The organism is Methanoculleus oceani, assembly GCF_023702065.1.
In the GTDB taxonomy this organism is placed as follows: domain Archaea; phylum Halobacteriota; class Methanomicrobia; order Methanomicrobiales; family Methanoculleaceae; genus Methanoculleus; species Methanoculleus oceani.
Window position 1 is genome coordinate 112,252 of record NZ_QFDM01000002.1, and the last position, 809,321, is coordinate 921,572.

Here is an 809,321-nt window from a genome sequence, read left to right on the forward strand (position 1 = left end):
CCTCCATATGCTGGAGTTGCTCGGTATACGCCTCCAGGCTCTCATTATACTGTTCGATGCCCTCATAGATGCTGATCGTCGATATCACGAGAAGCAGGCCGAGGATGATGATGAACCGCCTGCTGGTGATGTGGTCGGAGAACTCCTTTCGTGCTACGTTGAGTAATCGATCGAGTGCCATCGTGTCACCTCCGGTAGGCCGCCATGAAGACGTCCTCGATCTCCGGCTCTTCGACCCGCATCTCCCGTACGTGCAGCCCCTGCTCGAAGAGGGTCGCGGCAAGCCGGTCCCGGATATCGGTCTTCGCCCGGACGACCGCCCGGTTCCCGTTCCCTTCGACGGAGATGATCGCCGGGTCCTCGATCGGCGGCAGGCGTTCCCGGGTCTCGACCACGATACGGACGGCGTCGCCGTCGGATGGTGCGAGCGCCCGGGCGACCTCCTCGAGCGTCCCCTGCGCGACAAGTTTTCCGTTTGCGAGCAGCCCGACGGTCCGGCAGACCTCCCGGACCTCGGAGAGGATATGAGAGGAGACAAAGACCGTCTTTCCTTCACCGGCGAGGTGCGTGACGAGTTCCCGGTACTCCCGGACGCCCTCGGGGTCGAGGTTTGCCGTCGGTTCGTCGAGGAAAAGCACCTTTGGATCGTTGATCAGCGCCTGAGCGAGCCCGAGCCGCTGTTTCATCCCGCGGGAGTACTCTCCGGCCTTCTGGGTGACGCCGTCGAGGTGGACGAGTTCGAGCAGTTCGGCTATCCGCTCCCTTCTCTCTTTCACGTCCATCCCGTAGAACCGGGCGAAGTAGTCCAGGTTCTGCTCGCCGGTCATGTTCCCGTAGAACCCGACGTCTTCAGGGAGGTAGCCGATGATCTCCTTCACGTTCAGGGGGTCTCTGGCGACCTCGATCCCGTCGACGAAGCACCGTCCGCCGGTGGGCTCGATCATGCCGGTGAGCATCAGGATCGTCGTGCTCTTCCCCGCTCCGTTCGGGCCGAGGAAGCCGAATATCTCGCCTTCCCCGACCTCGAGGTCCAGGCCGTCGACGGCCGCTTTTCCGTTGTATACTTTCGTGAGGTTCTCTGTCCGTATCATTTCACACCCCGCCCGGGTCGCTCCGGCGGCGTTCTACTGCAGACTTAGATATCCTCTTATTAACGTTTTCTGTGACAAACGTCTACACGTCGAGGGGGAATTATGATTTCTGGAATTGCCAAGCCATGATTCTCCCTAAGGAGCCCGGTGATCCGCCGTATCTACGGCGATTGCCCGCGTACCGCTCCCCGCGCGGCATGAGTCCCGGGACCGGGATACTCTGCAGTGACGCCCCAATGAGGATGCAGCCCTGCTCGCTCATCCATCAGGCAGTCTACGCCAGAGTATGGGCGGGAACGGGAGATAAGGCGATGGTTAACTACGAAAAAAATCGGACCTATAAGAAGGGCCGCAATGCAAAAACCTTTTCTCCCGCCGGCCTGATGGTTCTCCTGATTGGTATGAGAGGGTTATTCGGTGCAGCAGCGGTCACCGTGCTCCTGTCCCTGGTGCTTGCGGCCGGGTGCATGTCGTCCCAGCCCCAGGCGGGGTACGTGACCATCCGGGGCGTGGACATCAGCATCCCGGACGGCCAGCCGCCGTCAAACGTCACCCGGGTCACGGCAGTCCCGTACCTCGACGCGGTCTATGACGACGTCGACGATATCGACCTGCAGGTCAGCGTGAAGGAGGCCGGGACGGATATCGTCGTCGAGGAGACGGTTCTCTCCATCGGCACCCTGGCGTCGGGGAAGACCGAAAAAGAGGAGGTTACGCTCGCGCTCGAGAACGGCAGGCGGTACGACATCTGGGTGACGGTGTGGCAGGACGGGCGCATGCGGGAGTCGGGTTCGGTGAACGTCTTCCTCCCGGACAGGACGACTGCCGGACAGCGGCTGGCCTACTCGCTCCTCTCCGTCTCCGCGATAGACGTCATGACCCCGGACCTCGACGCCGACCCGATCACGCTCGATATTATCACCGCCATCAAAAACGGCGGCGGCGCCTCCTCCGGGGACCTGACGATGGAGATCCGGGTCGTGAACCTCCAGACCGGGATCACGGCCGTCCGCGAATCCCGGCCGCTCGGGGCGGTTCCCGGGAACTCGGCCACGAAGCAGGTAAGCGTCACGGTGCCGAACGGCTACGACTACGAGATCAGCATCCGGCTCATCGAGGGCGGGGCGGCCTTTGCGACCAGCACCGGCCGGATCACCCTGGCCCCGCCGCCGCAGGTGGTCTTCGCCGACGGTACGGTGTTCAGCCCCGCGAGGAGCACGTCGCCGGTCGCTCTCACGTTTCCGACCCCGGTCCCCACCCCGGGAAAGCCGTCCTCCGCAGAGGTCGGGCAGTTCAGGGTCCAGAGCAGCGGTGCGCCGATGCCGACGTATTCTCCGGGGTTCGAGGCCGCGCTCGCCGCCGCCGGGCTCTTCGGCGCCGGAATCGCGGTGCTTGCGGGAAGGAGGAGGTAGGTAGCGTGCCGGAGGAGGGCCTCACCGCGTGGAAAGCCTACCTCTACACCGTCTCGTTCATCGCGCTCATCGTCGCGATAGCCGGAGCGGTGAACCTCATCGCCGTCGCAATCGAGGTCTTCGTCTACCCGCCGCCCCAGCCCTACCCGGCGCCGCAGTATTACCCCGATCTCCCGGGGAGCGTGGCGCAGGTCGTGGTGGGGCTCGTCGTCTGGGGGTATCACTGGATGCGGCTGCAGAAGGAGCACTGAAGGTTGTTTTAGGTCCAGATGTCCTGAGGATCACCCGGAACACTCCTCCTCTCTTTTCGTCGGCGCTGGTGTGCTCGATCTGTGTCGAGGCTCCGATCCCGAGGACAGCGAGCAGGCTGCGGACCCGGCAGGCGACCATGGTGCAGCACTTCGGGAAGGTCGACCGAACCGCCCCTCCTCCGCCATTGCGCCCTGACAGGCCCGGCCGGAAAGAATCTATTACTCCCAAAATGCGATCCCGGGGCATTAGAATCTCTGTTTTCGTGAGGTTTCCTCTGCCTGCTCATCGATTCCCTGAAACGAAACAATTTTTCTTGAATGGGGCAGCATTTTTAAATGTTATTCAAAACGTAACAATTACAGGAAAATATTACTCCGATATGATTTAATACAAGGAGTTTCGGTTCTTTCGAAAAAACCTCCTCTTCCCGGGAATCGACAATGCCTTTCTTACGCGAGGTTACATACCCTTTTGACGAATATCTGCGCTTTCCTCGTTCATTGTCGCATTGACCTCTTGAATCGATCAGTGGAAAATTATATATATTATAACAAACTCAAGTAGCCCCATGCTCAGGTGCCGAACTTCATCCCCCATTTGGCCGCTCCGGTCCGGAGGATGGCCGCCCCCCTCCTTCCGGCGGGCAGTGACGCGGATGGGTGAAGAGCAGCGTATGGATGTGTTTCTGTGAAATCGGAGTGGATACCGTTCTATGCAGAGTGCGTGACCCTCCCGGGGCATGATGCAGTCAATAGCAGCGTCTTGGCCGCCAGCGTGAGTGATAAGCCCTGCTGTTGTGGGATACACCAGAAGCAGGAAACGTTCTCAACCCTGGTTCCCGTGCCCGCACCCCAGGAGGAGCTGCGATGAACGCCTGCGCGACCGGACAGAACGCCAGGCACGGCGGTAACGGGGGAGAAGTAACCCATCTCGTCAAGGATCCGGCAACCTGCAATCCTGAAGAGCGGGCGAGGCAGCAGGTCGGCACCGTGCGGACCCTCGTCGCCATGCCCGCCTACAATGAAGAGGCATACATCGCAAAGACCATTGTCGGTGCGCAGCAGCACGCCGACGCCGTCCTCGTTGTCGACGATGGCTCAAAGGACGACACCGTCCGGATTGCCGAGGCGCTCGGGGCGATCATCGTCCGGCACGAGACCAATAAAGGCTACGGCGGTGCTCTGCAGACCATCTTTGCCACCGCCCGGGAGATGGGTGCGGAGGAGCTCGTCATCATCGACTCCGACGGCCAGCACAACCCCGGGGATATCCCCCTGCTCCTTGCCGAGCTCCGGCGCGGCAAGGATGTCGTCATCGGTTCCCGGTTTATTGACGGCTCGACCGCCGAGATCCCAGCCTACCGCAAGGTCGGGATGAAGGTCCTCGATACCGTGACCACGATAGCGGGAACCAACCTTGCGATCACCGACTCCCAGAGCGGTTTTAGAGCCTACGGGAGAAAGGCGATCGAGGCCATCTGTATCAGCGACGAGGGGATGAGTGCTGGCTCCGAGATCCTGATCCAGGCGAGCGACCTTCAGCTGAAGGTCGCCGAGGTGCCTATCCGGGTGCGCTACGACATCGAGGGAACTTCGAACGAGAACCCGGTTTCCCACGGGATCGGGGTGCTCATGAACATTGTCAGGCTCATCAGTCTCCGCCGGCCCCTCGTTTTCTTCGGCATTCCGGGTCTGTTCTGCACCCTCTTTGGCCTCGGTGCGGAGCTCCATACTTTCTCCGAATACTATCGCACCAGCGAGTTCCACTACATCCTCTTCACCGGCGGCTTCTCCATGCTCATCCTCGGGCTCCTGCTTGTCGCGGTGGGGATGATCCTGTATCCGCTCGTGCAGATCATTCTGCAGGGACAGAGGGGAGGGAGGGAGGCGGTCTCCGCTTCCGGCCCCGCAGTTACCTTCCTGCCCGCAGAGGGGGCCGGGATGGCCGAAGAGAGGACATCCTATCCTCTCGAGAGGGTCCCGGAATGATTGCGATTGTTCTCGGCACCCGGCCGGAGATCGTCAAGATGTCCCCGAACATCCAAGAGTATGAAGCGAGAAATCTCGACTGCTCCATCCTTCATTCCGGGCAGACCGTCAGGATCCTGACCGGCGTCGAGAAGATCCTTGTCCGGGCGGAGCCTGATGTAGACTTGTCCTGGGCGACACCCGGTTCAGCGAAGTCACAGCCTTTCGTACGATCGATTAAAGTGCTAAATCGGGTGTAAAATGAACGAACACTTTATTTCAGTGATTGTGGCGGTAAAAAACGAAGAGGAACATATTGAAAGATGTTTATTGTCTTTAATAAACCAAAACTACCCAAAAGACTCCTACTGCATCGTTGTTGTCGATGGACTGTCCGTAGATCGGACAACAAATATTGTAAACGAGTATCGATCGAGATACAGTAACTTTATTCGTCTGTATCATAACCCAAAGGGGTGGCAGGCAGCAGGCAGGAACCTAGCGATCGAAAATGAGGAACAGAGCGATCTGGTTGCCTATATCGACGGCCACTGTATCGCAGAGAAAAACTGGCTGAAGAATTTGTCTGACGTTCTGCTACACTCGGATGTGGATGTAGCTGGTGTTGGATCGATTATCAAAAGTCCTTCAGACGAATCCGGTTTGGGAAGGGCGATAGATAGAGTATTTTCGACGACTCTTGGTGCGGCGGGAACGTCTTATATCCCCAAAAAAGAATTAACAGTCGTTGATACGGTTCCTTTTGTGCTGTATCGCAAGGAGGCACTCTTTAAGGTCGGTTTATACGACGAAGAGATGAGATACGGCGAGGACTATTCGCTCAATTTCAAGTTGCGGAGAGCAGGCTACCGGTTACTGGTAAATCCAGATGCTAAGGTTTATTATTACAAAAGAAAAAATGTGGCCGAATTCTATAATCAGATGTACAATTATGGAGTTACCAAGGCTATTCTCGGAAAGAAGTACCCGGCCTCGTTAAAGTCAATTCACTATCTACCGAGTTTCTCGTTAGCAGTGCTCTTGTCATTCGGTTTTCTTGGAATTGTTGTTAGTGAGGCATTATATGTCCTTGGATTTATCATTGCTGCATATTTATGCCTCATATGCCTGACTTCCATCTACTTTTCAGTAAAGGAAGGGAACTGGGATTACATCATTTCGATTCCTACTGCGTATCTCGTTGAACATATAGGCTACAGTGTTGGTTTCATAGTTGGATTTAGAAAGCAAGGATGGATACAATGAAGATCTGTTTCTTGACAGTTACCGAATTCCAGAAACCAGCATACATTGTCGCGTTACAGTGAGGGAGCACTTATGAAGGTCTTACTGATGCAACTCAACGGCAAGGGGGGCACACAGTTGTATCTCTCGCAACTGGCGGCTGCCCTTTCCGAGACGGATAATGAAGTTGTTGTTTTAACAAGTCGGTATCTCTATGAGGAGGCACACTATCCGGATAATAATGTCAAACTCATCCTGTTTGATTTTCATCCGACATACGGAAGAGCGTTACTGAGTACTATCAATCCGCTAACCTACTTTAGACTATTAAGAGTAATCGGCTCTGAAAAACCCGATGTTATTCATTTATTGTTTGAAGATGCACTGGCTGCAATAACCCTTTATCTTATCCGGCGTAGGTTTGCCATCATCCTAACCGAGCACGACCCTGCTCCCCATGCAGGCGAACATATTCTGGTAAAATTAAATTGGTCTTTCGCTCGCTCACTCTTGGAACCGATCAGCAGCAGGATAATTGTCCATGGCAAGAATTTGAAGGATGTACTGTTGTCAAGAGGCATTCCCGAGGCAAAAATAGCCGTAATTCCTCACGGCGATTACTCCTACTATACGAAATGGCGTGACGAGAGCATAGAATCTAATGGCGAAACAATACTCTTTTTCGGATCGATAAAAGAGTATAAAGGTTTACGGTACTTGATTAAAGCGGTTCCAGCCGTTTGTTCTCATCATCCGAAGGCGAATGTGATCATTGCGGGAGGAGGGGATTTTTCGAAGTACGAAACTATGGAAGAGTATCGGAAATATAAATCTGTTTTTGAAGTGCACAATGACTACATTCCGGATGAGGACATCGCGCCCCTCTTTCAGAGAGCCACTGTAGTTGTACTTCCCTATATCGATGCTTCACAGTCGGGGATCATCCCTATCGCATACGCGTTTCGAAAACCGGTTATTGTGACCGATGTAGGCAGCATTGCAGAGGTGGTTGAGCAGGGCAAGACAGGGATAATAATACCTCCAAAAGATGAAAAAGCCCTTGCCGATGCAATTATCGCGGTTTTGAACGACAAACAAGCGTGTGATGAGATGGCGCAGAATGCTTACGCATTTATGAAAGAAAACCTCTCCTGGGCGACGATCGCAAAAAGAATGCACGCCGTCTATCACGAGGTGGCTTCTCGTGAAAGAAAACCTTCCGGGGTGCAATTTCAGACAAGTTCCGGCAGCAAGTCTGAGTAAGTGACCGTTTCCAAGTCATCAGGGGTTGCGTGCAATTGAACGACAGATATCCAGTTGCTAAACTATCGATTAGACGGAAGGAAAAGGGTACCCATATGGATAAGCATAATATCGGCGTAGTTACCTTTCCCATGTATAAATCCGGCAACCAGCCTCTCTCAAACCTGATGGATATCATAGTTCTTTGGTCAGAAGAGACCTCTCTGGTTACCGGAAATGATGGATACACTCTCTTCAGGGCAGATTCCCGGTTTAACGTTAGTGGAACCGATCATACACCGGGAAAATTCCTTGTCTCCAGGATTTTCAGGTATCTATGCACCCAGGTCAGGGTCTCCTATCTGGTGCTTCAAAGAACTCCATACGTCGATAAATGGATATTTTTCTTTGGTGGGACCGGCTTACTCCTGCCTCTCCTCATCACAAAGATGTATTGTAAGCGTACTGCGTTGCTCCGTGCCGACGGTGGGGTTAGACTTGCCGAGGCTTCCCAGGATCCCCTCTCCTTCGTCCTAAAGGCAGTCTTCCGCCTGACCCATACTCTGTCAGATAAGGTTATTCTTTATTCTCCGGGTCTTATCAACGAATGGGACCTCGAGAATTATCGCCACAAAGTCCTCATTGCGCACGAGCATTTCCTGAATTTCGACGCCTTCAACGTCATCACCCCTCTGTCCAACCGGCCCCCCCTCATCGGCTATATCGGCCGGTTGAGCAGGGAGAAAGGCGTCGGGGATTTTGCCCGGGCACTTCCTGCTATCCTCGGCGACCGGCAGGATCTCCGCGTGCTCATCGGTGGTGACGGGGAGTTAAAAGAGATGATTGAGGCCACCCTGCAGGAAGAGGGAGTCGCCGCCCGCGCCAATCTCCCGGGCTGGATATCTCACGAAGACCTCCCCAACTATCTGAATCAGCTGCGCCTCCTCGTTCTCCCTTCTTACACTGAAGGGCTCCCGAACATCATGCTCGAGGCGATGGCCTGCGGGACCCCGGTGCTCGCGACGCCGGTCGGGGCGATACCGGACATTATCGTAGATGGGATAACTGGATTTATTATGGAGAATAACGCCCCGGAGTGCATTGCAGAGAACGTGATGCGGGCGCTGAACTCTCCGGAGCTGGAGCAGATCGCGGAGAATGGGAGGCGGTTCGTGGGGGAGAATTTCTCTTTTGAATCCACAGCTGCCCGGTGGAAAGCAGTGCTCGAAGAGATCTAATATGGGGTTTAAAAACTCGTTTCTCCTGCGGGACCCGGATAAGACGCTCGCCATTGCAGGAGTTATTCTCTCATTGATCCTGATTGCCTACCTCTGCAGGGAGTTCGGCCGGGTGGTTTATCTGCTTACCGGGGTTCTGGCCCTCGTCTCTTGCCTCTTATGGTTGGCGATCCGGAAAAGCCATACCTTCGAGTTTCATATCCCGGAGTCCCGAACCCTGACCATTTTATGTGCGACCTGTTTTTTCGGGCTCTACACCCTGAGCGTTCTCTCGGTCCATTTCCGACCGGAACTCTATGAGCGTCCCCTCATTTACCTTATCCTGACAGCGCTCATGGCGGGCATAACTGCCTGTGAGATCTTCACCTCAGGCAGGCAACATGCCGGCCTCATCCTCATCCAGATCCTGCTGCTGGGCGTGAGCATCGCGTGGTCTCAACTGCTGATCTTCCCAAGTCTCCTCGGAGTGGATCCCTGGTATCACTCTGCTTTCACCGGCCGGATTGTCAATGAAGGCTTTATCTCTGAGGGTTATGAATACTCGAAACTACCGTTTTTCCATCTCATCATAGCTGCGACCTCGCTCATTGCCGGCCTTCCCTACAAGTTTGCAGCGATGGTATCGGTGAGTCTCGGGCAGATCGGCTGCAACGCTGTGTTTGTATTCCTTATTGCCAATTATTTATTCAAGAGTCACCGGATAGGATTGCTCGCTGCTCTCATGGTGATGATCGCAAACCATCACATCTTCATGTCCTACTGGTCCATCCCAAACGCTTTCGCCGCCGTATTTATCCCGGTTGCCCTTTATCTGCTTCTGCCCAGATTTAAAGAGGGATCTCGCTTGGCATCCGCCATACTCTGTACGATGGCGTTAGCACCTATCATTCTGACACACACCATTACGGCTATATGCATGGCCATACTTCTTTTCGTCACCTGGGGTGCGCTAGTCTTTTATCGGTCCTTTTATGGGAAGGCAGAGAATTACGTTCCGCTATCGGTCCCGATAATCTTTACAACAGCGATGCTTGCCTGGTGGACATATGCCTCGGACTGCATAGGAACATTAATTGACCTTATCAAATCAGGATTCAGCATAGATTTTTTTGTGAAGACTCCCGAAGAACTTCGGAGTTATGCAGCAGTTGTCCCGCTTGGAGAGCAGCTGTTCGAAAACCTCGGGATGTTCCTGTTTTTTGCCGTCTCGTTCATCGGTATCTTCTACATGATCTCACGAAAGAGGAGTAACTCAACATTTGCTATGGCATGGGTAGGAATGACCCCCCTTGCAATCGGGTTCTTCTCACTCATCTCCGGGCACACTGTGATTGAACATCGGTGGTGGTACTTTGCTCAGATTCTCCTGAGTATCCCGCTGGCGGTCGCGATTTGCCTGGTGGGGACATGGAAATTTAAAAAGCCTCTTTACACCTACGGCTTTGTTTTCAGTTCTATTGTGGTCTTGAGCATCTTGCTGATCATGAGCACGCCGGCGAACATTGACAACCACATTCTTTCTCCCACCATCGGCTCCACTTTTGCCTATACCCAGTCGGAGATAGCAGCCAGTGAATTTTTCGCTGTAAACGCAGTAAATGGGCTTTCCTCGGATTTCTATTATTGTACGAATCCAAGCAGCAGTATATATATCCATGCTTACTCAATTGATCCGGAACGGTTACTCACTCTGGACGATTCACTGGTTTCCGGTAAATTCGATCATGACGGATCGATAAAGATTTTACGATCCAAATGGCGTCGTGAGACTCTTAAGAGAGGGGAAGTTGCACTTTACATACATCTCGGCATAAACGCTTACATATCGAACTCAGGCTTTAGCAAGATATATGATAGCCCTGCTATGACTGGCTATACCGGATAAGTGGCCTGAAGTCCGATCTACGGCTGGAAGGTCTTATCAGCCTCATCCCAAAAGAGTCTGAAGTTCGAGGATAAATCTGCACTCGGACAGCCTAATCTGCCCTTTCACCGATTTATTCCGGATATCGATCCATCACTCATCTAAAAAATCCCCGCTCTCACCCTTCGGGGAAGAATCGGGAGGAGTATACCCGGTCATATGAATTTTAGGAGGACCGTTAATTCAATCTGCATTTCATAAATGGTCCGAATATAGGTTACCGGATCCTCGTTATCAGGCCAAATAGTCCTATGGATTGTTTCCATCCTTGCGGCAAATATGATTCAAACAATTGTTTTTCAAAAGGAGTAAGGCCAAAACCCAGTAATATGACCCCATATAAAAGCATAATCCCAGTTCCTGCGACCGCCAGCATAATAGGCGAGTACAGGGAAGTTGTGGCAGCAATGCCTGCCGCCGCTCCCCCTATGAGCATCACTGCAAGGGCTCCGGGGACTACGGATCTGATATACGTAGTCATTCGAACATTTAGTACTCTGCCTGCATACCAGGGAACAAAGAGTATATGCCGGAAGGTGAGGATGAGCACCCCCGCCACAGCGACGCCGTAATACCCCCATCCGGTCACGAGAGGTACTGCTATCGCCAGTATCAGGTTTGCGGTTCCAAGCAGTATCGTCATGACGCCCGGAATCCTGACTCTGTTGTAAGCGACGTTGACCGAAAATAACGGTTGAACACTCATGTTTACTGCAAGATGGGCGGTGAGGAGCACCATCAGGGGTGCAAGATTCGCATGCTCGGCCCCGACCCAGAGGGTGAGCAATTGGGGGGCGAAGCCACAGATCAGGCCTGTCGGGAGGGCCAGAGCAAGCCCCATCAGTTTGACGGCGCTTCGGGTGATCTTAATCAGGGCCTCAGTTTGTTTCAGGGCATAATAGGCCAGTATCGTTGGTGTGAGAACGCTGGCAAGTATCCCTACAATCGCCTGCAAAAGGATGACCCATTGCAGAGCGATGGCGTATTCACCCGCCATAAGAGCCCCGAAGAGCAGGTTCACGACGATGAGGTCTACCTGGGAGAGGAGCAGATAACCAGTCTGATCTACGACCACCCACCCCCCCATCCCGCTGATCTCCTTCAACTTTGTGCGGTCAAAAGCGCTGATCGAGATCCGGAGGTACGGGCAGACCCGTCGGGCAAGAACGATCGAGACCACAGAAGCCACGACCGCCCCGGCCAGGTACGCTCCGCCAATGAGGGACAGGTCCGGGCCGAAGAGGGTGAAGAGGAGGACGATCAGCCCGACCTGGACGGTGAGGTTTGTGAGGTTGACGAGGTTCTGGAGGTCGAGGCGGTTGTAGGCAAAGAGTTGGACCGTAAAGTTCCCACTCCAGAACCGGATCAGCAGGGCGGCAGAGACCCCAAGGAAGAGGAGGACCGCACCGGCCTCCTGCCCGGCCGGAACGTTGAAGATCGACGGGGCAAAGTACGCGACCGCGAGGACGACCGGGACCATCAGTAGAAGAACCGCGGAAAGTCCAAAGAGAGCAGTGTTGAAGGTCCGGTTCGCTGCGGTATAGTCCTCTCTCTGGAGGTCGACGGTAAGAAACCTGGTGACGGCGGTGTTGAGCGACTGGACGACGATCGCCACGTACCCGGTGATCGAAGTCGCGAGGGGAATGAGCCCGTAGGCCGCGACCCCGAGTGTGTCGATGAAGTACGGGACCAGGAGGACGCCGATGACGATGTTGACCAGGAAGTAGGCAATGTTCGCCGCGAGGTTGCGGGGGAACTGAGCGGCAAAACGCTGGTTGGTTTCGGTCTGCATGGTCTGTCCCCGGGTTGAAGAGCTAACGGACTGGCGGAGAAACGGAGTAACAGTCCTTCAGTGCGTGTTCGTCCGCAACTCCTGCCCACCTTTCCCCTGCAGGATTCCTTCTTTTCCGGAAGGATCCATTCACCGTATTTCCGGCAGCTGGCAGCATCGAACCGGTGAACCTGGCAGACCCTGCCTCAGGCACGGCGAGACCCGGGAACCGGGTGCGACCGGCCGGGGCAGAGAGTGCTGAAAGACTGCCGCCGGCCCTGCTCACGGGAGAGGGGACGGCTATCGGTATGGGCATACCATGCACATACCGGCAGCAGATATAAAACTTCGTTCTGCGGTCCTGCAGGGAAGGCGGCACCCCTGAGAACTAGAGATAGACCGTTATCACAGCATTCTCAGGGCCGTCCGCCGGCAGACATCCGGGAGGGTTTTCTCCACGGGAAACAAACACTTGTCTCTTATCAAGTTATCCGGCCGTCAGCCTCCAAAACCGCCCGATGTCCCCGCTCCTTATCTACCTCGTCCCCGAACCGCCACCCCCCATTCAACACCCTCACCTCAAACCGGGCCCCCTCCCCGAAGATCCCCGTCTCCCTGATAATCATCCCCGTGATCCCGAGAATCCCCGCGACCAGGAACAGCCCGTGGCCGTGCCGCCGCTTATAGGTCTCGCGGAAGATTGCCTCCTTCTCGCCGTCCGGAATGCCGTTGCCGTCGTCCTCGCAGAGGAGCACCAGGTCCTGCCCGGTTCTCTCGTACGAGAACCGGACCTCCGTCACCTTCCCGCCGTGGCGGGCGGCGTTGTCGATGAGGTTGTAGAAGACCTTCTTCACCATCGGGTCCGCGTAGACCTCCAGACCCGCAAGATCAACCCGGACCCTGACCCCTTCCGGGAGGGCGAGCTCCGAGACGCTCTCCCCGATGAGGTCCGCCGGCCTCTGCCAGCCGGGTTCGTTCACCCCCATGTCCTGGTAGTCCCGGCTGAACTCGATCTGCTTCTGGATCTCGTCCACGGCGGCCCGGGAACGCGCCAGGCAGGCCTGGACCCCGGGATTCTCGCTGTCTTCCCCGGCGAAGTCGATGTAGGCGCGTGCGACGGTGACCTGGTTGAGGATGTCGTGGCGCGTGATCCCCGCAAGAAGGTTCAGTTTGGCGTTCGCCTGCCGGAGCGCCTCCTCGGCATGCTGCCGCTCGGTGATGTCCTCACCGGAACTGAGCGTCCCGCAGACGACGCCGTTTCTGTCCCGGAGCACGGTGGTGTGCCACGCGATGATCCGCTCGCCGCCGCCGGCGGTGAGGACCGGTGCACTCGCATACTCCGCAGGCCCGATATCCCCCTGCATCAACCCGAGAAAGAGCGCACGATAACGCTCCCGCACCGCCGGGGGGACGAACCGCTCGACCCAGGGCTCGCCCACGACCGCATCCGCCGGATAGCCGAGGACCTCGGACGCACGACGGTTGATGAGGGCGACGCGCCCGTCCTTATCGAGGACGACGAAGAGAGCGCCGGCGATATCCAGGTACTGCCCGAGCCGGTCCTTCTCCCGCCGGAGCCGCTCCTCGCTCGCCACGAGACCGGTGAAGAGCACCGCGTAGGGCTGCCGGATCCCGGTCTCGACGAACGCGATATAGATCAGCCCGAAGGAGAGCACCATCAGGAGGTGGCCGATCATGTTCGAGAGCCCGTAGACGCTGATATACAGCGTGAAGACGAGTTCGGACGCGATCATCACCATGACCGCCGCGACCAGGTGGCTCGCCACCCGGGGCGAAAAGTGATCCCGCAGCCGGTAGACGGCGACGGCCCCGAGGGCGAGCATGACCGCTATGGCGTACTCGCTCCAGACCTTGAACGCCGTCAGTCCGACGCCCTCGACGTAGCAGTCGGGGAAGACCGGGACGACGAAGATCGAGAGGAGGAGGAGCACGGTAACTCCTGAAAACACGGTAAAGACCCAGCGGGGGCCCGGGTTTCTCCGGAGCACGAGCGGTGCGGCGAGAAGGGTCCCGGCGAGGAGGTAGCGGGAGGCGATCCAGAGCTGCGTCGGGAGGTTTGCGTCGTAGCCGGCGAAAATCCCCATCCCGTCGTACGCAAGGGTGTGAACCAGTTCGATGCCGGCCACGAAGAGGAGCCCGGTGCCGGCGACCAGCAGGTACCCGTTCTCCCGCATCGTCCGGGCGTTCCAGGCCACGATGAAGACCGCTGTTGCTATCGCGATGGCGACGAGTTCGGCGATCGTGTGGAAGAGGAGGTAGTTGTACAGGCCGGTCGCTGCGAGAGCGGCGAGAAGCACCGTAAAGCCGATCAACGGGCTCCGGACGCCGGGTTCCGTGATGCCCGGCCCCGTGCGATCCTCTGCGCTGCTCCAGATAGCATGGGTGATCGGTTCTGCCTGTGGAGGGTCGTTCTGCATGGTTCGGGGTCCGGTTCTTTCGAATACACGACGGGGAGCGCCGGGCCGCTTCCGGTACCTCTTCCGGGACTCAACACCGCCGCACGGCCCGGTTCGCCGGCCCACTTTTATTCGCCGTATATTATATCTCTGACAACATAAATTTACCGGACAGAAAAAACCGTTTATAGTGCATTATTCAGATAAAAGAGAGCAATAAAGGGATATTAAGAGGGAATGGTTCGATCGGGATCGTGCCGAAACGATCTACACCAGTTCGTTCCTCCGCAGGAACTCCCGGATGTCACGGGATTCGACCCAACCCTCGTCAAGCTGTTTGACGATCGCGTTGATCCGCTCTACCTGCTCCCGGATCTTCTCCGACGTCTGCGCGTCGTCGGCCAGGTCGGCCATGCCGAGGATCACCTGCAGGGGCAGGCGGATGTGATCCGCGAGGATTGCAAACTGCTCGATGTTCTGCTCGATCTGGTAGAAGGCCTGCAGCCGCATATCTTCGTAGTGCTTCCGGTCCGAGACGTCCCGGCCGACGATCTGGACGCCCACCACGCGGCCGCCCTCCGTGATCGGGGATTCGTTCATCTCGACGGCGGCGGCCGTCCCGTCCTTCCGGCGGAGCTCCACCACCAGCCCCTCGACAGGCTCCCCCCGGGCAATCCGGGCCCTGGCCTCCTGCCATTCTGGACGGGTGCTGTCGAGGACGTAGTCACTGCACCGTTCGCCGATCATCTCTTCCGGGGTATACCCGAGGATCCTCTCGACGGCCGGGGAGATGTAGGTGATCCCCCGGTCGTAGTAGCAGGTGTAGAGCATATCGAAACTCCGCTGCGCGATCTCGCGGAACCGCTCCTCGCTCTCCGCGAGGGCGTTCTGCATCTTCCGCCAGTCGGTGATATCCTCCACCATCGCGATGACGAGCCCTCTCTCCCCGGAGTCGCGGAGCAGGGACGTGGTCAGCCGCCCCCAGAGGATCCTGCCGTCCTTCGTTACGTAGCGCTTCTCCCGGCGGGTGCTCTCCCCCAGGGCCACCCTCCGGTGGAGAGCCCCGGCCTCCTCCCGATCAGGCGGATAGATCAGGTCCCGGGACTGCATGCCAGACAGTTCGTCCTCGTCGTAGCCGAACATACGCACGAACGCCGGGTTGGCTCCCATGATCCTCCCCTCCGGGTCGATGAGCGCGATCCCGGTCCCTGCCTGCTCGAAGATTCCCCGGAACCTCTCCTCACTCTCCCGGAGGGCGAGTTCCGCCTTCTTCTGCTCGGTGATATCCTGTCCCGTGACGGCCAGCCGCCCGGCCTGCGGCCGGTAGATCTGCAGGTCGTACCACCGCCCTGTCCTGGGCTCCTGCAGCCGCCGCTGCATTGGAACACCGGTCTCTGCGACCTCCCCGTAGAGGACGCGGGCTCCCTTCGTGATCGCCGGGAAGATATCGAAGAGCCGTTGCCCGACCAGTTCCTCCCGGCTGCGGCCGAAGACGTCCGCTGCTTTCTCGTTCAACTCGACGATAAGGTAGTCGACGGGATTCCCATCGCCGTCCCGGACAACCTCGTAGAGGGTGTAACTCTCGAGCATCTGTTCGAAGAGATGGCGGTACTTCTCCTCGCTCTTCCCGAGTGCTTCGGTCGCCCGCATCCGCTCGACGATCCGGCCGAGCCTCCCGGCAACGGCATCGATCAGGCGGCGCTCATCGGTCATGAACGGCGCATCGCCATCAGCGGGCAGCCCGTGACGATAGCAGACCTCCACCTTCCCGGTGATGCGGCCATGGACAGTGATCGGGCTCTCCTGCCTCAAGGGAGTTTCGAAGAACCCGGGCGACCGGTATTCCCGGCCGTCGACCGTGATCCGGGCGGCAGCATCTTCCGGGTGGAGCCAGCCGCCGGGGAGGATGGAGGCAACCTCCTGCAGGACCTCCTCGACCGATATCCCCGGCCGTTCGACGATGCCGCTTACGGCATAGAGCGTCGCAAGTTCCCTCACCCGGGTATCCAGAGCGACCTGCTGCTTCTGGAGCAGCTCTTCCGCCCTGCGCCGGTCCGTGACGTTCTCTGCAATGGCAACAAGCCGATCGTACTGTGGCCGGTATGCTTTCAGTTCGTAGCAGGCGCCGGTCGCCGGACTTGAGACATCGCGATGCACCGGCGTCCCGGTTCTCGCCACCCGGTAGAGGAGGTCGAGCGCTGCAGGGGTGATCGACGGAACGGCCGTGACGAGGTCTTCTCCGACAACCTCTTCCCGGCGGCGCCCGAGGCTTTCGGCGGCCTTGCGGTTGATCCGGACGACCCGGAAGCCGGCGGGGTCCCCGGAGCCGTCGCGGAGTATCTCAAGGAGAAGCCCGGCGTCCGGCATCTGGTCAAAGAGGAGGCGGTACTGCCGCTCGTGAGTTGCGGTCTCTGTGCGTCCCGGCGCGATGGCCGCCCCGAGCATCGCGGCGACAACGCGGACGAGATCGCGCTCCTGCGGCAGGAAGGGGTCTTCTGTCCCCCGAGGGTTCTCCCGGTTCCCTACGGCTTCCTTCGGAACCCTCCGGCACTCGACCACGAGGTGCCCGGCCGGGATCCCGGCGACGATCTTTCCGGGCCCCGGAGCAGCGGTTCCGGGCACGACCCGCGCCGATACCTCCCCCGGGTTCCGAAACCCGCGGGGCAGGAGGTCGACCGTCTCCCGGAAGACCTTTTCGGGATCAGCACCGTATCTCTCGATCGCCCGGGCGATTGCGGAGAGGGTCGCGAGTTCCCTCACCTGCCCGCAGGGTTCGTCCAGGCCGGTGACGTCGAGGCTGACACCGGCCCAGAGGACGACCCGGCCTCCAGCGTCCCTGACCGGGACACCGCTGCTCGCGACGGTGCGGTAATCCCCTTCGGCACCCCGGATGCGGTAACTGCACCTCCACGGTGTGCCGGCGGCGGCACAGCGCTCCCATAGGGCAAGCACAGCATCAGCCTCCTCCGGGTGGAGGGAGCGCGCCCACCCGGAGTCCCGGAACTCTTCGAGCGTCGTCCCCAGAAGGTCGAGATACGGGTCCGGGAGGTAAGGTGCCACACCGTCGGACCGGCAGATCCAGATACTGCAGGAAACCGTCTCGTCGGCGATTCGGTCGGGATTGTCCGGGGGGATCGTGGTAAAGTCTGGCGGAGGCATCGTCAAGGTCCTCCAGAGGGGCAGGGGGGTGTCGGGTATGCCGGCTGGCCGGCACCCGGGCATGATGTGGAAAGGGTAATCTTTTCGATCATTTGGGGCGATCTCTTCATAACATTTCTGCTCGGTGAAAGGGTGACTCCCTGGTCGGATTGATCGCGTCTGAGGTGGGCCCGGGGGTGCGCCCGGACCATCCTTTAAGTGGGACGTAGCCAAGATCGAATACCATGATGGAGACCTGCGCCCGAAAGACTCCGGCCGGAGGCGAACCGTGACGGAGCATGAGGAGTGCCCGTCCTGCCCCCGCTGCCGGGCCGGGATCTGCGAGATTCACAGGCCGGTCGTCGGCCGCCGGGAGGTCGCGGTCTTTCTGGTCGCGGGCGTCCTCCTCCTCGCGGGGGTACTCGCCGGATACTTCACCCCGTACCCCCTCGCCGGAACGGCCCTGCTGCTCGCCGCCGCGTTCATATCCGGTTACGGAGTCCTGAAGGCCGGGTTCCTCGCCCTCATCCGGCTCCGGTTCAGCATCGCCGTGCTCATATCCATCGCGGCGGCGGGCGCGTTCCTGACCGGGAACCCCGCAGAGGGGGCTACCGTGCTCTACCTCTACGCCATCGCCGAGTTCCTGGAGGAGTACGCCGCCGGGAGGGCGGAGCGCTCCATAGCGTCGCTTCTCGATATCGCGCCGCAGACGGCCCGGGTCCGGCGGGACGGCGGGGAGGTGACCGTCCCGGTCGAAGACGTCGGCGTCGGGGAGACCGTGATCGCGAGACCGGGCGACACCGTCCCGCTCGACGGCATCGTCACTGCCGGCGCATCTTCGGTCGATCAGGCGGCGATCACGGGAGAGAGTGTCCCGGTGGCAAAGGGTGTCGGGGACGGCGTCTACGCCGGGACCCGGAACATGGAGGGCTACCTCGAGGTCCGGGTGACGAAGCCCGAAGAGGAGAGCACCATAGCCCGGGTGGTGGCGCTGGTCGCGGAGGCCCAGGCCCACACTTCCCCCACCGAGGCGTTCATCGAGCGGTTCTCGCGCTACTACACGCCGGCGGTCATCCTCGTCGCCGCCCTCCTCATCGTGGTCCCGCCGCTCGCCTTCGGCGTCCCGTTCCTCGAGGCGTTCTACCGGGCGCTGATCCTGCTCGTCATCGCCTGCCCCTGTGCGCTCGCCATCTCCACCCCGGTCTCGATGGTCTCGGGTATCACGACCGCGGCGCATAACGGCGTGCTCATCAAGGGCCGGGACTCCCTTGAGGCCGTGGGGCTTGCCCGGGTCGTCGTCTTCGACAAGACCGGGACGCTCACGGCCGGAAGGCTCGAGGTGGATGACGTGATCTCCTTCGGGGTGCCGGAGGCGGAGGTGCTGGCCGTCGCCGCATCGCTCGATTCCCGTTCCGGCCACCCGATCGCGGAGGCGATCCGGCTGCGGGCGGAGGCGGAGGGGACCGTCCTCCAGGATGTGGAGGAGTTCGCCTCGATCACCGGCAGGGGTGTCCGGGGGAAGATCGACGGTGCGACCTATCTCCTCGGGAACGCCGCGCTCTTCCCGGAACTCCCCGGCGGAGCATGGTGGGTGGAGTACGACCGTCTTCTCCGGGAGGGAAAAACCGTCGTCCTCGCCGGCACCGATTCAGCGGTCATCGGGCTGGTTGCCCTCTCCGACGTCATCAGGGGGGATGTCCCGGAGACGGTTGCCGACCTTCGGTCGCGGGGTATCAGGACGGTGATGCTCACCGGGGACAACGAGCGCGTCGGAGAGGCGGTGGCCCGCCGCATCGGGATCGACGAGTGCCACGCCGGCCTCCTCCCGGAGGAGAAGGTGGCGATGGTCGAGCGGCTGATGGACCGCTACGGGCTCGTGGTGATGGTCGGCGACGGCGTGAACGACGCGCCGGCGCTGGCCCGGGCGAACGTCGGGGTCGCGATGGGGGCCATCGGGTCGGACGTCGCGATCGAGGCTGCCGATATCGTCGTGATGGAGGACGACATCTCCCGGGTCGCCTACCTCGTCGCCCTCTCGGAGAAGACGGTCTCGGTCGTCCGGCAGAACGTCGTCGCGGCCATCATCGTGAAACTCGGCATTGCGGGGCTTGCCGTCCTCGGCCTGGTCTCCCTCTGGATGGCGGTGGCGTTCGGGGATATGGGACTCTCGCTTGCGGTCATCGCAAACGCCCTCAGGATAGGCCGGCCGGATGCCGGCAGTTAAGAAGCCTGGCAAAAAAAGAGAAGAAAACTCTCATTCAAAGAGAACGGTCTTCTCCGGCGTCCACGCCGGGTCGATGAACGAGAGGATCTTCGTTGCGGAGTCAGCGGCGTTCCGGGTCTCCTTCACCAGGTCGGGCGGGACGTAAGCGGCACTCCCGGCAGGAACCAGTACAGCGTCCCCGTCGGGCGTGGTTACCTCGATCTCACCCTCGATCACGTAAATCAGGTCGGACGAGCCGCGGATTCCGTCGTACCCGAGGTACCCGCCCGGCAGGAGCTCCGCATACGCGAGACTGTAGTCGATCGGGATCTCCGTCTCGTTCATCAGCACCGGATTTATAAGGGTATAGACCGCCACGCCGGACTCAAGGTCCCACTCGATCCCTTTCCGTGGATCGGCGACGACGATCGGCGCGGCATCCGTCATCACGCTGACCACGTCAAGCCCGTCCCCCGAGATCTCGATTGCGGCTGCAAACGGCGGCTGGATCACGGTGAGGTAGCGGAGATCGGTATCCCCGACCGAGGCTATCGACTGCAGCACCCCTTCCGGCAGGAGGACGGTCTCCCCTCCGCAGGCGGTCACCGTCTCGCTGTCGCAACGGATCTCCGCCGCTCCTCCGAGCACGTAAACGAGCTCCGTCGTCCCGATCAACCGGTGCGGGGACGTCGCGCTACCCGGCGGGATGACGACGTAACCCATGCTGTAGTTCGTCCGGATCTGCGGGGTCTCCTCGCCGACGAGCCCGGCATACGTCGCCCGGCCGTCGAATATGGGGACCGGGTCCGCCGGGGCGATCAGTACGACACCCCCCTCTGCCGGAGACTCGCTCGCGGTGAGGCATCCGGCGGAGAGGAGCATGCAGGTGAAGAGAAGAGGAACAATCCTGTGCATGGCTATTGATCTCTGCGACGGGAGGAATAAATCCGATCATCTGCGTCTGATATGCGCCTGGAACGATCCCGGCACCTTACGGGCCCCTGTCGCCCCCGGCCTTCCGGAGGGTGAACCGGAACGCCGCACCCTCCTCCGGGTGGCCCGGGACGCGGTCCTCGACCCAGATTCTGCCGCCGTAGCGTGCGGTGAGCATCCGGCAGATCGAGAGGCCGAGACCATGGCTTCCTCGCCTGCCGCCCTCCCGCTCGAACCGGAAGAAGATGGTCTCCTTCGCGTCCTCCGGGATACCGGGGCCGTTGTCGGCGACCGTGACGATGACGGTCCCCTCATCCAGGCTCTCGACCGTAACCGTGACCTCGACACACTTTCCCCCGTACTTTGCGGCGTTACCGATGAGGTTCGTGAAGACCTCGGGGAGGAGGTCGTCGGCGAGGACCATCACGTCCGGCCCGCCGTAGGTGATACGGGCGTCGGGGAAGTGGGCGATCTCCTCACGGATCACGTCGTGGAGGCCAAGAGGCGTAAGTCCTGCCCGACTCTCGTGGATCTTCCGGATAGTGGCGACGTTCGCGGTGATCTCGATACTCTTCTTGATCCCGGCCTTCAATTTCCGGGCATGCCGGGCCGGCTCTCCCTCGAGTTCGTCGATGAGAATGTCGGCATAAATGTTTGCGACGTTGTCGGCGTTCCGGATATCGTGCGTAAGGATATCGAGGTAGAGGTTTGCCTCCCGGTTTGCCACCTCAAGCCTCCGGTAGAGCATCCCCCGCATGATGCCGGCCCCGATCTCCCGGCCGACCGCCTCGAGGAGCGCGCGCTCGTCATGGGAGAACGATCCCCGGTCCCTGCTCCCGATGAGGAGCGCCCCGACGACATCGGACTCGACGACGAGCGGGATGCAGGCGAGTGCGGCAAGCCCGAGTTCCCGGAGGAGGCGGGACCCGGAGGTGTTCGGCGCCCGGTCCTGTTCAAGGTAGCAGGGATGGCCGGTGGCGAGGGTGTCGGCGAACGACACTCCCAGGATGTTCCCTGCCGGATCCAGGTACGCATCCGGCATGTTCCGCCGGCACTGGAGGGTGGCCTCGCCCCGTCCGGCATCGAGACGGTAGATAGCGCCGCCGTCGTAGCCGAGGAGGTCGAGCGTCTGGTTGAGTGCCGTCTCCAGCAGTTCTCCCGGCAGATGGGCCGATGCGGATGTGGCGATGATCCGATTCAGCAGCAGGAGGTGGCGGTTCCGTGCCTGCAGCTGCTCCTCCGCCAGTTTCCGGTGGGTGACGTCCCGTATAACGACCTGGACCGCGGGCCGGCCCTCAAAGAACGTCCGTGTGCCCCTCCCCTCGATGGGGACCGTCGTCCCGTCAACCCTGACAACCAGCAGTTCGATGAGCGGCGTCTGCTCCCCCTGCAGGTCCCGTGCGGTGAAGGCCTCGACGGTGCTCCGGGTGTCGGGGTGGACGATATCGAGGATCGCTTTCCCGAGGACCTCCTCCGGGCATGAAGCGCCGAGCAGCCTCACGCCGGCGGGGTTGATGAATATGATCTTCCCGTCGCGGTGGATCATGGTCGCCTCGGCGGAGAGTTCGACAAGCGATCGATACTTCTCCTCGCTCTCCCGGAGTTGCGCCTCCATCCGTTTCATGGGGGTGATGTCCTGAACCCCCACAAGGAACCCCCGGCAGGTGCCGTCGGCGTTGACGATCGGGGTGGTCGCCATCAGCGTATGGACACGGGCGCCGTCTTTACGGATCAGATCGATCTCAAAGACTTCGTGCATGTTCCGGCCCAGGTTCTGCAGATACTCTCCAAGGCATCCGGCGCCCGTCTCATCGACGAGCGCGGAGACCGGCAATCCTATGATCTCAGTGACCGGGTAGCCGACGATATCGGCCATTCTCTGGTTGGCAAAGACCGCGACACCCTCTCTGTCGATCAGCCCGATGCCTTCGTTGAGGTTCTCGACGAGGAACCGGTACCTGTCCTCGCTCTCCCGCAGGATCTCCTCTATCCGCCTCTGTTTGGGGGTATCCGCAGGCCTTCCGGGCACCGGTCCCGGGAGGATCGGGGCGTCAGCAACAGAACCGCCCCGGAGGTCGGATGATTCGAAAGAGAGACGAACGATCCGATTTCCGCGAAGCGGACCTTCATGCACAGCCCGGCACAAGCAGCGGACGCGTTTCTCCCCGCTCCCGGGCGACCGCAGCGTGCACAGGACATCGGCAGCCCGGGAGCGGCCGGAGAGGAACGAAAAGATCTCGGCCCTGCCCGACTCCTCGCAGATACGGGTTACCAGGGCCCGGCGGACGAACAGATCCGCATCGGTCTCACATAGTGCGTCCCGGTCGATGTCGAGGAGGTGCCGGAGATGCTTGTTGATGCAGGCCACCCGGTTGTCGGGGTTGATGATGAGCAGCCCCTCGTCGAACGCGTCCAGGATGCCGGAGAGGGCGAGGTTATCGCCGTGTGCGGGTGTGCATTCATGCATTGGCCGGAATCACCTTCCTCTATTCTCGGAAGAGTATCATCATCAGGGACAGATAAAATGTTCCTGCACACGCCAAATGAATCCAGCCAAAATTCAGAGGAATTTTGAGGATCCTATCTACCTTGGGGGCAGGTTCATTTGAGCACGGGCAGTATGCTCTTTCCCTGAAGTTATAAATCTGTCCATTTACTCCGGCAGGCAATCGCCATCTGCGAGGCAACGGATGCATGCCCCCGGCGTTACCGGGGGTGCGCGCGGACGGCCGTCTCGCACCCGCCGGTGGGCAGCCGGTATATTTACGTCCTGTGAGACCGGCATCACCTCCATGGACGGATACATACACCCGTGCCGGAACGGCTGTCGCCGTCGGGCGCCGGGCGCGCTCCGGCAGCGCTGCATACAGAGCGAGACCGACGAAGACGACCTTTTGGGCCCCGGAGAGGGACCGGCGGGGACGGGATGAGATGGACCACGATCACGAGCACGCCGGGCGAGAGCCTGATACGCATCCAGCTGAGGCGGGCCGAAAGACGCCGCCGGAGGGGAGTCGGCCCCCGGGCTCAGGACGTCCCGTCCATCGCACACACCGCCACGCCCTCGAGGACTTCCGGCGGCGGTTCATCGTCTCGACGATACTGACGGTCCCGATCCTCCTCCTTTCTCCGCCGGTCCAGGCGCTCCTCGGGATCGTCATCGTGTTCCCGGGCTCGGATTACCTCCTCCTTGTTCTTGCGACCGCCGTCTACCTCTACGGCGGCTGGCCGTTTCTCACCGGCATCGTGCGCGAGATCCGGGACCGGATGCCCGGGATGATGACGCTCATCGCCGTCGCGATCACCGTCGCCTACGTCTACAGTTCGGCGGTCGTCCTCGGTATCGTCGGCGGGGAAGGGTTCTTCTGGGAACTCGCCACCCTGATCGACATCATGCTCCTCGGGCACTGGGTGGAGATGCGCTCGGTCCTCGGGGCGTCGAGGGCGCTCGAGGAGCTGGTCCGGATCATGCCCTCAGAGGCGCACCGCGTCCGGGACGCCGGCACCGAGGACGTGCCCGTGGACCGGCTCGCACCGGGCGACCGGGTCCTCGTCCGGCCCGGGGAGAAGGTCCCGGTGGACGGCGTGGTTGTCGAGGGTGCGACGAGCGTCAACGAAGCGATGCTCACCGGGGAGTCGAAACCGGTGGAGAAGCGCCCGGGTGACGGGGTCATAGGCGGGGCGATCAACGGCGAAGGCTCGATCGTCGTCGAGGTCAGAAAGACGGGTGCGGAGACCTACCTCGCCCAGGTGATCGACCTTGTGCACAGGGCGCAGGAGAGCCGGTCCCGGACCCAGGACCTCGCAGACCGGGCGGCGTTCCTCCTGGTGGCGATCGCCCTCTCGGTCGGTGCGGTGACGTTTGCGGTATGGTTCGCCGTCGGAGAGAGTACCGGATTTGCGGTGGAGCGGGCCGCGACCGTGATGGTCATCGCCTGCCCCCACGCGCTCGGCCTTGCCGTCCCGCTCGTGGTCGCGGTCTCGACGGCGCTTGCCGCCCGGTCCGGGTTCCTGATCCGCGATCGGAGCGCGTTTGAGCGGGCAAAAGACCTCACAGCAGTCGTCTTCGACAAGACCGGCACCCTGACGACGGGGAGATTCGGGGTCACGGATGTCCTCGCCTTCGGCGGCGCCGCGGAAGACGACGTGGTCCGGGCGACGGCATCGGTGGAGGCACATTCCGAGCACCCGATCGCCCGGGGCGTGGTCCGGAGCGCGGAAGAACGGGGCATTTCCCTGCTCCCGCTCGAAAACTTCCGGGCGATCCCGGGAGTCGGCGTCGAGGGAAAGGCAGGCGGCCGGACCGTCCGGGTGGTCGGTCCTGGCTATCTCGCAGAGCAGGGCATAGCGGCCGGGGACGAGCGGGTCGGAACGCTCCAGCGGCAGGGCAAGACCGTCGTCTTCCTGCTCGAGGACGATCGGCTCACCGGCGCGATCGCGCTCGCCGACATCATCCGGCCGGAGTCGCGGGAGGGGGTCGGCCGGCTCAAAGCGATGGGCATCCGGTGCATGATGCTGACCGGGGACAACCGTGACGTCGCCGCGTGGGTGGCGGGGGAACTGGGTCTCGACGAGTTCTTCGCCGGGGTCCTGCCTCACGAGAAGGCAGCAAAGATCCGGGAGGTGCAGCGCCGCTACCGGGTGGCGATGGTGGGTGACGGGATCAACGACGCCCCGGCGCTCGTCCAGGCCGATGTGGGCATCGCCATCGGGGCCGGGACCGATGTTGCTGTCGAGAGCGCCGACATCGTCCTCGTGAAGAGCGATCCGCGGGACGCGGCGGCGGTCATCGACCTTGCAAGGAAGACCTACCGGAAGATGTTTCAGAACCTTCTCTGGGCGACCGGCTACAATGCCGTCGCCATCCCGCTCGCCGCCGGCGTGCTGATCGGTGCCGGTATCGTCCTCACTCCGGCCGTTGGGGCGGTGCTGATGAGCGCAAGCACCGTGATCGTCGCGATCAACGCCCGGCTGCTCCGGGTATAGGGGCGGTCCCCGCACCACTTCCCGGGTGATCGATTGAACCGGGAAGCTCAATGCGGTCAAATAGGGGAGCAGGGCCAGTAGGTATCGGAGGTACGTTACTCATGAAACGCGACACTACAATCCGAATCTTCTCCCTGCTGATCGCCCTCGCCGTGGTGGTTCCTGCCGTGCAGGCCGCCCTCACGGTCGATGCAGGGAGCGACCGCACCGTGCTTGCCGGGGAGCCGGTCACTATTCTCGCGACCTGCAACGACACCGATGTCTTCGATGCGATGAACCTCTCCGCTTCCATCGACTGGAGCACAGGAGCGACGGATGCCGGGATCGTGCAGGACGACGAGCATAACGGCACCATACAGGCCACCCACACCTACCTCGCCGCCGGCACCTACGCCGTCACGGTGAAGGTCGCAAACAACGCCACTGGCGCCGTCGCCTGCGATACCCTGAACGTGACCGTGAGCCCGCAGCAGGCGGAGGTGAAGGTCGTCCCGAAGACGCTGAACCAGAAGAGCAACGGTGTCATGACCGTCTTTGTCAGCCTTGCGGAATGGCTCGGGTTTGCCGGCGCCGACCGCACGAACGTGACGGTGTCGGACCCCTCGGAGTTCGCAATCGGGAACGCAACGCCGGAGAAGGTCAACTTCTGCATGAAGGACGGCGGCACGCTCATCCTGAAGTACCGGCGGCAGGACCTCGACCTCGCCACCGGCGACGGCAACCTGACCGTGACCGGCAGCGCCGTGACGGAGGAAGGGAACGTCTCGGTGGCCGGCACCGGTGCCGTCTCCGTGATCAACCCGGGTAACGGCAAAAAAGGGGAGAACGATGACGGCTACGCCTGGGCCGCCATGGTGAAGGAGAACGCGAAAGAGAAGGTGAAGAACCAGAAAGAGTTCCGTGAAGAGCAGCAGAAAGGCAACGGAAAAGCTAAAGGACAGGCGCTGTAACGGCGCACCGGAGGGTCCGGGGGGCACCCTCCTTCCTCCTGTTGCTATAAAGGCCCGAGCAGGACCCCAGGCCCGGGATCAATTCTCTTATCGCTTATCGAGTCAACCTGTATGCACATGGGACGCTACGCCAGCGGCGACGTAGTTTTAGCCTCCGTCCGCATCGGGGGTATCGGCGAACGGAAGGTGCGGCCGGTGGTCGTCGTTACGGCAGAAGAGAGCAGAGACCTGCTCATCTGCCCGGTATCGAGCAGCCCCTCCACCGACGGAATTTCCGTCCCGCTCTCGCTCGACGACTTCGCCCGCGGCGGGCTCGACCTCTTTGCAGAGAGCTACGCTCTCGCCGCACACGCCGCCACCATCAGGACGAAGGACGTCGTCGGAAAGAAAGGCTCTCTCCTGCCGGAGACGCTCGCCGCCATCCGGGAGGCCATGCCGGGGATGCACGATAAGAGGGGCCGGAGAAGGTGAAGGCGTGGCAGGCGTTTGCCCGCCCACTCAGAGTTCGTACCGCTTCAAAAACTCCCGGATCTTCCGGGACTCCATCCATTCCCGGTCCAGCAGGTTGATCTGCATATTGATCCTCCGGACCTGCTCCCGGAGCTTCTCTGCGGTCACATCGTCGTCGAGCAGGTCCGCGACCCCCATGACCACCTGGAGTGGGTGGCGGACATGGTCGGCGAGGACGGCGAACTGCGCGATGTTTCGCTCGGTCATATCGAACGCCTGTTCCCGTAGCCGCTCGTACAGGATCCGCTCGGAGATGTCCCTGCCGATTGCCTGGAACCCCACGATCGCCCTCTTCTCGACGATCGGCGACTCGTTCAGTTCCAGTATGACGGTCTCCCCGTCCTTCCGCCTGACCCCGACCTGAAGCGCTTCGACCTGCTCGCCCCGGAGCACCTTCCGGCGCCCCTCCTCCCAGACAGGAAGGCTTGACGGGAGGATGTAATCCTCCCATTCGGTTCCTACCATCTCCTCGGGAGAGTACCCGAGTATTCGCTCCATCGCCGGCGAGACGTAGTTCAGCCCGTCGGCCAGATACGACGTGACGATGAGATCGAAACTCCGCTGGGCGATCCCACGGAACTTCTCCTCGCTCTCCTCGAGCGCCGCTTCTACCTGCAACCGCTCGATAATCCGGCCGAGCCGCTTCGTGACGGCGTCAAGCAGCATCTGCTCTTCCTGCAGGAACGGCCCTTCAACCGCCTCCGGTTTCTCGCAGTTGTATCCGACCTCAACCTCGCCGACCTGGACGCCGCGGACGACGATCGGGCTGCTCTGCCTCCAGTGGGTCTCACCCGGGTTGCCCCGGCTGTACTCCCGGCCGTCGACGGTGATCCGTACCGCGGTACCGTCGGGGTATTGCCAGCCGGGGGGGAGAGTATCGACAACCGCCTGCAGGAGCGTTTCAAGCGTTATCCCCGGAACCTCGACGAGGTGCGTGATGGTGTAGAGGCACCGGAGTTCGTTCATCCGTTTCTTCAGCTCGAACGTCTTCTCCCGGAGCTCCTCCTCTGTCCGGTTGCGTTCGGTCACATCGAAGGCCGTTCCGGTGACGCCGACAATCCTGCCGTCTGCATCCCGGAGCGGCTTTAATGTCAGATCCCGGACACGAGGATCGCCTGCGACGGTGAACGTCACCGCCGCCCGCACGGTCTCTCCCGTCTCAAGAACCCGGCGCTTGAGTGCAGTGAGGAGCGCGGCATTGTCGGGAAAGACCTCCTCGTCCCGCATGCCGATGATGGACAGATCCGTGGGTCCCAGCTGCTGGTTATACGACCAGGTGTAGCGGAGGTCCTTATCCTGCGCAAAGACGACCATCGGTGATTGGTCGAGCGCGGCCCTGAAGTGGTGTGCATTCAGATCCGCCGTGGCATCCCGGACCCTGATGAACCGCTGCCCGTCGGAGATCGGCATGCCCGAGATCGAGAGCCAGCGCCGGGTGCCGTCGGGTGTCCGGGCACGGCAGAGGAAGGCGGGCAGGTCTGCGCCATTCTCCAGAGCCTCCCGGAGCAGCCGTGCGGAGTTCTCATCCTCGAGGATCGGCAGAAGGTACGTGCCGAAGAGAGAGCGCACGTCCATCCCGACGGCGTCTTCCTCCCGGATGGCAAGAGTCCGCGCGAGAGCCGGGTTGTGCCAGCGGACCCTCCGGTCGTCGCTTACCACAAGAAGACCGTCGTCGAGAGTATCGAGCACCGCACGATCGCAGGGTGCCCGGTCAGGATGCGAGTCTGTCATTTCCCACCGGCGCTGGAATGCAGTCGCTGTAGTGGATGTGCTCCAGGGGGATAAAAAAGATTACTATCCGGTTCCCGGACGAAAATAATGTTTCCTAGACCCCCTGCGAGTTTCGGCGGCATTCCGGCTCTTCAGAAGAGCCGGATCATGTTGCAGCACTCCGGGTAAGAGACACTGCGGGGAGATGCCTGCAGATCGGGAAGCGTCTCCGGCGATACGCACCGGATCCGGCACGGCCGACCAGCGTTGATAGGTTCTCCCATCGCTGATCTCCGACATCAGGTAGTGCAAACGCGCGTATCGGCCGGCAGGCGCGTGCAGGGTGGGTGTCGGGTTCCGGTGGGACGTGGAGGACGGAGCAGGTTCACTCAAGGTATAAATATCATCGGCGAGCCGTTGGGGTTCTATGGTGACGGCTACAGAGTCCATTGGGATCCTTTCCGTGATCCGCGAACGCCGGAGCATCAGGAACTACATCGACCGGGATGTCCCGGACGAGGCTATCAGGGCGATCATCGCTGCGGGCATCCAGGCCCCGACCGCTCTTGGGCTTCAGCCCTGGCAGTTCGTGGTCGTGAGAGACAGGGACCTGATGCAGCGGGCGTCCGATTACTGCAAACCGATCCTCTTAGAGAAGATCGGAGAGGAGGCACGCCCGGGGACGGAAGAGTTCCTTGCGGCGCTCAGGGGCCCGGAGTTCAACATCTTCTACAATGCCCCGGTGCTGATCCTGGTCCTCGGCGCACGGGAGGTCGTATCGAGCGTCCTCGACTGCGCGCTCTGTGCGGAAAACATGATGCTTGCCGCCTGGGCCCTCGGCATCGGCAGCTGCTGGATCGGTTCCGCAGCCCTCATCGAGCAGAACCCCGACCTCCTCGCGGCGCTGAAGGTCCCCGACGACCACCAGGTCGTGGCACCGCTGATCTTCGGCTATCCTGCCCCCCTGTTGCCGAAACCGGTGCGGCGGGAACCCCGGATAACGTGGATCCCGTAGTCGCATCACGGGAGACGTGGTGAGGGGAGGGGACCCGCTCACCCGGTGGCGGGACACGCGACCGCTTCCGCCGGGATGATCGGGAGCGTGATCCGCCGCTGTTCCCGCACGAGCGATAGGGTTGCCGGCTCCGCGATGGGCCAGGTGGCGAGGAACCGGTGCAGGTCGTCCACGCACGCAACGTCGGTCTCGTTGATCCCGATGATCAGGTCTCCCGGCCGGAGCCCTGCCCGACCGGCGGGGCTTGCCCTGTTCACCGAGACGACCTCGACCGCCTGATTCACGGTAAGCCCGAGCGCCGCAACAAGCGGCTGCGGGAGCGGCTGTGACTGGCCGGCAATACCGAGGTATCCGCGACGCACCCTGCCGTCGGCGACCAGCTGCGGGAGGACCCAGGCGGCGGTGTTCGAGGGGATTGAGAAGCAGATACCCTGGGCCATCGGGATGATGGCTGTGTTGATGCCGATGACCCGGCCGCGCGAGTCCACCAGCGGACCGCCGGAGTTGCCGGGGTTTAAGGGAGCGGTGTGCTGGATGATGTTCTCGATCAGGCGGCCGTCCCGGCTCCGGAACGCCCGCCCGAGAGCGCTCAGGACTCCCGTCGAGACGGTCGAGTCGAAGCCGAGCGGGTTGCCGATGGCTATCGCGAGCTGGCCGACCGAGAGCGCCCCGGAGTCGCCGAACGGCGCGTAGGAGAGACCCCCGGTATCGGTACGAAGCACGGCGAGATCGGTCGCCGGATCGGCCCCGGCCAGGCGCGCAGGAAGAGCGGTCCCGTCAGCCGTACGGACCTCGAGCCTCCCCGCTCCCTGCACCACATGGTTGTTGGTCAGGATGTAGCCTTCCGGTGCCACGACCACGCCCGAGCCTGCCCCCATCTGCTCGCCGCGCCGGCCCTGGAGGTTCTTCCCCGCGACCACGCTCACGACCGCGGGTCCCACCGACTCGACGACCCTGACGACGGCCCGGGAGTAGGCGTCGAGGAGGTCGGCATCGGACTCCCCGGTATCGGGAGATGTACCGTGGCCTTTCTGGGCGGATACCGGAGGAGAGCCGCCAGCATGCTGGAAGAGTTTGTGGCTGATTTTATCCATTATAATTTATAATTTTGTAACCAATAGTAATGTACTTTCCGCACCGGTTTGTTGAGTAACGCTCCTTGCGGCACGCGAGATCGCGCCGGTCTCAGGCGCGCAACAACATCCGCCCCCCATGGACTGCACCGGGTCCCTGCCGATCCTGCAGTAGCCGCAACAGACAAATAGACCCGATCTCTATTGCCCTCCATGCTCGAGACGGCTGCAATTCAAGTGGATGTAGGTGCAACGAGGGTCGAGGTGCACCCCACGAACGTCAGGAGGATGCCGCAGGCCGGCGAGGCCTACGAGATCGTGGAGATCGAGACCGACCGCGGGACGACCACCTGCCGCTACTACGAGGCGCAGGGGGCCAGAAACGGCGTCGTCATGGTAGGCGGGACCGGCGGCGGGTTTGATACCCCCGCCCGGGAACTCTACCCGCAACTGGCGACGGATCTCCAGAACGACAGGATCAGCACGCTCCGGGTGCAGTACCGGCACCCGACCGACCTCGTGGAATCGACCGTCGACACGATCCTCGGCATGCGCTACCTTGAGAGCCGGGAGGTCTCGGCCGTCGGGCTGGTCGGGCACTCGCTCGGGGGAGCGGTGGTGATCCAGGCGGCGGCGAGCGATCCGGCGGTCAGGGTCGTCGTCGCCATCTCCACCCAGACCGACGGGACCGAACCGGTCGCCGGCCTCGCCGGCCGTGCGGCAATCCTCCTCCTTCACGGGGATCACGACCCGGTCCTCCCCCATAGCGCATCTGAGGAGGTCTACCGGCGTGCCCACGAGCCCAAACGGCTGGTCGTCTATGAAGGAGCGGGCCACACCCTCGATGAGGTGGCGGAGAGCCTCTCCGTCGAGGTGAAGGCGTGGCTCCTCAAACACCTCCCGGGGACGCTCGTCTGACCGGTCCTTCACCTCGCCGGCGACGTGGCTCCGCCCTGCAGGTATCGGCGTGCGGCGCAGGGGTCGTCGCTCGCGAATCCGTCGACGCCGAGCCGCACCGCTTCTTCGATATCGTCCTCCCCATTCAGCACCCAGGGAACGACGAGCAGCCCGGCGTCGTGCGCCCGCTCCACCACCTCGTGCGAGACCCGGTCCCACCGCGGGAGGATGATCTCCGCCTGCACCGAGAGGGCGAGCCCGACGGGGTCATCAGCCTCCCCCGAGTAGATGAGGCCCGCCTGTGCTCCGGGGAGGAGCCTCTTTGCCATCGCAACGCTTTCCGGGTGGAACGAGACTAAAAAGAGCCGTTCCGGCATCCGGCCCATGAGCATCGAGACGATGATCGCTTCGGTCCCGGGCTCTTTGATCTCCACGACAAGCCCCGACTCGTTGTGGACGAGGTCGAGAACCGCCTGGAGCGTCGGGATCGTCTCGCCCTCTCCCGCATCAAGCGCCGTCAGGTCCTCGAGGGTATAGCCTTTGACCGGCCCGGTCCCGTCGGTCGTCCGGTCGACGGTCGCGTCGTGGATTGCGACCGGGATACCGTCTCTTGTGAGGCGCAGGTCGACCTCGACGAGATCGGCGCACGCCATACCTCTTCGCAGGGCCCGCAGGGTGTTCTCCGGTCCGAGAGCCCTTGCCCCCCGGTGTCCGATGATGAGCATGCCCCGCCATGCACCGGGGACCAGATATAGGTGGCGGGTCGCGGGCTTTTCCGGCAGAGCGGTCCATACATTGATACACTTTGCGGGAGTTACGGCGCGGTCCCGCTCCTGCATCCTGGCGTGGTGTGCCGCCCTGCAAAACGGTTCCGCCAGGGGCCGGCAGGCGTCGCCTCCGGCACCCGTATGCGGCTGAAAAAGGGTTACTTCTGCTGGACTTTCTGCAACTCTGATTTAATGTCTTCCTGGCTGTTGTACTGCTTATCCTCAAACTGGTTCAACATGTCGAGGATGCCCTGGGGTGCTCCGCTATCCTTCGCCTGGGAGATAAGATTGTCTTTCGACGCGGGAAAATTGATCCTCGAAGTGATCTGCTCGATGATCCGCGGATCGAGTTCCTGCAGGGACCCGGCGGCTTTTGACATCCCGCCCATGGCGGATTCCTTCATACCTTTCATGATCCTCACCATCACATTTGCGCTCCCCGTGCCGGGGAGGGTGCTCCCGATAGGTAAACTATGATATATACCTGCCCCTCCCGTACCGCTCTCGACCGGTGAGGGGCCTGAGGCGCGTCGGGTGTTCCGGGACCCCTCCTGTGGTGATCACCGCCCTTGAGTTGAGGGCATACCGGACTGGAATGGTGGGGCGCTGCCTTCAAAAGCATGGTATCATTCCCGGCCGCCGGCTGAACCGGACCTTCAGGAAAGCCAAATCAAAAGGTTAATTTTACTTATCTAGCTAATTTCTCTTTCATGAGAACGCATGGCATTCTTACGTTGCTCGCCTGTCTTGTCGCAGTGCTGGCCGTCGCAGGTGCGGGGTGCACCGGCACGACCGAGCAGACCGGCGGAGCGGAACTGAAAGACTCATACATCGTCGGCATCGACGGCGCGTATCCTCCCTTTAGCTACATCGATAAGGACGGGAACGCCCAGGGATTCGATGTCGACTCCATGAAGTGGATCGCCGAGAAGAAGGGCATCGAGGTGACGTTCATGGCGGTCGACTGGGACGCGATCATCCCGACCCTCCAGGCGGGGAAGATCGATATGGTCTATGCCGGGATGTCGATCACCCCCGAGCGGCAGGAGAAGGTCAGCTTCACCAACCCCTACTGGTCAATCAATCAGGACGTCGCGGCCCGCGAGGACTCGAACGTGACGCTTGATGACGTCCTTGCCGGAAAGGTAATCCTCGGAGCGCAGCGGGGATGCACCGCCGCCATCTGGATCGAGGAGAACCTGATCGAGACCGGGAAGATGCCCAAAGACAACCTGAAATACTATCCCGACACACCGGCTGCCGTCAGCGACCTCGAGATCGGTAGGATCGACGCAGTTATGTACGACGACGTCTCCCTGCAGGACATCATCAGCGGCAAGCCGCTGAAGACCATCGGGTCCGTCGAGACGCAGGAGCAGGAACAGTTCGGCGTCGCCATCAGAAAGGAGGATACCGCGCTCCTCGAGCTCATGAACGAGGGGATTGCGGAACTCCAGGCCGATCCCTACTGGGAAGAGCTCAAAGAGAAGCACAACCTGAAGTAATCGGGGACGACTCGTCCCCCATTTTTCACTATCTTCAACTCACCCGGAGGCAACTCTCCTGTACCCGCGCAAACCCGCCGCCATAGAGAACGGATCCACCCTGGCGCATTACCGGGCGCCCGTCCTCTGTGCGCTGGCGACGGCGGTTCTCATCGGGGGGAGCGCCCCGTTCACGAAACTTCTCCTCGACGGCACCGGACCGCTCGTTCTCGCCGCACTGGTCTCGCTCGGGAGCGGCTCCGGCGCACTGCTCTTCTCCCTCACCGGAACGGCGGCGGGTAACAAACGGAGCCACATGGAGGCGCCGCCCGGGAGGAGCGAGATCCCCTGGCTCATCGGCGTGACGCTCTTTGGAGGGCTTCTCGCACCGGTCACCCTGGTATACAGTCTCCCCGAAACGCCGGCGGCGACGGCGGCCCTCCTCCTGAACTTCGAGGCCGTTGCAACGACACTGATTGCCGCGACGCTCTTTGGCGAGTGGGTGAGCCGCCGCGTCTGGGTTGCGCTCGGGTGCATCACCGCGTCGTGCCTCCTCCTCACCTGGAACCCGGCCGCCGGACTCGGGTTATCCCTCCCGGCGATCGGCATCCTGCTCACCTGCCTCTTCTGGGCGGTCGACAACAACCTGGGGCAGCGGCTCTCGGCAAAGGACCCCCTCCTCGTCATCTCCGTAAAGGGGATCGGGGCCGGCACCGTCACGCTCCTCGTCGCGCTCGCCGCAGGCGAACATCTCCCGGGCCCGGCCACGGCCGCTGCCGCCATGGTGGTCGGGTTCCTCTGTTACGGGGGGTTGACGAGCATCCTTTTCCTCCTCGCCCTCCGTGGTATCGGCGCCGCCCGGGCGGGTTCGCTCCTTGCCGTCTCCCCGTTCTTCGGTGTCCTCTTCTCGCTCCTGCTCTTCGCCGAACTGCCGGCGGGCGCGTTCTACGTCGCGCTGCCCGTCATGGCGCTCGGGGCCTGGCTGATGATCTCCGAGGAGCACTCTCACCCTCACCGGCACCCGGCGACCGTCCACGAGCACCGTCACCGCCACGACGACCTACACCACGACCACGACCACGAGGCCGGCGACCCGCCGCTCTCGGCGGCCGGCGAGCATTCCCATGTGCACGCCCATGCCGAACTCGCCCACGAGCACCCGCACCAGCCTGATATTCATCACCGGCACCTGCACAGGCGGTAGGGTGGGGATGGAGGGGCGGGGCTGCTGCATCTTTTTTACGAGCCACATTGGTGGGTTGGCGAGAGTCAGCACCACTCGAAGTATGATGGGCTTTCACGGTTTGCAAACGTGTTTTCGCATGCTTTTCGAATACTCTGCTTCATTCCATTGAATAAACCCGTGCACGGATTTCCAGTGGATTGCGCACCTGCGGTGCTCGCGCTCCCGCCCTTCAGCCGGTCGCGTATCGCAACCGGGGGTGGGGTTGCAGGGGAGGACGACGTTCTGCAGGAACGGAGTTCGACCACCGCTAGGTGGGGAGGGGGGAGTATCCCCCCTCCCATGTCCCCTCCCCCCTAATTGCGATATTCCCACGGTCCAGTGTACGGGGTTTTTCACAGTTCCAGCCTTTCCACCAGTCACAACTCCCACAGTTGAAAGACAGGAGCACAAACACCGAAGATGTGAGTGACAATAGACGGGATGCCCGGGGCAGGACCCCCCGCTCATTCCCGCATCGGGCTGCCTAAGACCCTCCCGGAACCCCAAAAGGAACCTTTTGAAAAAACTCACAACTGAGCCGCAGTGGCGGCCCGGGTCGTTCCGGGGACGGCCACCCGTTTTTCCAGGATACTGACGGCGACGGTCGTGATAGTCACCAGCACGAGGTAGACGACGCCGACGACCGCAAACGACTCCGTATAAGTGAAGTACTTCGTCGCCACCAGTTTCCCAGCCCCGGAGAGCTCGATCACCGTGAGCATGTACGCGAGCGACGAATACTTGATCAGGTAGATGAACTCGTTCGAAAGCCCCGGTATCGCCCGGCGGAGCGCCTGCGGCAGGATAACGTTCCGGATCGCCTGCCACCGGGTCATCCCGAGCGCCTGGGCGGCAACCATCTGGCCTTCCTTGATCGATATGAGGGCGCCCCGGATGTACTCGGCGTTATACGCCCCGTTGCAGAGGATAAACCCGACCACCGATGCCACGAATGCGGTGAAAGTGATCCCGATCGCCGGAAGGCCGAAGTAGAGGATGAAGAGGAGAAGGAGGAGCGGCGTGCCCTTGATGAGAAAGACGAACATCTTGCAGGCAGAGGATACGGCACGGCCGCCGTACTGTCTCCCCACCGCAACGGCGATCCCGAGCGCGAGGCCGAACGGGGCGGAGCACGCGATCAGCTGCAGGGTTACGACCAGCCCCTGCATCAGCGCCGGGAGGAGGATATCGAAGACGAAGACTGCCTGGTCCATGCCGCTCCTCAGTCCTCCATCCGGGAATCGATCCGGCCGATGAAGTCCTTCATCCGGGTGAACCGCGGATCATGCAGGAGCAGGTCCGGCGACCCCTGCTCGGCAACCACGCCGTTCTCCATGAAGAGGACCTCGTTTGCAACCGAACAGGCAAACCCCATCTCATGGGTGACGACGAGCATCGTCATCCCCTCCCGGGCCAGTTTCTTCATGACCTCGAGCACCTCCCTCGTCAGTTCGGGATCGAGCGCGGACGTCGGTTCGTCAAAGAGGATGACGTCCGGGTCCATGGCAAGCGCCCGGGCGATGGATACCCTCTGGGCCTGGCCGCCGGAGAGTTCGGCCGGGTAGTGGTCGGCCCAGTCCTCCATCCCCACCTGCCGGAGTTCGGTGAGGGCTTTCTCGCGTGCCTCCGCCTTCCCCATGCCCCTGACCTTCAAGAGCGCCAGTTCGACGTTCCTGAGCGCGGTGAGGTGGTCGAAGAGGAAGAAATTCTGGAAAACCATTCCGATCTTCTGCCGGAAGTAGTTGATCCGCGCCCCCGAGTTCGTGACCTCCTCTCCGTCAAGCCAGACCGTCCCGCGGTCGGGCGGCGTCAGCTGGTTGATGCACCGGAGAAGCGTGCTCTTCCCCGTCCCCGAGGGACCGATGAATACCTTCGTCTCGCCCCGCCGGACATCGAACGAGACTCCCCGCAACACCTCGTTCCCCCCGAAGGACTTGTGTATGTCCTCGACTCTCAACACAATGTCGTTGTTGTTCATGCTCTACATCGCTCCGGTTCCGAATCCCGGGATTGCTACCCTCCTCTCCAGCCTGTGCAGGACTTTGAGGCCCCCGTAGTTTAAGATGATGAATATCCCCGCCGTGGTAAGGTAGACAGGCATGGTTATGTGGGTCTGCGTGACCATCCGCGACGTAATGGTGAGCAGTTCGACGACCCCGATCGCGTAGCAGACCGCCGAGTCGGTCAGGATATTGGGATACTCGTTCGACCACCCGGGGAGAGCGATGCGCATCGCCTGGGGGAGGATAACGGAGCGGATGGCGGTGAGCCTGCTCATCCCAAGGGATCGCGCCGCGATCATCTGCCCTTCCCCGACTGACTGGATGGCTCCCCGGAAGATCTGGGACTGGTATGCCGCCCCCCGGAAACCCAGCACGATCGCTCCGACGACGAACGCCGAAAGATCGCCGAGCCCGAGCCCCGGAAATATGCCGAACCAGAAGAGGAAGAGCAGGACGAGGATGGGGAGTCCCCTGAAGAACCAGACGTAGACCCCGATGACCCAGCGCACCGGCCGGGAGCCGTACACCTGGCCGAGCGCCATGGGCAGCCCGAGAAGAAGGCCGAGGGCGAGGGCAACCAGGACAAGACCGAGGGTAGAGGCAACGCCGGAAAGGAGATATGGAAACCACTCGATAAGGATTGGCAGAACGTCCATTTGGCTATCCCTGAATTATTGTGCGGCACCGTCTCCGGCCGGAAGAACAGTGTCGGATACTCTAGGAATGATTCTGACGGAGAGCAAAATAAACGTTGTTAAATCCTCTTCAATTGAGGACGATTGACCGGCGGCGACATACTTGCGCCTCTCCACGAAGGATCCCGCCACGTCCCGGCATGGAACGTAAGCCGGATACCCCGTCCCCCGGACATCCGATTCCTTCCTCCACGCCATGCTCTCCGGGATTCCAGCAACACTTAAGTATGTGGGGATGGGGAGGATGGGGTATGCCACCTGCACCCGATATCAGGATCCCTCTCGATGTGCCCTCCGAGGAGCAGGAGAGGTACCGGGAGAATTACAGTGCGATCACGCACGGCACCGGGAGGCTGATGCTCTTTGCCGGAGACCAGAAGATCGAGCACCTTAACGACGACTTCTTCGGCGAAGGCATTCATCCCGAAGATGCCGATCCCGAACATCTCTTCCGGATCGCAAGCCGGGCGAGGATCGGGGTTTTTGCGACGCAACTCGGGATGATCGCCCGGTACGGCGGGGATTACCGGGACGTGCCGTACCTCGTCAAACTCAACTCCAAGACCAACCTGGTCGGGACCTCCCAGCGGGACCCGCTCAGTTCGGAACTCCACCTTGTCCGGCAGGTCGTCGACCTCCGGGACCGGACAGGGCTCTCGATCCTCGGCGTCGGCTACACGGTCTACCTCGGGAGCGAGTACGAGGCGATGATGCTCTACCAGGCTGCCCAGATCGTCAACAACGCGCACCAGAACGGTCTTATCACCGTGCTCTGGATGTATCCCCGCGGCAAAGCGGTCAAGGACGAGCGGGACCCGCACCTGGTCGCGGGTGCGGCGGGTGTCGCAGCGACTCTCGGGAGCGACTTTGCGAAGGTGAACCCGCCAAAGGCGGGCAAGTCGGTCGACGCTGCGCTGCTCCGGGAGGCCGTGGCGGCCGCAGGCAGGACGGGCGTGGTCTGTGCCGGCGGGTCGCATGCCGACATGCAGGAGTTCCTGCAGCAGCTCCACGACCAGATCCACATCGGCGGCACGGTAGGGAACGCGACCGGCAGGAACATCCACCAGCGGTCGCTTGATGAGGCCGTCCGGTTCTGCAACGCGATATCGGCGATCACCCTCGATGATGCGAGCGTGGAGGAGGCAAACAGGATCTGCACGGGAGGCAGGTGTTAGGATGACGACGGTCGGCATACTGACGGGAGGAGGCGACTGCCCGGGCCTGAACGCGGTTATCCGGGCGGTCGTGCGGACGGGAGCGAAGCACGGGTTCGATGCGATCGGGATCCGGGACGGATGGCTCGGGCTGGTCGCCGGGAACGTCGAACCGCTCACAGATTACTCGGTGACCGGGATCCTCCCGAAAGGCGGGACGATCCTCGGGACGTCGCGGACGAACCCCTTCAAGAACGAGGCCGACGTCCAGCGGCTGCGCGACAACATCAGGAAGTTCGGGATCGACGCGATCGTCGCGATCGGCGGCGAGGATACCCTGGGTGTCGCGAACAAACTCTCGAAGATGGGTATCCCGGTCGTGGGGGTCCCAAAGACCATCGACAACGACGTCGGCGCGACCGATTACACCTTCGGGTTCGACACCGCCGTCTCTATCGTCACTGAGGCGATCGACCGCCTCCACACGACGGCGGAGTCGCACCACCGGGTCATGGTCGTGGAGGTGATGGGCCGGCACGCCGGGTGGATCGCGACCGTTGCCGGGATCGCGGGCGGGGCCGACGAGATCCTCATCCCGGAGATCCCGTTCGATCTCGACGAGGTCACCCACCACCTCCGGGCGCGCTACGAGCGGGGAAAGAAGTTCAGCATCGTCGTGGTCGCCGAGGGCGCCCAGCCGAAGGGGATGGCGGAGGCGATCGCACAGTCCGCACGGACGGACGAGTTCGGCCACGTGACGCTCGGCGGCGTCGGGAACTACCTGCGCGACGAACTCGAAAAGCGGCTCGATATGGAGGTGCGGGTGACGGTGCTCGGGCACATCCAGCGCGGCGGCTCCCCGACGGCGCACGACCGGGTGCTCGCGACCCGGTTCGGGGTGGCGGCGGCGGACCTCATCAAGGAGAAGGACTTCGGGAAGATGGTCGCCCTCCGGGGGGACGATATCGTCGCGGTCCCGCTCGAGGAGGCGGTGGCGAACCTCAAGACGGTGGATATGGACCTTTACAAGATCGCGACCATCTTTTATGGGGGGTGATGGGGGCCTCCCCCAATCGCTTTTAGTCCAGGAAATGCGGGTTATGGCGTGCGGATGGCCCTGCACATCCGGCATTGCAGGCGGGGCCGGGGTCTGATATCGGGAGGTTGATGGATAACAACTGGCGGCGATGCAAAAGCCCGGTACAGTGGACCGTGGGAGACTCGCACCTTTGGTGCTCGAACTCCGCCTGCCCTTCGGGCACGCGTCGTTTATCGCCATTGGGGGAGGGGCTGACGGGGAGTGCGATGTTCCGACAGGAACGGAGCACGAGAAGGCCGAAGGCCTTGGAGGTGCGAGCGAAGCGAGCGGCAGGGTTACCCATGGTCGCTCAGGAAAGGCCTCTCCAGTAGCCCTTCAATCCCCCACACCATCACCCGCACCCTTCCCAAAACTCTGTCGCACAACCGCCCCGGCAACCCCGGCGGCGGTCCCGAGGAGAGGGAAGAGCAGTCCCAGGGCGATCGCGGCCATCCCCGCGAGCCCGGCGACGAACCCCTCAGCATGCGACGCGGTCCAGAGGAACGGGGGCAGAAAAAGGCCGGTACCGAAGAGCGCCGCGACAAGCCCGGCCTCAAGGCCGTCTCGTGCCCCTCCCTTCGTAGAATAACCTGCGATGAACCCCCCGACGAGCGGAGGAGCCATAAGCAGCGGGCCGAGAAAGGCAACGAGGAGAGACGAACCGGCGATGACGGCCGTGCCGATGCCGATCCCGAGCCATCGTGCTCGCTCGGCGGCACCGGCGGTACCCCTCCGGATACCGTTTCGCACCGCCGTCCCGGCCGCCCCGCCGACGGCGTTGTAGGGGAGGAGGATTGCCGTGAGGACCAGGGCGTAGAAGCCGAAGGTCATCCAGAACGGGGGATACTGTGGACTGCTCTCCACCAGGCTCATGAGAGTTATCAAGGAGGCTGCAAGCAGGGCCGTAAGCATCCCGCATGCGGCCCCGGTGACGGCGCCGTCCCTGATTGTTCCCGGGGTGAGAAGCCCGGCGACGAGTCCCCCGCCGAAGAGGAACGCCACCGTCATCACCGGACCCGGGAGGAACTCCAGCCGACCGAGGAGCGAGACCGCACCGATCACCAGCGCTCCCACAACCGCCCCGAAAAGGCGGCCGACGGCGGTACGCGATACCATGCGGGGATCTCGCCCCGTCACCCTTTATCCGTTCTGGTTTGTCCCGGCCGCCGGAGCGCAGGTATTATACGGCAGAGGAGGCATGGAACTGCAACAGAGGCGTGGCGGGAGAGCGGAGAGCGACCCCTCCGGGGTCCGGCCTCAGGCTCGCTGCTCCTCAACCGGACCTGTAGACCATGAACATCACGGACCACTGCCGGCGCACCATCGCCTTCACCCGGGAGATCATGCGGCAGCCGGTGACGGCGAGGGGGGACCTCCGGTTCTCCGACCTCGCCTTCTTCCTCCGGTTCGCCCGGCCGATCTGGAGAGTGGGCGTGCTGGCGCTCGCGGCGACGGCCCTTGTCTCTGCCGCGAAGACCGTGCTCCCGCTCAGCATCAAGTTCTTCATCGACAACGTCCTCCTCGGCGAGACATCGGCCTCCGATGCCCTCATCGCAGGGGCCGGCGGGATCCTCTCGTCGCTCGACGCCCTCATCGTCGCCCTCCTGGTGCTCGGGTTCTTCACCGGCGGCATGGATCTCCTCCGGAACTACTGGACCGCCCGGTTCCGGGAAGGCTACGCCTTCAATATCCAGACCACCCTCGTCGAGCACGTCTTAAGCTTCCCGCTCTCGTACTTCAAGTCGCAGCAGACCGGCTACATCATGTCCCGCCTCTCCGACGACGTCCAGATCCTGCAGTACACCGTCTCCCAGTACCTCCCCCAGATCGTCGCAAACGCCCTTTACGTCACCTTTACCTTCGCCATCCTCTGCGTCCTGAACCTCAGGCTGACCCTCGTCGTCGTCGCCTTCATTCCCCTCTACCTGCTGGTCAACGCCGTCTTCATCCGGCGGATCCGTGCCGCCACCCACCGGGAGCGTGAGCGGCAGGCCTACGTCTCGCGGGACCTCCAGGAGGTGATCTCCGGCATCGACACCGTAAAGTCGCACGCCGCGGAGGATCGGGAGATGCACCGGGTCTCAGGGACGCTCCGGAACATGATCGATGCCCGGATCAAGAACACGATGCTCTCGGCATTCTCGGAGTATTTCAGGATCGGCACGATGTCGCTCATGCTGATCGCCGTCTTCTGGTTCGGCGGAAACGAGGTGCTCGCCGGTGCCATGAGCGTGGGGGACTTCGTCGCGTTCGCGGTCTACATCGTGACGTTCGCTCCCACCGTCAACACGTTCTTCGCCTTCCCCGTCGTCATGCAGCCCGCACTCACGTCCGCCGCCCGCCTGCGCGAACTCTTCCGGATACACGGTGAAGCGGGCGCCGCCCCCGGCACCGGCGGGATTGTGCCCGCCACCGTGCAGGGCCGGATCGAGTTCTCCGGTGTCCGGTTCGGTTACACAGCGTCCGAACCGGTCCTCCTGGACGCAAACTTCGTCGCCCGTCCGGGCGAGGTGATCGCTGTCATCGGGCGGACCGGCGCCGGAAAGACGACGCTGATCAACCTGATCCTCCGGGCCTTTGCACCGCAGGAAGGCACGATCACGCTTGATAACTGCGACCTTGCATCGCTCGATCCCCGGTGGCTGCGACGGCAGATATCGCTCGTCTCGCAGGACCTCTTCCTCTTCCACACCACCATCGAGGAGAACATCCGTTACAGCAGGCCCGACGCCGCCTTCGAGGACGTCATAGAAGCCGCCCGGAAAGCACGGATCCACGACGATATCGTACGGTTTCCCGAAGGTTACGGAACAATCGTCGGGGAGCGCGGGACCCAGCTCTCCGTCGGCCAGCGCCAGCGTGTCGCCATCGCCCGGGCGTTCCTGAAGGATGCGCCCATCCTCATCCTCGACGAGCCCACGTCGGCGCTGGATATGCAGACCGAGGACCAGATCCGCCGGACGCTCCGGGACCTGGTGCGGGACCGGACGACCATCCTCGTCTCTCACCGCCCGTCGCTCCTGGAACTCGCCGACCGCGTCCTCATGATCGAAGGCGGACGGGTGCGGGAGTGCATGGGGGCGGAGCCCGCCCGACAGGTCGATCCCGACCGCACCCCTCTCTCTGGCCAATCCACCGCCCCCTGACCCTGCCGATAAGGAAGGAGGCGAAGACGATGAGGATCACCTTCCTGTCCAGCGTAGCCATGATCGTCTCCTGCCCGGGGATGGAGAACTATCGGCATTCTCCAGCCATATCGTTCGCGCACATCTCGAACCGCAGGATTATTAAGCCGGCCGGTACCCTTCATCGAAGGATGTACATCGCCTGCCACCTGTTTCTCGGCCTCATTCTGGGCCTCGCGATCGCCGGACGCCTGGGCGACCGGCGGCTCATCGGCTTCTGTGCTCTCGGGGCCGTCCTCCCCGACCTGCTCGATAAACCGGTAGGCCACCTCCTTCTTGCAGGGTCTCTCGACTCCGGGCGGATCTTCGGGCACGGACTGCTCTTCCTCGCGCTCCTGCTCGTTGCAGGCATCGCCCTCGAGCGGCGGCGGCGATCGCTCGCGCTCCTCGCCGTCGCGGTCGGCGCACTCTCCCACCAGGTCCTCGACGCGATGTGGGCGATGCCCGTCACCTGGTACTTCCCGCTTCTCGGCCCGTATGAACCCTACGAGGTTGCCGACTACTTCGGCAACGCCATCCTGGCGGAGGTCTCTTCGCTCTCTGAGTGGATATTCCTCGCCGCATCGACCGGAATAGCCCTCGCCGCCTGCCGGGGTTTCTGCCCCGATCTCTCCGGGGTTGCCGCGACAATCGTCCGGGTCTCCGTCCTGCTCCTCGGAATCCTCGTTCTCGCCTCCCTCTTCGCCTGGGCAGCCGGCTTTCCGGAGAGCATCCTGATGGCCGGGGCAGGGCCGGAAGATTACCTGGTGCTTGCAGCGGTGGGGGCCGTCGGGGCGATCGGGGCGATCGGACACCGGGAGTTCCTGAATACCGGATAATCCGTCATTCCAGGCGGGTCAACCTGTTGATGCTGCCCGGGACGGTCCTCTCCACCCGGAGCGCCGCCATTCCCGCCGGTTTGATCTCGACGGCAAACGACCTGTACGGCTTGCAATCGGTTCTGACCTCCGGGGAAATATTCAGTATATACTGCTCCCCGGCCTCGAGAAGGAAGTCTGAGTCGCTGTTCACCCGTTCCTGGACGCTCCAGCGCCTGTGGCCTGGAAAGACGTCGATAAGAGGCACGTTTTGAGCAACTATCTCGCTATGCGTAGAACCGATAAAACGGACGGATACCGTGGTGATATCGATCGGCTCGCCGCCGGCGGTGAGCCCGACCGGGACGATAACGGAGTCTATCATTCCGGGAGTGTTGCTGAAGCCGTAGATGGCACCGGTCACGGTGAGGCCCGACCCTGCCTCCCGGATACCCTGGTGAACGGTGGAGCGGCTTTCCTCGGAGAAGAGGATACCCGCCGTCAGGACGACATAGGCAAAGACCGATGCGACGACGACGAATGCGATGAGTACGATCGCCGCCTCGAGTCCGGTAAATCCGGCATCAGAAGAGTTCGACGTAGACATTCTTTCCAGCGCCTGCGGGAATTGTTCTGGTCAGCGAAGCGGTCGCCCCTTCTGCGGCGATTATCTCGAGGGTGAACGTATCTCCCTGCCGGATGCCCACGCTTCCCACCATCAGTTTCACCGTGACGACCTCTCCTGTTTCCAGGAGGTCCCCGGCATTTCTCTTCTGCCGCCAGGTTTCGGTTACGCGGGGGTCGCCGGGAGGGAACGTGACAAGGGTCTCCTTCGTGGCGACGATATAGGTCATGCTCCCCATATCGATCACGGCGAGGTCGGTCGCGGTCTCAAGGTCAAGTTCAATAAAGTCGAGCAGGCCCGTGGCGTCCAGTTTGGCGATGATCGTGTATCCCGGGCGGAGGGCGGACCCGGCTTCGCCAAGGGCGGCATGCATCGTTTCCTGGCTCTTCTGCGACGTGGTCATGCCCACCCCGAGAACGACGTATGCGAAGACCGATGCAACGACAATGAAGGCGATGAAGACGATGGACGCCTCAAGTCCCGTGAAAGCCTCTTCGTCCCTGTCTTCCCGGGGCATATGATTGCGGGTTTGTCGCGCTTCGATTAAAAGATGCTGATCTTTCCCGGAGCATACGGGCAAATGCGTCGCTCACGAACCCCGGCGGAGGCGGACCCGAAGTGGAACCCTTCCCGGGACTCCCGCCTGTTGCCGCGGCATGAGTCTCCTGTCAGAGAACATATTTATACCATGCGTTTTTATGGGGGTAACAGAATGACATCCGAAACCACCACAGGTCTTCTCATCGGCTCCCTTGACCCCCGCACCATCCCGCTGGACCTAAAAAGCATCTACCTATGGATCTTCCTCGCCCTTGCCGGCATGTACGCGCCGGTCATCAGCGAGAGTCCCCTTCGCGTGGTTTTCGTCCTGCCGTTCATCCTCTTTATCCCCGGCTATCTCCTGGTCGCGGCCCTCTTCCCCGCAAGGGGGGACCTTGACGGGATAGAGCGCGTTGCCCTCTCGTTTGGGCTTTCCATCGCGATCGTGCCGCTTTTTGGCCTCGCGCTCAATTATACACCCTGGGGCATCCGGCTCGACCCTATTGTCATCGCTCTCGCGGCATTCAGTCTCGCCGTCGGTCTCATCACCCAGTTCCGACGCCGCGAACTGCCCGAAGAGAGCCGCTTTACGGTCCCGGTCAGCTCGTACCTCGCCGCAGCAAAAGAGGAGGTCTCGGGTAGTAGTTCCACGTCCGGGGCCGACCGGGTCTTGAGCATCGTCCTCGTTGCTGCCGTCCTCGTGGCTGCCGCGACAACGGTCTTCATCGTTGCGGTCCCCAAAGAGGGCGAGAAGTTCACTGAGTTCTATATACTCGGGCCGAAGGGGAAGGCAGCCGATTATCCGACCGAGTTCATGGCCGGAACACCGCAGACGGTCATCATCGGGATCGGGAACCACGAGTACCGCGATATCACCTACACAGTGGAGACGTTTGCCGTAGAGAGCAGGTTCGACAATGCGACGAACCAATCGACGGTCGTCTCGGCGACCCTCCTCGACCGGTTCTCCATCACGGTGCCGCATAACCAGACCGTAGAGCAGCCTTACTCCTTCCGGATCATGGATTCGGATACAAACAGGCTCGAGTTCCTCCTCTTCACGGAGACACCTCCCGAAGACATCCCCGAAGTCAACCTCACGAGCGCCGGTTATCGCGACCTGCACCTCTGGCTGCGGGTGCATTGACAGAAGAAGAAGTTACCTTCAAGGATCTCCTGATGCGGGATCACTCGCAAGCCTGGAGAGGGGATAGCTGGAAAATCTCTTAAACCAGGCCATTCGAGACGCAGGAGATTCCGCCAGATATTTATCCATTAACGCAGCATATGGTTGTTCGAGGTACACAGATGAAACACGGAATTCTGATCGCCTCCCTTCTGGTCCTGACGCTTATCGTGGCCCCTGCCGGAGCTTTCAGCGCAGACAGTCTTCTGATAACCGTGGACGAGGACGGGAGCGCAAGCATCACCTTTAAGTATACCATCTCGTGGATCGAGAGGATCGCCGTCTTCTTCAAGATCACCGAGCCGGACCAGGAACTGAAATTCGCGCTCGAGGAGGCGTTGGGGGTTCCCGTAACGGTGACCTCGGCAGAGAGCGACAACGCTTCATTCCTGGTCCAGGACTTTGCAAAGGTCAAGAGCACCGATGAGGGGAGCGTCTACACGACACCGGGACTCGACTTCACCGGGGCACAGGAGATACTCGACCGTTACTGGTTTGCGCCGCTGGTCGAGGCCGACTTCTCCCCGGAGCTGACGGTTGTCAGGTTCCCGGACGGCTACGAGGAGACCTTCGCGAACCAGAGCGCCATTCCGGCACTCTCTCACGCTACTGCGTGAGCAGAAATCTCTCTCTTTTCTGACTGATCCAGGGTTCGCGACGAAAGCATCCGGGTTAGCCTGCCGCAGGCGTGGCCCTCGAGCGATGGGAGCCCCTATAGTCGCTGACCGGAGAAGAAGGCGGCATCCGCCGGGCCGTAATCTATCAAAAAAGGGAGAGAGATCTTCCTTACTCGAAGATGTTGAAGATCTGGTCGCTGCCGGTCGCGGAGAGACGCTTGCGTTCTGTCTGTTCCTCGACGAGCGCGAGCACCGGGAGTTCCATGTCCACACCCGGGGTGTGGCCGAACATCTCCTGGAGGTCGACCTGCAGGGCGTGCATGAAGAGCGCGTTCGGGATATCCATCGCGCAGTTCTCCTCGCACTGGCCGCAGTTGATACACGAGTCCGAGATGTGGGCGTACCGGATCAGGTGGAACATGAACGGCGGCGGGACCTGACCGGGCGTGACCAGGTAGGATTTCTTCGTGCTGCACTCGACGCAGTAGCAGATCGGACAGTTCTCGATGCAGGCGTAGCACTTGATGCACCTGCTCGTCGCGTCCATGATCTTCTTCAGGCGGTCCTTGCCCTCGCCGAGCTCCTCGAAGTAGCGTGCCCGCCACTTGTCGCCGAGTTTCAGCATCGCGCCCTCGACCTTGCCGCGGATCTCGATACCCTTCGGGTTCGCGGCACCGGTCTTGAGGACTCCGGCACTCACGGCACCGTCGAGGAGGTTTGCACCCTTCTCGGAGCAGACCTCGACGAAGGTGGCCTTGCCGGCCTGGTCGCCGATGACGCCCCAGTTGCCGCAGGCGAGGTCCGCCTGGCGCGGGACTTTCATCTTGCACCGGCGGCAGTTGCTGCGGCGGCCGAAGCCTTCCTCTTCGAGCTCGTCCATCGAGATGCCCTTGTGCTGGCCGTCCTTCGTGACGATGATGAACTGGCCCTTGTCGATCTCTTCCTTGACGACGTCGTCGGGGTTAACGCCGAACTTCTCGGCGATCATCTTCCGGGCCAGGACCGGGCTGACGGACCCCCCGCAGTTGAGGCCGATCATCAGGACGTTGTCCAGGTTGACCTGGTTGCGCTTCGCGAGCTCGTACAGGCCCATCGTGTCGCAGCCTTTCACCGGGACGGCGATCCGCATGTTTTCGGCGCCGTCCAGGTACTTCTTGACCAGCTTCGAGAGCAGGAGCGTCCCGCAGTGGAGCGAGCCTGCCGTCTGTGCGATCTCGGCGGGGTCGGTGATGAGTGTGGGGACGGCGTCGTAGATGTCCTGTCCCTTCTTGACGGCAAGGACAGCGTCCACCATGCCGGACTTGAGCGCGTGCGTCAGCAGAGCGGTGACCGCTCCGCCGCACTCGCCCTTCTCCTGGCAGGCGGCGTCGGCTGCCCATGCGTAGAACATATCTCCTTTTGCTGCCATCTTCAGGCCTCCGTAATCTTCTCGACCTTCACAGCACAGGCCTTGAACTCAGGGATCTTTGCTATCGGGTCGAGTGCGTTGTTGGTCAGTATGTTCGCTGCGCATTCGGCAAAGTGGAACGGCATGAACATGACGCCCTTCTTGATGTCTTCGGTCACTTTCGCAGGGGCGTCGATGGACCCGCGGCGGGAGGTCACACGGACCATCTCCTTGTCCTGGATGCCGAGCGCCTTTGCGTCCTCGGGGTTAATCTCGATCCAGCCGGTCGGAACCTCGGCATCGAGGGTCTCGGAGCGGCGGGTCATGGATCCGGTGTGCCAGTGCCAGATGCAGCGGCCGGTGGTGAAGATATAGGGGTACTCTGCGTCGGTAACTTCCGCCGGGGGTTTCCACTCGATGGGGTGCATCACGCCCATTCCGTCGGGGTGCGAGCACTTGCCGATGTGCAGGATGGGCGTGCCGGGGTGTTCCTCCGTGGGGCAGGGCCAGTGGAGTGCTTCGGGCCTGTTGAGCCGCTCGTAGTTCATGCCGTGGTAGGACGGGGTGACGGCGGCGATCTCAGCGAAGATCTCCTCGGCACTCTGGTAGGGGAACTGCTTGGCGTAGCCCATAGCGGCTGCCACTTCGCAGATGATCTTCCAGTCGACCTTCGCCTCTCCGGGCGGGTCCTGGGCCTTGCGCCACATCTGGACGCGGCGCTCGGTGGAGGTCTGGGTGCCGTCCTTCTCTGCGTAGCAGGTTGCGGGCAGCACGACGTCGGCGAGCTGGGCGGTCTCGGTCAGGAAGATATCCTGGACGACCAGGAACTCGAGGTTCTCGATGGCATGCTTGACGTGGGTCAGGTCCGGGTCGGAGAGCATCGGGTTCTCACCCATGATGTACATCGCCTTGAGTTCGCCGGGCTTGTCGGTCAGGACGTCCATCATGACGGTGACCTCGTAGCCGTTCTTGGGCTCGCAGATGCCGTCGGGGAAGCCCCAGGCGTCGGCGAACTTCTTGTGGGCGGCCTCGTCGATGACCTTCTGGTAGCCGGTGAAGACAACCGGGAGCGCTCCCATGTCGCAGGCGCCCTGCACGTTGTTCTGGCCACGGAGTGCGTTCACGCCGCCACCGCGCTTACCGATGTTTCCGGTCAGCATCTGCAGGTTTGCGGTCGACTTGACGTTGTCGACACCGACGGTGTGCTGGGTGATGCCCATCGAGTAGAGAAGTGCGGAGGATTCTGCGGTACCGATCCATTCGGCTGCCTTTTTGAGATCCGCAGCGGCAATACCGGAGATCTTCTCGACGTTCTCGGGGAGATAGGTGTCGCTGAGCACGACCGCCTTGAGTTCCTCATATCCCTTTGCACGGGTCGAAACCCATTCCTTGTCCTCCCAGCCGTTCCGGATGATCTCGCCCATCAGGCAGTTGAGGATGGCCACATCGGTGCCGGAGTAGAAGGATGCGTAGAGATCCGCCTGCTTTGCAGTCGGCGTCATGCGCGGGTCGAATACGATGAGTTTTCCGCCGTTCAGCTTCGCCTGCATGACCCTGCGGCCGATGAGGGGGTGCTGCTCGAAGGTGTTGGACCCGATGATGAAGACGCACTTCGACTCGGCGATGTCGCCGATGGAGTTGGTCATCGCGCCGGAGCCGAAGGATGCGGCAAGGCCGGCGACGGTGGACGCGTGGCAGAGCCGGGCGCAGTGGTCGATGTGGCGTGTCTTGAAGACACCGCGTGCCAGTTTCATCAGCGCGTAGTTTTCCTCGTTTGAGGTACGTGCTGACGAAAGCACGGCGATTTCATCGGGCTTGTACGACTTGAACTTCGATGCGATCAGGCCGTATGCCTCGTCCCAGGTCGCCTCGACGAATTTGCCGTCCTTCTTGATGAGCGGCTTCGTCAGGCGGTCCGGGCTGTTCACGAACTCGTGAGCGTAGGTCCCCTTGGGGCAGACCTTTCCCTCGTTGACCGGAGAACGGTTGTAAGGTTGTGTGCCGACAACCTTCCCGTCCTTCACGACGAGGTTGAAACTGCATCCCGTACCACAGTACGGGCATGTTGTCTGTACATACTTGAGATCCATGGTTAAAACCTCGGATACATAAAATTTCGAGGTTAGGCATATTTAATTGTAGTGATTAACTTGCCCATTTTTGGCGAATAAGTGTGGGCTGCGGCAGGTCTTTCACAGGGAGATCCGGGCTATACCGTAAATTCTTTCCGGAATGTGCAATCAAACACCTAAAAAGGGTCAGATATCAGATGCGCACCAGAATAGCGAAGAATGCGAAAAAAGGTTAGTTGGAATAGGGTGCCTTCCCGAGTTTGGGCTCGAATGCACTGTCGCCCTCGGTCCTGACGGCGTGGGAGAAGAGTGCAAGCGGGATGTCCATCGGGCAGAGCTCTTCACACTGGCCGCAGTTGATGCAGGAGTCGGAGATGTGCGCAAACCTTCTCAGGTGGAACATCGGGTTCGGCGGAACCTCTCCCGAGGTGACCATCCTGGAGTTTCCTTTGAGTTCCTCCGCTACCGGGAAGCAGACCGGGCAGTTCTCGATGCAGGAGTAGCACTTGATGCACCGGCCCGTCTCGCGGCCGATGGTGCCCCAGAGGTCGGATGCAAGCGCTTCGAAGTTCTTCTTCCGCCACTTGTTGCCGAGACCGAGCATTGCGCCCTCGACCTTGCCGCGGATCTCGATACCCTTCGGGTTCGCGGCGTCGGTCTTGAGGGCCCCGGCTTTCACGGCCGCATCGAGAAGTTTTGCGCCCTTCTCGGAACAGACCTCGACGAAGGTGGCATTGCCGGCTTTTTCCCCAATAACGCCCCAGTTGCCGCAGGCGAGGTCCGCCTGGCGCGGAACCTTGTAGAGGCACCGGCGGCAGTTGCTGCGGCGGCCGTAGCCCTCGTCCTCGAGATCGTCGATCTTGATCCCCTTGTGGCCGCCTTCATACTCGATGATGAACTGGCCCTTGTCGATCTCCTCTTTGTGGACCGAGTCGGGGTCGACCTCGAACTTCTCGGCGATCATCTTCCGGGCCAGGATCGGGCTGACGGAACCGCCACAGTTCACGCCGAGCAGGAGGAGCCGGTCCATATCGACCGCATTCCGCTTCGCGAGCTCGATAAGGCCCATCGTGTCGCAGCCTTTGACGGTGACACCGAGCCGTGCGGTCTTGTTGCTGTCAAGGTAGTCCTTCACCAGTTTCGAGAGTAGAAGCGTCCCGCAGTGGAGGGAGCCCGCCGTCTGTGGGATCTCGGCAGGATCGGTGATGACCGTGGGAACCGCATCGTAGAGGTCCGCACCCTTCCTGACGGCAAGGACGGCGTCCACCATGCCCGACTTCAGGGCATACTGCTGCAGGGCGGTGATCGCTCCGCCGCACTCTCCCTTCTTCAGCACGTCGGCGTCTGCCGCCCATGCGTAGAACATATCTCCAATTGCTGCCATGTTCAGGCCTCCGTAATCTTCTCGACCTTCACAGCACAGGCCTTGAACTCAGGGATCTTCGCGATCGGGTCGAGGGCATTGTTCGTCAGGACGTTTGCCGCGCATTCCTTGAAGTGGAACGGCATGAACATGATGCCCTTCATGATGTCTTTGGTCACTCTCGCGGGGACGTCGACGGACCCGCGGCGGGTGATCGCACGAACCTTCTCCTTGTCCTTGATGCCGAGCGCCTTCGCATCCTCGGGGTTGATCTCGATCCAGCCGGTCGGAACCTCGGCATCGAGGGTCGCGGAGCGACGGGTCATGGTGCCGGTGTGCCAGTGCCAGAGGACACGGCCGGTCGTGAGCACGAACGGATACTCCGCGTCGGGGACTTCCGCCGGCGGTTTCCACTCGATCGGGGTGAAGACGCCCAGACCGTCGGGGTGGGCGAACTTCGCCGTGTGCAGGATCGGGGTTCCCGGGTGGTCTGCGGACGGGCAGGGCCAGTGGAGCGCTTCGGGCTTGCTGAGCCGCTCGTAGTTCATGCCGTGGTAGGACGGGGTGACTGCGGCGACCTCGTTGAAGATCTCCTCGGCGCTCTGGTAGGGGAACTGCTTCGCGTAGCCCATCTTTGCGGCGAGTTCGCTGATGATCTGCCAGTCTTCCTTCGCCTCTCCGGGCGGGTCCTGGGCCTTGCGCCACATCTGGACACGGCGCTCGGTAGAGGTCTGGGTGCCGTTCCGCTCCGCGTAGCAGGCGGCGGGGAGGACAACATCGGCCATCTCAGCGGTCTCGGTCAGGAAGATATCCTGGACGACCAGGAACTCGAGGTTCTCGATGGCGTGCTTGACGTGGGTCAGGTCGGGGTCGGAGAGCATCGGGTTCTCGCCCATGATGTACATGCACTTGAGTTCGCCGGGCTTGTCGGTCAGGACATCCATCATGACGGTGACCTCGTAGCCGTTCTTGGGCTCGCAGATGCCGTCGGGGAAGCCCCAGGCGTCGGCGAACTTCTTGTGGGCGGCCTCGTCGATGACCTTCTGGTAGCCGGTGAAGACGACCGGGAGCGCTCCCATGTCGCAGGCGCCCTGCACGTTGTTCTGGCCACGGAGCGCGTTCACGCCGGCGCCGGGCTTGCCCAGGTTGCCGGTGAGCATCTGGATGTTCGCGACCGACTTGACGTTGTCGACGCCGACGGTGTGCTGGGTGATGCCCATCGAGTAGAGGATCGCGCCGGGCTTTGTCGTGCCGAACCACTCTGCAGCGGTCTTGAGGCTCTCGACGGGGATGCCGGAGATCTTCGAGACGTTCTCAAGGCTGTAGGCGTCCTTCATGACGACCTCCTTGAGTTTCTCGTAGTCCTTCGTGCGGTTCGCGACGAACTCCTTGTCCTCCCAGCCGTTCTTGATGATCTGCTGCATCATGCAGTTGAGGATGGCGACATCACTGCCGGACACAAACGGCATGTAAAGGTCGGCCTGCCGGGCGGTCGCGGTGTAGCGCGGGTCGGCGTAGATGACCTTCGCGCCCTTCTGCTTCGCCTGGACGATCTTGCGGCCGATGAGCGGGTGCTGCTCGAAGGTGTTGGACCCGAGGACGAAGACGCACTTCGAGTCGGCGATGTCGAGGATGGAGTTGGTCATCGCACCGGAGCCGAAGGCGGCGGCAAGGCCGGCGACGGTGGATGCGTGGCAGAGCCGGGCGCAGTGGTCGATGTGCCGGGACTTCATGACGCCGCGGGCGAACTTCATCAGCAGGTAGTTCTCTTCGTTCGAGACCCGGGCGGATGAAAGCGCCGCGAACTCGTCGGGCTTGTACGACTTGAACTTCTGTGCGATCAGGTTGTAGGCTTCGTCCCAGGTCGCCTCGACGAATTTGCCGTCTTTCTTGATGAGCGGCTTGGTCAGGCGGTCCGGGCTGTTCACGAACTCATGAGCATAGGTTCCCTTGGGGCAGACCTTCCCCTCGTTCACGGGCGAACGGCGGTAGGGTGCGGTTCCAACTACCTTGCCGTCCTTCACGACGAGGTTGAAACTGCAGCCTGTTCCGCAGTAGGGACATGTTGTAGCTACGTACTCCAACGTCATATTTTTATCACCTCTATGGCGAACCGAATATCTGATGTTAAGCTACTTAAATTATATTAGTTAACGGGATCTGTCCACTCTGTCGCCGGCAGCACTGGCTGGCGAATAACAATCCGCGTCCTTTGTTTGGGTTTTTACGTGAGTGGGAATCATCTGAACACAGACATCGATGCCGATCGAGGCCAGACACAAGTGTTAAACCAATGCCCGGGCGGCGTCCTGGTGAGCCGTTCGCAGGAAGGGTGATCGCCCGGGACCGGCGTGAGAACGGCAGGGCAGGCAAAAAAGCGGGTGCTCTCCGGGGCACCCCTCCTGTGGGTTGAAATGACCTCTGGGCCGCCCATTCCCATTTGAGGGGAGATGTTATTATTGGTGGAAACCTACACATTTCGCACAGTTGCACAGGGAGAGAGGCGCCATCATGAAGAAGACACTCATTGTTCCGCCGATGCTCGTCGACCTGGTGGCGAACGCCCTGGCGTCGATGGACGGCGTAAAGTTCACCGATCTCGATGCCTGCCCGTCGTGCGGCGGTCCGGTGACCGGGCACGACCTGCGGGCGAAACGGTTTGCCGTCATGCTCCAGAAAGGAGAGGAACGCCTGATCCGGGTCTACGTGAAGCGTTTTTACTGCCAGCGGTGCGGCACCCTCTGCTACGCAGACGCACCGTTCTATCCCGACACCCGCCTCGCATCGCCCGTCGTCGACCTCTGTCTCCTTCTCGCGCAGCAGATGCCCTTCAACCAGGTGGCACAACACCTCCGGGCGATGGGGATCGTCGTCGATCGGGGAACGATCCGGAATTACGCCTCTCGCGACTTCGGCACGATTCCGGCAACCGAACTCTTCGGCTTCCTTCTACCGCTCTCTCTGCTGAACCTCGCCACCTTCACCCTCGGGCGTGAGCGCCGTCCCATCGCGGGGGCAGAAGCGCTCGCCGCCTGCGGTTTCCCATCCGCAGGCCGGGCAGCGCCTCACGACGGGGGAGCGCCCGAAGAGCGGGATCAGCGGAATGAACAGGAAGAGAAAGAAGAACGGAAAGCCGAGCGCCAGCGATAGGGCCGTGACGGCAACCGATACCGCAAGCAAAAGAAGAGTCAGTTTCCGTCGGCTCGCCGTAGCGCCACCTCCCTGACCGCGTATGCCGGCAGTGCATCAGAGACCTCCCCGATCTCCCCCTCAAGCGTGACGCCGCCCAGTTCACGGGAAAAGAGGTCCGATCCTATCCCGGCCGTGATCACCCGTCCGGCACCGCTCTGGATGAGTGCGCGCTCCACTGCGCGGGCGATCAGCGTTCGCTGGGTCTCCCAGAACTGCCGGGCGATCTCCAGGGCCCCTTCCCTCCCGATCTCCTCGAGATCGGCGCAGACAACCCGGGCGAGTCTCCGGAGCGCCGCTTCCGCGGTCTTCTCGCCGTTATCCGGTGCGGGGGAGGTGTAGTCTTCCGGAGCGATGTGGCCGAGCACGAGGTGCGCGTCGGCGCTTGCGGCGAAGTACTCGGTGCTCACCGGGGTTACCGTTCCGTCCAGCGTCACCGACGACAGGAGCGTTGCAACGTTCGTCCTGAGCATCCCGGTGTAGACGAGGTACTGTTTCTGCAGCCGCCGGGTGTCGGTCAGTCCTTTGAGGTTCTCGAAGCAGTTTAAAGGGATGATGTCGGCGGTGGTGCTCCCCACGTCGAGGAGCACCGCGTCGGCGTACTCCTCCCGGAGGTAGTCGGCCGATGCCAGCCAGTTTGCGGCGGCAAGTGCCGGGACCGGCCGGGTGTGGAACGCCGCGTCGGTGCCGTAGAAGGCGGCGCCGGGGATGACCCCCTGTACGGCCCCGACAATCCACCGGATACCTTCGATCTTGCTCGCAAAGCAGTCCGCGAGCTCTCCGCTCATCACCACGGCAGCAGGACCCGCATACTGTTCGAGGAGCTCGGCGAGCGGCGCGCCCTGCCAGAGCGGACAGTAATGAATATGCACGCCGGCGTCGTCGACGACCTTGAGATTCGCACCGCCGATATCGATGCCGATCATACCCGGCTGATCCTCCCGTCCTTATCGAACCGTACCTTCCCGGAGAGGTGCACCTCTGCCGGCGCTTCGCCGTGCGACGCTTTAACAAGGATGTCGGCGATCTCCTCCCCCATGACCGCCGCGATGCCGACCAGGCTGGTCGTGGGTCTCGGGTTGACGTCCACCACGTAGATGCGGTCGCCGGCGATGATGTCGATCCCGGCGTACCCCTGGCACCCGAGGACGTTCATCGCCCGGACGGCAGTGGCGACGATCTCTTCCTCGCGATCGGGGTGGACGGGCGTCTCGCCCCCGAGGTACCGGAACCTCCCGTCGTCTGCTATGGTGACCTCCTGCCGGTTGACGGCGAGCAGGAGCGGAGGGGTGCCCGTGTAGTACTCGCAGACGTTGCCGGTCACCCGGCTCCCCACGAGGCTCACGCTCAGTGCCTCCCCCTCGACGTACGCCTGTGCGAACTCGCCGGGGCCCGGCTCCTCGTCCGTCAGCCTGACTCCCTGGGCGCCGCAGCCCATGATCGGTTTGACGACCCTCTTCCCCTCGCCGGCATCGGGGGGAACCTCTATCCCGTTCCGGGAGAGGATCGCTGCAGTCCGCTGTTTGTTGGCGCAGACGGCCGCATTCATGCTCCCGCACCCGACGTTGTGGGTGAGCCCTTCGAGGATCTGCGTGTACCGGAAGAGGAGGTGGTCGGGTGCGATGACCAGTCCCACATCGCACCCCGGCGCGAGCCTCCGGATCTCGCCCTCGAAGTCGGCCCCCTCCGGGGTCACTACGTCGTAGCCGCACCTCTCGAAACTCTCGCTTATCGCGGCGAGCATGGCGGCACCCTCGGGCGCAAGCTCGGGGTCGTTGCATACGGAGTATTCGGCGAGAATTGCCTTCATCGTAATAGAGGTTGGCTACAAACGACTTGACCCTGACGATCGGGCAAGTATTTGATGCGCGGGAACCATCCCTATAGACAAGGATGAAGCCGAAGATACTGCTCACCAACGATGATGGGATCACGTCCACGGGACTCTGGGCGGCCTATGAGGCGCTCGCGCCGATCGCGGACGTCACCGTGGTCGCGCCGGCCACCCAGCAGAGCGCCGTAGGGCGGTCGATCTCCATCTTCGAACCTATTCGTGCGAACCGGGTAACGATGAACGGGGTGCCGGCATACTCGGTCGGCGGGAAACCGACCGATTCCGTGATCATCGGGCTGTTCGCGCTGCGCCTGAACCCGGACCTCGTGGTCAGCGGGATCAACATCGGTGAGAACCTCTCCTATGAGTCCATCATGACCTCGGGCACCGTCGGGGCCGCGCTCGAAGCGTCCAACCAGGGAGTGCCGTCCCTCGCCTTCTCTCTGCAGGTGGAGGACCAGGGCGACAAGTTCGACGACCCCTCAAGGATCACGGACCGGTTCTTCGATGCGAAGCGGGTGGTCCGCGAGGTCTGCGAGAGGATTCTTGCAAACGGGTTTCCCGGAAACGCTCACGTCGTCAACGTGAATATTCCCACGCCGGTGCGCGGCGGATACGAGATCACCCGCCTTGCCGAGAAACTCTTCTATACCGGCGTCGAGGAACGCCTCGACCCTCGCGGGCGCCCCTACTACTGGATCGACGGGCCCCTGCACGAGGATGCGGAGGAGGGAACCGACGTGCATGCGGTGCAGAAGGGCAACATCTCCATCACGCCCATCACGCTCGACTGCACTGCGTTTCGTGCCACTGATGAACTCAGGGGCATCTTTGACGGCATGAATATCTGAATGGAAGGAGAAGAATACGTCATGAATGCAGCAGAGCAGGCAGCGTCGAAGCAAAACGCAGGTTACCTGGCGGCCGGTATGGTCGAAGACGGGATGGTCGTCGGCCTCGGCACCGGATCGACCGTCTTCTTTGCGATGGAACGACTGGGCGAGCGGATCGCTACGGACGGCCTTTCCATCGCCGGCGTCCCGACATCCTATCAGGCGGCCATCAGGGCACGCCAGTACGGCATCCCGCTCACGAGCCTCGACGAGCATCCCGAGCTCGATATCGCCATCGACGGGGCCGACCAGGTCGACCCTGCTCTCCGCCTGATCAAGGGGCGCGGAGCGGCGCTCCTCCGTGAGAAGTGCGTCTGCGACGCGGCTAAAAAAGTGCTCATCGTCGTCGACCCGACGAAGATGGTCGATACCCTGGATGCTCCCGTACCGGTCGAGGTGCTCCCGTTTGCCTCTGCAGGAGTCTTCCGGCGCCTCACTCTTCTCGGTGCCGTCCCGGTCGTCCGGGAAGGGGTGAAGAAAGACGGTCCGGTCGTCACCGATAACGGCAACTTCATCCTCGACTGCGACTTTAAGGCGATCGCCGACCCCGGACGCCTGGAAGCGGAGATAGCCTCGATACCCGGTGCGCTGGAGTGCGGCCTGTTTTGCACTTACGGAGAAAAGATAACGGTTATTGTCGGTGAGGGGAAGGGTTGCCGCGTCGTATCACTGCAATGATATGCATTCCCGCATCTTCTGGATAAGGTCCAGCTGGTGCCGGGCTTCTCTCTTCTTTTCCTTCTCGATCGTATCCATGATCTCGGTTATCGAACGGGAAAGCGTATAGATCTTCACCGGCCTCCCTTTGCTCTCCGATTTGCTCTCGCGGGTGTCGATCCAGTCACATTCCTTGAGGTAGCGCATGGCGATGCTGACTTCAGGCTGGCGGAGATCGGTGCCCCGCTCGATGTCCCGGGATGTTGCTTCCTCGGCGTTCGCAAGATATACGAGCACTTTGGAGACGTTTCTCTTGATCCCGATACCTATGAGGAGCTCGGCGAGTTCTTCATCGCGTGGCGTAAAATACCGTACCTTGTCTGACCTCATCCATCCACCAACAGATAGTATCTATTGTTTTAAATCTGACTATAAAAATATTATTATTTCAATGGGAGATCCGGCGATTGTGATAGTTTTTAGAGAATGGATGAAGCATCGAACTGATAAGATCGAACTTTTTTTCACCGGACGGCGATTCCCCCGGCAGTGAGGAGTGCTCTCCGGGGGAAGGGCGGCAGTCCGGGTGGTGCGGCCCCGTTCCCGTCCACGGTGTGGTCGCGAGACCGGAAGATGGCGGTCACGGCATCCCGCCGGGGAACCATGCGTGTCCGGATAGGGTTCCTGGCGGCCCTTACGGGATCGACGGCCCTACGGCCCTTACGGGATCGACGGCCCTACGGCCCTTACGGGATCGACGGCCCTACGGCCCTTACGGGATCGACGGCCCTACGGCCCTTACGAATTCCAAAAAAAGAAGGGGATATTAACTGAGTTCAGATGAGACCGAGATTGGAGAGTTCGGATAGGATACGCTGTACCGCCCGCCTGGCATCCTCGGGCTGCTTGCCGCCCGTGATGATCAGTTTGCCGGACCCGAAGAGGAGGACGACCACCTTCGGATCGTCGAGCCGGTAGACCAGCCCGGGAAACTGTTCGGGCTCGTACTCGATCTTGTCCAGGTTGAAGCCCACGGCAATCTTATTTAAGTTGATCGGCGTCCCGAGGTCTGCGGACGTGACGATATTCTGGATCTTGTAGGTCAGGTTTTCGGGGATATCGATGTTGAGTGCCCGCAACTGGTCGCCAAGGATCTGCAGACCGCGTGAGAGGCTGTCGATGCTCTTTGCACCGGTCAGGACGACCTTGCCGGAACCGAAGACGAGCGCAGCGATCTTCGGATCCTGCATCCGGAGAACGACGCCGGGAAACCGTTTTTTATTGTATTCCGCGTCCTTCAGCTGGGAGGCAAGGGAGTGAAGATCAAGAGAATCGGTCACTTTCGCTGAAGCAACGATGTTTTCTATCTTGAGGGACTCCTCGGGTTTGTGATCATTCATATTTATAACATATATAAAAAGAGTATATAAAGGTTGGTTGTCTATTCTTCCAGGGTCGAGATGTCCCCGGGGTCCATACCCAGTTCCTGCGCTTTTAAGACCCGTCTCATGATCTTGCCGCTGCGGGTTTTGGGGAGCGACTCAACGAATTCAATCTCGGACGGTATGGCGATGGGGCCGAGCGTCATCCGGACGTGGTAGACGAGGTCGTTTCTGAGTTTCTCACCCGGCTCGCGGCCGTTCTTGAGAATGACGAAGGCCTTGATCGAGTTCCCCTTCAGGGCGTCGGGTTTTCCGATGACGGCAGCCTCCGCCACCGCATCGTGGGAGACGAGTGCGCTCTCGACCTCCGCGGTCCCGATGTTGTGCCCGGCGACGACGATCAGGTCGTCGGACCGCCCGATGACCATGATGTAGCCGTCCTCGCCCTTCACCGCAAGGTCGGCCGCCGTGTAGCATCCCGGAACGGTGTGCCAGTACTTGCGGTAGCGATCGTCGTCATTCCATATCGTCCGCATCATCGACGGCCAGGGCTCCCTGATGACCAGGAGGCCGCCGGTGCCCGGGGCGACCGGGTTGCCTGCCATGTCGACGACGTCCGCGACGACGCCCGGGATCGGTTTTCCGGCAAACCCGGGGCGCATGGGTTCGCCGATCATCGTGGTCACCATGTGCATCCCGGTCTCGGTCTGCCACCAGGTGTCCACGATCGGGCACCGGTCTTCTCCGATGATCCGATAGAACCACTCGAACGCCTCAGGGTTGAGCGGTTCGCCGACCGACCCGAGGATACGGAGCGACGAGAGGTTGTAGCGGTTCGGCCACTCTTCACCCACCCGCATGAACATCCGGATGGCGGTCGGGGCGGTGTAGAAGACGGTGACGCCGTACTCCTCGATGAGATTCCAGTAAGTGCCCGGGTCCGGGTAGTCGGGCGTGGCCTCCGCGATGAGGCAGGTGGCGCCGTTCAGGAGCGGGCCGTAGACACCGTAGCTGTGGCCGGTGATCCACCCGGGGTCGGCGGTGCACCAGTAGATGTCATTGTCCTTGATATCGAAGACGTGCTTCGTCGTATAGTAGGTCCCGACCATGTAGCCGCCGCAGGCATGCACGATACCCTTCGGGGACCCGGTGGTGCCGCTCGTATACAGGATGAAGAGCGGATCCTCGGCGTCCATCGCCTCAGCCGGGCACTCCCGCTCCACGCCCTTCATCAGGTCGTAGTAGTCCACCTCCATCTCGGGGTGGAGTTCCACGGGCTTGTCGGCATCGCGCCGGAGAATAACGATCCGCTCGACGCTCGGGGCGTTGACGACCGCCTCCTCAACGATGTTCTTGAGCGGGATTGCCTTGCCGCGCCGGTAGGTGACGTCGGCGGTGACGACCACCTTCGCTTCGATGCCCGTGATACGCTGGTTGAGCGCGCTGACGCCGAACCCGCCGAAGACGACCGAGTGGATCGCCCCGATACGGGCGCAGGCGAGCATCGCGATGATCTGCTCGGGCACAACCGGCATGTAGATGCAGACCCGGTCCCCCTTCCCGACGCCGAGGCGTTTCAAGCCGTTTGCGAACCGGCAGACCGCCTGGAAGAGCTGGCGGTAGGTGAAGATCCGCTCCTCCTCCTCGGTCTCTCCCCGCCACATGATCGCGACCTTGTTCCGCCGCTGGTTGTGGACGTGGCGGTCCAGGCAGTTGTGGGTGATGTTGAGTTTGGCGTTGACGAACCACTTAGCGTACGGGAACTCCCACTCCTTCACCCTGTCCCAGGGCTGGTACCACTCAAGCTCCCCGGCAACGCTGCCCCAGAACCCGTCAGGGTCCGCCAGGAACTCCCGGTAGGCCCGGTTGTAGTCGCCGATCCATGAGTGCTCTTTAAAGCTGGCCTCGGGGGTATAGTACTTCGCCTCCTCGAGTTTGACGTTAAAATCTTCAGCCATGCGATTGCCCCTTATTATACATTATTAATAATGTATTTTATATCAACATTCTGGTTCAGGGTCCGGATGCGCCGGGAAAGGATCGTCGGGAACTGGTTGCCGGAGCCGCACCGGGAGGGGGTCCGGCTGAGCAGAATTGTGCAACTCTTGAGAGGTTTTTGGCAAATTACAGGCCACAGAGAACGATTTTCGGGCGGGCGCCGGGATGGCTCCGGGGTTCTGCCCGGGGCGGATCGTTGCGCAATGGGGAAATTCGGCCTTCGCCCGGGATCGATAGTATACATAGACTTCCGTCCGGGACAAAAAAGGCAGATAAAAGTAATTCAGGGTGCGCTTAGCGTGGGCGCGACAGATTGGAAACAGGCCCCCACGGGGTGAAAAATAACCTCACAAAATCCAACAGAAAGAAAAAACCCCGGGAGGGGCAACAAATCAATAAAATGGCTCCAGCCTAATCGTACTCGCGCCAGGTTTTGCCGCAGGCGGTGCACCGGAAGAACCTGACTTCGCTCTCATCTGCCGCACGCAGCTGCCGCAGCCACCAGTATGCCGTCGTGCAGTCGCACTCCGGGCACTTCATGGTCGCGGTCGGAAGGGTCGCTATCTTGTCCTCTTCGTCGACGATGGTGATCTCTTTCTCCACGCGTTTGTCTGTCTTCTTTAACCGGTCCGAGTCATCGATCTCCCGGATATAGCCACATTTTTTGCATTTCAGCTGACCACCGGACGATATCATCAGGCCTTTGCACTGCGGACAGAACATCATTGTAATAAATGTGGTGCCGATCGAAATTAACCCTTGGTCGCACGGGGTGCCGGGTCCGCACGGCCGGTGACCCGGGCGGAACGGGCGCACAAATGATTTATTGCCGGATACGCCGAAGGGTAAAGGATGAAGGATTACCTGGTGCTGATCTCCTGCATCTGCTTTCTCGCCTTCCTTATCCCGAGCAGGTTCCGGAAGTACTTTGCCCTCGGCGGGTGGGCAAGCATCGTCGGATACCTCTTCCTCGAGCTCCCCTACTACTTCTCCCTCAACAACTTCATGTACCCGGCGATAGCCCTCCTCTCGGTACCCTTCCTCTATATCACTGCAAAATACCTGCTCCGCGACGATCCCCGGGTGATGCAGATCTCGACGATAGCGGCCGTGGCGTTCCTGATCTATGCCCCTTTCGGCTACATACCGGCACTCGGGAACTGGCTGATTGCAGTCGTCGCCGACCAGACATCCGCGGCGCTCGCGGCGGTCGGCTACCCCGTGACCTTCCAGGCCTGGAACCTGATGGAGCGCAACGGGTTCCAGACCGAGATCATCCTTGCCTGCACCGGAATCCAGAGCATCGCGATCATGCTCGGGGTAGCCTGGGGCGTGCAGTCGACGGCGAGGCAGAAGATCGCCGGCTTCCTCCTCGTCTTCCCGACGATCTATATCCTGAATATCGTCCGAAACGTCTTCGTGATCACGGCCTACACCGAGCAGTGGTTCCCCTACCTCCCCGAGATCGCCGGCAACGGCGAACTCGGTTACGAGAGTTTCTTCTGGGCGCACAACGTCATGGCAGAACTCGGGGCACTGGTATTTCTCGTGGTCCTCGCCTATGCCCTCTTCATGATCATCCCCGGGCTCGGCACCCTCGCCGACAGTCTTTACCGGCTCTATCGCGGTGAGGTTGAGCAGATCGTCCGGCCGAACGCCGGGGGACCCGAGCCCTGAACCCCGATCGGGTTTCGCGGTTCCTGCCCGGAGCGGGCCGATGAGATGCCTGCCGCAGGGCGCACGGGAAGGTCTCTACCCGGTTCACCCTGTACCTGCCGGTCTGCTGTTCTTCCGGGGAGGGGTGCTGCCGCGCGGAGAGCGATCCAAAAGAAAAGGGAAGGGCAGGCGGACGGCCCTCCCATCAGGAGTACTGCCGGTAGAGGTAGAAGATCCGCTGGACCGCAGAGAGGTTCGTGCAGACCGCGATGAGGAGCACCGCAACCCAGAGGTAGCCGGTCACGCCGCCGAGCACCAGCGCGAGGATCGTCTCGGGCCTGCCGAAGAAGCCGACTCCCTCGAGGGGGTCCTCGATCTTTCCGGCGATCCGCTCACTGTAGCCGATCTCCGCATACGTGACCGGCTTGATGAAGGTGTTGATCAGGGATCCTGCGAGCGCCAGCCCCACGACACCGAAATCGGCGATCGGCGGGACGTCTAGGAGGTGGCTGACGATAGGGATGCCGGAGAACCCAACGCCGAGGATGATCGCCGCGTCGACATATTTGTCGGCGACCCAGTCGAAGACGGCCCCGAATTTGCTCTCTGTATGGTTCTTCCGGGCGACATTGCCGTCCACCAGGTCAAGGATCGCAGAGACGACCAGAAGCAGGCTGCCTGCGAGGAAGTAGCGCCCGGAAAAGGCAAATGCGCACGAAAAGCCGAAGAACACGGAGAGCACCGACACCTGATTCGGCGTAACGCCCAGGCGTATGAAAAACGACGCGATAGGCTCCGTATATTTGATGAATTTCGGCCGCAGGGAGGTTATATTCATCGCATAATTTATCAGCCCGGAAGGGGTTTAACCTTTGCTCTGGCGGACGGGGCCGCAACACCTCACCCGGAAGAGTGCATACGCTCCAGAATCACCAGATTCATAAACGCTCCCACCAGATAGATCACCGGGAACGAAGACCAATGCCAGATCACGACAGGCCGCACGTGCTCATGATGTCAGAGATCACCGTCGACGGGAAGCTTACCCTGAAGCGCGGGGCCTCCAGCAAGATCCTCATGAAGTATATGGCCCCCGAGACCGAACTCCTCCTTCACCAGACCCGGGCGGAATACGACGCCATCATGGTCGGAGCAAACACCATCAGGATCGACAATTCTTTCCTGACGGTCCGGCTGGTAGAGGGGAAAAGCCCGATCCGTGTCATTCCGAACAGCCGGGGGGATATCCCGCCGGATTCAAACGTCCTTGGATCGGACGCCCGGACGATCATCGCCGTCAGCGAGGCTGCACCGCCGGAGAAGGTTGCGCGGCTCCGGGCAGGCGGCGTCGATGTCGTTGTCGCGGGAGCGAGCCAGGTCGACCTGCCGGAACTGATGCGGGTTCTCAAAAGAGATTACGGCGTCTGCCGGATGATGATCGAGGGTGGACCGACGCTGAACTGGTCCATGTTAAACCACCGCCTCGTAGATGAGATACGCCTGATCCACCTGCCGTTTATCGTCGGCGGTGCCGATACCCCGTCTCTCGTCGGGGGCATGCATATCGAGACAGAAGAAGAGATGTTCCGGCTCTCCTTGAAACGCCATTTCATGTGCGGGAGCAACCTGGTCACGGAGTGGGACGTGCTCTACAGTCCCGCTCCCGGAAATTAATTTTTTGGGCTAGATCATCATATAGGGGTCCGCCTTCATGTATTCCCGGCAGACCGTCGTCGCGTAGTGGCCGGGAGGGAGCGTAAACCTGAGCCTGACGCTCAAATCGACCACATCCGCCTCCACGTCGGTGGAGAGGCTGATCGGCCGGAGGGCCCCGGCGAACTTTGTCGAGACGAACCGGGAGACGCGCTCGAAATTCCCGGTATCGATCCCTGATTTTTGCATCAAGTCCTGCAGGATCTCATCCATCGGCCCGTGCGACACGATCGGTTCCGAGCCCGGGATGAAGAGAGCGATCCGGCACCGGCCGCGACGGATCTGCAGCAGGGCCGCCTGCCGGTTCCGCGCGGAGACGATGTCTTCGCGCCCGTTTGCAAAGAGCAGCCGGTCGCCGACCTCCGGTTCGGTCAGCGAAAGGCCGGCTTCTATACGGGAGGAGAGCGCGCTGTTGAAGAGATACGACTGGAACGCGCTCACGAGAAGCGAGAGGAGCTTTGGCGGGAGCGCCTGAAGCGCACCGGCATAGTCGCCGGGGTTCGCAACGAGGTGGTTCAACATCGCCCGCTCGTAGGTCATCTGGACGGGGAGGGCGGCGAGGGCCGCCCTTGCGTCCCGGGTCTTTGCGAAGTGAGTCCGGGCCTGTTGCGCAACCTCCGATTCGCGGGGGTATGACCGGCCGACATACGTGGCCACGGCGCCTTCGTAATCACCTTTGAGGATGCTCTCGCCGACGACGTGGGTGACCGGCCGGACGACGCCGAACCGCTGCAGCCCGTAGTAGTTCGGTACCCCGGCGGACGCGACCTCCGTCGCCGCCTGCACCCGCGCCGGGAGGTCCTCTGCGATGCAGTCCCGGATGGTGATATCGAACCGGTTGCCTGCGAGGCCCCCGAGGACGAGCGAGTGCTGCGACCGTCCGACGACCTCGAGCGTGATATCGGCAAGATGCACCTGCCCGACCGCTTCGGGCGAGACGTCATAGAGAGATATGAACTGGGTGGTCACCGCGTTCTTGTCCTTGGTCCCCGCCCAGGCGATCCGCCGGTGGCTGATGCCGAGCCGCTTTGCGATCTCCTTGACCGCCCGCTGGAGTTCCCAGTTCTTCTTGGTGAGCCGGCAGATCAGGTACGGGCCGTCGGGATCGCTGATCGGGAGCGGCAGCTCTTCGACGACAAAGTCTTCCGGGCTCGAGCGGAGCCGCCCGCCGATGCCGGGAGCGTCGGACGCGTAGTAGCGCATCCCCAGTTCCTCTTCGAGGGGATAGGGTGAGGGCATCATAGCAGGGAGAGGTCGCCGGTGATCCGGTCGAGGTCTTCGGCACGGGCGGGCCCGAGACCGAGCGCGGTCACGGTCCCCGGCGGGATCTCGGTCATCCCGGCGTCCTGGATGATCGATGCGGGGATGCCCGCCCGCTCTGCAATCGTCTTGAGTTCAAAGAGCTGCCGCTCGGTCGATGCCTTCAGCACCACCTTCTTCTGTCCCTCGTCAAGCCAGGCCTTCCTCGCAAGCTTGTCGGCCTTCTCGTAGGCCCCGATGGCGGCGTGGGCGATCTGTGCGCACTTCTTGCCGCAACTCATCTTGACGTCGGCGCGCACGACCAGGCATTGCTTCCACTTGAACTCCCGTAGATCAGGCATTTCGTACTAGTTGGGGGATGATCCGTCAAATACGCAGCTATGGGGACGGGGGGCGGCACGCGGCCGGCGTCGTGGAGGGGTGGAGAGGGGGGTCGCAAGAGCGGGGAGGCAACCAGCCGCTCATCATAACCTCACGAACCATTACACGGATTTCCAGTGGATATCGCGTCTGGGGGAGGGGCTGACGGGGAGTGCGAGCGCAGCGAGCTTGAGCACCGTTAGGTGCGAGGGGGGAACATCCCCCCTCCCCGCAAGGGGACACCTGTAAAACCCCTCATTGCAACCCCCACCCCACCCGGCCTCCGGCCTCCTCCTCCGCACCTTCGGTGCTCATGCTCCGGCCCTATGGCCCATCGCAACTCGCACCTGCGGTGCTTAAACTCCTGCCGTTCCGGCAGTCGTTCCCCGCCCCGAGGGTCGGGGGCAGTGCGTGGCGATATCCCTCAAAATCCGTGCCAGGGCTTGCGAGGTCTCGAAGAATGCCGGGGGTTCTACCTGGATTTCAACCACCATCTGGCAGTCTGAGAGTGCAAGCGAAGTGAGCATGAGAAGACCAAAGATCTTCGAGAGGGACATGCTCGCTCACGACTCGACCCCCCATCCCCCACCCGCTCCCTTTTAAATCACCGAACGTCCACTTTACTCAGGAACCCGGTCGCCGGCCTGCAGCACAGGGGCAGGCAACCGGCACCGGAAATGCACGTGTGCGGGGCATGGTAATCTGGTCTGGGATGTTGTTGTTGTGGGCGCGGGCCCCGCCGGGAGTGCCGCGGCGCGGGCGTGTGCGGAGAAGGGGCTTTCGACGCTCTGTATCGAGGAGCACGGGACGATCGGCTACCCCGTGCAGTGCGCAGGACTGCTCTCCGCGTCCGCGTTTGCCGAGTGCGGCGTCTCAGAGCGATCGGTCCAGAACGAGGTGAGCGGCGCCCGCATGGTCTCGGATCTTGGTGGCGAACTCCTCTTCGATGCCCGGGCCACAAAGGCCTATGTCGTCGACCGGGGCCTCTTCGACCGGGAGATGGCAAAGAATGCGGCGGATGCTGGCGCGGAGTTCCTCTTAAAGACCAGTGTATCGGGCATCAGCGGCTCCTCTCTCCAGACCCGGGGGGCCCGCGGGCGCGAGGAGATCCCCTTCCGCCTCATCATCGCTGCGGACGGGCCGCGGAGTTCCGTCGCCCGCATGCTCGATCTGCAGCGGCCTGAGCTCTACCTCGCCGGGGTTCAGGCGGAGGTTCCCTACGAGATGAATCCGCGCTACGTGGAGCTGCACCCCAACGCCTCGCCCGACTTCTTCGGGTGGGTGATCCCGGTCTCGGGGACCCGGGCCCGCGTCGGCCTCTGTGCCCGGGAGCACGCAAAGGATCACTTCGACCGGTTCATCTCCCGCTACGGGGGGAACTCGCTCCACCTCGCAAGCGGGGTCATCCCGCTCGGGGTTATGCCGCAGACCTACGGCCGCCGGGCACTCATCGTCGGCGACGCGGCAGGGTTCGCCAAGCCCACGTCGGGGGGGGGAGTCTACACCGGCATCCGGTCCGCAAAACATGCGGCCGCGACCGCGGCGGCGTGCGTGGCGCGCAGGACATTCGATGACGGGAGCCTCCGGGATTACGAACGGCGCTGGAAGGAAGACTTCGGGAAAGAACTCGATATCGGAATGAAAGCACTCAGGATGCGGCAGAGAATGACGCCCGAGGAGATCGATCGTCTCTGCCGGGCCTTAAATGACCCGGACCTCATCGAGACGATCGTGGAGCACGGCGACATGGACCGGCCGGGCACCCTGCTTCGAAGGCTCGCCCTGAAACCCGCATTGGTCAGGGCAATGGGCATACTTTTCGCGTCGGGAGTACGTCAGGTTCTTACCGGTTGATACAACTCTCGCGCTTAGTAATACATTTATACCTAAACGTAATACAACTCGTCAGGTGTGCCATGCATATACCTGATGCATTTATACCGATGGGACAGGCCCTGGTCTACTGGGTCATCGCCCTCGTCTTCATCGCTCTTGCCCTCCGGTGGGCGCGGCGCTCGATGGGAGAGGAGAAGATACCGCTGGTCGCCGTGCTTGCGGCAGGCATCTTCGCCATCCAGGCGTTGAACATCCCCATTCCCTGGGGAACGAGCGGCCACATGGTCGGTGCGGCGCTCGCGGCAATCGTCCTCGGGTCGCCGTATGCGGGGGTCTTCGTCCTGACGCTGGTGCTCCTCGTGCAGGGCGTCATCTTCGGTGACGGCGGCATCACCGTCATGGGCGCCAACATCGTCAACATGGGCGTCGTCGGCGGGTTCGTCGGTTACTATGGCTATACCGGCATCAAAGGCGTGATAGGGAATGCATATGCCGCTGCGTTCATCGCCGGCTGGGCGTCGCTTTTTGTCTCCGCAATCCTCTGTGCGGTCGAACTCGCAATCGCCGGCACGTTCCCGCTCAGTCTCGGACTCACCTTCATGGGGACCTACCACGCGGTCATCGGTCTCATCGAGGGAGGCATCACCGCGGTCGCTCTCTACCTGATAGCCTCGGCACGGCCCGACATCCTTGAACACCCGAGAGGGGTGAGCGCGTAATGGAGACGAAACAGTTTGTCATCATCGGTGTGGTGATTGCCCTCGTGATCGCCGTTGCCGCGCCGTTCCTTGCGTCCGGTGACCCCGACGGCCTCGAGAGCGCGTTCTTCAGCATCTACGAGGCAAAGCCGTTCATGGGGAGCGAACTCGACGAAGATGCCGCAGGCACCGCAGAGGAGCAGGTGATCGCCGCGACCGGGAACGACTTCTCATACGAGGCGCTCATGCCCGATTACAGCATCCCTGGCCTCGATAAGACAGGAGAGGTGTTTGCGGTCGTGATCGGCACGCTTCTTATGCTGGTACTGGTATTCGCCGTTGCGAAGATTTCCGCACGGCCCGATAATTAGATACCTGAAAAACTCCCACTTTTTGCTATTATGCACCTGCTCGAGACCCGCGATCTCACACACATCTATCGCGGCAACGTCCACGCTCTCGAGGGCGTGAACTTCGTCGCAGAGAGAAGGTCCCGCATCGCCGTCATCGGGCCGAACGGTGCCGGCAAGAGTACCCTCTTCAAGCACTTCAACGGCATCCTCAGACCCACGTCCGGCGAGGTGCTGGTCAGGGGCGAGCCTATCACGAAGGAGAACATCCGCGAGGTCAGGAAGTTCGTCGGGATCGTCTTCCAGAACCCCGACGACCAGATCTTCTCCCCCACCGTGGAGCAGGACATTGCGTTCGGCCCGACGAACCTCGGCCTCGACGAGGAGACAGTCGCCCACCGTGTCGAGGAAGCCCTGCACCTCCTCGGGATCGAGGAACTGCGCGAGCGCGTGCCGCACCACCTCTCGGGCGGTGAAAAGAAACGGGTCGCCATCGCAGGCATCCTCGCGATGGAGCCGCAGGTGCTGGTGCTCGACGAGCCGACTGCGGGGCTCGATCCCCAGGGTGTCGCCGACCTCGTGGCGTTCGTCAACCGGCTGCCCGAGGAGTACGGCATGACGGTGATCTTCTCGACCCACCATCTCGACCTCGTGGCGGAGATGGCGGACTTCATCTATGTGATGGACCGGGGAAGCGTGGTGGGCTCCGGGACGGTCGAGGAGGTCTTCACCCGGCCGGAGCTGCTCACCAGGACACGGCTCGACGTGCCGCCCATACCGAAGCTGATCCGGTCGCTGCAGGAGAGCGGTATCGCCATCGATATGGCCTACACTTACGAAGATGCGAAGAAGTCGTTCCTCGACGCCTACGCGAGACGAGAATGATCGACGATCTCTACTTCATCGAGAAGTCCGCTTACCAGACGAGTGTCGTCCACCGACTGGACGCAAGGATTAAACTCCTCGTAGCCCTCGCTGCCATCGTGGCCGTCGTAGCCCTGCCGTACTCGACGAGGGTCTACGAGCTTGGCGCCGTCCTTTTCGCTCTCGTTGTCGTCCTCTGGGCCGCATCGCGCCTCTCGCCAGCCGTCTACCTCCAAAGGCTCGCCCTCATCCTGCCGTTCGGGATCTTCCTGGTCGGGTTTCAGGTATTCGTAAAAAACCCTTATTACGAGGTTTTCCACCCGATTGCGACCCTGCCCTTCGGGATAGAGGTCTACGCGGAGTCGGTGGAGTTCGCGTCGATCCTCCTCGTGAAGTTCATCGTCAGCATATCGTTCATCGTCCTGCTCTCGTCGACGACGAAGATGCAGGACCTAATCGAGGCGGCAGGGAGGCTCGGTCTGCCCAGGGAGTTCACCCTCACGCTCGGGATGATGGTCCGCTACATCTTTGTCTTCGCCGAGATGTTTAACAGGATACGAACCGCGATGGAGACCCGGTGCTTCGATCCCCTCGACCGCACCCTCCCCTACCGCTACCGGCTGCACGAGATCGGCTACACGGTCGGGACGATCTTCATCCGGTCCTACGAGCAGGGCGAGCGCACCTACACGAGCATGCTCTGCCGGGGATACGGGGCGAACGCCGGCCTCTACATCCGACGAAAACCCCTCCGTGCCGGGGAGATTGTATTCTTTGCCGCGACGCTTGCCTTCATCGCGACCTCCACGGTCCTGATCTACCTGCACCCGTAGGTCAGATTGCGTAAGGCGCGCCGGGTCGTGCTCCTGCCCGTCCCCTCGAAACTCTTCGGCCCGTCGTCACTCGAAACCCTTCGGGTTTCTCATGCTCCTGCCGTTCCGCCAGTCGCAACTCGCATCTGCGGTGCTCATGCTCCTGCCGTTCCGCCAGTCGCAACTCGCATCTGCGGTGCTCATGCTCCTGCCGTTCCGCCAGTCGCACACGGAAAAAACGGATCGTTCATATAAACCGGCGGTGCATAGGGAAAGTATGCCCCAAAAGAGCGAATTCGGCAGAGGGTTCGTCGTCAGCCTGATGCTGCTTTCACGGCACTTCGGCCTGCCCCCCGAGAAAGCCTTCTTCGGCGCCGCGGATCACCTCAACGACCTCACGGTGCCGGAGCAGTTCCGGGGAACGGAGATCGAGGAGCTCATCGAGCGCCTCCGCAAGATGGTGATCTGGCACCAGCCGGGCACCCTGGACAAGGAGGACGCGACGGACATCAAGAGGCTTCTCAACCGGATAGCGGTCGCAGTCGATACGCACCTCGGCATACCCGATCCGGATACCGGGAAGTACGACTGACAGGCGCGCTCTCTTCCCTCCCGGAACCTGCCCCGCAGGAGACAATACGGGAGGGATAGGTCGGGGTGCCGGGCCTCTCCGGGTGCGCTCGCGTGGAGGCCTCCTCGCACCGTGGACCGGCAGGGTAACCTCCAAACCAGGAATTTTCCGGAGCCATACAGTATAAGTGGTTATAAAACCAATATATACTGTGAGTTTTGCTGCGATTCAGGACGCCGCTCGTTCAGCGGAGGTCACAGATGACTGATACCTACGATGCTTCCCACATCACGGTACTGGAAGGCTTGAGGCCTGTGCGGGAACGTCCCGCCATGTACATCGGCAGCACGGAGACCCGGGGGTTGCACCACCTGGTCTACGAGGTTGTGGACAACGCCGTAGACGAGGCTCTCGCCGGGTTCTGCGATCTGATCCAGGTGACCATCAACCGGGACGGCTCGGTCACGGTCGATGATAACGGACGTGGCATTCCGGTCGATCTCATGCCCCAGTACGGCAAGAGCGCTCTTGAGATCGTCCTCACCGTGCTGCACGCCGGCGGAAAGTTCGATAAGAATACCTACCAGGTATCCGGTGGCCTGCACGGCGTCGGTGTCTCGGTCGTCAACGCCCTTGCAAGCTGGCTCGATGCGACGGTCTTCCGGGACGGCAGCGTCTACGCGATGCAGTTCCGGCAGGGCCAGGTAGCAAAGCCGCTCGCAAGCCGCCCGGAGACCGAGCACGAGATGGAGGCGCGGTACGAGGAACGTTACGGCGCCCGGTCCGGGCAACGGCTCGACTACGAGCGGCTCCGGGGCACCCGGATCACGTTCCAGCCCGACCGGTCGATATTCGAGACCGTCGAGTTCGATTACGACGTGCTGGACCACCGGCTCCGCGAGCTCGCCTACTTAAACAGCGGCCTTACGATCAGCCTCCGGGACGAGCGCACCGGGGACTCGGCCACCTACTGTTTCGAGGACGGCATCAGGCAGTTCGTCGCCCACCTCGGCGAGGGGAAGGAGAGCCTCCACGACGACATCATCTACTTCCAGAAGCGTGACCCCGAGAGCATGGTCGAGGTCGAGGTGGCCCTGCAGTACAACGACTCATACGCAGAGACGATCCACACCTACGTCAACAGCGTGAATACCCGGGAGGGCGGCACCCACCTCGAGGGGTTCCGGAGCGCCCTCACCCGGGCGATCAACAGCGCCGCCCACAGAAACAACCTCCTCAAGAACAACGATGCCCAGATCAAGGGTGAAGACGTCAGGGAGGGACTCGCCTCCGTCATCAGCACCCGGGTGGCGAACCCCCAGTTCGAGGGGCAGACCAAGATGCGCCTTGGAAACAGCAACGTCCGGGGCATCGTGGACTCGCTTGTCTACTCGTCGCTCACCGAGTACTTCGAGGAACATCCGAAAACCCTCCAGGCGATCGTGGACAAAGCAATGGCGGCGGCCAGGGCCAGGGAGGCCGCCCGGAACGCGCGCGAACTCGCCCGGCGAAAGAGCACGCTTGAGTCGACCGGCCTTCCCGGGAAACTCGCCGACTGTCAGGAGCGGGACCCGGCGAAGAGTGAGATCTACATCGTGGAAGGAGACTCTGCAGGCGGTTCCGCGAAACAGGGACGGGACAGGAAGTTCCAGGCGATCCTCCCTCTGCGAGGAAAGATCCTGAACGTCGAGAAGGCATCGGAGCACAAGATCCTGAAGAACGCCGAGATCCAGGCACTCATATCCGCTATCGGGACCGGAGTCGGCGACAGTTTCGACGCGGAGCGAGCCCGGTACCACCGGATCATCCTGATGACCGATGCGGATGTGGACGGTGCGCACATCCGGACGCTCCTCCTCACGTTCTTCTACCGCTACATGACGGGGCTCGTCGAGCACGGCTACATCTACATCGCCCAGCCGCCTCTCTTCCGGGTCGCCAGGGGCAAACAGGAGCAGTACGTCTACCGCGAGGAGGAGATGCGCGAGATCACCGCCGAGTGGGGCGAGAAGGGCGTCTCGATCCAGCGCTACAAGGGTCTCGGCGAGATGAACGCCGGCCAGCTCTGGAGCACCACGATGGATCCTGCGAACAGGGTCCTCAAACAGGTCAAGATCGAGGATGCCGTCTACGCGAACGATATATTCGAGAAACTTATGGGAGAGAATGTGGACGCCCGGAAAGACTTCATCCGCCGGCACGCAAAGGAGGTGAACAACCTTGACGTCTGATCAGGTTGTCCCGATCAATATAGAAGAGGAGATGAAATCATGCTACATCGACTACGCGATGAGCGTGATCATCGGCCGTGCCATCCCCGACGCGAGAGACGGCTTAAAGCCGGTCCACCGCCGCACCCTCTACGCCATGTGGGAGATGGGCAACACGAGCGACAAGCCCTACAAGAAGAGCGCCCGTGTTGTCGGAGACGTGATGGGTAAGTACCACCCTCACGGCGATTCAGCCATCTACGATACGCTGGTGAAGATGGCGCAGCCCTTCTCCTACCGTCACATGCTGGTGGACGGCCAGGGGAACTTCGGGTCGGTCGACGGGGACGCTGCTGCCGCCATGCGATACACGGAGGCCAGGCTCACGAAGATCTCCGAGGAGCTCCTGGCCGACATCGATAAGAAGACCGTCGACTTCGTCCCCAACTTCGACGAGTCGCTCGAGGAGCCCAGCGTCCTCCCGTCACGGGCTCCAAACCTCCTCGTCAACGGGTCGAGCGGGATTGCGGTCGGCATGGCGACGAACATGCCGCCCCATAACCTCCGGGAGGTCTGCGAGGCGACCTGCCGCGTCATCGACGAACCCGGCGTATCTACGGAGGAGTTGATGCGGGTCATGCCCGGCCCGGACTTCCCGACCGGCGGGATCATCATGGGCACCGAAGGGGTCCGGGATGCGTACCTGACCGGGCGCGGGAAGTGCGTGGTCAGGGGAGTCGCGGAGATCGAGGAAGAAGGCCGGACTCCGCAGATCATCGTCACCGAGATCCCCTTCCAGGTGAACAAGGCACGCCTGATAGAGCATATCGCAAGCCTCGTCCGTGACAAGAGGATCGAGGGGATCGGCGATATCCGCGACGAGTCGGACCGGGACGGCATGCGGATCGTGATCGATCTGAAGAAGGGTGTCGCACCCCAGGTGGTGCTGAACTTCCTCTACAAGCACACGGCGCTTGAGTCCTCCTTCGGCATCAATAACCTCGCGATCGTCGACCGCCAGCCCCGCACCTTAAACCTCAAGGAACTTGTCCACGAGTTCCTCAAGCACCGGGTGGACGTGGTCCGGCGGCGGAGCGAGTTCGATCTCGCGAAGACGGAGGAGCGGAGGCACATCCTCAGCGGTCTCCTTGTCGCGCTCGACAACATCGACGCCGTCATCGCAACCATCCGGGCATCCGGGACGACCGAGGAGGCGCAGAAGGCCCTGGTGGCGAAGTTTGCACTGGACGATGTGCAGACGGATGCGATCTTGAAGATGCAACTCCGGAGGCTTGCGGCGCTCGAGCACCAGAAGATCCAGGACGAGCGCGATGCCCTCGCAAAGGAGGTTGAGCGGTTGACCGGTATCCTCGCTAGCGAAGCGAGCATCCTCGCCGAGATCAGAAAAGAACTCGTCGATATCAGTGCCCGCTACGGCGATGAGCGGAGGACCCGGATCGAGCAGGCGGCCGAGGCCTTCGATAGGGAGGACCTCATTGAGGACAAACCGATGCTGGTCTCGCTCACCTCCTCGAACTACATCAAGAGGATCGACCTCGACACCTACCGGAACCAGCGGCGCGGAGGTCGCGGCGTCATCGGCATGGCCACCAAGGACGACGACGGCGTCGAGAGCGTCTTCGTCGCGAATATGCACGACAACCTCCTCTGTTTCACCGATAGAGGGAGGATGTACTGGCTGAAGGTCTACGACCTCCCCGAAGGGCAGCGGGCGAGCAAGGGCAAGGCCCTCGTCAACCTCTTAAACCTCGCCGGCGAAGAACGGGTGACCGCGGTGATCCCGGTCCGGGAGTTCCGGGCCGACCACTTCCTCTTCTTCGCGACGAGGGGAGGAACGGTTGCGAAGATGGCGCTCGACGAGTTCTCGCGGCCCCGGCAGACCGGAATCAACGCCATCAACCTCCGCGACGGCGATGCGCTGGTGGACGTGAAGGCGACCGAAGGCAGCAAGGAACTGATCCTGACGACGAAGTTCGGACAGAGCCTCAGGTTCCACGAGGAGGCCGTCCGCCCCGTCCACCGGGGCGCAATGGGGGTGCGGGGAATCAAACTCCGCCACGGCGATGCCCTGCAGGCGGTATCCGTAGTCGAGGAGGATCATCTCCTTACCATCACGGAGCAGGGCTTCGGGAAGCGGACGGAGTTCGACGAGTTCCGCGGTCACGGCAGAGGCACGCTCGGGGTCAGAAACATCGTCGTCGACGCCCGGGGCGGCGGTGTCGTCGGGTCGAGGGCAGTCTCCTCCGACGACGAGATCATCGTGATGAGCGCGTCCGGTATCGTGATCCGGACGAAAGTTTCCGAAATCTCGATCCAGAAACGGGGCACCCGCGGTGTCCGGATCATGAGGCTCGACGACGGCGACCGCGTCATCGGGTTCACGATCCTCGACTCCGAAGACGGGGAAGTGGAGTGAAACCTCCGCGCACCGACCTTTTTTTCAATCGAACCACATCAGAGAATCGCTTTTGTTCGCCCGACATGGGCACGAACCCGCTCCACTGCCCCCACGGAGCATGTACCGGGCCTAAAAAGGGGGTTAAAATACCGGTTTCTTGAAGTACCTCAGCGCCTCGGGCTGGTGCTGCTCAAGTTCGCTGAAGAAGTACTGCGAGAGTTGCGGGTCGGAGCCGTTGATCGCCTCCTGCAGGGTGCGCAACAGCCAGCCCCGGATCTCCTGACCCCGGTCGAACGTATTCATCACGACGACGACCGCCTCGTCCACATCCTGTCTGTCGTTCCATCGATAGGGCATAAACACTATCTCCGGAGAGGGAATACCCGCCCCACCTATAAAGCGTTTACGGCGAACACGCCCGGGAACACCTCTCCGCACCGAGAACCGTCCCCATAACGTGCCGGTTCCGGCACCCCGTACCACCGTCACTTTCCGCGGGTTTTATCCGGATGAGAGACAACAGGGCGCCTGAATGAGGTGTCCGTAGCATGTTCCGTACAACGATCAAGGTAGAGACGCATGGAGAAGGGGAGATCGTCAACCTCACGTCCGGAGTAGCGCAGGCGATCACCGAGAGCGGCGTACGGGAAGGCCTTGCCTGTGTCTTCGTCGCAGGCTCGACCGCCGCCGTCACCACCATCGAGTATGAGCCCGGCGTGCTCTCCGACCTCCGTCGGGCGCTCTCGGTCATCGCCCCGGCCGATATCCCCTACGCACACGATGCGGCATGGGGCGACGGCAACGGACGGTCCCACGTCAGGGCGGCGATTGTCGGCCCGTCGCTCTCGGTCCCGGTGATCGAGGGCAGGCTCGCGTGCGGCACCTGGCAGCAGATCGTCCTCCTGGAACTCGACGTGCGGTCGCACCGCGAGCGGACGGTCTACGTCACCGTCCAGGACTGAACGCCGGGAAGGAAAGAGGCTCAAGACCCCGGCTGCCGCAGGATATATGAAGGGCAGAGCGATACGGTCGCCGGGCCGGCAACCCAGAGATGGTATCGCCCTGCTCCTGATCTTCGCCGGAATCGTTTGGGAAGAATGAGTGATTTAATCGAGAGGTACCGTTTCCAGCTGCGACACCAGTTCCCAGATGCGGGTCCGTGCGTGGACCGGCATGTTCGGGTCATTGCTGATCTCGTCGATCATGGAGATTGCGGTTGCGGCGCGGAGACCGATACTCCGGGATTCGTCCTGGAGAACCGCTTTGGTCGCGTCTGCGACGCGACGGATATTGCGTGGAATTGTGGAATCCTCGCTGATATTCTGCAGCATCTGGATGCAGATCCGTATTGTTTCGTCTGGACTTGCCATTAGAATTACCCCTCTATTATTAATGGCATCCAGACATATATAAGTTCATTAAGGGAGTTCGACGAAATGACGGCTGATCAGGCTGACGAAGTCATGGCCGGGTATCTCCTGAAGGGAGGAAAGATGCTCGCTAAATCATGTAAGGTCTGCGGGTATCCCCTGTTTGAATACAAGGGAGAGACACAGTGCGTGATCTGTCCGCTCGCCGCACCAAAAGAGGATCTTCCCGAACCGGAGCCGCCCGGCGAGGTCCGGGAACCCGTGCAGTCTCCTGCACCGGCGGCGGCCGCCCGGGAACCGCAGGGCCGGGTGGCCGCGGAACTCGAGCGGACGATCGTCCATCTCTGCGAGCGGATCCGGGGCGAGCAGAGGGCCGGCGAATGCCTGACCCTGATGAAGGCGGTCGAGCGGGGCGCTAGAGCCCTCGCAACACTGGATCAGCGGTAAGGCCTTCGGGCAAGATCCCATATCGCACGGGCCGTCTTTTCACCGATCCCGTGCACGGATGCCAGTTCCTTCTCTTCGGCATCGATGATCGCCTTGAGCGACCCGAAATGCTCGAGGAGGAGCCGTGCACTTTTCATACCGATGCCCGGGAACGCAGCGAGCGCATACTCCTGTTCTTCACGGACCGAGCGGTAGGACTTCTTCGGATGCACCTTGTGCTCTCCCCGCTCGCTCCCCTCCCGTTGTGCAAGGATGTAGAGCATCTCGGCGGTGTCGTCCGCATCCCTCGTGCGCATCAGCGTGACCCCCATATCCACCGTGATGGCCGCAAGCGTGCCCCGGACGGCGTTTTGGTGGATGTTGCGCACTTCGTAGAGGTCTTCCTCGCCCTCGATGATCAGGACGGGACGCGGCACCGCACCGGCCATGGCCTTGATCTGCCCGAAGAGGTCCCGCTCGACCAGGGTGTTCATGAAGTCATGGACGGTCTTGCGCTCGACAAGGATTCGATCGCCGATGGCGTAGTCGCCGAACTCGAGGCGCTCGAGCGTGATCGATGCCCCGAGTTCGTGCAGGCGCTCGGCGACCCGTGACGACGTCTCCCGGTCGTCGACGGTGATCGCCGGTCCCGGGGGAGCGAACGCGAGGAAGTCTATCTGCCTGGTGGCGGCAGGGATAGGCGGGACGGCCGGGGTGGGGGCGGGCGCAGTGCTCATGCCCCTGATCCCGGTCACCATCGCCCGCTCCCGGGTCTGGCTCACGTACCGGAACGTCTCGTCTGAGGTGCCTTTCGTCACCAGCACGACGATCGTGCCGCTGCCGCTCCTCCCGGTCCGCCCCTTCCGCTGGATGCTCCTGATCTCCGAGGGGACGGCCTCGTAGAAGATGACCATGTCCGTCGAGGGGACATCGAGCCCTTCCTCGCCTACGGAGGTCGCGACCAGACACCTGAACTCACCCTCCCGGAACCGGGCAAGGCTCGCGATCTGCTCTTTCTGCGAGAGCCCCCGCTCCGCATCCCGGGAGGCCTGGCCGACGAACCGCTCGCATGCGATGCCGCTTTCGGAGAGCGCGTCGACGAGCGTCTGGACGGTGTCGCGGTAGGTGGCAAAGACGATGATCCGGCTCTGTGGGTGCGCTGCAAGCTGCGCCCGCACGAGTTCCCGGACGATGGCGACCTTGGGATGGAGTTCCTCCTTCCAGCCGCCGGAGACCTCGACGAGACTCTGGTAGGCAGGGTCGCCGACAAGGCGCTTGCTCGCCTTGCTCCCTGCGCTCGAGGCTCCTTCCGCGCCGAGCCGGGCGAGATACAGTTTGAGCGCAACGCTGCCCTGCGTCTCGACGAGCGAGATGGCGTGACGGAGTTTCATGCACTCCGCGTGCAGGGAGGCCGCGATGAACGCGGAGGGGTCCCGCGTCCGTATACGCTGCTGGATCTGGGCGTTCAAGGCGTTAAGCGCCTTCATGGAGAGTTTGTCAGGTGCAGGAACCCGGAAATTGAGTTTCGCGAGCCGGGCAAGACGGGACTCCACGAGCCCCCGGAGAACGACGAGCGCCGCCTGCAGTTCTTCGGGCAGGTAGACGTCGACGTACTGGATGTCGCGCTCGTGGATGTAGGGGCGGACATCCTCGTCGGTCTCCACCCGTGTCTCGACCGCCTCGACACGAAGGTTGTCGCAGACCTCCTGCACCTTCACCTGGTCGCCCCCGGGAGAAGCGGTCATCGCGAGCAGCAGGGGCTTTTTTGCCGTGGTGCAGTAGTGCTGCGCAAGAAAGACGTAGGCGTAGTTGCCCACCGCACGGTGGCACTCGTCCACGACCAGCAGCACGACGTCGGCAAGGCTGTATCTTCCCGCCAGGCAGTCGTTCTTGATCACCTGCGGGGTGGCGAAACAGACCCGGCACGCCTTCCAGGCACTGGTCCGCTCCTCCGGGGGAGTGTCGCCGGTGAACATGACAAAATCGGACTCTTCCGGCTCGGAACCTTCCCGGGAGAGCAGGAACTGCTTGAAAAAGCGGAGGTGCTGCTCGACCAGGGGTTTTGTAGGCGCAAGCATCAGCACCTTGCCCGGGTGGGAGTAGAGGCGGGACGCCGCGACGATGAGCGCGACGGCCGTCTTCCCGAGGCCGGTCGGGAGGACGACCATCGTGTTCGCGTCAAGCGCCCGGAGCGCAATGGTGAACTGGTACCGCCGCTCCTCGATGCTCTGGGGTCGGATCAGCGGGTGGGAGATATGGTTCATGCCCTGAGTTCATGGAATGTGGTGACACCGGAGATGAGTGCGGAGAGGGTCTCCGGCAGCCGCTCGACCGGTATGCGGACCTGCTCCATGCTGTCACGATCCCTCACGGTCACGGTATTGTCCTCGAGCGTATCGTAGTCGACGGTGACGGCAAAGGGTGTCCCGACCTCGTCCTGTCTCCGGTAACGCCTGCCGATGGCGCCGGAGTCGTCGTACTGGGCGAGGATGCGGCATCCCGCGAGCCTTTCCGTGATCGTCTGCGCGATTTCATCGAGGCCGTCCCGGTTCATCAGCGGGAAGACGGCGACCTGGATCGGTGCGACCGCCGGCGGGAGCCGGAGCACCTTTCTTATCTCGCCCTCGACCTCCTCCTCGGCGTAGCTGTGCTCCAGCGCGACGTAGATCATCCGGTCGATGCCGTATGACGGCTCGATGACATGGGGCATCACCTCTTCGCCGCGGACCTCCACCTCTTCCTCGTGAACCTGGTAGAGGTCGGCGGTGATGAAGAACTCCTCGCCGTCGACGGTAACCCGCGCGCCGTCCTCTCCAGGCTCCGAAACGGCCAGCGCGTCTGCAATAGCCTTCGCCTTGCCGCGGAACCGGGGTCCGAGCACGCCCATATCGGCAACGATCCGCCGCTTTACGACCTTTTTGGGCTCGTCGTAGGGTATGAAGACCGTCATCGAGGTGCCGGACTGCCCGGCATGCGAGCGCAGGTCGTAGTTGGTGCGGTCGGCGATGCCGACGATCTCAACCCAGCCGAAGCGGCCGGAGTATACCTCGGCGTCCCAGCAGTCGGCAGCGTAGTGCGCCCGCTCGTCGGTCAGGTGCTGGCGGAACCGGAGTTTCGCCGGGTCAACGCCGATTGCGGTCAGGATCCTGTGGGTGAGCGCGATGTAGTAGGCGACGTACTCGTTTGCGATCAGCCCCTCGTCCACGGCGGCACGCATCGTGATCCCGGCCGGCTCCTGGCCATCGAGCTGACGGTCGATGGTGAGGAGGGGCGCTGGATACTCCGCGTAGCGGTGGAAGGCGGGATGGTCCTTCCGGTCGGGGTGGACGAAGATCTCGGCCTCAGCCTGGGAGAACTCCCGCAGCCGGATCATGCCCTGGCGGGGAGAGATCTCGTTGCGGTAGGACTTCCCGATCTGGACCGCGCCGAAGGGAAGCTTGTCCCGGTAGAAGCGCAGGAGCCTGGAAAAGTCGGTGAAGATGCCCTGGGCGGTCTCGGGGCGCAGGTAGCCCTTCCGCTGCGACCCGGGGCCGATGGTCGTCTCGAACATCAGGTTGAAGGCAAAGACGCCCGCTTCGCCCAGGGGTTCCTTGCATGCAGGGCAGGGAAGGTTACAGAGCGCTGCCTGGAGCGCCTCAGCCGGGAGCGTGCCTGCATTCCCGATGCCGTTCTCCTCTGCGATGTGATCGGCGCGGAGATACTCGCCGCAGTGCGGACACTGCACCATCTTGTCGGCAAACTCTTTCACATGACCGGATGCGACGAAGATTGCTTCATTCCCAACGGTGGGGCATTCGATCTCGTAGTAGCCCTCCTGGAAGACGTAGAACGATCGCCAGAGGTTCTCTACGTTGCGCTTCATCATCGCTCCGAGCGGGCCGTAGTCGATGAACCCGGCGATCGACCCGTATATCTCGGCTGAGGGCCAGACGAAACCCCGTCTTCTGGCTACTTCCATGACTTTTTCGTAAATATCGCTCGTCTCGGCCATAGTCCTGCAGTACAGTTGAGCGCCGGTGCTAATAAAGAATGGTCCTCCCCTCGCGCGAGATCACAATTCTTCGAAAAAGGGGCCGAACGAGGAGGGTTTTTTTCCACGGTCGGCAGTATCCCGGAAGATATGGTTACATCCACAAAAATGATCTTTCTATCTCGGTGGATTATATGGTAAGCTTTAAATGTTAGCGGTTGTAATGTAGGGAACGTTACGCCCCGGTTGGGGGATAAACTATATATCCAGGGTCATCAAGGGTGACCCACGGAACCAGACGGTGGAATACAGAACAGAGAGACACGGACATGGCAGAAGATACCCGCAAGCAGCAGCTCCTTGAGCTGTTCACGACCATCACGAACAAGAAGACGATCGTTGAGCCGATGAGAAAGGTTCACGGTACGCTTCGGGATCGCGACGCTGTTGAGCGCGAGATTGCCCTGATCATGCGCGAAGTCCTCGATCAAGGGTATTTCAAGACCAAACTCGCCCCGCGGCAACTTGCAAAACTCGTGGTCGCGTATTACGACGGCAAGAACGACACCGAGATTGCGAGGGCGCTCGGCGACGAGAAGCTGAGCAAGACCGTGGCACGCGCCCGGGTCCGCCTCAAACTCTTCAGGGAACTCGACTTCAAGATGCCGTTCGACCAGGGAACGATGTCGGACCTTCTTGATTCGGGGAAGACCATGAAGGAGATCAGCGAGGAACTCGACGTGAGCCCCTCCACGCTTCGTGAGTACCGCCATGTGATCGAGCAGCAGAGAGACACCACTCTCGACCCATACCTGGAACGGATCCGGGATGTGATGGAAGACCGCGATCTCTCCGAGCTGATGACGCGCGGTGTCGCCAACGACGGTCTCGCCGAGGCGATCGACATCACCGAAGCGATCGATATGGGGGAGTTCTGAACCCCGGGTCCACCCTCTGTAACCCCACTGAACATTTTTTAGTCTCGAAAATCGATCTCTTCTCCATGAGGTTGACCTGGCTTGGCCACGCTTGTTTCTCGCTTGCTGGATCGCGGACGATCCTCATCGATCCCTTCATCCCGGAGGACTCGCTCCCAACGAAACCCGATATCGTTGCCGTGACGCACGCGCACGCGGACCACCTGGGCATTACCGCACGGTTGAAGACGAAGACGGTCGCTATCAACGAGGTGGCGAAGTACCTCAAAGCGAAGGGCGTTCCTGCCGAACCGATGAACATCGGCGGCAGCATCACCGTCGACGGCGTCCGGTTCACGATGACGCCCGCGCTCCACTCGTCGTGGCTGGAGGACGAGGGCATGGGCTTCTACGGCGGTGTGGCCGCCGGGTTCGTCATCGCGATGGACGGCATCAGCGTCTACCACGCGGGGGATACGGCGCTCTTCTCCGACATGCAGCTCATCCGCGACCTCTACCGGCCGGACGTGGCGCTCCTCCCCGTCGGCGGGTGCTTCACGATGGGGCCCGAGGAGGCGATGATCGCGGCCCGGTACATCGGCGCGCCACTGGTGATCCCGATGCACTACGACACCTTCCCCGCCATCCGGCAGAACGTGGAGGACTTCAAGCAGGCCATCGAGCGGACGACGTCGATCCGGGTCGCGGTACTCTCGCCGGGGGAGAGCATCGAGGTTGGTCCGGAGGGTTCCGGGGAGTGCGACGGTTCGGAGCGCGATGGTTCGTAAGAACCGGAGCGTGAGCACCGAAGGTGCGAAGAACCGGAGCTTGAGAAGACCGAAGGTCTTCGAGTGCGACGTTCCGACAGGAACGTCGTTCCCTCAGACGCCATATTACGTCCACCCTGCCAGTTCCCGGGGCTTCTCCTTGCAGGGAGGGCGCTCCCGTCGCAACTCGAAAACGCTTCGCGTTTTCTCAAGCTCCGGTCCTTTGGACCATCGCACCCTTCGGCCGTCGCACACCCCATGCCCCCACCCCCACCCTCCACCTGATCCTGCACAAGGTATATGTGGTCTCAAGCCCGCAATGGGGCCAGGCTCACCGATCGTTCGGTGAGAATACGCAGTACGAGGTGATGGAAAATGGAAGAGAAGATGTTCACCCGAGGCGGCATGGACCGCCTCCAGGCGCGGACCGACCGGGAAAACTTCCCGTATCCCCGCGGCGACGGGAAGGTCAAACTTGTGAATGCAGCCTGGCTGGCCAACCACCTGCACGATGACAACCTGACGATCGTCGACGTCCAGCCGAACATTCACGACTACATCCAGGAACATATCCCGGGTGCCGTTTACCTGACCGAGGGGGTCCTGCGGGTATCCAACCGCGGCTTCCCGGGGTCTTACAGCCCGAACGCCTGCCTGCAGGAGTCGTTCCGGCGTGCGGGTATCGAGGCCGACTCCCCGGTCGTCGTCTACACCGGAAAAGGCACGTTTTCCAGCGCGGGCGACGGGCTCGGGCAGACGATGATGGCCTACACCCTGGCGAAATACGGCCACAATCGCGTATACCTCCTCGACGGCGGGATAGACACGTGGAAGAGCGAGGGAGGCGAACTCTCGCAGGACTACCCCGCCGTCGAGCCGTCCAGCTTCACCGCCGAGGTTCGCGATGACTATCCCATCGGGTACGAGGAGTTCCGGCAGATCAAGGACAACGACGATGTGGTCGTGCTCGATGCACGCCCGGCAAAGGTGTACGAAGGAAAAGGACCCTGGAGGAAGGCCGGGCATATCCCGGGTGCCGTCAATCTGCCCTGGAAGAGCCTGATGGACGAGGGCAACCCGGCGCTGCTCAAATCGAACGACGAACTCGACATGATCCTGGAAGAGCACGGCGTCGACCGGAGCAAGACCGTCATCTGCTCGTGCGGGACCGGCCGGGAGGCCACGAACGAGTTTGTCCTCTTGAAGTGGTTCTACCTCTACCCCAACGTTCGGATCTACGAGGGATCGTTCACCGAATGGGTTACGCATCCTGATAACCCGGTCGTAGAAGGGCCCGAGCCCCGAGAAGCGAGAGCTGAGGCGGCTCCTGCACGGTAATCCGTAAATGCCCGGGCAACCGGCCAAAACCTTTATTTCCTACTTTTTCAAAACAGAAATTATTAAATATCACTGTGAACTAAATAGCCCTAGAGAGATTTGGATCCGCACAAGACACTTCCCCCCTTGACGTCGTCTTTTCGTGCATCCTCTTCTCTCTAAATGCGATGGTCCGAAGGACCGGAGCACGAGAAAACGCGAAGCGTTTTCGACGTGCGAGCTCAAGCATCGCAGGTGCAGAACCACATTTCTTCCGCAACTCCTGACGACAGGTATGTCCCCGTGATACAGGGTCACGCTCACCCCGTTCCCTGCTGTCCGGCAACATGACGGTCCTCCCCTGCCCCCGATCGGGAGGAACGGCACCGGATCGTCTTTCCTGCGTATCCGGGAAAAGTTAAATTCATCTGCCGCCATGACATTGCCTGTGGACAGCATTGTTGTCGGGGTCACGCCCGCGGGCGGTGAACATACCATCGATAGCGGGATGCGACCTGCCGTGCGGATCATCTCCATCACGGACTGCCCGCACTGCCGCGCAAACGAGCCCCGCTTCCATGCTCGTCGAATACGGGATCGACCGGTAGACCGGAGAGTATCCGGCCGGAGATCCCCTCTCTCCGGAAGTATGCTGAACGGCGGAGCCGTCATCGGCCAGGCGGACTCATGAAGAAGATCGTTGTACACGTGCGGGAAGACGGGCATCAACAAATAGAGGGCGCTCTCGAAGGCCTCCATTACACGATATCACTCGTGCAGGACGTCTACGAGATCATCGTATATACGCCGGACGAGAACCTCGACGACCTGATCGAGAAGATCCAGGGCGTGCTGGACCTGCGGTACAACGAGAACATGATCGAGGTATCGACACCGGAGTTCGTCATCTCGTCGCTCCTGAAACGTGCCGAGAAGAAGGTCGAGAAAAAGGAAGAGAAGACGCCGGTCGAGAAACTGCTTGACACTGTTAAGGATTATGGGACCCTGGATCTCGAAAAACTGTCGTTGACGTCCATCGCCGGACTGGTGGCCCTCTCCGGCCTGCTCCTCGACAACCAGACGATCATCATCGGGGCGATGCTCCTCTCCCCGATCATGGGCCCGATCTACGGGTTCGCCGTCTATGCCGCTCTCGGCAGGATCGAGAACGCCCTGCGTTGCCTCGGCGTGCTGGCGGCACTGCTCCTGGGCGTCTTCTTCCTCTCCGCAATCGCCACCTTCCTCATCAATATCGCCATACCGCTCACATTGACCGAGGAGATCACCACGCGCCTCGTGGTGAACCCCATCTACACGATAATGGCGGTGCTCCTCGGATTCGCGGCGGTGGTGGCGTTCAACCGGGGCACTTCGGAGGTGATCGCCGGCGTCGCCATCGCTGCCGCCATCATCCCGCCGACGGTGGTGACCGGCCTTGTTCTGGTGCTCCAGCCCATGAGCCTGATCACCACTACGCTGCTCGTGGCCGGGCAGGTCGTCGGGCTGATAGCGGGGGCGCTCGTCGCCGTGACCGTGCTGAAGGTCAAGCCCCGGGATACCCGCGACCAGAATATCGCAAAGCGATACGTGACATGGTCGGTCGCACTGATCGTGCTGCTGATCGCCCTGCTTCTCTGGATCTCGTGGCTCATGTGGAGTTAGCGGTCTGTGCCGTATCACTTCACTTCTACCCGCTCACCGGTGACCATGTAGCAGACCTGCCCGGCGATATCGCAGGCGTGATCGGCACAGCGTTCCAGGTAGCGTGCGATCATCACGTAGTCGATGCACCGGGGGATGTTGCGCGGGTCCTCCATCATGTACGTAAGGCCCTCACGGAAGATGGTGTACCTGAGGTTGTCCACGACATCGTCCCGGTGCGACATACCCGCAATAGGCTCGATCTCCTCGATCCGGTAGGCTTTGAGGGCGTCGTCGATCATGGCGCAGACCAGGTCGGCCATGTGCGGCAGGCTCACCAGGTTTCCGGCATGCGGTTCCCCGGAGAGCTCTTCCGCAAGTTGCGCGATGTCCTTCCCGTACCGGCCGATGCGGTAGAGCGCGAAGTTCATCCGGAGCGCGCAGACGATGGAACGGAGATCGCGTGCCATGGGCTGGTAGAGCGCGATGAGGCGGAGCGCCGCCTCTTCGATAGCATGGCTCCGGTCGGCGAGCTCCGTCCTCCGGGCATACACCTGCCCGGCAAGCCGGGGATCCCGGTTCTGGAGGGCGATCATCGAGTCGGAGAGCATGCCGGAGGCGAACGCCCCCTGCTCCCGGACCAGGTCCTTGAGGCCTTTGAGTTCCTGGTGAAATTTGTCCGTCATGGATATCCTACCCGAAACGTCCCGTCACGTAGTTGTTGGTCAACTCTTCCTGCGGGTTCTCGAAGATCCGGGCGGTCGGCCCGAACTCGACCAGCCGCCCGAGGTACATGAACCCCGTGTAGTCGCTGACCCGGGCTGCCTGCTGCATGTTGTGGGTCACGATGACGACCGTGTAACCCTCTTTGAGGTCGTCGATGAGGTTCTCGATCTTCGAGGTGGCGATGGGGTCGAGCGCGGAGCAGGGTTCGTCCATGAGGATGACCTCGGGCTCGACCGCAAGCGTCCTTGCGATGCAGAGGCGTTGCTGCTGCCCTCCCGAAAGCCCCATCGCGGAGTCGTCGAGCCGGTCCGCCACCTCGTCCCAGAGCGCCGCCTTCTTCAGGCTCTCCTGCACGATCGCGTCCAGCCTCTCACGGCTGCGGACTCCATGAACGCGGGGGCCGTAGGCGACGTTGTCGTAGATGGACGAGGGGAACGGGTTCGGCTTCTGGAAGACCATCCCGATTCGTTTCCGCAAGGCCACGATATCGCAGTCCGGGCCGCGAATATCCCCGTCCTCAAAGAGGATTCTGCCCTCGATCCTGACGTCCTCGACGAGGTCGTTGAGCCGGTTGAAACAGCGCAGAAGGGTCGATTTCCCGCACCCGGAGGGTCCGATCAGTGCGGTGACCCTGTTAGGCGGGATAGAGATCGATACGTCGGAAAGGGCCTGTTTGTCGCCGTAGTAGAGGTTCAGGTGTTCTGCTGTAAGGATACTGCCGTTCTTCTGCATGATGGGTCACCACTGGATTGATCTCTGGTAACGTGTCCGGATGACGATCGCGACCAGGTAGATGGCCGCCACCAGCGCAAGGAGCACCAGCGCCGTCCCGTACTGGTTCTCCCGTGCCCCGGGGACGTTGGTCGCCAGGATGAAGAGGTGGTAGGGGAGCGCCATCACCGGTTCGGTCACCGATGTGGGGAGGAACCGCCGGGAGAATACGACCGCGGTGAAGAGGATCGGCGCAGTCTCCCCGGCGGCCCGCCCGATGCCGAGGATCGTGCCGGTCAGGATTCCCGGCACCGCCGGCGGGAGCACGACCCGCCGTATGGTCTGCCAGGGCGTCGCACCGAGAGCGAGGCTTCCCTCCCTGACGCTGTCCGGCACGCTCTTCAACGCCTCTTCGGTCGTCCTGATGATGGTGGGGAGGATCATCAGCCCCAGCGTGATCTGGCCGGCAAGGAGAGACACCCCGAAATTAAGGTAGAGCACCAGGAACGCAAACCCGAAGAGGCCGAAGACGATGGACGGCGTGCCGCCCAGGAGGTCGACGCCGGCCCTGATGATCCCGGTGATGCGCCCTTCCCGGGTGTACTCGTGGAGGTAGATGGCGGCGCCGACGCCGATTGGGAGGGCGAAGAGGATGGCACCCCCGACCAGGTAGAGGGTCCCGAGGATGGCCGGGCCGATGCCTCCCGCCCGGCCGAGGTTGCTCGGCGAAGCGGTCAGGAACTCCCAGGAGAGCGCCGGTGCACCGTTGTAGACGATATCGAAGAGTATGACCCCGAGGACGAAGAGCACGATGCCGGCGGCCGCATACATGAACCCGAACGCGATCTTCTCTTCGGTCTTTGCAGAGATCCTGCGCCGGACGTATACCGCCCCGAGCAGGGCAACGGCGACGGCGGCGGCAACCAGGATGTCCGTGGCCACCGTAAGGGTCCCGAGCGCGCCGATGCCGAGAACTGCGTAGGCGTAAGGCTTTATGGTGCCGCACCCCCTCTTCCGGGCCGCTGTCGCCGTGTGCCGCTCGCTGACCCGCGCGAGGATGCCCCGCGCAAAAAGGTTGACCGCGAGGGTGATCACGAGAAGTACGACCGCGACCCCGAAGAGCGCGTGGTAGTGGGCGCTGCCGACGGCGACCTCGCCCATCTCGATGCCCAGCGTCCCGGTGAGCGTCCTGACTGGAGAGAGGACGTTCCAGAGCGGTTCGGGCACGACTCCCGCGTTGCCGGCGACCATGATCACCGCCATCGTCTCGCCGATCGCCCGCCCCATCCCGAGGATGATCGCGGCGGTGATGCCGGAGAGGGCTCCCGGGACCACGACCCCGGCGATCGTCTGCCAGTGCGTCGCCCCGAGCGCAAGGGATCCCTCCCGGTATCCGCGGGGCACGGCGCCGATCGCATCCTCCGAGACGCTGACGATCGTAGGGAGGGCCATGATGCCGAGCAGGATGGAGGCGGCAAGCCAGGATTCCCCGGACGCGACGTCGAAGGAGACGCGGATCCAGTCGGTCAGGATGACGAGACCGAAGAACCCGTAGACCACCGAAGGTATTCCCGCCAGGAGCTCGACGGCGGGTTTCATGACCGCGCGAACCCCGGGCGGCGCAAGTTCGGCGATGAAGACGGCAACGGCGATCCCGAGCGGGACGGCAAGCGCCATCGCACCGAGCGTAACAAGGAGCGTGCCGGCGATCAGCGGGAAGATGCCGTATGCCGGAGACGCTCCCGTAGGGTTCCAGACGTCGCCGGCAAGGAAGTTTAAGACCCCGACCTGCTCGAAGATCGGGTAGCCGTTCCGGACCAGGAAGAAGAGGATGAAAAAGAGGGCAACGACGGCGAAGATGGCCGTGCAGAACCAGAGTGCCCGCATAGACTCCTCGCGAAGCTGCCGGGCCCTCTTCCAGAGACGGAAAAAGCCGTCCAGGACCGGCTCCCCGGGCACCTGCGCGGTCCCCGGCCGGGTATGAGCGACAGGGCGGTCGGATCCCATCTCTCCGGTGAGCGGCGTGCTTCCGCCCGGCAGAGGAGGCATGGTGCCTGCCCGGGCTCCAGCGTCTTCCTGGTGCGACCGTCCCCCGGGTGCTCTGCCGATCCGGGTCATATGCTTATTGCGTGAGTATACCGGACAGATAGGCGTTCCCGAAGGAGACTATATGAGTATATTTATCCACCATAAACTCCAGTAGCGTATATACTGCGCAGAATGCATATATCCTAACGGCACCAACACGTACCTATCCATGGAGATCAGAAAAGTTCAGATCACCGGGGGCTCGTCATACATCGTATCCCTGCCGAAACAGTGGATAAAGTCCGCGAACATCCAGAAGAACGACCCCGTAGGGCTGGTTGTGCAGCCCGACGGTTCGCTCCTGATCACCCCGAAGATCGGCGGGGAGTCGGTCCAGCGGATCAGGGTCTTCGAGGTCGGTGCCGCGACGGACCGCACCTACCTGCTTCGCCTCCTCGTCGGAGCGTACATCTCCGGGTTCACGGCCATCCGCCTTGAGTCGAAAGGAAGGCTGCCGCCGTTCGTCCTGCAACTGGTCCGGGAGTTCACGCAGATGGCCATCGGGCAGGAAGTGGTCGGCGAGACGGACTCCTCGATAACGATCAAGGATCTCCTCAACCCCGTGGAGATGCCGTTTGATAACACCATCAAACGGATGCATCTCCTGGCACGGAGCATGCAGCAGGACGCGATGGCCGCGATAAGGGGACACGATGCGGCTCTTGCCGGGGACATCATCGTGCGGGACACGGAAGTGGACCGGCTGCACTGGCTGGTTGCGCGGCAGGATAACCTCATCATGAGCGACGCCACGCTCTCGCGTCGGATGGGCATCCCGGTAAACCAGGCGGCGTACTACCTCCAGGTCAGCAGGATCATCGAGCGGATAGCCGACCACGCCACCCGGGTGGCGCATAACGCCCTCGCCCTGATCGACCGCGAGGTCGAGGCGGCGACGCTCGACCTCATGGACGAGGCGAGCGTGCTTGCCCTGCAGATCTTCTCGTGGAGCATGGAAGCGTTCCATACGGGAGACACCAGGAAGGCAAACGCGACGCTTCAGAAGGTGCGCGACCTTGAGGAGAAGACCCAGAAGATCGATACCCGGGTGCTCCGGTTCGAGGCGGTGACGGCGATCCCGATGAGGCAGGTCGCAGACAGTATCCGGCGGATCGGGGAATATTCCGGCGACATCTCCGAGAGCGTCATCAACTATACCGTCGGGCAGGAAGCCTGAGGTCTCTCCGGTCCCGGGAGATCCCTTTTTTCACAAAGAGAACAAACCAATTGATAAGCGCATCTCTCCTGCCGGCGATACCATGGGTACACTCATCCCGCTCGTCGTTCTCGTCATCGTCTTCCTCCTGATCGCGGTCCGCAAGATCGGGAACGTCAACTTCCGCATCTGGCAGGTGATGCTCCTCGGCGCGCTCGTGGTCCTCGCGACGGGATCGATCACGCCGCTTGATGCGCTCGCGTCCATCAACCTCGACGTGATGCTCTTCCTCTTCTTCATGTTCGTGATCGGGGAGGCGCTCGCGGCGAGCGGCTACCTTTACCACCTCTCCTTTCGCCTCTTTTCGCGGGCGGAGTCGGTCCGGCACCTGATCTTTCGCATCCTCGTCGGCGCAGGCGTCCTCTCGGCGCTCCTGATGAACGACACGCTCGCTGTCGTCGGCACCCCGCTGATGCTCTATTTCGGCCGGCGGCACGGCATCTCCCCAAAACTCCTGCTCCTGGCGCTTGCATTCGCCGTCACGACGGGAAGCGTCGCAAGCCCCATCGGGAACCCGCAGAACCTTCTCATCGCGCTCTCGGGCGGGATCGAGAACCCGTTCATCACGTTCCCGCTCTACCTCGCCGTCCCGACGGCGATCTCGCTTCTGCTCGCCTATGTCTTCCTCTGCCGGGCGTTTCCGGGCGAACTCCACCCGGCCCCGCTGGTCCACCGCAAGGAGGAGATCTGTGATCCTGCCCTCGCGGCGCTCGCGCGCCTCTCGCTCATCCTGCTTGTCTTCCTGATCGGGGCCAGGGTCGCCGCGGTCATGCTCGTCCCGGATCTCGATATCCGGCTGACCTGGATCGCGGTCATCGCGGCCATACCCGTCCTCGTCGGGAGCAGGCGGCGGTTCGAGATCCTCCGCCGGATCGACTGGCCGACACTGATCTTCTTCGCCGGGCTCTTCGTCCTTATGGCGAGCGTCTGGCAGTCCGGGTTCTTCCAGCCGCTCATCGAAGAGAGTTCGCTCGATCTCGCCGCCGTCCCGGTCATCGTCGTGATGGGCGTCGTCGTCTCCCAGTTCGTCTCGAACGTCCCCTTCGTCGCCCTCTCCCTCCCCGTCCTCTCGCACCTCGGGACGTCCACCGTCGGCATGATGGCGCTTGCGGCCGGCAGCACCATCGCCGGGAACATGCTGATCCTCGGGGCGGCAAGCAACGTCATCATCATCCAGTGCGCGGAGAGGGACGGCGAGACGCTGACGTTTGGCGAGTTCGCGCGGGTCGGCATCCCGCTCACCGTCGCCCAGACGGCGGTGTACGTAATCTTCCTCTCGCTCATCCCGGCATGATCAGGGCCGGCATGACTCCATCGACCCTGGAGCCGCCGCGAGGTCCAGGTAGATCGAGCCGAACCTGACCGACGCGATGGCCCCCGGGTCGAAGGGCGGCGCGAAGACCCCGAGCCGGCGCCCTCCGGGATGCAGTTCTTCGACGATGCCGAGGGCGACGACGAAGTTGTCGGGGTCGTTGAAGGAGACCAGCCTTCCGGCGACCCCGCGGGGGTACCTCATGTCGGGGACCCGGCCCTGGAGCCCGAGCCCCCGGAGCAGGATCTCCTGCGATCGCGCGTCGGCAAAATAGGATGCAAAACGCTCTTCGCGGTAGCGCCGCCGCCCGGTTGCGGTCCGGGCGACGGCCGCGGGGGATACGGGGATCCGGTGGACCGCAACCCCCGGGTGCCGGGCGAAGTTAGCGAGCAGCCGCTCCAGTTCCCGTCCGCGCTGGAGGGCGGCGATCCGGGTGGGGCGCAGAAGGTCGATCATCTGGAGCTGGAACTCAGTGCCCACCCCGCCGGTGACGAGCCCGGGCGAGTCGATGACGGTGGCGCCCGCCCCGAGTTCGGCAGCCTTTTCGACGAGGCGCTTTGCCCCCGTGAGCGTCTGGATGAAGTGGCCCCCGGGGGAGGTCGAGCCGACGAACCGGAGGCAGGGCTCCGTCGTGCCGGGGCAGAGGACCATCCCCTCGGTCGTCGGCGGACCAAGCCGGGACTGTCCGGTGTCGCAGTCGACATACGCCGTCTTCATGCGCGCTGCCGTCTCGTCAACGAGGTAGCGGCAGAGCGTCGTCTTCCCGCTGTCCGTGGATCCGACGACGTAGACGCGCTCCGGGGCATCCGCCCCGGAGAGCGCCGCGACGAGATCGTCCCAGCCCTCTCCGATGCTGATCAAGTCCGATAAGCCTCCTTGAGAGAACTGTTGCATTCCAAGGTTATAGTACTTGGCGCAATGCTCCTCTGCGGCCATACCTCCGGGGATTCCGGGGATCGGGAGAGGCTTTATCTGGAGTGCATCCCACCGGCAGAGCATGAATAAAACGACAGCACTCACCGGGCCGGTGCCTGCAGCCATAGGCAGGACGTTTCCCACCCTCATGGCCACGTCGATCACCGGCAGGGTCGTCACGCTTCCCGACGACGCGGGAGGCGACGTCTCGCTCATCGTCCTCGTCTTCCTGGAATCCGTCGGTCCGATGACGGATTCCTGGAGCGGTCCCTTCGCCGGGGCGTTCACCGAGAATCCCCGGGTGACGACCTATCTCGTTACGGTCGTCGGCGACAGCCTCATCGGCAGGTCCCTTGCCGACCGCATCAGCCAGGGGCTCGCGGGCGGCGTCCCTCCCGAGCAGCACGACCTGATGCTGACCATCCCGGGGGATATCGAGCGGTGCCGGCGGGCCTACGGGATCGACGACCCGTCGCTCGCCTACATCTACCTCCTGGACGGGCGCGGCATCATCCGCTGGATGGAGAAAGGGACCGCGACACCCGAGGGGCTCGGCACCCTGCTGAACACGGCCCGCACGATGCTCGAACCGCTCCTTGAATGACTCACGGCAACGCACGGCGGCGTGCCGGCAGGATGGCGGCGACGAAGGCGAGCAGGGGGCCGATCACGAGCCCCGCCCAGGTGACGAGGCCCAGAACGCCGAGCACCGCCATCGCAATCCGTTCCCCGGCTCCAACCGGTTTCCGGAAGGCCACCAGGAGCGCCCAGACCCCGAGAAGAACGGAGATGAACGCGAAGAGAAGGGTCAGGAGGAGAGCGGCTCCAGCGTCCGTTCCCACGGCCGCAATGGCCGTCTGCATCAGGGTCATGGCGCCGCTCCCGATGTAGAGGAGACCGGCAATCGCTCCGGAGAGCGCGAAGAGGGAGAGGGATCGGCGCCGCCGGAGCAGCAGGCCGGCGCCTATCACGAGGACGGCGATCATCGGTGCGAAGATCAGGAGGAGGGGCTGTCCCTCGTGGCGGTGAATGGCGACGACGTCGACCGGAACCCGGATCCATTCTCCGGCGGTGTAGGACTCGACGTAGCCGAGCGCGAGAGCGTAGTTTCCTCCCTCTCCGGAGGTGTAGACCGCGAGGGTGTAGTCGCCGGCCTCAGGCGCCGCAGTATCGATCCGGGCGAGTCTGTAGAGTTTCGACGGCGTGAACGGTTCGTATTCCGGCTCTTCTGGAAGACTTCCCGGCACCGTTATCGCGCCGGTGCCCTCCGGGACCCCGACGTATGGCGGGACCGTGCCCGAACTCTCGATACCCGGCCCCGCGAGCACCATACCGGGCACGAATCCCCCTGCACGCGGGACCTGGAGCGTTGCGTATATCCGCTCCCCTTCCTCCATCCGGAACCGGTAGTACCGGGCGGCGGGCCCCTCGGGCAGGGTGTCGTAGACCACCCACGACTTTGCAGGGTCTTCGATGACGAATGCCGAGCCCGGCGAGGAACCGTCCCGGGCAAAGAGGGGGACATGAGCGAGGGCGGGTGTCATGGCGAGAAGCACGGCAAGAAGAGCGGCGAGCATCAGGCGGGGTCCGGGGGCCATAGCCGTCCCATGCCCTCCCGGTCCATAATGGTTCCGCACCCGGGCAGGGCCGGACAGCCCGCGAAAAAGGGTCAGAGGTTTTTCAGGGCAACGATATCGGTCACGCCAGTGAGTTTCCAGATGTTTGAACGCTCCTCGGAGGCGATCGACTCGAGCGGCTCTTCGGGCTTGTGGCCGAGCGCCGCAAGGATGTTCTGCGAGAGGTTGTGCGCTTTTATCATATCCACGAACTTCTCTCTGATGATCTTCTTCTCGATCGCATCCTCGAGTTGCACCAGGTACCCCTGCATCGTCACGAAGGTGTAGCAGGAGAGGTCGCTGGAATACTTCTCGACCTCGACGGAGACGTACGGGTGCTGCCGGAAGAGGTCGTTCTTCCTGCCGTACTTGGTCGCCAGGAAGTAGAGAAATTTCCCGTCGAAGACGTACAGGAACGGGGCGATATACGGGTACTTACCTCCCTGGAATGCGATACGGCTGACAAAACCCTCTTCGATGAGTTTATCGTACTCTGCTTTATCCATACTCGGAATTTTTACGATCTCCATCGGGCATCCTCTATTCCCGGTAACCTGTAAGAGTACATATAAGTTTCCAAGGGACGGCGTAGCCTCTCCAACGAAAGAGGAAATACCCCGCCATTACGGTTTTTACAGCAGAAATCCCCCATTTAGCGGCCGAACCTCCGGGCAACCCTTCCCCCGCAGGACTCTGGCGCATCGGTGGAGGTTAGCAGGGTTTCTCTGCCGGCTGTTCCTGACCCCGGCCCCACCGAAGGGTATTCGTGCTGCCTGATGTACCGGCCCGCAGATGGCGGATATCCGTCGGCGCCGGAAACGGTTTCGCCGGAGAGCCATTTTTTCCAAACAGACAATATAATAATATTTATATTTAACAATTGAAAGAAAAATGCACATGAACAAGCACCATGAGAACGCTCTCATTCTCTTCGGAATTGCCGTCTGTGCGGGATTCCTTCTCTCCGTTCCACCCGTTGCCGGCTCCGGCCAGGGGCTCATGGCGCTGGGGTCGGGAGAACTGTTACCGTTCTCACTCGCCAATCTTTCGGTGGCGGAGAACGGCTCGGAGCCATCCGGCACTCCGATACTCCCGGACATGAGAAGTATCTCCGATGCGGTCCCGGCACTCACGGACGGGGAAAATATCTCTATTGCATTCCCGGTACTCCTGGACGACAGGGATACCTCCGGTGCTGTTCCGGAACTCGCGGACGAGGGGAACACCTCCGACACGGTTCCGGAACTCGCGGACGAGGGGAACGCTTCCGATGCATTCCCGGTACTCCCGGACGACAGGGATACTCCTGACGCATTCCCCGCTCCCACCGACCCCGGGGTTCCCGGCGCCGACACCGAGCCGGTGATGCCTGCCGGTCCGGAGAACGCCGGCCAGCCCGTCATTCCTATCCCTGCAGTCGACGCATCTTCCAATGAAACCGGCAGCTACAACGACGAACGGCTGGCAGGGCTGATCAACACGGCCAGCATTCGCCTGATGAGGCTCTCTATGGAGCACGCCTATGCTCTCTACCTGCAGGATGCAGATGTCGCCGCCGTAGCGGCGGACGACCTGCATGCGTTCTCCGTCAGGGTGCTCCGTGAGGTGCAGCCTCTCCAGGTCTCTCCGGGACAGCAGCCTGTCAAGGACGAGTTCATCAGGTCGCTTGAGGCATACTCCACGGCAAGCGAGACGCTTCTCGGCCCGACGGATGCCGGCGGGGATTCCGTTCCGACGGCCTTCAGGGACCTGGCCACTGCGTCGGAAGGCCTTGAAACGGTTACCCGGCAGGCCGGCGAGCTGCAGTCGACCGGTGCACGCACACCTCCGGTGAGCACCGCCGCGACCACCCTCGCGACCGGGGCACCCGGCGTTTCTGCCGGGACCGGGCCGGTCGTGGTCGCACCGCCGAACGAAGTGCTTCCTCTCCTCTATCGCTACACCTACGACGACCCTTCAGGCGAGAACATGGTCTCGCTGCTCGCGGAGTCCACCCGGACCGCAACGGTATACTATGACGTCCCCGTCAATGCGTCGACGGCGAGAGTCGAGGCCGGCGAAGGGCGTATGTTCCTCCTCGTCGTCGTCAAGTCGACAAACCTCGGGCACAGGGGCGACTCGGAACTCTACGCCATCGAGACTCCGGGACGGGATGCGTTCGTCCTCGAATACCAGGGATCGACGTTTGAGCCTCTGGATGTCCCGCCCTTCACCTCGCTCGGGGAGTCGTTCGACAGAAAGACGCTCGAGCGGTACGAATCGTTGAAAGGCTATCTTTACTTCGATGTCCCTGCCACGCTCGAGATCTCCGGGGCGACTCTCAGGGCGGATCTCGGGGATGCCGGGATGCCTGCCTGGGAACTCGGAAAGGAACTCGGGGAAGAGCTCGATGATGCGGCTGCGGTATAACCCGCACCGTGCTTTTTTCCATCTCCAGTCGGATCAGAGGGGGAGCAGTTCCACGTCCCGGGTCACCGTATCCAGCACGGCGACGGTCGGCCTGCCGGTCAGGTAACCGCAGGTCTCCCCGGGGTTGACGACCAGCGTCGACCCGAGTTTCCGGACCTCCGCCTGGTGGGTGTGGCCGTGAACCACGACATCGAAGGCCTTCCGTCCGATGAGTGCCTGCAGGAGTTCGCGGTCGTCGCCGTGGAGCAGCCCGATCGTCATGCCGCTCGCAGTGACGGCGGCAAAGCCTCCCCGCAGGCTGAGCCGGTCATGCTCGGCAAACCGTGCCGAAAGGAGACGGTGATCGCCGTCGTTGTTCCCGAGAACGCCGATCATGGGTGATTGCAGGTTCGCAAGCCGGGGGATGACGAACGGCGAGACGTAATCCCCGGCATGGAGTACCAGGTCTACCCGTTCCCTGTTCAGTTGCTCTACGGCCGCATCCACCATCCGGATGTTGTCGTGTGTGTCGGAGAGGATCCCGATGCGCATGTATGCACTCCTGACCGCCGTCACGATATATATGGCTGTGCATCGTCCCGGCGATCGAAACGATGGGGGCGGCGCCGGGAGCTCCGGACGGCACATCCCTCCCGGTCATCCGATACGCGCTTCCATGCATAACATCCGGGAAATTCCAAATATTCAGGTATTCTCAGGCTTTTTAAACAGGAAAATCTTTATTTAACCATTACCTGATACTGGAATAGGAGCATGCTCCCGGGGGTGCGCCGGGTCCGGGACCCTGCCCGGGCCGGGTGCGTCGGGGGCGCTGAAACAATGGACTCGTGGAGGTACAGCATGTGGGCATACATCAAACGTTCTGACGGTAGAACAGAGGAGCGAGAGTTTCCTGCAGGGGTATACATCGAGATCGGCGACATCCTCGAAGACGGATCGGTCGTCATCGATGTCCCGTACCCGGACGACATCGACGACGATATGGAAGCTCTTGAACTCTACGACGACTGAACCGGGCAGATCTTCGCGTTGCTGAAGTCCGGCGGGCGGCAGGGCACGAGGGACTCTGCCGCGCCCGGGTTATTGCCGGAACGAACCTGCAGCACGGCGCATCGGCTGGACGTTCGCCCCTTCCATCTCGCCGAGAGCAAACGCGAACCTCGCCCGGATGGTCGGCGGGAGGTCGCTCTCCGGTATCGATATGAACCCGTATGCCCCGTAGAAATCGACGAGTTCCCGGACCGCGTGCATGTACAGGGTGTCGTGCTGGCACGCCTCGACGAGTGCGTCCATCGCCCTCCGGGCATACCCTCTGCCCCGGAACCGGACCGGAGTGAAGACGCCGTCCACCTCGTAGCCGTCCGGGTGCCGGCGGCACCGGGCCACGGAGACGAGGGTGCCGTCCGCGAAGACACCGAATATCCGGTCTGTCTTCGGGTCCGCCTTCAACCCATGGTAGTCGATCCAGATCTCCTCGGCGAGCGCGAACTCCTCGCTTCGCAGTTCCCGGGTCTCGACCGCGAGGTGAATCCGGACCGCCAGCACCAGCACCGCCGGTTTTACGCACTCGAGGACAGCGCTCGTGACGCTCCCGAGCGGGGCGTTTCCCGGGGCGTCACGCTTCCCGATGCGCGGGATGACGACCGCGGAGGCGTTGATCTCGTCTGCTACGGCACAAATGGTCCGTGCCGGGCTTCCGTCCCGCATCAGCACCGCGATCTCGCGTCCTGCGGGTGATAGGACGTTTCGGAGAGCAGCCAGCCGGTCGCCTGCCTCCTGCCCGGCCTCTGCATGTCCGGGTTCGACGACGTGCAGGAGCACCGCCGTCCCGTCCCCGGCAGGACTCTCCAGGACCGAACGGACTTCGGGCGCAAGAGCCGCGAGATCGGTCGGCACCAGCAGCCGCGCAAAGAGCGGCCGGCTCCCTCCTGACTGCGGGACGATCAGGACGTGTATCCGGGCATCCCGGAGCACGACGGCCGCAACGTTCCCGGAGAAGAGGTTCCGGAGCAGACCCTGGTCCCTGAGCCCCATTGCAATCAGGTCGACGTTCCTCTCGGCGGCGACCCTGAGTATCCTCTCCGCGACAGGCGTCCCGTCGTCCTCCGCCACCACCACCTCGACGGGGTATCCCTGCCGCTGCACCAGCTCCTGCATCCGGCGGAGCGCCTCATCGGCGGGCGGGGACCCGGCCGATGTCCGGGCGTGGAAGAGGACGACCTCGCGGACGCCCGGAACCTCACCGACCCGCTCCGCCATGGCGACGGAGGGTTCAGAAAAGTCTGTAGGTATGAGCACCTCTGGAAACATGGTTCTACCTCAAATTATCCGGTACCCGCCCGGGGGCACGTGTATCACGAACCTCGCCCCTTTACCGGGTTTCCCGGTCTCCCGGATCGTCATCTCCGTGATGGCAAGGATCTCCCGGACGAGGAAGAGCCCGAGTCCGCCGTCGATGCCGATCCCGTACTCGAAGATCTTCTCCTTCTCTCCTTCGGGAACGCCGACACCGTCGTCCTCGACGCAGATCGAGAGCCCGTCGTCCCGGATCCGGTAGGTGACGACGACCGACGATACGGTCTTCCCGTGGCGAGCAGCGTTCTCGATCAGGTTCGAAAAGACCCGGTCGAGCATCGGGTCGGCGAAGACCTCGAGCCGCTCCACCCAGGGACGGACCGCTATCCCGGGGAGCGCCAGGGACGAGGTCACCTCCAGTATCACCTTCTGCAGCGGCTGCCAGTCCGGCGGCCGGAGGCCGAGGTCCTGGTAGTCCCGGGTGATCTCCGCACGGCGCTGCACGAGCCGTGCATCCTCTGAGAGGGTCTCCAGGTGCCGGCGGACGGCGGGGTCGTCAAACTGCCGCGTTCCCTCGGCGATCCGCCCGAGAAGTCCCGATACCGCCGCCATCAGGTCGTCCCGGGTGAGCCGTCCCAGCATGTTCAGTTTGGCGTTCGTCCGGCGGAGCGCATCCTCGGCGTTCTTCCGGGCGGTGATATCGACGAGCGTGACGATGATCCGCCCGTCGGGAAGCCGGCCGCCCGATGCGAGCACCTGGACGGCTGCCCCGTCGGTGCGGCGAAGGGTCGTCTCATACTCGTAGACGGTATTATTCCGGTTGATCTCCGCCTCGAACTCTTCCCAGGCACCGGGGTCGTCGAGGAATCCGGTGACGGGTTCTCCGGTCAGGTTCTTCGTCGTGGAGCCGAGGAGGGTGGCACCCACGTAGTTGGCCTCCTCGATCTGCGGCCCGGCCTCCCCCGGTGCGACAATGAACGTTCCTGCCTCCGAGTAATCGAAGATACCCCGGTACCGCTCTTCCTGCTCCCGCAGCCGGAGAGAGAGGAGCGATACGACGACGCCGATGGCGACGAAGACCACCCCCCGCGAGACTGCCGAGACGACCGGTCCGGCATCTCCCCCGGCGAAGGGCAGGGTCATCACCAGGTACCCGAGGGCGAGAGCGAGCGAGAAGACGATGCCGCGACGGGGGAACCAGTAGGAGCCAAGCACGATCGGCAGGTAGAGCAGGTGCGGGAGGACGATGGTGATGCCGGCAAAAAGCCCGGCGGCGTTTGCGGCGAAGGCGATGAGGGTTGATGCCGCAAGCACGAGGAGCCGGGTATCTCCTCCAGCAGACCGGCGCTGCCCGGAGATCAGGCTGCTCGCCCCCGAACATCGGTACGGAACGCAACCGGCTCTCCGGAGCTCCGGACAGGGGATACCGCTCCACGACATGCTCTCTGCATGATCTCCACAAGGCGCTTTGGTTTTAGGCCTTTAAAAGGGATCTGATCGGCGGGGCGCGGCGTGCCCGGTTTCGCGGTGAACTCCTGTGGGCTCCCGTCCCGGAGAACGCGGGGTCGTGCAAAGGCATATGCCATCCGTTCTGCCATTACTGATCGGAATAACCGGGAGCAATCATGAAGATCTCACTCCTCCAGGTGAACACGGTCGTCGGCGACCTCGCCGGTAACGCCGACCGGATAGCGGCGGGCGTCGGCGAAGCGTCCCGTCACCGGCCGGACCTGATCGTCGCTCCGGAACTCTCTCTGCCCGGCTGCCCTTCCCGGGACCTTCTGCTTGATACGGGGTTTATCACCCGGAATCTCACCGTCCTGGAAGACCTGGCCGCCGAACTTTCGGATGCCCCGCCGGTGCTCGTCGGTTTCGCCGCGCCGAACCCCGCCGGAACCGGCCGGCCGCTCTTCAACGCCGCCGCCCTCCTCCGGGACGGTGCGGTAGGGGAGACGTTTCGGAAAACCCGCCTCTCGCCCGGTCCACTCGACGAAGACCGCTACTTTGAGCCGGCGGCCCCGGACCCCCGGGTCCTCCGCCTCGGCGGGAGGACGGTCGGGGTCTCCATCGGCGAGGAGGTCTGGTGCGGGGAACCGGTGCCGGAGGTGATCGTGAACCTCTCCGCATCGCCGTTTGCCGCAGGCGTACAGGGCCTGCGCGAGGAGACGCTCTCCCGGATCGCGAGGGAGCACGGGGTCGCAATCGTCTCGGCAAACCTCGTCGGCGGAAACGACGACCTGGTCTTCGACGGCCGGAGTTCAGCCTTTTCCGCCGACGGAACCCTTATCGCCCGCGGTGCGGCCTTTGCCGAGGATGTCGTGACCGTCGATCTCGCCCGCCCCGTCCCCCGGGCGATCGCTCCCGACGATCCGGCACCCGAGTCCGAGATCTGGCGGGCGCTGGTGCTCGGCACCCGCGACTACGTCCACAAGTGCGGCTTTTCATCTGTCCACCTCGGTCTCTCCGGCGGGATCGACTCGTCGCTCGTGACCGCCGTCGCCGCCCGGGCGCTCGGGCCGGAGAACGTCCTCGGGGTGCTCCTCCCGTCCCCCTACACCTCCGCCGAGAGCATCGAGGATGCCAGAAAACTTGCGGAGAATCTCGGTATCCAGGTGGAGTGCATCCCGATCGCTCCGATGATGGAGACATTCGACGGCGCCCTCGCGGGAGTCTTCGCCGGCAGGCCCCGCGACATCACCGAGGAGAACCTGCAGGCCAGGATCCGCGCGACGGTCCTGATGGCCCTCGCGAACAAGTTCGGCTCGATGCTCCTCTCGACCGGGAACAAGTCGGAGGCCGCGGTCGGCTATTGCACCCTCTACGGGGACACGGCAGGAGGGCTCTCGGTGATCGCCGACGTCCCGAAGGGGATGGTCTACCGGATTGCCCGGTGGCTGAACGCGAAGGATCCCGTCATCCCCGAGAGGGTGCTAAAAAAGCCTCCCTCCGCGGAGCTCCGGCCCGGCCAGACCGACCAGGAGATCCTCCCCCCTTACGACCTCCTCGACGCTATCCTCCACCGTCACATCGACTGCTTCGAGTCGGTCGACGAGATAATCGCCGCCGGGTATCCCGAAGAGACCGTCCGGGCGGTCCTCCGGATGGTCGGGCAGGCCGAGTTCAAGCGCCGGCAGGCCGCACCCGGTATCAGGGTGACCGATCGGGCGTTTTCCACCGACTGGCACATGCCGATCGCCGCAAAGCCCTGGTGGCGTCGATGATGGCGCCTCTCGCCGGCGACCTCTCTCTCATCTACGGCGCCCTCTCTACGGCGTTCGGCCACCAGCACTGGTGGCCCGCAAAGACGCCCTTCGAGACGATGGTCGGCGCCATCCTCACCCAGAACATCTCCTGGACGAACGCGGCCCGGGCCGTCGCGAGCCTGGAAGACGCCGGGATGCTCGATCCGCACCTGCTCGCCGCGGCCGATGCCGGCGATATCGCCCGCCTGATCGTCCCGTCCCGGTTCTACAACCAGAAAGCGGAACGTATCCGGACATTCGCCGGGGTCTACGTCGGGGAGTTCCGGGCGGACCCGGCGGTGATGGCGGCCATGGAGACCGACGCCCTGCGCGAACGCCTGCTCGCTCTCCGGGGTCTCGGGAAGGAGACGGTGGATACCATCCTCCTGTACGCCTGCAGAAAGCCGGTCTTCGTCGTCGACGCCTACACCCGGCGGATATTCTCGCGCTACGGCCTCCTCCCCGAAGGGGCGTCGTACGACCGGACACAGCGCCTCTTCGCCGACAACCTCGCCCCGGACGTGGAACTCTTCAACGACTACCACGCCCAGATCGTTCGCCTGGGCAAGACCGTCTGCAAAAAGTCGCCGCTCTGCGACCGCTGTCCCGTCCGGGTGATCCACGGCTCGCTCCGGTGCGCCGGCGCCCCGGAGTGACCGCCCGCTCACTTCTTCCGGTAGATGTTTAAGCCGATCTTGATATCCTCGTGCCCCGGCACCGCGACGTTGCCCTCGGTGGAGGCGATCGTGATCGACTTCCCGCTCTTCGATGCGCCGAACTCTTTTTCGAGATCCACGCGTATGGTGAGGATGTTCTTCTCAACCGTCATGTCGACGTTCTTCATCAGGTTTAGTACGTGCACTTCCCTCGGATATGCGCATCGGTGCAGGTACGGCAGGAACTGCGAGCGCGGAAGTTCGCACATCTGCCGCTCCCGGGGAGCCCGGCCATGATACACCCGGGAGGATCCGGCAGATACCGGCCCAGAACAACAAACACTATCCCGGCCCCGGGCCAACGTTACCAGCACATCGGGTTCCGTGGCGCAATGGATACAAAACACACCGTTCTTGAGAAATACTTCGGCTATACGTCGTTCCTCCCCTACCAGGAAGAGATCGTCGACGCCGTCATCGCCGGGCGGGACGTCCTCGCCGTCATGGCGACCGGGGGCGGCAAGTCCCTCTGCTACCAGCTCCCGGCCCTCGTCTTCGGGGGGCTTACGGTCGTCGTCTCACCCCTCATCGCCCTGATGAAGGACCAGGTCGATGCCCTCCGGGCAAACGGCATCCCCGCGGCGACGATCAACAGTTCGCTCGGCCTTGGGGAGCGGAGGATCATCGAGCGGGTGATCCTCGAAGGCCGCATCCGGATCCTCTACATCTCGCCGGAACGGGCCGTGCAGCCGTCTTTCCTCTCGCTTCTGTCACAGGCGGACGTCAGGCTCATCGCCATCGATGAGGCGCACTGCATCTCCATGTGGGGGCACAACTTCCGGCCGGAATACCGCCGGCTCCGGGCGCTCAAAGAGCGGTTCCCCGCGGCTCCCGTCATCGCCCTGACGGCGACCGCCATTCCGGCCGTCCAGGACGACATCGCGGTGCAGCTCGCCCTGAAGGAACCGGCCCGGTTCGTCGGGAGTTTCAACCGCAAAAACCTCACCTACCGGGTGGTGCCGAAGGCCCGCTACTTCCCGCGGCTCGTCGCCTACCTGAGCGAGCACCGGGACGACGCCGGCATCGTCTACTGCTTCTCCCAGAAGGCGACGGAAGACCTCGCCGAGAAACTCCACAACAAGGGTTTCCTGGCGCTCCCGTACCATGCCGGCCTTCCCGACGCCGTCCGCGCAGAGCACCAGGAGGCCTTCTCCCACGGCGACGCCGCGATCATCTGCGCCACCGTCGCTTTCGGCATGGGCATCGACAAACCCGACGTGCGGTTCGTCATCCACACCGACCTCCCGAAGGATATCGAGTCCTACTACCAGGAGACCGGCCGGGCGGGCAGGGACGGGGAGGCGAGCGACTGCATCCTCTTCTATTCCCGGGGCGACTACGGCACGATCCGCTACCTCATCGAGAAGGAGGGCGGCGATGCAACGCAGAAGGACGTCGCCTACCGGAAAGCCGGCGCGATGCTCGACTACTGCGAGACCGCCGGGTGCCGGAGGAAGTTTCTGCTCGACTACTTCGGCGAGACCTACCCGGAAGAGCCGTGCGGCGGGTGCGACCGGTGCGAGGCGCCGGTGAAGGTCTTCGATGGGACGGAGGTGGCGTCGGCGGTCATCGCCTGCATCCGGCAGGTCGGGGAGCGGTTCGGGGCGTCCTACATCGCGGACATCCTGACCGGGTCGAAGAGCGCGAGAATCCGCGAGAACGGGCACGAAACCCTCCCCGCCTACGACTCCGGCAGATACACCCGCGACCAGTGGCTGCTCTTCATCCAGGAGCTGGTCGGGAAGGGGTTCGTCACGTCGACCGGCGGCCGTTACCCGGTTCTGGTACTGAACGAGCGGAGCCGGGCGGTGCTCGCGGGCGATCTCGTGGTGCCGCTCACGGAGCCGCGTCCGGAGGGCGTCGTCGCGCCGGAGGCCGACGACTACGACGAGGTCCTCTTCCTCCGGCTCCGCCGGCTCCGGAAAGTCGTTGCCGACCTCGATCGCGTGCCGCCGTTCGTCGTCTTCCACGACCGGAGCCTCAAGGAGATGGCGAAGTTCTACCCGGGCACCGGCGTTGCGCTCCTCCGGATCTACGGGGTCAGCGAGGGGAAACTGCAGCGCTACGGCAGGAAGTTCCTCGACGCTATCGATAAGCACTGCGCCGAGCAGGGAATCGGGCCGGAGCGCCGGAGCGGGTGATCCCCTCGCTCCGGCGGCAACGACCATCCCCTCTTTCCGGGAAGACGAACAGGTCCGGGTAGCGCAGTGCGGGATTGATGTCGTGCATGGTCACGACCGCCGAAACCCCATCTTCGCGCACTGCCTCACGTGGGTCCGCCTCCCGGTTCCGCACATTTTTCCCGCACCCCCGCCAACGCTTCTTCCGGAAGTGATGGAAGAATGAAGATTGCTGCCGTTGTGGGAAGCCCGCGGGGGATGCGGAGCAGGACGAGGAGGCTTGCAGGTTTCGTGCTTGCCGGGGCTAAAGAAGCCGGTGCCGAGGTCGACCTCATCGACCTCGCCGATCTGCAGATCGTCCCCTGCACCGCCTGCGAGAGTTGCAGCCTGGACGGGACGTGCGTCTTTGCCGACGATTTCTCCGCCGCGTACGACCGGACGCTGGATGCCGACGGGCTGATGCTTGCCTCGCCGGTCTACGTCGACAACGTCAGCGGACAGATGAAGGTCTTCATCGACCGGCTTGCAGACGCCATGCACTACCAGAACTTCGCCGGGAGATACGGCTGCAGTGTCGCGACCACGCAGGTCTCGGGAGGCGATGCGGTCATCGGCTACCTGAACCACGTGCTCAACTACCTCGGGGCGACAACGGTCGGGGGGATGAGCGTCGCACTCGGTGACGACCCGGGGGCAATCGACCGGGCGGAACCGGCGGCACGCGATCTCGGGCGGCGGCTCGTCCTTGCCGTCAGGGACCGGCCGCGATATCCGGATCAGGAGGTTGAGATGGCAGAAAACCGGGAATACTTTGCCGGTATAGTGCGGGCGAACCGGGACTGGCGGCCGGAGGAGTACGAGCGGTGGGTGCGGGAGGGCTGGATCGGGGAGGAATGAGACGGCGGCTGGAACGATCTCGAACACAATCCGCTCTGCCGGGCTCGTGCAGGCGGGAATGCGGCCGTCGCTTAAGTATGTGCCGACGCGCCCCCAAAAATAGCGGCAGAGGGAGGCTCACCATAATTCCGACGGCATTCTTCATCTTTCGAATACAGCTTCGTCAAGGAAATAAACCGGTTGAGGGCGGCGCTGATAAATCAATCGAGCGGTGGACATAACGGTCTTCAACAAAGTACGCGATTTGCTGCGCTCTACTTCCAGTTCTTCCGGCGTCACAAACAGGAGATCGAAATCGATGGCAAAATCTGCAAGAACCGCATCCATATCGCGTCCTCTGATTTTGCGCGGCAGATTTGATCGTTTTACAATAATAAGGTCGAGATCGCTCCTTTTTGTCATTTCCCTCTTCGCATAAGATCCAAAAAGGTAGATTCGTTCGGGATCATATGCCGCGACAATGCGATGGGTGATAGCCTTCAGATCACTCTGGTCGATCATAGTGATTGCCTTTCATTCCTCAACCCTGTACTGGACGACACATATGAGATCGTCGATATCAGACACCGAAAGCGAACGGAAATCTGCAGCACCGGCTTTTTGAAGCCTGTGTACCCAGAACGGGTTCTGTTTGAGCGACAGGGTACTCCCGAGGTCGATATTCGGGGAAACGTCGATGTGTGCAACATGACATGATCCTGGATGTTGATCCACAGTCATGGTTATTTGCCGGGCACTTCCCCCGGGAGGCGTAATCTCAAGGATATAATCCCCGGCATCGGAAAGTTTGGCTATATAATCGATTCCCGTAATCTTGATGTTCAAGCCGTGGGTGAAATACGGGAACCGATCGGGGACGATATCGAATGCGAGCATCTGATCCCCCGACAATGGATTGAGGAACTTCTGCCAGCTGGAACCAAATTCATGTCGGGCGCTGATCATGAGATATAAGCCTGTACGGCTCTCTGCAAGTGCAATCTCCTCGAGGTTATCTTTGACTGACTGCGAAGCCGCGTTTCTGAGAATATCCCCGCCATCTCTGGCCGTGTATTGCATGTGTATGACAACATCGCTGATTGTACTGTAATCAAACTGAGGATATACAGGATTCAGCCGGATCTTCCAGGAGCTGACCGCACCACCGTACTCGAACGGCAGATAGCGCTCATCGTCAAGTCTCAACTCGAACATACCCCTGTCGTTCTGCGCATTGCTGGTGACGATAGCACTGATCCCTCCTTGATCATCGAAAAATCTCAGATCTTCTCCAGGACTTCGGACATACTGGGGTGAGATCTCCTGCCCTGTCCTGACGTGGTTATCGAGCAGTGTCAGTGTCATGGAAACGCCGGTATATGGTCCAGTCACGCAAGGGACGGTGATCCCGACGCTCTTGATTCTCCGCATAAAGTGACCCGGATTATCCAGGTCGAAGAGGAGTTCCGGTAGACTGACAACACATTCTCCCCTGGTGCGCAGCTCGACGAGGGCGTACGGATCGAACGATAGCAGGGAGATATGTTTGGTCAGCTCAAGCTCACGTGCGTTATGTGCATGATACGCAGATTTCATGCGCTGCAGATCGTAGAGCAGCTTATCGCCGGATAGCAAACCCTTCTTCAGGCTGTCCCAGTACCCGAACTGGATGAAGGAGGAATCGCTCAGACCGAGTTCTTGCCGGTAGCATTTCTCCGCCTGTTTGGCAAGGCTGTATGCCATCTGGTACGTCTGGAAGTACGTGGCGCTGGTCTGTGAAATCATCCATTCGTAGAGGTCCTTATTCGAGTATTTTGCATGCAGGAATTCATCGACTTTAGTGGCCAGCTCCACGCTGGTCGCGTGATTGTCAAGTTCTTTCTGTGCGATATCGTGAGCGATGGCTGCAACCAACGATTGCGAATCATTTACCCCCAGTTCATCGGTTGCGAGGCTGTACTGCAGCCCCCAGTCTTCCTTGCGCCGATGATACGAGCCCAGCGTCTGGCTCGTGCCTGCCATATTCTGTAAAATTGCCGAGGCGATTCGAGTTGCGCTCGAAGAGGCCGATGATGCTGATGCGATATTACTGCCTCCGAACACCATTGTGGCGTGCGGCGAACCACCGGCTCCCGATCCCCCGAACTGGAAGTTGGGAATAAACGCCCCGACGATAGCGCCGACTTCGAGACTCATTGCCACAGCATCGCAGGATAGGCTGGCTCCCTGCAGCACGAGCGCTGCTGCCTCCCAGGTATTGGCAAGATCGTTCTTGCGCTGGTTGTAGAACGATTTACGATCCTCGATACTGAGGCGTTGTTTTTCCAGTACATCAAGCTGCTGGCCGGTTTCCTCGACCTTCATCGTCAGCACGCCGCCGATCTGATCCTGCACTTTGCGTTCATATCCGGATCGGAGCAAAGCCAGCGCCTCGGCATCCTTTTTCTCCAGCACGCTGAGAAGTTCATTTCCAAAACTGCGTACTATTTCGCAGAGTTCAATCGCTTCGTGCACAATCACCCGGAATCGGTACGGCGGGAGTGCAGCCATGTTATCGCTGATGATACTCCCGAGGTCGAGTCCTGCAGCCGCTGCCCTGACCAGCAGGCCGGGATCGATCGGCGGAGCAAACAGTGCCAGCTCGCGTTTGACTCCGCCGATGTTCATGCAATGGCGTATCTTGAAGAGGCGATCGGCGACGGTGTCCCAGTGTCGCAGCAGCTGTTCGTTGGGCGGCACGGTAAAATAAAGGGTAGGAAACAGCGGGAATTTCGGGGTGCCCGGATCGCCGGTGCTGCTCTGCGCCGAGTCCGGCATGTAGACTTCGGGAGTGTCATACTCGATCGAATCACCGTATTGCACCGGACCGAGAAGATTTTCAGCTGCGAGGACTTTTGCGTTGGCAAATGCATCAAGCCCTGCTCTCTCGAGGTCCTCGTACGTCATGTCGGATGCTGCAACCAGTGGCTTCACCTTTTCAGGTTGTGGCCCGAGGAGCTCCGCCGCGAGGACGTACATCTGAATCGCTTCATTGATCGACTCCATCGTGTCCTGGTTGAAGAGCTGGTCTCCCCAGGCGATCAGGTTGTCGATATACTTCATGACGATTGTCCGCTGATATGCCACCCGACGCAGCCCGGCGATGACATGGGGGTCGAACGGATTCTCTCGCCATTCTTTTATCTGTTGGTCGAATTGTAGTCGGTAATTGTCTTTCTTCATCAGATTTTGAATGACGCCTGCCTGATAATCCATCATGTTGTAGAATTCTTTCGTGATCCAGTACCGCTTCGGCACCTCCTCCTTCGTACTGCTCGTTGGATTGAAGATGTACTCATACCAGTGTTTTGCATCCTCAAAACGCTGGTTGCGGCTCAAGGATTCACCGATATGAAACGGAGCATGGAAGAAGAGTTCCCAGTTATAAATCGAATAACCTGCTTGCTGTCCGAAATCGACTCCTTCGGCCGTATACGTGGTTGTAACATTGCTCTGTGGTGAGTAGTACTCTGAAAACGCCGCACTGTCAAACGCCGGTTTGTCTTTGAAGAACTGTGTGGGGTTGACCTGGAGTTCGCGAGAGTACAGAGAGTCGATACCGCCCCGGTTTAGTTCCCGGATGAAGAGCGGGACGAATGCGTGATAGAACGGTACGAACGTATAGGTACTTGCACTGGAATTCGGAATGACGAAGTACGATCGGAGGCCGTCTTCATAGAAGAATGGCAGAGTGGAATCGAAATTGCGGGTCTGGTGCGGGACCAGCAGGTGATGGAAATCAGCTTTTTGTAAGAGCGGCGCGTTCCCGTATTTTCCAAGAACATCACAATTGTAAACGCGCTGGCGGGCAGGTAAGTCGTCTTTTACATCGGATTGCTTCGGAAATATAGCCATCCCTTCGTAATTGCTTGAACCGGGTAAGAGAAGATTGGGCAATCGTATGCCGGTAAGCAAACCTATGTTACGGGTTTCAGATCCGACCTCGGTCGGATCGAGATTCGCTTTGTCCAGAACAAAGGCTTCCACCGCATTCCCGACTCCCCCGAGCACGAATTCTGCGTAATGAGAACCGTCGACAAAAAGAGCGATGTGAAGCAGGGGATCGCTGATTGTCGATTTCAGCGTTACCTGATGCGGCTCGATATCGTCTCTGATAACGATCGTCTGCGGGGCGATCTGTTTTGCGAGCCATCTCTTGCCTTTGAACTCGCTCCAGGCCAGCTGAACCTCAAGATGTGATCTCGCAGGCTCCGGTACGGCACCCGTAGCTGCTAAAGGAGGTTTTGCCTGTTTCTTGTCCGGTTTTCGATTTATGATTGCCCAGAATATGTAGAACCTGCGGTTCCAGACGATCGGCAGGATGTGGTCGCTGACGATATCGAGATCGATCTTCGTCCAGGCCGTCCAGCGGGAACGGCCGATCCACCGGCGATAATAATATGCCGGGGGATTGCCCTGCTTTCGTGCAACAACGTGCAATACTGAACCGGTTCCATCCAGGCCCGGTATCGTTCCATCATTTCCCATGTTTCACCTCACCGTGTAGACTCCATACATCCAAACCTAAAGGTAAACCCACAAATATCCCCCGTAGTCGCTGAAGCCGCTGTGATTGTATGCGCGGACCCTGTACTGGATTTTGGCGGGTATATTTCGCGGCCAGAAATCCTGGATATTGGTGCCCCCACTGACGGGCAGATGCGGAGGAATTGCCCTTAATAATCCCCAGCCGGATTCGGCCCCATTGTAGTAAAATACCCTGCGCTCAACCTCATACAGCATCGTGTCCGGATTTTCATCTCCCCAGTACATAGTAATCAACCAGATGGAACTCACTGGTTCAACCTTGGCCGAAAAGGAATACGGAGTCCTGCAGCCAAAGACGGTTCCCGTCGCCTGTGCGTATTTGCCTTGATCTGCCGCGCTGGTCGCCGTCACCAAAAAGTTGCCCGCTCGCTCCGCAGTAAACAGCCCGTTCTGGTTAATCGTTCCTCCGCTCGCGGTCCAGGTCACACGCTTATCCACGGCGCCGCTGACTGCTGCAGAAAATTGCAGCCGGTCGCCCACGATGCACGTAGCCCGGGCGGGGTCGATCAGTACGGATACAGGAAGAACGTTCACTATTGCTGTTGAGGACTTGGTTTTGTCCTCTTTGCTCGTCGCCGTTACTCTATAAGTGCCGCCTGTATTGCCCGACGGCACAAACAAGCCGTTCGCATCAACCGTTCCACCGCTTGCGGTCCAGGTGACGCCTTTATCGGCTGCATTGAAGACAGTTGCCGTAAATTGTCGGGTTTCTCCTATCAGGATCGTCGCTGCCGACGGATGTACGATCACGTCGACAACCGCGGGAAGCGGGGTCACTTCCGAGTCGTCGTACATTCCGACTACCTGGAGCCGTGCCACACCGTCGAGCTTCTCGAGGTAGCCGAGCAATGCGTTTTGAGCAGTGTCGGCGGTTACTTCGTTCTGAAGAAGATCGTTTTCCAGGTCTTCCATGAACGGCGACTTATCTCGCCGCAGCTCTGGTTCGATCCAGTTCTCCGGGAAGAGGAAGACCTTCCGGTTTGCCTCCCAGAGCCGGTACCGGTTCATCCACTGCCACTGCAGCCAGTCGTTATCGGCGTTTGCATTGACGCTGACCCCTGGCTCAAGGTTGAGAATGCATCGAAGAACAAAGAGCTGGATGGCCGCATTGGCCTGGACAATGCGCGATGTCCCCTGGCAGGCGCTCATCTCAACGTCGATCAAGAAATGCGAGTAGACATCGCCGGCATCTCTCCATGGCATTGCCCCTTCCGGAGGATGGACGAGGAGATACGCTACGAGGGCGTCACGCTGCTGCTCGCGCAAGGGATCGCGCAGCTGTTTTGCGATCTGCAGCCATTGTCGGGTGGAATATTTCGCTTTGACGCTCTTTTTGATCGAATTCGCCTGATCCAGGGTGATTGTCGGCCCGATCCAGCCGCCGACATCGGCGGAGATCCCCGACCGGCGGAGCATGGTAAAGGCGGGTATCAGCCTTGCAAGAGCTCGTTCCGATTGGTAATCGTCGGGATATTTCAGCGAGAGTAAGCCGGTGTCGGAGGTGTCATACGAGGATTTGAGGGGATCGTCGCAGAGCACTTTGAGGCTGTCCAATGGCCATTGGGTACGGTCTGCAAGGACCGACATGTACGCTGCTTTCTCCGTATCGTTGCCTGCAAGGTCCATCAACGAGGTAAACGGCGTTCCGACCGAAGGCAGGGACTTCTTGATCACGGCCGCGTCAGCGAGGCGACTCCATCGTACGAACAGTCCGCCCGCGGTTTCCTGCGGGGTCAGCGGTAACGTTGTCGGGTCAAGCCAACCCTGCTCCGCTCCTCTGCTCAGTATCCATTCCGTCTCATCGCTTTTGAAATCGAAACCGTTGATGATCCGTGCCGCCTTATCAAGCGCTGTATAGTGGGTGAAGAACGTGCTGAAGGATACCGGCTTTTTACTGATTAGATCCGTCCCCGATTCTTCGGGACTGAGGGTTACCGGATTATTGTTCATGGACGGATCCCGTTCGATATAAAGAAGCGTCAGGAAATCTTCCAGCAACGTCTTTTCGGGATCAATCTGCGATGCAAACCCTTCTGCTGCGAGGATTTTCACGGTTGAGACCGGGAGTGCAAGCGCATTTCCGAGCTGCTGTACGACGAACCCCGCCCCCTGAGTCTGTCTGAGATAAGCAAGCACGCAATTTAAGACAAATTCATAACGCGCCTGTTTTGGGGGCAGAGATTTTTTTCCTACGAGTTTGCGTTTCGCAGTCGACTCAACCATGCACGGGCTCAGCAGCCCGGATAACCTGGTGATGCATTTTATCTGCTCTGTATTGCTCAATGAGGATTCCCCGCTCAAAATCCCCATGATCGAATCGAGAGTTACGGGATCGAGCACCGATGAGAGCCGTCTCCGGGTCTCTGCACCCGTAGGATCGGAACTGAATGTATTTTCTTCTGCAATCTTCTTCAGGCCGTCCAGGATCGATTTCATGAGTGTTCCGACGACCACATTGTCCGGTGCAGTACCCGTGGCGCTGTCAAATCTATGTCGCAAGAGATAATCGAGTGCGGAGATGGTGAACGGGGTGCTGCGTATCCTGTCGACGGCATCGCAGAACTCTGCAAGGAGTTCCGGACGCGATGGATCAAACGGATCGTACGACTGATCGGATATCCGTTCTGTCTCGAACAGCGCCTTTAAGGATACCAGTTCTCTCATCGAGATCCCAAGACCCCTCGAAAGCACGACATGACGATAGAGCGCCGAGAGGTTCTGCAGCGTCAGTATGCCGTCAGTGAAGGAACTTATTGCGAGAGTGAGATCGGCATCGGAGATCTCAAAGGCACCCTGTAGAGTCGCTTTGTGATCGATGAGCCCGGGAGGGGGATTGTCAGAAGCTGCCCGGACCTCCGTGCCTGCATCATCGAGTGCGAAGATCGGGTCGACCGGATTGAGTACGGCTGCATTCTGGAACAGGTCGTGGTAGAGGGAGTACCGCCGGTCCCCCGCATTCGGGAAATTGGAGACATCCCTCGTTTCGATATTCCCGAACAACGCGACCGCCACGTTTGCAGGTATCCTGAAACGCTTCATTGCAGTCCTGACCGCATACACCTGGCGGAGGAATGTCGTTGCATCGGCACCGTTCATAGTGCCGGCGTGGAGAAGGGAGAGGGCAGAATCCAGGGTGTAGGCATCCCAATCAAGTCGCCGCATGAGCCTCACAAAACGGTGCAGCCGGTCGAGTGCATCGGGATCGTCGGTAAAACCTGCTATGTTCATGGTGTCGAGACTGCAGGAGTCCGGGACTTCGTTCCAGAGCTGGATGGCCTTGGCAGGATTTACAAAAACCGTGTCTAACAGTTGTGCGAGCGTCTGGTATGTCAGTCCGGACCGGGAGAGCAAAATCCTCACGTTTGCAAGGATGTCAATCCATGAACCTGTAACCCAGATTTTATGGTCGGCAGGGTTTTGGATTCGGTTGAATGATGGGTTTAATCCCCAGTATGTCCACAGACTATCATTTCCCGGCCCAATACCGGTGATAATATCTGCTTCTGCCCTGGAAAGCCCCAGACCTTCGACAGCGATCTCGATCACCTGCCGGGACGGGATAGCGGGCGGCTTCTGGAATAAGTGCATCAGCTGCACCCGGTCTATACCAAGCTGGCTCAGATACGTACGCGCTTCATGCAATGGCAGATTAAAGGGAAGACACCAGGGAAAATAGGTTCCTGCGTCTGCAAGTATCTCATACGCATATCTATTGACATACTGGGGATTGGCGTTCAGCTCTTCGGTGTTCAGGGTTGTCTGCCGCTGGAGAGCGGTAGGTGCATCCGTATTAGCGGGGTAATTCGGGTAACCAGAAGGTGGAGCGATGGCTTCTTCAAGCAATTCATTGACCAGATCGATATAGGGCAGGACCGTGGAAGTGTTCTGTGTATTCAGCTTGATCCGGGCGATATCGGGGCGCCTTTTCAGAAGGACGTCCTTGACGTACACAGAGTTCACATCTCCCGCATTTGCTCTTCTCTTTGAAAGGAAGTACAGCATGTCTACAAGATAAGCCGCCGGACTCAGTACTGTTCTGCCCGGATCACCGGCGCAGAAGTCGAACGAACCAAATAATGTCTCAAGATTGGGAAAATCCTTAACCTCTTCCTGCAACTGTGCGGTATCGATATTCCCTATTGCTGCCGGGTTTAGGTGTTGAGCAATCGAGCTCAGGTCCGTGGCGAGCATGAGGGCCTGGCCATATGTGTGTGATGCTTTGAAATATATCGTAGAAGCCTCGGTTTCGCCGATATTCGGATCACCCGCATATTTGTTGACGAAATGAGATTCCCCCATGGCATAGATCTGCTGTGACGAGCGGATCCCATCTGCCAATAAGGGTTTTACGGCTGCATAACGCGACGCCAGCTTTATGAGACGCTTACTTTGATGGAGGGCATCCCTCAAAGCCCCGAGGTCGGCATTTCCTGCGGCTTGTGGATTCTCCTTCAGGTATCGGTCGACATTGGTCGTGAACAGATTGAAATCCGGATTGGTATCAAGAAATGCTGTGAGAGTACTCTTTTCTCGTATCGGGCTGTCCTCATCTTCGGCAAGCCGTGCCGAGAATGCTGTCGTAGGAAAGGCGCGTTCGGCGTTTCGTTCGAGAAGGTACGCAAATGTATCGACGGCTTCCTCCGGGGTTTCTGCAGTGAAGTTGGCCGGGATTCCTATTTGCTCACCCTTAAACGTGTCGTTCAGCAATTCTTTCCAATCCTTCGCGCTGAGCCGTGCAAGATCCCTGGATTCGTTGATGGTTCCTTTCTGTCGCATCTCCATGAGCTTCTGCACGAGAGGCATGTGGCCTTTGACGAATTTCCCTGCATCGACGGAGAAACTGAGCGTTTCCACGTCGTCTCGCGTGAAGTCGGGATTGTTGCCGAGATTTTTCCAGAAGGTGCTTGCCGGATCCGTTTTCGCCGTGTACAGCGTGATGAATTTCTGCTGTTTGTCTTTCGGGATCCCCGCTGCATCGAGTACATCTCTGATCGGTGTCTTGCCCATGCTGAAAGAAGCGGAAAGCGCAGCATTGGTTCTCAAGGGCGCGAGATCTTCCAGAGCCTTCTTTGCCTTCGATTGGAAACCAGCAGGAATGACATTTTTAGCGATAGCTGCGTTAATTGCTTCAGCCAGAACCGTATCGGAGGTGGACAGGATAGCATCCAGGAGCTTCTGTGCATTGAAGTCGAAATCGACACCGCCGCTTGAGGTGGCCAGAGCGACGACGGAAGCATTCGGCGGAATATTCTGAGAGAAGAGCCCGTAAAAGAGCTCAGATGGAAGCCCGGTGGAACATGCGAGGCGTGACGCTACCGAATAGAACGCAATCCGCGTTTTATCCAGGTTGGTCTTGCCGGCGAGGAATGAGATGTCACGGAAATTCTGGTTCTCGACAAATTCTTCCGGCTTGAGAGTGCCGAGATGGGGCTTTAGAGCGATGTGAATGCCGGTGAAATCGGACGGCGAACGATGGGACGCTCCACCGAGCGCAATCGGAATCGTGGTTCCTTTTGCGGCATGATAGATAATATCCGATGTGTAAAGGGGTTTTCCACCCCTGGCAAGAACCCGTACCTGAAGATTCGGCAAGCCGGTTTTTTCGTCCACGACAAGGGTCTGCGTCTTATCACTTCGAGCTGCAGATCGAATCTGGTAATAGCCATCTTTATCGGTAACGGCCCGCCCGATCTCGGATGCATCCCTCAGATTCCGGTGTTCTGCAACAACCGTTGCCCCCCAAAGCGGCATTCCGTCCGGATCTGTCACCGTGCCTTCGATATAATACGCATCTGGTGGGACTTTTTCCTGCGCATCGGCTGTGATTGGGGTTACCTGAAGCCGCTCGAGGGCGCCACCCAGTAATGCCGCCATAGGCAGATCGACTTCGCCGGTCGGATCCTGTCCCGTCAGGATCTGGAACCGCCGGACTGCTTCCCGCGTGTCTGCCCCGAACCGCGATTCTTCGACCTCATTTTCGTCGATCTCGAATCCGAGTGCAGCAATCAATCGATGGAGAACGGCGACCTCCTCCCCCCTCGTCCCGAACGACAGTTGATTCCCGCTTGTCTGTGCCGGGGACAGCATTGTCTCCTTCTTTTTCTTACTATCTGCCGTATTCTTGTTCAGATCGTCAGCAACACGTTTTTTCTCTGCCATCTTCGAACCTTCGTTCACTCGACTCTGTTTCCGTCATCCCGTTCCGGCCTGCTCCTCTGCCCTCGTCAGGCGTCATCGAAACTCCGGTATAATCAAAAATTTAAAAGAGATCCCGTTCACCCGCCTTTTGTCGAATCGATGTGGAGCATTTGCAACAACAACTTGCTGCAATCGTCAAGGGCAGATCCGGCTCATATTTGATGGACGGATAGGGCATGTACAAGAGGCTATACTCGGTCATAATTCATTACCTGCCTTGATATCCCTGCCCCGCAGCGATTAGCGCTGCGAACGAACCTCCGACATATCCACCGGCCTTCATGAAGAAACCCTTCACTCCCCCTTGCTCTTCACCTTTCTCGACAAGATCAACGTAGAAATCTACAGCTTCAGCAGCCGCGGTCTTCTCGCCTCTCATCGCGCGTTGGGTTTCATCAACTGCAAGCATTACCGACCCGAAGGCGAGCGAAGCCATGCCTCCTGTTGCAGCAATAGTAGTGCCCATTGCCATTGTTGAAGCTGAACCCGCTGCCCATCCAGAGGCGTAAAGTGCTGCACCGGTCAACTGCGTACTTGCTGTCGCAGCGTGGAAGGCTGTTCCAGCCGCATCCTGCCGCTCTGCTGCACAGGTTGCCGCATAGACATCACCGGCACCTCCGGCTACCATTCCAAGACCCGATGCAGCACTGCTAACAACAGGCACTGCTCCTTTGAGTAAACCAGTCGTTGATAATGGCGATGTGGCCGTTGGAGCCGACGGCTCAGCCAATGTCGCCTTGCCGAACGGAAGCGATAGTTGTTCGGGTGGTGGTGATGTATGTGGTGGGGTAGAAGAGGCAGGAGGCGTAGTTGCCGCGGGAGGTACACCAGGCTTCGGGGCCGGTTTGATGGTTTTAGCATAAGCTGCCATTCTTTTCTCGAATGGTTCAGGCGGAGGTTGCTTAAAGTGAGTACCCGGCTTGACATCTGGATCATAACCCTTGGCGTCCCTCGTTGGTTTTCCCTGTGCAGCTGCCTGTTGCTTTGTCAGCTTATCCTGATACGAAGAGCGATTCTCAGAACTTGGTTGCGGTCGCAACGGAGGACTTTGTCCTGCCATTGTGATACCATGCGTCTGCCCGGGAGGATGGCCCCAGTCCATACCTGTACCCGGGCCCCAGCAGTAATCTATTGCCTTGAGCGCCTCATGCTGTAATTTTGTTATTCCTCGACTGGTCCGGGTAGCTACAGGCGCTATCTCAAAACACGCCTGCTCTGCAAGCCACAGCTGCCTTCCTTCCATACCGTTACTATCAACTAAGGAAAGGGGATTGCCGCCCACGTACTGATAGAGGTTCATTCCATCCACCATCCCCGCCGGATCGCAGCTCACCCACCTCCCCAGCCACGGCGCGTAATACCTCGCTCCGTGGTAGTACAGCCCCGTCTCCTCGTCCCGCTCCTTGCCGGTATACCGGTATCGCCTGGGGCTCACTTCCGGGCTGCCCGGCCGTCTGTTGCGCACCGACTGGTACGAGGTGCTGCCGTAGGGATAGTACTCCTCGTACGAGATGATATCGGCATTTTCATCGAGTTCGAGGACTGCGGAACCGAGGTGGTTGCCGAACTGGTACCTGATCAGGGTCTCGGAACCAGGCCCGGGAGTAGACGTATCGATCGTTTTAGTATCGACAATTGCAATACGCTGCCTGTCGTCCATCACATGGAGCGACTCGCGTTCGAGCTTCGGGCCGGCATTGCCGTTGTATTTGCGGAAGATCTCGAAGCCGCCGATATAAATGCGTTCATGGAATCTCTTCCCGTCCTGTTCCATGACCTTGCGCACCCGCTGGCCGCCTGCATCGTAGGTGAAGTAGACGATGCACCCGGATCTGCATCCCGTGCAATCTTCGGGATCGTCGCTCCTGCCGGCCGACCGGAGCTGATCCTTGAAATCCCACTTCACGCAGGGAAGGTGAGGCATATTCAGCATGTTGCCGTGGGCATCGTACCGGAACGATTCAGATGGGGCAGTAGCGGGATTCCTCCCCACCGAGGATGCGGTGAGACGGTTGTTCGTCTGGCTGTTATCGATGAGGCTTGGTTCGGCATAGTCGAAGTTCCGGATCCATATGTTCTGGTTCGTCCCTCTGCCGTTCATTGCAGAATGACGGATCCGGGTAATGTTCCCTGCCAGATCGTATGAGTATTCTTCGGTATAGTTCCGCATCTGCGAGTTGTTGCCGGGTTGCGGGAGATTCATCCGATATCGATCATCCGACGTCGGCCACGGCGTAGCTGCCGAACCGATGTGCTCGCGCCCGCTTGCGGAGATTAGCCGATAGACGGCATCGTATACATAATCGGATTCCGGCTGCACGATGGAACCGCTGAAGAAAACCGTCTGCTGGGCGTCGTCGCGGATGTGGACGATGTTCCCTGCAGGATCGTAGGCGTAATGGACGTTCTGGACACTGCCGGACTCCCTGGTGGTATGGAGATCGGTGAGCCGGAACGTCAGCGGATCGTAGCCGTAGCACGTCTTCACCCCGTTGCCGTACTCGACGAACTTCCGCCGGCCCTTCGCATCATAATCGATGTTTATCACCATATGCCGGGTGGCTGTGTCGGACCCAAGCAGCCCGGCCGGCTCGGCGGCCTCCCCCAGCCAGAGATCAACACACTCGAGCAGATTTGCGTCATTGTATACCTGCTGGACCACGTTCAGCTGTGTCCCGGCATTGCTGCTGTGCGGGGCAATACTCTGTATCGGCCGATTGAGGGCATCGTATCTGGTACTGCCGGAGAATTCTTCTGATTCCAGGGGAGAACTGGGTCCGGGCAGCAGAAGTCCGGATCGTTCAAGGAGTTCCGCCGGGGAATCTGAATTAAGTTGTTCGATCGCTGATTTCAGCCTGTCCTCGAAGTCTTTCCAGTCGGGAGTCTGCGTGCAGTCCGATGCTAATTGCCGGGTGCTGCGAAGCAGGTTCCCCTTGAAGTCGTACGACTCAAAACCGCCGACCGACGGATCCGAATCGTGGTGCGGGTTCTTCGCACAGTTGACGACTATGCCGGCCCCGTCGAGCATAAGCAAGATCCTTCCCCTGAGATTCAGGTGCCGTTGCCCCGCAGATGCTCCTGAAGGGTTCGAGTCCGGGTGCATCTCGCCGTAGATCGCAAGTTCGGCGAGATACTCTCTTTCCGTCCCACTCAGCTGCTCTCTCACCCAGAGGTGCGTCTGCCTTCTGAGTTCATCGTACTGGTGACGGACAGTGCGGCCGAGGCTGTCCCAGCCATAGATCGGGTTTCCGGCCACATCGTTCAGCATCCACCGGGTGCCGGCGTCCATGCTCTGCTGCTTGACCGGGTTGCCGAGCATGTCGTAGTCGCACTTCATCACCGAACGGTCGTATGCATCCCTGACCTCCCGCTGATTGCCTTCGATATCGAGAACGACACGGGTCATCATCGCGCCGCCAGTCACGTCGGCACGAGCAACCGTCAGGAATGTCCGGCCGAGCGTATCGAAGTAGGCTGTTGTCGGGGTATCGGCATGGGCCAACGCGCGTACGGCAGCTTTCTTCTCGGGTTCGAGGCCCGGGGAATCCGTGGGAAGGGAGGAAGGATCGATGCGCTGCCGGAGCCATGGCATCCAATCTTCGCGATCCGGTGCGATCTGTTCGAAGTATGCCGACACATATCCGGATACATCAGGATCGTCCCGCAGGTCCAGGGCGACCGTATCATTGACATCGTATGCCCTCTGCCGCCAGGGATCAAAGACAACTTTCTCGTAAGTATGGTCGGGGTGCAGGGTGGCAACGACCCGCCCGACCGGGTCGTAGAAGACGATCGGGCTTACTCCGACTTTCACCTCGAACTCGAATTCATGCGTATCGGAGAAGAACGGCTCGTACTGCCGGACCGGTTGTCCCTTGTTGTTGAAGATCGTCCAGCCGCTCCCGACCCAGCGGGGAGAGACAGCATGGCCGGTCATCCTCACCTTGCCGTCAACGACCAGAATACTGCCGTCCACACCTCGTTCCGGTACGGGGCCCGGTTCGGCCTGAACCTTCCTCTGGATCTCCCGCCCGAAACCGTCTGAATAAGAGACACTGTGCTGGATCCGGGTCTTTATCCCGGTTTTGTGTTCTTCCCGGCAGTGAGTCTCGCGAGCCATCGTGTAGACGACATTCGGCCGGGGTTCCGGAATAGACGGGTCCTGAAGGCATCGATAGTAAGCGAAGTCATAGACCAGACGGGCGGTTGCACCCTGCAGAAGAGCATGCTGATCGATAGGAGGCTGTGAGTGTGAGTCGCCTCTCGGGTTCGCAAGGTACTTTTCCAGTACCGCCACATAATCAGGGTCCGGATCGAAATCATCAAGCGAGTCACCCGCTTGCTCCCCTGCTTTTCCCATCACCGCAGTCCCGACGACCATGCCGAGCGCATCGAATGCGACTGCCGATCGGTTGCCGTTCGGGTCGGTGATAAGAGACGGCTGCATGACCCGGTAATCGAGGTTGGCGGTTATTCTGTTGTTCAGAGAGTCGCATGTTTCCCTGAGCTGGAGTGAGTGATCGTCGTATGAAACCAGCATGCTGTTTCCGAACTGATCCTGGAACCGGAACGGCAGGAAAAAATGACTTTTGGCAAAAGCCAGCTCCTCTGCCGGATCATCCGTTGTATTCGGACAATAATGGATTTTACCGGATGGGATCCACCAGCAGTCGTCAGGATCCTCAACCGGAAACAGGTTGAGAATTTTATAGTCCTGGCTTCTGATATAGCCTCCGTCTCTCCCCAGCATCCCGGCAGGGTCCGGCAGCAGGTCCTCTGCCGGATCCGAGGCACGTTTATAGATCTCAGAGAGCAATCCGGGATTGAATGCCAGTTTGCAGGCCTCTCCGGGAAGCGCGAGCGATTCGACCGATCCAAGCGGCAGCAGCCCGTCCAGATTATTTCTGCGATATATCGTGCGGATATGTTCGATCAGTCGCCGCTCCCATTTTCCGGATGGGTTCGGTGCTTCGCGATAAACGGCCTGTTTCTCATACTCCGTGCAGGTATCGGAGCGTAACCGCATCCGGTCTCCGGCGGGGGCATCGATGAAATCCTCGAACCGATACCACGTTTGCATATCTGGTTTCGGGAATCCGGTCAACTCGAATGTTCGCATCTCGCCTGGAAGCGGAGTTCGGTAGTCATCGGGATACCGGACGGGATCGTCAATAGAATTTGTGAAGCGGTTCTCCGTATAGGCAACAAGATGTACGCTTTGCTTATTCTGATCGTCAGTTGTAAGATCGGAATCCGCGTTGAGGCGCCCGTACCCGATCGCGGCCGACTTCAGCACATTGCCATAGTCATCGACCTCGAACGTCATCGCGTGGCTGATACGCGGATCAGAAATATTCCGCTCGTATCGGCAGTCCAGTGTTTCGCGGGGATAAACAAAGAAGACCGCATGCCTGTTGTCGCCGCGTCGCTGAAGACACCGGACCGCGTAATTCCTCTCGGACACACTGTATGGAAGATGTTCCTTTGAAGTACCGTCCTCTGCGTATATCTCCCGCCGAAGCACAGAGCCTCTCAGTGCCCGGCAGGCCTCGCGCTCCTCGTCGGCGGTCAGGTTCTCCGGCAAAACGGTGTCCGGAAGGAGTGTCTTTAGATAGGAGTCGAATGCTGCCTGGTCTTCCGGATCAGGCGCCCCGTAGTATTCGTGAGCCATATTGATCCCGATCGCATCTTCCTGCAGGTACGCTCCGGTATGATACCACGTTTTTGTCAGGACCGGCGGGACATGGGAGGATGCATCGACATTCGAGGCGTCCGGGAACATGTCGCTTCTGCTCAAGGCTGCATACTCCTCCGTGTCACGCTGCTCCACCATCCCGAAACCCCGGAATTCCCGCTCGATCCCGTCGAAGAATCCGTGGTGGTACGTATATCGCGTGACGAACCTGTTGCGGCTTATCCGGTCATGCATCTCCACCCGTGAAACCACATGGACCGGGAACGGGAGCCGGGTAACCCACGGTGTCCCTGCAGCCTTATCTGCAAGATAAAATTCGGTCGAGGATGCATACGTGACGACCGTTTCGGCACCCATGTTGTTCCTCATCGAGATGAGCAGATGCGGTTTCTGTTCCCCCATAAGCCGGATATACGACATCTGCCGGGAGGGCGTGCCCGGCAGGGGCGACGACCAGACAAGGCACCCCGTCCCGCTCCCGAACAGGTCGACCGCCATCACGGACGAGAGGTCATCGATTGGCGGAAGCTGCGTGATCGGTTGCGGTTCGCTCCATCGGTTGCCGGACTGGTTCAGGTATACATCGACACGGTCGTACCGCATGTAGAGAATATCGGTTGTCCCCGATCCGTCTGTGTCGACAAGGCGGATCCGCTTCTGGTCGAAGAGGTCGGGCGCATCGAAGACCGGAGAGTTATCCATCGTCACCTTTGCACCGAACTTCCCGTACCCGAGATTAGGCCAATAGCAGATCTCCCCGTTTCGAATCCTGACCAGGTCGCTCAGCCCGTCACCGCTCAGATCGGCAAGATGGATCGACTGCGTTCCATCGGCAAAGATCAGCCGCGGACCTCTGTCTTCATCACCGGGCAGGTATACCTTTTCCGATCGCCCGAACCCGGATTCGGCAAGCGATGGATACCAGGTGAAGGTCTCACCATCTGCAACCAGGATGTCCGCATGCCCGTCGCCATTGAGATCTGCGTACATCAGGTTGGGGTCATACCACGGGATATTCGGGAGTGAGACGAAGGACCTGAACGGACGCCAGTCCCCGTCCAACGTCCGCTCGTAAAAACCGCTCACCGAACCGCTGAACTCCACGAGATCCAGCTGACCGTCACCGGCAAGATCCATAAGCTGCTGCCGTCCGCCCTCAAGGTCTGCGGTCGCAGGCATAGAGGCCACCGCCTGCATCTCGCCAAACCTGCCTCCACCGAGGTTCGATTTGTAATACCACGCATCGCCCCGGCCGCAGAGAATGCCGGAGATTCCCTCGCCATCCAGGTCCGCCCATTGGTATTGCAAACCATCCAGGCCGATCGGAAGGTTCCTCAGGCTCTCCGGATCGATTATCCCGATGGCATCATGCAGCTCGGCTCTGCTGTACTCGAACTCAAGAGGAGGGAGAGATTTTTTTAGGTATGTTCTCGTCTTCGTGACCGGATCTTCTTTCAAAACGTAGCCGGACTGGTGGATCTCTGTGATAAACGAGGCAACCGGGCCTTCATCGTACGTAAATTCCATCGAACGGACGAGGCAGTCCTGAACCCCGAGTTCGTCGGGAAAGTGATGAAACATGAGGATCCGCCTGCAGAGCCGGTACGTGCGTACCTCAAAACCGGGGCGATACGATGAGAACGGGTCTTCCCGCACATCCCATTGACCGTCATCTATGGTTACCGGAAAGGGAGTATCGAGAGGGAGATCGCGTTTGCAGTAATCAAAGACCAGCTCGAACATCCAGTCGGTGCGGGCGATGAGATCTTCACCGCGAGTATGAGGACTTCTGTTTCCATACCGGATGTACTGCAGGTATCTGTTCGTGGATCGAAGTCCGTCAGTTCGGTTTTTTTCATGAATCCGGGAAGCATCTACCCTGTCCGAGTCCTCTTCTTTATACGAATATGTGATTGCATCTCCTTTATCATCGTAACTTTCGCAGATAAGCCAGCTGAAAATCCTGGAACCGTCATCGGGATCGGCAATCCGGGAGTTGGAGGTTCTTCCATAGATCGTTGTGATATTGTCTTTCGAGATTGTCCTCCAGAACGTGTCCCCGGTCTCTGTGTCGGTCCAGCGTTCGATACGGGCGAATAGCCCTTCGGTGCGGGGGCGATATTTCATGACGGCATACTTACCCTGACCCGGAAGAGCCCCCGCAGGCACAAGGTCTTCCCCTCCCGATAGGATAAACACATCCGACTCTTCCCTGTCAAAATACCGGGGAATACCCCTGTCGGTCTTCCGTGTTATGGCTGGAAGGGCGAGCCTCCAGCCGAATCCGAATACACCATTCCCTGCTCCCGAGTCATAGGAAAGAGAAAGTTGCGGGCCGAATCCCGAACGTCCCGGAGTAGCAAAAATCGGAACGTTCATTGATCCGGTTCCTGTGACGGGATTCGTGGAAAACTTTTCACCCATCCCATGGATTGCACCACCTCCTCTGGGAAGGGACAGTGAGGGAACAACCAGGTTCTCTCCTGAAGCTTTTACATCTGTACTGCCAGCCTCCCCGGTACGCATTGATCCGGACAACGCCCCTTTCTGACCGAACCCTGCCCCGTTATCCATGCATATCCCGGTACCTGGTTACTGGTCGGCAGAAGACCCTGAATGACCCCAAAAAATGCCTTGAAATCACTATCGTTTCAAATCATTATTAAGTAATCTATTTCTCTTTAATCCATTCAAAGGGGTAAAAAGGAAATTAGACGAAATTTGAGGAATGCATGGGGAAATAACCGGTGAAATCGGGGAGTATCGTATCATTCTGATGGGAAAGAGGTTTCCATCGTTACACCACCTCCTGAAGTGCTCCAAAAAAGGCTGGCCGGCCACATCAGGTTACGTTTTCCCCCTGCGGACCAGCAGGTAGTCGGCGCTGGCGAGGACGACGACCGGCACGTTCATCAGGATAACCTCCCCGACCGCCGGGCCGAGTGCTTCCGGCGTATCCACCCGGATGCCCGCCGCCCCGCAGGCCTCCGCATACGCGACGAAATCGGGGTTGAGCAGATCCGTCCCGAAGTTCGGGTGCTTCCTCCATCTTCTTCTCCTCCGTGACGTGTTCTGGACACGGTGTATTCCGGCTCGATATTTAATGGACGTTTTGAGGGAGCGGGGTTCTGCGAGGGAGTTGATCGTTCACCGGGGTTTAATGGTGCACCGGGTAGGCCCTGCTCCTGTTCTGGAACAGAGCAGGTAATGTTAAGTAATCTTTGCCTCACTATGGACGCGAGGAAAGCCTATGGACAAGTTCGAGATGCTGATGCAGAAGATGCGGGAGATGCCGCCCGAAGAGCAGATGAAGATGACGGAGAGCAACCGTGCGGCATGCACCTGCCCCGGCTGCCCGACGTACACCTCCTGTGCGAAGAATGCAGACGAACGCCTCTTCTGCAATACCGGGAAGAGTTTCATGTGCATCTCCGAAGAGAAGACCTGCCTCTGTCCCACCTGCCCGGTACATGAAAAGATGGGCCTGAAATACCAGTTCTACTGCATCCGGGGAAGCGAGAAGGCCCAACGCTACGAGAGTACGCTCTGGGGTACAAAGATCATCTAACCCCTTTTACACCGCCCGGCGATATCGCCACGGTACGGGCCGCCATGCTCTTCGCCGCGAATCAGGCATGAATTGTGAGCGCCGGGAGGGAGATTTGAACTCCCGAGGTGCCAGGCACCAGTGGCTTTCAAGGCCACCGCCTTCCCGGACTAGACTATCCCGGCTCGCCTTAACCTATTGGTCACCGGACAAAAAAAGGTTGTTCATCCCCGGCGCGTGAGGACGACGACGAGAATGGCGAGGAGTGCCAGGGCCGCCGGGACCGGGGCAGCCTGAGCGGGGGTGGGGGTCGCGTCCCCGAAGAGACCGGGCGCGGTCTGGCTCACCCTGACCGAGTCTGCGTTCGAGGCCGAGACCTGCACCGTTCCTCTGTCGTTGTAACTCATGGGGTAGACCTTGACGTAGACGGGCCCTCCCCGCGCGACGAGTTCTGCGATCTCGGGTTCGAGCATGCCCTTATTATTCACTTTATGGAGTCCTCCATCCTCATCGACGTACTCGATCACCCAGTCAATCCCGGCCGAGGTTGCGATCGTCACGATGCCGCTTTTGGTGTCGACCTCGAAGTACGCCGGGGCGGATCGCTCGGCGGAGGCACTTGCGGATATCATCGCCTGAGTCGTCGTGGGAGCCGGCGTGCCCATCACCACGAACACGGCGTCGCCGATGTAGCCCTTGGTATCGGAGAAGGTGACCTCGTACGTGCCCCCGCCGGAGATGGGCACTTCCACGGAGAACGCCCCGTTCTTATCGGTACCGACATACTCCGGCCCGTAAACGATAAAGCCGTCCTGCTCGACCAGGACCCGCACGCCCGCGTCCCCGATCCCGCTGATAACTCCCCGGAGATCGAGGGTGCCGTCGAAGTCCTGGTTGAGCGGGGAGGATATCGTGAGACTCCCGGACCGGTCGACCAGGGTGACGGTTCGCTGTTTCGTCGAGCTGCTCCCGAAGGTGGAGAGCGTGGGATCGATGATCTCGATCGAGTACTGCCCCGGTTCAAGACCGGCGGTCTCGAACGTCGCGGAGAACGACCCGTCCTCCTGGACGACGATCGTCTGTCGGCCTACTTCATGCTTTGTGTACTGGGCACGGTACAGGATAACCTCCGTGCTGAACCCGGCGTCGAGCGAAGGTTTGGGAAGCCCCCCCACGATCGTGGTGCCCGTGACTTTGAGCTGGTCGCCGACGTATACCGTCTGTGGAGCACTGATTGCGACATACGCGGCCGATGCTGCACTGACGAGCATCATCGCGGCGATGAGCGTCAGCCATGCGATCCTTTTCATACCAGTACATCAACGAATATGAGGTATAATGCTATCCAAATTAACCGAGAAACCGCTGGCGTCCTGGCGGGGGAAAGACCTCTATGAAGGGCAGATCCTCGATACGCTGACGGTAATCTTTCGGAGCGGCGGGTGTTCCTGGAACCGGTGCCGTATGTGCGGCTACCGGCACGAGCGCTACCCGGACCTCCCGGGGGACGAACTCGCAAAACGGCTGATCCGCCAGGTCCGCTGGGTGAAAGAGAACTTCCGCGACGAGGACTACCAGGTGCTCAAGATCTTCACGTCGGGGAGTTTCTTCGACCCCGACGAGGTCCCTCCCGCCGTCCGGCGCGCCGTCGCGGAGGCGTTCCGGGGCAAGGTCGTGATCGCCGAGACACGGCCCGAGTACGTCGATCCCGACGCAATCCGGGAGTTCCGGGAGGGCATCGATACCGGCGCCTGGGCAAGACCGCTCTCTGTCGCGGTGGGCCTTGAGACCACGAACGACTTCATCCGGGAGAGGAGCATCGACAAGGGGTTCTCCTATGCCGATTTCCTCCGTGCTACAGAGGTCGCCCACACCGCCGGCGCGGGCATGAAGGCCTACCTGCTGATGAAACCGCCGTTCCTGACCGAACGCGAGGCACGCGACGATATGATACGCTCCATCAGGGACATCGCCTCCGTGGCGGACAGCATCTCCATGAACCTCTGCACCGTCCAGAGCAGGACCGAGGTCGAACGACTCTGGAAACAGCAGGCATACCGCCCGCCGTATCTCTGGAGCGTCCTTGACGTGCTGATCGCTTCACCGGTGCACATCCTCTGCGACCCCGTCGGCGGCGGGCAGATGCGGGGACCGCACAACTGCGGGACCTGCGACGGCCCGATCGTGAAGGGGATCGGCGACTACTCGCTGACCGGCGACGTCGGGCTCCTGCGTGCCCTTGCGGAGACGGAGTGCGGGTGCAAAGAAGAGTGGGAGTTCGTGCTGGACCGGGAAGAGCCGTTCTGTATGCCGCTCACCCGCTAGCACTCCCCCTTACCCTCGAGCTGCTTCTCGAGCAGCGGGAGGAACGTCCCCGCGTCGCTCACGACGCCGATCGCCTGCGTCGTCCCCCGGTCCATCAGCTTCGTCACCGATGCGGGGTTGATATCGACGCAGACGGTCTTGACGTACGAGGGGAGGCAGTTCCCGACGGCGATCGAGTGGAGGAGCGTTCCCACCATCACCACCATCCCGAGACCGGGGATATGGCGGCGCATGGCGTCCTGCGCCTCCACGACGTCCGTGATCACGTCTGGAAGGGGACCGTCGTCCCGGATGGAGCCGGCGAGCACGAACGGGATGCCCTTCTTCACGCACTCGTACATGATCCCCCCGGTGACGACCCCCCGGTCGACCGCGTTCTTGATGGACCCTGCCCGCATGATCTCGCTGATGGCACGGATGTGGTGCTTGTGCCCGCCGGTGACGAGCGTGCCCGTTTTGACGTCCATCCCGAGCGACGTCCCAAAGAGGTTTGACTCGATATCGTGGGTGGCGAGCGCGTTCCCCGCAAAGAGCACGTCGATGTAGCCTTCGCGGATCATCTTCGCAAGGGCGTCGGCCGCTCCCGTATGGACGATGGCGGGGCCGCCGACGAGCGCGATCTTCTCCCCCTGCGCCTTCATCTTCAGGATCTCGCGGGCGATCTTTGCGATGATCGCCTCGCTCGGCCGCTCCGACGAGACAGTCCCGTGCATGAACTCGAACGTGCTGACCTTCCTCGGCCGTTCGGGGTAGACCACCCGGACCCCGGTCTCGCTGACGACGACGGCATCCCCGGCCTTGATCTTCGATATCGGGGTGCAGAGCGCCCGACTCTCCTTCTCATCGACCACGATATGACAATCCATCTCGATACGCTCGACGGGCAGCCATTCGTCCCGGTATTTTACGAAGGTCGGGTGGTTGGTGGTCGAATAGAACCCCTTCGGGAGGATCCGGTCGCCCTCTGCCGGTACGAGGGTGACGTCGCTGATCTCGGGGGTGCGTGCGCCGAGCCGGTGCAGCTCGGAGAGGATGGCGTCGAGTTGCCGTTCGCCGGGTGCCGCCACGCGCAGCCGCGCATAACTCGTGTCCGTCTTCTGCTTCCCGACATTGAACGTGAGGATCTCGAATTCTCCCCCCATGTCCATGATCCTATCGAACACCAGGGTCATGACGCCCGAGTCGATGATATGACCCTCTAGTTCGATTTCCCGGCAGGATTCCATATATAAGGATTGGTGATAGTCCGATAATACAGTTTCTCTCAAGAAACGAAGTGCGGGAAGCGACATTCCACCGGAGCGGAGTTCGAGAAGACCGGAAAGGCTATGGGACCTCTCTCCGGCAGAGGTACCCCTGCACCAGCGCCAGTTCCTCGCGCGTGTTGATGTTGAAGACAAGTCTTTTTTCGTGCAGGAGGAGCCGCAGCTCTTCCTGGGGCCCGTCGAGATCGCCCGCCGTCAGGATGTTGATCCCGGCAGGGCAGGCCGGCGTGCCGTCGATTACTTCTGTATACTGCGTGCGGCAGCCGTGCTCTTCGCAGAGGTCGCGGGGCACCCACGTAGAGCATGCCGGCGCTCCCGCCCGGCGCCAGGCGTCCTCGACGGCGGCGACGATATCGGGCGCAAGGCAGGGGAGGTCGGATACGCAGGTGAAGAAGGATGTTCCTTCCTCACCGAGGTCTGCCGCCGCCGCCCGGATATCCTCGACGTAGCCGAGCCCTTCAGCTTCGTACAGGGTGACCCCCTGTGCCCGGCACCAGTTTTTGGTGAACGGTGTTTTCTGCGAGGCGACCACGACCACCTCGTGCCCTGCAGACGAGAAGGCGTCGATGACGTAGGAGAGCATCGGTCGTTCGCAGATGGTGACGAGCGGTTTTTCGCCCATCCGGAGCCGGGACCCCTGCCCCCCGGCCATGATCAGGGCAAGCATGCTTCGAGCGCCTCGATGAGTTGCGCGTTCTCCTCCCGGGTCCGTACGGCCACGCGGATGTGGCGGGGAAGCCCGAACGACCGGCAGTCCCGGACGAGGATGCCGCCGGAGAGGAGGCGCCCGACCAGAACCTCCGCCTCCATCGGGACTTCAATAAGAATGTAGTTCGCAGACGGAGGCGCATAGGCCAGATCGAGAGCGTCCAGGCGGCCGGCGAGCCAGGTCCGTTCCCGGGCAATCCGCTCCCGGGACTCGTCGAGCAGGTCATAGTGCCGGAAGGCCTCGATCGCGAACGACTCGGCGAACGCGTTCACGGTCCAGGGAAGGCGCATCGTCTCCACCTTCTCGATGAGTTCGGGCGTGCCGAACCCGTACCCGAACCGGATGCCCGGCACGGCGAAGCTCTTTGTCAGGGAGCGCAGCACGAAGAGGTTCTCGTGGGAGATGTCGGCGAGGCTCTGGCGCGGGTCGGAGAGTTCGATGAACGCTTCGTCAAGGAACAGGCACGCTCCCTGCCCGGCGACTGTATCGAGCAGACGGAGGACTTCCGGGCGGGAGCAGAGCTTCCCGGTCGGGTTGTTCGGGTTGCAGAGGAACCGGACGGCAGCACTGCCGTCATCGGCGGTGCACTGGGCGCCGGCAAGCCGGACCGCCATCTCGTACTCGGCAAACGTGGGCGAATCGATACGGGCGGTATCGCCGGCACCAAGCATGGTATGGCAGAACGCGCGGATCAACTCGACGGATCCGTTGCCTACGGCGACCTCCGCCGCATCTCGCCCGAATGTCCTGCCGATTTCCTCTTTGAGCGCCTCATAACGGTCGTCCGGGTAATCCTTCAGCGCCGAGAGGTCCGGAACCCAGGGGATCGCCGGAGGATACGGATTCACGTTAGCACTGAAATCAAGCAGCTCGCCCTTCTCCCGGGTGCGATGCCAGCGCACCCGGCCGCCATGTTCCGCCCTTTTCGGGAGATTATCTCTCATATTCGTGGCAACTCTTTGAGGATACGTTGTCGGCTGCTATCCATAAAACCGTTATGTCAGACATGAATCTATTTCGAAAAGTATATATATAATACAATTATTATTATGCCTTATCTGATGCAGTCAGACGAAAAGGTTACGATTGTCTGACAAATGGCGGACAAGAGGCTGCCAGATGTCAGATATGAGTGATTGAAATGATGGATCGGATAACTATCAGATTGCCCCGGCAGCAGGTTGAGATGCTCGAGAGGCTGGTGGAAGCCGGCGAGTTCCCCACGGTATCGGAGGCTGTGCGGTACTCTGTCAGGGCGCTTCTCGAGAGGCATGGAAACCGTGTTCTCCGCGAGGCCGACCAGATTTCATTCAAAGTTTAGGAGGTATATGATGCAGACGATCATCAACGAGGCGTTAAAACACGCGGAACGTGAGAAGTACCTGAAGACGGACTCGGTGGAGGAAGACGACATCCTCGGCCAGCCACGTATTGTCATCGTAGGATGCGGCGGTGCAGGGAACAACACCGTCAACCGCCTGTACCACATGCAGGTCAGCGGTGCGGAGACGATCGCGATCAACACGGACAAGCAGCACCTGGATATGATCCAGGCAGACAAGAGGGTGCTTGTCGGCAAGTCGCTCACCAAGGGCCTCGGGGCCGGCGGGTTCCCGGACGTCGGCAGGCGTGCAGCCGAGATGGCGCGGCCGACCCTCGAGAGCCTGCTCGCGGACGCGGACCTTGTCTTCATCACTGCCGGTATGGGTGGAGGTACCGGTACGGGAACCGCCCCGGTTGTCGCGCAGATCGCAAAGGAGCAGGGAGCGATCGTCGTCGGCATGGTCAGCTACCCCTTCCAGGTCGAGAAGGCCCGGCTCCTCCGTGCGGAAGAGGGGCTTGAACAGCTCTCGGCCTCCGCCGACTCGGTGATCGTGCTCGACAACAACCGTCTCATCAAGTACGTGCCGAACCTCCCGCTCGGCCAGGCGTTCTCGGTCATGGACCAGCTCATCGCGGAGACCGTCAAGGGTATCAGCGAGACGATCACGGAGCCTTCGCTCATCAACATCGACTACGCAGACGTCCGTGCCATCATGAGCAAGGGAGGGGTCGCCGTGATGCTCGTCGGCGAGAGCAAGCAGCAGAACAAAGCCGAGAGCGTCGTTCACGAGTGCTTGAACCACCCCCTGCTGGACATCGACTACCGCGGAGCAACCGGGAGCCTCATCCACATCACGGGCGGCAACGACCTGACCCTCCAGGATGCCGAGGAGATCGCAAGCTCCCTGACCTACGAACTCGATCCCCACGCGGACGTCATCTGGGGAGCGCGGGTGAACAGCGATTACGAAGGAAGAGTTCGCGTCATGGCAGTCATGACAGGCGTGAAAAGTGCACAGATCCTCGGAAGCCACCGGACCTACGAACCGGTAACGCAGCGGTCCGGCGCACCTGCCGGCAGGCGCCTGGCCGGGGACGCCCCGAGCGGGCATCTCATCGACTTCCTCTAAAACCCCATACCCTCTTTCCATACCTTTTTGGCCGGAATCGGTTGGTGGCGGCGTGTCCTTCGCCCCCCCTACGAAATACTTAATAGCCCGGATGACGTTTGAAATATAGACGTTCTTGTATAATCCCTCCAGCACGGGGTGTATTGTGCAGGGCGCAGAACCTGCGGGTCTGCGATTGCCAAGTACCGGGGTTGAACACATGAGCAGACAGATGAACGACGGTCTCGATTGCCGAGTCCGGAAACGTCTTTTCTTGTGGTGTAGCCGCTACATAAGCCTCCGGCATTCCTGCACGGGAGCGACCCCGCCGGTGGGGATATGAGACAGGTACCGAATGTCGAGGATTGGTAGAGAATGCTGAACGATCTGATTGAGAAGAGAAAAAAAGTCCTTGCGGAGTCTGAACAGCACAAAGACCGACGTAACGAGTTGAACGCGCTTGCCAGCAAAAATGCCCGCGAACGCAACACCTTAAACACGCAGACCCGCGAATTCGTCGAGGAGGCGCAGCAGCACAAGGAGCAGCGGGATAAGATCAACGAGGAAGTCCAGGCGTTAAAAGACCAGAGGAACGATTTCAACGACAAGGCAAACACGCTTTTCGAAGAGATCGAGTCCTTCAAGAAAGAGCACGGCAACCTCCAGAACCGCGGCATCAAGGAGTTGCAGAAGCAGATCGAGCACCTGGAGTTCAAGCAGCAGACCGAAGTCTACAGCACCGATAAAGAGCGCGAACTGATCGAGAAGATCAAGCAGCTCAAGGCGACGGCAAAGGACCAGGAAGCGGAACTCGAGCAGAACAAGGAGATGCGGACGAAACTCACCGATGCCCGTGAGTTTCGCAGGCTGGCCTCGGACATCCACAAGGAAGTCACCGAGAAGGCCGAGGCGGCACAGCAGCACCACGACCTGATGGTGGAGTCCTACCGGAAGGCCGACAAGTCCCGCGAAGAAGCCGATCTGGCCCACCAGCAGTTCGTTGAAGCCCAGGAGTCGGCGGACGAGGAGCACAAGCAGTTCATCGCCTGCCAGAAGGAGCTCCGGGATTATGACAAGGTGATCTCGGGTCTTAGGAAGAAGACCAAGAAGACCAAAGTCACCAAAGAGCAGAAAGCCGTCCGGAAAGAGGCGGAACGCGTCTTCCAGCAGTTCCGCGACGGTGAAAAGATCACGACCGACGACCTGCTCCTGCTTCAGCGTGCAAAACTCATTTAATACTTTTTTACTCCCCGCTGCAAATTATTTAATAGATTCGAGGAGATGTCTATTGAATGGCAAAAGAGCGGACGCTCGTCCTCTGTGTCGATCGCGACGATGATCTCGGGTTCAAAGCCCGGATCGATGGTCCCATCGTGGGCAGAGAGGCATGCCTCCATGCGGCGACTTCTCTCGCTCTGATCGACCCCGAGGACTCCGACGTCAACGCGATCTTCGAGACGATCAAACTCTACGACGAGCTTGCCGGGCGGGGGGAAGAGGTTGCCGTCGCCGTCATCTGCGGCAACCACATGAACCTGCTCGAGGGGGATCGACGGGTGGCGTCCGGTCTCGATGCGATCCTCTCCGCGACGGGCTCTACATCCTGCATCGTGGTGACGGACGGCGCGGAGGACGAGTACGTCCTGCCGATCATCCAGTCCCGGGTGCCGGTCAGCAGCGTGCGGAGGGTCGTGGTCAACCAGATGCCGAACCTCGAGGGAACGTACTACATCTTAAGACGCCTTCTCGACGATCCGAAGGTCTCGAAGATCGTGCTCGTACCGCTCGGTCTCGCCATGCTCCTCTATGCGGTGGGATACCTGCTGGGATACCCGGAGGGCGCAACCATCGTCGTCGTCGGTGTCGTCGGCACCTATCTGCTCTTCAAGGGCGTCGGGATCGACGAGGTCTTCGGGTACCTGATCAACTCGCTACGGGCGTCGCTGCACGGCGGCAGGTTCACGTTCGTCTCCTACATCGCCGCAATACTGCTGGGTATCGTCGGGGTCATCCTCGGGCTCATAAGCCTCCTCGAATACTATTCCTCGTTCGGCATCTTCTTCCAGATACTCGCGTTCATCTACGGTGCCATCGCCTGGTTCACTGCCGCCGGCCTGGTTGCATCGGTAGGAAAGATCATCGATGTCTTCTTAAACGAGCGGGAGACGATCCAGCGGGTGGTCGCCCTGCCGTTCTTCGTGCTGGCGATAGGAGCCATCGCGTACGGTGCAAGCATCTACATCCTCTCGATCAGCGACGTCGCCGGGTTCCCCATAACGAGTGCAGACGGCGTGAAGTACATCATCTTCGCCACAATCGGGGGCCTCATCTGCGCCTTCTTCGGCGTCTACCTCCAGTCGTTCCTCGGCCGGTGGGTGGACGAGCGTGAGCCGGTCCCGCTGAAGAGAGAGGCGTGAGCACAGGCAGCCCTTAGTTCTCGACGACGTAGCGGATGAAGCGCTTCGGCCTGATGCCGACCATATTGAGGAGCATCACCAGGATATAGACGGCGCTCAGGCGATACTTTCCTTTCCTGAGATACCGCCGCGGCGATACGACGATGGGGCGGTCGACCTGGACGAGCCTCCCGTGCCGGCGTGCCGCCCGGGAGAACTCCACATCCTCCAGGTAGGGGAGCGGCTCGTATCCGCCGATCTCAAAGAAGGCCTCTTTATCTATGAATATGCCGAAGTCCCCAAAGAAGGTCTGCGTCCTCGCCGCCAGGAGGTTCCCAAACCAGCTCGTCAGGGAAAGCAGGGAATCGCGGCTCGTGAACGCGTGACGAAATCCACCGCCGATCACCCCCTCCCGCTCCAGTGCCCGGCGGATCGCGTCCGGGGCATCCGGGGGTATCCTGCAGTCGACGTGGAGGAAGAGCAGAACGGTTCCCGTGGCGTGCCGGGCTCCGGCGTTCATCTGGACGCCCCTTCCTGCCGGGGAGGAGATTACGACGATTCTACGGGAGAACGATCCCGCTGCCGCTTCGAGTGCTCTGCACGTACCGTCCGTGCTCCCGCCGTCGACGACGATCACCTCGAGCGGGTCCGCGAGATCGTCGATATGGGCGAGAAACCCGGGGATGTTCTCCTCTTCATTGAGCACCGGCGTGATGATCGAGAGCATGGTGAAAAGCCCCCCTCCATCGTATCTCCGTCACCCACTTATATGATGATGCTCATGGTAGGGGTGTGTTCGGCGAGGCTGCTGCCAGGGACGCGGGAGAATGGGATCTCGATACGCTCGATACGGCCATCACCCGGGGCTGCCTTCATCCCGCTACGGGAGAGGCGGTGCGGTACTTCGAGGAAGAGCGGGTCTATTCCCTGCAGATCGAGTCGACCCTCGCCTGCCCGCAGGGATGCCGCTACTGTTACGCTCCGGCCGATGCCGCCACGGTCAGAGAGCTCGCTCCCGGCGATATCGCTGCCGTCCTCGCCTCGGCGGCGGCGATGGACATCAAAGCCGTCGACTGGCTGGGTGGCGACCCGCTGGTCCGCGAGGACTGGTACGATCTCGCACTCCACGCCCGGGACCTCGGTTTTGTCAACAACATCTGGTCGAGCGGCATCCCGTTCGCCGACCGGAAAGTCGCGGAGCAGGCCGTCGCCGTGACAGAAGGGGGTTTCATCTCCGTGCACCTGGACACCCTCGACCCGGTCGTCTATGCCCGGCTTCACGACGGGGATGCAGGGGAAAAGATCCGGGCTATCCGTCACGGCATCGAGAACCTCCTCGCCTGCGGCAAACCCGCGGGCGAGCTCGTCAACTGCATCACGTTCACGCGGCCGCTTGCCGGGGGCGACCTCGCGAGGACGATGCGGTATTTCTGCAAGGATGTCGGGATGACGATCTGCCTGACGCAGATCTGCATGGTCGGCAGGGCATGCCGCCACCCGGAATGGGTGCCGACGCCCGGGGAGATCCGGGATGCCTGCCGGGAACGGGACGCGATCTGTTATCCGGGTTCGTCGCAGTCGTTTTGGACGATGGACGTCAACAAATTCTACTGCGGCACCGTGGTCTGCGTGACGGTGGACGGCAACGTTACGCCCTGTTCGGTCATCCGGAAGGGATTTGGAAACATCCGGGATCGGCCGCTGCATACGATCATAAACGATCACAGGCGCGAGCTGCTCTTTTCCGGGATGCGGCAGCCGGGTCCGAACGCTTCCTCCTGCGCCCGGTGCGAGCAGAGCGCCGTCTGCTGGGGATGCCGGGCGATGGCGTACTACGAGACCGGAGACCTCTGTGGGTCCGACCCGAAATGCTGGCGGGCAGCGTCCGGGAGGTGAAGATGCTCGATATCAACATCGGCGACGTCACGGCCGCCTACGAGGGGGCCGTCGGCATCATCTGGGAGATGCTGATGGGCGAGCAGATCCATGTCGGCGGCAAAGAGGAGACCGATACTCTCGCGGAGATAGCGGGCGTGAACCCGGGCACGCGGGTGCTGGACGTACTCTGTGGCCTCGGGGGGCCTGCCCGGCACCTGGCACGCACCTGCGGCGCGACGGTGGTCGGCCTCGATGCAACGGGGCGGATGGTGAGCGAGGCGGTTGCACGCACCGCGGACGAAAGTCTCGGCGATCGCGTCGCCTTCCGGCTCGGAAATGCCCTCAATATGCCCTTTAAGTCGGGGACCTTCGATATCGTCTGGGGGCAGGACTCCTGGTGCTATGTGACCGACAAGGACCGGCTGATACGCGAGTGCCGCCGCGTGGCGGTACCCGGCGGCACGATCGCCTTCACCGACTGGATACAGACCGGACCCATGAGCGATGAAGAGTTGCACGACCTCAATGCCTTCATGCTCTTCCCGTACATGGAGACCCTTGACGGGTACGAGAACCTGCTCCGGCGGCACGGGTTTGCCGTGAGGGAGTGCGAGGACCTCAGCGAGGATTTCGCGTCGCAGATGCACCGCTACCGGGATGCCCTCACCGGAGACCTGAAGGATCGGATCGTCGAACTCTTCGGGACAGAAATCTTTCTGGATATGGAGCGCGGCATCGGCCTCTGGGCGAGAGCCGCCGACGAGGGGAAGGTCGGAAGGGGCCGGTTCATAGGCAGGAAACAGTGATGCGGGCGGCTGCCGTTATGGCCCGGATGCCGGTTCCCGGGCAGGTGAAGACGCGGCTCGTCCCGCCGCTCACGCCTCTTGCGGCGGCACGGCTGTACACCGGGTTTCTGCGGGACACGGTCGACCGGCTCGCCCGCATCAACGGCATCCGTCCGTTCGTGGCCTACACCCCTCCTGCTGCGGACGGCTTTTTTTCCGGGATCGTTCCCCCGGGTTTCTCCACCCTCCCCCAGGCCAGCGGAGACCTGGGCGAACGCCTGGCCGCCGTTTCAGGAGCACTCTTCTCCCGGGGGGCAACGGCGGTCGTGCTCTGCGACAGCGACAGCCCGACCCTTCCCGGCCGGTGTATAAGGGAAGCGTTCCGGAGACTCGATGAGAGCGATCTCGTCATCGGGCCGTGCGACGACGGCGGGTACTACCTGATCGGGATACGGAGATGCACCCCCCGCCTCTTCTCCGATATCCCCTGGAGTTCGCCGTACGTGACACAGCGGACGGTCGAAGCCGCCGAACGCCTGGACCTCTCGGTCTTCCTGCTCGAACCCTGGTACGACGTCGACACGGCGGCCGACCTGGACCGCCTCTGCCGTGAGGTTGCAGGATCACCGGAAGACGATACCTTCGCCCGCCACACCCGCCGTGCCCTGGCGGAGCTCGGGCTGCTGACGCAGGCACGAGCTGGCGGCAACGCTCCTCAGGACACCTGCAGGTAGCGGCGAACTATCCGGCCGTTATGCAAAATAGCCGAGTCCGTCAGGGAATTCACTGACATTCTCGTAATGTTTGACGTCCTGCGGGCTGATGACGGTGAGCGAGGGCACGACCACGCCGAACCTGTGCGCGGGGAACCAGTACGAGCCCTGCCCGTAATCGTCCGATGCGTTGTTCACGTGCACCTCGATGCGATCGAGGTCGAGGTGCTGAACGCTGGTGTCGTTGAAGTTCAGGATATCGAGTGCCTTCTGTTTCAGGTCGGATTTCCCCAGGAGGAGAACGAGAAATCCAATGCCGTCGTCTATCGTATAGTTCATGGTGACGACGGCATCGGATTTCTCCAGCCGGACGGTGACGTCTTTGACCGTGATGTAACCGTACCGCTCCTCACCCGCCGCCAGTGCGGGAAGAACGAGAGCAGATACCAGCATCAGCACCAGGCCGACCGTCACCCACTTCATTATAGAGTGTTTATAGTGTGCATCATAAAGCCTTTATGGTCGATCGGCGGGTAGAACGACTGTACAGCGGACTATCGGCCGGATGCTCCCGTAAGACCCGGTTTTTCGATGTTCCGGCGATCTGCAATGCAACCTGCATGAGCACCGGTACAACGAAGGCTCCCCGAACAGGACGGTTGCGTCATGCTCCCCGCCCGCTGCGCTCCTCAGCGGAATGTCAAAAAAAGTGCTTCGGGATCTCACTTCGCATGAGTAAGGACGATCTCGATGCTTGACACGTTGGTCTTCCCCGTATCCGTGTCGATCATCTCGGTCGACGTGAAGATCTCTTTCTTGTTCACGTTCGCCAGGAACCGGTTGAGCGCGATCTCCGCCGTATCGACTGCACGCGAAATGGCCTTCCCCCGGGCTTTAATCGCAACTTCCTCTGCTCCGTTGTTGAACTGGGTGACCACCGCGAGTACGTAATTCATGACCGGTTTGTTTCCGACGAATACTGTGTTGTCCTTTATCATTAGCCCACCTCGTCTAAAGGTACTTCCTCGAGTATATCAGTTCTGCGTTGAGGACGGATGCGCCTGCAGCCCCACGGATGGTGTTGTGGCCGAGCGCAACGAACCGTAATCCTTCCCGGATTCTCCCGACGGAGACCGTCATACCCCGCCCCCGGTTACGGTCGAGCCGTGGCTGCGGACGGTCGGACTGCTCGAGGAGCTCAACTGCCTTTGCCGGCTGTAAAGGTAGATTGCTGAAGGGGGACTTAAATGTTGCGTAAGCTTTTTTCACTTCGGCAACCGATTCTTTCACGTCGATCCAGACCGCAATGGTGTGTCCGTCGATGACGGGGACCCTGTTGCAGCTTGCGCTCACGCTGAACGGGGCCGGGATCACCTCGGAGCCGTTGAACGTCCCCATGATCTTCAACGTCTCGGTCTCGATCTTCTCCTCCTCAGAGCCGATGTAAGGGATGACGTTGTCATAGATGTCCATGGCGGAGACGCCGGCAAATCCGCCTCCCGAGATTGCCTGCATGGTCGCCGCACGCACGTCGTGGAACTCGAACGACCGCAGGGGTGCAAGGGCCAGCGTAAGGACGATCGTCGAGCAGTTCGGGTTGGTCACGATGAACCCCCCGCTTCCGCGGTCCCGCTGGACGTCGATCAGGCCCAGGTGATCCGGATTGACCTCCGGGATCACCAGCGGGACGTCGGGGTCCATGCGGTGCGACCGGGCGTTGCTGCAGACGGCGATGCCCGCACCGGCGATCTCCGTCTCAAGGGACGTCGCCACTTCGGCGGGCAGCGCCGAGAAGACGAGGTCGCAGTCCTTCAGGCTCTCGACGGTTGTGGGAGTGACGACGATATCGCTGACGTTGTCCGGGTACGGCGCATCAAGACGCCAGTTGACCACCTTACCATACGGTTTTCCTGCACTCCGTTCTGAAGCGGTGAGTGTCTGGAGATTAAACCAGGGATGATCCGCTAATAGCTGAACGAAGCGCTGTCCCACCGCTCCTGTGGCACCAAGCACTCCTACATTTATCATAGACAAAAATATCTGTAGTGTAGGTGGTATTAAAAGAGTATGTTTCTTTATTCCATCGATATTGCCTCGGACGGGCACTCGTCGACGCAGGTCTCGCAATCAACGCAGAGATCGACGTCGACTTTTGCTTTGCCGTCTTCCATGCTGATGGCTGAAGCCGGGCAGACATCCACGCAGGTCTCACAGGCGGTACACTTCTCAATATCAACAACTGCTGGCACTTTTGTTCCTCCGAACGTACATAGTTTATGAGTGTATCAAAATTAAATTTCGCTTCCTCCGGATGGATCGGAAGCGTCTTTCATAGCCCGAGGACTTCCTGCATGGTATAGATGCGCGGTTCCCTGCCGGAGACCCACCGTGCGGCCCGGACGGCGCCCTGCGCGAAGACCGCCCGGTCGTAGGCGCGGTGGGAGATCTCGATGCACTCGAAGTTCCCCGCGAAGAGGACGGAGTGATCGCCGACGATATCGCCGCCGCGGATGGCGTGAACGCCTATCTCGCCTTTCCGTTCCGTCTCACCGACGCGGCCGTAAACCTTCTCGCGGCCCCCGAGTTCCTGGTCGAGGATCTCGAGGATGGTCTTTGCCGTGCCGCTCGGGGCGTCCTTCTTGTAGCGGTGGTGGGCTTCCGTGACCTCGATATCGTAGTCGCCGAGCTCGCGGGCCGCTTCCCGCACGAGTTTCCAGAAGATGTTGACACCGACCGAGAAGTTGCTCGATATCACCGCGGGGACATGCCCCTCGACGGCGCCCCGGATCGTTTCCCTCTGCTCGGGGGAGAACCCGGTCGTCCCGACGACGAGCGCCACGTTGTTTCTGGCTGCCGCCCTGATGTTCTCGACCGCGGCGGCTGCAACGGTGAAGTCGATCAGGACGTCGGGCTTCTTTTCTTTCAGGAACGCATCGATCCTCGCCGCAGGGACGACCTCGGTCCCGAAGAGCGTTCCCTCCCGCACGTCGACGCCCCCGACCAGTTCCAGATCGGGAGCCTCGTCGACGATCCGGCCGATCATGGTGCCCATACGCCCCAGGGCCCCGGATACGACTACCTTAACCATGGTTCACCAGCACCTTCCTCAGCTGTTCCGTCTTCGCTTCGTCCAGTTCGTCGAGCGGCAGCCGGACCGGTCCCGCGGCCATCCCGATGAGCCCCACCGCCTTCTTCACGGGGATGGGGTTCGTGTCGATAAACATCGCCCGCATGAGCGGAGCAAGCTCGAAGTGCAGGTCCCGTGCGCGGGCAAGGTCGCCGGCACGGAAGGCTTCGTACATCCGCACCATCCGGCCGGGATCGACGTTTGCCGCCACCGATATCACGCCCGCGCCTCCCAGGGCGAGGACGGGAAGGGTCATCGCATCGTCCCCGGAGAGCACGACGAAGTCCTCGTCCCGCGTCCCCTCGATGATACGGGAGATCTGGGTGATGTCACCGCTTGCCTCCTTGACGGCGACGATGTTCGGGTGCCGGGCCAGTTCGATCACCAGGTCGGGCTGGAGGTTCTGCCCCGTCCGGCCGGGGACGTTGTAGAGGACGATCGGGAGATCGAGATCGGCAAGCTTCGTGAAATGCTTGACGAGCCCGGAGCGGTTCGGCTTGTTGTAGTACGGGCTGATGATAAGCGCCCCGTCCGCACCCGCATCCTGTGCCGACCGGGTCAGGCGAACAGCCTCTTCGGTGTTGTTCGATCCCGTCCCTGCGAGCACCGGCACCCGCCCGTTGACGACCTCGACGGTCCTGCCGATCACCTGATCGTGCTCCTCGAACGTGAGTGTCGCGGACTCACCGGTCGACCCGCAGGGCACGATACCGTGGATCCCGCGTTGGAGCAGTGATTCTATGTTGGACCGTAATCCTTCAATATCGAGACTCGCCCCGGAGTCCCGGTGAAAAGGGGTAATGATTGCCGGAAGGATTCCCTCAAACATATAGTGAGGTTTACCGCTTCCTTGTATTTATCTTTCTTGAGATGTACCCGGCAACCCTGTTCCGGACACCCTTACTGTCGATCACGGCAACTTCGCTGACGGCATGCTTGTTTTCATCAAAGTCTCCGCTGAATCTGTCGCGATGCTTGACGAGGAGTTCTTCGCCGAGGTTCTTGATATATGATGGCTTTATTCCCATGTGGACCTTCCCTTACAATTGTGCATACGTAATGCGATTCGACAGTTTAAGAATATTTTGTGCGACCATGACCGGATCCTCCGCGAGAACCCGGATCATCGGCTCTTTCCCCACGGCCCCCCGGTCGTAGATGATGTCGGGCACGCCCTCCCTGCAGCAGGAGGCGACGCCCCAGTCCATCGTCTGCACCCCCGGCGGTTCTCTTGCCCGGTCGAACGAGCAGACCTCGAAGAGGAGGTTCTCGAGCTCCGGAAGGATCGCTTCCGAAAAGCGGATGTTCGCCGCGCTCCGGATCTGCGGGTCGAAGTGCATGGCGGTGAGGACGATCCGGGCTACGTGGTCGCTTGCCCCAAATGCGATCTCCCCGACGGGGTGGACCTTCTTGCCGAGCCCGACGATCCGGCCGAGGACTCCCGCAACGTCGTCCCTGCTTCGCGCGTCGGGCAGGGCGTAGACGACGTTCATCCCGACCTCCGGGATGAGCCTCTCGTCCATCCGCTCGACGAGCAGCGTTACGGCCTCTTCCAGGCGGCCGATCACCTTCCCGCGGTCTTCCGATGTCATGTTGTATCCCTCGCCCCGGGTGCCATATATGTGTTTGCTCAGGCAAGGCCAATATCGCCGCGGACTTCCGTGAGTCCCTCGATCGCGAGACGGTAGAACGTCTCGAGATCCATGAGGGGCTCGATCATCCGGATCCTCTCGCGTTCGCAGCCGGCGGCAAACGACTTTTCCTTGAACTTCTTCTTCACCGTCCGCGGCGTGACCTCGCCGATCGCCCCGCCCTTCACCAGGGCGCAGGCGATGATCAGGCCTGATACGCTGTCTGCCGCCTGGAGCGCAACCTCGACCGGGCGCTCGTAGCCGGACGTGAGCAGGTGGTTGTGGCGCCTGACGATATCCGCAATCTCCTCTGAGACACCGTTCTCGATGAGGATCCGGCAGCCCTCGACGCCGTGCCGCTCCATATCCCCTCCGACGAGGTCGTAGTCGATGTCGTGCAGAAGGCCGATGACCTCCCACGTTCCTGCATCCTCGTCGAGGTGTTCCGCGACCTTCTTCATGATGGCCGCCGTGGCGTGGCTGTGTATGATATGGGACGGCGACGTCACGTAGCGCCGGAGCAGGGCCAGTGCCTCGTCTCTCTCCATGCGGGAGGGGTTGTCAACCGCCCCTGATAAGCATGTGGGTCTCCCGCTCTATGGATAGAGATATACCTGCACCTATCCCACTTCTGTACATGAATCTACGGGTTCTTGAGGTGCTGGTCGCATTCGGGTGCCTTGCACTGTTTGTCATGCTGCTGGTGATGCTGCCCGGTCTGATGGCGGGGATGGAGGGGGTTGCATACGTCGTCGCGCTGGTCGCCTTTATCGCCGCGCTCAGTATCGCAGGCTACATGATCGATAAAAAGGTCGCTTAACCCCGCTTTTTCTTTATGTTTTTCCTGAGCCGGTAGTAACTCAGGGGATGGTTGACCCGTTCGCAGTCCTTATCCCGGTTGGCACAGAGCCCGAAGGTGCGCATGGTGGCGCACGACGGCGGGGTATACTCGGTGCCGCCCCGGCCGGAGATGTGCTCCACCTGGTACATCGTCATGTCCGGGTCGAAGTCGGGAGCCCGGGCGAATACGTCCGCTATCTGCGCGATGTTCATCCCGATGGTATGGAGGAAGGACGTGATGGCGAACCGGCCCATATGCGTCAGGTTCGTTCCCGCGGTGATCGCCTGGATGAGCGCGCTGATGCAGGGCGGAAACGCCTCCTCCCTGACCTCGCCGAACTGCTCGAGAACCTGCTGCTGCTGCAGCGCCGAGATCTCTTTTGTAACGGGTTCGAAGCGTTCGCAGATCCCGGTCGGAATCCGGAGCGGGAGTTGATCGACGAGGATGACCCGGATCCGCTCCCGGATGAGTTCGTCGATCTCGCCCGGCCCAAGGTTCACGCCTCCCTGCCGGACGTCCCTGTTGACGAGCCGCCAGCGTTTATCGCGCAGGTGGGGCACCAGCTCCACGTAATCGGTGACCGGCAGGGTCGCGGTCCCGGTGCTGATCCCGATGCTCCAGGCAACGAACCGGCGGATCTCCGGGTCTTCGGTCGCAAGGAAGAACGATGCGCGTTCCGCTTCGTAGCGCGCAAGGCGGTCGATGAGCGATCGGTCGTTGATGCAGGAGACCAGCATCCGGGCAAGCGCATAGCTCGCGATCTCAAACTCGGGTTTGAGGTTCTGCGTAGTCTCTTCCCCAAACTCCTTCTTGAACGTCAGCGCAGCGATGACCCGCTCCTTTGCCCGCTCGAGCGCCGCGGCGCCCGGGCTGCTTGCGAGAAAATCTTCGAGCGACTCAACGTGCCGGCGGGCCAGCTGCTGCGATTCTTTCAAAAAGGGGTATTTGATGAGTTCTTTGCGGTCGAGTACAATATCCATCAATCGGCCTCGATCCGAGGGGCAAGGAGGTACTCCACGCGGCCTTTGCCGCCCGCAATGTCAAAGGCAAACCGTACCGGGTGATCGATGCCGAGGTAGACCTCCACCTCATTCGCGCGTGCCATGACCCGGCCCATGTCCTTCAAGTAATCGATCGAGAAGAGGGAGCGGGCCCGCACCGGGTTCAGGGCGACGAGTTCGTCTTCGCCGAGCGCGAGTTTAATGTGGTCGGTGTCTCCCTCCGCCTCCATGTAGAAGGTCATGGTATCGGGGTCGATCCCGAGCGCGATCTTATCAGAGATGACGGCAGCCGCTTTGATGGCATTGTTCAGCGCGTCGCCCGAGATGACCGCTTTGCCGGGGAGTTCGATCCCCGGGGGGTTCGGATCTTTCCGGATGGTGTTGACGTCAAGGAGCGTGATCGAGTAGCGGTACCCGCCGAAACTCAGTTCTAGTTTCCGTTCTTCGTCGAGCAGGCTCAAGGTCAGCGCGTCGCCTTTCCCCATCATCCCGATGATGTTCTTCATCTTTGCGATATCCAGGCCCAGTTCTCCGGTCGTCGCCGAGAAAGAGGTGAACGCCGTGCTCTGGAGTTCCAGGGAGACCATGGCTACGTTTGCGGTGTCGACGGAACGTGTCCGGATCTGGTCCTCGGCCGTGTGTAGGCGGCATTCCGTCACCAGTGCGGCGATCGCGTCGATGGATTCCCGAAATATATCTGCATCAATCGTTGCCTTTAACATTGTGACCCCTTTATTAAACTCTCGTTGAAAGTATATAATCACCTTTTTCATTATAGTGCTTTACGATCAAAACCGGCAGAAGGCCCGTGACGCTGGGTCGGGGGAGCGGTCGCGGCAGACGTGATCGCCCGCAACCCGGAACCGTATCATTCATGGTTAACCGCATCAAACACTATACATAATCTCCTTGATCGTGCCGGCGGTGCAGATAGCCGTCTGTCGGCCTTCAAGTGGAGGGTAATCTCGCGATGGGTTCTCAATGGACAAAAGACAGCGTCTACAGAAAGGCGATGAAGGCGGGATACCGGGCACGGGCCGCCTATAAACTGCTGGATATCCAGCAGAGGAACGAGATCATCAGGCCGAGCGACAACGTCGTCGACCTCGGGGCTGCGCCGGGGAGCTGGCTGCAGGTGCTCCGCGACCTGACCGGAGGGAAGGTCATCGGCGTGGATCTCAACCCGATTGCGCCGATGGAGGGCGTCACCACCATCGTCGGGGATTTCACCGATCCCCTCGTCCAGGAGCGCATCCGCGAGGAGGCAGGCGGGATCGTCAACGTCGTGGTCTCCGATGCCTCGCCGAAACTCTCCGGCCAGAAGAGTTACGACCAGGCTCGTGCGATCGGTCTCGGCGAGGACGCCCTGGCGTTTGCCTGCACGATCTTGAAGCCCGGCGGCAACATGGTGATAAAGTCGTTCCAGGGCGAGCTCTTCGGGGAGCTGATGGCCGAAGCCAGGAAGCACTTCTATTCCGTCCGGGGGTACAGGACGAAGGCGTCGCGGAGAGGAAGTGCCGAGACCTACATTATAGCAAAGAGTTTCAAGGGAAGATGCGATGGTGCTGAAGGACCCCTATAACCGGACCGTGACCAATCTCCGGATCAGCCTGACCTCCCGGTGCAACCTGCGGTGCATCTACTGCCACGCAGAGGGCGAGGTGAGCCCGAAGGAGCAGATGAGTGCCGAGGATATCGCCGAACTGATGCGGGTGGGCGTGCAGTTCGGCGTTAAAAGCATCAAGTTCACCGGCGGAGAGCCCCTGCTCCGCCGTGACCTCGTCGATATCGTCCGCTCGGTGCCGCCGGGCGTCGAGTCCTCCCTGACGACGAACGGGACGCTGCTTGCGGCAAAGGCTGCGGAACTCAAAGAGGCCGGGCTTGCCCGGGTGAACGTCAGCCTCGACACCCTCCGTCCCGAGCGCTATCGCCAGATCACGGGGAAGGACTGCCTCGCGGACGTTCTCGCCGGGATCGACGCGGCGATCGAGGTCGGACTGACCCCGGTCAAACTCAACATGGTGCTCCTCGACGGCATCAACGAGGACGAGCTGGACGACTTCATGGCGTTCGTCAGGAGCAAACAGGACCTCATCCTCCAGGTCATCGAGCTGATGGAGTTCAACGAGTGCAAGTTCCACGGGGACGTGGACAGCGTCGAGCAGGAACTGGACGAGCGGGCGACCCGGGTCGTCACCCGCAGGATGCATCACCGCAAAAAGTACTGCCTCGACGGCGCCGAGGTCGAGGTGGTCCGCCCCCTCCACAACACGGAGTTCTGCGCATTCTGCAACCGCCTGCGCGTGACCTCGGACGGCAAACTCAAGCCCTGCCTCCTTCGGAGCGACAACCTGGTCGATACCGCGGGCAAGCACGGCAAGGAACTCGAGGACGCGTTCCGCGAAGCCGTCAGCAGGCGTGAGCCGTTCTTTGTTTGAAGCGATGTTCAGCCCTTTGGGCTGAACGGAGCTTGAGAAAACGCGAAGCGTTTTCGAGCAGCGACGCGTGCCCTGCCAAGCAGGCGGAGCCCAACCCTCCCTCAGGCCCGGAACACCCAATCCCCTTCCTTACCGTCCTCACCGCCGCCAGCGCCCGCCATTTTGCACCTGGCAGTGCTCTTGCTCCGTTCGCACCTTGGGTGCTCGAGCTCCGGCCATTCGTCCCGTCGCATTCCGTTGGAACGTCCCACCCTTCGGCCCGTCGCAGCTCGCACCTGCGGTGCTCACGCTCTGGACGTCCCGTCCATCGCGACTCGAAAACGCTTCGCGTTTTCTCAAGCTCCGTTCGGCCCGTTGGGCCGAACATCGCTGCATCGAAGGAATATTATTTGAACCACTCTCCCCAATAGGAGAGAGTATGCTGGAAGTGAACGAGTATGCCCGCGTCATGCAGAAACTGTATGGCAAATCGCTGATCCTGGAGAGCCCTACCGAGTTTCATCCGGTGTTGCATTTCTACTTCACCGATGCCCTCGCCCACATCGACTTCACCCTCGGCATCCTGGCCTACAACTACATGTCGCCCCGGAATATCATGAGCATGGAGTATATGCGGTGGCGCCTGGACGAGGAGAAGGTCGGCGACCGGGTACACTTCCCCGGGTTCGTCAACTGGCTCAAGACCGAGCACCCGGAGAAGTTCGAGGAACTCCCGATGCTCTGGTCCGGCGTCTACGACAGCGACGACCCCGCCCAGTACCGGAGTTTCCGCATCGTGCTCAACCCCGACGACAAGAAGGCGATCCCGGCCGAGTACCTCTCGACGTTCATCGACGAGTTCTTTGATGCGAAATTCGTCAAACAACTCTACAATACCTCGGCGCTCGCCCGGCTCTTCGACGAGTTCGTGAGAAGCAGGTCTGCATAAGGAGACCACGTATGGATGTCGCCCGACTCACGTCATCGCTCATCCGGATCAGGAGCGAGAACCCGCCGGGGAGCACGGCCGACCTCGTTGCGTTCATCGGGGAGTTCCTCGACTCGCTCGGGGTGAAGAACCGCATCGTCTCGCACCCCGGGGGGAGGGACAACCTCATCACGACCGAACCCGGCTCCCGGCTCCTCCTCTGCGGCCACGTCGACGTGGTCCCCGCCATCCCCGACGACTGGACGCACGACCCCTGCAGCGGAGAGGTTGCCGACGGCTACGTCTGGGGAAGGGGCGCCACCGATATGAAAGGGGGATGCGCCGCCCTCCTCGCCGCCTACCGCGACGTCATCGAGAGCGGGGTGGAGCCGAAGGCCCAGTTCGCCTTCGTCTGCGACGAGGAGACCGGCGGGGAGCACGGCATCCGGGCGCTGCTTGCGCAGGACTTGTTCGAACCCCGCGACTGCCTGATCGCCGAACCGACGCCGGCGATGAGCCCGGCGGTCGGCCAGAAAGGCCTCTACCGGGTCGACCTCTCCTTCCGCGGCAGGCCGGGCCACAGTTCCCTCTATCCTCTCGTCGGGAAGAGCGCCGTCATGGCGGCGTTCGATCTCATCGACTACCTGCGGGAGGTCCACGCCCGCCCGTTCCCCCCCGGCGAAGACCTGCAGCCGCTCGTCGCCCAGTCGGCCCGCATCTTCCGCGAGATATTCGGGATCGAGGGAGGGGACAGCATCCTCACCCGGGTTATGTTCAACCCCGGGCGTATCGAGGGCGGCGAGAAGGCGAACATCGTGGCAGAGCAGTGCCGGATGGAACTCGACGTCCGGGTGCCGTGGGGGTGCTCCCTCGACGACCTCCGGAGAGGCATCGCCGAACACGCCCCGGATGCCGCGATACGCGAGACGGACGTCGCCGAACCGACCCTGACGCCCCCGGACGCCCGGATCGTCCGGACGGTCTGCACCGAGGTGGCACGGGTCTACGGGACGGCGGTGCCGTTCCTCCAGTGGGCGGCAAGCGACGCGAAGTACCTCCGGGATAAGGGCTTCGACGTCGTGGAGTACGGGCCGGGGGAGATCCCGACGCTGCACGCGGTGGACGAGCGGGTCAGCGTGGAGCAACTCGAGAAGGCGGTGGACGTCTACCGGGGCGTCATCCGGGCGTACTCCAGGTGAGACCTCCAAACCGTTTTTCCTGAAGGAGGCCTCCGGGTTATGCCCCCCTCCACGTGTAGTGCCTGTTCGCGGCATAGTTCCAGGCAAACGCGATGAATATTCCTGCAAGGTTCGCGACGAGGTAGTAGACCCCGGCAACGTCGGCAAGGAGGTAGAGGAGGCTCATATTGATGACGAGCCCGGCCATCGAGACCGCCTGGAACGACCAAAAGCGCTGGAGATTCCCCCCGAGATTTTTTGCAGATTTAAACGTCCAGACGTCGTTCCAGACGAAGTTGTTCACGATCGAGAGTTCGATCGCGATCGCGGCGGAGACGAGGTAGTAGAGACCGGCAATCTCGGTCAGGGCGTAGAGGAGCCCCATATTGACGAGTATCCCGGAGAGCCCGACGAGCCCGAACCGGACGACCTTCTCCCACTCCCGCGAGACCCGCCCGGACCGGCGCGTTATCGAGAAGCGGACGATGCCGGCGCACTGCCGGAGGTAGTCGATCACGGTGCCGGCCCGGAGCTTGCTCGCCCCCTCCTCGCGGTCCCTGAATACGAACGGTATCTCGACGACCGAACGCCACCGGCCCCTGCCGAGGACTTCCATCAGGATCTTGTAGCCCCGCGGCGCAAGGGGAGCGCCGGAGACGACCTCGCGGCGCACGGCAAAGAATCCGCTCACGGGGTCGGTGACCGCCGGGAAGAGGATGCGCCCGAACGCGGTGGCCGAAAGCGATATGAGCCTCCGCGCAAGCGGCCAGTCCTCGATATCCCCGCCCTCCATGTACCTGCTCCCGACGGCGATGTCCGCACCGTCCCGTATCGCTTCATAAAAGCGGGGGATGAGCTCCGGCGGATGCGAGAAGTCTGCGTCGATGACGAGCAGGATATCCGCGCTTGCCGCCCCGAACCCCTCGACGACCGATTGGGAGAGGCCGTGGTCCTCGCTGCGCACGATCAGCCGCACGTCGTCGGTTTTGCCGGCGATCTCCCCGACGATGGGGATCGTGCGGTCGCTCGAGCCGTCGTCCACCACCAGAATCTCGCCGCGGATGCCGCTCTTTGAGAAGGCTTCGCCGATCGCCTCGATGATCGCGGCGATATTCTCCTCCTCGTTGAAGGTCGGGACGATCACCGAGAGATCGTAGGCGTCAGCCATTGTGCTCTCCGTCTAGGCCGATACGAAGAGGTAGATCTCCGTATACTGCCCATAACACTGCGTGTTCTCTTCGACCCAGTCCATTGCATCCCCCGGGGGGTTCGCGGCGAAGAGATCGGGGGTCATCACGTAGAACGCACGCCGGCCGGGGTATCGGCCGCGGATCGCCGCGAGATCGTCCCCGGTCGTTGCCCCGATCTCGAGGGTCCGGTCGGTCGCGTTGCTGTAGTAGTAGTCGAGCGGCTGCGCCACGTAGGGCGGCAGCACGACGACGAGATCCTCATCCCCGGTCATCCCGTAGAGTTCTGCGGAGAACCCCCGCCAGTCGTTCTTCTGGGGTGTCGTGTAGTAGGTCGCAAGGAAGGGGGTGCTGATGAGGGCCGCCGCCGCGACGGCGAGGTAGACCGCCCTTCTGTCCCGGACGAGCGCGTAGAGCCCGGGATACGCCGATGCGATCCCGACGAAGTAGACCGGGAGGAGGTAGATGAGGTAGCGCGGGATCATCGGCATCCGCGAGGAGAGGGCGAGGCTTGCCGCCAGCGGGAGGATCAGCATGAGAAGGAGGAGGAGCGCCCCCTCCCGGTCCTCGCGCCGGGTGTAGGCGACGCCAAGCAGGAAGAGGAGGATGAAGGGCACCAGGACGAGGTCGCTCGACCCCGATGCCTGGAAGAGGGTCTGGTAGACGATCTCGATCCCCTGCATGCCGAACGTCGGGGCGGACGACGTCCTCGCCCGGAAGAGGCCGAACGTCACGATGAGGAGAGGAAGGCTTGCGGCGACGAACGCGACGGCCGAGAGGGCCGGGTTCCTCGCGCTCCGGATGGTGCCGGCGCGGGTGGCGAGGGCGTGGAGAATGAGGACGGCGACCGGCACGATGGCGTAGAAGTGCATCCAGAATGCGGCTGCGGAGAAGAGCCCGAAGAGAACCCAGGAGCGGACCTCATCCGACCGGCTCGCCCGCACGTAGAAGAGCAGCGCGAGGGAGAAGAAGAAGAGCATCGGGGCGTATGCCCGGGCCTCCTGGGAGTAGAAGATATGGAAGGGCGAGAACGCGAGGAGGGCGGCGGCGATGAGCCCGACGTCTCGGTCCCGGAACTCTTTTCCGATGAGATATACGACCGGGATCGTCAGGACGCCGAAGAGCGCGGGGAGCAGCCGGAGCACGAACTCGCTCTCCCCGAAGAAGAGCATCCCGTGCTCCAGCCAGTAGAAGAGCGGCGGGTTGAACTCTCCGGTGGCGGTGCTCTCCCAGATGCCGGCAAGCGTTTGCCGGGCGAACGTGAGTGTCGCGGCCTCGTCGAGCCACAGGGAGTTATATCCAAGGTTGTAGAGCCGTAGTAAGGCTCCGATACCCATGACGACCAGGAGACACCCGGTCCGGTCCGGGGGCGTTCGGTCGTTCTCGCGCCGGGTCGTTGCGCTCTCACGAGGGGTGCTGCCGCCACCCGGAATGGGCGTGTCGGGGCCTATGGATCGCTTCTTCTCTCTCTTCGCTGCTGTCATCGGCCGAGCGATAGAGGTACGAACGTCCGATAAATATGTTCCTGCACAGGGTTTCGCGAATGTACGACATCTCCCGGGGAGTCGCTCGTGAAGGCACTCTTTTTTGATCCGGCCGTGCACTTTCCGGGATCATGCCGTAAAACCACGCTGGCTGCCAATGATATTTCTATCGGTTAATATCTATTGCTAAAATATTTCTCCGGAAATTCGAGAGTAAAAACATAAATATCTCTCTGCATAATCCCTCTACGGTGAGCAGGGTGTATAAATCGTTCTTTGTAGCTGCAGTGATGGTCCTGATCCTTGTATCCGCCGGATGCGCGGAGTTGCCGCCCGGCGGCGAATCAGGCTGGTCCGGCGGCCTTTCGCCGGACAAACAGGGCGGATCGGGCGGAGAGGATGACGACCCGGGGTACCTGAAGCCGGCGACCCCGTACCCCACTGCAACGAGCAGTATGGCCGGCCCCACGCTCAGCAAGCCGGTGGAGACCGCGCCGACGCAGGACCCCTACGTGACGCTCTACAACCGGACGACGGAGTTCAGTCTCACTCATCCGACGGATGCCTACTCCTTTGACCTGACCGCGCCCCCGCTCATCATCGAGTTCGACGTGGAGCCGAAGATGATCACGCGGGAGAAGTATACGACAAGCGATTACGGCAGCAAAAAGGATATAGTCGTCAAGCAGTCCTACCCGAGCGAGGACTCGTGGTTTACGGTGACCGTGAGGGACCGGGAGTCCGGCGCGATCGTGGCCGAGGACGGTTTCGGGAAACGCTTCAGCACGGACACCGATAAACGGGTCTTCGTGGGCCGGCTCGGAGACTACCTGATCCAGTTCAGCGGAAACGATGTGAAGGTGCATATACTGGTGCGTGCAGGGGGCGTGTAGGCCCCCGGATACACCGGAGACCGGGGCTTACCCCGGGACCCGGCAGTCCTCTCGACAGCGCCTCGATCATCCCGTGAGCAATCCTTTTTAACCAGAACAACGTAGTTATTAGGGGAAAGGCACTCATTCTCGTGTCCCGGTAGGGTAGTGGATATCCTAGAAGCCTGCGGAGCTTTTGACCCGGGTTCAAATCCCGGCCGGGGCGTTTTGTTTTTCGATCAGGATTTTATTCTCGAGTAACTTTCCGATAGGCCGCCGCGGGTCCGGCATTCATGCCGATCCGGTCTGACCGGCCTTCATGGGTATGCCGTGTCCGCCCGCAGGCGGGATGGTTCCGTCCGACCATACTTTTATCAGCACCGCGGGGAGGGAGACCCGTATGACCGAGCAGAGTCGCCCTCCGTTGCCGCCGTTCACGTACGAAACAGCGGTGCAGAAAGTTCGTATGGCCGAGGATGCATGGAACACCCACGATCCCGTGAAGGTGTCGCTCGCATACAGCGTCGACAGCGTCTGGCGCAACAGAGCGGAGTTCATAAACGGCCGCGAGGAGATCGTCGAGTTCCTGCGGCGGAAGTGGGCGAAGGAACTCGACTACCGCCTGATCAAGGAGGTCTGGGCGTTTCACGAGGCGCGCATCGCCGTGCGGTTCGCGTACGAGTGGCACGACGACTCGGGGAACTGGTTCCGCTCCTACGGGAACGAGAACTGGGAGTTCGACCGGCAGGGGCTGATGCGCGTTCGCCACGCCAGCATCAACGACCTGCCGATCGCCGAGGGAGAGCGAAAGTATCGCTGGCCGCCGGGCCGACGCCCCGACGATCATCCCGGGCTCTCCGACCTGGGGCTGTAGTCTTCACGGAATCGTATCCGGTAGAGGCGGGAGCGGCATTACCGGCAGATCTCCTCGGACGTCCGCCTCGAAGACGTTCGGTTTTCGACTCCCGGGTCATGGCCGGCCCCGCTCGACGGTGACGGCGTACTGGTGGTTTCGCGTCCTTCTGACGTTGATCACGCGGACGGCCCGGCCGTGCCGCCGGATCTCGGCGGCGACCGCCTGCGGGACGAGGAAGAGCGGTACCGGGGGCACGCTTATCTCCTCCGGTGACGGAGCGGCGGCCTGGCGGCACTTCGGGTCCGGGCTGCCGCCGTCGGTCTCTCTATCGTCTGGTTTCTGCTGCATTGTCGTACCTCCACGCACCGGGATGTGCCCGGCGCATGCATCATCTTCGGAGAACGAGGGTTAAAGGAGTGAGCCAATGGCTCCGAACAAAACAACAGACTCCATATAAGCGTTGCTTTACCGGGGAGGAGGGAGACCGGAGGAGATGCCCGGAATCTTCCATCGGGGGGCGGAGCCGGGATGACGATTCATCCGGATCGGTCCGGGCGGGCGCAGACGGCGGCTACCTCGTCGGGATCGTACCGGAGGACGACCTCCCGCTCCCTCCCCCGACCGGTTCCGGGCACGAGGTCGACGATCCCGGCCTCCGCGAGCCTTTTGAGGTGCTCATGGTAGGTCGTCTTCCCGACCGGGAGGTACTCCTTCGCCGCCTCGAAGACCGCCCCCGACGTCATGTCGGCCCCTTCCCGTGATCGCTCCGCGATCCGGCAGGCGAGCGCCCGTTCGCCCTCCGAGAGCCCCGCGGCCCGGGTCCTGAGCACCGGTGCGACGATCGCCCGGACCGCGCCCGTCACGTCGACGGGATCGACCCGCCGGCGTCCGTCCTCCTCCGCCCGGAGGACCGCCAGCCGGACGAGATCGATCCCGACCCGGATATCCCGCTCTTCTGCGGCGATGCCGGCGATGCGGTCGAGGAGGGGCGGCGGCATCACCCCGGGATAGAGGCCCTGCCGGATGCGCTCGGCGAGGATCTCCCGGACCTCGGCCTTCGTGTAGGGCAGGAAGTTGACCTCCGTCGGGTGGAAGACCGAGCGGACCCGTTCGTCGACCTCCGCCGCGAGGTTCAGGGTGAGGTCGCTCGAGACCGCCAGAACCCCGGCCTTCCGGACGTCCCACTTCTCGTAGAGCCGGAGGATCTGGTAGAGGAGGGTGTTGAGCCTCCCCGCCGCGGCGAGGTAGTTCGCGTCGTCCAGGCAGACGACAAGGCCTGCGTCCTCGTTTCGGAGCCGGACGGCGATCCCCCGTTTGAGGTCGTCGAGGTGCCGCCCGGTCGACGGCGGCGCGTAGCCGGAGAGCCGCTCGAAGATGCACCGGTAGACCGCGAGCGGCGTGCGGTCGTACTGGCAGTTGACGTAGACCGGGACGAGTTTCTTCGTGGCGTCCTCGATGTCGGCGAAGAGCCGGCGGACCGTGGTGGTCTTCCCGGTCCCGGGCGGACCGCGGAGGACCGCGCTCCCCGGGCCGGCGCCCCGGAGGGCCGGCCGGAGGAGGCAGGCGAGTTCCCGGACCTGGGCGTCGCGGTGGTGGAGGAGCTCGGGGACGAACGTGAACTCAAAGACCTCGGGGTCCCTAAAGAGCGTCTGGTCGTAGCGGAGAAGGTTCCCGGGCCGCATGGGTACCCGATGGGAGAAGGGGATATTTATACGGGAATCCGCGGGGGCTGAAAGTGAACGAAAAGGCAGAGGGGGAAGAGGCCCCCCTCAGTTCAGCGTTGCGACGGCGTCGGCCCAGGTCTCGACCGCGTCGCGGATGGCGTCGTCCTGGTAGGACGAGATCCGGACGGTCTTCCTGGTGAAGGTGACGTAGTAGTCGTCGCCCGAGGGGTCGTGGCACCTGAGCTGGGCGTAGTAGGTCTCGCCGGGGCCGTTCCGGACGGCCTCGCCGCCCATCGCGGCCGCGAGAGCCGCGTTCGCGAGGACTTCACTGGCGTTCGCCTCGAACGCGGCGATCGTCGGGGACTGGAGCGAGACGGTCCCGACCCTCTTGCCCTCGCCGTCGAGGAAGTCCACCTTCGCGGTGTAGTGCTCGCGGTTGCGGACGACCGGAGCGACGGGCTCTCCATCGGAGCCGATATACCCGACGCACCCGAAGGGGTTGTCGGCGATGACGGTCCCGACGAGGTTGTCAAACGACGTTACATCGGCGATCGGGGCCGCGAGGTCCCGGACCGCCGTCTTGTTCACGGTCTTCTGCACGAAGTCTGCCATGGGGTTTCACACCTGTTGCCTGCATGCTCCCGGGAATATGACAGACGAATATAGGGTGGACCCTCCGGGGACATCAGCCTGACTTTATCGGGGGACGCTGATACGGCCCCGATTCTCAAATATAACCCTTACGGTATGCCTTTTTGCGTCCCGCACCCTATCATCCCCCGGAGGGTTACCAGGATGACCGACGAAAAGACCACCCGGGAGCTCGTCTACGAGACGAACCGGGACGTAAAATGGATCTGCCGGACGCTCGCGCGAATGGAGGCGCAGGACGAAGACTTCGAGGCCCGGCTCCGGGCGCTGGAGGGCTGGCGGGCGGAGAAGGCCGGGGAGGAGCGGAGGGTTTCGACGATCAGCGCCGGGGCGGGCGGGGTCGTCGGCGGGGTGGTGGCGGTGTTGGTGAAGGTGCTCGGCGGGGGGTGAGAGGGGCAGGGGGAGTAAGTCTGCTGGACGTAGTATCGGTGGGCACCGTCACCACTCCCGTCCGGGGTATCACCTTCCTCTTTCCAGACGTCTCCTTCCCTTTTCAGTCAGGCGGTATTTCTGTGTCGGGCTTTTGGGTGAATCCGGCTGTGTCATTTGAACAAAGCCCGCCTGAATCGCCGGCTTCAGATAATCATACAGGAATGTGGGCCGGTGACTGAGTCCCAGGCATTGCATGGCATCCCTCGCTCCCGATGGCTTCTCCTTCAAGCAGATTAGAAGGCGCTTTACTTGTTCGGTTACTTGTTCGGTTACATGTTCGGTTACTTGTTCGGTTACTTGTTCGGTTACTTGTTCGGTTACATGTTCCTCGGTCTCTTCTACGACTTCGTGCTTAATTGGTGAGATATTCTCCGCAAGAAAAACAGTAAACCTAACTTTCATCCCGATCTCTTCGAGCACAGGCTCAGGCAGGTTCTGCTTCTCTGCCTCGTCCAGAATGCGGCGAAACCCGCTGCGAATATCACCAGCTTGTTGTCCTCGATTGTCAGGATGCAGCGGTACCGGCCGACTTTGTGCGAGTAGAGGGGGACGGCAAACGATCCTTCGAGTTTCCTGACATGGCTGTAGGGATCCGCCTTGATGTTTTTGAGGGACGTATGGACTCTCACCGCCATGTCCCGGGGAAGTCCGGCAACGTCTTTTTGCGCACCGGGAGAGTAGATGAGGGCGTACATTACAGGCCCAGGGTTCTATCCATCTCTTCTTCGGTCACGAATCGCCCCGCCCGGAGATCCGCCACGGCCTCTTCGATTCGCCCAAGCGTCTCTTCGGAGAGCGGCTCCGTATCGATGGCCGTCTCGGTCAGGCGCCGGATTACATCGCTGTAGGTCTCGCGGGGATGCCGTTTGAGTGTATCGAGGCGGCGCTTGATCTGCGTATCGATCTTGATGGTGGTGCTCTGGGGCATACCAGGGTGTATGGCGGTATACCGAGATATAGGTGATGGAAGATTGAGGGGGGTAGAGAAGATCGAGTTTTCGACCGTGAGCGCCAGGGCCGACGGGGTGGTAGGTGGGGTGGTGGCGGTGATCGTGCGGGTGCTGGGCGGGGGATGATCCCATTACAAAATGGCAAATATTGGAGATTGTGGAGATTCGAGAATTTAAATCCGGTTAAAAATGGTTGGAACGGGCATTTTGATCCCATTATGATCCCATTCTGGGCCTACGTTGATCCCTTGCTACACATCCTTCTTCACGTATGTCAGTGAGTAACGCACGCCCGGCCCTGCTATTCCTTCTTTGCGGAGAATGCCGGTTTGAACCATTGCCTTAAGATCTCGCGTTGCGGTCGCCTTCTTCGCATTATTGAGTTGTTGGTACACCGGGTTTGAGATAGAACCCTCTTTCTTCAGGTAATATACGGCAGCAATCTGCCGCTCATTCAGCCCGAGCGAGTCGAGTCGCTCTCCATACGCGGAGGACGGTTCCCACACCCGTGGTTATAGAAATAGTTATCTTTCTCCCCGGCGACCGTAGAATCATTGAAATGAAATAGTACTCCGGTGGAGGCTACTTGAATGAATTTGCGGCTCACTGATGATGAGATCGATGCGTTACTCAGAGAGGCCAAGCCGCTGCCGGGAGATTTCTCCAGGAGATTTCGCCCTAAAGAGAAGGGCGGCCATAAGGAGTACGAGATCGGTATAGAGGGGGCGAATCAATCCCGGTTCAGGTTAATATTTCGGCAAAGTCTATTCAATTCGCTGGACTTCTCCGTGATCCTCGGCTATATCATTCCAAACACAAACCAGGTGTTCCGGCTACGCCGATATAACGGGAAAAGTCACGAACACACGAACAGGCTTGAGCAGGAGAAGTTTTATGATTTCCACATCCATACTGCAACAGAGCGCTACCAGACCGCGGGCTGGAACGAGGATGGGTATGCGGTTCCGACAGACCGGTACTCGGATCACCACGGCGCGCTGAAGAGCATGTTCAACGACTGCGGGTTTAAGGGTTCAGCGGTAACCACGAAGGATCTTACCGACTGGGGGATATAACCAATGGCAATCGAGGCAATCGAAGAGGAGTTTCGGAGGAAGGTCTGCAGCCAGATTTATCTCCGCCCGGAGGGTATCAACCGGTACCGGGTCTTCACACCGTTTGTCTTTGACGATGGGGATAACCTCGCGATCGTCCTGAAGGATGAGGACGGCGCCTGGACGCTGACGGATGAGGGGCATACCCTCATGCACCTGACCTACTCGATCGACGCAAGGGAGTTAGAGCGGGGAACCCGCCAGAAGGTGATCGCGAGTGTGCTGTCCCGGTTCGGGCTGGAGAACAACCGGGGCGAGCTCGCTATCCGCATCACGGGCGACCGGTTTGGGGATGCCCTCTGGAGTTTCATCCAGGCGCTGATCCGGATTTCGGATCTTACGTATCTGTCGAGATCGCGCGTTTACTCCACGTTCCTGGAGGATCTCCGTGCGCTCATCGAGGAGGCTGTCCCTGAGGGGCGCAGGGAGTTTGACTGGCACGATCCCGAGCACGATCCAGAAGGGAAATACACCGTTGACTGCAGGATCAACGGCATGCAGAGGCCGATCTACATCTTTGCGCTCGCGAACGACGACCGGGTCCGTGACGCGACGATAAACATCCTGCAGTTCGAGAAGTGGGGGCGGCCCTTCGTCTCGGTCGGCGTATTCGAGGATCAGGAGGAGGTCAACCGCAAGGCCCTCGCGAAGTTCAGCGATGTCTGCGATAAGCAGTTCTCAAACCTGCCGGGGAACAAAGACCGGATTATGCAGCACCTCCGGGATATGGCCGGGACGGCTTCCGGCTGAGGTTGCAGCGGCGTCCCGCTCTGCCCGGGGGAGGAATCCCCCTTTCATCACGTGATAAAAACCCCTGGCGGATTCAACCGACCCGGAACGTCAGGTCGCCCCCTCCACGATTGCGATCTCCTCCTCTGTGAGCCCGTAGAGTGGGTACGCCAGTCGGTCTTGAGCGGCGGGGGGGTGGCGGTGATTCTTGGGGTGCTCGGGGGGGTGGGTTACTTCAGCATCCCGTCCCGCCAGAAGAAGGTCTTGCCTGGATCCCGCTCGTATTTCTCAAAGACGCTCGGGAAGATCTCCGGATATTTTGCATCTTTGAGAGGAATGCAGAACATCGTTGCCGGCTTTTTCGGACTGCCGCCGACACCGACCACCACGAAGACAGGGATGCGGTTCGACCGGGAGTAGGCGTTATATCTCTTGATCTGGTCGGGGGCTGCCCACTGATCTTTGCGCTACTGTAAAACCTAGAGTGGTACTTGCATTGGGCTAAGAATCTAGGCAAGATACCCGTCAACTATAACTGAACTTGTATGATTCTCGCCTCAAGTTCATCCAGTTGCCACCTTTTCACGGGGTTCTGAATCTTTTCGCAGATCATGATACCCTCAGAGGGGCTATAATAGACATGGAAGATGAAATATCTGTCACCGGATTCTTTAGCTAGATCCCACTCATTCTTAGATATCATAAACGCTTCTCGTGGTTTAATTGATGATTTCACTTCGATATAGATCTCCTTACCACTTTCAACGACCTTGATATCGTGACCATATCCTCTATCATTACCTTTACGGGTCTTGTTGTGCCAAATAACTTCAGTCGCGATATCGCCATTTTGAGAGAGGACAAAACCATCTTCGGTGTCGCTCATAGATGCACCAGGATAGCGTTTTTGCATCTCCTGTTTTAGATCCTGGTATACAACTTCCTCACCCCAGTGACCAATCTCGAGTCGCTTATCCTCTTTATACCGCTCTGATTCGGGGATCTTTTCTTCAGACTCTGGCCTTTCAGGCAATTTATTCGTCTTCAAATCATTGGGGTTACCCTTTCTTTGGCGGGGAGAGAAGGCGACATGGACTAATCGGACTAATTCCGGGTTTTTGCTAGTTAATATATCTATATCCTCATTTTCCGGCTCAAAGGAGCGGTCTTCGACATTTCGATGTTTCGATGGCTCTTCGGGGTGCGATAGCGTTCTAGGTTGCCCCGATTGCGATCGGGAGGGGATCCCACCTAAACCACTATCATTATCTCTTGGGGGAGGTGTTGGTAGGATACTGGAACTTGGTGGAATAGGCAACGGTTCTACAGCATCTGAGTTTGAGGAGATTTCTTCAGGTAATAAGCAGTTTTTCGACGTAGTTCTGGAAATGGATGAAGTCTCAAGTTCGCTCTCCAAGGGTTTTTCTTTCGGTTTGAGCAACGTTGGGGTATCCTGCACCTGATCTATCGCATTTAATGAAGTAAACCATTCGACCTCACTATATGGCAACTGTGGGATCTTTACGGAGTCAAGGAACTTTTCAACGCTCTCTGAATTTGGATGTGTAAACAGATGACATATAAAAATATCAAGATCTTTAATAGGACCAAAGAATTTCGCGAACTCGATAGGGACTTGGGATTGATCGATTTTGCCGACGTAGAGGGTATTTCCATCAAGTAAAACATCTCTGGTAGTTTTTACGGCCCGATTTCTAAGAATGTACTCTACATCGATGCGATCAAGCAATACACACTGAATGTCTTTTAGATTAATCAGTTTATGACTGCTCTTTAAACGATCGTAATCCTCTGGATGTTTATTGTAAAGATATCGCAGAATATAGGGGGTTAAATCCTGTATACGCCGAGTCAATTCAGGTGCATTTTTGAGAGTCTGATGACGGCCGTCTGTAAGGACGCATTTCACTGACTCCGACAGTTTTGAGATCTTTGCGTACTTGACAAAATGTTCTAGATCCCGGAGGTCTGTAATATCTACTGCCAGGAATGCAATGTCTTCCCATTCGACAAACAGATCATAGAGCGCAGGATCATCATTAGCAAAAACGTCACCATCGTTACGCCAGAACTGCTTTTTGTTAACCCACAACAAGAACTTACCCGTGAAATCCTTCCACCATGAAACATTCGAATTTCCCGGGTATTGTTTTAAAAGTCTATTAAATTCTTTATAGATTGTGATAATCTTTCTCTCATCAACCTCCGATCGCTCCGCGTTTGCTGAAATTTGCTCAAGGGTTGTTACGAGATCCTGGGGGGCAGGCCTTTCCTTTACAACCAGACCGTCAATAAACAGGCCACGGCACTCCGAATACCAGGTTCTCAATGAGGGCAAGTGTTCTTTGAGGTTGTCAAATTGACAGTCCCAGAACACGTCATCCGCAGTGAAATACTTCTGATCAGTTTCAGGGATAAAGATCAAACGTCCTTCCCGAAATGCGTGCAGGGCTGGAAACGGACTCTGCTTCGGTGGAGGGTTTAAGTAACTTCCCGAATACGTTCGTTTAGGGATCAACTCTTGGAGAAGTGAATAGAGATATTTAAACTCTTCAACGTTCTCGGATCCAGATCGCACCTTACTATCAATCACTTCGATTATTTCGTTGATGTCTACGCTTGTCCGTATCTCTACATCGTTGATGAATTTAGTATGTTGCTTCGGATCTATATCAGAACCAATGTACTTTATGGAATTTTCAAGGATCCTCCTAATATCACTGCTATTCAAAAAAAGGCCTTTTAAGGGGGCAAAAGTTCCGTCCGTGGTAGTAACCCATGGGAACGTCTTCAGCTTAAGAAGGAAGGTTGTTTGTGTTTTATCGTACTTCCATCCATGCTCACCCAGATAACGGTAGTAATATCTGCATTCAAGGCACCCTCGATAGTCGTCCCAGTTATCCAAAAACAGCTTAAATAGCATAAAACTGATGTCTTTCTGCTGTGCTGGAGCGGACTTACAAAAACAGCCAAAAATACGATCTAAATCTGCGCTAATGTAATCGTCCTCGATAAAATATGCTGATTCCGTGTTCTTCCATCCGCTGGAACCCCAGAGCGTGTTTTTAAAATCATACCGATAAATTCTTTTCTTTGTCACCACATTATTGGCTCTCTCTCCACCCTCATAACGTTCTGTCTCAGGATCGAGTAAAACAAAGATGCCCTCACGAACACCAAGGGCCATTACAAATTCCTTCCAAGAGGATACAACCTCCATTTTTCTTTTTTGATAGGGCTCAACTTGTTTCTGGACCTGCGAACGCTTTTTTGTACGTTTTCCCTTCTTTGGCCTTGACTCCGCCAGAATTTGTTGAATTTCAGCGTCGATACTTTTCAAATCGCTCCTGATATAACAGGGATGGAGGGAATTCTCTAGGAAGAAGGTCTCTCCGGCAGCAGCCATAGTAGAAGAGAGGTGATACCTGCTTTCGTAGTCATCAGACAGATAGATTTGATCAGGATGTCTGTAGCCACTTTGGCCTTGTTTGCCGTTAACTTTAAGGTAAATCGTTTTTCCGATAGTTCCAATAAGCCCCTCAACTTTCTGTAATTTCTCAAAATGATCTTTGATGAAACGGATATGCCCCTGAAGGATTTCAGAAGGTTTCGTTCCCCAGGCTCCTGTAAGATATTGGGGCAAAATGTGCTGATTGATAATATTACTGGGATCAGGGTTAATCACATTTAACTTTTTAAGAAATTCGGTGAGATCTTTGACATCTTCCCCGGCCTTAACAGCATTTCTGATGCTAGCATCGAGTACCCTGAGTGTGCCTTCAAGATCTGATTCAAATCCATATTTCTTCCCGCTTCTTTCGAGTTCAAAAAAGACTTGACCGCTGTCTGCTGAGCAGTAATCACCATTTTCGAGTTTAATGATAGGCAATTGAATAATATTATCCAAAGTTAAGCTGTCCGGTTTTGCCTTTTTCAGTTGCTGTGCACAATACCGGTACAACTCAATAAGCCATTCATTGGGATGCTTCTTTACCCAATCAGGGTTTTCAAGGCATTCAACGAGGTGTTTAGATGTGAAATCCACGATTCCCAGCTGGGCGCGTAATTCTTTCTTTAGATAGAATGTATCAGCAACATACTCTTTTGCAAAGTTAGAACAAAGTTCATCGTTGGAAACAAGATTCTTAAGGTCATCCTCTGCATAATAGACATCGCAGGGTTTTTTCCACAAGCCTGATTCAGTAAGAATGCATTCGACATCAGCTAATGCCTCAAACGTTTGGCGTGTGAATGGGTTGAAAAACTCATCATTGATCTCTTCGGGGAGCGAAAGATATTTGAAGAAAGTCGTTTTCAGTTTTTCATCACGCTTAAACTCCTCAATGGCTTTAACCAGTACATCTAGTATGTTAGAGCGTAACCATTGATTCCACTGTGAATCCTGTAAAATGTCCTCCCGGTCTGAGGTGAGAAGAAAATCTGCCTGAATGATAAAACTAAAACCACACTTTTTGACGGGAAGAAATGCGAAAATATCAGGCTTTGGCTCATTTCGGATACTGATGGGAAGTCCGGTTTCACTTACCGGGAATGCTAGGACAATTTCGGTGTTCTTGACATCCTCTCTCCTAGGCTCCTGTTCGACTATCTCTTGTGGAACTCTGAATGTGGCACGGATTACCCGCCAGTACTGACTCTGGTCCTGGTAATCAATTGTAACAAGACCCTCACTTCCGGATTTAGTCACCGCCTTGGAGTTGCCACTGACGTTGTCGATAATTTCTATACGTTGCAATTTGCGCAGGAAGAGAATGAGTGTCGGATCAATCTCATCAAACAGGTTTAACCGTTCGCGAGCATCATCACGGAGCGGGAGGATGATATTAGTTACTTGCCTATCTGCATACTCCGGGATTGCAGGTAACCAGTATGGCACAATGTAGCCAAGGTTGCTGCCATATGACCGCCTGAACTCAAATTGGAATCCGTTTGAGATAACTTTCGGAAAATCACTAATTTTAAAAACAGATTTGAAGCCAATGCCCTTTTCGCCAATGTATCCTACATTCTTTTTTTTGGACTTTGTAGTCTGTCCAACACTGCAAATGCTTTCGACATCTTCAGGGGCGAAACCAATCTCATTATTGTAGACTATCAATGTGTCCGGCTTTATGGAAAATCTAATAAAAGGCTGAACAGTTGGATCGTAGGTGTTATCTTCAGCATTCTGAATGAGTTCCATGACAAAATGAGTCTTCTTTTTATAGAGGTCATCAGATAGTTTTTGCAGTGCACTATTTAGATCCAAGTTTTTCTTATTCCAGGCCTTCTTAGTTCTGGGGTCATTAAGGCCTTCTAATCCGTGACCCGTATTCTCGTTGTGAATTTCTTCGATAATTTTTTTAGCATCCGGAGAAGAGTACACGTCCGATCACTGAACGAGAGTGCACCGAACACCATATAAGGTTTTGCAAACCTATTCGAGTGCAATCGAATTTCAGTTGCTACTAACAACCTCGGCCCTTCACTTTCTCCAAGAATGGTATTACCGGCAATTCAGACTTCGGTACTCTACAACAAATTCCTTGAAGCAGGGTTACAGATGTAATCCATCTTCGGAGAACAACTTCAGAATCTTTGCAGATGGATATGTGGATAATGAGGCAATCCCGTTGGCGAGTTCTATGGGTAGGAGCGCTCCCTCATATCGATTGCTCAGAATCGTCGGGAGTGTGGCAAAAATCCTCTCCCACCCAATGAGATCTTCTGATCGGGGATTTTGAGTATACGATCCAAATGGAATGTTCAGAACCATCATGTGATAATTGTTCAGTTTAACAAAGACTTTCGCACCATAATTCGTATCCTTTCCATATGGGGCACCATTTTCTGGGCGGCACTGGATGTGTCTCTTGATGTAGAGATCCTGCAGGGTAAGAAAACTCATTGTTGGTGCATCTTTACCTATAAACTGCAGGTGATCGTAGAATGTCCCTGACTTTTCCTGTCCTATAATGTGTATGGGATGACCGCTCTCCTGGGCATAGTCAAGGAATAACCTGATTGGTTCAACTAGTTTTGAATACTGGGCACGAATTGAAAGAGGGCCATCCTTCAAGAAGAGGCACTCCGACAACAATTCGCGGTGGTTCTCCCAAAACAATCTGACCGCAGTGAATAGGAGAAGTGTTTCATGCAGGATCATATAGGTGGAGGCAATTGTCGGTGAAGCTGCTTCTTCTCCCATATCGAGATGGAAGCCAAGGAAGTCGGTGATGTACACCTCCTTTCCGCACACGGGACACCTACCACTTTCAGCGTTGTAAGGGAGAGTGGTCAGATGTTTACTTCCTTCATGTCCATGCGGGCATTCAAATTCGGGCAGACCCCTCTTAGTTTCCCCCCATTTCCTGTATGCAAGCCACTTGAGAGTCTCAAGGATTTGACCATTCATTCCAGGGGAGGCATCGCAGATGGACTTATAGATCGTTTGGCGGACCGTATCGTAGATAGTACTCCCTTCACTCCATGTGTTTCGTAGCGGGAGCAATGTTGCATGGAATATTACCGACTCTCGCAGGATGTCACGTAAAACAAATGGATGTGGATTTTCCTTATCCACCCTTGCGAGTGCATGAGTATCAAGTTTTATCATGGCTGTTTTGATGAATGCTATGGAGGAGTAAGGAACTGTATCATGGTCAATCCTCTGCAGAGATCCGTCCACTGCAAAGATGTACTTGAGTGGTTCTCCAGAGTTCGGCATCTCTTGCCATTCAACAGTTCGGCATTCATCAGGCACATACTGGCGTTTGAAACTCTCAAGTAACTCGTTAACCAGCGGGTAATCGAGTATATCCAGGTGGCCCAGTCGGCTGGCACGTTCCCCTGGAAGCCGCGATCCCTGCTGGTACGGCATTTATGCACCCCTGTGAAAAGAAGACTGAGGAGCAAATTTGTTTGCCTGGACAGGGATCACAAAGCGGTGTGACCGAGTGAGCATCCGCACATATCCTTGCGTTTTTGTCTGGAGTATATCTTCGATGAGATCTTCGTATGCTACATTCAGGTTTGCGAGTTTGGTGACCTCCGGCCGCGAGGAGATATGAGTGACAAAGAAATTCTCTGTTTGTGCAAGGAGATCCCGACTGATAGTTGACGGCGATTGGGTGGAATATACCATACCAAGGTGATATTTTGCACCCTCTTTTGCTATCCTGCTGTAGATATCGACGATTCTCTGCTCGTCAGCAGGGAACAGGTTATGGGCCTCCTCGAAGTACAGTTGGATATAGTGATCATTGAGCATGTTTGACGAGAACAAATCAACCTGATAAGCAAAGATCTCCTCTGAGAGCCATCGTGAGAAGTAACTCATAACCTCAGGATGCGCGTTGCTTAAATCGAGAATGACAGTCTGTCCCTGATCAACAAGTTGGATTATCTCGGTCACAAAGTTTGCAGCGTTCGGATCATGGTAAATCCGATACCTTTGGAGTTTCCTTGGGCCGCTTGCAGATCTCGATCGCGGGGCTAAGAATCCAAGCAGCGCCTCGTCGTCAGGGTCAAAAAGGTTACCCCCAGAGGTTGACTGAAGTCTTCGGTCACCGCGATCTCGTTGCGCGAAGAGTTCCAGTTCATGTGCGAGTTCTTCAAGTGTATTTATAGACTGGGGCATGGCTTCATTGGCTGACTGATACACATCAGTTCGTGTTTGTTGTGCAAACCTTGGATTTACACCCCCTAACTGCCGGATTGTATCCATGCTTGGGACATAGCCTGCCCTATGAAGAATAGCCCAGTACATCAAGATTTTCCTGCGAGCCCGGTTTTGATCTCCCCGCCCCTCCATCCTGTTGATCTCTTGGAAGGAAGGAATCTCTACCGAAAGGAAACTATTGGCGTAATCAGGGGGATGCCGCTCCTGCTCGCGGATGAATGTGGCGAGAATGTTATGAGAGATATCAGGATGCGCATAGAAATCCAGTCGAAGCGGGTGTGACGGTGTATTGGCCTTGGATGTGATGGCATAAACCTGACAGTCTTCAGCATGTGCAGTTGCCAGAGATGCACTATCATCTTGAGGATTATTGTTGGCGTACTCACCGTTGATGTCGAAGATGACCTGCCCTACAGTATGCGTCCGAGAATCTTCCTCTGTGGGTATCCTTCGGGTCGTTTGGATGACGCTCTCGGCAATGATCTTTACAATATTACTTTTACCCGTGCGTGTTTTCCCAAACATGGCAGTTCTAGTGCCCTTAAAGTCATTTGTGGATATCGCCACGGGGACTGTGTGAATTGTCTGCCCCGGCAATGGCAACCGACATTCGGTCAATCGTAATGTCCCAATATCGCACCTGTTTTCCAGTGGAACCGTGGCGTTTATGATGAGATCAAGGAGTTCATCACTGGGGGCATATACAAGGTACTTGTGAGCGCTCACGATGTTATTGAGGTCTCCGGAAAGTTCAACCGCATTCGGTCGGTCAGGGTGAGGGTAATACATCCCAAGGACTGCCGTCTTCAATGCACCCCACTGAAGCTCACTTTGCGTGAATACATCAAGTTCCGGCATGGACTTTTTGTGCAACTCGAAGTAGGTCTGCTGCTTCTCCTGTTTCAATGGTTCATCCGCTGTTTCCAGGACCCGTAGCAGAGAGAAATGAGGAGGATATTTTTCGTACTCGGCAGGGACCATGATGAGGAGCGAGTTCCGGGGGATGCCTCCAACAAGAACTTTGAATGCATCCGACGTGATGATGGTTGCCGTAGTGTAGCCGATTTCGAGTACGTATCCCACAAATCGAGAATTCTCATAATCCCCGCTCGTGACCTTTCGTTTTTCTTCCACCAGAAAGTCTGAAAGTTTCCGCAACGGATGCTCCTGCATCGCCGCATTGCTGCAGAATGCCTGCATATTCATCATGAGGACACCTCGTTTACGTGGTAGATCACCATTTCCCCAGGATCCGTTGTTATCTGTCCGGGGCTCGAACCGGTCCCTCTGTCGAGCCGGTACATAGAGTAGTCGTCGTATAGCGCAAGAATGTCCGGATGAGACGAGTTTGTCATGACCCACTGTACTCCACGCTCTGTAGCCTCACGAAGGCACGATGCAAGCCTCTTGTGGTCCTCGAAGTTGAACTCGCCGAACATGTAATGGGCATGCAGTTGTTCACGTTCACCCGGGCGGTATGGGGGGTCAAGGTAGAGAAAATCACCTTCACGACATGAGGCAATGGTTTCCTCAAAATCGCAGCAAAGTAGAACTGCGTGCTGGAGCCACTGTGCCGCCGTGTGGAGATCATCCGGTCCTATTACCCAGCGTCGTTCCTGACCTCCGTAGCCCACGTTGAATTCGCCGTTGTTGTTGTGGCGCCACATGCCTTTGAAGCAGGTTCGATTCAGGTAGAGAGTTCGTGCGGCTCGCTCCAGAAGATGAAGATCATCACGGTTCAGGCTCCTTATTTTGTAATATCCCGCCCTGTTTGCCGGATACCTGCTGTAGAGTTCCCAGACAATATCCGGGTTTTTCCTGATGCCCAGATACAGATCGATGAGTTCTCTGTTAATGTCAGAAAGGATCGACTTTTCGGGATTTACATGGAAAAAAACTGAACCACCCCCTAGAAAGGGTTCGACATACGTCCGGACGGATTGAGGTTCAAGAGGGAGGAGATGAGAGAAATAGCATACATACCTCCGTTTCCCCCCAGGATAGCGCAATAATGAGAGATTTTTCTCTATACTGGCAGTCTGGGACATCATAAATAAGGCTCCTCTTTATATAGCATATAGCAAATGTGCTAGGCTAATGGTGATTATGCAGAGTCGGCATAAAAAAGATTCGTAACGGCCCCGACAGATGAATGTTTCTAGGCTGGATGTCCGTTTGCACCGTTGCCTTGCGGATCAGGATTTTGCAGCATTCAGGATTGTCTGATAGTCCTCCTCCGGAATCACCCGCATGGCCTGCCGTATATGCCCGGTCCACATCGTTTTATTGGTAATAAATTTCAGCTTCGGGATGAGCGGTTTGAACTCTACTGGAGGGTCGAAAACCTTCACGGGCTTCAATTTTATCCGGTACGGGAAGACCTCGTCACCCATCTGCTCCGGTGCGACAAACACCTTCGTTCGCTCCTCAAAAGGCTCAGATACCACCTCGAACGCTCCGGTTACAGCCGATGGAAGCAGTGTATCATTCTCTTTCTGCTGCGACACATAAATGAGAACCGTATCTCCAGGTTTCACCCGTTCGATGATGCTTTTGTTGCGTTGAGGGACTCCCCAGATATTCTTCTTCCGGGTGATCTCCCAGTTTGTCCGGTTGGATATGGCAAGCCAACGAGTCATGCAGAGTGATTGCGAGAAAGAGACGTAAATGTTTGGTTTGATGGTTCTCATGAGAGAACGAATTCAAACAACTCACCAATAAAGTCTGATTGGTAAAGGGAAAGAACGTGATACTTTTTTCGCTGCTCCTTTGTCTTGTAAAGATACGGCTCTGCCACCGCGCCCGGCTGGCTCACGGAGATGATGAAGGAGTCGAGCGATACTCCACATTCAATGCCTTTATTCCGGTATGTTGCATTGATCTTCCGCTCGATCTCCTTGATGTCCTCTGCTAGTTGCACCTTTTCATCTTCAGGCCCGGAGCTGAACACCATCCCATGCGGCTCAATGAAGACGATATGCTGCTTGCTGTCGTCGACCACCCACATAATGAAATCCGGGTAGAACCACGAATTTTTGTAAAACCCTACACCGGTTTTCGGGATGTTGCGAAGCAGGTAGACCTTTTTCCCATCAAAGAGATCTGCGTGCTCATCAATGTAGTTCTTAATCCCCTGCACCAGTTTTTCTTCGCCGTCGTTGAGCCCCTCCGGGGAGATCGCGGCGATTTTACTCGAAGCCTTACTGGTTTTTGCGAGCAGAGGCTGATACAGGTGATTCCGGAAGAAGACATTGGTGACAAATTTTGTGTTCCCGTCCGCATAGATCCGGTCGACCTGCTGGACGAGTGCATCGATTGCCTCGATTACGTCCGTCTTGTTTTCGTGGACTTTCACGACGTACTTCTTGAACTCGAAGTTACCGTGTGACTCCGAGAGGTGCTCGATTCGGATGGTCTCCATCATCCATGCGTTCTTCTGCCGGCTGTACGCGACCTGGAGCGATTTTTTCAGGACAAGCACAATCACGTCCTGCAGTTTCTGCACATCCTCAAATGACTGCGGTCTGACAACGTGGTCGGCACAGTACAGGGTGTAGCACCCGGGGTCTTCTATGATCTCCCGTAGCAGGGTTTTGTCAAAGACCATGTTCTTCCAGCCCTTGCTGCCCTTGTGCTCAAGGAGGGTGAAATACACCACGTCCCAGTCAACGAGAACCAGGTAGCGCGGGTCGATTGAGACGGGGTCGGGGCGGGAGTCGGCTTCCAAACCCTCGTAATACACGCTGTCCTCACTCTCCACTTTGGCAAGGAGATCGACCTTTACCGGGACGATATGATCTCTGGCCAGGACGAACCGCCGTTTCCTCTCAAATCCGGTCTTCTCCCAGTGGGGGATGAGTAGGCCTTCGCGGAGGTGATTTTCGCAGACTTTGATTGCGATCTGGCGTTCAACGGTCTTGTAATCGTCAACACCTTCGATGGTGAGGAACTCGCGCAGGTAGCCGATGTACTTGGCGTCGACCCCGAAGATGTTGAGCGTCTCCAGAAGCGGGAGGTTCAAGGGTTGGTCGCCGGCATCGTTGGTGCTGCGTTTGAGAGAGTTGTTCCTGCCCTTGAGCCGGACCCCGCGCCCGAAGAGCTGGATGATCTCGGTCCCCTCGCTCTTCCCGATATTGATGAGCCCCATGCAGGAGACCCGGTAGCAGTCCCAGCCTTCGATGAACTTCTTCGCACCGATGAGCACGTTCACGGTGGAGTCCGGAGCGTCGATGGCGCGGAAGAGCGATGGATGATCGATCCTCTCGATATCGATCTGCGGCTCGTGCTCTTCGACGATCTTTATGAACTTCGTTGCGTCTCCGACGTAGATCTCCCCAAAGAAGTCGTTGTCGCCGCTTTTGAGGCCGATCTCCCCGTCGGTGTTCTTCAGGAGCACGAGGGTGAGACCGGCGGCTTCGGCGCACCGGAAGATGCGGCCGAGCATGTCGCCGTAGATCTCCTCCGCGTTCAGCCCCCGCTCCCTGAGGTAACGGAGGCGCTGCTCGGGGTAGGCCGGACTGAAGAGGTCGTGTTTGGTCTTTTCGTGGAGCAGGCCGGACTTCCCCTGGAGAAATTCATCTATGGTCCGGACCAACCAGTCTCGCTCGTTGAGAACCTTCTGCAGGAACCGGACGACCGTGAGCACGTCGGACTTGGTGCCGGAGACGTTGACCTTGCTCCCCACGAATATCCAGAGCGGGTCGGCGATGTTGTACTCGGCGGTGGCGACGTCCTTGATGTCCTCAAAGACCAGTTTCTGCTCGTAGTAGGTGAGGAGGTTTGCGAGGAGCACCCGGTCCGTTTCATACGTGGATTTGTTGACGTTAAGGATGCGGTACTCCTTGCCGTAGCCATCGTTGTAGAAGTGCGGGTAGGAGTAGTCGAAGAGGATGGTCTTGGCAAATTCGGTTAGGTTGTCGTTATCGCCTCCGGAAGCCGCCGCCTGCCCGAAGGTGGCGCTGTACTCAAAGGTAAATCCTTCCCGGGCGACTTCGCGCCGGAACATCTTCCATTTCTCGCCGCCGCTGCCCTTGTGAGCCTCGTCTACGAAGACGAGGTTCTTCCTGCCGAAACTCTCGATGTCCACCCGCTTGAGGCCGCCGTCCTGCTTGTCCTCAGTGAACCGCGTGATCTCGATAACGTTCACGGCCTCCTCGGACTGCCGCTGGAAGTAGCCGCCGAGCCCGGTGGCGTCGAACTCGGTGCACGGGATGCCGCTCTTCTTCATCTCCCGGAGGTGCTGGGCGGTGAGGTCACGATTAGGGGTGATGAGGAGAATGCGGTCGATGTCCAGGCGGTGAGGACCCCTGTTGTAGTGCTGGAACTGGAGGTAGGCGAGGTGGATGAGGAAGGTCTTGCCCGAGCCGGTAGCCATCCAGTAGGCGCACTTGCGGAGGTCGTCCATGCCGGGCATGTACCGCTCGTAATACTCATAGGGGTCCAGGACAGACGAAGATGTTTCTTTGATATATTCCTTCACCGATTCCTCGACCAGGGAGGCGAGTTTCCCGGGGCTCTGGAAGTAGCGATCCAGGTAGGCCTCGGTGAAAAGGGCGGCGAGCCACTGGTAGTACTTGAGGTTGATGGGAACGTCGCGATGGGCGTTGATGCGGTGCATGTGGCGCACGACGTTGTCGTCGTAGTTCCGCAACTCATCGAGCGTGACGCTGGCGTCTTTCCGGAACCGGGTGTCGCTCTTCAGGACGTGGTAGTAGTGGGTGTGCCCGTCCTCGCCCTCGCCCTCCTCGACGCCGGCGAGAGTCCCCTGGAAGTCCTGGAAGGACTTCATCCCGAAGAGGCGGTACGCAAAGGCGCATTTGACCAGCCACGGCCGGAGTTTCCCCTCCTTCGAGGATTGTCCTGGCGTTTGCCCTCTTTTTCGTCCCCGCTGTGCCGCCACGCCCTCATGCCCCCATGCGTTTCTTGAACTCGGGCTCGAGGGGCGTTGCCCGAGGTGCGAAGCAGTGGCCGTTGACGTAGAGAACACCGGTATCGGGGAACTCTCTGAGGATCTCGTCGGTGATGAACGCCGCATCCGCTTCTAGCACTTGCTCATGACCAACGGGGTTCTTCGGGGAGTTGCGCCAGACGATGGTGACGGCCTTGCCGTCGGGGAGGACACCGTGGACGATCCGATAGATGAGGCCGCCCTGGTGTCTGACCACCCGGCGCCGGACGTGCAGCCCGAGGAGGTAGTTGAAGGTCTCGACAAGGTCCACGGTTACCTCACGGAATCCGTCCTCGTCAACCGGGACATGGTCGAACCCCACATCGCGGCGGACCCGGAGGGTGTAGGCGAACGGCGTTGCCAGCCGGTCCACGTTCAGCCGGCACGGGCTCTCCCGGGTCTCGACGTCGAGGAAGTAGCGGAGCATGTAGTCGCTCATGCCGAAGATGGTGGCCTGCACGTGGCCGTCCCGGTCCAGGAACTCGATGTTGTTGAGCGTGTCCTCGTACTGCTCCAGTTCCATGTACTTGAAGATGTGGCTCTGGCCGTCGGTGTCCTGGGGTTTGCCGTCCTTCCAGTTGGAGGAGAACATGACTTTTTCTATTCGAGGTATGATCACCGAATCAAAATAATCTCCAATTTCGACGAGAATGTAAGGGCGATTACTATCATCTTCTTTTTGCAGGTTTAGCACCGCATGAGCTGTAGTACCCGAACCTGCAAAGTAGTCGAGGACTACTTCACCTTCTTTCGAAGATAGGGCAACACACTGCATTATTAGAGACGAAGGCTTGGGGAAACTGAACAATGTGCCTAACCCAATATTTCCAATCTCAATGGTTCCAGTTTCTGTCAAAAACTCATTTTCAGTCCAAATTGATTTTGGTTTGTACGTTGTTTTCCGATATTTTTCATAAATACCAAATTCTCCAGTTCGCTTTTGTTTTGCAACAATGTTAGAGCGAAGTGGATTTTCAGAGGTATTTCGGGATAATTTTTCTTTACCCCATCTCCAACAACTTTCCATGCCTTCAGAATTAAGCGGTAAAACTTCCACGCAATAGTCCTTCTCTTTGCTTAAATAGACAGGGTGAAAGCCATCATGATCGTAGATATTTGGATTCACATATACGGGATAGAATAGATTAGGACGATTATGCTTCCCGAACTTCGGGTTACGGTTTCTGAGTTCTCGGATATTAAAATTGCCTATCTCATCGGACATATTAAGATCGTCAGATACTCCGGATTTTTCCAATTCGAAAAATTCAGCCTCATCATCCTTTTTTGTGAATACGGAAACGTATTCATGGGTTTTTGCAATGGGCTTATATGTCTGACCACGGCTATTTGCCCTAACGATAATTTCAGAAAAAAAATTCTTCTCCCCAAAAACGCCGTATAATAAGTTTATGATCTCAAAATTTTCATTATCGTCATTGCTTATCCAAATTGTAGAACTATTATGCATCAAAGGTTTTGACAGTTGTAACCTATCCCCCATCATACTCAACCAGCTGCTGTGCTGGTAGTTATCCCGATAGATGAACTCATCATTCCCCGTATTATACGGCGGATCGATGTAGATGCACTTCACCTGCTCCCGGTACCGCTCCTGCAGGAGATTCAGCGCCTGCCAGTTCTCGCTCTTGATCATCAGCCCGCCGATGGCCTCATCGAGGTCCTCGACCGGCGTGCCATCCGGGTGTTGCAGATGTTCGAGCAGCCGGTCCGTGAAGTCTTTGTCGAAGAACGCCGTGTCGATGACGAGGTAGGGGTGGCTCTGCAGGAATGCCTCATCGACCCGGTCGCCTGCAAGCGTCTTCTGTCCACCCTTCGCCTCCCCGATACCATAGAGGCTCAGCCACTCGGCCAGCTGCCTCTCGTTCGCCAGGATCTCGGGGTAGAACTCCTCCGGCACGTGGTCGAGGGTCATGCAGTAGCCGGTCCGGATGACGAACTTCTTCTTCTCCCAGAGCGTCTTCTGGAAGTCCTCAAGTTGCGCTAGGAAGTCGATGATCCGGTGGGCGATGGACTTCAGCACCTTCGCCCGCTTCACGTAGCGCTCCACCGCCACCTCGTTCTCCGTCCCGAGGTCGTCCAGCCGGAAGACCTCGTTCTTGATGTAGAAGTCCAGTTCCTGCCGGAGGAACCCGCCGAGATCTTTGTGGATGAAGAAGTCGCTCGTGTTCTCCTTCGTAAAACTCATCACGTGCTTGTAGAGCCGCGGGTTCCTGTCGGTATCCCGTTCGTTCGTTTGCAGGGCGTCGATGAGCCCCTTCGGGATGCCATGACCCTGCAGGACCTCCGCCACCAGCCCGGCCACGATATCGTCTTGGTTCGGCTTCTGCCGTCCGGCCCCGGGCGGGAAGCGACTGAGGAGGTCGTCGTCTGAGAGGGGCACCTGGGCGAACCTGGCGGTGAGCAGCCGTTTTTCTTCGTCGTACGTCACCGCATCATCGCCCGCGAGCACGAAGTACCGGCCCTTGCCGTTCCCGTTCGACTGCCCTTCGACCTGCACCACCTCGAAGAGCACCCGATACGATCCGACGTCGAATCCATGGCCTTTCAGGAACCGATCGGTCTTGATGTAGTACTGGTCCTTGTTCGCCCAGTGGAGCAGCACCTCCTCGCCGTTGTAGGGCACCGCGTACTTCTCGTTCGCCGCATACCGCCTGAGCGAGAGGAAGTCACCGTCCTTGTAGTAGCGGGAGAAGAACTCCTCCAGGTGAGCAAAGATCTCTGCCTTCTGCAGATCGCTCATCGAGGCTTCTTCGGCATCGCGGCGGAGGTGCTGCCACTTTTCATGCAGTTCTTTGCCTTTTGCCGCCTTTCGATACTCCTCCTTCAGGCCATTTACATCAAGGGCATCATCCCCGTACGTGTTGCGGATGGTCTGCTCAAGTTCCTTGAGTTCGCTTGCGATCTGGGTGCGGCTCTCCTTGTCGTACTTCCCGAACTCAGCATCGACAGCCTCGATCAGGTCTTTGTCCATGAACCGCGTGATCTCGTCCCGCTTCTGGTTCATGATCCGGTAGACACCGAAATCAAGGTCCGGCGAGTCTATCTGGAATAGTTCGGCGAGTTTTTGCTTCAACTGCTGTTTATGTCGTTTCAACCGTTCTTCCTGGTGTTTTGCTGTCTTCGGATCCATATCAATCATGCTCGCCACCTGCAAATGCCCTGATAATCGCACCGCTCACAGACCGCTCCCGGACATGCCGTGAAGTCGCCCGAGAGAATCCGTCCGATATCCTCCTCTACACGTGCCATCGTCCCTGCAACGGCCTGCTCGGTCACATCCACAGTGTCCACAGCAGCCTCCTCGAGGAATGCCACCGAACCCCGGGAGACGGTTTCGCCGACCACGCAGAGGCCACGGGTGTAAAGCTGCACCTGGAGCGCCGAGTCCTCGGGAGTCGTCGCCGTGTCGGAGGTCTTGTAGTCGCGCACCTCCACAGCATCCCCATCATGGAGGATGACATCCACCTTCCCGGCCACAATGGCGTTCTGCACCGGGAATTCGACCCTCGTCTCCACTTCCCGGATCCGGAGCATATCGTCGCGGTACTTCTCCGCAAATCTCATTAGATGGTTCTTTGCTGCGTGCTTAATCTTCTCCATTCGTCCCTCGGTCATGAACGGCATGTAGAAGTTCCGGTCCACTGCCGTTGCCACCGCAATCATCGGAGACAGACCCTCGTTCTTCATCAGGTCCGCAGCTTCCCGGAGGCAGAAGTGCAAGGTCTGCCCGTACCCCAGATAGTCGGTGAGACCCGGCTGGTATCCCCAGAGATGCCGAAGCCTGTAGAAGTAGCCGCACTTCCCGTAGTCCACAATCTCACCGGCAGTAAATGTACGCAGTTCGTCCACAGCGCCGCCGATCGCATAGTCATGATCCGGCAATGTGTCTCTCTGTGAGAGAGGTTCGACGTGAGGCAGATCCTTGATGTCATTTACAAAAGCGCTCTGTCCCTTTCTTCGCCCGTTCATGGACGTGAAGTAACTCACCACAGCCGCGTCCTTCGCCCGGGTCAGCCCCACGTACATGAGTTTGCGTTCGCTCTCCAGATCTCCCTCGTATTTCGCCACATCGAAGAGCTCCGGGGATATGAGCCAGGTTCTCCCTCTGCCCACCATGCTTGACGGGAACCGTTGCCGGACCATGCAAGGCACAAATACCAGCGGCCACTCCAGACCTTTGCTCTGGTGAATTGTAACTAGCTGCACAGCGTCCACGCCGCCGATGTCGTCGCCGGTCTGCTCTTCGTACTTCGAGGACGCGTAGGTGTTCAGGTACCAGCACAGCCCTTTCAGGTCGGCCTCCCAGTTCCTGCGCCGCCCCCCAAGCATAATTGCCGTTTCGTAGTCGGTCAGGAGTGTATTGAACCGGCCCAGATTCGCCATGACAACCGCATGGCGTATATCATCAGGATCGAGCTCATGATGCCTGAGCAGAATGAGCAGTTCTCCGAAGACCTGAGAGAAGTTATCGTAGGTACTGTTCAGCACTGAATCCTTCCAGCGGCGAAGGTTTACTACATCGGAAGCCCCCAGCGCCAGATCTGGAACACCCTGATTCCAGTTCTCCACCGCCTCTTCAAGCAGATCCTCACCTCGGAGAGCAGGCAACCTTGACCACTTGCCCTGCTGCCAGAACCCATCTTCCCACAGCCATGCAAACAACTGTCCTATGCCCAGGATCTCTGGCCGGCGGAACAAGCCCACTTTTCCGCCAACGACAAAGGGTATATCACGGCGCCTGAACTCATCGATAAAGGGGGGAGCCGAGGTGCTTACACTCCGAAAGAGGAGCGCGATATCACTGTAGTTGCATTTCTCTTCTCTAACAAGCGCCTGAATCTGATCCGCAATCCAGTCTACCTCGGTTATATCGCTCTGCATCTCTGCCAGATACGCCCCGCCCTGCTCACGGCGAACCGGATCCATGTGGTCGTAGTGCTGGTCCTCAAACGTGTCCGAGAACCCGTTAGCCGTCTCGATCACTGCTACGGTCGAACGGCGGTTCTCGGTTATGTGGATGGTGACCGCCTCCGGGTACCGCGTAGTAAATTCCTCGAAATACAGTTCGTCGGAACCACGCCACTGGTAAATTGTTTGCCGTGGATCGCCGACAACGAAGATGCTCCCTCCCAGTCCAATCAGCCGGATGAGTTCGTCCTGTGCGCGGTTAATGTCTTGGTATTCGTCGACAATGAGGTATTTTACGTGTTCTGCCACTTCAGGACGGTGCTGCAGGTTCTCCACTGCAAGCTGCACCATGCGGTTGAAGGTAAGCCGCTTATGCTGATCCAGTGATGCCTCGTAACGGCGCAGTTTTTCAAGGAGCTCTCTATCTTTCTTTTTCCTCAAATTCCCCTCCGGAATCATCTCGCCGTAGTAGACATTCAGAGAGTTAACAAAATCCTCACAGTTGGTGGCATAATATCCGGATCGCCCGAGCCCCAGGGCCCACCCAACCCGCATAAGGTACGCCATCTCTTGCTTGTCATCAAGCACGCCCCAGTCCCCGTACCCGAAGTGCTCCTCCAGAAGACGATAGCAGTAGCCGTGAATGGTGCCAATGAACATCTCCCCGAGGCGGGCACAGATCTCATCTCCGCCAAGGTGCTTCACACGCTCGTACACACGGCTCTTCATACTCTGTGCTGCTTTTTCCGTGAACGTGAAAGCGACAATTGCAGACGGCTCCACCTGTTGTATGAGGAGGAGGTAGACAATCCGCCGGGTCAGAGTCTCTGTCTTTCCAGCCCCTGCGCCTGCAATGATACGGATGTGAGTGCGATCGCAGAGGACGGCACGCCGTTGTCGATCAGAAAGAGGCCTGGGTTCGTTGAGGATTTTTTCGGTGAGTTTGTCAGGGGAAAGGGACATAATACGTCGTATGAGGGATAGCCAATTACACTATTTATTCGTGCTGATTTTCATTTCTGAGGCCTACTATACCTTTACTGAGCGATTCGGCGGCTATTGGTTTTCAAAAGAATATGCGTTATATAGTGCGACCTCCTACACTGAATCATGAGTGAGATTGTCGGCGTCACCTTCCCCGTCCCGAAACACCTCATGCCCCGGTTCTTTCAGGACGGTAAAACCGTCTTCATCAAGCCCGCCACCGTCTTCAAAGAACTCCGGAGCGGCATGAAACTCGTCTTCTACCAGTCCCATGAGGATACCGGCTACGTCGGGGAGGCGACGATCAAGCGGATCGTTATCAACGAAGATCCGCTCGCGTTCTTCGAAACCTTCGGCGATGCGGTCTTCCTCACCCGGGAGGAGGCCAAAGCCTACGTCGAAAGCCAGGAACGGTGGCAGGGGGTTCGGGTCAGGAAGGAGGCGCCCCGGAAGCGGTCCTGGATGGCGCTCGAACTCGCGGATATCCGGGAGTACGACACGGTCAAGAAACCCGAGCGGTTCGTCCCGGTCGGGGGAAGGTATCTGCGAGAATAATTACCCCAATTTTCGAGGATGAAGATCATCAACATCGCCGCTTCCAGCGACATCCGCCAGCCAGTCCCTTTTGAGCAGCTGCCGGAACCCCCCGACACAACCTACAAATACGATCCCGAATTCCAGCCAGGAGGCCTCATACCGCCCGACCGATCACGGCGACCAACCGATCAACCGCACCCGTCGGCAGGGTGTTCGCTCTTGTCGTTATGTATTCGCAGAGCCTGTTAGGGGTGGTGATATCGATGTGGGGATCCAGCCTCTGGCCGGGACGGCAACCCTGCACCGAAACGATAACGTTACGGGTCTTCGGCACGTCATTTCGTGCATAGTTCTTCCGCAGGTAGTACCAGAGCGCCAGGCTTGATCGTCTCACCTGGTAGACCAGTTTGTCAGATTTCTTCTCAATGTCTGAGAACTTCCAGTTCTTCGTCTCCACGACGAAGAGACCCGTCGGCCCTACGACGATGTGATCGATCTGGCTCGACTTGATGTAGTCATTCATCTCTCTCCAGTGGATGGGAGGATGAAAACGCAGGTTCACATCGTTGAACAGATGGTACTCATCAGGCAGCCGGGAGAGGGCGGTGATGACCGCCTCCTCCCCGATGGCACCGATATAAAACGAGAGATTATCGGCAATAAACGCATGGTTCGCAATAATGTTGCCGCACTCTTTGTTGACAAGTTCCGCCCTCTTCAGGATCAGCATCGCTCTCTCGTTTTGAACGCCGCACAGTTCCGACTTCAGGGCATTGAAGGGGCGGGTTATATGCCTGGACCGTAGAGAGACCGCTATCCAGCACTTGACTGTATAGCCCCATCGTGCCAGGATGTTCGCCGCATTGTCGCTCTTCGTCCTGAGTTCGGCGATCTCTGTATCAACTTCTGCCGTACGCCGGGCAATGCCCTCCTGAATCCGGGTATCGAGCTGGACTTCAGTGTCGCTCAGGCCGGCTATCCTCTCGTCCAGTTGGGCATTTACCGCTGCTTCGGTCTCGGTCAGGATCCCGGTATAATTGCTGTAAAAGTGGTGGATATCTTCAAATGTCCCCAGACTTCTTCCATCGACAGGTTTCAGTCCATCCAGCAGGTACTGCGTACTCCCGGATATCCCATGAACTACGACCATAATCTCCTCGTTTCACCGCCCTCAGGGTATTGCCCAAATATCACCATGGACCCGTTGTGCTCTTCTCTTCCAGATTGACAATCTCTTCTCGGTCGTCAAATACTTTCTGCCGGTACTCAACTCCCCGTTAGGCCAGACATCTAGCATAACGGCTCCAGATCAGTTATCCGGAGCAACAGAGACATTTAAGAATCTTTTTCGACTCCTCACTGAATAGTATACCATCAGGAGCAACTTAATGGCAGATTTCCTCGACGCACCGGGGGTAAGTGCAGCATTCATCGAGATCATCAAAAACGCTGAGGAGCAAATCTTCATCGCCTCTCCCTACATCAGCCTGACCCCGCACAACAAGAAATACCTCCAGAGCATTGACGACAAAAAGGTCCCCATCGACATCGTCTACCGGAGCGACACAAACCCTAAGCAGGAAGATCTGGTATTTCTCAAACAGTTGCAGAGCGCTCAACTCTACAAGTGCAACGACCTCCACGCCAAATGCTACATCAACGAAAAGTTCGGCGTAATCACCTCGATGAACCTCTACGAGCACTCTCAGAGCAACAACTGGGAGATGGGTGTCCGATTCTTCCGGGAGACCGATCCCGACCTCTACACTCAGACCCTCGAAGAAGTTGAAAGGATCCTGCAGGCAAGCAGCCCGGAGAGCAACGACCAAACGGCTGCAGCAGTCACCGCGAGTCAACGGACCTATGAGCCGAGAAAACCCACCAGAACCATATCACCGAAGCTGAAAGCCCCTCCGAAGAAAGGATTGTTTGAGAAGGTCGTGGATTCAGTGCTGGGAGAGACCGCGTACTGCATTCGGTGCGGGAAGACAATCGATTATAACCCGGAGAAGCCGTACTGCCCAAAGTGCTTTGCTTCCTGGGCCCGCTTCAACAACCCGGACTACAAGGAGAAGGTATGCCACAAGTGCGGGGCCAAATATGCAACGACAAAAACACGCCCGGTCTGCAATGACTGCTACAAGACCTACTATCGGTGAGGGCACGGTCACGCTGTGGATTGCGCCGGCGAGGGCTGCAATGACTGCTACAAGACCTACTATCGGTGAGGGTAGACGATGAGGGAGAACTCTCCGCCAGCAGGTGACTGCTGCAACGGCCTCTTCGGTGCGTTTGAGTTCACGCGGTTTCAGGATGCAGAACCGCCGAAGCGAAAAAGAGTCTATGTCATCCGGATTCACCGGCGTGGAACTCCAGTCGAAGAAGTCCACGATAAGGCCATCGGTCTGGCCGGGTCAATCGGCCTGGGCAGTGTGGCGGGGCGGTTTCTTCGCAGCCGACTTGGCCGGCTCTCAAAGATCGGCGACTGCCCAACGATCTACATCGGGTCAGCAGGGACACCCATAACCCAGAGGAACAGCAAAAAGACGGTATACTAACAGAACTTCAGATAAATGAGGTTATTATAGTACCTCACCAACCGGCAACTCACTACTAAATTTAACCGTGATCCACTTCAACATCGCGAGATTGCGGATTGCAGAAGCGATCTTCCTGCACTTTTGAGGGTTATTCCATCCCTTTTTCCACGAGAAGATATAGTCAAACAATTCTTGCTCAGATATCGGCCTTCCGGATCTTTTCTCCATTAGTTCTTTGTATGCATAATAGACTGTAGTTACTTCTTCAGCTTGTTCTGTATTTCTTATTCTACTGAACAGATCGACAGTCTTCTCTATCTCCGGCTCAAGCTCAGCCAATTGCTTCGTATATTTTTGCCGTATTTTTGGATATTCGGGGCCTGTTGAAACGACTATCATGCGACCGTTCTGATTCTCAACGATCAGATTGCTATTTGCAAAATGATGGATTGTCTTTTTGACATCCTCTGGTGAAAACGGCCCGAAGTAACCTTTCTGAAATTTGAACTTTGTATCCAGCCCTGTTTCAGTAATAATAAAGCAAATCTTCTGAAAAATAACCCTCCCCACCGTTGCTGTATGTGTCTGGTTTTCAAGCCGGCTCAGCACCTCGAGGATTGCAAGCTTTTCCGGCGTTAGTTCATTTCGCCTGGGATTTATATGATTATAGTCTTCGAGGAGAACCTTTTGAGAGAGGAATTCCTTACTTAACTCAATAGGCGGTGTTCCAAATGGAGCATATATCTCAACCGGGATCTCAACCTCCGATAATTTTTGGTACATGATACGGCCGATAATACGCCAGTTCTGACCGCCGTTCCCGCACCCTAGCGGCGGAAATGCAACAGATTGTATACCCCAGTCTTTGTAATTAGCGACGAAATAGTCTAATCCCGTAACAATATCCTCGATGCGGGATGATGAGCGCCAGTGGTCTTTCGTTGGAAAGTTAATTATCGAATTGCCAAACACATCGCTGTAATGGTACGGGATCCCGGGTTTGACCTGGTTGTTCTTGCACCTTCTGACGTAATCACGATACATATCGGGATATCTTTGTTTGAAGAGTAGAGCAATCCCTTTCCCCATAACACCCACACAGTTCACGGTATTTACCAGTGTCTGTGCCTTGCTCTGGAAAATGTCTCCAACCAGGATATCCACCATGTTATCTCTCCCTCCTTCGAATCTGCATATTAAAGAACATGTCCGGGTAGACCAGGATCTCTCGATCAAAGCCCGCTCTTAGTAAACTCTCCTTTGAGTGTTCACTTGTCACATACGCTCCCACAATATGTTTTGCAGTTACAATATGCGGAACCAGGACTTCCGCACATATAATGCTTTTATGTTCCCATTCTTCAATCTGATCATCATGCTTCCAATATCTTGCATAGATTCTTTCCACATCAAGCTTTCCCACGGATTCCGAAAGTGTGTAGAATGTTACATAATCGCTCGAAGCATTTCTGTCCGTCAGCACAACACCAAGATGCTCGATCACACCCCTATCAATCCTTAAAATACAAAGATCCTCCGAGACATTTTTCATCAAACGAAATAGCATTGGATTCCTGGCATTTAAGTAGAGGTTCACATATCTGTGAAGAGGCAGACCCCCAGGGATTCTTTTTTTCGCCCTCCGCTCCTGCACCTCTCCCAATGCAACAGAAGTATGTGCTACAGTTGAAGCCATTTCATAGCACAAAATTCCGTTCTCTAGTATCGAAGGAATATTTGTGATAGCGACTATATATTGAAGCTCCTGGATGTATTCATGCATCTATTTGCTTTCTTAGACTCTCATTAGATTTAAACCAATATCAACTGTCAGGCAGTTCTTAAAGCCGATTTAAAACATTTGGGCCTGGGCGACGATGACGGCGAGAGCAAAAAAAGGGAACATAACAGCGCCCATGCAAATTTCCTTCGAATAAAACCAACACCCATATCTCCCCGACCCCCGATCTCTCCTGCAACAACAATGGACCTCGCCCAGTACCGCCGGATCAACACCATCATCGAACGCGACAGCGCCGACGCGACCTACAAGTACGCCCTCCTCCGGGGCGTCATCGAGATCTGCCAGCAGTCCTCGCACCTGCGGGAGGAGGACGGTGATGCGGTCTCGTTCCCCCTCGGGCTGCTCGTCGAGAAGTGGCTGCTCTACTACTATCCCATCTTTGCAGCCCCGGCGTTCATCCCGCAGAAGAATGGGGAGACGCCGGACCAGGAGACCGGCAAGGCCGTCTCGTTCCGGAAGCACTTCGTGCCGGTCATCGACTACTACCGGGACCGGGGCGGGATCTCGGTCTTCTACAACGACTATGCCCGCGGGACCATGCCGGCCGAGATCCGGCCCGCATTCCGGACGCTCGTGAAAGCGATCCGGAAGACCATCACGGAGATGCCGATGAAGCACCTCGGCTACTCGCAGTCAAAGGAGCACTACTCCGTCTTCGACTACGACCGGCAGTACCGCGTCTCCCGGGAGAGCCCGGTCGACCGGACCTCCCTGATCGAGAACTCCGGCCGGTTCTCCCTCTCCCGCGACCTCTGCACGGTATTCGAGCACTTCGGGGGCTTCATCTCCGGGGAGGAGTGCCTCTTGAAGAAGTGGGCCGAGTTCACCGCGGCCGCGGACAAGACCGGGACCGTCACCGAGGAGTGCATGCTCTCGCTGCTCACGAAGACCCCAACGACCGAGCGGGCGGTCGCGGATGCGAGGAACATCTACCAGTCAATCTTTGCGGAGGAGGGGGCGCTCGCCTGCGTCTGGTCGGGGAAGGCCATCCGCTCGCCGGAGGCGATGCACATCGACCACGTCCTCCCGTTCTCGGTCTGGAAGAACAACGACCTCTGGAACCTCCTCCCCACCCTCGATTCCGTCAACGCCCAGAAACGCGACCGCATCCCCGACCCTTCGCTCCTCAAGTCCCGCCGGGACTGCATCATCGGCTACTGGGACCTCCTCCACGACCACGCCCCCCGCCCGTTCGAGCGGGAGATCGCAGTCTCGCTCCTCGGCCTGGAGGCACCGGGGAGCGGCTGGCAGGACCGGGCGTTTGAGCACCTCGCCGAAAAATGCGCCTACCTCATCCACGTCCGGGGGTACGCAGCATGGGCCCCCTGACCTGCCCGTTCTGCAACCCTCCAAAAGAGGAGATCGTGCTTGCAAACGATCTTTGCTACGCCCGCTACGATAAATATCCAGCAAGCCCCGGCCACCTCCTCGTCATCCCCTCCCGCCACGTCGTCGGCTTCTTCGACGCGACGGACGAGGAGCATGCCGCCCTCCTCGCCCTCATCCGGGAGGCAAAAGACCTCCTCGACGGCCGGTTCCGCCCCGACGGCTACAACGTCGGCGTGAATGTAGGGGAAGCCGCCGGCCAGACGGTGATGCACCTCCACGTCCACGTCATCCCGCGATACGCCGGGGACGTGGAGGACCCGCGGGGCGGGGTAAGGGGGGCGATCCCGGAGAGGCGGGGATATTAAGGAAGATCTTCTCCGGCCTCCACTCACCACCAAATTTATCGGATCTCCCTCCCATCCATTATCTATCAGGTGAAGCGGCTATGACCGATGTTACCATCACTGTCCCCCAGGATATCGTCCAGGCGCTTCGGCTCCCTCCCGACGCCGTTGCCGCCGAACTGCAGCGGGAACTCGCCGTGGCGCTCTACCAGCGGGGCATTCTCTCCTCCGGGAAGGCGGCGGCTCTTGCAGGGATGACCCGGTGGGAGTGGGAGGAACTGCTCGGGGCACGGAAGATTCCCCGGCATTATGCCGACGAGGACCTTGATAGGGACATTGCCTATGCCACTCGCGGTCAGTAACTCCTCACAGATCGTCCGATGTCACCACCCCCGAGCTCCCGGCCATCACCCGCTCTCCGCCGGGTGTTCTCCTGTCTCCGGAGTCCGCCGCCCTACTCTTCACGGACCGGGATCTCGACCCCCTGCTCGGGAACCTTCTTCAGCCGCACCGCCAGCACGCCGTTTTCGAGGGCGGCCGTCGCACCTTCTTCCGTGACGTCTGCGGGAAGGTTCACAATCCGGGTCATCTCCCCGGACAGCCTCTCCCTGACGGCGTAGCCTTCCCGCTCTTCCACCTCCCTCTTTCGGACGGTGATCCGCAGCGTTTCCGGACCGGTGAGCCGTATCGCGACATCGCTGCTCTCCAGCCCCGGGAGGTCGGCGACGAGCACGACCTCATCCTCGATCTCCCGGACGTCGACCGGAATCCCTGCACCCCGGATCACGGGCATCATCCGCTGCACGGGCGCCGCCACCATCTCATGGAGCCGCCGGTGCATCTCGCACATCCCCGGGCCGAATGCCCTCTGAAACGGGCACGCTGATTCGTTCTCTTCCATACTCTCAACTCCTCCAGGTGTCGTGCAGCCTACACGCTCTCGCCCATATAAGTTCTTCCCGGGGTCGCCCCCGGAACCATCGAGAAGGGCCCTCATCTCCAGATTCCCCGGCACGTATCCACGAGCGCCACATGAACAACCTTTTTCCCAATCGCCCCCAACACTTCAGCATTCTGCCCGATCCGGCACCCGGAGAGCGGGCGGGGAGCTGCGAGAGCGTATGGAGGAGTTCACCGTCGAGGAAGTCATCGGCTACCAGGTCGAGATCATCCGGGCAAGCGGCGTCGAGGAAGACCGGGGTCTCGAGGGGCGGCTGCTCAACCCGGGAAACCTCGACTTCGTCATCGCCGTCGGCAACCGTATTCCCGATCCGTTCGAGAGGGCCGCGTTTATGCTCCACGGTATTGTAACAGGGCATCCGTTCGTTCAGGGAAATAAGCGGATCGCGTTTCTGCTCGCAGCTCTCATCCTGCTCAGGACCCCGGAACGGTATGTCATCGCAAGCTCCGATGCGGAGAACAATGCCTTTGTACGGGACGTTGCCGGGGGCGACAAGACCCGAAAAGACGTTCTTGACTGGCTGCACGTGGTCGTAAAAAGAGGTCGATGAATTATTCCGCAAGAAAGTCAAGAGTCTTCCTGTGCCGCTCGATGAGCATCCTGAAGTCTTCCTGCTTTGAGGGGCGGGGCGACTCTTCAGGGTGTTGCGGTGCGATACCGGATGGGCCGACGGAACACGGGGCGGTCGAATCCCACGGGATGGAGAGGCTGTACGAAGACCCGGGCTCCGCGACGTTTTCCTTCCTCCCGGTTGTTCTCCGATCTCCTGGCCCCATCTTCCACTCCTCCCGTATCGATCGCTTTCCAGCGTTGTGAATTTGGCGCTCCACCGGTATTAATGTTAGGTCCTGCATGCTCACGCCGGTAGTTCACATCGGCCCCGCAGGGCCGCATGTATATGGACAAATTGCGAATCGTATTTACAATTTGTCCAGTCCAGTACAGGGAGTGATCCGGCGGGAGGCGGAGGAGAAGAGGGGATGAGCACCCGGTCCCGGATCGGCAGAGAGCACGCCCGGCATCGCGGTCAAGGAACCCTAATCGTGATTAGTACTAATCTGGATTAGTACTGAAAACTTCGTGCAATCCGTATACAACCCCATACCCTGCCCGAACCGCCGCAGGAATTGCTGCTCCCCCAAAATGTCGAACGGGTCCGGTCCATAAAGATCAAGACTCGGCGACCCGAGAATCACCCAGCCGTATCGCCCGGCTCACATCCCCCTCTCGTGAAGGCATCAGCCGCCGGGTGTGCTTGACGACGGCACCCTCTACCTCATCCCGGACCATTGACGCCGGTCCACAGGTATATTTAAGTGGACAAATTATAAATCCCATTTATAATATGTCCACCGTGATGCAGGGGATGATCCGGCGGGATGCGGAGGCGCAGATCCGATCGCTCGCTCTCGGCTTTCCGGCAGTAGCCGTCATCGGCCCCCGCCAGTCAGGAAAGACGACGCTCGTCCGGTCGGTATTCCCGCAGCTGCCCTACATCTTGCTCGAGGATCCCGACACCCGCGCCTTCGCAGAGGAGGACCCCCGCAGCTTTCTCGCACAGTACGAGAAGACCGGGGCGGTCCTCGACGAGGTGCAGAGGGTCCCGGAGCTCTTCTCGTACCTCCAGGGGGTCCTTGATACGAATCAGAGGCCAGGACAGTTCATCCTCACCGGATCCCAGAACTTCCTGATGATGGAACGGATATCCCAGTCGCTTGCCGGCCGGGTCGGGATCGTCAAACTCCTCCCCCTCTCGATGGGGGAACTCGTCCGTGCCGGGATAGGGATTGAACGCTACGAGGATCTCCTTTACGCCGGCCTCTTTCCCCGCCCCTACAGCAGCAGCATTCACCCGCGAGACTTCTATTCGTCGTATGTCCAGACCTACATCGAGCGCGATCTCCGCCTTCTCAAGCAGGTGCAGAACCTCTCGGTGTTCCAGACGTTCATGAAGATGTGCGCCTACCGGTCCGGCCAGGTGGTGAACTACTCGTCCCTCGCCCATGACTGCGGTATCACCTACAACACGGCAAAAGAGTGGCTCTCCCTCCTGGAGACGTCGATGCTGGTCGTCCAGGTCAGGCCCCATCACAAGAACTTCAACAAGCGGCTTATCAAGATGCCCAAACTCTACTTCACGGACCCCGGCCTTGCCGCGCACCTGGCCGGGATACAGGGTGCCGACGACCTCGTTTACCACCCCCTGAAAGGAGGGCTCTTTGAATCGCTCATCATAACAGAGTTCCTGAAGTTCCGGTTTAACCGGGGCAAAGAGCCCAACATCTACTTCTGGCGGGACAAACTCGGGCATGAAATCGACTGCATCATCGAGTATCAGGGGTGGGATCCCGTCCCGGTCGAGATCAAGTCGGGCAGAACGGCAAGTGCCGACTTCTTTGACGAGATCACGTACTGGAACGGGCTCTCCGGCAACGCCCCGGATCGCTCGTTCGTGGTCTATGGGGGCGACCGGTCCCAGCATCGGGCGGCAGGGCACCTAGTCGGGTACCGGGACCTGGAGCCGATCCTGCAGTACCTGGAGTGATCGGCACCCTATCGGATCGCTCTTTACCCCACGGACCCATATCCTGATCATGCCCGACGACCGGGAGATCATCACGGCGGCCATCCGAAAGGCACGTGAACTCGGGGTGGACGCGGCGGGCGCCGTCCCTGCAGCGAGGCTCATCGGCTGCCCGTCGGCGGTCGCGGACGGACACCGGGGATCGCGGACCGACCGGGGGACCTACATCGTCCTCGGGCTCTCCCACGATGCTGAGCACCCCGAACTCGACCTCTGGGAAGCGGACCGGGGAACGCCCGGGGACCGGATCCTCGGGCATATCGGCAAGGAACTCGCCCGCTGGCTGCAGGAAACGCACGGAGTCCGGGCCCGGGTCATCCCCTACCGGCTCGAGGACGGCGGGATCTACCTCAAGGACGCGGCCTCTCTGGCAGGCATCGGGCGGATGGGGAGAAGCAACCTCGTCCTCGTCCCGGGCTTCGGACCGAAGATCCGGTTCCGGGCGGTATGGGCCGACCTGGACTGCCCCGGACAGGATCTCCCGGAACGAGACATCCCCTGTGCCGGCTGCGAGGGATACTGCACCCGTGCCTGCCCGATGGATGCCTTTTCTACCGGCAGGTACAGCCGGGAGCGGTGCCTGGCGCGGATGAACGCCGACAAAACCTCCGGGAGAGAACGGATCGACCACTGCCGTGCCTGCGAACTCGCCTGCCCTGCCGGGGACGAGGGATAGGCGGCGGGCAATGGAAAACTCACCGGGAACGGCCCTACCGCTTTGAAGCCCCCGGCCGCATCTACGCCGCCTCGTGCCGCCGCAGGAACTCCCGGATCTTCCGCGACTCGATCCAGCCCCGGTCGAGCTGTTTGACGATCGCGTTGATCCGCTCGACCTGCTCCCGGATCCTCTCCGTAGCCGTCCCTTCTTCGAGCAGTTCGGTCATGCCGAGGATCACCTGCAGCGGCTGGCGGACGTGATCCGCGAGGATCGCGAACTGCTCGATGTTCTGCTCGATCCGGTCGTATGCCTCCCGCCGGATCCTCTCGACCTGCTTCCGTTCGGTGACATCGGCGGAGATGACCGCGAGCCGCCTGACCTGCCCGTTTGCGCCCTGGATCGGGAAGAGGATATGATCGAAGATCCTCCCCTCATACTCGTCGGTCATCCGGATGGGCTTCGCCGAGGAGAAGGCCTCATCGGCCCACTTCTTTCGGGATGCGGCAAGATCGGGCGGGAAGAGGTCGTACACGCATGTTCCGCGAAGGTCTTCTATACTCCCCCCGGACCGTGAGGCCATCGCCTCGTTCAGGGCAAGGATGATACCCTCCCGGTCGATGAGCACCGTGGCGTCGGGCGTCGCGTCCAGGAGCGCACGGAACTGCTCTTCACTCTCCTGCAGGGCCAGCTCGGCCCGTTTCCGCTCGGTGATATCGATCGCGACCTCGAGCCGCACGTCCCGCCCGTCGGGCCACCGGATGATCCGGTCGACGATGTCTAAGTGGATATCGAGAACCGGGTTATAGAACTCCCACCGGTACGGTTCCGGCTTCCGGGCAAGGATCACATCGTTGGTGCAGAACGGGCACGGCGTCTCGCGACCCTGGAACTCGCGGTAGCATAGCCCGCCGATAACGTCCTTCCCGAGCGCTCGTGTAAAGTAGGGGTTTGCATACAGGATCTCGTTCGTCGCGGGATCCGTGACGTACACGATCTGCTCGAGGCCGTCGAAGATCGAGAGGAGCTGGTCGCGCTCGAACTGCAGGGTCTCTTCGGCCTGTTTGCGCTCGGTGATGTCCCGGAAAACGGCCATGATGGAAGGCCGGCCCCGGTAGAGTATGGGGGTCGCCGTGATGTCGACCCGGATCGTTCGGCCGTCGAGGGTCCTGAGTTCCTGTTCGGCCAGCGGAGTGGCCGTGCCTTCCTGCTGCATCCGGCGGATCTGCCCGGCAATAGCCTCACGATATTCGGGGGAGACGAAGAGATCCAGCGGTTTGCCCACGATCTCTTCAGGACTCCCGGCGCCCGCAATCCGGACGCAGGCAGGATTCACGTAAACGATGATGCCGTCCTGGTGTACGACCACGGCATCCGGCATGAGTTCGACGAGGGAACGGTACCGCTCCTCGCTCTCCCGGAGGGCGTCCTCTGCCCGCTTGCGGTCCGTGATGTTCTCGATCATGCCGATGAGGAACTCCGGACCGCCCTCCGCGTTCCGGACCAGGGAGCCTGTCAGCATGCCCCAGAGGATCCGGCCGTCCCTCCCTACATAGCGTTTCTCCAGCCGGTAACTCTCGATCTCTCCGGCGACGAGAGACGCCGCGAGCGCCGTATCTTCCGCCAGATCGTCGGGATGGGTAGTATCAGCAAAATGCATGCCACGAAGATCGTCCCGCTCATACCCGAGCATCTCCTGGAATGCCGGGTTGCTATCGATGATGCATCCGTCCAGCCCCACGAGAGCGATACCGATCCCGGCCCTCTCGTAGATGCCGCGGAACCACTCCTCGCTCTCCCGGAGCGCCCTCTCCGCCGCTTTCCGCTCGCGGATATCGATGCCGATGCCTACCCGGGTATCGTCGGAGAGGCGGATGTTTGCCCAGGAACTCTCGACGAACGAGCCGTCCTTTGCCCTCAGCACAAAGTCCCGCCACCCGGGCTCGAGCGACCGCATGAACCGGCCGACCATCTCCCGGTACCCGGCGTCGGGATAGCATAACGCCATGAGGCCGCCGCCGCGTGCGTCTTCCTCCGTCCATCCCAACGTCTCGCGCAGCGCGCGGTTGAACCGGAACGTCTTCAGGTTCGGGTCGTAGATCGTGATCATCACCGGGATCGCATCGATGATCGCCTGCAGCAGTTCGCGCTCGTGCGCCATCGTCCGCTCCGCCCGCTTCCGGCCGGTGATGTCGCGGGAGACCGTCAGGACCCGCTCGACTCTTCCCGAGGGACCGGGGATCGGGACCGAGATATACTCGCTGTACTCGACATCCTTTATTACGGCATGGCGGACCTCTCCCCGCACCTGCTTGCCGGTGGCAAAGACCTCCCTGACCTTCTCGAAGTACGGGCCCGCCCCCTCCGTCGTAAACCCGAGCTCCTCCCAGGTCTTCCCCACCATCTCGTGCGGCTCCCGGCCGAGTTTACGGGCGAACCCCCTGTCCACGTGGACATACCGGAGGTCACGGTCCAGGATGTTCACCGTCTCCGGCAGATAGGAAAGGATGGTTTCCAGCATCTCCTGCTCGCCGTCCGGCCGAAAGTCCTGCAGGCGGACGAGGTGCATGCCGTCCTCTCCGACCCTGCCGGAACACCGGATCCGCCGCTCTTCGCCGTCGGCGGTCCGGAGGGTGCAGGCAAGGGCCGGGAGATCGGCACGGTCCCGTAACGATGCCGATATCGCCCGCCTGCACTCCTCTTCGACGACCCGGGGCAGAAGAAACCGGTTCAGGAACTCCCCGGCGTCGCCGCCGAAAAGAGCGTCCCGGTCGACGCCGAGACAGTGCTGCAGCGCTCTGTTGATCCAGACGATACGGTTCTCCGGACCGACCAGAAGCACGCCCTCGTCAAGCAGGTCGAGGATATGCGGGGCCAGCGCGGGTTCGACAGAAGCGCCAGAGAACGGTGTCATCGGGGGGACTCCACTTGCACGAAATTATCCTGTCTTTATTATTTATTTATGATTGTGGAAACCTCTTAACCCGGAAAGATCTGTCTCCCCTATTGCCTTCCGGGCAATGGCGATGCGCGACCCGGGAGAGCACGGCGGTTTACCCTCCGCCCGTCCATGGCAATTCATACGGCTGCGGAGAGGACAATCACGATGGCTGCAGCGGTTCCGCCCTACCGGCGATAAGGATGTCGATACCGGCAGGGCGACGAAAGGGAAGAAGTATACCCGGCGGTGCTGCTGCCGGGCCCGATGCAGGCCCCGTCAGGGAAGACCTGCACCGTCGCGGGGCCGGCATACTCCGCAGAACGGGAAGGCTTTTATCCGGCCAGAGATCTCCGGCTGTTGCATATGGCCTTACGGCAGCATGCCTGTACGGGGAATTCCGATCGTGTTGGCTGCAGAACGGAGACAGCGCAATGAAGGTGCTCGTGAGGACCCCGGAGGGGGTTGAAGAGGTCAGGGAAGTCGATTCCGACTGGGTCATCCCCGGCGACGTCCTGGACGACGGCTCGGTCGTCCTCGAACTCTGGGACGAACTCTCGGACGACGACTACCTGGCGATAGGGCTGTACGACTGAAAGGTGAGGGCGGGAGAAACGGAGGGCATACGCAGAGGTGCCGCCGTGCGCGTGATGCGGCTCGTTTCAGGCAGGTATACCCTCGCGGGTGAGGACCATCGCCCAGCCTTTACTCCTCTTCTTCCCGGATCATCGTCTCTATCGCGTCCTCCAGGGGCCCAAGTTTGGTCTGGATGATATCCCAGAGAATCGTTGGTTTCACCGCATAATAGGAGTGAACACTGATATCACGGAGCCCGGCAATCTTTCGCCATTCGATCTCCGGGTGACGGGCGGTGACGCTCGTGGGAATCTGTTTTGTCGCTTCCCCGATGGTAACAAACCTGAGCACAACGGCGTCAAGGCGCATGCGATCGGCCACGAGTTCCTCAAACGTTCGGTACCTACATAAGAGCGGATTGAGGCGATGGCGTCGCGGATGTCCTCAAGATACAGCAGGAGATCTCTAGGCATAAACGACCTCATCAAGGACGGCATTCCGAATCCGGGGCTTTAAGGTGTCGGCGATGACGAGATCCGTCCTTCGCCCCAGGAGGTCTTCGAGGTAGAACTTGAGGTCCATAAAGTGATCGAACGTCTCCTCTCCCTCCCGGAACTCCACCAGGATGTCGATGTCGCTTGCCGGGGTGGCTTCGTTGCGTACAACCGATCCGAAGATGCCGATACGGGCCACGCCGTAGCGTTCCCGGAGGGTGCGCAGGTTCTGCCGGATCTGGGCGAGAGGATGCATCGTTATTCTTGAATAATACATCCGCCCACTTATACTCTCCGGCACCCGTTCATGCCACAACTTCTCTGCAATATCGTAGAGGTGTTTCCTGCCCTCACGCGACGGCATAGACATCCCTGCAGGTCTCTTCCACGGACTCACGGAAGATCGGGTTTCTGATCGCCGATAGTTCAACGAGATCGATCTCGCGGCCGAAGAGTTCGGCCAGGTCCCCGGCGAGACCGAAGTACGCCTCCGCATGCTCCACAGGGGTCATCGGTTCGAACTCGACGACAAAATCGATGTCGCTCGCCGCAGGGTCGAACCGGTCGCCCGTCGCCGAGCCGAAGACCGCGAGCCTTTTCACGCGGCGGCGTGCAGCGATGTGGGCGATCTCGGGGATTTTCTCGCGGATGATAGGATGCATCGGACTCCCTATGACGATATTACCATCCGGGAAGCATTATCCCTTTCGGATTAGAGAGGACGGAGCGCCGCCCCCGCATCACTCCCGCTCCGCCCGCCCGGGGCACTCCCCCGGCACCCCCGCCATCAAAAATCCCCTTCTTCAATCCCCCGGACCGCTCGTTCTATATCGGCAAAGACCCGCTCCTCGTCCACCGCGACCTCCACCCAGCGGTCGCCGTCGACGAAGTAGAGGTACGGGACGACCGGAGCCCCGAGGATCCGGGCGGCGGCGTGCCGGTAGACCGTCATCTGGAGCGCGTAGTCCCCGGCGCCCCCCGGCGTCCCGGTCTTGTAGTCGATGAGCACCCAGGCGCCGTCCGGCCGCTGCACCAGCCGGTCGATGGCTCCCCGGAACGCGAACCCGTTCACCCGCGCCAGAAACGGCACCTCACGGTGGTCCCGGACGACGCCCTGCATCAGGGGCGACGCGAGGAACCGTTCGTAGAGTTCCCGGTACTCTCCTGCCCGGCCGGGATCAACCCCGTACCGCCGCAGCACCGCGGCGGGGTCACGGCCGCGGAAGACCTCGTGGACGACGAGGCCGCGGGTCAGGGGATCCTCGCCGGCGGCGAACCCCGGCGGCCGGGACCCGGCCGGGGCCCGGAGATACCGCTCGAGTTCGCTCGCCGAATAGACACGCTCCTTCTCCCCGGCCGGGAGGATGCTCGCCGGGACTGGCACCGCGGGAACGTCGTCCGGAAGCGGGAGATAGACCGGAGCGGCCTCCTGCACGTCGACGGGGATCGCCGCGGAGTCGAGGGTGAGCGGGATGCGGAGCGTCTCGAGCACGGCCTCGCCACGGGCATAGACCTCCGGAGAGAGCCCGAGGCAGTGCGCGAGCCAGGCCATCCGGGTCTTACCGTCATGAAGGGTCTCAGGGACCTCGGCCGGCGTCTCCCCGCAGAGGACGAGGTGATCCTTCGCCCGGGTTGCCGCGACGTAGAAGAGCCGTTTGCGCTCGGCCTCCTCCTTCTGCCGGTGCTCGTCCCTGAGGATCGTCAGGACCGGCGTCCCCTCGCGCTCGTGGTCGTTTGCCGGGTTCGGGATCGAGACACCGAGCAGCAGCCCGTCCTCCACCATGATCGTGCCCCCGCCAGCCCGCGGCGTCTCCCCGAGGTCGGGGACGACGACGACCGGGAACTCGAGCCCCTTCGCGGCATGCACCGTCATGATCGAGACCGCGTCTGCCGCCGCGAAATCGAGGTGCGCATCCCCCTCCCGCTGTGCGTCGTCGATGCAACGCCCGAGTTCCCCGACGAGGTCGGCGAGCGTGGAGCAGTCGGCCTCCCTCGCGACGGCGATCAGCTTCTCGACGTTCGCGGCCGCCTGCTCGCCCCCGGCCATCCCGCCGTAGACGACGAATATCCCCGATTCGTCGACGATCCGACGGATGAGACGGGCGGGCGGGAGCCTGCGGGAGAGCAAGAGCCACCCCCGGAGGGTCGCCGACGCCGGGTCCTCCGTCGCCTGCAGCCGCTCCCAGAGGGAGGTCCCCGCCCGGGCGATGGAAAAGAGCCGGGCGTCGGAGAACCCGAAGTAAGGCGACCGCAGCAGGCCGTAGAGCGCCACGTCGTCCAGGTCGTTCGCGAGGAACCGGAGGATGTTGTAGAGGTCGTAGACCTCCTGCCGCTCGTAGAACCCGAGGCCGGCGTGGACGCGGTAGGGGACGCCGTAGCGCCCGAGCGCCCACTCGTAGTAGGCGAGGTTCGTCCGCCGCTCGAGCAGGACGGCCACGTCGCCGTAGCCCGCCGGCCGGACCTCCCCGTCCTGGTAGACCGGTTTCTCCCCCCGCTCGACGATGGCCCGGATCTTCCGGGCGACCAGCTCCGCTTCGGCACGGCGGCCGGCCGCCCGGTCCCTGGCCTTCGGACAGAGGAGGAGTTCGACCGAACCGGTGTCGCCATCCCGGTTCGCACGCAGCGGCTCGTACAGGAACTCCCAGGGCCGGGAGCCCTCCGCCATCAGGGCGCCGAAGACGGCGTTCGTGAACCCGACGACCCCGGGCGTGCTCCGGAAGTTGACGTCGAGCGGGACCGCCTCCCCGCCGAGGTCCCGCTCGATCAGGTCGCGGATCCGCCCAAACTGCGTGACGTCGGCCTCCCGGAAGAGGTAGATGGACTGTTTGGGGTCGCCGACGACGAAGAGTTTCGCCGACTCCCGGGTCAGATCGCCGAGGATGGCGCAGAGGATGGCGATCTGGACGGGATCGGTGTCCTGGAACTCGTCGACCAGGACGAACCGGAACCGGTCCCGGAAGTGCGCCGCCACGATATCCTCGTGGGCGGAGAAGAGCCGGTGGGTGCGGTCGATCAGGTCGTCGAAGTCGAGGGCGTTCTTCCGCCTCTTCTCCGCCTCCAGCGCTCCGGTAAAGGCGCCAAAGACCGTGCCGAGGTCCCGGAGGAAGTCGAGTGTCGCCCGGGTGAAGGGATCCGCCGGGTCGACATCGAGCGAGAGAGCCCATGCATGGGCTTTGATGCAGTCGTTAAGAACCCGGTAGGCCGCCCGGAGGCGTTCGAGGTCGTCCCCCGCCCAGTTCTTCTTTTGCCCCATGTTCGCCCGGAACCGCCGGTCTTTGTGGACTTCCACGAGCGCGGCGACCGCGATCCTGCCGGCAAGGCAGGGCTCGACGGCCCGGAGGTAACTCTCGCCCGGGTCGCGCTCACCGGGGTAGCGGGCGGCAAGGTCCCGCAGCGTCTCGATCGAATCCCCGGCACGCTCGAGGAAGGCCGCGAGCGCCTCCGCCCGGCGCCGTTCCACGGCCGTCCGCCAGGCGTCGAGCACCCCCTCCTCGCTCTCTGCGAGGGCGGCAAAAAACGCCTCCGAGGCCTCGCGGCGCGAATACAGCGCCTCAAGGTAGTTCTTCAACTCGTAGTCCCCGACCGCACGGAGAGCGCAGATCACCGCCTCCCGGCACTCCGCGGGCGGATCGCCGTGGATGAGGGCATCGGCCGCCTCCTCGCGGAGCAGGATCGCCTCCCGCTCGTCGAGGACGGCGAAGGCGGGCCCGACACCGGCTTCGAGCGGGAACTCCCGAAGAACGGAGGCGCAGAAGGAGTGGAAGGTCGATACCTTCGCCCACAAAAACTCGTCGCGGACCGCGTCCCACCGCTCGCCCTCCTTCTCCGCGAGAGCCTGGCGGACCCGGACCTTCATCTCGCCGGCCGCCTTCTCGGTGAAGGTCAGCGCGAGGATGTTCCCGACGCCGACGCCGGTTTCGAGCAGGCTGATGTACTTCTGCACCAGGACGTGCGTCTTTCCCGTCCCCGCCCCGGCGGTGACGCACTTGCTCCTCGTGTGGTCGAGCGCGGCCTGCCTCTGGCGTTCAGTCAGTTCCATCGGCGTTCACCTCCGCATTAAGCAGCCGCAGGGCGTCGAACCGGCAGACCGTCTTAAACCCGCAGTAGCCCGGGCAGGGGCCGGCGTCCGACCGGGGCGGGAAGCAGCCGCCGCGTATCCCGGCGAGGTAGTGCTTCGTCCAGAAGAGAGCGGTCTCGACCAGCTCCCGGACGTCCTCGACGCCGCCCTGCCGCGACCCCGGGAAGCAGGCAAAGCAGTCCTTCAGCCCTGCGTCCCAGAAGACCGGTCTGTTCCGGACCTCCCCGCGCCTCAAGGTGTAGTAGGTGCCGGCGACTCCTTCCATCCCGGTCAGCGTCTCGACCGCCCGGAGGTAGAGCGGCAGCTGGAGCGCTTTACCCGCTGCAATATCCTTGAGCCCGGGGTGGGAGGTCCCGGTCTTGTAGTCGGTGATCGTGAACCGCCCGTCGGGCAGCACATCGACCCGGTCGACCCTGCCCCGCAGGCGGATGGTCTCCCCGCCGAGCGGGATCGCGACCGCATCGGTCGTCGAGGCCGCGTCGACCTCCCCCGGTACCAGCGGGAGGCCGAACGAGACCTCGAAGGCCTGCGGGAGGAGGCCGGAGCCCGCAATCTCCGCCTCGTGCCGGAGGAACCGCTCAAGGAGGCCTCTTCCGGCGGCGGGCGACCCGAGGAGGTGCTCCTTATCCGCGACCCATGCCGGGCTTGTGAAGGCGAACCGGTCCGCCTCCTCCCGGCCGGTGCTGAGGATCAGCCGGAGGGCGTCCGGGTAACACGCTTCGGTGACCGCCCCGTTACCGTCGCGCTTCCAGCCGGAGTAGAACCGGCAGGCGATCCGGTGGACGAGGCTCCCCCGCTCCTGCGCCGTCAGGTCGGGATCGGCCGGAGGGAGCGGGGCAAGGCCGAGGGCCCGCTCCAGGTAGAACCGGAACGGGCAGTCCGCGTAGGTCTCGAGCGCCGTCGGGGAGAAGACGGCCATATCGCCGAACCGTTCGGCGAGCGCCGCGACGATCGCCGGATCGCCGGCGAGCAGGCCGTCGTAGGGGGAGTCGTAGCCGCCCTTCCGGTGGTAATTCTCGACGTTGAGCCTGCGGACGGCCTCGCGGATCGTAAGCCCCGGCGGCATCCCGGCAGGGGTCTCCCCCCGGGCGAGGAGGACGCCGGCCCGCCGGGCTGCTGCGAGCGCAGAGTCCGGGAAGTCGCCGCTCCCCCACGTCTCCGGGGAGAAGGCTTCCCGGACGGCGTCCACGAACCCGGAGCGGATCAGCGGTGTCGCGCCGTCGGCCGCGGGGTAACTCAGGTAGACCCGGGAGCGGGCGGCAAGGAGGGCTGCCATAAAGTGGTAGCGCTCCTCCCGGAGGATGTCCTCCTTCGACCGCGTCGCAAGGCGCCGGGTCTCGGCATCGGTGGTGAACGGCAGCCGGGTGGTGAGCCGCGGCATCGCGCCCTCGACGAGGTCGCCGATGAAGAGGTAGGGGACGGCGAGGTGCGCAATCTCCCGGACGCCGACCACCCGGACGGCGCCCGAGTTCCGTCGACGGCCGGTCCGGGTTCCGGCAGCGAAGAGCCCGAGCAGGGAGGAGAACTCCGAAAGCGGCACCTTCTCCTCCGGGAGTAGCCGGGCGAGGCGTTCGAGCGCCGCGAGGGTCTCCATGAATCCCCCCAGATCCCGCGCTTCGTCCTCCAGCAGGTCGGGATCGCCCTCCGCCGGCATCGCCGGAGCCTGCCAGCGGTCAAGGAGCGAGCGGTAGGCGGCGAGGTGCCCGGGGAGCGTCTTTTTCCCCTCGAGCGCCGCGAGGTCGGCGAAAAGTTCCCGGATTCCGTCCCGAACCGCCCCGATTGCCGCGATCTTCGCTGCGAGCCGGTCTCTCGCGGACTCCGGTGTGTCCGGTCTGGTCCGTTCTTCTTCGAGAGCAGAAGTCAGCGCCGCGAGCCGCTCGTACCAGGCGGCCGCTCCGCCGGTGATCCGGGCCTCCCGGGAGAGGATGTCGACCTCGCACCCCCGGGCGTTCGGCAGGTAGGGGGAGGACGTGAGGGCGACGACATCCTCCCGGCGGTAGCCGCGGGCCGGGACGGCGGGAACCAGAAGAAGTGCCTGGACAAGCGGCGATGCAGAGAGCGGCCGCCCGGCAGACGCGGAGTACGGGATCCCGAAGTCGGGGAAGACCTCTTCGACATACGGCACCGCCGATGCGAGGTCGGGGAACGCGACCGCGATCTCTCCCGGCCGGGCCCCGGCGACGATCAGGTCCCGGACCTCCTGCGCGATCGCCCTGACCTCGTCGAGTCGGTCCCGCCGTTCTGCGATGCGGATGAATCCTCCGCAATCCCCGGGCTCCCGCCGGGAGAAGAGGCCGGCGATCTTTGATGGGTGGTCTTCCGGAAGAACGACCTCATCCGGGTGCAGCCACTCGCCGTCGTCTGAAAAGACCGCCGGGTTTGCGGCATAGGGTATCGAATAGTGAAACTCCTCTGCGGACTCCCGCAGGGAAAGAAGCAGGTCGCGCTCGAGCGGCACCGGCTCGAAGAGACCGTAGACGAAGACCGTCCGGAACCCGCCGCCCGCGTCGGCGAGCAGCCGGACCGCCCGGGCAAAGAGCGTGCTCTCGTCGACGAGGTCGTGATCGTCGAGGAACCGGAGGTAGGCGTCGAAGAGGCGGGCGATCTCGGCGCTTTTGGTGCTCGCGAGGTCGCCGAGTGCGGCCGGGTAGTCGACCTTCCGCATGATGAGGACGTCAAAGAGCGTCGCGAGTTCGTCGACGGCCCCGGCGCCGGCAAGCAGCGGGTACCTGCCGGCGGCAAGCAGCCGGGCGAGGACGAGCCGGGACTCTGCGCTCGAGATCGGTGCCTCCGATGTCGCACGATCGTCGAAGACCTTTCGGGCGAACCCGGGGAGGGTCGTGACCGCATCGGCGACGAACGGGACACCCTCCTCCCCGAGGCGGCGGGCGACCTCCCGGGCGAGGTGGGACGTCGGGACGATGAAGACGGTCCCGAACGGGTCGCGGGCGGCGGCTTTCCGGAACCCTGCGATGAACGCGTCGAGACCCTCTCCGGGCAATTGGCGGTACAGAACGGCGGGGGACATCCGGCAATCTCTCCTGGTGAGAGGTTTGGGGAGGAGGAGGGATGAGGGTTGTTATTTGGGTCGGGGAGGAGCCCGGGATCGTCCATACCCTCCCGGATACCCGCACGGTTTAAGTGCGGGAGTAGAGACGTATTGAACGCTCATGGATCTGAACTTCTGCCGCCACTACACCGGCGACGGCACGCCGCCGTCGAACCGCTACTGCCGGGTCTGCCCGGAGGTCGCCTGCGACCGGCTGTGGCGGCGGGTTCTCGATCTTGCAGAGACAAACGGGGGAGACCCGGTCCCGCTCCCGGGAACGCGGGCCGTGCTCTTCCCGAACCCGAAGAACCCCGATTTCGTCAGGCTGCAGGTCAACTGCCGGTGGGGTCTCTCAAAGGAGGACTTCCTGCACTACATCGCCACCGGCCACGCGAAGATGGGGCGGCGGGGGCAGCGGAGCGATCCCCGCGCATCCCCAAGCTGCACCCGCCAGGAGCCGTACGTGCACGCGATCGTCGAGCTGCTCGGCGGGACGGATATACCTGAGATACGAGCGGTGCGAGAAGTGCAGGGCGGATGAGCCCCGGGATTATCGGGCCGCAGAGAACGCCGGCCGGAACGGCGCTCCCCATCCACGGCCAGGCCCGTACGCCAGCACGACGACCGGGGAGGCCATATGTGGTGCCGACCCGGTGGAAGAAGACGGACTCACCCTCGTAGTCCGGCCGGCAAAACCTATATCTCCCGGGCGGGAAAGGGTTTTTTATGCCGACCTGCAGCGACTGCGCCCTCTATACGAAGAAGACCGAGACCGACGGGGAATGCAGCATCAACGGCTCCGTTCCCGCCGACCGGGACGCCGGACGGTGCCCGTCCCGGACGTTTCGGCCACGCAGATGATGTCGTAAGGTTCAGAGACCCTGCCCGATCGAGCAGATGCTTTCCATGCGGCCTGAACGCCGCGACAATGAGATGCACGGTCGAGACAACCGTTCCCGTACACACCGGCGACTGCCGTTTTGATCGACCGGGCGGCATGCAGGGGATACGACAGATAACGAACGCTGCAATCGCAAACAATCAATGTTAATACTCTCTCGCACCACCGGATAATTATATGAAGGATCTCCGGCACATCGCCAGTGGTCTTACTCTCGGGGGATTCACGGCGGTCCGTGAGGGGGCAGAGACGGCATGACGGCTGCGCCTTACGTGCCGGAGCCGCTGCCTCCCGACGGGATCGACTGGGAGGCCCATATTCCACAAATAGCGTCGGCGAACCGCGCCCTCGCCCGGTACGACGGCATTCTCCAGGCGATCCCGAACCCCGAACTCCTGCTCTCCCCGCTCCTGACGCAGGAAGCGGTGCTGTCGTCCCGGATCGAGGGGACGCAGGCATCGCTCGAGGACGTCCTGCGGTTCGAGGCGAACCCGAAAGAGCGGATCAACGATGCCGCTCTTGCCGATATCCAGGAGATCATCAATTACCGGGAGGCCCTGCATGCTGCGGTGGACGCCCTCAGGACCCGGCGGCTGGATACGGCCCTGATCTGCGACCTGCACCGGATCCTCCTGACCGACAGCCGGGGCATGGACCGGGAGCCGGGGTGCATCCGGAATATCCAGAACTTCATCGGGCGGGATGCTTATGTCGAGCACGCGATCTTCGTCCCGCCGGCACCGGAGATGGTTCCCGGGGCGCTTGAGGACTGGGAGGCCTACCTGCACCGTGAAGAAAAAGACGTCCTCGTCCAGCTCTCCGTCTTAAAAGCGCAGTTCGAACTCATTCACCCGTTCTGCGACGGCAACGGCCGTATCGGGAGGATGCTCGTCCCGCTGATCATGTACGAGAAGGGGCTGATTCGAAGTCCGATGTTCTACATCAGCGCCTACCTCGAACGGCACCGGCCGGTCTACTACGAGCGGCTGCTCGCGGTCTCCCGGGAAAGAGACTGGAACGGCTGGATCGCGTTCTTCCTCCGTGCCATCGAGGAACAGGCGGAGGAGAACGGCAAAAAAGCAAAGGCGATCCTCGATCTCTACGACGAGATGAAACGGACGGTGCCGGAGGTGACCCGGTCGCAGTACGCCGTCGCCGCGATCGATGCCGTCTTCAGGACGCCGATCTTCAGTTCGTCCGAATTTTACGACCTGTCGGCGATTCCGAAAGAGAGCGGGGCAAAGATCCTCAGGGATCTGGAGGAGAGCGACATCATCCAGCTGGTGCAGAAAGGACGAGGAAGAAAAGCAAGCATTTACATCTTCCCGCGCCTGGTCGTCATCACCGAGGGAGACCGGTTGTGAGTGCTCTGGTACCTGCAAGCCCATTTGTGCGTATCAAAACCGCGATCCAATATACACAAAAGATCTTGCGAGTACCGGGATATACACAAACACGTCACGGAGGCGGTTGTGGGTCGTCTGCGATCCACAACACAATTTGTGGCCCGTAAAGTGCATAATATGACCCAAAAAAGTGTTTGTGGGACACCGGTGACGGACAACGATCGAACCCGGCCGGCCGCGGGGGTGGCGGCATGAGCATGGGAACGGGACGACCGAAAGCGAATCTTTTCGAGCCCGGAAGATAGAGATCTACCATGGATGAAGAGGCTACCGCGATGCTCAATTACGTCAGGACGGCGCTCCGGGGATCGGGGGCGCACGGGTTCGACCATACCGAGAGGGTCGTGCGCCTCTGCGAGATGATCGGCGCCCGCGAGGGTGCGGATATGCGGATCCTCATCCCTGCCGCCCTCTTCCACGACATCGCACGACCGCTCGAGGAGGAGACGGGCGTCCGCCATGAAGAAGCAGGAGCGGCGATGGCGGAGGCCTACCTCCGGTCGATCCGTTACCCCGAGGACCGCATCGTGGGCATCGTCCACGCCGTCCGCGCGCACCGGTATAGTTCGGGCATCGCCCCCGAAACCCTGGAAGCCCGGATCCTCTCGGACGCGGACAACCTGGACGCGATGGGCGCAGTCGGGATCGCGAGGACGTTTATGCAATCCGGAGAGCAGGGACGGGGCATCGCGGACGCAACAGGCCATTTTCATGAGAAACTGCTGAACCTCAAGGACCTCATGTACACGGAGAGCGCCCGGAACATCGCCGAAAAGAGGCACGCGTTCCTCGTTGCGTTCATCGAGGCCCTGGAGGGCGAGATGAAGGCACGCACTCCCCCGGAGTTGTCCCGGTGATCCGCCCGGGGAGGCTTCCGGTTCCCGCAGGCGGAACGCGTGCCTGCGTTCTCCTCTCTCCGTGCGATAAAGAAATGCTTAACGGCATACGGGAATGTCGGCATCGGTGGGGCGGGTTATCCCTGCCGTGCCCTTTTGGGGCGATGGAGAGACCACCCGTATCTTCCGCGACATTTTTCGGTGCAGATCACCGGTGAATGCATGTATCCGGAATTTTCAGAATGATGAGCAGGGGGATGCCGCCCGTCCCCGTTCAGCGGTTGCGCTTACCCCCGCCGCCATGTCCTGCAGCATCTGCGGCGGCAGCGTGGTGCGGACTGACCGTGCCGACGTATCCTGCGTGAGCGAGTGAAACGGCGGCGTTGATGATCCCGATGTGCGAGAACGACTGCGGGAAGTTGCCCATATGGGTTCCGGTCGTCGGCTGGAGTTCTTCGGCGTAGAGGCCGAGCGGACTGGCGCGTGCGAGGAGGTTTCGGAACATCCGGTGCGCCTCATTCTTGCGCCCGGCACGTATCAATGCGTTGACGAGCCAGGTCGTGCAGACGACAAAGGTCCCTTCCTTCCCGGCCACGCCTTCCGGGGCGTCGACGTAGCGGTAACAGAGGCCGTCGACGACAAGGTGTTTCAGCGTGGCGTCTATCGTCGAGAGCATCCGCGGATCGTCCCCCTCGATGAAATTGATGGTCGAGAGGCGCAGGTTTGCGGCATCGAGTTGCTCGTCTTCGTAAGACTGTTTGAATGCGCCCAATGCATCGCTCCATCCCTTATCGAGCACCTCCTCATGGATCGCGTCGCGTTCGCGGCGCCACCCTGCAAGATCGCCCGGGAGCCGCATCTCTTCCGCGATTCCGATTCCGCAGTCGAGGGCGAACCACATCATGGCCTTACTGTAGACGAAATGCCGCACCCCGCCCCGGACCTCCCAGAGCCCGCTGTCCCGGTCGTGCCAGTGACGGGTCACCCAGTCGAGCATCTGCCGCATTGTCCCCCAGATCGGCGTCGGGTCGTACTTCCCGATCCGCCAGGCGAACTGGATGGCGCCCATGACTTCGCCGTAGACATCGAGTTGTTCCTGGACCGCCGCCCGGTTCCCGATCCTCACCGGTCGGGAGTCCCGGTACCCCCGGAAATTGTCGAGTATCTCTTCGGTGGTGCTGCTCTCCGGAACGATCGGGTAGAGGATCGAGATGCCCGTTCCCTTCAGTTTGGCCGTGCGCACGAGCCAGTCGAAGAACGGCTGCTCGTCGTCGAGGTAGCCGGCAAGGAGGAGCGCGTACAGGGTGAACGACGCATCGCGGATCCAGGTGAAGCGGTAATCCCAGTTCCGCTCGCCGCCGAAGGTCTCGGGAAGCGACGTCGTCGGCGCCGCAACGATGGCCCCGGAAGGCTCGTAGGTCATCAACTTGAGGGCGAGAGCGCTGCGGATCACGATGTCACGATACGGCCCCTGATACGTGCAGGCGCCGCTCCATTTTTTCCAGTAGTCGGTCGTCACCTTCAGAGCATCTGCCGGGCTGAGCTGCGGCAGGGCGGCATCGTCCTCCGTTGCGAGCGTAAACGCTGCCGTCTCGCCCGCGTGAAGCACGTCCCGGCAGGCCAACGCTTCGTTCGCATCGTCCACCTGCCATGCTGCCGGTCCGGTGAGCGTATATCCCCCGAACACCGCCTGATTCTCCTGGAGTGCAAATTCCAGCTGCGTGCGGGCGTAATTCGGCCGGGGCAGGCAACTGCTGGCGATCCCGACCTTCCCGTCGGTGCATTCCGCGACGCGCACTATCCTGCCGGGGGCCGGGAGCCGGCGGAGCCGGGCAACACATGCGATATCCATGAAGTCCCGGAGGATCACGGTTCCGTCGGTGCACCGGAACGTCGTCTCAAGGATGTTCGTCCCCTCACGATACCGGCGAGAACTATCGGATGGTTCCTCCGGCTGTATGCTCCAGTAGCCGCCGCGGTCCGGATCGAGAATACGGGCAAAGAGCGACGGCGAATCGAACCGATGAAAGCAGAGCCAGTCGATTGAACCGCTGCTGCTGACGAGCGCCGCGGTGTGACCGTTCCCGATCACCCCGTAGTCTTCGATTGGCCGGTACTCATCATAGGACGCGCCTTCACGGCGAGGGGACTGCAGGGGAATTTTTGACCGGTTTCCCTGGATGGTATCCGACATAGCAATCCTAGTATTGTTTTGGTACGCCCTTCAGCTCGCGAGGATGCCGACCTGCTCTGAAATGTTCTTCGATCTCTTCAAGTGTGAGTCCTTTTGTCTCCGGCACCAGCCTGAGGACGAAGAACCATGCAACAATGCCCACGAGTGCGTAGAGCCAGAAGACGCCTGCTCGCCCTAATACCCCGGCCAGTGTCAGGAATGTCAGGGTGATGAGAAAGTTCGCAGTCCAGTTGGCGACGGTTGCGACGCTCATGGCACGCCCCCGCACGTTGAGCGGGTAAATCTCAGCTATCAGCAGCCAGAAGACCGGTCCAAGGCCGATGGCAAATGAGGCGACGTATGCCATCAGGCTGACCGCGGTTATCAGTCCCAGGAGATTGCCGCCCTGAACCGTTCCACCTAAAGCAAACCCCGCCCCGAGCACGGCGAGGCTCACAACCATGCCGCCGATTCCCACTAAGAGAAGGGGGCGGCGCCCTGCCCGGTCCACGAGGATAACGGCGGCGACGGTGGCGAGGACGTTCACGACGCCGACCCCCGCAGTCGCTGCGATCGAGGCCCCGGCAGAGTGCAGTCCTGCAAACTGGAAGATCGTCGGGGCGTAGTAGATGACGGTATTGATGCCGGTCAGCTGCTGCAGGATAGCCAGGCCGAGGCCGACGATCAGGGGCATCCAGATCGACGGCGCCAGCAGGTCCGACCAGCTCCCGGCTTTCTGCACGTTGATCGATTTCTGGATCTCGGTGAGCTCGCCCGATACGTCCCGGGTTCCGCGGACCCTCCGGAGAACGGCGGCTGCCCGGTCAGGCTGCTGCCGGGACATAAGCCACCGGGGACTGCCCGGGAGCAGGAACATCCCGACGATGAGGATGACGGCCGGCACGGCACCGAATGCGAACATGGCACGCCAGTTGCCGCTTGCGGAGAGGAGGTAATCGACCCCGTAGGAGACGAGGATTCCGAGAGTGATGAAGAGTTGATTGAGCGAGACCATGCCGCCGCGGAGCGCTGAAGGTGCGATCTCCGAGATATAGAGAGGAACGACGAATGATGCGACACCGATGGCAATACCGATCAGCACGCGGCCGACGAGGAAAACGGGCAGACCCGCTGCAACGACGACAAACCCCGTACCCGCAAGGAAGACGGCCGATGCAGCGATGATCGAGAGGCGCCGCCCGATCCTGTCGGCAAGGAGGCCGCCGGCGATAGCCCCCAGGATCGCGCCGACGAGCACCGAACTGGTCGCCACCTCTTCCAGGGTAGGGGAAAGACCGAACTCACCGGTGATGAAGAGGATCGCTCCGGAAATAACCCCTGTATCGTACCCGAAGAGGACCCCTCCGATGGCCGCCACTGCAACGGCAATGTAGACGAATAGGGTGAGACCGGATCTCTCTGGCTCTCCATCCTGTGGTTTCATTCTCCATCCCCTGTTTGATGTTCGAGCCGGTTTGTTCCGGAGCAGATAGCCCGGAAGAGACGAACATCCCGGGCGAGGCACGGAGCACGTATCGTGCATTCCATACCTCTCAGGACACAAATCGCGCGTTCAACAACTTTTCGTCAGGTGGCGGGATGCTTCATCCGCATCTACATAAACATAGTGATGAAATCACGCCCGGCAGGTCGGCGCTGTAGTGCGGAGGGGGCTCCACTCGCATCCCGCCAGAACCGCTCCATCCGGCTCTGCTGGTTGTTCGATTGCCTCTCTCCTCCTTACTCTTCCTTGCCGGGCGAGTTATACCGGGACAGGAGACCCTGTGTTCCCGTGCCCGTACGATAGATATTAAAGAGCGAAGGGGGATCACGAGCCGACGAGGCACAACAGGGATTAGAGGATCGTGAGGGATGATATGGGCTTGTATATCCCCGGCGGCAGAGCAGGCCGCGCCGGGGACTCCCCCGTAGGATGGTGCGTATGGGAACGATCTTCAAAGCATACGATATCCGGGGTGCATACCCGGACGAGCTTGATGAGGACATGGGCCGCCGGATCGGTGCCTGTTTCGTCAGGCTCCTGCACGCAGAGGCGATCGTCGTCGGGCGTGACATGCGGCTCTCCTCGCCGTCACTGACCGAAGCCTTCATCGAGGGGGCGCTCTCTGCCGGAGCGTCGGTGACCGATATCGGAATGGTGAGCACGCCGCTCCTCTACCATGCCATCATCGACGGCGGGTTCGACGGAGGGGCCATGGTGACGGCATCGCATCTGCCCGGTCGGATGAACGGGTTCAAACTCTGCCGCGAGAACGCGATTCCGCTCGGCGGGGATACGGCGCTGCCCGCACTGGAACGCCTGGTCCGGGAATCGCCGCCGGTCCCGCCGCGGCCTATAACCGGGCCGTACCGCAGGGACTCCGCAATGGAACGCTATATCGAGATGCTCCACTCGTTCGTCCGGCCGGGACGGCCGCTCAAGGTCGTCGTCGATGCCGGCAACGGCATGGCCGGGCCGGAAGTCCCCCGCATCGCGGCGAGGGTTCCGGAATGGACGTTTACCTTCAGGGACATCGAACCCGACGGCAGGTTCCCCGACCATATCGCAAACCCCCTGATCCCCTCGACGACCCTTGAATTGCAGGCCGAGGTGGTGCGGGAACAGGCCGATATCGGCGTCGCGTTCGACGGGGACGCCGACCGGTGCGGGTTCATCGACGAAGAGGGGAATCGTGTTCCGGAAGACCTGGTGACGGCGCTTATCGCCGAGGCGTTTTTACAGCGCCAGCCCGGGGGCACGATCCTCTACGATCTCCGATCAAGCCGCATCGTCCCGGAGACGATCGGGAAACACGGAGGGAAGGCTGTGCGATGCAGGGTGGGCCATGCGTTTATCAAGGCGCAGATGCGCCGGGAGGAGGCCCTGTTCGCCGGAGAACTCTCCGGGCACTACTATTACCGCGATACCGGCTACACCGACAACGCCGTGATGACGATGATCCGGATGCTCGACCTCCTCTCCGCAGAACAGGAACCGCTCTCCCGCCTGGTCGCACCGCTGAAGAAGTACGCGTCGACGGGCGAGATCAACATCCGGGTGACGGACAAAGACGCCGTCCTTGCCGGCCTTGAGGAACGCTACGGCGACGCTGGGATCGATCACCTCGACGGCCTGACGGTCGATTACCCGTCGTGGTGGTTCAATATCCGTCCTTCCCACACCGAACCCGTCCTCCGGCTCAACCTGGAGGCGGAAGACGCCGGTGCCGTCGCAGCAAAGCGGGAGGAGGTGTTTGCACGCATAACAGCGATCGATCCCGGGATGCGGCGCGCAGCCTCCTGATCGACTTTGGGGGGGTGAGAGCAAGATACTATATACGCCCGGGATCAGGAACCCTTCTCCGGCAAGGGGGATGCGGCATGAAAAAGGTTGCAATCAATGGATTTGGGCGTATCGGGCGGATGGCTCTCTTCAATTACCTGACCGACCCGCCGGGCAACATCGAGATCGTTGCGGTCAACGATCCGAAAACGCCTGAGGTACTCGCCTACCTGACGAAGTACGATTCGGTGCACGGAAGAGCGCCCTTCCCGGTCGAGGCAGGGCCGGATCACCTCCGGTTCGGGTCGCGGGAGGTTGCCGTGCTCGGCGAGCGGAACCCTGCCGCCCTTCCGTGGAACGATCTCGGCGTTGATCTGGTGCTCGAATGCACAGGAAGGTTCACCGACAGGAACGACGCTGCAAAACATCTGGAGGCAGGGGCGTCCCGGGTCGTCATCAGCGCACCATCGCATAACACCGACCTGACGGTCGTGCTGGGCGTCAACGAAGCAGCCTACGATCCGGAGAACCACACCGTTGTCTCAAACGCGTCCTGCACGACCAACGCTCTGGCGCCGGCGGCGAAGGTGCTCAACGACGCCTTCGGTGTCGACCACCTGATGGCGACGGCGATTCACGCCTATACCGCCACCCAGGCGCTGGTCGATAAGGCCGCAAAGAAGGTGCGCCGCGGGCGTGCCGCGGCGGTCTCGCTGATTCCGACGACGACCGGCGCCGCCGTCGCAACCACCCGTGTCCTGCCGGAACTTGCCGGGAAAATGGACGCGGTCGCGGTGCGGGCGCCCATCCCGGATGGATCGATCATCGATATCGTCGCAGAGCTGAAGCGGGAGGTAACCCGGGACGAGGTGAATGTGGCTCTGAGGCGGGCTGCCGAGGGACAGATGAAAGGCATCCTGTCGTACACGGAGGAGTACCTCGTCTCGGTGGATATCATCGGCGACCCGCATTCCGGCATCGTTGACGGACTGTCCACCGGCGTTGTCGACGGGCGGATGGCCCGGGTCATGGTCTGGTACGACAACGAGTTCGGGTATGCCCGGCGCATGGTCGACCTCGCTTCGTACATGGCGTCGCGGGAGGAGGGATGATGCGCAGGCCGCACCGGCGGCACGGTAGGGGAGTATAGCATGAAACAGGATGCGAAGTATATCCGCTGGTTCGAGGATATCAGAAACAAAGATGTTCCTCTGGTCGGCGGGAAAAACGCCTCAATCGGCGAGATGTACAGTGAACTGACTGCGAAAGGCGTGAAGGTTCCCGATGGGTTTGCTATCACCGCCGACGGATACTGGCATGTGCTGAAGTCCGGGGGAATCCTCGACGACATGAAATCCGCCATGGAAGGGCTGGACAGAAATGACGTCGCCGATCTTGCGAGGCGGGGAAAACGTGCACGCGACCTCATCCTCGGGGCAGGCGTTCCGGACGACCTCTGGGCCGAGGTAAAGACCGCGTACGATATGCTCTGCGATGAGTACGGTGCGGAGATCGATGTTGCGGTCAGGAGCTCGGCCACGGCGGAGGACCTCCCCACGGCATCGTTCGCCGGCCAGCAGGAGACGTACCTGAATATCCGCGGGTATCAGGCGTTGCGGGAAGCAGTGAACAAATGTCTTGCCTCCCTCTTCACCGATAGGGCGATCGCATACAGGATAGACAACCATTTCGACCACTTCAGGGTCGCCCTCTCGGTCGGGGTTATGAAGATGGTTCGCTCGGACCTCTCTTCGAGCGGGGTCATCTTCACGCTCGACACCGACACAGGATTCCGAGATGTGGTGCTCATAACCGGGTCATACGGGCTCGGTGAGAATATTGTCCAGGGCGCCGTCAACCCCGACGAGTTCTACGTCTTCAAACCGACCTTCCGGAAAGGCTCTCGGGCACTTGTGCGGAAGAATCTCGGCGATAAAAGGATAAAACTGATCTACGGCCGCGGCGGGGAAAAAGAGGTGACCCGGAACGTCGAGGTTCCCGAAACAGACCGCAGAAGGTTCTGTATCACGGACGACGACGTGCTGACGCTCGCCGGATACGCGCTCACCATCGAGGACCACTACTCAGAGAAATCTGGCAAACCGATGCCGATGGATATCGAATGGGCGAAAGACGGCGAAACCGGGGAACTGTTCATCGTACAGGCCCGTCCCGAGACGGTGCAGTCGCAGAAGACCGGGGATGTCCTGGAGACGTTCCATATGGACGAGCGAGGAGCTGTCCTGGTTACGGGGAAGAGCATCGGTGATGCGATCGCCACAGGAAAGGCTCGCGTCATCACCGATGTTTCCAAACTATCCACCTTCAATCCGGGCGAGATCCTGATATCGGACACGACCACGCCGGACTGGGAGCCTGTGATGAAGACGGCCGCCGCTCTCGTGACCAATCGCGGAGGGAGGACCTCCCATGCCGCTATCGTCAGCCGCGAGCTCGGCATTCCCGCCGTCGTCGGCACGGGCGACGCAACCGAGAAGGTCCCGACCGGCACCGACGTGACGGTCAGCTGCGCCGAGGGCGAGGAAGGTTTCGTCTACAGCGGGACCCTGCAGTTCCACGTGGAAAAGACCAGCCTGAAGGACCTCCGGCGGCCGAGGACCGAGATGATGATGAACCTCGGGAACCCGGACGAGGCGTTCGGGCTTGCGACGATTCCGAACGACGGCATCGGACTTGCCAGGATGGAATTCATCATCGCAAGTTATATCAAAGTCCATCCGATGGCGCTTGTTCATCCGGAAAAGGTTCAGGATGACGATGTCCGGCAGGCGATTGCGGATCTTACCTTCGGGTATGAGGATAAAAGCGAATATTTCGTCGAAAAACTTGCAGAGGGTGCCGGCACCATCGCAGCGGCGTTCTACCCGAACCCCGTCGTCGTTCGCATGAGCGACTTCAAGACCAACGAATACGCGAATCTGCTCGGCGGGAAGTACTTCGAGCCGGAAGAAGCCAACCCCATGCTCGGCTTCCGCGGTGCGGTCAGGTATTACGACGAGCGGTACCGGGAGGGCTTTGCGCTCGAGTGCCGGGCGATGAAACGTATCCGGGACGAGATGGGGCTCACGAACCTGATCATCATGATCCCCTTCTGCCGCCGGGTAGAGGAGGCGAGGAGAGTCCTTGAGGAACTGAAGAAGAACGGTCTTGTGCGGGGCGAAAACGGACTCCAGGTCTACCAGATGTGCGAAATTCCAAGCAATGTCGTATCGATCGACGAATTCAGTGAATTCTTCGACGGGTTTTCGATTGGGTCCAACGACCTGACCCAGCTGACGCTCGGCGTCGACCGTGATTCCGCGATCCTCGCGCAGGCGTTTGACGAGCGCGATCCGGGCGTCGAAAAGATGGTCGCCATGGCTGTCGAAGGATGCCGGAGAAATGGCCGGCACAGCGGGCTGTGCGGGCAGGCGCCGAGCGACTTCCCGGAGTTCGCCGACTTCCTGGTCGAGCAGGGGATCAACTCCATATCGGTCAACCCGGACGCCCTGCTGAAGATCACGCTCCGGGTGGTGGAGATGGAGGAGCGGATGACGGCAGAAAGAGAGGAGAGGAAGGTCGCAGCGGCACCCCGGTAGAGATGCACGCCTACCGGGAGAACCGTATCCCGCTATGGTCGATGATGCTGTACGTCCTGACCTTGATGAAATCCATGACCAGGAATCCGATGAGCGCATAAATCCAGACGAACCCTGCCAGGTACCAGCCGATCGGCGTGACGAAGATGCCGTATACCACGATAAGGGTTGCAATGATCTTTGTGACGATTGCCGACCAGAGCAGGGCCGATCCCGGCCTGATTGACCAGAAGGGGCCTCTCGTGCGGGTGACGAAGATGGTGAGGTGCCCCGCGACCGCCAGCTTCAGGAAGATGAGAGACTGAATGACCGGAAGGCTCAGGTTCAGCGGTCCCACTGCAATATAGAGAAGGGCGAATGAAAAGACGAGCCCCACAAACCCGAAGATCGTGGAGAGGGTGAGGATCTCCCGCATCTTCCACTTTTCAGGGGATTTTGAGTAGATGACGTTGTCGTAGGCGATGGTCATGATCGGAATATCGTTCAGGAGCGCCAGCAGCACGATCATGAGAGCGGTGATCGGGAAGAAGTTGAAGAGCAGAATGGAGAGGGTGACGAAGAAGAGCACGCGAATGGTCTCGGTAATACGGTAGATAACATAGTGATTCATCCGCTGGAAGATCTTCCGGCTCTCTTTTATCGCGTCGATGATGACCGAGAGTCCGGGCTTTGTGAAGACGATCGATGCCGCCGATTTCGCCGCATCCGTGGCGCCGGCAACTGCGATGCCGACGTCCGCCTTTTTGAGAGCGGGCGCATCGTTCACACCGTCGCCGGTCATGCCGACGATATGCCCCCGGCCCTCCAGGAGTGAGACGATACGGTACTTGTGTTCGGGAAACACTTCGGCAAAACCGTCCGCCTTTTCCACGGTCTCTCCCGCCTCGGCGTCGTGTTCTTTCAAGAAGGCGTCGGCGGTGACGATATCGGGCTTCAGGTTCACCTCCCGTGCAATCTCCCTCGCGATTGCCACATGGTCGCCGGTGACCATCTTGACCTCAAGCCCCATCTCCTGCGCCGTCTTGATGGTCGCCGCCGAATCGGCACGGGGAGGATCGTGGAGACCGAGCACCCCGGTATAGACCCAGGTGTCGTTGTCGCTGCTCTTTGCGACGCCAAGCATGCGAAAACCCTTCGTTGCGAAGTCGTTCGAGAGCTCGTCGATGCGCTCTTCGAGTTCCCTGCTCCCGCCCGTGAGCTGCAGGATCACCTGCGGCGCACCCTTTGCCACGGCAAAGTGGCCGCCGTCCGCATCCTCTACGGTGGCCTGCGTGCGTTTGATGACCGGATCGAAGGGTTTGAAGTTCAGCACCCTGTAGTTGGCGACTTGTCCCTGCTGGCTTTTGGCCTGCTCCGACGTGAGGATCGCCGTATCGATGGGGTCCTGATCCTCCTCCCTGGAGGCGAGTACGGCGTCCAGCAGTACATCCTCCTTCGAGGCGCCTTCGAACGGCACGATATCGGAGAGAGTGAGTCTGTTCTCCGTTATCGTACCGGTTTTATCGGAACAGAGGATGTCGACCCCGGCCATCTCCTCGATGGCAACGAGTTTGCTGACGATTGCCTCTTTCTTCGCGAGCGCCACCGCCCCGACCGCCATGGTGATGGACAGGACGGCCGGCATCGCCGCAGGAATCGCCGCCACGATCAGGACGAGGGCGAACTGGAGCGCCTCAAGCAGGTTTTCCTGGCGGACAATTGAGACGATGAAGGTGATGGAGACCAGTGCGATCGCGAGGATGATCAGGTAGTCCCCGATTTTAATAACGGCTTTCTGGAAATGGCTGACCGTCACCGCCTCTTCGGCGAGCCGGGCGGTTTTTCCGAAGAAGGTGTTCAAGCCTGTGGACACCACCAGTCCGGTCATTTCACCCTGTTTCACGACGGAGCCGGAATAGCCGACGTCTGAAAGATGTTTATCGACCGGCAGCGACTCCCCGGTCAGTGCGGACTCGTCCGCCGAGAGGTAATCCCCCTCGATGAGCTTGAGGTCCGCGGGGACGACATCGCCCAGCCGTACACGGACGATATCACCAGGAACCAGGTCGCGTGCAGGCAGTTTCTGCCACCTGCCGTCGCGCAGCACCCGTGCCTCGAGTGCAAGCCGCTCCCTGAGCATCTCGATGGCGTTTCCCGCCTGGCGTTCCTGCCAGAAACCGACGATCGCGTTGATGAGGAGCAGCGATAGGATTATCGCGAAGTCCTCCCAGCGCCGAATGACGGCCGAGATGATCAGTGCGGCTTCGATCATCCACGGGATAGGGCCCCAGAAGTATCTCAGGAACTTGATGATCGGGTTCTCTTTCTTCTCCGGAATCTCGTTGTGACCGTACCTCTGAACGCGGTTTTGAGCCTCGGATCGGGTCAGCCCTTCCCGCCGGGATGAGAGAGTCTCAAATAAATCATCAATGGATCTGTCCCTGGCTCCTTCCGTCGTAATCTCCTGCCCGGCCATGACGTCACGGGCACTCTCTTCGAACTGCCATATATAACTATAGTGATTCGCCAGGGGAACGCAGCTACAGGTCTATCACCTCCATTTCCGGGTAAACAGTCGGATGAATCGCATGGCTGTCAGTACCAGACCCCGGAGGGCTGATAGTGCATGGGTGAATGACCTGCGATCAGATTGCCGTACCATACACTCAGGCACTCCTGCACAAGTCCTGCCCCCCTCACCCCGGAGTGCGGGTGTGAAGGACAATCGTTAAGTACGACCCCCGGGAATCCGGGACCATGGTTATCAGGGACCCTGTCTGCGGGATGCCGCTGGAGCCGGAGAGTGCACCGTATACAGCTGAAGTTCGGGGAGGGATCTACTATTTTTCAAGTAAGCTGTGTAGGGATACGTTCCTTGAAGGGGCCAGGATCGCCTATTTTTCGATGGAGATTGGAATCGAAAGCGGCATCCCGACATACAGCGGCGGTCTCGGTGTTCTTGCGGGAGACGTCATCAAATCGAGTGCCGACCTGCTGCTCCCGATGGTCGCGGTAACCCTTGTCAACCGCAGAGGATACGTGCGGCAGCAGTTGACCCCCGCAGGCGAGCAGATCGATCTCCCTGACGAATGGAACCCTGCGGAGCACCTGCGGGAACTGCCCGAACGGGTGACGGTGCGCATCGAAGAGCGGGACGTTGCCGTCCGGGCGTGGCTGCATGACTACTGGAGTCCGGTTGGCGGGCTGGTACCGGTACTCTTTCTCGATACGGATCTCGAAGAGAACGCTCCCGAAGATAGGGGTATCACCGACTACCTTTACGGCGGGGATCAGGAGTACAAGCTGAAGCAGTCGATCGTCCTCGGGATCGGCGGAGTGCGGATGCTCGAAGCAGTTGGATTTCGGATCAGCAAGTACCATATCAATGAAAGCCATTCCAGCCTCCTTACCCTTGAGCTCCTGAAGCACCGTGACATGGATGAGGAAAAGGTGAGGACACGGTGCATTTTCACCACCCACACCCCGGTTCAGGTCGCGTTCGAGACGTTCCCCCGCGAGATGTCGGTCCCCCTGCTCAGAAGCGAGATTCCACCGGTCTTGATGGACCGCTACGTCGAGACAGACGGACTTTCTCTGACAACCCTTGCGTTCGACCTGAGCAAATTTGTGAATGGCGTGAGCCCGGCGCACAAGAACTACTCACAGCAGCTCTTCCCCGGTTTCCATATCCGGGCAGTTACAAACGGCGTGCATCCGCATACGTGGACTTCGAGGCCCTTTCGGTCTCTTTTTGACCAATACATCCCCGGCTGGGCGCACGAGCCCGAGCTGCTCGTCAGGGTGGACGAGATCCCGCATGAAGATATCCGGCATGCTCACCAGCGGGCAAAGCAGATCCTTATCGAGTATATCAGCCGGGTGACGAATGTTGAGATGGATGATGGGGTGCTCACGATAGGGTTTGCCCGGCGAGCGGCGGCATACAAACGAGCAACCCTGATCTTTTCGGATCTGGACAAGATCCGTGAGATCAACAGGCGGGGAGCCTTCCAGCTGGTTTTCGCCGGCAAGGCTCATCCGGCAGATCAGGTCGGCAAACAGGAGATCCGCCAGATTCATGAGTACATCCGCCAGCTGGACGGTGATGTGAAGGTCGTGTACCTGGAGAACTATTCGATGGACATGGCGGCCATCATGACCGCCGGGTCCGATGTCTGGTTGAATACGCCCCTGCCGCCGTACGAAGCCTCGGGAACGAGCGGGATGAAAGCGGCTCTCAACGGGGCAATAAATTTCTCCGTGCTCGACGGCTGGTGGATTGAGGGCTGGATTGAGGGCACGACGGGGTGGGCGATCGGTCCCGGTCCTGATGAACAGATTAGCGATGACGAACGCCGGAGACGCGAACTTCAAGACCTCTACAGCAAACTGCAGTACCTGATCATTCCGACATACTATCATAAGACGGACGAGTGGGCGACGATCATGAGGAGTTCGATCGCGAAGATCGCCTACTACTTCAATACTCACCGCATGATGCGGCGCTACGCATCCGAGGCCTATCTGTAGATGGGAAAACCAAATTTTGCGCCGCCGACCTCGCATTGCTTGGGGCTTACACTTCTCAGGTCGCCGCGGCTCTCCCGGTGCGGTTGATACGCCGGGAGCCCCGTCACAGTGAGCGGATCCTGACCAGGATCCGCTGGTAGGCGAGGTGCAGGAGCCTTATGAAGTTTCCGAGATAGCGATTTCGGATCTCTACCTGGCGGAGCAGCACTGTCTCTTCTGCGAGGAAAAGACGTTTGAGATGGTGGATATCCTCCTTCGGGGAGAAGTAGATGTAAAGCGGGATCCCCGCAAGAATCACGAGCGTTCCGGCGATCTTGTCGGAAAGCGTGGTCGAATAGAGCAGAAACGTGCAGATGGCGATCCCGATCAACGGAAGGATCCGCTGCCCGACGAGGTGTTGTTGCTGGTGCCGCACCAGGACGATCAGCGCAATGCAGGTGAGCAGGTAGGCGAAGGCAATGTTAAAGACGGAGAACGAGATCAGTTCGGAGAGGCTGCCGTAACCGGAGAGGAGGAAGGCGATCGCACCCTGCAGGATCAGGATGGCGTATGGCGTTCCGAACCGTGGATGAAGGCGGGCGAAGATCCTCGGGAGGAGCCCGTCGAGGGCCATTGCGTAGGCAAGACGGGAGGTGCCGAGCATGCCTGACTCGTCCGAGCCCGATACCGAGAAGAGGGCGCCGATGGTCATCACGGCAGCGCCGGCGGTGCCGAAGAGGATGGTGCCTGCGAGAACGAGCGGAGTCTTGCTTTCGGTAAGAACCGTCCAGTTGATGAGGCCGTAGAGAACAAAGTTTGTCAGTATATAAAAGAGCCCGACGATGGCCATCCCGTTGATGATCGCTCTGGGAATTGTACTGCGGGGTTTCTCGACTTCGGATGCGGGAAACGTGCCCATCTCAAAACCAACGTATGCCCAGAAGACGAGTACGACCGCATATGCAACATTCTGGAATCCAAGAGGGAGAAGGGGGCTATAATTTGCCGCTACTGCTTCCGGCTTTGTGAAGAACGCGAGTAATCCCGCCAGAATGAGCAGAATGAGCGGGAACAGTTTGACGACGGTCAGGACATCGTTGAAGCGCCCGGCTGCCTTCACACCGATGATATTCACCAGGGTAAGGGTCCCGATGAAGAGAGCCCGAACGACTATCTGTCCTTCCAGGTTGAGTGTGACGAAGGACTGGAGGTAGAGGACAAAAGCGATAGCGAAGACAGGCAAAGCCATCAGTTCTGCTATCCAGAGGCTCCAACCGGTCAGGAAACCATAAAATTGATCCAGCGCGGCAGAGACGTAGGCAAAGGGCCCGCCGACGTGTGGGACATAGAAGCTGCAGTATGCAAAGACCATAGCGATAATTCCGGCAAAAACGCCGGCGACCATCCAGACAACGATTGAGAACGGGCCGACCAGCCCCGCCGTGAGTGCGGATGCGATGTAGATATCGGCCCCGACAATGGCCCCCACGATGATATTGGTCAGGTCGAACTGCGTCAGCCGGTGTTTCGGTTCCATTGATCCCGTCAGCGGATGGGCTGGGGATAGGGCATAAGCGTTTCGTCCGATATCCGGTTGTAGCGATCTGACAGGAAACTTCTCCCGGTCATCTTTGGAACCTGATCCCGATCGAATACGGGGCGGAAGCAAAGGATGCCTCATCTGGGCGGCAGTGCATCCTGTCACTTTATTTTCGGAATTTTGGCGTGTGGGAGCGGGCGCTATGGTCGCACGCCGGGGATACTCTGGAGCACGGCTTTCCCCCGGGTATCGCCATGACTGCCCCCGCCCCCGGGGCGGGGGAGGAGGCCGGAGGCCGGGTGGGGTGGGGGTTACGGGTATCCCATTCTGCGGTAGAGACAGGGGAGGGGGAGACCCCCTCCCCGTCGGCCCCACCCCCGCGAGGCGATATCCCCACGGTCCACTTGCAGGGCATGCCCGGGGTGATTCCTCATCCCGGGCCTATGCTTCCATATTCATGCCCGATTCACCAGAACTGAAATTTCGTAGCTTCGCGTGAAGCAACCCATGGTGCAGATCGGAATAGGGTCCCACACAGAAGGCAGACCGTGAGGGATGCGAAGGGCGGGAAAGGGAATTCAGAGACGTAAATGACAACGAGTACTAGTTAGGAATTATCCAGAGATGACGAGAGGACCGGGTTGTACAGCCTCCTGACAAATCGGCGGCGTTGTGCCCGGCAACCGGCAGCCCCGCCGGGACCGCAGAGGTGCCCGCATCCGTCACATTTAACATGGAGGAGGGCCCCTCCCGAGACAAAACGGAGGTATGGAGTGTGATGAAAGTAACCATCGACAGGCCGGGATGCACCAGCTGCGAATCCTGCTGGACGCTCTGCCCGGACGTTTTCGAACAGGACCCAAACGACGACTTAAGCTCGATCAAGGAGCAGTACCGGGTCAACGGCAACCCCGCGGAGGGCGAGGTGCCCGACGAACTTGCCGACTGCGTCCTGGAGGCCGCCGACTCGTGCCCGGTGGCGGTCATCTTTGTGGAAGAGTGAGATCATCCTGAGGGAGGAGAACGCCCGTCTGGGCCATAGAACATAGGACAATTATTATTCGTGCTTTGAGATAAAACTATATACTTTTAGCGCCATGGGGGATCTTGCCTGAGAGTGGGGTCAACCAGAAGGCACACTATCACATGATGCAGCGGGTTCACAGGCCAGAACGGTTGCGGCCTGCGAACACAAAAAACACTGCATCATGAACCGAAATGTGCCCGGGCGTAAGGCCTTATCTCTCGGGCACCCTGTTTTCCACCATCCGTCACCGCCGGACCCCTGCCACATCGACGAGCGATCCCATGCCGTCGCTCTTGCTCTTCGTAAGCACCGAGAGGTTCCCATTCGTTTCGAGGACGATTGAGCGCACGCTCTCGAGGGAACCCGCCCCCTCCGATCGCAGCGCCTGCCGGATCTCGCTCTCGGCGATTCGCTCCCGCCGCATTGCGTCATGCAGGAACTCTCCCGCGTGAAAGAGGAGACGGGGCTCCGACTTCACCGCCTTCTGCACCCGCTCCGACCGGACGGAGAACCAGGAGACGACGTACTGCAGCCCGACCAGGAGACCGAGGGCGAGGACCCCCTCCGCGAGCGAGACGTCTCTTGAGGTGATCACCGATGCAAGGGTCGAGCCGAGAGCCACGGTCACGATGAAGTCGAAGGCGTTCATCGCCGAGAGCGTCCGCTTCCCCGAGAGGCGGAGGATGATCACGAGGGCAACATACGCGAGGATGCCGATGATCAGGACCCGTACCAGGTAGGTAGGGTTTCCAAGAAAGATCTCCTGCAAAAATCCGGACAGGCCGTCGGTCATACCGCACCGCTCTGCATGGAGGATACTTTAATCCTTCCTGTGCAGGGAAATGTCAAAAAAATTAGAGCGCGGGTTTGCCCTTCAGCGCCTCGACGAGGAGCCGGACCCCCGCCTCGAGATCGGCGGTGTCGATCACCTCGACCGGGGAGTGGATGTAACGGGCCGGGATCGAGAGCGGGATGCTCGGAATACCGCCCCGCTCCAGGTGGATGATCGTCGCGTCGGTGTTGCCGCCGGTGCCGACCTCGAGCTGGCAGGGGATACCGTTCTTCTCCGCGGTCTCCCGGAGCCACGCGGTCATCCGCGGGTCGGCCATGAGCCCGCGCCCGCTCGCGCTGACGAGGACGAGGACCGGGCCCTTGCCCATCTCGACGCTCGCGTCCTTCTTATCGATCCCGGGGTGGTCGCCGGGGATGGTGACGTCGGTCGCGATCGCGCAGTCGGGATTTAAGGAGTAGGCGCTGACGCGGGCCCCCTTCAGCCCCAGCTCCTCCTGGACCGTGAAGACGCCGTAGATCGTGTGGGGCGACTCCGCCTGCTGCAGGGCCCGGATGAGCATCGCGACGCCGACCCGGTTATCGAGCGCCTTCCCCGTGACGCGGTTGCCGGCAAGCTCCGTGAACTCGCGGTCGATGGTGATCGGGGTGCCGATCTCGATCCCGAGGTTCTTCACCTCCTCCTCGCTCGCCGCACCCACGTCGACGAACATATTCTCGATCTTGATCTCTTTTTTCCGCTCGTCCTCCTTCATGACGTGGGGGGGCTTTGCGCCGAGGACGCCCGGAACCGGGCCGTTCTTCCCGTGCAGGACCACCCGCTGGCAGTAGAGCACCGGCCCGTACCAGCCCCCGATGGGGACGACCCGGATGAACCCCTTCTCGTCGATGAACTGGACCATCAGGCCGATCTCGTCCATGTGGGCGGCGAGCATGATGGAGAAGTCGCCGCCGCGCTTCACGGCGATCAGGTTTCCCATCGCATCCTCGCGGAACTCGTCGACCGATCCCGCGAGTTCCGCCCTGACGATCTCCCTGATGCTCCCTTCGCTGCTTGAGACGCCGTGGGCGTCCGAGAGCTTCCTGAGTAACTCTTTCACCATTCTTCTCTCACCTCATCAGCGTCTCAAGCCTTCCGACCGCCCGGGAGAGATTCTCCCGGGACGTCGCGTAACTCAAGCGTGCATATTCGGGTGCCCGCGAGCCGAACGCCCCGCCGGGCACGATAATGAGACCGTTCTCGACGGCCTTCTCGATGAGGGCCCGTCCCATCGGGACGAAGGCGTAGAACGCACCCTCCGGCCGGGGGAAGTCGAACCCGAGACCGGTGAGCCCGTCGTAGAGGAGGTCCCGCCGTGCGCGGTACTCCTCCCGCATCCGGGCGACAGCGCTCTGGTCGCCGGTGTACGCGGCGAGCGCGGCATACTGCGATATCGACGTCGCGCACGCCTGGGCGTACTGGTGCACCTTGATGCACTCGGGGATGTAGTCCTCAGGTGCCGCGAGGTAGCCGACCCGCCACCCGGTCATGGCGTAGGTCTTGCTCGCGGCGTTGACGGTGATGACGTCCTCGCCGAAACGGGCCGCACTGACGTGCTTCTTCTCGTAGACAAAGTGCTCGTAGACCTCGTCGGAGACGACGGTGACGCCCCGGTCGCCCGCGTACTCCACGAGGGCGCGGATCGACTCCTCGCTCTCGACGGCGCCCGTCGGGTTCGCGGGGGAGTTCAGGACGAAGAGCCGTGCCCCGTCCATCTGCTCCTTCGCCCGCTCGACGTCGATATGCAGGGTCGCATCCAGCCCGACGCCCTCCGGGCGTCCGCCGGCAAAGGCTGCAAGGGCGGCGTAGGAGACGAACCCCGGGTCGGTGAAGAGGACGCGGTCGCCCGGGTCCACGAGCGCCTCCATGACGAGATGAAGCGCCTCGCTCCCCCCTGCCGTGACCAGGATCTGCTCCGGCCGGTAGGCAAGAGCGTTCTCCCGCTCGAACTTTTCGCAGATCGCCTCCCGGAGTTCCGGTATCCCGGCGTTCGGGGTGTAGCCGGTCTTACCCTCCCTGATGGCGGCGATCGCGGCCATCTTGATGTGGTCGGGCGTATCGAAGTCCGGCTGCCCGATGCCGAGGTTGATCGCATCCGGCCCTCCTGCTTCGAAGAGCTTCCGGATGCCCGACATCTCTACCGACCGGACCCGGCCGGCATACCTGTGTTCGTTCATGGTAACCTCACTCGATGTTCGCATGCCGGCACTGGAGGTCTTCGGGCCTGCACTGGGTGATCTCCATCAGCCGGGATATGATCGCGTCCGCAAAGACCATGGCGGTCGTCTCGAAGATGGTGCCGAGCGGTGCAAACGACTTGTGCTCGCCCATCATCTGCCTTATCTCGAACTCCGCCGACTCGTCGGCCACCCTGTCCCGCTGGCTCTCGATGATGACGATACAGTCGGCGATGCGGCCGATCCTTGAATCTCTCTTTGAGGAGATAAGGCAGATCCTCCCGCCGATCTCCTTTGCTGTCTCGGCGATATCCGCAACCGTCTTGGTCGCGCCGGACCCGGAGAAGACGATAATGACGTCTCCCGGCTTCATGGCCGGGGTCACGGTCTCCCCGACGACGAACGCGGCGAGCCCGAGGTGCATCAGGCGCATGGCAAACGATTTCGCTACCAGCCCGGAGCGTCCCGCGCCCATGGTGTAGATGCGGTTTGCGTTCAGGATCTCGCCTAAGAGCGCATCGATCTCGTCGTCGGACATCACGTCCGCGATGGTCCGGATCTTGGTCGCCATCAACCGCATCATGTTCTTAACCGGGTGATTTGTCATCGTAGTTCCTCTGTTACGTTTTACCAGATCATACATTAGAATATCTCAGATGCGCCGGGACACGGAGTAATTCCCCGGACCCCCGGACCCGCCGGAATCCGGCATGAGAGGGGAGCGGGAATTGCCGTAAAGTATCGGGAAGTCGACCCTCCGAGGGGGAGGAGTCACGGCTCGCGGCCGGGATCTCATATCGTTATATTCAGGCCCAAAATTCAAAACAGGCGCCAAATTTCCGGAAAATAGCATTCAACCACCTCGCTCGATCGCTCCAGGAGACGCAAAAGGCTATTCCGGATGACCGCAGAATATATACAAAATTCGGCGCGGCGTTCCGGTCGCAAAAGGGGATCGATTGTTGTTGAAATTCTTTTCTGCAGCAGTATTTCTTCCTTTAGCCACCCCTGCTCGCCGATGTGGGTAAATTCTCCTGCACGAAGGGCAGATCAGGGATAACGCGGGCCTGCAGTTCTCCGCATCGCTATGCGGGAGGGCGCACGGCAGGACACAAGGGACAACAGCAGGTGAAGAGATGGAGAAACGGGCGGCAGGGCATTCGGACGAGGAGATCCTCGATCTCCTCGACGAGAACGTACGGGAGTGGTGCATACGACGACTGGAGGGCCGGTTCACGCCGCCGCAGCGGATGGCGGTCCCGCTCATCCACGAGGGGAAGAACGTCCTCATCTGCTCGCCGACCGGGTCGGGGAAGACCCTCTCGGCGTTCCTTGCAATCATCGACGCCCTTTTTTCCCGGGCACGGACCGGAGGGCTCGAGGACAGCGTCTACTGCCTCTACATATCGCCGCTCAAGTCGCTCGCAAACGACATCCACAAGAACCTCAGCCAGCCCCTCGAGGGGGTCGGGGAGATCGCCCGCGGGCGGGGGATCGGGCATACCCCGATCCGGCACGCGATCCGGCACGGGGACGTCTCGCGGGCGGATAAAGCAAAGATGGCACGGAAACCCCCCCACATCCTCAACATCACCCCCGAGACCCTCGGGATCCTCTTAAACTCCCCGAAGTTCCGCGAGAGTCTCCGGACGGTCCGGTGGGTCGTCGTCGACGAGATCCACTCCCTTGCGGGTTCGAAGCGCGGCGTCCACCTCTCGGTGAGCCTCGAACGCCTCGAGAAGCTGGTTAAGGAAGCCGGCGGCGGCTTTACGCGGATCGGGTGCTCGGCGACGATCGAGCCCCTCGAAGAGGTCGGCCGGTTTCTGGTCGGCACCGGGCGCGAGGTGGAGATCGTCGATACCCGGTTCGCGCGGGAGTTCGACTTAGAGCTCCTCTGCCCGGTCCCCGACCTGATCGACACCACCCCCGAAGACCTCGCGCAGCACCTTTATTCGACGATCCACCGCCTCGTCCAGGAGCACAACAACACGCTCGTCTTCACGAACACCAGGAACGGCGCCGAGCGGATCCTCCACAACCTCAGGGTCCGCTACCCCGAGTGCTACACGGAGGAGAACACGGGGTGCCACCACGGCTCGATGGGGACGGAGGGGAGACTTCTGATCGAGGAGAAGCTCAAAGCCGGGAGGGTGAAAGTGGTGACGACCTCGACGTCGCTCGAACTCGGGGTCGATATGCCCCACGTCGACCTCGTCCTCCAGGTCGGGTCCCCGAAGTCCGTGGCCGCGCTCCTCCAGCGGATCGGGCGTGCCGGGCACCGCCTCGGCGAGGTGGTCAAGGGAAGGATCGTCGTCCTCGACCGCGACGAACTCGTCGAGTGCGCGGTGATGCTCCGGGAGGGGCAGAGCGGGTTCGTGGACCGGATCCACATACCGGAGAACTGCCTCGACGTCCTTTCGCAGCACGTCTTCGGGATGGCGCTCGAGGGGAGGACAGAGATCGATACGATGCTCGAGGTCGTCCGCCGGTCCCACTGCTACCAGAACCTCGAGGAGGACGACCTCATGAGCGTCGTCCGTTACCTCGCCGGGGAGTACGCGGGGCTCGAGGAGCGACGGATCTACGCGAAGATCTGGCACGACACGGAGGCCGGGACGATCGGGAAGCGGGGCAGGAACGCCCGGATGATCTACTTCTTAAACTCCGGGACCATCCCGGACGAGTTCTCCTGCGACGTCCTCACCCGGGACGGGGCCTTTGCCGGCAACCTGGACGAGAAGTACCTGGAGCGGATGAACAAGGGCGACGTCTTCGTCCTCGGGGGACGGCGCTACAAGTTCGCCTACCGCCGGGGCGGGAAACTTTACGTCGATCCGACGACCGACCGCCCGACGATACCGAGCTGGTTCTCGGAGAAGCTCCCCCTCTCGTTCGACCTCGGCCTGCACGTCCTCCGGTTCAAGGAGATGATGCTTCGTGCAATGCAGACGATGGGGACCGAGGACCTCGTCGACACGCTCCTTACCCGGTACCCGATCGACGAGAACAGCGCCCGGAGCATCTGTGCGATCTTCGAGCAGCAGGTGCGCTACATGGGTGAACTGGCCGTTCCCACGCCGGACCGGATCGTCGTCGAGGAGCAGGTCGACCGGGAGAACCACCGCCGCCTCTACTACTTCATGACCAACTACGGGCTGCGGTTCAACGACGGGTTCTCCCGGATCGTCGCCTTCACGATCGCGCGGGACGTGACGACGAACGTCTCGGTCGGGATCAGCGATACCGGGTTTCTGGTCTCGATCCCGCTCGAGAAAAAAGCCGACCCCGTGCGCATCCTCCGGGGCATCCGGGCCGAAGAGTGCTGCGACGTCCTCAAGGAGGCCGTCGGGGATACCCAGCTCTTAAAGCGGGTCTTCCGGATCAACGCAGCCCGGTCGTTCATGATCCTCCGGAATTACATGGGAAAGAGGAGGAGCGCCCGCCGCCAGCAGGTGAGCGCCGACATGCTGATTGCGTTTGCCAAACGGCTTGACGGGTTCGCCGTGATGCGAGAGACCTACCGCGAGGTGATCGAGGACCGGTTCGAGGTCGAGAACATCAAGAGGATCGTCGACGGGATCGACGCAGGCGTAATCGAGGTCGTCCTGACCCGCGCCGCGTCCCCGAGCCCGCTTGCGTTCGGGATCGCGACCCTCGGCGTCTCCGACGCGGTCTACGCACAGGACAGGCTCTCGATGCTCCGCGAGTTCCAGCGGCGGGTGATGAGCAGTATCGGAAGCGAGGCGGCGGCATGAACGCAGTCGGTGAGGCCGACCTCCTCCGCCGGTTCGGCTTCTACAAAGGAGCGCTCTACGTCCGGGACCTCGGCCTTTGCGTCGTCTCCGACGTCCATATCGGGCTTGCGGAGACCCTCTACCGGCAGGGCCTCCACTTCCCCCTCCACGAGGAGGAGACGCTGCTTGAGCGGTTCGAGGCCATCCTTGAGAGGTTCCGGCCGACGGTCTTCGTCCTCGATGGGGACATCTTCCACTCCTTCGACCGGGTGAGCCGGGCCGTAAAGGAGACGTTCGCGACGATCCTTGCTGCACTCAGGGCCGAATGCGAGGTCGTCCTCGTTCGGGGCTCGCACGACGCCATGCTTCCCTCGGTCACGGGAGGGGCGGTCGACCGCTACGACCGCGGCGGCTACACGGTGGTCCACGGCGACAGGGCGGTCGAGGACCACGGGACGCTGATCATCGGCCACGACCACCCGGCGATCGAGATCGATATGGCCCGGTTCCCCTGCTTCCTCTACGGGCAGGGCGTGGTGAGGGGCAAAGACATCATCGTGATGCCGGCCTTCAACCCGCTCTCCCCGGGCGTCATGATCAACTACGCGAGGGGGCGGGACTTCCTCTCGCCCATCCTCCGCCGCGTGGATGCGGGCGCCCTGCAGCCGGTGGTGGAGGTCGACGGCGAGGCGGTGGTCCTCCCGCCGCTTGCCGGCATCCGCCGGTTCGCGTGAGTAACCCCTATATATCCTCCCGGCCATCCGGAGTCCCGGAGATGACCCTCCATGACACGCCGGACTGTTATCATCCTTGCCGCTGTTGCGGTGATTGCCCTCCTCGGGATCGCCGTGGCCGTCGTGATGCCGCCGGGGGGCACCACAGGCACCCTGCCGCTCGATACGATCACCCTGCCGCCGGGGTTTGCGATCGACGTCTATGCCGGGAACGTCACCGGGGCGCGGTCCATGACCATGTCCCCGAACGGGACGCTCTTTGTCGGGAGCCGCGGCCCCGGGAACGTCTACGCCATACCCGACCGCGACGGCGACGGGAGGGGGGACGAGGTGATCACCATCGCAAGCGGTCTTGATTCCCCGAACGGCGTCGCGCTCCGGAACGGTTCCCTCTACGTTGCCGAGATCGGCCGCGTCCTGCGGTATGACGATATCGAGGCGAACCTTGCCGATCCGCCTGAGGCGGCGGTGGTGAGCGAAGACTTCCCGGGCGATGCGTCGCACGGGTGGAAGTTCATCGCGTTCGGGCCCGACGGAAAACTCTACGTCCCGGTGGGCGTGCCCTGCAACGTCTGCGACCCCGAAGACGAGCGGTTCGGCACCATCCTCCGGATGAACCCGGACGGGACCGATCTCGAGGTCTATGCCCGGGGCATCAGGAACACCGTGGGCTTCGACTGGCACCCCCGGACCGGCGACCTCTGGTTCACCGACAACGGCCGGGACTGGCTCGGCGACGACGTCCCGCCGGACGAGCTGAACCGGGCACCGGAAGCGGGGATGCACTTTGGGTTCCCCTACTGCCACGGGCGGTCGATCCCCGACCCGGAGTTCGGGGCGGGGCAGTCGTGCGGGAACTTCACGCCGCCGGAGCAGGAACTCGGGCCGCACGTCGCCGCGCTCGGGATGCAGTTCTATACCGGCGAGCAGTTCCCGGAGGAGTACCGGGAGAGGATCTTCATCGCCGAGCACGGTTCCTGGAACCGGCTGGAACCTATCGGCTACCGGGTGACGATGGTCGAACTCGAGAACGGCACGCCCGTCTCCTACGAGGCCTTCGCGGAGGGCTGGCTCCAGGGGCGCGATGCATGGGGACGGCCGGTTGACGTCGAGGTCGCGAACGACGGCTCGCTCCTGGTCTCGGACGACCGGGCGAACGCCGTCTATCGGATAACCTACCCCGGGGTCACTTCCCCTTCCGGATGACCCGTCCCAGGTGGAACGGGGCCGGGCCCGGCACAGTGACCGGGAACGTCCCCTCCGCCGCCCGCCGGACATCCTCGATCGAGTAGAACGCCTTCGGGTTGAACTCGTGGATGGCGTCCTCCACGTCGCGGATGTTCTTTCTCTTGACCACCGAGAAGAGAACCTTGCCGGGGCCCTGTTTCCCCTGGGCGTCGAGGACGGTCACCCCGTAGCCGGCGGCACGGAGGTAGTCGATGAGGTTGGTCGCGTCCCGCTGGGTGATGATCCGGACAAGAGCAAGCCCCATCGCCAGCCGTTCTTCGACGAGCATCCCGATGTAGTTCCCGGTGCCGAACCCGGCCGCGTAGGCGAAGTAGTTGAGCGGGTTCGTGAGGTTCTGAAAGATCTGCCCGACGGCGATGATCCAGATGAAGACCTCGACGAACCCGAGGACCGGGGCGACCATCTTCATCCCCCGGGACACAAAGATGATCCGCATCGTCCCGATGGTGACGTCACAGATCCGCGCAAAGAAGATGAATAACGGGACTATGACCAGCGAGAAGACCTCCGGGTCGATCTCCGGGACGATGCCGAGCATGGATCATGGTTGACGGGCGGGTATTATATTTTTATCCATATTGAAATATATGTCGGACACAAAAAATCCCGGAAACCCATTTTTAAGGGATACTGCACAAAAATGCACGGGAAACAGGTTGAAATGGTGCGCAGATCATGCGGATGATCGCGGCGTCCGACAGCGTTTCACCCCCACGCCCGGAGGGAGAAGACATTCTCCCGGAGAGGATCGACACCGGCTCTCCATGACCACGGGCCCGTCGGCATCGCGAAGATCGTCACCCGGGGGATGGCAGCCCGTAACCGGAGTTCCGACGGAACATCCCTGGCATAGCCTTATGACATTAGAGTCGGATGGGAATGTGTGGTGAGATACCATGCCGAAGTGTTACAGTTGCGGTGCAGAGATCAACCCGAAGAAGACGCGATGCCCCAAATGCGGGGCGAAGGTTGAGGCCGGAAGCGGAAAACAGCCACAAGCCGGAGTTGCCGGGAGGAGACCGTAAAAGACCCCGGAAACGCTCTCACCGGACCTCTTCTATCCGTTCCTGCTCTTTTTCCACCCGGTAGCGCGGGGAGGTGCGCCACCAGTAGAAGACCTCGTAGACCAGCAGCGCCAGCAGCACCGCGCAGGCGCCGAAGAAGAAGCCCATCACCAGGTCGTGGACCGGCGGCGCCCCGGCACCATCGAGGGTGGGGGCCTGGAGCGTCGAGAACTCTTTATCCTCTCCGACGCTCCTTGAGGCGGGTTCCACGTTCCAGGATGGCGGCAGCACCGCCGGGAGGATTGCCCAGAGTCCGAGGCTCGCGAGGACGACGACCCCGAAAAGCGTCGCGTACTTCTGCAGCACCGACCGCAGATCGCTTGCCGGCGACGCGATGATGAGGACCTGGTTCGCAAGGCCGTAGACCTTCACCTCGCGTCCTTTCTCGCTCCACCGGGTCTCCATAACCTCAAGGAGCCCGGCGTCGAGGAGGTTCTCGATGTGGTAAGAGGCGGTGGTGATGGGGATCTTCATCTGCCGGGCGACCTGCGACGACGTCAGCGGCCCGCCACCGAAGGCCTGGATGACCGCGTTCGCCGTCTGGCTCGCCATTGCCCGGGCGATCTTCTGTGCCCGCTCATCGCCCGGCTGAATAACTACGACATCGTCAACCATGGAGTGCTTCAAGAATCCGACTGCGCCCGTGTTCGAGCGCCTCTTCGAGCCGGGAGGCGTCCGAGCCTGCGCCCTGCGCAAGGTTCGGCTTGCCGCCGCCCTTCCCGCCGAGGACGCCGCAGGTCTCCCGCACGATATCGGCGGCGTTCACCGTCGGTACTCCCGACGCCGCCACCACCTTCACGTTTCCGTCCCCCGATGCAAAGAGTGCCACGCCGCCCCCGTCGGCGACGGTGGTGGCGAGTGCGACGAGTTCCTTATGGGTCGCGTCCAGTTCTCTGACGACGATCCTGACCCCGTCCACCATCTCGCCGTCGAGGTTCTGCATCTCGAGGTCCACCACCTTCTTCTGGAGGCGTTCGATCTCTTTCTTCTGTTCCTTCCACTCCCCAAAGAAGCGTGCTACCGTCGCCGGAAGGTTCTCGGGCTGGACGCTCACCACATCGGCAGACGTCTCGAGGAGTTCCGCCATGTGCTGTACTGCATGCACGGCAGCGATACCGGCCGCAAAGACCAGCCGCTCGACGCCGTCCTGGATGTGCTCGACGCCGAGGATCCTGATAGGCCCGATCTCGCCGGTTGTCCGGACGTGCGTTCCCGCACACGCCTGCACGTCGCTCCCCACCTGCACCGTCCTGATCTCCCGGCCCGGCGGGACGCCGCCCTGGTAGAGGCCGAACCCGTACTTCTGCTCGGCCTTCGTCCGCTCCTCGATATGGACGTAGACCGGCGTATCGGCCATGACCAGACGGTTCGCCTCAAGCTCGATCCTCCTGAGCTCTTCGGGCGTGATATGCGTGTAATGCCGGATATCCAGGCGGGAAGCCTCGCTCCCCTTCTGGGCGCCCGCCTGGTGCACGTGGACGCCGAGCACCTGCTGTGCGGCGTGCAGGAGGACGTGGGTCGCCGTGTGGTGGCGCATCAGCGACCACCGGCGTTCCTCGTCCACCATGCCCTTCACCCGGTCGCCACGCATCAGGGGGCCCCCCGTGACCCGGTGAAGGATCACCTCCCCGAGTTTCACGACCTCCTCCACCCGCACCATGCTATCGGACGTCACCAGGGTGCCGGTATCGGACGGCTGACCGCCTCCCTCGGGGTAGAAGAGCGTCTGGTCCAGCACCGCCATCCCGTCGAAGTAGTCGAGCACCATCGCCTCGAACTCGATCTCGTTCGGGAGCTCGTAGTAGAGTTTCTTTGTGGGAGGGAGAGCTTTCGCCCGCTCGCGGTATCGGGCAAGCGGGTCCTCCCCCTTCGCCTCCTTCTGTGCCTCCGAATGAGAGTCGGCAATCAGCGAGTAGAAGTTGTCGGGGATCTCCACGACGGCGCCCTCGGCGGCGGCGACCTCCTTTATCATCTCGGGCGGGATGCCGTGCGAGTCGTAGAGGGTGATGACCTCCTCGAGGGGGACACGGGAACTCTTTGCCTTGTAGTTCCGGGCGATCTTCTGGACGATCCGGGTCCCGCGCTCGAGGGTGCTTGCGTACCTCACCTCCTCGTTTGCCACGATCTCCCTGACCACACCCACGTCCTGCTCGAAGTTCTCGGTCCCCACGACCTGCATCTGTGCTTCGATCAGGTCTGAGAGGTCGTCGTCCATCGAGAGGTCGTTCATCATCCGGAGCGTCCGGCGAAGGACGAGCCGGGCGAGGTACCCCTCACGGATATTGGAGGGGACGATGCAGTCGCCGAGCATGTAGGCGAGACAGCGGGTGTGGTCGGCGATCGAGTAGACCTTCTCGATCGGGACGACGATCCGCTCGAGCCGTTCGACGGGTACGTCGATCGCTTCGGCGACCTTCCTCCTGAGGTTGTAGAGGTTCGTCCCGGAGATGTCCATCACCCCGGCGAACCGGGCGCTGAGCCCCATGATCTTCGTGAACTCGGGGTTGTCGAGGAGGTTCTCCAGGTGGGCCGAATGCATCAGGCGGCTCACCATCTCCGGGAAGACCGCGTCGTAGATCGTCGGCGAACCCTTCGAGGCCCAGACGAACCGCTCGAGGCCGTAGCCGGTATCCACGATCTTCAGCCGCATCGGGTAGTAGGGCACCCCGTTCACGTCGACGGGCGGCTGATCGGTCTTCTGCCGCCCGAGGTTCATGAAGACCAGCGTCGCGACCTCGAGACCGCCGATGAGCACCTCGACGGAGGCTCCGGCGTTCCCGCCGCCGTACCAGGGGTGCTCCTTGTAGCTGACCCGGTTGAGATCGCCCCCGATGGACTTGACGAACTCGTCGCAGAGGGCGACCGTCTGGTCCTTCCAGTAGATCTGCTCCTCCGGGGTGTTGAAGGCGTGGTGCGCCATCATCTCAAAAAGCGTCAGGTGGCGTCCGGATCTCCCAACGGAGTCGAGGTCGTTTAGGCGGATGCAGGGCTGGGAGATGGTCAGCGGGTTCGCCGGCGGGGGGACGACCCCGCTCGTGACGAACGGCTGGAAGTCGGCGATGGATGCGATGGTGAGGTAGATATCGTCTCTCCAGCGGGCGGCTACGGGGTATCGTTCGAGGCGTGTATGACCGTGCCGCTCAAAGAACGAGAGGAAGGCCTCCCGCATCTCATCAACGCTATGGGGCTTGAAGACCGGGTTGCCGATGAAGTTATACGTTACACACGGAGCGTCGCCGCAGAACTCTTGTTCGGGGTCCCGGGTCCAGAAGGCCGCCCCGCAACTCCTGCAGACCTTCCGCTCAAACCCTTCGGACCTGAAATAATCGAGCGTATATTCTTCCTCGAGCATTGAAAATCACGCAGCATAAATTGGTATGATTGTGACCGATATAGTTGTTTGTGCGGATTGTTCAAGGTTTCCAGGTGTCCTGGTACCAGAGGTCGTAGGATTCATATAATCCCGTCCTCTCGGCGATGCGTACTGCAAGGATGTGCCAGCATTCGCGTCCCCGGAAGAGAAAGTCGCTGCAGGTGCAGAAGTCGCCTTCAACGATATACTCGTCGCTGCGTCCGACCACGATGAAGAAGTCCCGGTAGCGCTTCACCTGCCCTGCATCGACGGCTTCAAGCGCTTTTCTCCCCCGCTCCCCGTAGACCCGCTCGATGCAGGTGCGGAACTCCGGTGTCAGCGCCCGGTCCCGCTCGATCCTCTGCCAGATGCTGCTCATGGAACTACCACTACGTGTGGCGGATCAGGGATATAATGCCACCCCATGCGGGATGCGAGAGCCTCCATGGCCGGGGCCTCGAGCGCGTAGTGGGTGGCCTCGAGGCAGGGTATGGGCGATGCACGGGCCACGCTGTGCTTCAGCTCCGCCGAGAGGAACGCCTCCGCCCCGAGGTCGACGGCCTCCCGGATCAGGTCGGGATCAAACCCGCTCCCCCCCACGACCGCCAGGCGCCGGATCGTCCCGACCTCCCCGTAGACCCGGATCCCTCCGCCGGGGAGGCGGCGGGCGATCTCGTTCGCGTCGAGGGAGCAGTCGCCGACGAGGCCGGCGGCCATCCGCTCCGTCCGTGATAGATCGAGCCGGGATGCCAGGACGTCGTTGACGCCTCCGGGGGCATGGTCGAAGTTCGTGTGCATGACATAGAGGTTCATGCCGGCGGCAAGGAGGGTCCGGAGCAGGCGCGACGTCGGGCCCCTGACCGCCGTGACCGGGCTCCAGAGGGGCGTATGGTGGACGACCAGCATATCCGCACCGGCGAGAACTGCGGCCTCCGCCACGCGCTCTGTGGCATCGAGCGCACAGCAGACGGTCCCGATCTCGTCCTTCCCCTCGACGACGAGACCGATCCTCCCGGCATCGTATTCCTCGGCCAGTTCGGGCGGAGCGACCTGCTCCAGTGCGGCGATGATCCTCCGGATATCCATGCAGTACCCCGTATGGATCTCACGGGATAAAAAGAGTGGATGAAGTTGCCGGGAACCCCCGCTCAGAGGAGGGCCGTTCGACCCCACCGCGTGAGAGTGGTTCGGGCCGGGCGAACCCCGGCATCCCATGATATTTTGCTGTCTTCCGGGAGAAAAAGAGCCGGTATCGTCGAAAAGCCGAGGAGATTCGATAGATCAAATAGAAATAGTTATCCCCAAAAAAACCGAAATTCGTTTGTCATCCATCGGAGATAGATCATGGTGAAAAAGTTTGTTATCGGAATGATGCTTCTCTTTCTCTGCGCCGGCATTCCTGCCGTATCCGCAATCGGAGGAGATGAGGGATGGTACCGCGTCCACTGCAACATCGACGGTGCCAATGTTTACTTTGACGGAAGCTACCAGGGTACCACGTACGGAGGATCGCTCGATGTCCCGGTCTACACCACCGGGGCGCCCTACAGTTCCTTCCGGGTAGAGAAGAGCGGTTACCAGGCATACTCCGGCAGCCTGCCCTCGAGCCCCGCGGCGGGCCAGACCGTGGACGTCTACGCGACGCTGCAGCCGATCGAGACCGCCGGTTCGATCCGCGTCTCGTCGAGCCCCTCCGGATCGGCGATCTACCTGAACGGGAACTACCGGGGAGTGGCGCCGCTCACGATCCAGAGCCTCTCCCCCGGCACCTACTCCCTTGAGGCAGACCACTCGGGCTACCAGTCCGACTATGCGACCGTCACGGTCAAAGCAGGGCAGCAGTCGAATGTCCAGTTCACCCTGACCCCGATCGAGCAGTACGGGTCGATCAAGGTCACTTCCTCCCCTTCCGGTGCGTACGTCTACATGGACGGGACCTACAAGGGCAAGACTCCCCTGACGCTCACGAGCGTCTCTACCGCGAAGCACAACATCGAGCTCGACCTTGCCAACTACTATGACTGGAGGTCGAGCGTGACCGTGAGCCCCGGCGTGACCAGTTACGTCAACGCCCAGTTGTCGGCCGTTCCCTCCGAGACTACCGGGGGTATCGACGTGGTCTCCTACCCGGCAGGAGCCGACGTCTTCCTTGACGACAAGTACCAGGGCAAGACTCCCTCGGCCGGAGTGTATACGATCTCGAACGTCCCGGTCGGCTCCCATACCGTCAGGGTAGCTCTCTCCGGCTACCAGGACTACACGACGGGGGTCGTCGTCAGCGGGGCAACCACGAGCCATGTCAGTGCGGCGCTCCAGCCCGGTCAGGCCAGCACGACGGGCTCCATTGCGGTCACCTCCTCTCCCTCCGGCGCCGAGGTCTACATCGACAACGCCTATAAGGGCATCACCCCGCTGACCGTCGACGGCGTTGCCGCCGGAACCCACGCGGTCAGGGTGGCGCTTGCAGGCTACGGCGACTGGTCGACCAGCGTCCAGGTCGGTGCCGGAAGCACCGCCTCGGCCTCGGCCTCGCTCTCGCCCGTGCCGACCCAGGCGCCCCACACAGGCACGGCGCCCTTCGCCGTGATAGGGGCGCTCGGCGTCCTCGGGCTCCTCGTTGTCCTGCACAGGCGGGACTGAACGTAGAGAACCCCACCTTTTTTTTGCCCGGGCACGGAGCGGCCGGGTCGTGAAGCGGGAGATGCATGCCTCCCGGGGGTTATTCCGGATCGACCGTGCCGGCAGGGCTCCATACCCGGACACAATATTACCTAAAGTAATAATCAACACCTATAAATATTCTAAAATGAATATACGTTCATGGAAAAGTCCCTGGACCTCATCAACGCCCGGATACGCGACGGTACTGCACGAGTCGTTACCGCCGAAGAGATGCCGGGCATTGTCGACGAGTTAGGAGAGGAAGGGGCACTGGAGGAGGTCGACGTCGTCACGACCGGGACGTTCGGGGCAATGTGCTCCTCCGGCGCATTCTTCAACTTCGGGCACGCCGACCCCCCCATCCGGATGGAGCGCGTCTGGCTCAACGACGTGGAAGCATACGCGGGAATAGCGGCGGTCGACGCCTACCTGGGCGCAACCCAGGAGGCCGACGCCAAGGACCGCCTCTACGGCGGCGCCCATGTCCTCGAAGAACTCGTGGCGGGGAGTACCGTCGAACTGCGGGCGACCTCCCGCGGGACCGACTGCTACCCGCGCCGGAGCATCGTCACGGAACTGCTGCTCGAGGATATGAACCAGGCGGTCATGGTGAACCCGAGAAACGCCTACCAGCGCTACAACGCGGCGGCGAACACCACCGACCGGACGCTCCACACCTACATGGGGACCCTCCTCCCGCGGTGCGGCAACGTCTCCTACTCCGGCGCAGGGACGCTCTCGCCGCTCGCAAACGACCCCGGATTCAGGGTCATCGGGAGCGGCATCCCGATCTTCCTTGCCGGTGCACAGGGCATGGTGGTCGGCGAGGGCACCCAGCACTCGGCGGGCGGCGGATTCGGGACGCTGATGGTGACCGGGGACATGAAACGGATGCGTCAGGAGTTCCTGCGGGCGGCGGTGATGAACGGCTACGGCGTGACGCTGTACGTCGGCATCGGCGTCCCGATACCGGTGCTCGATACCGGTATCGTCCGGAGCACGGCGGTGCGGGACGAGGATATCCTGACCGATATCATCGATTACGGCACCCCCCGGCGGGACCGGCCGTCGCTTGCGAAGGTCAGTTACGCCGACCTCAGGAGCGGGTCCGTCGAGGTCGGGGGGGAGACGATCAGGACGTCGTCGCTCTCCAGCTATCGGCGGGCACGGGCGGTGGCGCTGGAACTCAAAGACTGGATAGAGAGAGGAAAGATGGAACTTGCGCTCCCCACCCGGCTGCTTGACCCGACAAAACGCTCAAAACCCATGCGGGAGACGGCGGTCAGCCCCCGCGTCCGCGACATCATGAACCGGCAGGTGATCAGCATCACGGAAGACGAGGAGATCCGGGTGGCGGCAAAGCGGCTCTTGAAAGACGAGACGAATCACCTCCCGGTCCTTGACGGCAACGGCACGCTGGTCGGGATCATCACCACCTACGACGTCTCGAAGGCGGTGGTGACCGACGGGAAACTGCGGCAGGTGAAGGATATCATGACCCGGAAGGTGATCAAGACCACCCCCGACGAGCCGGTGGATGTCGCCGCCCGGAAACTGGAGCAGAACAACATCAGCGCACTCCCGGTAGTCGATACGACGAACCGGGTGGTCGGCATCCTCTCGGCGATCGATCTCGGAAAACTCTTCGGCGGGAGGCGGCGACGATGAAACTCCTGCTGACGTTCTCCCGGAAAGGGAAAGCCGACCCCGGGAGGGAACCGGTGATCGCCCGGGTGGTGAAGGAGACCGGCGTCCTCGTCAACGTCGAGAAGGCCAACATCGACTCGATGGCCGGCGAGGTGCTGATCGACATCCCTGACGCGGACGCGGACCTGGTCCGGCGGCGCCTCGAGGAGATGGGGGTCGCGGTACGCGTGATGGAGAACGCCGTCGCTCTCGACGAGGCGGAATGCGTCGACTGCGGCGCCTGCATCAGTGTCTGCCCCCAGGAGGTCTTCTCCTTCGACGAAGAGTGGCGCCTCCGCGTGAGATCCGAGCGGTGCGTCCTCTGCGGCAAGTGCATCCAGGCGTGCCCGCACGGGGCCCTCTCGCAACAGGGATGATCCGGGAGCACTTCGAGTTCCGGCAGACGATCGCGACGATCCTCGCCGACGACTCCCGGCACATCGCGGCGGCAAAATCCGGCATGCTGAACGCCCGGCGGGAGGTCGAGCGGCAGATCGCTCTCGACCCCTATTTTTCGGCAACGCTCGAGCCGTATCTCCCAAAGATCCCGGAGAGGACACCCGATCGCATGGCCCGGGCCGCGGCAGCTGCCGGGGTCGGGCCGATGGCTGCGGTGGCGGGTGCGATAGCCTGGGCCGGGGTGGAGGCGATGGTCGAGGAGGGCGCGACGTTTGCCCTCATCGACAACGGGGGGGATATCGCTCTTGTGAGCGACCGCGAGGTCAAAATAGGCATCTACGCGGGCACGTCTTCCTTAAGCGGGCGTATCGCGTTCCTGTTACCGCCGCAGAACGAGATCCTCGGCATCTGCACCTCATCGGCGACGGTGGGCCCCTCGATCAGTTTCGGCGTCGCCGATGCCGTGACGGTCTTTGCCCCCGACGTCGCCGCCGCGGACGCCTGGGCGACGGCGATCTGCAACCGGCTAACGGCAGACGACACCTCCGTCCTCGACGCCCTCCCGGGGACGGGCATACGGGGCGTGCTTGCCGTCGTCGGCGACGCGGTCGTCCGCTGGGGGGACCTCCCCACGGTCGTGCGGGCGAAGGTGGACGAACGGCTGATCACCGCCGGCCGATCGCCCGTCTAGAGGCACTCGTCCAGGTACCGGATCGTCTCCTCGTATGCGTGCTCCCCTTCAAACCGTGCCAGTGTATTCTCGCCGTCGGTGATCAGGAGGACGGGCTCTCCATCTTTCATGCCAAAGATCACCTCGTAGAGATCGATCTCGTCGATGACGACCCCCGGCGCGAGGTCGGATGCCGCGTGGAGCTGCAGCCGTTCCATCGTCAACTCGTCCGGCGTCTCCCGGAAAAAGTAGTAGAATACCTGGTAGGCGTTGAGGAGGTCGGAGGAGAGCAGCGCTCCCCGGGTCTCTCCGTCAAGCGTATCAAGCCTCTTCGCAAGAAGTTCGTCGTCGTCGCCGCTCGCCTCAAAGAGTCCGTCGGCAAGGTCCGCCAGTTCTGCATAATCGACCATACTCGGTTCCCACCATACCTTCCGCCGCCCTGCACCGGCCTGAGAACCGCCGATAGCGGCCCGCAGAGCCGGAACGGTGCGGGCAGTGCATGAATAACTATATCGGTCTGTCCGGAAAAAAGAATAGGTGTGCGTGAGGAAGATCTGGACTGGGCAATATATCACCTGATTCCCGAAACCGGCGGCATTGCGGTCGGAGACCTGGCAGCAGCCACCGGCTTTGAACCAGGTGTGGTCACGGCGTCGCTTGAGCGTCTCAAGCGCTATCTCCTGGTCCGGCAGGCCGGGGAGACGGTGCGCCTCCTCTCCATCCAGGAGTCGTTGATCGAGTGCCAGTGCCGGTACACGAATGATATGCCGTTCGTCATCGAGAACGGCGTTATCAGGGCGAAGAGGAGCGAGGAGTGAGCGATATGCCCGACGTAGCGGTGCTCCGGATAGGCCACCGGCCCGAACGCGACCAGCGGGTGACGACCCATGTCGGGCTCGCGGCGCGGGCGCTCGGGGCCCGGGGAATGTACCTCGCCGCAGACGACCACGGCGTGATCGCGAGCATCGAGGACGTGGCCTCACGGTGGGGAGGAGACTTCTTCGTGGAGAACGACGTGAAGTGGCGGCGGTGCATCCAGGACTGGAAAGCCGCCGGCGGCAAGGTCGCCCACCTCACGATGTACGGACTCCGGATGACCGACGTCATCGACGAGATCCGCGGAGAGGAGCGGGTGCTCGTCGTGGTGGGGGCGGAGAAGGTGCCGGGCGACATCTACGGCCTTTCCGACTACAACGTCTCGGTGACGACCCAGCCCCACTCCGAGATATCGAGCCTCGCCCTCTTCCTCGACCACCTCTTCGAGGGGAAGGAACTCAACCGTGAGTACCCGGACGCGAAGATCCGGATCGAGCCGACGAAAGTGGGGAAGAAGACGGTGGAGCAGTGAGAGGCCGGGTTCTGGTTGCGGGGTTCGCCACGCGGCACGTGGCGCAGTCGGCCCGCCGGGCCGGCTACACGGTCTACGCCGTCGACCATTTCTGCGACCAGGACCTCGGCTGGTACGCGGAGGACTGCCTCTCGTTCGACGAACTCGCCGAACTCCCGGAGAAGATAGCCGAACTTGCCGCCCGCCACCCGGTGGACGCGCTGGTCGTCGCCTCGGGCGCCGAGGCTGTCGGGACGACGATCCCGCTCTGCGGTACGCCGCCTGCGAAAGTGGAGCGGTTCCTCGACAAACTGGAGATCCAGCGGTTCTTCGAGGGGCTGGAGGTGCCGGTCCCGCCGCTCGCCGGGGGCGAAGACTTCCCGGTGATGGTCAAGCCGCGCCGGGGAGCGGGAGGATGGAGGAACGCGGTCGCGAGGACCGCAGAGGAACTCCGCCGGTGGGAGGAGGCCTGGCCGGACGTGCCCTACGTCGCCCAGCACCTCGTCGACGGGGTCCCGTCGAGCGTCTCCTGCGTCGCCGACGGCCGGCGCGCCCGGGCAATCGCGGTCAACCGGCAGATCCTGCGGGGCGAGGGCGAGAGTGCGCACGGGTTTGCCGGGTCGGTCACCCCGTTCTCTCATCCCCTCGCCGGGGAGATGGTAGCGTGCGCGGAGAGGATCGCGGCGGCGAGCGGATGCGTGGGCTCGGTCGGGATCGACTTCATGGCGGGGGAGAGACCCTGGGCGATCGAGATCAACCCCCGGTTCCAGGCAACCCTGGATACGGTCGAGATGGCGATCGGGGAGAGCGTCTTTGCCATGCACATGAACGCCTGCCGCGGGGTGATCCCGGCGGCCAGGCCTGCGGCACGGCAGGTCGCGGTCCGGCGGATCCTCTTTTCGGAGCGGGATATGCGGCTTGACGCGGACCTCTCGGCGCTTGCGCCCCGGATCGCCGACATCCCCTGGCCCGGAACCGAGTTCGAGGAGGGGCACGCCATCGTGAGCGTCTTCGGGTGCGGAAAGACGGAGGCAGCGGCGTATGCAGACCTGGAGAGGAATACCGGGGCTGTCCGGAGGCTGATCGGGGAATGAACCCCATGAAATCCTCATCTCTGCCGTGAGAGGCTGCCCGGCCCCACATACACGGGAAAGGGAATTAAGGATTGAGAGCAGAGTATGGTAAGCATCGATGCTGGAACATATACTATTATACGATTATCCATTATGGGAGAGATTTGAGCATGGTATCCGTCACTGAACTGTTAAACGATCCGGCAATCAACGCCTACATTCTGCGCATGATCGGAGAGGAGGGAATCGAACTTCTCAGGCGGTTCCCCGAAGGAGGGGAGCACAGTGACGAGGAACTTGCCGAGATGACCGGGGTCAACCTCAACACCGTCCGCCACACTCTCTACACGCTCTACGAGAGGCGCCTCGCCGAGTACCGGCGGCTGAAGAACACCGAGACCGGCTGGCTCACCTACCTCTGGCACCTCCGCCTGGACCGCGTCCACGACGTGCTTGAGGAGGAGATCCGGGATGTGCTCGAGCACCTTGACGCCCGGCTCACCTATGAGGAGAAGAACGACTTTTACATGTGCAAGAACTGCAGCGTCGTCTACACCTTCACGGATGCGGCGAACTGGAACTTCGAATGCCCGAACTGCGAGGAGATGCTCGAGCACTTCGACAACGAACTCATCGCCAGCGCCCTCAGGAGAAGGGTCGATAAGATCAAGGAGAGCCTCGGGAGTGCGTGAAGAGGACTGCATCGCCCTCCTCAGGCGCGCCGGATGCTCCGGGGGGGTCATCGCCCACTGCCGGGCGGTGCGCGACCTTGCGCTCACCTACGCGTCCGACTCGATAGTCGACCGCGACCAGGTCCAGGCCGGGGCCCTCCTCCACGATATCGGCAGGGGGGTGACGCACGATCTACGCCACGCCGAGGTCGGCGGCGCACTATGCCGGTCGTTCGGTCTCGACGAGGCGATCGCCGCCATCGTCGAGCGGCACATCGGCGCCGGGCTGACGGCCGACGAGTGTTCGCTCTTAAACCTCGTGCCGCGCGACTGCATGCCCCGGACGCTCGAGGAGAAGATCGTCGCCCACGCGGACAACCTGGTGAAGGGGACCCGCACCATCACGCTCGAAGAGCGGCTGCAGCGTTCAATTGCCCTCCCGCGGAGGCAGAGAGAGCGGATCCGCCGGCTCGGGCTTGAGATGGAGCTCTTCAGATAATCAACTGTTTTACCTGCGGGAGCGCACGCAGGCGTTCGTAGACCGATGCCGGGACCGGGGCCTCGTCCACGATCATCACGAGTTTGGGCTCTTGTGCGAGGTAGGGGTCGGTGACGAAGATCTGGCGGATGGTGAGGTCATGGTCGACGAGGACTTTGACCGCCGCGCCGACGATCCCCTTCTGGTGCGCGTCTTTAGGGAAGAGCGTGATGACCGAGAGGCCGAGGGCCTCGGCGACCCTGCTTAAGTCGGGCGCGGCGCGCATCCGGATAAAGACCTCCCGCAGTTCCGGGTTCTCGAGAATACGGCGGGCTGTGGCGTCGACGACCCTGCGGTCGGTCTCGATCGCCCTGCCGATATGCGTGGCCGGGATCTCGATGCCGTTGCAGACGATGCGCCCCTCTTCGTTGATGCCGAACCCATTCTCGAGCAGGAACCGGACGACGCGGCCCTGGGACGGTGAATCGGCGAACTCCCGTGAGATGTCAGCCCACATGCGGGATCGTTGGAACCGGGCGCATAAATACGCATCGAAGACGGTTCAGGGGCGCTGGAGCACGGGTCTGTGCACAACGGGAAGGTCACGCGGGGACGTGCGGCCATCTCGTCCACGAGAGGCCGGGTTCCGGCAGAGCAAGATATTTTATGTTGCAGCGCGTTGTATAGAGGGAACAGAGCGAGGGTTGCCAAGCCAGGTCAAAGGCGCCAGGTTGAGGGCCTGGTCTCGTAGGAGTTCGAGCGTTCGAATCGCTCCCCTCGCATTTCGATTTTCGGTTATAAGTATCTCCGACGAATCGGACTCTTGTTAACAGGTAAGCAACTTTCGTTTTCATCTCCCGGGCTGTTCTGGCGTGCGGAGCGCGGATAAGTAGAGTTTACATTAGAATCCCTGGAGAGCCGTATTCCACCTTTAAGCCGGTCGGAGGGTTGTGTGAGTGCGGGCATGTTAAGGATTGATCCGGTTCGAATTGTCACCCCTGCTCCCTGTATCGTGGGTATATAGAACGAAAACCCACCCCTGTCATCATGGGGGGTTTCAGGGCCAAAAAAGACTATTCATCGTTCGCAAGGAAGTATCAACTCCGGATTCGACTCGCCTATCACCGGCGAAATCTTTTTGTGATGAACAGTTATCATCGGGGGTCTGCCTGCCGGGAGGATCTTCGGTCTTATTTTGGGATAAGAAGGGTTTCCCATCGGAGGCGGACAGGAAATCTTCCAGTGCCACTGACTGCCCCGGCACTGGAACCAGATGAAATGGTGCAACCAGGACGGTGAGTACAATGCCTACTATCAGGACGAAAGATAACACCCAGATTTACTATAAGGATTGGGGAAGCGGACAGCCGGTGGTCTTCAGTCATGGCTGGCCGCTGAGTTCGGATGCCTGGGAAGACCAGATGATCTTCCTGGCCGACCATGGATATCGTTGCATTGCCCATGACCGTCGCGGTCATGGACGATCCGACCAGCCCTGGAACGGGAACGACATGGACACCTACGCGGATGACCTCGCGACCCTGGTCGAAGCGCTCGACATCAGGGATGCGATCCACATCGGCCATTCCACAGGAGGTGGCGAAGTCGCCCGCTACATCGGTCGCCACGGCACTGACCGTGTGGCGAAAACTGTGTTGATCGACGCGGTGCCGCCTCATATGCTCAAAACGGCTGCCAACCCCGGCGGGATCCCGATAGAGGCCTTCGATGAGGTCCGTGCTGCTGTCCTCGCCGACCGTTCGCAGTACTTCAAGGACTTTAGTTCCCCGTTCTATGGTGCCAATCGGCCGGGTTCCAGGGTCTCGCAGGGTCTTCGGGACACGTTCTGGCTTCAGAGTGTGACGGCCGGACATAAAGCCGTATACGACTGCATCAAGGCCTTCTCCGAGACTGATTTTACTGAAGACCTCAAGAAGTTCGATGTCCCGACCCTCATTATCCACGGCGACGACGATCAGATCGTGCCCATCGGAGTCTCCGCAATGCTTTCATCCAGGATAGTCAGAGGCGCCATTCTCAAAGTATATCCGGGCGCTCCGCACGGCATCTGTTCGACCCACAAGGACCAGATCAATGCGGATCTGCTCGCGTTCATCAAGGGTGAGAGGGTCCCCGATATATCCATGGAGTCCAGGATGGAGCCGGCCGCAGGGGCGAGATAGAATAATTCAATTTTTTGATTCCCTGCCGATTGATAAATGTCTATACTTCAACAAAAGACGGTGAAAATGTTAGATGCCTACCTGTGCCCGCTGATCCCCTCGCGACTCTGGATTTCCATGACAATTACGGCACGCCCCATTCTGCCAGCCGCTCCCGCACATGCTTATTCAGCGTAAACGATTTCCCGTTCTTCGTGTTCTGCTTCATGTAGTGGAGCGTTCCCTTCGAGAATCCCATCTTCTTCCATTCGGCATACGGCACATTCAGGATTTTTTGCCGAATCTCATCCGAATCCTGCCGCTCAACCGTATACATAGGAGTCACGAAAGCCGACATCGTCTTCTTGCCAATCAGATAGTGCGCCAGCTCTCGGGCCTTCAGGAGCATGACGTAGTGCCAGGGGTACTCCTTCCCCAGATACGGCACCGTTTTGTTGAACCAACGGTTCACCTCCCCGGTAACGTTGCGCGTGCCGGCAACCCGAAGGAAGGCGCTGCATTCAGATTTACGTTCAAAACCGGCCGGGCAAGAAAGCAGAGAAGGATTCATTTAACCTAACTCACAGTTATTTAATAACCGATAGTTATAATATGAATGAGAATGATGATCCTTTAGTGAAACTGCCTCCGGGCAGAATCCCGGAGATTGCACCTCCCTGTGGGAGAGGGATGAATCACATGGATTCTCGACGCAAAAGCGAGAATCCTGTAGAAACAGGGGTAGATCGGAAAGGCCCAGGCCAGAGTCCCGTGAGCGTGAAATCGAATGAAAGGCGTTGAATGTGGAATTCATCCACAATTGATGGAGTAAATGAAATGAAAACGGAATCCGTGAAACTGGTTTACTTTTCGCCTACTGGAACGACAAAAGCGGTTGTTTTGGGCATTGCACGCGGATTGAATCCCGCCAACGTGGAATTGCTGGATATTACCCGACCCGATGCGAGAAAACAGCCACTAAAAACATCGGAAAAAGAACTACTCATTATCGGCGTGCCGGTATATATGGGAAGGGTGCCGGCACTGGTAACCGAATGGCTGCACGCGATGAAAGCCCAAAATACGCCTGCAGTATGTGTCGTCGTCTATGGTAATCGTGCATATGAAGATGCACTCCTCGAGCTGAAAGATATCCTGGCTAAGTGCGGATGTAAACCGGTCGCCGGCGCAGCATTTATCGGGGAGCATTCGTTTTCCACCGACGAAACACCGACCGCCGTGGGTCGCCCGGATTCGGGGGACCTGGAACATGCAGAATTATTCGGGCAGAAGATATGGGAAAAACTTCAGTCTGTTTCATCAGCCGACCGGATTTCTGAAGTAATAATCCCCGGCTGTCATCCGTATCGGGTAGAGCCGTGCCATCCTTACCGGAGAGATTCGATATTCTGGAATGTTGATTTCATTGCGGTCAGCGATGCGTGCATACAGTGCGGGATTTGTGCAGAGAGATGCCCTGTCGGTGCCATCGATCCGGAAAACAGCAGGGCGATCGACACTGAAAACTGCATCACGTGCTGCGCCTGCATCAAACACTGTCCCGAGCATGCGAGAACGATGAAACCCGGTCTGGTCAGGGACGCTTCACTGCGCCTTTATACGCTTTATAACGAGCGAAAGGAGCCGGAATACTTCCTGTGATGAGCACCACACTTCGGGCACAAAGGAGAACTTCCACGGATACATACTGAGGATATCATATGGAGCACCGCCCATTCTACGCTGTCCATCCCCTCCTCCCGGTCTACCCCGAACCGGAGGACCCGTCGCCTGCACGGAAACGCTGGATCCTGGTCCGGGACGGTTCCGTGCTCTTCAAGAGCAACCCGGCATCCGGCACCGTTCTCATGCCGAACCCGCTCCCCGCCGGTCTGGCGTGCGGTGCGCCGGTGTATCTCGGCACCCGCGACGACATCATCTATTACGCAGCCGAGGTCCCTGCCGGTGCCACGCCGCCGGGCGGCTGGCAGCAGTCGCCGGTCCGGGAACTTTCCGGAAAGGTTTCGGACAGCGACATGGCCGTTGCCTCCTATGCCGTGCGGATCCTTGACTTCGACCGGTCGAATACCTTCTGCGGCAGGTGCGGTGCAAAAACCCGCCCGCTCACGACCGAGCGGGCACGGATCTGCACGGCCTGCAGCCGCATCGTCTACCCCCGGATCTCCCCCGCCATCATCGTGCTGATTAAAAAGGGGGAGGAGGTCCTGCTCGCCCGTTCCCCCCGCTCCCCGCCGGGGGTCTTCTCGGTCATCGCCGGCTTCAATGAACCCGGTGAGAACCTCGAGCAGACCGTCCACCGCGAAGTCGGCGAGGAAGTCGGCGTTGCGGTGCAAAATCTCCGGTACTTCGGGAGCGAGCCATGGCCGTTTCCCGATTCGCTCATGATCGGCTTTGTCGCAGACCATGCCGGAGGAGAGATCCGGATCGACAACCGGGAGATTGAAGCCGCCGGCTGGTTTACCCGCGGCACCCTGCCCCCCGTTCCCTCGAAGGCGAGCATCTCGCGGGCGCTCATCGAGGCCTGGATCCGGCGGGAGGTCTGACCCCGCCGGGTGTAACAAACGAAAGGAGCATGAATGTTTTCTCCTACCGAATTGAATTGACGGGAAAGATCAAAATCCGAATTGCATGGACAAAAAAGGTAACGAGGGATTCATCATGACGAAAGTGATCGCGATCAACGGCAGCCCCCGGAGAGATGGAAACACTTCCATTCTGATGAGACATATCATAGAAGAACTTGAAAAAGAAGGTATCACCACTGAAGAAGTGAATCTGGGCGGATGCGTGGCACGGGGATGTACTGCCTGCATGAAATGTCGGGAGAATCAGGACGGACATTGTGTTTTTGACGATGATACCGTCAACACCTGCATCGACAAAATGGTCGAAGCGGATGGGATTATTCTCGGTTCACCGGTGTACTTCCTGGACGTCACGGCCGAGATGAAGGGATTGATCGACCGGGCAGGGTTTGTAGCAATGGCCAATAGAGACCTTTTCCAGCGCAAGGTCGGCGTTGCAGTAACCGTAATGCGCAGGGCCGGAGCCACCGCCGCTCTGAATACGATGATCAACTTCATGGTATTTTCCGGCATGATCATCCCGGGCAAACCCGTTATCGGCCTTGGGAGAGAGATCGGAGCTGTTAATCGGGATGAGGAGGGAATCGGGCGTGCCCATGATACCGGAAAGAACATGGCGTGGCTGCTTAAAGCGCTTGAGGCCTCGCGTGAATCATAAACCAGAAGACCAGACAATAACTGGAGAATCGGGATGGGAATAGCCGATAGACGACAACGAGAAAAGGAACAGCGAAAGACCGAGATCATAGATGCAGCCGAGCGTCTCTTTTTTTCCCGGAGTTACGAAGATGTTTCCATGGATGATATCGCCCAAGAGGTCGAACTGAATAAGGCTACCATCTATCTGTATTTTAGAAATAAGGAGACACTTTACGCTACTATTGTTCTCCGTGGCGTCCAGATCCTCAAGGAAAAATATACGGAATGCATGGAGAAACAGGTTCCCGGAATCGTCAAGGTAGCCCTGATGGGCCAGGCCTATTATCAGTTCTCACAGGAATACCCCGACTATCTTCGAATGATCCATTTTTACGGTTCTGAGCGTTTTTCCAGAGAGAACCCGTGTACCGCAGAGATTGGAAAGGGATATGGTACCTGCCGTATGATCCTGGCGGATGCGATCCGGGAGGGTATCGATGACGGCACAATACGAGCCGATCTCGATCCGTTCCTGACTTCGATGTATCTTATGATCTCCTTCATGGGTATCCTCTCCATGGAAAACAAATGGAAACTGGTGATCGAGGCGGAAGGGTTCAGTTACGAACAGTTCACGAGTGAATTCTTCCGCTTCATTACTCCGGCAATTTCTTCCGGTGAGCAATCTCACAAAATGGATGTCAAGGATTTCCCAGCATCTGGATTCTTTTTAACCGGATCTGTGGCACCTGAGAAGAAAAAGGGAGAAAAATCTTAACCTTTTAGAATTTTGAAGTCGGATTTTTTTTACATCTGTTGCATTTTATATTCTTGATTCGTGCCTGTTCCATACGAGACAGGCGATCTCAGCCCGGGATCATAAAAACGCTGATTTCGGTCTACAAGAATCTGACCCATTTGGAGCGATCTGCCCGGCGACAAAATGCCTAACTTTGAAAAGTCAGGGGAATCGTGAATCGGCGGTTGACCTCCTCGGTAACTTTGCACGCGCCCGTGGGTCGGAGCCGGACGACGCCGGCCCCCTCGCTCTGCGTTGAGGGCTGTGCCCCTCCGTGCGGACTGTCGGTGGGCAGAGAATGCCCGAGCACCGCCTGCCGGGTGGGGAACAGTACTGTTGTGACGGAGCCCAGAGCTCCTGCCGTATCGAAAGCCCCCCGGCGCACAAACAGGGTGGGCGGGCTGCCCGGACGGGCCGGCAGACAGACTATTATACTTTCCGTGACGTTACCCCCGTGGAGAACCCTGCACGAGGATCTCCCTGCCGATGGCGATCCTGCCGGACGGGGCTGGCCGTATGCAGACCACTGAGCCGGACATGGAGGTGCGACCCGAGATACTGCAGGTACTGGATGCCATGGAGGATGCCGTCATCCTCGCCGATTCCGACATGAACGTCCGCACCATCACCCCTTCCATGGAGTGCCTCGCCGGGATCTCCGCCGATGACGCCCGCGGTGCGGATGCGGCCCGCCTCGTCGCCGACCGAATCCTCCCGGAAGCGGATGGAGACCAGAGGGAGCGGATCCTCTCGCTGCTGCAGAACCGCACCGGGTCCGGGGAGATCACGGTCAGGGTATCCTCGGCCGCCGGGGAGCGGTGGTACGTCTTCTCCTCCCGGCAGGTGTTGGCGACCGGGGACTGGCTCGTCCGCTTCCGCGACGTCACCCGCCGGGAGGCCGCAAAAGGAGAGGTGCGGCGGAGATCGGACGATCTGGCCTTCCTCTCCCGGGCGGCGACGGAACTTGCCGGGATGCCGGACGAGGCCGACGTCTTCTCCGCCATCGGGGCCTACCTCCATGAACTCGCGCCCGGTTCCGTCGTCATCGTGAGCGCCGCCGATATCCGGGCGGGCACCCTGAGCCCGCGGGCGTTCTTCGGCATCGAGCCGTTCCTGCCGGACATCACCGAGACCTTCGGGGAGGACCTCACCAGGCTCTCGCTCGAAATCCCCCCGCATATCCGGGCAATCATGACCCGCGGCGAGATCGAGGAGGTGAAAGGAGGGCTGCAGGAAGTCGCCCTCGGGCAGATCTCGCAGGAGATCTGCCGTAAATTCGAGGCTATTGCCGGCCTCGGCGCAATGTACTGCATTCCATTCACCTGGAAAGGCGAAATCTTCGGGTCGGCCGTGATCCTCACCCGGTGGGAGGGTGGAGAGGTCAATTTCCGGGTCGTCGAGGTCTTCCGGAGCCTTGCTTCGATCGCCCTCCAGCGGCACCGGGCGGAGGCCGACCTGCGAGGGAGCGAAAAGACGTTCCGGGCTCTCATCGAGAAGGGCTCCGAGTTCATCCTCGTCATCGACGAGCAGTTAACGATCCGGTTTGCGAGCCCGCCTATCGAGCGGTTGGACGGGTTTCCACCCGAGACGCTGATCGGGAGGCATGCGTTCGATATGATCCAGCCCGAGGATCTGCCGCGGGTGAAGGAGGTGGTATCGACCCTGGCAGAGAGGCCGGGAGGGAGCGTGCAGTTCGAGGTCCGCTTCAGGGGCCCGCGCGGCACGCACGTGATCGAGGCAAGCGTGACCAACCTCCTTGACGACCCCCACATCAGGGGCTTTGTCGTGAACGCATGGGACATCACGGAGCGAAAGCGGACCGAAGAGGCCCTGCGCCGGGCAGAACGGGAAAAAGCCCTTATTCTTGACTCGACTGTCGAGATGTTTACCTACTACGACACGGATCTCAGGGTGCTCTGGGTCAACCGCGCCGCCGCCGCATTCATCGGCAGGGAACCGGAGGACCTGGTCGGGCACCGGTGCTACGAGATATGGCACAACCGTACAGGTGTCTGCGATATATGCCCCGTCGTTATTGCCCGGGAGACCGGACAGCCTCAGGAGGCCGAGATCACCACTCCCGATGGAAGGATCTTTCTCCTCCGGGGGTATCCCGTCACCGACGAGACGGGGGAGATTGTCGGTCTGATCGAGTTCGCGCAGGATATCACCGACCGCAAGCAGGCCGAGGATGAACGGGCCCGGCTCCTCCACGCTCTGGAGGTCGCAAACCGTGAGGCGAACCTGTACCTGGACATCCTCACGCACGACATCAGGAACGCCAACTGCGTCGCCACCCTGTATACCGACCTGCTGATGCAGGTCCTGAAAGGAGAGCCCAAGATGTATGTCCGGAAGATGAAGGGGAGCATCGATAAAAGTACGGAGATTCTGGCGAATGTTGCAATGATCCGCAAAATTCATCTGGAACACGCGCCGTTGAAGCCGATCGACCTTCACGGCGTGATCGTCAGCGAACAAAAGAACTTCCCCGAAGCCGAGATCAGGTACGGGGGGGTCTCTCGCGTGGTCCGGGCGGACGATCTCCTTGCCGAAGTCTTCCACAACCTCATCGGGAATGCCGTCAAATTCGGCGGCCCCGACGTCGTTATTACCATCTCGGTCGAGACGCTCGACGGCAGCGTCGTCGTCACCGTGGCCGACACCGGCCCCGGCGTTCCCGACGAACTGAAGGAGTCGATCTTCCGTCGGTTCGAACGAGGGCGGACCCGGGCACGGGGGGAGGGGCTCGGCCTCTATATCTGCCGCACGCTCCTGGAGCGTTACGGTGGGCGCATCTGGGTCGAGGATCGGGTGACCGGTCACCCGGAAGCGGGCGCTGCGTTCCGGTTCACGCTCAAGGAGGTTGTGGAATGATCGGGGAGTCCTCGCCGGAAGCAGTCGGTCGGAGAGCAATGCAACTCGTGTGACAGAGGGAACAATGATGTCCGAGCAGCAGAACGAAGAACAGCGTCTTTTCACAGCCCTTGACGGAGAAGACGACGGCATCTTCGTGTTCGATGAGGACCGGACGGTGGTCTCCCTGCAGAGGGTCACTGTAGACCTGCAGAACAACAGGAGCATCCGCCGGGCGCAGCGGGAAATACGGGCACTGTTACCCTTTGACAGAATTGTGCAACACAGCACGCTATGAGCCTTTGGCTCATAGAGGGGACCAAAAACGATAATCTGATGAATTCTGGTTTTTAACGTAATGCTTCACAAGGGTATGAGATGCTTTTCATACCATCAGTTTCATTTCTGCTGTACGTTTCTCAAGCCTCAGTTCTTCACTAATTTTAGAAGGCGAAAATAGTCCACCATACCGGGAAACCATCACAAAAACGAAAGATCTATAAGGGTTGCAGGCGTCCCTTCATGCACTTTGGCCAAAAGAAGGGGGACTCCTGCGGGAAGAAGAGCCACCCTGAATCAATAGATTGACAATTAATCGTATTGGCTTGACGGATTATTGGAATGGAAAGGTATAACCGCACATTTTATAATATAAGCCCCGGTAATTGAATGTATGGAGCAACGCGATCCATATAGCCATATTATCAAATATCTAGGCCTTGAGGGGAATAATCAATTAATTGACAGCTTAAAATCAAAAATTTCGTCAATACAGGAGACCTATTATAAGAGCGATTTCAATTCTTACGATTATGATGATCCTCTCTTCCAAGCAGCATATCTGATGGCATACTATCCTCTATATATAGACCCTATTCAAGATGCGCTTTGGACTGCATCACACCCACAGGCCTTTTATATTGATGGGAGTATGAAAGATAAATTAGGTTGGGAGGGAAAAGTAAATCTAGACGTATCAATTTATGGTGGTGGAGCGGAACCTGAACTATTAGGATTGTTGAAATTCATTAATCAAAAGTATCCTTTGATAAGGGCAGTCAGATCCCATTACATCGACAATCATAACTGGGAAAATTTTAGAGCGCACGCATACACGAATATGGTTCCGGATTATTGGAGAGGAGATTTCATTCCAGGCAATACAGTGATATCAAACCTCGGAAGCATCTTTAATAATGATGATGCGATGAGTATTTTACAAAATTCTGATGTACATGTAATGCAAAATTGTGCAACAGATCTAATGCATTCCTTCCAAAGTGTGGACCGATATGTTAGTTTTATGCATCGTTGTTTTAACAGTATGAAGGAAGGATCAATTTTGATTGGAATTGATGTGCCCTTATTTGACATTCCTCTACCATCAAATCCATCAGAAGTTATTGATGTTCGAGGAAGCTTCAATAGGATCGCTAAGAATATAAGAGATAGTCCTAAAGGAACGATCATTAAAAGCCCATCCACCGGAGCACCTAAGGCGATTGCCCCAGACATATGTAGAGACCATCCATTAGTATCTAGTTTTAACTTGAAGCGAACAGTAAAATATCATTCATTTATTGCTAAAAGGGTGTGATAAATAAATGTCAAATAGCACTTGGCCAAAAAGCATAACTAAGGTTAGGATACGGGGTTCTGATAGAAGTGTTCCATCTATATCTCCTCCGATATTATCGGTAAGCAGATCGACTGATATTCCAGCATTCTATTCAGAATGGTTTATCGAACGGTTACACAAAGGTTACTCAGTCTGGCTCAACCCAATGAATCAGAAGCCTCAGGTTATCAACTTTGAAAATGCTAAATTCATTGTTTTTTGGACAAAAAATGCCTCTTCCATGCTGAAGCACTTATCAGACATTGACAATATGGATATCAGATATTATTTCCAATATGCGGTAAATAATTATGAGAGAGAAGGTTTCGAATCAAATCTCCCCCCACTATCTGAGAGAATTGCCTCATTTATCGAGTTATCAAAAGTTATTGGAAAAGAGAAAGTAATTTGGAGATTTGATCCCCTCATTCTATCAAATGATATTACTATTGATTCCTTACTTGAAAACGTAAAAACAGTCGGTGATGCTCTCCATCAATACACAGAAAAACTTGTAATAAGCTTTGTTGATATCAACCCCTATACAAGAGTAAGAAATAATTTGAATAATGCTAATTATGAAGATGTTCGTGAATTTACCGAGAATGAGATGAGGATGTTCAGTGAAAAGCTTGCTCAGATGAATGAAGAATGGGGATTACAGATTTCGACTTGTGGTGAAATTATCGATTTATCTGATTTTGACATCATGCATAACAGATGCATTGATCCTGAGTTGATAAGAAGAATATGTTCCGACATGCCCGCCTTTCTTACTTATATCAATGAGCATTCAAATAAGGACAAAGGTCAGCGTAATTCCTGTGGTTGTATTCCAAGTAAAGATATTGGTCAATATAATACTTGCATGCATCAATGTACATATTGCTATGCAAATCATTTCTCTAAAACTGTGGAAAATAACTACCAAAGCCATCTCAAGTCCATTGACTCTCCCACAATAAACGGATCTAACAGTTGGGAAAGATACTTCCTCAATGAGAAAACAGAACAGTTATCTTTCGACAGGTTTTAAGCGAAAAAGTATAAGAATAGACGGCAGATTCCAGGAATTTGTACTGCCGAAACGTCGAAAAGAGAGAGTATCATAAAAGAATCAACGCTCCGGGAGATTGTGTTCATGGAAAAGATAACTACCGTCATGATCGTGTTAGTTTCGCCTGCCTGTGCGTGCTCGCCGCCGGATGCGCAGGTGACTCAGGGAGTGTCAGCACACCACCAACCGCCCGGTGCTCAGGGAGGGGGCCACCATCGCCGGTAAGTGCTGCCGGTGCGGCAGCTGTTGCAGCCACATGCGGGACGTCCACAGGGTTATCGAAGAGCGTGGCAACAACACGTTTGTCGTGCACAACCACTACACCGGGGATGCAGAAGAGGTGCGGGTCGATCCGGACAAGATCGCCCTCTTCGAGGATGAGAGCAGCATCGAGGGACTGCCGAACGCATGCCCCTTTCTGAGATTCGATGCAAAGGCCGGAAAGGCATGGTGTACGGTCCACCTGACACGCCCCGACCTCTGCCGCGAATACTGCTGCCGCCTGCTCGTCCTTGATGCACAGGGGAAGCTGGCGGGACGTGTGACGTATCAGACAGCGCTGATTCCGGACACTGACGAGCTCGGCCGGCTCTGGGAGGAGGTGCAACCGACGTTGAACGGGCTCTCCGGCACGGAATGGGACGACGCCTTCATCGAGATCCTCACGGCAGCCGGATACAGGGTTCGCCGGTAGTTGCCGGGAGACTCCGAAAAAAAGGGGCGATATCCCCCGACCCGACCCCTTTATTTGCTCATTCCCATCTGATCGTCGAGCCAGTCGAACCTGGCGGCAAACGATTGCGCGAACGCCCCGAGCTGACAGTGCGACCCGGCACCGTAATCGTCGGAGAAGACCATAAGTTCACGCTCGCAGGTGAGGTGGTCGTAGAGTGCCTTTGCCTGCACCCCATCCGGGTCGAAGTGATCGGCCGCACCGGCACCGACCAGCGTGGGGCACCGAATCTCTTCGGCAACTCCGACGAGTGAGAAATCCATCCATTTCGCCCAGAACTGTGCCGGCGAGCCGGCATCGAAGACGAACATCCCGTTCTCGTTCAGCCAGCGGGTGCCGGTATCGCGTGCCATGGCATCGCGGATGGCGTCGTTGAACTCAACCGGATCCGTCTGCAGCCACTCCTGCAGCTCAATTTTTGTCATGTTCGCGGACGCTCCCCCGCCGTTCTGCAGGTTCGCGAGGAGAGTCTGTCCGACGTCGTAGGTACCTCCGTCCGCGATTAGCGCCGTGATCCGGGGCTCGTATGCGGCACCGCGGGGGGCGAGGTAGCCTCCGAGCGAGATCCCCCAGAGTGCAACCCGGTCTTCGTCGACGTCGGGCCGGCTCACCGCATAGTCCACGACCGGTCCGATCACGTTCTCCCAATCGTGGCGGAACGGGATGTTCTGGACCCGTATCACTTCGCCCTGGCCCGGCCCCTCGAATGTCAGGACGTTATATCCGCGTTTGATCCCCTCAATTGCATACGGATGGAGTTCCTCCTGGCAGCCGTCAAAGCCGGTCTGGACGATGAGCAGCGGCCGGGACGTACCGGAGTCATCGACCATATAGAAGTAACCCGGCAGCGTCGTATTCTCGTACGGGATGGCGACGATCTCGTAAGGAACGACGTCGAGTGAGAGCGCATCGCGAAATGATTCCCGGCTCTTTCCCCATGTCTCTACGATGCGGGGATCGGCGGGGTTACCATGCAGGAAGAACTCGGCCGTGCGGTAATACGTTGCGGCCCGGTAGTATGCTTCCATTGCGGTAACCCTGTGCCCGGCTGCGAGACTCCCGTCGCCCGCTGTCCTGAAGTTGTCCGCGGTCTTGTTCCATTCGCTGTACCAACTTTCGAAGTCTCCTTCCTTTATCCTGGACGCAGTGGCAAGGCACTCGCCGATATCGGCCTCGCCCGAATACGAGGCGCCAAGTGTCCGCTGGAGCTCGAAAGCAAATTCACGATCCGTAAATACGAGCGCCGGGCAGTCAGGGGCAGGTGCGGCAACCGCAGTGGGGAGAGGTGATGCCGGCGATTGCTGACCGGTCGCGGTACAGCCTGCAGAAACGACAGAAAAAATTGCGATGGAAAGAATGATCATGATGATTAAGGCTCTGTTGGGCTTCACGGTGGATCATAGGAGGATCACATAACCGGAGGGATAATGGTTACGAAGTTTGTGCGCCCAATGAAGCCTGTCACGGCACGACACGCCGACGGCAAAGCGGATTTGGGAAAAATTAACCTGCAACAGCCCGATACTGTACAGAACACATATGGATCTGCAGACCGAGAGAAGAGACGGGATTCTGACATTCGTTATACGCGGAAGGCTTGACGGCTACGGCGCGGGACAGGTAACGGACGCCGTACAGGCGTCTCTGCAGGACGACGACCGGTCGGTCGTCTTCGACCTTGCAGGGTTGAGTTACCTGAGCAGCGCAGGCATCAGGGTTCTCCTCGCCGTAAAAAAACAATTAAAAGAACGCAACGGCATCCTGGCCCTTGCCGGGATCCAGGAGTACCCGAAGAACGTTCTCGACATGGCCGGGGTGACACCGATATTCTCCCTCTATCCAGGGGTCGAGGAGGCCGTCGCCGCCTGCAGGAGGCCGCAGGACAGCCTTTCGGTCATCAACGAGCTTGCCCGGACCCCGGTCGTCAGGAACGGCGTTGCCTATACCGTCGAGCGGGTTTCCACAAAGCAATCGTCGCTCCGGGTCACCGGCAGCCTGGATAAGGTATTGCACGCCCGCCTGACCGAGGGGGACATCCGTGCGATACCTTTCTCGGCTCTCCGGTATTCGCTCGGCCTCGGCGCGCTCGGGGGGAGCGTGGCGGACGCCCTCCCGCTCCTCGGGGAGATGATCACGCTGCACGGCTCGATGGTCTGGCTGCCGACGGACGGGAACGAGACGCCGGACTTCTTCACGCCGGTGAAGGAGACCGGAGAACTCTACGTCTACTCCGGGTACAACGTCGCGCTTGAGGGACCGTTTCACGAGATCGTCACCGTCGATGCCGGAGACGACGGCAGCGTCACGCTCTCCGAATTATACAGTACAATCTTCGACGTTGCCCGGGAGCAGAGGCGCGACTTCTCCGGCATCGTCGCTCTTGCCATCTGGGCCGTCGTCGACGGGGTCTGCAGCACCGGGGTGAAAAAGTCCCCCATCGCCGCGTCCGCCCCGGCAAACGGCCTTCCCATCAACGCGGAAGAGAACGTCCGGGAATGGTTCGCAGAGGACGACGAGCCGAAGTACCGCGGCGACACGATGGTCGGCTTCGGGTTCGGGATCGACCGTTCCGCCTGCGGCGACGAGCGCATCGCAGCCCTCGTCGACCCGGGCCATACGGGAGGGGAGCCGGTGCAGCTCCACAACCACGGCGTCGTCTTCCGGGGGGTGCCGTGGGATGCAACCCTCGATCTCTCCCGGCAGATCGAGAAGATCGTGACCGAGGGCGAGTTCGTCGATATGCGCCATCTCAAGGAGAGCACCCGGATAAGGCGGGCGAAACTGGGCGTGGCGTATATTTCCGGAATTGACGTGGACGCATAGGCCGGGCCAGGATGCGCTCATAGCATCCCTTATCATTTTTAAGAGGCACCGCGTGTAAACAGGCCCTTACCCTGTCCGAGATGGCATGCCTCCATTTATCCGAAGATTTCCAGCCGAAGGTTCGCAGAAATAGAAGAGAACGCGGTGGAGACGGCCTACAGGTCTCCCGACCCTTCCCCGGCCCGCTCCCGGATTCGCTCCACCGCATTCTCGGCGGCCCTCCGGGCATACCAGTCCTCATCGTCGGAGATGCCCTCGAGGGCCTCGATTACCCGTGCATCCCCGATCTCGGCGAGCACATCCGCCGCACGCTTCCGGACATCGCCGTCAGGGTCGCCGAGTGCGGATGCGACCGGCCCCGTCGCCGGGGTCCCTATGGAGACGAGCGCCGCCGCAGCCTCCCGCCGGACGCTGTAGTAGTCGTCGTGAAGGAGAGGCATGAGTGCCGGGACCGTGCGCGGGTCGCCGATCTCGCCGAGGACCTTCGCCGCCCGCCGCCGGATGCTGTCGTCGCGGTCGTTCAAGACCGCGACCAGCGGCTCGACCGCAGGCGGGCCCACCCGGACAAGATCGCCCCATCGTTCCTTCGCGATCAGGTAGTGGACCGTCTCCGCCCCCGCCTCAGGCGACCAGCCCAGGCGGTCGAGGGCGTCCGCGGCCCCGGCACGGACGCGGAAATGCCCGTCGGTGAGCGCACCGAGGAGCAGGCGGCACGCCTGCTCCCCGATCAGCACAAGAGCCGTCACCGCACCCTTCCGGGCCGTATCGTTCCCTTCCCGCAGGACGCACAGGAGCGGTTTGACCGCCACCTCGCCCATCATGCCGAGCGCCCGCACCACGACACGCCCCTGGCGCCAGTCCTCCTGGAGGAGCGCAGCGGTAAGCGGCTCGATTGCTGCCGGGTTCCCGATCTTGCCGAGCGTTGCGGCCGCTCCCATCCGGATCGCCGGAGCGGCGGCGCGGAGAGCCAGGACCAGCGGCTCGACGGCGGGATCCCCGATGCCGACAAGCGCCCGTGCCGCTCCGAGGCGGATGTGCCAGTCCCGGTCCTGGAGAGCGTCGATGAGCGGTACGACCGCCGGCTCCCCGATCATCTTGAGCGCCTCGATCGCCTTTCTCTGCCCGCCGTCCTGCTCGGTGCGGAGTTCGTGGATCAGCCTGCTGACTGCAGGCGCCCCGATCATGCCGAGCGCCCGCGCCGCACCTATCTGGATCGCGCTGTCGGGATCGTTGAGCGTCCGGATCAGCGGCTCGACGGCCCCGGCCCCGATCTCGGCGACAGAGGCCCATTGCTCCTTTGCAATCAGGTAGCAGACGGTCTCGCTCTCGGTCCCCGGCACCCATCCGGCTCTTCCGAGGACCTCCGCCGCACCCAGCCGCACAAGGTAACGCTCGTCTGAAAGCGCCTCCGTGAGATCGGCGACGGCCGGTCTGCCGGCCCGGGTGAGCGTATCGATCGCCTCCAGGCGGACGACGTCGTTTTGGTGTCCCAGTACCCCGATGAGCGGGCCGACGGCCGCATCCCCAATGCCGATAAGCACTTCCCCGGCCCGCTGCCGGATCCGGGGATCGTCGTTCCCGAGCGCCTCGACCAGCGCATCGAGGGAAGACTCCCCCATCGCCCCAAGGATCTCGGCTGCAGTCTGCCCGATGTCGGGACGCCCGAGACCGGGGACGAGCGGACCGGCGGCAGGACGCCCGATCCTGACCAGCACCCCGGCGGCCGTTTTGCGGAGCCGGGTCTTGTCCAGTGCCTGGATCAGTGGTTCCACTGCCGCTTCCCCGATCCGCACCAGCGTCTCTTCCGCCGGCCCACGGAGGTTCTTTCTGCCGAGCAGGCGGATCAGGGGGGGAACCGCAGGAGCCCCGAGACAGGCCAGCGACTCTGCGGCCCCGGCCTGCACCCCGGTATCAGGATCGCCGAGCCGCGCCACCAGGAGGTCGGCGGCGGGGGCCCCGAGATCCACGATCTCCGACCACCGCTGCAACGCGATCAGGTAGACGGCCTGTTCCTCTACTCCCGTGGGAGCCCACCCGAGCCTCTCAAGGACCGTGGCAGCCCCCATGCGGGTCAGGAAGTTCTCATCGCCGAGTGCTTCGACAAGCGGCGGGAGTGCCGGGTCGCCGATCCCGGTGAGCGCCGCCGCCGCTCCCGCATGCCCGTCGCCGTCCTCACCGAGGAGGGGGATGAGCGAGCCTATCGCAGGCGCACCGATGCCGACCAGGGCATCGACGGCCTTCCGGTGAAGGCGGTCGCCGCCGCTCCTGACGAGTTCGATGACGGCCGGGACCGCCTCGGGCGCCTCGAGCCTGCCCAGGACCTCGACGGCGTTCTCCCGGGCGGCCCCGGCCTCCCCTTCGAGCAGTCCGAGGACAGGGGCCACGGCCGGTTTCCCGATGGCAACGAGCGCATCCGCCGCCACCGGGGCAACGGCATCATCGGCGAGGGCGTCCACGAGCGGCCTCACAGCCGCCGGATCGCCGATCTCGCCGAGTGTCGCCGCAGCCTCGCCGCGTATTCGGTCGTCGTCGCCGTTGAGCGTCCTGATCAGGGGAACGACTGCCGGCGCGCCCATCAGGGCAAGTTCCATCCACTCCTCCCGGGCAATCAGGTACCATGCCCGCTCGGCGTCGCTCCAGGGTTCCCAGCCCGTCTCGACCAGGATCGCGGCGACCTGGCCGCGTATCCGGGACCTGCCGGATGTCAGTGCCTGGATCAGGGACGGGACCGCCGCCTCCCCGAGCGCACCGAGAATCTCCCGGAGCGCCTCCCGCGCCTCCCCGTCCGTACTGTCCAGGGCACGGATGCATGCCTCCGCCGCCGGCTCCCCGATCTTGACCAGGGCCGCCGCCGCCGTGCCGCGGAGGTTCTTTCTGCCAAGCAGCCGGATGAGCGGATCGACCGCAGGGAGACCGATCTCCGCGAGCGCCATGGCCGCCATCGGCCGGACCTCGTCGTCTGCTTCGTGCAGGAGATCGACCAGGGGGCCGACTGCGGGCTCGCCGACTTCCCCGAGGGTCCGGGCGGCATTCCACCAGACCTCCTTATCCGGGGACTTCAGGATGCGGATCAGAGGGGCGACCGCGGCTTCACCGTAGTCCGCGACATCAAGCCACGCCTCGCCGGCAATGAGGTAGCGGATTGCCCCGGCGTCGTCGGGTGCTTTCCACCCGAGTTCCCGGAGAACGGAAGCGGCAGATCTCCGGATGCTCCCTTCGGGCGCGTCAAGGGCCTCGACAAGAGATTGGATCGCCGCATCACCGATCTCCCGGAGTGCGTAGAGAGCGCCGAACTGCACCTCGCCGTCATCGCCGGCGAGCGCTGCGATGAGGGGCGGCACGGCGGAACCCCCGATACGCACGAGCGTGGCAGCCGCCCCAATCTGCGTCGCATCGTCCCCGAGCGCCGCGATCAGCGGCGGGATTGAATCTGTGCCGATCAAAGCGAGGGCTTCGGCGATACACCACCGCCTCCCGTCGTCTGCACGACCGAGGGCCCGGATCAGGGGAGCGACGGCGTCGGCCCCGCGTTCTGCGACGGCATTTACGGCACGTCCGCGGACACCGGCATCGTCACTGCCGAGGTCGTCGATGAGCGACTCCAGCGGGCGCTCCTCGTCCACGGCAGCATCATACGCAGGAGCGGGGATGCAGGCTACAACCGCCGGTTCGTTCTCCGGCAGGCAGAGATCGAACTCGACGATCCCGGGAGTGGGTTTGACATCTCCATCATCGAATTCGAACATTTGCATGAATTCGTCGTCGGTGAGGAAACCGGAATGCGGAGCAGACAGATCGTCCGGAGGAAGTTCAGGAAGTTCGTCCGGACCGCGGGAGATACCGTCACCCGGGCTTTCCCGGAGAGAGAAGTCCGAAAAGGGGTCGACGTCTTCCGACCCGCCGGGGGGGAGGGCTGCGTTCGCCTCTTCCGGGGAGAGGAGATCGTCGAACCGCCGGAGGGCATCGGGAACCTTCTCGAATTTCTCGAAAAGAATCGTCTCATCGCCAGACGGGAGATGCCTGCTCAGGAGCGGCTCAACGGGCGCACGGGGCGAGGGGGCTCCCTGGTCCGGGACACGGCCTCCCTGGTCGCCCTCCCTGCCGCTCTCTTCGGCACGACTTCTCTTTATCCAGTGCCTGAGGAACGAAGATCCGTGCGGTCCAAAGAGCCCGGGAAAGCACACGATAGGACATACGGCTTCAATTGTCGGAATCTCCGGCATTCCCGGCACCCCTGCACTGAGCAGAAGGAGAAGAAGGCATGTGATTCCGAAGATCGCATATATCAGGCTACGGGATGTCCCGAAGGTCGCACAACCACCATCGGGCCCGGGCATGCACCCACCCCCACGATTCAACTGTTTTGCCGCCAAATCGTCAATTCTTGCTATGGAATCGGCGAAAAGACCATCCAGGAATGCTCGTGAGGCTTCGGCGCACATCATGAGAACTCTACATCTAAAAATTAAATATGTTTGTTTTCCGTGCCACATCAATAAGATAATATTTAAGTAGCACCTGTTCCAGGAGGTCAGCGTCCGCCCCCGGCCTTCCCCGCACCCGTGGCACCCAGGTAACGCTTGTACCGGACGAACCAGGGGGTATCGAGAACTCCGATGATGCCCTTGCTGACCATCTGACCGGCGATCAGGGGGAGCAGGGGAATTCCGGCGGTGAAGAAGGCGATGCTCACGAAGATGACGCTGTCGAGGGTCAGGAAGTTCGTCATGGCGATGAGGATGGCGAAAAGGATCTGCGAGAGGAGGGCAATGGCGACCCGGGTCATCGATCTCCCGTAGACCTCGTTGATCATATCGATCGCCTGCGCGACGAACGGGTAGATGAAGACGGAGGGGCGATGAATGTGGCGATACCGATATCGAACTCGATGAGCCGGGCAGCGATGATCTGTGAGGCGCCAGGGTAAATGATGTACAGGCCGGTGAGGGTGGCAAACCCGTACCCGGGATACCGCCTGACGACTGCGGCACCCGCATACGTCGCGATGGTGAGACTGATCACCCAGTACATCCAGACGGACGGTATCGGCACGGGCAGAACTCCATCGATAGGCAGAAGCCTTCAAAAAAGTGTTGCTCCGCCTACCGTATTAACCCTCATCTTCCGGCCGACCCGGAATAGCCGGTCAGAAGCCTTCGTTCATGATCCGGTCGAGCTCTGAGCGCTTGATTCGCCAGGATCCCCCGCACTTGACCGCCGGGATCCGCTCTTCCCGGATGAACTCCCGGATCCGACCGGGGGTGAAGTTCAGGGTCGAGGCAACGTCGTCGACGGTGAGCATCGCGTCGCCTGCGCTCTGGTGGTGGCCGCACCCGATCGTCTCCCAGTCCTCGTCCGGCAACATGATGGTGATGACCGGTTCGCCGTCGTCTCCCGGGGAGACCGCGGCCTTGAAGGTGAGGGTGGGAACGAGGCCGTTCTGGTAGAGGCTGACCTGGAACTCGAACTCCTCCTCGGTCGTCGTACGGGCTTTATCCCTGAACGCATGCAGGGTGTCCCATAAGTTCTCCGTGACGGTGTCCTGCGGGATGTTCGGGAACGGCACCATGCTCTGCGCGGCCCGTGCCGAGACCGCGAGGGGATAGGTGATGCCCATGTCCCTCCCCATCCGGGTGATCTCGATCAGATCCCCGTCGTCGATAGCGTCCTGGCGGGCCTTCCTCTGTTGCTCCGGGTCCGCCAGCCCCCAGGTGTCGGCCGGTGTCCTTAATCGTAATCTTCGCATCTCCATGGGTCATTCTCTCCGGGGTATTTTCGCGCTCTTCCATACCACTGTAGGGGTATCGATCATAAAAGATTTACCAAATATTTTGCGGTATTTTGCGATTTCTTTCGCGCTAAAGGCTTATTCTAAGAACCCCGGGAGCAAAATGCCGCCATAATTCGGCGAAATGCCGGACACAGTTGCCGGACGAGCGAATATCGGGCAAAAAATCCGGAAATAACGAAGGATACGGCCCGGAACGCCAACAGCGATCCCCGATCCAGGGGGGACGCCCCCGACAAAGCCTATATAGGAGCAGGGTGAGTCTTGAGCAGTGATTCCACCCGTGACGCCCGCCACCGGCGATGCCTACATAACACTTCTGGGACGCTCAACATGGGCGCTCGTCAACGCATATCATGCAGTCCTGCGGGAAAAGGGGTTGCGCCCCGAACGGGTCTCTATCGTCACCGAGGAACCCTACGCGCACGACGCATCGATCGCAGCCAGGGCGATCCGGATAGTCTCGGGGGGATACGGGTTCGCTCCGGAAGTCCAGGTGGAGGTCCTGCCCGAAGCGGACTTCGTACGAGCCGGGCAGACGATCCGCTCGCTTGCCCGGGACCTTATCCAACAGGGGTTCCGCGTGGCGATCGATATCACGTCGGGCAGGAAGGTCACGGTCGCCGGGGCGCTCATCGCGGTCTCGCTCGCGGGGCTTGACCTCCGGCACATCTATTACCTCGCCATGACGAGCACCGACGACGTCGCAAAACCGTATATGATGATCCCGCACCAGATCCAGAGGATCCGGGATATCATGGAGGATGCGGAGGCAAGATCATGAACGATGCGGTCATAAGGGAAGACGAGTTGCAGATACTCTTAAACAGCCTCGATACGATCCGCGTCTCGTACCCGCTCTACGAAGGGGACATCCTCGTCGCACGCCCCGAAGGGACCGGGTTTCGGCTCGAACTGCCTGCGTCCCGCGAGACCTTCAGGGACTGGCTCGCCGGGTATGAGCCGGTTGCCGGCGAACTCCCCTCCTACGCGGATCTCCAGGAGTGCATGTTTGCAAGCGGAATCGCACGTTACGTGAACCAGGCCACCTTTGATGCGATGCGCACATCCTATGGGCAGCTCAAGAAGGCCGTCTTCTTCGGCCTGGATACGAACCTCTTCTACCATGGGTTTGCATCGAACAACCCGGAGATCAATCATTCCTCCTACCTGATCGTCGATACCGTCCGGGACGAGATCACGTATGCCATCAACCGAAAGTACCCGGCAAAGATGATCGAGGAGATGACGGCGCATGCGCCCGACTGCCGGGAGTTCATCGGGGAACTCGAGAACAAGCGGATGAAGAGGTCCCGGAAAGCTGCATACCTCGCGCTGAAAGAGTACCGTTCCATCCGCGACCGGGCAACGGAGATCGCGTCGCCGGACCCGCACACGCATCTTTCCGAGGAGAACGACCGTAACATTGTGCGGGCGCTCCGGAAGTTCGAAGAAGAGCGGTATGCCCTTCCGGTTCTCCTGACCGCCGACATCTACATGGCGGACCTCTGCATGGCCGAGGGGCTCGAGTACTTCTACTTCGACCGCCCATACAGACTGGAGACGACAACCTGCACGGTGCCGGCATTCCGGCGGCTGCTCTTCAACCTCGCCGCCGTCTTCGGGTTCGTAGGCTGCAACGGTTTCACGATCTTCGGTGAGTACGGCGGGAAGGGCAACGATCTCGACGAACTGAAGGTGCGCTTCGAGGACGACGAGACCTACCGTGCATTCGGAAGGGAACTGGAGATATGCAGACAACTTGCGGCACTCGGCATAACAGGGTAGAAGCGGTCCTCTGCGACATGGACAACACCCTCTTCGACCTGGTGGGAGCGAAACGGGAGGCGTGCCGGTGCGTGGTCGACTACCTCGGGACCGGAGACCCGGAGACGCTCTTTTTGCAGTTTCTCCGCGGCGTTCACGGGTTTGAGGACCACAGAAACATACGCGACTATCTTGAAGAGCTCGGGGCATACCAGCCCGGTACGTTCGAGGTCTGCTGCCGCACCTACGAGGACGTGAAACTCGACCTGGTCGAGGCTTACCCGGGGGTCGAGGAGACGCTCCGGTGCCTCGCGGACGCCGGGATCGGGCTCGCGGTCGCCACCGACGCGGAGTCGTTCCAGGCACGCCGGCGGCTCGATAAGACCGGTCTCATCGATTACTTCGAGGTCGTGGTGACCCCCGAGGTATCGGGAAGACGAAAACCTGAGCCCGACTCCCTCCTCTACGCCCTCCGGCGGCTCGATACGGCTCCGGCGAAGGCGGTTATGGTCGGCGACAGCCTGGTCCGCGACATCGCCCCGGCGAGGCATCTCGGGATGGTGACCGCCTTTGCCGCCTACGGCGACTGGCGCCGGAACCGCGTAGCGGATGTAGAGGTCGATATCGTCCTTCGAGAGTTCTCCGAACTCCCTGGCCACGTGGGCATTACGGACCGGTGATCAGCAGAGCGGCGAGGGGGATTGCGAACCCTGCACCGGGAGCCGCGCCCCGTGGATGATGACCTGTTGATCGGTCTCCGCGATCTTGCCGAGAACGATCGCTTTTCCCGCCGGGGTCATCGCGAAGACCGGGATCGACGTCCCCGCCTGGAGGAGCGCGGTCTTCGCCGCCTCCTCCCGGATGTGCCGCGAAGCGCAGGCGGTGAGGAGGTCGGCCGCACCGGCCATCAGGGCCGCGTCCTCCCGCGAGATCCCGGTCGTATGGACTGCGACGATCACGGCGTCCGGGAACCGCTCCCGGATAGTCGCGGCCTCGGCGGCAACGGCGGTGGTCACGGCGATCCGCCGGTGACCGAGGGTTCTCGCCAGGGCGACACCGGCGGCCTGGTCGATGGCGGCGGTCGCTGGATCGAGGACGACGCCCCCGTTCTCCTCGATCCGTGCGATCACTTCCGGGATCGGGCTCGTCTTCACGAGCCCGGACATCCGGCCGCCGATCCCCTGGATGAGGGCGGGGTTCTCTGCAACCAGCGTCCCGGCCCCGTCGGAGGCGATCACCGCGGCGTCGAGATCTCCCCGCCGGACGGCGCTGCTCAGGAGTTCCGACGCCCCGAAGAGGACGAAGTCCGGTCCGGCAAGAACCTCGCGCTCCGGCGTGCACATCCCGAAGGACCGGATCCTTCCTTCGATGTTCTTGCGTATCGCTTCAGCCGTCATCTCCTCGACCGGGCAGGCAAACCGCCGTGCCAGCGGGCAGTCCTGTATCTGCGGCGTCCCGACCTCGACCACCCGGCCGTTCCGGATCACGACCCGGCACTTCCCGGCGGCCTCTATGATGTGTTCGTCACGGTCGCTCATGGAGAGAGTTGAGCGGGCACAGGAATAATGGTGACCCTCCCGGTCCCGGGTAAATGCTTATCAGATAGGCCTTCCTTGTGAGTGTAGAGAGTAGATGATACGCTTACAGCAGGAAGACGGGGTGAGGAGACACGGGCCGGATCTGTAGCCCGTTCGTCGTGCTCGAGTGCAGCCGGCAGTGCGGCTTCTCCCGGGTCTACAACGAGCCCACCGAAGAGCAGAGTGCCGAGATCGCCGATATGAAGACCTGCCCGGTCTGCGGCGCCCCCGTCCGGCGAAGGTTCTTTTGACGGCGGAACCCATGCCGGCGAAGCGCTACTGGGAGATCGATCTCGCCAGGGGCGTCGCCGTCGTGACGATGATCCTCTTTCACTCCGCCTTCGACCTCAACTTCTTCGGCGTCCTGCCGCTCGACGTCTCCGGCGGATTCCTCCGGATGCTCGCCTACCTGACCGCATCGATCTTCATCTTCCTCGTCGGGGTCTCCTTCACCATCAGTTACGCCAGAGCGGAGCGACAACTCGCCGGGCGGGACCTCGTGCTCAAGTACGTCCGGCGCGGCCTCTCGATCTTCGTTCTGGGCCTCGTCATCACCGCCGTCACCTGGCTCTTCCTGCCGTCCGTCTACGTCGTCTTCGGCATCCTGCATTTCATCGGTGTCGCGATCATCCTTGCGCCGCTGTTTGCGCGCTTTAGCACAACAAACCTCATCCTCGCGAGCATCGCCTGCGTCATCGCCGGCTACGCCGCAAACGCCGTCCCGGGCCCCTGGCCCCTTCTCTGGCTCGGCATCCACCCGGAATCCTTCGCGAGCCTCGATTACGTGCCGCTCCTCCCCTGGTTCGGCCTCGTCCTGGTCGGCATGGCCTGCGGGTCCCTCTTCTACCCGGACGGACGGCGGGGTTACACGCTCCCGGCGACGGGGCCGGCGTTTGCCCGGCCGCTCGAGTTCCTGGGCCGGCACTCGCTCGTCATCTACTTCCTGCACCAGCCGGTTATCCTGCTCCTGATCGCGATGCTCGCGCCGGGGGCGGTGCAGGGGTTCTGGTGAGGGGGTTGAGTCGTTGTGATGCAGGGATGTCCAGTAGATAGTGCACCTTGCACCTAACGATGCTCACGCTCCTGCCTCCGACCAGTCGCGCTCCGAACCGTCGCATCCTGCGGACAGTCGTTCCTTCGGAACATTGCTCACTCCCGTGCACGGCTTTCCAGTGGATATCGCACCTTCGGTGCTCCAGCTCCGTTCCTGCCGGAACGTCGCGTATCGCCACGCGGGGAGGGGCTGACGGGGAGTGCGAGTGAAGCGAGCTTGAGCACCGATAGGTGCGAAGGGGGGACACGCCCCCCTCCCCTGTCTCCCCCTCATAGGGCATATCTGTAAACCCCACCCCGCCCGGCCTCCGGCCTCCTCCTCTGCACCTCCGGTGCTCAAACTCCTGCCGTTCGCTACGCTCCCGGCAGTCGTTCCCCGCCCCCTGGGGCGGGGGCAGTGCGTGGCGATAGGCGATGTCCCCACGGGACATCGCTGGGGAAGACCGAAGGTCTTGGACTGGCGACTGGCCGAAGGGCAGGAGCAGGAAAAGACCAGAAGTCTTGGAGTGGCGGCGTTCTGGTAGAACAACTAGCCGTAGGACAAGATTTCAAGCCCCGGTGAGAGAGCCCGACCATGAGAACCAATCAAACTCCAAATCACAACCGAAAAAATCGGGGGAGATCACCCCCAATCACCCCCCTCACTCCCCAAACAGCGGAACGTCCGAAAACGCCCCGACGTCGAAGACCCCGCGCTCCGTGACACGGACCTCAGGGATGACCGTCAGGGCGAGGAACGAGAGGTACATGAAGGGGTTCGCGATCGCCCCGAGCCGCCTGGCGTGCTCCTCGAGAGCCGCGAGGCGCCGCACGACCTCGTCGTGGGGAAGCGCCGACATCAGCCCGGCGCACTCGAGGGGGAGCGCGGTCACGTCGTCTCCGGAGACAACTGCGAGCCCTCCTCCGAGCCGGACCACCTCGCCGATGGCCCGGACGATATCGGCGTCGCTGACCCCGACGGCGACGATGTTGTGGGAGTCGTGGGAGACCGACCCGGCGAGCGCCCCTTCCTGGAGACCGAAGCCGTGGACGAGCCCGACGCCGGAGCCGCCCGCCCGGTAACGGTCGGTGACGACCGCTTTGAGGATATCGCGGCCGAGATCGGGGATACCGGCGGCGTCCACCGGGAAGCGCAGGTCCCGGGTCGTGATCTGGCCGGGCACGATCCCGATCACCCGCGCCTCTCCCCGGCCGGTGAGGCGGATATCGCGGGGCTCCGGCACGCGGGCGTGCAGGGGGGCCGCGGGGCAGGCGGGCTCGCGGTAGCCGGGGTCGATTACCTCGACGCCGCGCTTGAACGTCCGCAGGACGCGGAAGCGGTCGGGATCGTCGACGACGCAGAAGTCGGCAAGTCTCCCCGGCGCAAGGGCACCCCGGTCGTGGAGCCCGAACCGTCCGGCGGCGGAGAGCGTCGCCATACGGAGCGCCAGTTCGACCTCGAGGCCGCACGCGACCGCAATTCTTACGCAGTCATCGATATGCCCCTCTCCGGCAAGCATATCGGCATGACGGTCGTCGGTGGCAAAGCAGCACCGCGGCGCCGTGCAGGCGTTCACAAGCGGCAGGAGGTCCCTGAGGTTGTGCTCCGTCGAGCCTTCCCGGATCATGACGTACATCCCCCGGAGGAGTTTCTCCCGGGCCTCCGAAAGCGTCGTGCACTCGTGGTCGCTCCGGACCCCGGCGTAGATATAGGCGTTCAGGTCCTTCCCGGCGAGGAACGGTGCATGGCCGTCGATCACCTCGAAGAGGTCCATCTTCGCCCGGAGGTCCTCGTCGCCGGCGAGGACGCCGGGGACGTTCATCACCTCGGCGAGCATGTACTCGATCCCCGGCACTCCGCAGACGTTCGCGATCTCGTGGGGGTCGGCGATCACGGTCGTCGTGCCGTGTCGAAGGACGAGCCGGGCATACTCCGCCGGCGCGAGGAGCGAACTCTCGATGTGGACGTGGGCGTCGATCAGCCCGGGCACCACGTAGGCCCCCGAAAAGTCGTACTCCCGCTTCCCCTGATAGTCCCCGAGACCGACGACGTAGCCGTCCTTCACCGCGAAGTCCACGCGCTCCCAGGCGCACGCGAACGGGTTGAAGACCTCGGCCCCGGAGAAGACGGCATCCGCCGGTTCAAGTCCCCGCGCCGCCGCGAGTCCGGCCGGGATCAGGCTGCTACCTCCAGGTCGCGGATGACGGACGTCCTCCGTTCGTCGCCGACGAATATGGTCAGGAAGACCTTGTATGAGCCGGGCTGCAGGTCTACCGGGATCGTGTATTCGTTCTCTCCCCGGTCGAGGTCGATATACCGCGCTTCGGAGAAGGCCTCGTGCTGTTCAAGCCCGACCACCTCCATGATCGTTACCTGGAGCACGGCGTTCTCAACGGGCTCGCCGGTTTGCTCCACATGGACCTGCAGGGCGTCGCCGCTGTAGGTCACCTCCCCAAATGCCGTGGAGAGGCAGCCGGCAGTCCCGACGAGGGCGGCAAGGACCAGTATCAGAAGACTCACGTATTTGCTGGACATTCGCTCGGAGAACCGGAGAACCGCATGCCATGCCGGCGCGAGCATGGGCCATGTGAACTCTCCGGTCCTGCAGATTCACCTCCACTCTATTCATTCACAATTTTGGTTGCTATTATTAATATATTGTGAAAAAAACGGGCATTGCAAAAGTTTCGGATTCCAGGCCACCGGAGGGGATGCGGAATTTTCGCGGGTCGTGCCGTACAGGTGCAGGTGCCCGTCCGGTTCGCTCCCGGGAGACGAACGTGGTGCGAGAACCGGCCGATCGGCAGGAGCGCGGGGCACCCGGGATACATCGGACGACGGTCGGGGCGCCCAAACCGTGAGGCCGTGCTGTAGCGGACCCCGCCGGTACTCCGCCCGGAGGAGCCCGCAGTCCCGGAGGAATATGAATAAAATCGGTAAAATGCGGAATAAGCAGCGTTTCGATCCCGGGTAATATTTAATATAATTGAATTATTATAATTTGGTTAGAATGCGTGAGGCAGACAGGGACACCCGCCTGTACCGGATATTTCATGAGCTTCAGGAGAAGGGGCTGATCGACCGCAAGAGAAGACTGGTGAGGTGTATCTTCACATGCTCCATGCGGGGATGCCCGGCGCTCAACTGCATCCGCTACCGGCGTTCGTTCTACGAAAGAAACCTCTCCCGGGCAAGTGACGACACGCTCCGGTTCGTGCTGCTCCACGAAGAGGGGCACGTGAGAAAGGGCTCTTCCCTTCTCTCCGCCCTCCCGGCACTCCCGGTTCTCCTGTGCCTCATGCTCTTTGGGCATCCGTCCCTGCAGGCGGCAGGCCTCCCCGCCGCAAAGTTAGCCTTCATCACCCTCCTCCTCCCGACCGTCTTCCTCGCCTACCGGATATACTATTGCCGCATGTATGACGAGGAGTTCACCGCCGACCGGTACGCGGCAGATGCGATGAGGTGCTGCTACCGGATCAGGGACCCCGGAGCCCTTCTCCAGAACCTCCTCTCCGGTCTACTGGCCGGGGCGTCGGCCCCGCACCGCAAGGGGTCCGGCTATCTCTCGCGGGTGATCGGTGGGCTCTTTCGTTCCGAACCCGACTACAGGCCATCCATATCCGAACGCGTACAGCGACTCCGGGATAAAGCGGGTCCCGGGGCGAGAGGGAAAGGTTGATAAGACCTTCGTATCCGCCCTCCCCGATCCCGGGGGACACAATGGCAAAAAAAAGCCGAATTTATCATCAAGGACGAAGGAATATTTCAAAATACGAGACGCGTTTGGAAAATACATAGCACAATAGAAATAGATTTAATAATCCCTGTTTCAAATAGAGGTACGAGGGGTGCTGGATATTACAATTGTAGCGTTCGCCCACCACAAAGGTGGCACAGGAAAGACGACATCGTGCCTCAATGTTGCAGGGTACCTCCAGAAAGACGGCAAAAGCGTTCTGGTAGTAGACTGCGACCCGCAGGCCAACGCCACCACGGGGCTCGGGATCAATCCTGAAACCCTTGAACTGAGCATGTATGACGTCTTCATGAACGTTTTTGAAGGGTTTCCCGATACTGAGATCAGTGATGTGATCGTCCCCACGGCATCAGGGATCGACCTGGCCCCGGCAACCCTCGATCTCGTGGGGGTTGAGCCTTATCTCTACAGTATCGAGGACCGGGCAGGGGTGCTCAAGGGGGCGCTCGCCGGGGTGACGGACGCCTACGACTTCATCCTTATCGATACGCCCCCGAGCATGGGCCAGTTCGTCATCAACGGCCTCGTCGCTGCGGACCACACCATCGTCACCCTCGACCCCGGCACCTTCGCCCTCAGGGGCATGGAAGCCCTGTCAACAGTCTTTGGCGACATCAGGGAGATGCTCGGGGAAGACGTCGCCGCAGATTTCGCCATCCTCACCCGCTGGAAGGGGTCGGGCGACCCGGTGGCGGGAACGGGCGGCCTTGCACTCTTCCTGAAACGGATCTTCTCACCCGTCTCCTCCGCAGAAGAGGAGAAGGAGAGGGAGCGGCTGAAAGCATTCGAATCCGAGGTAAGGAAAGCGTTCAAGCAGGTGTTCACAGTCCCATACTCACCTGCAATTTACGAAACACAGCAACAGGGGCTTCCAATCTCCCATTACGCACCCGAGAGCGACGCCGGCAGGGAATACCGGGCAATAGCAACTGCGCTTCTGGCACGGGACGAGAACCATGATGAGGATGTGTAATCAATGATCGACAAACCTGGAAGAAAAGCACTATTTACCGGGCCGATTGCACCGGGGACGACAGGACAGGCACAGAAACAGGGGGCGGTGGTACTGCCCGAGGCGATCGAGGCCGCACTCCATGCAGGAATCGGCGGCGACAACTCCGCGAAGATCGACCTTGCCGGCATTCCGGATGAGTTCCGCCCCCTGGCCGGCTCGATCAACGCGCTGCTCGAGAAGAAGCAGGAGGAGAAGCAGACCCTCAGGCGCCGGCTGGAGGAGGCAAAAGCGCTTCTGAGGAGCTCCGATATGGTCATCGAGCAGAACCCGATGCCCATTCTGGTCGTCGACCTGGAGTTCAAAATAACCGTAGCCAACGCCGCCTATGCCGAGATGAGCGGGATCCCGATGGATCAGGTGCTCGGCAGGAGCCTGAAAGACTTCAAGATAACGTCGCAGAAGGGATCCGGTCTCCGGCAGGCGATCCAGGAGAAAAAGCGTGCGTATGCGGAAGTCGTCGTCGAACTGCCCTCGGGCACCCATACGCTCGAGCAGTACGGCATCCCGCTTCTTGACAGGGAAAATGCGGTCGAGAGCGTCCTCATCGTCTATAACGATCTCACCAGACAGCGGGAGGGAGAGGAAGAGATCCAGGCCCAGATGGAGAATATCGCCGAACTGCAGCGGCAGTCCGAGACGATCGTCCAGAAGAACCCGATGCCCATCCTGGTCGTCGATACCGCACTGAAGATTCTCACGGCCAACGAGGCATACCTCAAGTTGACCGGCATCGACCGGTCGCGTATCACCACGATGACCCTGCGGGACTTCAAAGTTCTCGACCAGAAGGGAGACGGGATCAAGAAGGTGCTCACCGAGAAGGTGCGGGTTGACGGCGAGGTGACGGTTGAGTTCCCCACCGGCACCTACATACTGGAACAGTACGGGATTCCGCTCTTAAACGAGAAGAACGAACTGACAGGGATCCTGAACGTTTATAACGACGTCACCGAAAAACGCAAGGAAGAGGACGAGATCCTGCGGATGCAGCACCGCGTGGACACGATGATCCAGCAGAACCCGCTTGCGATCGCGACCCTCCGCCCGGACAAGAGCCGGATCGACATCAACGAAGAATATGCCCGGATGTGGCGGGGAACGCGGGAAGAGACCATCGCGAAGAAACTCTACGACTACGATATCACTGTCATCGGCGGCGAGCACTTCTACGCCTGTTACGAGACGAAGAAACTCGCACGGACCGACGTCATGGTCAAGTGGCCCGACGGCGTGAAAAAGTACCTCACCCTGAACGCCATCCCGATCCTGGATGCGAAGGGCGAGATCGAGATGGCTTTCTACGTCTGGAACGACTGGACAAACCTTCAGGAGGAGAAGGAGGAAGTCAAGAAGACCGAGCACCGGGTGGATGCGATGATCAAGCAGAACCCGCTTGCGATCGCGACCCTCCGTGCGGACAAGAGCCGGATCGATATCAACGACGAGTACGCCCGGATGTGGCGGGGAACGCGGGAAGAGACCATCGCAAAGAAACTCTACGACTACGATATCACCATCCTCAATGGCGACCACTTCTACGCCTGCTACGAGACGAAGAAACTTGCACGGACCGACGTCATGGTCAAGTGGCCCGACGGCGTGAAGAAGTACCTCACCCTGAACGCCATCCCGATCCTGGATGCGAAGGGCGAGATCGAGATGGCCTTCTACGTCTGGAACGACTGGACCGAGCAGCGGGAGAGAGAGGACCAGATCCGGGACCTGATGGAGACTGCAAAGCAGGAGAGCGAGAGACTCGCCCAGAGCGCCGAAGAACTCGGAACCGCACTCGCCGCCATGGCGAAGGGCGACCTGACGGCGTTCGTGGACGCAGGAGCCACCGATCCTCTCCAGAAGGTGAAGAGCGACTACAACGTCTCGTTGACCGCCATCCGCACGCTCCTCGCAGACGTGGCAAAAGCGGCCCACCAGGTAGATATGACGACCAAGGAGGTCAGCAAGAGCACCGACGAGATCATCCGGGCCACGGAGCAGGTCGCCGCCTCGACGCAGCAGTCGTCGGAGGATGCACGACGCCAGCTCGAGAAGATCGAGGAGATCGGGACGGATATCAACGACCTCTCGGCATCCATCGAGGAGATCGCCAGCACATCGCAGGAGGTCATGGAGCAGGCCTCGAAGGCTTCGAAGGAGGGGAACGATGCGGCCTCGCTCGGTGAGGTTGCAGCGAAGAAGATGCAGCTCGTCGAGGAGATCTCCAAACAGACCGTGGACGAGATCAGCACCCTCAACAACCAGATGCGTGAGATCAACAACATCGTCAAGTTGATCGCCGATATCGCCAACCAGACCAACCTCCTTGCACTGAACGCCGCAATCGAGGCCGCCCGCGCCGGGGAGCACGGCCGCGGGTTTGCCGTGGTCGCAGGCGAGATCAGAAACCTTGCCGGGGAGTCCAAGCGGGCGAGCCAGGATATCGAGGACCTGATCCGGACAATCCAGGCAAGCACCGAGAAGACCACAGGCTCGATGCAGGCGTCCCACCAGGAGATCCAGGCGGGCATCGAGAGCGTCAACAAGGTCATCGTGGGCTTGAACCGGATCGTCCACGGTGTGGAAGTGGTCGCCCACGGCATCACCGAGATCACAAAAGCCACCGAAGACCAGGCAGGCTCCACAAACAACGTCATGCAGAAGATGGACGAGTCCACCCACATGACCAAGGAGAGCCTGGACCGGACCGAGGATATGGCGGCACTCGCGGAAGAAGTCAGCGCATCGACCGAGGAGGTCGGGAGCGCGTCCCACGAACTGGCGGATATGGCCGAACAGCTCGGGTCGGTAATGAAGCAGTTTAAGATCAACTGACGGGAGGAGACGATGGCAGCATCCGTAGACGTGGTAGAGTTCCAGCTCGGGGAGGAGCACTACGCACTGGATATCCAGATAGCACGAGAGATCGTGGAGATGATGCCGATCACTCCCCTCCCTCGTGCTCCCGAATACCTTGCGGGCATCATCAACCTGCGAGGCGAGATCACGAACATCATCGACCTCAGAGACCTCCTCGGGCTCCCTGCATCTGCAGAGGCCGAGAACCGGAAGATCGTCGTGCTGATGCCGGATGTGGCAAGCGGGTCGAACGTAGGGATCATCGTCGATGACGTTCACAGCGTCATTTCAATCCATAACGAGCAGATCGAGCGTATCAATGACGGCATCACGTCGTCGATCAGCGGGTACGTCAAAGCGATCATCAAGATAGGGGACGAAGAAGACGAGAAGACGAAGACCCTTATCATCTGGCTCGACATCCAGAAAGTGATCAGCGACCTCGGATACTACCAGAACGCTCCGTAAACCAGCACCGGGCAGGAGTTCGAGTATCCCATGGATGCATTTATGTCGCTCCAGAAGAGCATCGAGAAACTGGTCCGGATCAAGTGCTCAAACTACAAGGAGGACTACATCAAACGGCGCATCCTCTCCCGGATGCGCCTGACGAACACCGAGGATTTCGAGGCCTATCATAAGTACCTCCTTGAAAATCCACAGGAACTCGACCTGCTCAGGAACGCTCTCACCATCAACGTCACTAAATTTTTCCGGGATCCGGAAGTCTTCGACGTGATACGACGGGAGATACTGCCGGATCTGGCCCGTCGCAGGGGATCGATCAGGATCTGGTGTGCCGGTTGCGCCACGGGCGAAGAATCTTACTCGATCGCAATCCTCGTGTACGAACTGTTGACGCTCCATAAAGACGTCAACGTAACGATATACGCGACCGATATCGACGCCGTGGCGCTGCAGAAAGCCATGACCGGGATCTACGACAGAAAAGCGCTCGATAATGTGGATGAGAAGAGAATCCGCAAGCATTTTATCAGCCACGATGACGGCACGTTCGAGGTCCGCCCCCACATCAAGGAGCTCGTCAAGTTCCGGCAGCACGACCTGATGTCGGGCATTCCCATTGCCCGGTACCTCGACGCCGTCACCTGCCGGAACGTCACCATCTATTTCACCGAGAAGCAGAAGAACCACCTTACGCACCTTTTTCATTCTGCACTTGCCGTCGACGGCTACTATATCATAGGCAAGACCGAGTACCTGGCAAGAGATGTGGAGCACCTCTTTAAGCCGTATAACGTCATGCAAAAGATTCTGCGGAAGGCCGCGTAGCACCGGGCGTCCCGATTGAATGTCACCAGCGGTGGCCGGAAGAGTCAGTATCCGTCCCGGCGTCGTCGAACTTCGACATTCGGTGCATGAAGGCCTTCCGGGCCTGGTAGCGCTTCAGCTCGGAGAAGAGCATAAAGAAGTTTACGCCGACGACGACGATGATGAGCATGAGACTGATCCAGAGCTGGCTGTCGTTCTGGGTTGTGATGAAGATCGCTACAAGGAGCACCACGAACGAAAGCAGATAAAATATCACCCACGTGCGCACCTCAGTGATTCCCATACTCTCATCAGGACGTAGTCCCGGCTTCATATTAACGGTTCCGCTTTAGAATCTCAACATAGAGGGGAAACCCGAAGAAACCGGGGGAACCCGGACCTCGAACGGCGATCCCGGACCATCTACGGGCGGGAATATAAACTCAAACCCGAAGGTCTTTTACCTTGTACATCCCTCTAAACTTGTGGATAAAGGCGACGTCTTCAGCATTCTTGCCGCCCTGATCATTGTCTCTGCAATAGCACTGGTATTTCGCCCGCCCGTAGCGGTTGCCGGGTCGGAGATTCCGGAAAGCATCATCCCGACACCTTCCGCCACCGCCGTCCCTGTACCGACAGCGTCCGTACCGCTCGAACCCGTCAGGCTCTCCTACGTGACCAGGATCTGGGATTACCCCTGCTGTCACCTCCCCGGCAACCTCACACTCTACGGGGGTTCCGACCCGCCCTGGAAGGGTCCTCAGGAGATCATCCCGTTCGCTTATATCGAGGAGGGACGAGGTGGCATCACCGAGGCATTCCACGTGCCGTACGCGGTGTGGAGACTTAACTGCAGTGTATCTGCAACGATTCGGCCCGAGGCGGCACACTTTCGGATGGCACTGGTGGAGCTCGAGAGCGGAACCATCGTAGAAGGAGCCGACCTGCACTACCCGGGAAGCATCGTCAAAAACGTCGAGAGGGGAGGAAAGGACTTCTACCTCATCGTCAGCGTGGATGAGGTCGATTCATACCGCATCACCATGGAGACGCTCCCCCGATACCTGTCAAATCCCCTCGACTGAAGTCGGGGGCATGATGTTGCCGCCGGTATCATGCTCCTGGCGGCATGCATTGCGGGGCGAACGTAGCTTGATATCACTCAGGTAGCTGATCCTCCCCGGCCGCACCGACCCGGAATTCAGATCTTTTCGACGGTGACCCTGACCCGATCTCCGGCCCGTACACCATGCCCTTTGGGGACATCGATGTTGAACCAGAGCACATCCGGATTCTCATGACTCTTGTCCTGGGACATGAGGCAGTCTTTGTGGTCGTTGATGGTGGCCACAAATTCGACGGGTGCTTCGAACTCAATGATCTTCATGCCGTAAAATAGAGCGTCACAGGATAAAATTATGATGCACGGGAGGTGACGCGCCACGTCGTACTGTTCGAGTAACTCCAGCGCCTGATATCCAGTTCGTCGCAGATTTCCGAGAGGATAGCAAGGTTAATGCCGACCTCTTTCGGGGAAAGGCCCAGATCGGTTGCGATATACTTGGATTTGAAGTAGGATTTGCCTGCTCTCAACCCCGACTTGAGGTGGTACAGGATCTTCCGCTGGGTATCGCTATATTTCTCTTTAATACGGTCCTTTGTCGACATCCACTGATTCCCTCGTGAGCAAGTGCTTTTTGTCCAGATCAATATTTATACCTACCCATTTGTGATTGTAGAATCTTACAATGAGTATACAAATCGTTGTATATTATTGGGCATCGTCGTGCCGATCGGTGGAGCGAGGAGCATAATCTGCAACCAGGATGGCATGAACGGCCATCACGGGCGCAGATGCAGGAGGATTCAGGAAGGATCACCCCCGACGCCGCTTCCGGCGAAGGGGGGCGTCGGGTCGTGGGTGACATCGATCGGGGTAGAGAACGGTCTCATGCTCCGGTTGCTGCTCTCCCCGCTCCTCTTGGGGTCGCCCGGCGTTCCGCCATCACCTCCGGTTCCTCCGGAGCACGACGAGGAGCCCGGCAACTGCAACGGCAAGAGTTACGCCGATGAGCGAGAGGGGGGCCGCCGGCGTCGGGCTTGCATTAACCTGAGCCGCCTGTATCGGCGTGAACGTCGGCAGATCAGCCGTCGTCGCCTCGGCCGTCACCTCCTCCGTCCCGATTACGACGGGAGGTCCGGTCTCGTTCGCCGTCTCGCTCGTTGTCCCGTTGATGGTCTCGTTCGCCGTTTCGTTGGCAGTTTCGTTGGTTGAATCGTTGATAGCCTCGTCAAGGGTCTCTATCGGGGTCTCCTCGTCCAGAGTCGTCTCCTCGTCCAGGGTCTCTACTGGAGTCTCCTCATCCAGGGTCGTCTCGTCGTCCAGAGTCTCTACAGGGGTCTCGTCGTCCAGAGTCTCTACAGGGGTCTCGTCGTCCAGAGTCTCTACAGGGGTCTCGTCGTCCAGAGTCTCTACAGGGGTCTCCTCATCCAGAGTCGTCTCCTCGTCCAGGGTCTCTATCGGGGTTTCCTCCTCAGGGGTCTCCGTCAGGGTCTCTTCAGGAGTCTCCTCCGGGGTCTCGTCGGGTGTCGGAGGGAGAGTCCAGGTCACAGGTTCAGCAAATGCTGTGCTCTGGGCCGCTACGGGGGACGCAGCGGCCGCTGCTGCCACAAGCAGCACGACCAGAAGGCCTCTCAGTTTCCATCGGTTACCTGCCATGAGAACTCCTGTTTGGCATAACCGTATTTTTATATTTCGGTCGTTGTCAAAATCGTACCATCGATTAATTAGCCGGTACTGCCTCGTAACGAGGCGGTCCCTACACTGTTGCACAACGGCAAACTTCCCTCGAGACCGGTGCAGTATGCCGCAGGGTGCAACGCCGACACCAGAAAGCCCCCTATCATGGCCGGTCCCGGCGCGAATATCCGCCTGTGGTCTCCAGACGGAGATCGGCCCTGCCCGACAGCAGCAGTACCATATGTCGGCGGGAATGCCCGCCAGACGGGAAAGAAAGAGGTAACGATCAGATTGGTGCTTCACCAATCTTTTTGATCAGGTTATCGAGCACCACATCGCGCATACCTTCCACGAACTTGATGCTCCCGACGACAAGATGGCCACCGCCGCTCACTCCTCCGCCGGAGATCTCGCCATGGAGTTCGCGCACCATCCGCGGAATGTTCATCATGACGCCCCGGGAACGCAGGACGGCAAAATCCGGCCCGAACCCGATCGTGACGACCGGTTCTCCCGGGTGCTCCCGGACCAGCCGGTCATGCACCTCCCCCGAGGTTTTACCGGGCGGCGGGAACGTGAACCTGTGAGCAAACAGTTCCACGTCGAGCATGAAGAGATGAGCACCGTTTGCGAGCATCCGGCTCTGGACGTGGGGCATGATGGCCTCGAGCTGCTCCTCGATCGCGTGATTTGCTTCTTCGACCAGCAGGTCGACGAACCTCTCATGGCGTTCGGAGTCGCCACCAAGGTTCAGGATGTTCTTGACGATCTCCCTCCCGTCGCTGAACCGGAGCCAGAACTGCTCGTAGTCGAGTGCCAGCGCGATAGCGCGGCAATCATCCTCCGAGTACTCGGGCGCGGCCACCGCGAGGTAACCGGCACGCTCCGGTGCTTCGCTCCGGTCGCCGACCCCCGCGATCGCCGGCAGGTGCCGGATCTGGTCCTCGACCGCCGGATTGACCATGCGGGCGACCTCCGTCCCCAGCATCCCGGCCGTGATCCCGTAATCGCCGCCCACGTGGTAGGGGTTGACATGCCCGATCAGGTAATCGTCCACGATCTCGTCGGGGTGGTGGTGGTCCACGACCATCACCGGGAGACCGAAGATCCGGGTCACCTTCAGCGACGGCATGTCTTCCTCGGTGGACCCGTTGTCCATCAGGAGGATCATCGGCATCTTCTGCCCGTAGCGGACGTTGTCCTTGAGGGCGAAGTCGAGATCCCGTGTGATATCCTCGATCTCGTAGAACGGCGCCTTGGACGGAGACCGCTTGAAGAGGAAATACTCCGCGTCGAAGTCCCCGCCGCTCTCCCGGAGCAGCGCGGTCACCGCCTGCTCGACGGCAACGGCGGCGCATATGCCGTCCGCATCCGCGTGGTGCCGGAGGATGATAGGCCGTGCGGTCAGAACCGCTTTCCGGATCTCCTTTGCTACCTTCCGCATCTGCGGCCTCAGGGCTTCGAGAACCTCGCTCTCCACGAGGAACGGGAGGTCGTCCGGTTCCGCACGCTCATCGAGCGCCGCATCGATACGCCCCCTGACCCGTGCCGCATCCTCCGGCTCCAGGACCGCCATGGACCGGGCCTCGATCTGGAGCTGGTTGTTGCGCTGCATCACCTCACCCGTGAGAGCGACGATATCCCCGAGTTTGACCTCGGGATATGCGCGGACGCCCGCCTCGATGAACGCAGCGGCGTTCGCGGTGCCGGACTCGTCCACGATCGTGAAGATCGTCGGTCCCGACGTCTGCTTGATCTGGGCGATCTCACCCTCGATAAGCACCGTCCTGCCGATCTTCTTCCCGATATCGGCAAGAAGCACGCTCGTCGTCTTCTTGATCACGTTCTCCGTCTGGTAGACGGTCGGCGTGACCTCCTCGAGGTCGATGTTGCCGTTGCTCCGGATCTGAAGGACGTGAACGATGATCGGATCGCGTTCGGTATGCTGCACCTTCACGTTGCTCTTATGCACGAGCCCCTTGACCCGGTCGTTTAACTGGACAAAGACGCCGAACGGGGCAAAACCCTGCACTCGCCCCAGATAGTTCTTTCCTTCCTCCACCTCGTCGATATCACAATTTGCGCCGAGGCGGTAAACAATCGTATCTTCCGTATCTCCCATAGTAATTCTCCCAGTCATTCTTCGGGCGCCTCGACGGCGTACCCGGCAAGTTCATACAGCCGGCATTCGCCGTCCCGCCTGCCCTTTGCTATGATAATATCGCCGCTCTCAAGCCGGACACCCTTCCCGGGACGGTAGATCCACCGGCTGCCGTGTTTGATGGCGAGCACGACCATCCCGGTCACCGTCGCGAGCGACACCTCCTTGAGGCTCCTCCCCACGAGCGGCGACGACTCCGCCACGGGTATCCGCGTGATGATCTCGTCCGACTCCCGGACGATCTTCTTGAAGACCGGCGGGATCTCGATGTCGCGTAAGAGGACATCGACGATGGAGTGGGCCGAATCGCTGATGGCCTGCGCGAACGAGGACATGTACAGAAGGCCCCGGAGGTAACGCACATCGTCGATCTTTCGTGCCGCCTCGAGGATCCAGAGGTCCAGGTCGTAGCGCATGTCATCGAGCGTGCTGTCGAGGGCGACCACCTCGTGCGCCACCTCCTTGTTGTTGAAGAGGAGGGAGGTGTACGCCAGCCCGACGGAGAGTTCCGAGAGGTTCTTCATCTCGATGATCAGCTGGACCGCCCGGTCAAGGTCGTCGACCTCGCCCGCACGCGAGGCCTCAACCCGGGGGCGCTCCGTCGTCCCCGCCATCAGGGAGAGGACATCCTCTCCGGCCTCCGGACCTCGCGATATCAGGATATCCCCGCTCTCCACCCGGGTGGTCTTGTCGGGGTCGTAGATCCAGCCCTTTCCACGCCGGATGGCAATCACCTGCATGCCGGTCGTGCTCTGGACTTTGAGGTCGCCGAGCGTGCGGCCGGCAACCTCGCTTCCCTGGCTGACGATGACCCGGGTGACGATCTCCTCGGCCTCCGGGAAGACGCGCTTGAGTTTTGCCGGGAACCGGATATCTTTTAAGATGAGTTTTGCTATATCCGAAGCCGAGTTCGCAATCCGTTCTGCGGCCTCGGCCACCTGGAGCATGCCGCTCATCGCTTCCGCCTCTTCGATCCTTCTCGCGGCAAGAACGCTCTGAATTCTGGCCTGGTAGACCAGTTTATTCATGCTCTCCTCGAGATTGATCACCTCGAGTGCTATCTCTTTACTGTCGAAGAGGATCGCGGAGTAAGAGAGATCAACCATCAGCTCCGAGACATCCTTCATCTCGATCAGGACGTCTTTGAAGCTGATTGGCTGGTATTCATGTTCCATCATGGTATGTTAACCGTCGTTCTCATGTTCTTTCACTACAACAGCAGGTCTATCACTGCCACGAGCGCAGCTGCACCGATCAGGTCGATCAGGCTTGTGACGACAGGGATTCCGAAGTTGTCGGGATCGAGACCATACCGGAATGAAAGGCTCGCAGTGATGTACGCCACGCCGTTCACCAGTGTCATGACAACCAGACCCGCCGTAAGGCTGATAATGACCAGCATCCCGAGGCCGGGGCTGTTCAATCCCATGAGCACCGCCGCACCATGCGCGATGAGCGCCAGCAGTGGAAGCAGTATCAACGTATAGAGATAGGAAATAATAAAATGATGCACGACGCCGCGCTCGGGGAGGAACGAGGGGTTGAGCTCGCCGGTGTGCATCCCCGTCGAGAGGCGCGACCCGAGAATGCCGCCGATCGACCCGAGACCGCCGGTGAACGGAGGGATCAGGATGAGGAGGGCCGCGATCGTCACCAGAGCATCGAGATTGAGCGAGTAGGTCAGGCCGGCCAGCGTGCCGAGGACGCTGAGCGGGATGAGAAGGAAGAGGTTCTCGCGGACGATCGTCCCGATTCCCTCCGGCCGGCGCCAGGTGTAGAGGACGGTGGCGACAGCGACCGCGACCGCGATGCCCCCGAGAACCAGGCGTATCCAGGGAGAGAGGAGCATGAGGAACGTCGCGGAGAGCACGAGGATCGGAAGCGTGACAATATCCCCGGAGGTGGTGACGGTCGGTGCGCCGATCATATCGAGGTCGAGGCCGTAGCGGTAGCTTGCAAGGGCGATGAGCAGGGTGATCCCCATCACCACGACCCCCGCGACAACGCCGGTGACGACCGAGATCAGCACGAGGTCGGTGACGCCCACCACGGGATACCCGAAGATGCGGCTCGCCGCGTAGGAGAAGATGCCGATGACGAACGCTATGAGAATGGTCACCACGAACGAGGCGCGGATGTTGTCGCCGAGAACGCTCCCCTCTTCAAAGTCGATGGAGAACTCCCCGAGGTGCATCGATGACGAGAGGCGGGAGGCAAAGACACCTGCGATGCTCCCCCGGATATGGATGATCGACGGCAGGAGCACCATCAGGCCGGGTATCAGCGTGAGAACTTCACGGACGGAACCGAGATAGATTCCCGCAATGCTCAGGACAGCGGCACTGACGAGCAGGGCGCCGAGACCGGTCAGGATCAGGCGGCTCTGGCTGGATAGGCCCTGCTCCATCACCATCACCGTCCATCTCGATCAACTCCGATACGGGATCTCCAGCACTGCCAGATCGGCCGGCAGAATCACGTCTCCCTCATAATGTCGCTTTGCATCGCGTATATGGTTTACTGTGCTCGTATACCGGGAACTTATGTGCACCAGGGCAAGCATACGGGCGCCTAATCCCGCTGCCGCCTCACCGGCCTCGCCGGCGGTGGAATGCAGGACCTCCCGGGCGCGGCCGCTCTCCTGGTCGTCGAACGTGGCGTCGTGGATCAGGAGATCCGCATCCCGGAGCATCGCCGCTATCCCGGGCTGGTTCTGGAGCGGCCGGGTGTCTCCGGTATAGACGATCTTCCTCCCGGGGCGAGGCTCGCCCATAACATCGGCAGGACGGACATCGGTCTCGGTGCCGTCGCGGACGACGCGAACCCCCTCCCCGCGCTGCAGCCGTCCGAAGAGCGGGCCCGGCGGGACGCCGAGCTCGATCGCCCGCTCGCGGTTGAACCTTCCCGGCCGCTCGTCCTCCTCCATCACGTAGCCGAGCCCGGGAATACCGTGGGACGTGGCAAACGCCCGGACCGTGTAGCCGTTGAAGGGCACGACCGAACCGTGCTCGAGGGCGTGAGCGGTGACGAAGAAGCCCCGGGTGTGGCGGCTTATCTTCTGCACGAGGTCGACGAACTCGCCAATCCAGGGCGGGCCGTAGATCGGGAGCGGCTCGGTCCGTCCCATGAACGCGAGCGTCTCGACGAGCCCGAAGACGCCGAGGAAGTGGTCGGCGTGCCAGTGGGTGATGAAGATGGCGTTCACGGTAAAACCGGTCCGGGCACGCATCATCTGCTGCTGGGTTCCCTCCCCGCAGTCGAAGAGCAGGGTGTCGGAGCCCCGCCGGATCAGGATGCAGGAGGGGCTCCGTTGCGGCGACGGGAGCGCTCCCGCCGTGCCGAGGAAGTGGACGTGCAGGGTTTCGCCGGCTATACGAACCACTTCCTGAATGCTGCAAGGCTCCGTTTTGCCTCCTCAAGCGATCTGCCCTCGATGACGACCGGGCCGGAGTAGTCGCGGGCGACGATCCGCCCGACCTTCTCCCAGACGATGGTGCCGTCGCCGAGCGCCAGGTGCTCGTCCGACTGCCCGTGGTTGTCGTGGACGTGCAGGTGGCTGATCTCTTTAACATGCGCAAGGAACGCATCGACCTGGCCGTTGGTGTTGGCATGCCCGATATCGAGCGTGACCCCGATCCCCGCTATCCCCTCCGTGAGACCGAGGATCTCCTCGGGGTAGCGGCAGAGGAAGTCCTTGATGCTGATCATGTTCTCGACGCATGCCAGGACGCCGTGCTCCTCCGCGTACCTCCCGATCTCGACGAGCGCGGTCTTCTGCATCTCCCAGACCTTCTCGGGGACGAGTTTCCCCACGGGGGAGACGAACCCGGGGTGGACCGTCACCCGGTCGGTCAGGGCGGCCGCGTGCTGGATGCAGCAGCACGTCTGGCGGATGGATTCGCGCCAGATGGGGTAGTTCAGCGACGCGAGGTTTAAGTCGCTGTAGGGAGCGTGAACGGTCGCGCGAAGGCCGGTGCTCTCGAGATTCTCCCGGACGGCGGCGAAGTTCTCGGGGTTATCCAGACGATACTTCCCGTCGGCGACGATCTCCCAGCCGGTATACCCGAGTTCCTCAAGCCCGTAGACCCAGTCCCGCGACTCCCAGACTTTCGATGAGGATGAAAAATACGGAGCAAGACTCATTCTATCCCTCCCAACCGGCAGAGCAGGGCACGGATCTCTGCGGCAAACTCTTCAAGCGTTCCTTCGTTCGTGACCCGGCAGTCCGCGAGGGAGAGAGCCCTGCCGAGTCCCCACCCGAGTTCCCGCTCGTCGCGGACCCGGAGTTCTTCGGCGGTGAGAGAGTCGTCGGATCGGCCCCGGCTCGCGAGCCGCCGGTAACGCGTCTCAAACGACGAGACGATCCCGATGAGCGTGAAGTCGGGGAAGTGCCCCCGAAACGTCGTCACCTCGTAGTCCCCCCGAATACCGTCCACCATAACCACCGGAGCGGACTCTGCCTCGATGGCCGGAATGGTGATCCGGGCGATGGCGTCCATGCCGAGGTCAGCGCGCAACTTTCCCGCAATCGCGCCGAGGTTCGCGTCCGTGGCCGGAAGCCCGGCTTCCTTCACCCGTTCCCGTATCGCATCCCCCATGATCACGACCGGGATCCCGAGGTCTCTGGCTATCCGTGACACCTCTCCCTTCCCGCTTGCTGGCATCCCGACGATTCCAATAACCTTCATCCGGTTCCTCCATGTTATGCTATCGTATCCAGAACAGCGGGCCGTGCCGGTGCGAGACCGGTTGCAGGGTCCCGGCGGTGCAGGCTGTGGCGGCCGCCACAAACATCTCAATAAACGTGCGTTCCCGTCGATATTATGCTTAACGTCACCGGAACAGTTACTGCTCCGGGTCGTAGGCGACCTCGCCGTCTTCCCGGGTCCGTACACGAACCCTGCGACCGAGCGGCGCCGCTGCCGCCTCGAGTTCCTGCCGGGTCAGGGGCACGAAACCCGCGGCCACCCCCTGCTGGAGCACGAGGTCGAGCCCGCGGGCAGCCTCCGCGATGGGCGGGAGATCTTCCTCGCGCCCCCGGAAGAGGGTGACCACGATCTCGCAGGTCTCGAGGCTGCCGTCGGCCTTCGCCCGTTTGCAGGCGGCGAGCGACTGCTTCACCGCATCGGCGGCAGTAAGTTCCAGGAGGTCGTCGTAGCGCTCCCACGTCGTCTTGATATCGAGCGCGATCATCTCCACCAGGTGCCGGCCGGTCAGCTCCTCGATCACCCGGGGAAAGATGCCGTTCGTATGCAGGCCCACAGAGAACCCCATCGTGCGGGCGGCGGCGGCCAGATGGACGAGCGCCGGCCCCTGCAGGGTCGGTTCTCCCCCGGAGAAGACCACGGCGCCTGCAACCGTGCGGGAACCCCGGATCATCGCGATGATCTCGTCCGCGTCGCGAAGGTCCTCCCCGCCCTGGATGGGGACGTTATGGCAGTAGAAGCAGCGCGCGGGGCACCCCCGGAGAAAGACGGTGCAGGCCGCCCGCCCCCGCCAGTCGACGGTGCTGATCGGGACAAAACCTCCGAAATTAACGTACAAATGATCACCAGACGATAAAGAGGTGCTTCGTTATTTCTTGTAAGTCTTGGCTTTCCGGCTATGAAACAAGATCTGAATAAGAGTAAGTCAAGTTTACTTGTCAAGAGAACAACCCGATTTTAGACAGGATTCTAAAAACAAGCCTTTATCAACTCTTTTCCTCAAATATAAGGCCATGGGTCTCATAGAAGACGCCCGGCGCGGCGTCGTCACCGAAGAGATGCGGATCGTCGCAGCAGCGGAAGGTGTAACCGAAGAGTTCGTCAGGCGCGGCGTGGCCGAGGGCCACATCGTCATTCCGGTCTCCCCCTACCGGAAGGTGAAGATCTGCGGTATCGGCGAAGGGCTCAGGACGAAGGTCAACGCGAGCATCGGGACGTCGTCGGATATGGTCGACGTCGATATGGAGATCGAGAAGGTCCGGCAGGCCGAGCGCGCCGGTGCAGACACGCTGATGGAGCTCTCCACCGGCGGCGACTTTGCGGAGATCCGGCGCCGGGTCGTCGAGGCGACCACCCTCTCGGTCGGGTCGGTCCCGCTCTACCAGGCGTTCATCGAGGCCGCCCGGAAGCACGGGGCGGTCGTCAACATGGAAGAGGACGACCTCTTCCGGATCACGGCGGAGCAGGCGAAGCTCGGGACTAACTTCATGGCGATCCACACCGGGATCAACTACGAGACGATGAAGCGCCTGCAGAACCAGGGACGGCACGGGGGGCTCGTTTCCCGGGGCGGGGCGTTCATGACCGCGTGGATGCTCCACAACGAGAAGGAGAACCCGCTTTATTCGGAGTTCGACTACCTAGTCGAGATCCTCAAGGAGCACGAGGTCACCCTCTCCTTCGGCAACGGGATGCGGGCGGGTGCAGTCCATGACGCGACCGACCGTGCCCAGATCCAGGAACTGCTCATCAACGCGGAACTCGCCGACAAGGCACATGCAGAGGGCGTGCAGGCGATCGTCGAGGGGCCGGGGCATATCCCGGTCGACGAGATCCAGACCAACGTCGTCCTGCAAAAGCGGGTCACGAACCGGAAACCGTTCTACATGCTCGGCCCGCTCGTCACCGATATCGCGCCCGGCTACGACGACCGGGTGGCCGCCATCGGGGCCGCGCTCTCCTCCTCCTACGGCGCCGATTTCATCTGCTACGTGACGCCGGCGGAGCACCTGGCGCTCCCCACCCCCGAGGAGGTCTACGAGGGCGTCATCAGCTCGAGGATCGCCGCTCACGTCGGGGATATGATCAAGCTCAAAACGCGCGATGCCGACCTCGAGATGGGACACGCCCGCCGGGACCTCGACTGGGAGCGGCAGTTTGCGGTCGCGATCAACCCCGAGCGCGCCCGGGCGATCAGGGCCGAGCGGATGCCGGCCGACGCCGACGCCTGCACGATGTGCGGGGACTACTGTGCGCTGAAGATCGTCGGGCGTCACTTTAACTTCTGATGGGGATGGGGGAGCGGGAGAGCGCTTCCTGAAACCCCCCACCGATTTTATTTGTATTCGCTGAAGAGCAAGGGCTGTTCGTTTCCAGCAGTCCCGGTACAGTGGACCGTGGGGATATCGCCACTGGGGGAGGGGCTGACGGGGAGGGGGGCACGCCCCCTCCCCTGTCTCCAACTCAAACTATTGTTGCTCAAGCTCGCTATGCTCACACCCCCATCACCCCCACCCCACCCGGCCTTCGGCCTCCTCCCCCGCCCCCCAGGGGCGGGGGCAGTGCGTGGCGATATCCCCACGAAATCCGTGGTTCGTTACGCGACAGGCCAGAAGGCAGGAGCGTGAGCACCGTCAGGTGCGAAGAACCGGAGCCTGAGAAACCATCAGACTCCAGAAACAACCACCCGGGGGACAGAATCCCATAGCAAGACCCGGGTCCTTGCATCCTCCCTCCGCCAGTTCCGGGAGGTCTGCCGCGAGGAGCAAACAGCAGAGAAGTAGACTGCCTGTGCCCCACCCCGGAGCATGCATACTTTATGGTCTGATTGAGCCAAACTCTCTTACAATGAGCCAGACAAAGGCGGCCCTCCGCGAGCAGGCAAAGGAAGCCCGGTCCCTTCTATCCCCTGCGGAGATCGCCACGTACAGCAGCAGCATCGAAGAAAGGCTTCTTGACCTCCTCAACGGATTTACGACCGTCATGGTCTACGCCTCCAAAGCCCCGGAGGTCGAGACCAAAGGCCTGATCGCGGACCTGAACCTCCGGGGCGTGCGGGTCGTCGTGCCCATCATCGAACGAGAGACCTGCAGCCTCCGCCTCTCCTACCTGCCGGACCCCGCGGTCCTTGTTCCCAGCACGTTCAACGTGCCCGAACCGATCGGCCACGAATTTCCGGCCCGGCCCGAGGACGTCGAGGTCGTCGTCATACCGATGCTCGCCTTCGACGCCGAAGGAAACCGCCTCGGCTACGGTGCCGGGTACTACGACCGCTTTCTCTGCCGGTACCCGCACCAAAAGAAGATCGGCATCGCCTTCTCCTGCCAGGAGGCACAGAGCATTCCTGCCGACGATAACGATGTGAAGATGGATTACATCGTTACAGAAAAGGGGATCATCCGGCACAACGGGAGGAAGGGCTTGGGAAAAATATAAATAATAGTCAGCACTTACCTATGGTAAATCCTACAGGAGGATGTTGTTCATATGGCTAACACCGAATCCGTTGAGGTTACCATCAAGGAGGCGGCTCACGAAGACGCCGGCCGGGGGATCGCCAGACTGAGCATCGACACCATGAAGGCTCTCGGCCTCGTCAGCGGCGACGTCGTCGAGATCGAGGGTCGCCAGAAGGCGGCGACGCTCATATGGCCCGGCTTTCCCCAGGACACCGGCAAGGCGATCCTGCGCATCGACGGCAACACCCGGAGCAACGTCGGAGCCGGGATCGACGACAACGTCAGGATCAGGAAGACCGAGGCAGGATACGCAAAGAAAGTGACCATCCAGCCGACCCAGCCCATCCGCCTGGTGGGCGGCGAGCAGTACCTCGGGAGGATCCTCCGCGGCCGGCCGGTCACCGAGGGACAACTCATCCGGGTCAGCATCCTCGGCAACCCGCTCACGTTCGCGATCGCCAAAGTGGCCCCGAAGGGCATCGCCATCGTCACAGACAGCACCGAGATCGAACTGAAAGAGACCCCGTACGAGCCTGAGGAAGGGCGGCGCGAGACTGCGGCCGACGTCCACTACGAGGATATCGGGGGTCTGGACCGCGAGCTGCAGCTCGTCCGGGAGATGATCGAGCTCCCGCTCCGGCACCCCGAACTCTTCGAACGCCTCGGCGTCGAGCCCCCGAAAGGTGTCCTGCTCTACGGCCCGCCCGGAACAGGGAAGACGCTGATCGCCAAAGCGGTGGCAAACGAGGTGGACGCCCACTTCATCACGCTCTCGGGCCCTGAGATCATGAGCAAGTACTACGGCGAGTCCGAAGAGCGCCTGCGGGAGGTCTTTGAGGAAGCGCAGGAGAACGCACCCTCGATCGTCTTCATCGACGAGATCGACTCGATCGCACCCAAGCGCGAAGAGGTGAAGGGCGAGGTCGAGCGCCGGATCGTCGCCCAACTCCTGGCCCTGATGGACGGGTTGAAGACCCGTGGCCAGGTGGTGGTGATCGCCGCAACGAATCTTCCGGATATGATCGATCCCGCCCTCCGCCGCGGCGGCCGGTTCGACCGCGAGATCGAGATCGGCATCCCGGACACCAAGGGGAGACAGCAGATCTTTCAGATCCACACGCGGGGCATGCCGCTTGCCGAGGACGTGAACCTCGACGACTACGCCCGCTCCACGCACGGCTTCGTCGGCGCCGACATCGCGCTGCTCGCAAAAGAGGCGGCGATGCACGCGCTCCGCCGGATCATACCGCAGATCAAGATAGAGGAGGAGATCCCCGCCGAGATCATCGACCAGCTCCGCGTGACGAACGAGGACTTCCTCGAAGCGCATAAGCACGTTGAGCCGAGCGCGATGCGAGAGGTGCTCGTAGAGATTCCCGATGTCAAATGGGAGGACGTCGGAGGCCTCGAAGACGTAAAGGCCGAACTGGCCGAGGCCGTTGAGTGGCCGCTCAAATATCCGGAGATATTCGCCTCCTTAGACACCGAGCCCCCCCGCGGCATCCTGCTCTTCGGGCCACCGGGAACGGGCAAGACGCTCCTTGCAAAGGCGGTCGCTAACGAGAGCGAAAGCAATTTCATCTCCGTAAAGGGTCCGGAACTTCTCTCGAAATGGGTCGGGGAGTCGGAACGCGGCGTTCGTCAGGTATTCAGGAAAGCCAGGCAAGCAGCACCGTCGATTATCTTTTTCGACGAAATTGACGCGCTCATGCCTAAACGCGGATCTTATATAGGATCGTCGCACGTAACTGAAAGTGTGGTAAGTCAGATCCTGACAGAGCTCGACGGCCTCGAGGAGCTCAACAATGTCGTGGTTCTCGGCGCTACCAACCGCCCGGACATGTTGGACGAGGCGCTGCTTCGCCCCGGCAGATTGGACCGGATCATCTACGTTCCGCCGCCTGACCGGGAAGGCAGGAAGAAGATCTTCGAGGTGTACCTCAAAAACAGGGAGATCCTCGCAAACGACGTGAACATCGAGGAACTGGTCGACAGGACAGAGGGGTACGTCGGAGCCGATATCGAGGCACTGGTCCGTGAAGCAAAGATCTCCGCCATGCGCGAGTTCATCGCTGCGATGGGAGGGAAGACCGAGGAAGAACGGCGCCAGGCAATCGGCAACGTGAGGATCACGAAAAAACACTTCGATGACGCCCTCTCCCGCGTGAGAGGCACGCTCGATATCGATCGGCTGGAAGAGAACGAACGCCACTCCTGGCAGATTCTCTACAACCAGGAGCAGCGGTCGGCACTCGAAGATGCCGTCTCGACCATCAACCGTGCCGGGATGCGGGAGACCGGGAAGGTCGAGCACGAAGTCAAGGATCTGACGCAGGCCCTGAAAGATGCGGTCTACCAGAGAAAGAAAGACTTCGGCGAGATCAAACGCCTCACAAAGGAGTTGAAGACCAGGATAGAACGTCCGCTGCCGCAGACGGCTATGGCGTTCTGAGGAGGGTGCCCCCCAGGGGGCGCTCCTCCCCGGGGGGTTATGCGACCCTCTCATCAGCAGAGACAGAAACAACGTGATGCACATGAGTGACAGCCCAGCAGACATCTTCGAGCAACTCAACGAACTGATGAAACGCCTCATGGAGCAGGGGCTCAAAGAGCAGGGAGACCAGAACAGGCCGTTCGCCTACGGATTCAAGATCGTCCTCCACGATGCCGGTAAACCGGAGACACCGGCGAAGGAAGCGGCTCCCATGACAGAGCCGGGAGAACCCTCCTCCGAGGGGACCATCGAGCCGATAGCAGAGATGTACACGACCGATGACGACGTGACGGTGGCGATCGATCTCCCGGGTGTCGATAAGGAGCATATTCACCTGTCACTCATCAACGGGACATTGACGATCATCGCAGGCGGCAACCAGTTGACCTCGGTGGAGGTGCCGGCCGTGGATGCCGACTCCATGCAGTCGAACTACAAGCACGGCGTCCTGGAGATCAAATTCTCCCGGGGCAAATCGATCAGGATCGACTGAAACGGCAAAGCGCCTGCCGGTCCGGGACCCGGCAAGGCCACAATACTTTTTGCCGGACATCCCATTTCCGCCCGGGAACCCGCAGACCGGCAGGCGCCGGGCGGGAGGCTGCAAGGAACATACACCTTCTTTTCGTACTCTCCACTTTCCAGCCCTCCTCTCGACCGCACCCGGAAGTTCTCTCCCGGAGATGACGCGCGGTCGTCACCCGGGCAACCGTATGCGAGCCTCTGAAATGCTGCTTTCGACGAGACTCCAATCGGCGGCAACCCCGAAAAAAAGTGACAAAAAGCATAAAAGGCAGTATAATAGTCTCATCGTCGCCGTCGGGAACATGTGCCGCGAAGGATCGCTGAGAAAGACGATCCCAAAAATTGGTTGCCACAGCCAACCATTTTTCAAGGCAGCAACACCTACATATACAGTAATACCTATCTACTAGTCGTAAGGGCTATGCCCGTCCAGGTAGTGGTGATTATATGGTTAAGACCACCGTGTCCGTAATTAAAGCAGATGTAGGCAGTTTCCCGGGGCACTCCCGCACCCACCCGAAGCTCCTCGAGATGGCCGCCCGGAGACTCAAGGAGGCAGAAGGCAGCATCCTCATCGACTCGTACGTCACCCACTGCGGTGACGACCTCGAGCTGATCATGACGCACACCAAAGGGGAGGATAACGAGGAGATCCACAAGCTGGCGTGGGATATCTTCATGGAATGCGCCGGGCTCGCCAAGGAGATGAAACTCTACGGCGCCGGCCAGGACCTGCTCGGAGATGCGTTCAGCGGCAACGTCAAGGGGATGGGACCCGGTGTTGCCGAGATGGAGTTTGAGGAGCGGGGTTCCGACCCGGTCCTGGTCTTCATGGCCGACAAGACCGAGCCCGGGGCGTGGAACTACTTCCTCTACAAGATCTTCGCCGACCCCTTCAGCACGTCCGGTCTCGTCATCGACCCGTCGCTGCACGAGGGATTCACCTTCGAGGTCCACGACGTCATAGAGAAGCGGAAGATCCTCTTCAACACACCCGAAGAGTCCTACAGTCTCCTTGCCTATATCGGAGCACCGAGCCGCTACGTCATCAAATACGTCTGGAAGAGGGACGGCACAATCGGGGCCTCCACAAGCACCCAGCGGCTGAACCTGATGGCCGGCCGGTATGTCGGCAAAGACGATCCGGTCATGATCATCCGGGCGCAGAGCGGATTCCCGGCGGTAGGCGAGGTCATCGACCCCTTCAGGACGCCCATCCTCGTGGCAGGCTGGATGCGCGGTTCGCACCACGGGCCGTTCATGCCGGTGGGCGTCTGCGATGCAAACTGCACGCAGTTCGACGGACCGCCCCGGGTCATCTGCCTCGGGTTCCAGGTTTGCAACGGGAAACTGATCGGGCCTGCAGACATGTTCGACGACCCGGCGTTCAACCGTGTCCGCGACCAGTGCTGCGAGCTCTCCAGCGTGCTCCGGGCCCACGGGCCGTTCGAACCGCACCGCCTCTCGCTCGAGGAGATGGAGTACACCACCCTCCCGGGCGTCGAGAAGCAGTTCAAGGACCGCTGGGAAGACCTTCCCGAATAACTCCCTCTTTTTGATCGGCCGGCCGTGGAACTGCTGTTTCTGCTGAGCGGTTGCTTATGACGCCTTATCGGTGGCCTGTGACACCTGACGGTTGCCATGATGGCTTACCCGGTCGGGAGTGGCACCTGGCGGTGCCGCGGCGTCCACCAGTCGGAAGCCAGGACCTGACGGTGCTGCGGCTCCCCGGGTCGCCCATAGGAAACCTTAATGCACGAAGATAACCATATAAGAACAGATGGTTAACGGCATTGTACTCCCCGTAAAGAAGGTTTTTTCACTCGTGGACTCTAAAATCGTCGTTGAGATCAAGGATGACGGCAGAAAACTCCAGGGACGGCTCGTGGCGGTGGATGAACACCTGAATCTGCACATGGACGAAACCACCGAGTACACCGGAGAGCAGCGGGGCCGCACCCTCGGGACCGTCGTCATACGCGGCAATAATATCCTGACCATTGCACCCCTCCTCTGATAGCCATGTCCGACCAGGAGGAAGAAGCACTCAAAGTTATCCAGTCCCACCGTCAGGGAGTCCTCCAGAGCGAGCTCTGGAAACTTCTTGATATCGACAGCAGGAAGTGCTCAAGGATTGTGAAGCGGCTGCTGGATGCCGGGTTGATCGAACGCATCGAGTTCCGCAGCGACGGCATCAAGACCTATCTTCTGCGGGCGAAGAAACGGGCGATCGATCCCTGTATCATCCTTGCGGGAGGAGAAGTTCTTCCGTGCATCGGCTGCGATCAGGAATGCACCCCGGAAGCGTGCGCGCTCCTCCTCGACTGGATGTACCAGCTTGCTCTTGAAGAGTATCAAGAGTAAGACCTCGCTTTTTTAGAGAGACAGCCTCCGGAAGCCCCGGTTCCGGAGAGAGACTTCCGGAACCCGCTACAAAAAGAGGGGAAGCCGGTTCAGGACCGGGCGACCTCGCCCGGAGCGCTCTTCTTCGGGCAGACCGCATCGATCACGCCGTGCTGCACCTTGTAGAAACTGTGGGGGACGTCAATCTCGCATTCGAGATCGATGACCGTCTCTTCGTCGCCCCCGGTGCAGAGGGTCACGGAATCCTCCTGGAACGTGACGTACGGGGCGCCGTCCGCCCGGGCATCCGCCAGTGCGGTGATGTAGATGCAGTCGTCACCCTCGACCACCTCAACATCGGATTCCCCATCCTCGTCCTCGGAGAGATCGAGGTAGGGCGCCCCCTCGGGCGAACCGCTGATGATGGTGAAGCCGATGATCTTCGGGTCCTGGAGGGGCATCTCGCTCAAGATCTTCTCCATCAGCCGCGCGATATCTCTAAACATTTCGTCATATGGGTTATTCGCCATGTGTACCACGTATCCTGTATCGGTCGTTGATTCGCTCGACAACCCCCATGTGCATGAGGTTGCCCAGTCTCTGTTTCAGCTCATCCGTGGACAGGCTGCTCACTTCTTCGAGTTCTGCGAAGACCAGGTCAGCGTGAGAGAGAGCGAGGATGATCTCCAGATCCCCGTCGTCGTTGACGAAGCCCCCTCTCATGCGCATGACCTCGCCGAACCTCGATTCGATCTCCCGCTCCAGTTGTTCGAGGTTATCCAGGAGTTCGTCGCGAGCCCTGACCATCCTCCTGAATACCTCGAGATGTCTTGTAAATCGTGTTCTCTGGTTCTCTTCTACGGAGGGAAGCGTAACCCCGTCCTGCTTCTGCAGGTTTACGATGACATTGATGTCATGCGAGAGGTAGTAATACTTTCGCCTGCGCTCGTCCTGGCACGAGATGAGGAGTTGCTCGCGCTCCATCAACTGCAGGTGCTCTATCACCGCTTTCGGACTGAGCACCAGGCGCTCGGAGATCTCGGTCACGAAGCACGGTTTCTGTCTCAGCAGTTGTATTATTCGCCGCCTGTTCCGGTTTCCCAGGATATCAAGGAGACGGGAAACCTCATCGCCCTCGAGCATGTTTACTAAACGTTAGTGTTTCAGATATAAAAAAAAGATCACTCGAAGAGGCGGTAGTTCGGCGCCTCATCGGTGATCATGATATTGTGCGGGTGGCTCTCGCCGTATCCCGCGGGCGTGATCCTGAGGAACCTGCCGTTCTTCTTCAGATCCGCTATCGTTTTCGACCCCGTGTAGCCCATCGCGGACTTCAGGCCGCCGACAAGCTGGTAGATGACATCCGAGACCCGGCCGACGTAGGGGGTGACGCCCTCGACGCCCTCGGGGACGAACTTGGTCCTCCCGATCTCCTTCTTCTGGAAGTAGCGGTCGCTCGACTCGCCGCTGCTCATGACGCCGAGCGACCCCATCCCGCGGTACTGCTTGTAGCGCCGGCCCTTGATCGTCGTAACCCTTCCCGGCGCCTCATCGGTGCCGGCGAAGAGGCTGCCCGCCATGATGCAGTCCGCACCTGCGGCGATCGCCTTCGCAATATCGCCGGAGTAACGGATGCCGCCGTCGGCGACCACCGGCACGCCGGCCTCGTGCGCCACCTCCGCGACGTTTGCTATCGCAGAGACCTGCGGCACGCCCACGCCCGCGACGATCCTGGTTGTACAGATGGAGCCCGGCCCGATGCCCACCTTCAGCCCGTCGACCGTCCCGGCGAGGGCCGAGGCCGCCTGCTTCGTGGCGATGTTCCCGGCCACCACGTCGACGGCGACGCTCGCTTTGATCTCCCTGACCGCTTTGACGACGTTCATGTTGTGGCCATGAGCGCAGTCCACGACCAGGGCGTCGACGCCCGACTCGACGAGCATCATAGCCCGGTTGAAGTCGAAGGGACCCACCGCGGCGGCGACCCGGAGCTTCCCGTTCGCATCGCGGTTCGCGCGGGGGTACTGCCTCTTTTCAAGGATATCCCGCATCGTGATGATACCGACCAGGCATCCTCTCGCGTCCACAACCGGAAGGCGCTCGACCTTGTTCGCATACATAGTCTCGAGCGCGTTCTCCGCCGTGATGTCTTCGGAGGCCGTGATCAGTTTCCGGGTCATGTATTCGGTGATCTTCGCCTCGCCGCGTTTGGGCAGGATCGCCCTGATATCCCTGCGGCTGACGATACCGATCACCCTGTCGTCCTCGATGACGGGCACGCCGCCGATACCGTACTGCCTCATGACCCGTTCCACATCGGTGACCGTGGCCATGGGACCGACCGCAACGACCTCGCGCTCGATCAGGTCCTCGGCCTGCTTGACGACCCTGACCTCGGCGACCTCGCGTTCCGGGGGCATATTCCGGTGGATGACGCCGATGCCGCCCTCCCTGGCCATCGTTATCGCCATCACCGATTCGGTCACCGTATCCATGGCGGCGCTTACCAGGGGGAGGTTCAGCGGAATGCTCCGCGAGAACCGCGACCTGACGTCGGCCTCGTCGGGCTCGACCCATGATTCGGCGGGCTCAAGCAGCACGTCGTCAAATGTAAACGTTGTTTCCATCTGCATCTTCTCGGTATACATACATCACCTGAGCATCATCATTGCTTTCTCAACCAGTTCGGCCCGGACCGTGGTCGACCGGTCGCCCCCGCAGACCATCCCCCGGACGCCGATGATCTCCGGGTTGATACGCTTTAAGGCATCGAGGTCCTCGAACTTCAGCGAACCGGCAAGGGCCGTCCGCAACCCGAGTTCCCGGTTCCGTTCGGTGAACCGGGTCAGTGCCTCCTCGTCCATGAACTCAAAGAGACTCTTCCCATCTTTAATACCGGTGTCGATCATGGCGAGATCGGCTCCGGCATCAGCAACCAGCGGACCGATGGCGAACGGAGAGATCGTACCCATTCTCTCAAAATCGGCATAGGCAGCGATAACGACGTACTTCTCGGGAAACTCCCGCTTCACCGCCGTGGTCACCGCTTCGATGACCTCACGGGCACGGTCGGCCCCGTCGAACATCAGGCCGACCTTGATGAAATCAGCGCCTGCGTGCGCGGCACCGTAGGCCGAAAGAGCCGCAGTTCCCGGCTTATACTCATTGTCCCCGATTGCAGCACTGACAGGCTTCTTGCCGGCGAGGTTCTTGATATCCCGGATGATCCAGGGAAAATTCGCACCCAGCGAGCCTTCAGAGGGTTTTTTAACGTCGATGATGTCAGCGAAAAGCGAGCTTCTTGCCTCCTCAATGCTGCTTGGACTGACGAGTAATTGCATAGAAATTAATGATCCTTCACCCTAATAGTGATTGCGTTGAGGACATGGAACTGATTCTTGCAGTCGATCTGGCAGGCGGTCTCGTGGTGCACGGGAAGTCCGGAGACCGCGCCGACTACCGGCCGCTGACATGGGGGATTGCTCCTTCGGCCGAACCGGAAGCCTATCTATCCGCTCTCGCGCCCCGGCATCTCTACATCGCGGATCTCGAGAGCATCCAGGGCAGAGTTCCGCAGGACGAACTCGTCCGGCGCTGCGCCGCGATGGTCGAGCGGTGCTACCTCGACCGGGGCTGCCGGTCGCCCGCCGAATGCACGGCGGTCGAGGGGGTGACGCCGGTCATCGGCACCGAGACGGCGGCGAGAGCGATCGAAGACCTTGCGGCGTACCGGGCCGGATACCTGAGCATAGACATCAAAGGCGGCCTGGTGCTCCCCTGGGGTATCCGGCCGGTGGAGATGCTGCGCCGTGCGTCAGCACTCTCGTTTGAGGGGTGTATCATCCTCAACATCGGCGCCGTGGGAACGGAGCGGGGCCTCGTCCGTGAGGACCTCGAAGAGATGCGGGCAGGCTATCCCGGCCGCCTCCTCTACGGGGGCGGCGTCGCCGGGGTCGACGACATCCGGCTCCTCGCCGACGCCGGGTTCGACGGGGCGATCGTCGCGACCGCCGTCCACCACGGCACGGTGCCGCTCGAATGGGTCCGGAGGGGACGCCCGTGCTGATCACCATCGAAGGCATCGACGGGAGCGGGAAGAGCACCCTTCTCGCCCGTCTCCCGGAACTGCTCGCCGACCTCGACCCCCTCTTCACCCGCGAGCCCGGCGCCACCTGGGTCGGCGACTCGGTGCGGCGTGCGATTGCCGAGCGGATGGACCCGATCACCGAGGCGCTGCTCTTCTGCGCCGACCACGCTGCGCATATCGAGACGGTGATCCGGCCCGCGCTCGATGCGGGACGGCTCGTCATCTCCGACCGCTACTCCGACTCCCGGTTCGCCTACCAGCCAGTCGTCCTCGACACCGTCCTCCCCGACCCGCTCCAGTGGCTTCGCCGGATCCACGAGGGGTGGTCGATCCGGCCCGACCGGACATTCCTCCTGGTCCTCCCCGTCGAAGACGCCGTCTCACGGCTCGACCCTGAGAAAAAGAGAGAATACTTCGAGAACGCCGGGATCCTCGCGCGGGTGCAGGAGAACTACCTGAACCTTGCGGCATCCGACCCGTCGCGGTTCGTCGTCGTCGATGCGCTGCTCGGAAAAGAAGAGGTCGCCCGGTTCATCGCCGACGAGATCAGGACGTGTGCCCGATCGTCACGACGACGTCCCCGAGCGTGAGGACGTCCACCTCTTCTCCCGCCACCCGGTAAGCGACCTTCGGCGTGAAGGAATCGGCCGGCACCGGGATCTCCTCGCCGTCGACCGTGACGGTTGCGGGCGGGCTTTTGAGCAGTTCCGGCGGGAGCGCCTCCACGGCCTGCATGAACCCGCGGGCCTGCTTCCGGAGCGCCGGCCCGATGACCGCCATGTTGAATTCCACGCCGCTCATGACCTCCTCGAGCCGGGGCGTGCCGGTGCTCCAACGGGCGTCGGCATTGAGGGCACGCCCGGCGTCGCCGGCGTCGTCGACCGGCTCAGGCGCGTAGATCATCACGTGGCCGAGCGGGGCGTTCAGCGCCATGCCCTTATCGTGCTTGTAGCGCCGGAGTTCGGCGACCGTCTTCACGAGGAGGTCGCCGTGGCGCCGCGCCTCGTCGTCGGCGTATGAAAAGTCCGGCCAGGCCTCCTTGTGCACGCTCCTCCCGGCGAGGTTATGGTAGCACTCTTCCGCGAAGTGCGGGATGATCGGGGCAAGCAGGCGGCAGAGGACGTCCATGGTCGTCCGGAGCGCGCTGCAAGCGCTCTCTCTGCTGCCGTCATCCGCATACAGCCGGCCTTTCGCGATCTCGATGTAGTCGTCGGCGAGCGTGTTCCAGGCAAACTCCCGGATCGCCCTGAGCGCCCGGTCGAACTGGTAACCCTCCATCGCGGCGGTGACCTCCGCGACGGTTTCGGAGAGCCGGACGAGCAGCCACCGGTCGGTGAGTTCCGTCACCGGCGCACCGGCATCGGCCCCCTTCTCCAGGTGCCCCATGACGAACCTGAAGATGTTCCAGAGTTTGGTCTGGAACCGGGACGCGGCGACGACGTCGTTCCAGTTGAACATGATGTCCGAACCGGTCGCCGCGCCTCCCGCACCCCACTGCCGGAGCGCGTCCGCACCGTACTGCCCGACGATCTCCTCGGGGGCGATGATGTTGCTCCTGCTCTTGCTCATCTTGAACCCGTCTTCCCCGAGAACCATGCCGTTGACCAGGATCTCGTCCCAGGGGTGGCCGCCGACCAGCGCCTTCGCCCGGAGGATCGTGTAGAACGCCCACGTCCGTATGATGTCGTGGCCCTGGGGGCGGATCTGCGCCGGGAAGAGCGGGGGCTTCCCGGTCCCGTCCCACCCGGTGACGTGAAGCACCGATATCGACGAGTCCATCCAGGTGTCGAGCACGTCTTTCTCGCCGGTGAAATCGGACCCGCCGCACCTCGGGCAGGGAGATTTTGGCTTATCGACGGTCGGGTCGATCGGGAGGTCTTCCTCTGCCGGGACGACCGCCTCGCCGCAGGCGGTACAGAACCAGACTGGAATCGGCGTTGCGAAGATCCGCTGCCGGGAGATGCACCAGTCCCACTCCATGGAGTTCGCCCAGTTCTCCATCCGGGAAAACATATGCTCCGGCGTCCAGGAGATCTTTCTGGCCGCATCCAGGATCTCGTCCTGGTGGACCCGGACAAACCACTGCCGCTCCGAGAGGATCTCGATCGGGGTCTTGCACCGCCAGCAGGTCCCCACACGCTGCTCGAGTTCCTCCTGCCGCCTCAGGATCCCCGCGTCTTCCATATCCCGGAGAATTGCTTCCCTGCAGGCCTCCGATGTCATCCCCGCGTAGGGGGCCGCGGTCGCGGTCATGATCCCCTGCCGGTCGATCGCCTTACGAAGTTCCAGGTCGTGCTGCTTCCACCAGTAAACGTCCGTCTTGTCCCCAAACGTACAGATCATCACCGCACCGCTGCCGAAGCCCGGGTCGACGGCGACGTCCTCGATGACCGGCACCCTGTGTCCGAAGAGGGGAACCGCGAGTTTCTTCCCCTTCATACCGCGGTACCGCTCGTCGTCGGGGTGAACCGCCACCGCAACACAGGCCGCGAGCAGTTCGGGTCGGGTGGTGGCGATCTCGATGCCGTCGAAGTCGAAGTAGTTGAGTTTGGTGGTGCGGGGGGCGTAGTTGACCTCGGCGAACGCGATGGCCGTCTCGCACCGGGTGCAGAAGTTCACCGGATGCTCGCTCTGGTAGATGTCGCCGGCTTTGAGCATCTGCAGGAACGATGCCTGGGTCTTTCTGTAATATTCCGGGAGCATGGTGATGTACTCGTGGCTCCAGTCGGTGGAGAACCCGAGCCGCCGCATGGTCGTCCGCATCTTCTCGATATTCCCGATCGTGAGGTCGCGGCACATCTCCCGGAACTTCTCTCTCGGCACGTCGTTTTTGGTGATCCCGTAAGTCTCCTCGACCTTCACCTCGGTGGGGAGGCCGTGGCAGTCCCACCCCTGCGGGAACATGACGTTGTAGCCGCGCATACGCCTGTACCGCGCGATAAAGTCGATGTAGCACCAGTTCAGTGCGTTCCCGATATGGAAGTTGCCGGTGGGGTACGGCGGCGGCGTATCGATGATGAACCGGGGTTTCGACGAGCCGGGATCAAAATAATTGTCCTCATCCCGCCAGGCACTCTGCCAGCGCCTCTCCACTTCTTCGATATCGTAGTTTTTAGGTAGTTGATGTGACGGCGACATTTTCAGCGTATAATCTCTCTCTTCCCAGTGAAATATATTGTTGGGGCTTTCGCCCTCCCGGGTATCCCGTGCCGTGCACGGGCTTGCCGTCATCGGGCCGGGGCCTCCCGGAACGTCCGCCGCCGGAACCTCTCGAGACGGGAGGCGTTCGACCCTAAAGGCTTTTTCCCTGCACAGCCAATGATGTATGAATGACAAAGCCGCAGGGGTTGGTCCTGGCATCGGCACTCACCCTCGCCTTCATAGGCCTTGCCCCCCTGCTCCAGCCGGCTTGGCTGCTCACGCTCTTCCTCATCCCGTTCTCGCTCGTCCTCTTCCTCATCAGGGATACCCGGCACGTATCGCTCTCGATCATCGCGCTTGCCGTCCTCTACGGGATCGGCTGGCTCTCGACGTTCGTCTTCACCTGCACGCTCGGCATCGTCGTGATCGGAGAACTGGCATTCCGCCTTACCGGGGGGAAGCAGGCATCGTATCTCTACCATCTGGTTGCCGCAATAGGCATATCGCTTGCGGTGATGCTCTATCTCCGGTATACAACCCCTCTCGTGGTCCTGATGGGCGTGGTCGCCGCGGTGCTGCTCCGTGCAGTTCTCCGGGGCCGGGACGATGTCCTGATGATCGAGGCGCTCGGTGTCGCGATGACCATGTTCCTCTTCGAGGAGCTCAACTTCGCGGTCGACCTGACCAGCCTCGTCGCAGCCGCCCTCATCGGGTTCGGGTTCGGCTACATCTCCTACCGGCTCCGGGTGGCCGATGTCAGCGGCCTCTTCTCGGGCGCCATGATCGGCATCATCCTCATCGTCTTTGCAGACATCCGGTGGTTCCTGATCATGCTCACCTTCTTCATCGTCGGCGCCGCGGCTACCCGCTACCGCTACACCGAGAAGGAGCGGCTCGGGGTCGCCCAGGAGCACGGGGGCGTGCGCGGCTACTTCAACGTCTTCGCGAACGGCCTGGTGGCGACCGCCGCCGCCATCCTCTACGGCATAACCGGGCACCCGATCTTCGTGGCGCTCTTCATGGGGAGCGTCGCCTCCGCCGCCGCCGATACTGCCGCAAGCGAGATCGGGGTCACGGGGAAGACGCCGTACCTTATCACGACGCTCAAGCCGGTGCCGCGGGGGACGAACGGCGGGGTGACTCTGCGGGGTGAGGCGGCAGCCGTCATCGCATCCGTCCTCGTCGCCGGCGCCGCCTGGGCGATGGGCGTCGCCGACCCCTGGATGGTCGTCGTCACGATCGTCGCCGGTTTCGTCGGCACCAACGTGGACAGCCTCGTGGGCGCAACGCTCGAGAACAGCGGCAGGATCGGAAATTCAGGCACAAACCTGGCTGCCACGTTCTTCGGCGGGGTCTCGGGGATGCTGATCTATCTCCTGAGATGAGGGGGCGCACGGGCTCCGCTACGTTTTTTGAGAGATCTATGCAGCCACGGGTGACTGCGACAGGCAGGCTCCATGAAACGGGCATGCCCGAAGGACGAATATAACCTCAAAAACAGTGTGATGCAAAAGGGCATCACAGTTCAGTACTTATACCACCGGCCCTTCTCGTCGTACTCGCCCTGCTCTACGCGCGGCGCGCCGGCGTGGTTCTTGAAGAAACTCGCCTTGTAGGCGTACAGGAACGCCGAGAAGAGCACCATCACGACCGCATAGACGACTGCGCTGATCCATATCCCCTCCGTCCCGATGAGGGCGAGGATATCCTCGGGCATCACCGTCTGAAGTTCGGCGGAGGTCATGCGGGTGAGCGGTTCGAGTCTGTCCACAAGCAGGGCGGTCCAGGCAAAGAGAGCCGCGAACCCGAGCACCGCGAAGACGACGATGTTGACCAGGTAGAAGACGAGGACGCTGCCGAGGTTGTTCATGACGAACTCGATACTCCGCCGGATCGACTCAAAGACATTCGTCTCCTCAAAAACCGCTACGGTGTCGTAGAAGAACGTGAAGAAAGCGATCGAGACGAGCACACCGAAGAGGAGCGGCGTCATACCTGCGGCGGCACCGGCGCCCAGGAGCGCGAGCGGGATCGCGAGCAGAAAGACCGTCAGGATAACCCCGAAGAGGATGACCAGCGCGGGCAGGAGTATCCGGAAGTAGTAGGTCTTGCCCGACCGCAAAAACTCCCCGGCGGAGAACGTCTCCGCCCGGACCGTGCCGTAGACCCCGCCGGCCAGAAAAGGCATCACGAGGGCCTGCAGGAGCGCCAGGGGCTCCGTGTAAAAGGCCCCGCCGTATACGGGGACGATGAGGTCGAGGACCGCGAGAGCGCCCATGACGAGGCCGACCGACCAGAGGACGGGGTGCCGCCGAAGGAGCGAGGCGGCACCGGTGACCGATTCGAGTGTCATGGTCACCGGTTCCTCGGCATGGCGACGATCTCGCGCACCTGCAGGTCGAAGAACGTTGCGGTATGCGCCGGGCGGATGACGCAGACGGTATCGGCACCGGTTGCGGTGCCCCCGACCGCGATCACTTCTTCGTCGACGGCGACCGCACCCTGGTCCGCCGCGATGAGGACGCACTCCACCGCGACCTTCAGGCCGACCGCAACGGTGCGGCGCAACGCCTCGGCTATCGCTTCCGTGCGGGAACTCCCGCCGAGTTTCGGCGAGCGGGAGATCGCGCGCTCGAGCCCGGAGAGCGCGTGCGTGCCGGTGACGATCTTCGCACCCTCCGCACGGAGGATCCCGGCCGTCTCCGCTGAAAACTCCCACTCACCGGGTTTCGAGAAACCGACCGCATGGGTGACGACGATCAGCTCGAGATCCGTCCCCGCCATGGCGTCCCGGAAGGCAAGCGCCGTCCGGCCGCTGGTGCTCGCGACCACGATCTTTTTGACGCCGAGTTCCCGCGCCCGCTCGACGGCGAACCGGGCGGCATCGGGAGTGTTCTGTGCGCCGGGAGCATCGAAATAGTAGGTATTCCGGGTTACGAAGCCCATGCAGTCATGTTGTTTTCGCTCCTAATTGAATCCCCCGTTCCGGCGGCAGGGAGATTTCCGGGGGAGGCGGAGGTGCAGAGAGTCGTGATCGCGAGAGCAGGCAGGCCCAACCCGGCAGGATTATCGGGCTCGAGCACTGCGACGGCCGGCATACCGGCGGCAACAGGTACAACAGCACGGCACGGGTCGCGCTGCCGGGGAAAGAAGGTGATAAATGGTGTATGGCCCAACACTACTCTCAACCGAACGGTGCGGTATAGGAGTTGCTCATGATCACGCTGGCCATTGCAGGGAAACCCAACTGTGGGAAATCGACGTTTTTCAGGGCAGCGACCCTGGCCCAGGTAGAGATCGCCAATTACCCGTTCACGACCATCGACGCCAACCACGGCGTCGCGTACGTCCGGACAACCTGCCCCTGTCAGGAGATGCACGTCCCGTGCGAAAACTGCCGGGACGGGGTCAGGTTCGTCCCGATCGGGCTGATCGACGTGGCGGGCCTCGTTCCCGAGGCACACCTGGGAAGGGGGCTTGGGAACCAGTTCCTCGACAACCTCCGGCAGGCGGATGCGATCCTCCAGGTCGTCGATGCCAGCGGGGCGACGGACGCCGAAGGGAACCCGGTCGACATCGGCTCGCGCGACCCGGTGAAGGATATCGAGTTCCTCCAGTACGAGATGTCGATGTGGATGTACGGCATCCTCTCGCGGAACTGGGCGAAGCTCGTGCGGCAGGCCCAGGGAAGAGACTTCTCCCTCGCGGCGGCGATCGCCGAAGTCTTTGCCGGTCTCGGCATAACGTTCGAGCATGTCCGCGACGCCGGCGAGGCTGTCGGGGTCGAACTGAGAACCGCCGGGGAGGAGGACCTGATCCGGTTCTGCCGGGAGTTGATGACGATCAGCAAGCCGATGCTGATCGTCGGGAACAAGGCCGACCAGGCGCCGAAAGAGTGCCTTGAGAGGCTTGCAAAGCACGACGTCGTCTTCGCGAGCGCGGCAGGCGAGCTTGCGCTCCGGATGGCCGCGGAGGGGAAGTTCATCCGCTACCTCCCCGGCGATAAGAGTTTCACCGAGAGCCCGGGGGCGAACCTCAACGCCGCGCAGCGTGCCGGGCTCGCGAAGGTGGCTGACTTCATGCAGACGTTCGGCGGCACCGGCGTTCAGAAAGCGCTGGATACCGCTATCTTCAACCTCCTCGACCGGATCGTCGTCTTCCCGGTCGAGGACGAGCACAAACTCACCGACGGCAAGGGCCGGGTGCTCCCCGATGCATTCCTCATGAAGCGCGGGTCGACCCCCCGCGACCTTGCCTACCAGGTTCATACCGATATCGGCGAGGGGTTCCTGTATGCCATCGATGCCAAGTCCGGGATGCGGGTCAAGGACAGTCTTGAATTGAAGAACGGCGACATCATAAAGATCGTCAGCGTCCGGAAGTGAGTCGCCGGCACGGAGAGGTGCCCCGCCTCTCCACCGTCCCCGGGGGGCGAACCGGCGGCCCACGCGGACGAACCTAAACCGGCAGACATTTATATGGAATTGAGAAATATTCGATCATCATGAGCGGCGAGGTCTATCAGGCGCAGGTCCTCCGGAACTTCTTCGATACCATCACCGGAACGGACAGGAACCTGACCCGGATCTACATGTGCGTGATGAGCCTCGCCAAGCTCCGCATGGAGTCTCCCGAGAGGATGACATTCCTCGTGGACCAGCTCCGCAAGTCCAAACAGAAGCGGGAACTCTCGGTCGATGTCATCGATTACATGTGCGACGTGGCGCGCGACCTCGAACTCGTCACGGTCCAGACCGCGTTCGGCGTGAAGGATCTCAACGCGGTCGCCGACGAGTTCAGCGGGATCAGCCTCGACTCGCTCTGATAATTTTTCCCGGAGAGGGGTCCGGGCTGCCTGACGATCTTCCCGGAGTTGCATCGCGGCCAGGCAAGGCAGAACCTCCGGGCTCTCGCAAGCCCCGCCCTTATATCACCGTCGTCTTCCAGGCCCCGCGCCGGTACATCGAGAAGAGTATGCCCGTCTGCAGGATGGCCCCGGAGACCACCGCCAGCCAGACCCCGCCGATCCCGATCCCGAGCAGGTCGGGGAGGATGCACGCGAGCGGGATCTGGAAGAGAGCCATGGAAACAAGCGTGGCATACATGGGCCGCCTCGTGTCGCCGGCCCCGTTGAGCGCGAACCCGAGGATGATCGCGACGGCGATAAAGACGTAGAATGGCGCGACTGTCTGCATGTACGAGACGCCGACCTCCGTGCTCGCGCCGCTCGGGTCGAAGACCTCGATGATCGCGGGTGCGGCGAAGAAAAAGATCGCCCCCACGAGCGCCATGAACCCCCCGTTCATGAGCGCGGAGAGCCGGACACCCTCTTCCGCCCGATCGGGCTTTTTGGCGCCGAGGTTCTGGCCGACGATCACGGCGGTGGCGGTCGCGATCCCGAACCCCGGCATGAGCGCGACCAGCTCGAGCCTGCCCACGATGCCGTAGGCGGAGAGGGCTGCCGTGCCGAAGACCGCCACGATCGCCATCATAGCAAGGAACGTCACGCTCCGGAGCCCGGACTGGACGGAGTTCGGGACGGCGACCCGGATCAGCCTCCAGGCAAGCGTTAACTCGAACTTCGTCCGGAGCGAGAAGGGAATCTGCGTCCGTCCCGAGAGGAGCAGGGCAAACGCTATGGCGAACGCCACGCTCCGTGATATGATGGTGGCGTATGCCGCCCCGGCAACGCCGCAGGCGGGGACTGCCCCGTAGCCGAAGATCAGGAGCGGGTCGAGGGCGATGTTGAGGAAATTGGCAAGGACCACGAGGAGCATGGGCGTCGTGGCGTCGCCGCAGCTCTGGAACGAGGAGTTGATCACCCAGAGCTCGACCAGCATCACGCTCCCGGCGAAGAGGACCGTCAGGTAGGATGCCCCGAGGGCCGCAACGTTCGGTTCGGCGCCGAGGAGAAGGAGCATGTCCTCGGCAAAGATAATGCCCGCGACACTGAGGACCATCGAGAACACGAGCCCGAGGACCAGGGTATGCGAGACCCCCTTCGCCACCATATCGTAGTTCTTTGCCCCGTAATGGCGCGAGACGAAGGCAGTGTTCGCGGTGACGATGCCGATGATGACGGTCATGAGCACCATGACGATCGAGGTGCTCATGGCGACACCGGCGATAGCCTCCGCTCCCAGCCGGCCGACGAAGAAGAGGTCGACCAGCTCGAGGCCGCTCTGCAGCACGTTCCCGGCCACGATCGGCGCCGCTACCGTTATGAGACCCCGGAAGAGGTCGCCTTCGGTCAGTTCGGTCATGCAGCCAGTTTTTCTTTATACGACTCCAGGATCTGGATGATAAAGCGCTGATGCTCTTCCAGCGCCTGCTCGTCGTCGGGGGAGGTCTCGATCCCGACGGCGTAGAGCAGGACCAGCGCGTTGTCGAGGTCGAGCGCTGCCGGGTCATCGATCTGGTCCGGGCGGAGACGGATGGCGAGATCGTCGTAGTCCGCCTCCGTGAATGTATGCTCGGGGTTAACCGTCACCCGGGACTCGGCGAAGCCGCCGGCACGCTCACGGAGGATCAGGAGGGCGCGCTCAAGCGCGCCGGGGTGCGGGGTGATCGCGTCGAGCCTGGCAAGTGCAGCCGTCATCTTCTCGGCCGCGCTCCCATAGAGCTCGAATTTATACGTCAGCAGGGACTGCGCGATCAGGTGCCCGGTCTCCCCGTCGATCGCGGCGAAGACCGGCTCGATCCGGTCGATGTATTCGTTGAGTATCTGCTTCATTGTTTTCTCCTCTGCTTTCGGCGCATTAAACAATTTTTCCACCCGAACCGCGAGGAAGACAATCGTCGCCGAGAAGATCGTCTGCACAAGCACCCCCGGGTCGAGATCGTTGGGCACGACAAAGATGAGAAACGCGAAGAGCGGCGTGAATAGCGAGACGAGATCCCGCCGCGGTTTGAGGTACGCCTGGTAGCAGAGGATGCACGAGGCGGCCACGCACCCTGCGATGCCTGCCCAGATGGCGTATGGGAAACCGACGGAGGCGAGCAGCAGCTCGATCCCGATTCCCCCGAACGAGACTGCAGGAACTGCTATCCAGAGGCGTGATTTCGACCCGGAAGTGGTGGTGTTTGTCTTCATGAACCGTTCTCAGGAAGTGTTTGTGCGCTGGGCTAAACAGGGTTTCCCTTCGCACTCTTCGAGTGCTCGTGCTCCGGCTCTGATGACCCGTCGCACTTCGCACCTACGGTGCTCATGCTCCTTCCTCTGTGCGGAAGTCGCACTTCGCACCTAACGGTGCTCATGCTCCTTCCTCTGTGCGGAAGTCGCACTTCGCACTCTTCGAGTGCGCGTGCTCCGGCTCTGATGACCCGTCGCACTTCGCACCTAACGGTGCTCAAACTCCGGTTCCGGCAAACCATCGCTTTCGATGCGAACCGCGAGTTCTCCCGGTCATGAGGACGGGGGCGGGAGGTCGGGCACGTCGACCTCCACATCCCGGCCGGCGAGAGCAGCCGCGCGGGATCGGAGTCTCTCGCATTCTCCGGCATATGCGGCCTGCGACATCTCACGCTGGTTCTCGGCCCGGGCCCGTGCGGCAGCCTTTGCCTCGCGCTCCCGCTTCAGTTCCGCGAGCGCGGTCGTGAGACGCTGCTCCTCGATCACGCCCGGGAGAGCGGCGCGGGTCTCCTGCAGTGCCGCCCGCTGCTCCCGGACCTCTCTTCGCCGGTGCAGGACCCGTCTCATCCCGGCGGGCAGGGTATCGGGGTCCGAGAAGAGGCGGACCTCGTCCTGGTTCTTGAGGGGAAGGTCGCCCTGCCGGATCATGGCGAGCGTTGCCGGCATCACCGCTTCGGTCAGGGCGACCGGATCCTCCCCGTCGTCCGGGAGGCTGCCCGTGTACGCGTCGAGAACCCGGCCGATTGCCGCCGCCACGCCATCTCCTGCCTTTTCGGCCACCTTCCCGGCCTTCCGGAAGACATGGATGGCAGGGGTTCGGAGAGATGCGAGCTCCCGCCCGGTCTCCTCGTCCATGGCGTCGAGTTCCCGGATCCTCTCCTCGATCTCCTGCTGTCGGGCGTGGTCCGGGCGCAGTTTGAGGGCGGCAAGGTCTTCTTCGGTCTTTCGGATCGCTCTTTCCGCCTCCGTAATCGTCGCGCCAAGGTTCCGCACCTGGCCGTCGGCTGCAGCATACTCCTCGCGGATCCGGGCGAGGGACGCATGCGACTCCCGGACGTCTTTTACCTGCTGCCGACCCGCCCGGGCCCGGGCGAGGGCCTCGGTCATCGTGTTGACCTCCCGCCCCAGATCTTTGACGGCTGCGCGCACCTCCTTCATCTCGTCCGGGTAGACGGAGGAGAGGTACTTCCCCTGCCCTTTCAGCGCCTTGAGCGAGCCTTTCAGGATCTCGGCGGCGGTTGCGTAGAAGGCCTCCGGGTCTCCGGAAGGCTCGCGGGAGAGGATCTGGGCCATGGACTTCGTGAACCCCGGAAGTGCCTTCTTTGATATATCCCGGAGCCGGGGGTGGACCTCCTCATCACCCTGGGCCGTCTCCATGCGGGCGGCCGCCTCCCTGAGGTGATCGAGGGTGCCGCTGATCGCCTCCCGGGACGGCCCCGTCGCATCGGAGAGGTCTGTCCCGATCTCCTCCTCGCGGGCATCGAGCCACACGGGAAGGCCGTCAAGCGAGAGTTTCAGGCTCTCTTCCACAGGTTCGGTTCGCCGGAAGAGGTCTCGCAGTTGCTTAAACATGGTCCATCCAGGTATACCCGATGTCGGCCGCACCTATCATGGTTCCGTCCTCAGTCGCTCCCTGCAATCCGCTGCAGCCGTTCCACGCCGTGAATCTCCCGGATGACGTCCACCACGGCGGGCGGAACCAGGTGCTCCCAGGGTTCGCCGTCGAGCATCCGCCGCCTGATGGCGGTGCCGGAGTGCGTCAGGCGCTCGTACATGTCGGGCGACTGGACGTCCACCCCCGCCTCGGCAAAGAGCTGCATGACCAGGGGGTTGCTTGAGTAGACCGTATCGAACGGCGGCGTCATCGACCGGACGTGGGCGACCCAGAGGGCGTTGCGCTGGACGTCCTCGATCGGGATGACGTAGAACGGGCACTCGAGGTCGGCGAGCGACCGGGTGAGCATCAGCACCCGTTCTCCTGCCGTGAAAGGGTTCGCCACGGTGTGGGAGAGCTGAGCGCTCCCCACCCCGATGACGATCTCGTCGACCCAGCGGGCTATCTGCTCCAGCACCGACTGGTGCCCGTTGTGGTAGGGCTGGAACCGCCCGACGTAGAACCCCCTGCTCATGCCCGCCCGCCCCCGAGTGCGATCTGCGCGGCAAACGCGCCTGCCGTGAACCCGGAGTCGATGTTCACGACCGCGAGCACCGAGCATGCCTGGAGCATGCTCGCCAGCGCCGCCTCGCCGGCCCCCATGTAGCCGTAGCCGGTGCTCACGGGAACCCCGATGACCGGGCGGTCGACCAGCCCCGCGACGATGGCAGGAAGCGTCCCCTCCCGCCCGGCGGCCACGACGAAGACGTCCGCCGGTATCAGGTCCCTGAGCGCCGAGAAGAGGCGGTGGATCCCCGCCACCCCCACGTCGTACGCGGTCCTGACCTCGCACCCCATCTCCTCGGCGATCAGCCTCGCCTCTTCGGCGACGGGGATATCGGACGTCCCTGCGGTGAGGATGGCAACGGTCCCGCCCCGGGGGGCCGGCCGTTTTCCCGTCGAGAGGATGACAGCCCGTGCCGCTTCCCGGTGCTCCATCCGGACCTCCGGCGGCAGCCGTGCCCGCAGGGCTTCGAGGTGCTCCGGCGAGACCCTCGTCGCGATGCACCGGCCCGCCGCCTTCACCTGCGCGAGCATGATGTTTGCAAAGGCCAGAGGATCTTTTCCCTCGGCGAGCACCACCTCGGGCATCCCGCAGCGCACGCTCCGCCCGGCGTCGATCCGGGCCATGCCGTCGATCACCTCGATGCGGAGCCCTTCGAGGGCGCCCGCCGCCTCGTCCTCAGATACCTCGCCGTTACGATACATCCGGAGGATGTCCCTGATGGTGGCATTCGGCAGCATAGTTCGATAACAAAAATAGGGGTGGAAGTATAATATTACTTCATCTCATGTCCTATCTTGCCTACGTCGCAGGGTTCGGCGTTGCCGTCACCGTTTTCCTGTGGCTGCGCGACCTGCGGATCTTTTACCGCACAGGCCTTTCCGGCTACCGGACGGCGGCTTATCGGGGAGTCCTCTACACGGCGCTCTCGCTGCTGGGTTTCTTCATCGCCGCGTATGCCGAAGCGTGGGAGTACCTCGGCCTCGGTCTGGTCCTGTTAGCCCTCTACCTCCAGGGCCGGGTCGACCGGGAGAACGTCTGGCACGGTGAAAGCGCCGGCGAGCGGTTCTTCGGCAGCGCGGAACGCACAAAAGATAAGGGTTCACGCAAGAGACTTTAGTTCAGGAGAATACCGAATGCTTCAAAAACCACGGGGAACACGGGACTTTTTACCCGACGAGATGGAACGGCGCCGGCTGATCGAGCGGCGGATGCGGGAAGCGGCCCGCAGGTGGGGATACCGCGAGGTCTGCACGCCCGACTTCGAGCACCTTGAACTCTTCACGATGAAATCCGGCGAGGGAATCATCCAGGAGATGTACGTCTTCGAGGACAAGGGCGGCAGACAGATGACGCTCCGGCCCGAGGTGACGGCGGCGGTGCTGCGGATGTACGTCAACGAGGGCAAGGTTCTCCCCAAACCAATCCGGTGGTGCTACTTCGCCGACTGTTTCCGCTACGAGCGCCCCCAGAAAGGCCGTTACCGGCAGTTCTGGCAGTTCGGCGTCGAGCTGATCGGCGCGGACACGGCGAGCGCAGACGCCGAAGCGATCATGCTCGCCGACGATACGCTCCGGTCGACCGGCGTCACCTTCGATCTCCATGTCGGCCACCTCGCGCCGATGAAGCATATCCTCTCCGACCTTGCCCCCGGCGACCAGCGGGCGATCATGGCCTGCCTCGACAAGCACGACCAGGAAGGGCTCACAGCAGCGCTCGCCGGGCGGAACCTCACCCACCTCACCGAACCCCTTGCCGCCCTCTCGGAGTGCCGCACCGTCCCGGAGGTCTTTGAGATCGCGGGCGACGTCCCGGAACGCGCGCGGATCGAGGAGACATTCGCGCTCCTCGACTCACTGAATATCGACTACCGGCCGGACTTCGGGATCGCCCGGGGCCTGGACTACTACACGGGGATGGTTTTTGAGGCGTTCGCGAAGAACCTCGGCGCAGAGAACCAGATCCTCGGCGGCGGGACCTACCGGCTCGCCCACCTCTTCGGCGGCGACGATGTTGCGTCCTGCGGGTTCGCCATCGGCTTTGACCGGGTCATGGTCTCGATCGGGAACTTCGAACTCGCGCACGAGCCCGTCGTCGGCGTCGTCTGCACGCCCGACGCACGGGCGCGGGCGCTCGAGGTTGCCCGTGCCTTCCGGGAGGCGGGAGTCCGGGCCGAAGCCGACCTGATGCAGCGGGGGATGGGCGCCCAGCTCTCCCACGCCGCCAAGACCGCTGACTTTGCCGTGGTCCTCGGGAAGCGCGAGGTCGAGGCAGGCACGGTGACCCTCAAGGACCTCCACTCCGGCGAGCAGAAGGAGAGGAGCCTCGAAGACGCCATCGCCGAGGTGGTACGGCATGGTGCTTGCTGAAGACCTCGCCAAACAGCAGCGGAGCATCAGCGTCGCGGAGTTCTTCGAGAAGAACAAGCATCTGCTCGGTTTCGACTCCCCGACGCGCGGGATCATCACCACCATCAAGGAGGCGGTGGACAACGCGCTGGACGCCTGCGAGGAGGCGGAGGTGCTCCCCGACATCTTCGTCGGCATCAGAAAGGTCGACGCCGAGGTCTACCGGATAACGGTCGAGGACAACGGCCCCGGTATCGTGCCGGAGAACGTCCCCCTGGTCTTCGGAAAGCTCCTCTATGGGTCGCGGTTCCACCAGATCCGGCAGAGCCGGGGTCAGCAGGGTATCGGGATATCGGCGGCGGTGCTGTATGCGCAGCTCACCACCGGCACCCCGGCGCGGGTCGTCTCCCGGACGGGGGCGAAGGCGTTGGCCCACCGGTTCGAGCTGATGATCAAAACCGAGACCAACGAGCCGGAGATCGTCAGCCACGAGGAGATCGACTGGGACCGGACGCACGGCACAAGGATCGAGATCCAGTTCAAGAGCACCCTTGCCGCAAAGAAGCGTCTGGTGGACTACCTCCGCCTCACCGCGATCGTCAACCCGCACGCCCGGATCACGGCCGATATCGACGGCGAGGTGACGACGTTCGAGCGGGTAACGAGCGAGGTCCCGCCGTGCCCGAAGTCCATCCTCCCCCACCCGCACGGGATCGAGTTCGGGGCCTTGAAACGGATCGCGGCCGCGAGCACCGGGACCGTCGATGAGTTCCTCGTCGGCAGTTTCTCCCGGGTCGGGAAGAAGACCGCGGACGAGATGATCGCTCTTGCCAAACTCAAGCCCTCCCGGAAGGTGAACAAACTCGAATCGGACGAACTCAAACGACTCCTCGACGCCATGCAGGCCGTGAAGGTCCCGGCCCCCCCGGCGCAGCAGTGCCTCTCCCCCATCGGGGAGGACCTGATCTGCAAGGGGCTCGAGAAGGAGATCCAGCTCGACTTCATCAAGGCCCGCACCCGCCCGAGCACGGTCTACGGCGGGCATTCGTTCATCATCGAGGCGGCGATCGGCTACGGCGGCAAGATCCCGCCCGAAGGGAACGCCCAGATCTTCCGGTTCGCGAACCGCGTCCCGCTCCTCTACCAGCAGGGCGCCTGCGCGATCACGAACTGTGTCTCCCAGGTGAACTGGAAGAGTTACGGCCTCTCGCAGCAGGGCCTCCCCACGGGCCCGGCGCTGATCATGGTCCACGTGGCGTCCACGAACGTTCCCTTCACGAGCGAGAGCAAGGACGCAGTCGCGTCCATCCCGGAGATCGAGCGGGAGGTCGTCCTCGTGCTCCAGGAGCTCGGCCGGGAACTCAAGAGTTACCTCTCCCGCCGGGATAAGAAGAAGCAGCAGGACGACCGCGCCCGGGCGATATGCTCGATCATCCCCGAGATCGCCGTGAAAGTGAGCGAGATCGTGGAACTCCCCCTGGTGGATACCTCCCCGATCGAGGGAAAGATCATGCGGAAGATCGTCGCGAAGAAGCGGACAAACAACGGGCAGGTCCATATCGACGTGAACAACTACACCGCGCGGGAGGTTACGTTCGTCCTCTACAACCTCTCCCGCGATGCGGCGGCGGATGCGGACCCCCGGCCCGACTTCGTTGACGATATCGACGGGGAGTACAACAAGGTCTGGCGGTGCACGCTTGGCGCCGGCGAGGCCTGGCAGGTTGTCTACACGGGAGCGGGCGACGGGTCGCTCGACCTCCGCGGCGTGGAGGACGGCATGAAAGTGGTGGTGGATCTCGATGTCTAGGGAAGAGATGGATGCGCTGGCGCGCGAACGGCTGGTGGGTATCGCCCGCGGGTGGTACGACCAGATGCGGGACGGCATCGTGCCGTTCATCCGGCTGCCGACGCGGACGAAGCGGAATATCGCGTATGACGATGCGAGCGAGGTCTGGAAATACGGTGAGAAGGAGAGCACCCGGGCGGCGGCGAACGAGAAAGGCGCGGTTCATCTCCTGAAGATGGCCTACCTCATCGGGTTTTTAAAGCAGCAACTCGTGGAGAACCGGTCGTCGACATTAAGAGAACTGTATTACATCTCCGAAGGCTGGAAGAAGGCGAAGTTCGCCGCCCAGGACGAGAGCAACCTCTTGATAGAAGACCTCGAGATCATCACCGAGGTGCAGCGGGAGGCGTTCCACCTCCGGCCGGAGGAGGACGGGGCCTCGATCTTCGGGTCGCTACGGATCAGAGAGACCACCCGGCGCGGCGTCAAGGAGATGCACTGCCAGGACGACGTCGGGGAGGCGGGTTACCCCATCCCGAACAACGTCGATAACCTCGAATTCGTCGATCACGACGCAAAGTTCGTCATCGCCATCGAGACCGGCGGTATGTACGCACGTCTGATGGAGAACGGGTTCGACGAGGAGTACGGGGCGATCCTGGTCCACCTCAAGGGGCAGCCGGCGCGCTCAACGCGGAGGGTCCTGCGGAAACTCAACGACTCGCTCGGTCTTCCGGTCGTGGTATTCACCGACGGCGACCCCTGGTCCTACCGGATCTACGCGAGCGTCGCCTACGGCTCAATCAAGAGCGCCCACATGTCGGAACTCCTGGCAACTCCCCAGGCGCAGTTCATCGGCGTGCAGCCCTCCGACATCTCCGACTACAACCTCCCCTCGGATCACCTCACCGAGCAGGATATCAGCGCCTTAAAGGCGGAACTGACCGATCCGAGGTTTGCGACCGACTACTGGCGAAACCAGATCAACCTGCAGCTTGAGATGAAGGTGAAGTCGGAACAGCAGGCGTTCGCGAGCCGGGGGCTCGACTTCGTGACGAAGGAGTACCTGCCGAAGAGGCTGTCGGAGATGGGGGTTATCTGAGGGATTCCCCGGCAATATTCCCACTTTTTTCAGCCCGGGTTGATCCCCGGCCTCACCCGAACTCCGCGAGCGCCACCACCGGCACCCCCTCCAGGTCGTCGAAGACCACCGGGTAGATCCGCAGGGTCCAGGGCTCCTCGAGCAGCCGGCCGTAGGAGAGGTCCACGTCCTCGAGCAGGAAGATATGCGGGGACCCGCAGAGAAACGCACGGTGGGCCTCCATGCCCTCCTCCGGCTCTGCGGGGATGGCGATGGAGATGGTATCGATCCCGAAGAGCCTGAGGGCCGGATTCTCCATGCGGAGGAAGCCCGGGACCTCGTGGTGCACCCAGGGGTGCCTCTGTGCGTAGGCATCCGGGTCGCTCTCCCGGAGCCGGCCGCTCCCGGTCCTGATGAAGAGCGCACGTGAGTTCCGGATCGCGTCGAGGTGGGGGAGGAGGTCGTAGATCCGGATCGGTTCCGCCCCCGTCTTCGGGACCGCGATGCACCGCGCGGGCTCAAAAACCGCCTCCGGCGCAAGGAGGCCCTGAACCGAACCCCCGCCCGGGCAGAAGTGCCGGGGGAGATCGATGTGCGTCCCGGCGTGGCTGGAAAAGGAGAGCAGGCTCTTCTCCTCCCCATCGTCCCCTTCAAAGGACTTCATGCGGGTGATCGTGAGCGGTTCCGTTCCGGGGTAGAGGGGGGTCCTCCGGTTCAGGGGGTATGAGATCGGGATGAGCATACGTTCTCTCGTAGGTACTCCCGGAGTTCATGAAGGTTCTCCACGATCCCCTCCACCCCCGGCCGACCGGCAAAGCGGTTCGGGTCGCCGGGCGGGATCCTCGCGACGAACCGGACGCCAGTCTCGTATGCCGCCTGCCAGTCATTCGGGGCATCGCCGACGAAGAGGGCCTCTTCGGGCGCGGCGCCGGTTTCGTCGAGGATCTCCCTGATGCACTCGACCTTCGTCTTCGGCGATCCGTAGATCCGGACGAAGTACCTGGTAAGGTCCCGGCGGCGGGCGATCTCGTGCATCTCACCCTCCGGGGTTGCGGAGACGATGTAGAGCGGGAGTAGCCGGGAGCAGTCTCTGAGGAGCTCCTCTGCGCCCTCGACGTACGGCACGGTGAGCATGGCGTCAAAGATCAGCGCGACATACTCGCCCGCAAGCCGCTCCTCCTGTTCGGGGGTGAGGGGCTCATGGATGATGTTTGCGTAGATGTGGCGAAACTTGTCGTACCGGGACATCCCGCCGTTCTCGAGGTGAAAGGCGATGATCTCGTCGAGGTGCCCGGGGGCGAAAGAGAAGATCTTTCTGAATGCAGCAGTCTTTAAGGGGAGGGATTCGACGACGACGCCGTCGAAGTCGAGGATGAGGGTGGCGGGCATACCTCAAACTTTTTCGTTTATTCATTTATGCGTTGCCAGAGTGCGGTTTAGGTGCAGATATCTCCCCCCTCACAGGCCCGTTCATCCGGAACATTTGGTAACCTGCCCGGTAAGAAGGCTTTGAGACATACTGATAGATAAACCCAAGGTATTTCAGATATTAATGTATAAGATATCTTACCTGAATATAACTGAACGAATTCCCTTCTGGTGCGAAAGTGCAATCCAATCAGGTCCAATAATTGAACGATGCTGAGGCAATATGAAGGTCTGTCTACTCACCACTGTTCACCAATACAACGATCAAAGGATATTTTTTAAAGAAGCTCGCAGTCTGGTCAAGCAATTCCCTGTTACTCTTATTGCACCAGACGAGTCCGGATGGTCAAAGACCGTTGATGATGTTTCTGTTGTAACTGTAAAAAGAGCAAGTAGCAAGCTGCTCCACTTTGTAACAGTCTGGCGGGTGTTTGTTGCTGGACTCAGAATAGACTGTTCTGTCGTACATTGCCATGAACCGAGTTCGCTTCTGGTCTCTGTTTTACTCAAAGCCCTGCAAGGTAAACAGGTGGTGTATGACTCCCATGAGCATTATGGCAGTCTCCTTGCGTCTGATCCTCTGTTTCCACAGCCGATTAAGGGATTTATAAGAACGGCGACGGACATCTTTGAACGTCTTCTTATCCCGTTTGTGGATGCCGTTATCACAGTAGATGAAGATCTTGCGGGAAAGTATCGACATTTTGGACATAAAAATGTCTCAATTGTAGCAAATTATCCTCAACTCGACATCTTTGATTCTATTCCGGCAAGTGATCATGGCTGGGACCTCGTGTATGTCGGTGGGATCTCGAATGAACGCGGGATCTTCCAGATGATTGAGGCAGCCGAACGGACGAATTGTAGCCTTGCATGCATTGGCCATTATGTTAACCTGCAGAACGAAGAGACGATAAAAAAATATATCCAGGAACGAGGGTGCAGCAACGTACACATTATTGGATGGCGACCACAGCCGGATGTGATCTCGGCTATAAAATCTTCGAAGATATGTTTCAGCCTCCTTCATCCGAGTCCAGTATGGGATACAGCTGTTCCCGTAAAACTCCTTGAGTATATGTCCTGTGGAAAACCGGTCATAGCAAGCGATCTGCCAGGCATTAGTAGTGTTGTTGAATCGGCTGAGTGCGGCCTGACGGTCAACCCCTCTGATGTCGATTCTATTGTAACTGCGGTTCAGTATCTGATGGAGAATCCACAAGCTGCGACAGCAATGGCAGAGAACGGAAGGCGGATTACTAAAATGAAGTATAACTGGAGCGTAGCAGAAGGTGTATTGTATGACGTGATGGGATCCCTTGCTCATTGATACTCCGTTAAGGCTTGTCCTGAATCATAATCCTCGTTTCCCAGCAGATTGTAGCACTTTGTGGTAAACTCGCAAACCAGTTTACCTCCTGCTTTGGAACAATGGAAATCAACGTCAATCTACAAAATCTGTGTTAAGATGACGTCCGGCGGAGATCAATTCCCTCAAGGGCGAGGGGATCACCTGGGCAATCTTCTGGTCGGGCGTCGGGGTCGACGGCCGTTGGCCTCATGAAGGGGCCTTCCGCCCAGAGGCTCTACAGGGTATTGGCTGCCGTCAGTTGTACCCGGATGGCTATTGCAGATGTGTAGATTGCTGTATTTTTGTGTATTGGAGAATCAGAAGGAGAAATAAAAAGGACACGAACTTATATCAACAGTATCAAAAATCATTTAGGGCAATCATGCAGGTCTACGATATCCTCCAGCAGGATCCAGAGTTATGGGACCTCTTTACCTGCGCGGAGGAGTACGAGGCAGCATTCAGGGACGGCTACGACCGATTCCCTCACTATATGAGCAACCACCGGGAGGCCTTTGAGCCCTGGGTGTCTCAGTATCTCATCGAGCAAGGCTACCACCCCGAGTATCCCGACAGTCAGCCGTTCGCCGTCTGCCTCACCCACGACATCGATACAATCCACAAGTCTGCTTTCTTTAAGGGGTATGATGCGTTGCGGTCCCTGAAAGCCGGTGATATCACAAAATCGCTCACGAACATCTGGCAACTTCGGTCAAGGAAACTTCCCTGGTTCAACTTCCATGAGATCATGGCGCTCGAGGAGAAGTATGATGCTCAATCGAGCTTCTACTTCCTCGCCCTCGCCCCTGGGGATCAGGACTACGCCTATGACATCAGGAGCCTCGAGGGAGAACTTGGGATGATCACCGACGCCGGGTGGGAGGTCGGCCTCCACGGGGGCCACCGGGCCTACTGCGACGCACGGGCCCTCGAAACCGAGAAGCAACGGCTTGAGGCTGTTCTCGGCCGGCCGGTCGTTGGTTACCGGAATCATTTCCTCCGGTTCCGGGTTCCGGAGACCTGGGAGATCCTCAGCCGCGCCGGGTTCCGCTACGACACAACCTTCGGGTATGCAGACTGCACCGGGTTCAGGAATGGAATGTGCCATCCCTTTAAGCCCTATGACCTTCAGACCGGCCGCGAGATCGATATCCTGGAGATCCCCCTCACGGTCATGGACTGCACGCTTGATGGATATATGCGGCTTGACGCCAAGAAGGCTTGGGTGGTCATCCGCCACCTAATCGATGCAACCGAGCGCTGCCACGGGGTCATCACCGTCCTCTGGCACAATGCCTACATGGAGGGGGAGCGGCTGAAGCTGTACGAGAAGGTGTTGCGATACTGCAGGGAAAAGGGGGCTTGGATGACGAGCGGGGCGGAAATCACACGAAATGTCCTGAAAAAAGAATGACGCTTGTTTAATAGTTAACTACAGGGATGCCGACATGAAAAAAGATAAATGTGTTTTAGTTCTGGGAGGATATATCAACAGTTATTCTATCATCCAAGAATTATACGAAAAACATGTTATAGAAATTATTCTCCTTGATACAACGCGAAGTGTCGCATCATATAGCAATAAAATTAAAAAATTCGTGTTAATTGAAAACTCACCTGATGCGTTACGTGATGAAATACAAAAATTGCATGAAGACTACGATTACATTGTGATATTTCCCACCAATGATTTACATTTAGAATATTTACATCAGGTATATGCAGACATTTCTTCATATTGTTTCATGCCATTTAATTACAATAACTTGCTACAATGCTTAGATAAGTATACCCAGTATGAACATTGCGAACAACTTAATGTCCCTTACCCAAAAACTATGTGCATAAATTCTATCGAAGATTTAGACAAAATGTCTACACTAAAATACCCGGTAATTATAAAGCCTAGGAAGCGTGACGACATATCAACGGATGTTTTTAGAAACCTACAGCTACAAACTAAGCTCGATTTGGAAGCGTACTCCGTATACATTGAAAAATATCTAGCCAAAGGAATTACGTTTTTAGCGTCTGAAATTATCCCAGGCGATGGCTCAAATATTTATGCATATGTAGGATACAGAAGCAAAGACGGAAAGATTCTAAATGAGTGGACCGGGAAGAAATTATCTCAGTACCCCGACGATTTCGGGGTTTTTGCAAGTGCATCAAATGAAGCACCTGAAGAAGTTCTTCATCAAGGTCGAACACTGCTAAACGGTATGGATCTCATTGGAATTGCCGAACCTGAGTTCAAATTTGATCCCCGAGATGGAAAATATAAGTTAATGGAAATTAACCTTCGTTCAATGATGTGGCACCGTGTGGGCAATCTTTCAGGTGTGAACATACAGTATTCGCAGTATTTGGATGCTATAGGAGAAAATGTTGAAAAGCAAATTCAGGAAAGAACACGAAAAATACACTTTGTCTACTTAAAACATGAGATCGTTAACTTGATAAAACGAAAAGGATACTATCGTACTGCATATTATAATCTCTTTAAATCAGATAAGACCTTTATTGCGTTCTTCGATCCCTGGGACCTTTGGCCATTTTTAAAAGACACAATCTTTGCTATCAAACGTATGGTGGAAATATGTCTAAAAGCATTAAGATGCATATAGTCATGGGTTTAAAGCGAATTTTACTGAGGCGAGAAGGGGTAATAATTAATAATAACTGCACATTCTCAGGGGTGAACTTTTTGGGTACCGCAGTAATTGAACCATATTGCAGACTTACTGGGGATCCAATCATTACAATTGGTGACCATTTCTATATGAATGCCAATTGCCATTTGCTAGGTGAAATAACTATTGGTAAACATGTACAAATAGGTCCTCAAACTGTGGTGTGGGGAAGGGATCACGGTTTAAAGAAAGACGTGCTCATACAAGCGCAACCGCACAATAAGAAGCCCATCCATATCGGTGACGACGCCTGGATTGGAGCTCATGTGACAATCCTAAAGGGTGTCCATATTGGAAAGGGGGCAGTTATTGGTGCAGGAAGCGTTGTCACAAAAGATATCCCAGAGCATGCAATTGCAGTCGGAAACCCTGCAAGGGTGATAAAATATCGGAGCTAAAATTACTATTATAGGAAAAGCTATCGAGTTATGATCTTATTTCAGAAATAAAAGATGTCCTTATACTTCCTAAATCATGGTGGACTGTACCAAGTGAATTAGTGATTACAACGCTTATGACCTAGGGATTGTCCTTTTTGACGATTTCCTGTTTACGATCGGGAAACGTATTCTTAACATTTGGTATAACAATACTACATTAATTGCAGACTTTGCTGTCCCGATAAAGAGCGCTCACATAAGCACCGCAGAATACGACCATACTTGCAGTGACATAAAACCGTAGCAAAGCGTCTCTTTGGCTTAGGTATTAACAATCAAGATACATATTTCCAGTTAAGGATGCAAAGATGCTCTTTCGATCTTCCTAGGGTCTGCTCAGGGTCCCCCCGGATATACTATTCCTCAACAGCAGTCCCCTACCGTCCTCCCCACCTTATCCAGGACCCATTCGACGGCTCCAGCGAGCACCCAATCGCCTCCGCGATCGCATCCGGAACCGCTAGCTCGCCCTGTCCCTTCCAACCGTTTACTTAAACAATGAGCACGTGAGTATACCCCTCGATCCAATGGTCCCTCACAGTCTCGTCAACGACATCCGATTGCTGGTCTACGATATTGCTACACTTGCTTTCTCAACCCTATCTCGGTTCGTGCCGAAAAACGATCATAAAATCCTGTTTTTTTCGGCACCCGACTTCTCCGATAATGCAAAATACGTCTACGACAGGATGCTCGAATCCGGCCTCGATAAAACCTACAGGCTTACTTGGTGCGTTTATTCACCCGTTCGTGCAAACCATGTCATCCGCCGGTCGCGCGAATACATCCACCATGCGCTGACGGCAAAATACATCGTCAGCACCCACGGCACGCCCGCCTGGAAGTCCAGAAATCAGGTCAGCCTCGAGTTATGGCACGGCCTTCCGCTAAAGACAATTGGACACTTTGCCGATATGGACCATCCAAACGCCGTTGCACGGCTCTCCGCGGCACAGAGGCTGCGGAGGTTTGCGAACTCCGTGGACTACCTTATCACAACCTCGGAATTCGAGCGGCTGATCTTCTCTTCCGCTTTCCTGATCGATCCCGGTAAGATTCTGGTCCTCGGGCAGCCCCGCTGCGACGCTCTTTACAGACCCAGAGATTCCGGGATAAACGTACTATGCCGTATCCTTGGTCGGAACGATATTGCTGGAAAGAGGATTCTCCTGTATCTTCCTACCTTCCGGGAATACGATGCCGATGCGAGCTGTAACATTCTCGAAGAGATCCTCGCAAGCGAGAAGTTTTGCCGGTTCGTGGGGGACGAGAACCTGCTGTTCATCTGCAAACCGCACTCGCACGACGAAAATGCGTTTCAGGCATACAACGGAGAGCACATCTACATACTCTTAAACGATGACCTGCGGAAAGCCGGTAATACCATCTACGACTTCCTGAACGCCGTCGATATTCTGGTTACCGATTACTCGTCGGTATACTTCGACTTCCTTCACCTGAACCGACCGATCGTCTTCCACGTGCCCGATATCGAGGAGTACCAGAAGCAGAGAGGATTTATTCTCGAACCGTTTCGCGACTGGGCGCCGGGGGAGACCTCTACTAATGTCGATGAGTTGATAGGGGCCCTTACGAATACCCTCGCCGATCCGGACAGATGGGAATCGGAGAGGATCAGGCTCCGGGGGTTATTGTTCAAATACATCGACAATCTCGCATCTGAAAGAGTCTGCAGATTGATCGGGCAGCATTAATCCAATCAGGTTGAAGCCGTTCCGAACCCCTCCGGCAGGGAGACACCGCTCACACCCCCGGTGCTCACGCTCACTATGTTCGCGGTCCGACGACCTCCGGCCCTCTCAAACTCCGGCCTTTTGGCCGTCACTGTTCGAAAATTGCGCAGCAATTTTCTCGAACTCCGCCTGCCCCCCTGGGGCACGCGTCGTTGCTCGCACCCCCCGGAGGTTATGCATCTCCCCACATTGCTGCCGGGTAAAAGCCGTGCCCATCCCGGACCACGATAGCTCGCACGGCAGAAATCCCACATAACCGTTCTGCACGAGGTCCGCCTACGGTCTGCAGACAGTTCCGGGAGACCTCGACTGCTTGAGAGGTTGAGACACGCAGTCAACAGCCAAATCTTCTTATAACCGGACGGTGTGTAACCCTCGACAAACCGGGTCGGTGTTTCACCTTGATCGGGGTAATCCTAGCAGCAGGTCGCGGGCAAAGACTGGGCAGAGACATCGATCTCGAGAAGATCGGCCCGAAATGCCTGCTTCCTATCGACGGTCGGACTCTGCTGGAGCGAACGGTCTCGGATCTGGTATCGTTCGGTGTGGACACGATCACTATCGTCGTCGGATACCGGGCGGAGATGGTACGGGAAGCATGCGCGGCACTGGGGAGGAAGTATGATGCCCGATTCGATTTGGTCCGTAATGACGCATACCTCTCGACGAATACAGCCTGCTCTCTCCAGATCGGGCTATCTGACATACATGACGACGTTGTCATCTTTAACGGCGACGTGCTGTACGATCGTGCCATCCTGGATGATCTATTAAAGATAAACCGGACTGCAATCTCGGTCGACAATACAAAGCCGCTCACGGAAGAGTCGTTTAAAGTGAGGATAGCAAACGGTCGGATCGAAGAGATGGGAAAAACCATCCCGATAGAAAGAGCGACCGGGGAGTTCATCGGCATCTCAACGATCGGCGGGGGGGATCTTTTGGAGGCAAAAAGGCTGCTGAAAAACCTGGTTTCGGATAATCCGAATAACTACTACGATTTCATATACCTGTCCCTGTCAGAGGGCGGGAACCTTGCATACTCGTTCACAAATGGGCTAAAATGGACGGAAATCGACGATATCCACGATTTAAAGTATGCCGAAAGCATTGCAGGTGTAGCCTGCGGCGCACGGGGGCGATTTTGATGATATCGAAAGTCGGGGTCATCGGTGCCGGAAGCATGGGCACCGCCGTCGCACAGAGCATCTCCAGGAGGGCCGGAGAAGTGTTCATATTTGGCAGGAAAAAGGAGATTGTCGATTCGATTAACACCGACAACCGTAATGCGAACTATTTCCCGGGCCTGCGCTTGAACCCCAATATCCGTGCGAGACTGATGGGCGATAGATTGGATGTCGCGGGCTGTGCGGCCGTAGTCATCGCCGTGCCCTCCAGCGAAGTTCGCTCTGTCGTTAAAGCCGCCGGTGACGATCTTTCAGATCAGATTCTTGTTACCGTCTCCAAAGGACTGGAGTATCCATCGCTCAAAACGATGAGCGAAATTATTCGCGACGAAACGGGCAACCCGGATATGGCCTGTTTCTCAGGACCGACCTTCGCAGATGAGATAGCCTACGGCCATATCGCCGGTGCTACGATAGGTGCCGGCGACGACCCGTCACTGAGAGCAACGATGTCGGATCTCTTCGGTGAATTCATCCTGGATTTTTCGGATGACCTCAGAGCGGTCGAGTTGTGCGGCGTGCTGAAGAACGTATACGCCATCGGAACAGGGATGTGGGATTCGGTTTACAGCAACCATAACGAGCACTACACCTTTTTGAACATGTGCTACAAGGAGATGTGCACCTTTTTAAAGGCGATTTCTCATGATAAGGATATATTCACGAAATTCTGCTGTTTTGGAGATTTCAACCTGACTGCCAACGTGGACAAAAGCCGCAACCGGACACTGGGGCTGATGGTCGGCAAGAAGATCGTAAAAACACCCTATTTAGAGTCCGGTGTGACGTTTGAGGGGTCCAGATCGGTCAAAGGGATAATTGAACTGGCAGACACCCATGATATCGATCTGCCCATCGCACGATTCGTCTACGATGTCCTGAGCGGGAACAATAACGTACGGGCGTCGGTCGATACGCTCGTCAGGAAGGCGCCCTGAAACACCGGGAGCAGGAACCGGATCCCCATACGGTCGAGTAACCGCCCTCCCCACCGTGGAGAACCGCTCCACCAGACCTCATCGAAACCCAGGATTATACGGATCTTTCCTCGATAATGCTCCGGATTTTTTGCATCCTCCCCTCAAGGGAGAACTCCCTCTCAATCCTGGCTCTTGCCGCCCTACCCCTATCGGACTGCAGCGCCTTTACTATCGCCGCCGCCGTCGCTTCCACATCCCCGTACGGCACCACGAATCCTGTGTCACCCACCACCTCCGGGAGGGCCCCCCTGTCCGTCACCACGGGGACGCACTCGCAGGACATCGCTTCGGCAAGCGCCACGCCGAACGATTCCCGATAGGAGAGCTGGCAGTAGACCTTTGCCCGGCGGTACCACTGCAGGAGTTCGGCCTGAGAAGGGGACGGGATAACCTCGACGTTCGGCGGGGCATCCCGTCTCAGGCTCTCGATGCTCCCGTCGAGATCACGGCCGATGATGGCGAACCGGAGGTCCGGGAGGCGTCCTGCAGTCTCAAGGAACGTATCAAGGCCCTTGAGCGTGATGTTGCTCCGGTTGATCTGGCATACAGTGATGACGAGGTCGCGTTTCTCCTCTCCCGGGGAAAACTGCGCGCAGTCGATCCCGTTATAGACGACCGCAACGTGGCGGCGATCACTCAGTTCCAGTATCTCCCGCCTGTTGAACTCCGATACCGCGAGGATGTGATCGGCGTTCTGGACGATGTAGTTCACCCTCTTTGCAAGTTTCTGGTCCAGCAGGGCGCCGTAGCCGATCTCCGGCTCCCTCGCGACCTCGTACCCGCCGATGACGACGATGGTTCTCTTCCCAAGGAGGTTTGCCAGCATCACGGCGAGATACGAATGATTGTGGGCGAACCAGGAGTAGGTGAGATCGGCCCAGAGGACTCCCCGGAATATCTCAAGCGCTATCAGGAGTGAACGCGTCAGGCCGATTTTCCCCTGGTAGTTGCTGATAACGGCTTCCCGGACCGGGTATTCCCGCCTGAGTGCCTCCAGATCGCGTTGTGTGAACGTGGATGGAGAAGGGGATATCAGGAATATTTTCTTTTGCTCCTTCACTTGAGTTCCCCCGGACTTTGCTAAACGGGCTCATACAACCCTGCTGCAGGCCGCATCCGTTTCAAGCGATACTGCCTCGACAGCGCCGGAAATTCGTAACGACGGCCGGGATAACCCGTATGGGGGGGAGGTGGAGTATCCAACGGGGCCGGAATTATCGCGCTCTGCGGCCACGGCTCCGATCGCCCCTTCCCGCCTCCTCAACCTGCCTGTATACACCGAGCAGCCTCTTTTCCATCTCCCCCCAGTTATACCGTTCAAGAACCGCCCTCAGTCCATTCTCCCCCATCCTCCGCGCCTCGTCCGGGTGCTCCAGCAGGTAGACGATCGCCTCCGCGATCGCATCCGGGTTTGTCGGGTCGACCAGCACCCCGCACCCGGTCTCGCCGACCACCTTCCGGATCTCCGGAAAGTCACTTGCAACGACAGGAAGACCGCAGAGCATGTAGTCGAAGAGCTTGTTCGGGAGGCCGATGTATGCGTTGTAGTAGTCGGGCTGGAAGACGAGGAGGCCGATGCTGCCTTCGCGCAGGGTCTCGTACATCTCCCGGTAAGGAAGGTAGCCAGTCAACGTGATCGCCGGTCTCGGGTCCGTTTTCGCCGCGATCGCACCAATATCCTCGCGGACGTTCCCGACGAGCGTCAGGGAGACATCGGGAATCGTTGCCGCCACCTTAGAGATCGCCTGGATGCATTCACGAATGCCGTGGAACAACTGCATGTTCCCGGCCATGTAGACCACGTTGAAGTTGTTCTTCGCCCGCGGCGCCGGCGGCACCGAGCCGGCGACCGAATAGTTGGATACGATCACAGGAAGTGTCCCATTCCGACCGAACCGCTCCGCAACGCTCTCGCTGACGGCAATCATTGCATCGGCGAATCTTGCAAGCAGGACCTCTCCCCAGGAAAGCATGGGCTCAAGGACCCTTGTGAGGACCGTCGCGTTCGGGAGGCCGAGATCGAACGGTATCTCGCTCGGCCAGTGCTCGTGGATATCATAAACAACCCGTTTCCCTTTGAAGAACTTCGTAAGGAGTCCGATGAGGAGAGCATCAGGCTCATGGCAGTGGATGACGTCGCACTCCTGGGTCAGGCACGCCCGAAACGTCCGCCAGAGGGTCAGGGGGTGGAGGAGGTTTGAAGAGGGTTTCCGGACGGTGACAATTTGCACGCCTCCGTTCTCATCGATGCTCCCATTCTCCGAAGGAGCGATGATCGTGACGTCATGCTCCTTTGCCAGGCTCTTCGCTTCTTTCTCGAATATCCGCCCGTCGTGGGGCAGGTGGGTCGTGGTGAGCATGCAGATACGCATAATCCGGAGTTCGCTTGCGCCTCCCTGCCCGGGACCATCCCCGATATCACCGAGCACAAATGAGGGGGTTGAGCGACACCAACTGTCTTTCGGAATACTTATATTTTATCGTGAAGGGCCGGCGCCGGGTAGCTAAGGAGCATACCGGATCGGAGGAGAACTCCAGACAACTGCAAAAATAGTGAATGCGCCGGAGAAGGATCAAATCTTACACAATGGTCGAAATTTCGAACGTGAGTTTACCAGCCTCAACGTTCACTCCGCGTCCCGGCACATGCCGGGCACCGTTATCCCGATCGGGCAGACTTGAACCGGGCGAGGATCTTCCCGATCAGGATACTGGCGTTTCCGTTCCCAAATATTTCGTTCTGCCTCGATCCGGGTGAAAAATGTCGAATAGCATCTGCAATCCTCCCCCGCTCCGCCCCCACGAGCACATTCCACCCGGCCTCGACCGTTTCGACCCACTCAGTGTTCTCCCGGAGGGTGATGCAGGGCACGCCGAGCATGTAGGCCTCCTTCTGGACGCCGCCGGAGTCGGTGAGGATCTTTTCTGTGTGCGCCATCAGGTGGAGCATGTCGAGATAGCCGAGCGGCTCGACGACCCGGACGTTCTCCGGCATCTCCGCAAGGAGGCCGTGTTCGCTGAGGTGCTTCCGCGTCCGGGGGTGGACCGGGAAGACAACCGGTCTTTCGGCCTCCCCGAGAGCACTGAGGATGGCACACATATTCTCCCGACTGTCGGTGTTCGACGGCCGGTGGACGGTGACGACGAAGTACTCCCCCGGCCTGACCCCGACCTCCTCAAGGATCCGGGAGCGTTCTTCAGCGACCGCGCGGTTGTAGTTCATCGCGTCGCACATCACGTCCCCGACGAGGAAGACGCCCTCCGAGATTCCCTCGGCCGCGAGGTTCCTGACAGCCGTCTCCGTCGGGCAGAAGAGGAGGTCCGATGCGTGATCGGTAAGCACCCGGTTCACCTCCTCGGGCATCCGCCGGTCGAAGCTCCGGAGCCCCGCCTCAACGTGCGCCACCGGCACATGGAGTTTCGCCGCCGCAAGCGCGCCTGCGAGGGTCGAGTTCGTGTCGCCGTAGACCAGAACGACGTCGGGCTTCTCCTTTTCAAGAACATCCTCGATCGCCCCGAGCATCGCCCCGGTCTGGTGACCGTGGCTCCCGGAGCCGATGCCGAGGTTGTAGTCGGGCTTCGGGATCGCGAGTTCCTCGAAGAAGACCTCCGACATGCCGTGATCGTAGTGCTGTCCGGTGTGGACGAGGATCTCCTCGTGCTCTTTCCTGAGCTCCCGGGAGACGGGAGCGCACTTGATGAACTGGGGTCGGGCGCCGATAATCGATGCGATTTTCATGGTTATTCCTGGATCGGATGGCTGTTTCTGTCGCCCCGGCCGATGCCTTTGTAAACGAAGCCCGCCCGGATGAACGCGTCCGGGTCGACGGCGTTCCTGCCGTCGACGATCACCGGGTGCTCCCGGCCCGAGAGTTCCTTTACCCGGGCGGGGTCGAGGGAGAGGTAATGGTGGTGGCCGGTGAAAATGGTGACGACGTCTGCTCCCGCGAGGGTCCCCTCGAGGTCGTGCGAGACCTCTATCCCCGGGTAGTCGTTCACGAACGGGTCATGGACCCTGACCACGGCGCCCGCCTCCTCCATCGCCGCGAGGTAGGGCTCAGCCGGCGTGTTCCTGGTGTCGTCCGAGTTCTGGATGAACGCCCACCCGAGGAGCGCGACCTTCGCGTCCTTTGGGGACATATCCGTCCGTTTCAGCCCCTCGAGGGTCAGGTGGACCATGTGCCGGGGCATGAACTCGTTGATCTTTCGTGCGATGCCGAAGATCGACTCGGCCCCGTGCGGGTACCAGAGGTCGCCATGCCCGAGAACCTGTGCGCCGCGCTCGAGGTGCCAGGAGTCCTTCGTGAGGCAGTGGCCGCCGACACCGGCGCCCGGCCAGAGGATTGCCCGGGTGATCCCCTCGCCCTTGAGGGAGTCGATCCCCGCCCGGACGTCGTAGACGTTGACGCCCATCGCCTCGCAGTGGAGGGCAAGCTGGTTTGCGGCGGCGATCTGGAGGTCGCGGAAGGCGTTCTCGGCGGTCTTCGTCACCTCGGCCGCGGTCGCGGTCATCGGGATGATCTTTCCGGTCGTGAGCACCGGCCGGTAGAGTTCGACCGCCCGCGCCGTGGAGACGTCGTCAATCCCGCCCACGATCCGGTCGTGCTCCCGGATGTTCCGAAGCAGCCGCCCGACCATCACCCGCTCGGGGGCATGGGCGAGGCAGAACTCCTCGCCGGCGACGAGCCCCGACTCTTCCTCAAGGATCTCCCGGGCCATTCCGGTGGTCGTGCCGGGAGTGACCGTCGACTCGAGCACCACGAGCGTGCCCTCCGAGAGGTGCCTTCCCACCTGCCCCAGCCCCTCGATCAGGGCCGAGAAGTCGGGGATCAGGTCCTTCGGATCTTTAAACGGTGTCTGGATGGCGAGGGTCACCGCGTCGCACTCCGCGATCTCGGAGAAATCCGAGGTGCACCGGAACTTCCCCGCACCGACGACCTTCCCGAGCAACTCCTCAAGCCCGGGCTCCTCGCCCTTGAGCGGGGACTCTCCCCGGTTGAGCATCGCGACCTTGTAGCCGGAGGACGGCGAATCCCGCTGGAACCCCCTGACGGACTCGAACCCGGGTGCGTCCGCAAAGAGCGCCGCGGCGGGGATGCCGACGTAGCCCATCCCGACCACACCGATCTTCCTGATCGGGCCTCTTCTGTCGATGATCGACTGTAACCTGCTGCTCATTGCAAAAACCATCCTACGCCGCAAAACATCGCGCGACATCCTCGCAGATCTCCATATTCAGCAGCGCCTGTGCAGGACTGACCGGGAACTCCCGTCCCCGGGCGGCGCAGTCGAGGAATGTCGAGAGTTCGAGTTTCAGCGGCTCCTGCTTGTTCACGAGCACCTTCTCGATGATGTTCTCCTGCACGTAGCGCTCGTCCTCGACCGCATACTGCCCGGGTTTGCGGTGAATGTAGATCTCCTGAGCCATGAAGTCCCCCTCGACGGTGAACTCCTCCTCCTCGATATAGATCATCCGGATCTTCTTCGAGGACTTCCTGCTTGCGGAGAGGTAGACCGGCGTTCCCCCAAAGGAGAAGAGAGCGCTGCAGACATCGGGGTTCCCGCTGCCCGAGAGTCGGTAGGCCCCGTCCGGGAGAAGGACGTTTCGCATGATGTCCACATCGTGGATCATCAGGTCCTCGACGACCGAGGAGCCGCTCACCCGCGAAGAGGCCGGATTATGCCGTTTCATCTCGATGTAAAGGGGGTCCCGGATGATCTTTTTGATCTCGGGGACGATCGGGTTGAACCGCTCGATGTGCCCGACACCGACAACGAGGCCGCCGGGGATCTTCCCGATGAGCCTTCTCGTCTCTTCCGCCGTCGCGCAGATGGGCTTCTCGATGAGCAGCGGCACCCCGGCGTCGAGCACCGTCTCCGCAACCCCGAAGTGATAGGGCGTCGGGACACAGACGCTCACCGCATCCACGCGTTCGAGCAGGCTCTCAACGGTCGGGGAGGCCGTTGCCCCGAAGGCTCCGGCAAGTTCGGCGGCTGCCTTCCTGTTGAGGTCGAACAGGTGGAGCGAGCCCACCGCCTTCAATTCCGAGTATACGCGGGCATGGTTCCTGCCCATCATTCCGACACCGATTACCCCTACATCCAAGATCTCACCGCCGATAGTATACGCGCTCTCCTGCGCGAGAGTAATAATATACATTGGCATCGCTCCGGTATGACGTTATCGTGACGCCCTTCGCGGGACAGTGACATCCACCCCCCCGGATCGTGGCCGATTCCCTGCTTCAGTTCAAAACCAATATGGTTCTTCACGGCGAAACCACTGCTTGTGTTCCGCCCCTCCAGGTATCTTGCCCGTGTCATGCGCATTGACCCCATCCAGCGCCAGAGTGTCATCAGCCTCGGCTCGACACTGGGTCTCACCGCGGTCGGGTTCCTCTCCACGATGTTCTTCGCCCATACCGTCGGTCCGTCGATACTGGGTGCATACTTTCTCTTTGTCGCTTATTTCAGCGTTTTCAACCTGATCGGGGACGGGGGGTTCGGGGGCGCTGCCGTAAAGCGGATCAGCGAGGGCGAGGACCAGAACGCATTCTTCACCGCATTTATCTTCCTCCGGGTGATGCTGGTGGCCGTCTCGGTGGGCTTTCTCTTTATTGCACAGCCGTACCTCACCGACCTCACCTCATCGGGAGTCTTCCCCTGGCTGGTCTTAGCACTGGTCGTCAGCGTCTTCACGACCATCACCTCAAATGCGGTCTACGGCACAGGGAAGGTCGGCGTCAACCAGATCAGCAGCTTGCTCAACAACGTTATCAGGGTAGCCGTCCAGGTTGTCGCGGTCGTCCTCGGCTACAGTGTTGCAGGCCTTGCCGGCGGGTTCGTCGCCGGACTCCTTGCAGGAGGGCTTTTCGCCTTCCGTTTCCTGGATCTCTCGCTCGCGTCGTTTGGCCGCTCCCACATCTCCAGCCTCTTTGCCTTTTCGTTCTGGACGTTCCTCGGTGCAGGCGGCTACCTCGTCTTCTCGTACGCCGACACCATCCTGATCGGTCACTTCCTGACCGATGCCGATGTCGGCATCTACCGCGTGGCGCTCCAGCTCACCTCAGTTGCGACGTTCATCACCGTAGCACTCCGCACCACCCTCTACCCGAAGGTCAGTTATCTGGGGAAGAAGAACGCCCTCTCTTCGGTGGAGAACGCGCTCGCCCGTGCCTTCACCTACTCGCTCCTGCTCGCCGTCCCTGTCCTCGCCGGGGGCTGGCTCCTCGGTGAACGGCTCCTCTACTTCTTTTACGGGGCGTCGTTCTCAGCGGGGGCATCGGCTCTCACGCTGCTCCTGATCGTCCAGGTGGCCCACGTCTTTATGTTCCTCCAGACGATGTGCTTAAACGCCCTCGACCGGCCGAAGGACTCGTTCCGGGTAACGGCAATCGCAGTTGCCGTCAACATCGGCCTGGACGTCCTTCTCATCCCGGCATACGGCATCGTCGGGGCGTCGGCGGCCACGCTCGTCACCATGGTGCTGAACGCGGCGCTCGCCCGTCGCGCCCTCTCCCGGAGCATCCGTGTCCGGATAGAGCCCCGGGCCGTGGGCAACATCGTCCTTGCCGCGCTCGTGATGGATGTTGTCGTCATGGCCTACTCGTACCTCATCCCGCTCTCGAACGTCGTTGTCGTCCTCGGGGCGGTCGCGCTCGGCGGGCTGGTCTATCTCCTGGTCCTCCTCAAGATCGACCGGGGCATCCACGACGAATTGAAGGAATTAACCCAAAAACTCGGCATCCCCTGGCCCGGGGTGCTCTGAACCCGACGATATGCACACCGGTTCATCTATCCTCTTCACCCGAACGCCGGGGATGCCCTGCCCGTCCGGTTGAAATACCAGGTGCTGCAATGTGTGTCTACACTCGAGGAAGACGATGAAGAAAGAAGTCCGCGAACTGGAGCATGAAGAGTTTCCGCTTGCAGAGAAGGTCTGGACGCACTACCGCGGTCAGAAGGCAGACCCGGCGCAGGAGAGGATCTTCGGCGTCTTTATCGACGGCGTCCTTGCCGCGACGGCCCGCTGTACCCGTCATTCGGGCGGCCTCGAGATGGACTGTGTCTTCACTCTGGACGAGTATCGTGGCGGCGGGTATGCAAAGGAGGCCGTGCAGAAGCTCCTTGAGGAATGCGGCTCCGAGACGATCTACATCCACTCAACCCTCCCCCTGATCGAGTTCTACGGGAAACTCGGGTTCGAACCCATCCCCGAGGCGAGACTGCCGACAAGTATCCGGGAGCGGTTCCTCTTCTGCTTCGGGGAGATGGCGGGGTGCAACGTCGCCCCCATGATGCGAAATCCCCGGGCTTGAGCACCGGTATTACGGAGAGACGAGAACAGGCTCTAGTGCTCGATCTTCTTGATGTGCTCGATGGCGTTCTCCCCCAGTCTCTCCCGCGCCTGCAGTTCGGCGACGTCCCGTATCGCCTCGAGCATGTGGACTGAGTCTTCGAGGAAACTCAGGATATCGGCGGGGTAGAGATCGATTCCGTATTCGTCGAGGAGGTGGGTGCTGATCTGGCGGTGATCGAGCCCCATCTCCCGGAACTCGATGATGGTGAGGGTGAACTTCCTTTCCGGGCACCCGCAGAAGGGTGCGTTCTTGCACTTGCAGTCCATGAAGTCGCGGAAAAAAGCCAGGAGCTGCTCGTGCATCCGGCGGTCGAGGTTCTCGAAGTTGATCGCCTTCCCGAGCGACTCGAGGAACGCGCCCGAGAAGACGTGTTCCGGGAGCCGGAACCCTGCAGCCCGCTCCAGCTTCCGTGCCGCCCGGAACCGGGCTTTATTCGCAATCACGAGGCCTCGCCGGGCTCCTCGTCGAACTTCGCGAGCGACTTCATGGCGTTGCTCATGGTCTCGATCTCGATGAGCCACTCATCGAAGAGACCGGGGTTCTCCGCGTCGTCCTTGATGTACTTCGCGCAGCAGGTGGCGCCGTCGACCACGGCGGCCCCGATGTTTGCCGCAACCTCGAGCGCCTCCTCGAGATTCTCCTCGTCGATACCCCGGCCCTTCTTCACGAGCGCCTTGATGTCCTTATCGAATTCGCCTTCGAGATACTTCCGGCAGGCGGTAAAGAGCACCAGCAGGGAGAGCTGGAGCGACCCGACGATATCCTCGAGGTCTCCATCGGGAAGCCCGGTCATGACGATCAGTTCCACGTCGTCGAGTTTTTCTATGGCCTCTTCTTTCGTGAACCGGCCGTTCTGGTAGAGGCGAATGATCTTCAAGACGGAGAGGGTGATATCCTCGGTGAAACTGTAGAGCATCTGTTCGCCTTCGGAGACCTCTTCGCCTTCGGCGGGCTCGAAGTTCGCATCCTCCAGTGTCTTGATCCAGTTGTCCCAGCGCTCCTGATTGTAAAAAATATAGAAGAGTTTCATGGGTTCTGCCTGTTTGGCACTCGCTTTCTTCGCCATATCAGTACACATTCAGAGTGCCTCTGTTAAAAATCATTTGCTCTTTCTAGAGAAGGCTTAAATTGGCGCGATTCGCGAACATTCATCTAGGACGAGCGAGCATATGAAGAGCAGATGGCGAGAGTTTGCGGGCTTGATACACTCCTGAAATCCTACGAACCCATTGCGGTCGCGCTCTCCGGGGGAACGGACAGTTCGGTCCTGCTGGCCTTCGCACGGCTTCACGGGATCCGGGCGATCGGTATCAGCGTCGATACCGGCCTTACTCCCCCGGGGGAACTCGCGGCGGCACAGAAACTCTCGGAGCGCCTGGGCGTCCCGCACGTCGTGATACCGCTCGATATGCTCGAGATCCCCGCAGTCCGGGAGAACCGGCCGGACCGGTGCTACGTCTGCAAGCGGGCGATGATGGAGGCGGTCGCCCGGGAGGCAGAGCAGCGGGGGTGCCGGACGGTGGTCGACGGGACCCACGCCGACGACCGGGCGGAGACCCGTCCGGGAATGCGGGCGCTCCGGGAGCTCGGGATCAGGAGCCCGTTCGCCGAGTGCGGCATGGGGAAGGAGGATATCGAGGCTCTCGCGGGGGAACTGGGAGTACCCGTTCGCCCGCCGTCCGCATGCCTCGCGACCCGCATCCCTACCGGCGAGCCGGTCACCCGGGAGTGTCTCGCGCTCGTTGCGGCCGCCGAAGCCTTCCTCGCACAGGAGATCCCGGGAACGATACGGGTCCGGTGCACTGGCGGCCACCGGGCCTCCATCGAGGCCGACCCGGCACACCGCCGGAGGCTGGAGGAGCTGCTCGGTGCGGTGAAGGAACTCGGCTTTGAGGATGTTGCGATTGCCCCGGGAGGCTACCGGGAGGGAGGTGCGGATTCATGGAAGCGGTGATGATCAGGTACGGCGAGATCTTCCTCAAGAGCGAGCCGGTGAAACGGCGGTTCATCTCGATAATGACCGGGAACATCGGTCTCGCGCTGGATGCGGAAGGGCTCTCCCACCGCATCGAGACACCGCGGGGACGGGTTCTGATCTTCGGTGACGAGCCCCGGCGCATCGCCGCGGTGGCCGCGAGGACTTTCGGGGTGGTGGGCGTCAGCGTCTGCACGGTGACCACCGCCGATATCGACGGGATCGCGGCCGCGGCTGTCGAGCACGCAGAGCGGCGCCTCCGAGCGGGGATGTCGTTTGCGGTCAGGGCTCGCCGGTCGGGCGTCGAGGGGTTCAACAGCCAGAAACTTGCGGCTGCGGTCGGCTCGGCCGTTCTCGACCGGATCCCGGAGGCTACGGTGGACCTGACGGCGCCCGATTACGAGGTCTTCGTGGAAGCCCGGGAGTTCGGCGGCCTCGTCTACGACGAGAAGATCGGCGGGCCGGGCGGGCTCCCCTACGGGACACAGGGAGAGGTGATGGGGCTGCTCTCGGAGGGGATCGACTCGCCGGTTGCGTCGTGGCTGATGATGCGCCGGGGATGTCTGATGGTGCACGTCAACATGCACGGCGGGCGATTCGGCGGAGCGGATTCGGAGAAGAACGTTCTGCAGAACCATGCCCGGCTCTCCCGCTGGGTTCCGGGGCACTCGCTCGAACTCCTCGTCGTGGATATGGAGCCGTTCTTTGAGACGATCACGGCGTTGAAGGAGCCGCGCTACCGGTGCATCCTCTGCAAGCGGTTCATGCTCCGGGTCGCAAGCCTCATTGCGGGAGAGCGCGGTGCCTATGCGCTCGTCAACGGCGACAACCTGGGGCAGGTGGCTTCGCAGACGCTCGCGAACATGACGGTGATCGCCCCGGCGGCCTCCGTCCCGGTGCTCCGGCCGCTGATCGGGTTCGACAAGGAGGAGGTCGTCGAGCGCGCCCGTGCCATCGGGACGTTCGAGGCGCATCCCGGGAGCGTCGGGTGCACCGTCGCTCCCCGCTACCCCTCGACGGCGGCACCCGCGGAGACGATCGCCGGTATCGAGGAGGAGATCGACGCGGAGGGGCTCGCGGCCCGGGCGGCGGGGACGGTGCGGCGGTTCCGGGCGAAGAACGGGGAGATTGAGGAGGGGTGGTAAGGGGACCGGCTACGACTGGTGTGGCTCCTTGAGCCTTAGAAACCTGCACAGGTAGGTGCTCAAATCCCCATTCCTCGCCAGTCACATTTTTCAGTGGTTCCCTCACACGTCCTTTGCTTGTTTAGGCCCATCGCACGGATTTCGAGGGGATATCGCCACGCGGGGAGGGGCTGACGGGGAGTGCGAGCGTAGCGAGCTTGAGCACCGTTAGGTGCGAGGGGGGAGCACCCCCCTCTCCTGTCTCTACCACACAAAGGGGATACCCGTAACCCCCACCCCGCCCGGCCTCCGGCCTCCTCACCCGCACCTGCGGTGCTCATGCTCCGGCCCTACGGCCCGTCGCACCCCACACCTCGGGGCGGGGGCAGTGCGTGGCGATAAGCGACGTTCCGGATGAGCGGAGCTCGAGCACCGAAGGTGCGCAGCCACTGCAATACACTGTACCGGGTTTTGCCCTGTTCTTGCCCTGATGGGTGTACGCAAGCGAAGGGTGCTTGCAAACTCCCCCAAAGAGTTCAGGTACATGATAGACCGGATAACACTCCGGCCCGCACGCACCCGCTCTAAAAAAGAAGTCCGAGGATCCCTCAGATAATATTCAGCCCGTTCTCTCGCGCAATCTCGACAAACGACTCCCCGACGTGCCGGATCTGTTTCTCGGTCAGCCCGAAGGTGTTGAACTTCCAGACCTTGGTGGAGCCGGGGATGACGCCGGTGATCCCGCGCTTCTTTAAGTCGCTCGAGAGGAAGAAACCGCGCTTCTTGTGCCGCTCCGCCACCGTGTCGAAGGACTCGCGGGTATCGATCCGGGTCAGGGTGTGCTCTCTGGGGTAGTCGGAGAGGACCTTCGTCCCCTCGATGGAGAGGAGGGCGTCGACGACCGCCTGCGAGTGCGCCACCTCGGTCTCCCAGTGCTGCACCCGCTCCGTGACATGGGGGAACGAGGCCATCATCCCGACGACGGTGACGCCCATCAGGGTGCAGCCCATCATCTCCACCTCTTTGATCCCGAACGTCCGGCCGGTCACGTCCCCCTTTGCCTGAGTCGTCCGAAAGACCCGCTTCGCGTGCTCGTTCGTCGTCGCGAGGACGCCCGAGGGTGCCGGGGCCGCCATGCTCTTGTGGCCCGACCCGACCACGAAGTCGGCACCGAGCGCTTTGCCGTCGACGGGCATGATCCCGACCGTGTAGGCGCCGTTGACGAGGACCGGGATGTCGTACTGGTGGGCGACCTTTATGATGCCCGCAACGTCGTGGACGTTCCCGAACTGGTAGTCGACGTGGTCGACGAAGAGCAGGGGCGGCGTCTTCGAGAACTTCCGGATCACCGCCTCGATCTTTTCTGCCGCGGCATCGGGGGTGATGTGGTTCGCTGCGTCCTTCGGGATTTCGAGCGGAATCCCGCCCGCTTCCTCGACCGCCACGAACTCGGTGTAGTGGGCGAGCGACGTGACGATGACCGGGTCGCCTTTCTCCACGAACGTGCTCGCGACCGCCTGGAACCCCCGGCGCGCTCCAGGAACCACCCGCGCCGTGTCCATATTCAGCCATGCGGCGAGGTCCGCGTGGAACTGCGCGATGGGGGGTTTCTGGATGTAATCGAGCCTGAAGGGGCTCCGGCAGTTGTCGCAGACCGAGTAGCCGTCGCCGAAAGAGATTGCCGCCTTCATGGCATCTGCTGTGAGCCGTCCGCCCGCCTGGATGGGGTCGATGTTGATGTACATCTCCTCGACATCACGGGATTCGATATCGACTGCGCACTTCACCGTACCAGCTCCTCTTCGAGGATTACGATCTGCCGCTTCACCTTCTCCAGAGTGGCTGCGGCGCGCGCTTTCTGCGCTTCATCGAGGTCATGCTCCGGAGCTGTCTCCCGCAGGAGGAACCGGAGGTCGGAGAGGAGGAAGAGCGCCTGAAAAACTGCATCTACGGCCCGTTTTGACACGAGATCACCATACAAATATCAGTGAGGATATATTAGTTTAAGCGTATTATGGGCGCCGGCCCGGTGCCGGACACTTTCGCACCGCAGAGATCAGGCATTTATGCACGAGGGACATGGAGACTAATTGGGCATGAAGATCGTTCACCTGGCAGACACGCATCTCGGATTATCGGCTTTTAACCGGATGGATCCGGAAACCGGGATGAACCTGCGCGAACAGCTCGTCTACGACAACTTCCTCGCCGCCGTCGACCGGATCGTTGCCTTACGGCCTGATGCGCTCGTCCACGCGGGCGACCTCTTTCACCAGGTCAAGCCGAAGACCCGCGCCTACACAACGGCGCTCGATGCCCTCTCCCGCCTGCACGATGCGGGGATCCCGGTGCTCGCGGTCGCGGGCAACCACAGCATGGCCAAGACCCGGTACACGGCATCGCCGTTCGAGGTGCTCGAGCGAGGAGGCTACCGCGCAAGCGACCTCTACGTCGCCCACCACAACCGCTACCGCCGGGTCGAACTGGGGGACACCGTCTTTCACCTGATACCGAATATGCTCGAGGCGGAAGGCTACCGGAGGGCGTTCGAGGGGCTTATATTCTCCAGCGGCACGAACGTGCTCGTCACCCACGGCCTTGCGAGCATCCTGAAGGACCGACGGCTGCACACCGTCGCCGAGCACGAACTGGACGCGACGATCCTCTCCGACCGGTTCGACTACATCGCGCTCGGCCACTTCCACGGCCAGGTGCAGGTCGCCGACAATGCCTGGTACAGCGGGTCGCTCGAACACTGCAACTACGGGGAGATCGCGGAGAAGAAGGGGGGCCTCGCCGTGGACCTCGCGTCCGGGGAGGTCGAGCATATCGATCTTCCGCACACGCCGATGTTCAGCCTCGGCCGGATCAACTGCGACGGGCTCTCGGCCCGGGAGGTCGTGGACTGCATCCTCGATGCGGCCGATGAAACCGGGAAGAGGATCCACCAGGCGATCTGCCAGATCACCCTCGACGGAATACGTCGCGAGACGCTCCGCGCACTCGACCAGAAGGCGCTCCAGGATGTCCGGAACCGTGCGCTCGACCTCAAACTGCAGGTGCTGGCCGCCGACGATCCGTCCCGGATCTTTTACGAAGACTCGCTTGTCGGGGTGGACTACATCGGCGAGTTCGAGCGTTTCGTGGAGAAAGAGCACCTCGCTCCCGGCGAGGAGGAGTTCGTGAAGAAGACCGGGACGGAGGTTCTCCGGTCGGTCATCGCACGCCATAAAGAGGGAGAGCGTGCTGCTGAATAAACTCCGGATGCGGAACTTCAAGCGGTTCCGCGACCAGGAGATCGCCTTCCAGGACGGGATCACGGGCATCGTCGGGAACAACGGGACCGGCAAGAGCAGCATCGTCGCCGCCATCCTATTCGCCCTCTACGGCCTCCAGGGGACCGGGCTCGACGGGAACTATATCGTCAGCTCCTTTGCAGGACCGCAGGACGTCTGCGAGGTCCGCCTGGACTTTTTAGTCGGCGGCAACGAGTACGCCGTCGTCCGGAAGTTCAAGCGCCGCTCCTCCTCGACGCTCCACGAAGCAAACCTCTACCTGAACCAGAAACTCCTCGCAAGCAGCGTCCAGAAGGTAGGGCAGGAAGTGCAGCGGATCGTCGGCATGGGCCCGGGCGACTTCCGCAACACCATCTACGCCGGGCAGAAAGAGCTCCTCGCCCTGATCGAGACCCGCGCCGGGTCCCGGAAGGACTGGTTCATGCAGGTGCTGGGCATCGATTACCTCAAGAAAGACAGCATGGAAGACCTCAAGCAGGTGATCGATGCCCGGGAAGGTGCCTTCCGGGAGTTATCGGGAAGGCTCCAGGAACTGGATGCCAACGGAGTTCGCGACCGCCTTGCGGCGCTCCGCACCGGGCTTGCCGGCGCGGAGGAAGAGTCGGAGCGGGCCGGTGCCGGAGAGCGGAGTGCCGCCGAGTTGCTCGAGCATGCCCGGAGGGAGCGCGACCGGCTGCTCTCCGTGCGCGACCGGTACCTGCACTTTACCCGTGAAGAGGAGGTGCTCGCGGGCGAGATCGCACGACTCCGTACCGAGTGCCTGGAGGCAGAGGGAGAGATTGAAAAACGGCGGCTGCTGCAGGACGAACTCGAAGGACTCTCTCTTCTCGCCGGCCGCTACGAGCCCCTGAAGGCGGAGGTTGCCGCGATGGCGGAGGAGAAGGCGCTCGCCGACCGCCTTGCTCTTGAGGCGAACTCCATCGAGGGGCAGGTCAGGGAATACGACGAACGCCGCGCGAAGACTGAAGCCGAACTCGTCGCACTTGCAGAAGACGAGAAGGCGGTTGCCGGCCTTGCACAGGAGGTCGGGGAGTGGCAGGCCCTCCGCGACCGCATCACGGCAATGAAGGCGCTCCAGCCGGAGTACGACGCCCTCCGCGAAGAACTCGCCCGCATGGACGAGCGGTTTTTCCAGACGGAGCGGCGCGTCCGCGAGAACCGGCTGGAGATCGAAGAGGTCGAGGAGAAGGCCCGGCGCCTCCGTGCGCTTGAGGCGGAGATCGGTGACTACGACAGTCTCCGTGCCCGTGAAGAGGTGCTTCTTTCGGTCATGGAGTTTGCCCGGCAGGAAGAGTGGTGCCTGCGGGAGGTCGACGCCGCTTCCGAAGAGATGAGCCTGCTCGAGAGCGAGATCGCCGGCCTTGCCCGGCAGCTCGCCGGGATGGGCACCATCGAGGAGGAGATCGAGTCGGCGGAGAGCCGGAAAGATTACCTGACCTCGCGGATCAGTGCCTGCGCCGAACGCCAGGAGGCGATCCGCGAAGAGATCAGGAGGCTGGCCGAGCACCGGGCAGAGATCCTCGCCGCGGGTCCGGAAGGGTCCTGCCCGACGTGCCACCAGGGCCTCGGCGAGCACTACGAGGAACTGGTCGCCGACCTTGCGGCCGCTACAGATTCGATGCAGAAGACGCTCGCCGGTCTTGAGGACGAGTACACGAGGGCGACCGCCGACCACCAGGGTCTCGTCGCCGGGCTGCAGGACCTTCACCGGCAGCGCACCTCCTCTCAGCGCTTAAAAGAGCAGCACGCGCTTTACTCGTCCCGGTACGAGCAGAGCGCGGGTGTCGTGCAGCGGTGGCGGGCCGAGGCGGAGGAGCACCGTGCCGCGATACGGATGCTCGGCGTGGAGGAGTACGACCCGGCGGCGCACGCCGCCCTCAAGGAGCGGATCCGCTCTCTCGCGGAGATGCGGGCGGCGGCCGATACCCTCCGGGGCGAGTGCAGCCGCCTCCCCACCCTCCAGGAGGAGCGGCAGCGGCTCATCGCCGACGTCGAGGTTTACCTCGCCCGCAAAGAAGCGACCGAGACGAAGATCTCGGGGCTCGGGTTCGACCCGGAGGCCCGGCAGCGCCTGGAGACAGAGGCGCAGGCGCTCGAGGCGTCCTACCGCGCATACGCGGAGACACAGGCCCGGCTTCTACGGCGGCCGGCGCTGGAGGAGGAGCAAAGGGCCGTTGCCGCCAGGATTGATGGGCTCCGGGAGAGGCTGCAGGCTATCGGGAGCGAACTCGCCCGCCTCTCGTTCGACCCGGAACGGTTCGCGAGCCTCGGGGAGGAGTGCAGCCGGGCTGATACGGCGCACCAAAAAGCGGTTGAACTCCGCGTCCGCCTCGAGGAGGTCCCGCGGCTGCTCGAGGGACTGGAGGCGAAACGGGCTCTCCTCGCGAACCGGGAGAGCGAACTGCTCCGGGTCAGGGAGGCCGTCGGTGATCTCGGTTTCGACGAAGAGATGGTCGCGGCAGCGCAGGAGGCGCTAGCCGGTTGCGAGCGTGGTCTTCTCGCGGCACGGGAGCAGGGGTATGCGGCCGCCGCCCGGATAAGCAGCCTGAAGGCGGAGATCGAGAGCGAAGCAGGGCGGCTCTCCCGGGCGGAGGACCTCATCAGGCAGCAGGAAACGCTACTTGAGGAGACCGGACGCCTGAAACTGACCAGGTCGCTCATCAAGGACTACACGGACTACCTCCTCCAGGTGGTCAGGGACCGGATCGAGGAGGAGGCGGGGAGGGTGCTTGCCGAGATCACCGACGGGCGGTACGGCACCGTGATGCTGGACGACGATTTCACCGTCCTCGTCCACGACATGGGAGACGACTACCCTGCCGACCGGTTCAGCGGCGGAGAACAGGATGATATCGCCATTGCTCTCCGGGTAGCCCTCTCCCGGTTCCTTGCCGAGGTGAACGAGGTGCACGACTCCACGTTCCTGATCTTCGACGAGATCTTCGGGAGCCAGGATGAAGGGCGGCGAAACAACCTCCTCCGGGCGCTCCGGACCCAGGAGGCCCATTTCCCCCAGATCCTCCTCATCTCTCACATCACCGAGGTCCAGGACGAGTTCTCGACGACACTCATGGTCGAGATGGGCGCCGATCAGGCAAGCAGGGTCCGGGAGTTCGAATGATGGACCAGAAAGATCTCTACCGGGACGCGATCCGGCGGGTCGCGGGGAGGATCCGGGAGGCCGCTCCGGAGGACCTTGCCGGTCAGTTCTCGGTCGCCGGCGGGTTCGACGCGGCATCCTACCGTCGCTGCCGGCCCGAGTTCGGGGGGGCCGTCTGCGCGGTGGACGGGAGCAACACCATCGTCCTTGATGCCGGCAGTTTCGCCATTGCCGCCGTCAGGGCGTCGGTCAGCGCGTATGCCGGCGGCACGCGCCTCTGCCACCGGAAGACGCCTCTCTACGTCGTCACGGTCAACCCCGGAGCCGGGAACGAGGACTTTGATTCGCTCTTTTACGACTGCTTCCACTGCTCCCCGAAGGTGCACCTCGACCACGACGACCCGATCCGGAACACCGCCGTCGTACGGGATACCCTTGAGTTCTGGGCGGCGACGGAGATGGCTGCAGAACTCGACGCCGGGGACCTCATCGTCCTCGACGGCACGCTCCAGGTCCGCCATGCAAGCCACGACGAGGTCGTCGAGAACCTCTTGAACCTCTGCAACCTCCGGGGGGTGCTCATCGCCGCGGTGACGAAACGGACATCGCTCACCTGGGGCGGGGGGCACCCGATCGTCCCGGCGGCGGAAGGGTTCGCCCGCGACCTCGGTGTCCCCGAGCCCTGGTACCTCTGCGTCTCCGCCGCCGAAGGCCTGATCGACCGCCGGGAGACGTACCTCTGGAAGCAGCGGGGCGAGCAGTATGTCGCGCGGCTGCACCCGCGGGCGCAGAGGGCGTTCAAGGTGGAGATCCCCAAATACTACAGCCCGGAGATGGTCGAAGAGGTCTTCTCCGCGCTCGCCTTCTTTGCCGACGACGGAAGGGTCACGGGCTACCCCTACCCGCTCCTCGACGCCCACCTCACCACGAAGATCGGGAGGGATGCGGTCGAGCAGGTCCGCCAGGACATCATCCGGAGCATGGACCTGCTCGGCATGAACCTTGCCGATTACACCGGCATCTTTGGAGACTATCACGATGAATTTGATCGATATTGACGGCGACGACGCCTCGAAATACCGCCTGATCGGGGACCGGGTGCTCGGTTACCGGTTTGCCGTCCCCCACGACGAGGAGCTCTACCTCGGGGACGTCTTAAAGATCACCGACAGCGTCAAGGGACTGACGTTCTTTGCCAAGGTGAGCGACCTTCTCCACGACTGCAACTTCTCCGACCCGAACTGGGACACCCGCCCCCATACCGAGCACTTCTACGGGATAGGGGAGGACGTCTTCATCCTCGTGGAGGCGATGCCGCTCGGGTACGTGACCGAAGACGGCACCTTCCGGAAACCCCGGACGATCCCGGCGAAGTTCTCCCGCGTGGAGCGGCCACAGGCCGGCGACTTCGCGTTCCTGCGGCAGGTGATGGGCGAGATCGAGGTCGGCGTGATGAAGACCGGCCAGGGCGTCTTAAAGGACGTGAGAGTGGCGCTTCATTCGGTGGTGATGCGCCAGCACATGGGGGTCTTTGCCACGACGGGCATGGGGAAGAGCAACTTCATGAAGGTCTTCTGCGCGTCCTGCATGCAGGCCCGGCAGTTCGGGCTCCTCATCGTGGACCCGCACGGCGAGTACGTGGCGGGAGGGCGGTCGTCGAGCGGAGAGGCTACCCGGGGGCTCCTGCACTACCAGGCCGGCCGGGACGGGCTCTCCGTCTTCTCCACCCGCCCGGAGCAGTTCCGGAAGAAGTACCGCCTGGACCAGCTTTACCTGGACTACGACGACTTCAGGGCGCCCGATCTTCTCCTGCTCTACGAGCACTCCCCGCCCCAGCGCGAGGTCGTGGAGATGCTCGAGAGCACGCCCGGTTCGGACGTGATCGACTTCTTCCAGAACACCGACTTCGCGACCTTCGATGCCGAGACCTACACCGGCCGGCACCCCCGGATTGCCCGGGACCTGAGGAACTTCTCGCCGAGCACGCTCTCGGTGATGCAGCGGCGCATCGCAGGCATGATGAACCGGAACCGGGGCTTCTTCCGGAGGCAGGGCTCCTCGATCCCCGACATCATGAAAGCGCTCCATGAGAACAAGGTCGTCCTGATCGATATCCCGGGGATGAGCGAGCAGAGCGAACTCTTCGTCCTCTCGATCATGACGCGCAGGATCATGCGCAGCCACCAGGGCGAAGATACCGGGGGCGAGGGGGAGCCCAGACAGGTGCTGATCACCATCGAGGAGGCCCAGCGGGTGCTGGGGTCGGGGCTCGGGAGCACCAGGACCTTCCGGGAAGCCGCGATGGAGGGGCGGAAATTCGGCGTGGGGCTCTGCGTCGTGACCCAGCAGCCCAAAAACATCGACGCCCGGGTCCTTGCGCAGTTGAACACCTTCGTGGTGATGGGACTCTCCGACCGGGGCGATCGCGACATCATCGCAAGCAGCGCAAAACAGGATCTCTCCCGCCTGGACACCGAGATTCAGACGCTTGAAGCAGGAGAAGCGGTCATCAGCACCATCGGGATCCCGTTCCCGGTGAGTACCAGGATCCATCTCTTCGAGGACTACATCCGGGACCTCAACGGAAGGCCGGGAAAAAAGCCGATAGATGACGGGCTCGATGCGACATTTTAACGGCAACGCACGAAGGTAATGTGGGCAGGAAACATCCTGTTTCCGCCGGTCCCTTCACTGAATTGCTTGGCGCTCCCCGGAGGGGCGTCAGGATTGCTGATTCTTCTCGACTTTACGTATGGAGACGCAGTTGACCACCGCTTCTCCGGTCATGATGTAGCGTTTGACGACGGTTCCGAGCACCTCGACCACGTCGCCTTTCTGCACGTCTTCTGCCGGCGAGGTGAACATCTTGACCGATATCTCACCTGTCCGGTCGGCGACGAGGTACTGCGGCCGGTTGAGGGACTGGAAGTAGACCCGCTCGACGACACCCTTTATGCGTACCGGTTCGCCGAGCTTGTTTAAGTTGATCTCCCGTATCCGGGCGTTCTTTGCTTCCGCTTCATACATCGGCACCAGCGATGCATACTGCTTCTGGCTCATGTAGTTGAGTGCCATGGGTATGAGAAGCAGCATGGCTGCCGCCGGAACCGCCCAAAACAGCGAGTATACATCCCCGGTTGTGAAGACATACACAGCGATCAGGACAATAAAAAAGAGGAAGACGGCCAGCGTAACGGCCGTCACCCTCACTTTGATATTTCCGATTTGCATCGTCAATCAGGTTTACTTAAGCGCTGCAATTTCCTTTCTGAACGCGATCCAGTAGAGAACACCGACGAAGAACAGACCGCCGACGATGTTACCGATTGTGACCACAATGATGTTGTTGGTCCACATTGTCACCCAGTTCAGGGTCTCGACTGCTTTTGTGGGGTCGATGCCTGTACAGAAGATGCCTGCGGGGATAAAGTACATGTTCGCAATGCTGTGCTCGAACCCGCTGGCAACGAAGGCGAAGATCGGGAACCAGATACCGACGATCTTGCCGATCGCGTCGTCGGCGCATATACCGAGCAGGACAGCAAGGTTGACGAGCCAGTTACAGGCGATTGCCTTGAGGAAAAGCGACCATAACGCCGCAGCGCCGACGTAGCTTGTCTTTGCGGTCGCTATGGCTACTGCTCTCGAACCAAACGCGGTGAGCGTTGCGACTCCGGCGGCATCAAAGCTGGCGTACGGGCCGTATGCCACGATATACGCGAAGAGAATCGACCCGACCAGGTTACCGACATATACCCAGACCCAGAGGTTGAGCACGCTTGCCCAGCTGACCTTGTGGACGAACGCTGCCATGGGGGCGAGCATCGCGTCGCCGGTGAAGAGCTCGGCACCGGTCATGATTGTGATGATAAGCCCAACAGGGAAGACAGCACCCAGAATGAGCTGGGAGACACCGGGACTTGCAGCACCGAACCGCATCGCAACGTCGGTTGCCTGGATACCGGTCGAACAGATCGTCGCCAGGGCTGCACCCATCGCGATGAACGCTCCGGACAGGATACCACGCAGGAACATGTTCCAGGCCGGCAGTCCGACCTTGTACTTCCCGGCATCACCTGCTTTTGCTACGATAGCAACTGGAGGATGGAATACCATTTTTCATACACCTCTCTAAACGTCCTACCTATACCATCAGGTAATCCGAATGTATAGGTCTAATTAATCAGTAATTTGAGAGTGCTATTGATAGGTTTCGAAATGATCGTTGTAGGCGGGAGATATAACCTGATTTCTGACGCTTATCAATGCTCTAAGTTAATTGCCATAGTTAAACATGAAGAATCGATAAACGATGCTTTTGCCTTTGCTTTTGAGACCACGCGGAATATAGGTGATTATGGGAGGATATTTGGGCAGGTATGCGAGAGCGTGCGCGCAGATCACCTCTTCTCCGTCCAGATCTATGCCGGGGCAGCGAATGCCCGGTAAAATCACCGTAGATCCCTGCGCGTCGGGATCCGCCTCGGGAACCGGTGCCAGGACTGAAGGAATGACGCCTTTTTGGAGAAACCGACTTATTTGCTCCAGTTTCCGCGGCCCACCCCCTCTCCCGGCCCGGCCCACTTTCCGGTGGTTTTAAGGGGTACCGTGGCACCTGCCTGCGGCCCCCGCCGCCGGGGGTGCGCTCCGTCTCCGGGTCCGGTCCCGGCAGGCACGAGAAGAGGCCGTCATCCGTTCCCCCGGGAGTAGGCCATCGCAGGGCGAGTCCCCGATTATGGCCGGGTGCGGACCGCACCCGGCGCCATCTCCCGGCGAGAGAGACATACCGGCCCTCTGGCGGTTGGGGATGCGTCCCTGCTGTCAAGGGTCACTCTCCCGGGATACCCCGGGTTATAGGGGCTTTGTCGGGCTTCTGAGGATGACCGGCACTCAGATGCCCATCCCGGGAACGGTCGCTGGAGCCGGGGAACGATCGCGATGAGGACTTGCGCCGCAATCGATGCAGTAGCAGATCGGGCGGTTGTCGATGCATAGGTAACACTTGATGCACCGGGAGGTCTGTTTTCCGGATCCGGTTTAAATGCTCCGTACCCTCTTTGAAGAAAATCGTCCCCTACGCAGTTATCGCCCGGCTCTCACGATATCGGAGGGGCGATAAAAGAAGAGGGCGCGCCGGGTCGTCCGGCGGCGGTGCGCAACCATTTATCATATACTGCTGCGAGAAATTAACCAAATTAAATATGTGTTAAGCAACCATACCTCATATATCCCATGCAGATCGAGGAAACCGTCACTCCCTACAGGAGGATCATACTTATCGCCGTCATTGTCGGGCTCATCTCCGGTATCGGCGCTCTGTTCTTTTTCGAAGGGCTGAAACTAGGGACTGCGTTTTTCATGGAGGGCATCATCGGGTTCCACCTCCCGAAGGAAGGGCAGACACTCCAGGATATCGGTCAGTGGGCCCCTCCCGATCATCTCTGGATGATCCTCCCCGTCATCTGTTTCGGAGGGCTCCTCTCCGGCCTCCTGGTCTACACCTTCGCTCCGGAGGCGGAAGGACACGGGACAGACGCGGCAATAAAGGCGTTTCATGGAGAGGGACGGGTACGCTGGCGCGTCCCCCTCGTCAAAGCAATCACTGCCGTCCTGACCATCTCGACAGGGGGGAGCGCCGGGCGTGAAGGGCCGACTGCACAGATGTCGGCCGGTTTCGGCTCGATCGCCGCCGATCTACTGGGCCTCTCCGCCCGTGAGCGGAGGCTTGCCATCGCCACCGGTGTCGGCGCCGGAATCGGCACGATCTTCATGGCGCCTCTCGGGGGGGCAATTCTCGCTGCGGAGATCCTCTACAAACAGGACTTCGAAGCGGAAGCAATCGTTCCCGCCTTCCTTGCCTCCGTCATCGGATACGCCATCTTCGGTCTGGTTGAGGGGTTCGAACCGGTCTTCGGCCCCGGAGTAGTCTTCTGGAACGTCACCCAGATTCCGTTCTTCATCCTCCTCGGCGTAGTCTCGACAGCAGTCGGCCTGCTGTACATCCACACATTCTACGGGGCAAACAAGGTATTCAAAGGAATATTCAGCCGATTCAACCTTCCAAATCACTTCAGACCCCTTGCCGGGGCATTCCTCACCGGCACGCTCGTTCTTGCTCTTGCGGCTCTCTCTCCCGAAGCGGCAATCGTCGGGCTCGGCAGTCTCGGCACCGGATACGGCTTTACCCAGCTCGCGCTCTATAACATGCTCCCGATCGGAGTGCTGCTCTTCCTCCCGTTTGCAAAGATCCTGACAACGTCGCTCACCATCGGCTCCGGAGGAAGCGGCGGCGTCTTCGCACCCGGACTGGTGATCGGCGGGGCGACGGGAGGCGCATTCGGATCCCTGCTGCACCTCGCCCTCCCCGGGATCGTGCCCGTCGAATCGGTGCCGGTCTTCGTTGTCGTCGGGATGATCGCTCTCTTCGGTGCGATCTCCCACGCGCCGATCGCGGTCATGATCATGGTCGTGGAGATGACCGGCGATTTCTCCCTGCTTGTGCCGGCAATGGGTGCCGTCTCCGTGGCGGTCCTTCTCATCGGTCAGTCTACCATCTTCCACGAGCAGGTGCTGAACCGATCCCGGTCGGCCGCTCACCGGGATGAGTATATGGTCGAAATTCTCCAGGATATTCACGTGGGCGACATTATGGTGCCCCGTGACCGGATCGTCGCCGTATCGCCCGATGACACCACCGGGCGGGTGCTCCACCTGATCGACGAGACACTGCATACCGGGTTTCCGGTGCTCGATGGGGAAGGGAAGCTCGTCGGCATCATCGCTCTCGATGATATCAGAGATCACCGGATAAACGGCGAGCACGCCGTACCGGTGGAGAATCTCATGAGTTCGCGGGTGTTCACCGTGCATCCTGCCTGTACGCTACGTGAGGCTCTGGATCTGATGACCGAACACGATATCCATCACCTGCCCGTCGTCCCGGCGGAGGACCCGAGGACACTCTCGGGATTTGTCGCACGAACGGACGTCATGAAGGCCTATGTCAGGAGAGCGTCGCAGTTAGAGGGAAAACGCCGCCTTACCGGGAACAGCACCCTGATCGAACCGGAAATGACGGCAGAAAACAGCCCTGACGGAAAAAAGGGATCGATGGTTGACAGTTGATCTCCGGTCACTTGAAGATATCGAAGATCTGGTCGCTCCCGGTGGCGATGAGCCGGTCGCGCTCCGATCGCTCCTCGACGAGCGCAAGCACCGGCGGGGTCATATCCTCGCCGGGGTGGAACCCGAAGAGCTTCTCGAGATCGGTCTGGATTGCGTGGAGGAAGACCGAGTTCGAGATCTCCACGGGGCAGAGCTCCTCGCACTGGCCGCAGTTGACGCAGGAGTCCGAGATGTGTGCGAACCGGATCAGGTGGAACATGAACGGCGGCGGGATGACGCCGGGTTCGACCAGGTAATCCTTCTTCGTGCTGCAGTCGATGCAGTAGCAGATCGGGCAGTTCTCGATGCAGGAGTAGCACTTGATGCACCGGCTCGTCTGCTCCCTGATCTTGTTCAGGCGCTCCGTGCCCTCGCCGAGCGCCCCGAAGTAGCGTTCCCGCCACCTGTCGCCGAGTTTCAGCATCGCGTTCTCGACCTTGCCGCGGATCTCGACACCCTTCGGGTTCGCGGGTTCGGTGGCGACCGCCCCGGTCTGCACGGCACCGTTGAGGAGGTTCGCTCCCTTCTCAGAGCAGACCTCGACGAAGGTGGCGTTTCCGGCCTTATCGCCAATGACCCCCCAGTTGCCGCAGGCCAGATCCGCCTGGCGCGGGATCTTGATCTTGCACCGGCGGCAGTTGGACCGGCGGCCGAGGCCTTCGCTCCCGAGGAGGTCCTCCGCTCCCTCTTCGAGTTCGTCGATCGAGACGGAGGCGTGCTGGCCGTCCTTCGTGATGACGATGAACTTTCCTTTGTCGATCTCCTCTTTGACCACGTCGTCGGGGTCGAGCCCGAGCTTCTCCCGGACGATGATCCGCGCCGTCTCCGGCCGGATGGTGCCGCCGCAGTTGAGGCCGATGACGATGATGTTGTCGAGATTGACCTGGCCGCGCTTGGCCATCTCGTAGATCGCCTTGACGTCGCAGCCTTTGAGGACGGTGGCGATCCGCATGTTCGGCTCGGTGGAAAGAAGGCACCGCCGCATCTGTTTGGGGAGGAGCAGGGTGCCGCAGTGAAGCGACCCCGCAATCCCCCCAATCTCGGCGGGGTCGGTGATCAGCGCCGGCAGCGCGTCGTAGACGTCCGCACCCTTCCTGACCGCAAAGACCGCGTCGACCATGCCGCTCTCGAGGGCGTGGCGCAGCAGCGCGGTGACCGCTCCGCCCGTCTCCGCCCTCTCCCGGAGTTCGTCGTCCGTCGTCCATGCATAGAGTAAATCGCCTTTTCCTGCCATATCTCACACCTCCGCAATTTTTTCGACCTTCACAGCACAGGCCTTGAACTCGGGGATCTTCGCTATCGGGTCGAGCGCGTTGTGGGTCAGTCTGTTCGCCGGATGCTCCTTGTAGTGGAACGGAATGAACATGACGCCCCTGATGATCTCCGGGGTGACCCGTGCGGGGATCTCGACGGATCCGCGGCGGGTGCTCGCCCGGACGACCTCGTCGTCCTTGATCCCGAGTTCTTTTGCATCCTCGGAGTTGATCTCGATCCAGCCGATGGGCGCCTCCTTCTCGAGGCTCCACGACCGGCGGGTCATGGTGCCGGTGTGCCACTGCCAGAGTGTCCGGCCGGTCGTGAGCACGTAGGGGTACTCGGCGTCCGGCACCTCGGCGGGCGGCTTCCACTCGATGGGGGAAAAGACGCCGAGTCCGTCGGGCATGGCGAACTTCTCCCGGTGGAGGATCGGCGTTCCCGGGTGCTCCTCGGTCGGGCAGGGCCAGTGCAGGCCGTCCGGGTCGAGGCGGGCATAGGATATGCCGTGGTAGGACGGCGTGACGGCGGCGACCTCCTCGAAGACCGCTTCGGGACTTTCGAACGCAAACTGCTTCTCATAGCCCAGCCTGCTCCCGAGTTCGCAGATGATCTGCCAGTCGGACTTCGCCTCGCCCGGCGGGTCCTGCGCCTTCTTCCAGCGCTGGACTCGACGTTCGGTGTTCGTCTGGGTGCCGTCCTTCTCGGCGTAGCATGCCGCAGGCAGAACGACGTCGGCAAGTTCGGCGGTCTCGGTCATGAAGATATCCTGCACGACCAGGAACTCGAGGTTCCTGAGCCCCTCCTCGACGTGGTGGAGGTCCGGGTCGGAGAGCATCGGGTTCTCACCCATGACGTACATCGCCTTGAGCTCGCCGGGTTTGTCGGCGAGGAGGTTGACCATCTCGGTGACGGTGTAACCGATCCTGCCCTCGGCGATATCGTCGACCCCCCACATCTCCATCATCTTCTTTCGGGTCGCCTCGTCGGTGACCTTCTGGTAGCCGGAGTAGACGTTCGGGAGGGCTCCCATGTCGCAGGCGCCCTGAACGTTGTTCTGGCCGCGGAGCGGGTTCACGCCGCTGCCGGGCTTGCCCAGGTTGCCGGTGAGCATCATCAGGTTGGCGGTCGATTTGACGTTGTCGACGCCGACGGTGTGCTGGGTGATGCCCATCGAGTAGATGAGCGCGGCGACGTCGGCCTGTGCGATCCACTCGGCGGCGGTCCTGAGGCTCTCGACGGGGATACCGGAGGTCTTCGAGACGTTTTCAAGGCTGTAGATATCCTTCATGACGACCTCCTTGAGTTTCTCGAAGTCCTTCGTTCTCTGTGCGATGAACTCCCTGTCCTCCCAGCCGTTTTTGATGATCTCCTGCATCAGGCCGTTTAAGATGGCGACGTCGGTCCCGGAGACGAACGGCATGTAGAGGTCGGCCTGCTTGGCGGTCGGGGTGTTGCGCGGGTCGGCCACGATCACCTTCGCGCCGCTCTCTCTCGCGCGAATGATGCTCCGCGCGATGAGCGGGTGCTGCTCGAAGGTGTTGGAACCGAGGACGAAGACGCACTTCGAGTCGGCGATGTCCTTGATCGAGTTGGTCATCGCACCGGACCCGAAGACCGCCGCGAGTCCCGCGACGGTGGATGCGTGGCAGAGCCGGGCGCAGTGGTCGACGTGCGGGGTCTTGAGCGCCACCCGGGCGAACTTCTGCATCAGGTAGTTCTCCTCGTTCGAGGTCCGGGCGGAGGAGAGGCAGGCTATCTCGTCGGGTTTGTAGGACCTGAACTTCTCCGCGATCAGGTCGTAGGCCTCGTCCCAGGTCGCCTCGACGAATTTGCCGTCCTTCTTGATGAGCGGCTTTGTCAGGCGGTCCGGGCTGTTGATGAATTCATGGGCGTAGCGTCCTTTGGGGCAGAGTTTGCCCCCGTTGACCGGGGCGCGCTGCCAGTGCGCCACGTCAAAGACCTTGCCGTCGCGGACGACGAGGTTGAACCCGCACCCGGTGCCACAGTACGGGCATGTCGTCGATACATACTTTATTTCCATCATTCTCCCTCTGGCAAGGGACTACATACCGCCCGAATTATATAATAGGCATGGTCCGGGCAGATTTTTTGATGAATATTGATGGATTGCGTCACGGCACGGCCTGGATCACCAGCGCCGCCGCGAGCGTGACGAGGCCCGCCGCCGAGAGCGGCAGGGTGTAGTTTTGCACGACCGCGGAGAAGTCGTCCCCGGTCGTCCGTTTGAGCAGCCAGAAGAAGGGATCGCTCACGTAGGAGAACATGAACGCCCCCGCGGAGACCATGAGCACCAGGGCGAGCGGGTCGATCACTGCAACGGCCGGGATCGTGGCGAGGATGCTGCCGGTGACGGCCGCGGTGACGACCCTCGAGCCCTGTGCCGCCTGCACCAGGGCGGCGATGACGAATGGGAGGATGGTTATGGGGAGATAGCCCATGACCAGCGCGGTCACATCTGCAGGGAACGTGCTTGCGGCGATGACGCCGCCGAGCGCCCCGGCACCGGCGAGGTCGAAGATGATGATCCCGGCGTTCTTCGTCCCCCGGGCAAGGGCCTTCTCCCGGACGTCGGCGGGAACGGTGGCAAGGGCGGCAAAGAGCCCGGCGAGGAGCGCCAGGTTGATGTTCGCAAGGGCTTGGAGCGGGGGGACCAGAGACCCGATCGCGAGCGCGAGGACGATGACGAGGAACGGCAGCCAGGCGCGCAGGTGCCGGCCGGCTGCCGGTTCCTCCGCCGGCGCCGCCGGCAGCGTGCGCCCCCGCAGGGCGAGGAGAAGCCCGGCGAGGAGAAGGAGGGAGACCGGGAGGGCGACGAGGTCGATAGTCCATGGCTCACCGGAGAAGAGGCCGAGGGTCGTTACGGTGGAGTAGACGACCGGGGCGGGGTACAGGAGCACGTAGGATATCATCCCGGCGACGCCGGCGCAGTAGAGGAGGGTTTTCGATGCCTGCGGGTCGGGGCGCAGGTGCGTGAGGATGGGAGCGAGGATGACGAACGAGGTGATGCCGCACATCAGGGGGACGGAGAGGAGGTAGCCGGCCGCTCCCGCCGTGGCGAGGGGGCGGCGCACCAGGCCCCGGATGTCGGCGACGATCTCTTCTACCCGGCCGCTCTCGCGGAGGACCTGGGCGATGCCGATCCCGCAGAAGATGACGATCCCGAGGATGGAGAAGATCCTGCCGGCACCGCCCGTGATCGCCGCAATAAGCGTCTCCGCCGGCATGCCGGCGAGGAAGCCGAAGAGAACGGATGTCCCGACCAGGGTGAGGAACGGGGGGAGGCGATACCTGAGCGACGCGACGGTGATCACCACGAGGGCGGCGGCGAAGGCGATGAGGGTCTCCATCAGTCTCTCGTTTGGGGTTCTGGGATATAATATCCGTCAGCTCTGTTCTTTCTCGCGGCGTGCTTCGGCGATCCGGATCCGTGCGATCTCCCGGTATTCCGGGTCGATCTCAAACCCGATGTAGTCCGCGCCGAGGGCGATCGCCGCAAGCGCCGTGCTCCCGATGCCCATGAAAGGGTCGAGAACCAGCGTCCCGGGCCGGCAGCCGTGGAGCCGGATGCACATCTCCGGGAGTTTCTCCGGGAAACTGGTCGGATGGGGCCGGGAGGAGCGGATGGTCCGGTAGGGGATGAACCAGGTGTTCCCCCGGTCGCGGAGGTCGCGCTCCGCCGCCTTCCACCGGCCGATGTTGCTCTTGTCCTGGTAGGGCACGCCGACGCCGAGTTTGTCGAGGGCCACGTCGCCCTTCTTCGTGAAGTGGAAGATGTGCTCGTGGCACTGGCTCAGGTAGCGGGCGCTGTTCACCGGCTGGTAGTGGCCGACGGCGATATCGCCGGCGATCTTCTCGTAATCTCCAACGTCCTCCTTTTCGATTGCGATCGACTTGACCCAGTGGATGACGTTCTGCAGCTCGAAGTGAGGGCGGAACCGCTGGACGACGTCGAAGGGTATCCAGGGGTCCCGGGGTTTGCCGCCGATGTTGAGGAAGAACGAACCGTCGTCGGCGAGGACCCGCGCCGCTCCGGCGGCGACCTCCCCGATCCAGTCGAGGTAGTCTTCCCGGGGCTTTTTGTCGTCGTAGGAGTTGTAATCCTTCCCGATGTTGTAGGGCGGCGACGTGACGATAACGTCGACAATGCCCGCCGGGAGGCGCTGCATGCCTGCTATGCAGTCCATGGTATGGATGGTGTTGACGGCAAGACCGTCCGCCGCTCTCTCCTCTTCTGCCACTTCCGATCATCTACAGGTTCGCGGTCCCGGGCAAAAAGGTGAACGAACCGGGAGGTCGGAGAGGGTGCGGGGTATCAGGGCGTGTTGTCGCTGCCCAGCAACCTCTGCCGCGTTCGTTCGAGCGAATCGATGAAGTCTTCGACCTCGTAGGGGTTGAGCCCCCCGCCCCCGGAACTTTCACGCTCGAGGTGCACGACCTGGAGGAGCGCGTCTTTGAGGACTTCGAGGCGGCTCTCCGGGGGGAGGACGATCTCGAACCGGTGGAAGATGCGGTCGGAGATACAGACGAAGTCGCCGTGAATGGAGGCGAACGTCAGGATCTCGTCTGCAGATGGGACGTCTCCCTGGTTCACCTCGACTTCCAGGACCGCCGGTGTATCGGCGCTCTCTTCTGCAAAACAGCGGGCGACCCTGATCTTCGTGGTGACTCCTCCGTTTGAGTGGTGTTCCGGCCGGGCTATTCTCCCGGGAGGATAATATAGTTGTTATGCCGTGTGCCGGGATATGAGAGTTGATAGAGCGGGTAAACTGCTCGCAACTTGAAAAACAGGCGCATACAACTTATTTCAGCAGATTTATCCATCCCGGCAAAGATGTTTCTTCGTGAAACTACTCTACCTCCTTATTGCACTGGCGCTCGTGGTTCCCGCGACGGCGGTCGTCCTCTCTTCGGAGAATGCGGGGGCTGCCGACACCGGACCCGCGCAGGTTGCTGTGTTTGGCAACGGCACGCGTTATGAAGCAGGATCGTATCACGTCGTGGTCCTCTCCGGCACCTATCGGGAGATGGGGCGGCAGTACGGCGCCCTGATGAAGGAAGAACTCCAGGCCGAGTACGCGATGCTCCGCTCCCACTTCACGGCATCGGGGTATACCGAGGAAGAAGTCGGCGAGTTCGCCCGGACGGCAACGGCGCTTCAGTCGAAGCGGATGAAGGAGATCCGGGCAGGCATCGCGGAGACGTCCGGTCTTTCCACAGAAGAGGTCGATGTCCTCTATGAGGGACCGATCGTCTACCTGGTGACCTACGGCGCGAAGGCAGGGTGCTCTTTTGTGGCGGTATGGGGCAACTACACTCCGGACGGCTCGGTGGTCCTCTCCCGCAACTACGACCTGCCTGACGTCTTCTCGGTCTTCTACCCCTACTACACCCTCGCGGTCTACAACCCGACCGACGGGAGCAACGGTGTCGCGACCTTCGGCCCGGCAGGAGCACGCCCCGAGACCCTGATGAACAGCGCGGGGCTCTTCATCGCCGACGATAACGCGGCGGACTCCGGCAGCACCCTCGAGATCGCCGGCAGGCCTGACCTGGTCGGGGAGTTCTTCCGGCTGATGCTCGACTACTCCGACATGGAAGGGCTCGATGCCGGGATCATGACCACTCGCACGAACTGCGCATGGATCGTGAACGCGGCCGGACCTGATCGGGCCTACTCCTACGAGGAGACCGTCTACGATATCAAGCGCCGCGAGGGCCCGGGCGTGATCGCCGCTGCGAACCACTTCGTGGACCCGGCGTGGCGGCTTGCGGCGCCCCCGGCGGAGCACTCGACCACGCGATATGACAACCTGCTCCGCCTCGCCGAAGAGAACCGGGGATCGATCGACGGGGAGCAGATGGTTGCAATCCGCGATGTGCTGCTGCAGGACGGGGGCGCGACCTTCCGGCACAGCACGCTCGAAGGTATGGCATACTCCTCGGATCACCAGGTGGTCTTTGTCCCGGAGACCCGTACGCTCTGGATGAAGGTCGTGGACCGCGACTGGCAGAAGGTGGAACTCGGGCAGTTGTTCTCGGTGTGAGGAGAGACCGGGACAGAGGAAGCGGGCTCCCGCTACGGTGGAGCCCACGATCGTTTAGAGGCTGCCGGTTCCCGGCACGCCTCCCCCTCTCGAAACGGGTGATCTCTTCTATAATGCTTCGATCGGGTTACTCCCCGAAGTACGCGACGATGTTGCGGAAGAACTGCATGTTCATCGACTCGGTGGGCAGCGGTCTTCCCTCGCGCCTCAAACGCTCTTTTCGGGTCGGCCAGTCGTAGAGGTTCACGAACTCCAGGGCCCGCTCGGGGTGCGGCATCAGCCCGAGAACCTTTCCGTCCGCCGACGTTATCCCGGCGATGTCCGCGAGCGATCCGTTCGGGTTGTACGGGTACTCCCCTCCCGCGGGGGAGAGGTCGTCGCGGCAGTACCGGAACGCGACCATCCCCTCCCGCTCGATCCGCTTTAAGGTCTCCTCCGAACAGGAGAAGTTCCCTTCGCCATGGGAGACAGGGCAGTAGAGGTGGGCGATGCCCTTCGTCCAGAGGTTCTCCGCCGCAGGCTTCAGCGTGACGAACCGGCACTCGAGCACGCCCTTAATGTTGGGCATCAGGGCGATGTCACGGGGATAGTCCCGGTCGAACGCAGGGATCAGGCCGAGGTTTGCGAGGATCTGGAACCCGTTGCAGATCCCGAGGACGAGGTTGTCTCCCGCGAGGAAGTCTTTTACGTCGCTCCAGAGGTTGTTCCGGACGCGGTTTGCGTAGGCGTTGCCGGCGCCGGTATCGTCGCCGTAGGAGAATCCGCCGGGGAAGACCATCAGCCGGTAGTCGGAGAGGGTTTTCTCCCCTGCGATGAGGTCGTTGATGTGGACGATATCGGATGCCATGCCGGCCCGCATCAGGGCTTCCTGCGTCTCCATCTCGGAGTTGATCCCGTAGCCGCTCATGATGAGGGCTCTGGCATTGTTTGCGCGAGCCATTCTCAGTACCCCCCGAAAGGCGCTTTGTATGCAGCTTCCATCGCCGTGACCTGCTGTTCGATGAGGGTTCTTCCTCCCGATACCCGGAACGCCGTGCCGCCGACGCGGCCGAGGAGGTGCGCGTCGCGGCCGAAGATCTCCTCGAACGCCTCGCGGTCGGCGGGAGCGACCGTGACGACGAACCGCCCGAGCGACTCCGAGAAGAGGTAACAGTCCGGGCGCATCCCGCCGGGTATGGCGATGTCCATGCCGACGCCCCCGGCGATCGCGACCTTTGCAAGGGCGACGAGGAGTCCCCCGTGGGTGACCGGGAAGGCGGAGGCGACGAGTTTTTTCTCGCTTGCATCGGCCATCCTGCCGTAGCGCACCTTTGCGGTCTCGATATCAAGGGCCGGGACCGTGCCGCCCGGGATGCCGAGGTGTGCCAGGTACTCCGACCCGCCGAGCTCCTCCCCGGTCTCCCCCACGACGTAGACGAGGTCGCCGTCGAACTTCGCGTCCATCGATACCGCGGTCGCGACATCGGGGTGGACGCCTATCGAGGAGATGAGGAGCGTCGGGGGTACGGATACTTTCACGGGGTTCGAATCGGCGTCGAACCCGGAGAAGTCGTTGAACATGCTGTCTTTGCCCGAGATATACGGTGTCCCGAACGCAACCGCACCGTCACGGCACCCGAACGCAGCGCGCTTGAGCTGCCAGAGCCTCTCCGGTTCGTCGGAGGAGCACCAGCAGAAGTTGTCGAGGAGCGCGATGGTATCCAGCGGAACGCCTGTCGCAACCAGACCCCGGATCGCCGTGTCGATCGCGGCAACCGCCATGCGGTAGGGATCGAGCTCCGAGTAGGACGGGAAGAGGCCCTGCGAGAGCCCCACGCCCTTCATCGACCCGGGGACGACCTTCGTCAGCGTGGCCGGGGCCTGGACCCGCCCGCTCCCCTGCACGGGCCCGAGGACGTGCCCTCCCTGGACGGTATGGTCGTACTGTGTCGAGATGAACTCTTTCGAGCAGATATTCTTCCGCTTAAGCATGGCAAGGAGGAGGTCGTCGAGCCGGTCGGGGCACTTGATGTCCGGCTCGGGGTAGGCCGTCTCCACGGGCTCTGTCCGGAGGTGCTTCTTCGGCAGGCCGTCGTGGAGGAAGTCGAGGTCGACGTCCATGACGTTCTCTCCGCCGTACTCCACGACGCACCTGCCGGTATCCGTGAACGTCCCGATGACGGTGGCCTCGACCTCCCTCCTCTTCATCAGGTCCATGAACGCCTCGATCTTCTCCTCCGGGACGGCAAGCGTCATCCGTTCCTGCGACTCGGAGATCCAGATCTCCCACGGCGCCATGCCGGGATACTTCAGCGGCACGCGGTCGAGGAGGACGTGGCACCCGCCCGACTCCTTCGCCATCTCCGCGACGGAGCAGGAGAGTCCTCCCGCCCCGTTGTCGGTGATGCTCCGGTAGAGGTCGAGGTCGCGGGCCTCCTTGACGATGACGTCGGAGAACTTCTTCTGCGTGATCGGGTCGCCGATCTGGACCGCCGTCACCGGGCTTGCCGGGTCGAGGGCCTCCGAGGAGAAGGTGGCCCCGTGGATGCCGTCCTTGCCGACCCGTCCTCCCACCATGACGACGAGGTCGCCGGGCAGGGCCTGCTTCTCGTGGAGGTTCTTCCCGTCACGGGCGCGCGGCATCACGCCGACCGTGCCTGCAAAGACGAGGGGTTTTCCCACGTAGCGGTCGTGGAAGTAGCACCACCCCTGCGGCGTCGGGATGCCCGAGCAGTTGCCGCCCACGCCCACGCCGCTGATGACGCCCTCGAAGATCCTCCGGGGAGGAAGGATGGGGTTTTCCCGGTTCTTCCCGCGGAAGAGGGCCGGATCGGTCCCGGGGTCGCCGACGCAGTAGCCGTAGACGTTGATGCAGGGCTTGGCCCCGAGGCCGAACCCGATCGTGTCGCGGTTCACCCCGACGATGCCGGTGAGGGCGCCGCCGAAGGGGTCGAGTGCCGAGGGGGAGTTGTGCGTCTCGACCTTGCAGGTCACGAGGTGCTCGTCGTCGAAGACGATTGCGCCGGAGTTGTCGGTGAAGACCGAGACGCATATGTCGTTATCTCCTTTCTCCTTCCGGATCGTGTTGGTGGCCGCCTGGATGCACGTCTTGTAGAGCCCTCGCGGGACGTCGTCGTCCATGGCCGACGCAAAGATCGTGTGCTTGCAGTGCTCGCTCCAGGTCTGGGCGAGCGACTCGATCTCGACGTCCGTCGGCTTCCGCCCGAGCCCCCGGAAGTAGTCCCTGATCGCGTGGAGCTGGGCGAGGTCGAGGGCGAGCGGCCCCCTCCGCTCCTCTGTCTCGGGGTCGATGATCCCCTCTTTTCCGAGGCGCGCGAGTTCCGCGTCGGGCAGGTCGAGGTCCACGGTCCCGGCAGCCTGCAGTTCATGGAGGTGAACGAAGGGCGCGATCGGGACCATTCCCCTCTCGCCGTACTCCTCCCGGCTCTTGACGTGCACGCGGTTGACGAGCGGGTTTGCGAGGGCGGCGGTGAGTTTCTGCAGGGATTCGGGAGTCAGGTCTCCGCTCGCGAGGTAGAGCTGCGACGAGAAGACCGCCTCCCCCTCGCCGAACCGGAACCCGAAGTAGTCCTCGATGGTCTGCTTCGCGGTCGTCCCGGCGTTGTCGGTGACCCCGGGCAGGAACCCTACCTCGATCGCATGATCGAAGTCGGCCTCGGTCGGCCGGTCTACGGAGTACTGCTGGACGACGGGGTTGCTGAGCTGCGCACCGATCTGCGAGAGTTCCTCGGGGGAGAAGTCTCTTCTGGAGGTCGCTATGGTATAGACGTCGACGAGATGCAGCTCGCGCAGGGGGAAGCCCAGCGAGCGGAACCTCTCGGTACGCGTCGGCAGCCGTGGATCGCGGGAGTATTGTACCTCTATCCGGTGGACGTACGAGGCCATGTATATATATGGGTTGGATCTGGTGAAAAGGGCTACGATGGGGTGGGGGGTTGGGTTTGAGATGACGTAACCAGACCCTCTCTTTTCAGCACGCCTGTGTCATCTGGGCGAGCCGAACCGTTTTTGTCCGTATTTCAAAAATTAAGTCCATAAATGGGCATCTATAAACTTTTTCTCGCCTTGATGATATGTAAAATATCAAAATAAAAAGGAATGGTATCCTTTGGCGGATCTTCTGGATTGACTAAAGCCCTTCGAAAATCTGATTTTTCATAGAATTCTACAGAGGTTGGCTTAGAGTCAACAGTTAGAATTCTACATCCGACATTTTCAGTGATGCCGCCCACTATAGAAAAGATTTCTATGAGCATATTGGTTCCGATACCGCGATGTCGGTAATTGTCGTGAACTGCCAGCCTTGCAATTTTTATTGCCGGGTAAAATCGATATTTATAACCCTTTATTCGATCTCCTCGTATCATTTCCTCTTTTTCGATGCAATCGGTTACGAGCGTAAAATATCCCACAAGAGTTTCCCCCCAAAAAACTACCCGGGTGACGGAGAAAAAACGGTTCTGGCACCGCAATGCATCTTCTTTTAGAAATTCCTCTAAATCAATTTCTTCGGGCTTACTGCAACACGAAAAAGAATTAACGTCAACTCCTTCATGGAGAGTGACGTACTCCAACTCTTCATCAGGAATTGGTTCTACCATTAAGATCGCTTTTGAGAACGCACCGCGGCTTCCTTGACTAAAAACTGACCGCGTGTGCTCAGAACGTTGTGCTCAAGGAATTTCTCGAACCTACGAGCATCCTCACCCTTTAATTTCAATCCTAACTCGATAGCCTTCGCCATTACACCCACCCCGCATATGTGGCGTGCGTATGTATTACATGTGCAATACAATGAGATATACGCATCTGAAGGACATATATATCTTTCCGTACCTCTGCCGGGAATATGTCTCTGCAGTGTTCATCCCCCGTCTGCCCATCAAATTATCGAAAATATGCCTCCGATTTTGGAAATGAGTTAGTAAATAGGATTTTAAGCCCCAGCCGAGATTTGAACTCGGGACCTGCTGATTACAAGTCAGCCGCTCTGCCAGCTAAGCCACTGGGGCATCCTCTATACATTAGCCCTCTCGATAAAAAAAGGTGGCGCTTATTCCTGGCAGCCTCCTCCCGTTACCTCCGCAGACAGCAGAGCGGTCCCACAGGATCCACAGAATAACTTCTTCTGATAGTTCCCGCACTCCTGGCATACCATAAGGCAATCCCGCCAATACCAACTTATTTACTCAAAAAAGATGGTATCGTATCTAACAGGGCACCCGGGTAAATGGAGCAGAAACCTCTCGCCAGATTAAGGTGTCAGTGGTTTCATCATAGTCGAGATCCATATGCGAAATTTTCGTAGGATCGTGAGGGTTCGCACAAGAAACGTAAATCACGTTTGTGGTTGGATCTTGAGACCAGTGGATGATCATCGGGTATCCTACAGTAAGCCGCCCGGTTCCTCCCGATTGTAATTCAAGGTGATATGTACCCGTGCTATTACCTTTGTATGTGTCCAATTCCCAGCATCCAACAACGGTTTTGGGCGGGATCGTGGTTGGCACGGGTGTGGGGATCGTGGTAGGAACGACAATAGGGGCAAGGGTTGCGTCAATATACGACGTATTGCCTGCCTGGACCTCAACATCCATGTCCCATGCTGTATGGTCATGGAGTCGAAGTTCAACCTGATAGGAACCATTCGGCAGATCCGGGATCCTTGAAGGAGTCGTCCCGCGATAGACGCCATCAAGATAAATCTCCGCCCCCTGAGGAGTTGATGAGAGTTCAAGCGATCCTGTTGCCTGTTGTATGGGCGATTGAGTATTGCTGGTGGTTGTGGTACTACAGCCAGAGGAAAGAATGAGAGCGGTAAGGGCGACCAGCACACATAATTGCTTATGCATATTCAATGAGGATTATTTCCTATTCGATATAGATTTCGAAACTGTGTTTTAATCATTGTTAAAATAAGGCAATAACAGCAATTAGTTATAGAATAACTCTTCAATTTAACCGTTGTTCAAAATAAGAAGCCCCAGTCGTGATTTGAACACGGGACCTGCTGATTACAAGTCAGCAGCTCTGCCAGTTAAGCCACTGGTGCATACCTTAATATCATGGGCTGTCTGCGGTAAAACAGATGGCGCCGGCTCTCCTCACTCCTCCCCGGCATCTCCCGGTTGATCGCCGTAACTCGCACCTAACGGTGCTCGCGCTCCGTTCCTGACGGAACGTCGTGACTCGCACCTAGTGGTGCTCGCGCTCCTGCCGCTCGCTACTCTCGCGCCAATCGCGCTCCCAAATAACTTCGCCATCATAGAGAATCCGCCGGACCCGGTGATACGGGATACAGGCAACATGCGTCCCGGCGTCCACCTCCAGGTACTGCGCATCGAGCGCGACGACCCGGTCGCCCCGCACCGTGGAGCGGTCGCCGGGCGCCCCCCGGTCGACGTACTCGACCTCGACCCGCGAGAAGTCGTAGCCGGGGTCATGATAGAACCGGAGCAGCAACCGGTGGCTCGTCCGCATACCACGGCCACCTCGCCCCGCCGGACCATAAAGGTGCAGGGTGCCGCCGTTGTCCCGGTTCACCGGGACGGCCGGCCGGCGAACCGGGCCGTGAGAAGACGGCAGAGACGGGCCTGCAACGTTCATAACAGAGAAGCACAGAAGTACCAGCAGGATGTCGCACCTCACCGTCGATCTCGGAGGCCGGCCCGGCCTCGACTGCCGGGGATTCTGTTCGTACTGCTACTTCAAACACGTCAAGGGGACGACCGCGTTCGGCTGCAGGTTCTGCCTCCCCTTCCAAATTGGCTGCGACTACTGCACCCGGGGCGTGCGCGAGGAGTACTCGGGGTTCAAGGACCTCCGGACCGTCGCCGACGAGACGCTCGCGAACCTCCAGGGGATCGGCGACGATATCGACCGGATCACCATCAGCGGCGGCGGTGACCCGAGCTGCTACCCCGAGTTCCGCGACCTCGTCGAACTGCTCGGCAGCATGGAGGCGCCGCTCCACATCGGCTACACCAGCGGCAAGGGATTCGACGACCCGGCCATAGCCGACTTCCTCATCGAGAACGGTCTCTCCGAGGTCTCCTACACCGTCTTCGCCGCCGACCCGGACCTCCGGCGGCAGTGGATGCACGACCCGACGCCGGAAGCCTCGCTCGCGGTCCTCGACCGGCTCTGCGGCGCAATCGACGTCTATGCCGCAGCAGTCGTTCTTCCCGGCGTCAACGACGGCGAAACCCTGGAACAGACCTGCGCGTGGCTGGAGGAGCGGGGTGCAAAAGGGCTGATCCTGATGCGGTTTGCCAACCGGACCGACCAGGGGCTCATCCTCGGCAACGCGCCCCTCATCGAGGGGCAGCAGGTCCATACCGTCGACGAGTTCCACGAGATCGTCACCGACTTGAACGAACGGTTCTCAATGAAGATCAGCGGGACCCCGCTCGGCGACCCCTCGATCGGGTCGCCGTTCGCGATCCTCCACGAGCCCGACCTCTTAAAGAAACTCCCCCGGGTCCGGAAGCGTGCGACGGTGATCACCGGAAGCGTCGCGGCCCCCTTCATCCAGCGGATCCTCTCGATCCGGGGCTCGATCTCGAGGGTTGTTGCGGTCAAGAAGGAGATCGCCTGCCTCATCACCGCCGACGACCTCGCCGGGGTGAACCTGGCGAAACTCGAGGACGTCGTGATCCTCCCCGGCCGGGCGTTCGTCCATGACGCCGAAGCCCAAAAGATCCTCTCCGCCGACGGCGTCGACCGCGAGGTGGTGCGCGGCCCCGAGATGCTGACGGCCGACGCGGAGATGAGCATGGGCATGACCCGGACGGAAGTGCTCGAAAAGGAGATGGAGGGGTTCGCAGCCCTGATCAACACGATCAACCGCTACGGCCGGTGACGGGCGGGCATGCCGGGAGCGTGAACCGGAACGCAGCGCCGCGTTCGGGATGCCCCGGCACCCGGTCCTCGACCCATACCCGGCCGCCGTAACGCTCGACCAGGGTGCGGGTGATATGGAGACCGAGCCCTTTGCCGCTCTTTCTCCCGCTTTTCCTGAATTTCTCAAAGACCCGGGTCTTCTCGGCGTCCGGTATCCCGGGACCGGTGTCCTCGACCGAGACCAGGGCAGTCCCGCCTTCCTCCCGGGAGGTGATCAGGACCGAGACGCCGGGGCCGCCGAACTTGACGGCGTTGCCGATGAGGTTTACGAAGACCGCCGACAGGAGGTCGTCGGCAGAGACCCACCGGTCCTCCGGCAGGTAGCGGATATCGACGTCCGGGAAGAAGCAGATGACGCTCCTCGCGATGTGGTCGAGGTTCACCGGCCCGGGCACGAGGGCCTCTTCCGCGATCCGCCGGATCGTCGAGACGTTCCCGATGATCTCGGCGCTCTGCCTGACGGCGGCCGCGAGCTTCCCGGCAAGGTCCTTCTCCGGCCCGGAGAGCGTCTCGGCAAGGAGCGTTGCGTAGCCGATGGCGACGGTGTTTGCGTTGTTGATGTCGTGGGTCATGAGATCCAGGTAGAAGTTCGCCTGCTCGTGGAGCCGCATCCGCTCGACGGCACTCCCGACCTCACGGCCGATGGAGGCGAGCAGGTCCCGCTCGTCGGGCGAGAAGACGTGCACCTTCCGGCTGACCAGGTTGACGGCGCCGACGACCCGCTCCCCGGCGATGATGGGGATGCTTGCAAACGCCTGGATTCCGGCGCCGGCATCCTGCGGGTAGGCGTGCAGGTAGTCCTCCACGAAGTGCGCCATACCCTGTCCGAGGACCGCATCGTACGGGGGAGCGTTCAGGTCGACGATCCGCCGCCGGAACGAGAACCCTTTCGGGAGCCCGATCTCGGCGACCAGTTCGGCCCTGGACCGACCGGGGTCGAGCAGGTATACGCTGCCCCCTTCGAAATCGAGGAGTTCCAGGGCCTTCTCGAGCACGCCTGCCAGCAGTTCGTCCATGCCCGCCGACGACGTGGCGGTCCTGACCACCTGGTTGATGACGTAGAGCTGGGCGTTCCTGCGCCGGCCCTTCTCCTCGGCGATCTTCTGTCCGGTGACATCCATGACACCGACGGCCACGCCCAGGTACCCGGGACTCCCGCCGGTGACCGGGGAGGCGGCGAGGAGGGCGTCGATCGTCGCTCCATCGGAACGCCGGAGCCGGAGTTCGGCCTCCGCCCGCCGCCACTCGCCCTGCTCGATCAGCGTCTTCGCCCGCGGGACGTCGCCCGGGTCGACGAAGGAGAGGAAAGAGGCGCCCTGTATCCGGCTGACCGCGTAACCGAGGATCTCCGCCATCCGGGCGCCGGCAAAGATCGTGGTGCCTCCCGGGTCGAGCACCAGGACCCCTTCGTGCAGGCTCCTGCCGATCTCGCGCCACAGGTGCTCCACTCTGCCGAGCGCCACCTCGGCACGTTTCAGCGCGAGGACGTGCCGGACGGTGCAGACCAGGAGTTCGGGGGAGATGGTCTCCCGGACCAGGTAGTCGTCCGCACCATGCCAGAGCGCCCCGACCGCCGCATCGAGGTCGTCGCGCGAGGCCAGGATGACGACCGGGGTACCGGGGGCTTCTTCGCTCACCCGCGCCGCCGCCCCGGGCTCCCGGCCGGGGTCGAGCAGGATAAGATCGAACGACTCTCGCCGGAGAGCGTCGAGGCCTTCGGCAACCAGCCGGTGCGAGATCGTCTCGGCCGGGAGCCCGGCCTTGCGAAGGGCCTCTCCGACCAGGGGGGCGTCGCCCGGGCTCCCGGTGATGACGAGCAGCCTGAGCGGGTCGGGCACTCCTTCACCCCCCCGCCGGCAGGGTCCGGGTGCTGGGTAACCTAGGCTTCATCCCCGTGCGAGGTGCGCCGGGGCGTATCCCGGAGCATCGCTACCCTTTACCCGGGGTCCGGGGATAAGTGTTACTGACCGGCCGTTACCGGCCCGAGGAACCGTTCGATGACCCACTCGTTCCTGACCTCCGGGTGGAAGAGGAGGCCGTAGAGAGGGAGCGAGCGGTGCCGGATCGCCTGGACGCACCGGTCCGAGGCGGCGAGAGGCAGGAACCCTTCGGGCACCTGCACGGCATATTCGTGCACCCCGTATGCGGGGAAATCCTCCCTCCCGGCAAAGAGGGGGTCGGGCGCGAGCACCCGGACGTCGGTCATGCCGATCTCGCAGCACGGCTCGATGCCGCCGCCGAAGGCCGCCGCGAGGGCCCGCATGCCGGAGGATATGCCGAGAACCGGGCGCTCGAACGCAGGAAGCCACCCGAACAGTTCAGGATGCTCCGCAAACCCGGTGTCTTTCAGTGCCGTCCCGCAGAGGATCACCGCATCCGCGGCCTCGATCTCCGGCGCCCCGACGGCGGTGTAGTGGCGGACGGTGAACGGCGCTCCGATCCTGTGGAGAAGCCGTTCGACCGGCCCGACGAACTCGTCCCGGGAGAGCGAACCGTCCCGGTAGCAGAGGTCGATAACGAGGATCATTTTGCCACCAGCCCCGCCCGCTCGATCCGGAGGACGCCGTTGTAGTTCCGGTAGACCTTGGATGCCTCCTCGATCGCGATCCTTTGAACGAAGAAGGGGGCGTCGACGACGAACGTCTCGAACTCCCCTCCTTCCCCGATCAGGGTGATCTGGTACTTCCGGGCGATCTCCCGGAGTTCGTCGAGGGCGCGGCGGTCGATCTCCCTCCCGAGCCAGGACGCGTCGAAGGGGCAGGAGAAGACGCCCGCGATGATGACCCGGAACCCTGCGTCGATGAGTTCCTCCATGTACGCCTCCTGGTCCGCGAGCCAGAGCGGGTTGAACGACCAGAGGCCCAGTTCGCGGCAGACCCGCTGGACCCGTGCCGCCTGGTAGACCGAGAGGACCGCCCCGGTGACGACTCCTTCGATCCCGAACCGCTCCCTGGCGGCGAGGAGGGCCCGCTTCAGGTCCTGGAGTTCCGTCTCCTTCTCGCCTGCCGTCTCCACCTCCACGAGGGGAAGCCCCGCCGCCCCGGCCTGCAGTGCGGCGAGGCGGATGTTCGGGGTGTGGAACATGTAACTCTCGGGATTCCTGGAGACGACCGTGATCAGGCAGACGACTTCTTCCTGCTGCATCGCCTTCCAGCAGGCGAATATGGAGTCTTTCCCGCCGGAGAAGAGCACACCGAGTTTCATGATTGTTCCCGTAGCTCTTCGGCCGGGAGCCAGATAAATCCCTGCGGCATACAGGCACGCGGCCCGGGAGCGGCCCGGCGGCAAAAGTCGGGCTGCTTCATCTCTTTTTTGGCAAACGCGAGACCGGCGGGGGCTGCCGCCGGAGGAGGATCAGGATTATATGCTGTCGAATCTTCACCCGGTATGAGCACCGGGGGCGCATCGCGGGAGGTATAGGGTATGATGGAGACCAATGAAAATCCGGAAGAACTGATCGAGGTTGTTGTTGACTGCATCCTGGTAAATTACCGGGGAGATCCCGAGTCGCGGGGCCGGATAGTCCATGCGCTCCAGGAGTGGGCGGAAGAGCACCCGGACGAGTGGGATGAACTGCAGGCACGCTGCCAGCAGCGTCACGAAGCCCTGGCGTAAGTCCTCCGGACAGGATAGAACATCTCTTCTTCCCATCTCCGAGGGTAAGACCGCGGGAAGTCGTCGGGTCCAGGGTGTCCGACGGTATGTTCAATACCCGGTGTTAATGTAGCACAAAAACAAGCTCATGATCGGGCAACTTGTATGGTTTCAGCGGACAGCAGCACCGGACTCGTGAGCCAGGGGCCCAACTGGCAGATGCTTGCCGCCGCACCCGTCCTTCTGCTGGCACTGGTCGTTGCGGCCCAGTCCTTCGTGAATATTCCGTTTGATTTCGTTGCTCCCTTCCAGGCGGCACTCAATGTCCTCCCGAACATGGGTTCCGTGCTCCTGGCCGTTCTGGTGGCATGGGGCACGATGAAGACCGGGCGGCTGCAGCTTGTCTGGATGGGATCCGGCATTCTCGTGCTGGGCCTGGCCATTCTGCTTGCGAACCTGGTCGGGACCCCGATCAGCCTGAACAACGGGGTGCAGATCCAGAATCTCGGTGCCGTTCTCGCCGGTGCCCTGCATCTCGTCGGCGCTCTGCTCGCCGTCTTCTCGATCGGACTCGCCAGGCCCGATCCGCGACAACGGGCGGTTGCACTCGCAGCGGGCTACGGCGGCAGCATAGCGGCGGTCACCCTGATCGTCATCGCGAGCACGGCCGGGGTGATTCCCGTATTCTTCATCCCGGGAGAGGGAGGGACCGCGATCCGACAGGTGGTCATCACCCTCGCTGCGGGTCTCTTTGCCGCTGCTGCGCTGGTGGTATTTATAAACTATATTCGTTCGCGTTCGTCGTTCCAGTACCTATACGGTCTGGCGCTGGCTCTTCTCGCCCTCGGCCAGATCGCGTACCTGCTCACCCTGTCCCGCGGCGACCTCATGGCCTGGGCAGGCAGGGCAGGGCAGTGGGGTGCCTCCCTGTACTTCCTGCTGGCCCTGCTCCTGATCCTCCGCCTTTCGGGCGGCCGCACGGCGGACGTTCATTACGTGCTGGACCACATCTTTCCTCCCTCCAGCAAAGGCTACAGGTTCCTGATCGAGTCGTCCCCCGACGCAATCATCGGCCTGGACGCGGGAGGAAACGTGCTGGTATGGAATGCTGCCGCCGAGAGCATACTCGGCTACAGCAGCAGGGAGGTCGTAGGGAGGCCTATCAGGGATCTGGAAAGCAACCCGGTCCCGGAAGGTTCCGGCACGCAGGAGCCAGGGGAGATATTTTTCCGGCGCCGGGACGGCAGAGAGATGTGGCTTGAGGTCTCGGTGGCGCATTACACCGTCCGCGGGAGTCCGATCACCACCGTCAATATCAGGGACGTCACCGATCGGAAGCAGGCGGAAGAGGAGCGAAGACAACTTTACGAGAAACTTGAGGATGCGCACCGTGAGGCGAACCTGTATCTCGACATCATGACCCATGACATCAGGAACGCCAACACCGTCACGACGATGTACGCAGATCTCATGGTCGAGATACTGGAGGGCGAGCCGGGTGCGTATGCAGAGAAATTGCGCGGCAGTGTCGAGAAGAGCAATGAAATTCTCCGGAATGTCGCCACCATCAGGCGGCTTCAGGAGGAGCCGTCCCTGCTTGTTCCGGTGAACCTCGATACCGTCGTCCGAAAGGAGATCGAGACCTTCCCCGGGGCATCGATCCGGTACGAGGGCGCGCCGGCCGAGGTGAGGGCGGACGGACTCCTCTCCGAGGTCTTTGCGAACCTCATCGGCAACGCTGTCAAGTTCGGTGGACCGGACGTCGAGGTAACCATCCGGGTCAGCGAGCTGGACGGGGAGGTCGAGGTCTCGGTCGAGGACACCGGTCCCGGTGTTCCGGACGACGTGAAGGAGAGACTCTTCCGCCGGCTGGAGCGCGGAAAAGCCAGAGGTCCGGGCAAGGGGCTTGGACTCTTCATCTCCCGGATGCTCATCGAGCGCTACGGCGGGGAGATCCGGGTCGAGGACCGGGTGCCCGGCCATCCGGAGGAGGGCGCTGCGTTCCGGTTCACGCTCAGGAAAAGCACGCAGGATGGGTGAGCGATCTTCTGCGGGCGAGCCGGTGTACACCCCGGGGCCCCAAAACGAGCAGTTATGCTTATGAGGCGACGGGATTCAGGTGTCTTCGTAGGATTGGGCGCACATGAACGTTATCGTTGTCTACAAAAGTAGATACGGGTCTACAAGGGAGATTGCAGAGTTCATCGCCGAAAAGCTGCGGGAGCACGGCGTGCAGGCGGATGCCCGGAGCGTCGACACGGCCCCGGACCTCGAAGGGTATAACGCCGTCGTGATCGGGAGTGCCGTGTACATGGAGCACTGGATGAAGGAGGCAGCGGAGTTCGTGCGGCGGAACCGGACAGTCCTTGCCGAACGGCCGGTGTGGCTGTTCAGCAGCGGCCCGCTCCAACTCGAACCGGGAGCGAGCCCGGACGACCCGGAACTGGAGCCCAAAGAGATCGGCGAGTTCCGGGAGATCATCCACCCCCGGGACCACCGTGTCTTCTTCGGGGCACTGGACCCGGGCAGGCTCGGACTCCAGCACCGGCTGATCCGGAAGCTGCCGGCCGCCCGTGCGCTCCTTCCCGAGGGCGATTTCCGCAACTGGGACGATATCGAGGCCTGGGCCGGCGACATTGCGCGGGCGCTGGGGACTCCTTAACGGCAATAGAGGACTAAATAAATTAATTCCGTAAAAACGAATGCGAGGGGAGCGATTCGAACGCTCGAACTCCTACGAGACCAGGCCCTCAACCTGGCGCCTTTGACCTGGCTTGGCAACCCTCGCCCGGATATGAGGTGATAACATGCTCAGTGCATGAACGGAGACGGAAGATGCATCGATTGCGGTTTCGCGCCCCGTTTACCTCATTTAATCTGTTGTCATACATAAAATACCTTTTGTGCGGGGCCGCGATGAGGGGGGGCGGGCGGTTGCACGGGGCGTCGTTTCTGCAGGACCGGCGGAGATCACGGGAGCGGCGGCTCTTCGTCGGTGTTGTTTCCGGGGTGGGAACCGTTACTCCTCGTCCTCCCGTAAGACCAGGAACGTGTTTACGGCCGTGTGACCGGGCACCTCCTCCAGAAGGCCGGCATCCAAGAGTTCCTCAAGCAGGCTCTCATACCTCTGCGCCGACTCCTCCCTCTTTCGTTCCTCATCCCCGGGGATCTCTGGATTGTACGCGTACATGGTTTCGAGGGTATCGAGTTGTTCGACGGTGCCGTCTTCCCATATCCGGGCATGCTCGTCTCCAAAACGATGAAAGCGGTAGAACTCCATGTATTCGTAACCGTCGGCCTCTCCGAAGACCCAGTTGAACTGAAAGGTTGCGATCCGCATCGTCCCGCTCTTCCTCTCCTGCAGGGCATCCTCGGGTAGTGCGAACGTCTCCCGGTACCTCTCCTCGAAGTGGCGGTTCATCTCCGCGAACGTCGCCCCTATTTTCTCTATCGAGCCTCTCTACATACAGGATAAGGCTCGGGCTCCTCATATATACGTAACCGTCCGGCTGCCATGTCTCATCCAAGAACGCCCTCTTCCCGGCAGCGGCAGAGGTTTGATTAATCGCCGGGTCCAATACGGCTCTATGAAGGCTCCGTCGCCGACCGCATGCCTCTGCTGTGCGTTGATACTTATTCTGTTTACCAGCGGCTGTATAACCAAAAACCAGGAATACTACGATAACCAGGTTGCAGCGGAGCCGGACAATGCCGAGGCGTGGTGCATCAGGGGAATGTACTACAACAATTACTACAACCAGTACGCCGAAGCAATGGAGAGCTGCAATAAGGCGCTTGAACTGGACCCGGAATACGGGCTGGCCTGGTTCCTGAAAGGAGTCATTCTGACGAATATGAATATGACCGACGAGGCAAGACTGTGTTTTGAGAACGCGACGAGATACGATCCCGCGCTGGCGAAGAATGTACAGTTCGTTGTCGGCAATATGTGATGATGCGGATTTTATAATGCATTCCCAAGAGTAATATGGATCTGCCCTGACCGGCGACAATTGCCGCCTCCCTACCGTCCCTCACGAGGGAGGCATCGCCGTGCCGGAGGAGAAGACCACCACCCGGGACCTCCTCGTTGCATGAGGGCAGGTACCTCCCATCTCCCGGGTTCTGCCGATGCAAGCGATCGATCTCCTGCTAACCGTTACTCAGACTCAGAACGCTTCAGAAGCTCACACTATTCCTATGGAAGAACGAGATTTGAAATCCCCGGTGAACCTTTCGCTCATCATTCCTGGTTTGATGCGTCAAGAGCGAGCAGGATTGCCTGAACCTTCGGTTCGAGAACCGGGATCTCGGTCTCCAGAATAGCCCAGACGATCCTCCAATCTACCTCGAAATATGCGTGAATCAGTTTATCCCGCGACCCGGCCATCAGCTTCCAGGGAATCTCCGGATGCTGCTCTTTTTGGTGCTCGGAGATGTTCTTCGTGGCCTCTCCGATGATCTCGATCGCCCGGACGATCGCATGCTGCCGCACCGGGTCACGAAGCAGGTCCTCGTATGTCAGATCTCTACCGATCTCGCGGAGAAGCACGATCTCATCAAGGATATGACGGAGGAAGAGTTCATCACGCATCACACCAGACAACCTCCTGTTCGACATAGGGCCGCAGGTATCGGCTGAGCCCCTGTTCGGTGACGAGGTCCACCCGGCGCCCGAAAAGTTCCTCCAGATAAAAGGCAAGTTCCATGAAGTTCCGAAACGTCGTCTGCCCCGGCGCAAACTCGACCAGCACATCCACATCGCTGTCAGGCCGCTCCTCTCCCCGGGCTGTAGACCCGAAGATGCCGATCTTCGCGACGCCGAACCGCTCCCGGAGCAGCGGGAGCACTTCTTCGAGCTTCGCGACGAACTCGTTCTTCTTTTCCCGGCGCACCTGAGCAGCCATATGGGTTCTCTCCTCTTCTTGATCGTAGCTGGGGGTGAGGAGATGATGAATGTTGTCGTTCCCGGGAGGGGGCTGCCTTCGGGTCGAAGGTAGACGACCATCCGAACACTTCGGTCAGTGTTATCACCCTGAAGGGAGATGCTGTTCTATCGATGAGATCATGAGGACGTTCACGGCCGTGCTCTACAGGGAAGAGAACATGTACGTAGCGGAGTGCCCGGAGGTCGGCACCGTCAGCCAGGGCAGGACGGTGGAGGAGGCGGTGGCCAACCTGAAGGAGGCTACGGAGCTGTACTTAGAGGAAGCCCCACCCCTCCGGCGTGAGGCTCGTGCACCCGTCACCGGATGCACAGATTTCCCGCTGGAAGACGGGAGAAGGCCGATCATCACGACGTTCGAGGTGGCCGAGGGTGCCCGGGCATAAACCCGTCTCGGGCGAGACGGTGATCAAGATACTCTTGAAAAGTATGGATTTGCTGTTTTAACAATACCTTGATGCTACACCAACAATGCCAAGTATTCCCAATACAATTCCGATGATAACACCGCTTCCAATGGCAATTTGACCTACCATCTGACTTACACCTGTTGCCGATAGGAAAATACCGGCAAGAATGAGAACGCCTACTATTCCTGATGCAGAAAATCCCATTCCTGCAATTCTTTGAGCCAAAGTATCTTCTCCTTTAGATCTTTTTTCCACGCTTGAAGAGCTTTACATCCGGGTGATATCGATCCCGGTATTCAACTGCAGGACCTGTGTAGCCCCCTTTGCTGTCGACTTCAGTGATCCTTTTTTGGTTCACCATTCGCTGTAACTCGGGCTTTGTTACAGGGGAACCCCGACACTTGACTTCCCCTCGAGCGGTTCCTCTCTCATAGTCGTGTTTGCCAGGGCCGCCAACATGGCGAGCCCCATGTGCAGCCGATTTCTGTTTTTCGTAGTCTATGCCACGCTTAGAAGGTGATCGAACCATTTTCACACCTGATATAATAGAAGGATTCTTATACGCAATATACACATTCTCCTTAACGTCGTTAGCATCGTTAACGTCATTAGCATATCGTGGATTCGTGAGGGGACTGCATGGCGGGGATGGAAAAAATCGTCCATATTATTCCGCTCGGTCATGAGTATGACCGGGCAGTGAAACCTTTTGAGGATAGTAGCGCAGATCGGGTGTATATCCTCACTCGATGGCACGATCCTTCTGCTGCAATGAAAATGGTTGATGACCAGCGCTACTACGCGAGCAAAGTGAAAGAGGCCCTAGAAAAAAGAGAAATTGACGTAAAATGCGAATCGGTAAATTTATTCGACTTCCTTGAAGTAACAAAGAGCATTTCGAAAATTATTGTTAAGGAAAAGGCCGAAGGGAACAGGATCCGAATGAATATGTCTGCAGCGGGCCGCTTGACTTCCGTAGCTGCAACGCTCGTTGGCATGCATCATGATGTGCAGGTTTACTACGTCCATGCTGATAATTACCCTGATGATCCAGATGAACGGCAAAAGCATGGTCTCAGCGTCTGTGATAGTAATAAGATCGCTTACTTGACCAACCTGAAATTCGACATGCCGGATCCCATTGGTATGAATATACTGGCTTTTCTTTGTGAAAAAGGAAAAAAGGTCAATACACGGGAGTTACTGGGCAGATTAAAAGAGTTGCAGGTAGAGGGATTTCAAGAATTGTTTTACGACGATATCGATCTGGTCGATGACGATAAACGTAAGAATAGCCAATATGGAGCAATCGTTGAAAAAAGAACTCGTCAAAGTCGTCAGTTAATGAAACTGAATAAAACAATCCTTGAAAAATTAGAGACGCGAGGATATATTAGACGCGAAAAGATTGGGAGAAATGTGTATATCTCGATTACTGACACTGGAACATATGTCGCTTATCTAAGTGGATTGGTGGACTGATTATTTTCAAAGTTTAAATCGCTCATCTGCAGATGATTCAAAAGGCTTCACCACACCCCTTCTTCGTGTTCCAGTCTCACATGAGCCAAGAGGATGTAAGGCTGACGTCCAGCGAGTCTTCCGGTCGACAAAGGAGCAGATGCAGCTGTCAGATTCAGTCTTCTTTGATCGGTTGTGTACGCTCGACGAGTTGCGGCTAATCGACACGCGGCACCGCGGCATGAGCGGGGGGAGAGCCCGGTATAATGTGCTGCAGTATGAGGCAGAGATATTGGTGGTGTGTGAATGAGTTCCTCAATCTCCACAAGTCATGAGGCTAAGCCACTCAGCTAACTCTAAATTTCATGAAACCAAATAAAATTACGCACAGAAAACTGACGGAGTAAATAATTTACGAGATTTCACCATGATTGAGACCAATGCAAGGCCTTTCCTCAAGTGGGCAGGCGGGAAGACCCAATTACTCAACGAATTCGCAAGACGAATTCCAAAGGAACTTAAAAATGGTGAAATATCCACATTTATAGAACCCTTTGTTGGTGGAGGAGCAGTATTCTTTCATTTTAACAGTGTATTCTCCTTTAAAGAATGCCATATCTTTGATATTAACGAAGAGCTGATTCTCGCATACAGTGTCGTCAAAAGAAACGTCGAGGATCTCATCGAATATCTCTGTGATCTCACAGAAGAATTCTTATCAAAAGACGATGAAGGGAGAAAAGAATACTTCTACTCCATCCGCGATGAATTCAATCAGACAAAGTCGAGTATTAACTTTAAAAATTATGGCAAAGCGTGGATTCCAAGAGCAGGTCAGCTAATTTTTTTGAATAAAACCTGTTTTAATGGCCTATTCAGAGTAAATTCTCAGGGCGAATTCAACGTCCCCTTTGGACAGCATAAAAACCCGAAAATTGTTTATCCAGATGTGTTGAGAGCAGATGCTCAAATTCTGCAAAACACGAAAATTCACCTCGGTGATTTCGCGAAGTCATCTCAATACATCAACAATAATTCATTTGTCTATTTTGATCCCCCTTATCGACCTCTAAGTAATACTGCTTCATTTACCCAGTATTCAAAGGATGGATTTGATGACGTGGAGCAGCAACGGCTCGCAGAATTTTTTGCAAAGTGTGACGCAAAGCGAGCAAAATTGATGCTAAGCAACTCAGATCCTAAAAATATCAATTCTAATGACAATTTCTTTGATACCCTCTATGGGAAGTTCAACATTCAACGCGTCCCTGCAAGGAGGATGATTAATTCAGACGCGAGTAAGCGGGGAGAAATCAATGAAATTATCGTCACAAACTACTAAACTCCGTTTATGACCACAAAGGGCGACGAGGCCTGGAATAAAGTTTTTCAATCCCTGAATCTCCTTAATACAATCGAATCCGAGGGATTCGTCCAGATTTCAGCAACCACTCTCAAGGAAATCGGGCAGAGGGAACCACGCCTGATGGCGAAGCAAGATACATTAAACTCCCGACCGGAAATTTTCAAACGGCAGCACCTATCCATCCTTCCAATCAAAAATGGTGAATATATTATTTACCGCGATAACAAAGGGCAATCCTATTTCAAATACGATTCCTCATTTTATGGCATCCCAATAGAGATTTATGATCCCTGTCCTGATTCTGAAATCCTTGAGAGCCTGAGTATAGGTTCGATCTCAAGCGAGTTTCAGGCCATTGATTATGCAAACCTTGTCTCATTACTGAAAACATTCACCAACGAATCTCAATTGTATCTCACGATAAGAGGAAAACTTCGTTCTGGAAATTTCAATCTCCACTTACCTGACAATGATAAGCAAATTGAAGTTGATGGTGTGCAAATTGAGGTCGATTCCGGATATGAGGGTAACAACGGAATATATCTAATCGAAGCAAAGATAGGAAAACGTGATGACTTCCACATTCGACAACTCTATTATCCTTGGAAAGACTGGTCCCAAAAAACAGACAAACCTATTATTCCCATTTTCTTCGTCTATTCAAATGGCATATTTTATCTTACGAAATTCAGATTCGGAAAAGATTTTGGAGATCTTCAGATTCTTGAGTCACGATCCTTCTCGATCGATGAAGATCCCGTGTTATCTGTCAATTTCGAGGAGTTGATGGATTCCATAGTAGTGGATACATCCGAATCGGAAAGTGTTCCCTTTCCGCAGGCAAATGACCTCGATAAAATAATCGATATCATCACATCATTTAGCGAAGATTTGAAAACAAAGGAACAGATATCAGAATACTTCGAGTTTGATGAGCGCCAAGGAGATTATTACGCGAATGCCGCAATATATCTTGGTCTCCTTAGCCGAGATACTGACAATTATGGATCCTTTGCATTAACAGATTTAGGAAAGGCCATGAAGCGTTGCTCAAACCGGAGATGCAGAAACCGTCAGCTTCTAACTCAATTGTTAAAACGCTCTTCCTTCCGTTCAACAATTCTCTTGGTGAAACGTCTTGGTTTTAATCCAACGAACATCGATTTGGATGACGTGGCACGAATAATAAGGGATAATAGTCCAAGATATAATCATACCACGAGCAGAAGAAGAGCCTCTACGGTGAAAAGTTGGATGAAATGGATTTGTGAAAACATTCGGTTTGAATGAGGAACAAGCCTCGTAATTAATTTACTAAAGATATTTTGTTTTTGAATCAGTGAACTCTACAGATAGACCCTGAGTCCACCATCCCGACCTACTAACTCAGAAACTCTCAAAATTCAGAACCAACTCAAAAATCAATGCTGCGGGTGGGATCCGAACCCACGATTTCCAGATGTCCCAGGCTTGGACGCACCGTTTTCTCGAAAACCCTATGAGTCTGGCGCCCTAACCGACTAGGCCACCGCAGCATACAAAGTGCAGTATAACAATGCTGTATTGGCAAATAAACCTTATGGCTTAGCGGAAAAATTGGATGGAGGGTTACTTCGAGTTTTTCCGGATATAGACGTCGACCGCCGCCGTGATCGCCGCCACGTGCTTTCCCTGGCGGAGCGAGTCGGCCAGCGTCTGCATACGCGCCTCCTCCTCGTGGAGATAGCGGCGCAGGCTCGTCGCGATGTGCTCCTCCTGCAGGAAGTGCGTGTGGGTGTCGCCGGCGATGAAGTGGGCGTTGTGCATGATCGCGTAGTGGAGCGGGAGCGTCGTCTTCACGCCCAGGATGACGTACTCGTAGATGGCCCGGCGCATCCGCTGGATCGCCTCCTCGCGGTTGGAGCCCCAGGCGCAGAGCTTCGAGATCATCGAGTCGTAGTGCGCCGGGATGGTGTAGCCCATGTGGATGCCGGAGTCGACCCGGATTCCCGGGCCGCCCGGGGAGCGGTAGCGGACGATCTTGCCCGGATCGGCGGCGAAGTTGTTCAGCGGATCCTCCGCGTTGATCCGGCACTCGATCGCGTGCCCCCGGATTCTGATATCGTCCTGGTCCATCGCGAGGTCCTCGCCGGCCGCGACGGCGATCTGCTGCTTCACGATATCGACCCCCGTGATGAACTCCGTGATGGTGTGCTCCACCTGCAGCCGGGTGTTCACCTCCATGAAGTAATAGTTGCCGTTCGCGTAGAGGAACTCTACCGTGCCGGCGTTCTTGTAGTTTGCCGCCTTTGCCGCGGCGACGGCCGACGCCGTCATCTGCTCCCGGAGAGCGGGCGTCATGATCGGGCAGGGCGCCTCCTCGAGGAGCTTCTGGTGCCGGCGCTGGATGGAGCACTCGCGGTCGTAGAGGTGGACGGTGTGCCCCTTCGCGTCGGCAAGGACCTGGATCTCGATGTGGCGCGGCTTCGTGAGGTACTTCTCGACGAAGATCGTCGGGTCCCCGAAAGCGGACTGGGCAATCCGCCTGCCCTTGTCGATCGCCTCCTCGAGCTCTCCCTCGTTCTCGGCGATATGCATCCCGATACCGCCGCCGCCCGCGCTCGCCTTCACGATCACCGGGTAGCCGATCTCCGCGGCGACCTTCTTCGCCGCATCGACGCTCGTGACACCCTCCGGCGTTCCGGGGAGGACCGGGACGCCCGCCTCGCGCATCATCCGCTTCGACCCGATCTTCGAGCCCAGCGCCTCGATCGTCTTCCACGACGGCCCGATGAACGTCAGGCCCTCGTCCTCGACCAGTTTCGCGAACCCGGCGTTCTCGGCGAGGAACCCGTAGCCCGGGTGGATCGCCTCGGCCCCGGTCTTCCTCGCCACATCGCAGATCCGCTCCTTGTTGAGGTAACTCCTGGACGGGTGCGCCTCCCCGACACAGAACGCCTCGTCGGCGTACTTGACGTGGAGCGCGTTGCTGTCCGGCTCTGAGTAGATCGCGACCGTGTCGATCCCCAGCTCCCGGCAGGCCCGCATGACCCGGATGGCGATCTCGCCACGGTTGGCAATCAGGATCTTGTCAAAGTATTTCATCGTCCTGGCAGCCTCACTCGATGACCATCAGCACGTCGCCGTTCTGCACGACGTCTCCGGCATCCACGAAGATCTCCGAGACCATGCCGTCGCGGGGGCTGGGGATGGGGTTCTCCATCTTCATCGCCTCGAGGACGATGAGCGTCTCCCCCTTCCTGACGGTGCTCCCGCGCTCGGCCATCACCTTCAGGACCATGCCCTGCATGTTGCTCTTGACGCCGCCGGCGACATCCCCGCGGGGCACCTCCCTGGCCGACGGGGCGGCGGCCGACGGGGCCGCGACGGAGCCTCCCTCCACCGTGATGATCCGGACGGAGAAGATCTCGCCGTCCACCTCCACCTCCATGGAGCGGGGGATCTCCGCAACCCCCACCGGTCCGGCGTGCACCTTCTCGGGGATCGCTTCGGCCTGGCGCTCGCCGCGGAGGAACGACGGGGCGACGCTCGGGTAGAGGATGTAGGTGAGAACGTCTTCCTCACGGGTAACCAGGCCCTGCTCCGTCGCCTCCTTCCTCATCTGCTCGTAAATGGGTTCGAGAAGATCTGCCGGGCGAACCGTGACCGGCTCCTCGTCGCCGATGATCGTCCTCCGGATCTCGGGGCTGATTGGGGCAGGAGAGCGACCGTAGAGGCCGCGGACGTAGTCCTTCACCTCTTTCGTCACGTTCCGGTAGCGCTCCCCGTCCATGAGGACGTTGAAGACCGCCTGGGTGCCCACGATCTGGCTCGTCGGCGTCACGAGCGGCGGGTAGCCGAGATCCTCCCTCACCCGGGGGATCTCGCGGAAGACCTCTTCCAGGCGGTCGAGCGCGTCCTGCTCTTTGAGCTGCGAGACGAGGTTCGAGATCATCCCGCCGGGGAGCTGATAGATCAGCACGTCCGAGTCGACCCGGTCCGCGATGGAGTTGAAGAGCGGCTCGTACTTACCCCGCATCTCCCGGCAGATGTTCCTGACTTTCCGGAGCGGGAGAAGGTCGATCCCGGTGTCGCGCGGCGTCCCGGCAACGCTTGCAACGACGCTCTCCGTCGGGGGCTGGGAGGTGCCGAGGGCGAACGGCGACATCGCCGTATCGAGGATGTCCACGCCCGCATCGATCGCCGCCTGGTAACTCAGGGGGGCGACGCCGCTTGTGCAGTGGGAGTGGAGGCAGACCCTGACATCCGCCATCTTCTTGATCCCCGTGATAAGGTCGCGGGCATCGTGCGGCATGATCAGACCGGCCATGTCCTTGATACAGATCGAGTCGCAGCCGAGCGCGTAGAGTTCCTCCGCCATCTCGATGAACGTCGCGACGGAGTGGACGGGGCTCGTCGTGTAGGATATCGCGCCCTGCAGGTGCGCCCCGACGTTCCCGACCTCCTCCATCGCTTTTTTCATGTTCCGGATATCGTTCAGCGCATCGAAGACCCGGAAGATATCGACCCCGTTTTGCGCCGACGCCTCTACGAACTTCTCCACGACGTCGTCGGGATAGTGCCGGTAGCCCACGAGGTTCTGGCCCCGCAGGAGCATCTGGATGGGAGTGCGTTTCAGTTCGGCCTTCAGCATGCGGAGGCGTTCCCAGGGATCGTCGTTGAGAAACCTGATGCAGCTGTCAAAGGTCGCCCCGCCCCAGGCCTCGACAGAGAAGAAACCTACTTCATCGATGGCACGGGCAAGAGGGAGCATATCCTCAGTCCGGAGCCGGGTGGCGATGAGCGACTGATGCGCGTCCCTAAGCGTGGTATCGGTGATATTGAGTGAATCAAATTTGGCAGCACACATCGAATTTTGCACCTCGAAGGGCTGAGAAGATATCGATAAAGCCTCTAAAAAATTCATCCTACTAATATAAAAACGTCGCGAAGAGGCAGACAGGATAAAAACCCGGGTATTCCGGCCGTTATGCAAGCCAGGACGTCCCGTGGATCCGCTTCAAATCGGGGGCATATCCGCCCCCCGATCGTGTATCCCCGTACCACGAGCAGCCGGGCAATCTCGTCGGCCCTCCTGATCTGGGTGACGATAAGGGTGACGGCGAGCGGCACGATCGAGCGCACACCGGGCCGGATTCCCTTCAGCGCCATTGCAATCCGCAGCTGGTCGATCTCCTGCCGGATCACGGCAAGACCCGTAAGTCCCATCTCGGCGATGAGCCCCACCTCGAACCCCACCCGGTTCCCGAGGGCCCAGACCGCCACGCCGAGCACCTCGCCTTCCTCCGTCGCGGTATACGCCCACGCGGCGAGGAGAAGGAGCACGGTCATCCTGATGAAGTAAGAGAGCCCCGGGCCGCCCCCCCACGCCGAGACGAGCGCCGTTACGGCGATCATCCCGACGAGGGGGAGAAACACCCCCGGCTGCGGGAGGGCCTTCGTGCGCGGGGTAAAGAGCAGCCACCAGACCAGGGCGGCGACGGCTCCCGCCGTGCTCGCAAACGCGGCCGCCGAGAGGAGCACGGTGGCGAGCAGCCTCAGCCGCGGATCCTGCATAGCGCCTCCCGGGCGTCGGAAAGCCTGATGTTCTCCGGGCGGGCACCCTCTCTCAGGGCATACGCGAGGTACGGCGGGGCGTGCCGCCAGGAGGGGATCGCGTCGGGCACGCTGCCGCGGGCAGTCAGGACTCCATCCTCCATTTCCCAGACGGCATTCACCCGGGGCAGGACCGCGCGCTCGTGCGAGAAGATGATGGTGATGCCCTCTTCCCTCTCCTCGATCATCCTGCAGGCCTCCCTCTTCGCGGTGCAGTCGAGAGAACTGAACGGTTCGTCCAGCATCAGCAGGTCCGGGTTTTGCATGACGGCGCAGGCCAGGGTCAGCCTCCGGAGTTCACCGCGGGAGAGGTGGAACGGGTCGTCGCCGGCGCGCGCCGGGAGGTCCGCCCGCGCGAGCACGTCCTCCGGGGAAAGCCCCCAGGAACGGACCTCCTCGGCCACGGTCGGGCAGGTGATCTGGTGTTCGGGGAACTGCAGCAGGAGCAGCGCCGATGCAACATTGTGCCGCCGGACGGCGCCGCTCGCGGGACGGAGCAGTTCGGCAAGCAGGAGAGCGAGCGTCGATTTCCCGCTTCCCACCGGCCCGCTGACCAGGTGCACGCCCTCTTCAAAGGTTCCGCTGCCCCGGAGGGTGAACGAACCGCGGGAGAAGCGGAGATCCTCGAGGTCGACCCTCACCGGCAAACCCTCCACATCGTGGGATAAAAGCACGTCTCCTCGAGCGCGGAGAAGACCTCTTCCGGCGTGCCGTGGTGCCGGACGAGACCGTTCTCCATGAAGATGACGTAGTCCGCCCCTGCCGCGGCATCCATCGACTGCGTGCACCAGAGCACGTGGGCTGCGGTGCTCTCCTGCACGACCCGCCGGACGCGCTCCGCCGTCACGGCATCCAGGTGCGAGTCGGCCTCGTCCAGGACGAGCACCTCGGGATCGCCGGCACAGGCCGCAGCCAGCGCGACGAGGGCCTTCTCGCCCCCGGAGATGGCCGAGACCTTCGCATCGAGGAGGTGCGAAATACCGACCCGGGCTGCGGCCGCCCTGACCCGCTCGTCCGTCTCGGGGCAGGGGTAGTGGCGGAACCGGGGAGTCGACGCGATCTCGTCGTAGACCCGGGAGAAGAGGAGCGTCCGGTCGGGGAACTCCCCCACCCACCCGACCTTCACGGCGGACGGCGGACGGCCGAGGAGCCGGACCGTTCCAGCGCCGGGCTCCTCGATGCCGGAGCAGACTGAAAGAAGCGTCGTCTTGCCGCTCCCGTTCGGCCCGATAACGGCGATGTGGCGCGCATCTACCGTAAGGTCGGGGATCTCGACGATTCGGTGCCGGAGGCAGGAGATGCGGATCATGCCACCCGCTTTCCTATGGCATAGGCAGCCGCGACCTTCACGACGGCACCGACGACGAACGGGGCGACGCCGACCAGGATTGCCTGGGGAAGCGAGAGCGACGCCGACCAGGCGAGCCATGCGACACCGAAGACATACGTTACACAGGTCGCCGCGATCAGACCCGCGACCCGGGACTTCGGCGATTCATGCTCGTAGGCGAGCCCGACGACGAGGGCGGAGGGGATAAAGCCGGCCAGAAACCCCCCCGTGGGGCCGAGGAGCACCCCGAGGCCGGCCGTACCGTTATGAAAGACCGGGAGGCCGGCCGCCCCGAGGAGGACGTAGAGGGCGACGGGGATCACCGCATACCGCTTCATGACAATCCCGGAGAGAAGCACGAAGAGGGTCTGGAGCGTAAGCGGGACCGGGGGCAGCGGGATGGATATCCAGCTCCCGGCGGCGATCAGCGCGATGAACGTACCACTGTAAGCGAGGATCCGGGCTCGGTGCATCATGTCAACCATCTTATTTTGGATGGTTGACAAGAAAAATCCTGTCGATGTTGAACGATGAATGATGGATAACTCTAACGAACTGCTTCGCATAACCCCCAGGTAGTTCCGTTACCGATGGGGGGTCTTCTCTCCCAATGATCCAAAAAGTGTACGGGTGTTGACAGGGACCAGGAAGTTAGAGCTGGAAACAGTCGCCCGCGATGACCCGCTCGATCTTCCCGTTGTCCTTGCGGATGATCAGGGCGCCGTGCTCATCGATATCGATGGCCTCTCCCGAAAAGGTCTTGTTGATGGTCTTGATGGCCACCCGGTGGTCGAGCGTCAGGGAGAGGCTCTTCCACTCGCGGATGATGGGATCGTACTCTCCGTCCTCGAGCTGCTGGTAGCGCAGTTCGAACTCCCGCAGGACCCGGGCGAGAAGCGCCACGCGGTCGACCTCGCGGCCGACCTCCGCCTGGAGCGAGGTCACCGTATCCCTCAGGTTCGGCGAGAGTTCGTCGAGAGAGATATTCGCATCGATCCCGATCCCGAGGAGGCCGTAGTGCACGGTATCCGCCTCGGCAGTGAGTTCCAGGAGCAACCCGGCAACCTTCTTATCCCCGACGAAGATGTCGTTGGGCCACTTGATCAGCGCACTGATGTCGTACTCCTTCCGGATGGCACGGGCAATCGCGACCGCCCCGGCCATGGTGATCATGAAGAGGTGGTCGAACGGGATCTTCGGTTTTAAGAGAATGGTGGCCCAGATACCCCCCGCAGGCGAGACCCAGGCGCGTCCGAGTCTGCCCACCCCGCCGGTCTGCTCTTCGGCGATGATCACCATGCCGTGCAGTCTTTCGGGATCGGTCTCTTCGGCGAGTTTCTTCCCGATCCAGCCCGTGGAGGCGGTGCGGTCGAAGTGGCGGATCTGTCTCCCGATAAAGCGGGTGCGGAGCTGCTTGTGGATCTCGTACGGAAGGAGCCTGTCGGTCTTCGTCTCGAGGCGGTAGCCTTCCGCCCGTGACGACGATATGCCGTATCCCAGCCTCCGGAGTTCGCGTATCTGTTTCCAGACGGCCGATCGGGTGACGCCCAGCTGCTCTGCAATCCGTTCGCCCGATACCGGGCCGGGCGATTCTTCGAGAATCTTCAGTACGTTGATTGCCGTATCCTTCATGTCCATTACCTTTTCGCTGCAGGCGACTCAGTCGGGAGCGGACACGGATCCTCGCCGCAGACCTGCTTCCGGATATCCGCGTGCTGCTCCATAAAACCCGCCAGATCAAAGATGCCGGTCACATCGACGATGCCGATTGCGCCGATGGGCCTGCCGTCGTCGCCCCTCACCGGCGCCACCACTACCGGGATGCCCTTGTAAGGCCCGTTCGGGGGCCTGACCCTCAACGTGGCATTCTCAGCCAGGACCTCCTCGAGGACGGGACCCGTATAGGCCTCGTCGATGACCTTCCCGCCCTCGATCCGGACTCCGGGATGGTCGCGGGATCGGGCCGTGACGGGCAGACGGCCAAGCAGATCATGGAGGCAGAGCATGACGGGAGCGAGATCGCGCGCGCTCGAAGAGACAGAGATGATGTATTGCTCCATGGTCGTATCCCTACTGTTCATCATGGTTTATCTAAAATAAGGTTTCCCTATCGCCGCAGGAGAACTCCTTCAAGAATTCGCGCGACGGGTATTCATGGATGCTCGAGACCAGGATCATGCCGTCGCCGAGCGCCTTCCCGACGAGAAGCGCCTCGCCGGTAGCCGAGGCGGCAAGCGTTTCGCCGCCGTGGGCCGGGAACGAGCCGTCGCACTCGACGGCGGTGAGGTCGTAGCCGGAGAAGAGGGAGGCATAGTTGCTCTCCCCGACAAAGCGGACTGCACGCGGCCCGTACGAGAACGCGTAGGTCACCGGGAACGGGAGCCAGTCGTAGGCGTCCTCCCGGCAGCATCCCGCGCCGAAGACCAGCAGCCGCCCTCCGTTCTCGACGAAACGCCGGATGCGCTCCTCTGCAGCCCGAAGAGCGGGGAGGAGGTTCGAGTAGTCCGGGTTCGCAAACCCCGTCGGCACGATGAGCGAGACGAATTTGCCGCGCCAGAAGGGTGATGCGAGCATGTAGGGGTTGACCGTCTCGCAGCAGGCCCCGCAGTCCTCGATGAGCCGCGAGAACATGAGGGGGCTGTCCCAGAGCAGCCCGGTCCTGCAGGTCACCCCTTGATCACCCCGAGCGGTTCCAGCCGGACGACGATATTCGAGAGGCCCGCTTCGTGCACGACGCGCACTACTTCCCGGCTCGGCTTGTAGACTTCGGGCGCCTCCTCCGCGAGGGCGGAGTCGCTGTGAGCGCGCACCAGGATGCCTTCTCCTGCGAGGTGCTCCCGGAGTTCCTTCCCGCGGACCTCTTTCTTCGCCTTCGACCGGCTGAGCACTCTCCCCGCTCCGTGGCAGGTGCTCCCCCAGGTCTTCTGCATCGCGGTCGTCGTGCCGTGGAGGAGGAAGGAGGACGTCCCCATGCTCCCGGGGATGATCACCGGCTGCCCGACCCCGGCATACTCCCGGGGAATGCCCGGGGCTCCGGGACCGAACGCCCGCGTCGCGCCTTTGCGGTGGACACAGACCTCCGTCGACGCGCCGTCGACGTCGTGGCGCTCGAACTTGGCGACGTTATGCGCGACGTCGTAGATGAGCCGCATCGCATCGTAGTCGATCCCGAAGAGCTCCGCGAACACTTTTTTGGCCTCGTGCATGATGACCTGCCGGTTTGCCCAGGCATAGTTTGCGGCGCAGACCATGCCGCCGTAGTAGGCGCGGCCTTCCGGGGAATCGATCGGGGCGCAGGCAAGCTGCCGGTCGGGGAGGTGTATCCGGTATCCGGCGAGCGCACTCTCGAGCGTCCGCAGGTGATCGGTGGCGACCTGGTGGCCGAGACCCCGTGAGCCGCAGTGGACCATGAAACAGACCTGCCCCTCGGCGATCCCAAAGACCTTCGCCGCTTCGGGATCGACGATCTCCCTCGCCACCTGGACCTCCAGGAAGTGGTTTCCCGCGCCGAGTGTCCCGATCTGCGGCACGCCCCGCTGGCGGGCTTTGGCACTGACCGCGTCGGGATCTGCGCCCGGCATCGCGCCTTCCGCCTCGCACCGGACGAGGTCCGCCCCGGTGCCGAACCCGCGTTCAACCGCCCACCGTGCGCCGTCGACCATGACCGCGGTCAGATCCTTGTTCGAGACCCGCAGGGCGCTTTTTGCACCGACACCGGTAGGCACGGCGCTAAAGAGCCTCTCGATCAGTTCGCGTTTCTTGCCGGCGAGATCGGCCTCGGTCAGGGGCGTCGCGATCAGCCGGACGCCGCAGTTGATGTCGAACCCGACCCCGCCGGGAGAGATGACCCCCTCGGTCATGTCGAATGCGGCGACACCGCCGATGGGGAACCCGTATCCCCAGTGGATATCGGGCATGGCAAGCGAATGCTTCACGATCCCGGGGAGCGTCGCGACGTTCGCGAGCTGGCGGACGGCCCCTTCCTCGAGGGTCTCCGCCAGCGCCCGGGAGAGGAAGAAACGTCCGGGCACCCGCATATCGGGGACGTATCCAATGGGAACCTCCCATTCGAGGTCTCCGATCATATTGATTCCTTCAAGCATAGGGATTCCCTCAGATATCGAAGATGATCTCCACCACATAGCCCTCTTCTTCTTTAACGATTTCGAGCCCGAAGTACGACACGCCCTTGACGAGCGATCCCGCGGAGTGCCGTGCAGGGTCGAAGGGCTCGCCCCTGAGAACGGCGGAGAGGCGGGTGCCCCGGATATCGACGTCGAAGGAGCAGAAGACGATGTTCTCGACATCGGTGATGAAGAGCAGTTCCGAGAGGTAATCGATGAGAAGGGATTCAAGGTTCTCCGCCTCAAGGGAGAACTGCCGTTCGATGCCCCGGTCCTCGCAGGGTCCGTACATCACGTGGAACATGGCCCGGCCTGCATCGGCAAAGATCTCGGCCAAGTCCGCGCCCCGCACCCGCATGAGGACGTCGGCGGTGTGTTCCAGCTCTTCAAAACTCATGGTCTAGAAGTCTTCGTAGAATATCGGAATCATTCCCCTGTGGATGGATTCGATGTAGCGGGCCTGGTACTTCGAGATGTAGACGGTATAATCGCCGACCGGGACCTGCAGGTCGGTCGTCTTCGGCGGTTTGACCGAGGTCGGCAGGAGGATCGGTCCGCTGCAGGATGTGCTCACCCTGAAGTCACGTTTCCTCTGGAGAACATACGATCGGACGTCTTCCGTGACATATATGCCCCGTGATGGTCCTGACTCTCCAACGTCGCTCTGCATGGTAGTCCTCCATATTGGTTCTGGGTGTAAAAAAAGAGGTATGGTTTTCGAGTGTTATGTTGTCCCGAGGATCTTCGCCACCACGTCCACGTACTGGTCTTTCAGCTCGTAGATGGAGTTCGTCCCCTCAGCGTTCCGCCTCACGTGCAGGATCCCTATCCGGGAAGCAATGATGCCGACCATGGATGCGATGGAGTGGTAACTGATTGAGAACTGCTTCTGCAGCTTCTCGTAGATCTGAGGTATGGTGAGGGATTTTACCTTTACGAACAGGTTGAGCAGCTCATGCCGGATTCCGTCCCGATCCCGTGAGAGATAACCTTTGAGTCGAGCTTCTATCTCTTTTTTGAGCTCATAGGGTGATCTCATATGTGCTTGTGATTCGGTATTTTATATATATCTTTTCTTTTCAATCATTTAATCGGAGATTATGCCCAGAGGACGACAATTGTCTGACGAAATGAGATCAGGGGGGATATAACAACGCGGTTTACCAGAAAACGTGACATACGTAGCCAGATGCGTTTTTATGCAAAAATAATCCCGACTCCATGACGCTCCCCTCCCCCCGCGACGGGCCTCTCTACGCGCAGCTGCAGCACCGCCCCATCTTGCACTCCGGGAACGGCGTTCGAGAAGGCCGAAGGCCTTCGCTGCGCGACTGTCGGAACGACAGGAGCGGGAGCACCGGGGGTGCGACTCGCGACGGAGGGCACACCCGGAGGAGGAGCACAGGAGGTGCGACTCGCGACTGTCGGAACGACAGGAGCGGGAGCACCGGGGGTGCGACTCGCGACGGAGGGCACACCCGGAGGAGGAGCACAGGAGGTGCGACTCGCGACTGTCGGAACGACAGGAGCGGGAGCACCGAAGGTGCGACGTGCGACGGAGGGTACGTCCGGAACCCGAGCACGATAAGGCGCTCCGGGGCCCCCTTCCTGCCGGGCAACTCCCGGGACATTCCGGCGCTATCCGGGTGAATTCCGATTCACGCCCTATATGCATGAGCAACCCTTTAACCTTTCACAATCGTACATTGATACAGCATGGAATTTGTCAGATACGACGTCAACAAATACTCTCCGCGGCAGATGGTAGCGCTGCCCCTCGTTCTTCTCCTCCTTGCCGGTGTCCTGCTTGGCTACACCATGCTCGCCACCGGCCTGCCCTTAACACCGGGCATCGACTTTGCGGGAGGAACGGCGGTCACCGTCTTCACATCCGACAGCAGGGAGACGATAGAGGCAAACCTCGCCGGATACCCGCTGTTATCGGTGGGTGAGGGGATCGGCGACGGGAAATACCTCCAGTTCGGTCCCATGGACGATGCCCGGTACCGGAGCCTTGTTACGCTCATCAACGAGAAGTACCCCGATGCGAAGATAGACCAGATCGGCGAGACGTTCGGAAAGACGCTCCAGGGCCAGGCCTTTCTTGCCCTGATCTTCTCGTTCATCGGGATGGCCGTCGTCGTCCTCATCGCGTTCCGGAACCTGGTGCCGGCGGGTGCGGTCGTCCTCTCCGCCTTCGCCGACATCGTCGTCACCGCCGGGATCATGCAGGTCATCGGCATCCCGCTCTCCCTCGGGACGACGGCGGCCCTGCTGATGCTGATCGGTTACTCCGTCGACAGCGACATCCTGCTGACCACGCGCCTCTTAAAGCGCAAGGGGAAACTCGACGAGAAACTCACCGGGGCCTTCAGGACCGGGATCATCATGACGACCACGACCCTCGCGGCCATCGCCGCCATGTGGGCCGTCTCCACGGCAGGACAGATCCAGATCATCAGCGAGATCGCAAGCGTCCTCCTCATCGGACTCGTCGTCGACATGATGAACACCTGGATGCTGAACGCCGGAATACTCAAAGAATACATTCTTCGGGGGGGTAAGAAATGAACCGCGAAGCCATCAAGACCCTCATCAAAGATTGGCGGATTGCCCTGCTGCTCCTGCTGGTCGTCGGCTCCCTCGTAAGCATCTACCTCGCTCCCCCGAGTCCGGAGAGAGGGCTTGAGGGGAACCTCCAGTTCGGCCTCGACCTTGAGGGCGGCTCGTGGCTGCAGATGGAGTTCCAGTCCGTGGTCGTTGCCTATTCGACCGACGGATCGGTCGACGACCTCATACAGGACCTGCGCACAGGCCTCGAGGCGGAGGTCATCCAGATCGACCAGAACCATCTCGAGATCCGAAAGAGCGTCTCGCGTGCCGACCTTGAACCGATCTTTGCGGAATCGGGCGCCTCGATCGTCACCTACCAGGAGGGCGTATCGCCGTTCACCGCAGACGATGTAAAAAGGATCCTCAACGAGAAGGTGAACGCCCTCGGGATGCAGGACGCGAGGATCAACCTGCTCACCCCGACGGGAAGCGAGTATCCGCAGTACGTGCGGATAGAACTTGCCGGCGTGGATATGGCGACGGCGCAGGAGATCGTCGGCAAACAGGGCATGTTCGAGATCCGGGTCCAGACGACCGGGAACGAGACCGAGCACGTCCTCTACGGGGACCAGATCACCAGCGTCGGCGTTCCGCAGAGGGAACCCGGGACCCAGCAATGGGGCGTCTCGTTCACGTTCTCCGAGACGGGTGCCCAGGCCTTCCGCGAGGCCGCCCTCGCATCCGGAGCGGTCGACAACCCTGAAGATCACCACCTCGTGATGATCCTCGATAACGAGACCGTCTACAGCGCCCCCCTCGCCGGGACCCTTGTGACGGAGCTCCGCTCGGGCCCGGTCAGGTCGCTCTCGGCAAGCACCGGGACCGGCGATGCCGGGCTCGAGGATGCGATGACGCTCGAGATCCACCTGCGGGCAGGTGCCCTGCCGGTGAAGGTGGATATCGTCGGGTCGGGTTCCGTCCCGGCGGCGCTCGGCGAACAGTTCAAGATGACGGTCGTCATTGCCGGGCTGCTCGCGCTGCTCACGGTAGGGGTCGTCGTCTACTACCGCTACCGCGAACCTGCGATTGTTCTCCCGATGGTCGCGATCAACCTTGCAGAGATCATCATCCTGCTCGGGATCGCTCGATTCATCATCCAGCTCGATCTCGCCACCATCGCCGGCCTGATAGCGGTGGTGGGTACCGGCATCGACCAGCTCGTCATCATCACGGACGAGGTTCTCCACGAAGGGCGTGTCCCGTCGCCGAACCTCTATATGAAGCGGTACGGGCGGGCGTTCGGCATCATCGCCGTGGCGGCGGCGACGGTCTTCATCGCCATGCTCCCGCTGGCGCTGATGGATCTCTCCACTCTTCGGGGCTTTGCCATCATCACCATACTCGGGGTCCTGATCGGCATCCTGGTCACGAGGCCCGCGTACGGAAAGATAATCATGGCGATCCTCTCAAAATAACAACCCTACAACAACCTTTATTGCCCCGTTCACACACAATGTTTGAACGGGGTATAGTCTTATGGAAAAACCGGTTTTAATGGACTTTTTTGCCGAGTGGTGCGGTCCGTGCCACCAGCAGACGCCAATCATCGACGAGCTCAAAGCAAAGATGGGCGACCGGGTCGATATCAGAAAGATCGATGTCGGTGTCGATTCCGAACAGACGCGGCAGTACGCCGCGAAGTACGACATCCAGTTCGTACCGACGCTCGTCATCGAGAAGGCGGACGGGACTCTCGTCCGGAAACTGGTAGGAGTCCAGGACCTCGGTACGCTTGAGGGCATCCTGAAGCCTCTGGTGGAACCGTGAAGATCGGTATCGTTGGCGGAACCGGCGATATCGGGGAGGGGATGGCGCTCCGGCTCTCTCCGAAGTACGACGTGATCGTGGGGTCCCGCGAGGAGGCAAAGGCTATCGCAACCTGCGAGACCTGCCGGGAGACCCTGCAGGAGCAGGGTCTGGCGTGCAGCCTGCTCGGCGTCTCCAACCAGCACGCGGTCGACGAGGCGGACGTCGTCGTCCTCGCGATACCGTTCAAGCACGCGGCTCCCACCCTGAAGACCCTGACCGGGTTTGAGGAGAAGATCGTCGTCAGCCCCATCAACCCGATCGAGCGGACGACCTACTTCTACTACGCCCCTCCGCCGGAGGGGTCGGCGGCGATGATGATCAAGGGGATGCTTCCTCCGAGCGCGACCGTCTGCGCCGCGTTCAACAACATCGCCGCAAACAGGTGGCAGATGCTCGATGAGGAACTCGACTACTCGGTCGCCGTCTGCTGCGACGACGACGGCGCGAAGCAGAAGGTGATGGATATCATCAACAACGTCTCAAGCCTCCGTGCCTACGATGCGGGGCCGCTTGCGGCCGCATCCATCGTCGAGAGCATCACACCCCTCCTCCTCAACATCGCCCGCTTCAATAAGATGAAGGACGTCGGCGTCAGGTTCGTATAACTTTTTTTTTGGCGGGGCGGAAAGACCGAGTTCCGTGGGGGTTGGTTTGTGACTCCGGGATCTCGGGGTCTATTCCGGTGGCCGAAGATCTTTGATGCCTGCACATACTCCGCTTGCTCTGCTTAAAATTCGGTAGTTGGATCTATTGCGCTCCCGAGCACGGCTTTCAGGTGGATATCGCCACGGGGGGTGGGGACAGGGGAGGGGGGAGACCCCCCTCCCCTGCAACCCCTCCCCCATGGTGATTCCCCCACGGTCCACTGTACCGGGACTTTTCCTCGCTTTGATCACAGGGGCGTGAACTAAAACCGAGTAAATGATCAAACACCCGTTTTTCCGACAGTTAGAGATCTTTCAAACCCCACACCCATCCATCACCAACACCCCGCCCCCATACCCCAAGCGGCATGCACATATCCCGGTGCACGCCAAACCATTCTGTATCAAAATCAGGGTGCTGTGAATGCTGGATCGGGAGTTCGAACGGATAGGAAAGCGGCTCTTCCAGGAAGGGCTGGTCGGAGCGAATTTCGGAAATATGAGCGTGCGGGGCGAGGACGGGTTCTTCATCACCCGGACCGGCGCGTACCTCGACGCGGGGGAGATGCCGGTCCATGTGCCGGATGCGGGCGACGCCCCGCGCGAGGCCTCGAGCGAGTACCGGGTCCACCGGGCGGTCTACCGGGAGACGCCCCATTCTGCGATCGTCCACGCCCACCCGGTCCACGCCGTCGCCGCCTCGCTTGATGCCGATCTCGTCCGGCCGGCCGACAGCGAGGGGGGGATGCTCTGTCCGGAGATCCCGGTCGTCACCGGGAGCCCGGGGACCGACGAGATCGCAGAGAACGTCGCCGGGGCGCTCCGCGACGGCCACATCGTCATCGTCCGGGGACACGGGACGTTTACAGCCGGAAAAACGCTCGACGAGGCGTATATCTACACCTCGATCGGCGAGTACGCCTGCCGGATCCTCTTTCTATCGGGGAGGCTTCGGGGGGTTCTGTAACTGCTCGATCTGGCGGGTGGTCTCGCGGTGAAACCCGAGCAGCATGTCGCTGATTACGCCGAACATGAAGATCTGAAAGCCCATGGTGATCAGGAGGACCGTGAGGATGGTGAGCGGCAGGTGTTCGATGTTCTTGAGCCACTCGAGGACGACGTAGACGCCGATGATGCCCCCGACAAGCGATATGAAGAGGCCGATGATCCCGAAGTAAAAGATCGGGTTGTTCATCTTCGCGAGCCGGTATATGGTCGAGAAGATTCTGAGGCCGTCCTGGAACGGGTTTAGTTTGGTGACGGTGCCGGGCCTCGCGAGGTACCGGACCGGGACGACCGTGACCCGCTGTCCGTTCCTCACTGCCTCGACCGCCATCTCCGTCTCGATCTCGAACCCCGCCTCCTTGAGGGTCATCTGCCGGACCGAGTGAAGAGTAAAGGCGCGGTAGCCGGAGAGGATGTCGCTGAGGTCTTTTCCGTGCGCTATCCGGAACATCACGTTGAGGATCTGGTTGCCGAGGAGGTTCAACCCCGTGAATGCTCCAGTCTCGGGGTTGACGAGGCGGTCACCGATGACGTGATCGAATCCCCGGCCGAGGGGTTCGAGCATCTTCTCCGCGTCTTCCGGCGAATAGGTGCCGTCGCCGTCGAGCATGAGCACGTAGGGCTCATCGATGATATCCATGGCCTCGATGATGGCGTTGCCCTTTCCCTTTCCTGCCTGTGTCCGGACGACCGCCCCTGCGGACCGTGCGATATCGGGTGTTCCGTCGGTGCTGTTCCCGTCCATGACGAAGATATGACGAAAACCGCGCTGCCTGAACCCATCGATCAGCCCGGCGATCGTCGGGGCCTCGTTTAACGTGGGGATGAAGATACAGACCTCATCTCGCTCGACGTTCATCGGTGTACTATATCCGATTGAGCAACATAAGGGCTTCGTATGCACGTAGCCAAATCGGGGCTCCGTGCTCTCGGTATCGCCGAGAGTTATTCGGGGCGGGAGCAGTCCACCCTTGCCGGCGTCGTCATCCGAAAGGACCTCCGGATCGACGGGGCGGCATTCGCCCGGGTGACCGTCGGCGGATCGGACGCCACCGATGCGGTCATCGGGATCTTCACCGGTCTTGCCCGCCGGGACATCAACCTCCTGATGATCAGCGGGAGCGTCATCGCCTGGTACAACATCATCGACCCGGCGGCGGTGCAGGACGCGACCGGTCTTCCCGTCATCATCGTCACCTACGAAGAGTCGGAGGGGCTCGAAGAGGAGATCCGCCGTCACTTCCCGGACGATGCCGGGAGACTCGCGGCATACCGGCGGCTCGGCGGCCGGATTCCGGTTCTGCTGCATTCCGGGTATACGCTCTTCATCCGCCCCTATGGCCTCTCCCCGAGGGATGCTGCAAGGCTCTGCAACGACTTCACGCGTGAAGGCAGAGTGCCCGAACCGGTCAGGGTGGCGCGGCTCATCGCCCGGGGCGTCGTGAGGTCGTCAGCCCCTGACGACCATGACCGTTGACGTCGCATGATCGACGACGTAGGAACTGACGCTTCCGAGGAAGAAACGGTCGAGTCGGCCCCTGCCGTGCGACCCGACCACGGTCAGGTCGGCGCCGAGTTCCTGTGCAAGCGCGGTGATCTCCGCTCCCGGGTGCCCCCAGCGCTTGTAGACGGTCATCCGGATACCGGCGGCGGCCGCCTCCCGTTCCGCATCGGCGAGGAACTCATTTGCCTCCCGGTCGAGTGCATCGAGGAGCGCCTGCTGGGCGATATCCGGCGGTTCAAGCTCGCTCAAGATCAGCGTGGGATACGTGCCGGTCTGGACGACGTGTATGGCATGCACGGAGGCATCCATGACGCGGGCGACGGCCAGGGCCTCTTCGAGCGCCCGGTGACCGATCTCCGACCCGTCGACCGCCACGAGTATCGATTTGAACATACCAGTCTCTAGGAGCGTTCCGGTACAAAAACATGGTTCTTTGCAGGCGGTCCGCCTCATGCCCTGACCGCATGTTTCGAGACCACCTTCCCGTCGCGTTTATCCACGATCTCCACCGTGACCTCGACTCCCGGGTAGAAGGTTCCGTCGGAGAGGTCCGCCGTCATCTCCTCGCCCGGGTTCCAGTAGGAGGTGCGGCAGCCGTCGCCCTCGAGGAACCTCACCCCGTAGTGGTGCGACGAGATGAGGAGGTGGCCGTTTAAGGTCTGGACGATGCAGACTTTCTGGCCGTTCTTGTAGAAGACTGCTCTCAGGCAGTCGTTCTCGTAGACCGTAGTGCCGTTGTTCTTGAGGGTGACCCTGCTTGCATAGGTCAGCTCCCCGGTATCCTCGCTCGTGTGCGCAATCCCGGTGATGACGATCGGGGGCTCTCCGGGCTCCGTCCACGACCAGGACGGGACCATCGCGAGCAGCAGCAGCAGGACGAGAGCGGCAAGGATGATGGTTACGGCAACCATCAGGAACGTGCCGTGCGTATCCGAGAGAGCGCTTTCGCCCGCTTTCGTCCGCCTTACGAGGGCTCCCCGTGAGCCGGAGGGGTGCGGCGCCCTCCGCGCGGCGCGGGGCGGCCTGGCCCTAATACTCCATCCCATACGACTGAGCCAGGTTCCGGTAACGGCCGTATGTGTACTGGTCCAGTTCGGGGCCCATGCCCCGTATCTTGTTCCACTCGGCGGCGTCGGCATGCTCCCGCCAGATCCCCTCGAAGGAGTCTCCGTCCGCCACGACGAAGACCTTCGGGTTCGATGTCAGCTTCTCTCCGGTCCCCCCGTATTCCCCTCCGGCATCGGTCGGGATGGACGGTATCGTGGTCTCGATGAACGCGTACCCGGTCTTCCCGTAGCAGTACCGGTCGGGCGCCTTGATGCCCACGGCCATATGCGATTCCTGCTCGAACTCAAAGACCGCGACGCCGTACCCCAGGTCACGGAGAAGGTAGGCGAGCAGGAGCGACTTCTCGTCGCAGTCCCCGTTCTCGTGATAGAGCACGTGGTACGGATACTTGGCTGCCGTATCGTACGAGTAATCGGCGTACTCGATCTTCTGCACCATGCTGATCGCGGCCCGCACCTGGTTCTCGCGGTCGGCCTCGGCAGCCCGGATGTTCTCGGCCAGCTGCTTCAGGTACCGGTCCTGGATGCTTTCATTGATAAACTGGATCCAGTAATCGCGTTCGATGCGGAACGGGGTAGGATACTTCGTGGACAGATAGTCGTTTACCCCCCGGTAGGCATCAAACCGGATCAGGCCCGTTTTGCCGCGGAGAACATACTGGTAGTTGATGGTCTTTGGTCCTTTCTCCAGGGTTTCGTTGGAGATCTCCGGTGAACTGAGGCCCGACGCTTCAAGCGTCCCGGTGACCGTCGTTCCTACCGACGAGACGATCTGCCCGCCCCAGATGGCGGCTATGCCGAGGACGACAAGAATGACGATCACCTTGCCGAGAGGGATTCTGTGCTGATGGTTCCGGTCGCCGGACATACGATGAGAAATTCATCACTAAATATATAAAGATTTTTAAAATAATCTCATGACCGAAAAGGAGGTTCTGAGATAGTATCCAGGGAGATCGACGTTTGGCCTTAATGGCCCCGCAGTCTGCAAGGGGCTGCCCGCCCGGAACTCTTCGTCAACGCTTCCGGCTCGAGTCGCCGGGGCCCATGCTTCCCGCCGGTACGGCCGGGCATATCTGCCCTCCACAGCAGGAAGAGGCCTGCAGGCAGGGGAGGGGTAAACCTTCTTCTCCTTCAGGGCGAGGAGGGATCATGGCAGAAGCAGAACGAACCCAGCTACCCGGGTACGTACGCCTGTCCCGGAGCGGCGAACTGGAGGAGCGGGCGCGGCGGGCGCACGAGGTGCTCCGCGACTGTGTCGTCTGCCCCCAGGAGTGCCACGTGAATCGTATCGAGGGCGAAGAGGGGTTCTGCCGGACCGGCCTCCTGCCGAAGGTCTCGAGTTACAGCCCGCATTTCGGTGAAGAGCCCCCGCTTGTGGGGAGGAACGGATCGGGGACGATATTCTTCTCCGGCTGCAACATGCGGTGCGAGTTCTGCCAGAACTTCGAGATCAGCCAGTGCGGGGTCGGCCACGCGGTCTCGTGCGAAGACCTCGCCGGGATCATGCTCCGCCTGCAGGAACGCCGGTGTCACAACATCAACCTCGTTTCCCCCTCGCACGTCGTCCCCCAGATCCTTCGTGCGGTCGCCCTCGCCGCCCCCCGGGGCCTCAACGTCCCCCTGGTCTATAACAGCGGGGGCTACGACGCCGTGGAGACCCTGCGGCTCCTCGACGGCGTCATCGACATCTACATGCCGGACGCGAAGTACGGGCGGGACGACGTGGCGCTGGAACTCTCCCATGCCCCCGGCTATACCGGTCGCATGCAGGCCGCCCTGAAAGAGATGCACCGGCAGGTCGGGGACCTGACGATCAGGGACGGTCTTGCGGTGCGGGGCATGATCATCAGGCACCTGGTGCTCCCAGGAAACCTCGCGAACAGCGAGATCGTGATGAAGTTCATCGCCGACGAACTGTCGCGGGACTCCTACGTGAACGTCATGGCGCAGTACCACCCGGCATGGAGGGCATCCGAAGGGGGGAGAAGCCCGGTGCTTGCGGCGCTGCAGCGCCCGATCACGGCGCGGGAGTACCGGTATGCCATCGACTGCGCAAAGGAGAACGGTCTCTCAAGGGGGTTCCCGTGAGAGACGGGCGGGCGCACTCCCGGGGAGAGGGGCCACCAAAAGAATATCCGCTCGAACGGAGAGAGAACTCTGGAGTGCAGGTGAGGAGAGAGTCGGGACCCCGGTACGCGGCGATGAGCGATACCGGGGGTCGGGAACGGAATGAGGACGCTTACTTTACCGGCCGGGTCAATGGGTATCACGTATTCGCCGTCGCGGACGGGCTCGGGGGGCATGCCTGCGGAGAGGTTGCAAGCAGGATGGCAGTCGAGATCCTTGAAGAGACCGCAGGCGAGGAGCTCCCGGCGACCGGGCCTGCCGAAGTGCTCGAACGCGCATTCGAGCGCATCAACGCCGCAATATTCGATTATAACAGGGAGAACAGCCTGAACGCAGGAACGACGCTCTCGGCGGTGATCGTCGGTGAGTCGGGCAGGTGCTGGATCGGCACGGTGGGCGACAGCAGGACGCATATCGTCACGCCGTCGTCGGTCTGGCATACGCGCGACCAGAGTTACGTCCAGGGCCTGGTGGCATCGGGAGTCATCTCCCCTGCCGAGGCGATGCTCCACCCGAGAAAGAACGTCCTGACACAGGCGCTCGGGCTCGCAGCCCGGGTGCAGGTCGACCTCGACGAACAGGAACTCGCCGGAGGAGTCCTCGTCATCAGTTCGGACGGGCTTCACGACTACGTCCCGGAGAGCGTCATCCGGGAGATCGTGACGGCAAACGACCCCGATACGGCATGCCGGAGACTGATCGCTGCCGCAAGGGACGCGGCAAGCACCGACAACACCACGGTGATCGTCGCTCGAGCCTAAACCCCGTCCGCGTTTCGCGGTGCTCATGCTCCGGCCCTTCCGCCAGTCGCACTACGCTCCCGCCAGTCGTTACTCGCACCTTCGGTGCTCGAACTCCGGCCCTTCGGCCCGTCGCATCCTACGGACCGTCGTTACTCGCACCTAACGGTGCTCGAACTCCGGCCCTTCGGCCCGTCGCATCCTACGGACCATCGTTACTCGCACCTGCGGTGCTCGAACTCCGGCCCTTCGGCCCGTCGCATCCTACGGACCATCGTTACTCGCACCTAACGGTGCTCGAACTCCTGCCGCTCGCTACGCTCCCGCCCGTCGTTTTCCGCATCGTGGAGCGCCTCGAGGATCGCCGCCCGGACGCCTTCCGTCGCCTCACCCTCCAGGGCGGCACGCAGCGCCAGAACCGCATCCTCGCCGCCGATCATGCCGAGGGATCGGGCAGCACTCCGCTGCACGAACTCGTTCTCATCGCGTTGCATGAGGCGAAGGCGTGCAACCGCCCGGGGATCGACGAGCAGCCCGAGCCCCTTCGCCGCCATGTAGCGGACATGGTCCTTTTCGTCGTCGAGGGCAGCGATGAGAGACGCATACGCCTCGCCGTCGCCGATCAGCCCGAGGACCTCCGCCGCACGATAGCGCACCTTCCAGTCGTCGTTCTGCAGCAGGGCAATACAGGCGGGTATGGCCGGTCGCCCGAGCGCCACGAGTCCGCGCATCGCTTCCACCCGCACCGCCTTGTCCGGGTCGGAGAGCCTTGAGATGAGAATCTGCAGGTCCCGGCTATTCAAACGATCGTCTTCCGGTTCAGGGGGTATACTCTGAGTCATGGTTCCGTCACATCCGCGGTGTACGCCGGGGCGTAGATAAACGTTGAAGCGGCTGCGTAATAAGTTCTCAGGAGCGCCGGAGCTCGTTGCAGGCACCGAATCCCGGCGGCAGCCCCTGCCGTCAGGTCAGAGACCCGATGCGTAGAGGACCATGCCTGCAAAGATAAGAACGAGGATACCGGTCCCGAAGATGAGCGTCCCCAGAATATCGAACACGGGATCGCTCGTGATCCATTTTCCCAGAACATGCATGAAAGCGCATACTTCATCAAGGTATATATATTTTACCTGAAGAATAAAAATAACATCTAACATATAATAATTTTCACTACCGATAATTCCAGAATTTCTGCCTCCCAGGATTATCGGCAAACTCAGGGGGCAGCACGGTTATTCCCGGCAGCCCGTGAGTTTATTACTCCCCGGCAGGGGGAACGGCTCCGCTGATACCTGGAAAATGAAAGAAAGTGACGCCCAGGACGGAATTCGAATCCGTGTCGACGGCGTGACAGGCCGTCATGATAGGCCACTACACTACCTGGGCACTCAATGTTCGAGGGGATCCCGCCTCCCGGATTCGAACCGGGGACATCGCGGTAGCCGCGCAGTTCGCCCGAGAGCGAAGACTATACTACAGCCGCGCACTCTACCAGTCTGAGTTAAGGCGGGTCTCTGCTCTAATAATGTTGTCGGGAGAGGTTATTATAGATTTCGTCGAATCCTCAAGGCATTGCACGACCCGGACGTTATTGTTTATATACGACCTCGGATAATGGGTAAGTATGAACCCTACAAACGCTGAAGCACCCAGGAACGCTGAAGCGTACTGTCTTCTTCACCGATAGCCGTGCGAAAAAGAACGTCACTGTTTTCGACACCACACTGCGCGACGGTGAACAAACGCCGGGCATCTCCTTCACGCTGGAAGAGAAACTCGGTATTGCTGAACAGCTCTCCGGAATAGGAGTCCACGCCATCGAAGCGGGCTTTCCCGCATCCTCCGATGCCGAACGCCAGATCGTCAAGGCCATAAAAGGTCTCGGCCTCCCCACGCAGGTCTGCGGCCTTGCGCGGTCGCTCCCGGCCGACGTGGATGCGTGCATCGACTGCGACGTCGATATGGTCCATGTCTTCATCCCGACGTCCGACGTCCAGCGCGAGTACACCATCAAAAAGACCCGCGAACAGGTCCTCGAAACCACCGGCGAGATCATCGCGTATACCCGCGACCATATCGGCCGGTGCATGTTCTCCGCGATGGACGCCACGAGGACCGACCCCGATTACCTGATAGAGGTATACCGCATTGCGGTGGACGCCGGGGCCACGATCATCAACGTGCCCGACACGGTCGGCGTGATCACCCCGACGGCCATGAAACGCCTCATCGAACGGATCGACCGGGAGGTGAACTGCCCGATCGACGTCCACTGCCACAACGACTTCGGGCTTGCGGTGGCGAACACCATCGCAGCGGTCGAGAGCGGCGCCTCCCAGGTGCAGGTGACGGTGAACGGCCTCGGCGAGCGGGCGGGAAACGCCGATCTCGCACAGACGGTGATGGCTCTATCCTCCATCTACGGGATCGACACCGGTATCCGGACGACGAGCCTTGTCGAGACCTCACGGCTTGTCTCGCGCTACGCGGGGATGAGCATCCCCGCCACGCAGCCGATCGTCGGCGAGAACGCTTTCGCCCACGAGAGCGGGATCCATTCCCACGGCGTCATCACCCGGTCGGATACGTTCGAGCCCGGGATCATGACGCCGGAGATGGTCGGCCACCGGCGCAGGCTGAAACTCGGCAAACACGCCGGCAGGCATGCGGTCAGGCAGATGCTCGCCGAGGTGCACATGGATCCCGCGGACGCCCAGTTAGACGAGATCGTCCTGCGGGTGAAGGCGATTGCCGGCAAGGGCAAGCGGGTGACGGACGCGGATCTCTATGAGATCGCCGAAAGCGTCATGCAGCTCGCGCCCGACGAAAAGACCCTGAAACTCCAGGATGTCGCCATCATGACCGGCAACCACGTGATCCCGACAGCCAGTGTCCGGGCAACGGTCGACGGAGTCGAGCATTCCTTCTCGAGCATCGGCAACGGCCCGGTGGACGCGGCCGTGCGGGCGATCCTCGGGATCATCCCGGCCCCGGTTCACCTGAAGGAGTTCAATATCGAGGCAATCTCCGGGGGCACCGATGCACTGGGGCACGTTACTATCGCCGTCGAGGACGAGCAGGGCCGGGTCTTCGATGCCAGCGCCTCAAGCGACGACATCATCCTCGCATCCGTCGAGGCAGTGATCAACGCGATCAACCTCGTCTGCCGGACGCGAAAAAATGACCGCGAGCGGGAGGAGTGAGCACCTCACTCCATTTTCGTTTAACAAAAAGGAGTTTCAGGCGGGGCCGGAAGGCTGCTGTTTTCCTTCCAGCGCTCCCCTGATCTGTGAGGATAATTGTTCGAACCTGCCCTGCAGGGCCTTCTCCTGTTTCTCGAGCGACTTAACCCGGAGTTCGAGCGTCTCGATGCGCTCGTTTAAGGAAGCAAGCACCTGCTCCTTGTTCTTCTGCATCATGACGCTGCCGACGTTCATGAAGACCGCCGCATCCTCGGAGACGTCGGCCAGATCCTCGACCGCCCGCCTGGCTTCGCGGATCGTCAGTTCGTACTGCGCTTTCTGTGAGACCACGGTCTGCAGCTGCTGCTGCATCTGCTGAAGCATCGCCAGCTGGTTCTGTACTTTCGGTGGGATGTTTTCCATATTCATCAACACTCCTCGAATGGGACGAAGATCGGTAACAATATTTCGGGTGGCGGACAGGGGGCCTTCCCGGCCCTCCGCCCTTTCTCTACATGGTAGGGGCGTGGAACCCATAAAATGTGAGGGTTCGCGGCAGAGAACTTCGTCGCGCCCGTTCTCAGGCCGCCCGGGGACAATCATCCCCCGGGGCGGCGATCTCCCGCATCTCGACTGCTATGGTGATCAGCCGCAGCCAGGTGTTGAGGGCCGCACGGAGCGCGGGTATATCGGTGGCGGTCACCTCGAGGACGAGCGTATCGTCGTCCGCGAGCCTTACACGGGCCGACGACCGGCCCCCCACGTCGCCCATCTCCTGACGGACGGAGTGGTAGAGGGCACGGGCATCGCCGGTGGTGAACCGGAAGACCGCCGTATGCATCATGGGACAACCTTTAAGGTGTAGCGCTTCCGCTGCGTCCCGTCAAAGACGATCCGGTGCTCCGGGAGGGTCTCACCGGCAAACGCGACGTCGATGTGATCCTTGAGCGCCTCGTATACGGCGCGGTCCGAGACGAAGAGCCCGCGGGCGATCGCTCCGGCCCGCTCCTGGACGGAAAACGACCTGACAGGGATCTCCGTCACCGGTTCTCCGCTTGAAAAAACCTGGATGAGAAAAAAAGGACCCGATCTGGAGACGATCAGAACCGGCTCGTCAAGGGAGAGGAGATCGCCCATGCCCGCCTTGCCACGGGTGATATACTCCCCGCCGATTGAGAACGCCAGATCCCGGGAGAGGGAGCGCACCTCCGGGACCGGTTTGCGTGACGTCGTGACGACCGTCATCGAGCCTTCAGGTCTTTTATTGCGGCGCCGCGTTCCTTGAAGAGGATGCGGTGTCCACAGTAGGGACAGCGTATATTGACGTCGATTTCGACTTTTTGTTTACAACGAGCGCACTTATAGGCAGCCACGACCGATTAACCCTCCTTCTGCAGCGAGCGCTCGATGCTCCGTGCAGCGACGCGCATCGCCGGCGTCTCCGGAACATAGCTGCCGCCTGCAAACTTAAACCCGCACTTGCGGCACGACCAGATACCCGTTCCCTCGCGCTTGACCGCGTCCTGGTCGCAACGCGGGCAGACGTGGCTCGCACGGGAGACCTTCTCGATCTGGTTCACTCTCTTCCGGATAAACCGGCCATACCTCGGACCGAAACGTCCGGAACTTCCGACTACCCTGCCCTTGGCTCTCTGTTTGCGATTTGCCATTTCGCGTACCTCTGATATGTCCTCTAATTTTTGTGCTGTCGATTAATATAGTTACTCACGACATGCGTTCGATGATCCGGGTCTCCGCATTTCCCCTGGAGATCTTGTTAACCAGGTCGTAGAACTCTTCCTGGATGCCTGCCGGAATCCTGACGACCCCAATCCAGGAACCATCCTTCTGCCACTCGTCCTGTTCGAGCGTCCCCGCGGTCTTGATCTCGTAGGCCCTCGCGGTATAATCCGCCGGAATCTTCACGGCGATGCGGACCTCCTCGAACCGGATGGGGAGAATGGGGCGGAGTGCTTTGACCACCTCTTTGACCTGCTCCTCGACGGATTTGAAGGGATCGATGCTCACCCTCGCCTCTTCCATGGCAAGCTCGATGCGCTGCGGCGGGTGAGGGAACCCGGACTGCGGATTGACGGCGTTCCTTGAGATGAACGTGACGACCCGGTTCCGCTTCTCTGCAATAAGGTGGCGGCGCTGTTCGGATGTGAGATGGATCTCTCCCTTCTTGATGATCCGGAGCGCGGCCGGTTCGAACTCGGTCGTCTTGAAGACCTTCAGGAGAGCCTCGTCGGAGGCCCGCTCGGCATGGGCGGCGTTCGAGAAGACGGAGTCGGCAGCAACAACCTCCTCCAGGTCGACGTCCTCCCCCTGCCGGATGCGCATGGCCTGATCGGGGTCGACAAGCACTTCAAACCGCTCTCCGTAGCTCTCAAGCCGCGCTACGACTGCCTGGTCCAGGGGTATCATACGGGTGGCTCACTCTTCGAACTGGTCGACGTAAATCTTCACTTCGTCCTTCTCCAGCTTCCGGAACTCCCGGGTCTCGATGGAGACGACGCCGATCTCGATGGCGCTCACGTCGAGCTTACCCTCTGTCGCGGCATGCAGGGCTTTGATACCGAGTTTGATGGCGCCGGCGAAGTCCGCATCTTCCTGGTACTCGTCCTCGAAGACCTTCATGACCGCAGGCCGGCCCGTGCCGATCCCCGTCGCCTTGTACTCGAGCAGCGTGCCGCTCGGATCGGTCTCGAACAACCGGGCCTCCCCGTCGCTGACCCCTGCGATCAGGAGAGCGGTCCCGTAAGGGCGCGCCCCGCCGAACTGGGTGTAGGTCTGCATGTGGTCGCAGAGTTTTTTGGCCAGGATCTCGACGTTGATCGGCTCGTTGTAGGAGACCCGGTTGATCTGGGACTCGACCCGGGCCCTGTCCACGAGGGACCGCGCATCGCCGACGAGGCCGGAGGACGCCACACCGATATGCGTGTCGATCTTGAAGATCTTCTCGATGGAGACCGGTTCGAGGAGACGGGACGTCACCCTTTTATCAACGATCAGCACGACGCCTTCGCTGCACTTGATTCCGACGGCTGTCGTGCCCCTTTTCACCGCTTCTCTGGCGTACTCGACCTGGTAAAGCCTTCCGTCCGGGCTGAACACCGTGATCGCCCGGTCGTATCCCATCTGATATTGTGGTTGCATTATCGTTCCTCCAAATCGGATTCGGTGAAAAACAATGACTTCTGATGCTTAATACCTTTTTCAACCAAATCAACCTTTTGACGGGGATAGCGGTACACCGCAAAATAAGTTTCCCCGAGCTTCACTTCTCCGGCCTCGGAAACGGGCAGGATCGGTTTCATCCGGCGTCTCAGTGCATGGATGGTCCCGGAGGTGGCGACCGTCCGGAGTGCGGCCCGCTCGTCGGCGATCGCGTTGACCGTTGCAAGAGCGGTGGCGATATCCTTCTCCGTTCCTCGCCGGCACCGGACGACAACGTACCCCCCGTCGCAGAAGACCACCGCCGGCTGTGCAAGACCAACGGCCGCATCGCCCCAGAGGGAGGTCGCGGCCTCGATGACCGAGAGGTACACCTGCTTCTGGTCCATTGTCACCCCGTACGGGAGGATCCGCGCCAGGATATAACGCCGCTTTGCCCGCATTGCCGGGGGTCTCGGCTTCATCGGACCACCCTCACGGGCCGGTGCGGTTCGACGATCCGGTCGACGGACGAGAGGGCTTCACTCACTTCCGCCCCCGTCATGCCGAAGAGCGCACAGAGGCCCCGGACCTCGCGGACCGATCGCTGCTCGAGGATCGAGCGTGCACCCGACGATATCGTCAGGGGAAAGCCGTAGCGCCGCTGCAGCGAGAGAATATCCGCGTACCGCTGCAGCGCCCTCTGGCGCTTCGTCCCGCGGAGGTGGATGATGGGAGCCATCGAGATATCCACCGCCACGCCGTGCTCCGCCGCCGACCGTGCGGCGACGTGATCGAAGGCGTTCCTCCGGGTGGCATGGATGTTCCTGACGACGTGCACCTCTTTGACCGCGACAACGGCCCGGTTGAAGGAGATCTCCCCTGCGTTGACGAAGACCACGTCGGCACGCCGGACGGCGGGGTCGCGCACCTGCCTGAGGACCTCCTTATGGGATGCAGCACCGATCACGGCACCCCGGAGAACCTCGACGCCGGGAGACTGACGCCCGACATCTCCGATAGCGACGACGCTGTCGAACCCGAGCCCTGCTGCCTCGACCGTCATCCGTGCAAGCGTCGAGTCACCGGCAGGATAGGGATGTATACTGGCGTCTGTGATCTTCATCGTGGGTAGGCCGTATAAAAAAAGAAATATTTATTTGCCGCGGTTCGCATGGGAACGAAGGCTCGGGCGTGTCTTCTCGGTTCCACGTCCGCGCGTCCGCATCCCGCGCCCCTTCATGCCGGCAGAGGTCTTGCCGCGCTCTGCCCGGCCCCGGTGAACCGGATCGGCCAGCCATGCGAGGTTGCGGTCGCTCCGGATCGACGGGTGGTGACCGTCGACCAGGATAACCTCAAACCACCTGGACCGTCCGTCCTCTCCGACCCAGTAGGAGTTCAGAGCCTCCATGTTCGGGAACTTGCGGGACGCACGCTCTTCGGCCATGCGCTGCAGGCTCTTTGCCGGGGTCATCCGGCGCATGCCCATGCGTGCGGACCTGCGCCCGCGGATGTAGCGGGGCTTCCTCCGGCCACCGCGGCGGATCTTGACCCGCACGACGACGATTCCCTGCTTGGCCTTGTACCCGAGCGAGCGGGCCCGGTCGATCCGGGTCGGGTGCTCCACGCGTACGATACTTCCCTCGCGCCGCCACGTCTGGAGACGCTCCCAGAGGAGGCCTTTCACCTCGGACCGATCAGGCCGCTTCCATGCCTCGCGAACGTAGGCATACATTGACTTTGCCATTTTTTAAATCACCTCAGGTTCAGCGTTTCCGCCACATTCCTTTCCGGGACGTATCCCGTGGTTCCTAACAGGTTGACGAGAGCGCTAATAAAGGATTCCTTTTGCCGGCCCCGGGGCCGCAGGAGGACCTAGACACCCTTGCGCTTCTCCACGACCCGGATGGCATCCATCCGGGTGACGGGATACTGTCCGTTCTCGTCCTTCTCTGCCGACTTGACCATGTCCCAGACGGTGAGAAGGGCAACGGAGACGCCGGTGAGCGCTTCCATCTCGACGCCCGTCTTGCCGTAGGACTTCACGCGGGCGGTCGCCTCGATGTAGCCGTCGCCCTCCTCGAAATCGACGGTGATCCCACCGAGGGGTATGGGGTGGCACATGGGGATGATGCGCGGCGTCTCTTTCACCGCGAGGGTTGCCGCCACCCGTGCCGTCGCGAGGACGTTGCCCTTGACCGCGGTTCCCTCCCGGATGGCCCGGAGGGTTTCGCTCCGGAGGTAGATCCTGCCGCTCGCAACCGCTTCCCGGACGACCTCGGGCTTTGCCGAGACGTCCACCATCTGCGCGCGATCATTCTCGATGTGGGTGAAGACCGGGGTCTTGCCGTGTTCGCCGGACTCGTTCATGTGTATCGCAGAAGATCTTCTGTTTCTGTCGGGATAAAAGAGGGCGTCTTCGGGCAGGTCACTCCGGCGCGGAGCGCCGGAAGAGTTCCTGCGGAATGTAGTCCGGCATATCGGTGGCGAGCATTCCGTTCCCCCGTTCCTCCGCGGCACGCATGCCGGCCCTGCCATTTACATACGCGGCGATGCAGGCGGCCTCGAACGCGGGGAGATGGCAGAAGAGCGCCCCCGTGACGCCGGCGAGCAGGTCGCCCGTCCCCCCGACGGTCATGGCGGGGGTTCCGGTCCGGTTGAACCTGACCCTTCTCCCATCGGATACGACGTCGACCGGGCCCTTGAGCAGGATGGTCCCCGCCGTTGCGGCGGCCTTCACGCACCGCCCGCGCGCCGCAAGATCCGCCGGGGGTTCCGCTCCGATCATCCGGGCGAACTCGCCCGCGTGCGGGGTGTAGATCGTCTCTTTCGCCACCGGCAGGGGGCGGGAGAGCGCATCGGCATCAAAGACCGCCCTCCTCGCCGCCTCCGCGACGGCAAGCACGACGCCGTGGCTCTCCTTCCCGAGGCCCATCCCGCAGACGACCACGTCCGCCCGGTCGACGAGCGAAAGAATCGTCTCCAGGTGGTCGGCCGTGATCGCGCCCCCCTCCAGGCGCTCGTAGATCAGGTCGGGCATGGGGATGTACGCGGGGGAGGCGATCCGCACGATATCGGCGCCGGCACGAAGCGCTCCCATCGCCGCGATGTAGGGGGCCCCCTGGTAGGGCCCGCCTCCGACGACGAGCACCTCGCCGCCGGCGCCCTTGTGGGCTCCGGATGCCCGGGCCGGGACGAGCGCAAGGTCGCCGGGGCCGGTGAATATCTCCGCTTCGAGCGGGATACCGATATCAACGACGTCCGCGCCCTCCACCTTGGGCCGGTGGAACGATATGACCCGGCTCGCCCGGATGCCGGGGGTGGGGATATCGACGGCGACGACCGGCGCGCCGCTTCCATTCGCCCGGGCGACGAGGGTCGCAAGCGGCTCCCGCACCGCGCCCGAGGCCCCGGTGCCGAGCATCGCATCGACGATGATGTCTGCTTCGCCAAACAGGCAGGAGAGCGCCTCGACGTCGGCGGCGCACCGGATCGGGTGGAGGGCGACGGAGCAGTGCCGGAGGAGGGAGGCCTGGGCGGCGGCCGAGGAGGTCGTCGAACCGCAGTCGGGGTAGACGACGTCGACCGAATCAAGGTGCCGGAGGTAGCGGGCCGCCACCATCCCGTCGCCGCCGTTGTTCCCCCTCCCGCAGAGGACGAGGACGCGGGAGACGCCGCGGGCGAGGACGGCATCCGCAACCGCCCGCCCGGCGCTCTCCATCATCGAAAGCGACGGGTGGCCGAGCGCGACGGCGTTCCCCTCGACCGCCCGCATCCGGCCGGCGTCGATCACGCCGGTCTCCAGAAACTCCCGCATATCGTTTGTCGTCATGTACCGCCCCTCCAGGGGTGTTGTATGATCGGTGCTTGGCGTTTCTTTCTTAGATAGTTTTTCGAATGCGACGGACGGTACGTCCGGAGCGTGAGAAAACGCTTCGCGTTTTCGAGTGCGACGGGCCGAAGGGTGCGACGGACAACGTCCGGGAGCTTGAGAAGCCATCAGGCTTCGAGCCGGAGCTTGAGATGCCGGACAATGATGTAGTTCCGTGCTCGCATGGATTTATTGACACTCACGACGCACTACTATGGAGATGAGCCTCGATAACGATGTGCGGAGAGCGGCAGATATCATCTGCAATGCGGAGTCGGTGACGATCATCTCCCACATCGACGCCGACGGCATCAGCACGGAGGCTATCCTCTCGCAGGCGCTCACCCGGGAGGGCATGGCCGTAGACTCGGTCTTCGTCCGCCAGCTCGAGCCGATGGCGATGCGCCACGTCCAAAAAGACGACTCGCTAAAACTCTTCACCGACCTCGGGGCCGGCCAGCAGAACCTCCTTGAGGATCACGGCCTCTGTGCGGACGAGGTCCTGATCCTCGATCACCACGTCGGCCAGCCCTGCGGCACGGCCTACCCCCAGGTGAACTGCCTGGACCACGGGTTCACCCGGATGAGCGCCGCCGGGCTCGCCTACCTGGTTGCAAAGGCGATCGACCCGACAGGCACCGATCTCGCCAAACTCGCCGTGGTCGGGAACGTCGGGGACATGATGGCCCGGGAGAACTGCGGGCTGGTCGGCCCGGCGCGCGAGATCGTCCAGGACGGCGTGGAGTACGGCAACATCGTCGTGCAGAAACCGGACTTGAACTGCTACGGCACGTCTACCCGCCCGGTCCACGTCTGCCTCGGCTACTGCGACGACCCCTACATCGACGGGATCTCGAACAGCACGAGCGGCGCGCTCAGGTTCCTCGAGCGGCTCGGTGTCGAGCTGAAGACGCCCCGGGGCGGCTGGCTCGTCTGGGAGGAACTCCCGTTCGAGGACCGGCGAAAGATCATCAGCGCCCTTGCCCAGCAGCTCATCGCACACGGGAGGGAGACCGACCGCCTGCTCGCCGAGACCTACACCTTCCCCGACGAGCCGGAGCGGACGCCGCTCCGGAACGCCTCCGAGTACGCCACCCTGCTCAATGCCTGCGGCCGGTGGGCGAAGCCCCGGATCGGGGGCAGCATCTGCCGCGGGGACCGCGGAGACGCCTACCGCGACGCGGAGCACATGCTCGCCCATCACCGGACGGTCATCCGCGACCTGCTCCAGTACATCCTTGAAGCCGGGGTGACCGAGTTATCCCACCTCCAGTACATCCACACCGGCGACCGGTTCCCCGACACCATCGTCGGGATCGGGGCGGGCATGGCGCTCTCCAAACTGAACTGGAAGAAACCGATGATGGTGCTGAGCGCGATGGTGGACGAACCGGAGGTCACCAAGGTCTCGATGCGGACGAACGAGTGGGCGCTCGCCCGGGGGGTCGACCTCCAGGAGGCGCTCGTCGAGGCGTCGGCAGAGGTGGGCGGCGCAGGCGGCGGGCACCGGATCGCGGCCGGGGCGTTTATCCCCCACGATAAAGAAGAGGAGTTTGTTGATAGTGTCAACCGAATACTCAAACGACAGTTCGCTTCGGCGGATCCGGACAATAGCTGACTTCCAGTTCGGCGCCGGGGCGGGAGTTGCGATATTTCCCGATGAATGCACCTTCCAGTTCTCGACGACGGGGCGTATCCGCCAGGTGCGCATCGGAAAGGAGAGGCTTGCGACCGTTCGCGCACAGGACGGCCGCCTGACCCTCGGGATCGTCGGAGCGGCACGCCTCGCCGCCCATCTTGCCCCCCCGGCCTACCGGGTGACGGTGCAGGAGGATGTGGCCCCGTTCGTTGCGGACGGGAAGAACGCGATGGCAAAACACGTCGTCGCCGCCGACGAGGGCATCCGTGCAGGGGATGAAGTGCTGGTGGTGACCGGCGACGACGTGCTCCTCGCCACCGGGGCGGCTTTGCTCTCCGGACGGGAGATGCTGGCATTTAATTACGGTGTAGCGGTAAAAGTACGGCAGGGGAGAGGATCCGAATGTTTCCAGGAAAAGTAAACCCGAAAAAGATGAAGCAGATGATGAAGCAGATGGGCATGGAGATGGAGGAGATCGAGGGCGTGGAGAAGGTTGTCATCTATACGCCCGCGGGGAACTACGTCTTTGACGATGCCCAGGTCGTCGCTACCACCATGCAGGGAGTCACCAGTTACCAGCTCACGGGAGAGGCCCGGTTCGAGGAGGCGGTCCCGGAGATCCCCGACGACGACGTCGCCCTCGTCGCATCGCAGGCCGGGGCAACCGAGGAGGCCGCGAGGGCGGCGCTCGTCGAGACCCGTGGCGACATCGCCGAAGCGATCCTGAAACTCGCGCAGCAATGATCGAGATTGGCGAACGCCTCCTGCTCGTCGGGGAGAAGCGCGAGTACTTCGTGAAGGCAGGCGAGGGGCAGTTCTCCACCGACCGGGGGATGATCGATCTTACGGCGCTCGCGGGCATGAAGTCCGGGGACGAGATCAGGACCCACCTCGACGTCCCGTTCACCGTCCTTCGCCCCCGGCCGACCGACTTCTTTGTCCACGCAAAAAGGAGCGGGGCGCCCATGCTCCCGAAAGACATCGGGATGGTGATCGCCTACACGGGCATGAACCGCGAGGACCGTGTCCTCGACGCCGGGACCGGGAGCGGCGTCGCCGCGATCTACTTCGGGAATATCGCCCGCGAGGTGAAGACCTACGAGGTGCGCCCGGAGTTCGCCAGACTTGCGGAGAAGAACATCAGAAACGCCCGCCTCGAGAACGTCGAGGTGGTCGCGGCCGATATGCTCGAGGCGACCGGCGAGTTCGACGTCGTCCACCTCGACCTGACGATAACGCCGGCGCACGTGGAGCACGCCTTCTCGCTCCTTTCTCCCGGCGGCTATCTCTCCTGCTACACGCCGTTCCTCGAGCATACGTTCGTCGCGCTCGATACCGCAGGGCCGCTCTTCCGCGACGTCCACTGCTACGAGTGCATGGAACGGGAACTGACGCGCTCCGCCCGGGGGACGCGCCCGTCAACCAGGGTCGGCCACAGCGGCTACGTCACGATCGCGCGAAAATAGAGAGTTAGTATTCCTTCAGCGGGCGCTCCCACCCGGTGTAACCGCAGTAGATGCAGCAGTCCCCGTCGCAGTGCCTGCACTTCTGCGAGGGCTGCGGTACCATCACGGTACCCTTTTTGTTGCAGTATAAACATCCAAGCCCCCCGCAGTGACAGCAGACTTCGGGAGCATACTCTTCTTTCTCCTCGGACATGATTCTCCTCCTGAAATAGTATGGGGCGGGCGGAGGTGACAAAGGTTGTCATGGGGGTAGGGCACGCACCCGGAAAAAAGGTATTTAGTGGGTGCGAGGTGAATCATTATTCAGGAGAGAAGAGGGGCGGAATGATCCGGGCGCCCGCACGCCTGATTAAAAACCCCGGAAGGTAGCCGCACGATGTACCACATTATCTCTATCCGCGATTTTGAAAGGAGCGATCTCGATTACCTGCTGGACCGGGCACGGGAGTTCGATACCGGCGAGTATCGGCCGGCGATGCTTGACGATAAACTCGTGGCCCTTCTCTTCTTTGAGCCCAGCACCAGAACAAGGATGTCGTTTGCGACGGCCATGGCACGGCTCGGCGGGCGGTCGATCGGCGTCGACTCCGTGGAGGCAAGCTCCATCGTCAAAGGAGAGACGCTCGCCGACACCATCCGGGTGGTGAGCGGCTACGCGGATGCCATCGTGCTCCGCCACCCAAAGGAGGGGGCGGCCCGGCTGGCGAGCGAATTCGCCTCGGTGCCGGTCATCAACGCCGGCGACGGCGCGGGGCAGCACCCGAGCCAGACGCTGCTCGACCTTTACACCATCAGGCAATCGATACCGATCGACGGGACCAACGTCGGGCTTCTCGGGGATCTCCGCTACGGCAGGACCGCGCATTCGCTGGCGCTCGCCCTCTCCCTCTACGGCGTCACCCTGCACACGATCGCGCCCGGGGGGCTCGAGATGCCGGCGAACATCGCCCTCGAACTCCGGGAGCGCGGCATGGAGGTCGTCGAGCACGCGAACGTCGAAGAGGCGATCCGGGAACTCGACGTCCTCTACGTGACGAGGATCCAGCGCGAACGGTTCCCGGACTCGGCGTCGTACTACAACGTCGCGTCAAGTTACCGGATCACGCCCGACCTGCTCGACGGCGTGAAAGAGCGCCTGATGATCCTCCACCCGCTCCCGCGCGCCGGGGAGATCGACCCGGCGGTGGACCGCACGCCGTATGCGCGCTACTTCGAGCAGGCGAGGAACGGCGTGCCCATCAGGATGGCGCTCCTCCACGAGGTGATGAAATGAGCACCAAAGACCCGTCACGAGGACTGCTCGTCAGCCCTATCAGGAACGGCACCGTCATCGACCATATCACGGCCGGCGAGGCCCTGAACGTCCTGCGGATACTCGGCATCACCGGATCGACCCCCGAGTGCCTGAGCATCGCGACGAACGTCGAGAGCAAACGGATGGGGAAGAAGGATATCGTCAAGATAGAGAACCGGGAACTCCGCACGGAGGAGGTCGACCGGATCGCCCTGCTTGCGCCGCAGGCAAAGATCAACATCATCCGGGAATACAAGGTCGTGGAGAAGAAAGGCGTGGAGATCCCGGAGGTCCTCAGGGGCGTGGTCAGGTGCCCGAACCCCGGCTGCATCACGAACACGAACGAGCCGGTGGAGAGCACGTTCGAGGTGCTTCCAAAAGGGCTGCACTGCCTCTACTGCGACTGGCTGATCAAGGACGATATCGCAAACCACATCATCTGATCAGGCGCCCCTGCCGGTCGATCTCCCCCCGGCAGATCCGGGTGCTCGAGATCCGCCGGCCGTCTTCGGCGAGGACGCACGAGATCTCGTGGAGGTCCACTTTTCTTCGCCCCCGTTCACGCCGGAGTTCGTTGATCTCCACGGCAACAGGGAAGGTCTCCTCGGAGACGACGAGGATATCGAAGTCCGCGTCAAGGGCGCTGCCGTAGCGGTCGGCGAGCGGCTCGACCCTCCATGCGGCGGCATAACCGCGCTCCCGGATAAAAGACGTGATGGTTTCCAGCCGTTCCCGGTAGGAGTGGACGGGGTGCACCTTTACGCCGGCAAACTCATCGGTCGTCAACCCGATGGTCACCTCCCCATCAGGCCCGGCAAGTTCGAAGGAACGGGCGAGGAGTTTCCGGTGCCCGGCATGCAGGGGATCGAACGTCCCCCCGACCATCACTTTCATTCGGAGGCGTTTGCCGCGAGGAGTTTTATGGGTAGCGATCGGTGTTTGGGGGGGTGAGGGGCCGAAGGATTTCAGGTGGAAGGACGGGGAACCACAGGAGACTGCACACCTCGCACCTCCGGTGCTCAAACTCCGTTCCTCGCACCTCCGGTGCTCACGTTCGCTTTCGCTCACGCCTCGAAACCCTTCGAGTTTCTCGAACTTCTGTCCTTCGGACAGTCGTTCCTACCGGAACGTCGTTCTCCGGTGCTCGTGCTCCTGCCCTTCAAATCTGCCAATTCCTTGTGGTTACACATAGCACGGCTTCCGTGGGGATATCGCGACTGGGGTGGGGCTGACGGGGAGTGCGAGCGTAGCGAGCTTGAGCACCGGAGGTGCGAAGGGGGGAGCATCCCCCCTCCCCTGTCTCCACCACATAAGCTGACGCCTACAACCCCCACCCCGCCCGGCCTTCGGCCTCCTCCTCCGCACCTTCGGCGCTCAAACTCCTGCTGTTCCAGCAGTCGTTCCCCGCCCCAGGGGGCGGGGGCAGTCATGGCGATACCCGGTGGAAAGCCGTGCACGGGTTGCACGATCTATGAGCAAGCCGCACCGGCGCCAACTTACTGCCTGAACCCCAGGTCCCACCCCCAAACCGCGCACCGTCGCCTCCCATCCCTCACCAACCCCCCCCGTCCCTTCCTCACCTTCGAGGGAGAACATTTTGTATCGCCGCCGCCAATAGTAGACGTACTATGGAGAGTGGATCGGTTGTGGGGGACCGTGTCTTTATTGCGGAGAACGCAACAGTCATCGGAGACGTGACGCTCGCCGACGACGTGAACATATGGTTCGGCGCCGTGGTCCGGGGGGACCGGGATACAATCACGGTGGGGGCCGGCTCGAACATCCAGGACAACGCCGTCGTCCACACCACGATCGGGTTCCCGGTCGGGATCGGGGCGGATGTCTCGGTCGGCCACGGCGCCATCCTGCACGGCTGCACCATCCGTGACCGGGTGCTCGTCGGGATGGGTGCCGTCGTCCTGAACGGCGCGGTGGTGGGAGAGGGGTCCATCATCGGCGCCGGTGCCGTGGTGACCGAAGGAAAGGAGATCCCGGCGCACTCGCTGGTCCTCGGCGTGCCCGGCAAAGCCGTCAGGGAGACGACGCCCGAGCAGCAGGAGGGTATCGTCCACAACGCGCGCGAATACGTCAAGCTCGCAGGGAGGTACCGAAATGGCTGACGTCGTGGTCATCGGCGCCGGGGTCGCGGGCATCCAGGCAGCGCTCGACCTTGCCGGCCATAACATCCACGTCCACCTCATCGAACGCGAACCGACCATCGGGGGGCACATGGCCCAGCTCGACAAGACGTTCCCCACCAACGACTGCTCGATGTGCATCCTCTCCCCGAAGACGGTGGAGGTGGCCCGGCACCCGAATATTACCATCCACACCTGCTCCGAGGTCGAGTCGGTCGAGGGAGAGGTGGGGAGCTTCCTCGTCCGGGTCAAAAAGCACCCCCGCTACATCATCGAGGACGAGTGCAACGGGTGCGGGGACTGCATCCGGATCTGCCCTGTGGAGGTCTACAACCGGTTCGACGCCGGCATCGGGGTGCGGAAGGCAATCTATAAACCCCATGCACAGGCGGTCCCCGATATCGTCGTCAAAGACCGGGAGCACTGCATCGAATGCGGCCTCTGCTACGACGTCTGCGGCAGGGAGGCGATCCTCCGCGAGGACGAGGAGCGCCTGCTTGAGATAGAGGCGGCGAGCATCGTCGTCGCTACCGGATACCGGACATTTGACGCCCGGAATAAGGCACAACTGCGCTATCTCGTCATCCCCGACGTGATCACGAGCCTCGAGTTCGAGCGGATGATCAACGCGAGCGGCCCGACGGGGGGCAAACTGAGGCGCCTCTCGAACGGCAAACCGCCCCGGAGCATAGCGTTCGTCCAGTGTGTCGGCTCCCGCGACCTCTCCGTCGACCGCCCCTACTGCTCCGGGGTCTGCTGCATGTACGCGATGAAGAACGCCATGCTCATCCGGGAGAAGAACCCCGATATCGAGGTCACCGTATTCTACAACGACATCCGGGCTTACGGCAAGGGTTACGAGGAATACTACGAGCGGGCGAGGAGCCTCGGGGTCAGGTTCGTCCGCGGGTTCCCGGGCGAAGTGCTCGAAGAGAACGACCACCTGATGATGGTCGCGGAGAACACCGAGACCCGTGAGGTGGAGACGTTCCACCCGGACCTGGTGGTGCTCTCCGTCGGGCTCGAACCGGCCGATGGAGCGGAGGATATCGGCCGGATGCTCGGTATCCCGAGAGACGAGTCCGGGTTCTTCGGCATTGCCGACCAGAAGACCGGGCCGGTGCTCACGGTGAAGCCCGGGATCTACGTGGCCGGGACGGCCACCGCGCCGAGGGATATCCCCGACTCCGTCGCCATGGGCGGGGCGGCGGCGATGCGGGCGTATCTCGACGCGATCAGGGTGGGATGAGCATGCCGGCGAGGGAAGAGCCCTACACCATCGCGTGGGATGCAGAGACCGACTGCATCGTCTACATCGACCAGACCCTCCTCCCGGACCGTTATGAGCAGATGCGGTGCGCAACCGTCGACGACCTCGCCCGGGCGATCGGGAGGCTTGAGATCCGGGGAGCACCGGCGCTCGGGATCGCCGGTGCGATGGGCGTGGCGCTCGCGGCCGTCCGGAGCACCGAGAAGGACCTCGGGCGGTTCCTCGACGATATCGGCCGGGCCGCCGCTCTGCTCAGGAGCACCCGCCCGACCGCGGTGAACCTTGCATGGGGGATCGACCGCGTGAAAAGAAAGGTGGCGATGGCCGCATCGGTTGCCGAGGCGAAAGCACTCGCGGTCGCGGAGGCGATCGCCGTCGCAGAAGAGGACGAACTGACCTGCCGGAGGCTCGGCGCGTTCGGGGAAGAACTCTTCCCGACCGATTGTACGGTGCTCACCCACTGCAACGCAGGAGCGCTCGCCTGCCGGTGCTGGGGAACGGCGCTCGGAGCGATCCGGTCGGCGGTCGCGGCCGGAAAGAGCGTGCGGGTGATCGCCTGCGAGACCCGGCCGCTGAACCAGGGGTCGAGGCTCACCTGCTGGGAACTTGCCCGGGATGGGATCGACGTGACCCTCATTCCCGATTCGTCGGCGGCATACCTGATGCGGAAGGGAAAGATCGATCTCGTCGTCGTCGGTGCGGATCGGATCACGAAAGATGCGGTCTTCAACAAGATCGGGACCTACATGCACGCCGTCGCCGCCCGTCACCACGGGATCCCGTTCTACGTCGCGGCACCGGTCTCCACGTTCGACCTTGGCCGGACTGAGAAGGATATCACCGTCGAGGAGCGGGACCGCTTCGAACTCGCATACTGCGGTGACCGGCAGCTCGTGCCCGACGACGTGAAGGTGCTCAACTACGCCTTCGACGCCACCCCGCTCGACCTCGTCGATGCGATCGTCACCGAGATCGGGGTGCTCCGACCTCCGTACGCCGAGTCGTTCCGGCTTGTCAAAGAGAGGGAGGCCTGACCATGAGTTTCTTCGATTCCGAGATCTGGATCCAGCTGATGACCATCATCGGGGAGATGACGTTCTTCCTCATCCTCGGGATGCTGCTTGCCGCGGTAGCCCTCGCAATCATCGCTGCCGCCTCGATCACCAATGGAAAGTTCTACCTACCGAGGATCCTGATACCCGGCATGGTCCTCCTGGAGGGGCTCGTGAAGGCGTTCTGCAAGCTCCTCGGGCTGGACGACAAGGATCTCATAACGTTCTTCATAACGCTCAGGAACACCATGAACACGAAGGCGTTCTCGGAGACTCCTGTGGAGCAGCGGGCGGTCTTCCTGCCCCAGTGCCTGCGGTCGGCCCAGTGTCCGGCACACCTGACCCCGGAAGGCCTGAAATGCCGGAACTGCGGCCGTTGTTCTGTCGGGGAGAACGCCGTGTGGCTGGAGCATCTCGGGTACCGCGTCTTCATCGTCCCGGGCTCGACGTTCATAAAGCGGATGGTCAAAAAGTATCGTCCGCGGGCGATCATCGGCGTCGGCTGCCTCATGGAGGTGAAGGACGGGATCGATATGTCCGATCGGATAGGGATCATCGCCATCGGCGTCGTGAACTTGAAAGACGGGTGCGTGGAGACGATAGCGGACTGGACCGGGGTGAGGGATGCCGCCCTGCTCGGCGTCGTGTCCCCGTCAGGTGCCGTAGACTTTCACGGCCCTGCCGAATAGGCGCTCGCTGGTGACCTTGCCGTAGACGAAGATCGTCTCGGCACTGTTCACGTCGCCGACCCTGACACCCGGCCGGAGGGTGATGTTGCCTCCCGCCTGGATAGAATGGAGACATGCGTTGTCGCAGACGGTGGCGGTCTCCAGGACCCGGAGCGGCCCTTTTACCCTGACGTCGTGGCCGATGACGATGCTCTCGGCCTCGATGAAACCACCGACCGTTGAGCCCGGCCCGAGTTCGAGGCGGCCGGCAACTATCACGTTGCCCCAGATGTGCGTCTCCGGAGGGGTGATGAAATTCCCATCTATCTTCACGTTTCCGTCAAAAAAGGAACCTTTCGGTGCTATGTATGTGTCCCCGTGCCGGTAAACTTTCATGAAGATCTCCTGGATAACAACTCGATCCGTAACCAGATAAAATTATCATTACTCATGTCGGGAGGCCGTGCCGGGTAGTTGCCCCGGTTGAAGGTAAACCCGGGCTCTCCGGGAGGGGGGCCGGAAGAGTTGCGCTTCCGGTCCGCCTCAAGAGGCACGGTTCGATCATATCACGGCGGCAACCGCAAAAACCGCGAGCGCGGCGAACATTCCTATCCGCAGGATCGATGTCGCCCCGGACTCCCGGACACAGTCCGATGTCGTGCATCTAAGACCCCGGGAGGCTCCGACGAGGATGACGATATCCACAACCGCGATGGCGGCGAGATAGAAGAGACCCCACCAGTCGCCGAAGGGGAGGATGCTCACGAGCACGGCGGCGCAGGCGCAGGCGAACGCGAGCATCCCCGTCCGCCGGATACCGATGATCATCGGAAGGGTGCGTGCGCCTCCCGCCGCATCTCCGTCCACGTCCTCCGCGTCCTTCAAGATCTCCCGCGCGATGGTCGCAAGGAACGTGATCGCCGCGAGCGAGAGGTTCTGGACGAGCCCCTCGATGCCCGCGAACGCTCCGCCGAAGAGGAACACACTGGCAGTCAGGTAGGCGACGGCCATGTTGCCGAGGAGCGGGGTCCGTTTCAGCCGGACGGCGTATGCGATGAGGACAACCGAGTTTGCGAGGGCAAACGCAAGGCAGAGCGGCGTCGTCAGGGTGGCGACGAGAAGCCCGCCGGCAAAGAGCGCCGCCGTGTACGCCTTTGCACCGGCAGGGCTGATCTCTCCTGCCGGTATGGGTCTTTTGGGCCGGTTGATCCGGTCGATCTCGACGTCATAGACGTCGTTGATCACGTTCCCGCCGGCGGTGATGAGCGCGACGACCACGGCAAGCAGGAGCGACGGCGGCGTGAGCGTCCCGGTGGCGATGAGGTACCCGACGAGCGCGGTAAGGCCGGCAACGACGGCGTTGTGCGGGCGGGTAATCCTGACGAAGGCGGAAGCGCTCATTCTCGAAGAGTTAGGTTCTCGGGCGGAAGATAAATAACCAGAGGTTCTCCGGGGCGGCATTTTGAAAAACGACGGGCTTGGGGGGATTCGAACCCCCGGTATTCAGCTTAGGAGGCTGACGCCATATCCTGGCTAGGCCACAAGCCCATACACTGGAATAGAAATATTATTCATGAGAAGGTATAAGGGTATCGAGCATCCACCTTTTCCGGAAGCATGGATGTTGTTGAGGTTACTGAAGGGAAAACCCGGTTTTTTGTGCCCAGGCAGGATCCTCACCTCCAGTTCCCGCCGGGAAGCGGCCCGGTCTTTTACAACTCTCGCATGGAGCTGAACCGCGATACCACCGTCCTCCTGCTCGCCGCGCTAAGGCCGGAGAGTTACCTCGACGCCATGGGGGCGTCCGGCGTGCGGGGGCTACGGGTGGCTCACGAAGTCGGGATACCGGTGACGATCAACGACCGGAACGCGAAGGCGGTCGATCTCGCCCGTCAGAACGTGGAGGCGCTGGGTCTCGCCGCCGAGGTGACCCACGGGGATGCGAACGCGCTGATGAGCGAGAGAAAGTTCGATGCCGTCGACCTCGACCCCTTCGGGACACCGGCGCCGTTCGTCGATTCCGCAGCCCGGAGCGCCGGGAACTACCTCTTCGTCACCGCCACCGACACCGCACCGCTCTGCGGAGCGCACCTGAAAGCCGGCATGCGCCGCTACTTCTCCCGTCCCCGGAACACCGAGTATCATGCCGAGGTCGGCCTCCGGACGCTGATGGGGTTTGTGGCGCGCGAGGTGATCAAGTACGACCGGGGCGTAGAACCCCTCTTCTGCTACGCGCACGAGCACTTCCACCGCCTGCACCTCAAACTCCGGTACGGGGCGGCGGCGGCCGACCGGACGCTTGCGCGGATCGGCTACGTGATGCAGTGTCCGCACTGCCTCTACCGCTCGGAGCAGGCCGGGATGCTCCCTGAACCGGAGGAGTGCCCGCTCTGCGGCGCGGACCTCGTGCCGGTCGGCCCCCTCTGGACGGGGAGGATCAACGACGATGGGACACTCTCTGCGATGCAGGAGGCATTGCCGTCGGTCACGGCCGGAACAGGGCCGCGAATCGCGCGGCTGCTCGAGACCTGCCGTCAGGAACTGGAGACCTCGAGCCACTACGACTACCACGTCATCGCGAAATCGTTGCGGGTCTCCCCCGGCGGCATCGGAACGGTCATCGGGCAGTTACAGGCCCTCGGTTACCGGGCAAGCCGCGCACACTACTCGGGAACGGCCATAAAGACCGATGCGCCTCTCCCGGTCCTGAAAAAAGCGATCAGCGGCGGGTGACGACGGTGAGGACGTCCCCGTCCGCGAGTTTGTGGGTGATCCCGACACGCTGCGCGTTGTGCTTGGCCGAGTTGCCCCAGACTTTCGCGTACCTGAACTTGTCCGCGAAGTCACGGTGGAGGCGGTTGCAGACGTCCTCGACCGTCGCCGGACTCCGGATGATCAACGGCTCGTCCATATCCGCAGGGCCGCCGACCGGCTTCAAGTAGACCCGCATGAATCCCAGGTTCTCGAATATGGCGTCTTTGAGGTCTTCGATACGGTAGCCGCTGTGCGCCGAGACCATGATGGGCGGCTCGCCGAACCGCCCGACCAGTTCTTTCTCTATCTCCGCCCCGGTCTTCTCGTCCACCAGGTCGACCTTGTTGACCGCGATGAACGCGGGGACGTAGACCCGGTTGCCGATCATGGCGTCGATGAAGTCGTCCTGGGTGACCCCGTCGCGGATGAGAACATCCGCGTTGACGATCTTATTCTCCGCGAGGATCGAGCGGATCTCCTCGATGTCGAGATCGACGGCGCCGACGGTGTTCAGCCTGATACCGCCGCATCCGGCCTTTTTAATGGTGATATCGGGTTTCGGCCTGTTGATCCGGATACCGGCGTCGTAGAGCTCGCGGAGAAGGACGTCCGTATGCTGTTCGTTGAAGACGTCGACTAAAACAAGGATCAGGTCGGCGCTCCGCACGACCGCGATGACCTCTTTCCCGCGGCCCTTGCCCATGGCGGCGCCGGCGATCAGGCCGGGGATATCCAGGATCTGGATCTTCGCGCCCCGGTGCTCCATCGAGCCCGGGATCACGGAGACGGTCGTGAAGGCATATGACGCCGTTTCGCTTATATCCGAGCCGGTGAGCCTGTTGAGCAGCGTACTCTTTCCAACGGACGGGAAGCCGACAAGAACGACGGTGGCGTCTCCCGACTTCTTCACGGAGTAGCCCTCGCCCCCTCCGGCGGAGGCCATGGCCCGGGCTACCGCTTCGTCACGAATTTTCGCGAGTTTCGCCTTGAGGCGGCCGATGTGCTTGGAGGTCGCCTTGTTGTACGGTGTATTCTTGAGTTCGTCCTCTATTTCCCGTATCTGCTCTTCGACACTGCTCATTGCTGCCGGTACACGTATGCTGGGAAGCTACTTATTGGTGTCTGTGATGAAAATCACGAAGCGAAGAGAAAATTCGGGCCCGTATAGGCCTCGGATTGTCCGGTTGCCGGCAGGGCCGGTGACGGGGGGGCTCAAGACAGATTTAAATAAAAGAAACTCCAATAATTTAGAGCACGTTGGTGCATGCGCTGCTATAGTGTAGACCGGCCAATCATGAGGGACTCTCACTCCCTCGACTGGGGTTCGAATCCCCATAGCAGCATCCTGTTCTTCAACATCCGATTCCGCAACGCAGTCGAGATGCTCCCATGGACCATTCCCCCGACCGAGCCCGAAAATCCCAGAAATATCTCGGTGATCGGGGCCTCATCGTCCTTATCGCGCTGCTCTCCGCCTTCGTCCCGCTCTCGACCGATCTCTACCTTCCCGCCCTTCCCGGCATGGGAGACTACTTCGGCGTCTCCGCCGGCCTCACCAACCTGACCCTGATCCTCTTCTTTCTCTTCTTCAGTCTCGGGCTGCTCTTCTGGGGGCCGCTCTCCGACAGGTACGGCCGCCGGCCCGTCCTGCTGGCGGGGCTTGCCATATACATCGCCGCAAGCGCAGGATGCGCCCTATCGTGGAATATCCGGCTCCTGATCGTCTTCCGCATCCTCCAGGCGGTCGGTGGCAGCGCCGCCTCCGCGGTCGCGATGGCGATGGTCAAGGATTTGTACGACGGGCGAAAGAGGGAGTCGGTGCTCGCGCTCGTCCAGTCCATGGTCGTCATCTCGCCCGCCGTCGCCCCGGTCCTCGGGGCGTTCATGCTCCCCTACACCTCGTGGCGGGGCCTCTTTGCGACGCTCGCATTCATCGGCGTCGTCTCGATGAGCGGCGGCCTCCTCCTCGAAGAGACCGTTCCCTCGCGGTATGCCGGCACCGTGACGCAGTCCGTCCGCAGGCTCGGGGCCGTGCTCAGGAACCCCGGTTTTGCCTCGCTCCTCGTCGTATTCTCGCTCGTGAGCACCGCTTCCTTAGCGTTCGTCTCCGCGTCGTCGTATATCTACCAGGGGGGATTCGGCCTCTCGGAGCAGTGGTACAGTTTCTACTTCGCCCTCAACGCCGTCGCCCTGATATCAGGCCCGTTCTTCTACCTCTGGCTCTCCCGTCACGTTGGCCGCAGGTCGATCATCGGAGCCGGATTTGCCGTCATGGTCGCTGCAGGCCTGCTCGTCTGTCTCTTCGGGAGCCTGGGGCCCCTCTTCTTTGCCTTTGCCCTCTTCCCGGCCTCCCTGATGGCGAGCTGTGTGCGGCCTCCCGGTGCGTTCCTGATGCTCGACCAGCAGAAGGAGGATACCGGGTCCGCATCCGCCCTGATCAACTGCTCGAGCCTCGTCTTCGGCAGCGCCGGGATGATCCTGGTCTTCCTCGACGGGAGCAACCTCGTCTTCAGCCTCGGGGCGATCAACGTGGCGGTCGGGGTTGCGTGCCTTCTGGGGTGGACGGCGATCGGAAGGCGGGGGCTGGTGAGGTTCTGAGAGGTCCTGCCGGCGATGAGAGGATCTAAATACATGCACATACACATACACAGGCATGGGAACCAGGACGATCAGCATCAGCGACGACGCATACGAGAGGCTTTCCCGGCTAAAAGGTCCCTCGAATATGAGCTTTTCCGAAGTGATCCTGAAGTACACCCCGCAAAAGAAGAAACTCTCGGAGATCCTCAAAGAATTCGGGCCGAACCCCGCGCTGGCCGCCTCAGTCGCGGAAGCCTCGCGCGAAATGAGAAAATCTTCGATGCGAAAGGTCGACTTCGATGCCGACACTTGATACGTCCCTGCTCATCGACCTGATCCGGCACGACCCGGAGGCGATGAGAACGCTCGAGGAGATGGAGCGGGAAGGGCTGCCGCTTGCAACCACGGCGATCAACGCCCTCGAACTCTACCGCGGTGCGTTCCTCTCGGCATCGGTGCAGGAGAATCGCCGGGAAGTCGAGGCGATCTTGCGGGCTCTGATCGAACTCCCGATCACCGACGAGACCTACAGGATCTTCGGCACCCTCGCTGCCGAACTCCAGGGAAGCGGCAGCCGGATAGGCGATTTCGATGAGGTGATCGCCGCGATCACGCTCGCAGGCGACGGCGAGATCGTCACCCGGGACAGTCACTTCACCCGGGTTCCGGGGCTGAAGGTCAGGACGTATTAGAGGATCTGCCGGACGGTTCCGCCGTTCGCGTAGAAACTGGAGTTCTGGAGAGGGGTGGAGTAGCACGTCGCCGGCCCTGTTTGGCCTGTGCTTGAACCGCCTTATTGCCCCCCTCAAGGAGGGCACGCTTGGCCTTGCGGTCGACAGATTCTCACGTGATGATTACGAATCCGGTCACTGCCGGCCGCGAGACGGGCCAGGAGAAGTCGCTCTTACAATCGCTCGTACACCCGCAGGAACTCTTCTCGTGGAATCCCTGCCTGCGTGCAGATGGTTCGCAGGGTAGAACCTTTGAGTTTTGGGTGATTCGGCATCGTAAGCGGTGTCGTTGTGCCGTCCGGATTGCGGCGGACAAGTGCGATGTGGTTGCCCGTCCTGACGATCGTAAACCCGAATGCCTCCAGTGTTTTCAGCACCTTCCTCTGAGGAGCATCGTGCGGGAATTTCATCTAGACGGCAACCTCGGCAACGAAGGTCTCCACGACATCGTTGTTCTCGAATGCGTCGTTCCCGAAGGTTTCTATATGGAATTGCACGGCCGATTTTACCTCGGCAAGAGCTTCTTCATAGGTGTCCCCTTCTGCGACGACAACTCCTTTCAAGCCCAGAGGATAGGCGACATAGCCGTCCGGGTGCTTCTCAACGATGATCTTTAACGTTCTCATGAGTATCTCCTCTTCCAGACCGTATGCGGTGAAGATGCCGGCAATTAGTCTGTCATTTAATTTCTTCATCAATATACTTTAGCCCGGAACGTTCGGACCCCCGGTTCACGTACTCGAAGGCTGCAACTTTCGCTCTGGCAGATCTCTACCAGATGTACGCGTATGCAGCGAAGACCAACGCCGGGAGGTGCATGCTCCTCTATCCGGAAGTGCTCCTCGAACAGGAGCGGGACTTCGTCCTCACAGTGCGCTCCCCGGAGGGGACGAACGCGGACGTTTTACTCATGATCCGGGCTGTCCGGCTCTCCCACGACCTCAACCGGCGGGAGGGATGGGAAGCGTTCTGTAGCGAGCTCCGGGAGATTGTCAGGCCGCTTATCGCAGAGCTGGACCTGCGGGCAGCAACGGAACCGGGCAGGGCTGAAGCAGAGGTATGACCGCTGGATGCCAGTGGACGGCAGAGATCATCCGCAACAGAAGGAAGGCGGCCTGCCGCTCCCACGAGCCTGAAACGGGGTTCATGTCCCATGGACCGTCGACCGAAACTTCCGGAGAAGATTTGATAACCCTTCGAACACCACGATGAATTACTATGTCCCGTTGCTTTTCTCTGTTCTCCGGAGATCTCCGGACGGGACCGGTCGTTACAACCGCACCTACAGAACGCATGCCAATCCGGGCGAGTTGCAGGGGTATGGATTCCCACGCGGACTTCCGGCGATGCCGGGAGAAGACCGTCCCGGAGGAACCCGCCGGCGGTTATAGCGCACGGCAAAGAGCGGGCCGCCTGCAGAGAGGAGATCGGGCATGAGAGACGGAGAAATGGACAATTCACAGGAAGAAGAGAACGGACGTGAAGAGACTTCCGCGGTCCCGGCCCCCGAGGCTCCCCGCGCCATCGTTGGGATAGGGGCATCCGCAGGAGGGCTTGATGCGCTCGAACAGTTCTTCACGCACATGCCGGCGGATACCGGGATGGCATTCGTGCTGGTCACGCACATGGACCCGAGCCAGAAAGGCATGCTCCCGGAACTCATCCAGCGGGTGACGGCGATGCCGGTGACGTGGGCCGAGGACGGCACGGCGGTCAGGCCGAACGCCGTCTACGTCAAACCGGCGAACGCCGACCTCGCCATCCTGCACGGCGCCCTCAACCTCCTGGAGCCGGTGGCGACACGGGTGAGCCGGACGCCCATCGACCTCTTCTTCCGTTATCTCGCCGACGACCAGAACGGCAAAGCAGTCGGCATCGTTCTCTCCGGGATGGGGCACGACGGAGCCCAGGGCATCCGGGCAATCAAAGAGCGGTCGGGGACGGTGCTGGTACAGGAACCCTCCTCCGCACCGTACAGCAGTATGCCGGAGAACGCCATCGGCACCGGGCTTGCCGACTACGTCGCTCCGGTGGCCGAGCTCCCGCACCTGCTCGTGACCTACATCCGCTCCGCAGATACCATCGCCCGGGAACCGGCAGTCCCGACGAGAACGGTGGTAGACGGGCTGAAGAAGGTCTTTATCCTCATCCGAACCCGGACCGGCCAGGACTTCTCGATGTACAAGCAGAGCACGATCCGGCGCCGTGTCGAACGCCGGATGGGGCTGCACCAGTTGACCCGGATCGAGGATTACGTCCGCTACCTCCAGGAGAACCCTCAGGAGATTAACATCCTGGCAAAAGAACTGCTCATCGGCGTGACCCGGTTCTTCCGCGACCCCGAAGCCTGGCAGGCCTTAGAGGAGAAGGCGATCCGCGATCTCGTCCGCAGCGCGCCGGAGGGGAGCGTGATCCGGGTCTGGGTGGCGGGGTGCTCCACCGGGGAGGAGGCCTACACCATGGCGATCGTGCTCCGGGAGTGCCTGAACAACCTGGACCGCTACGGAGAGATCCGCTACCAGATCTTCGCAACCGACCTTGACCCGGAGGCTATCGAGGTTGCACGGCACGGCCGGTACGTCGCCTCCATCGCAGCAGACGTCTCTTCGGAACGCCTGGAACGCTACTTCGTCAAAGAAGACGAGCACTACCGGATCCGCCAGGAGATCCGTGAGAGCATCGTCTTCGCCCAGCAGAACGTCATCACAGCTCCCCCGTTCATCCACCTCGACATCCTCTGCTGCCGGAACCTGCTCATCTACCTCTCCGGGGAACTGCAGGAGCAGCTCATCCCCGTCTTCCACTACGCGCTCAAACCCGGCGGGGTGCTCTTCCTCGGAACGGCAGAAACGATCGGCGGGTATGGCGAGCTCTTCAAGACCGTCGACGGCAGGCAGAAGATCTTCCGGCGCCGGGAGACGTCCGCCCCCGCCATCGACCGGATCAATATCCCCGTCGCCTTCACCCCGCAACCGGCCGGTACCGCCGGCACCCACAAGAGGCGCCCCACCGCTGTCGACGAACTCGCACCACGGGCGCTGCTCGAGCGGTTTGTCCCTCCCGCGGTGATCGTCAACGAGAACGGGGACATCCTGTACATCCACGGCAAGACAGGGAAGTACCTGGAGCCGTCTCCGGGCAGGGCGAACCTGAACATCCATGCAATGGTCCGGGAAGGACTCGGTTACCCGTTGATTGCGGCTCTCCGCTCCGCACGGCAGGAGAAGAAAGAAGCCGTAACGGAGCCCGTATCCGTGAAGACCAACGGCGATTTTCAGAAGATCCGCCTGACCGTCGCACCGCTCGAGCGGCCTTCCGGAGCGGAAGACCTCTTCCTGATCGCCTTTGAGGATCTCGAGGAGACGGAGACGAAGCAGGCCCGCGAGGCATCGGAGGGGGTGCGGGACGATGCCCGGTGCGCCGAACTCGAGCGGGACCTCACCGTAACCAGAGCACAGCTCCAGAGCACCATCGAAGAGATGCAGGCCTCGCAGGAGGAGGAGAAATCGATGAACGAGGAGCTTCAGTCGATGAACGAAGAGCTCCAGTCGACGAACGAGGAGATGACCACCTCCAAGGAAGAGCTCCAGTCGCTCAACGAGGAGCTTCTCACGGTGAACACCGAACTCCAGGCCAAGATCGACGAGCTCTCCATGACGACCGACGACCTGCAGAACCTCCTCCGGGGCACCGGGATCCCCATGCTCTTCCTGGACGGCAATCTCCGGGTGCGCCGGTTCACCAGGGCCGCCACGGAGATCATCAGCCTGCGATCGGCCGACCTCGACCGGCCGGTCACCGATCTCGCCGTCAGCCTCCGGGACGAGCCGCTCGTCGAGGATGTCAGGGAGGTGCTCGATACCCTGCTGCCCCTGGAGAAGCAGGTGCAGACGATAGACGGGCGGTGGTTCCAGATGCGGATCCTGCCCTACCGGACGGCGAGCAACCAGATCGACGGGGTGGTCGTCACGTTCGTCGAGATCACCCGGATCAAAGACCTCGAGCAGTCGCTCCGAAACGCCCGCACCTATGCGGAGAACATCATCGAGACGATCCGGGAGCCGCTTGTCGTCCTCGACGCCGATCTCCGGGTCATCTCAGCGAACCGGTCGTTCTACCAGACGTTCCGGGTCACGCCCGGCGAGACCGAAGGGGTACTCCTCTACGCGCTCGGGAGCGGGCAGTGGGATATCCCCGACCTGCGCAGGCTGCTCGAGGATATCCTCCCTGAGAAGGTGCAGTTTGAAGGGTTCGAGATGAAACACGACTTCCCGGAGATCGGGCAGAAGAAGATGCGTCTCAACGCACGGCGGATCGTTTCCGGGACAGGACCCGACCTGATCCTGCTCGCCATCGAAGACGTCACCGATCGTCCGGGATCAGAGACCCGCGTTGAGACCGCCCCCAAATAACGGTAACGATATCATGCAGACCCCTGACCCGGACCCGGACCTCCGACGGCGCGCCGAGGATGAAGCACGGAAGAGAGGGCACGCCGCACACCTCCCGGAGCAGGACTTGCGGAGACTCTGTCACGAGCTCGAGGTGCACCAGGTCGAGCTCGAGCTCCAGAACGAGGCGCTGCGGGAGCTGCAGCACAACCTGCAGATCTCCGAAGAGAAGTATCGCGACCTCTATGACTTCGCCCCCATCGGCTACATCACCCTGGATGCTGACGGGCGGATCATTGAAACGAACCTGATGACTGCTTCACTGCTCGGGGAGCCCCGGGCGTCCCTGACGAACCAGCGGTTCCAGTACTTCCTGGAACAGGAGAGCATCCGGGACTTCATTGCATTCCGTGACCGGGTGCTTGCAGCCGGGGGGAGAGAGACCGTCGTGGTGCGGCTCAGGGCGACACGGGAATCCGAGTCCGCCTGGGTTCTGATCGAGGGGAAAGCCGAAGAGGGGCAGACGTTCCGGGCCGCCCTGATCGACATTACCAGGCGAAAACAGGCGGAAGAAGCGCTTATGCGCCGGACCGACGACCTCGTCAGGAAGAGCGCGGAGGTCGAAGCGGCACGCGACGAGGCGCACCTGTACCTCGACATAATGGCCCACGATGTCCGGAACGCGAACAACGTCTCGGGCATGTACGCTGACCTCCTGATCGACCTGGCGCAAGGAGACCTGAAGGCATACGCAGAGAAGCTGCATGACAGCATCCAGCGGAGCACCGAGATCCTCAGAAACGTCGCCACCTTCCGGCGGACTCAGCAGGAAGCCGTCAGCCTTGTGCCGGTGAACCTCGATGCGGTCATCCGGGCTGAAATCGGCACCTTCACCCGGGCATCGATCCGGTACCGGGACGCTCCCGTCGAGGTCATAGCAGACAGTCTCCTCTCGACCATCTTCAACAACCTCATCGGGAACGCCGTCAAGTTCGGGGGCCCGGCGGTCGAGATCACCATCCGGGTCGAGGAGGACGGAGAGGAGGTACTCGTCTCGATCGAGGACACCGGCCCGGGTGTTTCGGACGAGGTGAAGAGAAAACTCTTCACCCGGTTCGAGCGGGGCATGGCCAGTGGGAGCGGCGAGGGACTCGGGCTCTTCATCGTCCGGACACTCGTCAAGCGCTACGGCGGTGCCATATGGGTGGAGGACCGGGTGCCGGATCGCCCCGAGCGCGGGACGGCGTTCCGGTTCACGCTGAAGAAGGCGTGAGATGCGGGTAAAGCCGGCTGTTTCCAGCAACCCGCGGCTACCGGAGATCGGGATACCGGACGGGGTCCCTTCCGCGAGCAACCGACAAGGCGTCCCTGCGATCAGGCGGCCCGGGGAATCAACAACGGCATTCTAACGGCAGAAAACTCTTTCTGGCGATTTATCATGTTAAATCGCTGCAAATTCTATAAAATGGGTATGAAACCCACACTGTAAGGTACTTTCCACTTATTGGTTTGAACTTCCAGGAGACGGTTCACCTGTCAGGGAACACAAACCGCAGAAACAGAGGGACGTTCGAAGAAGCGTCCACAGCATGAGGAGACAATCATGGCAAAGAGAATGCTGAGCGAATTCGAATCGTACAATCTCCTGAAACAGTACGGTGTACCGGTTCCCGATCACGCAATCGTCCAGACCGCTGCCGAGGCCGGCAAAGCGGCAGAGAAGATCGGTTTTCCGGTCGTCATGAAGATCCATTCGCCCCAGATTATCCATAAGAGCGACGCGGGCGGCGTCATCGTCAGCATCGGATCGAAGCAGGCCGCTGAGGAGGCGTTCGCTAAGATCGTCGGGAACGCCAAGGCGTACAACCCCGAAGCCGAGATCCGGGGCGTCATCGTCGAGCAGCAGGCGGCGCCGGGGCTCGAGCTGATCATCGGCGGGAAGACCGACCCGGCGTTCGGGAAGGTGCTCACCTTCGGTATGGGAGGCACCCTCGTCGAGTTGATGAAGGACGTCACCCTGCGGATCCTGCCGGTCTCCGAGGAGGCAATCCGGAAGATGGTCAGGGAGATCCACGGCTACCCGATCATCCAGGGCTACCGGGGCATGAAGCCGAGAGACGAGGAGACGCTCGTAAAAGTCATGTGGGCGATCAACCGCTTCTTTTCCGAGAACACCAGCGTCGTGGAGTTCGACATCAACCCGATCCGGCTCTACGAGTCCGGTGCCTGCATCGTCGACGCCCGGATCTTCGTCGACGACGAAGCGGTCGAAAAGACGGTGAAAGAGCGGCCGTTCGTGCCGATCGAGTACTTCACGCCCCGGTCGATAGCGGTCATCGGGGCCTCGTCCGAACCCAGGAAGATGGGCTACGCCGTGATGCACAACCTCCTCCACTTCCCGGGACAACTCTACCCGGTGAACAACAAGCGCTCCGAGATACAGGGACTCAAGGCATATCCTTCCATCCTTGATATCCCGAGCCCCGTCGATATGGCGGTCATCACCGTCCCGGCAAAACACGTGCCCGGCGTCATCGAGGAGTGCGGGCAGAAGGGAGTGGCGATGGCGGTCATCATCACCGCCGGCTTTCGGGAGACGGGAGAGGGAGGAAAGGCGCTCGAGGATCGAGTCCTCGAGATCGCAAAAGGCTACGGCACGCGGATCGTGGGCCCGAACTGCCTCGGGATGATCATTCCCCCGAAGGGCATCGATACCACCTACGTTCACGAGTCGCCCAAACCCGGCAACATCGCATTCATCTCCCAGAGCGGCGCCATCATCAACACGGTGGTCGACTGGAGCATCGCGCAGGATATCGGCTTTTCAGCCGTCGTCTCGGTGGGCAACCAGGCGGACCTCAACTTCATCGATTACCTCAGGTTCGTGGAGCGCGACCCCAGGACCAAGGGTATCATCCTCTACATCGAGGAAGTCCAGGACGGCAGGACCTTCATGAAGGTGGTCGGCGAGGTCTCGAAGACCAAACCCGTCGTGGCGATCAAGTCCGGTTCTTCGGCGAGAGGCCAGCAGGCGGCCTCGTCCCACACGGGTTCGCTCTCCGGGTCGTACGACGTCTACATGGAAGCATTCCGCGAGTCCGGCGTGATCCCCGTCCACACCCTGACCGGCGCGTTCCAGGTCGCAGAGATGCTGGCGCTCCCGAAAGGCTACCCCCGCGGCAAGCGGGCGGTCGTGATCACGAACGCCGGCGGGTTCTCCGTGCTCTCCTCCGACTACGCCGAACGTTACGGCATCGACCTGATCGGCCTGCCGCCGAAGGTCCTCAAGGAATTAAACGACCTCCTCCCCGATTTCTGGAACAAGGGCAATCCGATCGACCTCCTCGGCGATGCCGGTGAGAAGCGGTTCGAGCAGGTGTTCAGCGTCCTCGCCAATCACCAGGACTGCTGGGACATCGCCTTCGTCGTCGGGTTCCCGAACCTCGTCATCGGGTCGGATCAGCTTGCAAACCAGATCATCCGGTTCTCGGAGAAGACCGGGAACATGATCGTCGGGACGCTGCTCGGCGGCGACTCCATGGAGCGGGGCCGCAAGATCCTCAAGGAAAACGGCATCCCGATCTTCGAGGAGCTCGACTTCACCTTCCGGGTGGTGGGAAGAATCCTCTGGCAGAGATTCCGCTAAGGTTCTCTCCGAACGAACCTTTTTTCCCCTGGAGAGCCCGTTCGGCCCTTACCGGCGCCGGTCAGTCAGTACTGCCTCCGGGCACCCGTCCGGCATCCCACCGCCAGACTACCAGAAACGACGAGAGAACGGCGAGCGTATAGCAGGCCCAGAAGAGCGGGATTGCCGTGCCGGAATCCGGCCCCACGGAGACGAACCGCATGATGCCGACAGCCATCGATACCAGGACGGCCGCAATCACGAGGAGGACCGGCGCTATCCTGACGCGGGACCGGCCCGCGGGCCCCGCGGCCACTTTCGGCGTCACGACGAACGGCAGGTGTTTTCCGGAGACGGCATACCAGATCGCACGGGCATATACAAAGGCGAGCGTGTTGAAGATCGCCTGCGAGAACGCGAGGTCGCGCAGGGAGTACTGCCGCTCGCGGACGCTGATGACGACCTGGATCCCGATCACCACTGCGAGCACCACGGCAAAGACCGGAGGGAGCCATACGGGGAGGATCGGGATACCGAAGATCAGCGTGGCGACGGGGAGGAGGAAGAGCGCCACGTTCACCCCGCCAAGCAGGTAGATCGAGACGATCACAATGAACTCAAGCCAGTGCAGCGAGGTCATGCTTCCGGGGTGCGCTACGAGTTGCCTGAGGATGGTCCCGAGGAGCTGGGTGTTTCCGTATGCCCAGCGAAACTGCTGCGTGAAGTACGCAGCAAGGTTCGGCGGCGCGATTCCCTCCGCGTAGACGGTATCGAGAAAGATCCCCCGGCACCCCCGGAGATGGAACGTAAAGGAAGTGGCGATGTCTTCGGCGATGCACGTCTCGTCCATCCCTCCGATGGCAACGAGATGGTTCACCCGGAAGATGCAGTTCGAGCCGGTCAGCATGGCGGTGTGGTTGACGGAGAGCCCCCTGCAGACATGCTTGTTATAGATGTGCTGCTGGTAGGAGAACGTGACGCTGATCGGATCGTGGGGTTCCGAGCGGAAGAACTGGGGAGTCTGGATGAAGGATAACTCTGGATCGGCCTCAAGGACCGGGATGAGGTCGGCGATGATCGACGGTTTCACCTTCTGGTCGGCATCGATGACCAGGAGATACGGCGTATCGCCGTCGAGAAGGGAGAGGGCATGGTTGATCGCTCCCGCCTTGAACCCCCCCCGATGGTCGCGGTGGATATACCGGAGGTTGTACCGGCGGCATATATCCTGCATTGCCGTGCGTTTCCGCGCATCCGTGGAGTCATCGAGGATGAAGACACAGAGATCCGGGTAGGCGATCGCCGTGCATGCCCGGACACAGGACTCGACCACATCGGGCTCCTCGTTGTAGACGGGGATGAAGACCGCGACACGACAGGTGGATGCACCCCTCTCCCGCGGCGCAATGGGCTGTTCCCGGTAGGCATAGAGCGACCGCAGGAGGTGGTCGGCGTAACTCATGAACTGGATCACCCCGAATGCGGTGACAGCGACCAGGAAGAGAGAGAGGACCCTCGCAACAAGACTCCATCCGGCCCCGGTGAGTATGAGGTGCAGGTCACGGAAGAGGACGAACGCGAGCAGCATCATGAGCGTGGCGGTAAAGAGTGAGATACGTGCTGCAGTCTTCATGGTGAGTCCACCGTTGTCCGGATAGTATCGTACAGGGATGCCTCGTGGTTGTACGGACGCCCGTAAGCCCGGATACCGGAGTCGGCCCGGGTGCAACGGAACGTGCGAGGCGGTTCGGATACCATCCATCATACCGACTTATTTAAAGGTTACTGACATGGCTGCGCCGCAACCCCGTGAGTCCCGAAAAGGTCTATGCTGATGCTCCATCTGCTGAAAGTAACCGTCTTTAACCCTCCCGGGGAGCCCTGCGTCCGGAGATGACCGGATAGGCCCGCATCCGGACTGCACGCGGCGGCTGAAGGCGTAAAAGAGAAGTCTGCCGCACGACCGCCGGGAACCGACACTATGAAATAGATCGCATCCCTTCTGACGATTGATCATTATGGCTGTACAGAAGATGGCAACCGCACCGTTGAAGAAGTATGAACTGCCGCCCCTGCCTTACGCACCTGACGCCCTCGAGCCGCATATCTCGAAGGAACAACTCTCCCTCCACCACGATAAGCACCACCAGGCTTACGTAACCGGGGCGAACGCCGACCTCGAGAAACTGGAGAAGGCACGGCAGGAAGGCACCGAAGTCGATATGAAAGCGCTGTTGAAAGAACTCTCGTTCAACATCGGCGGCCACGTCCTGCACGACCTCTTCTGGCCGACCATGGCCCCGGCAGGGAAGGGCGGCGGCGGAACCCCGGGCGGCGCCCTCGCGGACCTGATCGACGGGGAATGGGGGTCCTTCGACCGGTTCAAGGCGGAGTTCACGAAGACGGCCGCGAGTGTCGAGGGATCCGGATGGGCGGCGCTGGCGTACTGCACCATGACGGACCGCCCCATGATCATGCAGATCGAGAAGCACAACAACCATGTCTACCCCACGTTCCGCATCCTGATGGTGCTCGACGTCTGGGAGCACGCCTATTACGTCGATCACAGGAACAACCGGGCAGGGTTCATCGAAGCGTTCTGGAACGTCGCCAACTGGGATACGGTGAACAAAAGACTGGAGAACCTGTAACCCTCTCTTTTTTACTCCACCGGAATCCCTGCAGGCCGCAGGGAATACGTGCGTTTACGGTCCCGGGGGAGAGGCACAGCTCCCCGTTGATTTACGGCCTTTCCGCATCCTCCTGGGGGCGGGAAGGGGGAAACAGCCGCTCCCGGTGAGATCCCGGTAGGATCCCGGTAGCCGTCAGGGTCCGTTGACCTCACCGGCGACGTTCGACTTCCCCCTATCCAAACTATTAAGTAGTCATCGCAAGAGGGGTATCCGACGACATTATCAGGAGGGGGGAAGGAATGGATCGATACCGCAGGTTGTATACCCTTAGTTCCGGCTGTGCTTACTCTCCGGAGGGAGAGCCGACCACCTGTTCTCACGTGCATGGAGCACTGGCCCGAGAGATGATCCCGGGGTTCATCCCTCCTGGACGGGCCTGCCCCCGGCCGTATCGCCCTCCGGACCAGCTGCACGTGTATCCGGCCGGCGCAGGGATCAGCCATGCTCGGTAGAGCCCTCCCTGAGCCGGACCTGGTAACTATCCGGGATGCGATCACGGAGGGGGTTATCGATCGTCTGCTGCACGAGGAAGACCCGCGATTCCGGAACTTCCAGCTCTGCAACGCCTGTGGTTCCTGCACGCCGTACTGCCCGGCACAGATCAACGATCCCGAGACGCCCGGAGACCGGGGGTACCTCGCACGGAAGGTGACCGCGGCCCTCCAGGCAGGCAGGCGCCCGGAGATCGACCTCTCCGACTGCGTCCAGTGCTACTCCTGCGAGACGGTCTGCCCGCGATCCGTCAGCATCGGCGGGATCATCAATGCCGTATACGAGATGGAACACTTGCAGCCGGTCTTCAGGAGGATGCTTCTCGACCGCGGCGGCCTCCCTCCTTACGCTTTTCTCCCGCTGTACACCGGCAGGGGCCAGTTCAGGAAGTTCGCCGCAAAGGCCATCCGGCACCCGTATCCGGTGGACGAAAGAGCGGTAGACGAAGTCCGGAGGCTGTTGCTCCACCCCCTCAAGGCGTCGGTCTTCTCCCCGCCCGGACACCCCGCACCGAAACGACCGCTCACACGTCCGGACCGGGTCTTTCATCTCAACTCCTGCTGCGCCTTCAATTATCCCGGAGCAGACCTCTCGCAGAAGAAGATCCTTGCCGCGCTCGGCGTCAGGTATGAGACCTCGAGGCTGCAGACCTGTTGCGGCGGTGCTCCTCACTACATGGGCGGCGCCGGCTTTGCGGACCGCCTGCTCCTCACCGCCCGGAACCTCAGCGTCATCCGGGACGCGTTCGAACCGGACGACAACGTCGCCATCACCGGGATCTGCCCGACCTGCAGCGACTCGTATGCGTCCACCCTGGAACTGCTCGCCGGGAGCGCCAACAGATCCGTGGTGAACGAAGCGCTGGGCCGGATCGGGCGGGAGGTGAGTGACCCGGAGACGTTTTCGGTGGCAAACGTCCTCGACCTCTACCCTCTCTACCTCGACGAACTCAGGCAGCTCGTCGAGACGCGGCTCTCGGGGCTGCGCGTCGGAATGCACGTCAGTTGCCATTACCGGAAGATGAACGGCACCCTCGCCATCCCGCCGGGGCTGCAGAACCTCACGGCGGTCACCGGGGCGAGGGTCGTCGGGAGCGTGATGGAGCACTACTGCTGCGGCGGGGTCAAGAACCTTTTCGACCGGCACCAGAAAGGCCGTCCTCTTGAACTCTCCCGGCTGAACCGGCTTGTCTACCAGGATTTTATGCACCACCGCCTGGACATGATGGTCGTCGACTGCCCGGGGTGCGAACTGGTGTACGACCACATGGGGGTGCCGGTGCTTCATATCACCGAGCTCCTGGCGCTCGCGATGGGCGCGGATCCCCATGAGACGGTCTACATTCGGGGCCACATGACATCGCTGAAACCGGCACTCGGCCGGATCGGCCTTCTTTAGGTGCTTACAGGAGGAAACCCTGCAGCGGGGTGGCCCGGGGGAGACGGAAGGGTGCGCGCTCCCCTCCCCGCGGAAGAGGGAGGCGGCTCCGCAGCAGGGGTGTCGGACGTGAGATGCAAAAACCCGGGTGCGGTCTCCGACACGTCCACAGACATATTTGTGCGGCCGGCGTTGTTGCAGGCAGTCCGGCTTCGCCCGGGTTGTCACCGCAAATCACTTATTACCCGGGATATGATTTGATTATATAATTTTTACAAGATAATAACCTCAAGGGGGCAAGATAATCAGATGAATAGAGTGGATTCGAGATCTATCCAACTACGAGAGACGTTCCGGATCCTTGACGAGCCCGGCGCAGGCATCATCGTAATCGACCGGGATCTGCAGGTGGTCTGGGCAAACACCTGCGCCACGGATATCCTCTCGACCACCGAGAAGGAGATCCTGGGATTCGATGTCGATCAGGTTCTCGATACACACCTGATGCCGCTCCTGCAGGGGGAAGAAGATACCCGGAGACTCCTCGCCGCGATGCGTGACGGGAACGAGGTATCCGGTCTCGACGTCTCGGTGCAGAGCTCCCGGGGAGAAGAACGGCGGTTCGTCTACTCCAGCCGGAAGGTACGGCATGAACCGTTCGCCGGGATGTGGGTGCTGTGCATGCGGGACGTCACCGAACGGAAACAGACGAACGAAGGGTTGCTCTCCTCGAACAGGCAACTTCTGGTCCTCAACCAGATCATGGGGGTATCTGCGTCGTCCCTCTCGCTCGACGAACTGCTCGAGGCATCGCTCTCAAAGACCCTGGACCTGCTTGGCTTCGATCTCGGACTGACGTATCTCTTAAATCCGGAACGGACAATGGCACTCACGCGTTACCACCACGCCGTCCCGGAGAACTACCTCGCCCGCAACAGGACCATCAAGGTCCATCACTGGCCCTGGAACTTTGTCTTCGTTGCCGGACAGCCGCGCTACCTTGAACTGCGGGGCGAGACGGGTACGGTCGAGGAAGAGATCCTCGCGTCGCTCGGGGTCTCCACGCTCGCCTGCATCCCGATTCTTGCAGAGTCGGTCGTGGTCGGCGCGCTCTTTCTCGGGAGCAGGAAGATGGAGGGGCTTGGCGACGAAGAGCGCCGTCTCCTCGAAGCGATCGGGCGGGAGATCGGTTCGGGTGTCCTCCGGAGCATGCTCCACAAACGGCTGGAGGCAGCTCACCGCGAGACGAACCTCTACCTGGACGTCATGACCCACGACATCAAGAACGCGGAGAACGTCGCGAACCTCTACTGCGATCTCTTACTCGATCTGCTGGAGGGAGACGCCGCGCAGTATGCGAGGAAACTCAAGGAAAGCGTCAGGAAGAGCACCGGCATCCTCCAGAACGTCTCGACCATCCGCCGCATTCACCAGGAGCCGCCCGACCTTAAACCGGTCCACCTCAGCCACGTGATCAGGACCGGGCTCGAACGGACTCCGGAAGCGGATATCTCTTTTGAAGGTACTTCTGCGGAGGTCTGGGCCGACGATCTGCTCCCCGAGATCTTCGCAAACCTCATCGGCAACGCCGTCAAGTTCGGCGGACCGGATGCCGGGATCGCGATCCGGGTGGAGGATTGTCCCGAAGAGGACCACACCGTGGTGGTGACCGTGGAGGATACCGGCCCCGGCATCCCTGACGGGATGAAGGAGTCAATCTTCCAGCGGTTCAGGCAGGGCAAGAACCAGGGGTGCGGGGAAGGACTCGGCCTCTACATCGTCGGGACGCTTATCGAGCGCTACGGCGGCCGGATCTGGGTCGAGGACCGCGTCTGCGGGAGGCCGGACCTCGGAGCATCGTTCAAGTTCACGCTGCGCGAAGTGGTGCATGCAGGGGCCGACGGGTATGAGGATTGAACTCCTCATACCCGGGGGTTTCACGCCGCCGTCGCCGCAGCCTGCCCGATGATGAGCCCTGCCGAATACCGGCGTGCCCAGACGTACCCGAGCACCGCGCCGATCGCGTTCCCTGCGGCAACCCCCCACCAGACGCCGGAGAGGCCGAGCCCGAGTTCGATCGCGAGTACCCAGACGAAGAAGATCGAGAGAACGACGTTCTGCAGGACCGTGATCGTGAGAGACCGTGCGCCGAGGCCGGTCCCCTGGAAGAACGACGACGAGAAGAGCCCGAACCCGACCATGGGGTAGACGAGACTCATAACCCGGAGGTACGTCGTCAACTCCGGCGCGATCCCCGATGCGTCGCCCGATGCCGTGAAGATTGCAGCAATCTGGGGGGCAAAGGCAAACGTGCCTGCGGCGAGACCGAGACCGATGCCGAGCCCGAGTCTCGCGGCGAAACGGAGTGCGGACTCCATCTTGGCATACGCCCGGGCGCCGTAGGTGGCGCCGGTGACCGCGACCACCGCCGACGATATGGCGAGGATCGGTGTTAAGCCGATGCTCACGACCCGCCACCCGACCGAGTAGACTGCGACGCCGTCGGTACTCGATATCAGGACGATGACGCCGTTCAAGACCAGGGCCATCAGCGCGAGCGCCAGCTGCTCGGCGGCGGCGGGGAGGCCGACCTGCAGGACGTCCCGTACGACCGCAGGGTCGGGGGAGAATTTCCGGAGGTGGAGGGAGACGTAGGTATCTCTCTTCACGAAGAGCCAGTAGACCATCGGGACGGCGGCGATGACCTCGGCGAGGATGGTCGCCCAGGCTGCGCCGGCAATCCCCATATGAAGCGTGTAGATCAGGATCGGGTCGAGGACGATGTTTGCCACCGCTCCTGCCGCCATCGCGTACATGGTCCGCTTTGCGTCTCCTTCCCCGTGCATGAGCGCGTAGGCGACCTCGCCGAAGAGCAGGGCGAACGTCCCCATAAAGAGGATCCGGGCATACTCGGCGGCGAGGCCGGCGGCGCTGCCCGCTCCCATGAGGACGAAGAGGTCCCCGGCGAAGAGAGAGAGCGGGACGGTGACGGCGACGGCAAGGACGGTCATCAGGAGGATCGTGTGCATGGCGACGCTGCTCGCGCCGGCCCTGTCGCGGGCGCCGATCATCCGCGAGAGTGCCGCTTCTCCGCCGGTGCCGAGCCCGCTCGCTAACCCGATGGTTATGATGAAGAGCGGGAATGAGAACCCGACGGCGGCAAGAGCGTCTGCACCGAGCCCCGAGACCCAGAACGCGTCGACGACGTTGTAGAGGGTCATGAGGGTCATCGCGACCATCATCGGCAGGGACAGCCTGAGGATCGCGGTCTTCGGATCGGCGAGGAGTATCTTTGTTCCTTCTGTTTCTTTCTGGTTACTATTTGAGGGTGTGTCGTCTTCTGATTCACTTGTCGGCATACATATCGCCTGCTGGCGTGCCCACGCCGCGGGCTCCCGGTGCAATCGGGGAGCGTTTAGAGATCGGGTGGGACGTCGTGCCAATCTGCTGATTCTGATTGCCGAATGTGTCCGGTATAGGTGGGCGAACTGAAAACGGCCGGTTAATGGTCGTTTCAATTCTCAGATTTCCGGGCAGTATAGGGCAATACAAGACAAATATGGGCGCTGATTGGTAGATATAGCTTCGCTCCGGGCGAGCGGAAGCGGGCGGTCGACCGTCCTGCTCCGGCGGCTACGCCCACAATCGAGGGGTATCCGGGCTCTCGACCGGCCGGCAGGGCGCCGCCTCATGCCGAATCGACGAAAGCCGCGGCATCGAATTCTGATCGAAAAAAGAGACGAGATCAGCGGGCGGGAATTCCGGCAGCCGCCTCCACCCCGCGTTTCTTCACGGCACGGTCGTACACGAGCCAGTTCTCCTCCCACTCAGGGTTCCGGGCGCGGAGCTGCTCGAGCACCTGCCGCCGGATCTCGCCGGAGGGCATCCCGTCGTAGGCGGCCCGTTCGACGGCTTCCCCGATCGCCCTGGCCTCTTCCGGCGGCGCTCCGGATTTAAGCGCACTCACGGTCACCTTCTCCCGCACGAACGGCTCTCTGCGGCCGTCCTGTTTGACAACATCGACCAGTTCACTCACCTCCCGGTGGGGTGACACCGGTTCGCCCGGAGTTATAAGGATTCCGGTTCGCATCCCCGTGGAGGCGTGCAACCCCGGGCACGGTCCGGCACCCGTCAGCGCCCCCGGAGGCCGCCGAAGACGATAACGTTTCGAATGCCGCGGCCGCCGAGCAGGTTCATGGCCCGCTCGAGCAGAAAGTCGGAGCCGAGAATCCGGTCGGCCATCCTCTTCGTTCTCGCGGCGGCGAGAAGTTCGCGGCCTATCGCCGAGCGCCACTCCCGCTCGTAGGCCGCGAGGGGCTCGCCGTGCAGCAGGTGCTTCGCCGCCGCAAGCCCGGCGAGCCTCCCGCAGATCATTGCAGGTGCAATCCCACCCCCGTTGGAGGCGACGACGTGGCCCGCAGCGTCGCCGACGGCAAGGACGTTCTCACGGACGGTCTCACCGATGGGGCCGGAGACGGGGACGAACCCCGCCTGGACGTCCCGGGCGGCAAAGCCGTATCCAGCGAGGAATGCTCTCAGGAGAACGGGAACCGGGGTGCCTCTTCCCTGCACCCCGAGCCCGACGTTTGCACACCCCTGTTTCGGGAAGAGCCATGCATACCCTCCCGGGGCAACACGGTTCCCGAAGGAGAACCGGAGACGGTCGCCGAACTCCCCCTCCACCCGGCAGGTGATGGCGGGGGCGAGGACGGCGCAACGCTCCATCCCGGCCGAGCGGCAGACCGGAGAGAGCGGGCCGTCCGCGGCGACCACGACACCCGCCTCGACCTCGCCCCTGCTGGTCGTGACCCGGCGGCCTTCCCGGCCGAGGAATTTCGTCTCCACCGAGAGCACGGCGCCCTCACGAACGGCCGCATCCGCGAGGTGCCGGTCGAACGCATCCCTATCAACGGTGTAACCGGCAAGATCGAACTCGTACTCCCGGCCGCCGGGGGAGACGGCGACGGCACCCCGGATCCCCCGCCGGACGAGCCCGGGATCGACGGGGAAGAGTTCGTCGAGCCCGGGGGCGTTCGGGAGCGCTTCGGCAAGCACCGCCGGATCGGCGTTGAACTCCCCGCAACAGACAGGAACGCCAACCTCTCTGCGCTTATCGATCAGGAGGACGTCCAGCCCCGCCTCCGCCGCGTAGCGTGCGGCGGTGCTGCCGGCGGGGCCCGCACCGACGACGACCACGTCATACCGGTTCCGCATCAGTGCTTCCGTAAGGAGGGGAAGGGTAAAAAGAGATGGGTGACGACGGCGGGCGGGGTTACTCCCCGCCCCGTCTCCGCAACCGCTCGATCCTCTCCGCCACCCGCTCTCTCGCCTCCGCCGTCGCCGCGACGTCCCGGCGGATCGCGACCTCCAGGATATCGCCCTCCCGGGCATCGGAGGGGAGGAGGGAGCGGGGGAGCGTAAAGCGGATCGACTCGTCCTCGCGGAGGAGGAGGACGGCGAGACCCTCCTCTACCCGGTCGAGGCTCGCCCGGAAGGCCGACTCATTCTGCATGGTCACCGCTCCAGGGTGCTGACGACCGTGCCGTTCGCGTCTGCGAGCGTGGCGAGGTCGCCGTCGTTGTTCCAGACCCCCGTTCCCCGGCCCCAGTAGAGGTCGGTCACGGTGTCGTTGCCCTCCCCGGAGTGAACGGTGACGTCTGCGCCCGGATCAAGGGTGAAGACCGGGAAGGTATAGGTGTTCCGCGTCCCCTCGTCGGTGACCGTCCAGCCGGTGAGGTTGACCGCTGTCGCATCCGCATTCGCGACGGTGATCCGCTCGTCCTGGACGTCAAGGTCGGCGATGTATACGCCGGAGGAGGGAGCGGTCGTGGGCGGCGGCGTGCTCAGGGTTGTTGCCGGCATGGTTGCCGGCGTCGTGGCCCCGGCCGTCACGGTGGCGGACGGTGCCCCGCCGGCCGCAACGGTAAGCGCCCGGCCGTCGGTGGCGACGATGACGGTCCCGTCAAGGTCGGTCCGGTAGATGCGCGAGCCGGTTGCCTCGATGCGTTCGACCGCCTCCTCGTGGGGATGGCCGTAGTCGTTCCCCTCACCGACCGGAATGACGCTGATCGCAGGGCTGACCGCGGCCAGGAAGTCCGCCGAGGATGCGTACCGGCTCGCGTGGTGGCCGACCTTCAGGACGTCGGCGTCGAGGTCGAGCCCGGCCTCTATCATACTCTCTTCCGCCGGGTTTCCGGCATCGCTCGTGAAGAGGTAGGAGATGTCCCCGTACGTCACCTTCAGGACGACCGAGTCCTCGTTTATGTCGCCGAGCGGCTGCGGGGTCGGGTTTAAGATCAGTATTTCGAGGTCGGGATCGAGGGCGATCGCCTGCCCGCGTTCCGCTGCCGTATACGGTATCCCCTGCTCCTCGACCAGGACGAGCAGGTTCTCGTAGGTCGCCGTGGGATGCGGCTGCGCGGCATCGACGAACCGGCCGACCGGGTAGGCGGATACGACGTCGTAAAGGCCGCCGATATGGTCGGAGTGCGCGTGGGTCGCGACAACCACGTCGAGTCTCTCGACGTTCCTCTCCTCGAGGTACGCGATGACGCGCTCTCCCATTCCACGCTCGCCGGCGTCGATGAGCATGGTCTTGTCGCGGAACTCGATCAGGATCGAATCGCCCTGCCCGACGTCGATGAAGTGGACGACAAGATCGCCGGATAGATCGGAGCCGATCTCCGGCTGCCCGGTGAAGGCAGAACAGCCTGCGGTGATGATGCAGGCGACGGTGCACGCACAGAGTGCGATGGTGATCAGGTATCCAGGTATGGACGACATGCTGTCTCTACACAGTATCGGGTGCCAGGCTATAAGTGCCCTGGGGTTGGGCGGAGAGACCTCACGGGCAGCGTGTCTGCCGTCCCGGGCACCCGGCCGATAGGTCGACAGAGGGGGAGAGTCCCTGGCAGAAGGAACGCGCAGGAATGGAAAGGGTGATATGCGTCGACCGGCACCTCTTTAATTGCAAGAACGATGAAAGAAATATCCCCCCTCGAGATCTACAACGAGTTCCACGATGACCTTCAGGCTATCTTCCGGTCGAGACTGTTGACGCAGGTACTGATTGCCCTCGGTAGCGGGACCAAACCTCTCTCGACACTTCGTGAGATCACGGGGAGTTCGTCGCAGGCGCTTATCCCGAAGATCCGGCAGCTTGAGGCCCTGCATTACGTTGAATCGGTGCGGGGCGATTATGCGCTCACCCCCGTGGGCAGGCTCGTCGAACCGGAGATTGAGCGGGTGGTAACGCTCATGGGAGTGCTCCAGCGTCATCGGGACTTCTGGATCGAACACGAGATCGAGGGCATACCCCCCGAATTCCTGAGTGAGATAAAGTACCTGTACAATGCGAAGGTGGTAAAAGATGTTGAGGAGGATATCTTCGCCGTGTATACAGCCTTTTCGACCATACTCAAGAAAGCATCGTGGATTCACGGCGTTTCGTCGATTATGAGCCCGATTCATGCAGATACGATTAAAGAAATAGTTATGGACGGCAAGCCAGTTGAACTCATCGTCTCCCGGGAACTCGCTCATCGGCTGGCCGCCGAACCGTATAATACAGTGCTGGAATCCCTAAAGGGGTATGCCAATTTCAGGATATACGTCTCCCCCTCGCCGATTCGCCTGGGAATGACGGTGACCGACGGGTACCTGTCGTTGGGCCTGTACAGGCGTAATACGGACATGTATGACGCCACTACAGATCTCGTCGGTGTCGACGCGGCGGCAGTCGCCTGGGGTGAACGGCTATTCCAGCACTATAAAACGGGCTCCAGAGGGCTGCAGATTCCCCCAGAATAACCTTTTTTTGAGATTCAATCATCCAGCGCCCGACAGAAACCATGTCCCGGCCGGTGCTGGAAGATCTTCCGGACTACGGCAACTCCCACTCAAGAACCGTTGATATCAGCTACATGCGGAGCCGGGCGGAGCATGATCGCTCCCGATAGCAGGAATATACCGCCCATACCCATGTAATTCCACCGGTCCACCTGAACGTGTTGCCCAGATTAATCGTACTGGTGAATCTTCTTCGACGCAATAAATGTTCACCACTCTTGTAATAACTATTTATGTTCGGATTCGCCTATCGAACCAACCCAGTTCAACCAACCTATCGGGTTATCGTCAACCTCATCGCGTACAGCTCCCTGTACCTCTCCGTCGCAGGAGCGGCAATGGTATACATCTCGTGCCTCCTGCAGGACCTCCCCTTCGACCCGGTTGCCGCAGTAATACTGATACTTGTCACGTTTGCCGTTTACAACCTCAACCGCAAGACCGACGAGAGCGAGGACGCCATAAATCACACAGAACGCTATGCATTTACAAAGGAATATGGATCCATCATCTTCTCTTCTGCAGTCTGCGCCTACATCATCGCCCTCTGTCTCTCTGCTCTCCAGGGATTCGGCAGCCTGCTCGTCGCAGTCATCCCCCTGATCGCCGGGATCGTTTACAGCGTACCACTCTTTCCCGCCCGGCTTGGGTTCCGACGGTTAAAGGAGGTACCTTTCATGAAAAGCCTTATCGTGGCATTCTCCTGGGCCGTTCCCCCGGCCCTCCTGCCGATCTGCCATGCAGGCCTTCCCATGGGTGCCGCCACCGGCATCGTCGGCGTCTTCTTCTTTTTCCTGGTCTTCACGAACACGGTGATCTTTGATCTGCGTGACGTGAAGGGTGACGCAGCGTCGGGTGTCAGGACGATCCCGACAATCCTCGGCACCCGAAAGACGCTCCTTCTTCTTACGGGAGTAAACGTAAGCATCGGAGCCGCGCTGGTGTTCGCCAGCGGAGCCCTGCCGGGTTCCTGCGTAGCACTGGTGCTGGCTGCAGGCATAGTCTACGCTCAGGGATACATCCTGTGCTTTCATCAGCTCATGAAGGAAAAACTCCTCTTCGACCTGCTTGCCGATGGACAATTCATCATGTTGGCCGTTGCTCTTTACCTGCTCACCCTCGCAGTGCCGTATCCCCTGATCTGATCCGGGAGGAGAACCAGACCAGGGATACTTTTTCGCACCGCTCCGGCGCCCTGACTCCGCCTGCTTCGAGTTCCGACACGAGGGGAGGCTTCCGAATGCCCGCCGTGCAGAGTACCACCCTCCAGACTCCCCGGGTTTCATCTCCCCGATGAATCTTCATCGACGTAATAAATGTCATCCATCCGGGGAGTATCTACGTGTACGACATGAATTTACAGGACAATATCAATCCGCTGAAGAGTAATACCAGCGCTCAGCACCTCGATGCACCTGACCGGGGCAGGTGTACCGCAGGCGATATTCCAACGAGCGGGTTGATACTACGAAAAGAGAGAAAACCGCGGCAGTGCGAATGCACTTCGTGCATGTATTATGACCCCGAGCGCACCTACTGCAACTACATCCATGCTCCCGTGGACATTCTGTTCGTCTGTCCGCAGGTCCTCGACAACCGCAGGTGACCCCGGGTCTGCACGTTACAATCGTCTTTTTTCAGGCGTATTCCCGGTGGCCTCACCTCTCCCGGCCCTTCGCTCCAAGAGAGTAAGAGCGGCATACACCGGCATGATCGCGGCGGAGAAGGCAAGATCGAAGACGATACCGCACCGGATCCGGTGGTCAGACAGGTGGAGGGATCGGAGACCCCAATGTTTTTGTACCCCTCCTGCCATGGCGTAGCCTGATTGCCATGCCAGGTGCAGACTACATCTACCCAAACGTCACGGAAGTAGCCCGGCGAGGCGGATTCCTCGAACGCTGGCACCTTGCAGAGCCGCTCGGGTGCGCATACATCGAGATCCCCGGCGACTTCGTCAAGAACGGTACGGAGGTGGAGCGAACCGGGCAGGAGATCGGGTCGATGCTCAACCGGTCGTCCGTCGAGCACCTTTACGAGCAGGATACAGCCCTTCCGGGCTCCCTCAGTTACGTCCTGCACACCGAACCGGCCATCCCCCGGAGGGATCGGCACGGCCGGCAGGTGACGGCGGAACTGCGGTGGCGCGACCCGGACTGGGTGACTGCTTTCGGGGATATGCTACTTGAGATCGAAGACTTTCTGGGCATCCCACCGGAGATCATCGAGATCCATCCCGGCGACCGGAGGAACGCCCATGCCGATATCGTCACGGCGATGCATACCCTGATCGCCGCTCACTGGAACGCCTTCGGGGTGGAACCCCTGGTGCTGCTCGAGCACCATAAAGACCAGAGCATCTCCACGGCGAGCCAGATGCAGGCGTTCTGGGCGACGCTCAAGAGAATTCATCCCGAGATCGCCGGACTTGCCGGGATAGCGCTCGACCCCTGGCACCTCCACGCCGCCGCGAAAGAGGACTTCCCCGGAGCGCTCGACGAGGTCCCGCTCGATGCCCTGCGGGCCTTTCACATCCACAACGACCTTGCCCCCCCGTCGGTGACCGACGAGATGCCCTGGCGGCAGGTTTTTGGGGTTATCGGCAGCCTTCCCGGGAGACCCCGAATCAAACCCGTAGTCTACCAGAAGAGCAGGGTCCCGGGGGCGATCGCCTTCTGCGAAGCGATGCTCGCCGCGCCGAGGGTGGAGTACGCAGGGCCGCCGGCGTGACAGGGGCGGCGAGGTCCCCGGGGGCCGGGCCCTCGCCAACATTCATAACCCTGAAACGCCAGAGGGTGCCGCATGAAACCGATGGCTGCGCCCGACTTCCCCCCGGGTCTCGAATGGCTCAACATCGACCGCCCCCTCTCCGTCCGCGACCTCTCCGGGAGGATAGTGCTGCTCTCCTTTTCGACGTTCGCCTGTTCAAACTGCACGCGGCTGGTGCCGGAGATCCGGCAACTTGAGGAGAAGTTTCCGGATCTGGTGATCCTCGAGATTCATTCGCCCGGACTCGAATCCGGCGCAGTCGCCGGGAACTTCCGGGAGGCGGTCCACCGTGCCGGAGTGGAACACCCCGTCGCCATCGACCGCGACCACCTGCTCTGGCAGGCCTTCGGGGTCCGGGACTGGCCGACCTTCGTCCTCATCGACCCGGCGGGGAACGTGGTCGGGAAGACCGCCGGGGAGGGGCTCTACGGGAGGCTCCACCCGAAGATCGAGCGGATCGCAGGGGAGTTCGGGGAGCGCGGTCTGCTTGAAAAAGGACGGCTGCAGTCCCGGACCGGCCCGGAGACGGCGCGGGAAGGAAGTCTGTATCGTCCCGGCAAGATCGCGGCGGACAACGCGGGTATGCGGCTGTTTATAAGCGATTCAGGCCACCACCGGATCGTCGTCGCCGACAGGGACGGAAAGATCCTGGAGACGATCGGGACCGGGACTGCCGGAAACACCGACGGGTCGTTCGCTGAGGCGGCGTTCTACCTGCCGGGGGGCCTCGCTTTCGACGAAGAGGCAGGCATCCTCTACGTTGCTGATACCGGGAACCACACCATCCGGATGGTCTCCTGGCCCGACCGGAGGGTTGCGACGGCCGCCGGGACGGGCCTCTCGGCACCCTCACCCGACGAGGGCGGACCGGGCACCGATGTGGCGCTGAACGCACCGCAGGATCTCGCGCTGCTGGACGGCTACCTCTACGTCGCGATGGCCGGGGCGAACCAGGTCTGGCGGATGGATCTCGCCACCCATGAGATAGAACCTTACGCCGGGTCGGGCCGGGAGGGCCTGGTCGACGGCCCGCTCGGAGAGGCCGCCTTCGCCGGGCCCGCCGGGATTGTCACCGACGGCGAGGCGCTCTACGTGGCCGACAGCGGGGCTTCGGCGATCCGCCGCATCAAGCGGGGAATGGTCGAGACCCGTATCGGGCATTCCCCGGACGACTTCGGCGATCTCGACACCATCGCCGGGATGGCGCGCATCCACCAGCCGATGGGCATCGCCTCCCGGGAGGGGTCGCTCTACATCGCCGACACCTACAACCATAAGATCAAGCAGTTCGACCCGGAGACCGGGTGGGTCCTCACCAGGGTCGGGAGCGGCGTTCGTGGCTACCGGGACGGGCTGTCGGGGGACGCAAAATTGAATGAGCCCAACGGCCTGGTCGACTTCGCAGGGCTCTGGTACATCGCCGACACCGGCAACCATGCCGTCAGGGTCTATGACCCGGTCCGCCACGTGGTCTCGACCCTGGCGCTCTGGAAGTAGGGGTGCCCGGAGCCCGGGCGCCGGAGACCAATACTTTATGTAGAGGCGGCGAGAGAGGAGGGGTGGAGTATACAGTCTCCAGGGGGACCATGCGAGCGAATTGCGCACTATTCATAACCGCTCTGGTTATCGGGGCGGCGGTTCTGATCTGCGGTTGCACGGCCCCGTCGGGGGATGAAACCCGGAACCAGACGGACGGCACGCCTGCCGGGACGCCGGTCGACGAGAGCCTGACGATCGGCGAGGTGCTGGCCAGGGACGGCAACTTTTCAACACTGATCCAGGCGTTCGAGGCCGCCGGACTGAAGGGGACGCTCGCCGGGCCGGGGCCCTACACACTCTTCGCACCCACGGATGAGGCGTTCGGCCGACTTCCGGATACCGTAATGGAAGAACTCTTCAATGATCCGAAGGGGAATCTCGCCGAGATCCTGCTCTACCACATGGCCCCGGGCACCTACATGGCATCCGGGATCGCCACGAACGATACCATCGCGACCGTACAGGGCAGCCCGATCGCCGTCGACGCTGCCGGCGAGACCGTGACGGTGAACGGTGCGGAGGTGGTCAGGGCCGATATGGTAGCGGCGAACGGCATCATTCATGCCATCGACGCGGTCATGCTCCCGCCCGACATCACCCTGACGGCGATGAACGATACCGCTGACATGACGACACAGACCGGCAATACGACGAACGTCACCGGCTGAGGCCTCTTCTCCTGACGGTGCGCCGTAGCGGATACGTTTTCTCCTCCGTTGAGGGGCTCCCATACGCCTCCCGAATCCGGACAGGCCGCCTGTGTGAACCCCGGTCGGGGGAGGTCATATTCCGTGCAGATCTCAAACGAAACCCTCAATAACAACAGTTTTCCCGCGGCCGCACAAACAGAGGAGTCACAACCGGGAGGACTCCCGAGTCCCCGAGATCGTCCATGCCCCGCTTCAACCTCAGTCCGTCGCTTATCGGCCGGTTCTTCTACCACGACTGCGAACGCTACCTCCGCTACCACGCGACCCCGGAGCAGGAGCGCGAGAAAGCCGGCATCCCGGCGGTCACGATCGCCCGGAGCCCGGTGACGCGAGCCCTCCTCGAAGCCGGCATCCGGTGGGAGGAGGAGGTTGTCAGGACAAAACTGGATGGGCGGGTGCGGCTCCCGGACGGGACGGGGCCCCTCTCCGGCCGTTCGTTCTCCATCGAGGAGAGTTTCAACCTCTTCCCCCGATTGTCCCCCGGCGAGGCGATCTACCAATCGACCATCCCGGTCTCGGTCCACTTCCTGAAGAGCTACGGCCTCGATCCCGAACAGCACCGATTCTCCCCCTGCCGCCCCGATCTCGTCAGGCTCGGTGAAGAGGGGTGCCTGCAGATCATCGACATCAAGGCGAGCGAGGACCTCAGCGTCAGCCACCGGATCCAGGCGACGCTGTATGCCCTGATCCTCGATCACGCTCTGGACCTGCTCGGTCTCGATCTTGGGGTCGACCGGAACCGGGCGGGGATCTGGCTCTACGGGGAGGACGAACCGGAACCCTTCGATCTGCACCTCAACATACGGGTGATCGAGAACTTCTTCCGCCACCGCCTCCCCGGTATCCTTGCCGGCCCGCCGGAGGACGTGCCCTGGCACCTCACCTCGCGGTGCGAGTCCTGCGAGTTTTACTCCCACTGCCGCGCCGAGGCGGAAGCCTCCTCCTCGGTATCGCAGATCCCGGGCCTCTCGTCCGCCGGGCGGCGCTACCTGCGTGAGGCCCCGTGGGACGGCGGGTTCTCGATCAACGCGCTCTCCGACCTCACCGGATTCCTCCGTGACCCGGAGAGCGACCGCTGCCTCGACAACTGCGGGTCGCTCGCCGGCCAGGGCGACCGCCTGCGGGCGACCGTCCGGGCGCTCTCCACGGGGGAAGTCGTTTTGCTCGCCGCGACCTCGCTCGCACTCCCCGTCTACGAGGATATCACCGTCACCCTGACGCTCCAGAAGGACCCCGTCTCCGGCCGGATATACGCCCTCGGGTTCCGGCGGAGCAGGGGCAAAGCCGTCTACGGGACGCCCTCGCACGAAGCAATCTTCGTCGCGGCGGACCCCGGCGACTGCGCAGGGGTGCGCCGGGAGTTCGCCCGGGCTCTCGCCGCGGAACTCGAGGGCGTCGACGGATACAACCGGGGCCGCGACTGGGCCGAGCAGGAGTCGGTGCAGACCTACGTCTACGACACCTACGAGGAGGAGCTCTTCACCCGGCTGCTCGAAGAGGCGATCGAGGACCCCGCGACGGCGGAGGATGCTCTCAGGCTGCGGTTCTACTACCAGGACCCCGGCATCGCTCTCGGGTCAAGCCACCCGAGCGCGTCCGTCCCCTTCCCGCTCGTCGTCCTGACACGGGAGATCCGGCGGCTGCTCGCGCTTCCCGTCCCGTTCACGCTCCGCCTGCCCGAGGTTCTCGCGGCAATCCCCTCCTCACGGTTCGCGTATCAACTCAGCCCAAACAGCCTCTTCTGGAGCGAGCACGGCAACGCCATGAAAAGCGACGCCGTCATCATGGTGTGGCACGGGGCAAGGCCGGAGGCTGCAGACTGGGTCCGGCAGGAGGTTTCGCGCCGCCTGCTCGCCACAGGGAGCGTCCTCGACGGGCTCCGCGAACGGACGAAGGAGAGACTCGTGCGGTGGGCGGAGAAGTTCCGGTTCCCGAGCTCCTGGGACGCCGCGACGCCTGAGATATCGCGTCTCCTCTTCATCGCGGAGTACGAGTCGACCATGGGCGCCCGGCGGGTGCAGGAACTGCGGAGCGGGCCGTGGGCGGTAAGGGTCCGGGACGGCGTCAGCATCCCTCTCAAGAAGAGCGAGGGTAACTTCTGGAAGGTGCTCGCACCCCTCGACCTCTCGCTCTTCGAGCAGTCGCAGGCGTTCAGTTACCTCCTCGTGCCGAACGGCGAGGCGGGCGAGGAGGCGGCGCGGGCGTTCGACGACCTCCGCTACCGGAGCAGCCCGAACCCCGGGAACAGCGGAGTCTGCTTTGCGAGGGTCCGCGACACCATCGTCGACCGGACGGCCGGGGAAGTCAGGGGGCTTGTGCTGGAGGTGACCTACCCCCGCGATCACGCACCTTTTGCCGAGGGCGACCTCGCGGTGCTGCACCCCCGGTTCACCGATTTCACCGCACCGCGCTACGTCGACCGCCTCCTCGCCCTGGACGAGCAGCCGGAGAACGCGTTCATCCGCCTTCTCCGGGACCCGCGGGGGTTCGCCGCCCCGGTCTGTGAGCCCGGGGAGGTCGTCGCCGATGCAGAACGGCTCGCCCGCGATGCCGGGTTCACTCAAAGTCAGGCACGGGCGTTTTCCCATGTGATGACGAACCGCCTGACCCTGGTCTGGGGGCCGCCCGGAACCGGGAAGACGCATTTTCTCGCGACAACCATCCTCTCGCTCGTCAAAGCCCGGCGGGCGCACGGGGAGCGAATCCGGGTGGGGGTCGCGGCGTTCACCCACGCGGCCGTCGAGAACCTGCTCGTCAAGGTGCAGGACTCCGTCGATGGGTTCGGCCTTACCGCCGGTCTCCCAATCTACAAACTGAGGGATATCCGGACACCCGGTGGGGAACGGAGCCTCGAGGCGCTGCCTCACGATCGGGCGGAGACCGTCGTCGGCTACCCCGCCCTCCTCCTCGGCGGGACGGTGCACGGTTTTGCGAGACTCGAGAAATCCCTCCCGTCCCTCGATATCCTGATCGTCGACGAAGCGTCGCAAATGCGGGCGGCGGAACTCGCGATGGTGCTCCCGATGCTCGGGCAGGGCGGACGGCTCGTCCTCGCGGGGGACGACCTTCAACTCCCGCCGGTCGTCCAGGGGGCGTATCCGGCACCGGTTGACGGCCTCCCCGGGCTTGAGGACTCCGTCTTCGCCTACCTCCGGCACCGCGACGACCCCGGTCGCCCCGTCTACACCTGCCAGATCCAGGAAAACTGGCGGATGAACCGCACCCTCTCGGGGTTCGCAGCGGAGACGCTCTACGGCACCGGGTATGCTCCCGCGACCGACGCGATCGCAGCGCAACGGATCGCCCTTGCGCCGGGTTTGCCGGATGAGGAGTGGATGGAGTGGATCCTCGATCCGGCATACCCGCTCGTGCTCTGTGTCCTTGATGGTGTCCGGACGACCGTGGAGAACCGGGTCGAGGCGGCGCTGGTCGCCCGATTGAGCGGAGCGCTCCGGGAGCGGCTCATCGACCCCGGCTCAGGGGAACGGTATCCGGCGACGGAGAACGGGGATTTCCGATTCTGGCGGCACGGGCTCTTCATCGTCAGCCCGCACCATGCCCAGATAGGCGCCATCAAAAACAGTCTCGCCGGCATGCGGGCCTGGGAATACCCGCCGTTCGTGGACACCGTCGATAAGATGCAGGGGCAGGAGGCGGAGGCGGTCATCGTCAGTTACGGCGTAAGCGACGCCGAGACCGCTCTTGCCGAGGCCGAGTTCATCTACAGCAGAAATCGCCTGAACGTATCGCTGACCCGGAGCCGGGCGAAGTGCGTGGTCTTTCTGCCCCGGCCGCTGCTGGAACCGCCGCTTGATCTGGTGCAGAACGAGAAGGCGGCGGCGGGGCTTGTACACATGCTCGACCTCCAGGAGTTCTGCCGAACCCACGGGGATGCGCGGACATTCGACCTCGACGACGAGGCAGGCGTCCGGCTCACGGTGATGCGGGCGCGGGGGGAGTGAGAGGTTAGGGGAGGCAGAGGTGCGCATGCTCCTGCCGCGGCCGGGCGCCATTGCGATCGCTTCCCAGACTAAAATTCAGCGCATATTCAAGTAACCGACATCGGGGACCAGCGCAGATATTTCTGGCACGATCTTTCCCTGCTATCCCGTTACACTGGACCGTGGGGATATCGCCATAGGGGGAAGGGGCTGACGGGGAGGGGGGAGCATCCCCCCTCCCCTGTCCCCACCCCCCTGCGTGGCGATACCAACTGGAAAGCCGTGCCCGAGTATGCGAAAACAGAACGCCGAGTATTTGATCCGATTTGGGCCAGAGACTATTGTGACTGCACCATTCTTGCTCAGGTTTAACGAACGCGTTTACATCCAGAATATTCCTTTGTCGCCCCCGGCCCAACCTATTTCCTCCTGTCAGACAAATGCTATACTGTGATCGGCAGCCTCGATCCCGACCAGAACGACCGCGAACGCCGGCTCCTTGACGAGATCAGGGAGCAGGGGGCAACCCCGGAGACCACCCGCCTCTTCCAGGACCTCATCCTCTCCTACTACCGGACCTACGGCCGGGACCTCCCCTGGCGGCACACCACCGACGCCTACCGGATCCTCGTCTCCGAGATCATGCTCCAGCAGACACAGGTGGAGCGGGCCGCCGCGAAATACCGTGAGTTTCTCGAACAGTTCCCGGACTTCGAGAGCCTTGCCCGTGCACCCAGGAGCGAGGTGCTCCTCGCCTGGCAGGGGATGGGCTACAACCGCCGGGCAATCGCGCTCCAGGAGACCGCACGGCGCGTCGTGGACGAGTTCGGCGGCGACCTCCCGGCCGACGTCGAGACGCTCGCGACCTTCCCCGGCATAGGGAAGGCGACCGCATCGGCGATCTGCGCATACGCGTTCAACATGCCGGTCGTCTACATCGAGACGAACATCCGGCGGATCTTCATCCACTTCTTCTTCCAGGACCGGGAGGACGTCCGGGACGACGAGATTCTCCCGCTCGTCGAACAGGCCCTTGAACGTGGAAACCCGCGGGAGTGGTACAGCGCGCTGATGGATTACGGTACGGTGTTAAAGAAGCGGACGGCGAACCCGAACCGGCGGAGCGCGTCCTATTCCCGGCAGAGCCGGTTCGAGGGGTCCGACCGGCAGGTCAGGGGACGGATACTCGCGCTCGTCCTCGAGGAGGGGACGGTCACGGAGGAGGAGGTGATCCTCCGGCTCTGCGAAGAACCCGGGCGGGTGAAGAGGATTCTCGGGGACCTCGCACGGGAAGGGTTCGTCGCCGAGAGCGAGGGTGCGTATACCTGTAGGTAAGGTTGATGCCCATACGGGATCACCCCGGAGAGGCATGAAGATCGGCTACCCGTGCATCAACCGGAGCATCGGCTGCTCCTCGGGCCGCACGTTTCGGCTCTCCTCCTACTCCGACGAACGGCTGGAGGAGACCGTCCGGGAGAACCTCCGCTGCCTTGAAGAGATCCTCCGCTATAACCTCAAAGAGTCCATCCTCTTCTTCCGGATCGGCTCCGGCCTCGTGCCGTTCGCATCGCACCCGGTCTGCACCGCCCCGTGGGAGGAGACCTTCGCGGAGCCGTTTCGCGAGATCGGCCGGTTCGCCCACGAGCACGGGATGCGAGTCTCCATGCACCCCGACCAGTTCGTCGTCATCAACGCGAAAGACCCCGGTATCGTTGAGAAGAGCGTCGCCGAACTCCGTTACCACGCCGCCGTCCTCGACGCCATGCACCTTGATGGAAGCGCGAAAGTCCAGATCCACGTCGGCGGGGTCTACGGGGATAAGAAGGCGAGTATGGAGCGGTTCGCGAGCGTGTACTCCCGCCTCGACGAGGGCATCCTCCGCCGACTGGTCGTCGAGAACGACGACTCGCGCTACACCCTGGCCGATTGTCTCCGCATCCACGAGGAGACCGGCATCCCGGTGCTCTTCGACGTATTCCACCACCAACTCAACCCTTCGGGCATTGCGGTGGCCGGGGCGGTCGAACAGTCCGGCGCGACCTGGCGGCCCGGAGACGGCATCCCGATGACCGATTACAGCACCCCGATGCCGGGCGGGCGAAGAGGGAGGCATGCAGAGAGCCTTGATGCTGCCGACTTCGAGCAGTTCCTCGCCGAGACCGCGCCGACGGATATCGACATCATGCTCGAGATCAAGGATAAAGAGAAGAGCGCTCTTGCGGCCGTCGGGATCGTCCGCCGGGACGGGCGGTTTCTCCTGCCGGCAGAGCGGTAGCCCCCTCAGGGTGTAACGACGTCTATCGCCGGAGGAACGAGCGCCGAGCTGATTGCATGGCAGATGCCGTTCGTACAGAACGCGTCGGCCTCGACGATGGGGACGCTGTTGACGGTGATGCCCCGATCGGACGACCGTATGACGAGATCCGTTCCGAGGCTCGACCTGACGGCGGCGATACTCCGGAGGTCCTCCGAGGTCAGCAGCTCCGGCACGACATGGTAACTCGTGATGAGAAGGAGCTTGTCGGGGTCCTGCCTGATCTCATCCATCCGCTCCTTCGGGACCCTCGCAAACGCCTCGTCCGTCGGGACGAAGACCGTGAACGGCCCCCTCTCGCGGAGCATCGGCTCCATGCCCGCTATCCGGATCAGTTCGAGAAATACGGCGAGGTTCTCGGAGTCTTCCAGGGTTTCGATGATGTTCTTCATACTGTTCTCTCCACTCGCCCTACTCGTGTGCCGGGTTATTTATACGTTCTCCCGGAGCCCCGGCCGGGCGGCTCCGACCCTGTATTCGCCTATACTGCAGCCGTCCTGGCAACCGGAGGCAGGAGCAGCGCGTAAACCGCATGGCAGAGGCCGTTGGTGCACCACGCATCGGACTCCACCACCGGCACGTCGTTGACCAGCACCCCCTCCGGCGCAACCTCCACCGTCAGGTCTTCCCCCTGGAGCGACCGCAGGGTCCGTATGCCCAGGAGGTCGATCATGGAATGCACCCCCGGGACGATATGGTAATTCAGGGTATCAGCAAGCCTGTCGACGTTCTCCCGGATCGCGTCCAGTTCCGACCGGGGCACCGCCCGGAACGCATCGTCGTCCGGGACGAAGAGGGTATAGGGCCCTTCGGCGCTCAACCGCTCCTCCATGCCGGCTGCCTGTACAAGGTCAAGAAACGTGGCAAACGAGCCCGATTCCCGCAAGGTCGCGAGGATACTCTTCATGCGAACCAACTCCGGCGGGAGATGGAGGGGCGAGAGTATATATAATTACGGGTGGGCCCTACCGGCTTTGGGAGGCGTGCAGAGGCCGGTTTCCGTCATTCGCCCAATCCTCGCCGCCGGACGCACCCGGTGCATACGCACCTCTCCGGCCTCAGACCAGTCTTCTCACCCGCGCCTCGACCGCCCGCGGCATGAGCACCCTGTCGATGACGTGATAGATGCCGTTCGTGCATTCGACGTCGGGCTGGAGGACGGCGGCGTCATTCAGCCGCATCGCCTCCGGAGGCCCCGAGATATCCAGGTGGTCCCCCTGCAGGGTCCTGATCGCCTCCATCCGTGCCAGTTCGTGCGTGGTGAGTTTGCCCTGGATCACATGGTACAGGATCATATCCGCGAGCCTCTCCCGGTCGTCCGTGATGACGTCCACCATCTCTCCGGAGAATCCGGAATACGCCTCATTCGTAGGGAACAGTGCCGTATACTCCCCCTCTCCCCGGAGGGTCTCCGCCACCCCTCCGACCTGTATCAGCCTGATGGAGGTGCTCAGCCGGTCGTCTTCCCGGGCTGTCTCAAAGATACTCTTCATGGGTAATCCTCCGGATGAAGACCGGGATCATTCAGCCAGATATATATAATTACGGACATGATATTCCGAGGCCCCGGGGGCAGCGATCGGGGGAGATAGGTGCCGAATCTGTGTACCCTCTCCGGCCAAACAAGGGAAAACACCCCGCACCCTGCGGAAAAGAAAGGGATCTTCGGCCGGACCGCAGTCCGCCCGGGCTTACTCGCTCGCTGCGTAGGCCTCGAAGGCCTGCGAGAGCGTCACGAAGGGGATGCTATCGAGGACATGGATGATGCCGTTCTCCGCCTCCATGTCCCCCTCGAGCACGACGGCCTCGTCCACCTGCGTACCGCGCTCGGTCTTCCTGACTGCGATGACGTTCCCTTCCACGGTCTGCACGACATTCCTCGCGAGCAGCGCATCGAGCGTGCACTTATGCCCGCCGATCGTGAAGAAGTCGATGAGATGCGAGAGCATCTGCCTGTCGTTCAAGATCATCGCCCGGTTCGGCTCGGGGATCGCATCCCACGCCGAGTCGACCGGGGCAAAGAACGTCATCGGCCCCTCGCCCTGCAGCGTCTTCTCCTCGCCGAGGGTCCGGATGATCTCGACGAGCCTGCCAAACCGCCCATCATTCTGTAACGCATCAAAGATCTTCGCCATACCAGGTACCTCTCTGTAGGGGCCCTTCGTGGTATGTCATCGTATATATGGATTATTATAAATCAAGAATTATGGAAAACCGGAGAGGGGGATACGCGCCTCCACCCCGTGCGGCGAGGTCCGGCCCCGCCGCACGGCCTCTTCGGGACCGGGAATGCAGGCCGGGAGGCAAGAAAAACCGTCACTCGCGGGTCAGGTCGCCGATATACCCTTCAAGGAGTTCGAGCGCCTCCCACTCCCGGGAGCCGCCGCATTTCCGGGCGAGGCCGGTATGATGCTCGATCAGCCGCTTAAGCCACGGGTCGCGGCTCCTGATATAGCGGGTGGCATGGACCGTAGCGTCCACGATGCTTGCAAAGCCCCGGTTCACCGGGTGCAGCCGCAGGTCGAGCACCTCCTCGTGGAAGGGGACGAGCCGGACGACGATCGCCTCGTCGCTCGACCGCTCCACGTCGGCGGCAAACGCGGCCCAGGCCTCCACGTCGCGGAGGCGGGAGACGACCATTCCGTCGATCTCTTCGGAGACGAAGGCCTCCTTGGGGAGGTCGTCGAAGGCGGTCCGGACGTAGATCACCGGGTCGAAGACGAAGTTCGCCACCACCCAGCGGTCCCGGGCGATGTTCCTCGCCGTATGGCTCCCCCGGAAGAGGACCATGTGCAGGGAGCCGCTCCGGTTGATGATCCCCATGGGGGCGGCGTTCTGGTCGGTGGTCGCGATCACCTCGTTGATCCCCTCGGTCAGCAGTCCCATTGCCATCCCTCCCCGAGCGCCACGTATATCCCGGCGATGGTGATGTCGGCGATCGAGCCCGGGTTGATGCCGGCGGAGACGCACTCGGCGTCGAAGGCACGGAGATCGCGCGCCCCGCCGAGCACCTCGCCCGCACACTGCATCGTCCTCTCCGCTACCGCTTCCCCGTGCTTCTTCGCGATGAAGGTGTCCGGCACCGAAGCGAGGAGGTCGAGGAACGATGCGCCGACCGCTTCACGCCCGCTCCCGTGCGAATGCAGCAGGTCCGCGCACCGTCGGGTCAGAGCAAACCCGTTCGTCCATTCCCTGGCGACCATATCCCGGGGTGCCGAGTAGGCCATGATGTCGGCAAGCGTCATCCCCCGCTCCCGGATCGCGGCCGTCGATGCCGGGTCGTTCACGTCCAGGTCGTCGCTCTCGGCCATCCGGACCCTCGTGAGGCCGAACGCCGCATAGAAATCGATCGCGTCCTCGACATCGGTGCCGGCGACGACTCTCCGTGCCCCGCCGATATCTCCCCCGAGGACGAGCGGGATGAGGAGGATGAACGCCCCGAAGTGGGTGTTCCCACCGGCATGGTCGTTCGTACGCAGGACCGCCTCCCGGATCAGGCTCCCGACCCGGCCGCCGGTCTTCTCGGCCGCATCGAAGACGGGTCCCGCGAGGATGGCCGAGGCGAGGAAATGCTCGAGGCGGGTGTCCGGATAGTCGTGGCACCGGTCCACGTTCCCGGGTTTAGGATAGGCGCAGACCTCGAGCATCATCGCCATCTGTGCACGTTCAGCTCGATTCATCGGCGGTTTCTTCTCCATCGAATACCCTGTGCAGGATCTTCTCGGAGAGGCGGTGCTTGCACCGCATGTACTCCCGCGCAGAGAGGCCTTTCTTCTCAAGCGTCATGTTCCGGAACATGCAGGGAGAACTCATCTTGCAGCACCAGGCGAGGCTCCCGAAACAGGTGTTCTTCCCGTCGTCGAGCGGAGTCCCCTTTACCGCCTCCTGCTTGGCTTTCAGGTAGTCGTTCCGCGAGAGCCCGATCTTCTCGAGGGTCGGAATGAGGGGGCAGGCCTTCACCGGCATGCAGCAGAAGGCGAGCGCCCGAATATCGCCGCCGCGGCAGAGCTGTTTCGGGGCGTTGTACCAGCCGCCTTCATCGGCGGACCGGGCGATGGCGGCATCGAGGCCGGCGAGCGTCCAGGAGTCAGACTGCCGGGCAAGCGAGACGAGGTCGGCGCCATGGGAGAAGGCGTCCATCGCCTTATCAAAGGTGTTGATGGAGTTGTTTGCGATCAGTATCAGGGGAGAGGCGTTGCGGATCTGGCGGACCTTGTTGTGCCCGAAGTCCATCAGGTCCACGTGGAGGATATCCGCCCCCGCCTTCCAGACGGTGCGGGCGAGATCGGCGTCGTTCGCGGCGACACCTGCCCGCATCTTCACCGAGACGGTCACGTCCGCCGCTTTTAAGGCCCGGACGATCTCCACGAGTTTTGCCGGATGTTTGAGGAGGTGCTCGCCGCAGCCTGCGTCAAGCATCGCGGGCTGCCGGCAGTGGGCGTCGATCTCGTAGACCACGCGGTTTTCAAACGCCCCGGCAACCTCGGCGTAGGCTGCAGGAGTGCTCCCGCGGAGGTTGATCCCCGCTACAACATCGCTCTGTTCCAGGGCATCGATCTCTTTTCCCAGTGCTTCCAGAGGATCGTCGTATAAAAACTCTTTCCGGCCCTCTCCCGCCATCCGCCGGCTCGCGTCGAGGGTGGGGCCGTCGATGGAGTAGCCGCCGATGAAGGCAGCCCCGATATGAGCCGCCCGCTCGAGGACGTAGGCAGCATCCACGATCCCGGCCATGGATGCGATTGCTACAGGTGTTTTCACGACCCGATCGTTTATGAGGAGTTCAAAACGATCATATGCTTCCATCATACTTCTCCATCTGTTGGTGGTGAGAGAGGATATTGATTTGTATCCAGGCCCGGGAGATCATACTCCTCACCGGAGCGGGAGAGCGTACAGCAGAGCCGGAAATCGTCGATAGAGATGCCGGGCACGTTCCCGTAATATCCAAGCACCGTATCCCAGGGCATGAGATATGCCTCCTTCGCCCTCCCCGCACCGAACCGGAACTCGACGGCGAGGAATCCGCGTCGGCCGGTCTTTTTGATGAAATCGGTGATCGCGTCTATCTGGTGGACGTTGTTCTTGTCGGAGTGGAAGTGCTGGGAGAAGTAGATCTTCTTGCCCGATATCGACTTGCACTCGATGGCCAGGTAGTAGCGGGGGTCGAGGGAGTCCACGAGGACATCGACATACTGGGTATTGAATTTACTCTGCTTGAGCCGGTAGGCGAACCCGTGAACCCGCCGGTGGGCGAAGAATCGGTTGATGCAGTAGGTGATCTCCCGTTCGAAGTTTGCCATCACATAAGTTTTGGATCGGGGCCTTAAAAACAATCGGTAATTATTTTAATATAGTATCGTAGTACCTTGTAACATATGGGTAGAAAAGGAATGTTACTGGTCGGGCACGGCAGCAAACTCCCTTACAATAAGGAACTGATCGAGACCACCGCAGGGATCATCGCCAAAAAGACAGACGAGTACCTCGTCAAACCCGGCTTCATGAGCCTCAACACCCCGACGGTAGAGGATCAACTCGAGGCGTTCCGGAAGGAGGATATCGAGATGCTGGTCGTCGTCCCGCTCTTCCTCGCGAAAGGCGTCCACATCAACAAGGACATCCCCGAACTCCTCGGCCTTCCCGAGGGGGGCCGGCACGGCACGTTCCAGCTGAACGGTAAGACGGTGCCGCTCGTCTACGCAAGCCCCATCGGCAGCGACCCGCTCCTTGCTGAACTGATGCTGAAGAACGCGTCCGACGCGATCGCCGAACTGAAATCCTGAAGGATATGCGAATCCTGGTGCTGGATACCATCCACGGCGGGGCTGAGCTCGCCGGGGCACTCCGTGGTGCCGGCCACGAGGCAGACGAGGTGGACGTCTACCGCGGGAAGGCCGGCACCTCCATCGAGGAGGCACTCGTCCGCACCTACGATCTCGTCACCGCACCGGTCCACCTCGACCCCGACCACCCCCTCCTCCGGCGGCACGGGCCCGCGGTCTCGCACCACGAGATGGTGCAGCGGGTCCTCGAGGAGCGGCTGCCTCATCCGTTCATCGAGATCACCGGGGCACGGGGAAAGACCACCACCGCCCATGCCCTCGCCTCGCTGCTCCCGGGCCCGGGCATCCTCCACACCTCGACCGGGACCTACCGCTACCCGGAGCGGGAACTGCTCTGGAAGAAGAGCATCACGCCCGCCTCCCTGATAGCGGCGGCGCACGAGGCGGAGCGGATCGGGGGCTGGCTGGTCGCCGAGGAGTCGCTCGGGGTCACCGGCGCCGGGGACGTGGCGGTGCTGACCTCGACGGAGGACTACCCGATCGCGGCAGGGAAGAAGCAGGCGATAGCAGAGAAGTGCCGGCTGCTCTCCCGGGCAAGGAGGATCGTGCTCCCGCCCGGGATCGATCTGCCGGGAGCGACGGCCGCCGACGGGATGGTATCCTTCGAGGGGCAGACCTGCCGGTTCTCCGGGAACGGGATCTCCGGCGCCTTCGCTAACCCGCTCTGCACCCTTGCCGGATACCGGACGCCGCTCATGCTCGCGGCCGCGACCGCCTGCGTGCTCGGGGTCGATCCATCTCCCCTCGGGCGGTTCGCCGCCCTCCCCGGCCGGATGGCGGCCAGGCGGGAAGGGGACCTCCTGATCCTCGACAACGCAAACAGCGGGACGAATATAGCGACCACCGTTGAAGCCGCCCGCTACGCGAGGGAACTCTCGGGCAACGGCCCCCTGACCATAGTCATCGGCGAGGAGGCACGGGCGGTCTGCGAGGGGTTCTCGGCAGAGGACGTCCGGCGGACGGTCGCGGCCATCGAACCGGCGGCGACCGTCTACGTCGGGGAGGGGCATCCGGCGGCGACCATCGACGCGGGGCTCGCTATCGCCCGGAGCATCACCCCGGCGGGCGCGATCGTCCTCGCAGTAAAGACGTGGAGATAACCATATGGACTACATTCAACCGAGACCGAGTTCCATCGTTGCGGCGCTCTATACCGCCCGCGACCTGGGGGTGGACCTGGCGATCCTCCACGGCCCGTCAGGCTGTTCTTTCAAGCACGCCCGTCTCCTCGAAGAGGACGGCATGCGGGTTCTGACGACATCGCTCGCCGACAACGAGTTCATCTTCGGCGGGCACGACCCCCTCATGCGGGTGCTCCGCTACGCGGAGGAGACATTTCTCCCCCGGCGGGTGGCGGTCGTCGGGACGTGCGTCTCGATGATCATCGGCGAAGACCTCCAGTCCGCGATCCAGGACGCAGGGATCGAGACGCCGGCGATCGCCGTGGACATCCACGCCGGGTTCCGGGAGAACATCGACGGTGTGATTGCGACGCTCGAGCCGGCGGCGGCCGCAGGCTGGATCAGCGCCGACGAACTGGAACGCCAGCGCTATCTTCTGGCGAAAGCAAACGAGGTGGAGCGGCTGCGGGGAGCGGCGTCCCGGAACTACATCGAGCCGTCCCGCGGCGATCTCAAGCACGTCGCGGCAGAACGCCTCGCGGAACTCGCGGACTCCGGCGCCACCGGGGTCGCGGTCATGAACGCGAAGAAAGAGACCGCCTATATGTTCGCCGACGAACTCCTCGCCCTCCACGATCTCTGTCCCGGGGGCAGGATCACCTACCTCGCGAACCTCGAAGACCGCGGCCTCCCGAAGGTGCGGGAGGACGCCGAGCGGATCCTCGCCGGGATGCGGGAGCGAGGGGTCGACCCCGGACTCCTCGGGGCGCTGGACGAGTACGGGGCAAACGGCCCCGCGATCGGGGAGCGGATCCGGGAGCTCGAACCGGACTTCGCCCTCCTCGTCGGGGTGCCGCACGCCGTCCCGCCGGAGTACACGGAAGGTATCGAGGTCTTCTCGGTCACGAACGGCCCCCGGCAGGTGGCGCCGCTCCGGGAGATGGGGCACCGGCACGTCATGGTCGAGATCGACCTGCACCCCAAGACCCTCGGCGTCCGGGATATCGTCGAGAGCGAGTTCGGGGCGGTCCTGCGGAGCATGCGATGAAGTCGCTCCTCGTCGGCGGCGACCGGTCCGGAAGCGGGAAGACGAGCATCACCCTCGCGCTCTCGGCCCTCCTCTCGGCCACCGGGACCGTCCAGACCTTCAAGGTGGGGATGGACTACATCGACCCCTCTTACCTCGCGGGGGTGACCGGGCGGCCCTGCCGGAACCTGGACGGCTACGTGATGAGCCAAGAAGAGGTCCGGGCGGTCTTTGCGCACGGCTGCCGGGGAGCGGATATCGCCGTCGTCGAGGGAGTCCGGGGGCTTTTCGAGGGCGCGGAGGCGCTCACGGACCTCGGGAGCACGGCTGCGATCGCGAAACAGCTCGACCTGCCGGTCGTTCTCGTCATCAACGCCCGGAGCATCACCCGGAGCGCAGCGGCGATCGTGAAGGGCTTCCAGGCCTTCGACCCCGACGTCGACATCCGGGGGGTCATCTTGAACAACGTCACCGGCACGCGCCACCGGGAGAAGGCGGTCCGTGCGATCGAGCACTACTGCGGCATCCCTGTCGTCGGCTCCATCCCCCGGACGGCGGAGATGGAACTCGCCATGCGCCACCTCGGCCTCGTCCCCTACCGGGAGGGGCAGGGGCACGGGGAGTTCCTCGCGCGGATCGCGACGGTGAAGCGGATGATCGCCGGGCACCTCGACCTCGACGCCCTGCTCGCGCTCGCGAAAGAGGGCGAGCCGCCAGCGGAGGAGAGCTCCCTCTACGCGGCAGTCGATCCGGACGTCCGGATCGGCGTCGCGCTGGACGAGGCCTTCAACTTCTACTACGCCGACCTCTTCGATGTCCTCGCGTCGTGCGGGGCGAAGGTGGTCCCGTTCTCCCCGGTCCACGATTCCCTGCCGGAGGCCGACGGCTACGTCATCGGCGGCGGCTACCCGGAGCTCTTCGGCCCCGAACTCGAGGCGAACACCGCGATGCGGGAGGGGCTCCGCGAGGTCTCCCGGAACGGCACCCCGATCTACGCGGAGTGCGGGGGGCTCATCTACCTCACCGACCGGATGGTCCTCGCCACGGGATTCATGGACGCGGATACGGAGAAGACCTACGAACTCGCCGGGGTGTTTTCGGGAGAGACCCGGATGCCGGCCCGCAGGATGCTCGGCTACGTGGTGGGGACGAGCGGGGCCAACAGCCCCATGGGCGAGGCGGCGTTCAAGGGGCACGAGTTCCACTACAGCAGCGTCCGCCTTGCCCCGGAGACCCGCTACGCCTACCGGCTGACCCGGGGGAGCGGGATCCGGGGGGGGTTCGACGGTGCGGTGCGGGACCGGACACTCGGGAGTTACACGCACCTCCACCCGGTGGCGAGCCGGGGGATGCTCGCCCACTTCGTGGACTGCTGCCGGGGCTGAGGGGATCCCGGCAACACTTTTCTTCGCAACCCGCAGAGCCCCGGGGCTCCGCCAGGGAGGCCGCGGGGGCGGGGACCGGCACCCCGGGGCCGGTGCCGGCCGGCGCACCGTTTCCGGTCGTCGCGGAGGGTTCGGGGCACGAAACGCAAAACATACAAACAAATCGAGACTACACTGACTACATGATCATTTACCTTGACGGCAGATACGTCCCCGAGGAGGAGGCGAAGGTCTCGGTCTTCGACCACGGTCTCCTCTACGGCGACGGCGTTTTCGAGGGAATACGGGCTTACAACGGAAGGGTCTTCCGTCTCGACGAGCATCTCGCACGGCTCTACGACTCGGCAAAGACGATCGACCTCGCCGTCCCGATCACGCGGGAGGAGTTTGCCGAGGCGATCAAGGAGACCCTGCGGCGGAACGACTTAAAGGACGCCTACATCCGCCCGATCGTGACGCGGGGCAAGGGCGACCTCGGCCTCGACCCCCGGAAGTGCGCGAAACCGACCGTCATCGTCATCGCCGTCACCTGGGGCGCGATGTACGGCGACCTCTACGAGAAGGGCCTCCGGGCGGTCTGCGTCTCGGTCAGGCGCACCCCGCCGGAGGCGATGCCGCCGAACGTCAAGAGCCTCAATTACCTGAACAACATCCTCGCGAAGATCGAGGCGAACTACCGCGGCGTGGACGAGGCGATCTTCTTCGACATCCACGGCAACATCTCCGAGGGCTCGGGCGACAACATCTTCGTCGTCAAGAACGGCGCCATCATCACCCCGCCGACCTTGAACAACCTGCGCGGCATCACCCGCCAGGTCGTGCTCGAGATCGCGCAGTCGATGGGGATCACCCTCCTCGAGCGGAACCTCGGCTACTACGACCTCTACGCGGCCGACGAGGTCTTCGTCACCGGGACCGCGGCCGAGGTCGGGCCGATCCGCGAGATCGACGGCCGGATCATCGGGAACGGCAAGCCCGGCCCCGTCACCCGGCAGCTGATGGCGGCTTTCAAGACCGCCACCCAGAGAGAGGGAAGCCCAATCTACAAGTGAGCAGGCCGGGTTCCCGGGCAGGAAGCCCCGGTCTCCGGGCGGTCGGCCGGGATTCCCGCGACATAACTTTTTTATCTCCCGGCATCGAAGTTGTATAGCACATTGCATGGGCTGCTATAGTGTAGGGGCCAATCATGTCGGCCTTTCACGCCGACGACAGGGGTTCGAATCCCCTTAGCAGCATATTGTTTTGAAGTTGAAACCCGATTCTTTACCGTCTTCGGTGACACAATCGGGGTTTGAACACTCCCCAGATTAGAGAGGAAAAACCTCATCTTCGTCAAAGTAATGGGATTTTATTTCTTTAGTCTTTTGTCACGGACAAACACGGCCTTTGCCGGGGAATTGGGTAACTCACGTTCATCAATCTTGAAAAGATCTGTTGCCTTAAAGAGATCCCCCAATTTCTTAAATCCATAATTCCTGGAGTCAAAATCCGGGACTTTATTCGTGATATTCTGGCCAACATTCGCCAGATTTGCCCAGCCATCTTCGCCAGACGAATCCTCAACCGCAGTTCTGAGAAGCTGAACGAACCGGGGATCTCCTTTCAGTTCATTTATATCTTTGATAGATTTTATTGAGGACGATGATTCGTCTGTCGGTTGAGCTGGGGATTCACTTTCACGGAGAATTTCGCTGTAAATAAATTTGTCACACGCTCTCATGAATGGTTCCGGCGTTTTCTGTTCACCAAAACCGAGCACAAAAAGACCCGCTTCACGAGCTCTTGAGGCTAAACGGGTGAAATCGCTATCACTGGACACTAAGCAAAAACCATCGAATTTTTGGGTATAGAGCAAATCCATTGCATCAATTATCATCGCGGAATCAGTGGAATTTTTCCCTTTTGTATATGCAAACTGATGTATGGGCTGGATTGCATACTCGAGGAGGACATCCTTCCACCCCGTAAGGTTCGATGTAGTCCAATCTCCATATACCCGCTTGACACTTGCTACCCCATATTTTGCGATTTCCTCAAGAAGCCCCTTGATGATGCTCGGCTGGGCATTATCAGCATCAATTAGAACTGCTAATTTCCTTTGGGGAGAGTATTGAGGGATACTATTTTCCATGTTTTTTACTTAAAAACAAAACAAGAAAAAGTAATTGATTTAACTTTTTGAGTAGTTTCCCAGATCCTCACTACCTAATGGCCGGAACTGCTGCTACTTGATGAGTATCCAGTGCAGAACAGCAGCCCGCATTCGCTTCGAGAGATTGGCCGGCAACTCTCCCCCCGTTGCCAACCCCTCACCACACCCCGGGCACCAGCCGGTAGCGCGTCTTCTGCCGGTACTCCGAGTACCCGGGCAGTTCCCTCACTAAAACCTCTTCTTCGTTCCGGATCCGGAGAACGATGAGTGCGGGCACGGGGAGAAATACGAAGAACGCCCAGAAGGACCCGAGGGCGAGCGGCGTTGCAAGAAACATCAGGATCGTTCCCAGGTACATGGGATGGCGGACGACGGCGTAGGGGCCGGTCTCGATCACCTTCTGCCCCGCATCGACCTCCACCACCCGGGCCGCGTAACTGTTCTCCCGGATTGTCAGGAAGAATATGAAATACCCGAGGAGAACCACTCCGTCGGCCGCGAGGACTACGGCGACCGGCAGGTCCGACCATCCGAACCGGTGATCGAGGCCCGGGATGACAAAGCCGACGATGATAATGATCGAAGAGAGCGCTATGATCGTCCTCTGCTCGCTCTCCTGCTCCCGCGTCTTCATGCGCCGTTCGAGGAGCTCCGGGTCGTGCTTCAGGAGATACAGGCCTACAAAGGCTATGGGTATGAAGAGAACGCCCAGATAAAGCCACCCCTCCCAGTAATGGATCGAACCGGCAGGAACGAAGAGGAGCAGGGCTACGACAATGAGCCCCGCGATGAACCTGGCCAGAACTGCTCCCGCCAACCGGGCAGCGCTCCCCTCCGTCATAGATACATTACCCTGCTCTGTTCCTTCCGTGTGTCCTGTTTCGGATCTCTCTCGTTGCTTCCCAAGGTCTGCATGCCTTTGAAGCATCCCTCGATGCTATTATCCTCGGTTGCCTTACGTGTTTCCACCTTATTCCCGGTTCTGCAGCACTTCCCGATGTCGTTATCTCCGGTTGCCCCATGCATCTCCCCCTGGTTTCCGTATCCCTTCTCGTCTCTGTGTCGACAGCCGGTACCGCCGCAACCCCGGCCCGCGACCCCCGAGGCGGCCGGGGCTCAAAGCACTACTCAACCATATACTCCAGATACGAGGGTATACCCGGCCACTCTGCCGCCCCGCCCACACCAACAACTTCAAATGGTCATAGTTCATAAAAATGAACATATGTTCAATGAGGCGAACGGTCTCTCCGGGACCTCATTCGTGCTCCTCCGGTTCCTGGGGAGGCACTATCGCGACGGATACTACGTCCGCGAGATCGCCCGGCTGCTCGGGCTCGGGGTGGGTTCGGTCAGTGAGACGCTTGTCAGCCTCGCGGATGCCGGTCTGGTGCACCGCGAGGAGCGGGGGCGCCTTGCGATCTACCGGGCGGCGATGGAGAGTCCGCTCCTCCGCGAGGTGAAGATCTGTGCCACGCTCATCGAACTCAACCCGCTGGTCCTCCGCCTGCGGGGGGATGCGACGAGGGTGATCCTCTTCGGGAGTTCGGCGACCGGCGACGACACCCACGAGAGCGATATCGACCTCCTCATTGAGACGAGCGATGCCGGGACCGCGGCGGAGAGCGTCGCCGCACTTGGGGCCGGGCTCGACCGCGAGATCTCGCCGCTCATCCTTACGCCCGGCGGGTTCCGGGCTCTGAAGACCGCCGACCCGGCTCTCTACGAGCGCATTCTTGCCGGAAAAGTTCTGATCGAGGAATCGGAATGAAATACCGGTTTGAACAGTGCCTGCAGCGGGGAAAGATTGTCGCATCCCTAACGACCCCGAGCTGGTTGCGAAAGAGTTGCGTGAGGCCGGGGAGGATCTGGTCGCTGCAGAGCGAACTCTTGCGGAGGGAAATGCAAAATGGGCGATCATCCAGGGGTACTATGCACAGTTCCACGCCCTTCGCGCCCTCGTCTTCTCCAGGGGGTACCGCGAGAAGAGCCACTCCTGCCTCCGGTATGCCGTCGAGGCTCTCTATGTCGATGAGGGCCTTCTCCCGGCATCGGTACTCGAAGACTTCAGCTTCGCCATGCGCACGCGTGAAGGTGCGGACTACGGATGCGTTTACTCAGGGAGCGATGCCGGTGATGTGGTGGCATCGGCAGGTGCGATAGTAGATCGGGTCCGGACGATGCTCGGCTGAGCGCGGGGGAGGGGGCCAACTCTACCGTATCCGCCCTTCCTCTTCCCGGATCATCGCTTCAACCGCCATCCTCCAGGGAACCAAGTTTGGTCCGGAGATTCGTCGGTTTCACCGCATAATAGGAATGGATACTGATACCACGGAGCCCGACAAAACCCCTCCCCACATATGATTGCCATACGCCACCACTCGAGTACATAATGCATTCAATTGACTACAATAAACACCCAATTGGATATATTTAGCAATCAAAAGAGCACCTTTTTATAATCAACAGGCCCATCCTCATACATGCTTGAAGTCCTCATCACCTCGGAGACGAGAGTGAGACTGCTCACGCTGTTCCTTATGAATCCCGGCAAGGAGTATTACATACGCCAGATCGAGAGGCTTGTCGGGAAGAACTACGCGCTTGTCCGGAAGGAACTCGCAAGACTCGAATCGTTCGGACTATTGATGTCGGAGGTGAAGGGGAACCAGACATACTATTCTGTCGACCGGGATTTCTTCCTCTACCCCGAGTTGCAGAGACTGGTACTCAAGACCGAAGGGGTCGCTCAGACCCTGAAGGAGCGGCTCGGCGACATCGGAGATGTCGATTGCATATTCATCTACGGCTCGTTCGCGAAAGGAAGCGCAGGTGCAAAGAGCGATATCGACCTCTTCATCGTCGGGGATGTCGATGAAAACCGGCTGATCCCCCTGCTCAACGAGAGTGAAAGGACTCTTCAAAGGGCGATCAATTACACGCTGGTAACAAAAGAAGAACTGCAGAGACGCGTCGCTGAGGCGGACCCGTTCATCACCAATGTCCTGAACGGGCCAAAGATTATGATCGAGGGCGAGGGATGCTATGGTAAAACGGCTGGAGATGGAAGGAAAGATTGAGAGGATACCCATCGATCGGAGAACGGTCAGGGAAGCGATCGATATCGCCGAACGAGACCTTCGTGCTGCCGAGATGAACCTTGCGATCAGCAATGAATGGGCATACAATATCGCCTACAACGCGGTTTAGTCGGCAGGCAGAGCACTGATGTTTGCCGGAGGCTACCGCCCGAAGGGCGGTGAAGGGCACGTTTCCGTGAAGGAATTCCTGGGGTATCACCTCAATCAGGATGAGGTTGCCGTCTTCGACCGGATGCGGAGAAAGCGGCATATGGCCACGTACGATGTCAGCTCCATCGTCACCCATACCGATGCAGAAAGCGCAATTGTTATGGCAAGAACCCTGGTGGACACGATAAAAGGGATTCTTGCAGATGATGGATTCTTATCGTAACGCGCTGTTGTGCGGGCAGGCACGGTGCGGAACGGCCGGTTCTACCGCCCCTCTTCTTCCCGGATCATCGTCTCGGCCGCCTCCTCTAGCGAACGTACGCTCGTCCACCCAAAGAATTTAACCTATTGACAGTAGTCGGAACACAGTTCGGAGGGGGACATGGTAAAAGACAAGGTGGAATTCTGGTCGAGAACGTCGCCTACCTACGACGCCTCGGTGGATACCACGCTCGGGGGGAACACCCGCCCGCTCATCAATGAACTGCTGAAGGAAGAGGAGAACCTCGGGGCAGTCGTCGAGTTCGGGTGCGGGACAGGCTACTTCACCAGGACGCTGGCGGAGAGAGCGCAGAGCGTGGTTGCGACGGATTTCTCCGACGACATGCTCCGGATAGCAGAAGAGCACGTGAAAGGGTGCAATAACGTCCGGTTCCGGAATGTCGACTGCCAGAACACCCCGTTTGCGGATGCGTCGTTCGATACGGTCTTCTCCGGATTCGTCATCCCCTGCGTGGACGACAAATCGCAGGCCCTGCGGGAGAGTTACCGGATCTTAAAGCCGGGTGGTAAATTGATCACCGCGAACCCCAACATACTGCTCCTGCCGCGAATCGGCCAGGCAACATTCCTCCTGCGAGCCCTGATCGCGTGGCGGGGGCATCTGCCCCCCGTGAGTTTCTGTTCCGTGCAGGATCTCATCGAAGGGACGGGTTTCACGCTGGAAGGCCTGCATGTGGTGCGGGACCCTGCCGTCGCGTCGAGTGCTCCCGTCGAGTACGCCATACTGGTAAAACCCTGATCGGTCCGGACGTAAAAGCGGCTCCAATAGGGGTCGGGGCAGGGCGACAAGCCCTGTCGAACGCAACCGGGATCCGAGGCAGCCACGCTGCAGTGCTCCCGGACATTCCAGAGATCCAGGCAGGGGGATGCGCCGGTACCCATGGATACGCCGCCCATCCTCCAGCACGCCCGGGGAGTGTCCCGTGCAATCCAGAGGGGCGAGCCCCACAGCAGCATACGCTCCCGGGGCCAGGAACCCCGGGTGAACTGGACGATCACCGGGAAATGCAGCCCGCTTCCATCAGACGGGCGGCATTTCTCAACCCATACGCATCCAGGACCGTAAACACACCTGCCATGAGCACGATCCCGGCGAGGAGGAAGATGAGGAGCTCGACCAGTTCCTCAGGCAGGGTAATGGCGAGAATCCCGAGAACCAGCGAACTTACGCCCAGCCCGAGTGTATACCAGAAGCCCTTCGTTAAATTCCTTCTCTCCCGAACCACCCGGAGCAGCGTGACAACCGCACTGGAAAAGAACCAGATCGCGAGGACCAGCAGAATGAGGAGGAGGTAGAGTTCCCAGAGGATGAAGAGAACGACTCCTGCACCCGCCATCATACTCCCCTGGATGACGTTCTTGGCTGCATCCTCTCTCCGGTCACTCTGCTGGATGCCCTTAATAATCGCGAGGAGACCGATGAGGAGAACCAGGGAGGGCAGGATTATGGTGAAAAAGATCACCGTTTCGTAAAATGCCAGGAGGAGGAGGACGGCGCCAATAGCCAGCAGGACCACTCCCAGGCCCATCCGGAGTTTCCAGCTCACGCGTTGGTCTTCAAGGCGCTGCAGAGGATCGCTTCGTGTTGCGTCTTTGCCCGTTACAAAGATGGTCTCCATGGTCTCATGAAGCATGAGAACCAGGGGGGCGTCATCGATCAGGTGCATGAGGGGGTTCTTCTCGGGGTCGTATCGGTCCATGTGGACTCGGTACTCCGACACCGTCTCATGGGCGTGGTACTGGCCCTTCCGGTAACTGGCAATCGTATCGGGGCTGGGCACATTGATGGCCGACCGTTTCCAGTCCGGCTCAAGCGGCTCGGTCACCACAGCCTTCGGGACGACTACCTGAAAGACCCCCTGGTGCAGCGCATCGAGAAACGACTCAAGCGTGCTCAACTTCTCTCCTCCCCATCATCCGGCCCCGTCTCAGGATCTGCCGGTACCGATTGGAGTTGTTCCCCTCCGGGATCGGCATTGCCACTACAGAGATCTGCAGATGCATCGATTTGCTGGCGACCGGGTTAATAACACTATCTCTGGACGTTGAGGATTATAGTTCTCGTCATGGAATCCTTGCGTTCAAGAGGCGGCGCACGGCCGGGGGCATTGAGGGATTAAGGGCTCAATGAAAGCGCGCCGGACTCATACCCGCCTTCAGGAACCCGGGCAGATGCAAGGATTCGTTGCATGCAGGCGACTTCATGCGATTACTCCCGGGATCACGAACCTCTGCAGCCCGGAAGATAGCGTGGCCCCGGTGGAGACGAAGATCGCAAGAATGCCCGACAGCAGACCTGCGGTTCCGGCGTCCCGCATGAGCAACAGAATCCGTTGGGAGATCTCTTTATATCCGGTTACAACGTCGAAGGGTCCATGCTCATGAAGGAATCTTTCGGAGACGATGATTGGAAAAACCTTGAAAGCCTGCCGTACGCAGTTTCCATAACGGTAATGGCCGCAGCACCATCTCTCCTGGGTGCATGGGGCGAGACCAGAGCCATGATAGAAGAACCGCCCCGGCTGGCAGCGGCGAGCGGAAGCGAACTGGTCGGCCTCGTCTCTGCCGGTATGCAACCCAGAGCCAGGGATCTGATCAAAGAGCAGCAGAATCTGATGAAACAGGATCAGATGGGCTATAGAAGCAGGACCATTGCGGCCTGCAAATCCGCCGCCACCGCTCTCGCTATGGTACCGCCGGACGAGGCCGAGGCCTATAAGAAGTGGTTATTGCAGATAGGCGAAAAGGTCGCTCAGGCAGCCAAAGAGCACGGTGTTGCTTTCAGCGATCCGGAAAAGGCCGCCCTCGGTGAGATCGCCGTTGCCCTTGGCCTCCAGGCATGAGATAAAATGAGAGCGAGCCGGTGCCGGCATCGCCTCAGCGTGCCGGGGCAACCATCGGCTTCTTTTCCTCCTTCGCTTCGACCGGTTCGACTGCTTTCCCCGGTTCCGCTCCCCCACCCGTACCAAAGAGGTAATTGTGCGCAAGCGAGAGCATCCCTCCGGATACGGTTTTAGCGTCGAACCCGTTCTGCACGAGGATCCGCGTTGCATAGTAGGCGCGCTGACTGGAACGGCAGAAGACATGGATCTCCCGGTCGCGGGGGAGTTCGTCGAGACGCTCGCGGAGTTGTCCCAGCGGGATGTTGAGCGCTCCCGGCACGCTCTCCACGGCGAGTTCCATCGGTTCGCGCACGTCCAGGAGGAATTCATTCCGGGCGGTATTCCAGTGGCTGAGCGGCATATCGCCCCTGAGAACGTCGGCTGCGACCATCCCCGCAAAGTTTACCGGATCTTTTGCGCTCCCGAACTGGGGCGCGTAGCAGAGCTCAGATTCCTCGAGATCGTAAACGGTCGCGCCCATCTGGATCATAGCCGCAAGGACGCTTACCCGCTTGTCCACTCCGTCCTGGCCGAGCGCCTGCACGCTCAGCAGACGTCCGTCGGATCTCCGGAAGATGACCTTCATCGCGATCGGCCGGGCTTGCGGATAGTAGCCTGCGTGCGAATTCGGGTAAATGTAGATCTTTTCGTAGTCGGTATCGCCAATTTCGTTCAGCGTCCTTTCGCTGGGACCCACCCATGCAACGGCGGCGCCGAAGAGCCCGATGATCGAGGTGCCCTGCGTGCCGCGGTATCGGGAGTCGCGCCCCGCGATGACATCGGCCGCGATGCGCCCCTGCCGGTTGGCCGGGCCCGCCAGCGGGATCAGGCTCCACTCGCCGGTGACGTAATCCTTCACCTCGACGGCGTCGCCGACGGCGAAGATATCGGGGTTGCTCGTCCGCATATGCTCGTCTACGCGGATCCCTCCAAGTTTGCCGATCGCAAGGCCGGCCATCTTTGCGAGAGTGGTCTCCGGGCGCACACCGATGGCGAGGATCACCACGTCGCCCACGTAGGTCTTGCCTGAATCGGTCTCCACGCTGATGGCGCCGTGCTCGGCCTGCTTGAACCCGACCACCCTGTCGCCGTGCATCACGTTGACCCCGTGGCTCCTCATAAAGGCCTCGACGACTCGGGCAAACTCCCGGTCGAGCGGCTTTAAGACCTGATCAGGCTTCTGCAGCAGGGTCACTTCAAAGCCGCGCTGGACCAGGTTCTCCGCCATCTCGATACCGATGAACCCCCCGCCGACCACCACAGCCCGGGTTTTTGGTCTGAGGGTCTGGAATCCCGAGTACCGGTCCATGCCGGAGAGAAATGCAGTGCCCTTCTCGAGCCACTCGTGGATCTCCCGGGCGTCCGGTACGGTCTTCACGTGGAAGATGCCCGGAAGGTCTATTCCCGGCAGCGGCGGGTGGACGGCAGCGGCTCCGGGCGACAACACCAGTTTGTCGTACGGATGCGTGGTGACCTCCCCGGTCACGAGATCCCGCAGGTCCACAGTCTTTTTGTCCGGCGAGACTGCGATGGCCTCGCAATTGGTGCGCACATCGACTGCGAAATGAGCACGGAAGAGCTCCTCGTTGGCCACGAGCAGGCTCGATTCTTTCTCGATCACGTCACCGACATGGTAGGGTAGCCCGCAGTTCGCGTACGAGACGTACGGCCCGCGTTCCACCATGAGGATCTCGGCGTTTTCATCCAGCCTGCGCAGGCGCGCTGCACACGACGCCCCGCCGGCCACCCCACCTACGATAATGACTTTCATTCAATCTCCTCCTTTTTGTGTCCTACCTCTCATCCGACACGACGTTTCCCATGCAGGGCCCTATCACAGCATCTCCCCGGCCGACCGATCCATAGGGCGCACGAGCACCCGGGCCGGAGCACCGTCGCCTCCGAGGATCTTCAGCGGCAGGCAGACCAGGTCCACCTGGCCCGGCGGCACCTGCTTCAGATTCAGCCCCTCGATGATCCAGATACCGGCATTGAGCAGGGTCCGGTGAATCTTCACCCCGTCCGCATGGAAGCCGCCGACGGAGAGGTAGTCCACGCCAATCAACCGCACCTGCCGCTCGGCGAGATATTCGGCCGCTGCTTCCGAGATGTACACGAAGTCCTCAACGAATGCGTCGGTATCCCAGCAGTGCTCCGAGTTGTGGGTCTTGAAGAGGACCCGCTCGCTGCGCTGGATGGAATGCTCCGCCAGTTCGTCGGGTTGTATGGACGTGCGGTCACGGATGGGGATGACCCGTGCCGGACCGATGCTTGCGTCCAGCGGGATGTCGCCGATCCCGGTGCCACCGCGGACAAAGTGTGCGGGGGCATCCATATGGGTGCCCGTATGTGCGCCCATCTCGAGGAGCGACACCGTGCTCGGGTCGCCCCGCTCCATGCTCAGGGCATGGCTGATTCTGACCGGCGGATCACCCGGCCAGGTGACCATGCCGGTTTTCAGCGTTACCGAAACGTCGATCCAGCCTGAAGCCATTATATCCTCCTCTCTAATGTGACGTGATGCAGAACTCCCCCGGGTCAGATCTCAGCGAACTGAACAATGACTTTGATGTCTCCGGGTTGTCGCACCAGGGCCTCCTTGAAATTCTCCGGTCTTTCCCGCCGTGTAATGAGGCGCGCCAGCCACGCTCGATCTGCACGGGCCAGTGCTCTGCTGGCCTTGTACCAGTGCCTCTTGTTGGCATTCACACTTCCAACGATGGCATTATTCTTCAGCACCGCCGCCGCCGCGGTGTCCGCCGTGACCGCCGCAGGTGCCGCGCCACCTCCACCGACGCCCGTGAGACAGATGACGCCGCCGGGTGCCACCTGGTGAATGGTCTGGGCGATGACCTGCCCGACACCGGTGCACTCGATGATGATGTCAGGTTCGAAGCCAACGTCCGAGACGGCTGTCGAGTGATACGTCGCACCGAGGGCCTTCACCAGATCGGGCTTGGGACCCGATGTATTGCGATCAAAAACATGGACATCCAACCCTTCCTGCATACCGATGAGGGCCGCGAGAAGGCCGACGGGCCCTGCGCCGGTTATGAGCGCATTCTCCGGTTCCCAGAACGAGCGCTGGCCTACCGCCCTGGCCATCTCCCAGGCTTTTGCGACAACCGTCGTCGGTTCAAGCAGCACGCCGAGGATCCCCAGCGTGGGATCCACTTTCATCGCGTACCCGGGTTCGATCCTCCACCGCTCGGACATGAAACCGTCGACCTCTTTGATGCCACGCTCGGTGTACAGGCCGTTGCGGCACATGTCCCACTCCCCAACCGCACAGTTGGCGCAGGGGACCGGGTCGGGGCGCCGGACAATTCCCACCACGAGATCCCCCACGTTAAACCCTGGCGCCGGTCCGGGATCGATCACGCGGCCGAGCGATTCGTGCCCGAGCACGAGCCGTAATTTCCCCGGAGGCGCCCAGCCGTATTTCCCTTCAACGATCTCGGCATCGGTTCCGCATACTCCGACGGCGATGGCTTCCACGAGCACCGAGCCGTTTCGGATATCCGGTTCGGGGATATCTTCCAATCGTGCGGTTCCTGCTTTCTTTGGTTCAACAGTGATTGCTTTCATCTTCCCACCTCAGTCACACACTCATTGGTCTGATCTCCTCCCTGGCCCGGCCCCGGTACGTCCTGGCGGCTGCCTCCCACTCTTCGAGATCGACTTCCCCGACGTTTGCGAAGTAGGCGAACGTCACCGCAGCGTGGATCACCCCGATATGCGAGAATGCCTGAGGGAAGTTGCCGATCTGCTCCCCCGTGGCCGGATCAATCTCCTCTGCGAACAGGCCCAGAGGACTGGCCTTCGCCAGCAGGTTCTCATATATCTCACGCGCCTCCTCGATCCGATCGGCGAGAATCAGAGCACTGACCAACCAGAAGGTGCAGAGGATGAATGTCGCTTCCTTCCCGCGGAGGCCCTCGGGAGCGTCGATGTAGCGGTAGCAGAGGCCATCGACGACCAGGTCTTTCATCGTCGCGTCGAGCGTCGAGAGCATGCGAGGATCTTTGCCATCGATGAAGCCGATGATGGGAAGCATGAGATTGGCCGCATCGAGAAGATCATCCTCGTAGGACTGTTTGAAGGCGTTCAGCCTGTTGCTCCAGCCTTTTGTCAGTATCTCCTCGCGGATGGCGTCCCGCTCTTCCCGCCAGCGCTCGACATCGCCTTCAAGCTTGAGGCCCTCAAAGATCTCGATTGCGGCATCGAGCGCGTACCAGATCATCGCTTTTCCGTACACAAAGTGCCGGAGCCCTCCTCGAACTTCCCATATCCCGCTGTCCGGTTCGTGCCGGCGTTCGATGAGCCATTCGAGAACGTCACGGATTCGTCTTCCTTCCTCGGGAGGCTTCCAGAGGCCCGCCCGCCACGCGAAGCGGGCCGCACCCAATGCCTCCCCGACCACATCGAGCTGCAGCTGGTCCGCCGCACCGTTTCCGATACGGACGGGCCGTGAGTTTCGATATCCGCTCAGGTGGTCCAGAATCTCTTCGGTCGTCTGGCCATCGGGTGTAATCGGATAGAGAATCTTGATATCGTCCGGGTTCACCGTGTTGTAGATCCAACTGGCATAACTCTCCACAAAGTCGTGATAGCCGGCAAGAAGCAACGAGAAGAGTGTAAGCGAGCCGTCGCGGACCCAGGTGAATCGATAGTCCCAGTTCCTCTCGCCTCCCACCTCCTCCGGCAGTGAGGTCGTCGGCGCCGCGACGATGGCTCCTGACGGCGCATAGGTCATCAGCTGCAGGACCAGAGCGCTTCGAACGACCATATCCCGATACGGTCCTCTGTAGGTGCACGTTTCTGCCCAATTCCTCCAGTAGTTCAGGGTCGACTGCAACGCGGCGGAGATGGAGGCCAGAGGACTCTTGTCCAGATCGTTTGCCAGGGTGAAGTAGAACTGCTCGCCCGGACGGACGACGAATGTCTGCGAGAGCGACATATCGGTCTCGTCCTTGAGCCACCCCTGAGGTCCGGTGATCACGAACGGACCTATCTCCGCTTCGTTCCCGTTCAGCTCGATCGCCGGGGCGTCGCGGGCATAGTTGGGCCGTGGCCGGCAGATGCTCGTCATCTCGACAGCGCCCTCGAGCCCCCTCACTATCCTGATCAGCTTCCCCGGCGGACCGCCTTCCACGTCCTGTTCGGACCAGGTCATGTCCATGAAGTCGAGCAGGGCAACCTTCCCCTGCGAACACTCGAAGATCGTCTCCAGTATGTTGGTGTCCTTCAAGTATCGATGGCGGCTCGAAAAATCGTAGGTTGGCCGGGTGACCCAATTCCCACCGCGACCAGGATCTAAGATTCCTGCAAATAACGACGGTGAGTCGAACCTGGGCCAACAGAGCCAATCGATCGAGCCAGCGCTGTTCACGAGCGCTGCCGCATGCCTGTTGCCAATCAGCCCATAGTCTTCGAGGGGCCAAAATCCGCCTTCCGGTTGTGACGCCACGCTAATTCCTTCCCCCTTCACGTGAAACATATCTCTTGCCATGTTTTCCAGGATGTACCCGACAGCAAACTCCACGCCCTGCGGTACCTTCCCGGCTCTCCGGCAATGAGGTTGCTCGGGCCGACTTGCGTAAGACCGCTGAAAGCATGTCCCATCAGTCCGGCATATGTATTGGAGACAGGATACCCCGATGAAAAAGAGAGCAGTCGGGACTGACCCACTCTCAGCGTGCCGGTGCCGCCATCGGCTTCTTCTCCGCCGTTTCAGCAGCCTCGACCGCTTCACGAAGCGCCGCTCCGGCCAGCACGAGGGCTTCCGGCGTGACTATACCATCGGCAATGAGGTGGCCGTTGGCATCCCGGAGCGCCTGCTTGAGGTCCTTTGCCCAGAGGTGCTCGATGAGGAAGATCGCGGCGGCGCTGTCGTTCGGGATGGTATCCGCAATTTTGCGGACATTCTCCTCGGTCATCCCGAAGGTCCGCTGGGCGGCCGCCATGGTGCCGGCCTCCCAGCCGGCCTGTACACCTTCCTCCCCGCCGGCTCCAAGGCCGATGAGCGCTCCGACAGCGGCGCCGAAGCGCTGCCGCTCAGTATCGTCGAGCTGCGTGGCCTCCATGGCGCTGACGTCGCCGTTCGCATCCTTCCACACGAACCGGAGATCGATCAGCCTGACGACACCCGCTTCCATCGCCGACCCGAGCGCCTGCCGGATCTGGCCGTGGAAGTCCGGGTTTTTGAATCCGATGACCAGGAGCTGCATCGGTCCATACATAACTTCAGCCATTTTCTATTCCCCCTTGACTAAATGCATAGGTTGCCTGCCCGCAGCCCGTGATTGCCCTCGTGCTGCAATACAATTGCATCGGTAGAACGCCTTTACCTGTACTCGTTGCGTCTCTCCGGAAGTGCGCAGACCGGCGGCGGGTCAGGAGCCTGATGGGCAACACAGTATAAAAATATGGGCATATATTTTGGGTGAGCCCGAATATCCGGACACTCTCCGGTATAAGAGCCGTTCCTCCCCAACCGGGCTCCGTGCCCTCCGGCACCCTGCTCTGCTACCGCGACGGGCCTGTTGATTGCCCTTCGCTCAGGTATTCTCCCCCGGCAGCCGGATCTCAATGCGCCATCTGGTCGATCGCCGCCGTAACGGCGAGAACGAGCGCGTCATCGTATCCCGGTTCCACCTCCACGCCGTAGGTGTCCCGGATCCGGAACCATTTTTTGGAGGCCTCCGCAACCCGCTCCCGCCGCCCGGCCTCGATATGGTACTCGTGGTCGAGGATATTCCCCTGCACCTCCCAGTCCCCCTGCCCCGGGACGGTTACCGTCCACCGGTCACGGAGCGGCGCGATCAGGGCCTTCTTGATGGTCGCCGCCGTACCGCCTGCGCCCTTCTCGATCTCCATGGTATCCTTGATACGGAGCATCCTCTCCTGGATCTTGTAGAGGTCCTGCCCCTCCTTGCTCTGGATGATCAGGGTGTTTCGCACGCGGAGCGCTTTTCCGTCCACCTTGAACGCCCGCTCTCCCGCTGCGTCCTCGATCCAGTAGTCATCCCCGATATCGATGAGCCGCTCTTTCATCTTGTACCTGTGCGTGCCGCCGGCCTCTTCACGAGCCCGCGGACCGCCTTCCGCTCTTCTTCGCATCATGGTATCACCCTTGAATATCTCAGGCTGCCGTCACCCCACCCGTATTCCGGATGCCTGTATGGCTCTCCAGCGAGATCACACGGTCCCGGTGATCGGATGAGAGTCACCGGAGCAAACGGCTGCCTGCGCCAATAATATTACAAGATTATTATAATTTCGCAGAAATACTGGCCCACGGTTCCGGGTGCCGGGACCGGCAGATCCCATCCGAACGAACAGGAAAGAACCATTCGATCTACAGCGTGCTCTTGATGTCACAGCAGACGACCGTATCGCTTTTGCTGCGGCCCTGCTTCCCGTGCCGGGAAACCCTCCTGCTCTCCCTCCAGTACAGGTGCGAATTGTGCACGAACGCCTCCTGGCAGGGCGGCGTTTCCCCTGTGGACAGTGCCCTCACCGCCCTTCCTTTTCCAGAGACCGCATGGGGGTTCTCAGGAAGAACAGAGGTTGGAGAATGAAGTAGATCGCCGCGGAGATGTATATTGCGATTGCCACCCGGGGCAGGAACAGTGCGAGCAGCACCCCGATTCCATCGAGCACGATGCCGTATCGCCGCCGGTGCTCCAGGCCCCGAAGATCCGTGTCTGCAAAGCCGTCGATGAGGAGGTCCGGACGCCGGATAAGGTAGTCCATGATCCGATCCAGCATGAGCGACGCGAGGAACAGGTCCAACCCATAGATGAACACCGCCAGACGGGAGCCTGGCCCGATGAGGTGCGTGGCCATCAGGCTCGTGGAGAACGGAAGCAGAGAGACGAAGAAGAGCATCACGAGCGTCATGCGGACTGTAACGCCGTCTTCGTGTGCTGTCATCCGGGTGATGGATGTGTGCGTGATCCAGAACCCGCCGATAAATGCGAAACTGATGATGTAGGCGAGGAAGTCGGGCCACGCTTCGAGAAGCGCCCACAGCAGGTCTTCGGTGGCTTCCGGCACGGGAATTTCGAGGACGAGCAGGGTGATGACGATCGCGAAGACTCCGTCGGCAAACGCACTCAGCCGGTCGGTAGGAAGAATGTCGGTCAGGCGATCTCGACGGGACGTCTTCGGAATCTCATCGCGGGCAGCCATCATTCCTCACCTTCACGCCGGCATGAATACACGAAGTCCTCTCCACACCATCGCCGTGAGGCCCGTCTCCCGTGAACGGTCTATGACGCATTTCACGTCGATCGAATGGAATCCCTTCATATCCACAAGTGGCGTTCACCGCTCCTTCAGGGCTCCTCCCAGTACCCCTCCCAGATAGCCGACGAAGCCCAGAACCGGGAAGAGCATCAGCGTGATGAGCAGCGTCGATCCGAGGAAGCGAAGAAGGGCGAGATCGCCCGGGGCGGCCTCGATGCCCAGCACTGCAATGACCGCTGCCAGGGCAAGTGCATCCAGGAGGCCCGTAAACACGCCTGCTTTTCCTCCAATTTGCCTGGATTTTCTTCCTCCTCCCCCGGCAACCCAGCCCGCAACAATACCTCCGACAAACGCACCGCCGATCGCTATCACGTACGTGATGACGAGCGCGACAATGAGTCCGACGATCACTCCGATCCAGAACGTCCGTGGATCTTCTTTACGCATGTATCGTTCCTCCATGTTCCCGCAACGGTATCCGGTTGGATGCCGCTACGGGGCAAGAACATGAACGTTCGCATTAGAAAGATGCGGTCATGCTATGTGCGTCCGGCGGGTATGGGAATCGACCGCCCCTTCCGATACCCGTCAGATCTCTCCTCACGTATCCTGCTGCAGCAGTCTTCGCGGCGCTCACTGCGCCGTGCAGTTCAGGTCATCGTAAAGGCTCTGCTGCTCGGCCCGGACGGCCTGTATCTGCGGACGGATGGTCTGTATGGCTTCAATGACGGTCACATCGTCGGGAAGGTCCTCTACAGCCTGATTGAGGTTTTCATAGGCCGCGTTGAGATCGTCGACCCGGACGTTGGCGAGCTGGCCTGCAGACTCCCTGACACCCTCCATGGCGGACTGGACCTGGTCTCGTCCATCCCGGATATCTCCTACAGAAGTCCTCAGACTGGTGTTCTCCATACTCTCAAGCGCTGCTCCGAGTTCTGTGAGGTCCTGGCAGAGCTGCGTCTCCGCCTCTTCCTCGGACGGCTGGACGCATCCGGCGCCGGCACAGGCCAGGATGAGGACCAGCAAGATCAAGAATACTCCCGTTTTCTTCATACCCATCTCCTGAGCAGAATAACTGCCCGGAGCCGAATGATAGCATGAATTATATATAATTACCTCAATGCATTGCGGCGAACAGGGTGTTACACAACGACGCTCTCATATCCCTTCATCCCGGAGAAAACAGCGGCAGGATACATTTTTACAGGCAAAGAGAAGGGGAGGTCGTGCCTGCACATCCGGAACACTGATCCGGCTCCTCCCCGGATCGCTTCCATCACCCCGGCATCCGAAGAGCAAGGATGATCGCCGCGATGCCGCCGACAATGGCGAGCCCCGCAAGGAGCAGCACCAGGCCGACAGCGGCGACGAGCGGGTTTGCGATCAGGATCAGCCCGAAGATGATGCTTAAGATGCCGAGGATCCCCGTACCCCACCCGGCACCGGAGAACCCCTGCACCATGTAGACCGCCCCGATGATGAGCCCCTCCACGCCGATGATGATGGCAAAGACGGTCGGGATGAGAATTGCGCTGTAGAGAGGATAGGCGAGCACGAGGATTCCTGCAACGATGCCGAGGATACTGACCAGCAGTTTCCAGCCCCGGCCGGTTTTGTCCGTAAACAGGCTGATGAACACGACGATACCGTTGAACAACCAGTAGAAGCCGAGGAGGATGATAAGGAACTCCAACGTCGGGATCGGGTAGATGAAGAAGAGAACGCCAAAGAGGACCGCAATAATGCCGAGCAGCAGCACGAGCCAGCGGGGCGGAGCCAGAGCAGCGCCGGTCTCGGGAGAGCCGGCACCGAACTGCATGTTAACCATAACAACACCGTGCGGAGGGCTCGCTACCACCTTATATAGGTATCTCCCCTCATCTGCCCGGCCCGGTCCGGCGGAGTACTGCCCGCATCCGCCGGGCCGGCCGTCTTTCCGGGCCGGTGCACCTGTTATCTGGCAGCAGGCCCCTCTACCGGTCGGGGAGGAGATCCCTCCTTCCGGTAGACGAGCCTCCGCGCTTCCTCCCCCAGTACCTGTTCAGGGCCCATATACCCGAACAACTGGATGATCCGGGCAACGAGCCCCGTCCACCCGGTCTGGTGGCTGGCACCGATCCCGGCCCCGTTATCCCCGTGGAAGTACTCGTAGAAGAGGAGGTGGTCGCGCCAGTGGGGGTCGTCCTGGAACTTCCGGGCGTAGCCGAAGACCGGGCGGCGGCCGCTCTCATCGCGGAGGAATACCCCGGTCAGGCGCCGTGCAATCTCCTCGCTCACCTGGTAGAGGTTCATCCGGTTCCCCGATCCGGTCGGGCATTCTACTGTAAAGTCGTTCCCGTAGTACGCGTACAGGTTTAACAGCGCCCGGATCAGCATGATGTTCATCGGGAACCATATCGGCCCCCGCCAGTTGGAGTTCCCCCCGAACATGCTCGAATCGGAGTCCGCCGGCAGGTACTGCACCCTGTGCTCCTGCCCATTCTGGATGAAGATATAGGGGTCGTGCAGGTGTGCACGGGAGAGGGACCGGATCCCGTAGTCGCTCAGGAACTCGTTCTCGTCCAGCATTCGCGAAAGAACCCTTCGCAGCCTCTCCTCGGTGAGCAGCGAAAGGTGGAGTCGTCCTCCGACGCCGGGCTGGCCGATGTTGGAGACGGTGGACGCCATACGCGTATGGTACTGGTTGAACCATCGTGCCCGCTCTATGAAGTCCGGCATCTGATCTATCATCTCCCGGGTGAAGACCGTGCTGGCAGCGAGAGGCAGCAGCCCCACCAGGGACCGCACCTTCAGCCGTGTCGCGCTCCCATCGGGCAGGCGAAGGAGGTCGTAGTAGAAACCGTCCTCCTCGTCCCACATCCCCTCCTGGTTCTCACCCAGGCTGTTCATCGCCGATGCGATCCAGACGAAATGCTCGTAGAATTTGGTCGCCATCTCTTCATAGACCGGATCGTGGACCGCGAGTTCGGCGGCAATATCCAGCATGGTCTGAGCGAAAAGGGCCATCCATGCCGTCCCGTCGGCCTGCTCCAGGTATCCCCCCGTGGGCAGGGGTGCACTGCGGTCGAAGACCCCGATGTTGTCGAGGCCGAGGAACCCCCCTTCAAAGACGTTCTGGCCGGTGCGGTCCTTGCGGTTCACCCACCAGGTGAAGTTCATCAGCAGTTTCTGAAACATCCTCCCCAGGAACTCCACGTCCCCCGCGCCGAGAAGTTCCTTCTCCGTGCGGTATATGAACAGGGCGGCCCAGGCATGCACGGGAGGGTTGACGTCGCTGAAGTTCCATTCATAGGCCGGGATCTGGCCGTTCGGGTGCAGGTAACGCTCGCGGAGCATCAGGTCGAGCTGGTTTTTGGCAAAGTCCGGGTCCACCATGGCAAGGGCAACGGTATGGAATGCCAGGTCCCATGCCGCATACCACGGGTACTCCCACTTGTCGGGCATGGATATGATGTCGGCGTTCACCATGTGGAACCACGAGTTATTCCGAATGGAGGACCGCTGGCCTGAACCGTGCCCCTCCAGCCAGCGGTCGACCTCATAGAGATAGTACTGCTTCGTCCAGAGCATGCCGGCAAGCGCCTGGCGCATCACGTTCGCCGCATCGGGGCCGACCGACGGAGGGGTGATGTTGTCGTAGAATGCGTCCGCCTCTTGCTTTCGCTGTGAGAGCAGATTCTCAAAGGGGCTCCCGAAGAGAGGGCTTTCCCCGGAGGGCGGGGTTTGGTTCAGCCGCAGCCGTACCGTTTGCACTTCTCCCGGACCGAGAGTTAACCGATAGTGCGCAGAAGCCTTGGTCCCGGAACCTTCCGGGTTCACGGCATCGGTGCGTCCCTCGACGATGGAGTTATTGATACCATCTTTCACGAACGGCGAGGAGTTCGGCGTCCCGAAGAGGCGCTCCGTGTTGGTCTCGTTCTCGGTGAAGAGAAGAGGGACCTCACCTTCGCAGTAGAGATACCGGTCACCCAGCGCCGGATGGCTGGCCGCGATCACGCCGGTCCCTGGCGGGCCCTCCGTCTTTTGAAGGGTTGGTTTCTCCACACCATTTCCCTGCCACCAGGTGTTGCGGAACCAGAGGGTGGGCAGCAGATGGAGGGACGCCTCCTGTGGGCCGCGATTATGCACGGTGATCTGCACCAGGATGTCCTCGGGAGACTCCTTGGCATATTCCACGAAGACGTCGAAATACCGGTCGTCGGCAAAGATGCCGGTGTCGATGAGCTCGTACTCCAGGTCGTACCGGTTCCGGTGCTGGTTTGTGGCAACGAGGTCGTTGTACGGGAATGCTGCCTGCGGATACTTGTAGAGGTACTTCATGTAGGAGTGCGACGGGGTGTTGTCGAGGTAGTAGTAGTACTCCTTCACGTCCTCGCCGTGGTTCCCCTCGGCATTGGTCAGACCAAAGAGCCGTTCTTTGAGGATGGGATCGGCACCGTTCCAGAGGGCAAGCGCAAAGCAGAGGAGCTGGGTATCGTCGGAGATGCCGGCAATCCCGTCTTCCCCCCACCGGTAGGCGCGGGACCGTGCCTGATCGTGCGTGAAGTAGGCCCAGGAATTGCCGTCCCCCCCATAGTCCTCCCTCACCGTTCCCCATTGCCGTTCGCTCAGGTAGGGCCCCCACCGGCGCCAGGGCACGCCGTTGTTACGGATCTCGAGCAGCCGCTGTCCCTCAGGTACATTGGCCACAAACGTCACAGGTGTCATGCGTGGGCCAGACCATCCGGTACATAATATATTTTTCGAAGAATCAAATTTCGAGTTGCCCCGATGGCACTATACAGCGTTGGATCTCCCGTTTTCGTGAGACCCGGCGGTTCCAGCTCATGACCCACGGCCCGTCCGGGAATGCCGGATGAGGAAGCAGGGCAGGAGGACACCTTAACCGGTACGGCAGGCGGACCGCAAGAAGCCTTTGCCGCTGCCGCCGGACCGGCCCCCTGTTTTCCCGTACGAAGGGTACACTACCCGGCAAAATGCCGGACGATTACATTTATATACACCGGGTCCGTCTGATGCACTCGATTCGAGGGCTGATAGAATGGAGAGTGAACCAGATCCGGCTCCCCGGACATCAACGGCAACCCCACAGGGCGTGCTCCTGCCGCTTGCGCTGGCCCAGTTCATCTGCAGTTACGCTGCTTCGAATATGAACGTGGCCATAACCAACATCGCCACCGACCTGGGGACGACGGTCAGCGGCGTCCAGACGACCATCGCCGTTTTTACGCTCACCATGGCAGCCCTCATGATCCCCGGCAGCAAGTTGACAGATATCCTGGGCCGCACGTACCTCTTCAGGCGAGGCCTCCTCGTCTACGGGGTGGGAGCACTGATAGCGGCAGCGGCGCCGGGGCTCGGGATCCTGATCCTCGGCTATTCGCTCCTCGAAGGCATCGGGACCGCGCTGCTGATCCCGCCCGTGTATATCCTCGCAACCGTCTTCTTTCCCGACCTCACCTCACGCGCCCGCGCCTTCGGTGCGATCAGTGCGGCGGGCGGCGTGGGGGCGGCAGCAGGTCCCCTGGTCGGCGGGATCATCACCACCGCGATCAGCTGGCGGGCAGCCTTTGTCGTGCAGGCTCTTGTTGTCGGAATAATCATCATCCAGAGCCGGAAGATCGTTGATCCGGGAGTGCAGGGCGAGAAACCCGCTTTCGACATCGTCGGAACTATCCTCTCGGCGGCGGGACTCTTCTTTGTGGTGGTCGGCATCCTGCAGGCCTCGACGTACGGCTGGTTTAAGGCCAGCCAGGATTTCGTCATCGGCAATACGGTCGTGATCCCGGAAGGCGGCATCTCGCCGGTATGGGTTTTCGTGCTTATCGGAGCGATTTTACTGATCTGGTTCTTCTGGCATATCCGATCCATGGAACGGGCAGGCAAGGAGCCTCTGTTGCACACCAGGATGTTTAAGAACCGCACATCAAACCTCGGCCTCATCACGCAGAACATCCAGTGGCTGGTCCTCTTAGGCCTCTCCTTTGTGGTCTCCGTCTATGTGCAGACCGTGCGGGGCTACAACGCGATCGAGACCGGTCTGATCCTTACGCCGGCCACGATCGGTATTTTGCTCTCCTCGATGGCCGCGGGCAGGCTGGCGCGGAAGTATTCCCAGGCAACGCTGATCCGGGCGGGGTTTATCGTGACGGTAGCCGGCGTCTTCCTCCTGCTGTTGCTGGTACGAGAAACATCCCCCGTCCTTACGTTCGTGCCGGGCCTCTTTCTGGTCGGTCTGGGCGTAGGGGTCATGCTGACATCCTCGGTCACCGTCGTGCAGTCCAGCTTTCCTGAAGAGGATCAGGGGGAGATCTCGGGCCTGTCACGCAGTGTCTCGAACCTGGGCTCCTCGCTCGGCGTGGCCATTGCAGGAACCGTCATCGTCTCCAGCCTGGTCATCGGGAATTTGGGCTACGCGCTCGCCCTGGTGGTTCTGGTGGTGTTTGCGGGTATAGGCCTCGTAGCCGCGTTCATGCTGCCCGCCACCCCGGTGCCCGAGGCCCCGGAGCCCTGACCCGACCTCGCCTGATTGGCTATCCGAGAGGGGCATGGCAGGGTGGGTTCGTCGGAGCCCTCCGTTTTTGCCGGCCGTAGCCCATTGTAGGGACTCGCAAAAATAAGGGCTCTTACAGTCAATCCCCGGGCGGACCTGCAGATAGTGCGGGAGATCATCAACCCTTCATCGGGCGCGATTACCGAGGGATCATCTCTTCAGTCCACTCCCTCCGCCCGGACGTCCGCGGGACCGGAAGTAGGCCTCGATCTGCTCGAGAGACAGCCCTTTCGTCTCCGGCACGAGCTTGAAGACGAAGAGCCACGCGAGGAGGGCTACCAGGGCGTAGAGGAGGAAGACCCCCGACTCCCCGATGAGATCCACCAGCGAGAGAAACGTCGCTGCAATGATGAAGTTCGCGGCCCAGTTCGTAACCGTCGCGAGGCTCATGGCCAGTCCCCGCACGCTGAGCGGGTAGATCTCGGCGATAAGCAGCCAGAAGATCGGCCCGAGGCCCAGCGCAAAGGAGGCGACATAGATGATGAGGCTCACCGCGGTGATCTGCCCCAGCGAGACGGCCGCCCCTCCGGCGCCGCTGTTCTCGAGGGCGAACCCGATCCCGAGGATCAGCATGGCGATGCCCATGCCGGCAAGGCTCCAGAGGAGGAGCGGGCGGCGTCCCGCCCGGTCGACGAGCCAGATGGCGATGAGGGTCACCAGGACGTTCACGATGCCGATCCCGACCGTCGCGGCGATCGAGGCGGTCGCCTCCGCGAGGCCGGCAAACTGGAAGATGGTCGGGGCGTAGTAGATGACGGTGTTGATCCCGGTTGCCTGCTGGAGGATCGCGAGGCCCACCCCCAGAAGCAGCGGGAGCCGAACAGCAGGCGCGATCAGGTCCGACCACGTGCCCGCCCCTTCCGTGCGCACGCCCCTCTCGATCTCATCGAGTTCTTCCGATACGTCGGCGGTGCCGCGGATCTTCTGCAGGACTTTTGCGGCGGCGTCGCGGCGGTTCACAAACATCAGCCACCGGGGGCTCCGGGGCATCAGGAACATGCCGATAAAGAGAACGGTGCCCGGTATCACTCCCGCGAGGAACATCGCCCGCCAGTCGCCGGCCGCCGCAAAGTAGTAGTTCACGCCGTAGGCGATCAGGATGCCGACCGTTATCAGGAGCTGGTTGAGCGAGACGAGTGCGCCCCGAATACTCTCAGGCGCAATCTCGGAGATGTAGAGAGGAGCGACGAACGAGGCCACCCCGATGGCGATCCCGATCAGGATCCTGCCGACGATGAATATGGAGAAGAGAGGGGAAAGGACGACCACGAACGTGCCCACGATGAAGATCAGCGATGCGGCCAGGATGGAACTGCGGCGCCCCACCCTGTCCGAGAGAGGCCCCCCGAAGAGCGCCCCGATGATCGCACCCATCAGCACGGCGCTCACCGCCACCTCGGTCGTGACGCTTGTAAGGCTGAACTCCTCGTTGATGAAGAGGATCGCCCCGGAGATGACGCCGGTATCAAACCCGAAGAGGATCCCGGCAACGGCGGCAATTGCGGCGACGACGAGGACGAGCCCTGTGATCCGGTCGGGTTCAGGCGCCATAGGGATCCTCCCCTCGGCTGTGGGTCCGCGACATACGGGGTTTCTGCTGAACCCGATATGTGGGGCCGGGATGAGAGGGGTTCAGCATCGGGTCGTCGAGAGGGATGAGGACGGACCCCGCCCCCGGGAGAAGCGGGGTTTCGTGAAACAACAGGGATGCTCCGTCATCGGAGACTGCCGGAGATTGCATCGCATCCAGTTGCAATTCAGGTACTTAAACCTGCGCCACCCCATAGGGGGCTGCGTTCCCGCAAAGCCGGAGACGGTGCATACGCTGCCCCGCGGTGCAGGGGGCGCCGTGCTCCCGGACACGTGCGGTGATGATACGCTCCGGAGCAAGGTTCATATACCGGAGTGCGCATCCTGTGGCATGCCGGAATTGCAAGAACTCCGGGGCTCGTCCCTCCCCCGGCGTCCGGGTGGAACAATGGATAGATCTAAGGCGATTGATGGAATCCGGAAAGGGTTTCGGGCAATCGCCATCGCGTTCGTTTTCGCCACCCTGATCCCCGTACTCCTCGGCCTTCTCTTCTCCGTCCCGACCGGGAGAGTCTTTTCTCTGATCGTCTCCACCCTCCTTCTCCAGGCAAATGCCGCCTTTGTCGGCCTGGGGCTCGGCCTGAATCCCGTGTTCATTCTGGTCGTCATGATATTCGTGGAGCTCGGGATCGTCCTCGCCATCTACGAGATCCTGGATGTATTTGCCGAGCAGTCGGAGAGAGTCCGGCGTTTCACGAAGAGCACGGAAGAGAAGATGGCCAGGTACCCTATTCTACATAAGTACGGCGCAGTCACGCTCATCGTCCTCCCCGCGCTCCCGGTGATCGGCCTTTACTCCAGCGTCGTCATCGGGTGGCTTCTGCGCTGGAACAAACTCCAGTCGCTCTTCTTCGTCACGCTGGGATGGATTCTCGTCACCGGCTTCCTCCTGCTCGTGGCGCTCGGGTTCGTCCGGGTGGTCTTCTGATGCGAGCGGGATAGCATGTCCGGGGTCGTCGGTATGGACTGGTCGTTTGTTGTGGGCATCATCTACCTCCTCAACACCATCTTTGCGGTCGTCGTCATCTTCTTTGAGCGGAGAAACCCTACTGCGACCCTGGCCTGGCTGATGGTGCTCTTCTTCCTGCCGCTGATCGGGTTCGTGCTGTACCTGTTCCTCGGCCAGAACTACACCAGGCAGCGATTGTTTACCCTCAAAGAGAAGGACGACGCCACCCTCGGGTCGATCTTCGAGGAGCAGCACCGGAGACTTCTCGAAGGGCAGTACTGGCTCTCCAATCCGGAAGCGGAACAGTACCGCGACGTAATTCTCGCACTTCTCCGGAGCAACCGTGCGCTCCTGACACAGGACAACCGGATCGAGATCTACACGGACGGAAAAGAGAAGTTCGAGGCCCTGTTCGCCGCAATCAGGAACGCAAGCCACCACATCCACCTGGAATACTTCATCGTCAACAACGACGAACTCGGGCGGGAGGTCGTGCACGCGCTCGCCGCGAAGGCAAAAGAAGGCCTTGAGGTCCGGCTGCTCTTCGACGCCCTGGGAGCCCGGGCCGGGGGCGGGTCGCGGGCGGCATTCCGGGAACTGACGGATGCAGGCGGTTATATAGGCGTCTTCTTCCCCTCGATCTATCGGGTCAACTACCGCAACCACAGAAAGATCGCGGTCATCGACGGCAGGATCGGCTTCATCGGCGGGTTCAACATCGGGGACGAGTACCTGGGCAAAGGCCCCCTCGGCTACTGGCGGGATACTGCCGTGAAGATCACGGGACAGGCAGTGAAGATGTTGCAACTCCGGTTCTTCCTCGACTGGAACTTCACGACCAACGAGTACCTGAGAGCCGACCCGGTCTACTTTCCCGAACAGGACGGCGGCGGCACCACTGCCGTCCAGATCGTCTCCGGCGGCCCGGACACCCGCCGTAGCCCGATAAAGGAGGGCTACATCAAGTTGATCAACGCCGCCCGGGAGTCCGTCTACCTCCAGACCCCCTACTTCATCCCCGACGACAGCATCTCGGATGCCCTGCGCCTCGCGGCCCTCTCCGGCGTCGATGTCCGCCTGATGATCCCCTGCAAGCCGGACCATCCCTTCGTCTACTGGGCGACCCTCTCCTTCGCCGCCGACCTGCTCGATAGCGGCGTACGGGTCTACACCTACGACAACGGCTTCATCCACGCCAAGACCATCGTTGTGGACGGGAAGGCGGGATCGGTCGGGAGCGCGAACTGGGACGTGCGGAGCTTCCGGCTGAACTTCGAGGCAAACGCCTTCTTCTACGATGCGGCCGTCGGGGCGGAGGTGAAGAAGCGCTTTCTACAGGATCTTGCCCTGAGCACCGAGATCACACAGGAGTGGTATCGCGAGCGGTCCCGCCGGATCCGGATCAAGGAGTCGATATCACGGCTCTTCTCGCCCCTCGGATGAGGGTGCGCGGATGCGATACACACAGATGTCATGCAGCAGGTTGAGTTATATAGTCGAACCGGCATCCTGCTCTCGAGGTGCGTTATGTCTCTTGGTCCGGTAGAATACATGGTCATCGAGTTTCCGGGAAACCAGTTCAAAGGTGAGATCATCCCGGCGTTGCGTGAAGTGATCGACGCGGGCGTCATCCGAATCATCGACCAGGTCTTCGTGAGGAAAGACGATCGGGGCAACGTCAGCGTGATGGAACTCAAGGATCTCCAGAAGGATGCGGCAGAAGCGTTCGCCCCGCTCGCACGGGATGCCAGCACGCTCTTCGCTGAAGAGGATATCGAGAAGGTCAGCGGGATCATGGAGAACAACAGTTCCGTGGCGCTGCTCCTCTTCGAGCACGTATGGGCGACGAGGTTCCGCGACGCCGTCCTGAACGCCAACGGACGGGTGATCGCGGGCGAACGTATCGAAAAAGAGAGGGTGGATGCCGCGCTGGCATGGAAGCCCGAAGAGCAGGAAGCACTGGAGGTGGCACCATGAGAGGCGGCCGCCCGGGCCTTATCGGCACCGTAGCCCGTACTGCAGTGGTCGCGGGAACGGCCACCGCTACTTCCCACGCTGTCAATAAGCGGATACAGCAGAAAGAGATGCAGAAAGCAACGCAAGCGCAGCAGGCGGCACCATACGAAGAGCAGGTGCAGGCGGCGTCATACGAGGAGCAGGTGCAGGCGCCTGCCGGAACAGGCATAACCCAGGAGGAGAAGATGGCTCAACTCAGGGAACTCGCCGAGTTGAAGCAGATGGGCGCCCTGACGGAGGAAGAGTTCCAGCAGGAGAAGCAGAAGATCCTTGCTCAGTAGGATTGCGAGGTTCACTTTTTTCGGGTACGGAGGCTGGCTCCCGGAATGCCCGGTGGAGTGCGAAGGGCCGTCTGTCGGCGGGACGGCCGGAACCAGCGCCGCGGTTGAGCCCACGGGGCGACTGCCAGAGAGTATGATGCCCATCGGGGATTCTCCAGGGCCACATCACCCGTACTCTCCAGCCCCTCCCCTGCATTCCTCCGTGTGCCGGGACGGGTGAGGCAGGTGCAGTCACCCTTATATATCCCTCCATCCATCACGCCGCGGCGTGGGACCAGCAATACCGTGGATAATTTCATCCGGCATCGCCTGCAGGACAGATCATCTCATTTAAAAACCGTCACGAGAGATGCGCATACCCGGCGCAGAGAAGATTCCCGGGAAACAGTGATCTCACCGTTCATCAATCGCTGAAGGCCGCACACGGGCTCGTGGTCGCATGCACAGGGCCCTCCTATCTTACAGGATAGGAACAGCGGGCAGCAATCGAATGAAGGTGAAGTGTATGAAACGTGTAGCACTGAGGGCGATGATCGCCGCCATCGTCGCCATTATTTTTGTGACGGGATTCGCTTCGGCACAGATACCTCCTGTGGATCCCATGCAACCGCCAGTGGTCGAACCTCCGCAACCGCCTACGCCAACGCCTACGCGACCGCCGGTAGGCGTACTTCCGGAGCCGCCGGTAGTCGAACCTCCGCAGGTGCCAACGGCCGGGCCCACGCAACCGCCTGCACCAACGCCGACAATTGAAACCACGCAGGTGCCAATGCCAACGCTTATGCCAACGACCGAACCAGCGCAACCGCAAACGCCGACGATCGTGCCTGTACAACCGCAACCACCGGCAATCGCACCTGTGCAAACGCCAGCGACGCTGCCTCAGGAGAACGCTTCGACAGGTGCCGGGGTGCAGGTTTCAAGCGGCCCGGGGGATAAGCTGTTCCCAGCGATATCAGGGAACTATATCGTCTGGGTTGACGACAGTTCGGCCTCGGTGCAGCTCTACGACAGCACATCGGGAAACACTTCAACCATATCCGATGCAGCGTCGATTCCTCTCGAGTTGCCGTACGAACTTGCCACCGACGGGAACAGCGTCGTGTGGACGGGCGAAAGTCCGCAGGCAGAAGGGGATATTCTGTTCATCTACGACATCGCCTCAGGAAATCTGCAACAGGTGACGGACGGTTCAGGGGCGCCCGGATTCCCGGGTGTCTCACAAAACTACGTTGTCTGGATAGATGGAGACGAATTGGGCGACGTATATATCTATGATATTACAAGCGGGAACATCTCGACCGTGACCGCCGATCCCTATCTGCAGCTCTGGGCCGACATTGGTGGAAACACGATAATCTGGGGGGATAATGAAACCGAGGAAGGAGACCTTGACATCGCGGTACTGACCCTTGAGCAGCCAAGAACAAGGCTTCTGGGCGATTCGGGTGACGATGGTTTTCCTGATGTCTCGAGTGACGGCAACTACGTCGCCTGGATCAACGCCCGCGGTAATCAGACCGCCGTGTACCTCTATGACGTACTGGCAGAGAACATGACGCAGATAACCAGTGAATCCGCAAATCCTGATGCGGTCGCGGTCGACGGGAACCACGTGGTCTACTCGGACTGGCGGAACGGAAACCTTGACATCTACCTGTACGACATCAGCACCGGAGTCGAAACGCCGGTCACCCAGGACCCGTATCAACAGACCTACCCGGACATCTCCGAAGGAACGATCGTCTGGATGGGCAACAACACCGGCCCGTGGGAGATCTATACCGCGGAGGTGCCTGGGGGTCCGTCGCCTGCTCCGGTACAGACTTCTCTAGTACAACTTAACCCGGTACCGGCAGGAGCAATATAGTAAATTCGATGATCTGTGCGTACCGAAAATCCCAAGAAAACCTCTTTTTCAGAGCAGTCCCAGGCATTACGTCTTTGTAATGCTATATTCCGAGAATCAGCACAGTTAGTCCAACTGCTCCCGGATCTGCAACCGATACCATTCGATGATCTTCTGGATGGTATCATAACCCGTCCCCCTCAGGCGATACGACACCGCAGACTGGCTGGTGCCGATCCGGTCCCCGATCTCCTTCTGCGTGAGCCCCTCGAGTGTCAGCATCACGGCTTCGGCCTGTCTCTTCGTATAGCCGTCGATCATCCTGTCCAGAACGTCGCAGAAGATCGACAGCGTCGTGTTGAAGTCCTCCCAGGGGGTTGTTACGATGATACCGCGCCCGGCTTTCTTCATGGCATCCAGTTCGAGGCCGGAGAGCCGGAATGCCTCGCCGTCCCCCTCTCCGGCCAAACCGTCCCCCGGCAGGTAGCGGACGGTTCCAATCCCGACCGCGATTCGTGCATCCAGCCGGAGAGCGCTGTTGTCGCGATCGAACCCGGCGATGAACTTGAGGCGCAGGAGGACCGCATCTTTGAGCGCCTCCCCGGGGTTTGAAGAGACGCCCTGAAAACTGTCTCCGCGGAATATCGAGAACGGCGCTACGTAGTCTTTCCCGATCTCCGCCAGCGTCTCCTTCAGGCGGCGCATGCACTCTTCACCGTATGCGTTTTTGATCTCCCGGGAACGGACCAGATCCCCCGTGAGGACCGCGTAAACTCTTCTCTCCGTCATGGCGCCATCGTCGCCTTCTCTGCATGGTTCCTTGTCGGCCATCAGATATGAAGATATCTACTCATAATAAGAAATTATCAGTATATTAACTCATACATTACCAGAATGAGCAATTATACTCATACAAGATCCGTATTCATAGTCCGGGCATGCACCCCCGGCAACCCCACGATTGAGATTGGAGCCGGAGGGTCCAGGTCTAAAGTTTTGACAGGTACTGGACGAACTGCTCGATCCCGCCCTGGCACACCAGGTAACCGACGGCCGCCCCGATAAGGACCGCGATCGCGAAGCTCACCATCGTTCCCACGATGATGTACTCGGATCGCTTCGCGTCGTTGATCCTGAAAAGCCCTTTTGCTGCTATGAGGAACCCGATAGCCGTGTACTCGTTCACCAGGATAAACGTCACGATCAGGACCCGCTCGACGTATCCGATCAAACGGCCGGCATGATCCAATCCATCCTCTTCCGAAGCGGCTATATCTTTCCGCCAGGACCGGGTTACGCTCCCGACCAGGATCCCGCCGGGCCGGAGGACCAGGAGATACGCGACGATGACGACCCAGATCCGGATAACCCCGCCCGGGCTGTCGGACGGATAGGGGACCGGAGTCTGTGAAAGCAGCGCCAGAACGATGAAGAGAACGGCCAGGTGGGCGATAAAAAGCCACCCTACAGGTTCAGGCATTGCGCCCTCATCATCCGGATCTCGCACGCGGGCCGTCCTCTTTCGAAGGCTCGCTATCAGGTCGGGCAGTACGCCGTCGATGACGAAATGCGCTGCCGTAACAAGGACAAAGGCGTACAGGAGGGTGCTCCGGAACTGAGGAAGGAACTCCGGGAGTGACGACGGATCTCTCAGAACAAACATGACGTTCCAGAGATTGACAAAGAGAAACGTCAGTAAACCGGCTGCGAAGGCATGGCAAACCAGGTGCCCGGAGCGCCAGCTGTTCCCGGACCGATCCTTTGCCGGAAATGCGGGCCGGAGAACGAACTCCACCAGCAAGTACGCGAGAAAGATGCGAAGGAACAGTTCGATGCCGTGGGAGATTTCCATTGGAGACAGGTAACTATTCTTCTGAACTCCTACATTACTTCTCCTATTTGCTCTGAAGGGAGACCGACTCATTTAAGAGATTATTGTGATTGAAACTCCCGGGAAATCCATTCATCCGGAATACTCATCCAGGGGAAGGCTACCCATCATGAGGGGCGCGCCGGAAAGGGCTCGTCACTCCCGGAGAGTGCCGGGGACCTTATGGGTTTGGCGCTACGCACATTGTGCCTGCCAATCGAAAACGCAACTGAATTTCCACGAGGCCCCCAGAACCGCCCGCAGCCCTTACATCCCCACCGATTCCGCCACCCGCATCAGTTCGTCCCGGCCGAGCATGCCGCACGTGATCCGGTACGAGTAACCGCCAGCACTCCAGCGGAGCTGATCCCTCCCGTCGGCAGAGACATACCCGGCCTCCCGGCCCCCAGAGAGGGGCACCGATTCAGGCGTGCCGGGAAGGACTGCCTCCGCCCGGTACGGGTCATAGAGCCGCTGCACGAACTCCAGTTCGTCGCTGCCGTTCGTGAACCGGAGTGTGGTGTAGGCGCCGGGGAGATGCGTCCCATCCGCGAAGACGTACCCCTCCGGGAGGTAGGACGGCATCGCCGCACCATAGCGCCGGACGTCGTCGGTGCTCCATAAAAAGAGCGGTGTGATCGCAGCCGTCGGCATCGGCCGGACCTCGACGCCTGTCGGTGGATCGAAGGCGAAGAGGTCGTCCGGGAGCCCGGTGTTCGCCGAGGGATCGGTGTATTCGGCAGAGAGGATCAGGTTCCCGTCTTTGCCATACATCTCCACGCTGAGAAGGAGCCAGGTTTCGGCGTCGATCCATGCCGTGAACCGGTGCACCGCCTCCCGGTAGCGGGTGGGCGCTTCAAAGAGTCTTGATCCGCCCGCAACCTCAAGGAGATAGGCGGTGCGCCCACAGACAGTCTCGGTGCCCAGGTACGAGGCATTCCGCTCCGCAAGCGACTCCGCGACCGTCTCCATATACCCCCGGACCCCCTCCGCCCAGCCGGGGTACTGCGGCTCGGAGAAGGCGGCTTTCATATACGGCCCCGCGACCGTCAGCGCCGTCCGGGTTACCGGGTCGTAGCGCCACTTCCGGGTGCCGTTCGAGACGACGATGGTTCCCGCGAGGTCCGCGGGTTCGAGGTATTCCAGCCGGTAGTTCTCGGGGCCTTTCCGGAGCAGCCTGACGGTGACGTTCTCGGAACCGGCCGTTATCGCTACGGTGGCGGAGAAGTCCGTCGCCTGCTCTTCCGCGGCGACGAACCGGGCGGCGATCTCGTCCGCCGGCGGCGGATCCGCGGCGGTGCCGAGGCACCCGGCGGTGCAGGCGAGGGCGAGGAGGAGCGCGATTGCTAAATACTTCATTTACAGGCCACCCCCGCCACGACGAGGAGCAGCCCGACGAGCGGCATGAGGAGGAGAGTATACAAGACCATGGCAATCGCCATGAAACCCGGCACAGGCGTCCCGGGAACAAGAGTGCAGAACGCGTTAGCGGCCAGGATGAGGGGCAGCACGCTGACAAGGGCGGAGACGGCGATCGGCATCCGCACCCCGTTCCGGCAGTCGTCCGGGAAAGAGTAGAAGAACAATGCTGCCGCCGGAGGAAGCAGGAATAGGAATACATGGTTCCCGATATCGGGAACCGTCACGACCCACCGGGTGATTCCCGTCCAGAGCGCAAGAGCGGTGCAGACGGCCGCGAACGGGATGCCCCAGAACCACCGGGGCGACTCCCGCCGCATCGCCCGCAGGAACTGAACCGACCCGGCGAGCGAGACGAGTGAGAGCAGGATAATCACACTCCCGGAACCGATGGCGCCGCGGGATGCGAGCGTCACCGGCATGACCGCCCAGAGGAAGAAGAAGACCGCGCTCGCGGCGATGAGCGGGCCGGTCTTCATCCCCGCTTCCCCCCGCGGCGCAGGAGCCCGATACCGCAGGCGGCCGTCGCCGCGAGCGCCCCGAATCCCGGGGCGTGGGCGGGCGCCGTCCACCCGTTCTCCCCGAACGACCGGGTCGTGCCGGCGAGGATATAGCCGCCGTCGGCCGTCGCAGCGAGGGCCGAGATGTCGTCGGTCGCATCACCGCCGAACGAACGGGCAGCGGTGACATTCCCCGTATGGTCCAGGAGCACCAGCCACCCGTCGTGCGGCCCGCCGGCGTAGACCGTGCCGGTAAAGGCATACCGGCCCGGAGACGGCGCGACCGCCGACGTGACCAGGAGGGGGCCGCCGGGAATCCCCGGCATCACGGTCCAGGCGACATTCCCGGTCCCGCCGATCATGATGAGGCAGAGGCCAGGGAGATCGCTTCCGGGGCGGAACGCCCCGCCGGCGACGAGGTAGCCGACGGCACCTCCGCCGGGCACTTCAAGAAGAATCGCGCCGGTGCCGCCGTCCATCCCGTCAAGCGTCTTCGTCCAGAGAACCTCCCCCGACGGATCGGTCTGGAATACCCGGACCGGCACGGTCCCGGAACGTGCCGCTTCCCAGGGTTTTCTCACCGCGACAAGGTAGCCGCCGTCGATCGGGGTCGATATGACGCTGTCCACGAGCCCGGAACCGTTGCCACCGATGATCCGGTTCCACTCCTCGAACCCATCGCGGTCGACCTTGACCAGCCAGGCGTTGTCGGTCCCGGACGTCCTCTTCCCGCCGAGGATGAACCCGCCGTCAGCGGTCAGGTCGACCGTCGAGAAGAGCCCGTCCCCCGGGAACGTCCGGCTCCAGACCTCCCGGCCGTCCGGCGCGACCTTGAAGAGCCAGGCGCTGCGCGTATCCTTCTCCGGCGTCCAGCCGGTGCTCCCGGCGACGACGTAGTTTCCATCATCGGTCGCGACCACGGCACGCGCGCTGTCCCAGTCAGGCCCGCCGTAGGTCTTCCTCCAGACCTCATTGCCGTCGGCGTCCGTCCTGAGCAGCAGGGCATCCCGGAACCCTGTGTTCGCGGCGATCAGGTATCCCCCGTCGTCCACCTGGAGCACTGACGCGACGTCCGCACTATCCCCGGCGGGGCAGGTCCGGTTCCAGACCTCGTTCCCCTGCCCGTCCGTCCTGATCAGCCAGATGGAGAGGTCATACCAGGTTGCCTGCGTGCCCGTGGGCGTGGCGGCAAACGCCTCCGCCATGGCCCCCGAGATCCCGGCGAGGACAGCGTTCTCCTCATTGGTCAGGGTCGGGCTCCGGCCCACCGCCGGGTCGAACGCGATCCGGGTAACCGCACTCTCGATCTCGCGCACCACCGGGTATTTCCGCCAGATCTCACGGAGGGACTCCTTCAGCGCCTCCTTCTCTTCAGCGGAGCGGGGGGAACAGTCGATGTAGTCGAGCAGGTTCTCCCGCTCGTCATCGGTCCCGACGAGCATGACGTAGTAGGGTGTCGCCTGTTTCACCGCGTCGTCGATCTCGATCCGGCCGACGGGCGCCTTCACCGGGCTCCCGGCCGGGCGGGGGGTTTCGGCAGCCGCCGCGGTGAGGACGAACAGGCCGGAGAGGAGGAGGATGCAGAGGATGGCTCGTAGATGTTTCATGGGATCGGCTTTCACCCCTTATGCCTCCTCCCCGCACGGACGGCCGAGAGCCCGCCCGAGAGCGCGAGGATGCCCATCCAGGCGGAGAACCCGGGCGCGGTTTGGGCCTGGGGCGGCTCCGGCTCCAGTTCCAGGTCGAGCCTGTTGGTGGTATTCTCAAAGGAGATTTCCCGGTGCAGGGGGAGGTAGCCGTCCTTTTCGACCGATACGTTCTGTCCGTAGCCGAACGCGTTCGCTATCAGGTAACCGCCGTCGCCGGCGGTCTCTGTCGTCACGGGGTACGGTGCGCCGAACAGCGGGAGGGTGGACTCGAACCTCACCGTTGCGCCCGGAACCGGGTGGCCGTCGGTGTCCCTCACCGTCCCGATCACATAGATCCGCGGCGGCGGGGGGATGTCGACGTTGACGTAGATCCGCAATGCCGCCTCGGTAGTCTTCCCCAGGTTGTCGATCAGGGTCACGGTGATCGTCTCGTTCCCCTCCGCGACCGGGACGGTGCAGGCGAAATTGGTCGCGTTCCCGCACGAGACCGTACCTGCGCTGCTCTCGACCACCACGTCCCGTATCCCGTTCGAGGCCTCGGCCCTGCCGGTGACCGTAACCTCGGGCGGGACGAGATCGCTCCATATCGTATCGTACTGCTTTGGGGAGGTGACGGAGAGGAACGTCGAGGTCTCGACCGGTTCCTCCCCGGCGCTCGCCGGGGCTGCGGCCGCAGAAAGCAGCACGAGGATGCAGAGGATCGTCAGAATATTTCGTGTCATAGTCCGGCTCCTTGAAAGAGCGATGGGGAGGGATCGTTTATACCCTTTCTGTGCCGTCCGTTTCCGCGTACACAACCCTCTCCGCCAGGGCGATCTCCCGGGGGGCAAAGACGACCAGCGCCCGGGGGTCCTCGTCGATGGCGGTCGGCGTCCGGTTTTCGTCCGGCGGGTCCCTCGGGTAGATCTCGATGGTGTTCCAGACCTCCGTCGTGGCAAAGGAGATGAACTCCAGCGGCCGGAGCGTCCCGTTCTCGATGGCGTAGATGTTTTTGTAGGTGTCGTCGTAGGTCCTGTTCTGCTCGTGGTAAAAGACCTTCAGGCTCATTCCCTTTTTGCCGTAGAAGATCTCGTCGAACGGGATGTCATCGGCAGCGGCGAGGCTCGCCAGCGGGTGCGCGTGAGGAGGGCGGTAATCGAGCCGCTGGGACGAGAGGTAGGCGCTCCCGTTTCTGAGGACGAAGGCGGAGTGGACCCAGGGTTCATCCTCCATATCGGCAAAGAAACTGAACTGGATGCAGGTAAACGAGCCGTTCGCGTCGAAATCCATGACGAGCAGCGGCGACCTCGCCGTCCGGTTGTCGAACGGGATCTGCTCTTCCATCGCCTCCCAGGTCTCGATGAGCGGGGGGTTGTATTGTTCCACCGGGAGGACCGGGACGGCCTCGTAGTGTATCGTCTCGTAGCCGGGTGGGACATAGGAGGCACGCCAGAGGACGAACACCACCACGATAACGATGCCGAGCGCGAGCCACCGGTCTCTCATGCGGCGACGCTCCCGGCAATGAGGCGGCCGCCGTCCGCCGTGCCGATCGAGACGGCGACGATTCGCCGCCGTCCTGTTACAGACGGTTGCTCCTCCACCATAGTGGGAGCTGGGACGCGAGATTATATACGATTTCTGTGCCGACCGTCTATTCTAAAGCCCTGGATTGTACCCGGGCAGGGAAGGCCGCCGACAAAACGCAAAGGTCAAGGTTCCGCACTCCGATTGCTGTAGTATGCGACGCCGGACGGCTGTTGTACTCCTGATCATTCTTCTCTCCGCCCTCCCTTCCTGCGCAGCCGCCGGGTACACGGTCATGCCGGCCGGCGACTACGTACCCGACCGTCCGCCACAGGATATGACACCTATCGAGTGGTGGCAGGTCCCGCCCCAGATCCTGATCTGCAGTCTTCTCATGGATACATCCCCTGAACTCCTGATCGTCGTCAACATCCTGTTCCTGTTGAACGTCTGGCTCTTCTTCGGCTACCGTCGTATTGCAAAACGCGCCGCACTCGAACACGAGACACGGACGGCGATCTACGACCACGTTCGCGCCCACCCGGGCATCCGCCTCGGCACCCTCGCTCAAGACCTCGGAATAAACCGGGGGACCCTGAGGTACCACCTCGGGAGGCTGCAGGAGTTCGGGATGATCGCCACCGCCGCCGTCGAAGGGCGGACGGGATACTTCGAGAACCGGCAGAAGTACTCGGTTCTCGAAGAGAAGGTGCTCATCCACCTCCGGAACCCCAACACCCGGGAGCTCCTCGCCATCCTGCTGGAGAGCCCGGAGGCGTCGCGGAGGGAACTTGCGGAACGGCTCGGGATCACCGCCTCGTCGGTCTCGTGGCATCTGCGAAGGCTGAGGGCCGACGGGATCGTGCTTCAGGAGAAGATAGGGGGAGACGTCCGGTATTCCCTGTCGGGGGAGGCGGCGGGGTTTGTCGGGGAGCGGGTGGGGGTGCGGAGGGGTGATCCGGGAGAAGGGGCTGTATTGAGAGGTGTTTAATCCGGCACCTCCCACAAACCAACCCACAACAGATAAGACCCACCCCATGAATAACCCTTAACCAGGCTGTGATTGTAATGAAAACCATCTACATCCGTACCGAACGCCTGGACCTGATCCCGGCAACGCTCGAGATCCTCGAGAGCGACCGGGACGACCGTCAAAAACTCGCCCGCCTCCTCTCCGCCGCCGTCCCGGGATCGTGGCCGCCGCCGCTCCTCGACGACGAAACGCTCGGGGCGTTCATCCAGATGGTCTCTGAGAAAGGCGATCCGCTCTTCGCCGCCTGGTACTGGGTGCGCGACGACCCGAGAGATGGGGAACGGGTCCTCGTCGGCAGCGGGGGGGTCGCCTCGTCGCCCGTCCCCGGCACGGTGCTCATCGGCTACTCGGTGCTCGAGGAGTTCCAGTGCCGCGGGTATGCAACCGAGGCGGTCCGCCACCTCATCCCCGCGATCTTCTCCCTCCCCGGCGTCCGGCGGATCGTCGCGACGACCTACCCGGACCTCTTCGGGTCCATCCGGGTGCTCGAGAAGAACGGGTTCGTCCATGCCGGCGAGGCTCCCGCCGGCGAGGGGTTCGAGGAGGGAACCGTCGTCTACGTGCGCGAAAAGCCCGAAGCCCCCTTCCGATCCTGAAGGCGGAACCATCCGCACCATCCGGACGGCGGCAGGGAGCAAAGGGTTGGTGGCTGCTCACCATATCCTGCCGGTAATGAGCACCGGCTACAGCGCCCTGCAATCGAAGAACCGCTTCTCAGCCCCCGGTCCCGTAGAGGTACCTCCCGCTGATATCGAGGATGTAATCGCCCCGGTAGAACGGGTACTTCCCGACCAGGTGCTGTTTTAAGGTCTCTACGTCGCTGCTTGCGGCGAGCGCCGACTTTGCGTCCTCGAGATACCCCGCCATATCCGCGAGGGCCTGCATGTTCGCCGGCAGCCCGTGGCCAGGAAGGACGACGTCGTACTCCTTCTCCTGGAACCGGCGGAGGTGGGCGAGCCAGGGGTCCATCTCCTTCTGCTGCAGGAAGACGTGGACCCGGTTGTAGACGAGGTCCTGGGCGATGAGCACGCGGTTCTCCGGGAGTTCGATGACGAGATTGACGCCGGCCTCGGCCCCGTCGGCCTTCTCGTAGGCAAGCGTCACGCCGTCGACGGTCTCGGTCCCGGGCCGGACGATATGCTCCGGCACCACCACCGTCTCCGTGATCGCGTCGCCGAAGGTCGGCGCGTATGCCTGGATCATGGCCTCCCCGCCCCCGCGGATCTGGTCTGTGACCTCGCTTAATGCGTAGATCGCGGCGTCCCTGAAGTATTCGCACCCGAACCAGTGGTCAGGGTGGCTGTGCGTGACGATGACGCGGTCGATCGGCTTGTCCAGGCTGTCGGCGTACCTGCGGAACTCCTCTGCGTGAGGACGGAGAAACTGCGTGTCGACGACGATCAATCTGTTCTCCGTCTCGAGGATATGGGAGTTTACGAAGACTGCCGCCTCGGGCGCCTCGTAGGTGTGTATCCTCAGGTTCTCCAGCGGGATAACGGTCATAACCCCGATCTCAGGCAGGGATCCTGAGCGTTTCCGGGGCACCATCTCTGCGGTCTGGGGGTTCATAGCACCGCCCACTGGAAACTCTCTCTATATGTAACCAGAGGGTGGCCGGGAGAGCGAGGAAGACTCGCGGGATTCTCCGGACCAACCCCTGAAATCCGCCGGACCTCACCTTCCGGGACCCGGACGGCGGCGCACCGGCCGGCACGATTCCGGCACGCGCTATCAGGCCCCATAACAAGGAATGAACCCCGGCACTCCGGTGCTCCGGCAGGACGGGGTCCTGCACAGGAACCTATATGAAGTGTTCATACCCTGTGAGCCTGCCGATACTGCAGAACAGTGAGGCAGGAGTAACCATGGCATGGAGAAGATCTTCGCGTGAACTCTGGAGCGAATTCGACGAGATGCTCGGGGATATGCAGAAACAATTTGGCGAGGTGATGGAGCGCCTCTCAGGAGCCACGCAGCAGGTACCCCTGATTGGCGGAACCGGAGCGGTGGTCGACGTCCTGGAACACGATGCGGATATCGTGGTCGTTGCCGACCTCCCGGGCGTGGAGAGGCAGGGTATATCGGTCCGGCTTCTCGACCCGAGAACGCTGCGGATCACCGCCCGGCGGGAGGAGGCAAAAGAGGAGGAACAGGCCGGATACCACATGCGAGAGCGGAGGATCGGCACGATCTCCCGGACGGTCTCCCTCCCCACCGACGTCAGGGGCGAGGAGGCACGCGCCACCTTCAAGAATGGTGTCCTCGAGATACGGTTGAAGAAGGTCGCCGAGGCTCGCGGCAGGGAGATCCCTGTGGGCGCAGAGGCCGAGCAGGCCGGCCAGTCAGTTGCAGAGATGCGCCGGCAACAGATCGAGGAGGAGTACCGGGAGGACAGGGAGAAGGTGAAGCCGTCCGGGTACCTGAGCCCCCGCGACCTACAGGAAGCGGCGCAGAAGATCCAGATCGAAGATAAGGGAAGCCCCGAAGAGCAAAAGACGGCCGAAGAGCTCCGCCGACAGAAGGAGATGATGTACGAGGAAGGAAAGAGGAAGCTGGCAGAGTAGACGGCGATACGAAAAAGCCATCGCGAGGAGGCCACGGAGCGGCGGTCGAACACGTCATCCCACGAGGTCCCTGAGGGTCTCGAACCCCGACTCGATCATATCCAGGTAGCGCCGGTTGCGCCCGCCAGGATACGGCAGACAGAGGAGGCGGCTCTCCTGAAAGAGGCTCTCCCGGAGACTCCCGTTGATCCCGGTGATCGTCCCGACGCCGGAAAGAGCGCTCGCGTACGGCTCGATCCCGGATAGACCGGTGAGTGCCGTATTCCCGAGGGCGACGACGTAATCCGGGGCAAGACCGGCGATCTCCGGGGCAAGGATCTCCCGGGCGCTCAGCCTGACGAGGTCCTTCGGGATGGCCGCCTTCCGGTTCTTACGGAAGACGCACTTGACCGTGTCGACGAGGAAGAAGTTCTCGGAGAAGAGTTCCAGGTTCTCCCGGCGCGACTCTCCGTCGAGTCCGAGCAGCGAAAAGAGGTTCTCCGCGAGCCCGCGGGAGAGCGGTGCGGTGCCCCGGCGATGCCGCACGTCGTAGCGGTCGTTCCAGAAGTAGGGGTAGTCGGGGCTGCAGCAGTCAGCGGGCCCGGCAACTTCGCGCCGGCCGGCGGTCCAGGGCGGAGACTCGGCGATGAAGAGGACCGCTACGCGGTCGGCCCTCCGGCATGCAGCCCCGCAGGCATCGTGGGGCAGGAGTCCGGGCAGGAGGACGCCGCGGAGCTCCGGGCGGCAGGCAGAATACCTCCGGTAGATCTCTCTGGCGCTCACCGGCAGGGAATGCCGAAGGTTCATCCCTGCAGGTTCGCCCGCAGGACGGATATGTGTTGCAGGTGAGCGGACCCCGGGGTATGCGATGCCGCATGCACCCCGGACGGCATCGTGATGCGACATATAAAGAGGGAGCAGCACCAAGAGATGAACGAATGGAGAACAATATCACCTTTAAGGAATTCAATATCTCGCAAAAGACGCTCCGTGCAATAGAAGATATGGGCTTTGAGGAGCCCACGCCCATCCAGGTCAGCACAATACCGGCGATACTCGAAGGACGCGACGTGACCGGCCAGGCCCAGACAGGGACCGGGAAGACGGCGGCGTTCGGCGTCCCGGCGATCGAGCGTGTCGACCCCGATAGCCGGGAGACACAGGTCCTCGTCCTCTCCCCCACCCGGGAACTTGCCATCCAGACAGCCGAGGAGTTTGCCCGCCTGGCGAAACACCACCGGGGCATCAACATCCTCCCGATCTACGGCGGCCAGGCGATCGATCGGCAGTTCAGGGCACTGCAACGCGGCGCTCAGGTCGTCGTCGGGACCCCGGGGAGGGTGCTCGACCATCTCGACCGTGGGACCCTCTCGTTTGCCGGGGTGAAATTCGTCGTCCTCGATGAGGCCGACCAGATGCTGGATATGGGCTTTCGCGAAGACATCGAGAAGATCCTCGACGAGACCCCGCGGAACCGCCAGACGGTCCTCTTCTCGGCCACGCTCCCAAGACCGATCCTCGAGATCTCAAAGAGGTTCCAGAAGGACCCCGAGTTCATCTCGGTCGCACGCAAGGAAGTGACCGTCCCGCAGATCGAACAACTCTACCTCGAGGTGCGGAGCAGGGACAGGCTCGAGATCCTCACCCGGCTGCTCGATATGTACGATCCGGAACTGACCCTGATCTTCTCGAACACCAAACGGGGTGTCGACGACCTGACCACCCACCTCCAGGCCCGCGGTTACTTCGCCGAAGGCCTCCACGGGGACATGAAGCAGGCCCTGCGGGACCGGGTGATGGCGAAGTTCCGCGCAGGAAACATCGATATGCTCGTCGCCACCGACGTCGCCGCACGGGGTATCGACGTCGAGGACGTCGACCTGGTCATAAACTACGATGTCCCGCAGGATATCGACTATTACATCCACCGGATCGGCCGGACGGCACGCGCCGGACGAGCCGGACGGGCCGTCACGTTCGTGGGCCCGAAGGAGTACTTCAAACTCAGGACGATCCAGGACTACACCAGGATCAAGATCGCCCGCATTCCGCTGCCGACACAGGGAGACGTCGAGGAGAGCCGGACGCGGAAACTCATCGACCGGGTGCAGCAGGTCATCAACGAGGGCAACCTCGAGCACTACGCGAATCTCATCGAGCGGATCATATCCGAAGATTACACCTCGCTTGAGGTCGCGGCTGCCCTCCTGAAACTGGAACTTGGCGGGGCCGGCCCGGCCGACAGGGGCCAGGGTCTGCCGCAGGATATCGGGCCGGCCCAGGGGTTGGCTCTCCTCAGGATCCCGCTCGGGAGAGAGCACCAGATCAGGCCGAAGGATATCGTCGGAGCACTCGCGGGCGAGACCGGGATTCCCGGCAGCGCCATCGGTGCGATCAACATCTACGATACCTACTCCACCGTCGACGTGCCCCTTGATGCCGCCGACCGGGTCATCGAAGGGATGAAAGGAAAGACCATCGCAAGGGTCAGGCTGACCCGGCCGATCGAGATCGTCGGAGCGCCGGGGGGCAACGCGTCTCCGGGCGGGCGGTAAGAGCACGCAGGCCGGCTGCGAGCACAGCCGGCTCCCGGGATCCATGTTATCGCGCCGGTTCAACGCACCGGAAGACTTGAGGCGCGCCTGAGGGGGCGCGGAGCAGAACAGTCGTGCATCCGGAACGTTTTTCCTGAAACCAGGACCTCCCCGGATGCGAACCGGTGGGAGTACCTCACGACAACCCGGGGGTGCGGGAGGATTCTCCGCGGTAGCGGCACCGGCCCCTGCCGGGAGAAACGACTATATACCTTGATGCGTATTCTTCACCGTCTGGGGGTGGTGGCGTCAACGGGTATGGATGCAATCTCTAAATCTTCCGGAGTCTCATCGCCATCGAAAAAATTGAGGATTATCTGCCCTACGACCCGCATATTCACAATAGTATATTCATAAGAAGGTGTGCTGCAAACCCCTGCCCGGGTTCCGCCGGCCATCTCTGCCACCTGCCCTGCATCGAGGGACGCGACGGGGCAACCCGACCCGAAACGTCTCACCGGATCTCCGGAATCCCGCACGATTCTGCCGGGAAGCGGGCGGCCGTGAAGCCGCCATGCACGGTATCGCCCGCCCGTGGATGTATTGAGGTCATATTCTATTTTTTGGGCCGTTTCCCTGCCGACCGGGCCCTGCCCTTCAGGTATTCTGGACAGCGAGCTCGGCGTTGAGCATGTCCAGGTAGTCGGTGAGGAGACGGGTGATCAGGAAGTGCTGCCGGACATGCTCTTTACCGGCCCGCCCGAGCCGCTCCCTGAGCTCCGGGTTCTCGAGGACCTGCCGGATCCTCCAGGCAAACCCGTCGGTATCGGTCGGTTCGAGGAGGAACCCGGTTTCGCCGTCCTCTATCTGGAGCGGTATGCCCCCGACACGGGATGCGATGACCGGCTGCCCCTTCCAGAGTCCCTCGGTGACGGTCAGGCCGAACCCCTCGCGGAGCGATTTCTGGAGGATGACGCACGAGGCGCGCTGCAGGGCGTTGACCAGCAGGTGATCCTCGGCGGTGATCAGGATGACGTCGCCGGACTCGATGAAGGCCCGGGCCTTCTCCTCGACCTGCCGGTAGATTGCCCAGCCTTCGGGGTCGTCGGGGGCCATGCTCCCGCAGAGGACCAGTCTGCAGTCGACGTGCTCGCGTACCCTGGCAAAGACGTCGACGACGCCTTCGGGGTCCTTCCACTTGTCGAACCGCGAGATCTGGGTGATCAGCGGTTTGTCGGTCGGTACGCCGTACTTCGCGAGAAGACCTGCGATCTCTGCGTCGGAGAGGTCGCGGTTCTTCTCCGAGAGCGGGTCGATCGCCGGCCGGCAGATCCACTGCTCCATCGCCATCCCCCTGCGCCGGTACTCTTCGTGTGAGATGACCATCCGGTCATAGTCCCGGACGAAGTCTTTGAGGAACTCCCAGAGATCCGCGTTCGGGTTCGAGAGGTCGACGTGGCACCGCCAGACCCAGGGCTGGGTCTTCTGGTAGAACCGGATCAGTGGCAGGGGCTGCGGGTCGTGGATGACCACCAGGTCGTGGTCGATCTTCATCTGCCCGGAGAAGAACTCGTTCGTCCTGAGATAGAGTCCCTTCTCTTCATCCGAGAACGCGATCGCCTGCCCCTGGAGCGCGTTATGGAAGTTCTTGGTGATGGCGAAGAAGTCGCCGTCGCCGTTTAAGATGTTCCACTGGGTCTTGATCCCGACGTCGTTCATGAGCGGAACCAGCGAGATGATCATCTCCGCTACACCACCGCTCTGGTAGGTCGAGTTCACGTGGAGGACACGCTTCCCCTGAAGGCTCGCCGCCTTGCGGTAGATCCCGGAGATGACATCGTCGCCGACGATGGGCCGGTGGTCCTCGAGCGTCCGGCCGTTGTCGCATATGCAGGTTATTCCGTCCATGTACGCCATTGCAGATCTCCCCTCGGTAGGTTTGTGGAAACTTACCAGGTACAGCATCGGCATGCCGAGATTATAAATATGTCGATCAAAAAATAATAATTTTCCTCGTTTATTTAGCCCATACGCCAATTTATAGAGGTATTAAATGGGAACACGCCATGCACATCGGGGAAGGACGATACAAAAAAGGTTAATAAGATGGCATGAATCGGAGCCTCCCGGACGGTCCCAGAGGGGAGAGCGCAGTGGCTCCGTTGAGGCGGAGCGCCGCCGCAACCCCGGGGAGGAACGCCCATATATTTCGGAATCCTAACGTTAACAGGTGCCATGTACCCAAAAGACGTTCCGGGCTCCCCGCCCCCGGTCACCACCCACGACGGCGTAACCTTCAGGAGGATGCCGCCGGGGGCCGACGCCGTCTACGTCGTCGGCGAGTACCGGTTCGACGACATCCGGCCGGAGGACGTCGTCCTGGATCTCGGGGCCAACGTGGGCGCTTTCTGCATCCGTGCCGCCCGGCGATCGCAGCGCGTGCTGGCCGTCGAACCCATCCTCACGGAGGCTCTCCGGGAGAATGTCAGGACAAACGGCGCCGGCGTCACGGTGGTGGACGGGGCGCTCGGCGACGGGAGCGTGGGGCGGATAACCTGGGGAGGCGAGACCGTCACCGTGACGACTCACACCCTCGGGGAGATCGCCGCCATGGCCGGAGGATGCGACTTCCTGAAGTGCGACTGCGAGGGGGCGGAATGGTCTATCCGGCCCGGAGATCTCGACGGAGTGCGGCGCATCGAGATGGAACTTCACGTGCCCCCGATCGGGGGGCCGATGAACAGGGCGCTCCTCGACTACATCGGAGAGCACTACGATTTCGAGATCGAACGGACACCCGGTTACGACGTGAAGGGCGTGATGGGAGTCCTGCACGCCGTCCGGAAGAACGGCAGGTGACGCCCGGGGACTCCCTCCCCCGCCCCCGGAAAATCCCTGGAATACCGGGAGATTCCGGCAACCCGGGCAGGGCCGGCACACATAAATAGGAACCCGGGATCACCACCCCGCCGGTGAAGCAGTATGGCACAGGCAAAGGAAGGCGATACCGTCAAGGTGCACTATACCGGAAAACTGGAAGACGGGACGGTTTTTGATACATCGGACGAACGAGACCCCCTGGAGTTCACCATCGGCGGGGGGCAGATCATCCGGGGGTTCGAACAGGCCGTGGTCGGCATGGAACCGGGCGATATAAAGACCACCACTATCCCGCCAGAAGAAGCGTACGGGCCACGCCGTGAGGACATGACGCTTACGGTGGAGCGGGAACAGTTCCCCGAGGAGATCAACCCCGAACCGGGCCAGCAACTTCAGGTCCAGCAGCCGGACGGCAGGGCGGCCGTCGTCACCGTCAGCGACGTCTCGGAATCGACCGTGACGCTGGACGCGAACCACCCCCTGGCCGGCCAGCCCCTGACATTCGATATCCGGCTCGTGGATATCGTCGCCGCTGCACGGGAACAGGTAACCGGGTAATTCCTAAGACCTCAGTAACCCCTTTAACTCCGGAAGCGGGCGGGTATTGACGATCTCGTCCGCCGAGAGCCATCCCCGCCGGGCTGTCGCGACGCCGAACTCCATATACCGGAGATTCTCCCGGCTGTGCGCGTCCGATCCGAGCGAGAACCGGACGCCCGCTTCGCGGGCCGAGAGGCAGTTGACGTCGGAGAGGTCCAGCCGGGACGGGAATGCGTTGATCTCCATCGAGACGCCGAGCGATGCCGCGGCATCAAAGATCGCGCCGAGATCGATCCGGTAGGGCTCCCGCGAGAGGAGGATCCGTCCCGTCGGGTGGCCGATGATGTCGACGTGCTCGTTCTGCATCGCCGTGAGCACCCGTTCGGTCATCTCCCCCTCGGACTGCTTGAACCCGGAGTGAACGCTCGCGACCACCACGTCGAGGTCGGCGAGGATGCTGTCCGGGAGGTCGACGCTGCCGTCCATGCCGATGTTGCACTCGGTACCGGAGAGAATGGTGAAGTCGCCGTCGCTCTCCCGGTTGATCCGCTCGATCTCGTGCACCTGGTCGGCCAGACGCCCGGGGGAGAGGCCGCGGGCGATATGGAGGCTCTCCGCATGGTCGCAGATGGCGATGTACTCGTAGCCGAGCGCCCTCGCCGCCTCCGCCATCTCCTCGATGGAATGGGCGCCCTCGCTCCAGCGCGTATGGACGTGGAGGTCTCCTTTGATCGAGTCGTAGCCGACGAGATCGGGCAGGTTTCCGATCCGGGCGGCCTCGATCTCGCCCCGGTCCTCCCGGAGTTCCGGCTCGATCCAGGCGAGACCGAGGGCCTGGTAGACCTCCGCCTCCGTCTCCCCTGCGACCGTCCTGCCGCTTGCGAGGTCGACAAGCCCGTACTCGTTCAATCGCCAGTTCCTCGCGATTGCGAGCTTCCGGAGGGCGATATTGTGCTCCTTCGACCCCGTGAAATACTGGAGGGCGGCCCCGAAGTGCCTGTCCTCCACCACCCGGAGGTCGACCTGGATCCCGGTCGCGAGCACCACCGAGGTCTTCGTCGTCCCCCGGACGAGAACCCGCTCGACCCCGGGGAGGGTGGCAAAGACCTCCATCACCTTCTCGGGACGCATTGAGGTCGCGAGGATGTCGACATCCCCGATCGTCTCCTTCCTGCGGCGTATCGAGCCGGCAAGGCTCACCTGCCCGACGGTGGAAAGCGACGAGAGGCGCCGTTCGATATCCCGGGCGACGGGCAGGATGTATCCGAGAAGGCGGCGCTCTTTTGCGGTCCTGCTCACCCGGATGCTCGCGAGGATGTTCTGCTCGGTCTTCTCCCCGAACCCCGGGAGGTCGCGGATCCGGCCGGCCAACGCCTTCGCCTCCAGGTCGTCGACGGTCCGGATGCCGAGTTCCCGGGAGAGGGCGATCGCCTTCTTCGGCCCGATCCCCTCCAGCCGGGTCAGGTGCTGCACGCCCTCCGGGAGTTCCTCGCGTAAGGAGGTGAGATACGCGAGGCTGCCGGTCTCGACGATCTCGCGGATCTTTCCGGCGATACCCCTGCCGACCCCCGGAACCTCGTCGAGGCGCTCCTCCCTTGCGACCATGCCGATATCTTCCGGCAGGGTCTCGACTGCCTGCGCCGCCCGCCGGTATGCCTGCGGTTTGAACCGGACGCCCTTGATCTCGAGCAGATCGGCGACCTCGTAGAGGATCGCCGCGACCTCGATGTTGGTCACCCGTGAAAGACTCTCCATTAACGTCACACCTCCCGCTGCCGTCGAAACATGGCCGCGACCTCGGCGGCCGTCGTCGCCTGCTCGGGGCTCTTCTCGTCCCGCCAGCGCACGAACCTCGGGAACCGCAGGGCCAGCCCCCGCCGCCGCTCCGGGTCCCAGTTGCAGGTATGGTCCGGGCTCTCGGTGATCTCGAGCCCCAGCACCTCGACGACATGACGCGGCGCAAACCAGAAGTCGGGCGCCGCCTGCGGGTTCACCATCAACCGCGCCGGCTGCCGGTCCACTCTCGCACCGGCAAGCCGGCGGGGAAGGTCCGAGAGGTCAACGTCTGAGAACCCCGTCCCCATGCCGCAGACCGTCTGAAAGAGATCATCCTCGTGGTTATAGGCGGCGCAGAGGACCGAACCGTAGGTCCCGGCCCGCTTCCCCCGACCTGCGCTGGCGCCGACGATGACCAGGTCGAGCGTATCGGATAGATCGGGGACGTAATCGCTCTTCCACTTGATCCACTGCCACTCCCGCGCCCCCGCCCGGTAAAACGAGTCCTCTGCGCACGACTTGCAGACGACTCCCTCAAGCCCCCGCTCGATGCAGGCGAGGTAGAACTCCGTGATCCCGTCGGTATCCCCCGTTACGATGCGGTCTGCGGGAGAGATGTGTTTATCCCGGCCGAGGATCTCCTCGAGCCTCGCCCGCCGGTCGGGGTAACTCCGGTAGAGATAGGAATCGCCGTTTACGTAGAGGAGGTCGAAGACCCGGTAGGTTGCGGGGATCTCGCCGGCGACCTCGCTGACCCGGTATTTCCGGCGCCGCCGCATCAGCGTCTGGAAAGGACGGTAGGTGCCGGTCTCGTGGTCGAACGCGACCGCCTCGCCGTCGAGGATCGCCGTATCGGCCGTAACATGCTGCCGGACGTGGCGGACGATATCGGGGTACTGGCCGGTGACGTCGGTCAGCCGCCGCGAGAACAGGGTGACGTCGTCGCCGTCCTTGTGCGCCTGGATCCGTTCGCCGTCGTACTTCTCCTCGACGGCGATGACGGGGGAGCCGATCCGCTCGAGGATCTCTGATATCCGGGCGACGCGCTGGGTGAGCATCGGCCGGATGGGCTTATGAAGGGTGACGGAGATCGCCCGGACCCCGGGAAGGCCCTCCTCCCGGAGCGTCCGGGCCACGTGGCCGATATCGGAGGATATGTTGTAGGCGTGCTCGAGGGACGGGCGCTGTGCTTTCGAACCCAGAAACGCCTCCGCCAGCGCATCGAGTATGGTCATATCCCCGACGCCGAGCCGCATCTCCCCGGCGGCGAGGCGCGAGAGGTAGCGCCGTTCCCGGGGCGTGGCGGCGGCGATCAGCCCCGCGAGAAGCCCCACCTTCCGGTCGGCCGAACCCGGACCGGACGCGCCGGCGATCCGGGAGAGGGTCCGGTGGACGTCGGCGACCGAGAGCGGTTCTCCGGCCGGGGCCGCGATCAGCCGGACGGCTACGTCGCCGTAATCGCCGAGTTCCCGCGCCGCCGCCTCGACCGACGCGGGATCGGTGCCGGCCGCAAGGGCGATCGCTGCCGCCGCGGTCCGTTCCCCGATGCCCAGGTTCACCTCGCTGTACCCGGGCCCGATCTCCCCGAGAACAAAGTAGCAGACGATCCCGATCTCGTCCGGCGGCACCCCGGCCAGCAGCCGGGCGAGAAGCGCGATCATCTCGTTCCGGGACGATGTCGCCTCGAGCCGCTCGAAACATGAGGCGAGGGTTGCGAATGTCACGATTACCTGGTTTGTTCACTGCCGGGCGCTACTTGAACGTTGCGGTATGCGTCCCCGGGGGTTGGATTTATCATCGGCGGCGATGTGGTAGGTGCATGGAACCCCTGATACGGGTCGAACCTCCGGGCGAGAAAGCCCGTGAAGTGCTCCGCCGGGACGCGGCGATCATCTCCCCGTCGACCATGCGGGAGTATCCCCTCGTGCTCCAGAAGGCGAGCGGCGTGAACCTCTGGGACGTCGATGGGAACCGCTACCTCGACTTTACGGCCGGGATCGCCGTGATGAACGTTGGCTGGAACCACCCGAAAGTCGTCTCCGCGATCAGAGAACAGGCGAAATACCTCTCGCACGGGGCGTTCCTGGACTTCTGCTCCGAAGTCCCCGTACAGTGCGCCGAAGAACTGGTCGGGTTCCTCCCGGAAGGGCTCGACCGGGTCTACTTCTCCAACTCCGGAGCGGAGAGCGTTGAAGCGGCGATGAAACTCGCCCGGCGCCACACCGGCCGGAACTACTTCATAGCGTTCCACCGAGGGTTCCATGGGCGGACCTACGGCGCTCTCAGTCTCACGGCCGGGAAGGTGATCCAGCGCCGTTCCTTCGGGCCGTTTCTGCCGGTGATCCACGCCCCCTACCCGGACCCCTACCATCCGTTCGGCGGCAATCCCGGGACCTGCGACGCCGCCGTCGTGGCTTACCTCGAGGATACGGTCTTTCGCACCGAGGTCGCGCCTGAGGAGGTCGCCGCGATCTTCGTCGAGCCCGTGCTGGGGGAAGGAGGATACGTCGTCCCGCCGCCGGGCTTTCTTCACCGGCTGCGGCGGCTCTGCGACGAGCACGGGATCCTCCTGGTGGCGGACGAGGTGCAGTCGGGGTGCTTCCGGACCGGGCGGTTCCTCGCCTCCACGCACGCCGGCGTCACCCCCGACATCGTCTGCCTGGGCAAAGCGATCGGCGGGGGGTTGCCGTTCGGCGTCACCGTCGCCTCCGATGAAGTCATGGACTGGCCGCCCGGGTCGCACGCGAGCACCTTCGGCGGCAACAACCTTGCCTGTGCCGCATCGCTCGCCGTGATGGATCTTCTCCGTGAAGAGGGGTTCGGGGACCGGGTGACAGCCAGGGGTGGGTACCTGCTGCAGCGCCTGCGCGAGCTCGCGGAACGGCACCCGATCGTCGGCGACGTCCGCGGCCTCGGGCTCATGATCGGGATAGAACTGGTCCGGGACCGGTCAACGAAGGAGCCGGCACGGGCCGAGCGGGAGACGATCCTCCGGCACGCGTTCGAGCACGGCCTTGTCCTCCTTCCCGCAGGGGAATCGGTGATCCGGTTCAGCCCTCCCCTGATCATGGACGAGGAGGATATCGATACGGGCGTCGATATCCTGGACCGGGTCATGGAGGGGTTCTGAGGAGGTTGATGGTATGCAGGAGTCAGGAAAAGTCACCTATGTTTCGCTTGAAACCGACGAGAGTTTTCACGGCGATTACGAAGCCGCCCTGATCGAGATCGAGCAGGAGTTCGGGAAGCGCCATCCGATGTACATCGGCGGACGGGAGGTCACCGCCCCCCGGGAGTTCGAGGCGAGATCCCCCATCGACCCGGGCATCCTGCTCGGGATTTTTCCCGAGGGGGGAGAGGACCATGCCCGGGAGGGTATCGCCGCGGCGAACGAGGCTTTCCTCGATTGGAGCCGGCGGGACTGGCGGGAGCGGATCGCGGTCGTCAGGAAGACGGCTGGTGCAATGGAGGACCGGCTCTTTTTGCTCGCGGCCCTGCTGACCTACGAGGCGGGGAAGACCCGCTACGAGGCGCTGGCGGAGGTCGGCGAGGCGGTCGATATGCTCCGGTATTACTGCAGGGTCTACGAGCAGAACAACGGCTACGTCTTCCCCATGCGCTCCCCGGCACCCGGCGAGGAGTGCCGGAGCGTCATGCGGCCCTACGGCGCCTGGGTGGTCATCTCCCCGTTCAACTTCCCCGTCGCGCTTGCCGCGGGCATGATCACCGGTGCGCTCCTCACCGGAAACACGGTTGTCTTCAAACCGACGAGCAAGACGCCGCTCTCCGGGATGAACCTCTACCGGCTCTTCGTGGAGGGCGGGGTCCCTCCCGGTGCGATCAACCTGGTGACCGGGCCCGGCGGCCCCTTCGGCGAGGCCGTGGTTGCCCACCCGGACGTTGCCGGGATCGCGTTCACCGGCTCAAAGGCCGTGGGGACGTGGCTGCAGCGGCAGATTGCCACGGTGCAGCCCTACCACAAGCCGGTGGTGGCGGAGCTGGGGAGCAAGAACCCGACGATCGTCACCGCGAGCGCCGATATAGCAAAAGCCGTCGAGGGCGTGGCCCGGGCGGCCTTCGGGTTTGCGGGACAGAAATGCAGCGCCACTTCCCGGGTCTACGTCCATTCGTCGGTTGCAGAAAGGTTCTTGCAGGCGCTCAGGGACCGGGCGGACCGGATGGAGATCGGCGACCCCCGGCGGCGGGAGGTCGCGTTCGGACCCCTGATCGACGACGATGCACGGCTGACATTCCAGAAGGCGGTCGAGGAGGCGCTCAGGGACGGCGGCAGGCTCGTTGCCGGCGGCGAGGTGCTCGAGGGCGGACTCTACGGCCGGGGCGTCTACGTCAGGCCCACGGTCATCGCCGATCTTGCGCACGGCCACCGCCTCTTTACAGAAGAACTCTTCGTCCCGATCCTCACCGTCGGCACTTTCGAGACCCTCGAAGAGGCACTCGCTCTTGCAAACGCAACGGATTACGGCCTGACGGCCGGGATATTTGCACAGGACCCGGCGGAGATCGGGTACTTCTTCGACCGGATCCGGTTCGGGGTCGTGTACGCCAACCGGCGCGGGGGGGCGACGACCGGGGCCTGGCCCGGCGCCCAGCCCTTCGGAGGCTGGAAAGCGAGCGGGTCGACGGGCAGGGGGGTAGGAGGGCCCCACTACCTCCTCTCGTTCGTCCGCGAGCAGGCGCAGACGCGGGTGACGGAACCGGCGGGCGGGGAATAAGGGCCTTAAAACCCTTCAAGACCCCTACAATTGGTTTCGATGGGAACCTGAGCCCCGCCGACAACTCCATAAGGATAGAATACCCTTCCTTCTTCAGAGGGATCGGATGGGTGAGCGCAGGAAGGAATCGGTCGTCGGCGTCCTCATCTCAAGGACCATCGGGATCGTCGTCTTCCTGATCGTGCTCGGCATACTGAATATCCTCTCGGGCGCCTACGTCCAGACACCGATCTTCCTCCAGATCGTCGAGTTCCTCAATGCCAATCTCGGGCTGCTCATCATGATCTCGGTCATCTTCCTCGTCGGGGACCTCTTCGGCGCCCTGGCATTTCCCCTGAACCTGCCGGGCCCGATCTTCGGCGCCGTCGGTGCCGTATTCCTGGTAATGTTCCTCTTCCGGCTCTTCTCGCTCGTGGGGGAGATCACCGGCGTCGAACTCTTTGCCCTCTTCGAGAGGCTGCCTGCGCTCCCGGTCTACCTGCTCGTCTTCATCGTCGCGCTCATCGGAGGATACATCGCACTCTTTGCAGATCCTCCGTCGGGCTGAGCGCGAGCCGGGACTACTCGAACCCTTCCGTCTCCTCGAACGTCTTCACCTCGCAGTCCCCCAACCGGCCGGTCCCCGGGTCCATATGGACCATCACGAAGAGTTCGTGCTCGCTGTTCTCCCAGAGGGCAAGGGCGGGTTTATCCTCCTTCGCCCGGAACCCGAGAGCCTCGAGACCCTCCCGGATCCCGTCGTAGGTAGTGTTTGCGACGATCATCTCCCGGACCCGGTTCTTCATGGCCTCCTGCTCCTCCCGGTCAATCTCTATCTGTTCACGCATGCGAAGACCATACCGCATACGCCCAGATAAACCTGACCCGGCAGGGACGGTTGAGAAGAGGAGGCATCACGGGCTACGGGGGAAAAACCGTTACCGGGCGTTGTAGCCGGCAAACTCCCCCTCACGGCCTTTCAGGTCATCGTAGGCGGCCACCCTGTACCCTGCATACCCGCCCCCGAGGTTCATCTGGAGCAGGACGAAGATCCTGAGGCCGGGATGCACCCAGATCGCGACATCGGGATCATCCTGCTCCGGTATGAAGTTTAACGAGCGGAGGGCCTCCCTGATGTCGGCATAGTCGGGCGTCGACTGGATCATCTCCTCGATCTCCACCATCACAGCCCGTTGCTGCATGGTCTCGATATCTCCGAGCATGGCCCCCACGATAGGTCCCCTCGTATAAAACATGATCCGGGGCCGGATCCTGAGACGAACCGCGCATTCTGCGATGCCGTCCCGACGTAACAGTCCGGGGATTGCAGCCCGTATGCTCATGCCGGCGAGGGGGGCCGCCCGGTGAAGTGCACAACCTTCATCAGAGACCTCGTGAAAACATACAGCAACGCAAGGCACGGCAGGAGAGACTATGACCGACGACAACTCCAGGACACTGATCCTCGATATAGACACCGACGATCTGCAGGAACTCTCCGAGTACCTGGACGTGCTGAGCAGCAGCACACGCTTGAAGATCCTGAAGGTCATCGAACGAAGGCCAAAAGACGTCCGCCAGATCTCCGCCGAGATCGAGACGAGTTACGAGAACACAAAAAAGCACCTCGACAAACTGCTGAGCATAGGAGTCGTCCGCAAAGAGGCCGGTCTCTCGCGCCCGACCGCAAAGGGGATCCATCCTGTCTGGAAATACTCGCTCGTGCCCGGCGGTCTCGAAGCGATCACGAGAAGCCTCGGACTCTTCTCGAACCTGAAACTGACGCTCACGGATGCCGTGCTCGCAAAGAAACTTGCCGGTGTCCGGGAGACATTCTCGGGAGAGTTCGCCGGGCAACCCCCGGTCGTCATCCTCCTCGGGGGAGCGGAGGACGGCAGGGTCTTCCCCCTCGGGCACGACAGCGTCGCCATAGGGCGGGCGGACCCGGGCACGCCCGGCCGGCCCGAGCGGGAGATCGTCCTCGGCGAGGAGTACGCGGCGGTCACCCGTGTCTCGAGACCGCACGCCCGGCTCACCCGCCGCCGGGACGGTGCCTGGCTCATCGAGGACTGCGGCAGCACGGGCGGCACCTTCGTGAACGGCATGCCGCTGGACCGGGGCATGCGGCGGGAGCTCCACGACGGTGACCTCATCGAACTCGCGAAGGGCGCGCCGGGGGCAACGCTTGTCTTCGTTGTTCCCGGGGGGGTGCCGGTGCCGGATGCCGCCTGAACGGGCCGGACGGGCGGCCGTCCTGCTCTTGATCTCTGCCCTGCTCCTCGCCGCCGTCTGTCCCGCCGTTTCGGGCGCGGGGGGACCGCCGGAGCACTCCAGCGCCTCCCCCCAGGGCATCGAGTCTGCCGTCAAGACGCCAACCGAGGATAAGAGCACCGCTCCCGGCCAGAACAGGGGCAGGGATACACCGGAAGAGACGCCCACCCCCCAGCCCTCGCCCGAAGAGACCGTCACGCCTGCCGATACCCCGGGAGAGGAGCGGACAGAAGCAACGGCGGAGGCGACGGCTACCGGGACGGCCGGTGAAACGCCCACGGAGAACAGCCGGACGGTCACGGACCCGTTCCCCTGGACCGGGGTTGTCCTGGCCCTCGTCCTGCTCGCCGGAGCCTTCGTGCTCGGTGCCCGGTACCTGAAGAGACCGGGGGGAGCGGATACCACCGGAACATCCCCGGGCACGACCATCCTGCCCGGCGCATACCGGACCGTGCTCTCCCATCCGCCCGGGTTCCCGCCGGAACTTGCAGAGCGGTACGGCCAGGTCGCCTTCGTCGGGAGAGGCGGGCTCGGGCAGGTCTTCTCGGCGGTCAGGCGCGATGACCGTCGAACCGTAGCGGTGAAGATCCCGGTCGCCTACGACGAAGCGACCGGGAAAACCTTCATGAAAGAGATGCGGTTCTGGGAAGACCTCACCCACGAAAACATCGTGGCGGTCCACTCGGTCAACATCCTCCCGGTGCCGTATGTCGAGATGGAGTATCTGCCCCGGACCCTCGAGCAACTGGAAAAACCCCTTCCGGTGGAGACCGCCGCCCGCATCGCTGCAGGCATCGCCGCCGGGCTTGCCTACGCCCACGGGAGGGGCGTGATCCACCGCGATATCAAGCCGAGAAACATCCTTCTTGCCGACGACCTGACGCCGAAGATCACCGACTGGGGCATGAGCACGACGCTGGCGGCGAGCCGGGATACCACCATTGCCGGGTTCACCCTCGCGTATGCAGCCCCGGAGCAGATCGCCCCGGAGCGGTTCGGCAGGACCGATGCACGGACCGACATCTACCAGCTCGGCGCCGTCTTCTACGAACTGGTGACGGGAAAGACCCCCAATGCCGGCGAGAGCCTCGCCGGGTTTGCCGAAGCAACTCTCGACGAGCAGCCGGTCCCCCCCGGAGAGATCAATCCGGACGCCGCAGGATTCGACCCGATCATCCTCCGGTGCCTCGCAAAAGACCCCGCCGATCGCTACCGGTCCGCCGGAGAGGTGCTCGATGCGATCGAGACCGCGATGGGCGACGCAGGGGATGAGCGAGCGTGAAGAGCCTTCTCGCCCGGTACCTCGCCCGCGCCAGGGCCATGCGGTTCCACTACCTGCTCGTATCGCTCATCCTCCTGCTCGCCGTCTACCCCTACGTAGGTGCAGGGCCGACCGGCCAGATCGTCCTGAAGGTGCTCTCGTCCCTCGTCCTGATCACCGGTGTCTACGCCGTGAGTAACCGGCGTCGTCAGGTCGTCATCGCCGTCCTCCTTGCGATTCCCGCCTTCGGCTTCGGCTGGCTCTACGTCATCACCGGAAATCCCGCACTCGGAGACGCCGAGAGCATATTCACGCTCCTCTTCTACGCCTTCACCGCGCTCATCGGCCTCCTGCAGGTGCTCGGAGAACGCCGGATCACCACCGACACCATCTCCGGAGCGGTATCCGTCTACCTCCTCATGGGCCTGACCTGGGCGACCGCCTACGGCCTCGTCGAGAGCCTCAGCCCCGGATCGTTCTCCAGCAGCCATCCGGGCGACGTTTTCACCTTCCCCACGTTCATCTACTATAGTTTCGTCACCCTCGCGACGCTCGGCTACGGCGACATCACGCCGGTCACCGACCAGGCCCGGTCGCTCGCCGTGCTCGAGACCGTGAGCGGAACACTCTACATCGCCGTCCTGATCGCCCGCCTGGTGGCGGCGGCCGGGTGGATGCCGAAGACCGGCGCCGAGTGACGGCGGCTGAAAAACGGGAGGGGAATGACCGGTTTTCCCATTCATCCGGTTAAAGTTACGAAAATTCTCGTTGTTAAAGCAAGATATTTATTTTCGCCAAATCAAGTGATGTCTGATATCTATGCGAGGAAAGACAGCACTTCTGGGGATCGCTCTGATGGTCCTCTGCGCCGCGGTGATCGGCAATGTCAGCGCACAACTGCCGGAGGAATCCAGGGATAAACTGATCTACGTCTCCGGTACGGGCAAAGTGACGACCACACCCGACCAGGCCGTCATCGTGTTCGCGGTCGAGACCGAGAACACCGACGTCAAGACAGCACAGCAGCAGAACGCCCAGCAAATGGATTCCGTGGTCAATGCCCTGAAAGGGGCCGGCATCCCGGAGAAGGACATCAGGACCGCCGGCTACAACATCATCCCGGTGACCGAGAGCGACAGCAGGGGCCTGACAACCGCCAGGGTCAAGTATTACCGCGTGATCAACACCCTCGAGGTCACGCTGAACGACGTGAACCGTGCCGGCGAGATCGTCGATCTCGCGGTCGAAAACGGCGCAAACCGGGTTAACCGGTTCTCGTTCACCTTAAGCGACGCAAAGCAGCAGGAGTTCCGCTCGCAGGCGCTGACCGCCGCGGTAGCGCAGGCACGGGGCGACGCAAACGCGGTTGCCGCAGCCATCGGCAAGACCATCGTCGACGTCAAAGAGGTCAACGTAGGGGGCAACTACGTGCCCATGGTCTACGACGGCCGCTACGCGGAGATGGACAAGGCAGCGGGCACCGCCGTCTCGACCCCGCTTGAGGTCGGTGAGATCGACGTGACCGCAAGCGTCTCGATCACCTACATCATCGGGTAATCCCTTCTACCACTCATCTTTTTCGTCTGCAGGTCCGGGTGCTCCGAACCCGGGCCGTTCCCCCGTCTTCCTGCCGCATCGGGAAGCATAATCTTCGGCGAAGAGAGACCGAATGATCGGAGTCTGTTTTGATGATCACGATAACCGAGGTCTACAACAACATCCCCTGCCGGCAGGGGCTCACGACGGACTGGGGGTTCTCCTGCCTGATCGAAGAGGCGGGCCTGCTCTTCGATACAGGAGAACGGGGCGACGTGCTGCTCGCGAACATGCAGGCGCTCGGCGTAGACCCCGCGCCCGTCAGGCAACTCGTCCTCTCCCACGACCACCACGACCACATCGGCGGCCTTGCGGCGGTTCTTGCCGAGAACCCATCGGTGGAGGTCTTCGTCCACGACGCCTTCTCGGCACGGACACTCGGGCTGATCCGGAAGTATACCGAACCGCGGATCGTCGGAGAATGGACGGAGATCGCGGACGGCATCGCCGTGACCGGCCCGCTCGGGACCGATATCCGTGAACAGTCGCTCGTGGTCGCCGTGCCGGACGGTTTTCTGGTCGTCACCGGGTGCGCGCACCCCCACATCGGTCGGATCATCGACCGGGTCTCCAGGGAGGGGCCGGTATGGGGCGTCATCGGCGGGTTTCATACCGTCACCGGCGAAGATATCGATGCGCTCGCCGGGGTCACGTATCTCTCGGCATCGCACTGCACCGATAAGATCAGGGAACTGCAAGAGCGGTACCCGGGCTCCTTTAGGGCCGGAGGGGTAGGCAAAGTGCACAGGATCTGAAAAAGAGGTTACTCTTTCTTTCCCGTATCTTCGGTAGGCCGGTTCTTCACTTCGAGTCCGTCCGCAAACCAGACCGTGCGCTGTGGGAAGGGTATCTCGATGCCGTTCTTTTCGAGTTCCTGCTTGATCTTCCAGAGGAGATCCGTCCTGACGTCCCACCAGTTCCGGGCCGGCGCCCAGATGTAGGCGGTCAGGTTGACACTATTGTCCCCCAGGTTATCGACGAAGACCGACGGTGCCGGGCTCTTCAGCGCGAACGGGTGGGTCGCGATGACCTCCTTCGCGATCCGTATCGCCTCGTTCGCGTCGTCCTGATACCGGATGCCGATCTGGTACTCGAACCTCCGGGCTGCGTTGTGGACGTAGTTGGTGATGTTCGAGGTGAAGACCTTCTCGTTCGGGAGCCTGACATAGATCCCGTCGTACGTCTTGACGACGGTCGAGAGGACGCGGATGTCCTCGACACTGCCGCTGACGTCCGCGACGTTGATGTTGTCGCCGATCTTGATCGGGTGTTCGAACATGAGGAAGAGGCCGGAGACCAGGTTGGAGACAACGCTCTGGCTCGCAAAACCGATGACGAGACCGGCGATCCCTCCGGCAACCAGGAGGCCGGAGAGGTCGAAGTTGAGCTGCGGGAGAGCGATGACGAACGCCCAGATTATGATGCCGTAATAGACCAGTTTCGTGAGCAACTCGCGCTCGTTTTTGGGCAGCCGCTCCGAAAGAACTCTCCGGACATTTATTGAGACAATTTTCGCGACGACAACGCCGAGCGTGAGGAGGATGACGAAATACAGGAGGTTCCCGACGGTGACATCACCGACGCCGACGGGTATCTCCAGGATCTGGGTCGCGTTGAATGTCATGAGAGCCCCCACTCCATCAGGTATCCGCGGTCGATAGCCGGGATCTTGCGGGCCGTGTACAGCTCGATGGACTTGACCATCCCCGGCCGGAGCGGCGCGTCGACGAAGTTCGTCTCCGCCATAGTCTTGGTGAGAATCTTCATCGTGGCGGTGGCCGCCACGAAGTCGCCGTAGTAGATCTTCATATCGGTACTCTCAAAGACAACCCGGGAAACCTCCACCCACTCGCGGTATGCGTTCAGGATGGAGAGCTCCATCACCCCCTCGCGGAAGGGCTCTACCCGGGGGATCTCCGGGTAGACCGCACTCTCGTAACACCGTGCGATGACCCCGTTCGTCGGCGAACCATAGAGCGTGTACTTCTGGCTGCCGGGAGCAAAGACGTCCACCACCTCGATATCCCGTGCAGACTCCACGAACACGCCGATCTCGATGGGAAACTTAAGGTAGACCGTCTGGGTGACGCCGGGTTCGATGACCATCGGGGAGAACTCTATCTGGAAGAAGTCCGTGATATCCTTGGGGAGATTGACCGGTTCAATCGGGTTGATGACGATCTCGCCCGTCTTTGAGACCAGGAGCCGCTCGAACGTCTGCCCTTCGCACCTCCGCCGGTAGGTCAGAAGACCGCCATTTTGTTCGGCCTCTACCAGAATATCGCCGTCGTCACGGTGAAAAGTGCCTCTGTAACGTCCGAACATCATCTATGATCTGCAAATACTCAAATATTAACTTACTCGAATGACGTGCATTGCCGGCTTTCGCGTTCGCGCACCCAATTCAGGAAAACTCTTTGACGTGCCCCTTTATCCATATACTCGAATCAAATGCATTTATTGAAGCAAACCACGCTGCCCTGACAGGGGACTATCTGAGAAGGTATAAATAATAAATCCATTCGGCAGTATATTATGCAGGAGATAAATGAACATCCTTTTAAGCGACGGTTCCAGACACTTTTCCAGCGCGTTTGTTCCAGGCAGTAATAAACAAGGGGCGCCGTACCTGCCGGCACGGAGGACTCGCCCGTAGATCCGGAGGAAGAGGCCTTCTCGTGGCTTTACGGGGACAGGAGTTGTTCCCGGGTGATGCGTGTGAAGATAAGTCAGGAAATAATCAGGGAGTCCATGAATCGCAGCCAGATACCCATGAGTCTATTCGACCACCTCCAGCAGCCGGCACTCGTTCTCGACTGTGAGGGACGGGTGGTCATCTGGAACAACAGCATGGAGCGATACACCGGGATTTCGGCAGAAGATATCGTAGGAAAAAGCGGTTACGTCCATGGAAATGCGTTGTTCGGCGAGATGTGTCCTACGCTCGCGAACTACATCCTGACTCCCGGCAATGCCGGGAGCGACCATTACCGCCTGCTACCGCACGAGGGCGAAGAGCTGGTCGCCGAGTCGCACATCCCCCCGGCCTCCGGCAGAAAGGTTGTCTGCATGGCTGCCCCCCTCTACGACACCACCGGCAGACAGATCGGTGCGGTTGAGACTATCCGGGATACTCCGGAAGAGAGGACGGTCGAAGAATCTCGTGGGACGCCGGAGGAGCAGGTGCAGATCCTGGCGAGAACTCTCCCCGACATCATCTTCACGCTCGACCGGGACGGCATCTTTACCCAGTTCTCCTGGACCGGGGCCCGGAGTCATGGCGTAGACACGGAAGGGGTCGTGGGCAAGACCCCCCATGCCCTGTTCCCGGCGGAGGAGGCAGACTTTCTGGTCGGGGCTGCGCACCGGGTCGTCGCGGCAGGCGAGGTGATATCTGAGGTCCGGTCGTTCTCGTGGCGCAACGACCAGCGGTCGTTTCAGGTCACCATTCACCCCCTGCACAACTCCTCCGGGAAGATCGTGGCCGCCACCGGGGTCAGCCGCGATATCACCAGGGATCTTCTCTGCGAACGGACCAGCCAGCTCTCCAGCCTCTACCTCGACCTGCTCGGCACCGACATCTACAACACCAGCATGGTTGCGGCGACGATCATCGAGATGCTTCGGGAACGACTCTCCGGTGAAGAGGCGGAACTCGCCCAACGGGTCAAGAACACGGTCGAGCAGGGGATCAACGTTATCAAGAACGTCGAACTCTTAACCACGCTTGACAAACACCATATCCGCCTGGGGCCGGTCGACCTGGACGGCATCATTCGCGGCCAGATACGGCGGTATGCAGGCATCGATATCAGGTACGAAGGAGGGACCTGCATGGTCTGGGCAAACCCCCTCCTCGAACACATCGTATCGAACCTGATCAGCAACAGCATCAAGTTCGGCGGCATGAAGGTGCGGATCGAGATATCCGTCATGGAGACCACGGAGATTGTGACGCTCTCCGTCGCCGATACCGGCATCGGCATACCGGACCACTTAAAGCCCAACATCTTCGATCGCTTCAGCCGCGAGGGGAGCAAAACCGCATCCGGGAGCAGAGGCCTTGGGCTTCATATCGTCAAGACCCTCGCAAACCAGTACGGGGGACGCGTCTGGGCGGCGGACCGGGTGCCCGGCAAACCGGAAGAGGGAGCGGCAATAAAGGTGATCCTCCAGAAGTGCTAGACCGTGATCTCCGAACGCCCGGGGGACTCAGATATATATCCCCCCAGCGACTATATCATACCGCATCATTCCCATTGGGGACCGCTTCAATGATACGAACCATATGCTTTAAAGAGCGACGATATATCGAAGAGTTGAGAATTCTTACCCGGGCGACCGCGCTGGACTGCATCATCGACGAGCGCTTCGACCGCATAGTATACCTCATAAAAGAAGGCGATATGGGACTTGCTATCGGCCGGAAAGGAAGCAATATCCGGAAGATGCAGAGAGTCCTCGGGAAACGCATCGAGATGGTCGAATATTCCCCCGAGATCGAGACATTCACGAGGAACGCATTTAAACCGGCAAATGTCCTCGGTGTCGGGAAAGCAGACGACGGGAGGCTCACGGTGTATATCGATAAGAGCGATCTCGGCATCGCTATAGGGAAAGGCGGATGCACCATCGAGAAGGCGCGGCTCCTCCTCTCCCGGTACTTCGATACCGACCTCGGCGAGGTGCTCGCGGGAGTTGATACCCATGCGGGAGTTGATACCCATGCCTGACTGGACGGTCCTCGACGAAGTCTGGCAGGTCATCCAGGACCGGGCGGAGCACCCGTCGGCCGAAAGTTACGTGAGTTCCCTCCTGACCCACCGGAAAGGGGTCGACAAATCCCTCGAAAAGGTCGGTGAAGAGGCGGTCGAGTTCATCCTGGCCGCCAAGAACCAGGTCCCCGAGAGGACGATCTCCGAAGCGGCCGACCTCCTCTTTCACTTCCTGGTGGCGCTCCGGGCATCGGGCACCGACGTGGCGGACGTGCTCGACGAGCTCGCCGAACGCCGGAAATAACATTCTTTTGTATCGAATACCCAAGGGCCGCTCAAAGATATTCCTTCAGGTCCACCATCCTCGGGAGATCGTCCTTCTTTACGGCCGCGGTCTCGACGACCGTATCCTCGATCATGATGGGAGCCCGGTAGCGCAGAGCGATGGCTATCCCGTCGCTCGGCCGGCAGTCCATGATCTCGGTGCGCGATCCCTGTCGAAGGAGGAGTTTTGCGTAGAAGACACCCTCCTCCAGGGAATCGATGTGCAGGGCATCGAGGACTATCTCGAAGTTCCGAAAGAGTTCAACGATGAGGTCGTGGGTGATGGGCCGGGGAAGCATCTCGCTATTGAGTGCGTTGCTGATCGAGATCGCTTCCCAGAGCCCGACATATATGGGTATTGTGCTGTCACTCCCGGCATCCAGGACGACGGTCGGCGCCGCTCCCATCTCGCTCACCGACATGAACACGCCCTGCACCCTGCAACTTTGAGCAGTCATGTGATCACCTGACATCAGCCTTATCGTGTTTAAACCTTGGGGTCAATCACCGCTGCTTTTTGGCGCGGGCGAGAAACTCGCGCCGCACAATGACGAGACCCGAGAGCAGGCCGAGGAGGATGTTGAGATAGTAGAGGATCAGCCGCCAGAGGAGGACGAAGACGCCCACGATCGACGACGGGACGAAGAGGCTGTAGAGCGACGTGGCGCCGATCTCCGCAACCCCCGAGCCCCCGGGCGTGAGCGGGATCATCATGACGATGGCGATGACGAGCTGGACGACGAACGACTCGATGAGATACGGCGGCTGCCCGAGACCCACAAGAAGCAGCGACGCGATGGCGAACTCAGAGAGCCAGAAGAGCATGGTGAAGACCATCCCCCATACGAGGCCGCTTTTGCCGTGGTTTACGAACTTGACAAGACCCGCGTTGAAGTTGTCCACTTCCCGGTCGATCGCTTCAAGCAGGCTCTCGAGCCTTTTCAAGTGCCAGCGCCGGTCGACCCATCGCGACATCCATTTGAGAGCCCGCTTGAGGTGGTCCGGGTTCTTCACCGAGTAGATGAAGACCAGCACGAAGGCGGTGACGAAGATCCAGGCGACGTACATCATGAGGCTCAGGCCGCTGAACCCCGAGGCGAGACTGCTCCAGTAACTGCCGAGGAAGAGCATGGCGAAGGCCCCGAGGGCCCCGAGGGCGATCCCGTCGAGGATCCGCTCCATCACGACGACGGCGGTGGCGTCCCCGACCGGAACGCCCGCCCGGTAGAGTTCGTGGACCCGGACCGGCTCGCCGCCCGCCTGTGACGGGGTGACCGCCGCGACGAGCATGTTCGCCAGCACCAGGTTCAGGCAGTGCCTGAACCGTACCCGGTACCCGAGCGACCCCGACATCTTCTGGATGCGGAGCGCCCAGAACCCGAGCGAGACGATGTGGAGGAGGGCAGCGAGGACCAGGTAGAATGGGTTTACCTGGCTGAGATACTCGATCGTCGTCTCATCGACGGTGAAGTACAGGACGCCTGCCATGACAAGAGTGCTGAAACTGATCGAGACGAGCAGCCACTTCCATTGAGACCTCTTCATTCTCTACGCCCTCCGGGTGGGGAGACCTGATCCCTCACCCCGATCTGCAGATCGTTTGCTGATGTTCGGGCAGCCTCAAGGCGGAAATACCCGAAATTTGACTAATAAGGTATTGTGTAGCTACTATTTAACGATGGTTTTATCACAAATCAATAAAAATTCGAGATCAGCAGAATACGGGGCCGCCGGGCCCGGGATATGCTTCCACGCCGGCCCTTATACGGTGAAGAGACCCCGCTCGCCGGTGATCCTGAAAAGCCCCGCACGGACACCGGCATCGAGCCAGGCATACCCGTAGCTGAACCGGGCGAGGGCGCAGGCAAGGTCCCCCGCATCAAGGAGTTCTACGCCCTCCGCATACCAGGAAGACGCCGCGGAACAAAACACCTCCGCCCCCGCAGAGAGCGGGCTTGCCTCGTCCGGGCCCGCGCGAACCGCGAGAAGAGCGGAGTGCAGCATCCGCCGGTAGCGGTGGGTCTTCTCGTCCAGATGGGCGCCATGTCGGTCCGGTATGACTGCATCCACCCCATCCGGCGGGTGGGCGGCGAGCGGCTCAAAGAGCCCGATTCGCGAGCCTGCGTCAAGCCACCCGAGCCCGTAGGCAAAGGAGGCGAGCGCGTTCACCGGGTCGCCCGTCCGGAGAAAGACCATCCCATCGCTCTGGTACGCCGCAGCCATCTCGACCACCTCTTCGGCCACCCGGTAAAGGAGGGTCCCCTCCGGGACGGCGATCCGGGTCCGGGAAAGAGCATCCAGAAAGAGAGCTCCGCACTCCTCGAGGGTCATAGGCCGGCAAAGATCTCCAGGTAATCGCGCTCCATCGGGTGGAGTTCTGCCGGTACGACGAGGATATGGAGCGGAGGCCCGAACTCCGTCTCTTTGAGTTTCGCACCGGTCCCGGCGCGAACCACCGGGTGCTCCGACCCCGCCCGGGCGATGCCCACGTAGAGCGCGGGCGGCTCGACCCCACGCTTCTCCGCCATCTCCTCGAGGATGGCGATCGCCTCCGGGACGCGCATGTAGCGGTCCTTCTGGATATCGAGGTAGACGAGCGTATGCAGGGAGAGGGCGAGGTTTGCCGTAACCGTCTCGACGGGGGCTGTCGGGAACCATCCCTTTGCGGGGAACGGCACGGAACAGGACTTCCCGAACCGGTAGTTCTGCAGACCCGAGAGGCCACAGACCGCGCTCGATATGGACGAAGCGTGGATGATGGACGTCTCGATGCCGGCGGCGGCCGCCCGCATCCGCAGGTCGGCGTGCGTCGTCGAGACCATCGGGTCTCCCCCGGTCAGGAACGCCACCCGGCCTTCGGCGGCACGATCGAGGATCTCATGAGGGTCCTCTTCGACATCCTCCCGCGCGAGCACCCGGATCTCCGCACCAAAGAACGCTTCCATCCCGGGAACGTCCGTTCCCATCAGCCGCGACGTATACGCCTCGAGAAAGACGGCATCGGCGTTTTTAACGTAATTCAGGCCTTTGACCGAGATATCCCCGAGGTCGTAGAGACCGAGACCCACGAACGTCAGCATGGCCGGCTCGCTCCGGAAGCGATCTCAGGGGCAGGGGGGCATTGCACCGGGGGCGCAACGCGGCCGGCGTACAATCGCAGAAGTTTCATCATCCCTCAACTGTCGGTGCTCCATCATCGTAGAAGTAACGGATCAGGGGAGTCGCCCGGCCGCGGATGCCGGCGGTGCGGGAACTCCGTTCCGTCGTGTACCTATGCAAGGATACGGAACATAAGGGCTCCGATAAGAAGCCCGAGGGCGACCGTGTAGAGCGTGATCGCGAGCGTGATCCTTGAGCCGACCTCACGCACGAGGACCGTGATGGTCGCAAGACAGGGGACGAAGAGGACGGTCACGACCGCAAAGACGTAGAGCTGGAGGGACGAGAGCACCGCCCCGAGGTCGGCGGTGCCCGCGAGGATGGCAAGGGTCTCGAACGCCATCTCCTTCCTGAGGATCCCGAAGATGAGCGCCGTAGCCGAGTAGCCGGGAAGGCCGAGGAGGGCCATGGTGTAAGGCTCCACGATCCCCTCAACGATCGCCATGATACCGAAGAACCCGAGCAGCCCGAGGACAATGCTCCCCACAAGGAGCAGGGGCATCGCGATGAAGAGGAACTCGGAGAGGCGCGACCAGGCCTTCTTCATCACCAGTTTCGGGTCCGGCCAGCGGAGCGGCACCATCTCCATGATCATGCCGAACCGCTCGCCGGGCGTCACGCGGGAGAGGACGAGGCCTGTCGCGAGGATAAGGACAAAGACGATGGCGTATACGCTGAATGCAGCCCCGATACCGACGAAACTGCCCACAATCCCGGCGATGATGACGGTCCGGGCCGAGCAGGGGACCATCGTGACCAGGAACGAGGCGATGATGCGCTCCCGCCGGGAATGCAGGAGCCGTATGCTCATGATGGCCGGCACGTTGCACCCGAACGCCAGGGTGAGAGGGATGACCGCCCCGCCGTGCATCCCGACCCTGTGCATCGCGTTGTCGGCGAGGAAGGCCGCCCGGGTCATGTAGCCGGAGTCTTCGAGGACGGAGATGATGATGTAGAAGAGCAAGACGTACGGGAACGCTATCCCGAGGCCTGCCTGGAGCGCGAGCAGGACGGATCTCCCCAGTTCTTCGATGAGGGGAGGGAGCCCAAGCGCGAGGAACGGCTGTATCGCAAAGACTTCGAAGAACTCCACGATCATTCCCTCGAGGAACGATCCCACCGTGAAGACCACGAGGAGCATCCCTACGAGGATACCGAGGAGGATCGGCATTCCGGGGATCAACCGCGTCAGGATGCTGTCGGGGTCGGTCTGGCGGAGGAGCGCCTCTTCCTTCACGGTGAGGTCGGCGATCCGGTGAGCAAAGTTGTGCCGGTTGGCCGCGATGATCTGGGCGACCGTCATCCGGTGCCGGGACTCGATCTCGTCGGCGATCGTCCTTGCCGCCTCGAGCAACTCCGGGTTGTCGCCGAACCCGAGGAGCGCCCTGACGCTCTCCTTCCGGTCTGCCTCAAACATCTTCCCGAGGCTCCGGACGGCTGCCTCTACGTGATGGTCGTACGGGATCTCGACCGTCGAGGGGCGGGAGGCGGCAAGAGCCGCCGGGATGATCCGCTCGATGTTCTTTCCCTGCGATGCCGCCGTCTGGATCACGTCGACGCAGAGGAGGTCGCGGATCGGGCCGGGGTCGATCTCAAGCCCCTGTTTTGCGGCTTCGTCGGCCATGTTCAGCACGACGATCATCGGGAGGCCGTACTCCGCCACCTGGAGGAGAAGGTAGAGATTGCGTTCCAGGCGCGTGACGTTCACCACCACGATGATCGCATCGGTGTCCTGCTGCTCCAGGAACCGGCGGACCAGGGCTTCCTCGTCCGAATTTCCTTCCAGCGAGTAGACGCCGGGAAGGTCCACGAGTTCGACCATCTCGCGCTGGAAACAGGTGTTGCCCCGCTGCAGCTCGACGGTGGTCCCGGGATAGTTGCTCACCTCCACCCCGAGGCCGGTGAGCTGGTTGAAGATCAGGGATTTGCCTACGCTGGGGTTCCCTATCAGCGCAAACCTCATGGACACGACTCCACGAGGATAGATTTCGCGATCTCGGGGCTGATGGCGATATCGCACCCTTTCACCCTGACCACGACCGACTGGTTCGGGAGTTTGCGCCGGATCTGCACGACCTCGCCCGGGAATATGCCGAGGTCGAGCAGCCTCCGGTGCCGCCGGGCCCCACGCATCATCGCCACCCGGACGGTATCCCCTTCCTTGCAGTCGAGCAGCGTGCAGGCGTCCCGCCCCCGGCAGCGTCCCATACACCCCGGCGGGGGTTGGGCGCCGTCCATGTAGGAGGAGAGCCGTTCTATCGTCTCGTCGGAGATGTCGTGTTCGAGCGTGCAGGCCTCCCTGCTCGCCGCGTCCGCATCGACGCCGAGCATCTCCGTCAAAAAGCACTGGAGGACGCGGTGTTTCCGCGCCACCCCTGACGCCACCGACGAGCCCTTCCCGGTCAGTCTGACGGCGTCGCCGGCTGCCCGCTCCAGGTATCCTTCCTCGACCAGGGAGGCGATGGTCGTCTCGGCGATCTCCCTCCCGGTACCGAGGGCCGCCGCTATCTCCTGCGACGTCGCCGGCTGCCCGCCGTCCCCCGTGATCGTGAAGATTGCTTCGAGGTAATCCTCAAACGTGGAAGGAAGCATGCTACAATTTCTTTGACTCCTATAACTTTATATTTGGGGGTGTAGGCAGCATAAGCGGGAAGACCCTCTGCGCAGGCGGAGGGATGAGAGCAGCACCCCTCCTCCAGGATCACTTTCACCACGCACGGCTCTTCTTTATGTCGAAAAACTGCAGATCACTCATGCGATAACCAGCAGGAGAGTTTCCGGTGCACATCACCGCAAAAATCAGGATTCAGGTCATGCCCGAGCAGGAGGACGTGCTCTGGCATCTCTCCGAGAAGTGCCGATTAGTCTACAATTTTGCGCTTGCCGAGCGGAACCGGAATTACCAGGAAAACAAAGACAGACCCGACAAACAGTACATCGGATATGTGCAGCAGGCGAACGCCCTCCCTAGGTTGAAGGAGAAGTATCCCGAGTACAAGTGGGTCTACTCAAAAGTGCTTCAGACGACATTGAAGTCCCTGGACGACGACTTTCGCTCATTCTTCGCCCTGCGACAGGATGGGGATAAGGGGGCAAATCCCCCGGGGTTCAAGGGAAAAGACCACTTCTGCACGCTGCGCTACAACCAGAGCGGGTTCAAGATCGAGGGGGACCGGATCCGGTTCTCCCACTTCTACAACACGATGCCACTGATCTTCGCCCTACCCGCTGGTTCTCAGTTCACCAACGTCAAACAGGTTGATCTCTTCTACGACGACATCAAGAGCGCGTACTATGTATCGATCGTTCATGAGGTCCAGCCGGCGCAGGAGTACCGTGACAACGGGCTCTACCAGGCGTTTGACCTCGGGGTGACCCGGCACGTCGGGGTGAACAGTCACGGGAAGTTCATTGAGTTTCCTGTGGCTCACCCGGACAAGTACTGGAAAACCCCGATCGCTGAGTTGCAGGCCCGGCGAGACCACTGTAAGAAGAAGAGCCGAAAGTGGCAGAAGCTGAACCGGCTCAAGCGGAAGTGTGAACGAAAACAGGGCAACCAGATCAAAGATTTCCAGCACAGATTGAGCAAGAAAATCGTTAAGAACACTCGGGCTAACACGATCCTCGTTGGGGATCTGAGCGTGAAGCAGATGCCCCGGTCCCGGCAGGCGACCCCGGGGCTCAACCGCGCCACCCAGAACACGGGGCACCTGTCGCGGTTCATCGGATTTTTGACCTACAAGGCAACCCTTGCAGGTAAGAGAGTAATAAAAATCGATGAACAGAACACGACAAAAGCCTGTTGTGTCTGCGGGACGCTTCACGACATGCCGCTCTGGAAACGAGTTCTAGAATGTGAGTGCGGGAACACCATGGATCGAGACCGGAACAGTGCGGTCAATATCATGGTACGGTTCCTATCACAGAATGCCCCGCGAACGGGCTACCGGCAGTTCGCCGGTAATCTGCGACAGACAGGTCTGGAAATTCCAGTACACTCGCAGGAAGCCCCCTGCGTAGGCGGGGGTAGTTCGCGGATTTGGGTAGTGCCATAGGAATTGTCAACGATCTACGGCCTGAGGAGGATGGGTGGGCCGGGTCGGCAGCGGAAGCGTGAAGCGATCTATGACCCCGGACGTTTTTCGGGATCTGAACTATTCGATCTGCATGCATCTTTCGGGCATGAATGATCATGAGCGGGACCAACGGTTAAGTAGTTACAGCGGGCTTAAGGAGACGTGATATCCATGCCGTCCGAAGAGAATAAGGCGATTGTTCGCAGGTTTATCGAAGCCTACAACAGCCGAAACCTGGATCTGTTCGACGATTTAGTGGCACCGGATTACGTCGACCACACTCATCAACAACAGGGCCGGGAAATCTTCAAACAACTCTTTAGTATGGCTTTCAACGCCTTCCCCGACTGGAATGAGAATATCGAAGATATCATTGCCGAAGAGGACAGGGTGTGGGTTTGTGTTAACGCTACGGGGACCCATACCGGCGAATGGAATCTTTCCGGAGTTCCGTTACCTCCTACCGGCAAGAAGGTGACAATGACGATGGTCTTCATCTGGCGTATCGAGAACGGCAAACTTGCAGAGGGATGGGAAGTCGATGAGGACCGGGATTTCCTCAAACAACTGGGCGTCATCGAATACACGGAAAAAGGAAGGAATCTCTTCCCGGAAGATGTTGGGTAGGGAACGTATCTCCCATGCACGCTTCCTGCCGGAGTCGGGGTCGCGAGCATCAACGCCTATATGGTTTCGCGGATGATCGATGATCATGGCGATCCCGGAGAGGCAGGTCACGAACAGGGACGTTGCCGAACGGCTCGCGTTCATGGGCCGTCTGCTCGAGATCGCGGGGGTTGATCGGTACCGGACCGGGGCCTACGAGCGGGCGGCGCGGCAGGTCGAGCGGCTCTCCCTCCCGGTCGCCGAACTCGATGAGGAGGAACTCACCCGCATCCCGGGCATAGGAGTCCGGATAGCCGGGCAGATCCGGGAGATCGCCGCTACCGGATCGTTTCGGGAACTAAAAGATCTGCAGGCAACCATCCCGGGATCAATCGTCGAACTGCTCGGCGTTGCCGGGGTGGGGCCCCGGACCCTGCACACCCTCTGGAAGAGACTCGGCATCCTGACCCTGGAGGATCTCGAGCGGGCAGTGCAGGGACACCGGATCAGGGCGCTCCCGGGGTTCGGCGCAAAGAAGGAGGAGACGATCAGGAGAGGTATCGGGCAGTTCCGCCACAGGTCGGACCGGATGACCCGGCCACAGGCCGACGCCGTGCTCGCGAACGTGGCGGCGCTGATCCCGGACGGGCAGTATCTGGTTGCGGGGAGTTACCGGCGGGGGTCGAGCACCGTCGGCAGGCTCGAGATCGTCGCTACCGGGAACCGGAGCGCCCTCGTAAACCACGCACCCGCCGGTGCAATCGCCCACGAGAGCGCCGAAGAGGTTTCGCTCTCGCTTGCCGGTGCCGGAGTGAACATCCGGTTCACCGAACCCGGCCGGTGCGGCACCGCGCTCCTCTGTGCCACCGGTTCACGTGGGTTCCTGGCCCGGCTCGGCGAGGTGGCGCTCGCACGGGGCTACCGTCTCGGCCCCGACGGTCTCCTGGACTCTGCGAGCGGGCGCCTGCAGACATTCGGGAGCGAGGAAGAGGTCTTTGCGTTCCTCGGGATGGCAGCCGTCCCGCCGGAGTTGCGCGAGGACCGGGGCGAGATCGAACTCGCCCTCCGGGGCGCCCTCCCCGCCCTCGTCGATCTATCCGACGTGCGGGGAGACCTCCACGCCCACACCACCTGGAGCGACGGCCGTCAGTCGCTCGAGGACGTAGCGACGGCAGGTGATGCCCGGAACTACGAGTACATCGTGGTAACCGACCACTCCTCGCGAGTGAGCCCGGATGCCCTCGCAAAGCAACGGGCCGAGATCGAACGGATCAACCGGCAGCACGCCTGCCAGCTCCTCGCCGGGAGCGAAGTGGATATCAAAAGCGACGGCACGCTCGGGTACCAGAACAGGGTTCTTGCCGACCTCGACCTGGTGATCGCATCGGTCCACTCGGGGTTTGCCCAGGACCAGGACGTCCTGACCCGGCGCGTCCTCACCGCTATGGAGAACGAGCACGTCGATATCATCGGCCATCCCACCGGACGCCTGCTCGGCCGCAGGCCGCCGTATGCGATCGACCTTCTCCGCGTCATGAAGCATGCGGCGGAGACCGGGACCGCCCTCGAGATCAACGCGTCGCCCCACCGTCTCGACCTTGAGGATATTTATATCAGGCACGCGAAGAAGGAAGGAGTGAAACTGGCTGCAGGAACCGATGCCCACCGAATTGGCGAATTTTCAAACATGCGCTACGGCATCGTGCTGGCACGCCGGGGCTGGTGCGCCCCGGACGATATCTTGAATACCCTCTCCCTATCCGGGCTGCTGGAGTGGAGGTCGTGATCTACCGGCTCTACGAGAAGATCCTCCTCCGGGACCTCCATACGCTCCCGGAACACATCTGCTTCATGATCACCGAGCAGGATATGCTCGACGCCCCGGACAACCTCTACCTTGCCGCCCAGTGGTGCCGCGACCTCGGGATCGCCAGTGCCATGTTCCACATCAGCACCGCCGATCCGGCCCGGCTGGAACGGTGCCTCCCTTTGATTCGCACGCTCTCGTCGATAGCACGCCTGACCCTGCACTACCGGGACGAAAAGGAGGTCAGCGGGGAAGGCATGGACGTGACGGTGGCGATCGGGAAGAGCGGCCGGGAGGAGATCGCCGGCTGCGTGAGACGGATGGCCGAAGACGGGGTGGACCCGGGCTCCGTCGACGAAGACCTGCTGGAGTCGTACCTCACCTTCAACTACGAGCCGGACCTCGTCATCAAGACAGGCGGCGATCACCTGACCGACTTCCTCATCTGGCAGTCGGTCTACTCCGAACTCTTCTTCCTCGACATCAACTGGGCACTGCTCAGAAAAGTGGACTTTCTCCGGGCACTCAGGGACTTCCAGTCCAGGGCGCGCCGGTTCGGCCGGTAACCGTCAGCCCCGCCGGTCTGCACGCTCCTTAAGCAGCATGCGCTGGTCGTAGACCCGCATCGCCCGCAAAAGGTCGATCTTCCTGAACGCCGGCCAGAACGGAGCGCAGAAGTAGACAGCCGACTCGTGGCCGTTCGCGAGCCAGGGGAGGAAGTTGGATGTCCGGTAGTCGTTGCCGGTGCGGATGATCAGGTCGACGGGGGGTATGGGCGCCCCGCGGTGCAGGTGGGCTTCAACGATCGCAGGATCGATGGCCGCGGGATCGACGGCGCCCCGCTTGACTTCTTCGAGGATCGACCGGGCGGCGTGCACGATCTCGTTCCGGCCGCCGTAGGCGAGCGCGATGTTGATGTAGTAGTCGGTGTAGTGCAGTGTCGCCTTCTCCGCCGCTTCGATGGTTGCAAGGAGGTCGTCGGGAAGAAGGGACCGGTCGCCGATCATCTGCACCCGGATGTGGTCCCGGTGCACCCGTTCGTCGGTCACGATCGCGGCGAACTTCTCCTGAAAGAGGAGAAAGAGCGACGCGAGCTCGGCGCTGTCCCTCCGGAAGTTCTCGGTGGAGAAGGTGTAGAGCGTGATGTACCGCACGCCGAGCTCGCACGCCCAGTCGAGAACCTGTTCCGTGGCATCGGCGCCGAGCCGGTGGCCTATCGCCGTATCGAGCCCCTGCTCCCGGGCAAACCGGCGGTTTCCGTCCTGGATCACCGCGACGTGCCGGGGGATGTGTTTCACCTGCCACCGCAGGTAACGCTCGTAGAGGGGTTCAATCCTCGATCGCAGCATCAGAGCGGCGTCACCTCGACCACCATGCCGCCGTTCGGGTAGCGCTCGACGACGTATTTCCCGCCCGGCAACCCGGCGCCGTGGTCGGCAAGCACCCACCACGCCATCTCGACCCTTCCTTCGCAAACCACGTAGTCATCCTCATCGAGGCTCTCCAGGAACTCGTCGACGGCACCCGCAGGTTCGAGCACTCCGTAGACGACAGTCCCGTCATCCGTCACCTCTTCGAACGGACGCGCAGTGTTTGCAGCGATCCGTTTTAAGCGTTCCCGTAGCTGGACCGAGTCCTTGAAGACCGACGAGCAGAAGTGGACTTTCGGGAGGAGAGAGAGTTTTTCAGCCCACCGGCGGGCGCCCAGCACGGCGTTATGCACCCCGTCCTCGGGCTCGAGCCCGCGCTCGCGCATGGCGGCGGCGCAGGTCTCGCCCCACTCCAGTTCGTTGATGTTGAGGAAATCAAGAAGCGGGAGAGCGGCAGCAAGGTCCTCGATTCCCGGGAGGGCCGGCACCTCGATACCGATCAAGAAGCCCATCCGGCGGGCGAGAAGGGCTGACCTGGCGAAATCGGTCTCGAGGATGCATGGCCAGGACTCGTGAGGCGGGTGCAGCCGGATCTCGTCGACCAGCCCCTGCAGGCGCCGGAGCACGGGTTCATCCGGCGCAAGGCCGGTGTAGAGGTGGATCTGGTGGTCCGGGCCGAAGTGCTCCTTCAGAGCCCTCGTATACTCCACCACCCGGTCGATCTCGAGCAGTGGTTCGCCGCCGGTGACGCCGGTCCCCAGAGCGCTCATGCTCTCCGCCACTTCGATGGCCTCGGACGGCGACGAGACTCTCCGTTCGTTTGCAAACACGACGTCCCGACCTTTGCGCTCGCGCGAGAGCGGACAGTACCAGCAGGTGCGACGACACCGGCCGGTCACGAAGAGGACCATCTTTGCTCCCTGGTGGCAGAGGACGCATCCCGGAGAGAGGAACCGCCCGCCGGGGGGTACTCCCGACTCCTGTGGCATACTCTAGTAGTTATGGGGGCGAAGAAGAAAAGGTTTGACGGTCATGGGAGGGGAAATACGGTGACGACAAAACCCGCGCGGCCGTACCGTCCCGTTCAGAGACGATTGCCTTCTTTCCGGTCGTCGATCTGCACACGCAACGTCACACCAGACCGTCCGGCCCCCTCACCCTCCCCTCGTCCACCAGTTCCGTATAGTCGTCGAACCAATAGGCATCCGGGTTGCTCTTATAGACCATGAATCGCCCGCGATCGTCCGGGTTTGCCGCCTGGTTGTACTTGAAATACGTGTATTTGTCCGTCTTTCCCAGAACCTCGATCTTGCCGGTGGCGTGCGAGATCACGAACCTGGCCCGTTTCGCAAGCCCCGAACAGATCGACCGGGCCTGCTCGAAGATCCGGTAGGACTCCTCAACCGGCACCGCAAACGGCCGGTTCCCGATCGTGGGACGGCACTGGAAGACGTAGTAGGGATTGGCACCGATGAACGAGAGTTTATCGAAGAGCGACGCAAGCACCTCCGGGTCGTCGTTGATACCGCGGATCAGGGGCGTCTGGTTCATGACGACCGCCCCGGCATCCTGCAGGAGAGCGACCGCCCGGCACGCTGCGTCGGTCAGTTCCCTCGGGTGGTTGAACTGCGCCATGATGTAAATGCGCTTCTCGTCCAGGCTGTAGTCACGGATCATATCCAGCAGCGCGAGGTCGTTCGTGATCCGGAAGGGATCGTATGCAGGCATCTTCGTGCCGATCCGGATGATCTCGACGTGGTCGATATCCCGGAGCTGCCGGATGATATCGAGCAGCCGACCGGTCTCGAGGATCAGGGGATCGCCCCCGGTGAGCAGGACGTTGTTGATCTCCGGATGATCACGGATGTAGGCAAGCCCCCGGGAAATGTCTTTATTCACTTCGCGCGCATCCTCGATGAAGAGGCGCTTGCGGAAACAGTAGCGGCAGAGGCCCCCGCAGAGGTCGCTGACCAGCAGGAGGGCGGTCTCACGGTACTTGTGCTGCAGCCCCGGAGCCCGGGTATACCGGTGTTCCGATGACGGATCGAGGTGCCCCCAGGGCACAAGCTCTTCAAGGGTCGGTATGACCAGTCGCCGGATGGGGTCGGCGGGGTCATTCCAGTCAATCAACGAGAGGTAATAATCGTTCGCACGGAACGCGAAGAGATCCGTCACCTGCGCGAGACGAGCACGCTCCTCTGGACTGATACCAGGAACCCTATCGAGCGATGAGAGGTAGATCGGGTTTGTGGTATCATTTATCGGGCTCACGATATCGTCGAGCGAATTTCGGATATCATATGTCGTGTTCATGGGAATGCCTCCGGATCGACACTCTCCAGTGCAGGATACAATCCGCAACAGTCGGGGACAGCTGCATGAGAGCGGAGATCGAGAACGAGACGATCTGCGCAAAGGATTCATGAGAGTTTCGCGCTCTCATACAGGAAACCGTCGCTCCGACATGCGTCATTGAGTGTCGGACTACGTGTCGTATCCAAAAGGGTCTTCAGGATATTTATATCTTCGGTTGGGGGCGTAGTGCTGCAGGAGAATAGCCCGCCGCCCCCATCAAATCCGGTAGACGCAGTATTACTTCTTCTTCTTGGCCATAGAGAGGATGTCCACCACGTATTTTCCTTCCTTTTCCAGTCCGACGACGACCTCGTCCGATCTGGCCAATTTCTCGATATTTAACTCGTACGAACCGGGACCGAGGATACGAATGCTCTCAATCCGCTCGAAGACCTCGATCTCTTCTTTCCGTCGATCCCGCTGGACCTCGAGCACGTCCTCGCCCGTATCCCGGGCAATCTCATCGATGGTCTTCTCCTTCAGCACGTCGTCGTGCCGTTCGGCCTCACGGATGTAGAGAAACTTCTTCCCGCCGCAGCTCGGACACCCCTTCAGTATCTTCGTCGAACCGTCCTCGAACTCCCTGCCGCATTGCGTACACTTGTGAGGCATATATCACCCGTAATACCCGTTCATCTCGAAGACGAGACCCATGCGCTGATGAGATCCTTCTCCTTCTTGAGCGTCTTGAGCTGGTTTGCAGGTCCGATCACCGTCAGGCGGGTCTCGGAGCGTTTTCCGCCGAAAAGTTTCGCCAGGAACCCGTTTCCGGCATCCCTGATGGGATAGGTCTCCATCTCGATTCCGGAAAACCCGTCCGGAGCGATCTCCCGCATCGTGATCTCGATGAGTTTGCTCTGCTCGTCCGGCGCGAGACCCTTCTCCAGAATGACGATGTTTCCTTCCATGACGTCATCGAGGATCAGGCGGATCTTCTCCATCGCAGTGAGACGATCAAGACGTTCCGCCGAAATCAGGTCGATCTGTACACCCTGTATCATCTCAATCACCCGAAATATGACGTCATGTGTTCGTATAACTCATCCACGTTGTTCCCTTCAAGACCGGATATGGAGATGACGGGGTGCTGGGGAAACGCACTCTTGATCCGTGCGGCGGAAGCATCAGGGAGATCGTTCTTGTTCGCGACGATCAGGACCGGGAGCTTCCGGCTCTCGATGATCCCGACAAGCATGATATTCACCTGCTGGAACGGGTCCAGCGTGGAGTCGAGCATGTAGATGACACCGTCGATATCCTCACGGAGCCAGTGCATCGCCTCAGCCACGCCCTCGGTCGCCTCCCGTGCCCGCTTGACCGCTTCCTCCTTCTCGAGGCCATACTCAACGAACTCGTTGTAGTCGATTTTGGTCGTCACGCCCGGCGTATCGACGATATCGATGGTGATCGAGTTGCCGTTCTGCCCCGTGATGGTTATATCCTCTTTGCGCCGCACGCGGCGGGTCTCGTGAGGCACCTCACTGACCGGCCCGACCGCATCGCCGACCCAATCACGCACAATTCTGTTTGCAAGCGTCGTCTTGCCGGCATTGGGGGGTCCATAGATCCCGATGCGGCAGGTCCGCTTCTTAAAGAATGCCTTCAAGAACCCCGAGATCTTTTTTTTCGTACGAACTAAGAACGTCATTAAGCTCCCTCAGGTAGGCCAATTTACCTATACTTAAGTGAGTTGTGGCACTCACAAATAAATATAATTATATGTTCCGTCCGGCGCATTCTCCCCATTTTAGAGACAAACAGCAATCCCGGGGTGTGAGAATTCTTTTATACTGTTGAAACCTAGATAGACTTGCACCTGGAGAATTGGCTCTAATAGCGGCCAGATTAGGAGAATCCCATGATGAATAATAGCGATACCATCCGCTTCGAGACACGCGTTCCAGTCAGGGAGGTCATGCAGAGCCATCCAACGACCATCGATGTGGGGGAGACTGTCGCCCGGGCGGCGCAGACCATGTGCCACGATGAGGTCGGCAGTTGTATCGTGCTGCAGAATAACCTGCCCGCCGGGATCGTCACGGAGGAGGATATTAACTGCAAAGTTGTAGCAAAAGACTCGAAACCGAGCAGCATTCGCGTCAGCGAGATCATGAGTACCCCGCTGATCACGATCGGTGCCGACAAACTGGTCGGTGATGCCGCGGCAATGATGGTGAAGCACCGGGTCCGCAGGCTTCCAGTCGTTGAGGACCAGCGAGTTATCGGGATCGTGACGGTCAGGGATATTCTCACCGTCGCGGCCGAAGTGAACGAACTGCTGGCGGACCTCATCGAGATCAACCGCGAGGAAGAGTACGCCATGGGGGTCTGCGACAGATGCGGGAACATGTCCGACGATCTCTCGCGGGTCGACAACCTTATGCTCTGCCCCGTCTGTCGGGAGGAGGAGCAGTTGCTATGAAAGTGGCCTCAAACCTGATGGTGGAGATTCCAACCCTGCACTACGACGACTACATCACGAAAGCACGCAGCGTTCTCCGGGACGACGTCTTTCGCGAACTCTATATCGTGGACGAAAGAAACCGTCTGGCAGGCTATCTCGACATATCCGACGTCCTGCGGGTTATGGACACCAAGTCGAACGTCACCATCAAAGGATTTGTCAGGGAGGCTGCCCGGGTCGCCCCGAATACGCCCCTTGCAGAGGTCGGCCTCGCTATACTGAATGCCCGTACAAACAGTGCTGCAGTCGTCAACGAAGACGGTACGTTCCAGGGAGGGGTGCTCTTCTCCGAACTCTTCCCCGTCCTGATCTCCCGTCGCGACATCCCCGGCAGGGTCGAGGCAGCCATGTCGCGGGAACCCGTCACCTGCGCACCGGATGACTCAATACACCGCATCTACAGCCTGATCGTTGCGAGCGGCTTTACCGCATTTCCGGTAGTGCAGAAGAAAGAGACCATCGGCATCATCTCCCGCCGGGATCTTCTGCGCGCCGGAAGTGTCCGCACATCGGTGAAGAATCAGGCCGACACCACCGTCGAGCGGGTGATGACGACACCCGTCATCACGGTGACGCCGGACGACACGATAGCAACGGCGAGCCGGCTGATGGTCGACCACGACATCAGCATCCTCCCGGTCGTCGACGAGAGAAAGAGGCTCGTCGGCGTTATCGACCGCCATGACGTCCTCGCTGGCCGCACCGCATAAGGACGTCTTCGGACGCTATAATTCCAGAGGAGTGAGACCATGCAACCGAATTCCAATAATTCAGATAAGAAACCGGCTGACAGACTCCTGAAGATGCCGGGCAAACGCGACCGCGGACCGGTCGACTTCAAGACGAGGATCGCCGGGTATGAAGGCGAGATTATGGCGATCGCTACCCGGGACGTTGTTATGGCACAGCGGACCACCACGATCATCCAGGCAGTCGAGATCATGACCCGCGCAGGGTTCCGCAGGCTGCCGGTCGTCGATGCCGGAACACACCGCCTCCGTGGAATCGTGACCGTCAGCGACATCATCGACTTCATGGGCGGCGGCGATAAGTTCAACCTCGTGCAGGTGAAGCACGCAGGGAACTTCCTCGCGGCCATCAACGAGGAACTTCGCGAGATCATGACCCCGCACCTGGTCACCATGCCCGTTACCGGGAGCATCGCCGATGCGGTCGACATCATCGTCAACAAAAACGTCGGCGGGATCCCCATCACCGACGCCGAAGGAGAACTGAAGGGTATCGTGACCGAGCGTGACGTGATGAAGGTGCTCACCACCGAGCACTCGCGCCGCAGGGCGGAAGACGTCATGAAGTCGTCGGTACGCGTCACCAGTCCCGACACCCCGATCGGCAAAGTATGCGAGGAGATGGTGAAGTGCAGGTTCAGGCGGCTTCCGGTCGTCGTCGACGAAGTTCTCTGCGGCATCGTCACCGCCACCGATGTCATGAGTTATCTCGGAAAAGGCAAAGCCTTCGAGCAGCTGACGACCGGGGACTCCGCCGAGGTTATGGGGGCGCCGGTGCGGTCGCTCCTCTCCGGGGAACTTTACACGACCACACCGGACCGGAACATCCACGACGTCGCCCTCGAGATGATCCAGCGGCGCGTCGGGGCGCTCCCCGTTATAGAAGATTCGCACCTTGTCGGACTCGTGACGGAATACGACCTTGTGAAGGCATTTGCAGAGGAGTGAAAAGAGAATGCGTGCCATTGATGTGATGTCGACGCCGGTGTACGTCGTTGCACCGACCGATAACGTTGCCTATGCGCGAAACCTTATGCTCAAGCACCGTGTGTCGAGACTCCCCGTTATGGAAGGGGACGATCTTCGGGGCATCCTTACCAAGAAGGATATCGCCTACCGGCTCAGGCAGACGGAACCTATGTGGCGACGACGCCCGATCGACCGGATCCCGGTCAGTATCCTGATGGCACCGGACCCGATCACCGTAAAGCCGGAGACCAGCATTCGCGATATTGCAGCCATAATGCTTGATCGGGACATATCCGGACTACCCGTGGCCGATAACGGCAAGATAACCGGCATCGTCACCAAACTGGACGTCATACGTTCGGCCCACGTACGCGGGCTCACCGCCCGGGTCGGCGAGATCATGGAGGATGCGGTCACGGTCAACCGGTATCATTCGCTGGACCATGTCATCGACACGATAAAAGGAAAAAACGATAAACTTATTGTCGTTAACGACAATGGAAGCCTTGCCGGCATAATTACGGAGAGTAACCTCGCATTTTATGAGTATCAGGACGAGCGGATGAACCTGCCCAGGAAAGACGTTACACACCTCCGAAAAGAGGAGCCGGCAGGGCAGAAACGCTTCAGATACGTCGTCGAGGTATCGGCAGTTGCAGAGGACATCATGAGCCGCCCGGTCATTACCGTCTCCCCCGATGCATCCCTCCAGGATGCTGTCGGGTTGATGCTGGAAAACCAGATCAACAGTCTCATTGTCGTGGTGGACGGGGATGTCCGGGGGATGCTCAAGAGAGATGATATCATCAAGGAAGTGGCAAAATGAGCGACAGATTTCAGGTACTCGTCAAAGACGTGATGGCAAAACCGATCACTATCGCGAAGTCCGCCTTTGTCAGCGAAGCGCTCGAGAAAATGCTCGGTGAAGGCGTCGATCCGCTCATCGTGACCAACAACGGCACGGTCATCGGCACGACATCCCGGGCGGCGATCGCAGAGACGCTCGGGAGCAGGAAGACCCAGGCGCTGAAGGCCACATCCATCCATGTCGCGAACACGGTCGAGGAGAACTTCACCTCCGCATACCCGGACCAGAGCCTCGACGTTCTGGTGCCGCTGCTCCAGCACTACAAGCTGGTCGTGGTTCTCGATGCCGAGCACCGCCTCATCGGACAGGTGACGGCAGGGGACCTCCTGAAGGTGCTCCGGCCGGCGGGCGGTATCACGGAGATCATGGAACCGGCACACACCATCCAGGGCGAGGAGCGGGCCGTCCACCTCCGCCGGAGGATGCTTGACGGCGAGATCGACCGCTTCATCGTCGAGGACGGCGATAGAGTCCTCGGTATCGTCACGGAGACCGATGTCGCAAAGGCGCTCCATGCGTTCAAGGATCTCGTGGAGGGTACCCACCAGGACTACCGGATCAGGAACCTCCTCGTGCGGGATATCATGAGCGCGCCCCTGATCTCAATGGACGCAGATACGGACGTCTCCGACGTCATCGACCTGATGCTCAAGAAGAACATCAGCTCCGTCCCGATCAAGCAAAACGGTAAGATCGCGGGTGTCGTGACCCGGAATTCACTCGTCCAGGCCCTGTGAGAGGGGTCTGATAATACTACCTCTTTTTGCGGGCGGGGGCTGACGCCCCGGGGTTTTTATCGGAAATTTTGGGTTTGAGAATATTATTTCCGGTATTTGTAACCCCACCCCGCCCGGCCTTCGGCCTCCTCCCCCGCCCCTTGGGGCGGGGGCAGTCATGGCGATAGCCGGTGGGAAGCCGTGCACGGTTCTTCTCCGGGATCTCCCCATGAAGTGGACCGTGGGGGTATCGCCATCGGGGGTGGGGCTGACGGGGAGGGGGGAGCATCCCCCCTCCCCTGTCCCCAACCCGGACTTTCGGTGCTCAGGCTCGCTACGGGCACACTCTGCACCCCCACCGCGCCTCTCCCCTCCGAACCCCACATAATGCTAGTGCCGAAATCTCCATCCGCCCCGCTCGCTCGCACCTGGCGGTGCTCGAACTCCGCTCCTAGCGGAGCGTCGTTCACCGAACCGGTGCCAATCATTAATACTCCTCAGCCAGAAACGGTATCAGGATATTTCCATGAAACCAACGCAGCCAGTCAAACCGAACAGGGATGTAACGGCCCTCCTTCTGTCCATGAGCAGGACCGGCTTCCAGGGGAGAAAACTCGGGGAGTCGCTCGGCGTCTGGACCAGGATGGTCGAAGATCCGGACTGCACGATATTCATGGGGCTGTCGGGCGCGATGATCCCGGCAGGCATGCAGAACATACTCATCGAACTCGTCAAACATCGCTACATCGACGTCATCGTCTCGACGGGTGCGAACATCTTCCACGACACCTGCGAGCACCTCGGCGTCCGGCACTACCTCGGCCACCACCACGCAGACGACGCGGCACTCTTCGAGGAGGGGATCGACCGCATCTACGACGTCTTCGCGTACGAAGAGGAGTTCCGGGGCATCGACGCGGAGATCTCGCGGTTTGCCGACGAAATCGCACCGTTCCGGGGTTCGTCGCGGGAGTTCATCCAGGTTTTAGGAGAGTGGCTCCGCGAGCACAGGCCGGAGGGGCGGTCGCTCATCGCCACCTGTGCCGAATACGGCGTCCCGATCTTCATTCCCGCCCTCGGCGACTCATCCATCGGCATCGGCCTCGTGATGGCGCGCCGGCGCGGGGTCGAGGTCGATATCGACCAGCTTGCCGACACCGACGAGATCACGCGGATGGTCGAGGAATCGAAGAAGACCGGCGTCATCTACGTCGGCGGCGGCGTGCCGAAGAACTTCATCCAGCAGACCCAGGTCATCGCCTCGATCCACGAACAGAACCTCGGCGGGCATGCCTACGCCGTCCAGTACACCACCGACGCGCCCCACTGGGGCGGCCTTTCCGGGTGCACGTTCGAGGAGGCGATCAGCTGGGGCAAGGAGGCGCCGGAGTCGCCTCGTGTCCAGTGCTTCTGCGACGCAACGATAGCGCTCCCCATCGTCGCGTCGGGGCTGATCGGGAGCGGGGTTCGGCGGGCTCGCCGCTCCCCCTGAGACACCACAATTATTATTAGGCTATCATACCAAAATTAATAGGCACAAGTCATAGAATGCTGTGTCTGGAGCAGCACCCTTGCGTGTTGCGAGTATCGAAAGATGCGAAGTTCTATGTTGAGGTAGCCAAGCCTGGTATGGCGCAGGTTTGCTAAACCTGTGTCCCCCTGGGACTCGAGGGTTCAAATCCCTCCCTCAGCGCTTTCACCGACAACGTCGATGATGAGGCGATCACATGGATGAAGAAGAGATAAAGTACTTTGTTCGAGTCAGAAACACTGATCTCGACGGCACCAAGGCAGTGCACATTGCACTGACCGGGATCAAGGGCATTGGTCCGCGCACGTCGCGCACCATCACCGCTCTTGCCGGCGTGGATCCTCATGCCGTGCTCGGCAAGCTGGACGACGGATCGGTCGAGCGGATCGCAAACGCCGTCGACACGTACACCGAACAGGTGCCCGACTGGATGGTAAACCGCCCGAAAGATGTCTACACCGGAGAGATCCGCCACCTCCTCGGAACCGATCTCACCATGATGAATGACGATGACGTCAACCGTATGCGCAAGATGCGCAGCTACCGGGGCATCAGGCACGAGACCGGACAGAAGGTCCGCGGTCAGCGCACCAAGTCCACCGGAAGAACGGGCACGACCGTCGGCGTCAAGAGAAAGAAGAATTGAGCGGTGATTGAATGGCATATCCAGGAAAAAACCACAAGCAGTACGCGACGCCCAAGCGGCGGTTCGAGAAGACCAGACTCGAGGACGAGAAACGGCTCATCATCGATTACGGCCTGAGGAACAAGCGTGAACTCTGGAAGGCCCAGAGTGTGCTGCGCAAGTACCGTGCTGCCGCCCGCGAGCTGGTGGCACTGCGCTCAGGCGGCCTCAGCACCGAGGACTACCAGAAGAAGAGAGACCAGCTCATCAACCACCTGTACCGTTACGGTCTCGTCGGTGAGAACGCCGATGTCGGTGACGCTCTCGCCCTGAAGGTCGAGCAGCAGCTCGACCGGCGCCTCCAGACTCTGGTCATCCGCAAGGGGCTCGCACGATCCCCGAAGCAGGCCCGCCAGTTCATCACCCACGGCCACATCGCGATCTCCGGTCGCCGCGTGACCATACCGAGCTACCGGGTCGCGAGAGCCGAAGAGATGGAGATCAGTTATTACGGCCCCTCCCCGTTCACGAACGACGTTCATCCCGAGAGAAGCCGCATCGCCCGCACAGGAATGAGGTAAAACCATGGCAGAAGAGAAATGGGGCATTGCACATATCTTTGCCTCCTTTAACAACACCATCATCACCGTCACCGATCTCTCCGGAGCCGAGACGGTCACCAAGAGCAGCGGCGGCATGGTCGTGAAGCAGGACAGGAACGAGAGCTCCCCGTATGCCGCCATGCAGATGGCAATCCAGGTCGCACAGAACGCACGCGACAAGGGGATCACCGGCGTCCACGTGAAGGTTCGCGCACCCGGCCGCGGCAAGCAGCGGAGCCCCGGGCCCGGCGCCCAGGCAGCGATCCGTGCCCTTGCCCGTGCAGGGATGAGGATCGGCCGCATCGAAGACGTCACCCCGGTGCCCCACGACAGCATCCGCGGTAAGGGCGGCCGGAGAGGAAGGAGAGTGTAATGGAGATAGCGTTTTCTCGACTGGATGAGAGAGTCGCCAAATTCACCCTGACCGGCGTTTCCACATCGTTTGCCAATATGTTCAGGCGGGCGATGATCAGCGAAGTGCCGACGCTCGCCATCGAAGATGTCCGTATCTACGATAACACAAGCGTACTCTTCGATGAGATGCTGACGCACCGGCTGGGGCTCATCCCCCTGCAGACCGACCTGAAACGCTACAAACCACGTAGCGAATGCACCTGCGAAGGCGCAGGGTGCCCGGTCTGCACCGCCACCTATACGCTCTCCGTCGAGGGGCCGAAGACCGTCTACTCAAGCGACCTGATACCCCAGGACCCCGACGCCGCACCGGCAGAGGAGAAGATCCCCATCATCGACCTCGGGCGAGATCAAAAGGTCGTTCTCGAAGCTTACGCCATCGTCAGCACCGGAAACGAGCATGCCAAGTGGCAGGCGACTACCGCCTGCGGGTACAAGAATTACCCCCAGATCACCATCGGTGAGTCGTGCGACGGGTGCGGCATGTGCGTCGACGAATGTCCGCGCAACGTGCTTGAGTCCGGACAGGGAAAGGTCCAGGTCGTCGAAGGGCGGCAGGAATTCTGTTCCCTCTGCAGACTCTGCGAGCGGGCGTGCCTTGCCGGCGGCATCGGTACCGAGGCGGCAATCCGTATCGGCGCCGATGCAGAGAGATTCATCTTCGTGGTGGAAGGCGACGGCTCAATGCCCGTCCGGGATATCATCGAGAGAGCGCTACAGTATATCCAGAAATCATCAGACGACCTGGTAGACGTGATGAACGAGATTACGGGAGAGGGGACTGAATGAAGAAGACAACCGAGAATAAATCGAACCCCCGGCTGACCGCCCTCATCGTGACGCTGAAAGATGCGTCCCGCATACATGAGGCGAACATCTGGCGCGAGATTGCAAAGAGGCTGGATGCACCCCGGAAGAACTACGCAGAGGTGAACCTCAGCAAGATCGACCGGTACGCGAATGAAGGCGAGACGATCCTGGTGCCGGGCAAGGTGCTCGGCAGCGGAGCGCTCAGCCTGCCGGTGAAGATCGCCGCGCTGGACTTCTCCGAGGCCGCGATGAGCAAGATCACCGGTGCCAACGGGACGTGCATGACTATCGAGGACCTTGTTCGGGATAACCCGAAAGGGAGCAGGGTACGGATCCTCAGGTGAGACGAATGGTTACAGTTATCGACGCAGACGGATTACTGCTCGGAAGAATGGCCAGCATCGTCGCGCAGCGCGCGCTCGCCGGCGAAGAGATTGCCATCGTGAACGTGGAGAAGGCAATCGTCTCCGGAAGCCGGGCACACGTGCTTGAGAACTACACCACGAAGCGCGAGCGGGGATCCCGTGAGGGCGGCCCGTTCTTCCCGCGCAGGCCGGACCATATCGTCAAGCGCACCATACGGGGCATGCTTCCGTACAAACGCGAGCGCGGTATCGCCGCATTCAAGCGGATCAAGACCTATGTCGGGGTTCCGGTGGAACTTGTCGGGATGGAGACCGAAACGCTCGAAGGAGCCCACATAGACCGGCTGAGCAGCCCAAGGTATATAACGATCGGGGCGATAAGCACCAACCTCGGAGCAAAATATTAGATGAGGTGATGGAATGGCAAAGATCATCAATACAAGCGGTAAGAGAAAGACGGCAATCGCCCGGGCGACCTTAAAACCCGGCAACGGCCGGGTCCGCATCAACTCCGTACCCCTGGAGATCTACGGGAACGAGCTGATTCGCATGAAGATCGCCGAGCCGCTGCTGCTGGCGCCGACCGCACTCGACGGTGTCGATGCGGCGATCGACGTCTCGGGCGGCGGTACGATGGGGCAGGCCGAGGCAGTCCGGACGGCGCTTGCGCGCGGCATCGTGGAGTGGCACAACGACCCACAGATCAAGGATGTTTTCCTCGCGTACGACCGGACTCTGCTCGTGAACGACTCGCGGCAGAAGGAAACGAAGAAGCCGCACGGCCCTGGCGCACGGGCACGGTTCCAGAAGTCCTACCGGTGAGCAAAAGAGATATAAGGGATGCAGGACCACGGTTATGATACCCGTACGATGTTTTACATGCGGTAAAGTCATCTCTACAGCCTGGAAGGAGTTCGAGGAGCGGCGGGATGCGGGCGAGGATCCAAAACGGATCCTCGACGATCTCGGCCTGGAACGTTACTGTTGCAGGCGGATGCTGCTGACGCACAAGGTAGTAGTGGAGGACCTGAATCCGTACCAATGAGGGGTCGTGGGGTAGCCTGGCCATCCTATGGCGTTCGGGATGCTGTGACCTGAGTTCAAATCTCAGCGACCCCATTTTATCATTAATGATTTTGAGGCTACACGATGGAATCGTATACCCGATATGAACGAGCGCGAATTATAGGGGCTCGTGCTCTTCAGATATCGATGGGTGCACCGGTTTTGGTTAAAACACCAAAAACAGAGCCGCTCGAGATCGCACTCGAAGAGTTCGATCGAGACATGATCCCTATAACGGTGAAGAGAAAGTAGTGATCTGATGACGACCATCGAACAGATTATCTTAAGAACAATCCTTGACAGCCGTGGAAACGAGACTGTCGAGGCTGAAATCTACACGGGTTGCGGCTTTGGACGGGCTGCGGCACCCAGCGGTGCCAGCACCGGAACCTATGAAGCCAGGGTGCGGCCGGCGCGCGAAGCTGTCGAGGACGCACAAAAAAACCTGATTCCATCGCTTATCGGTGAGGACACCCGCGACCAGATCACATTCGATGCATTACTCAGAGAGCACGACGGGACACCCGACTTCAGTTCGATCGGTGCAAACGTCGCCGTAGCACTCTCCCTTGCGTGTGCAAAGGCGGCCGCATCGTCTCTCGACCTGGAACTCTTCCGCTACCTGGGCGGTGCATTTGCCGCAGAGACGCCCCTGCCCCTGGGGAACGTTATCGGCGGAGGAGCGCATGCCCCGAATGCCACATCCATCCAGGAGTTCCTGGTGGTTCCCACCGGAGCTTCCGGCGCAACGGAGGGGGTCTTCGTAAACGCTGCCGTCCACGGGGCGACAAAGAAGATCCTGCAGAAGCAGGGCAGACTCTCCGGCAAAGGCGATGAAGGGGCCTGGGCTCCTGCCATAACCGATGCCGAGGCATTCGAGATCATCGGCGAAGCCATCAACACCGTCTCCGACGAGATGAACGTCGAGGTCAGGATGGGCATCGACGTGGCGGCAAGCGAACTCTGGGACGGCAAGGCGTACCGCTACAAGGATGCCGGGCGGACCCGGGAAGACCAGGTTGCCTACATGGCGGACCTGGTCGACCGCTACAACCTCATCTACATCGAGGACCCTCTCTTCGAGGAAGACTTCGAGGCATTCGCCGACCTGACCGAACAGGTCGGGGACCGCTGCCTGATCTGCGGAGACGACCTCTTCGTGACCAACGTCGAACGGATCACGAAGGGCACCGAGATGGGTGCGGCCAACTGCGTGCTGATCAAACCAAACCAGATCGGAACGCTCACCGATACCTTCGAGGCGATACACCTCGCCCGGGAGAACGGAATGGAGACCGTCATGAGCCACCGTTCCGGAGAGACCACCGACGCAACGATCGCGCATCTTGCAACCGCGTTTGAATGCATCTTCCTCAAGACCGGTGCGGTCGGCGGGGAACGGATAGCCAAACTGAACGAATTGATTCGCATAGAGGAGCTGATCTAACTTGACTGGAAACGAACTTGAAATCGAACTGAAAGAACCACTGGTGCCCGTTGAAGAGTACCTGGCGGCAGGCGTGCATATCGGCACCCAGCAGAAGAGCAAGGACATGATGAAGTTCATCTACCGCGTCCGCGGGGATGGGCTGTATATCCTGGACATCCAGGCAACCGACGAGCGGGTCAAGGTCGCTGCGGAGTTCCTCGCACGCTACGAACCCGCGAAGATCCTGGTGGTCACCTCCCGGCAGTACGGCCAGTACCCGGCCAAGAAGTTCGCCGATGCCATCGGCGGCATGGCGGTCATCGGACGCTTCATCCCCGGGATGCTCACCAACCAGCGCCTGAACAAGTACATCGAGCCTGACGTGATCGTGGTGACCGACCCCATCGGGGATTCCCAGGCGATCAACGAGGCGGTCCAGGCAGGCATCCCGATCGTCGCTCTCTGCGACACCAACAACATGACGAAGTACGTCGACGTGGTCATCCCCACCAACAACAAGGGCAGAAAGGCGCTCTCGGTGATCTACTTCCTCCTGACGAAGGAACTGCTCCGCCTGCGCGGTGTGGCCACATCGCTCACTCCCGAAGACTTTGAGACAGAGTTATAAGATCCGAAGCACAAGAGCTCAACCTTGATGGATATGCGCCCATGCAGTGTAGCGGGAATGTTCTATCCTGCCGAGCCCAGGCATCTGGAGCAACTGCTGGAAACATTCTTCCGGAACAGGGCCCCGGACATCGATGCCCGGGGCATTGTTTCTCCCCATGCCGGCTACGTCTATTCGGGGGAGACCGGAGCCTGTGCTTTCTCTACCATACCACCTGATTTTGACGGCACCTTCGTTGTCATCGGTCCGAGTCACCGGGGATACATGACCTGTGCCTCTGCCGTAGCCTGGGAGACGCCTCTCGGGATCGTCGACGTCGATAATGAGTTTGTCGACGCGCTGGATATCGAGATAGATGAGGTATCGCACCGGAGCGAGCACTCGATCGAGGTGCAGATGCCGTTCATCAAATACCGGTTCCCGAGAGCAAGGGTTGCGCCCGTCCTCATGGGAGAACAGAGTTACGAGGCGGCAATGAGCCTCGCGGAGCAGGTGCTCCGGGCGATACGGCACACGGGAAGGAACGTGCGGATCGTCGCCTCAAGCGACTTCTCCCATTATGTCCCGGACCAGATAGCCCGCCGACAGGACCTCTACGCGATCGATGCGCTCAAAACCCTGGACACACCGGAGTTCTACCGGCGGCTCCAGGAGACCGGTGCTACGGCGTGCGGCTACGGCCCGATCGCCGCCATGTGCATCGCCTGCCGGTCGCTCGGTGCAGAGAGAGGAGAACTCTTGCGGTATACGACCAGCGGCGATGTGACGGAGGACTTCGATCAGGTAGTGGGGTATGCGGCGATAGCGGTGGTGTAATTGGCAACGTGGAGCGCGCCGGGCAAGATATTCCTGTTCGGCGAGCATGCAGTGGTCTACGGGAAGCCGGGGGTCGCGATGGCGATCAAGCCCCGTGTATTCGTCACGGTGAGGAAATCCCGGAACCCGACACGTGCGAAGTCGCCCTACATCGACGAGTGTTTCAGGATGATGGGTGTCAGGGGCAGTGTCTACGTCCACTCACAACTCCAGAGCTCGTCGGGGCTCGGATCATCGGCCGCGGTGACGGTGGCGACGCTCTCTGCAATCAACGACGAGTTCGGTCTCGGGCGTACCCGCGAATATATCGCCGATGCCGCGTTCGCCATCGAAAAGAAGGTCCAGAAAGGGAGGGCAAGCCCCACCGACACCTACGTCTCGGCAAACGGGGGGATGGTGCTCATCACGGGGAACTCCAAGCGAAGACTCCCCCCCGAGGGGTTGCAGGTCGTTGTAGGCAATACCCTGGTGCCGCACAGCACCGCGAGAATGGTAGAACTGGTCGGGAACCTCCAGAAGAAGCATCCCGATGTCGCAAACCCGATACTGGACGCTATCGGGGCCGTGACGCTTGCCGCCCTCCATAACATCGGCAACCCGAAGGAACTCGGGCAGTACATGGACATGAACCACGCCCTCCTGGAGGCTCTCGGCGTGGGACACCCGGCAAGCAGCAAACTTGTCCTTGCGGCGAGGGCGAGCGGCGCTTATGGCGCGAAGATCACGGGGGCCGGAGGCGGCGGGTGTATCATCGCCCTCTGTCCCCGGCGCGCAAAGAGCCGGGTTGCCGGGGCCATCGAGGCCTGCGAAGGAAGGGCAATCATCACCACCATAGACACAGACGGCGCGAGAAAAGAGAAGCATGACTGAGACCGTGGTACTGAAACTGGGGGGGAGCGTGATCACCGACAAGTCGGGAGAATGCGCTATCGATCACGCCCGCCTGCACGAGGTTGCGGAAGAGCTCGCCGCACACAGGGAGACCGCGCTCGTGCTTGTCCATGGTGCAGGGTCATGCGGGCACCCGGAGGCCCGGCGCTACCACATCAACGACGGCCTCACCGGGGAGAACATCCCCGGCGTCTACGAGACGCACGCGGCCGTCTCAAGCCTGAACACCGCGGTCGTCGATGCCCTGCGGGATACAGGGGTCGAGGCGATCGGCATCCACCCCCTCGATCTGGCTCTCGCCGAAGACGGACGCCTGGTCTCGTTCGAGACCCGCCATATCGCCGAGATGACAGAACACGGCATTGTGCCCGTGCTGCACGGCGACGTGGTGATGGACCGTCTGCGGGGATCCTGCATCGTATCGGGCGACCAGCTGGTGACCCGCCTCGCCGTTGCTCTCGCGAGCCGGCGCGTGGGCCTCGCAACGGACGTCCCGGGCGTGCTGCAGAACGGCCTGGTCGTCCCGCGCATCGACCGGAGCGTCGCCGCGACGCTCGATGTCGGCGGGTCGGGAAACACCGACGTGACCGGAGGCATGCAGGGCAAGATTGCCGAACTCCTGGCACTGGCCGATGCCGGCATCGATTCGCACATCTTCCATGTCTCGAAGATCGGCCGGTTCCTGGACGGCACAGGGCATGGCGGAACGATAATCGGAAGGAGTATGCCATGACGAAAGAGACCGCCACGTCCTCACGGAAACGGGATCACCTGGTAATCTGTTGCGAACAGCCCATCGAGGCCGGCGATGCCGGGTTCGGAGACGTGCGGCTGGTCCACAACGCCCTTCCCGAGTGCGACATGGATGCGATCGAGACCGAGACCCGGTTCCTCGGTAGAGCACTCGGCTCTCCCCTCTTCATTGCAGCGATGACCGGAGGACACCCGGACACCCTCGAGGTAAACCGGCGGCTCGCACGTGCCGCCGAACGGTATAACCTCGGTATGGGTGTCGGTTCTCAGCGAGCGGCACTGGAAAAGCCCGAACTGGAGGAGAGTTTCACCGTCGTGCGGGAGGAAGCGCCGCGTGCCTTCCTCTGTGCGAACCTCGGAATCATCCAGCTCCGCGACCACGGCATCGAGTGGGCGGAACGGGCTGTCGAGATGATCGATGCACAGGCGATCGCCATCCACGTCAATTCGCTTCAGGAAGCGATTCAGCCGGAGGGCGATCATAACGCAGAGGGGAGCCTTGAAGCGCTCCGCAGCCTCTGTGAAGAGTTCTCCTATCCGGTCATCGTGAAGGAGACCGGTTCCGGTATATCGGCCGGGACTGCAAGGGTTATCCGGGGGGCAGGAGCAAGCGCCATCGATATCGGGGGCTATGGAGGCACGTCGTGGGCGAAGATCGAACGCCTGCGGGCGAACGACTCCGGGCTCGCCGATCTCGGGGAAGCATTCCTCTCCTGGGGCATACCGACCGTGGTGAGCCTCTGTGAGGTCCGGACGACAGGAGGCCCGATCATAGCGACGGGCGGACTGCGAACAGGTGTCGATATCGCGAAAGCCATTGCACTCGGGGCGGATCTCGGGGGCATGGCGCTCCCCCTCTTAAAACCGGCCATGAAGAGCGAGGAAACCCTCTTTGCAGCCGTCGAGGCGATGCACCGCGAACTCGAGGTGGCGATGTTCCTGACGGGATCCCGGTCGATACGGGATCTTTCCCACGCACGGACGTATATAACCGGTCTAACCCGGCAAATGATTGGAACCAGCGACTAACTACAAAAATCACGGAAAACATCTCTACAAGGAGGCTACATGGATATTGAGATTATAGCAGTGGGCGGATATAACGAAGTCGGCAGAAATATGACCGCCGTCCGCTGCGGAAAAGAGATTGTCATCTTTGATATGGGTCTGCGTCTGGACCAGGTGATGATCCACGAGGATGCTGATATCGAGAATATGCATTCCCTGGACCTGATCCAGATGAAAGCCATTCCTGATGATACCATCATGAATGGGGTAGAGGGGAGTGTCAAGGCGATCGTCTGTTCGCACGGACACCTGGACCATATCGGTGCGATACCGAAACTGGCACACCGGTATAACGCCCCGATCATCAGCACGCCCTATACCTCGGAACTGATCAGGCAGCAGATTGCAGGCGAACAGAAGTTCGGAGTGAACAATAAACTCTTCGCCCTGAAGGCCGGGCAGCGCTACACCATCTCCCCGCACCTCACGCTCGAGTTCGTGCGTGCCCAGCACTCCATCATCGATACGGTCTTTCCCGTCCTGCACACGCCGCGAGGCGCAGTCATCTACGCGAACGACTTCAAACTGGACAGGACGCCGGTGCTCGGGGAGCCGCCGGACTTCGCCCGGCTGCGGCAGATCGGGAAGGAGGGTGTTATCGCTCTTATCACGGAGAGCGTCAACATCGCCGACAACGGGCGCTGCCCGAGCGAGAAGATCGCGCGGGACCTGGTCAGGGACACCATCACCAGTTACGAGGACGACAAGAGCGCTCTCTTCGTCTCGACGTTCTCGTCGCATATCTCCCGTGTCAAGACCATCGCCGAATGCGCCCACGAGATCGGCAGAAAACCGGTCCTGCTCGGGCGGTCGATGGAGCGCTACAGCTCGGCGGCCGAACAGCTGAAACTGGTCGGGTTCCCCGAGTCCCTCTCCATGTTCGGCAACCGCCGGACCGTTGACAGGACGCTTCGGCGGATCATGAAGTCCGGGAAGGACAAGTTCCTCCCGATCGTCACCGGCCACCAGGGAGAGTCGGGTGCCATCCTGACGAGGATCGTGATGGGGGATACTCCCTACAAGCTGGAGAAGGGCGACAAGATCCTCTTCTCGGCAAAGGTTATCCCGAACCCGATGAACTACGGGCAGCGTTACCTGGTCGAGGCCCGCGCCAAGATGGCGGGCGTGCGGATCTTCGACGAGCTGCACGTCTCGGGGCACGCCTACAAAGAGGACCACTACGAGTTCCTGCATCTCTTAAACCCCCAGCACGTCATCCCGTCCCACGGCGACATCGGCATGACCGGCGGCTACGCGAAGTTCGCGGAGGAGATCGGGTATACGCTCGGAAACGACCTCCATATCCTCCGGAACGGGAAGAACGTCCTGATAAAATAGGAGAGAGTGCATGACGACGCTTGAAGACTACCTGGAGAAGAATGCCGAGCGGATCGACAAGGTGATCCACCGCTACTTCGGAGACGTCCACGGCGACCTATTCCGGGCGAGCGCCCACCTGCTGCTTGCGGGGGGCAAACGGCTCCGCCCGGCGGTCGTCATACTCGCCGCGGATGCGGTGAGGAAAGGAAGTTCGGACGACCTGATCCCGGCGGCGCTCGCGCTTGAACTGACCCATAACTTCACCCTCATTCATGACGATATCATGGACGGCGACGTCGTCCGGCGCGGTGTCCCGACGGTGCATACGGTCTGGGACGAGCCGACGGCAATTCTTGCAGGCGATGTACTCTACGCAAAGGCGTTCGAGTTCATCTGCCTCTCGGATGCCGAGAACCCCGCCAAAATCCGGGCAGTGAAGATGCTTGCCAGGACATGCACCGATATCTGCGAGGGGCAGAGCATGGATATGGCATTCGAGAAGAGGGACGACGTCTCGGAGCTCGATTACCTGGAGATGGTCAGCAAGAAGACCGGCGTGCTCTACGGCGCGTCCGCCGCCATCGGCGGGATCCTTGCCGGGGCAAACCCGGTCCAGGCCGATGCCCTCTACCAGTTCGGGGTGAACAGCGGCGTTGCCTTCCAGATCCAGGACGATCTCATCGACCTCCTTGCAAGCACCGAGAAGAGCGGCAAGGACCGCGCGTCGGATATCCGGGAAGGGAAGCAGACCCTGATAGCAATCAAGGCACGCGAGAAAGGGCTCGATCTCGCCCCGTACCGCAGAGAACTCTCGGGCGCCGAGATCGACGACCTGATCTCCCTCCTGCAGAATGCAGGCATCATCGAAGAAGTCCGGGCCGTTGCCGTCGAGCGGGCTGTCGTCGCAAAACAGGCGCTCTCGGTCCTCCAGGACTCCGAGGAGAAGCAGATTCTTGCAGAGATCGCCGATTACTTCATAGACCGGGGTTACTGATTCCATGGACGCGGATCTCGAGCATCTGCTCTTCATCTACGCGTTACAGAACGCGGTGAAGCACGACGCGGCCCCGAAGACCGGAACGGTCATCGGCACGGTGCTCGGCAAGCACCCCGAGTTCCGGAGTCGGGCGAGGGAGCTTGGCCCGCTCGCAGGGAAGGCGATCGCGGAGGTGGCGGCGATGAGCCAGTCCGACCGCAAAAGCCGCCTTGAAGCGATCGCTCCCGAGCTCCTCGCCGAACTCACCGAGACGCACGAACGCTCACGGGAACTCCCTGCCCTCGAGGGTGCCGAGAACGGCGTGGTGATGCGGTTCGCACCGAACCCGAGCGGGCCGCTGCACCTCGGGCATGCCCGGGCCTCCATCTTAAACGACTACTATGTCCGGCGCTACGGGGGGCGGTATGTCCTCCGTATCGAGGACACCGATCCGAGGAGGGTCGATCCCGAGGCATACGCGATGGTGCAGGAGGATATCGCGTGGCTGGGGCTCGGGATCACCGATATCGTCTACCAGAGCGACAGGCTCGATATCTACTACGACTGGTGCAGGAAACTCATCGAGCTTGGCGGTGCCTACGTCTGTGTCTGTGACGCAGAACGGTTCAGGGAACTCAAACTCAAGGGGAAGGCATGCCCCTGCCGGGAAGGGACGGTGGAGGAGAACCTGGAACTCTGGCAGCAGATGCTTGACGGAGAGTTCTACGAGGGCGACGCGACCGTCCGGGTGAAGACGGATCTCACCCACCCCGACCCGGCCATGCGCGACTACTCCGCGATGCGAATCGTGAACGCGCCCCTCCACCCGAGAGTGGACGCCACGGTCTTTCCGCTGATGAACTTCTCGGTCGCGGTGGACGACCACCTGCTCGGGATCACCCACGTGATCCGCGGGAAGGACCACATCGCGAACACGAGACGGCAGCGCTTCATCTTCGATTACTTCGGCTGGAAACCGCCGGTCTACCGCCACTACGGCAGGATGGGGATATCGGGCGTCGTCCTCTCGACGTCGGGGATGCGCGAGGGGATCAACAGCGGCATCTACACCGGCTGGGACGACATCCACCTGGGGACGATGCGGGCGATCGCACGCCGGGGTATCGAACCCGAAGCGGTCCGGAACGCCATGGTCGATATCGGCATCGGGGAGACCGACATCTCGTTCTCCTGGGAGAATCTTTACTCCCGGAACAAGGAACTCGTCGACCCGAAGGCGAACCGCTACTTCTTCGTGCCCGACCCGGTCGAGGTCGTCGTGGAGGGCGCTCCTCTCCACGAGGCCCACGCGGCCCTTCACCCGAACGACCCCTCCCGCGGGGTCCGCACCCTCGTCACCGCCGGAAGGGTGCTCCTCCCGAAGACGGATATCGAAGGGAAGAGCATGGTCCGCTTAAAAGACCTCTATAACGTCAGGATCGAGGGGGAGGGGGATACGCTGCAAGTATCCTACGCAGGCGACTCGCTCGAGGATGCCCGGCGCGAGAAGGCGCCGATCATCCAGTGGCTGCCGGCGGACGCGAAACTCCCCTGCACCCTTCTGCGGCAGGACGGGAACCTCGAGGGGTTCTGCGAACCGCTGGTCGCCGGAGAGATTGACCACGTCGTCCAGTTCGAGCGGATCGGGTTTGCCCGGATCGACTCGGCGGACGGCGGCCGGGTGAGCGCGTACTTCGCGCACAGGTGAGGAAGCGGAGGGACAGGCTCCCTCTTCGAACCGGTCCTGGGACGGCCGGCCGCTGAATGAGGGGCGACTCCCGGACCATCCGTTTTTCCAACCCAGGGGCGAGAGCCTGCCCGCCGTGCCGTTCGCCGGGGTTACACATTAATAACAAAATGTTCAAGATTGTATACAACGGCAGCAATATGAAGCGAAACACGTTCTATCTTCTGGCCGGTATCGTTGCGCTCGCCGAGGTCGGCATCTTCTGGCTCTCGGTGGATCTCGAGAGGCCGATCCTGATCCAGGTCGCGTTCGTCCTCGGTGTCCTTCTGCTGTATGCGGCGCGAAGGAGAGTCGAAGACAGGATAGAGGACGAACGGACGGCGATGATCACACAGAAGGCGGCGCTCCGGACGCTGGAGGTCTTCTGGGTGGTCTTCTTCGCGGTCAGCCTGGGGGGTGCGGTCGCTGCGTTTTCGAGGCCGCTCGGGTTGCGCCCGCCCCATCCTCCACTGGACCCTAACGCTACACATATGCTGGTGATACGGATAACGGATCCTGACGTCCTGCCTTTCGATCTCTTCGGCAGGTTTGCCGTCGGCCAGCTGGTACTCCTCTGCCTGATGATATTCCTGTACGTCGGGTTCAGGATGTACTACGCCCGCAAGTACGGAGAATGGGATACCGATGAAGAACAGGATTAAGGTCTACCGGGCGATGCACGATCTGACCCAGGAAGGGCTCGCAAACGAGCTCGGGGTCACCCGGCAGACCATCCTCGCCATCGAGAAGGGAAAGTACGACCCGTCGCTCGACCTCGCCTTCAAGATCGCCCGGTTCTTCGGCGTCGCTATCGAGGAGATCTTCCTCTACGGCGATACGGCAGAGCGGAAATAATCCCGGGGGAGCCCTCCCGGTGACCGGGGCCCGCTGCTGCGATCGTTTTTTAATGGCTCCGACGACGGAGCGGAGCACCGGGTTTGCCTCGTCTCTTACGCATCGACATATTCCGAAAGGCCGGACTGTTTTCTAAAAAATCCAGGGACGTCCGTCCGACATGCGCCTCGGTCGTCGATGGAGGCGCTCCGGTTCATGCACGGCAGGTTCCCCAACCCGGTTGCGAGTGAAAAGAACATGAAAACTGCCAGAACGATACCAGAGCAGCACCGATGCCATGCAGACAACACCATGAACTGGAGGCAGGGCCGATGAAGTATAAGTTGTGCGTCCTGATCCTCCTCCTCTCGGCAATCGTGGGGGCCGCTGCGGCGGCCGATACGTCGGCGGAGGAACAGATCGCGGTCACCGGGGTCACCGTCAATCCCGACGCGCTCATGCGCGGGGATACGGGCACGGTGACGGTCGAGATCAAGAACACCGGAGAGACAGGCGTTGCGAGCAGAATAGGAACAGGAAGAAGGGTGATTTCCATCCTTCTCCCCGGTGCGATCACGGCCTCTGAACCGCCGCCCTCTCCGCCTGCCCGGCGAGTTCCCGGAGCACCGCCCGTGCGAGATCGACGTTGCCGTAGTCCCGCTCGCGGGCGACGTCCCGGATGCAGGCCGGCACCTCGATGATCCGCTCCGCCTCCCGGATCTCGGATGCGAGCGCCTCAAGGTTCCTCCGCTCCCGCATCCGCTCCCGGTGCCAGGCCGCGGACCCCCGGTCGGGGTCGATTGCGAGGATCGCCTCGTAGCAGTCCATCGCCTCATCGTATCTGCACATGACCCCGAGCACCCAGCCCCTGCTCTGCCAGGCGACGATATGGTGGGGGTCCAGCGCGAGCGCCCGGTCACAGCAGGCGACGGCCTCGTTGTGCTCCCCGAGGTGCGCGAGAGCGTATCCCATTCTCTGCCAGGCCGTTGCATCCTCCGGATCGAGAGAGAGCGCCCGGTCAAAGCAGGCGGCAGCCTCGTCGTAGCGGCCGGCCTTGATGAGAGCAAACCCCTTCCGCCTCCATAGAACCGGTTCTTCGGGGGAGAGTTCAAGGGCCCTGTCGTAGCAGGCGATCGCCTTGCTGTAGTTTCTGGTGCTGCAGAGAGCCTGACCTCTGTGGTACCATGCTTCGGCACCCTCTTCTCTGGTCGCCATCGAACCTAGGGGGAGACCAACCCATAAGAACATTACCCGTATCCTCCGGGAACGTTTAAGACCGGTCGAGCGAGAGGTACCTGTAATATGACAGGTAAGATTCTTGTTGCCTATGCCACCCGCTACGGCTCGACCGCAGAGGTGGCGGAGGCGATCGGGGATGAACTCCGGAAGGCAGACGTTGCGGTCGATGTGCTGCCGGTGGGCGAAGTAGAGGATCTCTCGCCGTACCGGGCGGCCGTCATCGGGAGCCCGATCTACATGGGGAAATGGCTCCCGGAGTCGCAGGTCTTCATCGAGCGGCACCAGCAGCACCTGCGCACCATCCCGGTCGCCTACTTTGCCGTGGGGCTCACGGTCGCAGACGGGGGAGCAGAGATCCTCAGGAAAGCGGAAGCGTCGATGGACCAGGTCAGGATGCTCGTAACCCCCGTGGATGTCGGCGTCTTTCCGGGAAGGCTGGAGAGCGGCCGCCTATCCCTCACCGACCGGACCATCACCAAACTCATCAGGGCAAAGACAGGAGACTTCCGCAACTGGGAGGCCGTCCGCTCCTGGGCGGAGGCGGTGCGCCCGAGGCTTTCTCAGGACTGACAACAGCACCAAAATCCCTTATTTCTCATTCCAGCCCAGAGGAACGCAAGAAAAGGTGCTTATAGGACGACCACCCATCTCTAAAGACTATCAGGTGAACCGGGTGAACAAATATTCTTTTGTCGCGAGAATGCCCGACGAACCGGGCGCGCTGCACCGCGCGGCCGAGATCGTCAAGTCCTATTCGGGCAACATCATCCGCATCCAGTACGACCGCAGGATCGATCCCGCCACGGTCTTCTTCGAGGTGACCGCCACCCCGGAGACCTATCGCCGGATGAAGGAAGACCTCCACGCGATCGGCTACCTCCAGGAATCGCTGCCCACGCTCGGGTTTCTCAAGTTCTCAGTACACGTCCCCCACGAGCCCGGATCCCTCTTCGAGCTCCTCACCTACATCACCGGGGCGGGGGCAAACATCGCCTACATAGACTTCGACGACCGGCGGTGCGACCCGGGCAGGGTCACCATCAGCTTGAACGTCGAAGAGACCGCGATCGTGGAGAGCCTCCTCGACCGGTTGAAGTCGCAGTACCGCCTCGAGATCCTGGAGTACGACATGACCGGCGAGCAGCTCGACGACACCGTCTTCTACGTCAGGTTCGCCCAGGCGGTGCGGGGGCTGATCGGGACTGCCGAGGACGAGTTCCTGCTCTCTCTCCTGCAGGATGTCAACCACATCGTCCAGGAACTCAACAGCCTCGGCCAGGACCCGAAGGAGGTCTTCGAGTGCATCCTGCTCACCGGGAGGACGCTCCGGAACACAACAGGCGACCGGTTTTACGCGGACGTCCAACGCATCCGCTTGAGCGACGCCGTCGAGGTCTTCTGCTTCCAGATGCCGGGCGGCGGAAACATCTTCCTGCTCCGCGCTCCGGACGAGACCGTCATGATCGACACCGGATACGGGATCTACCACGAGGACGTCGTGCGGATGTTCCAGCACTACAACCTCGGGGATCTCAAAAAGATCAGGAGGATCTACCTCACCCATGCCGACGCGGACCACTGCGGGGCGGGCGGGCTCTTCGATGCGAACGCGTATATGCATGCCGGGTCCCGGGAGATCATCAGCCGGGCGAACCGGGCCTACGGCTCGCGCAGCGAGTCCTCGATCCTCGAAGAGGTCTACACGACCATCATCAACCTCTTCTCGCACTTCACTCCGCCGGAGAACCTGGAGGTCTTCCCGGCGGAGAGAATCGGCACACGCTCGATCTTTCCCGTCCTTGCCCGGATTAAGGTCCACGACCTCGAATTCGAGGTCCTCGAGTCCCTGGGCGGGCACATGCACGGCCAGGTCTACTTCTTCTGTCCCGGGCACGGGATCATCTTCACCGCCGATACGCTGATCAACTTCGGGAGCCTCGACGAAGACCGGAAACGCTACAACTCGCTGGCCGACTTCCTGGTGACGTCGGTCAACGTCGACAGCGACTGTGCACGCCGGGAGCGCAGGGCGTTGCTTGAACTGATCCGGAACCTGGACGAGGAACTCGCCCCGACCGGTCGCCGGTGCCTGATCGCGTGCGGTCACGGCGCCGTCTCCGTCCTCTCGGACGGGAAGATGGAAGCGGTCGCGCCGGTCGAGTGTTACCGGGCCAGGGAGTCAAAAGAGAGTTAGGCGGCAGCCCGGTTGCCGCTGGCGTACCGGACCCTCACCCCCGGGACGAGCTCAGTCGACCCGGACAAATCCCTCTTCCTCAACGATCGCCTGACCGTCGGGGCTGAGGATGAAGTCGATGTACGCCTTCGCAAGGCCGGCTGCTTCACCCTTCGTGAACATGAACACTTCGCGTGCGATCGGATAGGTTCCGGCCTTCACGTTCTCGATCGTGGGTAGAACGGCATCCCCGTTCACATCGACGGAGAGGCCCTTCACGGTGTTGTCGAGGTATCCGAGCCCGACGTACCCGACGGCACCCGGAGTCTGGGCGGTGGTCTGCGCCACAGCACCGTTCGAGTTCTTCTCAAGCTGGGTGTTGACGAAGTCCTCTTTCTGCATCACGGCTTCCTGGAAGTACTCGCGGGTTCCGGAAGCGCTGTCACGGCCGACGACGACGATCTGCTGATCCGACCCGCCGACCTGATTCCAGTTCGTGTAGGTGCCGTTGTAGATGCCCCGTATCTGATCCATCGTCAGGCTCTCAACGGTGTTTCCCGGGTTGACGATGATCGCGATGCCGTCGATGGCAACGGTGTGCCTGACGAGTTTTGGATACTTCTCCTTCTCGGCATCCTTCAGGTCGCGGGAAGCCATGCCGATATCGGCAGTGCCCTCGCCGACGGCCTGGACGCCGACGCTGGACCCGCCGCCGCTGACCCGGATATCGGCGCCGGCGTTTTCGGCCATGAACGTCTCGGCGGTCAGCTGCGCAATGGGGAGAACCGTCGTCGAGCCTGTGACCGAGAGGGTTCCGGAGAATTGGTCCGCCGGATCGGCATTTCCATCGGTACCTGCCGTACACCCGGTAAAGAGTGTGGCGGCAATGACGAGAGCGGCCAGGAGAGCAAGAAGCGCTCTGCCGTGCCGGACAGAAGATTGACCTGTCATGATAACTGGTGAGGGAGGGAGAAAATAGAGAGTTTATCGAAAGTAACCCTGGAGACACATAGTAAACCCATAAACTATTGAGATAGGGGCCATCTCCCCATCGTTACGCCGTCCCGCCGGATCGCTGCTCTCCGAGCAATGCAATCCCTGCACCGAGAACTACCAGGATCCCGCCGACCAGCAGCACCAGGGAGTCCAGCTGGACGAGGAGGAAGAGGCTTGAGATGATGCCGACGACCGGGATGACCGGCAGAGACCCTATGGCTCCCGGTATCCGGAAGGGGCGGGCCACATCCGGCGCACGATACCGGAGCAGAATCACGGATGCGTTGATGACGACGAATGTCACGAAAAGCGTGAAGTTGGTGATGTTCGCAACGAAATCGATCTCGCCGGCAAAGAGGAATACCATGGAGGCGAGTGCAACGGCAACGATGGCCGTCCAGGGCGTCCGCGTCCGGGGATGCACCCGGCCGAGGAACGCCGGAAGCGAGAAGGAGGAGGCCATGCCGTAGATGATCCGGGACGACGCCATCATCATCAGGAGGGCAGTGTTCGCCGTGGCGAAGAGGGCGATGACGGAGATGAGGGTGAACGCCGCAGGGCCGAGCGCGACGGACGCAACGTCGGCGAAGGGTGCCCGGGAGGCGGCGAGCTGCGCGGAGTCGACGACCGAGACGGCGGCGAGGGCTACCAGGATGTAGAGGAGGACGGAGACGGCAAGCGCGATCATCAGGGCAATCGGGACGGTCCGCTCCGGGTTTCTGGTCTCTTCCGAGAGTTTCACCATCTCCTCGAATCCCATATAGGCGAAGAAGACGAGTGCGGACGCCTGCAGGAGGCCCGGAACCCCATGGGGCATGTCGAGGTAGTCCACCTGCCCGAGGTGCGGGAGGCCGATCAGGATGACCATGACGATGCCCCCGACCTCGATAAGGGTCAGGGCGATGGCGACCCGGGCGGTCTCCTTGATGCCGTAGAGGAGGATCCCGGCAAGGAGGAGGATGATCAGGACCGCCGAGGGGATGACCGGAAACCCGACGAGGTCCGAGAAGTAGCCGGCAAACCCGAGCGAGACTGTTGCGGCGCCGAGGATGCCGGAGAAGATGATCAGCCACCCGACGACGAACGCAAGCCGCCTCCCGAAGGCGTTCGAGACGTACTCGAACTCGGCGCTTGCACGCGGATACATCGACGAGAGCTCGGCATAGGCGAGGGCGCTGAACGCGGCGATGGTGGCGGCGATGGCGAACGTCAGCCAGACAGCGTTGCCGGCCATGCCGGCCGCTTCCCCGAGCAGGGCATAGATACCGGCCCCGAGGATGATCCCCACGCCCGAGAGAGTGACTGCAGGCAGCCCGAGCTCCCGACGGAGCTTCGCGCCGGGATTCGAGGCATCCGGTCTTTCTTCGGCCATATGCTCTACCGTATGTGTCTGCACCATTTATGGGTATCCGGGAACGATCGGCAGGTCTGCACCCGGGGGAGAAACGGCGCAATCCATATATATGGGACCTGCCCATGCAGGCCTCCCTGCAGAGTAGGGGGAAGTGATCAGATGGCGCAGAATGTTATCGATATCCTGAAACAGGAGCACGAAATGGTGCTCTCGCAGCTCTCGGAACTCTCAAGCAAGGGCACGAGCAACCGGGAGCAGAAATACAACACCTTAAAAGAGAACCTTATGCCGCACATGATCGGTGAGGAGCAGGCCGTGTACCCGAAACTCATGGATTCGGGGATGCAGGAGATGGCTCTCGAGGCGATCGAGGAGCACAACGCGGTCAAGTCTCTGCTCGGCCAGCTCGACAGCGCATCCACATCGAAGGAGGATGTCTGGGTAGCGAAGATAAAGGTGATTCAGGAGAACGTGAAGCACCACATCAGCGAGGAGGAGGAGGAGATCTTCCCGCAGATGCAGGAGAAGATGAGCAGCGACGAACTCTCGAACCTCGGCAGCAGCTACGAAGAGGCAAAGAAGAGCGCGATGCCGGTTGCGACACGCTGAGCGCTCGGACGTTATCGATGCGGGCGGGTGCGCAAGCACCGATGCCCCTATTTTTTGGCCGGTTAGATCCGGCGAAATCGTTAAGTACCGCATCTCCTATTGTTCATTCAAAAGGAGGACATGTATGCCGCAGATTCTTGAATTCATCAGGGACGACCACGACCTTATCAGGGGTCTCTTCGACGAGCTCGAGAGCAATCCCGAGACCCGGGATGTTCGGTGCATTACGCTCCGTCGCGAGCTGCCGGGGCACATCTACGCGGAGGAGGCCACATTCTATGCGCGGCTCCGGGACGTTGTGCCGGAGGAGATCAGGCAATCGCTTCGGGAACACACCGATATTCGTGAAACGCTGGCCAGATTCGAGATGATCCCTCTCAGGGACGATACCTGGATGCCGGCGCTTGTCGGTCTCCGGGAACTGGTCGAGACACATTTCACCTTGGAAGAGAGGGAGGTCTTCAGCCGGGCAGAGCATCACCTCAGCCCGGCTGAACTATTCGGACTGGGGGAGATGTTCGAACAGGAAAAACAGAAAGCGGCACAATTCGCTGCAATATAACTGCCGGGATGGACGAGCGCCGGGTAAAAGTAAGGTTTATCCGACCCGGGTAAATAATAATATTTTACAATACTGTTTTGTAAATATATTTCCGTAAAAGATATTAGCACCGGAGACAGACTGGCCTTCAATGGGAGTTCTCATCACGAGCGGAAGGACGATCGCGCAGGGTAGAAAACTCTACTATAAAGACACGCCCGGATATTCCTACGAGACAGGGCGTTGTTTCGTCAACCCGTTCGATCTCCTGGAACTCGGGGCAGTGGCAGGGGACTCACTGCTCCTCTCGACCGGGACAGGAGAAGAAGTATTCATCGCCACGCCCTGCGAAGATCTCGTATCCGGAACCGTATTCATCCCCTGTGGGCCGCATGCAAATGCAATTCTGCACGCAAATACACGGGGAACCGGTGCCCCGGACTACAAATGGCTGGAGGGGACGCTGACACGGAGCAAGAAGCCTCCAAGGTCGGGCTGGGAGATCCTCATCGAAGAGGGCGGTGTCGCATGCCCTCCGGTGCCGGGGCCCCGCACCGGGGGAGACGGCGGCAGCGCCGCAACCATCCACGACGTTGCCTGCCCTCTCTGCGGGTGCCTCTGCGACGACCTCGTCGTGAAGGTCGAGGGCGGGGCCGTCACGTCCGTCGATAATGCATGTTCGCTGGGCTCGGAAAAGTTCCTGTCCGGGAGCCGCCTTAGATCACCAATCCTGAGGGACAACCAGTCATGGGGCCCAGTAGGGCTTGAGGAGGGTATCCGGTACACCGCAGAAGTGCTCGCCGGCGCCGAACGGCCGCTCCTCTTTGGGTGGAGCGGCACTTCCGCACGATCCCGGGGCTCACCTGCCGAGGAAGTGCAACGAGCACCTCGCGACGATCCCTACCATCGTCATCAATCCGTTCGTCTCGCTCAGCACCGCCTTTGCGGATCTCCATATCCCGGTTGCATGTGTGGGGATCGACTGCGAGGGAACGGGCTACCGGATGGATTCCGTCCCGATCCGGATGCGAAAGGTTCTCGACTCCGGCCTGCCGACCGACGAGGAGGTGCTGTCACGGATACTGCACCTCATACAGGAAGAACGACAGTCCCACTCCGCAAACGTCCTGGAAGCACAATCGCGGGAGGCACCGCCGGTATCATAGTGCGCCAGGTCTCCCGGGGCAGGTAAAGGTAATTAATTCGACAAATGTCAAAAGTTAAATAAACAATAACATCCACAGATAGGATAGTGCCCCTGCAACGGCGGCACATCCTTGAGATCCAATCATGGTTTGAAACCCTCTCTTCCATCGACGTAAAATCCCGGAACACCCGCGGCTCCGAGGACGGGGAGGAGTCGCACCGGGCATCGTGCCGGATGTCCCGGAAGGTGCTGCAAGAGAGTTTCATCGGGGACGGGGAGGCCGCTCCCCCTCTTCCTCAACCTGGTTTCTCTGTTTTGAGAGCGTCCTCTGGATATCTGCCGGAAAGGGAACACCAGGTCACAACCGGATCATTCTCGCTGACGCTCACGCCGAGAAACACTCAAAATGACGACAGAATCCGACGACGGGATGCTATTGTTGTAAAAACATGCGTTACGCAAAAGAGACAATCAAGAACAAACTACTGGCGTTCGCACAGTAAGATACTAGAAGAACAGTTTTCATTGTAAAGGGAGGTAATAGCAGCGAGCTGCACTTCCCGAGGGCTCTCGCACCTCAGTACAATACAGCACGTGAGAGGGCTTAACTTCTGGGTTCGGAATGGGTCCAGGTGTTTCCCCTCTGCTATGGCCGCTATTACCAGTGTCATCCGGACATGATGCGTCAATCGAGTCGAAAACCCCTGCGGGGTTTTCTCCCCCATCGACCGCTACGCGCCCGAATGGAAGCCAAGGCCCGGACTTGAACCGGGGTGTAGTTGATCTGCAGTCAACCGCGTGGCCGCTCCGCCACCTTGGCAAGCTGTGTTGCCTTACTATGTTGTCGCCCAATCTATTTAAGGGTTACACCCTTACCAGATCCGGCCATGAGGCGTTTATAGGTGCGTACTCCGGATTTCGTCTGAGTTCAGCGGAAGGCATCGGACGTTAGTACTTGCGGACTGAACACGTCGTTGCCTTCGTGCTTACATCCCAAGCCTATCAAACGGGTCTTTTACCCATGTCCTCAACGGAGTCTCTTTTTAGGTCAGGTTTCAAGCTTAGATGCTTTCAGCTTTTATCCCTTATCGCGTAGCTGCTCGGCATTGCCCTGTCGGACAACCGATCGACCAGAGGCGACGACGGAAAGTTCCTCTCGTACTATTTCCATCTTACCTTCAGACTCCTAACACTCCAGATAGATAGTAACCGACCTGTCTCACGACGGTCTAAACCCAGCTCACGATCCCCTTTAATAGGCGAACAACCTCACCCTTGGCCGCTGCTGCACGGCCAGGATGGAAAGAACCGACATCGAGGTAGCAAGCCGCCGGGTCGATATGTGCTCTTGCCGGCGACGACTCTGTTATCCCCGGGGTAGCTTTTCTGTCGTCAATGGCCCTCATCAATAAGGCTCATTGGTTCGTTAGACCCGAGTTTCCTCTCGCGATTTCTTGCTATGCGAAATCGCGTCAGGCCAACTTATGCTCTTGACACTCTCCTGTGAGTTTCTGACTCACATGAGTTGACCATAGGGCACCCTTGATATTTTTTCGAGGGTGTGGCGCCCCACCCAAACTGCCTACCTACCGTTGTCCTCTCCAAAGAGAGTTAGTGTTACAGTAAACCTAGGATGGTGTCTCATTGTTGGCTCCCCATCCCCCGGAAGGGATGGATCGACGCCTCCCATCTACACTGCGCAAGGAATACCGTAACACAGCGACAGGCTGCAGTAAAGCTCCACGGGGTCTTCACTTCCCATCTGGAGTCCCTAGTCTCTGCACTAGGATAAAATGTTCAACGGCTTCGTGTTAGGGACAGTAGGGCTCTCGTTAATCCATTCATGCAAGTCGCCAATTAAGCGACAAGGTACTACGCTACCTTAAGAGGGTCATAGTTACCCCCGCCGTTTACGAGTCCTTCGTCCGGTTGAACCCGGTGTTCAGATACTCGCACTGGGCAGGAATCAGTGACTATACTAATCGTTTCCGAGTTGCAGTCACCTATGTTGTTATTAGACAGTCAGAGCCCCCTGGTCACTGCGACCTGCCTGATCGCCAGGCAGGCACCCCTTATCCCAAAGTTACGGGGCCAATTTGCCGAGTTCCCTTAACACGATTAAACCGACACGCCTTAGCCTTTTCAGCTAGGGGCACCTGTGTCAGATCTCGGTACGGACATTCATCCCCCTTTTCACGGGCTCCAGGAATTTGCCGAGTTACCCCATCACGCCTTCACTCGCTTCTCACCATGGCGGTACTCCACGAGCTTGAACGCTTGGACAGGGCGACGACCCTGCCCGGCATATCCCGAAGCGTCAGGGCATAACGCTACGGATGAATGGTACAGGAATATTAACCTGTTTCCCTTTTGACGTGCTCGAATTACGACACATCTTAGGACCGACTAACCCTCGGCTGACGAACATTGCCGAGGAAACCTAGCCCCTCCGGCGGTTGGGATTCTCACCCAACTTTGCTTCTACTAATGCCAGAATTCTCAATACTACCCGGTCCACAGGAGCTTACGCCCCTGCTTCTGCCCAGGCAGCACGCCTCTCTACGCCATCACGCTTGCGCGTGGTCCGTGGTATCTGTAGTAGGCTTTAGCCCCGTCCATTTTCAGTGCCCCAAACCTCGACTGGTAAGCTGTTACGCACTTTTTAAAGGATAGCTGCTTCTGAGCTCACCTTCCAGTTGTCTTTGGCCTGGGACGCCTTTCAGTGTTGACACTTAGCCTACATTGAGGGACATTAACCACGGTCTGGGTTGTCTCCCTTACGCATTACAAGCTTACCCCGTAATGCGGACTGCCAGCCTTCTTCGACGACGGGGAATTTGGAGTTTGACAGGGGGGTGAGGGATTTCTCCCCCAGCTCCCCCAATCAGTGCTCTACCTCACCGTCTATCTCCAGCCAGGTCATGCTACGGCATGTTTCGAGAGGAACCAGCGGATGCCCAGCTCGATTAATCTTTCACTCCTATACGCAGGTCACGCGAATGATTTGCATATCAAAACCGCCTGCGGTCCTCCACGCGCCTTTCGGCACGCTTCAACCTGCCCACGCATAGATCGCTAGGCTTCGGGTCTTATCCTGCAGACTCCACGCACTTTTAATACGTCGTCCCATGCCCGAGGGCTACGGACCTGTTGGTTTCCCTTCGGCTCCCCTTTTGGGTTAACCTTCGCCTACAGAATAAACTCTCTGGCCCGTTCTTCAAAACGTACGTTACGACACTGGCAACCACGCCCGTACTACCGCCTCGCGACGGGTTCCTTCACGTGGAAGATCCTTTGGCGCCGTAACTCACCATCACCTATCAGTTTCAGGCGCTTTTAACCACCTTTCAAGGGTTACTTTTCAGCCTTCGCTCACGCTACTAATACGCTATCGGTTTCGAGTAGTATTTAGCTTTGGAGGTTGATGACCCCCAGATTCCCGCGAGAATTCCGACCCGCGGTACTCAAGACACTACCAGGATACCTTGGCTTACACGTACGGGACTATCACCCTCTTTGGTGCCACATTCCAGAGGACTTCCGTTTGACCTTGGTACCCAGACGGTAGGCTTACTACACCACATCTCCCTTGCGGGATTCGGTTTGAACTCTGTCGTGTTCGATCGCCTCTACTAACGACATCTCGGTTGATTTCTTTTCCTCCCCCTACTAAGATGTTTCAATTCGGGGGGTTCCCGATCCTTACGGATCAACACCGAAGTGTTGGGATGTCCCATTAGGGAATCTCCGGATCGTAGACTCCATGCGTCTTCCCGGAGCTTATCGCAGCTTGGCACGCCCTTCTTCGGCACTCGAACCGAGCCATCCACTGATAGGCATATCGCCATTCCGCTGAACTCATTTAACGTCCAGAGTACGCACCTATACACAGCTTCTTCAGGTCAAAGACCTTCAGCCCTTCCCCGGTGACTCTCATCTCCGGGTGCATTGAAGGCGGGACCGAATCCGTCCCGCCCAGTGGACTCAGGGGGATTTGAACCCCCGGCCTCCGCCTCGCAAAGGCGGCGCTCTTCCAACTGAGCTATGAGCCCGAGTCTCTCCGTTGACATCGGCAATTTTACGTTTTGTTCAGCAACCGCTTGCCCCAAGTAATTTCATTAGGAGGTGATCCAGCCGCAGATTCCCCTACGGCTACCTTGTTACGACTTAACCCCCCTTGCGGAACCTAGATTCGACTGCGGCAACAACCGCAGCCTCATCCAAACCCCACTCGGGTGGTTTGACGGGCGGTGTGTGCAAGGAGCAGGGACACATTCACCGCGTTATTTTGAAACGCGATTACTACAGATTCCAGCTTCATGTGGGCGAGTTACAGCCCACAATCCGAACTACGGACAGGTTTAAGAGATTGCCTTCACCTTTCGGTGTCGATACCCATTGTCCTGCCCATTGTAGCCCGCGTGTAGCCCGGATAATTCGGGGCATGCTGACCTACCGTTGCCCATTCCTTCCTCCTCTTTAGCAGAGGCGGTCCCAACAGTGTCCCCATCAGTCCGGAGACCATGCTGGCAACTGTTGGCGTGGGTCTCGCTCGTTGCCTGACTTAACAGGATGCTTCACAGTACGAACTGACGACGGCCATGCACCTCCTCTCAGCTAGTCATGCAGAGTCTTCAGCCCGGCAATCATTCCGCTGTCTTATCCGGTGAGATTTCCGGCGTTGAGTCCAATTAAACCGCAGGCTCCACCTGTTGTGGTGCTCCCCCGCCAATTCCTTTAAGTTTCAGCCTTGCGACCGTACTTCCCAGGCGGCACGTTTCACGGTTTCCCTTCGGCACCTCGACGACTCGTGGTCGTCGATACACCTAACGCGCATCGTTTACGGCTGGGACTACCCGGGTATCTAATCCGGTTTGCTCCCCCAGCTTTCGTCCCTCACTGTCGAAGCCGTTCTGGTGAGGCGCCTTCGCCACAGGTGGTCCCTCGAGGATTACAGGATTTCACTCCTACCCCCGAAGTACCCCTCACCTCTCCCGGTTCCAAGATTACCAGTATCTCTTAGACGCCCGACGGTTAAGCCGTCGGATTTCCCAAGAGACTTAGCAACCCAGCTACGAACGCTTTAAGCCCAATAAAAGTGGCCACCACTCGAGCCGCCGGTATTACCGCGGCGGCTGGCACCGGTCTTGCCCGGCCCTTTCTTCAGGTGTGTTTTAGACACCTGGACAGCCTGCATATACAGGCACTCGAGGTTCCCTTATCACGGTTGCCCGCATTGTAAAGTTTTCGCGCCTGCTGCGCCCCGTAGGGCCTGGATTCGTGTCTCAGAATCCAACTCCGGGCTCTTGCTCCCACAACCCGTACCGATTACTGGCTTGTTGGGCCATTACCCCAACAACAACCTAATCGGCCGCAGATCCATCCTAAGGCGTCGGAACTTTGGGTTACAAAGCATTCCAGCATCTGTAACCTATAGGGTATTATCCTCAGTTTCCCGAGGTTATCCCCTTCCTTAGGGCAGGTTATCCACGTGTTACTGAGCAGTACGCCGAGGGCCGAACCCTCTCGACTCGCATGGCTTAATCGAACCCCGATAGCAGTGACCTCTGGCAGGATCAACCAGAATTTGAAGTATGCACACTACTGTAAACTTGGGAGGAATTAGCGGTTACTGAACAAATTTCCGCATTGCCAATGCCAACGTCAGAATCAACCCGCTCTTGTGCGGTCGCGTTGATTCCCCATCAACAGGAAAACAATGTTTAGTTTATGAGTACTTAAACATATGTTTCCTGTATCGGATTCGAGTTTTTGATAACTCGGATCTTCATGTCCTTTTTTGAATACAGGGAAACTTGGCCCGAATCGAACCGGGACATTCCACCTGCGCAGGAATTAACGTTTGTATTTCATTCCATATAAACGTTCTCATCCTACTTCAGGAGTCATTCCGGAAATTCAGAATGAATCTCCGGCCCGATCACAGAACCGGGTCAGAACACAGCGTTCCGACCCCCCTGCTTCACCTGTGCGGGAATTAATGTTTGCGATTAATCACATATAAACATTACGTTCCTGCTTCAGGATTCGAACCGGGAATCCATCGTATATTCCCGGTCCGATCGTACCAGGCTGCCCGAATTGTGCGAGCGCCGATACATCTTGTGAGAATATACGTTGAATCTCCAGACATATAAACATTGTCAACCCGTATCAGTCCCGGGTCGACGCCCGGGACCTCACAACGGTTGAAGGGGCACCAGACCAGACCACCCGGAACGGGCTGCACGGTCTGACGCCCTGACAACACAGCCTTACAATGTTGTCGTCAATGCCATATATACATTTCCCTGCTTCGTCGGATCCAAGCACATGACTTGGACCCCCATATTCGTTGGGGACATCGGGCATTCTGCATTCGGATGCAGAATCGAGCACGAAATTTGCTCCCAACTTGACTATTACATGTTGATGGCGGAGGTATTTATACATTTACCCCGCACCCAGACAAAAACGGCATCCCGGCACAGAACTGCCCGGGGTTGCTGCTGTTTGGACTGCAATGAACACCCGGAGCGCAGGAGATGTTGCCACGCGCGCAGCGTCACCGATTCGGGATACAGCAGATTTCTCGACAAAATCGAAGGATCGGAGGCAGCAGACCGGTCTCTGCTCACCGCGCCGCGGATGCCGCGGCGGGGCCGTCCTCTTCGTCGCCACCCTCGGGGATGTGGTCGGCGACATAGATCTCACCGAAGAACTCATCCTGCCAGAGGGCAAGCCTACCCTCAAGCATCAGGAACAGGAGCGGGATGTAGACCTCGCGACGGGTCCGCCCCATTGCCCCGGACAGGTCGCCGAGCGTCAGGATATCCCCGTTCTGCGCAGCCCGCCGGAATTCCTCCATCACGATCGAGACCGCCTTCTGGTAGCCCTCATCGTGCGCTACCGCCACCACGTCTCCGGCACTGAGATCGAGATCCGGTTCCCGGGCGACAGTTGCCCTTCTGCGCTGTTTCCGGCGCTGCTCCTTCTCTGCCGTCTTCAACTGCTTGATCAGTTCGTAGAGCGTGACCGGCGGGCGTTTCCGCAGATTCTTTCGCCCCAGGCGACGCTGGATCTCCCGCTCCAGGCGGCCCATCGGCTCTAGCTCGCCGGCCGACTCGAAGTCGAAGCCGAGATCGGCAAAGGACTCCTCCTCCTCGTCCGCAAATGATTCCTCGTCCTCATCGCCGTCCCACCCGTCGAGATAGTCCGACTTCAGGCGCAACAGGCACGCGGCATAAAAGAGCGTCCTCCCCGAGACCCGCAGATCCAGTTCCTTACGGCGGTCGAGTTCGGCGAGAAACCGATCCGTCACATCCACGATATCGATGTTCCAGGGATCGACCTCTCCCCGCTCGGCCATGCCCGCCAGGATCTCGACAGGTTCTTCATCCATTGTTCTGCACACCGGTCACGTACGTGCTCTTGTCCGGGCGGATCGTCACTCCCACGATGCGGTCGGCGCGCTCGATCATCGGCTTCCTGAGCGATACGATGATCGACTGCGCGTTCCCTGAGAGTTCGTTCACCATGGCAGCAATCCGGCCGACGTTGTTCCCGTCAAGGAACATATCCACCTCGTCCAGCGCGTAGAACGGCGCGGGCATGTACTGCTGGATGGAGAAGATGAACGCGAGCGTGGTGAGCGACTTCTCGCCCCCGGAGAGTGAGGAGAGGAGATGGACCTTCTTGTCACGCGGCTGCACTGCAAACGTCATGCCGCCGGAGAAAGGATCGTCCTCATTATCGAGGATCAGTCTTCCGCTCCCTTCGGTCAAACGCGCGAAAATGTCCCGGAAATTCGTATCGATCGCGTTAAAGGCCGTCATGAAGGCATCGTACTTCATCTTCTCGTACTTCTCGATCCGCTCGAGAAGCATCATCCGCTCCCGCGAGAGCACCTCCTTCTTTTCGGTCCTCTCCTCGACGCGCGCCGCGACCCGGTCGCACTCCTCGATCGCGAGCATGTTCACCGCACCGATCTTCTTTAGCGCACGCTCGGCTTCCGCAATTCCGGCATCGATCGCAGCGAGGTCGAGGTCGGTCTCCACGTCGCCGGCCTGCTCCCGGAGCATCGAAAGTTCCGCCAAGAGCGAGCGTTCCCGTTCCGCGAGTGCATCGATCTGCATCCGGATGCGCTCCATCGCACCCGAGAGTTCGAGAGCACGCTGGTCCAGCACCCGGATCTCGTCGAGGATCCGGTCCCGCTCTTCGTGCAGGCCGGCAAGCTCGTCGGAGAACTCCTTCTGACGCGCCTCGAACTGGACGATCAGGCGGCGCTGGCTCTCGATCTGCTCCTCTGTAGCCGTGATCTCGCCGTCGATCTCCAGGTTCTTTGCCTCCAGGCGGCTCCGCTCCGCGGCGAGCTCCTCGATGCGGTTTGCGAAGTGCTGGCGCTCGCGTTTGGCGTCGGTGATGTCTGCATCCTTATTCCGGAGCCGGCGCTCGATATCCTCGACCGCCTTACGGAGCAGCTCGTACTGCTCGGTGAGAACGGGGATCTCGGTGTCGTTGAGTTTCTTCTTGAGGTCGTCGACCTCTGCAGAGATCCGCGCGATCTCGCCGGCAGTCCGCTCGAGATCGGTCTCGAGCCGCGCAAGCTCCTCGCCGCCGGTCTTCGCGCTCTCGAGCATCTCCTGCAGGGTCGCTTCAAGGGTCTGTTTTTCCCCCGCAAGCACCTCGGTGCGCTTCTGGAACTCCTCCACGAGCATGCGGTAGCGCGCAACCTGTTCGTCGACCGCACTCCGCTCCGCCCGCTTCGCCTCCGCAGCCACGGCAAGGCGGCCGATGGACGCCTCGATCTCCCCTGCCTCCGCCTCGAGGCCGGCAAGCGTCGCACGGACCCGCATGATCTCGTCGTCGACCGCCACCCCGAACCCGCGGACCTTCTTTGCCTGAGAGCCGCCTGTCATGGCGCCGCTCTTCTCGACGAAGTCCCCGTCCAGGGTGACCATCTTGTACCGGCCCATCAGCCGCCGCGCCCGTTCGAGGGTGTCCACCACCACCGTCGCGCCGAAGACGACCCGGAAGGCACGGTCGAACGCCGGGTCGAACTCCAGGAGGTCGACCGCGTAGCCGACGATACCCGGGTCCGCCTCGAGCGGCGAGAGGATCGGGGGCCGGAGCTTGTTGAGCGGCAGGAAGGTGACCCGCCCGAGACGGTTCTCCTTTAAGTAGCGGATCGCATCGGCCGCCACCGCATCGGTATCGACGACCGCCCAGCGGAGCCGGCCCATCGCCGCCACGTCGAGCGCGGTCGCGTACTCCGGTGGCGCCCGCCCGAGCTGCGCAACGGTGCCGTGGACGCCCTCCATCCCGAGGACGACGTCCATCGCCTTCCCGCCAGCATCGCCGTGCGCCTGCTGCTGCGCCTCAAAGCGCATCAGGCTCTGCTCGTTCTCCCGGATCTCCTTCTTCAGCCGGTCAAGCGCCGACCGCCGCGCAAAGAGCGTACTCTCGGCCTCGGAGAGGTCGCGCTCGATCTGGCGCTTCTGTGCCTCGCAGTCGGCCATGCAGGAAGAATAGTCCGTGACCTGCGCCTGCTTGTTCTCCAGTTCCTCCTCGACCTGGCGGATGCGCGCATCCAGGCGCTCCCGCTCCGACGTCCGCATCCGGCTCTTCTCGATGAAGAGGTCCTGTTCGCGGAGGATCTTCGCCCGGAGTTCCTTCCGGCTCTCGAGGTCCTGCAGCCGGGCGAAGAGCTGGTCCTTTACTCCCTCGACCTCCTTGCTCTCGCTTGCGATACGCGCCTCGACCGCCGTCATCTGGTCGCGCTGCGTCGAGAGTTCCATCGCGAGGTTCGCCCGGTCGATCGAGAGGTTGCGGATCTGCCCGGCGCATTCCTCGACTTTCGCCTCGGCGCGCCTGCTGTCCATGTAGACCCGCTGGACCGCTTCGAGGTTCTCTTCCCGGCTGACCTTCAGTCGTTCGACGGTCTTCTCGCCGAGCTTGATCCCGCCCCGCGCCTCTTCGAGCCTTCCGACGAGTTCGAGGTATTCGGGGCCGCTCTTGCGATTAATCTCCTCGTCGACGGCATGCTGGCGCCCGCGCGCCTCCTCGAGGCTTGTGCCGAGAGCCTCGACCTCGCCGGCGTTGCGCTCGAGCGCCGCCTGTTGGTCGTGCATCAGGCCATGAAGGGTGCCGATCTCCTGCTCTTTCTGCCGGACGAGCGCCGCACCCCGGCACTGCCCGAGGTGTTCCAGCTCTTCCTGCCACCGCCGGTACTCGACAGCCTGCTCGCGCTCGTGCTGAAGCGCATCCAGCCGCGCCACGAGCTCGTTTAGGAGGATCTCCTCGCGCTCGATCCGCTCCCGCACCACCTCGAGCTCCGAGAACGCCTGTTCGCGCTTGTGATCGAACTCGGCGACACCTGCGATCTCGTCGACGATCTTTCGCCGCTCCCCGTCGCTCATCTCCATGATGCGGGTGATATCCCCCTGCATCACGACGTTGTAGCCCTCCGGTTTGATCCCGATCTTCGCGAGGAACTCGATGACCTCGCCCTGCTTGCAGAGGCGGTTGTTCAAATAGTTGTAACTGTAGTATCCCGTCGGCGTCCGCTTGATCCGGCGACGGATCGTCGTGCCGTCCGAGAACGTGACCGTCACCTCGGCGGTGTTCTTCCCGGAGTTGACGTTGATCAGGTCGGTCAACTTCTCGGCCCGCAGCCCCCGCGCACCCGAGAGGGCCAGGACAAAGAGGATGCTGTCGATGATGTTGCTCTTTCCGGATCCATTCGGGCCTGAAACGACAGTGAATCCTTCAAAAAAAGGAATTTTCGTCTTTCTGGCGAAAGACTTGAAGTTGTCGATCTCAAGCTGCGTGATGTACAAGGACGAGACTCCCTTTACCTATCGATCGAGATCGACCGTGTCATCCTCTTCAGCATGGATGACGTCGTCAACTTCACGCGTCTTCTGCTCGACGAAAAGCTTCCGTTCCGATGACTTGCCGCCTTTCCCCCGGCCCTTCGCAGGGACGCTTCGGGTTCCGGTGCTGGCGACGATGTACTCCGAGGTTCTCCTCGGCTCCGGCTTCAGCGTCCCGTCGTTCTGCATGATGAGTTCGAGATCCCTCTCTTCTTCCGGAGCGGGGGCAGGCGGCCGCTTCTCTGCCGGACGCGCGGGGCTCCGGGGTTCGGCGGCACGCACGGGCCTGGATTCGGCGGCGGCTCGGGGCTCTGCCTGGAGCATGGCCCCGGCCTTCCTCTCTTCAGCCGCCGCAGGCTTTTTCCGGCGCTCCTCAACGTCGCGGGACAGTTTCATCGCCACGGACTTGACGTCCAGAACCTCTTCCGTCAGGCCTTTCACCAGGGCCTCGAGCTCCCGCACCTTCCGCTCCAGATCGCGCAGGCGCTCATCTCCCGCCTCCGGTATCGGCGGTTCCTTATATTCTTTCATCGTCTCCATCTCCTTCTCGCGCTCCGCGAGTTCTCGCTCAAGAAATCGTATCCTCGCATCTTTCTGCGCCATGACTCTCCCTCAAATTAATCCTTGATAATAATTACGTAATAATATTACTATAGATTCCTCAAAAGAAGAATTATTACATTTTATCCGGGATGCGGCAGAAGAATCACCGGCAGCACCGGGCAGGCGACCGTATGAACAACCACGTATAAAAGAAAGAATATTACCTCACTAAAGTAACCTTTTTTCTGCATGTCTAGTCTGGCAAACTTCGATCCAGAAGTCGCGGGCCTCATCGAGAAAGAGCGTCTGCGTCAGATCAATGGGTTGGAATTGATCGCCTCCGAGAACGTCGTCAGCAAGGCGGTTCTCGAGGCGATGGGTTCTATCATGACCAATAAGTATGCCGAAGGGTACCCCGGCAAGCGCTATTACGGAGGTTGCGAGTTCCATGACGTCGTGGAGAACCTGGCGCGCGACCGGATGTGTGAACTCTTCGGGGCGGAGCACGCAAACGTCCAGCCTCACTCGGGGAGTCAGGCAAACCAGGCGGTCTACTTCGCCTACCTCGCTTACAAAGACAAGATCATGAGCCAGAGCCTCACCCAGGGCGGCCACCTCTCCCACGGCTCGCCGGTCAACATCACCGGGCGCTGGTACTCCATCTTCCACTACGGCGTCGATGCCGAGTCCGAGACGCTCGACTACGCGGTCATCGAGGAGATGGCACGGATCGTCAAACCGCAGATGATCGTCTGCGGTGCGAGCGCCTACCCCCGCGAGATCGACTTCAAGGCGTTCCAGGAGGTCGCCGATGCCGTCGGCGCGCGGTGCATGGCCGACATCGCCCACATCGCCGGACTCTGCGCGACCGGATACCACAACTCCCCGGTCGGCGTCGTCGACATCGTGACGACGACGACGCACAAGACCCTGCGCGGCCCCCGCGGCGGGGCCATCATGTGCGGCAAGGAAGATGCCGCCGCCATCGACAAGTCCATCTTCCCGGGCATGCAGGGCGGCCCGCTGATGCACACCATCGCCGCTAAGGCGGTCTGCTTCAAGGAAGCGCTGACCCCCGCGTACAGGGACTACTGCGGACAGGTCGTCAGGAACGCACGCACGATGGCCGACGTTCTCGGCCAGGAAGGGCTCGACCTCGTCTCCGGCGGCACCGACAACCACCTCATCCTGCTCGACCTGACCGGGGTCTCCGCGAACGGCGAGCACCTCACGGGCCTTGCGGCCGAGGTCGCGCTCGGCGAGGCGGGCATCACCGTGAACAAGAACACCATCCCCCGCGAACAGCTCAGCCCCTTCGTGACGAGCGGCCTACGCATCGGCACGCCGGCCGTCACCTCCCGCGGTATGAAAGAGGAGGAGATGAAGCAGATCGGCCACTGGATCGCCCGGGTCGTAAAGGATATCGCGAGAGACAGGACCTCGAAGAAGGCGATCACCGAAGTGAGAGAAGAGGTTATTGCTCTCGCGAACAAGTATCCCCTTCACCCCGACGTAGCATGATACTCGACGGCAAAGCAGTCTCGGAGAAGAGGCTCGAGCTCCTCAAGGAGAAGATAGAGGAGTCCGGACTCTACCCACGCCTTGCGACCGTCATCGTGGGCGAAGACCCCGGGTCGAAACTCTACGTCAGGATGAAGCACCGGGCGTGCGAGCGTGTCGGGATCGGGTCGGTCGGGATCGAGCTCCCGGAGGACGCCTCCACCGAACGGGTGCTCGAAGCGGTCACGCGGCTCAACAACGACCCGGACATCAACGGCATCTTGGTCCAGCTACCGCTTCCCTCCCGGATAGACACCACCCGCATCATCGATGCGGTCGCGCCCGAAAAGGACGTGGACGGGTTCCACCCCTACAACCTCGGAAGGCTTCTTGCCGGAACCCCGGTCTTTGCGCCCTGCACCCCGCAGGGGATCATGACGATCTTCGGGGAGTACGGGATCCCGACCGAAGGGCGGCGGGCGGTCGTCGTCGGCCGGAGCATCGACGTGGGCAGGCCCATGGCCGTCCTTCTCCTGAACGCCGACGCGACCGTCACCGTCTGCCACTCGAAGACGAGGAACCTCGAGGCCGAGATGAGAAATGCCGATATCCTGGTCAGCGCGGTCGGAAGAGCGAAGTTTGTCGGACCGGAGATGGTGAAAGAGGGTGCGACGGTCATCGACGTCGGGATCAACTACGACGAGCAGGGCAAGCTCTGCGGCGATGTCGACTTCGAGGCGGTGCGCGGGCACGCAGGAGCGATAACCCCCGTCCCCGGGGGCGTCGGGCCCATGACGATCGCGACGTTGATGGAGAATACCTTCCGGGCGGCCAACCTAAGGACATGCTTCAACAATACTGTACGGTAAACCACCTCCGGATCGGCGGCGGTGCGCCGGTCCGTCTGATGGGAGTCATCAACTGCAGCCCCGAGTCGTTCTACAGGAGTTCCTACATCCCGGCCGGGAAGATATACGACCGGGCCGTTGCCATGTTTGAAGCGGGCGCCGATATGATCGACCTCGGGGCGCGGAGCACGGCGCCCGGCTCTCCCCCCATCACCGTCACCGAAGAAGCGGCACGGGTGGATGCGGCGCTCTCGGAACTCGACGGGACCGGGATCACCCTCTCGGTAGACACCCGGCACCCGGAGGTGCTCGAGGTCTGCCTCCGCCACGACATTCATGCGGTGAACGACATCTCCGGCCTTGCCGACGAGCGCTACGCACGGGCGGTCGCCGACTCCGGGCTGCCGGTATTCGCGATGGCGAGTTTCAGGGAGCCCGGCGACGCCGCCGGCCTTGCCGCAACGCGGGAAGCGCTCGGGATGGTCGTGACCCGGTGCGCGCTGCTCGGGATCGACGAGTACGTCCTCGATCCCGCGGTCGGGAGATGGGTCCCGGAGCGGACGAGCGAGGACGACTGGGAACTCTGCCGGAACTTTCAGTCGTTCTCGGCCTTCGGCCGCCCGGTGCTCGCCGCGGTCTCGCGGAAGACGTTCATCGGGGATCTGCTCGGCCGTCAGCCCGAAGACCGGCTCGCGGGCACCCTCGCGCTCACGACGATGCTTGTTGCGGCGGGAGCAGCCATCGTGCGGAGCCACGACGTCGCCGAGACTGCCGACCTCCTGCGGGTTTACGCAAAGATGAGGGAGACATGACACCACCATCGTTCTCGGTTTACGGGCTTGCGACCCCCCTGATCCACCCTGGCGACGACGTCGCGGAACACCTCATTTCGGCCGCAGAGCGCTCAGAGTGCCGGGGCTTTGAAGGCGGGGATGTCGTGGTCGTTGCGGAGTCCGCGGTGGCCACCGCCGAAGGGCGGGTCGTGAGACTGGCCGATCTCGAACCATCGGGAAAAGCTCTCCGGCTCGCCGACGAATACCATATGGATCCCCGCCATGTCGAGGTGGTGCTCCAGGAGAGCGACCGGGTCGTCGGGGGCATCCCGGGGTTCCTGCTCTGCATGAAGAACGGGACGCTCCTCCCGAACGCGGGGATCGACGCCTCGAACGCCCCTCACGGCTCCGTCGTCCTGCTGCCCGTCGACCCGGATGCGTCCGCTGCACGGCTACGCGCCGCGATAGGAGAGCGGTCGGGGGCCGACGTCGGGGTCATCGTCATCGATTCCCGGACGCACGCGATGCGGCTCGGGTGCTGCGGGGTCGCCATCGGGTGTTCGGGCATCCCCTCGGTGATCGACGAGCGCGGGAAGAAAGATCTCTTCGGCCGCGAACTCGAGGTGACGAAGCGGGCGGTGGCGGACTGCATCGCCTCGGCTGCCGAACTCGTGATGGGAGAGGCGGGCGAGTGCGTCCCCGCGGCCGTGGTGCGGGGGATCGGGCTTCCCGTCGGCGACTACGCCGGGGTCGCCACCATCGATGCTTCAGAGTGTCTCTTTATGGGGGTCGCGTTGCACGCCGACCCGTCCCTTCTCGTCGATGACGATAGAAAACCCTGAACTCTCCAGGAACTCCCGGCTCTTTCTCTTTTTTCCGTGGATGAGGATCTCGACCAAGTCTTCCTTCTCGTCGACATCGGTCGACATCCGGAACGAGTCGATCACATCGACGGAGAAGCCGCACTCCTCTGCGATCCGCAGGTGGTCGAGGAAACTTGCGCCGTAAAAGTCGGCATGGAAACATCTGGGCTTCTTTAAGAATATGACGTTCGTCCCGCCGCCCCGGCCCGGCACGATGGCCATGTCCTTCTCGGTACGGATCAGCCGCTGGATATCCCCGGCCGTCACCAGGGGGAGGTCGGCCATGATGATGAGCGCCGGGCAGTGAAACTGCCCGAGCGCCCAGTTGATCGCTTCGTTCAACGACTCCTTCCTGACGGCAATGAGCGCGTTCTCGTGTTTGAAGGGGTGGGTGCAGAGCAGGGTGGCGCTGCACCCGGACTTCAGCACGGAGGCGATCACGTCTTCAAGCATGGCCCGGGCGAACGCCTCCCGCTCCTCCTGGTTGAGGATGCAGGAGAGACGCGTCTTGGGGTTTGTGGGCTTAAAGGGGATGAGCGCGTGAAAGTACATTGTGAAACCGTTGTCAGGGCAGTATCAAAAAGGCATCGTTTCCAGTGTGTCGGGGAAAGGCAGGCCCGGGTCAAATCGAGAGCTGCTCATCCGGTCATATCGCATTCCCCGGCGGCAACCGGACATTTACGGGGGCATCGTAGAGAAGCCACCTATAGAACCGTCCTTCGCGTTCTTCGCACCTCGCACCTTCGGTGCTCGAACTCCGTTCCTGATGGAACATCGTTCTTCGGTGCTCATGCTCCGTTCCTCGCACCTCCGGTGCTCGAACTCCTGTCCTACGGGCAGTCGTTCCTGCCGAAACATCGCACTTCGCACCTCCGGTGCTCATGCTCCGTTCCTGCCGGAACATCGCACTTCGCACCTCCGGTGCTCATGCTCCGTTCCTGCCGGAACATCGCACTTTGCGCGAGGCCATCTCGCCCTCACGACCGAAACTTCATGTGGGGGGGTGCCGACATATACCCATGCACCGCCGCGTGATCACCTTTTCGAGGAACGCGTTTCTTCCCCTGACAACGGTCTGCATAAATCGTTGCGGCTACTGCTGTTTCCGCACATCGGTGCGGGAGGGGTGCATCATGCCTCCCGACGAGGCGATCCGGACCCTGGACGCGAGTGCCGGCCTCGGCTGCACGGAGGCGCTCTTCACCTTCGGGGAACGACCGGGCGCGGTGCCCGGCTTTGCCGAAATGCTCGGGCGGCTTGGCTACGCGGATATCCTCGACTACGTCTACGACCTATCTCTTGCGGCTATCGAACGGGATCTGCTGCCGCACACCAACGCCGGCATCCTCACCTACGAGGAACTCGACCGGCTCCGCGAGGTGAACGCGAGCATGGGGCTGATGCTCGAGACGACCGCGGACGTCGCCGCACATACGGATTCGCCCGGAAAAGATCCGGCGGTCCGGATCGAGATGATCGAGAACGCCGGAAGACTCTCGATCCCGTTCACGACCGGCATCCTGCTCGGGATCGGCGAGACGATGGAGGACCGCGAGGAGTCGCTCCGGGTCATCCGGGACCTCCACCGCCGTTACGGCCACATCCAGGAAGTGATCGTGCAGAACTTCTGCCCGAAGCCGGCGACACCGATGGCGGATGCGCCGGTGCCCGGCACGAGCGAGATCTGCGCGACGATAACCCTTGCCCGGGAGGTCCTCCCGGCGGACGTGGCGGTGCAGATACCCCCGAACCTCGCGGACGCAGAGCACCTCGTCGGGTGCGGCGTGGACGACCTCGGCGGGGTCTCCCCGCTCACCATCGACTACGTCAACCCGGAACACCCCTGGCCGCAGATCGATGAACTCCAGCGGGTGGCCGGGGACGCCGAACTTCGCGAACGGCTCTGCATTTACCCGCAGTACATCGAGAAAGGCTGGTATTCTCCCCAGCTCGAACCCCTGATCCGGCGGCTCGCGGAGAAGATTGCCGCACCCGGCCGGGGCGAGGGTGCATAACCTCATCATTTATCCCGACAACACATATCAGGAGATTTCGCCATGAAACAGGTTGACCTCCTCTACACAGGGAAAGCTAAGTCCGTCTACCGCACCGACGACCCGGAAGTATATATCATGAAGTTCCGGGACGACATCACGGCGTTCGACGGCGAGAAGAAGGATACCCTGGGCGGCAAGGGGAGATATAACTCGGAGGTCTCCTCCTTCCTCTTCAGGTACCTGGAAGAGAACGGGATCAGGACCCACTACCTCGAAAGCATCGAACCAGCCACTATTGCGGTGCGGGCCCTCAGGATGATCCCGCTCGAAGTGATCGTCAGGAACATCGCGGCCGGATCCATCGTGCGCCGGTACCCGTTCCAGGAAGGGGAACGGCTCGACCCGCCGGTGATCGTCATCGACTACAAGAGCGACGCTCACCACGACCCGATGTTAAACGACGACCTGATCTACGCTCTCGGGCTTGCAACGCCCGAGGAACTCGATCAGATCAAGGCCATGGCGCTCGCGACAAACGAGGTGCTCTCGGATTACCTTGACCTGCGCGGCATCTCCCTGGTCGATTTCAAACTCGAGTTCGGCCGTTACGACGGAGAGATCGTCGTCGGCGACGAGATCAGCATGGACTCGATGCGGCTCTGGGACAACGAGACCGGGGCGTCTCTCGACAAGGACGTTTACCGCTTCGGTAAGGGGGATGTCATGGAGACTTACGCCGGCGTCGCGAAACGAATACTCTCCCCGCCCTGGGGCGGGTCTGCATGAAGTACGGCGTAACCATCACCATCGGACTCAAAGAGGGAATGCTGGATCCCGAAGCGCGTGCCATTCAGCATGCCCTCGCGAACCCCGGGTTCCCGACCGAGGACCCGAGCACGGCTGAACCGCGGGGAACGGGTCGGCGGAGAACATCACCGACGTCCTCTCGGAGGCCGGAAACGTGCTCGCGATGATGCCGCACCCCGAGCGGGCGAGTGAGTCCGTGCCCGGATTGGAGGACGGTGTCAAAATCTTTAACTCGATGATAGCCTACATCGAAGAGTACGGGCCTAGAGGAGCTATATAACTGGAGTCTTGTTATGAGTGAAGAAGGGATTGAAGAGGCGCGGACCAAAGCAAAGGTGTACGCAAAGGAGAAAGACTTCGTACTGAATGTCGACGAGAAGCAACTCTCGGCCGTCCTTCGCGGGCTCGCCCGGAACAAGGAGCGGTTCGGGGAGGCATACTGCCCCTGCAGGCTCCGGAGCGGGGACCCCGAGAAGGACCGGATCATCGTCTGCCCCTGCATCTACCACGAGAAAGAGATCGAAGAAGAAGGAACCTGCCACTGCAGGCTGTTCTTCAAGAAGAAATCGGAATAATTTCTTTTTTGTGTTCCGGCAGTCGTACCGCACAGCTTGCATCTCCGGCCAGTCGCACTTCGGAACGTCGTTACTCGCACCTGCGGTGCTCGAACTCCGCTCCTGATGGAACGTCGTTACTCACACCTGCGGTGCTCGAACTCCGCTCCTGATGGAACGTCGTTACTCACACCTGCGGTGCTCGAACTCCGCTCCTGATGGAACGTCGTTACTCACACCTGCGGTGCTCGAACTCCGCTCCTGATGGAACGTCGTTACTCACACCTGCGGTGCTCGAACTCCGCTCCTGATGGAACGTCGTTACTCACACCTGCGGTGCTCGAACTCCGCTCCTGATGGAACGTCGTTACTCACACCTGCGGTGCTCGAACTCCGCTCCTGCGGACAGTCGTTTACCGTCTTAGCCCGCGGCTGTACCTGAGGACGCGGTAGACTGCATAAAACCCGACGAGCACCGCAACCACGTAGCCCGCGGTTGCGAGAACCGAGACGTACCCGGGTACGGGGAGATCCGCTACCCGGAGGATCAACGACGAGCCGACGACGACCGCAGCGACCACCAGCCCGACGATGATCTTGTCGCTCGTCCGGTCGATGACGCCGACGATCTCGTTGAGGTCGCGGGTCTCGAGCTCGATCGTGACGGTCCCCTCCGAGAGAGTCTTCAGAGTCTCGTTCACGTTTCCGGGGATGGCAAGCAGGCCCTCCGCGGCGTCAACCAGGGACCGTACCGCGCCCGTCACGTTATCCGGGGACAGCCGCTGCTGTGCGGCGATCTCTATCAGGTACGGCCGGATCTGCTGGTCGAAGTTGAACGACGGGTCGAGACGGGTGCCAATATCCATCACCATGACGATCACCTTCATCATCAGCATCAGGGCGGACGGGACCCGGATATGGTACCGGCGAAGGGTGTCGGTCAGGCCCCGGATCGCGACCGCAAAGTTCACCCGCTCGAGTTTCATCTCCCGGTAATCCAGCAGGACCACGTAGAGGTCGTCCTTCACGGCATCGAGGTCCGCCGGGCCGATGTGCACGTCGAGCTTCCCGAGCGCCGTGATCACCCCGGCGACGTCCGTCCGGGTCATGGCGAGGAGGAGATCGACGAAGACGCGCCTTCTTTCCGGGCGGATTACTCCGATAATGCCGTAGTCGAGGAAGGCGATCTCGCCCAGGTCAGTCACCAGGAGGTTGCCCGGGTGGGGGTCCCCGTGGAAGAATCCGTCGGAAAAGATCTGCTTAACGTAGGCGGAAAAGCCGATGTCGGCAACCTCTTCGGGGAAGAGGCCGAGGCTCCGGATGGCCTCCACGTCGTCGATCCGCACCCCCTCGATGTAGTCCATCGCGAGCAGGCAGGGGCCGGAGATCCGCCAGTGGATGGCCGGGATCTTCACGCATGGGACGTCCTGCAGGTTCCGCTTGAGGCGCTCCGCGTTCATTCCGTCCTGGGTGAAATCCAGTTCGCGCCGGATCTGGGCCGAGAACTCTTCCACCATGCCCCGCAGGTTGTACACCCGCAGGTCCGGGAAGATCGAATCCATCCGCGTCACGAGCGACTGCAGGATCAGGAGATCGGTCTCGATCAGGTCGACGATCCCGGGACGCTGCACTTTGAGGGCGACGATGTGCCCGTCTTTCGTCACCGCACGGTGCACCTGCGAGAGCGAGGCCGCCGCGACCGGCTCCTCTTCGATGATATCGAAACACTCCTCGAGATTCGGGCAGTATTTCATGATCACCGGCCGGATATCCGCGAACGGGACCGGAGCAACCCGGTCCTGCAGCACCTGCAGTTCCTCGATCAGTTCGGGCGGCAGAAGTTCGCGGCGGGTACTCATGATCTGGCCGAACTTGATGTATGTGGGCCCCAGTTCCTCGATAGCAAGCCGGATACGCTCGTATACCGACCGTTTCTCTTCGGGGGCCTTCCTGAACGCCCTGAGCCGTTCGCCCCCGGGAATGACCTCCTCGACGAGGATCCCGAAACCGTACTTGACCAGCACATCCGCGATCTGCCGGTAGCGCTGGAACCGGGTGACCATCGGGGATGAATCTGCACTCCCGGTACTTAAGGAGATGGGGCCGGATCATCCCCGCGAAAGCCGGCTCCGCACGAGGGTCTTCCAGGGATAGGGAACGATCAGGAAGAGCGGAACGGCGAGGACGATCGCGATCGGGATGGTCATGAGCCCGAGCGTCAGCGTAGTCAGGTCGGCGATCCACCCCGTGACCGCGACCCCCATCCCGCCCACGCCGACCGCGAGCCCGAGCATCAGGCCGGAGACCAGCCCGACGTTCCCCGGGGCTATCTCGTGGGCCATGGCAACGGTGACGGCGAAGGTCGACCAGAGGATGAACCCGAAGACAATCAGCGCGACCAGGGAGACGATGCCGCCGGCCGTGAGGAATATGACGAACGGCGGGATAGCGGCAACGAGCCCGATGAGTGTGTATTCTTTGCGACCGTAGCGGTCGGAGAGTATTCCGCCGACCACCTGCCCCACGACCCCGGCGACGAGCATGCCCGAGACCAGCAGGTTTGCGGTCACGAGGTCGATGCCCCGCAGGGTGAGGATGGTAGGGAGGTAGGCGACCGAGCCGAATATGGCCCATGCCCGGAGGCCCGAGGCCGCGACCAGGAGAACTATCGCCCGGTACGCGGGCCGTTCGGCCGGGGCGGGCATTTCCGGGACGGAGCGGCGATCGGGAGCGGGCAGGATACGCCGGAGCACCGCCGCCATCGCGATACCGGGGACGGCGAGGACGACGAGGCCGGGAAGGCCCATGAGGCCGACGGCGACGCCCGCGCAGATGGGGCCGATCGCGTAGCCCAGGTTGCCGCCGATGACGAAGTAGGAGGTGATCCGGCCCCGGCTCGCGTCCCGGGTCAGGCGGCTGACGGTCCCGAGCGCGCTCGGGTGGAAGAAGGCGTGCCCCAGCGCCGCGACGGCGACGGATGCGAGGACGAGGAAGTAGTTGTCGAGAAGGCCGATCACGGATATGAAGATCGCGCTGAGAGCCACGCTGACGCTGATGTGGACGGCAAGCCCACGGGTATCAAAGAGCCAGCCGACGAGCGGCTGCACGAACGACGACGTGAGGTTGTAGACCGTGACGATCAGCCCGGCAAGGAAGAACGAATAACCCTGCTCTGCGATGAGGAGCGGCAGGATTGCAGGGAGGACCGGAGAATAGAGGTCGGTCACCAGGTGGGCCGCGGAGAGTCCCCAGACCGGTTTTGTATCAACAGTCACACTTGTCAGATCCGTCTTAACCGTATGACTTCCACCGTGATATCCACTCGCTCTTTGCGGTGGTGGGCGAACGTCCGCCGCATGGGAAACGCGCACCGGATCACTTCTTCGATCGTCGCCCTGCCTTCGGTGTAGGAGGCCACGAACGGTGTCGAGCCCTCGTTGAAGATGCCGTAGACCTCGGCCGCGAGTTCGAGCGCCCGGTCGATGAACGGCCGGTCGGCGTGCGCCTTCTGCGCCCCGAACGGTGGGTTCATCACGACGGTGTCGCAGGCCAGGCCCGCCCAGTCGACGTCGGGGCTCCGGATATCGGCGGCGAGGAACTCGACCGAAACGCCGAGCATCCCCGCGTTCCGCCGGGCGACGTCGATCGCGGCCGGGTCGATGTCGAGCCCGGTCACGGCCGATGCCCCGAGGAGAGCTGCGCCGCAGGCGAGGATCCCCGTCCCGCACCCGAGGTCACAGACCGCCCGCCCCTCGATCGCCCCCTGCATCGCGGCGTGGTGGAGGAGGCGGGCCGCCACCGGCGCCGGGGTCTGGTACTGCTCGAGCCGGGCGGTCGGCCGCTCGAAGCCCTCCAGGCGTTCGAGCCGCATCTCAAGCTGCCGCAGGTTCATGGTGCGAGGTACTCGTCGATGGTGTAGTCGTCCCAGTCCCGGGCCCCGCAGAGGATCTCGAACTCCGGCGGGGTCAGCACCGGGACGGGGAACCGGATCTGGTCGTCGTAGGCGAGCCGGGGGCAGGCGGTGTTCACGTAGGCCCCAAAGCCGAGGTCGAGCATCTCAGCAGGCGAGACCTCGCGCATCGCGACGAGGAAAGCCCGATCCGAGAGGGCGACGAGCCGCCGGGCAAGGTCCATCCGCTGCTGCCCGCTCTTCGTGCTGACGATGATCCCGAAATTCGCGGCACCTTCCGCCTTCTCCATCACCGCGGCGCGGCGGCGGACCAGGCGGTCGGCGTCCACCTCCTGCGCCTCACGGGTGTATGGGTCGAGCGCCACCACCCTCGAGCGGGTCGCAAGCCGGATGCCGATGGGGTGGAAGACCCCGGTCCCGACGAAGAGGATCTCGTCCGCCCCCGTCGCCCGTGCGGCGGCGAAGTTGCACCCGAGCACCTGCCCTGGGATCGGCGTGCGCCCGTCGCCGGGGGCGACGACCGCCTCGATGCCGTGATCGCGGAGGAACGCCGTCATCGCACCGAGCAGGTGAACGTGCTGGACCGTGGTGACGAGGCCGATGCGGCGGGAGGTCAGGAGAGGAAGAGCCTTTTCAAGCGTGTTTACATCGAAATCGAACCGGACGGGCTCGTAGAGTACGTCCGGGCGCTCCTCGACCGGCGCGTGGCCGAAGTGGACCAGGACGTCCGCGAACGCGAGGGCATCGAGTGCGAGGTCACAGGCGCCGTAGCAGGGGTCGCCGCTGACGATCACCTCGAACCCCGCGTTGCGGAGGGCGACGGCCGTCCCCGGAGCCTGCCGCGCGAGCCCGGCGGGGAACTGGAGGGCGACCCTCCGCACCCCGCGCTCGCGGAGCCTCCCGATGAGATCAGAGACAGGTATCAACGACACGCACCTGCGTCTCGGAGACCTCGATCCGGACCAGGGTTTTGAGCGGCCGGCCGATATCCTCGTCACCGCGGGAGATGACCACGCAGATGTCGGCTATCTCGGCACCCACCTGCTCGATCGCGCTGATGAGGGCACGGAGCGTCCCCCCGGTGCTGCAGACATCGTCGATGATCACGACCCGGTCGCCCGCGCCGACGCCGTTCAGGTAAAGCTCTCCCTTCGAGTAGCCGGTGGTCTGGTGCACCGCGACCTCCCCGGGGAGATCGTAGGAGCGCTTCCGGACGACCACCAGCGGGATGTCAGTCATCATGGAGAAGGCGACACCGATGTGGATGCCCATCGCCTCGCAGACGACGATCTTGTCGACGTCTTTGAGGTCGAGAACCCGCACCATGGCACACCCGATCTCGCGGAGGAGCGCGGGCTCAAGGAGCGGCACCCCGTCGGTGATCGGGTTGATGAAGTAGTTGTACTCTCCCCGCTTCATGACCGGGGAGGTTTCCAGCGAATGAATCAACCGTTCAAGCATTCGTATCACTCATATCTTTGAGGAAGTTCTCGATCACGTCGCGGGTGACGTGAGGCATGCAGACGATCCGCATGTGCCCGTTCCGGGTCCTCGAGACCCGCCAGCCGGCAGGCACGCGGTCGCAGGAGAACGTCGCCACGTTGACGTCCGGGGTCACCGCCCGCGGGTAGCCGAGCGTCTCCATCCCGTCGATCAGCCTTCGAGCGTTCTCCATGCACCCGGCGACCACCGCCCGCATGCCGTCCATCCCCAGGTACTCGAGGACGGCGACGGCAGCGGCCACCGATGCACCGGGCCGGGTGCCGGCGAGGGTGCATTCCCTCTTCACCGTCAGGTACGGGGTATCGACGTTGAGGCACGAGAAGTGCTCCGGGTTCCGGACGAGGAGGCAGCCTGCCGGGATGGTGCTCATTCCCATCTTGTGGGGGTCGACGGAGACGGAGGCGACGCCGGGGAGCCGGAAGTCGAACGGGACCGGCCGGTCGAGGAACGGGACGACCATCCCGCCGAACGCTGCGTCGACGTGAAGGAAGACGTCCCGGTCTTCGGCAACGTCGGAGAGGCTGGCGATGGGATCGACCACCCCGTACTCCGTCGTCCCGACGACACCGACGATACAGACCGTGTTTTTGTCCACGAGACCGTCGAGCGCCTCCGTGTCCATCCGGAACTCACTATCAAGCGGAACTGTCCGCGCTTCAAGCCCCAGGATGTCGCAGGCTTTCTGGAACGAGAAGTGGCTCGACGCCGGGACCACGACGTTCGGGGACTTCACCGGCTTCTGTTTCTTTGCGATCCTGAACGCCTGGATGTTCGACTCGGTTCCCCCGCTTGTTGCGTACCCGCCGGCTTTCGGGAAGTGCATCAGCGTCCCCAGCCTCTCGACGAGGAGCTCCTCAAGCGCAGCCGTCCCGGGGAAGAGCCCGGGGTCGCCGAGGTTGGTCTCGAGGAACATGGCGTGCGCCCGTGCCGCGACCGGGTGGGGCGGCGTGCACATCGAACTTAAAATGTTGCGGTAGCCGAGGTCCTCCTGCCGTCTCGACAGGAGGAAGGAGAAAAGGTCTTCCTCAGGGCATCCAACTTCACGCATTTCTTCTCGCCGCATCAAGGAGAATCTGCCGCTCTTTCCGCGCTACGGCCTCACGGATGCGGGGGACCGCATCGATGTTTGCGGAGACGCTGGTGATCCCGTGCCCGACAAGCCACGCAACCATATCGGGGTCGGAGCCGGCCTGGCCGCAGATGGAGCACTCGACGTCGTGCTCCCGGCAGGCTTTGATCGCATAGTCGATCAGCCGGAGCACGGCAGGGTGCTTGGGCTGGTACATGTCGGCGACATGCTCGTTGTTCCGGTCGATGGCGAGCGTGTACTGGATGAGGTCGTTCGTCCCGAACGAGGCGAACCGGATCCCGGCCTTGATGAAGTCTTCGATGAGGATGGCGCTGCTCGGGATCTCGATCATGACGCCGAGGGTCGCTGTCTCCACGTCGACTCCCCAGTCCTGCATCATCGCCCGGGCCCTGACGAACTCGTCGGGGTGGTTGACCATGGGGAACATCACGCCGAGGTTGTCGTAGCCTGCGGCCCAGAGCCTCTTGAAGGCCTCCACCTGCATGCGGAACTGGTCGGGGCTCTGGAGGTCCCGGCGGATGCCGCGCCAGCCGAGCATCGGGTTGTGCTCGATCGGCTCGTCCTGCCCGCCCTCCATATTCCGGAACTCGTCGGTCGGGGCGTCCAGGGTCCGGACCCAGACGGGCCTCCCCGGAAACGCGTCGAGAACAGTCTTGATGCCGCCGTAGAGCTCGCCGATGAACTCTTCCTCCTCGCCGTGCTCGATGTACCAGCCGGGGGTCTTCGCGAGGCCGAGGATGAGGTGCTCGATCCGGAGGAGGCCGACGCCGTCCGCTCCGGTGGCGGCGGCCCGCTGTGCGGCTTCGGGGAGGGAGACGTTCACCTTGACGAGCGTGCCGGTGATGACCGGGGCGGGTGCTGCCGCCGCCGGTACGGCTGCGGGTGCCGCCGCTGCCGGCGCCTCGACCGCTCCCTCGTAGATGAGGCCTTTCTCGCCGTCGACGGTGATGATCTGTCCTTCTTTTAGTACCTTCGTTGCTTTCTTGGTCCCGACGACCGCGGGCGTCCCGAGCTCCCGGCTCACGATGGCCGCGTGGCAGGTCATGCCGCCTTCGTCGGTGACGATGGCGCTGACCCGCCGCATCGCCGGCACCATATCGGGGTTGGTCATCTTGGTGACAAGGATGTCGCCGTCCTTGACGGCGCTCGTGTCCTTGACGTCCCGGACGATGACGACCCGGCCGCTCGCGACGCCGGGAGAGGCGCCCTGGCCTTCCACCAGCACCACGCCGAGAACGCCTTTCGCCTTCTCCGCCGGTCCGGCTCCGGCACGGGGGATCTCCGGGCGCCGGATGGTCGTTATGGGCCGCGACTGGAGGATGAAGACATCGTCGCCGACGATCGCCCACTCGACGTCCTGCGGGATGCCGTAGTGGTCCTCGGCTATCTTGCCGAGCATGGCGAGGCGCGCCACTTCAGCGTCGGAGAGGACCGGGGCGGTGCGCTGTTTGCCGGAGAGCTCGACGATCTTCGTCCCGTGCTCGCCCTCCGGCACGATCATGATCTCCTTTTCGGCGATCAGGCGGTCGACCACCCGCTCGGAGCGCAGGTCAAAGACGTAGTTGTCGGGCGAGACGCTGCCCGAGACGACGGCTTCGCCGAGCCCCCAGGAGCCCTCGACGATTGTCAGGGGCTCGCCGGTGACGGGGTGGGAGGTGAACATGACGCCGGACTTCTCCGACCGGATGAGTTCCTGAACGACGACGGCGATGTTCACGCTCCGGTCATCGAAGCCCTGCTTCGCCCGGTAATAGATGGCCCGCGCGCCGTACAGCGAGGCCCAGCACCGCTGGACCGCGTCGAGGAGGGCTTCTTCCCCGAGAATATTGAGAAACGTCTCCTGCTGGCCGGCGAAACTGGCATCCGGCAGGTCTTCGGCGGTGGCGCTCGACCGGACGGCGACGACCGTCCCGTCTGCTCCCATCCGGGCGTATGCATCGACGACTTCCTCGCGGATCAGGTCGGGCATCTCGACGCTCAGGACGAGGTCCTGCACGTCCCTGGAGACCGATTCCAGCGCTCCGTTGTCATCGACATCAAGGCGCTCCAGCCTGCGGAAGAGTGCATCTTCGATCCCGGTCTCAACGAGGAACTTGCGAAATGCCTGGGCAGTCACCACAAACGCCTTCGGCACGGGAAGGCCGATGGCCGTCATTTCGCCAAGAGAAGCCCCCTTTCCACCTACGGAGATGATATCTTCCTTCTTTATTTCTTCGAGCCACAGAACGTTGGGCATTTCCTTCATGCTCGCACCACACATATACTTCTCACCATTACATAAAAGATTTCGGAGGAAAAAGCATCAATACATATGATGTCGAACTAGATAGGGGTTGAACTGTGAACTATAGAGTGCTGGTCAGCGACCCGCTGGCAGAGGAAGGGATTGACATCCTGAAGGAATTCTGCGATGTGGATGTCAATACCGGGCTAACCGAGGATCAACTCGTCGCTATTATCGGAGACTACGATGCCCTGCTGGTGCGCTCGGGAACCGAAGTGACGGCGCGGGTCATCGACGCGGGAACGAAACTCAAGTTCATCGGCCGTGCCGGTGCCGGGGTCGACAATATCGATACCGAGGCGGCGACGCGCAGGGGCATCGTCGTCGCGAACGCCCCGGAAGGAAACACTCTCGCGGCCACCGAACACACGATGGCAATGATGCTCTCGCTCGCGCGCAATATCCCCCAGGCAACCGCATCCTTGAAGAAGGGCGAGTGGAAGCGCTCCAAGTTCATGGGGGTCGAGTTGAACGACAAGGTGCTCGGTATCATGGGATTCGGGCGTATCGGACGTGAGGTGGCGAAGCGTGCACAGGCAATGCAGATGAAGTGCATCGCCTACGACCCCTTCATCACCAGGGAGCGGGCTGCAAGCCTCGGCGTGGAGATGGTGCCGCTCGACGAGCTCTTCCGGAGGGCCGACGTCATCACGGTTCACACGCCGCTGATCAAGGAGACGCGCCATGTGATCAACGATAAGACCATCGCCACCATGAGGGACGGCGTCCGGATGATCAACTGCGCCCGCGGCGGGATCATCGACGAGAAGGCTCTCGCAGACGCGATTGCAAGCGGCAAGGTCGCCGGTGCGGCGCTCGACGTCTTCGAGAACGAGCCGCCGACGGACTCCCCGCTTCTCAATCTGGATAGGGTTATCGTCACCCCGCACCTCGGGGCGAGCACGGTCGAGGCGCAGAAGAACGTCGCCGTCTCGGTGGCGAACCAGTGCATCAGCGTTCTATCGGGCGGTGCGGCGAAGTACGTGGTGAACGCGCCGATGATTCCCGCGGAGCAGCAGGCGCTGGTCGAGCCCTACGCGATGCTTGCACAGAAGATGGGCAGCCTCCTCATCCAGCTCATCGAAGGAAGGCTCGAATCGCTCGAGATCACCTACGGCGGCGAGGCCGCAACGCTGCCGAACACGAAGTTCGTCACCCGCGTCATCCTGAAAGGCCTGCTCGACCCGATCCTGCAGGTGCCGGTCAACATCGTGAACGCGGAGTTCGTGGCAAAAGAGCGCGGTATCCGGATGAGCGAGACGACGACGGAGGAAGCACAGGGATTCCGGAACATCATCAGCATCACCGCGAAGACCGACAAAATGACCGAGTCGGTGAGCGGCAGCGTCTCCGGCCCGAACCGCGCGCGGATCGTGAGCATCGGCGGCTACATGACCGACCTGACCCCGACCGGCCACGTGGTCATCTCCCGCCACACCGACAAGCCGGGCGTCATCGGCAAGGCGGCGACGATCCTCGGCCGGGTGAACGTGAACATCGCGGGGATGCAGGTGGGACGCCACAAGCCCGGCGAAGAGGCGCTGATGGTCCTCACGGTCGACTCCGCCGTGCCGGCCGACGCGATGGAAGAGATCAAGAAGATCGACGGCATCCACACCGCAAAGCACGCCGAGATCTGATCGGTCGGATCACCACCCCCTTTTTGCACCGCGTGCCGGCCCCCGATGCGGCGAAGCCGGGACGGGGCGGTTTTTGGCGCGTGGCAATAATTTTATACCCGGAGCACCAACCTTATTGATCGTCGGGCAGACACGGGCTCGTGGTCTAGCTGGTTATGACGTCGCCTTGACATGGCGGAGGTCCTGAGTTCGAATCTCAGCGAGCCCATCACCGTTTTTGAAACGATTGATTTTATAAAATTATCTCTGGAGAGAGATATCTCCCGCATGGGAGGCTAAATCCAGATAGTTCGTGCAGCCGCCGTAGAGAGGGATGTATTTTCTGAGGCGCTACGCCAGATAGATCCTTTCTTCACAGGCGGTCTGTGCTCACCGTTCAGATGTGTTTTCCCATCGTTTTTATACATCCACACCGTGTCCATTGCCCGGGGCCAGAGGAGATGCCGTCCGGACTTCGGGCGATAGACCGGCGGATCGGGGTACGCTCCGGCTCGCGCACAGACGAGGCCGGAGCCGGCACGCGACTCCGGATGGCCGTTCTTCCCTCACCCTCCGCCGAGCACCTTCACGATCACCGTCACCACCCCGCCGGCCCCGGCGCTGATCGTCGGAACTCTTCCGCAGAGGGTCAGGTACGAGGCGGGCGTGCTCTCCCTGTACCTCGACTATGCGGATACGCTCGACTGGTTCGACCGGGTTCTGCTCACGAGGGCCTGAAATGGTCAGGGATGAAGGGGTCCTCACTCACCTCCGGGAACTGGACGAGGCAGTTGAAGACCGGGAACGCTAGCGGTCCGTCACCCTTGAAGACTTGAGGACCGACCGCGATAAGAGAAATATGGTGTTGCATGCGCTCCTCGTCAGCATTCAGGCATCGATCGATGTCGCCAATCATCTGGTCGCGGCCTGCAGCCCTCGGCGACCCGAAACCTACCGGGAGAGTTTCACTATTCTCTGTGATGAGGGGCTTATCCCGGAAGACCTCGGGGCCCGGCTCTCAGACCTCGCGGGTTTTCGGAATGTTCTGGTCCACCTCTACTGCCGGCTGGACCTGGACGAGGTCTACGGGGTGCTCCAGGACGACCTTCCGGTCGTGAACCGGTATCGGGATCTGGTTCGGGCGATGCTCCGGGATCGCCTCCTCCCGGAGTGACGGCTGCGGGCTGGAGTGAACCGGGGAGAATCTCCTCGCCTCTTTCACCGGTTCAGTCCCGAAACCCCTCGGGAACGGGGGAAACCGCCGGCACGGTCCACGGTGTAGTTGGAGGGACTCTGCTTCGGTTTCGCACCGGAACCGGTGCTGCCGGATGCTGTCGCCGTCATCGAATCTCCCTTCTTTGCGGAAGCATTTATCATCAGTGTCGTCCCTCACCACAGCACGGTTCCCCGCCCGTTGGGCGGGGGAATTCCGGGAGGGGAAGAAGAGATGACCACCGCGCAAGTGCTTAAGCCCGGGCAAAAGACGGCCGATGCCCGGGCGGTCGAGACCGGGGCGGATGCGGCTTCTCGGATTCCAGCGCGTCCTGCTCGGGCCGGGTGAAAAACGGCAGGTGACGATCGAGGCCGACCCCCGCCTGCTTGCACGGTTCGACGGAGAGATCGGCAGGTGGCGCATTGCAGAAGGAACACACCGGGTGGCGGTCGGGGGATCTGCCACGGATCTGGTATTGACAGGCGATACCCGGTTATCCGGGAGGGTGTTCGGGAGCTGACCGATCCCGGCGGGAGAGGATGATATGGCACAAGAGATTGCAACACCGGAAAGATCGGCGGAAAAAGCCGTCTCGCTCACCCCGATGCAGCGCGCGGATGAGCTGCTCCAAAAGATGACCATCGAGGAGAAGGCGATGCAGCTCTCCGCCGCGACGGTCGGCCCGCCGGGGTGACCGGGAGCCGGGCTCATGAACGGGAGGGGGGATTCCCCCCTGTCGCCCCTACTTCTGCAGCCGCTCCAGGAGCTCGTCCAGCCGTGAGTAGGAGTCCTTCATACCTTCTTCCATACCGGACTGCATCATCCCGTCGCGGTCCTCCACCGAGAGGAAGACCGACCGGCCGGTGAACCGTGTCCGGTTGCCGGGCAGTTCGTCGAACTTCCCTTCCTCGAGGATGACATGGCCGGACTCCGGGAGCCCCTCGTACTCGAAGGTCTGGATGATCCGCTCGGGGGGCGTCACATCGTGGTTCACCCCGTGGAACCCGTACTCGTTGCCATCCTTGTCCATCTGGATATACCGCCAGCTGCCCCCGTTCCGGGAATCGAACGTCTCTATCTTCGTGGTGTAACCCCGCGGGCCGATCCACTGCTTATAGAGTTCCGGGTCGGTGTGGGCCCGGAAGACGAGTTCTCGCGGAGCGTCGAACTCCCGGACAACGATCAGCTCCTGTTTTCCGGGCTCTGCCGTGATCCGGGTGGGGTTCCTCTCTTTTAAGGCCTGCTCGCCACTTCTGTGTGATTGCTCTGCCATTCTATCCATCTCCTTTCGCCCCCTCTCACTGACGTCATCCATGTTATAGGTTATCGGCCGTGCTGCAGAACCGCCGCAGGAACGCTTCAGCAGGAAAACGGCGGCATAATTCCGGCAGAAATCACACGATGAACTCCAAATTGATGGGATATCCCGGATGCAATTCGCATATTATAAGAGGGAACAATGACCATTTCAAATAAAAGCGGGTTAACATCATGGCAAAGGCAAACATTCCTGCAAAGGGAGCGATCGTTCAGAGAGACCTTGAGACGTTCTCAATCTCGCCCCACATCCCCGGGGGCTTCGCCGATCCGGCGCTTCTACGGAAGATCGCGGACGTGGCGGAGAAGTACGGCGCCAAATACCTGAAGCTCACCGGAGCCCAGAGAATCGCCATCATCGGCGTCCGTGAAGAGGACCTTGATGCGGCATGGGCCGAGTTCACCGACAGTTCCAAGGCCATCGGCCTGACCATACGGAGCATCCAGATGTGCCCCGGCACCCGGGCCTGCAAACGTGCCAAACAGGACAGCCCGGGACTGGGATTTGCCCTTGATGCGGAGTTCTACGGCAAACCGGCGCCCGCCAAGTTCAAGATGGGCGTCTCAGGCTGCCCCAACTGCTGCAGCGATGCCTGGTTAAAAGACCTCGGGTTCTTCGGCACCGATGACGGGTTCAAGGCGGTCGTCGGCGGCAAGGGCGGTGGGACGGCAAAGGTGGGCCGGGAACTCGCCGATGGCCTGACCGCGGATCAGGCTGTGGCGCTGGCGCGGAAGGTGATCGCGTTCTACCGGGAGAACGGGCAGGCGCCCGAACGCCTGGGAGCAACGATCGAGCGGGTCGGCTTCGATAAGTTTAAAGAAGCGGTGTTGTGAGAGGGCGGTGCTCAAACTCCCGCCCTTCAGGCGGCTGCATCCCCCACCTCCCCTGTCTTTTTTGCACCCGCGACTGCCCCCTCTGGCCCGGGAAGAGCTCTCGCCGGTCCGTTCCTGTCCCTCAGAGCGGCATCGCCCGACGACCGACCCGGTTTCGCCGTGCTGCCCGAACATTGCGGGGGTCCGGGATCGTTGCTAGCCACAAATTGTATTTAAATTCACTAAATATTTAAATATTTAAAAAATATACGTAGAAACATGGGCACGATCACGTTGAGCATCGACGACCGGACAGAGGAAGACTTCCGGAGACTGGTCGAGAAGATCCTCGGGAGGCGAAAAGGAGCCCTCGGCGAAGCGGCGACCGAGGCGATGAGGATCTGGATCCGCGAAAAGACGCAGGAGGAGATCGCACGGGACGCTCTTGAGTTGACCGGGAAGGCATACCACTTCGGAGCAAGGAGGTATACGTCGAGGAAGGACCTGTATGATCGGTAACCCACCGCTTATTGACACGAACGTCCTCGTCTACCTCTTCGATGCGGACACGCCCGATAAGCAGCGCATCTCAAAGGACCTCGTTACGGCATGCTGGCGGTCGGAGACGCGTTACTCGGTCTCGGCGCAGAATCTCGCCGAGTTCTCAGTGGTCGTGACCGAGAAGGTCGCAAACCCGATGCCGGTGGAGGATGTGCAGCGCTTCATTCAGGCCATCCAGGACTTCGACGGCTGGAATGTCGTCGGATATGGCAGCGAGACCATCCTCTCCGCCCACGAGATCCGGGACCGCCACCATGTGCACTTCTGGGACGCCCTCCTTGCCGCAACGATGATCGAGCATTCTATCGACACGATCATCACCGAGGACGCCCACCTCCTGCGCATCCCCGGAATCACGGTCGTCAACCCGTACCGGGAAGGATGATCGGGGAGTCCCGGCCTACGGGGCTACCGTCACGGACGGAGAACCGGCCGCCCCGCTCTCGTAGACGAGGGTGTTGTAGCGGTACTGGAAGATGTAGACCACCAGAGATACCGCGAGCATAAGGACGGGGAGAAGGAAAATCCCGATAATGCCCGCGACGAGCCCGATGAGGCCTGTTACGAGGAAGACGAGAGATACCAGGACCATCATGAAGAGCATAAGAACGATCTGGAGGATTACCTGGGAGAAGATGTACGATCCCCAACCGATCCTCTGGATCTGAGCGAGGACGGCGGGGATGTTGAACGCTTCTCGTAACGATTCCATCTTCGCGAACCGCACCGCCGCCATCTGCGCCACAAGCCAGATGAGGATGAGGAGGACGAACGATACGAGAGCGACGATGCCGGCCACGAGGCCGTTCTGCCCGGCCAGGATGCCGGCGCCTCCCATCAGGCCCATCGCGACGAGGAGCATGAGCCCGATGTAGGCAAGGTATACGACCAGCAATTTCAGGCCGTCGACGAAGAGCCTGCCCCAGCCGCCGAGGTCCGGCGCCGGCACGTCCCCCCGCATGATGCGCACGAAGTAGCCGTAGATGAGCGGGAAGACGATGGTGAAGACGATGAGCCGGAGCCAGTGCATCCAGCCTCCCCTGAGGGCGTCCCCTGTGTAATCAAACGAGTCTTCGAGTAACCTCTGGTAGTTTATGGTCAATGTATCACCCTGGATCCTCTGTCTTCTGCGAACCAATCCCAGATAGTGGCACGTGCGGGCCGGACCGATCCGGAGCGAGCCCTCATAGTGGTTATATCAGGCAACTATCCTCTTGAACGCTTCGATCCGGCTGGAGGACCATTCGACGAGGTCACGGGTTACCCCCGTCGCACCCGCGACTCCCCCACCAGGTACCCCGCATACGGCACCCCCGACGCCCCTCGCACCGCGCCGTAGCTCGCCGCCGCTGCCGCGAGAAAGATCACCGGGTAGGTCGTCCGGTCTGCCCACGATAGCCCGGTGAGGGAGAACCAGGCAGCCGCGGCGGCGGCGATGACGAGCGGGTGGACGAGGTAGATCCCGTAGGAGTGCTCCCCGAAGGACCGGGAGGCGCCCGCAGTCCTCCCCCCTCCCCCATCCAGCCGCCAGGCCGCGAGGACGAGCGCGGCGATGACCGGGACGTAGTAGAAGGGTTCGAGGATCCGGTAGATGCAGAAGACGGCGAGAGAAGAGCCGGAGAAACTCCCGTAGTGGAGCACGCTCGCCGCCCACATGCCGCCGAGGAGGACGGCGCCCGCACCGGCCGCGGCGAGCACCCCCGCAGGGGAGAAGGACCGGAGCGCCGACCGGCACCGGTCCGTATGCCGGGCGACGTAGATCCCGAGGACGAAGTAGAAGAGGTGCGACGGAAAGAGGCGGATCAGCACCGTGTACCACTCCGGGCCCACAAACGCTCCCGTGAGATGGGCGCCCACGTTCCAGAGGATCTGGACGAAGAGGAGCGCGAGGAGGAGGAAGAGTGCCGCACCGCCCCGGTCGAACCGGTCGTAGCCTCTCGCGATCAGTGGAAAGAGGAGGTAGAGCTGGATGATCAGCACGAAGAACCAGAGGTGGTAGGCGGCGTTCCCGATGAGGAGGGCTTCCACCACCCTCTCAGGCGTTGGCACGCCGGCGAACCCTATCATCCCCTCCACCGTCACCAGGAGATAGAGAGCGGTGAAGAAGAGGTACGGGAGAAGGATCGTCCGGGCCCGGCGGCTGTAGAAGTCCGGGAGCGAATACGCGCCGGAATACCGCGCCGCGAGCACCCAGCCGGATATGAAGATGAAGACCGGCACGGCGAAGTGGGCGAGGACGTAGACGACCACGTTTACGAGGGCGAGCAGGTTCACGCCGGGGATCCGGGTGAAGTTCATGGAGACGTGGACGGCGATCACGGCGAGGGCAGCAAACCCCCGCAGGTACTCGACCTCAGAAAACCAGACCACCGCAGCCACACCTCTCGATCGCCCGCCGGGCACTACAGGATTGCAGGCAGGTATATATGAACCCCTGCCCGACGGCCGCCGGGGGTCACCCGGAAGGGACCGGTCAAGCACTATAATACCGGAAGACACCATCTATCAGGAGAGGGAGTCCCATGCAGTACTCGGAAGGACAGGTCGGCAGGGTCTTTACCGTCAGGATCGACGACGGGGAGGACTTCATCAGGGAGATCCAGCGTTTTGTAACGGCGATGAACATCCAGAGCGGCATGATCCACTTTCTCGGCGCTGTACGGTCCGCGAAAGTCGTGACGGGGCCAAAGGAGCCCGTCATCCCGCCGGTCCCCCGGCGCGAAGAGATCTTCGGGGGCTGGGAACTCCTCGGGTTCGCCACCATCTACCCGGGAGAGGAGGAGCCGTCCATCCATATCCACACGGTGGCAGGGAAAGGAATAAGGTCGCTTGCCGGGTGCCTCCGGGAGAAGGCGGAGGTCTACCTGGTGATCGAGGCGATCGTCACGGAGTTCGTCGGCATCTCCGCACGACGGCTCCCCGACGAGAAGACCGGCGTCAGCCTCCCGGTCTTCGACCGGACACTCCCATGACCGGCCAGCCGGAGTTCCTCCCCATGTCGATGGAGGAGGCGGAGCGGCTCGGCATCGACCGGTTCGACGTCGTCCTGGTCACCGGCGACGCCTACGTCGACCACCCCTCCTTCGGGACCGCACTGATCGGGCGGGTGCTCGTCGACGCCGGCTACGCGGTCGGCGTCATCGCCCAGCCCGAGTGGCGGGGTGACACCGACTTCCGGCGCCTCGGAGAGCCCCGGCTCTTCTTCTCGGTCTCGGCCGGGAACGTCGACTCGATGGTGAACGCCTTCACGCCGAACCTGAAGCGCCGGCACTCAGACGTCTACTCGCCCGGAGGGAGGCTGCTGCGGCCCGACCGGGCGACCCTGGTCTACACCGACCGGGTCCACGCCCTCTTCCCAAAGACTCCCGTCGTCATCGGCGGGATCGAGGCGAGCCTCCGGCGCTTCGCCCACTACGACTACTGGTCCGATTCGGTCCGGCAGGCCATCCTCGCCGACGCCCCGGCCGACCTCCTCGTCTTCGGCATGGGCGAGCGCCAGGTGGTCGCGATCGCGGACCGGCTCGCCGCCGGCGAAGCCGCAGGCACCCTCACCGATATCCCCGGCACAGCCTACCGGGTCGACCTGAAGACCTGGCGGAGCATGGATCATACGGGGTACGTCGTCCTCCCCGGCTACGCGGAGGTGAAAGAGGACCGCTACGCCTACGCCAGGGCGTTTGCGCTCCACTATACCGAGCAGGACCCGCTGCGGGGTAGGAGAGTGGCCCAGCCACACCCGAAGACCGTCGTCGTCCAGAACCCGCCGGCGATGCCGCTCTCGGGGGATGAACTCGACCGGATCTACGAACTCCCCTACGCACGGAGAGCCCACCCCTCCTACACCGAGCCGGTCCCGGCCCTCGAACCGGTCAGGTTCTCGGTCGTCAGCCACCGGGGGTGTTTTGGGTCCTGCTCGTTCTGCGCCCTCACCCACCACCAGGGACGGATCGTCCAGAGCCGGAGCATCGACTCGATCGTCCGGGAGGTGGAGCGGATGGCGGCGATGTCGGAGTTTGCGGGCGTCGTCCAGGACGTCGGTGGGCCGACGGCGAACATGTACGGCATCCACTGCGGCCGGTGGGAGACCGCCGGCACCTGCCCCGACCGGCGCTGCATCGACTGCCCCGCGCTCGACCGCAGCCACGAGGAGCAACTCCGCCTGCTCCGGCGCATCAGCGAGATTCCGGGCGTAAAACGGGTCTTCATCGCGTCCGGCATCCGCTACGACCTGATCCCTCCGGAGGACCGGGAGTATCTCGCCGGGGTCTGCGAGCGCCACGTCTCCGGGCACCTCAAGGTCGCCCCCGAACACGTCTCGAAACGGGTCTCTGCATGCATGGGAAAACCGCCCCGCGAGGCCTTCGATGCCTTCAGGGATCGGTTCGAGGCCCTCCAGGCAGGGAAGCAGAAGCGGCAGTACCTCGTCCCCTACTTTATGTCCGGCCACCCGGGCTGCACGATAGAAGATATGGTCGAACTCGCCGAGTACGTCCGGGACACCAATCTCTACACCGAACAGGTCCAGGACTTCACGCCGACACCGATGAGCATCTCGACGACCATCTACCACACCGGGCTCGACCCCTTCACCCTCGAGGAGGTCTACGTCCCGAAGGGGCGGGAGAAGCGGGTCCAGCGGGCCCTCATGCACTACCGGGACCCGGAGAACTACGCCCTGGTCTGCGAGGGGCTCCGCGCGGCCGGGAGGGAGGACCTCATCGGGAGTGCGTGGCGGTGCCTTGTCCCGGCGAAAAGAGGCGCTGCGAAGAGAAAGGGGCGGACGAAATAGAGATTATCTCCCCAGGATAGAGCCCGCGGCAAACCCGGCAGCCACCGCGATGGCCCGGCTCGGGATCCGGGGGATCACGAACATCGTCACCGCCAGGGAGACCGCGGTGTTGGCCGTCGTCCCGGGGGTGACGACGGCATCGAGCGTCCGCATCGTGCAGGAGCGCCATTCACGGGGAGGTGGCGACGAGGGGAGCACGAACCTCCCGGCAAGATCGCTCGCCGCCTGCATGGCCGTCGACCGCCACTCTCCCACTTCCGTTACTCTTCGCCCGCAGGGCATAATAACAGGGTGTGGCCCCGCGTACTACTTATTTTTATGGCCGATCATATCGGCGAACTGCTCCCGGATCCGGCGCATTCGGTTCCGGTGGCAGAAGGGGCAGAGGGCTTCGAAGTTCCCGAGCGTGTGGGAACCGCCGCAGATCGCCGGCTCCCGGAGGTCGAAATGCGTTGCGTCGGAACTGAGCGGGGCGTTGCATCCGGCGCACCGGTGGCACTGCCGTTCGAGGACGGTCTGCATGGCTTCGTCCGTGATGTATGCCCCCGAAATAAGCGCATCGTCACCATGCGCCGCTACCGATGCTCCGCGCTCGCTTACCACCCGGAGAAATTAATTTTCCGGATGATAAACCTTTTGGCAGCAGGCAGACAGCGAACCGGGATATCAGGACCAACAGGGAGATTTGCACCGCTAAAAATCCATTAAAAATGCAATAACGGCTTCCTGCGGCACTTCTAACGACGGCAAAAACCCCCGCTTCGCGAACAATTCCAAAAGAGCGATCTCCGGAGAACAAGCCCGGGAAATGGGCGCAAGAACGCCGGAACCGGGGGGATTCCCGCGAAATAAAGGAAAAACCTATTACTTTGCGACAGAAAATGCATCGGTATGCATTACGAGATTACCGGAGACAACCTGCAGATGGTGACCCTCCGTCTCGCCCAGGGCGAGAGCATCTGCGCCGAGGCCGGCGCCATGGTCAACATGAGCGGGAACATGCAGATGACCACCAACATGAAGGGCGGGCTCTTCAAGGGATTGAAAAGGATGGTATCCGGCGAAGGGCTCTTCATGACCGAGTTCACCCCAGAGGGCGGGGACGGGTTCGTCTCCTTCGCCGGGAACATCCCGGGGAAGATCTTCGCGCTGAACCTCGCAGACAGTGAGTTCATCGCCCAGAAGGACGCGTTCCTCTGTTCCGAACAGGGCGTCGACCTCGATATCGTATTCACGAAGAAACTCCGGTCGGGCTTCTTCGGCGGTGAGGGATTCATCCTGCAGCGGCTCTCCGGCAGGGGGGCGGTGTTCCTCCACTGCTGCGGGGACATCATGGAGATGACGCTTGCGCCCGGCGAGGTGGTCAGGGTGGAGACGGGCCTCGTGGTCGGGTTCGAGAGCACCGTCGACTACAGCATCGCGCTCGCCGGCGGCGTGAAGACCGTCTTCTTCGGCGGCGAGGGCCTCTTCCTGACCACGCTGACCGGACCGGGCCGTGTCGTCCTGCAGTCCATGGATATCGCAAAACTCGCGAGCGCCCTGATGCCCTACCTCCCCGTCCAGAACTCGTCGGGACGGTGAACTACCCTACCCTTACGGATGGGGCTTCCTGCTTCATCCCCCTCCCCGGCGGGAGCGAGCCGTCCAGGGTGAAAGCGTACGGTCCCGAAGGTGGGGCGCCGCTTCCATCCCCCCGTACGAAGGGAGCCTTCTCGTTCATGACCCACGAGCCCCGCAGAGGTAACCTGATAGTCCACGGCGTCGCAGGAGTACCTGATGAACCTCGTCATGGTCGTGCACGGCCCCGAGGCCTTCGATGCCGGGGACGTCGAACGGTTGATCGGGCTCCTCTCCCCGCGGCAGATCCTTGTCGCGGGGGTGATGGCCCGGACCGCCGCCGAGGAGTCCGGGCTCCCGGTCGTCTGCACGGACGAGCGGCCGAGCGTGGTCCTCGCCGCCCTCTCCGGGCGGGCGTGCCTGGTCAACCGGGGGAAGACCCCGAAATCCGGGCGGATATTCGGCGAGGTTGTCGCCGGCCGGCTCCCGGGGCTCGTCCACGTGGAGACCTCGAGCGAAACCGTCTATCGCTGGAACCGTGGCGACGAGAGCCTCGCGGAGGAGATTGTCAGGCGGACAGAGTACGCTCTCGTTCACGCAAAGAGCACCGGCGCCCGGTGTGAAGGGGTGCGGGAGGTCCGGGGGTGCATCCCGGGGGAGGCGGTCTTCGTGAACGGGATCGTGATCGGGACAGCGACGGCGGAGACGGTCGTCCTCTCCTCACGAGACGGGGGACTCCGGGCCGTCTCCGGCCTCGACCCGAAACCCCACGGGTTTGAGAAACTCCTCCGGGCGGGCCTCCCGGACCTCGATGCGGCCTGGTGCAAGAGCGGGCCGGTGCGGACGAAACCCCCCCGGCAGGCCGGGCGCGCCTCCCGCGGGGGCCGGATCGCGGTCATCGACCACTGCGGCCACACCCTCTACCAGGAGATCGGGGAGGATGTCTGCGGCGTCCTCGCCGTCGGCGACGACACCACCGCCGTCTGCGGCCACATCTGCTCTCATGCAGGCATCCCCGTCTTCGGGGTGGTCGACGGGGACGCCGACGCCATCGTGGAGCCCGGGTATGCTCCGGGGTCGGTGGTGGTCGAGGTCGTCGACGGACGGGACGACGACATCGGCAGGGAACTTGCGGCCGTCCGGGACCTCGATGCCGCCCGCTGGGAGGAATGGGTCGAGGAGACGCTCCGTATCCTCGCCGGAAGGGTTCGGATCGTCCTCGACCTCCGTGGAGAATAACGCATGCAATGCGCCGAGTGTAAGGGGAGGGGGTTCTGCGGCCTCGAACGCTGCCCGATCATGAGCAGGTTCTACGCCCGGCTCCCGGTCCGGCCGAGCGACCGCTACCAGGGAGCCGCGCCGTCGGTCTTCGTAGGGAGTTACGGCTACCCGAAGGTGGCGGGGGGCCCGCTGATGATCGACGACGCCGACCACCCGCCGGACTGGGTAGCCAGAGGCCTTCAGATCGACGATATCGTGGGGCTCCGGGCCCGGACGATACGCGGCGCCGGCGAGGCGAAGGGGCTTGCCGGGAGCATCCAGGAGATCGCGCTCTCGAGCCAGCCGCTCGACGTGGAGGTGCGCTTTACAAAACCCGTCTCCTTCGACCTCCGGTTCGACGGGACGATCGCCCCCGTCGGGCTCACCGGCGCCATCAAAAAGATGGACGTCCTCGGGAACGCCCGGGTGGACCGGGCGGTAGACCGGGCGACGTCCGATACCGACCTCTCCGCCACCGATGCCTGCGAGATCCTCAACGCCTCGGGCACCGACGTCTACCGGATCACCCAGCTCCTCACCGCCGGCCTCCTCGGGAAGAAGCGGCACGTCGTCCCCACCCGGTGGGCGATCACGGCGGTCGACGACACGGTCTCGAAACGGCTCAGGAAGAAGATCGCCCGGTATCCGCCGCTGAATGAGATCCAGGTCTTCTCAGCCTCGCTCTACGGGAACCACATCGTCTGCCTCCTCGTCCCCGGGGACTGGAAGTTCGAGATGATCGAGGTCTGGGGGAAGCAGTCGCTCTGGGGCGGCGGGAGCGAGACGATCGCACGCGATGGCGAAGGGCTCACCAAATCCGGCTACTCGCCGCTCGCGGGAGCCTACTACTCGGCACGTCTCGCGGTCGCGGAGTACCTGGAGAGCGTACGCCGCTCATCAAGGGTGCTTGTGCTCAGAAACGTCACGAGCGAGTACTGGGCGCCGCTCGGCACCTGGGTTGTCCGGGAGGCGACGCGGAACGCCATGCAGGGGGGGAAGACCCCGTGTGCCGACCTCAAGCAGGCGATCGACCTCGCCTCCCGGCTCATCGGCTTTGACCGCTGGCGTCCCCACAGCCGGCTCATCCCGGAACTCACGACACAGAAGACGCTCTTTGAATTTTAGAAGGAATCCTGCCCGTTCTTCTGCAGGCGGTAGCGCTCGACGAGCGAGTCAAGGGTCTCGGCCTCGTCGACGCTCTTGTCCTCGCGCACCCGGACGAACCGCGGGAACCGGAGCGCGTAACCGCTCTCGTAGTTAGGGCTCGTCTGGATCTCGGAGTAGCCCACCTCGAAGACCACCTCCGGCTCGAACGTCACCTCTTTTCCGGAACGGGCGATCACCCTGTCCTTGAAGAGGGCATAAAGTTCGGCGAGCACCTCGTCCGTGATCCCGGTCGCCACCTTCCCCACGGGGAGGAGCCTGCCCTGGTCCTGCACCGCGAGCAGGAACGAGCCGAACGTCCCGGCCCTCCGGCCTTCGCCCCACTCGGCCCCGACGACCGCGAGGTCGAGGGTCTCGACCCCGGGTTTCACCTTCACCCAGAGGCGGCCCCGGACGCCGGGGGTGTAGGGCGAGTCGGGAACCTTCACCATGACGCCCTCGTGCCCGAGGGCGAGGGCTTCGGCGTAGATCGCCTCCGCCGCGGCCGCGTCGCCGACCAGAAACTGTGGGGCAACGTATGCGCGAAGGACCTCATCGAGGAGTTTGCGCCGTTCTGCGAGCGATCTATCCATCAGCGTCTCACCGTCCAGGTAGAGGATATCGAAGATCCTCGGCACGAGCTCGATCTTCTCCATCATCGAGTCAATCTCGTGCTTGCGCCGGAACCGCCGGATCACATACTGGAACGGCATGGGCCTCCCGTCGCGGACGGCGACCGCCTCCCCGTCCAGGATCACGTCATGATCCGTGGCATCCGTAAGAAGTTTCGCGATGTCGGGAAGGCTCCCCGTGACCTCCTCCAGTTTTCGCGAGTAGATCCGGGAGACGCCGCCCACCTTGTGGAACTGGAACCTGCTCCCGTCGTACTTGTACTCGACCGCCACCTCGCCGTGATCCTCAAGTTGCGCGGCGATGGTGCCCGCCTGCGCGAGCATCATCTTCACCGGCCGGAAGGGCTCGATCGTCACGCGGGAGAGTTCTTCGGGGTCCCGCCGGGCGAGGAGAGCCACCTCCCCGAGGTCGTTCATCGCCTGGTGGGCATGCTCGACCAGGCGGACGTCGACCTCGAAGGCCCGCGCAACGGCATCGCGGACGTTCCCCTCGCCCATGCCGATCCGGAGCTCCTCGAGCATCAGCCGTGCGAGATACCGTCCCTCCAGCGGGCGGGCGTTGCCGAAAAGACCCTGTGCCACGCGAAGTTTCTCCCGCTGCGACCGCTGCCCTTCGGCGGCCGCCATCCGCTCGAACTCCCGGTAGACCTCGAGGAGATCGAGCTCCTGGATGAAGAACGACGTCTGCTCTTTCTTTGCAAGGAGTCCCTCGACGGCGAGGCCGGCGTCGCCGGTCGCGTTGATCGCCTCGCGGACGGTCTCCCTCTTCGTCCCGACGACATAGGCCACGGCTTCGTAGAGGAGGTTCGGGCCCACGCCGAGTTTTTTGGTGCTCCAGTCGGGAAAGACCCTGCCCATGACGAACCGGACGAAGACGGGGAGCTCCTCGTCGTCGAGCCGGGGGAGGACGGCGGCGACCTGCTCGATCATATCGAGGCGCCCGGGGGTCCCTTCAAGGTGCTCGCAGACGCGGGCGAACTCCAGAAACTGCATACCCATAATCTCCTGAAGTATTTCCCGGCGGGGTCAATCAACCCTTCTGTTCGGCCGCGGCCGGTTCGGCACGATTGATGTGGGAGCACCGCTCACCCCTATACATGCACCAGGACGAAGAAACGAAAGAGATGCTCCGGGACCTCCTCTGGCTCAATGCCCTGATAGCCACCGAGCTCGTCCAGATCACCGAGAACACCTCCCAGATCCTCCGGAGGGCAGCCCCTCCTGAGACCTGCATCGCCGAGCACGCGGCCCTGCGGGCGACGGCGCTCGCGATCGCCGACCGCTACAAGCCCGGCACGATGCTCCGGCAGCACGTCGGAGAACACCAGTAGAAAAAATAGGCGGTTCGGTCGCCGTCAGCCTTCGACCGGCACCAGTCCCGCATCCCTGACGACGAGGTCCGTCTCCTCGATCACCTCTTCCGTCAGGTTGATGACGGTGGTCGTTGCGTTGACCGCATCAACGGTGCTCGCGGTCGCGCCGGGTGCTCCCTGGCCGGGAACGGTGAAGGCGTACCCCTCCGGCAGGACGACCTCGACGGTGTAGTTACCAGGGAGGACGCCGCTGAAGATGTAGAGCCCTTCACATGCGTGGGCGAACGTCTCCGCCGTCGCGATTCTCTCCCCCGCGGCGTTGAGTAGGTGGACGGCAACGCCGCTCATACCCCACTCGCCGGAGTCCTGGATGCCGTTTGCGTCGGCGTCCAGAAAGATTGTTCCTCCGATCGTGCCGATGGTCTTTTCATATCCTGTGCCCGGCTCCGCCGGGACTGCGGCGCTTGCGATCGAACCGAAGACGAACGCTGATACTATGATTGCTACAAGAACGCTGATATATCTCAATCGGTTCACCTCATGTTCCCGGGCGCCGTGTGGGGCCCCGGGGGCGTAACCCCTGCGAAAGACCACAGTGCTCGCCTGTGTCACCTTTCGGCGGCCGGGTGATCCGGAATTTTTTCCGATCCGGTACCGGCCCGGGGTTCGGACACCTAATAGACATTATATTATATTAATTTTTTTATAATACCGGGATCAAGTTCCCCGGGAACCTGACATCATTTGAGCGGCCCATGCGGATCCAATCATGAAAACAAAAAGAAACCCGGCCCCTGCAAGCCGGAACGACCGGAAGCGGGAATTCACGGCATGCAGGCAACCATAGGGGGAGCGCGCACGCCCCCTGCCGGGCACCGTTCTGCTCAGTCCTTTCCTGACCTGCCGTCGTCCTCTTCCCGGTCGTCATCATCCCGGTCATCGTCATCCCGGTCATCGTCATCCCGGTCATCGTCATCCCGGTCATCGTCATCCCGGTCATCGTCATCCCGGTCATCGTCATCATCGTCTTTTACTGCTTTCCGATCGTCGTTATCATCCTCTTTTGCCGCCTTTCGGTCGTCATCATCCTCTTTTACTGCTTTCCGGCCGTCGCCATCGTCGTCGCTCGTCTTCCCGCCGGCAGCCTCATCGTCCCGGTCTTCCCGCTCTTCATCCGCTCCGTCTCCGGCGCCACCCGTCGCATCCGCGGCAACGACCTCACTTCCCTGTCCAGCAGGGGATGAGGCCGGAGACGCGGTCGGGGCCGGGGCGGGGATCAACCCCGCATCCCTGACGACCATATCACCTCCGCCAACCGTAAACGGGGTCGTCGTCCCGGTCGACGGGTCGGCGTAGCTGTCACCGCCGGTGCTCGTGAAGGCGTAGTCGTCCGGCGCGGTGAACGCGAGGGTGTACTCCCCGGGCGGGAGGGGACCGAAGAGGTAGAGAGAGGTGTAGTAGTCATGGTGGCCAGTGCGGGCCGATGCCACCTGGTTTCCGCCCTCATCCAGGAGGCGGACCTCGACGCCCGTCAGGCCATAGGTCTCATCCCGGACCCCGTTCTGGTCACCGTCGCTCCAGGTCGTCCCGAGGATCCACCCATAGGCCTCTGCCGGAGTCGCCGGGTGATGACTCCCGATGAAGCCCGCATTCAGGGTCTGCCGTCTGGCCCCGCCTTCAGCGAATGCCAGGGTCGCATCCATAGGGCTGGCGTCGCTGCCTCGACCGGAGACAGTGCAGGAGTAGCCGTCCGGCAGGAGAAATTCGACGCCGCTGTAGCCCCCGGTGGGGAGGGTGGAGAACCGGTACGACCCGTCCGGGCCGGTGACCACGTAATCAAACATGGTCCGCTCACCGATCAGCCGCACGCTGATACCGGGGATGCCCGGCTCGCCGGGGTCGAGGATGCCGTCAGCGTTCAGGTCGTACCAGACCATCCCCGAAAGCAAATTGCTGTTCCCGGCATCACCATCATCGTCATCGTGGTCGTCGTCATCGTGGTCATCATCGTTATGGTTATCCCGCGTCGGGGTCGGGGTGGCCGTTACCGTCGGCGTGCCTGTGGGTTCCGCAGTCCGGGTGGGTCCGGGCGTCGGGGTCTCGGTCGGAACTACAGTCGGGGTCGGTGTGGGGGTCGGGGCCGGTGTGGGGGTCAGGGTCGGACCCGGAACTGACGTTACCGGCGGCTTCTGGGGTACGACCGGTGCTTTCGGGGGCTTGATGGGTGTTGCCGTGGGCTCGGGCGTCGGGGTTGCGGTCGGTGTCGATGTCGGCTCCGGAGTTGCGGTCGGTGTGGGCGTCGGTGTCGGCTTCGGCCCCAGTCTCACCGCCCAGGCATCGGCATTCGCCGGCCCTCCCCTCTCGGTAGCATTGAAGGTTCCTGCGAAGACATGCTCTTCCGGCGCTATCTCGAGGAGGGATGCGGCCCGGTCGCCGGGATTCTCACCCCCGAAGGTCCTGCTCCACGCCACCGCTCCTTCGGTGTCGGTCGCGACCAGCCAGGCGTCGGTATCGTCCACCCCGGGAAACCCGGTCTCCCCGGCGAAGAGGTAACCGCCGTCTGCGGTCTCGATCACGGCCACCGCCGACTCATCTACGCCGAAGTCCCCGTAGATCCAGTTCCAGAGGATATCCCCATCGGGCGTGAGTTTGATGAGGAGGGCGTCGGTATCGACCGTTGCGTTATCGGGCCTCTCCGTGAAGGTCCCGGCGACGAGCAGGTTACCGTCCGAGGTGTTGATCACCGCCCGGCCGGCATCGTCGTCGGGGCTGCCGAACGTCCGGTTCCAGACCTCATCCCCCGACTCGTTCAGCCTGACCACCCAGACGTCGGCCATGCCCGCTCCCGAGGATTCGGTACTGCCGGCAAGGACGAAGTCTCCGCCGGGAAGCCGGGTGACGGCGTTCGCGGTCTCGTTCCCCGCGCCGCCGAACGTCCTGTTCCAGACCTCCATACCCGACTCGTTCAGCCTGACCGCCCAGGCAGCGGCCTCGTTCCCTCCCCATGGCACGATGGAGCCGACGAAGAGGTAGCCGCCGTCATCGGTCCCGGTCACCGCGTTTGCCGAGGCATTGACGCCCGGACCGCCGTAGGTTCGATTCCAGGCCTCGCTGCCTGAGGGGTCTATCTTCACAATCCACGCATCGGTATCCAGCCGCGTCCCGTTCGTGACGAGGGTGAGGTTCCCGGCGAAGAGGAGGTTGCCATCATCGGTCTGGACGATGGAACGCGCAGTGTCGGCCTCCTCCCCACCATAGGTCCTGTTCCATTCCTCGGTGCCCTCCGGCGTCAGCCTGATCACCCGGGCGTCCGTCTTCCCCGATCCGGACGATGCCGTCTCCCCGGCGAGGAAGAACCCGGCTCCTCCGGGGTCCGTGACGATTGCATATGCCGCATCGGAGGTATCCAATCCTCCGTACGTTCGGTTCCAGATAACTGCAGGGTCTCCTGTCTGTGCTCCCGCGGCCGCAATGAGCGCGAGTGCCGACAGGAGAATGATCCCGAAATAGGTGCCGCGTTGCATGGTTTGCCTCTCCTCGTCTTCACCCCGGGAACACGCTGCGGTCCGCGCCGTGAACTGCCGGCATTCCCCCATCCCCGGGGTTTCCGGCGAACCGCCAGACACGGGTTTGTTCGTTGAAGGCCCGGCTTCCTGCAGAGGCCCTCTGGTCCCGCAGCATCGCGGGGTCTGCACTTCAATAGCGCCATTATTATAATAATTTTATTTCAAAACACGAGTATGGTGGTGGTTCGAGTGTCCGGATGCCCGGGAACCGGGGCATCTCGCGATCCTCCCGGGGGATGGGGATACACCGGTTCGGCTGCCTTCCGGCCTCCCGTTCAGGGGCACGGCCCTGCCCTGCGGGTGCGACGGCGCCGGATGACCGGGACCCTCTGCCCACAACCATCAATACGCTTATGAACAAACCTTGATAGGAGACGTGCATGAAACTCTTGCTTGTGATTGCACCGGAACGGTTCAGGGACGAGGAACTGGAGGTCCCTAGACGAACCTTTGAGGAGGCGGGGATCGACGTCGATATCGCCTCTACGGCCGCCGGCATGTGCACGGGGATGCTGGGGGGCACTGCGGAGGCGGTCATGACGTTTGACGACGCGGACCCCGACGACTACGCCGGGGTCGTGGTTGTGGGCGGCGCCGGTTCACAGGAGCACCTCTGGGGAAGCGAACGGCTCCGGGGTCTCGTCCGGTCGTTCTTCGAGCAGGGCAAGGTCGTCGCCGCCATCTGTCTCGCGCCGGTCGTGCTGGCACGGGCGGGTATCCTCACCGGGCGGCAGGCAACGGTATACCCGAGCCCGGCGGCGGTAGGGGAGATGAAGAAGGCCGGGGCAAACCTCCTTGAGATTCCCGTCGTCGCCGACATGCAGGTCGTGACCGCGAACGGACCCGGTGCCGCCGCACAGTTCGCCGATACCATCATCACGAAACTGGAATGCTGAACGATACAGAAGGCGGTGAGGTGAACCGGGCGGACTGCACCCTGGTAATCCCCGCATACAACGAAGAACGGCGGATACGGTCGCTTTTCAAGGACATCTCGGGATTTGCCGGCGACCTCGTCTTCGTCTGCGACGGGACCGATGCCACACCCGCCGTCATCGGTGCGTTTGCGGCCGATCACCCGTTGCTCCGTATCCGGTGCCTGACATTTCCGGCCCGCCTCGGAAAAGGGGGAGGCGTTGTTGCCGGCATGAAGGCGGCGACAACACCCTTCGTCGGTTACATGGATGCCGACGGTTCGACGTCCCTGTCCGAGATGGAGCGCCTCTTCGACCGCCTGGCAACCGCGGACGGCGCCATCGGCTCGCGCTGGGTCCCCGGCTCCGTCCTGACGGTGAGACAGGGCTTCCGGCGCCGGGCCGAGAGCCGTCTCTTCAACCTCCTGGTCCGGCTGCTCTTCGGGCTCGACTACCGGGACACCCAGTGCGGTGCGAAGGCCTTCCGGAAGGAGGCGGTCGATGCGGTTCTCTCTTCCACCCGGTCGACCGGGTTCGAGTTCGACGTCGAACTCCTCTGGCGGCTCGCGCAGAGCGGCTACCGGGTGGAGGAGGTCCCGATCACCTGGGAGAACCGGGACGAGTCGAAGGTGATGGCGTCGGATGCAAAAGAGATGCTTCGCGGGATGCTCCGCCTCCGGTTCGGGTGACGGTCTCCCCCGACGGAACTGTCGTAACTCGAACTCCGCTCCTCCGGAGCGTCGTTCCTATCGGAACGTCGTCACTCGCACCTGACAGTGCTCGAACTCCGTTCCTATCGGAACGTCGTCACTCGCACCTGACAGTGCTCGAACTCCGTTCCTGACGGAACGTCGTCACTCGCACCTGACAGTGCTCGAACTCCGTTCCTGACGGAACGTCGTCACTCGCACCTGACAGTGCTCGAACTCCGTTCCTGACGGAACGTCGTCACTCGAAAACGCTTCGCGTTTTCTCAAGCTCCGCCTGCCCCTAGCGGGGCACGCGTCGCACCCGGAACAAACCGCCGGGTTTTAAGGCTTTCCGGGCGAACAGACTTTCACAGGAGCGCGGGTCACAGTGTTTGAGAAGACGGTCTTCGTGGAGGAGATTAACGGGGGAGCGCAGGTCGACGCACCTTTCGTGGTGGATGCTGCAGGGTTGAGGGAGAAACGGGACGGCGGCAAGTACATCCAGCTCACCATCTCCGATAAGACCGGCCGGGGAACCTGCAAGGTATGGGGGACGTCCGAGCTGAGCGTGGAGCAGGTCGAGGCGTTCTGCCGTGCGATCCGGCCCGGCGAGATCTACCGCATCCAGGGTTATGCGAAGGTCTTCAACGGCACCTGCGAGGTCAACGTAAACGACGGGATCACCTGCCTCGCAACCCCGGTGCCGCCGGAGGCGTTCGAACCGTCCCTGTTCGTCTATGCACCCGTCGACTGCGACGGCGTCCGGCGCGGGCTCGCGCGTATGGCCGCGAAGATCGAAGATCCCGGCATATCTTCACTCGTCTCCGGGGTCATGAACACCACTGCGGGATTCCTTGACGCTCCCGCGGCCAAACGCCACCACCATGCCTACATCGGCGGCCTTGCGGAGCACACCCTCGAGACCGCCGAGATTGCGCTCTCCCTCGCCGGCACCGTCTGCCGGGCGGGGATGGATACCGACGTGCTGCTTGCGGGGGCCCTCCTCCATGACGTCGGGAAAGCGTCATGCTTCCGCCGCCAGGGCTTCTCGTTCGTCGCGCTCCCGGAATACACGCTCGTCGGGCATACGGCGATCGGGGCTGCCGCGCTCATGAAGCATTCCGCCGGGGTCGATCCTGCGCGATTCAGCCACATCCTCCATATCCTGATGGCGCACCACGGTCCCCACGGCGAGGTCCAGCCCCGGACACCGGAGGCATGGGCGGTCCACTTTGCCGACAACGCGAGCGCCTTCCTGCGGGGGGTCTGCGATGACGCCGCGGACCTTGGACCGGGAGAGGGGCGGCAGGGGGCACGGACCGGGAAGGCGGTCTACCGGTTCTGACGGGCCCGCCTCCCTTCCGGGGCGGGGCGTCCCGGATGGGCACGCTCGACGCTCCGGGAGCGGCCACACCCGGCGGAGATCACAAGGCCCATATACTCAAAGGATAATACAGTATTCTCGAAACGGGGCAATAATTACTGACATTTTTGATATAGCACCATATGGTTTACGCCCGGTGTGCCCATACGCGGCCCCCCGCCGCAAAAAAAGGTTACGATTCCTTCAGGTACGCCTCGGGGTCCCGCTCGAAGAGCTTCTTGCACCCCGGGGCGCAGAAGTAGTAGGTCTTGCCCCTGTACTCGGACGTGAACTTCGCGGTCGCTTCGTCGACGTCCATCTTGCATACCGGATCAACTGCCACGTGCATCTCCCTCCGACAGACCTCTCTTCGCCGGAGGTATATATGTCTTGAGCAGCAGGGAGAGCGAGACGACCGTCACCGACGAGAGCGCCATCGCGAGCGCCGCAAGTTCCGGCCGGAAGGCGATGCCGAAGAAGGGGTAGAGCACACCCGCGGCGAGGGGGATGAGGGCGGAGTTGTAGGCGAACGCCCAGAAGAGGTTCTGCTTGATCCGGCTCATCACCTTCCGGGAGAGTTCGACGGCCGCGACGGCGTCGACGAGGTCGTCGCGGATGAGGACGATGTCCCCGCTCTCGATGGCGACATCGGTCCCGCTCCCGATGGCGATCCCGACATCAGCCTGCGCGAGCGCCGGGGCGTCGTTGATCCCGTCGCCCACAAACGCCACGACCTCGCCCCGGTCCTGGAGCGCCCGGACTTCCAGCGCCTTCTCCTGCGGCAGCACCCCGGCGTGGACGTCCTCGATCCCGATCTCGCGTGCAATGGCGTTCGCCGTCCGCTCGTTGTCGCCCGTGATCATCGTCACAGAGAGGCCCATACGCTTGAGGTCCGCAACGGCGCCCTTCGTCGTCGGCTTGAGGGTATCGGCGATGGCGAAGATGCCCGCGAGCCCGGACCCGGCGGCGACGAGTACGGCGGTCTTCCCCTCGTCCTGGAGGGCGGTTATCCTCCTCTCCGCCTCGGGGGGGACGGCGACGCCGTGCTCCTCGAGGAAAGGCTGGTTGCCGATCAGCACCTCCTCGCCCTCCACCACGGCGCTGACCCCCCTGCCGCCGAAGGTCGTAAACCGCTCCGATGCCGGGACCGCAACACCGGCACTCTCCGCCCGCCGCACGACCGCCGCCGCGAGCGGATGCTGCGAGTTGTGCTCGACCGCCGCCGCGAGCGCGAGGAGTCGGTCCTCCGGCACAGCGAGGGGGACGATATCGGTGACGTCCGGCTTTCCCCGGGTGAGCGTCCCGGTCTTATCGAAGACGACCGCGGTCAGTTTCTCCGAGACCTCAAGCGCCTCGCCGTTCCGGATCAGCACCCCGAGTTCGGCGCCCCGGCCGATCCCGACGGTCACGGCGGTCGGGGTGGCGAGGCCGAGCGCACAGGGGCAGGCGACGACCAGGACGGAGATCAACACCGTGAGCGCAAAAAGGAGCGATGCACCGAGCCCGAAGTACCAGACGAGAAAGGCGGCGGTTGCGATCGCGAGCACGGCCGGGATGAAGTAGGAGACCGCGACGTCGGCGATCCGCTCCACCGGCGGCTTCGAGCCCTGGGCGTCCCGGACGAGCCTGATGATCTGCGATAACACCATATCCTTCCCGATCTTCTCGGCCCTGACCTGGAGGACGCCGTTCACGTTCAGGGTGCCGCCGACGACCCCGTCGCCCTCATTTTTATCGGCCGGGATGGGTTCGCCGGTGATCATCGACTCATCGACCGAACTCTCGCCGCCCACGACCGTCCCGTCTACCGGCACCTTCTCCCCCGGCCGGACGAGGAGAACGTCGCCGACGGCCACAGCCTCGACCGGAACCTCGACCTCCTGGCCGTCCCGGATCACCGTCGCGGTCTTCGGCCGCAGACCGACGAGTTTCTTGATGGCTTCCGACGTTCTTCCCTTGGCCCGGGCCTCCAGATACCTCCCGAGCGTCAGGAACGAGGCGAGCATCACCGCGGTCTCATAGAAGTTGAAGTCCGCCGTGAGGACGACCCCGAACGTCCCGAGGAGGCTTGCGCCGTATGCGACACCGATCCCCATCGCGTACATCACGTCCATCGTCAGCGCCCGGTTCCGGAGCGCCGCGGCGGCCGCCCTGAAGATGGGGGCGCTGACGTAGAGAAAGACCGGCAGGGTGATGACAAGCATGACAAGGTTGATCGAGACCGGGAGGGCTCCCATCCCCGGCATCCCGAAGAGCATGTAGAAGAAGAGCGGGATACTCACCGCGAACCCGACGGTAAACCGCCGGAACTTGTCCCGGAGGTCCTCCTCCCGCATCCGGGCCTCGACGTCCTCGGAGACCTCCTCCTCGAGCCCCAGGTACTGGTAGCCGGCATCCTCGACGGCGGCACGGATGTCTGATGTGGTGACGAGCGCGGGGTTGTAGACGACGTGCGCGTTCTCGGTCGCGAGGTTGACCCGGGCCTCGTAGACCCCGTCGAGGTCGGCAAGCGAGGCCTCGATCACCTGAGCGCAGGCCGCACAGACCATTCCCCCGATCCGGACGGTGGCCTCATTCCTGATAACCTCGTAACCGGCGTCGGAAACCGTCCGTTCGAGGTCGGCGAGGGTGGCCTTCGTCGGGTCGTACTCGACGACGGCGGTCTCGGCCGCGAGGTTGACACGGGCATCGTAGACGTCTTCCCGATCCTGGAGGGCGCGTTCTATGTTGAGGGCGCAGGACGCGCAGTGCATCCCGGAGATCTTCAGTTCCGCCTTCCTCTTCTCCTCCGGCATGATATTCTCCTTACCGTGCGGGGTTAAATATCCGTAACCTCCGGGCCACGGTTCCCGGTGCGATCGCTCCCGGCAACGGGCCGGATCCCCGCCATTCTATGTGTCGATTTTTATACACAATATTATTATACTCAAGGCCCGGTATAATCGCCCTATCCAGAGGTGATTGTGGTGCAGAGAAGGGATGTTATAACGGAAGAGGTGCAGGAGGAGAAGCGGTATGATGTCAGCCATATGGCGTCGCGACAGGATATCGACGGCCTGACCGACGCGATGCAGAGCAGCGATCCGACGGTCCGCCGGAGCGCCGCCCTCGCCCTCGGTGCGCTCGGGGAATGGAGGGCGGTTGACCCGCTCATCCGGGCGCTTGGCGACCCGGTGCAGGCCGTCCGGGAGGGGGCGGCGAACGCGCTTGTCATGGTCGGAACACCGGCGGTCGAACCGCTGATCGATCTCCTCGAGCGTCCCGGGGCTGCAGGAGCGTATGCGGCGCCGCGGGAAGCGCCCGGGGAAGGGCTGACGCAGGTCGATCTCCTCGGAGGACCCGATGGCATACCGCCCACGAAGAGGACTCTCCGGCACAGGGGAGGCATCAGGCAGCACGATGCGTTCGGTGGCCCGGAGGATATCCGGGAGGCGGGGGCCGGAAGGGCCCGCGATGAGGAACCGGGACTCGCCCAGCACGACGCGTTCGGCGGGCCGGAGGATCTCCGGAGGGCGGGAGGCAAGGTGTCCCGCGACACTGAGGGTGAGATCACCCAGCACGATCTTCTCGGCGGCCCGGAGGATGTCGGGACGAAAAAGACCGTCCGGCACCGGGAACTCGCCCAGCACGACCTCCTCGGCGGCCCGGAGGGCGCAAGGGAGCACGAGGCGCTCTTCCCCGGGGCGAGGGGGGCCGGCATCGTGCCGGAGGCCGTTCCACCGGGCCGGGGGCTGCGGCGGGCCTATGCCGCCGTGATCCTCGGCGAGATCGGCGACCCGCGGGCGGAGGGTGCTCTCAGCCGGTCGCTCTCCGATACCGATCCCGCCGTCCGGAGGGCGGCCGAGGACGGGATGGCGCGGTATCGGGAGAGGCGGGGCGAGGCCATGCCCGTCCCGCCGACGTCCCGCTGATGCCAGGGACTTATCCTCTTTTTCGTACTGCGGATGGCGGTCCCGTGCGGCCGGGTCGCTGTCCCGGCAAGGTTATTATATCGAGTAGGCGCCATATGCCGGATCCGGAGGCGAAACGATTGGAGCAAGGAGGAAGTTCTCTCGCAGAGCAGCGGGGCGAAAGAAGGTATAACATCGATCTCCTGCGGGCTGAGGAAGATGTAAACGGCCTGATCGAGGCATTGAGAAGCGATGGCGGCCTGACCCGCCAGCGGGCCGCCCTGGCGCTCGGGGACCTCGGCGGGCCGGGGGCGGCGGAACCGCTCATCCGGGCGCTCGGCGACCCGATGACGGCGGTCAGGGAAGCGGCGGCGGACTCGCTTGCCATGCTCGGGGGCGCGGCGGTCGGGCCGCTGGTCGAACTCATCGAGAGCCCGGAGGCGTCGGGGAAGTACGAGGAGTCGACGGCTGCCGGGAGGCCGGCGACCGTGACCGGACCAGGGGGCCAGACCTGGGAGATCGAGACCCGGAGGGACCTCCGGAGGGTCTATGCCGCCGCCATCCTCGGCGAGATCGGCGATCCCGCCGCGGTGGAACCGCTTGCCCGGGCGCTTCACGACAAAAACGACGATCTCCGGTGCCAGGCGTCGGGAGCCCTTGCAAAGTTCGGTCGTGAGGCGGTGGGGCCGCTCGCGGGACTGCTCGCCGACCCGGACCCAGATACCAGGATCGTCGCGGCCGGCGTCCTCGGGGATACCGGGGATGCCTCGGCGGTGGAGCCGCTCATCGGGGCGCTCCGGGACGAGAACGATGACGTCCGGGGCGCGGCGGGGGGCGCCCTCATGCGGATGGGCGATGCCGCGGTCGACCCCCTCGTCGCGGCGACGAAGGATGCCGACCGGAACGTCCGGCTCTACGCGGCGGGTGCGCTCAAGTACATCGGCGACCCGCGGGCGATCGACGCGCTCCGGGACCTCACCCTGGACGAGGATAAGGATGTAAGGAGCGTCGCGGAGGACGCGATCGATAAGATCCAGATGGTCCGGGGCGAGATGCCGGCGGAGCCGTCCCCGCCGACGTCACGGTAAGAAGATTCTTCTTATTTTTTGCGGGGATGCTCGAAAAGGATCTTCTTATCCCCTTCTCCGGACCCGTACCGACTCCGCGTGGGCGTGGAGCCCCTCCGCGTCGGCGATCGTCTCCACCACGTCGCCGATAGCCTCGAGCCCCTCCCGCGTGATCATCTGCACCGTCGAGCGGCGGCAGAAGTGGTTCACGTCGAGCCCGGAGTAGAGGCTGGCGTAGCCTGCAGTCGGGAGGACGTGGTTCGTCCCCGACGCGTAGTCGCCACAGGCCACCGCCGCGTAGGGGCCGACGAAGATTGACCCGGCGCTCCGGATGCGGTTGATGACGGCAAGCGGGTCGGCCACCTGGACCGAGAGGTGCTCGGGGGCGATGCCGTCGACCGTCGCCACGGCCTCGTCGAGGTCGCCGGCCACGATGTAGCCCGAGTGCTCAAGGGCTTTTGCGACGATCTCCCGGCGTTTCGCCTCTCCGGCCATCCGCTTCACCTCGGCCCCGACCGCATCGGCGATGGCCGCGTCGGTCGTCACGAGTACGCAGGCGGCGTTCGGGTCGTGCTCGGCCTGGGCGAGGATGTCGGCCGCGACAAAGGTCGGGTTCGCCGTGCTGTCTGCGAGGATCGCGATCTCGCTCGGACCCGCGGGGAAGTCGATCTCGGCCTCGTCGCGCAGAAGCATCTTCGCGGCGGTGACGTAGACGTTCCCCGGGCCGACGATCTTTTCCACCCGCGGGACCGTTTCGGTCCCTATTGCCATCGCCGCGATCGCCTGGGCGCCGCCGACCCGGTAGACCTCGTCGACCCCGGCGATGTCGAGCGCGACGAGGGTGATCGGGCTCGTCGGCGGCGGGGTGCAGCAGCAGATCTCTCGGACCCCCGCGACTTTGGCCGGGATCGTGCACATCAACGCCGTCGAGGGGTATGCCGCCCGCCCGCCGGGGACGTAGGCTCCGATCCTCGCAAGGGGCGTCGTCCTGACGCCGAGGGTGATCCCGGGCTCCACCTCCTGCAGCCAGAGGTCGCGCCCGCGCTGCAGCTCGTGGAACCGGCTGATCCGCTCCTCCGCCTCCACGAGGCTCTCGACCAGCCGTGCGTCCACCTGATCGTAGGCCGCCTCCCGCTCCTCGTCGGAGACGGCGATCTCCTCCAGATCGATGCCGTCGAACCTCTTCGTCAGGTCGAGCAGGGCGGCGTCGCCCTCCGCCCGCACCCTCCCGATGATCTCAAAGACCGGTCCCTTCACCCGGTCGAGGTCCGACCGCCGTCCGGCGAGCCAGGTCTCGATATCCAGCGCCTGCCACATGAGGAGAAGAGTCGGCGGGTCGGAGCGTTAAGGTTTCGACCTCTTTATCTATTGACCGCTCCCCGTCCTATTAACCTGGTTTAATTAACAGACCAAACGAGATAATTATATATTGTGGAAGGTCGTTCTGACGCGCTGCTATGAAGACAAATGCGACCCATCTGGCGGCAGGCATCATCACGATCCTGCTCATCCTCGCCCTCTGTGCCGGGTGCACGAGTCCGGCGCCGGGCGGAAACGCGACGCCTGCCGGCACGGCGACGACCGCTCCCGCCGGCGGGGGGAACATCCTGCGGATAGCCACCACGACGAGCCTGGAGAACACCGGGCTGCTCGCGGAGCTCGAACGGGTCTACGAGGAAGAGACCGGGATGGACCTCCAGTTCATCGCCCAGGGCACGGGACAGTCGATCGACTCCGGCAGGCGCGGCGACGTCGATCTCGTCCTCGTCCACGCTCCGGACCTTGAGCAGCAGTTCATCGACGACGGCTTCGGGATTAACCCACGGTGCATCGCCTACAACTACTACATCATCGTCGGCCCCGAGTCCGACCCGGCGGGGATCGCGAACATGACCCCGGTGGAGGCCTTCGAGACGATCTACGCGGCTGGCACGAATGAGACGGCGGGCGTCGCGTTCGTCTCCCGCGGCGACAACTCCGGAACGCACGCCCAGGAGAAGGTACTCTGGGAAGAGGCGGGCTACGACTACGACACCGAGATCATCGACGCAGGAGGTTGGTACGTCGAGGCCGGCAAGGGCATGGGAGACACCCTGATCCTTGCGAACGAGCAGCAGGCATACACCCTCTCCGATGAGGGAACCTACCTTTCGTTTGCGGACAGGCTGGATCTAGTCCCGGTCGTCGCGGAGGGCGCGGAACTCCTGAACCGCTACAGCGCGATCGCCGTCAACCCCGAACAGCACCCGGACGTGAACGCAGAGGGTGCCGCAGACTTCATCAACTGGCTTCTTGAGGATGAGACAAAGGAGATGATCGGGGAGTTCGGGGCCGAGGAATTCGGCAAACCGCTCTTCACGCCTCTCTACGCGCCCGAGTGCACCGAACCCCCGTTCAACTGCACCTGCGCGGAGCCGATAACAACGTGAAAAGCATCGGGAGAGGACACGGGGAGATGTGGACGAGGTGATTGGAAGGGAGGAAGAGAGTCCGGGGGGTGAGAACCCGTGGTGAACGGAAACCCAATCATCGAGGGGTTCATCGAGGCTATCGAGCTCATCATCACCCTCAACCCCCAGGTGGTGGAGATCACCATCCGCTCGCTCTACATCTCCCTCACCGCCACCTTCTTTGCCGCGCTGATCGCCCTCCCTATCGGGGCGCTCATCTACTTCTACGAGTTCCGGGGGAAGCACGCGGTCGTCTCCACGCTGCAGACACTGTACGCGCTCCCCACGGTCATCGTGGGCCTGCTCGTGTTCCTCTTCCTCTCGAACATCGGTCCCTTCGGGTTCCTCCGTCTCCTCTACACCCCCGGCGGCATGATCGCCGCCCAGACGATCCTCATCATCCCGCTCCTGATGGGGCTGACGGTCGCGGCGCTCTCCGGGATCGACCGGGACAAACGCTACACGATCACCGCGCTCGGCGCGAGCAGGCTCCAGACGGTCATGACCATCATCGCGGAGGCCCGGTTCGCGGTCATGGCCGGCGTCCTCCTGGGCTTCGGGCGGGCTATCGCCGAGGTGGGGACGGTGATGATCGTCGGCGGCAACATCCGGGGCGCCACCCGCGTCCTCACAACCGCGATCGCGCTCAACACATCGATGGCAAATTACTCCCTCTCGATTGCACTCGGGATCATCCTCCTCGGGGTGGCGCTCGGGGTGAACATAGCCCTCTCTCTCGTACAACGGCGGTGACACCATGGCGATCATCGAGGCACACAACATCAAAAAATCCTACGGCAGCCTTGAAGTTCTGCACGACGTCGACCTCTCGGTCGGGGAAGGCGAGATCCTCGCGCTCATCGGCCCGAGCGGGTCGGGGAAGAGCACGCTTCTCCGGATCCTCGACCTTATCGAGCCCGCGAACGAGGGGGAACTCTCGGTCTTCGGTATCGACACGGTGGAGGAGCACGGCCGCTGGCTCGACCTCCGCCGCCGGATGGGGATGCTCTTTCAGCGGCCGATCGTCTTCAACTCGTCCGTCTACGACAACGTCGCGATGGGGCTGCGTTACCGCCATGCCTCCGGCAGCGAGATCGATCGAAAGGTGAAGGAAGCCCTCGAGGCCGTCGGGCTCTCTCGTTACGTCAAGAGCAAGGCGCTCGATCTCTCCGGCGGCGAACAGCAGCGGGTGGCGTTATCAAGGGTGCTCGTGACCGACCCCGAGATCCTCTTCCTGGACGAACCGACGGCGAACCTGGACCCGACATCGACCGCCACCATCGAGGCGATCGTGACACGGCTGAATCGCGAGGCCAACATGACCGTCGTGATCAGCACCCACGACCTCATGCAGGGGCAGCGTCTCGCCCACCGGGTCGGGGTGATGATCGAGGGCACGATCGCCCAGACGGGACTGTCCCGCGAGATATTCCACGAGCCCAAAGACAGGAGGATCGCCCGGTTCGTGGGCGTCCAGAACATCGCCCCCGGTCGGGTCGTCGCGCAAAGAGAGGGACTCACCGTGGTGGAAGTGAGGGGGAAACAGATCCTCTCGGCGACCCCGCCGCCCGCCGACGAAGTCGAGATGATAGTCCGGGGCGAAGACATCTCCCTGCACCGGAGGGAACCGGCGCACGAGGAGGCGGAGAACCTCTTCCCCGCCACGGTTACCGGCATCGAGCCCACGGCGCCGTTCGTGAACGTGACGGTGCACTGCGGGTGCGATCTTGTCGCACTGGTGACCGCAAGAAGGGCGGAGACCCTCGGACTTCACGAGGGTCTGGAGGTCTGGGTCTCCCTCCAGGCGAAGGCGGTCCACCTGATCCCCCGAAATGGACCCGGATGAAGCCCCGAATCCATATTACGCGGAAATTCTGAGGCTGCTGCCCCGCCCGGGAACGCCGAGTAAACCGATTTTGTTTAACTCTTGCCGGAACGAATACTTTTAACAATCGAGCATTCTCAAAAGTTATTTTATGAAATTAACCCGCCTATCTGCTTTTATCTATCTCATCGTCGCTGCCGCGGTCCTGATCTGCGGCTGCACGGGGACGACGAACACCGATTCGGTGCCCGGTGCAGGCAACCAGACGACGACCCCCACACCGACGGCAGCTGCTGCCGAAGACGTTCAGGTAAAGGTTTTCCACGCCGGGAGCCTGACCGGGCCGTTCGAGAAGGTGAAAGCGGAATTCGAAACTGAACATCCCGGTGTCACCGTGCTCCTCGAGCCCGCCGGCAGCGTCGACTGCATCAAGAAGGTGACCGAGAACGGCAAACCCGCCGATGTCGTCGCCTCCGCCGACTACGCGCTCATCCCGGATATGATGATTCCTGAGGACGCCGACTGGTATCTCACGTTCGCGAAGAACCGGATGGTGCTCACCTACTCGAACGAGAGCATGTACGCGGACGAGATCACCGCCGAGAACTGGTACGAGATCCTCGACCGCGACGGCGTCCGGTGGGGCTTCTCCGACCCGAACTCCGACCCCTGCGGCTACCGCAGCCCGATGGTGATCCAGCTCGCCGAGGCCTACTATGAGGACGACCAGATCTTTGAGACCCTCGTCGGGGAGCACAGCGAGATCACCGTCACCGAAGAGGGCGGGGTCTACACGATCCACGCCGCCGACCCGAAGCCCGACAGCATCACCCTGACGATCCGGCCTAAGAGTGTCGAACTCGTCCAGATGATCCAGGCCGGCGGACTTGACTACGCCTGGGAGTACCGGAGCGTTGCCGTGCAGAACGATCTTCGCTTCCTCGAACTCCCCGAGGAAATCGACCTCTCGTCGATAGACTTTGCGGAGAACTACGCGACCGTCCGGACCGAGGCGAAGAAGGGCGACGGCACGACGGTCTACGCAGGCTCGCCGATCGTCTACGGCGTGACCGTCCCGAAGATCGCAGAGCACCCCGACCTCGGTCTCGAGTTCGTGGAGATGCTGATCGGCGCCACCGGGCAGGAGATCCTCGCCGCCGACGGCCAGCCCCCGATCGTGCCTGCAGGCGGCTACGGCGACGTCCCGACCGCTCTCCAGTCGCTCGTCGAGATGAAAGCCTGAACCCCTCCCCTTCTTTTATGCCACCAATTATCAGCGGACGCGTACAACGTTTAGTTGGGAACGTGCGGATATGAAGACTCAAACGGTGTCGGGCGACATCCTTCAGGGTGAAGGTGAGGTATCTCTCCCCTGGTGGAGGCAGCGCAGGAGGCAGCAGGTAGACTGGTGCACCGTCTGGTTCTGCATCATGGGAGCGGCACTCGTCGGTATCACGGTGCTCGCGCTCGCGAACATCGCAACGACGGAACTTGCCGACCCGGCTCACCTTCTCAAGGTCGCGGCGTCGTCGGAGGTGATCGGATCGATCTTCCTCACGTTCGGTGCGGGGGCGAGCGCCGTCCTCCTCCTCATCCTCTTCGGGACCCCGCTCGCCTACGTCCTCGCGCGGTCCCGCCCATCCCGCTTCAAGGGGGTCGTCGAGAGCCTCGTCGACATCCCGCTCATCCTGCCGCACACCGTGGCGGGCCTGCTCGTCTACCTCCTCTTCATGCGCCGGGGATGGCTCGGCGCGCCGCTCTCGGACGTCGGGCTCGCCTTCGAGGACGCACTCCCGGGGACGGTGGTCGCGATGCTCTTCGTCGCCTCGCCGTTCTTCGTCAACACCATGCGGGAGGGGTTCGAGAAGGTGCCCGTCCATCTGGAGAACGTCGCCCGCACGCTCGGTGCCGGCACGTTCACCACCTTCTGGACGGTCACGCTCCCCTTGAGCCTCCGGCACATGTACAGCGGGGCCGTCCTCGCATGGGGAAGAGCGATCGGGGAGTTTGCCGGTGTCATCATGATCGCCTACTACCCGTTCATCATATCGACGCTGATCTACTACTCCTTCACGACGGACGGCATTCACACGAGCAGGAGCATTGCTTTTACGGTTATTCTGGTCAGTTTCGGGGTCTTCTACCTGCTCCGGCGGATGACCCGGTACCTGGGGAGGTACGATGATCGCGTTTGACCGCGTCTCGCTCGCACTCGGCTCGTTCTCCTTGAACGACGTCAGTCTCTCGATCAACCGGGGCGACTACTACTTCATCGTCGGGCCGTCGGGGGCAGGGAAGACAGTGCTCCTGGAGGCGATCGCCGGCCTTCACCGGCCGGACCGGGGGCACATACTCCTCCGGGGCACCGAGATCACCACCCTGCCCCCGGAGAAGCGGAGGGTTGGCCTCGTCTACCAGGACTACTCGCTCTTCCCGAACATGACGGTCGCGGGCAACGTCTCCTACGGCCTCCGGGTCCGGCGGATGCACAAGGGTGAGGCCAGGAGCGAGGTTGCCGGCCTCCTCGAACGGTTCGGGATCGATCATCTTGCGGACCGCTACCCGGGCACCCTCTCCGGCGGCGAGCAGCAGCGGGTAGCGCTCGCGAGAGCCGTCGCGGTGAAACCGGATATCCTCCTCCTCGACGAACCGCTCTCGGCCCTCGACCCCGTCACGCAGGAGAAGTTCATCGCCGACCTCAAGCAGCTTCACCGGGAGGACGGGCTCACCATCGTGCAGGTGAGCCACTCGCGCCGGGAAGCGCACCTGCTCGCAACCCGGATGGCGGTGATCATCGACGGGACGCTCGTGGACGAAGGAGAGGCCGGGGTTGTGCTGAACACGCCGAAGAGTCGCGAGGTTGCAACGTTCATCGGGATCGAGAACATCCTGGACGGGATCGTGACGGCGAACGACGGCGGGCACGCGACGGTGGATGCCGGTGGGCGGACGTTCGAGGCGTTGACGGACGCCGCCGTGGGCGAGGAGGTCAGCCTCTGCATCCGGGCCGACGACGTCGTCGTCGCCGTCGGCGACGGCCGCCGGTCGAGCGCCCGGAATACGATGGCCGGGACGGTCATCAATATCGCCGAGAACGGCCCCGTGGCCGAGGTGAAGGTTGACGGCGGCGTGGAACTGACCGCGGTCCTGACGCGGCGGTCTGTGCAGGAACTCGGCCTTGCCCCGGGGATTCCGGTGACCCTATCCGTCAAGGCGACGGCGATCCACGTCATCCGTTCTTTTTCTTGAGAGACAGGATCAGGCCGACGAGGGCGGCGGTGACGGCGTTCGCCGCAACGATGGCAGGATCCCCTTTCACCACCCCGTAGGCGAGCCAGAGCAGGACGCCGGCGAGGAGGACGGCGAGCGTCGCAAGCGAGAGGTCGGCGGTCGACCGCGTGCGCCACGCCCGGATGACCTGCGGTGCGAACGAGAGCGTTGTGAGCGTGCCGGCGGCAAGACCGAGTGCGGTGACGGTGTCCATGAGTCTCTCCTCAGATCTCCGCCAGAAGAAATAAACCCGGGTCAGGTCAGGACCCGGGCTGCTGCCTTCCCGCCCACCACTGCAGGGCGTAGGCGAGGACCATCCCGACGATGAACGCGACCGTGAGCCCGACCACGAGGGTGAGGACGGCGATGACTCCCGTGACCAGGTACGACTCCGTCTTCGCGCTGTGCTTCCCGAGCTCGAGCGCCACGAAGACCAGGAGCGCACCGAAGACGCCGAAGGGAATGAGGGTCAGCACCTCCGGCGGGGCGAAGGCGACGGCGAATACGAGGATGAAGAGGCCGGCGACGATGTTCGCTCCGCCGGTCCTCGCGCCGAACCGGTACATCGCGGCAAGCCCTCCCGCGCCGTGGCACATGGGGAATCCCCCGAGCGGCGTCGAGATCAGGTTCATGGCGCCGATGGTCCGGGAGAGCCGGTCGGGGTCCACGCCCTTCTTCGGGAAGAGGTCGTAGGTGAGGAGCGATGTGGCGAGGATGGCGTTCGCGATGGTGAGCGGCACCTGCGGGAGGACGAGGTCCCAGGTGCCGGTGATGAAATCCGCCGGCGCGGGTATGATGAGGGCGGGAAGAGGCATCAGACGGAACGGCGGCATCCCCTGCACGGCGATGCCTGCGGCAAGCCCGATGAGAAGCACCAGCAGGGCGGAGACGTCCGGGACCCGGGTGCGTTGCGATGCGATGAAGAAAGCAACGATGATCCCGATCGCGAGCACCGCAACGAGGAGATCGGTGAGGATGTAGCCGAGCGACGTCCTGAGGAGGAGGAGCGCAAGCCCCGCCTGGACACCCCGGATGACGCTTTTCGGGATCCGGTCCCCAAGCCAGGTCATGCCGCCGACGAGTCCGAGCAGGAGGAAGAGCGCACCGACGACGAGCCCCGATGCCACGATCTCGCCGGCACAGAGCCCTTCCGCGATGACGATGGCGCCGATCGCCTTCATCGGTTCGATGGGGACCGGGAGGCGGTAGTAGAGTCCGGTAATGATGAACCAGGCAGCGAGGAAGAGGAAGAAGTGGCTGACGTTCACGTCCGGGCAGACGATGGCGACACCGAGCAGTATGGGGAAGATGGTGCCGAAGTCGCCGACGGCTCCGGCGACCTCCTCGAGGGTGATCCTGATGCCGCTCTCCTCCGTTCCGGTGCTCTCCTCCATTTCGAGACCCCTTTATCTTCTCCCTCTGGGGTTTTTGATGAACGATCCGGTGCGTCTCTGCCCGACTATAATAAACTTTATTATTGCTTCCCAATAACCAAGTGGGTTAAATTAAAACCGTTGATTCGCTCCGATCTATAAACGTTTATTTTGTCCTCCTGAGTAATTATTCATATGAAAGTACACCTGCCCTGATATACCAGGACAGAGGGAGAAGTCGCATGGAAGTCACCTACCGGATCATCGGAACCATTCACTCACCGTTCACCGACCAGGACACAACACCCATCCAGAGCATCTTCTCCGAAGCGGAGGGGACGATCGAGGTCTTTCCCGAATACGCCGAAGGGTTGCAGGGGGTCGAGGGGTTCTCCCACATCATCCTCCTCTACCACTTTCACCGGGCAAACGGCTTTAGCCTGCTCCAGCGTCCGTTCGTCGATGGCAGCAAGGAGCGGGGGATCTTTGCCATACGCCACTTCAGCCGCCCGAACCCGATCGGGATCTCCCTCGTCGAAGTCATTGCCGTCGAGGGCAACACAGTCCGGGTCCGCGGAATTGACGTGCTTGACGGCACGCCGCTTCTCGACATCAAACCCTACGTCCGCCAGTTCGACCATCGCGACGACGTCCGGAGCGGCTGGGTCGACGCAAAGCACATCGAGGAGGTAAAGGTCCGGAGTTTCTCGCCAAAGGACCTCCGGGAGCATGAGGAGTCCTCATGAGGCATCGGAACTCCTCTCACATTTCCGGACGACGATGCCGGCGATCTCGTCTTCCGGCCTTCGGCGGCCCACGTCTACCCTTCAGAGTTCAGGAAGGGGCCTGACCAACGCGGGCCTGCAACGCCCGGAGGACGCCCACACCCAGGACCTCCTCTGCGCGCTCGCCGTGCCGCTCCACCATGACCGCGAGGAGCCGCTCTGTCCCCGCCGCCGTGGTGGAGATGCCGACCCGCTCCGTTCTGCGGATCAGCCCGTCACGCTCCATCTCCCCGAATCGGGGGAGGACGTAGTAATGCGGGATCCCGAGGTGCTCGGCGAGTTTCCGGGTCGTGGGGAACCGTATGGCGATGCCGCCCGGGTAAAAACCAATCGTTACGCACCGGTCCTCTTCGAGGAGGATCCGGACTGCCGCATCGATGATATCATCATGTTCGTGCGTGGACATCCGATCGTAACAGTACTCGCGTCCGGCGGAAAAAAGAGAGTCGGTTTGGTTATGCCGCTTCTGCCTTCTTCATCTCGCCCCGCTCTTCCTCGGGCATCTCTTCGAGGTAGATGATCTCCGCCCCGATGTCCTTTGAAATCTGTTCGAGTTCGAGCTTCCTGAAGTGAGTTCCCTCCACCTTCAGGTGCTTTGATTCGCCCTGCTCTTCAACGACGGCGACGACTCGGAACCGGGGCTGCTTAACGCCGGTGCCGACTTTCTGGCGTTCTCGTGCATAGATCTTCATGGTTTTCCCATCCCATACCAATTGGTATACCAGCAGGTAGTGGTCGCAAAGATACTTAATGTTTTCCTTCACACCAGAGTTAAGTGATGTTATCATGGCAGAGCGATTTGAGATGGATTCGAGGTTCCGCGGCGAGAGCCTTGTCCGGCGGAGCCTGCTTCGCGAGACCAGAAGCGGCCGGCAGGTCAGGATCATGCCGGACTTAAACGTCGTCAAGATCGGCGGCCACGGGGTCATCGACTACGGGAAGGAGATCATCTACCCGCTGGTCGAAGAGATCGGAGAACTCTCCCGGAACAACAAGATCCTGGTCGCCACCGGCGGCGGCGTCCGGGTGCGTCACATCCTCGACGTCGGCATCGATCTGGGGATGCCGACGGGAGTGCTTGCGGAACTGGCGGGCAAGATCAGCGAGCAGAACGCGATCATGATGTCCATCCTCTTTTCGAAGTACAACGGTGTCCGGATCCACACCGCCGATCTCTTAAACCTCCCCTCGGTCATATCTCTCGGGATGCTCCCCGTCGTGCAGGGCACCCCGCCCTACGGACTCTACGAGCACCCGCCGAAACTCGGGAGCATCCCGCCTCACCGGACCGATACCGGCGCCTTCCTGATGGCCGAGGTGGTAGGCGGGAAAAATTGCATCCTCGGGAAGAACGTGAACGGCCTCTACACAGAAAACCCGTTCGTGAACCCCGACGCCGAGTTCATCGCCGATATCACGGCTGAAGAACTCCTGGAGATGGAGATGGAGGATATGGTGCTTGAACCCAAGGCAGTCGAGCTGCTCCGGGATGCCGTCCACGTAAAGGAGATCAAGGTGGTGAACGCCCACGTCCCCGGGAACATTGCAAAGGCTCTCAACGGGGAGCGGGTAGGCACCATCATCCGGGCCTGACAGCCCAGGAGTCAACTTCTTTTCTTTAACCCCGGAGAAGCCTTCTTCAATCTTGTGTGCGGATCAGTATAGCGAGTAAGCGATCCTATGACCCTCTACCTTGGCATCGACGACACCGACACCCGCGAGTCCCGGGGAACCGGACGGCTCGCCCGCATGATTGCAGCAGAACTCGCCCGGTCGTACACGGTGACGGGGGTGACCCGTCACCAGCTCTTTGTCCATCCCGCCGTCCCCTACACCTCCCACAACAGCTCCGCGGTCATCCACATCCAGGATACCGGGAACGGGATCGCGGCCGGGGTGTTCGCGGCGGCAAAGGAACTGATGCTCAACGACTTCATCGAGGGGAGCGACCCCGGCATCTGCGTCGCCGCCGACCGGGAGATCGGAAACGACCTCTCCCGCTTCGGCTTCTCGGCAAAGACGAGCATCGTGACGCAGGAACAGGCACGCACACTCGCCCGGGAGGCGGGAGTCCTCCTCGAAGGCCTCGGCGGCACCGAGGACGGCGTGATCGGTGCGCTTGCCGGCATAGGGCTTGCGGCATCGGGCAACGACGGCCGGTTCGTCCAAAAGGGAACGACCCGGGACCTCCGCGGCAACCAGACGGTCGCTGCAATCCTCGCCTCCGGCGTCGACCGGGTAGAGACCCGGGACGGGGCGGTGGTCGGCGAGGGCGTAGTCGCGCTCCGGAAGTTCCCGAAGCCCGCCCGTGTCGGGGGGAAGGCAGTCCTCTTTGTCGAGGCCGACGGCGACGCGTACCACGATCTCGTGATCGGGTGAGAGGCGGGCCGGAAGGCCACGGCCTTCAATTTCGCTTTTGTTGTTGACATCCCCCATAGGTCAACATAATAAACTTGATAAACTTGATTTTAGAGTAAACCAATAGCATTTAAATGTAAGTATTCCGATACCTGATTGATAATTATGCAAAGAAGAACCGTTTTTGCCGTTGCGGCCGTCATGGTCGCCCTCCTGTTCATCTGCGGCTGTACCGGGACGACAACCGACCCGACCCCCGTAGAGAAGCAGCAGCTCCGTATCGCGACGACGACGAGCCTTTACGACACCAAACTCCTCGATCACCTCACACCGATCTTCGAGGAGCAGTACAACGCCGAGGTGCTGATCGTCTCCGCCGGGACCGGTAAGGCGATCGAATACGGACAGAACGGAGACGTGGACGTCCTGATGGTGCACGACCGTGCGCGTGAAGACGCCTTCCTCGCCGACGGCTACGGTACCGACCGGCGCGTGTTCGCCTACAACTACTTCGTCCTCATCGGACCCGAGTCCGACCCGGCAGGCATCAAGGGCATGCAGCCTGAAGCGGCGTTCACCACCATCCGGGAGACTGGAATGGCCGACGGATCGGATGTCGTCTTTGTCTCGCGCGGCGATGCCTCAGGCACGCACTCCAAGGAGAAGGCCATCTGGAAGGGAGCCGGATTCAACTACTCCGCGGACGTGCAGGGCTCCGGCGACTGGTACCAGGAGGCCGGGACGGGCATGGGTGCAACCCTGACGATGGCGAACGAGAAGCAGGCCTACACCCTCTCCGACATCGGGACCTACCTCGCCTACAAGGGCGACCTCGAGCTCGTGACGCTCGTGGACGAGGGCGACATCCTGCTCAACGTCTACTGCGCCATGCAGATCAACCCCGAGAAGTACCCCGACACCAACACCACCGTCGCGAAAGACTGGATCAACTTCATGATCTCCGACGATGTTCAGGAGGAGATCGCCTCCTTCGGTGTCGACCAGTACGGCCAGCCACTCTTCTACGCCGCCCAGAACGACTGGGAGAAGATCGGCGTAACAGAGGCTGAAGTGAAGGACCCGGTCCTCTGATCCGGCCCCTATTCCCACCCCCTTTTTGCCTTCGGCAGAGTATAATCAGGTGCAGGCATGTACGAGATCATTGAGGGATTCATAGAGGCGATCCGGCTCATCGTCACGCTCGACCCCGACGTGATGGCCATCGCCGCGAGAAGCATCATCGTCTCTCTCACCGCGACGATCTTTGCCACCCTGATCGCCATCCCGCTCGGCGCCGCGATCAACTTCGGCACGTTCCCCGGAAGGAAGAGTCTCATCAACCTGATCCAGACGCTCTACTCCCTGCCGACGGTCATTGTCGGGCTCCTCATATTCCTGCTCATATCCCGCGTCGGACCGTTCGGATCCCTGCGGCTGCTCTTCACTCCGACCGCCATGGTCATCGCGCAGACGGTCCTCATCCTGCCGATCATGACCGGCCTCACTATCTCCGCGCTCTCGGGGATCGACCCGGTCGTCAGGGATACCCTCTACTCGCTCGGGGCGACCCGCCTCCAGTTCCTCGTAAACATCATGAAAGAGGCCCGATTTGCAATCCTCGCGGCCGTCGCGGTCGGGTTCGGGCGGGCGATATCCGAGGTCGGGGCGGCCATCCTCGTCGGCGGCAACATCATGGCGTCGTCGTTTGCGAGTTCGACCCGGGTCCTGACGACCGCGATATCGCTTGAGACCTCGATGGGGAACATTCCCCAGTCCATCGCACTCGGACTGGTCCTCCTCGCCATCGCCCTCGGCGTGAATCTCGCCATAACCACGGTACAGCACCGGTGACCCCATGATTGAACTTGCAGACGTCTCAAAGCAATTCGATGATAAGACGGTGCTCGACGGCGTCACCGCGCGCATCGGGCGGGGAGAGATCTTCGCCGTCATCGGGCCGAGCGGATCCGGGAAGTCGACCCTGCTGCGCCTCATCGACCTCCTCGATACCCCGACGGGAGGAGCGATCCGCATCGACGGTGTCGACATCCACGCCGGAAAGGAGCAGAGCCTCCGAACCCGCCGGATGATGGGGATGGTCTTCCAGAAGCCTGCCGCCTTCAACTCGACGGTCACAGAGAATGTCGCCATCGGGCTCCGGTTCCGGGGAGCGAGCGAGAGTGTGATCCGCAAGAAGACCAGGGACGCCCTCGCTCTGGTCGGCCTTGCCGGCTATGAGGATCGGCGGGCCCGGACGCTCTCGGGCGGGGAGATGCAGCGGGTGGCTCTTGCCCGGGCGATGGTGATCGAGCCGGAGATCCTCTTAATGGACGAGCCGACCGCGAATCTCGATCCGGTCTCGGTGGAGAAGATCGAGGAGCTGGTCCTCCGGATCAACCGCGACCTCGGCACGACTATCCTTTTTTCGACCCACGACATGTACCAGGGGCAGCGGCTCGCCCACCGGATCGGCGTGCTGATGAAGGGCGTGTTCGCGCAGGTGGGGTCCCCGAGAGATATTTTCACCGTACCGGCGAGCAGCGAGGTTGCCCGGTTCGTCGGCACCGAGAACGTCGTCGAAGGGGTAGTCGAGGCCGACGGGAACGACTTCTCCGTCGTCGACGTCGGCGGCGTCCGGGTCAGAACAAAATTCTCGTTTGGCAGGGGAGAGAACGTCTGCCTCTGCATCCGGTCGGAGGATATACGGATCGCCCCGGCGGGTGGTGGGAAGGCCACTCCCGGCAAGAACGCCCTCCCCGGCATCGTGGCCTCCGTCTCCCCGCGCGGCCCGTTCAGCAGGGTGACGGTCGACTGCGGGTTTGCGCTCTCGTCAGTCCTCTCCTGGAAGGCGGTGGACGACCTGGACCTGCGGGAAGGCAGCCGGGTTACCGCCTCGTTTACGGCGGAGTCGGTCCACGTCGTCAGGGCGACGCGGAACTGAAGCCTGTCTCCCTCCTCACGCGTGCCCGGCCGTCAGCAAGACCCGCGACGATCCGGCCGACCTCCCTCTGCCGGGAGCCCTCCGTTGCGCTCATGCCCTCTCATCAGGTAACGGTGTCCCGGACCCCGGGGCTCTTTTTGCACGGTTCACCGCCGTGTCCTTAAATAGCCGCACGGCCCACCATTTCTACAATGGAACTGACAGTCCTCGCCAGCGGGAGCAAAGGAAACTGCACCTTTCTGCGGGGGGAGCGCGGCGCGCTTCTCATCGACGCGGGGCTCTCCGCTCGTGAGACCCTTCGCCGCCTCAGATGCGCAGGCGCCGATGCATCGCTCGTCGAGGCGATTCTCGTTACGCACGAGCATATCGACCACATCCGGGGCGTCGATGTCCTGGCAAGAAAACTCGGCGTGCCGGTCTACGCAACCGGCGGAACGCTTGAGGCGTTCCGCGAGAAGTGCGGGGGGACGTCGGCGGAGATCCGGCGATGCCGCTGTGACGAGACGTTCTGTGTGGGCGACTTCTCGATCGAACCTTTCGCCGCCTCTCACGATGCCCGGGAACCCTGCGGGTTCTCCGTCAGGGAAGGAGACCTCCGTGTCGGGTGCTGCACCGACACCGGCACCGTCACCACGACCATCTTCGACCGGCTCGCATCCTGCGACGCCGTTCTCCTCGAGAGCAACCACTGTCCCGATATGCTCGAGAACGGCCCGTATCCCGCGTACTTAAAGAGCCGGATCCGATCGAAACGCGGGCACCTCTCGAACCCGGATGCCGCCCGCTGCCTGCAGAGACTCGCCGATCACATCCACATGGCGGTGCTCGCCCACGTAAGCGAGATCAATAACACGCCAGAGAAGGTGCTCCTCTCCGCGCTCGAAGGGCTCGGGTTCTACTCCGACCAGGTGGGGGTCACCGTGGCGCCCCAGGACCCCGGGGCGGTCCACCCCGAGTCCTGCGGCTTCAGGCTCTGAGCGTCCCCATCCTTACAACTTCTGAATCGTGCAGACCATGCCGATCACGACACCCGCGGCATCGATGATCGGGTCGGCGGAGATGCGGACCGCCTGTTTTGAACCGTCGTTTCTCACGAGTACCGCACCCTGCTTGCACTCTGCGGACCTGCCCTGCCGCAGCACTTCCTCCGAGAGAATCTCCCTGGTATCGCTGCAGAGGAGGGACCATACCGGCTTTCCGGTCAGTTCTTCTCCGGCCTGGCCGGTCAGGCGCTCGGCTTCCGGACTGACGATGATGACCGTCCCGGCAGCATCGGTGGTGATCCTTGCCTCCTCCGGTTCAGGCACGCCCAGGATGCCCTGCTCGACCGATGAGTCCAGCCACCCCTCCGCGGCTTTCCGCTCGGTCACCTCGATGCAGTAGAGAAGCTGCTCGAGCTGCTGGTTCGCACGTTCGAGTTCGGCGGTCCGCTCGGCAACGAGATCTTCCAGGTGCTCGCGATGCCGGTGCAGCTCCTGCTCCGCTTCTTTGCGCTCCGTGATATCCCTGATGACGGCCATCAGGTGCATCTCGTACAGCGGCACAACGCGGGCTTCGTAATGCCGGACCTCTCCGGTTTCCGTATGGCTGAACTCCAGGGGTGCGGCGGGAGCGCCTGTCCGCACGGCCTGCTGCAGTGCATCCAGAAATGCCTCTCCTACCCCGGCAGGGAGCAGATCCTGCATCCGCCGCCCGAGCAGTGCCCGGGATACAAGCGGCGTCTCCGCGAGCCTCCCTGCTCTGGAGTCGAGGATCGTGCCGTCGGCGTTCAGTCGGATAAAGAGGTCCGGGAAGGCTTCGATCGCCGCGGTCAGTTCGGATGTGGCCTGCCTGAGGTGCTCCTCGGTCAGAGTCTGCTCGGTGACGTCCCGGATTGTGAGCAGAATGCAGCCACCCTCGACCGACGCCCGCCGGAACTCGATATCGCGCACCTTGCCGTCCCGGCAGACGGCACTCGCAACCAGGGTGCTCCGGTCGCCCAGGAGCAGTTCCTGCACCATACCCTGCACTTTTTGCCGGTATCCCGGGTTCGGGTGGGCATGCTCGAACCACGCGGCGAGGGTCGGTACATCCTCCCGGGTATACCCGGTGATCCGGGTAAACGCCGGGTTCAGGTACCGGCCTCCGCCCTCGCCGTCCACCAGAACGAGTCCGTCCGGCGCTTCACGAAGGATCGAGAGACAGACATCCTCTCCAAGGTGCGGCGATCCCCGGGCGTCGTGGGTGCCGGATGCTCCCCTCACGGTGTCTCGAGCAGTATTGTTTCCCGTCATTGTAATCGATCCTCCCTGATGTATCCGAATATTCTGGGCCGTAAGCGCAGTCCGTAGGAGATTTTGCCTGTTGCGATAAATATATTCATCGTTATGCCTTTCCGTCTTATCTTCGAGATTGGCTTTTTTAACGGGACATCCAGAGGATTACCGTAAATTCGACACTGCCCGGAGGGAACGGGTGAATCCAGGAGGGGACGCGGGGTCGCCCACGACCAGGGATCTCCGGGGGATCTTTGCAATACGAAGTCACGTTCAGGTCTCCTTGATCTTCAGGATCCGCAGACTATACTGGTCGACGCTCGTGAAGAAAGCGGACCTCGCCCCTTTCGCCCGATCTTCGTCTCCCTCGATGAAGTCGCGGAGGATGTACTCCAGTGCCGTGATGTAGTAATCCCGCCCTGGCGAAGCCTTCTTTGCCTCCTCAAAGCAGACGTAACTCTCGGTCTTGTGGTTGCACATGACCTCGAGCACGGCATCCAGCATCAGGAGCAGGTGCCGGGGGAACTCTTTCAAGATCGCCAGTTTTCGGAAACTGGCGTAGGATCTCGATTGCCCTCCGAGAATCGCAAGTTTCATCCCGTAATAGAGCGGCTCATGGTCGTCGGGATACTGCTGCATCATCTGTTTGACGATAGCGGCGGCACCGCTCCCGTTGCGCAGCTCTACACGGGTATTGAACGCCTCGGTCAGGAAGAATCTGTCATCCGAGAACCGTTCCGTAGCAAGGGAAAGGAGGTGCTGGCGACGTTCCGCATCCCCTTCGTGTTTTGTCCGGGAGATACCGATGCGATAGAACCCCGGTTCGCTCGGGAACCAGGTGAACGCCAGATCCAGCATGAACCAGAAGATCGAGTTCAGCCGGGTTTCTTTGCGATCGAAGAAACCGAGGCGGTTGAGCGGGGCGCGGATCCGGGAGAGATTCAGCATCTCCTCGCGGGCATGAAGCTCCAGATCGTCGGGACGGGGACCCGGCGTCCTGTTCTTCGCCAGGGACAGGGCGTAGTAACAGTAGGCTATTGCGGCGTTGATACGACCGTCATGGGCCTTATGGGGCGTAAGGTACTCGATTGCATGATGGTAGTTGCCGGTATCGATCAGTTTGAGGCCCACGATCACATCGAGGGTTACCCGGCCCTTTCTCCGCCGCTTGTTCCCCATGGCATGCCGCAGGGTCTTCTCGAGAAACTCCGTAGTAGGGGCCTCGCGCGTGGTGTTGATGAGCGTGAAGACGGTCGCATCGATGAAGTCATCGTGGGCCCCGTCGTCCAGGTCGGGAAAGGTCTTGTCGAGCGTGGCGGCAACGTGCCCGAAGAAGACCGGGAGGTTTGCTTCAACCTGTTCGGTATGCTTTACGATGTAATCGTCCATGGTAGCCCGGAGCTGCTCGAGTCTCCTGTTCCGGAGTGCTTCGGGCTGCCATGCACCTTCCATACCGGTACAGATAGAGGACGAAACGAGATATTTGTTTTTATATGATCTCCGGGACCCATCCGGCAGTGAGGAGCATCCGCTCCCGTATTCGCCACGTTAAGGAGAGGAACCGTTCCGGGCGAGGGGTTGCCGGAACCCTGGCGAGGGAATCGGCCCGACCGGGTACGGTGCAGCGGCGACCCCGGCCTTCAACCGATAAAACGGCCGGTTACACGAATGAAACGCTGCATCAGGCATGATATTCACAACGTTTATCCCGGCGGACCTCAAAGCCTCTCGCACACAGGTGCGTGGTCGCGTGGGCTACATTGACGAACTAAAACGGGTTGGAAGAGACGCGAATCCCTTCTTTACGTTGATGGGGATAGAGGTGGGTGAGTTCGGCGACGGGTGCGCCCGCCTCACCATGGAGGTCAGACCGGATATGCTGAACGGTGCCGGGTGGCTCCAGGGAGGGATCTACGTGGCGCTCGCAGACGAGGCGATTGCCCTTGCACTCTACACGCTCCTTGCCGAGAACGAAAGGATCGCCACGATCGACGAGCACACCAGTTTCATCAAAGGCGTCAACGTCGGGACGATAGCCGCCACCGGAAGGGTCATCCGCAAAGGGCGCCGGGTGGCGTTTGCAGACGGAGAGGTCCGGAGCGCGGCGGACGACACGCTTCTTGCCCGGACGTCGACATCGTTTGCGGTCATCGAGAAGTGACACCACGGCGGACTGCCGGCAGAACCCCCCGTTGCGCGGCCGGGGATTCTGCGGGACTGCCGGAACAATACATTCTCAATACCCAAGATCACATACATAAGATAGAGAACCTGGAACAACCGGAGGGGAACGAGAGTTTGAAGTATATCGTTGTAACCGGCGGCGTCATGAGCGGGCTCGGGAAGGGCATCACCACCGCATCCATCGGCCGCCTCTTAAAAAACCGCGGATACCAGGTAACGGCGGTGAAGATCGACCCGTACCTGAACATCGATGCCGGCACCATGAACCCCGCCCAGCACGGTGAGGTCTTCGTCCTCTCCGACGGCGGGGAAGTCGACCTCGACCTCGGCAACTACGAACGGTTCCTGAACATCAGCCTCAGATCAATCCACAATATCACGACGGGCAAGGTTTACCGGGACGTCATCGAGAAAGAGCGGCGCGGGGACTTCCTCGGCGCGACCGTCCAGATCATCCCTCACATCACCGACGAGATCCGGCACTGCATCGGCCGGGCGGCAAAGGAGCAGATCAACGGCGACAGGGTAGCCGAGATCTGCCTGGTGGAGGTCGGCGGCACGGTCGGCGATATCGAGAGCATGCCGTTCCTCGAGGCCGTCCGGCAGATGCACGGCGAACTCGCGCCGGAGGACATGATCCTGGTCCATGTCACCCTGGTCCCGGTGGACACCATGGGAGACTTCAAGACCAAGCCCACGCAGCACTCGGTCAAGGCCCTGCGGGAACTCGGGCTACAGCCCGACATCATCGTCGCGAGGAGCCGCGAGGTGCTCAGCCCGCAGACGAAGAAGAAGATATCCACCTTCACCGATGTCCCGGCAAAAGCCGTGATCTCGGCAAAGGACGTCCCCGACATCTACCAGATCCCGATGGAACTGGAGAAGGAGGGGCTTGCGGACGTCGTCTGCAACTACCTGACCCTCGATAACAGGGAGCCGGACACCGCGTGGTACCGGGTCGTCTCGCAGGAATACACGAACCGGGCGACGGTCGCCATCGTCAGCAAGTACGGGATCGAGGACGTCTACATCTCCATCAAGGAGTCGCTCAAGCATGCAGGCAGGGCGCTCTCCACCGAGGTAAACATACGCTGGCTGGATGCGGAGGCGTTCGAACTCCGTGACCTTGCCGATGTCGACGGCATCCTGATCCCGGGAGGGTTCGGCAAGCGCGGCATCGAAGGTAAGATCCGGGCGATACAGTATGCCCGCGAGAACAACAAACCCTACCTCGGCCTCTGCCTCGGCTTCCAGCTCTCGGTGATCGAGTATGCGCGGCACGTCCTCGGCATTCCCGATGCCACCAGCGAAGAGATGGGACCAGGGGCGCACGTCATCGCCATCCTCCCCGAGCAGGAGGAGGTCTCTGATCTCGGCGGCACGATGCGCCTCGGGAACTGCGACGTCGTTCTCAAGGAAGGGACGAGGGTGGCCGGCCTCTACGGCAGGACCGCGATCGTGGAGCGGCACCGGCACCGCTACGAGGTGAACCCGAAGTTCATCGCCGACCTTGAGAACGCCGGCCTCGTCTTCTCGGGCACCTGCGGGAACCGGATGGAGGTCTGCGAACTCCCGGATCACCCCTTCTACCTCGCGACACAGTTCCACCCCGAGTTCAGATCGAGCCCCACAAACCCCTCCCCGCCCTACATCGGCTTTGTAGCTGCATGCAAAAAGAATAAATCAACTTCAGATACCAGGTGAGACAGCAAAATGGTAAACGTTGAGAAGTTTATCGATCAGGCAGTCCGGCAGATACGCGATACTGCAGGTGTTGATAAAGTCGTGATGGCACTCTCCGGCGGCGTGGACTCGTCGGTCTGCGCGGCACTGGCTGCCCGTGCCATCGGCGACCAACTCGTCCCGATATACGTGGATACCGGCCTCATGCGGAAGGGAGAGACCGAACGGATTCGGTCTCTCTTTGCCGACGTAAACCTCCGTGTCGTGGATGCGGCAGATGAATTCTTCGAGGCGCTCACAGGCGTCACGGACCCCGAAGAGAAGCGCAAGGTCATCGGTGCGAAGTTCATCCGGATCTTCGAGCGTGAAGCAAAAAGGACGGGAGCGACGATGCTCCTGCAGGGGACCATCTACCCCGACCGTATCGAGAGCGAAGGGGGCATCAAGAGCCACCACAACGTGGGAGGCATGCCCCTCGATATCGAGTTCAAAGGTGTCATCGAGCCGCTTGCCGACCTCTACAAGGACGAGGTCCGCGATGTGGCCGGCGGGCTCGGCCTTCCCGTGGAGATCCAGCACCGGATGCCTTTCCCGGGACCGGGACTCGCCGTCAGGGTGCTCGGCGAGGTGACGAGGGAGAAGATCGCGATCGTCCGGGAGGCAAACGCCATCGTCGAGGAGTGCCTGGTGGAGAAGTTCCAGCCCTGGCAGTGCTTTGCCGCGCTCCTCGGCCTCGGGACCGGGGTCAAAGGAGACATCCGGCTGCACGGCTGGATCGTCGCGGTCCGGGCCGTCCAGTCACGGGACGGTATGACCGCCGACCCCCTGCTCCTGCCCTACGACACCCTTGCCCGGATAGCGACCAGGATCACCGCCGAGATCCCCGGTGTCGCCCGGGTCGTCTACGACGTCACCCCCAAACCCCCCGCGACGATCGAGTACGAGTGAGGAAGAATATGGAACAAAAATCACGGGAGGGTAATGCCCGCGACTACATCATGGAAGAAGATTCACGGGAACTTGATGCTCGCTACTACATGCCCGCGTTTTCCCGGACGATGAAGATCGTCCGCGGTGCGGGGTCGCGCGTCTGGGACGACCAGGGACGGGAGTACATCGACTGCGTGGCCGGGATCGCGGTCTGCAGCACCGGCCACTGCCACCCGAAGGTGGTAGAGGCGATCTGCGACCAGGCTCACCGGCTGATCCACTGCTCAAACCTCTACTACGTCCCGAACCAGGCGGAACTTGCGGAGAAACTGGTGGGGATCACGGGACTATCCAAAGCGTTCCTCTCGAACTCCGGCGCGGAGGCGAATGAAGGCGCGATAAAACTCGCCCGCGTCCGGACGGGGAAAAAGAAGTTCGTCGCGTTCACTCACGGGTTCCACGGCAGGACCTGCGGGTCGCTCGCCGTCACCCACAAACCCGCGATCCGGGAGCCGTTCGAGCCGCTCTCGCCCGCCTGCACCTTCGTGGACTACGGCGACCTGGACGCTCTCGCGGAGGCCGTCGATAGGGATACCGCGGGTGTCTTCGTCGAGCCGATCCAGGGAGAAGCAGGGGTCCTGATCCCGCCCGACAGTTACCTCCGGGGCATCCGGGAGATCTGCGACGATGCCGGCGCGCTGATGATCGTCGACGAGGTGCAGACCGGGATGGGCCGGACCGGCAAGTGGCTTGCCATCCAGCACACCGGCGTCACCCCCGACATCGTCACGCTCGCAAAAGGGCTTGCAAGCGGCTTTCCGATCGGCGCGCTCGTCGCCCGCGAGGGGCTTGAGTTTGGAAGGAGCGAGCACGGCAGCACCTTTGCCGGAGGGCCGCTCGCCTGTGCGGCGGCACTCGCGACGATCGGCGTCATCGAGGAGGTCCTCCCCGATGTCGCGCGGAAGGGCGAGCGGTTCATGAAAGGCCTTGCCCCCCACAACCCGCGGGGCCGCGGCCTGATGATCGGCATCACGGTCGGCGACCGGTGCGCGGAGATCCAGCGCACCTGCGCCGAGCACGGGGTGCTCGTCAACTGCGCAGCCGATGGGAATCTCCGCCTGATCCCCCCGCTGGTGATCACGGACGAAGAGATCAACGCGGCTCTCGGTGTCATCAATGCGGCACTTGATTAGAGCGTGCTTTTCGGGCGCGACGGGATACTCCTACGCCAAGAAGGCGGAGGATGTCGCGCGGGAGCACGGCATCGACCGGGTGGCACGCCTCGCGAGCAACGAGAACCCCCGGCCGCCCTCGCCCGCCGCAATCGAAGCGGCGACAGCCGCTCTCCGGACGATCAATCGTTACCCGGACGAGCGGGCGTCGGCGCTCGTCGAGGCCCTCCGCCGCTACCACGGCGACTACCGGTTCGTCACCGGCGCAGGGATGGACGGCGTCATCGAGACGGTGATCCGGACGGTCGTCGAGCCCGGGGAGACGGTGGTCGTCTCGACCCCAACCTTCTCATTCTACGGGCTCGCGGCCGCGGCGCACGGTGCCCGGGTCGTGAGCGTCCCCCGCCGGGAGAAGGACTTCTCGGTCGATACGGCGGGATTCATCGAGGCATGCCGGGGGGCGAAACTCGCCTTCCTCTGCACCCCGAACAACCCCACGGGGAACTCGGTCCCGCCGGAAGCGGTCGAGGAGATCCTCGAGGGGATGGAGGGGCTGCTCTTCCTCGACAACGCTTACGTCGACTTTGCGGATCTTGACTACCGCCCCCTCATGCAGCGGCACGAGAACCTGATCCTCGGGCGGACGATGTCGAAGATCTTCGCCCTCGCCGGGCTGCGGGTCGGCTACGCCTTCGTCCCCGGGTGGCTGGAACCGTTCTACCACCGGGCGGCGACCCCGTTTGCGCTGAACTCGGTCTCTCTCGCGGCGGCCGCCGGGGCGCTTACCGACCCCGACCGGGTGCTTGAAGCCCGCGACCACATCCGGGAGTGGAGGCAGCGGTTCCTCGAGGAGATCCCGTTTAAGACGTATCCCTCGGACGCAAACTTTGTTATGATAGACGTCGCTCCTCACACCGGGGACGAGGCGACGGAACGCCTCGCGGCGAAGGGCGTCCTCGTCCGATCCTGCACCGGTTTCCCGGGACTCGGCAACCGTTTCATCAGGGTCAGCATCGGCGAAGACTGGGAGAACATTCGATTCCTCGAGGCGATCAAAGACTTATGATGACGGGCATCACCGGCACGCCGGGAACAGGGAAGACATCCATCGCGGCCGAACTCGAGCACCGGGGCTACCCGGTCGTCCGCCTGGCCGATACGGTGCGGCCCTACATCATCGAGGAGGACTGCTCCCGCCAGACGCTGGTGGTGGACGTCGACCGGTGGGTGGAAGAGTTCGAGGCGGTCGACGGGCTTGTCGAGGGGCACCTCGCGCACCTCCTCCCCTGCGACCGGGTAGTGGTGCTCCGGTGCCGTCCCGACATCCTGCGGCAGCGTCTCGCGCCGCGGAACTACCCGGAGGGGAAGGTCGCGGAGAACGTCGAGGCGGAGGCGCTCGACGTCATCCTGATCGAGACGCTCGAGGAACACCCGGAAGATCACGTCTTTGAGATTGATACGACCGATCTCTCCGTCGGCGAATGTGCAGACCGGATCGAGCAGGTTATCCGGGGAGAACTCCCGCCTTCCTGCGGGTCCATCGACTGGACCGATTACCTGGAGCCCGGCAGATGACACTGGACCAGTTCCGGCCGCATGTGCAGGGCATCGTGCAGCCCGTGGTGAACCTGGCAAGAAAGATCGGGGTCACTCCGAACGGGCTGACGATTGCATCGTTTTTTGTTTCGATACTTGCCGGTATTGCGTTCTATGCCGGGGGGGTCGTGCTCGGCGTCGTCATGGTCGTCTTCAACGCCGTCTTCGACGCGCTTGACGGAGCGCTCGCCCGGGACATGGGGATCGCGGGCCTCCGCGGGGATTTCCTGGACCATGTCATCGACCGGTACGCCGACATCTTCATCATCACCGGGATCTTTGCGGGCGGCGCCGCATCCTGGCCGATCGGCGTCTTCGCGCTGACCGGGGTCCTGATGTCCTCATACCTCGGCACCCAGGCGCAGGCCGTCGGGGTGGGAAGGTTTTACGGGGGCATTCTCGGCCGGGCAGACCGCCTGGTGTTGATCATCATCGCCGGCGTGCTCACGGTGCTGCTTCCGGGAGAGATCTACGGTCTGAACTACCTCGGGTGGCTTCTCGTCATATTCGGCGTCCTCGGGCACTACACCGCCTTCCAGCGTTTCGCCCACGTCTGGCGGCAGATCGAAAAAAAGTGACCGTCCTCACGGGTTGAGGACGTAGATGCCGTAGTTGAGGTAGGCCGCAAAACTCACCCAGAGAAGGTAGGGGACGAGGAGCACCGCCGCGGATACCGATACCCGGTAGAAGGCGGCTATCGTCATGAGGATTGCAATCCAGAGGAGCACGATCTCGAGAAAAGCGAAGTACGGTGCCTGGAGTCCGAAGAAGAGGTACGACCAGAGGACGTTTAAGACAAGCTGGATGCCGAAGATCGCCATAGCGACGCGTACGTTCTTCTGTCCCCACCCCCTGCTCCAGACAAGATAGAGCGCGATGCCCATGAGAATGTAGAGTACCGTCCAGACGGGACCGAAGACCCACGCAGGAGGGTTCAGCTCGGGTTTCGCAAGAGCGGCGTACCAGGTCGGGATTGCTGGTGTCGTGAAGATCGACCCGATCAGCGCCGCAAGCAGGCAGATCGTGATCGAAGTAAATAACTGGGTAACCCGGACGTATACAGATGCCACGACGCTAAATAGTGACCGTGTGCCTTAAAACTTTTGCTCTCGGTGCGAAACGTCAGCCCTCGCTCCGACGTAAAGCCGACGATATACCGCTCCTGACCCGGGACCGAGGAGACTCTTCGGACAGAGCCGGGGAGTCACTCGTATTCCTCCCCGTCTGGATACTCGTCGTCTTCGTCGCCCCCGGTAGGGAGGGCTTCGCGGAGAGTAAACCTGAACACCGCACCGAGATCCTGCCGCTCCTCCACCCGGTCTTCCACGCGGATGGTGCCGCCGTAGCGCTCGACGAGGGTGCGGACGATGAAGAGCCCGAGCCCGTCGCCGCACCCCCCGACCCATCCCCGCTCGAACCGGGAAAAGATCGACTCCTTCATGGGGTCGGGAATGCCCGGCCCGGTATCCTCGACGGAGACCAGCACGTTCTCGCCGTCGTAATCGTCCACCCGGATGGCGATCCTGACCTCCGGACCGCCGGACTTGACGGCGTTCCGGATAAGGTTGGCGAAGACCTCGGAGAGGAGATCGTCCGCCCAGACCTGGCGATGGCTGACCGAAAACTCAATCGCAACGTCCGGGAAGGCGGCGACTTCCTCCCTGATGACGAGATCGAGGTCGACCGGCCCGACGTCGGGCGAGTCGTGGTGAATGCGGCGGATGGTGGTGACGTTCCCGAGGATCTCTGCGCTTCTCTCGATGCTGCTCCGGATCTTTCTCGCATACAGCGCACCCTCACCCTCCAGCATCTCGGTGAGGAGATCGGCATAGAGACCCGAGACGTTCTCGGCGTTCCTGATATCGTGCGTCATGATATCCAGGTAGAGGTTCGCCTCCCGGTTCGCCGCCTCCAGTTTCTTGTGCAGCATCCCTTTCAGGATACCCGACCCGATCTCTTTTCCCACCATCTCCAGAAGCGTCATCTCCTCGCGGGAGAAGGATTCCTTCGTCCTGCTGCCGACATAAACCGCCCCGACAACGACCGATTCGGCGATGAGAGGGATGCAGGCGAGCGCCGATACCTCGAGCTCCTCGAGTATGCTGGCCTCGATGGAACTCAGGTCGGGCTGCCGCTGCATGTAGCGGGGCTGGCCGGCGATGAAGATGAAGTTGAACGGCCAGTGGTGGACCTTGATGATACGGCTCCGGGACATGCACGATGTGGGCAGCCCCCTCTGGTGCTGCAGCAGGGCCCGCTTGCGCTCGGCATCGAGCATGTAGACGATGCCGACATGGAACCCCATCAATTCGAGCGTCTTCTCGAGCGACTCCTCCAGGAGTTCGGCAAGAGAGAGGGAGGCAGCCGAGACCCCGACCACCTGGTTGAGTACCATGAGCTGCTCGTTCCGGGTGCGGGTCTCCTCTTCCGCCCGTTTTCGTTCGGTGATATCCATCACGCCGGCAATAGAGCCCCGGAATTCTCCGGATTCATCGGTGAACGGAGACGCTATCATCAGCGCGGTGATCCGGTCGCCTTCCTTCCGGACGAATTCGCACTCGTACTGCTCCCGGGTGCCGTCTCTCCGGCAGTTCAGACGGTCCCGCATCGCGGCACCGCAGGAAGGAGAGAGGAACGAATAGAGGGACTTTCCAATCATCTCTGCCGGGGCATAGCCGAGCATCTCCGCCATCCGGGGGTTGACAAACGACGTGCAGGCGTCCCGGTCGATCACCCATATCCCCTCGCTGAGGCTCTCCACGACGAGCCGGTACTTCTGCTCGCTCTGCCTGAGCGCCTCCTCCGCCCTTTTGCGGCCGGTGATGTCGAGCACCCCGGCAAGACATCCGCCAAAGGCGCCGGCAGTATCGATGATCGGCGACGTGACCACGAGGGCGTGGATGCTTCTCCCGTCGCTGTGGAGAAGGTCCAGTTCGAACTCCTGCCTCCGGTCGGTCAGCCAGCAGAACGGATGTCCGGCGGCCGAAACGGTCCCGTCGAAGAGCCCGGTGATCGGCGACCCTATCAGGCTTCCGGCAGGGCAACCGAGGATCTCCTCCATGCGCGGGTTTGCGAAGGTGATGATACCGGTCTCGTTCACGGCGAGAACGCCTTCGTTGAGGTTCTCGACCAGTCTCCTGTACATCGTCTCCGAGTGCCGGAGCGCGAGTTCCACCCGCGTCCGCTCCAGTGCGTACCTGACGGCCCGGCAGAGCAGTTCGCCGTCGGTCTTCTCTTTGACGAGGTAATCCTGCGCGCCGCGCTGCATCGCACGGAGGGCAGCGGGGTCGTCTCCCCCCGCGGTGAGCACGATGATCGGGATGTCGGGCGCCGTCCGGCGCAGGCGGTCGAAGGCCGCCGTCCCCTGCCCGGCCGCGAGATCGAGGTCGAGGAGCACCACGTCGATTCCACCCCCCGATACCAGAGCAAGCCCGTCTTCGGGGCGTCCGCAGTGCGCCACCTCGACCTCGCGTCCGCACTCCCCGAGCATCTCCCGGACACTCCGGAGATCGCCGGGGTTCTCCCCGATCAACAATACTCTCAACGGTTCGCTCATGGTATCACTCGTATGCAGGGCCCGGCACCCCCGGTACCGGTCGTGAACCCGGGTAATCCGGCCGGGGACGGCTGCCGCCGCATCCGGGGGACATCCCGCCGCAGGGCTGCTCGCCGCTCTCCCGCGCGGGTCTGACCGCACGCGGCCGGGTTCTCACTACTGTAGTACCGCCTTCGGGGAATTTATACCTCATTCTTTGGGCGTGGACGCCGCCGGGACGACGGTCACCTTCAGGGCCGCGACCCCCGGGTTCTCCCTCTTCGCGATCAGCGGGATCGAGCAGGCCGGTGAAGTGACGACCCCGACAGCGGCACAGACCACTGCGCGTGCGGTCGCAGAACCCACCGCAACGCAGACCGCAGCCGCTCCGGCCGGCGGGGCGGCGCCCGACCTCCCGCTTGGCACGATTGCGGTTGTCGGTGTGGGCGCTCTGGTGTTGATCGGCGGCGGATTCCTGGTCCGGCGCTGGTGGCAACACAGGCAGAACCCGGCGCTGTTCAAGGACTACGACTGATGCGGTGAAAGGGAGCGGAACACTCCCCTTTTTCCGATCCATCCCGATCCTGTGCGGAGAAGACACACGATTGCACGGCGATCGGCAATTTCTGACGTTTACATGCGTATCCCAAGCCTAAATCCCGCCCAATACGCAATAAAAAACCAGAATGCTTATCGTTTATGAATTTCTTAAACCTTTCATGGCAAATTTTTTCATAAACATTTCTGTGACGGCACTGTGCCTGATCGTTGCAGCCCTGCTGCTTGTCGGCACCGCAAGCGCTGTCGGACCGATGCCCCCGACGGCCGCGTTCACCGGCACGCCGACCACCGGCCCGGCGCCTCTCACGGTGCAGTTCACCGATACTTCAGCAGGGTGGCCGAGCTCATGGTCCTGGGATTTCGGCGACGGCGGGACCTCGACTGAGCGGAACCCCGCGCACGTCTATTCCTCCGCCGGAACCTACACGGTCAGCCTGACGGTCACCAACCCGGATGGATCGGACACGGAAACCAGGCCCGATTACATCACGGCCACCTCTCCCCCGCCGGAAGCAGCCTTCAGCGGCACCCCGACGTCCGGGGCCCCACCCCTGACCGTCTCCTTCACCGACGAATCGACCGGCGACCCGAGCGGGTGGGCGTGGTTCTTCGGCGACGAGACCTACGATCAGGCATGGACGCAGGTGAATGCGAATCCCGATTGGTCGAAACGACGAGCCCATACGGCGGTCGTACTGCCGGACGGGGACATCATACTCATGGGCGGTTGGGCATCCGGAGGTTATCAAAACGACACGTGGCGGTCGGACAATGGCGGCACAACCTGGACGCGGATGAACGCGAGTTCCGGGTGGACGAAAAGAGCCGAACACACCAGCGTCGCGATGCCGGACGGAAGCATCGTACTCATGGGCGGTTATACCAACGTCGGTGGCGCCACCAGATTGAACGACACCTGGCGGTCGACAGATAAGGGCGCAACCTGGACACAGGTGAACGCGAGTCCCGGGTGGACGGCAAGAACCGAGCACACCAGCGTCGCGATAGGCAACAGCATCCTGCTCATGGGCGGTACTGACAGCACCCTTAAGAACGATGTGTGGCGGTCGACCGACAATGGCGCAACATGGACGCAAGTGAACGCGAATGCCGGGTGGACGGGAAGAACCGACCTTACAGCGGTCGCGATGCCGGACGACAGCATCGTAATCATGGGCGGTCAGAGCGGCGGATTTAGGAACGACGTGTGGCGGTCGACCGATCTCGGCACAACCTGGACGCAGATGACCGAGAATGCGGGGTGGTCGGGAAGAGAGAGCCATACGGCGGCCGTGCTGCCGGACGGGGACATCCTGCTCATGGGCGGTTGGGCATCCGGAGGTTATCAAAACGACACGTGGCGGTCGGACGATTACGGCGCAACATGGACGCAGGTGAACGCGAGTCCCGGGTGGACGGCACGATGGGGCTCCACTAGCGTCGCGATGCCGAACGGCAGCATCGTACTCATGGGCGGCGATGACGGCGCCTATACGAACGACGTGTGGCGGCTCCAGACCGCAGGCTCGACGGCAGAGAACCCCACGCACACCTATACCGCCGCGGGCACCTACTCGGTGGCGCTGCAGGCGTACAACGACGACGGCTATGGCAGCACGCGACGGACCGATTACATCACGGTCACCCCTCCTCCACCGGAAGCAGACTTCAGCGGCACCCCGACGTCCGGCACTGCGCCCCTGACCGTATCCTTCACCGACGACTCCACCGGCGCCCCGACCGGGTGGGCGTGGTTCTTCGGCGACGAGACCTACGATCAGGCATGGACGCAGTTGCCCGACGCCGGGTGGTCGGGGCGGAGTTTCCCTGTGGCGGTCACGATGCCGAATGGGAACGTCGTACTCATGGGCGGTTTTCCTATCACCGGCGACCTTACGACCGGGAACGACGTGTGGCGGTCAGCCGATAACGGCGCAACCTGGACACGGGTGAACGCGAGTGCCGGGTGGACGGGGCGATACGGTCATACGGCGGTCGCGGTCGGCGACAGCATCGTCCTCATGGGCGGTTTTGACAGCGTTGGCCGTAAGAACGATGTATGGCGGTCGGACGATGACGGCGCAACGTGGACGCGGGTGAACGCGAGTGCCGGGTGGACCCCAAGACACTGGCACACCAGCGTTGCGCTGCCGGACGGAAGCATCGTACTCATGGGAGGTTGGGACAGCACCTATCTCCAGGTGAACGATGTCTGGCGGTCGACCGATTACGGCGCGACGTGGGAGGAAGTTGCGACGAGTGGCCCCATCTGGACGCCAAGAGAGGACCACGCGGCGGTCACGATGCCGGACGGGAGCATCGTCCTCATGGGGGGTTATGACGGCACCCGGTTGAACGACGTGTGGCGGTCGGACGATGGCGGCGCGACGTGGACGCAGCAGACCGAGCACGCCGGGTGGACGGCACGGGCCTTCCATACGGCCGTCACGATGCCGGACGGGAGCATCGTCCTCATGGGCGGACATGACGGAGCCATGAAGAACGACGTGTGGCGGTCGACCGATAACGGCACAACCTGGGAACCGTTGCCCGACGCCGGGTGGGATGCAAGATACGCTCACACCAGCGTCGTGCTGCCGGACGGGAGCATCCTCGTGATGGGCGGTGAGGACAACGGCATGATCCGTCTGAACGATACGTGGCGGCTCCAGCCCGCAGGATCGACAGAAGAGAACCCGTCGCATGTGTATGATGCTCCGGGTACCTATACGATAGCGTTGCAGGCATACAATGCCGGTGGGTACGACAGCATATGCGAGATCAATTACATCACGGTCTCGGCCCCCGTCGCCCCAACGGCAGCCTTCAGCGGCACCCCTACCTCCGGCACAGCGCCCCTGGCCGTTGACTTCACCGACGCCTCGACCGGTTCGCCCACGGTATGGACCTGGGACTTCGGCGACGGCGCAACCTCGACCGAGCAGAACCCGGCCCACACCTACGCTGCCGCCGGGACCTACACGGTCAACCTCACGGTCGGTAACGCGGTAGGCACCGATATGCTCTCCCGGAGCGGGTATATCACGGTTACGGAGCCGGAGCCGACGCAGACCCCCACCCCCACCCCGACCCGCAGGCCGGTCTACAGCGGCGGTGGCGGCGGCGGCTCAACGGGCGGACCGGACGGATATAACGTGGGTGGCGACTCCGCCGTGAGCAAGGTCACCGTCACCGGCACCGGGCTTGAGATGCTCATCGTCACCGGCTGGAAGCAGTCCTCCCCGAGGACCGGGATCCCCCCGGCGCCGGGAACCCCGTATCAGTACGTCGACCTGGTGCCGGCCCGGTTTGAGGAGATCACCGGCGCGAATATCACCTTCACCGTCCCGGCCGCGTGGCTGGAGGAGCATGGATTCACCCCTGAAGAGATCGTGCTCTACCACTACAACGGCACGGCGTGGGAAGCGCTCCCGACGTGGGTCGTGGATGCCGCCGGGACGACGGTCACCTTCAGGGCCGCGACCCCCGGGTTCTCCCTCTTCGCGATCACCGGGATCGAGCAGGCCGGTGAAGTGACGATCCCGACAGCGGCACAGACCACCGTACAGGCGGTCGCAGAGCCCACCGCAACGCAGACCGCAGCCGCTCCGCCCGGCGGGCCGGCGCCGGACTTCCCGCTCGGGACCGTCGCCCTTGTCGCCGGAGTCGTCCTGGTGCTCGCCGCCGGGGGCTACCTGGTCCGGCGGTGGTGGATGCACCGGCAGAACCCGGCGCTCTTCCGGGACTACGATTGACGCGGCATGACGTGGAAAACATTCAACCATTTTTGATCGAAACCCGATATAAGACGGGAACTGTATACCACGCTCCATCCGGTGGCCCGTGGCCATTAAAGGGCAAATCAGGCCCCGAATACCCCCTACTGACCTGAATTGAAAATCGGAATGTTTATCCCAATAAAAATTTTTTTCTTCCTATATGGATGATCGTCGAAAGAACATTCCCCCAATGGCGCTGTGCCTGTTCATTGCAGTCCTCCTGCTCATCGGCACCGCGAGCGCCGCCGCCCCGGAAGCGGCGTTTGGCGGCACGCCGACCTCCGGCGTCGTACCCCTGACCGTAGACTTCACCGACCAATCGACCGGCGATCCGGATGGCCGGGCGTGGTTCTTCGGCGACGAGACCTACGGCGAAGCCTGGACGGAGCAGACCGGCAATGCCGGGTGGTCTGAGCGGTACAGTCATACGACGGTCGCGATGCCGAACGGCAGCATCGTCCTCATGGGTGGTGGGAAGACTGGTGTGCCTAGCCTCTATGAAAACGACACGTGGGTGTCACACGATTATGGCACGACGTGGACGCTGGTGAACGCAAGTTCCGGGTGGGGGGCACGCCTGGACCATACGGCGGTCGTGATCGGTGATAGTATCGTACTCATGGGCGGTAAGAGCGGTGTCACCTTCCTGAACGACACGTGGGTGTCGCACGACTGCGGCGCAACATGGACCGAGGTGAACGCGAGTGCCGGGTGGTCGGCACGCTACTGTCACACCAGTGTCGCACTGCCGGACGGGAGCATCCTGCTCATGGGCGGTTCTAACGGCACCTACCTGAACGACACGTGGGTGTCACACGATTACGGCACAACGTGGGAGGAGGTGAACGGGAGCTCCGGGTGGTCAGCACGCTCATCCTCTAGAGCGGTCGCGATAGACAGCAGCATCGTACTCATAGGCGGTTTTGACGCCAGCGGCCACGTGAACGATGTGTGGCGCTCGACCGACGGCGGAGCCACATGGACACTGGCGACCGAGCATGCCGGGTGGGAGGCAAGAGATGGCTATACCGCGGTCGCGATGCCGGATGGCAGCATCGTACTCATGGGTGGTGGGGATGCTTACCCCTATAAAAACGACGTGTGGCGGTCGACCGATGGCGGAGCCGCATGGACGCAGCTGCCGAATGGCGGGTGGTCGGCAAGAATCTATCACACCAGCGTCGCGATGCCGGACGGGAGCATCCTGCTCATGGGTGGTTATAATGGCCCTACCTACCTGAACGACGTGTGGCGGCTCGACCCCGTGGGCTCGACGGAACAGAACCCGTCGCACATCTATACCGCTACGGGCACCTACACGGTAGCATTGCAGGTGTTCAACGGCGACGGGTACAACAGTACGCGCGAGATCAATTACATCACGGTTGAGGCCCCGGTTGCCCCGACAGCAGCGTTCAGCGCCGACCTGACGTCCGGTCCAGCACCGCTGACCGTGCAGTTCACTGACTCTTCGACCGACATACCGACCGGCTGGGCATGGTTCTTCGGCGATGAGACGTACGAGGAGCCGTGGACGCAGGTGAACGAGAGTGCCGGGTGGCCGGGGCGGTATGTCTATACGGCGGTCACGATGCCGGACGGAAGCATCCTCCTCATGGGCGGTCATGGCGACACCTACTTGCACGACGTATGGCGGTCGACCGACGGCGGAGCCACGTGGACGCTGGCGACCGGTAACGCCGGGTGGTCGGCAAGAACCGGCCACACCAGCGTCGTGCTGCCGGACGGAAGCATCGTACTCATGGGCGGTCATCACGGCCCCTCATTGAATGACACGTGGCGGTCGACCGACGGCGGCGTTCACTGGGACCTGCTACCGAATACCGGGTGGCCGGCAAGAGATGGACATACCAGCGTCGTGCTGCCGGACGAGAGCATTGTACTCATGGGCGGTTCTAACAGCACCACCCGATTTAACGACGTGTGGCGGTCACACGATGGCGGCGCAACCTGGACGCAACAGACCGGCAATGCCGGGTGGCCGGCAAGAACCTATCACACCAGCGTCGTGATGCCGGACGGGAGCATCGTCCTCATGGGCGGTTGGAACGGCACCTACAGGAACGACGTGTGGCGGTCGGAAGATGGCGGCGCAACCTGGACGCAACAGACCGGTAACGCCGGGTGGGGAGCAAGGGCCATTCACAGCAGCGTCGCGATGCCGGACGGAAGCATCCTGCTCATGGGCGGTGATGACGGCTATAACTATAATAACGACGTGTGGCGTTCGACCGATTACGGCGCAACGTGGACGCGGGTGGACGAGAGTGCCGACTGGTCGGGGCGGTATGGACATACGGCGGTCGTGCTGCCGGACGGCAGCGTCGTACTCATTGGCGGCAAGAGCGGTTCCGTTTATATGAACGATATATGGCGGTTCGACCCCGTGGGCTCGTCGGAACAGAACCCCACGCACGAATACGCCGCTTCGGGCACCTACTCGGTAGCACTGCAGGCATACAATGCCGCCGGGTACGGCAGTACGCGCGAGGTCAATTACATCACGGTTACCTCCTCTGATGTTCCGACAGCAGCCTTCAGCGGTACGCCGACGTCCGGCACCGCACCCCTGATCGTGCAATTCACCGACGCCTCAACCGGTTCGCCCATGGCATGGAACTGGTCGTTTGGGGACGGCGAGTGGTTCAACACCACGAGCGCGGCGGAGAAAAGCCCCACGCACACCTATGCCTCTGCCGGGACCTACACGGTCAACCTGACGGTCGGCAACCTGGGAGGAGACGACACGCACTCCGAGGCAGGGTACGTCACGGTCACGGCCCCGACGCCGACCCCCGGGCCGATCTACGACAGCGGCGGCGACAGCCCGACGGTCACCCCCGTGCAGACCCCCACCACCGTCGAAATGAGCGTGGGCGGGAACTCGCCCGTGAGCAAAGTCAGCGTCACCGGCACCGGGATCGGCGGGCTCACCGTCACCGGCACGGTGCAGTCCCTGCCGGGCATCGTATACGAGTACTTCAGCCTCGTGCCTGCCCGGTACACAACCATCACCGCGGCAACGATCACCTTCTCCGTCCCGGCCGCGTGGCTCGAGGAGCACGGCCTCTCGGCGGAGGATATCGTGCTTTACCATCATAACGGCGCGGCGTGGACCGCCCTGCCGACGACGGCCGGGGCCACCGAAAACGGGCAGGTCACCTTCACGGCAACGAGCCCCGGGTTCTCCCTCTTCGCGATCTGCGGAGTCGAGCAGGCGGGTGCGGTTATTACGCCAACTGCAGCGACGACGACGTCGCGTGCGGTCGCAGAACCCACCGCGGAGCAGACCACGGCCGTGCTGCCCCAACCGGCGCCAGAATTCCCGCTTCCGATGATCGCCCTTGTCACCGGGGCCGTCCTGGTGCTGGCCGGGGCCGGATACCTGATCCGGCGCTGGTGGATGCGGCGGCAGAACCCGGCGCTCTTCCGGAATTACGACTGATACAGTGAGACGCGATAAAACGCTCACCCTTTTTTGATACGAAAAATTGAGATGGGTTACTTCTTCCTCGCCCGCAGCCGCGCGAGCTCCTCGCCGCCCGGGACCTTCACCACGAACGTCCCGTGGCAGGGCTTGGTGTAGGGGAAGATCAGGTGTTCGCCCTCGACGCCGATATAGAGCGGCGGGACACCGATGATGTGGACGTCGAATATCTTGTAGCCGGGTTCGACTTCGTGGCATTCCCGGACGTTCTTCTTGATATACTCCCGCGCCTCCTTAAATGAAGCCTGGGAGAGGATGATCTCGGGTTTCAGCGCTTCAAGACAGCCCATTGCATCACCTCGTCGAGTTTCCGCTTCAGCGGCATGGGGTTGTGCACGGCCTTTGCCGCGACAACCTCGCAGGGGAACTCGATCTCGCCGGCAAGTTCTTCCGCGTGCTCCCCGAAGAGGAGCGTATACAGCCGTGCCTTTGAGATGTAGGCCATAGTACCTGCGTAGGCGATCCCGGAATCGTTGTGGATGAAGACGAAGCAGAGGTCGAAATCTCGTTGTTTTCCCGTGATCTCGTCGATAGTGTCGTCGAGATCGGTCATCTCCGAAACGTAGTACCGGCCCGGGTCGGCCACCTCCATCAGTTTCCGTGCCGCCGTCGTCCCGGCAATCACCGGCCGGATGTCCCGCTGCTTCAGGCCATGCACCAGATAAAGCGCCAGGCTCGTCTGGACGGGCACCTGCGGGCACCCGAGCAGGATCAGTGCGGTCTTTTCGTTGTTTTCCGTCATGGTTGAGTCTTCTCCAGTTGTTTGAGGACTTCGGGCACACGTTCCGGGTGCGTGTAGATGGTGAACCGCTCACCCCGCGAGAAACCGACCAGGGTGAGACCCGCGCGCTCTGCCGTGAGGATACCCCGGTCGGTCGTGGCGGCGCGGGAGACGACGATCGGGATACCCGCGTTCGCCGCCTTCGCCACCATCCCCGCCGGCTGCCTCCCGGTGCACCCGAGGATGCAGGTCGACCGGTCGAGCCCCCGGAGGGCCGCGTAGCCCACGACCTTGTCGACGGTGTTGTGCCTGCCGACATCGCAGGCCCGGGTGACGAGTTCGCCGTCGCAGAAGAGGACCGAGCAGTGGACGCCGCCGGTTCTCCGCCAGGTATCGGACTCGATCGCCGCCGTGACCGCACGGATGCCGTCCGCCGTGACCGTGATCGACGAGGCAACCCCTTTAGGCTCGCCGAGCACGCGGTAACCGCCGGACGACTCCACCTCGAGCCGGATGTCCTTTTTGATCGGGGCGGCAATGTGCACGTCCTTCCCCGATACCACCACTGAGTCGATCCCGTCCGCCAGCCCCTCGCAGACGATAAACCCGGCCCCGAGATCGTCCAGGCGGTCGGGGCTCGCCACCAGGGTCGTGAGGTACTCGCCGTTCAAAAAGAGCCGGACATGGTCCTCGACGATGATGTCGTCGTGGACGGTGCGCGCACCGTCGCCCGTCACCTGGATCCCGGCGCGGCAGACGATCTCCATCAGGCCGTCTCCTCCCGGACCCAGTCAAGGTACGGGGCATAGCCGCCGACGATGGGAATGGCGATGACCTCGGGGAGGTCGTAACTGTGGAGTTCCCGGATCCGCGCGATGAGGGGGTCGAGCAGGCGGTGCTGTGTCTTGATGACCAGGAGTTGTTCGGGCTCGCTCTTGACCGTGCCCTCCCACCGGAAGCAGGACCGGACACTGGTAACGTTCACGCAGGCCGCCAGCCGGGCATCGACGAGCGCTTTCGCGAGTTCCCCCGCCTCGCCGGCAGGGGCGGTGCAGAAGACCAGAATAAATTCCGGGAGAACCATGGTTTTACCTTCGTACCAACCGTATTTAATCGTTCTCGGGAGGGGAGACGCACCCGGACCCCCGAGAGCATCCACGCGATCCGGTCTCCCGGGGGTCCGGGATCTCCCCCGCCACTCTTCCGGCAGACATCAGTCGGCCTCCGGTGCCCGGGCGGAAGCAGGCGTCAGCGGCGATATCTGCCGAAGCCGCCCGATCACGTCGGGGAGGACTTCAAGAACGCAGTCGACATCCTCTTCCGTGTTGGCGTCGCCGAGCGTCAGCCGGAGCGAGCCGTGCGCCTCCTCGTGGGGGAGCCCGATCGCGAGCAGCACGTGCGACGGCTCCAGCGACGCCGAGGAGCAGGCGCTCCCGGTGGAGGCGCAGATCCCGCGGGCGTCGAGCAGCAGCAGGATCGATTCGCCCTCGACGTAGCGGAAACTGAAGTTCGCGTTGTTTGCGAGCCGCTCGGTCGGGTGACCGTTCAAACGGGCATCCGGGATCGACCCGAGAACCCCCCGGACCAGCCGGTCCCGCATCGCGGCGATCCTGCGGTTGTGCTCCTCGATATCGGCGGTCGCGAGCGCGATCGCCCGCCCGAGCCCGACGATGCCGGGGACGTTCTCGGTCCCGGCCCGCCGGCCCCGCTCCTGTGCGCCTCCGTGGATCAGATTCTCGATGCGGGTCCCCCGCCGGATATAGAGCGCTCCGGCCCCCTTGGGGCCGTAGAACTTGTGCGCGGAGAGCGAGAGAAGGTCGATCTCCATTCGCTCCACGTCGATCGGGACCGCCCCGATCGCCTGGACGGCGTCGGTGTGGAAGAGGACGCCGTGGTCGTGCGCGACCCGACCGATCTCCGCGACCGGCTGAACAGTCCCGATCTCGTTGTTCGCCGTCATCACCGAGACGAGGATGGTCTTTGAGGTGATCGCGTCCTCGACGTCGGCCGGGTCCACCCGGCCGAACTCGTCGACAGGGAGGTAGGTGACGGAGAACCCCTGCTTCTCGAGCCACCCGCAGGTGTGGAGGACGGCGTGGTGCTCGATTAAGGAGGTGACGATATGGTCGCCGCGCCCCCGGTTCGCGAGAGCAGCCCCCTTGATCGCCCAGTTGTCGGCCTCGCTGCCGCCCGCGGTGAAGAAGATCTCATCCGGCCCCGCCCCGAGAGCCGCTCCAACCTCCCGGCGCGCCTCCTCAACGCCCTTCCGGGACTCGCTGGAGAACCGGTAGAGGGACGAGGGGTTGCCGAAGTATCGGGAGAAATACGGGACCATCGCCGCGATGACCTCTGGTTTCATGAATGTCGTCGCCGCATGGTCCATATATATGGGGCGTTGATCCTGGTCGTTCATGTCCGGTACATCGTTGGGTCCGGGAGTGTATCAGCGTTACCGGTTCGGGAGCCGTCGGGAGCCCTGGAAGCGCGAGTGAGAAAATAAATAGGGTCTCGTGCGCAATATCTGATAATGTACTCGAGACGGATGGATCACCTTCCCCCTTACCTTTTTGCGCGCATTGACGAGATGAAAGAGGAGAAACGGCGCCAGGGTGTCGATGTCATCGACCTCGGGGTCGGCGACCCCGACCTCCCCACCCCCCCGCATATCGTGGAGGCCCTCTGCACCGCGGCCCGCGACGAAAAGAACCACCACTACCCCTCCTACACCGGCATGCTCGCTTACCGCGAGGCGGTGGCCCACTGGTACCGGGGCAGGTTCGGGGTCGACCTGGACCCGAAGAAGGAGACGCTCGCGCTCATCGGGTCCAAGGAAGGCATCGCGCACATCGCCGAGGCATTCGTCAACCCGGGAGAGGTCGTCCTCGCCGCCGACCCCGGCTACCCCGTCTACAAGACTTCAACGCTCTTTGCCGAAGGAAAGGTCCACGAACTGCCTATCCGGGCGGAGAACGACTTCCTCCCGGTCCTCGAGGACATCCCCGCCGACGTCGTGAAGCAGGCGAAGTTGATCTTCATCAATTACCCGAACAACCCCACGGCCGCGACGGCGCCCCTCTCGTTCTTCGAGGAGGTCGTCGAGTTCGCGCGGGAGCACAACATCGTCGTCGTCCACGACAACGCCTACTCCGAGATCACCTTCGACGGCTACCGGGCGCCCTCGTTCCTCGAGGCGGACGGCGCTATGGAGGTCGGGATCGAGATGCACTCGCTCTCGAAGACCTACAACATGACCGGATGGCGAATCGGCATGGCCTGCGGGAACCCCGGGATCATCGCCGGGCTCGGCCGGGTCAAGACCAACGTCGACTCGGGCGCGTTCGACGCCATCCAGCACGCCGCTATCGCCGCGCTCACCGGACCGCAGGACTGCGTGCAGCAGGCCTGCTCGATCTACCAGGAGCGCCGGGACGTGCTCGTCCGGGGTCTCTCGGAGATCGGTCTTGACGTCACGGCCCCGAAGGCCACCTTCTACGTCTGGGCGCCTGTCGACGACTGCATGGCGTTTGCCGCACGGCTCCTTGATTCGGCCGGGATCGTCGCGACTCCCGGAGTCGGCTTCGGCAGGAACGGCGAGGGGTTCGTCCGGTTCGCGATCACCCGGTCGGTCGAGCGGATCAACGAGGCAGTGGACCGGATGCGGGGGCTCGGCCTGTGATCCTCCCCTCCCACCTCTCGGTCGGGGACGGCCACCTCCGGATCGGCGAGCACGACACGGTGGACCTTGCCCGGCAGTTCGGCACCCCGCTCTACGTCACCGACGAAGGGCGGATCCGGGAGAACTTCCGCCGCCTTGCGGGCGCCCTCACCGCCCACTACAAAAAGGTCCGCATACTCTACGCCGCGAAAGCGAACGGCAACCTGGCAATCTTCCGGACCCTCGCGTCGATGGGTGCCGGGGCCGACGTCTTCTCTGCGGGAGAGGTCGCGCTCGCCCTTGCCGCCGGGATGCGCCCTGAGTCGCTCCTCTTCAACGGGAGCTCGAAGACCCCGGCCGACCTCGCCCTCGCCGTAGAGAAGGGCATCCGGGTCTCGGTGGACTCGCCCGACGAACTCCGGCAGCTCGATGCGGCAGCCGGAAAGGCGGGGAAGACCGTCGATATCGCCTTCCGGGTCAACCCCGCGATCGACGTCCCCACCCACCCGAAGATCGCGACCGGTCTTGCCACGAGCAAGTTCGGTATCCCGGCGGGAGAGATCCTCGATGCCTACCGGGAGGCGCTCGCCGCCGAGCATGTCAACCCGGTCGGGGTCCACTGTCACATCGGGTCGCAGATCCTTGCCGTGGAGCCCTTCGCCCGCGAGGTCGAGGTGCTGATCGGTGTCGCCCGCGATCTGCTCGATATCGGGGTCGACCTGAAATTCATCGATATCGGGGGAGGCCTCGGCATCCCCTACCGCCGGGAGATCGACCGGGCTCCGACGCCGGAGGAGTATGCGGGAGCGGTCATGCCGGTCTTCCTGAAGGGTATCCGCGACCTCGGGATCGAGCCCGAACTCTGGGTCGAGCCGGGCCGGTGGCTCGTCGCCGACTCGACGGTCCTTTTGACGCGGGTCAACTCGGTCAAGACCGCTCATGCGACCTTCGCCAACGTCGACGCCGGGTTCAACCTGCTCGTCCGCCCGACGATGTACGACTCCTACCACGAGATCGTGGCGGCAGACAGGGCAGACGCACCCGCGGTGCGGGAGTACTCCGTCACGGGGCCGATCTGCGAGACGGGCGACATCCTTGCAAAGGGCCGGATGCTCCCCGATCTATCGGCCGGCAATCTCATCGCGGTGCTGGATGCCGGGGCATACGGGTTTGCGATGTCGTCCCAGTACAACAGCCGTCCCCGGTGCGCCGAGGTGCTCCTCGCGGGCGAGAAGGCGGCCCTGATGCGCCGGGCCGAGACGATCGAAGACCTGACCGCCCCCATGGTGACACCGCCCTGGCAGGAGTAGGAGCGGAGCCGCAGCCGTGAAGTTTCACTACCTTCTGGTCGATGACCTCCTCGAAAAGGGAGAGTTCGAGCGCCGGGTGGAGGAGAAGGTAGCGGAGTCGGGGGACCTCCTCGACGACCGGACGGCGGCGATGCTGGTCGTCAAAGACCTCGGACGGGCGCATATCCGTATCCACGACCTCGCGGCGGCCCCGAGCCTCGCGTGCTTCTTTGCAAAGGTGCTCGCCGTCGAGGAGCCCAGGGAGTTCGAGCGGCCCGACGGCGCGACCGGTCTTGTCGCGAACGTAACGGTGGGCGACGAGACCGGCAGGGCCAGGCTGACCCTCTGGGACGAGAAGGCCGCGGGCGTCCGTGAGATCGAGGTAGGGGACGTGCTCGAGATCCTCGGCCGGCCGAAGGGCCGCGGGAAGATCCCCGACGTCACCGCCGTCGCCATCCAGGAGGCTTCGTGCGAGATCGCCTGCGAGGAGACGGCAACCGCCGCGCTTCCCGAACAGAAGGGAGACCTCGATGTCAGGCTCATCTCCGTCGAGAGCCCGCGGACGTTCACCCGGCGCGACGGCAGCCCGGGGGAGATGGTCGAAGCGGTCATCGGGAACGAAGACGGTGTCTTCCGGCTCGTCGCCTGGGCGCCGGCCGTCCTCCTCGGGGTGGAACCCGGAGAAAGCATCGTCATCCGCGGCGCCGTTGCACGGGAGAGCGACCGGGGGATCGAATACAGCCTCGGCGAGGCGGCATCCGTCTCGCGTGCCGACCGGGAGATCGTCCTCCCGCTCGATACCGTCGCGGGTATAGAAGAAGGGGGGTCGTATTCGCTCGCCGGAACGGTTCTCTCCGTACAGCCCCCTCACGCGTTTACCACGCGGAGCGGGCGGCAGTCCTCGGTCAGGAACCTGGTCGTTGCCGACGAGACCGCCGGGATCCCGGTCGTGATCTGGGGCGAGAAGGCGGACGAGCACCTGGTCCCGGGAGACCGGATCGAGGTCTACAACGCAACCGCCCGGCGGGGGCGGTACGGCGACCTCGAACTGCACCTCTCCTGGGGGAGCGCTCTCGTCGTCCTCACCGATGAAGAGAAGGAAGTGGAGGTCGAGGGGACGATCATCGCCACCAGGCAGGGGATCTCTCTTGATACCGGCGATGCCTGCTACCTCCTTGATGAGCCGCTGCCCGTCGGGTACCGTGTGCGCGCCAGGGGTACGGTGCACCGGGGCGTGATCAGGCCAAGCCACCTGGAGGCCGCACCGCCCGATCCCGAGGGTCTGCAACGTCGCCTGGATCGGTTCTCCAGGAAACCCTGATCCCGATCTTCACTTTCACCCCGCACGGCAAGCGACCTTTATCTCTCCCACTATAGACTCTTAGTGTAGCGTAACAGAACACACCATAGAGATCAAGTGAGGATTGAAATGTCAGAGATTGATCTTGAAGATTTACCCGGCGTCGGGGCAACCACTGCAGAAAAACTCCGTGAGGCCGGATACGGGACCGTCGAGAGCGTTGCAACGGCCACCACGTCGGATCTCGCCGAGGCGGCGGAGATCGGCGAGGCGACCGCAAAGAAGGTGATCCTTGCCGCCCGGAAGATGGCGGATATCGGAGGCTTCAAGACGGGCCGGGATATCCTGGACAAGAGGAAGGGTATCAAGAAGCTCAGGACGCTGGTCCCCGAGTTCGACGAACTGGTCGGCGGCGGCCTCGAGACGCAGGCGATAACGGAGGTCTACGGCGAGTTCGGGTCCGGGAAGAGCCAGCTCGTCCACCAGATGGCCGTCAACGCCCAGCTCCCCGAAGAACTCGGCGGCCTCGCCGGCGGGGTCATCTACGTCGATACAGAGAACACGTTCCGCCCGGAAAGGATCGAGCAGATGTTGAACGGACTCCCCGAAGAGGCGGACCTCGGTTCGATCGATGACGTCCTCGAACGGATCCACGTCGCGCGGGCGCACAGCTCCGACCACCAGATGCTGCTCCTCGAGACTGCACGGGAGCTCGCGAACGACCTGCGGACCTCCGACTATCCGGTCAGACTCTTCGTCATCGACTCGCTGACGTCGCTCTTCCGGTCGGAGTACGCGGGGAGGGGCACCCTTGCTCCCCGGCAGCAGAAACTGAACCGCCACATGCACGACCTCCTGAAACTGATCGACGATCACAACGCCGTCGGCCTCGTGACCAACCAGGTGATGTCGAACCCCGGCGTCCTCTTCGGCGACCCCACCAAACCGATCGGCGGCAACATCGTCGGGCACACCGCGACCTTCCGCCTCTACCTCCGTAAGAGCAAGGGCGGCAAGCGGGTTGCCCGCCTGGTAGACAGCCCCAACCTCCCCGAGGGCGAGGCGGCATTCATGGTCGAACAGGCAGGGCTCAAGCCGTGCTGAAGGCGCTCGTAACGGATGTCGACGGCACCATCACCGACCGGCGGCGGCGCATCAACACCGCTGCCGTCGAGGCCGTCCGGACCCTCGTCGATGCCGGGATCGAGGTGGTGCTCGCAAGCGGCAACACCGTCTGCTTCATGGACGGACTCTGTAAGATGGTCGGGACGGACGGGACGATCATCGGCGAGAACGGCGGCGTCTACCGGAGGGGGTTTTCAGGCACCCTCCGGATCCCCGGCGACCAGAAGACTTGCCTCGCAGCATTCGAGGTGCTCAACGACTATTTTGCCGGAAAAGGCGTCGAACTCGAACTCTTCGGCGCACAATACCGGTTCGCCGACGTGGCCTTCGCCCGGACCATCGACCCCGAAGAAGCAAGAGCAGTCATCCGTGACCGTCACCTCCCCGTCCGGTTGCTGGATACCGGGTTTGCGATCCACATTCAGGCACCCGGCGTGAGCAAGGGGACGGCACTCGTGGAACTTGCCCGTGAGATGGGCCTTTCCCCTTCCGAGATGATGGCCGTCGGAGACTCCGAAAACGACATCGAGATGCTTGAAGTTGCCGGCATCGGCGTTGCGGTGCGAAATGCCCCGGAACAGGCCCGTACGGCGGCGGACTGGGTCACCGGAGGAGCCTACGGAGACGGATTTGTGGAAGCGATAAAAAAGTATTATCCCGATCTCTTCAGCAGGTAGCGATCGACCACAACGTAGTCTTTTATGTCCTTTACCGCCTCGAACGGCACGAGCATCTTGTCCCCGTCCGTCCTGTAACCGTCGGTCTTAAACGTCTCGTCCGGTTTGACGAGCAGGTCGACAACCTGCCCTGTGTTGAGGTCGACCATAATATTCTTGATAGTCCCGATGAGCATGCCATCATTACTCATCACTTTCTTCCTCGCAAGGGCGCGGCAGAACGTTTTGCTCATACAAAACGTGGGGCGTTTGTACTATTTAAATCTTCTAAAGTCTATAAAATCACGGGAAAACTGCTTTGTAGATTCCATATCGGGAAGGCGGATTCTTTATCCGGAAGAGTTTGCGCCGCCGCTGACCGTGGCCGAAGGGCGTTCGGAGGCCTCCTTCTTCGGAGAGCCGCATTACGACTTCCACGGTAACAGGCTTTCCTCCGGCCAACTTCGAAACAAGAGGTTCATATCGGCGGCGCAGGTAACTCCCGGCCGCAAAAAATAGATTCAGGGTTGAGTTACTTCACGGTCTCGGCCGCCATCCGGACATCGGTTGCCTTGACCGTCTTTCTGCCTGCATGACCCGCCAGTTTGATCGCCTCTTTCGCGATCCTTGACGCGTACTGCTCCATCAGTTTTGCGAGCTCTTCATTGGCATCGGAACTCACACGTTCCGCGCCGGACTTCTTTACAATTCTGCCAACAGGTGCCAGAGGTATATCAGTCATGATCTCATTTCCCCCTTTTCATTGAGTTCTGTGAAATGCACTCACACACAGAACTCGTTTTACAGAAGCACCATAGGTATTCTCATATAAATACTTATCCGTCCCCAGAGGGGTTGAAGCGCGAAATTCAGAACGGGGAGGGTATCAAAGTGAGGGAAAGACCCGAATAATATCGGTCTGGGTAACGATCCCGATGGGCTTGCCGTCCTCGACCACAATCAGCCTCCCGATCTCCCGTTCCTTGAACCGGCCCACCAGTTCATAGAGCCGGATCGACGACGGCGCTTCCACCACATCGGTGGTCATGACCTTTGTGACGGGCGCATCCAGTGTCATGCCCCCGTCCAGGCCGCGGGCAACATCGCTCAACGTCACGATGCCCGCGAGGTCGCCGTCCTGCAGCACCGGCGCCCCGTGGATGTGATGCTTGCTGAAGAGGCGAACCGCATCCCGGAGGGTGGCGGAGAGCGGCAGGGCCAGGAGCGGGGTGCTCATGTAGTGCTTGATCGACTGCTTGGGGAGGGATATCATCTCCGCGACACTGATCAGGAGCGCCTGCTGGTTTTCGTCCATCCCGAAGATCTCGCCGCGGACGAGGAGTTTGTTCACCGGCGTGGGCCCGATCGAGACCATATCCCCTACGCGGAAGAGTTTCACGCTCCCGATGATCTTGACCACCGCCTGACAGAGGTCCGGGTGGCAGAGGGTGGTGAAACCGAGCTCCGCGACCCGGACGCCCTTTACCTTCTCACCGTCGCGGAAGATCGGCACCTCGGACTGGTGCTCGAGGTCTCCGAGATTCAGTTCCTTGTACGCACCTGCAGTCGGGCTGTAACCCCCTTTGGGACCGGGAACGCCGTCTACAAGCCCCAGCGCCTTCAATGCCTGCATCTGGTTGCGGACTGTGCCGGGGTTGCGCTTCAGCACATCCGCGATCTCCTCACCTTTTATAGAGTGGGAGAACTGATGATATAGAGTAATCAGAGTTATCAGGATGTCCTTCTGAATCGGAGAGAGATCCATAATTATCAGTAATTATACGTTGTTTAAATACATTAGGTTGTGCGTACAGTGGAGTTTGAAACTATCCCGACCGTTCCGACGGCGGACGAAGTGCTCGACCGCAGTCTTCGCAGGGCGGCAGCCAAGAAGAAGCTGAAGACCAACGTCGATACCGCAAACGAAGAGTTCGTAAGAGCGGTCGCGAAAGCCCTCCACGACAAGTTAAAAAGCGTGGTCAGTTCGTTCCCGAGTTTCGAGCGCCTTTCCCCCTTCTACCAGGAGGCGACCGAGATCCTCGTCTCGCTCGACCGGCTGAAACAGTCCCTCGGCGCCGTCAACTGGGCGGCCGACCAGGTCTGGGTCATCGGCTCCGGTTACACCCGCAGCATGCGATCGGGGATAGATACCGACAGGAAACGGCGGCAGGCAGTCGCCCGCATAGCCTCCATCGTTCACCAGGTGGAAGACGACCTCGTATTCTTAAACGAGGCGAGAAACATCCTTCGGAAACTCCCGCACGTTGGCGAGGACGAGTTCACCGTGGTGGTGGCGGGATTCCCGAACGTCGGAAAATCTTCGTTTATCCGGCACGTATCAACGGCAGAGCCCGAAATCGCCGCCTACCCGTTCACCACCAAGGGGATCATCGTCGGCCACCACGATATCGGGAAACGCGAACGGATCCAATTCATCGACACGCCCGGAGTCCTCGAACGTCCGGCCGAAGAGCGGAACCCCATCGAGCGGCAGGCGGTAAGCGCCATCATCAACACGGCCGACGTCGTCCTCTTCATCCTGGACGCAAGCGAGCACTGCGGATACGCACTCGACGACCAGCTCCGGCTCCTTGAGGAGATACACCGGCTCGTCGACGTGCCGGTGGTGACGGTCGTAAACAAGATGGATATCCGGGGGATCGAGGGTTACCCGGCGATGTCCACGCTCACCGGCGAGGGAACGGAGGCGGTGCTCAACCTCCTGCTCACCTTCAGAAAGGAAGCCACGAAAACGAACCTGCGAGAGCCGCCCCAACCAGAAACCCAGCAATAGCGCCGCTGTTCAAGGGAGGAAGGCCCGCCTGGGGCTTCCCCTTGTTGACAAAGTAGAGGAGGACGGCGAGACCGGCAAGCGACCCCGCCATCGCGCCGAGCGTCGGGGCGGAGAGGATCCAGAGGACGGCGGGCGCGTCTACAAAGACGTGCGACGATGCCACGAGAATGGAGGGCATGATCAGGTCGCCCATGCCCATGACGAACGCGCCGCGCTCCTCCCCCTCCGCGATGTTGAGGCCCTCCCGCCGGAATGAGTAGTCCGTTCTCTTCGGAACCACGACCATGATGGGAGCTTTTGTCTCGAGGACGCCTTCGGCGAGCGTAATCATGTGTTTTGTCCGGTAGACCGATATGGCGTCGTAGACCGCGAGCAGCACGAGCAGCACGAGCACCGGCAGGATGGCGAGGGATATCCCGAAGATGGATGCGACACCCGCGGATATCAGCACGCCGAGGATATCGATGACGTACCACTCCGGGTAGAGATAGAGGAGCGCCGTCGCCGCTCCGGCACCGATGAGCGTCCCGACGGCGGCGGCACCGGTGGCCCCGAGCGCGAGGGTGGAGAGCGCCGAAAAGATGTAGACGAACGTCAGGAATATGGAGATGCCGATGAAGATGGAGATGAAACGCCGTCCTCCCATCCGGATCAGGAGGAGCAGGATCAGCGTGAAGACGAGCAGCATCCCTATGAAAATCAGGGGATTTGCAACCGATTCGGGATCCTCGAACGCCACAAGCCCCGCCGCCTGCATGGGTATGACGAGGATGATGGCAATCATCTGGACCGAGAGGAGCATAAGGGGCATTCCAAGAAGTGGCAGCCAGTCGCGTATCTGCATCACAAAACTCCATTCACTATAGGTAGGTTAATTAATGCATCCTCATCACTTTAAAATATGGAGATTCGCGAACTCATCGGCGACATCGTTCTCACCATCGTGATGGTGGTCTCCACCGTCGTACTGGTGATGCGGTTCTGGCAGGACCTGATCATAGCGGTTGCTGCGACGTTCATGATGCTCTCCCTCGGGGGGCTGCTCATATCTCTCGGTATGAAGATTTTGAGCCTTGAGGCGAGCGTCGCGCAGCGGGAGCGCACCATGCGCGTGAACATGGAGGAGATGGGAAAGACGATGAGCGCCAAATACGACAATACGGTCAGCCACATCGAAGAGATTGTAGACGGGCTCTCCCGGCGGATGTACCGGTAAACCGGATCGTCATCTTAATGGCCTCTCCCTCTCTCATGATCAGGTAGCATGGGCGTTGCTATCCGAGATATCCTGGCAGACTGTAAAGAGACGGTGACGTGGGACGGCCTTTCCGGCATCGCCGCAGTGGACGCTCATAACGCGCTCTACCAGTTTCTCTCCATCATCCGGCAGCCGGACGGCACCCCGCTGATGAACGGCGCAGGCAGGATCACCTCGCACCTCTCCGGCATCCTCTTCAGGACGGTCAACTTCCTGGAGAAAGGCATCAAACCGGTCTTTGTCTTCGACGGGAAGCCACCGGATTTCAAGCAGGAGACGATCGAGGAGCGGCGCCTCGTCCGCACCAGGGCCGACGAGGCCTGGAAGACGGCCCTGAGAGAGGGGGATATGGAGGAGGCGTACAAGCAGGCGAGCGCATCCGCCCGTATCGACAGCCACGTCGTCGCGTCGTCCCGCGAACTCCTCGACCTGCTCGGCCTCCCCTGGGTGCAGGCACCGAGCGAAGGCGAAGCACAGGCGGCCCACATGGCACAGAGGGGAGACGTCACCTACGCGGTCTCCCAGGACTACGACTCGCTCCTCTTCGGCTCCCCGGTGCTGGTGCGCAACCTCACCGTCAGCGGCCGGCGAAAGACCAGGGGGCGGACGATCACGGTGAACCCTGAGAGGATCGTCCTCTCTTCCCTCCTCGACTGTCTCGGCGTCACGAGGGAGCAGCTCGTCGAGATCGGGATCCTGGTGGGAACGGACTTCAACCCAGGGATCCGGGGCATCGGCGGCAAGACGGCCTTGAAAGTCGTCCGAAACGGCGAATTTGAGTCAGTGATCGCGGAGAAATCGCCCGACTTCGACCCCGGACCGATCCGGGATTTCTTCCTCGACCCGCCGGTCACCGACGACTACGCCCTCGAGTGGAGGCCGCCGGACGTCGAAGGGGTCGCAGAGATGCTTTGTAAGCGCTACGACTTCTCCGAAGAACGGGTCAGGAGCGCTCTCGACAAGGTTTCGGTGAAGGCGACACAGAAGACGCTGGACGCCTGGTTCTGAACGCCGAAGCGGCAACTTTCCGCCGGACCGACCCCGAGAAGCATCCGATAACCCGAACCCGACCTCTTTTCCCCCGGATACGGGCTTTACCGAACGGCATAACAGATATATGTGGGAACGACCAATTACGCCGATTGACGAATCTCTACCAGGCATTCAAGGCAAGATAGAATGTACAGGGACCGACAGTGAATCTCTCTATCCCCGGCCGTCGTTCAAGCATCATCGACCATTACCGGTCACCGTTCTCCCGGCTCTTCCAGCCCCTCCCCGGGGCCACACCACCATCCGCATTCTCCGTCGCCCAGAGTCGTTCTGCTAAACCCGGGGTCCTGCAGGGACCGCCGTAAGGATTGCTCCTCCGAACATGCTGTCCGCAGGATCGGGCAGCAGGATACCATCAGGTGATCCGATATGAGAGAACTCTACGAGAAGATGATAAACGAGGCCATGGCCGCCCAGCGGGCGGACGTGGATACGGTAAAGGCGAAACGCGGCCAGAAGTTTACCATCGAGGACACGAAACCCTACGTCGATGCGGTCCGGAAGATGACGGCGATCGGCGACCAGAGCCAGGCGGTCATCGACCTCCACAAGAACTCGGTGATCTCGCATTCCGAGATTCTTCAAGGCCTCGCAGCAACCGTCCGTCCCGAAGACGACCCGTTCGTCGAGCACTACCAGACACCCGTGGTGCTCGAGATCCTGAAGAGTCAGGACGAAGCGTTCGCGCGAAGCGTCGATGCCTTCATCCAGGCGATCGCGGATACGGAGGCCAGGATCGGCCTTGAGGCGGTGCGGCGCTACGGCGGGTTCTACGGGCCCACCTGCGTCGTCGACTTCGCACTGATCCCGGGGAGCACGAGCAACGTCGTGAACCGGGTCTTGAAGAAGACTGATATCCCGGTCGAGCACAAGCGGGCGATCCTCGCCGCCAAATCCTGGGGCATGAACACCTCCTACGGGTTCGGGGACGTCTTCGCCCACGCCCTCGAGGCAGGGGCCACCCCCGCCGAGGCGACGAAAAAAGAGATCGCGATCATGCAGAGGATCTACCGTGAACCCGTCGAGGCCCAGGCGGAGCTGATGGACGAGGCCGGGATGACGTCCTTTGACCCGCGGAAGTACATGAGCGAGTACCGGCGGCGGATGGAAGGAACCGTCAGGGCCGCGATCGACGACGGCGTCCACTACGGCAACATCCTGACGGTCCCCGCCTACAGCGTCGGCGACGTCGCGCACCACATCGCACAGTCGACCTTCAACATGTGCAAGGACGACGTCGTCATGGCGGTGATCGAGGCGGTTACGGAGGTGATGGAGTCGACGCTACGAAACTCGCTCGACTCATACGGGAGTTACTGGGACGTCCTCTCGCTTGCCACCGGTGCATCGGCCTCCGCGACCGAGTACATCCTCGAACTCGACTCATTCAACGCCCCGATGGTCGTCGACCTGCTCACGAAGAAGTTCCACAACTATGTCCTCTCCTACCCCACCCGGGGAGCGGCGGCGGAACTCCACAACTGCGACTTCATGGACATGATCTACCGCGGGTGGAAGCTCATCGACAGGGCGCGGAAGAACCGGAACGGGTCCGACGAAGTCCTGACCCCGATGGTCGGCAAGTACCCCGTCGATCTTTCACCCATCCACGCAAACGAGGTGCTGATGAACCCGCAGTGGTACGCCTACCCGGCCTGTGCGATAACCGTCCGGTTCTCCGCCCTGATGCGTCTTGCCGACTACCCGTGCCTCCTCACGAGCGAACCCGTGACCGCGACAATGATGACCAACGTCATCGCTCTCGAGAAGGACCAGTCCGCCGCCCCGGTGCGGGGCTGCAAGAACTGCGCCACGACGAGCCTTGTCGACCAGCGGCAGCACTATTGCCAGTGGAAAGAGGCGGTCTGAAGGGGGCTACGCTATGAAGTGCTACATCTGCGCCCTTGAGGGGGGAGAGAGCGAGGCGGTGGCAGTCTGCATCGTCTGCGGGATGGGACTCTGCATGGAGCACGCCATCCGGAAGGATGTCGATCTCTGGGAGGGCGGCTACCCGCTTCCCAGCAAGCGCGTGAAGGCTCCGCTGCCGAGGATTCTCTGTCCCGAGTGCTATGCTGCCCTGTACGGGAAGTAAGGCACTCGCCCGGCCATTTTTGGGCAAATCTTCATCTCTGAAACGGTGTTACCTTGATCTGGTGAAACAATGACTGTATCTCTCGGAAAACGATTCGTCGCCGAAGCGCTCGGGACGTTCCTCCTGGTCTTCTTCGGGGCCGGGGCCGCGGTCGTCACGCTGATGATCGCGGCGGGAACCACCCCGTCGACGCCGTTCAACATAGGGATCGGGGCGCTCGGCGGCCTCGGCGACTGGCTCGCCATCGGGCTTGCCTTCGGCATCGCCATCGCCGGGGCTATCTACGCCCTTGGAAGGATATCGGGCTGCCACATCAACCCGGCGGTGACGATAGCCCTCTTTGCAACCCGGCGGTTCCCCGGAAGCGATGTGGCCCCGTACATCGCCGCCCAGCTCCTTGGCGCAGCCGCCGCAAGCCTGCTCTTTGCCTGGGCCGTCGGCCCGGACGCAGTCACGATCGGCGGTCTCGGGGCGACAGCGCCCTTCCACGGTATCGGCTACCTGCAGGCGATCGTCATCGAGGCGATCGGGACGTTCCTCCTGATGCTCGTCATCATGGGCGTCGCCGTCGACGAGCGGGCCCCGCCGGGCTTTGCCGGTCTCATGGTAGGCCTCGCGGTCGCCGGCATCATCACGACGATCGGGAACCTGACCGGCGCGTCGTTAAACCCCGCCCGCACGTTCGGGCCGTACCTCGGGGACTGGCTCATCGGAGGACAGAACCTCTGGGCGTTCTTCCCGATCTACATCGTCGGCCCCATCGTCGGTGCGGTGCTCGCCGCGTTCCTCTACGATTACCTCTCCGGCGAGTAACCAGACCCTATCACTCTTTTCGCAACGGTTGTAGTCCGATTAAAAACCCCGCCGGTTTGCCGGCAGGAAGAAGAGCGGTGAACCGGAGCGGACCCGGTTCGCCGCAAGTTTGCCCGAATGCCCGTCGATTACACGGGCACCAGGGAACCCTTAGCGTGGAGCAGACGAAGCGACTCCGGTGCTCCCACCCGGATCGACATCCGGAGATCCGCACGTACCCGGCACAGGCGTCGCGGACCGCGTACCCATGACCGGGATGTTCACATTACCCTCGGAACCCCATTCCCACGGAGGATATTTATAGATTTCGGATGAGCGCCGTGCCGCGCCCTGCCGGTGCCTGCACCAGACCGGTCCGGTCCGGGCTCGCGCTTTCGCGGGGTATCGTGGCCCCACTGCATCCCGATGGGGAACGGGGCGGAACCTCACTCGAACCGCTTCGGATCGGTCTCGATATCGATGACGACGGGTTTGTTCATCTGCACCGCCCGGAGAACGGCCTCCGGGAGGTCCTGCGGCCGGGTCACCCGCATCCCGGCGCCGCCGCAGGTCTCTGCAAAGGCGGCAAAGTCGGGGTTCGTGAGATCGGTGCCGAACGGCGGGTAGTCCGCCTCCCGCTGCTCCTCCCGGATCATGGCAAGTTCGTGGTTGTTTAAGACCACGACGACGATGGGAAGATCGTACTTGACCGTTGTGGCGAAGTCGGCCATGACCATGGAGAACCCGCCGTCCCCGGTTATGCAGACGACGGTCTTCTCCGGATAGGCCAGTTTCGCCGCAATCGCCCCGGGGAGGCCGAACCCCATCGTCCCGAGGTAGCCCGACATCGCGAACCGCTGCCGCTTCATCCGGAAGTTCCTCCCGAACCACCACTGGTTCTCCCCGACGTCGAGAGAGATGACCGCATCCTCCGGCAGGGTCTCGGAGAGGACCTTCATGATGTAGGGCGGGCGGATAGGGACGATCTGTGGGTCGGCCTCCCGGTCGAGCCGGTCGAACCACTCCCGTCTCCGCTCCGCGAGCCATGCGCGGGTCCCCGCGTCCTCCCGCTGCCGGACCCGCTCCCGGATCCGGGGCAGGGCGACGGCACAGTCACCCCAGACCGCCACGACAAACGGGTGTTTGCCGAGCTGGAGCGGGTCAATATCGATGTGGACGGCCCTTTTGTCCCCGGGTATCCCGGTGAGGTCGGAGAAACTCGCCCCGCAGGCGATCACGAGGTCCGACTCGCTGACGAGCGTGCGGGCATGCGGCGTCCCGAGCGGCCCGTGCACCCCGGCAACCCACTCGTCCTCGTCGGGGAGGATGCCCTTCGCCCGGAAGGTGGTGACGACCGGCGCCTGGATCGTCTTTGCGAGATCGAGGACCGCTCCGGCCGCACCCATGGCCCCGAAACCCGCGAGGATGACCGGCCGTGCGGCGCCGTCGATCGCCTCGGCCGCCGCCCGGACGGCCTCGTCGGTCGGGGCCACCGTGACCGCCGGGAGACAGGTCTCGCGTTCGCAGTAGGCGGGTTCGAGGGGTTCCGCCTGGACGTCGTTCGGGAGCGAGAGCTGGGCGACACCGCGGGCGATGACGGCGTAACGGAGCGCCCGGGTGAGGAGTTTGACCGCCGTCGTCGGGTCGGCGACGGTGTTGTTGAAGACCGTGATGGGCCGGAAGAACGCGTCCTGGTCGATCTCCTGGATGCCGCCGGGACCGGCGTACTGCGTCTTCACCTGCCCGGAGAGCGCAAGCACGCTCGCCCGGTCCTCCTTCGCGTCGTAGAGCCCGGTGGCGAGGTTCGTCGCCCCGGGTCCGGCGATGGTCAGGCAGACCGCGATCTTTCCCGTAAACTTGTTGTAGGCAGACGCCGCCAGCGCCGCGGTCTGCTCGTGCCGGACGACGATATACCGGGCACCGGGGTTCTTCCTCACCGCGTCCACGAACGGGAGCGACGATGAACCGGGGATACCGAAGTACAGGGTGATCCCCCATGCCGCGAGTTCCGAGACCAGAACGTCGGCCACGGTCATGGCGGCCCCTTCAGAGGTAGTCTTCTTCATCCGTCTTCACCTCTTCCTCTTCTCCGTTGACCCGCACGAACGCTCCCTTCCCCACGGTGCAGCGCGGGCACCGCCAGTCGTCGGGGAGCTCCTCAAACGGCGTACCCGGCGGTATGCCGGTTGCCGGGTCCCCCGCTTCCTCATTGTACTCGTAATCACAGACACTGCACACCCATCGTGCCATACCCTCCACGCTCCGATGATAACTCTCCGGGCCGTACCCCATCTCCACGTATAAAAATGCCTCGCCTCCCGGCGACATGCGGCAGGGAGCGGAGTCAGGGCGACCCGGGTTTCCCCACCGCAGGGGGACGGGGCTTCTCATCACCGGCTGCGACCCCCCGGCTGTCCCCGTTTTCCTCCGCCACGTTTTTGGCGAGCGCCGAGAGGCCGAGGGTGGTCCCGAGGGTCATCGTGTCGAGCACCGATGCCGGAACGAGGACGAGCGTCGCCTTCTCCTTGAGGCCTTCGTAGAGCATGTTCATCGCCCGGAGGTGGAGGGCGGTCGGGTTGTTCTGGTAGGTCTTCGCCGCCTCCTCGAACTTCTTCGCGACCTGCAGCTCGGAGTCGCCGAGGATCACCCGCGCCTGCCGCTCGCGCTCCGCCTGGGCCTGCATGGACATCGCGTCCTGCAACTCGCGGGGGATCAGGATATCCCGGATCTCCACGGAACTGACATGGATTCCCCACTGTTCGGTCCGGACGTCGATGATCCGCTGCAGCTCCGCATCGAGCCTCTCCCGGCCCTCGAGCATATTTGCGAGGTCGGACTTCCCGATGACCTCCCGGAGCGCCGTCTGCGCCGCCCAGCTGATGGCTGAGCGGTAGTCCTCGACCTCCAGCGCCGCCTTTTCCGGGTCCCTCACGCGCCAGAAGAGGACCGCCTCGACGTCGACCGGGACCGTATCGCGGGTGAGGGTCTTTTCCGCCCGAAACGACGTCGTGATAGTGCGGAGATCGATCCAGTAGGCCACCGTATCGATGAGCGGCACGATGATGAAGGCGCCCGGACCCCTGAGGCCCGAGAACCGGCCCAGGCGCAGCACGACCGCTTTCTCCCACTGGTCGGCGATCTGCACCGAGGCGGCGGCGAGCACCCCCGCGAGGACGATGGCGGCGGCAACCCAGATGACGGGGGAGAGGCCGGGGATTGTGAAGGCAGCGTACGCGACCAGCACTCCAAGGAGCGCGATCAGGAGGGCAATTGCATATCGCAGCGGGTTCTGCCTGCTCATAAGGTTCTACCCGCCGGATGATGTACGCCCCAGGTATATAATAATGCTTATATAGTCCATTTTGAATCAACACTTTTCGCCGTGAGACGGGAGACGACCATGGAGCTCGGTGATGTTCACTCGTTCGACCTGACACCGGCCGAAGCAATCCGCCTCCAGGAGGCGCTCCGGGCCCGGGTCCGCCTATCCGGCGATATCGGGGAGATCTCCCTCGTGGCCGGCGCCGACGCCTCCTACGAGAAGGGCTCGGACGAGATCCACGCGGTCGTCGTCGCCCTTGGTTACCCGGATCTCACCGTCGTCGAGCGGGTCTCCGCAAGCACGGAGACGTCGTTTCCCTACATCCCCGGCCTCCTGACCTTCCGGGAAGGCCCCGCCCTCATCGAGGCGTTCCGGAGACTGCGGTCCGAGCCGGATGTCGTCTTCTTCGACGGGCAGGGGATCGCCCACCCCCGGGGCCTCGGCATCGCGAGCCACATGGGCATCCTGCTCGACCGGCCCACCGTCGGGGTCGCAAAGAGCCTTCTTTCGGGAACAGCGACGGAGCCGGGGCCCGGCATGGGATCGACCGCCCCCATACTTCGCGACGGCGAGACGATCGGGATGACGGTCCGGACGAAAGAGAAGACGAAACCGGTCTATGTCTCGGTGGGGCACCGGATCACTCTTTCAACCGCGGTCGACCTCGTCCTCGCGACCTCCCGGGGATACCGGCTCCCGGAGCCGACCCGGCAGGCCCACCTCTTCGCGAACACCGTCCGGAGGGAGGGGAGCGGAGAGGGGAGACAGACTACCCTCCTCTCCGGAGGGGGGTAGAGCGAAACCGTTATCACCGTTCGGGCCGGAGAGACGTTTGCCGACCGGTGCGGCAGGCCCTGCCGGGACGGTTAAGAGTCTACGGAGCATGAAGCATGTCGGATACCTGCGTATACCGTATAACATCCGGAGCATGGTCGATGGAGGCGGCAGGACATGGCCGCACGTGAGATTGTGCCGGGCGTCTTTTCAGTCGGCGCCATCGACTGGGACCGCCGGCTCTTCGACGAACTGATCCCACTTCCCGACGGCACCACCTACAACAGTTACCTGGTGAGGGGCAGCGAGAAGACGGCGCTGATCGATACCGTCGATCCGACGAAGACCGCAGAACTCATGGGGAACCTGGACGGCCTCGGGGTCGGGAGCATCGACTACATCGTCTCCAACCATGCCGAACAGGATCATTCGGGATCGATACCGGCGATGCTCGACCGATTCGGCGACGCGAAGGTGGTGACGAACCAGAAGTGCCGCGACTTCCTGGTCGATCTTCTGCATATCCCGCAGGACCGGGTCGTCGTCATCGGCGACGGCGATACACTCGACCTCGGGGACAGAACGTTCGAGTTCATCATCGCCCCCTGGGTCCACTGGCCGGAGACGATGCTGACCTACCTCCGGGAAGACCGGATCCTCTTCTCCTGCGATCTCTTCGGCTCGCACTACGCGACGAGTTCCCTCTACGTCCCCGACGAGGGTGCGATCTACGAGTCCGCGAAGCGTTACTACGCCGAGATCATGATGCCCTTCCGGTCGAGCATCAAGGCGCACCTCGCGAAACTCGCGTCGCGGGAGATCGACGTGATCGCCCCGAGCCACGGCCCGGCCTATGACAGGCCGGCGTTCATCGTCGACGCCTACCTGGACTGGACGGACGACGCCGTGAAGAACATGGTGGTGCTTCCTTTCGTCTCCATGCACGGAAGCACGCAGGCGATGGTCGACCACTTCGTCGATGCCCTGATGCAGCGGGGTATCCCGGTCCAGCCGTTCAACCTCACAAAGACCGATATCGGCGACCTCGCAAAGGCTCTCGTGGATGCTGCGACGGTCGTGATCGGGTCGCCGACGGTCATCTTCGGCCCCCACCCGCAGGCGGTCTACGCGGCGTACCTCGCAAACCTCCTCCGCCCGAAGACGCGGTACGCGACGGTGATCGGGTCCTACGGCTGGGGCGGGAAGACGGTCGACACCGTGAAGGATATGCTCGGCCGGCTCAAGGTCGAGTTCCTCGAGCCGGTCTACGTCAGGGGCTACCCGAAGGAGGAGGACTTCGCGGCGCTGGACCGGCTCGCCGACGAGATCCAAAAGAAACACGAGGAAGCGGGGATCGCCCCGTCCTGACATCCCTTCTTCTTTCGCGTTCTGCCGTCAGGTGCAGGAACCGCACGCCCGGCACCGAAATCTTAACAGTGTAGGATACCGACCAATCCTCGAGCTGACTTATGCCCCCGTCCGACTTCAAGAGAGTCATTGCAGAGTCGCCCTACGTCTTCATCATCGGCGTGGCGGGAGACAGCGGGACCGGAAAGACCACGTTCACCCGGGCGATCAGGGAGATCTTCGGAGAGGACCTCGTCTCCACCATCACCATCGACGACTACCACAAATACGACCGCCGGGAGCGCAAAGAGCTCGGGATCACGCCGCTCGTCCCCGAGGCGAACCGGTTCGACCTGCTGGAGGAGCACCTCTCTGACCTCAAAGCGGGAAGGAAGATCGTCAAACCGGTCTACAACCACGACAACGGGCGGTTCGACCCGCCGGTGCCCTTCAGCCCCACGAAGATCCTGATCCTCGAGGGGCTGCACCCATTTATAACCCCAAAGATGCGGACCCTGATCGACTTCAAGCTCTACGTGGACCCGGACCCCGACGTCAAACGCGCCTGGAAGATCAAGCGCGACGTGGAACGGCGGGGATACTCCCCCGACGCGGTCGAGAGAGAGATGGAAGAGCGCAAGCCCGACTTCGAGCGGTACGTCGCGCCGCAGTGCCTGTTCGCGGACGCGGTCATCAGGATCGCCTTCTCGAAGTACGGCCGGGAGGTGAGCGAGGAGAGGAACGTCTACCACGTCACCCTCTGCCAGAACAAGCTTGATCGAAGCATCGGGGACGTCGACCTCTCCATCGACCTCTTCGGGCTCCTCTCGCTCTCCGAGCGCGACTTCATGGTCGAGTTCACGACGGAAGACGTCGGCGGGAGGACGATGGGGGCGCTCACGTTCGATGGAGAGTTAAACGACGCCGTTGTCAGGAAACTGGAGAGGAACATCGAGATCCAGACGCAGGTGGAGCCCATCGATCTCGTCCAGAGCGGTGCTTACCTGACGGCCGGCGATATGGCCCAGCTCATCCTCGCCTGGCGGATCATCAACCGGCGCATCTTCATCGAGAGCGCCCCGGAAACGGCCGGGGGGGAGCAGGCGGCGTCGGCCGAAAGAGGCGGGTGCCGATGCGGCCGCAGGTGATTCGGGGCGCCCTCCTGCCCCGGGGAGTCGAACGGCTGTGCATGAGAAAGTAAATAAGACCGCCCGGAGAACGTGTACCAATGGATAGGATCGAGCAGTTCTCGATCATCGCACCCGATATCGGCAATATCTTCAGGTACATGAGCATCGCCACGGCGGTGCCGCTTGTCGTGGCGGTGATCTATCGGGAGTGGGAGATGATCCTGCCCATGGTCTCCGTCCCGGTCGTCCTTTTTCTCCTCGGGACACTTCTTGTCCGGGTTCCCCGGAAAGAGCGTGAGGCGCCCCTGTCCGCCGCCCTTATGGCCGTCGCCCTGATCTGGCTGATCATCGCGCTGGTGAGCGCCCTGCCGTTCAGCCTCGGGCTCGGCGTCTCCTACCTCGACGCCGTCTTCGAGGCGATGTCGGGGTGGACCGATACGGGCCTGACAATGATGCGGTCGGTCGAGGACCTGCCACGGACGCTCCTCTTCTGGCGGTCGCTGATGCAGTGGCTCGGCGGTATCGGGATCGTCGCCTTCACCGTCGCGATGGCTTCGAGGACCGGGCTGACGCAGTTCCGCCTCTACCGGTCGGAAGGTCGCTCGGAGGCGCTGATGCCGAGCGTCGTCGCAACGGGCTTTGAGATGTGGAAGATTTACCTGGTGCTGACCGCCGCCTCGATCGGCCTCGTCCTCCTCTCGGGGATACCCCTCTGGGACGCGGTGAACATCGCCCTTGTCGCGATCTCCACCGGAGGGTTCTCCGTCCACTCGGAAGGGATCCCCTTCTACAACAACCCGCTCCTCGAAGTCCTCATCGTCCCGATCATGATCGCCGGTGCCCTCCCGTTCAAGATCTACTACCTCCTCTACCGCCAGAAAGGTGTGCGGTTCTTCGACGACCAGCAGGCACGCCTCCTCTTCATACTCGTCGCGCTCGGGATCGTCGTGATCGCATGGGACCTCATCACGCTCAGCGCGACCGATCTGCCCACCGCCATCCCCCAGGCGCTCTTCATGTCGGCCGCGGCGGTCACCAGTACCGGGTTCCAGGTCGCCTCTCCGAACGAGTGGGCGAGCGTGACCGTCCTCTTTCTATCCATGCTGATGGTGATCGGCGGGTCGTCGGGGAGCACCGCCGGCGGTATCAAACTCTCCCGGGTGGTCCTCGGGTTCCAGAGCCTGCTCTGGTGGTTCCGGCGGATGTTCGTCTCCGGGAAGGTGCTCGTGCCCTTCAAGTACGACGGTAAGGTGATCCCGAAGAACATCGCCGACCTCGAGGTCTCCCGGAACATGCTGACCATCATGCTCTATTTCCTGATCATCTTCGTCGCCACGATACTGGTGATGCACCTGCAGCCGACGCCCTTCGACTCGAGCAACGTGATCTTCGAGGTCGTCTCCGCGATGTGCAACAACGGCATCTCCACAGGGTTCGTCTCACCCGATATGGCCGATTCGGCGAAGGTTCTCTTCATCATGGTCATGTGGATCGGGCGCCTAGAGATCATCCCGGTGATCATGCTCGTTATGGGTGTCCTCAAGCGGTTCGAGTGAGTGGCCCTCCCGGTGGGGTTAGGGCGGGCCGGCTGTATGCCAGGATCGGGCCGGTCAGTGGGCTCATGCCTCCTTTGGTTTGGCTAGGTCCCGTATACTGGACTGTGGGAGTATCGCCACGGGGGATGGGGCTGACGGGGAGTGCGATGTTCCGACAGGAACGGAGCACGAGAAGGCCGAAGGCCTTTGAGGTGCGAGCGAGAGCGAGCTTGAGCACCGTTAGGTGCGAGGTGCGAACGGAGTGAGCATGAGAAACTCGAAGAGTTTCGAGGGGGGGCATGCCCCCCTCCCCTGTCTCAACCCCACTAAAATGACGTCTACAACCCCCACCCTGCCCGGCCTCCGGCCTCCTCACCCGCACCTGCGGTGCTCATGCTCCGGCCCTACGGCCCGTCACAACCCGCACCTGCGGTGCTCATGCTCCGGCCCTACGGCCCGTCACAACCCGCACCTGCGGTGCTCATGCTCCGGCCCTACGGCCCGTCGCACCCCACACCTCGGGGCGGGGGCAGTGCGTGGCGATATGCGACGTTCTGGTAGGAACGGAGCTCGAGCACCGTAGGTGCGCAGTCCCCTCGAAAGCCGTGCACGAGTCCATCATGTCCTGAACAGTGGTAAGTTGGGCATGTGAGACCTAGATGTTGCAGGCTCCGGGATGTAATCTTCGAGAAACGTCGTCCCTTCGGAGGCTCACGCCCCTGTCCCTCGCAAGGATCCCTCCAGGATTACCTCGCCGGCAAGTCGACCAAACCGGTTCTCCCGGGCCGCAAAAGAAAAGATTAGCCGGTTACTCCGGCCGGTAGTTCAGGTACAGGTCGTCCACCGTCGCCCTGTCCCCGCCGCTCTTTGCAAGCAGGTCCATGTAGGTGTAGACCTCGGGGGCATCCTTCTTTAAGAGTGCCGGGGTGGTGTGGTAGAGCATGAAGGCATCGGCAAAGAGCGCCGCCTCCTTCTCCTCACCGGGCGGTGCGTCGATACCGGCCAGGTAGGACCCGGGGTTTGCGGCCAGCGTCGCAAAGACCGTGCTCTCTCCAAACTCCCTGGTATGGTAGACCCGGTACCCGACCTGCTCGGCGAAGACCTCGTCGGCCCGCGCCGGGTCCCTGTCCGAGCGGATGTAGATGGCGCTCTCCTCAGGGACGTACAGGCCGTTCACGCTCCCGGTCCCATCCCGCTGCCTGAACAACGCATTTCCGCTGTCGATGTAGACAGTGAGGTTCTCCATAAACTCTTCTCTGATCTTGGTGCTCTGCTGCAGCACCAGGGCCTCTGCAAGTGCCGCTTCGGTGCCGCTCCCATCCCTGTTTTCCAGACGGAAACCGGTGACCGGGCTCACTGAGAAGGCCGAACAAACGACGATCAGGAGAATGATCGCCGCGATCAACCGTGATCGAAATCGTGGGTCCATCGCTTTCCCTCTGCTTGACAAGAGTTTCAAACTGTTCAATATATACTTTTCTAATTTTAAAAAACAGAATATAAATCCCTGATTATTAAAATGCCGTAAGAAATTCAGGACTTTAGTAAAAGGACCTCTCAGATACACCGATCCAACCACAACAAAGCATATATAGTTAAGGAATGTGAACCCCATCCGACACCTAATTACCCATGCAAGCGCATAGTAGAAACAATGAAACAGATCGCTCTCTACGGGAAGGGGGGAATCGGGAAATCCACCACTGCAGCGAACCTGTCGGCAGCACTCGCAGGAGAGGGGCTCGATATCCTGCAGATCGGCTGCGATCCGAAGCACGACAGCACCCGCATGCTGATGCACGGGACCTGGATCCCGACGGTCCTCGACCTCATCCGGGAGCGTGGAGACGAGAGCATCACCGCCGACGACGTGGTCTACGAGGGCTTCCGGGGGGTGCGCTGCGTGGAGGCCGGCGGCCCAGAACCGGGGATCGGGTGCGCCGGCCGGGGCATCATCGCGACATTCCAGCTCCTCGAACGCCTGGAGGCCCTCAAAGGCGACGTGATCGTCTACGATGTCCTCGGAGACGTCGTCTGCGGCGGCTTCGCGATGCCGATGCGTGAGGGATACGCGCAGGAGGTCTACCTGGTCACCTCCGGCGAACTGATGTCCGTCTACGCAGCGAACAACATCGCAAAAGCCATCGCCCGCCTCTCGCGCAGGGTGCGGAGCAGGTGCTCCCTCGGAGGCGTGATCTGCAACGCAAAGAACATCGAGGGCGAACGGGACCTGGTGGAGGAGTTCGCACGCCGGATCAACTCACGGCTCATCGCCTACATCCCCCGCTCCCGGGTCGTGCAGGTTGCGGAACTGCACAAGCAGACGGTCGTCGAGTACGCCCCCGAATCGGACCAGGCGGCGGTCTACCAGGAACTTGCACGCACGATTTACGGAAACGAAACGACGAGTATCCCCACCCCCCTCGAGATGGATGAGCTCGAAACCTTCGCCCTCGAATTCGTCCAGGTTTGAGGGGTGTACCCTGACCGGAGCGCTCTCGGTGCTCACGGAGGTACGGGACGCTGTCTGCATCGTCCACGGTCCGGCGGGGTGCACGCACCATAACTTCTCCCTTCTTCACGCCACGTTGCTCTCGAACGGCCGGGTCGAAGTCCCCCGCCTCCTCTCCACCCGCTTAACGGAGAACGGCATCATCTTCGGGGGGGAAGAGGCGCTGGAGAAGACCATAACACGGGCGCTCTCGCTCTCGCCCACGCCCGCTTCCGTCTTCGTCCTCTCGACCTGCATCGTCGAGACGATCGGGGACGACGTCGCGGCGGTCTGCGCAAAAGAGCGGAGCATCCCGGTCATCGCCGTCCCGACCGCCGGGTTCCTCGGGGGGGTATTTGAGACCGGCATCAGAAACGCCCTCTCCTCCGTAGCCTCGCTCGCCCGGCCCGGAGGCGAGGCGACCCTCTCGGCAAACCTGGTCGGCGAGAAGAACCTGGAGTACGGCGTCGACGAGAATGCGGCCGAGATCGCACGCCTCCTCAGCCGGCTCGGCATCGGGGTCAACCTCAGGTTCGTCCGGGAGATCGGTACCAGGGATATCGAACGCCTCGGCTCTGCCGCCGTGAACATCCTCCGCGAACCGGCGCTCCGGCCGGTCGGGGAAGACCTCAAACGGAGGCTCGGCACGCCCTACGTGGACTCGTTCCCGGCAGGCCTTACGGGGACGTGCCGATTCCTTGAGGATGTCGGCCGGATCTGCGGCATCGACGCCTCGGCAGCCGTCGAAGAGGAGCGCGCCTATCAGGCGGCGATGCTCGCGAGGTTCGCCGGGATCGCGGGCAGCAGGGTGCACTTCCAGTCTCCCCACCCCATGCTCAAGACCGATCCGGGCGCGGAGGCCATCTGCACCGAATGCGCCGAAGCCCTCGACCTCGCCGTCGTCCCGGACGGGGCGGCCATCCCCCTTCCGTACCCGGCGCCCGTGGGGACCGCCGGCCTCCGGCGGATGCTGCACCGGTGGCGGGTTCTTATCCGGGAGAAGAGGCGGCAGCCAGCGTGACGGGCTCCGGCGACCGTACACTTAAATATCCGGTGCACAGAGAGAGAACATCGGAGTGAGTGCCAGAGTATGTTCGAACGCATCTTGTTTCCAACGGACTTTTCAGAGCCCTCCATGAAAGTGCTGGGCTACATCCCCGCACTGCAGGAGGCGGGAACCCGGGAGGTGGTCCTCGTCCACGTCATCGACTCAAAGGACATCACGCTGATCGCCTCGGGAGGACAGGGGTTCCTCGGGACCGTACCCGACCGGGAGACCGAGGCCCAGAAAGAGTTGCGAGAAGAGATCCAGCACCGGATCATCGATACCCGACGGGCGCTCGAGAGACAGGGCGTCAAGGTGACCGTCCGGACACCCGTGGGCAGCCCGGGAAAGGAGGTCGTGGCTGCAGCGGACGCAGAAGGGGTCTCGCTCATCGTCATCGGCTCCCACGGCCGGTCGAACATCCGCGACCGCCTGCTCGGGACGGTCTCGGAGTACGTGATCAAGAACGCCCACCAGCCGGTCCTGGTCATCAAGCGTGAAGCGGTCGCCGGGAAGTAGTTCTCTCCCTTTTCCCACAGCCAGTAGAAAAAGATCCTTTATTTCTCCCGCCTGCTCTCCAGCAACATCCGGATCGCCCGCAGTTCCTCCACCACCGCATCGGCAGCCGGCAGCTCTTCCGGCTCGCCCCCGGTCGCGACGGGACCGGTCCTCCGTACGAAGTTCATGATCTTCTCCTGGAGGTCCTTTGGATCCGTTATCCCGTTGAGGACGATCTCCGCCCGCGCCTGGGCCGAGTATCCGGCGGTCTGCACCCGGACCGCCGAGAAGGAGAAGAACCGCATAAGGGGCCCCTGGGAGATATCCACGTTCGTGATCCGGTTGTAGGGGACGATCCCCGTCTGCCGGAACCAGACCCCCCGCTGCCAGGTGACCTCGGTGACGGTGAGCCGGTAGGTGATGCTCTCGCAGTAGAGGGGTATCCAGTAGGCGACGAAGGCGATGACGGCAAGGACGGGTATCGCGACGGCGAGAGCGACGGGCAGCGGGCTGAAGACAACGACGGGAGCCAGCCAGGGCAGGACGAAGAGGACGACGGCCAGGACCAGGGACGCGTAGAGGTACGACCGGAACTGCGGCGCCGGTCCAAACGCCTCCCCGATGCGGAGGGTGATGAGGGACATACTAGTACACTAATCTCAATCCGGATTGATTAAGCCTTCCCGGCCGGCGAGGTCCCTCCTGAGGATGTGGCGATCGCCTCCCTCGCCGAAGTAGGCCGGGCAGAAGTCCGTCTCCCGAAAACCGTGCCTCTCGTAGAGCCCCCGGGCGCCGTGGTTTCCCGGCGCGACCGAGAGGCAGACTTCCCCCGCTCCCCGCTCCCGGAGGCTGCCGGTGACGGCGGCAACGAGGTTCCCCCCGAGCCCGCGGCGCCGGTAGCGCTCCGCCACCACCAGCCGGACGATCCAGCCCGTGGCCGGCCGGTGCTGCACGAGAGCCCCGATGGTGTAGCCGACGACCTTCCCGCCGCATTCCGCAACAAGGAAGGTATCGGCGAAGAGGACGCCGGCCTGCCGGATGAAGACCTCGGGCTTGCAGCCTTCAGGGCTGTTCTCCCGCTCGAGGGCACAGACTGCCGGATAATCCTCGTCGCGGTATCCCCTGATCATCGGGTCCATACCAGTGTATTCGTCATGGAGGGTAAAAAAGAGGCAGCAGCCCCGGGGCCCCACGCCCCGGTGCATACGAGGACGTACAGGCTCACTTCTTCAGGCCTTTCTCAAGCATGTCGCGCGCCATCTTGTAGGTCTCGATCTTGTACTGCATCATCTCGATGTGCTGCTGCTTCATCTTGATGCGGGACTCGATCATCCGTATTGTCAGCTGCCGCATCTGGTCCTCGTCGAGGAGATCGCGCATCTTCTCAAGGAGCATACCGTGGGCGCCGTATCCGCCGTAATGTGTCATGTCATAACCCCCTTATACCGACCTCGTCTATACGGGCGAGATCGGCACCTCGATATCTGCCGGCCCTTAAATACCTTATGGCAGGTGGGCCCCGTCCCGCGGGGTTACGGGGAGGACGCGAACGCTTCGCCGTGTTCGGCCCAGTTCTCGACCGGCGGCTCGTAGAGGACGATACAGACGTCTTCGGGATGAACTCCGGCATTTCGGGCGAGCTGCTCCACGATCGCACGGTAGAGTGCCTCTTTCTTCTCGGCGCTGCGCCCCGGCATGAGCGAGACCTCGATGAGGACTGCGTCGCCGGAACGGCCGGGGGGCATCGGGAAGTTCTCCTCTTTTCGCTCGCAGAGCCGGATCCAGAGGGCGGCCTCCGGGGTCTGCAGGGTGTCTACAAAAGCCTCACGGAGACTTTCGATAAGCAATTGCCGGTAAGCAACAGGCTTTCCGGTGCGGATCTCGATCTTTACAAGCGGCATGCAGACATCTCTCCAGCGGCAGCCGGGGATCCGGGCGAATCCCCGTTCTCCTGCATGAGTGTTCCGGCACCGGGGGTATTAACGGTTTCCTAGAAGCGGTCCGTACCCTCGCTCTCCGGGCGCCGGTTCCTGTTCGCGCAGGCGTTGAGCACCCCGTCCATCAGCCGGAGCGCCCCTTCGATCCCGATCAGCGCCCGGGATGAGAGGAGGAACCTGCCCCGGAGCGGCGGCGTCAGCCCAACGAATGCGGCGCCCGGAGCGATCGCCCGTTCGTAGGAGGAACCGAGGATCAGGTCGGGTTCGGCGTCCCGGATCATCTCCCGGATGGTCGAGAAATCGGTTGTATGGATGAATGCATCGTTCCCTGTACCGGGACCGTTCCGGACGGCGACGCAGGCGATATCGGCACCGAGATACCGGTCGAGGAGGTCGGCGGCAAACGCGGCGTACGCGTCTCCGGCAGCGATCGCCACCCGGGGCGGGTCGAACTTCCTGAGGTACTTCTCGCAGGCCTTCCTGAGCCGGGCATCGGCCCACGCGATCTCCTCTGCGACGGGCCGGGAATCGACGCCGTCGACTGAGGCTGCAAGCCGCTCGAAGGTCTCGCCGACGGCATCGAGGCCGAGGAGCGAGCCATACCAGGTCCCGACGCCGCTCGCAAGGTCCGGGTTCGTCCCGACGGTGAACGGCGCCGCCCGGCGGGTCGCGGCGTAGCGGTCCAGGCAGAAGGTGGCGGCGACTGCAGCGCCGCCCAGGTTGAGCAGGCGCCGCGCCTCGATGGCGTTCCCCCGGCAGAAGGGGTCGGTGCGGCAGATGCCGTCGATGTTGACGCCGGCGGCATGGGGGTCCACTTCCGGCGCGATCGTATCGAGCGCACGGCGGTACCCGGCCTCGAGGTCCCCGAGGAACCCGGGGCTGTCGACGACGAGGATCTGCCCGTCGCCGGCAAGGTCGCCGATATCCTCCCCCATGATCGCGGGCACGCAGGTGTTGACCACGGCTATCCGGGCGTAGCGGCCGTCCAACTCCCGGATCACCTCAGCGAGACGGGACTCCGTGCCGAAGATGATCTCATTCTCGACGAGGAACGTCCCGTGTATGGGGACCCCGACGAGCGATGCGGGGTAGAAGTAGCACCCGCTCGAACCGTGGACGACGACGGCGAGGTCCTCGAACCCCGAAAGACAGGCGACCGCCCCGGTCATCGCACAGGGCCAGAGGGGATTTTCGCACGGCGTACGCTGGTTGTTTTGCATCGGTCTACAAGATCATGGCGGTGCGGGGATATAAAAGACGGGGAAGAGGGGGCGGCAGTCCTACACCGTGCGGACAAGCGACGCGAGGTAGCGCCCGACCTCGCTCGTCTTCTTTGCGCCGCCCATATCCCGGGTAACGTATCCGTCGAGGATGCTTTGCTCGATCGCCCCGAGAACCGCTGCCGCCGCCTCGTGCTCGCCGAGGTGGTCGAGAAGCATCGAGCCCGCCCAGACGGTGGCGAGCGGGTTTGCGACGTCCTGGCCGCGGTACTTCGGCGCAGAGCCGTGGATCGGCTCGAACATCGAGGTTCCCGCGGGGTTGATGTTCCCGCCGGGGGCGAGACCGAGCCCGCCCTGGATCATGGCGCCGAGGTCGGTGATGATGTCGCCGAACATGTTCGGGGTGACGACGACGTCGAACCACTCGGGGTTCTTGACGAACCACATCGTGACGGCGTCGACGAAGTTGAACTCGGTCTTAACGTCCGGGTACCCGGCGGCGACTTCGGAAAAGACGTCACGCCAGAGGCCGTAGACGTCGGAGAGGACGTTTGCCTTGTCGACCGACGTGACCTTCCCCTCCCTCGTCACGGCGAGGTCGAAGGCGTAGCGGATCGCCCGCTCCGCACCCGGCCGGGTGATCACGCCGATCTGGTAGGCGAGTTCGTCGGCGTCGGTCTCGACGTCCAGCCCGAATTTGACGTTGTAGATGTCGCGGACGACCTCGAGGGTCTTTTTCTCGCGCTTCCCGGCGAACCGGGAGCCGATCCCGACGTAGAAGTCCTCGGTGTTCTCCCGGACGACGATGAAGTCGATATCCTCCGGCTTCTTATTCGCGAGCGGTGTCGCGACGCCGTCGAGAAGTTTGATCGGCCGGAGGTTGATGAACTGGTCGAAGTGGAACCGGATCGCAAGCAGGATGCCTTTCTCGAGGATCCCCGGCTTCACCCGCTCATCGCCGATCGCCCCGAAGTAGATTGCCGGAAACTTCGAGAGTTCGCGGATATCCTCCTCGGTGAGGAGTTCGCCGGTCGCGAGGTAGCGGTCGGCCCCGATATCGAAGTCGGTCCACGCGATATCGAACCCGAAGCGCTCTCCTGCGGCGTCGAGGACCTCTTTGCCCACAGCAACGATCTCGGGACCGATGCCGTCCCCGCCGACGGCCGCTACTCTGTGTTGCATGTCTCCACCCTATCCAGGTTCTTCGCGTAGGTCACGAGGCCGCCGGCATCCACGATCTTCTTCAGGAACCCCGGCACCGGCTCGACGGCGAACCGTCTCCCGTTCACCTCGATGAAGCCGGCGGCGATATCCACCGAGACGGCGTCGCCATCCCGGATGCTGTCCGTCTCCGGGCAGACCAGCGGCAGGAGCCCGGTGTTGACGGCGTTCCGGTAGAAGATCCGCGCAAAGGACTTCGCGACCACGACATGGATCCCGGCCCCGAGGAGGGCAAGCGGCGCGTGCTCGCGGGAGGAGCCGCACCCGAAGTTACTGCCGGCGACCACGACGTCGCCCTCCCGCGCACCTTTCGCAAACTCGTCCCGCGTCCCTTCGAACGCGTGCTTCGCAAGCTCCGCCGGGTCGTAGATCGTCAGGAACCTGCCCGGTATGATTGCATCCGTATCGATATCGTCGCCGAACTTCCAGACTCGCATGATTCACACCTCCCTCGGGTCGGTGATCTCGCCGTAGAGGGCGCTTGCCGCCGCCGTCGCCGGCGAGGAGAGGTAGACCGACGCCTGCGCACTTCCCTGCCTGCCCCGGAAGTTCCGGTTCGACGTCGAGAGCGAGACCTCGCCGGGGGCGAGGAGCCCGAACGCCCCGCCCATGCAGGGGCCGCAGCAGGGCGCCTCGACGAGGGCTCCGGCCTCGACGAACCGCTCGATCAGCCCCGCACGGAGGGATTTGAGGTACTCCGTACGCGAGGCCGGGATGACGATCACCCGGACGCCGTCGGCAAACGCATCAGCGTTTCCGAGCACCTCCGCCGCCTCGGCGAGGTCTTCGTAGCGGCCGTTGGTGCAGGAGCCGATGAAGACCTGGTCGACCTTCGTCCCGGCGACGTCGGTGACGTTCACGACGTTGTCGACGTTGTGCGGGACGGCGACCTGCGGCGAAAGATCGGTGACGTCGTAGCGCCGCCGCTCCCGATAGCCTGCGTCCGCATCACCGGCAAGGTCGAACGGCTCGATTGCGCGCCGGGCGGTGACGTAGTCCCAGGTGGCCGCATCGGGCTGGACGATCCCGGCCTTCGCCCCCATCTCTATTGCCATGTTCGCGCAGGTCATCCGGCCCGCCATGCTCATCTCGCGCATGGCCCGGCCGGTGAACTCGAGTGCCATGTAGGTCGCGCCGTCTGCGCCGATATCGCCGGCGAGGGAGAGGATCAGGTCTTTTGCCCCCACTCTCCGGCCGAACGCACCCTCGACCTCGACGAGGATGCTCTCGGGCACCCGGAAGTAGAGCGCCCCGAACTTCAGCGCGAATCCCATATCGGTCGAGCCGATGCCGGTCGCAAACGCGCCCGCGGCGCCGTAGGTGCAGGTGTGGGAGTCGGTGCCGACGATGATCTCGCCGGGCGCCGCCCGTCCTTTCTCCATCACGACCTGGTGGCAGACGCCCTCGAGGAGGTCGTAGTTGTGGATACCCTGCTCCTCTGCAAACTGCCGCATGAAGACGTGGTTCTCGGCAGCCGGTATCGAGTCGGCGGGCACCTGGTGGTCGAAGAGCATGATGATCCGCTCAGGATCATACACGCGTTCTCCACCCATTTCCCGGAAGACCCGGACCGCCAGCGGGCCGGTGATGTCGTGGATCATCGCCGCGTCAACCGGGGCCATCACCACGTCGCCCGCGCGGACGGATCTACCGCACTTCATCGAGAATATCTTCTCTGCGATCGTCGCCGCCATATACTATCGCGTTCTGGTACGTGCTCAGGACGTATTTAGTTTGGCAGGACCCCACCGGGTGGTGCAGGGAATCAGAGCCCATTCCGGCCGATTTCCCGCGACATTACCCTTATGTGACTCCATGCGGATTCTATAAGGAGAAGCGATGACCGACGGACCGACCCCGGCAATGCGGCAGTATTATTCAGTGAAGGCCAGGTACCCCGATGCCGTCCTCTTCTTCCGGATGGGGGACTTCTACGAGACCTTCGGCGAGGATGCCGGCGTGGTGGCCCGGGAACTCGACATCACCCTGACGGCCCGGGGCAGGGACAAGAACGGCGACCGGATGCCGCTCGCGGGCGTCCCCCATCACGCCGCCGACGGCTACATCGCCCGCCTGGTGAACAAGGGCTACAAGGTGGTGATCTGCGACCAGATTGAGGACCCCAAAACCGCAAAAGGCGTGGTGAAGCGGGACGTCACGAGGGTGATCACCCCGGGAACGCTGATCGACTCCTCGATGCTCGGTTCTGCCGGCGCCCACTACCTTATGGCGGTCGCCCCCGACCGGAAGGAGACCTTCGGCCTCGCGTTTCTCGACGTCTCCACCGGCGAGTTCTTCGTCTCCTCCGGGAGCGGCGGGCGCGACTACGCCGAGATCGTCTCGGAGGTCGTCAGGTACCGTCCCTCTGAGGCGATCGTCCCGGAGAGCCTCGCGGACGCGCTCCCCAACCGGCTCGAAGCCCTCGGGGTGACGGTGAGCCGCTACCGCGACGATGCCTTCGACCCCGACGCGGCGTGCGAGCGCCTCTGCGGGCAGTTCGGGACGGCGACGCTCGACGGCTACGGGTGCGCCGGGATGACGGGGGCAATCGCCGCGGCCGGGGCGGCGCTCCGCTACGCACAGGAGACCCAGCAGTCGCCCCTCTCCCACATCTCGGGGCTCGCGACGAAGGTTCCGACAGGAAACATGGTGCTCGACGCGATCACCCTCCGGAACCTGGAGATCACAACGGGCATCCGCGGCGTTGGCGACGGGAGCACGCTTCTTGCCGCGCTCGACGTCACGGAGACCCCGATGGGGAGCCGGACGATGCGGTCGTTCCTGATCGGCCCCCTGCTCGGGAAAGAGGCCATCGAGGGGAGGCTCGATGCGGTGGAGTGGTTCTTCGACCACGCGCTCGACCGGCAGGAACTCCGCGCAGCGCTCGGCGACTTCGCCGATATCGAGCGGATAGCGGGAAGGATCGCCTACGGGAACGCCGGGCCCCGGGATCTCGGGACGCTCAGGGATTCGCTTGAAGCGATCCCGGACCTCAAAGGGCTTTTTGACGCCGACGCCCCGGCCCTGGTCCGCGAGGCCCTCGACGCGATGAGCGACCATGCCCGGGTCACGGACCTCGTCGGGCGGGCGATCGTGGACGAACCCCCGGCACGCGCGTTGGCCGGCGGGATGATCCGCGAGAGGTTCAACGAGAAACTCGACGAACTCCGGCACCTCGCGACGTCCGGGAAGGACTGGATCGTGGAGTTCCAGCAGCAGGAGCGGGAGAGGACCTCTATAAAGTCCCTCAAGATCGGCTACAACCGGGTCTTCGGCTATTACATCGAGGTGACGAGACCGAACCTGCACCTGGTGCCGCCGGAGTACGAGCGCCGGCAGACGACGGCGAACGGCGAGCGCTACACGATACCCGACCTCCGGGAGAAGGAAGCGATGATCGCGACCGCCGAGGAGCGGCTTTCGGCACTCGAGGCGGAGATCTACGCCGAGCTCGTCCGGACGCTCGCGGCGGAGGTCCCCGGTCTCCAGGCGACCGCCCGGGCGGTGGGACTGCTCGACGTTTACGCGGCCCTCGCCGAGGTCGCCGCCCGCTACGGCTACACCCGCCCGGCGATCGAGGAGAGCGGCCGGACCATCATCCGGGACGGGCGCCACCCGGTGGTGGAGCGGCACCTTCCCGTACCGTTCGTCCCGAACGACACGGACCTCGATGCCGCCGGCGACCAGATCATGATCATCACCGGGGCGAACATGGCAGGCAAGTCCACCTACATGCGGGCGGTGGCGCTCTGCTGCATCATGGCCCAGATGGGGAGTTTCGTCCCGGCCCGGCACGCCACCGTCGGGATCGCGGACCGGGTCTTCACCCGGGTGGGAGCGTTTGACGATCTCGCCTCCGGACAGTCCACGTTCATGGTCGAGATGCTCGAACTCGCAAACATCTTAAACAACGCGACGCCGCGAAGCCTGGTGATCCTCGACGAGATCGGACGGGGGACGAGCACGCTCGACGGGTGCTCGATCGCCCGGGCGGTGGTGGAGTTCCTGCACGGGAGGGCGGTCGCGGGCCCCCGGACCCTCTTTGCGACCCACTTCCACGACCTGATCGACCTTGAAGGATCGCTCAAACGGGTGAAGAACTTCCACTTCGCCGTGAAAGATACCGGGAGCGACGTCGTCTTCCTCCGTAAGATCATCCCCGGCGCGACCGACAGAAGTTACGGCGTCCACGTGGCGCACCTTGCCGGGATCCCGAAGAAGGTGACCGACCGGGCAATGGAACTCTTAAAGGAGGCATCAACGCGGGAGTTCTCGGGCGGACCGCGGGCTCCCCGCTACACCCAGATGCTCCTCGTCGACCACGGCGAGGGGGTCGCGGAGGAGAACCCGGCGGTCAGGGAACTCAAGAGACTGAACCCGGACGAGATGACGCCGATCGAAGCCCTGACCACCCTCTGCCGGCTCCAGAGGCTTGCGAACGGGGAGGAAGGAGAACGGTGACGAAGATACGGGTCCTCGACCCCGATACCGTGAACCAGATCGCCGCCGGCGAGGTCGTGGAGCGGCCCGCATCGGTGGTGAAGGAACTCCTGGAGAACGCGATCGATGCGGGGTCGACGAGCATCCTTATCGACGTCTCCTCGGACATGGGGGGGATCGCGAAGATCCGGGTGACCGACAACGGCGAGGGCATGACACCGGAAGAGGCGGCCCTTGCGTTCCATCCCCACGCGACGAGCAAGATCCGGGATATCGCCGATCTCTGTGCCATCCGCACCCTGGGGTTCCGGGGGGAGGCGCTCGCGAGCATCGCCGCCGTCGCGGAGGTGACCCTGATCACCCGTCCCGGGGGAGCCGGGGCGCTCGCCGGAACGAGAGTAGTCATCCGGGGAGGGGAGATCATCGAGAAGAGCGAGGTGGGGGCGCCTGAGGGGACGACGGTCGTCGTGGAGCGCCTCTTCTACAACACCCCCGCCCGCCGGAAGTTCCTCAAAAGCAGGAACACCGAGCTCGCCCACATCTACGCGGTCGTGGAGAACCTGGCCCTCGCGCACGGCGAGGTCGCCTTCCGGGTGGTGCACAACGGGAAGGAGCGGATGGCGACCCAGCGGTCGGGGGGGCTCCTGAACACCATCGCAGGCCTCTACGGCGCCGAACTCGCCCGGTCGCTCGTCCCGGTCGAAGGAGGGCTCCTCTTCCTCCGTATCGGCGGCTACGTCTCCCGGCCGTCGGAGAGCAGGGGGAACCCGTCGCAGGTGGTCATCAGCATCAATGGCAGGAGCATCGCCTCCCGCCAGATCGCCGCCGCCGTCAGGGAGGGCTACGGCACCCTCCTCCCGAAGGACCGTTACCCGGTGGCGTTCCTCGACCTCTCGATCGACACCGATCTCGTGGACGTCAACGTTCACCCGACGAAAAGGGAGGTCCGCCTCTCCCGGGAGCGCGAGATCCTCCCGGCGGTTGCGGCCGCCGTCGAGGAGGCGCTTGCCGGGCACGACCTCGTCGGAGACATACCGGCCGAGCCGGTGCAGCAGCAGATCGTCCCGCGGGAGCCCGGACCGGAGCCGGCACCGGCGGCCGGCGAGCCCGGAGCGTCCTACACCGCGGGGCACCGCGAACTCGCCCTCTCCGACAAGCAGCTCCGCCGGACGGAGACGGAGGGGGGAGAGAACCTCCTCCCGGCCATGGAGCCGATCGGGCAGGTGGCGGCGACCTACATCGTGGCGGAGGGGGCCGACGGCACCCTCTACCTCGTTGACCAGCACGCGGCCCATGAGCGGATCCTCTACGACCAGGTCGTGGAGCAGCGCGATGCAAAAGCCGGGTCGCAGGAACTGATCATGCCCGTCGTCCTCTCGCTCCGTCCAAAGGAGTCGGCCGCGCTCCGGGACGCGATGCCGCTCCTTGCCGACGGGGGGTTCGTGGTGGAGGAGTTCGGCCGGGATACCTTCGCCGTCCGGGCGGTGCCCGCGGCCCTCGGCGCGGTCGAAGACCCCGGGACGGTCAGGGAGACGATCGCCGACCTCCTCGCCGACGCGTCCCGCACCGTCCCCGACCGGCGGGAGGCGGTCACCTGCATCGTCGCCTGCAGGGGTGCGGTGAAGGCCGGCGCCCTTCTCACGCACGACCAGCAGAAACGCCTCCTCGCACAGCTCGCCCGGACGAAGACCCCCTGGACGTGCCCGCACGGGAGGCCGACGGTGGTGGCGTTCGATAAGAGGAAACTCGACGGGATGTTCCGGCGGGGGTAGGGTGGGCGGCCCGGGGATACCCCGCAGGGAACTATCGCATATAACCAGCCTTTTTTGAGATTAGTCGAGAATAATTGGCTTTAAGGGCAAAAGCCCGTATGACAATGGCTTTATTCTCAGGAGATCAGAACGGCTATATGTCACAGCGGGACTGACCCGCTGCAGACGAAAGGATTGAATCATGTGACACTACTCCAGCAGATTCGCCTCTGGATGATGACCAGGAGCAGGGGGAAGCAGTATCATGACTGTGAGAACGACTCAGTCATCGAACCCTACTTCGATATCTCTCCCGAAGCGACCCTCCCTTCGGATATCCCCGATATCCCGCTGGAAGAGATCATCAGGTGACGGGGAACGTCCCCCCAAACGTCCTGCCGAACGGATCACCTCTCAGTAATCTCATATCACCCGCCACCTTTTTTTGAGAACACCGTCTCCACCGTGTGCTGCCCTCATGGCCCGGGCGGTTCCAGGAGTATCACCGGGAGTCCGGACGGGGGCATGGCCCGGAAAAAGGGGTCAGAGAAACCGGAACGACTCCGCCGTCGGAGCCGCATCGACGTTGTAAGCATCGTACTCCGGAGGGAACACCGTGTGCATGACCGAGTAGACGGCGTTGTCCCTGACGGCATAACGGATGACGAAAGTGTACCGGTCCTCGTCGACGATGGGGACGGAGTAGACCGACTCGTACGCCGGGATGCCGTCGAGAGAAGTCTTCTCCGTGGAGACCCATTCGGCCCCGATATCGGCCTTGAGATCCTCTGTGTAGGTCGCGTTCAGCGCCTCGAGAACCTTCTCCGCATCGGCGGTTCCCTGGCCCGGGAGCGGGTTCGTGTTCACGCGGACCTCCTCGTGCTTATCCGGCGAGGAGAACCATACGCTCTCGCCCGACTCGGTGTAGAACCATCCCTCCGGGCAGGTGACGGCATAGCCGTAGGTGGCGTTGATATAGGTGCCGTTCCCGGGAACAGGCGCCGGCGTCGGGGTCGGGACAGGGGTCGGGCCGGGCTCAGGCGACTGCGGCGAGAAGAGTCCCGGCAGCAGAACCGCCAGGACAACGGCCAGAGCAGCCACAAGAACACCGATGATCAGCAGTCTCTGTGATTTCATGCTATCCGGTTACGTGGCCCGGACAAGGATAAATACTCTTCAGTCGGGTTCTGGTGACGGCCGCGATCATTCCTTCGATCGGCGGGCGTGTCGGGGCGGCATGTTCCCGGAGAGGGAGAAGACCTCTTCGCCTGCGTTTTGGCGGCTGCCATCAGGAAACCCCGACGACCGAAGCCGCCGCGGGAGCACGGACGTCGGCGATCAGGTCGTCGAGGGTATCCACGTACTTCACCCGGATGCCGAGGTTCTCCTCGATGTACTCTTTCGTATCCATGACGACCGGCCGTTGCCTCGCTATCCTCAGTCCGCCGAACGAACGGTCCTCCTCCCGGTACTCGATCATCTGGTCGTTCTCGTCCGAGAGGATCAGGAGCGTCTTCCCGCTCACCGCGGCGGCCTCGGCCTTCTCGAGGATTCCGCCGACCGGGCCGATCTTCCCGTTCTCATCGATGGTCCCGGTCACGGTCACGCTCTCGTTGAGCGGGAAGTCCTCCAGCACCGAGAGGAGGAGCGTGGCCATCAACGCCCCGGCGCTGGGGCCGTCGATCTCGGAGACCTCTTCCGGGCCCTGGATGCTGAAGATGATATCGCTCTCCGCAAGGTTCACGCGGGAGTGGTTGGCGGCGACAACGACCGCAAGGTTCGCGGCGTCCTGAAAGACTATCCCCATCAGGGGTGTCGTCTGGATGAGCACCCTCCCCTTGCCGGGCACGACCTCGACCGAGACGTTCACCATCGCCCCCTCCTCGATCACCTCCTCGTAGAGGAACGGGCCGCCCCGGTCGACCTCGATCTTCTGAAGAATGACCGGCACCTGCATCGAGGCAGCACTCCCGTTCGCCGGCCCTCTTCCGGGCGGGAGAGGGGTCAGTGTCGCAGTCGGGAGGGTATCGGTCTCCTCCGGTTTGGAGAGCGCCGGGGAGAGGTCGTCCGCCGGCACGAGGACGACGGCCAGGAGGAAGACGTTCGCAACAAGCGATAGAACGAGCAGAATCGTCAGGGTCTTCTCCCGTATGCGCATACGCTGCCCGAATATCACTCATCCGGATATATACCTTTCCGCTGAGCGACGGTTCGCTAGAACCGGAGCTCGAGCACCGAAGAACGATGTTCCATCAGGAACGGAGTTCGAGCACCGGAGGTGCGAGGTGCGACTGGTGACTGGCGCGAGCATCGCGAGCGGCAGGAGCTTGAGCACCATAGGTGCGACGGCTCGTTAGAGCCGGGGCAAACACTGCTCCCCGGCAGTGCCGGTGCAGTGTTCCGGGCCCTCATCGTTACCCTCCGGACGCCGCCCCTCAACTCGCAGATCCGGGTCAGGGCTCCGGCTTTTTGACCGCCTTCACCCGTCATCGTACCTTCTGCAACGGGCCGTCCCAGCAGGGTCTGCAGGTCATCACGCTCCGCCCCCTCACTCTTGAACCATTCCGGACCTAAAAAGCCGATAGCCGGCAAATTTCACCAGGATTCTCACGCTTCGCTCCGTAGCGCACACAGGAACACTTCAATACGATTTTATCCTCCTCTGCCGGAAGAAAAAGTAATGAACCAGGTACCAGAGCGCCTCCTGCGCGTTTACCTGCCCGCGTGCGTCCTCGGCGTGACGATCCTCCTCATCGCCGCTGCAGGCTGCACGAACACCGCCTCGGCAGATGGTGATTCCATCTCCGGGAACGTGGTGGGGGATTACGCGGGAGGAACAATCTACGTTGCGGCGATCGACGCCGCGGCGTATACGGCATCGGATATCAGGGTTATGGAGACCGGGGAGCATCCCGAACGCTCGCAATACGTCAGCGGTTTTGCCGCGCTCGATGCGCCGGGCGATTACGTCATCTCCGGACTTCCCCCGGGCAACTACACCATCTACGCCTGGGCGGATACGGATGACAACGGCCGGATCGACCACCTCGATTACCGCGACCCGACCGGGTGGTACTGCACGCCGTCGCACCTTACCCCCGTCGGAGTCGCCGTTACGCCCGGAAGTGCCGCGACCGGGATCGATGTAACCCTCGTCGCCCCGGCGCCCTACCCCGACGATGATCGGGAGATCGCCGTCGGCAGCGGCGGCGGAAGGCTCACGGTCCAGAAAGGCTGCCACGTTCTCCAGGTATGGGGAACGCCGGAGGAGCGGGCGCATGCCTACGGCTACCTCTGCGGCCCGCAGATCCGGGACTGGATCGACTACGTCCTGATCGAGTCGTTCATGCAGTCGCCCGCCGACTACGAGGACCTCTTCATCCCCTACATCAGGGAGCACATGGCACCGGCAAACCCGACGTACATGGCCGAACTCGACGCCATGCTCGCCGGGATGACCGCAGGCGGCACGGATCTCTACCTCCCGCCGGTCTCGCGGAACATCACCCGCTACGACCTCCTCGCGGAGAACACCTACGACTTCATGCTCTACTACAAACTCTACGGCCTCTACATGGGCGATCTCGGCATCAACCGCACCGTGACCGGCGACGCCGGCGTCTCGCCGCACCTCTGCACGAGCGCGATCGCCTGGGGCAACCTGACGGAGAACGACGAGCTTGCCGGCGGGTTGATCCACGGCAAGAACATGGACGGCGAGAACGACCTGCGGAAGGTCACGGTGAACGGCCTGCTCGTCATCGCGACCGACCCGGGTCCGGGCGCGAAACGCACGGTCGGGATAGACTGGCCCGGGTTCATCGGGACGTTCAACGGCATGAACGAGGACGGCCTTGTGCTCGTGCCCCACTCGTCGCCGTCGATCCCTGACTGGAACGCGACCAACCTCACGCCCACCACCTTCCTCTACATGGATACGCTCAGGAGCGAGAGCGACGTTGCCGGGGCGTGGGCCTACTGGGAGAAGGCGAACGGGACCAGGACCGGCGGAAACAACGCGGGGGTCTCGGCACCCTACGGGAACGGGACGGGAAGCGTCCCGGCGGCCTTCGAGACGGACTCCTACGGCGGCGCGGTGCGAGGACCGGGCGTCGTCGAACCGGACGACTGCCTGCTCATCGCGAACAACTACTACCTCTACCGGGGCGCCTATCCCCCTGCGGTCGAGCGGGTGGACGGCTGCCACGCCGGGGTCAGGGACACTGACTACCGCTACCGGAACATGCTCGCCGTTCTCGACGGCTACCGGGAGGAAGGAAAGACCATCGGCACGCCCGAGATGATCGCGCTCATGCAGTCGGCGTCCGTCTCGGAGGAGTACCGGGGCACCACCGAGTACACCTTCATCGCGTACCCGGATGCGGGTGCGTTCGCCATTGCAAAGGAGGACCTCGCGGCGGGGATTTTAGATGCACCGTTCGCGGAGTTCGCGCACTTTGAGTTCGACGAGGTTTTCGAGCGACCCTCCCCGGCGTGAGGGAGACTCGCCGCTCTTTTTCATCAAAACACGCAAGAAAACCGCACATGCCGTTTTGCGGACTATTTTCCGGCCGAAAATCCAGACGACAGGCGGCGCCGTGCGACACTCGAACCTGCTACCCGGAAAATCACGCCCCCATCCGGCAGAGGTCCCACATCGCCCGGAGGACGTAGAGGGTCTCGTCTTCGAGCGCCTCCTCGTCGACGACGAACGAGACGAACCCCTGGCGGGCAAAAAGTTCCCGGACCTCGTCGGGCCCGGTCAGCGACGAGACCAGGAGCAGGACCCGCCCGAACGGCGAAAGCACCCGGCCGATATCCGCGACGAATCGCTCGATCGTCGCCCGCCCCGTCGGCCCGCCGTCGAGGGCGTACTCAAGCCAGTCGTCAAGCCGCTCCTCGGGGAGCGTCGGGAGGTAGGGCGGGTTGAAGAGGATGAGATCGAACGGGCCACAAAGCCCCGCGAAGAGGTCCGTCCGGACCGCTTCCACCCCGCGGGCGCGGGCGCACGCGACGGCGTGGGGGTTGATGTCGGTCGCGACCACCGACGCCGCCCGGCCAGGAAGTCCGGCCGCGACGTAGCCGCTCCCGATCCCGACCTCGAGCACCCGGTCGGCCGGCCGGACCTCGGCAAGCGCCGCCCGGAGGAGGAGTTCGGAGTCCTCGGCGGGAGAATAGACCTGGTCGGGGAGCATCCTCAACTCCCGCTCATCTTGTTTGCTATCAGCGCAAACTCCTCGAGCGTCAGGTCTTCGGGCCGACGCTGCAAGAGGTCGTCGGGGAGATCCGCGATCGTCCGCTCGATCGCCCCGGGTGCAAACACATCCCCGCCGCTCCGGAGGCCCTTCCGGACGGTCTTTCGCCGGTGGGAGAAGAGCACCCGGACGACGTCGGCGTAGACCTTCCGATCCGCGATCGGGTACGGCGGCTCGTGCGGCGTTATCCGGACCACCCAGGAGCGGACCTGGGGCCTCGGGCGGAACGAACCGGGCCCGAGGTCGAGCAGCGGTTTTACGGAGGCATAGGTCTGCACCATCACCGAGAGCCGGCCGACGTTCGCCGTCCCCGGCGGCGCGATCATCCGCTGGGCGAACTCCTTCTGGTACATCAGGACCGCGACCTCAAAGCCGATCTCGAGCAGCCTGAACGTAATCTTCGAAGAAACGGAGTAGGGGAGGTTCGCGACGACGATATCGAACGGCGGGATATCCACCTTCTTCGCGTCGCCTCTGACGATCTCGAGACGGCCCTCCGCGATCTCGTCGGCAAAGACAATCTCGAGTTCTTCCACGAGAGCCGGATCGATCTCTACCGCGATGACCTCTGCACCCCGGTCAAGGAGGGCGCGGGTGAGGATCCCTTCGCCGGGCCCGATCTCGAGCACCCTCCGACCGGAAACGTCGACAAAACCGGCAATCTTCTCGACGGCCCTCCGGTCGACGAGAAAGTGCTGATCCCTCGGAGCGCTCATCTCGATGTGAAGACGTGATACTTCTCGTCCGGGTCCTCGATCTCGTGCAGGATCCGGCTGACGATCATCCGATCCGGGTGCGGAAGCGACTTGATCCGCCCGGAGATGTCGGCGAAGCTCTCGAACGGCTTCTTCCCCCGCTGCTCGATGATCTCCCACATCAGCTTCTTCCCGATGCCGGGAAGCAGGTGCAGCATGTGGAACTTCGGCGTGATGGGCACGGACTTATTGAAGAAATCGACGAACCGCGGCTCGTTCTCGCGGACGATCTGCTCGACCACGAACGGCAGTTCGAGTTTTGCCGTCGCTGTCAGGTCGCCGTAGCTGATCCGCCGCTTGACACGCTCGACCTTCTCCCGCTCCGCATCGCCGATGTAGACGCGGTCGTAGATCTGGATATCCGCACCCGCCTTCGGGACGAGCTCGAGCAGTTTGAACTGGTCCACACCGACTGCCTGGACTACCGGTTCGCGCTTATAGACCGGACGCTGGTCGCTCGCATATCCCATCGGAAGGATATCGATAACTACCGCATTCTCCTCTTTCCTTTCGGTCTTCATTGACACCACCCCTTCTGTTAGAAGTGAGTCATTACCAGATCGAGGATCTCGTCCAGTTCGTCCGTCGTGAGGTTGAACCGTTCTTTGGCGTAGATTGCCCGAAGTTCGTCCCGGGTCCGCGGCATCAGGTTCGCGATGCGGTAGGCGATCTCCTCTTTCATCTTCTCGAGTTTGATGAGCTCGTCGACGAGTTCGCGGGCCTTCTCGGAGGATGTCTTTGAAAGATGATTGGCATGCTCGATACTCTTACGAAGCTCGTAGGACATCTCTTCTCCGGACTCGAGCCGGACCGCCTCCACGGAAAGGAGTGTCTCACGCAGTTCGGGAAGCAGCATCCGCTCTTCGCTCACGATTCGTTTTACCTTCATGCCAATCACTACTGTTGAGGATTATACTTTCTGCGCTTTTAGATGTTGCGGTCTCGCAATCACCTGTTTTATCGTATCTCCATCCCTGACTTCGAGCAGCCATGCGCGTCCGCGCTGTCCGATGACCGTGCCGGTCTTCCCGTGGAATCTCCGGTGGGGCATGCCCTTCTGGACACTCGGTTCGACCACGACGTGCACCCTCTGCCCGAGCTCGAAGTTCTGAATCACCGAGCTGACCGGGGGGATACCGCGTTTTCTGAGGTCCTTCTTGAACTTATACCGCGTCTTCTTGCGTGGTCCATTGTGATGTGCCATGATTACTCACCATACTCGTTCGCTGTTTTGACCAGCACCACATCGAGGCTGACAACACTTGCGGTGCGCCCCAGGATCTGGGCAAGGCTGGGCTGGGTTCTGCCGCTGTCACCCGATACCAGTTCTTTGATGTACAGGCCCGCTTCGCCGACGACTTCGACCCAGTATCTGCCGTCCTGCGTGCCTGTGCACTCGATATCGAGGACCTGCCGTTCCCGAACTTTATCTGCCCGTCGGTGTGACACCCGCAGAGGGGTGCGCTGTCGTATCGTTACACCTTTTAACTGATCGAGGGCCGCTCTGAACTCATCTGGCGTTGCAGAACCGTCAATCTCGACCAGGATCCTGTATTTTTTATGCCCTTTGTCGGATTTAAGGCTTTGCACCATCTTCCGATCCGCCCATCCGGCCAGATGAACCGCCACCCGGCCAACGGCAGTCCGGTTGATCTCCTCCTCGAGTGCTGCGAGGTCCACGGACCGTTTCCGCGGCGCCTCGACCTCCATCACGAAGGGGCGGCCCGACCCGAGCATCCGGGCGTCGATATCCTCTCTCCCGGCACCATGCAGGACGGCGTTCTCCGCGTCGAAGGCCTCGATCACCGGCCGGCCGATCAGCTCCTCGACGGAGTCGGCATACTGCTTGCCGGTGAAGTTGCACTGCTCGCACCCGGCTCCCCGGCATGACCGGCAGTCCCAGTGGGTCTGGGGGATGCCCCGCTCGTACTTCAGGTACCGGCCGGTGAAGAAGACGGGGTTGACCTGCACCTCGACGGTACCCTCAGCGAGGTCGAGGATCGCCACGATGTCGGGCCGCTTCAGGTCGGCCGTCTTCCCGGTGAGGACCGAGACGGCCTTGCCGACTTCCCGGTTCATCTCCGCTTTCAGCGGTTCGGGGTCATGGAGGGAAAGGTCGCTCCAGACCATCTCCTCGCTCTCCGTGACAAGCGGCGGGACCTTTGTCCCGATCAGAAACGTCTCGAACTCGATCCCCCGTACCGCTTCCGCGACCATCGCTGCCCAGGCATCGATGCGGGAGAACTCCCCGCCGCAGATCCAGCAGGACTCCGGCTCCGGTTCGTGGTGCGGCTCGTTTTCCGCAAGCTCCCTGGCGATCCGGAGCGCCCTGCCCCGTTCCTCGTTCGTCAGCCCAAACGACCGCTTGCCGAAGAAACGCCCGAGGCAGTGGTTGCAGGTATCGCCGTATCCAAGAATTGCTTCTACCTCGTGTATGATATCCATCAGGATTCCCTCCGGTCCATCTCGTTTAAGAGGACGGTGATTGTGTGATCGGCATGCAGCGACCGCGGCCCCACCGAGTAGCGGGAGTAGCCCGCGATCAGCGCCTCCTCCTCCGCGGTGAAGTTGTGGTGATCCGAGAGAAGATAGGCCTCCGGGAGCGCCGGAACCGTCCTGACGTCCTCCCCCGCCTCGTCGAGAACCGCGAACGGGATCCCGGCGAGCAACCTTGCGAGCCCGCCGCGGCGGACGTAGACGCCCGGGGTCGACTCCCGGAACTCGTCCCCGCAGGGGATCGAGAGCGCCTTCTTGATCAAGGCGGCGCTGCTCCGCTCGTCCGGCGAGAGGTAACGGACCTCGCTCCCGCGGAAGAGGACGGTCTTCTCCGGACCGGGCTCCCCACAGAGGACGAGGTAACACTCGACGTCGCGCCGCAGGTCGTGGGAGAGAAAGAACGAGGAGTTGATGCAGCGGCAGAGGACGTCCATCCTCCCGCCGCTCCCGGCAAGATCGTTCAGGCTGAAGGTGCCGCTCGTTGCGGCAAGGTGGCCTACGACGGCAAACCGCTTCATCTACTGGGTCCTGCCGAACTTCTTCATCATGCGCTGCATGTTGAACTTGCCGCCGCCCATGCCCCGCATGCCTTTTAAGGCACGCTGCATGATCTTGTAGTACTTGATGAGGTCCCGGACGTCGTCGGGCGCCACCCCGGCACCCCGGGCGATCCGCTGGATCCTCGAGCTCCCGATCATTGACGGGTCGTCGAGTTCCGGGGGCGTCATCGAGTCCATGATCACCTTGTAGCGCTGCATCTTGGTGCTGGTGATATCGTAGGCGTCGTCCGGGATCTGCATGCCGCCGAGGGGGAGCATGCTCATGATCTGCTTCAAGGGCCCCATCTTGTTCAGCGCCTCGAGCTGTTTGTACATGTCCCGGAGCGTGAACTTGCCCTTGAGCATAGCGTTCACATCGAGATCCTCGGCCGAGACCGCCTCCTCCGCCCGTTCGACGAGCGCTTTCAGGTCGCCCATCCCGAGCAGCCGGGAGATGAACCCGTCCGGGTCGAACCGCTCGAGGTCGTCGATCGTCTCGCCGCTCCCGATGAAGACGATCCCGCTCTGCGTCTCGGCGACGGCCGAGAGTGCGCCGCCGCCCCGGGCAGTGCCGTCCATCTTGGTGACGAGGACACCGTCGATCCCGATAGCCGCGTGGAACCGGCGGGCCTGTTCGCTCGCCTGCTGGCCGAGCGCAGCGTCGATCACGAGCCACCTGTGGTCGGCGTGCGAGATCTCGTTGATGTTGACGATCTCCTCGATCAGGTTCTCCTCGAGGGCGTGCCGCCCCTGGGTATCGATGATGATCACTTCGTAGATCTTGCGGAACTTGGGGAGACCCTCCCGGACGATCCGGAGAGCGTCCTGTTCCCCGGGGTCGCCGAAGCAGGGGACGCTGATCCGGTCGCAGAGCGTCTTGAGCTGCTCATAGGCGCCCGGGCGGAAGGTATCGGCGCAGATCACCCCGACCCGCAGCCCTTTGCGCTGGAAGTAACGGGCGAGCTTCGCGGTCGTCGTGGTCTTCCCGCTCCCCTGCAGCCCCGCCATCAGGATCGTCTGGGGCTGGAGCGCCACCTCGCCCGGCGTTCCCATCATCCGGACGAGTTCCTGGTAGACGATCCGCAAGACGTGCTCCCGGACGCCCATCCCCTTCGGGGGCTCCTCCCCGAGGGCTCGCTGCTTGATCGCCTGGGAGAGCTGCATCACGAGTTTGACGTTGACGTCGGCGGAGAGGAGCGCCCGTTGCAGGTCGCGCACCAGTTCGTCGACCGCCGCCCGGTCGATCACCGTCTTGCCGGCAAGTTTCCTGACGGCGTCTTTCAAGGACGTACCAAGGTTATCGAGCATCAGGATTCATCTCCCAGCAGTTCGTTCACCACGGTCCGGGGATCGAACGGCATGATGTCGTCGTAGCCCTGGCCAATCCCGAGGAAGAGAATTGGTTTTCCAACGGTGTGCGCAACCGATATGGCCGCGCCCCCCTTCGGGTCCATATCCGCCTTCGTCAGGACGACCGCGTCGGTGCCGACGGCCTTGTTGAACTCGTCGGCACGGATGACCGCATCGTTCCCCGCCACCGCCTCGTCGACGTAGACGACGAGGTCGGGCTTCATGACCCGCCGTATCTTCTCGAGCTGGTTCATGAGATTCGCCCGGTTGTGGAACCGGCCCGCAGTATCGGCGAGGACGACGTCGATATCATGCGCTTTCGCGTACTGGACCGCGTCGAAGAGGACCGCAGAAGGGTCGGCGCCCGCCTGGTGCTGGATGGTCTTGATCCCGAGACGGTCGGCGTGGGTCCGGATCTGCTCGATCGCTCCCGCCCGGTAGGTGTCGCCTGCGCCGATCACGACCGAGAACCCGTTCTTCTGCAGGTATTGCCCGACCTTGGCGACGGTCGTCGTCTTGCCGGTCCCGTTCACGCCGGTGAAGAGGATCTTGACCGGGCGTTCGCGACTCGCGATGAAGTCACGCAGATCGAGGCCTTCGCCCAGCACCCCGCAGAGCGCGGAGCGCAGGGTGGAGACGACCAGGTCGTCGACCGAAGAGCCGATCTTTTTGTGCTGGCCCACGAGGTCCCGGCGCATCCGGGCGATGATCTCGTCCGTGACCGGGAGTGCGACGTCGTTTTCGAGGAGGACCATCTCGAGTTCGAAGAGCGGCTCCTCGATATCCTTCTCCCGGAGGAGAACCTCCCGCTCCCGGACGAGGACCTTCAACTTGTTGAAAAACGTGGGTTTCTCCCGCCCATCCCCCGGTGCCTCCTCCCCGGAGACCGGGGGTTCGGGCGTGACCGGGTGAGAGGGCGCGGGCTCCGCAATCTCTACTTCCTCAACCTCTTCGGCAACCGGGGGTGCCGGTTCGGCTCCGGCAACCTCCTCGATATTCGAGGTGAATTTGCTCCTGATATTCTGAAGTTTGTTCTTTAAGGAATCAAACATTATCAACTTCCGCCCTGGCCTGCCTGAGCCTGCCGGGCCCCCCGGTAAGCCGCCTCGAGGCGCCGGGAGATCTCCGTTGCCTGCCCCTGCAACTGCTCGACCGAACCTGCGACTTTCTTCTCCACTGCCTCAAGTTCGGTTATCCGATCCCCGAGATACTCCACCGCATCCGCGCTGGCCCTCTCAACAGAGACGTCGGCCCCGATGTTCACGAGAACGTGACCGGCATCGAGCACCTTCACCCGGAGATATGCGCCGCCCCCGATGGGGAGAAGAACGATGCCGTCCTCGTTCTCCTGGACGGCCCGGAGGGTCTCGACGGCGGCGGCGGCCTCAAGGCGCTGCTGCTCGATCATCGAGAGCTGCTGCGTCAGGAGTTCTATCTGCTGCCCGTACTCGTTCAAGTACATCTGGAGGGTCTGTATCTCGCGAGGATCTGCCTGGTTCACGTCATTCACCAGCTACTACGTTAACCGATTCGATAGTGATATAACTTCTCTTCAGGCGGTGTTTGCTCCCGATATCCGCAAAGATCTTCTCTTTTGCCTGGTTTTCGTTCGGGGCGCCGATGACCTTCCGGTACGGTTTCCACTTGTTGTTGATCTTACACGCGCCTATAATTTCAAACGTCTGGTTCTCCATGACTGTATCACTCCAAAAACCCAAAGACTTCTTCTATTCGTCCCAGTTCAAACCCGCTCGTAACGGACCCTGCGATGTACCCCTTGCTGTTCGCAAGGACTCCGGTGCCCACGAGACCGCTTCCCATGTTGACCGACCCGAGGCCGATCGGAAGGTCGACGACCCGTTCGAGGCCGGCGATCTCCGTATCGTTGGCTCTCGGGTGAACGAGAATGCCCTTGTTCGTCGCAGACCCGGCCATGCCGACGGTTTTGATGCCGCCAAGCGATAACCGGACCACCGGCACAGAGAGGAACGACCCGATCTCCTCGGCGACATCGATCTCCATCTCGGGATGGACGGCGGCAACATAGTCGTTTGCGAGGATAACGTTGCCCGCCGCGTTCATGGAACCCTCGAGCAGGAGAACGTCCCGGTGCTCCCTGAGGACCGTCAGTTCCTCGTCGGTAACGAGGCCGCTGACGACCAGGCCCTGGCTGTTTCCCGCAACAAGCGAGCCGATGATGCTGCTTCCCTGAATATAGGTGCTCACGATCTCGACATCGAGTTCTCGTGCGAGAGCCTCGGTGAACTCCCCGGGCGCCCCGGGGTACACGATCGCTATATCCTCAAAGACGCGGGCGTAAACGCCTATGTTCGGATCGCCGGACAGATCGATCGTCCCTGTCATTTCACTCCTCGGCGAGTTCGGCCTGAACCTGCCCGTCCTCGAACTTCATCGCGCGGACGCGAATCTTTCGCGGGGGCTTCTGGCTGCCGTTCTCCCAGACCTTCTCGTTGATGCTTCGGTCGAGTTTGACGTCTTCACTCTTCATGTGCCGCACAAGAAACGCCCTGATGTCCTTGATGGCGGTGTTGCCCCTCTTCCACCGGGGTGCACGCTTCACGTCGCGGAGGGGGATGATATAGATATGTTCCTTCAATGCCTCTGCCATAGTCTTACACCTTCAGAGAACTCCGTCTCCAGTTGCGCCGCTTCGGATGCGACGCAACCGCACGGTTGGTCCTGATCATCACCCATGCAGGCACGCGGCGGTTCTGCTCGCATGCCTTTGCCAGCCGGATCTTCCGGCCCTTCATTAACTTGCTCATAACTCTCACTCTCGCACTCTTTCAGGTATTCTTCCTCGCGACCACCAGCGACTGCAGGTGATGGGGAGGGAAGAGCAGCGCCGGATCGATGCCGCGAGCGCGAAGCGCATCCCGGATCTCCCCTTCGTAGTCGCCGTTCCCGATGACGCCCGTCTCCCCGTACCGCACCACGAGCAGCCGCCCGGCGAGGCGTTCCACCTCCGGTTTCCCGTAGCCGAGGAGCGGCCGGACGTAGGAGCAGCCGGTGGTCATCTCCAGGTGCTGCACCTCGGATCGCTCGATCCGGGGGACCCGGTCTTCCCGGCGGGTGCCGTCTCCGACCACCGCATACTCGCGGGAGAGGATCTCGATCGCCGTCCGGTGGACCATATCGATCGCGTCGTTCGGGTAACCGCACGTTAGCAGCAGGTCGACAGCCTCTTCGAGGAGGTCTCGCCCGAGCACTCTTTTCCTGAAGGGAAGGTCCAGGGCGGCCGCTGCAGCCCGCACCTCCGGAACCTCACGGTCGGGATCGAATACACAGGTATTCAGTTCCACGCCGTAATCGCGCGCGAGCATGATTGCCGCCAGCGCACTATCTTTCCCTCCCGAGAAGAGCACACCCGCTTCCATTACTTCCGCGTAATCCTGAACTCTTTCTTCGACGGCGTCAACTGGGCAAGCAGGCCCTTTAACTGCTCGTCGGTGATCCGCTGCCGGACTCTGCCGCTCTGCGCGAGCATCACCAGTTGCTGCTCGACCGCTTTTGCAAACTCCGGCCGGGTCAACTTGATGGTATTGAGTCTCTCCCTCGCTTCAGGTTCGAGGATCTCCATGAGCGCAGCACGGACCTGTGCGTCGATCTGTTGCTGGCGTGCTGCCTCATCTTCCATCGACTGCTGGCTCATCGCCTGCCGTTGCATCTGTTCCATCTTCCGGCGGCGGAGTTCCGCGAGTTCGTCGTCTACCATCAGTCATACCTCCTTTCGATCAGTACTTCGCAAGTCCCGGAGCAACCTCGGCAGCCTGAGCCTTCAGGCTGTTTGCGGTGTTGTCCAGGAAGGATCTGCCGGCCGGGGTGACCGTGCGCCCGCCGCTCGAATGAGAGACGTAGCCGGCCGCTTCGAGCTGCTGGAAGAGCTTCCGGACGATCGCACCGCTTCCCTTCCTGAACTGGGAGGGAGCCGGGCCCCGGTTACGCTTGCCGCCGTAGATGGAGCGCATCCGCTGGATACCGACCGGACCGTCGGTGTAGATACGCCGGAGAACCGACGCCGCACGCACATACCACCAGTCGTCATTCTCGGGGGGCATCTCTTTGTGTACCCCCGTCTTTGCAAAAGCGGCCCAGTCGGGGGGCTGAATCTGCGGGTTTTTCTTGAGTTCTTCTGCCACCTGCCGGATGAACATATCGGCAGGGATGTCATATACAGTCGTCATAGATGAACCTCACTCTCGCTAACAGTCTTTACATATTCGTCCAGTGATGTTTTATATATTTCGAGGATTGTGCCCGGACGATCGGCCTCGCCGCTCCGTGAGGACGAGTGTCCGCCCCCGGACCTCGACCAGGACCGCACCGGCCGATGCCGCTATCTCCTCGGGATCGACTTCGGTGTTCCGGAGCCATCTCACCTTGACGACCTTCCGGTCTTTGAGCTGGCGTCGGATCTCATCGATCATAACGCTTGTGATACCCCGCTTTCCCACCCAGATGGTGGGTTTGAGATCCTGATACGATTCTTTACTCATGGTTGAGGCCTCCCGACCGGATACCGTGACCGGTGCCCGCAGGCAAGACAGGTGACGACCACGCGGCCCCGGTGGATCCTGACCCGGGCGTTCGACCCGGGGACCAGGTAGACGCTGCACCGGCGGCAGAAACGGCGTTTCAGCGGCCGCTCAATCCGTATCCGGTGGCGCATGCCGATCTTCCGGGCCAGTTCCACACAGCGGTTGCTCCAGACGGGGTTTTCCGGGTAGAACTCCGCGGCACGCGCAAAGAGGACGGCGATCCTCTCGCGGGCGAGCCTCCGGGAGCCAGATTTTCGTGTAGTATCTGCCATGGTGCGATCCGTTCCATCGAATATGGTGGGTCTTGAGATAGGAGGGGAGAGAATATATAAGAGTTTGATGCCTGGGGTCAGCGGATCCGCACCCGCCGACCGGTGACCTCCAGGCGGTCTTCGCAGAAGAGTTTTACGGCGAACGGGAGGGCTTCGTGCTCCTCGACGAGGATCCGGTCGGCGAGCGTCGATTCGTCGTCGTCCGGGAGGACCGGAACGCACCGCTGGACGACGATGGGGCCGGTATCCATCCCCTCGTCCACCAGGTGGACGGTGCAGCCCGAGACCTTCACCCCGCTCTCGACCGCCTGCCGCTGAGCATGCAGGCCGGCAAACGACGGGAGCAGGGCAGGGTGGATGTTCATCATCCGGCCCGAGAACTCGTGGACGATACCGGGCCCGAGGATCCGCATGTAGCCGGCGAGGACGAAGAGGTCCGCCCGGCAGCTCCGCATCGCATCGAGGAGTGCCTCCTCGTAGGCGGCCTTCGAGGAGAAACGCGCATAGTCGATGACTGTAACCGGCATCCCGGCAGCTTCGGCCCGCTTGATCGCGTATGCCCCGGGGTTGTCGGTGACGAGACCGACGCAGACCGCCGGGATCTCGGCGGCCGCAATGGCATCGATCACCGCCTGAAAGTTCGATCCTCTCCCCGAGGCGAGTACCGCTATCCGCTTTTTGTCACCAGGTCTCTCTCTATCCATGAATATCGTTCTCCGGACTTACCGGGCCTCCCCCGGCCCGGTCTGAGGTGCGAGGATCAGTTTCACCTTGACGATCCGCCGGCCCCGCATCTGCATCACCACCAGCGTGATGTTGCTCTCCTCGACCTTGACCACCTCGCCGCGGCGGGGGATGTGCCCCAGCCGGTCGATGACAAGGCCGCCGATGCTCTCGTAGGTATCCGTCAGCGGGAGGGCCAGGTTCAGGTCCTCGTTGAGGTGCTCCACCCACGCCCGTGCGTCGACCAGGTAGACGCCTTCCTCGATCTGCTGCACCTCGGGCTCCTCCTCGTCGAATTCGTCCATGATCTCGCCGACCAGTTCCTCGAGCATGTCTTCGACCGTCACGATACCGGCAAACGACCCGTATTCGTCGAGAACGACCGCCATATGCTGCTTCTTCAGCTGAAGCTCCTTTAAGAGCTCGTCGATCTTCTTGCTCTCGGGAACGAAGTAGGGCTCGTACATCAGGTTTCCGATCGTTGCGCTCGTCTGCTGGCGGAAGACCGCGGCAAAGACGTCCTTGACGTTCAAGAGCCCGATGACGTTATCGATATGCTCGTGGTAGACCGGAATTCGGGAGAAACCTGTCTCGTTGAAGATGGAGAGGGCGTTCTCGAGCGTGGCCGTATTCTCGATCATGACGACGTCCACCCGGGGCGTCATTACCTCGCGAACTGTCGTGTCTCCAAAGCGCAGCACGGAGTAGAGCATGTCCCGCTCCTCCTCTTCGATGGTGCCCTCCTCCTCGCCGACGTCGATCCACTCCTTGATCTCCTCCTCGGTGACGACCGGCTCGGTCACGCCGGGCCTGAAGGCAAACTGCCCCTTGATGCGGTCCAGGACCCAGAGCACCGGGTAGAGCACCTTCGAGAGGTAGAGGATCGGGCGGGCGACACGGAGCGCGAGTTCCTCGGTGTGTCGGGAGGCGTACATCTTCGGCCCGATCTCGCCGAAGATCAGCATCAGGATGACCGTGACGCCGGTCGCTATCCCGATACCGACGTCGCCGTAGATGGCGATGGCGATCGCGGTCGCGAGCGATGCTGCGGCCACGTTGACGACGTTGTTCCCGATCAGGATGGTTATCAGGAGGGCATCGGTCGACCGTTTCAGCGTATCGAGGGCTTTCGCTCCTTTACGGCTCTGGTTCAAGAGTGCCCGAACTTTCGCCCGGGTTATCGAGATAAGGGCGACTTCCGAACTTGAGAAGAAGCCCGAAAGGAGCAGACAAACAATGAATAAAATGATCTCTATGGTTAGAAGGTCTACGACTACCATTTACTCCACGCCGCATCAAGCGGCAGCATCCGGTATTGGTTCATTGCCGGGATTTTATGAATTATGTCGTGGGCAGATGTTATAAAACCAGCGCTTCAGGAGAATATCTCCTGTAGTGTCTCCAATTCGCGCATGAGGAGCACAACCTTCTCTTCGGATGAGAGAGTCTCCGGAAAGACCATGTCCTCGAGTTCCAGGGTGAGATACCCGCCGTAGCCCCGGTCTGCAAGTTCCGCAAGCACCCGGGTCGCGGCCGGGTCGCCATGTATGGGGTGGTGGGGTCGCCCGTTCCCGCCGAGTGCGCTGACGTGGACGTTCGTCATCCTCTCGATGCAGAGATCGATGAACCGGATCGTCTCGTCGCAGGACGTCATCATGGCGTGCCCCATATCCAGCGTGAACCAGAGCCAGGGTTCCCGCTCGAGCACCTCGGCCGCATCCTCGGCGGTGGAGAGGAGGGAGTTGACCCGGGGCTCCAGGTTCTCGATCGCCACCTTCACCTGCGTCCCCTCCGCCGCTTCCCGGACCCTGGCGATGTAATCGTCGAACCGCCGGTAGTCGTAGGCGCTCGGGTGCCGTTTCGCCGTCCTTCTCCCGGGGTGGACGGTGACCACGCCGGCACCCATCCTGTCCGCCATCCGGACCGCCTCGACGGTGTAGTCGACCGATATCTCGGCGACCCGGGGATTGATGGAGCAGGGGTTCAAATCCAGCGTCGGCGCGTGAACGGTGATCGGTGAGAGTTCCGGGTGGCCGGCGATACACCTCGAAAGTTCGTCCTCGGGACGGTCGCGAAGCCAGAAGTGCGGTGTCTCGACCCAGAACTCGAGCCCGTCGAGGCCGGACTCGGCAACGTAGTCGAAGATGTAGTCACAGGGGTACTCGTGGAAGAACATGGTCGAGACGGCGAAACGACCCATAACACTACTTGATATAAACCATCGGTCTAATAGATTGTGATGATGCTCGGCGGTCATTCCACCGGCCCGGAGCGGTTCGGCACTCCGATTCTCGGGGTCTCAGAGGTCTCGGGACTCATCTGCGACCTCCTCGACGACGGCCGCCTGCACCAGATCTGGGTGCGGGGGGAGGTGACCAACTACAGGGACCACACCTCCGGCCACCGTTATTTCTCGCTTTCGGAGCGAAAGGGAAGGAATTCCGCGCTGCTCAACTGCGTGATGTGGCGCACCTATACGTCGGCGCTCGCGTTCGCGCCGAAAGACGGCATGGACGTCCTCGCCTGGGGGTCCGTGGAGGTCTACGAGCCTCACGGCAGGTACCAGTTCATCGTCCGGGAGATGCTCCCGGCGGGCCTCGGCGAGCGCCACCTCATGGTCGAGCGCTGGAAGCAGGAACTCGACGCCGAGGGGCTTTTTGCCCCCGAACGGAGACGGCCACTCCCTCTCTTCCCGCACCGGGTCGGCGTGGTCACCTCCCCGACCGGCGCGGCGGTGAAGGATATCCTCTCGGTCATCTCCCGGCGGTACCCGGCCGAGGTGGTCCTCTCCCCGACGGCCGTCCAGGGCGACGGGGCGCACATCGAGATCGCGGAGGCGATCCGGCGGATCGACGGGCTCGTGGACGTGATCATCGTCGGGCGCGGGGGAGGGAGTTTTGAGGACCTCTTCCCCTTCAACCACCCGGACGTCGTCAGAGCCGTCGCCGCGTGTAAGACGCCCGTGATCAGCGCCGTCGGGCACGAGGTGGACACCGCCCTCTGCGACTTCGCCGCGGACCTCCGGGCGCCGACGCCGTCGGCAGCGGCGGAACGGGCCGTGCCCGAGCGCCGGGAGGTGCTCCGGGAACTCTCCGGGTACGGGGAGAGGATGGAAGTACTCCTTCTCCACCGCCTCGCGGCCTCGGCAAGCGAGGTCGAGGACCTCGCGGGACGCATGCATCCCCGGCGGCTCTCACGCAGGGTTCACGAGCGGATGCAGCGCCTCGCCGAGCACGAGGAACTGCTCCACCGGGCGGCGCTCGCCCGGGTGCAGCGTGAACGGGCCGCCCTCGCGGAAGTCCGCGCGAGCCTTGCGGGGCAAAACCCGCTCGCCATCCTGGAGCGGGGCTACTGCATCGTCGAGTCGGGCGGGAAGGTCGCGAGAAGCGCCGCGGGTCTCCGGCCGAACGACCGCGTGGTGTTGCGAATGAAGGACGGGCGGGCGAGAGCCGTCGTGGAGGAGATAACGTATGACAGAGACCTTTGAAGAGATGCTGGAAGAACTGCGGGGGATTGTCCGGAGACTGGAAGACGGCGAGACGAGCCTTGAGGAGAGCATCGCCATCTACGAACGCGGTGCACTCCTCGTGAAGCAGTGCGAAGACCTGCTCGGCACGGCCGAGATGAAACTCACCGAGCTCGGTCGCGACCGGTAAAGCGGTAGAGCCCCGGCGGGATGCCGGGTGCGCACGCGGGGTCCCGGGACCGGGCTCAGGGATCCTCGCACCTACGGTGCTCATGCCCCGTTCCGTGGGAGCGGCGCATCCTACGGGCCATCGCATCCTACGGACAGTCGTTACTCGCACCTGCGGTGCTCGAACTCCGGCCCTACGGCCCGTCGCCCTCGGGGATCTCCGCCTCGAGTTCGATCACCAGTTCCTCCCCCCGCCGGAGCGCCTCGATGAACTCCCGGGGGAGGGCGGCCGCGACCCGGTCGGACCGGATGCCCACCGTCCGGTCGGAGACGAAGTCGCTCCGCCGCCAGACGAGATCCGCAGGATGGTCCAGGGTGAACGCCGCGCTTCCCCTTGAGCGGACCTCGACGGTCTCGTTCCCTGCGGTAAGCCGGGTCGTGACCACCGCCCGGTCGTCGCGGAGCAGCTCTTTTAAGTCAGGATCGAGGTCGGCGGCACCCTTGTCGGCGGCGACGGCGATGATGCAGTCGCCGGTCTCGGTCAGCGTCTCGTCCCTCGTCACCTCAAACGTCGTCGGGTGGGTTCCCCGGACCAGCGGGTGCCCCCGTGCCCGCACGATATCCCTCGCCTTCATGCTTATTAGGAGAGGGATTCTATTGCTAATGAATGATTAGCATCGTTTGCCCCGTCTGTAAAGAGGAGTGCGAACACCAGGTTCTCCGGGAAGCCGCCGAACTGGTGGTGCAGTGCAGTGAGTGCGGCCAGGTCCACCGGATACCAAAGCCCCCCGAATCCGAGATTCTCACCATCAAGGCTATCGTAAGCCTTGAAACGGAGTCGCAGGTCTGCAGCGTCGAGATGCTCGCCGACGAGGCCGTGAGTCTCGGGGACCACATCGCCGCGGAGTGCGAAGACGAGGTCTTCGGGGTCGAGGTCACCGGGATCGAGGTCGGAGCAAAGCGGGTCCGCCGGGCGAAGGCCGCGGAGGTGACGACCCTCTGGACCCGGGGGATCGAGCAGGTCGTGGTGAAAGCGTCCATCCACACCGGGCGCACGACCCTCCCGCTCTACCAGACCGCCGAAGGCGAGGACGAGTTCGTCGTCGGGGAGACCTACACCTTCGGCGGGCGGCGGATCAGGATATCGCACATCAAACTCCGCGACGGTCCGGTCATCCGGAAGGAAGGCTGGAAGACGGTGGCCCGCAGGGTGAAGCGGATCTACGGGTATCTCGAGGGACGCTACCAGAGAGGATGATCACCCGCCGGCCGGAGGAGAGGCGACCGTAAAAAAGAACCGCAGCACCCGCCCGGACCCTCACCGGGGCAGGGGCTGTGACAGGTGCCGCCGGATCGCAGCCTCGAGGTCTTCACGGTGGACGAGCCCTTCCATCCGCTCCCGGACCTCATCGCCCTCGAGGACGAGGGTTGTCGGGGTCACCCGGAGGTTATACGTTTTGATATGCTGGGGATTCTTCACGGCATCGATCTCCTCGATTACGATCCCGAGATCCTTCTCCACCTGGCGAAGGATCGGGGTCTGCTCCTCACACCCCATGCACCCTTCCTGGTAGAAACTTATCACTTTTACCGCCATATACGGCAGAAAGCGGGGAGACTATAAAAAACTGTGGGGGTGCCGTCACCCTGTTATACCGTTGAGCGTGACCCGGGCGCTGCCGTAGCGGTACTTGACGACCAGTGAGTCGTCGGTCTTGTCGATGACCTCTCCGAAGCGTAGCGGTGAGGTTTCATTGGTCTCATTATCCGGAGAGATATCCGGTGATGTTGTCAATCCTAGCGCGATCAAGTCGCCTTCCGCTATCTCCGTAGAGTTCAGGTCGAGTCCATCTACATACTCTTCGCTCATATTAATCTCGAGGTCGTTTGCCCCGTAAGAGAAACTGATGGTTCTCGTCTCGCCGGCCTGCATCCCGACGAGCCCCACGGAGATGGCGTTGGTCTCGAAGCCCAGCAGGCCGAATTCCGAGAAGCCGGTGATCGCGGAATATACAATGGGTATTTGGGCAATGTTCTCCCCCGAGACCTGTCCGCCGACGGGCATCTCCAGGCCTTGGGTCAGGATGATGTAATTGTTCCCCTTCTCGTACTCGCTTGCGGCGAGGTTCTGGTCGGTCGTGATGAGAGGACGCCCGTCCTCGCTGAGAATGGTGTAGTCGATCACTGCCGTATTTCCTATCTGGGCGGTCTGCTTCTTCTCGAACATCGGGGCCAGGTAGGTTCCCACCATGGCAACCGCAACCAGCAGGGCGACACCCACGTAGGCCCATTTCATCCATGGCGCGGTGTCGTTCTTCGAGGTTTTCTGCTGCGTCTGTTTCATCACGAGTACAATCGCCGTTTGGTGAAATAAATTAGTATTGTTATGGAGAGCGGTAGGGGTCCGAGAGGGTTCTGTTGCATTTGCGGGGGATGAGGGGTATTCAAACGGCGTGTTGCACGCGGGTGATGAGCGACTATCGCCAACCCTCGTGGATCACTTCGTCCAACCTGAGATCAAAGGCGTCATCCTCGACGTGGAACATATCGATCCCGGTCATCCCCATCTTGCGCGTCTCCGGCATCTGCCAGTACAGGTTGTAGACGAGCTGCCCGAATCGCATGTCAGGGTCCAGCATCCAGATCTCCAGGAGTTTGCTCAAAATAGCATCAATCCTCGCGGGGTCTCTCTCCGGCCCATCCCAGTCCCCCTCCACCCCACGCACGACCTCTTTCATCACCCGGCGCACCCGTTCATCCATTAGCTGTGATGTAAAGTGACATCGTGACCCTTGTAGATCACATTACCAGGTCCGAATAAGTGTAGCACAACGAGAGCTAAAAATTAAATTGTAATAAATGATTGTAAGGTAAGTTGCCCTGTTTTTTCTGGCTCATCAATGTAAGCTTTCATGCGGGATCTTAAGATATCCAATCTTTGAATAACAATAATTTCGGCAAAATATTCATTCATTTCAACATATTTTTCATTATTTCCGAGTTTTAACGCGCGTATGAACTTTTCTTTTACCTCCCCAAGGAACAATAACTTTGGATAGTTGTTTTTTGACAGCATATAATTGAAAATTTCTCTTCCAACCCGACCGTTGCCATCAGAAAATGGGTGAATCATCTCAAAAAAATAGTGAAACATTACAGCCTCCTCAAATGGATGATATCCCTCTCCAATTTGCTTATAGTAGTAACTGATGATTTTACTCAATTCTTTTTTAATTTCTACAGATGGGCACAATAATTGATTACATCCATCGATCCCAATATCATCAGCCCTTCTGAATGTACCAGCAGATTGCTCGTCGATATTATGCATTACCAACGCATGAAGTTGTTTAATAAAATCCACAGTGACCTTGCCCTTATATTCGTCCCGGTATTTTTTAACGTTCTTGAAGTTTTGAACTTCGTTTATTTCCCTTAATTTTTTTGATGTTGGGTTTATACCATATAGCAGCAGGTCTTCAGTCTCTCCAAGCGAAAGTGTATTTCCCTCGATTGCTGTTGTACCATGGATATACTGGATCTCAAAATATTTTTCATATTGCTCAAGCTCATTGACAGTTAAAGATTCGGTAAAGCGCTTGTATAAATATCGGATCTCTTCAATCGCATCAACATAATCTTTTGATAAATATTTCGTTTTATATGCGCCGACTCCCAATTTTCCTGCGGATTTAGCTGCCTTGATCTCAAGATCGTAAGAGTAGATTTTTCTATAATACTCAATATCATCAAGGCTTGGCGGGGTACTCCCACTGCATAAATACCGTTTGACTTTTGTTTTTCGATTCCCAACTCTAACATCTCTAACAAGGAAATACCTTGGAGATTTGTTTTTGGGATAATCCACTTCGACACGGTAAGGACGGCGGGCCATGGTTATGATGTCATTAGGGGTATGGCAAAAAAAGGTTTCTGTTTATTTTTGCCTCCCCCCTCGACAAAAAATACTGTTGGTTCGAGGGTAATTTTTGCTAATATCAACAAGTGTTTGGATTGTTGTCAAATATATCCACGACAATTTTGACTGTCAGGAGTATCGCAAAGAGTGCCATAATCAGTCCAAACCACCACAATTCGCCTATGTAGGTGAGAACTGCATATGCTCCCAAGTAAAGGAACAATGCAAGGACTATCTTCTCTCCAAGATTCATGTAAATCATCTCCTTTAGCGGACCTTGATTTGTTCAATTCCGCAAGTGTGATCAACACCGATAGCAATGGCTAAATAGAAAGAGCGACAAGGACTGTTTGCAAACCAGTTCAAATCGTCTTTCTTTATTTAGTTGGGGTGTTCACTTACACCCATTCGCTAAACTCTATGATGTCGTTCTTTTACGCAACACCTCAATGCGTATAACTGGGTACTTCGCCTATATATAGTACCTCCCAGAAAAGCGTAAATCAGACCGATTATAAACGATCGATCGTTAAAAAAGCTTATTTCCTGCGCTCACTTCAGCAAATATTTGGGCAGGAGTCTTATACCCCAATTTTTGGATCTCCCTCTCATCGTTGAACCAGTACCTGAACTCCGCAAGGCTCGCTCTCAGAGATTCGGGCTTCATGTATCTCCTGTATGCGATCCACTCCCTGCGAAGGGTTCCGAACAACCGCTCGATCTTCCCATTCTCCCAAGGGCTGTGCGGCTTGGTTCTGTGGTGATAAACTCCCATATCCTTACAGAACGCTTCAAACACTGCAGAGGTGAACATTCTCCCATTGTCGGTATAGAGTTGCTTCGGAACTTTCCCGCCATTGTTCTCGACTGCCAGCCGCAGACAGTCAACCGCACATGCAGAGGTCGCATTATCGTAGTTCATCACGGCCATTACTCTGCGAGTGCAAGCATCGACAATCCCGAAAATATACTGCTTGTAACCCTTGGCGATTCTCATCTGCATCATATCGAGGTGCCAGATTTGATCCGGGGTATCAATCTCGATCCGCTGCGCTTCAACCTTGGGCTTCTCGGGCTGGATCTCCTTCATCATCTGCGAGACGGTCACATGAGAAACCGTGATCCCATACTCCTTCTCGATCTCATGTGCAATCCTTCGGGAACCGTAGAAGGGATATTTCTCAAGAGTTTCAGCAACAAGGTACTGATTGAATTGGGTGTCCTTCACTTCGCGGTGAAGGGGCGCGCGGGACTGGTCCTTGAGGGAATCGCCCTCTCTCCACCTGCGCAGCCACTTCTTAACAACCGATACTGAGCAATTGAGCGCATCCGCTATCTCTTTCTGAGTGTGGCCCGCACTGTGGAGTTCTACCATTTTCTTGCGGAACTCGACTGCAAAAGCGTTATCGGTGTTCTTGTAGATGGTATTATAACTGAATAACTCAGGAATGGTGTGCTGGACTGTATTAAAACCAACTACACCGTATGAGGTTGAGGGGAAAGAGGTTGTTTTAACCATGTATAAACATTGTATTAACATATATTTATTACTTCCGCCAAAGTTCTAACATTGAGGTAACTTTTCAACAACTTAGTTAGTAATTATTATATACAATGTATGTGCAATGTTATACCATGGTTGGACAGATGGAGGTGCATACCGAAGCCTACCAGGTGATTGATAAAACAGTCAAACCGATGGGCAACTCTGGTGGTGTACTGGTCCCGAAAAAGTGGATAGGTAAGAAGGTGAAGATCCTCCTCCTTGAAGAAGCCGAGGAAGAGTGATCGGAAAGATAGGGTGCGAGAGAGTGGTAATTTTTTGTTTGGTGTAGGGTCACGATGTCACTTTACAGGACAATTAGCCATACCCCTTTGCAATACACTGTAAGTAACGCATGATGCCTACATCAAGGGTATGCAGAACATAAAAGTGCCTGTGCATGGGGGAGAAGAATGTACTAGGGTACAAGGAGAAGAGGGGGCCGATTGTTTGCTTCAAAAGTTATATTGCGGGGAAAGAACTCGCCCATAAGTATGACAATCCATGGTGATGTCTTTGAAGCAGCAAAATATCTTGCTGCGCGGAGTGTAGACGGAAGCTTCCGGCCGAAAGAGGTAAAATCTCTCCTAGTTGCAACAGGAAAAGAGCATAATCGGAGATCGGTTCAAGGAGAGATCCAACGGGGCTGTACAAATGGTTCAAAGTGTTGGGGTACGGTGTATGCCCGCTATGAACGCATCAAGCGGGGGGTCTACAAACTGTTTGAACCTGGAAAGAAGAATTAGTTTTTCACCGCCAGCTCGATCATCGTCATCCAGCGGTTGCCGGAGAGGTTGATCGGGATCCGGGCCATTTGTGCCGGGGTTAACCCCTCGATCCCCTGATGGGGCCGGATGTAATTGTAGTAGACCTGCATCCCGGCGCAGAACTGGTTTGCCCCGATCTGGTCCGGCAGGCTCCGCATCACCTTCGTCCGCTCCCGGAAGGTGCCGTTCAGCCGCTCCACGATGTTGTTGTTCGGCTTAGTCTCGAAGTCCTTCAGCCGGAAGTGGGGGTTCTGGATGAATGCGGACTTATCGAAGAACACGTCCTTCACCGCGTACTGGTACGCCTGAAGGCCGTCCGTCACCACAAGGTCGGGCCGCCGTGCCGCCGCAGCCTTCGCCTGCTGTAAGGGCTTCTTGGCGTCGGCAACGTAGCGGTCCTTCGTCACCTGACAGGCGAGGAGGTAGCGGGTCTTGGCGTCCATGACGTTCCAGATCCACTCGTAGTACCGCTTCTCCCCCTCTTTCTTGATGAAGACCGTCATCTCGTCCGAGTGCCAGATCTTGCCGACATCGGCCTTGTGCTTCTCCACGTACTTCCCGAGAAGGTTCAGGTACTTCTTGATCCAGCGCATCGGGGTTGTCTGCGCGACCTCGATATTGTGGAACTGCTTCAGGTGGTCGGCAATCTTCCGCAGGGACACCCCCTTGAAGTAGAGATCGAGGGCGAGGGTGATGGTCTTCGGGTCGTGCTTCATGCTCTTGAACCCCCGGTCAGGGGTAAACCGGTGGCCGCAGTCCTTACAGGTGTATCGCTGGATCTTGCCGAACCGGGTTGTGCGGGAGCCGTCCCGGACCACGTTGAGGCTCTGACATGCGGGGCAGAGCACTTCGGGGCGGGGGGATTCGATCTCCCGGTGCGCGGTCTCCTGCTCGATGTCGGCCTTCAGCTTCAGGGAGAACTCGACCGCGTAGATGTGTTTGCAGATCTGCTTCCGGTAGACATGATCCGGGCAGGTGCAGGACCACACGAACTGCTTGGTGCCGTAGCCCTTCGGCCACCGGCGCTCAACCCGGTAGTAGCCGTCAGGCTTCGCCTGCGACCGGACGTACCAAACGTTCTTCTTGATCGCTTTGATGTTTTCCGGTTCGGAGAGTATCGCAAACCCCTTGAGTTCCCGCACGTTGGTTAACTGCTGCATCTCGATCACCTGCAAGGTTTTCTTAAGATTACCTTGTAACTGATCCTTTAAATAACTTACTACATTTTCTTAAGAATATCTATCACATGCGAAACCCTATATAGTATAATCGTTAGAATATCTAGTACGGAATGAAGAAAGATTCTGACGATGAGATCGAGGAACTGCAAGAACTCCCGGAAGTGGACTATTCCACGATCCCCCCTGAGATCGAGGGCGTTGTCGGCAAGCAACCCCATATCATCGAGAAGAAGGTAAAACTCACCTGGGACGGCAAGCAGTTCTCATTCCGCATCCCGACCGAGATCGCGGAAGAGATGAAGATCACAAAGGAACATCAAGTGCTGTTCCGGCTGAAGAAGCCGGTTCCGGGCTCGAATGATGAGCCTGAACTGTCGATCACACTGCTATGACCCAACTGAGCCCCGAGGAGAAACGGATCGTCACTGTGCTATACTATGCCCACAAACCTCTCTCAACAAAGGCCATAGCCGAACGCTCAGAGATGGCGTGGCAGACCGCGAAGAAGTACCTCGAACGGTTGTACGGGAAGAAACTGCTTCGCAGGGGGAAGTACGGGAAGTCGATCTACTGGTGGCTGAGGGTATGAAGATGGATCCGACTGAAAGAGGATCTGTGAACCAGATATGAGAAATCCCGGCAGCCATTGAAATCTAAATCAGAAAAAACGTCAAATTATGGGAGTATTGGGCAATTAGGGGCCACGGAGACATCAACATGGTTAGGAAAGATAAGACTGATCGGGCTATATTCAGACGTTTGGAGAGTCTAAACTATTCTGGGCATTGGGAGGATTACACCAATAATAACTATGTAACTGAGATATTATCACATGCATCAAAAAGCAAAACGGGTAAAGATGGATATCCCGATGGTATTTACGTTAATGAGATAAAACAACTCTTAATCCTTCTTGAGATTAAGCAAGATACATCAAAGCATATTTCTGAAGATGGGGAATCGGAACCCGAAAAATACGCAGTTGATGGCATAAAACACTATCTCAGTTTCTTCTTAAAAGAAAACCTAGAGAACAGCATAGTCCAAGACTACTTTAGGGTGTGGAAAATCGTCGGTATTGCGGTCTCCGGGAATATTGATGATGAGTATAACCATAGGATTAGTACGTTTGCCATAATTGATCAGAAGATTGTCGATAAAAATATCCTAGAACTTTTAGATGAAGAAGATTATCTCAACCTGTTTGAAACAATTAATGAAGAGGAAATTATCAGTAAAATTTCGACTTCATCAAAGAAAATTAATAACCTACTCCGGAACGTTGACTCCCAAAAAAGACCGGTGTTATTATCTGCCTTGATGATATGTCTATTCGAGAAAAAAGGAATTACAAACGATTTCCGAAATAACTACGTTAACTTTAACCCCAAAACAATAGCTATCAACGTTCCATCGACAGTAGAGCTCGTTTTATCCAAGGAGGGGGTTCCTGATGATAAGATTAAACTTCTGGTGAATGAATTATCTCCTCTTTGGGGGGATATTGACTTGTCTCAAACAGACATCTTGAAGGATATCTTAAATGAACTCCGTGATCAGGTTATCCCTCTATTTGATAACAAGAGTAATTACGACATTATTGGAAAATTCTACGAGGAATTTTTAAGGTATGCGGGCGTTGCCAATGTCAAAAGAGGTATTGTACTAACTCCAAAACATATCACAAGCCTGTTTACTGAACTAGTTCCTATCAAGACAAACGATGTATTCTTAGATCCAGCCTGTGGAACCGGTGCATTCCTAATTGCGGGAATGAATAAACTTGTTGAGACCATCAGCTCATCCTCGCTGCCAAATAAAGAAAGAAGGATACAAGACATAAAATCAACAAAACTTATCGGGTTTGAGAAGAATCCAACCATGTATTCTCTTGCAATCTCAAATATGCTGTTTAGAGGCGATGGGAAATCTCAAATTTTTTATTGCGATTACTTTAACAAGGAAGCCGAAACAGAATTGAAATCCCTTGCTGAAAAAGGGATCAGGCCAACAATTGGATTCATCAACCCCCCTTATGGGGGCAAAGATAACGAAACCAATCCAACAAAAAAAGAGATACAATTCTTGGCCCGAATGTTAGATCATGTTTCCAGATATGGGATTATAATCGCTCCATTATCAACGTATTTTAAAGAGAATGCCACTAGAAATGCCATTTTAAAGAAGCATACATTGAAATATGTCATAAACATGCCCCGTGATTTATTCCTACCGAACGCCGCATCGAATACCGCAATTGCAGTATTTGAAACCAATACCCCCCAAGGAGATAAAGATGTTGTATTTTATGATTTAAAGGACGATGGGTTGGTTCTCTCCAAATCTAAGGGAAGAACAGATGTTTACAATAAGTGGCATAGAATCAAAGACGATATGCTTGAAAGAATCAACAATCCAGATAAGTACCAAGATGGACTTGTACTGGTAAAAACAAAGATTACGGATAATGATGAATGGCTAATTCAGGCTCATGCAAAAACAGACTATTCGCATTTATCTGAGAATAGTTTCGTCCAAGCCATCAAAAGTTACATGGTATTCAATGCGAAACGAGAGATGAATCTCTTGGAGAAGGATATTGACGAAATAACGCTGTTAGAAATCGTTGCAGAGTTTTACTCGAACTCTTCGGATCCGACCCAAAATGAGGGAGCGGGATAAATGTCCTCCTCAGAAATGGAACAGTTCCTCTTTAGTGACATCTTTACCTGTAGTAGAGGGAAACGGCTAATTGAAGAAGACCAAATCGCAGGTGACATTGCTTACATATCATCTACAAAATACAACAACGGCATTAGTGGTTACATCACCCCGCCGGACGTCATGACACACTACGAGAATAAAATAACGCTATCAAATAGTGGCAGTGTTGGTTATGCTTTTTATCACGATTACGAATTTGTTGCTTCAGACCATGTGACAGTCATTGGAATTAAAGAACCCTCTGTTTTTCTGACACGGGAAATTGCCCTATACCTCAAACCCGTCTTTGAATTCATGCGGTACAAGTATAATTTTGGAAGGGAGATAAGTGATGAACGACTTAAAAAAGAGAGGGTTCTCCTCCCTATTGATGCACAGGGTAACCCCGATTGGACATTGATGCAGACGTACATTGGGTCTCTCAGCAGATCCATCAAATGGGATAGCATTCAATGTGTAAGAAAAGAACCCAAGTTGTACGTTTCAGATTGGCATCTGTTCCGTATGGATGAGATCTTTGATTTTTACAAAGGAAAGAGACTGACCAAAGAAAATATGACTCCAGGAGATACAAATTTTATCGGAGCAATCTCAACAGATAACGGTATCCGCCAACGTATAGATGAAGATCCTCTCTATTTAGGGAATTGTATTACTGTTAATTATAATGGGAGCGTTGGGGAAGCATTTTACCAAAAGGATCCTTTTTGGGCCTCAGATGACGTTAATGTACTTTGTTTAAAAAGAGATCTGGCAGAACTTAATGTTTATTTAGCCATGTTCTTGATCACCATCATCAAACAAAATAAACATGCGTTTGATTTTGGGCGAAAATGGAATCTGCCAAAGATGAAATCAACATTAATTGGCCTTCCAGTGGCACCAGACGGAACTCCGGACTGGGCATTTATGGAAGAGTACATTAAGTCACTCGCTTACAGTGATAAATTGTAATTCTTTTTTCGCAGAAACATTTCCTGTCACCCGCGCGCAACACCTCACCCCAGATGAGGTGATCACCCGTCAACGCAACAGAACCTCCGAGAGATAAATTTATATCGCGATAACACTACCTTAAGGTTAGCCCAGGGCGACCTGCTCGCCTCGGGGCAATTCCAGTAGATAGGAGCGATTACAATGGCAAGAACTGAACGAGGGCCGTATCGCACGATATGGCAGGACTTTGACGACCTCATGGCCGAGATGGAGAGCAGGTTCCAGTCCATGCTCGGGGGAATCGGCGCACGGGGAGAAGAGGTCAGGGGCCGGGTCGTCCCGGCGGTTCGTGATTTCCGCGTGGATGTCCGGGACCACGAGGACGAGGTGATCGTCGTTGCCGACCTCCCCGGCGTCGAGAAAGAGAACGTCGCCGTCCGGCTCGTCGATCCCCAGCACCTGGAGATCACGAGCAGGCGGGCGGGCGAGACCGGGGAGGAGACCAGGGATTTCTTCATGCAGGAGCGTATCTACGGCCAGATGAGCCGCACGGTGCTGCTTCCTGCCGAGGTGACCGAGGAGAATTCCGCCGCTTCGTTTAAGAACGGTGTTCTCGAGGTCCGGCTGAAGAAAGCGCCGACCGAGACCGGGACCACAATCCCCATCGAATAACCCTATTTTTCATGCCGATAGCTATTTCAACCGAATAATTCATGTCGAGCCAGCGTGACACTATCATGATGGATAAAAAGAAGGTCAAGGATTACATGACCTACGACGTCGTCACCGTCGACGCAAACGGAACGGTCCGGGACGTCATCGAAGCAATAAAAAATACGCACCACGACGGCTTCCCGGTCGTGGAGAACTCAAAGGAGGTGGTGGGCTACATCTCGGCGCGGGACCTCCTCTTCGCCCATCCGTCGACACCGATAGAGCAGGTGATGTCCCGCCACCTCATCGTTGCCGACCCCGACATGAGCGTGAACGATGCGGCCCGCGTCATCTTCCGCTCCGGCATTCAGAAACTCCCGGTCGTCAACGATAAAAACGAACTCATCGGGATCATGTCGAACGCCGACGTCATCCGGTCCCAGATCGAGCACGTCTCGCCGGAGAAGGTCTTCAAGTTTATCGAGACCCTGAAAAAACTCTACGGTGTAGAACCGACCCTCCGACGGGGCTCGGTGCCGATCAACGACCTCCTGCCCACCCAGTCGAAGATCTACGAGGACGAGCTGGAGGGGAGGATGTACGAGATCAAGAAGGGGCTCGCCGAACCCCTGATCGTGGTCCGGCGGCCCGGCCGCTGGATCCTGGTGGACGGGCACCACCGGGCGATCGCGGCAAAACGGCTCGGTATCACGAACCTCGACGCCTACATCATCGAGGTCCGGGAGAATATAGAGTTAGGGATGGAGCGGACGGCCCGGACGCTGAATCTCAGCACGCTCGACGACATCAAGGTGCTCGATTACGCCCGCCACCCCCTCGTCGCGCTGACGCACCGGCTCGTGCGGCACGGGTGAAACGACATCATTTTTATTTCATCGGGGATGCCGTCGGTGTCGATTTCCCGGTAGAACCGCAGGGTGCAGGTCACGTCGCCGTCGTTGTCACTCAGTATGCCCGAATCATGGTCCACATCCGATTCGGCCGCTCGGCCGGTAGTAGCGGACCGTCATCCCGAGGTTGCCGTAGTCGTCCCAGGCAGATTTCGCCCCGATGCGCCGGTTACACCCGTCAAATCAGCATAGGATCTACTTAACCTGCTTGAATATATCAGAAAATATATCTAACATTAAACAGCATCTCGAATCATCCGAAACGGTCACTCTTGATTCAGGGGAACGGTGGACGTCAACTGCCCTGAAGGCATCTTGAGAGGGTCGTTTTCATCGCAGCCGACATGACTGCGAAAGAGAATGGGCATGAAGGCCCAATCGGGGCGTCAAGATGAGAGGAATACGAGAAACCATCACCCGCTGGATGGAATACCGGTTCCGGGAACAGCCGCCGCACCCGGCGACGATCGCCGGACTCTACCTGCTCTGCATATCGCTCATCTGGCTCCTTCCGGGTTCCCTCGCGCCGGAACTCTTCGGCGGGGGCAACACCTATCCGTTCATCATCTTCGAATACGGCGGCGTATACCTGCTCGCAGCCATCCTCTTCGGGTGCTCCACGGCACTTCTCTTCGCACTGGTGAGGGGGATGGGCAGGAAGAGCGTGCGGGCATTCGCCCCGGTCGTCGCGCTCTTCCTGCTGTACCTGGTTCCCGCCTATCTCGGGGGCTCAATGCAGATGGAACTGCCGTTTTACGTTCCCGGGTGGGACTACTTCGGCATATCGCCCGCCGTCGACACCTTGATGAGCGCTGCCATCTTCCTCTCGGGCATCAGTCTCCTCTCCCTGACAGTGATCGTGCCGTACCTTTTCATCGAGCGGTACGTCCCGATGAAGAGGCCGTATGCCACCGCGGCAGCGCTCGGCACCCTCCTCTTCCCTTACCTGACGGCGATGGTCTTCGCGATCGATTCCGTTCCGTCCGTCGTCCCCTGGCTCTCCCTCTCCCTCTCGACCCTCTCCGTCTTCTGCCTCGGGATCGCAGGGGCGGCGGTGCTCTGTGTCCCTCTGGTCGTCTACCACCTGCTGAAGGGGAGCGGCAATCCGCCACGGCAGGCCCGGGTATTTTGGTTGTTTCTCCTCTGTCTGCTCCTGGTCTGGTTCGTCCCGGGATATCTCGAACCCGGGCTGTTCCTTATGGGCCACGATTACCCTGACCCCGGGCTGAAGATGAGATGGTTCATCCCCTATGGCCCCGGGGATCTCGAATATCCGTTCTCCACCGTCCCCACGATCGAAGGCAACTATCTCATCGACATGAACGTCTCCCCGGCCGGCCCTCTTTCACTCTCCTCTCTCTCCGGAACCGACACCTGCAGAGTGTACACCCGGGAGCACACAGAGGAGCGGTACATCGCCGAACAGGTATGGTACAGGGACGAACGGACGTTCAGAAGCGAGAAGAGGACAGTATTCGAATCGCTGACCGGCTCAGGCGAGGTCTCGGAGGCGACGCTCGATCTCGGCGACCACCTCCTTGCCGCCGGGTTCGAACGTTCCGATGCGGAGCGAGAATACCCCGCCTGGCTCTTTGCAAACGAGACAACGAGGGGCTACATCCTCACCTACGAGAGGCCGTTTGACGACGGAAGGAGCAACGACTTCTTCATCGTCTACTACGGGACATACGGTAACACCGTGGGCCCCGACCCGGACAGGTCCCTCAAAGCGCTGATCGCACAGCGGCTCTCCCCGTCGGCAATCAGGGCTCCCGGCGAGGGGCTCGACGAGGAGGTACGACTGAGCCGGATGCCGGAGGCGGAACCGTTCCTCTACATCTCCGAAATGATCCGGTTTGCCGGCGTCCTTCTCCTGACGCCTATCCTCTTCGGTTGCTCCGCCGCTCTCCTCTTTACGGGTGCGCTGACCGAACTGGAGGCCCGGAAGAGGCGACCCGCGGTTGCGATTCCGCTCCTCGCCGCCGTCCTCCTGCTCTTCCCGCTCATCCCCATCTGCCTGGCCGGTTCGACCCGGATATACCCCCCGTTTTACATCCCCGGGTGGGAGCATTTCGGTGCATCGCCTCTCGCTGATGCACTGCTGAGCCTCATGGTATTTCTGCCGGCCCTCACGCTCACCGGTCTCGGGGTGATCGCGCCGTACCTTCTTCTCAGGCAATACCTGCCCCTTAAGCGGCCGGTCCGTGCCGCTCTCGTCTCGGGAACCCTCCTCTTCCCGCTCCTGACGATACTCTCCGTCTGGGAGAACCCCTACCTGCCTTCCGCCCCCTGGCTCTCCCTCCTCGTCCTGATGCTCCGGGGATTCTGCCTCGCTGCCGCCGGGGCGGTGATTATCTATGTGATGTGGGCGACAGTGGGACAAAAGACCTGAATCGCCGTGAACGTCATCATCTGTGGGCGAATTCCGGAAAGGTAAAGGTAACTGTCGGCAACAGTAGTTCAGTGTGAATCCATGACACCCGACCGCCAGACGACCCTGCAGAACCTCAGACGCCTCCTCCCCTTCTCAATCTTCGCCGGCCTTGTCGGCGGCGGACTGCTGGCGCTCCTGACCTATATCCATACATGGTCCTGGGGCGGTATCGCCTGCTACAACCACGGGCTCTTCGACGGCATCGGCACGTACCAGAACCTGGTGCTCGGCATCCTCTCCCTCCTCCTCGCGGGGATGCTCCCGGTCGCCCTCTCGCGGGAGGGCGGGACGAGGAGGGATTCGGCTGTTCTTGCGGGAGGGATCGCCGGGTTCACGGCCGTTATGGTCAACTACCTCTATTTCCAGGCCACATCGGTCTTCGGGCATGGATACGCTCCCGAACTCTCCGACGTCCTTGCTGCAATCATCTTTCCCTTCGCGAACCACGCTCTCCCCCTCCTCGCCATCGGCCTCGCTATGGCGGCCCTCGCCGCCCTCGGGGCCTTCGTCGTCTCCCTCTTCCGGGAGAGAGCGGCCGGGCCGAACGAGGGTGCCGCGGCATCCCGGCTGCTCCTCTGCTCCACGGCCGCCCTCATCCTCGTCGTCGTGGTTCTCCCGCCGCTCGCCGCTCACGCGATGCTCGGTGCGGGGACGATCGACGTGAACCCCAGAACAGCGCTGATGACGACCCTCGTCTCCGCCGAACGCACCGCCCCCGACACCATCGTCCTCACCGTTCGCGAGGTGCCTCCCGCCTCCGTGCTCGACCACAGGAAGCCGTTTTCGGTCTTCATGAACGGAGTCGACGTCTCCAATGCCTCCGCGTGTGCCGCAAGCGGTTTTGCCGCGACGGTCGACCCGCCCGGAGGACTTCCGGTCGTCGAAGGATCGCAGGCCGCCTGGACGGGGACCGGGGTCCTGAACAACGGCACGCCGGTGGACGTCGTGGCCATGGCCCACGGAGCCGACGGCTCGGACCTCATCATCCTGAACCTCATGGTTTAGGCCGGGGCAATTGACCCCACACCCCGCCGGCATGGTGCGGAGAGAGTTCCAGGGACCTGCAGGAGAGAACCCGCGAATAAAAAGAGAGTCGGAAAAGATCCGATGGGGGATACCCCTTACGACCCTTCGGTCCGGGTGTCGTAGTCTTCGTTTAAGACGTGCTCTTTGACGATCGTCCCCTCCGGGACGATCACCTCCGGCCAGAGCCGGGTCCCGGAATGGACGACCACGCCGCTCTTCAGCACCGCGTGCGGCCCGATGACCGTGTCGTGCTCGATGTTGCACCCGCTGCCGATGAGCGTATCGTTGTCGATGATGCTCCCGCTGATGGTGGTGTCCCTGCCGATCACCACACGGTTGTAGATGGACGAGGAGAAGATCTTCGCGCTGTTCTTGATGATGCACCCCTCCCCGATGCTCGTGTACGGCCCGATGACGACGTTCTCCTCGATGATCGTCCCGGCGCCGATCGAGACCGGCCCGATCACCCGCGAGTTCGCCGCAACCGAGACGCAGCTCCCTATCTGCGCCGGGCCGAGGATCCGGGCGCCCTTGATGTAGAGGTCGCCGGAGATGTTCGTGAACCCGATCTCCTGCAGCTTCCACCGCTCCGCTTCCCGTAGCGACCTCGGGCTCCCCACATCGGACCAGTTGCCGCGGGCAAGCCAGGCTTTCAGGGGGTAGCCCTCCTCCATCAGTTCGGGGAAGAGGTTCCGGGCGAAGTCGAACTTCTCGCCGGCCGGGATATGGTCGAATATATCGGGGTCGCAGACGTACATCCCGGTGCTCGCCAGGTTCGAGAAGATCTCGCCCGGGCTCGGCTTCTCCTTGAACCGCTTGATCTGGTAGTTCGCGTCGATCTCGGCGATACCGTACTCCGTGGGGTCGTCGATGCTTATGAGCCCGATGGTGGTGATCGAGTCGTTGGCGAGGTGCTCGCGGTAGAACTCGAGCAGGTTCAGACTCACCACGTGGTCGCCGCCGACGACGAGGAACGGCTGTTCTTCAAGGTATTTCTGGGCGTTCTTGACGCTGCCCGCCGTCCCGAGTTTCGTCTTTTCGTGGACGTAGGTGACGTTGACCCCGAAGAGCGACCCGTCCCCGAGGGCCTCCTCGATAGCATCGCTCATGTAGCCGAGCGTGATCACCACGTCGTTGAACCCGAGGTTCGCGAGGTGTGAAACCAGGTGCTGGATCGAGGGTTTGTTGACGATCGGAATACACGGCTTAGGACGCCCGAATGTGAGGGGGCGGAGCCGTGTGCCCTCCCCTCCGCACATTATGCACACCTTCATGCCACTCCATTGTATGCGTATCGATTTAACCCTATTGGGGTGATGAGGCCTCCCGTTCCCAACCTTTATCCTTCGTTGTGCAAAGAGTCTACAGGAATGACGGCGTTTGAATGTACGCTCTGCGGGAAGTGCTGCATGCATGCAGGCAGCGAACTCCTCGAAGTCGAGAAGAGGCTCACCAGCCGGGACTTCCTTTGTCGGCAGAAGATCGTCGGCGGCACCTTCCGCGCCCGGGTCGAGGAGCGTTTCCTCGACGCCTTCAGGGACACCTCCGAGAACGATGCGCACCCGTCCTGGTGCCCGTTTCTGCGGAGCCTCCCGGGGGAGGAGGGAAAGTATGTCTGCACCGTCCACGACAGCCGTCCGCTGGTCTGCCGGTCCTATATCTGCTGTACCATGCGGATCTTTGCCGGCGACGGCCGGGAGGTCGGGAAGGTGAAGGGGAGGAGGAGCCTCGTCACCGAAGACACAGCACTCCGCCGGTGCTGGGAGGAGTCGGTTGTACCGCTTACGACCGACGACGATATCGCCTGGCGGGCCGGGGTCGCCGGGGCTCTCGGCCGTGCCGGTTACCGGGTCGAGGCGTATGAGTGAGCCCCGGCGCCTCCCGGTCGTCCGGGGCCGGGTTCAATGCACGCTAAAAGAGGCCGTTCCCGTCGACCGATGCAGGCTCTGCGTCCATTCCGCCCGCGTCGTGATCAAAGGACGAGAATTGCCGTCGCCGGCACGGGCCTACTGCAGCCGGTGCCGGGACACACCCCACGTCGATATGGCGAAGGTCGAGGCGATCGTCTGCGACGACCCCTCGGCGGAAGGGTTCCGGAGCATCACGAATATCATCAGTTAGCGGATCACTTCCGCCAGAACTCCCAGGGGTGTTTCGTCTGGAACGGAACGCCTTTCGCCTCTCTGTTCCAGTCGGTCTCGATCGTGTGATGGACTAGACGGACCTCGTTCCGGAGCTCGGTAAGGACTGCCTTGACGTCCTCAAGTTCCTGCTGGAGCCGGTTCAACTCTTCAAACGAGCGCTTCTGCCGCACCGTCACCGTCCCCCCGTCTTTGCAGGCGAGGCCTGCCTCGATCAATTCAAGAATCGCCTCGTTCCGGTCGAACGCGTGATCCCTGGCAAACTGATCGATCTGTTCCATCAGGTCGGGATCGAGCGCAAACGAACATCTCATCACCATAGATCGTCCACTTCCCGGTATATTGTACCTGTCTGCTGATTATAGTGTCTGCCGTTCCGGTATGGAGAATCCTCTCCGGGAGAGAGCCCCCGCTCCCCGTGCAACAGTCTCCATCCGGCAAAAAAAGAATTACCCGGGTTATTTGCGGCGAACAGCCCGGTCAACTGATATTTTCCATGTTGTATCCTTTCTGGGCGAGCAGGTCCTTCACCCGTTCGCGATGGTTGCCCTGCAGCTCGATCGAGGAATCCTTGACCGTGCCGCCGCAGGCCAGTTTCGCTTTCAGGAATTTCGAGAGGTCTTCGAGATCGATGTCGTAGGGGTCGAGACCCTCGATGACCGTGACTTCCTTTCCGTACCGGCGCTTGTTGATCTTTACGCTGATTCTCTGCTGTTCTTTGGCGACTTCTTCACAGATACACAGTTCCTTTGGCAGTCCGCAAGTCGGACATATCCCACCGTTCATTGCATGTACCTTTCAGCTCTCGTTATATATTATTTGGCATGTCATCCGTCGATACGGCAGATGTCGCATCCCTGTGAGAGTATCTGGTCCGGCCTGCTCCGGTAACGGTAGACGGTGATACCCTTGCACCCGAGGTCATGGGCGAGAGAGAAGACACCGGCGATCTCATCGGCGGTTGCACCCTCCGGAAGGTTCACGGTCTTCGAGACGGCGTTATCCACGTGCTTCTGGAACGCCGCCTGCATCCGGACGTGGTGCTCCGGTGCGATCTCGATCGCCGTCTTGAAAAGGTCCCGGGTATGGCCATCCAGCGGGAGGGCCTCGACCGTCCCGTGCCGCCGGACGTGATCCGCTACGTCCCTCCCGCCGGCGGTCTCCGGCAGGAACTCACCGATGAGGTCGCTCACGATGCTGACCGGATGCCCGTCGATCGTCCGGTCGTAGGCAAAGGAGAAGACCGGCTCGATACCGCTCGTGGTCCCGGCGATGAGGTGGAGCGAGCCCGTGGGGGCGATGGTGGTGACGGTGGCGTTCCGCATATCCCCTGAGAAGACGGACCCTTCTATCGCCGGGAACGATCCCAACTCTCTCCCGAGCTCCTCCGACCGCTCCCGCGCCGTTGCCTGCACCCGTCCCATCAGGCTCCCGGCGAACCGGAGCGCCTCTCCCGACTCGTAGGGTATCCCGAGGCGTATGAGCGCTTCCGCAAATCCCATGACCCCGAGGCCGATCTTTCTGGTGGCAAGGGTTTGAGCCCGGATCTCGGGCAGGGGGAAGTGGTTGACGTCGATGACCGCATCGAGGAAGTCGATGCCGCACCGGACCGTTGCGGCAAGCAGGTCTTGGTCGAGGTCGTGCTGCCGTATGCACCGGGCGAGGTTGACGCTCCCGAGGTTGCAGCTCTCGTAGGGGTAGAGCGGCTGTTCGCCGCAGGGGTTGGTCGTCTCGATGGGCCCGAGGTGCGGGGTGGTGTTCTTCCGGTTGATCTCGTCGAGGAAGAGCACCCCCGGCTCGCCGGACGCCCGTGCGGATGCGGCGATGAGGTGCCAGAGCGACCGCGGATCGATACTCTTCCAGACACTGCCGTCGCGGGGATTGATGAGGTCGTACTCCTCGTCCGTTGCGAGGCACCGGAGGAACCTCTCGTCGATGCCGACCGAGATGTTGAAGTTCGGAAAACCTCCTGCCTGCTTGCAGATGACGAACTCCTCGATGTCGGGATGGGAGGCCGCGAGCACCCCCATGTTCGCCCCCCTCCGCCGGCCGCCCTGCCTGACCGCCCCGGTCGCCGCATCGAAGACCCGCATGAACGAGACCGGCCCGCTTGCGGCGCCCATGGCTCCGTTGACGACGTCGCCGCGTGGCCGCAGACGGGAAAACGAGAACCCGGTTCCTCCCCCGGACTGGTGGATGAGCGCCATGTGGCCGAGGCTTCTAAAGATCCCTTCGAGGGTATCCTCCACCGGGAGGACGAAGCAGGCAGAGAGCTGCCCGCCGGGGGTGCCCGCGTTCATCAGGGTCGGAGAGTTAGGGAGGAAGAGAAAGTTCGAGAGGAGAGAGAAGAACTCGCGGGACTTTGCCGAACCGCCCACGGCGCCGGCGACCCGGGAGAAGAGGTCGTGCGGCGCTTCACCGGGGAGGAGGTACCGGCGTTCCAGGAGGAGGCGACCTTGCGGGGAGAACTCCATACAACACCATGAAACCCCGCCCTTAATAATCCGTCGTGCCCAACTCTCCTGCCAGCAATGTCTCTCATCGTGCTCGGAACTGCATCCCACGTGGGCAAGAGCGTGACGGTCGCGGCGCTCTGCCGTGCGCTCTACCGGCGCGGAATCCCGGTTGCGCCGTTCAAATCCCAGAACATGAGCCTCAACTCCTACGTCACGGCCGACGGGAGCGAGATCGGGATCGCCCAGGCCTTTCAGGCCTTCGCGGCCGGGATAGAACCCGCCGCCGATATGAACCCGATCCTCCTCAAACCGAAGGGGGATGCGGTCTCGCAGGTGGTGCTGCTCGGCAGGCCGTATAAGGATGTGCAGATCCGGGACTACTACACGGAGACGGATATGCTTCTCGCGGAGGCTGTCTCGGCGTTCGAGCGGTTGCGGAGACGCTACGGCCACGTGGTGGTGGAAGGTGCCGGGGGAGCGGCGGAGGTGAATCTCTACGACCGCGACATCGCGAACATAAGGCTCGCCCGGGCCCTCCGCCTCCCCATCGTCCTGGTCGCCGATATCGAGCGGGGCGGGGTCTTCGCCCAGGTCTACGGAACGCTTGCCCTCCTCCCGGAGGATATCCGCCCCCTCGTCGTCGGGGTCATCGTCAACAAGTTCCGGGGCGACGCCGGGCTCTTTGCGTCGGGGGTTGCAAAACTCGAGGAACTCACGGGTGTCCGGGTGCTCGGGGTGGTGCCGTATGCGGATATCCCCCTCCCGAGCGAGGACTCGCTCTCGATCGCCGACAAAGGGCACCGGACGGCCGGGCGCCCGGTCAGGATCGCCGTCGTCCGCCTCCCCAGGATCTCGAACTTCACCGACTTCGAACTCCTCGAGCAGTACGCCTCGGTGGACTACGTCCCTCCGGGAAGACCGCTTGCGGACTACGACTGCATCATCCTCCCGGGAACGAAGAACACCGTGGAGGACCTCGCCGTGCTCGACCGTGCCGGGACGGGAGAGGAACTCCGGCTCGCCCGGGAGCGGGGGGTCCCGATCATCGGTATCTGCGGCGGCTACCAGATGCTCGGGAACCGGATCGTCGACTCGGGCATCGAGTCGGAGGTCCACGCCGATTACCGGGGGTTCGGGCTCCTCGACGTCGTCACCGCCTTTACCGGCTATCACAAGACGACGGTCCAGGTACGGCGCCGGGCAACCGGGCCCGGCCCCATCCTCGAGAGGGTGGGGGAGGTGGACGGCTACGAGATCCACATGGGCGAGACGGAACGGGGAGATCTCCCCGCGGCGTTCGCCGGGGAGGGGGCCGCGACCCCCGACGGCCTGGTCTTCGGGACCTACATGCACGGCCTCTTCCAGAACCCCGGCGCCGCGAACGCCCTCCTCGCCTACCTCTCGGAACGGCGGGGCGTGCCGTTCGAGCCGATGACGGCGGCCCCGGGCGGAGGCGGCAACGGCATCGTGGCTGCCTACGACGATCTGGCCCGGCACTTCGAGGAGCACGTGGATATGAATGCGATTATGGAATATTTTGTGGATGCGACGGGCCAAAGGGCCGGAGCATGAGAAAACGCGAAGCGTTTTCGAACTGCGCGCCGAGTAGATGAACTGCGACGGGCCAAAGGGCCGGAGCATGAGAAGCCGTCAGGCTTCGAGCGGCGCCACCGGGCAGCCGAAGACCGTGCCCGGCAATTTCAATGAGCAAGGCTGGAGGCATACGAGAAGATTTTCAGCCGCTCGTTGCTTAATTTTGTAAAAAGAGAATACCCGCCCCGGCCCTTTCAGATAAAGAACCGGAACGCAATCCAGGCGATCAGTACCATGATGGCCGAGTACTTCAGCCCCCCGAGCACCCGGCCTTCGCCCATGACGCCCGCCGCGAGCCCCGAGAAGAGGCCCTGGATCAGTGCGGCGTGGGAGAAGAGCCGGTTGTAGAGGAAGAGGTCCACGGTACCTATGAACGCCTGGCTCGAACCCGACGCCGCGACCGCCTCGCCCGCCTCCGCCATGGTGGTGAGGAAGGTGCTCGAGAGCACCCCGATGACGAAGAGGAAGACGAAGAACGACATGACGACGATGACCATGTAGATCATCATCCCGTTCTTCCGCTCCGACTTCAGGTTGAAGAACTCGTAGGCATCGTGCGCCGCCGCCCGCAGCACCTCGCTCACGTCGCCGCCGGCGGAACTCGCCTGGGCGATCAGGTCGACGCTCCGCTCGGTGAGCGGGGTGTTCACGGCCTTCCCGAACCGGCGGATGGCCTCCACGAACGGGACGCCCCAGGACATCTCGGTATCAAGCTTGCGGATATGCGGCGTGAGCGCCCCGTACTCGCCCTCCGAAACGATGTGGATGGCGTGCGGGAGCGTCATACCCGAATCGTTCATGCCGGCCACGTCCCGGAAGAAGTTCGGGAGGGACGCCTCGATGCTCGATACACGCAGCGATTCCTTGAGGTCGAGGGCTGCGAGCGGCACGATGGCGATGAGGAGCGCGAAGACGAAGATATCGTCGAGCATCGTCGTCGTGAAGAGGACGTTGATGCCGTAGGACATCACCAGGCTCATAAATCCGCCGACGAGGAGGAGGAGCGCCACCGGAACGGAGACGAAGAGGATGGTGACGGGCTCCGCCATCATCACCTTGAGCGGATGCCTGAGGAACCGGTAAAATCCTTCCTGGTACTTCCGCCAGTTCTCAATCCCGCCGAAGATCTCCCGCTCCTGCTCTTCGAGCGGGTCGGGCGGCGGAGAGAGCTCCGCCGCGCCGCCGTCAGGAGACCGGTTCCGATCTCCTGACCGGTTCAGAAAGCCGTTGAAGATATCTTTGAATCCCATATCACACCTCCGGGGTCATGGAACTGATCAGGATGACGAACATCATGCTCCCGAACGGCACGATCAGGTAGATGATGATGTAGAGGAAGAACGGGTTCGAGTCGCCAGAGATGAGCGTCATGATCGACTGCAGGATGATCAAAAAGAGCATCCCGGCGACCATCGCGGTAACGTAGGACTCCGCGATCAGCCCGAGCGTCTCCAGGAACGACTTCTGCTGCTGGTTGTTCTCGAGCGTATACTGGTGAGCCTTGTTGCGGAAATACTCCGTAAGGTTGCTCCCGCTGGAGATGCTCGCAACGGCCCCCTGCATGAACTCCCGCATCCGTTCGCTCGGCGTCGCCTGCGAGACGGTTCGCAGGGCGTCAAGAAGGTCCTTCCCGAAGAAATCGGTCTCCCGGGAGATGTAACGCGCTTCGACGGCACTCTCGCCGTAGATTTTGCTCTGGCCGAGCAGCCGGAAGACCTCGTCCGGGGTGATCCCCGCCGAGGACATGGCGGTGACGTAGTTGATGGCGTACGGGAGGGTGGCGTCGATGTTCCGGGAGCGCTCTCCGGCCCGTATACCGGGATAGAGGAGGAAGATCAGGTATGATATCCCCCCGAATATCAGGAGAGAAAAGATCGTGATGATGATGGTGCCGAGCAGCATTTTGTAATCGTTTAACGCGTAGAGGACCTCGGGGACCGCTCCACGGTAGACGATCATATCGGGGATCCGCAGGAGGTAGGTCAGAAGTCCGATAAGCACGGCGGCGACCAGCCCCACGACGATCGAGGAGATATAAGCGGTCGCAAGATAGGCCTCGAACGGTGTATTCATCCGGGCCCCCATCAGGTTGTTCCTGAGACTGATGTAGTCTCCCCGCTTCTCCTTCAGGCCGTGGCCGATCAGGTTGAAGCAGAACCGCTCGTAACCGTTCATGCGGAACCACCCTCCCCGTAGAGATCGGCCCGCACCCGCTGGACGACCGTCTCCGGATCCCGGAAGTAGGATACCAGGATCTTGCTCACGTCACGGAAGTGGCGGATCTTCTTGATGCGCATCCATTCAAGGACTTCCTGCCGCCGTTTCAACTCTTCGCGCATCCGCTCCTCGCTCCAGCCTCTGTCTTCCATGATCTGTTCGAGGATGTAGGATTTGCCGGAATACCGGATCTCGTCGGTCGCAGGATGCCACCGGAAGACTTCGTTCGTGATCAGCTCGTTCGTCCGGGGGTCGATATCCAGGATCTCGATGAGCTGCTTGTTCCGCCGGATCCGCTGGCCGCCCACCCGGGCCTGCACCTGGATGGACATCAGGGAGAGCGCAGAGAGCATGTTCCTCGGTACGTCGATCGGCGGGTTCTCCAGACGGTGGACGGCGCTCGCCACCGAATCTGCGTGCATCGTCGCATAGGTGACGTGGCCGGTGCTCATTGCCTGGAAGAGGGTCAGGGCCTCCTTGCCACGGACCTCGCCGACCAGGATGTACTCCGGGCGCTGCCGGAGAGCGGCACGCAGAAGTTCGTACATATCGATCCCGCCCCGCCCGTCCTGCGAGAACGAGTCGCGGGTGATGCTCGGGATCCAGTTCGGGTGGGGGAGTTTCAGCTCCCGGGTATCCTCGAGTGTGACGATCTTTGCGAGCGGCGGGATAAACAGCGATAAGGCGTTCAGCGTCGTGGTCTTCCCCGATGCCGTCCCTCCGGCAAATATACAGGACTTGGCATTCTCGACCGCGAGCCATATGAAGGCGATCCCGAGCGGCGAGAAGGTATGCCACTCGATGAGGTCCGTGGGCGTGATCGGCTCTTCCCGGAACTTACGGATGGTGAACGTCGAGCCGTGAGCGGTCACTTCCGCCCCGAGCGTCATCTGGATACGCGACCCGTCGCTCATCGTGGCATCCAGCATCGGTTCGGCGATAGAGATGTATTTCCCGGCCCGCTGCGCAAGTTTCGTGACGAACGAGTCGAGCTCGACAGAATCGTGGTAGGCGAGACTCGTCTTCATCGACTCGTACGTCGTGTGATAGACGAAGATGTAACTGCCCACGCCGTCGCAGGAGATATCCTCGATGTACTTATCGTGCATCACCGGGTCGATCAGCCCGTCGCCGAGGAACTCCTTCTCCACGTGGTAGAGGATCTTCTCCCGCGCGAGCACCGCAAGGTGGATCCCATAGTCGGCGATGACGATGTTCGCCGAATCGCGAAGCGCCTTCCGTGCTTCGTCACGGTTGAGTTCACGGGTGGTGATATCGAGTGTCTCAAAGAGGCGCTCCTTGATCTCCCCGAAGAGCTCCTGCTCCGCGGGCGTGAGCACGGGCTCGATGACATGGTAGGTGTACTCGTGCGTCGTGCTGTCGTAGGTCACCCGGACATAGGCATACGGCTCGTTCACCGGGTAGAGTTCGATCTCTTCCAGTCCCGGCGCCGGCCGCATCGTGAGATCGACGATCGGTCCGTGGAGCGTGGGGTTGTACTCTTCGACCACGGCCCCGACCTTCGGGAGCTGCAACTTTTTAAAGAACCCGAAACGGGGTTCTGGAACCTCTTCGGCAGGAGCCGCCACCTCTGCAGCAGCTGAGGCAAGTGTGCTGGAGGAGAAGGCCTGGGAGAAGAGATCGTCGAACTCCGATACGACCCGGGCATTATCGACAAAATCGAAACTGTGCTCGGTACGGTTGATGCTCAGTTCATCGACCGTGAACGTCGCACTCTTCGGGAGGATCAGGTCCGCCAGGTTCCCGAGTTCCTCGACCGTCACCACGCCGTCATCCACGTCTCCGTCGGGTTCCGCCTCATCGACCTCCACCGCTCCGGAGTTCTTCGAGCGTGAGGTGCCGGGTGCATCGGTCTCCCGCCGCCCCCTCATCCGGTCGAGGAGCGCGGCGGAAGCGTTGTGCCCCGGCGAGGAGGGCGGCACCTGTGGCCCCGCTCCGGTATCCCCCGCCGTCGGGGAGGACGCGACCTCTCCGTCGGCATCCACCTCGTGCTGCCCGAGCCGGTTGAGGATTGCACGAACCGGATCTCTGGTGCCGGTTGCGCGCTGATCGGTGGTGTTTCCGGATCTCGCCACCGCATCGATAAGCGAACGGATCCCCGCACTCTTCGATGCCGGCATGGGAGAGATGTCCGGCTGCTCGTCCTCTTCGCCCGAATCGGCGCCGGCATCATATGAAATCGCCTCCGGCTGCTCGTCCTCTTCATCTGAATCGGCGCCGGCATCATATGAAATCGCCTCCGGCTGCTCGTCCTCTTCATCTGAATCGGCGCCGGCATCATCCGGAGCCACATCTTCCCGAACCTCCTCCCCGGGAGGTTGGAACGGCGGAGCGGGATCGACACTTTCTATCGTGGTTTTCCCGTTGCCAGTCTGCAGTTCCCCGGAGTGTGTGAGAAGATTCCTGACCGTTGCTATCAATTCACGTTCTTCGTCTTCACCTGTTCTCATCCTCTGTGCCCCCAATATCAACGTACGTTTCTACCTGAGGTTCATGGAACTCGATGATGCACCGTGTCCGCTCGCCGATCCGATCCGAGACCACACACATGTAGCGCCCGTTAAGGAGCCGGAAACAGACTCTTCCCCCGGAATCCGTCACATCGCTCGTCATGACGACCTTTCCCTTCCGGATCGCGACATGGGCTCCGGCGAGAGGCACCCGGCCGTTGCGCACGGTCAGGCAGAGTATCCCCACCCGCTGTCGGGTAGGCGTGCCGATGGTCGGAATGTCGAGGCGGCCGTTCTTCTTCAGGTGGCTCTTCTCGAAGATCCTGCACCGTGACACCAGTGCGTCGGCAATCGGCGTCATCACCGGGAAGAGTTCGAATTCTTCCCTCCCGGTCAGGCGCAGGACGGCAGAGTCTCCGAAGAGTGTCCCCTTCTCATCGACAAACATGGCACCGTTCGGTTCGCCGCTGGAGAAAACCAGGAAAAACGTATGCTTCTCCTCTTTCGAGACCCCTATCCCGGTCGAAGAGTGAACGGTGCCGTAGTGCAGCAACTCGTCAAGAGTAAAGCACCCCTCGCAGGTCGACTGTTGTAGGATCTCGCCCATAAGGTCGTTTATGTCCATGTACATCTTCAGGTATGGTATTCAGTAGTTTTTTATGCCGGAAAGGGGATTTTACCCCTATCACAATATATCACATCAGTATGCTATTATTAATACCTTGTGATAATCCAATCTCGATTCTGGCAAATATTCTCGTGAAAGCGGCGTATCAGGGAGGCGGAAGGAGACCGTTTGCGAACAGGGATCTCCGGAGGAGTTCCGACCGATCTGAGGGGCTTGACCAGAGATCGGGAGGCCAGGAGCCGCCATATTCGGATAAGGGGGCGCTTGAGGGGCCATACGTCCGGAAAACGCATTGAAACACCAGGGATCCCCTGCAAAGAGAGATCGCCAGAAATAAGAGATAAAAGGTGGATAAAGTACTCGCCCATGATTCTTCCGCCCGTGGCAGCTGTCCCGCTCATGATTGCAGCGGTTGCGATAGGGGTCACGCTCATATACGCGTCAATCCTGGACGCAAAGGAGCGGCGGGTGCCCCACAAAACCTGGCGTCCTGCACTCGCGATCGCGATTCCGATGGCCCTCTGGGTATACGGACTGACCATCTTCGCAGACTGGCAGACGGCGGCGGGGTACCTCATTCTGGTCGCGGTCTTCTGCGGATTCTTCTACCTCTTCCAGGCCGTAAACCTCTTCGGGGGGGCGGATGCGTATGCTCTCATCATCATAACCGCATGCATCCCGTTCTTCCCGATCGAGCCGTACTTCGGTGCCTCGCCCCTCGGGTTCTTCCCATTCACCGTGCTGACGAACGCCGTGCTCATCAACATCGCGGCCCCGGTTGCAATACTGGCGAAGAACCTTCTGGAGGGAAACCGGGCCCCGCTACCCTGTCTCTTCCTCGGGTTCCCCGTCGACGGGAAAACTATCCAGAATGAGTTTGGTTTTGTCATGGAAGATATCGAGGAGGAGGACGGCAGGCTGGTCAGGCGGTTCGTCGGTTTTACCGATTCGCTCGGGCGCATCGTCCGGGGAGAGCGGCGGTTATACACAAAAGATCTCAGGCTGCATCCCGAAGATTACCGGAAGGAACTTGCCCTCTACCGGAAGGCCGGCAGAGTCTGGATATCCTACGGCATTCCGTTCATCATACCGATCACGGCGGGATTCCTGACTGCACTGTTCATGGGAGATATCCTCTTCGTCATCATGAAGACAATCGCGGGAATGTGAATCAATATGGAGATACAGTTCAAGAACGGATTGGTGCCTGTCATCGTGCAGGAGAAACGGACTCGTGAGGTCCTGATGCTCGCCTACGCGAACGATACGGCACTGGAACTCACCCGGACCACCGGATATGCACATTATTACAGCAGAAGCAGGCAGAAACTCTGGAAGAAAGGGGAGGAGAGCGGGCACTTTCAGCGGGTCTGCCGCATCCTCGTCGACTGCGACGAGGATGCAGTCCTCTACGAGGTGGAACAGACCGGTGCCGCCTGCCATACAGGCCACGCCTCGTGCTTCTACCGAACGGTCGAGGGGGAGGAGATCGCCGGATTGGTCTTTGATCCCGAGAAGGTATACGCTAATAAGGGTGAATGACTTCATTATTATGGTGATTTTTTATGAAAATTGTACCCGATACCAGCGTCGTGATAGACGGGCGCATAACATCGCTGATAAAAAGCGGAGAATATAAGGGCGCAACAATAATCATACCGGAAGCCGTCGTTGCCGAACTGGAGGCACAGGCGAATCAGGGGCGGGAGATAGGGTTTTCCGGTCTGACCGAACTTCAGGAACTCTTCCGGATGTCGGAGGAGAATGTTATCGAACTCCGGTTTGCCGGAGAACGCCCGAGTCTCGACCAGGTGAAGCTCTCCAGCGGAGGCGAGATCGACGCCCTGATCCGGAACGTTGCCATCGACCATGACGCCCGGTTCATCACGAGCGACCTCGTGCAGGCGGAGGTGGCAAAGGCGAAAGGGCTCGATGTCACCTACTTACGGCCACAGATAGGCGATTTCTCGCCGTTATCGATCGACCAGTACCTCGATGAGGAGACGATCGCGATCACCCTCAAAGAGCGGGCCCCGCCGGTGGCAAAGATCGGAAAACTCCGGGAGACCCGCCTGGTCACCCTCCGGGATGCGCCGATGACCGAGTACGAGCTCAAGTCCATGGCGCAGGAACTCCTCGAGAGGGCAAAGCGCGACCCGGACGGCTTCATCGAACTCGAGAAACGGGGGATCACGGTCGTCCAGATCGGGTCGCTCCGGATCTCGATTGCCCGGCGGCCGTTCTCGGACGGGATGGAGATCACGGCGGTACGGCCGCTTGTCGACCTCTCGCTCGACGATTACGATATGGCGCCTGAGATCAAACAGCGGATCCTCGGGAACCGCCGCGGCGTCCTGATAGCGGGGCCTCCGGGAGCGGGGAAGACCACCCTCGCCCAGAGCCTTGCGACGTTCCTTGCCGACCACGACTTCATCGTCAAGACGATGGAGGCACCGCGGGACCTGCAGGTGCCCGACCACATCACCCAGTATACGGCGCTCGAAGGCAGCATGGCGAACACCGCCGAAGCCCTCCTGCTCGTCCGGCCCGACTACGTGGTCTTCGATGAGATCCGGAAGAACGAGGACTTCAGCGTCTATGCCGACATGCGCCTCGCCGGGATGGGCATGGTTGGCGTGGTCCACGCGATGGAGGTGCACGACTGCCTCCGGCGGTTCTGCGACCGGGTGGACTACAGCATCCTCCCGCAGATCATCAACACCGTCATCTACGTCGTCCAGGGTTCGATCGCGAAGATCTACGATCTTGAACTGACGATCAAGGCCCCGGAGGGCATGCCCGGCGATGCACACGTCCGCCCGGTGATCGTCGTCCGCGAACACGCCCGGCGGGAGCCCGAGATCGAGATATTCCGCTACGAAGGGGAGACCCTGGTGATGCCGCTCGCCCTGAAGAAGAACGCCGCAGGACCGGTCGCTGCACCGGCGGAGCCGCGGGTCGTCGCGGCACCGGCAGCAGCGGAGCCCGAGGAGAACGTCTCCTGGAAGGTTGCCGAAAAAGAGGTCCAGCGGGAGATCGGGCGGTATACGAGCGGCCCGGTCGAGGTCCGCATCATCAGCGACAACAAGGCCGTCGTCTATATCGAGGACAAGGACGTCCCGGCGGCAATCGGGAAGGGCGGCAAGAACGTCTCGGCGATCGTGAACAAACTCGGTATCGGGATCGACATCCGGCCACGGAGCGAACTCGAGGCGCAAAAGCCCGTCGAGGAGGAGATGCAGCTCGCCGGCGGCATCAGGATCCGCCTCGACAGGAAACAACTCACGATCGTCTCCCTCGAGAATAAGGGCAAGATCGTGGACGTCTTCGCCGGGAAGGAGTATCTCTTCACGGCCACGGTGAACGAGGAGGGAGACATCCTCCTCGCCAAGAACAGCACGATCGCCCAGGAGATGATCAAGCGCTACAACGAGGGCGAGACGATCCGGCTGAGGCCGGTATGATGCAGGGCAAAGATGAGGAATCGGTATCTGGAGGCATAGAGTGAGCGGATTAGATATGCAGAGCAACGAACGGGAGTGCATCGCCCGGTGGGAGCACGCGTTCGAGGCCGATCCGGCAGAGAAGGAGAAGTACTACCTGACCGTGGCGTACCCGTATCCAAGCGGAGCGATGCACGTCGGACACGGGCGGACCTACATCGTCCCGGACGTCCTCGCCCGTTACCAGCGGATGAGGGGGAGACAGGTCCTCTTCCCGATGGCGTTCCACGTCACCGGCACCCCGGTCATCGGGATATCGAAGAGGATCGCAAACGGCGATGCAAAGACGATCGGGCTCTACCGCGACCTCTATCGGGTGCCGCAGGACGTCCTCAATCGGTTCATCGACCCGATGGAGATTGTCCGGCACTTCTCGGAGGAGTACCGGCGCGTGATGCAGAAGTCCGGGCTCTCGATCGACTGGCGGCGCCGGTTCATCACCGTCGACCCCCAGTACAGCAAGTTCATCGAGTGGCAGTACAAGCACCTGCACGAGGACGAACACGTCGTCAGGGGGGCCCACCCGGTCAAGTACTGTCCCCAGTGCGAGAACCCGGTCGGCGATCACGACCTGCTCGAGGGCGAGAAGGCCGAGATCATCAAATTCACCCTGGTGGTCTTCTCCTGGGGCGATGCGAAGATCCCGTGCGCAACGCTCCGGCCCGAGACGGTCTACGGCGTGACGAACCTCTGGGTGAACCCGGAGACCACCTACGTGCGGGTGATGCTTGATAGCGGGGAGTGGATCGTGAGCCGGGAGGCAGCGGCGAAACTCGTCCTGCAGGACCACGACGTCCGGATCACGGGAGAGATCCCGGGAACGGAACTCATCGACCTGACGGTTTCCCACCCACTCTCCGGCGACGTCCCCGTCCTTCCGGCGACATTCGTCGACCCGGATATGGGAACCGGCATCGTCATGAGCGTTCCGGCCCACGCACCCTTCGATTACATCGCGCTCCGCGACCTGCAGCAGCAGGGGAAGTACACGTCCATCCGGCCGATCCCGCTCATCTCCGTCGAGGGCTACGGCGAGATCCCGGCAGAGGACGCGGTCGAGCGGGCGGGCATCCGCGACCAGAACGACCCGGGGATGGAAGCGCTCACCCAGGAGGTCTACAGCGCCGAGTTCTCCCGCGGGAAGGTTTTTGAGAAGTACGGCGGAAAGCCGGTGCGAGAGGCCCGGGACGACGTGGCGGCGCTGATGATGGAGCGCTACGGTTCGATCCCGATGTACGAGTTCGACAACCGCCAGGTCATCTGCCGGTGCGGCGGCAGGGTCTTTGTGAAGATCCTCCACGACCAGTGGTTCCTGGAGTACAGTGACCCATGCTGGAAGGAGCAGGTGAAGACCCAGCTCGAGGAGATGGCGCTCGTCCCGCCCGAGGTCAGGACCGAGTTCGACCGGACGGTCGACTGGCTGAAAGACTGGGCCTGCACCCGGCGGGTGGGGCTCGGCACGAAGCTCCCCTGGGACCCGACCTGGATCATCGAGCCGCTCTCCGACTCGACGATCTACATGGCCTACTACACGATCGCCCATCACCTGAAAGCCATCCCGCCGGAGAACCTGACGCCGGAGGTCTTCGAGTATATCTTCAAGGGCGAGGGGAACCCCGATACCGTCGACCGCGAGACGCTTGAGAGGATCAGGAGCGAGTTCCTCTACTGGTACCCCTACGACTTCCGGTTCTCGGCAAAGGACCTCATCTCGAACCACCTCACGTTCCAGCTCTTCCACCACCGGGCGATCTTCCCGCAGGACCTGCAGCCGAAGGGCATGGTGGTCTTCGGCATGGGTCTCCTGAACGGGGCGAAGATGTCGTCGAGCAAGGGCAACGTCTTCCTGCTCGAGGACGCTCTCGAGGAGTTCGGTGCCGATACGGTCAGGATGTTCCTCGTCGGGAGCGCCGAGCCCTGGCAGGACTTCGACTGGAGGAACGAATTAGTCTCGTCGACGAGAAAGCAGATAGAACGGTTCTGGAACACGGTCGATGAGGCAAAGGAGGCCCGGGGCGCTTCCGAGATCGACGCCTGGCTCGCGAGCAGGCTCCAGCGCCGCATCGGGAGCGCCACAGCAGCGCTCGATTCGTTCCAGACCCGACAGGCGCTGCAGGAGGCGTTCTTCGGGGTGGAGGCCGACCTGAAGTGGTACCGCCGCCGCCTGCCGGAGGGCGCGGCCGGCGGGGCCGTGATGCAGGAACTCTGCCGTACCTGGGTGCGGCTGCTCGCCCCGATCATCCCCTTCACCTGCGAGGCGCTCTGGAGCGAGATCGGCGGGGAGGGCATGGTCTCCTTCGCCTCCTGGCCGGATGTGGACGAGGCCCGGATCAACCCGGAGGTCGAGCTCGCCGAAGAACTCCTCGCCCGGACGGTCGAGGATATCGAGTCGATCGTGAAACTCATCCCGATGGAGCCCACGTCCATCAGCCTCTTCGTATCCCCGGCCTGGAAGCACGAAGCGTTCCGGATCATCGCGGCCTCGGCCGACAAGACGAGGGTGATGCGGGAGATCATGCAGAACGAAGGGATGCGCAAGCGCGGCCGCGAGGCGACGGACGCGGCGAAGCAGATCACGAAGCTCGTGCTGAAACTGCCGCCCGAGCTCGTGAAGCAGCTCGCAGCGTCGCCGCCCGACGAACTGGCGGTCCTCGAGGGTGCACGGCAGTTCCTGGAGCACGAGTTCGGCGTGCCGGTGACGGTCAAGAACGCCGAGGAGAGCACGCACCCGAAGGCGTCGGGAGCCCTGCCCTTCAAGCCGGCGATTGTGATCGAGTAGGATACTCTCCCTTTTTTAGTCCTTTTTGCGCGTTTCGTCCCCGGTTCTAGCGATTCTTTAGTGAAGTCGAGGCGAATCGATCGGCTAACGGCAGTCACCCACCAGAGAACATGACACTAAGTTCAAACACCAGCAGGCGTTACCTGAAACTGCCAGAATGGGTCTTTTCCCGCCTCTGTTCTCTGACTGGATACACAAACCCATGCACGGCTTTCCATTGGCTATCGCCACACACTGCCCCCGCCCCTCAGGGGCGGGGGAGGAGGCCGGAGGCCGGGAGGGGTGGGGGTTACAGATGTCCGCGTACAGGGTAGAGACAGGGGAGGGGGGCGAGCCCCCCTCCCCGTCAGCCCCTCCCCCAATGGCGATAGCCACCACGATCCAGTGTACCAGGCATTTTCATCGTACTGGTCACGTACAGGCGACAGGCAACGACATCAGAGCAGCAGGAGCACCCTACCTCGCTGCACCGAAAATCGGAATGAAGAATGCGGTTTTACAGCCCGCAAAAAAGAAGCGATATCGGGTCGAAGAAAAAATCCGGTTATTCCTTTCCCTTCAGTGCCTGCTGTGCCTTTTTCGCCCGCTCTTTCGCCGTATACCCGGTCACCTGCTGGAGGTAGTTGCGGAACCGGCGGTTGGTGTCGATGATCGTCTCGTCGTCGACATCCTTGTTCGCCTCGGTATCGACGATCAGTGTCTTGCCTTCCGCACCGGACCAGACCTCAAGGCGCAGGAGCGCTCCGTAGGCGATGGTGTAGTGGCCCTCCGGTGATGCGCCGGGTTCGGTCCCGAACTGGTCGCGGAGGCCCTGAATCATAGATTCTGCGAGTTGTTTCGTGTATCCGCGCTTGATCTGGTATTCCTGCATAATATTTTTAAGTGACACCCAGCTATGTTAAATTAATCCAGGAGTGAGTGATTGATCCCATGGACGATATAAAGGTCATATCCAGAGCGCTTGCCGGCGCCGAAAAAACGGTGTTGATCGGATTCCCCGGCAGCGGACTCGTCGGGAGTATTGCCCTGCAGTACCTCGTCGAACAGATGGAGTTCGAGCAGATCGGGGCGATCACGAGCAAATACTTCCCGCCGGTCGCCCTCATGACGAAGGGCGTGATCAATGCCCCCGTACGCCTCTACGAGAAGGATCACCTCGCCGCAGTCATCTCCGACGTCCCCATCCACCCGATGATCTGCTACGAGGTGGCGAACGGCATCATGGACTGGCTCACCCAGTTCGACATCAGGGAGATCGTCACGATCGCAGGGATCATCACGAACGAGCCGGAAAAGAGGGTCTTCGGGGTCGCGACCAGCAGCGGGACGCTGCAGCGTCTCGAGGACCAGACGATCATTCTTCCCATGGGAAGCATCTCCGGCGTCGCGGCAAGCATCCTCACGGAGTGCAAGACGCGGGGCATCCCGGGGATAGGACTCCTCGGGGAGACGGTGAACACCCCCGACCCGCGCTCCTCCGCGGCCACGATTGAGGTCTTGAACAAGATCTACAACCTCAACCTGGACATCCAGCCGCTGCTCGAACAGGCGGTGGAGATCGAGGCGGCGATGTCCCAGATCGCCGAGCAGGTTCAGAAGACCGAGGCCGCGCCCCGGAGAGAGCAGCTGCCGATGTACGGGTGACGGTCATGAAGTATGCAGCATTAACCGGAATCTCGCCGTCGGTCATTGCCGAACTCAAGAGCGGCAAGGCCCGCACCCTCGAATTGAACAGCGCCCACAACATCATCACGCTGACCGAGACCACACCTGGGGAGTGCATCTTCGTAACGTCGGTCAACGAGGAGGACCTCTCCCCCGGAGACCCGGGGATCATGGTCGATCTCCTCGTCCTCAACATCAGCATGAAACGGATCGAGGTCGCCAACCCGTTCTTCTTCGAGGAGCGGGAGCGGATGTCGGCCCGGATCAAGGTCCAGTTCCGGGGAACGACCATCGCCCGCGACGTGGAAGGGCGGAAGTGGGGGGACCCGACCAAGGTCGAGATCATCAGGTCGGCATGTTACCGGGCCGGCTGATACACCCTCTTTTTTTTAAGACGCACCACCCCTCAAAGAGTTAATAACTCCGGGCGACCAAAATGTATGGGAATACCACAGGGGTCTGTGGCTTAGCCAGGACATAGCGCCGGGCTTCTAACCCGGACGTCGAGGGTTCGAATCCCTCCAGGCCCGTCGATTTTAACGCCGCAGCCGGCGTGCCCGTCGTTGTTCGAAACCCTTCGGGTTTCTCAAGCTCCGGACTCGAAGGCCTTCGGCCTTCTCAAGCTCCTGCCGTTCCGGCAGTCGCACCCTTCGGCCCGTCGCACCCTTCGAGAAGCGGGGGTATGGACCTCCCCGGATCTCAGGAACGGCACGGCAGCCCGGTCTGAAGAAAAGCGAACGCATATCCGTGCAGCAGAGCATCTAAGAAGAACGTTTCCGAAGTCCAGGGGGGTGTAATCCCTGACCCAAAACGACGAACGACGCCTCTATAACGATCTCACCTGGCTCTGGCCGATCATCAGCCCTCCGGAGGAGTACGCAGACGAAGCGGAGTTCTACAGCGAGCGTATCATACGGCGGACCGGTCACGGAACGCTGCTCCATCTTGGTTGCGGTGGCGGACACCTCGATCTCTGGCTAAAAGGGCGCTTTACCCTGACCGGAGTCGATATGAGCGAGGAGATGCTCGCCCTTGCGCGCCGGTTGAACCCGGAGGCGACGTATATCTCCGGCGACATGCGGACCGTCCGGCTGGGGCGGACGTTCGATGCGGTCATTGCGCACGATGCGATCAACTACATGCTCACGCCAGAGGACCTCAGAGCGGTCTTCGAGACGGCGTACCTCCACCTCCGGCCGGGCGGGATCTTTCTTACGCTTGTGGAGCGGAGATCGGAACGGTTCCTGCAGAACCGGACGGATTGTTCGGCACACACCGCCGGTGATATCGGACTGATTTTTATCCAGAACGAGTACGACCCCGATCCCTCCGACAGTACCTACGAAGTGACGCTCCTCTACCTGATTCACCGCGACGGAGAACTCGAGATCGTTACCGACCGGCACGTCTGCGGAATCTTCCCGCTTTCGCTCTGGCTTGATCTCCTGAAAGAGGCGGGTTTTTCCGTCAGCGTTGAGGAGTATATGGAAGACGGCGAACGCTACCCGGTACCGGTCTGCATAAAATAGGGGGTTATCTGACCTTCGTCCCCGGGCTTACCGGCCGGAGAGGAACAAGAAGGGAGGCCTCGTCGCCAGCGGCGAGGATCATCCCCCGGCTCTCGACGCCGAAGATCTTTGCCGGGGCGAGGTTTGCGATCAGCGCCACGTCTTTGCCCACCAGTTCTTCGGGGGCGTAGAACTGCGCGATCCCGCTGACCACCTGGCGCTTCTCGTTTCCTAAGTCAACGACGAGTTTGTAGAGTTTCTTCGAGCCCTTGATCGGTTCGGCCGAGACGACCTTTGCGACCCGGATATCGAGATTTCCGAACTCATCGAGCGAGACGACGGGCATCTTCGGTGCGGCCGCCTCCTTTGCCTTCTCGACCCGCAGATTAAGGGTCGCCTCAAGGTCTTTGACCTGGGCCTCCTCGACCTTCACAAAGAGGGTAGAGGGCTTTGCGAGTGTGCGGGCCCCCACCGGCGCCGTGGCCTCGGCGATCGGGTGGTCGGCGATGCTGTCCTCGTAGCCGAGCATCGTCCAGGCCCGTTGCATCGACTCGGGCATCAGGGGTTCGAAGACGAGGGCGAGCGCTTTCACGATCTGGAGGCAGTCGGCGATCGCCTGCTCTGCCGCGGCCCTGTCCTCCTTGATCAGCTTCCAGGGGGCGTTGTTCTGGATATAGCCGTTCCCAAACGACGCTAAAGCCATCATCGAATCGACGGCGTTCTTGAAGTCGTAGTCCCGCATCAGGGCGTCGATGCCGGCGAGCGACCGCTCGATCTCCTCGAGGACGGCCGGGCGAGGGGCAAGGTCGGGCACGCCCGAGAACTCCTTCTCGGCGAAGTACATCGTCCGGTAGATGAAGTTCCCGAGCGTCCCGACGATCTCGTTGTTCACCCGCTCGGCGTAGACCTTCCAGGAGAAGTCGAGCTCCTTTGTGTGGTTCGTGTAGGAGAGGAGGTAGTAGCGGAGGTAGTCCGCCGGGAGCCCCATATCAAGATAGTCGTCGTTCGTCCAGACGACGTAGCCCCGGGACTTCGAGAACTTCCTGCCCTCGATCGTGACCATGCCGCTTGCGACCACCGCGTGCGGGAGGCCGTAGCCCGCCGCCTTGAGGAGCGCCGGCCAGAAGATGCAGTGGTGGTAGATGATGTCGCCGCCGATGAAGTGCGTGACCCCGGTTTCGTCGCCGCACCAGTAGTCCTTCCAGTCGGCCCCTGCACTCTGCGCCCACTCCTTTGTGAACGATATGTAGCCGATCGGTGCGTCGACCCAGACGTAGACGACGAGGTCGTCGCTCCCCGGGAATTTGACGCCCCAGTCGAGCGTCCGGGTGATGCACCAGTCGTGGAGGAGCTCCTTCACCCACCCGAGGGCGTAGTTCCGGGCGGTGGACGTGCCCCGGAGGTCCGGGAGATACTCGAGGAGGAACTCGCGGAATGCCGAGAGCCTGAAGAAGTAGTGCTCCTGCTCCCGGTACTCCGCCTTCCCGCCGCAGACCTTGCAGACCGCATCCTTGATCTCGCCGGGCTCGAGGTGCTGCCCGCACCCCTGGTCGCACTCGTCGCCCCGGGCGACGGCCCCGCAGTGGGGGCAGATCCCCTCCACATAACGGTCGGGGAGGAACCGTTCGCAGTCCGGGCAGTAACTCTGGCTGATGGTCCTGGCGTAGACGTAGCCGTTCTCGATGAGCCGCTCGACGATCGACCGGGTGGTCTCGTGGTTCATGGCATCGTCGGTCATGCCGAACCGGTCGAAGACGACCTCCATCCGCCGGAACGTATCGTAGAAGTGCTGGTGATAGCGCTCCGAGAGGACGCGGGGGGTCGAACCCTCCTGCTCGGCGCTGATCACGATCGGCGTCCCGTGGTTGTCGGAACCGCATACAAAGACGACGTCCTCCCCGGACCGGCGCATATACCGCACGTAAAAATCCGCCGGTACGTAGGTCCTCAGGTGCCCGATATGGCAGGGACCGTTCGTGTACGGGAGCCCGCACGTTACCAGCAACGGCTTACCACTCATCCTTATCTACTCTGGTTGCGATGCTAATAAAGATACCAGCGCATGTCACGACGGATTCCAATACAGGTTCGGTCCTTCGGCTCCGAGGTCGGGATGCCCACGGTTCCGGAGCTCGCGGAGTGGCTGAAAGAGAAGCGGGGAGAGGAAGCGGACCTCGTCACCTACCGGCTCGAGCAGTCGCTCGATGCCCAGGAGGGCGTGGCGATCCCCGCCGCCGGCGGCGTCTTCTACGGCGAGCGGTGGCGGGAAGCCTTCCTGGGTATGGCAGACGGGGTGCTCGTCGACGAGCCGGGCATCGAGCCGGCCGCCGTGGCCGCGGATGCACGCCGCGTCCGGGCGAGGCACAAGGAGGCCTGGTTCTCCCTCCCCGCCCCCCACCTGCTCGGGTTCCGCGACGCCTACATCGATGATGAAGAGGGATTCTCCGAGACGATCGCGACCGCGTATGCCCGGCTCGCCCGGGAGATGAGGGATGCCGGCGTGCCGGGGCACGTTCTGGTCGCTGAAGAGGCGGACGCGATCGAGCTCGAGGTGCTTGCCGGCAGAAAGATCCTCTTCTTCCCCAGAAACCCGGAGACCTTCGACCTAGAACTGCTGCTCGAGTACCAGAGCGACCTCGTCCTCCCGGCAAGAGACCTTAACCGGGCCCCCGACCTGATGGAGCAGTTCCGCGTCCGGAAGCTCGTCCTGCTCGATCCCGAGAAGGAAGACCTTGCGGCGACGGCCGAACTCATCGACCCGGATATGCTCGAGGTCGGCGGCTACTGCGAGGACGGCTGCCCGGACTACTGGAAGCACCTCGTAGACCGGGCGTTTATTGCGCGATAGACTCCGCCGCTTCCGCAAGGAGGCGGTAGTGGCGGTTCCGTTTTACGAGCCAGAAGAGAAGGCGGTCGAGGAGGCTGAACGTAAACGTGCCCCCGGCCGCGTGGGGGTGGCCGCCGCCGGAGAACTCCCGGGCTATGAGGTGGCTGATCGGGGGGACGGAGCGGATGGAGATGCGGCCGTTTCCCGAGACGACCACCTCGACGTCGGTGCCGAGTTCGTCGCGGATGGCGTGGGCGGTCTCGCTCGGGTAGCCGTAGAGGGGAGCGAACGCGATCCGGTAGCGATCGCCCTCGATGATGGTGGTGTGCCGAAGGCTCTTTCCGATGTCCCGCTCCATCTCCCGGACGATCCCCGCGTACTCGCTCTCGATCCTCGCATCGACGATCGTGCCCCGGACAAGGTTGTCGCGGACGTACTCCCGGCAGCCCTTCCGCATCACCACCTGGCCGAGCATCTTCGACCGGGGGTCCTGGTGCTTCCAGAGGTCGTAGTCGCAGACGACCCGCGCGATCTCCTCCGCCACCGCGTCGCCTGCGGCGAGGTCGCGTGCGACGATCCCGGTGGCGCAGGTGGCGACGTCGACATGGAGGAAGTTCGTCTTCTTCTCGACGGCCCGGATCTCCTCGTCCTTCCAGCGGTGGTGGTCCCGCCACTCGATCCGCCACCCGTTCGACCGTGCTTTGGCGAGCCGCTGCTCGACGCCCTGCTGGTAGCCGATATCCGATATGCTGAGGAGGTCGCCCCGCCCCGGAGAACCGGCCACGGCGTCGAAGAGGGAGAGGAACTTGCCGACCGAAGCCCAGATGGTGAAGACGTCCCCGTACTTCCTCCGGTGAATGGCATCGCTCCCGACGGCGTCGAGGTCGTTGTGCGTGAGATGCACGACCGTCTCCGTCCTCCCGGAGAGCGCCTGCATCAGGTTCGCGCCCCGGCTATCCGACTTCTTATCGCTCCGGCCCATTGGTTATACATCGATGCGGGATGTGATAAACAGGCGGTTTAAGGTCCGCTGCCGTCCCGCCCCTCCGGGAGCACAGAATTTATTAGGGACGACCGACAACACTGTAAGGCAGAAGCCCCTGTAGCTCAGACTGGGAGAGCGCCAGACTGAAGATCTGGTTGTCCCCGGTTCAAATCCGGGCGGGGGCACTCCGAGCAACTTTTCTGACGTCTTCGCTTCTGAAATGATGGAGACTGCAAGAGATTTGCAGAAGGTTCTGTGAGATTATGCTGCAGAACCTATCCCGTCCGGCGGGCGATTGTTCCCGCCCGGTACATCATGCCAGGGTGTAACTGGATTGCGCCCCTTTGGCACGCTGGAAGCGTTCTGCTATCTCGAACCGTTCTGATGTATCAATGAACGATTCGGCCGCCTTGAGCAGCCGCTCTTCGCTATCGATATGGAACTGCACCCGCCGTTTCAGAACCTGAATGGTAGGCACCCATTCCGTTCCAATCTCGATCCGGTCCAGTCGATCCAGGCAGATCCTGATTGAGTTGTGTTCGGCAAGGGAATCTTCGATCCGCTCATACATTTCTGACCTCATCCGCTCGTATATCGTCACTTCCTCACCGTACATATGCGAGTACAGTAATCCCCTGGCGACGCTGTAGGCCTCGGAGGTTGCGCGGCCGTGCACTCCCAGATCGTCCAGCACCTTCATAATCTGCTCGTGATCCTGCCGGATCGCCTCAATAATATCCTGGTCCACATATACTCCCCCGGGTGCCGTCCCTGACACATTAGTCCGAATAGATAACAGTATCGCCCGAGAAGAGCAGGACAATCTCATGCGGCTAAGACTCCATCAGCCTCACCATCGCCGCCACGACCCCGCCGACCTGCCTCTGCCGCCATCACCCGGCGTCACGGCCTTCCGGCTATGCAGATAGCCTATCTACCATTAAGACAGAGAGAATCCGATGCGTGTCAAATTCTGTGGAACAGCCAGCCTTGCGGATATGCGGTGCGCAATCGATGCGGGCTGCGACGCCATGGGGTTCATCATGGGCGTGACCCACCAGAGCAGCGATTTCGTAACGGCGGCAGAAGCCGCGAAGATGATACGTCATCTCCCGCCGTTCATCGAACCGGTCGCGGTCACCCACCTGCAGGAGACGGAGGACCTCATCGGGTTGGTGAAAGAATCGCGCTGCACGACGCTGCAGGTCCAGAACGCCGTCGAACCGTCCGAACTGGACGTCATCCGCTATGCCCTCCCGTACCTCAAGATCGTGAAAGCCGTTCATGTGACGGACGAATCGGCCATCGAGACAGGAAAACTCTATGAGCCTTACGCCGATGCGCTCATCCTCGACACCAGGACAGCGGCGAAGATCGGGGGGACGGGAATCCCTCACGACTGGAATATCAGTGCAAAAATCGTGGCAAACTCGGCAATTCCCGTGATACTCGCAGGAGGGCTCAGGCCGGAGAACGTTAGAGAGGCAATACGGAAGGTCCGCCCGTACGGAGTCGACGTGCATACCGGCGTCAAGAAAGACGGCGTCCGCAACCCGGAAAGAACCCTGGCTTTTGCCCGCGAAGCAAGAAACGCTCTGCTGCAAGATTGAGAGATCGCATCGCCGCCCCGGGTGGTGCCGAAAGGCAAGGCATTTATGCCATCTCCGGTAAGGAATGCCGATGAACGCGCATCCAGGCTGGAGGACCGGGTACGCCGGAACTGCCTACCTTTATCTCAGCCCACATCAGAATCATCTCTTCCGAACATAGCCGGAATATCCGGGAGACCGATCGCGCCATGCACGCAACGAAACCTCCGACTCAATCCGCTCCGGACTTCTCCCTCGACGAAGTCGAGGACGGTCTGCTCCTGCTCGATGCCGGGAGAAGGGTCGTGTGGGTCAACCGGGCCTTTCGCCGCCTCCTATCACTGCCGGACAAGCGGGATCTCTCCGGGGCGGACGGGATGGCGCTCGTCCGCACCCATATCGCACCGCTCATCGCCGATCAGGAAGCAGCCGGGCAGCTGCTCACGGCGCTCCGGGCAGGGACAGCGCTCTGTGGGCTGGAATGCCGGATAGATCCCGCCCGGCGGGTTGTGTGTTCGATACGGGTCCCGGGCGGCGGGACGGTGGCCCTTCTCATCAGCGACATCACCGCGAGGAAGGAGAGTGAGGAGAAGTACCGCCGTCTGGAGCAGGAGCGCAGCCACTACCGGGAACTCTTCGATCTCGCCCCCGACGGCTACTTCGCCTGCGACCCGCGAGGAACGATCCTCGACGTGAACCAGGCGGGAGCCCTCCTCCTCGGCAGGGAGAGGGAGAGCCTGATCGGGACGTCCTGTTGGTCGTATGTCGCCCCGGAGTGCGGGGAGGCCTGCCGGGACCTCGTCGCGCAGCTCTCGAGCGGCCCCTCCGAACCCCTGCGGGGGATCGAGGTGTGGGTCCGGCCGGCGGCCGGAAAGCCCATCCCCGTCTCCCTCTCGGCCACGGCCGTCCTGGACGACCGGGGCGGCCTTACGGAGATCCGGTGGCTCGCCCGGGACATCACACGGAGAAAACGGGCGGATGCGGAGCGGGAGCGGCTGCTCGTCGAAAACCAGTCGCTCGCCGCCGACCTCGCCGAAGAGCGCGACATCCTCCGGACGGTCATGGAGTACACCGACGTCCACCTTGCCTACCTTGATGCCGGGTTCCGGTTCGTCCGCGTGAACACGGCTTACGCGGAGGGGGCCGGGTACGCGAAGGAGGAACTTCTTGGACGAAAACACTTCGACCTCTTCCCGAACCCGGAGAACCAGGCAATCTTTCAGCGTGTGCGGGATACCGGGGAGGCGTTCCGGGTATACGCAAAGCCGTTCGCGTACGTTGACCAGCCCGAACGCGGGACGACCTACTGGGACTGGAGCCTCGTGCCGGTGAAGGACGCGAGGGGAGACGTCCAGGGGCTGGTCTTCTCGCTTGCCGACGTCACGGAGCGGGTACGGGCGGCGGAAGAGGTCAGTATCCGGAACAGGAGGCTTGCCGTCCTGAACGCAGTCATCACCGCGTCGGCATCCGCGTTCACCCTGGACGAGCTGCTCGACAACACGCTTGATGCGGTTCTCGACAACCTCGGATGCGATGTCGGGTCGATCTACATGCTGGAGGGAGGGGATCGGATGCAGGCCGTCCTCCGGTGCCACCGGGGGGTCTCCGAATTCGCCCTCATGCAGAACCGGACACTCAACGTCAGCCATTGGCCCTACAACCGGGTCTTCGTCGCCGGCCAGCCCTGGTTCGTCGAGGAGACAGAGGAAGCGGGTACCCGCGACCGGGACGTGCTTGCGGACTTCGGCGTCGCCTCCCTCGCTTTCATCCCGCTCGTTGCCGAGTCCTCGGTCGTCGGGGCGCTCGTGCTCGGGAGCACCGCCGCCCGTAAGACCTCGCAGGAGGGGCGGCGGCTCCTCGAAGCGGTCGGCCGGGAGCTCGGGGCCGGGGTCCTCCGGGGGATGCTGTACTCCCGGCTCGAGGCGGCGAACCGGGAGGCGAACCTCTACCTGGATATCCTCACTCACGACATCCGGAACGCCGACAACGTCGCGAACATCTACGCCGACCTCCTCATCGACGAGCTCGAGGGAGAACCGGCCCGACACGCCCGGAAACTGAAGGCCGGGATCAAAAAGAGCATCGAGATCACGGCAAACGTCGCCACCATCCGGAAGATCCGCGAGAGACGGGCCGGACCTGTGCCTGTCGATCTCGACAGGGTGATCCGGCAGGAGAACGCCCATTTCCCCGACGCCCGTATCACCTACGACGGACCGCGCGTGACGGTCCTCGCCGACGACCTCCTCCCGGAGATCTTCACGAACCTCATCGGCAACGCCGTCAAACACGGCGGGCCGGACGTCGGGATAGGGATAACGGTCGAGGATGCGGAGGAAGAAGGGATGGTCCAGGTCACCGTCGCCGATACCGGGCCCGGGATCCCGGACGATGCGAAGGAAGCAATGTTCTCCCGGTTCGAGGAGGGGGAGACCCGGGGGAGCGGCCAGGGTCTCGGGCTCCGGATCTGCTGGATGCTCGTGGCCCGCTACGGAGGAAGGATCCGGGTGGAGGACCGGGTGCCGGGCCACCCGGAGGAGGGAGCGGCGTTCCGGTTCACCCTCAGGGAGGCCAGGGGAGGCGACCCACCGGAGCAGAGAGCGTAGGACGCTCTCATGTGCGCTCCCCGGTAACTCATGATATCACGCGAAGGCGCGAAAAGGACTGTCAACACCCATATGCCAGGCCTCGCGGCTCGAAGCCTAAGGCTTCTCACGCTCCGGACGCTGTCCGTCGCACCCTTCGGAACGTCGTTACTCGAAAACGCGAAGCGTTTTCTCGAACTCCGTTCCTTCGGAACGTCGTTTAAAAAAGAGTATTCACCGGGCAGGCACCGCTGCCATGCCCTTCTCCACCCGGCGGGCCATCTCCTGCTTGACCCTCCGGATGTTCTCCGCCTGGTCGCGCTCTGCAAGGTTCGGTCCCGCTTTGCCGACGATCTCCTCGCTCGGGACGCCCTTCGCGTTCATGACGCGCAGGTAGCCGAAACTCGCCCAGCTGTCCGGGAGGTCGCGCATCCGCACATACTCCATGTTGTTCGGCGCAAGGTCGAGTTGAGCATCGATGACGCTGTTGACGTAGTCTTTGTTCTGCTCGAAGACCACCAGGGGCTCGATGACGTCGGCCTTCACGAGGTCCTGGATGTCGCGGCCCTCGATCTTCTTGATGAGCCGCGCACACTCGTTGAAGTGCGTGACCTCCATCTTCGCAAACATCTCCCAGATCCCCTTAATCCTCGGGTCGCTCTCGGTCTCTGCGCACGAGTGGTAGAGGTAGGCCTCGTTGAGTTCCATCATCGCCATCTTCTCGAGCATCGTCTCGTTCGGATCCCCGAGCAGCCCGTACTGGGTCACGTGCTGCTCCTCGATCTCCGCGATCTCTGCGTAGAGCTGCCGCGCGATCTCGTCGGGATACATGAACCCGTGCGACCGGTAGTAGAGCATCGTCTGCTGCTCGGCTGCGGTGATCGTGATGTAGTTCATCTTCGTCTTGATATCGGCCGTATCCTTGTCGTAGTGCTTACGCATCGAGTCAAAGGGGTGGCGGTGCTCGATGCTCGTCGGTCTGCCCGGCTTGACCTCGGTCTTGCCCTGGACGATCACTTCGGGGTCGCCGCCCTCGATGCAGTCGTAGAGGCAGCTGTAGCGGTAGAGGTGGTCGAAGTCCTCGAGCAGTGCAAAGTCCAGCGTCTGCTTTACGTAGGGGTCCGGCTCGTTCTGCGCCAGGTTCGCGGTGAGGTCGACCGCCACCTGCTCGTAACCGAGGGTGGTCTCGATGATCGACTGGTCCGCCGGGTTGAGCCAGTTGACCAGCTCCTGCTGCTGGGAGTCGATCCGGCGCATCAGGGCCATCGCCTTCTTCACCTCGGGGTCCGGGTGCATCCGCTCGATCGCGTGCGACGTGATGACGGCGTTGTTCTCGATACCGTTCATGAGGATGATCCGGGTCCTGGTGTAGGCGTCGACCGCCTTCTTGTCGTAGGGGGGCGGGACCATATCCTTCCAGTTCATGGGCTGCTCTTCGATCGGCATGCCCTCCATATCAAAAGGTCTGAATTGAGCCATCTCATCTTCCTCCGTAACCCCCGCCGGCTCCATCGGCGGGTGCATCTCCGGCAGTACGGCGGCACGGGCGGTGAGCCCTGCGGTCACGCCCGCACCCCGGAAACCCGGGGGTCTCCCACCATACCGGTCACGCCACAAAAACCTAACGGCCGGCGGAAAGGAGGACGAAGAATGCCTTTCCAGGCTGCTCCGACAGAGCACCGGCGACACCGGGCGGATTATCCGGGACGGTACCGTCCCGGATCTTCAGGGAGACCACAAGATATACACCGCCGGAGGTGCGGCTATGGGAGAAGAACGGAGGCGGGCGCACCCTGGTACCAAAGGTTAAGTATGCCGCCTCAAGAGAGATCCCCGGATGGCGACCGGCCATCCGATGACTACCAGACTGCAGGAGGCAAGGACCATGACAGGGAGAGAAGACGACCCCCCCGGCCCCGGGCGGCGGGAGATCGATGAGACAACGGACGATCGGGAGTCCCGGTTCGACAGGGCCGCCCGGAGCAGGGAGGCTTCCGGCAGCCCACCTGTCTCCCGCGAAGGCAGCCACGACTTCCCCGGCCTCTCCGCGGACTTCCGGGTAGATATCCTCGACCACAGGGATGAGGTGATCGTTGTTGCGGAACTGCCCGGCGCCGAGGGGGATGCTATCCGGATCAGCCTGCTCAACCCGCAGACCCTGCGGATAACGGCAAGGCGTGCCGGGCCGGTCGAGGAGGAGCCGGGAGCCTATTCTATCCACGAGCGCGGGAACGGCATCATGAGCCGGCTGATACGCCTGCCCGCGAGCGTAATGGGAGAAGGTGCCGGAACCAGGTTTAAGAACGGTGTTCTCGAAGTGCGCCTGAAGAAGGTGAAGACCGAATCCGGATCGGGAAAGGAGATCCCCATCAGGTGACGGGGGCCGGCGCGGCTCCGGACCGCGCACCGGCTCATACGTATCTCACCGGCCCGTCTCGACCCGCCGGAGCAGACACCCGTCAGTACCGGGCCGCGCACCCTGCCATCCGGGTCGTCACCACCTGCGGGTGGTAGCAGATGACGCTGTCCCGGGCGGTGATCCTCCCGTTGACCACCTGGTCGATGACGGCGAGGTGGTCCTGCACGCCCCGGGGAAGGAGATAATACTCCCGCACGAACTCCCTGCCCCGTGCTCCCATCTCCTCGGCCTTCTCCGGGTTCCGGAGGAGGTGGAGGATCCGGTCGGCGGTCTCCTGGACCGTCGATACCAGGTAGCCGTTCCAGCCGTCGCGAAGCTGGAGCGGTATACCGCCGACGTTCCCGGCGACGACGGGTTTTCCCTTCCAGAGCCCTTCGGTCACCGTCAGCCCGAACCCCTCTTTTATGGACTTCTGGACGATCACGTCCGATGCCCGCTGGAGGGCGTTGATCTCCCGGTGGCTGTCCGGCGGGAGGTCGAGGACGTGGATGTCGGGATCGTCCTCGGCCGTCTCGCGGACCTCGCGCAGGACGATGAAGCACTCCGGGTCGTCGCAAGCACGCCCGCCGACGAGGACGAGCTGGCAGGGGATCTTCTGACGAACCCTTTTGAATGCCTGGATGACACCCACGGGGTCCTTGAAGACATCGTAGCGGGAGACCTGGGTGACGATCGGTTTTGCCGGATCGATGCCGTACTTCTCTATGGTAGCATCGATCTCGGTCAGGGGGAGGTCGCGGTTCTTCTCCGAGAGCGGGTCGATGAACGGCGGGATGATGAAACTTGGCACGTTCCAGAGAGGGAGGTACTGGAAACTGGAGAATACGCTTGCGCTATACTTCTCGACCAGCCGCCGCATGATGTTGCCGATGCTTCCCACGGTCGTGGTGGGAATCGTCTCCAGCTGGACATGACACCGCCAGAGCAGCCTCTTCTGTTTGAGTTCCCTCTTCGTCAGGAACTCGATGAGACCGAGCGGCTGAGGGTCATGGACCGTCACGACATCACAATCGTCCTCAATCAGCCCTTCATTCTGCCGCTGTGCCTCCCAGTAAGTCTCGATCATCGACGATGAGAACCCGTCCCGGCCCTGGAGGAAGTTGTGGAGAGTCTTCGTGACATCGAAGAACGCCGGTTCGGCCTCCATGATGCTCCAGGTCGTCTCGAGGCCGAGCGCGTTGAGGAACGGGACGTACGACATCAGGATCTCTGCGACGCCGCCCCCGTGACGGGTCGAGTTTATCTCCTGCAGCCTGACACCGGAGAGACGCCCGGCAAGTTCCTCGATTGCCGAAAACTGCTTTGCGCCAACGATCCGCTGGTATTCCTTGAGGGACGGATACCCGGGGAGATCCGTAACGATCATGAGAGCAACACTATCCGGTAATACACATCCGGCCGATAAAATGCCTTTCGGTAGGGGGCAGGCGGACCCGGGAGGACGGTCAGGTGGGGGTGCGTCCTAAAAGAGATTATCCGCTTCGGATCTGCGGGGTCCGGTGAACGTCGTCGTCTGCGCGAGAAGAGGCATCCCGGGGAAGGGCTCTCTCCAGCGCAGTCTTCAACTCGGCGAGCGAGATGGGCTTTTCAAGGACACCGACGATGTCATCCGCATACTTCGAATACTCCTCGGGCCAGACATGCTTTGCGGTAAAGAGCAGGACCGGAATGTCCTTGAATTCATCATTTCGCTTCAGTTCTTCCAGGAATTGCCACCCATCTATGGGGGACATCATCACATCGAGTATGATGAGTGCAGGTTTCTCTTTCTTGATCGCCCGCAGGGCATCCCACCCGTTGTGAACCAGAAGCGGTTCACGGTTGATCTTTTTGAGCAGCAGTTCCATTACTTCCAGCGTCGGCAGGTCGTCGTCAACGACCATAATCTTGTTTCCCAAAACTCATACCTCCCTTGGTATCCTGATGGTGAAGGTGCTCCCCTCGCCCACCGCACTCGTCACTGTTATTTCTCCTCCGTGCAACAGGATATACTTGTTTGCGATCGAGAGACCCAGACCGGTTCGGCCATCTTTACGGCCCCGTTTTTCGGTGCTTCCGATGTAGAAGGGCCTGAAGATCGATTCGATGATATCCCCGGGGATACCGATGCCATTATCGCACACCATGATATAATGGTTTTCATTTGATCCCGCATAGCGGATCCATACTTTCTCTGGCGGTTCATTATACTTAACGGCATTTGAAACCAGACACTCCACCGCCATGTAAAGCCGATCGGGATCACCCCAGATACGGACGTCTTCCGGTATTTCATTATAAATCTGAGCTTTCGTATCGTATCCGCCGGCGGAGACGACGGAACCGGCGAGCCTGCGGAGGGGTATATCTTGAATGGTCAGGTCGACGTAATCCATCGTAAGCAGACTCAATTCGACCACCTTCTCCACCACCGCCTGCTCCTGCCCGGCGCACTCGAGGCAGGTCCTGAGGAGTTTCTCCGTCTCCCCGGGGAGACCGTAGTACCCGGGATCCTCGACGATTATCTGGAGGTACCCGATGAGCGGCTGCAGGGGCGTGCGCAGTTCATGGGACAGGGTGGTGACGAGCCCCTTCCACTGGTCGACCTCCCAGGACATCTGCCTGCAGGCAAGTCTCTGCCGCCGCACCTCGGTGGTGTCGCGCGCCGACCCTACGACACCGGAGAGAACGCCGTCCGCCCCGGTATAGGGGGCGACTGTGACGGAGAAGGTGTGCCGGGCATCTGCTATCACCAGATCGAGATCGTACGAGACACTCTTCTGTTCCTCAATCGCCTTCCGAACCTGCTCCATATGCTGGGCGGCAAGATCTTCGGGCAGGAGACAATCCATATCCCGCCCGACGACCTCGTCGGGAGAGAACCCGTAATCGGGGGACCGCAGCCAGGAGAAGTGCAGGATGCGGCCCGCAGTGTCCTGCATGAAGAAGATGTCGTTTGACTGCTGGATGAGTTCCATCAGGCGCCCGTTCGACCGGATGAGGTCCTTGTTCTCGTCCTGGAGCCTGCCGGTATCCACAACCGTGCACTCGAAGAGGTTCTCGGGGACCAGCGCCCGGCAGGAGAGGAGGACCGTCCGGGCGTCGCCATTGTGCGCACGCAGCGTCATCTCCATATTGCCGATGTAGCCTTCCAGCTTCATCTCCTCGATGAACCTGACCTTATCGACCTCATCAGCCCAGATCATCTCGGCCGGGATGCCGACGAGTTCCTGGGCCGTGTAACCGAGTATATCGGCACACTGCCTGCTGGCGCAGACCAGCCGGAGGGTTTCGGAGTCGCAGAGGAACTTTGCATCGCGGGCCTCTTCGACGATCCGCCTGCACCGGGAGGCAATCAGGTTGGAGTCCTGCGAGAAGAGGGTCGTGACCCCGAAGACCCAGAAGAAGATCATCGTGTGCAGCCCCGTCATCACCGGGTCTATGGTGAAACCGAGGACCGACAGATACGTCCGGATGAGCGCGAACCCGGTGATCAGGAATGCGGTCACCCAGAGCCCCTGCCGGGGGAACCAGAGAGCGGCAAGGAGTATGGGAATGCAGTAGATCAGGGGACAGATAAGGTAAGCGCTGTAATCCGGTGCAATAGCCGTGAGCATGAGCGATATCGCTGAAAACGACACTAATACGATCATTTTGACGATATCCGTCCCGGTAAAGAGGTCTTCACGGAAATGGCTCGATAGACACCGGCTTAAGGACATAGAAGATACAAAGAGTATGCCCGGAAGTGATATATATACAATTCTAAATCCTGCAACGAGGAATAGACAATGTTTCCAAAAAAGAAGTATAATTCATGAGTTTAGAGAGCAAATGTCGAACGTTTCCCCTGTCCGGGAAGAGAGGGAGTGCAGGGACCGTAGCAGGCCCCCGTACCGCCCGGAGGAGAGCCTATATGAAGATCGTCGTGTAACCCTAAAATATGCGCCCGTTTGTCTTCGTCAACATCGCCATGAGCGCTGACGGGAAGATCTCGACGAAAGAGCGGCGGCAGGTGAGAATCTCGGGTAGTGAAGATTACTCACGGGTCGACCGGATCAAGGCGGAGAGCGATGCCATTATGGTCGGCATCGGCACCGTGCTCGCCGACAACCCCTCGCTCACCGTCAAGTCCCCGGAACTCCGGGCCGGGCGGAGAGCGGCCGGAATGGATGAGAATCCCATCCGCGTCGTGGTGGACAGCAGAGGGAGGATCCCCCTGGACGCCGATATCCTCCACAAGGGGGCCGGGAAGCGTATCGTCGCCGTCTCAAGCGAGGCCTCTCCCGGAACGGTGGAGGCCCTCAGGCAGCACGCCACCGTCGTCGTCGCCGGCGACGGGACCGTCGATCTGAGGGTCCTGCTCGAAGATCTGCATCGGCAGGGTGTCCGGCGCCTGATGGTCGAGGGGGGCGGGACCCTGATCTGGACGCTTTTTGCACAGGGGCTCGTCGACGAACTCCAGACGTTCATCGGTAACATCGTCATCGGCGGGAAGGATGCCCCCACCCCGGCCGACGGCGCCGGTTTTCTCCGGGAGACGGATTTTGCACGGTTACGCATCATCGAGGCCGTTCGGCTCGACGACGGCCTGCTCGTGCGATGGAAGGTGGAGAGAGCGTGAGGCGGGAGCACCCCGCCCGGTCACCCCCTCAAACGTCGGGAGCGCGGATCTCAAGCCCCGGCCGTTTGCCGGGATGACCGCGCTTCGAACCGGTCAATCAAAAAAAGGATCTGAAGGTTATGGAACCTTTACGATCTCGTCTTTGATCTTGTAAGAACCTCCCGTGATGAGGGAGACGGTAATCTCAACCCTGTTCTCACCCTGTGCGTTCTTGATGATTACATTGTCGCCCTTGATCGGCTGCATCTTCTCGGTGATGACCTCCCCGGTCGATTTGGTCACGCGAAGATCGATGCCGTTCACGAAGTCCTGGCCTTTGCCGCCGTTGAAGGTGATGGTGAGGTCGTGCGTAAAGCGGGAGGGGTACCCGGGCTCGATCCCGAACACAACCTCCCTTTCCGGCGGCACTGTCTGCGTCGGGCCGGGGGCAAGCGAGGCCGCGGTCGTGGGCGCGGGCGTTGCCGTGATCACTGCCGTCTCCCTCGGGGTGGGGCCTTCGGGCTCTCCGGAGCCGGTGCATGCGGCGCAGAACGAAAATGCGAGTAGAAGTACAATCAGAGCAGGTAGCAACCTGAAGTTCATAAAGCATTCATGCACATCAAGGTATTTCACCCTTTCGTCACGCATGCAGCGTGTTCGGCATGCGGCAATCTAAATACCGGGTGTCGCCCCTAACCGGCCAGTCCGGAGGAAATAGCACTCAGGTCAGAGCAATAGCCCAATGGAGTTTGAGAATATCCCGGACAGACTAGCCACCAATACGTAAAATACGCAATGTTTATGGCTGCGAGAAGGAAACTTCTATCTATACCCATAGAGGTACAAAAAATGAATCTAAAAAGACCGAATGCTAACGAAGCAACGGGAACGACCAACCGCTCCCGGGACGTCGTGCCCATGTCGGGCATCTGCACCCGGTGTGTCGACGGCTGCAAGGGAAGCTGCGAGATCTGGCTCTCCTCTTTCCGGGGCAGGGAAGTCCTCTATCCCGGCCCGTTCGGCGAGATCACCGCCGGTGCGGACAAGAACTACCCGATCGACTACTCGCACCTGAACATCCAGGGCTACGCGCAGGGTGCGAAGGGGCTCCCCGAAGGCGTCGAGGCCAACCCCGACACCGCGGTGTTCTCGGAAGTAGACACCAGGACCGAGTACGGGTGGGATATCAAGGTCCCGATGCGGGTCCCCATCTTCACCGGGGCGCTCGGGTCGACCGAGATCGCCAGGGCCAACTGGGAGCACTTCTCCATCGGGGCCGCCATAGCGGGCATCACCCTCGTCTGTGGAGAGAACGTCTGCGGGGTCGACCCGAAACTGGTGCTCGACCACAACGGCAAGGTCAGCAAGTCGCCCGAGATGGACCGGCGTATCGAAACCTACCGGAGATTCCATGACAGGTACGGCGAACTCCTGGTGCAGTTGAACGTGGAGGACACGCGGCTTGGAACCGCGGAGTATGTCTCCTCGAAGCACAACCTGGAGACGATCGAACTGAAGTGGGGTCAGGGCGCAAAGTGCATCGGCGGCGAGATCAAGGTCGGCAGCATCGACCGGGCGAACCAGCTCAAAGATCGCGGCTACATCGTCCTCCCGGACCCCAGGTCCTCCGAAGTGCAGGCAGCCTTCAAGGACGGCGCCATAAAGGAGTTCGAGCGGCACTCCCGTCTCGGTTTCGTCACCCGTGAAGGGTTCCTCGAGGAGGTCGACCGGCTCCGCGACATCGGGTTCAAGCGGGTCACCCTCAAGACCGGCGCCTACTCGGCCGTCGAACTCGCAATGGCAATCCGTTACAGTTCCGAAGCAAAGATCGACCTCCTCACCATCGACGGCGCGCCCGGCGGTACGGGAATGAGCCCCTGGCCGATGATGAACGAGTGGGGCATCCCGACGTTCTACATTGAGTCCCTCGCTTACCAGTTCGCCGAGCGGCTGAAGGCACGGGGTATCCGGGTCCCGGACATCGCCATCGCCGGCGGGTTTGCAGACGAGGCAAACGTCTTCAAGGCGCTCGCCATGGGAAGCCCCTACGTCAAAGCGGTCTGCATGGGCCGCGGCCTGATGATCCCCGGCATGGTCGGGAAGAACATCGAGAAGTGGCTCGCAAACGGCGAACTCCCCAAGACCGTCTCGAAGTACGGCAGCGGCGTCGAGGAGATCTTCGTCTGTTACGAGGAACTCAAGGAGAAGTTCCCCGGCCGGATCAACGAGATCCCGCTCGGAGCACTCGGCATCTACACCTACGCCCAGAGGTTCAGGACCGGACTCCAGCAGGTCATGGCCGGTAGCCGGAACTTCAGCCTCGGGACGGTCGCCCGGAGCGACCTGATGGCGCTGACCGAGGAGGCGGAAGCGGTCTCCGGCATCCCGTACGTGATGCGGGCCTACCGCGACGCTGCCGAAGCGGTCCTCGACTCGTGAGCACGGGGCGGTACAGAGAGGCGAATCTCCTCCCCCGGCAGGCCGCGCACCACGTCCAAAGCGTTGGGCCGTGAGGGGGAAAACAACCGGGGGAGGTACAAATACCCCAGATAAACACTTTTTAATAATATTTCGCATCCGCGATAATATTTAATGCGAAGAGTGCATCAGGTGTGCCTGATATACCATGCACAGGGATACAAGTCCGACCATTCTCATCACCGGGGGAGCAGGATTCATCGGGTCGCACCTCGCAACGGAGTTGCTGCAGCACGGCTACGGGGTCCGCATCCTCGATAACCTGACGCCACGGGTGCACGGCCCGGAGCGGCGCCGGCCAGCCCATCTCGACCGGCGGGCGAAGGTCCTCGTCGGGGATATCCGGGACCCACACCGCGTGAAGGAGGCTCTTGATGGGGTCGACGCCGTCATTCACCTGGCGGCGGTCGTCGGGGAGCGATCGAGCATGTACCAGATCGAGAAGTACATGAGCGTCAACACCGCCGGGACCGCCGTCCTCCTCGAGGCCTTGCTCGACCACCCGGTAGAGCGGCTCATCGTCGCCTCGAGCAGCGTCGTCTATGGGGAAGGCTTATACTGCTCGTACAACGGCACCGTCTACCCGAAGATCCGGCGCTCTCCGGGAGAGGTGGCAAGGGGCGACTGGGAGCCCCGGAGCCCGGACGGGGAGGTGATCTACCCCCTTCCCACACCGGAGACAAAGGAGGCGTCGCCGCTCTCGGTGTACGCCGTCTCCAAGTACGACCAGGAGGAGATGTGCAGGCTGATCGGGGAGTCATATGGCATCCCGACGACCATTCTCCGGCTCTTTTCCGTCTACGGTCCGCACCAGGGGTATGCCAGCCCGTACTCCGGCATGCTGACCGAGTACGCGTCCCGCCTGCTCCAGGGTCTTCCCGTGCGCCTCTTCGAGGACGGTTACCAGCAGCGCGACTTCGTGAGCGTCTACGATGCGGTGCGTGCCTTCCGCCTGGCCCTTGAGTCACCCCGCGCCGCCGGCATGACGTTCAACATCGGGAGCGGCCGCCCCCATACGTTCCGGACCGTCGCCGATCTCCTTGCCGCGATAACCGGGCGGCAGCACCTCTCCCCGGCGGTCATGGGGATCGGCCGGATCGGCGATATCCGCCACTGCATCGCAGACATCAGCCGTGCCCGGGAGGTCCTCGGCTACGAGCCCGGGGTCACCCTCGATGCGGGCCTGCTCGGCCTGGTCGCCTGGGTCGAGGCGGAGATCGCAGAGCGGCGGAAGGTTCCCGCACCTCTCAAGATACCGGCGTCGTCGCGCCTCCATGTCTGAAGGCCGCCCGGGCCCCAACCTTTATTTTTCCCATCGGTCGTATCATAATTGTATTATGCGCCTCAGCCTCCGGACCTGGGAAGTACGCCTCGGGATTGTCCTGGTCGCCTTTTCGGTCGTCATCTATAGCGTGAAATATCTCCTGCTCGGCGACCCCGAGAACACCTACCAGTACATCTTCAACGCTCTCGGGTTTCTCCCGATCAACGTCCTCCTGGTCACCCTCATCCTGAATCAGCTCCTGAGCGTCAGGGCAAAGCGCGAGAGGCTGGAGAAACTGAACATGGTCATCGGCACCTTCTTCTCGGAGGTCGGCACCGGGCTCCTCACCTTCCTCTCGAACCACGACCCCCGCCTCGCGGAGGTCCGGCAGGATCTTGTCGTGACGAATGCCTGGACGCCGGAGACGTTTTCCGCGGTGCGCGACCGCCTCCGGCACCACACCTGCAGCGTCGTCATCGACGATGCGGACCTGCAGGGACTCTGCCGGTACCTCACAGAGCGGCGGGGCTTCCTCCTTCGCCTGCTCGAAAACCCCGTCCTCATGGAGCACGAGTCGTTCACCGACCTTCTACGGGCGGTCTTCCACCTGACCGAGGAACTCGAACGGCGGGGGGACTTCGCCGGGCTCCCGGAGAGCGACATCGCCCACCTCGGCGGGGACATCGCAAGGGTTTACGGCCTGCTCGTCGGCCAGTGGCTCGGCTACATGGAGTATCTCCAGAAGAACTACCCCTACCTCTTCTCGCTCGCGATGCGTTCGAACCCCTTCGACGAGACGGCGTCGCCGGTTGTCCGGTAAGAAGTCGCGCGAGACGGTAGCACAATCCGTCGATTACTTTGACTCACGCGAAGCCGCGAAGGAGAGTCGCCAACAATATGCCGGGCTTCGCGTTCTTCGCACCTGACGGTGCTTGAGCTCCGGCCCCTTGGGCCATCGCACTTCGCGGCTTCGCATGAGACCGCATCAATTCGCACTTGCAGACAGCCATACTCGCCACGCCCCCGGAGAGGGCACAACATATATACCCGCCGGCAGGCTACGACACGCCTGATCACCATGGGCGAATACTCCGTACTGATCGGCGGAAAGGCCGGGGAGGGCATCAACACGGCCGGCCTCTCCATCGCCGCTCTCTTCTCCCGCCTCGGCTACCGCACCTACATGTACTTCGATTACCCCTCGCTCATCCGGGGCGGGCACAACTTCGCGATCATCCGGGCCTCGGAGAAGGCGATCGGGGCGCACCGCACCCCGGTCGACGTCCTCCTCGCCTTCGACCAGAACAGCATCGATAACCACCGCCAGAGGGTCCACAGCGGCACGACGGTCATCTACGACGCCTCGCAGGCGGTGCAGGCGGAGGGCTACGGCCTCCCGCTCGACACGATCGTCAAGGAGGAGAAGGCACCCCCGATCACCGGAAACTCAGCGATGCTCGGGGCGCTTGCCCGGGTGGCGGGCATCGGCCGGGAGGTGCTCGATGATGTCCTCCGCACGACCGTCCCCGCAAAGCACCTGGAGGCGAACCTCCGGGTCGCCGGGCGGGGCTACGACGCCGTGGAGAGTGTCTTCACCGTCGAGCCGCTCGATGCCCCGGCACTCCCGGTCCTGACGGGAAACGAGGCCGCGGGACTCGGGCTCGTTTACGGCGGGCTCGACACCTACGTCGCCTACCCGATGACACCGTCATCAAGTCTCCTCCACTTCCTCGCCAACCGCGCCGAAGACCTCGCAGTCAGGGTCATCCACCCTGAAAACGAGATCGGCGTCATCCTGATGGCGCTCGGGCTTGCCTACGCCGGCGAGAAGACGGCGGTCGGCACCTCGGGCGGCGGGTTCTGCCTGATGACCGAAGGCCTCTCCCTTGCGGGGATGTCCGAGATTCCCGTGACGATCGTGATGGGGCAGCGGCCCGGCCCGAGCACCGGCATGCCGACCTACACCGCCCAGGGCGATCTCCACTTCGTCCTGAACGCAGGCCAGGGGGAGTTCCCCCGGCTCGTCGTCGCCCCGGGCGATCTCGAGGAGGCCTACACCTGGTCGGCGACCGCCCTGATGCTCTCCTGGCGGTACCAGGTCCCCGCGATCGTCCTGACCGACAAGACACTCGCGGAAGGAGCCTGCTCTTTCGATATCGGGGCAGTTGCAGAGCTCCCGGACCGGGAACCCGTACTCTGGGACGGTGCAGGGGAGTACCGGCGGTATGCCCGGACCGAGAGCGGAGTATCGCCGCTCGCCTTCCCGGGAAGGGAAGGCGCCGTCGTCAAGGCAACCAGTTACGCCCACGACGAGGTCGGGTTCACGACGGAAGAGAGTGGAGAGGTCATTGAACTGCAGGAGATGAGATTCAGGAAGGGCGAGAGTCTCAGGGCGGAACTTGCCACCTACCCGGCGGTGAAGGCTTACGGCGCACGGGACGCCGGTACGACGATCGTCTGCTGGGGATCGGAGAAGTGGGCCTGCATCGAGGCCGCCGAACGGTTCGGAGCAAGGGTCGTCCAGCCGATCGTGCTTGCACCCTTCCCCGCCCGGCAATGGAAGGAGGCGATGATCGGGGCGGGGAGGGTCGCCTGCGTCGAGAACAACGCCACCGGACAGCTCGCCCGCCTCCTCCGGCAGCAGGGCTTCGACCCCGGCCGCCCGGTCCTGAAGTACGACGGGCGGCCGTTTGCGGTCGATGAACTGGAGACGAGACTCCTGGAGGTCTTCGCATGACCCCCAAGCAGCCTGCCGGAAAAGTGGCCGGCAGTCTCGTCAGCCCGGCCCAGAACACCTGGTGCCCGGGGTGCGGCAACTTCTCGATCCAGCACATGATGAAGTCGGCCATCGCCGAACTCTCGGAGGAGGAGGGGATCCCCCTCGAGAACTTCGTCCTCCTCGGCGGCATCGGGTGCCACGGGAAACTGGTCGATTACCTGAATATCAACAGTTTCTACGGCATCCACGGCCGTTCGATCCCGGCGGCCACCGGGATGCGCCTCGCAAATCCGGACTTAAAGGTGATCTGCCACGTCGGGGACGGGGACATCTACGCCGAGGGTCTCGACCACCTCATCTTCGCGGCAAAACGCAACAGCGACATCACTGTGATCGTCCACGACAACCGGGTCTACGGGCTGACGACGGGGCAGTACACCCCGACGTCGCCCACCGGCTTTAAAGGCCGCTCCACCCCCGGCGGGATCACGGAGCACCCTATAAACCCTCTCGAGGTGATGCTCGCCGCCGGGGCCACCCACATCGCGCGGGGCTACACGAGAAAAGTCCAGCACTTAAAAGACCTCTTCAAGGAAGCGATCGTGCACCGGGGGTTCTCGTTCGTCGACGTCCTCCAGATCTGCGCGACCTACTTCAACCTGACCGACTACTATAACGAGCACGCCTACGAGGTGCAGGAGGGCGAGGTCGACACCGGCCGGTTCGAGAGCGCTCTTTCAAAGATCCGGGAATGGGACTACGACCGTGAAGCACCGATCCCGCTCGGAACGTTCTACTCCGTCGAAAAACCCATCTACGAAGAGAAGTTCCGGGCGCTCACCGCCGGGAGGCCGGAGAGGCGGGCACTCGTCCGGAAGGCTCTCGAAGAGTGGCGGTGAGCCCCGACCGGGACCTTCATATCCCTCCCGGAACACAGGGGGCCGGGACGGGCAGGGTGCCCGGAACCCGGAAGGGGTGAAAGGAGATGAAACGGCTGGAAGGAAAGAACGTCCTCGTTACCGGGGGTTCGACCGGCATCGGCCGGGCGACGGCGATCAGGTTCGCGGACGAAGGTGCAAACGTCGCCATAAACTATCACTCGAGCGAAAGGGAGGCAGAGATAACGCTTGAGGAGGCCCAGAAGACCTGCAGCATCATCCGCGAGAAAGGATGCCGGGAGATGCTGGTCCAGGGGGACGTCGCGAGCGAAGAGGACGTCGAGCGCATATTCCGGGAGGTCCTCAAGGCGTGGGGGCGGCTCGATGTCCTGGTCAACAACGCGGGCATCCAGACCGAAAGCCCGACCCACGAGATGGCCATGGACGCTTACGACCGGGTCCTCGCGGTGAACCTCCGGGGCGCGTTCCTCTGCGCACGGGAGGCGGTGCGGCATTTCCTCGACCGCAGGGGCGGGGGCATCATCCTCAACAACACCTCGGTTCACGAGACCATCCCGAAACCCCACTACGCCCCTTACGCCGCGAGCAAGGCGGGACTCGGGGCTCTCGCGAGGACGCTCGCGCTCGAGTATGCCGGGCAGGGCATCCGGGTCAACACGGTCGCCCCCGGCGCGATCGTAACCCCGCTAAACCGGGAGTGGGCGGGAGACCCCGAGAAGAGGGCGGCTGTAGAAGGCCACATCCCGATGGGACGCGCCGGAGAGCCCGAGGAGATTGCCGCGGTCTTTGCCTTCCTCGCCTCCGACGAGGCCGCCTACATCACCGGGCAGACCATCTACGTGGACGGCGGACTGACGCTCTGTGCCGACTTCAGGACCCCGTGGTCGTCGGGGACTTGAGAAACCATACCGCGCCCGCCTCCCGGGTGCCCTGCAGGAGAACGGCCGGGATCACTCCGGCCCCCACACAGGAAGACCCCGGCGGGAGGCGGGATTCATTCAAACAGATTAATATAATTCTATTTTTATACGATATGGCTCGAAAAAAGCGCCCGGCATAGGGTCTGTTCCGGCAGTCCCGGGAAGGGGAGATCCAGCCCTGCCGCCGGGCGATCCTTCGAGGTGAACGGTTCCGTGAGCATAAGGAGAGGGGACGCGGGTATATCATGGTCTTTGAGGCAAAAGAGAACCTGACGGAAGAAGAGGTCCGTCACGGCTTAAAACTCGTCATCAGGGACGGCCTTGCCACCCAGGCGATGGTGACGCTGACCGGCGGCATCTTCCTCGTGGCCTTCGCCCTGCAGCTCGGCGCGTCCAACACCGTCATCGGCCTGCTTGCCGCCATCCCCCCACTCGCAGAACTCCTGCAGATACCCGCCATCTACATCGTCGAACGCGTCAGGAGGAGGAGGCTGGTGGTCGTGGCGGCGTCGTTCGCCGCCCGCCTCTGCTGGATACCCATCGTCCTGATACCGTTCTTCCTCTCGCCGGAGCAGGGGATATTCGTGCTCATCGCCTCAATTGCTCTCTACGCGTCGTTCTCGGCGGTCTCCCACTGCGGCTGGAACTCCTGGATGCGGGACCTCATACCGCAGGACCGGCTCGGCGACTTCTTCTCCCGGCGGCTGACCCTCTCCACGGGTATCGCACTCGTCATCAGCCTCGCCGCCGGTTTCTTCATCGACTCGTGGGAGGCCGTCTTCCCGGACCTTGCAGCCTACGGCTACTCGATCCTCTTCCTCCTCGGGCTCATCGCCGGCCTCTTCGGGATCACGCTCCTCGCCCGAACGCCCGAGCCCCGGATGGCCGTCGGGGACGGGGAGGACGGCCTGCTCGCCGCGATCAAAAAGCCTTTTGCGGACATCAACTTCAAGAACCTCATCGTATTCCTCGGTTCGTGGAACTTCGCCGTCAACCTCGCGGCGCCGTTCTTCACGGTCTACATGCTGCAGAGGATCGGCCTCGATATCTCGGTCGTCGTCGCTCTCAGCGTCCTCAGCCAGGTGATGAACATCGTCTTCTACCGCTCGTGGGGCCGGGTCTCCGACCGCTACTCCAACAAGTCGGTCCTTGCCGTGAGCGGCCCGCTTTTCATGCTCGCGATCTTCGCGTGGATGTTCGTCACGCTCCCCAACGTCTACATCCTGACCTACCCGCTGCTCATCCTCATCCACATCCTGATGGGGATCTCGCTTGCGGGGGTCTCGCTCGCTTCGGGAAACATCAGCCTGAAGATGGCCCCGCAGGGTCAGGCGACCAGCTACCTTGCAGCGAGCACCTTCGCAAACTCGGTCGCAGCGGGGGTCGCCCCGATCCTCGGCGGGCTCCTCGTGGACTTCTTCGCCGAGCGGGAACTCATCTGGACCCTGATCTGGAAGGACCCGGTGCAGGAGCTCGTCTTCGTCACCCTCGACGTCCAGCAGTGGGAGTTCTTCTTCCTCTTCGCCTTCATCCTCGGCCTCTACTCCCTCCACCGCCTGACGGTGGTGCAGGAGGAGGGGGAGGCGAAGGAGCAGGAGGTCGTCGACGAACTCATCGCGGGGGTCCGCCGGGATATGCGCAACTTCTCCCCCGCAGGGGGCCTCCGGGACTTCGTGAAGTTCCCCTTCTCGTCCGCCGGGAGCCGCCGGGGGAAGAAGAAGCGGTAGTGTCGGGGCGCTCCGATACCTTCATGAACCCGGGCGGTCCCAGACCCGGTGTCATGGACGTGAAGAGTCGCCGTATCGGCCTCGTCGTCGCCGTCCTGCTGGCAGCGGTGCTGGTCTCCGGGTGCGCCGGCATCCCCCTGACACCCGGCGGGAACAGCACGCCGGCACCGCCGGACGGCGCCGTCACCCTCCCGGAGCCCCGTCGTACGGGCGAGGTTTCCGTCGAGGAGGCGCTGTGGGAGCGGCGGTCGGTCCGGGCCTATGCCGAAGTGCCGCTGACCATCGCCGACGCCGGGCAGGTCCTCTGGGCGGCGCAGGGAGTCACGGACGACCGGGGTTACCGGACCACCCCCTCCGCCGGCGGCCTCTATCCCCTGGAGGTCTACCTCGTCGCGGGCGGCGTCATGGACCTTGAGCCGGGGGTCTACCACTACCGGCCCGGGGAACACCTGCTCGTCCGGGTCGGCGACGGGGACCGTCGGGCCGCCCTGCAGGCGGCGGCCGTCAACCAGACCGCCGTGGGCGACGCCCCGGCAACGGTCGTCATCGCCGCGGTCCCGGACCGGACGACCGCGAAGTACGGCGAGCGGGGGATGCGCTACGTCTTCATGGAGGCGGGGCACGCCGCAGAGAACGTCTACCTCCAGGCGGAGGCGATCGATCTCGGCACTGTCGTTATCGGGGCGTTCGACGACGACGAGGTCCGGGAAGTCCTCGCGCTCCCGGAGAACACGACACCGCTCTACCTCATGCCGGTGGGAAGACCGGTTCCGGAGAATGATTGAAGTCACGGGCCGTCCACAGGGCGGCATGATGGACGCCTTCGAAGCAATCATAACCCGGCGGAGCGTGCGGGAGTATACCGACCGCCCGGTCGCCCGGGAGACGGTGGAGAAACTCCTCGCGGCCGCAATGCAGGCCCCCTTCTCCGGAAGGGAGCAGCCCTGGCACTTCGTCGTCATCGACGACCCGGAGATCCTCTCCCGCATCCCGGCGGTCAGCCCCTACGCGGAGGTCCGTCCCCCCGCGCCGGCGGCAATCCTCGTCTGTCTCGACCTCCGCATCCCCGAGAGCCCCGACCTCCGGGTGCAGGGCTGTGCCGCGGCAACGGAGAACCTCCTCCTCGCCGCCCATGCCCTCGGGCTCGGCGCGGTCTGGACCGCCGTCTACCCGGACCCCGACCTGATGCTCGGGTTTGCAAACCTCTTCTCGCTCCCGGACGGCGTCGCGGGGTTTGCCCTCGTCACCGTCGGCTACCCGGCCGCCCGTCCCCCGCCGGTCGACCGCTACCGCGAGGAGCGGGTCCACCATAACGGCTGGTGACCCCATCCCGCCTCGCGGATGCAAATGCTCACTCCTTATCAGGCCGGTGCTCCAAACAGGGATTGTTAACAATGGAGCAGAGAGACGACGGCCGGGAGACCGGAGCACCGCCCGGGTTCCCGAAGAACAGGATGGAGGCGCTCACCGACGGCATATTCGCCATTGCCATGACCCTCCTGGTACTCAGCCTCGACGTCCCGGCAGGCATCCACGACCCCTCCGGCGCCACCGTCACGGCAATGCTTGCCAGCCAGCTCCCCGCCTTCTACCACTACCTCCTCGCGTTCTTCATCCTCGCTTCCTTCTGGATAGTCCATCACGTGCAGGCAGAGCGGCTCCGCCACACCGACCGCACGTTCCTCTGGATCAATATCGTCATGCTCCTGTTCGTCACGCTGGTGCCGTTCTCCGTCTCCCTCATCGGCGACTACCCGGGCAGGATCTTCGCGGCAATCGTTTTCGAGGTAAACCTTCTCGGCCTCGGCCTGCTCTTTGCCGCGCAGTGGAGGTATGCCACGCATAACCGCCGGCTCGTTCACCCCGGCACCGACATACGGCGCGGAAACCAGCGGGTGATGGTGGTTCCGGCCGTCTCCGTCATCGCGATCCTCCTCGCCCTCGCCGGCTGGACCTGGAGCACCGCGGCCTACGCGCTCATTCCTCTCGTGATGCGGTTTCTTCCCCCGGGCAGGTGACGCCCGGCACCACGGACGGCTGCTGCTGACTGATGCAGTGGATCGCGCCGAGGCCCTCGACCATCGCCGTGCAGTCGATCCCGGCGACCTCCCGGTCGGGGAAGGCCTGCCGGATCCGCGCCAGGGCGATCTCGTCGTTCGGGTGCTTAAAAACCGGCACCAGCACGACGGTATTGCCCACGTAGAAGTTTGCGTAACTTGCCGGCAGCCGTTCTGCGCCGCCGACCCTCCCCGGCATCGGGAGGGGGATGACCGTTAAGGGATTGCCGTCCTGGTCGGTCGACGCCCGGAGGAGGGCGTAGTTCTCCTGAAGGAGAGCGTGGTTCTCGTCGTCCTCGTTCTCCTCGAGAGCGCAGACGACGGTTGTCGGGTCCACGAACCGGGCGATATCGTCGACGTGGCCGTCGGTGTCGTCGCCGGCGATGCCCTGCGTTAACCAGATGACGTGCCCGGCGCCAAGGTAGGCCTCGAGATACGCCTCGATCTCCTCCCTGGAGAGGTGCGGGTTCCGGTTCGGGTTTAAGAGGCACGCCTCCGTCACGATCACCGTGCCGCGCCCGTTCACCTCGACTGACCCGCCCTCGAGGACGATCCCGGGGGTGAAGAGCGGGAGTTCCATCTCGCGGTTCATGATGAGCGGGACCCGGGTATCTCCCATGAGTTCCGTGTACTTCTCTCCCCAGGCGTTGAACGTCCAGTTCACCATAGCGAGGCTCTCCGCCTTCGGGTTGATCAAGAACGTCGGCCCGTAATCCCGGAACCAGACGTCGGCATAATCGGCGAAATGAAACCTGACGCCCCCAGTATCGACGCCCTCCTCCTCGAGCACCGCCACGATCCGGGTGCGCATCGCTTCGCCGGTGACGAGGAGGTCGACGGGTTCGGACCCGCGGAGCGCCGCGATGATCTCGATGTAGGTCCGCTCCACCGCGGCAAGGTCGGGGAACGTCTCGCGGTCATGGGGCCAGGAGAGCCAGACGGCGTCGTGCGGCTCCCACTCCGCCGGCATGCGGTAGCCCGACCCCGCAGGGGTCCTCCCCGGCAGGAACCTCCGGGTGAGCGCCCCGTAGGTCTCCGGCCGCCGGTTCTCAAGGAAGCCCCAGCCTTCCCGGACAGCCTCGTTTCCCGCGAGGTCGACCTCGACGATGAGGATTTCCTCACCGGTCCCGCCCGCCCGGGCAAGGACGTTCCCGAACGCATCGGCGACGAACGAACTCCCGAAGAACCGGATATCCCCCTCGTCTCCCACCCGGTTGACGGCGGCGACGTGGACGCTGTTTGCTATCGCGTGGCCCCGCTGCACCGTCTCCCACGCCTCGCGCCAGTCGCCTTCGGGAGGCTCTTCGCCTGCGATATGGCCGATGGCGGTCGGGTAGAAGATTATCTCCGCACCCTGCAGCGCGACCGTCCTCGCGGCTTCCGGGAACCACTGGTCGTAACAGATGAGCACGGCAATCCGGCCGTGCCGGGTATCGTAGACCCGGTAGCGGTCCCCGGGCCGGAAGTAGTTCTTCTCGTAGAAGAGGGGATCGTAAGGGACGTGCACCTTCCGATAAGCGGGAAGCAGCCGCCCGTCGGCGTCGATCACCACCGCGGTGTTATAGTGCTCGCCGGACGCGGTCCGCTCGTAGAGCGGCACGACGATCACCACGCCGTGCTCCCGGGCAAGCGCCGAGAACGCTTCGGTCGAGGGGCCCGGGATCGTCTCGGCATAGGCGGAGGCGTCCGTATCCTCATACTGCGGGAAGTAGGGGGCCCGGTAGAGTTCCTGCAGGCAGAGGATCCGCGCACCCTTCGCGATCGCCGTTCTCGCCATCTCGAGGGTGCGGGCCAGGTTGCGGTCGGGGTCGTCGCTCACCGCCGTCTGGATGAGGCCGATCGTTTGCGTGCTCATCGTATCATCTCTCCGTACCGGTAGGACGCTCCAGCGTTTTATAGCAACCGCCGGGCCATAGCGTTATCCGGCATCGTGTCGGAACTTTACGGAAGCAATGGATCTCGCGACAACCCTCCTCATCGCCGTCGCCCTCGCGATGGATGCGTTTGCCGTCTCGATCAGCGGAGGCGCCACCCTGCGGGAGGATCGGGGGCGATGGGCCCTCATCGCCGGTGCGCTCTTCGGAGGATTCCAGGCAGGGATGCCGGTGCTCGGGTGGCTCGGCGGGGTGACTCTCGCCTCATTCATCGGGATCTGGGGGCCCTGGATCGCCTTCCTCCTGCTTGCCCTGATCGGCGGGAAGATGATCGTCGAGGCGGTGCGGGGGAACGGCGAGAGCGTGCAGTTTGCCGCCGGGAGCATGGCCGTGCTGTTCCTGCTCGCCGTCGCGACGAGCATCGACGCGCTCGCCGTCGGCGTCACGTTCGCCGTGCTGGATACCCCCATCCTCTGGCCCGCAGTCACGATCGGCATCGTGACCTTCGCCCTCTCCGCCGCCGGCGTGCTCGTGGGGAGCTCCTTTGGCCGGGTGTTCGGGCGGAGGGTCGAGATCCTCGGCGGGGTGATTCTGATCGGCATCGGTCTGCGGATCCTGTTCGACCATCTCGCCCTCTGATATTCAGGCGGTCTCGTCCAGGATCCGCCGCATATCGAGGACGAGCTCTTTGCTCTCGGAATCGAGCGCGACGAGCCGCAGATCCTCTGCCGACTTAACACCGATTTCGAGCTCCGCCGCCCGGGCGATCGGGTCCATCTCAAATATCCGGCCCTGCATCACCTCCGGCGTCGTGCCGTGGAGGCGAAGCAGCGCAACTCCGGCGGCATCGAGGGCGACGCGGTCGGTGCTCGCGAGGATGACGTTCGGGGCAATACGGGTGCCCCGCTCGGGCCCACCGGTCGAGAACCCCTCCGTTGCGTCCAGAATAGCGATGTCGCAGGGAAAGAACCGGTTGATCTCGGCGATCATCCTGCGCTGGTGCGGCGACGAATGAAGTTCCGCCATGTAGTTGTAGCCATCCTCCGGGTTTCTCTTCGCCACGGCCCCGACCGGGTTCTTCAGGGAGAGGGAGATATGCCCGCCGAACCGGTGAGTCTTCAGGCAGCAGGTCTGGACCACCGCATCCGCCTCCCGGAAGACCCGGGCGATCAGGAACCCACGCTCCCAGTGGAGACCGTCCGGCGGGATCGCCTCCCACTCCCCGGGAGGGAGGGCGTCGAGCGCCACCACCTCCGCCCCCGTCCTGGCCGCGACGTCGGCGGCGCCCCGGTTCTTCAGCACCGCACCGGTCTCCCCCATCCCGCTCCGCTCACCGAGCCGGACCGTCCGGGCACCGGCATCGCGGACCTGCCCGAGGATCGCTTCCAGCGCATCGGGATGGGTCGTCGCGGGGAACGGGTCGTCGCTGTTGAAGTTCGCCTTGACTGCAACGGTCTTTTTGTCGAGGGAAGGGGTGCCAATCTCCCGCCAGAGCGCTTCGACGGCGTGATAACGATCCGACGCATCGACGATGTAGACTTCGGATGCCGCTGGGGATGCCATGCGCGCAGAGTGCCCCGCCAACCTATAAAAAATGTATGCTGCCGGCCCGGTTCCGGGGAAAACGGCTGATTTGAGGGTGCGACGGGCCGAAGGGCCGGAGCTTGAGAAAACCCGGAGGGTTTTCGAGTTGCGACGGACGGCACGTCCGGAGCTTGAGCACCGTTAGGTGTGAAGGCAGGAGTTTGAGGGAACGCGAAGCGTTTCCGGGCAGGAGTTTGAGAAGACCGGAGGCATTCCAATGATGCCCTCCGGGCATGGGCGCCGGCCGGTCCCGCCGCACCGGACGTCCGGACGATAACCACCTCCGGGCAGGCGGATCCGGGCGCCGCATTCGACACGTATAAGAGCACCACGAGCGCAATACGTAGTAAACCTCAAGGCACCGTAGAGACCGCGCGTCCTCGCGTGGAATGCTTTCAAAAGGCATGCGGGCCCGCCCGCTGCCCCTGAAAGAGTAAAAGGTATGAGGCCAGTACAATCATGACTTCCAGAATGCATACCCCCCACACCACCTGTCCCAGCTGCCACGAAGAGGTCTTCCTGGACGAACTCGTGGGCGGGCGCTGCCCCCTCTGCGGGTATTCCCTCGACGAAGACGAAGGAGCGTGCAGCGACTACGAGGAGACCATCGAGCGCTCCGACCTAGGGTGGATGATCTTCCAATTTTACGTCTTCAAACGGTTCTGCAGCGAGGGAGCAAACCCGCTCCAGGTCATGCAGATCCTCTCCCGGTATGAGGAGCTCACCCAGTGCAACCCCGCCGACGCGGAGAAGATGCAGTTCACTCTGGAAGTTCCGATGAGCCGCTGGGAGCGACTGCTCCCGAAAAAATGCGCGAAATGCGGCAGATTGTTCTTCTCGGGCGGAAAAGCGACGATATCGGGAGACATCTCGTCCCCCGAACACGTAAAATCGTATACCTGCCCGTCCTGCTGATCAGTAGGTCCGGGCAACCAGGGCGGACGTGCCGTTCCCGCCGCAGGCGATGCACGGGCCGTCCGAGACGGCGATCAGGTCCGATCTGATATCGGACCCGAGGATGCTTGCATCCACCGCCGCCTCAATCTTTTCCGCACACTCCTGCGACCCGCACCAGTGGACGACCGCAACCCCGGTCTTCACCGCTGCGGCAGCCTCGTCCAGGGTCCCGGTCACGGCGATCCGTGCGGCCATCGCCTGCCGCGCCGCCTGCGAGAGTTCCTCCCCGAACTGTGCAAGGACGGAGCAGACCCCTTCTACGACGCCCCGGCGATCGAGCGTGGTCTTCCTGCCCGTACGGGTGACGGCGACGACCGTGTTCGCGTCGATATCCCGCGGGCCCACCTCGATCCGCAGCGGGACGCCGCGCATCTCCCAGTGGTAGTACTTCGCGCCCGGGCGCATATCCCGGTCGTCCAGTTTCACGGCGAACCCCGCGTTCCGGAACTCCTCCTGAAGCGCCCCGGCCGCCGCGAGCACCTCTTCGCGTCGTTTTCCGACGATGATCGGCACGATGACGACCTCTATCGGCGCGACCTCCGGCGGGAGCACGAGCCCCTTATCGTCGCCGTGGACGCTTACCACAGCCGCAATCGACCGCTCGGAGATGCCGTAGCAGGTCTGGTAGGCGTACTGCCGCTCCCCGTTCGCGTCCTCGTAGGTGATGTCATAGGTGCGGGAGAAGTGGTCGCCGAGCATGTGCACCGTGCCTATCTGGAGCGTCTTTCCATCGGGCATGATGGTATCGACCGCGATGGTGTAGTCGGCACCCGGGAACTTGTCCCAGGCCGGGCGGCGGGATACGATCACCGGCACCCGGAGGCTGTCGTAGAACTCCCGGTAGAGGCCGAGCGCGACCTCCACCTGTGCCGCCGCCTCCTCCCACGTCGCGTGCACGGTATGTGCCTCCTTAAACGACGTGATCTCCCGGAGACGGATGAGCGGGCGGGTGTGCTTCGTCTCGTAGCGGAACGTATTGACGATCTGGTAGAGTTTCAGGGGCAGGTCCGTGTGGGACCGGATCCAGAGGGAGTACATCGGGTAGATGGCGGTCTCGCTCGTGGGCCGAAGGGCGAGCGGGACGTCGAGCTCGTTCCTGCCGCCGTGGGTGACCCAGTAGACCTCGTCCTCGAAGCCCTTGATGTGCTCGGCCTCCTTCATGAACTCGGTCTCGGGGATCAGGAGCGGAAACATCGTCTCCGCGTGGTCGCGGTCCATAAGGTCCCGGAGTATCCCGTATGCACGCTTCCTGATGCCGAACCCGTGGGGGTACCAGACGTACAGCCCCTTGACCGGGTAGCGGACGTCCATGATCTCGGCTCGCCAGAGAATCTCGTTGTACCACTGGGAAAAATCGTCTTTCCGGGGAAGTACGCCTGTATCTTCTTCCATCCGTCTCGAACCTCAAAAACTGTCGATCTTGCCTCGTTAAGCGATCATACTTAGGATTGCAGGCGTAATAAATGCCTCTACGGCCGCCGCAACCGCGAGGAGCGGGACGACGACCCGGAGAAAGAGGCGGGTGAGAGGCACGGCTCCGGCAGCGGCATCGCCTCCACCCTGCCACTCGTCGATGAGCTCCCGCCCGAGGAGGAGCCCGAGGCCTCCCGCGATGAGGAAGGCAGGGATCTCGAAGATGCCGTGCGGCAGGAGCGCCGCCGCAATGTAGAGCAGACCCTGCTGTTGCCGCACGAGTTCCGTCACCGCACCGATCAAAAGACCGTTGACCGAGAGGATCAGCACTGTGACCACGCCGAGCGAGGCTCCCCCGAGGAAGAGGAGGAGACAGGCGGCCAGGTTGTTTAAGAACAGTTTGACCGCGAGGACCGGCCGGGAGTCGGAGAGGAGGCCCGCTACGACCTGGTTGCGGAAGAGGGTCATGACCTCCGCGCCGATCGACGGGTCGCGGGCCACGGCAAAGACGCCGAGGCCGACCGAGACGGCAAAGAAGACGGCCGCGAGGATCGTGGCCCGGGCGAGCGAGAGTTCAGACATAGAGCACCATCCGCACCAGGTCCCGTATCCCCGGCGCCATGCCGACGACGATCATGGCCAGCAGGATGAGGTGCCAGAGGTCGGGGTTTCCTTCCCGCCGGTACATCTCGAGGACGTATACGGCAGGGACGATCACCGCGATCTTGAGGAGGAACATCGAGAACGCGCTGCCGGTCGCCTCGATCAGGCCCGAGCCCACGACGTGCTGCTCCACGTAGTGGACGGGATGGATATCGATCCCGTAACTTGTCGCGCTCGCATCCAGCATGTGGCCGAAGATGAGGAGTTTATAGAGGATGTTTGAGGCGTAGTCCCACTTCAGCACGTAAACAAGGAACGCCCAGAGGGCGAGCGACGTGACTGTCGCGAGGGCGAGGATGGTAACGAGGACGTCGAGCGCGATCGTCGCCTCGGTGAGGCCGAACCAGACGAGCGCCGCGGTGGCGAGGAGGCAGGCGACGATCCCCGCCCCCCCGTAGACCCGGCTGTAGCGGGCGGTGAGCCCGGCGTTCTCAGCGAGTTTTCCGAGAAAGAGGGCGATCGCCGCGACCGCAAAGATCGAGAAGAAAATCAGGGGCGTGATCAGGAGAAACCGGAGGTCGGAGACGATCATCCCGGTATCCTCGACGACCCGGAGAAGCCCTCCAAGGACGACGAAGGGCATGGTCGCAAGCACCAGTTCGTCGTCGATGGCGATCGAGTAGCGCCGGAGCCCCCGGTAAACGAGGTAGACCGCCGCGATGAGGATCAGGGCGTAGGTCAGCGTATCGACGAGCGTGTACGCCTCGCCGTAACGGATGGGATCTATGTAATATTTGTAGAGGAACTCCCTAATCATTACTGATCTAAATGAGCGCAGACCGCATAAACCTACTCAGAACCAAGGTCTTCGACAAGTCCAAATGGATGCAGCTCCCCCGTGACGTCGTCATCGGCCACGATGTCATCGAGCAGATCCCGGCTGTCTGCGAAGACCTTGCTCTCGGCGATTCTGTGCTCATCGTATCGGGAAGCCGGACGCGGGACGTCGCCGGGAAGAGAGTCGAGGCGCTTCTTGCCGGCTCCTACGACGTTGCGACGTTTGCCGCGAGCGTTGGCGATCCCCTCGAGACGATCAGGAAGGCCGAGGCGGCGGCGGCAGAGGCCGGGTTCGTCATCGGCGTCGGCGGCGGGCGGGTCATCGACACGGCGAAGATCGCCTCCTACAACGCCGACCGTCACTTCATCAGCGTCCCGACCGCCGCATCGCACGACGGCATCGCCTCATCGAGGGCCTCGGTCCCGACCGCCGAAGGGAACGTCTCGCTCGCCGCCGAGCCGCCCATCGCCGTCGTCGCCGATACCGCCATCATCGCTTCGGCGCCTCACCGGCTGCTCGCGTCCGGGTGTGCGGACATCATGGCAAACTGCACCGCAATCCTCGACTGGGAGCTCTCCCACCGTCTTCGGGGCGAACCGATCTCGGAGTATGCCCTGACGCTCTCCCGGATGACCGCCGAGATCCTCTTTCAGAACGCCGACCTCATCAAACCGCACTCAGAGGAGAGTGCCTGGATCGTGACGAAAGCGCTGGTCTCCTCGGGCGTCGCGATGAGCATCGCGGGATCGTCACGGCCCGGGAGCGGCGGCGAGCACAAGTTCTCGCACGCACTGGAGCGGCTCGCACCGGGAAAGGGCCTCCACGGGGAGAAGTGCGGCATAGGGGCCATCATCACGATGTACCTCCACGGCGGGGACTGGGAAGGGATCCGCAGTTCCCTGCAGAAGATCGGTGCACCGACCACCCCCGCCGAGATCGGGGTCGACGACGAGACGGCCGTGGCGGCGCTGCTCGCGGCCCGGACGATCCGGCCGGAACGGTTCACGATACTGGATATGGGGCTGACCGAGGAATCGGCGCGGGACCTCGTGAAGATGCTTTACCGGGAGTGAGACAATGACGAAAGAGAAGACAAAGGTGACGCTGATCGGGGCCGCACTCGCAAAGCCGGGACTTGATTTCGTGTATGAGGGGATCGTGTGCACCGAGTGCGAGGGCTGCAAGGTGCGCAAGGTCTGCCATAACCTGCAGTCGGGGAAGAAGTACCGTGTCGTTGCGGCCCGCCCGAACACCCGGCACGACTGCCCGGTTCACCACGAGGCGGCGGTCGCGGTCGACGTGGTGGAGGCCCCCATCGTCGCGCTGATCGGCGCCGACATGGCGATAGCGAACTCGAAGATCCGCTACGAGTTCTCCTGCCCGAGAAGCGAGTGCCGGAGTTACCGGCTCTGCCGCCCCGACGGCATCATCGAAGGAGAGAAGTACGTCGTCGGGGAGGTTCTCGGCAACGCCCCCGACGTCTGCGAGCGTAGCCGCCCCCTGAAACTGGTGGAACTGCGGCCGGCCTGACGCTACGGCCGGCTCACCCGGGCGAGCCGCCGGGCGAGGTCGAGGAGTTCCTCCCGGTCCTGGAGCGCAGCGAGCCACGACTCCGGGATCGCCTCGCACCCGAAGCGCGCCCCGGCGAGTCCGCCGGCGATCGCCCCAACGGTATCGGCGTCGCCCCCGAGGTTGACCGCCGCGACCACCGCTTCGCGGAAGGAGACGGCATCCATGAAGATACTGACGGCGCAGTGAGTGCAGAGGACGGCGTCGAGCGAGGGCTCGGGCGGATACGCCCGGTAATCCTCGAGCAGCCCCCGGAGTTCCGGGTCGGAGCAGGCCGCAAGGGCACGGCCAAAGGCTACAGGAGCCTCCTCTCCCCGGCACATCCCGCTGACCATGCGGTTGACGAACGCCGAGGCTTCGCCGGCGACGGGGTCGAAGTGCGTGACGGCCGATGCGGCGAGGCTTGCTTCCCGGACTTCCTGTGGCGGGTAGAAGATGCCGACCGGGACCCCGCGCATCACGCTCCCGTTGCTCCTGCTCCCGCCCCGCGCCTCGTACACCGTCCTCGCGGCAGCCGAAGGCGGGACGCCCTTTTCGATCAGGTCGAGGACGGCGCGGGACGTCGGCCCGAAGAACTCCGGATAGGCCCGGTATACCCGAATTAAACGTCGGGCGAAGTCGTCCGGATCGAACTTCCCGCACCCGACGAGGGTCTGCGCCAGGGCTGACGCCTGCAGGGTATCGTCGGTGTACTGGCCGGGGAGGGTGTCATGAATTCCGCCCCCGGACATCTCCGTTACGGCGATTGGGGCCGGCGGGAGGCCTTCCAGGGGCGCGCCCAGAGCGTCGCCTATTGCAAGCCCGATGAACGCTCCGACCGCCCGCATCTTGTGCATATAAAAAGATCACCAACAAATTATATCTACCCGCGGACAGTAGTATTCTTCGAGGAAAGGTGATATCGTGCAAAAGGAAGAGCTGCTCCACTTACATATGCTGTTAGTCCACGTCAGAAAGTACTATGAGAGTACCACCGGAGAGGATGTTCCGACCGACCAGTACAACGCTCTCCGCATCTCACCCGTCCACATCCATAAGAATAAGGTCACCCATAAAAAGGCTATCCTTACGCTGGGCGACGAGATCGTCCACCACATCCGGGCACACCATAATCCCTACATCGAATACCACGCCGATTTTCACTCCGAACGGATTGCAACCGAACATTAAACGATGAACGATACCGACACTCTCCGGGAGATCATCTCCCGCATCCTTTCTACCGGGCCCGGTCCTGCAGACATCCAGAAGATCAAACTTGAGGTCTGCCGGAAATACTGCATCAGTATGCCCAAAAACTCCGCGATCCTCGCCGCCGCCACGCCCGAGGAGCGCGAGCGGCTCCGCCCGATCCTCCTCGTCAAACCCACGCGGACGCTCTCCGGGGTGGCACCCGTCGCGGTGATGACCTCGCCCCACCCCTGCCCCCACGGGAAGTGCCTCCCCTGCCCCGGCGGGCCGGAGCACCCCTTTGCGTCCCCCCAGAGTTACACGGGAGAGGAGCCGGCGGCGCTCCGGGCGAGAGAGCACGCGTTCGACCCCTACAACCAGGTGCAGGCCCGCCTCGGGCAGTTCGAGGCGCTCGGGCACCACGTCGACAAGGCGGAACTGATCGTGATGGGCGGGACGATGACCGCCCGCCCGGTCGATTACCAGGAGTGGTTCGTCGGCGCCGCCGTGCAGGCGATGAACGACTACCCCCGGGCCGGGGTCCCGCCGGAGAAGCCCGATCTCGAGGCGATCTTTGCCGCGAACGAGTCGGCGAGAGTCCGGTGCATCGCGACCACGTTCGAGACGAGGCCGGACTGGTCGCGGGAGGAGCAGATCGACCGGATGCTCGCGATGGGCGTGACCAAGGTCGAACTCGGCGTCCAGCAACTGGACGACCGGATCCTCGACTACAACCGCCGGGGCCACTCGGTCGCGGACTCGGTCGCGGCGAACTGCCTCCTTCGCGACGCCGGGCTGAAGGTTGGGTTCCACGTGATGCCCAACCTCCCCGGAGCAAGCGTTGAGGACGACCGGCGGATGTTTGAGGAGCTCTTCTCCGATGAACGGTTCCGGCCGGACTTCCTGAAGATCTACCCTACCCTGGTGACGCCGGCTTCAGAAATCGAGGCCCTCTGGGAGCGGGGGGAATACCGGCCCTATACCGAGGAGGAACTGATCGACCTCATCGCCTATGGAAAGTCACTCCTCCCGGAGTACGTCCGCCTCCAGCGGATCCAGCGCGACATCCCGGCAAAGCTGATCGTCGCGGGCTCACGGCACAGCAACTTCCGGCAACTTGCAGAGGCGCGGCTTCATTCGCAGGGACTCCGGTGCCGGTGCATCCGCTGCCGCGAGGTCGGCAGGACGGTTGCGCCGGAGGCGGCAACGATCTCGACCAGCGTCTACCGGGCGTGCGGCGGCGAGGAGCGGTTCATCCAGGCGGGCTCCGAGGACGCCCTCGTCGGGTTCGCCCGCCTCAGGTTCCCGCACCGGCCCTTCCGCGACGACCTCGCCGACGCGGCGCTCCTGCGCGAGCTCCATGTCTACGGGAGCGTGGTCCCGATCAGCACCCCGGCGTCCGCCGACGAGTGGCAGCACCGCAGTTTCGGCAGCGAGCTCCTCTCCGCCGCCGAGGAGGAGGCCCGCGATCACGGTTATGGGCACCTCGCGGTGATGAGCGGTGTCGGGGTGCGGCCCTACTACAGGAAACAGGGATATGAACGAGTGGGGCCATATATGATCAAGACGTTCTCATGAAGCCCGCGACGCTCGAGTTTGTGAAGCAGAGGTTCACGGAGTACTACCAGAGGCAGAATCTCACCGTCCCGTCCTCCCTTGAGCAGCGCGAATGGGGTTTCGTCTTCTTCGATGCCGCGGCCGAAGTCCGGATGCGGCGGCATATGGCGTTTATGGACCCGCAGGAACTCGCCGCGTACGTGAAAAGCCTGGTCCCCGCCCACGTCTACTACTCGACGGCCTACTACCAGACGCCGTCGGCGCCGACGATGAACGATAAGCACTGGGCCGGCGCCGACCTGATCTTCGATCTCGATGCCGACCATATCGTCCGCGGCCCCTACGCGATGATGCTTGCACGGGTAAAGGAAGAGACCGAGAAACTGCTCGGGATGCTGACCGACGAACTCGGCTTTGCCAGAAGCCACATCAAGATAGCCTTCTCCGGGGGGCGCGGCTACCACATCCACGTCACCGATATCGCCGTCCGGGGATGGGGGAGCCCGGAGCGGCGCGAGATCGTCGACTACGTCTGCGGCATCGGGCTCGACCCGGCCGTGATGCTCGCTCCGGGAGGCGCGAAAACCGGATGGCGGCGGCGCTACGCCGATGCGCTCCGGGCTCACCTCGCAGGACTCGCGACCCTCGACCCGGCGGAGGCGACGGCCTATCTCGCGGGGCTTGAAGGTATCGGGAAACGAACGGCCGCGGAGTTCCTCGCGGACCTCGACGCCCTCCTCGAGAAGGAGCCACAGGACCTCCTGCAGAACCGGGTCGTCCGGGCGATCGCGGCCGCACCAGACTTCGAGGAGAGGATCCGGGACGCCGGAGCACGTGCTGACGAGCCGGTCACGACCGACATCAAGCGGCTGATCCGAACACCGGGGTCGCTGCACGGCGGCAGCGGGATGCGGGTGGTCCCGCTCGATATCCGGGACTTCGCGGAGTTCGACCCGCTCGTCGATGCGGTGGTCTTCGGCGACCGGGAGGTTCGGGTGGACGTGAAGGCGAACTTCGCCACGTCCCTGCTCGGGAACACCTACACGCTCAAAGCAGGAGTCCAGAGCGTCCCCGAAGCGCTCGCGGTCTTCCTCTGCTGCCGGAACATGGCGGAGATCACCGGGGGTGCTTGAAGCATGGCCACCGACCTCCTTGAGAAACTGCGGCAGATGCTGCTCGACATGCATCACTCGGGAAGGCTCTCGCATATCGAGCCCGGTCTCTACGACGATGCCCGGGCATACGTCGAGAAACTCAAGGCAGACTACTACGGCCTGAAAAACCCCCTGGAGAGCCGGGCGGGGAGCCTGCTCATCGAGGAGATAGGGAGCGTCACCGAGACCGTGCAGGAGATCTTCGCGGTCCGGACCCGGCAGATCCTCGATCTCGCGTTCCAGCAGGTCGAGGGGCAGTACACCGATAAGGAAGAGACCCGGAAGATGCTCCCGGCGGAACGGGCGATGTACGGACAGATCGTCGACGCTATCGAGGGGTGCCGGGAAGCGCTCGTCCACGGGGAAGACTACCCCTTCGGCGGCGGTACGGCCGCCGCTCTCCGGATCGAAGAGACCCCGGAGGCCTCCGGGACCCCGGCAGCCGCCGCTCCCCGTCCCGTCCAATCCCCCTACGCCCTCGTGCATATCCGCTCCAACATGGAGTCGTTCATGGGAGTGGACGGCAGGACCTACGCGTTGGAACGGGGGGATATCGTCACCCTGCCGGAAAACAATGCAGATGTGCTCTGCGAGCACGACATAGCCTTAAATATTAGGCTTAACAAGTAATATAGGTACTCGTATCTATCGAATAGAGGCTACTATCATGAAAATGCCATCAAAATTCAAGACCTACTGCCCGTTCTGCAGAAACCACCAGATTCATGAAGTCGTGAAGGTAAAGAAGGGCAAAGTGCGCCACTTCAACTGGATCGACCGCCAGAAGGGGCGCAGAAGCATGGTGGGCAACATGGGCAAATTCAGCAAGGTGCCCGGCGGCGACAAGCCGACGAAGAGGATCAACGTCAGGTACCGGTGCACGGTCTGTGGAAAGGCGCATCTCCGGCCGGGATTCCGGATCGGTAAATTTGAACTTACGGAGTGAGGTTATTATGGTCCGGGTGAACAGAGAGAACAGGAGCACATTCCTCCGGGTAAAGTGTCCTGACTGTGAGAACGAACAGATAGTCTTTGAGAGAGCGAGTACCGTTGTGGGATGCAATGTCTGCGGGCGTATCCTTGCAGAGCCCCACGGTGGGAAAGCTGATATAAAGGCTGAGATACTGGCAGTACTTGAGTGAAATTCCATGCATGAGAGAGAGTGGCCCGAAGAAGGAGAACTCGTCGTCTGCACGGTCGCGGATGTCAAAGACTTTGCGGCGTTCGTGACCCTGGACGAGTACGACGAGCGAAGAGGGCTTATACCGATATCCGAGATAGCACGGGGCTGGATTAAGTACATCCGGGACTACGTCAGAGAAGGACAGAAGGTTGTCTGCAAAGTCCTGAATGTGGACCCCGATCGCGGCCACATCGACCTCTCGTTAAAAGACGTAAACGAACACCAGCGGCGCGAAAAGATTCACGAGTGGAAGAACGAGCAGAAGGCCGCCAAGTGGATCGGGTTCGCCTCCGAGGCAGCGGGAGTGGACAGGGGCATCATCGAGGAGGCCATATACCGTGAATACGGCCAGCTGTACCCGGCCTTCGAGGATATCGTCACCACCGGCGGCGAGGCGGCAGATCGGCTGAAACTCGACGAACAGGTCAAAAAAGCGCTCATCACCGTCGCGCACGAGAACGTAAAGGTCTCGAGAGTGACCATCACGGGGCATCTCATTCTGACGTCGTCGAGGCCCGACGGCGTCAACGTGATCCGCCGGGCGCTCCGGAGTGCGCAGCCGAAGGTCGAGGATGTGGAGATCGACCTGATCTACGTCGGAGCCCCGAAATACCGGATAAAAGTGACCGCACCCGATTATAAGGAAGCCGAGAAGGCGATCGAGAAGGCAGCAAGCGCCGCCGTCGGCGTGGTCGAGCGGGCGGGCGGCTCCGGCAAGTTTATCCGGAAGCAGAAGGCCGGATAGAACCATATGAGCAATCGCATTCGCCGCTGTCCGGATGACCTGAGGTATACACTCTCCCCGGTCTGCCCGGTCTGCGGCCAGCCATCCCGGCCGGCCCACCCGGCACGCTTTTCCCCGCAGGACAGGTACGGTAACTACAGGAGGGCCGTACGCAGATGGAACACGTCACAGTAACCTTTTTGCGAGACGACAACATCGACGCTCCGGTCCTGGTCGAGGGCCTGCCCGGCATCGGACATGTCGGGAAACTCGTTGCCGACCACCTGATCCATGAACTCGAAGGCGAGAAGATAGGGGAGATCTCTTCGATCCACTTTCCGCCGCAGGTGATCGTCGACGAGGAGGGCGTCACTCATCTCGTCAATAACGAGATCTACCGTTGCGAGAAGGACGGAAGAGCGGTCCTCTTTCTCGTGGGGGATTTCCAGAGCAACTCTGCCGAGGGCCACTATATCCTGGCCGAGCACTACCTCGACATTGCACAAGACCTCGGCGTCCGGCGGGTTTACGCACTCGGGGGCTACGGTGTCGGCCACCTGGTCGAGAACCCGAGGGTGCTCTCCGCCGTCAACATGGGGCATCTCCGGCCGGAGGTGGAGGCCGCAGGGGGGTCGTTTGAGAATGCCGGGAGCGACGGGATGATCGTAGGGGCCTCAGGCCTCCTGCTCGGCCTCGGCGAAGCGCGGGGTATCGAGGGGATCTGCCTGATGGGCGAGACGAGCGGCTACATCGTCGACCCGAAAAGCGCCGACAGCCTCCTTGCGGTCCTCTCCCGCCTGATCGGGATCGAGGTCGACCACACCTCCCTGCAGCAGCGTGCCGAGAACATGGAGCAGATCATAGCAAAGATCCAGGAAGCCGAAGAAGCCCGGGGCCGGGAAGAACTGAGTTATATCGGATAATTCATCTTTTTTTTGCCGCAGGACCTTCCGGCAAACGAAGCCATTGCGGTTCCCACGATATCCTCCGGTGAACTCCCCCACCAGGGCACCCGCGAACCGGCCGATACCAACCCTTAAGACCCACCGAGGACGACAGAGGAGCAATATGGTCACCCTCTACCTCGCCAGATGGGAAACCCGCTTCTGGGCCTGGCTCATCGATATCATCCTGATCGGGCTGCCCCTCTGGGCGCTCTCCGACCGGCTGCCGCCCTCCTGGAGGTTCACGATAGACCCCGGGCTCCTCTCGATAAGCCTCTCCTCGGTCGTCCTCTTCCTCTACTGGACGCTGCTCGAGGGATACCGGGGCCAGTCCATCGGCAAGATGGCGCTGAAGATCCGGGTCACCGGCCGCGCCGGGGAAGATATCGGGTTTGGCGCCGCCGCAATCGAGAGTTTCGGCAAAGCGTTTCTCCTGATCCCCGACTGCCTGATCGGCTGGCTCGCCATGCCGGGCTCAAAACAGCGGCTCTTCAACCGGATCTCCCGTACCATCGTGATAGAGACCCGGGAGCAGGAAGAGCCGGAAGGCGTCACCTACGTGAAGCCCGAGGAGTGAGGATCAGTCCGTGACCACCGGGAGCCCGGCAGCCTTCCAGGCGCTCATGCCGCCTTCGATATCATAGACCTCGCGGAATCCGGCCCCCCGCATCAACTCGCGGACACCGGCGCTCCGCCCGCCCCGTAGACAGCATACGAGATAAGTTCCGTCCGGGTCGAGGCTACCAAGGTGCTCCGAGAAGTCCACCGAGTCGATGTTGATCGCACCCGGGATATGCCCGCCGGCGAACTCGTCCGGTCTCCTGACATCGATGACGACAAACCTCGGGTCTTCCCCCTTCTCTTCGATCAGGGCGGACGCCTCGGCGGGAGAGACGATGCGGATGTTCTGGTCCCCCGATGCCGGACCACCGCCGAGGCATCCGCCGACGAGCACGGCAGCGAGGGTGCTCCCGGCGACGAGCAGGAACACAAGCGGGAGATGAAGGTCGGTCATACACCTATGTCATGACCGCAGAGATAAAAGGGATTTTGGTCCTCCCGACCGCTTCTGCCATCCGTCTTCACCGGCCGGTGCGCGAGCGGGGCTCCTCAGGAAGTATCGTCGAATTCGAGCGGCGTATCGTCGAGAGACATCACCGCACGGAGGGTATCCGGTGTATCCAGGGCTACGACCTCCCCGCCGTCCACCACTGCAACCCGTGTGCAGATTGCCTCCACTTCAGCCACATCGTGAGTCGTAAAGACGATCGTCACCCTCCGCTCGCGGTTCAGCCGCCGGAGCAGGTCCCAGATCTCCCGGCGGCCGGGCTCGTCCAGCCCCTTCGTCGGTTCGGCAAGGAAGAGGACGCCGGGATGTGCAAGAAATGCCCGGGCGATCTCAAGGTGCTGCATCATGGCGGGGGAGTAGGTCTCAACCGCGGCGTCGACATTCCCGGCAATTCCGAAGAGCCCTATGACCTCGGGGATCCTCCTTCTCCGGACCTCGTCGCCCAGGCCGTGCAACCGTGCGTGAAAGTCCAGGTTCTCCCTGCCGGTCAGCGCAGGGTCGAGCACCGACTCCCGGAGGACGAGACCCATGCTCCGCCGCAGGTCCCCGAGATTCCCGAGAATTGCAAGCGGCGAACGCTCGGCAAACCCGGAGACCGGGAAGAGCATCGTCATGAGAATGGCAATCAGGGTCTGTCTATCCTGGCCGCAGGGGCAGAGAATACCAAAGACCTCTCCGCTCTTCACGTCGAACGGGATCGGGCCGCGTGCCTGAAGCCGCTCCAGATGCCGGATCAGGTCCTCAACAGTAAAGGCAGTCGTCATGCTTCTCCGCAAAGATGCGATCGGTCGGAGCGAACCGAGCCGTTCTCAACCACCTGCTACCCCGATGTACACCCGGTATTCCCGGATGACCATCCAACTGCGGAATATTCCTCCGGGATCAGTTATCCGGTTTCCGTTATTCGATTCGAGGAAGGAGGTATTGTTTATCATTATTTTTTATTGTCCCTATATGAATATATCTATCTAAAAAGGATTATAAAATACGCAATTTCTGATTTCTGTTTTCTTCTATACCTCCCTTTTTCCATACAACAGGCAAGAAGCATCGGTCTGTAGAGGGACTCGTGGCAGGTTGGGCGAAGCCGGCCGAGACCGTCCCGGCACGAAGGCCCGCCGGAGGTCATACCGATGAAACTATTTACGGGATGGACCCGTCCGGTAACATCAGGGCTATGGAGACCGAGCTATCCACGATCGCAATTCTGCCGCTCCCCTTCAGCCCGGAGCATATCCTCATCGCGCTGGCAGTCCTCATACCGGCTCTGGTCATATTCAACCTGCTCCTCGTCGCCGAGGGGGCCTTTGAATCGATCGGGCTCCGGTTCTACCAGGCGGTGCTGGTGACCGCGGGAGCGCTGCTCGGCAGCCTGATCGACATCCCGGTAATCCCTGTCGGGGACGCGATCATCGCGGTCAACGTCGGCGGCGCCGTCATCCCCCTCTTCGTGACCCTCGGGGTGGTCGCAGGAGGCCGGGTCTCGGGCTACAAGACCCTCGTCGCCGTCGGTGCCGTATCGCTCGTCGCCTACGCCTTCGCAACGCCTGTCCCGGGTCTCGGGATCACCATGCCGTTCTACATCGCACCCCTCGCCGGGGCTGCCGCAGGACTCCTCCTCGCCCGCGGCTGCCGCACCGCCCCGGGGCTCGCCTACGCCGGGGGAACCATGGGCACCCTGCTCGGCGCCGACATCCTCAACCTCGCAAACCCCGACGTGCTCGCGGCGCTTGCCGGAAGCGGGTCGACCGTCCTCTCCATCGGGGGTGCGGGGATATTCGACGGCATCTTCGTCACCGGCGTGCTGTCGGTCCTGCTCGCGGCGTATGCGGGGAGGAGTCTCCGGGAGAAGGGGGGAGTTTGTTCGCAGGAGAAAACGGAGTGAGGGGGACGAACTCCGGGATGCAGAGTGAACTCACCAAAAATACCGTTTTTTTAAACAAGGTGCGTTGCGCAAAAAACCTAGTGCGCACGAGGTCTCAAAGATTGTAAGCACCCAAACTTGAAACGAGGAAAAAACCCGGTGCAGTGGACCGTGGTGACTGCGCACCTGACGGTGCTCGAGCTCCTGCCCTTTGGCCAGTCGCTTATCGCAAATGGGGGAGGGGTTGCAGGGGAGGGGGGCTTGCCCCCCTC

Annotated in this window: 772 protein-coding genes, 19 tRNA genes, 3 rRNA genes and 4 pseudogenes (1 of these 798 running past the window's edge); 409 read left to right on the plus strand and 389 right to left on the minus strand. The window is 61.4% G+C overall.

What is annotated here, in order from left to right; translation table 11 throughout:
- Window positions 1–181, minus strand: the 5' portion of a protein-coding gene (locus DIC75_RS05695; protein ID WP_250987068.1) for an ABC transporter permease. It extends 920 nt beyond the left edge of the window; only the first 181 of its 1,101 coding nucleotides appear in the window; its start codon is at window positions 179–181; its stop codon lies off the left edge, out of view.
- A 4-nt stretch (window positions 182–185) separates the two neighbouring features.
- Window positions 186–1,091 carry an ABC transporter ATP-binding protein gene (locus DIC75_RS05700; RefSeq protein WP_250987069.1) on the minus strand — a complete coding sequence of 302 codons (906 nt, stop codon included), beginning with the start codon at window positions 1,089–1,091 and terminating at the stop codon, window positions 186–188.
- A 401-nt stretch (window positions 1,092–1,492) separates the two neighbouring features.
- On the opposite strand from DIC75_RS05700, the gene DIC75_RS05705 reads away from it, so the two are divergent.
- The 8 genes from DIC75_RS05705 (at window position 1,493) to DIC75_RS05740 (ending at window position 10,332) form a co-directional block, all read left to right on the plus strand.
- Window positions 1,493–2,503, plus strand: coding sequence for a DUF7490 domain-containing protein (locus DIC75_RS05705; protein ID WP_250987070.1), 1,011 nt, complete (start codon window positions 1,493–1,495; stop codon window positions 2,501–2,503).
- A 5-nt stretch (window positions 2,504–2,508) separates the two neighbouring features.
- Window positions 2,509–2,754 (plus strand): DUF5671 domain-containing protein, encoded by a 246-nt coding sequence (locus tag DIC75_RS05710; protein WP_250987071.1) that lies wholly within the window; start codon window positions 2,509–2,511, stop codon window positions 2,752–2,754.
- A gap of 867 nt (window positions 2,755–3,621) precedes the next feature.
- Entirely contained in the window at window positions 3,622–4,743 is a 1,122-nt protein-coding gene (locus DIC75_RS05715) for a glycosyltransferase family 2 protein (protein WP_250987072.1), read from the plus strand.
- Window positions 4,740–4,982, plus strand: a complete 243-nt coding sequence (locus tag DIC75_RS05720) for a hypothetical protein (protein WP_250987073.1) — start codon at window positions 4,740–4,742, stop codon at window positions 4,980–4,982. The genes DIC75_RS05715 and DIC75_RS05720 overlap by 4 nt, the downstream gene beginning before the upstream one ends.
- Before the next feature lies 1 nt (window position 4,983).
- A complete protein-coding gene (locus tag DIC75_RS05725) occupies window positions 4,984–5,988 on the plus strand; it encodes a glycosyltransferase family 2 protein (RefSeq protein ID WP_250987074.1) in 1,005 nt (334 codons plus the stop codon).
- 72 nt (window positions 5,989–6,060) lie between these two features.
- A complete protein-coding gene (locus DIC75_RS05730) occupies window positions 6,061–7,230 on the plus strand; it encodes a glycosyltransferase family 4 protein (RefSeq protein WP_250987075.1) in 1,170 nt (389 codons plus the stop codon).
- A gap of 95 nt (window positions 7,231–7,325) precedes the next feature.
- Window positions 7,326–8,447 carry a glycosyltransferase family 4 protein gene (locus tag DIC75_RS05735; protein ID WP_250987076.1) on the plus strand — a complete coding sequence of 374 codons (1,122 nt, stop codon included), beginning with the start codon at window positions 7,326–7,328 and terminating at the stop codon, window positions 8,445–8,447.
- Between the two features lies 1 nt (window position 8,448).
- Window positions 8,449–10,332, plus strand: coding sequence for a hypothetical protein (locus DIC75_RS05740; protein WP_250987077.1), 1,884 nt, complete (start codon window positions 8,449–8,451; stop codon window positions 10,330–10,332).
- A gap of 256 nt (window positions 10,333–10,588) precedes the next feature.
- On the opposite strand, the gene DIC75_RS05745 is transcribed toward DIC75_RS05740, so the two are convergent.
- From DIC75_RS05745 to DIC75_RS05755, 3 genes are all read right to left on the minus strand, one after another.
- Window positions 10,589–12,163, minus strand: a complete 1,575-nt coding sequence (locus tag DIC75_RS05745) for an oligosaccharide flippase family protein (protein ID WP_250987078.1) — start codon at window positions 12,161–12,163, stop codon at window positions 10,589–10,591.
- A gap of 461 nt (window positions 12,164–12,624) precedes the next feature.
- On the minus strand, window positions 12,625–14,580 hold the full coding sequence (locus DIC75_RS05750; protein WP_250987079.1) for an MASE3 domain-containing protein: 1,956 nt from the start codon (window positions 14,578–14,580) through the stop codon (window positions 12,625–12,627).
- Between the two features lie 246 nt (window positions 14,581–14,826).
- A complete protein-coding gene (locus DIC75_RS05755; protein WP_284738409.1) occupies window positions 14,827–17,781 on the minus strand; it encodes a PAS domain S-box protein in 2,955 nt (984 codons plus the stop codon).
- Between the two features lie 205 nt (window positions 17,782–17,986).
- On the opposite strand from DIC75_RS05755, the gene DIC75_RS05760 reads away from it, so the two are divergent.
- A complete protein-coding gene (locus tag DIC75_RS05760) occupies window positions 17,987–19,921 on the plus strand; it encodes a heavy metal translocating P-type ATPase (protein ID WP_250987081.1) in 1,935 nt (644 codons plus the stop codon).
- 30 nt (window positions 19,922–19,951) lie between these two features.
- Here the strand turns inward: DIC75_RS05760 and DIC75_RS05765 are convergent, their stop codons facing one another.
- A complete protein-coding gene (locus DIC75_RS05765) occupies window positions 19,952–20,815 on the minus strand; it encodes a cupin domain-containing protein (RefSeq protein ID WP_250987082.1) in 864 nt (287 codons plus the stop codon).
- Window positions 20,816–20,891: 76 nt separating this feature from the next.
- The gene (locus DIC75_RS05770; protein WP_250987083.1) at window positions 20,892–23,300 is read right to left on the minus strand and encodes a PAS domain S-box protein; all 2,409 of its coding nucleotides are present in this window, start codon (window positions 23,298–23,300) and stop codon (window positions 20,892–20,894) included.
- Window positions 23,301–23,764: 464 nt separating this feature from the next.
- Between DIC75_RS05770 and DIC75_RS05775 the strand changes: the two genes are divergently transcribed.
- The 3 genes from DIC75_RS05775 to DIC75_RS05785 all read left to right on the plus strand — a co-directional run bounded on the left by DIC75_RS05775 (window position 23,765) and on the right by DIC75_RS05785 (window position 27,240).
- Complete coding sequence (locus tag DIC75_RS05775; RefSeq protein WP_250987084.1) at window positions 23,765–25,819, plus strand: copper-translocating P-type ATPase; 2,055 nt, start codon at window positions 23,765–23,767, stop codon at window positions 25,817–25,819.
- Window positions 25,820–25,920: 101 nt separating this feature from the next.
- Entirely contained in the window at window positions 25,921–26,769 is an 849-nt protein-coding gene (locus DIC75_RS05780; RefSeq protein ID WP_250987085.1) for a PKD domain-containing protein, read from the plus strand.
- A 117-nt stretch (window positions 26,770–26,886) separates the two neighbouring features.
- Entirely contained in the window at window positions 26,887–27,240 is a 354-nt protein-coding gene (locus DIC75_RS05785; protein ID WP_250987086.1) for a type II toxin-antitoxin system PemK/MazF family toxin, read from the plus strand.
- Between the two features lie 27 nt (window positions 27,241–27,267).
- Here the strand turns inward: DIC75_RS05785 and DIC75_RS05790 are convergent, their stop codons facing one another.
- Entirely contained in the window at window positions 27,268–29,010 is a 1,743-nt protein-coding gene (locus tag DIC75_RS05790) for a PAS domain-containing protein (RefSeq protein ID WP_250987087.1), read from the minus strand.
- Window positions 29,011–29,416: 406 nt separating this feature from the next.
- Here DIC75_RS05790 and DIC75_RS05795 point away from each other — a divergent pair, with 406 nt between their 5' ends.
- Complete coding sequence (locus DIC75_RS05795; RefSeq protein ID WP_250987088.1) at window positions 29,417–30,004, plus strand: nitroreductase family protein; 588 nt, start codon at window positions 29,417–29,419, stop codon at window positions 30,002–30,004.
- A gap of 38 nt (window positions 30,005–30,042) precedes the next feature.
- Here DIC75_RS05795 and DIC75_RS05800 read toward each other — a convergent pair whose 3' ends face one another.
- Window positions 30,043–31,098, minus strand: coding sequence for a S1C family serine protease (locus DIC75_RS05800; protein WP_250987089.1), 1,056 nt, complete (start codon window positions 31,096–31,098; stop codon window positions 30,043–30,045).
- 192 nt (window positions 31,099–31,290) lie between these two features.
- Here DIC75_RS05800 and DIC75_RS05805 point away from each other — a divergent pair, with 192 nt between their 5' ends.
- Window positions 31,291–31,995, plus strand: a complete 705-nt coding sequence (locus DIC75_RS05805) for an alpha/beta hydrolase (RefSeq protein WP_250987090.1) — start codon at window positions 31,291–31,293, stop codon at window positions 31,993–31,995.
- Window positions 31,996–32,003: 8 nt separating this feature from the next.
- Here the strand turns inward: DIC75_RS05805 and DIC75_RS05810 are convergent, their stop codons facing one another.
- Together DIC75_RS05810 and DIC75_RS05815 are read right to left on the minus strand one after the other, a co-directional pair.
- The gene (locus DIC75_RS05810) at window positions 32,004–32,699 is read right to left on the minus strand and encodes a glycerophosphodiester phosphodiesterase (RefSeq protein ID WP_250987091.1); all 696 of its coding nucleotides are present in this window, start codon (window positions 32,697–32,699) and stop codon (window positions 32,004–32,006) included.
- Between the two features lie 200 nt (window positions 32,700–32,899).
- Complete coding sequence (locus tag DIC75_RS05815) at window positions 32,900–33,166, minus strand: DUF2795 domain-containing protein (RefSeq protein WP_250987092.1); 267 nt, start codon at window positions 33,164–33,166, stop codon at window positions 32,900–32,902.
- A 285-nt stretch (window positions 33,167–33,451) separates the two neighbouring features.
- Between DIC75_RS05815 and DIC75_RS05820 the strand changes: the two genes are divergently transcribed.
- On the plus strand, window positions 33,452–34,246 hold the full coding sequence (locus DIC75_RS05820; RefSeq protein WP_250987093.1) for an ABC transporter substrate-binding protein: 795 nt from the start codon (window positions 33,452–33,454) through the stop codon (window positions 34,244–34,246).
- 151 nt (window positions 34,247–34,397) lie between these two features.
- Window positions 34,398–35,429 carry a DMT family transporter gene (locus DIC75_RS05825; protein ID WP_250987810.1) on the plus strand — a complete coding sequence of 344 codons (1,032 nt, stop codon included), beginning with the start codon at window positions 34,398–34,400 and terminating at the stop codon, window positions 35,427–35,429.
- Window positions 35,430–35,977: 548 nt separating this feature from the next.
- Here the strand turns inward: DIC75_RS05825 and DIC75_RS05830 are convergent.
- From DIC75_RS05830 to DIC75_RS05840, 3 genes are read right to left on the minus strand one after another with little or no spacing between them, the layout of a single operon-like run.
- A complete protein-coding gene (locus DIC75_RS05830; protein WP_250987094.1) occupies window positions 35,978–36,664 on the minus strand; it encodes an amino acid ABC transporter permease in 687 nt (228 codons plus the stop codon).
- 8 nt (window positions 36,665–36,672) lie between these two features.
- On the minus strand, window positions 36,673–37,428 hold the full coding sequence (locus DIC75_RS05835; protein WP_250987095.1) for an amino acid ABC transporter ATP-binding protein: 756 nt from the start codon (window positions 37,426–37,428) through the stop codon (window positions 36,673–36,675).
- 3 nt (window positions 37,429–37,431) lie between these two features.
- Window positions 37,432–38,109, minus strand: coding sequence for an amino acid ABC transporter permease (locus DIC75_RS05840; RefSeq protein ID WP_250987096.1), 678 nt, complete (start codon window positions 38,107–38,109; stop codon window positions 37,432–37,434).
- A gap of 290 nt (window positions 38,110–38,399) precedes the next feature.
- Between DIC75_RS05840 and DIC75_RS05845 the strand changes: the two genes are divergently transcribed.
- Both DIC75_RS05845 and DIC75_RS05850 read left to right on the plus strand, forming a co-directional pair.
- Window positions 38,400–39,323 (plus strand): beta/alpha barrel domain-containing protein, encoded by a 924-nt coding sequence (locus DIC75_RS05845; RefSeq protein WP_250987097.1) that lies wholly within the window; start codon window positions 38,400–38,402, stop codon window positions 39,321–39,323.
- Between the two features lies 1 nt (window position 39,324).
- Window positions 39,325–40,359, plus strand: a complete 1,035-nt coding sequence (locus DIC75_RS05850) for a 6-phosphofructokinase (protein WP_250987098.1) — start codon at window positions 39,325–39,327, stop codon at window positions 40,357–40,359.
- A gap of 357 nt (window positions 40,360–40,716) precedes the next feature.
- Here the strand turns inward: DIC75_RS05850 and DIC75_RS05855 are convergent, their stop codons facing one another.
- Complete coding sequence (locus DIC75_RS05855; protein WP_250987099.1) at window positions 40,717–41,496, minus strand: DUF5518 domain-containing protein; 780 nt, start codon at window positions 41,494–41,496, stop codon at window positions 40,717–40,719.
- Between the two features lie 176 nt (window positions 41,497–41,672).
- Here DIC75_RS05855 and DIC75_RS05860 point away from each other — a divergent pair, with 176 nt between their 5' ends.
- The gene (locus DIC75_RS05860) at window positions 41,673–43,526 is read left to right on the plus strand and encodes an ABC transporter ATP-binding protein (RefSeq protein WP_250987100.1); all 1,854 of its coding nucleotides are present in this window, start codon (window positions 41,673–41,675) and stop codon (window positions 43,524–43,526) included.
- A gap of 29 nt (window positions 43,527–43,555) precedes the next feature.
- A complete protein-coding gene (locus DIC75_RS05865) occupies window positions 43,556–44,383 on the plus strand; it encodes a metal-dependent hydrolase (RefSeq protein ID WP_250987101.1) in 828 nt (275 codons plus the stop codon).
- Window positions 44,384–44,387: 4 nt separating this feature from the next.
- Here DIC75_RS05865 and DIC75_RS05870 read toward each other — a convergent pair whose 3' ends face one another.
- Window positions 44,388–44,969: a flagellin gene (locus tag DIC75_RS05870; protein ID WP_250987102.1), complete on the minus strand. Its 582-nt coding sequence runs from the start codon at window positions 44,967–44,969 to the stop codon at window positions 44,388–44,390.
- Window positions 44,947–45,504, minus strand: coding sequence for a flagellin (locus DIC75_RS05875; protein WP_250987103.1), 558 nt, complete (start codon window positions 45,502–45,504; stop codon window positions 44,947–44,949). Before DIC75_RS05875 ends, DIC75_RS05870 begins: the two co-directional genes overlap by 23 nt.
- A 195-nt stretch (window positions 45,505–45,699) precedes the next feature.
- Between DIC75_RS05875 and DIC75_RS05880 the strand changes: the two genes are divergently transcribed.
- Together DIC75_RS05880 and DIC75_RS05885 are read left to right on the plus strand one after the other, a co-directional pair.
- Window positions 45,700–46,674, plus strand: a complete 975-nt coding sequence (locus DIC75_RS05880; protein WP_250987104.1) for a DUF1616 domain-containing protein — start codon at window positions 45,700–45,702, stop codon at window positions 46,672–46,674.
- Between the two features lie 161 nt (window positions 46,675–46,835).
- Window positions 46,836–47,330, plus strand: a complete 495-nt coding sequence (locus tag DIC75_RS05885) for a hypothetical protein (RefSeq protein ID WP_250987105.1) — start codon at window positions 46,836–46,838, stop codon at window positions 47,328–47,330.
- Window positions 47,331–47,499: 169 nt separating this feature from the next.
- On the opposite strand, the gene DIC75_RS05890 is transcribed toward DIC75_RS05885, so the two are convergent.
- The 4 genes from DIC75_RS05890 to fdhF (DIC75_RS05905) form a co-directional block, all read right to left on the minus strand.
- On the minus strand, window positions 47,500–48,738 hold the full coding sequence (locus DIC75_RS05890) for a Coenzyme F420 hydrogenase/dehydrogenase, beta subunit C-terminal domain (protein ID WP_250987106.1): 1,239 nt from the start codon (window positions 48,736–48,738) through the stop codon (window positions 47,500–47,502).
- A 2-nt stretch (window positions 48,739–48,740) separates the two neighbouring features.
- Window positions 48,741–50,807, minus strand: coding sequence for a formate dehydrogenase subunit alpha (fdhF, locus tag DIC75_RS05895; protein ID WP_250987107.1), 2,067 nt, complete (start codon window positions 50,805–50,807; stop codon window positions 48,741–48,743).
- A gap of 214 nt (window positions 50,808–51,021) precedes the next feature.
- The gene (locus DIC75_RS05900; RefSeq protein WP_250987108.1) at window positions 51,022–52,173 is read right to left on the minus strand and encodes a Coenzyme F420 hydrogenase/dehydrogenase, beta subunit C-terminal domain; all 1,152 of its coding nucleotides are present in this window, start codon (window positions 52,171–52,173) and stop codon (window positions 51,022–51,024) included.
- 2 nt (window positions 52,174–52,175) lie between these two features.
- Window positions 52,176–54,242, minus strand: coding sequence for a formate dehydrogenase subunit alpha (gene fdhF, locus DIC75_RS05905; protein ID WP_250987109.1), 2,067 nt, complete (start codon window positions 54,240–54,242; stop codon window positions 52,176–52,178).
- A 421-nt stretch (window positions 54,243–54,663) separates the two neighbouring features.
- Between fdhF (DIC75_RS05905) and DIC75_RS05910 the strand changes: the two genes are divergently transcribed.
- The gene (locus tag DIC75_RS05910; RefSeq protein WP_250987110.1) at window positions 54,664–55,302 is read left to right on the plus strand and encodes a hypothetical protein; all 639 of its coding nucleotides are present in this window, start codon (window positions 54,664–54,666) and stop codon (window positions 55,300–55,302) included.
- A gap of 38 nt (window positions 55,303–55,340) precedes the next feature.
- Here the strand turns inward: DIC75_RS05910 and DIC75_RS05915 are convergent, their stop codons facing one another.
- Window positions 55,341–56,267 (minus strand): hydantoinase/oxoprolinase family protein, encoded by a 927-nt coding sequence (locus tag DIC75_RS05915; protein WP_250987111.1) that lies wholly within the window; start codon window positions 56,265–56,267, stop codon window positions 55,341–55,343.
- Window positions 56,264–57,151 (minus strand): ATP-grasp domain-containing protein, encoded by an 888-nt coding sequence (locus tag DIC75_RS05920; protein ID WP_250987112.1) that lies wholly within the window; start codon window positions 57,149–57,151, stop codon window positions 56,264–56,266. The genes DIC75_RS05915 and DIC75_RS05920 overlap by 4 nt, the downstream gene beginning before the upstream one ends.
- Window positions 57,152–57,234: 83 nt before the next feature.
- Between DIC75_RS05920 and surE the strand changes: the two genes are divergently transcribed.
- Window positions 57,235–58,026: a 5'/3'-nucleotidase SurE gene (gene surE, locus DIC75_RS05925; RefSeq protein WP_250987113.1), complete on the plus strand. Its 792-nt coding sequence runs from the start codon at window positions 57,235–57,237 to the stop codon at window positions 58,024–58,026.
- The gene (gene rpiA / locus DIC75_RS05930) at window positions 58,027–58,746 is read left to right on the plus strand and encodes a ribose-5-phosphate isomerase RpiA (protein WP_250987114.1); all 720 of its coding nucleotides are present in this window, start codon (window positions 58,027–58,029) and stop codon (window positions 58,744–58,746) included. It abuts the gene before it with no gap.
- Here rpiA and mreA read toward each other — a convergent pair.
- From mreA to DIC75_RS05955, 5 genes are all read right to left on the minus strand, one after another.
- On the minus strand, window positions 58,735–59,115 hold the full coding sequence (mreA, locus tag DIC75_RS05935) for an MreA family transcriptional regulator (RefSeq protein WP_250987115.1): 381 nt from the start codon (window positions 59,113–59,115) through the stop codon (window positions 58,735–58,737). The two genes, rpiA and mreA, sit on opposite strands and share 12 nt — an antisense overlap.
- A gap of 134 nt (window positions 59,116–59,249) precedes the next feature.
- Window positions 59,250–59,390, minus strand: coding sequence for a hypothetical protein (locus DIC75_RS05940; protein WP_250987116.1), 141 nt, complete (start codon window positions 59,388–59,390; stop codon window positions 59,250–59,252).
- A 171-nt stretch (window positions 59,391–59,561) separates the two neighbouring features.
- The gene (locus DIC75_RS05945; RefSeq protein WP_250987117.1) at window positions 59,562–60,125 is read right to left on the minus strand and encodes a TATA-box-binding protein; all 564 of its coding nucleotides are present in this window, start codon (window positions 60,123–60,125) and stop codon (window positions 59,562–59,564) included.
- A 41-nt stretch (window positions 60,126–60,166) separates the two neighbouring features.
- Window positions 60,167–62,065 carry an acetate--CoA ligase gene (gene acs, locus DIC75_RS05950; protein WP_250987118.1) on the minus strand — a complete coding sequence of 633 codons (1,899 nt, stop codon included), beginning with the start codon at window positions 62,063–62,065 and terminating at the stop codon, window positions 60,167–60,169.
- Window positions 62,066–62,516: 451 nt separating this feature from the next.
- Window positions 62,517–62,831 (minus strand): transcription factor S, encoded by a 315-nt coding sequence (locus DIC75_RS05955; protein WP_250987119.1) that lies wholly within the window; start codon window positions 62,829–62,831, stop codon window positions 62,517–62,519.
- Window positions 62,832–62,957: 126 nt separating this feature from the next.
- Here DIC75_RS05955 and artA point away from each other — a divergent pair, with 126 nt between their 5' ends.
- Entirely contained in the window at window positions 62,958–63,782 is an 825-nt protein-coding gene (gene artA / locus DIC75_RS05960; RefSeq protein WP_250987120.1) for an archaeosortase A, read from the plus strand.
- A gap of 184 nt (window positions 63,783–63,966) precedes the next feature.
- On the opposite strand, the gene DIC75_RS05965 is transcribed toward artA, so the two are convergent.
- On the minus strand, window positions 63,967–64,599 hold the full coding sequence (locus tag DIC75_RS05965; RefSeq protein WP_250987121.1) for a CDP-alcohol phosphatidyltransferase family protein: 633 nt from the start codon (window positions 64,597–64,599) through the stop codon (window positions 63,967–63,969).
- 143 nt (window positions 64,600–64,742) lie between these two features.
- Here DIC75_RS05965 and DIC75_RS05970 point away from each other — a divergent pair, with 143 nt between their 5' ends.
- Window positions 64,743–65,435, plus strand: coding sequence for a RibD family protein (locus DIC75_RS05970; protein ID WP_250987122.1), 693 nt, complete (start codon window positions 64,743–64,745; stop codon window positions 65,433–65,435).
- A gap of 9 nt (window positions 65,436–65,444) precedes the next feature.
- Here DIC75_RS05970 and truD read toward each other — a convergent pair whose 3' ends face one another.
- Window positions 65,445–66,716 carry a tRNA pseudouridine(13) synthase TruD gene (gene truD / locus DIC75_RS05975; protein ID WP_250987123.1) on the minus strand — a complete coding sequence of 424 codons (1,272 nt, stop codon included), beginning with the start codon at window positions 66,714–66,716 and terminating at the stop codon, window positions 65,445–65,447.
- Complete coding sequence (gene pth2 / locus DIC75_RS05980) at window positions 66,713–67,075, minus strand: peptidyl-tRNA hydrolase Pth2 (protein ID WP_250987124.1); 363 nt, start codon at window positions 67,073–67,075, stop codon at window positions 66,713–66,715. Before pth2 ends, truD begins: the two co-directional genes overlap by 4 nt.
- A 721-nt stretch (window positions 67,076–67,796) precedes the next feature.
- Between pth2 and DIC75_RS05985 the strand changes: the two genes are divergently transcribed.
- The 8 genes from DIC75_RS05985 to gyrA all read left to right on the plus strand — a co-directional run bounded on the left by DIC75_RS05985 (window position 67,797) and on the right by gyrA (window position 76,872).
- Window positions 67,797–68,948 carry a geranylgeranyl reductase family protein gene (locus tag DIC75_RS05985; protein ID WP_284738439.1) on the plus strand — a complete coding sequence of 384 codons (1,152 nt, stop codon included), beginning with the start codon at window positions 67,797–67,799 and terminating at the stop codon, window positions 68,946–68,948.
- A gap of 62 nt (window positions 68,949–69,010) precedes the next feature.
- Window positions 69,011–69,649, plus strand: coding sequence for a cobalt transporter CbiM (gene cbiM / locus DIC75_RS05990; protein WP_250987126.1), 639 nt, complete (start codon window positions 69,011–69,013; stop codon window positions 69,647–69,649).
- On the plus strand, window positions 69,649–69,999 hold the full coding sequence (locus tag DIC75_RS05995; protein ID WP_250987127.1) for a PDGLE domain-containing protein: 351 nt from the start codon (window positions 69,649–69,651) through the stop codon (window positions 69,997–69,999). Before cbiM ends, DIC75_RS05995 begins: the two co-directional genes overlap by 1 nt.
- Before the next feature lie 30 nt (window positions 70,000–70,029).
- Window positions 70,030–70,863: an ATP-binding cassette domain-containing protein gene (locus DIC75_RS06000; RefSeq protein ID WP_250987128.1), complete on the plus strand. Its 834-nt coding sequence runs from the start codon at window positions 70,030–70,032 to the stop codon at window positions 70,861–70,863.
- The gene (gene cbiQ, locus DIC75_RS06005; RefSeq protein WP_250987129.1) at window positions 70,860–71,675 is read left to right on the plus strand and encodes a cobalt ECF transporter T component CbiQ; all 816 of its coding nucleotides are present in this window, start codon (window positions 70,860–70,862) and stop codon (window positions 71,673–71,675) included. The genes DIC75_RS06000 and cbiQ overlap by 4 nt, the downstream gene beginning before the upstream one ends.
- A gap of 256 nt (window positions 71,676–71,931) precedes the next feature.
- Window positions 71,932–72,246: a hypothetical protein gene (locus tag DIC75_RS06010; protein WP_250987130.1), complete on the plus strand. Its 315-nt coding sequence runs from the start codon at window positions 71,932–71,934 to the stop codon at window positions 72,244–72,246.
- Window positions 72,247–72,485: 239 nt separating this feature from the next.
- Window positions 72,486–74,456 carry a DNA topoisomerase (ATP-hydrolyzing) subunit B gene (gene gyrB / locus DIC75_RS06015; RefSeq protein ID WP_250987131.1) on the plus strand — a complete coding sequence of 657 codons (1,971 nt, stop codon included), beginning with the start codon at window positions 72,486–72,488 and terminating at the stop codon, window positions 74,454–74,456.
- Window positions 74,446–76,872, plus strand: a complete 2,427-nt coding sequence (gene gyrA, locus DIC75_RS06020) for a DNA gyrase subunit A (RefSeq protein ID WP_284738410.1) — start codon at window positions 74,446–74,448, stop codon at window positions 76,870–76,872. The genes gyrB and gyrA overlap by 11 nt, the downstream gene beginning before the upstream one ends.
- A 123-nt stretch (window positions 76,873–76,995) precedes the next feature.
- Here gyrA and DIC75_RS06025 read toward each other — a convergent pair whose 3' ends face one another.
- Window positions 76,996–77,211, minus strand: a complete 216-nt coding sequence (locus DIC75_RS06025) for a hypothetical protein (RefSeq protein ID WP_250987132.1) — start codon at window positions 77,209–77,211, stop codon at window positions 76,996–76,998.
- Window positions 77,212–77,402: 191 nt separating this feature from the next.
- Here DIC75_RS06025 and DIC75_RS06030 point away from each other — a divergent pair, with 191 nt between their 5' ends.
- Complete coding sequence (locus tag DIC75_RS06030; RefSeq protein ID WP_250987133.1) at window positions 77,403–77,816, plus strand: secondary thiamine-phosphate synthase enzyme YjbQ; 414 nt, start codon at window positions 77,403–77,405, stop codon at window positions 77,814–77,816.
- Between the two features lie 144 nt (window positions 77,817–77,960).
- Here DIC75_RS06030 and DIC75_RS06035 read toward each other — a convergent pair whose 3' ends face one another.
- Window positions 77,961–78,224 carry a stationary phase-response protein gene (locus tag DIC75_RS06035; RefSeq protein WP_250987134.1) on the minus strand — a complete coding sequence of 88 codons (264 nt, stop codon included), beginning with the start codon at window positions 78,222–78,224 and terminating at the stop codon, window positions 77,961–77,963.
- Between the two features lie 66 nt (window positions 78,225–78,290).
- On the opposite strand from DIC75_RS06035, the gene DIC75_RS06040 reads away from it, so the two are divergent.
- Window positions 78,291–78,671: an Sjogren's syndrome/scleroderma autoantigen 1 family protein gene (locus tag DIC75_RS06040; RefSeq protein ID WP_250987135.1), complete on the plus strand. Its 381-nt coding sequence runs from the start codon at window positions 78,291–78,293 to the stop codon at window positions 78,669–78,671.
- Here the strand turns inward: DIC75_RS06040 and DIC75_RS06045 are convergent.
- Window positions 78,662–80,914, minus strand: a complete 2,253-nt coding sequence (locus tag DIC75_RS06045; protein ID WP_250987136.1) for a DEAD/DEAH box helicase — start codon at window positions 80,912–80,914, stop codon at window positions 78,662–78,664. The genes DIC75_RS06040 and DIC75_RS06045 overlap by 10 nt on opposite strands.
- Complete coding sequence (gene glyS / locus DIC75_RS06050; RefSeq protein WP_250987137.1) at window positions 80,911–82,641, minus strand: glycine--tRNA ligase; 1,731 nt, start codon at window positions 82,639–82,641, stop codon at window positions 80,911–80,913. Before glyS ends, DIC75_RS06045 begins: the two co-directional genes overlap by 4 nt.
- 308 nt (window positions 82,642–82,949) lie before the next feature.
- Here glyS and DIC75_RS06055 point away from each other — a divergent pair, with 308 nt between their 5' ends.
- From DIC75_RS06055 to DIC75_RS06075, 5 genes are all read left to right on the plus strand, one after another.
- Window positions 82,950–83,558, plus strand: coding sequence for a helix-turn-helix domain-containing protein (locus DIC75_RS06055; protein WP_250987138.1), 609 nt, complete (start codon window positions 82,950–82,952; stop codon window positions 83,556–83,558).
- A 65-nt stretch (window positions 83,559–83,623) separates the two neighbouring features.
- A complete protein-coding gene (locus DIC75_RS06060; RefSeq protein WP_250987139.1) occupies window positions 83,624–84,325 on the plus strand; it encodes a metal-dependent hydrolase in 702 nt (233 codons plus the stop codon).
- 354 nt (window positions 84,326–84,679) lie between these two features.
- Window positions 84,680–85,642: a sulfurtransferase gene (locus DIC75_RS06065; protein ID WP_250987140.1), complete on the plus strand. Its 963-nt coding sequence runs from the start codon at window positions 84,680–84,682 to the stop codon at window positions 85,640–85,642.
- 427 nt (window positions 85,643–86,069) lie between these two features.
- A complete protein-coding gene (locus DIC75_RS06070; RefSeq protein ID WP_250987141.1) occupies window positions 86,070–86,312 on the plus strand; it encodes a hypothetical protein in 243 nt (80 codons plus the stop codon).
- Window positions 86,309–87,283: a TIGR00341 family protein gene (locus tag DIC75_RS06075; protein ID WP_250987142.1), complete on the plus strand. Its 975-nt coding sequence runs from the start codon at window positions 86,309–86,311 to the stop codon at window positions 87,281–87,283. The genes DIC75_RS06070 and DIC75_RS06075 overlap by 4 nt, the downstream gene beginning before the upstream one ends.
- Window positions 87,284–87,297: 14 nt before the next feature.
- Here the strand turns inward: DIC75_RS06075 and phoU are convergent, their stop codons facing one another.
- From phoU to pstA, 3 genes are read right to left on the minus strand one after another with little or no spacing between them, the layout of a single operon-like run.
- Window positions 87,298–87,948 (minus strand): phosphate signaling complex protein PhoU, encoded by a 651-nt coding sequence (gene phoU / locus DIC75_RS06080; protein WP_250987143.1) that lies wholly within the window; start codon window positions 87,946–87,948, stop codon window positions 87,298–87,300.
- 7 nt (window positions 87,949–87,955) lie between these two features.
- Entirely contained in the window at window positions 87,956–88,720 is a 765-nt protein-coding gene (gene pstB, locus DIC75_RS06085; protein ID WP_250987144.1) for a phosphate ABC transporter ATP-binding protein PstB, read from the minus strand.
- A gap of 6 nt (window positions 88,721–88,726) precedes the next feature.
- Window positions 88,727–90,586, minus strand: coding sequence for a phosphate ABC transporter permease PstA (gene pstA, locus DIC75_RS06090; protein WP_250987812.1), 1,860 nt, complete (start codon window positions 90,584–90,586; stop codon window positions 88,727–88,729).
- Window positions 90,587–90,956: 370 nt separating this feature from the next.
- On the opposite strand from pstA, the gene DIC75_RS06095 reads away from it, so the two are divergent.
- Complete coding sequence (locus DIC75_RS06095; RefSeq protein WP_250987145.1) at window positions 90,957–91,964, plus strand: phosphate uptake regulator PhoU; 1,008 nt, start codon at window positions 90,957–90,959, stop codon at window positions 91,962–91,964.
- Window positions 91,965–92,046: 82 nt separating this feature from the next.
- Window positions 92,047–93,297, plus strand: a complete 1,251-nt coding sequence (locus DIC75_RS06100) for an SLC13 family permease (protein WP_250987146.1) — start codon at window positions 92,047–92,049, stop codon at window positions 93,295–93,297.
- Here the strand turns inward: DIC75_RS06100 and DIC75_RS06105 are convergent, their stop codons facing one another.
- Window positions 93,298–94,176 (minus strand): Clp1/GlmU family protein, encoded by an 879-nt coding sequence (locus DIC75_RS06105; RefSeq protein WP_250987147.1) that lies wholly within the window; start codon window positions 94,174–94,176, stop codon window positions 93,298–93,300.
- Window positions 94,177–94,312: 136 nt separating this feature from the next.
- On the opposite strand from DIC75_RS06105, the gene DIC75_RS06110 reads away from it, so the two are divergent.
- Window positions 94,313–94,834: a mitochondrial ATPase complex subunit ATP10 gene (locus tag DIC75_RS06110; protein WP_250987148.1), complete on the plus strand. Its 522-nt coding sequence runs from the start codon at window positions 94,313–94,315 to the stop codon at window positions 94,832–94,834.
- Between the two features lies 1 nt (window position 94,835).
- Here the strand turns inward: DIC75_RS06110 and DIC75_RS06115 are convergent, their stop codons facing one another.
- On the minus strand, window positions 94,836–95,828 hold the full coding sequence (locus tag DIC75_RS06115; RefSeq protein WP_250987149.1) for a hypothetical protein: 993 nt from the start codon (window positions 95,826–95,828) through the stop codon (window positions 94,836–94,838).
- A gap of 71 nt (window positions 95,829–95,899) precedes the next feature.
- Window positions 95,900–96,376 (minus strand): pyridoxamine 5'-phosphate oxidase family protein, encoded by a 477-nt coding sequence (locus DIC75_RS06120; protein WP_250987150.1) that lies wholly within the window; start codon window positions 96,374–96,376, stop codon window positions 95,900–95,902.
- 367 nt (window positions 96,377–96,743) lie between these two features.
- Between DIC75_RS06120 and DIC75_RS06125 the strand changes: the two genes are divergently transcribed.
- Window positions 96,744–98,255 carry a hypothetical protein gene (locus DIC75_RS06125; protein WP_250987151.1) on the plus strand — a complete coding sequence of 504 codons (1,512 nt, stop codon included), beginning with the start codon at window positions 96,744–96,746 and terminating at the stop codon, window positions 98,253–98,255.
- A gap of 33 nt (window positions 98,256–98,288) precedes the next feature.
- On the opposite strand, the gene DIC75_RS06130 is transcribed toward DIC75_RS06125, so the two are convergent.
- Window positions 98,289–98,786, minus strand: coding sequence for a metallophosphoesterase (locus DIC75_RS06130; protein WP_250987152.1), 498 nt, complete (start codon window positions 98,784–98,786; stop codon window positions 98,289–98,291).
- Between the two features lie 222 nt (window positions 98,787–99,008).
- Here DIC75_RS06130 and DIC75_RS06135 point away from each other — a divergent pair, with 222 nt between their 5' ends.
- Window positions 99,009–99,266, plus strand: coding sequence for a hypothetical protein (locus DIC75_RS06135; RefSeq protein WP_250987153.1), 258 nt, complete (start codon window positions 99,009–99,011; stop codon window positions 99,264–99,266).
- A gap of 69 nt (window positions 99,267–99,335) precedes the next feature.
- Here the strand turns inward: DIC75_RS06135 and DIC75_RS06140 are convergent, their stop codons facing one another.
- Entirely contained in the window at window positions 99,336–100,565 is a 1,230-nt protein-coding gene (locus DIC75_RS06140; RefSeq protein ID WP_250987154.1) for a GNAT family N-acetyltransferase, read from the minus strand.
- Between the two features lie 9 nt (window positions 100,566–100,574).
- Window positions 100,575–101,864, minus strand: a complete 1,290-nt coding sequence (locus DIC75_RS06145) for an ATP-binding protein (RefSeq protein ID WP_250987155.1) — start codon at window positions 101,862–101,864, stop codon at window positions 100,575–100,577.
- A gap of 311 nt (window positions 101,865–102,175) precedes the next feature.
- Here DIC75_RS06145 and DIC75_RS06150 point away from each other — a divergent pair, with 311 nt between their 5' ends.
- Together DIC75_RS06150 and DIC75_RS06155 are read left to right on the plus strand one after the other, a co-directional pair.
- Complete coding sequence (locus DIC75_RS06150) at window positions 102,176–103,771, plus strand: NAD+ synthase (protein ID WP_250987156.1); 1,596 nt, start codon at window positions 102,176–102,178, stop codon at window positions 103,769–103,771.
- A complete protein-coding gene (locus tag DIC75_RS06155; protein WP_250987157.1) occupies window positions 103,768–104,448 on the plus strand; it encodes an endonuclease III domain-containing protein in 681 nt (226 codons plus the stop codon). The genes DIC75_RS06150 and DIC75_RS06155 overlap by 4 nt, the downstream gene beginning before the upstream one ends.
- Before the next feature lie 8 nt (window positions 104,449–104,456).
- Here the strand turns inward: DIC75_RS06155 and DIC75_RS06160 are convergent, their stop codons facing one another.
- Window positions 104,457–104,636 (minus strand): hypothetical protein, encoded by a 180-nt coding sequence (locus DIC75_RS06160; RefSeq protein WP_250987158.1) that lies wholly within the window; start codon window positions 104,634–104,636, stop codon window positions 104,457–104,459.
- Between the two features lie 204 nt (window positions 104,637–104,840).
- Here DIC75_RS06160 and recQ point away from each other — a divergent pair, with 204 nt between their 5' ends.
- Together recQ and DIC75_RS06170 are read left to right on the plus strand one after the other, a co-directional pair.
- The gene (gene recQ, locus DIC75_RS06165; protein ID WP_250987159.1) at window positions 104,841–106,649 is read left to right on the plus strand and encodes a DNA helicase RecQ; all 1,809 of its coding nucleotides are present in this window, start codon (window positions 104,841–104,843) and stop codon (window positions 106,647–106,649) included.
- Window positions 106,650–106,850: 201 nt separating this feature from the next.
- On the plus strand, window positions 106,851–107,525 hold the full coding sequence (locus tag DIC75_RS06170) for a flavodoxin family protein (protein ID WP_250987160.1): 675 nt from the start codon (window positions 106,851–106,853) through the stop codon (window positions 107,523–107,525).
- A 141-nt stretch (window positions 107,526–107,666) separates the two neighbouring features.
- On the opposite strand, the gene DIC75_RS06175 is transcribed toward DIC75_RS06170, so the two are convergent.
- The 5 genes from DIC75_RS06175 to DIC75_RS06195 all read right to left on the minus strand — a co-directional run bounded on the left by DIC75_RS06175 (window position 107,667) and on the right by DIC75_RS06195 (window position 127,128).
- Window positions 107,667–108,026, minus strand: coding sequence for a nucleotidyltransferase domain-containing protein (locus tag DIC75_RS06175; protein ID WP_250987161.1), 360 nt, complete (start codon window positions 108,024–108,026; stop codon window positions 107,667–107,669).
- Window positions 108,027–108,038: 12 nt separating this feature from the next.
- Window positions 108,039–112,031, minus strand: a complete 3,993-nt coding sequence (locus tag DIC75_RS06180; RefSeq protein WP_250987162.1) for a Tc toxin subunit A-related protein — start codon at window positions 112,029–112,031, stop codon at window positions 108,039–108,041.
- Window positions 112,032–112,067: 36 nt separating this feature from the next.
- The gene (locus DIC75_RS06185; protein WP_250987163.1) at window positions 112,068–118,250 is read right to left on the minus strand and encodes a neuraminidase-like domain-containing protein; all 6,183 of its coding nucleotides are present in this window, start codon (window positions 118,248–118,250) and stop codon (window positions 112,068–112,070) included.
- 247 nt (window positions 118,251–118,497) lie between these two features.
- Window positions 118,498–126,558 carry a SpvB/TcaC N-terminal domain-containing protein gene (locus DIC75_RS06190; protein ID WP_250987164.1) on the minus strand — a complete coding sequence of 2,687 codons (8,061 nt, stop codon included), beginning with the start codon at window positions 126,556–126,558 and terminating at the stop codon, window positions 118,498–118,500.
- A gap of 273 nt (window positions 126,559–126,831) precedes the next feature.
- Window positions 126,832–127,128 (minus strand): thiamine pyrophosphate-dependent enzyme, encoded by a 297-nt coding sequence (locus tag DIC75_RS06195; protein ID WP_352151719.1) that lies wholly within the window; start codon window positions 127,126–127,128, stop codon window positions 126,832–126,834.
- Between the two features lie 106 nt (window positions 127,129–127,234).
- On the opposite strand from DIC75_RS06195, the gene DIC75_RS06200 reads away from it, so the two are divergent.
- Window positions 127,235–127,552, plus strand: coding sequence for a DUF2769 domain-containing protein (locus DIC75_RS06200; protein ID WP_250987165.1), 318 nt, complete (start codon window positions 127,235–127,237; stop codon window positions 127,550–127,552).
- 79 nt (window positions 127,553–127,631) lie between these two features.
- Here DIC75_RS06200 and DIC75_RS06205 read toward each other — a convergent pair.
- Both DIC75_RS06205 and DIC75_RS06210 read right to left on the minus strand, forming a co-directional pair.
- A tRNA-Ser gene (locus tag DIC75_RS06205) sits at window positions 127,632–127,716 on the minus strand.
- A 39-nt stretch (window positions 127,717–127,755) separates the two neighbouring features.
- Entirely contained in the window at window positions 127,756–128,841 is a 1,086-nt protein-coding gene (locus tag DIC75_RS06210; RefSeq protein WP_250987166.1) for a hypothetical protein, read from the minus strand.
- A 28-nt stretch (window positions 128,842–128,869) separates the two neighbouring features.
- Between DIC75_RS06210 and DIC75_RS06215 the strand changes: the two genes are divergently transcribed.
- Window positions 128,870–129,856 (plus strand): archaeosine biosynthesis radical SAM protein RaSEA, encoded by a 987-nt coding sequence (locus DIC75_RS06215; protein ID WP_250987167.1) that lies wholly within the window; start codon window positions 128,870–128,872, stop codon window positions 129,854–129,856.
- Here DIC75_RS06215 and DIC75_RS06220 read toward each other — a convergent pair.
- From DIC75_RS06220 to DIC75_RS06230, 3 genes are all read right to left on the minus strand, one after another.
- Complete coding sequence (locus tag DIC75_RS06220; RefSeq protein ID WP_250987168.1) at window positions 129,853–131,082, minus strand: ornithine cyclodeaminase, nickel-pincer nucleotide-dependent; 1,230 nt, start codon at window positions 131,080–131,082, stop codon at window positions 129,853–129,855. The two genes, DIC75_RS06215 and DIC75_RS06220, sit on opposite strands and share 4 nt — an antisense overlap.
- A 100-nt stretch (window positions 131,083–131,182) precedes the next feature.
- Window positions 131,183–131,788 carry an NTP transferase domain-containing protein gene (locus tag DIC75_RS06225; protein WP_250987169.1) on the minus strand — a complete coding sequence of 202 codons (606 nt, stop codon included), beginning with the start codon at window positions 131,786–131,788 and terminating at the stop codon, window positions 131,183–131,185.
- Window positions 131,776–132,774 (minus strand): pyridoxal phosphate-dependent aminotransferase, encoded by a 999-nt coding sequence (locus tag DIC75_RS06230; RefSeq protein ID WP_250987170.1) that lies wholly within the window; start codon window positions 132,772–132,774, stop codon window positions 131,776–131,778. The genes DIC75_RS06225 and DIC75_RS06230 overlap by 13 nt, the downstream gene beginning before the upstream one ends.
- 197 nt (window positions 132,775–132,971) lie before the next feature.
- Between DIC75_RS06230 and DIC75_RS06235 the strand changes: the two genes are divergently transcribed.
- From DIC75_RS06235 to DIC75_RS06250, 4 genes are all read left to right on the plus strand, one after another.
- Window positions 132,972–133,151: a ribbon-helix-helix domain-containing protein gene (locus tag DIC75_RS06235; protein ID WP_067073974.1), complete on the plus strand. Its 180-nt coding sequence runs from the start codon at window positions 132,972–132,974 to the stop codon at window positions 133,149–133,151.
- A gap of 10 nt (window positions 133,152–133,161) precedes the next feature.
- Entirely contained in the window at window positions 133,162–134,283 is a 1,122-nt protein-coding gene (gene ftsZ / locus DIC75_RS06240; RefSeq protein ID WP_250987814.1) for a cell division protein FtsZ, read from the plus strand.
- Between the two features lie 354 nt (window positions 134,284–134,637).
- The gene (locus DIC75_RS06245; RefSeq protein ID WP_250987171.1) at window positions 134,638–135,498 is read left to right on the plus strand and encodes a coiled-coil protein; all 861 of its coding nucleotides are present in this window, start codon (window positions 134,638–134,640) and stop codon (window positions 135,496–135,498) included.
- Window positions 135,499–135,554: 56 nt separating this feature from the next.
- A complete protein-coding gene (locus tag DIC75_RS06250) occupies window positions 135,555–136,679 on the plus strand; it encodes a DUF373 family protein (protein WP_250987172.1) in 1,125 nt (374 codons plus the stop codon).
- 13 nt (window positions 136,680–136,692) lie between these two features.
- Here DIC75_RS06250 and DIC75_RS06255 read toward each other — a convergent pair whose 3' ends face one another.
- Window positions 136,693–137,385, minus strand: coding sequence for a TIGR04283 family arsenosugar biosynthesis glycosyltransferase (locus DIC75_RS06255; protein WP_250987173.1), 693 nt, complete (start codon window positions 137,383–137,385; stop codon window positions 136,693–136,695).
- 65 nt (window positions 137,386–137,450) lie between these two features.
- On the opposite strand from DIC75_RS06255, the gene DIC75_RS06260 reads away from it, so the two are divergent.
- The 3 genes from DIC75_RS06260 to DIC75_RS06270 are packed head-to-tail and all read left to right on the plus strand — an operon-like array spanning window position 137,451 to window position 140,055.
- Entirely contained in the window at window positions 137,451–138,554 is a 1,104-nt protein-coding gene (locus tag DIC75_RS06260) for a radical SAM/SPASM domain-containing protein (protein ID WP_250987174.1), read from the plus strand.
- Window positions 138,555–138,556: 2 nt separating this feature from the next.
- Window positions 138,557–139,342, plus strand: a complete 786-nt coding sequence (locus DIC75_RS06265; RefSeq protein WP_250987175.1) for a methyltransferase domain-containing protein — start codon at window positions 138,557–138,559, stop codon at window positions 139,340–139,342.
- A 17-nt stretch (window positions 139,343–139,359) separates the two neighbouring features.
- Window positions 139,360–140,055 (plus strand): TIGR04282 family arsenosugar biosynthesis glycosyltransferase, encoded by a 696-nt coding sequence (locus DIC75_RS06270; RefSeq protein WP_284738441.1) that lies wholly within the window; start codon window positions 139,360–139,362, stop codon window positions 140,053–140,055.
- A gap of 18 nt (window positions 140,056–140,073) precedes the next feature.
- Here DIC75_RS06270 and DIC75_RS06275 read toward each other — a convergent pair whose 3' ends face one another.
- From DIC75_RS06275 to DIC75_RS06315, 9 genes are all read right to left on the minus strand, one after another.
- Complete coding sequence (locus DIC75_RS06275; RefSeq protein WP_250987177.1) at window positions 140,074–140,517, minus strand: hypothetical protein; 444 nt, start codon at window positions 140,515–140,517, stop codon at window positions 140,074–140,076.
- Between the two features lie 239 nt (window positions 140,518–140,756).
- Complete coding sequence (albA, locus tag DIC75_RS06280; RefSeq protein WP_250987178.1) at window positions 140,757–141,032, minus strand: DNA-binding protein Alba; 276 nt, start codon at window positions 141,030–141,032, stop codon at window positions 140,757–140,759.
- Between the two features lie 13 nt (window positions 141,033–141,045).
- The gene (gene asd / locus DIC75_RS06285) at window positions 141,046–142,062 is read right to left on the minus strand and encodes an aspartate-semialdehyde dehydrogenase (protein ID WP_250987179.1); all 1,017 of its coding nucleotides are present in this window, start codon (window positions 142,060–142,062) and stop codon (window positions 141,046–141,048) included.
- Window positions 142,063–142,109: 47 nt separating this feature from the next.
- Window positions 142,110–142,283 (minus strand): 4Fe-4S binding protein, encoded by a 174-nt coding sequence (locus DIC75_RS06290; protein WP_250987180.1) that lies wholly within the window; start codon window positions 142,281–142,283, stop codon window positions 142,110–142,112.
- 80 nt (window positions 142,284–142,363) lie between these two features.
- Window positions 142,364–143,122 carry a 4-hydroxy-tetrahydrodipicolinate reductase gene (gene dapB, locus DIC75_RS06295; RefSeq protein ID WP_250987181.1) on the minus strand — a complete coding sequence of 253 codons (759 nt, stop codon included), beginning with the start codon at window positions 143,120–143,122 and terminating at the stop codon, window positions 142,364–142,366.
- Window positions 143,115–143,990 carry a 4-hydroxy-tetrahydrodipicolinate synthase gene (dapA, locus tag DIC75_RS06300; protein ID WP_250987182.1) on the minus strand — a complete coding sequence of 292 codons (876 nt, stop codon included), beginning with the start codon at window positions 143,988–143,990 and terminating at the stop codon, window positions 143,115–143,117. Before dapA ends, dapB begins: the two co-directional genes overlap by 8 nt.
- 10 nt (window positions 143,991–144,000) lie before the next feature.
- Window positions 144,001–144,189 carry a 30S ribosomal protein S17e gene (locus tag DIC75_RS06305; protein ID WP_250987183.1) on the minus strand — a complete coding sequence of 63 codons (189 nt, stop codon included), beginning with the start codon at window positions 144,187–144,189 and terminating at the stop codon, window positions 144,001–144,003.
- A gap of 12 nt (window positions 144,190–144,201) precedes the next feature.
- Window positions 144,202–144,753, minus strand: coding sequence for a thiamine-phosphate synthase family protein (locus tag DIC75_RS06310; RefSeq protein ID WP_250987184.1), 552 nt, complete (start codon window positions 144,751–144,753; stop codon window positions 144,202–144,204).
- A gap of 38 nt (window positions 144,754–144,791) precedes the next feature.
- Entirely contained in the window at window positions 144,792–145,340 is a 549-nt protein-coding gene (locus DIC75_RS06315) for an HD domain-containing protein (protein ID WP_250987185.1), read from the minus strand.
- An 89-nt stretch (window positions 145,341–145,429) separates the two neighbouring features.
- Between DIC75_RS06315 and DIC75_RS06320 the strand changes: the two genes are divergently transcribed.
- Window positions 145,430–145,612 (plus strand): hypothetical protein, encoded by a 183-nt coding sequence (locus tag DIC75_RS06320; protein ID WP_250987186.1) that lies wholly within the window; start codon window positions 145,430–145,432, stop codon window positions 145,610–145,612.
- Here the strand turns inward: DIC75_RS06320 and priL are convergent.
- Both priL and DIC75_RS06330 read right to left on the minus strand, forming a co-directional pair.
- On the minus strand, window positions 145,609–146,613 hold the full coding sequence (gene priL, locus DIC75_RS06325) for a DNA primase regulatory subunit PriL (protein WP_250987187.1): 1,005 nt from the start codon (window positions 146,611–146,613) through the stop codon (window positions 145,609–145,611). The two genes, DIC75_RS06320 and priL, sit on opposite strands and share 4 nt — an antisense overlap.
- Complete coding sequence (locus DIC75_RS06330; RefSeq protein WP_250987188.1) at window positions 146,613–147,356, minus strand: DNA polymerase sliding clamp; 744 nt, start codon at window positions 147,354–147,356, stop codon at window positions 146,613–146,615. Before DIC75_RS06330 ends, priL begins: the two co-directional genes overlap by 1 nt.
- A 248-nt stretch (window positions 147,357–147,604) precedes the next feature.
- Between DIC75_RS06330 and DIC75_RS06335 the strand changes: the two genes are divergently transcribed.
- The 4 genes from DIC75_RS06335 to DIC75_RS06350 all read left to right on the plus strand — a co-directional run bounded on the left by DIC75_RS06335 (window position 147,605) and on the right by DIC75_RS06350 (window position 151,178).
- Window positions 147,605–148,216: an RlmE family RNA methyltransferase gene (locus DIC75_RS06335; protein WP_250987189.1), complete on the plus strand. Its 612-nt coding sequence runs from the start codon at window positions 147,605–147,607 to the stop codon at window positions 148,214–148,216.
- A complete protein-coding gene (gene moaA / locus DIC75_RS06340) occupies window positions 148,194–149,072 on the plus strand; it encodes a GTP 3',8-cyclase MoaA (RefSeq protein WP_250987190.1) in 879 nt (292 codons plus the stop codon). The genes DIC75_RS06335 and moaA overlap by 23 nt, the downstream gene beginning before the upstream one ends.
- Window positions 149,073–149,490: 418 nt before the next feature.
- The gene (locus tag DIC75_RS06345) at window positions 149,491–150,000 is read left to right on the plus strand and encodes a hypothetical protein (RefSeq protein ID WP_250987191.1); all 510 of its coding nucleotides are present in this window, start codon (window positions 149,491–149,493) and stop codon (window positions 149,998–150,000) included.
- An 11-nt stretch (window positions 150,001–150,011) separates the two neighbouring features.
- Window positions 150,012–151,178 carry a M20 family metallopeptidase gene (locus tag DIC75_RS06350; protein ID WP_250987192.1) on the plus strand — a complete coding sequence of 389 codons (1,167 nt, stop codon included), beginning with the start codon at window positions 150,012–150,014 and terminating at the stop codon, window positions 151,176–151,178.
- A gap of 37 nt (window positions 151,179–151,215) precedes the next feature.
- Here the strand turns inward: DIC75_RS06350 and DIC75_RS06355 are convergent, their stop codons facing one another.
- Both DIC75_RS06355 and DIC75_RS06360 read right to left on the minus strand, forming a co-directional pair.
- Window positions 151,216–152,325, minus strand: a complete 1,110-nt coding sequence (locus DIC75_RS06355) for a glycosyltransferase (protein ID WP_250987193.1) — start codon at window positions 152,323–152,325, stop codon at window positions 151,216–151,218.
- Between the two features lie 12 nt (window positions 152,326–152,337).
- Window positions 152,338–153,828, minus strand: a complete 1,491-nt coding sequence (locus DIC75_RS06360) for a glycosyltransferase family 39 protein (protein WP_250987194.1) — start codon at window positions 153,826–153,828, stop codon at window positions 152,338–152,340.
- 251 nt (window positions 153,829–154,079) lie between these two features.
- On the opposite strand from DIC75_RS06360, the gene DIC75_RS06365 reads away from it, so the two are divergent.
- The 3 genes from DIC75_RS06365 to DIC75_RS06375 all read left to right on the plus strand — a co-directional run bounded on the left by DIC75_RS06365 (window position 154,080) and on the right by DIC75_RS06375 (window position 155,574).
- Window positions 154,080–154,721, plus strand: a complete 642-nt coding sequence (locus tag DIC75_RS06365) for a hypothetical protein (RefSeq protein ID WP_250987195.1) — start codon at window positions 154,080–154,082, stop codon at window positions 154,719–154,721.
- A 133-nt stretch (window positions 154,722–154,854) separates the two neighbouring features.
- A tRNA-Arg gene (locus DIC75_RS06370) sits at window positions 154,855–154,926 on the plus strand.
- Window positions 154,927–155,100: 174 nt separating this feature from the next.
- Entirely contained in the window at window positions 155,101–155,574 is a 474-nt protein-coding gene (locus DIC75_RS06375) for a nuclear transport factor 2 family protein (RefSeq protein WP_250987196.1), read from the plus strand.
- A gap of 96 nt (window positions 155,575–155,670) precedes the next feature.
- Here DIC75_RS06375 and DIC75_RS06380 read toward each other — a convergent pair whose 3' ends face one another.
- The 3 genes from DIC75_RS06380 to DIC75_RS06390 form a co-directional block, all read right to left on the minus strand.
- On the minus strand, window positions 155,671–155,904 hold the full coding sequence (locus tag DIC75_RS06380; RefSeq protein WP_250987197.1) for a hypothetical protein: 234 nt from the start codon (window positions 155,902–155,904) through the stop codon (window positions 155,671–155,673).
- A gap of 188 nt (window positions 155,905–156,092) precedes the next feature.
- Window positions 156,093–157,238 (minus strand): ORC1-type DNA replication protein, encoded by a 1,146-nt coding sequence (locus DIC75_RS06385; protein ID WP_250987198.1) that lies wholly within the window; start codon window positions 157,236–157,238, stop codon window positions 156,093–156,095.
- Between the two features lie 87 nt (window positions 157,239–157,325).
- Window positions 157,326–157,832, minus strand: a complete 507-nt coding sequence (locus tag DIC75_RS06390) for a hypothetical protein (RefSeq protein ID WP_250987199.1) — start codon at window positions 157,830–157,832, stop codon at window positions 157,326–157,328.
- 183 nt (window positions 157,833–158,015) lie between these two features.
- Here DIC75_RS06390 and DIC75_RS06395 point away from each other — a divergent pair, with 183 nt between their 5' ends.
- Window positions 158,016–158,261: a hypothetical protein gene (locus tag DIC75_RS06395; RefSeq protein WP_250987200.1), complete on the plus strand. Its 246-nt coding sequence runs from the start codon at window positions 158,016–158,018 to the stop codon at window positions 158,259–158,261.
- Between the two features lie 69 nt (window positions 158,262–158,330).
- Here DIC75_RS06395 and DIC75_RS06400 read toward each other — a convergent pair whose 3' ends face one another.
- The 3 genes from DIC75_RS06400 to DIC75_RS06410 are packed head-to-tail and all read right to left on the minus strand — an operon-like array spanning window position 158,331 to window position 159,231.
- Window positions 158,331–158,723 (minus strand): Fic family protein, encoded by a 393-nt coding sequence (locus DIC75_RS06400; protein WP_250987201.1) that lies wholly within the window; start codon window positions 158,721–158,723, stop codon window positions 158,331–158,333.
- Window positions 158,702–158,998 carry a type II toxin-antitoxin system RelE family toxin gene (locus DIC75_RS06405; protein ID WP_250987202.1) on the minus strand — a complete coding sequence of 99 codons (297 nt, stop codon included), beginning with the start codon at window positions 158,996–158,998 and terminating at the stop codon, window positions 158,702–158,704. Before DIC75_RS06405 ends, DIC75_RS06400 begins: the two co-directional genes overlap by 22 nt.
- Window positions 158,998–159,231, minus strand: coding sequence for a CopG family ribbon-helix-helix protein (locus DIC75_RS06410; RefSeq protein WP_250987203.1), 234 nt, complete (start codon window positions 159,229–159,231; stop codon window positions 158,998–159,000). The genes DIC75_RS06405 and DIC75_RS06410 overlap by 1 nt, the downstream gene beginning before the upstream one ends.
- A gap of 612 nt (window positions 159,232–159,843) precedes the next feature.
- On the opposite strand from DIC75_RS06410, the gene DIC75_RS06415 reads away from it, so the two are divergent.
- From DIC75_RS06415 to DIC75_RS06425, 3 genes are all read left to right on the plus strand, one after another.
- Window positions 159,844–160,329 (plus strand): hypothetical protein, encoded by a 486-nt coding sequence (locus DIC75_RS06415; protein ID WP_250987204.1) that lies wholly within the window; start codon window positions 159,844–159,846, stop codon window positions 160,327–160,329.
- Window positions 160,330–160,332: 3 nt separating this feature from the next.
- Window positions 160,333–161,118, plus strand: a complete 786-nt coding sequence (locus DIC75_RS06420) for a DUF1828 domain-containing protein (protein ID WP_250987205.1) — start codon at window positions 160,333–160,335, stop codon at window positions 161,116–161,118.
- Between the two features lie 180 nt (window positions 161,119–161,298).
- Window positions 161,299–161,517 (plus strand): hypothetical protein, encoded by a 219-nt coding sequence (locus tag DIC75_RS06425; protein ID WP_250987206.1) that lies wholly within the window; start codon window positions 161,299–161,301, stop codon window positions 161,515–161,517.
- Window positions 161,518–161,626: 109 nt separating this feature from the next.
- Here the strand turns inward: DIC75_RS06425 and DIC75_RS12340 are convergent, their stop codons facing one another.
- The 8 genes from DIC75_RS12340 to DIC75_RS06465 all read right to left on the minus strand — a co-directional run bounded on the left by DIC75_RS12340 (window position 161,627) and on the right by DIC75_RS06465 (window position 180,641).
- The gene (locus DIC75_RS12340; protein ID WP_250987207.1) at window positions 161,627–166,504 is read right to left on the minus strand and encodes a sacsin N-terminal ATP-binding-like domain-containing protein; all 4,878 of its coding nucleotides are present in this window, start codon (window positions 166,502–166,504) and stop codon (window positions 161,627–161,629) included.
- 171 nt (window positions 166,505–166,675) lie between these two features.
- On the minus strand, window positions 166,676–167,998 hold the full coding sequence (locus DIC75_RS06435; protein WP_250987208.1) for a hypothetical protein: 1,323 nt from the start codon (window positions 167,996–167,998) through the stop codon (window positions 166,676–166,678).
- Entirely contained in the window at window positions 167,999–170,008 is a 2,010-nt protein-coding gene (locus DIC75_RS06440) for an ATP-binding protein (RefSeq protein WP_250987209.1), read from the minus strand.
- Window positions 170,005–170,850 carry a DNA adenine methylase gene (locus DIC75_RS06445; protein WP_250987210.1) on the minus strand — a complete coding sequence of 282 codons (846 nt, stop codon included), beginning with the start codon at window positions 170,848–170,850 and terminating at the stop codon, window positions 170,005–170,007. Before DIC75_RS06445 ends, DIC75_RS06440 begins: the two co-directional genes overlap by 4 nt.
- Before the next feature lie 144 nt (window positions 170,851–170,994).
- Complete coding sequence (locus DIC75_RS06450; protein ID WP_250987211.1) at window positions 170,995–171,489, minus strand: EVE domain-containing protein; 495 nt, start codon at window positions 171,487–171,489, stop codon at window positions 170,995–170,997.
- Window positions 171,486–174,587, minus strand: coding sequence for a DEAD/DEAH box helicase family protein (locus DIC75_RS06455; protein WP_250987212.1), 3,102 nt, complete (start codon window positions 174,585–174,587; stop codon window positions 171,486–171,488). Before DIC75_RS06455 ends, DIC75_RS06450 begins: the two co-directional genes overlap by 4 nt.
- A 115-nt stretch (window positions 174,588–174,702) precedes the next feature.
- The gene (locus DIC75_RS06460; protein WP_250987815.1) at window positions 174,703–177,909 is read right to left on the minus strand and encodes a site-specific DNA-methyltransferase; all 3,207 of its coding nucleotides are present in this window, start codon (window positions 177,907–177,909) and stop codon (window positions 174,703–174,705) included.
- Window positions 177,906–180,641: an ATP-dependent helicase gene (locus tag DIC75_RS06465; RefSeq protein WP_250987213.1), complete on the minus strand. Its 2,736-nt coding sequence runs from the start codon at window positions 180,639–180,641 to the stop codon at window positions 177,906–177,908. The genes DIC75_RS06460 and DIC75_RS06465 overlap by 4 nt, the downstream gene beginning before the upstream one ends.
- Before the next feature lie 147 nt (window positions 180,642–180,788).
- Between DIC75_RS06465 and DIC75_RS06470 the strand changes: the two genes are divergently transcribed.
- Window positions 180,789–181,217 (plus strand): DUF365 domain-containing protein, encoded by a 429-nt coding sequence (locus DIC75_RS06470; RefSeq protein ID WP_250987214.1) that lies wholly within the window; start codon window positions 180,789–180,791, stop codon window positions 181,215–181,217.
- Window positions 181,218–181,353: 136 nt separating this feature from the next.
- Here the strand turns inward: DIC75_RS06470 and DIC75_RS06475 are convergent, their stop codons facing one another.
- The gene (locus DIC75_RS06475) at window positions 181,354–182,349 is read right to left on the minus strand and encodes a nuclease-related domain-containing protein (RefSeq protein WP_250987215.1); all 996 of its coding nucleotides are present in this window, start codon (window positions 182,347–182,349) and stop codon (window positions 181,354–181,356) included.
- 238 nt (window positions 182,350–182,587) lie between these two features.
- On the opposite strand from DIC75_RS06475, the gene DIC75_RS06480 reads away from it, so the two are divergent.
- The gene (locus DIC75_RS06480; RefSeq protein WP_250987216.1) at window positions 182,588–183,358 is read left to right on the plus strand and encodes a phospholipase D family protein; all 771 of its coding nucleotides are present in this window, start codon (window positions 182,588–182,590) and stop codon (window positions 183,356–183,358) included.
- 78 nt (window positions 183,359–183,436) lie between these two features.
- Window positions 183,437–183,757, plus strand: coding sequence for a hypothetical protein (locus tag DIC75_RS06485; protein WP_250987217.1), 321 nt, complete (start codon window positions 183,437–183,439; stop codon window positions 183,755–183,757).
- Between the two features lie 24 nt (window positions 183,758–183,781).
- On the opposite strand, the gene darG is transcribed toward DIC75_RS06485, so the two are convergent.
- Both darG and DIC75_RS06495 read right to left on the minus strand, forming a co-directional pair.
- Window positions 183,782–184,906, minus strand: a complete 1,125-nt coding sequence (darG, locus tag DIC75_RS06490) for a type II toxin-antitoxin system antitoxin DNA ADP-ribosyl glycohydrolase DarG (RefSeq protein WP_250987218.1) — start codon at window positions 184,904–184,906, stop codon at window positions 183,782–183,784.
- A 1-nt stretch (window position 184,907) separates the two neighbouring features.
- Entirely contained in the window at window positions 184,908–185,522 is a 615-nt protein-coding gene (locus DIC75_RS06495; protein WP_250987219.1) for a DUF4433 domain-containing protein, read from the minus strand.
- Between the two features lie 201 nt (window positions 185,523–185,723).
- Here DIC75_RS06495 and DIC75_RS06500 point away from each other — a divergent pair, with 201 nt between their 5' ends.
- From DIC75_RS06500 to DIC75_RS06510, 3 genes are all read left to right on the plus strand, one after another.
- Entirely contained in the window at window positions 185,724–186,872 is a 1,149-nt protein-coding gene (locus DIC75_RS06500; RefSeq protein WP_250987220.1) for a DUF8808 domain-containing protein, read from the plus strand.
- Entirely contained in the window at window positions 186,860–187,237 is a 378-nt protein-coding gene (locus DIC75_RS06505) for an HIT family protein (RefSeq protein WP_250987221.1), read from the plus strand. Before DIC75_RS06500 ends, DIC75_RS06505 begins: the two co-directional genes overlap by 13 nt.
- Before the next feature lie 80 nt (window positions 187,238–187,317).
- Entirely contained in the window at window positions 187,318–187,578 is a 261-nt protein-coding gene (locus DIC75_RS06510) for a UPF0175 family protein (RefSeq protein WP_250987222.1), read from the plus strand.
- 92 nt (window positions 187,579–187,670) lie between these two features.
- On the opposite strand, the gene DIC75_RS06515 is transcribed toward DIC75_RS06510, so the two are convergent.
- Complete coding sequence (locus DIC75_RS06515; protein WP_250987223.1) at window positions 187,671–188,117, minus strand: Hsp20/alpha crystallin family protein; 447 nt, start codon at window positions 188,115–188,117, stop codon at window positions 187,671–187,673.
- 220 nt (window positions 188,118–188,337) lie between these two features.
- Here DIC75_RS06515 and DIC75_RS06520 point away from each other — a divergent pair, with 220 nt between their 5' ends.
- A complete protein-coding gene (locus DIC75_RS06520) occupies window positions 188,338–188,727 on the plus strand; it encodes a type II toxin-antitoxin system death-on-curing family toxin (protein WP_250987224.1) in 390 nt (129 codons plus the stop codon).
- A gap of 1 nt (window position 188,728) precedes the next feature.
- Here the strand turns inward: DIC75_RS06520 and DIC75_RS06525 are convergent, their stop codons facing one another.
- Window positions 188,729–188,953: a hypothetical protein gene (locus DIC75_RS06525; RefSeq protein WP_250987225.1), complete on the minus strand. Its 225-nt coding sequence runs from the start codon at window positions 188,951–188,953 to the stop codon at window positions 188,729–188,731.
- Window positions 188,954–189,522: 569 nt separating this feature from the next.
- Here DIC75_RS06525 and DIC75_RS06530 point away from each other — a divergent pair.
- Entirely contained in the window at window positions 189,523–190,722 is a 1,200-nt protein-coding gene (locus DIC75_RS06530; protein ID WP_250987226.1) for an ATP-binding protein, read from the plus strand.
- A gap of 49 nt (window positions 190,723–190,771) precedes the next feature.
- Window positions 190,772–191,437, plus strand: a complete 666-nt coding sequence (locus DIC75_RS06535) for a hypothetical protein (RefSeq protein ID WP_250987227.1) — start codon at window positions 190,772–190,774, stop codon at window positions 191,435–191,437.
- Between the two features lie 61 nt (window positions 191,438–191,498).
- On the opposite strand, the gene DIC75_RS06540 is transcribed toward DIC75_RS06535, so the two are convergent.
- The gene (locus DIC75_RS06540; protein ID WP_250987228.1) at window positions 191,499–194,330 is read right to left on the minus strand and encodes a PAS domain S-box protein; all 2,832 of its coding nucleotides are present in this window, start codon (window positions 194,328–194,330) and stop codon (window positions 191,499–191,501) included.
- Between the two features lie 458 nt (window positions 194,331–194,788).
- Between DIC75_RS06540 and DIC75_RS06545 the strand changes: the two genes are divergently transcribed.
- Window positions 194,789–194,950: a hypothetical protein gene (locus DIC75_RS06545; RefSeq protein ID WP_250987229.1), complete on the plus strand. Its 162-nt coding sequence runs from the start codon at window positions 194,789–194,791 to the stop codon at window positions 194,948–194,950.
- A 109-nt stretch (window positions 194,951–195,059) separates the two neighbouring features.
- Here DIC75_RS06545 and DIC75_RS06550 read toward each other — a convergent pair.
- From DIC75_RS06550 to DIC75_RS06570, 5 genes and pseudogenes are all read right to left on the minus strand, one after another.
- A pseudogene (locus DIC75_RS06550) lies at window positions 195,060–195,317 on the minus strand (HepT-like ribonuclease domain-containing protein); the annotation flags it as partial.
- Between the two features lie 78 nt (window positions 195,318–195,395).
- Window positions 195,396–195,680 carry a nucleotidyltransferase family protein gene (locus DIC75_RS06555; RefSeq protein WP_250987231.1) on the minus strand — a complete coding sequence of 95 codons (285 nt, stop codon included), beginning with the start codon at window positions 195,678–195,680 and terminating at the stop codon, window positions 195,396–195,398.
- Between the two features lie 94 nt (window positions 195,681–195,774).
- Window positions 195,775–196,086 (minus strand): nucleotidyltransferase family protein, encoded by a 312-nt coding sequence (locus DIC75_RS06560; protein ID WP_250987232.1) that lies wholly within the window; start codon window positions 196,084–196,086, stop codon window positions 195,775–195,777.
- Window positions 196,087–196,211: 125 nt separating this feature from the next.
- Window positions 196,212–199,463: a UvrD-helicase domain-containing protein gene (locus DIC75_RS06565; RefSeq protein WP_250987233.1), complete on the minus strand. Its 3,252-nt coding sequence runs from the start codon at window positions 199,461–199,463 to the stop codon at window positions 196,212–196,214.
- Window positions 199,450–202,530: a PD-(D/E)XK nuclease family protein gene (locus DIC75_RS06570; RefSeq protein WP_250987234.1), complete on the minus strand. Its 3,081-nt coding sequence runs from the start codon at window positions 202,528–202,530 to the stop codon at window positions 199,450–199,452. The genes DIC75_RS06565 and DIC75_RS06570 overlap by 14 nt, the downstream gene beginning before the upstream one ends.
- Before the next feature lie 142 nt (window positions 202,531–202,672).
- On the opposite strand from DIC75_RS06570, the gene DIC75_RS06575 reads away from it, so the two are divergent.
- The 4 genes from DIC75_RS06575 (at window position 202,673) to DIC75_RS06585 (ending at window position 205,715) form a co-directional block, all read left to right on the plus strand.
- Complete coding sequence (locus DIC75_RS06575) at window positions 202,673–203,092, plus strand: hypothetical protein (protein ID WP_250987235.1); 420 nt, start codon at window positions 202,673–202,675, stop codon at window positions 203,090–203,092.
- Window positions 203,093–203,277: 185 nt separating this feature from the next.
- The gene (locus DIC75_RS12285) at window positions 203,278–203,412 is read left to right on the plus strand and encodes a hypothetical protein (protein ID WP_284738412.1); all 135 of its coding nucleotides are present in this window, start codon (window positions 203,278–203,280) and stop codon (window positions 203,410–203,412) included.
- Window positions 203,413–203,706: 294 nt separating this feature from the next.
- A complete protein-coding gene (locus DIC75_RS06580; RefSeq protein WP_250987236.1) occupies window positions 203,707–204,816 on the plus strand; it encodes a Fic family protein in 1,110 nt (369 codons plus the stop codon).
- 296 nt (window positions 204,817–205,112) lie between these two features.
- Complete coding sequence (locus DIC75_RS06585) at window positions 205,113–205,715, plus strand: HD domain-containing protein (protein WP_250987237.1); 603 nt, start codon at window positions 205,113–205,115, stop codon at window positions 205,713–205,715.
- 253 nt (window positions 205,716–205,968) lie between these two features.
- Here the strand turns inward: DIC75_RS06585 and DIC75_RS06590 are convergent, their stop codons facing one another.
- Together DIC75_RS06590 and DIC75_RS06595 are read right to left on the minus strand one after the other, a co-directional pair.
- Window positions 205,969–207,888, minus strand: coding sequence for a glycoside hydrolase family 15 protein (locus tag DIC75_RS06590; RefSeq protein WP_250987238.1), 1,920 nt, complete (start codon window positions 207,886–207,888; stop codon window positions 205,969–205,971).
- A 7-nt stretch (window positions 207,889–207,895) separates the two neighbouring features.
- Window positions 207,896–209,311 carry a sugar porter family MFS transporter gene (locus DIC75_RS06595; RefSeq protein ID WP_250987239.1) on the minus strand — a complete coding sequence of 472 codons (1,416 nt, stop codon included), beginning with the start codon at window positions 209,309–209,311 and terminating at the stop codon, window positions 207,896–207,898.
- Between the two features lie 498 nt (window positions 209,312–209,809).
- On the opposite strand from DIC75_RS06595, the gene DIC75_RS06600 reads away from it, so the two are divergent.
- The 3 genes from DIC75_RS06600 to ppsA (DIC75_RS06610) all read left to right on the plus strand — a co-directional run bounded on the left by DIC75_RS06600 (window position 209,810) and on the right by ppsA (DIC75_RS06610) (window position 214,749).
- Window positions 209,810–211,171: a phosphomannomutase/phosphoglucomutase gene (locus DIC75_RS06600; RefSeq protein WP_250987240.1), complete on the plus strand. Its 1,362-nt coding sequence runs from the start codon at window positions 209,810–209,812 to the stop codon at window positions 211,169–211,171.
- A gap of 77 nt (window positions 211,172–211,248) precedes the next feature.
- Complete coding sequence (gene gap / locus DIC75_RS06605) at window positions 211,249–212,262, plus strand: type I glyceraldehyde-3-phosphate dehydrogenase (protein WP_250987241.1); 1,014 nt, start codon at window positions 211,249–211,251, stop codon at window positions 212,260–212,262.
- A gap of 39 nt (window positions 212,263–212,301) precedes the next feature.
- Window positions 212,302–214,749, plus strand: a complete 2,448-nt coding sequence (gene ppsA / locus DIC75_RS06610; RefSeq protein WP_250987242.1) for a phosphoenolpyruvate synthase — start codon at window positions 212,302–212,304, stop codon at window positions 214,747–214,749.
- A 10-nt stretch (window positions 214,750–214,759) separates the two neighbouring features.
- Here ppsA (DIC75_RS06610) and DIC75_RS06615 read toward each other — a convergent pair whose 3' ends face one another.
- Window positions 214,760–217,204 (minus strand): plasma-membrane proton-efflux P-type ATPase, encoded by a 2,445-nt coding sequence (locus DIC75_RS06615; RefSeq protein ID WP_250987243.1) that lies wholly within the window; start codon window positions 217,202–217,204, stop codon window positions 214,760–214,762.
- A 308-nt stretch (window positions 217,205–217,512) separates the two neighbouring features.
- Here DIC75_RS06615 and glgP point away from each other — a divergent pair, with 308 nt between their 5' ends.
- Window positions 217,513–219,258 carry an alpha-glucan family phosphorylase gene (gene glgP / locus DIC75_RS06620; protein ID WP_250987816.1) on the plus strand — a complete coding sequence of 582 codons (1,746 nt, stop codon included), beginning with the start codon at window positions 217,513–217,515 and terminating at the stop codon, window positions 219,256–219,258.
- 103 nt (window positions 219,259–219,361) lie between these two features.
- Here glgP and DIC75_RS06625 read toward each other — a convergent pair whose 3' ends face one another.
- Window positions 219,362–220,774, minus strand: a complete 1,413-nt coding sequence (locus tag DIC75_RS06625) for an APC family permease (RefSeq protein ID WP_250987244.1) — start codon at window positions 220,772–220,774, stop codon at window positions 219,362–219,364.
- A 781-nt stretch (window positions 220,775–221,555) separates the two neighbouring features.
- On the opposite strand from DIC75_RS06625, the gene DIC75_RS06630 reads away from it, so the two are divergent.
- Window positions 221,556–221,780, plus strand: a complete 225-nt coding sequence (locus tag DIC75_RS06630; protein WP_250987245.1) for a ferredoxin — start codon at window positions 221,556–221,558, stop codon at window positions 221,778–221,780.
- 268 nt (window positions 221,781–222,048) lie between these two features.
- Here the strand turns inward: DIC75_RS06630 and DIC75_RS06635 are convergent, their stop codons facing one another.
- From DIC75_RS06635 to hxlB, 4 genes are all read right to left on the minus strand, one after another.
- The gene (locus DIC75_RS06635; RefSeq protein ID WP_250987246.1) at window positions 222,049–222,597 is read right to left on the minus strand and encodes a DUF421 domain-containing protein; all 549 of its coding nucleotides are present in this window, start codon (window positions 222,595–222,597) and stop codon (window positions 222,049–222,051) included.
- Window positions 222,598–222,658: 61 nt separating this feature from the next.
- On the minus strand, window positions 222,659–223,696 hold the full coding sequence (locus DIC75_RS06640; RefSeq protein ID WP_250987247.1) for a M42 family metallopeptidase: 1,038 nt from the start codon (window positions 223,694–223,696) through the stop codon (window positions 222,659–222,661).
- A gap of 7 nt (window positions 223,697–223,703) precedes the next feature.
- Window positions 223,704–224,810, minus strand: a complete 1,107-nt coding sequence (locus tag DIC75_RS06645; RefSeq protein WP_250987248.1) for a pyridoxal phosphate-dependent aminotransferase — start codon at window positions 224,808–224,810, stop codon at window positions 223,704–223,706.
- 7 nt (window positions 224,811–224,817) lie between these two features.
- Entirely contained in the window at window positions 224,818–225,417 is a 600-nt protein-coding gene (gene hxlB, locus DIC75_RS06650) for a 6-phospho-3-hexuloisomerase (protein ID WP_250987249.1), read from the minus strand.
- 529 nt (window positions 225,418–225,946) lie between these two features.
- Here hxlB and DIC75_RS06655 point away from each other — a divergent pair.
- From DIC75_RS06655 to DIC75_RS06665, 3 genes are read left to right on the plus strand one after another with little or no spacing between them, the layout of a single operon-like run.
- On the plus strand, window positions 225,947–228,565 hold the full coding sequence (locus DIC75_RS06655; protein ID WP_250987250.1) for an ATP-dependent helicase: 2,619 nt from the start codon (window positions 225,947–225,949) through the stop codon (window positions 228,563–228,565).
- Window positions 228,562–229,278, plus strand: coding sequence for a metallophosphoesterase (locus DIC75_RS06660; RefSeq protein ID WP_250987251.1), 717 nt, complete (start codon window positions 228,562–228,564; stop codon window positions 229,276–229,278). The genes DIC75_RS06655 and DIC75_RS06660 overlap by 4 nt, the downstream gene beginning before the upstream one ends.
- Window positions 229,279–229,329: 51 nt before the next feature.
- The gene (locus DIC75_RS06665; RefSeq protein WP_250987252.1) at window positions 229,330–230,484 is read left to right on the plus strand and encodes a PQQ-dependent sugar dehydrogenase; all 1,155 of its coding nucleotides are present in this window, start codon (window positions 229,330–229,332) and stop codon (window positions 230,482–230,484) included.
- On the opposite strand, the gene DIC75_RS06670 is transcribed toward DIC75_RS06665, so the two are convergent.
- From DIC75_RS06670 to DIC75_RS06690, 5 genes are all read right to left on the minus strand, one after another.
- Window positions 230,465–231,064, minus strand: coding sequence for a DUF2179 domain-containing protein (locus DIC75_RS06670; protein ID WP_250987253.1), 600 nt, complete (start codon window positions 231,062–231,064; stop codon window positions 230,465–230,467). The two genes, DIC75_RS06665 and DIC75_RS06670, sit on opposite strands and share 20 nt — an antisense overlap.
- A gap of 505 nt (window positions 231,065–231,569) precedes the next feature.
- Window positions 231,570–232,205, minus strand: coding sequence for an ArsR/SmtB family transcription factor (locus tag DIC75_RS06675; RefSeq protein WP_250987254.1), 636 nt, complete (start codon window positions 232,203–232,205; stop codon window positions 231,570–231,572).
- Window positions 232,198–234,942 carry an alanine--tRNA ligase gene (gene alaS / locus DIC75_RS06680; RefSeq protein ID WP_250987255.1) on the minus strand — a complete coding sequence of 915 codons (2,745 nt, stop codon included), beginning with the start codon at window positions 234,940–234,942 and terminating at the stop codon, window positions 232,198–232,200. The genes DIC75_RS06675 and alaS overlap by 8 nt, the downstream gene beginning before the upstream one ends.
- A gap of 61 nt (window positions 234,943–235,003) precedes the next feature.
- Window positions 235,004–235,321, minus strand: coding sequence for an SWIM zinc finger family protein (locus DIC75_RS06685; RefSeq protein WP_250987256.1), 318 nt, complete (start codon window positions 235,319–235,321; stop codon window positions 235,004–235,006).
- Window positions 235,318–236,028 carry a Nif3-like dinuclear metal center hexameric protein gene (locus DIC75_RS06690; RefSeq protein ID WP_250987257.1) on the minus strand — a complete coding sequence of 237 codons (711 nt, stop codon included), beginning with the start codon at window positions 236,026–236,028 and terminating at the stop codon, window positions 235,318–235,320. Before DIC75_RS06690 ends, DIC75_RS06685 begins: the two co-directional genes overlap by 4 nt.
- Before the next feature lie 258 nt (window positions 236,029–236,286).
- Between DIC75_RS06690 and DIC75_RS06695 the strand changes: the two genes are divergently transcribed.
- The 4 genes from DIC75_RS06695 (at window position 236,287) to DIC75_RS06710 (ending at window position 240,379) form a co-directional block, all read left to right on the plus strand.
- The gene (locus DIC75_RS06695; protein WP_250987258.1) at window positions 236,287–237,582 is read left to right on the plus strand and encodes a PEGA domain-containing protein; all 1,296 of its coding nucleotides are present in this window, start codon (window positions 236,287–236,289) and stop codon (window positions 237,580–237,582) included.
- A gap of 180 nt (window positions 237,583–237,762) precedes the next feature.
- The gene (locus DIC75_RS06700; protein ID WP_250987259.1) at window positions 237,763–239,271 is read left to right on the plus strand and encodes a homocysteine biosynthesis protein; all 1,509 of its coding nucleotides are present in this window, start codon (window positions 237,763–237,765) and stop codon (window positions 239,269–239,271) included.
- Window positions 239,268–239,666 (plus strand): 4Fe-4S binding protein, encoded by a 399-nt coding sequence (locus DIC75_RS06705; RefSeq protein ID WP_250987260.1) that lies wholly within the window; start codon window positions 239,268–239,270, stop codon window positions 239,664–239,666. The genes DIC75_RS06700 and DIC75_RS06705 overlap by 4 nt, the downstream gene beginning before the upstream one ends.
- Entirely contained in the window at window positions 239,663–240,379 is a 717-nt protein-coding gene (locus DIC75_RS06710; protein ID WP_250987817.1) for a UPF0280 family protein, read from the plus strand. Before DIC75_RS06705 ends, DIC75_RS06710 begins: the two co-directional genes overlap by 4 nt.
- Here DIC75_RS06710 and DIC75_RS06715 read toward each other — a convergent pair.
- Window positions 240,376–240,768, minus strand: coding sequence for a hypothetical protein (locus DIC75_RS06715; RefSeq protein ID WP_250987261.1), 393 nt, complete (start codon window positions 240,766–240,768; stop codon window positions 240,376–240,378). The two genes, DIC75_RS06710 and DIC75_RS06715, sit on opposite strands and share 4 nt — an antisense overlap.
- 129 nt (window positions 240,769–240,897) lie before the next feature.
- Here DIC75_RS06715 and DIC75_RS06720 point away from each other — a divergent pair, with 129 nt between their 5' ends.
- The 5 genes from DIC75_RS06720 (at window position 240,898) to DIC75_RS06740 (ending at window position 243,928) form a co-directional block, all read left to right on the plus strand.
- A complete protein-coding gene (locus tag DIC75_RS06720; RefSeq protein WP_250987262.1) occupies window positions 240,898–241,176 on the plus strand; it encodes a MarR family transcriptional regulator in 279 nt (92 codons plus the stop codon).
- 5 nt (window positions 241,177–241,181) lie between these two features.
- On the plus strand, window positions 241,182–241,706 hold the full coding sequence (locus DIC75_RS06725; RefSeq protein WP_250987263.1) for a tRNA (cytidine(56)-2'-O)-methyltransferase: 525 nt from the start codon (window positions 241,182–241,184) through the stop codon (window positions 241,704–241,706).
- The gene (locus DIC75_RS06730; RefSeq protein ID WP_250987264.1) at window positions 241,703–242,779 is read left to right on the plus strand and encodes an ATP-grasp domain-containing protein; all 1,077 of its coding nucleotides are present in this window, start codon (window positions 241,703–241,705) and stop codon (window positions 242,777–242,779) included. Before DIC75_RS06725 ends, DIC75_RS06730 begins: the two co-directional genes overlap by 4 nt.
- 149 nt (window positions 242,780–242,928) lie before the next feature.
- Window positions 242,929–243,450, plus strand: coding sequence for a transcription factor (locus DIC75_RS06735; protein ID WP_250987265.1), 522 nt, complete (start codon window positions 242,929–242,931; stop codon window positions 243,448–243,450).
- A complete protein-coding gene (locus DIC75_RS06740; RefSeq protein ID WP_250987266.1) occupies window positions 243,443–243,928 on the plus strand; it encodes an HDIG domain-containing metalloprotein in 486 nt (161 codons plus the stop codon). Before DIC75_RS06735 ends, DIC75_RS06740 begins: the two co-directional genes overlap by 8 nt.
- Here the strand turns inward: DIC75_RS06740 and trpY are convergent.
- Complete coding sequence (gene trpY / locus DIC75_RS06745) at window positions 243,921–244,424, minus strand: TrpY family transcription regulator (RefSeq protein WP_250987267.1); 504 nt, start codon at window positions 244,422–244,424, stop codon at window positions 243,921–243,923. The genes DIC75_RS06740 and trpY overlap by 8 nt on opposite strands.
- 180 nt (window positions 244,425–244,604) lie before the next feature.
- On the opposite strand from trpY, the gene DIC75_RS06750 reads away from it, so the two are divergent.
- Window positions 244,605–244,689 (plus strand) — tRNA-Leu (locus DIC75_RS06750).
- A gap of 522 nt (window positions 244,690–245,211) precedes the next feature.
- Window positions 245,212–246,090: an alpha/beta fold hydrolase gene (locus DIC75_RS06755; RefSeq protein WP_250987268.1), complete on the plus strand. Its 879-nt coding sequence runs from the start codon at window positions 245,212–245,214 to the stop codon at window positions 246,088–246,090.
- Between the two features lie 124 nt (window positions 246,091–246,214).
- Here DIC75_RS06755 and DIC75_RS06760 read toward each other — a convergent pair whose 3' ends face one another.
- The gene (locus DIC75_RS06760; RefSeq protein WP_250987269.1) at window positions 246,215–246,640 is read right to left on the minus strand and encodes a hypothetical protein; all 426 of its coding nucleotides are present in this window, start codon (window positions 246,638–246,640) and stop codon (window positions 246,215–246,217) included.
- Between the two features lie 266 nt (window positions 246,641–246,906).
- Between DIC75_RS06760 and DIC75_RS06765 the strand changes: the two genes are divergently transcribed.
- From DIC75_RS06765 to DIC75_RS06805, 9 genes are all read left to right on the plus strand, one after another.
- Window positions 246,907–247,731, plus strand: a complete 825-nt coding sequence (locus DIC75_RS06765; RefSeq protein WP_250987270.1) for an EFR1 family ferrodoxin — start codon at window positions 246,907–246,909, stop codon at window positions 247,729–247,731.
- A gap of 59 nt (window positions 247,732–247,790) precedes the next feature.
- Window positions 247,791–248,633, plus strand: coding sequence for an NAD(+) diphosphatase (gene nudC, locus DIC75_RS06770; protein WP_250987271.1), 843 nt, complete (start codon window positions 247,791–247,793; stop codon window positions 248,631–248,633).
- A 115-nt stretch (window positions 248,634–248,748) separates the two neighbouring features.
- Complete coding sequence (locus DIC75_RS06775) at window positions 248,749–249,333, plus strand: flavodoxin family protein (protein WP_250987272.1); 585 nt, start codon at window positions 248,749–248,751, stop codon at window positions 249,331–249,333.
- Window positions 249,334–249,366: 33 nt separating this feature from the next.
- On the plus strand, window positions 249,367–250,092 hold the full coding sequence (locus DIC75_RS06780; RefSeq protein ID WP_250987273.1) for a TetR/AcrR family transcriptional regulator: 726 nt from the start codon (window positions 249,367–249,369) through the stop codon (window positions 250,090–250,092).
- A 537-nt stretch (window positions 250,093–250,629) separates the two neighbouring features.
- Window positions 250,630–252,990 (plus strand): PAS domain-containing protein, encoded by a 2,361-nt coding sequence (locus DIC75_RS06785; RefSeq protein ID WP_250987274.1) that lies wholly within the window; start codon window positions 250,630–250,632, stop codon window positions 252,988–252,990.
- 67 nt (window positions 252,991–253,057) lie between these two features.
- A complete protein-coding gene (locus DIC75_RS06790) occupies window positions 253,058–253,267 on the plus strand; it encodes a hypothetical protein (RefSeq protein WP_250987275.1) in 210 nt (69 codons plus the stop codon).
- 375 nt (window positions 253,268–253,642) lie between these two features.
- The gene (locus DIC75_RS06795) at window positions 253,643–254,566 is read left to right on the plus strand and encodes a hypothetical protein (protein ID WP_250987276.1); all 924 of its coding nucleotides are present in this window, start codon (window positions 253,643–253,645) and stop codon (window positions 254,564–254,566) included.
- A gap of 7 nt (window positions 254,567–254,573) precedes the next feature.
- Window positions 254,574–255,623, plus strand: coding sequence for a DUF1848 domain-containing protein (locus DIC75_RS06800; protein ID WP_250987277.1), 1,050 nt, complete (start codon window positions 254,574–254,576; stop codon window positions 255,621–255,623).
- 214 nt (window positions 255,624–255,837) lie between these two features.
- A complete protein-coding gene (locus tag DIC75_RS06805; protein ID WP_250987278.1) occupies window positions 255,838–256,338 on the plus strand; it encodes a YkgJ family cysteine cluster protein in 501 nt (166 codons plus the stop codon).
- 50 nt (window positions 256,339–256,388) lie between these two features.
- On the opposite strand, the gene DIC75_RS06810 is transcribed toward DIC75_RS06805, so the two are convergent.
- On the minus strand, window positions 256,389–257,741 hold the full coding sequence (locus tag DIC75_RS06810) for an alpha/beta hydrolase family protein (protein WP_250987279.1): 1,353 nt from the start codon (window positions 257,739–257,741) through the stop codon (window positions 256,389–256,391).
- Between the two features lie 175 nt (window positions 257,742–257,916).
- On the opposite strand from DIC75_RS06810, the gene DIC75_RS06815 reads away from it, so the two are divergent.
- Window positions 257,917–259,200, plus strand: a complete 1,284-nt coding sequence (locus DIC75_RS06815) for an STAS domain-containing protein (protein WP_250987280.1) — start codon at window positions 257,917–257,919, stop codon at window positions 259,198–259,200.
- A 155-nt stretch (window positions 259,201–259,355) separates the two neighbouring features.
- Here the strand turns inward: DIC75_RS06815 and DIC75_RS06820 are convergent, their stop codons facing one another.
- From DIC75_RS06820 to DIC75_RS06835, 4 genes are all read right to left on the minus strand, one after another.
- Entirely contained in the window at window positions 259,356–263,423 is a 4,068-nt protein-coding gene (locus DIC75_RS06820; RefSeq protein WP_250987281.1) for a HEAT repeat domain-containing protein, read from the minus strand.
- A gap of 308 nt (window positions 263,424–263,731) precedes the next feature.
- Complete coding sequence (locus tag DIC75_RS06825; protein WP_250987282.1) at window positions 263,732–264,013, minus strand: hypothetical protein; 282 nt, start codon at window positions 264,011–264,013, stop codon at window positions 263,732–263,734.
- The gene (locus DIC75_RS06830) at window positions 264,010–264,252 is read right to left on the minus strand and encodes a hypothetical protein (protein ID WP_250987283.1); all 243 of its coding nucleotides are present in this window, start codon (window positions 264,250–264,252) and stop codon (window positions 264,010–264,012) included. The genes DIC75_RS06825 and DIC75_RS06830 overlap by 4 nt, the downstream gene beginning before the upstream one ends.
- Before the next feature lie 94 nt (window positions 264,253–264,346).
- A complete protein-coding gene (locus DIC75_RS06835; RefSeq protein ID WP_250987284.1) occupies window positions 264,347–264,952 on the minus strand; it encodes a helix-turn-helix domain-containing protein in 606 nt (201 codons plus the stop codon).
- 307 nt (window positions 264,953–265,259) lie between these two features.
- Here DIC75_RS06835 and DIC75_RS06840 point away from each other — a divergent pair, with 307 nt between their 5' ends.
- From DIC75_RS06840 to DIC75_RS06850, 3 genes are read left to right on the plus strand one after another with little or no spacing between them, the layout of a single operon-like run.
- Entirely contained in the window at window positions 265,260–265,772 is a 513-nt protein-coding gene (locus DIC75_RS06840) for a hypothetical protein (protein ID WP_250987285.1), read from the plus strand.
- The gene (locus tag DIC75_RS06845; protein ID WP_250987286.1) at window positions 265,769–266,776 is read left to right on the plus strand and encodes a PIN domain-containing protein; all 1,008 of its coding nucleotides are present in this window, start codon (window positions 265,769–265,771) and stop codon (window positions 266,774–266,776) included. Before DIC75_RS06840 ends, DIC75_RS06845 begins: the two co-directional genes overlap by 4 nt.
- The gene (locus DIC75_RS06850) at window positions 266,740–267,435 is read left to right on the plus strand and encodes an HAD family hydrolase (RefSeq protein ID WP_250987287.1); all 696 of its coding nucleotides are present in this window, start codon (window positions 266,740–266,742) and stop codon (window positions 267,433–267,435) included. Before DIC75_RS06845 ends, DIC75_RS06850 begins: the two co-directional genes overlap by 37 nt.
- Here DIC75_RS06850 and DIC75_RS06855 read toward each other — a convergent pair whose 3' ends face one another.
- Entirely contained in the window at window positions 267,436–268,293 is an 858-nt protein-coding gene (locus DIC75_RS06855; RefSeq protein ID WP_250987288.1) for a methanogenesis marker 8 protein, read from the minus strand.
- A 158-nt stretch (window positions 268,294–268,451) separates the two neighbouring features.
- On the opposite strand from DIC75_RS06855, the gene DIC75_RS12290 reads away from it, so the two are divergent.
- Window positions 268,452–268,583, plus strand: coding sequence for a hypothetical protein (locus tag DIC75_RS12290; RefSeq protein WP_284738414.1), 132 nt, complete (start codon window positions 268,452–268,454; stop codon window positions 268,581–268,583).
- Window positions 268,580–269,344 carry a heparan-alpha-glucosaminide N-acetyltransferase gene (locus DIC75_RS06860; protein ID WP_250987289.1) on the plus strand — a complete coding sequence of 255 codons (765 nt, stop codon included), beginning with the start codon at window positions 268,580–268,582 and terminating at the stop codon, window positions 269,342–269,344. Before DIC75_RS12290 ends, DIC75_RS06860 begins: the two co-directional genes overlap by 4 nt.
- Window positions 269,345–270,026: 682 nt before the next feature.
- Here DIC75_RS06860 and DIC75_RS06865 read toward each other — a convergent pair.
- Both DIC75_RS06865 and DIC75_RS06870 read right to left on the minus strand, forming a co-directional pair.
- Window positions 270,027–271,442, minus strand: coding sequence for an adenine deaminase (locus tag DIC75_RS06865; protein ID WP_250987290.1), 1,416 nt, complete (start codon window positions 271,440–271,442; stop codon window positions 270,027–270,029).
- A 98-nt stretch (window positions 271,443–271,540) separates the two neighbouring features.
- Window positions 271,541–271,945, minus strand: coding sequence for a hypothetical protein (locus tag DIC75_RS06870; RefSeq protein ID WP_250987291.1), 405 nt, complete (start codon window positions 271,943–271,945; stop codon window positions 271,541–271,543).
- Between the two features lie 430 nt (window positions 271,946–272,375).
- Here DIC75_RS06870 and DIC75_RS06875 point away from each other — a divergent pair, with 430 nt between their 5' ends.
- From DIC75_RS06875 to DIC75_RS06895, 5 genes are all read left to right on the plus strand, one after another.
- Window positions 272,376–273,044: a M48 family metalloprotease gene (locus DIC75_RS06875; RefSeq protein WP_250987292.1), complete on the plus strand. Its 669-nt coding sequence runs from the start codon at window positions 272,376–272,378 to the stop codon at window positions 273,042–273,044.
- Window positions 273,045–273,213: 169 nt separating this feature from the next.
- The gene (locus DIC75_RS06880; protein WP_250987293.1) at window positions 273,214–274,095 is read left to right on the plus strand and encodes a ParA family protein; all 882 of its coding nucleotides are present in this window, start codon (window positions 273,214–273,216) and stop codon (window positions 274,093–274,095) included.
- A gap of 3 nt (window positions 274,096–274,098) precedes the next feature.
- Entirely contained in the window at window positions 274,099–276,966 is a 2,868-nt protein-coding gene (locus DIC75_RS06885) for a methyl-accepting chemotaxis protein (protein WP_250987294.1), read from the plus strand.
- Window positions 276,967–276,978: 12 nt separating this feature from the next.
- The gene (locus DIC75_RS06890; protein WP_250987295.1) at window positions 276,979–277,458 is read left to right on the plus strand and encodes a chemotaxis protein CheW; all 480 of its coding nucleotides are present in this window, start codon (window positions 276,979–276,981) and stop codon (window positions 277,456–277,458) included.
- A 30-nt stretch (window positions 277,459–277,488) separates the two neighbouring features.
- On the plus strand, window positions 277,489–278,283 hold the full coding sequence (locus DIC75_RS06895; protein WP_250987296.1) for a CheR family methyltransferase: 795 nt from the start codon (window positions 277,489–277,491) through the stop codon (window positions 278,281–278,283).
- Window positions 278,284–278,305: 22 nt separating this feature from the next.
- Here the strand turns inward: DIC75_RS06895 and DIC75_RS06900 are convergent, their stop codons facing one another.
- Window positions 278,306–278,566 carry a hypothetical protein gene (locus DIC75_RS06900; RefSeq protein WP_250987297.1) on the minus strand — a complete coding sequence of 87 codons (261 nt, stop codon included), beginning with the start codon at window positions 278,564–278,566 and terminating at the stop codon, window positions 278,306–278,308.
- A 181-nt stretch (window positions 278,567–278,747) separates the two neighbouring features.
- Here DIC75_RS06900 and DIC75_RS06905 point away from each other — a divergent pair, with 181 nt between their 5' ends.
- Window positions 278,748–279,347, plus strand: coding sequence for a hypothetical protein (locus tag DIC75_RS06905; protein WP_250987298.1), 600 nt, complete (start codon window positions 278,748–278,750; stop codon window positions 279,345–279,347).
- A gap of 116 nt (window positions 279,348–279,463) precedes the next feature.
- Here DIC75_RS06905 and DIC75_RS06910 read toward each other — a convergent pair whose 3' ends face one another.
- From DIC75_RS06910 to DIC75_RS06955, 10 genes are all read right to left on the minus strand, one after another.
- Window positions 279,464–279,649 (minus strand): hypothetical protein, encoded by a 186-nt coding sequence (locus DIC75_RS06910; RefSeq protein ID WP_250987299.1) that lies wholly within the window; start codon window positions 279,647–279,649, stop codon window positions 279,464–279,466.
- 29 nt (window positions 279,650–279,678) lie between these two features.
- Window positions 279,679–279,930, minus strand: a complete 252-nt coding sequence (locus DIC75_RS06915) for a DUF7123 family protein (RefSeq protein WP_250987300.1) — start codon at window positions 279,928–279,930, stop codon at window positions 279,679–279,681.
- 337 nt (window positions 279,931–280,267) lie between these two features.
- Entirely contained in the window at window positions 280,268–280,981 is a 714-nt protein-coding gene (locus tag DIC75_RS06920) for a hypothetical protein (RefSeq protein ID WP_250987301.1), read from the minus strand.
- Between the two features lie 307 nt (window positions 280,982–281,288).
- Window positions 281,289–283,124 (minus strand): DHH family phosphoesterase, encoded by a 1,836-nt coding sequence (locus DIC75_RS06925; RefSeq protein WP_250987302.1) that lies wholly within the window; start codon window positions 283,122–283,124, stop codon window positions 281,289–281,291.
- A gap of 14 nt (window positions 283,125–283,138) precedes the next feature.
- The gene (locus DIC75_RS06930) at window positions 283,139–284,341 is read right to left on the minus strand and encodes a potassium channel family protein (RefSeq protein WP_250987303.1); all 1,203 of its coding nucleotides are present in this window, start codon (window positions 284,339–284,341) and stop codon (window positions 283,139–283,141) included.
- A gap of 32 nt (window positions 284,342–284,373) precedes the next feature.
- The gene (locus tag DIC75_RS06935) at window positions 284,374–285,576 is read right to left on the minus strand and encodes a magnesium transporter (protein ID WP_250987304.1); all 1,203 of its coding nucleotides are present in this window, start codon (window positions 285,574–285,576) and stop codon (window positions 284,374–284,376) included.
- 15 nt (window positions 285,577–285,591) lie between these two features.
- A complete protein-coding gene (gene rnz, locus DIC75_RS06940; protein ID WP_250987305.1) occupies window positions 285,592–286,545 on the minus strand; it encodes a ribonuclease Z in 954 nt (317 codons plus the stop codon).
- Entirely contained in the window at window positions 286,533–287,306 is a 774-nt protein-coding gene (locus tag DIC75_RS06945; RefSeq protein ID WP_250987306.1) for a sugar phosphate isomerase/epimerase family protein, read from the minus strand. The genes rnz and DIC75_RS06945 overlap by 13 nt, the downstream gene beginning before the upstream one ends.
- Window positions 287,303–287,851, minus strand: a complete 549-nt coding sequence (locus DIC75_RS06950) for a dephospho-CoA kinase (RefSeq protein ID WP_250987307.1) — start codon at window positions 287,849–287,851, stop codon at window positions 287,303–287,305. Before DIC75_RS06950 ends, DIC75_RS06945 begins: the two co-directional genes overlap by 4 nt.
- Window positions 287,852–288,008: 157 nt before the next feature.
- Window positions 288,009–288,707, minus strand: coding sequence for an anaerobic ribonucleoside-triphosphate reductase activating protein (locus tag DIC75_RS06955; RefSeq protein WP_250987308.1), 699 nt, complete (start codon window positions 288,705–288,707; stop codon window positions 288,009–288,011).
- Window positions 288,708–288,882: 175 nt separating this feature from the next.
- Between DIC75_RS06955 and thiC the strand changes: the two genes are divergently transcribed.
- The 7 genes from thiC to DIC75_RS06990 all read left to right on the plus strand — a co-directional run bounded on the left by thiC (window position 288,883) and on the right by DIC75_RS06990 (window position 296,710).
- Window positions 288,883–290,157: a phosphomethylpyrimidine synthase ThiC gene (gene thiC, locus DIC75_RS06960; RefSeq protein WP_250987309.1), complete on the plus strand. Its 1,275-nt coding sequence runs from the start codon at window positions 288,883–288,885 to the stop codon at window positions 290,155–290,157.
- 559 nt (window positions 290,158–290,716) lie between these two features.
- Window positions 290,717–291,304 carry a 5-formyltetrahydrofolate cyclo-ligase gene (locus DIC75_RS06965; protein WP_250987310.1) on the plus strand — a complete coding sequence of 196 codons (588 nt, stop codon included), beginning with the start codon at window positions 290,717–290,719 and terminating at the stop codon, window positions 291,302–291,304.
- Window positions 291,305–291,355: 51 nt separating this feature from the next.
- Window positions 291,356–293,779 carry a CDC48 family AAA ATPase gene (locus tag DIC75_RS06970; protein WP_250987311.1) on the plus strand — a complete coding sequence of 808 codons (2,424 nt, stop codon included), beginning with the start codon at window positions 291,356–291,358 and terminating at the stop codon, window positions 293,777–293,779.
- Window positions 293,780–293,861: 82 nt separating this feature from the next.
- The gene (locus DIC75_RS06975; RefSeq protein WP_250987312.1) at window positions 293,862–294,314 is read left to right on the plus strand and encodes an Hsp20/alpha crystallin family protein; all 453 of its coding nucleotides are present in this window, start codon (window positions 293,862–293,864) and stop codon (window positions 294,312–294,314) included.
- 479 nt (window positions 294,315–294,793) lie between these two features.
- Window positions 294,794–295,891, plus strand: a complete 1,098-nt coding sequence (gene fbp / locus DIC75_RS06980; protein WP_250987313.1) for a fructose-1,6-bisphosphate aldolase/phosphatase — start codon at window positions 294,794–294,796, stop codon at window positions 295,889–295,891.
- A gap of 235 nt (window positions 295,892–296,126) precedes the next feature.
- Window positions 296,127–296,363, plus strand: a complete 237-nt coding sequence (locus tag DIC75_RS06985) for an LSM domain-containing protein (RefSeq protein WP_250987314.1) — start codon at window positions 296,127–296,129, stop codon at window positions 296,361–296,363.
- 5 nt (window positions 296,364–296,368) lie between these two features.
- Entirely contained in the window at window positions 296,369–296,710 is a 342-nt protein-coding gene (locus DIC75_RS06990) for a helix-turn-helix transcriptional regulator (RefSeq protein WP_250987315.1), read from the plus strand.
- Between the two features lie 89 nt (window positions 296,711–296,799).
- Here the strand turns inward: DIC75_RS06990 and DIC75_RS06995 are convergent, their stop codons facing one another.
- From DIC75_RS06995 to DIC75_RS07010, 4 genes are read right to left on the minus strand one after another with little or no spacing between them, the layout of a single operon-like run.
- A complete protein-coding gene (locus DIC75_RS06995; RefSeq protein ID WP_250987316.1) occupies window positions 296,800–297,171 on the minus strand; it encodes a hypothetical protein in 372 nt (123 codons plus the stop codon).
- A 37-nt stretch (window positions 297,172–297,208) separates the two neighbouring features.
- Entirely contained in the window at window positions 297,209–297,832 is a 624-nt protein-coding gene (locus DIC75_RS07000) for an ArsR/SmtB family transcription factor (RefSeq protein ID WP_250987317.1), read from the minus strand.
- A 38-nt stretch (window positions 297,833–297,870) separates the two neighbouring features.
- A complete protein-coding gene (guaB, locus tag DIC75_RS07005; protein WP_250987318.1) occupies window positions 297,871–299,337 on the minus strand; it encodes an IMP dehydrogenase in 1,467 nt (488 codons plus the stop codon).
- A 3-nt stretch (window positions 299,338–299,340) separates the two neighbouring features.
- Window positions 299,341–300,030 carry a (5-formylfuran-3-yl)methyl phosphate synthase gene (locus DIC75_RS07010; RefSeq protein ID WP_250987319.1) on the minus strand — a complete coding sequence of 230 codons (690 nt, stop codon included), beginning with the start codon at window positions 300,028–300,030 and terminating at the stop codon, window positions 299,341–299,343.
- Window positions 300,031–300,074: 44 nt separating this feature from the next.
- Here DIC75_RS07010 and DIC75_RS07015 point away from each other — a divergent pair, with 44 nt between their 5' ends.
- Entirely contained in the window at window positions 300,075–300,755 is a 681-nt protein-coding gene (locus DIC75_RS07015) for a HisA/HisF-related TIM barrel protein (RefSeq protein WP_250987320.1), read from the plus strand.
- A complete protein-coding gene (tmk, locus tag DIC75_RS07020; RefSeq protein ID WP_250987818.1) occupies window positions 300,749–301,366 on the plus strand; it encodes a dTMP kinase in 618 nt (205 codons plus the stop codon). The genes DIC75_RS07015 and tmk overlap by 7 nt, the downstream gene beginning before the upstream one ends.
- On the opposite strand, the gene DIC75_RS07025 is transcribed toward tmk, so the two are convergent.
- A complete protein-coding gene (locus DIC75_RS07025; protein ID WP_250987321.1) occupies window positions 301,323–303,914 on the minus strand; it encodes a valine--tRNA ligase in 2,592 nt (863 codons plus the stop codon). The genes tmk and DIC75_RS07025 overlap by 44 nt on opposite strands.
- 191 nt (window positions 303,915–304,105) lie before the next feature.
- Between DIC75_RS07025 and DIC75_RS07030 the strand changes: the two genes are divergently transcribed.
- On the plus strand, window positions 304,106–305,302 hold the full coding sequence (locus DIC75_RS07030; protein WP_250987322.1) for a DUF92 domain-containing protein: 1,197 nt from the start codon (window positions 304,106–304,108) through the stop codon (window positions 305,300–305,302).
- A gap of 140 nt (window positions 305,303–305,442) precedes the next feature.
- On the opposite strand, the gene DIC75_RS07035 is transcribed toward DIC75_RS07030, so the two are convergent.
- Window positions 305,443–306,270, minus strand: a complete 828-nt coding sequence (locus DIC75_RS07035; protein ID WP_250987323.1) for a DUF7847 domain-containing protein — start codon at window positions 306,268–306,270, stop codon at window positions 305,443–305,445.
- Between the two features lie 2 nt (window positions 306,271–306,272).
- A complete protein-coding gene (locus DIC75_RS07040) occupies window positions 306,273–306,863 on the minus strand; it encodes a pyruvate kinase alpha/beta domain-containing protein (RefSeq protein WP_250987324.1) in 591 nt (196 codons plus the stop codon).
- Between the two features lie 269 nt (window positions 306,864–307,132).
- Here DIC75_RS07040 and DIC75_RS07045 point away from each other — a divergent pair, with 269 nt between their 5' ends.
- Complete coding sequence (locus DIC75_RS07045; RefSeq protein WP_250987325.1) at window positions 307,133–308,302, plus strand: redox-regulated ATPase YchF; 1,170 nt, start codon at window positions 307,133–307,135, stop codon at window positions 308,300–308,302.
- A gap of 119 nt (window positions 308,303–308,421) precedes the next feature.
- The gene (locus DIC75_RS07050) at window positions 308,422–308,742 is read left to right on the plus strand and encodes a hypothetical protein (protein ID WP_250987326.1); all 321 of its coding nucleotides are present in this window, start codon (window positions 308,422–308,424) and stop codon (window positions 308,740–308,742) included.
- Window positions 308,743–308,842: 100 nt separating this feature from the next.
- On the opposite strand, the gene DIC75_RS07055 is transcribed toward DIC75_RS07050, so the two are convergent.
- The 5 genes from DIC75_RS07055 to larB form a co-directional block, all read right to left on the minus strand.
- On the minus strand, window positions 308,843–310,180 hold the full coding sequence (locus DIC75_RS07055; RefSeq protein WP_250987327.1) for an MATE family efflux transporter: 1,338 nt from the start codon (window positions 310,178–310,180) through the stop codon (window positions 308,843–308,845).
- Window positions 310,177–311,010, minus strand: coding sequence for a hypothetical protein (locus DIC75_RS07060; protein WP_250987328.1), 834 nt, complete (start codon window positions 311,008–311,010; stop codon window positions 310,177–310,179). The genes DIC75_RS07055 and DIC75_RS07060 overlap by 4 nt, the downstream gene beginning before the upstream one ends.
- Before the next feature lie 312 nt (window positions 311,011–311,322).
- Window positions 311,323–312,621, minus strand: a complete 1,299-nt coding sequence (locus tag DIC75_RS07065) for a coiled-coil domain-containing protein (RefSeq protein WP_250987329.1) — start codon at window positions 312,619–312,621, stop codon at window positions 311,323–311,325.
- Between the two features lie 50 nt (window positions 312,622–312,671).
- On the minus strand, window positions 312,672–313,178 hold the full coding sequence (locus tag DIC75_RS07070) for a nicotinamide-nucleotide adenylyltransferase (RefSeq protein ID WP_250987330.1): 507 nt from the start codon (window positions 313,176–313,178) through the stop codon (window positions 312,672–312,674).
- Entirely contained in the window at window positions 313,175–313,948 is a 774-nt protein-coding gene (larB, locus tag DIC75_RS07075) for a nickel pincer cofactor biosynthesis protein LarB (protein WP_250987331.1), read from the minus strand. Before larB ends, DIC75_RS07070 begins: the two co-directional genes overlap by 4 nt.
- A 47-nt stretch (window positions 313,949–313,995) precedes the next feature.
- Between larB and DIC75_RS07080 the strand changes: the two genes are divergently transcribed.
- From DIC75_RS07080 to DIC75_RS07095, 4 genes are read left to right on the plus strand one after another with little or no spacing between them, the layout of a single operon-like run.
- Complete coding sequence (locus DIC75_RS07080; RefSeq protein ID WP_250987332.1) at window positions 313,996–314,328, plus strand: ABC transporter permease; 333 nt, start codon at window positions 313,996–313,998, stop codon at window positions 314,326–314,328.
- Window positions 314,329–314,344: 16 nt separating this feature from the next.
- On the plus strand, window positions 314,345–315,577 hold the full coding sequence (gene hisS / locus DIC75_RS07085; protein ID WP_250987333.1) for a histidine--tRNA ligase: 1,233 nt from the start codon (window positions 314,345–314,347) through the stop codon (window positions 315,575–315,577).
- Window positions 315,564–317,366, plus strand: a complete 1,803-nt coding sequence (locus DIC75_RS07090; RefSeq protein WP_250987334.1) for a DNA topoisomerase VI subunit B — start codon at window positions 315,564–315,566, stop codon at window positions 317,364–317,366. Before hisS ends, DIC75_RS07090 begins: the two co-directional genes overlap by 14 nt.
- The gene (locus DIC75_RS07095; RefSeq protein WP_250987335.1) at window positions 317,359–318,447 is read left to right on the plus strand and encodes a DNA topoisomerase IV subunit A; all 1,089 of its coding nucleotides are present in this window, start codon (window positions 317,359–317,361) and stop codon (window positions 318,445–318,447) included. The genes DIC75_RS07090 and DIC75_RS07095 overlap by 8 nt, the downstream gene beginning before the upstream one ends.
- A 52-nt stretch (window positions 318,448–318,499) precedes the next feature.
- Here DIC75_RS07095 and DIC75_RS07100 read toward each other — a convergent pair whose 3' ends face one another.
- Window positions 318,500–319,168 (minus strand): cyclase family protein, encoded by a 669-nt coding sequence (locus DIC75_RS07100; RefSeq protein WP_250987336.1) that lies wholly within the window; start codon window positions 319,166–319,168, stop codon window positions 318,500–318,502.
- A complete protein-coding gene (locus DIC75_RS07105; protein ID WP_250987337.1) occupies window positions 319,141–319,815 on the minus strand; it encodes an HAD family hydrolase in 675 nt (224 codons plus the stop codon). Before DIC75_RS07105 ends, DIC75_RS07100 begins: the two co-directional genes overlap by 28 nt.
- A 262-nt stretch (window positions 319,816–320,077) precedes the next feature.
- Here DIC75_RS07105 and DIC75_RS07110 point away from each other — a divergent pair, with 262 nt between their 5' ends.
- The 7 genes from DIC75_RS07110 (at window position 320,078) to DIC75_RS07140 (ending at window position 328,217) form a co-directional block, all read left to right on the plus strand.
- A complete protein-coding gene (locus tag DIC75_RS07110) occupies window positions 320,078–321,184 on the plus strand; it encodes a glycosyltransferase family 4 protein (protein ID WP_250987338.1) in 1,107 nt (368 codons plus the stop codon).
- Between the two features lie 403 nt (window positions 321,185–321,587).
- Window positions 321,588–322,619, plus strand: a complete 1,032-nt coding sequence (locus DIC75_RS07115) for a polysaccharide deacetylase family protein (RefSeq protein WP_250987339.1) — start codon at window positions 321,588–321,590, stop codon at window positions 322,617–322,619.
- Window positions 322,620–322,653: 34 nt separating this feature from the next.
- Window positions 322,654–323,832, plus strand: coding sequence for a carboxylate--amine ligase (locus DIC75_RS07120; RefSeq protein ID WP_250987340.1), 1,179 nt, complete (start codon window positions 322,654–322,656; stop codon window positions 323,830–323,832).
- The gene (locus DIC75_RS07125) at window positions 323,805–324,296 is read left to right on the plus strand and encodes an acyltransferase (RefSeq protein WP_250987341.1); all 492 of its coding nucleotides are present in this window, start codon (window positions 323,805–323,807) and stop codon (window positions 324,294–324,296) included. Before DIC75_RS07120 ends, DIC75_RS07125 begins: the two co-directional genes overlap by 28 nt.
- A 569-nt stretch (window positions 324,297–324,865) precedes the next feature.
- Window positions 324,866–326,053 (plus strand): CDP-glycerol glycerophosphotransferase family protein, encoded by a 1,188-nt coding sequence (locus DIC75_RS07130; RefSeq protein WP_284738416.1) that lies wholly within the window; start codon window positions 324,866–324,868, stop codon window positions 326,051–326,053.
- Between the two features lie 440 nt (window positions 326,054–326,493).
- Window positions 326,494–327,240, plus strand: coding sequence for a phosphocholine cytidylyltransferase family protein (locus tag DIC75_RS07135; RefSeq protein WP_250987343.1), 747 nt, complete (start codon window positions 326,494–326,496; stop codon window positions 327,238–327,240).
- A complete protein-coding gene (locus DIC75_RS07140) occupies window positions 327,240–328,217 on the plus strand; it encodes an NAD(P)H-dependent glycerol-3-phosphate dehydrogenase (RefSeq protein ID WP_250987344.1) in 978 nt (325 codons plus the stop codon). Before DIC75_RS07135 ends, DIC75_RS07140 begins: the two co-directional genes overlap by 1 nt.
- A gap of 94 nt (window positions 328,218–328,311) precedes the next feature.
- On the opposite strand, the gene DIC75_RS07145 is transcribed toward DIC75_RS07140, so the two are convergent.
- The 5 genes from DIC75_RS07145 to DIC75_RS07165 all read right to left on the minus strand — a co-directional run bounded on the left by DIC75_RS07145 (window position 328,312) and on the right by DIC75_RS07165 (window position 334,419).
- Complete coding sequence (locus DIC75_RS07145) at window positions 328,312–329,319, minus strand: glycosyltransferase family 4 protein (protein ID WP_250987345.1); 1,008 nt, start codon at window positions 329,317–329,319, stop codon at window positions 328,312–328,314.
- Between the two features lie 154 nt (window positions 329,320–329,473).
- A complete protein-coding gene (locus tag DIC75_RS07150; RefSeq protein WP_250987346.1) occupies window positions 329,474–330,619 on the minus strand; it encodes a glycosyltransferase family 4 protein in 1,146 nt (381 codons plus the stop codon).
- A 299-nt stretch (window positions 330,620–330,918) separates the two neighbouring features.
- A complete protein-coding gene (wecB, locus tag DIC75_RS07155) occupies window positions 330,919–331,998 on the minus strand; it encodes a non-hydrolyzing UDP-N-acetylglucosamine 2-epimerase (protein WP_250987347.1) in 1,080 nt (359 codons plus the stop codon).
- 2 nt (window positions 331,999–332,000) lie between these two features.
- Window positions 332,001–333,437: a nucleotide sugar dehydrogenase gene (locus tag DIC75_RS07160; RefSeq protein WP_250987348.1), complete on the minus strand. Its 1,437-nt coding sequence runs from the start codon at window positions 333,435–333,437 to the stop codon at window positions 332,001–332,003.
- 13 nt (window positions 333,438–333,450) lie between these two features.
- Window positions 333,451–334,419: a Gfo/Idh/MocA family protein gene (locus DIC75_RS07165; protein WP_284738417.1), complete on the minus strand. Its 969-nt coding sequence runs from the start codon at window positions 334,417–334,419 to the stop codon at window positions 333,451–333,453.
- A 162-nt stretch (window positions 334,420–334,581) separates the two neighbouring features.
- Between DIC75_RS07165 and DIC75_RS07170 the strand changes: the two genes are divergently transcribed.
- Together DIC75_RS07170 and DIC75_RS07175 are read left to right on the plus strand one after the other, a co-directional pair.
- A complete protein-coding gene (locus DIC75_RS07170; protein ID WP_250987349.1) occupies window positions 334,582–336,027 on the plus strand; it encodes a flippase in 1,446 nt (481 codons plus the stop codon).
- A 115-nt stretch (window positions 336,028–336,142) separates the two neighbouring features.
- A complete protein-coding gene (locus DIC75_RS07175; protein WP_250987350.1) occupies window positions 336,143–336,577 on the plus strand; it encodes a GNAT family N-acetyltransferase in 435 nt (144 codons plus the stop codon).
- A gap of 32 nt (window positions 336,578–336,609) precedes the next feature.
- Here the strand turns inward: DIC75_RS07175 and DIC75_RS07180 are convergent, their stop codons facing one another.
- Complete coding sequence (locus DIC75_RS07180; RefSeq protein WP_250987351.1) at window positions 336,610–337,062, minus strand: DUF5814 domain-containing protein; 453 nt, start codon at window positions 337,060–337,062, stop codon at window positions 336,610–336,612.
- Window positions 337,059–337,685, minus strand: a complete 627-nt coding sequence (locus tag DIC75_RS07185; RefSeq protein WP_250987352.1) for a DUF2150 family protein — start codon at window positions 337,683–337,685, stop codon at window positions 337,059–337,061. Before DIC75_RS07185 ends, DIC75_RS07180 begins: the two co-directional genes overlap by 4 nt.
- 114 nt (window positions 337,686–337,799) lie before the next feature.
- Here DIC75_RS07185 and larE point away from each other — a divergent pair, with 114 nt between their 5' ends.
- Together larE and thiI are read left to right on the plus strand one after the other, a co-directional pair.
- Entirely contained in the window at window positions 337,800–338,573 is a 774-nt protein-coding gene (gene larE, locus DIC75_RS07190) for an ATP-dependent sacrificial sulfur transferase LarE (protein WP_250987353.1), read from the plus strand.
- A complete protein-coding gene (thiI, locus tag DIC75_RS07195) occupies window positions 338,561–339,739 on the plus strand; it encodes a tRNA uracil 4-sulfurtransferase ThiI (protein WP_250987354.1) in 1,179 nt (392 codons plus the stop codon). Before larE ends, thiI begins: the two co-directional genes overlap by 13 nt.
- 587 nt (window positions 339,740–340,326) lie before the next feature.
- Here the strand turns inward: thiI and pscS are convergent.
- Together pscS and DIC75_RS07205 are read right to left on the minus strand one after the other, a co-directional pair.
- Complete coding sequence (gene pscS, locus DIC75_RS07200) at window positions 340,327–341,505, minus strand: O-phospho-L-seryl-tRNA:Cys-tRNA synthase (RefSeq protein WP_250987355.1); 1,179 nt, start codon at window positions 341,503–341,505, stop codon at window positions 340,327–340,329.
- The gene (locus DIC75_RS07205) at window positions 341,502–341,684 is read right to left on the minus strand and encodes a hypothetical protein (RefSeq protein ID WP_250987356.1); all 183 of its coding nucleotides are present in this window, start codon (window positions 341,682–341,684) and stop codon (window positions 341,502–341,504) included. Before DIC75_RS07205 ends, pscS begins: the two co-directional genes overlap by 4 nt.
- 130 nt (window positions 341,685–341,814) lie before the next feature.
- Between DIC75_RS07205 and DIC75_RS07210 the strand changes: the two genes are divergently transcribed.
- Genes DIC75_RS07210 through DIC75_RS07225 form a run of 4 tightly spaced genes read left to right on the plus strand, consistent with a single transcriptional unit; the run spans window position 341,815 to window position 348,748 of the window.
- Window positions 341,815–342,975, plus strand: coding sequence for a metallophosphoesterase family protein (locus DIC75_RS07210; protein WP_250987357.1), 1,161 nt, complete (start codon window positions 341,815–341,817; stop codon window positions 342,973–342,975).
- Window positions 342,962–346,135, plus strand: a complete 3,174-nt coding sequence (locus DIC75_RS07215; RefSeq protein WP_250987358.1) for an AAA family ATPase — start codon at window positions 342,962–342,964, stop codon at window positions 346,133–346,135. The genes DIC75_RS07210 and DIC75_RS07215 overlap by 14 nt, the downstream gene beginning before the upstream one ends.
- Window positions 346,132–347,172 carry a DNA double-strand break repair nuclease NurA gene (locus DIC75_RS07220; protein WP_250987359.1) on the plus strand — a complete coding sequence of 347 codons (1,041 nt, stop codon included), beginning with the start codon at window positions 346,132–346,134 and terminating at the stop codon, window positions 347,170–347,172. Before DIC75_RS07215 ends, DIC75_RS07220 begins: the two co-directional genes overlap by 4 nt.
- Window positions 347,153–348,748 (plus strand): ATP-binding protein, encoded by a 1,596-nt coding sequence (locus DIC75_RS07225; protein ID WP_250987360.1) that lies wholly within the window; start codon window positions 347,153–347,155, stop codon window positions 348,746–348,748. The genes DIC75_RS07220 and DIC75_RS07225 overlap by 20 nt, the downstream gene beginning before the upstream one ends.
- 87 nt (window positions 348,749–348,835) lie before the next feature.
- On the opposite strand, the gene DIC75_RS07230 is transcribed toward DIC75_RS07225, so the two are convergent.
- Window positions 348,836–349,345 (minus strand): OB-fold nucleic acid binding domain-containing protein, encoded by a 510-nt coding sequence (locus DIC75_RS07230; protein WP_250987361.1) that lies wholly within the window; start codon window positions 349,343–349,345, stop codon window positions 348,836–348,838.
- 12 nt (window positions 349,346–349,357) lie between these two features.
- Window positions 349,358–350,230, minus strand: a complete 873-nt coding sequence (locus DIC75_RS07235) for a formate/nitrite transporter family protein (protein ID WP_250987362.1) — start codon at window positions 350,228–350,230, stop codon at window positions 349,358–349,360.
- Between the two features lie 102 nt (window positions 350,231–350,332).
- Between DIC75_RS07235 and DIC75_RS07240 the strand changes: the two genes are divergently transcribed.
- Both DIC75_RS07240 and DIC75_RS07245 read left to right on the plus strand, forming a co-directional pair.
- Window positions 350,333–350,563, plus strand: a complete 231-nt coding sequence (locus DIC75_RS07240) for a hypothetical protein (protein WP_250987363.1) — start codon at window positions 350,333–350,335, stop codon at window positions 350,561–350,563.
- Between the two features lie 783 nt (window positions 350,564–351,346).
- A complete protein-coding gene (locus DIC75_RS07245) occupies window positions 351,347–353,239 on the plus strand; it encodes a chloride channel protein (protein ID WP_250987364.1) in 1,893 nt (630 codons plus the stop codon).
- 7 nt (window positions 353,240–353,246) lie between these two features.
- On the opposite strand, the gene DIC75_RS07250 is transcribed toward DIC75_RS07245, so the two are convergent.
- The 5 genes from DIC75_RS07250 to DIC75_RS07270 form a co-directional block, all read right to left on the minus strand.
- Window positions 353,247–354,512 (minus strand): Coenzyme F420 hydrogenase/dehydrogenase, beta subunit C-terminal domain, encoded by a 1,266-nt coding sequence (locus DIC75_RS07250; protein ID WP_250987365.1) that lies wholly within the window; start codon window positions 354,510–354,512, stop codon window positions 353,247–353,249.
- Window positions 354,513–354,515: 3 nt separating this feature from the next.
- Window positions 354,516–356,576 carry a formate dehydrogenase subunit alpha gene (gene fdhF / locus DIC75_RS07255; RefSeq protein WP_250987366.1) on the minus strand — a complete coding sequence of 687 codons (2,061 nt, stop codon included), beginning with the start codon at window positions 356,574–356,576 and terminating at the stop codon, window positions 354,516–354,518.
- A 91-nt stretch (window positions 356,577–356,667) separates the two neighbouring features.
- Complete coding sequence (locus DIC75_RS07260; RefSeq protein ID WP_250987367.1) at window positions 356,668–357,903, minus strand: GntP family permease; 1,236 nt, start codon at window positions 357,901–357,903, stop codon at window positions 356,668–356,670.
- A gap of 36 nt (window positions 357,904–357,939) precedes the next feature.
- A complete protein-coding gene (locus DIC75_RS07265; RefSeq protein WP_250987368.1) occupies window positions 357,940–358,794 on the minus strand; it encodes a DNA-methyltransferase in 855 nt (284 codons plus the stop codon).
- 74 nt (window positions 358,795–358,868) lie between these two features.
- Window positions 358,869–359,147 (minus strand): hypothetical protein, encoded by a 279-nt coding sequence (locus DIC75_RS07270; RefSeq protein WP_250987369.1) that lies wholly within the window; start codon window positions 359,145–359,147, stop codon window positions 358,869–358,871.
- A 250-nt stretch (window positions 359,148–359,397) separates the two neighbouring features.
- Between DIC75_RS07270 and DIC75_RS07275 the strand changes: the two genes are divergently transcribed.
- A complete protein-coding gene (locus DIC75_RS07275; protein WP_250987370.1) occupies window positions 359,398–360,600 on the plus strand; it encodes a C45 family autoproteolytic acyltransferase/hydrolase in 1,203 nt (400 codons plus the stop codon).
- Between the two features lie 127 nt (window positions 360,601–360,727).
- Here the strand turns inward: DIC75_RS07275 and DIC75_RS07280 are convergent, their stop codons facing one another.
- The 7 genes from DIC75_RS07280 to DIC75_RS07310 all read right to left on the minus strand — a co-directional run bounded on the left by DIC75_RS07280 (window position 360,728) and on the right by DIC75_RS07310 (window position 367,080).
- Window positions 360,728–361,540 carry a phosphoribosylformylglycinamidine synthase subunit PurQ gene (locus DIC75_RS07280; protein ID WP_250987371.1) on the minus strand — a complete coding sequence of 271 codons (813 nt, stop codon included), beginning with the start codon at window positions 361,538–361,540 and terminating at the stop codon, window positions 360,728–360,730.
- Between the two features lie 2 nt (window positions 361,541–361,542).
- Window positions 361,543–364,485, minus strand: coding sequence for a phosphoribosylformylglycinamidine synthase subunit PurL (locus DIC75_RS07285; protein WP_250987372.1), 2,943 nt, complete (start codon window positions 364,483–364,485; stop codon window positions 361,543–361,545).
- Between the two features lie 161 nt (window positions 364,486–364,646).
- Window positions 364,647–365,201, minus strand: a complete 555-nt coding sequence (locus DIC75_RS07290; protein WP_250987373.1) for a GNAT family N-acetyltransferase — start codon at window positions 365,199–365,201, stop codon at window positions 364,647–364,649.
- Window positions 365,202–365,539: 338 nt separating this feature from the next.
- Window positions 365,540–365,612: transfer RNA gene (locus tag DIC75_RS07295), tRNA-Thr, on the minus strand.
- Window positions 365,613–365,810: 198 nt separating this feature from the next.
- Window positions 365,811–366,452: a PEGA domain-containing protein gene (locus tag DIC75_RS07300; RefSeq protein WP_250987374.1), complete on the minus strand. Its 642-nt coding sequence runs from the start codon at window positions 366,450–366,452 to the stop codon at window positions 365,811–365,813.
- A gap of 127 nt (window positions 366,453–366,579) precedes the next feature.
- A tRNA-Thr gene (locus DIC75_RS07305) sits at window positions 366,580–366,652 on the minus strand.
- Between the two features lie 143 nt (window positions 366,653–366,795).
- The gene (locus tag DIC75_RS07310) at window positions 366,796–367,080 is read right to left on the minus strand and encodes a DUF504 domain-containing protein (RefSeq protein WP_250987375.1); all 285 of its coding nucleotides are present in this window, start codon (window positions 367,078–367,080) and stop codon (window positions 366,796–366,798) included.
- Window positions 367,081–367,234: 154 nt separating this feature from the next.
- On the opposite strand from DIC75_RS07310, the gene mmp10 reads away from it, so the two are divergent.
- Window positions 367,235–368,461: a methyl coenzyme M reductase-arginine methyltransferase Mmp10 gene (gene mmp10, locus DIC75_RS07315; RefSeq protein ID WP_250987376.1), complete on the plus strand. Its 1,227-nt coding sequence runs from the start codon at window positions 367,235–367,237 to the stop codon at window positions 368,459–368,461.
- Here mmp10 and DIC75_RS07320 read toward each other — a convergent pair.
- The 3 genes from DIC75_RS07320 to DIC75_RS07330 form a co-directional block, all read right to left on the minus strand.
- Window positions 368,442–370,340 (minus strand): ATP-binding protein, encoded by a 1,899-nt coding sequence (locus DIC75_RS07320; protein ID WP_250987377.1) that lies wholly within the window; start codon window positions 370,338–370,340, stop codon window positions 368,442–368,444. The two genes, mmp10 and DIC75_RS07320, sit on opposite strands and share 20 nt — an antisense overlap.
- A 122-nt stretch (window positions 370,341–370,462) precedes the next feature.
- Window positions 370,463–371,029 carry a type 1 glutamine amidotransferase gene (locus DIC75_RS07325; protein ID WP_250987378.1) on the minus strand — a complete coding sequence of 189 codons (567 nt, stop codon included), beginning with the start codon at window positions 371,027–371,029 and terminating at the stop codon, window positions 370,463–370,465.
- Entirely contained in the window at window positions 371,026–371,706 is a 681-nt protein-coding gene (locus tag DIC75_RS07330) for a diphthine--ammonia ligase (protein WP_250987379.1), read from the minus strand. The genes DIC75_RS07325 and DIC75_RS07330 overlap by 4 nt, the downstream gene beginning before the upstream one ends.
- 219 nt (window positions 371,707–371,925) lie before the next feature.
- Here DIC75_RS07330 and DIC75_RS07335 point away from each other — a divergent pair, with 219 nt between their 5' ends.
- From DIC75_RS07335 to DIC75_RS07345, 3 genes are all read left to right on the plus strand, one after another.
- A complete protein-coding gene (locus DIC75_RS07335; RefSeq protein ID WP_250987380.1) occupies window positions 371,926–372,117 on the plus strand; it encodes a hypothetical protein in 192 nt (63 codons plus the stop codon).
- A 144-nt stretch (window positions 372,118–372,261) separates the two neighbouring features.
- The gene (locus DIC75_RS07340; RefSeq protein ID WP_250987381.1) at window positions 372,262–374,136 is read left to right on the plus strand and encodes an ATP-binding protein; all 1,875 of its coding nucleotides are present in this window, start codon (window positions 372,262–372,264) and stop codon (window positions 374,134–374,136) included.
- A gap of 103 nt (window positions 374,137–374,239) precedes the next feature.
- Complete coding sequence (locus DIC75_RS07345; RefSeq protein ID WP_250987382.1) at window positions 374,240–374,758, plus strand: flavodoxin domain-containing protein; 519 nt, start codon at window positions 374,240–374,242, stop codon at window positions 374,756–374,758.
- Between the two features lie 41 nt (window positions 374,759–374,799).
- Here the strand turns inward: DIC75_RS07345 and DIC75_RS07350 are convergent.
- Both DIC75_RS07350 and DIC75_RS07355 read right to left on the minus strand, forming a co-directional pair.
- Window positions 374,800–374,884: transfer RNA gene (locus DIC75_RS07350), tRNA-Leu, on the minus strand.
- A 231-nt stretch (window positions 374,885–375,115) separates the two neighbouring features.
- Window positions 375,116–375,517 (minus strand): hypothetical protein, encoded by a 402-nt coding sequence (locus DIC75_RS07355; protein WP_250987383.1) that lies wholly within the window; start codon window positions 375,515–375,517, stop codon window positions 375,116–375,118.
- A gap of 166 nt (window positions 375,518–375,683) precedes the next feature.
- Between DIC75_RS07355 and DIC75_RS07360 the strand changes: the two genes are divergently transcribed.
- The gene (locus tag DIC75_RS07360; protein ID WP_250987384.1) at window positions 375,684–376,049 is read left to right on the plus strand and encodes a tetratricopeptide repeat protein; all 366 of its coding nucleotides are present in this window, start codon (window positions 375,684–375,686) and stop codon (window positions 376,047–376,049) included.
- Between the two features lie 290 nt (window positions 376,050–376,339).
- Here the strand turns inward: DIC75_RS07360 and DIC75_RS07365 are convergent, their stop codons facing one another.
- Both DIC75_RS07365 and DIC75_RS07370 read right to left on the minus strand, forming a co-directional pair.
- The gene (locus DIC75_RS07365) at window positions 376,340–376,690 is read right to left on the minus strand and encodes a HepT-like ribonuclease domain-containing protein (RefSeq protein WP_014867885.1); all 351 of its coding nucleotides are present in this window, start codon (window positions 376,688–376,690) and stop codon (window positions 376,340–376,342) included.
- Window positions 376,683–377,003 carry a nucleotidyltransferase family protein gene (locus DIC75_RS07370; RefSeq protein ID WP_250987385.1) on the minus strand — a complete coding sequence of 107 codons (321 nt, stop codon included), beginning with the start codon at window positions 377,001–377,003 and terminating at the stop codon, window positions 376,683–376,685. Before DIC75_RS07370 ends, DIC75_RS07365 begins: the two co-directional genes overlap by 8 nt.
- 160 nt (window positions 377,004–377,163) lie before the next feature.
- On the opposite strand from DIC75_RS07370, the gene DIC75_RS07375 reads away from it, so the two are divergent.
- Window positions 377,164–377,427 (plus strand): type II toxin-antitoxin system HicB family antitoxin, encoded by a 264-nt coding sequence (locus DIC75_RS07375; protein ID WP_250987386.1) that lies wholly within the window; start codon window positions 377,164–377,166, stop codon window positions 377,425–377,427.
- A gap of 57 nt (window positions 377,428–377,484) precedes the next feature.
- On the opposite strand, the gene DIC75_RS07380 is transcribed toward DIC75_RS07375, so the two are convergent.
- Window positions 377,485–377,706, minus strand: a complete 222-nt coding sequence (locus tag DIC75_RS07380; RefSeq protein WP_250987387.1) for a hypothetical protein — start codon at window positions 377,704–377,706, stop codon at window positions 377,485–377,487.
- A gap of 384 nt (window positions 377,707–378,090) precedes the next feature.
- Here DIC75_RS07380 and DIC75_RS07385 point away from each other — a divergent pair, with 384 nt between their 5' ends.
- The 3 genes from DIC75_RS07385 (at window position 378,091) to DIC75_RS07395 (ending at window position 381,568) form a co-directional block, all read left to right on the plus strand.
- The gene (locus DIC75_RS07385; protein WP_250987388.1) at window positions 378,091–378,933 is read left to right on the plus strand and encodes an HFX_2341 family transcriptional regulator domain-containing protein; all 843 of its coding nucleotides are present in this window, start codon (window positions 378,091–378,093) and stop codon (window positions 378,931–378,933) included.
- A 406-nt stretch (window positions 378,934–379,339) separates the two neighbouring features.
- On the plus strand, window positions 379,340–380,254 hold the full coding sequence (locus tag DIC75_RS07390) for a DNA adenine methylase (protein ID WP_250987389.1): 915 nt from the start codon (window positions 379,340–379,342) through the stop codon (window positions 380,252–380,254).
- 9 nt (window positions 380,255–380,263) lie between these two features.
- Window positions 380,264–381,568, plus strand: a complete 1,305-nt coding sequence (locus tag DIC75_RS07395; RefSeq protein WP_250987390.1) for a type II restriction enzyme — start codon at window positions 380,264–380,266, stop codon at window positions 381,566–381,568.
- Between the two features lie 135 nt (window positions 381,569–381,703).
- Here DIC75_RS07395 and DIC75_RS07400 read toward each other — a convergent pair.
- The 14 genes from DIC75_RS07400 to DIC75_RS07465 all read right to left on the minus strand — a co-directional run bounded on the left by DIC75_RS07400 (window position 381,704) and on the right by DIC75_RS07465 (window position 392,366).
- Window positions 381,704–381,813, minus strand: a tRNA-Met gene (locus DIC75_RS07400).
- A gap of 73 nt (window positions 381,814–381,886) precedes the next feature.
- On the minus strand, window positions 381,887–383,362 hold the full coding sequence (locus DIC75_RS07405; protein ID WP_250987391.1) for an acetyl-CoA carboxylase biotin carboxylase subunit: 1,476 nt from the start codon (window positions 383,360–383,362) through the stop codon (window positions 381,887–381,889).
- Window positions 383,363–383,375: 13 nt separating this feature from the next.
- The gene (gene oadA / locus DIC75_RS07410; RefSeq protein ID WP_250987392.1) at window positions 383,376–385,127 is read right to left on the minus strand and encodes a sodium-extruding oxaloacetate decarboxylase subunit alpha; all 1,752 of its coding nucleotides are present in this window, start codon (window positions 385,125–385,127) and stop codon (window positions 383,376–383,378) included.
- Between the two features lie 53 nt (window positions 385,128–385,180).
- The gene (locus DIC75_RS07415; protein ID WP_250987393.1) at window positions 385,181–385,834 is read right to left on the minus strand and encodes an energy-coupling factor transporter transmembrane protein EcfT; all 654 of its coding nucleotides are present in this window, start codon (window positions 385,832–385,834) and stop codon (window positions 385,181–385,183) included.
- Window positions 385,816–386,514: an ATP-binding cassette domain-containing protein gene (locus tag DIC75_RS07420; protein WP_250987394.1), complete on the minus strand. Its 699-nt coding sequence runs from the start codon at window positions 386,512–386,514 to the stop codon at window positions 385,816–385,818. Before DIC75_RS07420 ends, DIC75_RS07415 begins: the two co-directional genes overlap by 19 nt.
- On the minus strand, window positions 386,511–387,182 hold the full coding sequence (locus tag DIC75_RS07425; RefSeq protein WP_250987395.1) for an ATP-binding cassette domain-containing protein: 672 nt from the start codon (window positions 387,180–387,182) through the stop codon (window positions 386,511–386,513). Before DIC75_RS07425 ends, DIC75_RS07420 begins: the two co-directional genes overlap by 4 nt.
- The gene (locus tag DIC75_RS07430; protein WP_250987396.1) at window positions 387,179–387,688 is read right to left on the minus strand and encodes a biotin transporter BioY; all 510 of its coding nucleotides are present in this window, start codon (window positions 387,686–387,688) and stop codon (window positions 387,179–387,181) included. Before DIC75_RS07430 ends, DIC75_RS07425 begins: the two co-directional genes overlap by 4 nt.
- Before the next feature lie 166 nt (window positions 387,689–387,854).
- On the minus strand, window positions 387,855–388,835 hold the full coding sequence (locus DIC75_RS07435; RefSeq protein WP_250987397.1) for a biotin--[acetyl-CoA-carboxylase] ligase: 981 nt from the start codon (window positions 388,833–388,835) through the stop codon (window positions 387,855–387,857).
- 5 nt (window positions 388,836–388,840) lie between these two features.
- The gene (locus DIC75_RS07440; RefSeq protein ID WP_250987398.1) at window positions 388,841–389,284 is read right to left on the minus strand and encodes a DUF2111 domain-containing protein; all 444 of its coding nucleotides are present in this window, start codon (window positions 389,282–389,284) and stop codon (window positions 388,841–388,843) included.
- A gap of 10 nt (window positions 389,285–389,294) precedes the next feature.
- Window positions 389,295–389,873, minus strand: a complete 579-nt coding sequence (locus DIC75_RS07445; RefSeq protein ID WP_250987399.1) for a hypothetical protein — start codon at window positions 389,871–389,873, stop codon at window positions 389,295–389,297.
- Window positions 389,870–391,306 carry an RtcB family protein gene (locus DIC75_RS07450; protein ID WP_284738420.1) on the minus strand — a complete coding sequence of 479 codons (1,437 nt, stop codon included), beginning with the start codon at window positions 391,304–391,306 and terminating at the stop codon, window positions 389,870–389,872. The genes DIC75_RS07445 and DIC75_RS07450 overlap by 4 nt, the downstream gene beginning before the upstream one ends.
- Window positions 391,307–391,316: 10 nt before the next feature.
- On the minus strand, window positions 391,317–391,724 hold the full coding sequence (locus DIC75_RS07455; protein WP_250987400.1) for an archease: 408 nt from the start codon (window positions 391,722–391,724) through the stop codon (window positions 391,317–391,319).
- 3 nt (window positions 391,725–391,727) lie between these two features.
- Complete coding sequence (locus DIC75_RS07460) at window positions 391,728–391,997, minus strand: hypothetical protein (protein ID WP_250987401.1); 270 nt, start codon at window positions 391,995–391,997, stop codon at window positions 391,728–391,730.
- Window positions 391,998–392,051: 54 nt separating this feature from the next.
- Window positions 392,052–392,366 (minus strand): DUF2551 domain-containing protein, encoded by a 315-nt coding sequence (locus tag DIC75_RS07465; protein ID WP_250987402.1) that lies wholly within the window; start codon window positions 392,364–392,366, stop codon window positions 392,052–392,054.
- A gap of 677 nt (window positions 392,367–393,043) precedes the next feature.
- Between DIC75_RS07465 and DIC75_RS07470 the strand changes: the two genes are divergently transcribed.
- From DIC75_RS07470 to DIC75_RS07490, 5 genes are all read left to right on the plus strand, one after another.
- Window positions 393,044–393,898, plus strand: coding sequence for a protein translocase subunit SecF (locus DIC75_RS07470; RefSeq protein WP_250987403.1), 855 nt, complete (start codon window positions 393,044–393,046; stop codon window positions 393,896–393,898).
- Window positions 393,895–395,355, plus strand: coding sequence for a preprotein translocase subunit SecD (locus DIC75_RS07475; RefSeq protein WP_250987404.1), 1,461 nt, complete (start codon window positions 393,895–393,897; stop codon window positions 395,353–395,355). The genes DIC75_RS07470 and DIC75_RS07475 overlap by 4 nt, the downstream gene beginning before the upstream one ends.
- A 61-nt stretch (window positions 395,356–395,416) precedes the next feature.
- Entirely contained in the window at window positions 395,417–395,707 is a 291-nt protein-coding gene (locus DIC75_RS07480) for a thioredoxin family protein (RefSeq protein ID WP_250987405.1), read from the plus strand.
- Window positions 395,704–396,354 carry an NADPH-dependent F420 reductase gene (npdG, locus tag DIC75_RS07485; RefSeq protein ID WP_250987406.1) on the plus strand — a complete coding sequence of 217 codons (651 nt, stop codon included), beginning with the start codon at window positions 395,704–395,706 and terminating at the stop codon, window positions 396,352–396,354. Before DIC75_RS07480 ends, npdG begins: the two co-directional genes overlap by 4 nt.
- 463 nt (window positions 396,355–396,817) lie before the next feature.
- Entirely contained in the window at window positions 396,818–397,360 is a 543-nt protein-coding gene (locus tag DIC75_RS07490) for an aldolase (protein ID WP_250987407.1), read from the plus strand.
- On the opposite strand, the gene aglJ is transcribed toward DIC75_RS07490, so the two are convergent.
- Window positions 397,331–398,257: an S-layer glycoprotein N-glycosyltransferase AglJ gene (gene aglJ, locus DIC75_RS07495; RefSeq protein WP_250987408.1), complete on the minus strand. Its 927-nt coding sequence runs from the start codon at window positions 398,255–398,257 to the stop codon at window positions 397,331–397,333. The genes DIC75_RS07490 and aglJ overlap by 30 nt on opposite strands.
- A gap of 39 nt (window positions 398,258–398,296) precedes the next feature.
- On the opposite strand from aglJ, the gene DIC75_RS07500 reads away from it, so the two are divergent.
- Entirely contained in the window at window positions 398,297–398,875 is a 579-nt protein-coding gene (locus tag DIC75_RS07500) for an endonuclease dU (protein ID WP_250987409.1), read from the plus strand.
- Here the strand turns inward: DIC75_RS07500 and DIC75_RS07505 are convergent.
- Genes DIC75_RS07505 through DIC75_RS07515 form a run of 3 tightly spaced genes read right to left on the minus strand, consistent with a single transcriptional unit; the run spans window position 398,849 to window position 400,837 of the window.
- Complete coding sequence (locus DIC75_RS07505; RefSeq protein WP_250987410.1) at window positions 398,849–399,295, minus strand: universal stress protein; 447 nt, start codon at window positions 399,293–399,295, stop codon at window positions 398,849–398,851. The genes DIC75_RS07500 and DIC75_RS07505 overlap by 27 nt on opposite strands.
- Window positions 399,296–399,351: 56 nt before the next feature.
- A complete protein-coding gene (locus tag DIC75_RS07510) occupies window positions 399,352–399,948 on the minus strand; it encodes a type IV pilin (protein WP_250987411.1) in 597 nt (198 codons plus the stop codon).
- Window positions 399,932–400,837, minus strand: a complete 906-nt coding sequence (locus DIC75_RS07515) for a transglutaminase domain-containing protein (protein ID WP_250987412.1) — start codon at window positions 400,835–400,837, stop codon at window positions 399,932–399,934. The genes DIC75_RS07510 and DIC75_RS07515 overlap by 17 nt, the downstream gene beginning before the upstream one ends.
- A gap of 284 nt (window positions 400,838–401,121) precedes the next feature.
- Between DIC75_RS07515 and DIC75_RS07520 the strand changes: the two genes are divergently transcribed.
- Both DIC75_RS07520 and DIC75_RS07525 read left to right on the plus strand, forming a co-directional pair.
- A complete protein-coding gene (locus tag DIC75_RS07520; RefSeq protein ID WP_250987413.1) occupies window positions 401,122–402,060 on the plus strand; it encodes a radical SAM protein in 939 nt (312 codons plus the stop codon).
- Window positions 402,061–402,134: 74 nt separating this feature from the next.
- Entirely contained in the window at window positions 402,135–402,860 is a 726-nt protein-coding gene (locus DIC75_RS07525; protein WP_250987414.1) for a PP2C family protein-serine/threonine phosphatase, read from the plus strand.
- 266 nt (window positions 402,861–403,126) lie between these two features.
- Here DIC75_RS07525 and DIC75_RS07530 read toward each other — a convergent pair whose 3' ends face one another.
- From DIC75_RS07530 to DIC75_RS07540, 4 genes are all read right to left on the minus strand, one after another.
- Entirely contained in the window at window positions 403,127–403,681 is a 555-nt protein-coding gene (locus DIC75_RS07530; protein WP_250987415.1) for a HEAT repeat domain-containing protein, read from the minus strand.
- 126 nt (window positions 403,682–403,807) lie between these two features.
- A complete protein-coding gene (locus DIC75_RS12295) occupies window positions 403,808–403,933 on the minus strand; it encodes a hypothetical protein (RefSeq protein ID WP_284738421.1) in 126 nt (41 codons plus the stop codon).
- 219 nt (window positions 403,934–404,152) lie between these two features.
- Window positions 404,153–404,225: transfer RNA gene (locus tag DIC75_RS07535), tRNA-Asp, on the minus strand.
- Window positions 404,226–404,243: 18 nt separating this feature from the next.
- Window positions 404,244–404,350 (minus strand) — tRNA-Tyr (locus DIC75_RS07540).
- A 147-nt stretch (window positions 404,351–404,497) separates the two neighbouring features.
- Between DIC75_RS07540 and DIC75_RS07545 the strand changes: the two genes are divergently transcribed.
- Window positions 404,498–406,042, plus strand: coding sequence for a 2-isopropylmalate synthase (locus DIC75_RS07545; protein WP_250987821.1), 1,545 nt, complete (start codon window positions 404,498–404,500; stop codon window positions 406,040–406,042).
- Window positions 406,043–406,078: 36 nt separating this feature from the next.
- On the opposite strand, the gene DIC75_RS07550 is transcribed toward DIC75_RS07545, so the two are convergent.
- The 12 genes from DIC75_RS07550 to DIC75_RS07605 form a co-directional block, all read right to left on the minus strand.
- Complete coding sequence (locus DIC75_RS07550; RefSeq protein ID WP_250987416.1) at window positions 406,079–406,444, minus strand: prefoldin subunit beta; 366 nt, start codon at window positions 406,442–406,444, stop codon at window positions 406,079–406,081.
- A 157-nt stretch (window positions 406,445–406,601) separates the two neighbouring features.
- A complete protein-coding gene (locus DIC75_RS07555; protein ID WP_250987417.1) occupies window positions 406,602–406,865 on the minus strand; it encodes a KEOPS complex subunit Pcc1 in 264 nt (87 codons plus the stop codon).
- Window positions 406,862–407,266, minus strand: coding sequence for a Brix domain-containing protein (locus DIC75_RS07560; RefSeq protein WP_250987418.1), 405 nt, complete (start codon window positions 407,264–407,266; stop codon window positions 406,862–406,864). Before DIC75_RS07560 ends, DIC75_RS07555 begins: the two co-directional genes overlap by 4 nt.
- Window positions 407,263–407,394 carry a DNA-directed RNA polymerase subunit P gene (locus DIC75_RS07565; RefSeq protein ID WP_250987419.1) on the minus strand — a complete coding sequence of 44 codons (132 nt, stop codon included), beginning with the start codon at window positions 407,392–407,394 and terminating at the stop codon, window positions 407,263–407,265. The genes DIC75_RS07560 and DIC75_RS07565 overlap by 4 nt, the downstream gene beginning before the upstream one ends.
- Window positions 407,395–407,400: 6 nt before the next feature.
- On the minus strand, window positions 407,401–407,691 hold the full coding sequence (locus tag DIC75_RS07570) for a 50S ribosomal protein L37ae (RefSeq protein ID WP_250987420.1): 291 nt from the start codon (window positions 407,689–407,691) through the stop codon (window positions 407,401–407,403).
- Window positions 407,692–407,746: 55 nt separating this feature from the next.
- Window positions 407,747–408,448, minus strand: coding sequence for a ribosome assembly factor SBDS (locus DIC75_RS07575; RefSeq protein ID WP_250987421.1), 702 nt, complete (start codon window positions 408,446–408,448; stop codon window positions 407,747–407,749).
- A gap of 9 nt (window positions 408,449–408,457) precedes the next feature.
- Window positions 408,458–409,180, minus strand: a complete 723-nt coding sequence (psmA, locus tag DIC75_RS07580) for an archaeal proteasome endopeptidase complex subunit alpha (RefSeq protein ID WP_250987422.1) — start codon at window positions 409,178–409,180, stop codon at window positions 408,458–408,460.
- Window positions 409,180–409,662: an Rpp14/Pop5 family protein gene (locus DIC75_RS07585; protein ID WP_250987423.1), complete on the minus strand. Its 483-nt coding sequence runs from the start codon at window positions 409,660–409,662 to the stop codon at window positions 409,180–409,182. The genes psmA and DIC75_RS07585 overlap by 1 nt, the downstream gene beginning before the upstream one ends.
- Window positions 409,659–410,303 carry an RNase P subunit p30 family protein gene (locus tag DIC75_RS07590; RefSeq protein WP_250987424.1) on the minus strand — a complete coding sequence of 215 codons (645 nt, stop codon included), beginning with the start codon at window positions 410,301–410,303 and terminating at the stop codon, window positions 409,659–409,661. Before DIC75_RS07590 ends, DIC75_RS07585 begins: the two co-directional genes overlap by 4 nt.
- Before the next feature lie 30 nt (window positions 410,304–410,333).
- Window positions 410,334–410,924 (minus strand): 50S ribosomal protein L15e, encoded by a 591-nt coding sequence (locus DIC75_RS07595; protein WP_250987425.1) that lies wholly within the window; start codon window positions 410,922–410,924, stop codon window positions 410,334–410,336.
- Between the two features lie 128 nt (window positions 410,925–411,052).
- Window positions 411,053–411,547, minus strand: a complete 495-nt coding sequence (gene moaC / locus DIC75_RS07600) for a cyclic pyranopterin monophosphate synthase MoaC (protein ID WP_250987426.1) — start codon at window positions 411,545–411,547, stop codon at window positions 411,053–411,055.
- A gap of 58 nt (window positions 411,548–411,605) precedes the next feature.
- Window positions 411,606–413,009 (minus strand): NAD(P)H-hydrate dehydratase, encoded by a 1,404-nt coding sequence (locus DIC75_RS07605; RefSeq protein ID WP_250987427.1) that lies wholly within the window; start codon window positions 413,007–413,009, stop codon window positions 411,606–411,608.
- Window positions 413,010–413,268: 259 nt separating this feature from the next.
- On the opposite strand from DIC75_RS07605, the gene recJ reads away from it, so the two are divergent.
- From recJ to DIC75_RS07625, 4 genes are read left to right on the plus strand one after another with little or no spacing between them, the layout of a single operon-like run.
- The gene (gene recJ, locus DIC75_RS07610; RefSeq protein ID WP_250987428.1) at window positions 413,269–414,666 is read left to right on the plus strand and encodes a RecJ family nuclease; all 1,398 of its coding nucleotides are present in this window, start codon (window positions 413,269–413,271) and stop codon (window positions 414,664–414,666) included.
- Entirely contained in the window at window positions 414,611–415,108 is a 498-nt protein-coding gene (locus DIC75_RS07615) for a PUA domain-containing protein (RefSeq protein WP_250987429.1), read from the plus strand. The genes recJ and DIC75_RS07615 overlap by 56 nt, the downstream gene beginning before the upstream one ends.
- Window positions 415,090–415,431 (plus strand): nascent polypeptide-associated complex protein, encoded by a 342-nt coding sequence (locus DIC75_RS07620; protein ID WP_250987430.1) that lies wholly within the window; start codon window positions 415,090–415,092, stop codon window positions 415,429–415,431. Before DIC75_RS07615 ends, DIC75_RS07620 begins: the two co-directional genes overlap by 19 nt.
- The gene (locus DIC75_RS07625) at window positions 415,428–416,153 is read left to right on the plus strand and encodes a methyltransferase domain-containing protein (RefSeq protein WP_250987431.1); all 726 of its coding nucleotides are present in this window, start codon (window positions 415,428–415,430) and stop codon (window positions 416,151–416,153) included. The genes DIC75_RS07620 and DIC75_RS07625 overlap by 4 nt, the downstream gene beginning before the upstream one ends.
- A gap of 4 nt (window positions 416,154–416,157) precedes the next feature.
- Here DIC75_RS07625 and DIC75_RS07630 read toward each other — a convergent pair whose 3' ends face one another.
- Window positions 416,158–416,346: a hypothetical protein gene (locus DIC75_RS07630; protein WP_250987432.1), complete on the minus strand. Its 189-nt coding sequence runs from the start codon at window positions 416,344–416,346 to the stop codon at window positions 416,158–416,160.
- A gap of 183 nt (window positions 416,347–416,529) precedes the next feature.
- Here DIC75_RS07630 and pyrB point away from each other — a divergent pair, with 183 nt between their 5' ends.
- Window positions 416,530–417,426 (plus strand): aspartate carbamoyltransferase, encoded by an 897-nt coding sequence (gene pyrB / locus DIC75_RS07635; RefSeq protein WP_250987433.1) that lies wholly within the window; start codon window positions 416,530–416,532, stop codon window positions 417,424–417,426.
- A complete protein-coding gene (gene pyrI / locus DIC75_RS07640; protein ID WP_250987434.1) occupies window positions 417,423–417,890 on the plus strand; it encodes an aspartate carbamoyltransferase regulatory subunit in 468 nt (155 codons plus the stop codon). Before pyrB ends, pyrI begins: the two co-directional genes overlap by 4 nt.
- Here pyrI and DIC75_RS07645 read toward each other — a convergent pair.
- The gene (locus DIC75_RS07645; RefSeq protein ID WP_250987435.1) at window positions 417,883–418,341 is read right to left on the minus strand and encodes a phosphopantetheine adenylyltransferase; all 459 of its coding nucleotides are present in this window, start codon (window positions 418,339–418,341) and stop codon (window positions 417,883–417,885) included. The two genes, pyrI and DIC75_RS07645, sit on opposite strands and share 8 nt — an antisense overlap.
- A gap of 734 nt (window positions 418,342–419,075) precedes the next feature.
- Here DIC75_RS07645 and DIC75_RS07650 point away from each other — a divergent pair.
- Genes DIC75_RS07650 through DIC75_RS07665 form a run of 4 tightly spaced genes read left to right on the plus strand, consistent with a single transcriptional unit; the run spans window position 419,076 to window position 422,596 of the window.
- Entirely contained in the window at window positions 419,076–419,567 is a 492-nt protein-coding gene (locus DIC75_RS07650) for a gamma carbonic anhydrase family protein (RefSeq protein ID WP_250987436.1), read from the plus strand.
- Entirely contained in the window at window positions 419,560–420,834 is a 1,275-nt protein-coding gene (locus DIC75_RS07655) for a CoB--CoM heterodisulfide reductase iron-sulfur subunit A family protein (protein ID WP_250987437.1), read from the plus strand. Before DIC75_RS07650 ends, DIC75_RS07655 begins: the two co-directional genes overlap by 8 nt.
- A gap of 2 nt (window positions 420,835–420,836) precedes the next feature.
- Window positions 420,837–421,889 carry an S-methyl-5-thioribose-1-phosphate isomerase gene (gene mtnA / locus DIC75_RS07660; RefSeq protein WP_250987438.1) on the plus strand — a complete coding sequence of 351 codons (1,053 nt, stop codon included), beginning with the start codon at window positions 420,837–420,839 and terminating at the stop codon, window positions 421,887–421,889.
- A gap of 2 nt (window positions 421,890–421,891) precedes the next feature.
- On the plus strand, window positions 421,892–422,596 hold the full coding sequence (locus tag DIC75_RS07665) for a DUF116 domain-containing protein (RefSeq protein WP_250987439.1): 705 nt from the start codon (window positions 421,892–421,894) through the stop codon (window positions 422,594–422,596).
- Here DIC75_RS07665 and DIC75_RS07670 read toward each other — a convergent pair.
- The 3 genes from DIC75_RS07670 to DIC75_RS07680 form a co-directional block, all read right to left on the minus strand.
- Window positions 422,561–422,971 carry a bactofilin family protein gene (locus tag DIC75_RS07670; RefSeq protein ID WP_250987440.1) on the minus strand — a complete coding sequence of 137 codons (411 nt, stop codon included), beginning with the start codon at window positions 422,969–422,971 and terminating at the stop codon, window positions 422,561–422,563. The genes DIC75_RS07665 and DIC75_RS07670 overlap by 36 nt on opposite strands.
- Window positions 422,972–423,136: 165 nt before the next feature.
- A complete protein-coding gene (locus tag DIC75_RS07675) occupies window positions 423,137–423,976 on the minus strand; it encodes a geranylgeranylglycerol-phosphate geranylgeranyltransferase (RefSeq protein ID WP_250987441.1) in 840 nt (279 codons plus the stop codon).
- A 72-nt stretch (window positions 423,977–424,048) separates the two neighbouring features.
- Window positions 424,049–424,123: transfer RNA gene (locus DIC75_RS07680), tRNA-Arg, on the minus strand.
- A gap of 69 nt (window positions 424,124–424,192) precedes the next feature.
- On the opposite strand from DIC75_RS07680, the gene DIC75_RS07685 reads away from it, so the two are divergent.
- Complete coding sequence (locus tag DIC75_RS07685) at window positions 424,193–425,308, plus strand: tRNA (guanine(10)-N(2))-dimethyltransferase (RefSeq protein WP_250987442.1); 1,116 nt, start codon at window positions 424,193–424,195, stop codon at window positions 425,306–425,308.
- On the opposite strand, the gene DIC75_RS07690 is transcribed toward DIC75_RS07685, so the two are convergent.
- Window positions 425,295–426,410 (minus strand): OBG GTPase family GTP-binding protein, encoded by a 1,116-nt coding sequence (locus tag DIC75_RS07690; protein WP_250987443.1) that lies wholly within the window; start codon window positions 426,408–426,410, stop codon window positions 425,295–425,297. The genes DIC75_RS07685 and DIC75_RS07690 overlap by 14 nt on opposite strands.
- A gap of 187 nt (window positions 426,411–426,597) precedes the next feature.
- Between DIC75_RS07690 and DIC75_RS07695 the strand changes: the two genes are divergently transcribed.
- The 4 genes from DIC75_RS07695 to DIC75_RS07710 all read left to right on the plus strand — a co-directional run bounded on the left by DIC75_RS07695 (window position 426,598) and on the right by DIC75_RS07710 (window position 428,601).
- Window positions 426,598–426,672 (plus strand) — tRNA-Glu (locus DIC75_RS07695).
- A 46-nt stretch (window positions 426,673–426,718) separates the two neighbouring features.
- Entirely contained in the window at window positions 426,719–427,927 is a 1,209-nt protein-coding gene (locus DIC75_RS07700) for a Bcr/CflA family efflux MFS transporter (RefSeq protein WP_250987444.1), read from the plus strand.
- Between the two features lie 55 nt (window positions 427,928–427,982).
- Window positions 427,983–428,222 carry an antitoxin VapB family protein gene (locus tag DIC75_RS07705; RefSeq protein WP_250987445.1) on the plus strand — a complete coding sequence of 80 codons (240 nt, stop codon included), beginning with the start codon at window positions 427,983–427,985 and terminating at the stop codon, window positions 428,220–428,222.
- Window positions 428,209–428,601, plus strand: a complete 393-nt coding sequence (locus DIC75_RS07710; RefSeq protein ID WP_250987446.1) for a type II toxin-antitoxin system VapC family toxin — start codon at window positions 428,209–428,211, stop codon at window positions 428,599–428,601. The genes DIC75_RS07705 and DIC75_RS07710 overlap by 14 nt, the downstream gene beginning before the upstream one ends.
- Window positions 428,602–428,813: 212 nt before the next feature.
- Here the strand turns inward: DIC75_RS07710 and DIC75_RS07715 are convergent, their stop codons facing one another.
- Together DIC75_RS07715 and DIC75_RS07720 are read right to left on the minus strand one after the other, a co-directional pair.
- Entirely contained in the window at window positions 428,814–429,050 is a 237-nt protein-coding gene (locus tag DIC75_RS07715; protein WP_250987447.1) for a type II toxin-antitoxin system HicA family toxin, read from the minus strand.
- Window positions 429,051–429,335: a type II toxin-antitoxin system HicB family antitoxin gene (locus tag DIC75_RS07720; protein ID WP_250987448.1), complete on the minus strand. Its 285-nt coding sequence runs from the start codon at window positions 429,333–429,335 to the stop codon at window positions 429,051–429,053.
- Window positions 429,336–429,418: 83 nt separating this feature from the next.
- Here DIC75_RS07720 and DIC75_RS07725 point away from each other — a divergent pair, with 83 nt between their 5' ends.
- From DIC75_RS07725 to DIC75_RS07740, 4 genes are all read left to right on the plus strand, one after another.
- The gene (locus tag DIC75_RS07725) at window positions 429,419–429,703 is read left to right on the plus strand and encodes a hypothetical protein (RefSeq protein WP_250987449.1); all 285 of its coding nucleotides are present in this window, start codon (window positions 429,419–429,421) and stop codon (window positions 429,701–429,703) included.
- A 370-nt stretch (window positions 429,704–430,073) separates the two neighbouring features.
- Window positions 430,074–433,052 (plus strand): chemotaxis protein CheB, encoded by a 2,979-nt coding sequence (locus DIC75_RS07730; RefSeq protein WP_250987450.1) that lies wholly within the window; start codon window positions 430,074–430,076, stop codon window positions 433,050–433,052.
- Window positions 433,053–433,065: 13 nt separating this feature from the next.
- Entirely contained in the window at window positions 433,066–434,304 is a 1,239-nt protein-coding gene (locus DIC75_RS07735; RefSeq protein ID WP_250987451.1) for a sensor histidine kinase, read from the plus strand.
- Window positions 434,305–434,634: 330 nt separating this feature from the next.
- Window positions 434,635–436,677 carry an acetate--CoA ligase family protein gene (locus tag DIC75_RS07740; RefSeq protein WP_250987452.1) on the plus strand — a complete coding sequence of 681 codons (2,043 nt, stop codon included), beginning with the start codon at window positions 434,635–434,637 and terminating at the stop codon, window positions 436,675–436,677.
- A 61-nt stretch (window positions 436,678–436,738) separates the two neighbouring features.
- Here DIC75_RS07740 and DIC75_RS07745 read toward each other — a convergent pair whose 3' ends face one another.
- A complete protein-coding gene (locus DIC75_RS07745) occupies window positions 436,739–438,289 on the minus strand; it encodes a glycosyltransferase family 2 protein (protein WP_250987453.1) in 1,551 nt (516 codons plus the stop codon).
- A 385-nt stretch (window positions 438,290–438,674) separates the two neighbouring features.
- Between DIC75_RS07745 and DIC75_RS07750 the strand changes: the two genes are divergently transcribed.
- The 3 genes from DIC75_RS07750 (at window position 438,675) to DIC75_RS07760 (ending at window position 443,135) form a co-directional block, all read left to right on the plus strand.
- Entirely contained in the window at window positions 438,675–439,307 is a 633-nt protein-coding gene (locus tag DIC75_RS07750; protein ID WP_250987454.1) for a superoxide dismutase, read from the plus strand.
- A gap of 483 nt (window positions 439,308–439,790) precedes the next feature.
- Complete coding sequence (locus DIC75_RS07755; RefSeq protein ID WP_250987455.1) at window positions 439,791–441,239, plus strand: (Fe-S)-binding protein; 1,449 nt, start codon at window positions 439,791–439,793, stop codon at window positions 441,237–441,239.
- Between the two features lie 297 nt (window positions 441,240–441,536).
- On the plus strand, window positions 441,537–443,135 hold the full coding sequence (locus tag DIC75_RS07760; RefSeq protein WP_250987456.1) for an ATP-binding protein: 1,599 nt from the start codon (window positions 441,537–441,539) through the stop codon (window positions 443,133–443,135).
- Between the two features lie 20 nt (window positions 443,136–443,155).
- Here the strand turns inward: DIC75_RS07760 and DIC75_RS07765 are convergent, their stop codons facing one another.
- The 5 genes and pseudogenes from DIC75_RS07765 to DIC75_RS07785 form a co-directional block, all read right to left on the minus strand.
- On the minus strand, window positions 443,156–444,577 hold the full coding sequence (locus tag DIC75_RS07765) for an MATE family efflux transporter (protein ID WP_250987457.1): 1,422 nt from the start codon (window positions 444,575–444,577) through the stop codon (window positions 443,156–443,158).
- Window positions 444,578–444,963: 386 nt separating this feature from the next.
- Entirely contained in the window at window positions 444,964–445,254 is a 291-nt protein-coding gene (locus DIC75_RS07770) for an ATP cone domain-containing protein (RefSeq protein ID WP_250987458.1), read from the minus strand.
- A 323-nt stretch (window positions 445,255–445,577) separates the two neighbouring features.
- Window positions 445,578–446,432, minus strand: a pseudogene (locus DIC75_RS07775) (geranylgeranyl reductase family protein); the annotation flags it as partial.
- Between the two features lie 58 nt (window positions 446,433–446,490).
- Window positions 446,491–446,730: a DUF3006 domain-containing protein gene (locus DIC75_RS07780; protein WP_250987460.1), complete on the minus strand. Its 240-nt coding sequence runs from the start codon at window positions 446,728–446,730 to the stop codon at window positions 446,491–446,493.
- Window positions 446,731–446,732: 2 nt separating this feature from the next.
- Window positions 446,733–448,001 (minus strand): MBL fold metallo-hydrolase, encoded by a 1,269-nt coding sequence (locus DIC75_RS07785; protein ID WP_250987461.1) that lies wholly within the window; start codon window positions 447,999–448,001, stop codon window positions 446,733–446,735.
- 195 nt (window positions 448,002–448,196) lie between these two features.
- Here DIC75_RS07785 and DIC75_RS07790 point away from each other — a divergent pair, with 195 nt between their 5' ends.
- The 8 genes from DIC75_RS07790 to uvsE all read left to right on the plus strand — a co-directional run bounded on the left by DIC75_RS07790 (window position 448,197) and on the right by uvsE (window position 460,300).
- Window positions 448,197–449,027 (plus strand): helix-turn-helix transcriptional regulator, encoded by an 831-nt coding sequence (locus DIC75_RS07790; protein ID WP_250987462.1) that lies wholly within the window; start codon window positions 448,197–448,199, stop codon window positions 449,025–449,027.
- Window positions 449,028–449,404: 377 nt separating this feature from the next.
- The gene (locus tag DIC75_RS07795) at window positions 449,405–450,211 is read left to right on the plus strand and encodes a UbiA family prenyltransferase (protein WP_250987463.1); all 807 of its coding nucleotides are present in this window, start codon (window positions 449,405–449,407) and stop codon (window positions 450,209–450,211) included.
- A gap of 688 nt (window positions 450,212–450,899) precedes the next feature.
- Window positions 450,900–451,796: a hypothetical protein gene (locus DIC75_RS07800; RefSeq protein WP_250987464.1), complete on the plus strand. Its 897-nt coding sequence runs from the start codon at window positions 450,900–450,902 to the stop codon at window positions 451,794–451,796.
- A 72-nt stretch (window positions 451,797–451,868) separates the two neighbouring features.
- Window positions 451,869–453,332 carry a thioredoxin-like domain-containing protein gene (locus DIC75_RS07805; protein ID WP_250987465.1) on the plus strand — a complete coding sequence of 488 codons (1,464 nt, stop codon included), beginning with the start codon at window positions 451,869–451,871 and terminating at the stop codon, window positions 453,330–453,332.
- Window positions 453,333–453,421: 89 nt separating this feature from the next.
- Window positions 453,422–454,042 carry a fasciclin domain-containing protein gene (locus DIC75_RS07810; RefSeq protein WP_250987466.1) on the plus strand — a complete coding sequence of 207 codons (621 nt, stop codon included), beginning with the start codon at window positions 453,422–453,424 and terminating at the stop codon, window positions 454,040–454,042.
- Between the two features lie 224 nt (window positions 454,043–454,266).
- Complete coding sequence (locus DIC75_RS07815; RefSeq protein ID WP_250987467.1) at window positions 454,267–458,046, plus strand: bifunctional RecB family nuclease/DEAD/DEAH box helicase; 3,780 nt, start codon at window positions 454,267–454,269, stop codon at window positions 458,044–458,046.
- 429 nt (window positions 458,047–458,475) lie between these two features.
- Window positions 458,476–459,360, plus strand: a complete 885-nt coding sequence (locus tag DIC75_RS07820) for an HhH-GPD family protein (protein ID WP_250987468.1) — start codon at window positions 458,476–458,478, stop codon at window positions 459,358–459,360.
- Between the two features lie 34 nt (window positions 459,361–459,394).
- Window positions 459,395–460,300: a UV DNA damage repair endonuclease UvsE gene (gene uvsE / locus DIC75_RS07825; RefSeq protein WP_250987469.1), complete on the plus strand. Its 906-nt coding sequence runs from the start codon at window positions 459,395–459,397 to the stop codon at window positions 460,298–460,300.
- Between the two features lie 5 nt (window positions 460,301–460,305).
- Here the strand turns inward: uvsE and DIC75_RS07830 are convergent, their stop codons facing one another.
- The 8 genes from DIC75_RS07830 to DIC75_RS07865 all read right to left on the minus strand — a co-directional run bounded on the left by DIC75_RS07830 (window position 460,306) and on the right by DIC75_RS07865 (window position 465,639).
- Window positions 460,306–460,731: a fasciclin domain-containing protein gene (locus tag DIC75_RS07830; RefSeq protein ID WP_250987470.1), complete on the minus strand. Its 426-nt coding sequence runs from the start codon at window positions 460,729–460,731 to the stop codon at window positions 460,306–460,308.
- A gap of 89 nt (window positions 460,732–460,820) precedes the next feature.
- Window positions 460,821–461,246 (minus strand): fasciclin domain-containing protein, encoded by a 426-nt coding sequence (locus tag DIC75_RS07835; protein WP_250987471.1) that lies wholly within the window; start codon window positions 461,244–461,246, stop codon window positions 460,821–460,823.
- A gap of 151 nt (window positions 461,247–461,397) precedes the next feature.
- Entirely contained in the window at window positions 461,398–461,832 is a 435-nt protein-coding gene (locus tag DIC75_RS07840) for a fasciclin domain-containing protein (protein ID WP_250987472.1), read from the minus strand.
- Window positions 461,833–462,030: 198 nt separating this feature from the next.
- Window positions 462,031–462,474 (minus strand): fasciclin domain-containing protein, encoded by a 444-nt coding sequence (locus tag DIC75_RS07845; RefSeq protein WP_250987473.1) that lies wholly within the window; start codon window positions 462,472–462,474, stop codon window positions 462,031–462,033.
- Window positions 462,475–462,655: 181 nt separating this feature from the next.
- Window positions 462,656–463,225, minus strand: a complete 570-nt coding sequence (locus tag DIC75_RS07850; protein ID WP_250987474.1) for a DUF447 domain-containing protein — start codon at window positions 463,223–463,225, stop codon at window positions 462,656–462,658.
- Window positions 463,213–464,019 carry a triphosphoribosyl-dephospho-CoA synthase gene (locus tag DIC75_RS07855; RefSeq protein ID WP_250987475.1) on the minus strand — a complete coding sequence of 269 codons (807 nt, stop codon included), beginning with the start codon at window positions 464,017–464,019 and terminating at the stop codon, window positions 463,213–463,215. The genes DIC75_RS07850 and DIC75_RS07855 overlap by 13 nt, the downstream gene beginning before the upstream one ends.
- Window positions 464,006–465,145, minus strand: coding sequence for a methanogenesis marker 9 domain-containing protein (locus tag DIC75_RS07860; RefSeq protein WP_250987476.1), 1,140 nt, complete (start codon window positions 465,143–465,145; stop codon window positions 464,006–464,008). Before DIC75_RS07860 ends, DIC75_RS07855 begins: the two co-directional genes overlap by 14 nt.
- Entirely contained in the window at window positions 465,142–465,639 is a 498-nt protein-coding gene (locus tag DIC75_RS07865; RefSeq protein ID WP_250987477.1) for a Holliday junction resolvase, read from the minus strand. Before DIC75_RS07865 ends, DIC75_RS07860 begins: the two co-directional genes overlap by 4 nt.
- 75 nt (window positions 465,640–465,714) lie before the next feature.
- Between DIC75_RS07865 and cfbA the strand changes: the two genes are divergently transcribed.
- The 6 genes from cfbA to DIC75_RS07895 all read left to right on the plus strand — a co-directional run bounded on the left by cfbA (window position 465,715) and on the right by DIC75_RS07895 (window position 470,950).
- Complete coding sequence (gene cfbA, locus DIC75_RS07870; RefSeq protein WP_250987478.1) at window positions 465,715–466,122, plus strand: sirohydrochlorin nickelochelatase; 408 nt, start codon at window positions 465,715–465,717, stop codon at window positions 466,120–466,122.
- A 5-nt stretch (window positions 466,123–466,127) separates the two neighbouring features.
- Complete coding sequence (cfbE, locus tag DIC75_RS07875; protein ID WP_250987479.1) at window positions 466,128–467,282, plus strand: coenzyme F430 synthase; 1,155 nt, start codon at window positions 466,128–466,130, stop codon at window positions 467,280–467,282.
- 4 nt (window positions 467,283–467,286) lie between these two features.
- Window positions 467,287–468,351 (plus strand): Ni-sirohydrochlorin a,c-diamide reductive cyclase catalytic subunit, encoded by a 1,065-nt coding sequence (gene cfbD, locus DIC75_RS07880; RefSeq protein ID WP_250987480.1) that lies wholly within the window; start codon window positions 467,287–467,289, stop codon window positions 468,349–468,351.
- Window positions 468,348–469,715, plus strand: coding sequence for a Ni-sirohydrochlorin a,c-diamide synthase (cfbB, locus tag DIC75_RS07885; RefSeq protein ID WP_250987481.1), 1,368 nt, complete (start codon window positions 468,348–468,350; stop codon window positions 469,713–469,715). Before cfbD ends, cfbB begins: the two co-directional genes overlap by 4 nt.
- A gap of 182 nt (window positions 469,716–469,897) precedes the next feature.
- A complete protein-coding gene (ilvE, locus tag DIC75_RS07890) occupies window positions 469,898–470,767 on the plus strand; it encodes a branched-chain-amino-acid transaminase (RefSeq protein WP_250987482.1) in 870 nt (289 codons plus the stop codon).
- Between the two features lie 110 nt (window positions 470,768–470,877).
- Window positions 470,878–470,950 (plus strand) — tRNA-Glu (locus tag DIC75_RS07895).
- Window positions 470,951–471,063: 113 nt separating this feature from the next.
- Here the strand turns inward: DIC75_RS07895 and DIC75_RS07900 are convergent.
- Window positions 471,064–471,846 carry an NYN domain-containing protein gene (locus DIC75_RS07900; RefSeq protein WP_250987483.1) on the minus strand — a complete coding sequence of 261 codons (783 nt, stop codon included), beginning with the start codon at window positions 471,844–471,846 and terminating at the stop codon, window positions 471,064–471,066.
- A gap of 178 nt (window positions 471,847–472,024) precedes the next feature.
- Window positions 472,025–472,708 (minus strand): methyltransferase family protein, encoded by a 684-nt coding sequence (locus DIC75_RS07905; protein ID WP_250987484.1) that lies wholly within the window; start codon window positions 472,706–472,708, stop codon window positions 472,025–472,027.
- A 384-nt stretch (window positions 472,709–473,092) separates the two neighbouring features.
- Here DIC75_RS07905 and DIC75_RS07910 point away from each other — a divergent pair, with 384 nt between their 5' ends.
- The 6 genes from DIC75_RS07910 to DIC75_RS07935 all read left to right on the plus strand — a co-directional run bounded on the left by DIC75_RS07910 (window position 473,093) and on the right by DIC75_RS07935 (window position 476,139).
- Window positions 473,093–473,638 carry a nucleotidyltransferase domain-containing protein gene (locus DIC75_RS07910; protein ID WP_250987485.1) on the plus strand — a complete coding sequence of 182 codons (546 nt, stop codon included), beginning with the start codon at window positions 473,093–473,095 and terminating at the stop codon, window positions 473,636–473,638.
- Window positions 473,639–473,654: 16 nt separating this feature from the next.
- The gene (locus tag DIC75_RS07915; RefSeq protein WP_250987486.1) at window positions 473,655–474,059 is read left to right on the plus strand and encodes a HEPN domain-containing protein; all 405 of its coding nucleotides are present in this window, start codon (window positions 473,655–473,657) and stop codon (window positions 474,057–474,059) included.
- A gap of 291 nt (window positions 474,060–474,350) precedes the next feature.
- Window positions 474,351–474,947 (plus strand): nucleotidyltransferase domain-containing protein, encoded by a 597-nt coding sequence (locus DIC75_RS07920; protein WP_250987487.1) that lies wholly within the window; start codon window positions 474,351–474,353, stop codon window positions 474,945–474,947.
- On the plus strand, window positions 474,931–475,077 hold the full coding sequence (locus tag DIC75_RS07925; RefSeq protein ID WP_250987488.1) for a hypothetical protein: 147 nt from the start codon (window positions 474,931–474,933) through the stop codon (window positions 475,075–475,077). Before DIC75_RS07920 ends, DIC75_RS07925 begins: the two co-directional genes overlap by 17 nt.
- An 18-nt stretch (window positions 475,078–475,095) precedes the next feature.
- Window positions 475,096–475,341, plus strand: coding sequence for a hypothetical protein (locus DIC75_RS07930; protein WP_250987489.1), 246 nt, complete (start codon window positions 475,096–475,098; stop codon window positions 475,339–475,341).
- Window positions 475,342–475,500: 159 nt separating this feature from the next.
- Window positions 475,501–476,139 (plus strand): class I SAM-dependent methyltransferase, encoded by a 639-nt coding sequence (locus tag DIC75_RS07935; RefSeq protein ID WP_250987490.1) that lies wholly within the window; start codon window positions 475,501–475,503, stop codon window positions 476,137–476,139.
- Between the two features lie 256 nt (window positions 476,140–476,395).
- On the opposite strand, the gene DIC75_RS07940 is transcribed toward DIC75_RS07935, so the two are convergent.
- Window positions 476,396–477,298: an HdeD family acid-resistance protein gene (locus DIC75_RS07940; protein WP_250987491.1), complete on the minus strand. Its 903-nt coding sequence runs from the start codon at window positions 477,296–477,298 to the stop codon at window positions 476,396–476,398.
- Between the two features lie 477 nt (window positions 477,299–477,775).
- Here DIC75_RS07940 and DIC75_RS07945 point away from each other — a divergent pair, with 477 nt between their 5' ends.
- Window positions 477,776–478,243: a hypothetical protein gene (locus DIC75_RS07945; protein WP_250987492.1), complete on the plus strand. Its 468-nt coding sequence runs from the start codon at window positions 477,776–477,778 to the stop codon at window positions 478,241–478,243.
- A gap of 34 nt (window positions 478,244–478,277) precedes the next feature.
- On the opposite strand, the gene DIC75_RS07950 is transcribed toward DIC75_RS07945, so the two are convergent.
- From DIC75_RS07950 to DIC75_RS08000, 11 genes are all read right to left on the minus strand, one after another.
- Window positions 478,278–480,053 carry an FAD-dependent oxidoreductase gene (locus DIC75_RS07950; RefSeq protein WP_250987493.1) on the minus strand — a complete coding sequence of 592 codons (1,776 nt, stop codon included), beginning with the start codon at window positions 480,051–480,053 and terminating at the stop codon, window positions 478,278–478,280.
- Between the two features lie 63 nt (window positions 480,054–480,116).
- Window positions 480,117–480,776, minus strand: a complete 660-nt coding sequence (locus tag DIC75_RS07955; RefSeq protein WP_250987494.1) for a cyclase family protein — start codon at window positions 480,774–480,776, stop codon at window positions 480,117–480,119.
- Between the two features lie 44 nt (window positions 480,777–480,820).
- Window positions 480,821–481,870: a glucose 1-dehydrogenase gene (locus tag DIC75_RS07960; RefSeq protein ID WP_250987495.1), complete on the minus strand. Its 1,050-nt coding sequence runs from the start codon at window positions 481,868–481,870 to the stop codon at window positions 480,821–480,823.
- 13 nt (window positions 481,871–481,883) lie between these two features.
- Window positions 481,884–483,794, minus strand: a complete 1,911-nt coding sequence (locus DIC75_RS07965; protein WP_352151652.1) for a glycoside hydrolase family 15 protein — start codon at window positions 483,792–483,794, stop codon at window positions 481,884–481,886.
- Window positions 483,795–483,975: 181 nt separating this feature from the next.
- On the minus strand, window positions 483,976–484,536 hold the full coding sequence (locus tag DIC75_RS07970; RefSeq protein ID WP_250987496.1) for a DUF1269 domain-containing protein: 561 nt from the start codon (window positions 484,534–484,536) through the stop codon (window positions 483,976–483,978).
- Between the two features lie 334 nt (window positions 484,537–484,870).
- Window positions 484,871–485,407, minus strand: coding sequence for an LURP-one-related/scramblase family protein (locus DIC75_RS07975; RefSeq protein ID WP_250987497.1), 537 nt, complete (start codon window positions 485,405–485,407; stop codon window positions 484,871–484,873).
- A gap of 393 nt (window positions 485,408–485,800) precedes the next feature.
- Window positions 485,801–486,481 (minus strand): TMEM175 family protein, encoded by a 681-nt coding sequence (locus DIC75_RS07980; protein ID WP_250987498.1) that lies wholly within the window; start codon window positions 486,479–486,481, stop codon window positions 485,801–485,803.
- 132 nt (window positions 486,482–486,613) lie between these two features.
- Window positions 486,614–486,982 (minus strand): DUF5518 domain-containing protein, encoded by a 369-nt coding sequence (locus tag DIC75_RS07985; protein WP_250987499.1) that lies wholly within the window; start codon window positions 486,980–486,982, stop codon window positions 486,614–486,616.
- Window positions 486,983–487,168: 186 nt separating this feature from the next.
- Window positions 487,169–487,588, minus strand: a complete 420-nt coding sequence (locus tag DIC75_RS07990) for a hypothetical protein (RefSeq protein WP_250987500.1) — start codon at window positions 487,586–487,588, stop codon at window positions 487,169–487,171.
- Between the two features lie 223 nt (window positions 487,589–487,811).
- On the minus strand, window positions 487,812–488,363 hold the full coding sequence (locus tag DIC75_RS07995; protein WP_250987501.1) for an HdeD family acid-resistance protein: 552 nt from the start codon (window positions 488,361–488,363) through the stop codon (window positions 487,812–487,814).
- Between the two features lie 125 nt (window positions 488,364–488,488).
- Window positions 488,489–491,242: an MGH1-like glycoside hydrolase domain-containing protein gene (locus DIC75_RS08000; RefSeq protein ID WP_250987502.1), complete on the minus strand. Its 2,754-nt coding sequence runs from the start codon at window positions 491,240–491,242 to the stop codon at window positions 488,489–488,491.
- Between the two features lie 334 nt (window positions 491,243–491,576).
- Between DIC75_RS08000 and DIC75_RS08005 the strand changes: the two genes are divergently transcribed.
- A complete protein-coding gene (locus tag DIC75_RS08005) occupies window positions 491,577–493,049 on the plus strand; it encodes an MFS transporter (RefSeq protein WP_250987503.1) in 1,473 nt (490 codons plus the stop codon).
- Window positions 493,050–493,238: 189 nt separating this feature from the next.
- Here the strand turns inward: DIC75_RS08005 and DIC75_RS08010 are convergent, their stop codons facing one another.
- Entirely contained in the window at window positions 493,239–494,639 is a 1,401-nt protein-coding gene (locus DIC75_RS08010) for a sugar porter family MFS transporter (RefSeq protein WP_250987504.1), read from the minus strand.
- Window positions 494,640–495,066: 427 nt separating this feature from the next.
- Between DIC75_RS08010 and DIC75_RS08015 the strand changes: the two genes are divergently transcribed.
- The 5 genes from DIC75_RS08015 (at window position 495,067) to DIC75_RS08035 (ending at window position 499,794) form a co-directional block, all read left to right on the plus strand.
- Entirely contained in the window at window positions 495,067–495,606 is a 540-nt protein-coding gene (locus DIC75_RS08015; protein WP_250987505.1) for a small multi-drug export protein, read from the plus strand.
- A 15-nt stretch (window positions 495,607–495,621) separates the two neighbouring features.
- Window positions 495,622–497,070 carry a cardiolipin synthase gene (cls, locus tag DIC75_RS08020; protein ID WP_250987506.1) on the plus strand — a complete coding sequence of 483 codons (1,449 nt, stop codon included), beginning with the start codon at window positions 495,622–495,624 and terminating at the stop codon, window positions 497,068–497,070.
- 84 nt (window positions 497,071–497,154) lie between these two features.
- Window positions 497,155–497,604, plus strand: a complete 450-nt coding sequence (locus DIC75_RS08025; RefSeq protein WP_250987507.1) for a DUF6325 family protein — start codon at window positions 497,155–497,157, stop codon at window positions 497,602–497,604.
- A complete protein-coding gene (locus tag DIC75_RS08030; RefSeq protein ID WP_250987508.1) occupies window positions 497,601–497,924 on the plus strand; it encodes an SHOCT domain-containing protein in 324 nt (107 codons plus the stop codon). The genes DIC75_RS08025 and DIC75_RS08030 overlap by 4 nt, the downstream gene beginning before the upstream one ends.
- A gap of 910 nt (window positions 497,925–498,834) precedes the next feature.
- Entirely contained in the window at window positions 498,835–499,794 is a 960-nt protein-coding gene (locus DIC75_RS08035; RefSeq protein ID WP_250987509.1) for a TolB family protein, read from the plus strand.
- A gap of 105 nt (window positions 499,795–499,899) precedes the next feature.
- On the opposite strand, the gene DIC75_RS08040 is transcribed toward DIC75_RS08035, so the two are convergent.
- From DIC75_RS08040 to DIC75_RS08070, 7 genes are all read right to left on the minus strand, one after another.
- On the minus strand, window positions 499,900–500,604 hold the full coding sequence (locus tag DIC75_RS08040) for a hypothetical protein (protein ID WP_250987510.1): 705 nt from the start codon (window positions 500,602–500,604) through the stop codon (window positions 499,900–499,902).
- Between the two features lie 157 nt (window positions 500,605–500,761).
- A complete protein-coding gene (locus tag DIC75_RS08045; protein ID WP_250987511.1) occupies window positions 500,762–501,436 on the minus strand; it encodes a hypothetical protein in 675 nt (224 codons plus the stop codon).
- 474 nt (window positions 501,437–501,910) lie between these two features.
- A complete protein-coding gene (locus DIC75_RS08050) occupies window positions 501,911–503,002 on the minus strand; it encodes a DUF4367 domain-containing protein (protein WP_250987512.1) in 1,092 nt (363 codons plus the stop codon).
- Window positions 502,999–503,541: a hypothetical protein gene (locus DIC75_RS08055; protein ID WP_250987513.1), complete on the minus strand. Its 543-nt coding sequence runs from the start codon at window positions 503,539–503,541 to the stop codon at window positions 502,999–503,001. The genes DIC75_RS08050 and DIC75_RS08055 overlap by 4 nt, the downstream gene beginning before the upstream one ends.
- The gene (locus DIC75_RS08060; protein ID WP_250987514.1) at window positions 503,538–505,169 is read right to left on the minus strand and encodes a hypothetical protein; all 1,632 of its coding nucleotides are present in this window, start codon (window positions 505,167–505,169) and stop codon (window positions 503,538–503,540) included. The genes DIC75_RS08055 and DIC75_RS08060 overlap by 4 nt, the downstream gene beginning before the upstream one ends.
- Before the next feature lie 11 nt (window positions 505,170–505,180).
- A complete protein-coding gene (locus DIC75_RS08065; protein WP_250987515.1) occupies window positions 505,181–505,933 on the minus strand; it encodes a carboxypeptidase-like regulatory domain-containing protein in 753 nt (250 codons plus the stop codon).
- 37 nt (window positions 505,934–505,970) lie between these two features.
- Window positions 505,971–506,696, minus strand: a complete 726-nt coding sequence (locus DIC75_RS08070) for a hypothetical protein (RefSeq protein ID WP_250987516.1) — start codon at window positions 506,694–506,696, stop codon at window positions 505,971–505,973.
- A 235-nt stretch (window positions 506,697–506,931) separates the two neighbouring features.
- Here DIC75_RS08070 and DIC75_RS08075 point away from each other — a divergent pair, with 235 nt between their 5' ends.
- Window positions 506,932–507,708: a winged helix-turn-helix transcriptional regulator gene (locus DIC75_RS08075; protein ID WP_250987517.1), complete on the plus strand. Its 777-nt coding sequence runs from the start codon at window positions 506,932–506,934 to the stop codon at window positions 507,706–507,708.
- 77 nt (window positions 507,709–507,785) lie between these two features.
- Complete coding sequence (locus DIC75_RS08080) at window positions 507,786–508,346, plus strand: GNAT family N-acetyltransferase (RefSeq protein WP_250987518.1); 561 nt, start codon at window positions 507,786–507,788, stop codon at window positions 508,344–508,346.
- Window positions 508,347–508,464: 118 nt separating this feature from the next.
- On the opposite strand, the gene DIC75_RS08085 is transcribed toward DIC75_RS08080, so the two are convergent.
- Window positions 508,465–509,319 carry an MBL fold metallo-hydrolase gene (locus DIC75_RS08085; protein ID WP_250987519.1) on the minus strand — a complete coding sequence of 285 codons (855 nt, stop codon included), beginning with the start codon at window positions 509,317–509,319 and terminating at the stop codon, window positions 508,465–508,467.
- A 296-nt stretch (window positions 509,320–509,615) separates the two neighbouring features.
- On the opposite strand from DIC75_RS08085, the gene DIC75_RS08090 reads away from it, so the two are divergent.
- On the plus strand, window positions 509,616–510,314 hold the full coding sequence (locus DIC75_RS08090) for an Hsp20/alpha crystallin family protein (protein ID WP_250987520.1): 699 nt from the start codon (window positions 509,616–509,618) through the stop codon (window positions 510,312–510,314).
- A 54-nt stretch (window positions 510,315–510,368) separates the two neighbouring features.
- On the opposite strand, the gene DIC75_RS08095 is transcribed toward DIC75_RS08090, so the two are convergent.
- Window positions 510,369–511,100, minus strand: coding sequence for a uracil-DNA glycosylase family protein (locus DIC75_RS08095; RefSeq protein ID WP_250987521.1), 732 nt, complete (start codon window positions 511,098–511,100; stop codon window positions 510,369–510,371).
- Window positions 511,101–511,231: 131 nt separating this feature from the next.
- On the opposite strand from DIC75_RS08095, the gene DIC75_RS08100 reads away from it, so the two are divergent.
- Window positions 511,232–512,848: a DEAD/DEAH box helicase gene (locus DIC75_RS08100; protein ID WP_250987522.1), complete on the plus strand. Its 1,617-nt coding sequence runs from the start codon at window positions 511,232–511,234 to the stop codon at window positions 512,846–512,848.
- Window positions 512,849–513,484: 636 nt separating this feature from the next.
- Here DIC75_RS08100 and DIC75_RS08105 read toward each other — a convergent pair.
- Window positions 513,485–514,792 (minus strand): glycosyltransferase, encoded by a 1,308-nt coding sequence (locus DIC75_RS08105; protein ID WP_250987523.1) that lies wholly within the window; start codon window positions 514,790–514,792, stop codon window positions 513,485–513,487.
- 270 nt (window positions 514,793–515,062) lie between these two features.
- On the opposite strand from DIC75_RS08105, the gene DIC75_RS08110 reads away from it, so the two are divergent.
- The gene (locus tag DIC75_RS08110) at window positions 515,063–515,686 is read left to right on the plus strand and encodes an FkbM family methyltransferase (RefSeq protein WP_250987524.1); all 624 of its coding nucleotides are present in this window, start codon (window positions 515,063–515,065) and stop codon (window positions 515,684–515,686) included.
- A gap of 123 nt (window positions 515,687–515,809) precedes the next feature.
- The gene (locus tag DIC75_RS08115; protein WP_250987525.1) at window positions 515,810–516,265 is read left to right on the plus strand and encodes an FKBP-type peptidyl-prolyl cis-trans isomerase; all 456 of its coding nucleotides are present in this window, start codon (window positions 515,810–515,812) and stop codon (window positions 516,263–516,265) included.
- A gap of 3 nt (window positions 516,266–516,268) precedes the next feature.
- Here the strand turns inward: DIC75_RS08115 and polX are convergent, their stop codons facing one another.
- Both polX and DIC75_RS08125 read right to left on the minus strand, forming a co-directional pair.
- Complete coding sequence (gene polX, locus DIC75_RS08120; RefSeq protein WP_250987526.1) at window positions 516,269–518,002, minus strand: DNA polymerase/3'-5' exonuclease PolX; 1,734 nt, start codon at window positions 518,000–518,002, stop codon at window positions 516,269–516,271.
- 5 nt (window positions 518,003–518,007) lie between these two features.
- Window positions 518,008–519,747: an ATP-dependent DNA ligase gene (locus DIC75_RS08125; protein WP_250987527.1), complete on the minus strand. Its 1,740-nt coding sequence runs from the start codon at window positions 519,745–519,747 to the stop codon at window positions 518,008–518,010.
- Between the two features lie 95 nt (window positions 519,748–519,842).
- Between DIC75_RS08125 and DIC75_RS08130 the strand changes: the two genes are divergently transcribed.
- From DIC75_RS08130 to DIC75_RS08140, 3 genes are all read left to right on the plus strand, one after another.
- The gene (locus DIC75_RS08130; RefSeq protein WP_250987528.1) at window positions 519,843–521,153 is read left to right on the plus strand and encodes an acetyl ornithine aminotransferase family protein; all 1,311 of its coding nucleotides are present in this window, start codon (window positions 519,843–519,845) and stop codon (window positions 521,151–521,153) included.
- A 13-nt stretch (window positions 521,154–521,166) separates the two neighbouring features.
- Window positions 521,167–522,756, plus strand: coding sequence for an aldehyde dehydrogenase family protein (locus tag DIC75_RS08135; protein WP_250987529.1), 1,590 nt, complete (start codon window positions 521,167–521,169; stop codon window positions 522,754–522,756).
- A 106-nt stretch (window positions 522,757–522,862) separates the two neighbouring features.
- Entirely contained in the window at window positions 522,863–523,303 is a 441-nt protein-coding gene (locus DIC75_RS08140; RefSeq protein ID WP_250987530.1) for a hypothetical protein, read from the plus strand.
- Window positions 523,304–523,316: 13 nt separating this feature from the next.
- Here the strand turns inward: DIC75_RS08140 and DIC75_RS08145 are convergent, their stop codons facing one another.
- Both DIC75_RS08145 and DIC75_RS08150 read right to left on the minus strand, forming a co-directional pair.
- Window positions 523,317–523,583 (minus strand): hypothetical protein, encoded by a 267-nt coding sequence (locus tag DIC75_RS08145; RefSeq protein ID WP_250987531.1) that lies wholly within the window; start codon window positions 523,581–523,583, stop codon window positions 523,317–523,319.
- A 90-nt stretch (window positions 523,584–523,673) separates the two neighbouring features.
- The gene (locus DIC75_RS08150; RefSeq protein WP_250987532.1) at window positions 523,674–523,958 is read right to left on the minus strand and encodes a hypothetical protein; all 285 of its coding nucleotides are present in this window, start codon (window positions 523,956–523,958) and stop codon (window positions 523,674–523,676) included.
- A gap of 211 nt (window positions 523,959–524,169) precedes the next feature.
- On the opposite strand from DIC75_RS08150, the gene DIC75_RS08155 reads away from it, so the two are divergent.
- The 5 genes from DIC75_RS08155 (at window position 524,170) to DIC75_RS08175 (ending at window position 528,618) form a co-directional block, all read left to right on the plus strand.
- Entirely contained in the window at window positions 524,170–524,967 is a 798-nt protein-coding gene (locus DIC75_RS08155; protein ID WP_250987533.1) for an FHA domain-containing protein, read from the plus strand.
- The gene (locus tag DIC75_RS08160; protein ID WP_250987534.1) at window positions 524,957–526,288 is read left to right on the plus strand and encodes a serine/threonine-protein kinase; all 1,332 of its coding nucleotides are present in this window, start codon (window positions 524,957–524,959) and stop codon (window positions 526,286–526,288) included. Before DIC75_RS08155 ends, DIC75_RS08160 begins: the two co-directional genes overlap by 11 nt.
- Window positions 526,285–526,965 (plus strand): potassium channel family protein, encoded by a 681-nt coding sequence (locus tag DIC75_RS08165; RefSeq protein ID WP_250987535.1) that lies wholly within the window; start codon window positions 526,285–526,287, stop codon window positions 526,963–526,965. The genes DIC75_RS08160 and DIC75_RS08165 overlap by 4 nt, the downstream gene beginning before the upstream one ends.
- 121 nt (window positions 526,966–527,086) lie before the next feature.
- Complete coding sequence (locus DIC75_RS08170; protein ID WP_250987536.1) at window positions 527,087–527,824, plus strand: SIMPL domain-containing protein; 738 nt, start codon at window positions 527,087–527,089, stop codon at window positions 527,822–527,824.
- 131 nt (window positions 527,825–527,955) lie between these two features.
- Window positions 527,956–528,618, plus strand: coding sequence for an MBL fold metallo-hydrolase (locus DIC75_RS08175; RefSeq protein ID WP_250987537.1), 663 nt, complete (start codon window positions 527,956–527,958; stop codon window positions 528,616–528,618).
- 8 nt (window positions 528,619–528,626) lie between these two features.
- Here the strand turns inward: DIC75_RS08175 and DIC75_RS08180 are convergent, their stop codons facing one another.
- Window positions 528,627–529,487 (minus strand): mechanosensitive ion channel family protein, encoded by an 861-nt coding sequence (locus tag DIC75_RS08180; protein WP_250987538.1) that lies wholly within the window; start codon window positions 529,485–529,487, stop codon window positions 528,627–528,629.
- On the minus strand, window positions 529,484–530,191 hold the full coding sequence (locus DIC75_RS08185) for a DUF432 domain-containing protein (protein WP_250987539.1): 708 nt from the start codon (window positions 530,189–530,191) through the stop codon (window positions 529,484–529,486). The genes DIC75_RS08180 and DIC75_RS08185 overlap by 4 nt, the downstream gene beginning before the upstream one ends.
- Window positions 530,192–530,614: 423 nt before the next feature.
- Between DIC75_RS08185 and DIC75_RS08190 the strand changes: the two genes are divergently transcribed.
- The 3 genes from DIC75_RS08190 to hisE all read left to right on the plus strand — a co-directional run bounded on the left by DIC75_RS08190 (window position 530,615) and on the right by hisE (window position 532,882).
- On the plus strand, window positions 530,615–532,048 hold the full coding sequence (locus DIC75_RS08190; RefSeq protein ID WP_250987540.1) for a sensor histidine kinase: 1,434 nt from the start codon (window positions 530,615–530,617) through the stop codon (window positions 532,046–532,048).
- 89 nt (window positions 532,049–532,137) lie between these two features.
- Window positions 532,138–532,596, plus strand: coding sequence for a NusA-like transcription termination signal-binding factor (locus DIC75_RS08195; protein ID WP_250987541.1), 459 nt, complete (start codon window positions 532,138–532,140; stop codon window positions 532,594–532,596).
- Window positions 532,589–532,882 (plus strand): phosphoribosyl-ATP diphosphatase, encoded by a 294-nt coding sequence (gene hisE / locus DIC75_RS08200; protein WP_250987542.1) that lies wholly within the window; start codon window positions 532,589–532,591, stop codon window positions 532,880–532,882. The genes DIC75_RS08195 and hisE overlap by 8 nt, the downstream gene beginning before the upstream one ends.
- A gap of 31 nt (window positions 532,883–532,913) precedes the next feature.
- Here hisE and DIC75_RS08205 read toward each other — a convergent pair whose 3' ends face one another.
- The 6 genes from DIC75_RS08205 to DIC75_RS08230 form a co-directional block, all read right to left on the minus strand.
- The gene (locus tag DIC75_RS08205) at window positions 532,914–533,360 is read right to left on the minus strand and encodes a bifunctional nuclease family protein (protein WP_250987543.1); all 447 of its coding nucleotides are present in this window, start codon (window positions 533,358–533,360) and stop codon (window positions 532,914–532,916) included.
- Window positions 533,361–533,406: 46 nt separating this feature from the next.
- Window positions 533,407–534,447: a lysylphosphatidylglycerol synthase transmembrane domain-containing protein gene (locus DIC75_RS08210; protein ID WP_250987544.1), complete on the minus strand. Its 1,041-nt coding sequence runs from the start codon at window positions 534,445–534,447 to the stop codon at window positions 533,407–533,409.
- 216 nt (window positions 534,448–534,663) lie between these two features.
- A complete protein-coding gene (locus DIC75_RS08215) occupies window positions 534,664–535,233 on the minus strand; it encodes a DUF357 domain-containing protein (protein ID WP_250987545.1) in 570 nt (189 codons plus the stop codon).
- Window positions 535,230–535,982 carry a diphthine synthase gene (gene dph5 / locus DIC75_RS08220; RefSeq protein ID WP_250987546.1) on the minus strand — a complete coding sequence of 251 codons (753 nt, stop codon included), beginning with the start codon at window positions 535,980–535,982 and terminating at the stop codon, window positions 535,230–535,232. Before dph5 ends, DIC75_RS08215 begins: the two co-directional genes overlap by 4 nt.
- 191 nt (window positions 535,983–536,173) lie before the next feature.
- A complete protein-coding gene (feoB, locus tag DIC75_RS08225) occupies window positions 536,174–538,024 on the minus strand; it encodes a ferrous iron transport protein B (RefSeq protein WP_250987547.1) in 1,851 nt (616 codons plus the stop codon).
- Window positions 538,021–538,653, minus strand: a complete 633-nt coding sequence (locus DIC75_RS08230) for a metal-dependent transcriptional regulator (RefSeq protein ID WP_250987548.1) — start codon at window positions 538,651–538,653, stop codon at window positions 538,021–538,023. The genes feoB and DIC75_RS08230 overlap by 4 nt, the downstream gene beginning before the upstream one ends.
- A gap of 188 nt (window positions 538,654–538,841) precedes the next feature.
- Between DIC75_RS08230 and DIC75_RS08235 the strand changes: the two genes are divergently transcribed.
- The 4 genes from DIC75_RS08235 to DIC75_RS08250 all read left to right on the plus strand — a co-directional run bounded on the left by DIC75_RS08235 (window position 538,842) and on the right by DIC75_RS08250 (window position 543,116).
- On the plus strand, window positions 538,842–540,116 hold the full coding sequence (locus DIC75_RS08235; RefSeq protein ID WP_250987549.1) for an RNA-guided endonuclease InsQ/TnpB family protein: 1,275 nt from the start codon (window positions 538,842–538,844) through the stop codon (window positions 540,114–540,116).
- 192 nt (window positions 540,117–540,308) lie between these two features.
- On the plus strand, window positions 540,309–540,764 hold the full coding sequence (locus tag DIC75_RS08240; protein WP_250987550.1) for an ester cyclase: 456 nt from the start codon (window positions 540,309–540,311) through the stop codon (window positions 540,762–540,764).
- 79 nt (window positions 540,765–540,843) lie between these two features.
- Complete coding sequence (locus DIC75_RS08245; protein WP_250987551.1) at window positions 540,844–542,529, plus strand: DNA polymerase/3'-5' exonuclease PolX; 1,686 nt, start codon at window positions 540,844–540,846, stop codon at window positions 542,527–542,529.
- Window positions 542,526–543,116 carry an undecaprenyl diphosphate synthase family protein gene (locus tag DIC75_RS08250; RefSeq protein ID WP_250987823.1) on the plus strand — a complete coding sequence of 197 codons (591 nt, stop codon included), beginning with the start codon at window positions 542,526–542,528 and terminating at the stop codon, window positions 543,114–543,116. The genes DIC75_RS08245 and DIC75_RS08250 overlap by 4 nt, the downstream gene beginning before the upstream one ends.
- A 3-nt stretch (window positions 543,117–543,119) precedes the next feature.
- Here the strand turns inward: DIC75_RS08250 and uppS are convergent, their stop codons facing one another.
- From uppS to DIC75_RS08280, 6 genes are all read right to left on the minus strand, one after another.
- A complete protein-coding gene (gene uppS, locus DIC75_RS08255) occupies window positions 543,120–543,899 on the minus strand; it encodes a polyprenyl diphosphate synthase (RefSeq protein ID WP_250987552.1) in 780 nt (259 codons plus the stop codon).
- Window positions 543,899–544,909, minus strand: coding sequence for a radical SAM protein (locus tag DIC75_RS08260; RefSeq protein ID WP_250987553.1), 1,011 nt, complete (start codon window positions 544,907–544,909; stop codon window positions 543,899–543,901). Before DIC75_RS08260 ends, uppS begins: the two co-directional genes overlap by 1 nt.
- A gap of 142 nt (window positions 544,910–545,051) precedes the next feature.
- On the minus strand, window positions 545,052–546,233 hold the full coding sequence (locus tag DIC75_RS08265) for a KamA family radical SAM protein (RefSeq protein ID WP_250987554.1): 1,182 nt from the start codon (window positions 546,231–546,233) through the stop codon (window positions 545,052–545,054).
- A gap of 279 nt (window positions 546,234–546,512) precedes the next feature.
- Entirely contained in the window at window positions 546,513–546,887 is a 375-nt protein-coding gene (locus DIC75_RS08270) for a Zn-ribbon domain-containing protein (protein WP_250987555.1), read from the minus strand.
- 20 nt (window positions 546,888–546,907) lie between these two features.
- Window positions 546,908–547,276, minus strand: a complete 369-nt coding sequence (locus DIC75_RS08275; RefSeq protein WP_250987824.1) for a DUF2073 domain-containing protein — start codon at window positions 547,274–547,276, stop codon at window positions 546,908–546,910.
- 5 nt (window positions 547,277–547,281) lie between these two features.
- Window positions 547,282–547,923, minus strand: coding sequence for an Era-like GTP-binding protein (locus DIC75_RS08280; protein WP_250987556.1), 642 nt, complete (start codon window positions 547,921–547,923; stop codon window positions 547,282–547,284).
- Between the two features lie 210 nt (window positions 547,924–548,133).
- On the opposite strand from DIC75_RS08280, the gene DIC75_RS08285 reads away from it, so the two are divergent.
- The 28 genes from DIC75_RS08285 (at window position 548,134) to DIC75_RS08420 (ending at window position 567,915) form a co-directional block, all read left to right on the plus strand.
- A complete protein-coding gene (locus DIC75_RS08285) occupies window positions 548,134–548,697 on the plus strand; it encodes a CBS domain-containing protein (RefSeq protein ID WP_250987557.1) in 564 nt (187 codons plus the stop codon).
- Complete coding sequence (locus DIC75_RS08290; RefSeq protein WP_250987558.1) at window positions 548,694–549,449, plus strand: CBS domain-containing protein; 756 nt, start codon at window positions 548,694–548,696, stop codon at window positions 549,447–549,449. The genes DIC75_RS08285 and DIC75_RS08290 overlap by 4 nt, the downstream gene beginning before the upstream one ends.
- Window positions 549,450–549,488: 39 nt before the next feature.
- The gene (locus DIC75_RS08295; protein ID WP_250987559.1) at window positions 549,489–550,436 is read left to right on the plus strand and encodes a CBS domain-containing protein; all 948 of its coding nucleotides are present in this window, start codon (window positions 549,489–549,491) and stop codon (window positions 550,434–550,436) included.
- Window positions 550,437–550,443: 7 nt separating this feature from the next.
- The gene (locus DIC75_RS08300) at window positions 550,444–551,283 is read left to right on the plus strand and encodes a CBS domain-containing protein (protein ID WP_250987560.1); all 840 of its coding nucleotides are present in this window, start codon (window positions 550,444–550,446) and stop codon (window positions 551,281–551,283) included.
- Window positions 551,280–552,062, plus strand: coding sequence for a CBS domain-containing protein (locus DIC75_RS08305; RefSeq protein ID WP_250987561.1), 783 nt, complete (start codon window positions 551,280–551,282; stop codon window positions 552,060–552,062). The genes DIC75_RS08300 and DIC75_RS08305 overlap by 4 nt, the downstream gene beginning before the upstream one ends.
- 505 nt (window positions 552,063–552,567) lie before the next feature.
- On the plus strand, window positions 552,568–553,533 hold the full coding sequence (locus tag DIC75_RS08310) for a deoxyhypusine synthase (RefSeq protein ID WP_250987562.1): 966 nt from the start codon (window positions 552,568–552,570) through the stop codon (window positions 553,531–553,533).
- Window positions 553,534–553,649: 116 nt separating this feature from the next.
- Window positions 553,650–553,734, plus strand: a tRNA-Ser gene (locus DIC75_RS08315).
- Window positions 553,735–553,768: 34 nt separating this feature from the next.
- Complete coding sequence (locus tag DIC75_RS08320) at window positions 553,769–554,218, plus strand: 30S ribosomal protein S13 (protein WP_250987563.1); 450 nt, start codon at window positions 553,769–553,771, stop codon at window positions 554,216–554,218.
- 11 nt (window positions 554,219–554,229) lie between these two features.
- Window positions 554,230–554,778, plus strand: coding sequence for a 30S ribosomal protein S4 (locus DIC75_RS08325; protein ID WP_250987564.1), 549 nt, complete (start codon window positions 554,230–554,232; stop codon window positions 554,776–554,778).
- 4 nt (window positions 554,779–554,782) lie between these two features.
- Window positions 554,783–555,172: a 30S ribosomal protein S11 gene (locus tag DIC75_RS08330; protein WP_011844637.1), complete on the plus strand. Its 390-nt coding sequence runs from the start codon at window positions 554,783–554,785 to the stop codon at window positions 555,170–555,172.
- The gene (locus DIC75_RS08335) at window positions 555,172–556,002 is read left to right on the plus strand and encodes a DNA-directed RNA polymerase subunit D (RefSeq protein ID WP_250987565.1); all 831 of its coding nucleotides are present in this window, start codon (window positions 555,172–555,174) and stop codon (window positions 556,000–556,002) included. The genes DIC75_RS08330 and DIC75_RS08335 overlap by 1 nt, the downstream gene beginning before the upstream one ends.
- Window positions 555,999–556,367 (plus strand): 50S ribosomal protein L18e, encoded by a 369-nt coding sequence (locus tag DIC75_RS08340; protein WP_250987566.1) that lies wholly within the window; start codon window positions 555,999–556,001, stop codon window positions 556,365–556,367. The genes DIC75_RS08335 and DIC75_RS08340 overlap by 4 nt, the downstream gene beginning before the upstream one ends.
- 5 nt (window positions 556,368–556,372) lie before the next feature.
- On the plus strand, window positions 556,373–556,795 hold the full coding sequence (locus DIC75_RS08345) for a 50S ribosomal protein L13 (protein ID WP_250987567.1): 423 nt from the start codon (window positions 556,373–556,375) through the stop codon (window positions 556,793–556,795).
- Between the two features lie 13 nt (window positions 556,796–556,808).
- Window positions 556,809–557,210 carry a 30S ribosomal protein S9 gene (locus DIC75_RS08350; RefSeq protein ID WP_250987568.1) on the plus strand — a complete coding sequence of 134 codons (402 nt, stop codon included), beginning with the start codon at window positions 556,809–556,811 and terminating at the stop codon, window positions 557,208–557,210.
- A 34-nt stretch (window positions 557,211–557,244) separates the two neighbouring features.
- The gene (locus tag DIC75_RS08355; RefSeq protein WP_214020726.1) at window positions 557,245–557,433 is read left to right on the plus strand and encodes a DNA-directed RNA polymerase subunit N; all 189 of its coding nucleotides are present in this window, start codon (window positions 557,245–557,247) and stop codon (window positions 557,431–557,433) included.
- Window positions 557,434–557,507 (plus strand) — tRNA-Pro (locus DIC75_RS08360).
- A 30-nt stretch (window positions 557,508–557,537) separates the two neighbouring features.
- Window positions 557,538–557,705, plus strand: coding sequence for a DNA-directed RNA polymerase subunit K (locus DIC75_RS08365; protein ID WP_250987569.1), 168 nt, complete (start codon window positions 557,538–557,540; stop codon window positions 557,703–557,705).
- Between the two features lie 7 nt (window positions 557,706–557,712).
- Window positions 557,713–558,900: a phosphopyruvate hydratase gene (gene eno / locus DIC75_RS08370; protein ID WP_250987570.1), complete on the plus strand. Its 1,188-nt coding sequence runs from the start codon at window positions 557,713–557,715 to the stop codon at window positions 558,898–558,900.
- Between the two features lies 1 nt (window position 558,901).
- Window positions 558,902–559,510 carry a 30S ribosomal protein S2 gene (gene rpsB, locus DIC75_RS08375; RefSeq protein ID WP_250987571.1) on the plus strand — a complete coding sequence of 203 codons (609 nt, stop codon included), beginning with the start codon at window positions 558,902–558,904 and terminating at the stop codon, window positions 559,508–559,510.
- 27 nt (window positions 559,511–559,537) lie between these two features.
- Window positions 559,538–560,326: an AmmeMemoRadiSam system protein B gene (gene amrB, locus DIC75_RS08380; protein WP_250987572.1), complete on the plus strand. Its 789-nt coding sequence runs from the start codon at window positions 559,538–559,540 to the stop codon at window positions 560,324–560,326.
- Entirely contained in the window at window positions 560,327–561,196 is an 870-nt protein-coding gene (gene mvk / locus DIC75_RS08385; RefSeq protein WP_250987573.1) for a mevalonate kinase, read from the plus strand.
- Entirely contained in the window at window positions 561,189–561,950 is a 762-nt protein-coding gene (locus tag DIC75_RS08390) for an isopentenyl phosphate kinase (RefSeq protein WP_250987574.1), read from the plus strand. Before mvk ends, DIC75_RS08390 begins: the two co-directional genes overlap by 8 nt.
- The gene (gene fni, locus DIC75_RS08395; protein ID WP_250987575.1) at window positions 561,947–562,999 is read left to right on the plus strand and encodes a type 2 isopentenyl-diphosphate Delta-isomerase; all 1,053 of its coding nucleotides are present in this window, start codon (window positions 561,947–561,949) and stop codon (window positions 562,997–562,999) included. The genes DIC75_RS08390 and fni overlap by 4 nt, the downstream gene beginning before the upstream one ends.
- A gap of 39 nt (window positions 563,000–563,038) precedes the next feature.
- The gene (locus DIC75_RS08400; RefSeq protein WP_250987576.1) at window positions 563,039–564,376 is read left to right on the plus strand and encodes an RNase J family beta-CASP ribonuclease; all 1,338 of its coding nucleotides are present in this window, start codon (window positions 563,039–563,041) and stop codon (window positions 564,374–564,376) included.
- 10 nt (window positions 564,377–564,386) lie between these two features.
- Window positions 564,387–565,352, plus strand: a complete 966-nt coding sequence (locus DIC75_RS08405; RefSeq protein ID WP_250987577.1) for a polyprenyl synthetase family protein — start codon at window positions 564,387–564,389, stop codon at window positions 565,350–565,352.
- A 4-nt stretch (window positions 565,353–565,356) separates the two neighbouring features.
- Window positions 565,357–567,042, plus strand: a complete 1,686-nt coding sequence (locus DIC75_RS08410; protein ID WP_250987578.1) for a glutamate--tRNA ligase — start codon at window positions 565,357–565,359, stop codon at window positions 567,040–567,042.
- A 179-nt stretch (window positions 567,043–567,221) separates the two neighbouring features.
- A complete protein-coding gene (locus tag DIC75_RS08415; RefSeq protein WP_250987579.1) occupies window positions 567,222–567,722 on the plus strand; it encodes a DUF2178 domain-containing protein in 501 nt (166 codons plus the stop codon).
- The gene (locus DIC75_RS08420; RefSeq protein WP_250987580.1) at window positions 567,706–567,915 is read left to right on the plus strand and encodes a helix-turn-helix transcriptional regulator; all 210 of its coding nucleotides are present in this window, start codon (window positions 567,706–567,708) and stop codon (window positions 567,913–567,915) included. Before DIC75_RS08415 ends, DIC75_RS08420 begins: the two co-directional genes overlap by 17 nt.
- Window positions 567,916–568,467: 552 nt before the next feature.
- Here the strand turns inward: DIC75_RS08420 and DIC75_RS08425 are convergent.
- Entirely contained in the window at window positions 568,468–569,109 is a 642-nt protein-coding gene (locus DIC75_RS08425) for a tetratricopeptide repeat protein (RefSeq protein ID WP_250987581.1), read from the minus strand.
- An 87-nt stretch (window positions 569,110–569,196) separates the two neighbouring features.
- On the opposite strand from DIC75_RS08425, the gene DIC75_RS08430 reads away from it, so the two are divergent.
- Window positions 569,197–569,703 carry a flavodoxin domain-containing protein gene (locus tag DIC75_RS08430; protein WP_250987582.1) on the plus strand — a complete coding sequence of 169 codons (507 nt, stop codon included), beginning with the start codon at window positions 569,197–569,199 and terminating at the stop codon, window positions 569,701–569,703.
- Window positions 569,704–569,833: 130 nt separating this feature from the next.
- Window positions 569,834–571,327 carry an MBL fold metallo-hydrolase gene (locus DIC75_RS08435; RefSeq protein ID WP_250987583.1) on the plus strand — a complete coding sequence of 498 codons (1,494 nt, stop codon included), beginning with the start codon at window positions 569,834–569,836 and terminating at the stop codon, window positions 571,325–571,327.
- Window positions 571,328–571,378: 51 nt separating this feature from the next.
- Here DIC75_RS08435 and DIC75_RS08440 read toward each other — a convergent pair whose 3' ends face one another.
- Together DIC75_RS08440 and DIC75_RS08445 are read right to left on the minus strand one after the other, a co-directional pair.
- Window positions 571,379–572,257 (minus strand): phosphate ABC transporter substrate-binding protein, encoded by an 879-nt coding sequence (locus DIC75_RS08440; RefSeq protein WP_250987584.1) that lies wholly within the window; start codon window positions 572,255–572,257, stop codon window positions 571,379–571,381.
- 103 nt (window positions 572,258–572,360) lie between these two features.
- Window positions 572,361–573,674: an APC family permease gene (locus DIC75_RS08445; RefSeq protein WP_250987585.1), complete on the minus strand. Its 1,314-nt coding sequence runs from the start codon at window positions 573,672–573,674 to the stop codon at window positions 572,361–572,363.
- 141 nt (window positions 573,675–573,815) lie between these two features.
- On the opposite strand from DIC75_RS08445, the gene DIC75_RS08450 reads away from it, so the two are divergent.
- From DIC75_RS08450 to DIC75_RS08460, 3 genes are all read left to right on the plus strand, one after another.
- A complete protein-coding gene (locus DIC75_RS08450; protein WP_250987586.1) occupies window positions 573,816–574,265 on the plus strand; it encodes a hemerythrin domain-containing protein in 450 nt (149 codons plus the stop codon).
- 124 nt (window positions 574,266–574,389) lie between these two features.
- Window positions 574,390–574,827, plus strand: a complete 438-nt coding sequence (locus DIC75_RS08455) for a hemerythrin domain-containing protein (RefSeq protein WP_250987587.1) — start codon at window positions 574,390–574,392, stop codon at window positions 574,825–574,827.
- A gap of 803 nt (window positions 574,828–575,630) precedes the next feature.
- Complete coding sequence (locus tag DIC75_RS08460; protein WP_250987588.1) at window positions 575,631–575,972, plus strand: hypothetical protein; 342 nt, start codon at window positions 575,631–575,633, stop codon at window positions 575,970–575,972.
- Between the two features lie 519 nt (window positions 575,973–576,491).
- Here DIC75_RS08460 and rrf read toward each other — a convergent pair.
- The 8 genes from rrf to DIC75_RS08500 all read right to left on the minus strand — a co-directional run bounded on the left by rrf (window position 576,492) and on the right by DIC75_RS08500 (window position 587,430).
- A 5S ribosomal RNA gene (rrf, locus tag DIC75_RS08465) occupies window positions 576,492–576,613 on the minus strand.
- A gap of 88 nt (window positions 576,614–576,701) precedes the next feature.
- A tRNA-Cys gene (locus DIC75_RS08470) sits at window positions 576,702–576,773 on the minus strand.
- 108 nt (window positions 576,774–576,881) lie between these two features.
- Window positions 576,882–579,809 (minus strand): 23S ribosomal RNA (locus DIC75_RS08475).
- A 123-nt stretch (window positions 579,810–579,932) separates the two neighbouring features.
- Window positions 579,933–580,005 (minus strand) — tRNA-Ala (locus DIC75_RS08480).
- A gap of 68 nt (window positions 580,006–580,073) precedes the next feature.
- Window positions 580,074–581,540 (minus strand): 16S ribosomal RNA (locus tag DIC75_RS08485).
- The 16S, 23S and 5S rRNA genes sit together here with 2 tRNA genes alongside, the layout of an rRNA operon.
- A gap of 1,047 nt (window positions 581,541–582,587) precedes the next feature.
- Window positions 582,588–583,355 (minus strand): segregation/condensation protein A, encoded by a 768-nt coding sequence (locus tag DIC75_RS08490; protein WP_250987589.1) that lies wholly within the window; start codon window positions 583,353–583,355, stop codon window positions 582,588–582,590.
- The gene (gene smc, locus DIC75_RS08495) at window positions 583,348–586,791 is read right to left on the minus strand and encodes a chromosome segregation protein SMC (protein ID WP_250987590.1); all 3,444 of its coding nucleotides are present in this window, start codon (window positions 586,789–586,791) and stop codon (window positions 583,348–583,350) included. The genes DIC75_RS08490 and smc overlap by 8 nt, the downstream gene beginning before the upstream one ends.
- Before the next feature lie 18 nt (window positions 586,792–586,809).
- Window positions 586,810–587,430 carry a DUF7518 family protein gene (locus DIC75_RS08500; RefSeq protein ID WP_250987591.1) on the minus strand — a complete coding sequence of 207 codons (621 nt, stop codon included), beginning with the start codon at window positions 587,428–587,430 and terminating at the stop codon, window positions 586,810–586,812.
- Between the two features lie 189 nt (window positions 587,431–587,619).
- Between DIC75_RS08500 and glyA the strand changes: the two genes are divergently transcribed.
- Genes glyA through cofE form a run of 4 tightly spaced genes read left to right on the plus strand, consistent with a single transcriptional unit; the run spans window position 587,620 to window position 591,333 of the window.
- Complete coding sequence (gene glyA, locus DIC75_RS08505; protein ID WP_250987592.1) at window positions 587,620–588,891, plus strand: serine hydroxymethyltransferase; 1,272 nt, start codon at window positions 587,620–587,622, stop codon at window positions 588,889–588,891.
- Complete coding sequence (gene folD / locus DIC75_RS08510) at window positions 588,888–589,739, plus strand: bifunctional methylenetetrahydrofolate dehydrogenase/methenyltetrahydrofolate cyclohydrolase FolD (RefSeq protein ID WP_250987593.1); 852 nt, start codon at window positions 588,888–588,890, stop codon at window positions 589,737–589,739. The genes glyA and folD overlap by 4 nt, the downstream gene beginning before the upstream one ends.
- Window positions 589,715–590,530 (plus strand): dihydropteroate synthase, encoded by an 816-nt coding sequence (gene folP / locus DIC75_RS08515; RefSeq protein WP_250987594.1) that lies wholly within the window; start codon window positions 589,715–589,717, stop codon window positions 590,528–590,530. The genes folD and folP overlap by 25 nt, the downstream gene beginning before the upstream one ends.
- Window positions 590,527–591,333 carry a coenzyme F420-0:L-glutamate ligase gene (cofE, locus tag DIC75_RS08520; protein ID WP_250987595.1) on the plus strand — a complete coding sequence of 269 codons (807 nt, stop codon included), beginning with the start codon at window positions 590,527–590,529 and terminating at the stop codon, window positions 591,331–591,333. The genes folP and cofE overlap by 4 nt, the downstream gene beginning before the upstream one ends.
- On the opposite strand, the gene cofC is transcribed toward cofE, so the two are convergent.
- Entirely contained in the window at window positions 591,259–591,906 is a 648-nt protein-coding gene (gene cofC / locus DIC75_RS08525) for a 2-phospho-L-lactate guanylyltransferase (protein ID WP_250987596.1), read from the minus strand. The genes cofE and cofC overlap by 75 nt on opposite strands.
- 467 nt (window positions 591,907–592,373) lie before the next feature.
- Here cofC and cofG point away from each other — a divergent pair, with 467 nt between their 5' ends.
- The 5 genes and pseudogenes from cofG (at window position 592,374) to DIC75_RS08550 (ending at window position 594,733) form a co-directional block, all read left to right on the plus strand.
- Window positions 592,374–593,369 (plus strand): 7,8-didemethyl-8-hydroxy-5-deazariboflavin synthase subunit CofG, encoded by a 996-nt coding sequence (gene cofG / locus DIC75_RS08530; RefSeq protein ID WP_250987597.1) that lies wholly within the window; start codon window positions 592,374–592,376, stop codon window positions 593,367–593,369.
- Window positions 593,370–593,411: 42 nt separating this feature from the next.
- Entirely contained in the window at window positions 593,412–594,137 is a 726-nt protein-coding gene (gene purC / locus DIC75_RS08535; protein WP_250987598.1) for a phosphoribosylaminoimidazolesuccinocarboxamide synthase, read from the plus strand.
- Entirely contained in the window at window positions 594,134–594,325 is a 192-nt protein-coding gene (locus DIC75_RS12345) for a phosphoribosylformylglycinamidine synthase subunit PurS (RefSeq protein ID WP_352151672.1), read from the plus strand. Before purC ends, DIC75_RS12345 begins: the two co-directional genes overlap by 4 nt.
- Window positions 594,277–594,438, plus strand: a pseudogene (locus DIC75_RS08545) (phosphoribosylformylglycinamidine synthase I); the annotation flags it as partial. The gene DIC75_RS12345 and the pseudogene DIC75_RS08545, both read left to right, overlap by 49 nt.
- Window positions 594,439–594,451: 13 nt before the next feature.
- A complete protein-coding gene (locus DIC75_RS08550) occupies window positions 594,452–594,733 on the plus strand; it encodes a ferredoxin-thioredoxin reductase catalytic domain-containing protein (protein WP_250987599.1) in 282 nt (93 codons plus the stop codon).
- 392 nt (window positions 594,734–595,125) lie between these two features.
- On the opposite strand, the gene DIC75_RS08555 is transcribed toward DIC75_RS08550, so the two are convergent.
- The 7 genes from DIC75_RS08555 to ppsA (DIC75_RS08585) are packed head-to-tail and all read right to left on the minus strand — an operon-like array spanning window position 595,126 to window position 603,460.
- Window positions 595,126–596,775 (minus strand): ABC1 kinase family protein, encoded by a 1,650-nt coding sequence (locus tag DIC75_RS08555; protein ID WP_250987600.1) that lies wholly within the window; start codon window positions 596,773–596,775, stop codon window positions 595,126–595,128.
- Window positions 596,776–596,820: 45 nt separating this feature from the next.
- Entirely contained in the window at window positions 596,821–597,987 is a 1,167-nt protein-coding gene (locus DIC75_RS08560) for an MFS transporter (RefSeq protein ID WP_250987601.1), read from the minus strand.
- A gap of 5 nt (window positions 597,988–597,992) precedes the next feature.
- Entirely contained in the window at window positions 597,993–598,604 is a 612-nt protein-coding gene (locus DIC75_RS08565) for an METTL5 family protein (protein WP_250987602.1), read from the minus strand.
- Entirely contained in the window at window positions 598,601–599,554 is a 954-nt protein-coding gene (dph2, locus tag DIC75_RS08570; protein WP_434220824.1) for a diphthamide biosynthesis enzyme Dph2, read from the minus strand. The genes DIC75_RS08565 and dph2 overlap by 4 nt, the downstream gene beginning before the upstream one ends.
- Window positions 599,532–600,083, minus strand: coding sequence for a hypoxanthine/guanine phosphoribosyltransferase (gene hpt, locus DIC75_RS08575; RefSeq protein WP_250987604.1), 552 nt, complete (start codon window positions 600,081–600,083; stop codon window positions 599,532–599,534). The genes dph2 and hpt overlap by 23 nt, the downstream gene beginning before the upstream one ends.
- Window positions 600,076–601,173, minus strand: coding sequence for a tyrosine decarboxylase MfnA (gene mfnA, locus DIC75_RS08580; protein WP_250987605.1), 1,098 nt, complete (start codon window positions 601,171–601,173; stop codon window positions 600,076–600,078). The genes hpt and mfnA overlap by 8 nt, the downstream gene beginning before the upstream one ends.
- On the minus strand, window positions 601,166–603,460 hold the full coding sequence (gene ppsA, locus DIC75_RS08585; RefSeq protein WP_284738427.1) for a phosphoenolpyruvate synthase: 2,295 nt from the start codon (window positions 603,458–603,460) through the stop codon (window positions 601,166–601,168). The genes mfnA and ppsA (DIC75_RS08585) overlap by 8 nt, the downstream gene beginning before the upstream one ends.
- A gap of 95 nt (window positions 603,461–603,555) precedes the next feature.
- Here ppsA (DIC75_RS08585) and serA point away from each other — a divergent pair, with 95 nt between their 5' ends.
- The 5 genes and pseudogenes from serA to DIC75_RS08610 all read left to right on the plus strand — a co-directional run bounded on the left by serA (window position 603,556) and on the right by DIC75_RS08610 (window position 607,025).
- Window positions 603,556–605,139 carry a phosphoglycerate dehydrogenase gene (gene serA, locus DIC75_RS08590; protein ID WP_250987606.1) on the plus strand — a complete coding sequence of 528 codons (1,584 nt, stop codon included), beginning with the start codon at window positions 603,556–603,558 and terminating at the stop codon, window positions 605,137–605,139.
- Between the two features lie 134 nt (window positions 605,140–605,273).
- Window positions 605,274–605,347, plus strand: a tRNA-Val gene (locus tag DIC75_RS08595).
- A 600-nt stretch (window positions 605,348–605,947) separates the two neighbouring features.
- A pseudogene (hepT, locus tag DIC75_RS08600) lies at window positions 605,948–606,292 on the plus strand (type VII toxin-antitoxin system HepT family RNase toxin); the annotation flags it as partial.
- Between the two features lie 316 nt (window positions 606,293–606,608).
- A complete protein-coding gene (locus DIC75_RS08605; RefSeq protein WP_352151678.1) occupies window positions 606,609–606,851 on the plus strand; it encodes a fibronectin type III-like domain-contianing protein in 243 nt (80 codons plus the stop codon).
- A 24-nt stretch (window positions 606,852–606,875) separates the two neighbouring features.
- Entirely contained in the window at window positions 606,876–607,025 is a 150-nt protein-coding gene (locus DIC75_RS08610) for a hypothetical protein (protein WP_250987609.1), read from the plus strand.
- Window positions 607,026–607,073: 48 nt separating this feature from the next.
- On the opposite strand, the gene DIC75_RS08615 is transcribed toward DIC75_RS08610, so the two are convergent.
- Complete coding sequence (locus tag DIC75_RS08615) at window positions 607,074–607,604, minus strand: SRPBCC family protein (RefSeq protein WP_250987610.1); 531 nt, start codon at window positions 607,602–607,604, stop codon at window positions 607,074–607,076.
- Window positions 607,605–607,822: 218 nt separating this feature from the next.
- Between DIC75_RS08615 and DIC75_RS08620 the strand changes: the two genes are divergently transcribed.
- The 3 genes from DIC75_RS08620 to DIC75_RS08630 all read left to right on the plus strand — a co-directional run bounded on the left by DIC75_RS08620 (window position 607,823) and on the right by DIC75_RS08630 (window position 609,407).
- Window positions 607,823–608,482, plus strand: coding sequence for a ferredoxin-like domain-containing protein (locus DIC75_RS08620; RefSeq protein WP_250987611.1), 660 nt, complete (start codon window positions 607,823–607,825; stop codon window positions 608,480–608,482).
- A gap of 258 nt (window positions 608,483–608,740) precedes the next feature.
- On the plus strand, window positions 608,741–608,980 hold the full coding sequence (locus DIC75_RS08625; protein ID WP_250987612.1) for a hypothetical protein: 240 nt from the start codon (window positions 608,741–608,743) through the stop codon (window positions 608,978–608,980).
- Window positions 608,970–609,407 carry a PIN domain-containing protein gene (locus DIC75_RS08630; RefSeq protein WP_250987613.1) on the plus strand — a complete coding sequence of 146 codons (438 nt, stop codon included), beginning with the start codon at window positions 608,970–608,972 and terminating at the stop codon, window positions 609,405–609,407. The genes DIC75_RS08625 and DIC75_RS08630 overlap by 11 nt, the downstream gene beginning before the upstream one ends.
- Window positions 609,408–609,422: 15 nt before the next feature.
- On the opposite strand, the gene DIC75_RS08635 is transcribed toward DIC75_RS08630, so the two are convergent.
- Both DIC75_RS08635 and DIC75_RS08640 read right to left on the minus strand, forming a co-directional pair.
- Window positions 609,423–610,124, minus strand: coding sequence for a DUF4013 domain-containing protein (locus tag DIC75_RS08635; RefSeq protein WP_250987614.1), 702 nt, complete (start codon window positions 610,122–610,124; stop codon window positions 609,423–609,425).
- 158 nt (window positions 610,125–610,282) lie between these two features.
- The gene (locus DIC75_RS08640; RefSeq protein ID WP_250987615.1) at window positions 610,283–611,392 is read right to left on the minus strand and encodes an acyltransferase; all 1,110 of its coding nucleotides are present in this window, start codon (window positions 611,390–611,392) and stop codon (window positions 610,283–610,285) included.
- A gap of 152 nt (window positions 611,393–611,544) precedes the next feature.
- On the opposite strand from DIC75_RS08640, the gene DIC75_RS08645 reads away from it, so the two are divergent.
- The gene (locus tag DIC75_RS08645; RefSeq protein ID WP_250987616.1) at window positions 611,545–611,994 is read left to right on the plus strand and encodes a PPC domain-containing DNA-binding protein; all 450 of its coding nucleotides are present in this window, start codon (window positions 611,545–611,547) and stop codon (window positions 611,992–611,994) included.
- Window positions 611,991–613,811 (plus strand): YgiQ family radical SAM protein, encoded by a 1,821-nt coding sequence (locus DIC75_RS08650; RefSeq protein ID WP_250987617.1) that lies wholly within the window; start codon window positions 611,991–611,993, stop codon window positions 613,809–613,811. Before DIC75_RS08645 ends, DIC75_RS08650 begins: the two co-directional genes overlap by 4 nt.
- A gap of 3 nt (window positions 613,812–613,814) precedes the next feature.
- Here DIC75_RS08650 and DIC75_RS08655 read toward each other — a convergent pair whose 3' ends face one another.
- On the minus strand, window positions 613,815–614,066 hold the full coding sequence (locus DIC75_RS08655) for a hypothetical protein (RefSeq protein WP_250987618.1): 252 nt from the start codon (window positions 614,064–614,066) through the stop codon (window positions 613,815–613,817).
- Window positions 614,067–614,117: 51 nt separating this feature from the next.
- The gene (locus tag DIC75_RS08660; protein ID WP_250987619.1) at window positions 614,118–614,414 is read right to left on the minus strand and encodes an HNH endonuclease; all 297 of its coding nucleotides are present in this window, start codon (window positions 614,412–614,414) and stop codon (window positions 614,118–614,120) included.
- Window positions 614,415–614,702: 288 nt separating this feature from the next.
- Here DIC75_RS08660 and DIC75_RS08665 point away from each other — a divergent pair, with 288 nt between their 5' ends.
- The 3 genes from DIC75_RS08665 to DIC75_RS08675 all read left to right on the plus strand — a co-directional run bounded on the left by DIC75_RS08665 (window position 614,703) and on the right by DIC75_RS08675 (window position 617,753).
- On the plus strand, window positions 614,703–615,392 hold the full coding sequence (locus DIC75_RS08665; RefSeq protein WP_250987620.1) for a TIGR00266 family protein: 690 nt from the start codon (window positions 614,703–614,705) through the stop codon (window positions 615,390–615,392).
- A gap of 195 nt (window positions 615,393–615,587) precedes the next feature.
- Window positions 615,588–616,607: a DUF2117 domain-containing protein gene (locus DIC75_RS08670; protein ID WP_250987621.1), complete on the plus strand. Its 1,020-nt coding sequence runs from the start codon at window positions 615,588–615,590 to the stop codon at window positions 616,605–616,607.
- Window positions 616,608–616,610: 3 nt separating this feature from the next.
- Window positions 616,611–617,753, plus strand: a complete 1,143-nt coding sequence (locus tag DIC75_RS08675; RefSeq protein WP_250987622.1) for a hypothetical protein — start codon at window positions 616,611–616,613, stop codon at window positions 617,751–617,753.
- Here the strand turns inward: DIC75_RS08675 and DIC75_RS08680 are convergent.
- A complete protein-coding gene (locus DIC75_RS08680) occupies window positions 617,750–619,396 on the minus strand; it encodes an ATP-dependent DNA ligase (protein WP_250987623.1) in 1,647 nt (548 codons plus the stop codon). The two genes, DIC75_RS08675 and DIC75_RS08680, sit on opposite strands and share 4 nt — an antisense overlap.
- A gap of 104 nt (window positions 619,397–619,500) precedes the next feature.
- Here DIC75_RS08680 and DIC75_RS08685 point away from each other — a divergent pair, with 104 nt between their 5' ends.
- Entirely contained in the window at window positions 619,501–619,734 is a 234-nt protein-coding gene (locus tag DIC75_RS08685) for a hypothetical protein (protein ID WP_250987624.1), read from the plus strand.
- Between the two features lie 24 nt (window positions 619,735–619,758).
- Here the strand turns inward: DIC75_RS08685 and DIC75_RS08690 are convergent, their stop codons facing one another.
- Together DIC75_RS08690 and DIC75_RS08695 are read right to left on the minus strand one after the other, a co-directional pair.
- Window positions 619,759–620,253, minus strand: coding sequence for an SdrD B-like domain-containing protein (locus DIC75_RS08690; protein ID WP_250987625.1), 495 nt, complete (start codon window positions 620,251–620,253; stop codon window positions 619,759–619,761).
- Window positions 620,254–620,600: 347 nt separating this feature from the next.
- On the minus strand, window positions 620,601–623,240 hold the full coding sequence (locus DIC75_RS08695; RefSeq protein WP_250987626.1) for an MSCRAMM family adhesin SdrC: 2,640 nt from the start codon (window positions 623,238–623,240) through the stop codon (window positions 620,601–620,603).
- 422 nt (window positions 623,241–623,662) lie between these two features.
- On the opposite strand from DIC75_RS08695, the gene DIC75_RS08700 reads away from it, so the two are divergent.
- From DIC75_RS08700 to DIC75_RS08710, 3 genes are all read left to right on the plus strand, one after another.
- Window positions 623,663–624,178, plus strand: a complete 516-nt coding sequence (locus DIC75_RS08700) for a DJ-1/PfpI/YhbO family deglycase/protease (protein WP_250987627.1) — start codon at window positions 623,663–623,665, stop codon at window positions 624,176–624,178.
- Window positions 624,172–624,885, plus strand: a complete 714-nt coding sequence (locus tag DIC75_RS08705) for a dolichyl-phosphate beta-glucosyltransferase (RefSeq protein WP_250987628.1) — start codon at window positions 624,172–624,174, stop codon at window positions 624,883–624,885. The genes DIC75_RS08700 and DIC75_RS08705 overlap by 7 nt, the downstream gene beginning before the upstream one ends.
- Window positions 624,886–625,273: 388 nt before the next feature.
- The gene (locus DIC75_RS08710) at window positions 625,274–626,230 is read left to right on the plus strand and encodes an HD domain-containing protein (RefSeq protein WP_250987629.1); all 957 of its coding nucleotides are present in this window, start codon (window positions 625,274–625,276) and stop codon (window positions 626,228–626,230) included.
- 211 nt (window positions 626,231–626,441) lie between these two features.
- Here DIC75_RS08710 and DIC75_RS08715 read toward each other — a convergent pair whose 3' ends face one another.
- A complete protein-coding gene (locus DIC75_RS08715) occupies window positions 626,442–626,591 on the minus strand; it encodes a YHS domain-containing protein (RefSeq protein ID WP_214021129.1) in 150 nt (49 codons plus the stop codon).
- A complete protein-coding gene (locus DIC75_RS08720) occupies window positions 626,581–629,043 on the minus strand; it encodes a heavy metal translocating P-type ATPase (protein ID WP_250987630.1) in 2,463 nt (820 codons plus the stop codon). Before DIC75_RS08720 ends, DIC75_RS08715 begins: the two co-directional genes overlap by 11 nt.
- A 168-nt stretch (window positions 629,044–629,211) precedes the next feature.
- Between DIC75_RS08720 and DIC75_RS08725 the strand changes: the two genes are divergently transcribed.
- Together DIC75_RS08725 and DIC75_RS08730 are read left to right on the plus strand one after the other, a co-directional pair.
- A complete protein-coding gene (locus DIC75_RS08725) occupies window positions 629,212–630,159 on the plus strand; it encodes a HEAT repeat domain-containing protein (protein ID WP_250987631.1) in 948 nt (315 codons plus the stop codon).
- A gap of 119 nt (window positions 630,160–630,278) precedes the next feature.
- Window positions 630,279–631,226 carry a HEAT repeat domain-containing protein gene (locus tag DIC75_RS08730; RefSeq protein ID WP_250987632.1) on the plus strand — a complete coding sequence of 316 codons (948 nt, stop codon included), beginning with the start codon at window positions 630,279–630,281 and terminating at the stop codon, window positions 631,224–631,226.
- Window positions 631,227–631,271: 45 nt separating this feature from the next.
- On the opposite strand, the gene hisD is transcribed toward DIC75_RS08730, so the two are convergent.
- The gene (gene hisD, locus DIC75_RS08735; protein WP_250987633.1) at window positions 631,272–632,522 is read right to left on the minus strand and encodes a histidinol dehydrogenase; all 1,251 of its coding nucleotides are present in this window, start codon (window positions 632,520–632,522) and stop codon (window positions 631,272–631,274) included.
- 140 nt (window positions 632,523–632,662) lie between these two features.
- Between hisD and DIC75_RS08740 the strand changes: the two genes are divergently transcribed.
- The 6 genes from DIC75_RS08740 to DIC75_RS08765 all read left to right on the plus strand — a co-directional run bounded on the left by DIC75_RS08740 (window position 632,663) and on the right by DIC75_RS08765 (window position 638,729).
- A complete protein-coding gene (locus DIC75_RS08740; RefSeq protein WP_250987634.1) occupies window positions 632,663–633,634 on the plus strand; it encodes an ABC transporter substrate-binding protein in 972 nt (323 codons plus the stop codon).
- 78 nt (window positions 633,635–633,712) lie between these two features.
- Window positions 633,713–634,408 (plus strand): ABC transporter permease, encoded by a 696-nt coding sequence (locus DIC75_RS08745; protein ID WP_250987635.1) that lies wholly within the window; start codon window positions 633,713–633,715, stop codon window positions 634,406–634,408.
- Window positions 634,409–634,412: 4 nt separating this feature from the next.
- Window positions 634,413–635,501: an ABC transporter ATP-binding protein gene (locus DIC75_RS08750; protein WP_250987636.1), complete on the plus strand. Its 1,089-nt coding sequence runs from the start codon at window positions 634,413–634,415 to the stop codon at window positions 635,499–635,501.
- A 130-nt stretch (window positions 635,502–635,631) separates the two neighbouring features.
- Window positions 635,632–636,723, plus strand: a complete 1,092-nt coding sequence (gene wtpA / locus DIC75_RS08755; protein WP_250987637.1) for a tungstate ABC transporter substrate-binding protein WtpA — start codon at window positions 635,632–635,634, stop codon at window positions 636,721–636,723.
- Between the two features lie 70 nt (window positions 636,724–636,793).
- A complete protein-coding gene (locus DIC75_RS08760) occupies window positions 636,794–637,675 on the plus strand; it encodes an ABC transporter permease (RefSeq protein ID WP_250987638.1) in 882 nt (293 codons plus the stop codon).
- On the plus strand, window positions 637,662–638,729 hold the full coding sequence (locus DIC75_RS08765; protein ID WP_250987639.1) for an ABC transporter ATP-binding protein: 1,068 nt from the start codon (window positions 637,662–637,664) through the stop codon (window positions 638,727–638,729). The genes DIC75_RS08760 and DIC75_RS08765 overlap by 14 nt, the downstream gene beginning before the upstream one ends.
- Here the strand turns inward: DIC75_RS08765 and DIC75_RS08770 are convergent.
- Entirely contained in the window at window positions 638,710–638,964 is a 255-nt protein-coding gene (locus DIC75_RS08770; protein ID WP_250987640.1) for a SemiSWEET family sugar transporter, read from the minus strand. The genes DIC75_RS08765 and DIC75_RS08770 overlap by 20 nt on opposite strands.
- A gap of 46 nt (window positions 638,965–639,010) precedes the next feature.
- Window positions 639,011–640,144, minus strand: a complete 1,134-nt coding sequence (locus DIC75_RS08775; RefSeq protein ID WP_250987641.1) for a putative sulfate/molybdate transporter — start codon at window positions 640,142–640,144, stop codon at window positions 639,011–639,013.
- 221 nt (window positions 640,145–640,365) lie between these two features.
- Between DIC75_RS08775 and tsaA the strand changes: the two genes are divergently transcribed.
- Window positions 640,366–640,869, plus strand: coding sequence for a tRNA (N6-threonylcarbamoyladenosine(37)-N6)-methyltransferase TrmO (gene tsaA, locus DIC75_RS08780; RefSeq protein WP_250987642.1), 504 nt, complete (start codon window positions 640,366–640,368; stop codon window positions 640,867–640,869).
- Window positions 640,870–640,957: 88 nt separating this feature from the next.
- Here the strand turns inward: tsaA and DIC75_RS08785 are convergent, their stop codons facing one another.
- Complete coding sequence (locus tag DIC75_RS08785) at window positions 640,958–641,314, minus strand: hypothetical protein (protein WP_250987643.1); 357 nt, start codon at window positions 641,312–641,314, stop codon at window positions 640,958–640,960.
- 49 nt (window positions 641,315–641,363) lie between these two features.
- Window positions 641,364–641,600: a hypothetical protein gene (locus tag DIC75_RS08790; protein WP_250987644.1), complete on the minus strand. Its 237-nt coding sequence runs from the start codon at window positions 641,598–641,600 to the stop codon at window positions 641,364–641,366.
- Window positions 641,601–641,694: 94 nt separating this feature from the next.
- Between DIC75_RS08790 and DIC75_RS08795 the strand changes: the two genes are divergently transcribed.
- The 6 genes from DIC75_RS08795 (at window position 641,695) to DIC75_RS08820 (ending at window position 647,184) form a co-directional block, all read left to right on the plus strand.
- Window positions 641,695–642,501: an amino acid kinase family protein gene (locus tag DIC75_RS08795; protein ID WP_250987645.1), complete on the plus strand. Its 807-nt coding sequence runs from the start codon at window positions 641,695–641,697 to the stop codon at window positions 642,499–642,501.
- Between the two features lie 87 nt (window positions 642,502–642,588).
- Window positions 642,589–643,287 carry an ABC transporter substrate-binding protein gene (locus DIC75_RS08800; RefSeq protein ID WP_250987646.1) on the plus strand — a complete coding sequence of 233 codons (699 nt, stop codon included), beginning with the start codon at window positions 642,589–642,591 and terminating at the stop codon, window positions 643,285–643,287.
- Window positions 643,288–643,431: 144 nt separating this feature from the next.
- Window positions 643,432–644,358 carry an ABC transporter substrate-binding protein gene (locus DIC75_RS08805; protein WP_250987647.1) on the plus strand — a complete coding sequence of 309 codons (927 nt, stop codon included), beginning with the start codon at window positions 643,432–643,434 and terminating at the stop codon, window positions 644,356–644,358.
- Window positions 644,359–644,415: 57 nt separating this feature from the next.
- Window positions 644,416–645,117, plus strand: a complete 702-nt coding sequence (locus tag DIC75_RS08810) for an ABC transporter permease (protein WP_250987648.1) — start codon at window positions 644,416–644,418, stop codon at window positions 645,115–645,117.
- A 4-nt stretch (window positions 645,118–645,121) separates the two neighbouring features.
- A complete protein-coding gene (locus DIC75_RS08815; protein WP_250987649.1) occupies window positions 645,122–646,207 on the plus strand; it encodes an ABC transporter ATP-binding protein in 1,086 nt (361 codons plus the stop codon).
- A gap of 191 nt (window positions 646,208–646,398) precedes the next feature.
- Window positions 646,399–647,184, plus strand: coding sequence for an MBL fold metallo-hydrolase (locus DIC75_RS08820; protein WP_250987650.1), 786 nt, complete (start codon window positions 646,399–646,401; stop codon window positions 647,182–647,184).
- A 12-nt stretch (window positions 647,185–647,196) separates the two neighbouring features.
- Here DIC75_RS08820 and DIC75_RS08825 read toward each other — a convergent pair whose 3' ends face one another.
- On the minus strand, window positions 647,197–648,480 hold the full coding sequence (locus DIC75_RS08825; RefSeq protein ID WP_250987651.1) for a PAS domain S-box protein: 1,284 nt from the start codon (window positions 648,478–648,480) through the stop codon (window positions 647,197–647,199).
- Window positions 648,481–648,735: 255 nt separating this feature from the next.
- On the minus strand, window positions 648,736–649,914 hold the full coding sequence (locus DIC75_RS08830; protein ID WP_250987652.1) for a hypothetical protein: 1,179 nt from the start codon (window positions 649,912–649,914) through the stop codon (window positions 648,736–648,738).
- 298 nt (window positions 649,915–650,212) lie between these two features.
- On the opposite strand from DIC75_RS08830, the gene DIC75_RS08835 reads away from it, so the two are divergent.
- The 7 genes from DIC75_RS08835 to DIC75_RS08865 all read left to right on the plus strand — a co-directional run bounded on the left by DIC75_RS08835 (window position 650,213) and on the right by DIC75_RS08865 (window position 656,605).
- Window positions 650,213–650,623, plus strand: coding sequence for a PaaI family thioesterase (locus DIC75_RS08835; protein WP_250987653.1), 411 nt, complete (start codon window positions 650,213–650,215; stop codon window positions 650,621–650,623).
- Window positions 650,624–650,760: 137 nt separating this feature from the next.
- Window positions 650,761–652,350, plus strand: a complete 1,590-nt coding sequence (gene pyrG, locus DIC75_RS08840; RefSeq protein WP_250987654.1) for a CTP synthase — start codon at window positions 650,761–650,763, stop codon at window positions 652,348–652,350.
- A 9-nt stretch (window positions 652,351–652,359) separates the two neighbouring features.
- Window positions 652,360–653,277 carry a glutamine-hydrolyzing GMP synthase gene (gene guaA, locus DIC75_RS08845; RefSeq protein ID WP_250987655.1) on the plus strand — a complete coding sequence of 306 codons (918 nt, stop codon included), beginning with the start codon at window positions 652,360–652,362 and terminating at the stop codon, window positions 653,275–653,277.
- A 50-nt stretch (window positions 653,278–653,327) separates the two neighbouring features.
- Window positions 653,328–654,452, plus strand: a complete 1,125-nt coding sequence (locus DIC75_RS08850) for an acetylornithine transaminase (RefSeq protein WP_250987827.1) — start codon at window positions 653,328–653,330, stop codon at window positions 654,450–654,452.
- The gene (gene hisC / locus DIC75_RS08855) at window positions 654,436–655,497 is read left to right on the plus strand and encodes a histidinol-phosphate transaminase (protein WP_250987656.1); all 1,062 of its coding nucleotides are present in this window, start codon (window positions 654,436–654,438) and stop codon (window positions 655,495–655,497) included. The genes DIC75_RS08850 and hisC overlap by 17 nt, the downstream gene beginning before the upstream one ends.
- Window positions 655,494–656,006 carry an adenylate kinase family protein gene (locus tag DIC75_RS08860; protein ID WP_250987657.1) on the plus strand — a complete coding sequence of 171 codons (513 nt, stop codon included), beginning with the start codon at window positions 655,494–655,496 and terminating at the stop codon, window positions 656,004–656,006. The genes hisC and DIC75_RS08860 overlap by 4 nt, the downstream gene beginning before the upstream one ends.
- Window positions 656,003–656,605 carry a CDP-alcohol phosphatidyltransferase family protein gene (locus DIC75_RS08865; RefSeq protein WP_250987658.1) on the plus strand — a complete coding sequence of 201 codons (603 nt, stop codon included), beginning with the start codon at window positions 656,003–656,005 and terminating at the stop codon, window positions 656,603–656,605. The genes DIC75_RS08860 and DIC75_RS08865 overlap by 4 nt, the downstream gene beginning before the upstream one ends.
- Window positions 656,606–656,611: 6 nt before the next feature.
- On the opposite strand, the gene DIC75_RS08870 is transcribed toward DIC75_RS08865, so the two are convergent.
- Both DIC75_RS08870 and DIC75_RS08875 read right to left on the minus strand, forming a co-directional pair.
- Window positions 656,612–657,097: a TspO/MBR family protein gene (locus DIC75_RS08870; protein ID WP_250987659.1), complete on the minus strand. Its 486-nt coding sequence runs from the start codon at window positions 657,095–657,097 to the stop codon at window positions 656,612–656,614.
- Window positions 657,098–657,231: 134 nt separating this feature from the next.
- Window positions 657,232–659,583, minus strand: coding sequence for a hybrid sensor histidine kinase/response regulator (locus tag DIC75_RS08875; protein WP_250987660.1), 2,352 nt, complete (start codon window positions 659,581–659,583; stop codon window positions 657,232–657,234).
- Window positions 659,584–659,779: 196 nt separating this feature from the next.
- Between DIC75_RS08875 and DIC75_RS08880 the strand changes: the two genes are divergently transcribed.
- The 3 genes from DIC75_RS08880 (at window position 659,780) to DIC75_RS08895 (ending at window position 667,368) form a co-directional block, all read left to right on the plus strand.
- Window positions 659,780–660,097, plus strand: coding sequence for a hypothetical protein (locus DIC75_RS08880; RefSeq protein ID WP_250987661.1), 318 nt, complete (start codon window positions 659,780–659,782; stop codon window positions 660,095–660,097).
- Between the two features lie 184 nt (window positions 660,098–660,281).
- Complete coding sequence (locus DIC75_RS08890; protein WP_284738429.1) at window positions 660,282–663,878, plus strand: Kelch repeat-containing protein; 3,597 nt, start codon at window positions 660,282–660,284, stop codon at window positions 663,876–663,878.
- A 184-nt stretch (window positions 663,879–664,062) separates the two neighbouring features.
- A complete protein-coding gene (locus tag DIC75_RS08895; RefSeq protein ID WP_250987662.1) occupies window positions 664,063–667,368 on the plus strand; it encodes a Kelch repeat-containing protein in 3,306 nt (1,101 codons plus the stop codon).
- A gap of 56 nt (window positions 667,369–667,424) precedes the next feature.
- On the opposite strand, the gene DIC75_RS08900 is transcribed toward DIC75_RS08895, so the two are convergent.
- From DIC75_RS08900 to nifS, 5 genes are all read right to left on the minus strand, one after another.
- Window positions 667,425–667,700 carry a DUF1894 domain-containing protein gene (locus DIC75_RS08900; RefSeq protein ID WP_250987663.1) on the minus strand — a complete coding sequence of 92 codons (276 nt, stop codon included), beginning with the start codon at window positions 667,698–667,700 and terminating at the stop codon, window positions 667,425–667,427.
- Window positions 667,679–668,152, minus strand: coding sequence for a DUF1890 domain-containing protein (locus DIC75_RS08905; protein ID WP_250987664.1), 474 nt, complete (start codon window positions 668,150–668,152; stop codon window positions 667,679–667,681). The genes DIC75_RS08900 and DIC75_RS08905 overlap by 22 nt, the downstream gene beginning before the upstream one ends.
- Window positions 668,149–668,898: a formate dehydrogenase accessory sulfurtransferase FdhD gene (fdhD, locus tag DIC75_RS08910; RefSeq protein WP_250987665.1), complete on the minus strand. Its 750-nt coding sequence runs from the start codon at window positions 668,896–668,898 to the stop codon at window positions 668,149–668,151. The genes DIC75_RS08905 and fdhD overlap by 4 nt, the downstream gene beginning before the upstream one ends.
- Window positions 668,898–669,215, minus strand: a complete 318-nt coding sequence (cutA, locus tag DIC75_RS08915) for a divalent-cation tolerance protein CutA (protein ID WP_250987666.1) — start codon at window positions 669,213–669,215, stop codon at window positions 668,898–668,900. Before cutA ends, fdhD begins: the two co-directional genes overlap by 1 nt.
- A gap of 129 nt (window positions 669,216–669,344) precedes the next feature.
- On the minus strand, window positions 669,345–670,544 hold the full coding sequence (gene nifS, locus DIC75_RS08920; RefSeq protein ID WP_284738430.1) for a cysteine desulfurase NifS: 1,200 nt from the start codon (window positions 670,542–670,544) through the stop codon (window positions 669,345–669,347).
- 114 nt (window positions 670,545–670,658) lie between these two features.
- Between nifS and DIC75_RS08925 the strand changes: the two genes are divergently transcribed.
- From DIC75_RS08925 to DIC75_RS08945, 5 genes are all read left to right on the plus strand, one after another.
- Window positions 670,659–671,807 carry an LL-diaminopimelate aminotransferase gene (locus DIC75_RS08925; protein WP_284738431.1) on the plus strand — a complete coding sequence of 383 codons (1,149 nt, stop codon included), beginning with the start codon at window positions 670,659–670,661 and terminating at the stop codon, window positions 671,805–671,807.
- Window positions 671,804–673,096, plus strand: a complete 1,293-nt coding sequence (gene lysA, locus DIC75_RS08930; RefSeq protein WP_250987668.1) for a diaminopimelate decarboxylase — start codon at window positions 671,804–671,806, stop codon at window positions 673,094–673,096. The genes DIC75_RS08925 and lysA overlap by 4 nt, the downstream gene beginning before the upstream one ends.
- 16 nt (window positions 673,097–673,112) lie before the next feature.
- Window positions 673,113–674,396 (plus strand): OB-fold nucleic acid binding domain-containing protein, encoded by a 1,284-nt coding sequence (locus tag DIC75_RS08935; protein WP_250987669.1) that lies wholly within the window; start codon window positions 673,113–673,115, stop codon window positions 674,394–674,396.
- Between the two features lie 108 nt (window positions 674,397–674,504).
- Complete coding sequence (gene radA / locus DIC75_RS08940; RefSeq protein WP_250987670.1) at window positions 674,505–675,479, plus strand: DNA repair and recombination protein RadA; 975 nt, start codon at window positions 674,505–674,507, stop codon at window positions 675,477–675,479.
- Window positions 675,473–676,177: a phosphoglycolate phosphatase gene (locus DIC75_RS08945; protein WP_250987671.1), complete on the plus strand. Its 705-nt coding sequence runs from the start codon at window positions 675,473–675,475 to the stop codon at window positions 676,175–676,177. Before radA ends, DIC75_RS08945 begins: the two co-directional genes overlap by 7 nt.
- Here DIC75_RS08945 and DIC75_RS08950 read toward each other — a convergent pair.
- The 3 genes from DIC75_RS08950 to DIC75_RS08960 form a co-directional block, all read right to left on the minus strand.
- A complete protein-coding gene (locus tag DIC75_RS08950) occupies window positions 676,153–676,410 on the minus strand; it encodes a PRC-barrel domain-containing protein (protein WP_250987672.1) in 258 nt (85 codons plus the stop codon). The genes DIC75_RS08945 and DIC75_RS08950 overlap by 25 nt on opposite strands.
- Before the next feature lie 278 nt (window positions 676,411–676,688).
- Window positions 676,689–676,898, minus strand: a complete 210-nt coding sequence (locus DIC75_RS08955) for a histone family protein (RefSeq protein ID WP_011844756.1) — start codon at window positions 676,896–676,898, stop codon at window positions 676,689–676,691.
- Between the two features lie 144 nt (window positions 676,899–677,042).
- Window positions 677,043–677,921, minus strand: a complete 879-nt coding sequence (locus DIC75_RS08960; RefSeq protein ID WP_250987673.1) for a CBS domain-containing protein — start codon at window positions 677,919–677,921, stop codon at window positions 677,043–677,045.
- A gap of 48 nt (window positions 677,922–677,969) precedes the next feature.
- Between DIC75_RS08960 and DIC75_RS08965 the strand changes: the two genes are divergently transcribed.
- The gene (locus DIC75_RS08965; protein ID WP_250987674.1) at window positions 677,970–678,950 is read left to right on the plus strand and encodes an NOG1 family protein; all 981 of its coding nucleotides are present in this window, start codon (window positions 677,970–677,972) and stop codon (window positions 678,948–678,950) included.
- Here the strand turns inward: DIC75_RS08965 and DIC75_RS08970 are convergent.
- The gene (locus tag DIC75_RS08970; protein ID WP_250987830.1) at window positions 678,889–679,794 is read right to left on the minus strand and encodes a presenilin family intramembrane aspartyl protease PSH; all 906 of its coding nucleotides are present in this window, start codon (window positions 679,792–679,794) and stop codon (window positions 678,889–678,891) included. The two genes, DIC75_RS08965 and DIC75_RS08970, sit on opposite strands and share 62 nt — an antisense overlap.
- A 57-nt stretch (window positions 679,795–679,851) precedes the next feature.
- Here DIC75_RS08970 and DIC75_RS08975 point away from each other — a divergent pair, with 57 nt between their 5' ends.
- The 5 genes from DIC75_RS08975 to DIC75_RS08995 all read left to right on the plus strand — a co-directional run bounded on the left by DIC75_RS08975 (window position 679,852) and on the right by DIC75_RS08995 (window position 684,166).
- A complete protein-coding gene (locus DIC75_RS08975; protein WP_250987675.1) occupies window positions 679,852–680,166 on the plus strand; it encodes a hypothetical protein in 315 nt (104 codons plus the stop codon).
- Between the two features lie 48 nt (window positions 680,167–680,214).
- The gene (gene fen, locus DIC75_RS08980; protein ID WP_250987676.1) at window positions 680,215–681,216 is read left to right on the plus strand and encodes a flap endonuclease-1; all 1,002 of its coding nucleotides are present in this window, start codon (window positions 680,215–680,217) and stop codon (window positions 681,214–681,216) included.
- Window positions 681,217–681,630: 414 nt separating this feature from the next.
- A complete protein-coding gene (locus DIC75_RS08985; protein WP_250987677.1) occupies window positions 681,631–683,130 on the plus strand; it encodes a DUF2193 domain-containing protein in 1,500 nt (499 codons plus the stop codon).
- 13 nt (window positions 683,131–683,143) lie between these two features.
- On the plus strand, window positions 683,144–683,353 hold the full coding sequence (locus DIC75_RS08990; protein WP_250987678.1) for a DUF2180 family protein: 210 nt from the start codon (window positions 683,144–683,146) through the stop codon (window positions 683,351–683,353).
- Between the two features lie 69 nt (window positions 683,354–683,422).
- Window positions 683,423–684,166, plus strand: coding sequence for an MIP/aquaporin family protein (locus DIC75_RS08995; protein WP_250987679.1), 744 nt, complete (start codon window positions 683,423–683,425; stop codon window positions 684,164–684,166).
- Between the two features lie 425 nt (window positions 684,167–684,591).
- Here DIC75_RS08995 and DIC75_RS09000 read toward each other — a convergent pair whose 3' ends face one another.
- The 3 genes from DIC75_RS09000 to DIC75_RS09010 all read right to left on the minus strand — a co-directional run bounded on the left by DIC75_RS09000 (window position 684,592) and on the right by DIC75_RS09010 (window position 687,446).
- Window positions 684,592–686,211 (minus strand): thiamine pyrophosphate-binding protein, encoded by a 1,620-nt coding sequence (locus DIC75_RS09000; RefSeq protein WP_250987680.1) that lies wholly within the window; start codon window positions 686,209–686,211, stop codon window positions 684,592–684,594.
- Window positions 686,192–686,395 (minus strand): rubredoxin, encoded by a 204-nt coding sequence (locus tag DIC75_RS09005; RefSeq protein WP_250987681.1) that lies wholly within the window; start codon window positions 686,393–686,395, stop codon window positions 686,192–686,194. The genes DIC75_RS09000 and DIC75_RS09005 overlap by 20 nt, the downstream gene beginning before the upstream one ends.
- 94 nt (window positions 686,396–686,489) lie before the next feature.
- Window positions 686,490–687,446: a slipin family protein gene (locus DIC75_RS09010; RefSeq protein ID WP_250987682.1), complete on the minus strand. Its 957-nt coding sequence runs from the start codon at window positions 687,444–687,446 to the stop codon at window positions 686,490–686,492.
- Window positions 687,447–687,527: 81 nt separating this feature from the next.
- Here DIC75_RS09010 and nfi point away from each other — a divergent pair, with 81 nt between their 5' ends.
- The 4 genes from nfi to DIC75_RS09030 all read left to right on the plus strand — a co-directional run bounded on the left by nfi (window position 687,528) and on the right by DIC75_RS09030 (window position 692,274).
- Complete coding sequence (gene nfi, locus DIC75_RS09015) at window positions 687,528–688,262, plus strand: deoxyribonuclease V (RefSeq protein ID WP_250987683.1); 735 nt, start codon at window positions 687,528–687,530, stop codon at window positions 688,260–688,262.
- Between the two features lie 156 nt (window positions 688,263–688,418).
- Window positions 688,419–689,609: an FprA family A-type flavoprotein gene (locus DIC75_RS09020; RefSeq protein ID WP_250987684.1), complete on the plus strand. Its 1,191-nt coding sequence runs from the start codon at window positions 688,419–688,421 to the stop codon at window positions 689,607–689,609.
- A 101-nt stretch (window positions 689,610–689,710) separates the two neighbouring features.
- Window positions 689,711–690,736 carry a phosphoribulokinase gene (locus DIC75_RS09025; protein ID WP_250987685.1) on the plus strand — a complete coding sequence of 342 codons (1,026 nt, stop codon included), beginning with the start codon at window positions 689,711–689,713 and terminating at the stop codon, window positions 690,734–690,736.
- An 80-nt stretch (window positions 690,737–690,816) separates the two neighbouring features.
- On the plus strand, window positions 690,817–692,274 hold the full coding sequence (locus DIC75_RS09030; protein WP_250987686.1) for a TrkH family potassium uptake protein: 1,458 nt from the start codon (window positions 690,817–690,819) through the stop codon (window positions 692,272–692,274).
- Between the two features lie 787 nt (window positions 692,275–693,061).
- On the opposite strand, the gene DIC75_RS09035 is transcribed toward DIC75_RS09030, so the two are convergent.
- A complete protein-coding gene (locus DIC75_RS09035; RefSeq protein ID WP_250987687.1) occupies window positions 693,062–693,682 on the minus strand; it encodes a hypothetical protein in 621 nt (206 codons plus the stop codon).
- Window positions 693,683–693,907: 225 nt separating this feature from the next.
- Between DIC75_RS09035 and cfbC the strand changes: the two genes are divergently transcribed.
- From cfbC to DIC75_RS09050, 3 genes are all read left to right on the plus strand, one after another.
- Window positions 693,908–694,726 carry a Ni-sirohydrochlorin a,c-diamide reductive cyclase ATP-dependent reductase subunit gene (gene cfbC, locus DIC75_RS09040; protein WP_250987688.1) on the plus strand — a complete coding sequence of 273 codons (819 nt, stop codon included), beginning with the start codon at window positions 693,908–693,910 and terminating at the stop codon, window positions 694,724–694,726.
- Window positions 694,686–695,765, plus strand: a complete 1,080-nt coding sequence (locus DIC75_RS09045; RefSeq protein WP_284738432.1) for a nitrogenase component 1 — start codon at window positions 694,686–694,688, stop codon at window positions 695,763–695,765. The genes cfbC and DIC75_RS09045 overlap by 41 nt, the downstream gene beginning before the upstream one ends.
- Before the next feature lie 69 nt (window positions 695,766–695,834).
- Window positions 695,835–696,308, plus strand: a complete 474-nt coding sequence (locus tag DIC75_RS09050; protein ID WP_284738433.1) for a universal stress protein — start codon at window positions 695,835–695,837, stop codon at window positions 696,306–696,308.
- Window positions 696,309–696,346: 38 nt separating this feature from the next.
- On the opposite strand, the gene DIC75_RS09055 is transcribed toward DIC75_RS09050, so the two are convergent.
- The 8 genes from DIC75_RS09055 to DIC75_RS09090 form a co-directional block, all read right to left on the minus strand.
- Window positions 696,347–696,931, minus strand: a complete 585-nt coding sequence (locus DIC75_RS09055; protein ID WP_250987691.1) for a PH domain-containing protein — start codon at window positions 696,929–696,931, stop codon at window positions 696,347–696,349.
- A gap of 15 nt (window positions 696,932–696,946) precedes the next feature.
- Window positions 696,947–697,426 carry a GNAT family N-acetyltransferase gene (locus DIC75_RS09060; protein ID WP_250987692.1) on the minus strand — a complete coding sequence of 160 codons (480 nt, stop codon included), beginning with the start codon at window positions 697,424–697,426 and terminating at the stop codon, window positions 696,947–696,949.
- Between the two features lie 82 nt (window positions 697,427–697,508).
- The gene (locus DIC75_RS09065) at window positions 697,509–697,715 is read right to left on the minus strand and encodes a hypothetical protein (protein ID WP_250987693.1); all 207 of its coding nucleotides are present in this window, start codon (window positions 697,713–697,715) and stop codon (window positions 697,509–697,511) included.
- Window positions 697,716–697,819: 104 nt separating this feature from the next.
- The gene (locus tag DIC75_RS09070) at window positions 697,820–698,188 is read right to left on the minus strand and encodes a tautomerase family protein (RefSeq protein ID WP_250987694.1); all 369 of its coding nucleotides are present in this window, start codon (window positions 698,186–698,188) and stop codon (window positions 697,820–697,822) included.
- A gap of 89 nt (window positions 698,189–698,277) precedes the next feature.
- Window positions 698,278–699,444 (minus strand): nitrogenase component 1, encoded by a 1,167-nt coding sequence (locus DIC75_RS09075; protein WP_250987695.1) that lies wholly within the window; start codon window positions 699,442–699,444, stop codon window positions 698,278–698,280.
- 60 nt (window positions 699,445–699,504) lie between these two features.
- On the minus strand, window positions 699,505–700,626 hold the full coding sequence (locus DIC75_RS09080; RefSeq protein ID WP_250987696.1) for an isocitrate/isopropylmalate dehydrogenase family protein: 1,122 nt from the start codon (window positions 700,624–700,626) through the stop codon (window positions 699,505–699,507).
- Complete coding sequence (locus tag DIC75_RS09085) at window positions 700,611–701,102, minus strand: 3-isopropylmalate dehydratase small subunit (protein ID WP_250987697.1); 492 nt, start codon at window positions 701,100–701,102, stop codon at window positions 700,611–700,613. Before DIC75_RS09085 ends, DIC75_RS09080 begins: the two co-directional genes overlap by 16 nt.
- 3 nt (window positions 701,103–701,105) lie before the next feature.
- A complete protein-coding gene (locus DIC75_RS09090; RefSeq protein WP_250987698.1) occupies window positions 701,106–702,359 on the minus strand; it encodes a 3-isopropylmalate dehydratase large subunit in 1,254 nt (417 codons plus the stop codon).
- A 145-nt stretch (window positions 702,360–702,504) separates the two neighbouring features.
- On the opposite strand from DIC75_RS09090, the gene mutS reads away from it, so the two are divergent.
- The 3 genes from mutS (at window position 702,505) to DIC75_RS09105 (ending at window position 707,228) form a co-directional block, all read left to right on the plus strand.
- Complete coding sequence (gene mutS, locus DIC75_RS09095; RefSeq protein ID WP_250987699.1) at window positions 702,505–705,126, plus strand: DNA mismatch repair protein MutS; 2,622 nt, start codon at window positions 702,505–702,507, stop codon at window positions 705,124–705,126.
- A complete protein-coding gene (gene mutL, locus DIC75_RS09100; protein ID WP_250987700.1) occupies window positions 705,123–706,877 on the plus strand; it encodes a DNA mismatch repair endonuclease MutL in 1,755 nt (584 codons plus the stop codon). The genes mutS and mutL overlap by 4 nt, the downstream gene beginning before the upstream one ends.
- A gap of 183 nt (window positions 706,878–707,060) precedes the next feature.
- On the plus strand, window positions 707,061–707,228 hold the full coding sequence (locus DIC75_RS09105) for a hypothetical protein (RefSeq protein ID WP_250987701.1): 168 nt from the start codon (window positions 707,061–707,063) through the stop codon (window positions 707,226–707,228).
- 171 nt (window positions 707,229–707,399) lie between these two features.
- Here the strand turns inward: DIC75_RS09105 and DIC75_RS09110 are convergent, their stop codons facing one another.
- Window positions 707,400–707,993, minus strand: coding sequence for a PsbP-related protein (locus DIC75_RS09110; RefSeq protein ID WP_250987702.1), 594 nt, complete (start codon window positions 707,991–707,993; stop codon window positions 707,400–707,402).
- Between the two features lie 151 nt (window positions 707,994–708,144).
- Entirely contained in the window at window positions 708,145–709,014 is an 870-nt protein-coding gene (locus DIC75_RS09115) for a S16 family serine protease (protein WP_250987703.1), read from the minus strand.
- Window positions 709,015–709,536: 522 nt separating this feature from the next.
- Here DIC75_RS09115 and DIC75_RS09120 point away from each other — a divergent pair.
- The gene (locus tag DIC75_RS09120) at window positions 709,537–711,354 is read left to right on the plus strand and encodes a C45 family peptidase (RefSeq protein WP_250987704.1); all 1,818 of its coding nucleotides are present in this window, start codon (window positions 709,537–709,539) and stop codon (window positions 711,352–711,354) included.
- A gap of 130 nt (window positions 711,355–711,484) precedes the next feature.
- On the opposite strand, the gene DIC75_RS09125 is transcribed toward DIC75_RS09120, so the two are convergent.
- The 22 genes from DIC75_RS09125 to DIC75_RS09230 form a co-directional block, all read right to left on the minus strand.
- Window positions 711,485–712,051, minus strand: a complete 567-nt coding sequence (locus DIC75_RS09125; protein ID WP_250987705.1) for a HemK2/MTQ2 family protein methyltransferase — start codon at window positions 712,049–712,051, stop codon at window positions 711,485–711,487.
- Window positions 712,052–712,053: 2 nt separating this feature from the next.
- Window positions 712,054–712,827, minus strand: coding sequence for a 16S rRNA (adenine(1518)-N(6)/adenine(1519)-N(6))-dimethyltransferase RsmA (rsmA, locus tag DIC75_RS09130; RefSeq protein WP_250987706.1), 774 nt, complete (start codon window positions 712,825–712,827; stop codon window positions 712,054–712,056).
- Window positions 712,824–713,387, minus strand: a complete 564-nt coding sequence (locus DIC75_RS09135) for a DUF655 domain-containing protein (protein WP_250987707.1) — start codon at window positions 713,385–713,387, stop codon at window positions 712,824–712,826. The genes rsmA and DIC75_RS09135 overlap by 4 nt, the downstream gene beginning before the upstream one ends.
- 17 nt (window positions 713,388–713,404) lie before the next feature.
- Window positions 713,405–713,755, minus strand: a complete 351-nt coding sequence (locus DIC75_RS09140) for an RNA polymerase Rpb4 family protein (RefSeq protein WP_250987708.1) — start codon at window positions 713,753–713,755, stop codon at window positions 713,405–713,407.
- A 21-nt stretch (window positions 713,756–713,776) separates the two neighbouring features.
- Complete coding sequence (locus tag DIC75_RS09145; RefSeq protein ID WP_250987709.1) at window positions 713,777–714,070, minus strand: 50S ribosomal protein L21e; 294 nt, start codon at window positions 714,068–714,070, stop codon at window positions 713,777–713,779.
- A gap of 2 nt (window positions 714,071–714,072) precedes the next feature.
- Complete coding sequence (locus DIC75_RS09150) at window positions 714,073–715,311, minus strand: tRNA pseudouridine(54/55) synthase Pus10 (RefSeq protein WP_250987710.1); 1,239 nt, start codon at window positions 715,309–715,311, stop codon at window positions 714,073–714,075.
- Window positions 715,311–715,880 carry a tRNA (pseudouridine(54)-N(1))-methyltransferase TrmY gene (trmY, locus tag DIC75_RS09155; RefSeq protein WP_250987711.1) on the minus strand — a complete coding sequence of 190 codons (570 nt, stop codon included), beginning with the start codon at window positions 715,878–715,880 and terminating at the stop codon, window positions 715,311–715,313. Before trmY ends, DIC75_RS09150 begins: the two co-directional genes overlap by 1 nt.
- A complete protein-coding gene (locus DIC75_RS09160) occupies window positions 715,881–717,209 on the minus strand; it encodes a signal recognition particle protein Srp54 (RefSeq protein WP_250987712.1) in 1,329 nt (442 codons plus the stop codon).
- Window positions 717,209–718,303, minus strand: a complete 1,095-nt coding sequence (gene ftsY / locus DIC75_RS09165) for a signal recognition particle-docking protein FtsY (protein ID WP_250987713.1) — start codon at window positions 718,301–718,303, stop codon at window positions 717,209–717,211. The genes DIC75_RS09160 and ftsY overlap by 1 nt, the downstream gene beginning before the upstream one ends.
- A 2-nt stretch (window positions 718,304–718,305) precedes the next feature.
- Complete coding sequence (pfdA, locus tag DIC75_RS09170) at window positions 718,306–718,752, minus strand: prefoldin subunit alpha (protein ID WP_250987831.1); 447 nt, start codon at window positions 718,750–718,752, stop codon at window positions 718,306–718,308.
- A gap of 1 nt (window position 718,753) precedes the next feature.
- Window positions 718,754–718,945, minus strand: a complete 192-nt coding sequence (rpl18a, locus tag DIC75_RS09175; protein WP_250987714.1) for a 50S ribosomal protein L18Ae — start codon at window positions 718,943–718,945, stop codon at window positions 718,754–718,756.
- Window positions 718,946–718,952: 7 nt separating this feature from the next.
- Complete coding sequence (locus DIC75_RS09180) at window positions 718,953–719,615, minus strand: translation initiation factor IF-6 (RefSeq protein ID WP_250987715.1); 663 nt, start codon at window positions 719,613–719,615, stop codon at window positions 718,953–718,955.
- 1 nt (window position 719,616) lies between these two features.
- Entirely contained in the window at window positions 719,617–719,880 is a 264-nt protein-coding gene (locus DIC75_RS09185) for a 50S ribosomal protein L31e (protein WP_250987716.1), read from the minus strand.
- A 4-nt stretch (window positions 719,881–719,884) separates the two neighbouring features.
- Window positions 719,885–720,037: a 50S ribosomal protein L39e gene (locus DIC75_RS09190; protein WP_214019632.1), complete on the minus strand. Its 153-nt coding sequence runs from the start codon at window positions 720,035–720,037 to the stop codon at window positions 719,885–719,887.
- Between the two features lie 21 nt (window positions 720,038–720,058).
- Window positions 720,059–720,649 carry a DUF7411 family protein gene (locus DIC75_RS09195; protein ID WP_250987717.1) on the minus strand — a complete coding sequence of 197 codons (591 nt, stop codon included), beginning with the start codon at window positions 720,647–720,649 and terminating at the stop codon, window positions 720,059–720,061.
- Window positions 720,649–720,987 (minus strand): DNA-binding protein, encoded by a 339-nt coding sequence (locus DIC75_RS09200; protein ID WP_250987718.1) that lies wholly within the window; start codon window positions 720,985–720,987, stop codon window positions 720,649–720,651. Before DIC75_RS09200 ends, DIC75_RS09195 begins: the two co-directional genes overlap by 1 nt.
- A gap of 19 nt (window positions 720,988–721,006) precedes the next feature.
- Window positions 721,007–721,456 (minus strand): 30S ribosomal protein S19e, encoded by a 450-nt coding sequence (locus tag DIC75_RS09205; protein WP_250987719.1) that lies wholly within the window; start codon window positions 721,454–721,456, stop codon window positions 721,007–721,009.
- Between the two features lie 51 nt (window positions 721,457–721,507).
- Window positions 721,508–721,768, minus strand: coding sequence for a YhbY family RNA-binding protein (locus tag DIC75_RS09210; RefSeq protein ID WP_250987720.1), 261 nt, complete (start codon window positions 721,766–721,768; stop codon window positions 721,508–721,510).
- Window positions 721,765–722,082 carry a ribonuclease P protein component 4 gene (locus DIC75_RS09215; protein ID WP_250987721.1) on the minus strand — a complete coding sequence of 106 codons (318 nt, stop codon included), beginning with the start codon at window positions 722,080–722,082 and terminating at the stop codon, window positions 721,765–721,767. Before DIC75_RS09215 ends, DIC75_RS09210 begins: the two co-directional genes overlap by 4 nt.
- Before the next feature lie 77 nt (window positions 722,083–722,159).
- Window positions 722,160–722,786, minus strand: a complete 627-nt coding sequence (purN, locus tag DIC75_RS09220) for a phosphoribosylglycinamide formyltransferase (protein ID WP_250987722.1) — start codon at window positions 722,784–722,786, stop codon at window positions 722,160–722,162.
- A gap of 18 nt (window positions 722,787–722,804) precedes the next feature.
- A complete protein-coding gene (locus DIC75_RS09225; protein ID WP_250987723.1) occupies window positions 722,805–724,085 on the minus strand; it encodes a hemolysin family protein in 1,281 nt (426 codons plus the stop codon).
- A 95-nt stretch (window positions 724,086–724,180) separates the two neighbouring features.
- Window positions 724,181–725,005: a sugar phosphate isomerase/epimerase family protein gene (locus DIC75_RS09230; RefSeq protein WP_250987724.1), complete on the minus strand. Its 825-nt coding sequence runs from the start codon at window positions 725,003–725,005 to the stop codon at window positions 724,181–724,183.
- 39 nt (window positions 725,006–725,044) lie between these two features.
- Between DIC75_RS09230 and xseA the strand changes: the two genes are divergently transcribed.
- Complete coding sequence (gene xseA, locus DIC75_RS09235; RefSeq protein WP_352151701.1) at window positions 725,045–726,292, plus strand: exodeoxyribonuclease VII large subunit; 1,248 nt, start codon at window positions 725,045–725,047, stop codon at window positions 726,290–726,292.
- Window positions 726,276–726,461: an exodeoxyribonuclease VII small subunit gene (gene xseB / locus DIC75_RS09240; RefSeq protein WP_214019641.1), complete on the plus strand. Its 186-nt coding sequence runs from the start codon at window positions 726,276–726,278 to the stop codon at window positions 726,459–726,461. Before xseA ends, xseB begins: the two co-directional genes overlap by 17 nt.
- 172 nt (window positions 726,462–726,633) lie before the next feature.
- On the opposite strand, the gene DIC75_RS09245 is transcribed toward xseB, so the two are convergent.
- Window positions 726,634–727,074, minus strand: coding sequence for a DUF371 domain-containing protein (locus DIC75_RS09245; protein WP_250987725.1), 441 nt, complete (start codon window positions 727,072–727,074; stop codon window positions 726,634–726,636).
- A 32-nt stretch (window positions 727,075–727,106) separates the two neighbouring features.
- Here DIC75_RS09245 and DIC75_RS09250 point away from each other — a divergent pair, with 32 nt between their 5' ends.
- A complete protein-coding gene (locus DIC75_RS09250) occupies window positions 727,107–727,697 on the plus strand; it encodes an HVO_0476 family zinc finger protein (RefSeq protein WP_250987726.1) in 591 nt (196 codons plus the stop codon).
- Between the two features lie 60 nt (window positions 727,698–727,757).
- On the opposite strand, the gene DIC75_RS09255 is transcribed toward DIC75_RS09250, so the two are convergent.
- The 6 genes from DIC75_RS09255 to DIC75_RS09280 form a co-directional block, all read right to left on the minus strand.
- Window positions 727,758–728,036, minus strand: coding sequence for a thioredoxin family protein (locus DIC75_RS09255; protein ID WP_250987727.1), 279 nt, complete (start codon window positions 728,034–728,036; stop codon window positions 727,758–727,760).
- Between the two features lie 45 nt (window positions 728,037–728,081).
- The gene (locus tag DIC75_RS09260; RefSeq protein WP_250987728.1) at window positions 728,082–728,783 is read right to left on the minus strand and encodes a hypothetical protein; all 702 of its coding nucleotides are present in this window, start codon (window positions 728,781–728,783) and stop codon (window positions 728,082–728,084) included.
- Between the two features lie 133 nt (window positions 728,784–728,916).
- On the minus strand, window positions 728,917–729,177 hold the full coding sequence (locus tag DIC75_RS09265) for a hypothetical protein (protein WP_250987729.1): 261 nt from the start codon (window positions 729,175–729,177) through the stop codon (window positions 728,917–728,919).
- Window positions 729,178–729,284: 107 nt separating this feature from the next.
- Complete coding sequence (locus DIC75_RS09270) at window positions 729,285–730,334, minus strand: Fic family protein (protein ID WP_250987730.1); 1,050 nt, start codon at window positions 730,332–730,334, stop codon at window positions 729,285–729,287.
- Window positions 730,335–730,437: 103 nt separating this feature from the next.
- On the minus strand, window positions 730,438–730,611 hold the full coding sequence (locus DIC75_RS09275; RefSeq protein WP_250987731.1) for a hypothetical protein: 174 nt from the start codon (window positions 730,609–730,611) through the stop codon (window positions 730,438–730,440).
- Between the two features lie 276 nt (window positions 730,612–730,887).
- Window positions 730,888–731,877, minus strand: a complete 990-nt coding sequence (locus DIC75_RS09280; RefSeq protein WP_250987732.1) for a DDE-type integrase/transposase/recombinase — start codon at window positions 731,875–731,877, stop codon at window positions 730,888–730,890.
- A gap of 116 nt (window positions 731,878–731,993) precedes the next feature.
- Between DIC75_RS09280 and DIC75_RS09285 the strand changes: the two genes are divergently transcribed.
- Both DIC75_RS09285 and DIC75_RS09290 read left to right on the plus strand, forming a co-directional pair.
- Window positions 731,994–732,146, plus strand: coding sequence for a DUF2080 family transposase-associated protein (locus DIC75_RS09285; protein ID WP_250987733.1), 153 nt, complete (start codon window positions 731,994–731,996; stop codon window positions 732,144–732,146).
- Window positions 732,147–732,395: 249 nt separating this feature from the next.
- On the plus strand, window positions 732,396–732,647 hold the full coding sequence (locus DIC75_RS09290) for a hypothetical protein (RefSeq protein WP_250987734.1): 252 nt from the start codon (window positions 732,396–732,398) through the stop codon (window positions 732,645–732,647).
- On the opposite strand, the gene DIC75_RS09295 is transcribed toward DIC75_RS09290, so the two are convergent.
- Entirely contained in the window at window positions 732,644–733,828 is a 1,185-nt protein-coding gene (locus tag DIC75_RS09295) for a DDE-type integrase/transposase/recombinase (protein ID WP_250987735.1), read from the minus strand. The genes DIC75_RS09290 and DIC75_RS09295 overlap by 4 nt on opposite strands.
- A gap of 131 nt (window positions 733,829–733,959) precedes the next feature.
- Here DIC75_RS09295 and DIC75_RS09300 point away from each other — a divergent pair, with 131 nt between their 5' ends.
- From DIC75_RS09300 to DIC75_RS09335, 8 genes are all read left to right on the plus strand, one after another.
- Entirely contained in the window at window positions 733,960–734,241 is a 282-nt protein-coding gene (locus DIC75_RS09300; protein WP_250987736.1) for a hypothetical protein, read from the plus strand.
- Complete coding sequence (locus tag DIC75_RS09305; RefSeq protein ID WP_250987737.1) at window positions 734,238–734,438, plus strand: MarR family transcriptional regulator; 201 nt, start codon at window positions 734,238–734,240, stop codon at window positions 734,436–734,438. Before DIC75_RS09300 ends, DIC75_RS09305 begins: the two co-directional genes overlap by 4 nt.
- Before the next feature lie 128 nt (window positions 734,439–734,566).
- Window positions 734,567–736,531: an HsdM family class I SAM-dependent methyltransferase gene (locus DIC75_RS09310; protein WP_250987738.1), complete on the plus strand. Its 1,965-nt coding sequence runs from the start codon at window positions 734,567–734,569 to the stop codon at window positions 736,529–736,531.
- Window positions 736,532–737,527: a restriction endonuclease subunit S gene (locus DIC75_RS09315; RefSeq protein ID WP_250987739.1), complete on the plus strand. Its 996-nt coding sequence runs from the start codon at window positions 736,532–736,534 to the stop codon at window positions 737,525–737,527. It abuts the gene before it with no gap.
- A gap of 183 nt (window positions 737,528–737,710) precedes the next feature.
- Window positions 737,711–738,181, plus strand: coding sequence for an Hsp20/alpha crystallin family protein (locus DIC75_RS09320; RefSeq protein ID WP_250987740.1), 471 nt, complete (start codon window positions 737,711–737,713; stop codon window positions 738,179–738,181).
- A 68-nt stretch (window positions 738,182–738,249) separates the two neighbouring features.
- Window positions 738,250–739,038, plus strand: coding sequence for a CBS domain-containing ParB/RepB/Spo0J family partition protein (locus DIC75_RS09325; RefSeq protein WP_250987741.1), 789 nt, complete (start codon window positions 738,250–738,252; stop codon window positions 739,036–739,038).
- Between the two features lie 427 nt (window positions 739,039–739,465).
- Window positions 739,466–741,466: a hypothetical protein gene (locus tag DIC75_RS09330; protein WP_250987742.1), complete on the plus strand. Its 2,001-nt coding sequence runs from the start codon at window positions 739,466–739,468 to the stop codon at window positions 741,464–741,466.
- Window positions 741,467–741,547: 81 nt separating this feature from the next.
- A complete protein-coding gene (locus DIC75_RS09335) occupies window positions 741,548–742,513 on the plus strand; it encodes a hypothetical protein (protein WP_250987743.1) in 966 nt (321 codons plus the stop codon).
- Between the two features lie 116 nt (window positions 742,514–742,629).
- On the opposite strand, the gene DIC75_RS09340 is transcribed toward DIC75_RS09335, so the two are convergent.
- Window positions 742,630–743,808: a nucleotidyltransferase family protein gene (locus DIC75_RS09340; RefSeq protein WP_250987744.1), complete on the minus strand. Its 1,179-nt coding sequence runs from the start codon at window positions 743,806–743,808 to the stop codon at window positions 742,630–742,632.
- A 96-nt stretch (window positions 743,809–743,904) separates the two neighbouring features.
- Between DIC75_RS09340 and DIC75_RS09345 the strand changes: the two genes are divergently transcribed.
- Together DIC75_RS09345 and DIC75_RS09350 are read left to right on the plus strand one after the other, a co-directional pair.
- Window positions 743,905–744,402 carry a YkgJ family cysteine cluster protein gene (locus DIC75_RS09345; RefSeq protein ID WP_250987745.1) on the plus strand — a complete coding sequence of 166 codons (498 nt, stop codon included), beginning with the start codon at window positions 743,905–743,907 and terminating at the stop codon, window positions 744,400–744,402.
- Window positions 744,395–744,655 (plus strand): hypothetical protein, encoded by a 261-nt coding sequence (locus DIC75_RS09350; protein WP_250987746.1) that lies wholly within the window; start codon window positions 744,395–744,397, stop codon window positions 744,653–744,655. The genes DIC75_RS09345 and DIC75_RS09350 overlap by 8 nt, the downstream gene beginning before the upstream one ends.
- A 4-nt stretch (window positions 744,656–744,659) precedes the next feature.
- Here the strand turns inward: DIC75_RS09350 and DIC75_RS09355 are convergent, their stop codons facing one another.
- The 3 genes from DIC75_RS09355 to DIC75_RS09365 form a co-directional block, all read right to left on the minus strand.
- A complete protein-coding gene (locus DIC75_RS09355) occupies window positions 744,660–744,995 on the minus strand; it encodes a type II secretion system protein E (RefSeq protein ID WP_250987747.1) in 336 nt (111 codons plus the stop codon).
- 160 nt (window positions 744,996–745,155) lie between these two features.
- On the minus strand, window positions 745,156–745,461 hold the full coding sequence (gene yciH / locus DIC75_RS09360) for a stress response translation initiation inhibitor YciH (protein WP_209730510.1): 306 nt from the start codon (window positions 745,459–745,461) through the stop codon (window positions 745,156–745,158).
- Between the two features lie 41 nt (window positions 745,462–745,502).
- A complete protein-coding gene (locus DIC75_RS09365; protein WP_250987748.1) occupies window positions 745,503–747,149 on the minus strand; it encodes an adenosylcobalamin-dependent ribonucleoside-diphosphate reductase in 1,647 nt (548 codons plus the stop codon).
- A 57-nt stretch (window positions 747,150–747,206) separates the two neighbouring features.
- Between DIC75_RS09365 and DIC75_RS09370 the strand changes: the two genes are divergently transcribed.
- On the plus strand, window positions 747,207–748,703 hold the full coding sequence (locus DIC75_RS09370) for a cobyric acid synthase (protein WP_250987749.1): 1,497 nt from the start codon (window positions 747,207–747,209) through the stop codon (window positions 748,701–748,703).
- Between the two features lie 215 nt (window positions 748,704–748,918).
- Here DIC75_RS09370 and DIC75_RS09375 read toward each other — a convergent pair whose 3' ends face one another.
- The 4 genes from DIC75_RS09375 to DIC75_RS09390 form a co-directional block, all read right to left on the minus strand.
- Window positions 748,919–749,974: a type II secretion system F family protein gene (locus tag DIC75_RS09375; RefSeq protein WP_250987750.1), complete on the minus strand. Its 1,056-nt coding sequence runs from the start codon at window positions 749,972–749,974 to the stop codon at window positions 748,919–748,921.
- A 1-nt stretch (window position 749,975) separates the two neighbouring features.
- Complete coding sequence (locus DIC75_RS09380; protein WP_250987751.1) at window positions 749,976–750,899, minus strand: type II secretion system F family protein; 924 nt, start codon at window positions 750,897–750,899, stop codon at window positions 749,976–749,978.
- Window positions 750,896–753,253: an ATPase, T2SS/T4P/T4SS family gene (locus tag DIC75_RS09385; protein WP_352151706.1), complete on the minus strand. Its 2,358-nt coding sequence runs from the start codon at window positions 753,251–753,253 to the stop codon at window positions 750,896–750,898. Before DIC75_RS09385 ends, DIC75_RS09380 begins: the two co-directional genes overlap by 4 nt.
- A 145-nt stretch (window positions 753,254–753,398) precedes the next feature.
- Window positions 753,399–754,037, minus strand: coding sequence for a hypothetical protein (locus DIC75_RS09390; protein ID WP_250987752.1), 639 nt, complete (start codon window positions 754,035–754,037; stop codon window positions 753,399–753,401).
- Window positions 754,038–754,421: 384 nt separating this feature from the next.
- Between DIC75_RS09390 and DIC75_RS09395 the strand changes: the two genes are divergently transcribed.
- Genes DIC75_RS09395 through leuS form a run of 4 tightly spaced genes read left to right on the plus strand, consistent with a single transcriptional unit; the run spans window position 754,422 to window position 760,322 of the window.
- Window positions 754,422–755,210 (plus strand): A24 family peptidase C-terminal domain-containing protein, encoded by a 789-nt coding sequence (locus tag DIC75_RS09395; protein WP_250987753.1) that lies wholly within the window; start codon window positions 754,422–754,424, stop codon window positions 755,208–755,210.
- 6 nt (window positions 755,211–755,216) lie between these two features.
- On the plus strand, window positions 755,217–755,582 hold the full coding sequence (gene hisI, locus DIC75_RS09400) for a phosphoribosyl-AMP cyclohydrolase (protein ID WP_250987754.1): 366 nt from the start codon (window positions 755,217–755,219) through the stop codon (window positions 755,580–755,582).
- 23 nt (window positions 755,583–755,605) lie between these two features.
- Window positions 755,606–757,504 carry a PINc/VapC family ATPase gene (locus DIC75_RS09405; protein ID WP_250987755.1) on the plus strand — a complete coding sequence of 633 codons (1,899 nt, stop codon included), beginning with the start codon at window positions 755,606–755,608 and terminating at the stop codon, window positions 757,502–757,504.
- A 55-nt stretch (window positions 757,505–757,559) separates the two neighbouring features.
- A complete protein-coding gene (gene leuS, locus DIC75_RS09410; protein ID WP_250987756.1) occupies window positions 757,560–760,322 on the plus strand; it encodes a leucine--tRNA ligase in 2,763 nt (920 codons plus the stop codon).
- Between the two features lie 544 nt (window positions 760,323–760,866).
- Here the strand turns inward: leuS and DIC75_RS09415 are convergent.
- Entirely contained in the window at window positions 760,867–761,193 is a 327-nt protein-coding gene (locus DIC75_RS09415; protein ID WP_250987757.1) for a DUF5611 family protein, read from the minus strand.
- Window positions 761,194–761,252: 59 nt separating this feature from the next.
- Between DIC75_RS09415 and DIC75_RS09420 the strand changes: the two genes are divergently transcribed.
- The 4 genes from DIC75_RS09420 to DIC75_RS09435 all read left to right on the plus strand — a co-directional run bounded on the left by DIC75_RS09420 (window position 761,253) and on the right by DIC75_RS09435 (window position 763,516).
- A complete protein-coding gene (locus DIC75_RS09420) occupies window positions 761,253–761,966 on the plus strand; it encodes a proteasome assembly chaperone family protein (protein ID WP_250987758.1) in 714 nt (237 codons plus the stop codon).
- Between the two features lie 5 nt (window positions 761,967–761,971).
- Complete coding sequence (locus tag DIC75_RS09425) at window positions 761,972–762,361, plus strand: DUF473 domain-containing protein (RefSeq protein ID WP_250987759.1); 390 nt, start codon at window positions 761,972–761,974, stop codon at window positions 762,359–762,361.
- A gap of 81 nt (window positions 762,362–762,442) precedes the next feature.
- Window positions 762,443–762,517 (plus strand) — tRNA-Arg (locus tag DIC75_RS09430).
- Window positions 762,518–762,844: 327 nt separating this feature from the next.
- Window positions 762,845–763,516: a class I SAM-dependent methyltransferase gene (locus DIC75_RS09435; protein ID WP_352151727.1), complete on the plus strand. Its 672-nt coding sequence runs from the start codon at window positions 762,845–762,847 to the stop codon at window positions 763,514–763,516.
- 4 nt (window positions 763,517–763,520) lie between these two features.
- On the opposite strand, the gene metG is transcribed toward DIC75_RS09435, so the two are convergent.
- On the minus strand, window positions 763,521–765,515 hold the full coding sequence (metG, locus tag DIC75_RS09440; protein WP_250987760.1) for a methionine--tRNA ligase: 1,995 nt from the start codon (window positions 765,513–765,515) through the stop codon (window positions 763,521–763,523).
- A 93-nt stretch (window positions 765,516–765,608) separates the two neighbouring features.
- Here metG and DIC75_RS09445 point away from each other — a divergent pair, with 93 nt between their 5' ends.
- A complete protein-coding gene (locus tag DIC75_RS09445; RefSeq protein ID WP_250987761.1) occupies window positions 765,609–766,343 on the plus strand; it encodes a hypothetical protein in 735 nt (244 codons plus the stop codon).
- On the opposite strand, the gene DIC75_RS09450 is transcribed toward DIC75_RS09445, so the two are convergent.
- Window positions 766,330–767,304 (minus strand): DHH family phosphoesterase, encoded by a 975-nt coding sequence (locus DIC75_RS09450; protein ID WP_250987762.1) that lies wholly within the window; start codon window positions 767,302–767,304, stop codon window positions 766,330–766,332. The genes DIC75_RS09445 and DIC75_RS09450 overlap by 14 nt on opposite strands.
- Window positions 767,305–767,418: 114 nt before the next feature.
- Here DIC75_RS09450 and DIC75_RS09455 point away from each other — a divergent pair.
- A tRNA-Phe gene (locus tag DIC75_RS09455) sits at window positions 767,419–767,492 on the plus strand.
- A 128-nt stretch (window positions 767,493–767,620) separates the two neighbouring features.
- Here DIC75_RS09455 and DIC75_RS09460 read toward each other — a convergent pair.
- Window positions 767,621–768,055 carry a hemerythrin domain-containing protein gene (locus tag DIC75_RS09460; RefSeq protein WP_250987763.1) on the minus strand — a complete coding sequence of 145 codons (435 nt, stop codon included), beginning with the start codon at window positions 768,053–768,055 and terminating at the stop codon, window positions 767,621–767,623.
- 211 nt (window positions 768,056–768,266) lie between these two features.
- Here DIC75_RS09460 and DIC75_RS09465 point away from each other — a divergent pair, with 211 nt between their 5' ends.
- Both DIC75_RS09465 and DIC75_RS09470 read left to right on the plus strand, forming a co-directional pair.
- Window positions 768,267–768,917, plus strand: coding sequence for a phosphoribosylanthranilate isomerase (locus tag DIC75_RS09465; RefSeq protein WP_250987764.1), 651 nt, complete (start codon window positions 768,267–768,269; stop codon window positions 768,915–768,917).
- Window positions 768,918–769,105: 188 nt separating this feature from the next.
- Window positions 769,106–771,502, plus strand: coding sequence for a PAS domain S-box protein (locus tag DIC75_RS09470; protein WP_250987765.1), 2,397 nt, complete (start codon window positions 769,106–769,108; stop codon window positions 771,500–771,502).
- Between the two features lie 213 nt (window positions 771,503–771,715).
- Here DIC75_RS09470 and DIC75_RS09475 read toward each other — a convergent pair whose 3' ends face one another.
- Window positions 771,716–773,047, minus strand: a complete 1,332-nt coding sequence (locus DIC75_RS09475) for a hypothetical protein (RefSeq protein WP_250987766.1) — start codon at window positions 773,045–773,047, stop codon at window positions 771,716–771,718.
- A 319-nt stretch (window positions 773,048–773,366) separates the two neighbouring features.
- On the opposite strand from DIC75_RS09475, the gene DIC75_RS09480 reads away from it, so the two are divergent.
- The gene (locus tag DIC75_RS09480) at window positions 773,367–773,858 is read left to right on the plus strand and encodes an Hsp20/alpha crystallin family protein (RefSeq protein WP_250987767.1); all 492 of its coding nucleotides are present in this window, start codon (window positions 773,367–773,369) and stop codon (window positions 773,856–773,858) included.
- An 82-nt stretch (window positions 773,859–773,940) separates the two neighbouring features.
- On the opposite strand, the gene DIC75_RS09485 is transcribed toward DIC75_RS09480, so the two are convergent.
- The 3 genes from DIC75_RS09485 to DIC75_RS09495 all read right to left on the minus strand — a co-directional run bounded on the left by DIC75_RS09485 (window position 773,941) and on the right by DIC75_RS09495 (window position 777,532).
- A complete protein-coding gene (locus tag DIC75_RS09485; protein WP_250987768.1) occupies window positions 773,941–775,266 on the minus strand; it encodes a glycosyltransferase in 1,326 nt (441 codons plus the stop codon).
- 106 nt (window positions 775,267–775,372) lie between these two features.
- The gene (locus DIC75_RS09490; protein WP_250987769.1) at window positions 775,373–775,798 is read right to left on the minus strand and encodes a response regulator; all 426 of its coding nucleotides are present in this window, start codon (window positions 775,796–775,798) and stop codon (window positions 775,373–775,375) included.
- Between the two features lie 3 nt (window positions 775,799–775,801).
- Window positions 775,802–777,532: a sensor histidine kinase gene (locus DIC75_RS09495; RefSeq protein ID WP_250987770.1), complete on the minus strand. Its 1,731-nt coding sequence runs from the start codon at window positions 777,530–777,532 to the stop codon at window positions 775,802–775,804.
- A 290-nt stretch (window positions 777,533–777,822) separates the two neighbouring features.
- Here DIC75_RS09495 and DIC75_RS09500 point away from each other — a divergent pair, with 290 nt between their 5' ends.
- The gene (locus DIC75_RS09500) at window positions 777,823–778,503 is read left to right on the plus strand and encodes a 2,5-diamino-6-(ribosylamino)-4(3H)-pyrimidinone 5'-phosphate reductase (RefSeq protein WP_250987771.1); all 681 of its coding nucleotides are present in this window, start codon (window positions 777,823–777,825) and stop codon (window positions 778,501–778,503) included.
- Window positions 778,504–778,620: 117 nt separating this feature from the next.
- Here DIC75_RS09500 and DIC75_RS09505 read toward each other — a convergent pair whose 3' ends face one another.
- Complete coding sequence (locus DIC75_RS09505; RefSeq protein ID WP_250987772.1) at window positions 778,621–778,974, minus strand: hypothetical protein; 354 nt, start codon at window positions 778,972–778,974, stop codon at window positions 778,621–778,623.
- Between the two features lie 357 nt (window positions 778,975–779,331).
- Between DIC75_RS09505 and DIC75_RS09510 the strand changes: the two genes are divergently transcribed.
- The 10 genes from DIC75_RS09510 (at window position 779,332) to DIC75_RS09555 (ending at window position 790,507) form a co-directional block, all read left to right on the plus strand.
- Window positions 779,332–780,921 carry an FMN-binding glutamate synthase family protein gene (locus DIC75_RS09510; RefSeq protein ID WP_250987773.1) on the plus strand — a complete coding sequence of 530 codons (1,590 nt, stop codon included), beginning with the start codon at window positions 779,332–779,334 and terminating at the stop codon, window positions 780,919–780,921.
- Window positions 780,922–781,108: 187 nt separating this feature from the next.
- Window positions 781,109–782,242, plus strand: a complete 1,134-nt coding sequence (locus DIC75_RS09515) for an NAD-dependent epimerase/dehydratase family protein (protein ID WP_250987774.1) — start codon at window positions 781,109–781,111, stop codon at window positions 782,240–782,242.
- A 55-nt stretch (window positions 782,243–782,297) separates the two neighbouring features.
- Complete coding sequence (locus DIC75_RS09520; protein ID WP_250987775.1) at window positions 782,298–783,044, plus strand: MJ1433 family protein; 747 nt, start codon at window positions 782,298–782,300, stop codon at window positions 783,042–783,044.
- Window positions 783,045–783,302: 258 nt separating this feature from the next.
- Window positions 783,303–784,961, plus strand: coding sequence for a 2-oxoacid:acceptor oxidoreductase subunit alpha (locus DIC75_RS09525; RefSeq protein WP_250987776.1), 1,659 nt, complete (start codon window positions 783,303–783,305; stop codon window positions 784,959–784,961).
- Window positions 784,958–785,842 carry a thiamine pyrophosphate-dependent enzyme gene (locus DIC75_RS09530; RefSeq protein ID WP_250987777.1) on the plus strand — a complete coding sequence of 295 codons (885 nt, stop codon included), beginning with the start codon at window positions 784,958–784,960 and terminating at the stop codon, window positions 785,840–785,842. The genes DIC75_RS09525 and DIC75_RS09530 overlap by 4 nt, the downstream gene beginning before the upstream one ends.
- 86 nt (window positions 785,843–785,928) lie before the next feature.
- Window positions 785,929–786,741, plus strand: coding sequence for a glucose 1-dehydrogenase (locus DIC75_RS09535; protein WP_250987778.1), 813 nt, complete (start codon window positions 785,929–785,931; stop codon window positions 786,739–786,741).
- Between the two features lie 266 nt (window positions 786,742–787,007).
- Window positions 787,008–788,489 (plus strand): MFS transporter, encoded by a 1,482-nt coding sequence (locus tag DIC75_RS09540; RefSeq protein ID WP_250987779.1) that lies wholly within the window; start codon window positions 787,008–787,010, stop codon window positions 788,487–788,489.
- Window positions 788,490–788,542: 53 nt separating this feature from the next.
- Window positions 788,543–789,274, plus strand: coding sequence for a SagB/ThcOx family dehydrogenase (locus DIC75_RS09545; RefSeq protein WP_250987780.1), 732 nt, complete (start codon window positions 788,543–788,545; stop codon window positions 789,272–789,274).
- Entirely contained in the window at window positions 789,267–789,812 is a 546-nt protein-coding gene (locus tag DIC75_RS09550; RefSeq protein WP_250987781.1) for a nitroreductase family protein, read from the plus strand. The genes DIC75_RS09545 and DIC75_RS09550 overlap by 8 nt, the downstream gene beginning before the upstream one ends.
- Window positions 789,813–789,883: 71 nt before the next feature.
- Window positions 789,884–790,507 carry a TMEM175 family protein gene (locus tag DIC75_RS09555; protein WP_250987782.1) on the plus strand — a complete coding sequence of 208 codons (624 nt, stop codon included), beginning with the start codon at window positions 789,884–789,886 and terminating at the stop codon, window positions 790,505–790,507.
- On the opposite strand, the gene DIC75_RS09560 is transcribed toward DIC75_RS09555, so the two are convergent.
- Window positions 790,467–792,401 (minus strand): agmatine deiminase family protein, encoded by a 1,935-nt coding sequence (locus DIC75_RS09560; RefSeq protein ID WP_250987783.1) that lies wholly within the window; start codon window positions 792,399–792,401, stop codon window positions 790,467–790,469. The two genes, DIC75_RS09555 and DIC75_RS09560, sit on opposite strands and share 41 nt — an antisense overlap.
- Window positions 792,402–792,498: 97 nt before the next feature.
- Here DIC75_RS09560 and DIC75_RS09565 point away from each other — a divergent pair, with 97 nt between their 5' ends.
- Window positions 792,499–793,059: a manganese efflux pump MntP gene (locus DIC75_RS09565; protein WP_250987784.1), complete on the plus strand. Its 561-nt coding sequence runs from the start codon at window positions 792,499–792,501 to the stop codon at window positions 793,057–793,059.
- Window positions 793,060–793,062: 3 nt separating this feature from the next.
- Here DIC75_RS09565 and DIC75_RS09570 read toward each other — a convergent pair whose 3' ends face one another.
- The gene (locus tag DIC75_RS09570; RefSeq protein WP_250987785.1) at window positions 793,063–793,983 is read right to left on the minus strand and encodes a DUF362 domain-containing protein; all 921 of its coding nucleotides are present in this window, start codon (window positions 793,981–793,983) and stop codon (window positions 793,063–793,065) included.
- A 480-nt stretch (window positions 793,984–794,463) separates the two neighbouring features.
- Here DIC75_RS09570 and DIC75_RS09575 point away from each other — a divergent pair, with 480 nt between their 5' ends.
- Complete coding sequence (locus tag DIC75_RS09575; protein WP_250987786.1) at window positions 794,464–794,919, plus strand: hypothetical protein; 456 nt, start codon at window positions 794,464–794,466, stop codon at window positions 794,917–794,919.
- Here DIC75_RS09575 and proS read toward each other — a convergent pair whose 3' ends face one another.
- The 3 genes from proS to DIC75_RS09590 are packed head-to-tail and all read right to left on the minus strand — an operon-like array spanning window position 794,920 to window position 797,794.
- Window positions 794,920–796,353 carry a proline--tRNA ligase gene (proS, locus tag DIC75_RS09580; protein ID WP_250987787.1) on the minus strand — a complete coding sequence of 478 codons (1,434 nt, stop codon included), beginning with the start codon at window positions 796,351–796,353 and terminating at the stop codon, window positions 794,920–794,922.
- Window positions 796,354–796,389: 36 nt separating this feature from the next.
- On the minus strand, window positions 796,390–796,956 hold the full coding sequence (locus DIC75_RS09585; protein ID WP_250987788.1) for a stage II sporulation protein M: 567 nt from the start codon (window positions 796,954–796,956) through the stop codon (window positions 796,390–796,392).
- The gene (locus tag DIC75_RS09590) at window positions 796,949–797,794 is read right to left on the minus strand and encodes a DUF63 family protein (protein ID WP_250987789.1); all 846 of its coding nucleotides are present in this window, start codon (window positions 797,792–797,794) and stop codon (window positions 796,949–796,951) included. The genes DIC75_RS09585 and DIC75_RS09590 overlap by 8 nt, the downstream gene beginning before the upstream one ends.
- Before the next feature lie 11 nt (window positions 797,795–797,805).
- Between DIC75_RS09590 and DIC75_RS09595 the strand changes: the two genes are divergently transcribed.
- The gene (locus DIC75_RS09595; protein WP_250987790.1) at window positions 797,806–798,888 is read left to right on the plus strand and encodes an NAD(P)-dependent glycerol-1-phosphate dehydrogenase; all 1,083 of its coding nucleotides are present in this window, start codon (window positions 797,806–797,808) and stop codon (window positions 798,886–798,888) included.
- Window positions 798,889–798,892: 4 nt separating this feature from the next.
- The gene (locus DIC75_RS09600) at window positions 798,893–799,345 is read left to right on the plus strand and encodes a UPF0179 family protein (RefSeq protein ID WP_250987791.1); all 453 of its coding nucleotides are present in this window, start codon (window positions 798,893–798,895) and stop codon (window positions 799,343–799,345) included.
- A 2-nt stretch (window positions 799,346–799,347) separates the two neighbouring features.
- On the opposite strand, the gene DIC75_RS09605 is transcribed toward DIC75_RS09600, so the two are convergent.
- Window positions 799,348–800,211, minus strand: coding sequence for an ADP-ribosylglycohydrolase family protein (locus DIC75_RS09605; RefSeq protein WP_250987792.1), 864 nt, complete (start codon window positions 800,209–800,211; stop codon window positions 799,348–799,350).
- Between the two features lie 76 nt (window positions 800,212–800,287).
- On the opposite strand from DIC75_RS09605, the gene DIC75_RS09610 reads away from it, so the two are divergent.
- The 10 genes from DIC75_RS09610 to DIC75_RS09655 all read left to right on the plus strand — a co-directional run bounded on the left by DIC75_RS09610 (window position 800,288) and on the right by DIC75_RS09655 (window position 806,693).
- Window positions 800,288–800,554, plus strand: a complete 267-nt coding sequence (locus DIC75_RS09610; RefSeq protein WP_352151715.1) for a UPF0058 family protein — start codon at window positions 800,288–800,290, stop codon at window positions 800,552–800,554.
- 3 nt (window positions 800,555–800,557) lie between these two features.
- Window positions 800,558–802,132 carry a tRNA uridine(34) 5-carboxymethylaminomethyl modification radical SAM/GNAT enzyme Elp3 gene (locus DIC75_RS09615; RefSeq protein ID WP_250987794.1) on the plus strand — a complete coding sequence of 525 codons (1,575 nt, stop codon included), beginning with the start codon at window positions 800,558–800,560 and terminating at the stop codon, window positions 802,130–802,132.
- On the plus strand, window positions 802,129–803,244 hold the full coding sequence (locus DIC75_RS09620) for a DNA primase small subunit domain-containing protein (protein ID WP_250987795.1): 1,116 nt from the start codon (window positions 802,129–802,131) through the stop codon (window positions 803,242–803,244). The genes DIC75_RS09615 and DIC75_RS09620 overlap by 4 nt, the downstream gene beginning before the upstream one ends.
- Before the next feature lie 3 nt (window positions 803,245–803,247).
- Window positions 803,248–803,895 (plus strand): hypothetical protein, encoded by a 648-nt coding sequence (locus tag DIC75_RS09625; protein WP_250987796.1) that lies wholly within the window; start codon window positions 803,248–803,250, stop codon window positions 803,893–803,895.
- 37 nt (window positions 803,896–803,932) lie between these two features.
- On the plus strand, window positions 803,933–804,211 hold the full coding sequence (locus DIC75_RS09630) for a 50S ribosomal protein L44e (RefSeq protein WP_250987797.1): 279 nt from the start codon (window positions 803,933–803,935) through the stop codon (window positions 804,209–804,211).
- Between the two features lie 7 nt (window positions 804,212–804,218).
- A complete protein-coding gene (locus DIC75_RS09635) occupies window positions 804,219–804,407 on the plus strand; it encodes a 30S ribosomal protein S27e (protein WP_250987798.1) in 189 nt (62 codons plus the stop codon).
- 6 nt (window positions 804,408–804,413) lie between these two features.
- Entirely contained in the window at window positions 804,414–805,193 is a 780-nt protein-coding gene (locus DIC75_RS09640; protein ID WP_250987799.1) for a translation initiation factor IF-2 subunit alpha, read from the plus strand.
- Window positions 805,194–805,199: 6 nt separating this feature from the next.
- Window positions 805,200–805,367, plus strand: coding sequence for an RNA-protein complex protein Nop10 (locus DIC75_RS09645; protein ID WP_250987800.1), 168 nt, complete (start codon window positions 805,200–805,202; stop codon window positions 805,365–805,367).
- Complete coding sequence (locus tag DIC75_RS09650) at window positions 805,349–806,095, plus strand: proteasome assembly chaperone family protein (protein WP_250987801.1); 747 nt, start codon at window positions 805,349–805,351, stop codon at window positions 806,093–806,095. The genes DIC75_RS09645 and DIC75_RS09650 overlap by 19 nt, the downstream gene beginning before the upstream one ends.
- 145 nt (window positions 806,096–806,240) lie before the next feature.
- A complete protein-coding gene (locus DIC75_RS09655; RefSeq protein WP_250987802.1) occupies window positions 806,241–806,693 on the plus strand; it encodes an RDD family protein in 453 nt (150 codons plus the stop codon).
- Window positions 806,694–806,696: 3 nt separating this feature from the next.
- On the opposite strand, the gene DIC75_RS09660 is transcribed toward DIC75_RS09655, so the two are convergent.
- Both DIC75_RS09660 and DIC75_RS09665 read right to left on the minus strand, forming a co-directional pair.
- The gene (locus DIC75_RS09660; protein ID WP_250987803.1) at window positions 806,697–807,131 is read right to left on the minus strand and encodes a rhodanese-like domain-containing protein; all 435 of its coding nucleotides are present in this window, start codon (window positions 807,129–807,131) and stop codon (window positions 806,697–806,699) included.
- Window positions 807,132–807,226: 95 nt separating this feature from the next.
- Entirely contained in the window at window positions 807,227–807,949 is a 723-nt protein-coding gene (locus DIC75_RS09665) for an ATP-binding cassette domain-containing protein (RefSeq protein WP_250987804.1), read from the minus strand.
- A gap of 386 nt (window positions 807,950–808,335) precedes the next feature.
- Between DIC75_RS09665 and DIC75_RS09670 the strand changes: the two genes are divergently transcribed.
- Window positions 808,336–809,070: a DUF1614 domain-containing protein gene (locus tag DIC75_RS09670; RefSeq protein ID WP_250987805.1), complete on the plus strand. Its 735-nt coding sequence runs from the start codon at window positions 808,336–808,338 to the stop codon at window positions 809,068–809,070.
- The last annotated feature ends 251 nt before the right edge of the window (window positions 809,071–809,321 follow it).

What these genes read in the sequence shown, in the direction of transcription:
- DIC75_RS05700 (WP_250987069.1), bottom strand. Translation starts at nt 1,091, where the DNA reads ATGATACGGACAGAGAACCTCACGAAAGTATACAACGGAAAAGCGGCC.
- DIC75_RS05705 (WP_250987070.1), top strand. Translation starts at nt 1,493, where the DNA reads ATGAGAGGGTTATTCGGTGCAGCAGCGGTCACCGTGCTCCTGTCCCTG.
- DIC75_RS05715 (WP_250987072.1), top strand. Translation starts at nt 3,622, where the DNA reads ATGAACGCCTGCGCGACCGGACAGAACGCCAGGCACGGCGGTAACGGG.
- DIC75_RS05720 (WP_250987073.1), top strand. Translation starts at nt 4,740, where the DNA reads ATGATTGCGATTGTTCTCGGCACCCGGCCGGAGATCGTCAAGATGTCC.
- DIC75_RS05725 (WP_250987074.1), top strand. Translation starts at nt 4,984, where the DNA reads ATGAACGAACACTTTATTTCAGTGATTGTGGCGGTAAAAAACGAAGAG.
- DIC75_RS05730 (WP_250987075.1), top strand. Translation starts at nt 6,061, where the DNA reads ATGAAGGTCTTACTGATGCAACTCAACGGCAAGGGGGGCACACAGTTG.
- DIC75_RS05735 (WP_250987076.1), top strand. Translation starts at nt 7,326, where the DNA reads ATGGATAAGCATAATATCGGCGTAGTTACCTTTCCCATGTATAAATCC.
- DIC75_RS05740 (WP_250987077.1), top strand. Translation starts at nt 8,449, where the DNA reads ATGGGGTTTAAAAACTCGTTTCTCCTGCGGGACCCGGATAAGACGCTC.
- DIC75_RS05745 (WP_250987078.1), bottom strand. Translation starts at nt 12,163, where the DNA reads ATGCAGACCGAAACCAACCAGCGTTTTGCCGCTCAGTTCCCCCGCAAC.
- DIC75_RS05750 (WP_250987079.1), bottom strand. Translation starts at nt 14,580, where the DNA reads ATGCAGAACGACCCTCCACAGGCAGAACCGATCACCCATGCTATCTGG.
- DIC75_RS05755 (WP_284738409.1), bottom strand. Translation starts at nt 17,781, where the DNA reads ATGCCCGGGTGCCGGCCAGCCGGCATACCCGACACCCCCCTGCCCCTC.
- DIC75_RS05765 (WP_250987082.1), bottom strand. Translation starts at nt 20,815, where the DNA reads ATGCACAGGATTGTTCCTCTTCTCTTCACCTGCATGCTCCTCTCCGCC.
- DIC75_RS05770 (WP_250987083.1), bottom strand. Translation starts at nt 23,300, where the DNA reads ATGCATGAATGCACACCCGCACACGGCGATAACCTCGCCCTCTCCGGC.
- DIC75_RS05775 (WP_250987084.1), top strand. Translation starts at nt 23,765, where the DNA reads ATGGACCACGATCACGAGCACGCCGGGCGAGAGCCTGATACGCATCCA.
- DIC75_RS05780 (WP_250987085.1), top strand. Translation starts at nt 25,921, where the DNA reads ATGAAACGCGACACTACAATCCGAATCTTCTCCCTGCTGATCGCCCTC.
- DIC75_RS05785 (WP_250987086.1), top strand. Translation starts at nt 26,887, where the DNA reads ATGGGACGCTACGCCAGCGGCGACGTAGTTTTAGCCTCCGTCCGCATC.
- DIC75_RS05790 (WP_250987087.1), bottom strand. Translation starts at nt 29,010, where the DNA reads ATGACAGACTCGCATCCTGACCGGGCACCCTGCGATCGTGCGGTGCTC.
- DIC75_RS05795 (WP_250987088.1), top strand. Translation starts at nt 29,417, where the DNA reads ATGGTGACGGCTACAGAGTCCATTGGGATCCTTTCCGTGATCCGCGAA.
- DIC75_RS05800 (WP_250987089.1), bottom strand. Translation starts at nt 31,098, where the DNA reads ATGGATAAAATCAGCCACAAACTCTTCCAGCATGCTGGCGGCTCTCCT.
- DIC75_RS05805 (WP_250987090.1), top strand. Translation starts at nt 31,291, where the DNA reads ATGCTCGAGACGGCTGCAATTCAAGTGGATGTAGGTGCAACGAGGGTC.
- DIC75_RS05810 (WP_250987091.1), bottom strand. Translation starts at nt 32,699, where the DNA reads ATGCTCATCATCGGACACCGGGGGGCAAGGGCTCTCGGACCGGAGAAC.
- DIC75_RS05815 (WP_250987092.1), bottom strand. Translation starts at nt 33,166, where the DNA reads ATGGTGAGGATCATGAAAGGTATGAAGGAATCCGCCATGGGCGGGATG.
- DIC75_RS05820 (WP_250987093.1), top strand. Translation starts at nt 33,452, where the DNA reads ATGAGAACGCATGGCATTCTTACGTTGCTCGCCTGTCTTGTCGCAGTG.
- DIC75_RS05830 (WP_250987094.1), bottom strand. Translation starts at nt 36,664, where the DNA reads ATGGACCAGGCAGTCTTCGTCTTCGATATCCTCCTCCCGGCGCTGATG.
- DIC75_RS05835 (WP_250987095.1), bottom strand. Translation starts at nt 37,428, where the DNA reads ATGAACAACAACGACATTGTGTTGAGAGTCGAGGACATACACAAGTCC.
- DIC75_RS05840 (WP_250987096.1), bottom strand. Translation starts at nt 38,109, where the DNA reads ATGGACGTTCTGCCAATCCTTATCGAGTGGTTTCCATATCTCCTTTCC.
- DIC75_RS05845 (WP_250987097.1), top strand. Translation starts at nt 38,400, where the DNA reads ATGCCACCTGCACCCGATATCAGGATCCCTCTCGATGTGCCCTCCGAG.
- DIC75_RS05850 (WP_250987098.1), top strand. Translation starts at nt 39,325, where the DNA reads ATGACGACGGTCGGCATACTGACGGGAGGAGGCGACTGCCCGGGCCTG.
- DIC75_RS05855 (WP_250987099.1), bottom strand. Translation starts at nt 41,496, where the DNA reads ATGGTATCGCGTACCGCCGTCGGCCGCCTTTTCGGGGCGGTTGTGGGA.
- DIC75_RS05860 (WP_250987100.1), top strand. Translation starts at nt 41,673, where the DNA reads ATGAACATCACGGACCACTGCCGGCGCACCATCGCCTTCACCCGGGAG.
- DIC75_RS05865 (WP_250987101.1), top strand. Translation starts at nt 43,556, where the DNA reads ATGAGGATCACCTTCCTGTCCAGCGTAGCCATGATCGTCTCCTGCCCG.
- DIC75_RS05870 (WP_250987102.1), bottom strand. Translation starts at nt 44,969, where the DNA reads ATGTCTACGTCGAACTCTTCTGATGCCGGATTTACCGGACTCGAGGCG.
- DIC75_RS05875 (WP_250987103.1), bottom strand. Translation starts at nt 45,504, where the DNA reads ATGCCCCGGGAAGACAGGGACGAAGAGGCTTTCACGGGACTTGAGGCG.
- DIC75_RS05880 (WP_250987104.1), top strand. Translation starts at nt 45,700, where the DNA reads ATGACATCCGAAACCACCACAGGTCTTCTCATCGGCTCCCTTGACCCC.
- DIC75_RS05885 (WP_250987105.1), top strand. Translation starts at nt 46,836, where the DNA reads ATGAAACACGGAATTCTGATCGCCTCCCTTCTGGTCCTGACGCTTATC.
- DIC75_RS05890 (WP_250987106.1), bottom strand. Translation starts at nt 48,738, where the DNA reads ATGGCAGCAAAAGGAGATATGTTCTACGCATGGGCAGCCGACGCCGCC.
- fdhF (WP_250987107.1), bottom strand. Translation starts at nt 50,807, where the DNA reads ATGGATCTCAAGTATGTACAGACAACATGCCCGTACTGTGGTACGGGA.
- DIC75_RS05900 (WP_250987108.1), bottom strand. Translation starts at nt 52,173, where the DNA reads ATGGCAGCAATTGGAGATATGTTCTACGCATGGGCGGCAGACGCCGAC.
- fdhF (WP_250987109.1), bottom strand. Translation starts at nt 54,242, where the DNA reads ATGACGTTGGAGTACGTAGCTACAACATGTCCCTACTGCGGAACAGGC.
- DIC75_RS05910 (WP_250987110.1), top strand. Translation starts at nt 54,664, where the DNA reads ATGAAGAAGACACTCATTGTTCCGCCGATGCTCGTCGACCTGGTGGCG.
- DIC75_RS05915 (WP_250987111.1), bottom strand. Translation starts at nt 56,267, where the DNA reads ATGATCGGCATCGATATCGGCGGTGCGAATCTCAAGGTCGTCGACGAC.
- DIC75_RS05920 (WP_250987112.1), bottom strand. Translation starts at nt 57,151, where the DNA reads ATGAAGGCAATTCTCGCCGAATACTCCGTATGCAACGACCCCGAGCTT.
- surE (WP_250987113.1), top strand. Translation starts at nt 57,235, where the DNA reads ATGAAGCCGAAGATACTGCTCACCAACGATGATGGGATCACGTCCACG.
- rpiA (WP_250987114.1), top strand. Translation starts at nt 58,027, where the DNA reads ATGGAAGGAGAAGAATACGTCATGAATGCAGCAGAGCAGGCAGCGTCG.
- mreA (WP_250987115.1), bottom strand. Translation starts at nt 59,115, where the DNA reads ATGAGGTCAGACAAGGTACGGTATTTTACGCCACGCGATGAAGAACTC.
- DIC75_RS05940 (WP_250987116.1), bottom strand. Translation starts at nt 59,390, where the DNA reads ATGGTTCCCCGGCGGGATGCCGTGACCGCCATCTTCCGGTCTCGCGAC.
- DIC75_RS05945 (WP_250987117.1), bottom strand. Translation starts at nt 60,125, where the DNA reads ATGAATGATCACAAACCCGAGGAGTCCCTCAAGATAGAAAACATCGTT.
- acs (WP_250987118.1), bottom strand. Translation starts at nt 62,065, where the DNA reads ATGGCTGAAGATTTTAACGTCAAACTCGAGGAGGCGAAGTACTATACC.
- DIC75_RS05955 (WP_250987119.1), bottom strand. Translation starts at nt 62,831, where the DNA reads ATGATGTTCTGTCCGCAGTGCAAAGGCCTGATGATATCGTCCGGTGGT.
- artA (WP_250987120.1), top strand. Translation starts at nt 62,958, where the DNA reads ATGAAGGATTACCTGGTGCTGATCTCCTGCATCTGCTTTCTCGCCTTC.
- DIC75_RS05965 (WP_250987121.1), bottom strand. Translation starts at nt 64,599, where the DNA reads ATGAATATAACCTCCCTGCGGCCGAAATTCATCAAATATACGGAGCCT.
- DIC75_RS05970 (WP_250987122.1), top strand. Translation starts at nt 64,743, where the DNA reads ATGCCAGATCACGACAGGCCGCACGTGCTCATGATGTCAGAGATCACC.
- truD (WP_250987123.1), bottom strand. Translation starts at nt 66,716, where the DNA reads ATGATGCCCTCACCCTATCCCCTCGAAGAGGAACTGGGGATGCGCTAC.
- pth2 (WP_250987124.1), bottom strand. Translation starts at nt 67,075, where the DNA reads ATGCCTGATCTACGGGAGTTCAAGTGGAAGCAATGCCTGGTCGTGCGC.
- cbiM (WP_250987126.1), top strand. Translation starts at nt 69,011, where the DNA reads ATGCATATACCTGATGCATTTATACCGATGGGACAGGCCCTGGTCTAC.
- DIC75_RS05995 (WP_250987127.1), top strand. Translation starts at nt 69,649, where the DNA reads ATGGAGACGAAACAGTTTGTCATCATCGGTGTGGTGATTGCCCTCGTG.
- DIC75_RS06000 (WP_250987128.1), top strand. Translation starts at nt 70,030, where the DNA reads ATGCACCTGCTCGAGACCCGCGATCTCACACACATCTATCGCGGCAAC.
- cbiQ (WP_250987129.1), top strand. Translation starts at nt 70,860, where the DNA reads ATGATCGACGATCTCTACTTCATCGAGAAGTCCGCTTACCAGACGAGT.
- DIC75_RS06010 (WP_250987130.1), top strand. Translation starts at nt 71,932, where the DNA reads ATGCCCCAAAAGAGCGAATTCGGCAGAGGGTTCGTCGTCAGCCTGATG.
- gyrB (WP_250987131.1), top strand. Translation starts at nt 72,486, where the DNA reads ATGACTGATACCTACGATGCTTCCCACATCACGGTACTGGAAGGCTTG.
- DIC75_RS06025 (WP_250987132.1), bottom strand. Translation starts at nt 77,211, where the DNA reads ATGCCCTATCGATGGAACGACAGACAGGATGTGGACGAGGCGGTCGTC.
- DIC75_RS06030 (WP_250987133.1), top strand. Translation starts at nt 77,403, where the DNA reads ATGTTCCGTACAACGATCAAGGTAGAGACGCATGGAGAAGGGGAGATC.
- DIC75_RS06035 (WP_250987134.1), bottom strand. Translation starts at nt 78,224, where the DNA reads ATGGCAAGTCCAGACGAAACAATACGGATCTGCATCCAGATGCTGCAG.
- DIC75_RS06040 (WP_250987135.1), top strand. Translation starts at nt 78,291, where the DNA reads ATGACGGCTGATCAGGCTGACGAAGTCATGGCCGGGTATCTCCTGAAG.
- DIC75_RS06045 (WP_250987136.1), bottom strand. Translation starts at nt 80,914, where the DNA reads ATGAACCATATCTCCCACCCGCTGATCCGACCCCAGAGCATCGAGGAG.
- glyS (WP_250987137.1), bottom strand. Translation starts at nt 82,641, where the DNA reads ATGGCCGAGACGAGCGATATTTACGAAAAAGTCATGGAAGTAGCCAGA.
- DIC75_RS06055 (WP_250987138.1), top strand. Translation starts at nt 82,950, where the DNA reads ATGGCAGAAGATACCCGCAAGCAGCAGCTCCTTGAGCTGTTCACGACC.
- DIC75_RS06060 (WP_250987139.1), top strand. Translation starts at nt 83,624, where the DNA reads ATGAGGTTGACCTGGCTTGGCCACGCTTGTTTCTCGCTTGCTGGATCG.
- DIC75_RS06065 (WP_250987140.1), top strand. Translation starts at nt 84,680, where the DNA reads ATGGAAGAGAAGATGTTCACCCGAGGCGGCATGGACCGCCTCCAGGCG.
- DIC75_RS06075 (WP_250987142.1), top strand. Translation starts at nt 86,309, where the DNA reads ATGAAGAAGATCGTTGTACACGTGCGGGAAGACGGGCATCAACAAATA.
- phoU (WP_250987143.1), bottom strand. Translation starts at nt 87,948, where the DNA reads ATGACGGACAAATTTCACCAGGAACTCAAAGGCCTCAAGGACCTGGTC.
- pstB (WP_250987144.1), bottom strand. Translation starts at nt 88,720, where the DNA reads ATGCAGAAGAACGGCAGTATCCTTACAGCAGAACACCTGAACCTCTAC.
- pstA (WP_250987812.1), bottom strand. Translation starts at nt 90,586, where the DNA reads ATGCGGGCACTCTGGTTCTGCACGGCCATCTTCGCCGTCGTTGCCCTC.
- DIC75_RS06095 (WP_250987145.1), top strand. Translation starts at nt 90,957, where the DNA reads ATGGAGATCAGAAAAGTTCAGATCACCGGGGGCTCGTCATACATCGTA.
- DIC75_RS06100 (WP_250987146.1), top strand. Translation starts at nt 92,047, where the DNA reads ATGGGTACACTCATCCCGCTCGTCGTTCTCGTCATCGTCTTCCTCCTG.
- DIC75_RS06110 (WP_250987148.1), top strand. Translation starts at nt 94,313, where the DNA reads ATGAATAAAACGACAGCACTCACCGGGCCGGTGCCTGCAGCCATAGGC.
- DIC75_RS06115 (WP_250987149.1), bottom strand. Translation starts at nt 95,828, where the DNA reads ATGGCCCCCGGACCCCGCCTGATGCTCGCCGCTCTTCTTGCCGTGCTT.
- DIC75_RS06120 (WP_250987150.1), bottom strand. Translation starts at nt 96,376, where the DNA reads ATGGAGATCGTAAAAATTCCGAGTATGGATAAAGCAGAGTACGATAAA.
- DIC75_RS06125 (WP_250987151.1), top strand. Translation starts at nt 96,744, where the DNA reads ATGAACAAGCACCATGAGAACGCTCTCATTCTCTTCGGAATTGCCGTC.
- DIC75_RS06130 (WP_250987152.1), bottom strand. Translation starts at nt 98,786, where the DNA reads ATGCGCATCGGGATCCTCTCCGACACACACGACAACATCCGGATGGTG.
- DIC75_RS06135 (WP_250987153.1), top strand. Translation starts at nt 99,009, where the DNA reads ATGCTCCCGGGGGTGCGCCGGGTCCGGGACCCTGCCCGGGCCGGGTGC.
- DIC75_RS06140 (WP_250987154.1), bottom strand. Translation starts at nt 100,565, where the DNA reads ATGTTTCCAGAGGTGCTCATACCTACAGACTTTTCTGAACCCTCCGTC.
- DIC75_RS06150 (WP_250987156.1), top strand. Translation starts at nt 102,176, where the DNA reads ATGAAGATCTCACTCCTCCAGGTGAACACGGTCGTCGGCGACCTCGCC.
- DIC75_RS06155 (WP_250987157.1), top strand. Translation starts at nt 103,768, where the DNA reads ATGATGGCGCCTCTCGCCGGCGACCTCTCTCTCATCTACGGCGCCCTC.
- DIC75_RS06160 (WP_250987158.1), bottom strand. Translation starts at nt 104,636, where the DNA reads ATGAAGAACGTCGACATGACGGTTGAGAAGAACATCCTCACCATACGC.
- recQ (WP_250987159.1), top strand. Translation starts at nt 104,841, where the DNA reads ATGGATACAAAACACACCGTTCTTGAGAAATACTTCGGCTATACGTCG.
- DIC75_RS06170 (WP_250987160.1), top strand. Translation starts at nt 106,851, where the DNA reads ATGAAGATTGCTGCCGTTGTGGGAAGCCCGCGGGGGATGCGGAGCAGG.
- DIC75_RS06175 (WP_250987161.1), bottom strand. Translation starts at nt 108,026, where the DNA reads ATGATCGACCAGAGTGATCTGAAGGCTATCACCCATCGCATTGTCGCG.
- DIC75_RS06180 (WP_250987162.1), bottom strand. Translation starts at nt 112,031, where the DNA reads ATGGGAAATGATGGAACGATACCGGGCCTGGATGGAACCGGTTCAGTA.
- DIC75_RS06185 (WP_250987163.1), bottom strand. Translation starts at nt 118,250, where the DNA reads ATGGCAGAGAAAAAACGTGTTGCTGACGATCTGAACAAGAATACGGCA.
- DIC75_RS06190 (WP_250987164.1), bottom strand. Translation starts at nt 126,558, where the DNA reads ATGGATAACGGGGCAGGGTTCGGTCAGAAAGGGGCGTTGTCCGGATCA.
- DIC75_RS06200 (WP_250987165.1), top strand. Translation starts at nt 127,235, where the DNA reads ATGGACAAGTTCGAGATGCTGATGCAGAAGATGCGGGAGATGCCGCCC.
- DIC75_RS06210 (WP_250987166.1), bottom strand. Translation starts at nt 128,841, where the DNA reads ATGAAAAGGATCGCATGGCTGACGCTCATCGCCGCGATGATGCTCGTC.
- DIC75_RS06215 (WP_250987167.1), top strand. Translation starts at nt 128,870, where the DNA reads ATGCTATCCAAATTAACCGAGAAACCGCTGGCGTCCTGGCGGGGGAAA.
- DIC75_RS06220 (WP_250987168.1), bottom strand. Translation starts at nt 131,082, where the DNA reads ATGGAATCCTGCCGGGAAATCGAACTAGAGGGTCATATCATCGACTCG.
- DIC75_RS06225 (WP_250987169.1), bottom strand. Translation starts at nt 131,788, where the DNA reads ATGCTTGCCCTGATCATGGCCGGGGGGCAGGGGTCCCGGCTCCGGATG.
- DIC75_RS06230 (WP_250987170.1), bottom strand. Translation starts at nt 132,774, where the DNA reads ATGAGAGATAATCTCCCGAAAAGGGCGGAACATGGCGGCCGGGTGCGC.
- DIC75_RS06235 (WP_067073974.1), top strand. Translation starts at nt 132,972, where the DNA reads ATGATGGATCGGATAACTATCAGATTGCCCCGGCAGCAGGTTGAGATG.
- ftsZ (WP_250987814.1), top strand. Translation starts at nt 133,162, where the DNA reads ATGCAGACGATCATCAACGAGGCGTTAAAACACGCGGAACGTGAGAAG.
- DIC75_RS06245 (WP_250987171.1), top strand. Translation starts at nt 134,638, where the DNA reads ATGCTGAACGATCTGATTGAGAAGAGAAAAAAAGTCCTTGCGGAGTCT.
- DIC75_RS06250 (WP_250987172.1), top strand. Translation starts at nt 135,555, where the DNA reads ATGGCAAAAGAGCGGACGCTCGTCCTCTGTGTCGATCGCGACGATGAT.
- DIC75_RS06255 (WP_250987173.1), bottom strand. Translation starts at nt 137,385, where the DNA reads ATGCTCTCGATCATCACGCCGGTGCTCAATGAAGAGGAGAACATCCCC.
- DIC75_RS06265 (WP_250987175.1), top strand. Translation starts at nt 138,557, where the DNA reads ATGCTCGATATCAACATCGGCGACGTCACGGCCGCCTACGAGGGGGCC.
- DIC75_RS06270 (WP_284738441.1), top strand. Translation starts at nt 139,360, where the DNA reads ATGGCCCGGATGCCGGTTCCCGGGCAGGTGAAGACGCGGCTCGTCCCG.
- DIC75_RS06275 (WP_250987177.1), bottom strand. Translation starts at nt 140,517, where the DNA reads ATGAAGTGGGTGACGGTCGGCCTGGTGCTGATGCTGGTATCTGCTCTC.
- albA (WP_250987178.1), bottom strand. Translation starts at nt 141,032, where the DNA reads ATGATAAAGGACAACACAGTATTCGTCGGAAACAAACCGGTCATGAAT.
- asd (WP_250987179.1), bottom strand. Translation starts at nt 142,062, where the DNA reads ATGATAAATGTAGGAGTGCTTGGTGCCACAGGAGCGGTGGGACAGCGC.
- dapB (WP_250987181.1), bottom strand. Translation starts at nt 143,122, where the DNA reads ATGGTTAAGGTAGTCGTATCCGGGGCCCTGGGGCGTATGGGCACCATG.
- dapA (WP_250987182.1), bottom strand. Translation starts at nt 143,990, where the DNA reads ATGTTTGAGGGAATCCTTCCGGCAATCATTACCCCTTTTCACCGGGAC.
- DIC75_RS06305 (WP_250987183.1), bottom strand. Translation starts at nt 144,189, where the DNA reads ATGGGAATAAAGCCATCATATATCAAGAACCTCGGCGAAGAACTCCTC.
- DIC75_RS06310 (WP_250987184.1), bottom strand. Translation starts at nt 144,753, where the DNA reads ATGACATCGGAAGACCGCGGGAAGGTGATCGGCCGCCTGGAAGAGGCC.
- DIC75_RS06315 (WP_250987185.1), bottom strand. Translation starts at nt 145,340, where the DNA reads ATGGAGAGAGACGAGGCACTGGCCCTGCTCCGGCGCTACGTGACGTCG.
- DIC75_RS06320 (WP_250987186.1), top strand. Translation starts at nt 145,430, where the DNA reads ATGAATCTACGGGTTCTTGAGGTGCTGGTCGCATTCGGGTGCCTTGCA.
- priL (WP_250987187.1), bottom strand. Translation starts at nt 146,613, where the DNA reads ATGGATATTGTACTCGACCGCAAAGAACTCATCAAATACCCCTTTTTG.
- DIC75_RS06330 (WP_250987188.1), bottom strand. Translation starts at nt 147,356, where the DNA reads ATGTTAAAGGCAACGATTGATGCAGATATATTTCGGGAATCCATCGAC.
- DIC75_RS06335 (WP_250987189.1), top strand. Translation starts at nt 147,605, where the DNA reads ATGGGTTCTCAATGGACAAAAGACAGCGTCTACAGAAAGGCGATGAAG.
- moaA (WP_250987190.1), top strand. Translation starts at nt 148,194, where the DNA reads ATGGTGCTGAAGGACCCCTATAACCGGACCGTGACCAATCTCCGGATC.
- DIC75_RS06345 (WP_250987191.1), top strand. Translation starts at nt 149,491, where the DNA reads ATGCTGGAAGTGAACGAGTATGCCCGCGTCATGCAGAAACTGTATGGC.
- DIC75_RS06350 (WP_250987192.1), top strand. Translation starts at nt 150,012, where the DNA reads ATGGATGTCGCCCGACTCACGTCATCGCTCATCCGGATCAGGAGCGAG.
- DIC75_RS06355 (WP_250987193.1), bottom strand. Translation starts at nt 152,325, where the DNA reads ATGGCTGACGCCTACGATCTCTCGGTGATCGTCCCGACCTTCAACGAG.
- DIC75_RS06360 (WP_250987194.1), bottom strand. Translation starts at nt 153,828, where the DNA reads ATGACAGCAGCGAAGAGAGAGAAGAAGCGATCCATAGGCCCCGACACG.
- DIC75_RS06375 (WP_250987196.1), top strand. Translation starts at nt 155,101, where the DNA reads ATGACCGAGCAGAGTCGCCCTCCGTTGCCGCCGTTCACGTACGAAACA.
- DIC75_RS06380 (WP_250987197.1), bottom strand. Translation starts at nt 155,904, where the DNA reads ATGCAGCAGAAACCAGACGATAGAGAGACCGACGGCGGCAGCCCGGAC.
- DIC75_RS06385 (WP_250987198.1), bottom strand. Translation starts at nt 157,238, where the DNA reads ATGCGGCCCGGGAACCTTCTCCGCTACGACCAGACGCTCTTTAGGGAC.
- DIC75_RS06390 (WP_250987199.1), bottom strand. Translation starts at nt 157,832, where the DNA reads ATGGCAGACTTCGTGCAGAAGACCGTGAACAAGACGGCGGTCCGGGAC.
- DIC75_RS06395 (WP_250987200.1), top strand. Translation starts at nt 158,016, where the DNA reads ATGACCGACGAAAAGACCACCCGGGAGCTCGTCTACGAGACGAACCGG.
- DIC75_RS06405 (WP_250987202.1), bottom strand. Translation starts at nt 158,998, where the DNA reads ATGTACGCCCTCATCTACTCTCCCGGTGCGCAAAAAGACGTTGCCGGA.
- DIC75_RS06410 (WP_250987203.1), bottom strand. Translation starts at nt 159,231, where the DNA reads ATGCCCCAGAGCACCACCATCAAGATCGATACGCAGATCAAGCGCCGC.
- DIC75_RS06415 (WP_250987204.1), top strand. Translation starts at nt 159,844, where the DNA reads ATGAATTTGCGGCTCACTGATGATGAGATCGATGCGTTACTCAGAGAG.
- DIC75_RS06420 (WP_250987205.1), top strand. Translation starts at nt 160,333, where the DNA reads ATGGCAATCGAGGCAATCGAAGAGGAGTTTCGGAGGAAGGTCTGCAGC.
- DIC75_RS06435 (WP_250987208.1), bottom strand. Translation starts at nt 167,998, where the DNA reads ATGCCGTACCAGCAGGGATCGCGGCTTCCAGGGGAACGTGCCAGCCGA.
- DIC75_RS06440 (WP_250987209.1), bottom strand. Translation starts at nt 170,008, where the DNA reads ATGATGAATATGCAGGCATTCTGCAGCAATGCGGCGATGCAGGAGCAT.
- DIC75_RS06445 (WP_250987210.1), bottom strand. Translation starts at nt 170,850, where the DNA reads ATGATGTCCCAGACTGCCAGTATAGAGAAAAATCTCTCATTATTGCGC.
- DIC75_RS06450 (WP_250987211.1), bottom strand. Translation starts at nt 171,489, where the DNA reads ATGAGAACCATCAAACCAAACATTTACGTCTCTTTCTCGCAATCACTC.
- DIC75_RS06455 (WP_250987212.1), bottom strand. Translation starts at nt 174,587, where the DNA reads ATGAAGTCCTTCCAGGACTTCCAGGGGACTCTCGCCGGCGTCGAGGAG.
- DIC75_RS06460 (WP_250987815.1), bottom strand. Translation starts at nt 177,909, where the DNA reads ATGATTGATATGGATCCGAAGACAGCAAAACACCAGGAAGAACGGTTG.
- DIC75_RS06465 (WP_250987213.1), bottom strand. Translation starts at nt 180,641, where the DNA reads ATGTCCCTTTCCCCTGACAAACTCACCGAAAAAATCCTCAACGAACCC.
- DIC75_RS06470 (WP_250987214.1), top strand. Translation starts at nt 180,789, where the DNA reads ATGAGTGAGATTGTCGGCGTCACCTTCCCCGTCCCGAAACACCTCATG.
- DIC75_RS06475 (WP_250987215.1), bottom strand. Translation starts at nt 182,349, where the DNA reads ATGGTCGTAGTTCATGGGATATCCGGGAGTACGCAGTACCTGCTGGAT.
- DIC75_RS06480 (WP_250987216.1), top strand. Translation starts at nt 182,588, where the DNA reads ATGGCAGATTTCCTCGACGCACCGGGGGTAAGTGCAGCATTCATCGAG.
- DIC75_RS06485 (WP_250987217.1), top strand. Translation starts at nt 183,437, where the DNA reads ATGAGGGAGAACTCTCCGCCAGCAGGTGACTGCTGCAACGGCCTCTTC.
- darG (WP_250987218.1), bottom strand. Translation starts at nt 184,906, where the DNA reads ATGGTGGATATCCTGGTTGGAGACATTTTCCAGAGCAAGGCACAGACA.
- DIC75_RS06495 (WP_250987219.1), bottom strand. Translation starts at nt 185,522, where the DNA reads ATGCATGAATACATCCAGGAGCTTCAATATATAGTCGCTATCACAAAT.
- DIC75_RS06500 (WP_250987220.1), top strand. Translation starts at nt 185,724, where the DNA reads ATGGACCTCGCCCAGTACCGCCGGATCAACACCATCATCGAACGCGAC.
- DIC75_RS06505 (WP_250987221.1), top strand. Translation starts at nt 186,860, where the DNA reads ATGGGCCCCCTGACCTGCCCGTTCTGCAACCCTCCAAAAGAGGAGATC.
- DIC75_RS06510 (WP_250987222.1), top strand. Translation starts at nt 187,318, where the DNA reads ATGACCGATGTTACCATCACTGTCCCCCAGGATATCGTCCAGGCGCTT.
- DIC75_RS06515 (WP_250987223.1), bottom strand. Translation starts at nt 188,117, where the DNA reads ATGGAAGAGAACGAATCAGCGTGCCCGTTTCAGAGGGCATTCGGCCCG.
- DIC75_RS06520 (WP_250987224.1), top strand. Translation starts at nt 188,338, where the DNA reads ATGGAGGAGTTCACCGTCGAGGAAGTCATCGGCTACCAGGTCGAGATC.
- DIC75_RS06525 (WP_250987225.1), bottom strand. Translation starts at nt 188,953, where the DNA reads ATGGGGCCAGGAGATCGGAGAACAACCGGGAGGAAGGAAAACGTCGCG.
- DIC75_RS06530 (WP_250987226.1), top strand. Translation starts at nt 189,523, where the DNA reads ATGTCCACCGTGATGCAGGGGATGATCCGGCGGGATGCGGAGGCGCAG.
- DIC75_RS06535 (WP_250987227.1), top strand. Translation starts at nt 190,772, where the DNA reads ATGCCCGACGACCGGGAGATCATCACGGCGGCCATCCGAAAGGCACGT.
- DIC75_RS06540 (WP_250987228.1), bottom strand. Translation starts at nt 194,330, where the DNA reads ATGACACCGTTCTCTGGCGCTTCTGTCGAACCCGCGCTGGCCCCGCAT.
- DIC75_RS06545 (WP_250987229.1), top strand. Translation starts at nt 194,789, where the DNA reads ATGAAGGTGCTCGTGAGGACCCCGGAGGGGGTTGAAGAGGTCAGGGAA.
- DIC75_RS06555 (WP_250987231.1), bottom strand. Translation starts at nt 195,680, where the DNA reads ATGCATCCTCTCGCCCAGATCCGGCAGAACCTGCGCACCCTCCGGGAA.
- DIC75_RS06560 (WP_250987232.1), bottom strand. Translation starts at nt 196,086, where the DNA reads ATGCATCCTATCATCCGCGAGAAAATCCCCGAGATCGCCCACATCGCT.
- DIC75_RS06565 (WP_250987233.1), bottom strand. Translation starts at nt 199,463, where the DNA reads ATGGAACTGACTGAACGCCAGAGGCAGGCCGCGCTCGACCACACGAGG.
- DIC75_RS06570 (WP_250987234.1), bottom strand. Translation starts at nt 202,530, where the DNA reads ATGTCCCCCGCCGTTCTGTACCGCCAATTGCCCGGAGAGGGTCTCGAC.
- DIC75_RS06575 (WP_250987235.1), top strand. Translation starts at nt 202,673, where the DNA reads ATGGATCTGAACTTCTGCCGCCACTACACCGGCGACGGCACGCCGCCG.
- DIC75_RS12285 (WP_284738412.1), top strand. Translation starts at nt 203,278, where the DNA reads ATGCCGACCTGCAGCGACTGCGCCCTCTATACGAAGAAGACCGAGACC.
- DIC75_RS06580 (WP_250987236.1), top strand. Translation starts at nt 203,707, where the DNA reads ATGACGGCTGCGCCTTACGTGCCGGAGCCGCTGCCTCCCGACGGGATC.
- DIC75_RS06585 (WP_250987237.1), top strand. Translation starts at nt 205,113, where the DNA reads ATGGATGAAGAGGCTACCGCGATGCTCAATTACGTCAGGACGGCGCTC.
- DIC75_RS06590 (WP_250987238.1), bottom strand. Translation starts at nt 207,888, where the DNA reads ATGTCGGATACCATCCAGGGAAACCGGTCAAAAATTCCCCTGCAGTCC.
- DIC75_RS06595 (WP_250987239.1), bottom strand. Translation starts at nt 209,311, where the DNA reads ATGAAACCACAGGATGGAGAGCCAGAGAGATCCGGTCTCACCCTATTC.
- DIC75_RS06600 (WP_250987240.1), top strand. Translation starts at nt 209,810, where the DNA reads ATGGGAACGATCTTCAAAGCATACGATATCCGGGGTGCATACCCGGAC.
- gap (WP_250987241.1), top strand. Translation starts at nt 211,249, where the DNA reads ATGAAAAAGGTTGCAATCAATGGATTTGGGCGTATCGGGCGGATGGCT.
- ppsA (WP_250987242.1), top strand. Translation starts at nt 212,302, where the DNA reads ATGAAACAGGATGCGAAGTATATCCGCTGGTTCGAGGATATCAGAAAC.
- DIC75_RS06615 (WP_250987243.1), bottom strand. Translation starts at nt 217,204, where the DNA reads ATGGCCGGGCAGGAGATTACGACGGAAGGAGCCAGGGACAGATCCATT.
- glgP (WP_250987816.1), top strand. Translation starts at nt 217,513, where the DNA reads ATGCCGCTGGAGCCGGAGAGTGCACCGTATACAGCTGAAGTTCGGGGA.
- DIC75_RS06625 (WP_250987244.1), bottom strand. Translation starts at nt 220,774, where the DNA reads ATGGAACCGAAACACCGGCTGACGCAGTTCGACCTGACCAATATCATC.
- DIC75_RS06630 (WP_250987245.1), top strand. Translation starts at nt 221,556, where the DNA reads ATGAAAGTAACCATCGACAGGCCGGGATGCACCAGCTGCGAATCCTGC.
- DIC75_RS06635 (WP_250987246.1), bottom strand. Translation starts at nt 222,597, where the DNA reads ATGACCGACGGCCTGTCCGGATTTTTGCAGGAGATCTTTCTTGGAAAC.
- DIC75_RS06640 (WP_250987247.1), bottom strand. Translation starts at nt 223,696, where the DNA reads ATGGTGAAAGAGTTACTCAGGAAGCTCTCGGACGCCCACGGCGTCTCA.
- DIC75_RS06645 (WP_250987248.1), bottom strand. Translation starts at nt 224,810, where the DNA reads ATGAACGAACACAGGTATGCCGGCCGGGTCCGGTCGGTAGAGATGTCG.
- hxlB (WP_250987249.1), bottom strand. Translation starts at nt 225,417, where the DNA reads ATGACAAATCACCCGGTTAAGAACATGATGCGGTTGATGGCGACCAAG.
- DIC75_RS06655 (WP_250987250.1), top strand. Translation starts at nt 225,947, where the DNA reads ATGGAGAAACGGGCGGCAGGGCATTCGGACGAGGAGATCCTCGATCTC.
- DIC75_RS06660 (WP_250987251.1), top strand. Translation starts at nt 228,562, where the DNA reads ATGAACGCAGTCGGTGAGGCCGACCTCCTCCGCCGGTTCGGCTTCTAC.
- DIC75_RS06665 (WP_250987252.1), top strand. Translation starts at nt 229,330, where the DNA reads ATGACACGCCGGACTGTTATCATCCTTGCCGCTGTTGCGGTGATTGCC.
- DIC75_RS06670 (WP_250987253.1), bottom strand. Translation starts at nt 231,064, where the DNA reads ATGCTCGGCATCGTCCCGGAGATCGACCCGGAGGTCTTCTCGCTGGTC.
- DIC75_RS06675 (WP_250987254.1), bottom strand. Translation starts at nt 232,205, where the DNA reads ATGGTTGACGATGTCGTAGTTATTCAGCCGGGCGATGAGCGGGCACAG.
- alaS (WP_250987255.1), bottom strand. Translation starts at nt 234,942, where the DNA reads ATGCTCGAGGAAGAATATACGCTCGATTATTTCAGGTCCGAAGGGTTT.
- DIC75_RS06685 (WP_250987256.1), bottom strand. Translation starts at nt 235,321, where the DNA reads ATGAGCAGCATCTGGCAGAGGATCGAGCGGGACCGGGCGCTGACACCG.
- DIC75_RS06690 (WP_250987257.1), bottom strand. Translation starts at nt 236,028, where the DNA reads ATGGATATCCGGAGGATCATCGCCGCACTGGAGCAGGTCGCTCCGCCC.
- DIC75_RS06695 (WP_250987258.1), top strand. Translation starts at nt 236,287, where the DNA reads ATGGTGAAAAAGTTTGTTATCGGAATGATGCTTCTCTTTCTCTGCGCC.
- DIC75_RS06700 (WP_250987259.1), top strand. Translation starts at nt 237,763, where the DNA reads ATGGAAAAGTCCCTGGACCTCATCAACGCCCGGATACGCGACGGTACT.
- DIC75_RS06705 (WP_250987260.1), top strand. Translation starts at nt 239,268, where the DNA reads ATGAAACTCCTGCTGACGTTCTCCCGGAAAGGGAAAGCCGACCCCGGG.
- DIC75_RS06710 (WP_250987817.1), top strand. Translation starts at nt 239,663, where the DNA reads ATGATCCGGGAGCACTTCGAGTTCCGGCAGACGATCGCGACGATCCTC.
- DIC75_RS06715 (WP_250987261.1), bottom strand. Translation starts at nt 240,768, where the DNA reads ATGGTCGATTATGCAGAACTGGCGGACCTTGCCGACGGACTCTTTGAG.
- DIC75_RS06725 (WP_250987263.1), top strand. Translation starts at nt 241,182, where the DNA reads ATGCCCGACGTAGCGGTGCTCCGGATAGGCCACCGGCCCGAACGCGAC.
- DIC75_RS06735 (WP_250987265.1), top strand. Translation starts at nt 242,929, where the DNA reads ATGGTATCCGTCACTGAACTGTTAAACGATCCGGCAATCAACGCCTAC.
- trpY (WP_250987267.1), bottom strand. Translation starts at nt 244,424, where the DNA reads ATGTGGGCTGACATCTCACGGGAGTTCGCCGATTCACCGTCCCAGGGC.
- DIC75_RS06755 (WP_250987268.1), top strand. Translation starts at nt 245,212, where the DNA reads ATGCCTACTATCAGGACGAAAGATAACACCCAGATTTACTATAAGGAT.
- DIC75_RS06760 (WP_250987269.1), bottom strand. Translation starts at nt 246,640, where the DNA reads ATGAATCCTTCTCTGCTTTCTTGCCCGGCCGGTTTTGAACGTAAATCT.
- DIC75_RS06765 (WP_250987270.1), top strand. Translation starts at nt 246,907, where the DNA reads ATGAAAACGGAATCCGTGAAACTGGTTTACTTTTCGCCTACTGGAACG.
- nudC (WP_250987271.1), top strand. Translation starts at nt 247,791, where the DNA reads ATGGAGCACCGCCCATTCTACGCTGTCCATCCCCTCCTCCCGGTCTAC.
- DIC75_RS06775 (WP_250987272.1), top strand. Translation starts at nt 248,749, where the DNA reads ATGACGAAAGTGATCGCGATCAACGGCAGCCCCCGGAGAGATGGAAAC.
- DIC75_RS06780 (WP_250987273.1), top strand. Translation starts at nt 249,367, where the DNA reads ATGGGAATAGCCGATAGACGACAACGAGAAAAGGAACAGCGAAAGACC.
- DIC75_RS06785 (WP_250987274.1), top strand. Translation starts at nt 250,630, where the DNA reads ATGCAGACCACTGAGCCGGACATGGAGGTGCGACCCGAGATACTGCAG.
- DIC75_RS06790 (WP_250987275.1), top strand. Translation starts at nt 253,058, where the DNA reads ATGTCCGAGCAGCAGAACGAAGAACAGCGTCTTTTCACAGCCCTTGAC.
- DIC75_RS06795 (WP_250987276.1), top strand. Translation starts at nt 253,643, where the DNA reads ATGGAGCAACGCGATCCATATAGCCATATTATCAAATATCTAGGCCTT.
- DIC75_RS06800 (WP_250987277.1), top strand. Translation starts at nt 254,574, where the DNA reads ATGTCAAATAGCACTTGGCCAAAAAGCATAACTAAGGTTAGGATACGG.
- DIC75_RS06810 (WP_250987279.1), bottom strand. Translation starts at nt 257,741, where the DNA reads ATGATCATTCTTTCCATCGCAATTTTTTCTGTCGTTTCTGCAGGCTGT.
- DIC75_RS06815 (WP_250987280.1), top strand. Translation starts at nt 257,917, where the DNA reads ATGGATCTGCAGACCGAGAGAAGAGACGGGATTCTGACATTCGTTATA.
- DIC75_RS06820 (WP_250987281.1), bottom strand. Translation starts at nt 263,423, where the DNA reads ATGCCGGAGATTCCGACAATTGAAGCCGTATGTCCTATCGTGTGCTTT.
- DIC75_RS06825 (WP_250987282.1), bottom strand. Translation starts at nt 264,013, where the DNA reads ATGATCAACGAGGTCTACGGGAGATCGATGACCCGGGTCGCCATTGCC.
- DIC75_RS06835 (WP_250987284.1), bottom strand. Translation starts at nt 264,952, where the DNA reads ATGGAGATGCGAAGATTACGATTAAGGACACCGGCCGACACCTGGGGG.
- DIC75_RS06845 (WP_250987286.1), top strand. Translation starts at nt 265,769, where the DNA reads ATGAACGATGCGGTCATAAGGGAAGACGAGTTGCAGATACTCTTAAAC.
- DIC75_RS06850 (WP_250987287.1), top strand. Translation starts at nt 266,740, where the DNA reads ATGCAGACAACTTGCGGCACTCGGCATAACAGGGTAGAAGCGGTCCTC.
- DIC75_RS06855 (WP_250987288.1), bottom strand. Translation starts at nt 268,293, where the DNA reads ATGAGCGACCGTGACGAACACATCATAGAGGCCGCCGGGAAGTGCCGG.
- DIC75_RS06870 (WP_250987291.1), bottom strand. Translation starts at nt 271,945, where the DNA reads ATGCTCGCGCCGGCATGGCATGCGGTTCTCCGGTTCTCCGAGCGAATG.
- DIC75_RS06875 (WP_250987292.1), top strand. Translation starts at nt 272,376, where the DNA reads ATGCGTGAGGCAGACAGGGACACCCGCCTGTACCGGATATTTCATGAG.
- DIC75_RS06885 (WP_250987294.1), top strand. Translation starts at nt 274,099, where the DNA reads ATGATCGACAAACCTGGAAGAAAAGCACTATTTACCGGGCCGATTGCA.
- DIC75_RS06890 (WP_250987295.1), top strand. Translation starts at nt 276,979, where the DNA reads ATGGCAGCATCCGTAGACGTGGTAGAGTTCCAGCTCGGGGAGGAGCAC.
- DIC75_RS06895 (WP_250987296.1), top strand. Translation starts at nt 277,489, where the DNA reads ATGGATGCATTTATGTCGCTCCAGAAGAGCATCGAGAAACTGGTCCGG.
- DIC75_RS06900 (WP_250987297.1), bottom strand. Translation starts at nt 278,566, where the DNA reads ATGGGAATCACTGAGGTGCGCACGTGGGTGATATTTTATCTGCTTTCG.
- DIC75_RS06910 (WP_250987299.1), bottom strand. Translation starts at nt 279,649, where the DNA reads ATGAAGATCATTGAGTTCGAAGCACCCGTCGAATTTGTGGCCACCATC.
- DIC75_RS06915 (WP_250987300.1), bottom strand. Translation starts at nt 279,930, where the DNA reads ATGTCGACAAAGGACCGTATTAAAGAGAAATATAGCGATACCCAGCGG.
- DIC75_RS06920 (WP_250987301.1), bottom strand. Translation starts at nt 280,981, where the DNA reads ATGGCAGGTAACCGATGGAAACTGAGAGGCCTTCTGGTCGTGCTGCTT.
- DIC75_RS06925 (WP_250987302.1), bottom strand. Translation starts at nt 283,124, where the DNA reads ATGGGAGATACGGAAGATACGATTGTTTACCGCCTCGGCGCAAATTGT.
- DIC75_RS06930 (WP_250987303.1), bottom strand. Translation starts at nt 284,341, where the DNA reads ATGATGGAACATGAATACCAGCCAATCAGCTTCAAAGACGTCCTGATC.
- DIC75_RS06935 (WP_250987304.1), bottom strand. Translation starts at nt 285,576, where the DNA reads ATGGTGATGGAGCAGGGCCTATCCAGCCAGAGCCGCCTGATCCTGACC.
- DIC75_RS06945 (WP_250987306.1), bottom strand. Translation starts at nt 287,306, where the DNA reads ATGAGTCTTGCTCCGTATTTTTCATCCTCATCGAAAGTCTGGGAGTCG.
- DIC75_RS06950 (WP_250987307.1), bottom strand. Translation starts at nt 287,851, where the DNA reads ATGAAGGTTATTGGAATCGTCGGGATGCCAGCAAGCGGGAAGGGAGAG.
- thiC (WP_250987309.1), top strand. Translation starts at nt 288,883, where the DNA reads ATGGGTCTCATAGAAGACGCCCGGCGCGGCGTCGTCACCGAAGAGATG.
- DIC75_RS06965 (WP_250987310.1), top strand. Translation starts at nt 290,717, where the DNA reads ATGAGCCAGACAAAGGCGGCCCTCCGCGAGCAGGCAAAGGAAGCCCGG.
- DIC75_RS06970 (WP_250987311.1), top strand. Translation starts at nt 291,356, where the DNA reads ATGGCTAACACCGAATCCGTTGAGGTTACCATCAAGGAGGCGGCTCAC.
- DIC75_RS06975 (WP_250987312.1), top strand. Translation starts at nt 293,862, where the DNA reads ATGAGTGACAGCCCAGCAGACATCTTCGAGCAACTCAACGAACTGATG.
- fbp (WP_250987313.1), top strand. Translation starts at nt 294,794, where the DNA reads ATGGTTAAGACCACCGTGTCCGTAATTAAAGCAGATGTAGGCAGTTTC.
- DIC75_RS06985 (WP_250987314.1), top strand. Translation starts at nt 296,127, where the DNA reads ATGGTTAACGGCATTGTACTCCCCGTAAAGAAGGTTTTTTCACTCGTG.
- DIC75_RS06990 (WP_250987315.1), top strand. Translation starts at nt 296,369, where the DNA reads ATGTCCGACCAGGAGGAAGAAGCACTCAAAGTTATCCAGTCCCACCGT.
- DIC75_RS06995 (WP_250987316.1), bottom strand. Translation starts at nt 297,171, where the DNA reads ATGGAGAAGATCTTGAGCGAGATGCCCCTCCAGGACCCGAAGATCATC.
- DIC75_RS07000 (WP_250987317.1), bottom strand. Translation starts at nt 297,832, where the DNA reads ATGCTCGAGGGCGATGAGGTTTCCCGTCTCCTTGATATCCTGGGAAAC.
- guaB (WP_250987318.1), bottom strand. Translation starts at nt 299,337, where the DNA reads ATGTATACCGAGAAGATGCAGATGGAAACAACGTTTACATTTGACGAC.
- DIC75_RS07010 (WP_250987319.1), bottom strand. Translation starts at nt 300,030, where the DNA reads ATGCAATTACTCGTCAGTCCAAGCAGCATTGAGGAGGCAAGAAGCTCG.
- DIC75_RS07015 (WP_250987320.1), top strand. Translation starts at nt 300,075, where the DNA reads ATGGAACTGATTCTTGCAGTCGATCTGGCAGGCGGTCTCGTGGTGCAC.
- DIC75_RS07025 (WP_250987321.1), bottom strand. Translation starts at nt 303,914, where the DNA reads ATGTCGCCGTCACATCAACTACCTAAAAACTACGATATCGAAGAAGTG.
- DIC75_RS07030 (WP_250987322.1), top strand. Translation starts at nt 304,106, where the DNA reads ATGACAAAGCCGCAGGGGTTGGTCCTGGCATCGGCACTCACCCTCGCC.
- DIC75_RS07035 (WP_250987323.1), bottom strand. Translation starts at nt 306,270, where the DNA reads ATGACACTCGAATCGGTCACCGGTGCCGCCTCGCTCCTTCGGCGGCAC.
- DIC75_RS07040 (WP_250987324.1), bottom strand. Translation starts at nt 306,863, where the DNA reads ATGGGCTTCGTAACCCGGAATACCTACTATTTCGATGCTCCCGGCGCA.
- DIC75_RS07045 (WP_250987325.1), top strand. Translation starts at nt 307,133, where the DNA reads ATGATCACGCTGGCCATTGCAGGGAAACCCAACTGTGGGAAATCGACG.
- DIC75_RS07050 (WP_250987326.1), top strand. Translation starts at nt 308,422, where the DNA reads ATGAGCGGCGAGGTCTATCAGGCGCAGGTCCTCCGGAACTTCTTCGAT.
- DIC75_RS07055 (WP_250987327.1), bottom strand. Translation starts at nt 310,180, where the DNA reads ATGACCGAACTGACCGAAGGCGACCTCTTCCGGGGTCTCATAACGGTA.
- DIC75_RS07060 (WP_250987328.1), bottom strand. Translation starts at nt 311,010, where the DNA reads ATGAAGACAAACACCACCACTTCCGGGTCGAAATCACGCCTCTGGATA.
- DIC75_RS07065 (WP_250987329.1), bottom strand. Translation starts at nt 312,621, where the DNA reads ATGTTTAAGCAACTGCGAGACCTCTTCCGGCGAACCGAACCTGTGGAA.
- DIC75_RS07070 (WP_250987330.1), bottom strand. Translation starts at nt 313,178, where the DNA reads ATGAGCAGGGGGTTCTACGTCGGGCGGTTCCAGCCCTACCACAACGGG.
- larB (WP_250987331.1), bottom strand. Translation starts at nt 313,948, where the DNA reads ATGCTGCCGAATGCCACCATCAGGGACATCCTCCGGATGTATCGTAAC.
- DIC75_RS07080 (WP_250987332.1), top strand. Translation starts at nt 313,996, where the DNA reads ATGTCCTATCTTGCCTACGTCGCAGGGTTCGGCGTTGCCGTCACCGTT.
- hisS (WP_250987333.1), top strand. Translation starts at nt 314,345, where the DNA reads ATGCTTCAAAAACCACGGGGAACACGGGACTTTTTACCCGACGAGATG.
- DIC75_RS07090 (WP_250987334.1), top strand. Translation starts at nt 315,564, where the DNA reads ATGGTGCTTGCTGAAGACCTCGCCAAACAGCAGCGGAGCATCAGCGTC.
- DIC75_RS07095 (WP_250987335.1), top strand. Translation starts at nt 317,359, where the DNA reads ATGTCTAGGGAAGAGATGGATGCGCTGGCGCGCGAACGGCTGGTGGGT.
- DIC75_RS07100 (WP_250987336.1), bottom strand. Translation starts at nt 319,168, where the DNA reads ATGCTCATCCCGATCTCATACCCCCTGAACCGGAGGACCCCCCTCTAC.
- DIC75_RS07105 (WP_250987337.1), bottom strand. Translation starts at nt 319,815, where the DNA reads ATGCCCGCCACCCTCATCCTCGACTTCGACGGCGTCGTCGTCGAATCC.
- DIC75_RS07110 (WP_250987338.1), top strand. Translation starts at nt 320,078, where the DNA reads ATGAAGGTCTGTCTACTCACCACTGTTCACCAATACAACGATCAAAGG.
- DIC75_RS07115 (WP_250987339.1), top strand. Translation starts at nt 321,588, where the DNA reads ATGCAGGTCTACGATATCCTCCAGCAGGATCCAGAGTTATGGGACCTC.
- DIC75_RS07120 (WP_250987340.1), top strand. Translation starts at nt 322,654, where the DNA reads ATGAAAAAAGATAAATGTGTTTTAGTTCTGGGAGGATATATCAACAGT.
- DIC75_RS07125 (WP_250987341.1), top strand. Translation starts at nt 323,805, where the DNA reads ATGTCTAAAAGCATTAAGATGCATATAGTCATGGGTTTAAAGCGAATT.
- DIC75_RS07130 (WP_284738416.1), top strand. Translation starts at nt 324,866, where the DNA reads ATGGTCCCTCACAGTCTCGTCAACGACATCCGATTGCTGGTCTACGAT.
- DIC75_RS07140 (WP_250987344.1), top strand. Translation starts at nt 327,240, where the DNA reads ATGATATCGAAAGTCGGGGTCATCGGTGCCGGAAGCATGGGCACCGCC.
- DIC75_RS07150 (WP_250987346.1), bottom strand. Translation starts at nt 330,619, where the DNA reads ATGCTCACCACGACCCACCTGCCCCACGACGGGCGGATATTCGAGAAA.
- wecB (WP_250987347.1), bottom strand. Translation starts at nt 331,998, where the DNA reads ATGAAAATCGCATCGATTATCGGCGCCCGACCCCAGTTCATCAAGTGC.
- DIC75_RS07160 (WP_250987348.1), bottom strand. Translation starts at nt 333,437, where the DNA reads ATGAGCAGCAGGTTACAGTCGATCATCGACAGAAGAGGCCCGATCAGG.
- DIC75_RS07165 (WP_284738417.1), bottom strand. Translation starts at nt 334,419, where the DNA reads ATGTATATTATTACTCTCGCGCAGGAGAGCGCGTATACTATCGGCGGT.
- DIC75_RS07170 (WP_250987349.1), top strand. Translation starts at nt 334,582, where the DNA reads ATGCGCATTGACCCCATCCAGCGCCAGAGTGTCATCAGCCTCGGCTCG.
- DIC75_RS07175 (WP_250987350.1), top strand. Translation starts at nt 336,143, where the DNA reads ATGAAGAAAGAAGTCCGCGAACTGGAGCATGAAGAGTTTCCGCTTGCA.
- DIC75_RS07185 (WP_250987352.1), bottom strand. Translation starts at nt 337,685, where the DNA reads ATGGCGAAGAAAGCGAGTGCCAAACAGGCAGAACCCATGAAACTCTTC.
- larE (WP_250987353.1), top strand. Translation starts at nt 337,800, where the DNA reads ATGGCGAGAGTTTGCGGGCTTGATACACTCCTGAAATCCTACGAACCC.
- thiI (WP_250987354.1), top strand. Translation starts at nt 338,561, where the DNA reads ATGGAAGCGGTGATGATCAGGTACGGCGAGATCTTCCTCAAGAGCGAG.
- DIC75_RS07210 (WP_250987357.1), top strand. Translation starts at nt 341,815, where the DNA reads ATGAAGATCGTTCACCTGGCAGACACGCATCTCGGATTATCGGCTTTT.
- DIC75_RS07220 (WP_250987359.1), top strand. Translation starts at nt 346,132, where the DNA reads ATGATGGACCAGAAAGATCTCTACCGGGACGCGATCCGGCGGGTCGCG.
- DIC75_RS07225 (WP_250987360.1), top strand. Translation starts at nt 347,153, where the DNA reads ATGAATTTGATCGATATTGACGGCGACGACGCCTCGAAATACCGCCTG.
- DIC75_RS07230 (WP_250987361.1), bottom strand. Translation starts at nt 349,345, where the DNA reads ATGCAAATCGGAAATATCAAAGTGAGGGTGACGGCCGTTACGCTGGCC.
- DIC75_RS07235 (WP_250987362.1), bottom strand. Translation starts at nt 350,230, where the DNA reads ATGGTATTCCATCCTCCAGTTGCTATCGTAGCAAAAGCAGGTGATGCC.
- DIC75_RS07240 (WP_250987363.1), top strand. Translation starts at nt 350,333, where the DNA reads ATGATCGTTGTAGGCGGGAGATATAACCTGATTTCTGACGCTTATCAA.
- DIC75_RS07245 (WP_250987364.1), top strand. Translation starts at nt 351,347, where the DNA reads ATGCAGATCGAGGAAACCGTCACTCCCTACAGGAGGATCATACTTATC.
- DIC75_RS07250 (WP_250987365.1), bottom strand. Translation starts at nt 354,512, where the DNA reads ATGGCAGGAAAAGGCGATTTACTCTATGCATGGACGACGGACGACGAA.
- fdhF (WP_250987366.1), bottom strand. Translation starts at nt 356,576, where the DNA reads ATGGAAATAAAGTATGTATCGACGACATGCCCGTACTGTGGCACCGGG.
- DIC75_RS07260 (WP_250987367.1), bottom strand. Translation starts at nt 357,903, where the DNA reads ATGGAGACCCTCATCGCCTTCGCCGCCGCCCTCGTGGTGATCACCGTC.
- DIC75_RS07280 (WP_250987371.1), bottom strand. Translation starts at nt 361,540, where the DNA reads ATGGCTCGCGCAAACAATGCCAGAGCCCTCATCATGAGCGGCTACGGG.
- DIC75_RS07285 (WP_250987372.1), bottom strand. Translation starts at nt 364,485, where the DNA reads ATGGCCTCGTACGTCCACCGGATAGAGGTACAATACTCCCGCGATCCA.
- DIC75_RS07290 (WP_250987373.1), bottom strand. Translation starts at nt 365,201, where the DNA reads ATGGTAGAACCAATTCCTGATGAAGAGTTGGAGTACGTCACTCTCCAT.
- DIC75_RS07300 (WP_250987374.1), bottom strand. Translation starts at nt 366,452, where the DNA reads ATGCATAAGCAATTATGTGTGCTGGTCGCCCTTACCGCTCTCATTCTT.
- DIC75_RS07310 (WP_250987375.1), bottom strand. Translation starts at nt 367,080, where the DNA reads ATGCGGACGAGCCACCGGTTGCTGCTCCGGTTCTATCATGACCCCGGC.
- mmp10 (WP_250987376.1), top strand. Translation starts at nt 367,235, where the DNA reads ATGTCGCACCTCACCGTCGATCTCGGAGGCCGGCCCGGCCTCGACTGC.
- DIC75_RS07325 (WP_250987378.1), bottom strand. Translation starts at nt 371,029, where the DNA reads ATGATCCTCGTTATCGACCTCTGCTACCGGGACGGTTCGCTCTCCCGG.
- DIC75_RS07330 (WP_250987379.1), bottom strand. Translation starts at nt 371,706, where the DNA reads ATGAAACTCGGTGTGCTCTTCTCCGGCGGGAAAGACTCCATATTCGCC.
- DIC75_RS07335 (WP_250987380.1), top strand. Translation starts at nt 371,926, where the DNA reads ATGATGGAGACCAATGAAAATCCGGAAGAACTGATCGAGGTTGTTGTT.
- DIC75_RS07340 (WP_250987381.1), top strand. Translation starts at nt 372,262, where the DNA reads ATGGTTTCAGCGGACAGCAGCACCGGACTCGTGAGCCAGGGGCCCAAC.
- DIC75_RS07345 (WP_250987382.1), top strand. Translation starts at nt 374,240, where the DNA reads ATGAACGTTATCGTTGTCTACAAAAGTAGATACGGGTCTACAAGGGAG.
- DIC75_RS07355 (WP_250987383.1), bottom strand. Translation starts at nt 375,517, where the DNA reads ATGAACCGCCACTTCGAGGAGAGGTACCGGGAGACGTTCGCACTACCC.
- DIC75_RS07360 (WP_250987384.1), top strand. Translation starts at nt 375,684, where the DNA reads ATGAAGGCTCCGTCGCCGACCGCATGCCTCTGCTGTGCGTTGATACTT.
- DIC75_RS07365 (WP_014867885.1), bottom strand. Translation starts at nt 376,690, where the DNA reads ATGCGTGATGAACTCTTCCTCCGTCATATCCTTGATGAGATCGTGCTT.
- DIC75_RS07370 (WP_250987385.1), bottom strand. Translation starts at nt 377,003, where the DNA reads ATGGCTGCTCAGGTGCGCCGGGAAAAGAAGAACGAGTTCGTCGCGAAG.
- DIC75_RS07375 (WP_250987386.1), top strand. Translation starts at nt 377,164, where the DNA reads ATGAGGACGTTCACGGCCGTGCTCTACAGGGAAGAGAACATGTACGTA.
- DIC75_RS07385 (WP_250987388.1), top strand. Translation starts at nt 378,091, where the DNA reads ATGGCGGGGATGGAAAAAATCGTCCATATTATTCCGCTCGGTCATGAG.
- DIC75_RS07390 (WP_250987389.1), top strand. Translation starts at nt 379,340, where the DNA reads ATGATTGAGACCAATGCAAGGCCTTTCCTCAAGTGGGCAGGCGGGAAG.
- DIC75_RS07395 (WP_250987390.1), top strand. Translation starts at nt 380,264, where the DNA reads ATGACCACAAAGGGCGACGAGGCCTGGAATAAAGTTTTTCAATCCCTG.
- DIC75_RS07405 (WP_250987391.1), bottom strand. Translation starts at nt 383,362, where the DNA reads ATGAAATACTTTGACAAGATCCTGATTGCCAACCGTGGCGAGATCGCC.
- oadA (WP_250987392.1), bottom strand. Translation starts at nt 385,127, where the DNA reads ATGTGTGCTGCCAAATTTGATTCACTCAATATCACCGATACCACGCTT.
- DIC75_RS07415 (WP_250987393.1), bottom strand. Translation starts at nt 385,834, where the DNA reads ATGCAGGATCCGCGGCTGAGGCTGCTCGCCACCGTGCTCCTCTCGGCG.
- DIC75_RS07425 (WP_250987395.1), bottom strand. Translation starts at nt 387,182, where the DNA reads ATGATCCGCATCTCCTGCCTCCGGCACCGAATCGTCGAGATCCCCGAC.
- DIC75_RS07430 (WP_250987396.1), bottom strand. Translation starts at nt 387,688, where the DNA reads ATGGTTGACATGATGCACCGAGCCCGGATCCTCGCTTACAGTGGTACG.
- DIC75_RS07435 (WP_250987397.1), bottom strand. Translation starts at nt 388,835, where the DNA reads ATGAAGGATACGGCAATCAACGTACTGAAGATTCTCGAAGAATCGCCC.
- DIC75_RS07440 (WP_250987398.1), bottom strand. Translation starts at nt 389,284, where the DNA reads ATGAACAGTAGGGATACGACCATGGAGCAATACATCATCTCTGTCTCT.
- DIC75_RS07450 (WP_284738420.1), bottom strand. Translation starts at nt 391,306, where the DNA reads ATGCTTGAAGGAATCAATATGATCGGAGACCTCGAATGGGAGGTTCCC.
- DIC75_RS07455 (WP_250987400.1), bottom strand. Translation starts at nt 391,724, where the DNA reads ATGAGTTTTGAAGAGCTGGAACACACCGCCGACGTCCTCATGCGGGTG.
- DIC75_RS07460 (WP_250987401.1), bottom strand. Translation starts at nt 391,997, where the DNA reads ATGCAGAGCGACGTTGGAGAGTCAGGACCATCACGGGGCATATATGTC.
- DIC75_RS07465 (WP_250987402.1), bottom strand. Translation starts at nt 392,366, where the DNA reads ATGAGATCACCCTATGAGCTCAAAAAAGAGATAGAAGCTCGACTCAAA.
- DIC75_RS07470 (WP_250987403.1), top strand. Translation starts at nt 393,044, where the DNA reads ATGGAATTTGTCAGATACGACGTCAACAAATACTCTCCGCGGCAGATG.
- DIC75_RS07475 (WP_250987404.1), top strand. Translation starts at nt 393,895, where the DNA reads ATGAACCGCGAAGCCATCAAGACCCTCATCAAAGATTGGCGGATTGCC.
- DIC75_RS07480 (WP_250987405.1), top strand. Translation starts at nt 395,417, where the DNA reads ATGGAAAAACCGGTTTTAATGGACTTTTTTGCCGAGTGGTGCGGTCCG.
- DIC75_RS07490 (WP_250987407.1), top strand. Translation starts at nt 396,818, where the DNA reads ATGCTGGATCGGGAGTTCGAACGGATAGGAAAGCGGCTCTTCCAGGAA.
- aglJ (WP_250987408.1), bottom strand. Translation starts at nt 398,257, where the DNA reads ATGAACGTCGAGCGAGATGAGGTCTGTATCTTCATCCCCACGTTAAAC.
- DIC75_RS07500 (WP_250987409.1), top strand. Translation starts at nt 398,297, where the DNA reads ATGCACGTAGCCAAATCGGGGCTCCGTGCTCTCGGTATCGCCGAGAGT.
- DIC75_RS07505 (WP_250987410.1), bottom strand. Translation starts at nt 399,295, where the DNA reads ATGTTCAAATCGATACTCGTGGCGGTCGACGGGTCGGAGATCGGTCAC.
- DIC75_RS07510 (WP_250987411.1), bottom strand. Translation starts at nt 399,948, where the DNA reads ATGGGATGGAGTATTAGGGCCAGGCCGCCCCGCGCCGCGCGGAGGGCG.
- DIC75_RS07515 (WP_250987412.1), bottom strand. Translation starts at nt 400,837, where the DNA reads ATGTCCGGCGACCGGAACCATCAGCACAGAATCCCTCTCGGCAAGGTG.
- DIC75_RS07520 (WP_250987413.1), top strand. Translation starts at nt 401,122, where the DNA reads ATGGCAGAAGCAGAACGAACCCAGCTACCCGGGTACGTACGCCTGTCC.
- DIC75_RS07530 (WP_250987415.1), bottom strand. Translation starts at nt 403,681, where the DNA reads ATGACTCAGAGTATACCCCCTGAACCGGAAGACGATCGTTTGAATAGC.
- DIC75_RS12295 (WP_284738421.1), bottom strand. Translation starts at nt 403,933, where the DNA reads ATGCATGTTCTGGGAAAATGGATCACGAGCGATCCCGTGTTCGATATT.
- DIC75_RS07550 (WP_250987416.1), bottom strand. Translation starts at nt 406,444, where the DNA reads ATGGAAAACATCCCACCGAAAGTACAGAACCAGCTGGCGATGCTTCAG.
- DIC75_RS07555 (WP_250987417.1), bottom strand. Translation starts at nt 406,865, where the DNA reads ATGATGCATACGGCGGTCTTCCGGTTCACCACCGGCGATGCCCGTGCC.
- DIC75_RS07560 (WP_250987418.1), bottom strand. Translation starts at nt 407,266, where the DNA reads ATGACGGTCGTCACGACGTCACGCAAACCGGTCCCGGAGGTGCGCTCC.
- DIC75_RS07570 (WP_250987420.1), bottom strand. Translation starts at nt 407,691, where the DNA reads ATGGCAAATCGCAAACAGAGAGCCAAGGGCAGGGTAGTCGGAAGTTCC.
- DIC75_RS07575 (WP_250987421.1), bottom strand. Translation starts at nt 408,448, where the DNA reads ATGATACCCCTGGACCAGGCAGTCGTAGCGCGGCTTGAGAGCTACGGA.
- psmA (WP_250987422.1), bottom strand. Translation starts at nt 409,180, where the DNA reads ATGCAACCACAATATCAGATGGGATACGACCGGGCGATCACGGTGTTC.
- DIC75_RS07585 (WP_250987423.1), bottom strand. Translation starts at nt 409,662, where the DNA reads ATGAAGCCGAGACCCCCGGCAATGCGGGCAAAGCGGCGTTATATCCTG.
- DIC75_RS07590 (WP_250987424.1), bottom strand. Translation starts at nt 410,303, where the DNA reads ATGAAGATCACAGACGCCAGTATACATCCCTATCCTGCCGGTGACTCG.
- DIC75_RS07595 (WP_250987425.1), bottom strand. Translation starts at nt 410,924, where the DNA reads ATGGCAAAGTCAATGTATGCCTACGTTCGCGAGGCATGGAAGCGGCCT.
- moaC (WP_250987426.1), bottom strand. Translation starts at nt 411,547, where the DNA reads ATGAACGAGTCCGGCGAACACGGCAAGACCCCGGTCTTCACCCACATC.
- DIC75_RS07605 (WP_250987427.1), bottom strand. Translation starts at nt 413,009, where the DNA reads ATGACGACAAACGATATGCGGGAGTTTCTGGAGACCGGCGTGATCGAC.
- recJ (WP_250987428.1), top strand. Translation starts at nt 413,269, where the DNA reads ATGAGCCTCGATAACGATGTGCGGAGAGCGGCAGATATCATCTGCAAT.
- DIC75_RS07620 (WP_250987430.1), top strand. Translation starts at nt 415,090, where the DNA reads ATGTTTCCAGGAAAAGTAAACCCGAAAAAGATGAAGCAGATGATGAAG.
- DIC75_RS07625 (WP_250987431.1), top strand. Translation starts at nt 415,428, where the DNA reads ATGATCGAGATTGGCGAACGCCTCCTGCTCGTCGGGGAGAAGCGCGAG.
- DIC75_RS07630 (WP_250987432.1), bottom strand. Translation starts at nt 416,346, where the DNA reads ATGTCCGAGGAGAAAGAAGAGTATGCTCCCGAAGTCTGCTGTCACTGC.
- pyrB (WP_250987433.1), top strand. Translation starts at nt 416,530, where the DNA reads ATGTACCACATTATCTCTATCCGCGATTTTGAAAGGAGCGATCTCGAT.
- pyrI (WP_250987434.1), top strand. Translation starts at nt 417,423, where the DNA reads ATGAGCACCAAAGACCCGTCACGAGGACTGCTCGTCAGCCCTATCAGG.
- DIC75_RS07645 (WP_250987435.1), bottom strand. Translation starts at nt 418,341, where the DNA reads ATGAAAGTGATGGTCGGGGGGACGTTCGATCCCCTGCATGCCGGGCAC.
- DIC75_RS07650 (WP_250987436.1), top strand. Translation starts at nt 419,076, where the DNA reads ATGGAGAGTGGATCGGTTGTGGGGGACCGTGTCTTTATTGCGGAGAAC.
- DIC75_RS07655 (WP_250987437.1), top strand. Translation starts at nt 419,560, where the DNA reads ATGGCTGACGTCGTGGTCATCGGCGCCGGGGTCGCGGGCATCCAGGCA.
- mtnA (WP_250987438.1), top strand. Translation starts at nt 420,837, where the DNA reads ATGCCGGCGAGGGAAGAGCCCTACACCATCGCGTGGGATGCAGAGACC.
- DIC75_RS07665 (WP_250987439.1), top strand. Translation starts at nt 421,892, where the DNA reads ATGAGTTTCTTCGATTCCGAGATCTGGATCCAGCTGATGACCATCATC.
- DIC75_RS07670 (WP_250987440.1), bottom strand. Translation starts at nt 422,971, where the DNA reads ATGAAAGTTTACCGGCACGGGGACACATACATAGCACCGAAAGGTTCC.
- DIC75_RS07675 (WP_250987441.1), bottom strand. Translation starts at nt 423,976, where the DNA reads ATGAGCGCTTCCGCCTTCGTCAGGATTACCCGCCCGCACAACGCCGTC.
- DIC75_RS07685 (WP_250987442.1), top strand. Translation starts at nt 424,193, where the DNA reads ATGGATGTTGTTGAGGTTACTGAAGGGAAAACCCGGTTTTTTGTGCCC.
- DIC75_RS07690 (WP_250987443.1), bottom strand. Translation starts at nt 426,410, where the DNA reads ATGAGCAGTGTCGAAGAGCAGATACGGGAAATAGAGGACGAACTCAAG.
- DIC75_RS07700 (WP_250987444.1), top strand. Translation starts at nt 426,719, where the DNA reads ATGGACCATTCCCCCGACCGAGCCCGAAAATCCCAGAAATATCTCGGT.
- DIC75_RS07705 (WP_250987445.1), top strand. Translation starts at nt 427,983, where the DNA reads ATGGGAACCAGGACGATCAGCATCAGCGACGACGCATACGAGAGGCTT.
- DIC75_RS07710 (WP_250987446.1), top strand. Translation starts at nt 428,209, where the DNA reads ATGCCGACACTTGATACGTCCCTGCTCATCGACCTGATCCGGCACGAC.
- DIC75_RS07715 (WP_250987447.1), bottom strand. Translation starts at nt 429,050, where the DNA reads ATGAAATTCCCGCACGATGCTCCTCAGAGGAAGGTGCTGAAAACACTG.
- DIC75_RS07720 (WP_250987448.1), bottom strand. Translation starts at nt 429,335, where the DNA reads ATGAAGAAATTAAATGACAGACTAATTGCCGGCATCTTCACCGCATAC.
- DIC75_RS07725 (WP_250987449.1), top strand. Translation starts at nt 429,419, where the DNA reads ATGTACGCGTATGCAGCGAAGACCAACGCCGGGAGGTGCATGCTCCTC.
- DIC75_RS07730 (WP_250987450.1), top strand. Translation starts at nt 430,074, where the DNA reads ATGAGAGACGGAGAAATGGACAATTCACAGGAAGAAGAGAACGGACGT.
- DIC75_RS07735 (WP_250987451.1), top strand. Translation starts at nt 433,066, where the DNA reads ATGCAGACCCCTGACCCGGACCCGGACCTCCGACGGCGCGCCGAGGAT.
- DIC75_RS07740 (WP_250987452.1), top strand. Translation starts at nt 434,635, where the DNA reads ATGGCAAAGAGAATGCTGAGCGAATTCGAATCGTACAATCTCCTGAAA.
- DIC75_RS07745 (WP_250987453.1), bottom strand. Translation starts at nt 438,289, where the DNA reads ATGAAGACTGCAGCACGTATCTCACTCTTTACCGCCACGCTCATGATG.
- DIC75_RS07750 (WP_250987454.1), top strand. Translation starts at nt 438,675, where the DNA reads ATGGCTGTACAGAAGATGGCAACCGCACCGTTGAAGAAGTATGAACTG.
- DIC75_RS07755 (WP_250987455.1), top strand. Translation starts at nt 439,791, where the DNA reads ATGCTCGGTAGAGCCCTCCCTGAGCCGGACCTGGTAACTATCCGGGAT.
- DIC75_RS07765 (WP_250987457.1), bottom strand. Translation starts at nt 444,577, where the DNA reads ATGCCGACAAGTGAATCAGAAGACGACACACCCTCAAATAGTAACCAG.
- DIC75_RS07780 (WP_250987460.1), bottom strand. Translation starts at nt 446,730, where the DNA reads ATGCAGAATGAGTCGGCCTTCCGGGCGAGCCTCGACCGGGTAGAGGAG.
- DIC75_RS07785 (WP_250987461.1), bottom strand. Translation starts at nt 448,001, where the DNA reads ATGTCGTCCATACCTGGATACCTGATCACCATCGCACTCTGTGCGTGC.
- DIC75_RS07790 (WP_250987462.1), top strand. Translation starts at nt 448,197, where the DNA reads ATGAAAGAAATATCCCCCCTCGAGATCTACAACGAGTTCCACGATGAC.
- DIC75_RS07795 (WP_250987463.1), top strand. Translation starts at nt 449,405, where the DNA reads ATGGTATACATCTCGTGCCTCCTGCAGGACCTCCCCTTCGACCCGGTT.
- DIC75_RS07800 (WP_250987464.1), top strand. Translation starts at nt 450,900, where the DNA reads ATGCCAGGTGCAGACTACATCTACCCAAACGTCACGGAAGTAGCCCGG.
- DIC75_RS07805 (WP_250987465.1), top strand. Translation starts at nt 451,869, where the DNA reads ATGAAACCGATGGCTGCGCCCGACTTCCCCCCGGGTCTCGAATGGCTC.
- DIC75_RS07810 (WP_250987466.1), top strand. Translation starts at nt 453,422, where the DNA reads ATGCGAGCGAATTGCGCACTATTCATAACCGCTCTGGTTATCGGGGCG.
- DIC75_RS07815 (WP_250987467.1), top strand. Translation starts at nt 454,267, where the DNA reads ATGCCCCGCTTCAACCTCAGTCCGTCGCTTATCGGCCGGTTCTTCTAC.
- uvsE (WP_250987469.1), top strand. Translation starts at nt 459,395, where the DNA reads ATGAAGATCGGCTACCCGTGCATCAACCGGAGCATCGGCTGCTCCTCG.
- DIC75_RS07830 (WP_250987470.1), bottom strand. Translation starts at nt 460,731, where the DNA reads ATGAAGAACATCATCGAAACCCTGGAAGACTCCGAGAACCTCGCCGTA.
- DIC75_RS07835 (WP_250987471.1), bottom strand. Translation starts at nt 461,246, where the DNA reads ATGAAGAGTATCCTCGCGACCTTGCGGGAATCGGGCTCGTTTGCCACG.
- DIC75_RS07840 (WP_250987472.1), bottom strand. Translation starts at nt 461,832, where the DNA reads ATGAAGAGTATCTTTGAGACAGCCCGGGAAGACGACCGGCTGAGCACC.
- DIC75_RS07845 (WP_250987473.1), bottom strand. Translation starts at nt 462,474, where the DNA reads ATGGCGAAGATCTTTGATGCGTTACAGAATGATGGGCGGTTTGGCAGG.
- DIC75_RS07850 (WP_250987474.1), bottom strand. Translation starts at nt 463,225, where the DNA reads ATGGGACTGCTGACCGAGGGGATCAACGAGGTGATCGCGACCACCGAC.
- DIC75_RS07855 (WP_250987475.1), bottom strand. Translation starts at nt 464,019, where the DNA reads ATGAATCGAGCTGAACGTGCACAGATGGCGATGATGCTCGAGGTCTGC.
- DIC75_RS07860 (WP_250987476.1), bottom strand. Translation starts at nt 465,145, where the DNA reads ATGATGGAAGCATATGATCGTTTTGAACTCCTCATAAACGATCGGGTC.
- DIC75_RS07865 (WP_250987477.1), bottom strand. Translation starts at nt 465,639, where the DNA reads ATGGCAAACTTCGAACGGGAGATCACCTACTGCATCAACCGATTCTTC.
- cfbA (WP_250987478.1), top strand. Translation starts at nt 465,715, where the DNA reads ATGGGTAGAAAAGGAATGTTACTGGTCGGGCACGGCAGCAAACTCCCT.
- cfbE (WP_250987479.1), top strand. Translation starts at nt 466,128, where the DNA reads ATGCGAATCCTGGTGCTGGATACCATCCACGGCGGGGCTGAGCTCGCC.
- cfbD (WP_250987480.1), top strand. Translation starts at nt 467,287, where the DNA reads ATGGACTACATTCAACCGAGACCGAGTTCCATCGTTGCGGCGCTCTAT.
- cfbB (WP_250987481.1), top strand. Translation starts at nt 468,348, where the DNA reads ATGAAGTCGCTCCTCGTCGGCGGCGACCGGTCCGGAAGCGGGAAGACG.
- ilvE (WP_250987482.1), top strand. Translation starts at nt 469,898, where the DNA reads ATGATCATTTACCTTGACGGCAGATACGTCCCCGAGGAGGAGGCGAAG.
- DIC75_RS07900 (WP_250987483.1), bottom strand. Translation starts at nt 471,846, where the DNA reads ATGGAAAATAGTATCCCTCAATACTCTCCCCAAAGGAAATTAGCAGTT.
- DIC75_RS07905 (WP_250987484.1), bottom strand. Translation starts at nt 472,708, where the DNA reads ATGACGGAGGGGAGCGCTGCCCGGTTGGCGGGAGCAGTTCTGGCCAGG.
- DIC75_RS07910 (WP_250987485.1), top strand. Translation starts at nt 473,093, where the DNA reads ATGTTCAATGAGGCGAACGGTCTCTCCGGGACCTCATTCGTGCTCCTC.
- DIC75_RS07920 (WP_250987487.1), top strand. Translation starts at nt 474,351, where the DNA reads ATGCTTGAAGTCCTCATCACCTCGGAGACGAGAGTGAGACTGCTCACG.
- DIC75_RS07925 (WP_250987488.1), top strand. Translation starts at nt 474,931, where the DNA reads ATGGAAGGAAAGATTGAGAGGATACCCATCGATCGGAGAACGGTCAGG.
- DIC75_RS07930 (WP_250987489.1), top strand. Translation starts at nt 475,096, where the DNA reads ATGTTTGCCGGAGGCTACCGCCCGAAGGGCGGTGAAGGGCACGTTTCC.
- DIC75_RS07935 (WP_250987490.1), top strand. Translation starts at nt 475,501, where the DNA reads ATGGTAAAAGACAAGGTGGAATTCTGGTCGAGAACGTCGCCTACCTAC.
- DIC75_RS07945 (WP_250987492.1), top strand. Translation starts at nt 477,776, where the DNA reads ATGCTCATGAAGGAATCTTTCGGAGACGATGATTGGAAAAACCTTGAA.
- DIC75_RS07950 (WP_250987493.1), bottom strand. Translation starts at nt 480,053, where the DNA reads ATGAAAGTCATTATCGTAGGTGGGGTGGCCGGCGGGGCGTCGTGTGCA.
- DIC75_RS07955 (WP_250987494.1), bottom strand. Translation starts at nt 480,776, where the DNA reads ATGGCTTCAGGCTGGATCGACGTTTCGGTAACGCTGAAAACCGGCATG.
- DIC75_RS07960 (WP_250987495.1), bottom strand. Translation starts at nt 481,870, where the DNA reads ATGAAAGCAATCACTGTTGAACCAAAGAAAGCAGGAACCGCACGATTG.
- DIC75_RS07965 (WP_352151652.1), bottom strand. Translation starts at nt 483,794, where the DNA reads ATGGCAAGAGATATGTTTCACGTGAAGGGGGAAGGAATTAGCGTGGCG.
- DIC75_RS07970 (WP_250987496.1), bottom strand. Translation starts at nt 484,536, where the DNA reads ATGGCTGAAGTTATGTATGGACCGATGCAGCTCCTGGTCATCGGATTC.
- DIC75_RS07975 (WP_250987497.1), bottom strand. Translation starts at nt 485,407, where the DNA reads ATGATGCGAAGAAGAGCGGAAGGCGGTCCGCGGGCTCGTGAAGAGGCC.
- DIC75_RS07980 (WP_250987498.1), bottom strand. Translation starts at nt 486,481, where the DNA reads ATGATGGCTGCCCGCGATGAGATTCCGAAGACGTCCCGTCGAGATCGC.
- DIC75_RS07985 (WP_250987499.1), bottom strand. Translation starts at nt 486,982, where the DNA reads ATGCGTAAAGAAGATCCACGGACGTTCTGGATCGGAGTGATCGTCGGA.
- DIC75_RS07990 (WP_250987500.1), bottom strand. Translation starts at nt 487,588, where the DNA reads ATGAAGAAAACGGGAGTATTCTTGATCTTGCTGGTCCTCATCCTGGCC.
- DIC75_RS07995 (WP_250987501.1), bottom strand. Translation starts at nt 488,363, where the DNA reads ATGGTTAACATGCAGTTCGGTGCCGGCTCTCCCGAGACCGGCGCTGCT.
- DIC75_RS08000 (WP_250987502.1), bottom strand. Translation starts at nt 491,242, where the DNA reads ATGACACCTGTGACGTTTGTGGCCAATGTACCTGAGGGACAGCGGCTG.
- DIC75_RS08005 (WP_250987503.1), top strand. Translation starts at nt 491,577, where the DNA reads ATGGAGAGTGAACCAGATCCGGCTCCCCGGACATCAACGGCAACCCCA.
- DIC75_RS08010 (WP_250987504.1), bottom strand. Translation starts at nt 494,639, where the DNA reads ATGGCGCCTGAACCCGACCGGATCACAGGGCTCGTCCTCGTCGTCGCC.
- DIC75_RS08015 (WP_250987505.1), top strand. Translation starts at nt 495,067, where the DNA reads ATGGATAGATCTAAGGCGATTGATGGAATCCGGAAAGGGTTTCGGGCA.
- cls (WP_250987506.1), top strand. Translation starts at nt 495,622, where the DNA reads ATGTCCGGGGTCGTCGGTATGGACTGGTCGTTTGTTGTGGGCATCATC.
- DIC75_RS08025 (WP_250987507.1), top strand. Translation starts at nt 497,155, where the DNA reads ATGTCTCTTGGTCCGGTAGAATACATGGTCATCGAGTTTCCGGGAAAC.
- DIC75_RS08030 (WP_250987508.1), top strand. Translation starts at nt 497,601, where the DNA reads ATGAGAGGCGGCCGCCCGGGCCTTATCGGCACCGTAGCCCGTACTGCA.
- DIC75_RS08040 (WP_250987510.1), bottom strand. Translation starts at nt 500,604, where the DNA reads ATGGCCGACAAGGAACCATGCAGAGAAGGCGACGATGGCGCCATGACG.
- DIC75_RS08045 (WP_250987511.1), bottom strand. Translation starts at nt 501,436, where the DNA reads ATGTTTGTTCTGAGAGATCCGTCGTCACTCCCGGAGTTCCTTCCTCAG.
- DIC75_RS08050 (WP_250987512.1), bottom strand. Translation starts at nt 503,002, where the DNA reads ATGAAGTATTTAGCAATCGCGCTCCTCCTCGCCCTCGCCTGCACCGCC.
- DIC75_RS08055 (WP_250987513.1), bottom strand. Translation starts at nt 503,541, where the DNA reads ATGAAGACCGGCCCGCTCATCGCCGCGAGCGCGGTCTTCTTCTTCCTC.
- DIC75_RS08060 (WP_250987514.1), bottom strand. Translation starts at nt 505,169, where the DNA reads ATGAAACATCTACGAGCCATCCTCTGCATCCTCCTCCTCTCCGGCCTG.
- DIC75_RS08065 (WP_250987515.1), bottom strand. Translation starts at nt 505,933, where the DNA reads ATGACACGAAATATTCTGACGATCCTCTGCATCCTCGTGCTGCTTTCT.
- DIC75_RS08070 (WP_250987516.1), bottom strand. Translation starts at nt 506,696, where the DNA reads ATGAGAGACCGGTGGCTCGCGCTCGGCATCGTTATCGTGGTGGTGTTC.
- DIC75_RS08075 (WP_250987517.1), top strand. Translation starts at nt 506,932, where the DNA reads ATGCGACGCCGGACGGCTGTTGTACTCCTGATCATTCTTCTCTCCGCC.
- DIC75_RS08080 (WP_250987518.1), top strand. Translation starts at nt 507,786, where the DNA reads ATGAAAACCATCTACATCCGTACCGAACGCCTGGACCTGATCCCGGCA.
- DIC75_RS08085 (WP_250987519.1), bottom strand. Translation starts at nt 509,319, where the DNA reads ATGAACCCCCAGACCGCAGAGATGGTGCCCCGGAAACGCTCAGGATCC.
- DIC75_RS08090 (WP_250987520.1), top strand. Translation starts at nt 509,616, where the DNA reads ATGGCATGGAGAAGATCTTCGCGTGAACTCTGGAGCGAATTCGACGAG.
- DIC75_RS08095 (WP_250987521.1), bottom strand. Translation starts at nt 511,100, where the DNA reads ATGAACCTTCGGCATTCCCTGCCGGTGAGCGCCAGAGAGATCTACCGG.
- DIC75_RS08100 (WP_250987522.1), top strand. Translation starts at nt 511,232, where the DNA reads ATGGAGAACAATATCACCTTTAAGGAATTCAATATCTCGCAAAAGACG.
- DIC75_RS08105 (WP_250987523.1), bottom strand. Translation starts at nt 514,792, where the DNA reads ATGCTGTACCTGGTAAGTTTCCACAAACCTACCGAGGGGAGATCTGCA.
- DIC75_RS08110 (WP_250987524.1), top strand. Translation starts at nt 515,063, where the DNA reads ATGTACCCAAAAGACGTTCCGGGCTCCCCGCCCCCGGTCACCACCCAC.
- DIC75_RS08115 (WP_250987525.1), top strand. Translation starts at nt 515,810, where the DNA reads ATGGCACAGGCAAAGGAAGGCGATACCGTCAAGGTGCACTATACCGGA.
- polX (WP_250987526.1), bottom strand. Translation starts at nt 518,002, where the DNA reads ATGGAGAGTCTTTCACGGGTGACCAACATCGAGGTCGCGGCGATCCTC.
- DIC75_RS08130 (WP_250987528.1), top strand. Translation starts at nt 519,843, where the DNA reads ATGGAACCCCTGATACGGGTCGAACCTCCGGGCGAGAAAGCCCGTGAA.
- DIC75_RS08135 (WP_250987529.1), top strand. Translation starts at nt 521,167, where the DNA reads ATGCAGGAGTCAGGAAAAGTCACCTATGTTTCGCTTGAAACCGACGAG.
- DIC75_RS08140 (WP_250987530.1), top strand. Translation starts at nt 522,863, where the DNA reads ATGGGTGAGCGCAGGAAGGAATCGGTCGTCGGCGTCCTCATCTCAAGG.
- DIC75_RS08145 (WP_250987531.1), bottom strand. Translation starts at nt 523,583, where the DNA reads ATGCGTGAACAGATAGAGATTGACCGGGAGGAGCAGGAGGCCATGAAG.
- DIC75_RS08150 (WP_250987532.1), bottom strand. Translation starts at nt 523,958, where the DNA reads ATGCTCGGAGATATCGAGACCATGCAGCAACGGGCTGTGATGGTGGAG.
- DIC75_RS08155 (WP_250987533.1), top strand. Translation starts at nt 524,170, where the DNA reads ATGACCGACGACAACTCCAGGACACTGATCCTCGATATAGACACCGAC.
- DIC75_RS08160 (WP_250987534.1), top strand. Translation starts at nt 524,957, where the DNA reads ATGCCGCCTGAACGGGCCGGACGGGCGGCCGTCCTGCTCTTGATCTCT.
- DIC75_RS08170 (WP_250987536.1), top strand. Translation starts at nt 527,087, where the DNA reads ATGCGAGGAAAGACAGCACTTCTGGGGATCGCTCTGATGGTCCTCTGC.
- DIC75_RS08175 (WP_250987537.1), top strand. Translation starts at nt 527,956, where the DNA reads ATGATCACGATAACCGAGGTCTACAACAACATCCCCTGCCGGCAGGGG.
- DIC75_RS08180 (WP_250987538.1), bottom strand. Translation starts at nt 529,487, where the DNA reads ATGACATTCAACGCGACCCAGATCCTGGAGATACCCGTCGGCGTCGGT.
- DIC75_RS08185 (WP_250987539.1), bottom strand. Translation starts at nt 530,191, where the DNA reads ATGATGTTCGGACGTTACAGAGGCACTTTTCACCGTGACGACGGCGAT.
- DIC75_RS08190 (WP_250987540.1), top strand. Translation starts at nt 530,615, where the DNA reads ATGAATCGCAGCCAGATACCCATGAGTCTATTCGACCACCTCCAGCAG.
- DIC75_RS08195 (WP_250987541.1), top strand. Translation starts at nt 532,138, where the DNA reads ATGATACGAACCATATGCTTTAAAGAGCGACGATATATCGAAGAGTTG.
- hisE (WP_250987542.1), top strand. Translation starts at nt 532,589, where the DNA reads ATGCCTGACTGGACGGTCCTCGACGAAGTCTGGCAGGTCATCCAGGAC.
- DIC75_RS08205 (WP_250987543.1), bottom strand. Translation starts at nt 533,360, where the DNA reads ATGACTGCTCAAAGTTGCAGGGTGCAGGGCGTGTTCATGTCGGTGAGC.
- DIC75_RS08210 (WP_250987544.1), bottom strand. Translation starts at nt 534,447, where the DNA reads ATGAAGAGGTCTCAATGGAAGTGGCTGCTCGTCTCGATCAGTTTCAGC.
- DIC75_RS08215 (WP_250987545.1), bottom strand. Translation starts at nt 535,233, where the DNA reads ATGACCCTCGAGGAGTGCGGAGCTCTCTTTCTGGATGCTCTTTCCCGG.
- dph5 (WP_250987546.1), bottom strand. Translation starts at nt 535,982, where the DNA reads ATGCTGACGTTCGTGGGTCTCGGTCTCTACGACCTCGGGGATATCTCG.
- feoB (WP_250987547.1), bottom strand. Translation starts at nt 538,024, where the DNA reads ATGAGGTTTGCGCTGATAGGGAACCCCAGCGTAGGCAAATCCCTGATC.
- DIC75_RS08230 (WP_250987548.1), bottom strand. Translation starts at nt 538,653, where the DNA reads ATGCTTCCTTCCACGTTTGAGGATTACCTCGAAGCAATCTTCACGATC.
- DIC75_RS08240 (WP_250987550.1), top strand. Translation starts at nt 540,309, where the DNA reads ATGCCGTCCGAAGAGAATAAGGCGATTGTTCGCAGGTTTATCGAAGCC.
- DIC75_RS08245 (WP_250987551.1), top strand. Translation starts at nt 540,844, where the DNA reads ATGATCATGGCGATCCCGGAGAGGCAGGTCACGAACAGGGACGTTGCC.
- uppS (WP_250987552.1), bottom strand. Translation starts at nt 543,899, where the DNA reads ATGCTGCGATCGAGGATTGAACCCCTCTACGAGCGTTACCTGCGGTGG.
- DIC75_RS08260 (WP_250987553.1), bottom strand. Translation starts at nt 544,909, where the DNA reads ATGCCACAGGAGTCGGGAGTACCCCCCGGCGGGCGGTTCCTCTCTCCG.
- DIC75_RS08265 (WP_250987554.1), bottom strand. Translation starts at nt 546,233, where the DNA reads ATGAACACGACATATGATATCCGAAATTCGCTCGACGATATCGTGAGC.
- DIC75_RS08270 (WP_250987555.1), bottom strand. Translation starts at nt 546,887, where the DNA reads ATGCCTCACAAGTGTACGCAATGCGGCAGGGAGTTCGAGGACGGTTCG.
- DIC75_RS08275 (WP_250987824.1), bottom strand. Translation starts at nt 547,276, where the DNA reads ATGATACAGGGTGTACAGATCGACCTGATTTCGGCGGAACGTCTTGAT.
- DIC75_RS08280 (WP_250987556.1), bottom strand. Translation starts at nt 547,923, where the DNA reads ATGACGTTCTTAGTTCGTACGAAAAAAAAGATCTCGGGGTTCTTGAAG.
- DIC75_RS08285 (WP_250987557.1), top strand. Translation starts at nt 548,134, where the DNA reads ATGATGAATAATAGCGATACCATCCGCTTCGAGACACGCGTTCCAGTC.
- DIC75_RS08290 (WP_250987558.1), top strand. Translation starts at nt 548,694, where the DNA reads ATGAAAGTGGCCTCAAACCTGATGGTGGAGATTCCAACCCTGCACTAC.
- DIC75_RS08295 (WP_250987559.1), top strand. Translation starts at nt 549,489, where the DNA reads ATGCAACCGAATTCCAATAATTCAGATAAGAAACCGGCTGACAGACTC.
- DIC75_RS08300 (WP_250987560.1), top strand. Translation starts at nt 550,444, where the DNA reads ATGCGTGCCATTGATGTGATGTCGACGCCGGTGTACGTCGTTGCACCG.
- DIC75_RS08305 (WP_250987561.1), top strand. Translation starts at nt 551,280, where the DNA reads ATGAGCGACAGATTTCAGGTACTCGTCAAAGACGTGATGGCAAAACCG.
- DIC75_RS08310 (WP_250987562.1), top strand. Translation starts at nt 552,568, where the DNA reads ATGAAACCAACGCAGCCAGTCAAACCGAACAGGGATGTAACGGCCCTC.
- DIC75_RS08320 (WP_250987563.1), top strand. Translation starts at nt 553,769, where the DNA reads ATGGATGAAGAAGAGATAAAGTACTTTGTTCGAGTCAGAAACACTGAT.
- DIC75_RS08325 (WP_250987564.1), top strand. Translation starts at nt 554,230, where the DNA reads ATGGCATATCCAGGAAAAAACCACAAGCAGTACGCGACGCCCAAGCGG.
- DIC75_RS08330 (WP_011844637.1), top strand. Translation starts at nt 554,783, where the DNA reads ATGGCAGAAGAGAAATGGGGCATTGCACATATCTTTGCCTCCTTTAAC.
- DIC75_RS08335 (WP_250987565.1), top strand. Translation starts at nt 555,172, where the DNA reads ATGGAGATAGCGTTTTCTCGACTGGATGAGAGAGTCGCCAAATTCACC.
- DIC75_RS08340 (WP_250987566.1), top strand. Translation starts at nt 555,999, where the DNA reads ATGAAGAAGACAACCGAGAATAAATCGAACCCCCGGCTGACCGCCCTC.
- DIC75_RS08345 (WP_250987567.1), top strand. Translation starts at nt 556,373, where the DNA reads ATGGTTACAGTTATCGACGCAGACGGATTACTGCTCGGAAGAATGGCC.
- DIC75_RS08350 (WP_250987568.1), top strand. Translation starts at nt 556,809, where the DNA reads ATGGCAAAGATCATCAATACAAGCGGTAAGAGAAAGACGGCAATCGCC.
- DIC75_RS08355 (WP_214020726.1), top strand. Translation starts at nt 557,245, where the DNA reads ATGATACCCGTACGATGTTTTACATGCGGTAAAGTCATCTCTACAGCC.
- DIC75_RS08365 (WP_250987569.1), top strand. Translation starts at nt 557,538, where the DNA reads ATGGAATCGTATACCCGATATGAACGAGCGCGAATTATAGGGGCTCGT.
- eno (WP_250987570.1), top strand. Translation starts at nt 557,713, where the DNA reads ATGACGACCATCGAACAGATTATCTTAAGAACAATCCTTGACAGCCGT.
- amrB (WP_250987572.1), top strand. Translation starts at nt 559,538, where the DNA reads ATGGATATGCGCCCATGCAGTGTAGCGGGAATGTTCTATCCTGCCGAG.
- DIC75_RS08390 (WP_250987574.1), top strand. Translation starts at nt 561,189, where the DNA reads ATGACTGAGACCGTGGTACTGAAACTGGGGGGGAGCGTGATCACCGAC.
- fni (WP_250987575.1), top strand. Translation starts at nt 561,947, where the DNA reads ATGACGAAAGAGACCGCCACGTCCTCACGGAAACGGGATCACCTGGTA.
- DIC75_RS08400 (WP_250987576.1), top strand. Translation starts at nt 563,039, where the DNA reads ATGGATATTGAGATTATAGCAGTGGGCGGATATAACGAAGTCGGCAGA.
- DIC75_RS08405 (WP_250987577.1), top strand. Translation starts at nt 564,387, where the DNA reads ATGACGACGCTTGAAGACTACCTGGAGAAGAATGCCGAGCGGATCGAC.
- DIC75_RS08410 (WP_250987578.1), top strand. Translation starts at nt 565,357, where the DNA reads ATGGACGCGGATCTCGAGCATCTGCTCTTCATCTACGCGTTACAGAAC.
- DIC75_RS08415 (WP_250987579.1), top strand. Translation starts at nt 567,222, where the DNA reads ATGAAGCGAAACACGTTCTATCTTCTGGCCGGTATCGTTGCGCTCGCC.
- DIC75_RS08420 (WP_250987580.1), top strand. Translation starts at nt 567,706, where the DNA reads ATGAAGAACAGGATTAAGGTCTACCGGGCGATGCACGATCTGACCCAG.
- DIC75_RS08425 (WP_250987581.1), bottom strand. Translation starts at nt 569,109, where the DNA reads ATGGCGACCAGAGAAGAGGGTGCCGAAGCATGGTACCACAGAGGTCAG.
- DIC75_RS08430 (WP_250987582.1), top strand. Translation starts at nt 569,197, where the DNA reads ATGACAGGTAAGATTCTTGTTGCCTATGCCACCCGCTACGGCTCGACC.
- DIC75_RS08435 (WP_250987583.1), top strand. Translation starts at nt 569,834, where the DNA reads ATGCCCGACGAACCGGGCGCGCTGCACCGCGCGGCCGAGATCGTCAAG.
- DIC75_RS08440 (WP_250987584.1), bottom strand. Translation starts at nt 572,257, where the DNA reads ATGACAGGTCAATCTTCTGTCCGGCACGGCAGAGCGCTTCTTGCTCTC.
- DIC75_RS08445 (WP_250987585.1), bottom strand. Translation starts at nt 573,674, where the DNA reads ATGGCCGAAGAAAGACCGGATGCCTCGAATCCCGGCGCGAAGCTCCGT.
- DIC75_RS08450 (WP_250987586.1), top strand. Translation starts at nt 573,816, where the DNA reads ATGGCGCAGAATGTTATCGATATCCTGAAACAGGAGCACGAAATGGTG.
- DIC75_RS08455 (WP_250987587.1), top strand. Translation starts at nt 574,390, where the DNA reads ATGCCGCAGATTCTTGAATTCATCAGGGACGACCACGACCTTATCAGG.
- DIC75_RS08490 (WP_250987589.1), bottom strand. Translation starts at nt 583,355, where the DNA reads ATGGATGAAGAACCTGTCGAGATCCTGGCGGGCATGGCCGAGCGGGGA.
- DIC75_RS08500 (WP_250987591.1), bottom strand. Translation starts at nt 587,430, where the DNA reads ATGGCGCAGAAAGATGCGAGGATACGATTTCTTGAGCGAGAACTCGCG.
- glyA (WP_250987592.1), top strand. Translation starts at nt 587,620, where the DNA reads ATGTCTAGTCTGGCAAACTTCGATCCAGAAGTCGCGGGCCTCATCGAG.
- folD (WP_250987593.1), top strand. Translation starts at nt 588,888, where the DNA reads ATGATACTCGACGGCAAAGCAGTCTCGGAGAAGAGGCTCGAGCTCCTC.
- folP (WP_250987594.1), top strand. Translation starts at nt 589,715, where the DNA reads ATGCTTCAACAATACTGTACGGTAAACCACCTCCGGATCGGCGGCGGT.
- cofE (WP_250987595.1), top strand. Translation starts at nt 590,527, where the DNA reads ATGACACCACCATCGTTCTCGGTTTACGGGCTTGCGACCCCCCTGATC.
- cofC (WP_250987596.1), bottom strand. Translation starts at nt 591,906, where the DNA reads ATGTACTTTCACGCGCTCATCCCCTTTAAGCCCACAAACCCCAAGACG.
- cofG (WP_250987597.1), top strand. Translation starts at nt 592,374, where the DNA reads ATGCACCGCCGCGTGATCACCTTTTCGAGGAACGCGTTTCTTCCCCTG.
- purC (WP_250987598.1), top strand. Translation starts at nt 593,412, where the DNA reads ATGAAACAGGTTGACCTCCTCTACACAGGGAAAGCTAAGTCCGTCTAC.
- DIC75_RS12345 (WP_352151672.1), top strand. Translation starts at nt 594,134, where the DNA reads ATGAAGTACGGCGTAACCATCACCATCGGACTCAAAGAGGGAATGCTG.
- DIC75_RS08550 (WP_250987599.1), top strand. Translation starts at nt 594,452, where the DNA reads ATGAGTGAAGAAGGGATTGAAGAGGCGCGGACCAAAGCAAAGGTGTAC.
- DIC75_RS08555 (WP_250987600.1), bottom strand. Translation starts at nt 596,775, where the DNA reads ATGGTCACCCGGTTCCAGCGCTACCGGCAGATCGCGGATGTGCTGGTC.
- DIC75_RS08565 (WP_250987602.1), bottom strand. Translation starts at nt 598,604, where the DNA reads ATGAACCTGCGGCAGCTTGAGATGCGGCTCGAACGCCTGGAGGGCTTC.
- hpt (WP_250987604.1), bottom strand. Translation starts at nt 600,083, where the DNA reads ATGCTTGAACGGTTGATTCATTCGCTGGAAACCTCCCCGGTCATGAAG.
- mfnA (WP_250987605.1), bottom strand. Translation starts at nt 601,173, where the DNA reads ATGCGTGAAGTTGGATGCCCTGAGGAAGACCTTTTCTCCTTCCTCCTG.
- ppsA (WP_284738427.1), bottom strand. Translation starts at nt 603,460, where the DNA reads ATGAAGGAAATGCCCAACGTTCTGTGGCTCGAAGAAATAAAGAAGGAA.
- DIC75_RS08605 (WP_352151678.1), top strand. Translation starts at nt 606,609, where the DNA reads ATGCCCGGGCGGTCGAGACCGGGGCGGATGCGGCTTCTCGGATTCCAG.
- DIC75_RS08610 (WP_250987609.1), top strand. Translation starts at nt 606,876, where the DNA reads ATGGCACAAGAGATTGCAACACCGGAAAGATCGGCGGAAAAAGCCGTC.
- DIC75_RS08615 (WP_250987610.1), bottom strand. Translation starts at nt 607,604, where the DNA reads ATGGCAGAGCAATCACACAGAAGTGGCGAGCAGGCCTTAAAAGAGAGG.
- DIC75_RS08620 (WP_250987611.1), top strand. Translation starts at nt 607,823, where the DNA reads ATGGCAAAGGCAAACATTCCTGCAAAGGGAGCGATCGTTCAGAGAGAC.
- DIC75_RS08625 (WP_250987612.1), top strand. Translation starts at nt 608,741, where the DNA reads ATGGGCACGATCACGTTGAGCATCGACGACCGGACAGAGGAAGACTTC.
- DIC75_RS08630 (WP_250987613.1), top strand. Translation starts at nt 608,970, where the DNA reads ATGATCGGTAACCCACCGCTTATTGACACGAACGTCCTCGTCTACCTC.
- DIC75_RS08645 (WP_250987616.1), top strand. Translation starts at nt 611,545, where the DNA reads ATGCAGTACTCGGAAGGACAGGTCGGCAGGGTCTTTACCGTCAGGATC.
- DIC75_RS08650 (WP_250987617.1), top strand. Translation starts at nt 611,991, where the DNA reads ATGACCGGCCAGCCGGAGTTCCTCCCCATGTCGATGGAGGAGGCGGAG.
- DIC75_RS08665 (WP_250987620.1), top strand. Translation starts at nt 614,703, where the DNA reads ATGCATTACGAGATTACCGGAGACAACCTGCAGATGGTGACCCTCCGT.
- DIC75_RS08670 (WP_250987621.1), top strand. Translation starts at nt 615,588, where the DNA reads ATGAACCTCGTCATGGTCGTGCACGGCCCCGAGGCCTTCGATGCCGGG.
- DIC75_RS08675 (WP_250987622.1), top strand. Translation starts at nt 616,611, where the DNA reads ATGCAATGCGCCGAGTGTAAGGGGAGGGGGTTCTGCGGCCTCGAACGC.
- DIC75_RS08680 (WP_250987623.1), bottom strand. Translation starts at nt 619,396, where the DNA reads ATGCAGTTTCTGGAGTTCGCCCGCGTCTGCGAGCACCTTGAAGGGACC.
- DIC75_RS08685 (WP_250987624.1), top strand. Translation starts at nt 619,501, where the DNA reads ATGCACCAGGACGAAGAAACGAAAGAGATGCTCCGGGACCTCCTCTGG.
- DIC75_RS08695 (WP_250987626.1), bottom strand. Translation starts at nt 623,240, where the DNA reads ATGCAACGCGGCACCTATTTCGGGATCATTCTCCTGTCGGCACTCGCG.
- DIC75_RS08700 (WP_250987627.1), top strand. Translation starts at nt 623,663, where the DNA reads ATGAAACTCTTGCTTGTGATTGCACCGGAACGGTTCAGGGACGAGGAA.
- DIC75_RS08705 (WP_250987628.1), top strand. Translation starts at nt 624,172, where the DNA reads ATGCTGAACGATACAGAAGGCGGTGAGGTGAACCGGGCGGACTGCACC.
- DIC75_RS08720 (WP_250987630.1), bottom strand. Translation starts at nt 629,043, where the DNA reads ATGCCGGAGGAGAAGAGGAAGGCGGAACTGAAGATCTCCGGGATGCAC.
- hisD (WP_250987633.1), bottom strand. Translation starts at nt 632,522, where the DNA reads ATGTGGCAGGCGCTGGATATCGAGACCTGGCTCGCCGGACGGCGGTCG.
- DIC75_RS08740 (WP_250987634.1), top strand. Translation starts at nt 632,663, where the DNA reads ATGAAGACAAATGCGACCCATCTGGCGGCAGGCATCATCACGATCCTG.
- DIC75_RS08750 (WP_250987636.1), top strand. Translation starts at nt 634,413, where the DNA reads ATGGCGATCATCGAGGCACACAACATCAAAAAATCCTACGGCAGCCTT.
- wtpA (WP_250987637.1), top strand. Translation starts at nt 635,632, where the DNA reads ATGAAATTAACCCGCCTATCTGCTTTTATCTATCTCATCGTCGCTGCC.
- DIC75_RS08760 (WP_250987638.1), top strand. Translation starts at nt 636,794, where the DNA reads ATGAAGACTCAAACGGTGTCGGGCGACATCCTTCAGGGTGAAGGTGAG.
- DIC75_RS08765 (WP_250987639.1), top strand. Translation starts at nt 637,662, where the DNA reads ATGATCGCGTTTGACCGCGTCTCGCTCGCACTCGGCTCGTTCTCCTTG.
- DIC75_RS08770 (WP_250987640.1), bottom strand. Translation starts at nt 638,964, where the DNA reads ATGGACACCGTCACCGCACTCGGTCTTGCCGCCGGCACGCTCACAACG.
- DIC75_RS08775 (WP_250987641.1), bottom strand. Translation starts at nt 640,144, where the DNA reads ATGGAGGAGAGCACCGGAACGGAGGAGAGCGGCATCAGGATCACCCTC.
- tsaA (WP_250987642.1), top strand. Translation starts at nt 640,366, where the DNA reads ATGGAAGTCACCTACCGGATCATCGGAACCATTCACTCACCGTTCACC.
- DIC75_RS08785 (WP_250987643.1), bottom strand. Translation starts at nt 641,314, where the DNA reads ATGTCCACGCACGAACATGATGATATCATCGATGCGGCAGTCCGGATC.
- DIC75_RS08790 (WP_250987644.1), bottom strand. Translation starts at nt 641,600, where the DNA reads ATGAAGATCTATGCACGAGAACGCCAGAAAGTCGGCACCGGCGTTAAG.
- DIC75_RS08795 (WP_250987645.1), top strand. Translation starts at nt 641,695, where the DNA reads ATGGCAGAGCGATTTGAGATGGATTCGAGGTTCCGCGGCGAGAGCCTT.
- DIC75_RS08800 (WP_250987646.1), top strand. Translation starts at nt 642,589, where the DNA reads ATGACCCTCTACCTTGGCATCGACGACACCGACACCCGCGAGTCCCGG.
- DIC75_RS08805 (WP_250987647.1), top strand. Translation starts at nt 643,432, where the DNA reads ATGCAAAGAAGAACCGTTTTTGCCGTTGCGGCCGTCATGGTCGCCCTC.
- DIC75_RS08810 (WP_250987648.1), top strand. Translation starts at nt 644,416, where the DNA reads ATGTACGAGATCATTGAGGGATTCATAGAGGCGATCCGGCTCATCGTC.
- DIC75_RS08815 (WP_250987649.1), top strand. Translation starts at nt 645,122, where the DNA reads ATGATTGAACTTGCAGACGTCTCAAAGCAATTCGATGATAAGACGGTG.
- DIC75_RS08820 (WP_250987650.1), top strand. Translation starts at nt 646,399, where the DNA reads ATGGAACTGACAGTCCTCGCCAGCGGGAGCAAAGGAAACTGCACCTTT.
- DIC75_RS08825 (WP_250987651.1), bottom strand. Translation starts at nt 648,480, where the DNA reads ATGACGGGAAACAATACTGCTCGAGACACCGTGAGGGGAGCATCCGGC.
- DIC75_RS08830 (WP_250987652.1), bottom strand. Translation starts at nt 649,914, where the DNA reads ATGGAAGGTGCATGGCAGCCCGAAGCACTCCGGAACAGGAGACTCGAG.
- guaA (WP_250987655.1), top strand. Translation starts at nt 652,360, where the DNA reads ATGGTAAACGTTGAGAAGTTTATCGATCAGGCAGTCCGGCAGATACGC.
- DIC75_RS08850 (WP_250987827.1), top strand. Translation starts at nt 653,328, where the DNA reads ATGGAAGAAGATTCACGGGAACTTGATGCTCGCTACTACATGCCCGCG.
- hisC (WP_250987656.1), top strand. Translation starts at nt 654,436, where the DNA reads ATGCGGCACTTGATTAGAGCGTGCTTTTCGGGCGCGACGGGATACTCC.
- DIC75_RS08860 (WP_250987657.1), top strand. Translation starts at nt 655,494, where the DNA reads ATGATGACGGGCATCACCGGCACGCCGGGAACAGGGAAGACATCCATC.
- DIC75_RS08865 (WP_250987658.1), top strand. Translation starts at nt 656,003, where the DNA reads ATGACACTGGACCAGTTCCGGCCGCATGTGCAGGGCATCGTGCAGCCC.
- DIC75_RS08875 (WP_250987660.1), bottom strand. Translation starts at nt 659,583, where the DNA reads ATGAGCGAACCGTTGAGAGTATTGTTGATCGGGGAGAACCCCGGCGAT.
- DIC75_RS08890 (WP_284738429.1), top strand. Translation starts at nt 660,282, where the DNA reads ATGGCAAATTTTTTCATAAACATTTCTGTGACGGCACTGTGCCTGATC.
- DIC75_RS08895 (WP_250987662.1), top strand. Translation starts at nt 664,063, where the DNA reads ATGGATGATCGTCGAAAGAACATTCCCCCAATGGCGCTGTGCCTGTTC.
- DIC75_RS08900 (WP_250987663.1), bottom strand. Translation starts at nt 667,700, where the DNA reads ATGGGCTGTCTTGAAGCGCTGAAACCCGAGATCATCCTCTCCCAGGCT.
- DIC75_RS08905 (WP_250987664.1), bottom strand. Translation starts at nt 668,152, where the DNA reads ATGACGGAAAACAACGAAAAGACCGCACTGATCCTGCTCGGGTGCCCG.
- fdhD (WP_250987665.1), bottom strand. Translation starts at nt 668,898, where the DNA reads ATGGAGATCGTCTGCCGCGCCGGGATCCAGGTGACGGGCGACGGTGCG.
- cutA (WP_250987666.1), bottom strand. Translation starts at nt 669,215, where the DNA reads ATGGTTCTCCCGGAATTTATTCTGGTCTTCTGCACCGCCCCTGCCGGC.
- nifS (WP_284738430.1), bottom strand. Translation starts at nt 670,544, where the DNA reads ATGAACGACCAGGATCAACGCCCCATATATATGGACCATGCGGCGACG.
- DIC75_RS08925 (WP_284738431.1), top strand. Translation starts at nt 670,659, where the DNA reads ATGTACTCGAGACGGATGGATCACCTTCCCCCTTACCTTTTTGCGCGC.
- radA (WP_250987670.1), top strand. Translation starts at nt 674,505, where the DNA reads ATGTCAGAGATTGATCTTGAAGATTTACCCGGCGTCGGGGCAACCACT.
- DIC75_RS08950 (WP_250987672.1), bottom strand. Translation starts at nt 676,410, where the DNA reads ATGAGCAAAACGTTCTGCCGCGCCCTTGCGAGGAAGAAAGTGATGAGT.
- DIC75_RS08955 (WP_011844756.1), bottom strand. Translation starts at nt 676,898, where the DNA reads ATGACTGATATACCTCTGGCACCTGTTGGCAGAATTGTAAAGAAGTCC.
- DIC75_RS08960 (WP_250987673.1), bottom strand. Translation starts at nt 677,921, where the DNA reads ATGGATCTCTCTCCGATTCAGAAGGACATCCTGATAACTCTGATTACT.
- DIC75_RS08970 (WP_250987830.1), bottom strand. Translation starts at nt 679,794, where the DNA reads ATGCAGATACGCGACTGGCTGCCACTTCTTGGAATGCCCCTTATGCTC.
- DIC75_RS08975 (WP_250987675.1), top strand. Translation starts at nt 679,852, where the DNA reads ATGGAGATTCGCGAACTCATCGGCGACATCGTTCTCACCATCGTGATG.
- fen (WP_250987676.1), top strand. Translation starts at nt 680,215, where the DNA reads ATGGGCGTTGCTATCCGAGATATCCTGGCAGACTGTAAAGAGACGGTG.
- DIC75_RS08985 (WP_250987677.1), top strand. Translation starts at nt 681,631, where the DNA reads ATGAGAGAACTCTACGAGAAGATGATAAACGAGGCCATGGCCGCCCAG.
- DIC75_RS08990 (WP_250987678.1), top strand. Translation starts at nt 683,144, where the DNA reads ATGAAGTGCTACATCTGCGCCCTTGAGGGGGGAGAGAGCGAGGCGGTG.
- DIC75_RS08995 (WP_250987679.1), top strand. Translation starts at nt 683,423, where the DNA reads ATGACTGTATCTCTCGGAAAACGATTCGTCGCCGAAGCGCTCGGGACG.
- DIC75_RS09000 (WP_250987680.1), bottom strand. Translation starts at nt 686,211, where the DNA reads ATGAAGAAGACTACCTCTGAAGGGGCCGCCATGACCGTGGCCGACGTT.
- DIC75_RS09005 (WP_250987681.1), bottom strand. Translation starts at nt 686,395, where the DNA reads ATGGCACGATGGGTGTGCAGTGTCTGTGATTACGAGTACAATGAGGAA.
- DIC75_RS09010 (WP_250987682.1), bottom strand. Translation starts at nt 687,446, where the DNA reads ATGAGCAGGCAGAACCCGCTGCGATATGCAATTGCCCTCCTGATCGCG.
- DIC75_RS09020 (WP_250987684.1), top strand. Translation starts at nt 688,419, where the DNA reads ATGGCCGCACGTGAGATTGTGCCGGGCGTCTTTTCAGTCGGCGCCATC.
- DIC75_RS09025 (WP_250987685.1), top strand. Translation starts at nt 689,711, where the DNA reads ATGCCCCCGTCCGACTTCAAGAGAGTCATTGCAGAGTCGCCCTACGTC.
- DIC75_RS09030 (WP_250987686.1), top strand. Translation starts at nt 690,817, where the DNA reads ATGGATAGGATCGAGCAGTTCTCGATCATCGCACCCGATATCGGCAAT.
- DIC75_RS09035 (WP_250987687.1), bottom strand. Translation starts at nt 693,682, where the DNA reads ATGGACCCACGATTTCGATCACGGTTGATCGCGGCGATCATTCTCCTG.
- cfbC (WP_250987688.1), top strand. Translation starts at nt 693,908, where the DNA reads ATGAAACAGATCGCTCTCTACGGGAAGGGGGGAATCGGGAAATCCACC.
- DIC75_RS09045 (WP_284738432.1), top strand. Translation starts at nt 694,686, where the DNA reads ATGAGCTCGAAACCTTCGCCCTCGAATTCGTCCAGGTTTGAGGGGTGT.
- DIC75_RS09050 (WP_284738433.1), top strand. Translation starts at nt 695,835, where the DNA reads ATGTTCGAACGCATCTTGTTTCCAACGGACTTTTCAGAGCCCTCCATG.
- DIC75_RS09055 (WP_250987691.1), bottom strand. Translation starts at nt 696,931, where the DNA reads ATGTCCCTCATCACCCTCCGCATCGGGGAGGCGTTTGGACCGGCGCCG.
- DIC75_RS09060 (WP_250987692.1), bottom strand. Translation starts at nt 697,426, where the DNA reads ATGGACCCGATGATCAGGGGATACCGCGACGAGGATTATCCGGCAGTC.
- DIC75_RS09065 (WP_250987693.1), bottom strand. Translation starts at nt 697,715, where the DNA reads ATGACACATTACGGCGGATACGGCGCCCACGGTATGCTCCTTGAGAAG.
- DIC75_RS09070 (WP_250987694.1), bottom strand. Translation starts at nt 698,188, where the DNA reads ATGCCGCTTGTAAAGATCGAGATCCGCACCGGAAAGCCTGTTGCTTAC.
- DIC75_RS09075 (WP_250987695.1), bottom strand. Translation starts at nt 699,444, where the DNA reads ATGCAAAACAACCAGCGTACGCCGTGCGAAAATCCCCTCTGGCCCTGT.
- DIC75_RS09080 (WP_250987696.1), bottom strand. Translation starts at nt 700,626, where the DNA reads ATGCAACACAGAGTAGCGGCCGTCGGCGGGGACGGCATCGGTCCCGAG.
- DIC75_RS09085 (WP_250987697.1), bottom strand. Translation starts at nt 701,102, where the DNA reads ATGCGAGTCTGGAAGTTCGGCGACGATATCGATACGGATGCAATCATA.
- DIC75_RS09090 (WP_250987698.1), bottom strand. Translation starts at nt 702,359, where the DNA reads ATGGCGGCGACGATCGCAGAGAAGATATTCTCGATGAAGTGCGGTAGA.
- mutS (WP_250987699.1), top strand. Translation starts at nt 702,505, where the DNA reads ATGACCGACGGACCGACCCCGGCAATGCGGCAGTATTATTCAGTGAAG.
- DIC75_RS09110 (WP_250987702.1), bottom strand. Translation starts at nt 707,993, where the DNA reads ATGAAATCACAGAGACTGCTGATCATCGGTGTTCTTGTGGCTGCTCTG.
- DIC75_RS09115 (WP_250987703.1), bottom strand. Translation starts at nt 709,014, where the DNA reads ATGCGCATACGGGAGAAGACCCTGACGATTCTGCTCGTTCTATCGCTT.
- DIC75_RS09120 (WP_250987704.1), top strand. Translation starts at nt 709,537, where the DNA reads ATGAACCAGGTACCAGAGCGCCTCCTGCGCGTTTACCTGCCCGCGTGC.
- DIC75_RS09125 (WP_250987705.1), bottom strand. Translation starts at nt 712,051, where the DNA reads ATGCTCCCCGACCAGGTCTATTCTCCCGCCGAGGACTCCGAACTCCTC.
- rsmA (WP_250987706.1), bottom strand. Translation starts at nt 712,827, where the DNA reads ATGAGCGCTCCGAGGGATCAGCACTTTCTCGTCGACCGGAGGGCCGTC.
- DIC75_RS09135 (WP_250987707.1), bottom strand. Translation starts at nt 713,387, where the DNA reads ATGAAGACCGAAAGGAAAGAGGAGAATGCGGTAGTTATCGATATCCTT.
- DIC75_RS09140 (WP_250987708.1), bottom strand. Translation starts at nt 713,755, where the DNA reads ATGAAGGTAAAACGAATCGTGAGCGAAGAGCGGATGCTGCTTCCCGAA.
- DIC75_RS09145 (WP_250987709.1), bottom strand. Translation starts at nt 714,070, where the DNA reads ATGGCACATCACAATGGACCACGCAAGAAGACGCGGTATAAGTTCAAG.
- DIC75_RS09150 (WP_250987710.1), bottom strand. Translation starts at nt 715,311, where the DNA reads ATGGATATCATACACGAGGTAGAAGCAATTCTTGGATACGGCGATACC.
- trmY (WP_250987711.1), bottom strand. Translation starts at nt 715,880, where the DNA reads ATGAAGCGGTTTGCCGTCGTAGGCCACCTTGCCGCAACGAGCGGCACC.
- DIC75_RS09160 (WP_250987712.1), bottom strand. Translation starts at nt 717,209, where the DNA reads ATGCTCGATAACCTTGGTACGTCCTTGAAAGACGCCGTCAGGAAACTT.
- ftsY (WP_250987713.1), bottom strand. Translation starts at nt 718,303, where the DNA reads ATGTTTGATTCCTTAAAGAACAAACTTCAGAATATCAGGAGCAAATTC.
- rpl18a (WP_250987714.1), bottom strand. Translation starts at nt 718,945, where the DNA reads ATGGAGAACCAGACGTTTGAAATTATAGGCGCGTGTAAGATCAACAAC.
- DIC75_RS09180 (WP_250987715.1), bottom strand. Translation starts at nt 719,615, where the DNA reads ATGACAGGGACGATCGATCTGTCCGGCGATCCGAACATAGGCGTTTAC.
- DIC75_RS09185 (WP_250987716.1), bottom strand. Translation starts at nt 719,880, where the DNA reads ATGGCAGAGGCATTGAAGGAACATATCTATATCATCCCCCTCCGCGAC.
- DIC75_RS09190 (WP_214019632.1), bottom strand. Translation starts at nt 720,037, where the DNA reads ATGAGCAAGTTAATGAAGGGCCGGAAGATCCGGCTGGCAAAGGCATGC.
- DIC75_RS09195 (WP_250987717.1), bottom strand. Translation starts at nt 720,649, where the DNA reads ATGGAAGCGGGTGTGCTCTTCTCGGGAGGGAAAGATAGTGCGCTGGCG.
- DIC75_RS09200 (WP_250987718.1), bottom strand. Translation starts at nt 720,987, where the DNA reads ATGGTAGACGACGAACTCGCGGAACTCCGCCGCCGGAAGATGGAACAG.
- DIC75_RS09205 (WP_250987719.1), bottom strand. Translation starts at nt 721,456, where the DNA reads ATGACGACTGTATATGACATCCCTGCCGATATGTTCATCCGGCAGGTG.
- DIC75_RS09210 (WP_250987720.1), bottom strand. Translation starts at nt 721,768, where the DNA reads ATGAGTAAAGAATCGTATCAGGATCTCAAACCCACCATCTGGGTGGGA.
- DIC75_RS09215 (WP_250987721.1), bottom strand. Translation starts at nt 722,082, where the DNA reads ATGGCAGATACTACACGAAAATCTGGCTCCCGGAGGCTCGCCCGCGAG.
- purN (WP_250987722.1), bottom strand. Translation starts at nt 722,786, where the DNA reads ATGGATAGAGAGAGACCTGGTGACAAAAAGCGGATAGCGGTACTCGCC.
- DIC75_RS09225 (WP_250987723.1), bottom strand. Translation starts at nt 724,085, where the DNA reads ATGGTAGTCGTAGACCTTCTAACCATAGAGATCATTTTATTCATTGTT.
- DIC75_RS09230 (WP_250987724.1), bottom strand. Translation starts at nt 725,005, where the DNA reads ATGGGTCGTTTCGCCGTCTCGACCATGTTCTTCCACGAGTACCCCTGT.
- xseA (WP_352151701.1), top strand. Translation starts at nt 725,045, where the DNA reads ATGATGCTCGGCGGTCATTCCACCGGCCCGGAGCGGTTCGGCACTCCG.
- xseB (WP_214019641.1), top strand. Translation starts at nt 726,276, where the DNA reads ATGACAGAGACCTTTGAAGAGATGCTGGAAGAACTGCGGGGGATTGTC.
- DIC75_RS09245 (WP_250987725.1), bottom strand. Translation starts at nt 727,074, where the DNA reads ATGAAGGCGAGGGATATCGTGCGGGCACGGGGGCACCCGCTGGTCCGG.
- DIC75_RS09250 (WP_250987726.1), top strand. Translation starts at nt 727,107, where the DNA reads ATGATTAGCATCGTTTGCCCCGTCTGTAAAGAGGAGTGCGAACACCAG.
- DIC75_RS09255 (WP_250987727.1), bottom strand. Translation starts at nt 728,036, where the DNA reads ATGGCGGTAAAAGTGATAAGTTTCTACCAGGAAGGGTGCATGGGGTGT.
- DIC75_RS09260 (WP_250987728.1), bottom strand. Translation starts at nt 728,783, where the DNA reads ATGAAACAGACGCAGCAGAAAACCTCGAAGAACGACACCGCGCCATGG.
- DIC75_RS09265 (WP_250987729.1), bottom strand. Translation starts at nt 729,177, where the DNA reads ATGAAAGAGGTCGTGCGTGGGGTGGAGGGGGACTGGGATGGGCCGGAG.
- DIC75_RS09270 (WP_250987730.1), bottom strand. Translation starts at nt 730,334, where the DNA reads ATGGCCCGCCGTCCTTACCGTGTCGAAGTGGATTATCCCAAAAACAAA.
- DIC75_RS09275 (WP_250987731.1), bottom strand. Translation starts at nt 730,611, where the DNA reads ATGAATCTTGGAGAGAAGATAGTCCTTGCATTGTTCCTTTACTTGGGA.
- DIC75_RS09280 (WP_250987732.1), bottom strand. Translation starts at nt 731,877, where the DNA reads ATGGTTAAAACAACCTCTTTCCCCTCAACCTCATACGGTGTAGTTGGT.
- DIC75_RS09285 (WP_250987733.1), top strand. Translation starts at nt 731,994, where the DNA reads ATGGTTGGACAGATGGAGGTGCATACCGAAGCCTACCAGGTGATTGAT.
- DIC75_RS09290 (WP_250987734.1), top strand. Translation starts at nt 732,396, where the DNA reads ATGACAATCCATGGTGATGTCTTTGAAGCAGCAAAATATCTTGCTGCG.
- DIC75_RS09295 (WP_250987735.1), bottom strand. Translation starts at nt 733,828, where the DNA reads ATGCAGCAGTTAACCAACGTGCGGGAACTCAAGGGGTTTGCGATACTC.
- DIC75_RS09300 (WP_250987736.1), top strand. Translation starts at nt 733,960, where the DNA reads ATGAAGAAAGATTCTGACGATGAGATCGAGGAACTGCAAGAACTCCCG.
- DIC75_RS09305 (WP_250987737.1), top strand. Translation starts at nt 734,238, where the DNA reads ATGACCCAACTGAGCCCCGAGGAGAAACGGATCGTCACTGTGCTATAC.
- DIC75_RS09310 (WP_250987738.1), top strand. Translation starts at nt 734,567, where the DNA reads ATGGTTAGGAAAGATAAGACTGATCGGGCTATATTCAGACGTTTGGAG.
- DIC75_RS09315 (WP_250987739.1), top strand. Translation starts at nt 736,532, where the DNA reads ATGTCCTCCTCAGAAATGGAACAGTTCCTCTTTAGTGACATCTTTACC.
- DIC75_RS09320 (WP_250987740.1), top strand. Translation starts at nt 737,711, where the DNA reads ATGGCAAGAACTGAACGAGGGCCGTATCGCACGATATGGCAGGACTTT.
- DIC75_RS09325 (WP_250987741.1), top strand. Translation starts at nt 738,250, where the DNA reads ATGGATAAAAAGAAGGTCAAGGATTACATGACCTACGACGTCGTCACC.
- DIC75_RS09330 (WP_250987742.1), top strand. Translation starts at nt 739,466, where the DNA reads ATGAGAGGAATACGAGAAACCATCACCCGCTGGATGGAATACCGGTTC.
- DIC75_RS09335 (WP_250987743.1), top strand. Translation starts at nt 741,548, where the DNA reads ATGACACCCGACCGCCAGACGACCCTGCAGAACCTCAGACGCCTCCTC.
- DIC75_RS09340 (WP_250987744.1), bottom strand. Translation starts at nt 743,808, where the DNA reads ATGAAGGTGTGCATAATGTGCGGAGGGGAGGGCACACGGCTCCGCCCC.
- DIC75_RS09345 (WP_250987745.1), top strand. Translation starts at nt 743,905, where the DNA reads ATGACGGCGTTTGAATGTACGCTCTGCGGGAAGTGCTGCATGCATGCA.
- DIC75_RS09350 (WP_250987746.1), top strand. Translation starts at nt 744,395, where the DNA reads ATGAGTGAGCCCCGGCGCCTCCCGGTCGTCCGGGGCCGGGTTCAATGC.
- DIC75_RS09355 (WP_250987747.1), bottom strand. Translation starts at nt 744,995, where the DNA reads ATGGTGATGAGATGTTCGTTTGCGCTCGATCCCGACCTGATGGAACAG.
- yciH (WP_209730510.1), bottom strand. Translation starts at nt 745,461, where the DNA reads ATGAACGGTGGGATATGTCCGACTTGCGGACTGCCAAAGGAACTGTGT.
- DIC75_RS09365 (WP_250987748.1), bottom strand. Translation starts at nt 747,149, where the DNA reads ATGGAGTTCTCCCCGCAAGGTCGCCTCCTCCTGGAACGCCGGTACCTC.
- DIC75_RS09370 (WP_250987749.1), top strand. Translation starts at nt 747,207, where the DNA reads ATGTCTCTCATCGTGCTCGGAACTGCATCCCACGTGGGCAAGAGCGTG.
- DIC75_RS09375 (WP_250987750.1), bottom strand. Translation starts at nt 749,974, where the DNA reads ATGGGATTCAAAGATATCTTCAACGGCTTTCTGAACCGGTCAGGAGAT.
- DIC75_RS09380 (WP_250987751.1), bottom strand. Translation starts at nt 750,899, where the DNA reads ATGAACGGTTACGAGCGGTTCTGCTTCAACCTGATCGGCCACGGCCTG.
- DIC75_RS09390 (WP_250987752.1), bottom strand. Translation starts at nt 754,037, where the DNA reads ATGGACATAAACGACCTTATGGGCGAGATCCTACAACAGTCGACCTGC.
- hisI (WP_250987754.1), top strand. Translation starts at nt 755,217, where the DNA reads ATGGAGATACAGTTCAAGAACGGATTGGTGCCTGTCATCGTGCAGGAG.
- DIC75_RS09405 (WP_250987755.1), top strand. Translation starts at nt 755,606, where the DNA reads ATGAAAATTGTACCCGATACCAGCGTCGTGATAGACGGGCGCATAACA.
- leuS (WP_250987756.1), top strand. Translation starts at nt 757,560, where the DNA reads ATGCAGAGCAACGAACGGGAGTGCATCGCCCGGTGGGAGCACGCGTTC.
- DIC75_RS09415 (WP_250987757.1), bottom strand. Translation starts at nt 761,193, where the DNA reads ATGCAGGAATACCAGATCAAGCGCGGATACACGAAACAACTCGCAGAA.
- DIC75_RS09420 (WP_250987758.1), top strand. Translation starts at nt 761,253, where the DNA reads ATGGACGATATAAAGGTCATATCCAGAGCGCTTGCCGGCGCCGAAAAA.
- DIC75_RS09425 (WP_250987759.1), top strand. Translation starts at nt 761,972, where the DNA reads ATGAAGTATGCAGCATTAACCGGAATCTCGCCGTCGGTCATTGCCGAA.
- metG (WP_250987760.1), bottom strand. Translation starts at nt 765,515, where the DNA reads ATGAGTGGTAAGCCGTTGCTGGTAACGTGCGGGCTCCCGTACACGAAC.
- DIC75_RS09445 (WP_250987761.1), top strand. Translation starts at nt 765,609, where the DNA reads ATGCCCACGGTTCCGGAGCTCGCGGAGTGGCTGAAAGAGAAGCGGGGA.
- DIC75_RS09450 (WP_250987762.1), bottom strand. Translation starts at nt 767,304, where the DNA reads ATGGGCCGGAGCGATAAGAAGTCGGATAGCCGGGGCGCGAACCTGATG.
- DIC75_RS09465 (WP_250987764.1), top strand. Translation starts at nt 768,267, where the DNA reads ATGCGTGTCAAATTCTGTGGAACAGCCAGCCTTGCGGATATGCGGTGC.
- DIC75_RS09470 (WP_250987765.1), top strand. Translation starts at nt 769,106, where the DNA reads ATGCACGCAACGAAACCTCCGACTCAATCCGCTCCGGACTTCTCCCTC.
- DIC75_RS09480 (WP_250987767.1), top strand. Translation starts at nt 773,367, where the DNA reads ATGACAGGGAGAGAAGACGACCCCCCCGGCCCCGGGCGGCGGGAGATC.
- DIC75_RS09485 (WP_250987768.1), bottom strand. Translation starts at nt 775,266, where the DNA reads ATGATCGTTACGGATCTCCCCGGGTATCCGTCCCTCAAGGAATACCAG.
- DIC75_RS09495 (WP_250987770.1), bottom strand. Translation starts at nt 777,532, where the DNA reads ATGATCGTATTAGTGTCGTTTTCAGCGATATCGCTCATGCTCACGGCT.
- DIC75_RS09500 (WP_250987771.1), top strand. Translation starts at nt 777,823, where the DNA reads ATGCGCCCGTTTGTCTTCGTCAACATCGCCATGAGCGCTGACGGGAAG.
- DIC75_RS09510 (WP_250987773.1), top strand. Translation starts at nt 779,332, where the DNA reads ATGAATCTAAAAAGACCGAATGCTAACGAAGCAACGGGAACGACCAAC.
- DIC75_RS09515 (WP_250987774.1), top strand. Translation starts at nt 781,109, where the DNA reads ATGCACAGGGATACAAGTCCGACCATTCTCATCACCGGGGGAGCAGGA.
- DIC75_RS09520 (WP_250987775.1), top strand. Translation starts at nt 782,298, where the DNA reads ATGCGCCTCAGCCTCCGGACCTGGGAAGTACGCCTCGGGATTGTCCTG.
- DIC75_RS09525 (WP_250987776.1), top strand. Translation starts at nt 783,303, where the DNA reads ATGGGCGAATACTCCGTACTGATCGGCGGAAAGGCCGGGGAGGGCATC.
- DIC75_RS09530 (WP_250987777.1), top strand. Translation starts at nt 784,958, where the DNA reads ATGACCCCCAAGCAGCCTGCCGGAAAAGTGGCCGGCAGTCTCGTCAGC.
- DIC75_RS09535 (WP_250987778.1), top strand. Translation starts at nt 785,929, where the DNA reads ATGAAACGGCTGGAAGGAAAGAACGTCCTCGTTACCGGGGGTTCGACC.
- DIC75_RS09540 (WP_250987779.1), top strand. Translation starts at nt 787,008, where the DNA reads ATGGTCTTTGAGGCAAAAGAGAACCTGACGGAAGAAGAGGTCCGTCAC.
- DIC75_RS09545 (WP_250987780.1), top strand. Translation starts at nt 788,543, where the DNA reads ATGGACGTGAAGAGTCGCCGTATCGGCCTCGTCGTCGCCGTCCTGCTG.
- DIC75_RS09550 (WP_250987781.1), top strand. Translation starts at nt 789,267, where the DNA reads ATGATTGAAGTCACGGGCCGTCCACAGGGCGGCATGATGGACGCCTTC.
- DIC75_RS09555 (WP_250987782.1), top strand. Translation starts at nt 789,884, where the DNA reads ATGGAGCAGAGAGACGACGGCCGGGAGACCGGAGCACCGCCCGGGTTC.
- DIC75_RS09560 (WP_250987783.1), bottom strand. Translation starts at nt 792,401, where the DNA reads ATGAGCACGCAAACGATCGGCCTCATCCAGACGGCGGTGAGCGACGAC.
- DIC75_RS09565 (WP_250987784.1), top strand. Translation starts at nt 792,499, where the DNA reads ATGGATCTCGCGACAACCCTCCTCATCGCCGTCGCCCTCGCGATGGAT.
- DIC75_RS09570 (WP_250987785.1), bottom strand. Translation starts at nt 793,983, where the DNA reads ATGGCATCCCCAGCGGCATCCGAAGTCTACATCGTCGATGCGTCGGAT.
- DIC75_RS09575 (WP_250987786.1), top strand. Translation starts at nt 794,464, where the DNA reads ATGACTTCCAGAATGCATACCCCCCACACCACCTGTCCCAGCTGCCAC.
- proS (WP_250987787.1), bottom strand. Translation starts at nt 796,353, where the DNA reads ATGGAAGAAGATACAGGCGTACTTCCCCGGAAAGACGATTTTTCCCAG.
- DIC75_RS09585 (WP_250987788.1), bottom strand. Translation starts at nt 796,956, where the DNA reads ATGTCTGAACTCTCGCTCGCCCGGGCCACGATCCTCGCGGCCGTCTTC.
- DIC75_RS09590 (WP_250987789.1), bottom strand. Translation starts at nt 797,794, where the DNA reads ATGATTAGGGAGTTCCTCTACAAATATTACATAGATCCCATCCGTTAC.
- DIC75_RS09595 (WP_250987790.1), top strand. Translation starts at nt 797,806, where the DNA reads ATGAGCGCAGACCGCATAAACCTACTCAGAACCAAGGTCTTCGACAAG.
- DIC75_RS09600 (WP_250987791.1), top strand. Translation starts at nt 798,893, where the DNA reads ATGACGAAAGAGAAGACAAAGGTGACGCTGATCGGGGCCGCACTCGCA.
- DIC75_RS09605 (WP_250987792.1), bottom strand. Translation starts at nt 800,211, where the DNA reads ATGCGGGCGGTCGGAGCGTTCATCGGGCTTGCAATAGGCGACGCTCTG.
- DIC75_RS09615 (WP_250987794.1), top strand. Translation starts at nt 800,558, where the DNA reads ATGAACGATACCGACACTCTCCGGGAGATCATCTCCCGCATCCTTTCT.
- DIC75_RS09620 (WP_250987795.1), top strand. Translation starts at nt 802,129, where the DNA reads ATGAAGCCCGCGACGCTCGAGTTTGTGAAGCAGAGGTTCACGGAGTAC.
- DIC75_RS09625 (WP_250987796.1), top strand. Translation starts at nt 803,248, where the DNA reads ATGGCCACCGACCTCCTTGAGAAACTGCGGCAGATGCTGCTCGACATG.
- DIC75_RS09630 (WP_250987797.1), top strand. Translation starts at nt 803,933, where the DNA reads ATGAAAATGCCATCAAAATTCAAGACCTACTGCCCGTTCTGCAGAAAC.
- DIC75_RS09635 (WP_250987798.1), top strand. Translation starts at nt 804,219, where the DNA reads ATGGTCCGGGTGAACAGAGAGAACAGGAGCACATTCCTCCGGGTAAAG.
- DIC75_RS09640 (WP_250987799.1), top strand. Translation starts at nt 804,414, where the DNA reads ATGCATGAGAGAGAGTGGCCCGAAGAAGGAGAACTCGTCGTCTGCACG.
- DIC75_RS09645 (WP_250987800.1), top strand. Translation starts at nt 805,200, where the DNA reads ATGAGCAATCGCATTCGCCGCTGTCCGGATGACCTGAGGTATACACTC.
- DIC75_RS09650 (WP_250987801.1), top strand. Translation starts at nt 805,349, where the DNA reads ATGGAACACGTCACAGTAACCTTTTTGCGAGACGACAACATCGACGCT.
- DIC75_RS09655 (WP_250987802.1), top strand. Translation starts at nt 806,241, where the DNA reads ATGGTCACCCTCTACCTCGCCAGATGGGAAACCCGCTTCTGGGCCTGG.
- DIC75_RS09660 (WP_250987803.1), bottom strand. Translation starts at nt 807,131, where the DNA reads ATGACCGACCTTCATCTCCCGCTTGTGTTCCTGCTCGTCGCCGGGAGC.
- DIC75_RS09665 (WP_250987804.1), bottom strand. Translation starts at nt 807,949, where the DNA reads ATGACGACTGCCTTTACTGTTGAGGACCTGATCCGGCATCTGGAGCGG.
- DIC75_RS09670 (WP_250987805.1), top strand. Translation starts at nt 808,336, where the DNA reads ATGGACCCGTCCGGTAACATCAGGGCTATGGAGACCGAGCTATCCACG.